Annotated in this window: 869 protein-coding genes, 8 tRNA genes, 6 pseudogenes and 3 riboswitches (2 of these 886 only partly in view); of the genes and pseudogenes, 366 read left to right on the top strand and 517 right to left on the bottom strand. The window is 65.9% G+C overall.

The genetic code is table 11. The features are described from left to right. From FBY30_RS13195 to FBY30_RS13180, 4 genes are all read right to left on the bottom strand, one after another. Positions 1–479 carry the 5' portion of a PIG-L deacetylase family protein gene (locus FBY30_RS13195; protein ID WP_142133265.1) on the bottom strand. It extends 301 nt beyond the left edge of the window, so the window shows 479 of its 780 coding nt (coding positions 1–479); it begins with the start codon at positions 477–479; its stop codon lies beyond the left edge, outside the window. Between the two features lie 4 nt (positions 480–483). Further along, entirely contained in the window at positions 484–1,431 is a 948-nt protein-coding gene (locus FBY30_RS13190) for an electron transfer flavoprotein subunit alpha/FixB family protein (RefSeq protein WP_142133264.1), read from the bottom strand. A gap of 13 nt (positions 1,432–1,444) precedes the next feature. Beyond that, the gene (locus tag FBY30_RS13185) at positions 1,445–2,236 is read right to left on the bottom strand and encodes an electron transfer flavoprotein subunit beta/FixA family protein (RefSeq protein ID WP_142133263.1); all 792 of its coding nucleotides are present in this window, start codon (positions 2,234–2,236) and stop codon (positions 1,445–1,447) included. Positions 2,237–2,474: 238 nt separating this feature from the next. Further along, positions 2,475–4,124 (bottom strand): S1C family serine protease, encoded by a 1,650-nt coding sequence (locus tag FBY30_RS13180; protein WP_142133262.1) that lies wholly within the window; start codon positions 4,122–4,124, stop codon positions 2,475–2,477. Positions 4,125–4,405: 281 nt separating this feature from the next. Here FBY30_RS13180 and FBY30_RS13175 point away from each other — a divergent pair, with 281 nt between their 5' ends. From FBY30_RS13175 to FBY30_RS13165, 3 genes are all read left to right on the top strand, one after another. Beyond that, a complete protein-coding gene (locus FBY30_RS13175) occupies positions 4,406–6,469 on the top strand; it encodes a TPM domain-containing protein (protein ID WP_142133261.1) in 2,064 nt (687 codons plus the stop codon). A 106-nt stretch (positions 6,470–6,575) separates the two neighbouring features. Beyond that, complete coding sequence (locus FBY30_RS13170; protein ID WP_142133260.1) at positions 6,576–7,367, top strand: PspA/IM30 family protein; 792 nt, start codon at positions 6,576–6,578, stop codon at positions 7,365–7,367. A gap of 91 nt (positions 7,368–7,458) precedes the next feature. Continuing rightward, complete coding sequence (locus FBY30_RS13165; RefSeq protein WP_142133259.1) at positions 7,459–8,886, top strand: cryptochrome/photolyase family protein; 1,428 nt, start codon at positions 7,459–7,461, stop codon at positions 8,884–8,886. A gap of 25 nt (positions 8,887–8,911) precedes the next feature. Here the strand turns inward: FBY30_RS13165 and FBY30_RS13160 are convergent, their stop codons facing one another. The 5 genes from FBY30_RS13160 to FBY30_RS13140 form a co-directional block, all read right to left on the bottom strand. Next, positions 8,912–9,844, bottom strand: a complete 933-nt coding sequence (locus FBY30_RS13160) for a cytochrome b/b6 domain-containing protein (protein ID WP_142133258.1) — start codon at positions 9,842–9,844, stop codon at positions 8,912–8,914. A gap of 138 nt (positions 9,845–9,982) precedes the next feature. After that, positions 9,983–10,056, bottom strand: a tRNA-Met gene (locus tag FBY30_RS13155). Positions 10,057–10,247: 191 nt separating this feature from the next. Continuing rightward, positions 10,248–10,321 (bottom strand) — tRNA-Met (locus FBY30_RS13150). Positions 10,322–10,441: 120 nt separating this feature from the next. Beyond that, positions 10,442–13,423 carry a UPF0182 family membrane protein gene (locus FBY30_RS13145; RefSeq protein WP_200830768.1) on the bottom strand — a complete coding sequence of 994 codons (2,982 nt, stop codon included), beginning with the start codon at positions 13,421–13,423 and terminating at the stop codon, positions 10,442–10,444. Positions 13,424–13,602: 179 nt separating this feature from the next. After that, on the bottom strand, positions 13,603–14,814 hold the full coding sequence (locus FBY30_RS13140) for a YlbL family protein (RefSeq protein ID WP_442858285.1): 1,212 nt from the start codon (positions 14,812–14,814) through the stop codon (positions 13,603–13,605). Positions 14,815–14,950: 136 nt separating this feature from the next. Here FBY30_RS13140 and FBY30_RS13135 point away from each other — a divergent pair, with 136 nt between their 5' ends. After that, positions 14,951–16,399, top strand: a complete 1,449-nt coding sequence (locus FBY30_RS13135; protein ID WP_142133256.1) for a zinc-dependent metalloprotease — start codon at positions 14,951–14,953, stop codon at positions 16,397–16,399. Between the two features lie 83 nt (positions 16,400–16,482). Here the strand turns inward: FBY30_RS13135 and FBY30_RS13130 are convergent, their stop codons facing one another. The 3 genes from FBY30_RS13130 to nudC form a co-directional block, all read right to left on the bottom strand. Continuing rightward, positions 16,483–17,106, bottom strand: a complete 624-nt coding sequence (locus FBY30_RS13130; protein WP_235009437.1) for a M48 family metallopeptidase — start codon at positions 17,104–17,106, stop codon at positions 16,483–16,485. Between the two features lie 65 nt (positions 17,107–17,171). Further along, positions 17,172–19,307, bottom strand: coding sequence for an ATP-dependent helicase (locus FBY30_RS13125; protein ID WP_142133255.1), 2,136 nt, complete (start codon positions 19,305–19,307; stop codon positions 17,172–17,174). A gap of 55 nt (positions 19,308–19,362) precedes the next feature. Beyond that, complete coding sequence (gene nudC / locus FBY30_RS13120; RefSeq protein WP_142133254.1) at positions 19,363–20,385, bottom strand: NAD(+) diphosphatase; 1,023 nt, start codon at positions 20,383–20,385, stop codon at positions 19,363–19,365. Positions 20,386–20,525: 140 nt separating this feature from the next. Between nudC and FBY30_RS13115 the strand changes: the two genes are divergently transcribed. Beyond that, complete coding sequence (locus FBY30_RS13115) at positions 20,526–21,881, top strand: macrolide 2'-phosphotransferase (RefSeq protein ID WP_142133253.1); 1,356 nt, start codon at positions 20,526–20,528, stop codon at positions 21,879–21,881. An 89-nt stretch (positions 21,882–21,970) separates the two neighbouring features. Here the strand turns inward: FBY30_RS13115 and FBY30_RS13110 are convergent, their stop codons facing one another. The 3 genes from FBY30_RS13110 to FBY30_RS13100 are packed head-to-tail and all read right to left on the bottom strand — an operon-like array spanning position 21,971 to position 29,267. Continuing rightward, positions 21,971–25,504 carry an ATP-dependent DNA helicase gene (locus FBY30_RS13110; protein ID WP_142133252.1) on the bottom strand — a complete coding sequence of 1,178 codons (3,534 nt, stop codon included), beginning with the start codon at positions 25,502–25,504 and terminating at the stop codon, positions 21,971–21,973. Next, complete coding sequence (locus FBY30_RS13105) at positions 25,501–28,797, bottom strand: ATP-dependent helicase (protein WP_235009559.1); 3,297 nt, start codon at positions 28,795–28,797, stop codon at positions 25,501–25,503. Before FBY30_RS13105 ends, FBY30_RS13110 begins: the two co-directional genes overlap by 4 nt. 53 nt (positions 28,798–28,850) lie before the next feature. After that, positions 28,851–29,267: an MGMT family protein gene (locus tag FBY30_RS13100; protein ID WP_142133250.1), complete on the bottom strand. Its 417-nt coding sequence runs from the start codon at positions 29,265–29,267 to the stop codon at positions 28,851–28,853. A 63-nt stretch (positions 29,268–29,330) separates the two neighbouring features. On the opposite strand from FBY30_RS13100, the gene FBY30_RS13095 reads away from it, so the two are divergent. The 4 genes from FBY30_RS13095 to FBY30_RS13080 all read left to right on the top strand — a co-directional run bounded on the left by FBY30_RS13095 (position 29,331) and on the right by FBY30_RS13080 (position 32,849). Further along, complete coding sequence (locus tag FBY30_RS13095; protein ID WP_142133249.1) at positions 29,331–30,041, top strand: 3'-5' exonuclease; 711 nt, start codon at positions 29,331–29,333, stop codon at positions 30,039–30,041. 327 nt (positions 30,042–30,368) lie between these two features. Then, positions 30,369–31,319 (top strand): substrate-binding periplasmic protein, encoded by a 951-nt coding sequence (locus tag FBY30_RS13090; protein WP_142133248.1) that lies wholly within the window; start codon positions 30,369–30,371, stop codon positions 31,317–31,319. A gap of 31 nt (positions 31,320–31,350) precedes the next feature. After that, complete coding sequence (locus FBY30_RS13085) at positions 31,351–32,115, top strand: amino acid ABC transporter permease (protein ID WP_142133247.1); 765 nt, start codon at positions 31,351–31,353, stop codon at positions 32,113–32,115. Next, the gene (locus tag FBY30_RS13080) at positions 32,112–32,849 is read left to right on the top strand and encodes an amino acid ABC transporter ATP-binding protein (RefSeq protein WP_142133246.1); all 738 of its coding nucleotides are present in this window, start codon (positions 32,112–32,114) and stop codon (positions 32,847–32,849) included. The genes FBY30_RS13085 and FBY30_RS13080 overlap by 4 nt, the downstream gene beginning before the upstream one ends. A 121-nt stretch (positions 32,850–32,970) precedes the next feature. Here FBY30_RS13080 and hemL read toward each other — a convergent pair whose 3' ends face one another. The 10 genes from hemL to hemE all read right to left on the bottom strand — a co-directional run bounded on the left by hemL (position 32,971) and on the right by hemE (position 44,097). Then, positions 32,971–34,302 carry a glutamate-1-semialdehyde 2,1-aminomutase gene (gene hemL, locus FBY30_RS13075; protein WP_142133245.1) on the bottom strand — a complete coding sequence of 444 codons (1,332 nt, stop codon included), beginning with the start codon at positions 34,300–34,302 and terminating at the stop codon, positions 32,971–32,973. A 34-nt stretch (positions 34,303–34,336) separates the two neighbouring features. Then, positions 34,337–35,413 carry an LLM class flavin-dependent oxidoreductase gene (locus FBY30_RS13070; protein WP_142133244.1) on the bottom strand — a complete coding sequence of 359 codons (1,077 nt, stop codon included), beginning with the start codon at positions 35,411–35,413 and terminating at the stop codon, positions 34,337–34,339. Further along, a complete protein-coding gene (gene hemB / locus FBY30_RS13065; RefSeq protein WP_142133243.1) occupies positions 35,410–36,393 on the bottom strand; it encodes a porphobilinogen synthase in 984 nt (327 codons plus the stop codon). The genes FBY30_RS13070 and hemB overlap by 4 nt, the downstream gene beginning before the upstream one ends. 56 nt (positions 36,394–36,449) lie before the next feature. After that, the gene (locus FBY30_RS13060; protein WP_142133242.1) at positions 36,450–37,331 is read right to left on the bottom strand and encodes a uroporphyrinogen-III synthase; all 882 of its coding nucleotides are present in this window, start codon (positions 37,329–37,331) and stop codon (positions 36,450–36,452) included. Positions 37,332–37,338: 7 nt separating this feature from the next. After that, entirely contained in the window at positions 37,339–38,337 is a 999-nt protein-coding gene (hemC, locus tag FBY30_RS13055) for a hydroxymethylbilane synthase (RefSeq protein ID WP_142133241.1), read from the bottom strand. Beyond that, a complete protein-coding gene (locus tag FBY30_RS13050) occupies positions 38,334–39,575 on the bottom strand; it encodes a ferrochelatase (RefSeq protein WP_142133240.1) in 1,242 nt (413 codons plus the stop codon). The genes hemC and FBY30_RS13050 overlap by 4 nt, the downstream gene beginning before the upstream one ends. Beyond that, positions 39,572–40,273 (bottom strand): hydrogen peroxide-dependent heme synthase, encoded by a 702-nt coding sequence (gene hemQ / locus FBY30_RS13045; protein ID WP_142133239.1) that lies wholly within the window; start codon positions 40,271–40,273, stop codon positions 39,572–39,574. The genes FBY30_RS13050 and hemQ overlap by 4 nt, the downstream gene beginning before the upstream one ends. Positions 40,274–40,387: 114 nt before the next feature. Beyond that, entirely contained in the window at positions 40,388–41,407 is a 1,020-nt protein-coding gene (locus FBY30_RS13040; RefSeq protein WP_142133238.1) for a hypothetical protein, read from the bottom strand. Between the two features lie 106 nt (positions 41,408–41,513). Continuing rightward, positions 41,514–42,998, bottom strand: a complete 1,485-nt coding sequence (gene hemG / locus FBY30_RS13035) for a protoporphyrinogen oxidase (protein ID WP_142133237.1) — start codon at positions 42,996–42,998, stop codon at positions 41,514–41,516. 4 nt (positions 42,999–43,002) lie between these two features. Continuing rightward, complete coding sequence (hemE, locus tag FBY30_RS13030) at positions 43,003–44,097, bottom strand: uroporphyrinogen decarboxylase (protein WP_142133236.1); 1,095 nt, start codon at positions 44,095–44,097, stop codon at positions 43,003–43,005. Positions 44,098–44,255: 158 nt separating this feature from the next. Here hemE and FBY30_RS13025 point away from each other — a divergent pair, with 158 nt between their 5' ends. After that, positions 44,256–45,590, top strand: a complete 1,335-nt coding sequence (locus FBY30_RS13025; RefSeq protein ID WP_142133235.1) for a glutamyl-tRNA reductase — start codon at positions 44,256–44,258, stop codon at positions 45,588–45,590. A 71-nt stretch (positions 45,591–45,661) separates the two neighbouring features. Here FBY30_RS13025 and moeB read toward each other — a convergent pair whose 3' ends face one another. After that, positions 45,662–46,861, bottom strand: a complete 1,200-nt coding sequence (gene moeB, locus FBY30_RS13020; RefSeq protein WP_142133234.1) for a molybdopterin-synthase adenylyltransferase MoeB — start codon at positions 46,859–46,861, stop codon at positions 45,662–45,664. A gap of 84 nt (positions 46,862–46,945) precedes the next feature. Between moeB and FBY30_RS13015 the strand changes: the two genes are divergently transcribed. The 3 genes from FBY30_RS13015 to FBY30_RS13005 all read left to right on the top strand — a co-directional run bounded on the left by FBY30_RS13015 (position 46,946) and on the right by FBY30_RS13005 (position 48,221). Continuing rightward, on the top strand, positions 46,946–47,611 hold the full coding sequence (locus FBY30_RS13015; RefSeq protein WP_142133233.1) for a TetR/AcrR family transcriptional regulator: 666 nt from the start codon (positions 46,946–46,948) through the stop codon (positions 47,609–47,611). A gap of 61 nt (positions 47,612–47,672) precedes the next feature. Beyond that, the gene (locus FBY30_RS13010; protein ID WP_142133232.1) at positions 47,673–47,897 is read left to right on the top strand and encodes a DUF3107 domain-containing protein; all 225 of its coding nucleotides are present in this window, start codon (positions 47,673–47,675) and stop codon (positions 47,895–47,897) included. Between the two features lie 21 nt (positions 47,898–47,918). Then, positions 47,919–48,221: a hypothetical protein gene (locus FBY30_RS13005; RefSeq protein WP_142133231.1), complete on the top strand. Its 303-nt coding sequence runs from the start codon at positions 47,919–47,921 to the stop codon at positions 48,219–48,221. Positions 48,222–48,280: 59 nt separating this feature from the next. Here the strand turns inward: FBY30_RS13005 and FBY30_RS13000 are convergent, their stop codons facing one another. The 3 genes from FBY30_RS13000 to thiO form a co-directional block, all read right to left on the bottom strand. Then, entirely contained in the window at positions 48,281–49,096 is an 816-nt protein-coding gene (locus FBY30_RS13000) for a thiazole synthase (protein WP_142133230.1), read from the bottom strand. A gap of 4 nt (positions 49,097–49,100) precedes the next feature. Beyond that, complete coding sequence (gene thiS, locus FBY30_RS12995) at positions 49,101–49,337, bottom strand: sulfur carrier protein ThiS (protein WP_142133229.1); 237 nt, start codon at positions 49,335–49,337, stop codon at positions 49,101–49,103. Further along, complete coding sequence (gene thiO, locus FBY30_RS12990) at positions 49,334–50,659, bottom strand: glycine oxidase ThiO (protein ID WP_142133228.1); 1,326 nt, start codon at positions 50,657–50,659, stop codon at positions 49,334–49,336. Before thiO ends, thiS begins: the two co-directional genes overlap by 4 nt. Next, positions 50,652–50,770, bottom strand: a riboswitch (TPP riboswitch). Its footprint overlaps the gene before it by 8 nt. Positions 50,771–50,797: 27 nt before the next feature. On the opposite strand from thiO, the gene thiE reads away from it, so the two are divergent. The 4 genes from thiE (at position 50,798) to FBY30_RS12970 (ending at position 55,930) form a co-directional block, all read left to right on the top strand. After that, a complete protein-coding gene (gene thiE, locus FBY30_RS12985) occupies positions 50,798–51,547 on the top strand; it encodes a thiamine phosphate synthase (protein ID WP_142133227.1) in 750 nt (249 codons plus the stop codon). Between the two features lie 39 nt (positions 51,548–51,586). Next, positions 51,587–53,077 (top strand): RNB domain-containing ribonuclease, encoded by a 1,491-nt coding sequence (locus tag FBY30_RS12980; protein WP_142133226.1) that lies wholly within the window; start codon positions 51,587–51,589, stop codon positions 53,075–53,077. A gap of 291 nt (positions 53,078–53,368) precedes the next feature. Beyond that, positions 53,369–55,048, top strand: coding sequence for a DEAD/DEAH box helicase (locus tag FBY30_RS12975; RefSeq protein WP_142133225.1), 1,680 nt, complete (start codon positions 53,369–53,371; stop codon positions 55,046–55,048). A 9-nt stretch (positions 55,049–55,057) separates the two neighbouring features. Next, positions 55,058–55,930, top strand: coding sequence for a DNA-methyltransferase (locus FBY30_RS12970; protein ID WP_142133224.1), 873 nt, complete (start codon positions 55,058–55,060; stop codon positions 55,928–55,930). A gap of 33 nt (positions 55,931–55,963) precedes the next feature. Here the strand turns inward: FBY30_RS12970 and FBY30_RS12965 are convergent, their stop codons facing one another. Beyond that, complete coding sequence (locus tag FBY30_RS12965) at positions 55,964–56,812, bottom strand: PHP domain-containing protein (protein WP_142133223.1); 849 nt, start codon at positions 56,810–56,812, stop codon at positions 55,964–55,966. Between the two features lie 80 nt (positions 56,813–56,892). On the opposite strand from FBY30_RS12965, the gene FBY30_RS12960 reads away from it, so the two are divergent. After that, positions 56,893–58,467: an aminopeptidase P family protein gene (locus tag FBY30_RS12960; protein WP_142133222.1), complete on the top strand. Its 1,575-nt coding sequence runs from the start codon at positions 56,893–56,895 to the stop codon at positions 58,465–58,467. Positions 58,468–58,566: 99 nt separating this feature from the next. Here the strand turns inward: FBY30_RS12960 and FBY30_RS12955 are convergent, their stop codons facing one another. Continuing rightward, on the bottom strand, positions 58,567–59,538 hold the full coding sequence (locus tag FBY30_RS12955) for a general stress protein (RefSeq protein ID WP_142133221.1): 972 nt from the start codon (positions 59,536–59,538) through the stop codon (positions 58,567–58,569). A gap of 77 nt (positions 59,539–59,615) precedes the next feature. Between FBY30_RS12955 and FBY30_RS12950 the strand changes: the two genes are divergently transcribed. Genes FBY30_RS12950 through FBY30_RS12940 form a run of 3 tightly spaced genes read left to right on the top strand, consistent with a single transcriptional unit; the run spans position 59,616 to position 62,788 of the window. Then, positions 59,616–60,899: a magnesium transporter MgtE N-terminal domain-containing protein gene (locus FBY30_RS12950; protein WP_142133220.1), complete on the top strand. Its 1,284-nt coding sequence runs from the start codon at positions 59,616–59,618 to the stop codon at positions 60,897–60,899. Further along, entirely contained in the window at positions 60,883–61,575 is a 693-nt protein-coding gene (locus FBY30_RS12945; RefSeq protein ID WP_142133219.1) for a DUF1003 domain-containing protein, read from the top strand. The genes FBY30_RS12950 and FBY30_RS12945 overlap by 17 nt, the downstream gene beginning before the upstream one ends. A 58-nt stretch (positions 61,576–61,633) precedes the next feature. After that, positions 61,634–62,788: an Mrp/NBP35 family ATP-binding protein gene (locus FBY30_RS12940; RefSeq protein WP_142133218.1), complete on the top strand. Its 1,155-nt coding sequence runs from the start codon at positions 61,634–61,636 to the stop codon at positions 62,786–62,788. Positions 62,789–62,816: 28 nt separating this feature from the next. On the opposite strand, the gene FBY30_RS12935 is transcribed toward FBY30_RS12940, so the two are convergent. The 3 genes from FBY30_RS12935 to sigE form a co-directional block, all read right to left on the bottom strand. Continuing rightward, entirely contained in the window at positions 62,817–63,221 is a 405-nt protein-coding gene (locus tag FBY30_RS12935; RefSeq protein WP_142133217.1) for a Sec-independent protein translocase TatB, read from the bottom strand. 69 nt (positions 63,222–63,290) lie between these two features. After that, positions 63,291–64,193 carry an anti-sigma factor gene (locus FBY30_RS12930; RefSeq protein WP_142133216.1) on the bottom strand — a complete coding sequence of 301 codons (903 nt, stop codon included), beginning with the start codon at positions 64,191–64,193 and terminating at the stop codon, positions 63,291–63,293. A gap of 7 nt (positions 64,194–64,200) precedes the next feature. Further along, the gene (gene sigE / locus FBY30_RS12925) at positions 64,201–64,815 is read right to left on the bottom strand and encodes an RNA polymerase sigma factor SigE (RefSeq protein ID WP_142133215.1); all 615 of its coding nucleotides are present in this window, start codon (positions 64,813–64,815) and stop codon (positions 64,201–64,203) included. Positions 64,816–65,042: 227 nt separating this feature from the next. On the opposite strand from sigE, the gene FBY30_RS12920 reads away from it, so the two are divergent. Continuing rightward, positions 65,043–65,675 (top strand): O-methyltransferase, encoded by a 633-nt coding sequence (locus FBY30_RS12920; protein WP_142133214.1) that lies wholly within the window; start codon positions 65,043–65,045, stop codon positions 65,673–65,675. A 60-nt stretch (positions 65,676–65,735) separates the two neighbouring features. Here the strand turns inward: FBY30_RS12920 and FBY30_RS12915 are convergent, their stop codons facing one another. The 4 genes from FBY30_RS12915 to FBY30_RS12900 form a co-directional block, all read right to left on the bottom strand. Next, positions 65,736–65,903, bottom strand: a complete 168-nt coding sequence (locus FBY30_RS12915; protein WP_009357720.1) for a DUF3117 domain-containing protein — start codon at positions 65,901–65,903, stop codon at positions 65,736–65,738. 234 nt (positions 65,904–66,137) lie between these two features. Continuing rightward, a complete protein-coding gene (locus FBY30_RS12910; protein ID WP_142133213.1) occupies positions 66,138–67,394 on the bottom strand; it encodes a hypothetical protein in 1,257 nt (418 codons plus the stop codon). Then, complete coding sequence (locus FBY30_RS12905; RefSeq protein WP_142133212.1) at positions 67,391–67,864, bottom strand: DivIVA domain-containing protein; 474 nt, start codon at positions 67,862–67,864, stop codon at positions 67,391–67,393. The genes FBY30_RS12910 and FBY30_RS12905 overlap by 4 nt, the downstream gene beginning before the upstream one ends. A 43-nt stretch (positions 67,865–67,907) precedes the next feature. Beyond that, positions 67,908–68,690 carry a TIGR00730 family Rossman fold protein gene (locus tag FBY30_RS12900; protein ID WP_142133211.1) on the bottom strand — a complete coding sequence of 261 codons (783 nt, stop codon included), beginning with the start codon at positions 68,688–68,690 and terminating at the stop codon, positions 67,908–67,910. Between the two features lie 104 nt (positions 68,691–68,794). Here FBY30_RS12900 and FBY30_RS12895 point away from each other — a divergent pair, with 104 nt between their 5' ends. From FBY30_RS12895 to FBY30_RS12880, 4 genes are all read left to right on the top strand, one after another. Continuing rightward, on the top strand, positions 68,795–69,550 hold the full coding sequence (locus tag FBY30_RS12895; RefSeq protein ID WP_142133210.1) for an amino acid ABC transporter ATP-binding protein: 756 nt from the start codon (positions 68,795–68,797) through the stop codon (positions 69,548–69,550). Between the two features lie 71 nt (positions 69,551–69,621). Then, positions 69,622–70,509, top strand: a complete 888-nt coding sequence (locus tag FBY30_RS12890) for a glutamate ABC transporter substrate-binding protein (protein WP_142133209.1) — start codon at positions 69,622–69,624, stop codon at positions 70,507–70,509. 82 nt (positions 70,510–70,591) lie between these two features. Further along, positions 70,592–71,242 carry an amino acid ABC transporter permease gene (locus tag FBY30_RS12885; RefSeq protein ID WP_142133208.1) on the top strand — a complete coding sequence of 217 codons (651 nt, stop codon included), beginning with the start codon at positions 70,592–70,594 and terminating at the stop codon, positions 71,240–71,242. Next, positions 71,239–72,078 (top strand): amino acid ABC transporter permease, encoded by an 840-nt coding sequence (locus FBY30_RS12880; protein ID WP_142133207.1) that lies wholly within the window; start codon positions 71,239–71,241, stop codon positions 72,076–72,078. The genes FBY30_RS12885 and FBY30_RS12880 overlap by 4 nt, the downstream gene beginning before the upstream one ends. A 74-nt stretch (positions 72,079–72,152) precedes the next feature. Here the strand turns inward: FBY30_RS12880 and dapE are convergent, their stop codons facing one another. After that, on the bottom strand, positions 72,153–73,289 hold the full coding sequence (dapE, locus tag FBY30_RS12875; protein ID WP_142133206.1) for a succinyl-diaminopimelate desuccinylase: 1,137 nt from the start codon (positions 73,287–73,289) through the stop codon (positions 72,153–72,155). Between the two features lie 51 nt (positions 73,290–73,340). On the opposite strand from dapE, the gene dapD reads away from it, so the two are divergent. Continuing rightward, positions 73,341–74,369, top strand: coding sequence for a 2,3,4,5-tetrahydropyridine-2,6-dicarboxylate N-succinyltransferase (dapD, locus tag FBY30_RS12870; RefSeq protein ID WP_142133205.1), 1,029 nt, complete (start codon positions 73,341–73,343; stop codon positions 74,367–74,369). 22 nt (positions 74,370–74,391) lie between these two features. Further along, entirely contained in the window at positions 74,392–75,249 is an 858-nt protein-coding gene (locus FBY30_RS12865) for a hypothetical protein (RefSeq protein WP_200830767.1), read from the top strand. Between the two features lie 29 nt (positions 75,250–75,278). Here the strand turns inward: FBY30_RS12865 and FBY30_RS12860 are convergent, their stop codons facing one another. Both FBY30_RS12860 and FBY30_RS12855 read right to left on the bottom strand, forming a co-directional pair. After that, on the bottom strand, positions 75,279–75,890 hold the full coding sequence (locus FBY30_RS12860) for a hypothetical protein (protein ID WP_142133203.1): 612 nt from the start codon (positions 75,888–75,890) through the stop codon (positions 75,279–75,281). A 123-nt stretch (positions 75,891–76,013) separates the two neighbouring features. Further along, on the bottom strand, positions 76,014–76,622 hold the full coding sequence (locus FBY30_RS12855) for a TetR/AcrR family transcriptional regulator (RefSeq protein ID WP_200830685.1): 609 nt from the start codon (positions 76,620–76,622) through the stop codon (positions 76,014–76,016). 99 nt (positions 76,623–76,721) lie between these two features. Between FBY30_RS12855 and galE the strand changes: the two genes are divergently transcribed. Continuing rightward, a complete protein-coding gene (gene galE, locus FBY30_RS12850; protein ID WP_142133201.1) occupies positions 76,722–77,735 on the top strand; it encodes a UDP-glucose 4-epimerase GalE in 1,014 nt (337 codons plus the stop codon). Between the two features lie 152 nt (positions 77,736–77,887). Here galE and FBY30_RS12845 read toward each other — a convergent pair whose 3' ends face one another. From FBY30_RS12845 to fdxA (FBY30_RS12835), 3 genes are all read right to left on the bottom strand, one after another. Continuing rightward, entirely contained in the window at positions 77,888–79,174 is a 1,287-nt protein-coding gene (locus FBY30_RS12845) for a citrate synthase (protein WP_056334606.1), read from the bottom strand. Between the two features lie 235 nt (positions 79,175–79,409). Next, on the bottom strand, positions 79,410–80,561 hold the full coding sequence (dapC, locus tag FBY30_RS12840; RefSeq protein ID WP_142133200.1) for a succinyldiaminopimelate transaminase: 1,152 nt from the start codon (positions 80,559–80,561) through the stop codon (positions 79,410–79,412). A 14-nt stretch (positions 80,562–80,575) separates the two neighbouring features. Continuing rightward, on the bottom strand, positions 80,576–80,902 hold the full coding sequence (gene fdxA, locus FBY30_RS12835) for a ferredoxin (RefSeq protein ID WP_013601705.1): 327 nt from the start codon (positions 80,900–80,902) through the stop codon (positions 80,576–80,578). A 137-nt stretch (positions 80,903–81,039) separates the two neighbouring features. Here fdxA (FBY30_RS12835) and FBY30_RS12830 point away from each other — a divergent pair, with 137 nt between their 5' ends. Further along, the gene (locus tag FBY30_RS12830; RefSeq protein ID WP_142133199.1) at positions 81,040–81,282 is read left to right on the top strand and encodes a putative acetyltransferase; all 243 of its coding nucleotides are present in this window, start codon (positions 81,040–81,042) and stop codon (positions 81,280–81,282) included. A 48-nt stretch (positions 81,283–81,330) separates the two neighbouring features. Here FBY30_RS12830 and FBY30_RS12825 read toward each other — a convergent pair whose 3' ends face one another. Then, entirely contained in the window at positions 81,331–81,840 is a 510-nt protein-coding gene (locus tag FBY30_RS12825) for a hypothetical protein (RefSeq protein WP_142133198.1), read from the bottom strand. Positions 81,841–82,332: 492 nt separating this feature from the next. Next, on the bottom strand, positions 82,333–84,261 hold the full coding sequence (gene typA / locus FBY30_RS12820) for a translational GTPase TypA (protein ID WP_142133197.1): 1,929 nt from the start codon (positions 84,259–84,261) through the stop codon (positions 82,333–82,335). A 231-nt stretch (positions 84,262–84,492) separates the two neighbouring features. On the opposite strand from typA, the gene FBY30_RS12815 reads away from it, so the two are divergent. Next, the gene (locus FBY30_RS12815) at positions 84,493–85,428 is read left to right on the top strand and encodes an SGNH/GDSL hydrolase family protein (protein ID WP_142133196.1); all 936 of its coding nucleotides are present in this window, start codon (positions 84,493–84,495) and stop codon (positions 85,426–85,428) included. Positions 85,429–85,489: 61 nt separating this feature from the next. Here FBY30_RS12815 and FBY30_RS12810 read toward each other — a convergent pair whose 3' ends face one another. From FBY30_RS12810 to FBY30_RS12790, 5 genes are all read right to left on the bottom strand, one after another. Continuing rightward, positions 85,490–87,196, bottom strand: coding sequence for a dipeptide ABC transporter ATP-binding protein (locus FBY30_RS12810; RefSeq protein WP_142133195.1), 1,707 nt, complete (start codon positions 87,194–87,196; stop codon positions 85,490–85,492). An 11-nt stretch (positions 87,197–87,207) separates the two neighbouring features. Beyond that, the gene (locus tag FBY30_RS12805) at positions 87,208–88,152 is read right to left on the bottom strand and encodes an ABC transporter permease (protein ID WP_142133194.1); all 945 of its coding nucleotides are present in this window, start codon (positions 88,150–88,152) and stop codon (positions 87,208–87,210) included. After that, entirely contained in the window at positions 88,142–89,071 is a 930-nt protein-coding gene (locus tag FBY30_RS12800) for an ABC transporter permease (RefSeq protein ID WP_142133193.1), read from the bottom strand. The genes FBY30_RS12805 and FBY30_RS12800 overlap by 11 nt, the downstream gene beginning before the upstream one ends. 126 nt (positions 89,072–89,197) lie before the next feature. Then, on the bottom strand, positions 89,198–90,886 hold the full coding sequence (locus tag FBY30_RS12795) for a peptide ABC transporter substrate-binding protein (protein WP_142133192.1): 1,689 nt from the start codon (positions 90,884–90,886) through the stop codon (positions 89,198–89,200). Between the two features lie 271 nt (positions 90,887–91,157). After that, positions 91,158–92,930 (bottom strand): ABC transporter family substrate-binding protein, encoded by a 1,773-nt coding sequence (locus tag FBY30_RS12790; protein WP_142133191.1) that lies wholly within the window; start codon positions 92,928–92,930, stop codon positions 91,158–91,160. A 152-nt stretch (positions 92,931–93,082) separates the two neighbouring features. Between FBY30_RS12790 and FBY30_RS12785 the strand changes: the two genes are divergently transcribed. Then, complete coding sequence (locus FBY30_RS12785) at positions 93,083–93,508, top strand: DUF3788 family protein (protein ID WP_160141471.1); 426 nt, start codon at positions 93,083–93,085, stop codon at positions 93,506–93,508. 58 nt (positions 93,509–93,566) lie between these two features. On the opposite strand, the gene ychF is transcribed toward FBY30_RS12785, so the two are convergent. Beyond that, a complete protein-coding gene (ychF, locus tag FBY30_RS12780) occupies positions 93,567–94,652 on the bottom strand; it encodes a redox-regulated ATPase YchF (protein ID WP_142133189.1) in 1,086 nt (361 codons plus the stop codon). A 90-nt stretch (positions 94,653–94,742) separates the two neighbouring features. Between ychF and FBY30_RS12775 the strand changes: the two genes are divergently transcribed. Then, positions 94,743–95,969, top strand: a complete 1,227-nt coding sequence (locus FBY30_RS12775; protein WP_142133188.1) for a DNA recombination protein RmuC — start codon at positions 94,743–94,745, stop codon at positions 95,967–95,969. 98 nt (positions 95,970–96,067) lie between these two features. Here the strand turns inward: FBY30_RS12775 and FBY30_RS12770 are convergent, their stop codons facing one another. Together FBY30_RS12770 and FBY30_RS12765 are read right to left on the bottom strand one after the other, a co-directional pair. Continuing rightward, entirely contained in the window at positions 96,068–97,147 is a 1,080-nt protein-coding gene (locus FBY30_RS12770) for a 4-hydroxy-3-methylbut-2-enyl diphosphate reductase (protein ID WP_142133187.1), read from the bottom strand. A gap of 9 nt (positions 97,148–97,156) precedes the next feature. Continuing rightward, the gene (locus tag FBY30_RS12765) at positions 97,157–98,008 is read right to left on the bottom strand and encodes a hypothetical protein (protein ID WP_142133186.1); all 852 of its coding nucleotides are present in this window, start codon (positions 98,006–98,008) and stop codon (positions 97,157–97,159) included. A gap of 160 nt (positions 98,009–98,168) precedes the next feature. Between FBY30_RS12765 and xseA the strand changes: the two genes are divergently transcribed. Next, positions 98,169–99,521, top strand: coding sequence for an exodeoxyribonuclease VII large subunit (gene xseA, locus FBY30_RS12760; protein WP_142133185.1), 1,353 nt, complete (start codon positions 98,169–98,171; stop codon positions 99,519–99,521). After that, positions 99,518–99,736 (top strand): exodeoxyribonuclease VII small subunit, encoded by a 219-nt coding sequence (locus FBY30_RS12755; protein ID WP_142133184.1) that lies wholly within the window; start codon positions 99,518–99,520, stop codon positions 99,734–99,736. Before xseA ends, FBY30_RS12755 begins: the two co-directional genes overlap by 4 nt. Before the next feature lie 119 nt (positions 99,737–99,855). Here FBY30_RS12755 and FBY30_RS12750 read toward each other — a convergent pair whose 3' ends face one another. The 6 genes from FBY30_RS12750 to FBY30_RS12725 all read right to left on the bottom strand — a co-directional run bounded on the left by FBY30_RS12750 (position 99,856) and on the right by FBY30_RS12725 (position 105,646). Continuing rightward, a complete protein-coding gene (locus tag FBY30_RS12750; protein WP_142133183.1) occupies positions 99,856–100,710 on the bottom strand; it encodes a polyphosphate kinase 2 family protein in 855 nt (284 codons plus the stop codon). A gap of 51 nt (positions 100,711–100,761) precedes the next feature. Next, positions 100,762–101,982 (bottom strand): pyridoxal phosphate-dependent aminotransferase, encoded by a 1,221-nt coding sequence (locus FBY30_RS12745; protein ID WP_142133182.1) that lies wholly within the window; start codon positions 101,980–101,982, stop codon positions 100,762–100,764. A 139-nt stretch (positions 101,983–102,121) separates the two neighbouring features. Further along, entirely contained in the window at positions 102,122–103,084 is a 963-nt protein-coding gene (locus FBY30_RS12740) for an ABC transporter substrate-binding protein (RefSeq protein ID WP_142133181.1), read from the bottom strand. Beyond that, positions 103,081–103,827, bottom strand: a complete 747-nt coding sequence (locus FBY30_RS12735; protein ID WP_142133180.1) for an ABC transporter permease — start codon at positions 103,825–103,827, stop codon at positions 103,081–103,083. Before FBY30_RS12735 ends, FBY30_RS12740 begins: the two co-directional genes overlap by 4 nt. Beyond that, on the bottom strand, positions 103,824–104,546 hold the full coding sequence (locus FBY30_RS12730; protein WP_142133179.1) for an ABC transporter permease: 723 nt from the start codon (positions 104,544–104,546) through the stop codon (positions 103,824–103,826). The genes FBY30_RS12735 and FBY30_RS12730 overlap by 4 nt, the downstream gene beginning before the upstream one ends. Then, positions 104,546–105,646, bottom strand: a complete 1,101-nt coding sequence (locus FBY30_RS12725; protein WP_142133178.1) for an ABC transporter ATP-binding protein — start codon at positions 105,644–105,646, stop codon at positions 104,546–104,548. Before FBY30_RS12725 ends, FBY30_RS12730 begins: the two co-directional genes overlap by 1 nt. 235 nt (positions 105,647–105,881) lie before the next feature. On the opposite strand from FBY30_RS12725, the gene FBY30_RS12720 reads away from it, so the two are divergent. Then, positions 105,882–106,901: a pirin family protein gene (locus tag FBY30_RS12720; protein ID WP_142133177.1), complete on the top strand. Its 1,020-nt coding sequence runs from the start codon at positions 105,882–105,884 to the stop codon at positions 106,899–106,901. A gap of 17 nt (positions 106,902–106,918) precedes the next feature. On the opposite strand, the gene FBY30_RS12715 is transcribed toward FBY30_RS12720, so the two are convergent. Both FBY30_RS12715 and FBY30_RS12710 read right to left on the bottom strand, forming a co-directional pair. Continuing rightward, a complete protein-coding gene (locus tag FBY30_RS12715) occupies positions 106,919–107,899 on the bottom strand; it encodes a BadF/BadG/BcrA/BcrD ATPase family protein (RefSeq protein WP_142133176.1) in 981 nt (326 codons plus the stop codon). A gap of 95 nt (positions 107,900–107,994) precedes the next feature. Further along, a complete protein-coding gene (locus FBY30_RS12710) occupies positions 107,995–108,969 on the bottom strand; it encodes a LysR family transcriptional regulator (protein ID WP_142133175.1) in 975 nt (324 codons plus the stop codon). 101 nt (positions 108,970–109,070) lie between these two features. Between FBY30_RS12710 and FBY30_RS12705 the strand changes: the two genes are divergently transcribed. Together FBY30_RS12705 and FBY30_RS12700 are read left to right on the top strand one after the other, a co-directional pair. Then, on the top strand, positions 109,071–110,309 hold the full coding sequence (locus tag FBY30_RS12705; protein ID WP_142133174.1) for an MFS transporter: 1,239 nt from the start codon (positions 109,071–109,073) through the stop codon (positions 110,307–110,309). Between the two features lie 142 nt (positions 110,310–110,451). After that, entirely contained in the window at positions 110,452–110,955 is a 504-nt protein-coding gene (locus FBY30_RS12700; protein WP_142133173.1) for an Lrp/AsnC family transcriptional regulator, read from the top strand. 19 nt (positions 110,956–110,974) lie between these two features. Here the strand turns inward: FBY30_RS12700 and FBY30_RS12695 are convergent, their stop codons facing one another. Beyond that, positions 110,975–112,219: an MFS transporter gene (locus tag FBY30_RS12695; RefSeq protein ID WP_142133172.1), complete on the bottom strand. Its 1,245-nt coding sequence runs from the start codon at positions 112,217–112,219 to the stop codon at positions 110,975–110,977. A 170-nt stretch (positions 112,220–112,389) separates the two neighbouring features. Here FBY30_RS12695 and FBY30_RS12690 point away from each other — a divergent pair, with 170 nt between their 5' ends. Together FBY30_RS12690 and corA are read left to right on the top strand one after the other, a co-directional pair. Next, entirely contained in the window at positions 112,390–112,884 is a 495-nt protein-coding gene (locus tag FBY30_RS12690; RefSeq protein WP_200830684.1) for an Lrp/AsnC family transcriptional regulator, read from the top strand. Continuing rightward, a complete protein-coding gene (gene corA / locus FBY30_RS12685; protein ID WP_142133170.1) occupies positions 112,885–113,880 on the top strand; it encodes a magnesium/cobalt transporter CorA in 996 nt (331 codons plus the stop codon). On the opposite strand, the gene FBY30_RS12680 is transcribed toward corA, so the two are convergent. From FBY30_RS12680 to galU (FBY30_RS12655), 6 genes are all read right to left on the bottom strand, one after another. Next, complete coding sequence (locus FBY30_RS12680; RefSeq protein ID WP_142133169.1) at positions 113,858–114,613, bottom strand: Pr6Pr family membrane protein; 756 nt, start codon at positions 114,611–114,613, stop codon at positions 113,858–113,860. The two genes, corA and FBY30_RS12680, sit on opposite strands and share 23 nt — an antisense overlap. A gap of 100 nt (positions 114,614–114,713) precedes the next feature. Then, the gene (locus tag FBY30_RS12675) at positions 114,714–114,866 is read right to left on the bottom strand and encodes an LPXTG cell wall anchor domain-containing protein (protein ID WP_142133168.1); all 153 of its coding nucleotides are present in this window, start codon (positions 114,864–114,866) and stop codon (positions 114,714–114,716) included. Positions 114,867–114,990: 124 nt separating this feature from the next. Further along, positions 114,991–115,063: transfer RNA gene (locus FBY30_RS12670), tRNA-Ala, on the bottom strand. A gap of 131 nt (positions 115,064–115,194) precedes the next feature. Continuing rightward, positions 115,195–116,139 carry a hypothetical protein gene (locus FBY30_RS12665; protein WP_200830683.1) on the bottom strand — a complete coding sequence of 315 codons (945 nt, stop codon included), beginning with the start codon at positions 116,137–116,139 and terminating at the stop codon, positions 115,195–115,197. A gap of 81 nt (positions 116,140–116,220) precedes the next feature. Further along, positions 116,221–116,841 carry a GNAT family N-acetyltransferase gene (locus tag FBY30_RS12660; RefSeq protein WP_142133167.1) on the bottom strand — a complete coding sequence of 207 codons (621 nt, stop codon included), beginning with the start codon at positions 116,839–116,841 and terminating at the stop codon, positions 116,221–116,223. A 4-nt stretch (positions 116,842–116,845) separates the two neighbouring features. Further along, positions 116,846–117,751, bottom strand: a complete 906-nt coding sequence (galU, locus tag FBY30_RS12655; protein WP_142133166.1) for a UTP--glucose-1-phosphate uridylyltransferase GalU — start codon at positions 117,749–117,751, stop codon at positions 116,846–116,848. Between the two features lie 103 nt (positions 117,752–117,854). Between galU (FBY30_RS12655) and FBY30_RS12650 the strand changes: the two genes are divergently transcribed. From FBY30_RS12650 to FBY30_RS12640, 3 genes are all read left to right on the top strand, one after another. Continuing rightward, positions 117,855–118,475, top strand: coding sequence for a 5-formyltetrahydrofolate cyclo-ligase (locus tag FBY30_RS12650; protein ID WP_142133165.1), 621 nt, complete (start codon positions 117,855–117,857; stop codon positions 118,473–118,475). 111 nt (positions 118,476–118,586) lie between these two features. Beyond that, positions 118,587–118,859, top strand: coding sequence for an FmdB family zinc ribbon protein (locus FBY30_RS12645; protein WP_142133164.1), 273 nt, complete (start codon positions 118,587–118,589; stop codon positions 118,857–118,859). A 116-nt stretch (positions 118,860–118,975) separates the two neighbouring features. After that, positions 118,976–119,701 (top strand): RcpC/CpaB family pilus assembly protein, encoded by a 726-nt coding sequence (locus tag FBY30_RS12640; protein WP_142133163.1) that lies wholly within the window; start codon positions 118,976–118,978, stop codon positions 119,699–119,701. A gap of 122 nt (positions 119,702–119,823) precedes the next feature. Here FBY30_RS12640 and FBY30_RS12635 read toward each other — a convergent pair whose 3' ends face one another. From FBY30_RS12635 to FBY30_RS12605, 7 genes are all read right to left on the bottom strand, one after another. Continuing rightward, on the bottom strand, positions 119,824–124,152 hold the full coding sequence (locus FBY30_RS12635; RefSeq protein WP_142133162.1) for a DUF4011 domain-containing protein: 4,329 nt from the start codon (positions 124,150–124,152) through the stop codon (positions 119,824–119,826). Positions 124,153–124,280: 128 nt separating this feature from the next. Beyond that, positions 124,281–125,870 (bottom strand): glutamine-hydrolyzing GMP synthase, encoded by a 1,590-nt coding sequence (guaA, locus tag FBY30_RS12630; RefSeq protein WP_142133161.1) that lies wholly within the window; start codon positions 125,868–125,870, stop codon positions 124,281–124,283. A gap of 116 nt (positions 125,871–125,986) precedes the next feature. Continuing rightward, positions 125,987–126,496 (bottom strand): DUF3817 domain-containing protein, encoded by a 510-nt coding sequence (locus tag FBY30_RS12625; RefSeq protein WP_142133160.1) that lies wholly within the window; start codon positions 126,494–126,496, stop codon positions 125,987–125,989. Then, positions 126,493–127,377 (bottom strand): SURF1 family protein, encoded by an 885-nt coding sequence (locus FBY30_RS12620; RefSeq protein WP_142133159.1) that lies wholly within the window; start codon positions 127,375–127,377, stop codon positions 126,493–126,495. Before FBY30_RS12620 ends, FBY30_RS12625 begins: the two co-directional genes overlap by 4 nt. An 85-nt stretch (positions 127,378–127,462) precedes the next feature. Then, positions 127,463–127,951, bottom strand: a complete 489-nt coding sequence (locus FBY30_RS12615; protein ID WP_141159840.1) for a PTS sugar transporter subunit IIA — start codon at positions 127,949–127,951, stop codon at positions 127,463–127,465. Between the two features lie 38 nt (positions 127,952–127,989). Further along, the gene (locus tag FBY30_RS12610) at positions 127,990–129,729 is read right to left on the bottom strand and encodes a glycerol-3-phosphate dehydrogenase/oxidase (RefSeq protein ID WP_142133158.1); all 1,740 of its coding nucleotides are present in this window, start codon (positions 129,727–129,729) and stop codon (positions 127,990–127,992) included. Positions 129,730–129,833: 104 nt separating this feature from the next. Beyond that, on the bottom strand, positions 129,834–130,970 hold the full coding sequence (locus tag FBY30_RS12605; protein WP_142133157.1) for a GuaB3 family IMP dehydrogenase-related protein: 1,137 nt from the start codon (positions 130,968–130,970) through the stop codon (positions 129,834–129,836). 69 nt (positions 130,971–131,039) lie between these two features. Between FBY30_RS12605 and FBY30_RS12600 the strand changes: the two genes are divergently transcribed. Continuing rightward, positions 131,040–131,657, top strand: coding sequence for a hypothetical protein (locus FBY30_RS12600; protein WP_142133156.1), 618 nt, complete (start codon positions 131,040–131,042; stop codon positions 131,655–131,657). A 38-nt stretch (positions 131,658–131,695) separates the two neighbouring features. Here the strand turns inward: FBY30_RS12600 and FBY30_RS12595 are convergent, their stop codons facing one another. The 6 genes from FBY30_RS12595 to FBY30_RS12570 all read right to left on the bottom strand — a co-directional run bounded on the left by FBY30_RS12595 (position 131,696) and on the right by FBY30_RS12570 (position 141,436). Continuing rightward, positions 131,696–133,555 carry an ABC transporter ATP-binding protein gene (locus tag FBY30_RS12595; RefSeq protein WP_142133155.1) on the bottom strand — a complete coding sequence of 620 codons (1,860 nt, stop codon included), beginning with the start codon at positions 133,553–133,555 and terminating at the stop codon, positions 131,696–131,698. Positions 133,556–133,594: 39 nt separating this feature from the next. Beyond that, the gene (locus FBY30_RS12590) at positions 133,595–134,002 is read right to left on the bottom strand and encodes a hypothetical protein (RefSeq protein WP_235009436.1); all 408 of its coding nucleotides are present in this window, start codon (positions 134,000–134,002) and stop codon (positions 133,595–133,597) included. Positions 134,003–134,075: 73 nt separating this feature from the next. Continuing rightward, positions 134,076–135,452 (bottom strand): hypothetical protein, encoded by a 1,377-nt coding sequence (locus tag FBY30_RS12585; RefSeq protein ID WP_160141470.1) that lies wholly within the window; start codon positions 135,450–135,452, stop codon positions 134,076–134,078. Positions 135,453–135,553: 101 nt separating this feature from the next. Then, positions 135,554–137,065 (bottom strand): IMP dehydrogenase, encoded by a 1,512-nt coding sequence (gene guaB, locus FBY30_RS12580; RefSeq protein ID WP_142133152.1) that lies wholly within the window; start codon positions 137,063–137,065, stop codon positions 135,554–135,556. Between the two features lie 223 nt (positions 137,066–137,288). Next, positions 137,289–139,367 carry an acyltransferase family protein gene (locus tag FBY30_RS12575; protein ID WP_142133151.1) on the bottom strand — a complete coding sequence of 693 codons (2,079 nt, stop codon included), beginning with the start codon at positions 139,365–139,367 and terminating at the stop codon, positions 137,289–137,291. Next, the gene (locus FBY30_RS12570; RefSeq protein WP_268815698.1) at positions 139,367–141,436 is read right to left on the bottom strand and encodes an acyltransferase family protein; all 2,070 of its coding nucleotides are present in this window, start codon (positions 141,434–141,436) and stop codon (positions 139,367–139,369) included. The genes FBY30_RS12575 and FBY30_RS12570 overlap by 1 nt, the downstream gene beginning before the upstream one ends. A gap of 116 nt (positions 141,437–141,552) precedes the next feature. On the opposite strand from FBY30_RS12570, the gene FBY30_RS12565 reads away from it, so the two are divergent. Continuing rightward, the gene (locus FBY30_RS12565) at positions 141,553–142,521 is read left to right on the top strand and encodes a DUF389 domain-containing protein (protein ID WP_142133149.1); all 969 of its coding nucleotides are present in this window, start codon (positions 141,553–141,555) and stop codon (positions 142,519–142,521) included. 15 nt (positions 142,522–142,536) lie between these two features. On the opposite strand, the gene FBY30_RS12560 is transcribed toward FBY30_RS12565, so the two are convergent. Further along, entirely contained in the window at positions 142,537–144,060 is a 1,524-nt protein-coding gene (locus FBY30_RS12560) for an ATP-dependent DNA ligase (RefSeq protein ID WP_142133148.1), read from the bottom strand. A 56-nt stretch (positions 144,061–144,116) separates the two neighbouring features. Between FBY30_RS12560 and FBY30_RS12555 the strand changes: the two genes are divergently transcribed. Continuing rightward, positions 144,117–144,716 (top strand): dihydrofolate reductase family protein, encoded by a 600-nt coding sequence (locus tag FBY30_RS12555; protein ID WP_142133147.1) that lies wholly within the window; start codon positions 144,117–144,119, stop codon positions 144,714–144,716. Positions 144,717–144,858: 142 nt separating this feature from the next. Here FBY30_RS12555 and groL read toward each other — a convergent pair whose 3' ends face one another. The 3 genes from groL to FBY30_RS12540 form a co-directional block, all read right to left on the bottom strand. Then, entirely contained in the window at positions 144,859–146,469 is a 1,611-nt protein-coding gene (gene groL / locus FBY30_RS12550; protein WP_142133146.1) for a chaperonin GroEL, read from the bottom strand. Between the two features lie 78 nt (positions 146,470–146,547). Further along, a complete protein-coding gene (groES, locus tag FBY30_RS12545) occupies positions 146,548–146,841 on the bottom strand; it encodes a co-chaperone GroES (protein ID WP_003805290.1) in 294 nt (97 codons plus the stop codon). Between the two features lie 252 nt (positions 146,842–147,093). Continuing rightward, a complete protein-coding gene (locus tag FBY30_RS12540; protein WP_142133145.1) occupies positions 147,094–147,474 on the bottom strand; it encodes a hypothetical protein in 381 nt (126 codons plus the stop codon). Between the two features lie 54 nt (positions 147,475–147,528). On the opposite strand from FBY30_RS12540, the gene FBY30_RS12535 reads away from it, so the two are divergent. Beyond that, positions 147,529–148,767, top strand: a complete 1,239-nt coding sequence (locus FBY30_RS12535) for a class I SAM-dependent methyltransferase (RefSeq protein WP_142133144.1) — start codon at positions 147,529–147,531, stop codon at positions 148,765–148,767. A 27-nt stretch (positions 148,768–148,794) separates the two neighbouring features. Here the strand turns inward: FBY30_RS12535 and FBY30_RS12530 are convergent, their stop codons facing one another. From FBY30_RS12530 to FBY30_RS20670, 3 genes are read right to left on the bottom strand one after another with little or no spacing between them, the layout of a single operon-like run. Next, positions 148,795–149,613, bottom strand: a complete 819-nt coding sequence (locus FBY30_RS12530) for a shikimate 5-dehydrogenase (protein WP_268815697.1) — start codon at positions 149,611–149,613, stop codon at positions 148,795–148,797. A 40-nt stretch (positions 149,614–149,653) separates the two neighbouring features. Continuing rightward, positions 149,654–151,102, bottom strand: coding sequence for a glycoside hydrolase family 3 N-terminal domain-containing protein (locus FBY30_RS12525; protein WP_142133143.1), 1,449 nt, complete (start codon positions 151,100–151,102; stop codon positions 149,654–149,656). Positions 151,103–151,142: 40 nt separating this feature from the next. Then, on the bottom strand, positions 151,143–151,292 hold the full coding sequence (locus FBY30_RS20670) for a hypothetical protein (RefSeq protein WP_160141469.1): 150 nt from the start codon (positions 151,290–151,292) through the stop codon (positions 151,143–151,145). A 186-nt stretch (positions 151,293–151,478) separates the two neighbouring features. Between FBY30_RS20670 and FBY30_RS12515 the strand changes: the two genes are divergently transcribed. After that, positions 151,479–152,630 carry a glutamate--cysteine ligase gene (locus FBY30_RS12515; RefSeq protein WP_142133142.1) on the top strand — a complete coding sequence of 384 codons (1,152 nt, stop codon included), beginning with the start codon at positions 151,479–151,481 and terminating at the stop codon, positions 152,628–152,630. A gap of 156 nt (positions 152,631–152,786) precedes the next feature. Continuing rightward, positions 152,787–153,464, top strand: a complete 678-nt coding sequence (locus FBY30_RS12510) for a CPBP family intramembrane glutamic endopeptidase (RefSeq protein ID WP_142133141.1) — start codon at positions 152,787–152,789, stop codon at positions 153,462–153,464. Between the two features lie 75 nt (positions 153,465–153,539). Here FBY30_RS12510 and tsaD read toward each other — a convergent pair whose 3' ends face one another. Genes tsaD through FBY30_RS12480 form a run of 6 tightly spaced genes read right to left on the bottom strand, consistent with a single transcriptional unit; the run spans position 153,540 to position 158,793 of the window. Then, positions 153,540–154,631 (bottom strand): tRNA (adenosine(37)-N6)-threonylcarbamoyltransferase complex transferase subunit TsaD, encoded by a 1,092-nt coding sequence (gene tsaD / locus FBY30_RS12505; RefSeq protein ID WP_142133140.1) that lies wholly within the window; start codon positions 154,629–154,631, stop codon positions 153,540–153,542. After that, on the bottom strand, positions 154,628–155,122 hold the full coding sequence (rimI, locus tag FBY30_RS12500) for a ribosomal protein S18-alanine N-acetyltransferase (protein WP_142135233.1): 495 nt from the start codon (positions 155,120–155,122) through the stop codon (positions 154,628–154,630). Before rimI ends, tsaD begins: the two co-directional genes overlap by 4 nt. Positions 155,123–155,142: 20 nt before the next feature. Beyond that, positions 155,143–155,814 carry a tRNA (adenosine(37)-N6)-threonylcarbamoyltransferase complex dimerization subunit type 1 TsaB gene (gene tsaB / locus FBY30_RS12495; RefSeq protein WP_142133139.1) on the bottom strand — a complete coding sequence of 224 codons (672 nt, stop codon included), beginning with the start codon at positions 155,812–155,814 and terminating at the stop codon, positions 155,143–155,145. Further along, positions 155,808–156,410 carry a tRNA (adenosine(37)-N6)-threonylcarbamoyltransferase complex ATPase subunit type 1 TsaE gene (gene tsaE, locus FBY30_RS12490; protein WP_142133138.1) on the bottom strand — a complete coding sequence of 201 codons (603 nt, stop codon included), beginning with the start codon at positions 156,408–156,410 and terminating at the stop codon, positions 155,808–155,810. The genes tsaB and tsaE overlap by 7 nt, the downstream gene beginning before the upstream one ends. After that, a complete protein-coding gene (gene alr, locus FBY30_RS12485) occupies positions 156,407–157,645 on the bottom strand; it encodes an alanine racemase (protein WP_142133137.1) in 1,239 nt (412 codons plus the stop codon). The genes tsaE and alr overlap by 4 nt, the downstream gene beginning before the upstream one ends. A 56-nt stretch (positions 157,646–157,701) precedes the next feature. Continuing rightward, complete coding sequence (locus FBY30_RS12480) at positions 157,702–158,793, bottom strand: carbohydrate kinase family protein (protein ID WP_142133136.1); 1,092 nt, start codon at positions 158,791–158,793, stop codon at positions 157,702–157,704. Positions 158,794–158,883: 90 nt separating this feature from the next. Between FBY30_RS12480 and FBY30_RS12475 the strand changes: the two genes are divergently transcribed. The 4 genes from FBY30_RS12475 to FBY30_RS12460 all read left to right on the top strand — a co-directional run bounded on the left by FBY30_RS12475 (position 158,884) and on the right by FBY30_RS12460 (position 164,450). Further along, positions 158,884–160,323, top strand: coding sequence for a family 4 glycosyl hydrolase (locus FBY30_RS12475; protein WP_142133135.1), 1,440 nt, complete (start codon positions 158,884–158,886; stop codon positions 160,321–160,323). A 64-nt stretch (positions 160,324–160,387) separates the two neighbouring features. Continuing rightward, positions 160,388–161,653: a D-inositol-3-phosphate glycosyltransferase gene (gene mshA / locus FBY30_RS12470; protein WP_142133134.1), complete on the top strand. Its 1,266-nt coding sequence runs from the start codon at positions 160,388–160,390 to the stop codon at positions 161,651–161,653. 78 nt (positions 161,654–161,731) lie between these two features. Then, entirely contained in the window at positions 161,732–163,408 is a 1,677-nt protein-coding gene (locus tag FBY30_RS12465; RefSeq protein ID WP_142133133.1) for a formate--tetrahydrofolate ligase, read from the top strand. Between the two features lie 124 nt (positions 163,409–163,532). Beyond that, complete coding sequence (locus tag FBY30_RS12460; protein ID WP_142133132.1) at positions 163,533–164,450, top strand: hypothetical protein; 918 nt, start codon at positions 163,533–163,535, stop codon at positions 164,448–164,450. A gap of 85 nt (positions 164,451–164,535) precedes the next feature. Here the strand turns inward: FBY30_RS12460 and FBY30_RS12455 are convergent, their stop codons facing one another. The 8 genes from FBY30_RS12455 to glmS form a co-directional block, all read right to left on the bottom strand. Further along, the gene (locus tag FBY30_RS12455; protein ID WP_142133131.1) at positions 164,536–165,621 is read right to left on the bottom strand and encodes an inositol-3-phosphate synthase; all 1,086 of its coding nucleotides are present in this window, start codon (positions 165,619–165,621) and stop codon (positions 164,536–164,538) included. A gap of 163 nt (positions 165,622–165,784) precedes the next feature. After that, positions 165,785–166,825 (bottom strand): L-glyceraldehyde 3-phosphate reductase, encoded by a 1,041-nt coding sequence (gene mgrA / locus FBY30_RS12450; protein WP_142133130.1) that lies wholly within the window; start codon positions 166,823–166,825, stop codon positions 165,785–165,787. A 101-nt stretch (positions 166,826–166,926) separates the two neighbouring features. After that, a complete protein-coding gene (gene treZ, locus FBY30_RS12445; protein WP_142133129.1) occupies positions 166,927–168,696 on the bottom strand; it encodes a malto-oligosyltrehalose trehalohydrolase in 1,770 nt (589 codons plus the stop codon). Then, positions 168,693–171,020 (bottom strand): malto-oligosyltrehalose synthase, encoded by a 2,328-nt coding sequence (treY, locus tag FBY30_RS12440; RefSeq protein ID WP_142133128.1) that lies wholly within the window; start codon positions 171,018–171,020, stop codon positions 168,693–168,695. Before treY ends, treZ begins: the two co-directional genes overlap by 4 nt. Then, complete coding sequence (gene glgX, locus FBY30_RS12435; protein WP_142133127.1) at positions 171,017–173,275, bottom strand: glycogen debranching protein GlgX; 2,259 nt, start codon at positions 173,273–173,275, stop codon at positions 171,017–171,019. The genes treY and glgX overlap by 4 nt, the downstream gene beginning before the upstream one ends. A gap of 69 nt (positions 173,276–173,344) precedes the next feature. Next, on the bottom strand, positions 173,345–174,928 hold the full coding sequence (locus FBY30_RS12430) for an NAD(P)H-hydrate epimerase (protein WP_142133126.1): 1,584 nt from the start codon (positions 174,926–174,928) through the stop codon (positions 173,345–173,347). A 14-nt stretch (positions 174,929–174,942) separates the two neighbouring features. Then, a complete protein-coding gene (locus FBY30_RS12425; RefSeq protein ID WP_141942574.1) occupies positions 174,943–175,290 on the bottom strand; it encodes a holo-ACP synthase in 348 nt (115 codons plus the stop codon). Positions 175,291–175,431: 141 nt separating this feature from the next. Continuing rightward, the gene (gene glmS, locus FBY30_RS12420; protein ID WP_142133125.1) at positions 175,432–177,324 is read right to left on the bottom strand and encodes a glutamine--fructose-6-phosphate transaminase (isomerizing); all 1,893 of its coding nucleotides are present in this window, start codon (positions 177,322–177,324) and stop codon (positions 175,432–175,434) included. Between the two features lie 131 nt (positions 177,325–177,455). Between glmS and coaA the strand changes: the two genes are divergently transcribed. The 4 genes from coaA (at position 177,456) to FBY30_RS12400 (ending at position 180,708) form a co-directional block, all read left to right on the top strand. After that, positions 177,456–178,421, top strand: a complete 966-nt coding sequence (coaA, locus tag FBY30_RS12415; RefSeq protein WP_142133124.1) for a type I pantothenate kinase — start codon at positions 177,456–177,458, stop codon at positions 178,419–178,421. Between the two features lie 5 nt (positions 178,422–178,426). Then, positions 178,427–179,287, top strand: coding sequence for a M15 family metallopeptidase (locus FBY30_RS12410; protein WP_142133123.1), 861 nt, complete (start codon positions 178,427–178,429; stop codon positions 179,285–179,287). A 24-nt stretch (positions 179,288–179,311) separates the two neighbouring features. Continuing rightward, complete coding sequence (mscL, locus tag FBY30_RS12405; RefSeq protein ID WP_142133122.1) at positions 179,312–179,716, top strand: large conductance mechanosensitive channel protein MscL; 405 nt, start codon at positions 179,312–179,314, stop codon at positions 179,714–179,716. 329 nt (positions 179,717–180,045) lie between these two features. Next, on the top strand, positions 180,046–180,708 hold the full coding sequence (locus FBY30_RS12400) for a methyltransferase family protein (protein WP_160141468.1): 663 nt from the start codon (positions 180,046–180,048) through the stop codon (positions 180,706–180,708). Positions 180,709–180,799: 91 nt separating this feature from the next. Here FBY30_RS12400 and glmM read toward each other — a convergent pair whose 3' ends face one another. The 3 genes from glmM to rplM form a co-directional block, all read right to left on the bottom strand. Next, positions 180,800–182,161: a phosphoglucosamine mutase gene (gene glmM / locus FBY30_RS12395; protein ID WP_142133120.1), complete on the bottom strand. Its 1,362-nt coding sequence runs from the start codon at positions 182,159–182,161 to the stop codon at positions 180,800–180,802. 175 nt (positions 182,162–182,336) lie between these two features. Continuing rightward, on the bottom strand, positions 182,337–182,840 hold the full coding sequence (gene rpsI, locus FBY30_RS12390; RefSeq protein WP_142133119.1) for a 30S ribosomal protein S9: 504 nt from the start codon (positions 182,838–182,840) through the stop codon (positions 182,337–182,339). Between the two features lie 38 nt (positions 182,841–182,878). Continuing rightward, the gene (rplM, locus tag FBY30_RS12385; protein WP_015937805.1) at positions 182,879–183,322 is read right to left on the bottom strand and encodes a 50S ribosomal protein L13; all 444 of its coding nucleotides are present in this window, start codon (positions 183,320–183,322) and stop codon (positions 182,879–182,881) included. A 322-nt stretch (positions 183,323–183,644) separates the two neighbouring features. Between rplM and FBY30_RS12380 the strand changes: the two genes are divergently transcribed. The 19 genes from FBY30_RS12380 (at position 183,645) to FBY30_RS12290 (ending at position 200,541) form a co-directional block, all read left to right on the top strand. Beyond that, positions 183,645–184,283, top strand: a complete 639-nt coding sequence (locus tag FBY30_RS12380) for a prepilin peptidase (protein WP_142133118.1) — start codon at positions 183,645–183,647, stop codon at positions 184,281–184,283. Positions 184,284–184,562: 279 nt separating this feature from the next. Further along, positions 184,563–184,757 carry a Flp family type IVb pilin gene (locus FBY30_RS12375; RefSeq protein ID WP_235009435.1) on the top strand — a complete coding sequence of 65 codons (195 nt, stop codon included), beginning with the start codon at positions 184,563–184,565 and terminating at the stop codon, positions 184,755–184,757. A gap of 873 nt (positions 184,758–185,630) precedes the next feature. Further along, positions 185,631–185,825, top strand: coding sequence for a Flp family type IVb pilin (locus FBY30_RS12370; protein ID WP_142133117.1), 195 nt, complete (start codon positions 185,631–185,633; stop codon positions 185,823–185,825). A 112-nt stretch (positions 185,826–185,937) separates the two neighbouring features. After that, positions 185,938–186,345 carry a TadE/TadG family type IV pilus assembly protein gene (locus tag FBY30_RS12365; RefSeq protein WP_142133116.1) on the top strand — a complete coding sequence of 136 codons (408 nt, stop codon included), beginning with the start codon at positions 185,938–185,940 and terminating at the stop codon, positions 186,343–186,345. Beyond that, on the top strand, positions 186,333–187,379 hold the full coding sequence (locus FBY30_RS12360) for a pilus assembly protein TadG-related protein (protein WP_442858284.1): 1,047 nt from the start codon (positions 186,333–186,335) through the stop codon (positions 187,377–187,379). Before FBY30_RS12365 ends, FBY30_RS12360 begins: the two co-directional genes overlap by 13 nt. A gap of 56 nt (positions 187,380–187,435) precedes the next feature. After that, entirely contained in the window at positions 187,436–188,212 is a 777-nt protein-coding gene (gene cpaB / locus FBY30_RS12355; RefSeq protein ID WP_142133114.1) for a Flp pilus assembly protein CpaB, read from the top strand. Further along, positions 188,209–189,408: an AAA family ATPase gene (locus tag FBY30_RS12350; protein WP_142133113.1), complete on the top strand. Its 1,200-nt coding sequence runs from the start codon at positions 188,209–188,211 to the stop codon at positions 189,406–189,408. The genes cpaB (FBY30_RS12355) and FBY30_RS12350 overlap by 4 nt, the downstream gene beginning before the upstream one ends. Then, positions 189,405–190,877, top strand: a complete 1,473-nt coding sequence (locus tag FBY30_RS12345; protein WP_142133112.1) for a CpaF family protein — start codon at positions 189,405–189,407, stop codon at positions 190,875–190,877. The genes FBY30_RS12350 and FBY30_RS12345 overlap by 4 nt, the downstream gene beginning before the upstream one ends. A 4-nt stretch (positions 190,878–190,881) precedes the next feature. After that, positions 190,882–191,823, top strand: a complete 942-nt coding sequence (locus FBY30_RS12340) for a type II secretion system F family protein (RefSeq protein WP_142133111.1) — start codon at positions 190,882–190,884, stop codon at positions 191,821–191,823. A 9-nt stretch (positions 191,824–191,832) separates the two neighbouring features. Continuing rightward, positions 191,833–192,717, top strand: coding sequence for a type II secretion system F family protein (locus FBY30_RS12335; RefSeq protein ID WP_142133110.1), 885 nt, complete (start codon positions 191,833–191,835; stop codon positions 192,715–192,717). 263 nt (positions 192,718–192,980) lie between these two features. Beyond that, the gene (locus FBY30_RS12330; protein WP_142133109.1) at positions 192,981–193,190 is read left to right on the top strand and encodes a Flp family type IVb pilin; all 210 of its coding nucleotides are present in this window, start codon (positions 192,981–192,983) and stop codon (positions 193,188–193,190) included. A gap of 88 nt (positions 193,191–193,278) precedes the next feature. Next, a complete protein-coding gene (locus tag FBY30_RS12325; protein ID WP_142133108.1) occupies positions 193,279–193,653 on the top strand; it encodes a TadE/TadG family type IV pilus assembly protein in 375 nt (124 codons plus the stop codon). 8 nt (positions 193,654–193,661) lie between these two features. Next, a complete protein-coding gene (locus FBY30_RS12320) occupies positions 193,662–194,690 on the top strand; it encodes a TadE/TadG family type IV pilus assembly protein (protein WP_268815696.1) in 1,029 nt (342 codons plus the stop codon). Between the two features lie 24 nt (positions 194,691–194,714). After that, entirely contained in the window at positions 194,715–195,464 is a 750-nt protein-coding gene (gene cpaB / locus FBY30_RS12315; RefSeq protein ID WP_235009433.1) for a Flp pilus assembly protein CpaB, read from the top strand. Next, positions 195,461–196,654: an AAA family ATPase gene (locus tag FBY30_RS12310; protein WP_142133107.1), complete on the top strand. Its 1,194-nt coding sequence runs from the start codon at positions 195,461–195,463 to the stop codon at positions 196,652–196,654. The genes cpaB (FBY30_RS12315) and FBY30_RS12310 overlap by 4 nt, the downstream gene beginning before the upstream one ends. After that, on the top strand, positions 196,654–198,129 hold the full coding sequence (locus tag FBY30_RS12305) for a CpaF family protein (protein WP_142133106.1): 1,476 nt from the start codon (positions 196,654–196,656) through the stop codon (positions 198,127–198,129). The genes FBY30_RS12310 and FBY30_RS12305 overlap by 1 nt, the downstream gene beginning before the upstream one ends. A gap of 10 nt (positions 198,130–198,139) precedes the next feature. Continuing rightward, positions 198,140–199,072, top strand: a complete 933-nt coding sequence (locus FBY30_RS12300) for a type II secretion system F family protein (RefSeq protein ID WP_142133105.1) — start codon at positions 198,140–198,142, stop codon at positions 199,070–199,072. 7 nt (positions 199,073–199,079) lie between these two features. Next, on the top strand, positions 199,080–199,964 hold the full coding sequence (locus FBY30_RS12295) for a type II secretion system F family protein (RefSeq protein ID WP_142133104.1): 885 nt from the start codon (positions 199,080–199,082) through the stop codon (positions 199,962–199,964). A gap of 94 nt (positions 199,965–200,058) precedes the next feature. After that, the gene (locus tag FBY30_RS12290; protein ID WP_142133103.1) at positions 200,059–200,541 is read left to right on the top strand and encodes an Hpt domain-containing protein; all 483 of its coding nucleotides are present in this window, start codon (positions 200,059–200,061) and stop codon (positions 200,539–200,541) included. Between the two features lie 38 nt (positions 200,542–200,579). On the opposite strand, the gene FBY30_RS12285 is transcribed toward FBY30_RS12290, so the two are convergent. Continuing rightward, on the bottom strand, positions 200,580–201,359 hold the full coding sequence (locus FBY30_RS12285; protein WP_142133102.1) for a response regulator transcription factor: 780 nt from the start codon (positions 201,357–201,359) through the stop codon (positions 200,580–200,582). Between the two features lie 254 nt (positions 201,360–201,613). On the opposite strand from FBY30_RS12285, the gene FBY30_RS12280 reads away from it, so the two are divergent. Further along, the gene (locus tag FBY30_RS12280; RefSeq protein ID WP_142133101.1) at positions 201,614–203,281 is read left to right on the top strand and encodes a sensor histidine kinase; all 1,668 of its coding nucleotides are present in this window, start codon (positions 201,614–201,616) and stop codon (positions 203,279–203,281) included. On the opposite strand, the gene truA is transcribed toward FBY30_RS12280, so the two are convergent. The 8 genes from truA to FBY30_RS12240 all read right to left on the bottom strand — a co-directional run bounded on the left by truA (position 203,282) and on the right by FBY30_RS12240 (position 208,647). Next, positions 203,282–204,175: a tRNA pseudouridine(38-40) synthase TruA gene (gene truA / locus FBY30_RS12275; RefSeq protein WP_142133100.1), complete on the bottom strand. Its 894-nt coding sequence runs from the start codon at positions 204,173–204,175 to the stop codon at positions 203,282–203,284. It abuts the gene before it with no gap. A 32-nt stretch (positions 204,176–204,207) separates the two neighbouring features. Then, complete coding sequence (rplQ, locus tag FBY30_RS12270) at positions 204,208–204,786, bottom strand: 50S ribosomal protein L17 (RefSeq protein ID WP_142133099.1); 579 nt, start codon at positions 204,784–204,786, stop codon at positions 204,208–204,210. Between the two features lie 68 nt (positions 204,787–204,854). After that, on the bottom strand, positions 204,855–205,865 hold the full coding sequence (locus FBY30_RS12265; RefSeq protein ID WP_013601812.1) for a DNA-directed RNA polymerase subunit alpha: 1,011 nt from the start codon (positions 205,863–205,865) through the stop codon (positions 204,855–204,857). A 130-nt stretch (positions 205,866–205,995) separates the two neighbouring features. Beyond that, positions 205,996–206,397, bottom strand: a complete 402-nt coding sequence (gene rpsK, locus FBY30_RS12260; protein WP_009358720.1) for a 30S ribosomal protein S11 — start codon at positions 206,395–206,397, stop codon at positions 205,996–205,998. A 56-nt stretch (positions 206,398–206,453) separates the two neighbouring features. After that, entirely contained in the window at positions 206,454–206,828 is a 375-nt protein-coding gene (gene rpsM, locus FBY30_RS12255; protein ID WP_003803743.1) for a 30S ribosomal protein S13, read from the bottom strand. Between the two features lie 184 nt (positions 206,829–207,012). Beyond that, a complete protein-coding gene (rpmJ, locus tag FBY30_RS12250) occupies positions 207,013–207,126 on the bottom strand; it encodes a 50S ribosomal protein L36 (RefSeq protein ID WP_009358722.1) in 114 nt (37 codons plus the stop codon). Positions 207,127–207,198: 72 nt separating this feature from the next. Further along, a complete protein-coding gene (gene infA, locus FBY30_RS12245; RefSeq protein WP_009358723.1) occupies positions 207,199–207,420 on the bottom strand; it encodes a translation initiation factor IF-1 in 222 nt (73 codons plus the stop codon). Positions 207,421–207,591: 171 nt separating this feature from the next. Continuing rightward, positions 207,592–208,647 (bottom strand): P1 family peptidase, encoded by a 1,056-nt coding sequence (locus FBY30_RS12240; protein ID WP_142133098.1) that lies wholly within the window; start codon positions 208,645–208,647, stop codon positions 207,592–207,594. 217 nt (positions 208,648–208,864) lie between these two features. On the opposite strand from FBY30_RS12240, the gene FBY30_RS12235 reads away from it, so the two are divergent. The 3 genes from FBY30_RS12235 (at position 208,865) to FBY30_RS12225 (ending at position 212,164) form a co-directional block, all read left to right on the top strand. Further along, entirely contained in the window at positions 208,865–209,824 is a 960-nt protein-coding gene (locus tag FBY30_RS12235) for a carbohydrate ABC transporter permease (protein ID WP_200830682.1), read from the top strand. Then, on the top strand, positions 209,821–210,741 hold the full coding sequence (locus FBY30_RS12230; RefSeq protein WP_142133096.1) for a carbohydrate ABC transporter permease: 921 nt from the start codon (positions 209,821–209,823) through the stop codon (positions 210,739–210,741). The genes FBY30_RS12235 and FBY30_RS12230 overlap by 4 nt, the downstream gene beginning before the upstream one ends. Before the next feature lie 73 nt (positions 210,742–210,814). Continuing rightward, positions 210,815–212,164 carry an ABC transporter substrate-binding protein gene (locus FBY30_RS12225; protein WP_142133095.1) on the top strand — a complete coding sequence of 450 codons (1,350 nt, stop codon included), beginning with the start codon at positions 210,815–210,817 and terminating at the stop codon, positions 212,162–212,164. 95 nt (positions 212,165–212,259) lie between these two features. Here FBY30_RS12225 and map (FBY30_RS12220) read toward each other — a convergent pair whose 3' ends face one another. The 23 genes from map (FBY30_RS12220) to rpsJ form a co-directional block, all read right to left on the bottom strand. Further along, a complete protein-coding gene (gene map / locus FBY30_RS12220) occupies positions 212,260–213,087 on the bottom strand; it encodes a type I methionyl aminopeptidase (protein ID WP_142133094.1) in 828 nt (275 codons plus the stop codon). 75 nt (positions 213,088–213,162) lie between these two features. Next, the gene (locus FBY30_RS12215; protein ID WP_200830681.1) at positions 213,163–213,732 is read right to left on the bottom strand and encodes an adenylate kinase; all 570 of its coding nucleotides are present in this window, start codon (positions 213,730–213,732) and stop codon (positions 213,163–213,165) included. 5 nt (positions 213,733–213,737) lie between these two features. Continuing rightward, a complete protein-coding gene (secY, locus tag FBY30_RS12210; protein WP_142133092.1) occupies positions 213,738–215,048 on the bottom strand; it encodes a preprotein translocase subunit SecY in 1,311 nt (436 codons plus the stop codon). Between the two features lie 210 nt (positions 215,049–215,258). Beyond that, positions 215,259–215,744, bottom strand: coding sequence for a 50S ribosomal protein L15 (gene rplO, locus FBY30_RS12205; protein ID WP_013601817.1), 486 nt, complete (start codon positions 215,742–215,744; stop codon positions 215,259–215,261). Next, positions 215,745–215,951 (bottom strand): 50S ribosomal protein L30, encoded by a 207-nt coding sequence (gene rpmD, locus FBY30_RS12200; RefSeq protein ID WP_009358731.1) that lies wholly within the window; start codon positions 215,949–215,951, stop codon positions 215,745–215,747. A 2-nt stretch (positions 215,952–215,953) separates the two neighbouring features. Further along, on the bottom strand, positions 215,954–216,670 hold the full coding sequence (gene rpsE / locus FBY30_RS12195) for a 30S ribosomal protein S5 (protein WP_142133091.1): 717 nt from the start codon (positions 216,668–216,670) through the stop codon (positions 215,954–215,956). Then, the gene (gene rplR / locus FBY30_RS12190) at positions 216,667–217,050 is read right to left on the bottom strand and encodes a 50S ribosomal protein L18 (RefSeq protein ID WP_141159771.1); all 384 of its coding nucleotides are present in this window, start codon (positions 217,048–217,050) and stop codon (positions 216,667–216,669) included. Before rplR ends, rpsE begins: the two co-directional genes overlap by 4 nt. A 2-nt stretch (positions 217,051–217,052) precedes the next feature. Beyond that, positions 217,053–217,589: a 50S ribosomal protein L6 gene (gene rplF / locus FBY30_RS12185; protein ID WP_142133090.1), complete on the bottom strand. Its 537-nt coding sequence runs from the start codon at positions 217,587–217,589 to the stop codon at positions 217,053–217,055. 18 nt (positions 217,590–217,607) lie between these two features. Continuing rightward, the gene (gene rpsH, locus FBY30_RS12180; RefSeq protein WP_018769139.1) at positions 217,608–218,006 is read right to left on the bottom strand and encodes a 30S ribosomal protein S8; all 399 of its coding nucleotides are present in this window, start codon (positions 218,004–218,006) and stop codon (positions 217,608–217,610) included. Positions 218,007–218,088: 82 nt separating this feature from the next. Continuing rightward, positions 218,089–218,670: a 50S ribosomal protein L5 gene (gene rplE, locus FBY30_RS12175; protein ID WP_142133089.1), complete on the bottom strand. Its 582-nt coding sequence runs from the start codon at positions 218,668–218,670 to the stop codon at positions 218,089–218,091. Continuing rightward, positions 218,670–219,032, bottom strand: a complete 363-nt coding sequence (rplX, locus tag FBY30_RS12170) for a 50S ribosomal protein L24 (protein WP_110541324.1) — start codon at positions 219,030–219,032, stop codon at positions 218,670–218,672. Before rplX ends, rplE begins: the two co-directional genes overlap by 1 nt. Positions 219,033–219,035: 3 nt before the next feature. After that, on the bottom strand, positions 219,036–219,404 hold the full coding sequence (gene rplN, locus FBY30_RS12165) for a 50S ribosomal protein L14 (protein ID WP_003803789.1): 369 nt from the start codon (positions 219,402–219,404) through the stop codon (positions 219,036–219,038). A gap of 485 nt (positions 219,405–219,889) precedes the next feature. Next, on the bottom strand, positions 219,890–220,195 hold the full coding sequence (gene rpsQ / locus FBY30_RS12160) for a 30S ribosomal protein S17 (protein ID WP_043454607.1): 306 nt from the start codon (positions 220,193–220,195) through the stop codon (positions 219,890–219,892). After that, positions 220,192–220,521 (bottom strand): 50S ribosomal protein L29, encoded by a 330-nt coding sequence (rpmC, locus tag FBY30_RS21190; RefSeq protein WP_018769136.1) that lies wholly within the window; start codon positions 220,519–220,521, stop codon positions 220,192–220,194. Before rpmC ends, rpsQ begins: the two co-directional genes overlap by 4 nt. A 2-nt stretch (positions 220,522–220,523) precedes the next feature. Then, positions 220,524–220,940, bottom strand: a complete 417-nt coding sequence (rplP, locus tag FBY30_RS12150; RefSeq protein WP_043454603.1) for a 50S ribosomal protein L16 — start codon at positions 220,938–220,940, stop codon at positions 220,524–220,526. Then, a complete protein-coding gene (rpsC, locus tag FBY30_RS12145) occupies positions 220,941–221,771 on the bottom strand; it encodes a 30S ribosomal protein S3 (RefSeq protein ID WP_142133088.1) in 831 nt (276 codons plus the stop codon). It abuts the gene before it with no gap. Next, positions 221,772–222,137 (bottom strand): 50S ribosomal protein L22, encoded by a 366-nt coding sequence (gene rplV / locus FBY30_RS12140; RefSeq protein ID WP_050054313.1) that lies wholly within the window; start codon positions 222,135–222,137, stop codon positions 221,772–221,774. 38 nt (positions 222,138–222,175) lie between these two features. Next, positions 222,176–222,457, bottom strand: coding sequence for a 30S ribosomal protein S19 (gene rpsS / locus FBY30_RS12135; RefSeq protein ID WP_003803803.1), 282 nt, complete (start codon positions 222,455–222,457; stop codon positions 222,176–222,178). Positions 222,458–222,469: 12 nt separating this feature from the next. Beyond that, entirely contained in the window at positions 222,470–223,309 is an 840-nt protein-coding gene (rplB, locus tag FBY30_RS12130; RefSeq protein WP_026264302.1) for a 50S ribosomal protein L2, read from the bottom strand. Between the two features lie 29 nt (positions 223,310–223,338). Beyond that, entirely contained in the window at positions 223,339–223,644 is a 306-nt protein-coding gene (rplW, locus tag FBY30_RS12125; RefSeq protein ID WP_011692807.1) for a 50S ribosomal protein L23, read from the bottom strand. After that, on the bottom strand, positions 223,641–224,261 hold the full coding sequence (rplD, locus tag FBY30_RS12120) for a 50S ribosomal protein L4 (protein WP_142133087.1): 621 nt from the start codon (positions 224,259–224,261) through the stop codon (positions 223,641–223,643). Before rplD ends, rplW begins: the two co-directional genes overlap by 4 nt. A gap of 4 nt (positions 224,262–224,265) precedes the next feature. Continuing rightward, a complete protein-coding gene (gene rplC / locus FBY30_RS12115; RefSeq protein WP_142133086.1) occupies positions 224,266–224,916 on the bottom strand; it encodes a 50S ribosomal protein L3 in 651 nt (216 codons plus the stop codon). Positions 224,917–224,933: 17 nt separating this feature from the next. After that, positions 224,934–225,242, bottom strand: coding sequence for a 30S ribosomal protein S10 (gene rpsJ / locus FBY30_RS12110; protein ID WP_003803825.1), 309 nt, complete (start codon positions 225,240–225,242; stop codon positions 224,934–224,936). A 395-nt stretch (positions 225,243–225,637) separates the two neighbouring features. Between rpsJ and FBY30_RS12105 the strand changes: the two genes are divergently transcribed. Then, positions 225,638–227,074 (top strand): GH1 family beta-glucosidase, encoded by a 1,437-nt coding sequence (locus tag FBY30_RS12105; RefSeq protein WP_142133085.1) that lies wholly within the window; start codon positions 225,638–225,640, stop codon positions 227,072–227,074. 19 nt (positions 227,075–227,093) lie between these two features. Here the strand turns inward: FBY30_RS12105 and FBY30_RS12100 are convergent, their stop codons facing one another. From FBY30_RS12100 to FBY30_RS12065, 9 genes are all read right to left on the bottom strand, one after another. Further along, on the bottom strand, positions 227,094–228,344 hold the full coding sequence (locus tag FBY30_RS12100) for an Nramp family divalent metal transporter (RefSeq protein WP_235009432.1): 1,251 nt from the start codon (positions 228,342–228,344) through the stop codon (positions 227,094–227,096). Positions 228,345–228,451: 107 nt separating this feature from the next. Continuing rightward, a complete protein-coding gene (locus FBY30_RS21135; protein ID WP_268815694.1) occupies positions 228,452–228,577 on the bottom strand; it encodes a hypothetical protein in 126 nt (41 codons plus the stop codon). A 103-nt stretch (positions 228,578–228,680) separates the two neighbouring features. Further along, a complete protein-coding gene (tuf, locus tag FBY30_RS12095; protein ID WP_141159762.1) occupies positions 228,681–229,871 on the bottom strand; it encodes an elongation factor Tu in 1,191 nt (396 codons plus the stop codon). 240 nt (positions 229,872–230,111) lie between these two features. After that, positions 230,112–232,226: an elongation factor G gene (gene fusA, locus FBY30_RS12090; protein WP_142133084.1), complete on the bottom strand. Its 2,115-nt coding sequence runs from the start codon at positions 232,224–232,226 to the stop codon at positions 230,112–230,114. Positions 232,227–232,295: 69 nt separating this feature from the next. Beyond that, a complete protein-coding gene (rpsG, locus tag FBY30_RS12085; RefSeq protein ID WP_003803829.1) occupies positions 232,296–232,766 on the bottom strand; it encodes a 30S ribosomal protein S7 in 471 nt (156 codons plus the stop codon). A gap of 1 nt (position 232,767) precedes the next feature. Beyond that, on the bottom strand, positions 232,768–233,142 hold the full coding sequence (rpsL, locus tag FBY30_RS12080; protein ID WP_009358312.1) for a 30S ribosomal protein S12: 375 nt from the start codon (positions 233,140–233,142) through the stop codon (positions 232,768–232,770). A 393-nt stretch (positions 233,143–233,535) separates the two neighbouring features. Further along, on the bottom strand, positions 233,536–237,435 hold the full coding sequence (locus FBY30_RS12075) for a DNA-directed RNA polymerase subunit beta' (protein WP_142133083.1): 3,900 nt from the start codon (positions 237,433–237,435) through the stop codon (positions 233,536–233,538). 104 nt (positions 237,436–237,539) lie between these two features. Beyond that, positions 237,540–241,049: a DNA-directed RNA polymerase subunit beta gene (gene rpoB, locus FBY30_RS12070; protein ID WP_142133082.1), complete on the bottom strand. Its 3,510-nt coding sequence runs from the start codon at positions 241,047–241,049 to the stop codon at positions 237,540–237,542. A 312-nt stretch (positions 241,050–241,361) separates the two neighbouring features. After that, positions 241,362–241,709, bottom strand: coding sequence for a hypothetical protein (locus FBY30_RS12065; RefSeq protein WP_235009431.1), 348 nt, complete (start codon positions 241,707–241,709; stop codon positions 241,362–241,364). Positions 241,710–242,102: 393 nt separating this feature from the next. Between FBY30_RS12065 and FBY30_RS12060 the strand changes: the two genes are divergently transcribed. Both FBY30_RS12060 and FBY30_RS12055 read left to right on the top strand, forming a co-directional pair. Beyond that, a complete protein-coding gene (locus tag FBY30_RS12060) occupies positions 242,103–243,302 on the top strand; it encodes an acetyl-CoA C-acetyltransferase (RefSeq protein ID WP_142135218.1) in 1,200 nt (399 codons plus the stop codon). Beyond that, the gene (locus tag FBY30_RS12055) at positions 243,302–243,799 is read left to right on the top strand and encodes an aminoacyl-tRNA deacylase (protein WP_142133081.1); all 498 of its coding nucleotides are present in this window, start codon (positions 243,302–243,304) and stop codon (positions 243,797–243,799) included. Before FBY30_RS12060 ends, FBY30_RS12055 begins: the two co-directional genes overlap by 1 nt. Before the next feature lie 77 nt (positions 243,800–243,876). Here the strand turns inward: FBY30_RS12055 and rplL are convergent, their stop codons facing one another. From rplL to FBY30_RS12010, 9 genes and pseudogenes are all read right to left on the bottom strand, one after another. Continuing rightward, the gene (rplL, locus tag FBY30_RS12050) at positions 243,877–244,254 is read right to left on the bottom strand and encodes a 50S ribosomal protein L7/L12 (protein WP_018760467.1); all 378 of its coding nucleotides are present in this window, start codon (positions 244,252–244,254) and stop codon (positions 243,877–243,879) included. A 77-nt stretch (positions 244,255–244,331) separates the two neighbouring features. Then, positions 244,332–244,916 carry a 50S ribosomal protein L10 gene (rplJ, locus tag FBY30_RS12045; RefSeq protein ID WP_142133080.1) on the bottom strand — a complete coding sequence of 195 codons (585 nt, stop codon included), beginning with the start codon at positions 244,914–244,916 and terminating at the stop codon, positions 244,332–244,334. Positions 244,917–245,212: 296 nt separating this feature from the next. Next, on the bottom strand, positions 245,213–246,331 hold the full coding sequence (locus FBY30_RS12040; protein WP_142133079.1) for a GNAT family N-acetyltransferase: 1,119 nt from the start codon (positions 246,329–246,331) through the stop codon (positions 245,213–245,215). A 7-nt stretch (positions 246,332–246,338) separates the two neighbouring features. Further along, a pseudogene (locus FBY30_RS20995) lies at positions 246,339–246,455 on the bottom strand (GNAT family N-acetyltransferase); the annotation flags it as partial. A gap of 101 nt (positions 246,456–246,556) precedes the next feature. Beyond that, the gene (gene rplA / locus FBY30_RS12030) at positions 246,557–247,264 is read right to left on the bottom strand and encodes a 50S ribosomal protein L1 (RefSeq protein ID WP_142133078.1); all 708 of its coding nucleotides are present in this window, start codon (positions 247,262–247,264) and stop codon (positions 246,557–246,559) included. A 180-nt stretch (positions 247,265–247,444) separates the two neighbouring features. Next, on the bottom strand, positions 247,445–247,876 hold the full coding sequence (rplK, locus tag FBY30_RS12025) for a 50S ribosomal protein L11 (protein ID WP_018760472.1): 432 nt from the start codon (positions 247,874–247,876) through the stop codon (positions 247,445–247,447). Between the two features lie 128 nt (positions 247,877–248,004). Next, positions 248,005–248,805 (bottom strand): transcription termination/antitermination protein NusG, encoded by an 801-nt coding sequence (gene nusG / locus FBY30_RS12020; protein WP_142133077.1) that lies wholly within the window; start codon positions 248,803–248,805, stop codon positions 248,005–248,007. Positions 248,806–248,920: 115 nt separating this feature from the next. Continuing rightward, positions 248,921–249,205 (bottom strand): preprotein translocase subunit SecE, encoded by a 285-nt coding sequence (secE, locus tag FBY30_RS12015; RefSeq protein ID WP_142133076.1) that lies wholly within the window; start codon positions 249,203–249,205, stop codon positions 248,921–248,923. Between the two features lie 82 nt (positions 249,206–249,287). Continuing rightward, a tRNA-Trp gene (locus tag FBY30_RS12010) sits at positions 249,288–249,360 on the bottom strand. Positions 249,361–249,637: 277 nt separating this feature from the next. Between FBY30_RS12010 and FBY30_RS12005 the strand changes: the two genes are divergently transcribed. Beyond that, positions 249,638–250,855, top strand: coding sequence for a pyridoxal phosphate-dependent aminotransferase (locus tag FBY30_RS12005; protein ID WP_142133075.1), 1,218 nt, complete (start codon positions 249,638–249,640; stop codon positions 250,853–250,855). Positions 250,856–251,027: 172 nt separating this feature from the next. On the opposite strand, the gene FBY30_RS12000 is transcribed toward FBY30_RS12005, so the two are convergent. Continuing rightward, positions 251,028–251,732, bottom strand: coding sequence for a LuxR C-terminal-related transcriptional regulator (locus tag FBY30_RS12000; RefSeq protein WP_200830680.1), 705 nt, complete (start codon positions 251,730–251,732; stop codon positions 251,028–251,030). Next, positions 251,729–253,108, bottom strand: a complete 1,380-nt coding sequence (locus FBY30_RS11995) for an ATP-binding protein (RefSeq protein WP_142133074.1) — start codon at positions 253,106–253,108, stop codon at positions 251,729–251,731. Before FBY30_RS11995 ends, FBY30_RS12000 begins: the two co-directional genes overlap by 4 nt. 125 nt (positions 253,109–253,233) lie before the next feature. On the opposite strand from FBY30_RS11995, the gene FBY30_RS11990 reads away from it, so the two are divergent. The 5 genes from FBY30_RS11990 (at position 253,234) to FBY30_RS11970 (ending at position 257,436) form a co-directional block, all read left to right on the top strand. Further along, positions 253,234–254,901 (top strand): PspC domain-containing protein, encoded by a 1,668-nt coding sequence (locus FBY30_RS11990; protein ID WP_142133073.1) that lies wholly within the window; start codon positions 253,234–253,236, stop codon positions 254,899–254,901. Position 254,902: 1 nt separating this feature from the next. Then, positions 254,903–255,157 carry a hypothetical protein gene (locus FBY30_RS11985; RefSeq protein ID WP_142133072.1) on the top strand — a complete coding sequence of 85 codons (255 nt, stop codon included), beginning with the start codon at positions 254,903–254,905 and terminating at the stop codon, positions 255,155–255,157. Positions 255,158–255,160: 3 nt separating this feature from the next. Then, positions 255,161–255,418 (top strand): PspC domain-containing protein, encoded by a 258-nt coding sequence (locus FBY30_RS11980; RefSeq protein WP_142133071.1) that lies wholly within the window; start codon positions 255,161–255,163, stop codon positions 255,416–255,418. Between the two features lie 229 nt (positions 255,419–255,647). Continuing rightward, positions 255,648–256,673 (top strand): ATP-dependent 6-phosphofructokinase, encoded by a 1,026-nt coding sequence (locus tag FBY30_RS11975; RefSeq protein ID WP_018769110.1) that lies wholly within the window; start codon positions 255,648–255,650, stop codon positions 256,671–256,673. A gap of 46 nt (positions 256,674–256,719) precedes the next feature. Next, positions 256,720–257,436: a GNAT family N-acetyltransferase gene (locus tag FBY30_RS11970; protein WP_142133070.1), complete on the top strand. Its 717-nt coding sequence runs from the start codon at positions 256,720–256,722 to the stop codon at positions 257,434–257,436. On the opposite strand, the gene FBY30_RS11965 is transcribed toward FBY30_RS11970, so the two are convergent. The 5 genes from FBY30_RS11965 to FBY30_RS11945 form a co-directional block, all read right to left on the bottom strand. After that, the gene (locus FBY30_RS11965; protein WP_142133069.1) at positions 257,398–258,921 is read right to left on the bottom strand and encodes a DHA2 family efflux MFS transporter permease subunit; all 1,524 of its coding nucleotides are present in this window, start codon (positions 258,919–258,921) and stop codon (positions 257,398–257,400) included. The genes FBY30_RS11970 and FBY30_RS11965 overlap by 39 nt on opposite strands. Positions 258,922–258,969: 48 nt before the next feature. Then, positions 258,970–259,395, bottom strand: coding sequence for an ankyrin repeat domain-containing protein (locus tag FBY30_RS11960; RefSeq protein WP_142133068.1), 426 nt, complete (start codon positions 259,393–259,395; stop codon positions 258,970–258,972). After that, entirely contained in the window at positions 259,395–260,477 is a 1,083-nt protein-coding gene (ygfZ, locus tag FBY30_RS11955; RefSeq protein ID WP_200830679.1) for a CAF17-like 4Fe-4S cluster assembly/insertion protein YgfZ, read from the bottom strand. The genes FBY30_RS11960 and ygfZ overlap by 1 nt, the downstream gene beginning before the upstream one ends. A 63-nt stretch (positions 260,478–260,540) precedes the next feature. Then, positions 260,541–261,149 (bottom strand): FABP family protein, encoded by a 609-nt coding sequence (locus tag FBY30_RS11950; RefSeq protein ID WP_142133067.1) that lies wholly within the window; start codon positions 261,147–261,149, stop codon positions 260,541–260,543. Between the two features lie 173 nt (positions 261,150–261,322). Then, on the bottom strand, positions 261,323–262,090 hold the full coding sequence (locus FBY30_RS11945) for a permease (protein WP_142133066.1): 768 nt from the start codon (positions 262,088–262,090) through the stop codon (positions 261,323–261,325). 341 nt (positions 262,091–262,431) lie between these two features. Here FBY30_RS11945 and FBY30_RS11940 point away from each other — a divergent pair, with 341 nt between their 5' ends. From FBY30_RS11940 to FBY30_RS11885, 12 genes are all read left to right on the top strand, one after another. Further along, the gene (locus tag FBY30_RS11940; protein ID WP_018769102.1) at positions 262,432–263,130 is read left to right on the top strand and encodes a winged helix-turn-helix transcriptional regulator; all 699 of its coding nucleotides are present in this window, start codon (positions 262,432–262,434) and stop codon (positions 263,128–263,130) included. A 33-nt stretch (positions 263,131–263,163) separates the two neighbouring features. Next, a complete protein-coding gene (gene mshD, locus FBY30_RS11935) occupies positions 263,164–264,132 on the top strand; it encodes a mycothiol synthase (RefSeq protein ID WP_142133065.1) in 969 nt (322 codons plus the stop codon). A 131-nt stretch (positions 264,133–264,263) separates the two neighbouring features. Further along, a complete protein-coding gene (locus FBY30_RS11930; RefSeq protein WP_142133064.1) occupies positions 264,264–266,513 on the top strand; it encodes an RNA degradosome polyphosphate kinase in 2,250 nt (749 codons plus the stop codon). A gap of 8 nt (positions 266,514–266,521) precedes the next feature. Further along, positions 266,522–267,490, top strand: coding sequence for an NUDIX hydrolase (locus FBY30_RS11925; protein ID WP_142133063.1), 969 nt, complete (start codon positions 266,522–266,524; stop codon positions 267,488–267,490). A 364-nt stretch (positions 267,491–267,854) separates the two neighbouring features. After that, positions 267,855–268,556, top strand: coding sequence for a hypothetical protein (locus FBY30_RS11920; protein ID WP_142133062.1), 702 nt, complete (start codon positions 267,855–267,857; stop codon positions 268,554–268,556). Then, positions 268,534–269,337 (top strand): thymidylate synthase, encoded by an 804-nt coding sequence (locus tag FBY30_RS11915; RefSeq protein ID WP_142133061.1) that lies wholly within the window; start codon positions 268,534–268,536, stop codon positions 269,335–269,337. Before FBY30_RS11920 ends, FBY30_RS11915 begins: the two co-directional genes overlap by 23 nt. Continuing rightward, positions 269,334–269,918 carry a dihydrofolate reductase gene (locus tag FBY30_RS11910; protein WP_142133060.1) on the top strand — a complete coding sequence of 195 codons (585 nt, stop codon included), beginning with the start codon at positions 269,334–269,336 and terminating at the stop codon, positions 269,916–269,918. The genes FBY30_RS11915 and FBY30_RS11910 overlap by 4 nt, the downstream gene beginning before the upstream one ends. 4 nt (positions 269,919–269,922) lie before the next feature. Continuing rightward, positions 269,923–270,141, top strand: a complete 219-nt coding sequence (locus tag FBY30_RS11905; protein WP_142133059.1) for an NF038396 family protein — start codon at positions 269,923–269,925, stop codon at positions 270,139–270,141. Between the two features lie 113 nt (positions 270,142–270,254). Continuing rightward, positions 270,255–271,235: a hypothetical protein gene (locus FBY30_RS11900; RefSeq protein WP_235009430.1), complete on the top strand. Its 981-nt coding sequence runs from the start codon at positions 270,255–270,257 to the stop codon at positions 271,233–271,235. Positions 271,236–271,258: 23 nt separating this feature from the next. Further along, positions 271,259–271,903: a hypothetical protein gene (locus FBY30_RS11895; RefSeq protein ID WP_142133058.1), complete on the top strand. Its 645-nt coding sequence runs from the start codon at positions 271,259–271,261 to the stop codon at positions 271,901–271,903. A 2-nt stretch (positions 271,904–271,905) separates the two neighbouring features. Beyond that, on the top strand, positions 271,906–272,322 hold the full coding sequence (locus FBY30_RS11890) for a hypothetical protein (protein WP_142133057.1): 417 nt from the start codon (positions 271,906–271,908) through the stop codon (positions 272,320–272,322). A gap of 87 nt (positions 272,323–272,409) precedes the next feature. Continuing rightward, positions 272,410–272,868 carry a hypothetical protein gene (locus FBY30_RS11885; protein WP_142133056.1) on the top strand — a complete coding sequence of 153 codons (459 nt, stop codon included), beginning with the start codon at positions 272,410–272,412 and terminating at the stop codon, positions 272,866–272,868. A 187-nt stretch (positions 272,869–273,055) separates the two neighbouring features. Here the strand turns inward: FBY30_RS11885 and FBY30_RS11880 are convergent, their stop codons facing one another. Further along, positions 273,056–274,228 carry a GDSL-type esterase/lipase family protein gene (locus FBY30_RS11880; protein WP_142133055.1) on the bottom strand — a complete coding sequence of 391 codons (1,173 nt, stop codon included), beginning with the start codon at positions 274,226–274,228 and terminating at the stop codon, positions 273,056–273,058. Positions 274,229–274,696: 468 nt separating this feature from the next. Between FBY30_RS11880 and asd the strand changes: the two genes are divergently transcribed. Further along, positions 274,697–275,827, top strand: coding sequence for an aspartate-semialdehyde dehydrogenase (gene asd, locus FBY30_RS11875; protein WP_142133054.1), 1,131 nt, complete (start codon positions 274,697–274,699; stop codon positions 275,825–275,827). Positions 275,828–275,896: 69 nt separating this feature from the next. Here the strand turns inward: asd and FBY30_RS11870 are convergent, their stop codons facing one another. From FBY30_RS11870 to FBY30_RS11820, 11 genes are all read right to left on the bottom strand, one after another. After that, positions 275,897–276,580, bottom strand: a complete 684-nt coding sequence (locus FBY30_RS11870; RefSeq protein ID WP_160141467.1) for a polysaccharide deacetylase family protein — start codon at positions 276,578–276,580, stop codon at positions 275,897–275,899. A gap of 394 nt (positions 276,581–276,974) precedes the next feature. Continuing rightward, entirely contained in the window at positions 276,975–278,078 is a 1,104-nt protein-coding gene (locus FBY30_RS11865) for a winged helix DNA-binding domain-containing protein (protein ID WP_142133052.1), read from the bottom strand. 47 nt (positions 278,079–278,125) lie between these two features. Continuing rightward, positions 278,126–279,193, bottom strand: coding sequence for a UDP-N-acetylmuramate dehydrogenase (locus FBY30_RS11860; RefSeq protein ID WP_142133051.1), 1,068 nt, complete (start codon positions 279,191–279,193; stop codon positions 278,126–278,128). Positions 279,194–279,215: 22 nt separating this feature from the next. Then, complete coding sequence (locus FBY30_RS11855) at positions 279,216–280,490, bottom strand: MFS transporter (RefSeq protein ID WP_142133050.1); 1,275 nt, start codon at positions 280,488–280,490, stop codon at positions 279,216–279,218. Between the two features lie 26 nt (positions 280,491–280,516). Then, on the bottom strand, positions 280,517–280,954 hold the full coding sequence (locus FBY30_RS11850) for a MaoC family dehydratase (protein ID WP_142133049.1): 438 nt from the start codon (positions 280,952–280,954) through the stop codon (positions 280,517–280,519). A gap of 2 nt (positions 280,955–280,956) precedes the next feature. Then, a complete protein-coding gene (locus FBY30_RS11845; RefSeq protein ID WP_142133048.1) occupies positions 280,957–281,418 on the bottom strand; it encodes an FAS1-like dehydratase domain-containing protein in 462 nt (153 codons plus the stop codon). A 65-nt stretch (positions 281,419–281,483) separates the two neighbouring features. Next, complete coding sequence (locus FBY30_RS11840) at positions 281,484–281,708, bottom strand: DUF3188 domain-containing protein (protein ID WP_142133047.1); 225 nt, start codon at positions 281,706–281,708, stop codon at positions 281,484–281,486. Between the two features lie 44 nt (positions 281,709–281,752). Then, positions 281,753–282,712, bottom strand: a complete 960-nt coding sequence (locus tag FBY30_RS11835) for a DUF2797 domain-containing protein (RefSeq protein WP_142133046.1) — start codon at positions 282,710–282,712, stop codon at positions 281,753–281,755. A 27-nt stretch (positions 282,713–282,739) separates the two neighbouring features. Continuing rightward, positions 282,740–283,603, bottom strand: coding sequence for an HpcH/HpaI aldolase/citrate lyase family protein (locus FBY30_RS11830; protein WP_141942759.1), 864 nt, complete (start codon positions 283,601–283,603; stop codon positions 282,740–282,742). 165 nt (positions 283,604–283,768) lie between these two features. After that, on the bottom strand, positions 283,769–284,710 hold the full coding sequence (locus tag FBY30_RS11825; RefSeq protein ID WP_142133045.1) for an aldo/keto reductase: 942 nt from the start codon (positions 284,708–284,710) through the stop codon (positions 283,769–283,771). Between the two features lie 31 nt (positions 284,711–284,741). Further along, a complete protein-coding gene (locus FBY30_RS11820; protein ID WP_142133044.1) occupies positions 284,742–286,454 on the bottom strand; it encodes a glycoside hydrolase family 13 protein in 1,713 nt (570 codons plus the stop codon). Between the two features lie 112 nt (positions 286,455–286,566). Between FBY30_RS11820 and FBY30_RS11815 the strand changes: the two genes are divergently transcribed. Next, positions 286,567–287,778: an ROK family protein gene (locus FBY30_RS11815; protein WP_142133043.1), complete on the top strand. Its 1,212-nt coding sequence runs from the start codon at positions 286,567–286,569 to the stop codon at positions 287,776–287,778. A gap of 28 nt (positions 287,779–287,806) precedes the next feature. Here FBY30_RS11815 and FBY30_RS11810 read toward each other — a convergent pair whose 3' ends face one another. Continuing rightward, the gene (locus FBY30_RS11810) at positions 287,807–289,378 is read right to left on the bottom strand and encodes a Na+/H+ antiporter (protein ID WP_142133042.1); all 1,572 of its coding nucleotides are present in this window, start codon (positions 289,376–289,378) and stop codon (positions 287,807–287,809) included. A gap of 21 nt (positions 289,379–289,399) precedes the next feature. Next, positions 289,400–290,056 (bottom strand): SDR family oxidoreductase, encoded by a 657-nt coding sequence (locus FBY30_RS11805; protein WP_142133041.1) that lies wholly within the window; start codon positions 290,054–290,056, stop codon positions 289,400–289,402. Between the two features lie 104 nt (positions 290,057–290,160). Here FBY30_RS11805 and FBY30_RS11800 point away from each other — a divergent pair, with 104 nt between their 5' ends. Genes FBY30_RS11800 through FBY30_RS11780 form a run of 5 tightly spaced genes read left to right on the top strand, consistent with a single transcriptional unit; the run spans position 290,161 to position 298,287 of the window. Then, entirely contained in the window at positions 290,161–293,871 is a 3,711-nt protein-coding gene (locus FBY30_RS11800; RefSeq protein ID WP_142133040.1) for a nitrate reductase subunit alpha, read from the top strand. Beyond that, positions 293,871–295,580 (top strand): nitrate reductase subunit beta, encoded by a 1,710-nt coding sequence (narH, locus tag FBY30_RS11795; protein WP_142133039.1) that lies wholly within the window; start codon positions 293,871–293,873, stop codon positions 295,578–295,580. Before FBY30_RS11800 ends, narH begins: the two co-directional genes overlap by 1 nt. A gap of 26 nt (positions 295,581–295,606) precedes the next feature. Then, positions 295,607–296,227, top strand: a complete 621-nt coding sequence (gene narJ, locus FBY30_RS11790) for a nitrate reductase molybdenum cofactor assembly chaperone (protein ID WP_142135208.1) — start codon at positions 295,607–295,609, stop codon at positions 296,225–296,227. Positions 296,228–296,229: 2 nt separating this feature from the next. Then, positions 296,230–297,027 carry a respiratory nitrate reductase subunit gamma gene (gene narI / locus FBY30_RS11785; protein WP_142133038.1) on the top strand — a complete coding sequence of 266 codons (798 nt, stop codon included), beginning with the start codon at positions 296,230–296,232 and terminating at the stop codon, positions 297,025–297,027. 39 nt (positions 297,028–297,066) lie between these two features. Continuing rightward, entirely contained in the window at positions 297,067–298,287 is a 1,221-nt protein-coding gene (locus FBY30_RS11780; protein WP_142133037.1) for an MFS transporter, read from the top strand. Here the strand turns inward: FBY30_RS11780 and FBY30_RS11775 are convergent. Then, positions 298,272–298,826 carry a dihydrofolate reductase family protein gene (locus tag FBY30_RS11775; RefSeq protein WP_142133036.1) on the bottom strand — a complete coding sequence of 185 codons (555 nt, stop codon included), beginning with the start codon at positions 298,824–298,826 and terminating at the stop codon, positions 298,272–298,274. The two genes, FBY30_RS11780 and FBY30_RS11775, sit on opposite strands and share 16 nt — an antisense overlap. Before the next feature lie 40 nt (positions 298,827–298,866). Next, on the bottom strand, positions 298,867–299,526 hold the full coding sequence (locus FBY30_RS11770; RefSeq protein WP_142133035.1) for a TetR/AcrR family transcriptional regulator: 660 nt from the start codon (positions 299,524–299,526) through the stop codon (positions 298,867–298,869). A gap of 91 nt (positions 299,527–299,617) precedes the next feature. Between FBY30_RS11770 and FBY30_RS11765 the strand changes: the two genes are divergently transcribed. Together FBY30_RS11765 and FBY30_RS11760 are read left to right on the top strand one after the other, a co-directional pair. Further along, on the top strand, positions 299,618–300,070 hold the full coding sequence (locus FBY30_RS11765) for a nuclear transport factor 2 family protein (RefSeq protein WP_142133034.1): 453 nt from the start codon (positions 299,618–299,620) through the stop codon (positions 300,068–300,070). Further along, entirely contained in the window at positions 300,067–300,966 is a 900-nt protein-coding gene (locus tag FBY30_RS11760) for an SDR family oxidoreductase (RefSeq protein ID WP_142133033.1), read from the top strand. Before FBY30_RS11765 ends, FBY30_RS11760 begins: the two co-directional genes overlap by 4 nt. Before the next feature lie 13 nt (positions 300,967–300,979). On the opposite strand, the gene yidC is transcribed toward FBY30_RS11760, so the two are convergent. The 6 genes from yidC to FBY30_RS11730 form a co-directional block, all read right to left on the bottom strand. Then, positions 300,980–301,762, bottom strand: coding sequence for a membrane protein insertase YidC (gene yidC, locus FBY30_RS11755; RefSeq protein WP_142133032.1), 783 nt, complete (start codon positions 301,760–301,762; stop codon positions 300,980–300,982). A gap of 95 nt (positions 301,763–301,857) precedes the next feature. Continuing rightward, on the bottom strand, positions 301,858–302,787 hold the full coding sequence (locus FBY30_RS11750; RefSeq protein ID WP_142133031.1) for a hypothetical protein: 930 nt from the start codon (positions 302,785–302,787) through the stop codon (positions 301,858–301,860). A 300-nt stretch (positions 302,788–303,087) separates the two neighbouring features. Beyond that, positions 303,088–303,161, bottom strand: a tRNA-Met gene (locus FBY30_RS11745). Between the two features lie 60 nt (positions 303,162–303,221). Further along, a tRNA-Thr gene (locus FBY30_RS11740) sits at positions 303,222–303,293 on the bottom strand. A 298-nt stretch (positions 303,294–303,591) separates the two neighbouring features. Beyond that, positions 303,592–305,580: a DEAD/DEAH box helicase gene (locus FBY30_RS11735; protein ID WP_142133030.1), complete on the bottom strand. Its 1,989-nt coding sequence runs from the start codon at positions 305,578–305,580 to the stop codon at positions 303,592–303,594. Between the two features lie 406 nt (positions 305,581–305,986). Beyond that, entirely contained in the window at positions 305,987–306,640 is a 654-nt protein-coding gene (locus FBY30_RS11730) for an MOSC domain-containing protein (RefSeq protein WP_142133029.1), read from the bottom strand. A 178-nt stretch (positions 306,641–306,818) separates the two neighbouring features. Here FBY30_RS11730 and FBY30_RS11725 point away from each other — a divergent pair, with 178 nt between their 5' ends. The 4 genes from FBY30_RS11725 to FBY30_RS11710 are packed head-to-tail and all read left to right on the top strand — an operon-like array spanning position 306,819 to position 311,364. Next, entirely contained in the window at positions 306,819–307,442 is a 624-nt protein-coding gene (locus FBY30_RS11725) for a Tat pathway signal protein (RefSeq protein WP_142133028.1), read from the top strand. A gap of 3 nt (positions 307,443–307,445) precedes the next feature. Continuing rightward, positions 307,446–308,657, top strand: coding sequence for a glutathionylspermidine synthase family protein (locus tag FBY30_RS11720; protein ID WP_142133027.1), 1,212 nt, complete (start codon positions 307,446–307,448; stop codon positions 308,655–308,657). Next, a complete protein-coding gene (locus FBY30_RS11715; RefSeq protein ID WP_142133026.1) occupies positions 308,654–310,147 on the top strand; it encodes an APC family permease in 1,494 nt (497 codons plus the stop codon). Before FBY30_RS11720 ends, FBY30_RS11715 begins: the two co-directional genes overlap by 4 nt. A gap of 11 nt (positions 310,148–310,158) precedes the next feature. Continuing rightward, positions 310,159–311,364, top strand: a complete 1,206-nt coding sequence (locus FBY30_RS11710; RefSeq protein WP_235009429.1) for an acyl-CoA dehydrogenase family protein — start codon at positions 310,159–310,161, stop codon at positions 311,362–311,364. A gap of 18 nt (positions 311,365–311,382) precedes the next feature. On the opposite strand, the gene FBY30_RS11705 is transcribed toward FBY30_RS11710, so the two are convergent. Genes FBY30_RS11705 through FBY30_RS11685 form a run of 5 tightly spaced genes read right to left on the bottom strand, consistent with a single transcriptional unit; the run spans position 311,383 to position 316,677 of the window. Beyond that, positions 311,383–312,153, bottom strand: a complete 771-nt coding sequence (locus FBY30_RS11705) for an SDR family oxidoreductase (protein ID WP_142133025.1) — start codon at positions 312,151–312,153, stop codon at positions 311,383–311,385. A gap of 35 nt (positions 312,154–312,188) precedes the next feature. Then, positions 312,189–313,547, bottom strand: a complete 1,359-nt coding sequence (locus tag FBY30_RS11700; protein ID WP_142133024.1) for an MFS transporter — start codon at positions 313,545–313,547, stop codon at positions 312,189–312,191. Beyond that, complete coding sequence (locus FBY30_RS11695; RefSeq protein WP_142133023.1) at positions 313,544–314,050, bottom strand: winged helix-turn-helix transcriptional regulator; 507 nt, start codon at positions 314,048–314,050, stop codon at positions 313,544–313,546. Before FBY30_RS11695 ends, FBY30_RS11700 begins: the two co-directional genes overlap by 4 nt. 52 nt (positions 314,051–314,102) lie before the next feature. After that, the gene (locus FBY30_RS11690; RefSeq protein ID WP_142133022.1) at positions 314,103–315,266 is read right to left on the bottom strand and encodes a cystathionine gamma-synthase; all 1,164 of its coding nucleotides are present in this window, start codon (positions 315,264–315,266) and stop codon (positions 314,103–314,105) included. 25 nt (positions 315,267–315,291) lie between these two features. Further along, complete coding sequence (locus tag FBY30_RS11685; protein ID WP_142133021.1) at positions 315,292–316,677, bottom strand: cystathionine beta-synthase; 1,386 nt, start codon at positions 316,675–316,677, stop codon at positions 315,292–315,294. 59 nt (positions 316,678–316,736) lie between these two features. Between FBY30_RS11685 and FBY30_RS11680 the strand changes: the two genes are divergently transcribed. Beyond that, entirely contained in the window at positions 316,737–317,924 is a 1,188-nt protein-coding gene (locus tag FBY30_RS11680) for an SLC13 family permease (RefSeq protein ID WP_142133020.1), read from the top strand. Between the two features lie 15 nt (positions 317,925–317,939). Here the strand turns inward: FBY30_RS11680 and FBY30_RS11675 are convergent, their stop codons facing one another. Continuing rightward, positions 317,940–318,344 carry a VOC family protein gene (locus FBY30_RS11675; RefSeq protein ID WP_142135202.1) on the bottom strand — a complete coding sequence of 135 codons (405 nt, stop codon included), beginning with the start codon at positions 318,342–318,344 and terminating at the stop codon, positions 317,940–317,942. Positions 318,345–318,479: 135 nt separating this feature from the next. On the opposite strand from FBY30_RS11675, the gene FBY30_RS11670 reads away from it, so the two are divergent. Continuing rightward, complete coding sequence (locus tag FBY30_RS11670; RefSeq protein WP_142133019.1) at positions 318,480–319,466, top strand: DNA-3-methyladenine glycosylase family protein; 987 nt, start codon at positions 318,480–318,482, stop codon at positions 319,464–319,466. Positions 319,467–319,600: 134 nt separating this feature from the next. Beyond that, the gene (locus FBY30_RS11665; RefSeq protein WP_142133018.1) at positions 319,601–320,224 is read left to right on the top strand and encodes a hypothetical protein; all 624 of its coding nucleotides are present in this window, start codon (positions 319,601–319,603) and stop codon (positions 320,222–320,224) included. On the opposite strand, the gene FBY30_RS11660 is transcribed toward FBY30_RS11665, so the two are convergent. Beyond that, positions 320,221–321,897, bottom strand: a complete 1,677-nt coding sequence (locus FBY30_RS11660; RefSeq protein ID WP_142133017.1) for an AMP-binding protein — start codon at positions 321,895–321,897, stop codon at positions 320,221–320,223. The genes FBY30_RS11665 and FBY30_RS11660 overlap by 4 nt on opposite strands. Before the next feature lie 103 nt (positions 321,898–322,000). Here FBY30_RS11660 and FBY30_RS11655 point away from each other — a divergent pair, with 103 nt between their 5' ends. After that, a complete protein-coding gene (locus FBY30_RS11655; RefSeq protein WP_142133016.1) occupies positions 322,001–322,279 on the top strand; it encodes a putative quinol monooxygenase in 279 nt (92 codons plus the stop codon). Positions 322,280–322,344: 65 nt separating this feature from the next. Here FBY30_RS11655 and FBY30_RS11650 read toward each other — a convergent pair whose 3' ends face one another. Continuing rightward, positions 322,345–322,782, bottom strand: a complete 438-nt coding sequence (locus FBY30_RS11650; RefSeq protein ID WP_142133015.1) for a thioredoxin family protein — start codon at positions 322,780–322,782, stop codon at positions 322,345–322,347. Positions 322,783–322,876: 94 nt separating this feature from the next. Further along, a complete protein-coding gene (locus tag FBY30_RS11645; protein ID WP_142133014.1) occupies positions 322,877–323,431 on the bottom strand; it encodes an acyl-CoA thioesterase in 555 nt (184 codons plus the stop codon). A gap of 70 nt (positions 323,432–323,501) precedes the next feature. Between FBY30_RS11645 and FBY30_RS11640 the strand changes: the two are divergent. Together FBY30_RS11640 and FBY30_RS11635 are read left to right on the top strand one after the other, a co-directional pair. Further along, positions 323,502–324,235, top strand: a pseudogene (locus FBY30_RS11640) (potassium channel family protein). A gap of 336 nt (positions 324,236–324,571) precedes the next feature. Continuing rightward, on the top strand, positions 324,572–325,603 hold the full coding sequence (locus FBY30_RS11635; RefSeq protein WP_142133013.1) for a LysM peptidoglycan-binding domain-containing protein: 1,032 nt from the start codon (positions 324,572–324,574) through the stop codon (positions 325,601–325,603). An 88-nt stretch (positions 325,604–325,691) separates the two neighbouring features. Here FBY30_RS11635 and FBY30_RS11630 read toward each other — a convergent pair whose 3' ends face one another. The 3 genes from FBY30_RS11630 to FBY30_RS11620 all read right to left on the bottom strand — a co-directional run bounded on the left by FBY30_RS11630 (position 325,692) and on the right by FBY30_RS11620 (position 326,806). Further along, positions 325,692–326,117: a CBS domain-containing protein gene (locus tag FBY30_RS11630; RefSeq protein ID WP_142133012.1), complete on the bottom strand. Its 426-nt coding sequence runs from the start codon at positions 326,115–326,117 to the stop codon at positions 325,692–325,694. A 188-nt stretch (positions 326,118–326,305) separates the two neighbouring features. Further along, positions 326,306–326,387: transfer RNA gene (locus FBY30_RS11625), tRNA-Tyr, on the bottom strand. A gap of 164 nt (positions 326,388–326,551) precedes the next feature. Continuing rightward, entirely contained in the window at positions 326,552–326,806 is a 255-nt protein-coding gene (locus FBY30_RS11620) for a hypothetical protein (RefSeq protein WP_142133011.1), read from the bottom strand. A 189-nt stretch (positions 326,807–326,995) separates the two neighbouring features. On the opposite strand from FBY30_RS11620, the gene FBY30_RS11615 reads away from it, so the two are divergent. The 4 genes from FBY30_RS11615 to efeB all read left to right on the top strand — a co-directional run bounded on the left by FBY30_RS11615 (position 326,996) and on the right by efeB (position 331,205). After that, positions 326,996–327,487, top strand: a complete 492-nt coding sequence (locus tag FBY30_RS11615; RefSeq protein ID WP_141159686.1) for a YajQ family cyclic di-GMP-binding protein — start codon at positions 326,996–326,998, stop codon at positions 327,485–327,487. A 258-nt stretch (positions 327,488–327,745) separates the two neighbouring features. Beyond that, on the top strand, positions 327,746–328,603 hold the full coding sequence (gene efeU / locus FBY30_RS11610) for an iron uptake transporter permease EfeU (RefSeq protein WP_142133010.1): 858 nt from the start codon (positions 327,746–327,748) through the stop codon (positions 328,601–328,603). 32 nt (positions 328,604–328,635) lie between these two features. Next, positions 328,636–329,838 (top strand): iron uptake system protein EfeO, encoded by a 1,203-nt coding sequence (gene efeO / locus FBY30_RS11605; protein ID WP_142133009.1) that lies wholly within the window; start codon positions 328,636–328,638, stop codon positions 329,836–329,838. After that, positions 329,835–331,205 (top strand): iron uptake transporter deferrochelatase/peroxidase subunit, encoded by a 1,371-nt coding sequence (gene efeB, locus FBY30_RS11600; protein ID WP_142133008.1) that lies wholly within the window; start codon positions 329,835–329,837, stop codon positions 331,203–331,205. Before efeO ends, efeB begins: the two co-directional genes overlap by 4 nt. 181 nt (positions 331,206–331,386) lie before the next feature. On the opposite strand, the gene htpX is transcribed toward efeB, so the two are convergent. Further along, complete coding sequence (htpX, locus tag FBY30_RS11595; protein ID WP_142133007.1) at positions 331,387–332,253, bottom strand: zinc metalloprotease HtpX; 867 nt, start codon at positions 332,251–332,253, stop codon at positions 331,387–331,389. A 28-nt stretch (positions 332,254–332,281) separates the two neighbouring features. After that, positions 332,282–333,553, bottom strand: a complete 1,272-nt coding sequence (locus FBY30_RS11590; RefSeq protein ID WP_142133006.1) for an MFS transporter — start codon at positions 333,551–333,553, stop codon at positions 332,282–332,284. 80 nt (positions 333,554–333,633) lie between these two features. Here FBY30_RS11590 and FBY30_RS11585 point away from each other — a divergent pair, with 80 nt between their 5' ends. The 3 genes from FBY30_RS11585 to FBY30_RS11575 all read left to right on the top strand — a co-directional run bounded on the left by FBY30_RS11585 (position 333,634) and on the right by FBY30_RS11575 (position 336,386). Then, a complete protein-coding gene (locus FBY30_RS11585; protein ID WP_142133005.1) occupies positions 333,634–334,119 on the top strand; it encodes a Fur family transcriptional regulator in 486 nt (161 codons plus the stop codon). 7 nt (positions 334,120–334,126) lie between these two features. Further along, entirely contained in the window at positions 334,127–335,623 is a 1,497-nt protein-coding gene (locus tag FBY30_RS11580) for a catalase (RefSeq protein WP_142133004.1), read from the top strand. Positions 335,624–335,750: 127 nt separating this feature from the next. Then, positions 335,751–336,386, top strand: coding sequence for a DUF2461 domain-containing protein (locus FBY30_RS11575; RefSeq protein ID WP_142133003.1), 636 nt, complete (start codon positions 335,751–335,753; stop codon positions 336,384–336,386). Positions 336,387–336,470: 84 nt separating this feature from the next. On the opposite strand, the gene FBY30_RS11570 is transcribed toward FBY30_RS11575, so the two are convergent. From FBY30_RS11570 to FBY30_RS11535, 8 genes are all read right to left on the bottom strand, one after another. Further along, on the bottom strand, positions 336,471–338,033 hold the full coding sequence (locus tag FBY30_RS11570) for an amino acid permease (protein ID WP_142133002.1): 1,563 nt from the start codon (positions 338,031–338,033) through the stop codon (positions 336,471–336,473). 186 nt (positions 338,034–338,219) lie between these two features. Further along, positions 338,220–338,627: a DUF779 domain-containing protein gene (locus FBY30_RS11565; RefSeq protein ID WP_142133001.1), complete on the bottom strand. Its 408-nt coding sequence runs from the start codon at positions 338,625–338,627 to the stop codon at positions 338,220–338,222. A gap of 3 nt (positions 338,628–338,630) precedes the next feature. Further along, positions 338,631–340,154: an acetaldehyde dehydrogenase ExaC gene (gene exaC / locus FBY30_RS11560; RefSeq protein ID WP_142133000.1), complete on the bottom strand. Its 1,524-nt coding sequence runs from the start codon at positions 340,152–340,154 to the stop codon at positions 338,631–338,633. Positions 340,155–340,286: 132 nt separating this feature from the next. Then, entirely contained in the window at positions 340,287–341,666 is a 1,380-nt protein-coding gene (locus FBY30_RS11555; protein WP_142132999.1) for a helix-turn-helix domain-containing protein, read from the bottom strand. Between the two features lie 96 nt (positions 341,667–341,762). Continuing rightward, entirely contained in the window at positions 341,763–343,037 is a 1,275-nt protein-coding gene (locus FBY30_RS11550; protein ID WP_142132998.1) for a glycosyltransferase, read from the bottom strand. Then, positions 343,037–343,642: a TetR/AcrR family transcriptional regulator gene (locus FBY30_RS11545; RefSeq protein ID WP_142132997.1), complete on the bottom strand. Its 606-nt coding sequence runs from the start codon at positions 343,640–343,642 to the stop codon at positions 343,037–343,039. Before FBY30_RS11545 ends, FBY30_RS11550 begins: the two co-directional genes overlap by 1 nt. A 39-nt stretch (positions 343,643–343,681) precedes the next feature. Continuing rightward, a complete protein-coding gene (locus FBY30_RS11540; RefSeq protein WP_442858283.1) occupies positions 343,682–345,163 on the bottom strand; it encodes an FAD-dependent oxidoreductase in 1,482 nt (493 codons plus the stop codon). A gap of 23 nt (positions 345,164–345,186) precedes the next feature. Then, positions 345,187–346,182: a DNA topoisomerase IB gene (locus tag FBY30_RS11535; protein ID WP_142132996.1), complete on the bottom strand. Its 996-nt coding sequence runs from the start codon at positions 346,180–346,182 to the stop codon at positions 345,187–345,189. A gap of 118 nt (positions 346,183–346,300) precedes the next feature. On the opposite strand from FBY30_RS11535, the gene rarD reads away from it, so the two are divergent. Then, positions 346,301–347,326 carry an EamA family transporter RarD gene (gene rarD / locus FBY30_RS11530; RefSeq protein ID WP_142132995.1) on the top strand — a complete coding sequence of 342 codons (1,026 nt, stop codon included), beginning with the start codon at positions 346,301–346,303 and terminating at the stop codon, positions 347,324–347,326. Here the strand turns inward: rarD and FBY30_RS11525 are convergent, their stop codons facing one another. From FBY30_RS11525 to FBY30_RS11495, 7 genes are all read right to left on the bottom strand, one after another. After that, positions 347,327–349,009 (bottom strand): endo-1,4-beta-xylanase, encoded by a 1,683-nt coding sequence (locus FBY30_RS11525; RefSeq protein WP_142132994.1) that lies wholly within the window; start codon positions 349,007–349,009, stop codon positions 347,327–347,329. 37 nt (positions 349,010–349,046) lie between these two features. Then, on the bottom strand, positions 349,047–350,834 hold the full coding sequence (locus FBY30_RS11520) for a polysaccharide deacetylase family protein (protein WP_142132993.1): 1,788 nt from the start codon (positions 350,832–350,834) through the stop codon (positions 349,047–349,049). Positions 350,835–350,889: 55 nt separating this feature from the next. Continuing rightward, entirely contained in the window at positions 350,890–352,704 is a 1,815-nt protein-coding gene (locus FBY30_RS11515; protein WP_142132992.1) for a polysaccharide deacetylase family protein, read from the bottom strand. After that, positions 352,694–354,034, bottom strand: a complete 1,341-nt coding sequence (locus FBY30_RS11510; RefSeq protein ID WP_142132991.1) for a glycosyltransferase family 2 protein — start codon at positions 354,032–354,034, stop codon at positions 352,694–352,696. Before FBY30_RS11510 ends, FBY30_RS11515 begins: the two co-directional genes overlap by 11 nt. Positions 354,035–354,038: 4 nt before the next feature. After that, positions 354,039–354,467: a hypothetical protein gene (locus tag FBY30_RS11505; RefSeq protein ID WP_142132990.1), complete on the bottom strand. Its 429-nt coding sequence runs from the start codon at positions 354,465–354,467 to the stop codon at positions 354,039–354,041. 501 nt (positions 354,468–354,968) lie between these two features. After that, positions 354,969–356,339 (bottom strand): 4-aminobutyrate--2-oxoglutarate transaminase, encoded by a 1,371-nt coding sequence (gene gabT / locus FBY30_RS11500; RefSeq protein ID WP_142132989.1) that lies wholly within the window; start codon positions 356,337–356,339, stop codon positions 354,969–354,971. 85 nt (positions 356,340–356,424) lie between these two features. Beyond that, on the bottom strand, positions 356,425–357,855 hold the full coding sequence (locus FBY30_RS11495) for an aminobutyraldehyde dehydrogenase (protein ID WP_142132988.1): 1,431 nt from the start codon (positions 357,853–357,855) through the stop codon (positions 356,425–356,427). A gap of 168 nt (positions 357,856–358,023) precedes the next feature. Between FBY30_RS11495 and FBY30_RS11490 the strand changes: the two genes are divergently transcribed. Beyond that, positions 358,024–359,460, top strand: coding sequence for a PucR family transcriptional regulator (locus FBY30_RS11490; RefSeq protein WP_142132987.1), 1,437 nt, complete (start codon positions 358,024–358,026; stop codon positions 359,458–359,460). Between the two features lie 15 nt (positions 359,461–359,475). Here the strand turns inward: FBY30_RS11490 and FBY30_RS11485 are convergent, their stop codons facing one another. Continuing rightward, positions 359,476–361,092, bottom strand: coding sequence for a CYTH and CHAD domain-containing protein (locus FBY30_RS11485; protein WP_142132986.1), 1,617 nt, complete (start codon positions 361,090–361,092; stop codon positions 359,476–359,478). Between the two features lie 137 nt (positions 361,093–361,229). Between FBY30_RS11485 and FBY30_RS11480 the strand changes: the two genes are divergently transcribed. After that, on the top strand, positions 361,230–362,564 hold the full coding sequence (locus FBY30_RS11480; RefSeq protein ID WP_142132985.1) for an MFS transporter: 1,335 nt from the start codon (positions 361,230–361,232) through the stop codon (positions 362,562–362,564). A 4-nt stretch (positions 362,565–362,568) separates the two neighbouring features. Further along, positions 362,569–363,249 carry a FadR/GntR family transcriptional regulator gene (locus tag FBY30_RS11475; protein WP_142132984.1) on the top strand — a complete coding sequence of 227 codons (681 nt, stop codon included), beginning with the start codon at positions 362,569–362,571 and terminating at the stop codon, positions 363,247–363,249. A gap of 237 nt (positions 363,250–363,486) precedes the next feature. On the opposite strand, the gene FBY30_RS11470 is transcribed toward FBY30_RS11475, so the two are convergent. Beyond that, a complete protein-coding gene (locus tag FBY30_RS11470) occupies positions 363,487–364,026 on the bottom strand; it encodes a hypothetical protein (protein ID WP_142132983.1) in 540 nt (179 codons plus the stop codon). Positions 364,027–364,185: 159 nt separating this feature from the next. Between FBY30_RS11470 and FBY30_RS11465 the strand changes: the two genes are divergently transcribed. Genes FBY30_RS11465 through FBY30_RS20990 form a run of 3 tightly spaced genes read left to right on the top strand, consistent with a single transcriptional unit; the run spans position 364,186 to position 366,574 of the window. Beyond that, on the top strand, positions 364,186–364,476 hold the full coding sequence (locus tag FBY30_RS11465) for a hypothetical protein (RefSeq protein ID WP_142132982.1): 291 nt from the start codon (positions 364,186–364,188) through the stop codon (positions 364,474–364,476). 3 nt (positions 364,477–364,479) lie between these two features. After that, positions 364,480–365,307 carry a DUF1206 domain-containing protein gene (locus FBY30_RS11460; protein ID WP_142132981.1) on the top strand — a complete coding sequence of 276 codons (828 nt, stop codon included), beginning with the start codon at positions 364,480–364,482 and terminating at the stop codon, positions 365,305–365,307. A gap of 28 nt (positions 365,308–365,335) precedes the next feature. Next, entirely contained in the window at positions 365,336–366,574 is a 1,239-nt protein-coding gene (locus tag FBY30_RS20990) for an SRPBCC family protein (protein ID WP_235009428.1), read from the top strand. A 74-nt stretch (positions 366,575–366,648) separates the two neighbouring features. Here FBY30_RS20990 and FBY30_RS11445 read toward each other — a convergent pair whose 3' ends face one another. The 13 genes from FBY30_RS11445 to FBY30_RS11385 form a co-directional block, all read right to left on the bottom strand. Then, entirely contained in the window at positions 366,649–368,115 is a 1,467-nt protein-coding gene (locus FBY30_RS11445) for an FAD-dependent oxidoreductase (protein ID WP_142132980.1), read from the bottom strand. An 87-nt stretch (positions 368,116–368,202) separates the two neighbouring features. Next, positions 368,203–369,465, bottom strand: a complete 1,263-nt coding sequence (gene cobA, locus FBY30_RS11440) for a uroporphyrinogen-III C-methyltransferase (protein WP_142132979.1) — start codon at positions 369,463–369,465, stop codon at positions 368,203–368,205. A 74-nt stretch (positions 369,466–369,539) separates the two neighbouring features. Then, positions 369,540–369,998 carry an SRPBCC family protein gene (locus tag FBY30_RS11435; protein ID WP_142132978.1) on the bottom strand — a complete coding sequence of 153 codons (459 nt, stop codon included), beginning with the start codon at positions 369,996–369,998 and terminating at the stop codon, positions 369,540–369,542. Positions 369,999–370,201: 203 nt separating this feature from the next. Further along, complete coding sequence (locus tag FBY30_RS11430) at positions 370,202–371,161, bottom strand: ABC transporter permease (protein WP_142132977.1); 960 nt, start codon at positions 371,159–371,161, stop codon at positions 370,202–370,204. Continuing rightward, positions 371,151–371,876, bottom strand: a complete 726-nt coding sequence (locus FBY30_RS11425; protein WP_142132976.1) for an ABC transporter ATP-binding protein — start codon at positions 371,874–371,876, stop codon at positions 371,151–371,153. Before FBY30_RS11425 ends, FBY30_RS11430 begins: the two co-directional genes overlap by 11 nt. A 24-nt stretch (positions 371,877–371,900) precedes the next feature. Then, entirely contained in the window at positions 371,901–373,031 is a 1,131-nt protein-coding gene (locus FBY30_RS11420; protein ID WP_142135185.1) for an ABC transporter substrate-binding protein, read from the bottom strand. A gap of 130 nt (positions 373,032–373,161) precedes the next feature. Next, positions 373,162–374,328 (bottom strand): RtcB family protein, encoded by a 1,167-nt coding sequence (locus FBY30_RS11415; protein ID WP_142132975.1) that lies wholly within the window; start codon positions 374,326–374,328, stop codon positions 373,162–373,164. A 114-nt stretch (positions 374,329–374,442) separates the two neighbouring features. Further along, entirely contained in the window at positions 374,443–375,216 is a 774-nt protein-coding gene (locus FBY30_RS11410) for a hypothetical protein (protein ID WP_142132974.1), read from the bottom strand. Positions 375,217–375,432: 216 nt separating this feature from the next. After that, the gene (locus FBY30_RS11405; RefSeq protein WP_142132973.1) at positions 375,433–376,839 is read right to left on the bottom strand and encodes a sulfate adenylyltransferase subunit 1; all 1,407 of its coding nucleotides are present in this window, start codon (positions 376,837–376,839) and stop codon (positions 375,433–375,435) included. Further along, complete coding sequence (gene cysD, locus FBY30_RS11400; protein WP_235009427.1) at positions 376,839–377,891, bottom strand: sulfate adenylyltransferase subunit CysD; 1,053 nt, start codon at positions 377,889–377,891, stop codon at positions 376,839–376,841. Before cysD ends, FBY30_RS11405 begins: the two co-directional genes overlap by 1 nt. Continuing rightward, the gene (locus FBY30_RS11395; protein ID WP_142132972.1) at positions 377,888–378,616 is read right to left on the bottom strand and encodes a phosphoadenylyl-sulfate reductase; all 729 of its coding nucleotides are present in this window, start codon (positions 378,614–378,616) and stop codon (positions 377,888–377,890) included. Before FBY30_RS11395 ends, cysD begins: the two co-directional genes overlap by 4 nt. Next, positions 378,616–380,361: a nitrite/sulfite reductase gene (locus tag FBY30_RS11390; protein ID WP_142132971.1), complete on the bottom strand. Its 1,746-nt coding sequence runs from the start codon at positions 380,359–380,361 to the stop codon at positions 378,616–378,618. The genes FBY30_RS11395 and FBY30_RS11390 overlap by 1 nt, the downstream gene beginning before the upstream one ends. A 54-nt stretch (positions 380,362–380,415) precedes the next feature. Then, positions 380,416–381,273 carry a sirohydrochlorin chelatase gene (locus FBY30_RS11385; protein ID WP_142132970.1) on the bottom strand — a complete coding sequence of 286 codons (858 nt, stop codon included), beginning with the start codon at positions 381,271–381,273 and terminating at the stop codon, positions 380,416–380,418. Between the two features lie 60 nt (positions 381,274–381,333). Between FBY30_RS11385 and FBY30_RS11380 the strand changes: the two genes are divergently transcribed. Then, positions 381,334–381,987 carry a trimeric intracellular cation channel family protein gene (locus tag FBY30_RS11380; RefSeq protein ID WP_142132969.1) on the top strand — a complete coding sequence of 218 codons (654 nt, stop codon included), beginning with the start codon at positions 381,334–381,336 and terminating at the stop codon, positions 381,985–381,987. A 52-nt stretch (positions 381,988–382,039) separates the two neighbouring features. Next, complete coding sequence (locus FBY30_RS11375) at positions 382,040–382,468, top strand: SMI1/KNR4 family protein (protein ID WP_142132968.1); 429 nt, start codon at positions 382,040–382,042, stop codon at positions 382,466–382,468. A gap of 114 nt (positions 382,469–382,582) precedes the next feature. On the opposite strand, the gene FBY30_RS20985 is transcribed toward FBY30_RS11375, so the two are convergent. The 5 genes and pseudogenes from FBY30_RS20985 to FBY30_RS11355 form a co-directional block, all read right to left on the bottom strand. Next, complete coding sequence (locus FBY30_RS20985; protein WP_235009426.1) at positions 382,583–382,975, bottom strand: endonuclease domain-containing protein; 393 nt, start codon at positions 382,973–382,975, stop codon at positions 382,583–382,585. 294 nt (positions 382,976–383,269) lie between these two features. Next, positions 383,270–383,404: pseudogene (locus tag FBY30_RS21185) on the bottom strand (type IV toxin-antitoxin system AbiEi family antitoxin domain-containing protein); the annotation flags it as partial. Positions 383,405–383,794: 390 nt separating this feature from the next. Further along, positions 383,795–384,895 (bottom strand): polyprenyl synthetase family protein, encoded by a 1,101-nt coding sequence (locus tag FBY30_RS11365; protein WP_142132966.1) that lies wholly within the window; start codon positions 384,893–384,895, stop codon positions 383,795–383,797. Continuing rightward, positions 384,892–386,223: a geranylgeranyl reductase family protein gene (locus FBY30_RS11360; protein ID WP_142132965.1), complete on the bottom strand. Its 1,332-nt coding sequence runs from the start codon at positions 386,221–386,223 to the stop codon at positions 384,892–384,894. The genes FBY30_RS11365 and FBY30_RS11360 overlap by 4 nt, the downstream gene beginning before the upstream one ends. Before the next feature lie 3 nt (positions 386,224–386,226). Continuing rightward, positions 386,227–387,003 (bottom strand): demethylmenaquinone methyltransferase, encoded by a 777-nt coding sequence (locus tag FBY30_RS11355; protein WP_235009425.1) that lies wholly within the window; start codon positions 387,001–387,003, stop codon positions 386,227–386,229. A gap of 111 nt (positions 387,004–387,114) precedes the next feature. On the opposite strand from FBY30_RS11355, the gene FBY30_RS11350 reads away from it, so the two are divergent. From FBY30_RS11350 to FBY30_RS11335, 4 genes are all read left to right on the top strand, one after another. Next, positions 387,115–388,509, top strand: a complete 1,395-nt coding sequence (locus tag FBY30_RS11350) for an isochorismate synthase (protein WP_142132963.1) — start codon at positions 387,115–387,117, stop codon at positions 388,507–388,509. 188 nt (positions 388,510–388,697) lie between these two features. After that, positions 388,698–389,651 (top strand): ABC transporter substrate-binding protein, encoded by a 954-nt coding sequence (locus FBY30_RS11345; RefSeq protein ID WP_142132962.1) that lies wholly within the window; start codon positions 388,698–388,700, stop codon positions 389,649–389,651. A gap of 35 nt (positions 389,652–389,686) precedes the next feature. Continuing rightward, the gene (locus FBY30_RS11340; protein ID WP_142132961.1) at positions 389,687–390,646 is read left to right on the top strand and encodes an amino acid ABC transporter permease; all 960 of its coding nucleotides are present in this window, start codon (positions 389,687–389,689) and stop codon (positions 390,644–390,646) included. After that, a complete protein-coding gene (locus tag FBY30_RS11335) occupies positions 390,643–391,419 on the top strand; it encodes an amino acid ABC transporter ATP-binding protein (RefSeq protein WP_142132960.1) in 777 nt (258 codons plus the stop codon). Before FBY30_RS11340 ends, FBY30_RS11335 begins: the two co-directional genes overlap by 4 nt. Before the next feature lie 93 nt (positions 391,420–391,512). Here FBY30_RS11335 and menD read toward each other — a convergent pair whose 3' ends face one another. The 10 genes from menD to FBY30_RS11285 form a co-directional block, all read right to left on the bottom strand. Beyond that, entirely contained in the window at positions 391,513–393,306 is a 1,794-nt protein-coding gene (menD, locus tag FBY30_RS11330) for a 2-succinyl-5-enolpyruvyl-6-hydroxy-3-cyclohexene-1-carboxylic-acid synthase (protein WP_442858282.1), read from the bottom strand. A gap of 109 nt (positions 393,307–393,415) precedes the next feature. Continuing rightward, the gene (locus FBY30_RS11325) at positions 393,416–395,482 is read right to left on the bottom strand and encodes a PhoX family protein (protein WP_142132959.1); all 2,067 of its coding nucleotides are present in this window, start codon (positions 395,480–395,482) and stop codon (positions 393,416–393,418) included. Positions 395,483–395,564: 82 nt separating this feature from the next. After that, positions 395,565–395,939: a hypothetical protein gene (locus FBY30_RS11320; protein WP_200830678.1), complete on the bottom strand. Its 375-nt coding sequence runs from the start codon at positions 395,937–395,939 to the stop codon at positions 395,565–395,567. Positions 395,940–396,002: 63 nt separating this feature from the next. Further along, positions 396,003–397,043 (bottom strand): o-succinylbenzoate synthase, encoded by a 1,041-nt coding sequence (locus FBY30_RS11315; RefSeq protein WP_142132958.1) that lies wholly within the window; start codon positions 397,041–397,043, stop codon positions 396,003–396,005. Between the two features lie 37 nt (positions 397,044–397,080). Next, positions 397,081–398,541: an aminotransferase class I/II-fold pyridoxal phosphate-dependent enzyme gene (locus tag FBY30_RS11310; protein WP_142132957.1), complete on the bottom strand. Its 1,461-nt coding sequence runs from the start codon at positions 398,539–398,541 to the stop codon at positions 397,081–397,083. 86 nt (positions 398,542–398,627) lie between these two features. Next, positions 398,628–399,980 (bottom strand): Nramp family divalent metal transporter, encoded by a 1,353-nt coding sequence (locus tag FBY30_RS11305; RefSeq protein WP_160141466.1) that lies wholly within the window; start codon positions 399,978–399,980, stop codon positions 398,628–398,630. A 111-nt stretch (positions 399,981–400,091) separates the two neighbouring features. Continuing rightward, positions 400,092–401,108, bottom strand: a complete 1,017-nt coding sequence (locus tag FBY30_RS11300; RefSeq protein ID WP_142132955.1) for a magnesium and cobalt transport protein CorA — start codon at positions 401,106–401,108, stop codon at positions 400,092–400,094. Beyond that, positions 401,095–401,595 carry a GbsR/MarR family transcriptional regulator gene (locus FBY30_RS11295; RefSeq protein WP_142132954.1) on the bottom strand — a complete coding sequence of 167 codons (501 nt, stop codon included), beginning with the start codon at positions 401,593–401,595 and terminating at the stop codon, positions 401,095–401,097. The genes FBY30_RS11300 and FBY30_RS11295 overlap by 14 nt, the downstream gene beginning before the upstream one ends. Further along, the gene (locus FBY30_RS11290) at positions 401,592–403,214 is read right to left on the bottom strand and encodes an ABC transporter permease (protein WP_235009424.1); all 1,623 of its coding nucleotides are present in this window, start codon (positions 403,212–403,214) and stop codon (positions 401,592–401,594) included. Before FBY30_RS11290 ends, FBY30_RS11295 begins: the two co-directional genes overlap by 4 nt. Position 403,215: 1 nt before the next feature. Further along, positions 403,216–404,205 carry an ABC transporter ATP-binding protein gene (locus FBY30_RS11285; RefSeq protein WP_142132952.1) on the bottom strand — a complete coding sequence of 330 codons (990 nt, stop codon included), beginning with the start codon at positions 404,203–404,205 and terminating at the stop codon, positions 403,216–403,218. A gap of 53 nt (positions 404,206–404,258) precedes the next feature. Between FBY30_RS11285 and FBY30_RS11280 the strand changes: the two genes are divergently transcribed. Then, positions 404,259–405,452: an MFS transporter gene (locus FBY30_RS11280; protein WP_142132951.1), complete on the top strand. Its 1,194-nt coding sequence runs from the start codon at positions 404,259–404,261 to the stop codon at positions 405,450–405,452. A gap of 36 nt (positions 405,453–405,488) precedes the next feature. Beyond that, the gene (locus tag FBY30_RS11275; RefSeq protein ID WP_142132950.1) at positions 405,489–406,394 is read left to right on the top strand and encodes a phosphatase PAP2 family protein; all 906 of its coding nucleotides are present in this window, start codon (positions 405,489–405,491) and stop codon (positions 406,392–406,394) included. Positions 406,395–406,421: 27 nt separating this feature from the next. Here the strand turns inward: FBY30_RS11275 and FBY30_RS11270 are convergent, their stop codons facing one another. From FBY30_RS11270 to FBY30_RS11210, 13 genes are all read right to left on the bottom strand, one after another. Beyond that, complete coding sequence (locus FBY30_RS11270) at positions 406,422–407,819, bottom strand: M20/M25/M40 family metallo-hydrolase (protein ID WP_142132949.1); 1,398 nt, start codon at positions 407,817–407,819, stop codon at positions 406,422–406,424. A 3-nt stretch (positions 407,820–407,822) separates the two neighbouring features. Beyond that, positions 407,823–409,604 (bottom strand): N-acetylglutaminylglutamine amidotransferase, encoded by a 1,782-nt coding sequence (locus tag FBY30_RS11265; protein ID WP_142132948.1) that lies wholly within the window; start codon positions 409,602–409,604, stop codon positions 407,823–407,825. A gap of 52 nt (positions 409,605–409,656) precedes the next feature. Continuing rightward, on the bottom strand, positions 409,657–411,153 hold the full coding sequence (locus FBY30_RS11260; protein ID WP_235009423.1) for an aminotransferase class I/II-fold pyridoxal phosphate-dependent enzyme: 1,497 nt from the start codon (positions 411,151–411,153) through the stop codon (positions 409,657–409,659). 18 nt (positions 411,154–411,171) lie between these two features. Then, the gene (locus tag FBY30_RS11255; protein ID WP_142132947.1) at positions 411,172–412,431 is read right to left on the bottom strand and encodes a glutamate--cysteine ligase; all 1,260 of its coding nucleotides are present in this window, start codon (positions 412,429–412,431) and stop codon (positions 411,172–411,174) included. Positions 412,432–412,653: 222 nt separating this feature from the next. Further along, entirely contained in the window at positions 412,654–413,493 is an 840-nt protein-coding gene (locus tag FBY30_RS11250; protein ID WP_142132946.1) for a gamma-glutamyl-gamma-aminobutyrate hydrolase family protein, read from the bottom strand. Between the two features lie 84 nt (positions 413,494–413,577). Beyond that, positions 413,578–413,895 (bottom strand): hypothetical protein, encoded by a 318-nt coding sequence (locus tag FBY30_RS11245; protein WP_142132945.1) that lies wholly within the window; start codon positions 413,893–413,895, stop codon positions 413,578–413,580. Positions 413,896–414,065: 170 nt separating this feature from the next. Beyond that, a complete protein-coding gene (locus tag FBY30_RS11240) occupies positions 414,066–414,680 on the bottom strand; it encodes an acetyltransferase (protein ID WP_235009422.1) in 615 nt (204 codons plus the stop codon). Positions 414,681–415,018: 338 nt separating this feature from the next. Then, the gene (locus FBY30_RS11235) at positions 415,019–415,402 is read right to left on the bottom strand and encodes a VOC family protein (protein ID WP_142132943.1); all 384 of its coding nucleotides are present in this window, start codon (positions 415,400–415,402) and stop codon (positions 415,019–415,021) included. A gap of 366 nt (positions 415,403–415,768) precedes the next feature. After that, the gene (locus tag FBY30_RS11230) at positions 415,769–416,257 is read right to left on the bottom strand and encodes a hypothetical protein (RefSeq protein ID WP_142132942.1); all 489 of its coding nucleotides are present in this window, start codon (positions 416,255–416,257) and stop codon (positions 415,769–415,771) included. Next, positions 416,258–416,905, bottom strand: a complete 648-nt coding sequence (locus FBY30_RS11225; RefSeq protein WP_142132941.1) for a signal peptidase I — start codon at positions 416,903–416,905, stop codon at positions 416,258–416,260. Next, positions 416,895–417,503 (bottom strand): hypothetical protein, encoded by a 609-nt coding sequence (locus tag FBY30_RS11220; protein ID WP_142132940.1) that lies wholly within the window; start codon positions 417,501–417,503, stop codon positions 416,895–416,897. Before FBY30_RS11220 ends, FBY30_RS11225 begins: the two co-directional genes overlap by 11 nt. Positions 417,504–417,571: 68 nt before the next feature. Continuing rightward, positions 417,572–418,123 carry an alternate-type signal peptide domain-containing protein gene (locus FBY30_RS11215; RefSeq protein WP_142132939.1) on the bottom strand — a complete coding sequence of 184 codons (552 nt, stop codon included), beginning with the start codon at positions 418,121–418,123 and terminating at the stop codon, positions 417,572–417,574. A 198-nt stretch (positions 418,124–418,321) separates the two neighbouring features. Next, positions 418,322–418,921, bottom strand: a complete 600-nt coding sequence (locus tag FBY30_RS11210; protein WP_200830677.1) for a TetR/AcrR family transcriptional regulator — start codon at positions 418,919–418,921, stop codon at positions 418,322–418,324. A 62-nt stretch (positions 418,922–418,983) separates the two neighbouring features. Here FBY30_RS11210 and FBY30_RS11205 point away from each other — a divergent pair, with 62 nt between their 5' ends. Next, positions 418,984–419,355 carry a cupin domain-containing protein gene (locus FBY30_RS11205; protein ID WP_200830676.1) on the top strand — a complete coding sequence of 124 codons (372 nt, stop codon included), beginning with the start codon at positions 418,984–418,986 and terminating at the stop codon, positions 419,353–419,355. On the opposite strand, the gene FBY30_RS11200 is transcribed toward FBY30_RS11205, so the two are convergent. Continuing rightward, positions 419,345–420,010, bottom strand: coding sequence for a TetR/AcrR family transcriptional regulator (locus FBY30_RS11200; RefSeq protein ID WP_142132938.1), 666 nt, complete (start codon positions 420,008–420,010; stop codon positions 419,345–419,347). The genes FBY30_RS11205 and FBY30_RS11200 overlap by 11 nt on opposite strands. Positions 420,011–420,126: 116 nt before the next feature. Here FBY30_RS11200 and FBY30_RS11195 point away from each other — a divergent pair, with 116 nt between their 5' ends. After that, the gene (locus FBY30_RS11195) at positions 420,127–421,254 is read left to right on the top strand and encodes a flavin-containing monooxygenase (RefSeq protein ID WP_142132937.1); all 1,128 of its coding nucleotides are present in this window, start codon (positions 420,127–420,129) and stop codon (positions 421,252–421,254) included. Here FBY30_RS11195 and FBY30_RS11190 read toward each other — a convergent pair. Beyond that, positions 421,223–421,924 carry an esterase/lipase family protein gene (locus FBY30_RS11190; protein WP_142132936.1) on the bottom strand — a complete coding sequence of 234 codons (702 nt, stop codon included), beginning with the start codon at positions 421,922–421,924 and terminating at the stop codon, positions 421,223–421,225. The genes FBY30_RS11195 and FBY30_RS11190 overlap by 32 nt on opposite strands. Before the next feature lie 57 nt (positions 421,925–421,981). Further along, positions 421,982–423,202 carry an MFS transporter gene (locus tag FBY30_RS11185; RefSeq protein ID WP_142132935.1) on the bottom strand — a complete coding sequence of 407 codons (1,221 nt, stop codon included), beginning with the start codon at positions 423,200–423,202 and terminating at the stop codon, positions 421,982–421,984. A 161-nt stretch (positions 423,203–423,363) separates the two neighbouring features. On the opposite strand from FBY30_RS11185, the gene FBY30_RS11180 reads away from it, so the two are divergent. Beyond that, the gene (locus tag FBY30_RS11180) at positions 423,364–424,065 is read left to right on the top strand and encodes a GAF and ANTAR domain-containing protein (RefSeq protein WP_235009421.1); all 702 of its coding nucleotides are present in this window, start codon (positions 423,364–423,366) and stop codon (positions 424,063–424,065) included. Positions 424,066–424,089: 24 nt separating this feature from the next. On the opposite strand, the gene FBY30_RS11175 is transcribed toward FBY30_RS11180, so the two are convergent. Beyond that, on the bottom strand, positions 424,090–424,521 hold the full coding sequence (locus tag FBY30_RS11175) for a hypothetical protein (RefSeq protein ID WP_142132933.1): 432 nt from the start codon (positions 424,519–424,521) through the stop codon (positions 424,090–424,092). A gap of 187 nt (positions 424,522–424,708) precedes the next feature. On the opposite strand from FBY30_RS11175, the gene FBY30_RS11170 reads away from it, so the two are divergent. Then, positions 424,709–425,104: a hypothetical protein gene (locus tag FBY30_RS11170; RefSeq protein WP_142132932.1), complete on the top strand. Its 396-nt coding sequence runs from the start codon at positions 424,709–424,711 to the stop codon at positions 425,102–425,104. Positions 425,105–425,111: 7 nt separating this feature from the next. On the opposite strand, the gene FBY30_RS11165 is transcribed toward FBY30_RS11170, so the two are convergent. Then, positions 425,112–425,633: a PAS and ANTAR domain-containing protein gene (locus FBY30_RS11165; RefSeq protein WP_235009420.1), complete on the bottom strand. Its 522-nt coding sequence runs from the start codon at positions 425,631–425,633 to the stop codon at positions 425,112–425,114. A gap of 290 nt (positions 425,634–425,923) precedes the next feature. Here FBY30_RS11165 and FBY30_RS11160 point away from each other — a divergent pair, with 290 nt between their 5' ends. Continuing rightward, positions 425,924–426,265, top strand: coding sequence for a hypothetical protein (locus tag FBY30_RS11160; protein ID WP_142132930.1), 342 nt, complete (start codon positions 425,924–425,926; stop codon positions 426,263–426,265). A gap of 30 nt (positions 426,266–426,295) precedes the next feature. Here the strand turns inward: FBY30_RS11160 and trxB are convergent, their stop codons facing one another. Together trxB and FBY30_RS11150 are read right to left on the bottom strand one after the other, a co-directional pair. Then, positions 426,296–427,273: a thioredoxin-disulfide reductase gene (gene trxB, locus FBY30_RS11155; protein ID WP_142132929.1), complete on the bottom strand. Its 978-nt coding sequence runs from the start codon at positions 427,271–427,273 to the stop codon at positions 426,296–426,298. Between the two features lie 22 nt (positions 427,274–427,295). Then, the gene (locus FBY30_RS11150; RefSeq protein WP_142132928.1) at positions 427,296–427,730 is read right to left on the bottom strand and encodes an arsenate reductase ArsC; all 435 of its coding nucleotides are present in this window, start codon (positions 427,728–427,730) and stop codon (positions 427,296–427,298) included. Between the two features lie 156 nt (positions 427,731–427,886). Here FBY30_RS11150 and FBY30_RS11145 point away from each other — a divergent pair, with 156 nt between their 5' ends. After that, a complete protein-coding gene (locus FBY30_RS11145; protein WP_142132927.1) occupies positions 427,887–428,210 on the top strand; it encodes a hypothetical protein in 324 nt (107 codons plus the stop codon). Between the two features lie 157 nt (positions 428,211–428,367). Here FBY30_RS11145 and FBY30_RS20980 read toward each other — a convergent pair whose 3' ends face one another. Beyond that, positions 428,368–428,874 (bottom strand): hypothetical protein, encoded by a 507-nt coding sequence (locus tag FBY30_RS20980; protein WP_235009419.1) that lies wholly within the window; start codon positions 428,872–428,874, stop codon positions 428,368–428,370. Between the two features lie 62 nt (positions 428,875–428,936). After that, a complete protein-coding gene (locus FBY30_RS11135) occupies positions 428,937–429,341 on the bottom strand; it encodes a MarR family winged helix-turn-helix transcriptional regulator (RefSeq protein ID WP_327437008.1) in 405 nt (134 codons plus the stop codon). Between the two features lie 335 nt (positions 429,342–429,676). On the opposite strand from FBY30_RS11135, the gene FBY30_RS11130 reads away from it, so the two are divergent. Continuing rightward, a complete protein-coding gene (locus tag FBY30_RS11130) occupies positions 429,677–430,435 on the top strand; it encodes an ANTAR domain-containing protein (RefSeq protein ID WP_235009418.1) in 759 nt (252 codons plus the stop codon). 338 nt (positions 430,436–430,773) lie between these two features. Continuing rightward, entirely contained in the window at positions 430,774–430,920 is a 147-nt protein-coding gene (locus FBY30_RS20665; RefSeq protein WP_160141465.1) for a hypothetical protein, read from the top strand. Here the strand turns inward: FBY30_RS20665 and FBY30_RS11125 are convergent. After that, the gene (locus FBY30_RS11125) at positions 430,917–432,221 is read right to left on the bottom strand and encodes an MFS transporter (RefSeq protein ID WP_235009417.1); all 1,305 of its coding nucleotides are present in this window, start codon (positions 432,219–432,221) and stop codon (positions 430,917–430,919) included. The genes FBY30_RS20665 and FBY30_RS11125 overlap by 4 nt on opposite strands. Then, entirely contained in the window at positions 432,205–433,545 is a 1,341-nt protein-coding gene (gene ftsW, locus FBY30_RS11120; protein WP_142132924.1) for a putative lipid II flippase FtsW, read from the bottom strand. The genes FBY30_RS11125 and ftsW overlap by 17 nt, the downstream gene beginning before the upstream one ends. 203 nt (positions 433,546–433,748) lie before the next feature. Between ftsW and FBY30_RS11115 the strand changes: the two genes are divergently transcribed. The 4 genes from FBY30_RS11115 (at position 433,749) to FBY30_RS11100 (ending at position 437,381) form a co-directional block, all read left to right on the top strand. Next, positions 433,749–435,281 (top strand): LCP family protein, encoded by a 1,533-nt coding sequence (locus tag FBY30_RS11115; RefSeq protein WP_142132923.1) that lies wholly within the window; start codon positions 433,749–433,751, stop codon positions 435,279–435,281. Positions 435,282–435,394: 113 nt separating this feature from the next. Then, positions 435,395–435,721: an ArsR/SmtB family transcription factor gene (locus FBY30_RS11110; RefSeq protein ID WP_142132922.1), complete on the top strand. Its 327-nt coding sequence runs from the start codon at positions 435,395–435,397 to the stop codon at positions 435,719–435,721. Then, on the top strand, positions 435,718–436,461 hold the full coding sequence (locus FBY30_RS11105; protein ID WP_142132921.1) for a cation transporter: 744 nt from the start codon (positions 435,718–435,720) through the stop codon (positions 436,459–436,461). Before FBY30_RS11110 ends, FBY30_RS11105 begins: the two co-directional genes overlap by 4 nt. 2 nt (positions 436,462–436,463) lie before the next feature. Further along, a complete protein-coding gene (locus FBY30_RS11100; protein ID WP_142132920.1) occupies positions 436,464–437,381 on the top strand; it encodes a cation diffusion facilitator family transporter in 918 nt (305 codons plus the stop codon). Positions 437,382–437,412: 31 nt separating this feature from the next. Here the strand turns inward: FBY30_RS11100 and FBY30_RS11095 are convergent, their stop codons facing one another. Next, positions 437,413–438,591: an acyltransferase family protein gene (locus tag FBY30_RS11095; RefSeq protein ID WP_142132919.1), complete on the bottom strand. Its 1,179-nt coding sequence runs from the start codon at positions 438,589–438,591 to the stop codon at positions 437,413–437,415. Positions 438,592–438,736: 145 nt separating this feature from the next. On the opposite strand from FBY30_RS11095, the gene FBY30_RS11090 reads away from it, so the two are divergent. Together FBY30_RS11090 and FBY30_RS11085 are read left to right on the top strand one after the other, a co-directional pair. Further along, positions 438,737–439,474 (top strand): GAF and ANTAR domain-containing protein, encoded by a 738-nt coding sequence (locus FBY30_RS11090; RefSeq protein WP_142132918.1) that lies wholly within the window; start codon positions 438,737–438,739, stop codon positions 439,472–439,474. Between the two features lie 407 nt (positions 439,475–439,881). Then, positions 439,882–440,169, top strand: a complete 288-nt coding sequence (locus FBY30_RS11085) for a YegP family protein (protein ID WP_142132917.1) — start codon at positions 439,882–439,884, stop codon at positions 440,167–440,169. Between the two features lie 49 nt (positions 440,170–440,218). Here FBY30_RS11085 and FBY30_RS11080 read toward each other — a convergent pair whose 3' ends face one another. Continuing rightward, positions 440,219–441,931, bottom strand: a complete 1,713-nt coding sequence (locus FBY30_RS11080; RefSeq protein WP_235009416.1) for a phospholipase C — start codon at positions 441,929–441,931, stop codon at positions 440,219–440,221. 235 nt (positions 441,932–442,166) lie between these two features. On the opposite strand from FBY30_RS11080, the gene FBY30_RS11075 reads away from it, so the two are divergent. After that, positions 442,167–442,583: a VOC family protein gene (locus FBY30_RS11075; RefSeq protein ID WP_142132916.1), complete on the top strand. Its 417-nt coding sequence runs from the start codon at positions 442,167–442,169 to the stop codon at positions 442,581–442,583. Positions 442,584–442,622: 39 nt separating this feature from the next. On the opposite strand, the gene FBY30_RS11070 is transcribed toward FBY30_RS11075, so the two are convergent. Beyond that, the gene (locus FBY30_RS11070) at positions 442,623–444,074 is read right to left on the bottom strand and encodes an FAD-dependent monooxygenase (protein WP_142132915.1); all 1,452 of its coding nucleotides are present in this window, start codon (positions 444,072–444,074) and stop codon (positions 442,623–442,625) included. Between the two features lie 162 nt (positions 444,075–444,236). On the opposite strand from FBY30_RS11070, the gene FBY30_RS11065 reads away from it, so the two are divergent. The 5 genes from FBY30_RS11065 (at position 444,237) to FBY30_RS11045 (ending at position 448,904) form a co-directional block, all read left to right on the top strand. Beyond that, the gene (locus FBY30_RS11065) at positions 444,237–445,340 is read left to right on the top strand and encodes a hypothetical protein (protein WP_142132914.1); all 1,104 of its coding nucleotides are present in this window, start codon (positions 444,237–444,239) and stop codon (positions 445,338–445,340) included. A gap of 176 nt (positions 445,341–445,516) precedes the next feature. Further along, complete coding sequence (locus FBY30_RS11060) at positions 445,517–445,852, top strand: YciI family protein (protein ID WP_142132913.1); 336 nt, start codon at positions 445,517–445,519, stop codon at positions 445,850–445,852. Continuing rightward, positions 445,852–447,129 carry an RNA polymerase sigma factor gene (locus FBY30_RS11055; protein ID WP_142132912.1) on the top strand — a complete coding sequence of 426 codons (1,278 nt, stop codon included), beginning with the start codon at positions 445,852–445,854 and terminating at the stop codon, positions 447,127–447,129. Before FBY30_RS11060 ends, FBY30_RS11055 begins: the two co-directional genes overlap by 1 nt. Before the next feature lie 294 nt (positions 447,130–447,423). Next, the gene (locus tag FBY30_RS11050) at positions 447,424–447,825 is read left to right on the top strand and encodes a GntR family transcriptional regulator (RefSeq protein ID WP_200830675.1); all 402 of its coding nucleotides are present in this window, start codon (positions 447,424–447,426) and stop codon (positions 447,823–447,825) included. Next, positions 447,822–448,904: a DUF1648 domain-containing protein gene (locus tag FBY30_RS11045; protein ID WP_142132911.1), complete on the top strand. Its 1,083-nt coding sequence runs from the start codon at positions 447,822–447,824 to the stop codon at positions 448,902–448,904. The genes FBY30_RS11050 and FBY30_RS11045 overlap by 4 nt, the downstream gene beginning before the upstream one ends. Positions 448,905–448,944: 40 nt before the next feature. On the opposite strand, the gene FBY30_RS11040 is transcribed toward FBY30_RS11045, so the two are convergent. The 4 genes from FBY30_RS11040 to pdhA (FBY30_RS11025) form a co-directional block, all read right to left on the bottom strand. After that, a complete protein-coding gene (locus FBY30_RS11040; protein WP_142132910.1) occupies positions 448,945–449,130 on the bottom strand; it encodes a hypothetical protein in 186 nt (61 codons plus the stop codon). A 133-nt stretch (positions 449,131–449,263) separates the two neighbouring features. Further along, positions 449,264–450,751 (bottom strand): dihydrolipoamide acetyltransferase family protein, encoded by a 1,488-nt coding sequence (locus tag FBY30_RS11035; protein ID WP_142132909.1) that lies wholly within the window; start codon positions 450,749–450,751, stop codon positions 449,264–449,266. A gap of 2 nt (positions 450,752–450,753) precedes the next feature. Further along, entirely contained in the window at positions 450,754–451,875 is a 1,122-nt protein-coding gene (locus FBY30_RS11030) for an alpha-ketoacid dehydrogenase subunit beta (protein WP_142132908.1), read from the bottom strand. Continuing rightward, positions 451,872–453,101, bottom strand: a complete 1,230-nt coding sequence (pdhA, locus tag FBY30_RS11025; protein WP_142132907.1) for a pyruvate dehydrogenase (acetyl-transferring) E1 component subunit alpha — start codon at positions 453,099–453,101, stop codon at positions 451,872–451,874. Before pdhA (FBY30_RS11025) ends, FBY30_RS11030 begins: the two co-directional genes overlap by 4 nt. A 160-nt stretch (positions 453,102–453,261) precedes the next feature. On the opposite strand from pdhA (FBY30_RS11025), the gene FBY30_RS11020 reads away from it, so the two are divergent. The 5 genes from FBY30_RS11020 (at position 453,262) to FBY30_RS11000 (ending at position 458,543) form a co-directional block, all read left to right on the top strand. Then, positions 453,262–453,723 (top strand): Lrp/AsnC family transcriptional regulator, encoded by a 462-nt coding sequence (locus FBY30_RS11020; RefSeq protein WP_142135166.1) that lies wholly within the window; start codon positions 453,262–453,264, stop codon positions 453,721–453,723. Positions 453,724–454,275: 552 nt separating this feature from the next. Next, entirely contained in the window at positions 454,276–454,728 is a 453-nt protein-coding gene (locus tag FBY30_RS11015; RefSeq protein WP_142132906.1) for a hypothetical protein, read from the top strand. Between the two features lie 77 nt (positions 454,729–454,805). Then, positions 454,806–455,942 (top strand): COG1470 family protein, encoded by a 1,137-nt coding sequence (locus FBY30_RS11010; protein WP_142132905.1) that lies wholly within the window; start codon positions 454,806–454,808, stop codon positions 455,940–455,942. Position 455,943: 1 nt separating this feature from the next. Next, positions 455,944–456,432 carry a hypothetical protein gene (locus tag FBY30_RS11005; protein WP_142132904.1) on the top strand — a complete coding sequence of 163 codons (489 nt, stop codon included), beginning with the start codon at positions 455,944–455,946 and terminating at the stop codon, positions 456,430–456,432. Next, on the top strand, positions 456,429–458,543 hold the full coding sequence (locus FBY30_RS11000; RefSeq protein ID WP_142132903.1) for a beta strand repeat-containing protein: 2,115 nt from the start codon (positions 456,429–456,431) through the stop codon (positions 458,541–458,543). The genes FBY30_RS11005 and FBY30_RS11000 overlap by 4 nt, the downstream gene beginning before the upstream one ends. A 211-nt stretch (positions 458,544–458,754) precedes the next feature. Here FBY30_RS11000 and FBY30_RS21180 read toward each other — a convergent pair whose 3' ends face one another. The 3 genes from FBY30_RS21180 to FBY30_RS10985 form a co-directional block, all read right to left on the bottom strand. Continuing rightward, on the bottom strand, positions 458,755–459,036 hold the full coding sequence (locus FBY30_RS21180; RefSeq protein ID WP_327437007.1) for a transglycosylase domain-containing protein: 282 nt from the start codon (positions 459,034–459,036) through the stop codon (positions 458,755–458,757). 392 nt (positions 459,037–459,428) lie between these two features. Further along, positions 459,429–461,870 carry a hypothetical protein gene (locus tag FBY30_RS10990; protein WP_142132902.1) on the bottom strand — a complete coding sequence of 814 codons (2,442 nt, stop codon included), beginning with the start codon at positions 461,868–461,870 and terminating at the stop codon, positions 459,429–459,431. 6 nt (positions 461,871–461,876) lie between these two features. Further along, on the bottom strand, positions 461,877–462,533 hold the full coding sequence (locus FBY30_RS10985; protein WP_142132901.1) for a peptidoglycan-binding protein: 657 nt from the start codon (positions 462,531–462,533) through the stop codon (positions 461,877–461,879). Between the two features lie 449 nt (positions 462,534–462,982). On the opposite strand from FBY30_RS10985, the gene FBY30_RS10980 reads away from it, so the two are divergent. Both FBY30_RS10980 and FBY30_RS10975 read left to right on the top strand, forming a co-directional pair. Further along, a complete protein-coding gene (locus FBY30_RS10980; RefSeq protein WP_142132900.1) occupies positions 462,983–464,047 on the top strand; it encodes a sodium:calcium antiporter in 1,065 nt (354 codons plus the stop codon). A gap of 82 nt (positions 464,048–464,129) precedes the next feature. Further along, on the top strand, positions 464,130–464,459 hold the full coding sequence (locus FBY30_RS10975; protein ID WP_142132899.1) for a twin-arginine translocase TatA/TatE family subunit: 330 nt from the start codon (positions 464,130–464,132) through the stop codon (positions 464,457–464,459). A gap of 20 nt (positions 464,460–464,479) precedes the next feature. On the opposite strand, the gene FBY30_RS10970 is transcribed toward FBY30_RS10975, so the two are convergent. Together FBY30_RS10970 and FBY30_RS10965 are read right to left on the bottom strand one after the other, a co-directional pair. After that, the gene (locus tag FBY30_RS10970) at positions 464,480–465,004 is read right to left on the bottom strand and encodes a DUF2127 domain-containing protein (RefSeq protein ID WP_142132898.1); all 525 of its coding nucleotides are present in this window, start codon (positions 465,002–465,004) and stop codon (positions 464,480–464,482) included. 53 nt (positions 465,005–465,057) lie between these two features. Next, positions 465,058–467,268 (bottom strand): transglycosylase domain-containing protein, encoded by a 2,211-nt coding sequence (locus FBY30_RS10965; protein WP_142132897.1) that lies wholly within the window; start codon positions 467,266–467,268, stop codon positions 465,058–465,060. 217 nt (positions 467,269–467,485) lie between these two features. On the opposite strand from FBY30_RS10965, the gene FBY30_RS10960 reads away from it, so the two are divergent. The 3 genes from FBY30_RS10960 to FBY30_RS10950 all read left to right on the top strand — a co-directional run bounded on the left by FBY30_RS10960 (position 467,486) and on the right by FBY30_RS10950 (position 469,467). Beyond that, positions 467,486–468,070, top strand: a complete 585-nt coding sequence (locus FBY30_RS10960; protein WP_142132896.1) for a hypothetical protein — start codon at positions 467,486–467,488, stop codon at positions 468,068–468,070. Positions 468,071–468,146: 76 nt separating this feature from the next. Further along, the gene (locus FBY30_RS10955; RefSeq protein WP_142132895.1) at positions 468,147–468,893 is read left to right on the top strand and encodes a YcnI family copper-binding membrane protein; all 747 of its coding nucleotides are present in this window, start codon (positions 468,147–468,149) and stop codon (positions 468,891–468,893) included. Then, positions 468,877–469,467, top strand: coding sequence for a copper resistance CopC family protein (locus FBY30_RS10950; RefSeq protein WP_142132894.1), 591 nt, complete (start codon positions 468,877–468,879; stop codon positions 469,465–469,467). The genes FBY30_RS10955 and FBY30_RS10950 overlap by 17 nt, the downstream gene beginning before the upstream one ends. A gap of 122 nt (positions 469,468–469,589) precedes the next feature. On the opposite strand, the gene FBY30_RS10945 is transcribed toward FBY30_RS10950, so the two are convergent. Further along, positions 469,590–470,102: a hemerythrin domain-containing protein gene (locus tag FBY30_RS10945; protein ID WP_142132893.1), complete on the bottom strand. Its 513-nt coding sequence runs from the start codon at positions 470,100–470,102 to the stop codon at positions 469,590–469,592. A gap of 129 nt (positions 470,103–470,231) precedes the next feature. Then, positions 470,232–470,576, bottom strand: a complete 345-nt coding sequence (locus FBY30_RS10940; RefSeq protein ID WP_142132892.1) for a hypothetical protein — start codon at positions 470,574–470,576, stop codon at positions 470,232–470,234. A 137-nt stretch (positions 470,577–470,713) separates the two neighbouring features. Between FBY30_RS10940 and FBY30_RS10935 the strand changes: the two genes are divergently transcribed. Beyond that, positions 470,714–471,445, top strand: coding sequence for a hypothetical protein (locus FBY30_RS10935; RefSeq protein WP_142132891.1), 732 nt, complete (start codon positions 470,714–470,716; stop codon positions 471,443–471,445). Positions 471,446–471,452: 7 nt separating this feature from the next. Here the strand turns inward: FBY30_RS10935 and FBY30_RS10930 are convergent, their stop codons facing one another. Together FBY30_RS10930 and FBY30_RS10925 are read right to left on the bottom strand one after the other, a co-directional pair. After that, complete coding sequence (locus tag FBY30_RS10930; RefSeq protein WP_142132890.1) at positions 471,453–472,322, bottom strand: class II glutamine amidotransferase; 870 nt, start codon at positions 472,320–472,322, stop codon at positions 471,453–471,455. Positions 472,323–472,344: 22 nt separating this feature from the next. Next, entirely contained in the window at positions 472,345–473,745 is a 1,401-nt protein-coding gene (locus FBY30_RS10925; protein ID WP_142132889.1) for a glutamate decarboxylase, read from the bottom strand. A gap of 522 nt (positions 473,746–474,267) precedes the next feature. After that, positions 474,268–474,374, top strand: a riboswitch (glycine riboswitch). 52 nt (positions 474,375–474,426) lie between these two features. On the opposite strand from FBY30_RS10925, the gene FBY30_RS10920 reads away from it, so the two are divergent. Both FBY30_RS10920 and FBY30_RS10915 read left to right on the top strand, forming a co-directional pair. Then, on the top strand, positions 474,427–475,857 hold the full coding sequence (locus tag FBY30_RS10920) for an APC family permease (RefSeq protein WP_142132888.1): 1,431 nt from the start codon (positions 474,427–474,429) through the stop codon (positions 475,855–475,857). 2 nt (positions 475,858–475,859) lie between these two features. Then, positions 475,860–476,867 carry an acetamidase/formamidase family protein gene (locus tag FBY30_RS10915; protein ID WP_142132887.1) on the top strand — a complete coding sequence of 336 codons (1,008 nt, stop codon included), beginning with the start codon at positions 475,860–475,862 and terminating at the stop codon, positions 476,865–476,867. Positions 476,868–477,523: 656 nt separating this feature from the next. Here the strand turns inward: FBY30_RS10915 and FBY30_RS10910 are convergent. After that, positions 477,524–478,456: a lipid kinase gene (locus FBY30_RS10910; protein ID WP_142132886.1), complete on the bottom strand. Its 933-nt coding sequence runs from the start codon at positions 478,454–478,456 to the stop codon at positions 477,524–477,526. Between the two features lie 200 nt (positions 478,457–478,656). Here FBY30_RS10910 and FBY30_RS10905 point away from each other — a divergent pair, with 200 nt between their 5' ends. Further along, positions 478,657–479,418, top strand: coding sequence for a glycosyltransferase family 2 protein (locus FBY30_RS10905; protein ID WP_235009415.1), 762 nt, complete (start codon positions 478,657–478,659; stop codon positions 479,416–479,418). Between the two features lie 10 nt (positions 479,419–479,428). Here FBY30_RS10905 and idi read toward each other — a convergent pair whose 3' ends face one another. Further along, positions 479,429–479,977 carry an isopentenyl-diphosphate Delta-isomerase gene (gene idi / locus FBY30_RS10900; protein WP_142132885.1) on the bottom strand — a complete coding sequence of 183 codons (549 nt, stop codon included), beginning with the start codon at positions 479,975–479,977 and terminating at the stop codon, positions 479,429–479,431. Between the two features lie 23 nt (positions 479,978–480,000). Here idi and FBY30_RS10895 point away from each other — a divergent pair, with 23 nt between their 5' ends. The 6 genes from FBY30_RS10895 to FBY30_RS10875 are packed head-to-tail and all read left to right on the top strand — an operon-like array spanning position 480,001 to position 485,146. Beyond that, a complete protein-coding gene (locus FBY30_RS10895; RefSeq protein WP_142132884.1) occupies positions 480,001–481,068 on the top strand; it encodes a polyprenyl synthetase family protein in 1,068 nt (355 codons plus the stop codon). Further along, positions 481,065–481,979, top strand: a complete 915-nt coding sequence (locus tag FBY30_RS20660) for a phytoene/squalene synthase family protein (RefSeq protein ID WP_160141464.1) — start codon at positions 481,065–481,067, stop codon at positions 481,977–481,979. Before FBY30_RS10895 ends, FBY30_RS20660 begins: the two co-directional genes overlap by 4 nt. Before the next feature lie 20 nt (positions 481,980–481,999). Then, entirely contained in the window at positions 482,000–483,610 is a 1,611-nt protein-coding gene (gene crtI, locus FBY30_RS20655; RefSeq protein ID WP_160141463.1) for a phytoene desaturase family protein, read from the top strand. After that, entirely contained in the window at positions 483,607–483,954 is a 348-nt protein-coding gene (locus FBY30_RS10885) for a lycopene cyclase domain-containing protein (protein ID WP_142132883.1), read from the top strand. Before crtI ends, FBY30_RS10885 begins: the two co-directional genes overlap by 4 nt. Next, positions 483,951–484,286, top strand: a complete 336-nt coding sequence (locus FBY30_RS10880) for a lycopene cyclase domain-containing protein (protein ID WP_142132882.1) — start codon at positions 483,951–483,953, stop codon at positions 484,284–484,286. Before FBY30_RS10885 ends, FBY30_RS10880 begins: the two co-directional genes overlap by 4 nt. 11 nt (positions 484,287–484,297) lie before the next feature. After that, positions 484,298–485,146: a prenyltransferase gene (locus FBY30_RS10875; RefSeq protein WP_142135162.1), complete on the top strand. Its 849-nt coding sequence runs from the start codon at positions 484,298–484,300 to the stop codon at positions 485,144–485,146. Between the two features lie 24 nt (positions 485,147–485,170). On the opposite strand, the gene FBY30_RS10870 is transcribed toward FBY30_RS10875, so the two are convergent. From FBY30_RS10870 to FBY30_RS10855, 4 genes are read right to left on the bottom strand one after another with little or no spacing between them, the layout of a single operon-like run. After that, positions 485,171–486,745: a UxaA family hydrolase gene (locus tag FBY30_RS10870; protein ID WP_142132881.1), complete on the bottom strand. Its 1,575-nt coding sequence runs from the start codon at positions 486,743–486,745 to the stop codon at positions 485,171–485,173. A 47-nt stretch (positions 486,746–486,792) separates the two neighbouring features. Then, positions 486,793–487,758 carry a C-terminal binding protein gene (locus FBY30_RS10865; protein WP_142132880.1) on the bottom strand — a complete coding sequence of 322 codons (966 nt, stop codon included), beginning with the start codon at positions 487,756–487,758 and terminating at the stop codon, positions 486,793–486,795. Between the two features lie 34 nt (positions 487,759–487,792). Further along, positions 487,793–488,704 carry a dihydrodipicolinate synthase family protein gene (locus FBY30_RS10860; RefSeq protein ID WP_142132879.1) on the bottom strand — a complete coding sequence of 304 codons (912 nt, stop codon included), beginning with the start codon at positions 488,702–488,704 and terminating at the stop codon, positions 487,793–487,795. Between the two features lie 40 nt (positions 488,705–488,744). Beyond that, entirely contained in the window at positions 488,745–490,226 is a 1,482-nt protein-coding gene (locus FBY30_RS10855; RefSeq protein ID WP_142132878.1) for an MFS transporter, read from the bottom strand. Between the two features lie 310 nt (positions 490,227–490,536). Between FBY30_RS10855 and FBY30_RS10850 the strand changes: the two genes are divergently transcribed. Beyond that, positions 490,537–491,751: an alpha-hydroxy acid oxidase gene (locus FBY30_RS10850; RefSeq protein WP_142132877.1), complete on the top strand. Its 1,215-nt coding sequence runs from the start codon at positions 490,537–490,539 to the stop codon at positions 491,749–491,751. 31 nt (positions 491,752–491,782) lie between these two features. On the opposite strand, the gene FBY30_RS10845 is transcribed toward FBY30_RS10850, so the two are convergent. Further along, positions 491,783–492,538 carry an IclR family transcriptional regulator gene (locus FBY30_RS10845; RefSeq protein WP_142132876.1) on the bottom strand — a complete coding sequence of 252 codons (756 nt, stop codon included), beginning with the start codon at positions 492,536–492,538 and terminating at the stop codon, positions 491,783–491,785. A gap of 128 nt (positions 492,539–492,666) precedes the next feature. On the opposite strand from FBY30_RS10845, the gene FBY30_RS10840 reads away from it, so the two are divergent. Next, a complete protein-coding gene (locus FBY30_RS10840) occupies positions 492,667–494,139 on the top strand; it encodes an aldehyde dehydrogenase (NADP(+)) (protein WP_142132875.1) in 1,473 nt (490 codons plus the stop codon). Further along, on the top strand, positions 494,136–495,317 hold the full coding sequence (locus tag FBY30_RS10835; protein ID WP_142132874.1) for a fumarylacetoacetate hydrolase family protein: 1,182 nt from the start codon (positions 494,136–494,138) through the stop codon (positions 495,315–495,317). Before FBY30_RS10840 ends, FBY30_RS10835 begins: the two co-directional genes overlap by 4 nt. A 65-nt stretch (positions 495,318–495,382) precedes the next feature. Here FBY30_RS10835 and FBY30_RS10830 read toward each other — a convergent pair whose 3' ends face one another. The 6 genes from FBY30_RS10830 to FBY30_RS10805 all read right to left on the bottom strand — a co-directional run bounded on the left by FBY30_RS10830 (position 495,383) and on the right by FBY30_RS10805 (position 503,038). After that, positions 495,383–495,805: a hypothetical protein gene (locus tag FBY30_RS10830; RefSeq protein WP_142132873.1), complete on the bottom strand. Its 423-nt coding sequence runs from the start codon at positions 495,803–495,805 to the stop codon at positions 495,383–495,385. A gap of 81 nt (positions 495,806–495,886) precedes the next feature. After that, complete coding sequence (locus tag FBY30_RS10825; RefSeq protein WP_142132872.1) at positions 495,887–497,146, bottom strand: MinD/ParA family ATP-binding protein; 1,260 nt, start codon at positions 497,144–497,146, stop codon at positions 495,887–495,889. An 812-nt stretch (positions 497,147–497,958) separates the two neighbouring features. Continuing rightward, entirely contained in the window at positions 497,959–498,786 is an 828-nt protein-coding gene (locus tag FBY30_RS10820; RefSeq protein ID WP_142132871.1) for an MBL fold metallo-hydrolase, read from the bottom strand. Positions 498,787–499,167: 381 nt separating this feature from the next. Next, positions 499,168–500,526, bottom strand: a complete 1,359-nt coding sequence (locus FBY30_RS10815; RefSeq protein WP_142132870.1) for a hypothetical protein — start codon at positions 500,524–500,526, stop codon at positions 499,168–499,170. A 251-nt stretch (positions 500,527–500,777) separates the two neighbouring features. Then, on the bottom strand, positions 500,778–502,286 hold the full coding sequence (locus tag FBY30_RS10810) for a polysaccharide biosynthesis tyrosine autokinase (protein ID WP_142135160.1): 1,509 nt from the start codon (positions 502,284–502,286) through the stop codon (positions 500,778–500,780). 320 nt (positions 502,287–502,606) lie between these two features. Continuing rightward, positions 502,607–503,038: an acyltransferase gene (locus tag FBY30_RS10805; RefSeq protein WP_142135158.1), complete on the bottom strand. Its 432-nt coding sequence runs from the start codon at positions 503,036–503,038 to the stop codon at positions 502,607–502,609. 300 nt (positions 503,039–503,338) lie between these two features. On the opposite strand from FBY30_RS10805, the gene FBY30_RS21235 reads away from it, so the two are divergent. Together FBY30_RS21235 and FBY30_RS10795 are read left to right on the top strand one after the other, a co-directional pair. Continuing rightward, positions 503,339–503,827: a serine O-acetyltransferase gene (locus FBY30_RS21235; protein ID WP_442858303.1), complete on the top strand. Its 489-nt coding sequence runs from the start codon at positions 503,339–503,341 to the stop codon at positions 503,825–503,827. A 1,857-nt stretch (positions 503,828–505,684) separates the two neighbouring features. Continuing rightward, the gene (locus FBY30_RS10795; protein ID WP_142132868.1) at positions 505,685–506,329 is read left to right on the top strand and encodes a polysaccharide deacetylase family protein; all 645 of its coding nucleotides are present in this window, start codon (positions 505,685–505,687) and stop codon (positions 506,327–506,329) included. Between the two features lie 149 nt (positions 506,330–506,478). Here FBY30_RS10795 and FBY30_RS10790 read toward each other — a convergent pair whose 3' ends face one another. The 6 genes from FBY30_RS10790 to FBY30_RS10765 form a co-directional block, all read right to left on the bottom strand. Continuing rightward, positions 506,479–507,792, bottom strand: a complete 1,314-nt coding sequence (locus FBY30_RS10790; RefSeq protein ID WP_142132867.1) for a hypothetical protein — start codon at positions 507,790–507,792, stop codon at positions 506,479–506,481. Further along, on the bottom strand, positions 507,793–508,872 hold the full coding sequence (locus tag FBY30_RS10785) for a glycosyltransferase (protein WP_142132866.1): 1,080 nt from the start codon (positions 508,870–508,872) through the stop codon (positions 507,793–507,795). 6 nt (positions 508,873–508,878) lie between these two features. Continuing rightward, positions 508,879–509,133, bottom strand: a complete 255-nt coding sequence (locus FBY30_RS21230) for a hypothetical protein (RefSeq protein WP_442858302.1) — start codon at positions 509,131–509,133, stop codon at positions 508,879–508,881. A gap of 346 nt (positions 509,134–509,479) precedes the next feature. Further along, entirely contained in the window at positions 509,480–510,427 is a 948-nt protein-coding gene (locus FBY30_RS10775; RefSeq protein ID WP_142132865.1) for an NAD-dependent epimerase/dehydratase family protein, read from the bottom strand. Further along, positions 510,424–511,212 carry a WecB/TagA/CpsF family glycosyltransferase gene (locus FBY30_RS10770; RefSeq protein ID WP_142132864.1) on the bottom strand — a complete coding sequence of 263 codons (789 nt, stop codon included), beginning with the start codon at positions 511,210–511,212 and terminating at the stop codon, positions 510,424–510,426. Before FBY30_RS10770 ends, FBY30_RS10775 begins: the two co-directional genes overlap by 4 nt. Further along, the gene (locus FBY30_RS10765; protein ID WP_142132863.1) at positions 511,212–512,369 is read right to left on the bottom strand and encodes a glycosyltransferase; all 1,158 of its coding nucleotides are present in this window, start codon (positions 512,367–512,369) and stop codon (positions 511,212–511,214) included. The genes FBY30_RS10770 and FBY30_RS10765 overlap by 1 nt, the downstream gene beginning before the upstream one ends. A 470-nt stretch (positions 512,370–512,839) precedes the next feature. On the opposite strand from FBY30_RS10765, the gene FBY30_RS10760 reads away from it, so the two are divergent. From FBY30_RS10760 to FBY30_RS10740, 5 genes are all read left to right on the top strand, one after another. Further along, positions 512,840–514,225 (top strand): sugar transferase, encoded by a 1,386-nt coding sequence (locus FBY30_RS10760; protein WP_268815714.1) that lies wholly within the window; start codon positions 512,840–512,842, stop codon positions 514,223–514,225. A 42-nt stretch (positions 514,226–514,267) separates the two neighbouring features. Further along, a complete protein-coding gene (locus FBY30_RS10755; protein ID WP_142132861.1) occupies positions 514,268–515,581 on the top strand; it encodes a UDP-glucose dehydrogenase family protein in 1,314 nt (437 codons plus the stop codon). 425 nt (positions 515,582–516,006) lie between these two features. Next, complete coding sequence (locus FBY30_RS10750; RefSeq protein WP_235009411.1) at positions 516,007–517,464, top strand: DUF4012 domain-containing protein; 1,458 nt, start codon at positions 516,007–516,009, stop codon at positions 517,462–517,464. A 171-nt stretch (positions 517,465–517,635) separates the two neighbouring features. Next, a complete protein-coding gene (locus FBY30_RS10745; RefSeq protein WP_142132859.1) occupies positions 517,636–518,232 on the top strand; it encodes an LPXTG cell wall anchor domain-containing protein in 597 nt (198 codons plus the stop codon). 304 nt (positions 518,233–518,536) lie between these two features. Beyond that, a complete protein-coding gene (locus tag FBY30_RS10740) occupies positions 518,537–518,932 on the top strand; it encodes a VanZ family protein (protein WP_235009410.1) in 396 nt (131 codons plus the stop codon). Between the two features lie 8 nt (positions 518,933–518,940). On the opposite strand, the gene galU (FBY30_RS10735) is transcribed toward FBY30_RS10740, so the two are convergent. From galU (FBY30_RS10735) to FBY30_RS10675, 13 genes are all read right to left on the bottom strand, one after another. Continuing rightward, on the bottom strand, positions 518,941–519,831 hold the full coding sequence (gene galU, locus FBY30_RS10735; protein ID WP_142132857.1) for a UTP--glucose-1-phosphate uridylyltransferase GalU: 891 nt from the start codon (positions 519,829–519,831) through the stop codon (positions 518,941–518,943). Positions 519,832–519,890: 59 nt separating this feature from the next. After that, positions 519,891–520,802, bottom strand: coding sequence for a nucleotidyltransferase family protein (locus FBY30_RS10730; protein WP_142132856.1), 912 nt, complete (start codon positions 520,800–520,802; stop codon positions 519,891–519,893). Positions 520,803–520,808: 6 nt separating this feature from the next. Next, a complete protein-coding gene (locus tag FBY30_RS10725; RefSeq protein ID WP_142132855.1) occupies positions 520,809–522,371 on the bottom strand; it encodes a polysaccharide biosynthesis tyrosine autokinase in 1,563 nt (520 codons plus the stop codon). 47 nt (positions 522,372–522,418) lie between these two features. After that, positions 522,419–523,423 (bottom strand): hypothetical protein, encoded by a 1,005-nt coding sequence (locus FBY30_RS10720; protein WP_235009409.1) that lies wholly within the window; start codon positions 523,421–523,423, stop codon positions 522,419–522,421. A 208-nt stretch (positions 523,424–523,631) separates the two neighbouring features. After that, positions 523,632–523,925 (bottom strand): PqqD family protein, encoded by a 294-nt coding sequence (locus tag FBY30_RS10715; protein WP_235009408.1) that lies wholly within the window; start codon positions 523,923–523,925, stop codon positions 523,632–523,634. Then, positions 523,922–524,521 (bottom strand): hypothetical protein, encoded by a 600-nt coding sequence (locus FBY30_RS10710; protein WP_142132854.1) that lies wholly within the window; start codon positions 524,519–524,521, stop codon positions 523,922–523,924. The genes FBY30_RS10715 and FBY30_RS10710 overlap by 4 nt, the downstream gene beginning before the upstream one ends. Positions 524,522–524,706: 185 nt before the next feature. After that, on the bottom strand, positions 524,707–525,495 hold the full coding sequence (locus tag FBY30_RS10705) for an enoyl-CoA hydratase/isomerase family protein (RefSeq protein ID WP_142132853.1): 789 nt from the start codon (positions 525,493–525,495) through the stop codon (positions 524,707–524,709). 60 nt (positions 525,496–525,555) lie between these two features. Further along, positions 525,556–526,782, bottom strand: coding sequence for a 1,2-phenylacetyl-CoA epoxidase subunit PaaE (gene paaE, locus FBY30_RS10700; RefSeq protein ID WP_142132852.1), 1,227 nt, complete (start codon positions 526,780–526,782; stop codon positions 525,556–525,558). 9 nt (positions 526,783–526,791) lie between these two features. After that, positions 526,792–527,331 (bottom strand): 1,2-phenylacetyl-CoA epoxidase subunit PaaD, encoded by a 540-nt coding sequence (paaD, locus tag FBY30_RS10695; RefSeq protein ID WP_142135149.1) that lies wholly within the window; start codon positions 527,329–527,331, stop codon positions 526,792–526,794. Between the two features lie 11 nt (positions 527,332–527,342). Beyond that, positions 527,343–528,260 (bottom strand): 1,2-phenylacetyl-CoA epoxidase subunit PaaC, encoded by a 918-nt coding sequence (gene paaC / locus FBY30_RS10690; protein ID WP_142132851.1) that lies wholly within the window; start codon positions 528,258–528,260, stop codon positions 527,343–527,345. After that, the gene (gene paaB / locus FBY30_RS10685) at positions 528,257–528,571 is read right to left on the bottom strand and encodes a 1,2-phenylacetyl-CoA epoxidase subunit PaaB (protein WP_442858301.1); all 315 of its coding nucleotides are present in this window, start codon (positions 528,569–528,571) and stop codon (positions 528,257–528,259) included. The genes paaC and paaB overlap by 4 nt, the downstream gene beginning before the upstream one ends. Positions 528,572–528,732: 161 nt before the next feature. Further along, a complete protein-coding gene (gene paaA, locus FBY30_RS10680) occupies positions 528,733–529,728 on the bottom strand; it encodes a 1,2-phenylacetyl-CoA epoxidase subunit PaaA (RefSeq protein ID WP_142132849.1) in 996 nt (331 codons plus the stop codon). A 792-nt stretch (positions 529,729–530,520) separates the two neighbouring features. Then, complete coding sequence (locus FBY30_RS10675; protein ID WP_142132848.1) at positions 530,521–530,757, bottom strand: hypothetical protein; 237 nt, start codon at positions 530,755–530,757, stop codon at positions 530,521–530,523. 383 nt (positions 530,758–531,140) lie between these two features. Here FBY30_RS10675 and FBY30_RS10670 point away from each other — a divergent pair, with 383 nt between their 5' ends. From FBY30_RS10670 to FBY30_RS10655, 4 genes are read left to right on the top strand one after another with little or no spacing between them, the layout of a single operon-like run. Beyond that, positions 531,141–531,947 (top strand): phosphatase PAP2 family protein, encoded by an 807-nt coding sequence (locus FBY30_RS10670; protein WP_235009407.1) that lies wholly within the window; start codon positions 531,141–531,143, stop codon positions 531,945–531,947. A 5-nt stretch (positions 531,948–531,952) separates the two neighbouring features. After that, positions 531,953–532,645 (top strand): DedA family protein, encoded by a 693-nt coding sequence (locus tag FBY30_RS10665; protein WP_142132846.1) that lies wholly within the window; start codon positions 531,953–531,955, stop codon positions 532,643–532,645. Positions 532,646–532,650: 5 nt separating this feature from the next. After that, complete coding sequence (locus FBY30_RS10660) at positions 532,651–533,334, top strand: response regulator transcription factor (RefSeq protein WP_142132845.1); 684 nt, start codon at positions 532,651–532,653, stop codon at positions 533,332–533,334. Next, positions 533,331–534,341, top strand: a complete 1,011-nt coding sequence (locus FBY30_RS10655; protein WP_142132844.1) for a sensor histidine kinase — start codon at positions 533,331–533,333, stop codon at positions 534,339–534,341. The genes FBY30_RS10660 and FBY30_RS10655 overlap by 4 nt, the downstream gene beginning before the upstream one ends. 258 nt (positions 534,342–534,599) lie before the next feature. On the opposite strand, the gene FBY30_RS10650 is transcribed toward FBY30_RS10655, so the two are convergent. Further along, positions 534,600–535,607: an MIP/aquaporin family protein gene (locus FBY30_RS10650; protein ID WP_142132843.1), complete on the bottom strand. Its 1,008-nt coding sequence runs from the start codon at positions 535,605–535,607 to the stop codon at positions 534,600–534,602. A 258-nt stretch (positions 535,608–535,865) separates the two neighbouring features. Between FBY30_RS10650 and FBY30_RS10645 the strand changes: the two genes are divergently transcribed. Next, positions 535,866–536,249, top strand: a complete 384-nt coding sequence (locus tag FBY30_RS10645) for a hypothetical protein (protein WP_142132842.1) — start codon at positions 535,866–535,868, stop codon at positions 536,247–536,249. A 159-nt stretch (positions 536,250–536,408) separates the two neighbouring features. Beyond that, positions 536,409–537,383: a type IV toxin-antitoxin system AbiEi family antitoxin domain-containing protein gene (locus FBY30_RS10640; RefSeq protein WP_142132841.1), complete on the top strand. Its 975-nt coding sequence runs from the start codon at positions 536,409–536,411 to the stop codon at positions 537,381–537,383. A gap of 39 nt (positions 537,384–537,422) precedes the next feature. On the opposite strand, the gene FBY30_RS10635 is transcribed toward FBY30_RS10640, so the two are convergent. Next, the gene (locus FBY30_RS10635; protein WP_142132840.1) at positions 537,423–537,698 is read right to left on the bottom strand and encodes a hypothetical protein; all 276 of its coding nucleotides are present in this window, start codon (positions 537,696–537,698) and stop codon (positions 537,423–537,425) included. Between the two features lie 265 nt (positions 537,699–537,963). Here FBY30_RS10635 and FBY30_RS10630 point away from each other — a divergent pair, with 265 nt between their 5' ends. From FBY30_RS10630 to FBY30_RS10615, 4 genes are all read left to right on the top strand, one after another. After that, the gene (locus FBY30_RS10630) at positions 537,964–539,175 is read left to right on the top strand and encodes an alcohol dehydrogenase catalytic domain-containing protein (protein ID WP_142132839.1); all 1,212 of its coding nucleotides are present in this window, start codon (positions 537,964–537,966) and stop codon (positions 539,173–539,175) included. Between the two features lie 179 nt (positions 539,176–539,354). Further along, on the top strand, positions 539,355–539,978 hold the full coding sequence (locus FBY30_RS10625) for an ANTAR domain-containing protein (RefSeq protein WP_142132838.1): 624 nt from the start codon (positions 539,355–539,357) through the stop codon (positions 539,976–539,978). A gap of 292 nt (positions 539,979–540,270) precedes the next feature. Beyond that, positions 540,271–540,636, top strand: coding sequence for a DUF7793 family protein (locus tag FBY30_RS10620; protein WP_142132837.1), 366 nt, complete (start codon positions 540,271–540,273; stop codon positions 540,634–540,636). A gap of 218 nt (positions 540,637–540,854) precedes the next feature. Next, a complete protein-coding gene (locus tag FBY30_RS10615) occupies positions 540,855–541,436 on the top strand; it encodes a hypothetical protein (RefSeq protein ID WP_142132836.1) in 582 nt (193 codons plus the stop codon). Positions 541,437–541,594: 158 nt separating this feature from the next. Here FBY30_RS10615 and FBY30_RS10610 read toward each other — a convergent pair whose 3' ends face one another. Continuing rightward, entirely contained in the window at positions 541,595–542,491 is an 897-nt protein-coding gene (locus tag FBY30_RS10610; RefSeq protein WP_142132835.1) for a helix-turn-helix transcriptional regulator, read from the bottom strand. A gap of 85 nt (positions 542,492–542,576) precedes the next feature. Here FBY30_RS10610 and FBY30_RS10605 point away from each other — a divergent pair, with 85 nt between their 5' ends. From FBY30_RS10605 to FBY30_RS10590, 4 genes are all read left to right on the top strand, one after another. Continuing rightward, the gene (locus FBY30_RS10605; protein WP_142132834.1) at positions 542,577–543,458 is read left to right on the top strand and encodes an aldo/keto reductase; all 882 of its coding nucleotides are present in this window, start codon (positions 542,577–542,579) and stop codon (positions 543,456–543,458) included. A gap of 9 nt (positions 543,459–543,467) precedes the next feature. Beyond that, positions 543,468–544,496 (top strand): aldo/keto reductase, encoded by a 1,029-nt coding sequence (locus FBY30_RS10600; protein WP_142132833.1) that lies wholly within the window; start codon positions 543,468–543,470, stop codon positions 544,494–544,496. Positions 544,497–544,530: 34 nt separating this feature from the next. After that, entirely contained in the window at positions 544,531–545,361 is an 831-nt protein-coding gene (locus FBY30_RS10595; protein ID WP_142132832.1) for an oxidoreductase, read from the top strand. A gap of 209 nt (positions 545,362–545,570) precedes the next feature. Continuing rightward, positions 545,571–545,750, top strand: coding sequence for a hypothetical protein (locus FBY30_RS10590; protein ID WP_142132831.1), 180 nt, complete (start codon positions 545,571–545,573; stop codon positions 545,748–545,750). Positions 545,751–545,771: 21 nt separating this feature from the next. On the opposite strand, the gene FBY30_RS10585 is transcribed toward FBY30_RS10590, so the two are convergent. Then, entirely contained in the window at positions 545,772–546,170 is a 399-nt protein-coding gene (locus tag FBY30_RS10585; RefSeq protein ID WP_142132830.1) for a DUF4259 domain-containing protein, read from the bottom strand. A gap of 225 nt (positions 546,171–546,395) precedes the next feature. Here FBY30_RS10585 and FBY30_RS20970 point away from each other — a divergent pair. Both FBY30_RS20970 and FBY30_RS10570 read left to right on the top strand, forming a co-directional pair. After that, positions 546,396–547,622, top strand: a pseudogene (locus FBY30_RS20970) (MFS transporter). A gap of 76 nt (positions 547,623–547,698) precedes the next feature. Continuing rightward, a complete protein-coding gene (locus FBY30_RS10570) occupies positions 547,699–548,133 on the top strand; it encodes a hypothetical protein (RefSeq protein WP_142132827.1) in 435 nt (144 codons plus the stop codon). 109 nt (positions 548,134–548,242) lie between these two features. On the opposite strand, the gene FBY30_RS10565 is transcribed toward FBY30_RS10570, so the two are convergent. The 4 genes from FBY30_RS10565 to FBY30_RS10550 are packed head-to-tail and all read right to left on the bottom strand — an operon-like array spanning position 548,243 to position 551,079. Continuing rightward, on the bottom strand, positions 548,243–549,610 hold the full coding sequence (locus FBY30_RS10565; RefSeq protein WP_142132826.1) for an FAD-dependent oxidoreductase: 1,368 nt from the start codon (positions 549,608–549,610) through the stop codon (positions 548,243–548,245). Positions 549,611–549,623: 13 nt separating this feature from the next. Then, on the bottom strand, positions 549,624–550,034 hold the full coding sequence (locus tag FBY30_RS10560; protein ID WP_142132825.1) for an arsenate reductase ArsC: 411 nt from the start codon (positions 550,032–550,034) through the stop codon (positions 549,624–549,626). Then, a complete protein-coding gene (locus FBY30_RS10555) occupies positions 550,031–550,732 on the bottom strand; it encodes an aquaporin (RefSeq protein ID WP_142132824.1) in 702 nt (233 codons plus the stop codon). Before FBY30_RS10555 ends, FBY30_RS10560 begins: the two co-directional genes overlap by 4 nt. Then, positions 550,729–551,079, bottom strand: a complete 351-nt coding sequence (locus tag FBY30_RS10550; RefSeq protein WP_142135147.1) for an ArsR/SmtB family transcription factor — start codon at positions 551,077–551,079, stop codon at positions 550,729–550,731. Before FBY30_RS10550 ends, FBY30_RS10555 begins: the two co-directional genes overlap by 4 nt. A gap of 143 nt (positions 551,080–551,222) precedes the next feature. Between FBY30_RS10550 and map (FBY30_RS10545) the strand changes: the two genes are divergently transcribed. Beyond that, the gene (map, locus tag FBY30_RS10545; RefSeq protein WP_142132823.1) at positions 551,223–551,996 is read left to right on the top strand and encodes a type I methionyl aminopeptidase; all 774 of its coding nucleotides are present in this window, start codon (positions 551,223–551,225) and stop codon (positions 551,994–551,996) included. A 47-nt stretch (positions 551,997–552,043) separates the two neighbouring features. On the opposite strand, the gene FBY30_RS10540 is transcribed toward map (FBY30_RS10545), so the two are convergent. The 3 genes from FBY30_RS10540 to FBY30_RS10530 all read right to left on the bottom strand — a co-directional run bounded on the left by FBY30_RS10540 (position 552,044) and on the right by FBY30_RS10530 (position 555,126). Further along, a complete protein-coding gene (locus FBY30_RS10540) occupies positions 552,044–552,415 on the bottom strand; it encodes a hypothetical protein (protein WP_235009406.1) in 372 nt (123 codons plus the stop codon). Between the two features lie 79 nt (positions 552,416–552,494). After that, positions 552,495–553,013, bottom strand: a complete 519-nt coding sequence (locus FBY30_RS10535; RefSeq protein WP_142132822.1) for a GNAT family N-acetyltransferase — start codon at positions 553,011–553,013, stop codon at positions 552,495–552,497. 136 nt (positions 553,014–553,149) lie between these two features. Next, positions 553,150–555,126, bottom strand: a complete 1,977-nt coding sequence (locus tag FBY30_RS10530; protein ID WP_142132821.1) for an amino acid transporter — start codon at positions 555,124–555,126, stop codon at positions 553,150–553,152. A gap of 206 nt (positions 555,127–555,332) precedes the next feature. Here FBY30_RS10530 and FBY30_RS10525 point away from each other — a divergent pair, with 206 nt between their 5' ends. The 3 genes from FBY30_RS10525 (at position 555,333) to FBY30_RS10515 (ending at position 557,630) form a co-directional block, all read left to right on the top strand. Further along, positions 555,333–555,533, top strand: coding sequence for a DUF2795 domain-containing protein (locus FBY30_RS10525; protein WP_142132820.1), 201 nt, complete (start codon positions 555,333–555,335; stop codon positions 555,531–555,533). A 58-nt stretch (positions 555,534–555,591) separates the two neighbouring features. After that, complete coding sequence (locus FBY30_RS10520) at positions 555,592–556,338, top strand: ABC transporter permease (protein ID WP_142132819.1); 747 nt, start codon at positions 555,592–555,594, stop codon at positions 556,336–556,338. An 83-nt stretch (positions 556,339–556,421) separates the two neighbouring features. After that, entirely contained in the window at positions 556,422–557,630 is a 1,209-nt protein-coding gene (locus FBY30_RS10515) for a sensor histidine kinase (RefSeq protein WP_235009554.1), read from the top strand. A gap of 53 nt (positions 557,631–557,683) precedes the next feature. Here the strand turns inward: FBY30_RS10515 and FBY30_RS10510 are convergent, their stop codons facing one another. Then, positions 557,684–559,294, bottom strand: a complete 1,611-nt coding sequence (locus FBY30_RS10510) for an alkaline phosphatase family protein (RefSeq protein WP_235009405.1) — start codon at positions 559,292–559,294, stop codon at positions 557,684–557,686. A 395-nt stretch (positions 559,295–559,689) separates the two neighbouring features. Then, positions 559,690–560,235 carry a YceI family protein gene (locus tag FBY30_RS10505; RefSeq protein WP_142132817.1) on the bottom strand — a complete coding sequence of 182 codons (546 nt, stop codon included), beginning with the start codon at positions 560,233–560,235 and terminating at the stop codon, positions 559,690–559,692. Between the two features lie 144 nt (positions 560,236–560,379). Here FBY30_RS10505 and FBY30_RS20965 point away from each other — a divergent pair, with 144 nt between their 5' ends. Further along, positions 560,380–561,576, top strand: a complete 1,197-nt coding sequence (locus tag FBY30_RS20965) for a CDP-alcohol phosphatidyltransferase family protein (protein ID WP_235009404.1) — start codon at positions 560,380–560,382, stop codon at positions 561,574–561,576. A gap of 5 nt (positions 561,577–561,581) precedes the next feature. Here the strand turns inward: FBY30_RS20965 and FBY30_RS10490 are convergent, their stop codons facing one another. From FBY30_RS10490 to FBY30_RS10465, 6 genes are all read right to left on the bottom strand, one after another. Next, entirely contained in the window at positions 561,582–561,950 is a 369-nt protein-coding gene (locus FBY30_RS10490) for a FluC/FEX family fluoride channel (RefSeq protein ID WP_142135139.1), read from the bottom strand. 5 nt (positions 561,951–561,955) lie between these two features. Beyond that, on the bottom strand, positions 561,956–562,552 hold the full coding sequence (locus FBY30_RS10485) for a fluoride efflux transporter FluC (RefSeq protein ID WP_327437006.1): 597 nt from the start codon (positions 562,550–562,552) through the stop codon (positions 561,956–561,958). Further along, positions 562,549–563,100 (bottom strand): universal stress protein, encoded by a 552-nt coding sequence (locus FBY30_RS10480; protein WP_142132816.1) that lies wholly within the window; start codon positions 563,098–563,100, stop codon positions 562,549–562,551. The genes FBY30_RS10485 and FBY30_RS10480 overlap by 4 nt, the downstream gene beginning before the upstream one ends. A gap of 70 nt (positions 563,101–563,170) precedes the next feature. After that, positions 563,171–563,261: riboswitch (Fluoride riboswitch) on the bottom strand. Between the two features lie 73 nt (positions 563,262–563,334). After that, positions 563,335–564,159, bottom strand: coding sequence for an alpha/beta fold hydrolase (locus tag FBY30_RS10475; protein ID WP_142132815.1), 825 nt, complete (start codon positions 564,157–564,159; stop codon positions 563,335–563,337). Positions 564,160–564,212: 53 nt separating this feature from the next. Then, entirely contained in the window at positions 564,213–564,884 is a 672-nt protein-coding gene (locus FBY30_RS10470; RefSeq protein WP_142132814.1) for a haloacid dehalogenase type II, read from the bottom strand. A gap of 47 nt (positions 564,885–564,931) precedes the next feature. Beyond that, the gene (locus FBY30_RS10465) at positions 564,932–565,540 is read right to left on the bottom strand and encodes a flavodoxin family protein (RefSeq protein WP_142135135.1); all 609 of its coding nucleotides are present in this window, start codon (positions 565,538–565,540) and stop codon (positions 564,932–564,934) included. A 167-nt stretch (positions 565,541–565,707) separates the two neighbouring features. On the opposite strand from FBY30_RS10465, the gene FBY30_RS10460 reads away from it, so the two are divergent. Together FBY30_RS10460 and FBY30_RS10455 are read left to right on the top strand one after the other, a co-directional pair. Beyond that, positions 565,708–566,151, top strand: a complete 444-nt coding sequence (locus tag FBY30_RS10460; protein WP_142132813.1) for a hypothetical protein — start codon at positions 565,708–565,710, stop codon at positions 566,149–566,151. Between the two features lie 57 nt (positions 566,152–566,208). Then, positions 566,209–566,616 carry a four-helix bundle copper-binding protein gene (locus FBY30_RS10455; RefSeq protein WP_142132812.1) on the top strand — a complete coding sequence of 136 codons (408 nt, stop codon included), beginning with the start codon at positions 566,209–566,211 and terminating at the stop codon, positions 566,614–566,616. A gap of 93 nt (positions 566,617–566,709) precedes the next feature. On the opposite strand, the gene FBY30_RS10450 is transcribed toward FBY30_RS10455, so the two are convergent. After that, positions 566,710–567,126: a DUF302 domain-containing protein gene (locus FBY30_RS10450; RefSeq protein WP_142132811.1), complete on the bottom strand. Its 417-nt coding sequence runs from the start codon at positions 567,124–567,126 to the stop codon at positions 566,710–566,712. Positions 567,127–567,170: 44 nt separating this feature from the next. Further along, positions 567,171–567,428, bottom strand: coding sequence for a metal-sensitive transcriptional regulator (locus FBY30_RS10445; RefSeq protein ID WP_043452296.1), 258 nt, complete (start codon positions 567,426–567,428; stop codon positions 567,171–567,173). 124 nt (positions 567,429–567,552) lie between these two features. On the opposite strand from FBY30_RS10445, the gene FBY30_RS10440 reads away from it, so the two are divergent. From FBY30_RS10440 to FBY30_RS10410, 7 genes and pseudogenes are all read left to right on the top strand, one after another. Further along, positions 567,553–568,170: a rhodanese-like domain-containing protein gene (locus FBY30_RS10440; protein ID WP_142132810.1), complete on the top strand. Its 618-nt coding sequence runs from the start codon at positions 567,553–567,555 to the stop codon at positions 568,168–568,170. Further along, on the top strand, positions 568,167–568,925 hold the full coding sequence (locus FBY30_RS10435; protein ID WP_142132809.1) for a sulfite exporter TauE/SafE family protein: 759 nt from the start codon (positions 568,167–568,169) through the stop codon (positions 568,923–568,925). The genes FBY30_RS10440 and FBY30_RS10435 overlap by 4 nt, the downstream gene beginning before the upstream one ends. A gap of 23 nt (positions 568,926–568,948) precedes the next feature. Then, the gene (locus FBY30_RS10430; RefSeq protein WP_142132808.1) at positions 568,949–569,290 is read left to right on the top strand and encodes a rhodanese-like domain-containing protein; all 342 of its coding nucleotides are present in this window, start codon (positions 568,949–568,951) and stop codon (positions 569,288–569,290) included. A gap of 47 nt (positions 569,291–569,337) precedes the next feature. After that, a pseudogene (locus FBY30_RS21175) lies at positions 569,338–569,538 on the top strand (rhodanese-like domain-containing protein); the annotation flags it as partial. 168 nt (positions 569,539–569,706) lie between these two features. Beyond that, positions 569,707–570,069 (top strand): thioredoxin, encoded by a 363-nt coding sequence (gene trxA / locus FBY30_RS10420; protein ID WP_142132807.1) that lies wholly within the window; start codon positions 569,707–569,709, stop codon positions 570,067–570,069. Between the two features lie 109 nt (positions 570,070–570,178). Continuing rightward, on the top strand, positions 570,179–571,579 hold the full coding sequence (locus FBY30_RS10415; protein ID WP_142132806.1) for an MBL fold metallo-hydrolase: 1,401 nt from the start codon (positions 570,179–570,181) through the stop codon (positions 571,577–571,579). Between the two features lie 146 nt (positions 571,580–571,725). After that, complete coding sequence (locus tag FBY30_RS10410) at positions 571,726–573,003, top strand: MFS transporter (RefSeq protein ID WP_142132805.1); 1,278 nt, start codon at positions 571,726–571,728, stop codon at positions 573,001–573,003. An 8-nt stretch (positions 573,004–573,011) separates the two neighbouring features. On the opposite strand, the gene FBY30_RS10405 is transcribed toward FBY30_RS10410, so the two are convergent. From FBY30_RS10405 to FBY30_RS10355, 11 genes are all read right to left on the bottom strand, one after another. Then, positions 573,012–573,740, bottom strand: a complete 729-nt coding sequence (locus FBY30_RS10405; RefSeq protein ID WP_142132804.1) for a GAF and ANTAR domain-containing protein — start codon at positions 573,738–573,740, stop codon at positions 573,012–573,014. Between the two features lie 71 nt (positions 573,741–573,811). After that, positions 573,812–574,825 (bottom strand): alpha/beta fold hydrolase, encoded by a 1,014-nt coding sequence (locus tag FBY30_RS10400; RefSeq protein ID WP_235009403.1) that lies wholly within the window; start codon positions 574,823–574,825, stop codon positions 573,812–573,814. 7 nt (positions 574,826–574,832) lie between these two features. Next, a complete protein-coding gene (locus FBY30_RS10395) occupies positions 574,833–575,075 on the bottom strand; it encodes an acyl carrier protein (RefSeq protein ID WP_142132803.1) in 243 nt (80 codons plus the stop codon). Positions 575,076–575,088: 13 nt separating this feature from the next. Beyond that, the gene (locus FBY30_RS10390) at positions 575,089–576,573 is read right to left on the bottom strand and encodes a 2-oxo acid dehydrogenase subunit E2 (RefSeq protein ID WP_142132802.1); all 1,485 of its coding nucleotides are present in this window, start codon (positions 576,571–576,573) and stop codon (positions 575,089–575,091) included. Then, positions 576,566–577,558, bottom strand: coding sequence for an alpha-ketoacid dehydrogenase subunit beta (locus FBY30_RS10385; protein ID WP_142132801.1), 993 nt, complete (start codon positions 577,556–577,558; stop codon positions 576,566–576,568). The genes FBY30_RS10390 and FBY30_RS10385 overlap by 8 nt, the downstream gene beginning before the upstream one ends. Continuing rightward, positions 577,555–578,604: a pyruvate dehydrogenase (acetyl-transferring) E1 component subunit alpha gene (gene pdhA / locus FBY30_RS10380; protein WP_142132800.1), complete on the bottom strand. Its 1,050-nt coding sequence runs from the start codon at positions 578,602–578,604 to the stop codon at positions 577,555–577,557. Before pdhA (FBY30_RS10380) ends, FBY30_RS10385 begins: the two co-directional genes overlap by 4 nt. Next, a complete protein-coding gene (gene acsA / locus FBY30_RS10375; RefSeq protein WP_142132799.1) occupies positions 578,601–580,436 on the bottom strand; it encodes an acetate--CoA ligase in 1,836 nt (611 codons plus the stop codon). Before acsA ends, pdhA (FBY30_RS10380) begins: the two co-directional genes overlap by 4 nt. Before the next feature lie 15 nt (positions 580,437–580,451). Next, complete coding sequence (locus tag FBY30_RS10370) at positions 580,452–581,681, bottom strand: erythromycin esterase family protein (RefSeq protein WP_142132798.1); 1,230 nt, start codon at positions 581,679–581,681, stop codon at positions 580,452–580,454. Further along, the gene (locus tag FBY30_RS10365) at positions 581,671–583,017 is read right to left on the bottom strand and encodes a phosphoribosyltransferase (protein ID WP_142132797.1); all 1,347 of its coding nucleotides are present in this window, start codon (positions 583,015–583,017) and stop codon (positions 581,671–581,673) included. The genes FBY30_RS10370 and FBY30_RS10365 overlap by 11 nt, the downstream gene beginning before the upstream one ends. A 5-nt stretch (positions 583,018–583,022) precedes the next feature. Next, on the bottom strand, positions 583,023–583,370 hold the full coding sequence (locus FBY30_RS10360) for a CU044_2847 family protein (RefSeq protein ID WP_142132796.1): 348 nt from the start codon (positions 583,368–583,370) through the stop codon (positions 583,023–583,025). Between the two features lie 14 nt (positions 583,371–583,384). Further along, positions 583,385–583,741: an SPW repeat domain-containing protein gene (locus tag FBY30_RS10355; protein WP_142132795.1), complete on the bottom strand. Its 357-nt coding sequence runs from the start codon at positions 583,739–583,741 to the stop codon at positions 583,385–583,387. A gap of 255 nt (positions 583,742–583,996) precedes the next feature. Here FBY30_RS10355 and FBY30_RS10350 point away from each other — a divergent pair, with 255 nt between their 5' ends. Beyond that, entirely contained in the window at positions 583,997–585,223 is a 1,227-nt protein-coding gene (locus FBY30_RS10350; protein ID WP_235009402.1) for an alkaline phosphatase family protein, read from the top strand. Between the two features lies 1 nt (position 585,224). Continuing rightward, on the top strand, positions 585,225–586,928 hold the full coding sequence (locus tag FBY30_RS10345) for an alkaline phosphatase family protein (protein ID WP_142132794.1): 1,704 nt from the start codon (positions 585,225–585,227) through the stop codon (positions 586,926–586,928). A gap of 39 nt (positions 586,929–586,967) precedes the next feature. Here the strand turns inward: FBY30_RS10345 and FBY30_RS10340 are convergent, their stop codons facing one another. From FBY30_RS10340 to FBY30_RS10325, 4 genes are all read right to left on the bottom strand, one after another. After that, entirely contained in the window at positions 586,968–588,476 is a 1,509-nt protein-coding gene (locus FBY30_RS10340; RefSeq protein ID WP_142132793.1) for an FAD-binding oxidoreductase, read from the bottom strand. A gap of 132 nt (positions 588,477–588,608) precedes the next feature. Next, a complete protein-coding gene (locus FBY30_RS10335; protein WP_142132792.1) occupies positions 588,609–589,754 on the bottom strand; it encodes a carboxylate-amine ligase in 1,146 nt (381 codons plus the stop codon). Further along, positions 589,735–591,261, bottom strand: a complete 1,527-nt coding sequence (locus FBY30_RS10330; protein WP_235009401.1) for a M20/M25/M40 family metallo-hydrolase — start codon at positions 591,259–591,261, stop codon at positions 589,735–589,737. Before FBY30_RS10330 ends, FBY30_RS10335 begins: the two co-directional genes overlap by 20 nt. Then, positions 591,258–591,596 carry a hypothetical protein gene (locus FBY30_RS10325; protein ID WP_142132791.1) on the bottom strand — a complete coding sequence of 113 codons (339 nt, stop codon included), beginning with the start codon at positions 591,594–591,596 and terminating at the stop codon, positions 591,258–591,260. Before FBY30_RS10325 ends, FBY30_RS10330 begins: the two co-directional genes overlap by 4 nt. 243 nt (positions 591,597–591,839) lie before the next feature. Between FBY30_RS10325 and FBY30_RS10320 the strand changes: the two genes are divergently transcribed. The 5 genes from FBY30_RS10320 (at position 591,840) to FBY30_RS10300 (ending at position 595,091) form a co-directional block, all read left to right on the top strand. Further along, on the top strand, positions 591,840–592,097 hold the full coding sequence (locus FBY30_RS10320) for a hypothetical protein (protein ID WP_142132790.1): 258 nt from the start codon (positions 591,840–591,842) through the stop codon (positions 592,095–592,097). Further along, on the top strand, positions 592,097–592,333 hold the full coding sequence (locus FBY30_RS10315) for a hypothetical protein (protein ID WP_142132789.1): 237 nt from the start codon (positions 592,097–592,099) through the stop codon (positions 592,331–592,333). Before FBY30_RS10320 ends, FBY30_RS10315 begins: the two co-directional genes overlap by 1 nt. Positions 592,334–592,458: 125 nt before the next feature. Beyond that, positions 592,459–593,808, top strand: coding sequence for a cytochrome P450 (locus FBY30_RS10310; RefSeq protein WP_142132788.1), 1,350 nt, complete (start codon positions 592,459–592,461; stop codon positions 593,806–593,808). Positions 593,809–593,886: 78 nt separating this feature from the next. After that, a complete protein-coding gene (locus FBY30_RS10305; RefSeq protein ID WP_142132787.1) occupies positions 593,887–594,606 on the top strand; it encodes a VIT1/CCC1 transporter family protein in 720 nt (239 codons plus the stop codon). After that, positions 594,606–595,091 (top strand): hypothetical protein, encoded by a 486-nt coding sequence (locus FBY30_RS10300; RefSeq protein ID WP_327437005.1) that lies wholly within the window; start codon positions 594,606–594,608, stop codon positions 595,089–595,091. The genes FBY30_RS10305 and FBY30_RS10300 overlap by 1 nt, the downstream gene beginning before the upstream one ends. A 29-nt stretch (positions 595,092–595,120) precedes the next feature. Here the strand turns inward: FBY30_RS10300 and FBY30_RS10295 are convergent, their stop codons facing one another. Further along, a complete protein-coding gene (locus FBY30_RS10295; RefSeq protein WP_235009400.1) occupies positions 595,121–595,942 on the bottom strand; it encodes a carbon-nitrogen hydrolase family protein in 822 nt (273 codons plus the stop codon). 183 nt (positions 595,943–596,125) lie between these two features. Here FBY30_RS10295 and ctaC point away from each other — a divergent pair, with 183 nt between their 5' ends. The 3 genes from ctaC to FBY30_RS10280 all read left to right on the top strand — a co-directional run bounded on the left by ctaC (position 596,126) and on the right by FBY30_RS10280 (position 599,243). After that, a complete protein-coding gene (gene ctaC, locus FBY30_RS10290; protein WP_442858281.1) occupies positions 596,126–596,998 on the top strand; it encodes an aa3-type cytochrome oxidase subunit II in 873 nt (290 codons plus the stop codon). Positions 596,999–597,033: 35 nt separating this feature from the next. Further along, positions 597,034–598,767, top strand: a complete 1,734-nt coding sequence (gene ctaD, locus FBY30_RS10285) for an aa3-type cytochrome oxidase subunit I (RefSeq protein WP_142135123.1) — start codon at positions 597,034–597,036, stop codon at positions 598,765–598,767. A 239-nt stretch (positions 598,768–599,006) separates the two neighbouring features. Next, entirely contained in the window at positions 599,007–599,243 is a 237-nt protein-coding gene (locus tag FBY30_RS10280) for a hypothetical protein (protein ID WP_200830672.1), read from the top strand. Between the two features lie 75 nt (positions 599,244–599,318). Here the strand turns inward: FBY30_RS10280 and FBY30_RS10275 are convergent, their stop codons facing one another. Both FBY30_RS10275 and FBY30_RS10270 read right to left on the bottom strand, forming a co-directional pair. After that, the gene (locus tag FBY30_RS10275) at positions 599,319–599,810 is read right to left on the bottom strand and encodes a hypothetical protein (RefSeq protein WP_235009399.1); all 492 of its coding nucleotides are present in this window, start codon (positions 599,808–599,810) and stop codon (positions 599,319–599,321) included. A gap of 264 nt (positions 599,811–600,074) precedes the next feature. Next, complete coding sequence (locus FBY30_RS10270; RefSeq protein ID WP_235009398.1) at positions 600,075–601,022, bottom strand: response regulator; 948 nt, start codon at positions 601,020–601,022, stop codon at positions 600,075–600,077. A gap of 532 nt (positions 601,023–601,554) precedes the next feature. On the opposite strand from FBY30_RS10270, the gene FBY30_RS10265 reads away from it, so the two are divergent. Continuing rightward, the gene (locus FBY30_RS10265) at positions 601,555–602,118 is read left to right on the top strand and encodes a GAF and ANTAR domain-containing protein (protein ID WP_235009397.1); all 564 of its coding nucleotides are present in this window, start codon (positions 601,555–601,557) and stop codon (positions 602,116–602,118) included. Between the two features lie 151 nt (positions 602,119–602,269). Here the strand turns inward: FBY30_RS10265 and FBY30_RS20645 are convergent, their stop codons facing one another. Continuing rightward, entirely contained in the window at positions 602,270–602,413 is a 144-nt protein-coding gene (locus FBY30_RS20645; RefSeq protein ID WP_160141459.1) for a hypothetical protein, read from the bottom strand. Between the two features lie 108 nt (positions 602,414–602,521). Next, the gene (locus tag FBY30_RS10260; RefSeq protein WP_142132785.1) at positions 602,522–602,776 is read right to left on the bottom strand and encodes a hypothetical protein; all 255 of its coding nucleotides are present in this window, start codon (positions 602,774–602,776) and stop codon (positions 602,522–602,524) included. A gap of 416 nt (positions 602,777–603,192) precedes the next feature. Here FBY30_RS10260 and FBY30_RS10255 point away from each other — a divergent pair, with 416 nt between their 5' ends. From FBY30_RS10255 to FBY30_RS10225, 7 genes are all read left to right on the top strand, one after another. Further along, on the top strand, positions 603,193–603,891 hold the full coding sequence (locus tag FBY30_RS10255; protein WP_142132784.1) for a TetR/AcrR family transcriptional regulator C-terminal domain-containing protein: 699 nt from the start codon (positions 603,193–603,195) through the stop codon (positions 603,889–603,891). A 206-nt stretch (positions 603,892–604,097) separates the two neighbouring features. Continuing rightward, the gene (locus tag FBY30_RS10250; RefSeq protein ID WP_142132783.1) at positions 604,098–605,246 is read left to right on the top strand and encodes a zinc-dependent alcohol dehydrogenase; all 1,149 of its coding nucleotides are present in this window, start codon (positions 604,098–604,100) and stop codon (positions 605,244–605,246) included. Between the two features lie 13 nt (positions 605,247–605,259). Beyond that, entirely contained in the window at positions 605,260–605,838 is a 579-nt protein-coding gene (locus FBY30_RS10245; RefSeq protein WP_442858280.1) for a hypothetical protein, read from the top strand. 179 nt (positions 605,839–606,017) lie between these two features. Next, on the top strand, positions 606,018–607,073 hold the full coding sequence (locus FBY30_RS10240) for an iron ABC transporter substrate-binding protein (RefSeq protein WP_142132782.1): 1,056 nt from the start codon (positions 606,018–606,020) through the stop codon (positions 607,071–607,073). A gap of 4 nt (positions 607,074–607,077) precedes the next feature. Continuing rightward, entirely contained in the window at positions 607,078–608,667 is a 1,590-nt protein-coding gene (locus FBY30_RS10235) for an ABC transporter permease (protein WP_200830671.1), read from the top strand. Then, positions 608,664–609,821 (top strand): ABC transporter ATP-binding protein, encoded by a 1,158-nt coding sequence (locus FBY30_RS10230; RefSeq protein WP_200830670.1) that lies wholly within the window; start codon positions 608,664–608,666, stop codon positions 609,819–609,821. Before FBY30_RS10235 ends, FBY30_RS10230 begins: the two co-directional genes overlap by 4 nt. A gap of 109 nt (positions 609,822–609,930) precedes the next feature. Then, the gene (locus FBY30_RS10225) at positions 609,931–610,194 is read left to right on the top strand and encodes a hypothetical protein (RefSeq protein ID WP_142132781.1); all 264 of its coding nucleotides are present in this window, start codon (positions 609,931–609,933) and stop codon (positions 610,192–610,194) included. A gap of 9 nt (positions 610,195–610,203) precedes the next feature. Here FBY30_RS10225 and nhaA read toward each other — a convergent pair whose 3' ends face one another. Both nhaA and FBY30_RS10215 read right to left on the bottom strand, forming a co-directional pair. Then, on the bottom strand, positions 610,204–611,556 hold the full coding sequence (gene nhaA / locus FBY30_RS10220) for a Na+/H+ antiporter NhaA (protein WP_142132780.1): 1,353 nt from the start codon (positions 611,554–611,556) through the stop codon (positions 610,204–610,206). A gap of 87 nt (positions 611,557–611,643) precedes the next feature. Next, positions 611,644–612,324, bottom strand: a complete 681-nt coding sequence (locus FBY30_RS10215) for a PAS and ANTAR domain-containing protein (RefSeq protein ID WP_235009396.1) — start codon at positions 612,322–612,324, stop codon at positions 611,644–611,646. A 268-nt stretch (positions 612,325–612,592) separates the two neighbouring features. On the opposite strand from FBY30_RS10215, the gene FBY30_RS20640 reads away from it, so the two are divergent. The 9 genes from FBY30_RS20640 (at position 612,593) to FBY30_RS10175 (ending at position 622,149) form a co-directional block, all read left to right on the top strand. Further along, positions 612,593–612,766: a hypothetical protein gene (locus tag FBY30_RS20640; protein ID WP_160141458.1), complete on the top strand. Its 174-nt coding sequence runs from the start codon at positions 612,593–612,595 to the stop codon at positions 612,764–612,766. Positions 612,767–612,862: 96 nt separating this feature from the next. Then, on the top strand, positions 612,863–615,010 hold the full coding sequence (locus FBY30_RS10210) for a heavy metal translocating P-type ATPase (RefSeq protein WP_142132778.1): 2,148 nt from the start codon (positions 612,863–612,865) through the stop codon (positions 615,008–615,010). A 32-nt stretch (positions 615,011–615,042) separates the two neighbouring features. Next, positions 615,043–615,513, top strand: coding sequence for a hypothetical protein (locus tag FBY30_RS10205; RefSeq protein WP_142132777.1), 471 nt, complete (start codon positions 615,043–615,045; stop codon positions 615,511–615,513). A 56-nt stretch (positions 615,514–615,569) separates the two neighbouring features. After that, positions 615,570–616,202 (top strand): DUF305 domain-containing protein, encoded by a 633-nt coding sequence (locus tag FBY30_RS10200; protein WP_142132776.1) that lies wholly within the window; start codon positions 615,570–615,572, stop codon positions 616,200–616,202. 148 nt (positions 616,203–616,350) lie between these two features. Beyond that, positions 616,351–617,019 (top strand): arsenate reductase/protein-tyrosine-phosphatase family protein, encoded by a 669-nt coding sequence (locus tag FBY30_RS10195; RefSeq protein WP_142132775.1) that lies wholly within the window; start codon positions 616,351–616,353, stop codon positions 617,017–617,019. A gap of 134 nt (positions 617,020–617,153) precedes the next feature. Next, positions 617,154–618,296 (top strand): LCP family protein, encoded by a 1,143-nt coding sequence (locus FBY30_RS10190; protein WP_142132774.1) that lies wholly within the window; start codon positions 617,154–617,156, stop codon positions 618,294–618,296. Positions 618,297–618,485: 189 nt separating this feature from the next. Continuing rightward, positions 618,486–620,177 (top strand): alkaline phosphatase D family protein, encoded by a 1,692-nt coding sequence (locus FBY30_RS10185; RefSeq protein WP_142132773.1) that lies wholly within the window; start codon positions 618,486–618,488, stop codon positions 620,175–620,177. Positions 620,178–620,423: 246 nt separating this feature from the next. Beyond that, the gene (locus FBY30_RS10180) at positions 620,424–621,230 is read left to right on the top strand and encodes a histidine phosphatase family protein (RefSeq protein WP_142132772.1); all 807 of its coding nucleotides are present in this window, start codon (positions 620,424–620,426) and stop codon (positions 621,228–621,230) included. Next, positions 621,214–622,149: an NAD(P)H-hydrate dehydratase gene (locus tag FBY30_RS10175; RefSeq protein WP_200830669.1), complete on the top strand. Its 936-nt coding sequence runs from the start codon at positions 621,214–621,216 to the stop codon at positions 622,147–622,149. Before FBY30_RS10180 ends, FBY30_RS10175 begins: the two co-directional genes overlap by 17 nt. A 228-nt stretch (positions 622,150–622,377) precedes the next feature. On the opposite strand, the gene FBY30_RS10170 is transcribed toward FBY30_RS10175, so the two are convergent. The 3 genes from FBY30_RS10170 to FBY30_RS10160 all read right to left on the bottom strand — a co-directional run bounded on the left by FBY30_RS10170 (position 622,378) and on the right by FBY30_RS10160 (position 625,600). Next, positions 622,378–622,800, bottom strand: coding sequence for an Hsp20/alpha crystallin family protein (locus tag FBY30_RS10170; protein ID WP_142132771.1), 423 nt, complete (start codon positions 622,798–622,800; stop codon positions 622,378–622,380). 609 nt (positions 622,801–623,409) lie between these two features. After that, the gene (locus tag FBY30_RS10165; RefSeq protein WP_268815689.1) at positions 623,410–625,092 is read right to left on the bottom strand and encodes an FAD-dependent monooxygenase; all 1,683 of its coding nucleotides are present in this window, start codon (positions 625,090–625,092) and stop codon (positions 623,410–623,412) included. Beyond that, the gene (locus FBY30_RS10160) at positions 625,040–625,600 is read right to left on the bottom strand and encodes a hypothetical protein (protein WP_142132769.1); all 561 of its coding nucleotides are present in this window, start codon (positions 625,598–625,600) and stop codon (positions 625,040–625,042) included. The genes FBY30_RS10165 and FBY30_RS10160 overlap by 53 nt, the downstream gene beginning before the upstream one ends. A gap of 166 nt (positions 625,601–625,766) precedes the next feature. Here FBY30_RS10160 and FBY30_RS10155 point away from each other — a divergent pair, with 166 nt between their 5' ends. The 3 genes from FBY30_RS10155 (at position 625,767) to FBY30_RS10145 (ending at position 629,539) form a co-directional block, all read left to right on the top strand. Beyond that, on the top strand, positions 625,767–627,983 hold the full coding sequence (locus tag FBY30_RS10155; protein WP_142132768.1) for a S9 family peptidase: 2,217 nt from the start codon (positions 625,767–625,769) through the stop codon (positions 627,981–627,983). Positions 627,984–628,131: 148 nt separating this feature from the next. Next, the gene (locus FBY30_RS10150) at positions 628,132–628,338 is read left to right on the top strand and encodes a DUF2945 domain-containing protein (RefSeq protein ID WP_142132767.1); all 207 of its coding nucleotides are present in this window, start codon (positions 628,132–628,134) and stop codon (positions 628,336–628,338) included. Positions 628,339–628,342: 4 nt separating this feature from the next. Continuing rightward, on the top strand, positions 628,343–629,539 hold the full coding sequence (locus FBY30_RS10145; protein ID WP_142132766.1) for an NAD(P)/FAD-dependent oxidoreductase: 1,197 nt from the start codon (positions 628,343–628,345) through the stop codon (positions 629,537–629,539). Positions 629,540–629,541: 2 nt separating this feature from the next. Here FBY30_RS10145 and FBY30_RS10140 read toward each other — a convergent pair whose 3' ends face one another. The 3 genes from FBY30_RS10140 to FBY30_RS20955 form a co-directional block, all read right to left on the bottom strand. Continuing rightward, on the bottom strand, positions 629,542–630,102 hold the full coding sequence (locus FBY30_RS10140; RefSeq protein WP_142132765.1) for a GNAT family N-acetyltransferase: 561 nt from the start codon (positions 630,100–630,102) through the stop codon (positions 629,542–629,544). Between the two features lie 5 nt (positions 630,103–630,107). Next, positions 630,108–631,268, bottom strand: a complete 1,161-nt coding sequence (locus FBY30_RS10135; protein WP_142132764.1) for an acetate kinase — start codon at positions 631,266–631,268, stop codon at positions 630,108–630,110. Positions 631,269–631,459: 191 nt separating this feature from the next. Continuing rightward, complete coding sequence (locus FBY30_RS20955; RefSeq protein ID WP_235009395.1) at positions 631,460–631,678, bottom strand: VOC family protein; 219 nt, start codon at positions 631,676–631,678, stop codon at positions 631,460–631,462. A 99-nt stretch (positions 631,679–631,777) separates the two neighbouring features. Here FBY30_RS20955 and FBY30_RS10125 point away from each other — a divergent pair, with 99 nt between their 5' ends. Then, positions 631,778–632,056, top strand: a complete 279-nt coding sequence (locus FBY30_RS10125; protein ID WP_142132763.1) for a nuclear transport factor 2 family protein — start codon at positions 631,778–631,780, stop codon at positions 632,054–632,056. Between the two features lie 234 nt (positions 632,057–632,290). Next, positions 632,291–632,581 carry a hypothetical protein gene (locus tag FBY30_RS10120; RefSeq protein WP_142132762.1) on the top strand — a complete coding sequence of 97 codons (291 nt, stop codon included), beginning with the start codon at positions 632,291–632,293 and terminating at the stop codon, positions 632,579–632,581. 72 nt (positions 632,582–632,653) lie between these two features. On the opposite strand, the gene pta is transcribed toward FBY30_RS10120, so the two are convergent. Further along, positions 632,654–634,780 carry a phosphate acetyltransferase gene (pta, locus tag FBY30_RS10115; protein ID WP_142132761.1) on the bottom strand — a complete coding sequence of 709 codons (2,127 nt, stop codon included), beginning with the start codon at positions 634,778–634,780 and terminating at the stop codon, positions 632,654–632,656. A gap of 269 nt (positions 634,781–635,049) precedes the next feature. Here pta and FBY30_RS10110 point away from each other — a divergent pair, with 269 nt between their 5' ends. From FBY30_RS10110 to FBY30_RS10090, 5 genes are all read left to right on the top strand, one after another. Next, the gene (locus FBY30_RS10110) at positions 635,050–635,520 is read left to right on the top strand and encodes a hotdog fold thioesterase (RefSeq protein WP_142132760.1); all 471 of its coding nucleotides are present in this window, start codon (positions 635,050–635,052) and stop codon (positions 635,518–635,520) included. 7 nt (positions 635,521–635,527) lie between these two features. Further along, complete coding sequence (gene paaK, locus FBY30_RS10105; protein ID WP_200830668.1) at positions 635,528–636,907, top strand: phenylacetate--CoA ligase PaaK; 1,380 nt, start codon at positions 635,528–635,530, stop codon at positions 636,905–636,907. A gap of 61 nt (positions 636,908–636,968) precedes the next feature. Then, a complete protein-coding gene (locus FBY30_RS10100; protein WP_235009394.1) occupies positions 636,969–637,640 on the top strand; it encodes a TetR/AcrR family transcriptional regulator in 672 nt (223 codons plus the stop codon). 101 nt (positions 637,641–637,741) lie between these two features. Further along, positions 637,742–638,902 (top strand): S1C family serine protease, encoded by a 1,161-nt coding sequence (locus FBY30_RS10095; RefSeq protein ID WP_142132759.1) that lies wholly within the window; start codon positions 637,742–637,744, stop codon positions 638,900–638,902. Positions 638,903–638,915: 13 nt separating this feature from the next. Then, positions 638,916–639,221, top strand: coding sequence for a hypothetical protein (locus FBY30_RS10090; RefSeq protein ID WP_142132758.1), 306 nt, complete (start codon positions 638,916–638,918; stop codon positions 639,219–639,221). A 117-nt stretch (positions 639,222–639,338) separates the two neighbouring features. On the opposite strand, the gene FBY30_RS10085 is transcribed toward FBY30_RS10090, so the two are convergent. Both FBY30_RS10085 and paaZ read right to left on the bottom strand, forming a co-directional pair. Further along, on the bottom strand, positions 639,339–639,734 hold the full coding sequence (locus FBY30_RS10085) for a VOC family protein (RefSeq protein ID WP_142132757.1): 396 nt from the start codon (positions 639,732–639,734) through the stop codon (positions 639,339–639,341). Between the two features lie 158 nt (positions 639,735–639,892). After that, positions 639,893–642,004: a phenylacetic acid degradation bifunctional protein PaaZ gene (gene paaZ / locus FBY30_RS10080; protein ID WP_142132756.1), complete on the bottom strand. Its 2,112-nt coding sequence runs from the start codon at positions 642,002–642,004 to the stop codon at positions 639,893–639,895. 144 nt (positions 642,005–642,148) lie between these two features. On the opposite strand from paaZ, the gene FBY30_RS10075 reads away from it, so the two are divergent. Next, positions 642,149–642,592 carry a PaaI family thioesterase gene (locus FBY30_RS10075; RefSeq protein ID WP_142132755.1) on the top strand — a complete coding sequence of 148 codons (444 nt, stop codon included), beginning with the start codon at positions 642,149–642,151 and terminating at the stop codon, positions 642,590–642,592. 102 nt (positions 642,593–642,694) lie between these two features. Beyond that, positions 642,695–643,402 (top strand): DUF4397 domain-containing protein, encoded by a 708-nt coding sequence (locus FBY30_RS10070; protein WP_142132754.1) that lies wholly within the window; start codon positions 642,695–642,697, stop codon positions 643,400–643,402. A 73-nt stretch (positions 643,403–643,475) separates the two neighbouring features. On the opposite strand, the gene FBY30_RS10065 is transcribed toward FBY30_RS10070, so the two are convergent. The 3 genes from FBY30_RS10065 to FBY30_RS10055 form a co-directional block, all read right to left on the bottom strand. After that, complete coding sequence (locus tag FBY30_RS10065) at positions 643,476–645,671, bottom strand: S1 family peptidase (protein ID WP_142132753.1); 2,196 nt, start codon at positions 645,669–645,671, stop codon at positions 643,476–643,478. Then, entirely contained in the window at positions 645,668–646,366 is a 699-nt protein-coding gene (locus tag FBY30_RS10060) for a tyrosine-protein phosphatase (protein WP_142132752.1), read from the bottom strand. Before FBY30_RS10060 ends, FBY30_RS10065 begins: the two co-directional genes overlap by 4 nt. Before the next feature lie 82 nt (positions 646,367–646,448). Beyond that, positions 646,449–647,069 (bottom strand): GNAT family N-acetyltransferase, encoded by a 621-nt coding sequence (locus FBY30_RS10055; protein WP_142132751.1) that lies wholly within the window; start codon positions 647,067–647,069, stop codon positions 646,449–646,451. Positions 647,070–647,143: 74 nt separating this feature from the next. On the opposite strand from FBY30_RS10055, the gene FBY30_RS10050 reads away from it, so the two are divergent. Then, positions 647,144–647,377 (top strand): DUF6480 family protein, encoded by a 234-nt coding sequence (locus FBY30_RS10050; RefSeq protein WP_142132750.1) that lies wholly within the window; start codon positions 647,144–647,146, stop codon positions 647,375–647,377. A 24-nt stretch (positions 647,378–647,401) separates the two neighbouring features. Here FBY30_RS10050 and FBY30_RS10045 read toward each other — a convergent pair whose 3' ends face one another. The 4 genes from FBY30_RS10045 to FBY30_RS10030 all read right to left on the bottom strand — a co-directional run bounded on the left by FBY30_RS10045 (position 647,402) and on the right by FBY30_RS10030 (position 651,112). Beyond that, positions 647,402–648,271 carry a 3-hydroxyacyl-CoA dehydrogenase family protein gene (locus tag FBY30_RS10045; protein WP_442858300.1) on the bottom strand — a complete coding sequence of 290 codons (870 nt, stop codon included), beginning with the start codon at positions 648,269–648,271 and terminating at the stop codon, positions 647,402–647,404. 19 nt (positions 648,272–648,290) lie between these two features. Continuing rightward, the gene (locus FBY30_RS10040) at positions 648,291–649,094 is read right to left on the bottom strand and encodes an enoyl-CoA hydratase/isomerase family protein (protein WP_142132749.1); all 804 of its coding nucleotides are present in this window, start codon (positions 649,092–649,094) and stop codon (positions 648,291–648,293) included. After that, positions 649,094–650,320, bottom strand: coding sequence for a thiolase family protein (locus FBY30_RS10035; protein WP_142132748.1), 1,227 nt, complete (start codon positions 650,318–650,320; stop codon positions 649,094–649,096). Before FBY30_RS10035 ends, FBY30_RS10040 begins: the two co-directional genes overlap by 1 nt. A 117-nt stretch (positions 650,321–650,437) precedes the next feature. Further along, on the bottom strand, positions 650,438–651,112 hold the full coding sequence (locus FBY30_RS10030) for a pentapeptide repeat-containing protein (RefSeq protein ID WP_142132747.1): 675 nt from the start codon (positions 651,110–651,112) through the stop codon (positions 650,438–650,440). A gap of 126 nt (positions 651,113–651,238) precedes the next feature. Between FBY30_RS10030 and FBY30_RS10025 the strand changes: the two genes are divergently transcribed. Beyond that, the gene (locus FBY30_RS10025; protein WP_142132746.1) at positions 651,239–651,415 is read left to right on the top strand and encodes a CsbD family protein; all 177 of its coding nucleotides are present in this window, start codon (positions 651,239–651,241) and stop codon (positions 651,413–651,415) included. A gap of 92 nt (positions 651,416–651,507) precedes the next feature. Here the strand turns inward: FBY30_RS10025 and FBY30_RS10020 are convergent, their stop codons facing one another. Beyond that, on the bottom strand, positions 651,508–652,578 hold the full coding sequence (locus FBY30_RS10020; RefSeq protein ID WP_442858279.1) for a DNA polymerase IV: 1,071 nt from the start codon (positions 652,576–652,578) through the stop codon (positions 651,508–651,510). Between the two features lie 47 nt (positions 652,579–652,625). On the opposite strand from FBY30_RS10020, the gene FBY30_RS10015 reads away from it, so the two are divergent. Continuing rightward, on the top strand, positions 652,626–653,363 hold the full coding sequence (locus FBY30_RS10015) for a dienelactone hydrolase family protein (protein WP_142132745.1): 738 nt from the start codon (positions 652,626–652,628) through the stop codon (positions 653,361–653,363). Between the two features lie 101 nt (positions 653,364–653,464). Here the strand turns inward: FBY30_RS10015 and FBY30_RS10010 are convergent, their stop codons facing one another. Then, the gene (locus tag FBY30_RS10010) at positions 653,465–654,925 is read right to left on the bottom strand and encodes an amino acid permease (protein WP_142132744.1); all 1,461 of its coding nucleotides are present in this window, start codon (positions 654,923–654,925) and stop codon (positions 653,465–653,467) included. 206 nt (positions 654,926–655,131) lie between these two features. On the opposite strand from FBY30_RS10010, the gene FBY30_RS10005 reads away from it, so the two are divergent. Further along, a complete protein-coding gene (locus FBY30_RS10005; RefSeq protein ID WP_142132743.1) occupies positions 655,132–655,893 on the top strand; it encodes a CPBP family intramembrane glutamic endopeptidase in 762 nt (253 codons plus the stop codon). A gap of 1 nt (position 655,894) precedes the next feature. Here FBY30_RS10005 and FBY30_RS10000 read toward each other — a convergent pair whose 3' ends face one another. From FBY30_RS10000 to FBY30_RS09985, 4 genes are read right to left on the bottom strand one after another with little or no spacing between them, the layout of a single operon-like run. After that, on the bottom strand, positions 655,895–657,631 hold the full coding sequence (locus tag FBY30_RS10000) for a hypothetical protein (protein WP_142132742.1): 1,737 nt from the start codon (positions 657,629–657,631) through the stop codon (positions 655,895–655,897). 9 nt (positions 657,632–657,640) lie between these two features. Further along, a complete protein-coding gene (locus FBY30_RS09995; protein WP_142132741.1) occupies positions 657,641–658,576 on the bottom strand; it encodes a carbohydrate ABC transporter permease in 936 nt (311 codons plus the stop codon). Between the two features lie 3 nt (positions 658,577–658,579). Next, a complete protein-coding gene (locus tag FBY30_RS09990; protein ID WP_200830666.1) occupies positions 658,580–659,524 on the bottom strand; it encodes a carbohydrate ABC transporter permease in 945 nt (314 codons plus the stop codon). A 4-nt stretch (positions 659,525–659,528) separates the two neighbouring features. After that, the gene (locus FBY30_RS09985) at positions 659,529–660,803 is read right to left on the bottom strand and encodes an extracellular solute-binding protein (RefSeq protein ID WP_142132740.1); all 1,275 of its coding nucleotides are present in this window, start codon (positions 660,801–660,803) and stop codon (positions 659,529–659,531) included. 163 nt (positions 660,804–660,966) lie between these two features. Here FBY30_RS09985 and FBY30_RS09980 point away from each other — a divergent pair, with 163 nt between their 5' ends. The 4 genes from FBY30_RS09980 to FBY30_RS09965 all read left to right on the top strand — a co-directional run bounded on the left by FBY30_RS09980 (position 660,967) and on the right by FBY30_RS09965 (position 664,580). Next, a complete protein-coding gene (locus tag FBY30_RS09980) occupies positions 660,967–661,407 on the top strand; it encodes a VOC family protein (protein WP_142132739.1) in 441 nt (146 codons plus the stop codon). A 22-nt stretch (positions 661,408–661,429) separates the two neighbouring features. Further along, the gene (locus tag FBY30_RS09975) at positions 661,430–662,383 is read left to right on the top strand and encodes a 1,4-dihydroxy-2-naphthoyl-CoA synthase (RefSeq protein WP_142132738.1); all 954 of its coding nucleotides are present in this window, start codon (positions 661,430–661,432) and stop codon (positions 662,381–662,383) included. A gap of 12 nt (positions 662,384–662,395) precedes the next feature. Then, positions 662,396–663,622 (top strand): AMP-binding protein, encoded by a 1,227-nt coding sequence (locus FBY30_RS09970; RefSeq protein WP_142132737.1) that lies wholly within the window; start codon positions 662,396–662,398, stop codon positions 663,620–663,622. A 76-nt stretch (positions 663,623–663,698) separates the two neighbouring features. Then, positions 663,699–664,580, top strand: a complete 882-nt coding sequence (locus tag FBY30_RS09965) for a 1,4-dihydroxy-2-naphthoate polyprenyltransferase (RefSeq protein WP_142132736.1) — start codon at positions 663,699–663,701, stop codon at positions 664,578–664,580. On the opposite strand, the gene FBY30_RS09960 is transcribed toward FBY30_RS09965, so the two are convergent. Further along, on the bottom strand, positions 664,577–664,885 hold the full coding sequence (locus FBY30_RS09960; RefSeq protein WP_142132735.1) for a DUF4229 domain-containing protein: 309 nt from the start codon (positions 664,883–664,885) through the stop codon (positions 664,577–664,579). The two genes, FBY30_RS09965 and FBY30_RS09960, sit on opposite strands and share 4 nt — an antisense overlap. A gap of 62 nt (positions 664,886–664,947) precedes the next feature. On the opposite strand from FBY30_RS09960, the gene FBY30_RS09955 reads away from it, so the two are divergent. Beyond that, positions 664,948–665,337, top strand: coding sequence for a PLD nuclease N-terminal domain-containing protein (locus tag FBY30_RS09955; RefSeq protein WP_142132734.1), 390 nt, complete (start codon positions 664,948–664,950; stop codon positions 665,335–665,337). Between the two features lie 5 nt (positions 665,338–665,342). After that, entirely contained in the window at positions 665,343–665,912 is a 570-nt protein-coding gene (locus FBY30_RS09950) for a hypothetical protein (protein ID WP_235009393.1), read from the top strand. A 2-nt stretch (positions 665,913–665,914) separates the two neighbouring features. Here the strand turns inward: FBY30_RS09950 and FBY30_RS09945 are convergent, their stop codons facing one another. The 10 genes from FBY30_RS09945 to FBY30_RS09900 form a co-directional block, all read right to left on the bottom strand. Beyond that, complete coding sequence (locus FBY30_RS09945; protein WP_142132733.1) at positions 665,915–667,408, bottom strand: dynamin family protein; 1,494 nt, start codon at positions 667,406–667,408, stop codon at positions 665,915–665,917. Continuing rightward, positions 667,405–669,324 (bottom strand): dynamin family protein, encoded by a 1,920-nt coding sequence (locus FBY30_RS09940; RefSeq protein WP_142132732.1) that lies wholly within the window; start codon positions 669,322–669,324, stop codon positions 667,405–667,407. Before FBY30_RS09940 ends, FBY30_RS09945 begins: the two co-directional genes overlap by 4 nt. A gap of 125 nt (positions 669,325–669,449) precedes the next feature. Continuing rightward, positions 669,450–670,565, bottom strand: coding sequence for an IniB N-terminal domain-containing protein (locus tag FBY30_RS09935; RefSeq protein ID WP_142132731.1), 1,116 nt, complete (start codon positions 670,563–670,565; stop codon positions 669,450–669,452). Positions 670,566–670,729: 164 nt separating this feature from the next. Then, a complete protein-coding gene (locus tag FBY30_RS09930; protein ID WP_142132730.1) occupies positions 670,730–672,811 on the bottom strand; it encodes a LuxR C-terminal-related transcriptional regulator in 2,082 nt (693 codons plus the stop codon). 1 nt (position 672,812) lies between these two features. Beyond that, the gene (locus FBY30_RS09925; RefSeq protein ID WP_142135095.1) at positions 672,813–675,017 is read right to left on the bottom strand and encodes an Hsp70 family protein; all 2,205 of its coding nucleotides are present in this window, start codon (positions 675,015–675,017) and stop codon (positions 672,813–672,815) included. A gap of 186 nt (positions 675,018–675,203) precedes the next feature. Then, the gene (ccsB, locus tag FBY30_RS09920; protein WP_142132729.1) at positions 675,204–676,289 is read right to left on the bottom strand and encodes a c-type cytochrome biogenesis protein CcsB; all 1,086 of its coding nucleotides are present in this window, start codon (positions 676,287–676,289) and stop codon (positions 675,204–675,206) included. After that, positions 676,289–678,088: a cytochrome c biogenesis protein ResB gene (gene resB, locus FBY30_RS09915; RefSeq protein ID WP_142132728.1), complete on the bottom strand. Its 1,800-nt coding sequence runs from the start codon at positions 678,086–678,088 to the stop codon at positions 676,289–676,291. The genes ccsB and resB overlap by 1 nt, the downstream gene beginning before the upstream one ends. After that, positions 678,088–678,843 carry a cytochrome c biogenesis CcdA family protein gene (locus FBY30_RS09910; protein ID WP_142132727.1) on the bottom strand — a complete coding sequence of 252 codons (756 nt, stop codon included), beginning with the start codon at positions 678,841–678,843 and terminating at the stop codon, positions 678,088–678,090. The genes resB and FBY30_RS09910 overlap by 1 nt, the downstream gene beginning before the upstream one ends. Positions 678,844–678,860: 17 nt before the next feature. Further along, the gene (locus FBY30_RS09905) at positions 678,861–679,421 is read right to left on the bottom strand and encodes a TlpA family protein disulfide reductase (protein ID WP_200830762.1); all 561 of its coding nucleotides are present in this window, start codon (positions 679,419–679,421) and stop codon (positions 678,861–678,863) included. 53 nt (positions 679,422–679,474) lie between these two features. Then, a complete protein-coding gene (locus FBY30_RS09900; RefSeq protein WP_142132726.1) occupies positions 679,475–680,155 on the bottom strand; it encodes a histidine phosphatase family protein in 681 nt (226 codons plus the stop codon). Positions 680,156–680,352: 197 nt separating this feature from the next. Here FBY30_RS09900 and FBY30_RS09895 point away from each other — a divergent pair, with 197 nt between their 5' ends. Together FBY30_RS09895 and FBY30_RS09890 are read left to right on the top strand one after the other, a co-directional pair. After that, the gene (locus FBY30_RS09895) at positions 680,353–680,901 is read left to right on the top strand and encodes a YceI family protein (protein WP_142132725.1); all 549 of its coding nucleotides are present in this window, start codon (positions 680,353–680,355) and stop codon (positions 680,899–680,901) included. A 218-nt stretch (positions 680,902–681,119) separates the two neighbouring features. Then, entirely contained in the window at positions 681,120–681,953 is an 834-nt protein-coding gene (locus tag FBY30_RS09890; RefSeq protein WP_142132724.1) for a hypothetical protein, read from the top strand. Between the two features lie 74 nt (positions 681,954–682,027). Here the strand turns inward: FBY30_RS09890 and FBY30_RS09885 are convergent, their stop codons facing one another. Both FBY30_RS09885 and FBY30_RS09880 read right to left on the bottom strand, forming a co-directional pair. Further along, the gene (locus FBY30_RS09885) at positions 682,028–682,732 is read right to left on the bottom strand and encodes a redox-sensing transcriptional repressor Rex (RefSeq protein WP_142132723.1); all 705 of its coding nucleotides are present in this window, start codon (positions 682,730–682,732) and stop codon (positions 682,028–682,030) included. Between the two features lie 9 nt (positions 682,733–682,741). Continuing rightward, the gene (locus FBY30_RS09880; RefSeq protein ID WP_142132722.1) at positions 682,742–682,996 is read right to left on the bottom strand and encodes a glutaredoxin family protein; all 255 of its coding nucleotides are present in this window, start codon (positions 682,994–682,996) and stop codon (positions 682,742–682,744) included. A gap of 78 nt (positions 682,997–683,074) precedes the next feature. On the opposite strand from FBY30_RS09880, the gene FBY30_RS09875 reads away from it, so the two are divergent. Then, the gene (locus FBY30_RS09875) at positions 683,075–683,893 is read left to right on the top strand and encodes an HAD family hydrolase (RefSeq protein WP_142132721.1); all 819 of its coding nucleotides are present in this window, start codon (positions 683,075–683,077) and stop codon (positions 683,891–683,893) included. A gap of 102 nt (positions 683,894–683,995) precedes the next feature. Here the strand turns inward: FBY30_RS09875 and FBY30_RS09870 are convergent, their stop codons facing one another. The 9 genes from FBY30_RS09870 to FBY30_RS09830 all read right to left on the bottom strand — a co-directional run bounded on the left by FBY30_RS09870 (position 683,996) and on the right by FBY30_RS09830 (position 693,542). Further along, positions 683,996–684,094, bottom strand: coding sequence for a 30S ribosomal protein bS22 (locus FBY30_RS09870; protein WP_003792170.1), 99 nt, complete (start codon positions 684,092–684,094; stop codon positions 683,996–683,998). A 149-nt stretch (positions 684,095–684,243) separates the two neighbouring features. Next, a complete protein-coding gene (locus FBY30_RS09865) occupies positions 684,244–684,456 on the bottom strand; it encodes a helix-turn-helix domain-containing protein (protein WP_043452394.1) in 213 nt (70 codons plus the stop codon). Positions 684,457–684,614: 158 nt separating this feature from the next. After that, positions 684,615–685,736 (bottom strand): 3-deoxy-7-phosphoheptulonate synthase, encoded by a 1,122-nt coding sequence (locus FBY30_RS09860; protein WP_142132720.1) that lies wholly within the window; start codon positions 685,734–685,736, stop codon positions 684,615–684,617. A gap of 236 nt (positions 685,737–685,972) precedes the next feature. Beyond that, positions 685,973–687,298: a glycoside-pentoside-hexuronide (GPH):cation symporter gene (locus tag FBY30_RS09855; protein WP_142132719.1), complete on the bottom strand. Its 1,326-nt coding sequence runs from the start codon at positions 687,296–687,298 to the stop codon at positions 685,973–685,975. Between the two features lie 48 nt (positions 687,299–687,346). Then, positions 687,347–688,366: an acetylxylan esterase gene (locus FBY30_RS09850; protein ID WP_142132718.1), complete on the bottom strand. Its 1,020-nt coding sequence runs from the start codon at positions 688,364–688,366 to the stop codon at positions 687,347–687,349. A gap of 55 nt (positions 688,367–688,421) precedes the next feature. After that, positions 688,422–689,906: a rhamnulokinase gene (locus FBY30_RS09845; protein ID WP_442858278.1), complete on the bottom strand. Its 1,485-nt coding sequence runs from the start codon at positions 689,904–689,906 to the stop codon at positions 688,422–688,424. After that, positions 689,903–691,939, bottom strand: coding sequence for a bifunctional aldolase/short-chain dehydrogenase (locus FBY30_RS09840; protein WP_200830665.1), 2,037 nt, complete (start codon positions 691,937–691,939; stop codon positions 689,903–689,905). The genes FBY30_RS09845 and FBY30_RS09840 overlap by 4 nt, the downstream gene beginning before the upstream one ends. Positions 691,940–691,944: 5 nt before the next feature. After that, entirely contained in the window at positions 691,945–693,111 is a 1,167-nt protein-coding gene (gene rhaI, locus FBY30_RS09835) for an L-rhamnose isomerase (protein ID WP_142132716.1), read from the bottom strand. 86 nt (positions 693,112–693,197) lie between these two features. Beyond that, on the bottom strand, positions 693,198–693,542 hold the full coding sequence (locus FBY30_RS09830; protein ID WP_142132715.1) for an L-rhamnose mutarotase: 345 nt from the start codon (positions 693,540–693,542) through the stop codon (positions 693,198–693,200). A 152-nt stretch (positions 693,543–693,694) separates the two neighbouring features. Between FBY30_RS09830 and FBY30_RS09825 the strand changes: the two genes are divergently transcribed. Beyond that, positions 693,695–694,717, top strand: coding sequence for a LacI family DNA-binding transcriptional regulator (locus FBY30_RS09825; protein WP_142132714.1), 1,023 nt, complete (start codon positions 693,695–693,697; stop codon positions 694,715–694,717). Positions 694,718–694,733: 16 nt separating this feature from the next. On the opposite strand, the gene FBY30_RS09820 is transcribed toward FBY30_RS09825, so the two are convergent. Further along, the gene (locus FBY30_RS09820; protein WP_142132713.1) at positions 694,734–695,111 is read right to left on the bottom strand and encodes a DUF7793 family protein; all 378 of its coding nucleotides are present in this window, start codon (positions 695,109–695,111) and stop codon (positions 694,734–694,736) included. Between the two features lie 300 nt (positions 695,112–695,411). Between FBY30_RS09820 and FBY30_RS09815 the strand changes: the two genes are divergently transcribed. Continuing rightward, entirely contained in the window at positions 695,412–695,978 is a 567-nt protein-coding gene (locus FBY30_RS09815; RefSeq protein WP_142132712.1) for an ABC transporter substrate-binding protein, read from the top strand. Between the two features lie 82 nt (positions 695,979–696,060). Here FBY30_RS09815 and FBY30_RS09810 read toward each other — a convergent pair whose 3' ends face one another. The 6 genes from FBY30_RS09810 to FBY30_RS09785 form a co-directional block, all read right to left on the bottom strand. Then, entirely contained in the window at positions 696,061–696,726 is a 666-nt protein-coding gene (locus tag FBY30_RS09810; RefSeq protein WP_235009392.1) for a DUF1961 family protein, read from the bottom strand. 6 nt (positions 696,727–696,732) lie between these two features. Beyond that, positions 696,733–697,446, bottom strand: a complete 714-nt coding sequence (locus FBY30_RS09805) for a rhamnogalacturonan acetylesterase (protein ID WP_142132710.1) — start codon at positions 697,444–697,446, stop codon at positions 696,733–696,735. Between the two features lie 21 nt (positions 697,447–697,467). Beyond that, entirely contained in the window at positions 697,468–698,340 is an 873-nt protein-coding gene (locus FBY30_RS09800) for a carbohydrate ABC transporter permease (protein WP_142132709.1), read from the bottom strand. Beyond that, positions 698,340–699,314, bottom strand: coding sequence for an ABC transporter permease (locus FBY30_RS09795; RefSeq protein ID WP_142132708.1), 975 nt, complete (start codon positions 699,312–699,314; stop codon positions 698,340–698,342). The genes FBY30_RS09800 and FBY30_RS09795 overlap by 1 nt, the downstream gene beginning before the upstream one ends. Then, the gene (locus tag FBY30_RS09790; protein ID WP_142132707.1) at positions 699,315–700,847 is read right to left on the bottom strand and encodes an extracellular solute-binding protein; all 1,533 of its coding nucleotides are present in this window, start codon (positions 700,845–700,847) and stop codon (positions 699,315–699,317) included. It abuts the gene before it with no gap. Between the two features lie 120 nt (positions 700,848–700,967). Then, complete coding sequence (locus FBY30_RS09785; protein WP_142132706.1) at positions 700,968–701,633, bottom strand: YesL family protein; 666 nt, start codon at positions 701,631–701,633, stop codon at positions 700,968–700,970. 255 nt (positions 701,634–701,888) lie between these two features. Between FBY30_RS09785 and FBY30_RS09780 the strand changes: the two genes are divergently transcribed. Both FBY30_RS09780 and FBY30_RS09775 read left to right on the top strand, forming a co-directional pair. Next, on the top strand, positions 701,889–703,094 hold the full coding sequence (locus tag FBY30_RS09780; protein ID WP_142132705.1) for a Gfo/Idh/MocA family protein: 1,206 nt from the start codon (positions 701,889–701,891) through the stop codon (positions 703,092–703,094). Further along, positions 703,094–706,408, top strand: a complete 3,315-nt coding sequence (locus FBY30_RS09775; protein WP_142132704.1) for a family 78 glycoside hydrolase catalytic domain — start codon at positions 703,094–703,096, stop codon at positions 706,406–706,408. Before FBY30_RS09780 ends, FBY30_RS09775 begins: the two co-directional genes overlap by 1 nt. On the opposite strand, the gene FBY30_RS09770 is transcribed toward FBY30_RS09775, so the two are convergent. From FBY30_RS09770 to FBY30_RS09750, 5 genes are read right to left on the bottom strand one after another with little or no spacing between them, the layout of a single operon-like run. Beyond that, the gene (locus FBY30_RS09770) at positions 706,405–707,667 is read right to left on the bottom strand and encodes an MFS transporter (protein ID WP_142132703.1); all 1,263 of its coding nucleotides are present in this window, start codon (positions 707,665–707,667) and stop codon (positions 706,405–706,407) included. The genes FBY30_RS09775 and FBY30_RS09770 overlap by 4 nt on opposite strands. 2 nt (positions 707,668–707,669) lie before the next feature. Continuing rightward, on the bottom strand, positions 707,670–708,317 hold the full coding sequence (locus FBY30_RS09765; protein ID WP_142132702.1) for a Poxvirus protein I5: 648 nt from the start codon (positions 708,315–708,317) through the stop codon (positions 707,670–707,672). An 18-nt stretch (positions 708,318–708,335) separates the two neighbouring features. Further along, complete coding sequence (locus FBY30_RS09760; protein WP_142132701.1) at positions 708,336–709,250, bottom strand: carbohydrate ABC transporter permease; 915 nt, start codon at positions 709,248–709,250, stop codon at positions 708,336–708,338. Continuing rightward, positions 709,247–710,200, bottom strand: a complete 954-nt coding sequence (locus FBY30_RS09755) for a carbohydrate ABC transporter permease (RefSeq protein WP_142132700.1) — start codon at positions 710,198–710,200, stop codon at positions 709,247–709,249. Before FBY30_RS09755 ends, FBY30_RS09760 begins: the two co-directional genes overlap by 4 nt. Before the next feature lie 48 nt (positions 710,201–710,248). Beyond that, on the bottom strand, positions 710,249–711,538 hold the full coding sequence (locus tag FBY30_RS09750) for an ABC transporter substrate-binding protein (RefSeq protein WP_142132699.1): 1,290 nt from the start codon (positions 711,536–711,538) through the stop codon (positions 710,249–710,251). A gap of 174 nt (positions 711,539–711,712) precedes the next feature. Here FBY30_RS09750 and FBY30_RS09745 point away from each other — a divergent pair, with 174 nt between their 5' ends. The 4 genes from FBY30_RS09745 (at position 711,713) to FBY30_RS09735 (ending at position 716,400) form a co-directional block, all read left to right on the top strand. Beyond that, a complete protein-coding gene (locus FBY30_RS09745; RefSeq protein WP_142132698.1) occupies positions 711,713–713,728 on the top strand; it encodes a beta-galactosidase in 2,016 nt (671 codons plus the stop codon). Positions 713,729–713,902: 174 nt separating this feature from the next. Beyond that, positions 713,903–714,043: a hypothetical protein gene (locus tag FBY30_RS20635; RefSeq protein WP_160141457.1), complete on the top strand. Its 141-nt coding sequence runs from the start codon at positions 713,903–713,905 to the stop codon at positions 714,041–714,043. Positions 714,044–714,333: 290 nt separating this feature from the next. Beyond that, on the top strand, positions 714,334–715,800 hold the full coding sequence (locus tag FBY30_RS09740) for an HNH endonuclease (protein ID WP_442858277.1): 1,467 nt from the start codon (positions 714,334–714,336) through the stop codon (positions 715,798–715,800). Positions 715,801–715,878: 78 nt separating this feature from the next. Beyond that, a complete protein-coding gene (locus tag FBY30_RS09735) occupies positions 715,879–716,400 on the top strand; it encodes a GNAT family N-acetyltransferase (protein WP_142132696.1) in 522 nt (173 codons plus the stop codon). 124 nt (positions 716,401–716,524) lie between these two features. On the opposite strand, the gene FBY30_RS09730 is transcribed toward FBY30_RS09735, so the two are convergent. The 3 genes from FBY30_RS09730 to FBY30_RS09720 all read right to left on the bottom strand — a co-directional run bounded on the left by FBY30_RS09730 (position 716,525) and on the right by FBY30_RS09720 (position 720,016). Next, the gene (locus tag FBY30_RS09730) at positions 716,525–717,898 is read right to left on the bottom strand and encodes an ABC transporter substrate-binding protein (RefSeq protein ID WP_142132695.1); all 1,374 of its coding nucleotides are present in this window, start codon (positions 717,896–717,898) and stop codon (positions 716,525–716,527) included. A 239-nt stretch (positions 717,899–718,137) separates the two neighbouring features. Continuing rightward, positions 718,138–719,082: a carbohydrate ABC transporter permease gene (locus FBY30_RS09725; RefSeq protein WP_142132694.1), complete on the bottom strand. Its 945-nt coding sequence runs from the start codon at positions 719,080–719,082 to the stop codon at positions 718,138–718,140. Further along, a complete protein-coding gene (locus FBY30_RS09720) occupies positions 719,072–720,016 on the bottom strand; it encodes a carbohydrate ABC transporter permease (protein ID WP_142132693.1) in 945 nt (314 codons plus the stop codon). Before FBY30_RS09720 ends, FBY30_RS09725 begins: the two co-directional genes overlap by 11 nt. A gap of 293 nt (positions 720,017–720,309) precedes the next feature. Here FBY30_RS09720 and FBY30_RS09715 point away from each other — a divergent pair, with 293 nt between their 5' ends. The 4 genes from FBY30_RS09715 to FBY30_RS09700 all read left to right on the top strand — a co-directional run bounded on the left by FBY30_RS09715 (position 720,310) and on the right by FBY30_RS09700 (position 725,969). Continuing rightward, complete coding sequence (locus tag FBY30_RS09715) at positions 720,310–721,605, top strand: ABC transporter substrate-binding protein (RefSeq protein ID WP_235009391.1); 1,296 nt, start codon at positions 720,310–720,312, stop codon at positions 721,603–721,605. A gap of 61 nt (positions 721,606–721,666) precedes the next feature. Further along, on the top strand, positions 721,667–722,788 hold the full coding sequence (locus FBY30_RS09710) for an acetylxylan esterase (protein WP_142132692.1): 1,122 nt from the start codon (positions 721,667–721,669) through the stop codon (positions 722,786–722,788). A 29-nt stretch (positions 722,789–722,817) separates the two neighbouring features. Further along, positions 722,818–724,857 carry a DUF6807 family protein gene (locus tag FBY30_RS09705; protein WP_142132691.1) on the top strand — a complete coding sequence of 680 codons (2,040 nt, stop codon included), beginning with the start codon at positions 722,818–722,820 and terminating at the stop codon, positions 724,855–724,857. Next, positions 724,854–725,969 carry a M24 family metallopeptidase gene (locus FBY30_RS09700; RefSeq protein WP_142132690.1) on the top strand — a complete coding sequence of 372 codons (1,116 nt, stop codon included), beginning with the start codon at positions 724,854–724,856 and terminating at the stop codon, positions 725,967–725,969. The genes FBY30_RS09705 and FBY30_RS09700 overlap by 4 nt, the downstream gene beginning before the upstream one ends. A 64-nt stretch (positions 725,970–726,033) precedes the next feature. Here FBY30_RS09700 and FBY30_RS09695 read toward each other — a convergent pair whose 3' ends face one another. Genes FBY30_RS09695 through FBY30_RS09675 form a run of 5 tightly spaced genes read right to left on the bottom strand, consistent with a single transcriptional unit; the run spans position 726,034 to position 731,944 of the window. Continuing rightward, positions 726,034–727,485 (bottom strand): aldehyde dehydrogenase (NADP(+)), encoded by a 1,452-nt coding sequence (locus tag FBY30_RS09695; RefSeq protein WP_142132689.1) that lies wholly within the window; start codon positions 727,483–727,485, stop codon positions 726,034–726,036. 42 nt (positions 727,486–727,527) lie between these two features. Next, positions 727,528–728,634: a mandelate racemase/muconate lactonizing enzyme family protein gene (locus FBY30_RS09690; protein WP_142132688.1), complete on the bottom strand. Its 1,107-nt coding sequence runs from the start codon at positions 728,632–728,634 to the stop codon at positions 727,528–727,530. Next, positions 728,634–729,539 (bottom strand): 5-dehydro-4-deoxyglucarate dehydratase, encoded by a 906-nt coding sequence (locus FBY30_RS09685; RefSeq protein WP_142132687.1) that lies wholly within the window; start codon positions 729,537–729,539, stop codon positions 728,634–728,636. The genes FBY30_RS09690 and FBY30_RS09685 overlap by 1 nt, the downstream gene beginning before the upstream one ends. Next, on the bottom strand, positions 729,536–730,495 hold the full coding sequence (locus FBY30_RS09680) for an NAD-dependent epimerase/dehydratase family protein (RefSeq protein WP_142132686.1): 960 nt from the start codon (positions 730,493–730,495) through the stop codon (positions 729,536–729,538). Before FBY30_RS09680 ends, FBY30_RS09685 begins: the two co-directional genes overlap by 4 nt. A gap of 9 nt (positions 730,496–730,504) precedes the next feature. Continuing rightward, positions 730,505–731,944 (bottom strand): Gfo/Idh/MocA family protein, encoded by a 1,440-nt coding sequence (locus FBY30_RS09675; RefSeq protein WP_142132685.1) that lies wholly within the window; start codon positions 731,942–731,944, stop codon positions 730,505–730,507. A gap of 349 nt (positions 731,945–732,293) precedes the next feature. On the opposite strand from FBY30_RS09675, the gene FBY30_RS09670 reads away from it, so the two are divergent. Both FBY30_RS09670 and FBY30_RS09665 read left to right on the top strand, forming a co-directional pair. Next, positions 732,294–733,328 carry a LacI family DNA-binding transcriptional regulator gene (locus FBY30_RS09670; protein ID WP_142132684.1) on the top strand — a complete coding sequence of 345 codons (1,035 nt, stop codon included), beginning with the start codon at positions 732,294–732,296 and terminating at the stop codon, positions 733,326–733,328. Positions 733,329–733,415: 87 nt separating this feature from the next. Continuing rightward, complete coding sequence (locus FBY30_RS09665; RefSeq protein WP_142132683.1) at positions 733,416–734,753, top strand: alpha-hydroxy acid oxidase; 1,338 nt, start codon at positions 733,416–733,418, stop codon at positions 734,751–734,753. Between the two features lie 4 nt (positions 734,754–734,757). Here FBY30_RS09665 and FBY30_RS09660 read toward each other — a convergent pair whose 3' ends face one another. Further along, a complete protein-coding gene (locus tag FBY30_RS09660; protein WP_142132682.1) occupies positions 734,758–735,354 on the bottom strand; it encodes an ArsR/SmtB family transcription factor in 597 nt (198 codons plus the stop codon). A 67-nt stretch (positions 735,355–735,421) separates the two neighbouring features. Then, positions 735,422–736,633: an acetoin utilization protein AcuC gene (locus FBY30_RS09655; RefSeq protein WP_142132681.1), complete on the bottom strand. Its 1,212-nt coding sequence runs from the start codon at positions 736,631–736,633 to the stop codon at positions 735,422–735,424. A 104-nt stretch (positions 736,634–736,737) separates the two neighbouring features. Here FBY30_RS09655 and FBY30_RS09650 point away from each other — a divergent pair, with 104 nt between their 5' ends. Both FBY30_RS09650 and FBY30_RS09645 read left to right on the top strand, forming a co-directional pair. Continuing rightward, on the top strand, positions 736,738–738,171 hold the full coding sequence (locus FBY30_RS09650; RefSeq protein WP_142132680.1) for a TrkH family potassium uptake protein: 1,434 nt from the start codon (positions 736,738–736,740) through the stop codon (positions 738,169–738,171). Further along, positions 738,164–738,850: a potassium channel family protein gene (locus FBY30_RS09645; RefSeq protein WP_142132679.1), complete on the top strand. Its 687-nt coding sequence runs from the start codon at positions 738,164–738,166 to the stop codon at positions 738,848–738,850. Before FBY30_RS09650 ends, FBY30_RS09645 begins: the two co-directional genes overlap by 8 nt. Here FBY30_RS09645 and proC read toward each other — a convergent pair. The 5 genes from proC to FBY30_RS09620 all read right to left on the bottom strand — a co-directional run bounded on the left by proC (position 738,847) and on the right by FBY30_RS09620 (position 746,020). Next, positions 738,847–739,680, bottom strand: coding sequence for a pyrroline-5-carboxylate reductase (proC, locus tag FBY30_RS09640; RefSeq protein WP_142132678.1), 834 nt, complete (start codon positions 739,678–739,680; stop codon positions 738,847–738,849). The two genes, FBY30_RS09645 and proC, sit on opposite strands and share 4 nt — an antisense overlap. A gap of 276 nt (positions 739,681–739,956) precedes the next feature. Next, positions 739,957–740,946 (bottom strand): Ppx/GppA phosphatase family protein, encoded by a 990-nt coding sequence (locus tag FBY30_RS09635; RefSeq protein ID WP_142132677.1) that lies wholly within the window; start codon positions 740,944–740,946, stop codon positions 739,957–739,959. A gap of 7 nt (positions 740,947–740,953) precedes the next feature. Continuing rightward, complete coding sequence (locus tag FBY30_RS09630) at positions 740,954–741,373, bottom strand: SseB family protein (RefSeq protein ID WP_142132676.1); 420 nt, start codon at positions 741,371–741,373, stop codon at positions 740,954–740,956. A 135-nt stretch (positions 741,374–741,508) separates the two neighbouring features. Further along, positions 741,509–744,235, bottom strand: a complete 2,727-nt coding sequence (gene topA / locus FBY30_RS09625; RefSeq protein ID WP_142132675.1) for a type I DNA topoisomerase — start codon at positions 744,233–744,235, stop codon at positions 741,509–741,511. Positions 744,236–744,364: 129 nt separating this feature from the next. Continuing rightward, positions 744,365–746,020, bottom strand: coding sequence for a N5-glutamine methyltransferase family protein (locus tag FBY30_RS09620; protein WP_142132674.1), 1,656 nt, complete (start codon positions 746,018–746,020; stop codon positions 744,365–744,367). Positions 746,021–746,063: 43 nt separating this feature from the next. On the opposite strand from FBY30_RS09620, the gene FBY30_RS09615 reads away from it, so the two are divergent. Further along, positions 746,064–746,561, top strand: a complete 498-nt coding sequence (locus tag FBY30_RS09615) for a hypothetical protein (RefSeq protein WP_142132673.1) — start codon at positions 746,064–746,066, stop codon at positions 746,559–746,561. A gap of 50 nt (positions 746,562–746,611) precedes the next feature. Then, a complete protein-coding gene (locus FBY30_RS09610; RefSeq protein ID WP_235009390.1) occupies positions 746,612–747,172 on the top strand; it encodes a hypothetical protein in 561 nt (186 codons plus the stop codon). 9 nt (positions 747,173–747,181) lie between these two features. On the opposite strand, the gene trhO is transcribed toward FBY30_RS09610, so the two are convergent. After that, positions 747,182–748,078, bottom strand: a complete 897-nt coding sequence (gene trhO / locus FBY30_RS09605) for an oxygen-dependent tRNA uridine(34) hydroxylase TrhO (RefSeq protein ID WP_142132672.1) — start codon at positions 748,076–748,078, stop codon at positions 747,182–747,184. 132 nt (positions 748,079–748,210) lie between these two features. On the opposite strand from trhO, the gene FBY30_RS09600 reads away from it, so the two are divergent. Both FBY30_RS09600 and FBY30_RS09595 read left to right on the top strand, forming a co-directional pair. Next, complete coding sequence (locus FBY30_RS09600; RefSeq protein WP_142132671.1) at positions 748,211–748,903, top strand: GNAT family N-acetyltransferase; 693 nt, start codon at positions 748,211–748,213, stop codon at positions 748,901–748,903. A gap of 71 nt (positions 748,904–748,974) precedes the next feature. Then, positions 748,975–751,350 carry a DEAD/DEAH box helicase gene (locus FBY30_RS09595; protein WP_142132670.1) on the top strand — a complete coding sequence of 792 codons (2,376 nt, stop codon included), beginning with the start codon at positions 748,975–748,977 and terminating at the stop codon, positions 751,348–751,350. A 20-nt stretch (positions 751,351–751,370) separates the two neighbouring features. Here FBY30_RS09595 and FBY30_RS21225 read toward each other — a convergent pair whose 3' ends face one another. The 7 genes from FBY30_RS21225 to ssd form a co-directional block, all read right to left on the bottom strand. Beyond that, the gene (locus FBY30_RS21225) at positions 751,371–751,646 is read right to left on the bottom strand and encodes an Rv3654c family TadE-like protein (protein ID WP_236802932.1); all 276 of its coding nucleotides are present in this window, start codon (positions 751,644–751,646) and stop codon (positions 751,371–751,373) included. Positions 751,647–751,912: 266 nt separating this feature from the next. After that, entirely contained in the window at positions 751,913–752,320 is a 408-nt protein-coding gene (locus tag FBY30_RS09585; protein WP_142132669.1) for a TadE family type IV pilus minor pilin, read from the bottom strand. Between the two features lie 176 nt (positions 752,321–752,496). Continuing rightward, complete coding sequence (locus FBY30_RS09580; protein ID WP_142132668.1) at positions 752,497–753,012, bottom strand: DUF4244 domain-containing protein; 516 nt, start codon at positions 753,010–753,012, stop codon at positions 752,497–752,499. 225 nt (positions 753,013–753,237) lie between these two features. Next, complete coding sequence (locus FBY30_RS09575) at positions 753,238–753,837, bottom strand: type II secretion system F family protein (protein WP_142132667.1); 600 nt, start codon at positions 753,835–753,837, stop codon at positions 753,238–753,240. Beyond that, positions 753,834–754,634, bottom strand: coding sequence for a type II secretion system F family protein (locus FBY30_RS09570; protein ID WP_142132666.1), 801 nt, complete (start codon positions 754,632–754,634; stop codon positions 753,834–753,836). Before FBY30_RS09570 ends, FBY30_RS09575 begins: the two co-directional genes overlap by 4 nt. Next, positions 754,631–755,935, bottom strand: coding sequence for a TadA family conjugal transfer-associated ATPase (locus FBY30_RS09565; protein WP_442858276.1), 1,305 nt, complete (start codon positions 755,933–755,935; stop codon positions 754,631–754,633). The genes FBY30_RS09570 and FBY30_RS09565 overlap by 4 nt, the downstream gene beginning before the upstream one ends. Further along, positions 755,932–756,996 carry a septum site-determining protein Ssd gene (gene ssd / locus FBY30_RS09560; RefSeq protein WP_235009389.1) on the bottom strand — a complete coding sequence of 355 codons (1,065 nt, stop codon included), beginning with the start codon at positions 756,994–756,996 and terminating at the stop codon, positions 755,932–755,934. The genes FBY30_RS09565 and ssd overlap by 4 nt, the downstream gene beginning before the upstream one ends. A gap of 346 nt (positions 756,997–757,342) precedes the next feature. Here ssd and FBY30_RS09555 point away from each other — a divergent pair, with 346 nt between their 5' ends. Both FBY30_RS09555 and FBY30_RS09550 read left to right on the top strand, forming a co-directional pair. Beyond that, on the top strand, positions 757,343–759,079 hold the full coding sequence (locus tag FBY30_RS09555) for a bifunctional 3'-5' exonuclease/DNA polymerase (RefSeq protein ID WP_142135078.1): 1,737 nt from the start codon (positions 757,343–757,345) through the stop codon (positions 759,077–759,079). Positions 759,080–759,239: 160 nt separating this feature from the next. Continuing rightward, positions 759,240–759,428, top strand: a complete 189-nt coding sequence (locus FBY30_RS09550; RefSeq protein WP_142132665.1) for a YegP family protein — start codon at positions 759,240–759,242, stop codon at positions 759,426–759,428. A gap of 3 nt (positions 759,429–759,431) precedes the next feature. Here FBY30_RS09550 and FBY30_RS09545 read toward each other — a convergent pair whose 3' ends face one another. The 3 genes from FBY30_RS09545 to FBY30_RS09535 are packed head-to-tail and all read right to left on the bottom strand — an operon-like array spanning position 759,432 to position 762,392. Beyond that, a complete protein-coding gene (locus FBY30_RS09545; RefSeq protein WP_142132664.1) occupies positions 759,432–760,109 on the bottom strand; it encodes an NUDIX hydrolase in 678 nt (225 codons plus the stop codon). After that, positions 760,106–760,900: an endonuclease III gene (gene nth / locus FBY30_RS09540; RefSeq protein ID WP_142135076.1), complete on the bottom strand. Its 795-nt coding sequence runs from the start codon at positions 760,898–760,900 to the stop codon at positions 760,106–760,108. The genes FBY30_RS09545 and nth overlap by 4 nt, the downstream gene beginning before the upstream one ends. Before the next feature lie 43 nt (positions 760,901–760,943). Next, positions 760,944–762,392, bottom strand: a complete 1,449-nt coding sequence (locus tag FBY30_RS09535; protein WP_142132663.1) for a hypothetical protein — start codon at positions 762,390–762,392, stop codon at positions 760,944–760,946. Between the two features lie 406 nt (positions 762,393–762,798). On the opposite strand from FBY30_RS09535, the gene acs reads away from it, so the two are divergent. The 5 genes from acs (at position 762,799) to FBY30_RS09510 (ending at position 769,146) form a co-directional block, all read left to right on the top strand. Beyond that, positions 762,799–764,820 carry an acetate--CoA ligase gene (acs, locus tag FBY30_RS09530; protein WP_142132662.1) on the top strand — a complete coding sequence of 674 codons (2,022 nt, stop codon included), beginning with the start codon at positions 762,799–762,801 and terminating at the stop codon, positions 764,818–764,820. A 209-nt stretch (positions 764,821–765,029) separates the two neighbouring features. Continuing rightward, positions 765,030–766,340, top strand: a complete 1,311-nt coding sequence (locus tag FBY30_RS09525; RefSeq protein WP_142132661.1) for an ABC transporter substrate-binding protein — start codon at positions 765,030–765,032, stop codon at positions 766,338–766,340. A gap of 82 nt (positions 766,341–766,422) precedes the next feature. After that, entirely contained in the window at positions 766,423–767,391 is a 969-nt protein-coding gene (locus FBY30_RS09520) for a carbohydrate ABC transporter permease (RefSeq protein WP_142132660.1), read from the top strand. Further along, positions 767,388–768,302, top strand: coding sequence for a carbohydrate ABC transporter permease (locus tag FBY30_RS09515; protein ID WP_142132659.1), 915 nt, complete (start codon positions 767,388–767,390; stop codon positions 768,300–768,302). Before FBY30_RS09520 ends, FBY30_RS09515 begins: the two co-directional genes overlap by 4 nt. Positions 768,303–768,357: 55 nt before the next feature. After that, positions 768,358–769,146 (top strand): DeoR/GlpR family DNA-binding transcription regulator, encoded by a 789-nt coding sequence (locus tag FBY30_RS09510; protein ID WP_142132658.1) that lies wholly within the window; start codon positions 768,358–768,360, stop codon positions 769,144–769,146. A 13-nt stretch (positions 769,147–769,159) separates the two neighbouring features. On the opposite strand, the gene FBY30_RS09505 is transcribed toward FBY30_RS09510, so the two are convergent. Next, positions 769,160–770,188: a LacI family DNA-binding transcriptional regulator gene (locus FBY30_RS09505; protein ID WP_442858275.1), complete on the bottom strand. Its 1,029-nt coding sequence runs from the start codon at positions 770,186–770,188 to the stop codon at positions 769,160–769,162. Between the two features lie 5 nt (positions 770,189–770,193). Next, entirely contained in the window at positions 770,194–771,396 is a 1,203-nt protein-coding gene (locus FBY30_RS09500) for a Gfo/Idh/MocA family protein (protein WP_142132656.1), read from the bottom strand. Positions 771,397–771,578: 182 nt separating this feature from the next. On the opposite strand from FBY30_RS09500, the gene FBY30_RS09495 reads away from it, so the two are divergent. The 5 genes from FBY30_RS09495 to aroQ all read left to right on the top strand — a co-directional run bounded on the left by FBY30_RS09495 (position 771,579) and on the right by aroQ (position 777,813). After that, positions 771,579–772,511, top strand: coding sequence for a carbohydrate ABC transporter permease (locus tag FBY30_RS09495; protein WP_142132655.1), 933 nt, complete (start codon positions 771,579–771,581; stop codon positions 772,509–772,511). 10 nt (positions 772,512–772,521) lie between these two features. After that, complete coding sequence (locus tag FBY30_RS09490; RefSeq protein WP_142132654.1) at positions 772,522–773,445, top strand: carbohydrate ABC transporter permease; 924 nt, start codon at positions 772,522–772,524, stop codon at positions 773,443–773,445. Positions 773,446–773,541: 96 nt separating this feature from the next. Then, positions 773,542–774,882 (top strand): ABC transporter substrate-binding protein, encoded by a 1,341-nt coding sequence (locus FBY30_RS09485; RefSeq protein WP_142132653.1) that lies wholly within the window; start codon positions 773,542–773,544, stop codon positions 774,880–774,882. 153 nt (positions 774,883–775,035) lie between these two features. Then, positions 775,036–777,225 carry an alpha-galactosidase gene (locus tag FBY30_RS09480; protein ID WP_142132652.1) on the top strand — a complete coding sequence of 730 codons (2,190 nt, stop codon included), beginning with the start codon at positions 775,036–775,038 and terminating at the stop codon, positions 777,223–777,225. Between the two features lie 123 nt (positions 777,226–777,348). Further along, positions 777,349–777,813, top strand: coding sequence for a type II 3-dehydroquinate dehydratase (gene aroQ, locus FBY30_RS09475; RefSeq protein WP_142132651.1), 465 nt, complete (start codon positions 777,349–777,351; stop codon positions 777,811–777,813). A gap of 10 nt (positions 777,814–777,823) precedes the next feature. Here the strand turns inward: aroQ and FBY30_RS09470 are convergent, their stop codons facing one another. Further along, positions 777,824–779,008 (bottom strand): MarP family serine protease, encoded by a 1,185-nt coding sequence (locus tag FBY30_RS09470; protein WP_142132650.1) that lies wholly within the window; start codon positions 779,006–779,008, stop codon positions 777,824–777,826. 195 nt (positions 779,009–779,203) lie between these two features. On the opposite strand from FBY30_RS09470, the gene FBY30_RS09465 reads away from it, so the two are divergent. Beyond that, positions 779,204–779,881, top strand: coding sequence for a Crp/Fnr family transcriptional regulator (locus FBY30_RS09465; RefSeq protein ID WP_013602309.1), 678 nt, complete (start codon positions 779,204–779,206; stop codon positions 779,879–779,881). Between the two features lie 79 nt (positions 779,882–779,960). On the opposite strand, the gene arfA is transcribed toward FBY30_RS09465, so the two are convergent. From arfA to FBY30_RS09425, 8 genes are all read right to left on the bottom strand, one after another. Beyond that, positions 779,961–781,499 (bottom strand): arabinosylfuranosidase ArfA, encoded by a 1,539-nt coding sequence (gene arfA / locus FBY30_RS09460; protein ID WP_142132649.1) that lies wholly within the window; start codon positions 781,497–781,499, stop codon positions 779,961–779,963. 54 nt (positions 781,500–781,553) lie between these two features. Further along, the gene (locus tag FBY30_RS09455; RefSeq protein ID WP_142132648.1) at positions 781,554–782,450 is read right to left on the bottom strand and encodes a carbohydrate ABC transporter permease; all 897 of its coding nucleotides are present in this window, start codon (positions 782,448–782,450) and stop codon (positions 781,554–781,556) included. Positions 782,451–782,452: 2 nt separating this feature from the next. Then, positions 782,453–783,394 (bottom strand): carbohydrate ABC transporter permease, encoded by a 942-nt coding sequence (locus tag FBY30_RS09450; protein WP_142132647.1) that lies wholly within the window; start codon positions 783,392–783,394, stop codon positions 782,453–782,455. Positions 783,395–783,421: 27 nt separating this feature from the next. After that, a complete protein-coding gene (locus tag FBY30_RS09445; RefSeq protein WP_142132646.1) occupies positions 783,422–784,756 on the bottom strand; it encodes an extracellular solute-binding protein in 1,335 nt (444 codons plus the stop codon). Positions 784,757–784,969: 213 nt separating this feature from the next. Then, entirely contained in the window at positions 784,970–785,971 is a 1,002-nt protein-coding gene (locus FBY30_RS09440) for a LacI family DNA-binding transcriptional regulator (protein WP_142132645.1), read from the bottom strand. 58 nt (positions 785,972–786,029) lie between these two features. Beyond that, entirely contained in the window at positions 786,030–786,941 is a 912-nt protein-coding gene (locus tag FBY30_RS09435) for an NUDIX hydrolase (RefSeq protein WP_142132644.1), read from the bottom strand. A gap of 15 nt (positions 786,942–786,956) precedes the next feature. Next, entirely contained in the window at positions 786,957–787,490 is a 534-nt protein-coding gene (locus FBY30_RS09430; protein WP_142132643.1) for a RidA family protein, read from the bottom strand. 1 nt (position 787,491) lies between these two features. Next, positions 787,492–787,647, bottom strand: coding sequence for a DUF4177 domain-containing protein (locus tag FBY30_RS09425; protein WP_009359196.1), 156 nt, complete (start codon positions 787,645–787,647; stop codon positions 787,492–787,494). A gap of 37 nt (positions 787,648–787,684) precedes the next feature. Between FBY30_RS09425 and FBY30_RS09420 the strand changes: the two genes are divergently transcribed. From FBY30_RS09420 to FBY30_RS09400, 5 genes are all read left to right on the top strand, one after another. Further along, the gene (locus tag FBY30_RS09420; protein ID WP_142132642.1) at positions 787,685–790,021 is read left to right on the top strand and encodes a transglycosylase domain-containing protein; all 2,337 of its coding nucleotides are present in this window, start codon (positions 787,685–787,687) and stop codon (positions 790,019–790,021) included. A gap of 6 nt (positions 790,022–790,027) precedes the next feature. Continuing rightward, entirely contained in the window at positions 790,028–790,972 is a 945-nt protein-coding gene (locus FBY30_RS09415) for a metallophosphoesterase (protein WP_142132641.1), read from the top strand. A 192-nt stretch (positions 790,973–791,164) separates the two neighbouring features. Continuing rightward, positions 791,165–792,973 (top strand): ABC transporter ATP-binding protein, encoded by a 1,809-nt coding sequence (locus FBY30_RS09410; RefSeq protein ID WP_142132640.1) that lies wholly within the window; start codon positions 791,165–791,167, stop codon positions 792,971–792,973. Then, positions 792,970–794,796, top strand: coding sequence for an ABC transporter ATP-binding protein (locus FBY30_RS09405; protein ID WP_142132639.1), 1,827 nt, complete (start codon positions 792,970–792,972; stop codon positions 794,794–794,796). The genes FBY30_RS09410 and FBY30_RS09405 overlap by 4 nt, the downstream gene beginning before the upstream one ends. 119 nt (positions 794,797–794,915) lie before the next feature. Next, a tRNA-Pro gene (locus FBY30_RS09400) sits at positions 794,916–794,992 on the top strand. A 166-nt stretch (positions 794,993–795,158) separates the two neighbouring features. Here FBY30_RS09400 and FBY30_RS09395 read toward each other — a convergent pair. Further along, complete coding sequence (locus tag FBY30_RS09395; protein WP_142132638.1) at positions 795,159–795,383, bottom strand: hypothetical protein; 225 nt, start codon at positions 795,381–795,383, stop codon at positions 795,159–795,161. A gap of 128 nt (positions 795,384–795,511) precedes the next feature. On the opposite strand from FBY30_RS09395, the gene FBY30_RS09390 reads away from it, so the two are divergent. Next, entirely contained in the window at positions 795,512–796,777 is a 1,266-nt protein-coding gene (locus FBY30_RS09390; protein WP_142132637.1) for a helix-turn-helix domain-containing protein, read from the top strand. A gap of 86 nt (positions 796,778–796,863) precedes the next feature. Here the strand turns inward: FBY30_RS09390 and FBY30_RS09385 are convergent, their stop codons facing one another. Both FBY30_RS09385 and purD read right to left on the bottom strand, forming a co-directional pair. Next, positions 796,864–797,802, bottom strand: a complete 939-nt coding sequence (locus FBY30_RS09385; RefSeq protein ID WP_142132636.1) for a phosphoribosylaminoimidazolesuccinocarboxamide synthase — start codon at positions 797,800–797,802, stop codon at positions 796,864–796,866. Between the two features lies 1 nt (position 797,803). Continuing rightward, positions 797,804–799,120: a phosphoribosylamine--glycine ligase gene (gene purD / locus FBY30_RS09380; protein ID WP_142135074.1), complete on the bottom strand. Its 1,317-nt coding sequence runs from the start codon at positions 799,118–799,120 to the stop codon at positions 797,804–797,806. Between the two features lie 98 nt (positions 799,121–799,218). Here purD and FBY30_RS09375 point away from each other — a divergent pair, with 98 nt between their 5' ends. From FBY30_RS09375 to FBY30_RS09365, 3 genes are read left to right on the top strand one after another with little or no spacing between them, the layout of a single operon-like run. Continuing rightward, on the top strand, positions 799,219–800,805 hold the full coding sequence (locus tag FBY30_RS09375) for a molybdopterin-dependent oxidoreductase (RefSeq protein ID WP_142132635.1): 1,587 nt from the start codon (positions 799,219–799,221) through the stop codon (positions 800,803–800,805). Positions 800,806–800,865: 60 nt separating this feature from the next. Beyond that, positions 800,866–801,882, top strand: coding sequence for an asparaginase (locus tag FBY30_RS09370; RefSeq protein WP_142132634.1), 1,017 nt, complete (start codon positions 800,866–800,868; stop codon positions 801,880–801,882). A 41-nt stretch (positions 801,883–801,923) separates the two neighbouring features. After that, positions 801,924–802,301, top strand: coding sequence for a sterol carrier family protein (locus FBY30_RS09365; RefSeq protein WP_142132633.1), 378 nt, complete (start codon positions 801,924–801,926; stop codon positions 802,299–802,301). Between the two features lie 35 nt (positions 802,302–802,336). Here the strand turns inward: FBY30_RS09365 and FBY30_RS09360 are convergent, their stop codons facing one another. From FBY30_RS09360 to FBY30_RS09350, 3 genes are read right to left on the bottom strand one after another with little or no spacing between them, the layout of a single operon-like run. Next, positions 802,337–803,098 (bottom strand): SDR family oxidoreductase, encoded by a 762-nt coding sequence (locus FBY30_RS09360; RefSeq protein ID WP_142132632.1) that lies wholly within the window; start codon positions 803,096–803,098, stop codon positions 802,337–802,339. A 13-nt stretch (positions 803,099–803,111) separates the two neighbouring features. Then, positions 803,112–803,855: an aspartate/glutamate racemase family protein gene (locus FBY30_RS09355; protein ID WP_142132631.1), complete on the bottom strand. Its 744-nt coding sequence runs from the start codon at positions 803,853–803,855 to the stop codon at positions 803,112–803,114. A 52-nt stretch (positions 803,856–803,907) separates the two neighbouring features. Next, positions 803,908–805,476 carry an NCS1 family nucleobase:cation symporter-1 gene (locus FBY30_RS09350; protein WP_142132630.1) on the bottom strand — a complete coding sequence of 523 codons (1,569 nt, stop codon included), beginning with the start codon at positions 805,474–805,476 and terminating at the stop codon, positions 803,908–803,910. Between the two features lie 310 nt (positions 805,477–805,786). On the opposite strand from FBY30_RS09350, the gene aceE reads away from it, so the two are divergent. Both aceE and nboR read left to right on the top strand, forming a co-directional pair. Then, a complete protein-coding gene (gene aceE / locus FBY30_RS09345) occupies positions 805,787–808,528 on the top strand; it encodes a pyruvate dehydrogenase (acetyl-transferring), homodimeric type (RefSeq protein WP_142132629.1) in 2,742 nt (913 codons plus the stop codon). 83 nt (positions 808,529–808,611) lie between these two features. After that, positions 808,612–809,262: a nicotine blue oxidoreductase gene (gene nboR, locus FBY30_RS09340; RefSeq protein ID WP_142132628.1), complete on the top strand. Its 651-nt coding sequence runs from the start codon at positions 808,612–808,614 to the stop codon at positions 809,260–809,262. Positions 809,263–809,335: 73 nt separating this feature from the next. Here nboR and FBY30_RS09335 read toward each other — a convergent pair whose 3' ends face one another. From FBY30_RS09335 to FBY30_RS09295, 9 genes are all read right to left on the bottom strand, one after another. After that, positions 809,336–810,835 (bottom strand): HNH endonuclease signature motif containing protein, encoded by a 1,500-nt coding sequence (locus FBY30_RS09335; protein WP_142132627.1) that lies wholly within the window; start codon positions 810,833–810,835, stop codon positions 809,336–809,338. 50 nt (positions 810,836–810,885) lie between these two features. Further along, the gene (locus tag FBY30_RS09330) at positions 810,886–811,536 is read right to left on the bottom strand and encodes a uracil-DNA glycosylase (protein WP_142132626.1); all 651 of its coding nucleotides are present in this window, start codon (positions 811,534–811,536) and stop codon (positions 810,886–810,888) included. Beyond that, entirely contained in the window at positions 811,533–812,273 is a 741-nt protein-coding gene (locus tag FBY30_RS09325; RefSeq protein WP_142132625.1) for a HEAT repeat domain-containing protein, read from the bottom strand. Before FBY30_RS09325 ends, FBY30_RS09330 begins: the two co-directional genes overlap by 4 nt. 46 nt (positions 812,274–812,319) lie before the next feature. Then, positions 812,320–813,300: an aldo/keto reductase gene (locus FBY30_RS09320; RefSeq protein WP_142132624.1), complete on the bottom strand. Its 981-nt coding sequence runs from the start codon at positions 813,298–813,300 to the stop codon at positions 812,320–812,322. A gap of 87 nt (positions 813,301–813,387) precedes the next feature. Then, a complete protein-coding gene (locus FBY30_RS09315) occupies positions 813,388–816,219 on the bottom strand; it encodes a molybdopterin-dependent oxidoreductase (RefSeq protein ID WP_142132623.1) in 2,832 nt (943 codons plus the stop codon). A gap of 2 nt (positions 816,220–816,221) precedes the next feature. Beyond that, positions 816,222–817,157 (bottom strand): FAD binding domain-containing protein, encoded by a 936-nt coding sequence (locus FBY30_RS09310; RefSeq protein WP_142132622.1) that lies wholly within the window; start codon positions 817,155–817,157, stop codon positions 816,222–816,224. Then, positions 817,148–818,365, bottom strand: a complete 1,218-nt coding sequence (locus FBY30_RS09305; RefSeq protein WP_142132621.1) for an XdhC family protein — start codon at positions 818,363–818,365, stop codon at positions 817,148–817,150. Before FBY30_RS09305 ends, FBY30_RS09310 begins: the two co-directional genes overlap by 10 nt. A gap of 122 nt (positions 818,366–818,487) precedes the next feature. Next, positions 818,488–820,029, bottom strand: a complete 1,542-nt coding sequence (locus FBY30_RS09300; RefSeq protein WP_142132620.1) for an NCS2 family permease — start codon at positions 820,027–820,029, stop codon at positions 818,488–818,490. Between the two features lie 14 nt (positions 820,030–820,043). Then, entirely contained in the window at positions 820,044–820,538 is a 495-nt protein-coding gene (locus FBY30_RS09295; RefSeq protein ID WP_142132619.1) for a nucleoside deaminase, read from the bottom strand. A 403-nt stretch (positions 820,539–820,941) separates the two neighbouring features. Here FBY30_RS09295 and FBY30_RS09290 point away from each other — a divergent pair, with 403 nt between their 5' ends. Together FBY30_RS09290 and ligD are read left to right on the top strand one after the other, a co-directional pair. Then, positions 820,942–822,312: an 8-oxoguanine deaminase gene (locus FBY30_RS09290; RefSeq protein WP_142132618.1), complete on the top strand. Its 1,371-nt coding sequence runs from the start codon at positions 820,942–820,944 to the stop codon at positions 822,310–822,312. Positions 822,313–822,343: 31 nt separating this feature from the next. Continuing rightward, positions 822,344–823,588 (top strand): non-homologous end-joining DNA ligase, encoded by a 1,245-nt coding sequence (ligD, locus tag FBY30_RS09285; protein WP_142132617.1) that lies wholly within the window; start codon positions 822,344–822,346, stop codon positions 823,586–823,588. A 13-nt stretch (positions 823,589–823,601) separates the two neighbouring features. Here ligD and FBY30_RS09280 read toward each other — a convergent pair whose 3' ends face one another. Both FBY30_RS09280 and FBY30_RS09275 read right to left on the bottom strand, forming a co-directional pair. Further along, positions 823,602–824,588 carry a glycoside hydrolase family 16 protein gene (locus tag FBY30_RS09280; protein WP_142132616.1) on the bottom strand — a complete coding sequence of 329 codons (987 nt, stop codon included), beginning with the start codon at positions 824,586–824,588 and terminating at the stop codon, positions 823,602–823,604. Positions 824,589–824,793: 205 nt separating this feature from the next. Then, positions 824,794–824,985 (bottom strand): hypothetical protein, encoded by a 192-nt coding sequence (locus FBY30_RS09275; protein ID WP_142132615.1) that lies wholly within the window; start codon positions 824,983–824,985, stop codon positions 824,794–824,796. Positions 824,986–825,346: 361 nt separating this feature from the next. On the opposite strand from FBY30_RS09275, the gene pucL reads away from it, so the two are divergent. Next, the gene (gene pucL / locus FBY30_RS09270) at positions 825,347–826,255 is read left to right on the top strand and encodes a factor-independent urate hydroxylase (RefSeq protein WP_142132614.1); all 909 of its coding nucleotides are present in this window, start codon (positions 825,347–825,349) and stop codon (positions 826,253–826,255) included. Positions 826,256–826,418: 163 nt separating this feature from the next. Then, positions 826,419–827,924, top strand: a complete 1,506-nt coding sequence (locus tag FBY30_RS09265; protein ID WP_142132613.1) for a nucleobase:cation symporter-2 family protein — start codon at positions 826,419–826,421, stop codon at positions 827,922–827,924. Positions 827,925–828,007: 83 nt separating this feature from the next. On the opposite strand, the gene FBY30_RS09260 is transcribed toward FBY30_RS09265, so the two are convergent. Further along, complete coding sequence (locus tag FBY30_RS09260) at positions 828,008–828,763, bottom strand: IclR family transcriptional regulator (RefSeq protein WP_142132612.1); 756 nt, start codon at positions 828,761–828,763, stop codon at positions 828,008–828,010. A 221-nt stretch (positions 828,764–828,984) separates the two neighbouring features. Between FBY30_RS09260 and FBY30_RS09255 the strand changes: the two genes are divergently transcribed. From FBY30_RS09255 to FBY30_RS09240, 4 genes are read left to right on the top strand one after another with little or no spacing between them, the layout of a single operon-like run. Beyond that, complete coding sequence (locus tag FBY30_RS09255; protein ID WP_142132611.1) at positions 828,985–830,436, top strand: NAD-dependent malic enzyme; 1,452 nt, start codon at positions 828,985–828,987, stop codon at positions 830,434–830,436. A gap of 36 nt (positions 830,437–830,472) precedes the next feature. Continuing rightward, complete coding sequence (gene aceB / locus FBY30_RS09250; protein WP_142132610.1) at positions 830,473–832,071, top strand: malate synthase A; 1,599 nt, start codon at positions 830,473–830,475, stop codon at positions 832,069–832,071. Position 832,072: 1 nt separating this feature from the next. Continuing rightward, complete coding sequence (locus FBY30_RS09245; RefSeq protein WP_142132609.1) at positions 832,073–833,347, top strand: DUF6986 family protein; 1,275 nt, start codon at positions 832,073–832,075, stop codon at positions 833,345–833,347. Between the two features lie 17 nt (positions 833,348–833,364). Then, entirely contained in the window at positions 833,365–834,177 is an 813-nt protein-coding gene (locus tag FBY30_RS09240; RefSeq protein ID WP_142132608.1) for a bifunctional allantoicase/(S)-ureidoglycine aminohydrolase, read from the top strand. Positions 834,178–834,258: 81 nt separating this feature from the next. Here FBY30_RS09240 and FBY30_RS09235 read toward each other — a convergent pair whose 3' ends face one another. Next, positions 834,259–835,440, bottom strand: coding sequence for a zinc-dependent alcohol dehydrogenase (locus FBY30_RS09235; protein WP_142132607.1), 1,182 nt, complete (start codon positions 835,438–835,440; stop codon positions 834,259–834,261). Positions 835,441–835,640: 200 nt separating this feature from the next. Between FBY30_RS09235 and FBY30_RS09230 the strand changes: the two genes are divergently transcribed. Beyond that, positions 835,641–835,889 carry a hypothetical protein gene (locus tag FBY30_RS09230; RefSeq protein WP_142132606.1) on the top strand — a complete coding sequence of 83 codons (249 nt, stop codon included), beginning with the start codon at positions 835,641–835,643 and terminating at the stop codon, positions 835,887–835,889. Between the two features lie 19 nt (positions 835,890–835,908). On the opposite strand, the gene FBY30_RS09225 is transcribed toward FBY30_RS09230, so the two are convergent. The 3 genes from FBY30_RS09225 to FBY30_RS09215 all read right to left on the bottom strand — a co-directional run bounded on the left by FBY30_RS09225 (position 835,909) and on the right by FBY30_RS09215 (position 838,834). After that, positions 835,909–836,610 (bottom strand): HAD family hydrolase, encoded by a 702-nt coding sequence (locus tag FBY30_RS09225; RefSeq protein WP_235009388.1) that lies wholly within the window; start codon positions 836,608–836,610, stop codon positions 835,909–835,911. A gap of 11 nt (positions 836,611–836,621) precedes the next feature. Then, positions 836,622–836,912 (bottom strand): hypothetical protein, encoded by a 291-nt coding sequence (locus FBY30_RS09220; RefSeq protein WP_142132604.1) that lies wholly within the window; start codon positions 836,910–836,912, stop codon positions 836,622–836,624. Between the two features lie 113 nt (positions 836,913–837,025). Beyond that, the gene (locus FBY30_RS09215; protein ID WP_142132603.1) at positions 837,026–838,834 is read right to left on the bottom strand and encodes a glycoside hydrolase family 15 protein; all 1,809 of its coding nucleotides are present in this window, start codon (positions 838,832–838,834) and stop codon (positions 837,026–837,028) included. A 64-nt stretch (positions 838,835–838,898) separates the two neighbouring features. Between FBY30_RS09215 and FBY30_RS09210 the strand changes: the two genes are divergently transcribed. Beyond that, positions 838,899–839,630: a DUF72 domain-containing protein gene (locus FBY30_RS09210; protein WP_142132602.1), complete on the top strand. Its 732-nt coding sequence runs from the start codon at positions 838,899–838,901 to the stop codon at positions 839,628–839,630. A 32-nt stretch (positions 839,631–839,662) separates the two neighbouring features. Further along, a complete protein-coding gene (locus FBY30_RS09205) occupies positions 839,663–840,775 on the top strand; it encodes an App1 family protein (protein WP_235009387.1) in 1,113 nt (370 codons plus the stop codon). Between the two features lie 58 nt (positions 840,776–840,833). Here FBY30_RS09205 and FBY30_RS09200 read toward each other — a convergent pair whose 3' ends face one another. The 4 genes from FBY30_RS09200 to FBY30_RS09185 all read right to left on the bottom strand — a co-directional run bounded on the left by FBY30_RS09200 (position 840,834) and on the right by FBY30_RS09185 (position 843,870). Then, positions 840,834–842,396, bottom strand: a complete 1,563-nt coding sequence (locus FBY30_RS09200) for a glycoside hydrolase family 1 protein (RefSeq protein ID WP_142132600.1) — start codon at positions 842,394–842,396, stop codon at positions 840,834–840,836. 97 nt (positions 842,397–842,493) lie between these two features. Further along, a complete protein-coding gene (locus tag FBY30_RS09195; RefSeq protein WP_142132599.1) occupies positions 842,494–842,871 on the bottom strand; it encodes a hypothetical protein in 378 nt (125 codons plus the stop codon). A gap of 79 nt (positions 842,872–842,950) precedes the next feature. Next, positions 842,951–843,379, bottom strand: coding sequence for a DnaJ domain-containing protein (locus tag FBY30_RS09190; RefSeq protein WP_142132598.1), 429 nt, complete (start codon positions 843,377–843,379; stop codon positions 842,951–842,953). A gap of 65 nt (positions 843,380–843,444) precedes the next feature. Next, positions 843,445–843,870 carry an Hsp20/alpha crystallin family protein gene (locus tag FBY30_RS09185; RefSeq protein ID WP_142135072.1) on the bottom strand — a complete coding sequence of 142 codons (426 nt, stop codon included), beginning with the start codon at positions 843,868–843,870 and terminating at the stop codon, positions 843,445–843,447. Between the two features lie 142 nt (positions 843,871–844,012). Between FBY30_RS09185 and FBY30_RS09180 the strand changes: the two genes are divergently transcribed. Next, complete coding sequence (locus FBY30_RS09180; RefSeq protein WP_142132597.1) at positions 844,013–844,330, top strand: MerR family transcriptional regulator; 318 nt, start codon at positions 844,013–844,015, stop codon at positions 844,328–844,330. A 38-nt stretch (positions 844,331–844,368) separates the two neighbouring features. On the opposite strand, the gene FBY30_RS09175 is transcribed toward FBY30_RS09180, so the two are convergent. The 4 genes from FBY30_RS09175 to FBY30_RS09160 form a co-directional block, all read right to left on the bottom strand. Next, positions 844,369–845,166 (bottom strand): phosphatase PAP2 family protein, encoded by a 798-nt coding sequence (locus tag FBY30_RS09175; protein ID WP_142132596.1) that lies wholly within the window; start codon positions 845,164–845,166, stop codon positions 844,369–844,371. A gap of 179 nt (positions 845,167–845,345) precedes the next feature. Next, on the bottom strand, positions 845,346–847,331 hold the full coding sequence (locus FBY30_RS09170; RefSeq protein ID WP_235009386.1) for a S8 family serine peptidase: 1,986 nt from the start codon (positions 847,329–847,331) through the stop codon (positions 845,346–845,348). A gap of 38 nt (positions 847,332–847,369) precedes the next feature. Beyond that, complete coding sequence (locus FBY30_RS09165; RefSeq protein WP_142132595.1) at positions 847,370–848,236, bottom strand: NAD-dependent epimerase/dehydratase family protein; 867 nt, start codon at positions 848,234–848,236, stop codon at positions 847,370–847,372. A gap of 44 nt (positions 848,237–848,280) precedes the next feature. Then, positions 848,281–848,874 carry an adenylate kinase gene (locus tag FBY30_RS09160; protein ID WP_142132594.1) on the bottom strand — a complete coding sequence of 198 codons (594 nt, stop codon included), beginning with the start codon at positions 848,872–848,874 and terminating at the stop codon, positions 848,281–848,283. A gap of 252 nt (positions 848,875–849,126) precedes the next feature. Here FBY30_RS09160 and FBY30_RS09155 point away from each other — a divergent pair, with 252 nt between their 5' ends. The 4 genes from FBY30_RS09155 to FBY30_RS09135 all read left to right on the top strand — a co-directional run bounded on the left by FBY30_RS09155 (position 849,127) and on the right by FBY30_RS09135 (position 851,925). Continuing rightward, on the top strand, positions 849,127–849,870 hold the full coding sequence (locus FBY30_RS09155; RefSeq protein ID WP_142135067.1) for an ANTAR domain-containing response regulator: 744 nt from the start codon (positions 849,127–849,129) through the stop codon (positions 849,868–849,870). Between the two features lie 69 nt (positions 849,871–849,939). Further along, on the top strand, positions 849,940–850,365 hold the full coding sequence (locus FBY30_RS09150) for a response regulator transcription factor (RefSeq protein ID WP_142132593.1): 426 nt from the start codon (positions 849,940–849,942) through the stop codon (positions 850,363–850,365). A 97-nt stretch (positions 850,366–850,462) separates the two neighbouring features. Then, positions 850,463–850,840 carry an ArsR/SmtB family transcription factor gene (locus tag FBY30_RS09145; protein WP_142132592.1) on the top strand — a complete coding sequence of 126 codons (378 nt, stop codon included), beginning with the start codon at positions 850,463–850,465 and terminating at the stop codon, positions 850,838–850,840. Next, a complete protein-coding gene (locus tag FBY30_RS09135) occupies positions 850,837–851,925 on the top strand; it encodes a cation diffusion facilitator family transporter (RefSeq protein WP_235009385.1) in 1,089 nt (362 codons plus the stop codon). Before FBY30_RS09145 ends, FBY30_RS09135 begins: the two co-directional genes overlap by 4 nt. Positions 851,926–851,988: 63 nt before the next feature. Here the strand turns inward: FBY30_RS09135 and FBY30_RS09130 are convergent, their stop codons facing one another. The 3 genes from FBY30_RS09130 to FBY30_RS09120 all read right to left on the bottom strand — a co-directional run bounded on the left by FBY30_RS09130 (position 851,989) and on the right by FBY30_RS09120 (position 855,453). Then, positions 851,989–853,173: a fatty acid desaturase family protein gene (locus tag FBY30_RS09130; RefSeq protein ID WP_142132591.1), complete on the bottom strand. Its 1,185-nt coding sequence runs from the start codon at positions 853,171–853,173 to the stop codon at positions 851,989–851,991. A gap of 13 nt (positions 853,174–853,186) precedes the next feature. Next, positions 853,187–854,284, bottom strand: coding sequence for a ferredoxin reductase (locus tag FBY30_RS09125; RefSeq protein WP_142132590.1), 1,098 nt, complete (start codon positions 854,282–854,284; stop codon positions 853,187–853,189). Positions 854,285–854,427: 143 nt separating this feature from the next. After that, positions 854,428–855,453: an LLM class flavin-dependent oxidoreductase gene (locus FBY30_RS09120; RefSeq protein WP_142132589.1), complete on the bottom strand. Its 1,026-nt coding sequence runs from the start codon at positions 855,451–855,453 to the stop codon at positions 854,428–854,430. A gap of 54 nt (positions 855,454–855,507) precedes the next feature. Between FBY30_RS09120 and FBY30_RS09115 the strand changes: the two genes are divergently transcribed. The 4 genes from FBY30_RS09115 to FBY30_RS09100 all read left to right on the top strand — a co-directional run bounded on the left by FBY30_RS09115 (position 855,508) and on the right by FBY30_RS09100 (position 857,985). Continuing rightward, positions 855,508–855,867: a YnfA family protein gene (locus FBY30_RS09115; RefSeq protein WP_442858274.1), complete on the top strand. Its 360-nt coding sequence runs from the start codon at positions 855,508–855,510 to the stop codon at positions 855,865–855,867. A gap of 47 nt (positions 855,868–855,914) precedes the next feature. After that, a complete protein-coding gene (lhgO, locus tag FBY30_RS09110) occupies positions 855,915–857,117 on the top strand; it encodes an L-2-hydroxyglutarate oxidase (RefSeq protein ID WP_142132588.1) in 1,203 nt (400 codons plus the stop codon). Between the two features lie 126 nt (positions 857,118–857,243). Beyond that, positions 857,244–857,648 (top strand): YidH family protein, encoded by a 405-nt coding sequence (locus FBY30_RS09105; protein ID WP_142132587.1) that lies wholly within the window; start codon positions 857,244–857,246, stop codon positions 857,646–857,648. Positions 857,649–857,652: 4 nt separating this feature from the next. Next, positions 857,653–857,985, top strand: a complete 333-nt coding sequence (locus FBY30_RS09100; protein WP_142132586.1) for a DUF202 domain-containing protein — start codon at positions 857,653–857,655, stop codon at positions 857,983–857,985. Between the two features lie 22 nt (positions 857,986–858,007). Here the strand turns inward: FBY30_RS09100 and FBY30_RS09095 are convergent, their stop codons facing one another. Continuing rightward, positions 858,008–858,406: a hypothetical protein gene (locus tag FBY30_RS09095; protein WP_142132585.1), complete on the bottom strand. Its 399-nt coding sequence runs from the start codon at positions 858,404–858,406 to the stop codon at positions 858,008–858,010. An 85-nt stretch (positions 858,407–858,491) separates the two neighbouring features. Here FBY30_RS09095 and FBY30_RS09090 point away from each other — a divergent pair, with 85 nt between their 5' ends. The 3 genes from FBY30_RS09090 to FBY30_RS09080 all read left to right on the top strand — a co-directional run bounded on the left by FBY30_RS09090 (position 858,492) and on the right by FBY30_RS09080 (position 861,249). Continuing rightward, entirely contained in the window at positions 858,492–858,725 is a 234-nt protein-coding gene (locus FBY30_RS09090) for a DUF2630 family protein (RefSeq protein ID WP_142132584.1), read from the top strand. A gap of 80 nt (positions 858,726–858,805) precedes the next feature. Beyond that, positions 858,806–859,600 (top strand): carbon-nitrogen hydrolase family protein, encoded by a 795-nt coding sequence (locus tag FBY30_RS09085; RefSeq protein ID WP_142132583.1) that lies wholly within the window; start codon positions 858,806–858,808, stop codon positions 859,598–859,600. A gap of 323 nt (positions 859,601–859,923) precedes the next feature. Next, the gene (locus FBY30_RS09080; RefSeq protein WP_142132582.1) at positions 859,924–861,249 is read left to right on the top strand and encodes an ammonium transporter; all 1,326 of its coding nucleotides are present in this window, start codon (positions 859,924–859,926) and stop codon (positions 861,247–861,249) included. Between the two features lie 3 nt (positions 861,250–861,252). Here FBY30_RS09080 and FBY30_RS09075 read toward each other — a convergent pair whose 3' ends face one another. After that, the gene (locus FBY30_RS09075) at positions 861,253–861,879 is read right to left on the bottom strand and encodes a PadR family transcriptional regulator (protein ID WP_142132581.1); all 627 of its coding nucleotides are present in this window, start codon (positions 861,877–861,879) and stop codon (positions 861,253–861,255) included. Between the two features lie 177 nt (positions 861,880–862,056). On the opposite strand from FBY30_RS09075, the gene FBY30_RS09070 reads away from it, so the two are divergent. Together FBY30_RS09070 and FBY30_RS09065 are read left to right on the top strand one after the other, a co-directional pair. Beyond that, complete coding sequence (locus tag FBY30_RS09070; RefSeq protein WP_142132580.1) at positions 862,057–864,228, top strand: transglycosylase domain-containing protein; 2,172 nt, start codon at positions 862,057–862,059, stop codon at positions 864,226–864,228. Positions 864,229–864,277: 49 nt separating this feature from the next. Continuing rightward, a complete protein-coding gene (locus tag FBY30_RS09065) occupies positions 864,278–864,871 on the top strand; it encodes a GNAT family N-acetyltransferase (protein ID WP_200830663.1) in 594 nt (197 codons plus the stop codon). Here FBY30_RS09065 and FBY30_RS09060 read toward each other — a convergent pair. From FBY30_RS09060 to FBY30_RS09050, 3 genes are all read right to left on the bottom strand, one after another. Further along, complete coding sequence (locus FBY30_RS09060; RefSeq protein ID WP_142132578.1) at positions 864,868–865,461, bottom strand: J-domain-containing protein; 594 nt, start codon at positions 865,459–865,461, stop codon at positions 864,868–864,870. The genes FBY30_RS09065 and FBY30_RS09060 overlap by 4 nt on opposite strands. A gap of 154 nt (positions 865,462–865,615) precedes the next feature. Continuing rightward, on the bottom strand, positions 865,616–866,113 hold the full coding sequence (locus FBY30_RS09055; RefSeq protein ID WP_142132577.1) for an SRPBCC family protein: 498 nt from the start codon (positions 866,111–866,113) through the stop codon (positions 865,616–865,618). Positions 866,114–866,125: 12 nt separating this feature from the next. Further along, positions 866,126–866,458, bottom strand: a complete 333-nt coding sequence (locus tag FBY30_RS09050) for an ArsR/SmtB family transcription factor (RefSeq protein WP_142132576.1) — start codon at positions 866,456–866,458, stop codon at positions 866,126–866,128. 102 nt (positions 866,459–866,560) lie between these two features. On the opposite strand from FBY30_RS09050, the gene FBY30_RS09045 reads away from it, so the two are divergent. Next, a complete protein-coding gene (locus FBY30_RS09045) occupies positions 866,561–867,289 on the top strand; it encodes a Type 1 glutamine amidotransferase-like domain-containing protein (RefSeq protein ID WP_142132575.1) in 729 nt (242 codons plus the stop codon). A 38-nt stretch (positions 867,290–867,327) separates the two neighbouring features. Here the strand turns inward: FBY30_RS09045 and FBY30_RS09040 are convergent, their stop codons facing one another. Then, positions 867,328–868,062: a GAF and ANTAR domain-containing protein gene (locus tag FBY30_RS09040; protein WP_142132574.1), complete on the bottom strand. Its 735-nt coding sequence runs from the start codon at positions 868,060–868,062 to the stop codon at positions 867,328–867,330. A 220-nt stretch (positions 868,063–868,282) separates the two neighbouring features. On the opposite strand from FBY30_RS09040, the gene FBY30_RS20630 reads away from it, so the two are divergent. The 15 genes and pseudogenes from FBY30_RS20630 (at position 868,283) to FBY30_RS08970 (ending at position 875,662) form a co-directional block, all read left to right on the top strand. Then, a complete protein-coding gene (locus tag FBY30_RS20630; RefSeq protein WP_160141456.1) occupies positions 868,283–868,429 on the top strand; it encodes a hypothetical protein in 147 nt (48 codons plus the stop codon). Continuing rightward, positions 868,426–868,677, top strand: a complete 252-nt coding sequence (locus FBY30_RS09035) for a hypothetical protein (RefSeq protein WP_200830662.1) — start codon at positions 868,426–868,428, stop codon at positions 868,675–868,677. Before FBY30_RS20630 ends, FBY30_RS09035 begins: the two co-directional genes overlap by 4 nt. Then, positions 868,674–869,435, top strand: coding sequence for a GAF and ANTAR domain-containing protein (locus tag FBY30_RS09030; protein WP_142132573.1), 762 nt, complete (start codon positions 868,674–868,676; stop codon positions 869,433–869,435). The genes FBY30_RS09035 and FBY30_RS09030 overlap by 4 nt, the downstream gene beginning before the upstream one ends. Positions 869,436–869,679: 244 nt before the next feature. Then, positions 869,680–869,874 (top strand): hypothetical protein, encoded by a 195-nt coding sequence (locus FBY30_RS09025; RefSeq protein WP_142132572.1) that lies wholly within the window; start codon positions 869,680–869,682, stop codon positions 869,872–869,874. A gap of 196 nt (positions 869,875–870,070) precedes the next feature. Continuing rightward, positions 870,071–870,550 (top strand): Asp23/Gls24 family envelope stress response protein, encoded by a 480-nt coding sequence (locus FBY30_RS09020; protein WP_142132571.1) that lies wholly within the window; start codon positions 870,071–870,073, stop codon positions 870,548–870,550. Continuing rightward, entirely contained in the window at positions 870,547–870,738 is a 192-nt protein-coding gene (locus FBY30_RS09015; RefSeq protein WP_142132570.1) for a DUF2273 domain-containing protein, read from the top strand. Before FBY30_RS09020 ends, FBY30_RS09015 begins: the two co-directional genes overlap by 4 nt. Further along, on the top strand, positions 870,735–871,106 hold the full coding sequence (locus FBY30_RS09010; RefSeq protein ID WP_142132569.1) for a hypothetical protein: 372 nt from the start codon (positions 870,735–870,737) through the stop codon (positions 871,104–871,106). Before FBY30_RS09015 ends, FBY30_RS09010 begins: the two co-directional genes overlap by 4 nt. Further along, positions 871,103–871,684 carry a hypothetical protein gene (locus FBY30_RS09005; RefSeq protein ID WP_142132568.1) on the top strand — a complete coding sequence of 194 codons (582 nt, stop codon included), beginning with the start codon at positions 871,103–871,105 and terminating at the stop codon, positions 871,682–871,684. The genes FBY30_RS09010 and FBY30_RS09005 overlap by 4 nt, the downstream gene beginning before the upstream one ends. Next, entirely contained in the window at positions 871,681–872,328 is a 648-nt protein-coding gene (locus FBY30_RS09000) for a hypothetical protein (RefSeq protein ID WP_142132567.1), read from the top strand. Before FBY30_RS09005 ends, FBY30_RS09000 begins: the two co-directional genes overlap by 4 nt. Positions 872,329–872,340: 12 nt before the next feature. Continuing rightward, entirely contained in the window at positions 872,341–872,571 is a 231-nt protein-coding gene (locus tag FBY30_RS08995) for a CsbD family protein (RefSeq protein ID WP_142132566.1), read from the top strand. A gap of 117 nt (positions 872,572–872,688) precedes the next feature. Continuing rightward, complete coding sequence (locus tag FBY30_RS08990; RefSeq protein ID WP_142135059.1) at positions 872,689–873,255, top strand: RNA polymerase sigma factor; 567 nt, start codon at positions 872,689–872,691, stop codon at positions 873,253–873,255. Then, positions 873,252–873,833: an Asp23/Gls24 family envelope stress response protein gene (locus tag FBY30_RS08985; protein ID WP_142132565.1), complete on the top strand. Its 582-nt coding sequence runs from the start codon at positions 873,252–873,254 to the stop codon at positions 873,831–873,833. The genes FBY30_RS08990 and FBY30_RS08985 overlap by 4 nt, the downstream gene beginning before the upstream one ends. Further along, on the top strand, positions 873,830–874,162 hold the full coding sequence (locus tag FBY30_RS08980; protein ID WP_142132564.1) for a hypothetical protein: 333 nt from the start codon (positions 873,830–873,832) through the stop codon (positions 874,160–874,162). The genes FBY30_RS08985 and FBY30_RS08980 overlap by 4 nt, the downstream gene beginning before the upstream one ends. Before the next feature lie 102 nt (positions 874,163–874,264). Then, positions 874,265–874,387: pseudogene (locus tag FBY30_RS21220) on the top strand (SRPBCC family protein); the annotation flags it as partial. A 237-nt stretch (positions 874,388–874,624) separates the two neighbouring features. After that, a complete protein-coding gene (locus FBY30_RS08970; protein ID WP_142132562.1) occupies positions 874,625–875,662 on the top strand; it encodes a nitronate monooxygenase in 1,038 nt (345 codons plus the stop codon). A gap of 99 nt (positions 875,663–875,761) precedes the next feature. Here the strand turns inward: FBY30_RS08970 and FBY30_RS08965 are convergent, their stop codons facing one another. After that, positions 875,762–876,802 (bottom strand): NAD(P)-dependent alcohol dehydrogenase, encoded by a 1,041-nt coding sequence (locus tag FBY30_RS08965; protein WP_142132561.1) that lies wholly within the window; start codon positions 876,800–876,802, stop codon positions 875,762–875,764. 142 nt (positions 876,803–876,944) lie between these two features. Continuing rightward, entirely contained in the window at positions 876,945–877,961 is a 1,017-nt protein-coding gene (locus FBY30_RS08960) for a zinc-dependent alcohol dehydrogenase family protein (protein WP_142132560.1), read from the bottom strand. Between the two features lie 140 nt (positions 877,962–878,101). On the opposite strand from FBY30_RS08960, the gene FBY30_RS08955 reads away from it, so the two are divergent. Then, positions 878,102–878,998, top strand: a complete 897-nt coding sequence (locus FBY30_RS08955; protein WP_142132559.1) for a helix-turn-helix transcriptional regulator — start codon at positions 878,102–878,104, stop codon at positions 878,996–878,998. Positions 878,999–879,044: 46 nt separating this feature from the next. On the opposite strand, the gene FBY30_RS08950 is transcribed toward FBY30_RS08955, so the two are convergent. Continuing rightward, a complete protein-coding gene (locus FBY30_RS08950; RefSeq protein ID WP_142132558.1) occupies positions 879,045–879,452 on the bottom strand; it encodes a VOC family protein in 408 nt (135 codons plus the stop codon). Between the two features lie 169 nt (positions 879,453–879,621). On the opposite strand from FBY30_RS08950, the gene FBY30_RS08945 reads away from it, so the two are divergent. Next, complete coding sequence (locus tag FBY30_RS08945) at positions 879,622–880,044, top strand: universal stress protein (protein WP_142132557.1); 423 nt, start codon at positions 879,622–879,624, stop codon at positions 880,042–880,044. An 80-nt stretch (positions 880,045–880,124) separates the two neighbouring features. Here FBY30_RS08945 and FBY30_RS08940 read toward each other — a convergent pair whose 3' ends face one another. The 6 genes from FBY30_RS08940 to ilvD all read right to left on the bottom strand — a co-directional run bounded on the left by FBY30_RS08940 (position 880,125) and on the right by ilvD (position 886,385). Then, positions 880,125–880,520 (bottom strand): (R)-mandelonitrile lyase, encoded by a 396-nt coding sequence (locus tag FBY30_RS08940; protein ID WP_142132556.1) that lies wholly within the window; start codon positions 880,518–880,520, stop codon positions 880,125–880,127. A gap of 12 nt (positions 880,521–880,532) precedes the next feature. Continuing rightward, complete coding sequence (locus tag FBY30_RS08935) at positions 880,533–881,789, bottom strand: MFS transporter (RefSeq protein ID WP_142132555.1); 1,257 nt, start codon at positions 881,787–881,789, stop codon at positions 880,533–880,535. Between the two features lie 70 nt (positions 881,790–881,859). Then, complete coding sequence (locus tag FBY30_RS08930) at positions 881,860–882,753, bottom strand: DUF817 domain-containing protein (protein ID WP_142132554.1); 894 nt, start codon at positions 882,751–882,753, stop codon at positions 881,860–881,862. Next, positions 882,746–883,564: an oxygenase MpaB family protein gene (locus tag FBY30_RS08925; protein ID WP_142132553.1), complete on the bottom strand. Its 819-nt coding sequence runs from the start codon at positions 883,562–883,564 to the stop codon at positions 882,746–882,748. Before FBY30_RS08925 ends, FBY30_RS08930 begins: the two co-directional genes overlap by 8 nt. An 81-nt stretch (positions 883,565–883,645) precedes the next feature. Next, the gene (locus FBY30_RS08920; RefSeq protein WP_142132552.1) at positions 883,646–884,401 is read right to left on the bottom strand and encodes a hypothetical protein; all 756 of its coding nucleotides are present in this window, start codon (positions 884,399–884,401) and stop codon (positions 883,646–883,648) included. A 124-nt stretch (positions 884,402–884,525) separates the two neighbouring features. Then, complete coding sequence (ilvD, locus tag FBY30_RS08915; RefSeq protein ID WP_142132551.1) at positions 884,526–886,385, bottom strand: dihydroxy-acid dehydratase; 1,860 nt, start codon at positions 886,383–886,385, stop codon at positions 884,526–884,528. An 85-nt stretch (positions 886,386–886,470) separates the two neighbouring features. On the opposite strand from ilvD, the gene FBY30_RS08910 reads away from it, so the two are divergent. Next, on the top strand, positions 886,471–887,307 hold the full coding sequence (locus FBY30_RS08910) for a helix-turn-helix transcriptional regulator (protein ID WP_142132550.1): 837 nt from the start codon (positions 886,471–886,473) through the stop codon (positions 887,305–887,307). Here the strand turns inward: FBY30_RS08910 and FBY30_RS08905 are convergent. The 3 genes from FBY30_RS08905 to FBY30_RS08895 are packed head-to-tail and all read right to left on the bottom strand — an operon-like array spanning position 887,304 to position 891,106. Next, positions 887,304–888,530 (bottom strand): amidohydrolase, encoded by a 1,227-nt coding sequence (locus FBY30_RS08905; protein ID WP_142132549.1) that lies wholly within the window; start codon positions 888,528–888,530, stop codon positions 887,304–887,306. The two genes, FBY30_RS08910 and FBY30_RS08905, sit on opposite strands and share 4 nt — an antisense overlap. Before the next feature lie 44 nt (positions 888,531–888,574). Next, positions 888,575–889,522, bottom strand: coding sequence for a polysaccharide deacetylase family protein (locus FBY30_RS08900; RefSeq protein ID WP_142132548.1), 948 nt, complete (start codon positions 889,520–889,522; stop codon positions 888,575–888,577). A gap of 60 nt (positions 889,523–889,582) precedes the next feature. Beyond that, positions 889,583–891,106, bottom strand: a complete 1,524-nt coding sequence (locus tag FBY30_RS08895) for a purine-cytosine permease family protein (protein ID WP_142132547.1) — start codon at positions 891,104–891,106, stop codon at positions 889,583–889,585. A gap of 106 nt (positions 891,107–891,212) precedes the next feature. Here FBY30_RS08895 and FBY30_RS08890 point away from each other — a divergent pair, with 106 nt between their 5' ends. Next, positions 891,213–892,844 carry a PucR family transcriptional regulator gene (locus FBY30_RS08890; protein WP_142132546.1) on the top strand — a complete coding sequence of 544 codons (1,632 nt, stop codon included), beginning with the start codon at positions 891,213–891,215 and terminating at the stop codon, positions 892,842–892,844. A 71-nt stretch (positions 892,845–892,915) separates the two neighbouring features. On the opposite strand, the gene FBY30_RS20625 is transcribed toward FBY30_RS08890, so the two are convergent. The 14 genes from FBY30_RS20625 to FBY30_RS08825 all read right to left on the bottom strand — a co-directional run bounded on the left by FBY30_RS20625 (position 892,916) and on the right by FBY30_RS08825 (position 906,843). Beyond that, positions 892,916–893,053 (bottom strand): hypothetical protein, encoded by a 138-nt coding sequence (locus tag FBY30_RS20625; RefSeq protein ID WP_160141455.1) that lies wholly within the window; start codon positions 893,051–893,053, stop codon positions 892,916–892,918. A 62-nt stretch (positions 893,054–893,115) separates the two neighbouring features. Then, entirely contained in the window at positions 893,116–893,679 is a 564-nt protein-coding gene (locus FBY30_RS08885; RefSeq protein ID WP_142132545.1) for a dihydrofolate reductase family protein, read from the bottom strand. Between the two features lie 48 nt (positions 893,680–893,727). Then, positions 893,728–894,564, bottom strand: a complete 837-nt coding sequence (locus FBY30_RS08880) for an IclR family transcriptional regulator (protein ID WP_142132544.1) — start codon at positions 894,562–894,564, stop codon at positions 893,728–893,730. An 87-nt stretch (positions 894,565–894,651) separates the two neighbouring features. Then, positions 894,652–895,908 carry an aminopeptidase P family protein gene (locus FBY30_RS08875; protein ID WP_142132543.1) on the bottom strand — a complete coding sequence of 419 codons (1,257 nt, stop codon included), beginning with the start codon at positions 895,906–895,908 and terminating at the stop codon, positions 894,652–894,654. A gap of 104 nt (positions 895,909–896,012) precedes the next feature. Then, positions 896,013–897,383, bottom strand: coding sequence for an MFS transporter (locus FBY30_RS08870; RefSeq protein ID WP_142132542.1), 1,371 nt, complete (start codon positions 897,381–897,383; stop codon positions 896,013–896,015). Between the two features lie 280 nt (positions 897,384–897,663). Beyond that, positions 897,664–897,984: a ferredoxin gene (fdxA, locus tag FBY30_RS08865; protein ID WP_142132541.1), complete on the bottom strand. Its 321-nt coding sequence runs from the start codon at positions 897,982–897,984 to the stop codon at positions 897,664–897,666. Between the two features lie 5 nt (positions 897,985–897,989). Next, complete coding sequence (locus tag FBY30_RS08860) at positions 897,990–899,459, bottom strand: aldehyde dehydrogenase family protein (protein WP_142132540.1); 1,470 nt, start codon at positions 899,457–899,459, stop codon at positions 897,990–897,992. 28 nt (positions 899,460–899,487) lie between these two features. Beyond that, a complete protein-coding gene (locus tag FBY30_RS08855) occupies positions 899,488–900,288 on the bottom strand; it encodes an SDR family oxidoreductase (RefSeq protein WP_142132539.1) in 801 nt (266 codons plus the stop codon). Further along, on the bottom strand, positions 900,288–901,238 hold the full coding sequence (locus tag FBY30_RS08850; RefSeq protein ID WP_142132538.1) for a dihydrodipicolinate synthase family protein: 951 nt from the start codon (positions 901,236–901,238) through the stop codon (positions 900,288–900,290). The genes FBY30_RS08855 and FBY30_RS08850 overlap by 1 nt, the downstream gene beginning before the upstream one ends. A gap of 45 nt (positions 901,239–901,283) precedes the next feature. Further along, positions 901,284–902,087 (bottom strand): enoyl-CoA hydratase-related protein, encoded by an 804-nt coding sequence (locus FBY30_RS08845; RefSeq protein ID WP_142132537.1) that lies wholly within the window; start codon positions 902,085–902,087, stop codon positions 901,284–901,286. Further along, on the bottom strand, positions 902,084–903,337 hold the full coding sequence (locus tag FBY30_RS08840; protein WP_142132536.1) for a CaiB/BaiF CoA transferase family protein: 1,254 nt from the start codon (positions 903,335–903,337) through the stop codon (positions 902,084–902,086). The genes FBY30_RS08845 and FBY30_RS08840 overlap by 4 nt, the downstream gene beginning before the upstream one ends. Next, a complete protein-coding gene (locus tag FBY30_RS08835) occupies positions 903,334–904,731 on the bottom strand; it encodes an FAD-dependent oxidoreductase (RefSeq protein WP_142132535.1) in 1,398 nt (465 codons plus the stop codon). Before FBY30_RS08835 ends, FBY30_RS08840 begins: the two co-directional genes overlap by 4 nt. A gap of 11 nt (positions 904,732–904,742) precedes the next feature. After that, entirely contained in the window at positions 904,743–906,074 is a 1,332-nt protein-coding gene (locus FBY30_RS08830; RefSeq protein ID WP_142132534.1) for an MFS transporter, read from the bottom strand. A gap of 163 nt (positions 906,075–906,237) precedes the next feature. Next, positions 906,238–906,843, bottom strand: a complete 606-nt coding sequence (locus FBY30_RS08825) for a helix-turn-helix domain-containing protein (protein WP_142132533.1) — start codon at positions 906,841–906,843, stop codon at positions 906,238–906,240. A 159-nt stretch (positions 906,844–907,002) separates the two neighbouring features. On the opposite strand from FBY30_RS08825, the gene FBY30_RS08820 reads away from it, so the two are divergent. The 3 genes in view from FBY30_RS08820 to FBY30_RS08810 are tightly spaced (at most 51 nt apart) and all read left to right on the top strand, a layout consistent with a single transcriptional unit that may run on beyond the window. Then, positions 907,003–907,485, top strand: a complete 483-nt coding sequence (locus FBY30_RS08820) for a hypothetical protein (protein WP_142132532.1) — start codon at positions 907,003–907,005, stop codon at positions 907,483–907,485. Continuing rightward, the gene (locus tag FBY30_RS08815; RefSeq protein ID WP_142135057.1) at positions 907,482–909,227 is read left to right on the top strand and encodes a DUF5671 domain-containing protein; all 1,746 of its coding nucleotides are present in this window, start codon (positions 907,482–907,484) and stop codon (positions 909,225–909,227) included. Before FBY30_RS08820 ends, FBY30_RS08815 begins: the two co-directional genes overlap by 4 nt. A 51-nt stretch (positions 909,228–909,278) precedes the next feature. Further along, positions 909,279–910,255 carry the 5' portion of a hypothetical protein gene (locus tag FBY30_RS08810; RefSeq protein WP_235009383.1) on the top strand. It continues 472 nt past the right edge of the window, so only the first 977 of its 1,449 coding nucleotides appear in the window; the start codon lies at positions 909,279–909,281; its stop codon lies off the right edge, out of view.

The following is a 910,255-nucleotide window of genomic DNA, read 5'->3' as shown; positions in this document are numbered from 1 at the left end:
GGGTTTTCGAGTGCCGGATACACGGCCCGCGTCACCGCCTCCCCCACTGCCAGGTGGTCGGGGTGGCTCTTCTGGATCCGCTCCCAGTTGCGTTCCGGATGCATGGCAAGGACGACGTCGGGACGGATCTGGCGGATCAGCCGCACCACCTCCTTCATCACCTCGTGCGACGGCTCGAGGTATCCGTCCCGCTGGTGGAGGTAGTGGATGTCGGTGACGCCGACCAGCTTGGCGGCCCGGCGCTGTTCGGCGTCGCGCATGGCAATGATGTCCGCGCGGTGGGCAGGGTCGAAACCGCCCGCGTCGCCGTCGGTCATGATGCAGTAGCTGACCTGCACGCCGGCCGCCGTCCAGGCGGCGACGGTTCCGGCAGCGCCAAAGTCGATGTCGTCAGGATGGGCCGCAAAACAGAGCACCCGCCCAACCCGGTGCATATCCGGGTTGAACGGGCTCCCTGCCTGCCCCGAGGAGGCAGTCAACGAGTCAGCCCTTGCGCTTCTTGATCTCGGCGGCGGCCTGCGGCAGGACATCGAAGACGTCGCCGATGATGCCGAAGTCCGCAATCTCGAAGACCGGGGATTCGGCATCCTTGTTGACCGCAACGATGACCTTGGACGTCTGCATGCCGGCCTTCTGCTGGATGGCGCCGGAGATGCCCGCGGAAATGTACAGCTGCGGGGAAACGGTCTTGCCGGTCTGCCCCACCTGGGCGTCGTGGCTGATCCAGCCCGCGTCGGTGGCGGCGCGGGAGGCGCCGACAGCTGCTCCGAGGGCATCGGCCAGCTCTTCGACGGGACCGAAGTCTCCGTCCATGCCGCGTCCGCCGGCCACCACGATCCGGGCGTCGGTGAGGTCGGGCCGGCCGCTGGCCACCTTCTGCTGCCGCTCGGTGATGCGGGCCGCTGCGGCTACCGCGGGGACCTCCACCGAGGCAGTCCCGGGAGTTGTGGGGGCCGCCGCGGGCTCCGGGGTGACGTTGTTGGCCTTCAGGGTCACCACGGACACCGGGGTGGTGGCCTTGCAGGCGGTGTTGTAGGAACCGGCCAGCACCGATTTGTGCGCAGTGCCGTCCGCATCCACGGCCACGACGTCGGTGATGACGCCCGCGTTCAACCGGATGCCCACGCGGGCTGCGATCTCCTTGCCCTCGGGCGAGTTGTCAAGCAGGACAATGTTGGCGCCGGTGATTTCAGCGGCGGCGGCAACATAGGCCGCCTTGGGTGCCACCAGAAAATCGTCAAGGTCCTGGGCGGACGGGCGCAGGATGCCGGCCACGCCGTATTCGGCGAAGGTCGCAGCGACGCCGTCGGAGAGTTCGCCGTTCAGCGCCACTGTGCTCTCGCCCAGGGAGCGGGCCAGGGTCAGCAGTTCCAGGCTGCTCTTCTTGAGCGACGCGCCGGGGTTGTCGATGAATACGAGTACTTTTGCCATGTCGGTGTCCCTCTTAGAGCAGCTTCTGGGCGGCCAGGAAGTCAACCAGCTTGATGCCGGCGTCGCCCTCGTCGGTGATGATGGTCCCTGCGGTCCTGGGCGGCCGCTGTTCCGCGCTGGTCACGCTGGTCCAGGAACCGGCGAAGCCCACCTGCGCCGGCTGCACGCCGATATCGGCCAGGGACAGGGTGGTGATGCTCTTGCGCTTTGCGGCGATGATGCCCTTGAAGTTGGGGTACCGGGGGTCGTTGATCTGGTCCGTGACGGACACGACGGCGGGCAGCGGTGCCTCCACCGTTTCTGAGGACGTGTCGGCGTCACGGCGGGCCGTCAGGCGGCCGCCGTCCACCTGCAGCGTGGACGCGAAGGTGACCTGCGGCAGCCCAAGCCGCTCGGCCAGCTGCGCCGGCACAAGGGAGGTCTCACCGTCGGTTGAGGCCATGCCGGTAATGACCAGGTCCACGTCGCCCAGGTGGCGTACTGCTGCGGCGAGCGCAAGCGAAGTGGCGGCTGCGTCCGACCCTGCCAGGGCGTCATCCGTGAGGTGCACGCCTTCAGTGGCGCCCATCTGCAGTGACTTCTTGACGGCGTTGACGGCTCCGGCAGGTCCCATGCTGAGGGCGATGACCTGGTTGCCCGCCTTGCTTCCGCCGCGCGCCTCGGCCAGCTGCAGGGCTGCTTCAAGGGCGTATTCGTCAAGCTCGGACAGAATGCTTTCGTCGCGGTCCGTGGTGTTGCCCTCCCCGTTGAGGTGGCGGTCGAACTGGGCGTCCGGTACATGTTTGACCAGGACTACGATCTTCAATGTCTCTTCCACTGTGTTTACAGCAGCCTTCCATGCTTGTGGACAGCCAGCCGGGTGGGCATGGCCGCGGAATGCCCGGCAGGCGGGTAGCTCCTAGCTAACCATATCGGCGTGCCCCCGCGCCCTCTTCCGTTAACGCCTGTTTCAGGGCCGTTTACCGAACAGGGAATGACGACGGCGGCGCCCCCTTTGGTGGGGACGCCGCCGTCGTCATGGCCTGCGTGAGTGCTGTCCTGCCTTAGCTGGCCGCCGCGCCCAGCGTGACATCGAACGTCTGTTCGCTGCCGCCGCGCTGCACGGTGATCTTCACCTTGGATCCTGCCGGCTGTTCCCGGACCGCAGCGGTCAACTGGTTCGGCTCGCCGATGGTGAGGTCGTTGAACTTGGTGATGACGTCGCCCGCTTTGATGCCGGCCTTGCCCGCCGCGGAATTGGCATCGACGGTGGCGACGTCGGCGCCAACGGAGAACTCGGAGGCCGCGCCCGAGGTGGTCTTGGCCTTGACGCTGACGCCAAGCTGCCCATGGGAGGCCTTGCCGCTGTCGATGATCTCCTGTGCCACGCGCTTGGCATTGTTGATCGGGATGCTGAACCCGACGCCGATATTGCCGCTCTGCGAAGTGGAGGTGCCTGAGCCGGCGGACGCGATGGCCACGTTCACGCCGATGATCTCGCCTTTGCTGTTCACCAGGGCGCCGCCGGAGTTACCGGGATTGATGGCCGCGTCCGTCTGGATCACGTTGATGGCGATGGAACCCTCACTGGAGTTCTGCTGGCTCTGTCCGCCACCCGGAGGGGCGAACTGGAACCCCTGGTCGCCGCCCTGGCTGTTGTCACCGCCCTTGGGCGCTGCCGACGATGCCACGCTGATGGTCCGGTTGAGGGTGGACACGATGCCGTCCGTGACGGTTCCGGTCAGGCCCAGCGGGGAACCGATGGCGATGGCAGTATCCCCCACGTTCAACTTGGACGAGTCACCAAGGGTGGCAGGGGTGAGGCCGGAGGTGTCGTCCACCTTGATGACGGCGAGGTCGGACAGGGGGTCGGTACCCACGAGCTTTGCCGGCAGGACCTTCCCGTCGCTGGTCCGGATCTCAAGGGTGGCGTTGGCGGTCTGGCCGTCCAGGGTCACCACGTGGGTGTTGGTCAGGATGTGCCCCTGGTCATCAAGGACAATGCCGGAGCCGGTGCCGCCGGAGCTGCCGCTGGTGGCGCTGATGGTGACCACGCTGGGCGAGGCCTTCACCGCCGCTGCGGTAATGGCATTGACGTCGTCCTTGTTGTTGACGATGACCGTACCGGGCTGGCTGTTGCTGCCAACGGTCGACGTGCTGGAAGCGTTATGTCCGGAGAGCTCGCCTGCGCCGACCGTCGCCACTCCGCCGCCCACCAGGCCTGCTGCGAGGATGCTGGCCACAAGGGTGCCGATGCCGAACGTCGCCTTCCGGCGCGGGGCATCCTTGGGGTTGGGGGCCAGGCCAACGCTCCCATTAGGCGCGCCATGGCCGCTACCATGCATGGGCTGGCCATTCTGGTGGTGCTGCTGGCCGTAGTATCCGGGCTGACCGTCCTGGTGCTGCTGGCCATAGTTTGCGGACTGTCCGTAAAACGGCTGCCGCTGCGGGTAGACGGGGCGTGGTGCGCCGGGCAATTCCTGGGTGTGGTGGTCACCAGCCTGCGGCCGGTCCAGCCGTTCCGTGTTGTTCTGTGGGTTGGGGTGGTTGTGGGAGGCCTGGTTGCCTTGAGGGGTGCCGGATCCGCCCGCGTTCCCATACTGAGTTTCCGACTGGCGGTCTCCAGGCTGTTCCGCGCCCTGCTGGTGCCACGGGTTCCGGCTCTGCGCGCCGTTGTCCTCAGGGACCGGTCCTGGGGTTTGATTCTCAGTCATGGGACTTCCTTTCATCCTCGTCTGCCATTAACTATGAACCGTTCCGCTGGAACAAGCTCGGATGTTTGCTGAGAGCTTCCTGAACGCTTGGAGCAAGGCTGTTTGGTCGAAAGGCGTTTCGCTGGAGGCATATTCGGTCGCATGGACTGCCTGTGGGGTGCACCATAGAATCAAGATGAAATGCCACAGCGACCTGCGGCTTCACACCAAGCGTGGGGGCGCTGCTGGATTCGACGACTGATTCGTCCCGAATCGGTGTCAGGCGTGCTGAAGGGTTGCACATGCGGTCAAAGTTCAAACGTATCCTCGCCGTGATCGGCTTTGCCGGGCTGCTGGCGGTACCCGCCGGCGCCGCATGGGCCGAAGACCCGGTCACCATCCCCTCCGGGACCAACATCGTTGACGACGCCAACGTGCTGGGCAGCCGGAAGGGCGAAGTCCAGGATGCCATCCAGAAGCTGTTGAAGGACCACAAGTACAACCTGTACGTGGTCACGGTGAAGTCGTTCGACAACCCCTCTGACCCGACTGCCTGGAGCCAGGCCGTGGCAAAGGCAAAAGGCATGGGCAAGGCCGATGTCATCCTTGCCATCGCCACCGACCAGGGTAAGTACTACTTCTCCCCCAACTCGGCCAGCGCCATTTACTCCAAGCGGAGCAACATCACCCAGAACGCGGTAGTCGCCAACCTCGCCGGCGGCAAGAAGGACTATGCCCAGGCCGCCATCGACACCGCATCCGCAGTCGGCGACGCTGCCGGCGGCGGCAGCGGCAACGTCTCGTCCGGGAGCGGAGCCGGTGCCGGTGTCCTGGTAGGCGCAGGCGTGGTGGTGGCCGGTGGCGGGGCCTACCTGTACTACCGGAACCGCCGGAAGAAGGCCGCCGGCCAGGCGGCCTCCAGCGGAAGCTACGGTCCCCAGGGGGCCGAACTGGACCCGCTGGCTTCGCTAAGCGTTGAGGAACTTCGGCGCAAGAGCGGTTCGCTGCTCATCGAGGCGGACGACGCCATCAAGTCCAGTGAGCAGGAACTCGGCTTCGCCCAGGCCCAGTACGGGGATGCCGCCGTCGGAAACTTCACCAAGGCCCTGGCGGAAGCGAAGGCCCACATGACGGAGTCTTTCAAGCTGCAGCAGCAGCTCGATGACCACATTCCGGATACCGAGGAACAGCAGCGGACCTGGCTGGGCGAGATCATCCGCCGCTCCGAGGCCGCCCTGGAATCGCTCCAGGAGCAAAAGGCTGACTTTGACTCGCTGCGTGAGTTGGAGAAGAACGCTCCGCAGGCCCTCGCGGCCGTCAACGCCGGAGCCCGCGAAGCGGACGCCAAGATCTCCAGCGCCGAACAGTCCCTGGCGGCCATGCGGTCCAAGTATGCTGACAGCGCCCTGGTGCAGGTCTCGGACAATATCGTCCAGGCCAAGGAACGCCTGGCCTTTGTCCAGAACGCATCCCAAACCGCGCAGCAAAAGCTCGGTGAAGGCGAAAGCAGCCTGGCCGCGGTGGCGGTACGTGCGGCCGAGGAAAGCCTGCACCAGACCAACGTGCTCCTGGACGCCATCTCCAAGGTTGCCGGCAACCTCGACCAAGCCCGCAACGGGCTCGAGGCCGCAGTTGTGGACACGTCCCAGGACCTGGCGCAGGCAAAGGCCATGATCCAGTCGGGCGCCCATGCGGAACTTGCAGGACCGGTAGCCGCGGTGGAGGCAGCGCTCGCGCAGGTGAAGACGGAGATCCAGGGCGGGAAGATCGATCCCATCGCCACCCTTCAACGGGTAGAGACGGCCCACCAGTCCCTGGACCAGGCGCTGACCGGCATCCGGGACCAACAGGAGCAGGCACGGCGCGCCCAGGCGTCACTGCAGCAGACCATCATGTCGGCGCAGGCCCAGATCAGCGCCACCTCCGACTACATCACCGCCCGCCGCGGCGGTGTGGGAACCGAGGCGCGCACCCGGCTGGCGGAGTCCCAGCGGAACCTCGACTACGCGCTGTCCATCGCACGGACCGATCCGGTCACCGCGCTTACCTATGCGCAGCAGGCCCACGCCCTGGCGGCACAGGCTGCACAACTGGCACAGGCCGATGTGGAGCACTTCGACGGCTATGCGAACCAGGGCTTCGGGCGCGGCGGCATGTTCGGCGGCGGAGGCGGCGGCGGACTGGGCGGTGCCATCCTGGGCGGAATCCTGATCAACTCCATCCTCAACGGCGGCCACGGGGGCTGGGGCGGCGGCGGGGGCTGGGGCGGCGACGGCGGAGGCGGCTGGGGCGGAGACTCCGGCGGCTTCGGCGGCGGAGACTTTGGCGGCGGCGATTTCGGCGGCGGAGACTCCGGCAGTTTCTAAGACTTCCGCCGGATACACCGGAAGATCCCGGCGGGCGGACAGACGAAGTACACCACTGTGCACCGGTTCCAGTGGTCAACAAAGAGCAGGACGAAAGGCAAACACCATGGTTAAGCAGTCCATTTTCGGCCGGATCGCGCAGCTGGCAAAGGCGAACATCAACTCTTTGCTGGACAACGCCGAGGACCCGCAGAAGATGCTGGACCAGATGGTCCGCGACTACACCAACAACATCGCCGAAGCCGAGTCCGCCGTGGCGCAGACCATCGGCAACCTCCGCATGCTGGAAGACGACTACAACGAGGACGTCAAGAACGCCCGCGACTGGGGAAACAAGGCGCTTGCCGCCTCCCGCAAGGCCGACGAGTTCCGCGCGGCCGGCGACGTAGCCGACGCCGAGAAGTTCGACAACCTGGCAAAGGTGGCCCTGCAGCGGCAGATGGCCGCCGAAAGCGAAGCCAAGGGCGCAGAGCCGAGCATTGCCTCCCAGCGCGAGGTAGTGGACAAGCTGAAAACCGGCCTTGACCAGATGAAGAACAAGCTCAACCAGCTGACCAGCAAGCGCAACGAGCTTGTTGCCCGGTCCAAGACCGCAGCCGCACAGACCCAGGTGCACGACGCCATCAAGAGCATCGACATCATGGACCCCACCAGCGAAGTGGGCCGCTTCGAGGAGAAGATCCGCCGCGAAGAGGCCAAGGTCCGCGGCCAGCAGGAGCTTGCAGCCTCCAGCCTGGACGCCCAGTTCAACCAGCTGGAGGACCTGGGTGAGCAGACCGAGATCGAAGCCCGCCTGGCGGCGCTCAAGGCCGGCGGCAATTCCAAGCCTGCCCTGGGTGCAGCAAGCCCGGCGTCGTCAGAATCAACGGTCGACGAGGCAGACTTCGACAAGCTGTAAAGGCCCGGCGATACGTCGCCAAGTGATACACGGCTATGGCCGGGACCGCGGTCCCGGCCATAGTTGTGTCCGCTGTGTGTAGCGTGGTGCCATGGCTTCTTCCGAAGGTACGTCCCTGGTCTGGTTGCGCGATGATTTGCGGTTGGACGATAACCCCGCGCTGTCGGAAGCGGCCGGCCGCGGCTTGCCGCTCACTGTCGTTTACATCCTCGATGAGGAGTCCCACGGCGTGCGGCCCCTCGGTGGCGCCGCCCGGTGGTGGCTGCACCATTCCCTGGCCGCACTCTCCGCGGACCTCGAAAGCCGGGGATCGCGCCTGGTACTTCGCCGTGGCCCTGCCGGAGAGACAATCAGGACGCTTGCCATCCAGACGAAGGCAAGCCACCTCTTCTGGAACCGCCGGTACGGGCAGCCGGAACGGACCATCGACGCCGACCTCAAGGAGTGGGCAGGCGGCAACGGGATTCAGGCGTCCAGCTACCAGGCGAACCTCCTCTTCGAGCCCTGGACTGTCAAGACCGGGGCGGGCGGACCCTACAAGGTCTATTCGCCGTTCTGGCGGGCCTGCCTCGCGTCACAGGACGTCCGGGACCCCTTCGAGGCGCCGGACACCCTGCCGGAGCCTGGACCGTCGGGACGCGGCCTCCCTGCCAGCGACACGCTCAGCAGCTGGACCCTCCTGCCCTCCTCCCCCGACTGGAGCAGCGGCCTGGCTGACACGTGGCAGCCCGGCGAGACGGGTGCACAGCAGCGCTTGGAAGACTTCCTGGGCGGGCCCATCGAGGACTACGGAACGGGCAGGAACCTGCCCGGCACCGAAGGCACCAGCCGGCTGTCACCGCACCTTCGGTTCGGGGAGATCAGCCCGTTCCGCGTTTGGCGGGAGATCCGGCGCCGGCATCCGCACAAAGTCCCTTCCGACGTCGGTACCTACCGGGCCGAACTGGGCTGGCGGGAATTCAACTGGCACCTGCTCTACCACAACCCGGATTTAGCCACCCGCAACTTCCGGCCGGCCTTCGATAACTTCCAGTGGGCCCCCACCAGCCGTGAAGAGCTTGCCGCCTGGCAGCAGGGCAACACGGGCTACCCGCTGGTGGATGCCGGGATGCGGCAGTTGTGGCAGACAGGCTGGATGCACAACCGGGTGCGGATGGCCGCCGCATCGTTCCTGGTCAAGAACCTCCTCACCGATTGGCGAATCGGGGAAGCATGGTTCTGGGACACGCTGGTGGATGCGGACGCCGCCAACAACCCCGCCAACTGGCAGTGGGTGGCAGGGTCCGGGGCGGACGCCTCGCCCTACTACCGGATCTTCAATCCCGTCACGCAGAGCAAGAAATTCGACGCCGGCGGCAGCTACCTGCGGACCTTCATTCCGGAGCTCCGGGACGTCGAGGGCAAGGGCATCCACGAGCCGTGGACGGTTGGAGCGGAAGGCTATCCCAAGCCGCTCGTGGACCTGCCCGAATCGCGGGAGCGCGCCCTGGACGCCTACCAGAAGATCAAAAGCGCCTGACCAAGTCCGGGCAGCGCCGCAGCAGTCAGCGGCTGACCTTGCCCATCAGTGAGGCGATGGGCCGCAGGAAGATGGGGCGGGCAAGGAACCAGGCGGCCACCATGACGGCGACGGAAGCCAGGAACACCCAGAAGCCGAACCAGCCGTCGCCGTCGCTCCCTCCGTACATGTGGTTCAGGTTCCGCAGCGCGCCGGTGGTAAGCACCAGGAAGACGTGGACCACGATGAACGCCACGAAGTAGATCATCACCGGGAAGTGGACGGCACGGGCCCATTCGATGGGAAACGCCTTGTTCAGGCTGGCTGCCTTCTTGGGCCAGGCGCCGGACATCCGCAGGCCCGTGATGAACGCCAGCGGTGCCGCGATGAAAACGGTCACGAAGTAGGCCAGCAGCTGCAGCGCGTTGTAATTGATCCAGCCGTCCTCAGTGGGCCAGTCCAGGGAGGCGTACTGCAGTGCGGCCGAGAGCGCGTTGGGGAAAATGTCCCAGCTGGTGGGGACGATGCGCATCCACTGCCCGGTGGCGAACAGCAGGACGGCGAAAATGACCCCGTTCAGGATCCAGAGGGCATCCAATGTCAGGTGGAACCAGAGCTCAAGGCTGATCTTGGTGGGCGCGTTCCTGGTGCGGATCAAACCCTTGTTGTTCCTGGTCCAGTGGCCGCTGGGCCGCGTGGTGGTCCGTACCTGCCAGCCGGTACGGATGATCAGGAGCAGGAAGAAAGCGTTGAGGAAGTGCTGCCACGCCAGCCAGGCGGGGAATCCCACGGGGGCGTTGTCCGGCAGTTTCGACTGGCCCGGGTAGTCGGCGACGAAGGAAGCCACCGCCGGAAGCCCCATGAGCAGCTTGGCGATCAGCACCACCAGGACCACGGCCACGAGGACGGCGGGGACCATCCAGTAAAGCCGGGACCGCTTGCCCGTCGCGGCGCCGGGCTTCTTCGTGGGTGTGGCCATCGAACAACATACCTCTCAGGAAGGACAGGGGCTGCCCGCAGATCGCGGGGCCCTTCGAAAGAGAATACTAGGAACTGGGCGCATCCAAGGAAACGGAAAACCCCGGCCGGCGTAACTGCCGGTCGGGGCCTTCATAAGTTGCGGGGACAGGATTTGAACCTGTGACCTCTGGGTTATGAGCCCAGCGAGCTACCGAACTGCTCCACCCCGCGTCGCTTGATCAACACTACCCTACTTTTGCCGGCGCCCCGACCACGCAGGCCCTAGGACCCGTCCCTGGCCACGCAGCGTGGTCTCGTCAGGTGCAGCTGTGGCAAAGTTCGACGGCGGTGCTGCCGCGGCCGCCGGTGCCGGGCAAAGCAAAAGGCCCGGACACTGTTTCCAGTGTCCGGGCCTTTCCCAGTTGCGGGGACAGGATTTGAACCTGTGACCTCTGGGTTATGAGCCCAGCGAGCTACCGAACTGCTCCACCCCGCGTCGCAAGAACTACTTTACCGGGAGGTGAACCCAAGGCCAAATCGGAGCGGCGTGACGTCCGTTACGCCAGCCCGGCACCCGCTCCCCCAAGGGTTCGAATGCCGGGCTGCCGCCGTCGTACTACCGCCCTGCCGAGGCGGACGGTGAAGGCGTGGCCGAAGGCGAGGCGGAAGCTGCGGGGGCCGGGTTTGCCTCCGGAGCAGTCGCCGGGATCTTGGCCTCGGCGTCCATGGCCTTCTTCAGCGCCGCCGCAACCTTCTTCTGTGCGTCACCGTAGGCAGCGAAGTCGCCCGCCGCAAGCGCGGTCTGGCCGGCCTGGATGGCCGAGTTCGCCTCGTCCAGTGCCGCCTTCAGCTGGGCCTTCGCATCCGCCTCGGCCGGCGTGGCGGGCGCGGGACCGGTCGGCGTCTGGCCGTTGTTGGCGGAGTCGCCTGCGGCCGCCCCGGAATCCCCGCCGAAGAGCTGCTTGAGCGCGGCGTCCAGGGTGGGCGCGAAGCCCACCTTGTCTCCAAAGGCCACCAGGACGCGCTGCAGCGTTGGGTAGGACGTCTCACCTGTCGACTTGAGGTAGACCGGCTGGACGTAGAGGATGCCGCCGCCCACGGGCAGGGTAAGCAGGTTGCCGTTCAGTACGTCCGATGCGCCCTGCCGCAGCAGGTTGAGCGCCTGGGACACCGTGGGATCTGAGTTGAACTTGTTCTGCGCCTGCCCGGGACCGGGAACCTGAGTCTCCGGCGGGATCTGCAGCAACCGCAGCTTGCCGTAGCCGTCCGCCTTCACGCCGGGCTGGTTTCCTGCATCCGAGTCGGCGGCGAGGAAGCCGTACAGGACGTTGCGGGCATTACCGTTGACGATCTGCGGGATGAACGAAGACGTCAGCTGGAAGGCAGGCTTCTGCTGGTCCGGCATCTGCAGCGACATGTAGAACGGCGGCTGCTTCACGTCGGTGCTCACGGTGGGATCGGCAGGCGTACTCCACGCGTCGTTGTTCTTGTAGAAGCTGATGGGATCCGTCACGTGGTACTGCCCCAGCAGTTCGCGCTGGACCTTGAACAGGTCCTCCGGGTACCGGACGTGGCTCATCAGGGCGCCGGACATCTCTGAATACGGCTTCAGCGTTGACGGGAAGACCTTCTGCCAGGCCTTCAGGACAGGGTCCGTGTCGTCCCAGGCATAGAGGGTGACCGAACCGTCATAGGCGTCCACCGTTGCCTTCACCGAGTTGCGGATGTAGTTCACGGTGCTGTTGGGCAGGGCCACGGCACGGCCGGAACTCGTCTGCGAATCAGCGGTGGCATCCGAAAGTGACTTCTGCTGTGAGTACGGGAAGTACTGGCTGGTGGTGTAGCCGTCCACGATCCACTTGACCCGGCCGTCCACCACCGCCGGATACGCGCCTCCGTCAACCGTCAGGTAGGGGGCCACCTTCTGGACCCGTTCGCGCGGGCTGCGGTCATAGAGGATCTGGGACTGCGGGTTCACGCCGTCCGACAGCAGCAGGTCCGAGGACTGGAACTTGATGGCGTACAGGATCTTGTTGAAGAACGACCCAACGTTCGGTCCGCCGTTGCCCTTGAAGGTGTACTGGGTCTCCCCCTCCCCTTCCTTGCCGGAGGGCCGGTCCTGCTCGCGCGGAGTGGCACCGTCGGGGGCGCCCACGATGGAGTATTCGGGTGAGGACTCGCCGAAGTAGATCCTGGGTTCGTAGGTGCTGTCGTTACCCAGCACGCCGGTTGACGGAATGCCGGACTGCAGGAATTCAGGTTTGCCATCAGCCGTGAACTTGTTGCCCTTGGCGGCCACCACCCCGTAGCCGTGGGTGTACACCACGTGCTGGTTAAGCCAGCCCTGCTGGTTGGTCTGCACGTTCGTGGGGTTCAGTTCCCGCACCGCGATCACGGTGTCCTGGATCTTGCCGTCCACCTCGTAACGGTCCACATTAAGGGCCTTGGGGAACTGGTAATACGGACGGTACTGTTCCAGCTGCGCAAAAGCGTCCGAAATCAGGTTCGGGTCCAGGAGGCGGATGTTGGCCGTGGTCTGGGCATCCGGGGCCAGGGCGCCGGTGTTGGCCGTATTGGTGGCGTCGTACCGGGTTTCCTGAATGCCGTCCAAGCCATAGGCCTTGCGCGTGTTCTCGATGTTGCGCTTGATGTACTCGCTTTCCAGCGTCTGCTCGGACGGGCGGACCTGGAACTGCTGGATGACCCACGGATAGACACCGCCGGCCAGGATGGACGTGATGATCAGCATGGCCGTGCCGATCACCGGCAGGCGCCAGCGGCCGATTACGGCAGCCACGATGAACAGGATGGCCACCAGCACGGCGGCCACGGCGAGGATGGCCTTGGTGGGGATGACGGCGTTCACATCCGTGTAGAGGGCACCGGCCCAGCGGCCGCCGTTGCTCTGCACCGAAGAGTAGCGGTCCAGCCAGAAGTTGACACCCAGGAGCACCAGGAACGCGGCGCCCGTGACGGCGATGTGGATCTGGGCGGCGCGGCTGGTGAACACGCCGCGCTCCATCAGCCGGATGCTGCCGTAGAGATAGTGGGTGAGGATGCCGGCGATGCCCGCAATCACCACCACGCTGATCAGGAATCCGGTCACAAACCCAAGGAACGGCAGGGTCATCAGGTAGAAGCTGATGTCCATGTTGAACTGCGGATCGGCCTGGCCGAAGCCCACCTGGTTGAAGAACAGCAGGACTTTCTGCCACTGGCTGGCGGCTGCGCTGCCGGCAAACAAACCGAAGAGGACCGGCAGGCCAACCATGACGATCCTGCGGACAGGCTCCAGCTGTGCCTGGTACCGGTTGAGGTTGTCCCGGACCTCCGAGTCAGGCGCGTAAACGGGCCTGGAGTTGTAGGCAATGCGGATCGAGAAGAAGACGGCAGCGAACATGATGCCGAAGCCGGCCACGAATGTCGCGATCTTTGCTAGGTTCTCGGTGATGAAGACTTCGACAAAGCCCAGCTGCCGGTACCAGAGGACGTCGGTCCAGACGTTGGCGAAGAATATGAACCCCACCACCACCAGGGCGACGACGATCAAGGTGGGCGTCAGGGCGCCGCGTCGTGAAGGGGGCCTGCCTGTGGACATGGTGCTGGCGGGACGGGACAAACTGGGTACCTCATAGCTGGTCGTCGAGATTCGAAGCGTGCGAGCGACGTACGGTACCGGTCAAACGGCTGGTTTCGTCCGTCATCTGTGCCACGAGTGGCGGTGGAGCTTAGTTCCTGTCGAGTCTAGTTGGGCCCAGTCTAGTGCTGGCGCCGGTGCTATTTGCCGGTGCACGCCGGAAGCGCGGAGGTGTCCTGTCCGCTTCCTGCCAGCTCCACTGCGTGCCGGGCCTCGGCCAGATTCTGCACCCGGACCACCTGGAGGCCGTCAGGGACGTGGCCGGCAACCTCGTCACAGTTCCCGGCAGGCGCCAGGAAGAGGGTGGCCCCGGCGGAGCGCGCACCCCGCATCTTCTGGCCGATACCGCCAATAGGCCCCACCGCTCCGTCCGGGGAGATGGTGCCTGTGCCGGCGATGTGCTTGCCGCCCGTGAGGTCGCCCGGCGTGACGGTGTCGATAATGCCCAGCGAGAACATGAGTCCCGCGCTGGGCCCGCCCACCTTGTCCAGCGAGATCTGCACCTGGAAGGGGAAAGTGAAGAGATATTTCAGCATGACACCGAGGATGAAGCGGCCCTGGCCATTGTCCTTGGGCGTGATCTGGACCGTGACGGGCTGGCCTGCCCGCTCAACTGTCACCGTTGCCGGCGCCCCCTTGCCCACGGCCAGTTCATCCTGGATAACGGACAGTGAGGTGATGTCCTTGCCGTTGATGGCCTTGAGGATGTCGCCCTGCTGGATCTTGCCTGCGGACGCCGAGTCCTTGGACAGGTCCGCGGCCTGGAGCTGCTGGCCGAACGGGATCTTGAGTTCATTCAGTGCGGAGGCCACAGCGTTCTCCTGCGACGTGGCCATGGCCACCGCGCTCTGTTCCTGGGCCTCCTCCTTGGTGGTGCCGGTGGGATAGATCAACTCCACCGGGTACACGGCCTTGGAGCCGTCCAGCCAGGCGGAGAAGGCGTCGAGGATGCTGACGGAGCCCGTGGGGCCGCCATCAACGTACACGGTGGTCAGATCGAGGCTCCCGGCAGCGGGATAGGTTTCATGGCCGCTGACATTAATCACCGGATGGCCCTGGCTCTCCCCCAGGGTGTTATAGGTGGGCCCGGGAGACTCGATGACATAGGGCACCGGAACTGTACCCACGGCAATCCCCAACCCCAACGCCGCCAGCCCGGCAACCATCATGGTGGAAAGCCGCCTGCCGGGGCGGCCGCCGTCGTAATCCCTGGAGCCACCTCCCGCGCCTTCGGTGCCGCTTCCACCGGTGCTTTCCGGTGGACCGCCCGCACCCTCAGGCACGGAAGTGGAGAAGGGGGAAACGTCGGGAACGTGGTCCTCGGAGGGGTGTCCGCCACGGGTTGTAGTCACCCCCCAACACTACGCGGTGACGGCGCGCCGGGGGCGCTTTGCCTAGAGCGAACGACGGCGGCGGACGGCAGACAGCCGACCCCCGCCGGGGTACCGTGAAGGTTGATCAACAGTCACACCATCGATCGGCGGGACCATGACCTCCAACCCACTCAATCCGTCCAACGGCGACGACAATCCGAAGGATCCGTTGACCGAAATGCTGCAGAACCTGATGGGCGGCAAGGGGATGGAAAACTTCGACCCCGCCGAACTCGCCAAGGCCGCCGGCCTCCCGGACGACCCCAACCTGCTGGCACAGATGTTCTCCCAGGTGCAGGCGATGATGAGCGCCCCGTCCGAGGGCCCCGTCAACTGGACCCTGGCCCACGACAATGCCCGGCGCGTTGCCGCAAGCAACTCTGATCCGTCCGTCACTGCCCAGCAGTCGCGGGACGTGGACGAAGCCCTCCGCCTCGCCGAGCTGTGGCTGGACCCCGTCACCGACCTGCCCTCAACCGGCCTGATCGGCAAAGCCTGGTCGCGCGCCGAATGGGTGGAGGCCACGCTGGGGACCTGGAAGCGGCTGACTGAGCCCGTGGCCAACAGCATCGCCAACGCCCTGTCCTCCGCCATGACCGAGCAGATGCCCGAGGAAATGAAAGCCATGATGGGCGGGGCCTCGTCCATGCTGCAGAACATGGGCGGCGCGATCTTCGGCATGCAGCTGGGGCAGGCCATCGGCGCCCTTTCCCAGGACGTGGTGAGCTCCACCGACATCGGTGTTCCGCTCGCCGACCTCGAAATGGCGCTCCTGCCCACAAATGTTGCCGCGTTCGGTGCTGGCCTGTCCCTGCCCGAAAACGACATCCGGCTGTTCCTTGCCGTGCGGGAAGCCGCGCACGCCCGCCTCTTTGTGCAGGTCCCGTGGCTGCGCGGCCACCTGCTGGGCGCCATTGAGGCATACGCCCGGGGCATCCACATCGACACCTCACGCATCGAAGAGCTTGCCCGCGACCTCGACCCAAGCAACCCCGAGGGCATCCAGGAAGCCCTGTCCCAGGGTGTCTTCATGCCGCAGCGGACCCCCGCCCAGGAACAGGCCCTGGAGAAGCTCGAGACGGCGCTGGCCCTGGTGGAAGGCTGGGTGGATGAACTCACCGCTGCTGCCACCGAAAAGGTCCTGCCGTCCGCGGGCGCGCTGCGCGAAACAGTGCGGCGGCGGCGGGCAACCGGCGGCCCGGCCGAACACGCCTTTGCTTCCCTGGTGGGACTCGAGTTGCGGCCGCGCAGGCTCCGTGACGCCGCCACCCTGTGGGCCACCCTGAAGGAAGAGCGCGGCATCGAAGGCCGTGACGCCATCTGGCACCACCCCGACCTGCTGCCCACCGCCGAGGACCTGGATGACCCGAAGGGCTTCAGCTCACGCCGCAAGCTCGCCGAAGCCAGCGACAGCGAAGTGGATGATGCCCTGCAGAAGCTGCTCAGCGGCGGATTCGAGAACACTGCCGAAGCTGACACCTCCGAGGGTGGGGACGGGGACGCCGGGGGCAAGGACTCCCGGGGCAAGGACGACGACGGCGGAACCGACCAGCCAAGGGGCTGACACTTAGCCGGCGGGCCAGGATTTCCTGGCCCGCCGAAGTTGTTTAACCCGCCGGGACAAAGGTCGGATTATCCGGGAAGGCTCTAGTCCGCGTCTCCGAACCAGTCGCCGGGCAGCTGCCCTGTGCCTGCCTGGCTTCCTCCCGCATCACCTTGGTCCAGGCCCGGCGGTTGCAGGCCGCGTGACGTGGCATACGAGACGCCCTCGAGGAACGCCTTGGCCCGCTGGGTTTCGGGATACGCCTCCAGCAGCTTCCAGAACGCCGCGTTGTGCGAGGCCACCAGGAGGTGGGCCAGTTCGTGGAGCAGGACGTAGTCGATGACCCACTGCGGCATTGGCCGCAGCTTGTCCGACAGGCGGATGGTTCCGTCGGCAGGGGTGGCGGACCCCCACCGGGAGTTCTGGTTGCCCACCCAGCGGACGGATGCGGGACGTGACCGGCCGCCAAGATACTGGGCGGACAGCTGTGCCGCATGGGCTGCAAGGGCTTCATCGGTGGCAGGACGCCGCCGGCCGGAGGCGGCGCGCCGCTCCCCCTGTTTCTGCAGTTTGGCCAGCATGCGCTGAACCCACTCCCGCTCCTGCGCAGCAGTGAAACGGGCCGGGATGGCAACCACCGCCGTCCCGTCCTCCCAGAACGCCGCAACCGTGCGCGTACGCCGGGCAGACCGCCGCACCTCCACGGGAGAACCGTCGGCAGTGGCCAAGGCCGCTGGCTGGGGTGCTGGAGGCCGGGACGGGGCCTGCCGGGGGCTGCTGTTGGGATTGCGCCTCACAGGACGGAGCTTTCGGCCAGGACCCGGAGGACGTCTTCCCCGTACCTTTCCAGCTTGGAGGGACCCACGCCGGCGAGCCCCGACAGTTCCTCCAGTGACGCCGGCCGGGCCTCGGCAATGGCCGTGAGGGTGGCATCGGTGAACACCACGAACGCCGGAACGTCCGCGGCCTGCGCCACGTCCCTCCGCCAGCTGCGGAGAGCGTCGAAGGTCTGTTCCTCGTACGTGGGCGGGCACGCGTTGCAGCGGCCCACCTTCCGTTCCGCTCCGGTGGCAAGCATGCTCCCACAGACCCGGCAGACTGCGGGGGCGGCGGCCTTGCGGCGGGGTACCGTTCCCTTCCCCCGGGTGCTTGAACTTGCAACGGAGTCAGGCCGCAGGCCGTCGAGGAAACGGGACGGCTTGCGGTTGGCCCGGCCCCCGGGAGTCCTTGCCGTGCTCCATGAGAGGGACAGGTGTTCGCGGGCACGGGTGATGCCGACGTACAACAGGCGCCGCTCTTCATCCACCGATTCGGGTGAATCGGCAAAGGAGATGGGCATCAGCCCTTCGCTGAGGCCCACCAGGAAGACGGCATCCCATTCCAGGCCCTTGGCGGCGTGGAGGGAGGCGAGCGTGACGCCCTGCACGGTGGGCGCGTGCTGGGCGAGCGAGCGTTCCTGGAGTTCGTTGACGAAGTCCGCCAGGCCGAACTGGGCTCCGCGGTTCTGCACGAGCTCATCGGCCAGCGCCACCAGGGCCGCCAGCGATTCCCAACGTTCACGCAGGGCCCCGCCACTGTGCGGCGCGGATTCGGTGTAGCCCAGGGAGGAAACGATGTCGCGCACCAGCTGCCCGAGGGGTTCGGGGGTATCGGTTTCGGACACAGCCCTGGTGGCCGCGCGCAGCTGGAGGATTGCGTCCCGGACCTCCTTGCGGGCGAAGAAGCGTTCACCGCCGCGAAGCTGGTAGCCGATGCCCGCCGCTGCCAGTGCCTGCTCGTACGCCTCAGACTGCCCGTTGGTGCGGAAAAGGACAGCAACTTGGCTGGCCGGAGTGCCGGCGCCGAGCAATGCCTTGATCTTCTGCGCCACTGTGGCAGCTTCTGCTTCGTCATCCGTGCACTCGGTGAACCGCGGCGCAGGCCCGGCAGGGCGCTGGGCCACGAGCTGCAGGGGTGTGGCCCAGGCTGCATCGGCGGTTGGCCCTCCACTGGGGCGGCCGGCCAGCAGGTCATTGGCCAGCTTCACCACCTGCGGCGTTGAACGGTAGTCCCGGATGAGCTTGACGACGTTGGCCTGCGGATAGCGGGCTTTGAAGTCCAGGAGGTGCCGGGGCGATGCTCCGGTGAAGGAGTAGATGGTCTGGCTGGCGTCGCCCACCACGCAGAGTTCGTCCCGGCCACCGAGCCAGAGCTCCAGGAGCCGCTGCTGCAGCGGTGACACGTCCTGGTATTCGTCCACCACGAAATGCCGGTACTGTTCGCGAACGGTGGCAGCTACCCTTTCGTCCTCCTGCAGGATGCCCACCGTGATGAGCAGGACGTCCTCGAAGTCAATCACGTTGCGGTCGGTCTTAACGTCCTCATAGGCCTGGAAGACACGCGCCACCGCGGTGAGGTCGAACCCGCCGGGCGCGCCCCTCCCCCGGGCGTTTTCCAGGTAGTTGGCAGGTGTCAGCATTGATACCTTGGCCCACTCGATTTCCGAAGCAAGGTCGCGGATGGACGCCCGGTCGGTGCTGAGCCTGAGCCGGCGGGCAGCCTCCGCAAGCAGCTGGGCCTTGTGGTCCAGCAGGTTGGGCAGCGTCCCGCCTACAGCCTGTGGCCAAAAGAACTGCAACTGGCGCAGGGCGGCAGCGTGGAAGGTCCGTGCCTGCACATTTCCCGCGCCGAGGTCCCGCAGGCGGCTGCGCATCTCGGCGGCGGCGCGGGCAGTGAAGGTGACTGCGAGGAGGCGCTGCGGCGTGTATACCCCGGAGTGCACACCGTAGGCGATGCGGTGCGTGATGGCGCGGGTCTTCCCGGTTCCCGCCCCGGCCAGCACGCACAGTGGCCCGTTCAGGGTGCTGGCCACCTCACGCTGTTCATCGTCCAGCCCTCCAAGGATCCGCTCCTCAAGGGAGCCTGATCCATCAAAAATCTCTGTAGTCACTTCTGCTGCTTTGTTTCTCGACTACCGCGTGCTGGTGTCTGGTGGATGGAATTACTTAGGCGTCGGCCAGGTCCTGGATGCGGCCGCCGTACCAGTGCTCAATCAGGGAGCGGGCGATGGAGAGCCTGGTGGAAATGGTGATCTCCCCGCTGAGCACCGCTTCCTGGAGTTCCTCCCGGCTGAACCAGCGGGCCCTGGTGACCTCCACGCCGTCGGGCGTTGCCTCAGCGTCCTCGGTAACGGCGGTAAATCCAAGCATAAGGGAGGCCGGGAACGGCCACGACTGGGAGCCCAGGTACTGGCAGGCGGTGACACGCACTCCCACCTCTTCCTGGATCTCCCGGACCACCGCTTCTTCGAGCGACTCCCCGGGCTCAACGAATCCGGCCAGGGTGGAGTAATTCCGCGCATCCAAGGGGCCGCCACCGCCCAGGAGCAGCCGGCCGTCCGGGCCTACCACCGTGACAATGATGGCGGGGTCGGTCCGGGGAAAATGCTCGGAGTTGTCTGCCGGGCACCGGCGCACCCAGCCGCCTGCTTCCACTTGGGTGGGTGTGCCGCAGCGGGGGCAGTGGGTGTGGGCTGCGTGCCAGTTGGCGATGGCGCTGGACTCCACGAAAAGGGCAGTGGAAGTGGCGGTCAATCCTGCCGCGACCTCCCTGAACCCGGCCCAGGCTGCGTCGGCGGGGATCCCGGCAGTGCCGGGATCAGGGGGTTCAGGCAGTACGAACAGCAGCAATTCGGTACCGGCTGGGAGATCGGCGGCGGACAGTGCCGATCCCAGGTACACGACGAGTTCCGGCGCGGATCCTGCCTCCTTCAGTCGCGCAAGGAGGTCCCTGGCCCCGGTAAGGACAAGGTTGCTGCCCCGCACCAGCCCTTGGCGCCGGGACAGGACTGCGGCCACCGCCTCCGGACCCGCCAGCAGCTCATCCACCATGCCGGGCCTGCCGCGCACGGCAGATCCACGGTCCACCAGGGCCGGCCTCACCGGGAGCAGGGTGTCCACCAGGTGGTTTGCCGGCAGTGGTGCGGGCACGGCCTGCTGGACGGGTGTTACGGACTCCGTATGGCTCATGGTTCCACCGTACTGACTGCCACGGACATTTCACATTTCCCGGGCAATTGCCTGCGGGTGCGCCCCCCTATTTGCAGCTATCTCAAGACTCGCCGCGGCCGGACCGCACTCTGGGACGGCACGCAACTTAACGTGGAACGGTGAGAAGAAAACCGATTGAACTGGCGGCAATTGCAACCGCGGCAGTCCCCGGACTGACCCCGACGGCCGTTAGCTCTGCGCCGGATGACCCCGCGGACTTCGACTCAGCCCTGCTCCTTGACTCCGAGGGAAAGCGCTGGCGGGTCCGGTCACCGCGGCACGCCGAAGCCAGCGCCCGGCTGGAAACGGAGTTCCTGGTGCTGCGGGCTTTCGCGCCCGGGGTGCGGGCGGAACTGCCGTTCCTCATGCCGACCGTCGCCGGCAGCGTCCGTTTGGGGGCCCTGAGCACTTTCGTTTACTCGCACCTGTCCGGCAGTACGCGCAGCGTGGAGGAACTGACGTCGGGCCCGGCTGGCCTGGGCCGCGAGATTGGCTCCGCCCTGGCCGCGGTCCATGACCTGCCGCGGTCGCTGGTCAGCAACGCCGACCTTCCCAGCTACACCCCCAATGAATTCCGCCAACGGAGGCTGAACGAACTGGACCAGGCAGCAACCACCGGGAGGATTCCTGCCACGCTGCTGCGCCGCTGGGAACACGCCATGGAGGACGTGTCTTTGTGGCGGTTCAACCCCTGCGTGGTCCACGGCGACCTGCACGAGGACAACCTCCTGGTGGAGTCCGGACGGGTTACCGCGGTCACCGGCTGGACTGACCTGCGCATCGGCGACCCTGCCGACGACTTTGCCTGGCTGGTGGCATCCAATGAGCAGGACTTTATTGACACTGTACTGGCGGCCTACACGTCCAGCCGGCGGGACGTCCCGGACCAGCACCTGCTGCGCCGGGCGGCCCTGTCCGCGGAATTCGCCCTGGCGCAGTACCTGGTCAAGGGCTTGGCCGCGGGTGACGCGGAAATGGTCACCGAAGCGGAGGGGATGCTGGAAAGCCTCGCCAGCGACATCGCCGAGTACGGCGGGCAGCCGATCAGCGTTGTGCCGCTGCCGGCCAAGAATGTGCCGGAGACGTCTGGAGCAGCAGAGGCTGGCGGGGATTCCGGGACAGCCCATGTAACGGGGAGTGGCAGTTCCGCCGTAACTCCCGCCGTTACGGTCATCCCCGTCCCCGCGCAAGCCAACCCTGGCCAAGCTGGTCCAGCCAGTCCAGCGGTTGCCCAATCCGCTCCCGGCAGCCCTGAGGCTGCCCAACATGCCGTACCGGCACCCGCCCCTGGCGGCCGGCCGGCAGCCCAGGCAGAGCAAGCCGTGCACGCCCGTCCTGCCGTTCACGTGGCCCCCATTCCGGTGGAACAGCCCGCTGGCCAAAGCGAAGCCCAGGCGGGGCAGGAGCAGGAAGAAAAGGGTCCGGACGACACGTCAACAGCCGCTATCTCGATCATTAACGTCAAACAGGGCTGAACTTCGCGGGAGCTGCACTTGCACCGGCCCCGGGAGCTGGCCGCCGGGCCTTGGTCCCGGCCCCGGTCGGACCGTCCAGGCTGCCCGTCCTAGGATTGGCTGAGGGCCGCAGCAACGATTCCTTCCAGCTCGGCGGCGGTTCCCAGGTCGTGCGGCCGGACCACGGCGTTATCGGCAACGTAGAAGAACGCGGCCCGCACATCCTCCAGCGGCACATTCTTCAGTCGCGCCCACGCCAGCCGGTACACCGCGAGCTGGATTGAACGGGTCTTCAGCTGTGCCCCGGACGGGCGGCGTCCGGTCTTCCAGTCCACCAGGTCCCAGCGGCCGTCCACATCCCGGAACACTGCATCCACCCGTCCGCGGACCACTACCTCGCCCACCCTCGTTTCCACGGGGACCTCAACGAACGCGGGTGACCTGTCAGCCCACGGGGAAGCCTTGAAGGTGGCCACCATCTGGTCGAGGTTATAGGCGGCATCTATGTGGTCGTCTGAACCCGGCGCTTCACCGAGGTCCAGCATCCCTGCCGTTCCAAAGTACTCCTCAACCCAGGCGTGGAAGGCGGTACCTTTGCGCGCCGACATACCGGGTTCACGCGGCACGGGCCGGCGCAGCCGTCCCAATACAGCGTGGGGGTCGTCGCCCAGGTCAACCAGGGTTGAAGCGGAGATGTGGGTGGGCAGGTGTACATCCTGGCCGCTGGACCTTCTTGCCCTGCGCTCCAGCAGCAAGGCCGCTTCACGCGCCCAGCCTGCCGCGGCGCCCGTAAGTTCCGGCCGGGCCCCAAGCAGTGAACTGCTCCCCTGCCCCGGGAAGTCGTGGTGCACTGCCACCTTCCCGGGAACCGGGCTGCCGGCGGCGCCTGCCTCCAGGATCCCCAGCACGCGCTGGGCGGCTGCTTCCATGGCTGTCCGGCGTCCGCGGGAGAGGCGCAGGCGTTCACCGCTCCGCGGATCCACTGGCCCTTCCAGTGGATCGTATGGCCAGCCTGCTTCTTCTGTTTCGAGGGTCAGCGGGCTCTGGTCGGGAAGATCGGCTTCTTCCAGCGACAGTGGGTGGACCACCGCATCTGGAGGCGAGGCACCGTCCCCCGGCTGCGTCAGGGTTTCAAGCTCGGCAAGGAACGGCGACATCTCCGCCCGCCCGGCCCGTGAACCAACCCAAGCGGCGCTGGAAACCCACAGCACGTGCTTGGCCCTGGTATAGGCGACATAGGCCAGACGCCGTTCCTCCGACTCGCCGTGCGCCTGCACGGCGGCCTTGTAGTCCTTCTCGGCATCCAGCCAACCCTTCTGGTCCGGCTGGTCAAGGTCCCACTGCGGCAGGTCCGCCCGGTCCCCGCGCAGGGGCCACGGCAGCGCGGCGGAACCACTGCTCCAGCGGGAGTCCCTGTCGCTGGGGAAGGCGCCCGCGTTCATTCCGGGGACAAACACCACATCCCATTCCAGCCCCTTGGACGCGTGCACGGTCAGCAGCTGCACCGCTTCCCGGTTGACGTCACTGGCCGGCGCTTCCAGCCCGTTCTCTTCCGTCGACGCAGCCTCCAGCCAGGACAGGAACGCGAGGATGTCCACCCGCTGCGAGGTGCGGAGGAAACCGGCAGCTGCATCCTGGAAGGCGTCGAGGTTGCGGCGGGCCTGGTGAATGCTGATCCCCGGGCGGGCCGCCACCTCGATATCCAGCAGCATGGCCCTCTCCACCTCACCCAGAAGCGTGGTCAGATCATCACCCAGATAGGCCCGCAGTTGCCGCAGCTCGGTCGACAAGCGCGACAACCGGCTGCGCGCCTCCGCGCTGAGGGAACGGCCGTTTGGCGACGTCCACCCCTCCCGGGGCAGGAAGTCCAATGCTTCCACCAGGCTGGCCCCGTCAGTCAGGTCACCCTCGAGGATTGGCGCGTCCGCCTCGTCGCTGTCGTTGTCAGGGTTGTCAACGTCGAAGCCCTGTGCTGCTCTCTCCCGCTTCCGGGCCAGCTGGCCCGACCAGTCGCGCAACGCCATGAGGTCGGCGGGACCTATCCGCCACCGGGCGCCGGCAAGCAGCCGCATCAGGGCATCGGAACGGCCAGGATCGGCAAGCACCCGCAAGGTGGCCACAAGGTCGACGATCTCCGGGGTGTCCAAAAGCCCCCCAAGACCCACAATTTCGTAAGGGATCCCCCGGGCTTCGAATTGCCGCCGGACGGTCTCCATCTGGGCGCGCCTGCGGCACAGCACTGCGATGGCCGGAGGTTCGGCAGTGCCATCGGGCTTGACCTCAAAGTCGGTAACCCGGTACTTGAGGACGTCGTCGGCCAGGGCTGCGGCTTCCTCCACATCGCTGGCAAAACGGCCAACCACCACAGTCCCCTTCACGGCGAATGGACTCGGCTGCAACGGAGGGACCTCGGTGGCGGCTGCCTTGCCCCCGGCAGGCCCGTTTTGTGCAGCTGCCCTCCCGAGGGACTGCGACATGACATTGGCGGCTGCGAGAATGGACCGGCCGTTCCGCCACGCCGTTGTCAGGTAGGAGGTTGGAGCCGGCGCCCAGCCTCCTCCCGGTTCCGCTTGGCCGGTGCGGACGGGAAACTCACGGACGAAGTGGAACAACTGCCCCGCGGAAGCACCACGGAACCCATAGATTGATTGGTTGGGGTCACCCACCGCTGTCACCGCATGGCCGCCCCCGAAGAGACGGGAAAAGAGGACCAGCTGGGCATAGGAAGTGTCCTGGAACTCGTCCAGCAAAACCACCTTGTAACGCTGCCGCTCCATCTGGGCCGCCAATGGAACATCCTGCGCCACCTTGGCAGCGAGCGCCACCAGGTCACCGAAATCGAGTGCACCCCGGGCCCGTTTGGCTGCGGCGTAACGGCCCACCATGTCAGCGACGCTTGCGCGGGTCCGCAGCATGCCCGCAAGGTCCGCGGCCGCTTTGGGTGGGTTCTTCATCTTGCCGGCAAGGTACGGCAGCGATTCAAACTCGGAAAGCCGCGCCATAAGCCACGCTTCGACATCTTCGGGCTCCTGGAGGTGCTCCGCGCACTCTCCCGCCAGCTGGATGACGGCTTTGACAAGGGTGGATTTCGCGGCCCGGAAGTGGGCGTATTCACCGTCGTAGGCCTCGACCACTTCGCTTGCCAGCTGCCAGGCCTGCGCTCCGCCCAGCAGTACCACGTCCCGCTCCACGCCAAGCCTCAGCCCGTAGTCCGAAACAATGCCACTTGCGAACGAATGGTAGGTGGACACCTTGGGCTCCAGGGCGTCACTGCTAAGCAGGCCCTCGGGGAACATTCCCTTCACGGTGTCCTTGGCGGCGAGGCGCTGCAGGGCCAGGAGCTTTGTCCTGATCCGGCTGGCCAGCTCACCCGCAGCCTTGCGGGTGAAGGTCACGCCCAGGACCTCCTCCGGGGTGACCCAGCCGTTGGCCACCAGCCACACCACCCTGTCCGCCATGGTGGCGGTCTTTCCCGAGCCCGCGCCCGCGATCACCAGGCGGGGTGCCAGGGGCGAAGAGATAATGGCGGATTGCTCGGGTGTAGGGGTGTTCTTTTCACCGAGGAGCACAGAAAGTTCTTCCGGACTGAAGCGTACGGGCGGTGTAGCCTCCGCCGCAGGCAGCGTGGAAAGTGCCTCGGTCATTCCGTTACCTGCCTTCCGCGCACACATAAGGGGCATACCTCGGGGAGCCGGCAACCATGGCCGCCATGGCTGCCTTTTGAGGGGTCGTGCCGGGCAGTGAATTCGCTTCCACCCATCACGGCAGCGGCGTTCATGACCATGTCCAATGCCCAGTTCTCCTGCGGGTCGAGTGGTTCCTGCTGCTGGATGGCGGGACTCTTGGCTGTGGTCCCCAGCTGGGCCAGCACGGCTCCGCCGGGCTGGCCGGATCCCGGGGACCCGGTGTCGAAGCCACCGGCCAACACTGCGGCCTGATATGCACCAAGTTGCGGATGGTGGGGCAACTCGCCCTTGCCCGGCTGCCGCTTCCCGGTCTTGAGGTCCACCACCACCAGTCGGCCTTCGCCGTCGATCTCCAGCCTGTCCACTTGCCCCCGCAGGACCGCATCCCGCGGCGCTGCCTCATCCACCGCCACCTCGCCAAGTGGCACTTCGAAGTCCTGCTCCACGCCCAGCAGGCTGCGGCCTTCGCTCCTCATGGACAGCACGTATTGCGCCAATTTCCGCACCATGGCTTCGGCACGCTGGAAGTCCAGCATTCCCTCCCAGTTGTCCTTCATGCCCAGGGCCGGCCACCGGCGCACCAGTTCAGCAACGTACTCAGATCCGGACGCGTCCGGCATGTCCTGGGCGATCGCGTGCACCAGGGTCCCGAGGCTCCGGGCGAAATCGGTTGCCGGTTCCCCTCCTGCTGCCTGGACGAACCAGTCCAACGGCGATTTTTGCACCGTCTCCACCTTCGACGGGGACACGGAAACCGTTCCGCCAGGGGGAACAACCGGGTCGGAGGATGTCAGGGGTGCCAGGCCCCACCAGCTGTCGGGATGCGCGCCCGCAACAGCGGGTTTCGCTGCGGCCAAGTGCGCCAGCACCCTGGCTGCTTCCTGTGCCTGCCCCGAGTCCCCATCCAGCTGGGCGTACTGCCGGAGTTCAGCGACCAGCGCGCGGAGCGTCATGGGCCGTTCCACCTGGGTGTACGCCCGGCCCTCCTGGTTCGGCGCCAAGGGCGCAACGAAGTCCAGGAAGGACGACGGCTGGTCGTCTTCCGATGACACTGCCGTGCACACCAGCACCTCCCGTGCCCGGGAAACCGCGGTGGAGAAGCTTCGAAGCTCGTCATAGCGAATGTCGCGCAACCGGCTCAAGGGGTCGCGCTGGAGCGCATAGGCGGGACCATGCTCCACAGCGTCCGCGTACAGCGTGCTTCCGAGCAGTTCGCCCCGGAGCCTCGTGTTGGGCCATACTCCCTCCTGCAGCCCGGCGATGATCACCACCGGCCATTCCCGGCCCGCAGCGCTTGCAGGGGTCATCAGCTCGACGGCGTCATCGAGCTGGGCGCGGGCGGCAAGGGTGTCCATGGGAAGTTCCTGGTTCAGGAGGTATTCGAGGAACTGCTCAGGGCCGGCACCGGGCATCTGGTCCACGTAGCGCTCCGCCGTCTGAAAGAGCGCCATCATCGCGTCAAGGTCGCGGTCAGCACGGGCCCCGTGGGGTCCGCCCTCCAGTGCCGCCGCCGTCCAGGCCGACGAGAGACCGGTGGAGTCCCATAGTGCCCACAGCACCGTCTCCGCATTGGCTCCGGGCAGGGTTGCGGCCTCCCGACCCGCTTGGATCATTCGGGCAGTACGGCGGGCAGCGCGGCCCTCAATACCCAACGCACCCAGCGCGCCGGGTTCGAGCAGGGCTTCGACCAGCAGGGCATCACTGGCGCGACACCCACCGCCCAGGAGTTCCTCCCGCCGCAGCGACTGCCTCAGCCTGCGCAACTCGATGGAGGTGGCCCCGCCGATGCGGGAGGTCAGCAGTGAAACCGCAGCTTCCGGTGTCAACATGGCCGGGTCCAGGGCGATGGCGAAGGCATCCAGGAGGGGACGCACCGCCACCTCGTCCCGGACAGCGGACTCCGCCACCGGAACCCGTACCGGAATGCCCTGCCCGGAAAGGTACCGCTGCAGCTCACTGACCTGGCCCCCGTTGCGCACGATGACAGCAATGTCGGCAAGGTCGCGGTTGTGGTTAATGTGCTGGTCCAGGATCCGCTGCGCAACGTACCGCAGCTCATGCACGGGAGTGGGAACCAAGTGCGCCTCGACCCTGCCCGTCACCGGCTGGTGTGCGGGCTGCACGGCACGTTCAGGCTCTCCAGGCCATGAGGGTTGCTCAAGGCGGCGGGCCAGCTGCCCGCCCGCGCGCTGGGAAATGCGGCCCGCGACGTTCAACCAGGCCTGGGCCACGGCAGGCGTGAGGCCGTGGGCATTCCAGAGCGGGCGTTCGATGACGGCTCCCTTGGCCGAGAGCAGCCGGGGCAGTTCAGCCACCAGATCAGGCCGGGCTCCCCGGAAGCCCTGGACCACCGTGTCCGGTGATGAGGTCACATAGCAGTCCTTGCCGGCGGCGATGTCTGCCAGTAACTCGAAGATGGCCGGATTGGCTTCCTGGATATCGTCCACCAGGACAACCTGCAGCCGGGCGCGTTCCGCGGCGAGGAAATCGGGTGAGTCCTGGAAGATCTGCCGGGCCGCGGTGATGATTCCAGCGGGGTCGAAGGCCTCCGGCATCCGCAGGTCCAGGACGTCCCGGTATTCGGCGTAGAGGGCTGCTGCGGCCTTCCAGTCCGGCCGGTCGCAGTCAACCGCGAGTTGTGCAAGGTCTTCGGCTGTACGGCCTGATTCGATGATGCGGTCGAAGAGCTGCCGCACTTCCTGGCGGAATCCGCGGGTTTCCATAGCACCGTCCAGGTCCGCGGGCCAAGGCAGTTCCAGTCCCGGCAGCCGGTGGCCCTCAAGGAGTTCCTTGATGATGAGGTCCTGTTCAGGGCCTGAGAGCAGTCGCGGTGGCCTGGACAGTGGGATCACTCCCTCTGCCTTGGCCCGGCGGATCAGGTCGAATGCATAGGAAGCCCATGTCCTGGCCGGCGTGGTGCTGAGACTCCTGTCCAGCCGGGCGGTGAAACGGTCCCGCAGGAAATCCGCTGCAAGGCGGGTGGGCGCAAGGATCAGCATGTGTTCGGGGTCGACGCCGTCGCGGAAGACCCGCTGGACAGCGGCCTCGATGAGGACGGTGGTCTTTCCCGTGCCGGGAGCGCCCGGCACCAGGACGGGCCCCGAGCCCTGGACGACGTCAACCGCCGCCTGTTGGTCCGGTGTTAGCCGGGGCGCTTCCGCGTGTGCCCGCCGTGGTGGGAGCAGCCGAAGGGAAGGGGTTTCCGTGTTTTCGGAGTCCCCTGTGCCCGATACGGCAGGCTCCTGGCCAATCCCAGGCTCCTGCCGGTGCGGATCCCAAGGGCCGGTCAAAGGAATCGTTACTGTCACAAATTCATTCCATCATCAGCCACCGACAATCTATGGAGGCGGCGCTCCAGGTCCTCGGCAATGGCATCGATACTGTCAAAATCACTGTCTGTCGGTGCCCAGCGCGCGGTCCCCAGATCCACCCGCCACCGCCCCTCGCCGGCGCCCAAGTAGGAACTGTAGGCGCCCAGAAGCGGGGTTCCTTCCTCAAGGTAGAGGAGCAGCGCCTCGGCTTCATGGCCCTCCGGTGCATGGCCGCTGGCTTTCAGGACGCGCCACCAGGGAACACCTCCGCCATGGTGGCTCATGACGTAACCCACCTGGCGCGGACCTCCTGACCCCAGGAGCTCGGAGACGTCCCCATAAGAGACCGCGGACCCTGCAGGCACCAGCCTGACGACGGCCAGGACCGCTTGGACGTACTCATTCCGCATTGATCCAATGTAGCCGCAGTGGCGCTCCCGGGAATTGTCGGTGGGTCCCCTTAGCGTTGAAGCATGAGTTCCTGGAACACGCTCCCCCGCGCAGCCTTCGATCTTGAGACCACCGGCCGCAATTCAAGGGCGGCACGAATCGTCACGGCATCCATCACCGTGGTGGACCACGAAGGCCAGGTCATTACGGAGCACGAGTGGCTGGCCGATCCCGGCGTGGAAATCCCCACCGAGGCAAGCGACGTCCACGGCATCACCACGGAGCAGGCCAGGCGGGACGGGCGGCCTGCGCACGAGGTTACGCGTGAAGTGGCCGGCGTTCTCCAGGAGCTCTTTGATTCCGGAACCCCGGTGATCGCCTTCAACGCCAGCTATGATTTCACGGTCCTTGCCGCCGAGTCGGCCCGCTACGGGATCCCGCAGCTCACCCGCTTCCCCGTCCTGGACCCGTACATCATGAACAAGCAGGTTGACAGGTACCGCAAGGGCAAACGCACGCTCACCGCGCTTTGCGAGGAGTACGGAGTGGTCCTGGACAATGCACACACTTCGGCTGCCGATGCCTTGGCAACCCTCCGTGTCCTCGACGCGATGGCGGGAAAGTTTCCCAAGCTGATGATGCCGGCCAGCCAGCTGCACCAGCTGCAGGTGGACTGGGCGGTCAGCCAGGCCGCGGACTTCCAGGGGTACCTTCGAAAGACCAAGCCAGCAGCTGTCATCGAGGGAGACTGGCCCGTACTTCCGCCGCAGGATGCTACGGCTAGCGGCTTCTAGCCCGCGGGGCGTACTGCAAGTGGGAGGCATGTCACAGTCACGCCGCGAAATAAAAGTGCCGCCCATGCACGGGGGCGCGTTCGCCATTATGGGCCCAGGCCGCGGCAATAGCCGCGCCGGAAGGTCTTCCAGCGCATAAAATTCTTCATCAGTAGCTGCATGAGGCGCTTTTCTTCGGCCCAGGCTGCAGTTCCGCCTTGGTGAGACAATAAAGTTTTGCGGTCACCCCTGCCCCGGACAGCCCAACCCGCGCCGGGCAGGTGCCAGGCGCCACAGCGCTGCCTTGCGGCCCGGTCGACTTACGACTCACATGAAAGTGACAACCTGATGAAAATCAAAGCGATGAAGTGGCTCACTACCGCTCCCGTTGCACTTGCCCTCGCGGTGTCTCTCGCAGCCTGCGGCGGCGGCTCCTCCCAGCCCAGCGGCACCCCCACCGATGCCCTCAAGGGCAGTGACCAGCAGACACTGGACAAGTACACCACTGCCGATGTAACCCCCATCGACAAGATCGACAAGAGCAAGCTCGGCCTCGCCACCGAGGGCACCTTGCGCGTGGGGACCTTGTCAGACGCCCCGCCGAACATCTTTGTTGATGCGTCCGGCAAGTTCACCGGCTACGACAATGAGCTTCTGCGTGCCATGGCCGACAAGCTGGGGCTCAAGGTCGAGTTCGCATCCACCAAGTTCCAGGCGCTTCTCAGCCAGGTCAAGAACAAGCAGTTCGACGTCGGCTCCTCCTCGATTTCCACCACGGACGCCCGCCGTGAAACGGTTGCCTTCACCAACGGCTACGATTTCGGCTACATGGCCCTGGTCACTAAAGAAAACGCCAAGGTCCAGACGTTCGCCGAGCTGAAGAGCGGCCTCCGCATCGGCGTCGTTAGCGGCAGTGTTCAGGAAGACTACGTCAAGAACACCCTGAACATTGAGCCCGTGTCCTTCCCTGACTACAACACCGTCTTTGCCAGCCTGAAGAGCGGGCAGGTGGACGCCTGGGTGGCTCCTTCCCAGCAGGCGACCGGCCAGGTCAAGCCCGGAGACGGCACGAAAATCGCCGAGAAGAAGCTCAACACGCAGAACTTCACCGCGTACGCCGTTGCCAAGGACAACCCTGCACTGCTCGAAGCGCTGAATTCGGCCCTTGATGCCATAGTTGCCGATGGCACCTGGTCCAAGCTGACTGCCCAGTGGTACACGGACCGCCCGACTGCTGCCGAGCAGACCCCCGAGGGTTGGAAGCCGGGCAGCAAGGCCGTCAAGGTCCCAGCGAACTAGACACCGGCTACAGAAAAGATAGCGACGCCATATGGATTTCCTGACACGACTCGGAGAGACCTTCCTTGACTGGGAGAAGATCGCCGAGGTTCTGCCAAGCATGTTCACCGTGGGCCTGCCCAACACCCTGGTCCTCGCGATCACTTCGGGACTTATCGGGGCCTTCGCCGGCTTGATTCTGGCTCTCATGGGAATTTCGCGGAATCCTGTGGCACGATGGGCGGCCCGGGTGTACACAGACGTATTTCGTGGACTCCCGGCCGTCCTCACCATCCTGGTCATCGGCCTTGGGTTCGGACCAATCTTCCGCGAGATGACCGGCAGCAACAGCCCCTACCCCATGGGAGTTGCAGCTCTGTCGCTCATGGCCGCCGCGTACACGGGAGAAATCTTCCGTTCCGGCATCCAGAGCGTGGACAAAGGCCAGCTCGAGGCGTCGCGCGCCCTGGGGTTCGGCTACGGCGCATCCATGCGGCTCGTCGTGGTTCCCCAGGGTATCCGCCGGGTGCTTCCTGCCCTCATGAACCAGTTCATTGCCCTGATCAAGGATTCCTCGTTGGTCTTCACCCTGGGCTTGCTGGCCACGGAACGGGAACTGTTCCAGATCGGCCAGGACGCCGCCGCCCGCAGCGGGAACTTGTCCCCGTACGTGGCAGCGGCTATTTTCTACCTGGCCATGACCATTCCGCTCACTCACCTGGTCAACTACATCGATGCCCGGCTGCGTACGGGCAGGCCGGAAAAGAAAGAACCGGATGAAGCCGCAGCCGTCGTTGGAAAGGGAGCACAGGCATGAGCGAATTCGCATCGGGAACACTGAGCGCCAAGAACATCCAGCTTTCCTTCGGCAGCAACCACGTCCTCCGGGGCATTGACCTGCACGTTCCGCAGGGCACCACCGCATCCGTCATCGGACCGTCGGGCTCGGGCAAGTCCACCCTGCTAAGGGTGATGAACCGGCTGATCGAGCCGGACCAGGGTGACATCCTGCTGGATGGCCGTTCCGTACTGAAGGACAACCCGGATGAACTCCGCCGCCGGATCGGCATGGTGTTCCAGCAGTTCAACCTGTTCCCGCACAAGACCGTGGAGGAAAACGTCTCCTTGGCCCTGCGGAAACTGCGCAAGCTCTCCAAGGAGCAGGCGCGCAGCGAAGCGTTGGAGCAGCTGGACCTGGTGGGCCTGAAGCACAAGGCGGATTCCCGCCCGGCGAACCTCTCCGGCGGCCAGCAGCAGCGCGTGGCCATCGCAAGGGCGCTTGCCATGAAGCCCGAGGTCATGTTCTTCGACGAGGCCACCTCCGCACTGGACCCTGAGCTGGTCAAGGGCGTTTTGGCGTTGATGACGGACCTGGCGAAGGGCGGCATGACCATGGTGGTGGTGACCCACGAGATGGGCTTCTCCCGCAACGTCTCGGACTCGGTGACGTTCATGGATGCCGGTGTGGTGGTGGAAACAGGGTCCCCTGAGCAACTCTTCACCGAGCCCAGGACGGACCGGCTCAAAGGCTTCCTCTCGGACGTCCTGTAGCGAACCAACGGGAAATCCCCGTCTCCCGGACATTTCCCCCTCACAAGAGGCGGGGATTTGTCTGGAAGGCGGGGATTTTTCGGTTAGTACCCGACGGCGGGATTCGCCTTTCGCCCCGGGCTTAGCCCTGGGCGGCGGCAGCGGCGTTCGCTGCCGCGGGGAGGGCGTCGTAGATGCGGTTCATGGCGGCGTCGTCGTGGGCGGCCGAAAGGAACCAGGCCTCGAAGACCGACGGCGGCAGGTAGACCCCGGATTCCAGCATGGAGTGGAAGAACGGGGCGTAGCGGAACGCCTCCTGCGCCTGGGCGTCGGCGTAGTTCTGCACGCCGTGGGCCGAAGTTCCGAAGGCCACCGAGAAGAGGTTCCCGGCAAACTGGATGGAGTGGTCCACGCCCGCGGCGTCCAGGGCGTTGGAGACGGCGGATGACAGTTCCAGCGACCGGACATCGATGAAGGAGTAGACGTCGCGGGTGGCGTGGGTCAGCGTTGCCACACCCGCCGCCATGGCCACCGGGTTTCCGGACAGGGTCCCCGCCTGGTACACCGGACCGGTGGGGGCCAGGTAGTCCATGACATCGGCACGGCCGCCGAGTGCCGCCGTCGGCATTCCACCACCGATGACCTTGCCGAAGGTGAGCAGGTCGGGCGTCCAGGGGTCCTCGGCGTCGGGGGCACCGCCGGTGAGGCCCCAGTAGCCGGAGTAGCCGGTGCGGAAGCCGGTGAGGACCTCATCGACGATGAGGAGTGCGCCGTGCTCGCGGGTGATCCGGGACAGCCCGGCGTTGAATCCCTCGGCAGGGGTGACGACGCCCATGTTGGCGGGCGCGGCCTCCGTGATGACCGCCGCGATGTTCTGTCCGTGGGCGGCGAAGGCCTCCTTGACCGCCGTGAGGTCGTTGTAGGGCAGCACCAGGGTCTCGGCCGCGGTGGCCTCGGTGACACCTGCGGAGCCGGGAAGAGCCAGGGTGGCCACGCCGGAGCCTGCCGCTGCCAGGAGGCCGTCCAGATGGCCGTGGTAGCAGCCGGCAAACTTGATGATGAGGTTGCGGCCAGTGAACCCGCGGGCCAGCCGGACGGCGGTCATGGTGGCCTCGGTGCCGGTGGACACCATGCGGAGGCGTTCGACGGCGGGGACGCGCTCCTTGACGATCTCCGCCAGGTTGGCCTCGTCAGGGGTGGAAGCACCAAAGGACAGGCCGCGGTCGACGGCGGCGTGAACGGCATCCAGGACGGCAGGGTGGGCGTGGCCCAGGAGCGCCGGGCCCCAGGAGCAGACGAGGTCCACGTATTCCTTGCCGTCGGCGTCTGTCAGGTACGGCCCCTTCGCGGAGACCATGAAGCGCGGCGTTCCGCCGACGGAACCGAACGCCCGGACCGGGGAGTTGACGCCGCCCGGCATCAGCTGGCGGGCGCGGTCGAAGAGTGCCTCGTTGCGAGGATTGCTGGAAGTCATGGTTCCTATTCTCTCAGTTAGCCGGAAGGCACAGTTAGCCGGCGAGCAGCTCCGCCACTCGGGGCGCCACCGCCGTACCCATCAGTTCGATGGACCGCATCATGGCCGTGTGCGGGAGCGGCCCGTTGCTGTATTTGAGGTCGAAGCGGTCCACGCCGAGGTTCCGCTTGAGCCGGACGATTTTTTGGGCCACTGTTTCCGGCGATCCGACGTACAGGGCGCCTTCCGTGGAACACAGGGCCTCGAACTCGCCCCGCCCCGCCGGCCCCCACCCGCGCTCGGCCCCCAGCTTGTTGCGCAGCTTCAGCCAGTGCGGGAACAGCTCTTCCCGGGCCTGCTCGTCGGTATCGGCGACGTGGCCGGGTGAGTGGGTGGCAATCTGCTGCATCGGGTGCCCGTACTTGGCCATCGCCTCACGGTACAGGTCCGCCAACGGCTTGAAGCCCCGCGGCTGGCCGCCGATGATGGCGAAGATAACCGGGTAGCCGTACTGGGCGCAGCGGAGCACGGATTCCGGTGTGCCGCCCACTCCGATCCAGGTGGTCAGGAGGTGGTGTTCCAGCGTGGGGTAGACGCTCAGGCCAGCCAGTGAAGGCCGGGTGCGGCCCTCCCAGTGCACGAGCTTTTGCGCCCGCACCTTGTGGAACAGCTCGAGTTTCTCCTCGAACAGGACCTCGTAGTCGGCCAGGTCCAGCCCGAACAGCGGGAAGGACTCGATGAACGATCCGCGGCCCAGCATCACTTCAGCGCGTCCGTTGGAGATGGCGTCCACCGTGGCAAACCGTTGGAACACCCGGATGGGGTCGTCGGAACTCAGGACCGTTACGGCGGAGCCCAGCCGGATGCGGGATGTCCGCGCTGCGGCGGCGGCCAGGAAGACCTCCGGCGCTGACACGGCGTAGTCCTTGCGGTGGTGCTCCCCCACGCCGAAGGCGTGGAGTCCGACGGCGTCCGCCAGTTCCGCCTGTTCCAGCAGCTGGCGCAGGACCTGGGCGTGCGATTGCGGGCTGCCGTCGGGATCCTCACCGACGTCGCCGAAGGTGTTCAGGCCCAGGAGGACCCGGTCCTCCCCCACGGGAGCGGTGGGAGAAGCAGCAGGCGCGTTCGTCACCGGGATTCCTTGAGCCAGCCGGCGAGTTCGGCGGCCCAGTAGGTGAGGACCGTGTGGGCGCCCGCGCGCCGGATGCCCAGCACAGATTCGGTGATGGCGGCCCGGCGGTCGATCCAGCCGTTGGCGGCCGCGGCCTCGATCATCGCGTATTCACCAGAGATTTGGTAGGCGGATACGGGCACGGGACTCATGGCGGCAACGTCTGCCACGATGTCCAGGTAGCTCATGGCCGGCTTGACCATGATGATGTCGGCACCCTCGGCCAGGTCCAGTTCAACCTCGCGCAGGGCTTCGGTGCGGTTGCCGGCGTCCATCTGGTAGGTCCGACGGTCGCCCTTCAGCTGGGAGTCCACCGCTTCGCGGAACGGGCCGTAGAACGCCGAGGCGTATTTCGCGGCGTAGGCGATGAGTGAGGTGTTGACGTGGCCGGCGTCGTCCAGGGCCGAGCGGATGGCGGCAATCTGGCCGTCCATCATGCCGGACGGGCCCAGCATGTGGGCCCCGGCCTCCGCCTGCGCAACAGCCATGCGGGCGTAGATCTCCACTGTGCGGTCATTGTCCACGTATCCGTCGGCGTCGAGCACTCCGCAGTGGCCGTGGTCGGTGAATTCGTCCAGGCACACGTCGCTCATGATCACCAGGTCGTCGCCCACCTCGGCACGGACGTCCCGGATGGCCTTGTTCAGCACACCGTCCGGGTCAAGCGCTGCCGTGCCTTCGGGGTCGCGGGTTTCGGGGATGCCGAAGAGCATGAGGCCGCCCAGGCCAAGCTCAACGGCTTCCGCCGCCGCACGCTTCAGGGTGTCGGTGGTGTGCTGGACCACGCCGGGCATGGACGTGATGGGGTTGGGTTCGGTGAGGCCTTCCCGGATGAACGCCGGAAGGATGAGTTCGGCCGGTGCAAGGCGGGTTTCGGCGGTCAGCCGGCGCATGGCGGGGGTGGTGCGCAGGCGGCGGGGGCGTTGGTTGGGGAAAGTCATGGATCCTGTCCTTCGCATTGGTTGTAAAGCCTTTTTGGGGAAAGTGCCGGTCCCGGTCAGGGCGGGTTGAGCGCTTTGGCCACGGCCGCCACCAGCCCGTCCGGCGTCGGCTCAGCGGCCACCGCCGCCACGTCCAGGCCCACGGCGGCGGCCTGGTCCGCCGTCGAACGTCCTATGGCCACCAATCGGCAGCCTCGCAGCGGCCCCAGCGCGGCGATCCGGCGGACGGCGCTCGGCGAGGCCGCGATCACGGCGCCGATCCGTCCGGCGGCGATGTCCGCCGCGGCGGTTTCCGGCGTCAGGAGGGAGTACGACGGCGGTTGCGGGCCGCCGCCGCCGTCCTCCGGCTGCACGGCGAGCCGTCGCTCCGCTGCCGCAGGGTAGTCAACGGTGCGGTAGGCGGTCACCACGTCAACGGAACTGCCCGCAACTGCCAGGCCTTGCGCGAGGGCGGGTGCGGCGATGTCCGCCTGGGGCAGGAGCACGTTGCCGCCGCCGGGCCACACCGCGAGCAGGCCGGCAGCCGACTGTTCGCCTTCCGGGGTGAGGGTTACGGCCAGTCCGCCTGCTTCCAGCAGCCGGCGTGTCGCAGGACCGATGGCGGCGATCCGGGTAACGGAAGGAACCAGCCGGTCCAGGCGCAGGCCGCGTTCGGCCGCCTTTTCCATCAGCACGTGCACGGTGGTGGCACTGCTGACCACCAGCCAATTGAAGGCACCCGCCGCCAAGGCGTCGCAGGCGACATCCAGCGCGTGCTGGTCAGGCGCCCGTTCGAAGTCGATGAGCGGGAGCAGTACCGGCATGGCACCGGCGTCCCGCAGGGCTGCCACCAGGGCCGCGGAACGTTCCGGGCTGCGCGTGACCAGGACCCGGACCCCGCCGAGCGGCGTGCCGCCGTTCGGACCGTCTGGTCCGGATCTGCTGGAAGGCTGCGTCATTGCCAGGTCAGGACGCCTGCAGGTCTGCGATGTCCGCGGCTCCCGCGGCCAGGAGGGCTTCTGCCAGTTCGATGCCCAAGAGGGTGGCGCCGACTTCGGTCAGCCCGTCCGTGGCGCGCTTGTCCCGGACCGTGTCCGTACCGTCGACGGCGCACACCACGGCCTCCAGGTGCAGCATGCTGCCCTTCCGGTAGGCGTAGGCGCCGACGGGAGCTGCACATCCTGCTTCGAGTCGGGCCAGCAGCGCGCGTTCGGCGGTGACGGCCAGGCGGGTGTCAGGGTCGTCCAGCGCGGCCAGGGCCTGGGCCAGGACCGCCCGCGATCCTTCGGCCGATCCAGGCTTCGGCGGGGCGTCGGCCGTGCGGCACTCGATGGCCAGGGATCCTTGGCCGGCGGCGGGCAGCATGACGTCGGTTTCGAGGTACTCGGTGACGGCGTCCAGCCTGCCGATCCGCTCCAAGCCGGCGGCGGCGAGGACTACGGCATCGAGGTCGCAGGACTTGCCGGGCACCACCTGGTCCGTGGAGTTGCCGGGCAATCCGGGAACACGGCCCAGGCGGGTGTCCACGTTGCCGCGGATATCGACAATGTCCAGGTCCGCACGGGCTGCGCGCAACTGGGCTGCACGCCGGGGTGAACCGGTGCCCACGCGGGCCCCGGCCGGCAGGTCTGCCAGCTTGAGTCCGTCGCGGGCGCACAGGACGTCGCGGACGTCGACGCGGCGCGGGGTGGCGGCAAGGCTCAGTCCGACTGCGGCCCCGGTAGGCAGATCCTTGAGCGAATGGACCGCCACGTCGCACTCATTGCGCAGCAGCGCATCACGCAGGGCAGCGACAAAGACGCCGGTGCCGCCCATCTGGGACAACGACCCGGTGAGGACGTCGCCATCGGTGCGGACGTGCACCAGTTCCACCGGGAAACCTCCGACGGCGGCCAGCTGGTCTGCGGTCTGCTGGGTCTGGGTGAGCGCCAGCTTGCTGGCGCGGGTTCCAATGCGGACTGTCACAGCTGGGCCGTTTCCCCGGCAGCGGCGGACGGGTAGGGATCGTGGCCGGTGCCGACCGTGGTGTCGGCGCCCGCGATGGTGGGCTTTTCGCCGCGGAAATTGGCGCAGCATCCCGGCCGGCAGACGTCGTACCAGGGACCGAGGTCCGTGACAGCGGGGCGGTCGGCGATGTTGTTGGCCACCGTCCGTTCACAGATGAGGTCCACCAGTCCGTCGACGAACTTCCGGTGTGTACCGGGCGTGGGGACGCGGGTGGCGGCCAGGCCCAGGTTGCCACACGTTTCCATCGCCTCGGTGTCGAGGTCCCAGACAACTTCCATGTGGTCGCTGACGAAGCCAAGCGGAACGATGACGATGCCCTTGACGCCCTGGCCTGCCAACTCCTCGATGGCGTCGTTGATGTCCGGTTCCAGCCACGGCACGTGCGGGGCGCCGGAACGGGACTGGTACACCAGGGACCACGGTGCGGTCAGCCCGGATTCATCCTTGACGCGCTCAATGACGGCACCGGCGTTGGCGAGGTGCTGGGCCACGTAGGCGGACCCTTCCTCGAACTCGCGCGGCTCCCCCTCGGACCGGCCGGCAGCCTCGGCGTCGCGGGTGGGGATGGAGTGGGTGGCGAACAGGATGTGGATGGGCGCATCCGGCGTACCCGCTTCCGCGAGCTTGGCGCGGACGTCGGCCAGGCCGGCGGCGGTGCCTTCAACGAAGGGCTCCACGAAGCCGGGGTGGTCGAAGTACTGGCGGACCTTGTCCACCTCAAGCTTGCCGTCCAGGCCGGTCTCCGTCAGCGCCATGCCAATGTCCTCGCGGTACTGGCGGCAGCTGGAGTAACAGGAGTAGGCACTGGTGGTGAGCATCAGCACCCGGCGGTGGCCGGCGTCGTACGCTTCCTGCAGTGTCTCCGGGATATAGGGCGCCCAGTTGCGGTTGCCCCACAGCACGGGGAGCTCGATGCCGCGGGCAGCCAGTTCGGCTTCCAGCGCTGCCTTGAGTTCACGGTTCTGCTGGTTGATGGGGCTGACGCCGCCGTTGGCGCGGTAGTGGTGGGAGACTTCCTCAAGCCGTTCGTCCGGGATGCCGCGGCCGCGGGTGACATTGCGGAGGAACGGGATGACGTCCTCCTGCCCTTCCGGGCCGCCAAAGGAGGCGAGCAGGACGGCGTCGTAGTTCTTCGGCGCCATGCGTCCGGCCTCGGTTACGGGGTTGACGGCGGTGGCCTGCTGCTCGGGGCTCATGCCAGCACCTCGGCAACCTCGTCGGCGGAGATACGGCGCCCGGTGTAGAACGGGACTTCCTCCCGCACGTGGTTGCGTGCCTCAGTGGAGCGCAGGTGCCGCATCAGGTCCACCAGGTCCACCAGTTCCGGTGCTTCCAGGCCGAGGATCCATTCCCAGTCGCCCAGCGCGAACGAGGAAACGGTGTTGGAGATGACCTGCGGGAAGTCGCGGCCCAACAGGCCATGGTCGCGGAGCATCTTGCCGCGCTCGGCCTCGGGGAGGAGGTACCACTCGTAGGAGCGGACGAACGGGTAGACGCAGAGCCACTCAGCCGGAGCGACGCCACGGGAGTACGCGGGGGTGTGGTTCTTGGCGAACTCGGCCTCGCGGTGGACACCCATGGCGGACCAGACAATCTCGGTGCCGGCGAACAAGCTGCTGCGGCGGATGTCGCGGATTGCCTGCTGCAGTGCTTCGGGCTTGGGGCCGTGGAGCCACACCATGACGTCCGCGTCAGCCCGCATGGCGGAGACGTCGTAGCTTCCCCGGTGCGTCACGCCGGCAGCGGCGAGCCGCTCCAACAGCGCTTCGAAGTCGGCGGCGGCATTGGCGCTGCGGACCACGGACTCCGACCGCTTGAAGACCGTCCAAAGGGTAAAGAACTGCTCGGCTGATTCTTCGGTTTTAGTGACAGATTCGGCAGAAGTGTGGCTCATGGTTACAAGTTTGCCCCTTCCCTGCCCCCAAGACGAAACCGAAGAGTTCTACAACTCGTAGAAGTGTGCAAAGTCACATTCCAAGGTGCTGCGGGCCATCTTTTTGCGGGGCTCTTAGAGGCGGCGCATCCGCAGGAACACCAGTCCCGCGGCGGCTCCTACACCGACCAGGCCCGCCCCCAGCCACACCATGGCATCCGGCACATCCGGCAGCGGCCCGGTAGATGAAACTGCCCGGCCCGGGCCTGCAGGTGCACCGGCAGCCTGTGGCGCGCGGGTGGGCAGCGACTGGCGCGCGTTGATGGACAGCGCAGTTGGAAAGGCGGGGCCCGGCGTTGCTGCTGCGTCATTGGTCCCTACACCGTTTGCCCCTGCGCCTGTGGCCCCTTCCTGGCCTACAGCAATGCTGTTGGCTCCAAAGATTCCTGGGAGCGCAGGGCTATGCGCTCCGGCGGCACCAGACACGGCGGACGGTGCACCGACAGCTGGATCAACCCGCCCCGGAACACCTCCTGTCCCCACCCCACTGGCAGGAGCCGGGGACTGAGCAGGAGCGCCTGCCGAATTGGGAGTGCCGGCAGCCGGGGCAGGGCCTGGTGCGTTGGCAGCGCCGGATGCCGAGGGCGATCCCGGCCGGACGGCGACCGGGGCGGATCCGGTGCCGGTTGGAGCCGCGGGGGCTGTGGTCCGGGTGGCAGGTGCCAGCGGCGTCCCGGAGGCCGTTGGAGACGGGGAGGGCGTGGTACTTGCAGTCGCGGAACCTGTGATCACCGGAAGCAAGGTACTGGGCAGGGAGACGGCCGGGGAAGGAGCCGGGGTTGCAGGGGTGCCGGCAGGGGCGTCACCCCGATGGCCGGCTGCACCGTTTTCATCGCCCCGGCTGGCTTCCTGCCGCCCGGGGATGCCCTGGACGGCAGCGCTGGTCAGTCCGAACGCAGCAGCAGAAGCGGCCGCGGAAGCCTGCACCGGCGGGTCCTGGGGAGGGGAAACTGCATCATCAGCCAAGGCTGCCTGGACGCCGGTGGAAAGAACCAGTACCGCTCCGACGGCCGCTGCTGCGGTGCCGCGTCGGATTCCCCCATGGATACCGGTCCGGGACAGTGAAAGCTCGGACCTGTTTGAAACCATAGTCATCGACCCTAACCAGAACGGCTGGCCGATTGGAAACCGGAGAGACCGGCGGAGGGTGGGCTGGATGGGCTCGGGAAACCGGGCTTAGCCGCCTGACCAGCAGCGATGCTCAGGCGGCGGCCAGTTGGCCGATTTGCTCACGTGTATCGGCAACGACGGCGGCCAATCCGTTCCCTGCCACCCAGCCGCCAACGACGGCCAGGCCGCCGGCAGCAGTGCAGGCCCGGCGGATTTCCGCTGCCCGGGCACGGTGCCCCACCGCCGCGAACGGCAGGGCCCCCCGCCACCGGACCACGTCCCAGCCCTGCACGTCCTCCCTGGTAATGCGGACGTCGAGCAGTGCGGACGCGTCACGGACGGCGGCCGCGAACAGCTCTTCGTCGGCTTGCGGCCCGGCAGGGTGGGCGGAAGCACCGTCCACCCGGCCGTAGGAGAGGCGCACCACGTGCCTGCCGGGACCGGCGGCAGCAGCCAGCCAGTCCCATTTGCCAGTGGCATGCGTCAGGGCCTTGGCCTGGATCCCCGGCGTCTGTGGAGCCACCAGGATTCCGGTTCCGCGGGGCCTTCGGTCCAGGTCCGGTTTGTCCAGGACCAGCGTGACCAGCTTGACGTCCGGCCCGGAGGCCGGCTTCTTCCCCGCGATGGCAGGAACGGCACCTTCCAGGAGTTCAACGGCGGCAGGGCCATCCACAGCCATGACCAGCAGGGCGCCGCCATAGGAAGTTCCGGCCGCTTCGACCCGCCACCCGTCCCGGGTGCGGGCGACAGCTGTGGCGGCAGTGCCCGGCAGCAGCGTCACGCCCAGGCGCTGGAGATCCGCCACCAGGGCGTCCACCAGGATGTGCATGCCGCCTTCAAGGCCGGCGACGGCGGAGCCTGCCTTGGCCGGTTTACCTGGCTGGACTGGTTGGGGTGGCGCTGGTTGTCCTGGCCGGGTCTGCTGGGCGGCCGCAGTACCGGCACGGCGCTGCGCCAGCACGGCGGCAGCGAGCGAACCGTGTTTCCGCAGGCCTGCACGCAGGCCCGGGGCCACCATGTCGACGTCAAGCAGGCCGGGGTCGGCCGAGTGGACGCCGCCCACCACCGGCGAGACGAGCCGCTCCAGCACCCGTGAACCCATCCGGGCCCGCACCAGGGCGGCCACGCTGGTAACCCCCGCGCAGGCTCCTACGGAGGAAGGCAGCAAGCGGTCCAGGGAGGCGCGCAGCGAGCCGAGCGTGCCCAGCGTGCGGCGGACCTCAGGATCCCAGGGGTTCGCCGGGATGCCCAGGACTCCGGTCCGGGGCAGTTCGCGGGGCCCGTCCGGAAGCTGCACCCAGGCACCACCGGGCCGCGGGGGAACGATCTTTCCCCCCAGGCCGAGCTCCCCGCAGAGCCGGGCGACGGCGTCGGACCTCGTGGCGAACGACTCGGCGCCGCTGTCAAGGGTGAGTCCGGCCACCACGTGGCTGCCCACGCAGCCGCCCCACGACGTCCCCGCTTCAAGGACGGTCACCTGGTGGCCGGCGGCGGCAAGTTCCCGGGCGGACAGGAGGCCGGAGATTCCGCCGCCCACCACCAACGCTGTGCCGGGCGCTGCCGGAGAACTGCCCACGGGTTTACTCCGGTGAAATGGAGTGGATGAGTTTCACGACCCGGGTCAGGACGTCGGGGTCCGTTTCCGGGGGTACGCCGTGGCCAAGGTTCAGGACGTGGCCCGGAGCTGCCGATCCCGCAGCTATGACCTCGCGGACGTGGGCTTCGAGGATTTCCCAGGGGGCTGACAGCAGCGCGGGGTCGATGTTTCCCTGCAGCGGGACCGTTCCGCCCAGGCGGCGGTTCGCCTCGTCGAGCGGCAGCCGGTAGTCAACGCCCACCACGTCCACGCCTACGTCGCGCATGGCCACGAGGAGTTCGGAGGTGCCGGTGCCAAAGTGGATCAGCGGGGCGCCGAGGTGGCGGACATGGTCCAGGGCACGGGCCGACGCCGGTGCAACGTACTTGGTGTAGTCGGCCAGTCCCAGCGAGCCCGCCCAGGAGTCGAAGAGCTGCGCGGCGGAGGCACCGGCCTCGAGCTGGGCCTGGAGGAACATGCCGGAGGCGTCGGCAGCCCAGTTGGCCAGCGCGGCCCAGGTCTCCGGGTCCGCGTGCATCATGGTCCGGGGGCCAAGGTGGTCGCGTGACGGCTTTCCCTCCACCATGTAGGCGGCAAGGGTAAACGGTGCACCGGCGAAGCCGATGAGGGGTGTCTTGCCCAGTTCGGCCACGGTCAGCCGAACGGCTTCGCGGATGGGCTCCAGGGCTTCCCAGGTGAGCTGCGGCAGGGCGGCAACGTCGGCCGCGGTGCGCACGGGCTTTTCCAGGACGGGCCCCACCCCGGGCACGATGTCCACCCCGACGCCGGCCAGCTTCAACGGGATCACGATGTCGGAGAAGAAGATGCCTGCGTCCACGTCATGCCGGCGGACCGGCTGCAGGGTGATCTCCGAGGCCAGCTCGGGACGGAGGCAGGAATCCAGCATCGCGATGCCCTCGCGCACCTTCAGGTATTCCGGCAGCGACCGGCCCGCCTGGCGCATGAACCACACCGGACGGCGGGACGGCTTGCCTCCGCGGTAGGCCGTGATCAGCGGGGAGTCGGCGGTGCGGCCGTCCATCAGTGGATGGTCTGCGGCAAGGGCGCCGGCAGCTGAGACGGCGGGGCTAGGAGTCATGCTTTTGATTGTGCCCAAAAAGAGCAGCAAAAGATAACGACAACCTGTCGCCGGCAGGGCCAGGTCCGGCAAGGTGGCGCGAATCACCGCGAAGTGTGGCGACTATCCTTTCCGGAGGTTGTTCTACCGGGCAACGAAAAAGCTATGATTGGTCTGCTGTGGTTCTTTTCTCATTGGTGGCTACACACGCCGACATCGATCTTGAAACCGTTGCTCAGTTGAGCAACGGTTCCTCCGGGATTGCCGCATCCGCGCTGACCGAATCCCCTGCCGTGGCCGGGGCGGTGGTCCTTGCCACCTGCAACCGCTACGAAATCTACGGTGAGGCCCCCAACCCCAACGACGTCGAAGCGGCGCGGGCGGCACTCGTCTCACGCATCAGCGAGGCCAGCGGCCTCGCCGAACCACTCGTCTCCCGTTCCTTCAGCACCCGGACCGGACCCGAGGTGACCCAGCACCTGTTCGCCGTCAGCGCGGGACTCGACTCCGCCGTCGTCGGCGAACGCGAAATCGCCGGGCAGGTGCGGCGGGCGCTGATCAACGCCCAGCACGATGGCACCGCCAGCGCCGGCCTGGTCCGGCTGTTCCAGGCCGCCTCCAAGACCGCCAAGGACGTGGGCGCGCAGACTGCCCTTGGTTCCCGCGGACTTTCCATCGTCTCCGTTGCACTGGACCTGGCCACCGATCTTTCCGAGAACCCTGACTGGTCAACCAAGAAGGTTGTGCTGTTCGGGACCGGCGCCTACGCCGGGGCCACCATGGCGCTGCTGCGCGAACGCGGCTGCACGGACATTTCCGTCTTCTCCTCGTCCGGCCGGGCAGAAGGCTTCGTGGCCTCGCGCGGCGGCGTGGCCCTGGACGTTGACTCCCTGCGGCCCGCGGTGGCCGCCGCCGACGTCATGATCGGCTGCAGCGGCTCTGATACCCGCGTTGAGGCTGATGAACTGGCCCAGGTCCGCGCCGATTCCGCGCAGCCCCTGATCGCCATCGACCTGGCCCTCACGCACGACTTCGACCCCGCCGTCGGCGAGCTGGAGGGCGTGGAGCTGCTGACCCTCGAATCGGTCCGGCTCGCGGCACCGCAGGAACAGGCGGAATCGCTCGCCCAGGCCAGCGGGATCGTCAAAGGTGCGGCGAAGGCCTTTGAGCAGGAGCGCGAAGCCCGCTCTGTCGATTCGGCCATCGTTGCCCTCCGGCGCCACACCATGAACGTGCTGGACGCGGAAATGGAAAAGGTCCGGGCCCGGCACGGCTGCACCGCCGCCGCCGAAGAAGTGGAGTTTGCCCTCCGCCGCATGGTCAAGCAGTTGCTGCACGTGCCCACGGTGCGCGCCCGTGAACTCGCCGCCAACGGCCAGCAGGACGACTACGTGGCAGCGCTGGAAGCGTTGTACGGAATCACGGTCGAACAGCCCGCCACCTCCCCCGCTGCTTCCCCTGCACTTGCTGAGGCCGAGTGCCCGGTGGACCACAAGGGCCGCGAAACCGCCTGACCCCCCACTTGCTCTATCAGATATGGCTCCCAAACCATCGGTTTGGGAGCCATATCTGATAGAGCAACCGGTCAGTAGACGGGCTTTTCGGGTTCCACGTCCCGCACCCAGGCCAGGATTCCGCCGTCGAGGTGGCTCACCCGCTGGTAGCCGGCCTGCCGCGCCGCCGCCAGTACATTGGCGGACCGGGTCCCGGCCTTGCAGTGGAACACGATGTCCCGGTCCTGCGGAAGTTCATCCCAGGCCTCGCCGGCCAGGATGCGTCCCTGCGGGATCAGCCTGGCGCCATCGATCCGCACGATGTCGTACTCCCCCGCTTCGCGGACGTCCACCAGCTCGAAGTCCTTGAGCCCGGCTTTCCGGGAGGCGAGCATGGTGGCCAGCTGGGTGGCGGTGACGGTGTGTTCCGTGTCCGCTTCGGACGCTGGGGCAATGCCACAGAAGGCCTCGTAGTCCGTCAGTTCGGTGATGGGTTCCGCCGCAGGGTCCTTGGACACGCGGATCTCGCGCCAGCTGCCGCCCAGGGCGTCGAACAGTGCCACACGGCCCAGCAGGGAACGTCCGACGCCGGTAATCAGCTTCACCGCCTCAGTCACCATCAGCGACCCCACGGCAGCACACAGCATGCCGAACACGCCGCCCTCACCGCAGGAAGGAACGGAACCTGCGGGCGGCGCCTCCGGGTAGAGGTCGCGGTAGGTGGGGCCGTGCTTCTCCCAGAACACGCTGACCTGGCCATCGAAACGGAAGATGGAACCCCACACGTAAGGCTTACCCAGGATGGCGGCGGCATCGTTGACCAGGTAGCGCGTGGCAAAGTTGTCGGCACCGTCAAGGATGAGGTCGTATCCGCTGAACAGCTCAAGGGCGTTGGACGAGTCCAGGCGCACGTTGTGCAGCCGGACGTCCACCAGCGGATTCAGCTCGGCGATGGCATCGCGCGCCGACTCGATCTTGGGCCGGCCCACATCGTGCACGCCGTGGATGACCTGGCGCTGCAGGTTGCTCAGGTCCACCACGTCGTCGTCAATGATTCCAATCGTCCCCACGCCCGCCGCGGCGAGGTAGAGCAGCGCCGGCGCACCCAGGCCGCCGGCCCCGATGACCAGCACCTTGGCGTTCTTGAGCCGCCGCTGTCCCAGTGCCCCGATCTCGGGAATGATCAGGTGCCGGGAGTACCGTTCCACCTCGTCAGGGGTCAGGTCCGCGGCCGGTTCCACCAGCGGATCCAGGGAAAGGGCCGAAACATTTGCGGTCAAAGACGAAGCCATACTTCAATGTATGCCCCGGGATACCGCCGGGTCATATTACCCCGCAGTAAAGTGAAGGTAACTGCAATCGAAAGAAGGACAACTGTGGTCCCTGAAGCACGGGCTGACCGCCCGCCCGCCGCCGAACCGCACACTCCCTCGCGCCCCGCAGGCCAACGGTCCGCCCGGCTGCCCCGCGACGAGCGCCGGGCCCAGCTCCTTGCCGCAGCCCAGGAGGTGTTCGTTGCCAACGGCTACCACGGTGCTGCCATGGACGAGATTGCAGAAACAGCCCACGTGAGCAAACCCGTGCTGTACCAGCACTTTCCTTCGAAGCGCGACCTGTACCTTGCCCTGCTGGAAAGCCACCTGGCATCCCTGACCGAATTGATGCTCGGCGCCCTGAACTCCACCACGGACAACGACGAACGCGTCCAGGCCGTCATGCGGGCGTACTTCCACTTCATCGCCAGCGACGACCAGGCCCACCGGCTGGTCTTCGAATCCGACCTGATCAACGATCCCGACGTCAGCTCCCGGCTGGAGACTTTCAACCGGACCTTCGCCGATGCCATTGCAAGGGTGATCGCCGAGGACACCAAGCTCCCCCATCTCGAGGCGGAACTGCTGGGCCGCGGGCTGGCCGGAATGGCGCAGGTCAGCGCGCGGTACTGGCTGGAAACCGATGGCAACCTGGACCTCGATGTGGCCAGCGATCTCATCTACCGTTTAGCTTGGCGCGGAATCTCTCGCTTCCCCAAAGAGTCCTAGACTACAAATAAGACAACACCTCGTAGAGAAGTACGAGCACTTCACAGGCTGGGAGGCCCCCTTGGAAATTAAGATCGGCGTTCAGAACGTTGGCCGCGAAATCGTACTGGAATCGACCCAGGATGCCGAGACGGTGGCCAAGGTTGTTGGCGAGGCCATCAGCGAAGGCAATGAGCTGCGCCTCAAGGATGACAAGGGACGCCTGATTATCGTTCCGGGGAATGCCCTGGCATACGTCGAAATCGGAGCAGAAGAGGTCCGCCGCGTGGGCTTCGGCCAGTTCTAGCCCGCGCTTGGGAGGAGATCCATGCTTTCGCTGACCATCGTGGTGCTGGCCACCGCCGCCGGCGGCTTCATCGTCTGGGCCAATGACAAGCGCCATGCCAAGTACGGCGCGGTGCTGCCGGCGGGAATCGCAGTAGGAGTCGCGGCCCTGGCATGGATCATCCTCATGGCAGCCGGCTTCGGCTACCTGCCCGGCCTGACCTGGCTTCCCTGGGTCCTGCCCATGGTCCTGGGGATTGCTGCCGCCGTCGGTGCGGTGGTTTACTTGGGCCGCACGCGCGCCCGCCACGACATGGAGCGGCTGACCGCCATCCTGCGGCGCTAAGCGTCCTTAAACGAGCTGTGGCCACCACCCGCCCGGGTGGTGGCCACAGCTGCTTAACGTCAGAGGAACTCCGCCCTGCCCTCCATGGCCGACGACGCGAGGGCGTGCTCCCGGCGGGGAATGCGGCCTGCTGCCCGGGCCATCCTGCCGGCGATCACAGCGTGCTTGAACGCCTCGCCCATGAGGGCGGGGTTCTGCGCGCGCGTCACGGCCGTGGCCAGCAGTACGGCGTCACAGCCCAGTTCCATGGCAAGGGCGGCGTCGGACGCCGTCCCGATGCCGGCGTCCAGGACCACCGGAACCGACGCGCGAGACACGATAAGTTCGATGTTGTGCGGGTTCAGGATCCCCAGGCCTGTGCCGATGGGCGCACCCAGGGGCATCACGGCGGTGGCGCCGAGGTTTTCGAGCCGCAGCGCAAGAACGGGATCATCGTTGGTGTAGGCGAAGACCTTGAACCCGCGGTTGACCAGCTGCTCCATGGCCTCCACAAGCTCCACGGCGTCGGGCAGGAGGGTCTGTTCGTCGGCGATGACCTCGAGCTTGACCCAGTCGGTCTCCAGGGCCTCCCGCGCCAGTTCCGCCGTGAGGACCGCATCCCTTGCGGTGAAGCAGCCGGCGGTGTTGGGCAGCACCCGGATCCCGTGGTCCACCAGCAGCTGGAACAGCGATCCGGTTTCCGCGGTTGAGTAGCGCCGCATGGCTACCGTGGTCAGGGCGGTACCGGAGGCCAGGAGCGCTGCGCCCAGGCCGTCCAGGCTAGGCGCCCCGCCGGTGCCCATGATGAGGCGGGAGCCGAGGGCGACGCCGTCGATCACCAGGGCGTCCCCGGCACCGATGTTTCCGGCGGGGTTGATAGTGCTGGTTTCCGTCATGGCGTCAGCCTCCCTGTACTGCAGTAACGAGTTCGATGTCGTCGCCCTCGGCGAGCGCGGTGGCAAACCATTGGCTGCGCGGCACCACCTGGGCGTTGTGTGCGACGGCGACGCCCAGCTTCCCGCCGTCCGTCGCCTGCCCGTTGTCAGCCAGCGGACGCCCGGTGACCTCGCTGACGAGCATGGTGATGGAGGCGCCGTCCGCCACCGTGTGCGGGTTTCCGTTGAGGGTGATGTTCACGCTGTCTCCTTGATGTCGGTGCGTTGGGTGGCCGTTGCCGGCTTGGAGAACCGTTCCGGGCTGAAGGGCGCCCAACGGGGGTCGGTTCTTCCGTCCAGCAGCTCCGTGCAGATGGCTGCTGCGGCGGGGGTAAGCAGGACGCCGTGGCGGAAGAAACCCGTGGCGATGATGAGCCCCGGGACGTGGCGCGCTTCCGCTCCCGACCCTTCACCCCCTGGGGCCGGGCCCACCGGCACCCGTCCCAGCAGCGGCGCGTTGTCCGGGGTTCCGGGGCGGGCCCGGGCGGTGGACTCCAGGAGTTCGAGTTCGGCGACGGCGGGCACCAGGGCCTGGGCATCGCGCAGCAACTGATAGACGCCGCCGGCACTGACGGCATCGGACAGGGCGTCCTCGCGCTGGGTGGCTCCGATCACCACGGTCCCGTCCTGCCGCGGCACGATGTACACCGGAACTCCGTGGACCAGTCCCCGCACCGTCGCGGTCACCAGGGGCTGGAGGTGGCGGGGCACTGCCAGCCGGAGGATGTCCCCGTGCACGGGCCGCAGCGGCAGTTCGAGGCCGGGGGGCAGGTCTGCGAGCGCACCTGACTGCAGGCCGTTGGCCACCACGGTTTCCGTTGCCAGGACGGTGCCGCCACCGGCGAGCCTTACGCCGGCCACCGTTCCGCCGTCCCACAACAGCCCGGCTGCCCGGTCCGGCACTGCGTACCCGTCCACCGCCCCGGCCACAGCCAGGCCCGGCAACTCCTCTGTGGCGCGGGCCAGGGCCAGCCGCAGGGCCGCCACTAGCCGGCGGGGATCCACCTGGTGGTCCGCGGGGGTGTCCAGGGCGCAGGCGATGGCTGGGCTGAGGAGGGGTTCGCGTTTGCGCGCCTCCCGCACAGTCAGGGGCTCCACTGCCAGGCCGTTGGCCAGCTGGACCGTGCGCAGGTCCATCAGCGCACGGCGGTCTGCGGCGTCGGCACCTACGGCGAGAGTCGGCGTCGTAAGGTATCCGGAATCTGCGCCCGATGCATCGGCGACACCGGCAGCGAACGCCGGCCATCGCGACGATGCTTCCAGCATGAGTTCCAGGAGGTCTTCCTCCTGGTAGTGCAGTTCGCTCACGGGGGCCAACATTCCGGCGGCGGCCCAGCTGGCGCCCGAACCGGGGGCGTCGTCTATGAGGACGACGGAGCGTCCGGAACGCTGCACTTCCCAGGCGATGCCGTGCCCCACCACTCCCCCGCCAATGACGGCGACGTCGGCACGTATTGTTGACGGAAGGGTGGAATGGATGGACGCATCAACGGAAGCGGGATGGGTAGTGCCGGGGGTACGCATCTGGTTCCTTCCCTACGCCGGCATTAACCGGATCAGGTCAAGCGGTCGGCTCTGACGCCCTCTCAGCCCGGCGCTTTGTGACAGCTGCCGCGGGCTCCCGCAGTACCTCCCCAGTTTAGAGGAATTAGGCTTGCAGGCATGAATGCGACCACCCCATCCTTTCCCTCAGGTTCCCACGCTCCGGCCGGCGGAGTTGCCAATGCCGAGGTTGTCAACGCCCGGGACAGCGAGGCCCTCAAGGCTGCCCGCCTGTATCTCTGCACCGATGCGCGGCGGGACCGCGGCGACTTTGCGGAGTTTGTGGACGCGGCCTTTGCCGGCGGCGTGGACATCATCCAGTTGCGGGACAAGAACATCGAGGCCGCCGAGGAACTGGACCTTTTGGCGGTGCTGAAGGAAGTGGCGGTACGGCACGGCAAGCTGTGGGCGGTCAATGACCGCGCCGACATCGCCGTGCTTTCCGGGGCCCCTGTTTTCCACATCGGCCAGAAGGACCTGCCGCTGGGGGCAGCACGCACGCTGGTCAACGGGAACGCCGCCATCGGACTTTCCAGCCACACGGCCGAACAGGTGGATGCCGCCCTGGCCGCAACCGCCGGCCCCTCCGGCCTGGACTACTTCTGCGTAGGTCCTGTCTGGGCCACGCCCACCAAACCCGGCAGGGCCGCCGTCGGTCCCGACCTGGTGAAGTACGCAGCGGAGGCGTCCCGGCGGGCTGCGGATCCCGTGCCCTGGTTTGCCATTGGCGGCATCGACCACGGCAACGTCCACCAAGTGGTGGAGGCGGGCGCGCGCAGGATCGTGGTGGTCCGCGCCATCACGGAAGCTCCTGATCCCGCCGCCGCTGCTGCCTCCCTCCTCGACGCGCTGGACGCCGCCGGCTCCTGAGCCTGCTTAATCGCGGAACTTGGGGCTACGCTGAATTTTGTGTCACATCATCGGCTGGCCCCCAACGTCCACGACCATAAGAACGCCTTGGAAGAGGCGCTGGGCCTGCTGCGGACGGAACTTGAACTTCCGGGTCCCTATCCCGCCGAAGCCGTGGACGACGCCCTGGCTGCCGTGGCCGCGCTGCAGCTTCCGTCCTACGACCTGACCGCCGTCGAGTTCGTCACCATCGATCCGGCGTCCTCCACGGACCTGGACCAGGCAGTGTTCATCGAGGCGGACGGGGACGGCTACCGCGTGATGTATGCGATCGCCGATGTTCCGGCCTTCGTTACGCCGGGAGGTCCCCTGGACGCCGAGACGCGGCGGCGCGGACAGACGTTTTACGCCCCGGACGGCCGGATCCCGCTGCACCCGGAGGTCATCAGCGAAGGGGCCGGAAGCCTCCTGCCCGGCCAGGAGTGCTCTGCCTTCGTCTGGGACTTCACGCTCGACGGCGAAGCAACCGTCCTGACAGTAGGCGTCCGTCGGGCCCGGGTCCGCAGCCGTGACAAGCTCAGCTACAAGGGCGCCCAGGCAGACCTCGACGCCGGGACGGCCTCCCCCGTACTCCACCTGCTCCGTGAGGTGGGCCTGAAGCGGGTGGCATTGGAGCGGGCCCGTGAAGGCGCCAGCCTCAACATGCCCGAACAGGAGATCGTCCAACTGCCCGACGGCGGCTACCGGATTGACGCGGTTCCACAGCTTCCGGTGGAGGACTGGAACGCTCAAATTTCGCTGATGACCGGGATGGCGGCGGCTGAGCTCATGCTCGAGGGCAAAGTGGGCATCCTGCGCACCATGCCCGCGCCGGACGAACGGTCCCTGAGGCATTTCCGGCTGCAGACCGAGGTGCTCGGCAGGCCGTGGGACGGCGAAGTCAGCTACGGCGAATACCTGCGGTCGCTGGATCCCACCGACCCGAGGCAGTTGGCCATCATGCATTCGGCAGGCATGCTGTTCCGGGGAGCGTCCTACACCGCGTTCGACGGAACCGTCCCCGAGGATGGCATCCAGTCCGCCATCGGCGCGGCCTATGCCCACACCACCGCGCCGCTGCGGCGCTTGGTGGACCGCTTCGTTTTGGTCATCTGCGAGGCCCTGAGCAACGGCGGCGATGTTCCCGGCTGGGCACGCGAAGCGCTGCCGCTGCTGCCGGGCATCATGGCGGGATCGGACCAGCTGGCGTCCAGGATGGAACGCCTGGCCCTGGACACCGTGGAGGCGGCGCTGTTGCTGAACCACATCGGGCAGGAGTTCGACGCGATCGTGATCTCCGGGTCCAAGCCGCAGAACGGCAACGGCAGCAACGGGAAAAATGGCAACAGCAATGGGAAGAACGGTAACGGCAGCTCCGGGATTATCCAGATCGCAGAACCCGCAGTGACCGCACACTGCGCCGGCGAACTGGAGTCCGGCACCAAGGTCCGGGTCCGGCTGGTGTCCTCGGACATCACCACCAGGGAGATCCACTTCGAACTGGTCCGCTGAGTAAGCAGCGGACGCCGCAAGCGGGCCGAAACCGTGTTTGGGCACCCATGCGGCTAGACTGGAGGGGTAGAACTGGATGCCCGGTCGTTGATTTCCTCCATTTGAAACCAACAAGCCCGCCCCTACGCGATCTTGAGAATTGCCCGCTGGTCCCCAGTGCCAGCATTAGATAGCCCGCGATCGGCTTCCACTGGAATTGCTTGCGCGCTTGAGCGTGCTCCGGAGCGGCCAGCCCTGGCCGGCCCGTTGAGCAGGCAGCGCCAATGCCTAAATGAATAAGGAAACTCCCCTGTGAGTGAATTGCATACCCACCAGCTTCTGAGCGACGTGTCCGGTACGGAGACCATCGAACCGGAAGAGACCATCATCTCGGACGAGACGCCGCACGAGATCGCCGAAAAGTCTTTTGCCGACTACAACGTCCGCGACGACATTGTGGAGTCCCTGGCCGACGCCGGGATCACCCACCCCTTCCCCATCCAGGCCATGACCCTGCCGGTGGCCCTGGGCGGCCACGACATCATCGGCCAGGCCAAAACCGGCACCGGCAAGACCCTGGGCTTCGGCATTCCGGCGCTGCAGCGCGTCATCGGCCAGGACGACCCCGGCTACGCCAAGCTGGCCGTACCTGGAGCACCGCAGGCCCTGGTCATCGTTCCCACCCGTGAACTGGCGGTCCAGGTGGCCAGCGACCTCCAGACCGCGTCGCGCAAGCGCAACGCCAGGATCGCCACCATCTACGGCGGCCGCGCGTACGAGCCCCAGATCGAGTCCCTGAAGAAGGGTGTGGAGGTAGTGGTCGGGACCCCCGGCCGGTTGATCGACCTCTACAAGCAGAAGCACCTGAGCCTTAAGAACGTCAAAATCGTGGTTCTGGACGAAGCCGACGAGATGCTGGACCTCGGCTTCCTGCCGGACGTGGAGACGCTGATCGCTGCCACCCCCGCCGTCCGCCAGACACTCCTGTTCTCCGCCACGATGCCCGGCCCCGTCATCGCCATGGCCCGCCGGTACATGACCCAGCCCACCCACATCCGCGCCGCGGATCCGGAGGACGAGGGCCTGACCAAGCGGGACATCCGCCAGCTGATCTACCGTGCGCACAGCATGGACAAGACCGAGGTGGTGGCACGCATCCTGCAGGCGCGCGGCCGCGGGCGGACCATCATCTTCACCAAGACCAAGCGCACCGCCGCCAAGGTGGCCGAGGAACTGGTGGACCGCGGTTTCGCCGCCGCCGCCCTCCACGGCGACCTGGGCCAGGGCGCCCGTGAACAGGCGCTGCGTGCCTTCCGCAACAACAAGGTGGACGTCCTGGTGGCCACGGACGTGGCGGCCCGCGGCATCGACGTCGAGGACGTCACCCACGTGATCAACTACCAGTGCGTGGAAGACGAGAAGATCTACCTGCACCGGGTGGGCCGCACCGGCCGCGCCGGGAACAAGGGCACCGCAGTCACGTTCGTGGACTGGGACGATGTCCCACGCTGGGCACTGATCAACAAGGCACTGGGCCTCAACGTGCCCGAGCCCGTCGAAACCTACTCATCCTCCCCGCACCTGTACACCGACCTGGACATCCCCGAGGGCACCAAGGGCCGCCTGCCGCGGGACAAGCGCACCCTGGCCGGCGTTGACGCAGAGGTCCTCGAGGACCTTGGCGAGACCGGCAAGAAGAACGCCCGCGGCGGCCGGGACTCGTCCCGGTCCAGGGACCGGGAGGGACGGGGACGCAGCAAGGGCGGCAACCGCGAAGGAGGCCGCAGCAGTGATTCAGCCGGCCACTCAGGCGAGCGCCGCCGTCGTACGTCCAATACGGAAGCCGCACCTGCCGGTGAGGCTGCCGCCCCGGCAGCCGACGGCGGCCAGCCGTCGCGCGCCCGCCGCACCCGCACCCGCACCCGCCGCCGCAACGGCGAAGTGGTGGCGGGCGCCGACAAGGGCACGCAGCCTGGCAACTCCGAGGGCTAACTGCCGGAGATGACTGACACTGTTTGGGCGCCGGACGGCGGCAGCCTGGTGGTGCACGCGGACAACGCGGAGTACCTCCCCACGCTGCCGGACGGCGCCTTCACACTGATTTACGTGGACCCGCCCTTCAACACCGGCCGGCCGCAGCAGCGCCAGGAAACCCGCATGGTGGTCAACGCTGAAGGCAGCGGGGACCGGGTGGGTTTCAAGGGCCGCTCCTACGACACCATCAAGGGCGCACTGCACCGCTACGATGACGCGTTCAGCGACTACTGGTCCTTCCTCGAGCCACGGCTTGTGGAAGCCTGGCGGCTCCTTGCCGACGACGGCACCCTGTACCTGCACCTGGACTACCGCGAAGTGCACTACGCCAAGGTCATGCTGGACGCCATCTTTGGCCGGGAATGCTTCCTGAACGAGATCATCTGGGCCTACGACTACGGCGCCCGCGCGAAAAACCGGTGGCCCACCAAGCACGACAACATCCTGGTGTACGTCAAGAACCCGGCCAAGTACCACTTCGACAGCGCCGAGGTGGACCGCGAGCCGTACATGGCGCCGGGCCTGGTGACCCCTGCGAAGCGGGAACTGGGCAAGCTGCCCACGGACGTCTGGTGGCACACCATCGTCTCGCCCACGGGCAAGGAAAAGACCGGCTACCCCACGCAGAAGCCGGAGGGCCTGGTCCGGCGCGTTGTCGCTGCCTCGTCCCGTCCCGGGGACTGGTGCCTGGACTTCTTCGCCGGCTCCGGCACCCTGGGTGCAGTGGCCGCAAAGCTGGGCCGGAAGTTCGTGTGCGTGGACCAGAACCAGCCGGCCATCGACATCATGGCCAAGCGGCTGGGTGCGCACGCCACCCTGGTAACCCGCCAGCCCAGCTAGGTTCCGGCCGGCCCTTCGCGGACGGCCTGCATTTTAGGGGCGGACGACGACGGCCCCCGTGCCGAGTTCCTCGATCCGCGCCAGCATGTCCGGTGCCGTGAGGTTCTCCCCGAGCAGGTTGGGCTTCCCGGTTCCGTGGTAGTCGGAGGAACCGGTGACCAGCAGGTCGTGCTTGGCCGCAAGCCTGCGGAGGAAGTCGCGGCCCTCCTCCGGGTTGTCCCGGTGGTCGATCTCCAGGCCCGCCAGGCCGGCGTCGATCATCTCCCGGTACGTACGCTCCCCCACGATCCGTCCCCGCGCAGAGGCCACGGGGTGGGCGAACACCGGCACGCCGCCGGCGGCACGGACAAGTTCGACGGCGGTGGCAGGGTCCGGAGCGTAGTGCGGAATGAAGTACCGCGAGCGGGAGGTGAGGATGGAGGCGAAGGCCTCCGAACGGTCCTCCACCACCCCTGCGGCAACGAGGGCATCCGCGATGTGCGGCCGGCCCAGGGTGGCGCCGGGCGCAACGTGGTGGATCACGTCGTCCCAAGTGAGTGGATAGTCTTCGGCCAGGATGGTCACCATCCGCTCGGCCCTGGTCTGGCGGGAATCCTTGGCCTTGGTGATCTCCTCCAGGAGACCGGGATCGGTGGGATCGTGCAGGTAGCTTAGGAGGTGGACGCTGATGCCCTCCTCCGTCCGGCAGGACACCTCCATCCCGGGTACCAGGGCCACGCCGTACGTTGCAGCGGCTGCGGAAGCCTCTGCCCAGCCTGCCGTTGAATCATGGTCGGTCAGTGCCACCACGTCCAGCCCCGCACGGGCAGCAGAGGCCATGACATCGGCAGGGGTCTCGGTGCCGTCGGAGACGTTGGAGTGGGCATGCAGGTCAATCCTCACTTATCCAGCGTAGTGGACCGGGGACAAGAGACCCGGGAGGCCTGTTCGCTTAGCCGCGAAGCTGGTGAGACGATGGTGCCGTGAACGATGCCGAAAACACCCAAAACTCTGCTTCCCAGCCGTTGGAGGAGCGCGTCAACAACCGCTCCCAGCGGCCCAGTTCCACCGCCTTCAAGGCCTTCATGGCCAGCAACTGGGCGCCGTTCAACCAGGAGCTTCCCCAGCTGGACGCAGTCGCCCCCTATGCCGCAAACCGGCGCAAGGCGATCTCCGCCCTGTTCAAAGGCGAACGCCTGGTCATCCCCGCGGGGCCGTTGAAGGTCCGGTCTAATGACTGCGACTACCGCTTCCGCCCGCACTCCGGCTTCGCGCACCTCACCGGGCTCGGCCTGGACCACGAGCCCGACGCGGTCCTGATTCTGGAACCGGCGGAAGAGGGAACAGGCGACGACGGCGGGAACCACCGCGCCACGCTCTACTTCCGGCCGCTGGCCGGCAGGGACTCGGAACAGTTCTATGCGGACTCCCGCTCGGGCGAGTTCTGGATCGGGGCCCGTCCCACCCTGGAAGAGTTCGAGGCCCGCCTGGGCCTGGCCACCGCACATATCGACCAGCTGGAGACAGCCATCACCAAGGACGTGGGCGCCCCCGAAATCGGCGGTATCTCCATCCGCCTGGTCCGTAAGGTCGACGAGAACATCGACGCGCTGGTGGACACTGCCCGCTACAACACCGCCAGGGACCCCGAGAACCTGGACCTGGGCGTCCTGGATGCCTTGGACGAAAAGCTCAGCGAGGCCCTCTCCGAACTGCGCCTGCTGAAGGACGAGTGGGAAATTGAGCAGATGAAGACCGCGGTGTCTGCCACCGTGGAGGGCTTCGAAGAGGTTGTTAAGGCGTTGCCGCGCGCCCTCACACATGCCCGCGGCGAACGCGTGGTTGAAGGAGCGTTCTTCGCCAGGGCCCGCGAGGTGGGTAACGAACTCGGCTACGACACCATCGCAGCGTCCGGCAACAACGCCACGGTGCTGCACTGGACCCGCAACACCGGCCGCATCCACGCCGGCGAACTCCTGCTCCTGGACGCCGGCGTCGAGGCCGATTCGCTCTACACCGCGGACATTACCCGGACGCTTCCGGCCAGCGGCACCTTCAGCGACATCCAGCGCAAGGTGTACCAGGCAGTCCTGGATGCAGCCGATGCCGGTTTCGCCGCTGCCCAGCCCGGGACCAAATTCCGCGACATCCACACCGCGGCCACCACCGTCCTGGCCGAGCGCCTGGCAGAGTGGGGAATCCTGCCCGTCTCCGTAGCGGAAGCGATCAGCCCTGAAGGCCAGCAGCACCGCCGCTGGATGCCGCACGGCACCAGCCACCACCTGGGACTGGACGTGCACGACTGCGCGCAGGCCAAGCGGGAACTCTATCTCGACGGCGTCCTCACCGAAGGCATGGTGTTCACCATCGAACCGGGCCTGTACTTCAAGAAGGAAGACCTGGCGATCCCGGAGGAGTACCGCGGCATCGGCGTCAGGATCGAGGACGACATCCTCATGACCAATGATGGCCCGGTCAACCTCAGTGCCGCCCTGCCCCGCAATGCGGAGGACGTGGAGGACTGGATGGCCGGGATCTACCGGACCGAAGAAGCCTGATTCAGGGCAGCGATTAACAAGGAGCGGGACCGCCGGATTCTTTCCGGCGGTCCCGCTCTTTATGCATCCTGATGCCAGGCTCTGAAAACCTCCCGGCTGCTACTGCCGGTGTTCGCCGTGGTGCTGGTCGCCCTCGGATCCGTAGTGTTCTTCCGCCCGATGGGCTCCACCGTGGTGGTCCTGCTGTTCCGCACCATGTTCCGGGCCATGTTCCGGGCCTTGCTGCCCGGCCTCCGCGGCGGGACCCTGCGGGAGCCGGACGCCGTACTGCGGGCGGCCGTCCGGCAGGTCCGGGTAGCGGACCGAACGCACGGGCTGCTGCTGGCCGCCGCCATACTGCTGGTTGCCCTGCTGCTCGCCGCCGTCGTGCGGATACGCGTGCCCGTCCTGGGCCGGTGCGCCGTGCTCCGATCCCTCGTGGGAAGGGCCGGCAGGACGCTGGCCGTACGGATCGTTCCAACCGGCCGGACGCGCGGGCCCCTGCTGCTGCGGATGCTGCTGCTGGTAAGGCTGGTTGTAGTAGTCGTTTTGCGTGTAGGGGCCGTGGCCGGAGGCAGCGTCGGAACGGGACATCGGCAGTTGCTGCAGCAGCCGCCGGGCCTCGTGGGCGGCTTCGAGGGCCACGATGACGTCGTAGTTCGTTGCCACCACCTGGCTGGTGGACGTGAAGTCGCGCTTGCCGCGCTGCATGGCGTAGGTGACGATGCCGAAGAGCATGAAGAAGGCGGCGCCCATCAGCACCGATGTCATGATCGAAAAGTATCCGGGGGAAGGGGCAAAGAAGGACAGCATGACCCCCACGAACAGACCGAACCACATGCCGCTCAGTGCCCCCGAAAGTGCCACCCGGGGGTAGCTCAGCCGCCCGGTCACCCGCTCCACCATCTTCAGCTCATTGCCGACAATGGAGACCATCTGGACCGGGAACTGCTGGTCCGCCAGGTAGTCCACGGCTTTTTGGGCGTCGAGGTAGGAGGTGTAGGAGCCAACGGTGTCACCGGTGGGAACAGCCCGGGCATCGTCCGGTCCGTTCGGGGCGCCGGCCCTGGGTGCACCAAATAAGTTCGACATAACCCCATTCTTGCCCATCAAGGTGGGTGCTGCCTGTAAATTCAGCTAAAAGAGAGCAGACTCGGTAGCCTGTAGTGGTGAGCACAACACCTACACGCGTCTTCGTGGCGCGCCTTCTGGGCCTCGATGTCTTCGACCCGCTGGGCGACCGGCTGGGCCGGTTGCGCGATGTTGTTGTGCTGTCCCGCGGCACCCAGGGTGCCCCGCACGTGGTGGGCATCGTGGTGGAAGTTCCGGGTAAGAAGCGCGTCTTCGTTCCCATGACCCGCATCACCTCAATCGACCAGACCCAGGTCATCTGCACCGGCCTGGTCAACCTGCGCCGGTTTGAACAGCGCGGGGCGGAAACCCTGGTGGTGGCCGAGATGTTCGACCGGCGCGTCACGCTCCGCGACGGCAGCGGCGACGCCACCATCGAAGACATCGCCATCGACCAGCACCGCTCCCGCGACTGGTTCGTCAGCAAGCTCTTCGTCCGGCGCGGGCACTCGCTGTCGCCCCTGAGCCGGCTGCGCCGCAACGAGACCCTGATCATCGACTGGGCGGACGCCCAGCAGGGCCAGAAGACCGAGCCGCAGGCCGCCACCCAGTTCGTGGCCAACCACGAGGACCTCAAACCCGCCGACTTCGCCGAGGCGCTCCAGGAGATGAGCGACAAGCGCCGCTTCGAGGTAGCCAGCGAACTGCAGGACGAACGCCTGGCCGATGTCCTCCAGGAGCTCCCGGAGGACGACCAGGTGGAGATCCTCTCCGCACTGGATGTCCAGCGCGCAGCCGACGTCCTGGAGGAGATGGACCCGGACGACGCCGCCGACCTCCTCGGCGAGCTCCCCTCCGCCCAGGCCGAGGAACTGCTCCAGCTGATGGAGCCCGAAGGCGCCGAGGACGTCCGCCGCCTGCTCGAATATGACGAGGACACGGCCGGCGGCCTGATGACCCCCGTGCCGGTGATCCTCCCCCCGGAAGCCACCGTCGCCGAAGCCCTGGCCCACGTCAGGCGCGAGGAGCTCTCCCCCGCCCTGGCGTCGTCGATCTTCATTGCCCGGCCGCCGCTGGAAACGCCTACCGGCCGCTTCCTGGGCGTGGTGCATATCCAGCAGCTGCTGCGTTTCCCGCCGTTCGAGGCACTGGGAAACCTGGTGGACAAGAACCTGGAGCCGTTGTCCGACCAGGCCCACATCAGCGAAGTGGCGCGGACCCTGGCCACGTATAACCTGAACTCCCTCCCGGTGATCAACGACGCCGGCCGGCTTGTGGGGGCGGTGACTGTTGATGACGTATTGGATCATTTGTTGCCGGACGACTGGCGCGCCCATGATGGCGAAGCCCCGATAAGAAAGCTCGGTGGCCGCATTGGCTGATATCAGTGCTCCGAAGAACCCCAACCAGCGGAACCTGGCCAAAGCGGAATCAAAAGGCAGCCTCGACACACCCCTGAGCGGCAGGCAACGGATCCTGCCCACGTTCCGTCCGGACCCTGATGCGTTCGGGCACGCCACCGAAGCCTTCGCACGGTTCATGGGTACGCCCCAGTTCCTGGTGTACATGACGGTGTTCTGTATCTTTTGGCTGGGCTGGAACACATGGGCGCCCACCGAATGGCAGTTCGACTCCCGGGACCTTGGTTTCACCCTGCTGACCCTGATGCTGTCGCTGCAGGCCTCCTACGCAGCGCCCCTGCTGCTGCTGGCGCAAAACCGGCAGGATGACCGTGACCGCGTCTCCCTGCAGCAGGACCGCCAGCGCGCCGAACGCAACCTGTCCGATACCGAGTACCTCACCCGGGAACTTGCCTCCCTTCGGATCGCCCTGCGCGAGGTAGCCACCCGCGACTACGTCCGGGCCGAACTGCGCTCCCTCCTCGAGGACCTGCTCGAAGCCCAGGAGGAGCTGCGCACCCACGAGGAGACCGGCCCGGGTTCGCACGAGTCACCGCGGGACAAGGTCAAAGACAAACTGCGTGAACAACGGGACCGGCAGCGCAGCCCGCGTACCCAGCAGATCCCCCGGGTCAAACCCGGCCACTCTGCCCAATGACCGCCTGCCCGTCCACTCTCCGGCGGCCCGCAACCGCATGAAAGCTGAGGCTCCTGCCATGAGCGCCCCCATCGATCCCGCAATAAGCGCCTCCCCGCTGCACCAGGCCGTCAACGACGCCCTCGCCACGGTCATCGACCCCGAACTGCGCCGCCCCATCGCCGAGCTGGGCATGGTGGATTCCGTCCAGGTGTCCGACGACGGCAGAGTCACCGTGGCGGTCCTGCTCACCATCGCAGGCTGCCCACTTCGGGACACCATTACCGCCGATTCCCAAAGGGCCCTTTCCGCCGTCCCCGGCGTCACCGCCGTCGACGTCGAACTGAAGGTGATGGACCAGGCGCAGCGCGACGCCCTCAAGGAGAAGTTGCGCGGCACGGGCGGGCAGCGCAGCATCCCGTTCAATGACCCCGGCTCGCTCACCAAGGTCTATGCCGTGGCCAGCGGCAAAGGCGGGGTGGGCAAGTCCTCCGTCACGGTCAACCTGGCCAGCGCCCTGGCCGCCCAAGGCCTCCGGGTGGGCATCGTGGACGCAGACGTGTACGGCTTTTCTGTCCCTGCGCTGATGGGTATCACGCAAAAACCCACCCAGGTGGACGACATGATCCTTCCCCCGGTTGCGTATGGGGTGAAGGTGATCTCCATCGGCATGTTCGTCAGCGGCAACAAGCCGGTCGCCTGGCGCGGACCCATGCTGCACCGCGCCCTGGAACAGTTCCTCACCGACGTCTACTTCGGCGATCTCGATGCCCTGTTCCTGGACCTTCCGCCGGGCACGGGTGACATTGCCATTTCCGTGGCCCAACTGCTGCCCAAGGCCGAAATCCTGGTGGTCACCACACCCCAGGCGGCAGCGGCGGATGTCGCGGAACGGGCCGGCGCGATTGCCACCCAGACCGGCCAGAAAATCGCGGGCGTCATCGAGAACATGTCCTATCTGGAGATGCCCGACGGCGGCCGGATGGAACTGTTTGGAAGCGGCGGCGGGGCAGTCCTCACCGAACGCCTCAGCGCCACGGTAGGGGCGGACGTTCCGTTGCTGGGCCAGATTCCGCTGGACATCCAGTTGCGGGAAGGCGGGGACTCGGGGGTGCCGATCGTCCTGGGCAAGCCGGATTCGGCGGGAGCGGCGGCGCTGTTGGCCATTGCAGGGCAGTTGGCGGCAAAACCCCGCGGCCTGGCCGGTATGAAGCTGGGGCTGCAGCCCCGCTGAGCGGTAAGCCCCGCTGAGGAGGCAGGCCCTAGGTGGCTTCGGTGTCGAACGGGGCAACCTCGCCCGGGGCCAGCCTCTCCACTACCCTTTCGGGCCGCGCAGGAGCTGACTCGGCTGCTGCCGCTGCGCCGGAAACTGCAGCCACGGCGGCGGGGGCGCCCGCACTCACTGGCTTGGTGTCGTCGTCGAGCAGTGCTTCCTTGATGATGCGTCGGGGATCGTACTGGCGCGGATCGTATTTCTTCCAGTCGACATCGTCGATGTCGATGCCCACTTCTTCCTTGATCTGCTCGCGCGCGCCGTTGGCCATGCGGCGGACTTCCTTGACCAGGTTCGCCAGCTTCTGGGTATATTCAGGCAGCCGCTGGGGGCCGATCACCAGCACGCCAATGATCAGCAGAAGAATGAACTCCGGGCCGTTGATTCCAAACACTTTAGGAAGATTACCCTTTCCGGGCTGCGAGTGACGATTCCCGTCCCGCGGACGGAGCAACAGTTCGCGTCACTGGGTAAACAGCGCCGCGATCTTGCCAAACCCGCGCTCCAGCCGTGCCTCCAGCGGCTCGGCCGCCTGCCCCTCGGAGCTGTCCGGAACGGCAGCCGCCACCCCTTCTGCGGCACTGTCCGCAAGCCGTTTGAGGATGGGCAGGGCCTGATTGGACTGCGCGGCGGGCAGGTCGGAGCGGTAGGTGATGGTGAGGCCTTCCGCGCGGTAGGTGGCGGCCCTTGGTGAGGTGGCCCAATCCTGCGCCGGACCCGCTTTCCCCCCGGCTCCGGCGGCTTCTGCCGGCGCACTTCCGGGAGCGGCAACGTTTGCTGCCGCCTGCGCGGGGACGGGATGCTGTTCCGTAACGGTGGCGTGATGCGCGCCGTCGGTAAGCCAGAGCTCCACCGCAGGCTGGCCGTCAACAACCAGCGCCTTGGCCGATTCCATGTGGAATCCCATGGCCTGTAGCTCCGGGCAGGCCCACCCTTCGGAGCGCAATGTTGCAAGCTGCGCCGCGGTCAACGTCCTGCCGTCCGCCGGTGTCTGCGAGGAGACATGCGAAAAGGCCGCCTCGGTGCCCACCGTCCCGCCGGCCGAGGGATCTCCTGCCGCCGTAAATGCCCCTACGGCCAGTACCCCGGCAGCCGCCACTGTTCCGCCCGCAGTCAGTGCGAGGGCCCGGGCGGCCAGGCGGGAAGTGCTGCTGTGGTCCACGGACGCTGCCGGCTGTGCGGCCAGTTCCGAGGTGCGCGCCAGCAGCCGAGCAGTCAGGTCATCGCTGGCGGGCGGTATGGGAGCGTCCCGAAGACGCTCCAGGTACTGGCGTTCCCGGCGAACGGTGGCAGCACACTCCTGGCAGGCCTCCAGGTGGCTGCCCGTGCGCTGATGCCTGCCACCGAAAGGAAACTGGGACCTCATGTGCCGTTCAGAGGATGCCGGCGATGCGCGGCATCTTGAGCTTGCGGCGGGACTGCTGCGGGCGCGGGTCGCGGTGGGCCAACTTCTCCCGGAGCATCGTCCTGCCCCGGTGGATCCGGGAGCGGACGGTACCCAACTTGACGCCCAGCGCCTCAGCGACTTCGTCGTAGGACAGCCCCTCGAGGTCGCACAGGACCACGGCGGCGCGGAAGTCCGGCGGAAGTTCCTCCAGCGCGGCCTGCACGTCAAGGTCGAGGTTGTTCAGTTCGAAGCTTTGCTCGGGGCCGGGCTCGCGGCCCGGCAGCCGGGACTCTGCATCCTCCGCCAAGGCATCGAACCGGATGCGGGTCTTCCGGCGCGCCTGGTCAAGGAACAAGTTGGTGGTGATGCGGTGGAGCCAGCCGTCGAGCGTTCCGGGCTTGAAGTTGTCCAGGGAACGGAAGACGCGGACGAACACCTCCTGGGTGAGGTCCTCGGCGTCGAACTTGTTGCCGGTCAGGCGGTAGGCCAGCCGGTAGACCTTCGCGGAGTGATTGGTGACCACTTCTTCCCAGGTGGGACGGACCCACTCATCGTCGGGATGGTTGACTGCAGGGACAGGTGCCACAACTGAAGATGACATCGTCCACTCCCCTCGTGGAATGCTAACGCCCGGATACTGTTGACATCTCTGATTCGGCGCCGGTCACCTTTTGGATGAGCGGATACCAATCATGTCAAACTTGGCTGGGAATTTCCTGACTGCAGGCAAACTTCAGCCTTGGGCGCAACGGGTGCTTCCCCGGCCTGCCCGGCCGGACACAGTAGGCTTGGGGAGACATTCCCCCTTACGCCCAGAAAGCGAAATCCATGAGCGCCGACAAGTCCAGCAGCTGGTCCTATGCAGAAGATCTGCCCGCTGAGGATGAGGTCATGCTTCGGGCCCGGGAACGGTCGTTTGAATTGGGCGTCAGCGCCATCAGCCCCGGGGTGGGCGCCGTCCTCACGGTGCTGGCTGCTGCCTCCAAGGCCCAGACAGCCGTGGAAATCGGCACGGGGGCCGGCGTCTCCGGCGTCTGCCTCCTGCGCGGCCTGAGCCCGCACGCGGTCCTGACCACCATCGACGTGGACGTAGAACACCTGAGGGCGGCCCGCGAAGCGTTTGCCGAGGCCGGCAGCCCGGCCAACCGTACGCGCACCATTTCCGGCCGCGCGGGCGATGTCCTGCCGCGGCTGACGGACGGGGCCTACGACCTGGTGTTCATCGACGCGGACAAGCCTGGCCTCCCGGGATATGTGGAACAGGCCATCCGGCTGCTCAAGCGTTCCGGGCTGCTGGTCATCAACGACGCCCTGGACAAGGACAAGGTGGCCAACCCCGCCGGCCGGGAGCCCAACACGGTGACCCTGCGTCAGGTGGGCAAGGCAATCCGCGACGACGACAGGCTGGCTTCGGCAATGCTTCCCACCGGGGACGGCCTGCTGGTGGCCGTCAAGAAATAGGTATCCCCCGAAGACGGACAGGGTCCGCAGCCCGCAGGCTGCGGACCCTGTCCGGCACGGTTATTCGGTAACGCCGACCAGGCATTCCTTGAGGTTGGCTGCTTCGGCAGCATTCAGTTCGACCACCAGGCGTCCGCCGCCTTCGAGCGGGACGCGCATGATCAGGCTGCGGCCCTCCTTGGTGACTTCCATTGGGCCGTCGCCGGTGCGTGGTTTCATCGCCGCCATGAGGAATTCCCCTCCATTTTGTCCCAGGACTGATCAGCCCGGGCGGGCTGTGTCCGCATGTCGATCAGGCCGCTATGGCGTCGGTGTTGGTTCCACCGCCAAGGCTGCGCGTTTTCTGAATGCTTTTGTCCTTGCTTACCTATCATTATCGCGGAATTACCCGCACGTAGCTAATCGATGGACATTTTCCTGGACGTGTTATTCCCGCCCTGACCTGCGCAGAAGCATCTTTTGCTAGGGCGGGTAATCCCCTCCGCCGGGCAGTGGCGCCCACGCCCACAGCCATACAATCCACACGACCTGGAGCAGCAGGAACATCACCACAACGGTTCCCCGGTACGCCCTTGACCGGGAAAGGAACACCGCTCCCAGGGCCAGCGGAAACAACGGCAGCAGCATCCTGAAAGTACTGGTCTGCGGGTGGAGGAAGGCCAACAGGTAACCCATGTAGCAGGCGCACCACAGCCTCAGTTCGACCCCGAGCCGCACCACCGGAGGAAGGAACAGCATCGCGGCGAACAGTGCCACGAACACCACGGGGGCAAGGATGCCCAGCATGGGGCCAAAAAGTTCGACGCCGGTGTCGAACCACGGTTTGAAAGGCACCAGGTCCTGGCCTCGCCACACCGTCTCCGTTTTGGTATAGGCCTGCGGGTCACCCGTGGCCGCCCACGCCACTGCGGGCCAGGCAAGGGCGGAGACGCCCGCGACGGCGGTAAGCCCGGTAAGTGCCGCGAGGTCCCGGCCGGAGTGGGTTGCGTCATCGCTGCCGCGCTGCGGGCCGGCGCGGAGGAACGCGACGGCGCGGAAGGCCAGGAGCAGCCCCACCGTGGCGGCAAAGGGGACGCCCACCGGCCGGGACAGGCACAGCAGGACCACCACGGGCATGGCCCACAGGTACTGCCGGCGCACTACCAGCAGCAGGGCCCACGCAAGCAGCAGGAGCGACAGGGGTTCGGCGTAGGGCACCTGGAGGACGGCGGAGACGGGGAAGGTCGAGAAGAACGCAACACCCCACATGGCGGTGGCCTGGCCGGCCCTCTGCCGGAACAGTTTGTACACCGCCAGCGCTGCGCCGAAACCGGCCAGCATGGCGATCAGCGTGAGTGATGCGGCGGGGTTGAGGCCGGTGAGGCGGCTGAGTCCGCCGGCCAGTGCCGGAAAGAGCGGGTAGAAGGCCCAGGTATTTTCCTGCACGTTGCCGGCGCTGTCCGTGGGAAGAACCGACGGGTAGCCGTTGGCGATGACCTGGCCGTACCAGCGCGCGTCCCAGATGTTGATGAAGTTCCAGTAGTCCGGCTTTGGCGGGAACCATGGGTTGGGGCCCTGATGGAGCGCCGCTGCCATGAAGATGCAGGCGGAAACCAGCCTCGCCGCCGCATACAGGGCCATCACCTGGAGCCAGGACGGCCAGCTGCGGAGGGCGGACGCCACGCGGTGGGCTGCATCGCCGGCGGACGCCAGCGGGTTGCGGCGGGCCACCGTACTCACAGGCCGCCCTTCCCCGGTGTTGCATCCTCATGGACCTGTCCGGAACCGCCATGGAAGCCAGCCTCTCCGGCGCTTCCTGTGCCCGGCTCTTCCCCTGCCTTATCACCGGAGGCGGATCCGGCGTCGGACTCCTGCTCCGCCGCATCCTCCGGGGCCTCCAGCCGGCCGCGCAGCCCAGCTATTTCCGCATCCTTTGCAGCCAGCTGGTCCCGGAGCTCGTCCAGGACCTGGTCCACCTGGTCCATCCGGTAGCCGCGCAGGCCCAGCGAGAAACGCAGCCGGGTCACGTCCTCCGGAACGGCGTGTTCGGGAAGGAGCACTGGCGGAAGGTTCGCGGGCGGCTCTTCGAATCCGCCGTCCAGGAGTGCAGGCAGCCCGGTGTTGCCGGTTTTGCGGGAACGCCGGCCCAGGCCGGCCCAAAGGACCGCCGCCACCAGCACGACGGCGAGGAAAACGAGGAAGAAGCTCACGGTTCCATCGTGCCAGACCACCGGCTGGAACCGTTGCGCCCGGCTACTCCGGGCGCTGCTCGCCGTTCATGGCCGGGGTCACCGCGACGTGCAGGACGCGGTCCACGGCTTCCGCAGGGTCGTCCACCAGCTGGATGAGGTCCAGATCCTTTTCGGAAACCATTCCCTCCGCCACCAGCGTGCCCCGAATCCAGTCGATCATCGGCCCCCAGAAGTCGACGCCGAGGAGCACGATGGGGAAGGACGTCACCTTCCGGGTCTGCACCAGGACCATTGCCTCGAACAGCTCGTCCAACGTCCCCAGGCCGCCGGGCAGCACGATGAAACCCTGGGCGTACTTGACGAACATGGTCTTGCGGGCGAAGAAGTACCGGAAGTTGATGCCCAGGTCCACCCACTGGTTCAGGCCCTGCTCGAACGGCAGCTCGATGCCCAGGCCCACTGACACCCCGTTGCCTTCCACCGTTCCCCGGTTGGCCGCCTCCATGGAGCCCGGGCCGCCGCCGGTGATCACGGCGACCCCGGCCTCGGCGAGCTTGCGGCCCACTTCCACACCCATCTCGTAGTAGATGCTGCCGGGTTTGGTGCGGGCTGAACCGAAGACGCTGACCGCTTTTCCAATGTCCGCAAGCGCCCCGAAGCCTTCCACGAACTCGCTCTGGATACGCAGCACGCGCCATGGATCGGTGTGGACGAACTGGCCGGGGCCCTTGGTATCGAGCAGATGCTGGTCCGACATTTCCACTGCCGCCTGCTTGCGGCGCAGCTCAAGGGGCCCCTTACGGCGCGGCTGGGAATTCTTGGCCGGATCTGCGTTGATGCTCATTCACCTAGGCTAACCTCCAACTGCAGGTATCTCTTGAATCACGATCAGCATGAAGTTGGGGTGATTGGCGTCATAACCCACCGTTGTTCGCTAGATTCTTTCCTATGACTACTCATGTGCCCGGCGATACTCTCGTCTCCCTGAACGCCGTTAATAAGCATTACGGCCAGCTGCACGTTCTGAAGGACATCAACCTGCAGGTCCGCAAGGGCGAGGTTGTTGTGGTCATCGGACCCTCCGGTTCCGGTAAGTCCACCCTCTGCCGGGCCATCAACCGCCTGGAGACCATCGAGGGCGGAACCATCAGCATCGACGGGAAAGTCCTCCCCGAGGAAGGCAAGGAACTCGCCCAGCTCCGCGCCGACGTCGGAATGGTTTTCCAGTCGTTCAACCTGTTTGCGCACAAAACCATCCTCGAAAACGTGACCCTGGGGCCCATCAAGGTCAAGGGCGTTTCCAAGGGGGCGGCTGAAAAGGACGCCATGGCGCTGCTGGAACGGGTGGGCGTGGGCCACCAGGCCCCCAAGCTCCCGGCCCAGCTCTCCGGCGGCCAGCAGCAGCGCGTCGCGATTGCCCGCGCCTTGGCAATGAAGCCGAAGGTCATGCTGTTCGACGAGCCCACCTCCGCCCTGGACCCTGAAATGATCAACGAGGTCCTGGATGTCATGGTCCAGCTCGCCAAGGAAGGCATGACCATGATCGTGGTCACGCACGAGATGGGCTTCGCCCGCAAGGCCGCTGACCGCGTGGTTTTCATGGCCGACGGCCAGATCGTTGAAGATGCCACCCCGGAGGAATTCTTCACCAACCCGAAGAGTGACCGCGCCAAGGACTTCCTGTCCAAGCTGCTCACCCACTGACTCAACCGAGCAAACACACTTCAGTTCGCATCCAGGCCGGATAACCCACGGCCATCAATGAAAGGAATGTCATGAAGACATTTATGTCCCGGCGGAAGTCTTTCGTCGTGGCGGCTACCGCTGCCCTTGCCCTGTCCCTCAGCGCCTGCGGCGGCGGCGACTCCGGCGGGTCCAGCAACCCCAGCCCGGTGGAGAAGCCCTCCTTCGCTGCCGGTACCACCATGGAGAAGCTGGCCTCCTCCGGCACCATCAAGATCGGCACCAAGTTCGACCAGCCGCTGTTCGGCCAGGTGGGCCTGGACGGCAAGCCCGTCGGTTTCGACGTTGAAATCGGCAAGCTGATCGCCGCCAAGCTGGGCATCCCCGCGGACAAGATCGAATGGTCGGAGACCGTTTCGGCCAACCGCGAGCCCTTCATCCAGCAGGGCAAGGTGGACCTGGTCATCGCTACCTACACCATCAGCGACAAGCGCAAGCAGGTTGTGGACTTCGCCGGCCCGTACTACGAAGCCGGCCAGGCACTCATGGTGAACAAGGACAACGACACCATCAAGAAGCCCGAGGACGTCAAGGGCAAGAAGGTCTGCTCCGTCACGGGTTCCACCCCGGCAGCCACCATCGTGGACAAGTACGGTGCGGAACTGGTTCCGGCCGCCACCTACTCCGCCTGCCTCGAGCCGCTGCGCAACAAGCAGGTTGAAGCCGTGACCACGGACAACGTGATCCTCGCCGGCTTCGTCGACAAGGAACCGGACGCCTTCAAGCTCGCTTCGGACGAGACCTTCACCAAGGAGCCTTACGGCATCGGCCTGAAGAAGGGCGACACCGAGTTCCGTAACTGGATCAACGACCAGCTGGAGTCCTTCGAAAAGGACGGCTCCTACAAGAAGGCTTGGGAAGCCACTGCAGGTTCGGTCATCAAGACCGCACCGAGCCTCCCTGCCATCGACCGCTACTAAACAGCGTCCACGCTGCCGGGGCTGCACAACGGCCCCGGCAGCACAGCTTTTAATCCGTCCACGCTTACAGCCGAAGGATCTTATGGACGTCATCATTGAAAACCTGCCCCTGTACTGGAGCGGTTTTCTTCGTACGCTTTTCCTCTCCGTCGTTTCCGGTATCTTCGCGTTGATCCTCGGCACCCTGCTGGCCGCGGCGCGCGTCTCCCCGGTTGCGGCGCTGCGCGGTTTCAGCACCGTCTACGTGGAGATTCTCCGCAACACCCCGCTGACCATCGCCTTCTTCTTCGCAGCGGTCGTGCTCCCCCGGCTTGGGGTCAAGTTTGAGCAGTTCGAAGTTGCCGCGATTATCGCCCTCAGCACCTACACCGCAGCGTTCATCGCCGAAGCTGTCCGCTCAGGTGTCAACAGCGTGCCCGTGGGCCAGGCCGAAGCCGCCCGCAGTATCGGCATGAAGTTCGGCCAGGTACTCACGCTCATCATCCTCCCCCAGGCCCTGCGGACGGTGATCCCGCCGCTGATCAACATCCTGATCGCCTTGGTCAAGAACTCCTCCGTGGCCGGCGCGTTCTTCGTCCTGGAACTGTTCGGCTACGGCCGGCAGCTGGCCAACGCCAACGGTGACGCCGTCATCACCGTCCTGTTGGGCACCGCGTTCTTTTATCTGCTCCTCACCGTTCCGCTGGGAATCCTCGCCAACACGGTGGAACGAAAGGTGGCGATTGCCCGATGAGCTCCGTCCTGTACGACGTTCCCGGCCCCAAGGCACGCCGGGTCTCCCTCATTGCCTCGATCATCGGCGGCCTGCTGATTCTCGGCCTGCTGGCCTGGATCATCATGACCCTCGGTCAGCAGGGCATCTTCGAGTCCCGGCGCTGGCAGATCTTTACCCGCGCCGACGTGTGGCGGCTGCTGGGCAACGGGCTCGGGGCCACGCTTGCCGCGGCGGCCATTGCTGCGGTGATCGCCTTCCCGCTGGGCCTGCTGCTGTGCCTGCTGCGCATCTCCGACGCAGCCGCCATCCGCATCCCCATGCGTATCATCCTGGAATTCCTGCGCGGCATGCCCGTGGTCCTGATGATGCTCTTCATCCTGCTGGGGTTCCGCACCTCCGCGTTTGTCGCCGTCATCGCCGGACTGGTGCTCTACAACGCCGCCGTCTTCGCGGAGATCATCCGCGCCGGCATCCAGTCCCTGCCCAAGGGACAACGCGAGGCGGCGCTGGCCATCGGCCTGACCAGCTACAAGTCCCGCATGCTGATCGAACTGCCGCAGGCCATCCGCCGCATGATGCCATCCCTGGTGGCGCAGATGGTGGTGCTCCTGAAGGACACTTCCCTGGGCTACATCGTGGCCTACGGTGAGCTGCTGCGCGCGGTGCAGGTCATGGCGGACTTCCTGGGTCCGCAGTACCTGTTCCCCGTGTTCTTCGTGGCTGCTGCCATCTACATCGCCATCAACATCTCGGTCTCACGGCTCGCCGTGTGGATTGAGCGCCGCGGCTCCAAGAAGGCCGCCGGCGGAACGGCCAAGGCGGAACCGGACGTCCTGGAAGCTGCGGCTCCCTAGTCCTCGCAGCTTTCCACAAAAGAGGGCCGGAACTCTCCCGCGGGAGTTCCGGCCCTCTACTGTTCAAGTCTTCCTCAGGCAGCGAGCCAGATCTGGAGCGCGGCAAGGCATTTGCGGATGGCGTCGGCGTGGACGTGCTCGTTGTCCTTGTGCGCCAGCAGCGCATCGCCGGGGCCGAAGTTCACCGCCGGGATGCCCAGTTCGCTGAAGCGCGCGACGTCGGTCCAGCCGTATTTGGGCTTGGGCTCAGCGCCCACGGCGGCAACGAAGGAGGCGGCGGCCGGGTGCTGCAACCCGGGCCGGGCCCCGGCGGCGGCATCTGTGCGCACCACGTCGAATCCTTCCAGCAGCTCCCTCACGTGGGCTTCCGCCTGGTCCGGCGTCTTGTCCGGGGCAAACCGATAGTTGATCTCCACCACGCACCGGTCCGGAATAACGTTGCCGGCGGTGCCGCCATTGATCTTCACCGCGTTGAGGCTTTCCCGGTAGTCGAGCCCATCGACGTTGATGGTCCGGGGTTCGTAGGCTGCCAGTCGGGCCAGGATGGGCGCTGCGGAGTGGATGGCATTGCTTCCCATCCAGGCGCGGGCCGAGTGCGCGGCTTCCCCCGCCGTGCTGGCCTCGAACCGGCTCGTCCCGTTGCAGCCGCCCTCCACGGTGCCGTCAGTCGGCTCCAGCAGGATCGCGAAGTCTCCCTGCAGCAGGTCTCCGTGGTTCCGGACCAGGCGCCCCAGGCCGCTCTTCACCGCTTCCACTTCCTCGTGGTCGTAGAACACAAAGGTGACGTCCCGCTTGGGCTGCGCGCCGCCGTCGAACAATCCTGCGGCCAAAGCCAACTGGACCGCCACGCCGCCCTTCATGTCCGTGGCACCGCGGCCATAAAGGATCCCCTGGCCCGGAACCCCGGACTCCCAGCTGGAGGGGACGGTGCCCTTGGAGCCTTCGGTGAGCGGCAACGGGACGGTGTCCAGGTGTCCGGCCAGGATCACCCGCTCGCTGCGGCCGAGTTCCGTGCGCGCGATGATCGCGTCGCCGTCGCGCACCACGCTGAGCTGCGGGATCTCCATCAAGGCTGCCTCGACGGCGTCCGCCAGCTGCGTTTCATTGCCGGACACACTGTTGATATCCATCAGGGCTGCGGTCAGCAACGCCACATCCTGGCGGAGGTCAAGGGTGGACACAGCAGGTTCAGGGGCGGTTTCAGCAGTCACGAAGCCAGTCTAGTTCGAACCGCCTGCCCGGCCCTCGATAGACTGGGGCACATGACTGAGACCGCTTCCTCCGCCGTGCCCGAAACCCTGACCTCAACCGCTGACGACCGTTCCGCCTATGGCTTTGGCGTGGCCACCATCGCCACTGCCGGCAGCGAGGCGACCGTCCTGGACGTCTGGTTCCCGGCACCGGCACTTGGTGTCGCGGCGGAAGACCTCCGCTCGGTGGAAAACGCCGACGAAGCCCTGACCCGCATCGCGGAAAACGGCGCCGACGAGGACCGCGGCACGGAGCAGAAGGTGGTCTTCGTCCAGATTAACCTGGATGAGGCCCCCGCTGACACCGCTGACGCCTACCTGCGCCTGCACCTGCTCTCACACCGCCTGGTCCAGCCCAACACCATCAACCTGGACGGCATCTTCGGCAAGCTCCCCAATGTCGTGTGGACCAACTTCGGGCCGGCCGCCGTCGAGGGCTTCGAACTGACCCGCGCAAAGCTGCGCCGCCGTGGTGCCGTCACCGTCTACGGCATCGACAAGTTCCCGCGCATGGTGGATTACGTGGTGCCCAGCGGCGTTCGGATTGCCGACGCCGACCGCGTCCGCCTTGGTGCGCACCTCGCGGCCGGCACCACCGTCATGCATGAAGGCTTCGTCAACTTCAACGCCGGCACGCTGGGTACTTCCATGGTGGAGGGCCGCATCTCCGCCGGCGTTGTCACCGGCGACGGCAGCGACGTTGGCGGCGGCGCTTCGATCATGGGCACCCTCTCCGGCGGCGGCAAGGAAAAGATCACCATCGGCGAGCGCGTCCTGCTGGGCGCCAACTCGGGGGTAGGCATCAGCATCGGTGACGATTCGGTGGTGGAGGCAGGACTGTACGTCACCGCCGGCACCCGCGTCCGCGTTCCGGGGCCCAAGGACGAAGTGGGCGAAGACACCACAAAGATCGTCAAGGCCGCCGAACTCTCCGGCGTCCCCAACCTGCTGTTCCGCCGCAACTCCACCACCGGAGCGGTGGAGGCCCTCCCCCGCAAGGGCCAGACCGTTGAACTGAACGACGCCCTGCACGCCAACTAGGTCCTTCATGGCACCTCTGTCTGTGGCGCGCAGGCGCGGCCTGCGCCGCCTGGCGGTGCTGCTCCTTACCCTCGCACTGATAGCCGGGGGCATCTACACGGCGGTGTACTTTGCGCAGCGTTCCGAGACCCTCGTTTCGGAACGCTGCACAGCCAAGTCCGGCGACCGGAGCGGGGAGCTGGCACCCGACCAGGCGGCCAATGCCGCTTTGATCACCGCCGCGGCTGTCCGGCGGGGCCTCCCCCCGCGTGCCGCCACCATCGCCCTGGCCACGGCCATGCAGGAGTCGAAGCTGCGCAACATCGGCCACGGCGACCAGGCCGGCCCCGATTCGCGCGGGCTCTTCCAGCAGCGGCCGTCCCAGGGCTGGGGCACCGAGGCGCAGATCATGGACCCTTACTACGCCGTCAATGCGTTCTATGACGCGCTGGTGAAGATTCCCGGCTACGAGACCCTGGACATCACCGATGCCGCCCAGCAGGTCCAGCGCTCCGCCTTTCCCAAGGCATACGCGCAGCATGAGGAAATGGGACGGGCATTCGCGTCGGGGCTCACCGGACAAACGCCGGCAGGAGTCCAGTGCACGCTGCGCTCCCCCACCGCGGGCGGGAATTCGGCGTCGGTGGCCACCGAACTGGACCAGGCCTATGGCGGCGTGGACAGCCGCGTGGACGGCGCCACCTTGTTGGTGGACTCGCAAGGGGCGCTCGCATGGTCGGTTGCCCAGTGGGCGGTCGCCAACGCCAAGGACCTGTCCGTCGTGCGGGTGGAAGTGGAGGGGCACACATGGCAGCGTGCCAGTGGCGACGGCTGGCAGGTGACAGGCTCCCCTGACGGCCAGGTGCGTATCACCGTACGGACGGCCGACGGCGGCAGCTGAGCGCCGCCGTCGGGCCTCCTGTGCGGGGGCTAGACCAGGATTTCCAGCACCGGCTGGACGTAGCTGCGGAACAGCTCAGGCTGGCTCATCAGCTCCTGGCTCATGATGATCTTGTCGGGTTCCAGGTACCAGGCCCGCTGTTCGTCCAATGGCAGCTCGATGATGGTCAGCTTGAAATCCCGCGAGTCGCGGCCCACTTCCATCAGCCTGTCGTCCACCATGTCCTGGAGCAGCTGGTCGGTCCCGGTGGCCACGCGTTCGGCTTCAAGCTCTGCATATTCGCTCCTGCGCTCCCTTGCCCAGGTGAGCGCGGACCCGAAGTGTGCCTGCAGTACGCGCTGCAGGGCCGGGGAGTTGCCGAAGGCTTCGAAGCTGGGCGGCGAGAGTTCCGGCGACGACTGCGGATAATTCTTGAGGAGCTGTTCCCACCAGGCCTCCCATTCGGTCTTCAGTGCGCTGAGGCCGCCCACGTCTGCGGTCAGGTGTTTGTGGTCGGCAGGGCGGATTTTGGGCGACGCATGGGACAGCATGGGGCGGCCCACGCCATTCAGGCCGGCCGCGTCCCGGACGTAGAGCGCAATCATCATCGGCCCTGACGTGTCCGTAGTGATCTGCCACCCTGAACCGCTTGCATGCTGCATCCGAAGTCCTTCCCTGGCCTGCTTCTGCGGGGCGCCATGACCGGTCCGGCGTGCCCGGCTATCAGTCTATTCCCGCAGCCATTTAGCGGTAGTACCTGCCGTCCGGCGGCCGCATCCGGCCGCTTAGCGGGCCAGCCCGTCCAGGTGCCGCTCCAGTACGTCGCGGCACATCTGCGCGGTCATCCATCCCGGCTGCAGCAAGGCATGCATGAGCAGACCGTCCAGGGTGGCCAGGAGCCGTTCGGCCTCCACCACCAGGTTCTCCTGCGGTTCGTCATCCGGAAGCAGGGAGGCCACCACGCCGCCCACTATGGCCGCGACTTCACGATGGCTGCGGTCGGCTTCGCCGGCAAGGAAAGGCCTGATCCGCGCGGCGTTCTTGAAGGCCAGCCAAGCGCAGGCATCCATGGCTGTCTCCTCGTCCAGGGGAAGCATGCCGCCCAGGAGGGTTAAAATAGCGGCCCGCTGCTCCGCGCTGCCCCCGGCCGCATCCTGCACCGGCGGCAGCAGCCCCTCCAGCCGGGAAACCACCCGGCCCACCACCGTGCCGAAGGAGAAGGCCAGCAGCTCCTCACTCCCCTGGAAGTAGTGCCGGACAGAACCAACCGCCAGCCCGGCTTCATCCGCCACTTCGCGCAGGGACGCCCGTTCCAGCCCGTCGACGGCAATGATGCGGAGAACCGCCTGGACAACATCCTGCCGCCTTGCGTCGGCGTCAACTATTTTGGGCACCATCCTTATTAGCACGGATGTGCTTCAACCACCGCACCGCTGCGCCCGGCATCCGGAACGCTGCCGCGCCGGGCGGTCTGCGTGGGATAGCGTTGAGGCATGAAAATCTTGGTTACAGGGGGCACCGGCTACATCGGTTCCCACACTGTTCTTTCCCTGCAGGAAGCCGGCCACGACGTGGTCGTCATCGACAACCTGGTCAACTCCAGCGAGGAATCGCTGCGGCGCGTGGCTGAGCTCAGCGGCAAGGCCGCCGAATTCCACCACGTGGACCTGGTCGACGAGGCCGCCGTCGAAAAGGTCTTTGCCGGCACCGCCATTGACGCCGTCATCCACTTTGCCGGGCTCAAGGCCGTTGGGGAGTCAGTGCAGGAGCCGCTGAAGTACTACTACAACAACCTGGTGGGCACCCTGAACCTGATCCGCGTCATGGACAGGCATGACGTCCGGTCCATCGTCTTCAGCTCCTCAGCCACCGTCTACGGCGAACACAACCCCATCCCTTACGTGGAAAAGATGGAGATTGGCGCCAACAACCCCTACGGGCGCACCAAGGAGCAGATCGAGGATATCCTCTCCGACCTTGGCGCGGCCGACTCCCGCTGGCACATAGCACTGCTGCGCTACTTCAACCCGGTGGGTGCACACCCTTCAGGCCGCATCGGCGAGGACCCCCAGGGCATCCCCAACAACCTGGTCCCGTTCATCGCCCAGGTGGCCGTGGGCCGGCGCGAGAAGCTCATGGTATTCGGCGGCGACTATGATACCCCCGACGGCACCTGCCTGCGCGACTACATCCACGTGGTGGACCTGGCCGAGGGGCACGTCGCGGCCCTGAACCACATCGCAGGGCGTACCGGCGTCTTCCGCTGGAACCTGGGCTCCGGCAAGGGCTCCTCCGTCCTGGAGGTCCTGCGCTCGTTCGAGAAGGCCGTGGGCAAGCCCATCCCCTACGAGATCACCGGCCGCCGTGCGGGAGACCTTCCGGCCTTCTGGGCCGACGCCACCTCCGCGCTGGCGGACCTGAGCTGGTCCACCACCAAGACCGTCGACCAGATGTGCGAGGACCACTGGCGCTGGCAGAAAAACAACCCGCAGGGCTACGCTTCGTAACCCTGTCCTTCCCGTCGATTGCTCCGTAACGGCCCTTTTGAGCCCCCAAAAGGGCCGTTACCCGGCAGTCGATGGTGCCTAAACGCGCAACGGCCGCCCACCTGTGAAAGGTGGGCGGCCGTCGTCGTAATTGCTGCTGCTGTCGCGGGGCGTCAGCGGGCGGGGTAGTCGCGCTCCGGCTCACCGATGTACAGCTGGCGCGGACGGCCGATCTTGGTGTTCGGATCGCTGATCATCTCGCGCCACTGGGCAATCCAGCCGGGAAGGCGGCCGATGGCGAACAGGACGGTGAACATCTTCTCGGGGAAGCCCATGGCCTTGTAGATCAGGCCGGTGTAGAAGTCCACGTTGGGGTAGAGCTTGCGCTGGATGAAGTAGTCATCGCTGAGCGCCTTCTCTTCCAAGCGCATGGCGATATCCAGCAGTTCGTCGTTGCCGCCGAGCTTGCTGAGGATCTCGTGGGCCGTGGCCTTGACGATCTTGGCGCGCGGATCGTAGTTCTTGTAGACGCGGTGCCCGAAGCCCATAAGGCGGACGCCGTCTTCCTTGTTCTTGACCTTTTCCATGTAGTCCTCGGGCTTGAGGCCCTCGGCCTGGATCTGGCGGAGCATCTTCAGCACGGCCTCGTTGGCGCCGCCGTGGGCGGGTCCAAAGAGGGCGTTGATGCCGGCGGAGACGGAGGCGAACAGGTTGGCGTTGGAGGAGCCCACCAGGCGCACGGTGGAGGTGGAGCAGTTCTGCTCGTGGTCCGCGTGCAGGATGAGGAGCAGGTCCAGCGCCTTGACGATCACCGGATCAAGCTCGTACTGCTCGGCAGGCAGGCCGAAGCTCAGGCGCAGGAAGTTCTCCACCAGGTTCATGGAGTTGTCCGGGTACAGCATGGGCTGGCCGATGGACTTCTTGTGCGCGTAGGCGGCGATGACCGGCAGCTTGGCCATCAGGCGGATGGTGGAAACCTCCACCTGCTCGGCGTTGAACGGGTCCAGCGAGTCCTGGTAGAAGGTGGACAGCGCGGACACGGCCGAGGAGAGCACCGGCATGGGGTGTGCATCGCGGGGGAAGCCGCCGAAGAAGCCCTTGAGCTCCTCGTGCAGCAGGGTGTGGCGGCGGATCTTCTGGTCGAACTCGTCCAGCTCAGTGGGCGTGGGCAGGTTGCCGTAGATCAGCAGGTAGGACACCTCCAGGAAGCTGGAGTGCTGCGCCAGCTGCTCGATGGGGTATCCGCGGTAGCGCAGGATGCCTGCATCGCCATCGATGTAGGTGATGGCGGACGTGGTTGCTGCGGTGTTCATGAAGCCGGGGTCGAAGGTAACGGCACCGGTCTGCTTCAGCAGCTTGGAGACGTCGTAACCTTCGTTCCCTTCAACAACCTGGATGCGCGGGAGCTTCAGCTCGCCACCTGCGTGCAGCAGGGTCGCAGCATTGTTGGTCTCAGTCATGGAGTCCCCTTCATGAGGCGTCTTTGGCCTCTGTCGAAAGCTTGATCCAACATCAGGTGAGCCGTGCACGAATCCTGAAGAGACAGGTTCCAACACCCGGGCTGCCTTCTTGTAGAAAGCCACCATTGATCAGTTAAAAAGTACCGCTCCTTGGCGGGTGTCACTAATCCGGGGCCCGCCAGTGCGGCCTGAAACACACCGGATGTGGGGCGAGTCACACGAATATTACGTGCCCTTAGGAGCTTGCTTCGGCCAGCCGGGCCACAGCTGCATCGATCCGCTCATCTGAGCCGGTCAGGGCGACACGGACATAGCCGTTGCCCGCATCCCCGTAAAAGACCCCTGGCCCCACAACGATGCCCCGCTCAGCCAAGCGGGCAACGGTGTCCCAGGTGGCCTCTCCTGCCGTCGACCAAAGGTACAGGCCGGCGTCGGAATCCTTGATTTCCAAGCCGAAGTCCAGCAGCGCAGGGAGCAGGCGTTCACGCCGACCCCGGTACAGGTCCTTCTGGGCCTCCACGTGCGCGTCGTCACCGAGGGCCACACGCATGGCTTCCTGGATGGGGTACGGCACGATCATGCCTGCGTGCTTGCGGCTGTTGACCAGGTTCGGCATCAGGTCCGGGTCACCGGCCACGAACGCTGCGCGGTAGCCGGCCAGGTTGGACTGCTTGCTGAGCGAGTACACGGCGAGCAGGCCCTGGTGCGAGCCGCCGGCCACGCGGGGATCGAGGATGCTGGGGACGCGCTGGCCGCCGCGCTGGACGTCCCAGTCGCCCCAGCCGAGCTCCGCGTAGCATTCGTCCGACGCCACCACGGCACCCAGTTCGCGGGCCTGGACCACCAGGGCCTTCAGGGACTCCACATCCCGGACGCTGCCCGTGGGGTTGCCCGGCGAGTTGACCCAGATGAGCCGGACCCGTGCGCGGGTGGCCTCGTCCAGCTCGTCCAGGTTGTCGGTGGCCACGGACGTAACCCCGGCAAGGGTCGCGCCGATATCGTACGTGGGGTAGGCCACCTTGGGACGTACGACGACGTCTCCGGGCTTGAGGCCCAGCAGCAGCGGCAGCCACGCAACGAGTTCCTTGGAGCCCACCGTAGGCATGATGTTCCGGGGATCAAGGCCGGACACGCCACGCCGCCGCTCGAACCAGACGGCGATGGCTTCCCGCAGCGCCGGAGTGCCATGGACCGTGGGATAGCCGGGTGCGTTGGCGGCGGCCTTCAGGGCATCCTGGACCAGCTGCGGCGTCGGATCCACCGGCGTCCCGATCGACAGGTTGACGGCTCCACCGGGATGCCCAGAGGCCTTGGCAACGTACGGCGCCATGGCCTCCCAGGGGTAGTCGGGCAGGTCCAGGCCAAACGAATTCACTGCTGCGGTCACGTTGTCCGTCCGCGTCAGTGGTCTTGGTTCTGCGGGGGCAGGGCAGCGATCATCGGGTGGTCCTTGCCAGTGTTGCCGATCTTGGCTGCACCGCCCGGAGAGCCGAGGTCATCGAAGAACTCAACGTTTGCCTTGTAGTAGTCGGCCCACTCCTCCGGGGTGTCGTCCTCGTAGTAGATGGCCTCAACCGGGCACACCGGTTCGCAGGCTCCACAGTCGACGCACTCATCCGGATGGATGTACAGCGAACGCTCACCTTCATAGATGCAGTCGACGGGGCATTCTTCAATACATGCCTTGTCCTTGACATCCACACACGGCTGCGCGATTACGTACGTCACGTCCCTGGCCTCTCCACGTTGGGGTTCCGGCGTCCCGCCGGCTCTTTCATCCGGCGGCACAGCCGGAGTCTGACATCTGAGCCTATTATCTCCCAGGCCGTTCCCGCGAACCTAGCCGGGCACCCTAGTATGAACTGGTGAGTCAGCCAGTACCTGCGCCAGCGCGTTTCCTTGCCTCAGCTGAGCCAGGCACCCGTGTGGTGGTGCGCTACCAAATCGAGGGTGGCCTCACGGACGCGTTGGGACATCTGCTGGCCTGTGACGCCGATTCCTGCACCGTGCGCACCCGGCAGGCCGACGTCGTGATTCCCCTTGACCGCGTGGTGGCGGCCAAGGAAGTCCCGCCCCCTCCTCCGCGCCGGCGACCTGCTGCCCAGTAAGGGCGAAGTCATTGCGCAGGGACTGTCGCTGCGCAATGAAGCCCGCCTTCACTGCGCAGCACGGTACGTGGCAAGAGCCCGCTGGACCATCTGCACGAGCTCCCGGGGTTCGTTGAGCACCATCTCGAAAGTCACGCGCAGGGTTGGCACTCCGCGGAGAACGCCCGCATTCCAACGCCGCCTATCCTCGCGGTAAGCCTCCCGGCTGCTGTGGTGGGCGTAACCGTCCGTCTCAATACCAAGCAGGCCGTCAACGAGCAGGTCCAGGTGTCCCATCCCAGGGACCCTGACCTGCAGCTCGACCGTGTGCCCGGCTTCCTCCAACAAATACCGCGCCATCGTTTCTATGACGGACCCGGATTGGGGGCGGATCCGTCCCACCAACTTCCGGAGGCCCTTTTCGCGGACGGCCGGAAACCGCTCCCGCAGGGCAGGAAGTTGGATGAGCCCGTTCTTGACCGCGGATTCCGCAATGGTCAGCCCCTCCAGTGGGGCCAGGCAGGGCAACGACTGGCACACGACGTCCAGGGGTGTCAGCGGAATCCGGTTGCGATGCACGATGCAACCAGGGATCGGCCTGCCGTGGGATGCGGCCAAGTGCGGTCTGTCGGGTTGGCTGACAACCCGAGACGCAGCCCAGGACCGCGTGATGGCGGCCCGCGTGGATAAGCACCGGGTCCGCCTGCGGGTGGGCATAGACGCCCCGGGCAATCCGTTGGACTGAGCCCGTGGCCACCCCCGACTCCAGGTTCCGGCGTGAAACTCCCGCCATTGACAGTGCGTGGGTACTGGCAACACCGCCCAGGGCAGCCAGGGCTTCGGAAACAGTCGGCATAACTGCATGCTTGCCCGTTACGGAGCCGGACGCAGGGCCGGGACACCGCTATGTGGACAACCGTCCGTGCGCGGTGGCAGCGCGGCTCGTTGTGCACGGACAGTTCCTGCGCAATAAACCGCTACGTCATTGCGCCGCCGAGCCCGTTAAACGAGCCCGTTAAAGCAGAACGCCACCGGCAAATGCCGGTGGCGTTCTGAGGACCTGTGGAGTTACTAGGCCTTGGCGCGGGCGCGGTTGGCCTTGGCGCGCTCGTTGGTGTCCAGGATGACCTTGCGGATGCGGATGGCCTCCGGGGTCACCTCGACGCACTCGTCCTCGCGGGCGAATTCGAGCGACTCTTCGAGGGTGAGCTCCCGCGGCGGGGTCAGGTTCTCGAAGGTGTCGGAGGAAGCGGCACGCATGTTGGTGAGCTTCTTTTCCTTGGTGATGTTGACGTCCATGTCGTCGGCGCGGGAGTTCTCGCCAACGATCATGCCTTCGTACACCTCGGAGGTGGGCTTCACGAAGAAGGAGCCGCGTTCCTGCAGGTTGATCATGGCGAAGGGGGTGACCACACCGGCGCGGTCGGCAACCATGGAACCGTTGGTGCGGTACTCGATGGGACCGGCCCAGGGCTCGTAGCCTTCGGAGATGGAGGCTGCGATGCCGGCACCGCGGGTGTCGGTGAGGAACCGGGTGCGGAAACCGATCAGGCCGCGGGCCGGAACGATGAACTCCATGCGGCACCAGCCGGTACCGTGGTTGGCCATGTTGGTCATGCGGCCCTTGCGGGCTGCCATGAGCTGCGTGACGGCGCCAAGGTATTCCTCGGGCACGTCGATGGTCATGTGCTCCATGGGCTCATGGATCTTGCCGTCGATGGTCTTGGTGACCACCTGGGGCTTGCCCACCGTGAGTTCGAAGCCTTCGCGGCGCATCTGCTCAACCAGGATGGCCAGCGCCAGCTCGCCACGGCCCTGGACTTCCCAGGCGTCGGGACGCTCGGTGGGGAGCACCTTGATGGAGACGTTACCGATCAGTTCCTTGTCCAGGCGATCCTTCACCTGGCGGGCCGTGACCTTGGCGCCCTTGACCTTGCCGGCCAGCGGCGAGGTGTTGATACCGATGGTCATGGAGATCGCGGGGTCATCCACGGTGATCAGCGGCAGCGGCTGCGGGTTCTCGACGTCGGTGAGGGTTTCGCCAATGGTGATGTCCTCGATGCCGGCGACGGCGACGATTTCGCCGGGGCCGGCAGACTCAGCAGGAACACGCTCCAGAGCCTTGGTGGCGAGCAGCTCGGTGATCTTGACGGTCTTGAGCTCACCGTTCTGGCGGGCCCAAGCCACCTGCTGGCCCTTGCGCAGGGTGCCGTTGTAGATGCGGAGCAGGGCGAGGCGGCCCAGGAACGGGGAGGCGTCCAGGTTGGTGACATGGGCCTGCAGGACGCCCTCGGGGTTGTAGGTGGGGGCCGGGATGTGCTCGACGATGGTCTTGAAGAGCGGCTCGAGGTCCTCGTTCTCCGGGGCGGTGCCGTCAGCGGGCTGTTCGAGGGATGCGCGGCCAACCTTGGCTGCAGCGTAAACCACGGGAACTTCGAGGATCTTGTCCAAGTCAAGGTCGGGAACTTCATCCGCCAGGTCGGAGGCCAGGCCGAGGAGCAGGTCCATGGACTCGTGGACGACTTCCTCAATGCGGGCATCGGGACGGTCGGTCTTGTTGACCAGCAGGATGACAGGCAGGTGGGCGGCAAGGGCCTTGCGGAGGACGAAGCGGGTCTGCGGCAGCGGACCCTCGGAGGCGTCAACGAGGAGGACGACGCCATCGACCATGGACAGGCCTCGCTCCACCTCGCCACCGAAGTCGGCGTGGCCGGGGGTGTCGATGACGTTAATGGTGATGGTCTCGCCGTTGGAGGACGGACCGTTGTAGGCCACCGTGGTGTTCTTGGCCAGGATGGTGATGCCCTTTTCGCGCTCGAGGTCACCGGAGTCCATCACGCGGTCTTCGAGGTGGTTGTGCTCGGCAAAGGAGTTGGTCTGCTTGAGCATGGCATCGACCAAAGTGGTCTTGCCGTGGTCAACGTGGGCCACAATCGCGACGTTGCGCAGATCACTGCGCGATGCAGTGGCTACCGCGGTGTTGGTGGTGGTTTCAGACATGCGTAATGGCTCGATTCAGTGGAGTCAGCTGTTGTATCGCGACATTTCCAACTGGAACGCACGACGGACTTGGCCCTTAACACAGGGCGTCTTCTTCCAGTCTAAACGCTGCGGCAAGTGAAGGCCTAAATCCGGACGGATGCGGGGCAGCCGCCGGGCCCCGGAAACACCCCTGACTACAAGGTCACACTCACTGGATAAATACCCGTCAATGCCCCATTATTGCTGTTGATGAGCAGCCCATCGCCCCGCAAAGAATCCCCTCGTCCCACGCGCGTGCTCGCGCGCGGCGCGGTGCTGGTCCTTGCCACGGGACTTGTCCTTGCCGCCCCCGGGCAGCAGGCAGACGTGGCACCTCATGAGGCCGCCTCCACAGAGGGCTATCTTCCATCTGCACTGCTCAGGGCCAACGCCGTCGGCCAACCCAATGCAATGCAGTACGCATCCGGCGTCGACCTCTCAACGGTGCTGACCCGCCCTGCGCTGTTCCCGGGTGAGATTTACCGCAACCCGGTCTTTGGACGCAATGAGGTGGTGGTGGCGAATGCGAGAAGCACTGCCGTGCTGATCGGCGACTCCCAGTCCGTACCCGATGACAGCTGGCCGCGCAGGGCCCTGGCGGGCCTGGGCTACAACGTCCACTTCTGCGGCTACGGCGGCACGGGGTTCACCGCTGCCAACGGAAAAGTGGGCAACTACATCGATGCCCTCGAACGCGGCGATTGGCTGATGCCGGCCGGAGAACCAGGCCTGATCGTGATTGAAGGCGGCGGCAATGACGCTGCCCGGGGCGCCTCCGACGCGCAAATCAGTTCCAACGCCAACCGGCTCATCGACGCGCTGAAAGCCCGGTACCCCGGCACCCGGATCGTGATGGTGGGTACTCTTGCGCGCGGAGCCCAGGATGGCGGCGGCCGGCGGAGCCAGGTGGACGCACTGCTGGCGGGCATCGCAGCCCGGCAGCGGGTCACGTTCGTGAGCGCCGGCGACTGGCTGACCAAATACAACCTGACCCAGCACCTTGCCGACGCCGTCCACATGGATGCCGAAGGCCGGAAGCAGCTTGGCGGGGTCCTGGAGCGCCGCTTGCGCGAACTTGGTGTTCCCGCTGCCCCGGGCTCCGCACAGTCGCTGGCATCCACCGGAGCGAACGGCAAAAACGGCTGAAGCCGGGACCCGAAGGCCCCGGCTCCAGCCGTCTGGATCAGATCTCCCGCTGCGCCACCGGTTATGCCACCTCGGGCGGAAGCATCAGCTTCGCACCGGGGATGGCATTGAGCAGGGCCTTCGTGTAGTCCTGCTTGGGCGACTCGAAGACCTCGTCCGTGGAACCGGTCTCCACCAGGCGGCCCTTCTCCATTACGCAGACGTGGTCCGCGATCTGCCGCACCACGGCAAGGTCGTGCGTGATGAACAGATAAGTCAGGCCCAGGTTGGCCTGCAGGTCCGCCAGCAGGTTCAGCACCTGTGCCTGTACCAGCACGTCCAGGGCGGAAACTGCCTCGTCACAGATGATGACCTCGGGGTCAAGCGCCAATGCGCGCGCAATGGCAACACGCTGCCGCTGCCCGCCTGACAGCTCGTTCGGGTACCGCTGCATGGTGGACTGCGGCAGAGCCACCTGGTCCAGCAGTTCGCGCACCTTCTTCTCCCGGCTGGCCTGGTCCCCGATTTTGTGCACCCGAAGCGGTTCTTCAATGGTGCGGTAGATGTTGTACATCGGATCGAGGGAGCCGTACGGATCCTGGAAAATGGGCTGGACGCGCCTGCGGAACTTGAACAGTTCGGCAGGTTTCAGGGCCGAGGTGTCCACTCCGTCAAACAGGATCTTGCCTTCCGTGGGCTTTTCCAGCTGGAGCACCATCTTGGCCACCGTGGACTTGCCGGAACCCGACTCACCCACGATCGCGGTGGTGGTTCCCCGCCTGACGTCAAAGCTCACGCCGTCCACCGCAGCAAAGTCCGTCGCCTTACCCAGCCCCTGGCGCAGCTTGTAAACCTTGCGCAGGTCCTGTATCTGCAGGAAGGTGTCCGACTTTGCCGTCTCGGCGGCCGGTGCCAGCAGGTCCGCGGTCTCCAGGCCCTGCTCCCTGGCAGCCTGGATACGGCGGCTGGCCAGGGAGGGCGCGGACTCCACGAGCCGCTTGGTGTACGGGTGCTGCGGGTTGCGGAGCAGTTCCAGCGAGGGGCCCGCTTCAACCACGCGGCCCTGGTACATGACCACCACTTTGTCTGCACGCTCGGCTGCCAGGCCCAGGTCGTGGGTGATCAGCAGCACCGAGGTGCCCAGTTCGTTGGTCATCGTCTCCAAGTGGTCCAGGATCTGCCGCTGGACGGTGACGTCGAGGGCCGACGTCGGCTCGTCCGCAATCAGCAGGCGAGGCTGGCAGGAGAGACCAATGGCGATCAACGCGCGCTGGCGCATGCCGCCCGAGAACTCGTGCGGGTACTGGTTGGCCCGGCGCTTGGCGTCCGGCAACCCCGCCTCGGACAGCACCTTGGCGATATCGTCCGGCCCGCTGGGCCGGCCGTTTGCCTTCAGTGTTTCCCGGACCTGGTAGCCGATCTTCCACACGGGGTTGAGGTTGGACATGGGGTCCTGCGGAACCATGCCGATCGTGTTGCCGCGCAGCTCGATCATGCGCTGCTCGGTGGTGTGGGCGATGTCCTCGCCGTCGAGCAGGATCTGGCCGCCGGACACCCTGCCGTTGTTGGGCAGGAGCCCAATGGCCGCGAGGGCCGTGGTGGATTTGCCGGAACCCGACTCCCCCACGATGGCGACCGTTTCACCCGGCATGATGGTCAGGTGTGCGTTCCGCACTGCCTGGACCTCACCGCCGCCGGTCTTGAAGGTGATGGCGAGGTCACGGATTTCGAGCAGCGGCCTGACGCCGGTGGTGCCGGCCTCGTCAATGCGGACGTCTGGACTTGTCATCTCTTTATCTCTCATCGCTGACGGCTCTTCGGGTCGAGGGCGTCGCGCACTGCGTCACCCAGCATGATGAAGCTCAGCACCGTGATGGACAGCGCCGCGGCCGGGTAGAGCATGATCTCCGGCCGGGTCCTGATGGAAGCCTGGGCGCCGGCGATGTCGTTACCCCAGGACATGATGCTCTGCGGCAGGCCAATGCCCAGGAAGGACAGCGTGGCTTCGGCCACGATGAACACGCCAAGTTCCAGCGTTGCAAGCACGATGATCGGAGCCAGGGCGTTCGGCAGGACGTGGCGGATCAGCGCGCCGAACTTGGAAACACCCAGCGATCGGGCCGCCGTGACGAAGTCGGAATTGCGTACCTCAATGACTGCGCCGCGCGTAATGCGCGCCATTTGCGGCCACGCCAGGAGCGAGATGACGAACACCACGGTCCACACGCTCTTGTTCTCGCGGAACAGGGGAAGCTGCGTGATCACCAGCGCGCCGAGGACCAGTGGCAGTGCGAAGAAGATGTCACCCAAGCGGGCAAGCACAGCGTCAATCCAGCCGCCGTAGTATCCGGCAAGGGCGCCAATGGTCACGCCGATCACCAGGACGCAGAGCACCGAGAGCAGGCCCACTGACAGCGAGGCCTGGGTGCCGTGGATCACCCTGGAGTACACGTCGCAGCCCTGGAAGGTGAAGCCGAACGGGTGCCCGGCGGTGGGGGCGCCTTCCGAGTTCCCCAGTTCGCAGCCTTCGTTGGGCGGCGTGGACGTGAAAAGTCCGGGGAACAGCGCAATGACGATCAGGGCAAGGATCAGAAGTGCCGAGATGATAAACAGCGGACGACGGCGGAGCTTGCGCCAGGCGTCGGCCCACAGGCTGAGCGGGGCTTGGTCAGTCTTGACGGCATCCGTTGCCTGCAGCGGCGTCTCTTCAATGGGGGCCACGAAGTGGCTGTTATTACTGGTCATAGCGGATCCTCGGGTCAAGCCAGGCGTACAGGAGATCGACAAGCAGGTTGGCCACGACGAATACCAGCACCAGCACGCTGACGATGGAGACGATGGTGGGACCTTCACTGCGGAGGACTGCCTGGTAAAGCTTGTTGCCAACGCCGGGAACGTTGAAGATGCCCTCTGTGACAATGGCACCGCCCATCAGGCCGCCAAGGTTGGCGCCCAGGTAGGTCACCACCGGGATCAGCGAGTTGCGGAGAATGTGTGCCAGCACCACCCGGGGCCGTGACAGGCCCTTGGCCGTGGCAGTCCGGACGTAGTCGGCGTTCATGTTTTCGCTGACTGAAGCGCGGGTCAGGCGCAGCACGTAGGCAAAGGAAACAAGCCCCAAAACAATTGCGGGCAGCAACAAGGTGCCCCAGTTCGCATTAGCACCTACCGTCGGCTTGGCCCAGCCCAGCTGCACGCCGAAAACGAGCTGGAAAACGAAGCCGAGGACAAAGGTGGGAACTGCGATGACCACCAGCGAAGCCACCAGGACGGTGGAGTCGAACCAGCCACCGCGGCGCAGGCCGGCGAACACACCGAAAGCCACGCCGAAGATGGCCTGGATGGCCAACGCCTCAATGGCGAGCATCGCTGTAACCGGGAAGACACGCGCCAGGCTGGCCGCGATGGGCTGGCCGGTGAAGTCATTACCCAGGTTGAAGGTGAAGAGGTTCTTCAGGAACAGACCGTACTGGACCCAGAAGGGCTGGTCGAGGTGGTACTGGCTGCGCAAGGTGTCAATGACTGCCTGCGGGGGCTGGCGGTCGCCGAACAGCGCGGCGATGGGGTCGCCGGGCAGTGCGAACACCATGTAGTACACCAGGAGGGTAGTGCCGAGGAAAACAGGGATCACCTGCAGGAGTCGGCGCAGAATAAACCGGATCACAGGATTACCTGCCTTCCGGAAGGGGGGATAACACGTTCATGAATGCCTTCCTGCCGCTTGCAAGCCAATGGGGGCCCGGACGTAACCGGAACCCCCATCAGCTTGTCGGCAAGTTAGATCTTGGAACTACTTGGCCGTGATGCCGTAGTAGAGAATTTCACCGTTCCAGCCGGTTTCGGCCTTCACGATGTTGTTGCTCCACACGATCGGGCGTGCCTGGTCCCAGAGCGGCAGGCCGGGCAGGTCCTGGAACAGGATCTCCTGTGCCTGGTTGAACTTGGCGTTGGCCTCGTCCGTGCTCTTGGCAGCCAGGCCCTCCTTGAGGAGCTTGTCGAACTCGGGGTTCGAGTACTTCTCGTAGTTGGAGGATGCGCCCGTGGCCCAGACCGGTCCCAGGAAGTTGTACAGCGACGGGTAGTCACCCTGCCAGCCGGCGCGGGTCAGGCCGGGCAGCTGCTGGGTCTTGCGCAGGTTCAGGACTTCGGCGAACTTGGCGAACGGCTGAATTTCAGCCTGGATGCCGAGGTTGTTCTTGAAGCCGTTGGCCACGGCGTCGATCCATTCCTTGTTGCCACCGTCGGTGTTGGAGGCAATCTGGAGCGGCTTGGAGTCGTCGTACGGCTGGATCTTGTTTGCCTGGGCCCACAGATCCTTTGCCTTGGCGGGGTCGAAGTTCAGGACTTCGCTGCCCTTGAGGCCTTCCTTGAATCCGTCGATGACCGGCGGGGCAAAGGCCTTGGCGGGGGTGCGGGTGCCGTTGAAGACCACCTTGGCGATTTCCTCGCGGTTGATGGCGTAGGACAGTGCCTGGCGGCGCAGCTTGCCGGCTTCACCCTGGAAGTTCGGGTTGTAGCCCGGGATGTTCAGGGTGGAATCGGTGGCTACAGCCTTGGTGGCGTTGCGGTCCGGGAAGTCGTTGACGTAGGTCTTCAGGGCGTTGGACGGAAGAACGTCGGTGATGTCCAGGTTGTCCGACTGCAGGTCCGTGTATGCGGGGCCCGGGTCGGTGTAGAACTTGAAGGTAACGCCGCCGTTCTTGGCCTCGCGGGTGCCCTTGTAGTCGGCGTTCTTCACCAGGGTGATCGACTGGTCGTGGACCCAGGAGCCCTGCTTTTCGAACTTGTACGGTCCGTTACCCACCGGGTTTTCACCGAAGGTCTTGGGATCGGCCAGCGCGGCGGAAGGCAACGGGTAGAAGGCGGAGTAGCCAAGGCGCAGCGACCAGTCAGCCTCGGGCTGGGCCAGCTTAACCGTGATGGTGGAATCGTCAGTGGCCTGCAGGCCGGACATCGTCTCCGCCTTGGGGGCAGGGGTGCTGGTGGTCTTGCCGTCGGCGCCCTTTGTCGTGTTCACCGCCGAGACATCTTCGTAGCCGGCGATGGACTCGAAGAAGAATCCGTTGTTCTGCAGGTTCTTGGAGTTTGCGGCGAAGTTCCAGGAGTCCACGAAGGTCTTTGCCGTGATGGCCTCGCCGTTGGTGAACTTTTGGCCCTGCTTGACCTTGATGGTCCAGTTCTGGGCGTCTGATGACTCGATGGAATCGGCCAGTGCGTTGACGGCCTTGCCATTCGCGTCGTAGCTGCGGAGGCCTTCGAACAGCAGGTTCACGACGCGGCCGCCGTAAACCTCATTGGTGTTTGCCGGCAGCAACGGGTTTTGTGGCTCGTTGCTGTAGGCGGTGATGACCTTGTTCGGATCGCCGGCAGCGTTGCTGGATCCGTCAGTGCTGCCGCCGCCGCCGGCGCCGCACCCGGTCAGGGCAAGCGCGGCGATTGCCACGATGCCCAGTGCTTTGGAAGTGCGCGTAAAACGCATTCCGCCTCCTATGAGTTGTGGGAGAGATATAGGGGAATCTTGTGCTTCCCCGTAGGTCGGACGCAGCTGGCCGCTGTGACGAAACCTACACAATACGAGTTAGCCTAACTGCACGTAGTCCAGATATTGGTACTCCGTTGCCAAACCGTGACCGGCGCAGTGCAATGCCCCGGGGATGGGCGGGAAGTTAGGCACGTCACATGCTACTCGCCGGTAAGCCGTACGGCGAATCGGGCAGTGGCAGCCGGCGCAAGGGGCGAAAGGCCCTAGGTCACGCGGCCGGGTTGGACAGCCGCCACTCCCAAACGTTCCACCAGACGCCCAGGGGGCCGGGACTGGTCTTAATGCCCGCTACCCGTGAGTTGAAGGCCGTTGTTCCCAGCGTTTGATAGAGCGGGAGGCCGTACGCGTCCTCCCAGATGTGCTTGTCGATTTCGGCCAGGAGTTCGTCCTGTTTGCCCAGGTCCGTGGTCACGGCCAGCTGCTCCATGACCTTGTCCGCGTCGGCGTCGGAATATCCCGTGAAGTTGCTGCCCGCACCGGTGCGGAAGATCTGCGGCACCCGGCTGACGCCGGCCTCCGTGCCGATCCACCCGGACAAGGCTGCGTCATAACCGCCGCGGCTGAGCGCGGCGGCCCAGTCGGCACTTCCCTGCCCGCCGTCAACTACGCGGAACCCGGCCAGTGCAGCCGAGTCGCGGATCAGGGCGAACGACTTGGCCCGGTTCGGATTGTCGCGGTTATAAAGAATGCGGACGCTGGGGGTGGCGCCCTTCAGGAGCTTCTTTGCCCCTTCAATGTCCACCTTGGCGTAATCGGAGGAACCGTTCTTCTTCACGGTGTCGTCGTACTTTGGCTGTCCCGGCAGGAACACCTGTGAATCCAACGGCTTGTTGTCCGGGACCTGGGTTCCCACCACGGCGTCCATGATCGCCTGCCGCGGCACTGTTTTGAGGAAGGCTTCCCTGACATCTTTGTCGGCAAAAGGCCCGGAGAAGTTGAGGTCCAGGTGGTCGTAGCCGGACTGTTTGTACCGTTCCACGGTGATGCCCTGGCTCGACAGGCCGGTCAGCAGGCTGTCCGTGGCGGCTGAGGGCTGGGGTGAGATGATGTCGGCCTGGCCGTTGCGGAGGGCATCCACCGCTGCCGGCACCGCCCCTGTGAACCTGACATTGACCTCGTCCAGCCAGGGTTCGGCGCCCCATGTGTAGTCCCTGTTGCGCACAAGTTTCATCGAGACTTCCGGGACGATGTCCCGGACGATGTAGGGGCCGCTGGACAGGTAGAGTGCAGGGTCGTCGGGCACGGATTTTGTGTTGAACCCGGTGTTCCAGAAATCGCTGACTTTCTTGAGTGCAGGGTTCGACGCAGGCTTTTCCGGGTTGCCCCGTGGCGTGTCCTTGAGCAGCGTCACCAGGTCTTCCTCATCGTTGAGTCCGCTCTTGGCGGCAACGACGTGGGCCGGGAGTCCGACGTCGAACGCCACTTCCCAGTCCGCGTAGGGTGCGGCGTACTCGATGGTGATGGAACGCCCGTCGGATCCGATCTCGGGAAACAGGGTGCCGGCGAGCCCCGTGGTGTCGGAGGCAACCGAGAAGTACTTGGTCCCTTTGCCGGCGGCGGGGTCGACGTCGTCGTAATAACCGGACCCTGCGGCCCAGCTCAACAGGAGGTCGGCCGCGCCGATGGGGGCGCCGTCGGACCACTTGACGCCCTCGTTGACGGTGTACTTCACCTTGAGCGGCTGGTCGGAAACCTTCTCGAAGTGTCCGAACTTGTCGTTGCGGACAACCTTGGAGGTGTCATCGAGATAGAAGAAGCCCGAGTGGGTGATGGCACCGATCTTCGAGTTGATGTCAGTGTTGCCGTTGGCGCTGTATGGGTTGAACGAGGAGAAGGCGTTGACCTCCGCCACCGTAACGCTGCCACCGCGCTTTGCCTCCCCCACCACAACCGACGGGGCGCTGCCGCCCGAGCAACCGGAGAGAACCAGGGCGGCCGACAATGCGGCGACGAGCAACTGCATAAGACGCCGTACCGGCATGCCGCCTCCTTGTGTTTTTCCCTCTCCGGGAAGACTCGGGTCGCCGGGAATCGGGCCCTACCTCTTCAGGATAAGCTGTCCGGCGGACCAGTCGTTGATGCGGGCCGTTGGGCCCCTGTGGTTCCCGTGGACCGGGTGGCTACGATGAACCCGTGCCTGGCCGTGTCGCAGTCCTGACCGATCCCGGCCGCGTGCCCGACGACGAACAGATCCGCCAGCACCTGGATGCTTCTTTCGCCGCTTGGCAAGACCTCAAGGAGCTGTTGTCGGGGCCGGACTTTGGCCTGGAATTGTCATGGCACCACTACCGCGACGGCGGATGGCTGTGCAGGGCCCGCCGGGGCAGCAAGAATATGGCGTGGTTGGCGGTCTGGGACGGCTATGCCACGGTCACGTGCTACTTCTCCGCCCGACACCGCGATGACCTCGCCGCGCTGCCCCTCCCTGACAACCTCCGAACCCAGGTCACCGGAACGGAAATGTCCGGAGCGATGTTGCCGGTCGTCGTCGGGATCCGTTCGCGGGAGGACGTCGGGGCAGCCCTCGAGGTGGTCCGTTACAGGCTGCGGGCACGGTAGGGGGGCAGCCGCTCAAAGAAGCGGCCACGTCACGGTGCTATGCCCGCTACAGGCCGAATCAGACGTTGAAGCGGAACTCCACCACATCGCCGTCGGCCATGACGTATTCCTTGCCTTCGATCCGGACCTTGCCGCGGGATTTTGCCTCGGCCATGGAACCGGCATCGACCAGGTCCTCGAAGGAGACGACTTCGGCCTTGATGAAGCCGCGCTGGAAGTCGGAGTGGATGACGCCCGCCGCCTGCGGTGCCGTGTCCCCCTGCCGGATGGTCCAGGCCCGTGCTTCCTTGGGGCCGGCCGTGAGGTAGGTCTGAAGCCCGAGGGTGTGGAAGCCGACGCGCGCCAGCTGGTCCAGGCCGGATTCGTCCTGGCCGTTCATCTCGAGCATCTCGCGCGCCTCTTCCTCGTCCAGTTCGACGAGGTCCGCTTCGAGTTTGGCGTCAAGGAAGATGCAGTCTGCCGGAGCGACCATGGCCCGCAGCTCTTCCTGCTTTTCCGGGCTGCCCAGGATGCCTTCGTCCGCATTGAAGACGTAGATGAAGGGCTTGGCCGTCAGCAGGCCCAGTTCCTTGAGGTGCTCCATCTCGAGCTTGTCGCTCTTGATGGACGAGTAGATGGTGTCGCCGCGCTCCAGCACTGCTTGCGCGGCCTTGATGGCGGCGAGTTCGGCAGCTTCCCGCTTCTTGATCTTGACTTCTTTTTCGATCCGCGGGATGGCTTTTTCGATGGTCTGCAGGTCCGCGAGGATCAGCTCGGTGTTGATGGTTTCCATGTCCGAGCGCGGGTCAACCTTGCCGTCAACGTGCACCACGTCGGGGTCGTCGAAGACCCGGACAACCTCGGCAATGGCCTCAGCCTCGCGGATATTGGCCAGGAACTGGTTGCCCAGCCCCTCCCCCTCGGATGCGCCCTTGACGATGCCGGCGATGTCAACGAAGGACACGGCGGCGGGCAGGATGCGCTGCGAGCCGAAGATTCCGGCGAGCTTCTGCAGCCTGGGGTCCGGGAGGTTCACCACGCCCACATTGGGTTCAATGGTGGCGAACGGGTAGTTCGCGGCCAGGACCTGGTTGCGGGTAAGCGCGTTGAAGAGGGTTGATTTGCCGACGTTGGGCAGTCCGACGATGCCAATAGTAAGAGCCACGAGCATTGATTCTACCCGCCGGGCCGCCGGGGACAGTACCGGGGAATGTCACTGCCGGTGAATGTCAGAGCCCCGTGCAACAGTGAAGCCATGGATGCTTTTGCCTTGATTCTGGCCCTCTTCATGCTGCTGTTGGGCGCCCTTGCCGGCGCCGCTGCCACCTACTTTTCCCTGCGCCGGAACTCGCATGGGCTGGAGGCGGACTTTGACCAGGTGTCGTCCCGCCTTTCGGAGGTCACGGCCCAGCTGGCAGCGGCCGACGCCGAGCGGCGGCTTTTGGCGGCACAGAACCGTGAGCTGGGTGAGGCAAGGACCCAGGACGGCAGTGTCCTGCGCGCGCTGGCCCCGGTGGCCGAGAAGCTCTCCGCAGTCCAGCAGCAGGTCGCATTGCTGGAGCGGGACCGGGTTGAGCAGTACGGCCAGTTGGCCCAGCAGCTGCAGGAGGCCAGGCTCTCGGATGAACAGCTCATCCGCTCCACGCATGCCCTTGAGTCGGCCTTGCGCTCAAACAGCGCCAGGGGCCAATGGGGCGAGGTGCAGCTTCGCCGGGTGGTGGAGGCTGCCGGCATGCTCCGCCACGTGGACTTCGTGGAACAGGTCCACAGTGCCGGCCATGAGTCAGCTGTCCGCCCGGACCTGGTGGTGCAGTTGCCGGGCGAAAAGCAGCTGGTGGTGGATGCCAAGGTTCCGCTCTCGTCCTACCTCGAGGCACAGGAACTGGGCGCCGTGGATCCGGGCCCGGGCCGGCCGCTGGGATCCACGGCGAACGATGGCAGGAACCGGCAGGCCCTCCTCACCGCGCACGCCAAGGCCCTGAGGGCACACGTCGATGCGCTGGGCACCAAGAAGTATTGGGACATCCCGGGGAACTCGCCGGAACTGGTGGTGTGCTTCATCCCGGCCGAATCCATCCTGGCGGCCGCCCTGACAGCTGACGCCGGGCTCCTGGACCATGCCCTGTCCCGCAATGTTGTCCTCGCATCCCCAAGCACCCTGCTGGCCGTGCTGAAATCCGTGGCATTCACCTGGCGCCAGGACGTCCTGACGGACAGTGCGCGCGAACTGTTTGAGCTCGCGCGGCAGTTGTACGACCGGATGGGCACGCTGGGTGAGAACGTCAGCAAGCTGGGATCATCACTGAAGACTTCTGTGGACCGCTACAACGCCATGGTCGGGACCCTGGAAGCCCGGATCCTTCCCACCGCCCGGAAACTTAACAGCCTGGAAGAGTCGGGCCTCGCCACGCCTCCGGTGGTGGAGGTAACCCCGCGCGCGCTGGTGGCACCCGAACTTCAGGGTGATGACGAAGCGGCCTGAAGTGCCGCCGAAGACAGGTGGGGCCGGGCAGTCCCTGACTGCCCGGCCCCACCGCTCAATTGCTGCCTAAGTGCGCTGGCTGTGCGCCGTGGTTGTTTTCAGTTGCGGGACCGGCGGCCGCCCAGGGCGCGGCTGACGTCACCGGACTGCTTCAGGGTTGCGCGGAGTTCCTTGGGCAGCGAGAACAGCAGGTCTTCTTCGGCCGTAACCACTTCCTCCACGGTGCCATAGCCGTAGTCGGCAAGGAGCCGCAGAACGTCCTGTACCAGCACCTCCGGCACGGAGGCCCCCGACGTGACGCCCACGCTGGCGACGCCTTCAAACCATGCTTCGTCAACCTCATTGGCGAAGTCGACGCGGTAGGAGGCCTTGGCACCGTACTCGAGCGCCACCTCCACCAGTCGGACGGAGTTGGATGAGTTGGCCGAGCCCACCACGATCACCAGGTCCGCCTTGGGCGCGATCTTCTTGATGGCCACCTGCCGGTTGGTGGTGGCGTAGCAGATGTCATCGCTGGGCGGATCCTGGAGGGTGGGGAACCGTTCCTTGAGCAGCCGGACGGTCTCCATGGTCTCGTCAACACTCAACGTGGTCTGGGAGAGCCAGATGACCTTCTCGGGGTCGCGGACGGTCACCTTGTCCACTTCGTGGGGGCCGTTGATGATCTGGATGTGCTCCGGCGCTTCACCGGAGGTGCCTTCCACTTCCTCGTGGCCGTCGTGGCCGATCAGGAGGATGTCGAAATCGTCCTTGGCGAAGCGAACGGCCTCCCTGTGCACCTTGGTGACCAGCGGGCAGGTGGCGTCGATGGTGCGCAGTCCGCGGTCTTCCGCGGACTGGACTACTGCCGGAGAGACGCCGTGGGCGGAGAAGATGACCAAGGCGCCTTCCGGGACTTCGTCGGTCTCGTCCACGAAGATGGCGCCCTTTTCCTCCAGGGAGCTGACCACGTGGACGTTATGCACGATCTGCTTGCGGACATACACGGGTGGGCCGTAGTGCTCCAACGCCTTTTCGACCGCAATGACGGCCCGGTCAACGCCGGCGCAGTAGCCGCGGGGGGCAGCCAGCAGCACCTTCTTGGGACCGTTGACGGGAGCCGCGGCTGCTACTTCCTCAGGCGAACGGCGCCTGCGTGGAATGGTTGGCATCGAAAGGGGAACGGCCGTGGTGGTCATCCCTCCATGTTACCGGCTGGTCCGCGCCCGTTTCCGGGATGCGAACAACGTCACAATGCCCGCTGCCACCAGGACGCCACCCGTTATTGCTGCAGTGGTGATCCACCCCTGGAAGTCCGCGCCCGCGGCGGCCAGGAACTCGTCACGGAACATGTTGGCCATTGCGTTGCCGGTGTCGGTTGCCTGGGCACGGGCCGAGCCCAGCTGCAACCCGGCCCCCCACAGGGCGGCCAGCGCCAATCCTCCAACGCCGGCTGCCAACAGCACGGTCCAGCGGCGCCGTGCGGCGACCAATGCCAGCAGGAACGCTGCAGCCGAACCGATGGCAAGGATGTAGCCCATCGGCGCATAAGTGGCGAGCCGTTCCGTCCACTCCCTTTGCGCGGGCTGGCCGACATTGATCAGGGTTTGCTCCGGCGGGTTCAGGGGAAGCCGCGTGGTCCGAGAGATCTCCTCCGAGCCGAGGGCTACCAAGGGGGCCACGTCGAGAGTCAGCGATGACGGCGAAGCGCCGGCCTGGGGATCCGCCGAAGGGTCGGCGAAACTCAGACGGTGGCTTCGGCGGAGGGTCTCCTCCCAAGCCGCCGGGTAGCCGGGCAGCCCGGTCAGCGACTCCGCCGCCTTCTCAAGCATCGGTTCGACCAGTCCCGAAAGAAATCCCGGGACCGATCCGGTGTCAATCGTTCCCACGGCCGCCCCAGCCAGTTTCCGCTGGAAGTCCGAGTCCCTGCCGAGCGGAGCGGCGAGGCTGACAAACCCGTCTTCCTGGACAATGTTCCGGTCCACCCAGATAGCGGGAACGGCGACAGCGGCCAGGAGGATGCCCAGCACGGTGGCAATGGCAGAGACAAAAGTACGCACGACAGGTCCTTCGGGGTTGGGGGCCTTAACCCATCCTAGGCAGGACAGTTGGGCTGTTACTGTCAGCCCCCGGTGCTACACCTTATGGATAAGGTTGAATGAAGCCCACAAGAGATGAAGGACCGCATGCCCGCAGCACCAGCTTCCCAATGGCGTCCGCATGTCTGAGCAGGCGTCCCTCCCGGGTACCGCGCCCACTACGCTGCCGGCTACTGCTGCGGAAACCAGCCCGGACAACCCCTGGCCCCTGCAGTTGCTGTCGCAGAAGCTGAAGGCCCACATCGACCGCACGCCGTCCGCGTGGGTGGAAGGCCAGGTCATCGAGCTGAACCGCCGCGGCAGCAACGCCTACCTGACCCTTCGCGACGTGGACGCCGAGGTCTCACTGCCGGCGTCCGTGTGGACCAAGGTGCTGGAACGCCAAAACCTTCCACTGGAGCGCGGGTCGCGGGTGGTGGCACTGCTGAAGCCGGAGTTCTGGCTGAAAACGGGCAGGCTCAACATGATGGTGCGGGACATCCGGCCGGTGGGACTTGGTGACCTACTGGCCAGGATTGAGCGGCTGCGCCAGGCGCTGGCAGCGGAAGGCCTGTTCGCAGACTCCAGGAAGAAGCCCCTGCCCCTGCTGCCGCACCGGATCGGCCTCATCACGGGCCGCGACTCGGATGCGAAGAAGGACATCCTTCGCAACGCTGCCCTGCGGTGGCCGGCGGTTGAATTCGAGATCCGCGAGGTGGCCGTCCAGGGGAATACCGCCGTGGCCCAGGTGGTCCGTGCCCTGCGCGAACTGGATACCCGGCCGGAGGTGGATGTGATCGTCATCGCCCGCGGCGGCGGAGCACTGGAAGACCTTTTGCCGTTTAACAGCGAAGACCTGATCCGCGCGGTGGCTGCGGCCGCGACTCCCGTGGTGAGCGCAATCGGCCACGAGGCAGACCGTCCGCTGTTGGACTATGTCGCGGATTTGCGCGCCTCCACCCCCACCGATGCCGCCAAGCGGATCGTGCCGGAGGTCTCTGAAGAGCTTGCCGGAGTGCGCCAGGCGCGCGAACAGCTGCGCCGTTGCGTGGAGCGGCTGGTGGACCGGGAATCGGACCGGTTGGCCGCCCTGCACTCGCGGCCCGTCATGGCGGCGCCGGAGGGCATGGTCTCGGTCCGGGCCGAGGAAATTGAACGCCTCCTGCGCCGTTCGTCCGCTGCCGTAAGTTCCACCGTAGTGCGCGCAGCAGACCAGCTTGAACACCTCAAAGCCCAGGTACGCGCGCTGTCCCCGCAGAAGACGCTGGACCGGGGGTACGCCGTCGTCGAACTGGCAGGAGACCAGGCCGCACGGATCGCCGAAGCCGGGCACGCAGTTGTCCGCCGCCCCGCCGAGGCGCCTGCCGGTGCCGCCCTGTCCATCCGCGTGGCAGAGGGACGCCTCGGCGCCACGTCCACCGGACCACTGCAGTCCACCGGCGGATCCCAACCGGGAAACACAGACCACCACCAGGAATTGGAAGAGAAGGCATGACCGAACAGAAGCCAGATTTCGACGTCACAGGCCTGAGCTACGAGGAGGCCCGCGAGCAACTCATCGCAGTGGTGGGCCGGCTGGAAGCCGGAGGCGCCAGCCTGGAAGAGTCGCTCGCCTTGTGGGAACGAGGCGAGGCACTGGCCGCGCGCTGCGAGGAGTGGCTGGAAGGCGCACGGAAGCGCCTGGCTGCAGCCCGGGACCAACCACTGTAGGCAGCGCAAATACTGTAGCCAGCCGGTCACCACAGCCGATACAGTCAACGGGTCGCCGTCACCGGCAGCAATAAGTCCGCCGAAACGGATGCCGGCAGCGGATCCCCAGCAGCGGATCTTCAGGAACGAGCCACCAGTTCGCGCTCCGTGGCGACGTCGAATTCAGCCTTTGGCCATTTGAGGTTCATCCCGGACAGGGCGCCCAGCAGCAGCTGCTGGACCGCGATCCGGGCATACCATTTCTTGTTGGCCGGGACCACGTGCCATGGGGCGTCGGGCGTGCTCGTTTCGTCGATCGCCGCCTGGTAGGCGTCCATGTAGTCGTTCCAAAAGGCGCGCTCGTCCAGGTCGCCGTGGCTGTATTTCCAGTGCTTGGCAGGGTTGTCCAACCGTGCCAGCAGCCGTTCCTTTTGCTCGTCCCCGCTGATGTGCAACATCACCTTGACCACCTTGGTACCGGAATCCGTCAGCCTCGCCTCGAATTCGTTGATGGCAACGTACCGTCGCTTGATCTCATCCGGGCTGGCCCAGCCGTGGACCCTGTGGATGAGGACGTCCTCGTAGTGGGAACGGTCAAACACACCCACCATGCCTGCGGCCGGCACTTCCTTCTCGATCCGCCACAGGAAGTCGTAGGACTTTTCCTCGTCGGTGGGTGCCTTGAACGCCTTGAACTGGACTCCCTGCGGGTTCATGGATGCCATGACGTGGCTGACGATCCCGCCCTTGCCCGCGGTGTCCATGGCCTGCAGGATCAGCAGGACACGGTTGGAACCGCCGAAGCGGGACTCGGCGAAGAGCTTTTCCTGCAACTCGGAAAGTTCGTCGTCCATCTCCGCGAGGAGCAGCTTGCCGTCATCCTTGTTTCCGCTGTAGCCGGGGGTCGAGTTGGGATCCACTGCGGCCAGGGAGAACCCCTCCCCCGCGCGAAGGGTTTGGGCAGGATGCTGGTCGAAGCCAACGACACGGGCCATGGGGAATCCTTTCGGCAAGGGTTGCACGGACCGGCGGCCCGTGAGCACAGGCTAGTTCCCCTGGTACCTGCTTAGGAAGTCCCCCATCCTGCCGATGGCTTCCTCGATGTCCTTGACGTTGGGCAGTGTCACCATGCGGAAATGGTCAGGCCTGACCCAGTTGAAGGCGCGGCCATGGGACACGAGGATCTTCTGTTCCCTCAGCAGATCAAGGACAAATTTCTCGTCGTCCCGGATGTGGTAGACCTCGGGGTCCAGGCGCGGGAAGAGGTAAAGGGCACCCCTGGCCTGCTGGGTGCTGACGCCGGGAATGGCGTTGAGCATGTCGTAGGCCTTGTTCCGCTGCTCCAGCAGGCGGCCGCCCGGGAGGATGAGGTCGTTGATGCTTTGGTAGCCGCCCAGTGCGGTCTGGATGGCGTGCTGGGCCGGAACGTTGGCGCACAGCCTCATGTTGGCCAGGAGGTTGATGCCTTCGAGATAGTCGGCGGCCTCCTTCTTGGGCCCGGATATGGCCATCCAGCCGGCCCGGTAGCCACAGACCCGGTAGGCCTTGGACAGGCCGCTGAAAGTCAGGCACAAGACGTGGTCGTCGGTGAGCTTGGCAAGGTTTACGTGGACGGCATCCTCGTACAAAATCTTTTCGTAGATCTCGTCGGCGAAGATCACCAGGCCGTGCTTTTCGGCCAGGGCAACGATGCGCTTCAGCGTCTCTTCCGGGTAGACGGCGCCCGTCGGGTTGTTGGGGTTGATGACCACGATTCCCTTGGTGCGGGGCGTGATTTTGGCTTCCATGTCATCAAGGTCAGGCTGCCAGCCGGACTCTTCGTCGCAAAGATAGTGGACGGGCTTGCCGCCGGCGAGCGCCACGGAGGCCGTCCACAGCGGGTAGTCCGGCGTGGGGATGAGGACCTCGTCGCCTGAGTCCAGCAGCGCCATCAGGGACATGGTGATGAGCTCACTGACACCATTGCCCAGGTAGATGTCGTCCACATGGATGTTCTGGATACCGCGGGTCTGGTAGTACTGCGACACCGCGGTGCGTGCGGAGAAGATGCCGCGCGAATCGCTGTAGCCCTGCGCGTGCGGCAGGTGGCGGATCATGTCCACCAGGATGGCGTCCGGTGCCTCGAAGCCGAACGGGGCCGGGTTGCCGATGTTCAGTTTGAGGATCCGGTGGCCCTCCGCCTCCATCTGCTGGGCGGCCTGCAGAATCGGTCCACGGATGTCATAGAGAACGTTGTGAAGCTTCGTGGACTGCCTGAATTCTGCCATTCCTCAAATATGCCACAGGAAGGATGCATCCCCGTTGAGACATCCACCACATGGCGACGGCGACTGCCGGACCTTTGAAAGTCCGGCAGCCGCCGTCGTCATCACCGAAGTTCCCCTCGCCGGAGGGGCGGCATAATGCCTACTTAACGATGCCCTTCTCCTTGAGCCAGTTGTTGGCCGCTGTCTTGGCGTCCTGCTTCTGGCTGCCGCTGACCGCACGGTTGAGGTTGATCAGGTCATCGGTGGTGAGGGTGCTGGACACCGAGTTCAGCGCCTGCTTTGCCTTGTCCGTCATCTTCGCCTTGTTGTACAGCGGCAGGACCTGCTGGGCGATGAAGTTGTTCTTGGGATCGTCAAGCACCACCAGATCGTTGTCGGCGATGGAGGGCGTGGTGGTGTAGATGTCAGCCACCTGCACCTGATCCTCCAGCAGCGCCTTCAGCGTGACAGGGCCGCCGCCGTCGCTGAAGGGCTCCAGCTTCTTGGGGACGCAGTTGTAGTTCTTCTTCAGGCCCGGCAGGCCGTAGGCGCGCTCGGCGAACGTGGCCGGCGCCCCCACCACGATGTCGCTGCAGACCTTTGCCAGGTCCTCGATGGACTTCAGCTGGTACTTCTCCGCGGTGGCCTTGGTGACCACCATGGCGTCCTTGTCTTCAGCCTTGGACGCGTCCAGCACACCGAGCCCGTCCGGCAGCTTGCCGGGCAGCGCCTTGGCGATGTCGCCGGCGGAGACTTCCTTGGCTTCCTTGTCCACATACAGCAGCAGGTTGCCGCTGTAGTCCGGCACCACGTCGACGGAGCCATCCTGGACTGCCTTGAAGTAGACCTCGCGGGAGCCGATATTCGGCTTGGTGGTGGCGGTGATTCCGTTGGCGTTCAGTGCGCCGGCGTAGAGCTCGGCGATGATCTGGCTTTCGGGGAAGTCGGCCGAGCCCACCACCAGGGAGGTGGCTTCGCCGGACGCCCCGCCGCTGGACGCCGGGGGGTTTTTCAGGGGGTCGGATGAACCGCCGCAGGCGGACAGCATCACGGCCAGGCCAACTCCGGCGGCAAGGCCACCGAATGCCCGCCTGCCGAGGCGCTGGGGACGGCTATCTTTCATGACTTACCTCCTTGTACAACAGTCTCCGCAACAACGGGGTCTGTGAGATCAACCGCAGCCTCCTGGCTGCGGTAGGACAGCTTCGAGGGTCCCTGGGTCAGGAACAGCCTCTGGAATAGGGACAGGATGAGGTCGACGGCGATGGCCAGCACAGCGATGAGGAGGGAACCTCCCAGCATCTGGGGGAAGTCGCTGAGGACCAGGCCGTCGAAGAGATAGCGGCCCAGGCCCCCGAGGTTGATGTAGGCAACCACGGAGACGGTGGCGATCACCTGCAGCACGCCTGTCCGGAATCCGCCGAACATGACGTGGAGCGCGTTGGGCAGCTCGGCCCGGAACAGGACCTGCAGTTCCGTCATTCCCATGGCACGGGCGGCGTCCACGACGTTCCGGTCCACGCTGGAAATACCGGCGTAGGTTCCGGCCAGCAGCGGCGGGACCGTGAGGATCACCAGGGCCCAAACCGGGGGCATCAGCCCGATGCCGGCCAGCAGCACGAACAGGATCAGCAGGCCAAGGGTGGGAAGCGCACGGAGGGCCCCGGCCAGCGCCACGACGGCCACCCTGCCCTTTCCCGTGTGGCCGACAAAAAGCCCGACCGGAACGGCGATGGCGGTGGCGATGAGCATGACCAGGCCGGTGTACTGGAGGTGCTCCCCCATGCGGGTGGGGATACCCATGCTTCCGGACCAGTGGAGCGGGTCGGCGAGCCAGGCGAACGTATCGGCAAAGACGTTGCTCACGCTGGTCCTCCCGCCGTTGTCGCGGACGGCTCCGCAGCGGCCGCTGCTTCCGAATGGGTACGTCCTACACCGCGGTCCCGCCGGTTGCCGGCCCGCTCCCACGGGGTGAGGATGCGTTCCAGCAGGACAAGGACGGCATCCATCAGCAGGGCAAGGACCAGGATGGCGATGATGCCCACCACCACCTCGGTGACGAAGTCGCGCTGGAGGCCGTCGGTGAAGAGCATGCCCAGGTTTCCGACACCCAGGAGGGCCGCAACACTGACCAGCGAGATGTTGCTGACGGACACCACGCGCAGTCCGGCGAACAGAACCGGCAGGGAGAGCGGCAGGTCGACCTGCAGGAACCGGGCCAGCGGTTTGAAGCCCATGGCCTGCGCGGCCTGGCTGATGTCAGCGTCAACGGAATCGAAGGCGTCCAGGGCGGCGCGGACCAGCAAGGCCACCGCGTAGATGGTCAATGCCACCACCACGTTGAGGGGGTCCAGGATCCGGGTGCCCAGGATGGTGGGCAGGATGATGAACAACGCCAGCGACGGGATGGTGTACAGGAGGGATGACGCCGTCAGCACCACTGAGCGGAGCGCGCCGTTTCGCCGCGCCAGCTGCGCCAGCGGGATGGAAATCAGCAGGCCCAGGACCATGGGAACGATGGCCAGCACCAGGTGCTGGCCGCCGCGTTCCAGGATCATGCCGGTGTTGGCAAGGAACCATTCCATCAGAGGGCTGCCTGCCGCACCTGGCGCGCTTCCTCGATGAGCGCCAGCACTTCACCGCCGCGGACCACGCCGAGTACCTTGCCGTCGGGGTCAACGGCCACGCCCAGGCCCGACGGCGAGGACAGGGCTGCGTCCAGGGCCCGCCGGAGGCTCTCCCCGGGACGGAACAGCGAACCGCCGGGAACGAGTTCAGTCTCAGTGCCCGGCGCGGACCATCCCAGCGGACGCATCTCCGCATCCACCACCAGCTGCCAGCCGCCCGCTGCGCGTGAATCGGACTCGTATCCCCCCGCAGCACGGATGATCGTGGGCACAGGGTGGATCACCACGCCGTCGGACGGGCTGAAACCCAGGTGCCGGAAGCCGCGGTCCCGGCCGACAAAGGACGCCACGAAGTTGTTGGCCGGCGCCCGGAGGATTTCCTCTGGGGTGGCGTACTGGGCAAGCTTGCCGCCGGTGGCAAAGACGGCAACCTTGTCGCCCAGCACTGTGGCTTCGTCAATGTCGTGGGTAACGAACACGATGGTCTTGGCCAGGTCCTTTTGCAGGCGCAGCAGTTCCTGCTGGAGTTCGTCCCGGACAACCGGGTCCACTGCGCTGAACGGCTCGTCCATGAGGAGGATGGGCGGATCCGCTGCGAGGGCACGTGCCACGCCCACGCGCTGCTGCTGGCCGCCGGACAGCTGGGAGGGGTAGCGCCTGCCAAGGGAGTGTGCCAGCCCCACCACGTCCAGGAGTTCCACGGCACGCTTGCGGGCGTCAGCTTTCGAAACGCCATTCAGCCTGGGGACGGTGGCGATGTTGTCCAGGACCGACCGGTGTGGCAGCAGCCCTGCTGACTGCATGACGTATCCCATGGACCGGCGCAGCTCGGCCGCAGGCACGGAGGTCACGTCCCGGCCATCCACGGTGATGGTCCCTGACGTGGGTTCCACCATGCGGTTGATCATGCGGAGGGACGTTGTTTTGCCGCAGCCGGAAGGGCCCACAAAGACTGTGACGGTGCCCCTGGCGATGGACATGGACAATCCGTCCACGGCAGGCTGGCCGCCAGGGTACTGCTTGGTAACGCTCTGGAACTCGATCATCGCCTGGTCCATGGTGCGGACTTACCTGTTCTCTTGGACGGGCTGCTTGCAGCACCGCGACATTGCCATCAGCACGCTGATAGTTACGGTAACCCAAACGGGGGCGGCCTTCAGCAGCTAAAGCCCTAATCCCCGCAAAGGAATCCCTACTGTGACCATTCGGTACCCTGGCCTGCACGGATGGGTGCCCGGAACGGGACGCGCTGGACTGCTGTTGACGTGGTATCAGCACGCCTAGAGTAAAGGCGTGACCAATTTGGAAATCGCACCCCAGGAAGAGCTGTGTCCGCCTGCGGCTGCGGAAGGCACCCCAGGCCCGTGCCTCCAGCTGTGGCCGGAGCGTGAGGTGCCGCTGGGCGGCGTCCGCGCCATGAACGTCAAACGTACGCTGCCCCAGCGCGGATTGCCGACGATCGGGGCGTGGTGCTTCCTGGACAGCTTTGGCCCGGACCGGACGGCGATGTCCGTGCTCCCGCACCCCCACATTGGGCTGCAGACGGTGACCTGGCCGCTGGCGGGGCACATCCGGCACCGCGACAGCGTGGGCAGCGATGTGGTGGTGCGTCCCGGTGAGCTGAACATCATGACTGCAGGGCACGGCGTGTCGCACTCGGAGTTCGCGGTGCTTCCTTCCGACGGCGAGGAGTTGCCGCTGCAGCGGGGCCTGCAGCTCTGGGTTGCCCTTCCGGACGGGGACCGGCACAGGGAACCGGCGTTCGAACAGCACCGTGAGCTGCCGCGCGTCGCCGGCCACGGCTACACCGCCACCGTGATGGTGGGAAAACTTGCCGGAGTGGCATCCCCGGCAACGATGTACTCGCCCATCGTGGGCGCAGATGTCTCCTGCGAAGGCGAGGCCGTGCTCCCGCTGGAGCCCACCTTTGAGCACGGGATTTTGGTGCTCGACGGCGGCCTGGCGGTGGACGGGCAGGACCTGCCGGCTGGCCCGCTGGGCTACCTGGGCATCGGCCGCAGCGAGTTGCGGATACAGGCGCGCCCCGGCACCCGTTTCCTGTTGATCGGCGGTGAGCCGTTCGGTGAGGAACTGCTGATGTGGTGGAACTTTGTGGGCCGCACGCACGACGAAGTGGAGCAGGCCCGAGACGACTGGGAAGCGCAGGCGGGGCTGCCGGACACCGAAACAGCAGCCGCCCGCTACGGCCTGGTGGCAGGCCACGGTCCGGACGCCGGAGCGGAGGCGGGACGCATCCCGGCTCCCCCGCTTCCCGCCGTTCGGCTGACGCCCCGCAAGCGGTCCGTCAGCTAGAAGTCCTGCCTAAAGGGTCAGGCGGGCTCCGCCAGGAGCTGCAGGACACCGAACACCGGTTCCTGGCCCAGGACGCGCACATCCATGATTCCGGCTGCGGCAAGGTTCCGGCGGAAAGACTCCTGCAGGGGCGCAACGTTCATCCCAAGCCCGCCGCCCAGAATCACGGGCCCGTCAATTTTCAGCTGGCCCAGCACCTGTCCCGCCAGGGCAGCAAGGTCCCGCCCGGCTTGGTCCAGCAGGACTGCACTGTCCTGGTGCCCGGCAGCTGCCGCTTCCACCACGTGCCTGGCCTGCTGGGCCCAGAAGCGGCGGCCGGTGTCCGGGGAGTGGAACAGCGCGATGAGCTTGTTGGGGTGGTCCAGCCCGCAGGACCGCAAAAGGGCGGCGGTGAGCTGGTCAATCGGCAGGCCCTGGTTCATCCTGCGGAGGCTGTGCCGAACAGCTTCCCGCCCCAGCCAATAACCGCTGCCTTCGTCCCCCAGCAGGTAACCCCAGCCGCCTGCCCGGGCCTCGCCGCCGTCGGCATTGCGCCCCCAGGCGGCCGAGCCGGTTCCGGCGATGACGGCTACGCCCGTGCCGGCGCGGCCGGCGGCCAGCAGCAGGCGGGAATCATGGACAACGGTGATGAGTGCTTCCGGGACCAGCGGCTGGATCAGGGCAGCCAGGGCCGCGGCGTCCTCGTCGGTATCGATTCCGCCGGACCCGGCGTAAACCCGGTCCACGTGCCCTCCGCCGATCCGGCCAAAAAGCTCCGCCAGGTTGCGGGCCGCCTGGTCCCGGGAGACGTTCTGGACGTTGGAACTGCCTGCCGAATCGTCCGCCACAGGGTGGCCGTCCTCAAAGCGGACGCCGTGCGTCTTGGTACCGCCGATGTCCAGGCCGATGGTGACGCCCCGAAGCGGATTTACAGGATGCGGGTTGCCCTGCCCCTGCTCGCTCGGGGATTCTGCAGCGGGTTCGACGGGATGGGCGAATGGGTTCTGGGTGTTCGTCACGTCACAAGGGTACTTGCGGGGACGGCTTGCCGGTGCGGCACGCAGCCACGCCTGGCCCCTGGCCGCCGCCATCCGTCGTCGGACGCCGTACTTGGTCAGCGGCCCGCCTTGGTGACCAGCCCCGCCAGCAGGCCCGGCCCCTGGGTCACCACTAGTTCGCGGAAGAGCCTGGCCGGAGCAGGTTCGCTTTCAGGCTTCCGGCGCCGCCAGCTCACGCCGACGTCGCGGAAGGCGAGTGGGGAATCGAGCGCCACTTCCACCCACCCCAGGTCACCCGTTTCGGGGCGCAATATCCGGCCGGGAGCGTCACCTCCCGGCGGCAGGATGCTGACGCCAAGGCCTGCCGAGACCAGTCCCCGGACCGTGTGGGAATCTTGGCTTTCAAAGGCAATCCGCGGGCGGCAGCCGGCCTCGCGGAACAGGGCGTCGGTCAATGAGCGCAGCCCGTACCCGGGCCCCAGGGCAACGAACGGCTCGGTCCGGATATCGGCCATGGCCGCCTTCCGCTGCCGCGCCAGTGGGTGGCCATGATGCACCACCAGCCGTAGCGGCTCCCGGTACAGTGGCGCCGAATCGAGGTTCTTGCCGGGCGGGGCCACGGGCGCGGTGAGGGCAAGGTCGGCTTCGCCGGAGGCAAGCTCCTCCAGGCAGCTGCTCCGGGCACCCTGGCTGAGCCTGAAGGCGGTCCCGGGGTGCCGGGCGCGGAAGGCGCTGATCAGCAGGGGCAGTGTGGCTTCGCCGAAGGTGTGCTGGAAGGACACGGACACCGTCCCTCTCACCACCTCGGATTCGTTCCGGACCAGGTCCAGCCCGGCCTGGAACTCCGCGAGCGCGTGCTCGATGTAGGGCAGCAGCGTCCGGGCGGCGGGAGTCAGGCGGACTCCTCGCCCGTCCCGGACCAGGAGTTCGGTGCCGACGGCGGCGCTGGCCCGGGCCAGCGCCCTGCTCACCGTTGACTGGGGTACTCCGAGCAGTTCGGCTGTCTCCGTCACGTGCTCGGTGCGGCCCAGCTCGGCAAGTACCGGCAGGAGCGGCAACAGCTGCGCCAGTTGTTTCCGGTCCGGTTCCATGGCTCCTCTTTCCGCAGGCCTGTAAGCAATCCGATTTTGATATCAGTCTGACAGGAAACATGCATTGGAAGCATCCATCAGCGGAGGACTACGCTGACGGGATGCCACAGAACGCACCAGCCGGCACCGGCCCTTCCCCCGTTTGGAGTGGCCACCCCAAGGGATCGCGGGACTACGGCCGGATCCTCGCCGGCTTGGCGTGCGCCGGTGTGGCCACTTTCGCGCAGCTTTACTCAACCCAGGCGGTGCTGCCCCTCATGGCGGCCGACCTGGACATCACTGCGGCGGAGGCCGCCCTCACCATCTCCCTGGCCACCATGGGGCTGGCCGCCACGGTGATCCCCTGGTCCTTCCTGGCAGACCGTATTGGCCGGGTGAAGGCCATGATGTGGGGCATCACCGCGGCCACCGTCCTGGGCCTGCTGGTGCCGTTGTCCGCGAACTTCACCATGCTGCTTGTGCTGCGGCTGCTGGAAGGAATGGCCTTGGGCGGCATCCCCGCCATCGCGATCGCCTACCTCAACGAGGAGGTCAGCAAAGCCCATGCTGCCCTGGCAGCAGGAAGCTACGTTGCCGGCACCACCCTTGGCGGACTGTCCGGCCGGCTGGTGGCGGGGCCGGTCGGCGAACTGTGGGGCTGGCGGTCGGCGGCCTTGGCCGTGTCCCTGCTGGCGACTGTTGCCGCCGTCGTATTCCTTGTCCTGGTGCCCCGTGCCCGTGGATTCGTTCCGGCCCGGGCCACAGGCCTCCGGAGCGCCATCCAAACGCTCGCCGCCCATCTGCGGAATGCCAGGCTGCTGGCCATCTACGCGCAGGCGTTCCTGATGATGGGCGGCTTCGTGGCCGTTTACAACTACTTGGGCTTCAGGCTCTCCGCTACGCCGTTCGGGCTCCCCGCCACCGTGATCAGCCTGATCTTCCTGGCCTACCTGTCCGGTACTGTCTCCTCCCGCTGGGCGGCGGGCCTGACCACCAGGTTCGGCCGCCGGAATGTCCTGCTCGCGGGACTTGCGCTTGCCGTCGGCGGCCTCGCCCTGACCCTCACCCCGTCCTTGGTGCTGATCCTGACCGGGCTGGTGGTGTTCACTGGTGGCTTCTTCGCCGCCCACAGCATCGGATCCGGGTGGACCGGTGCCATCGCCAGTACCGGCCGGGCGCAGGCGGCCTCGCTGTACAACCTGGCCTACTACCTGGGCTCCAGCCTTCTGGGGTGGGCCGGCGGCCTGGTCTTCCAGGCCTGGGGCTGGGGCGCCCTGGCGGGAGCCCTTATGGCGTTGGCCTGCCTCACTGCCGCAACTGTCGCCGTCGTCCATCCCCGGGCCGAAGCTGTCCCTGCCTGACGTCCGCCTCGGCGCCAATGAATTAAGCGGCTTTAGCAGCCGCCAGCGTGGTGTGGTTATTCGGCAGGGCGCGCCCCTGCTGCGCGGATGGCGGCGATTCTGCGGTCTAGGATGAACGGAAGACCGCGTGGAAGGAACCGCAGTGAGCACGAATCCCAGGAACACCAGGCCCGGGCCCCACCTTGAGCCGTTGGACGCCATCGACGAACGGCTCCTGGAAGCCCTCGTTTCCGATGCCAGGATTTCCAACAAACAGCTCGCCGAACTGGTGGGGATCGCCCCGTCCACAGCCCTGATGCGCACCCGCGCGCTGTCGGAACGCGGCATCGTGCAGGGCTATGAGGCGAAGCTGAACCTGTCGGCGATCGGCAGGTCCGTGCAGGCGCTGGTGGCCGTGCGGCTCCGCGCCCACGACCGGGACCAGATCGACCGGTTCACCGCACGCGTCCCGCACCTGCCGGCCGTTCTCTCCACCTTCCACACCTCAGGTTCAGTGGACTACCTGCTGCACATCGCCGTCGGGAGCACCGAAGACCTGCGGGACTGGGTCCTGGACAACCTCGCCACCGATCCCGTGGTGGGGCACACCGAGACGACGCTCGTGTTCGAACACATCCAGGGCAACCACGGTCCCCTTCCGGACTAGCGCTGTTTATCCGCGGACGTCACTTTCCCCGCCGGATGACGACGGCGGCGAATGTCCACGCTGACAGGCCAAGGGCCGCTGCGCCGCACAGCAGGACGAAGCCCTGGACTGCCGGGGCCATGCCGAACGCGGCGCTTGCCCAGCCAAGGCCCAGGACCGGCACCGCGCTCCCCAGGTAGGTGATGACGTAGACGGTGCTGATGATTTGGGCATGGCGGGCCGGCTCCACCCTGTCCGCAACGTCGTTGAAGACGATCCGGAACGCCAAGCCCTGCCCAAGCCCCGCTGCAATAGCGGCCGCCACCAGCAACAGGGGGCTGTGCCATGCGCCCGCGGCCCCCAACAGCATGACGGAGACGCCAAGGACGGCCAGGCCCGCGGGGAGGGTCAGGCGGCCGCGCACGGTGACCAGCTGGCTCAGGGCTGACACAGCCAGGGGCAGTCCGGCGAGCACGCCGATCAGCGGCCGGGAGTCCGTATCCAGGACCTGCGCAAAGTAGCCCGGCGCCAGGGACAGGGAGAAGCCAAACACGGCAAAGCTCAGGAAGCCGACGCCGGAGGCCAGCCAAAAAGCGCCCCTCGCCTGGCGTGAAACGGACGGCCGGCGCGGTGCAAGGGCGTGCATCGGGCGGGACACCGCGGGGACCATAATGGCCGGGCGGGCACGGACCAGGTACAGCGGGACCAGGAGCCCGGCGAGCAGCAGCGAGTGGACGACGTATGGAGCCGTTGTGGGGCCGGGAAGCAGCGACAGCAGCCCGCCGATGACAGGGCCTGCGGCTACTCCCCCGGATGAGGCCAGCAGGGTAAAACGCGATGCCCACTCCGGGCGGGACGGAAGCAGCTCACGGAGGGCAGCGGCGCTTGCCCCGGTGGCAAGCGCAACAGCCATCCCCTGCAGTGCACGCCCGGCACAGAGTTCGGCCAAAGTTGCGGCCTCCGCAAAGATCCAGCCGCCCGCCAGCCCGGTCAGCACAGCAACCAGGAGGGCAGCTCGCCGGCCGATATGGTCGGACCAGTGGCCTGCCAGCAGCAGGGTGCCCACCAGTGCCAGGACGTAGCTGGCGAAAGCTGCCGTCACCTCAAGACTGGAGAGTCCCAGGTTGGCCTGCAGCAGCGGGTACAGCGGCGTGGCAAGGTTGGCACCCACCAGGAGCAGGAAGATGGCCGCGCCGGATATCACCAGCCGCGCCGTGGTGGAGGCATTCCATCCACTGGGCGCTGCTGCTGCCGGACGCATGCGCAGTTCGCTGAAGACCGTCAATGTGCCGCCTTAGGGATCGCCGCGGCAGGTGGTCCTTGTGGGAGCCGGCGCGCGGATACAACTGTGATGCTCCAAGAATGCGGCAGTGTTGCGTAATGCATCCGTTTCCATGTGGATAATTGACCAGAATCATCAACTTCCGGCTTTCAACGTGATGGAGAGTGACGGTTTTGAACAAGTTGGACTCCACCGACCTGAAGATCCTCCTGGCCCTCATCAGGGATCCCCGGATCCAGATCGGCGAGCTTAGTGAGTCCCTGGGGATTGCCCGGAACACCGCACAGTCGCGGGTGCGCCGGCTGCTGCGCGCCGGGGTGCTGCGCCCGGGCGGGCGTGAAGTCGACCTGGAGGCGGTGGGCTATGACGTGGTGGCGTTCGTGACCATCGAGGTTTCCCACCGCGAGCTCGATGGGGTCGTGGCGGCGCTGAGGCTCATTCCGCAGGTCCTGGAGGTCCACGAAATCTCCGGCCGCGGCGATGTCTGGTGCCGGGTGGTTGCCACGGACACCCACAACCTTCAAGCGTCCCTGCGGCAGGTCCTGAGGATCAAAGGCGTGATCCGGACGGAAACCGTGCTCGCCTTGCACACTCATATCCCCTACCGGACGGAGCCCCTCATTAGTGGCCTCAGCACCGGCGCAGCTTCGGCCGCTAGGATTTCCTGAATGACCATCATCGATAACGCCGTCTACGTCAACGGCGTCCGCCACGCAGAGCCTGAAAGCCTGGAGCAGACTTTTGAGACCCTGGCCCGGCACGGCGGCATGGCCTGGATCGGGCTTTACCGGCCCACCGTTGAGGAGATGGCTGCCGTGGCCGCCGAATTCGGGCTCCATGCCCTTGCGGTGGAGGACGCCGTTTCGGCCCACCAACGGCCCAAGCTGGAGCGTTACGATGACAACCTCTTCACGGTCCTGCGGCCGGCCAGGTACCTGGACGAGGACGAGACCGTGGAGTTCGGCGAACTTCACGTCTTCACTGGCAAGAATTTCGTGGTGACCGTTCGGCATGCCGAAACAGCGGGCGTGGCCACGGTACGGCGGCGGCTGGAGTCACGGCCGGATCTCCTCCAGCACGGCCCGGAGGCGGTGTTATACGCCCTGCTGGACCGGGTGGTGGACGACTACGCCCCGGTGGTGGCAGGGCTGGAAAACGACATCGACGAGATTGAGGACCAGCTGTTCAGCGGCGACTCCTCCGTGTCCCGCCGGATCTACGAACTGGCGCGCGAGGTCATCCAGTTCCAGCGGGCCATTCATCCGCTGCCGGAGATGCTGGACCAGCTCAAGCGGGGCTTCGAAAAGTACCAGGTTGAAGGCGACCTGCGGCACAGCCTGCGCGATGTGGAGGACCACGTTGAGCGGGTGATTTCCCGGGCGGACTCCTTCCGGGACCTGCTGCAGAACGCCCTGACCCTGGACGGAACCCTCACCGCGAACCGGCAGAATGAGGCCAGCGCCGAGCAGAACGAGCAGGTGAAGAAGATCTCCTCCTGGGCGGCCATCCTGTTCGCGCCCTCCTTCGTCGCCGGGATCTACGGGATGAACTTCGACAACATGCCCGAGCTCCACTGGGCCTTCGGCTATCCCTACGCGCTGGTCCTCATGGTTGCCGCCGGGGCCCTCATGTACGGGATCTTCAAAAAGAAGGGCTGGATCTAGGGATCCTGGACCCCGCAGTCTTTCCGGCTGCCAGCGCCGCACGCGCATTGCCCGCGGCATGCACCAGGACCGATACCGCCAGGAAGGCGGCCAGGACCTGTCCGGTGGCCACCAGCACCTTGGGCCAGCCGCCGTCGAGGGTGGGATCAAGGAAGTCATAGACGTACCATCCGTCCAGCCCGCCCCGGATCCACGAGAAGGCCAGAAACACTACGGGGTAGCCCAGCCACGCAACGGGCCGCCACCAGGGGCCGCGGACCGTACGGGTCACCAAGACCCAGTCAAGGGCGGCCACCAGCGGGGCCAGGCGGTGGTGGACAAGCTGTGGCCAATACAGGTCCAGGGTCCACCAGGGTTCTCCCGGCGGAGCCACGAGCACCACGTAGATGATCCCGGTCATGACCAAATACAGGACCAGTCCCCCGAAGAAGTGGTCCCACCAAGGCGGCAACACGCCCCGCCGCCGTACGCCGGAAATGATCAGGACAAGACCAAAAACGAGGTTCCCCTGCACGGTGAATTCCGAATAGAGCTGAGGGATGTCCACATCGTTGCCGGGCAGGGTGGCATCCACGGTCTTCTGGACCACTGCGGTGAGAACGATCAGGCCTGTCAGGGCCCGGATGACGCGAATCCACGGATGGTCCGGGTGCAGGGCGTGGTTGGCGGCAGGGTTACACCGGATCGGAGGAACCAGCGGCGTCAGGCCGCCCGGCTTCGCTGCAAGGCTCATGGAGTCAGCGTGGCGCCGCCGGTACGAAAAGACCAGAGTCCTTGGGCGGTTGATGACCGCCGCCTACCGGCCCCAATAACGGTCCGGCAGGCGGTGATTGTCAGGCGTTGGTCCTGCGTTTCAGCCAACCCCAGACGCCGGTGGCAACGAAGAGGACCAGGCCGATGATGGCGAGCCAGATCAGGCCCTTCACGACGAAGCCGATGATGGACAGGATGAGCCAGATGACCAGAAGGCCGATGATGATTCCCATGGGCCCACTCTAGGCCTGAGCTGTAGGAATGGGACGGGCATTGCCCAGCGTTTCGCGGACCGGCTTGGGAGCATCGGGCAAGGGGGTAATGAAAAAAGCCCGCTGTTTCCAGCGGGCTTTGATGTGGAGCTAAGGAGATTCGAACTCCTGACCTCTTCGATGCGAACGAAGCGCTCTACCAACTGAGCTATAGCCCCGGAACTGGCTGCCGCCTGCAAGGTGTTCCAGGCTGGTGCAAAACCGGTGTCCCTAGGCTACAAATTTTCCATCCCTAATGCCAATTGACGTGCGGACACCTGCCTGGAATGCGGGGCTCCCCCGCGTGGCCTTACGCGCGGCGGCGCTGGAGGACGTCGTCGAGGTTGCTCAGCGCGCTCTGTGCCTTGGACAACTGCTGGGCGCTCAACTGTTCCGCTTCGCCGGCTTCTGCTGCCGATGCCCCGGCAGCACCCTTCTTCAGGGACGGCTTACCGACTGCTTTGGGCGCCTCCGGAAGTTCCAGCGGCTCCGGCTCGGGGCGCTCAGCCTTGGCTGCCTCCACGTATACAGGCTTGGGAACCTCCACCGGCTCCCAGGGAGTGCCCACAGGAATGACGGATGGAGCCGCTGCGCTGGTGTCACCTGCAGCCACAGCGACGGCGAGGGCCGCTTCACGCAGCTCCACGGCCGTCAGCGGCTTGACCTTCGCCTGGCCTGCTTCGGCGTCGAAGAGCGTGCTTTCCGGCAGCACGGGATCAGCCTCGGGCTTGGCAGGTATGACGACGGCGTCTTCCGGGCGGCGTGCCGGGGCGCTCATGGCAGCGCGGAAGGCGGCGTTCACCTTCGCCTTGCGGTCGCGGACAGCGAGCCAGCGCAGCAGTGCCACCGACGCGACCGTCAACAGGGTGCAGGTGAGGGGAAGGGCCGGCGAACCGACGCCGAACGGAAGCAGCACGCCCGAGGTGAAGGCAGTGACCAGGGACAGCAGTCCCACAAGGGCCAGGGCAGTGCGGCCGTAGCGGACGCGGAACCTGGCCGGGGGTGGGGTGCTTGCAGTGCCTGCAGCGGGTGCGGCACTCTTCCTGGGTTCCATGGCTTTCTCCTGCTGGGCGGCGACGTTCAGGACCAGGCCGGGGTGCGGGTCCGGCCTTTCATCGGCGGGGGCGTCTGCCAGGAAGTCGCCGACGGGCTGGAATTGGTGCCGGCGGTTCCGGAGGACGTAAGGGGCAACCCATACAATCCAGAGCGCGACGGCAACCACAAGGATTACTGAGCTGCTAAGGGGGAAGTCCACACTCAAAACCGTATGAGCATCATGCCTGCTCAGGCCGCATTACCAAGGGTGTGTCGTGCCCCTGTGGGCAAACCACTAAGTTTATGACCGGCGCGACGCCAGCCAGGGACCCAGCAGGCCTTCCGGTACTTCTTCCGCGGTGAGGGCGAAAGAGCGGTGGTCTGCCCACTTGCCGTTGATGTGCAGGAAACGGGGACGGTACCCCTCGTCCCGGAACCCCAGTTTCTCCACCACGCGCAGGCTTGGTCCGTTCTCGGGCCGGATATTGATTTCCATCCGGTGCAGGCCGAGTGCCCTGAAGCAGTGGTCGGTGACCAGCGCCACGGAGGTGGGCGCTATCCCCCGTCCTGCCCTGTCCCGGTCCACCCAGTAACCCAGGGTGGCCATCATGGCCGAACCCCAGACGATGGAGGACACTGTCAGCTGTCCCACGATGGCGGGGTTCCGAAGTCCCGGCTGCCATTCGGTGATGAGGAAAGGCAGTGCAGTGGCCTGGGCAGCCTGGATATTGAGAGAGCGGACCATGTGCCGGTAGTCCGGGAGGCCACCTGCCGGGTCCGGGTTGGACGCCTCCCACGGCGCCAGCCACTCGCTGTTGCGGGACCGTACCTCGGTCCACTCTTTCTTGTCGCGGTACCGGATGGGCCGCAGGACCAGGTCGCCGCATTCAAGGGTGACCGGCCAAATGGGACCTGTGCGCATGGGGTTACCGGGAAAGGCCGGCGGCGAAGCCGGGCAGCCATTCCCGCAGGCCCGGACCCAGGTCTTCGCTGTCGACGGCCAGCTGGACGCAGGCCTTGAGGTAGCTCAGTTTGTCTCCGGTGTCGTAGCGGCGGCCGCGGAATACCACTCCGTAGACGCCGTGCCCCTCGGCATCACCTGAAGCGAGTTCCTGGAGGGCATCCGTCAGCTGGATTTCACCGCCCCGTCCCGGTTTGGTGTGCTCGAGGACTTCGAACACTGCCGGGTGCAGGACGTAGCGCCCGATCAGCGCAAGGTTGGACGGGGCTTCCTCCGGTGTGGGCTTCTCCACCAGCCGGTTGACGCGGACATAGTCTTCGCCGTCAATCTCTTGAATGTCGGCGCAGCCGTAGGCACTGATCTGCGAGGGTTCCACCTCTATAAGGGCGACGACGGACCCTCCCGTCTTCGCCTGAACCTCGATCATGGTGCTGAGCAGTTCGTCGCGGGCATCTATCAGGTCATCCCCCAGAAGGACGGCGAAGGCTTCATTGCCCACGTGCTGCTTTGCCCGGAGTACCGCATGACCAAGCCCGTGGGGGTCGCCCTGCCGGACGTAGTGGATGTCGCCCAGTTGGCTGGCCGCCTGGATGGATGCAAGCTTTTCTGTGTCTCCCTTGTCCTCCAGCGTCGATTCAAGGGAGGGCACCCTGTCGAAGTGGTCTTCCAGGGCGCGTTTGTTGCGGCCGGTAATCATCAGAACGTCGTTGAGGCCTACATGGACGGCTTCCTCCACCACATACTGGATGGCAGGCTTATCCACGACGGGAAGCATTTCCTTAGGCATCGCCTTGGTGGCGGGCAGGAACCTGGTGCCAAGGCCCGCGGCGGGAATGACAGCTTTGCGGACTCTGGGGTTACTGGTGTTCACCGGACTAATCTAACGTCAGCGTCAAGCATTTCAGTAACCATCGGCGCGGCAGGCTGGCATCCGGCCAGAAGCCGTGGAGTACCGGCAACGCAGGAAGGACACCATGCTGCAGGAGACGAACGCGGTCAAGGACGATATCCGGGCCGCCCACCGGCGCCGGCGCGCCGGGCTGACCCCGGCGCAACTGGAAGCGGCGGGCAGCGCCCTGGCTGTGCACGGCGATGCCTGGGCCGGGACAGTTACCGGCGGCCAGCCCGGCATTGCGTGCGTGTACCTGGGGGTGGGCCAGGAACCGCCCACCCTGCCGCTCATTAGTGCCCTGCACAGCAGCGGGCACAAGGTGCTGCTTCCGGTGTGCGAACCCGGCAGGGAGTTGAGCTGGGTGTTTTGGACGCCCGAAACAGGCTTTGAACGCAGTAGGTATGCGCCAATCCTTGAGCCCGCCGGACCCCGGCACGGGCCTGAAACGGCAGGCGAAGCGGCAGTCCTTTTCATCCCGGCCACCGCGGTGGACCGTGCCGGCAACAGGATCGGCCAGGGCGGCGGGTACTACGACAAGTTCCTGGGGCATCTTGCCACGGCCGGGAAGGAAATTCCGCTGGCCGCTGTTATCTACGACGATGAATTGCTGCCTGCGGGGCGGATTCCTGCGGAGGAGTTCGACCGGCCGGTGCCGGCGGTCCTTGCGCCGTCCGGGTACCAGCCGCTCAATGGCGGCGCCTGACCCCGGGCCAACCGGGGGCAGTGATAGAATTAGCACTCAGGCCCTGCGACTGCTAATGGTTTACCAGGTGGCAGCACGGGACCTCTCGTTTGCCCAAGAGGAGGAGCACCAGTGCCAACATATGCTTACGCCTGCAAGGATTGCGGCCACGCCTTCGACATTGTCCAGTCGTTCTCGGACAGCAGCCTGACGTCCTGCCCTGAGTGCCAGGGTACGTTGCGCAAGAAGTTCAACAGCGTGGGTGTCGTCTTCAAGGGCTCCGGTTTCTACCGCACCGACTCGCGGGATTCCAAGGGCAGCTCGGTTTCCCCCGCGCCTGCCGCGACCCCCGCTGCGCCCGCTGCTGCCCCCGCCGCTTCGGCGCCGGCTGCAGCAGCCAGCTAGGCAGGCAGAAGTCTTAAGTACGACGCCGGGCGGCGCGTTCCAGCGCCGGCCGCCTTTTGTCCACATAGCGTTCGTTCCGGCTGCCCCGCCGCGTTTACCGCAACTAGCGTGGGCGCATGTCCAGACTTCCCAGCCGCCGCGACCGCTACCGGCCTCCCGCCAGCCCCCGAAACGCTTCACGCCGCGGTAAAGACCGCTCCACGAAGGCACGGCTAGCCGGATGGCTGAACCGCAACCGCAGGCTCGTGGCAGCGTTGTTGTTATGCGCCGCTGCAGCCCTTGCGGTGCAGCAGCTCACTCCTCCCCCGCTCGCCACTGTTACGGCTTTGGCCGCAGCCCGGGATCTCCCCGCGGGGACCGCCGTGACGGCCGCCGATCTGGCACACCTCCAGGTACCGCCGGGAATGGTGGCTGACGGATTTTTGCAGGATGACGCCGCCGCAGCGGGCAAGCAACTGGCCGCACCGCTGCGCAAGGGCCAACTCCTCACGGACGCTCAACTGCTCGGCCCAGGGCTGCTGGCAGGCACGCCGCCCGGTTCAGCGGCAGTTCCCCTCCGCATGGCGGACGCCGCATCCATCCAGCTGGTCTCCCCCGGCCAGCTGGTCAACGTGGTGCTGACATCGGCCAATGGGTTTGACCAGCAGGGCCCCTCCCAGGTCCTGGCATCTGCCGTCCCCGTCCTCTGGACTTCGAACAACGGTGGCCAGAGCGGGCAATGGCTGGGCACCACCGAGACCGATGGGCTGATCGTGGTGGCGGCAAACGCGGAACAATCGTCCCGCTTGGCCGGAGCCTCAACCCAAGGCCGGCTGTTCTTCGTCCTGGTCGGCCCGCCGTGACGTCAGCCGCCCCGGGCCGAGTCGGAACGCCAGATAGACGAACCCTAAATCGGGTCCACCCGGACGGGTATTCAATCCCGTACGCCGGGCCCACCCGGACGCCGCGCTCCGCCCCAGTGCGGTCAGCCCCAGTGCGGTGGCTTCTGTTCCTTCAGCCAGGTGTCGTGGTCATCCTCCCGGTCACCCCAGCTGCGGGCATCGTCCTCGGCAGCCTTGCTCGGAAGGATTTCCTCGCTGCCGCCCTGTGCTGCGCGGGCCGCAGGGGCGGCCGGGGCGGATGCTGCAGCGTCCCCGGACACGGCAGGCCCAGCACCTGGTTCGGTCTCTTGCTTCTTGTTCTGGTCGTGGTGCATATCTTCCTCGGGCCCGGCTTTCCCGGACCTGTCTTCCCTACTCAGGTTTTCGTCGCTCACGGGGCCGGCCTCCCCCGCTTCCGGGTTACCGGCGCGCCTGCCCTGGCCGTGCTGCCCCGAACCGGCGCCGGAGCGGTCGCCGCCGGACCCTTCCGAGTTGCCTCCGGCGCTGTGCTGGATTGTCCCGGCTTCCTGGCGGTCCCCGCCGTCGCTGCCCCGGTTTCCGCCCGCCCCGCCCGGCAGGTAGGAAGCTGCGGATGGTGCCGTATCGATTCCATTGAGCGCCTGGTGGACGTCGTCGTCAAGGAATCCCGTAGAGGTGGTGCTCCTGCCCGGCAGCACGATGTTCTCAAGTCCCAGGTACCCGGCGATGCGGTCAGCGCATGTGGAGGGGTCAGTGAAGACTTCGATGGTCCACAGCGGCATGTAGCGCCAGCCCAGGCGTTCCAGCAGTTCCGGGCGCAGCCTGCTGCGTTCGCGCACGCTCATGGCCCGGTACTGCTTGGTGCCGTCGGACTCGATGGCAACAGGCCGGGGGAGGTCCAGGTCGTCCTGGCCCATGGTGTTCAGGGGGTCGGCAGCGGCAACAACGTCGATGGCGCCGTCGTACTGGTGCCACACCCTGGCGCCTCGGGCGCGGAGCCTGTCCCCCAGGTCCGCCACCAGGGGGTCCGCTCCCAGCGCCTGCTCGCTGGCAGCGGCACGGGACGCCGGGGTGCCAAGGTCGGTGTTGCCGGAGATTTCCCGGTCCAGCAGCGTGTACAGGTCCACCGCACCGTGGGTGAGGCGGGTGTGGTCCAGGTCTTCCGGCCGGAAGCAGGTCAACACGTGCAGGGAGCGCCGTGCCCGGGTCATGGCCAGCGCAAACTTCTCCCGGCCGCCCTCTGCGGACAGCGGCCCGAAGTTGTGGAGTGCACGGCCGTGTGGGGTCCGCCCGAATCCCGGCGAGAAGATGACGTGGTCACGGACAAGGCCCTGGGCGCGTTCCAGGTCAACCACCCGGAAGGACTCTGGGCCGGCCCCGAAGAATCCGGCCAGGCCAGGCTGATTGGACAGCTGGAGCCGGATGGACTCGCCAATCCGGGCCGCGTGCCGGAGGCTGGCGGTCACCACGGCGAGGGACGTGCGGGGACGCATCCGGGCGTGCTCGAAGACCAGTTCCACAACGCGGTTGACCTCCGCCACGACTGATTCCACGCCCTCGTGGTCGGCACTGGGCAGGCCGGTGCCGTCCGGCAGGTACTCAACCAGCAGGGAGCGGTCCAGCCCCGTGGCGGACTGCCCTTCCGGCAGCCGGCGCAGGCCGCCGTCGTAAAAGCTCTTGCTCAGTTGGAGGACCAGGTCCTCGTCCACTGCGCGGTACACAACGTTGAGCTGCCATACCGGCAGGACAGCGGAGAGCGCGGTAAAGGCGCTTTCCACACGGTGGTGCGCCGATTCGCCGGGCGCCAGCCGCTCCACCCCCACCGTGAAGGTCCGTGGCGTGGCAATGCGGGAATCGCCGAAGGCAATGACCTGCCGGGCACGGGCGATCGAAGGCAGGACCGCTTGCAGGGAGGTGGCCTCCGCATCAAGGATCACCACCGCGTCGAAGTGCTGCTCGGCTGGAAGCAGGCCCGTCATGAGGTAGGGGCTCACAGACCAGACGGGAACCAGTGTGCCGATCAGGTCCGGAGCCTGCGCAGTGAGGGCGGGCAGGGAGACCCGTCCGTCCTTGAGCAGGCTGCGCAGGAGGCCCGCCTGCCGTGGCTGCGCGGCAATAGCGGTGCGCCACCGCTCCGCCAGGGCCCATCGCAGCCGGGCTGCGCCGCTGGCAATATGCGCGTTGTCCGCGAGGCGGTACTCCGCTTCGAGCTGGCGCAGGGCGTCGCCGTCGGACATGGCAAGGTAGTCATCACCGCTGATCATTGCTTCGAGCGCGGACTGCCACCAGGCCAGTTCCAGTTCGGCCGCGACCGATCCTTCGGGCACTTCACGTTCGGCGAGGTCGGCCAGGAGCTCACCGAGGCCGTTTTCGCGCATGCTCTCAATGAGCAGCGTGCGTTCGGGCAGGGTTTTGAGCGTGTCGGTGTCCGCCACCAGGCGTTCCAGGCGTTCCATCAGCTGCGGATAGGGAACGCCGGTCAGTGACCCGCCGTCTTCGGTATGCCGCAGCGCCTCGCCCAGCTGCGCCAGCTCCTTGTCCAGGGAGCGGTACATGGCGTTCATTTCGGCCAAGCCTGATGGAACGGCGGGGTGCCGCTGTGTTGTGGCGTAGCCCGCCCACAGGGCCCGCTGTTCCTGGACCAGCAGCAGGGACGAGTGCAGGTCCGCGATGTGAACGCCGGGGCGCACATATTCCTTGGCCACCCGGCGCAGCCTGGAGCGCTGCATGGCGGTCAACTCGATACCGCGCTCACGCCGCCACGAGGACGGTGCGGTGGCGGAGATCAGGTCCGTCACCGGGCGGTCGAAGATGTCCGGGGTGAACTTGTCCAGGCTGCCGCGGACGGCGACCAGCAGTTCCAGCTGTTCGCCCCACTCCGCGAAGGATTCGCCCAAGCGGATTTCGGCGTGCTCGGCAACGGCGTCCATGCGGTCACGGAGGATGGGAAGGCTCTTGGCGACGGACCGGACCAGGTCCTGCGCTTCCTCGGTTTCCTTGCGGGTCAGCAACCTTGCGCCGTGCCAGGGGCTGGTGGTGGCCGCCTTGCTGAAGCTGCCCAGCTCGGCAGCCCGCCGGAGACGGCCAGCCAGTTCCTCACGGTCCCGGATGCTGTCCAGCACACTGCGCTTAAGCCGGACGGTGGTTGCCGGCGCCGGGTGGATGGAGGTGAGCTCGGCGAGGGACTGCATGGCCTGGTACGGCGAGCAGCCCCAGCGTTCGCGGACGTTGTGCAGTGATGCCACGTGGTCCATCAGCGCGTGCCGGTGCTCGGTGAGGGTGTTGTGCAGGTTCCCCAGCTGCGGCTCCAGCGACTTCTCGTTGCGGACGATCGCCCGCACCAGCTGGCCCTTCAGCTGTTGGGCTGTGACGTTCCCGGTGAGCTGGAACAGGATGGACTCCAGGCCCAGCGACTCCAGGTGTCCGGAGACCTCGTTGAGGCTGGCGCGGCGGTCGCCCACCACCAGCACCGTCTTGCCGGCATCCACCAGGGCGCCGATGGTGTTGATCGCGGTCTGGGTCTGGCCGGTGCCGGGCGGGCTGCTGACCACCAGGGAGTCCCCGGTGCGGGCTGCGTCGATCACGTACTGCTGGTCCGTGTCCGCATCCAGCAGGAGCAGCTCATCCTTGGGGTGCCGGTTGTCCAGGTTCGGGAAGCGGGACGGATCCGGTTCCGCGACGTCCACCAGCTCGCCGCCGGCTGCGGTGGCAAGCGCGGACACGATGGGGTGGGTGTCGTTGATCCAGGGGTCGTCCAGGTTGCCGGAGAGGTCGGCGAAGGTGGAAACAAGCAGGTTGTGCTGGGTTTCCGCCCCGTGAATGGGCCGGATCAGGGTGGCCAGCCGGTCAAGGACCGGCTGGGGGTCGAACCGGGCGGTGCTGTAGGCCAGGCGGGTGACGGCGTTGACGTCGAAGACGATGCCGTGGATGTTCTTCAGGTGCCGCACCAGTGCCGGGTTGATCTGCGCCTGCTCGGTGAGCTGCAGTTCAAAGTCGTCTTCCCCCGGCCGAACCGTGAGGGAAATGGCAGTCAGCATCACGGGAGCGGAGACACGCTGGGGCTTACCCCCGACGGCGGAAGTCCACACCACGGTGCCCGCGGACAAATACCCGGCGTCGATGCCGCGGTCGTTGGCGAGCTCGAAGATCTTGGACCGGATGTTGCGCGAAGCCCTGGCCGCCACCACGTACTGCTGCCGGTCGCGGATCAGGGTGGACAGGCGGGTGCGGCGCCCGGCCATGAGCTGGGCGAGTCCGGAGGGGTGTGCCGAGGTGAGGTCGATGGAACCTTCGGGCGTCTTGGTAAAGCGCAGCATCGTGTCCGCGCCGGTGACGGGTTTGAGCCCGGACAGCCATTTACGAAGCTCTTCCGAGCCCTCCGGGTGGCCTTGACCAACTGACACTTCTGCCTTCTTTTCTGCGTTTGCACGTGACGCCCTGGACCATACCGGCATAGGTTCGAGAGTAGCCGCTTCGGCGCCGGACTTGAGCGACCGCAACACTGGAGCACGGGAATTTGCGGAGGATTCGTTGGGGAAAAGCAGTGGCCGGCCCCCGCTGGCGGAGGCCGGCCACTAGGATGCTATTCCCACTCGATGGTTCCCGGCGGCTTGCTGGTGACGTCCAGCACCACGCGGTTGACGCCGTCCACCTCGTTGGTGATCCGGTTGGAAATCCTGGCCAGGAGGTCGTAAGGCAGACGCGACCAGTCGGCGGTCATGGCGTCCTCAGAGGAAACCGGACGAAGCACGATGGGGTGGCCATAGGTGCGGCCGTCACCCATGACGCCGACGCTGCGGACGTCCGCCAGCAGCACTACCGGCATCTGCCATACCTCGTTGTCCAGGCCGGCAGTGGTCAGTTCGGCGCGGGCGATCGCGTCCGCCTTGCGGAGCAGGTCCAGCCGCTCCTTGGTGATATCACCGACAATCCGGATGCCCAGGCCGGGGCCGGGGAACGGCTGGCGGCCAACGATTTCCTGCGGCAGGCCCAACTGGGCGCCGACAGCGCGGACCTCGTCCTTGAACAAGGCACGCAGCGGCTCAACGAGCTCGAACTGCAGGTCCTCGGGAAGGCCGCCCACGTTGTGGTGGCTCTTGATGTTCGCGGCACCTTCGCCGCCGCCGGATTCGACGACGTCCGGGTACAGGGTTCCCTGGACCAGGAACTTGATCTTCTCACCGTGCGCGGCCGCCTCGGCAATGATGGCCAGCTCGGCTTCTTCGAAGGCGCGGATGAACTCGCGGCCGATGATCTTGCGCTTGGTTTCCGGATCGCTGACCCCAGCCAGCGCCGAGAGGAAACGTTCCTGCTCGTTGGCCACGTACAGCTTGACGCCGGTGGCGGCCACGAAGTCACGTTCCACCTGTTCCGCTTCGCCCTCGCGCAGCAGTCCGTGGTCCACGAACACGCAGGTGAGCTGATCGCCCACAGCCCGCTGGACCAGGGCAGCAGCCACTGCGGAATCCACACCGCCGGAAAGCCCGCAGATTACCTGGGCATCGCCGATCTGCTGGCGGATCCGCTCCACCTGTTCTTCCAGGATGTTCCCCGTGGTCCAGTTGGGCTCAATCTTGGCGCAGTTGAACAGGAAGTTCTCGAGCACCTGCTGGCCGTACGCGGAATGCTTGACCTCCGGGTGCCACTGCACACCGAAGAGGCCCTTTTCCTCGTTGGCGAAGGCAGCCACTTCCGCGCCCGCCGTCGTGGCCAGGACCTCGAAGCCCTCGGGCGCCGCGTGCACGGAATCGCCGTGGCTCATCCAGGTCTTCTGGTGCTGGGGCATGCCTTCCAGCACGGACCGTCCCTCGCCCAGGATGGTGGTCTCGGTGGATCCGTACTCCCGCAGGCCGGTCTTGTCCACCTTGCCGCCCAGCGCGTTGGCCATGGCCTGGAACCCGTAGCAGATGCCAAAGACGGGAACGCCGGCTTCGAAGAGGTCGGCACCTACGCTCGGGGCGCCGTCGGCATAAACGCTGGAGGGGCCGCCGGACAGGATGATGGCGGCGGGGTTCTTGGCCAGGAGCTGCTCGGTGGAGTAAGTATGCGGAACCACTTCCGAATACACATTCGCTTCCCTGACGCGGCGGGCAATCAGCTGCGCGTACTGGGCACCGTAATCAACAACCAGCACCGGCTTCTGGGAAGTCTGGGATGCAGTGGGAGTAGTCACCGTAATAGCCTACTTGGCGCCGTTGCACCGGCGCATCTTGGGAGGCCGCGCTGTGACGGAGCAAACGTCCGACGGCGGCCGGCGGGCTGGCTGTGCGCGGCCCACTGTGCTGGGGGTCAGTAGCGCTGGGGAGCCTGCGGGTTGGCGGCCAGCTCGGCCTCCACCTCGGCGTGGAACTTCTTCTCGACAATGAAGGACAGGAACGGCACGACGCCGCCGAGTGCCAGCAGGACCAGTTTCAGGAACGGCCAGCGCATGAGGGACCACAGACGGAAATTGGAGATCAGGTACACCACGTACATCCAGCCGTGCACGATCAGCACCGTGACGGAGACGTTGACACCGTTGATCACCCCGGCCGGCTCGGCATCGGCGAATCCGAAGCCGAAGGGCTGGCCGGTTACGGCGTTGGTGCCGCCCGCGAACAGGTACTGCCCGAAGCCGTACCGCACCACGAGTTCGGCGCAGAGCAGGAGCAACATGGTGCCGGTCAGGTAGGCCATAACTTTGTAGAACTTCAGGGCGGACCGGATCTGCGCCTCAGTACCGCCGAAGCGGCGTTTCCTGCCGGAAGTCTTGCCGCCGGATGCCTGCGGGGACGGAGTGGCGGGTTTCGGATCAATCATGGCTGTACCTTCTGCTGGTGCTGGTCAGGGTGCTGCTGTTCAGGCCCGTGTGGGAGAGGCGGTGTTTCGTGGAGCCCGCCTGCGGGGGCCTCATCGCCGTCCTCGAGGGCCTCCTCGAGGTCGCGGTGGTAGTCGTCCTTGACCAGCCGCCACCAGATGAAGAAGGCGAAGCCGGCGAAGACGACCCATTCGATGGAATAGAACAGGTTCAGCCAGTTGATGTGCTGTTCAGGGGGCTGCGGCCCGATGTTCAGGGGCAGGAGTTTTCCAGGGACGGCTGAGGCGCTGAGGTCCTGGCCGCCCACCACTTCTGCGGTGGCAGACACGAAGCCCGGGTAGCTGCTCACATCCCAGTAGTTGATGAGCTCGGCGACTGAAACAGCCGAGGCCTCCCCCGGCTTCGGCGCCTTCCCTGCCACGGGGGCCTCCGATGGCAGGAGGCGCCCGGTGAGTTCAACGACGCCCGACGGCGGTGCTGCCGCGTCACCGGGTTGGGCCACCCACCCGCGTGCCACCGGGATCCAGGTCTGGGGAGATGCGCCTGCTCCGGTCAGCGCGGGAGCGCCGTTGACGGCGAAAGCGGACACTACCCAGTAGCCGCTCTTGCCGTCGTGGAGCCTGCCAGGAACCAGGACCTGCTTGTCGGGGCTGTACGTTCCCTGCGCGGTGACCATCTGGTCTGCGACGCTTCCATGGAAGAACTCGCCCGGCTGCAGGGTGCTTGTGAGCGGTTGCACCTGTTCGGATGCGGGGTTGACCGGCACTTCGGGTTGGGTGGAGCGGCCGAACTGCCACTGGCTCAGCAGCACGAAGACCCCGGAGAGAATGATCGCAAAGATAAAGCCTGCGATCCATCGGGGCTTAAGGGCTGTTTTCCACACGTCTTAACCGTACTTCGTACTTCTGTAGAACAACTAAACGCCAGGGCATCCGGACCGGAAACGGGACGGCCCATCCCTTACGTGCCTAGTGGTCGAAGAACACCAGGCTGGAATTGATGAGCTCGGCGATCACTTCCGCGTCGTAGGCCCGCCGCAGCGACTCCCGGAATGACTCCTTGGAGAGCGACCGGGCCAAGGTAGCCAGCACCTCCAGGTGGTCCGAGAAGGAGCTGGCCGGCGTGGCAATCAGCAGGATGACCGTGGCGGGACCGTCGGCGGCGCCAAAGTCCAGAGCGTGGCCGTACTTGGCGATTCCCACCGCGATCGACGTTTGGGAGACGAACTCGCTCCTCGCATGCGGCAACCCGATGCCGCCCGGGAGCCCCGTGGCCAGCTGGTGCTCCCGGGCGTTTACGTTCTTCAGGAACCCGTCAAGATCCGAGATCCGCCCGGCGGCGTACAGCCGCTCTGCCAGTTGGTTGGTGGCGTCGGTCTTGTCCTTCGCCTCCATTTCCAGGATCACCATGTCGGCGGTGGTCAGGTGGGCGTCATACGGGTCCAGTGGTTCCGCCAAGGCGTATCCCTTCGGTCAGCAGTGGGGCTAGCGGCCCCTCAACGCAAGGGCACGATGTCTTCCGCGCCCAGGCGGGCGGCGTCTGCGGATTCGTCGTCCGGCTGTTGCTGGCTAAGGCGTTCCGCTTCCACGCGGGCAAGGTAGTGGCGGACTTCGTTTTCGCGCTGCGCCTCGCTCCAGCCAAGGACGTCACCCATCAGTTTAGCGACAACGGGGGCGGCGGACACGCCGCGGTCCCACGCCTCGATGGAGATCCGGGTCCGCCGGGTCAGGACGTCCTGCACGTGGCGGGCACCTTCGTGCGTGGCGGCGTACACGGCCTCGGCCTGAAGGTAGTCATCGGCGCCCGGGATGGGCTCAGCCATTTCGGGGTTCTGTTCGATGATTTCCAGGACCTCGGGGGTCATTGACCCGTAACGGTTGAGCAGGTGCTCGATCCGCGCCACGTGCACCCCGGATTCCTCGGCGGTCCGGTTCCGGCGGTTCCAGGCCGCCCGGAAACCGCTGGCGCCCAGCAGCGGGATGGTTTCGGTGCAGCTGGGCGGCACCCGCTCGTCCATGGTGCGGGTGGCCTCATCGACCGCGTCCTTGGCCATGACCCGGTAGGTGGTCCACTTGCCCCCGGCCACCACCACCAGGCCGGGAACCGGGTGGGCAACCACGTGTTCACGGGAGAGCTTGGCGGTGGAGTCGTTTTCGCCGGCAAGCAGCGGCCGCAGCCCCGCGTAGACCCCTTCGACGTCTTCCCTGGTCAGCGGCCGTTTCAGTACCTGGTTGACGTGTTCCAGCACGTAGTCGATGTCCTTGCTGGACGCAGCCGGGTGCGCCTTGTCCAGGTGCCAGTCGGTATCGGTGGTGCCGATGATCCAGTGCCGCCCCCACGGAATAACGAACAGCACCGACTTCTCTGTACGCAGGATCAGGCCCACGGTGGACTGGAAGCGGTCGCGGGGAACCACCAGGTGGATGCCTTTGGAGGCACGGACCTTCAACTGGCCCCGGTCCGTCACCATGGCTTGGGTTTCGTCGGTCCACACACCGGTGGCGTTGATGACCTGCTTGGCGCGGACGCTGAACTGGGTCCCGTCCTCGCGGTTCTCCACCTTTGCACCCACCACGCGTTCGCCTTCGCGGAGGAAGTCCACCACCTTCATCTGGTTCACGGCATGGGCGCCGTAATAGGCGGCCGTGCGGACCAGGTTAGCCACGTACTTCGCGTCATCCACCTGGCCGTCGTAGTAGCGGATGGACCCGACAAACGCGTCGTCCTTAAGGCTGGGGGCGGCGCGCAGGGTGCCGCGTTTGCTTAGGTGCTTATGGAAGGGGACGCCACGGCTGTGTCCGCTGGAGATGGACATCACGTCATAGAGGGCGATGCCGGCCCCGACGTAAGGGCGCTCGATGAACGGCTTGGTGAGCGGATAGAGGAAAGGCACCGGGCGCGCCAGGTGCGGGGCGATCTCGGAGAGCAGCAGCCCGCGTTCCTGCAGGGCTTCCTTGACCAGGGCGAAGTCCAGCATTTCCAGGTAGCGCAGGCCGCCGTGGATGAGTTTCGATGACCTTGAGGAGGTACCGGCGGCCCAGTCGCTTGCCTCGACGATGCCCACGCTCAGCCCACGTGTCACAGCGTCCAGCGCTGCTCCGGCGCCAACGATGCCGCCGCCAACAATCAGGATGTCCAGTTCCTGGCCGGGTTCGGTGGTAGCGCGTAGCCGCTGGATGGATGCTTCCCTGGCTTCCGGGCCAAGGACCCCGCCGTTTGCAGGAACACTCTTCATTGAACGCCTCCAGTGCCTCTAGTGCCGGTAGTAAACCCACACTACTTGCAAGTGGCGTGCTTTGGGCAGGGCCGGGTGGTGCCCACCCGGCCCTGACCTGTGCGTTAGTTTCCTTCGTAGGGAGATACGACGACGTCGACCCGCTGGAATTCCTTCAGGTCCGAGTAGCCGGTGGTCGCCATGGAGCGCCGCAGCGCCCCGATGAGGTTGGACGTGCCGTTGGTGTGGTGGCCCGGTCCGAAAAGGACTTCCTCCAGCGGACCCACGGTGCCGACGTTGGCGCGGTCCCCGCGCGGCAGTTCGGTGTGGTGGGCTTCCTGGCCCCAGTGCCAGCCCTTGCCCGGTGCTTCTTCTGCCCTGGCCAGGGCACTGCCCAGCATGACGGCGTCCGCGCCCATGGCGATTGCCTTGACGATGTCGCCCGAGGTGCCCATGCCGCCGTCGGCAATGACGTGCACGTAGCGGCCACCGGACTCGTCCATGTAGTCGCGGCGGGCGGCCGCGACGTCGGAGATGGCGGAGGCCATGGGCGAATGGATGCCCAGGGCGCGCCGCGTGGTGGTGGTTGCGCCGCCGCCGAAGCCCACCAGCACGCCGGCAGCGCCGGTGCGCATGAGGTGCAGCGCCGGAGTGTAGCCGGCCGCACCGCCCACGATCACCGGGACGTCGAGTTCGTAGATGAACTGCTTGAGGTTGAGCGGCTCGTGGTCCTTGGAGACGTGCTCGGCGGACACCGTGGTGCCGCGGATGACGAAGATGTCGACGCCGGCAGCCAGGACCGTCTTGTAGTGCTCCTGGGTGCGCTGCGGGGTCAGGGAGCCGGCCACGGTAACGCCGGCTTCGCGGATCTCGGCCAGGCGCGAGGTGATCAGTTCAGGCTGGATGGGTGCCTGGTACAGCTCCTGCATCCGACCGGTGACGGCGGGGCTGTTGGTCTCGTCCTCCAGCGCCGCAATCTCATCGAGGACCGACTGAGGATCCTCGTACCGGGTCCACAGGCCTTCCAGGTCCAGCACGCCGAGACCGCCCAGCTTGCCCAGCGCGATGGCGGTCTGCGGGGACATGGCGGAGTCCATCGGAGCGGCGATCACCGGCATGTCGAACTGGTAGGCGTCGATCTGCCAGGAGACGGAGACGTCCTTGGGGTCGCGGGTGCGACGGTTGGGGACGATTGCAATGTCATCCAGGGAGTAGGCACGACGCCCACGCTTGCCACGGCCGATCTCGATCTCATAAGTCACTGCTCTAGGTTATCCCAGTGGCGCATTACGGCTGCCCAGCCGCTTGCTCGGGTTGGATACAGTGGCGTGATGGGCAGCCGCTGGACGTTTGATGGGCATATCGCCGGGATTGGCACTACATCCGGGCTGCGCGCCGTCGTCGGGATCTGGCAGGACTCCCCCTTCGGGTCCTTTTCGGATGTCATGGTGCAGCAGCCTTCCGGGCATCGCCTTCTGCTCGCGCCGACATCCGAGGTGGCCGGCTTCATTGCCGCCACCTACGCCTTCGATGAAGTGCGGGTGCTGGACGTTGCTGCCTCGCTCACCGAGCACACGTTGACGGTCGACGCCGGCCTGCTGGCCATTGGGGCCATCAGCGGTGCAAGGACTTTCCTGGGTTCGGCGCTGCGGGCAGTGCCCCGGCGCCTTGCCGTCCATCCCCGCTGGCTCGCCGCGGTCAATCCCTTCGCCGCCCTGGCGGCACCCGGCGCCCGTACCTACGGTACTGCGGGCAGCGGAAGGACGGAGTTCTACGGGGTGACGGACCTGCACCACGTGACGTCCGCCGTCGTCCGCTGGAATGGTGCCGACGCCGGCGAACTGGCGCCGATTCGGCCGCCGGTGACATTCGGCTTCAGCAGTGTGCCTCCCCGCCCCAGCATCGCCCGCGTGCGCACGACCATTATCGGCGCCTCCAACGACGAATAGAACCGCCTGTCGCGGCAAACTCGCTTCGGTAACCTGCGTCAGACTTCTTCAGGTTCCTCCACGGAAAGCTGGGACTCGAACATGCGGAAGTACCGGCCGCGCCGGGCCACCAGTTCCTTATGAGTCCCCTGCTCCACAATTTGGCCGTCCTCCAGCATGTACACCACGTCCGCCTTCTCGATCGTGGCGAGCCGGTGGCTGATGGCGATGATGGTGCTGCTGCGGTCCGCAAAGAGACGCGTGAAGATCCGGTGCTCGGCGAGTGCATCGATGGCGGAGGTGGGCTCGTCCATGACCATGAAGGACGCATCCCTGTAGAAGTTCCTTGCCATCGCCAGGCGCTGCCACTGGCCGCCGGACAGGCCGCTGCCCTTGCGTCCGCGGGGGTCCTCCATCCAGTTGCTGACGTGGTTGTCCAGGCCGCTTGGCAGCTTGTTAATGAAGTCAAGTGCTTCGGCATCGGCTGCGGCCCTGCGGATGCGGTCATCATCGCGGGGACTCTCCACGTCGCCGAAGTAGATGTTCTCGGCTGCCGTGGCGAATTCGTACTTGAGGAACTCCTGGCTGAGCACTGCCAGGTGCCGGTGCCAGGAGGTCACGTCGACGGCGGCGAGATCCACGCCGTCGAGCAGTACCTGTCCTGAGTCGGGGCGGTAGAGGCCGGCCAGGATGCGGATCAGGGTGGACTTCCCGGCCCCGTTCTCCCCCACGATGGCAATGTGCTGGCCCTGGCGGATGGTGAGGCTGATGCCCTTGATCACCTGAATGTCGCTGCCTGTGTACGTGAAGCGGATGTCCCTCAGCTCCACCTCCTTGGGCGCCTCCAGCAGCGGAGGCGCGTGTTCGCTATGCATCGGCAGCGCCATGAAGAGCTCGTAGTCCTTCAGGTTGGCGAGATCCTCGTCGATGGAGCTCAGGGACGAGACCAGGTTGTTGGCCGTGGACAGCGCCCGGCTGACGATCTGCTGGACGTACAGGAACTGGCCCACGGGGGCTGCGCGGGCGATGATCTGCCCCACCACCCAGATCAGCGAGACCACCTCAGCGCCGTATTGCAGGGCATCCGCAGCCAGTTGTTTGGGGATGTACCGCCGCTGATAGTCGAGGCGCCGCCGCTCATCCGCGTCCCGCAGGCGGGACCGAAGATCCATGAGGAAGCCAACGATGCCGTAAAGCCGCATCTCCGCGATGTGCTGGGGCCGCAGGAGGTTGGTTTCGATCATGCGGCGTTGGCGGCGGGAGTCCACCTGCGTGTTCCAGTGCGCGATCTGCTCCCGGGACAGCTTGAACTGCAGGTACACGCTGGGCACGATGGCCACCAGGACGATGACGGCGATCCACCAGCTGACCAGCAGGAGGGCACCAATGGCCAGGATGACCGAGACCAGCTGCGTGAAGATGGCGGCGATCCGGTCCAGGACGCGGGCGTAAGAGTCGGAGAACCGCTTGGCGCGGTCGTAGAGGTCAACCGTTTCCTTGTCGTCGTAGCGCCAGAATTCGAGGGCGAGGAACCGCTCATACATCTGGTCCCCCACGATGGCGCCCACCTTGAAGCTCATCAGCTGCTGAATGTAGCGGTCCACGCTGTTGAAGGCGCCCCAAAACAGCCCCAGCGCCGCGGTGACGACGACGTAGACGATCGCACGGCGTCCTGCTCCGCCGTCGCCCGCGTACGCTGCGGCCAAGGCCGAGGTGGTGAGGGACGCGAAGTAAGTGGTGACCAACGGCAGCACGGCGGAGATCAGGGAGCCAAGCACCTTCATGATCACGGCCCCCGGGGACGCCCGAAAGCTCACTCGAAGGACCTGGGCCACGGCCTTGGCATAAGGGCGCAGGGCAAGCCGCTTTTGCGGATCTCGCTTGGGAGTCAGCTCCGCCGGATGGCGCGGTTGGGACATGGAATCAGCCTAGTGCTGCGCCCCTGGGTACGGCGGAGGTCAGTACTCTTCGCCGTACTCGTACTGCGGAAAGTCGAAGCAGGCACTGTAGCCCGCTACGCGAAGTGATTCCGGGGTTTCCTCAAACGCAACCATGAGGTGCGTGCCGTCCTCATGCAGGAGCCCGATGGAACGATCCCCTCGGGCAGTTTTGTCTTCGGAGACCTTCCAGCCTGCCCGCCCGCGCATCGTTTCGGACACCTTGTCAAGGAAGCCGTTCCGGTCCACGCCAGCCGCCAGTTCCGCCACGGCATCCCCCACCCATTTCTTTCGGTCGCCGTCGCAACTCATAAGGCTTGAAGTGTCATGGGTAAACGTGGAGCGAACAGCCTCCCCGGGCAGCAGCGCCAGGATCTCCCGCTCCGCGGACATGACACTGGATTTTGCTGATTCGAGCGTGATCTCCATGTCCGTTCCCTTTCCTGCTTGCCCACAGGAGGCAAGCACTAACGTAACTGCCAGCGTGCCGGCCAACCCATATTTAGCGGCTAAGAATCTCCTCACGGAGGTCCTCCAGGGGCCTCTCGTTCCTTGGATCGGTGGAGGCGATGAGGCTGTGATTGTCAGGGCTGTAGTACTCAGATAACCGGGAACCTCCGGGAGGCTCATAGACGTGCTTTTCAAAGGCCGGCTCCTTCATCGGGTAGTTATCCCCAACCAATCCCGCGGTCTCGGCGGCCAACAGGAGATCAGGATACGTGAAGCTGGTGTAGTCGGTGCCAGGGTTGGGGACCCAGCCCGAGGGAATGGCGGCGCCGGAGAGCGCGATGAGCTTATCGAAGCGGGCTCCCTCAATTTCCGCCGCCGTGAGGTTTCTGAGGCCCCAGCTGTGCCCTACCCCCACCGACTGACATTGCCCTGCCCGTTCCAGGTCAACGGCATCCTGGAATTCCTGCAGGACAGGCCCGGTGCCGGCGACGAACTCGTCGTTGTTGGCTTCACCCAGCAGCGCCTCGATCGGGTCACCGTCGGGAAACTCCGATCCCTTATAGACAAAAGCAGCCGTACGCCCCGATTCGTCCGACCGGACCAGCCGCTGGGCCAACTCCTGAGCCGTGCCTTCATAGAACGACGCCTCATTGGTGAAGGTACCGGGTACATATGTGATGACCGTCGTCGTATCCGCGTTGTAGTCGCCAACGAGCTCAATGATTGAACTCCGCGCAGGATCGTAGGCCGCGAGCTGGATCTTGCCTTCCACAACCTTCTGCAGGTACTTGACCCCGTCCTGACGCTTCCGCCATGCCTCGTGCTCCGCGGCGAATCGACCGGGGTAACTTGCGTCGAGGATCCAGGGGTTCAGCTTGGGCTCTGGGTCATGGTTCCGCAGCCAGTCGATTCGGCTTTGCGCGTTGGCGCGGTTCGCTTCGATCCGTGTCTCGAAGGGTATGCCGTTGGTGTTTCCCGCGGCGGCCGGGTGGCTGCGAACGAAGGCCCCCTGCTGCGCCGCCGTCAGGCCCAGCCACCAGTCCCGCACCTCGGCCGCGGGCTTGCCTTTGATGTCGTCGGGACTGGGTATTCCGGCGCTCTGGTTGGAAGTTCCTCCCGGCTTGGGTGCGGTGGCGGGTAAAGCCGGGGAGCCAGTATTCCCGAAACTTGCCTGTTCCTGCTCCGCGGCATGGCGGAGCACGGATTCGGCGGCTGCGTCCAGAAACGAAGCTGCGGCGGACAGGGACCGGCTATGGCTGGATGACCAGTCCCCCCGGAACCTCTCTGCGTCGGGGCCGGGCCATCGAGTACCAGTAACTCCGGCAGCAAGCATTTGCCGCTGTCCATCAAGCCGGCGCCCGGCTGACCGAAGGCTCCCGGCCAGTTGCCGCAGTTGGGCAATGTCCGCCCCGTAAAAGTTGCCAGCCAAGACCTGCCCCCAAAGTCGCGCGAAAAGTAATTTCTCCATCGACTATAGTAATTAGCGCCAAAAATTGGGATGGGCAGAAATGCCCATCCCAATTTCAGAACTTAGCGGGAGCCGTAGTTCGGCGCCTCGACGGTCATCTGGATGTCGTGCGGGTGCGATTCCTTCAGGCCCGCGGAGGTGATCCGGACGAACTTGCCGCGGACCTTCAGCTCGGGGATGGTGGGCGCGCCGGTGTAGAACATGGTCTGCCGCAGGCCACCCACCAGCTGGTACGCCACGGAGGACAGCGGACCGCGGTAGGCAACCCGGCCTTCGATGCCTTCGGGGATGAGCTTGTCGTCACCGGACACGTCCGCCTGGAAGTAGCGGTCCTTGGAGTAGGACGTGTTCTTGCCGCGCGACTGCATGGCGCCCAGGGAGCCCATGCCGCGGTAGGACTTGAACTGCTTGCCGTTGACGAAGATCAGCTCGCCCGGGGACTCGTCGCAACCGGCGAGCAGGGAACCGAGCATGACGGTGTCCGCACCGGCCACCAGGGCCTTGCCGATGTCGCCCGAGTACTGCAGGCCGCCGTCGGCGATCAGCGGCACGCCGGCCGGAATGGCAGCCTTGGCGGATTCGTAGATGGCGGTGATCTGCGGGACGCCGACGCCGGCCACCACGCGGGTGGTGCAGATGGAGCCGGGGCCGACGCCCACCTTGATGCCGTCGGCACCGGCGTCGATCAGTGCCTGGGCACCTTCACGGGTGGCCGCCTGGCCACCGATGATGTCTACATGTGCGGCGGCGGGCTCGGACTTCAGCCGGTGGATCATGTCCAGCACGCCTTGGGAGTGGCCGTTGGCGGTGTCCACGAACAGGGCGTCAACGCCGGCGTCCACCAGGGTCATGGCACGCTCCCAGCCGTCCCCGAAGAAGCCGATGGCGGCACCCACGCGGAGCCGGCCTTCGTCATCCTTGGTGGCCAGCGGGTACTGCTCGGCCTTGGTGAAGTCCTTGGTGGTGATCAGGCCCTTGAGCCGGCCCTGGTCGTCCACCAGCGGAAGCTTTTCGATCTTGTTGGTAGCCAGCTTGTGCGAGGCTTCCTCGCGGCTGATGCCCACATGCCCGGTGACCAGGGGCATCTTGGTCATGACGTCGCTGACCAGCCGCAGCGGAAAATCGGACTCCGGAACGAACCGGGTGTCGCGGTTGGTGACGATGCCCAGCAGGCGGTTGTCCTCGTCAACGACGGGCAGGCCGGACACGCGGTAGTGGGCGCAAAGATCGTCCAGTTCCCGCAGCGTCGCCTCGGGCCGGATGGTGAGCGGGTTGGTGATCATGCCGGACTCGCTCCGCTTGACCCGGTCAACCTGGTCCGCCTGGTCGGCGATGGAAAGGTTGCGGTGCACCACGCCCAGGCCACCCTGGCGGGCCATGGCGATGGCCATGCGGGACTCCGTGACGGTGTCCATAGCGGCGGAGAGCAGCGGGGTCTGCACGCTGATCCGCTTGGAGATCCGGGAGGAGGTGTCGGCTTCGGACGGGATGACGTCGGTGTGGCCCGGCAGGAGGAGGACGTCGTCGTAGGTCAGGCCAATGAAGCCAAAGGGGTTGTGTTCGGGCTCGGTCATGAGTGCGCCTCTTACCTTGGTTGCTGGGTCACGGGTAGGGGTTGCAGCCGATGACCAGCCCGTGATTACGGAACTGGCCTGTGCAGACGATCCTGCGGGAGCACCGTGCAGCACGGCATTCCGGGGGCAGAAAGTGTTGAGTAAATATTAGAACCTTGGCGCCGATCCCCCTATTCCAGACCCCGGATGTGAGCAATGGCACTTCCTACGGCTGACCCCAGGCTCAGCTCCAGCCCGTGGCCGCCAGCAGCCGCTGCTCGAACATGGGAATCATGGTCTCCACGTAAGTCCTGGTGAGGTGGTTGTCGTCCTTGTAGACGTAGACGTTTCCCACCACCGCCGGGCAGACGCCGCGGGCGCAGATGAAATCACTCATGTCCATCAGGTGCAGTCCAGGCAGCTTGCCGCGGTAATTCTCCAGGGGCGATGGCTCCACCAGGGACTCGGCGAGGGCCGGATTACAGGCCGGCGCAGTGGCACCGTGCCGCTGGGCGCACTCCGGCATATTGAACGTGAACCGCGGGTTGTCCCGGATTCCCACCACCTCGATTCCCGCGTCGGCGAATGGCCGCACGCCTTCGAGGTACCCCGGCACTTCGGTTTCGAACGGAGCTTCCTCATGGGTCAGCGAAGCCACCGTGAACACAGCATCCGGCATGTGCTCCAGGACGTAGGCGGAACTGGCGCGGTTGTAGGCGTTGCACTCTGCCCGCCGCGTCTCCGACTCGGCACCGAACCGGCAGGCCGGCATCAGCAGTGTCACCAGTTCCCAGCCCCGGGCAGCTGCAACCGGGGCCAGGGCGGCAAGGTACTGCTGGGCATGGGAGTCGCCCAGCACCACGATGCGCTTGGAGGACGGTTCCTCCGGCAGCTCCTGCCGGCAGCCCTCCAGGATCGGATCGGGGGTGGCATTGGCGCCTGTGCAGGGCGAGTCGATGCCGGCCCAGTCGTTGTCCAGCACGGTGGGCCCTGGGATGGTCCGGGCCCTGGGGGCGGGAGTGTTTTCGTTCTCCGGGGTGAGCGCCAGCGCCCCTGGCGTCAGCTCCCTCGGTTGTGCCGCCGTCGCGCGTTCCTCCGCGGTGAGCGAGCTCTGCCAGACAGCGACGGGCCCTGCCAGCACGGCACCGCAGGCAACAATGACGACGGCGGTGCGCCAGGCCCGGAGCTTGGGCCAGTGCCAGTCACGCAGGGGCTTCTCGACAAAGCGCGTGGTCAGGATGGCGAGCACGATGGAGGCGGCGACGATGCCAAGGCCCTGTTTGAGGCTGGGCGCCTCCACTCCGGTGCCCGCAAGGGCCAGCACCAGGAGGGGCCAGTGCCACAGGTAGAGGGCATAGGAGTTATCCCCCAGCGCGACGGCGGGCCGGCTGCTGAGGAGGCGGTCCACCCCGAACCTGCTGCCAGTCTGCCCCGCAACAATGATCGCGGCCGCCGACAACGTTGGCCACAGCGCCACGTACCCGGGGAAGGAGCGGTCAACCGTCAGGACCAGCCCACACGAAACCATGCCGGCCAGTCCGGCCCAGCTCAACACCACCCGGAATATGCGGCCGGGCGTCAGGTACGGCAGCACCAGGGCCAGCAACGACCCCAGCGCAAACTCCCAAAGCCGCGCCCGGGTATCGAAGTACGCGTAGGCCTGGTTGGTGGCAGTCTGGTCCATGGAATAGGCCAGGGACAGCACGAACACCGTCCCGAAGACGATGGCCAGCAGGCCGCGGTAGGTAAGCCGGCGCAAGCGGGGCACCCCGCGCAGCCCGGCCAGCGCAAAGGCCGTGGCGGCGAAGATCAGCGGCCACAGGATGAAAACCTGGCCCTGGATGGACAACGACCAAAAGTGCTGCAACGGACTTGCACCCGCATGGTCCTGCGCGTAGTAGTCCACGGCAGCGTCCGCCAGCAGCCAGTTCTGGCGGTAAAGCAGGGACGCCCACGCTTGGTCGAGCACCTCCGGCCACCGCCCCTGGGGCAGGATCAGCCAGGTGCCGGCCAGGACTCCGAGGATCACCACGACGACGGCGGGCAGCAGGCGCTTGAACAGGTGCAGCCAGTGCGCCAGGAGTCGGAAGGGCTTGCCTGACTCCGCCTTGCGGACGAAGGAAAGGGTGAGCAGGAAAGCGGAGATCAGCAGGAAAATGTCCACACCGCCGGACACGCGGCCCAGCCAGACGTGGTAGGCCACCACCATCAGGACAGCCAGGGCGCGCAGGCCCTGGACTTCAGGGCGGAAGGAGGGCTTTCTGGGCTTCGAAGGCGCCGGGTCTGCTGAGGGGGCTTTGCTGACTGCTGCCGCCTGCGGCATCAGACTGCCCAGCCGGCAACTGCCAGCAGCCGCTTGGCAAACTCATCCGCCATGCTGGCCGCATATTCAGCGCTCAGGTGGTTGTCGTCCAGGTACACATAAACATTCCCCACCACGGCAGGGCACTCCGTCGGGGTGCAGATCCGGTCTGTCAGGTCCACCAAGGACAAGCCGGGCAGACGGGCCATGTCCAGGGTGTCGAAGGGGCTGCTGGCCGGAAAATTGTTGCTGACCGGCGGGCGGCAGGCCTGGGCCTCGGCACCTTCCCGCACCACGCATTCGGCCATGTTGAAGGAAAACCGGGGGTTGTCCCGGAGGGCAACAACCTGGATCCCCTGGCCCAGCCACCCGGAGACCATTTCCTCGAAGCCGGGCGTCAGCGCTTCGGCAGGACTCGAGGGTGCCGCCGCAGTCCCCACCACGATGATGGCGTCGGGCTTCTGCCTGGTGATTTCCTTCTGGACGTCCGCATTAAAGGCGTCGCAGTCTGCGCTTCCGCCCAGGTCCCGCGGCGTGGCCTTGCAGGCGCCCTTCAGGATGGAGTACAAAAGCCAGTTCTTTTGGGCTGCCAGCGGTTTAACGGCACCGGACCACTGCTGCGCATGGCTGTCCCCGAGCACCAGGACGCGCTTGGAAGGCTCACCTGCCGGCCGCTGTTCGAAACACGACCCCTTCAGCAAGCGGCTCTCCGGGGCGATCTCCTCCGTACACGGTCCGTCCAGGGATACCCAGTTCTTGGTGAGATCAGCCGCCAGCGGCAGGAGGGACGCATCCGCGGCGGGTGTTCCGGCCGTGTAGGCGGGGTCCAGGACGCGGGAGCCCGGGTTGTTGGCGATCTTCTGCGCTTCCACGGCACGGCGTTCCAGCTCGAGCTGGAAACTCCAGCCGGAGAGGGGCACCGCTGCCACAGCCACAGCCAGCATGATGGCCAGGACAGCCCTGCGCTTCCGGACTTCCGGCCATCTCCACTCCCGCCAGGGCTTTTCGATGTAGCGGGTGGTCAGGTAGGCGAGCGCCAGGGCCACCAGGATGATGACAGAGCCGGACAGCCAGCCCGCGTGGTCCTTGCCGCTCCAGGCGAGAGCGAGTACCAGGAGCGGCCAGTGCCACAGGTACAGGGCGTAGGAGATGTCGCCGAGCTTGACCAGCGGCTTGGCGGAGAGGATGCGGTCCACCCCTGCGGCGCTTTCTGTCTGCCCTGCCACAATGACCATGGCTGCGGCGACTGTGGGCCACAGCGCGGCAATACCGGGGAAAGCCCCCTGCACATCCAGGACGATGCCGCACGCCAGCATGGCCAGGACGCCAACCCAGCCCATGACGACGCGGGTCCGCCGCCGGAAACGCAGGCCGGGCAAAATCAACGCCACGAGTGTGCCCAGGGCAAATTCCCACAGCCGGGCACCGGTATCGAAGTAGGCCTGCACCTGGTTGGTGGCGGTGAAGATGATGGAGTAGCCCAGCGAACCGAGGAAGATGGCGAAGAAGATGTAGGCGAGCAGGGGGCGGTAGGACAACCGGTAGCGCCGTGCCGTCCAGCCGGCCAGCGCGAAGATCAGGGGCCACAGGATGAAGACCTGCCCCTGGATGGACAGTGACCAAAAGTGCTGGAAGGGGCTGGCCAGGCTGTGGTCGTTGGCGTAGTAGTCCACCGCGTCCCGCTGCAATAGCCGGTTCTCGGAGTAGGACAGGGAGGCCCAGCCCTGCGCGATGAGGTCCAGCCATCGGGTTGGTGGAAGGACCAGGGCGGACACCGCCAGGGTTGCCACGATGACGGTGACAGCTGCGGGGAGGAGCCGCCGGAATAGGTGGAGCCAGTGTTTTGCGAGGGCGAAGGGCTGCTTCCGGTCATAGCGTCCAAGGAATTGGAGCGTCATCAGGAAGGCGGAAATGAAGAGGAAGACATCGACGCCGCCGGACACGCGCCCGAACCAGACGTGGTAGGTCACCACCATGAGGACAGCCAGTGACCGAAGGCCCTGGATCTCCGGCCGGAAAGATGGCTTCCGCTGCCTTGCAGCGACGCTTGGCCTGGGTTCCGGTGCCTTCGGGGTTTCCGTTATCGACACAAGAACCTCTCAAAATCCCGCCAGCCAAAGCAGCAAGCCTAGCCAACGCCGTCTTTAACAGCTAATCAACACGGCGGTCCGGACTAAGCTGGCCACAACCGGCGAAGGGAGCGGGCATGGTTGTCCAGCTGCGGATTTGTGTGCCCGGGGAGCTGTCCGCGGTAACGGTGCAGACCTGCCGCGACCAGCAGGGTGTGGCGGAAGTCATGGTGGCCAAGGGGGCGGCCGTGGTGCCCCCGGGCCACGTGCTGGAGGTTCTCATTGCCCGGGAGGCCGTGGAGGAACTGCTCGAAAAGCTGGAAATCCTGAAGATCCGGGACGCAGGCTCCATCGCCATGACCACGCCGGAATTCGTCCTCTCGAAAAAGGCGGACCAGGCAGAACGGTCCGCCCCCGGGGACGGCGCGGACGCAGTGATCTGGGACGACGTGACCCGGCAAACCGGTGAGGATTCCCGGCTGACGTGGAACTTCCTCGCGTTCCTGGTCCTGGCCACGCAGCTCGCAGGAATTGGCATTGTGACCGATTCCCCGATTGCCATCGTGGGCGCCATGGCGGTTGGCCCGGAGTTCGGACCGCTGGCCGCGCTGGCTGTTTCGCTTGCCACCCGGCAGTGGAAGCTTGGCCGGCGGGCCGCCGTCGCGTTGGGCGTGGGCTTTCCCGTTGCCATGGTGCTGGCGGCACTCACTGCCTGGCTTTCGGTGCCGCTGGGGCTTTTCCCGCGTGATGCCCTCGACAAGGGCTCGGCGGTCGAATTCATTTACCACCCTGGGCCCTATTCACTGATAGTCGCGGTGCTGGCGGGGATCGCGGGAATGCTGTCCATCATTGGCCGGCGTTCCGCCGCGCTGATAGGCGTTTTCATCTCCGTGACCACCGTGCCCGCGGCCGGGTACGTGGCGGTGGCTTTGGTGCTGGGCGAATACCAGAAGGCGGCAGGCTCCGCCCTGCAGCTGCTGCTCAACTTGGTGGGCATCGTGGCGGCTGCCTTGGCAGTCTTGCTCTTTTACCGGGTGGTCGCCAGGCGCGTGCCGGACGGGGTGGCCCGGAGGCTGCAGCGCCAGCGAAGCGGAGCGCGCCGCTAGACGCCGGGCGCTCCCCTAGGGGCGCAGAAGGCCCCGCAGGGTCTGGATGGTGTCCGCTTCGGCCGGAACTTTGTCATCGCGGTAGCGCTTGACGCGCGCGAAACGCAGCGCGATTCCCCCGGGGTAGCGCGGCGACTGCTGCACGCCGTCAATGGCAATTTCGACGACGGTGACGGGCTCCACCCACACGGTGCCGGCAGTGCGCCGCACTTCAAGCTCTTGGAATCGCCCGGTCTGCCAGCGCAGCAGTTCGTCGGTGAGGCCCTTGAAGGTCTTGCCCACCATCACGTAACCGCCGGGTTGGCCGAACTCTCCGGCAGGGTCAAGGGCCCCCAGGTGCAGGTTGGACAGCAGCCCGGTGCGCCGCCCGGACCCCCATTCGCAGGCCAGCACCACCAGGTCATAGGTCAGGACCGGCTTCACTTTCACCCAGTTCGATCCACGCCGGCCGGCCGCATAAGTGGATCCGATCGCCTTCACCACAACACCCTCATGGCCGGCGGCTAACGCATCCTGTGAAACACGTTCCGCAACAGCCGGGTCAGCCGTAACCTCCCCCGGAATCCGGTGGGCAGGGGCAATGCGCTCAAGCACTTCGATGCGGCGGGCCAACGGCTCATCCAGCAGGTCGCGGCCATCAATGTGCAGCACATCAAAGAACCAGGGATGCAACACTGTTTCCCGCGCTGCATCCGCGCCAAACCGTGCCATGGTTTCCTGGAAGGGCCGCGGACCGCCTTCCTCATCGAGGGCCAGGGTCTCGCCGTCCAGGATTACGTGCCGCAGCGGCAGGCCACGGATCACTTCCACCACTTCGGGAAGCCGGTGGGTGACGTCGGCCAGGTTGCGGGTGTAGATGCTGACGTCATCGTCCGCGCGATGCACCTGGATGCGCGCGCCGTCGAGCTTGTATTCCACCGAAGCCTCCCCCGTGGTTTCCAGTGCTGCGCCCGGGCTGGCCGCGGTGGAGGCGAGCATGGGCAGCACCGGGCGGCCCACCACCAGTCCGACGGCGTCAAGCTCGGCCTGGGTGCCCGTGATGGCCAGGAGGGCTGTTTCGCCCAGGTCCCCGGAGAGCATGGCGGCACGACGGACGGCCTCCACCGGCTTCCCGGCAGCGCGGGCCACGGCATCCGTGAGAACTCCTTCCAGGGCGCCGGTGCGCAGTTCGCCGAGCAGGACGCCGGTGATGAACGACTGCTCCGGCCCGGTGGCCGCCGCCATCAGTTTCCGGAGGGTTGCTGCCCGTTCCGCACCCGATCCCGTACCGGCAGCAGCGAGCAGCCGGTCCAGCGCAGCATCGAAATCTGCCACGGTCAGGCTTGGCTCGACGGCCGGCTCCTCCTTGGCCGCTGCCACCGCGCTCCATCCCACGCCCACGCGGCCCTGCCGGGGCTTGGCGGTCAGCAAGCCCACCGCCGTCGGAATCTCCGCGGGCTCAAGCCGGCGCAGCAGGTTGGCCAAGGCGTCAACTTTCGCCAGCCGGGAGCGGGTGGACGCAACGGACGTGGTGGTTTCCACGAGCTCAAGGAGCAGCATGGGACCATCCTGCCACGGCTCTGGACAGCCTCCCGGCGCTGTTCCACAATGGGCGCGTGGGGATCATTGTCGCGAACCTGTTCATCACCCTCGACGGCGTGTACCAGGCGCCCGGCGGGCGGGAAGAAGACACCGAAGGTGGCTTCGAATTCGGCGGCTGGCAGGCACCGGTGTCCGACGACCAAGCGGGCGCCGCCATTGCTGCCGAGATCAGCCGCATGGACGCCTTGCTCCTGGGACGGGAGACCTACGACATCTTCGCTTCCTATTGGCCGCACCAGTCCGGCGGCATCGCGGACGCACTTAACGGGGTGCCCAGGTTCGTCGTATCCAGCTCCCTGCAGGATCCCGATTGGGCAGGCACTACCGTGCTGCCGGATGCCGCCGCCGCGGGCAGGCTGCGGGAGTACGGGCAGGTGCACATGTTCGGCAGCGGGGTCCTCATCCAGTCCCTCCTGTCGGCTGGCGTGCTGGACCGCCTTCATCTCTGGCTTTATCCCGTCACGCTCGGACAAGGCAAGCGCCTGTTCGACGACGGCGCCGTGCCCACCACTTTCCGACTGGCCGAGCCGGCGAAAAGCTTCCCCAAAGGCGCTGTGTCCTTGGTCTATGAGCCAGCGGGCGGTGTGGAGACGGCAGAGATGACGGCGAGTTAGAGGGGCCTACTTGCGGGGGCATGAAAAAGGCTGGTCCGGCAGATGCCGGACCAGCCTTTTTCGAGCGGAAAGCCGTCAGAGCTGGGCCCACGCCGTCAGGGTTCCCTGACCGAGCGAAGCGAGGTTAGGGAGACGGTGGGGACTAGTGGCTGTGGCCTGCGTGCTCGTCCTCTTCGGCCGGCTTCTCCACAACCAGGGTCTCGGTGGTGAGAACCAGTGCGGCGATGGAGGCCGCGTTGCGGAGGGCTGCACGGGTGACCTTGACGGGGTCGATGACGCCCGCGCCGATCAGGTCCTCGTACTCGCCGGACTTGGCGTTGAAGCCGTTGTTGATCTCGGCGTCGGCAACCTTGGCGGCGACCACGTATCCGTCGAAGCCGGCGTTCTGGGCGATCCAGCGTAGCGGCTGGACGAGCGCGCGGCGGACGATGCCAACAGCTGCCGCGGCGTCGCCTTCCAGGGCCTTGACGGAGGCGTCCTCGTCCAGTGCCTTGAGGGCGTGGACCAGGGCTGAACCGCCACCGGAGACGATGCCTTCTTCGAGGGCAGCGCGGGTGGAGGACACAGCGTCCTCGATGCGGTGCTTCTTTTCCTTCAGCTCAACTTCGGTGGCTGCACCGACCTTGATGACGCCGATGCCGCCGGCCAGCTTGGCCAGGCGCTCCTGGAGCTTTTCGCGGTCCCAGTCGGAGTCGGTGCGGGTCAGCTCGGCGCGCAGCTGGGCAACCCGTGCCGATACGTCTTCAGCAGAACCGGCGCCGTCCACGATGGTGGTGTTGTCCTTGGTGACGGTGATGCGGCGGGCAGTACCCAGCACCTCCAGGCCAACCGAGTCCAGGCTCAGGCCCAGCTCCGGGGAGACAACCTGCGCACCGGTGAGGGTGGCGATGTCCTGCAGCATGGCCTTGCGGCGATCACCGAAGCCCGGAGCCTTGACGGCAACGACGTTCAGGGTGCCGCGGATCCGGTTGACGATCAGCGTGGACAGTGCCTCGCCCTCAACGTCTTCGGCAATGATGAACAGCGGCTTGGAGGCCTGCAGCGCCTTTTCGAGCAGCGGCAGGAATTCCTGGATCGAGGAGATCTTGCCCTGGTTGATCAGGATGAGAGCGTCCTCGAGGACAGCTTCCTGGCGCTCCGCGTCGGTGACGAAGTACGGGGACAGGTAACCCTTGTCGAACTGCATGCCCTCGGTGAGGACCAGTTCGGTCTGGGTGGTGGAGGACTCTTCGATGGTGATGACGCCATCCTTGCCCACCTTGCCGAAGGCCTCGGCGAGGAGCTCGCCGATTTCGTCGCTCTGGGCGGAGATGGCGGCAACGTTTGCCACCTGGGTGCCTTCAACCGGCCGTGCGTTCTCCAGCAGGCGGGCAGCCACGGCTTCAACCGCAACTTCGATGCCGCGCTTGATCTGGCCGGGGGCAGCGCCGGCTGCAACGTTGCGCAGGCCTTCCTTGACCAGGGCCTGGGCCAGGACGGTTGCGGTGGTGGTACCGTCACCGGCGACGTCGTTGGTCTTGGTGGCCACTTCCTTGGCCAGCTGGGCGCCAAGGTTCTCGTAGGGGTCGTCCAGTTCCACTTCGCGGGCGATGGTGACGCCGTCGTTCGTGATGGTGGGGGCGCCCCACTTCTTGTCCAGGACGACGTTGCGGCCGCGCGGGCCGAGCGTCACCTTGACGGTGTTCGCGAGCTTATCGATGCCGGCCTCAAGGGACCGGCGGGCAGCGTCATCAAACGCAAGCTGCTTTGCCATGGTTTTGTCCTTTCAAAGACAGAACCCCGCACTGCCGGCCAGCATGAGCATGGCCGGCGGCACGGGGATCCGAAAGAGTTACTTGACGACGATCGCCAGGACGTCGCGGGCGGACAGCACGAGGTACTCGGTGCCGCCGGTCTTGACTTCGGTTCCGCCGTACTTGGAGTAGATGACAACGTCGCCAACGGCCACGTCAACGGGGACGCGGTTGCCGTCTTCGAAGCGGCCGGGGCCTACTGCAACAACTTCGCCTTCCTGCGGCTTCTCCTGTGCGGAGTCCGGGATGACCAGGCCGGAAGCCGTGGTCTGCTCGGCTTCGAGCGGGCGGACAACGATACGATCCTCAAGAGGCTTAATAGAGACCGACACTCGGACCTCTCCTTTTCGTCAGCAAATTCGTGGACTGGAAAGCTTTCCGCCGAAGCTGGCAAACCGTCGTCGCGGTGCCGGCAGCAGCCTGGCTGGCAGCTCTTCATGTGTTAGCACCCTCCTAGGGAGAGTGCTAATGAAGACTCTATGTAAGGGTTAGCACTCGGTCAAGGTGAGTGCCAACGTTTCGTCACGGGCGTACGCCTTTGCCGGACGGACGACGCCGGGTTGCGGGCGGCAGCCGCGGCGCACCTACCGGCCCAGGTCGTCGAAGTCCACGTCCTCGCCGCCGTCGGAATCGCCGCCGCCCTGCTGCCGTCCTCGGTAGAGGACCCACCCGGACACCGCTGCGGCGAGCAGCGCGATGACGAGGAATACGATGCTCCCTGACCGGGCGCCGTCGTACAGCCCGCGGATGTCCCGCGACTCCTGGCTGTTGTCCTGGATATCGTTGCCGCCTACCGAATAGACGGTGGCATTGAAGGTGTCCAGCAGGAAGATGATCACCAGCAGGGCGATGCAGACCACGGCCACCACGGCAGCGGCAATCAGGACGGAACGGGCAAGCCGGGCCGGCCTACTGTGCCTGGGCTCGTGGTCCGCGGTCTCCCCGTGGGCTGCGCTCTCATCCATGGTTTCAACAGTATCCGCATCCCGGCCGTCTGCTCCTCCACTAGGCTGGAACCCATGGCTCACGCTCCCCAGGACCAGATTGCACAGGACCAGATTGCACCGCTGCTGACCCCCGAAGGCTGGGAGTTGCTGGCATCCCTGGGCCCTTACCGGGACGAGGATTCGTTCGAGCTCAATTCAGCGCTCAGGAAGGCCGGGCACTCCCCCGAACTCGTGTCCGCCGTGCTCACGCAGTCGCGGCTGCGCACCCGGGCCCAGGCGAAATTCGGCGAGTTTGCCCGCCAGATGCTCTTCACCCAGGCCGGGCTGGAGCAGGCCACGCGCCTGAACGTCGCCGCCCACCACGCACGCCGGTTCGCGGCTGCCGGGATCCAGCACGTAGCGGACCTGGGCTGCGGCCTCGGCGCCGACTCCCTGGCCCTGGCCTCCCTGGACATCAACGTCACCGCCGTCGACATGGATGAGACCACCGCGGCCTGCGCCACGGTGAACCTCATCCCATTCCCTAACGCCACGGTGGTGCACGCGGACGCGGCAGCAGTCCCGCTGGACGGGATCGACGGCGTCTGGCTGGATCCGGCCCGCCGCGTCACCTCCACCTCCGGCACCAAACGGATCTGGGACCCTGAGGCGTTCTCGCCGCCGCTGTCCTTCGTGGAGTCGCTCGCCGCAGAGGGGAAAGCAGTTGGAGTGAAGATGGGTCCGGGCATGCCGCACGACTCCGTGCCTGCCGGGTGCGAGGCCCAATGGGTGTCGGTAGGCGGCGATGTCACCGAGGTGACCTTGTGGTTCAACGCTGTGCGCAGGCCCGGCGTCCGCCGCGCCGCCCTGGTCCTGGGTCCGCAGGGACCGGCCGAGCTCACCAGCGGGGAGGACTTCGGCGCGGGCCCATCAGCGCCAGTGGGAGCCGTGGAGGGATACCTGTACGAGCCTGACGGCGCCGTGATCCGCGCGGGGTTGGTGGCGGATGTGGCGCTGGAACTCGGCGGCCATCTTGTGGATGAGCACATCGCCTACATCTGCGCCCCGGAACTCCTGGATACCCCCTTCGCCAGGGCTTACAAGGTCCTGCAGGTCATGCCCTACAACGTCAAGGCGCTGAAGGCGTGGGTGAAGCAGGAGGGCATCACGGTGCTGGACATCAAGAAGCGCGGTACCGCGGTGACTCCGGAAGAGCTGCGGAAGCAGCTGCTGCCGGGCGGGAAGAACACCAGGAAGGGCGGCAAAACGGCCACCCTGGTCCTGACCCGCATCGGCGAGGACCGGGTGGCCATCGTGGTGGACCCCGTATGACTCCTTGGCCGGGAGCCCCTGCCAGCGCTACTGGGCGCGCATGAACTCCTCTGCGGCCCGCACCTGCTCGGGAGTGGGCCGCACGCCCGTGTACAGGACGAACTGCTCCAGCGCCTGGATCGTGGCCACCTCGGCACCGGTGATCACCGGCTTGCCGGCAACCCTGGCCGCTCGGATCAGCGGCGTTTCGGCGGGCAGCGCCACAACGTCGAACACCACACGGGCGGCCTCTATGGCCTCCGCCGGGAAGGCCAGGCTGTCCGCTTCCGCCCCTCCCGCCATGCCAATGGGGGTGACGTTGATGATCAGGTCGGCCGTCCCGCCGTCGACCGCTGCACGCCACTGGAAGCCGTACTGGCCGGCGAGCGCACGTCCTGCCGCCTCGTTCCGGGCGATGACGGTGACGTCCTTGAAGCCGCCGTCCCGCAAGGCAGCCACCGTGGCCTTGGCCATGCCCCCGGCGCCCTGGACCAGCACCGAATAGTCCGTGGGCACCGCATTGGTGGCCAGCAGCTGCTCGATCGCCGTGTAGTCGGTGTTGTACGCCTTGAGGTGGCCGTCCGTGTTCACGATGGTGTTCACGGAGTCGATGGCCTTGGCGGAGGGATCCATCTCGTCCACCAGAGCGATGACGTCCTCCTTGTACGGCATGGAGATGGCGCAGCCGCGGATGCCCAGCCCGCGGACGCCGGCGATGGCCTGCTCCAGGTTGGTGGGCGCGAACGCCTTGTAGATCCAGTTCAGGTCCAGCTGGCCGTACAGGTGGTTGTGGAACCGGGTCCCGTTGTTGCTGGGCCGGGCCGAGAGCGAGATGCAAAGGGTCATGTCTTTATTCAGAATGGGCACCAGACCATTAAACCCGCGTTCACCCCGCGCTGCGGTGCGGTCAGGGGCAGCCGGTCCCCGCGGGGAAGGGCCCGACGGCGGCGGGCAGCTTCCCTGGGGCGGGTGCCTTCCCTGCAAGCACGGCGGCCAGTGCATCGAAGGCGGCGTCGGTATGCCCGTAGAGTGCCAGCTTCACCGGCGCACTGGAGCCCTGGAGCGGCCACGGGGCATCCAGGGTCACGGCGATGTCGCCCCCGGCCGGTCTACCGCCAAAGCCGATCAGATTAAGCAGCGGTCCCGAACCGATCTTGAGGCCGGCGCGGGCAGCGGCGGCTTCGAAGCGCTCCCGGTCCCCCGGTCCCCCGCCGGCCACGCGCACGGCGCCGGGCACCAGCGGTCCGGCGCAGGGGCCGGACACCAGCGTGACGGCGGACGCCGACACCTGGGCCGACAAGGCGGCAGCACTTCCGGCTGGAGCACCGGCGCCCGGCGTTCCGGGAGGAGGCGTGGTCCGGGCATGCCAGATCATCATGGTGGCCACCCGCTGCGCTGCGTCATCCAGCCGGGCGGCGGGAAGGGTGCCCGCGGCGATGGCCTGGACGATGGCGGCATGGGCCTGTGCCACGTCCGCCGGCATCAGCAGCAGGTCGGCGCCGGCGGCGAGCGCCTTCACCGCGGCAGCGCCGGCCGGGTATTGGTTGTCTACCGCGCCCATGTTGAGGGCATCGGTTACGGCCACGCCCTTGAAGCCCAGCCCCCTCAGTGCCGCGTAACTCGGGGCAGAGAGCGACGACGGCACGCCGGGTTCCAGCGCAGGCACGGCGATGTGTCCGGTCATGATGATCGGCAGGCCTGCGGCGACGGCGGCCTGGAAGGGTTTCCAGTCCCGGGCCCTGAGCGCGTCAATGCCGGCCGGCTGGACGGGAAGGCTCAGGTGCGAGTCTGCAGTCACGGATCCGTGTCCCGGGAAGTGCTTTACGCTGGGGAGCACGCCGGCGTCCAGCATGCCCTGCGAAAAGGCCACGCCATGGGTGGCCGCTGCCGCGGGATCGGCGGACATGGATCGGGCCCCGATGGTGGGGTCGGTGGGCCCGATGGTTACGTCGGTGTCGGGGGCGAAGTCCAGGTCGAAGCCCAGTGGAGTCAGCTCGCCCGCCAGGCCCTTGCCGGCTTTGCGCGTCAGGTCCGGGTTTCCGGCGGCGCCGTAGCTCATGGGCGTGGGCCAGGCGGTGAGGGGCGCCCCAAGGCGTGCCACGGCACCGCCTTCCTGGTCTACGCCGATGATTCCGGGCCAGCGCCGGCCGTCGGCCGCAACAGCCTGCAGCAGCCGCTGGTTCACGGCTCCCATGGCGGCCACGTCGACGTTTCCCTGGGCATCCAGCGGCACGTTGTCGCCCATGATGATGGACCCCGCAAGATGCAGGCGCTGGATCAGCGCGGCATGGGCCTCCACCTGGTTGCCCGTGAAGAACGGAAGCAGGACCTGCCCGGCCTTCTGCTCAGGCGACATCGCCGCGACTGCCGCCGCGGCGGCGTCCTGGTCCCGCTGCTCAGGTCCCCACCCCAGTGGCCGGGAACCGGGGTCGGGTGACGGGGAAGCGGAAGGAGGTGCCGGCGTCGTACTTGCCGATGCCGCTGGGGACGCCCCGGTGGGCGGAGCGGAGGACGACGGCGGGGCCGCGCTTGGGGATGGGGAACACGAGGCCAGGGCCAGGGCTGACAAGGCCAGGAGGAGGGGGAAGGATTTGGCAGGGCTGTGACGCAGGGGGAATGGTGCCATCAATAGGATGCTACCCCTGCCCTATAGACTTGAAACACCCGTTCGCCTGCCGGCAGCAGCCTGTGAGCGGCATCAGCCAGCGGCAAACCGGAGAGTAAGGAAACGTGTGAAGATCGACTTCGCGTCATCGAGGCAGTCGACCCTCGGTGTTGAGTGGGAGCTTGCCCTGGTGGACGGTAAGACGGGCGAACTCGCCTCCGTGGCCAACCAGGTGCTCCGCGGCGTGGCCTCCCGCCACCCGGAACTCAACGAAGACGACGAACACCCGCACATCAAGCAGGAACTGCTGCTGAACACGGTGGAACTGGTCACGGGAATTTGCGAGACGGCGGCCGAGGCCAAGGAGGACCTCAGCCGGTCTGTCGCCGCCGTCCGCGAAATCACCGATCCCATGGGCGTGGAGCTGTTCTGCGCCGGCAGCCATCCCTTCAGCCCGCCGCAGCTGCAGCCGGTGACGGACAAGGCACGCTACGCCAAGCTGATCGACCGGACCCAGTGGTGGGGCCGGCAGATGGTCATCTACGGCGTCCACGTCCACGTCGGGCTTGACCGCCGGGACAAGGCGCTCCCCGTGCTGGATGGCCTGGTCAACTACTTCCCGCATTTCCAGGCGCTCTCCGCGTCCAGCCCATTCTGGGGCGGGGAGGACACCGGTTACGCCTCCCAGCGTGCACTGATGTTCCAGCAGCTTCCCACGGCCGGGCTGCCCTTCCAGTTCAAGTCCTGGGCGGAGTACGAATCGTACGTGCAGGACATGTTCACCACGGGCGTCATCGACACCATCTCGGAGATCCGCTGGGACATCCGGCCCGTGCCGGCCCTGGGCACCATTGAGATGCGTATCTGCGACGGCCTGGCCACGCTGGAGGAAGTGGGCGCCATCGCGGCCCTCACCCAGTGCCTGGTGGACGAGTTCTCCACCATCCTGGACAACGGAGGCACCATCCCCACCATGCCGCCGTGGCACGTGCAGGAAAACAAGTGGCGCGCCGCCCGCTACGGCCTGGACGCCATCATCATCCTTGACGCGGCGGGCCGCGAGCAGCTGGTCACCGACCACCTGCTGGAGACGCTGAACCGCCTCGAACCCGTCGCGGCCAAGCTGCGCTGCTCCGACGAGCTTGCGGACGTTGAGAAGATTATCCGCCGCGGCGCCGGCTATCAGCGCCAGCGCCGCGTAGCCGAGGAAAACGGCGGGAACCTGCAGGCCGTGGTGCTGGACCTGGTCAAGCAGATGCGCAACGGCCCCACCGCCTGAGTTCCTCTATCAGATATGGCTCCCAAACCACCGGTTTGGGAGCCATATCTGATAGAGCAAATGAAGGTTTGCGGGCCTTTGGGCCCTGCCCAGCCCTGCGATGGGGCGCGATTCTTTTCCGTAGGCATGTGAGTTCCTGCGGGAGGGGGAGGTTGAATGTCCACTGCTCCCCCTGTGGCCAAGCGAAGCGGCACACTCCTCCCCCTGATTGCGGTAGTGCTGGTCCTCTTTGCGGTGGCCTCACTTTGGCCTCTGCTGGCTGCTGCTACCGAGCAGGCCCAGCTTCCGGTTCAGATCGCCGCCAGCCTTGCACCCTTCGTGGTTTTCTTCGGTACCGTCGCCCTTGCCGGCCGTGCTGAGGGGATCAGGTTCGCCGCCGCCGTCGGGTTCTCCACGCGGCACGTTGGGCGGCAGCTTCTCACTGCCCTTGCGCTCCTGGCCGTCACGCTGGCCGTGACCCTGGCGTTGGCCGCCCTGGGCTTCCGCATGTTCGGCGAAGGCCAAAGCGGATTGCTGCCCTTCCTGTACGCGGCAGTGCGCAGCTTTCTGCTGGTGGGGTTCGGCGAGGAGCTCATTTGGCGCGGCTATGTCCTGGGCGCGCTGCACCGGAACCTGCGCTCCGGGGCACCCGCCGTGCTGCTGTCCTCGGCGCTCTTCGGACTGTGGCACTACCCGGGCGGGCAGGACGTGCTCCAAGTCCTGGTGACGATGTTATTCGGTGTGCTGTGGAGCACTGCCCGAATGAAAATTCGCCACTGCTCAACATTCGCCACCGGAACCGCCCACGGGCTGCACGACCTGGCGTTGCTTGTCATCGCCACTCTTGCGGCCTGAGTTGCTCTATCAGATATGGCTCCTAAACCGCCGGTTTGGGAGCCATATCTGATAGAGCAACTGAGGGTTGGAGGGTCAGGCCGGGAGGGACACCGAGGTGACCGGCATGGAGGAGTCCGGGGCAAACCCGATTCCGCTGGGCGCCACGCCCGCCATCACCAGCTGGGCACCGAGCGCGGCCACCATGGCGCCGTTGTCCGTGCACAGGTCCAGGGGCGGAACATGCAGCCGGATGCCGGCAGAGGCGCAACGTTGCCCCGTCAGTTCCCGCAGGCGCGAGTTTGCTGCCACCCCGCCACCCAGCAGGACGTCCTTGATGCCGTGCTCACGGCAGGCCAGGACCGCCTTGGACGAGATCACGTCCACCACGGCCTCCTGGAACGCCGCCGCGATGTCTGCCACGGGGATCTCTTCCCCCCGGGCTTCGAACTGCTCCACGCACCGGGCAACCGCCGTCTTGAGCCCGCTGAAGGACCAGTCGTAGCGGTGCGGCCCGGGTTCATCCGCAGTGCCCATGTACTTGGGCTGGGTGAGGCCGCGGGGAAAGCGGATCGCCTTCGGGTTCCCGTTGCGGGCCATTTTGTCGATGGCGGGACCGCCCGGGTAGCCGAGTCCCAGGATGCGGGCCACCTTGTCGTAGGCCTCGCCGGCGGCATCGTCGATGGTGGAACCCAGGAGTTCCACGTCGCTGGTGATGCTGTTGATCCGCAGGATTTCGGTGTGGCCGCCGGACACCAGCAGGGCCCCCAGGTTTTCCGGCAGCTCCTGCTTCCGGCCGCTTGCACGGTCGTCCAGGAGTCCCACGCCCACGTGCGCCACCAGGTGGTTGATCGCAAACAGTGGCTTGCCTGTGGCGACGGCGAGCGCCTTGGCAGCGCACACGCCCACCATCAGCGCGCCGGCAAGCCCGGGTCCGGAGGTGACGGCGATGGCGTCCACTTCCTCCAGGGTCACCCCGGCGTCCGCCAGGGCCTGTTCAAGGGTGGGGACGAAGGCATCAAGGTGCGCCCGGGAAGCGATCTCCGGGATGACTCCGCCGAAGCGGACGTGCTCATCCATGGAGGAAGAAACCGTGTTGGTCAGGAGTTCGGTGCCGCGGACGATGCCTACGCCGGTTTCGTCGCAGGATGATTCAATGCCCAGTACCAGGGGCTGGGTGCGGTTCATGCCTGGCCTGCTTCCGTTGCTTCGTGGCCTTCGGGGTGCGGTGCGGTCAGCTGGAGGCGCATGATGAGGGCATCCACGCCGTCCCGGTAATAGCGCGGCCGGACGTGGATCTGTTCGAAGCCGAACCGCACATACAGCTGCTGCGCCCGGGGGTTGTCGGCACGGACTTCGAGCAGGACATCGGCGGCGCCGCGCTGACGGGCCTCGTCGATCAGGTGCGTCAGCAGCGTGCTGCCGATGCCGCGGCCCTCATAGTCGGGGACGACCGCGATGGTCTGGACGTCCGCGATGGGCTCGATGCACATCAGGCCGGCGTACCCTACGATGCCGTCGCTGCCCTCCGCCACTAGGTAGTGGCGGGTCTCAGGCTGGGAGAGCTCGTCCAGGAACATTTGCACGGGCCAGGCGTCAATCGGGAAGAGCTTGTGTTCGAGAACGCCGACGGCGGGCACGTCGTCGAGGGTCATGTCGCGGATGGTGATTCCGGCCATGCGGGGGTCCGGGATGGTGGTCACAGTGCCCGCTTCCGTGGTCCGGGAACCTGGGCGTCGGATTCGCGCAGGTAAAGGGGGGTGGAGTCCAGCAGGGCGTGTCCGGAGGCGAGACGCGCGAGGGCGAACTGGCCAAGGTACAGGGCGTCCGGCTGCTCGCCGTCGAACTCCGGGTGGGCCTGGAGCGTCTCACCGTAGAGCCCGGCGCCTGCGCCGAAGGCGGGCAGGTCCGGAAGGTCTGCCGCGAAGCCGACATGCGGACCGTCCTCCAGCTGCGGCAGCTGGGCATCGCTGAGGCTGTAGCGGGCCCAGTAGACCTCCTTGCGGCGGGCGTCCGTGACCACCAGGAACTCGGATGGCGCCGCCGTGGATTCGGCAACTTCAAGAGCCACGGCATCCAGGCTCATCACGCCGTGCAGGGGCTTACCCCAGACGAAAGCCAGGGTGCGCGCCGTGGCAATGCCCGAACGCAGCCCGGTGAAGGGGCCGGGACCCACGCCCACCACGATGGCGTCGACGTCCTGCCCCTTGACGCCCGCCTCGGACATCATGGTGTGGATGCCCGGGGCGAGCACTTCCGCGTGGCTGCGGGTGTCTTCCGTGGCGAAGCTTGCCACTACGCTTTCCGGGGCGTCGTCCGACACAAGTGCGGCGCTGGCCACGGCCGAGGTATCAATGGCGAGAATCAGCACGGGTTGCTCCCTTCCGGGCTTCCGAGTTCGGGAGCCGTTGCCCACCGGGGCCCGTATCCGCGCATCACGATGGTGCGGGGTTCGTCGGTGTCCTCGCCGTCAAAGTCCAGGTCCGCGGAGGTTCCCAGCCCGGTGCTCCCCAGCCCGATACCACCCAGTCCGATGGCACGGTGCAGGTCGATTTCCAGGCGGCTGTCGCTCAGGTGTTCCACCCGTTCGTGCCCCCACTCCACCACCGTGACGGAGGAGTCCATGGTGTTTTCAAGGTCGATGTCGTCGATCTCCGCGGCCGAGCCCAGCCGGTAGGCGTCCACGTGGACCAGGTCCGGGCCGCCGGGACGCGGACCGTCCGGCAGGTTGGGATGGATCCGGACCAGGACGAAGGTGGGCGAGATGATGCCCGGGCGGACCCCAAGGCCCTCGCCCAGCCCCTGCGTGAAGGTGGTCTTCCCGGCACCCAGCTCGCCGGAGAGCACCAGCAGGTCACCGGCCCGCAGCACCTCCGCCAAACGGGCGCCGAACGCGTGGGTCTGTTCCGCCGTCGTCGCCGTAAAGGTCTTTTCCCAGTTGGCCGCCAACTGCCCGGGCGCACTCATGCCGCTCCCGCCTTGCCGCGGACGGCCGCCAGGCCCTGGCTGTTGTCCGCAGGATCGTCCTCGTTGATAAAACGGCGGGGGACGCGGGGGCTGATCCGGGTCACCACCTCGTAGTTAATGGTTCCGGCTGCGCGCGCCCAGTCGTCAACGGTGGGCCCCCCGTCGGCGCCGCTGCCGAACAGCTCCGCTTCCGTGCCCTGCAGGCCGGCTCCGGATGCTTCCGGCCCCAGGTCGATCACCATCTGGTCCATGGCGATCCGCCCCACCACGGGGTAGGTCTTGCCCGCGACGCGGACGGGACCGCCGGTGGCGACGCGGGGGACGCCGTCGGCATAACCCAGCGGAATGAGCGCGAGGGTGCCGGCTTCCCTGGTGCGGTAGTGCAGACCGTAGGAGACCCCCTGCCCCGCGGGAACCTGCTTGCACTGCGACACCAGGGTGCGCAGCGTCATGGCGGGGCGGAGGCCCAGCTCAGCGGAGGTGGTCCCATCAAACGGCGACAGCCCGTAAATGCCCAGGCCGACCCGCACCAGGTCGAAGTGGGTGTCCGGTCGGGACAACGTGGCGGGGGTGTTGGCCAGGTGCCGGACCTCAAGATCCACGCCCGCGTCCTCGGCGATGGCGAGCGCCTCACGGAAGGCTGCCACCTGCTGGTCCGTTTCGGGCCGCTCCGGTTCGTCAGCGACGGCCAGGTGGGAGAAGATGCCCACCACGCGCAGCAGGCCCTGGTCCTGGTATTCCACGGCCTCCCCCACCAGCCGGTCCCAGGTCTCAGGGGTGGCGCCGTTGCGGCCAAGCCCGGTGTCCACCTTGAGGTGGATACGTGCGGGGCGTTCCTGCTCACGTGCCGCGGCAACGATGCGTTCCAGCTCCCAGCCCGAGCAGCCGATGTCGACGCCGGCAGCCACGGCCGCGCCGAAGTTGCTGTCCGTGGTGTGCAGCCAGGCCAGCAGCGGTGCATCAATGCCGGCGGCGCGCAGCGCGAGGGCCTCGGAAATGTGGGCCACACCCAGCCAGGAGGCGCCTGCCTGCAGGGCTGCGCGGGCCACCGGTACGGCGCCATGGCCGTATGCATCGGCCTTCACGACGGCCATGACTTTCGCGGGGGAAGCAGCGGCGGCAAGCCGGCGGACGTTGTGCCGGATGGCGTCCAGGTCGATCACGGCGGACCGCTCATGGCGGGGGTCCGGCCCGGAGGCAGCACTGAATTCACCGGTCGTTGCGGGGTAGGTCACCTGATTGATTCTAGTGCGGGCACTTCGCGCCGAATAATCAGGGCCTCCAGCATCGCTCAGGCATCAGACAGGTGCGCGATGGTGGCTGAGGCGCGGCGCTGGGCAGCCAGCGGCACGTCCTCGATGATGTCCGCCAGGAATCCGAAGCGGCGCAGCCATTGGCTGGTCTGCCGTTCCGGCCGGGCGTTGGCGCGTTTCCACCAGTCGGCAATGTCGCCCCAGCCCGGCGCTGCCAGGGATCCGCCCACCTCCTGCACGGCCAGCGAGGCGCACAGGTTGGCGAACCGCAGCCTGTCCCCCAGCGGCCAGCCGGCAAGGGTGCCCACGATGAACGCCGCGTCAAAGCAGTCACCCGCTCCCGTGGGGTCATGGGCCTTGACGGGAAGCGACGGGACCCACTCCTCCTCCCCTGTTTCCGAGTCCACTGCCATGGCGCCCTGCGCTCCTAGGGTCACCACCGCCACGGGGACGCGGTCAGCCAGTGCGTAGAGGGCGTTCCACGGGCTGTCCTTGCCGGTGAAGGCCATGGCTTCGCGCTGGTTTGGCAGGAAGGCGTAAAAGTACTGCAGGTTGTCCAGCCGCACCGGCGCCCATTCCCCGCTGGGGTCCCAGCCCACGTCCCCGAACAGCTTCACTCCGGCCGAATGCGCAGCCCGGGCCCATGGTTCCAACTCCAAGCCCACTTCCGCGATGCCGGCGAGCGCGCTGGGCGGGTCTCCGATCAGTTCGGAGTTCGTCACCGGGGCAGAGTGCCCGTGGGTCACCAGGGAACGGTCCTGGTCCACGCAAAGGGATACCGTGACCGGCGAGTGCCAGCCCGGGACGCGGCGGGACAGACTGAGATCGACGTGTTCCTGGCCGGAGAGGATCTTCCAGTTGAAGTCCCCGTAGCCGTCGTCCCCGAAGGCGGCCGCAAGCCCTGTGCGCAGTCCCAGCCTGGCGGCGGCGATGGCCTGGTTCGCCACCCCGCCGGGGCAGCTGCCCATGCCATCGCTCCAGATTTCGGTACCTGGTTCCGGCCCGTGGGGCAGGCCAGTGAAGATGATGTCCTGGAAAACGGTCCCGGCGAGCAGGAGGTCGAATCCCGGCTCCGCGTGTGGGCGGACGGCAGCCAGCGGATCGAAGGTGCGGGCTGGCATCGCGTCCATAGTGCGCAGGATACGCCGCACCTTCGTGTTCCGGTAGGGGCTTTGGAACGGTCTGGACACGTTGTCAGGGGCCGGTCCTAGACTTCATCCATGCGGCTGATGATCGCCGGCGGCGGGGGTTTCCGGGTGCCGCTCATATACCGGGCTTTGGTGTCCGGGCCCTTTGCCGGGCTGGTCACCGAGCTGGTGCTGTACGACGTCGATCCCGCCCGGCTGCAGGCCGTCACCTCGGTGCTGCAGAGTATGCCCGCCAGCCAGGGTGGGCGTCTTCCCATACGTGCAACTACCGATCTTGTCTCTGCCCTGGACGGTACGGACATGGTTTTTGCCGCGATCCGCCCGGGCGGCACGGCGGGGCGGATCGCGGATGAGAAGGTGGCCCAGGACCTTGGGCTGCTGGGGCAGGAAACCACTGGCGCCGGCGGGATTTCCTACGCCCTCCGGACCATTCCGCACATGCTTGGCCTTGCCCGGCTAATGCGGGAGCACTGCCCGGACGCCTGGCTGATCAACTTCACCAATCCGGCCGGCATGGTTACGGAGGCGCTCCTCCCTGTCCTGGGCCACAGGGTCATCGGCATCTGCGACTCGGCGGGCGGACTGGTGCAGCGGGCCGCGCGGGCTGCGGGCGTCTCCTTGCCTGGGGGAAGGCTCGACGGCGTGGGCTACTACGGGCTGAACCACCTGGGCTGGCTGTACCGGCTGGAGTCCGGCGGGAGGGATGTGCTGCCTGGCCTGTTGGCTGACGCCGGTGCCCTGCAGACGTTCGAGGAGGGCAGGCTCCTCCCGCAGCCGTTCCTGGCCGCGCTGGGGCTGCTGCCCAACGAGTACCTGTATTACTACTACGAACAGGGCGCCGCCTGGCGGGCGATGCAGGCCATGGCACAGACCCGTGGGGAGACCATCCACGGCCAGCAGCAGGAGCTGTATCCGCGGCTGGCCTCTGCAGGGCCTGATGCCTACCGGCTGTGGGAGGAGGCCCGGCGGTCGCGGGAGGAGGGGTACCTGGCCGAGGCGCGGCGTGACGGCGAGCGCCGGACCGAGGAAGACCTGGCGGGTGGCGGGTATGAACGGGTGGCGCTGGCCGCCATGCGCGCCCTGGCCGGTGGTGGGGAGGCCCAGCTGATCCTGAATACCCGGAACGCCCTGCCTCCTCCTGTCCGCCCGGAAACGAGGGCACCTGAACCGGCCCCGGCCGGGCCAAGCCCTTCCCAACCCGCCATTCCCGGCCTTCCCGCGGACGCCGTCGTCGAAATTCCCTGCACTGTCACCGCTACGGGTGCCGTCCCGCTGCCGCAGCAGCTGCCCGCCGGGGCGCAGCTCGAGCTGCTCCAGCGGGTCAAGGAGGTGGAAAGACTCACGGTCCAGGCCGCCACAACCGGGGACCGTGCCGCGGCCCTTGCGGCCTTCGCCCGGCATCCGCTGGTGGATTCGGCAGGCCTGGCCGGCAAGCTCCTGGCCGGCTACGAACAGGCATTTCCGGATCTGGGGAAGATGTGGGAGGGCGGTGAGCGTTACGGGAAGGAGTAGTGTTTTACCGAATGCGCACTGAACCGGCTCCCCTCACACGCGCCGGCGGCCGGAAGGAGGTTCCATGGCACTGATCCGCAGGGTCGCTTTGCTCTCCCTCCACACCTCCCCCATGGAACAGCCCGGTTCGGGCGATGCCGGCGGAATGAACGTCTACATCCGCGAGCTGGCGTCCGCGCTGGCGGAGGCGGGTGTTGAGGTGGAGATCTTCACGCGCGCCACTTCCGTTGACCAGCCCGCCGTCGAGCATCCCGATCCCGGTGTGTGCGTGCACAACGTGCTGGCCGGACCGCCCAGGAAGATCCCCAAGGAGGAGCTCCCCGGGCTGCTGCACGCCATGGTGGCGGAAATCGAGCAGATCCGCCGGCGCCAGCCGCACGGGCGCTACGACGTGATCCATTCGCACTACTGGGTGTCCGGGATTGCCGGGCTGGAGCTGTCCCAGCTGTGGGGCGTGCCGCTGGTGCACACCATGCACACCATGGCCAAGGTCAAGAACCTGCTGCTGGAGTCCGGCGAGCAGCCGGAGCCGCGGCGGCGTGAGCTGGGCGAACACCGCATTGTGGAGGGTGCGTCGAGGCTCATCGCCAACACCAGCTCCGAGGCCGCCGAGCTCGTCTCCCACTACGGGGCCACCTACGACCGCATCGATATCGCGCCGCCCGGCGTGGACCTCGCCACGTTCACCCCGGCATTCCGCGCACGGTCCAGGGCACAGCACGGCGTCAGCCCGGACACCTTCCACCTCGTCTTCGCCGGCCGGATCCAGCGGCTGAAAGGTCCGCAGGTGCTGGTGAAGGCGGCCGCGCTGCTGCGGAAACGCCGCCCGGACATCGACCTGCGCGTCACCATCCTGGGTGCCTTGAGCGGCAACAAGGAGTTCAACCTCCGCTGCCTCATCAAGGAGGCAGGAATGGACGACGTCGTCACGCAGCTTCCGCCCGTCAAGGCGCCTGAGCTTGCGTCCTGGTTCCGCGCGGCCGACGTTGTGGTGATGCCTTCCTTCAGCGAATCCTTCGGGCTGGTGGCCCTCGAGGCCCAAGCCTGCGGCACGCCGGTGGTGGCCACGCGCGTGGGCGGGCTGTCGCGTGCGATCTTCCATGGCCGTACCGGGTTGCTGGTGGACGGCCACCACGCTGCAGACTGGGCCGACGCACTGGAGGCCCTGTACGACGACCCCGCCACCCGCGAGGACCTGGGCCGGGCCGCCGCCATCCGTGCGCAGAACTCCGGCTGGCAGCGCACTGCCGCCATCACGCTGGAAAGCTACCATGCCGCCGTCGACAACTTTGCAGTCCGCCGCCTGGCCCCGGTGGTTCCCGCTTCCTGACGTTCCTTCGTCCTCCGGCCTGCTCCTGTTAGCTTAGGGGCAGGTCTCCGGCGCGGGCCGGTGCAGGAAAGGACAAGGATGTCAGCGTTTCCTTCTGATCTTGAAATAGCACGCGCTGCCCGGATCCAGCCCATTGGGGACATTGCAGCTGCCGCCGGGGTCAACGCCGACGCCCTGGAGATGTACGGGCGGTACAAGGCGAAGATCGATCCGGGCCGCCTCGCTGCCCCCGCTCCGCACGGCAAGGTGGTGCTGGTCTCGGCCATGTCGCCCACCCCGGCCGGAGAGGGTAAATCCACCACCACCGTTGGGCTGGCGGACTCGCTGGCCCGTGCCGGGCACGAGGTGATGATCGCGCTGCGGGAGCCGTCGCTGGGACCGGTGCTGGGCATGAAGGGCGGCGCCACCGGCGGGGGTTATTCGCAGGTGCTGCCCATGGACGAGATCAACCTGCATTTCACCGGGGACTTCCACGCAATCACCTCAGCCAACAACGCCCTGATGGCACTGGTGGACAACCATATTTACCAGGGCAACGCGCTGAACATCGATCCGCGCCGGATGACGTTCAAGCGCGTCCTGGACATGAACGACCGGTCCCTGCGGGAGGTGGTCATTGGCTTGGGCGGGCCGACGCAGGGCGTGCCGCGCCAGGACGGTTTCGACATCACGGTGGCATCGGAGATCATGGCCGTTTTCTGCCTGGCCACGGACCTGGCAGACCTGCGCACCCGGCTGGGCCGCATCACGTTCGGTTACACCTATGACCGGAAACCCGTAACTGTTGCGGACCTGGGTGTCGAAGGGGCTCTAACGCTGCTCCTGAAGGAGGCCGTCAAGCCGAACCTGGTGCAGACCATCGCAGGTACGCCGGCCCTGGTGCATGGCGGCCCCTTCGCGAACATCGCGCACGGCTGCAATTCGCTGATTGCCACCCAGACCGCCCGGCAGCTGGCGGACATCGTGGTGACGGAGGCCGGTTTCGGGGCGGACCTGGGGGCCGAGAAGTTCATGGACATCAAGGCGCGGCACGGCGGCCTGGCCCCGTCCGCCGTCGTGGTGGTGGCTACCCTGCGTGCCCTGAAGATGCAGGGCGGGGTGGCGAAAGACCAGTTGACCCGCCCGGATGTTGCTGCCCTTGAGGCGGGCGTGGTCAACCTGCGCAGGCATGTGCGCAACGTGGAGAAGTTCGGGGTCACGCCGGTGGTGGCCATCAATCAGTTCTCGTCCGATTCGCCCGAGGAACTCGACTGGCTGCTGGCCTGGTGCGCGGCGGAAGGGGTGCGGGCGGCCGTTGCGGACGTGTGGGGCCGCGGCGGCGGGGGCGATGGCGGTGACGAGCTCGCCGCATTGGTGGCCCAGGCAGTCGAAGCGCCCAGCAGTTTCCGGCATCTGTACCCGCTGGAGCTGCCTGTGGAGGACAAGATCCGCACTATCGCCCAGGAGATCTACGGCGCCGACGGCGTGGACTTTTCCGTTCCGGCGCTGAAGCGGTTGGCCGACATCGAGCGGAACGGCTGGGGCTCCCTGCCGGTCTGCATGGCCAAAACGCAGTACTCGTTCACGGACGATGCCTCCCGCCTCGGCGCGCCCAAGGGATTCACCATCCACGTCCGGGACCTGCTGCCGAAGACGGGTGCGGGCTTCATCGTGGCCCTGACCGGCGCCGTGATGACCATGCCGGGCCTCCCCGCCGCCCCGGCCGCACTGCGGATGGACGTGGACGCCGAAGGCAACCCCATAGGCCTCACCTAAAGCGACCCGTTGCTCTATCAGATATGGCTCCTAAAACAAGGGTTTAGGAACCATATCTGATAGAGCAATGAGGGGTGTGGATAAGTTCTGCGGGGTGGACGGCGTCCGGTAAACAATGATCTCCATGCGTCCTGTTTCGCCGCTGCCGGCCCACCTCGAAACCATTCCCTTCACGGTGGCTGAAGCGCGGGCGGCAAGCCTTAGCCGGGGCCGATTGCGCTCTTCCGATCTGGCTTCGGCCGGTCGCCTGCTGTATGTGCCGGCCGGCTGGGACTTCGAGCTTCCTGCAATGGCACGGGCCGTCAGCGCGGCGACTCCCGGAGCGTGGATATCGCACGTAACGGCAGCCAGGTTGCTTGGGCTATGGCTTCCGCCCTGGCTCCAGGACAGCCGGGTGCTGCACCTCAGCAAAACCCGGGCGCTGCCGCCGGTTCGACGGGACGGCGTGGTTGGGCACACCGTGCTCGTACGCGAAGGCGAGACGATGGACTGGGAAGGCGTTCACATCTCGACGCCGGCCCGGACCTGGCTGGACCTTTGCCGTCTACTTCCCTTGGAGCATGCGGTAGCGATCGGGGATCAATTGGTCCGGCAACCGCGCGATGGACTCGAGCTTCGCACCACGCCGTGGGCGACGGTCCAGGAACTCCGGGGGCTGCTGAAGCGGCACCCAAAGATGCAGGGCATCGTAAAGGCCCGCGCCGCCGTCGAACTTATCCGCGTCGGCGCAGACTCCGCGCCGGAAACCTTTCTGCGCCTCGCCCTGGTTGATGCAGGGCTGCCTGAACCCGAGCTGCAGGTGAGAATTGTTGCCGGTGATCCCTACTCGCCGTCTGCCGACCTCGGGTACCGGGCGCGGCGGATTGCCATACAGTACGACGGCGGCCATCACCTTACTCGCGAACAGCAGTCCCGCGACAACCGCCGGGACGCCTGCTTCCACTCCGCCGGCTGGCGCTACTTCAAATTCAACGCTGATGACCGCGCGAACGACTTCCGGCGGGCCGCCGGTTTGGTCCGCGCAGCGCTGCGGGAGCCTTAAACACCAGTTGCTCTATCAGTTTTGGTTCCTAACCGGGAGGTTTAGGGACCAAAACTGATAGAGCAACCTGGTGGTTTTGTAAGGGTTAGCGCTCCACGTCGCCGCGGATGAAGGCTTCGACCTTTTCGCGGGCGAGGTCGTCGTTGAACTGCTCCGGCGGGGACTTCATGAAGTAGCTCGACGCCGACAGCAGCGGCCCACCGATGCCGCGGTCCAGGCCAATCTTGGCCGCCCGGATCGCATCGATGATCACGCCGGCGGAGTTCGGGGAATCCCACACCTCCAGCTTGTACTCCAGCGACACAGGGGCGTCGCCGAAGTTCCGGCCTTCGAGGCGGACAAAGGCCCACTTGCGGTCGTCGAGCCACTGGACGTAGTCGGACGGGCCGATGTGCACGTCCTTGGCAGCAAGTTCAGCCTCAACGTTGGAGGTCACGGCCTGGGTCTTGGAGATCTTCTTGGACTCCAGCCGGTCACGTTCCAGCATGTTCTTGAAGTCCATGTTGCCGCCGACGTTCAGCTGGTAGGTCCGGTCCAGGGTCACGCCCCGGTCTTCGAACAGCTTGGCCATAACGCGGTGGGTGATGGTGGCGCCGATCTGGCTCTTGATGTCATCGCCCACGATGGGCACACCGGCGGCGGTGAACTTGTCAGCCCACTCCTTGGTACCGGCGATGAAGACTGGCAGGGCGTTCACGAAGGCAACGCCAGCGTCGATCGCTGCCTGGGCGTAGAACTCGGCAGCCTCCTGCGAACCGACCGGCAGGTAGCAGACCATGACGTCAACTTTGGCGTCCTTCAGGGCCTGGACCACGTCCACGGGCTCTTCGGTGGACTGCTCGATGGTCTCCAGGTAGTACTTCCCCAGCCCGTCCAGGGTGTGGCCGCGCTGGACCGTCACACCGGTGGGGGGAACGTCGGCGATCTTGATGGTGTTGTTCTCGCTCGCCGAGATGGCATCGGAAAGGTCAACGCCGACCTTCTTGCCGTCCACGTCAAACGCGGCGACGAACTCAACATCACCTACGTGGTACGGGCCAAACTCGACATGCATGAGGCCCGGAACAGTATCCGCGGGATCGGCGTCCTTGTAGTACTGGACGCCCTGCACCAGCGAGGCGGCGCAGTTGCCCACGCCAACGATTGCAACACGAATGGGATGTGAAGACACAGAACTCCTTTGGGGACAAACGTCAGCCTGCCTGGTTTGCCGCCATGGAATGGACGACGGCGGCCGGCTGGCTTGGCGCCGCGCGGCGCCTTTTCATACTACCCAACACAGCGGGACCGGCAGTTGTTCCGCCGGTCCCGCTGTGTAATGAAAACAAAGCCCGTCAGGCGTTCTGCTTCCAGAGGTTAATGTCCGACTCCACTGCGAATTCGTCGATTGCTGTCAGTTCGTCATCAGAGAAGCCGAGGTTGTTGATGGCGGACAGGCTGTCCTCCAACTGCCGGACGCTGGAGGCGCCGATCAAGGCGGACGTGACGGGCGAGCCCTTGGGCTGGTCACGCAGGATCCAGGCGATGGCCATCTGGGCCAGTGTCTGTCCGCGGCCTTCGGCGATCTTCCGCAGCCCGCGGACCCGGTCCAGTTTCTCCTCGGTGATGGACTCTTCGGAGAGGAAGCGGGCCTTGGCGGCACGCGAGTCGGCGGGAATGCCGTGGAGGTAGCGGTCCGTGAGCATTCCCTGTGCCAGGGGCGAGAAGGCGATGGATCCGGCCCCGACCTGGTCCAGCACCTCGTACAGGTTGGGTGATCCGTCTTCGGTCCAGCGGTTGAGCATGGAGTAGCTGGGCTGGTGGATCAGCAGCGGCGTGCCGAGTTCCTTGAGGATCCGGGCGGCATCGAGGGTCTGCTCCGGGGTATAGGAGGAGATGCCGGCGTACAGGGCCTTGCCGGAGCGGACGGCGTAGTCCAGGGCGCCCATGGTTTCCTCCATGGGTGTTTCGGGATCGGGCCGGTGGCTGTAGAAGATGTCCACGTAGTCCAGGCCCATGCGCTGCAGCGACTGGTCCAGGCTGGAGATTAGGTATTTGCGGGATCCCCATTCGCCGTACGGACCGGGCCACATGTAGTAGCCGGCCTTGGTGGAGATCACCAGTTCATCCCGGTACGGCTTGAAGTCGTCCTTGAGGTGCCGGCCAAAGTTCGTTTCCGCGGACCCGTCCGGCGGCCCGTAGTTGTTGGCGAGGTCGAAGTGGTTCACCCCGAGGTCGAAGGCACGGCGGAGGATGTCGCGCTGTTCCTCGAAGCGCTTGTCGTCGCCGAAGTTGTGCCACAGGCCCAGGGAGATGGCCGGGAGCTTGAGGCCGCTGCGGCCCACCCGGCGGTAGGGCATGGATTCGTAGCGGTTGTCCGCTGCAATGTAAGTCATACGTTCCATCCTGCCAGTTGTGACCCGCGCTACACGGGAGGTTGTTAGCGCTAAGAAGAAACGTTACGCCGGAGGCGCAGGCCCCCGGCGTAACTCTCGATTCAGGACTTGAGGATCGCCGCACTCCACGGCGCCAGGGCGAGGGACCCGCCGTCCAGGGCGCTCCCCTCGTCCGTGGCCAAAAGGAGGTCGCCGGCCGCATCGTCCAGCCGGACCTTGGCGTCCGTGAGGTTCACCAGCACCTCAACGGAGCCGCGCCGGAAGCGCAGCCAGCCGGCGTCGTCGTCGAACGAAACCTCCGTCTCGCCAAAGCCGAGACCCGCCAGGTCCGGATGCTGGCGCCGCAGCGCCGTCAGCGACTTGTACAGCTCCAGCAGCCGCGCATGGTCACCCGTGGCGGCCTCCGACCAGTCCAGCTTGGACCGCTTGAAAGTTTCCGGGTCCTGCGGATCAGGCACGACGGCGGGATCCCACCCCATGCGCTCGAATTCCTTGATGCGCCCTTCCGCGGTGGCCTTTCCGAGCTCCGGTTCAGGGTGCGAGGTGAAGAACTGCCACGGCGTGGAGGCTCCGTATTCCTCACCCATAAACAGCATTGGGGTGAACGGTGAGGTCAGCGTGAGCACCGCGGCCACGGCCAGCTGCCCGTAGGACAGCGACTGCGAGAGCCTGTCCCCCGTGGCCCGGTTGCCGATCTGGTCGTGGTTCTGGTTGCACACCACCAGTGCAGCCGGGTGCACCAACGAGGCGTTGATGGGCCGGCCGTGGTGCCGGCCGCGGAAGCTCGAGTAGCTGCCGTCGTGCAGGAACCCGTCCTTCAACACCTTGGCCAGTACAGCGAGGGACTCGAAATCCGAGTAGTAGCCCGTCGTTTCGCCGCTGACGCTGACGTGCACCGCATGGTGGAAATCGTCGCTCCACTGCCCTTCCAGCCCGTACCCGTTGACGTCCCGGGGGTAGATCAGGCGCGGGTTGTTAAGGTCCGATTCCGCGATGAGGGTCTTGGGCAGCCCGGTCTCAGCCGAAACGGCGTCGCCCAGGGCCCCCAGCTCCTCCAGGATGTGCACGGCCCGCTCGTCCCGCAGCGCGTGCACGGCATCGAGCCGGAGCCCGTCCACGTGGTAGTCGCGCAGCCACAGGGCGGCGTTGTCCAGGATGTATTCCCGCACCACGTCGGAGCCGGGTCCGTCCAGGTTCACCGAATCGCCCCAGGTGTTGGCGTCGCCCTGTTTCAGGTACGGGCCGAACTTGGGGAGGTAGTTCCCGCTGGGACCCAGGTGGTTGTACACCACGTCCTGGATGACGCCGAGTCCTGCGGCGTGGGCGACGTCGACAAACCGCTGGTACGCAGCAGGCCCGCCATAGCCTTCATGCACGGTGTACCACTGGACGCCGTCGTAGCCCCAGTTGTGGGTGCCGTTAAAGCCATTGACCGGCAGCAGCTCGATGAAGTCGATGCCCAGGTCCACCAGGTAGCCCAGCTTCTCCGCCGCTGCGTCGAGGGTTCCTTCGGGCGTGAAGGTGCCCACGTGGAGCTCGTAGATGACGGCTCCCTGCAGGTCCTTGCCGCGCCACCCGGCATCCTTCCACGCGTAGGCCGCGGGGTCGTAGGTCCTGGACTGCTCGTGGACGCCGGCGGGCAGCCGGCGGGAGCGGGGGTCCGGGACGGGGGTGGTGTCCCCGTCCAGCAGATAGCCGTAGTCCACGTCGCCGTCCGCAGGGGCGTCGGGCGCCGTCCACCATCCTTCGGAGCCGGGCGCCGTTTCCTTCTTCTGCATGGGGTATTGCCGGCCGTCGGCCAACAACACCACCGACGAAACGTCCGGCGCCCACACATCGAAGCGTTCGGGTCCAACGTTGACCAGGGTCATGCCTTTTCTCCATCCACAGGTGCCAGCAGGGCCACCGGGTAGGTACCCAGCACCTCCGCGACCGAAACCTGGCCGGGTCCGTAGCTGGCCCCAGTGAGTTCGTCGCGCATGGCAGTGGAAAGGACGACGGCGGTGTCCCGCCATCCGCCCCCGGCCTGCAGTCCGGCGGGGAGCCGGGTGGCCAGTGTGAGGGCACCGGAGAAAGCGTCCGTTCCGCGGCTGAACGCGAGCAGGTGCTCCGCGGCGGCGCCGGTGGCGGTCACGGGCGAGTATCCCTGGAACAGCTCCGGCCGGTCCCGGCGCAGGCGCAGTGCCCGCGAGGTGGCCAGAAGCTTGCTGGCCTCTGTGCCCGCGTCCGGCAACTCGCCGGCGTCGAGCTTTGCCAGTGCCTCCTGGCGCGCATCGAAGTCCACGGGCCGCCGGTTGTCCGGGTCCGTGAGCGAGCGTTCCCAGAACTCACTGCCCTGGTACACATCCGGCACGCCGGGCATGGTCAGCTGGACCAGCTTGGCGGAAACCGAGTTGGCCGCGGAGAAGGCGTCGATCCGGGCCACGAAGTCCGTGACCACCTTGGCGACCGTGGCGTCGTCGAAGACTGCGTCGACGGCGGACTGCACCCTGGACTCGAAGTCCTCGTTGGGGTCGGTCCACTTGGTGGAGTTGCCGGCCTCCCGGGCCGCCTTTTCGGCGTAACCCTGCAGGCGTTCCCGGCTTGCCGGCCAGGCGCCGACGATCGCCTGCCACAGCAGGTTCTCGTACGGGCCGTCCGGGATCGGCGCCAGTTTACGCAGCTCCGCCAGCGTTTCCGCCCACTCCTCCGGCAGCTCGGCGATGACCGAGATCCGTGCCCGGGCGTCCTCGCTGCGCTTGGTGTCGTGGGTGGACAGGGTGGTCATGGACAGCGGCAGCTCCTGCTGGCGGCGCTCCATCCGCTGGTGGAATTCCTCCGGGGACACTGCGAACTCGGTGGGTTCGGCACCCACTTCGGTCAGCGTGCCCAGACGGGTGTAACGGTAGAACGCGGTGTCCTCCACGCCCTTGGCCATGACCATGCCGGAGGTCTGCTGGAAGCGGATGGCGATGGGATTGGCCGGGTCCAGCAGCAGCGGAAGGAGGGTTCCCACCGCTACTTCGAGGTCCGGCCGGTGCGCCGCGGCGGACTCGCATGCCTCCTTGAGGACGTCGGCTCCCACTGGCAGGTAGGACCGGTAGACCGGGAAGGACGCGATGATCTCGGCGATGGCGTCGGCTGCCTGGTCCACCGTGATCCCGTGGGACTCGGGAACCAGCCGGGCCAACCGCAGCACCTCGGAGCGCAGGATGCCGTCGGCAATCATGCGCTTGGTGCCGCGGATCATTTCGGCGTAATCGGCGGGCTCGGAGGTACCCCTCAGGGAGGCATCCAGCGCGTCCAGCGCCTGCTGCCCTGCCGGGTCAACGAAGACCCGGTCCACGTCCGCCAGTGCGTCGTAGCCGGTGGTCCCTTCGCAGGCAAAGTCCTGCGGCAGCACTTCGCCCGGCTCCAGGATCTTCTCCACCAGGACGTACGCGCCACCGCTGAGGTCCTTGAGCCAGCGGAGGTAGCCCGCGGGATCGGCCAGGCCGTCCGGGTGGTCCACGCGGAGCCCGTCCACCAGGCCTTCGGTGAACCAGCGGCCCACCTCGGCATGGGCCTTCTCGAAGACGGAAGGCTCCTCCACCCGGATGCCGGCCAGCGTGGTGACCGCGAAGAAACGCCGGTAGTTCAGCTCGGCATCCGCCCGGCGCCAGTCCATCAGCTGGTAGTGCTGGCGGCTGTGCACGTCCTGCGGGGAGTCACCTTCGCTGTACGTGCCCTCGGCCAGCGGGAAGCGGTGGTCGTAGTAGCGGAGTTCGCCGTCCTTGACCTCCAGCTTGTCCAGGTCGTCGTCCGAGCCCAGCATGGGCAGCCGGACCTTTCCGCCGCCCAGCTCCCAGTCGACGTCGAACGCTTCAGCGTAAGGTGACTCGCGGCCCTCCTTGAGCAGGGACCACCACCAGGGGTTCTGCACGGGGGTGGCGACGCCCACGTGGTTGGGCACGATGTCCACCAGGACGCCCATGCCGTGTTCGCGGGCCGCCTTGGACAGGGCCAGGAGGCCTTCCGGTCCGCCGCGGTCCGGGTCCACGGCGGAAGGATCGGTCACGTCGTAGCCGTGGTCCGAGCCCTTTTCCGCGGTGAGGATGGGCGACAGGTACACCCAGTCGACGCCGAGGTCCTTCAGGTACGGGACCTTGTCCGCGGCGTCGAAGAGGGTGAAGCTGCTGCGGATCTGGAAGCGGTAAGTGGAGACCGGGGTCCTCATGCCTTGGCTTCCTCGTCGGCGCCCGTTGCCCTTGCCTCGCTTGCTTCTGCCGCCTTGGTCTGGGCTTCCACCATCTCCTCCTGGGCTTCCTCCTGCTCGGCCATGGACGCGATCGAGGCGGCTGCGGAATAGTCAACCTCTTCCTCCGGGCCGGAGTAGGCGCGCAGGACCACCATGGACTTCGCGTCCAGCTTCAGCGTGGCACCGGCCTTGAGCGGCTCGTAGTCGTCTGCCTGGGCGGCGGTGTCGAACTGGACCTCCCAGTACTGCGAGTACTCCTCGGACGGAAGGCAGAAGTCCACGGCGTCGTCGTGCGCGTTGAAGGCCATGATGAAGCTGTCATCGGTGATCCTGCGGCCGCGGGAATCCTGTTCCTGGATGCCGTCACCGTTGTAGAACACGCCGATGGTCCGGCCAAAGCCGCTCCCCCAGTCCTCCGGCAGCATTTCGGTGCCGTCGGTCTTCAGCCAGACGATGTCCGGCAGCTTCTCGCCTTCGCCACGGCGGACCGGGCGGCCGTCGAAGAAGCGGCTGCGGCGGAACGTGGGGTGGTCGTGGCGGAGCTTGTTCACGAAGGCGGTGAACTCAACCAGCGGCTGGTCCATGGCCTCCCAGTGGATCCAGCTGAGCTCGGAGTCCTGGCAGTAGGTGTTGTTGTTGCCCTGCTGCGTGCGGCCGAGTTCATCGCCGTGCAGCAGCATGGGAACGCCCTGGGAGAGCAGCAGCGTACCGATGAAGTTGCGCTGCTGGCGGGCGCGGAGTGCCAATACCTTCTCGTCGTCCGTATCGCCTTCCACGCCGCAGTTCCAGGAGCGGTTGTGCGATTCGCCGTCGTTGTTGCCTTCGCCGTTGGCTTCGTTGTGCTTCTCGTTGTAGGACACCAGGTCCCGCATCGTGAAGCCGTCGTGAGCGGTGACGAAGTTGATCGACGCCACCGGGCGGCGGGCCGAGCTTTCGTACAGGTCGGCGGAGCCGGTGAGGCGGGACGCGAACTCGCCCAGGGTGGAGGGCTCGCCGCGCCAGAAGTCACGGACGGTGTCGCGGAACTTGCCGTTCCATTCCGTCCACTGTGGCGGGAAGTTGCCCACCTGGTAGCCGCCCGGGCCAACGTCCCACGGCTCGGCGATCAACTTGACCTGGGAAACTACGGGGTCCTGCTGGATGAGTTCGAAGAAGGTGGAGAGCTTGTCCACGTCGTAGAACTCACGGGCCAGGGTGGAGGCGAGGTCGAAGCGGAAGCCGTCCACGTGCATCTCGGTGACCCAGTAGCGCAGGGAATCCATGAGCAGCTGCAGGGAGTGCGGGTGGCGGACGTTCAGCGAGTTGCCGGTGCCGGTGTAGTCCATGTAGTGCTTGCAGTCGTTGTCCACCAGGCGGTAGTAGGCCTGGTTGTCGATGCCCTTGAAGGACAGCGTGGGGCCCAGGTGGTTGCCTTCGGCGGTGTGGTTGTAGACGACGTCGAGGATCACTTCGATGCCCGCACGGTGCAGGTCGCGGACCATGGCCTTGAATTCCTGGACCTGGTGTCCCACGTCGCCGGTGGCGCTGTAGGTGTTCTGCGGCGCGAAGAAGCCGATGGTGTTGTAGCCCCAGTAGTTGTTGAGGCCCTTCTCCACCAGGGTGCCGTCGTTGACGAACTGGTGGACGGGCATGAGCTCGATGGCGGTGACGCCGAGCTTCTTCATGTGCTCGATCACTGCCGGGTGTGCCACGCCCGCGTAGGTGCCGCGCTGCTCTTCGGGGATCTCCGGGTGCAGTTCGGTGAGGCCCTTGACGTGGGCTTCGTAGATGACCGACTGGTGGTAGGGGATCTTCAGCTGGCGGTCGCCATCCCACTCGAAGAACGGGTTGATCACAACGCCGTGCATGGTGTGCGGCGCGGAGTCGGCGTCGTTGCGGGAATCGGGGTCGCCGAACTCGTAGGAGAAGAGCGCGGGATCCCAGTCGATCTGCCCCTGGATGGCCTTGGCGTAGGGGTCCATCAGCAGCTTGTTGGGGTTGAAGCGGTTGCCGCTTGCCGGATCGTAGGGTCCGTGCACGCGGTAGCCGTACTTCTGGCCGGGCTGGATGTGCGGCAGGTAGCAGTGCCACACGTAGCCGTCCACCTCGGTCAGCTCGATCCGGGTCTCGGTCAGGTCATCGGCCAGGAGGCAGAGTTCAACCCGCTCTGCCCGTTCGCTGAACAGTGCGAAATTGGTGCCGGTGCCGTCAAAGGTAGCTCCCAGCGGGTAGGCATTTCCAGGCCAGACTTCCATCGTGCTCCTCATTTATTGGTCAGCAGCAGACGGCATTTGAACGCCCCTACTGCTGGTGCGAACTAATGCCTACCGTAGTGGTTGGCTGTGACTATTACGTTTCCACGCTCCATAGTTACTAAGCATGCTGACTTTACCCCAAATTTCGGGTAGGGCATCCGCAACGCGGCCTGCGGTGATCGGGCCGCCGGATACGGCCTCCGATGCGGCCCTCCCCGCCTGGCCGTGCAGTGCCGCGCCAAGTGCGGCGATGGCGGCCCACCGCCCCTCCGGTTCAACGCCCAGCTGACGGAAGCGGCCGACGTCGGACCCTGCCTGGGCGAGCAGCGCACCAATGACGCCGGCCAGGACGTCCCCACTGCCGGCAGTGGCAAGCCACGGCGTGCCGTCCACCTGGCTGTAGGTGGTGCCCCAGGGTGCAGCCACGAGCGTCGTGGCGCCCTTGAGCAGCACGGTGGCCCCGGTGCGGTCAGCCGCATGGCGGACGGCAGCGAGCGTTGCGGCTTCCACCGACTCCCGGTCCTCCCCGCGGCCCAGCCGGTGGAACAGCGACGCGAGCTCACCGGCGTGCGGGGTCAGCACCACATGCGGGGCCAGGATGGCAGGCAGTGCCGGCAGCGCACCGGCGTCGGCCACGACCGGAAGGTCCGACGCAATGGCGTCCCGTGCACGGGTCAGCTGTTCGTGGTCGTGCGGTCCGAGGCCGGAGCCCACCAGCCAGGCCTGCACCCGGTTTTCGGCCACGGTCCCGGTGCTGCAGACAACCTCGGGGCAGGACTGACGGACCAGGTCGGCTACGGACGGCGGCCCAAGGTACCGGACCATGCCCACCCCCGCGGCAAGCGCGCCGCGGCAGGCGAGCACTGCGGCGCCGGGGTAGTCCTCGGATCCGGCCACCACGCCCAGCACGCCGCGGGAGTACTTCTGGGCGCGCCGGGCCGGGTGCGGCAGGAGGCGCTCGAGGTCGGGGTCCTCGAGGCGGCGCAGCGTGGGCTGCGGCAGGTGCTCCTCGATCCCGATCGGCACCACCAGGACGCGGCCGGCGTAATCGGCACCGGGATCGGCCAGCAACCCTGACTTTGCGCCGCCGAACGTGACTGTCAGATCGGCCGGCAGGACCGGGACGGAAGCCTCGCCGGTATCGGCGTCCACTCCGCTGGGAAGGTCGCAGGCCACCACAAAGCCGGGGCGGTGTGCGTCCGCGATGGCCTGCATGAGGTCTGCAGCGCTCCCCCGCAGCCCGCCCTTGGCGCCGGTCCCCAGGACGGCGTCAATCACGACGTCGGCCGCGGCGGCTTCGGCGGCCAGTTCCGGAAGTGCCGCTTCAGTGAGCCGGTGCATCCTGCCGCCGGCGCGCTCAAATGCGGCCAAGCCAGCCGGGTGGGCCGCATCTCCGGTGAGTACCGCCGTCGTGCGCATCCCACGGGCCGCGAGGAAAGCGGCGGCATACAAGCCGTCCCCGCCGTTGTTGCCTTTGCCCACCAGCACCACGACGCGGGCACCGTTCAGGCGGGTGCCGCTGTCCTTGAGCTCATGGGCGACGGCGTTGGCCAGCCCGTGCGCGGCGCGCTGCATGAGCGTGTCCCCCAGACCGGCGGCCAGGAGGGGTTCCTCGGCTGCGCGGACCTGCGTTCCGGTGTAGGCGCTGATCATGGCGGCCGCCCGTATCAGCCCTCGGCCAGGACCGTAGCAGTGGCAATGCCGCCGTCGTGGCTGATGGACAGGTGCCAGCGCTTGACGCCCTTGGCCTCGGCTACAGCCAGGACGGTGCCCTTCACCTGGACGGTGGGCCCGTTCTGGTCCAGGCCGATCCAGCAGTCCTGCCAGTTCATGCCGGCAGGGGCGCCCAGCACCTTTGCCACGGCTTCCTTCGCGGCGAAACGGGCAGCCAGGGAGCGGGTGTTCAGGTCCCGTTCCGCAGGTACGAACAGGCGGTCCCTCAGGCCCGGCGTCCGCTCCAGCTGGCGGCCGAACCGCTCAATGTCTACTACGTCTACCCCAATGCCAACGATCATGCGGTTCATTCTACGGTTGCACCCCTCTGCCGGAAGCCGGTCCACGCCGCTGGCCGCCGCTGTCCGCCATCAGCGCAAAAGCTGGACTTTAACGCGCAAACCCCGGGCCGTTGGGGGCCCGGGGTTTGCGTCTCACAGCAATTACTCGACGGTGACGCTCTTGGCGAGGTTGCGGGGCTGGTCCACGTCGTAGCCCTTGGCTGCTGCGAGTTCCGCGGCGAAGATCTGCAGCGGGACGGTGGTGAGCAGGGGCATGAGCAGGGTGGGGGTTTCGGGGACGTAGAAGACGTACTCGGCGTAGGCCTTGACGGCTTCGTCGCCTTCCTCGGCGATGACCAGGGTCCGGGCGCCGCGGGCGCGGACTTCCTGGATGTTGGAGACCACCTTGGAGTGCAGCGAGTCGCGCCCGCGCGGGGACGGGACCACCACGAACACCGGCTGGCCTTCATCGATCAGGGCGATGGGGCCGTGCTTGAGCTCACCGGCGGCGAACCCTTCGGCGTGGATGTACGCGATTTCCTTGAGCTTCAGCGCACCTTCCAGGGCCACGGGGTAGCCCACGTGTCGGCCCAGGAACAGCACGGACTTCTCGTCCGCCATGGACCGGGCCAGTTCCCGCAGCGGTCCGGCGTTGTCCAGGATGGTCTGGATTTTGGCGGGGATCTTGTTCAGGTCCGCCAGGACGTCCTTGATCTGCCCGGTGAAGATGTTCCCGCGCAGCTGTGCCAGGTACAGGCCCAGCAGGTACGCGGCGGTGATCTGGGCCAGGAACGCCTTGGTGGAGGCCACCGCGATCTCCGGGCCGGCGTGCGTGTACAGCACGGCGTCGGATTCACGCGGGATGGTGGAGCCGTTGGTGTTGCAGATCGAGATGGTCTTCGCGCCCTGTTCCCGGGCGTAGCGGACGGCCATCAGGGTGTCCATGGTCTCCCCGGACTGGGAGATGGAGACCACCAGGGTGTTCTCGTCCAGGATCGGGTCCCGGTAGCGGAACTCGTGCGCGAGCTCCACCTCGGTGGGGATCCGGCACCAGTTCTCGATCGCGTACTTCGCCACCGTGCCGGCGTAGGCGGCGGTGCCGCAGGCCAGCACGATGATCTTGTTGACCTGCTTCAACAGCTCCGGATCGATCCGCAGCTCATCCAGGGTCAGCTTGCCGTCCAGGTCCGACCGGCCCAGCAGGGTCTGCGCCACGGCGTCGGGCTGGTCATGGATTTCCTTCTCCATGAACGAGGAGAAACCGCCCTTTTCCGCCGAGGCCGGGTCCCAGTCCACGTGGTATTCCTTGCCCTGCGCCGGGTTGCCGAAGAAATCGGTGATCGCCACCGAATCAGCGGTGATTGTCACGATCTGGTCCTGGCCCAGTTCCACGGCGCGGCGGGTGTAATCGATGAACCCGGACACGTCCGAGCCCAGGAAGTTTTCCCCCTCGCCCAGGCCCACCACCAGGGGTGAGTTGCGGCGGGCGGCCACGACGACGTCGGGCTGGTCTGCGTGCACGGCCAGCAGGGTGAAGGCGCCCTCCAGGCGCTGGCAGGCCAGCTCCATGGCGCGGGTCAGGCCACCGTTGGCGGGGTCCCCGCCCAGCTGGTTGCGCAGGATGTCCGCCAGCAGCGCGGCAGCGACCTCGGTGTCCGTCTCGGACAAGAACGTCACGCCCTTCTCCAGCAGCTCCTGCTTGAGTTCGGCGAAGTTCTCGATAATGCCGTTGTGGATCACGGCGAGCTTGCCGCCATCAGCCAGGTGCGGGTGCGCGTTGCGGTCCGTCGGGCCGCCGTGCGTCGCCCACCGGGTGTGCCCGATCCCGGTCAGGGTCTCCGGCAGCGGCCGGGCCTCCAGCTCACCAATCAGGTTGCTCAGCTTTCCGGACTTCTTACGCGCCTCAATGGTGCCATCAGACACCACAGCCACACCGGCAGAGTCATAACCGCGGTACTCCAGGCGGCGCAGTCCCTCAAGGACAACGTCCAACGCACTGTGACCATTAATTGCACCGTCAACTGAACGGCCTACATACCCCACGATTCCACACATAGGCTCAAGACTATCGGCAGCGTGCCTGTTGCTCTAAACCGGCTGGCCCCGCTGCCGTACGCCTGCGACCTACGCCGCGCTGAGCAGGGGCGTCATTTCGCGATGGGCCGGGCGCGGGGCAGAATCTTTAGGTGACTTCGCAACGCAACGACGCGAACGGGGAGGGTGCCTCGCCGTTCGTGGAGCTGGACCGGCACACCTGGTCCCGCCTCGCCGCCCAGATGGAACAGCCCCTTAATGAAGAGGACGTGCTGCGCCTTCGCGGGCTCGGCGACCCCCTGGACATCAACGAAGTCAGGGACGTTTACCTGCCGCTGTCCAGGCTCCTGCACCTTTACGTCGAGGCGGCGGGGCAGCTGCACGCGGCCACCACCACGTTCCTGGGCGAGCAGACCCAGCGCACCCCGTTCGTCATTGGCGTCGCCGGATCCGTTGCCGTGGGCAAGTCCACCATCGCGCGCGTGCTGCGGGAGATGCTGCGCCGCTGGCCCGGCACCCCCAACGTGGAGCTCATCACCACCGACGGTTTCCTCTATCCCCTGGCCGAGCTCAAACGCCGCCAGCTGCTGGACCGCAAAGGCTTCCCCGAGTCCTACGACCGCCGGGCGCTGCTGCGGTTCGTGAGCGAGATCAAGGGCGGCGCCGAGGAAGTGCGCGCACCCTGGTACTCCCACGTCACGTACGACATCGTGCCCGGCAAGGAAGTGGTGGTCCGCCGCCCCGACGTGCTCATCGTGGAGGGCCTGAACGTGCTGGCCCCGGCACGGCCCCGGCATGACGGCCGGCAGGGCCTGGCCCTCAGCGACTTCTTTGACTTCTCCATCTACGTGGACGCCAAGACCTCCTACATTGAGGAGTGGTACGTGGACCGGTTCCGGAAGCTGCGGAGCACCGCGTTTGCACAGCCGGAGTCCTACTTCCACCGCTACGCCACGCTGTCCGATGAGGAAGCCGAGAGCACCGCCCGGGACATCTGGAAGCGGATCAACGAGCCCAACCTGGAAGAGAACGTGCTTCCCACGCGGGGCCGGGCCCAGCTGGTGCTGACCAAAGAGGCGGACCACTCCATCCGCCGTATGCTGCTCCGGAAGGTTTAGCACAGGTGTGCTACCAATGCGGCTCCCCCAGCCGGCGCACCTTCGCCCAGTTCCTCGCAGCGGGGGCCGGACTGACTGTCCTGGCTGCCTGCACCCCGGAGGCACCCAAGGCGGCGGCGCCGTCGTCGTCCGCTGCTTCCTCCGCTTCCCTCTCCCCTACCGCCGCTACTGCTTCGGCCAGTACGACGGCGGAAACGGCCACCGTGGGCCAGTCACCGGAGGCGCCGTCCCCCACGCCCTCCCCGTCAGCTACCCTGGCGCGGCAGTTCTCGCTCGATGACCCGGCCAGCCCGTGGGTGATCGTGAACAAGCACCGGCCGCTGAAGCCCGCGGACTACGTGCCGGCTGATCTGGTGCGTCCCGCCGTCGCCATTTCTGCCTCCGGTGAAGCAGCGCTCCTGAACAGCACGACGGCGGCAGCGGCCGAGGCGATGTTCGCAGCGGCCGCACGGGACGGCGTGGCAATTGTCCTGGCCAGCGGCTACCGCTCGTACAGCACGCAGGTGACCACCTACCACGGGTACGTCGCGGCGCGCGGACAGGCCGACGCGGACACCGCCAGCGCGCGGCCCGGCCACTCGGAGCACCAGACGGGGTGGGCGTTCGACATTGGTGACGGCGGCGGGGCGTGCAGCTTTGAGCCGTGCTTCGCCGACCAGCCGGCGGCCACATGGGCGAAGGCGAACGGGCACCGGTTCGGATTCGTGGTGCGCTATCCGTGGATGCTGCACCCCATCACGGGGTACTACTACGAGCCATGGCACCTGCGGTACGTGGGAGTAGAGGCGGCCACGGACATGTTGAACCGCGGCATCGGTACTCTGGAAGAGTACTTTGGCCTGGAGGCGGCGCCCGCGTACCTGTAATGCCGGTGCGCTAGGTTGGAGTCCATGCTTAGTGGATTCAAGAACTTCATCATGAAGGGCAACGTTGTGGACCTGGCGGTCGCCGTTGTCATGGGTACTGCGTTCGGCGCGGTGGTGACGGCGCTGGTGAACAAGGTGCTGATGCCCTTCGTTTCCGGCTTGGTAGGTGCGCCCAATTTCGACAGCTTCGCGCGGGTTGAGCTGAACGGCAATGCCATCGAGTTCGGGGTGCTGCTCACCGCGGTGGTGAACTTCCTGCTGATCGCCGCTGCCATCTATTTTGTGGTGGTGATGCCGATGAACCTGATGATCGAGCGCCGCAACCGCCGGCTGGGGATCAATAAGGATGTAAAGAAGGATGCCGCCGAGGATCCGCAGGTGGCGCTGCTGACCGAGATCCGGGATGCACTGAAGGAACGTTCGCTGTAAGTCTTCCTGTTGAACGCGAAGTTGCCCGTCTCCTTCTGGGAGGCGGGCCACTTTTCTTGATGGGTCTAGTTAGAGGCGAGTTCCAATGCGAGCTCGGTCCGGACCACCTGGGCAAGGTGTTCGGGCGATGGACTGGGCCCACACCGCTCTCGTCAAGGCCCGGATGCCCTGGTGAACAGCGCGGTTTGCTCAGGATCGGGACAATTTATGGGAAATTCCCCCGATTGAGTCCCTGAGTCCTATTAGGCTCAGTGCACCGCCGCCTTAATGGGGAGGCCGCGGAACCTTGGCTGCAGATGTTGGGTCTGCAACTATCTGGAAGGCCTTTTATGAAACTTCGCCAGCAGTCAGCGTCAATTGATATTGAACGGGTAATCCTGGTCCCAATCATGGCGCTCTTGTTGTTGTGGGCGGTCTCCGCACTGTTTTCAGGCCCGAAGGTGGCTTCCACTTCTGCCTTTGTCACCGGTTTGCAAGTCTCCTACCAGGTACTGATGACTGTCTTCTATCTGATGGCGGTCTACTTCCTTTTGACCAGGAATTCCGCAAGCGCCCGGAGTGGACGCATTGCTCCCACAGTTGCGGCATACGTTGGAACCTTCCTGCCGTTCCTGCTCGCATTTGCGGGCGGGTCGGAAGTGTCGGAAGGTCTGGCATTGTTTGCGGTGGGGCTGATGACCCTGGGGATGGTTTTCACTGTCTGGTCCCTGATGACGCTCGGCAAGAGTTTCGGCGTCGAGCCCCAGGTAAGGACGCTCGTGCAGCATGGCCCCTATCGGCTGATCCGTAACCCTCTCTACGTCGGAGAGATGATCACTCTGGCTGGGGCGGTGTGCTTTAGCCCCACCTTGTTGAAGGCGGCAATGCTCGTGCTACTGGCAGCCGTCCAGGCGTACCGGGCAATTCAGGAGGAACAGCTCCTGGCGGAAAACTTGCCCGAATATGGGGCATACAAGCTGCGGACTGCGCGGTTCGTGCCCGGTCTCTTCTGACGCGTACTCCTGGTACTACCCGCACTGCGTGTCGACTCACCGAATGTGGCCCGTCTCCCTTCTGGGAGGCGGGCCACATTTCTTTGTTGCGCTAGTTGGAGGCGAGCTCCAGGGCGAGCTCCGTCCGGACCACCTGCGCAAGGTGTTCAGCGATGGACTGGGCGGTTTCCTCGTCCGCCGCCTCCACCATGACACGGACCACGGGCTCGGTGCCGGAGGGGCGGAGCAGGACGCGGCCGGTGTCGCCCAGCGCGGCTTCAGCTGCCGCCACGGCCTGGGCCAGGACGTCGTTGCTGCTCACGCGGCTGCGGTCGACGCCCTTGACGTTGATGAGTACCTGCGGCAGCTTCGTCATGACCGTAGCGAGTTCCTTGAGCGGCTTCCCGGTCAAGGCCACCTGCGCGGCGAGCTGGAGGCCGGTGAGGAGGCCGTCGCCCGTGGTTGCGTGGTCGGAGAAGATCACGTGGCCGGACTGCTCGCCGCCCAGGTTGTAGCCGCCGTCGCGCATGCCTTCCAGGACGTAACGGTCCCCCACGGCGGTTTCCACGATGGTGATGCCGGCGTCGCGGAGGGCGATCTTGAGGCCCAGGTTGCTCATGACGGTGGCCACCAGGACGTCGTCCCTCAGCTTGCCGGACTTCTTGAGCGCTACGGCGAGAATGGCCATGATCTGGTCACCGTCCACCTCGTTGCCCTCGTGGTCCACGGCAAGGCAGCGGTCGGCGTCGCCGTCGTGGGCGACCCCGAGGTTGGCGCCGTACTTGACCACTGCTTCCTTGAGCGGGCCGAGGTGGGTGGAGCCCACACCGTCGTTGATGTTGAGGCCGTCTGGATCCGCACCGATGACGATGACGTCTGCGCCGGCGTCCTTGAAGAGCTGCGGTGAGCAGCCGCTGGCGGCACCGTTGGCGCAATCCAGCACCACGGTGAGGCCATCCAGGCGGTGCGGGAGGGTGCGGAGCAGGTGGACGATGTAGCGGTCTTCGGCGTCCGAGAAGCGCTGGATGCGGCCCACGTCGGCTCCGGTGGGCCGGACGGCTTCCTTGCTCATCTGGGCCTCGATGGCGTCCTCCACCTCGTCGGGCAGTTTCTGGCCGCCGCGGGCGAAGAACTTGATGCCGTTGTCAGGCGCCGGGTTGTGGGAAGCGGAAATCATGACGCCAAAGTCCGCGTCCAGATCCGCCACGAGGTAGGCGGCGGCGGGAGTGGGCAGGACACCTGCGTCATAGACGTCGATGCCTGAGCTGGAGAGGCCGGCCTCCACTGCGGCGGCAATGAACTCGCCGCTGGCGCGGGGGTCACGGGCCAGCACGGCGCGGGGCCTAGCTCCGTTTGCAGCGCGGTCATGACCGAGCACGACGGCGGCCGCCTGGGCCAACTGCAGGGCGAGTTCTGCTGTCAGCAGGCCGTTGGCCAGCCCCCGGACACCATCTGTTCCAAATAATCTAGACACCGGTCAAGTGTAGAGGATGGTGTTGCCGCGGCTTTAAACGGCTGGCCAGCAGCTTGTTTCCGGCCGCTTTGGGGTGTCCAGCGCGGACAGAAAGCGCGCTCAAGGGGCTGCAGCTTCCTATAACGGCAAAAGCCCGCCCCGCCAAACGGCGGGACGGGCTTCGGCGTAAGCAAATTTAGCGCTTGGAGTACTGCTGAGCCTTGCGGGCCTTCTTGAGACCGGCCTTCTTACGCTCGATGACACGGGCGTCGCGGGACAGGTACCCGGCCTTCTTCAGGGTGGGGCGGTTGTTCTCGACATCGATCTCGTTCAGCGAACGGGCGATGCCGAGGCGCAGGGCACCGGCCTGGCCGGAGATGCCGCCACCGTGGATGCGGGCGATGACGTCGTAGGCGCCTTCCAGATCAAGGATCTTGAAGGGCTCGTTGACGTCCTGCTGGTGCAGCTTGTTCGGGAAGTAGTTCGCCAGCTCGCGGCCGTTGATGGTCCACTTGCCGGTGCCCGGCACGACGCGGACGCGTGCAACGGCTTCCTTGCGGCGGCCAACAGCTGCGCCGGCAACGGTCAGGGCCGGACGCTCCTTCTTGGGAGCAGCTTCAGCAGCTGAGCTCTCAGAGGTGTAGCTGGTCAGGTTTTCCTCGGCCTCGACGACCTCGGTGGTCTCTTCGTTCTGAGCCACGATTCTCCTTGTATAGATAAGTTGTTTGGTGGCCAGGACTACTGGGCGACCTGGGTGATTTCGAAAGTCTTGGGCTGCTGGGCAGCGTGCGGGTGCTCAGCACCGCGGTACACCTTCAGCTTGCCCAGCTGCTGGGCAGCGAGGGAGTTCTTGGGGAGCATGCCCTTGATGGCCTTCTCAACGGCGCGGACCGGGTTGGATTCCAGCAGTTCCGCGTAGTTGACGGAGGTCAGGCCGCCCGGGTAGCCGGAGTGGCGGTATGCGCGCTTCTGCTCCAGCTTGGCGCCGGTCAGGGCTACCTTTTCGGCGTTGATGATGATGACAAAGTCGCCCATGTCCATGTGGGATGCGAAAGTGGCCTTGTGCTTGCCGCGCAGCAGGATTGCGGTCTGGCTTGCAAGACGACCAAGGACAACGTCGGTGGCGTCAATGACGTGCCACTGGCGGTTGATATCGCCGGGCTTCGGGGTGTACGTACGCACGGTGTTTGCCTCGTTCTTGTTCTGGCGTTCTTGTTTAGGTGTCGCTAGCTCGCGCACCTACTGTCTGCGCGCTACCGGAACAGAGGTGAGGGCTCCATGTAACCAGTCATCCTGAAGTTCCGAATGTGCACGTTGAGTAGTTATCCTGCAACCGGATCCTCAAGCGGGCACGCACCATCGGAATAGGACACGCACAACGACTACCAAGATTAGCGCGTTAGGTGGTTCGGGGTCAAAATGAGGTAGCCGGAGGCCGCTGGGGCCGTGTCGGCCCAATCCAAAGCAGGGGGATGCAGTGTTGTCAGCGGGAAACGGGAACTCCATGGACTTGCCACTGGTCCTGGGTTTCGCCCTCTTAGGATGCATCCTCTCCCCCATCGCCGAGGTCCTGATCGCCAGGCTGCTTCCCAGGCTTGGCGACATGCCACGTTTCCAGACCCGACTTACGACGGCGGCCGTCACCGGTATCGCATGCGCCGCCTTTGCCCTACATTTTGGGGATACTTTCGGTCTTCCAGCCTTCCTATTCCTTGCGATATTAGGCGTGCAGCTGGCACGCATAGATGTAGCACTCCACCTGCTGCCCAACCCCCTCGTCCTGATGCTATTGGCCGGCGGTCTTTTACTGCTTTTATTGTCATCGATATTTGGTAAGCAATCTGATGATTTTCTTCGCGCAGCCCTCGGTGCCGTCATTTTGTTTGCGGGTTACCTGATTTTGGGACTTATTTCGCCCGGTGGCATCGGAATGGGCGACGTGAAGCTCGCTGCGCCTGTCGGCCTTTACTTGGGGTACCTAGGCTGGAGCCAACTCCTCTATGGCGGCCTCCTAGGGTTCATTTTGAATGGCCTGGTCACCGTGCTTGCGCTTAGCAAAAAGGGCCGGAATAAAGCCACCGAAGTGCCACACGGCCCCTCGATGCTCGGCGCCCTCGCCGCAGTCACGTTCTTCATCGGCTAGCAAACCCAACCGATTATCGACCCGCAAGCCCACGCTGCATCAACCGCAGCAAGTAGCCCACCGGTACATCTGAACTCTGACTGAGTACTCAACCGCGTATTCAAGTACGTACTTTTGTCGCCTGCCAAAAAATTCGAGTACCGCTACCCATTGTTGCCCATGCCCCCCAGTGACAATCTCTTCTTAGCGAAGCCCAGCCGCTAAAGAGTTTACGGGGGCAGCTGGGAAATTCGTTGAAATCTAAAGTAAGTCCAATTTCACCGAATTAAGGAAAATGCAATGACTTCTCTCATGGTCTCAATGACTGCCTTCATCGCCGGCATCAAGGAACGCTTGGGTCGGGAAGAGAAGGGAGCAACGATGGTTGAGTACGGCATCATGGTCGCCCTCATCGCAGTGGTGGTCATCGTCGCTATCGGACCTCTCGGCATTGCCATCCGCGGCATGTTCGAAAATATCACCGCTGGCATCTAGTTCATCCTGATCAGTGACTGGCTCGCAACCTGGCTTGATTCATTGCCAGCGCCTCTCCCGGGCCAGTTTCTGAACACGCGTCATTGAGGCCTCATATAGGCTGCGCGCCCCGCCAGGGTCCTGACCAACTTCGGGGTCCGGGGCTTGCTGGCCTGACGATCTCACCTCTGCGGTTCTTCGGGGCCGCCCGCGCCCTGTTCCCAGACGGATTCAGCGCCCAAGGCATGTTTGCTCTCGCTTTTGTTCCCGGTTCACCTTTGCACCGGCTGGGCGAGGCCACGCCTTGGGCGCTTTCGTCGTTGGGGGCCCGCGGCGAACCTCGGCACCGCATGGTTCTGCTCGCGCCGGCTACTTCGTAAGAGTATGCGCGTGTCCGGGTCGACGACCATGCAGGCCAGGGCGTGCCGAGAATAAACATCCACGCGACCGTCGAGAAAGGGCTGTTCACCGGCTCTCGATAGCCAGTGAACAGCATCTACCTCTCGGATCATCGTGCAAATCTGCGTCCTGCACCTGCTGCTCCCGGCGATAAAATCCGTCTCCCACCTGGGCACGCAAAGCCACGCCCCCTTTTCTACATCTCGCCCACGCCAATGGCGGTCTGTTCTGTCGTTGCCCAGGCACGCTCAAGGATTGACCACTACAAGTAGTCGGGCGGGTGCCTGCAGAAGGTGCCTGAGTACTTCGCACCGTATTCGAGTACGGCTCTTTAAGGCACCGCTAAAAAGTCGAGTACTACTACGCATTGTTGCCCATGCCCCCCAGTGACAATCTCTTCTTAGCGAAGTCCAGCCGCTGAAAGCTTTACGGGGGCAGCTGGAAATTCGTTGAAATAAAAGGAAAATCCAATTTCACCGAATTAAGGAAAATGCAATGACTTCTCTCATGGTCTCAATGACTGCTTTCATCGCCGGCATCAAGGATCGCTTCGGTCGGGAAGAGAAGGGAGCAACGATGGTTGAGTACGGCATCATGGTCGCCCTCATCGCAGTGGTGGTCATCGTCGCTATCGGCCCTTTGGGCATCGCCATCCGCGGCATGTTCCAAAACATCACGGCCGGAATCTAGCTCACCCAGACAGACGGCCGGCTTCGAAGCCCCTGTGGGTTCGGAGCCGGCCGCCTCCATTAGAGGCCCCTCTAAAACCTCATATTTGCGTAATTCGGCCTGGGAGACGGTTTTGAAAGCGAAACGAAAAGAGCGCGGCGCGGTCGCCGTCGAGATGGCAATGCTACTGCCACTACTGCTTCTCGTAGTGATGGGAACAATCGAATTTGGCCGGGTACTGAATGTGCAAATTTCTATGACCCAGGCTGCGAGGGAGGGCGCACGCTACGCCGCCATCCACTATCAAGATCCCGGATTGAACGTGACGTCAGCTACCCTGGCCGCCGCGCCATCGCTTTCCGGCCTCCCCGTTGCCGTAACGAACAACGCAGGCAGCTGTGCGGCCGGTGCCAACGTGACAGTGACCACCAGGGTGACATTGCCTTCACTCTCGGGATTTTTGGATGCCGGCTTCTTCGGCGCCCCGGGCATCTTTCCGATGACCCTCACAGGAGTAGGAGTTATGAGATGCGGCGGATAGATCACATGCGAGCGCGCAGTGAGCAACGGACCTCCCAGGGAGAAGGGGATGAGCGAGGCGCCGCAGCTGTTGTTGTGGCACTCGTTTTAGTCGTCCTCCTCGGCTTTGCGGCCTTGGCCGTGGATGTCGGAGCCATGTACGCCGAAAAGGCTCAGTTACAGAACGGAGCGGACTCGGCGGCCTTGGCAGTTGCGAATCAGTGCGCCAAAGGCTCCTGCGGGGATTCGTCCGGAACCGGGAACCTGTTTGCGAACAGCAATGCCAATGACGGCACCAGCGGATCCACAGTCACATTTCCCAACTCGACTACGGTCCACGTAGAAACAAAGGCCCGGGCGGCCGGATCAACGACTGACGGATTTGGCCTGTTCTTTGCCCGCGTAATGGGTTTCAACACCACGCAGATCCGCGCGACCGCGGAAGCGTCCTGGGGCGCAGTCTCCGGTGCCACCAGCTTCCCGTGGACCATGAGCGATTGCGTCTTCAAGAAGAACCTCACCGCCTCACAGCTGGCGGAGTTCAACTCAACGGGAACCTTCACCGGAGATCCCATCCCTAACCACCTCACGCTTCGTTACGACGAGAACACACCCCCGTACCCGGGCTGCGCGGCCCAGAACGGATATGCACCGGGAGGCTTCGGTTGGCTCGACGCTGGCACTGACTGCTCCGCCACGATCGATGCCGGTACCGCCGTTGTCGGCAGCAAACCTGGAATTTCCCTGCCAAACGTATGCTCCAGCATGCCATCCACTATTAAGGGCACGACAGTCTTGGTTCCTGTCTTTTCATCGGCTGTCTCGCTCAACAACGGCAACAACACCCAATACACGATTGTGGGGTTCCTGGCCTTCAAGGTCACTGGCTACAAGTTCAGCGGCAGCGTCCAGGACCTCGACCCGCTTGCGCCAGCCTGCAGTGGAAACTGCCGTGCAGTCCAGGGGTACTTCACTCGCTTTGTGTCCCTTGCCGAGGGGTTGTCTACGAGCAACATTCCCAACTACGGCGGCTCCGAGGTGTACCTCAAGAACTAACCGCGCGGGACGTTCCCCGCTAATCGACACAAACCCATTGCAAAGGAGTACCCACAGTGAAATCTCGCCTACTGGGAGGCATTGCAGCACTGGTGCTGGCAATCATTGGAACTGCCCTGTTGGTCGTCTATGTCCAGGGCGCCGACGCTAGAGCTGCACAGGGGCTCAACCCCGTGAAAGTTCTTGTCGTCAAGGAGGCCGTCCCTGCCGGCACCAAGGTTGAAGACTTGGGCGGCAAGGTCAAGGTCGAAGAGCTTCCGCAGTCTGCCGTTCCGGCAGCTGCACTGGAAAGCCTGGATGGCCAGACGGGACGTGTTACCGCCTCCGCCCTGCAACCCGGCGAACAGCTGCTTGCACCAAAGCTGGTGGACCCGAAGGAACTGGTACCGGGCACCGTGCCTGTGCCGGACGGCCTTCAGGAGGTTACATTCCTCCTGGCCCCGGAGCGGATCCTGGGCGGCCGCCTGGAAGCCGGAGACGTGGTTACGGTGTACAGCTCGTTCAAAACTGACGACAACATGCCCGCCGACGCCAATGTCCCAGCCGAAGTGAAGGGCTGGAAGCAGTCCACCGGGCTGCTGTTCCACGACGTGCTGGTCACTGCCGTCCAAAAAGCCGCACCCGATGACAGCAAGAGCCCGTCCAACTCCTCCGGTGATTCAACGGTGGCCATGCCGAATGGTTCTGCCTTTGTGACGGTGGCCAGGAGCGACGCGGACGCCGCAAAGATGGTCTTCGGGGCGGAATACGGCACACTGTGGCTCTCGAAGCAGACCGACAAGAGCACCAAGACGCAGCCTCCCGTCACGACCTTTGGTGGGCTGTACCGGTGAGTCGCTTTGTAGCCATAACCGGGGTGCGGGACTTCGAGTCCCGAGTGCGGGAAGCGGTATCAACTGCCCTCCATGGAGATCTGGAAACACTCAGCCCGGCCATTCTGTCGGGAGGGCCGGAGGACGTATTCCGGCAGCTGACAGGGGCACCGCCTGAGGTTCTTATCCTGGGTCCAGGCGTCAGCGAAGAAGACGCGCTGAAACTGGCGACCGTCTTTGACCTCCAGTATCCGGAGATCAGCCTCCTCCTGGTCGCTGAACCCTCCCCTGAGTTGGTGCTCCGTGCCATGCACTCAGGTATTCGGGACGTGTTGAAGCCAGATATCGAGGTCAACGACCTAAGGGTCCTGCTCGAACGGGCCTGCCTGGCATCTGCCAGCCGCCGGCGGGGAATGTCGTTGCCCACGGACCCAGGGCAGGAACGGGGCCGGGTTATCGCCGTCATGTCGCCCAAGGGCGGAGTTGGCAAGACGACAGTCGCCACCAACCTCGCGGTGGGATTGGGCAAAGTAGCGCCGATGAGCGTCGTCCTCGTCGATCTGGACCTCCAGTTCGGTGATGTTGCATCCGGTTTGTTGCTCGAACCCGAGCACTCCATCACCGATGCCGTTCATGGCATCGCCTCCCAGGACTCCATGGTTCTCAAGGCATTCCTAACCGTTCACCCGGCCGGGATTTACGCGCTTTGTGCTCCCCGGACTCCGGCTGAAGCCGATTACATCACCGGCGAGCACGTAGGCCGGCTGCTCGAGCAACTGGCCAGTGAATTCAAATATGTCGTGGTGGATACCGCTCCGGGCCTGGGCGAGCACGTCCTCGCCACGTTGGAACAGGCCACTGACGGGGTTTGGGTCTGCGGGATGGACGTTCCAAGTGTCCGAGGGTTGCGAAAGTGCTTTGGAGTACTGAAAGAACTGCAACTGATGCCCCAGGGACGGCACACCATCCTCAACTTTGCGGACCGCAAAAGCGGACTCTCGGTCCAGGACGTGGAAGCCACGGTTGGCGTCCCTGTTGACGCTGTCATCCCTCGCTCCCGGACGCTCCCGTTTTCGACGAATCGCGGCATACCGGTTCTCCAAGCGTCGACGAGGGATGCCGCGGCCAAAGGGCTGAAGAAGCTCGTAGATCGGTTTGATCCCGAGTGGGTATCCTCCCCACGCACCAAGCTGCACCGAAGGGTGGTTGTGTCATGAAACTCTCAGATAGGCTCGCTGGCTCTCAAGGCAATTCCGACGGGTCAAACGCCACACCGACCAACGGCCGTACGCTCTCTGAAATGTCGAAGACAGGCACCCAACCTGAAAGCACATCCTTTCCTCCGGTCGGTGCCCCGGTTCCAGGTTCGCCGCTGGGTGGCAACCTCGCAGCACCCCCTATCGACGCGCTTGCCGGGCTCAAACAAAGGGCTGCCCTGGCACTCTTTGATCGTCTCGGCACGCGCTTCGGCGACACGTCGTCGTCCGACGAGGAACTGCGGACCATAGCCGTCGATGAACTTTCAGCAGTCATCGACGACGAGCAGGTGCCACTTTCGCCCGAAGAACGCCGCAGGCTCATCCGTGAAATTGCGGACGAAGTCATGGGGTACGGTCCCCTGCAGAAGCTGCTCGAGGACCCGTCCGTGACGGAAATTATGGTCAACAAGTACGACCAGATCTACATCGAGCGCAACGGCCACTTGAGCCTGACCGGATCGCAATTCAGCTCCGATGACCACCTCCGAAAAGTGATAGACCGCATCGTTTCGAGGGTGGGCCGGCGCATCGATGAATCGTCGCCGCTGGTGGACGCCCGGCTTGAGGACGGTTCGCGCGTCAACGCGATCATTCCTCCGCTGGCGGTCAACGGGCCTTCGTTGACCATCAGGAAGTTCAGCCACGTACCCCTTACAGTCCGGAACCTCATCGACTGGGGCTCCCTGACCCCGGAGATGGCTGAATTGCTCAGTGCGTGTGTCCAGGCCAGGCTGAACATCATCGTTTCCGGCGGAACGGGTACAGGCAAAACCACCTTGCTCAACGTACTGTCATCCTTCATCCCCGAAGACGACCGCATTGTCACCATCGAGGATGCAGTGGAACTCCAGTTGCAGCAGGAGCACGTGGTCCGATTGGAAAGCCGGCCGCCGAATATTGAAGGAAAAGGCGCTGTAGGGATTCGGGAACTTGTCCGTAACTCCCTTCGCATGCGTCCGGACCGCATCATCGTCGGCGAGGTCCGGGGCGGCGAGTCCCTGGACATGCTGCAGGCAATGAACACAGGCCACGACGGATCGCTTTCCACGGTTCATGCCAATTCTCCCCGGGACGCCATTGCCCGCTTGGAGACTCTGGTCCTCATGGCGGGAATGGACCTGCCCCTGAGGGCTATCCGCGAACAGGTTTCATCGGCAGTGGACCTCATCATCCAGGTCACTCGCCTGCGTGATGGCAGCCGCAGGGTCACGCACGTCACGGAAGTCCAAGGCATGGAAGGTGACATTGTCACCCTGCAGGACGCGTTCCTCTTCGACTACTCAGCAGGCGTTGACCAGCACGGGAGATTCCTGGGCAAGCCAATCCCCACGGGCATCCGCCCCAGGTTCCTTGACCGGTTCTCAGAGCTCGGCATCAATGTCTCCCCAGCCGTGTTCGGGGCCGCTGTTCCGGCCGGCAGGAGGTAGGCCGATGGACTCGCCCCTGGTTTTCGCCGGCGCCATCAGTCTGTGCTTTGGCGCCCTGCTGATCCTGGTGATAGTTGTCCTCAGGCCCCGGTATGCCGCCATTCCGCTCCAGCGCCGCAGGCCTGACGGGCAGCCGGATCCGTCCACGCTGTCAAGATTTTCGGAATCAGCGGCCAACGCGATGGACGGCTTGATCGGGAAGTCCGGCGGCCCCTTCAGCCGCGAGCTTCTCTATAACGCCGGCGTGAAAATGACGCCTGCAGAATTCAGCGCCTTCGTAGCCGCGGTGACCGTAGCTGTTGGCCTGCTTTCCAGCCTCGCTACCAATCTCGGGTTCGGAATCCTGCTAGCGGTGGCGACGCCGTTCGTGGCAAGGTTGGTGCTCACAGTTCGACGGGACAAGCGCCGGAGTAAATTCGATGCGCAACTGATCGGCTCCATCCAAATGCTGATAGGTGGGTTGCGTGCCGGCCACAGCGTTATGCGGGCAATCGAAGCCGCAGCAAGCGAGTCCGAGGCGCCCACATCCGAGGAACTGACCAGGATCGTCAACGAGACACGAATCGGCAAAGATGCCCGGGAAGCGATCGATGACTCCGCCACTCGGATGGACAGCGAAGATTTCCGGTGGATTGGGCAGGCCATCCAGATTAACCGCGAAGTCGGCGGAGACCTCGCGGAAGTCCTGGACCAAGTCGCCGGCACGATCCGCGAGCGCAGCGAAATCAAGGGTCACGTGCGGTCACTAAGCGCGGAAGGGAAGATGTCCGCTTACATACTTATGGCGTTGCCGGTTGGGGTCGCGTTCTTCGTCGGAATGGTCAACCCGGGCTACTTGGACGTCTTTGTCCAGAAACCGATCGGCTGGTTCCTGCTGGGCCTCAGTGCACTGATGTTCATCATCGGCGGCTTCTGGATGAGCCGCATCGTCAAGATCAAGTTCTAAGGATCAAACATGACTCCAATCGCTTGGTTGATTATCGCCACGGTTATCCTTCCTCTCACCTATTTCGTGTGGTCTTGGGCCACACTGGACCGAAAAGGGGCCCTCGCGATCCGGGGAAACCTTGCGCGCGGCTTCAACGTTGGAGGTCGCGAGGCCGTACATCAGGCGCCCGTGCTCCTGGGAATATCAAAAAGACTTACGCCAGGCAGCTACGAGGCCAAACTGGACCACTGGCTTTCATTGGCCGGACGTCCGGCGTCCATGCCGCTGGATAAGTTGATCGTCTCCAAACCTCTACTGTCCCTTGCCGGTGCGCTGGCAGGAATCGTCGTACTCACCAACTCGTTTACTTCGATGAACGTCGCAGTGGCGATCTTTATGATGATTTTCTTCTATTTTGTCCCGGATCTGCTGGTCTACAACAAGGCGATCAAGCGGCAGGAAGAGATTGAGCTGGAACTGCCCAACACCCTGGACCAAATGCTGATCTCTGTGGAAGCTGGGCTTGGCTTCGAATCAGCTATGGCCCGGGCAGGCTCCTATGGCGGAGGACCTCTGGCCCAAGAGCTAGTGCGTACCTTGCAGGATATTCAAGTTGGCAGGCCCCGGCACGAAGCCTACGAGGCGATGGCCGCCAGGACTTCAGTGCAGGACTTGAAGGGCTTCGTAAGGGCAGTCGTGCAGGCCGATAAGTATGGCATCGGTATCGCCAAAGTCCTCCGTGCACAGGCCAAAGATGCCCGCGTAAAACGCCGGCAGCGTGCAGAAGAAAAAGCGATGAAGCTCCCGGTGAAGGTCTTGTTCCCCCTGATTTTCTTCATCTTTCCCGTGCTGTTCATCGTTCTGTTGGGGCCAGCCGCCGTCAACATCATCGAGGCCTTCAGCCGTGTTTGAAAGAAGCAAGTAACGCGCCTCGAGGCGCCATTAGACCGGACCCCCTCGGCACCCAGAACCGAGGGGGTCCTTTTTGTGTGCCTGCAAGTAGGGAAAGCCCAGCTTCAGCCCGCTAAAAGCCAAGGAAAAGCGCAGGAAGTGTGCACGGCGCAAAGGCTTTGCGCAGGATGTTGCAAGATCGGGTCAACGCCGGATCAAGCGTTGCTAACTTCGATTCAGTGCTGGTGCAGGGCCAGCCAATCCGTCTCGCTCAGGAGTACAGAATGCTTTCTCTCTACACCAACTTCATGATTCGCCTCCGCAACAGCGAAAAGGGCGCAACCGCCGTCGAATACGGCATCATGGTCGCCCTCATCGCCGTTGTCATCATCGTCGCCGTTTCGCTGCTCGGCAACAACCTCACGGGACTCTTCAACAATGTGGCAGGAAAAGTTTCCCCCACTGGCGGCGCGACCGCAGTCGCCACCCCGTAGTACCACCCCGCGCGCCGTTCCGGACCCCATATCGAAACGGCCATACTCTGCCCGGCAGAAACAAGCAATCCAAGAGGAGGTGCAGCAGGTGAAACGTGATTCGGAACGCGGCGCGGCCGCCGTCGAATTCGCGATCCTGCTGCCCCTCCTCTTGACGCTTGTGCTGGGGACCATTGAGTTCGGCCGGGCCTACAACGCCCAAATCACCCTGACCAACGCGGCCCGGGAGGGCGTGCGTGTCATGGCCATCAACAACAGCCCCACCGCTGCCGCAACCGCAGTTCAAAACGCTGCAGCATCGGTAAGTTCAACCCTTCCCTCATCAGCCGTCACCGTGAGCCCCACCACGTGCAGCACAGGCACCCAAGTGACGGTCACCGTCAAGTACACACTTGCCACCATCACCGGAATTGCCGGGCCGTTCGCGATGACAGGCAAAGGAGTCATGCTGTGCGGCGGCTGAATGCAGTCTTGCAAGCCGGCAAGACTACGAACGAACGCGGCGCCATTTCAGTGATCGTCGCCATCATGCTGGTGGTCCTGCTCGGCTCCGCGGCCATTGCTGTCGACGTAGGAGTGCTGTATTCGGAGCACGCCCAACTGCAGAACGGCGCAGACGCTGCCGCCATAGGTGTCGCCCAAAAATGCGCCCGGAACTCCGCGGACACCCAATGCACCACATCAACGTTGGCCGCCACGCTTGCCAACCAGAATGCGCTGGATGGCAGCAGCAACGTCCGCTCCATTGCCTTGGACACGACAGGCCGCAAGGTGGTCGTAAATACAACCGCCGCAGAGAACGGCGCACCCCCCGACTCTGTCTCGCTCTTTTTCGCTGACGTCCTGGGAATTCCGACGGCGAAGGTGGGGGCCAGGTCGTCCGCCGTCTGGGGCAGCCCCAAGGCCGGAACAACAGCGTTCCCCCTCGCCTTCTCCATCTGCCAAGTCAAGGGTTATGTGGACGGCGCCATTCAACTCCTCCAGGATCACGGTCAAAATGCCAATGCCTCCTGCAACTACGGGCCCTCCGGCGCGGCTGTTGCCGGAGGATATGGATGGTTGAAGCAAGACACCGGTAAGTGCGGTGCCACCATCGACCTCGCGGTGAGCGAAGGCGGCAGCGATCCCGGAAACAATGCTCCAAGTAACTGCGACGCCACGCTGAACAAGTGGGGCGCCGACATTACGGCTGGGCGAAAAGTTATCGTCCTGCTCCCCGTATACAACCAAATTACCGGCACCGGCAACGGAGCAATCTACAGCCTCATTTCATTTGCTGCATTCGATGTGACGGGCTGGAGGTTCAGCGGCGGCACAGGGCTTCCCTATGAATTCCAAAGCGCCAAGTCCACGACCACCGGCGTGACCACGGCAACCCAATGCACCGGGAACTGCCGAGGCGTGATCGGCAGGTTCGTGACCTACGTGTCGCTTGCCGACGGTTACACCCTTGGGCCCGTTGACCCGTACGGCGCCACCATCGTCCGTCTCGGCCTCTAGCACTACCCCCATCAGGAGAACAACGTGAAATCTCGCATGCTCGCCGGCACGGCCGCCGTAGCCCTGGCGCTTGTGGGAGCCCTTCTCATCATTGTCTACGCGAACGGTGCCGACGCACGCGCGATGGCCACTACCAACCCCAAGAAAGTGCTGGTCGTCCAAAAAGCCATCCCCGCCGGAACGCCGGTGAATGACATGACTGCCTCACTGGTCATTGAGGACGTTCCCGCGGCCGGTGTAGCCGCAACCGCCCTCACGTCGTTGGATGGTAAGGGGGGAACCGTTGCCGCGGTGGACCTGGTCCCCGGCGAACAGCTCCTCGCCGAACGTCTCGTTGCACCATCCGATGCGAAGAGCAGCAGTGCGGCCAAGGTGCCGGCCGGCTTGCAGGAAGTCACCTTCGAGCTGGAGCCAAAAAGGGTAGTAGGCGGGCGCCTTGAAGCCGGAGACCACATCGGCATCGGGTTCAGCTTTCCTCCCGGCGCGGACAAGAGCAAGCCTGGCGAGCCCACCACCCAGCTCACCCTCCGTAAGGTCCTGGTCACAGCCGTCCAGCGGGCACCGCAGGCAACCGCAAAGCCCACCGACGGCAGCAACCCCCAAGACACCACCCTCCCGCAGGGATCGTTCATGATCACCGTGGCAGTCAACGACATCGACGCCACCAAGATCATCTACTCCTCCAACAACGGTGACCTCTGGCTCACCAAGGAACCCCTCGACGCCCAGGACAACGGCGGCTTCATCGCCAGGAAGGACAACGTGTACAAATGAGCCGTTTCGTCCTCCTCTCCCCCAACGCCGAGTTCGACCAGAAGCTGCGCGCCGCCGTCGCCCACGGCCTGCGCGGCAGCGTGCAGACCATCGCCAGTGACATCCTCCCCGCAGGCCCGGCGGAACTGTTCGGCCTCCTCAACCAGGAGCAGCCCGAGGTCCTCATCATCGGCCCGGACGTTCCTTACGAAGAGGCGTTGCGGTTCGCCAAGGTCTTCGACGTCCAGCTCCCCGGCCTCAGCCTGGTCCTGGTCAGCGACGTGGACCCGGACTTCCTGCTGCACGCCATGCGCGCCGGCATCCGTGACATCCTCAGCCCGCAGGCGGACGCGGCTGAAATCAGGGTCCTGCTGGAGCGCGCCTGCCAGTCCTTCGCCACCCGCCACCGCGGTCCCGAACAGCAGCAGGCAGAAAACGGCAGGGGCCTGGTCATCGGCGTCTTCTCCCCCAAGGGCGGCGTGGGCAAAACCACGCTGGCCACCAACATCGCCATCGGCCTGGGCCAGATCGCGCCCATGAGCGTGGTCATCGTGGACCTGGACCTGCAGTTCGGGGACGTCGCCTCCGGCCTCTATCTCGACCCGCAGCACACGGTTACGGACGCCGTCACCCCGGCGGCCGCCCAGGACCCCCTGGTCCTCAAGGCCTTCCTCACCGTGCATCCCGCCGGCATCTACGCCCTGTGCGCCCCGCCCAACCCCGTGGACGCGGACCACATCACTCCGGAACAGGTCAGCCACCTGCTGGAACAGCTGGCCCAGGAATTCCAGTACGTGGTCATAGATACAGCCCCCGGGATGCCGGAAATCGGCCTCGCCGCCATGGAACAGTGCACCGACGTTGTGTGGGTCAGCGCCATGGACATCCCCAGCCTGCGCGGCCTCCGCTCCGGCCTGGAAGTCCTCCGCCAGCTGGACATCATGCCCGAATCCCGCCACGTGGTCCTGAACATGGCCGATGCCAAGGCAGGCCTGAACGTCCAGGACGTCGAATCCACCATCGGCGCGCCCGTGGACGTCAGCGTCCCCCGCTCACGTGCCGTGGCGCTGTCCACCAACCGCGGCATCCCCGTCCTCCAGGAATCGAAGAAAGACCCCGCCGTGAAAAGCCTCCGCCAGCTGGTGGAGCGCTTCAACCCGGCGTGGCGTACCCAGACCCAGCGGAAGCTTCACCGAAGGGTGGTTATCTGATGAAACTCTCCGAACGCATCAACGCGGCCCAAAGCCGCCAGTCGTCCGGCACCGCACTGCTCGAGTCCCCGCGCCCGGCCCCTTCGCCGGCCCCCGCGGAAAGCACCGAACGGCACCTTCCGGCGCATGCCGCCGTCGTGCAGTCAACGCACGACGCCGGCGCGCAGCAGGTGCCCACGGCACCCAAGGTGGACGTCTTCGCAGCCATGAAGGACAGGGCGGCCACCGCCCTGTTCGAGCGCATGGGAACGCGCTTCAACGATGCCGCCGTCACCGAGCAGGAGCTGCGGAGCACCGCCAAGGAGGAGCTCACCCGCATCGTCGACGCCGAACAGGTGCCGCTGACCCCTGAGGAACGCACCCGCCTGGTCCAGGACGTTGCCGACGACGTGCTGGGCTACGGGCCCCTCCAGCGCCTGCTGGACGACCCCGCCGTCACGGAAATCATGGTCAACCGGATGGACCAGATCTACGTGGAACGCAAGGGAAAGCTCACGCTCACCGAGTCCCGGTTCAGCTCCGAGGAGCACCTGCGCAAGGTCATCGAACGCATCGTGTCCAAGGTGGGCCGCCGCATCGACGAGTCCTCCCCGCTGGTGGACGCGCGCCTTGAGGACGGCTCCCGTGTCAACGCCGTCATCCCGCCGCTGGCCGTGGGCGGTTCCTCGCTGACCATCCGTAAGTTCAGCAAGACGCCGCTGACGGTCCGCAACCTGATCGACTTCGGCACCCTGACGCCGGAGATGGCCGAACTGCTGAACGCCTGCGTCAAAGCCAAGCTGAACATCATCGTCTCCGGCGGTACCGGCACGGGAAAGACCACGCTGCTCAACGTCCTGTCCTCATTCCTCCCGCACGACGAACGCATTGTCACCATCGAGGACGCCGTGGAGCTGCAGATCCAGCAGGACCACGTAGTCCGGCTGGAGAGCCGCCCGCCGAACACCGAAGGCAAGGGCGCGGTGACCATCCGCGAACTTCTCCGCAACTCCCTCCGTATGCGTCCCGACCGGATCGTGGTGGGTGAGGTCCGTGGCGGCGAGTCCCTGGACATGCTGCAGGCCATGAACACCGGCCACGACGGTTCCCTTTCCACCGTGCACTCCAACTCCCCCCGCGACGCCGTGGCCCGCCTCGAAACCCTGGTGCTGATGGCCGGCATGGACCTGCCGCTGCGCGCCATCCGCGAGCAGATCGCCTCCGCCGTGAACCTCATCGTCCAGATCTCCAGGCTCCGCGACGGCTCCCGCCGCATCACCCACGTCACCGAGGTGCAGGGCATGGAAGGCGACATCGTAACCCTGCAGGACGCCTTCGTCTTCGACTATTCCGCAGGCGTGGACGCCCAGGGACGGTTCCTTGGCCGCCCGGTTGCCACGGGCATCCGGCCGAGGTTCATCGACCGGTTCGAGGACCTGGGCATCCATGTGTCCCCCGCGGTATTTGCCACCCCGCTGGGTCCCGGCGCGAAGTAGGGACTGAGCCATGATCATCGCCATCGGAAGCGTCATCCTCCTGTCAGCCATCGTCCTGCTCGGGGTGGCCGTGCTCCTGCCGAGCGCGCCCTCGGTGCCGCTGGACCGCCGTCGTCCGTTTGAGCCCGAGCCGCCGTCCTCCCTCTCCCGCCTGGCCCTGTCCGGCGTCAAGTCCTTCGAACGGCTGCTCGCGGGGCGGAACGTTAAGCTCTTCTCCCGCGCGGAACTGGAGAACGCCGGCCTGCGCCTCAGCCAGGCCGAATTCTTCCTGCTGGTAGGCATCGGCGCCTGCGTTGGGATGCTGGTGGGCACCGTGACCGTGGGTCCCCTGGTGGGACTGCTGCTTGCCCTGCTGGCTCCGTTCGTGGGCAAACTGGTCCTGGGCTTCCTGGCCGGCAAACGCCGCACCGCCTTCGATGGGCAGCTGGGCGACACGCTGCAGCTGCTCTCCGGCGGTCTCCGGGCCGGTCACAGTATCCTGCGCGCCATCGACGCGGCGGCGGCTGAGTCCCAGAAGCCGACGTCGGAGGAGATGCGGCGGGTGATCACCGAAACCAGCTTGGGCCGTGACCTGCTCGCGGCCCTGAACGACACCGCCGACCGGATGAAGAACGAGGACTTCATCTGGATCTCCCAGGCCATCCAGATCAACCGCGAGGTAGGCGGCAACCTGGCCGAGGTGCTGGACCAGGTCAACGAGACCATCCGCGAGCGCGCGGAGATCAAGGGGCACATCAAGGCCCTTGCCGCGGAAGGCAAGTTCTCCGCGTACATCCTGATCGCCATGCCGTTCGGCATCGTGGCCATGCTGCTCGCCGTGAGCCCGAGCTACATGAACCCGATGTTCACCCATCCCCTGGGCTGGGTGATGATCGGCGCCTCGTTTGTCCTGATGACCATCGGCGCGCTGTGGATGCGCAAGATCATCGACCTGAAGTTCTGAGGACACCATGAACCTGATAGTTCTCCTCTCCGTCCTGCTGGTCTGTGTCCCGGTGGCGGCGCTGGCCTGGTCCGTCCTGACCGTGGACAAGCAGGGGCGCGTGGCTGTCACCGAATTGCTCTCCCGCGGCGCACCGGCTGTAGCTGTTGCTCCAACCGGAACACCGGCACGCCTGGAAGCCCTGGGCCGACGCCTCACTCCCCCGGCCTACGTCGCGTTCCTGGACAGGCTCTTGTCCCTCGCCGGCCGGCCTGCCTCCATGCCGCTGGGGAAGGTGCTGGGATCGAAGATCGGCCTTGGCGTGGCCGGTACTGCGGCTGGCCTCTATCTGACCTCCATCGGCAGCTCACCGATGATGAAACTCGCCGGGCTCTTCGTCGTGGTCCTCGGATACTTCATCCCTGACCTCCTCCTCTACAGCAAGGGCCAGGAGCGGCAAAAGGCGATGCAGCTGGAGCTGGCCAACACCCTGGACCAGATGCTCATCTCCGTGGAAGCCGGACTTGGTTTCGAAGGTGCCATGGCCCGCGCCGGCGAGAACGGCAAGGGCCCGCTCGCGGAGGAACTGGTCCGCACCCTGCAGGACATGCAGGTGGGACGCAGCCGCAGGGAGTCCTACATCGCCCTGGCCGAGCGGACCAATATTCCTGAGCTGCGCAGCTTTGTGCAGGCCGTGGTGCAGGCCGATACGTACGGCATCGCTATCAGCCGGGTACTGCGCGTCCAGGCCAAGGTCATGCGGGTCAAGCGGCGCCAGCGCGCCGAGGAAAAGGCCATGAAGCTGCCCGTCATGATCCTTTTCCCGCTGCTGTTCTTTATCTTCCCGGTCCTCTTCATCGCCATTCTGGGACCGGCCGTGATCAATACGGTGATGACCTTCAGCGGGCAGTAGCGCCTCCGCAGGGCGACGGCAAGTTTGCCTCAAGGTTTACACAGAATGATGACAAATAGGCCAACGACGGATTTCCAGGAAGTAGCCTTGAACAATGCACAGTACCGGTCCCGGTTCCAGCGGAAAGAGCCCCGCTGCGGACTCCCCGCTGCCCGGGGTCGCTCTACCTGCTCCTGCCGTTCCCGCTCCCAGCGTGGGGCCTTCGCTCGAGGCGGCGAATCTTTTGCCACTGATTGATACTGCAGTCCTGGACGAGCTTGAAGAGGAACTGGCCGGTACCGGACTGGCCCAGCGCTTCGCCCGCGACTACGCCGCCATGTGGGACCTGCGGCTAACCCGGCTGGGAACAGCCGTGGACAGCCAGGATGAAGACTCCGCCCTGGACGCCGTCATCAGCCTCAAGATCAGCTCCGCCATGGTGGGCGGCGTCAGGCTGGCCAGGCTCGCCGAACTCCTGGAAGGCCTGATCCGGCAGGGCGATTTTGCCCAGGGCCAAGCCATGATGGCCGGCGTGGCCCTGGACGGGGCACGCACGGTGTCCGAGCTGCAGGAAACCTACATCCTGGAAAAGGGCTGACCCCTCAGTTCCAGGAGTCAGCACCCTGAGGATCGCTGCTAGGCGTCGTCAGGACGCCGCGGCGCCAACCGGTAGCCGACACCGCGGACCGTCTGCAGCCAGCGTGGCGACAGCTGGTCCTCCTTGAGCTTGCGCCGCAGGTTTCCCACGTGGACCTCCACGGCGCGCTCGTCCGCTTCGCTGATGTACGTTTCCCGGTCGTAAAACTCGCCCCGCACGGCCCGCACCAGGTCAGCCCTGGTGCACACGGCACCGCCGCCCTTCAGCAGCACGTGGAGCAGGTCGAACTCACTGCGGGTCAGTCCCAACGGCTGGCCTTTGATTTCCACAGTGCGCGTCCGATGGTTCAGTAGGAGTCCGTTGTGCTGCAGGACTCCGGGCTCTGCATGGGCGGCAGGAGCCGGGGCCTGGCCCCAGGACGTGGAAGGGTTCTGCCCGTCCGCCTCATGCCGGGGCCTGCGCATCATTGCCGCCACCCGCGCCCGGAGTTCCCTGGGCCTGAAGGGTTTGGCGATGTAGTCGTCCGCGCCCGCATTAAGTGCCGACAGCAGGTCCGGTTCCTCCGTGCGGCCGGTCAGCATCACCACATATGCGTTGCTGAAATTCCGGATCCGCCGCAAAACCTCAAACCCGTCAATATCCGGCAGGCCAATATCGAGCGTCACGACATTCGCTTGCTTGCTGCGGACTACGTCAACCCCGGTCCGCCCATCCACTGCTGAATGCACCTCGAAGCCCGCCTGGGTCAATACACCTTCCAGGAGGTTACGCACATCGGCGTCGTCCTCGATTACTACAGCTACACCAAGATCGTCCATTGCTATCCCTGCGCCAGGCGAAGATGGCCCCCCATTGGCCCAGCGCCAATGCCAATCCCGCTCCAACCATTTATACGCTACTAGTAAGCCCGACTGATGACACCCGTAACGGCGCCGGAAATTGAAAAGTCAATTATTATGACAAGACATGTGCAATATCCACGGGAAAGGGTGGTTGCCCAAGGTAACTGGGGGAAATTGATAGACCTTGGCGACACCTGCTTTCCAAATGTGAAGGGGTACGAGTCAGAAACATGGCTGAGCCGTTGTTCCACCGTGGACCCGGCCGCATCTTCCGCCGGCTGGGAACCCGTGCCCAAGTGGCGTTGTGCCAACTCCCCCTCACCCTCCTCGTGGCTGCCATTGCGGTAGCCACACCCTTCGCGTGGCCCTCGCTCACGCACAGCCCCCTGTACGTGGCCGGAATTGTCCTGCACGCAATCCTGTTCCTTGGCTGCTTCCTGGTCCCCTGGGAACGGCTGGCACACCGCCCCTACCTGCTGATTCCCGTCCTGGATTTCGCCGCCATCGGTTTCCTCCGCAACGGCGCGGCACCCCTCTTGCCGGGGCTTGCGGTGTTGGTGGTGTTTCCGGTCATTTGGCTCTCCGCCTCCGGCATGCTGGCCCGCAGCAGCCTGGTGCTCAGCTTCCTGGGGCCGCTGCTCATCATGCTTCCTTCGGTAGCTGCCCACTTCCCTGCAGTTACTGCCTCCGACATCACCAGCGCCGTCCTCTTTCCCGTCATGATGCTCGCCGTGTCCCTGGCCATCCGCTTCGCCAGCGTGAGCCTCCGGCAACAGCAGGCCGAACTGGCGGACAAGGACCGCGAACTCCGGGACCTGCTGGCCGCAAGCCGGGAACGGGAGAAGCTGCTGGAAACCGTGCTGGACGCCACCGACGTCGGTATTGCCGCCGTCGACCGTGCCGGCCATTTCCTGGTGTCCAACAGCCGTCAGCGCAACTTCCGGCGCGCTACCGGGGCTGACGAAGCCATTCCCGGGCAGGGGCATCAACTGATCTTTGGGCAAGACCGCCGTACCCTGCTTCCGCGGGACCGCAGGCCCATCAGCCGGGCCATGGCTGGTGAGTCCTTCGCCGATTACCTTGTGTGGGCCGGCGAGGGACCGGAGCAGCGTGCCGTGTCCACCGCTGCCCGCCCGTTGGTCAGCGAGGACGGCCGGCTCACCGGTGCCGTGGTGGTCTACAGCGACGTCACCGGCTGGGTGGAATCGCTGGCGGCCAACCAGGAACTCATCTCCAATGTTTCGCACGAATTCAAGACCCCGCTCAACTCGATCCTGGGCAACGTGGACCTGGTGCTGGAAGACTCCGATGACCTGCCCCCGCACGTGACCAAGCGCCTGCTGGTGGTGCAACGCAACGCTGAACGGCTGCTGGACCTGGTGGCCGACTTGACCGCTTCCGCCTCCACCACCCTGAACGTACACCCCAAGCGGACCGACCTGGCCAGCCTGGTGGAGACCAGCCTGGGTTCCGCCCAGGCTTTGGCCCTTCGGTCCCACGTGGAGATCGCCGCCGATGTCCCGTCACCCCTGTGGGCCTACGCGGATCCGCTGCGGATCGGGCAGGTGCTGGACAATCTGGTGTCCAACGCCATCAAATACAGTCCCGACGGCGGTACCGTCAGCATCAGCGCGCAGGCGGACCGGCAGTGGGTGCGGTTGAGCGTCACGGACACTGGGATGGGCATGTCCCATGAGGACGCCGCCAAGGCTTTCAACCGCTTCTTCCGCGCAGAATCCGCCCAGAAGGCGGACATCCCCGGGGCAGGACTGGGGCTTTCCATCACCCGCATGATCGTGGAACGGCACGGTGGCAGCATCATGTGCGAGAGCGGCGAGGGCCAGGGCAGCACCTTCACGGTGACGCTGCCGGCAGAGGGCCCGCCCCCGGCGTTCTAGTCAGTACTCCCGGACGGCCCGTGTCTGTTCAGCGCGGGACAGCAGTTCGCTGTCAGAGGGGTAGGCCACTTCCTCCAGCACCAGCGGATGCGGCGCGGCAAGGACCGACTTGGCGTCCCGCTTCTGCAGCAGCAGCCGCTCATGCAGCCAGCCCGGTGGCACAGCGCCCTCCCCCACGTACAGTGCAGAGCCGATGAGGGCGCGGACCATGTTGTGGCAGAACGCGTCCGCCTGGACCGTGGCCACAATGACGCCGTCCTCGCCGCGGCGGAACTCGAAGCGCTGCAGTTCACGGATGGTGGTGGCGCCCTCGCGCGGCTTGCAGAAGGACAGGAAGTTCTGCAGGCCCAGCAGCTGGGTAGCGCCCTCATTCAGCAGCGAGACGTCCAGCGGATTCTTGTGCCACAGCGTGAAGTACCGCTCCAACGGGTCCCATAAGGCTGGACCGTCGGCGATCCGGTAGCTGTAGCGCCGCCAGAGGGCGGAAAAGCGGGCGTCGAAACCCTCGGGTGCCAAGGCAATGGCGTGAACCTCCACCGCCCCATGGAGGTCGCCGAGGGCCCGGTTCAGTGCCCCGCGGAGCCTACGCAGCATGGCGACGGCGGGATCCAGCTCATGCCCGCGCGGCAGTCCCAGCCACTCGGCTTCGGTGAGGTCCAGGTGCACTACCTGCCCGCGGGCGTGGACGCCGGCGTCGGTCCGTCCCGCAACGGTGACCCGAACCTGGCGGCGTACCAAAAGCTCAATGGCCTCCTCCAGGACGCCCTGGACAGTCCGCAGTCCCGGCTGCACGGCCCACCCGCTGAATGGGCCGCCGTCGTACGAAAGATCAAGCCGGATACGCAAAAACCCGCCGCCCCCTGAAACGGGGGCCGCGGGTTCTTGGTGGTTCACAGACCTAAGTCTATGCGAAGGAAATCAGCGAATTACTTCGCGTCCTTCTCCTCGGCTGCGGGAGCCTCGGCAGCTTCCTCAGCGGCCGGAGCCTCTTCGGTTGCAGCTTCTTCAGCAGCAGGTGCCTCAGCAGCTTCCTCAGCGGCCGGAGCCTCTTCAACAGCAGCCTCTTCAACCGGAGCTTCCTCGGCAGCCGGAGCAGCCTTGGCAGCAGCCCGGGTAGCCTCGGCTACAACGGCCTGCTTGGCGGAAACAGGCTCAAGGACCAGTTCGATGACAGCCATGGGAGCGTTGTCGCCCTTGCGGTTGCCGATCTTGGTGATGCGGGTGTAGCCGCCGTCGCGGTTCTCCACAGCCTGCGCGATGTCGGTGAACAGCTCGTGGACGACGCCCTTGTTGCTGATCAGGCCGAGCACGCGGCGGCGGGAAGCGAGGTCGCCACGCTTGGCGAAGGTGACCAGGCGCTCTGCGTACGGCTTCAGGCGCTTGGCCTTGGTCACCGTGGTGGTGATCCGCTTGTGCTCGAACAGGGATGCTGCCAGGTTCGCGAGCATGAGGCGCTCGTGAGCCGGGCCGCCGCCGAGGCGCGGACCCTTAGTGGGGGTAGGCATAATTGTTTCTCCTCATGTGGAAGCCGTGGGCGGCACACCATGGTGCTGCCCGCCGGCCAAGGTCTGGTTTAGAGTTCGTCGTCGCCGAACGCGGCGTCGTCCTCTTCGATTGCTGCGGCGCGTGCTGCGAGGTCAAAACCGGGAGGCGAGTCCTTGAGGGACAGGCCCAGTTCAACCAGCTTTGCCTTGACCTCGTCAATGGACTTTGCACCGAAGTTGCGGATGTCCATCAGGTCAGCCTCGGAGCGGGCAACGAGTTCACCCACGGTGTGGATGCCCTCACGCTTGAGGCAGTTGTAGGAACGGACGGTGAGGTCCAGATCCTCGATCGGCAGTGCCATGTCGGCTGCCAGGGCAGCGTCGGTGGGCGACGGGCCGATCTCGATACCTTCAGCTGCGGTGTTCAGCTCACGGGCCAGACCGAACAGTTCCACCAGGGTGGTTCCTGCGGAAGCAACGGCATCGCGCGGGGCGATGGCCTGCTTGGTCTCGACGTCGACAATCAGCTTGTCGAAGTCGGTGCGCTGCTCAACACGGGTTGCTTCCACGCGGAAAGTAACCTTCAGCACCGGCGAGTAGATGGAGTCGACCGGGATGCGGCCGATCTCAGCGTCGCCGGACTTGTTCTGAGCTGCCGAAACGTAGCCGCGGCCGCGCTCGATGGTCAGTTCGAGTTCGAACTTGCCCTTCGAGTTCAGCGTGGCGATGTGCAGATCCGGGTTGTGGAATTCGACGCCGGCCGGCGGAGCGATGTCCGCGGCGGTGACGACTCCGGGGCCCTGCTTGCGCAGGTAAGCCACGACAGGCTCGTCGTGCTCGGAGGAAACCGACAGGCTCTTGATGTTAAGGATGATCTCGGTGACATCTTCCTTGACACCCGGAACCGTGGTGAACTCGTGCAGCACACCATCGATCCGGATGCTGGTTACGGCAGCACCGGGGATGGAGGAGAGCAGGGTACGGCGGAGGGAGTTTCCGAGGGTGTAGCCGAAGCCCGGTTCCAGCGGTTCAATGATGAAACGCGAACGGTTTTCGGAGACGACCTCTTCGGAGAGGGTGGGGCGCTGTGCAATGAGCACTTAGGTTTCCTTTCGGCGAGCATCCGCTATATGACGCAACACAGGTGGTGGAAATTCGGTCTGAAGACTTAACGCGCTGGGCTTGCCCGGACCATCGCTGGTCCGGGCAAGCTCCTGCTGCGGAAAAGAATTAGACGCGGCGGCGCTTCGGCGGGCGGCAGCCGTTGTGGGCTGCGGGGGTGACGTCCTGGATGGAGCCAACCTCGAGGCCTGCGGCCTGCAGCGAACGGATGGCCGTCTCGCGTCCGGAACCCGGTCCCTTGACGAAAACGTCTACCTTGCGCATGCCGTGCTCCTGCGCACGCTTGGCAGCGGCTTCGGCAGCCATCTGGGCAGCGAACGGGGTGGACTTACGCGAGCCCTTGAAGCCAACCTCACCGGAGGAAGCCCAGGAAATAACAGCGCCGGTCGGATCCGTGATGGAAACGATGGTGTTGTTAAAGGTGCTCTTGATGTGCGCCTGGCCAAGCGCGATATTCTTCTTGTCCTTCTTACGCGGCTTGCGAACCGCGCCACGAGTCTTCGGGGGCATTTTTTCTCCTACAGAAAGTTATTGGGGAAAGCTCCAGCTAAAATCCCGGCCGGGATTTAGCGGGCCTTCTTCTTGCCGGCGACGGTACGCTTCGGGCCCTTGCGGGTACGTGCGTTGGTCTTCGTACGCTGACCGCGTACGGGCAGGCCCTTGCGGTGGCGCAGGCCTTCGTAGCTGCCGATTTCAACCTTGCGGCGGATATCTGCTGCTACTTCGCGGCGAAGGTCACCCTCAACCTTGTAGTTGCCTTCAATGTAGTCACGCAGCTCAACCAGCTGGGCGTCAGTCAGGTCCTTGACGCGAACGTCAGCGCTGATGCCCGTGGCAGCCAGGGTTTCGTGTGCACGGGTCTTGCCCACGCCGTAGATGTAAGTAAGCGCAATTTCCAGCCGCTTTTCGCGGGGAATGTCTACGCCAGCGAGACGAGCCATAGTGGCAGTACTCCTTGATAAACCGGAGGTCGTAGGCAGTACACCCGCACAATCCGTGCGGCCCCAGCCTCCGACCGGGGGTTAGCTGTCCGGACTCTTTCGAGCTCAATGTTCCAGATCAGCTTGTGCTGCCTTTATTTACTTGCGTGGGTTAGCAACCCAGGATTTCCTTCAGGGAAGGAAATTAGCCCTGGCGCTGCTTGTGGCGCGGGTTCTCGCAGATCACCATGACCCGGCCATTACGGCGGATCACTTTGCACTTTTCGCAGATCTGCTTGACGCTCGGCTTGACCTTCATGGCATTCCTTTGCGTGTAGCAGTTTGGTCAACTGGAGCGGCGGCCAGTTTTGTCCTGACGCCGCCCAGCAATTTACTTGTAGCGGTAGACGATACGACCACGGGTGAGGTCGTACGGGCTCAGCTCCACCACTACGCGGTCCTCAGGGAGGATTCGGATGTAGTGCTGACGCATCTTTCCAGAGATGTGTGCCAGAACGATGTGCTTGTTGGTGAGCTCAACGCGAAACATCGCGTTAGGCAGCGCCTCGGTCACAACGCCTTCGATCTCAATGACCCCGTCCTTCTTGGCCATACCCTCCGCTAACTGTTGTTGCCGCAGCCCCGCCGGATTGCACCGGGCATGACCACGAACGTTTTTGTTGGATCGATTGCCGTCTCCAGGCCCAAAAGGGCGTGGCAGTCCAGACAACCAACAAACAACACTACCCCGTCAGCCGGTAAAAGTTAAATCGGCCATAGTAGCCTACGCGTAGCGGTACGCACCATATTCACCCGCGGGGGTGCTAACGGTTTCGGCGCTGGCCACGCCGTCAAGGATGGCCAAACGTACGACGTCGGCTGCCGCGCTTTGCAGTGTCATAAGGCTCAGCTGCCGGGCAGCTTCGTCCGATCGATCAAGTGCCACGGCACCGGTAGCCAGGCAGAAAACAGTGTCCCCGTCGGCCAGGGTGTGGCTCGGGTTCAAAGCACGGGCAATCCCGGCATGCGAAGCAGAGGCCGTCCGCTTGCACTCGGCAACGTCCAAGACCGCATTGGTGGCGACGACGACCAGGGTGGTGTTGAGGGGGGCGCCGTGGCTGGCTTCCGACCCATCAGCCGAAGCCCTCGGCGTGCTCGCTCGTTCCTCCCCACCGGCCCCCTCGCCTCGCAAGCTCGGCGTGGGAACCCCGCCGTCGTGGCCCCTGCTTAGACGCACGCTGCCGGGCTCCGTCAGCTGGGCCGTCGTGCCGAACGGGAGCCCGAGTGCGTTAACTACGGCGATTGCTCCTACCACCACCCCGTTTTCCAGCGTGATGGAGGCTGTGCCTACTCCCCCTTTATATTGCCCCCTGCCGATGAGTGCCCCGGTGCCGGCGCCCACGTTGCCGCGTTCGACGTCGTGCCCTTCCTTTTGTGCGGCGGCCGCGGCGGCTGCCGCGTAGCCCATGTCCGGCGTCGGGCGTGCGGAGAAGTCGCCTCCCCTGCCCAGGTCGAAGATGGCGGCGGCGGGGACAATGGGCACCACTGCCCCGGGGACAGCGAAGCCGCGGCTGCTTTCCTCGCACCAGCGCTGCGCTCCGGCCACGGAGGCCAGCCCGTAGGCGCTGCCACCGGTGAGCACCACCGCATCGACGCGGCTGACGAGCGTGGTGGGGTCAAGGGCGTCTGTTTCGTGGGTGGCGGGCCCGCCGCCCTGGACGTCAACCGATCCCACGGTGCCCGGTGGCGGCAGGACCACTGTGACACCAGTCAGCCAGCCACCACCGTCCTTTTGGACGTGGCCCACCCGGATTTCCGGCACGTCGGCAATGGTTCCCATGCCCCTATTGTCCCCTCCGCTGGCGCGCCCCTGCCGCATCGGCGAACTTTATGCAAGACTGCATTCAACACAGCGTTAACGGGCGACGAAGCCTTGGATAACAGTCCCCTGACAAGGGCATATGCGGGTTTCAGCCCCCTGACGGTCTGGTGTAGTAGTCCCTAGATCAAGCCAGGGCCGGCCACGAGCAGGCTCCCCAACCCGGGAGAGACAACGCATGACCCGTCAACTCGCCCCGCACCCCTCCGCCAAACCCAAGAGGCCCCCGGGGAGTTCCGCGAAAGTACCAAAACGCAGGTGGACCGCAAGGACCCGCCGCGACTTCTTCGTTTTCCTTGCCATGGCATTGCCCAACCTGGTGCTGATCGCCGTCTTCACCTACCGTCCGCTGTTCAGCAACATGTACTACTCGACGCTGGACTGGACCCTGGGCTCCCCCACCGCCACGGTGGTGGGCCTTACCAACTACGCCACCTTCTTCGGCAGCAACGATGCGCCGAAGGTCCTGGGCACCACTGCGGTGTTCACCCTGGTCACGGTGGGCGGATCCATGCTGCTGGGCCTGCTGGTGGCACTGGCGCTGAACGCGAAGGTCCGCGGCACCACGTTCGCCCGCTCCGCTGTCTTTGCGCCCTATGTGCTTTCCGGCGTCGGCGTGGGCCTGGTGTGGCTGTTCATCTTCGACCCCGGCTACGGCGTCCTGGCCTGGCTGCTGCGGGGCATCGGGCAGCAGAGCCCGCAGTGGATTAATGATCCCCAGCTCTCACTGGTCATGGTGATCCTGGTCTACGTCTGGAAGAACCTGGGCTACTGCGCCGTGGTGTACCTGGCCGGGCTGCAGTCCCTCCCCACGGAGGTCATGGAGGCCGCCTCCCTTGACGGTGCCAACGGATTCCGGCGCTTCATGAGCATCTCACTGCCGCTGCTGTCCCCCACCACGTTCTTCCTCCTGATCACCACCATGCTCAGCTCCCTGCAGGCCTTCGACCTGATCAGGATCATGACACCGCTGGGCACCGGCACCAGCACGCTGATCTACGAGGCCTACCTGCAGGCCTTCGGCGCGTACAACAGGGCCGGCTACTCGGCAGCCATTTCCGTGGTGCTGTTCGCCATCCTCCTGGTCATCACCGTGCTGCAGCTGCGGTTCGTGGAACGAAAGGTGCACTACTCGTGACCTCCCTATCACCGGTCAGCCCGGACCCCGCTGCCCCTGCCGTTGCCGGCCCCGAACAGGACCTCCGGCGCGACCGCCCTTTCTCGCGCCGCAACCTGATCCAGACGGTGGTGGGCGGCTACCTGCCCCTGCTCATCGCAACGCTGGTGGTCTTCCTGCCGCTGCTGTGGATGGTGTTGAGCTCCTTCAAACAGTCCGGCGAAATCGTCACCACGGACCTGAAGATCCTGCCGGAGAGCCTCAACCTGGAGAACTACCGGACTGCCATGACCACGGTCCCGTTTGGGCAGTTCTTCCTGAACAGCACCATCGTCACCCTGGCCGGAGCCACCATCAAGGTGATCCTGGCGATCCTCACGGCGTACGCCCTGGTCTTTGTCCGCTTTCCCTTCCGGAACTTCATCTTCCTGCTGATCCTGGTGGCCCTCATGGTGCCGCCGCAGGTGTCCATCCTGCCTAACTTCATCCTGATCGCCGGAATAGGCGGGAAGAACACGCTGTGGGGCATCATCCTTCCCGGCCTGGGCACTGCGTTCGGCACATTCCTGCTGCGCCAGCACTTCCGCACCTTGCCGAATTCGATCCTTGAGTCAGCCGAGATGGACGGCGCCGGCCACTGGCGCCGGCTGTGGCAGATCGTGGTCCCGGTCTCGGTGCCGTCCATCGCCACCGTGGCGCTGGTGACGATCGTGACCGAATGGAACGACTACATCTGGCCGCTCATCATCACGGACCGTCCGGAAACCATGACGCTTCCCGTGGGGCTGACGCTGCTGCAGAACAACGAGAGCAACGCCGCCGGCTGGGGCGTCCTCATGGCCGGCGCGGTCCTGGTCATCGTCCCCATCCTGATCATCTTCGCGGCCCTGCAGCGATACATCGTCGCGGGCCTCACCCAAGGAAGCGTGACCGGTTGAGCTGCAGGCCGCCGTCGTACTTCTCAACCCTCGACTTTCACATTCTCAAAGGCAACAACCGAAAGGAACTGTCATGACACTTCATCTGGACCGGAGGCATTTCCTGGGCCTGGCAGGGGTAACCGCCTCTGCCGCTGCCCTGGCCGCGTGCGGCGGACCATCAACCACCGGCGGCGGACAGGCCACCTCCCAGGCGGCGGACATCGACTTCAACGGTGTAAAGCCGGCGGCCAAGATCGACTTCTGGTCCAGCCACCCCGGGCAGTCGCAGGACGTGGAAAAGAGCCTGATCGAGAAATTCCAGGCCAAGAACCCCGGCATCACCGTCAACCTGGTGACAGCCGGCGCCAACTACGAGGAAATCGCGCAGAAGTTCCAGACGGCGCAGGCGGCCAAGTCGGGCCTTCCGGGCGTGGTGGTCCTCTCTGACGTCTGGTGGTTCCGTTACTACACCAACGGCAGCATCATCCCCGTGGACAGCCTCACCAAGCAGCTGAACATGAAGATGGACGATTTCCAGCAGTCCCTGGTCAACGACTACAAGTACGACGGCAAGCAGTGGGCGCTCCCCTACGGCCGCTCAACCCCGCTGTTCTACTACAACAAGGACCACTTTGCCGCTGCCGGGCTTCCGGACCGCGCACCCAAGACCTGGGACGAATTCGGCCAGTGGGCACCGAAGCTGAAGGCCGCGTCCGGCGCGCAGTACGCCTACATCTACCCGGCCCTGGCAGGGTATGCGGGCTGGACGCTGCAGAACATGCTGTGGGGCTGGGGTGGCGGCTGGTCCAAGGAGTGGGACATCACCTGCGACTCCGCCGAATCCGTGGCCGCCCTGCAGTGGGCCCAGGATTCGATCTACAAAGACAAGTGGGCCGGCGTCTCCTCCAAGGAAGCCGCGGACGATTTCTCGGCCGGGCTGACCTCCGCCACCATCGCCTCCACCGGCTCGCTGCTGGGGATCCTGAAGTCGGCCAAGTTCAACGTGGGCGTCGGCTTCCTGCCGGGTGGCCCCAAGGCCACAACCAATGTCTGCCCCACGGGCGGCGCGGGCCTGGGCATCCCCAGCGGGATCACCAAGGAGGAACAGCTCGCCGCCGGAATGTTCCTCGATTTTGTCACCCAGCCGGAGAGCACCGTTGAGTTCTCTGCCGCCACCGGCTACATGCCCACCCGGAAGTCGGCGGACATGAGTGCGGTCCTGGCCAAGACCCCGCAGATCAAGACTGCAGTGGACCAGCTCGCCGTCACCAAGGTCCAGGACAACGCCCGCGTGTTCCTGCCCGGCGCCGACCAGGAGATGGCCAAGGCAGCAGCGAAGATCCTCACCCAGCAGGGCGACGTGAAGTCCACCATGACGGACCTGAAGAACACCCTGCAGAGCATCTACGACCGCGACGTGAAGCCGAAGCTGAAGTCATAGCCGTCGCAACCAGTTCGACACGCAAAAGCCCTGGCGACCCCTGCATTTGGGGGTCGCCAGGGCTTTTCCGCGTCGCCGGCAAACGCGCGCGTCGGTTACGGGATCGGCACCGGGGTGACGCCGAGAGGCGCCAGGTACTCCGCACCGCCGTCGGGCGCTGAAAGCACCCAGATGCCCTTCTCGTGCACCGCCACGGAATGCTCCCACTGGCAGGACCGCTTGCCGTCAGTGGTCACCACTGTCCAGTCATCTTCCAGCACAGCGGTTTCGATGCCGCCGCGGACCAGCATGGGCTCGATGGCGAGGCAGAGGCCCGGCTTGATCTTGGGGCCGCGGTGGTTGGTGCGGTAGTTCAGGACATCCGGGGCCATGTGCATCTCGGAGCCGATGCCGTGGCCCACGTAGTCCTCCAGGATGCCCAACGGCTTGCCGGGAACAGTCGAAACGAAGTCATCAATCGCCGCGCCGATATCGCCCACGTGGGAGCCGGTGGCCAGCGCGGCGATCCCGCGCCACATTGCGGCGTGGGTGATGTCGGAGAGCCGCTGGTCCGCCGGGTCCGCGGTACCCACGATCACCGTGCGCGCGGAGTCCGAGTGCCAGCCGTTGACGATCGCCCCGCCGTCGATGGAGATGATGTCCCCGTCCTGCAGGACCCGGCTGCCCGGAATGCCGTGCACTACTTCCTCATTCACGGAGGTGCAGATGGTGGCCGGGAAGCCGTGGTAGCCCAGGAAGTTGGACTTGGCGCCTGCCTCGTTGAGGACGGCGGCGAAGACGTCGTCCAGGTGCTTGGTGGTGACCCCCGGCACCGCGGCGGCAACGGCGGCGTCCAGTGCACGGCTGAGGACCAGGCCTGCCTCGTGCATGGTGCGCATCTGGGCGTTGTTCTTGTATTCGATGCGGGGCTGGCCGAAGGCCATGGTGTTTCCTTTCAAATGGCTGAGGCTCCTCCCGGATGCCGGGAGGAGCCTCGATAAAACCGGGGCCGCCTTTGGTCAGGCTGCCTGTGCTGCCTTGATGGCCTGCATTACGCGGTTGGTGACTTCGTCGATGGGACCGATCCCGTCGACCTGGGTGAGGATGCCGCGCTCGGCGTACTTCGACACCACAGCTTCGGTCTGCTCGTGGTAGAGGTCCAGGCGGTGGCGGATGACGGCTTCGTTGTCGTCGCTCCGGCCCGTTTCCTTGGCCCGGCCCAGGAGGCGGTGCACCAGTTCCTCGTCGTCGGCGGTCAGCTGGAGGACCACGTCGAGCTTCTCGTCGCCGTCGGCGAGGATCTCGTCAAGGTAATCCACCTGCGCGGTGGTGCGCGGGTAGCCGTCCAGGAGGAAGCCGTTGTCCACGTCGGACTCGCCGAGGCGGTCTCGGACCATCTTGTTGGTCACGCTGTCCGGAACGAAGTCACCGTTGTCCATGAACTTCTTGGCTTCAAGGCCAAGCGGGGTTTCGCCCTTCACGTTGGCACGGAAGATGTCGCCGGTGGAGATGGCCACAACGCCGAGGCGTTCTGAAATCCGCTCCGCCTGCGTTCCTTTTCCGGAACCGGGAGGTCCAATAATCAGCATTCTCGTCATCGCAAAAGCCCTTCGTAGTGACGTTGTTGTAGCTGCGCATCAATCTGCTTTACGGTCTCCAAACCAACGCCCACCATGATCAGGATCGAGGTGCCACCGAACGGGAAGTTCTGGTTTGCGTTGATCAGTACCAGTGCCACCAGCGGAATCAGTGCCACGAAGCCCAGGTAGAGGGCGCCGGGCAGGGTGATCCGTGAGAGCACGTACTGCAGGTAATCAGCGGTCGGCCTGCCGGCGCGGATACCTGGAATGAAGCCGCCGTACTTCTTCATGTTGTCCGAGACTTCTTCAGGGTTGAAGGTAATCGCGACGTAGAAGTAGGTGAAGAACACGATCAGGACGAAGTAAACCGCCATATAGATCGGGTGGTCGCCACGGGTCAGGTTGTTGTTGATCCACTCAACCCACGGCTGGATGGGCTCACCGTTCCGGGGCTGGTTGAACTGTGCGATCAACCCGGGAATGTAGAGCATGGAGGAAGCGAAGATCACCGGAATGACACCGGCCATGTTCACCTTGATGGGAATGTAGGTGCTGGTGCCGCCCACGGTGCGCCGCCCGATCATGCGCTTGGCGTACTGCACGGGGATGCGGCGCTGGGACTGTTCCACGAAGACCACCAGCGCAACGGTGAGCAGGCCCACGGCGAGGACGATGAAGAAGGTCCCGGGACCCTGGGAGGTCCAGATGGCGCCCAGCGAGGTGGGGAACTGCGCGGCGATGGAGGTGAAGATGAGCAGCGACATGCCGTTGCCCACGCCCTTCTCCGTGACGAGCTCGCCCATCCACATGATGAGGCCGGTACCGGCCGTCAGCGTGATGATGATCAGGATGGTGGTGATGATGCTGGAGTCCGGGATCACCGGCAGCTGGCAACCGGGCAGCAACTGCCCTGAACGGGCCAGGGATACCAGGGTGGTGGCATTGAGCAGGCCAAGGGCGATGGTGAGGTAGCGGGTGTACTGGGTCAGCTTGGACTGGCCCGACGCGCCCTCTTCGTAGAGCTGCTGGAACCGGGGAATGACCACCCGGAGCAGCTGCACGATGATGCTCGCCGTGATGTAAGGCATGATGCCCAGGGCGAAGATGGACACCTGGAGCAACGCGCCGCCGCTGAAGAGGTTAACGAGCTGGTACAACCCGCCGGCGGTCTTACCGCTTTGCAAGCATTGCTGGACATTCTGGTAGTTCACACCTGGCGAGGGGATGAAGGCACCCAAGCGGAAGATAGTGATGATTGCCAGCGTGAACAACAACTTGCGTCGCAGATCAGGCGTACGAAAGGCCCGGCCAAATGCGCTAAGCAAGCGTCCTCCTGTGGTGTCAATAAGGGTGGGGTGGCGGAATTTGATAAATCCCGACAACCGAGTCTAACGGTTGGATGCGCCCTGCGAACAATCCGCGGCAGCGCCCATGCGCCGGATGGCGGGAAAATTTCGCCCGGCGGATATGGAAAACTCCCGGCATCCGGGGCCAAAGCCCACGGATACCGGGAGTTCAACAGCTGGCGCCGTCCCTTACAGGGCGGTGGTGCTTCCGCCGGCTGCAGCGATCTTTTCAGCGGCGCTGGCCGAGAATGCGTGGGCGGTGACGTCGACCTTGACGGTGATGTCGCCGGTGCCAAGCACCTTGACGGGCTGGTTCTTGCGAACGGCACCCTTTTCGACCAGGTTCTCCACGGTGACTGCGCCACCTTCCGGGAACAGCTCGTTGAGCTTGTCCAGGTTTACAACCTGGAACTCAACCCGGAACGGGTTCTTGAAGCCACGCAGCTTGGGCAGGCGCATGTGCAGCGGCAGCTGGCCGCCGGCAAAGCCAGCCTTCACCTGGTAGCGGGCAGCCGTACCCTTGGTACCGCGGCCGGCGGTCTTACCCTTGGATGCCTCACCACGACCAACACGGGTCTTGGCGGTCTTGGCACCCGGGGCGGGACGCAGGTGGTGAACCTTCAGGGCGTTCTGCTTCTCAGCAGCCTGGGCCTTATCAGCAGTGTTCTCTGCCATTTACTTCGCCTCCTCTACCTTTACCAGGTGCGGAACCGTGTTGAGCATTCCAACGGTCACGGCATCGGCGGTGCGGACAACGGTGTGTCCGATCCGCTTCAGGCCGAGGGACCGCAGGGTGTCGCGCTGGTTCTGCTTGCCGCCAATAGCGGACTTGATCTGAGTGATTTCCAACTGGGCGTCGGAAGGGACCAGGTTCTTAGCCATGACTAAACACCTGCCTTCGGAGCCAGGAGGGCCTTCACCAGTGCCTGGGGAGCAACCTCGTCCAGCGGCAGGCCGCGGCGTGCTGCCACTGCTGCCGGCTCTTCGAGGCGCTTCAGGGCATCAACGGTCGCGTGAACGATGTTGATGGCGTTGGAGGAACCGAGCGACTTGGAGAGGATGTCGTGGATGCCCACGCACTCCAGTACTGCACGGACCGGACCACCGGCGATAACACCGGTACCGGCGGAAGCCGGACGCAGCATGACGACGCCGGCGGCGGCTTCACCCTGAACGCGGTGCGGGATGGTGTTGCCAACGCGCGGAACGCGGAAGAAGGACTTCTTGGCCTCTTCAACGCCCTTGGCGATAGCAGCGGGAACTTCCTTGGCCTTGCCGTAGCCCACGCCGACCATGCCGTTACCGTCACCAACGACGACCAGTGCGGTGAAGCTGAAGCGACGACCACCCTTGACGACCTTGGAAACGCGGTTGATGGTGACAACGCGCTCTACGAACTGGTTCTTTTCGGCTTCGCGGCCACCGTCGCGGCCACCACGGCCACCGCGGTCGCCGCGGCCCTGGCCACGGTCTCCACGCTCGCCACGACGGGCGCCACCACGGCGGTCGTCGGCAGCGGGGGCAGTGGTCTCAGCAGCTGCGGCTTCGGGGGCCTTCTGATCTGCAGACACAGTGTCCTTTTCCTTGTTTGCTTCGGTCACAGTGACAGCCCACCTTCGCGTGCGCCGTCAGCGACGGCGGCAATCCGGCCGTGGTACTTGTTACCACCACGGTCGAAGACAACAGCCTCGACGCCGGCAGCCTTGGCACGTTCAGCAACGAGCTCGCCGACGCGCTTGGCCTTGGCAGTCTTGTCACCGTCGAATGCACGAAGGTCAGCTTCCAGAGTGGACGCGCTTGCTACGGTCTGGCCAATGGTGTCATCGACAACCTGGACAAATACGTGGCGTGCGGAGCGGTTGACCACCAGGCGGGGGCGGGCAGCCGTACCGGAAATGCGCTTGCGGATACGAAGCTGGCGGCGGCTGCGACCAGCAGCCTTGCTCTTGTTCGTACGCTTCTTGTTAATGGAGATGGCCATGGTTACTTACCAGCCTTTCCGACCTTGCGGCGGATGACTTCGCCGGCGTAACGGATGCCCTTGCCCTTGTAGGGGTCCGGCTTCCGCAGCTTGCGAATGTTGGCAGCGACCTCGCCGACCTGCTGCTTGTTGATACCTGAGACAGAGAGCTTGGTCGGTCCCTCTACTGCAAAGGTGATGCCGGCCGGAGCCGAAACGCTGACCGGGTGGCTGTAGCCAAGAGCGAACTCAAGGTCAGATCCCTTGGCCTGAACGCGGTAACCGGTACCGACGATTTCAAGCTTCTTCTCGTAGCCTGCGGTGACGCCCTGGATCATGTTGGCGATCAGGGTGCGGGTCAGGCCGTGGAGTGAACGGGAGGCGCGCTCGTCGTTCGGGCGGGTGACGGTCAGGGTGTTCTCGTCCAGGGCAACCTCGATGGGGCTGGCCACAGTGTGGGTCAGCTCCCCCTTGGAACCCTTGACGCTGACGACAGAGCCGTCAACCTTGACCTCAACGCCGGCAGGAACGGTGATGGGGAGACGTCCAATACGTGACATTATTCTCTTCCTTTCCCGTTACCAGACGTACGCGAGGACTTCGCCGCCCACGCCCTTCTTGCCGGCCTGCTTGTCAGTCAGGAGGCCGGAAGAGGTGGACAGGATTGCGATACCCAGGCCACCCAGCACGTGAGGCAGGTTGGTGGACTTCGCGTAAACGCGGAGACCCGGCTTGGAGATGCGGCGAACACCGGCGATGGAACGCTCGCGGTTCGGACCGAACTTGAGTTCGAGGGTCAGCTTCTTGCCAACCTCAGCGTCCTCTTCCTTCCAGCCGGCGATGAAACCTTCGGCCTTGAGGATGTCGGCAACGCGTGCCTTGAGCTTGCTGTAAGGCATAGACACGGAGTCGTGGTATGCCGAGTTTGCGTTACGCAGGCGCGTAAGCATATCTGCGACAGGATCTGTCATTGTCATGTGGGCTCATGCCCTTCCTCGTAACGGTTTCCGCCGTTCCGTCCCTTGCGGGGCGCAGCGGCCGGACCTTTTACGTAGTTAATTAAGCTTCGGTTTTGAACGGGAAACCAAGCGCCTTGAGCAGCGCGCGGCCTTCGTCGTCGGTCTTGGCGGTGGTCACAACCGTGATGTCCATACCGCGGACGCGGTCGATCTTGTCCTGGTCGATTTCGTGGAACATAACCTGCTCGGTCAGACCGAAGGTGTAGTTGCCATTGCCATCGAACTGCTTGCCGCTGAGGCCGCGGAAGTCGCGGATACGGGGCAGTGCCAGGCTGACCAGACGGTCCACGAATTCCCACATGCGGTCGCCACGCAGGGTTGCGTGGGCACCGATGGGCATGCCTTCGCGCAGCTTGAACTGTGCGATCGACTTGCGGGCCTTGGTAACCTGCGGCTTCTGGCCGGTGATCTGGGTGAGGTCGCGGACAGCCCCGTCGATCAGCTTGGAGTCCTTGGCGGCATCTCCAACACCCATGTTCACAACAACCTTCACCAGGCGGGGTACCTGGTTCACGTTCTGGTACTTGAACTCATCCTGGAGCTGGCCCTTGATGGTTTCGGCGTACTTGGTCTTCAGACGAGGAACGATCTTCGTTGCCGGAGTCTCGAGAGTCTCAGTCATTAGATGTCCTTCCCGGAGCTCTTGGACACGCGGATACGGACGGTCTTCTTGACACCGTTCTTCTCCACAGTGTCGAGGCGGAAGCCCACGCGGGTCGGCTTCTTGGTCGACGGGTCAACCAGGGCCACGTTGGAAATGTGGATCGGGGCCTCTACAACCTCGATGCCGCCGGTCTTGGTGCCGCGCTGCGACTGTCCAACACGGGTGTGCTTGGTGACGCGGTTGACGCCCTCAACCAGCACGCGGTTGGTGTCGGTGAATACGCGCAGAACCTTGCCCTGCTTGCCGCGGTCGCCGCCGCGCTCAGCCTTGGCGCCAGTGATGACCTGAACCAGGTCACCCTTCTTGATCTTTGCAGCCATGGACTAGAGCACCTCCGGAGCCAGAGAAACGATCTTCATGAACTTCTTGTCACGCAGTTCACGACCAACCGGTCCGAAGATACGGGTACCGCGGGGGTCACCGTCGTTCTTCAGGATCACAGCTGCGTTCTCGTCAAACTTGATGTAGGAACCATCCGCACGGCGGCGTTCCTTCTTGGTACGGACGATGACGGCCTTGACCACATCGCCCTTCTTTACGTTGCCGCCAGGGATTGCGTCCTTGACGGTGGCGACAATGACGTCACCGATGCCTGCGTAGCGACGGCCGGATCCACCGAGAACGCGAATGGTAAGGATTTCCTTAGCACCCGTGTTGTCGGCGACCTTCAGTCGCGACTCCTGCTGAATCACTATTTACTCCTTGCGTCGCGCCGGTTCTCAGGCCGTGATCTTGCTACGGAATGAGCCTTGCGGAACGGTTGATCGGGGTGTCTCTTGACCTGCCTGGATTTTGCCAGGCCAGGCCTAAACGCCCGTGCCAGAAGCAGTTGCTCCCACCCGGTCCGGGACGAATCCCGGGCGCACAGGGGCACTATGCTGTGGCACGCTTGTTTACGAGGTTGATGATGGCACGCGAAAGGCGCCATACAAACTCAATATCCTAGCACGTTTTCCGCCAGTTCCCATATCACCGGTGTCCCTGCTGCCGCAAGCAGGAAGAACGTACGACGGCGTCACGCAGGGCAGCCTCTCGGCGCACCCGGGGTGCCACTCCCCTGCCAGACCAGGTCCCGCCGTCGTCCGCTGAGGCGAAAAGGCGCCTGGCGTGACACTCGCGTTAAAACGAGGAGGCCCCCACTCCGTAAGGAGCAGGGGCCTCAGCTAAGCAGCAGGGGCTACTTGGCCTTCTCGAGGATTTCCACGAGCCGCCAGTTCTTGGTGGCGGACAGCGGACGGGTCTCGGCGATGACAACGAGGTCGCCGATGCCGGCGGTGTTCTCTTCGTCGTGTGCCTTGACCTTGGAGGTGCGGCGGATGACCTTGCCGTACAGTGCGTGCTTCACGCGGTCTTCAACCTCGACAACGATGGTCTTTTCCATCTTGTCGGAGACCACGTAGCCGCGACGGGTCTTGCGGTAACCGCGCTGCCCAGCCTTGGCTTCGGTAGCAGTTTCGGTCACGTTCTGGTCCTTTTCACTCACTTGGCGTCCTCCTCGGTCTCAGCCTTTTCAGCCTTATCGGCCTTCTTGGTTGAAGCCTTCTTGGACTTCTTCTCTTCCTTGGCTTCCACAACCGGTGCGGCAACCTCGGCACGAATGCCCAGCTCGCGTTCGCGGAGAACGGTGTAGATGCGGGCGATGTCCTTCTTTACCGCACGCAGGCGACCGTGGTTCTCCAGCTGACCGGTGGCGGACTGGAAACGCAGGTTGAACAGCTCTTCCTTGGCCTTACGGAGTTCTTCAACGAGACGCTCGTTGTCGAAACCGTCCAGCTGTGCGGGAGCCAGATCCTTGGATCCTACTGCCATTTCTATTCACCACCCTCGCGACGCACAATGCGTGCCTTCAACGGCAGCTTGTGGATTGCCAGGCGCAGGGCCTCGCGAGCTACCTCTTCATTGACACCGGAGAGTTCGAAGAGAACCCGGCCCGGCTTGACGTTGGCGACCCACCATTCCGGCGAACCCTTACCGGAACCCATGCGGGTTTCGGCAGGCTTCTTGGTCAGCGGACGGTCCGGGTAGATGTTGATCCAGACCTTACCGCCACGCTTGATGTGGCGGGTCATGGCGATACGAGCGGACTCGATCTGACGGTTGGTGACGTATGCCGGGCTCAGGGCCTGGATGCCGTACTCACCGAAGGAGACCTGGGTGCCGCCCGTAGCAGCGCCGGAACGACCCGGGTGGTGCTGCTTACGGTGCTTTACTCGACGTGGGATAAGCATTTAAGCCTGTCCTCCTTCTGCAGCAGCAGGTGCTGCTTCAACTGCCGGTGCTTCGGCAGCAGGAGCTGCGTCAGCGGCCGGGCGGTCGTTGCGACGGCGGCGGTCACCGCGGTCAGCGCCACCCGGGCGGCCGGGACGGTCGCCACGTCCACCGCGGGACGGAGCGGCAGCAGCCTGTGCAGCCAGTTCCTTCGCGGTGACGTCACCCTTGTAGATCCAGACCTTCACACCGATGCGGCCGAAGGTGGTCTTGGCTTCGTAGAAGCCGTAGTCGATGTTCGCGCGGAGGGTGTGCAGGGGCACACGGCCTTCGCGGTAGAACTCCGAGCGGGACATTTCAGCGCCACCCAGGCGGCCCGAGCAGGCGATACGGATGCCCTTGGCACCTGCACGCTGTGCGGACTGCATGGCCTTCTTCATCGCACGGCGGAAAGCCACGCGGGAAGTCAGCTGCTCTGCAACGCCCTGGGCCACAAGCTGGGCTTCCATCTCGGGGTTCTTGACCTCGAGGATGTTCAGCTGGACCTGCTTGCCGGTGAGCTTTTCGAGCTCGCCGCGGATGCGGTCTGCTTCTGCTCCACGGCGGCCGATGACGATGCCGGGACGGGCCGTGTGGATGTCCACGCGGACGCGGTCACGGGTGCGCTCGATCTCGACCTTGGCGATGCCGGCGCGCTCCATGCCCGTGGACATGAGCTGGCGGATGCGGATGTCTTCGCGAACGAAGTCCTTGTACCGCTGGCCGGCCTTGGTGCTGTCAGCGAACCAGTGCGATACGTGATCGGTGGTGATGCCGAGTCGGAACCCGTGCGGGTTTACTTTCTGTCCCACTTAGCGAGCCTCCTCTTTCTCCGGGGTAGCGACTACCACGGTGATGTGGCTGGTGCGCTTCTTGATCTGAAATGCACGACCCTGGGCACGCGGCTGGAACCGCTTCATGGTCGGGCCTTCATCAACAAACGCTTCGCTGATGATGAGGTCGCCTTCGTCAAACGCCACGCCATCGCGGTCCGCGAGGACCCGGGCGTTGGCGACTGCCGACTGAACTACCTTGAATACCGGCTCCGAAGCTGCCTGCGGGGCAAACTTCAGAATTGCCAGAGCCTCATTCGCTTGCAATCCACGAACAAGGTTGACGACGCGCCGGGCCTTCATAGGCGTTACGCGGATGTGGCGCGCAATTGCCTTGGCTTCCATTGCTTTCCTTCTCTCGTCTTTGACGTAAACGCAGGCGCCTAGCGGCGCTTGCCCTTACGGTCGTCCTTGACATGGCCGCGGAATGTCCGCGTGGGAGCGAATTCGCCGAGCTTGTGCCCGACCATCGACTCAGTGACAAACACCGGGATGTGCTTGCGTCCGTCGTGTACGGCGATCGTGTGTCCGAGCATGTCGGGGATGATCATCGAACGGCGGGACCAGGTCTTGATGACGTTCTTGGTGCCCTTTTCGTTTTCCCTGGCTACCTTCACAAAGAGGTGCTGGTCAACGAAAGGACCTTTTTTCAGGCTGCGTGGCATGTGTCCAGGCTCCTATCGCTTGTTCTTGCCAGTACGACGGCGACGCACAATAAGCTTGTCGCTCTCTTTGTTGGGGCGGCGGGTGCGGCCTTCACGCTTACCGTTCGGGTTCACGGGGTTACGACCACCGGAAGTCTTACCTTCACCACCACCGTGCGGGTGGTCAACCGGGTTCATGGCGACACCACGGACGGTCGGGCGGACGCCCTTCCACCGCATACGGCCGGCCTTGCCCCAGTTGATGTTCGACTGCTCGGCGTTGCCAACTTCGCCGACGGTTGCGCGGCAGCGCACGTCAACGTTGCGGATTTCACCGGAGGGCAGACGCAGCTGGGCGAAGCGGCCTTCCTTGGCAACAAGCTGGATGGATGCGCCGGCGGAGCGGCCCATCTTGGCGCCGCCGCCCGGACGCAGTTCAACTGCGTGGATGACGGTACCCACCGGGATGTTGAGCAGCGGCAGGTTGTTACCGGGCTTGATGTCAGCACCGGCACCTGCCTCAACAACGTCCCCCTGGGAGAGCTTGTTGGGGGCGATGATGTAACGCTTGGTGCCATCAACGTAGTGCAGGAGGGCGATGCGAGCCGTGCGGTTCGGATCGTACTCGATTTCGGCAACGCGGGCGTTGACGCCGTCCTTGTCGTGGCGACGGAAGTCGATCAGACGGTACTGGCGCTTGTGTCCACCACCCTTGTGACGGGTGGTGATCTTACCGGTGTTGTTACGGCCGCCCTTCTTGGGCAGCGGACGTACCAACGACTTTTCCGGCGTCGACCGCGTGATTTCGATAAAGTCCGCTACGCTCGAGCCACGACGGCCCGGGGTAGTCGGCTTGTATTTACGGATTCCCATAATTTATTTCCTCGTTAAAGTGGTCTCCGCTACGCGAGCGGACCGCCGAAGATGTCGATGGTGCCTTCTTTGAGGGTGACAATCGCACGCTTGGTGTTCTTGCGGGTACCCCATCCGAATTTGGTGCGCTTGCGCTTACCGGCACGGTTGATGGTGTTGATCGATTCGACCTTGACGGAGAAGATCTTCTCCACGGCCAGCTTGATCTCGGTCTTGTTCGAACGGGGGTCCACCAGGAAGGTGTACTTGCCCTCGTCGATCAGGCCGTAGCTCTTTTCCGACACGACGGGTGCAAGCACGACGTCGCGGGGATCCTTGATGGTGGCTGCACTCACTTGGCATCCTCCTCGTTCTTTGCTGCCTTAGCGGCAACGAATGCGTCGTAGGCAGCCTTGGTGAAGACAACGTCATCAGAGACGAGAACGTCGTAGGTGTTCAGCTGGTCTGCGTACAGAACGTGAACGCCGGCGAGGTTGCGCACGGACAGTGCAGCAACATCGTTATCGCGCTCGATGACGACCAGCAGGTTCTTGCGGTCGGAAACGCCGCGGAGCGTTGCCAGGGCAGTCTTGGAAGACGGCTTGTCTCCTGCAACCAGCTCGGCGACAACGTGGATGCGACCGTTGCGGGCCCGGTCAGACAGTGCGCCGCGCAGGGCAGCAGCAATCATCTTCTTGGGGGTGCGCTGGCTGTAGTCACGCGGGGTGGGACCGTGGACAATGCCACCGCCGGTCATGTGCGGAGCACGGACGGAACCCTGACGGGCGCGGCCGGTACCCTTCTGCTTGAACGGCTTGCGTCCTGCACCGGAAACTTCAGCGCGGGTCTTGGTCTTGTGGGTTCCCTGGCGGGCAGCAGCGAGCTGGGCAACGACGACCTGGTGCAGCAGCGGCACGTTGGTCTGAACGTCGAAGATCTCTGCAGGCAGGTCAACCTGGACAGTGTTAGCCATTGAACTAGGCTCCCTTCACGGCGGTGCGTACGAGTACGACCTGGCCGCGGGCACCGGGAACGGCACCCTTGATCAGGAGCAGCGACTTCTCGACGTCAACCGCGTGGACCGTGAGGTTCAGCGTGGTGTGACGAACGGCGCCCATGCGGCCGGCCATTTTCATGCCCTTGAAGACGCGGCTCGGGGTGGATGCGCCACCGATTGAACCGGGCTTACGGTGGTTCTTGTGGGCACCGTGGGAAGCTCCAACGCCGTGGAAGCCGTGACGCTTCATAACACCGGCGAAGCCCTTACCCTTGGTGGTGCCGACGACGTCGATCTTCTGGCCGGCTTCGAAGAGCTCTACGGAGAGCTCCTGGCCCAGCTCGTACTCGGCAGCATCTGCGGTACGGAGTTCGACGACGTGACGGCGAGGCGTGACGCCTGCCTTTTCAAAGTGACCAGCCAGCGGCTTGGTGACCTTGCGGGGATCGATCTGGCCGTAGCCGATCTGAACGGCGACGTAGCCATCAGCGTCTGCATTGCGCAGCTGGGTGATGACGTTCGAGTCTGCCTGGACCACAGTGACGGGGATGAGCTTGTTGTTCTCGTCCCAGACCTGGGTCATGCCGAGCTTCGTGCCCAGCAGGCCCTTTACGTTACGGGTTGCGGTCATAGTTTCTCAGCACCTCCCTACAGCTTGATTTCGATGTTCACGTCAGCCGGCAGGTCGAGACGCATGAGCGAGTCAACAGCCTTCGGCGTGGGATCGATGATGTCGATAAGACGCTTGTGCGTGCGCATTTCAAAGTGCTCGCGGCTGTCCTTGTACTTGTGCGGAGAGCGGATAACGCAGTACACGTTCTTCTCCGTAGGCAGCGGCACGGGGCCAACTACCGTTGCGCCTGCGCGCGTGACCGTCTCAACGATCTTCCGTGCTGAAACGTCAATGACCTCGTGGTCGTATGACTTCAGCCGGATGCGGATTTTTTGTCCCGCCATGTCGCCTGACTCTCTTTCAGTCTGTGCTTCCCCGGTTTAGGGCTGCCCTGTTCACTTACACGTTGTATGGCTGCCGAAGCATTTGAGGTCGAACCACCATCCGCCGCACAAGCTGAATCCGGATAAATCCGGGTTCCTCAACCTGCCGGCGCAACCGACCCCCGCGGTCGGGCGTGTCGCGCTGAACACGCATACAAATCCGCAATTCCATTGGGGTGGGTTATGTTTGGTCTTCCACTTGGACCCTGCACCCGGCATTATCCGGATCGGGACGCGAAGAAGCGCTTGAACAACTCATCTAGTATGCCGGAAATACGCGGCAGATGCGAATCGGCCCTGAATCGGCGCCGGTCAGGACCATTGCAGCCAGCAGGAACCGGCTGGATGATAGGGGCATGACCCTGGAGAGCACTGAATCGGTGACGGAACTGGCCGGGCGCGTGCCGCCGTCGTTCATCCTTGGCGTCGCGGCAGCGGCGTTCCAGATTGAAGGCGCACTCAAGGCCGGAGGCCGCGGACCGTCTGGATGGGATGCCTTTGCGGAGAAGCCGGGAGCCATCCTGGACGGGCACTCCCCCGCAGTTGCATGCGACCACTACAACAGGCTTCCCGAAGACGTGGCGCTGCTGAAGGAACTGGGCGTTGATTCCTATCGGTTCTCACTCTCCTGGCCACGCATCCAACCTGACGGCCGGGGCGCCTTCAATGCCGAAGGCCTGGACTTCTACGACCGCCTGATCGACCAGCTGCTCGAAGCCGGTGTCTCCCCCATGGCAACGCTCTACCACTGGGACACCCCCTTGCCGCTGGAACACCGCGGCGGTTGGCTGAACCGGGACACCGCCGAGCGGTTCGGCGACTATGCCAGGGCCGCCGGTGAGCGGTTCGGGGACCGGGTGGCGCAGTGGGTCACGCTTAACGAACCGGTGTCGGTCACCCTCAACGGGTACGCGCTGGGGGTGCATGCGCCCGGCCGCCGGCTGTTGTTCGATGCCCTTCCGGCCATCCACCACCAGCTCCTGGCGCATGGACTCGGCGTGCAGGCGTTGCGGGCTGCGGGAGTAGCCGGCGGCATCGGACTGACCAACCTGCACTCCCCCGTCAGGCCCGCCACCCGGAAGATCGGCGACCGGCTGGTGGCGCACCTCTATGACCTGCTGATGAACAGGATCTATGCGGACCCGGTCCTGCTGGGCCGCTACCCCTCGCTGCCGTTGTACGCCAAACCCTGGCTTCGCTCCATCGGCAGGATCTCCGACGCGGACCTCAAAACCATCCACCAGCCCCTGGATTTCTACGGACTCAACTACTACTTCCCGGTAAAGGTGGCCTTGGGACCTGGTATTACACCCCTGCCTGCGGACATGCACCAGGAGCTCGCCAAGCTGCCCTTCCACGAGGTGGGCTACCCGGAGTACGGCAGCACGGGCTTCGGCTGGCCCGTGGCGCCGGAACACCTGGGCATCCTGCTGCAGGAAATGCGGGACCGGTACGGGCAGGCCCTGCCGCCGGTGTACATCACCGAGGGCGGCGCCAGTTTCCCGGAACCTGACCACGTATCCGGGACGCTCGAGGATCCCGACCGGGTGGAGTACCTGGCGGGACACCTGGGGGCGGCAATCGAGGCCACGGCCCCCGGCGGCATAGCGGAGGGAGTGGACCTGCGCGGCTATTTCGTGTGGACGCTCATGGACAACTTTGAGTGGGCGGCCGGCTATTCGCAGCGTTTTGGCCTGGTGCACGTGGACTTTGAGACGCTGCAGCGGACGCCGAAAAGGTCCTTTTACTGGTACCAGGCTCTGTCCCGCGCAAGAGGCGCCGCATCTGACTAGCCTGACCGGGATTTGCGGGTCACGCGTGTCCGGTGACAGTCAGGAAGATCAACACGCAATTCAGTCCCACGATCAGGGTTGCACTGGTCCAGCCGGCGATGCGGAGGGGCTTGGAATCCACGTGAATGCCCATCACCTTGCGGCTTCCGGTAAGCCGGATCAGCGGAATCAGCGCAAACGGGATGCCGAAGCTCAGGAGGACCTGGCTGAGGACCAGAGCCACCGTGGGTTCGATGCCCGCGCCCAGGACCAGCAACGCAGGTATCAGGGTCACGGTCCGGCGGACCAACAGCGGAATCCTCATCTTCAGCAGGCCGCCCATGATAGTGGCACCTGCATAACACCCAACGGAGGTGGACGCGAGCCCCGAGGCCAGCAGGCCTACTGCGAATACGACGCCGATGACCGGCCCCAGTGCCGACGTGACGGCCGCGTGGGCACCGGCAATGGTGTCAGTGCCTTCCACCCCCCGGAGGCTGGTGGCGGCCAGGAGCAGCATGGCGATATTCACGACGCCGGCAAGCAACAGGGCGCCGGCAACGTCCACGCGGGTGGTCCGGATGAATTGCGTCCTGATGGCAGGATCCTTCGAAAAGCCATGGCGGTCGCGGGCAAGGGCTGAGTGCAGGTAGATTGCGTGCGGCATGACGGTCGCCCCGAGCATGCTGGCGGCGAGCAGGACAGTATCGGTTCCCTCGAAGCGGGGCACCAGCCCGGCCAAGGCCCCGCCCGCGTCCGGCGGAGCGACGAACAGGCCCGAGACGAATCCCACGGCGATCACGCCAAGAAGGGTGAGGATTGCAAACTCGAAGGACTTCTGGCTCCGCCGCGACTGCAGGGCCAGCAGCAGCATGGAGGCCAGGCCGATGATGACCCCGCCGGCAAGCAGTGGCAGGCCGAACAGCAGGTTGAGCGCCACGGCCCCACCGATGACTTCGGCCAGATCCGTGGCCCCCGCAACGACTTCAGCCTGAACCCAGTAGGCGCGCCGTCGGCGAGTTCCCAGCCGCTGGCCGAGGATTTCCGGCAGGCTCATTCCGGTAGCGAGCCCAAGCTTGGCGGACTGGTACTGGATGAGGACGGCCATCGCATTGGCGGCCACGAGGACCCAGACCAGCAGGTACCCAAAGCTGGCACCGGCGGTCAGGTTGGCCGCCACGTTTCCGGGGTCCACATACGCAATGGCTGCCACGAAGGCAGGCCCCAGCAGCAGGAGGCGGGACCAGAACCCGGGGGTGGCGGTTCTCGCCGTCATAGTCGATACAGCCATTACACGTCCTCGTCATTGCGGCGTCACTAAGACGAGGATACCGCGAATTTAGGTGTACCGAAAAGTAGTTATAAGGGCTACCGGCAAAGCACTGGGCGGACTCGCTGCTACTGGTTTTTGTTAGCCCTGTTGATCCGCTTGGCCCGGTCGATCTCGTGCCGGAAGTTCCTTCTGACCCAGAAAACCCCGCCCACCACAACAACCGCGATGATCAGGAAAATAAGCCATCCCATGATGATCTCCTCTCAGTGCTGCAACAGTATCAGGGGCCGCTTTAACGAAAGAACGGCCCCGCTGCTTGAAGCAGCGGGGCCGTCCTAAGAGATCAGTAAGTTACTACTTGATGATCTTGGTAACGCGTCCCGAACCAACGGTGCGGCCGCCTTCGCGGATTGCGAAGCCGAGGCCCTCTTCCATAGCGATGGGCTGGATGAGCGCAACGGTCATCTCAGTGTTGTCGCCAGGCATAACCATTTCCGTGCCCTCGGGCAGGGTGATAACGCCGGTTACGTCCGTGGTACGGAAGTAGAACTGCGGGCGGTAGTTGGAGTAGAACGGGTTGTGACGTCCGCCTTCGTCCTTGGAGAGGATGTAGACGTTGGCCTCGAAGTCGGTGTGCGGGGTGATGGAACCCGGCTTGACGACAACCTGGCCACGCTCGACATCGTCGCGCTTCAGACCGCGGAGCAGCAGGCCACAGTTCTCGCCGGCCCATGCTTCGTCGAGCTGCTTGTGGAACATCTCGATACCGGTAACCGTGGTCTTCTGGACCGGGCGGATGCCGACGATCTCGACCTCGGAGTTGATGGCGAGGGTTCCACGCTCGGCGCGGCCCGTAACAACGGTGCCACGACCGGTGATGGTGAAGACATCTTCGATCGGCATCAGGAACGGCTTGTCGCGGTCACGTACGGGGTCCGGAACGGACTCGTCGACAGCAGCCATCAGGTCCTCAACGGACTTGACCCACTCGGGGTCGCCTTCCAGGGCCTTCAGGCCGGAAACGCGGACCACCGGAGCGTTGTCGCCATCGAAGCCCTGCGAGCTCAGGAGCTCACGAACTTCCATTTCGACGAGGTCGAGGAGTTCCTCGTCATCGACCATGTCAGCCTTGTTCAGCGCGACCAGCAGGTAGGGAACACCAACCTGGCGGGCGAGCAGAACGTGCTCGCGGGTCTGAGCCATCGGGCCGTCGGTAGCGGCAACCACGAGGATTGCGCCGTCCATCTGAGCAGCACCGGTGATCATGTTCTTGATGTAGTCAGCGTGGCCGGGGGCGTCAACGTGTGCGTAGTGACGCTTCTCGGTCTGGTACTCCACGTGGGAGATGTTGATGGTAATACCGCGCTGACGCTCTTCGGGTGCAGAGTCGATCGACGCGAAGTCACGCTTCTCGTTGAGATCCGGGTACTTGTCGTACAGCACCTTGGAAATGGCGGCCGTCAGCGTCGTCTTACCGTGGTCAACGTGACCAATGGTGCCGATGTTGACGTGCGGCTTAGTCCGCTCGAACTTTGCCTTTGCCACAGGTTCCTCCTAGAACGTTTACAAATAGCTTGCCCTCCAGCCGCGCTTGTCGCGGTAGAACTCAGGCAAGTCTACTTGGGGGGCTTTGGATTGGTGAAATCGCAGATTCAGGAACTAATACTAGTCCCCTGAGCCTGTTCGTGCAGGGGGCCGGCCTGGACCGGCCGGCCTCCTGCACCGGATTCGTTGACCTTGGTGGCCGCCGTACCCGGGGTGTTCGCTTTGAAAGTCCGGAAGGGACTACTCGCCGCGGGACTTCTGGATGATCTCGTCGGCAACAGCCTTCGGGACCTCGGCGTAGCTGTTGAACGTCATGGAGTACACAGCGCGGCCCTGGGTCTTGGAGCGCAGGTCACCGATGTAACCGAACATGCCGGACAGCGGCACGTGCGCACGGACAACCTTGACACCGGCGGCATCTTCCATGGACTGCATCTGGCCACGGCGGGAGTTGAGGTCGCCGATAACGTCACCCATGTATTCCTCAGGGGTGCGGACCTCTACATCCATCAGCGGTTCAAGCAGGACAGGGTTCGCCTTGCGCGCGGCTTCCTTGAAAGCCATGCGGCCAGCGATCTTGAACGCCATTTCCGAGGAGTCAACATCGTGGTACGCACCGTCAAGCAGAGTGGCCTTGATGCCGACAACCGGGTAACCGGCCAGGACGCCGTCGTTCAGCGCGTCCTGGATCCCCGCGTCAACAGACGGGATGTATTCGCGCGGAACGCGGCCACCGGTGACCTTGTTCTCGAACTCGTACAGCTCGCCCTCGGCGGTGTCCAGCGGCTCGATGGCAATCTGGACCTTTGCGAACTGGCCCGAACCACCGGTCTGCTTCTTGTGCGTGTAGTCGTGCTTCTCGACTGCGCGCTTGATGGTTTCGCGGTAAGCAACCTGCGGCTTGCCCACGTTGGCCTCGACCTTGAATTCGCGGCGCATGCGGTCCACCAGGATGTCCAGGTGGAGTTCGCCCATGCCGGCGATGATGGTCTGGCCGGTGTCTTCGTTGAGGGACACCTGGAAGGTGGGGTCCTCAGCGGAGAGCTTCTGGATGGCCGTGGAGAGCTTCTCCTGGTCACCCTTGGTGTTCGGCTCGATGGCCACGGAGATCACGGGCTCGGGGAAGCTCATGGACTCCAGGACGATCTGGTTGTTGGCATCGCACAGGGTGTCGCCCGTGGTGGTGTCCTTCAGGCCGATGGCTGCGTAGATGTGGCCAGCGGTAGCGGCGTCAACCGGCATTTCCTTGTTGGCGTGCATCTGGAACAGCTTGCCGATGCGCTCCTTCTTGCCCTTGGTGGAGTTGACCACCTGGGCACCGGACTCCACGTGACCGGAGTACACGCGGATGAAGGTGAGCTGGCCGAAGAACGGGTGCGCGGCAATCTTGAACGCCAGAGCAGAGAACGGCTCGTCGGCGGAAGGCTTGCGCGTCAGTTCCTTCTCTTCGTCCTTGGGATCGTGACCGATCATCGGGGGAACGTCGAGCGGGTTCGGCAGGTAGTCCACAACTGCATCGAGCATGGGCTGGACGCCGCGGTTCTTGAAGGCGGAGCCACAAAACACCGGGTACAGCTCGGAGTTGATGGTCATCTTGCGGATGCCGGCCTTGAGCTCGTCGATGGTGAGCTCTTCGCCTTCCAGGTACTTCTCCATGAGTTCCTCGGAGGACTCGGCGACGGTCTCAACGAGGTTCGCCCGGTACTCTTCGGCCTTCTCCTGGAGGTCCGCGGGGATCTCCTGGATTTCGTACTTGGCACCCATGGTCACGTCGCCCTTGGCGTCGCCCGGCCAAACCAGGGCACGCATGTAGAGCAGGTCGACGACGCCGATGAAGTCGTTCTCGGCACCGATGGGCAGCTGCATGACGAGCGGCTTGGCACCCAGGCGGCTGATGATGGTGTCTACGGTGAAGTAGAAGTCAGCACCGAGCTTGTCCATCTTGTTGACGAAGCAGATACGCGGCACGTTGTACTTGTCAGCCTGGCGCCACACGGTCTCGGACTGCGGCTCAACGCCTTCCTTGCCGTCGAAGACGGCAACTGCACCGTCGAGGACGCGCAGGGAGCGCTCAACCTCAACCGTGAAGTCCACGTGGCCGGGGGTGTCGATGATGTTGATCTGGTTGTTTTCCCAGAAGCAGGTGACGGCGGCAGACGTGATGGTGATGCCGCGTTCCTTTTCCTGTTCCATCCAGTCAGTGGTCGAAGCGCCGTCGTGCGTTTCGCCGATCTTGTGGTTCACACCCGTGTAGAACAGGATGCGCTCGGTTGTGGTGGTCTTGCCGGCATCAATGTGGGCCATGATGCCGATGTTGCGGACCTTGCTAAGGTCGGTAAGCACGTCCTGTGCCACGGGGTCTCCTTTTGGGATGGACTACACGTTCGCCGCCGGCTCGGTTGAGCCGGCGGCGGCCGGGGAGTATTACCAGCGGTAGTGTGCGAAGGCCTTGTTGGACTCGGCCATCTTGTGGGTGTCTTCGCGACGCTTCACAGCGGCACCGAGACCGTTGGACGCATCCAGGATTTCGTTCTGGAGGCGTTCGGTCATCGTCTTTTCACGGCGGGCCTTGGAGTAGCCAACCAGCCAACGCAGTGCGAGTGCGGTGGAACGGCCCGGCTTGACCTCAACCGGAACCTGGTAGGTGGCGCCACCGACACGGCGGGAGCGGACCTCGAGGGAAGGCTTGACGTTGTCCATGGCCTTCTTCAGGGCTGCAACGGGGTCGCCGCCGGACTTGGCGCGTGCGCCTTCGAGTGCACCGTAGACAATGCGCTCTGCCGTGGACTTCTTGCCGTCAACGAGCACCTTGTTGATGAGCTGGGTTACCAGCGGGGAACCGTATACCGGATCCGAAACGAGCGGCCGCTTGGGGGCCGGACCCTTGCGAGGCATATTACTTCTTCTCCATCTTTGCGCCGTAGCGGCTGCGGGCCTGCTTACGGTTCTTCACACCCTGGGTATCGAGGGCGCCACGGACGATCTTGTAGCGGACACCCGGGAGGTCCTTCACACGACCACCGCGAACGAGCACAATGGAGTGCTCCTGCAGGTTGTGGCCAACACCGGGGATGTAGGCGGTAACTTCCACGCCGCCGTTGAGGCGCACACGTGCCACCTTACGCAGAGCCGAGTTCGGCTTCTTCGGGGTGGTGGTGTAGACGCGGGTGCACACACCGCGGCGCATGGGGCTGCCCTTAAGCGCGGGAGCCTTGGTCTTTGAGACCTTAGGCGTGCGGCCCTTGCGGACCAGCTGGTTAATCGTAGGCACTCTCGTGTTCTCCGTTTTATCCGGAGTGGCTGTTTCCGGCCACTCTCCTGTTGCGTTGCCCCGCCGCCCGGGCCCTGAAGGGAATCTCCATGGCGGCGAAGGCGAAGCCTTAATAGTCGGATCGCACACCGGGACGAACGTACATTCCTGCAGTTCCCTAGGCATGCAAAAATGTGGCATACGTTGCACAAGAACCCTGCAAACCGGAAACGTCGCTCTGGTTTAGCCTTTCAGCTGATACCGGCGCTCTCATCCACTGCCACAATAACAATTGGTAACAAGTCTAGCATGGACAGGCTCCATGCCTTAATCGACGGGTTAAACGGGGATGGTCCCCCACCATCAGGTGAGGGACCATCCCTTCGGCTAAGCCAGATTCAGCGGATCAGCGGATCAGCGGAAGTCGTTGCCCAGGTCGTAGTCATCCAGCGGGATGGCGTGGAACTCGGGAGCTCCGTCACCGCCCAGGGTGTCGTACGAGAAGTCACTGAATGCGCTGGGGCCGGTGAACAGGTTGGCCTTTGCTTCTTCAGTGGGCTCGACGGTGACCTCGGTGTAGCGCGGGAGGCCCGTGCCGGCCGGGATCAGCTTACCGATGATGACGTTCTCCTTGAGGCCCAGCAGCGGGTCACTCTTGCCTTCCATGGCCGCCTGCGTCAGGACGCGGGTGGTCTCCTGGAAGGAAGCTGCGGACAGCCAGGACTCGGTGGCCAGCGATGCCTTGGTGATGCCCATGAGTTCAGGACGTCCGGAAGCCGGAGTCTTGCCCTCGGACACAACACGGCGGTTGGCTTCCTCGAACCGGCTGCGCTCGGCGAGCTCGCCGGGCAGCAGGTCGGATTCACCGGACTCGATGACCGTGACGCGGCGCAGCATCTGGCGGACGATAACCTCGACGTGCTTGTCGTGGATACCGATGCCCTGGCTGCGGTACACGCCCTGGACTTCGTCCACGAGGAACTTCTGTGCCGCACGCGGACCCATGATGCGCAGGACCTGCTTGGGGTCCACCGGGCCGTTGATCAGCTTCTGGCCGACGGAGACGTGGTCGCCGTCTTCGATCAGCAGGCGTGAGCGGCGCAGCACCGGGTAGGCGATCTCTTCCGAGCCGTCATCCGGGGTGATGACCAGGCGCATCTGGCGCTCGGACTCTTCGATGGTGATGCGGCCGGCTGCTTCAGCAATCGGTGCAACACCCTTCGGAGTACGGGCTTCGAAGAGCTCCTGGATACGGGGCAGACCCTGGGTGATGTCGTCGCCACCACCGGCGGAAACAGCACCACCGGTGTGGAACGTACGCATGGTCAGCTGGGTACCGGGCTCACCGATGGACTGTGCCGCGATGATGCCCACGGCCTCGCCGATGTCCACGGTCTTGCCGGTGGCCAGCGAACGGCCGTAGCACAGGGCGCAGGTGCCGACGCTGGACTCACAGGTGAGTACGGAGCGGACCTTGACCTCGGTGATGCCTGCCTTGAAGAGCTCGTCGATAACGACGTCGCCGCAGTCGGTGCCGGCGGCTGCGAGGACGTTGCCCTCGGAGTCCACGACGTCGACGGCCAGCGTACGTGCGTAAGCGCTGTTCTCGACGTTCTCGTCCAGGACCAGCTCACCGTTGGAGTCGGCGACGGCGATGGGCGTGACCAGGCCGCGCTCGGTGCCGCAGTCCTCTTCACGGACGATAACGTCCTGCGAGACGTCCACCAGACGACGGGTCAGGTAACCCGAGTTGGCGGTACGCAGGGCGGTATCGGCGAGGCCCTTACGGGCACCGTGCGTGGCGATAAAGTATTCCAGCACCGACAGGCCCTCGCGGTAGGAGGACTTGATGGGGCGCGGGATGATCTCACCCTTCGGGTTGGCCACGAGGCCACGGATACCCGCAATCTGGCGGACCTGCATCCAGTTACCACGTGCACCGGAGGACACCATGCGGTTGATGGTGTTCATCGGGGACAGGCTTTCACGCATCACCGAGGCGATGTCATTGGTGGCCTTGTTCCAGATCTCGATGAGTTCCTGGCGGCGCTCGTCGTCATCGATCAGGCCCTTGTCGTACTGGCCCTGGATCTTGGCGGCGCGCTCTTCGTACCCGGCAAGGATTTCCGGCTTGGCAGCAGGAACCTCGATGTCGGAGATGGCGACCGTGACGCCTGAACGGGTGGCCCAGTAGAAACCGGCATCCTTCAGGTTGTCCAGCGTTGCAGCGGTGACGACCTTCGGGTAGCGCTCGGCGAGGTCGTTGACGATGCGGGACAGTTCGCCCTTGTCGGCAACAGCCTCAACCCACGGGTAGTCCTCGGGCAGGGTCTCGTTGAAGATGACCTGGCCCAGGGAGGTTTCAACCAGGGCCGGCTGACCCTGCTCCCAGCCTTCGGGAGCTTCCCAGCCGGCGTACGGGACGAAGCCTTCGAGGCGGATCTTGACCTGCGAGTTCAGGTGCAGCTCGCGGGCGTCGAAGGCCATGATGGCTTCCGAAACCGAACCGAAGACGCGGCCTTCACCGGCTGAACCCTTGCGCTTGGTGGTCAGGTGGTACAGGCCGATGATCATATCCTGTGAAGGCAGGGTGACCGGACGTCCGTCGGAGGGCTTCAGGATGTTGTTCGAGGACAGCATCAGGATGCGGGCCTCAGCCTGCGCCTCGGGGCTCAGCGGCAGGTGGACTGCCATCTGGTCGCCGTCGAAGTCGGCGTTGAACGCGCCACAAACCAGCGGGTGCAGCTGGATTGCCTTGCCTTCAACGAGCTGCGGCTCGAACGCCTGGATGCCAAGGCGGTGCAGGGTAGGTGCACGGTTGAGCAGCACCGGGTGTTCGGTGATGATTTCTTCGAGCACGTCCCAGACCTGCGGGCGGTAGCGCTCCACCATCCGCTTGGCGGACTTGATGTTCTGGGCGTGGTTGAGGTCAACCAGGCGCTTCATCACGAACGGCTTGAAGAGCTCCAGGGCCATCTGCTTGGGCAGGCCGCACTGGTGCAGCTTCAGCTGCGGGCCGACGACGATGACCGAACGGCCGGAGTAGTCGACGCGCTTGCCGAGGAGGTTCTGGCGGAAACGGCCCTGCTTGCCCTTGAGCATGTCGCTCAGGGACTTCAGCGGACGGTTGCCCGGTCCAGTGACCGGACGGCCGCGGCGGCCGTTGTCGAAGAGGCTGTCAACAGCTTCCTGAAGCATGCGCTTCTCGTTGTTGACGATGATCTCCGGAGCACCCAGGTCAAGCAGGCGCTTGAGGCGGTTGTTGCGGTTGATCACGCGGCGGTACAGGTCGTTGAGGTCGGAGGTCGCGAAGCGGCCACCGTCCAGCTGGACCATGGGGCGCAGTTCCGGCGGGATCACCGGGACGGCGTCGAGGACCATGCCGAGCGGGCTGTTGTTGGTGGTCAGGAATGCGTTGACCACCTTCAGGCGCTTGAGGGCGCGGGTCTTGCGCTGGCCCTTGCCGTTGGCAATGACGTCGCGCAGTGCCTCGGACTCGGCCTGCATATCGAAGTTCTCAAGGCGCTTCTTGATGGCTTCGGCACCCATTGAGCCTTCGAAGTACATGCCGTAGCGGTCGCGCAGTTCGCGGTACAGGCCTTCGTCACCTTCGAGGTCGGCGACCTTCAGGTTCTTGAAGCGGTCCCAGACCTGCTCGAGGCGCTCGATGTCGGCGTCGGCACGCTTGCGCACGTTGGCCATCTGGCGGTCGGCGGAGTCGCGGGCCTTCTTCTTGTCAGCGGCCTTGGCGCCTTCGCCCTCCAGGCGGGCGATTTCGCCTTCGAGGTCGCGGGCGATCGCGGCGATGTCGGCGTCGCGGTTGTCGATCAGCTGCTTCTTCTCGATGTCGTGCTCAACCTGCAGGTTGGGCAGTTCCTCGTGGCGGGCAGCCTCGTCGACGCTGGTGATCATGTAGGCAGCGAAGTAAATGACCTTTTCGAGGTCCTTCGGAGCCAGGTCAAGGAGGTAGCCCAGGCGGGACGGAACACCCTTGAAGTACCAGATGTGGGTGACCGGTGCGGCCAGTTCGATGTGGCCCATGCGCTCACGGCGGACCTTGGCGCGGGTGACTTCGACGCCACAGCGCTCACAGATGATGCCCTTGAAGCGCACGCGCTTGTACTTGCCGCAGTAGCATTCCCAGTCGCGGGACGGGCCGAAGATCTTCTCGCAGAAGAGGCCGTCCTTCTCGGGCTTGAGCGTGCGGTAGTTGATGGTTTCCGGCTTCTTAACCTCGCCGTACGACCAGCCGCGGATGTCTTCCGCGGTGGCGAGGCCGATCTGCATGAGGCCGAAGGAGGATTCGCTGGACATATGGTCCCTGTTCTCTCTTGTTCTCTAAATTCTGAAGTCTTGGTGCGGGATGAGGGAGGCGGCGTACGACGGCGGGTTCCCACCCGCCGTCGTACGGGCGCCTGCTAGACCTCTTCTACGGAGCTGGGCTCTGCGCGAGACAGATCGATGCCCAGTTCCTCCGCAGCCGTGAAGACTGCGTCATCAGAGTCACGCATTTCAATTGTGGTTCCGTCCGTGGAAAGAACTTCCACGTTCAGGCACAGCGACTGCATTTCCTTGATCAAGACCTTGAAGGATTCGGGAACGCCCGGCTCGGGGATGTTCTCGCCCTTGACGATCGCTTCGTAGACCTTCACACGACCGTGGATGTCATCCGACTTGATCGTGAGGAGTTCCTGGAGCGTGTAGGCGGCGCCGTAAGCTTCGAGCGCCCACACTTCCATTTCACCGAAGCGCTGGCCACCGAACTGTGCCTTACCACCCAGCGGCTGCTGCGTGATCATGGAGTACGGACCGGTGGAGCGTGCGTGGATCTTGTCGTCCACCAGGTGGTGGAGCTTCAGGATGTACATGTAGCCGACCGAGATCGGATCCGGGAACGGCTCGCCGGAGCGGCCGTCAAACAGGCGGGTCTTGCCTGAGGAGTTGATCAGGCGGTCGCCGTCGCGGGTCACGTTGGTGGAATCCAGCAAGCCCGTGATTTCCTCTTCGCGGGCGCCATCGAACACCGGCGTTGCAACAGTGGTGGGACCACTCTCACGCGGCAGGTTAGGCAGCTGCTTGACCCACTCGGGCTCGCCTTCGATCTTCCAACCGGTCTTGGCAACCCAGCCGAGGTGCGTTTCGAGCACCTGGCCCACGTTCATACGGCCCGGAACACCCAGCGGGTTCAGGACGATGTCAACGGGGGTGCCGTCGGCAAGGAAGGGCATGTCCTCGATCGGGAGGATCTTGGAGATAACGCCCTTGTTGCCGTGGCGGCCGGCGAGCTTGTCGCCGTCGGTGATCTTGCGCTTGGCGGCCACGTACACGCGGACCAGCTGGTTGACGCCCGGGGGCAGTTCGTCGTCGTTGTCGCGGTCGAAGACGCGCACGCCGATGACGGTGCCGGACTCGCCGTGGGGCACCTTCAGGGAGGTGTCGCGAACTTCGCGGGACTTCTCGCCGAAGATGGCGCGCAGCAGGCGCTCCTCCGGGGTCAGTTCGGTTTCACCCTTCGGGGTGACCTTTCCGACCAGGATGTCCCCTGCTTCAACCTCGGCACCGATGTGGATGATGCCGCGCTCGTCCAGCCCTGCGAGGACTTCCTCCGACACGTTGGGGATGTCACGGGTGATTTCCTCGGCACCAAGCTTGGTGTCGCGGGCATCGATCTCGTGCTCCTCGATGTGGATGGAGGAGAGGACGTCCTCGGCAACGATGCGCTGCGAGAGGATGATGGCGTCCTCGAAGTTGTGGCCTTCCCATGACATGAATGCCACGAGCAGGTTCTTGCCGAGTGCCAGTTCACCCTGGTCCGTTGCCGGGCCGTCGGCGATGATGCCGCCAACTTCCAGGCGCTGGCCCTCGTTCACCAGGACGCGGTGGTTGTAGCAGTTGCCCTGGTTGGAGCGGGCGAACTTGTTGATGCGGTAGTTGGTCTCGGTGCCGTCGTCGTTGAGCATGATGACGAGCTCGGCGGAAACCTCGGTGACCACACCGGCCTTCTTGGCGATGACAACGTCACCGGCGTCGACGGCGGCGGCACGCTCCATGCCGGTGCCCACGACGGGGGCCTCGGAACGGACCAGCGGCACAGCCTGGCGCTGCATGTTGGCACCCATGAGTGCGCGGTTGGCGTCGTCGTGCTCCAGGAACGGGATCAGGGCCGTAGCCACGGACACCATCTGGCGCGGGGAAACGTCCATGAACTCAACGTCTTCGGCCGGAACCAGAACGGGCTCTCCCCCACCACCACGGGCACGGACCAGGACGGTGTCTTCCGAGAAGCGGTTGTTCTCGTCCAGCGGCGCGTTGGCCTGGGCGATCAGCACCTCAGCCTCGTCGTCTGCCGTCAGGTACTGGACGTCGTCGGAAACGACGCCGTCCTTGACCAGGCGGTACGGGGTCTCAATGAAGCCAAACGGGTTGATGCGTCCGTAGGATGCCAGCGAACCGATCAGACCAATGTTGGGGCCTTCAGGGGTTTCGATGGGGCACATACGTCCGTAGTGGGACGGGTGCACGTCACGGACTTCCATGCCGGCGCGGTCACGGGACAGACCGCCGGGGCCCAGGGCCGACAGGCGGCGCTTGTGGGTCAGGCCCGAGAGCGGGTTGTTCTGGTCCATGAACTGCGACAGCTGGGAGGTTCCGAAGAACTCCTTGATCGCTGCAACCACGGGGCGGATGTTGATCAGGGTCTGCGGCGTGATGGCCTCGACGTCCTGGGTGGTCATACGCTCGCGGACAACGCGCTCCATACGGGACAGGCCGGTGCGGACCTGGTTCTCGATGAGCTCGCCGACGGCGCGGATGCGGCGGTTGCCGAAGTGGTCGATGTCGTCGATCTCGACGCGCAGGTCAACTTCCTGGCCATCGCGGGTGCCCTTGATGGTCTTCTCGCCGGCGTGCAGCGCGACGAGGAACTTGATCATGGCAACGATGTCTTCAACGTGCAGGACAGAGGCTTCCTTGTCGCCAAGGGAGCGGTCGATGCCCAGCTTGCGGTTGATCTTGTAGCGGCCAACCTTGGCCAGATCGTAGCGCTTGGAGTTGAAGTACAGGTTGTCCAGCAGGGACTGGGCAGCCTCGACGGTGGGCGGCTCGCCCGGACGCAGCTTGCGGTAGATGTCCAGCAGGGCGTCTTCGCGGGTTTCGGTGGCGTCCTTCTCCAGGGTTGCCCGCATGGAGTCGTACTGGCCGAACTCTTCGAGGATCTGGCCTTCGGTCCAGCCAAGGGCCTTCAGCAGGACGGTGACGGACTGCTTGCGCTTGCGGTCGAGGCGCACGCCAACCTGGTCGCGCTTGTCGATCTCAAGCTCGAACCATGCACCGCGGGACGGAATGATCTTGGCAGTGAAGATGTCCTTGTCGCTGGTCTTGTCGGCGGCGCGCTCAAAGTAGGCGCCCGGCGAACGGACCAGCTGGGAGACGACGACACGCTCGGTGCCGTTGACGACGAAGGTGCCCTTCTCGGTCATCAGCGGGAAGTCACCCATGAACACGGTCTGCTGCTTGATTTCGCCCGTGTTGTTGTTCATGAACTCGGCCTTGACGTACAGCGGAGCCGAGTAGGTGGCGTCCCGGTCCTTGCACTCAGCCATGGTGTACTTGGGGTCAGCGAACTCCGGATCGGAGAAGCTCAGGGACATGGTGCCCTGGAAATCCTCGATCGGGGAGATCTCTTCGAAGATGTCCGACAGGCCGGACGTGGTGGCGACGCTGAGATCGTTTTCTTCGACAGCCTTTGCCACGCGTGCCTGCCAGCGCTCATTGCCGACCAGCCAGTCAAAGCTGTCCGTCTGCAGGGCAAGCAGATTCGGAACGTCAAGAGGTTCGTGAATCTTTGCGAATGAGAGCCGGCGAGTGGCACCATCAGTGCTGTCGGCAGTGTTAGCGGTTTCGTTATTAGAGGTGCTCGAGGCGACCAAGAGGGATCCTTCCACAGACCTTCAGGCGTTTTCAGATCTCCCCCGCTGTGCACCCTGCGAAGTGACTCCGCAGCGCTACCATCCGGTTCCGCTATATGACCCGGGACCCGGAACTGGCTATGCTGTGACCGTTGTTACGGCACGTTGATTGCCAGCTGCCGGGCGAAGCCCACCGCTATATGAAGGCTGAAGGTAAACAGGGAAGACGCAAATATCTACGATACGGCAAAACAACCTTCGTGTCTACCCCACATCCGGTCGGATTGCAAGCACCGGATATCCGGTCCCCGCTGCGGCCTCCTGGCCCCGCTGTCAGAGCCGGAGCGTCACGCCCGCTGCCGTGCACGCCGCGGAGTTGGCGAAGACGGCATCCCTGACTGCGTCCTGGGATTCCTGCGCCGGCTTGCCGCCGGACTCCGCTGCCGAGGACCGGTCCATCGCCAGCAGGCCCAGGGAACTGAACAGCCCCCTGAGGTCACCCGAGACCGTGTCCTTGGCGTCCTGGGCCTTCAGGTACACGTCTTCGTAGCCGTTGGAGTCGGTGGGAGACACGGCTCCGTAGTCCGCCACCAGCTTGTTGAAGAGCTCGCAGGCTTCCCGGGTGGCGGCCGCGTTGGCGCCCTGGCTAGCCGTGCCGGTTGCGGGCCTGCTGCTCTCCATTCCCCGCCCCGGGGCCAGAGAGGATGGGCTGGACTGGGCCGAGTCCACCGGTGCCGGCGTGGACGGTGCCGGCGTGGACACAGAACAGGCCGCCAGCGCGCAACCTGCAGCTACCGCGATCGCTGCCGTTGTCACTGTCTTCTTAATGATCCCCACTCCGTCCGTCCCGCCTGCCGGCCGGTTCCGCGCAAAGCGCATCCCCCGCAAAGCCTCGCCATCCACCCTACGCAAGCAGCCGCCGTCGTGCACCATGCGGTGATGGGCACCGCTCCCCTGCCGGGCATGCACCGAAGCCAGGAATGCACATAGGCGTTCCAGCGTTTGAATAGTTGGGTGACCAGGCTCACGATAGCCTTGGTGGCCTACACCGGAACCGGATTGAAAGTGGTAACCATGGTCAACTCTCCTGACAGCAGCGACGTTGTCATCCTCGGGGCGGCACGGACTCCGCAGGGTCGGATCAACGGACAACTCTCGAGCCTCACGGCAGTGGACCTCGGTGCCCACGCCATCAAGGCCGCGCTGGAAGGCAGCGGCGTGGAGTCCGCCGACGTGGAGGCGGTCATCATGGGGCAGGTGCTCCAGGCGGGGGCCGGACAGAACCCGGCCCGGCAGAGCGCCATCGGCGCCGGTATCGGCTGGAACGTCCCGGCGGTAACGGTCAACAAGGTGTGCCTTTCCGGCCTGACGGCGGTAATCGACGCCGCCCGCATGATCCGCGCCGGCGAGGCAGCTGTGGTGGTGGCAGGCGGGCAGGAGTCGATGAGCCGGGCCCCGCACCTGCTTCCCGGATCACGCCAAGGATGGACGTACGGATCCATCCAGGCGTTGGACGCTGCCGCACACGATGGCCTGACCGACGCCTTTGACGGGCAGTCCATGGGCCTGTCCACCGAGACGCGCAACCTCACGCTGGGCATCGACCGAACGTCCCAGGACAACGTAGCGGCCCAGTCGCACCAGCGCGCCGCGCTTGCGGCAAAGAACGGAACGTTCGACGGCGAGATCGCACCTGTCAGCGTCAAGCAGCGCAAGGGCGACCCCCTGGTGGTGGATACCGACGAGGGCGTCCGCCCGAATACGTCAGTGGAGTCGCTGGCCGGCCTGCGCGCGGCCTTCGTCACCGACGGAACCATCACGGCTGGAAACTCTTCTCCCCTGTCCGACGGCGCCGCCGCCCTGGTGCTTTCTTCGCGCGGCTACGCAGAAGAGCATGGGCTGGAATACCTGGCGGTGGTGGGAAAGCCGGGGCAGGTTGCAGGTCCTGACAACTCCCTGCACTCCCAGCCTTCGAACGCCATCATGAATGCCCTCGGCAAGGCCGGCTGGAACACCTCGGACCTCGACTTCATCGAGATCAACGAGGCTTTCGGCTCCGTCGCCGTCCAGTCCCTCAAGGACCTGGACTACCCTCTGGAAAAGTGCAACATCCACGGCGGTGCCATCGCACTTGGGCACCCGATTGGGGCCTCCGGGGCCCGACTGGCCGCCCACGCTGCCCATGAGCTGAAGCGGCGCGGCACCGGCAAGGCTGCCGTAGCCCTCTGCGGCGGGGGCGGGCAGGGCGAGGCCCTCCTGCTGTACCGCGACTGATGGCGGGCGCATCGGGTAACGGAGCGGACGGCGTCGGGCAGGAACGTTTCCTGGCCGACGCCGAGGCCCGGGGCCTGCAGGTTGAGGTAGTGGAGCGGCCCGCGGCGAAGAGCCTCGAAGAGGCAGCGGAAATCTTGGGCATCAGCCCGGCGGACATCGTCAAGTCCCTGGTGGTAAAACACAAGGACGGCACCTTCCTGTTCGCCCTGATCCCGGGCGATCGGCAAATCTCCTGGCCCAAGCTGCGTACGCTGGTGGGCGTCAACAAGCTGTCCCTGCCGCCTGCGGAAACCGCACTGGAAGCGACCGGTTACGAGCGGGGCACCATCACGCCCCTGGGCAGCACCACTTCCTGGCCTGTCTACGCGGATGCCACCATTACCGGACGCCGCATCTCCATGGGGGCCGGCGCCCACGGCTACAGCGCCTTTGTTGATGCCGACGCGCTCACGTCGGCCCTGGACGCGGTGGTGGCCGATATCAGCGAGCCAGGCTAGCGCCCGTACTTGGTTAAAGCAGGAAACCCCGCCCCACTGGTTCGCAGTGGGGCGGGGTTTCCTGGGAAAAGGCGCTGTTACTTGAGGGTAACGGTGGCGCCTGCAGCCTCGAGCTGCTCCTTGGCCTTCTCGGCAGCTTCCTTGTTGGCGCCTTCGAGGACAGCCTTGGGGGCGCTGTCAACCAGGTCCTTGGCTTCCTTGAGGCCGAGGGAGGTGATGGCGCGAACTTCCTTGATGACTGCGATCTTCTTGTCACCGGCAGATTCGAGGATGACGTCGAAGTCGGTCTTCTCTTCGACCTCTTCAGCAGCTCCGCCACCGGCAGGGCCGGCAACGGCTACAGCAGCAGCGGTAACTTCGAAGGTCTCTTCGAAGAGCTTGACGAACTCGGAGAGCTCGATGATGGTCAGTTCCTTGAAAGCTTCAATGAGCTCTTCGTTGCTGAGCTTCGCCATGGTAGGCGTCCTTCCTGTTGTGGTGTCCGAACGGCGCTGGGCCGGACTGGCACCGGAGTCTGGTGGGGGTAAGAGAATTAGTTCTCTTCGGCAGCGGGAGCTTCAGCGGCGGGCGCTTCTGCTTCAGCGGCGGGAGCTTCTTCAGCGGCGGGCGCTTCGGCAGCTGCCGGTGCACCGTTCTCTTCTTCAAGCTTGAGGCGCAGTGCGTCGATGATGCGTGCAGCTGCGGCGGCAGGGGCCTTGAGGACGCCTGCAACCTTGGCGAGCTGCAGCTCGCGGGACTCGAGGGCAGCCAGTGCGGCAACCTCGCTGGCGTCCAGCGCCTTGCCCTCGAAGTAACCGGTCTTGATGACCAGCTGCTTGTTGGCCTTGGCAAAATCCGTCAGGCTCTTGGCAGCGGCAACTGCGTCACCCTTGATGAACGCGATTGCAGTGGGGCCGGCAAGCTGGCCGTCGAATGCTTCGACGCCGGCTTCCTTGGCTGCAATGGCGGTCAGGGTGTTCTTGACGACCGCGAACTTGGTGTCCTGGCCGAGAGAAACACGCAGCTGCTTGAGCTGTGCAACGGTGAGCCCGCGGTATTCGGTCAGGACAGCGGCGTTCGATTCCTTGAAATCGTTAGTGATCTCAGCTACTGCTGAAACCTTGGTAGGCGTTGCCATAACCCTCCTTCCGGGGATAGTGCCGGTATTCGACGGTCCCCGCTCAAGAGAGCTATAACTAAAAACGCCCCGCGCAGATGCACGGGGCTTGGCTCAACAGGGCTATACCGTGGAGCTTTGCTTCGTTCACCTGCGCCGGCCGCCCTGCGTTGAGGGTCCTTCGTCCGGAAAGCCACTGTGGTCCCCAGAGCACAACTGCAGAGTTGAGCCATGTTCAGGAGAGTGGATTTCCAACAACCGACGGTCTTTGGTACCTCCAGCTTACGCGAGGCACAGCCCGCCGGCCAAATCGGCGCTCAACTGGTGCTGGTGCGCAGGGTTGGAAGCTCTTTTTGCCAGATTCCCGTTACCCCCGCCGTCTGGAAACCGAGCTGCTTATTGACCGTCAGAAGGTACCGGTTCTCCGGCGCATTCCAGGTGTAGATGATGCGTGCATCCGGGAACTGCTCGCTGAGCCGCTCCATATTGGCCACCTTAATCAGCAGGCCCAGCTTGTTGCCGCGGTGCTCCTGCAGGATCAGGGTATCGTCCTGGAACACAACGTCGGCCCGGTGCGCCAGCACCGTGATGGTGGTCAGTCCCACCAGCGTTCCCGTGGCGATGTGCTCCACCGCGGTGACCACCGTCCGCCTCCCCTGCGCGATGGCGACCTCTTCCGCCTCCCGGAGGATGCCGGCGTCGAACACCATGTCCTGCTCAATCGGCGCATCCAGCGACGGGTCAACGTCTACTCCGGCCTGGTTTTCAAGGGCCGCCACCGCTTCCAGCCAGCGTTCCGAACAACGGTCCGTCCAGTGGTGCAACCGGTACCTGCCGTTGTTGGCCTCCTCCGCTTCAGCCTGCAGGTCAGCCACCAGCTTGGTGTCCAGGGGCAGGAGGCAGGAACTGAACTGCTCGATGTGCTGGAGCGTGTATCCGGTCTTCCGGGCGAACTCCACCTCCCGGCTCTCCAGCGGCACAAACCCCTGGCCGGATCCAGGAACCAACTGGGCCTGCTCAAACTCATGCAGCGACGCGCCGGGGTGGTTGGTGTCCACCAGGATCATGGTGCGCCCTTCGCCCCGGGCCAGATGTTCTGCCGCCTCCAGCAGCCGGCGTCCCACGCCCTGCCGCTGGTACTCCGGCAGGATGTCCAGGGTGAGCTCGGCCAGGTCAAGGTGGTCGGTCAGGGGCAGCGCGATGTCCACCGTGCCCACGATGGCGCCGTCCACCTTGGCCACCAGGATCAGCTGGCGCTCATAGGGGTCCGCAAACTCCAGCAGCTTCTCGAGCGGCCCATAGGCGAGATCGTCACTGCCCCAGGTCTGCATCCGCACTTTGCGGCCCACTTCCACGGCAGCCAGGAAGTCCGCAGCGTCCGGGGTGTCCAATGAGTCGGGGATCCAGAGCTGCTCGATCTTAACGTCTATTGCCATTCGGGCATCATCCCAGCCGTTTCTGCCACTCACCTCCATAGCCAGCAGGCCTGAATCCGAGTGCAATATTTATGGCCAGCATATGCTGGTTTGCGCTCTCATTCCACGTCAGGACCGAGCGCGCCGGCGTCGGCGGCACCAAAAGAAGACCGTCCCGGCGCTGATGCGCCGGGACGGTCTTCGGATGCTCCGGAATCAGCCCGGGGCAGGAACTTCAATCAAGGACTACGCCTCGGTGAGCACCTTGGTGACGTTGGGGTCCACGGAGATGCCCGGGCCGAACGTGGTGGCCACGGTGGCCTTCTGGATGTAGCGGCCCTTGGCAGCGGACGGCTTGAGGCGGAGAACCTCTTCCAGGGCTGCTGCGTAGTTCTCGGCCAGCTTCGTGGTGTCGAAGGAAACCTTGCCGATGATGAAGTGCAGGTTGGAGTGCTTGTCGACGCGGAAGTCGATCTTGCCACCCTTGATGTCGTTGACGGCCTTGGTGACATCGGGGGTCACGGTGCCCGTCTTGGGGTTCGGCATCAGGTTACGCGGACCCAGGACCTTACCGAGGCGGCCAACCTTGCCCATGAGGTCGGGGGTGGCAACGGCTGCGTCGAAATCGGTCCAGCCACCGGCGATCTTTTCGATCAGGTCGTCGGAACCAACGAAGTCGGCGCCGGCTGCGATTGCGGCCTCTGCCTTGTCGCCCGTGGCGAAGACCAGGACGCGGGCGGTCTTACCGGTGCCGTGAGGCAGGTTGACGGTGCCGCGGACCATCTGGTCAGCCTTGCGGGGGTCGACGCCGAGGCGGAAAGCAACCTCAACGGTGGCGTCGAACTTGGACGGGTTGGTGTCCTTGGCCAGCGTTACTGCCTCGAGCGGTGCGTAGTGCTTGGTTGCATCGATCTTGGCGGCTGCTGCCTCATATGCTTTGCTGCGCTTTGCCATGCTGCTTGTTTCTCCTTGTGCAGTTGTGGTCTGCGGACCGCGCTGGGCCCTGCCACAGTCGCCCAATCCGGTTCGTTATCCGGCCGGATGGCCAACATTTGAATTTTATTGGTGCCGGTTTCCCGGCGGTGCCGCCCGTCGTCGTCAAAGACCCTGACGCTGGACAGCGGTAAAGGGGTATTAGCCCTCGACGGTGATGCCCATGGAGCGGGCGGTGCCGGCGATGATCTTCGCTGCGCCTTCGAGGCTGGTGGCGTTGAGGTCTTCCATCTTGGTGGAGGCGATCTCGTTGACCTGGGCCTGGGTCAGCTTGGCAACCTTGACGGTGTGCGGGGTGGATGAACCCTTGGCAACGCCTGCAGCCTTCTTGATGAGTTCTGCAGCCGGCGGGGTCTTGGTGATGAACGTGAAGGAGCGGTCCTCGTAGACCGTGATTTCCACGGGGATGACGTTTCCGCGCTGGGCTTCCGTCGCAGCGTTGTACGCCTTGCAGAATTCCATGATGTTGACACCGTGCTGGCCAAGCGCAGGACCGATCGGCGGGGCCGGGTTGGCGGCACCTGCCTGGATCTGCAGCTTGATGAGGCCGGTGACCTTCTTCTTGGGAGCCAATGTAGGGTCCTTCTCTCAATAACGTCCTGGGGCACAGGAGCGTGCCTCAGGTTTGTGGCCGCCATGGCAAGGCGGCCGGCCGTTCCGGTGCCGCTAAGCGGGCGGCGCCGGGACGAATTCTAGGATTCTCAGATCTTGGTGACCTGGTTGAACGCCAGGGTGACGGGCGTTTCGCGCTCGAAGATGGAGACGAGCACCACGAGCGTCTGGGACTCGGGCTTGATCTCGGAGATCGTGGCGGGAAGGGTCTCGAACGGGCCTTCCTTGACGATGACGGACTCGCCGACCTCGAAGTCCACGGCCACGGGAGCCTGGTTCTGCTTGTTGACCGGCTTGCCCTTCTCGGCCTGCTCTTCTTCGAAGACAGGGGCGAGCATGGAGAAGACCTCGTCCAGGCGCAGCGGGACCGGGTTGTGGGCGTTGCCGACGAAGCCGGTGACGCCGGGGGTATGGCGGACGGCGCCCCAGGAGGCGTCGGTCAGGTCCATGCGGACCAGAACGTAGCCGGGGATGCGGACGCGGTTGATCACCTTGCGCTGGGCGTTCTTGATCTCCACGACTTCTTCCATGGGCACCTGGATTTCGAAGATGTAATCTTCCATGTCCAGGGTCTGGATGCGGGTTTCAAGGTTGGCCTTTACGCGGTTTTCGTACCCGGCGTAGGAGTGGATGACGTACCAGTCACCTTCCTGGCGGCGCAGCTTGGCCTTGAATTCCTCGGCCGGGTCTGCAGCTGCAGTGGCGGCCGCGGCGGCAAGGGCGTCGGTCTCTTCGTCGCCGGCTTCTGCGTCTGCGTCGGCAACGTCGGAGGCGGCGTCGTCGGATTCGGGCGCGGAGGACTCAACCTCGGACTCTTCGCCGGCTTCTGCCGTGACGTCCGGGGATTCTTCCAGCCCAGTCTCGGTTACCTCGAGCTCCTGCTCAGACACTTGGTCTCCTGCTTCCTCATTGCCTAACATGCCTATTTAAATGGCTCAATTCCGCACACCGGTGCTTCCTTCCCGGTTTCCCGGGCGGAACACGCGGCCTGCGGACCGTGCAGCCTTAGCTGTCCTTGGAGCCGGTGCCGCCGAAGATCCAGCTGACAGCGGTTCCGAAACCAATGTCCAGCAGGCTGACGATGACCATCATGATGGCCACGAACACCAGCACCACGAGCGTGTAGTTGATCAGTTCCTTGCGGGTGGGGGCAACAACCTTCTTCAGTTCGCCGATGATCTGGCGGACGAAAAGTGCAATGCGGGCGAAGAAGTTTGCCTTGGCTTCCTTCTTAGCTGGGCGGCCCTTGGAGCTGCTGGCAGCTGTTTCGGTCACCTGGTCCTCGCTCATCTTTGCAATGGTGGATTACCCGGCCCTGATCAGAACCATGGTTGCTGCGCCTGTTCCGGGCTCTCGCCCGGAACAGCTTGCGCAGGGCAGACAGGACTCGAACCTGCAACCTGCGGTTTTGGAGACCGCTGCGCTACCAATTGCGCCACTACCCTATGGAGTGAATGCCACTCTTTGACGACCCAACACCAGCTTGGACTGGGGCACACGTCATCATCCGTGTTTCAACACCGGTGAACCAGTCTACGCAAGAACTTCGCGTAGGTAAAACCAGCCCGTTCCGGCCCGTCCGAACCACCGGCCTGAAACCTGCTGCGCGGGGGCAGTCATAAATCAAAACCGGCACCCCGGAGGGTCCGGTGAACAGCATAGAGTAGAAATCGTCGAATCCACATTCCAGCCTCCGGGCTGCAAGCGAAGAACGGACCTGCCATGTCTGCCGCCCGCGTTTCCCAACGCATTTCCGCCATTGCCGAATCCGCAACCCTGGCCGTTGACGCCAAGGCCAAGGCGCTGAAGGCGGCCGGGCGGCCGGTGATTGGCTTCGGTGCGGGCGAACCCGACTTTCCCACCCCGGACTACATCGTCCAGGCGGCCATTGAGGCTGCGGGCCAGCCCAAGTTCCACCGCTACTCCCCCGCCGGCGGGCTGCCCGAGCTGAAGAAGGCCATCGCCGAGAAGACCCTGCGCGATTCGGGCTACAAGGTTGACCCGTCACAGGTGCTGGTGACCAACGGCGGCAAGCAGGCCGTGTACAACACGTTCGCCACCCTGGTGGATCCGGCCGATGAAGTCCTTGTGCCTGCCCCGTTCTGGACCACCTACCCGGAGGCGATCCGGCTGGCCGGCGGCGTCCCCGTGGAGGTCTTCGCCGGTCCGGAACAGGACTACCTGGTGACGGTGGATCAGCTCGAAGCAGCCGTCACGGACCGGACCAAGATCCTGCTGTTCGTCTCGCCGTCGAACCCCACCGGTGCCGTCTACTCCCCGGAGCAGGTGGCCGAGATTGGCAAGTGGGCCGCGGCCAAGGGCCTGTGGGTGGTCACGGACGAGATCTATGAGCACCTGACCTACGACGGCGTCCCCTTCACCTCCATCGCCACCGCTGCCCCGGAACTGGGCGACAAGGTAGTCATCCTCAACGGCGTGGCCAAGACCTATGCCATGACCGGCTGGCGTGTGGGCTGGATGATCGGCCCCGCCGACGTCATCAAGGCCGCCACCAATCTCCAGTCACATGCCACCTCCAACGTGTCCAACATCATGCAGATTGCCGCCCTCGCCGCTGTCTCCGGGCCGCTGACCGCCGTCGACGAGATGAAGGTGGCCTTCGACCGCCGCCGCAAGGCCATCGTCGCCGGCCTGAACGCGATCGACGGAGTGGAATGCCCGACGCCGAAGGGTGCCTTCTACGTGTACGCGGATGTCCGCGCGCTCCTGGGCAAGGAATTCCCGACGGCGTCCGGTACCGCCACGCCGCAGACCTCCGCAGAGCTGGCCTCGCTGATCCTCGACGAGGTTGAGGTGGCAGTGGTTCCGGGCGAGGCCTTCGGCCCCTCCGGTTTCCTTCGCCTGTCCTACGCCCTGGGCGACGACGACCTCGCCACGGGTGTGCAGCGCCTCCAGGACTTCCTGGGCAAGGCCCAGTAGGACGCCCGCCCACCTTTCGCAGCTTTAATCCAAACGCCCGCTCACTTCTTTAGGGAAAGTGAGCGGGCGTTGGCGTTTAAGGCAGCAAAGGTGAGCGGGCGTCGGCGTTTGAGGCGTAAGAGCTGAGCGGGCGTTTGGGAAATAGCTGCCAGAAGTGAGCGGGGGTTTGGGGTTACAGGAGGCGACGCTCTGCGGCCCACTTGGTCAGTTCGTGGCGGCTGGAAAGCTGGAGCTTGCGCAGCACTGCTGACACGTGGGTTTCCACGGTCTTGATGCTGATGAAGAGCTCCTTGGCCACTTCCTTGTAGCTGTAGCCCCGGGCTATAAGGCGCATGACCTCGAGTTCGCGGGCGGAGAGCTTGTCCAGTTCGTCGTCGGCGATGTCCGCGGGGGCGGTTCCGAAGGCGTCCAGGACGAACCCGGCAAGGCGGGGCGAAAAGACGGCGTCGCCGCCGGCCACGCGGTACACGGCGTCAGTGATCTCGGCGCCGGAGATGGTCTTGGTGACGTAGCCCCGGGCGCCGGCCCGGATCACGGCCACCACGTCCTCGGCCGCATCTGAGACGCTCAGGGCCAGGAAGCGCGTGGTGGACAGCAACGCGGCGGAACCGGCGATAACCTCCCGTCCACCGCCGCCGAGGCCGCCAGGCAGGTGAACGTCCAGGAGGACGACGTCGGGCCGCTGTTCCGCGATCACGGCGATGGCCTGCTCCACCGTGGCGGCCTCCCCCACTACTTGAATGCTGGAGTGGAGGTCTGCTTTCAGCCCGGACCGGAAGATGGCATGGTCATCCACGATGACCACCCGCACGGAGGTGGCGGGGCGGCCGCTTCCCGCACCTGTCCCCTGTGCACCTGTCCCCTGGCTCGTGTTCATGATTTCCCTTCCGCGTGTTCTGCTGCAGCCGGCAGCTTGAGCCGGACCTCTGTGCCGTCCCCTGTGCTGAGGATGGCAGCCGAACCGCCGTGGCGGTTCATCCTGCCTATAATCGATTCCCGCACCCCAAGCCGGTCCGCCGGTACGTCGCCCAGCTCAAAGCCGGGCCCCCTGTCCTTGATGAAAATTTCTGCCTGCCCGTCCGACGCCTCAAGGTAGACCGAGACAGTGCCGCCGCCATGGCGTGATGCGTTGAGCATGGCCTCGCGGCTGGCCTGGACCAAGGCTTCGTGTGCCTCTGTCATGGCCGCATCACCAACGGTAACCACCTCCACGGCATTGCCCAGCAGGTCCTCCACCTCGGCGGCAACCGCCTTGATGCGGTCCGAGAGCTGCCCGCTTTCGCGGCCCGGGTCCTGGAACAGCCAGCCCCGCAGCTCACGCTCCTGGGCACGGGCCAGGCGGACGACGTCGTGCTCGTTGCCCGCCCGCCGCTGGATCAGGGCGAGCGTCTGCAGCACGGAGTCGTGGAGGTGGGCAGCTATTTCCGCCCGTTCCGTCTCGCGGATCCTGCCGGCGCGCTCAGCTTCCAAGTCCCGCCAGAATTTCAGCGCCCACGGCAGCAGGACCAGCACCACCCCGCCCAGCACGGCCACGGAGGCAAGCAGCGCGAGCCACGTCTGTTCCCACGACCCGGAGCCGGAGACCATCACCAGCACGCCGGCCACCACCAGGGCCAGTCCGGCGGCCAGCCGCCCCCATCCACCGGCTTGGTCCGCCTTGGTCTTGTCCACCAGTCCGGCGCGACCGGTTTCGTCCAGTTGCATCCAGGCGATGGAGGCACCGCCCAGGACTGCGGCGGCGGGGATCAGCGTGCCGAGGGAGACGTCCACGCCCAGCAGCTGGGCAATCATGATGCCGGCCACCAGCAGCAGCCCGCAGCCCAGGAGGATCTCCTTGCCGTACCGCATGCCGTGCGCCCGGAACCATGGCGGGGCGGCGGATGCTACGCCGTCCGGAACGGAACCGGCGGCACCTGGGGGCGTTCCGCCGTCGGGGGCGGCTCCCTGCGCCGGTTGGCCCGGGGCGGTCTGGCCCTGCATTGGCTGGCCTGTTAATGGCTGGCTCACGGCAGGAGCAATGGGCGACGCCGGCCGGCGGGCGTTGCGGCGGGCGGCCTCATCCGCTGTGGGAACCATGATCCATAGCCACGCGTAGAAGACCAGCCCCGCCCCGCCCGCGAAGGAAGCGAGGACCATGGCCAGCCGGACGTTCTTCACCGGCCGGCCCAGGTGTGCGGCGAGGCCCGAGCACACCCCGGCGATGACACGGTCGCTGCTCCGTGCCAGGGGTGGGCGCGCCGGGAGGGTTGTCATGGATCAATCCAAGCACGGATCAGGGTGGCCCGGACCGCGTTCGACCGGTTCCCGGGGACAGCTCAGGGACGGTTCAGGGTTTCCCCCAGTAGAGCGGCAACGGGCCCGGACGGGAGGATCTAGATATGAACTCGCAGACTCCCTCCCCCGACGACGAACACCCTGCCGAGCCCCTCCCTGAAGGGCCGCACGGCATGGGCAGCGAGCGGCCAACCGAGCCGCTGCCGTCTTCAGATTCGATACCCTCGGCCTCCGGGCCGCATCCCTCCGCCGGCGATGGTGAAGGTGCGGTCCCTGGTACTGGTTCGAGCCCTGGCGCTGCTCCGGCCCCTGAATACGCCTTCCAAAACAGCGCGGCTCCGGCCCCCTCCACAGACTTTTTTGGCTGGATCCGCAGCCACGGCATCTACCGTGGAAACGACCGGTGGATCGGCGGCGTGTGCAGCGGCATCGCCCACCGGCTGAACGTGGACCCCATCATCATCCGGGGCGTCTTCATCGTCCTGACCCTCCTGGCCGGCGTCGGCGTGCTGCTCTACGGCCTGGCATGGGCTTTCCTTCCGGAACCGGACGGCAGGATCCACGTCCAGGAAGCCGGCGCCGGGCGCTGGTCAAGCGGCATGACGGGCTCCCTGATCGCCACTGTCCTGGGACTAACGGGTTTGGGTGGAGGCTTCTGGGGGTGGAGCCACAACGGCCTGAGCGGCCTGCTGTGGACAGTCTTCTGGGTGGGCGGCGCGATCTACGTGGTCTACTACCTCTCCCAGCGCAACAAGGCCCACCCCACCGTGGCCGGCCATGGGCCAGTCCACGGTACAACCCACCCCACGGGGCGCTCCGGCACTGGATACACGTCGTCGTTCTCCGCCGGCACGGCCCCAGCGCCGGCACCAGGGCAATCTTCGGCGCCTACTTTGGGCAGCGGGGCACCCACCTACGGTAGTGGTCCCACGTACGGCAGCGGCGCGGGGTTGAGCCCCTACGGCCAGGGCGGCTACGGCACCGACGGCACGGGAACCGGCAGCGGGTATGGCGGCAGCGTTCCCCCTGGCAGGGTGCCTGGCGCAGGTGCACCCGGCGGCGGCGCACCGGGCGGCCCCGGCAGCGGAGTACCCGGCGGAAGCAGCTACCCTGCTCCATGGGTCCCGCCGCGGCCGCCCAAGCCCCGGCCGTCCGGTCCCGGCGCCCCGGCCGTCGCCATCGCAACTGGCTGCGCCCTGCTGGTGGGCGGCGGGCTCAAGGCGCTGGACGCCGCCAACCTCATCCACCTGGGCGGTTCCGCGAACGCCATCGTGTGGGCCAGCGCAGCCGGGGTCCTGGGCCTGGGCATCCTGGTGGCGGGCTTCCGCGGCCGGACCGCGGGCATCCTGAGCCTCTTCGCCGTGATCGCCCTTGTCACCGGTGGCGTCTACAACACCGTGGACGACGGCCGGATGCGCTTCCAGCAGGTGGACTGGAACCCGGCAAGCATCGAGGAGGCGCGCGGGGGCATCGACATCACCGCCGGCCGGGGAACCGTGGACCTCACGGGCCTGTCCCCAAGCGCCCCCCTCACCTCCGACGTCGTAGTTCCCCTGGACGTCACCGCCAGCAACGTCACCGTGGTGATCCCGCACAACGTGCCCGTGGACATCAAGGCTGACATGACCATGGGGAACCTGAACGAAGCAAGCGGCCAGCGCGGCGGCACCACCACCCGCGAAAGCAGCTACAACACGGACAGGCCCGGCAACCACCTGGTGGTGCAGATCGACGGCACCTTCAGCAACGTCACCATCCAGGAAGGCAACTGACATGGACAGCAGCAACATTACGACGACGGAACCGGGCACAGGGGACGCGGCACCTGCCAGGGTGGGGACGGTGGTGTGGGGACTGATCGTCCTGGCGCTGGCCGCGCTGATCATCGTGGCGCAGCTGGGCATCGTCACCCTCAACGGCACCTACGTCCTGATCGGCCTCATGATCGGGGCGGGCGTGGCCCTGGTGGTGGGCGGCCTGCTCTCCGCCCGGAAACGTGACAACGAACCAACTACAGGGAAGTCTTGAACCATGGATAAGTTCTTCAGCATTGTCAGGGGCTTTGGCCTGAAGCGCGGTCCGCAGCGCTGGCTCGGCGGAGTGCTGGGTGGCATCGCGGCCCAGCTCAACGTGGACGTGGCCTACGTCCGCATCGCTTTCCTGCTGTTCTGCCTGCTCCCCGGACCCGCCGTGATCTTCTACCTCCTGGCCTGGATTATCATTCCCGACCAGCGCAACGAGATCCTGCTCCAGACGTTCCTGGACCGCCGGTCGCTCAACCGGCCCTGACCGGACCCCGCCGGTCGCTTCAAACGGACCCAGCTTCCATTGACCGGCCCAAGGCCCCTGCCTGATGCGAATGATTCGCCCAGGCAGGGGCCTTTCGCTGTTCCCCGCTTCTTGACAGCGCACCCTTATGTAACCGGTTTGTGTCGTACCCCACACACCCCACTACACTTCTAGGTGAGCTCAGCGTGGCGCTCTGCCTGTAAACCTTCTCCCAGGATTTGAGCCGAACATGAAAATTGGAATCCTCACCAGCGGTGGCGACTGCCCCGGATTGAACGCCGTCATCCGCGGCGCAGTGCTGAAAGGCATCGCCGTCCATGGCCAGGAATTCGTTGGATTCCGCGATGGCTGGCGCGGCGTGGTGGAGGGCGACATCATCGACATCCCCCGCACTATGGTCCGCGGTATCGCCAAGCAGGGCGGCACCATCCTGGGTACCTCCCGCACCAACCCGTTCGAAAACGGCGGCGGCCCCGAGGCGATCAAGGCCCACATGGACCGGCTGGGCATCGATGCCATCATCGCCATTGGCGGTGAGGGAACCCTGGCAGCGGCCAAGCGCCTGACCGACGCAGGCCTGAAAATTGTCGGCGTCCCCAAGACGGTGGACAACGACCTTGACGCCACCGACTACACCTTCGGTTTCGACACCGCAGTGCAGATCGCCACCGAGGCCATCGACCGGCTGCGCACCACCGGTGAATCCCACCACCGCTGCATGATCGCCGAAGTGATGGGCCGGCACGTGGGCTGGATCGCCCTGCATGCGGGCATGGCCGCCGGTGCCCACGCCATCCTCATTCCCGAGCAAAAAGTCAGCATCGAGCAGATCACCGAATGGGTCAAGGAAGCCCACCACCGTGGCCGCGCCCCCTTGGTGGTGGTGGCCGAGGGGTTCGTGCCGGAGCACATGGAAAGCCCGCACTCCGAGCGCGGCCTGGATACCTTCGGCCGGCCGCGCCTGGGCGGCATCGCCGATCAGCTCGCCCCCGAACTCGAAGCCCGGACCGGCATCGAAACCCGCGCCACCATCCTGGGCCACATCCAGCGCGGCGGCGTTCCGTCCGCCTTCGACCGTGTCCTCGCGACCCGGCTGGGCATGGCCGCCATCGACTCCGTGGTGGAGGGCTACTGGGGCACCATGGTGGCACTCAAGGGCACCGACATCCGCCACGTGGCCTTCGAGGAAGCGCTGGGCCAGCTCAAGACCGTCCCGCAAAACCGCTACGACGAAGCCGCGGTCCTGTTCGGCTAAGCCTGTCCTGTTCGGCTAAGCCTCCGGGCCGCCCTAGGCTGGGACCATGACACTCGATCCCGGCTCTGCGGCCATCATCCAGCTGGCGTGGGCGCGCCGGCTGGGCCTTGACGACGACGCTTTCGGCGACGCTTTGGCCTCCGGGAAGCGGATTGTCCGCGCCGACGAATCATGCCGCACCGTGGAGTTCGTGCGGCTGTTCGGGAGTTCGGCGCTGGTGGGCCCGCAGAGCGTCATCGATGCCGCTGCGGAGATTCCTGATGAGGAGATGGCCCACCACGTCACGCTCCTGAAACTGACCAGGGAACGCGGCGGCCACGGGCTCGGTGCAGCCGCCCTGTTCTTCGCCGACGACCTGCCGCTTCAGCAGCCGTCCGGGGAACTGACCGTCTCGCACGGCAATCCCGAGGCGATCGAACTGGAGGGACGCTGCCCACCGGACGACGTCAACGAAGTGGGCCTTTCCGACCTGGAGAACCGCTTCACCATCGTGCATCAGCTGGACGGCAGGCGGGTGCCCCTGGCCTGCGGTGCCTACGGGGAATGGGAAGGCCTGCTGGCCAATATGGGCGTGCTGGTGGACCCTGAGTGGCGCCGCCGGGGACTCGGCGCACTGGCAGGGTCCATCGCGGCCCACGAGGCACTCGCCGCCGGACTGACCCTGCCGTGGCGCGCGGATGTCAGCAACACAGGGTGCCTGGCACTGGCCCGGAAACTCGGCCTCTCAGCCGGCGGAATCCAGACCAGCGTCCACCTTCGCTGAAGCACCCGCTGTGCCCGGTGCACCCCAGTCCTGGACCGGTTTGGGCTTGGCAAAGAACAGGGCCACGGCCGCGCCGGCCAGCACCACCGCGGCGGGCAGCAGGATGGACTGGGCCATCGCCGTCGAGAATCCTGCCTGCAGGAACTCTGGCAGGGTGCCGCCCATGGCCATCCCCTCACCGGCCGATGCTGCAGGACCGCCGGACGGAAGTTCGGCGGCGAGCCTGGATTGAATGAGGACCGCGATGGCGGCGCTGCCCAGCACAGCCCCGATCTGGCGGGTTGTGTTGTACACACCCGAACCGGCCCCGGCCTGCCGCGGCGGAAGGTTCCGGGTGGCCGTGGTGCTCAGCGGCGCCCAGATGCCGGCATTGGCAAAGCCCAAAACCGCGCTCGGGAGCAGGAACAACAGGATGGGCGTGTCCGGCTGCATCAGCAGGCCGTTCCACACCAGGGCGACAGCCATCAACACCAGGCCCGAAGCGGCGAGGTATTTCGGGTTGACCCGGTCCACGATCTTTCCCACAACCGGTGCCATGCCTCCGGAGATCAACGCCATGGGCACCATCAGGAGTGCTGACTGGGTGGGCGTCAAACCGCGGACAAGCTGGTAGTAGAAGATCAGCGGAAGGCCGAAGGACGTCACGGTGAACCCCACCATGGTGATGCCCAGGTTGGCGAGGGAGAAGTTCCGGTCCCGGAACAGTCCCAGCGGCAGCAGCGGCTCACCCTTGTTGAACCGCTGCCAGGCCACGAACGCGGCCAGGACAACAAGGCCGGCAATAATCAGGCCCCACACGCTGATGGGACCGCTAATGGTGCCCCAGTTGTACGTCTCGCCTTCCTGGATGCCGAAGACCAGCAGGAAGAGCCCGACGGCGCTGAGCAGGACGCCGGGAATATCGAACCGGTGCGGGTGGGTGCTCAGCGCCGGGACGTTGCGCAGCGCCAGGATGAAGCCCACGACGCCGATGGGCACGTTGATGAAGAAGATCCACTCCCAGCCGAGGCCGTCAACCAGGACGCCGCCCAGGATGGGGCCCACCAGGGTGGCCATACCGGCCGTGGCACCCCAGATGGCCATGGCGGAGCCGCGCCGGTCCGGGGGGAAGATCCGGGTGATGACGGCCATGGTCTGGGGCGTCATGACGGCCGCGCCGAGCCCCTGGACCACGCGTGCGGCGATGAGGGTTTGCACGTCTTGGGCAAGGCCGCACCAGAGGGACGCAAGGGTGAACACCACCAGGCCCAGCAGATACAGCCGCCTGGGCCCGAAACGGTCACCAAGCCGGCCGGTGATCAGCAGCGGAACGGCGTAGGCCAGCAGGTACGCGCTGGTCACCCAGATCACCGAGTTGATGTCGGCGTGCAGGCCCTCCATGATCCGGGGATTCGCCACTGAGACGATGGTGCTGTCGATCAGGATCATGAAGAACCCGATCACCAAGGACCACAGTGCCGGCCACGGCTTTTCTACGTTTTCCACTCTGTCATCCTTCTGGAGTTATTTAGTGCCGGGGGAACCCGGGGAAGGCTAGCCCAGCAGGTCCAGGATCTCCGTGCGGGCAAACATCTGCGCCGCGGCACGGGCCGAGGGCGCACCGGCGTCCGGATCCGCTCCGGCGCCCAGCAGGACCCGGGCCACGTCCGTGTAACCCTTGAATGCCGCACCGGCGAGGGGCGTCTGCCCCCGGTCATTGGCGGTGTTGGCGTCGGCCCCGTGCTGCAGCAGCAGCTCAACGGTGCCGGCGTGGCCATGGTACGCGGCCAGCATCAGCAGGGAATCCCCTGCAGCGTTCGTCATGGTGGCGGGGGCACCGGCGTCCAGGTAGGCATCCAGCAGCGCGTTGTTCCCTTCCCGCGCAGCCTGGAAGAGCGCATGCGCCAAAGCCAGCGCGTCGTCGTCGTGCCCTTCCGCTGCCTCCGTCCCAGCGTGGACGGGCGTGGTGTTTTCGGTCATCAGCGTGGCCCCCTCAGGAATCCGGTCTGGCGCCCCACAACCTGGCCGGCGTCGGGGGCGACGATGAGTTCCTGGGCGGCCGGATACGGCTCGTCGCCGTCCAGGACCGTCAGTATTTCATCGGGGGCAACGGAACGCTTTATGACCGCCAGGGCCACGGGTCCCATCTCGTAGTGCTGCCCCACGGAAGTCACCGTTCCCACTTTCCGTTCCCCGGCCAGGACCGGACTGCCGGCGGCGGGCAGCGTGTGCTGAGAGCCGTCCAGCTGCAGGAAGACCAGCCGGCGCGGTGGATGGCCCAGGTTGTGGACGCGGGCGATGGTTTCCTGCCCCTTGTAGCAGCCCTTGGCCAAGTGCACGGCGGTGCGCAGCAGGTCCAGTTCGTGGGGAATGGTCTTGTCATCGGTTTCCGCGCCGATCCGGGGGCGCCACGCAGCGATGCGCAGGGCTTCCGCCGCAAGCACGCCTGCCAGCGGACGGCCGGCAACGGCGTCCTCCAGTTCGGCGGCAGGGACCAGGTACTCGAACCAGGGACGGTCCACGCCTGGATGGTTCTCCTCGGAAACGGTGGCGTAGGAGTAGCCGCCGGCGCCCACGTGCGGCCACGGATCCTGCCAGGCGAGGTAGGCGGACCATCCGGGGACCGCACGGGTGCTTCCCATCACGGACCAGTCCGCCGAAACGTCGGCGATCTCCACCCGCAGCATGAACTTCATCCGGTTGAGGTACTCAGCCAGCGGCCCGGCCTCGGCGGCCTCCACGATCAGCCAGGTGGTCCCGCCGTCGTCAACCACCCGGGCGTCAAAGTCGATACGGCCCTGGACGCTCAGGAGCAGCAGCTCGCTGGACTCGCCGGGCTTGAGGGCTGCCACCTGCTGGGAGGACAGGGTGTTGAGCCAGCTCAGCCGGTCCGGCCCGGTGACGGTAACCACGCCGCGGTGGGAAAGATCGACGACGGCGGTTCCGGCTGCGAGGGCGCGCTGCTCGCGCAGCGGCTCACCGTAATGGGCGGCGACACCGGCGTCAGGGCCGGTGGCCTCAACGGCGCCGGGGCGCGACAACAAAGGGCTGGGCGTAGTCATATGAAGTAGAAGTCCTCACGGGTCTGCGGTATTCCGGGTTCCCGGAATACCGTGGAACCCTGCTTAGGAAACGCGGTGCAGGAACGCGGAGGCGTGGGCCTCCAGTCCCTTGCCGGCCTCGCCGCCGGTGGCAACGTCCCACCGCCACAACAGGTTGCCGTCCACCAGGCCGAAGATCCGGGTGGCCGCGCTGTAGTCCTTGGAGTGGCTGCCGCGCATCACCATGTCGGTGGTCAGCTGGATCTGTGGACCTTTGATCTGGCCGTAGTACAGCTCCGAAATTCCGCCAGGGTGCGAGATGGACACGGAGATGTCAAAGCCGCCGTCCTTGTTCCGCAGCGCTTCCACCTCGTCGGCGCTCTTCAACACCGGCACGATGTCTGCCGGCACCAGGCCGGGACCGCCGTCGGCATCCAACTGCTTGCGCTCCAGCGCCCAGAAACCTGTCTCGACGGTCAGCGGCCGCAGCCGCGTCCCTTCGTCGTCGGTCAGCCAGCTTTCGGCACGGTACTGAAGGTACGGCAGGCCGTTGTGGGTGAACGAGACATGCTGCAGGAAGTGCTCGGAATCCTCGTCGCCGCTGCCGAGACGGCCGCGGCCCTCCCACTCACCAATGAGCCAGGAAAGGGGGACGAGTTCAGGGGTCAGGTCTGTAGGAATCTCAATGGGCATTGGTCTTACCTCCAGATGCGGCTGGCTCCGGAAAGGGGGTGGTTACTTCTGGCCCTTGAAGAGGCGGTAAACCACGAAACCGGCGAACCAGGCCATGGACAGGCTCGCGATGCCGAGCAGGACAAGGAAGAAGATTTCAAAAGCAAGTACGGACATGGTGCCATCCTAACCCGTTAGTAGATGAGTAGTTTGTCGATGAAGTAGGCGAGTGACCCCACAGCCGAAACGGGGGCAAGGCCCATGCTCAGTGCGGCGGGGATGTTCAGTGGGGCGCCGCGGAGCGTGGCAAGGCGGCGGAAGCTGGCCAGGACCGCGCCGACCACTACGCCGAAAACGGCGGCCGGAAGGACGGCGATATCGGACAGGACAAGTCCCGCGAGCGGACCTGCCAGTCCGGCCAGCACCACTCCCAGCGGCGCCACGATGCTGTCCGGCCAGCGGATAAGCCCGGCAAGCAGGGCCACGGCCGCACTGATGGCCGCCACCAGGAGCATCTCGCGGACACCGTTGAAGCGGGCGCCGGCGATCCAGCCCGCTCCCAGGCAGGACAGCAGGACGCCTGCGCAGCATCCAAGGGTGGATTCGAGCCGCTGCGCCTGGCCGGTGCCGCGGATCAGCTGCACCACGAAGACGGCCATCATCCCCAGCGCAACGAATGTCGGTGTCCAGTCCAGATACCCCGGGGCCGGAGCCAGTGCGGCGGCTACTGCGGAGGCCGCACCGGGAAGGGCGATGACGGCGGCAAGGGTCTTCTTGGCGGGGATGCGCAGGAAGTGCGGCCAGCCAATGCCCACGGCCGCGGCAATCACGATGCCGATGACCACGAGCGCCTCCGGTGAGGCGTAGACCCCGGCGATGATGGCGATGAGGCCGGCGATCCCTACGACTCCGATGGTCCAGGAACCAAGCGAACGCACCGGTGCCTGCAATTCGGCCGTCATGCAGGGCCCGGCCTGTGCTTCGTCGGTGCACTCACTGCGCTGTTTTCCCATCCTGGCGTTCGGCCGGAAGGCTGGTCCGCCCCCTCGTGGCAGGGCTGGTCAGCCCTGGTTCAATCCTGCCTTATGTGAACCGGATATGTCGCAAATCGAGCCTGTTCATGGCCGCAATCTGTGGCCGGAAGGGACCCGCCGGGTATACTCAAGGTTCAGCTACGCTCCCTGCTGAGGTGGCTGGCCGGCGGCGTGCTGACGGTCCATAAACCTCCTGCAGGAAGCCAGTACCGGCCGGTGAGAAACCGGTTCAGTCGCCCAATGATGCGCGGACGGCCCTTGGAGGAACAATGTCGCACATCCTGTTACTGACCAACAGCACCGGTTCTTCGGTGGACATCCTGCCTGCCCTCGAATTGCTGAACCACCGGGTCCATATCCTGCCCGCCGAACCCACCGCCCTGCTGGAAACGGACCCCTGCGACATCGTCCTGCTGGACGCCCGCAAGGACCTGGTGGGAGCCCGTTCCCTTACCCAGCTCCTCAAAGCCACCGGCCTCAGCGCCCCGCTGGTGCTGATCCTGACCGAAGGCGGCATGGCCGCGGTCTCCTCGGCTTGGGCTGTTGACGATATCGTCCTTGATTCTGCCGGTCCCGCCGAGGTGGAGGCCCGCATCCGGCTGTCCGTTGCCCGTGCCGTTCCGGAACAGGAAGACGCTCCAAGCGAAATCCGCGCCGCCGGCGTCATCATCGACGAAGCCAGCTACACCGCCCGCGTAAACGGGGCGCCGCTGAACCTGACCTTCAAGGAGTTCGAGCTCCTGAAGTACCTTGCCCAGCACCCCGGCCGCGTCTTCACCCGCCAGCAATTGCTCACCGAGGTCTGGGGCTACGACTACTACGGCGGCACCCGCACCGTGGACGTCCACGTCCGGCGCCTGCGGGCCAAGCTCGGGGCGGACCACGAGAACCTCATCAGCACCGTAAGGAACGTCGGCTACCGCCTCACCCTGGTCCGGCAGCAGGAAGACGAACTCACCGAAGCCTGAGCCCCGGCCCGCGCCGACGTATAGCCTTGGCTCATGACTCCAGCGCATCCGCAGAAGTGGCCCGTCCATGTTGTCCGTGGCGGAGTTGACCAGCAACTCCTGAAAGACTGCCGGGATCTCCTGGCCGCCGCCGAGGAATCGGACGGCAACCCCTCCATTTCCGAGCAGACCCTGGTGACCATGCGTGCCGGGGATTCCGCGGAGCACACGCTGCTGACACTGGCCCTGTATGCCCCGGACGAGGACTCCGATCCCGCCACAGCCCAGGACCTTGCAGGTTTCGCCGTGGTGGTCGAAGAGCCGGACGGCAACGGCATCCTGGAAATCGCCGTCCATCCCTCCTACCGGAACCAGGGAGTGGCGGACCGGCTGGTGGGCGCGCTTAAGGAAGTCCGCGGCTTCGACGGGTTGAAGGCGTGGTCCCACGGGAACCATGAGGCCGCTGCAGACCTTGCCGCCCGCTACGGTTACGCGCCCGTGCGCGAGTTGTGGAAGATGCGGATGACGACGGCGGGAGCGGACCTGCCCGACGCCGGCCTACCGGAGGGTGTGGCGATCCGCACCTTCGTGCCGGGCAAAGACGAGGATTCCTGGCTGGCCGCGAACCGGGCGGCGTTTGCCCACCACCCGGAACAGGGCAACCTCACCAGGGCCGACCTCGAGGCACGCATGGCGGAAGAGTGGTTTGATCCGAACGGGTTCTTCCTGGCCGAGGACCGGGACGGGCGGCTGCTGGGTTACCACTGGACGAAGGTCCACCCGCGGCATGGTGCGCATCCGGCCATCGGCGAGGTGTATGTGGTGGGAGTGACACCGCAGGCGCAGGGCATGGGCCTGGGCAAGGCCCTGACGATTGCGGGCATCAAGCACCTCCGTGACGCGGGGTTGACCGCCGTCATGCTCTACGTCGATGCGGACAACACAGCGGCGGTGGCCCTGTACCGGCGGCTGGGTTTCACCCGATGGGACATGGACGTCATGTACGGCCCTGCGGCGGGCTGAACAGGGCGGCCCCAACTAGCGCCGTCACCGCGTAAAACAAGGGCCGTGGCGTCACTGAATGCTTGTAAGGTTGAAAGGGAGCCGCGCGGGGCGGAAGCGCCGGCACCAGAGCGCCAGCAAAAGGAGCAGCCATGAACCCGGAACCTTCCGGAACAGCCACGTCCCAGGATGTTGCGGTGCCTGTCAGGGCGCGCTTCGGCTCCTCCGAGGTACCGGCATCCAGGGCAACGCAGGACCGCATCGACATCCCGGAGTTCGCACCGAACCTGCAGCCGGAGGGCGACATCCGGCCGGACCGGTTCCTGGACCGCGAGCTGAGCTGGCTCGCCTTCAATTCCCGGGTGCTGGAGCTGGCCGAGGACCCCACCCTCCACCTGCTGGAGCGCGTCAACTTCCTGTCCATCTTCGCCTCCAACCTGGACGAGTTCTTCATGGTCCGCGTGGCCGGCCTCAAGCGCCGCATTGCCACCGGCTTGGCCGTCCCATCCCCTGCCGGGCTGAGCCCCGTCGAGGTGCTGGAGAGCATCAGCGAGGAAGCCCACCGGCTCCAGGCGCGGCACGCCCAGGTGTACGCGGACCAGATCCGGCCCGCGCTGGCGTACGAGCACATCCACCTCATGCAGTGGGACGAACTGGACGACGCCGCCCAGCAGCAGCTCAGCGCCATGTTCGCGGAAAAAGTCTTTCCCATCCTCACTCCCCTTGCCGTTGACCCGGCCCATCCCTTCCCTTACATCTCGGGGCTCTCGCTGAACCTGGCCGTGGTGGTCCGGAACCCCGTCAGCGACAAGGAACTCTTCGCCCGCGTCAAGGTCCCGGACCAGCTGCCGCGGCTGATCTCCATCGACGGTCCCCGCGCCGGTGCCGTACCCGGTCGGGTCGCCCGGTTCATTGCGCTTGAGGAAGTCATTGCCGTCCACCTGGACAAGCTGTTCCCGGGCATGGAGGTCCTGGAACACCACACCTTCCGCGTCACCCGCAACGAGGACGTGGAGGTGGAAGAGGACGACGCCGAAAACCTCCTGCAGGCCCTGGAGAAGGAACTCCTGCGCCGCCGCTTCGGCCCGCCGGTCAGGCTGGAAGTCACCAACGACATCAACCCCAACATCCGGGCGCTCCTGATCCGCGAACTTGGCGTGGAGGAATCCGAGGTGTACTCGGTGCCGGCTCCGCTGGACCTCCGGGGATTGTCGGTCATCGCCGGCATCGACCGGGCCGACCTGCACTACCCCAAGCACGTCCCGCACACCTCCAGGTACCTGAACGAGTCCGAGACCTCCAAGGCCGCGAACGTGTTCGCCGCCATGCGGCGCCGGGACATCCTGCTCCACCACCCGTACGACTCGTTTTCCACCTCCGTCCAGGCGTTCCTGGAACAGGCCGCGGCGGACCCGAAGGTCCAGGCCATCAAGCAGACCCTTTACCGCACCTCCGGCGACTCCCCCATCGTTGATGCACTGATCGACGCTGCCGAGGCCGGCAAGCAGGTCCTGGCCCTGGTGGAGATCAAGGCCCGCTTTGACGAACAGGCCAACATCTCCTGGGCCCGCAAGCTGGAGCAGGCCGGCGTGCACGTTGTCTACGGCATCGTTGGCCTGAAGACGCACTGCAAGCTGTCGCTGGTGGTCCGCCAGGAAGTGGACGGGCTGCGCCGCTACTGCCACATCGGCACGGGCAACTACCACCCCCGCACGGCGCGGTACTACGAGGACCTGGGCCTGCTGACCGCCAACGAGCAGGTGGGCGAGGACCTCTCCAAGTTGTTTAACCAGCTCTCCGGCTACGCGCCGAAGTCCACGTTCAAGCGGCTCCTGGTGGCACCCCGGTCCGTCCGGTCGGGACTCATCGACCGGATCGAGACCGAGATCCGCAACGCCCGTGCGGGGGTGCCGGGGCACGTGCAGATCAAGGTGAACTCCATGGTGGACGAGGCCATCATTGACTCGCTGTACCGCGCATCCCAAGCGGGGGTAAAGGTGGACGTGGTGGTCCGGGGCATCTGCTCGTTGCGCCCCGGTGTTCCCGGCCTGAGCGAGAACATCACGGTCCGCTCCATCCTGGGCCGGTTCCTGGAGCACTCCCGGGTGTTCGCCTTCGCCAATGGTGGTGACCCGGTGGTGTACATCGGCTCCGCGGACATGATGCACCGGAACCTGGACCGCCGGGTGGAGGCCCTGGTCCAGCTGGCAAGCCCGGATGACATCACCTACGTCCTCGACCTCATGCGCCGCTACATGGACCCTGAAACCTCCAGCTGGCACCTGGACAACGAGGGCCACTGGACCCGGCACCACCTGTCCGAGGACGGCAAACCGCTTGAAGACGTCCAGTCCTGGCTGCTGGCATCCCGGCCGCGGCAACGCAGCCTGAGCCGGCGATAGGCAGCCGCGTGTCGAGCGATGCACTCGTAGCTGACCAGACCGACCACCCGGGGGAACCCGTAGCCGTCACGGCTGCGGGCGCCATCCCCTGGCGGATCAACAAGGACCGCCTTGAAGTCCTGCTGATCCACCGGCCCCGCTATGACGACTGGTCCTGGCCCAAGGGAAAGATCGACGCCGGCGAGACAGTCCCCGAGTGCGCTGTCCGTGAGGTCTGGGAAGAGATCGGCCTCCGGGCACCGCTGGGCATACCGCTGCCGCCCATCCACTACCACGTGGCGTCGGGGCTCAAAGTGGTCCACTACTGGGCGGTCAAGGTCAACGGGGACACTTTGGTGCCGGACGGCAAGGAGGTGGACAGCGTTATGTGGTGCGCCCCCGAAAAGGCCGCCCGCCTGCTGTCCAACCCGTCCGACGTCGTCCCCCTTGAATACCTGCGGGACGCGCACGAACGCGGCGCGCTGGACACCTGGCCGCTGCTGGTGCTGCGGCATGCCAAGGCCAAGCCGCGCTCATCCTGGAGCAAGGCTGAGGGCGAGCGTCCACTCGCCGCCACCGGCACACGCCAGGCACAGGCTGTCGGCAGGCTCCTGCAGGCGTGGAAGCCCATGCGGGTGGTCACCAGTCCGTGGCTGCGCTGCGTGGCGACAGTGGCGCCGTACGCACGGGCCACTGGTGCCAAGGTGAAGCTGGCGGAAGGCCTCACGGAGCACAAGCACCAGCGCAGCCCCAAGAAGACAGCCGCCGTCGTCAACTCGCTGTTCGACAAGCAGCGGTCCGTGGTGGTCTGCACGCACCGGCCCGCCCTGCCGACGGTACTCAAGCAATTGGCGGTGCACATGCCTGCAAATCTGGCGAAGCGCCTGCCCGCCCATGAGCCGTACCTCTCTCCGGGCGAGGTGGTGGTTTGCCACGTGGCCTGCAACGGGAGGAAAGGCGTTGTGGCAGTGGAGCAGTTCAAGCCGTTTGACGACTAGGGAACGCCGGGCTTGACCCCGCGGACCGCGCAGCATTGACTTAGTGGACCACGCACACTTTTGGGGGAAAAGTGCAGGCTGCCACGATCGCTGTTGTCCTCGATGTTCCACCTGCGGCCGTTCTCTGGCCGCTCCTGCTCACCGCTGGGGTCTACCTCCTGCTTCGATACCTGATCCGTGGTGCCCGGGGCCACGACGTATCGGCAGCGGTGTCCCGGCACGCGTTCTGTATCGGAGTGCTTGGTGGCTGGGAAGTTCACTGCTTCCGGCAGCCAACGCCGGAATCCTCCCGGTACCGGAAACCGCCAGTGGACCTGTCGAGATTCTGCCGGCCCTCGCCTGGCCGGTTCTCGGCTGCCTGGCCGTGCACATCCTCGGCCAACTGAGCTACCCCCGTGCCCGGACTGTACACGCTGGGGCTGTCCGGCCCATCCGCACCTGCCTGCCGCACCGCCTGTCCTGGACCGTCGCGGCGGTCTTCCTTCTTTCCGCCGTGCAAATCGCATGGACGGCCACCCTGCCCGGATTCGCCGCCCATCCCTACGGTTCGCGTCCGGACGGTTCGGGTGGATATGTCACCTTCGGCGGGGAAGGCCGGATTCCCGGCGTCGAACTCGCGGAGTACCTTGGCGGGGCGCTGTTGGTGCTGGCTGCTGGAACCTTGGCTGTGCTGGCACTGACCGCCCGGCGGCCGCCGATGGCTGGACTGGGCAGTCAGGCCGATGGCCTCCTCAGGACCATTACCGCGAACCGCCTCCTGCGCACGGTCGCAACAGTTGCTGCGGGTCTGGCAGCTATCGCAGGGAACCACGCTGCCCGCCCCGATCCTGGCACCGGGCCGGCCAACTGGTTCAACCCGGCAGGGGTCCTCAACCTGGCGGTCCTGCTGGTGATGCTGCTGTGGGCCCCGCCCCGGCTTCCCGGGAAATCGCCAGCCCGCCGGCGTACGCGAGCCCTGGCCAATCCGGCGATGCAGGGGAACAACCTTCGCGCCGCCGCGGGATCACCCGAAGCGGCCGATACCCAGCCGGTAGACTTGAGGCGTGAGCATCCCAACGCCTTATGAAGACCTCCTGCGCGATGTCCTGGCCACCGGCACCCATAAATCGGACCGCACGGGCACCGGAACCACGAGCGTTTTCGGGCGCCAGATCCGCTTCGACCTCTCCAAAAGCTTCCCGCTTATCACCACAAAGCGGGTCCACTTCAAGTCAGTGGCCGTGGAGCTCCTGTGGTTCCTGCGCGGTGAGACCAACATCAAGTGGATGACGGACCAGGGCGTCACCATCTGGAACGAGTGGGCGGATGAGGACGGGGACCTCGGCCCTGTCTACGGCGTCCAGTGGCGCAGCTGGCCCACCCCGGACGGCGGCCACATCGACCAGATCGCCGAACTCATGGAGAACCTGAAGTCGAATCCCGACTCGCGCAGGCACATCGTGTCCGCGTGGAACGTCTCCGAACTGAACGACATGGCGCTCCCGCCCTGCCACGCTTTCTTCCAGTTCTACGTGGCCAACGGCAAGCTCTCCTGCCAGCTCTACCAGCGCTCCGCGGACATGTTCCTGGGCGTGCCCTTCAACATCGCCTCCTACGCGCTGCTCACCTGCATGATTGCGCAGCAGGTCGGCCTGGAACCGGGCGAGTTCGTGTGGACCGGCGGGGATGTGCACATCTACGAGAACCACATGGACCAGGTCCTCAAGCAGCTGGAACGCGAGCCCTACGAATACCCGCAGCTGAAGATCACGCGCAAGCCGGCGTCGATCTTCGATTACACGCTGGAGGACTTCGAAGTGGTGGGCTACAAGCACCACCCCACGATCAAGGCACCGATCGCCGTATGAGCACCGAAAACTCCACGGATCCCCAGTCCTTTACGGAGGAGCTGGCCGCCTCTATCAGCGGCGTCGGGTTGGTCTGGGCACAGACTTCCGACGGTGTGATCGGCAAGGACGGGGACATGCCCTGGCACCTGCCCGAGGACCTGAAGCACTTCACCCGGCTCACCACAGGCCACCCCGTCATCATGGGCCGCAAGACCTGGCTGTCCTTCCCGGACAAGTACCGTCCCCTGCCCGGCCGCACCAATATCGTCATCACCCGGCAGAAAAGCTGGGCCGACACGCCTGAGGCGGAGGGCGCCGTCGTGGTTCCCTCCCTGGATGACGCGCTCCTTGAGTCGCAGTTTGTCGACGGCGGCGAGACGGTATGGATCCTGGGCGGCGGCGAAGTGTTCCGCCAGTCCACCGAGCTCGCCAACGTCGCGGTGGTCACCACCATCGATGTGAAGGCCGACGGCGACACGTTCGCTCCCGAGCTTGGCCCCAGTTGGGAGGCGTCCGCCTCCGTTCCGCCGGACGGGTGGCTGACGGCCGCCAACGGCACGCGCTACCGATTCACAAAATGGTCACGGACCGAGGGCTAGGAACATGCTGAAAAAACCGGAAACCCTGTTCGTCCTGGGCTACATGCTGCTGCCCCTGCTGGCGCTGCTGTCCGCGCTCGTGGGGCTGACCATGATCCTGGGCGGCAACAAGATCGCCGGCGCCATTGTGCTGGTGGTGGTCACGCAGGTCTTCACCTTTGGCGCGTTCTTCGCGCTGCGGGCGCGGAAAGCTGCCGTGCTGGAGCAGTCGGACCAAAGCTAGCGCTTACGGCAGCGGGATGGGGAGACCGCCCCATGGAAGCCGGCTTGGTCCTGCCCTAGGCTGGGGCACACAGCACTCTGGGGGCTGTTGGATGAATATTGGGGGGAATCCTGGTGGCAGGAACTTTGTGGGGCGCCGACGTAGAGCAACTGCGGACCCTCGCGCAGCAGTTCAGCAAGACGGCGGAACTGCTGCAGCAGCAGTCGACGCAGCTGAGCAGCCAGATCAACAACAATCCGGCCTGGAGGGGCGCTGACGCCCAGCGGTTCCGGTCTGACTGGAACAGCAGCCACCGCACACTCCTTCAGCAAACTGTCTCGCGGCTGAAGCAGGAATCAAAGGTGCTGCTCAAGAACGCAGATGAGCAGGAGAAGGCCAGCACCAACGGCGCAGGCGCCGTTGGTGGACCGGGTGCCGGTGCGCCCGCCGGCAACAACGGTCCGCGCCCGCCAATCCCGGGGCAGGGCAGCAACGATCCCTGGGGCCCGGACTGGCTCACGGATCCAAACTCCCCGTTCCGCAGCGGCTGGGATATTTACAACCTCACCAAGGCGCTACCGAATCTCCGGGCAGGACTGTTCGATCTTCCCCACTTCATCGGCAAGGCAGACAACCTCGGCGAGTTCCTCTTCTCCAGGGACTTCCGGACCGTGGCGAAGACATTCCAGGACTCGAACATGCTGAGCCAGTATTTCAACACCTCTTCAGAGTTGTTCGACGGCAGGTGGGACACTGCCCTAAACCTCGCCGAGGGCGGAAAGGCGGCCAAGTTCTTCGAGTTCGGCGGTAAGGCCTTGGGCGGAATCGGGGTAGGTCTTGATGTGCTTGACACCGTCAACAACATCAAGGAAGGCGACGGAGGGGCAGCCTTCTACTCTGGAATCAAGGCTGGCCTGGGAGTGGCGAGTTTCGCTCCCCCTCCTGTAGGAACAGCGGCGATGGTAGCGTCCGGCGCACTGGCCATCTACGACAATGTTCCGGTAGTAAAGGAGACAGTCAATGCCATCGGCGGGTCCATCGCTGATGGTGCCAAGGAAGCCTGGGAAGGCGCCGGGGATGCCGCCGAAAAAGTCGGCGACTTCTTTGGATTCTGAGCCCACAACGAGAGGTATCGACGATGACTGAGACAACTGCGGAAGCCACCGCCATACCGGATGCCATCGGATACGGCTTTGCCGAGATAGCTGCCCTTGCAACCCTCCGGGGCGGCGAGGCTGGAGTGCTCAGCGCGGAAGCCCTTAGAGTGGCCGGCTACCTGGACAACACGGACATGGTGAGCGCAGGTGCGTCGTCCCTGGTGGCCCGTGGCCTGGCCAAAGCCGAAAGCGATGGACTCCTCTCCGTATCAGGACCAACTGCCGCGGTCGCCGCTGTCCTTTCTTCCGCCAGCCGTCGCATTGAAATATCGCTGCTCACCGCAGAAGGGGGCGATAGCGTTATCTGCATGGAAGGCGAGGACCTGCATCTCCTGTTCCAGCCCCGCGCCTACTTCACATGGTGGGCGATGGCGCAGAGACCCGACGTCACGGCCGCCGAGGCCAACCTCCTGGTCATCAAACAGCATCTGCGCGACAACCCCCACGGCGGTGCCACGCTCCGGCGCCGCGAGGATCCCACGGGACAGACCCTGTATGTGAAGAAGGGCGGCGACGAGTCCTGGACTATCGGCCTCTCCACCCCCGGACAAAAAGACATAGCCGAAACCAGGGGTGTGGACGACGCCGTTCTCCTTGGCCAAATCCAAATCATCCGTCAGGACTGACTGTGACATTCGACCGCGACCGCGAACGCCGCAATGACGCCGTCTATGCCGAACACAAGGCAGCGCTTGCGCGGGGTGAGAAGCGGGTACTGCGCAGGACAGATACAGGCGAACTGCACAGCTACCCGGGCGACGAGATCGGATTTTCACCCGGCCGTGGACATGTGCAGGTACAGTCATGGTGGGGCATGGGAATCCTCACCGCCGTCATGGCGGTCCTGGTCATTCTTTCCCTGGTGATACTGCTGAGGCCCGTAACCGACGGTGGCCAGCCGTTCTGGGCCGCCCTGCTTCTCACCGCGTTCGGGATTTTCGGAGCTTGGTACACCTTCTCCATGGCGAGGGATGAATATCGGGCCAAGAAGCTGCGCAAGGAACGAAATGCACCGGAACCTCGGGCAGGACATGTCAACCAGTGATTCTCCGCACAGGCTCCGACCGCCTGCGGCTCCCCGATGAAGCGCGAGTCACCCAGGGCGATCGATCCTGCCGTAGAGAAGCTACTCGTGGATCGGCCTTACTTCTATGCCACGGGGATGGAACGCACGGTCTTCGCGTATACGAAGGACGAATGGGGCATCGGCGGCTCCCAGCCAACCGGAAACAACTCGGTTCACACTGTAACGGGTCTGTTTGTCGTGAGAGCCCTTATGACCATCCCCGCCTTCGGCGCACCGCTGATGCTGATCGTCGCACTCGCCAGCCTCAATGTGATTGTCGCCATTTTCGGAGTCCTGGGGACGGCCCTCTTCACCGGAGGCTGGCTCCTGGGAATCGGCAGCCTACGCCGCGAGCTGCGGGCTGCCAAACTGCGCACGCTGAAGGGACTGCCTAAACCGCGGTTCGCCCTCACCGACGACCAGGCGCGCGCCTGGTTCGAATCAAAACCGTCCCACATCGCCATTACCCGCGACAACTTTCCTGACAGCACGCGCCCGTTTCCTGGGGACGCGCACGCAACCTAGCAGTCCGGGCTCCCTGGCGCTCAACCCGGGACCGCACGGCTGCTCACCCAAACGGCTAAAAACGGAAGTGGAAATTTATGGACAACGCCGATACTCCTATAGCAAATCATGGCTGAATGAGTCCGGGGACAGCGATTCCGTGCCGGAACAGAGGTCCTGTGGTGCTGTCGACTTGATGAGGTGGCCCTCAGGAAGAAGCCGGGAGCCACGGTTCAGAGCTGGCAATTGCTACGAACCGTTTGCCCATGAGTTCGTATCCCGCCGCGTCGGGGTGCAGATCATCTGGCAGGTGCTTCGCGTCGTCGGCACCAAACAGGTGGAGTCCGTCAAGGAAATAGATGTTCGGGTCATTTGTGGACCGCGACTCAACGATGGACCCAAGTATCTTTCGGATTTCAACCAAGGTCAGTTGCCCGTCGTTGGGGCGGCGCGGAATGTCGCTTCCACGAGCGGTTGCGTTTTCGACCATCGTCGGGCCGGGGGTCTCCTCATGAGCCGGACAGAATATCGGTGCCATGACGACGATGGGTGTCTCCGGCTGCCCTTCACGGATTGTGTCCAGGAAACCGTGAACGGCCGGCCCGAAGGTGCGCTTCCGAAAGGTCGCGCCATTGACCACGTTGATGCCAAGTTTGAGCGTGATGAGTGCAGCCGGCTCGTCTCTGATGGATCGGGCAGTGAAGGGGTCAAGCTGCGCCGAGCCGCCGAGCCCGAGATTTAGCAAGTCCAAACGCAGTTCACGCGCGGCTATGACGGACCAGACGCCCAAAGGTGTTTCGGCCTCAGAAGCCTGGCTGATGGAGCTTCCATAGTGGATCCAGCGGGGATCGGTTCGTGGTCCCGGCCGCAACTCGGAATCAGCACGCAGCCGATGCAGTCGAACGCTGCAGTTGTGTGGCAGCCACACCTCAATGGTCTGGTCGGCGTCAACGGGTGGTAGCTCGAACCGTACAAAGGTGGGCGCACCCTGGATCGTGGCGGGCGGCTGACCTGGCTGTATCTGCAGAATATGGCCCTCTTCGAAGAAGGCGCTTTCCTCATGAGCGCCTCCTGCGGTGACGGTCACCGCTGCAGGCCGGGCGGGGAATCCGAGCCACTCCAGCGAAACTCGAGTGAATGTCATTTCCAACTCGATCCAACTGGCCTTCGTGGTAAACACCAGCCGGACTCCGGAGCCCTCGGAGGAAGCTCGCCCAATCATCGGATCATCGCCGTACTGTGCGCGTGTCCACTCCGGAAGACGCGAAACGCTGATTCCGTCTGCCGCCGGCTCTACATGCAGTGCTCCGCGGACCGCATCGCGGATCAGGGCAAAGTCTCCGCCAATAAGGTCCAACTCGGTCACAGGTGATGATGTCATCGTCGGACTCCTCAAAAGTTCCAGGGCGAACGTGCGCTGCTTTTCCCTTCAGGGTTCCTCACAGAGAACCAAATCGACATTAGAAATTTCATTGAGTGAATCCAGAGATGGTGGTGCCGTTGGGTTGTCCCGGGGCCGGGGGAGAGGCAGGCTCGTGGGGCTCGCCCTGGTTTCGGCTGCGCTTCAACCAGTTGATGGGCGTCCGCTGGCGCGGCCGGCTGTTGGGTCCAGGGCGCGCCGTCGCAGAGCTCCGGACCCCCTGAACCTGGTCTGTCTACGACGTTTTTGGACTAACAGAACCGGGCCACCGAAGTTGTGGGTATTACTGTCCTATCAAGCCGGCCGGACTGGTAACGGCATTTGACAGCGAAAGCCCGCCTGACGCCGTCGTATTTTATGACCGGACCCCGGCGCCGGGCGTGACGTAACCGACTGCGCCCTTCCGTATGCGAAGTCTAAACTGGACCAATGACTACAGCAGCTACCCCTTCCGTCGGCCTGGTCGGATGGCGCGGCATGGTCGGTTCCGTCCTGATGCAGCGCATGCAGGACGAGGGCGACTTCGCCAACATCAATCCGGTGTTCTTCTCCACCTCCAACGCGGGAGGTGCCGCGCCGTCCTTCGCTGACGGGGCCGGCAAGCTCGAGAATGCGTTCGACCTCGACACCCTGGCCAAGCTGCCCATTATCGTCACCGCCCAGGGCGGCGACTACACCAAGCAGGTCCACGGCGAGCTGCGCAGCCGCGGCTGGGACGGCCTCTGGATCGACGCCGCCTCCACCCTGCGCATGAACGACGACTCGATCATCGTGCTGGACCCCATCAACCGCGATGTCATCGACAAGGGCTTGGTCAACGGCACCAAGGACTTCATCGGCGGCAACTGCACCGTCTCCTGCATGCTCATGGGCCTCGGCGGCCTGTTCAAGAACGGCCTGGTGGAGTGGGGCACCTCCATGACTTACCAGGCAGCCTCCGGCGGCGGCGCCCGGCACATGCGCGAACTGCTCAGCCAGTTCGGCACGCTCAACGCCGAGGTCAGCACCGAACTGGACGACCCGGCGTCGGCCATCCTGGACATCGACCGCAAGGTCTTGGCCCACCAGCGCACGGACATCGACGCCACCCAGTTCGGCGTCCCCCTGGCCGGCTCCCTGATCCCCTGGATTGACGCGGACCTGGGCAACGGCCAGTCCAAGGAAGAGTGGAAGGCCGGGGTGGAAACCAACAAGATCCTGGGCACCACGGACGAAAACCATGTGATCATGGACGGCCTCTGCGTCCGCATCGGGGCCATGCGCTCCCACTCCCAGGCCCTGACGCTGAAGCTCCGCGAGGACCTGTCCGTCGCCGAGATCGAAAAGCTCCTGGACGAGGACAACCAGTGGGCCAAGGTGGTTCCCAACACCAAGGAAGCCTCCATGGCCGAGCTGACCCCGGTGGCCGCCTCCGGCACCTTGGACATCCCGGTGGGCCGCATCCGCAAGATGGAGATGGGCCCGCAGTACATCAGCGCGTTCACCGTGGGCGACCAGCTCCTCTGGGGCGCCGCCGAGCCACTGCGCCGCATGCTCAACATCGCCACCGGCAACCTGTAGCCGTTACAGCCGAAAAAGGGGCCCGGTCCGCACAAGAATGCTTGTGCAGACCGGGCCCCTTTGTCGCATTCACCGGTGACCGGCGGCGTTGCTGGCCGGCGGTGGCGTGTTTGGCGAGGCCTGGGCGTTGGCACCCTGGCGGACGGTCACCATTGGCAACCCACTGTTCTTCACTGCCGCCATATGGGAATCGAGCACGGCAGTGTCCGTATGGTAAATATCCTGGCCGAGGCTCACTCCCACCTCGTGGTAGACCAACACCAGCCACGTGTTGTTTGCTTTCGCGGTATTGATCCAGCGCTGCACGGTGGCGGTGGTGGTGCTGGAATCGACGGTTTGGACAAGGATGTTGTATGCGTCGAAACCGGCCTGGGCATTGAACCCGTCGTCGGTGTTGCGCTGGGTGGCGTAGTGCTTCCGGACGGCCGCAGTGGTGGTTGCGTCGTACGCCCCATAGGGTGAGGCGAAATCCAGTCCCACGGAGGGACCAAACATCTGTTGCAGCGTGGCTTTGCTCTGCGCAAGCTCGTTCTCGAGCTCGGCGGCGGAAAGTTTGGTCAGGTCCGGGTGGGTCACAGTGTGGGACGCGATCTCGTCACCCCGGCTTGCAAAGGCCTGGATTTGGGCCTGCGACATGTAATCCGAAGTATTGATGGATCCCGAGAGGACGTACATCGTGGCCGGAACTCCGTACTTCTCCAGGATGGGCAGTGCATTGTCGTACTGGCTGGCCCAGCCGTCGTCGAATGTCACACTCACCATTGCGCCTGCGGCGTGCGCGGCTGGGGCAACCCCAAGCGAAGCGGCGAACAGTATCAAGGTGACGGAGAAGGGAGCAGCCAACCATTTGAGCGATCGCCTCCTCTGCCGAAGCGCGGGCCTCATCACTTGGATTCGATCCCTGATGTTCATTTCGTCCCCGCCCCTGCGGTGGTAGTTCCCGCTCTGGCGGAAAGTCCTGCCTGGTGAAGCGGGCAGTCGCCCACAGTCCCGGCAAGCTGGGCGGCCGCCTTCACTCAGTGAAGACAAGGTAAACCCGTCTGACCCGTACGGCTAGGGTTGCCACTACGCGATTTGGACGTGGCCACCCCCATACACCCAGCCCAACCTCGGCGGAGAGGCGAACAGAAGGCCCCTGGACCCTTTGTCAGTCGACAAGGAAAGCAAGGTAGCGTTTGGCAGCGCGGGCAAGGGCGGCCTGTGCTGCGGGGCCCATTGGCTGGGTCCCCTCAAAGAGTTCGGGTACGACGACGGCACGCGGCCCGGTGCCCTGCAGCGCCCAGGTGCCAATCACCTTCCCCGCGGCGACCACCGTCTTCTTGAAGACGCCGTTCCCGCCGGGCACGATCAGATCGGCATGCCCGGGGTCCAGGACGTGTGTCCGGTCCGTGTAGCCCAGGACGAACTCGTCAAAACCCGGCAGCAGGTGCAGGGACCGCGCACCCGGAAGGCCCGTATCCAGGAGGGCGGCCACATCAGGTGAGAGCCAGTAGGTGGTGCCCTCGAACTCCAGTTCCACCAACTCCTGGCGGACGCGCTCAAACGCGCCCCGGACCTCGGTCAGCGGCAACTGTGTCCACCAGGCGAAGTCGCGGAGCGTGGCCGGCCCGTGGCTACGGAAGTAGCGGAGGAGGAATCCGGCCAGAGCCTCCTCGCGTGCCAGGGCGCGGGACGCCGGGATCCATTGATCGAAGGCCGCGATCAGCTGCTGGTTTCCGGCAAAGGGCCCCAGCACCAGCCACCCGTGCCGGCACAGCGAACCCAGGAGATGGATCCCCCGCTGGCCCTGCGTCGGCTGGCCACCGGCGTCGAACACCCTGAACAGCCCGGCGCGGCTGATGGGACCCTCAGACAGGATGCGGTCCAGCGCCAAGTCGCGTGCCTTCTCCACGTCGGTCCATGCGATGCCCAGCTGCCGGTGGCGGCCCGCGATGCTCCTGGCCAGCCGCTCGGCCGTGAGCTCCAGCATCCAGCGCAGGTCCTCAGGAGCCACCAGATGCAGCGTCCCGCGCATGGGCCAGGAGCGGACCACCGCACCGCTGTTGATCGCAGCCCTGACGTCTGCGATCCCTGCCCCGGGCACCCGGACACCTACCGCCCACAGTGCCGCCTGCAGGTCCTGTGCCTGCATGGCGGTCATCCACCGAACCAGCTCCGCAGCGGACGCGGCACCATTATCAGCGAGCCGCTGGGACGCGAGCCTCAGCCGCCCCATGGTCCTTGGGTCGCGCAAAGCAGCTTGTGCAGCCATGCGCCCATCCTAGGCCCGGTAGCAGGGGCGGGACCCGGATTGGGCGGTTAGAGCTCCAGGCCGATCAGCAGCGGCTCCGGGTGCAGCGAGATGCCAAAGCGTCGTTCGACGCCGGTCCGCACTTCCCGTGCGACAGCCACCATGTCGGCGGCGCTGGCGGAGCCGCGGTTGGTGATGGCCAGGGTGTGCTTGGTGGACAGCGAAGCGCGGCCACCGGCCACGCCTTCCGGTTCCAGGCCGAAGCCCTTGCCGAACCCTGCCTGGTCGATCAGCCAAGCTGCCGACAGTTTCACCAGCCCGTCCTGCCCTGCGGGGTAGCGCGGTGCCGCTTCCGGCAGCTTTTCCGCGACGTCGGCAGGAACGATCGGGTTGGTGAAGAAGGAGCCGGTGGAGTACGTGTCCCGGTCCGCGGCGTCCCACACCATGCCCTTGGAGCCACGCAGCCGGAGCACTTCCCGGCGGACGTCGTTGGCGTAGGCACGCTTGCCTACTTCCACGCCGAGGGAGCGGGCCAGTTCGGCGTACCGGATGGGGGCGCTCATCCGCCCCAGCGGCAGCTGGAATTCCACGGTCAGCACCACGTACCGGGGCGAGCCGTTGACGGTGGTCTGTTTGAGGATGGAGTCCCGGTAGCCGAACTTCAGCTCCGAGTTGGTGAAGGTCTGCACGGCATTCCGCTGCCGGTCCCAGGTGCGGACGGCGGCGATGGTCTGGGAAACTTCCGCACCGTAGGCGCCCACGTTCTGGACGGGAGTGGCGCCGGTTGAGCCGGGAATGCCGGAGAGCGCCTCGATGCCGGACCAGGCGTGGCGGACGGCGTGCTCCACGAGCTTGTCCCAGTTGTGCCCGGCCTGCACCACCACGGCCACTCCCCCGCAGGAATCCTCCGCGTTGACCGTGAACCCCTCGGAAGCGATCTTGATGACGGTGCCGGGGAACCCGTCGTCGGACACCAGAAGGTTGGATCCACCGCTGATGATCAGCACCTGCTCACCGGCCGCGTCCGCGGAACGGACGGCGTCGATGATCTCCGCCTCGGTCCGGGCCTCGATGAACGTACCGGCGGGGCCGCCGACGGCGGACGTGGTCAGGGAGGAAAGCAGGGTGGGAGTCACCCGTCAACAATACTAGGGAAACCTATGCGGCCTTCCGGGCCACCGGCGACAGCACGAAGCTCACGGCCAGCATCACCATCACGGCCAGGAGCGAATGCAGTATGCCCACGTGTTCGGCCAGCAGGCCCAGCAGCGGCGGCCCGCACAGGAACGCCCCGTACCCGATGGTGGACACCACCGATACCCGGGCCGCGGCTTTGGCGGGATCGTCGGCCGCAGCGGACATGCCCACCGGAAAGCCCAGGGAGGCGCCCAGGCCCCATGCCGCCAGCCCAACGTACGCGAGCCACGGCACCGGGGCGAAGACAAACACGGCCAGGCCCAGGACGGCTGCGGCAGCGCACCATCGCATAACCGGAACCCGCCCAAACCGGTCCAGCAGCGGTGTTCCGGCGAACCGCCCGATGGTCATGAAGGTAACAAAGAGGCCATACCCGGCAGCACCGGCGGCATCGCTTTGCCCGTGGCCGTCCGCCAGGGCCAGGGCCACCCAGTCCCCTGCGGCGCCCTCCGCCAGGGCGAGCCCCAGCACCAGGATGCCCAGCAGCAGGGTCCGCCGTTCCCGCCAGGCCTGGGCGATCTTTCGCTTGTTGTCCAGCGGCGCCTCCGTCGCGCCCGCGGCAGGAATTACGGGAATGGGCCCCGTGGTGGGGTCCTCGAAGTTGTCCGGGGAGTAGTTGCGCTCCCCCTTCACCGCGATGTCATCGGCACGGAACCAGGATGCCGCCGTCGCCACCGAAACAGCAACGACCGTCCCTGCTGCTGCCAGGTGCCAGAACACGGGCAGGGACACGGCCGCAGCAAGGGCTCCCAGTCCGGCGCCAGCCACTGTTCCAAGGCTGAACGCGCCATGGAGCCGGGGCATGATGTGCCGGCCCACGGCGCGTTCCACCGCCGCGCCTTCCACATTGGAGGCAGTGTTCCAGCTTCCTGTGCCCAAGCCGATGATGGCCAGACCTATGGCTGTTGCCACGGGGTTTGCCAGCACAGTCGTGCCAAAACCGGTGGTCAGCAGCCCGGCGCCCACCATGATGCTGCCGGTGCGGATGGTCCGCTTGGAGCCCAAGCGCAGCACGATCAGCCCCGACATGGAGACGGAGGCGAACGAGCCCAGCGTCATGCACAGCAGGATGATGCCCACGTTGCCCGGGGTCAGGTCCAGCGCGTCCCGGATGGCCGGCAACCGGGAGACCCAGGAGGCAAAGGCCAGGCCGCTGGCGCCATAAGCAACGACGACGGCGTTGCGCCAGGCAGTAACCTGGGCAGCGGAGGCGGTGGTTCCTGCAGGAGTGGTCAAGGGTTGCAGCTCGTCGTCAGGAACACTCAGGACAGCTTGACGAGGGCCTGGGCCTTCATCAGGACTTTCTGCCCGGCGGAAACCACCGTGAGGTCGATGCGCGCCGTGTTGGCTTCGGCGTCGAGCTTTCCGATGATGCCGCTGACCTCGATGCTGGCGCCAGGCTGGTCCGTACCGGTGGTGTCCGCAACCAGGACTGGCTTGGTGAAGCGGGTCTGGAAATCGACAACGGCGGCGGGGTCGCCTGCCCAGTCGGTCACCAGTTGGACGGCTGAGCCCATGGTGAACATTCCGTGGGCGATCACGCCCGGCAGTTCCACGCTGGTGGCGAAGGCCTCGTTCCAGTGGATGGGGTTGAAGTCTCCGGAAGCGCCGGCATACTTGACCAGGTCTGTCCGGGTGACCTCGATGGTGCGGCTGCCGATCTCCTGGCCGGGGCTGAGTTCGTGGATGCTGAGGCTCATGGCTACTGTCCCTCTCCCCGGACCAGGATGGATGACGTGGTGGTGGTGACGGGCACCCGTGAGTCGCCGGCGCCGAGGGCGAAGATCTCCGAGCGGGTGGTGATCATGGCCCCGCCGCCCATGGCGCGGACGCCGTCCACGTGGAGCTCCGCCACCAGGCGGTCCCCGGCAATGATGGGCCGGTGGTGGGTGAAGCGCTGGTCAGCGTGGACCACGCGGGAGAAGTCGATGCCCGCTTCCGGATCCTGGATCAGCTGCGCGTCGGCACGCTGGGCGATGATGATGGCGAAGGTGGGCGGTGCCACCAGGTCGTCGTGGCCCAGGGCCTTGGCTGCTTCCACGTCGAAGTGTGCAGGGTGGGTGGCTTTCACGGCGCGGGCGAACTCGCGGATTTTTTCGCGGCCAACGTCGTACACCTCTGCGGCAGGGTAGCTTCTGCCCTGCAGGTCCGGATTGATAGTCATGGATTCCAGCCTATAACCCGCATGTTGGCGGGCAGAAAAGGCCCGCCGCAACCGTAGCGCAGGTCCTACCGGCGCAGGTTCCTTCGGATGGCCTGCCCGCGGACCACGAGGCCGACGACGTGCAGGACCAGGCCCAGTCCGATCAGCGGCAGGGAGGCCATGGCCAGTCCCTGGTTCCCGCTGGTGTTGCCGATCAGGGTGAGAATGATGCCGACGGCGATCAGTCCCATCGCGCTGAAAACCAGGGCTTTGTAGCGGGTCGGCGCGGTGGCCCAGAATTCGTTCAGCACCGTCCAAGTCTACCGGCCGCAGCCGGCAGCACCCGGGACGGCGGTCAGAACAGCGCTTCCTGTACGGCAGGCACCTCGGAGGAGAAGCTGCCCAGCACGACCGTCCGGGCGGCCAACTGGGACAGGTTGACCACGAACCCGGCGTCCGAGCCGTCCAGCCGTGCCAGCGCATTCGCCCCACTGAGTGCGGCAATGTCGAACCCGTGCTGTCCGCCGTCCAGCGCGTACGGGTAGGCATGGGGCGTCTTGTGCCCGAAACAGGCGCCCGCGCCGTATAGGGCGTCAGCATGCGCGGGCCGCGCCCATTGCTCCTCCACGGTCCCGAAACCGTCGACGGCGGTGTGCGCCAGCAGTGCACGTACCTCCCCGGCAGCACCGGCATTAATGGCGTCCAGCTCCGCGGCCGGGAGCGGCTGCAGCAGTGCCTCCGCTTTGGCAGCCGAGCGCACCTGCTGGGTCAGGCCAATCTCGGCCGTAACCACGTCCTCGAGGATCCGCACCACGCGGCCATCCCGGGCCTTGGCAACATACCTCGCCACCGCCGCACCCTGTTCGGCAAGCCTGGTCCACTTGCTGCGGCCCGACGCCGTTCCCACCTTGGTGGCGCCCCCGCCGAAGGTGGCCACATAGAGCCAGTGCTCCTGCATCAGGTAGTCCCGGAGGCCGGGAGTGACCCGGCCGCCGCGGTGGAAGTCGTGCATCAGCCGCGACTCGTCCAGCACGAAGCACCGCTCGCATTGCTTTCCCCGCACGGCGGGAGCTGAAGAGGTGCAGAGCACGTGGCTGCGCGATCCGGCGGACTGGACCGTGACGTGGCCCAGGCAGGACCTGCCGGGCTCCACCACTTCGAAGCCAAGCCGTTGGCCCGGGCCGAGGCTCAGCTGGCGGAAGTCCCCTTCAGGTGACTGGAGGCGCAGCACGGGGCTGCCGCCGTCGTCCGTTTCTTTGGAGGCGTCCGGTGCATGCCAAAAGACCCCGTGGACCAGATAGCGGGTATCGGTCACGGGGTCTCCTGAAGTGGTGGGTTGGCGCTACAGCGCGGGCTGCACCCCAAAGGCTACCGCGAGCTTCATGATCTTCTCGGCGCGGCCCAGGCGGGGCAGGTCGGAGCCGTCACGGATGACGCGGCCGTTGGCTTCGAAGTCGTTCATGAAGTCGGTGGCCCAGGCGACGTCCGACGGCGTGGGGCTGATGACCTCGTTGATCACGGGGGTCTGGTCGATGGCCAGGCACAGTTTGCCGGTCATGCCCATCATCACGGTGATGCCGGTCTGCTCGCGCAGGATGGGATGGTTGGTGCCGACGGTGGGTCCGTCAATGGGGCCCGGCAGGTTGCCGACGCGGCTGGCGACCACGAGCTTGGCGCGCGGGTAGGCCATGGCTTCCGGGGTGGCGGCCATACCGGTGTCGCGGCGGAAGTCGCCGGAACCGAAGGCCAGGCGGAATGCGCCCTGGGCCTTGGCGATGTGGTTGGCTTCCTCGATGCCGAGGGCGGATTCCACCAGCGGAATGACGGGCGTCTTGCCGTCCATGCGGTGGTAGCTCTCGGTCACCTGGTCTGCCGATTCGGTCTTGGCCAGCATGACGCCCAGGAGCCCGGGGGTGCCGCGGAGGCCGGCGAGGTCGTCGGCCCAGAACGGGCTGGTGGCGTCGTTGATCCGGACCCAGGCCTTGCCGCCGGCGGTCAGCCAATCGATAACGTTGTTCCGGGCCTGGTCCTTCTGCGAGGGGTCCACGGCGTCTTCAATATCCAGGATGATCGAGTCAGCGCGGGACACGGCCGACTGGTCGAAGAGTTCGGGCTTCATGGCATTGACCAGCAGCCAGGAGCGGGCGATCTCGGCGGGGATATTCCGTTCCGGCCTAACGGTTTCGGCGGCGATGGTAGACGTCATGCCTTCTACAGTATCCGGCCCGCAAGCGGCTCGGCGAAGAAAACGGCCAGCTTGTGAGGTTCAATACGAACTAAACGCGATGTGACTGCGCTCCCGTGGAAACTGGCTGGCAGTAGTTGTCGTTGTGGAGCTGCAAAACGACAAGTACTGCCAGCCAGATGGCGCTTAGGGAATGTTGCTCCCGCGCGCCGTGACCCACAGTTTGTACCAGTCGGCACGCGTCAGTGCCTTGGCCACCCGGGCGGCGTCGGCGCAGGCACGGATCCGGTCAGGGTTGACCGTGCCGATCACCGGCGCGATCCCGGCGGGGTGCTTCATGAGCCAGCCCAAGAGGATGGCTTCGCCGGTGGTGCGGTACTCCCCCGCCAGTTCCGCCACGAGTTCGGCGGTGGCTGCCTCCGCAGAGGTGGAGTTCTCCTGCTCGGCGCCGGTGTAGACGCCCCTGGCCAGGGAGCCATAGGCCTGCAAGGTGACGTTGTTGCGGGTGCAGTACTCCAATGTGCCGTGCGGAAAGCTGTAGTCCAGGTGCTCCGGGTGGTTGACCAGGACCTGGCTCTCCAGCCACGCCCGCTTGAGCAGGCTCATCTCCAGCTGGTTGGCCACCACGGGCGTCTCCAGCCGGTCCTGCAGCACCTCGATCTGCGCCGCGGACATGTTGGACACGCCCAGTTCCCGGACCTTTCCTTCGGCCATGAGCTGCCCCACGGCGGACGCCACCTCGGCAGGGTCCGCCAAGGGGTCCGGGCGGTGCAGCAGCAGGATATCCACGTAGTCGGTGCGGAGCCGTTTCAGGCTGCCCTCGACCCGTTCAAGGATGGCCTCCCGGCTGAGGTCATAGTGCGTCTGCAGGCCGCGTTCGTTGAGCCGGATGCCGCACTTGGTCTGCAGCCGGATCCGCTCCCGCAGGCCCGGACTGGCCGCGAGGACCTCACCGAACACCGCTTCGGACTTGCCATTGCGGTAGATGTCCGCATGGTCGAACAGGGTGATGCCCGCATCCAGGGCAGCCTGGACGGCAGCGGCCGCCTGGTCCACATGGCCGGCACCATGCGGCTCCTCAGACCAGCTGCCGCCCAGGCCCATGCATCCATAGATGACTTCCTGCATCAGGAGGCCCCGTCCGGCCGGGCAGCCGGCATCAGCGCAGCCACGCGGTGGTGTTGGCCGGCAGCTTGCCGTCTTCCAGCGGCGCGCTGGAGACCAGCACCCCGCCGGCGGGAAGGTCGACGGCGGTGTTCCCAAAGTTGGTCACGGACTGCCAGCCGTTGGGGCGCTTGAAGTGCAGGACGTCCGGATTGCCGGTGTCCACCCATTCGAGTTCCTCGCCGGTCTGCAGTTCGCGGCGCAGTTTCAGTGCCTTGCGGTAAAGCTCAAGGGTGGAGCCTTCGGTTCCGTCCTGGGCCTCCACCGCGTACTTGCTGAACCAGTCCGGCTGCGGCAGGTGCGACCCGCCATCGCCGAAGCCGAAGGAGGTGCCCTCCACCTTCCACGGCAGCGGAACGCGGCAGCCGTCGCGGCCGATCTCCACGCCCTTGTTGCGGAAGAAGGACGGATCCTGGCGTTCGGATTCCGGGATCTCGGCCACTTCCTGCAGCCCAAGTTCCTCACCCTGGTAAAGGTAGGCGGAGCCCGGTACGGCGAGCATCAGCAGCGTGGCGGCGCGGGCGCGGCGTTCACCGAGTTCCACATCCAGCTGGTCCTTGGGTCCACCGGCGAGCAGCCAGTCCTTGCCGTCCTGGCCCTTCGCGCCGGCCTTCTCCTTCGCCACCTGCGGCAGGCCATAGCGGGTGGCATGCCGGACGACATCGTGGTTGGAGAACACCCAGGTGGAGGAAGCTCCGGTGGCGGCAGCCTCGGCGAGGTTGCGGGTGATGATCTCCTTGTACTCCGCGGCGTCGAAGTCGGCCTGCAGCAGGTCGAAGTTGAACGCCTGGCCCAGCCCCTGCGGGCTGGCGTACCGGGCACGCCGGGTGGCGTGCACCCAGGCTTCGGCGACGGCGGTGCGGGGCGGGTTGTACTCGTTGAAGACCTCGCGCCACTCGGCATAGATTTCGTGCACTTCGTCGCGGTCCCAGAACGGGTGCGAGCCGTCGTCGAAACCGTCCACGCCGGTGTTCGCAGCGCTCAGCTCGAGCTTGGACAGCAGCGGCTCGGTGAGGTCCTTGGTGAGGGCGTGGGCCACGTCGACGCGGAAGCCGTCCACGCCGCGGTCGGACCAGAAGCGCAGGGTCTTGAGGAAGTCGTCGCGGATTTCCCGGTTGGACCAGTTCAGGTCCGGCTGCTCCTTGGCAAAGATGTGCATGTACCACTGGCCGGGGGTGCCGTCCGGTTCGGTGATGCGCTCCCAGGCGGGTCCGCCAAACACCGAATCCCAGTCCGACGGCGGGAACTCGCCGTTGGGGCCCTTGCCGTCCCGGAAGATGTAGCGGTCCCGGGCCGGGGAGCCCTTGGGTGATGCCAACGCCTCCTGGAACCACTTGTGCCGGTTGGACGAGTGATTGGGCACGATGTCGGCAATCAGCTTGATGCCGGCCTCGTGCAGGGCCTTGGCCATCTCGTCGAAGTCGGCCAGCGTGCCCAGCTTGGGGTCGACGTCGCGGTAGTCATCCACGTCGTAGCCGCCATCCGCCAGCGCGGAGGGGTAGAACGGGCTCAGCCAGACGGCGTCGATTCCCAGCGACTTCAGGTACGGGACCTTGGCGGTAATGCCCTTCAGGTCGCCGATACCGTCGCCATTGGAGTCCGCGAAGCTGCGGGGATAGATCTGGTAGACGGAGGCCTGGCGCCACCAGTTGGGGTCGCCCAGGCGGTCGGAGTCGGACAGGGTTGCCAGCGTGGCAGTGGTGGACAAGGACTGACCCTTTTCTTCAGTGCGGTTAATACGTGGTGCAGCTATATTGATATTGAATCTAAATTTACTTTCCCAAGTATTATCTGGTGCTTTGTACAGGAAGGTCAACAGCATGGCTGAACCCGTTCCCGCGACTCCCCAGTTGCTGCGGCGCGTCAGCGCCGGCGCGGTCCTGGAATTCATGCGCGCCTCGGCTGCCGTGACGGTCACGGACGTCATGGCGGCCACCGGACTGACCCGCGCCACCACCATCGCCGTCTGCGAGGATTTGGTGCGGCGCGGCTGGATCCTGGAGCTGGAGAACCAACGCGAGTTCGGGGGATACCAAAAGGGCCGCCCCGCGCGCCGGTTCGAGCTCAACGAACGGGCGGGTGTGGTCCTGGGCATGGACATCGGCTACTCCAAGGTCACGGTGGTGGTCTCCGATCTCCGGGGCAACACGCTGGGCCGGTCCAGCCGCCCCTTCCAGGCCGGCGACGTTGGTTCGAAGGAACGCATCGCCTTTATTGACGGCGTAGCCATGGCGGCGCTGCGCTCCGCGGAGACCGCACCTGAACAGGTGCTGGCCGTGTGCGCCGGGGTGGCAGCCCCAGTGGACCGGCACGGGGACGTGGTGGCCACGCAAAAATTTTGGGGACTGTTCGACCTCGGGCTGCGGCCGGCCCTTAAGGAGACCCGTGGATGGACGGTGCTGCTCGAGAACGATGCCAACCTGGCAGCCCTTGGCGACCGGTGGCAGGGGGCGGCCGCCGGGGTGGACGACGTGGTGGTGATCCTGGCCAGCGAACGGCTGGGGTCTGGCATCGTGGAAGGTGGCCGGCTGGTGCACGGAAGCCGCGGCAGCGCCGGGGAACTTGCCTACCTGGACCTGGTGGAAGGCGTGGGTGACACCTACGGCATTGCCCACCTGGCCCGGACCTGGGCAGCCGAGGCACTGGCCACGGACAAGCCCACGGCCCTCCGCGATTTCCGGCCAGGACGGGTGGAGGCCGAGCAGGTCTTCGCCGCAGCAGCCCAAGGCGACCCCGTGGCCCTGGGCATCCTGGACCGGCTTGCGGACAGGATGGCACGGGTGGTGGGCACGGTGGCCACCATGCTCAACCCCGAACTGGTGGTGATCGGCGGCGGCGTGGCCGGTTCAGCGGACGTCCTCCTGGCGCCAATCAGCGAGGGCCTGAAGGAGTTCACGGCCACCCCCGCACGGGTGGCGGTGTCCCCGCTGGGTGATTCCATCGTGACGGTGGGCGCCGTGCGCTGCGCCCTGGACTACGTGGAGAAGAACTCCCTGGACCTGGAGCTGGTGTCGACCTCTGCTCCGGCCTAGGTTTTTCGCTATACCTGCAGAGGGCCAGTTACTCCGGCATGACCATGGTGCGCAGGTCCAGCTGCCGCAGCACCCTGTCCGCCACCTCCGGGTCCATGTCCGGCTCGTTCCGCGCCGCCACCACTTCCTGCCTGGCCGCGTCCAGTGCGATGGTTTGGACGGCGATGGCAAGCTCGCGTCCCCGCTGGCGCTTCTCGGCCAAGGGTTCGTTCCGCAGGCTGCCGTCCGTCAGTTCCGCGTGCAGGCGCCGCATCCTGTCCTTGACCAGCGCCACTTTCTCCGGCGGCAGGTCCGTCATCAGGTCGTGCTGTTTCAGGGCAGCCACCGCGGCTGCCTGCGCCCTGGTGGCCAGAAGCCGGACGGCGTCACGTTCAGCCGTGCCGTCCTCGGAGGCTTTGAGGACCCGCATCAGCCACGGCAGCGTCAGGCCCGGAAGGACCAGCGTGGCCAGCAGCACCGCGCAGGCGATGACCAGCAGGTAGTCCCTTCCCGGGAACGGCGTGCCTTCCGCCAGGGTCAGCGGCAGTGCCAGGGCCAGCGCCAGGGTGGCCAGGCCGCGCATTCCGCACCACGTCAGGATGAGCACTTCCTTCAGGGAGGTGGGCTGCAGCAGGTTCCGGCGTTTCCTGGCTCCCAGGGCCAGGACGCCCAGCCATAGGAACCGGACCGCGAAGACCAGGACACACACCACCAGGGACACCCCGATCATGCTGAAGATTTCCGTCCCCTCATCCCGGATGACATGGCGGATTTCCAGCCCCACCAGACCGAACGCCAGTCCCGTGGCCAGCAGCTCCACCACATCCCAGAAGGCGTTCCGGGTAACCCGCTCAGCGGCATCCTGCGGGCGGGCGTGGCGCTGCATTTCCAAGGCGGTGACCACCACGGCAATGACGCCGGAGGCATGCACCTCCTCCGCGAGGATGTAGGCTGCAAACGGCACCACCAGGGTCACGGCACTCCGGGCCACCATGGACGTGACCAGCCGGGTGATGAGCGCGATCAGCCAGCCCATGGCGACGCCGACCAGGACGGCAAGTGCCGCTCCCACGATGAACTGCAGGACGACGTCGGGCCCCACCTTGGTGCCGCCCACGGCAGCCGCCACGGCCGCCTGGAAGATGACGATGGCGGCCGCGTCGTTGAACAGCCCCTCGCTCTGCAGGACGGTGATCAGGCGGCGCGGCATGTGCACGCGGCCCGCGACGGATTCCACGGCCACAGGATCAGGCGGGGCCACCATGGCTCCCAGGGCAATGGCGGCGGGAATACCGAGGCCTGGAATCATCAGCCACGCGGCCCCGGCCACCACGGCGGTGCTGATCACCACCAAGGCCACGGCCAGCATGATCAGGGTCCGCCACCGGACCCGGAACACGGCCCAGGAGCTGCGCTGGGCGGTGGCGAACAGCAGCGGCGGCAGGAAGATGGGGAGGATCAGCTCGGGTTCAATCTCCAGGTCCGGGAAGCCCGGAATGAAGGTCAGGGCCACCGCCAGGAGGAGCATCAGGACCGGGTACGGCAGCCGCAGCCTGTCCCCCAGGCCTACGGCCACCACCGTGGCCAGCAGCAGTCCGACTATTAGTGCGAGCTGATCCATAAGCCTCTTCCCTGCCGGCGCTTACGGGCGCGGTTCCAGGGCAGCGGCCACCGGCAGGGTGCCGTCGCGGAACTCGATGGTCCGGCCCGCGGTCTGCGGCAGGTCCAGCACGGCCGCCGCCACGATTGCCACGTTTGCCCGGGAAGTTTCCCGTTCCCCTTCCGGCGAGGGGTCGACGTCGATCCGTCCCGTCCCGGGGTTGTCCGTCAGCGCGCCGGGTCCCAGGATGGTCCACGCCAGCCCGGTGCTGCGCAGGTACTCATCCGCGGCTGCCTTGGCTTCGGCGTAGGCAAAGAAGCTGCTGTCCTCCGGCACCCCGTGGTCCTTGCCGGCGCCGAAGTAGGACACCATGACGTACCGGTTCACCCCGGCCTGGGCAGCGGCATCCATGGACCGGATGGCTGCATCACGGTCCACCGCGTAGGTGCGGTCCGGGTTGCCGCCGCCGGCCCCGGCGGACCACACCACGGCGTCATGGCCGGCGAGCGCCTGGGCGATGGCCGCCGTCGTGGAATTCTCCACGTCCAGGACCGACGGCGTGGCGCCGGTGGCGCTGACGTCGCCGGCATGGTCCGGGTTTCGGATGAACGAGGTCACGGAGTGGCCCTCGCCGGTGAGCAGTTCGGACAGGAGGAGGGCCACTTTTCCGTGGCCGCCAATGATGGCGATGCGTGTCATGCACCCATTCTGCCCGCCAGGCACCGACAGACAGAAGCGACATGGCCCTGAACAGGGCCTTTGTGCCCTGTTCCACGTTTCCGACACCCACCTAGCTTGGGGGGATGGCTGCCGGACCCCATGCGGGGTTAGATGGACCCGCATCAGAAGCGATGTTGAAGCTGGGCCGTTTCTTCACGAGGTGGGACCAGACGGACGACGGACGGGCGGTGTTCCGCGAGGGCGGCCGGAAGGGTGACATCTTCTACCGCGACCGCTGGAGCCACGACAAGGTGGTGCGGTCCACCCACGGGGTGAACTGCACCGGATCGTGCTCCTGGAAGGTGTACGTCAAGGACGGCATCATCACGTGGGAGTCGCAGCAGACGGACTACCCGTCCGTCGGGGCCGACAGTCCCGAGTATGAACCACGGGGCTGCCCACGCGGGGCGGCCTTTTCCTGGTACACCTACTCCCCTACCCGGGTGCGCTTCCCATATGCCCGGGGCGTGCTGGTGGAGATGTACCGGGAGGCCAAGGCCCGGCTAGGAGATCCCGTGCTGGCGTTCGCCGAGGTGGCAGCGGACCCGGACCGGCGGCGCCGCTACCAGCAGGCGCGCGGCAAGGGCGGGCTGGTGCGCGTGTCATGGCAGGAAGCCATCGAGATCGCCGCCGCCGCCCACGTGAACACCATCAAGACCTACGGCCCGGACCGCTGCGCGGGCTTCTCGCCCATCCCTGCCATGTCCATGGTCTCCCATGCGGTGGGCACCCGCTTCATCCAGCTCATCGGCGGAGTGATGACGTCCTTCTACGACTGGTACGCGGACCTTCCCGTGGCCAGCCCCCAGGTTTTCGGAGACCAGACCGACGTTCCCGAGTCCGGGGACTGGTGGGATGCCCGGTACCTGATGATGTGGGGTTCCAACGTTCCGGTGACGCGCACGCCGGACGCCCACTGGATGACCGAGGTCCGGTACCGCGGCACCAAGGTGGTCACGGTCAGCCCGGACTATGCGGACAACACCAAGTTCGCCGATGAATGGCTCCCCGCCCAGGCCGGGACGGACGCGGCCCTCGCCATGGCCATGGGCCACGTGATGCTGAAGGAATTCTTCGTGGACCGGCAGGTGCTGTTCTTCACCGACTACGTGAAGCAGTACACGGATCTTCCTTTTCTGGTCAGGCTGGAGAAGAACGACGACGGCGCGCTCACGCCGTCGAAATTCCTCACCGCCCTGGACGTCCCCAGTGAGTCTTTGGCCGAGGATGCCGCGTTCCGCACCGTCCTGTACGACAAGGCGGCGGGCCGCGCCGCCGTCCCCAACGGGTCCATGGGGTTCCGCTATTCCCCAAGCGGCGAGGGCAAGTGGAACCTGGACCTCGAAGGGATCGCGCCCGCCCTGTCCCTCAAGGAAGTCTCCACCGAGAGTGCCGAAATCCTGCTCCCCTGTTTCGAGGCTGCAGGCGGCGAGGGCACCATCCTGCGCCGCGGTGTTCCGGTCATGGAGGTGGGCGGCCATCTGGTCACCACGGTGTTCGACCTGATGCTGGCCCAGTACGGCGTGGGCCGTGAGGGCCTGCCCGGCGACTGGGCTGCGGGGTATGACGATCCCGCAACCCCCTACACGCCGGCCTGGCAGGAGGAGATCACCAGCGTTCCGGCCCAGGCCTGTATCAGGGTGGCCCGCGAGTTCGCCCGCAATGCGGAGCAGTCCAAGGGCCGCTCCATGATCATCATGGGCGCCGGCATCTGCCAGTGGTTCCACGGCGACACCACCTACCGCGCCGTGCTGGCACTGGTGATGCTTACCGGCTGCATGGGCCGCAACGGCGGCGGCTGGGCGCACTATGTGGGCCAGGAAAAGACCCGGCCCGTCACCGGCTGGGTGTCCCTGGCCAATGCGCTGGACTGGTCCCGACCGCCGCGGACCATGACCGGCACCAGCTACTGGTACATGCACACCGACCAGTGGCGGCAGGACGGCTATTCGGCGGACGCCCTGAAGTCCCCGCTGTCCACCGGGAAGCTCGACGGCATGCACACGGCGGACGCCATCGCCCAGTCCGCCCGGCTGGGCTGGATGCCCTTCTACCCCCAGTTCGACCGCAACCCGCTGGACGTGGCGGATGAAGCGGAGGCCGCCGTCGCCGCCGGCACTGCCGCCGATGCGCCGTCCTTCATTGCCGATTCCCTCAAGAACCGCTCCCTCAACCCGGCCATCGAAGACGTGGACGCCCCTGCCAACTGGCCCCGCACCCTGGTGCTGTGGCGGTCCAACCTGTTCGGCTCCTCCGCCAAGGGCAACGAGTATTTCCTCCGCAACCTGCTGGGAACCCACCACAACGTCATGGGCGGTGACAGCGCAGAGGAGCTCAAGCCACGGGACGTCGCCTGGCACCAGGAGGCGCCGGAGGGAAAGCTGGACCTCCTGGTCTCCGCCGACTTCCGGATGACCTCCACCACGCTGCTGTCCGACGTCGTATTCCCGGCCGCAACCTGGTACGAAAAGCACGACCTCTCCTCCACGGACATGCACCCGTTCGTGCACGCTTTCAGCCCTGCGATCGACCCGCCCTGGGAAACCAAAACGGACTTCGACACGTTCCACCTGCTGGCCCGCGAATTCTCCCGCCTTGCGAGGACGCACCTGGGCGTCCGGAAGGACCTGGTCAGTGTGCCGCTGATGCACGACACCCCCGGTCAGCTGGCCCAGCCCGGCGGGCGGGTCCGGGACTGGCGGGAGCCGCACATCCCGGCAGTCCCGGGGCAGAACATGCCCGTCTTTTCCCTGGTGGAGCGGGACTATACGGCCATCGCGGACAAACTCGCCGCCGTCGGGCCCCTCGCTGACCGGCTGGGCTTCACCGTCAAGAACGTCACCTACAACATGGCCCAGCCGGTGGCCAGGCTCAGCCATGCCAACGGCGTGATGCTGGGCGGGGCTGCGGACGGCCGGCCGGCCATGGACACGGACGCGAAGATGGCCGAATCAATCCTTGCGTTCTCCGGCACCACCAACGGTTCGCTGTCCGTCCAGGGCTTCAAGGACCTGGAGGTCCGCACCGGCCAGAAACTGGCGGACCTGGCGGAGGGTTCCGAGGAAAAGACCATCACCTTCGCCCAGACCCAGGCGGGCCCGGTCCCGGTGATCACGTCCCCGGAATGGTCCGGTTCGGAGACCGGTGGGCGGCGGTACGCCCCGTTCACCATCAACATCGAGCGGCTCAAGCCCTTCCATACCCTCACCGGCCGGATGCATTTCTTTCTGGACCACGACTGGATCACGGACATCGGCGAAAACCTGCCCATCTACCGGCCGCCGCTGGACATGCACCGGCTCTTCGGCGAGCCGCGGCTCGGCTCCGACGGCGCCATGGAGGTAACCGTCCGGTACCTGACGCCGCACTCGAAGTGGTCCATCCACTCGGAGTACCAGGACAACCTCCTGATGCTCTCCCTGTCCCGCGGCGGACCCACAGTGTGGATGAGCCCTGCCGACGCCGACGCGATCAAGGTCCGCGACAACGACTGGGTGGAATGCACCAACGTCAACGGGGTGCTGGTGGCCCGTGCCATCGTCAGCCACCGCATGCCGGCAGGCGTGGTGTACGTCCACCACGCCCAGGAACGCACCATCGACGTGCCCAAGTCCGAGGCCACCGGGCGGCGCGGCGGCATCCACAACTCGGTGACCCGACTGCTGGTGAAACCATCGCACCTGGCCGGGGGCTACGCCCAGCTGGCGTACGCCTTCAACTATCTCGGACCCACAGGAAACCAGCGCGACATGGTGGCCACCGTCCGCCGCCGGTCGCAGGAGGTGCAGTACTGATGCGGGTGATGGCCCAGATGGGCATGGTGATGAACCTGGACAAGTGCATTGGCTGCCATACCTGCTCCGTCACCTGCAAGCAGGCGTGGACCAACAGGGCCGGCACCGAATACGTGTGGTTCAACAACGTGGAGACCCGGCCCGGGCAGGGCTATCCCCGCCGCTACGAGGACCAGGATCGCTGGTACGGCGGCTGGACCCTGAACCGGCGCGGCAAGCTGGCGCTGAAGGCCGGCGGCAGGGTGAAGAAGCTGTTCGGCATCTTCGCCAGCCCCGTCCAGCCTGAGCTCAAGGACTACTACGAGCCCTGGACCTACGACTACAAAACCCTGGTGGACGCCCCCTTGGGCGACGACTTTCCCGTGGCCCGGCCCAAGTCCCTGATCACCGGCGAGGACACCAAAATCACTTGGTCCGCCAACTGGGACGACAACCTGGGCGGTTCCCGGGATCACGGGCATCTGGACCCGCTGGTGGAGAAGGTCCGGCGCGAGTCCGAGGACAAGATCAAGTTCGCCTACGAGCAGACCTTCATGTTCTACCTGCCCCGGATCTGCGAGCACTGCCTGAACCCCTCCTGCATGGCATCCTGCCCGTCCGGCGCCATCTACAAGCGGGTGGAGGACGGGATCGTGCTGGTGGACCAGGACCGGTGCCGCGGCTGGCGCCAGTGCGTCACCGGCTGCCCGTACAAGAAGATCTACTTCAACCACAAGACCGGCAAGGCCGAGAAGTGCACCTTCTGCTACCCCCGCGTGGAGGTTGGCCTGCCCACAGTCTGCTCCGAGACGTGCGTGGGGCGGCTGCGGTACCTGGGGCTGTTTTTGTACGACGCCGACGCAGTCACCGCAGCAGCGTCCGTCACCGATCCGCAGGACCTCTACGACGCCCAGATGGACGTGCTGCTGGACCCCCACGACCCCCGCGTCCAGGCCGAGGCGCGGGCGCAGGGCATCCCGGAGGACTGGCTCGACGCTGCCCGCCGCTCCCCCGTCTACGCGCTGGCCAAGGTGTACAAGGTGGCCCTGCCGCTGCACCCGGAGTACCGCACCATGCCGATGGTCTGGTACGTGCCTCCGCTCTCACCCGTGGTGGACCTGCTGCGGGACCAGGGGCACGACGGCGAGGACGCCGGCAACCTGTTCGGCGCCATCGACGCGCTGCGCATCCCGGTGGAGTACCTCGCCGAGCTTTTTACCGCCGGGGACACGGAGCGGGTCACCGCCGTGCTGCGGAAGCTCGCGGCCATGCGGTCCTTCATGCGCGGCATCAGCCTGGGCGAAGACCCGGACGAGACCATCCCGGAGTCCGTGGGCATGGACGGGCAAGGCATGTATGAGATGTACCGGCTGATGGCCATCGCCAAATACAGCGAGCGCTACGTCATTCCCACGGCCCACCTGGAGCAGGCGCACGACCTTGAGGAGCTGGGCTGTTCGCTGGATTTCGACGGCGGACCTGGCATGCAGGATTCGGCACCGTTCGGGGAGGCGAGCGGCCGGCCCGTCCCGGTGGCCGTGGATACCTTCCACGCGCTGCGGGACCGGCAGAGCTCGGACACCATCGCCGCAGGTTCAAGCCTTCATGGCAGGGTGAACCTGTTGAACTGGGATGGCCGCGGCGCGCCGCCGGGACTGTTCCCGGACAGGCTTTCCCCGCACGGGGGCGGGGAGCCGGACACCCTGGCCGCCGCCGAGGACCAGCCGTGATCCGGCCAGCCGTCAACTCACCGGCGATGACCCGCCGCGACCAGGTGGTGTACCTTGCCGCGGCCTGGTGCCTGTCCTATCCGGACGTGGAACTGGTGGAACGCGTTCCCCTGGTCCGGGCCGCGCTGGCCGAGTTTCCGGGCGCCCTGCCGGATTTCGCCCCGGTGCTGGAGCTCCTGGAAACAACCCCGCCGATGGAACTGCAGGCCCAGTACGTCCGGGAATTCGACCTGGGCAGGCGGCATGCCCTGCACCTGAGCTACTGGACGGACGGCGATACCCGGCGCCGCGGCGAAGTGCTGGCCTTCTTCAAGGAGGCCTACCGGCACAGCGGGGTCCTGGTGGACCTGGACGGGGAACTCCCCGACTACCTGCCCATGGTGCTGGAATTCGCCGCCCGGGTTGACGGCGAGGCCGGCCGCGACCTGCTGCAGCGCTACCGGGCCAGCCTGGAGATGCTCCGGCTCGGGCTGCTGCGGGACAACCTCCCGCACGCCCGGATCCTGGCGGCCATCTGCGCCACCTTGCCCGGGAAGTCACCGCAGGACGAGCAGGAAGTGATGCGCATGGCCGGCTACGGTCCACCCACTGAAAGCGTGGGGCTGGACCCCTACGACCCGCGGCTGCTGCCGGTCCGGAGGGCCTGACCATGGCCGGACTCAAGGCGTTGCTGGAGACGGAGCCGGGGACCGCCGTCGTGCTTTACACCTGGGATACCGTGCTGTGGGGCGTCCTGCCCTACGTCATGGCGGTGGTGCTGGTGGGCGGACTGGTGTGGCGTTACCGGTACGACCAGTTCGGCTGGACCACCAGGTCCTCCCAGCTTTATGAATCCAGGCTGCTGCGGATCGCCTCCCCGCTGTTCCACTTTGGTCTGCTGGCTGTCATCGCCGGGCACTTCTTCGGCCTGGTGATCCCGATGGCCTGGACGCAGGCGGTGGGGATGAGCCAGGAGTTCTACCATTTCAATGCCCTGCTGGTGGGCGGCATCGCCGGGGTTGCAACGCTGGGCGGGATCGCGCTGCTGATCTACCGCCGCCGCACCACCGGGCCGGTGTTCATGGCCACCACCAAAAACGACAAGACCATGTACGTGGTGCTGACCGCTGCCATCGTGTTCGGGCTGTGGACCACGCTGGCCAGCGTCTTCGAGGGCGGGCACGGGCACAACTACCGCGAAACCGTGGCGCCGTGGTTCCGGTCGCTGTTCGTCTTCCAGCCGGACATCGCGGCGATGGCCGCGGCGCCGTTCTCCTTCCACCTGCACACGCTGGTGGGGATGGCATTGTTCGTCATCTGGCCGTTCACGCGGCTGGTGCACGCCTTTACCGCGCCGCTGCACTACCTGTTCCGCCCGTACATCGTCTACCGATCCCGGGACAGGGAGACGAAGGGCCGGGGCTGGTCCGCCGTGGGCACGCCGGACCGGGACACCCGCAACCGCTGACCGGCGGTGCGTTTTAGACAATGTGCTGAGGAGCTAGCCGTGGCCGGAACAACCTCAACGCCAGTTACCGGAAGGGCGCTGAACCTTGCGCTCGCGACGGCGGCGTCCGTGGCAGGCTTTTGGGCGTGGAACTCGGTGGCCACGCTGGGTGCCTTCTACACGCAGGACCTGGCGCTGACACCGGCCGCCACGGGAGTCCTGGTGGCGATGCCGGTGTTCGTCGGTTCGCTGGGACGGATCGTGGTGGGCACCCTGACGGACAAGTACGGCGGCAGGGCCATGTTCACATTCGTGCTGCTGGCCGCCATCCCTCCCATCCTCCTGGTGTCCATTGGCGGCCTCATCAGTTCGTTCGCGCTGGTGCTGGCCGCCGGGCTGCTGCTGGGCGTTGCCGGGACGGTGTTCGCCGTGGGGATTCCGTTCGTCAGCGCCTGGTACGAGCCCGCCCGCCGCGGCTTCGCCACCGGCGTCTTCGGTGCGGGCATGGGAGGCACCGCCCTGGCTGCCTTCCTTAACCCCCGGCTGGTTGCGGGGATCGGCTACTTCCCCACGCACCTGCTGATCGCCGGTGTCCTGGCCCTCATGGCGGCGCTGGTCTGGTTCCTCATGAAGGAATCCCCGGATTGGACACCCAACCACGCGCCGGTGCTGCCCAAGCTGATGGACGCGGCCAGGACGGCGGTCACCTGGAAACTGTGCTTCCTGTACGCCGTGGTCTTCGGCGGCTTTGTATCCTTTGCCACCTACCTGCCCACCTATTTGCGCGACGTCTACAGCTTCGACCCCGCCGGCGCAGGTGCCCGGACCGCCGGGTTCGCCTTGGCCGCCGTCCTGGCCCGTCCGGTGGGCGGGGTGCTCGCGGACAAGTTGGGCCCCAAGCCGGTGGTCATGGTGGCCCTCGGCGCCGTGGCCGTCCTGGGCTGGGTGGTGAACATGCGGCCGGACGGCGAGGTCCCGGCGGGTGCCACGTTCGTCGCCATGGCAGCGGCGCTGGGGCTGGGGACGGGCGGCGTGTTCGCCTGGGTGGGCGTCCTGTCGCCGGCAGGGAAGGTGGGCAGCATCAGCGGGATCGTGAGCGCCGCAGACGGCCTGGGCGGCTACTTTCCCCCGTTGGTCATGGGGGCCACGTACGACGCCGTAACGCGCAGCTACTCGATCCGGCTGCTCCTGCTGGTGGGCACGGCCCTGGTGGCCCTGGTATTCACCCTCCTCGCGGTCCAGCCCCGGGCAGGCACCGCGGCGGTTCAGAGGGCACGGTAACGCAGGTACACCACGCCGTTGCCGAACCGGCGCTCCTCCAGCAGTTCCAGCTGCGCTTCCAGTCCGTCCGGCAGGAAGCGCAGGCCGCCGCCCACCGTAACCGGGTTGATGAAGAGCTGGCACTCGTCCACCAGCCCGGCCTTCAGGGCGTGCGCGGCGAGGGTGGGGCCGCCGATGCTGATGTTCCTGTCGCTGGTGGATTTCAGCTCCTGCACCGCCTCCGGAGCGAACTGCCGCTCCAGCCGGGTCCTTGGCGTGGCGACGGTGTCCAGCGACGTCGAGTACACCACCTTGTCCGCTCCTTGCCAGATGCGGGCGTAGTCCTGGATGACCTGTGGCTCATTCCGTGTGTCCATGGTTTCCCAAACGGACATCACCTCGTAAATCCGGCGGCCCATGAGGTAGGTGCCCACGTCCCGCTCCAGGTCGTTGATGAAGGCGTGGATTTCCTCGTCCGGCATAGACCAGGCGAAGTTGCCGTCTGCGTCTGCCGTGTAGCCGTCCAGGGACATGATTGCGGAGTAGATCAGCTGCGCCATGGGCCCATTCTGCCGGTACTGGGCAGATCCCGCACGCAATTTAAAGCAGGTTCGCTGCCAGGGTCCTGCCGATGAACGTCCCGTAACGTTCAACCGACCAGCCCCGTTTCAGGACCAGCGTTTCGTAAAGCTCAGCGGCCGTGCAGGTAAACATGACGTCCGCCGCTTCCCTGGCGCTGAGGCCCGGCCGGAGGAGTCCCCTGCCCACCAGCTGCCGCGCGTTGTGCAGCATCCGCCGGTACCGCGCCTCGTCCACTTCCCCCAGCAGGGCCGCCATGGTGGCATCGCCGCCGGCGGCAGCTTCGCGGATGAGCAGGAACACCGGGGCCCCGAGCGGGCTCACCTCGGTGGTGAAGCGGCCGAACTGCTCCATCAGGGCGGCAGGGTCGGTGCTGGTCAGCTGGGCCAGGTCCGATCGTTCCTCGGCCGGGGACCCACCGGCGCCGAGGAGGCTCTCCTCGTAAATTGCCCGGACCAGCCCCGGCTTGCCGCCGAAATTCTTGTAGATGGTCTCAGCGGATACCCCGGCCGCCTCGGCGATTTCGGCGATGGTGGTGGCGCCGAATCCCTTGGCCAGGAACAGCTCCCGGGCGCGGGCACGGACCGTACGCAGCGATTCGGCGGCCAGCTCCCGGCGCTTCCGGGCGTCGTAACTGCGCGTGCCAGAGCGTTCCCCGGAAGCATTGACTGGGCTTTGCATGCAGTCTTAAACTCCAATCAATACAGTCAACTGTATTGAAATAAATCTAACAGGTCACTGCCTCGCCCTCCGAGGCACCAAGGAGTTTTCCATGGACACGCCAGACGGCGTGGACCGCCTCCCCGACGGCCCTGTTCGCCGCATGTTTACCGCAGCCGGGCAACACAACCTCGACGCCATGGTGGCCGAGTTTGCCGGCGACTATGTCAATACCACCCCAAACCACCCCTCCCGCAGCTTCACCGGAAGCGAACAGGTCCGGTCCAACTGGTCTGCGCTGTTCGCCGGCATTCCGGACCTAAGCCTGAAGGTGGTCGATGCCGCAACCAGCACCGATGGCAAGGTCTGGGTTGAGTGGGCATCCCATGGCACCCGCCGTGACGGCATCGCCGTCGAACAGGCCGGGATAGGCATCTTCACCCTTCGCGACGACCGGATTTCTGCCGTCAGGTTCTACCTGGAGCCGGCGGATCAGGACACCGGGGACGTGAATGCTGCGGTCCGGGCGATGGCCGGCACTGGACCGGAAGGAGCCGTGCCATGATCCTCCTGGTTGGGGCCACCGGTGACCTGGGTGGCCGGATCGCAAAGCGGCTGCGCGCTGACGGACACGAGGTCCGTTGCCTGGTCCGGCACAGCACTGACGATTCGTCGCTGAGGGCAATCGGGGCGGAAATTGTGCGCGGAGACCTCACCGAGCCCGGCACGCTGCCGCCCGCGTGTGCAGGCGTCGATACTGTGATCGCCACCGCTACTGCCATAAGCCGCCGGCTGCAAGGCAGCAGCCCGGCCAGCATCCGTGAGGTAGATGAGGTGGGCATGGGTCACCTCATCGATGCTGCGGAGTCCGCCGGCGTGCGCCGCTTCGTCTACCTGTCATTCGGCGGGGTTGATACCGCTGTTGAGACACCCTTGAGGCACGCCAAGCTGGCCATGGAGAGGCGCCTGTCGGCTTCTGCCATGCGGACAGTAATTGTCCGCCCGGACGCGTTCCAGGAAGTGCACTTGTCCCCCATCAGCCGCTTCGATGTGGCGGCCGGCAAGGTGTCCGTGATTGGAAAGGGCAACACGAAGGCGCGTTGGGTGGCGACGGATGATGTGGCGGCCCTCCTTTGCGCCGTCGCCCTCGAGCCGGACCCACCACGGCTGGTCGAGTTTGGCGGCCCGGAGCCGCTGACGAAGAACGAAGCGAGCCTGCTGGCCGCGGAGTTGATGCATCGCCCCATGAAGGTGCAGCACATGCCCCGCCCTGTGGCACGACTCGCCGTCAGGATGCTCAGCCGCCGCAGGGATGGTTTGGCCTCCGCCCTGGGGGCCGGCCTGACGACAGACCTCCACGAGGCCACGTGGGACGACAAACCCCTGCGCCAGCGCGGGATCAATCCACGGCCTGTCAGCGACTTCCTCAGGGAGCAGGCCCGGGCATATGGGGGACGTTGAAGCTGCGTCAACGTTACCGGGACACCAGGAACTGCTGCCCCAGGGTCCAGAGGTTGGAGACCGTCCAATAGACCAGGACGCCGATGGGGAAAAAGATCCCGCCAGCACCGAAAAGCAGCGGCAGCCCCACAAGGATGAACCGCTGCTGGCGCATCAGGGGGCTGTCGCTGTCCTGTCCGGCCATGCTCCGTGCGGCCCCCAGTTTCTGCGTCAGGAACTGGCAGGCAATCATCACCAGGATCATCACGACGGCGGGGACGGCCACGGCGGCGGGGTCCCCGCCGCCGTGCAGCAGCGAGGCGGACAGCGGCGCGCCAAAGACGCTGGCGGAATCGAACTGGACCACCTGGTCCCGGCCCAGTGCGCCGATACCTTGGCCCTGCGGCGCGGCGCTGGAGATTCCGGACAGTACCTGGAACAGGGCCAGGAAGAACGGGGCCTGGATCAGCAGCGGCAGGCAGGCGGATAACGGGTTGGTGCCGTGCTTTTTGTACAGGGCCATCTGTTCCTGGGACATGGCCTGCCGGGATGCCTGGTCCGTCCTGCCCTTGTACCTGGCCTGGAGCTCCTTCAGTTTCGGCTGCAGGAGGCGCATCCGGCGCTGCGCCCGGACCTGGGCGAGGAACACCGGAATCAGTGCGGCCCGGATGACAAGCACCAGCCCGATGATGGCCAGCGTCCAGGTCCATCCGCCTGCCGCCGCCATGCCCGCGGCGGCCAGCCCGTCATGGAAAGCCACCAGGATGACGGACACCAGCCACCGGAACGGCTCCATCACTGCCGAAAAAAAGTCCACGAATCCCCCATCCGCCAGTTGCTGCCAAGCTACGGCGAAACCGGGTCCTTGTCACGGGCCAGGCAGTAAAGGAGGTCCTGCCGGGTTTCCCGGCCCTACTGCTTCACAAGCGCGTTGCCGTACCCTGCATCGCACTTGCCGTCGTGTATTACTCCTGCCCCGGGCGCCACCGCGTAGTTGGGGGCCGGATTGAAGACGGCGGTGTTGACCTTGGTCACCTTACTGGCACATTCGTCGGCGGCGCCGGCACTCACACCCTGGCCGCCGATCCACATATCGATCCAGATAGTGGAGTTGGTTCCGTTCGCGTTGGCGCCCTGATGGCACGGGCCGCCCTGCGGATTGTTGCCATCGCCGCAGGTGTCTTCGACGATGAAGTAGCGGCGGACGTCCGGGAGGTAGATCCGCGTGCCCGCGGGAAAGTCGAGGACGTCCTGCCCGGTGGCCAGCGAGTGTCCTACGGCAATGGTGATGGGGTCCTCGAAGGAGCCCGTGCCTCCCGCAGTCGGATGGAGCACCGGGTGGCTGATGGTGGCTGAACCGGCAGGGGTGTTGTCGAACCAGGTGTACGCCGTGGTGTAGGTAGTGGCGACAACACGTTCGGAGGACGATGGGGCAGTGGCCGCCGCGGCGGCGGGCGCGGGCGCAGTCTTCGGCGCGGCGGACGGCGGCGTGGCAGGGGCGGGAACTGCCGCCGGCGCGTTGGCAGCTGCCTGTGCGCGGGCGGCCTCTTTTTGCGCTGCTGCGGCAGTGGCCTTGGCAGCCTTCTCCGCAGCGGCGGCTTCTTCGGCCTTCCTGGCGTGGGCCGCTTCCTTCCCGGCCTGCGCTGCGGAAGCAGCCCTTTCCACGGCAATCCGCTGGGAGGCGCCAACTTCGTCGAGCGCCATGTCGAGGGAAGTGCGGGCACCGGCTTCGACGCCCGCAGAGGAGTTGGAAGCCGGGGACGCCGTGTTGGCGGCACCGCAGCCGGTCGTGGCAAGTAATGCCGAGAGCATTGTGGCAGCGAGCAGACTGTTCCTGCGCATGAAAACTGAGCCTCTTCATGGGAGTGAGAAGGGCAGCGGCACCAGGATGCCTTGCCCGGACAGAGTGGCGGTCTGCGGAACGCAAGGCACAAAGGCCTGGGACTTAGCACACGCAAGAGCGTCCAGGACGCTCCCAGCGTGTGTGCCAACCGGTGACCTAAACGTTACCTTTCCCGGAGATGCTGTGCCAGTCGGTGACAGCCTCTACGGAGAGTGGACAGGTGGGAGGCTTTTGGCACGCGCCTGGAATCTTATACAAGAAAGCCCCCGGATCCTTGCGGGATCCGGGGGCTTAGCCTGTAGCGGTGGGGAGGCTCGATCTCCCGACCTCACGATTATGAGTCGTGCGCTCTAACCAACTGAGCTACACCGCCACGAATGAGAAAAACCTGCGTCAAGCCGGTCAAACCGCCTTGACGCAGGCCCTCATTCAGAGCCCCCCACCGGAATCGATCCGGTGACCTCGTTCTTACCAAGAACGCGCTCTACCACTGAGCTAGGGGGGCAACGAGTAAATACTCTACCGGAAGATTTCCGCACCAACAAATCGGCGCCCCGGGCGCTCCCGGGGCCAGGGGGCGCTGCCAATTCGGAACCCGGGAAGGCCGGTTTTCCGCGGATTTACGGGGCTGGAGCGGCCCGGGACAGGAGAGCTTACAACGACGGGAGGCATCTTTTGGAGGTCCCACGCCTCCATGCCGGGAGCGGAATGTGTCCATCCCCACACTCGATTGCTTAAAAGCCGATGGGCCGGCTCGAAAGCCGGCCCATCGCCGTCGTCAATTACTCAAACCTGCGGAAGGTTTACCACTTGCCCTTGCGGTTGAAGTCGCCCTGGCGGGGCTTGCGGGAGCCGTCGCCGTGGCCGCTGAAGGAACGCTCGGAACGCTCGCTGTACGAACGGCCGCCGCGGTCAGCCGAGGACCGTTCGCCGTCGTTCTTCCGGAATTCCTTTTTGAAGCCGCCGTTGCCCTTGAAGTTGCCGCCGCGGTTGCCCTGGTAGCTGGGGCGGTCGCCGGAGGGACGGCGGCCGTTGTCCAGTTCCAGGTGGATCAGCTCGCCGCCGATCCGGGTGCGGGACAGTGCGCGCAGCTGGTCCTGGCTCAGGTCCGCGGGCAGTTCCACCAGGGAGTGGTCCGAGCGGATGTCGATGCCGCCGATCTGCGCGGAGGAGATGCCGCCCTCGTTGGCGATGGCGCCTACGATCGAGCCGGGCATGACGCGCTGGCGGCGTCCCACCGCGATGCGGTAGGTGGCGTTGCCTTCGGTCAGCTGGCGGCTGGGACCGCGTGAGCCGAAGCCGTCCTTGGAGCGCTCGCGCTTCTGGAACTCGGGAGCAGCAGGCAGTTCCTTGACCAGCAACGGCTGCCCGCCCTGGGCCATGACGGCCAGTGCCGCAGCGATTTCTGCGGCCGGCACCTTGTGCTCTTCCTCGTAGGAGGCGATGAGGTCGCGGAACATGGAAACGTCCTCGGAGGCGAGGGTCTCGGTGATCCGGTCCGCGAACTTGCCCAGGCGAAGGGTGTTCACGGTCTCCGCGGTGGGCAGGTGCATCTGCTCCACCGGCTGGCGGGTGGCCTTCTCGATGGCGCGCAGCAGGTACTTCTCACGCGGCGTCATGAACAGGATGGCGTCACCGTTACGGCCCGCGCGGCCGGTGCGGCCGATGCGGTGCACGTAGGACTCGGTGTCGTGCGGGATGTCGTAGTTGATGACGTGGCTGATGCGCTCCACGTCCAGGCCGCGGGCGGCAACGTCGGTGGCCACCAGGATGTCGATGCGGCCTTCCTTCAGCGCGTCAACGGTACGCTCACGCTGCTGCTGCGGGATGTCGCCGTTGATGGCGGCAGCCTGGAAACCGCGGGACTTCAGCTTGTCAGCCAGGTCCTCGGTGGCCATCTTGGTGCGCACGAAGGCGATGACGCCGTCGAACTCTTCCACCTCAAGGATGCGGGTCATGGCATCGAGCTTCTGCGGGCCCATGATCTGCAGGTACCGCTGGCGGATGTTGTTGCCCGTGGTGGTCTTGGTCTTGACCGAGATCTCTGCGGGATCGTTCAGGTACTGCTTGGACATGCGGCGGATCTGGCCAGGCATGGTGGCCGAGAACAGCGCCACCTGGCGGTCCTCGGGGGTCTGCTGGAAGATCTGCTCCACGTCTTCGGCGAAGCCCATGCGCAGCATCTCGTCAGCCTCGTCCAGCACCAGGTACTGCAGCTCGGACAGGTCCAGGGACCCCTTGGAGATGTGGTCGATCACGCGGCCGGGGGTACCCACAACCACCTGGGCGCCGCGGCGCAGGCCGGCCAGCTGGGGACCGTAGGCGGAGCCGCCGTAGACGGGCAGCACGGTGAAGTCATCGATGTGCTTGGCGTAGGAGGTAAAGGCCTCGGCCACCTGGAGCGCCAGCTCGCGGGTGGGGGCCAGGACCAGGGCCTGGGTCTTGCGGGAGGGGCCGTTGAGGTCGTGGAGTTCGGCCAGGCGGGACAGCGCCGGCACTGCGAATGCTGCAGTCTTGCCGGTACCGGTCTGTGCCAGGCCCACCACGTCGCGGCCTTCGAGCAGCAGCGGGATGGTGGCTGCCTGGATGGGGGACGGCTTTTCGTACCCGACATCCTGGAGGGCGGCAAGGACGCGGCCGTCGATGCCGAGGTCGGTGAACTTCACGGTGTTTTCGTCAGCGTCCGCGGCAGGTGCCTCGGCTGCGGGAGCCTCGGAGTTCGTGGGAGCCTCAGCGGCGGCCACGGGGGCGTCCTCAATAACGGCGGTGGTTTCGTTCTGGTTTTCGGGCATAGGGAGATTCCTCATCCATAGGGGGCCAGGCGGCACTACCCAAGGTGAGCGGAGCCGCAGTACACGTGCCGATGGTGCCGGGCAAACGTTGACCGGCCGGTCACAGAAGTCCGGCGCTTTCGCAATCCCATGGCAGGACTTCGCGCTGCATCTCTTGGCTGCTATCCCAGCAGTCTGTACAGCGTTTCTCTTTAGCCGGCTCTCCCTATGAAAATGCCCGCATCGCTTGCGCGGGCCCCAACACTTGCCAGTCCTGCCTCAAAAATTGGGCAGGAATAAGGGATTTCCGGAGTGGGGGATGTTTCAAGTGTAGGGCACGCAGGCGCCGCGGCGTTAATCGAACGGGCGACGGCGGCGGTGAGCTTGCGCACACGGTGTCTCCTAGGTGCCGCCAGGGCAAGGGGTACTACTGCCCCAGCCGCCGCAGCAGTACCTCAAACCTGGCGTGGTATTCGTCCTGGAGCCTGATCTCGCCGTCGGCCTCTGCGCCGCGGAGGGCCTCGATGGCCTCTGCGTCCGGTTCACTGAACCACCTGCCGATGGTGATGCCGTGGCGCGGCACGAAGGTCCGCTCGATGGTGTCGCCGGCCCGGATGCTGCCGGTGCGGATGACGCGCAGGTACGTCCCCACCCGCCCCTCGTCCGTGAACCGCTTGACCCACTGCGGTTCCTTCATCCGGCGCTGGAACGTAGCGCAGGGGGTGCGCGGGGAGGTGACTTCGAGTTCGACGCCGGACCCCACCTTCCAGCGCTCCCCGATCACCGCATGGGTGGCTTCGATGCCGGACACCCTCAGGTTCTCACCGAAGCTGCCCGGCGGCAGTTCCCGGCCCAGAGCGCCGGCCCAGTAATCGGCGTCGGCCTGGGAGTAGGCGTAGACGGCCTGGTCCTCCCCGCCGTGGTGTGCCCGGTTGGCCTGGATGTCCCCGCGCAGGCCGAGCTTGTGGACCTTGACCGGGCCATTGGTCGGGCGCTTGTCGATGGCGGTGACGCCGATGCTGCCCTGGTCCCCCAGGAGCTGGTGGACACGGCAGACGGCAAGGACAGAACCTGATTCCATGGCATCAGTCTAGGGTTCCCCGGGACGCCGTCCCCGACTGCCGGCCATGGGCAGTTCTCCCCTGCTGCCGCACTGCGTTCCTACTCGCAGGCGGCACCGGCAGGGACTACGCTGATTCGAGACTTGCATTGGGGGGCAGTGCTGCGCCCAAATCGTGCGGACAACTGAGGGGGACGCCGTGGATTCGAACCAGAAAAACCCACAAGGGGAACCGGAGGACGGGCCCCCGAATGGGGCGGACAGCGCCGGGGGCAGCAGTGGTCCGGGCAGCAGCGCCAAACCCCCGCCCTGGCAGGTGCCCAAGCCTGAGCTGCGTCCCGAGCTCCTCAACCAACCCGTTACTCCAGTGGACCCGTTCGCGCGCGAGCGGGAAAAGCAGCTCAACGATGGCGCGGCGCGAAAGAAGCGCTCCCAGCGCCGCGCGGTGGTGGTGGGCCTGGGCGTGACCGCCCTCCTGGCGGGCACCATTACGGCCGTGGTGGCCAGCAACGAGGACGATCCCGAGTATGCCCAGGTGTGCTTCAACGATGAAACCGGCGAGCGCGTTGAAGACAGGAACTGCGACAGCTCCGCTGGCCGCGGCGGCGGCATCTACGCCTGGTACTTCTACTCCCGCGGAGCCAGCGTCCCCTCGATCGGCCAGAACCGGTCCACCGCACCCAACTACACACGGACTGTTCCCAGCGGGGCCAAGGCTTCCACGGGTTACAGCAGCAAGGGCGGCACGGTGAGCCGCGGCGGTTTTGGGTCAATCGCCAAGAGCGGTTCCAGCGGCGGCGGCGGAAAGGTTTCGGGGGGCTGACGGATGAAAAGAATGTTGTCTGAGCCCCGGCCGGGGTGGAAGCAAAAGATCGAAGAGCAGGGCCTGGTCTTCTCCACCACCATGATGGATGACGGACGCCGCATTGAGTACTGGAACGAGTCGGCGTACTACGAATTCACCATGGACGAGGTGGAGACCCTGGAAGTGGTGGCCGAGGACATGCACCGGATGTGCCTTGAGGCCGCCAAATTCCTGGCCACCGGCGCCATGGGCAGCATCGGCATCGGTCCGCAGGCCCTGGAACTGGCGGCGGAATCCCTGCAGGCCGGCGACGTGGACGTCTACGGCAGGTTCGACTTCATCTATGACGGTCAGGGCGGCCCGGCCAAAATGCTGGAGTACAACGCCGACACCCCCACCGGGCTCATCGAGGCCGCCGTGGCCCAGTGGTTCTGGCTGCAGGACGTCCATCCGGAGAAGGACCAGTGGAACGGCATCCACGAGGCACTGATCCGGCAGTGGAAGAAATTCCAGTACCGGACGGGAATGAGCACCTTGCACGTGGCCCACTCGGAGGTGGAGGAGTCCGGCGAGGACTGGATGACCGCCGCGTACATGCGCGACGTTGCCAGCCAGGCCGGATGGACCACCATCGGCATCAACATGTCCGATATCGGCTGGGACCCCAACCTGAACCGCTTCGTGGACCTGGACAACTTTCTGATCAGCACCATCTTCAAGCTCTACCCCTGGGAGCTGATGATGAAGGAGGAGTTCGGCCCGCGGCTGCTGGAGCGTGCCCACAACCCGCGCTGGGTGGAACCGGCCTGGAAGATGCTGCTCTCCAACAAGGCCCTGCTGGCCGCACTCTGGCACCTTTACCCCAACCACCCCAACCTGCTGCCGGCCTACCTCACCGATCCCGGACCGTTGAAGGAATGGGTCGGCAAGCCGCTGCACGGCCGTGAAGGCGACAACATCCGCATCCACGCGGACGGCATCAACATGGAACAGCCCGGCGGGTACGGCCGCGAAGGCTGGTGCTACCAGCAGTACCACCCGCTGCCGGACTTCGACGGAAACCGTCCCGTCCTGGGGCTCTGGGTGGTTGACGGCGAGTCCGTGGGCTGCGGCATCCGCGAATCCGACGGGCCGGTCACGGACTACTTCTGCCGCTTTGTCCCCAACACGATTGACGCCCCGGCGCCGCTGTCAGCGGTTGCCGACTCCACCAAGGCAGGTATCACCCTATGAGTACGGACATGACGACGACGGGCGCCTCCGGAGGAGGTCCGGGCACCCCAGTGCCGGCCAAGGGGCTGCGGGCCGGGATCCTGGACCTGGGCGACTCGGTGATGCTGGGGCTGGCCTCCACCGCGCCGGTGTACTCCCTGGCCGCCACACTGGGCCTGATCGTTGCGGTCAACGGCAACTACACTCCCCTGATCCTCCTGCTGGGCTTCATCCCGGTCCTGTTCATCGCCTATGCCTTCCGTGAACTCAACAGCGCCATCCCGGACTGCGGCACAACGTTCACCTGGTCCCGCCAGGCCTTCGGCCCGTGGGCAGGCTGGCTGGGCGGGTGGGGCGTGGCGCTCGCCGGAATCGTGGTCCTGGCCAACCTGGCGCAGGTGGCCGGGCAGTACCTGTGGCTGCTGGTAGGCGACGGGTCGCTGGCGCAGAACAAGGTTCTGGTCACCGGGACGGGCCTGCTGTTCATTGTGCTGATGACCCTGGTGAACTACCGCGGGATCCGGCTGGGCGAACACGTCCAGCGTGTGCTCACGTACGTCCAGTACATCGCGCTGGGCGTCTTCGCGCTGGCCATCGTGGTGCGGATTGTTGGGGGTGCCCCGGAGGGCCAGGCCTTCGACTTTGAGTGGTTCAACCCGGTGGGTGCCTTTACCGACCCCGGCGCCGTGGTGCACGGAGCCCTGCTGGCCCTGTTCATCTACTGGGGCTGGGACACCTGCCTGGCGGTGAACGAGGAAACCGAGGACCCGTCCAAGACCCCCGGCCGCGGCGCCGTGATCTCGGCCTTCGTCCTGGTGGCCATCTACGTTTCCGTGGCGCTCCTGGTGATGATGTACGCCACGGTGGGCTCCGAGGGAATCGGGCTGGGCAACGAGGCAAACAAGGACGACGTGTTCCTGGCCATGAAGGACGTGGTGCTGGGGCCGTGGGGCTGGCTGATCGTCATCGCGGTCCTGGCCTCTGTCCTGTCCTCCACCCAGACCACCATCCTGCCCACCGCCCGCGGCACCCTGTCCATGGGGGTCCACGGCGCCCTGCCGGCCAGGTTCGGAGAGGTGCACCCGCGCAACCAGACTCCCGGGTTTTCCACGAAGGTGATGGGCGGGGCCGCGGCAGCCTACTACGTCGCCATGAGCTTCCTGAGCGAAAACCTGCTGGCAGACTCCATCAGTGCCATCAGCCTGTTCATCGCCTTCTACTACGCCCTGACCGGCTTCGCCTGCTTCTGGTACTTCCGCGGAACACTTCGGGAATCCGCCCGCAACCTCTGGTTCCGCGGGATCCTCCCCCTGGTGGGCGCGCTGCTGCTGACCGCCGCGTTCTTTGTCTCCGCTGTGCAGATGTGGGACCCGGCGTACGGCGATACGCAGATCTTCGGCGTCGGCGGGGCGTTTGTGAGCGGTGTGGTGCTGCTGGCCCTCGGCGTGGTGCTGGCTGCCGTTTGCCGGTTCCTGCCCGCCACCCGCGGCTACTTCCTGATCAAGAAGTGACGGGTGAACACATGACACGCGAAGAAATGACAGCTGAAGCCATGGCCGCCGGTCTGTCAGACATCCTGGACCTTGATTCCCTGCTGTCAGCGGGGGAACTGGAACTGCGGCAAAAGGTCCGGGACTTCACCAACCAGCGCATCAAGCCGGACATCGCCCGCTGGTATGAGGACGCCGTCTTTCCCCTCGATCTGGCGCCGGAGCTGGGCGAGCTGGGCGTTCTGGGCATGCACCTGGAGGGCTACGGCTGCCCCGGCCGATCCGCCGTCGACTACGGCCTCGCCGCGATGGAGCTGGAAGCCGGCGACTCCGGGATCCGCACGTTCGTATCCGTCCAGGGCTCCCTGGCCATGACCGCCATCCACACCTGGGGCTCGGAGGAGCAGAAACAGGAGTGGCTGCCGCGGATGGCAGCGGGCGAAGTCATTGGCTGCTTTGCCCTGACCGAGCCCACTGCGGGTTCGGACCCTGCTTCCATGGCCACCTTCGCCCAGCGCGACGGCACCGGGGACCACGCCGGCTGGGTGCTGAACGGGGCGAAGCGCTGGATCGGCCTGGCGTCGGTGGCCGGCGTAATGGTGGTGTGGGCCATGACGGACGACGGCGTCCACGGCTTCCTGGTGCCGGCCGGAACCCCCGGCGTGACCGCCACACCTATCACGCAGAAGCTGTCCATGCGCGCGTCCATCCAGTGCGACGTGGTGTTCGACGACGTCCGGCTGGGTCCCGAGGCCCTGTTGCCGGGGGCGCGGGGGCTGCGCGGCCCGTTCACCTGCCTGAACGAGGCCCGGTACGGCATTGCCTGGGGCGCCATGGGCGCGGCCCGCGATTGCTATGAGGCGGCCCTGGCGTACTCGCAGGACCGGCTGCAGTTCGGCAAGCCGCTGGCCGGTTACCAACTCACGCAGGAGAAGCTGGTGAACATGCTGGTGGAGATCCAGAAGGGCACGCTGCTGGCCCTTCACCTCGGGCGACTCAAGGATGCGGGGACCATTCGGCCGGAGCAGATTTCGCTGGGCAAGCTCAACAACGTGCGCGAGGCCATTGCCGTGGCGCGGGAGGCCAGGTCCATCCTGGGCGGCAACGGCATCACAACGGACTACTCACCGCTGCGGCACGCTGCCAACCTGGAGTCCGTGCGGACCTATGAGGGCACCGACGAAGTCCACACCCTGATCCTAGGCAGGCACATCACCGGCCTGGGCGCTTTCCAGTAAGCGCGGGGGCCCGGCTGGTCAGGCCGAGAAGCCGCCGTCTGCCTTGATCAGCTGGCCGGATACCCAGCGACCTGCCGGCGAGAGCAGGAAGGCCACGGTTCCGGCGACGTCGGCCGGGGTGCCCAGGCGGCCGGTAGGCTGCTGCGCGGTGAGCTCCTCCCGAATCTCCGGGGTCATCCACCCCGTATCCACCGGGCCCGGGTTCAGCACGTTCGCGGAAATCCCTTGCGGGCCCAGTTCGCGGGCGGCGGCAATCACGATCCTGTCCAGCGCCCCCTTCGAAGCGCCGTACGGAAGGTTGAACGCCGTGTGGTCGCTGGTCAGCGCAACGATCGCGCCGCCGTCGTCCGTTGCCTGGCGAGCGAAGGCGGCAATCAACTGCCAGCTGGCGCGGGTGTTCACCGCGAAGTGCCGGTCAAAGGATTCGATGGTGGTGTCCAGCACGCCCGAATCCACCGACTCCGCGTGGCTGAGCACCAGGCCCTGCAGCGGTCCGGCCAGCTGCGCGGCCTCGGCAACCAGCCGGTCCGGCACGCCCGGGTCCTGAAGATCGGCCGACAGGACGGAGACCTTGGCGCCGATGGCTTCAAGCTCCGCGGTAAGCCGGACCACGTCCTCCGGTTCGCTCCCCCAAGGCATGCGGGCGTCGTAGTCGGCCCAGTAGGACAGAACCAGGTCCCAGCCATCCGCAGCCAGCTGCCGGGCGATGCCGGCGCCGATCGCGGCCAGGCGCCCCACTCCGGTGACCAGGGCAACGGGACGGGCGGGGACGGGCACGGTGGATTCCATTCGACCAGCCTAGCGGCGGCTGGTGCCCGCGCTGTTCAGGCCGCTGCCGGCTCCGCTTCCTTTGAGCCTTTATGCCGGCGGATGGTGGCGCTGATGCCCGCGGCGATGGTGCACATGGCCGCCGCTCCCAGCCACGCGTAGGTGTAGTGCCCGGTGGCGTCGCGGAGGGCGCCGGCAGCGATGGCGGCCGCGGCAGCCCCGAGCTGGTGGGCGGCGAAGACCCATCCAAAGACCACGCTGCCGTCAGCGCCGAACGTCTCGCGGCAGATGGCGGCCGTGGGCGGGACGGTGGCCACCCAGTCCAGGCCGTAGATCACCACGAATACGATCATGCTGGGCTGCACCTCGGCGTTGAGCAGCAGCGGGAGCACCAGCAGGCCGATGCCGCGGAATTGGTAGTAGACGGCCAGCAGGATGCGGGGGTTGAAGCGGTCGGTCAGCCAGCCCGAGGCGATGGTTCCGATGATGTCGAAGATCCCGACGACGGCAAGCAGCCCAGCGGCAGTGGTTTCCGGCATGCCGTGGTCGTGGGCGGAGGGAATGAAATGGGTGCCGATCAGGCCGTTGGTGGTGGCGCCGCAGATGGCAAACCCCGCCGCGAGGGCCCAGAAGGTCCTGACCTTGCTGGCCCGCCGCAGCACCTGCAGCGCGCGGACGGCGGCGTTGGTACGGGGTCCGCTGTCCTGGACCGGTGCGGCCTCTTCAGCCTCGACGTCCACCGGCGCAGCGCCGTACGGCAGCACCCCGACGTCGGCAGGCGAGTTCTTGAGGAACTTCAACACCAGCGGGACCACGGCCAGGGCACCGGCGGCGATCAGCAGGGAGGCCTGCCGCCAGCCGGGGTCCTGCGCGAGCATGGCGATGAAGGGCAGGAAGACCAGCTGTCCTGCGGCGCTGCCTGCAGTGAGGATGCCGATCACCAGTCCGCGGCTTTTGGTGAACCACGTGTTGGCGATGGTGGCGGCGAAAACCAGGGCCATGGAACCGGTTCCCAGCCCGATCAGCAGCCCCCACGTCAGCAGGATCTGCCAGGACTGGTTCACCAGCACGGTCAGGGCGCTGCCCATGCCGATGAGGGCAAGTGCAGTTGCAGTGACGGCCCTGACCCCGAACCGTTCCATCAGGGCGGCGGCGAACGGGGCGGTCAGGCCGAATAGCACCAGGTTGATGCTCACGGCCGCTGACAACACGGTGGTGGACCAGCCGAACTCCTGCTGGAGCGGGACCATGAGGACACCCGGGGCGGCCCGGAATCCGGCTGCCCCAACGAGGGCCAGGAACGCGACGGCGGCCACCGCCCACGCTGGGTGCAGGCGCCTGCGCTTCCGCGGCGACGAGGGGAGGGCAACAGAGTCCGCGGAAACTTTGGCGGCCTCTTCAGGCAGGGTGCTCATGCGGCTGATCCGTTCCCGGACGCGGTGGACAACGGGATGGGCTGCTCCGACCTGGCCCGGCTGTGCCAGCTGGTGTTCGCCGCGGTCAGCCTTTCACCGCATTCCGTGCAGGTGTCCGCCGACGTGGTGGACTTCCCGCAACCGGCATGGATGACGTAAAGGTGCGCCTTGTCCGAGGGCGCCGGCAGGTGCTTCTCGGCCCAGATGGTCACCGCGTTCAGGACCGGGAGCGCATCCTCCCCCATGGGAGTGAGGACGTACTCCCGGCGGGTGCGGCCGCCGTCGTCATATGCCTTTTTCTCCAGCAGCCCGGACTCAACCAGGCCAGCCAGGCGTTTGGTGAGGACGGAGTCCGCCACCTCCAGCCGGTCCTTCATGGCGTCGAAGCGGCCGTTGCCAAAGAAGACCTCGCGCAGTACCAGGATGCTCCAGGGGTCGCCCAGGATGTCCAGGCCGCGGGCCATGCTGCAGTTGCGTTGGGACCAGTCGGATCGAAGAGGCATACAGGAAAAGCTAGCTGACTTTCTTCAAGAAAGCTAGGGCTCCCCGCGGGGATTACGGGATGTTGGAGAACGCCTGGTCCAGGTCGGCGATCAGGTCCTCCTTGTCCTCGATGCCGCAGGAGAGGCGCAGCAGGTTCACGGGGACGGCCAGCTCAGTGCCCTTGACCGAAGCGTGGGTCATTTCGGAGGGGTAGTTCATGAGCGACTCGATCCCGCCGAGGGATTCCGCCAGGGTGAACACGGACGTGGACTCGGCCACCTTCCTGGCCGCTGCTTCGCCGCCCTTGAACTGGACGGAGACCATGCCGCCGAACTTGCGCATCTGGCGCTTGGCCAGCTCGTGGCCCGGGTGGTTTGGCAGGCCCGGGTAAAGGACGGCCTCCACCTCCGGGCGTTCCAACAGCCATTCGGCCACGGCCTGGCCGTTCTCGCTGTGCCGGTCCATCCGGACGCCCAGCGTCTTCAGGCCGCGGGTGGTCAGGAACGCATCCATGGGTCCGGACACGGCGCCCACGGCGAACTGGACGAAGCCGATCTTCTCGGCCAGCTCCGCGTCCTTCACGACGACGGCGCCGCCCACCACGTCGGAGTGGCCGCCGATGTACTTGGTGGTGGAGTGGACCACCACGTCGGCACCCAGGGCGAGCGGGTTCTGCAGGTACGGGGATGCGAAGGTGTTGTCGACCACCAGGAGGGCCCCGGCGTCGTGCGCAATGTCGGCGAGCGCCACGATGTCCGTGATCTTCATCAGCGGGTTGGAAGGCGTCTCCACCCACAGAAACCGGGTCTTGTGGGCTTCCACCGCATGCCGGACCCGGTCCAGGTTGGCCATGTCCACCGGGGTGTTGCCGATGCCCCAGTCCCCCAGCACCCGGCTGATCAGCCGGTACGTGCCGCCGTACACGTCGTTGCCCAGCACAATGTGGTCTCCGGGCCGGGTCAGTGCGCGGATGAGGGCATCCTCGGCGGCGAGGCCGGAGCTGAAGCTGTAGGCGTGGGTGCCCAGTTCCAGCGCGGCGAGCTGTTCCTGCAGTGCGTCCCTGGTGGGGTTGCCGCCGCGGCCGTACTCGTAGCCGCTGCGCAGGCCGCCGATGCCGTCCTGCGCGTAGGTGGAGCTGAAGTGCAGCGGCGGCACCACGGCACCGGTGCGGGGCTCGAAGTCCTGGCCGGCGTGCACGGCGCGGGTGTTGAATCCCTGGTTTTCAGAGGCAGTCATGATGCTCCTTTATTGGTAGCGCAGTTCAGTTGCTGAGGTAGGCCAGCAGGTCGTGCCGGGTGAGGATGCCTACGGGCGCACCCACGAACGTGACCATCAGGGTGTCCGAGTCAGAGAGCAGTTCCCTAGCCGCGGAGATGGTCTCCAGTGATCCGATTACGGGCAGCTTGGGTCCCATGTGCTCGGAAATCTTGTCAGTGAGCTTGGCTTCGCCGCGGAACAGCTTGGCGGTGAGGGTGCGTTCGTCCACGGCGCCCAGGACCTCGCCCATGACCACGGGCGGCTCCTGGGACAGGACCGGGATGTGGCTGACGCCGAATTCGTTCATGATATTGATGACGTCGCGGACGGACTCGTTGGGGTGGATGTGCACCAGGTCCGGCAGTTCGCCGTTCTTGGACTTGATGACCTCGCCCACGGAAGTTTCCTCGCCACCGGAGAGGAACCCGTAGGAACGCATCCACTGGTCGTTGAAGATTTTGGCCAGGTAGCCGCGGCCCGAGTCGGGCAGGATGACCACGACGACGGCACTTTCCGGCAGGTCCCTGGCCGCCTGGAGCGCGGCTACTACCGCCATGCCGGAGGATCCCCCCACCAGCAGCCCCTCTTCCCGGGCCAGGCGGCGGGTCATGGCGAAGGAGTCGGCGTCGGTGACCGCGATGACGTCGTCCGGGATGGTCTTGTCGTAGTTCGCCGGCCACATGTCCTCGCCGACGCCCTCGACAAAGTACGGGCGGCCGGTGCCGCCTGAGTAGACCGAACCCGCGGGGTCCGCGCCGATGATCCGTACCACCCCGCCGTCGGACTCCGGCCTGTCTGCCGAAACCTCCTTGAGGTACCGCCCGGTACCGGTGATGGTGCCGCCTGTGCCGGCGCCGATGACCACGTGGGTGACCTTGCCGTCGGTGTCCCGCCAGATTTCCGGGCCCGTGGTCTTGTAGTGGCTGCCCGGTGCCGCAGGATTGGAGAACTGGTCCGGCTTGAAGGCGCCAGGGGTCTCGCGCGTGATCCGGTCGGACACACCGTAGTAGCTTTGCGGACTGTCCGGCGGCACCGACGTTGGCGTAACCACCACCTCGGCGCCGTAGGCCTGGAGCACGGCACGTTTGTCCTCGCCTACCTTGTCCGGGACCACGAAGACGCACTTGTAGCCCTTCTGCTGCGCCACCAGGGCCAGGCCCACCCCGGTGTTGCCGGACGTGGGCTCCACGATGGTGCCGCCGGGCTTCAGCTTGCCCTCGCGTTCGGCGTCCTCGATCATCTGCGCCGCGATGCGGTCCTTGATCGAGCCGCCCGGGTTCAGGTATTCCAGCTTGACCAGGACGGTGGCTTTGATGCCTTCGGTCACGTGGTTGAGTTTGATGAGCGGGGTATTGCCGATGAGGTCCAGGATGGACTGGGCGTACTTCATAGGTACAAAACTACCGCTTCCTGTGAGCCCTTCCCTGCCGGGGGTGCGAGGATAGCCCGGTGAAGCAGTTCGCATGGCTCAAAGCCGCCCGGAGTTACCTGCTGCCCGGCGCCATCCTGGCAGCAGGCGCGGCCACCCTGGCATGGGGCGTACTCCCCCTGCCAGCGTTCGGGGAGCTGGCTACCCGCACCATTCCCATCCTGGCCTTCGTGCTGGCGATGTCCCTGGTCACCGAGCTGGTGGACGAGGCTGGGCTGTTCCGGGTGGTGACGGACCGGCTTGCTGCCTTGGGCCGGGGCCGCGTCTTTCTCCTGTGGCTCCTGGTGGTGGCGGTGGCGACGGTATCCACCGTATTTCTGTCCCTGGATACCACCGCCGTGCTGGTGACACCCGTGGTGGTCCTCCTGGCGGTCCACGCCCGGATCCCGCCGCTGCCGTTTGCGCTGACCAGCATCTGGCTGGCCAATACCGCTTCCCTGCTCTTGCCGGTCTCCAACCTGACCAACCTCCTGGCCCAGGACCGGCTGGGCCTGACCCCGTGGCGCTTTGCCGGGCTGGTCTGGGCCCCTGCCCTGGTTGGCCTGCTGGTCCCGCTTGCCCTGCTCTGGCTCGCGTTCCGCCGGGACCTGCGCGGCACCTACGGGCCGCAGCCGGTGCATCCCGTCCGCGACAGCACCTTGCTGAAGGCCGCGGCCATCACGCTCCTGGTCCTGCTGCCAGCGCTGGTGTCCGGGATACCGGTCCAGTACCCGGCGCTCGCCGCGGCCGCCGTCCTGTTGGCGGTCTTCCTCAGCCGCAGGCCCTCCGTGCTGCGCTGGTCAATGGTCCCCTGGCGGCCGCTGATGCTGACGGTGGGCCTGTTCATGCTGATGGAGGCCCTGCACGCGCATGGGCTCACCCCCCTGCTGGCGGGTGTTGCCGGTTCCGGGGACACCCTGCCCGCACTGCTGCAACTGGCCGCGGCGGGGGCCGGTGCGGCCAACGCCGCCAACAACCTTCCCGCCTACCTGGCCCTGGAGCCGGTGGCGGGATCGCCGGCCAGGCTGGCCGCCCTGCTGATCGGGGTGAACCTGGGCCCGCTGGTGACCCCGTGGGCCTCGCTCGCCACGCTGCTGTGGCACGAGCGGCTGCGCGTGCTGAACGTCCCCATCAGGTGGGGCGGGTTCGCCGCAGCGGGCCTGGTGGCCGTGGCGCTGACCGTCCCGCTGGCCGTCCTGGCGCTGTGGGCCGTGTCCGGGATGCCCTGAGCCCCGGGCGTCCGGTCAGCTGCCTGCGCCCGGGCCGGCGCCGGGGAGGTTTTCCCACAGGCCCATCACATTGCCTTCGGGATCCTTGAAGTACGCGGTGTAGCCCATTCCGGGAATCTCGTTCTTGGGCATGACCACCGAGCCGCCCAGCTGTTCCACGCTCTTGAGGGTGGCGTTGATGTCCGGAACGTCGACGGTGATGACCGGGGCGGTGATCCGGCCGTCCCTGGCCATCATTCCCCCGTTGATGGCGCCCGCGGCTGCCGGCTGGCCGTCGTCATCCATGTCCGTGGTGATGACCATGCTGTAGTCCATCCCCGGCACCGCTTCGATGCGCCACCCCAGCGCCTCCTGGTAGAACTTCCTGGCCCGCTTCTGGTCGTCCGCGGGGATCTCGAAATGCACTACGCCGCCCATCATTGCCCTCCGTGTTTCGTTATTCGCGGTCATCTCCCGGTCGCCCGGGCGCCACCCGGTGATCGTAATCCGGGCCCGGAAGGCGCAGAAGGGCCGATGGTCCCGCCGCTGTCGGTGGTCCGTGGGACGATGGAAGGCATGACGATCGCAGAGGCACCTCCCCGGCTGGCAGCCGCGGCGGATGTGTCCCTGCGGTGGTATCCGGAGGCTCCCTACAGCCTTTCCCGGACCCTCGCGCCGCTCCTTCGCGGCAACAGCGATCCTTCGTTCAGCGTCCAGGGCGACGTCATCTGGAACGCCTTTACGACGCCGGCCGGCCCGGCAACCATGCGGCTCGCCCCGGCGGGCGGCGGCGAGGCAGGCGTGCCGTTGGTGGACATCCAGGCGTGGGGCCCGGGGGCTGCGGCCGCCGTGGAAGCGGCACCCCGGCTGCTGGGTGCGGACGACGATTGGCGCGGTTTCGACCACCCCTCCTTCCATGCCACCCTCCCCCGCATGGTCCGGGAGGCCCGCCGCCGCGCCCTGGCGGTCCGGCTGCCGTCAAGCGGGCGGATGGTGGACCAGCTGGTGCCGATCATCCTCGAACAAAAGGTGACGGTGATCGAGGCGCGGCGCGCCTATCGCTACCTGGTACACCGATATGGAACGCCGGCTCCCCCGGCCGGAACGTCCACACCGGCGGGACTCGTCGTGCCCCCAACAGCGGCACAGTGGCTGCAGGTTCCCAGCTGGGAGTGGCACAAGGCCGGCGTAGGACCCCAGCGCTCGGCCACGGTCATGCGGGCGCTGCGCTCCGCCGTCGCACTTGAACGCCTCGCAGCCCTGCCGGCCGCCCAGGCGGCCCAGAAGATGCAGGTCATCCCCGGCATCGGGGTGTGGACCGCTGCAGAAGTGGTGCAGCGAACCCACGGCTGCCCGGATTCCATTTCCGTGGGCGACTACCATCTGGCGGCCTATGTAGGAGCGGCACTGACCGGACGGCGGACGGACGACGCCGGGATGCTCCGGCTGCTGGAACCGTGGCGCGGGCACCGGCAGCGCGTGGTCCGGATGATCCAGAGCACCGGTTTCCGCAAGCCCACCTTTGGCCCCCGCATGACCATCCAGGACCACCGCGGGCACTGACCCTGCGGGCGTGATCCGGGCGCGCACCACGGGCCCTCTTTCCAACCAGGGCGCTTGACCGTCGGCACGGTGGGTACGGCCATTGGTGAGAGCCGCCCGCGGGGCGGAAAGCTGCACAGGACGGAAGGGACCCCATGAGCACCAACCCAGTCAGCACGAACCGGGCCAGCAGCGAGCGGCAGGCCGCCGGCCCCGCAGCCTTGGACCCCGACGCACAGGATCCCACCGTCGATGACCCGAACGCTGATGATCCCACTGTCGCCGACCCAATGGGGGACGAGAAGGTGCGGCTCCAGCTGGCCATCTTCGAGGTCACCCGTGACGCCGACGGCAGGAGCCTCGACGAGATCCAGGAGATGCTGCGCGCCGCCTTCGCACGGCGCGGCGTCGAGACGCCGCCGGGCACCTGGCTGGAATCGGTGGCATCCTCGGCCTTTTACGGTGAGCCGTACATCGTGAACCTTCCTGCTGCGGTGGTCGCGGACACGATTGTGCCCGCCCCGAACCAGGAGGTCCGGGACCGGCTGGCCGCCCAGCGTGAGCTCCAGCAGGAAAAGCTCCCGGCCGGCATCTTCCCCTCGCAGGAAGACTGGAACATCCCCCGCAGCGAGACGACCGGCGGCAGCACCCGCACGCTGTCGCTGCCGCAGTGGGAAAGCGGAGCGGTCCTGGCCCTGGCTGCACTGGCAGCCGTTGCCGTCGCCGCCGTCGTGGCAGTCCGGGCGGGAACCAGCCGCAGGCGCCGCGAAAGCGCCTAGAGGCCCAGCCGGGCCACGGCTTCCTCGCGCATCTGGACCTTGCGGATCTTCCCCGAGACCGTCATGGGGAAGCTCTCCCTGACTTCCAGGTAGCGGGGGATCTTGTAGTGGGCCAGCCGCCCGCGGCAGAAGTCGGCAAGGGATTCAGCGGTCAGCGGGCCGGCGCCGGGCTTGAGGATGACGCAGGCCATCAGTTCCTCGCCGTACCGCGAATCCGGGACCCCGATCACCTGCACGTCCTGGATGTCGGGGTGGGTGTACAGGAACTCTTCGATCTCGCGGGGGTAGATGTTCTCGCCGCCCCGGATCACCATGTCCTTGATCCGGCCTTCCACCACCACGTACCCGTCGTCATCCATTCGGGCGAGGTCACCGGTGTGCATCCACCCGTCGGCGTCGATGGCCTCGGCCGTCTTGTCCGGCTGGTTCCAGTACCCTGCCATCACGGCATAGCCCCGGGTGCAAAGTTCGCCGATCTGCCCGCGCTCCAGCTCTTCGCCGGTGGCAGGATCCACGATCCTGCTCTCCAACTGCGGCATGGTGCGGCCCACTGTCTCGGTGCGCTGCTGGAGCGTGTCCCCCTTGCGGGTCATGGTGGACACCGGCGAGGTCTCGGTCATGCCGTAGCAGATGGCCACATCCACCATGTTCATCTCCGAAATCACCCGGTTCATCACCTCGATGGGGCACAGCGAACCCGCCATCACACCGGTGCGGAGCGTGGACAGGTCGTAGCTGCCGAAGTCGGGCAGGGCCAGCTCGGCGATGAACATCGTAGGCACGCCGTACAGCGACGTCCCCTCGAAATCCTGGACAGCCTCGAGCGCCGCGGCGGGCGAAAAGCCGCGCCCCGGGATGATCGTGGCGGCACCGTGGCTGAGCGCATTGAGATTGCCGATCACCATGCCAAAGCAGTGGTAGAACGGCACAGGGATGACCACCCGGTCGCGTTCCGTATAGCCCAGCAGCTCGCCGATGGCGAAGCCGTTGTTCAGGATGTTGTGGTGGGTCAGCGTGGCACCCTTGGGGAATCCCGTGGTGCCGGAGGTGTACTGCAGGTTGATGGGGTCGTGCGGGGAAAGTTCGGCCATGCGTTCCCTGAGGAATGAATGCCCGACGCCGTCCGCCCGGGTAAGCAGTTCGGCGTACGCGAGTTCCGCGTCGCTTTGGGGGCTGCCGGCTTTGAGGAGGTCCAGGCCGTGGTCCGGGAGGAAGACGAGCTCCCGCAGGTCCGGGCAGGTGAGGAGGGCCTGGCGGGCCATGGCCACGTAGTCGCTGTTGCTGTCCGAGGGCGCGGTGACCAGCATGCGCATGCCGTTCTGCTTGACCACGAATTCGAGTTCATGGCTGCGGTAGGCGGGGTTGACGTTGACCAGGATGGCGCCGGCTTTGGCGGTGGCGTACTGCAGCAGCGTCCACTCGGCGCAGTTGGGGCTCCAAATGCCCACCCGCTCCCCCTTGGCGACGCCCAGGGCGAGGAGCGCGCGCGCCAGCCGGTCGACGTCGTCGTTCATCTTGGTGTAGCTCCAGCGGCGGGCGTCACCGCCCGGTACCGGGGCGGCCTCGATCAGGGCGTCGTGGAGCGGAAACTGCGCCACCACGCGCTCAAAGTTGGCGCCGATGGTTTCCTCCAGGAGCGGGACGTCAGTGTCCCCGGCTGTGTAAGCACGCATGAAGGCACGCTACCAACAGGATCACGGCAGGAGAAGGACGACAGGCGGGGAAACGGACGCAACAGAACCGGAGGGAACGGCTGTGCCCGGTATTGTGAAAACCATGAGTGCACCCATTGACCTGATAGCAACGTTCATCCCCAACGAGGGCGAGTTTCACCGCGTGAAGCTGGCCCTGGATATCGCGATCGATGAGGTGGTGAAGGAGCCCGGCTGCATCCGTTACGAGCTGACCGAGGCCACGGAGGAAAAGCTGGTCCTGACCGAGCAGTGGGCGTCCGAGGAGGATCTGGACAAGCACTCCAAGGGCACCGCCGTGCAGGACCTGAACGAGTCGCTGAGCGCGCTGCTGGCCGAGCCGGTGAAGGTGGAACGCGTCTAGCGCAGAGCGTTAAACGGCAAATGCGGGACCTCCAATGGGAGGTCCCGCATTTGCTTTTAAGAGTCTTAGAAGTCGGGGATCTGTGTGCCGTCCTGCGGACCGCCCTGGGAACCGGCGGGCTTGCTTGCCGCCGCTTCTGCTTCCTCCCGCTGCTTGGCGACGTGGGCGTGGACTTCTTCCATGTCCAGCGCCTTCACGGCGTCCACCACCTGTTCCAGCTGCTGGGCGTTCAGCGCGCCGGGCTGGGAGAACACCAGCACCTTTTCGCGGAAGGCCATCAGCGTGGGGATGGAGGTGATGCCTGCCTCCGCCGCGAGCTGCTGCTCAGCTTCGGTGTCCACCTTGGTGAAGAGGACGTCGGGGTGCTTCTCCGAAACCGCGGAGTACGTGGGGCCGAACTGCTTGCAGGGACCGCACCATTCTGCCCAGAAATCGACCAGGACAATATCGTTGCCTTCGATCGTGGATGCGAACTTTTCACCTGTGATGTCAAGGGTAGCCATGTGTCCACGGTACGCGCCCGGCCCGTCCCTGTCGTGCCTGTTCGCTCCCCGCGTCATTGGGAATAGCAGAAAGGACGACGCCGGCACCCGGCTTTCAGGCGTCGGCGCCCCAGAGGTGCGGCGCGGGTGTGCGGCTGCCGGGGAGGGCGCTGGAGGCGCGCCATTCGTGGATCCACTCGGGAAGCTTGAGGTCCGCGGGCGGGGCACCGAATTCCGCGAGAATGTCCTCCTGGCCCACCGGGCCGGCCTTGGTGACCAGCCGGGTGGCGATGTAGGCACGTGCGTAAATCTCGCCGTCGGCCACCATGCGCTGCTCGAAGAAGATCGCCTTGGTGTCCAGCCCGACGATGCGGGTCTCGATGGTGTACTCCTGCCACAGCTGGAGGGACTTACGGAAGGAGATGGTTTCGGCCGACACCACCGGGCTCCACCCCCGCCGGCGCATCCGCTTCCAGACGCCGCTGCGCACCATCAGGTCAAACCGGCCCAGGTCCATCAGGGACAGGTACATGCCGTTGTTCACGTGCATGGCGATATCGATGTCCGTTGGCAGGACCCGCAGCGGCAGCGACGACGCCTCCCAGACCGTAAGCGGGGGGCGGCGTTTCGAGCGGAAGAGCAGCAGAAGGGTTCTCAAGAGCAGGTGCATAGGCCAATGCTACCCGTCAGTAACATTTGCGGCCTGCTGGGCAGGGGCCGTCCGCCGTAGGATTTCCTGCATGACGCAGCAACGCTACCGGGCCCTGGCGGAGTGGCCCCTGATGGCTACGGCGCTGGTGTTCCTGGCCGCTTATGCGTGGCAGGTGATCGGCCGGATCGAAGGTGCTGGTGCCGACTGGCTTGAGGGCATCATGTGGGTGACCTGGTGCATCTTCGTCCTGGATTACGCGGCGAACCTGTGGCTGGCAGAGAACCGCCGGCAGTGGTTCGTCCGGAACCTGCACGAGTTGGTGATCGTGGCGTTGCCGTTCTTCCGGCCCCTGCGCCTGCTGCGCCTGGTGACGCTGTTGTCCGTACTGCACCGGACGGTGGGCGAAACGCTGCGCGGCCGGTGGTCACCTACGTCGCGGCGTCCGCGGCGCTGCTGGTCTTCGTGGGGGCACTGGCGGTGCTGGATGTGGAGCAGTGGGCGCCGGATGCCAAGATCACCACGTTCGGCGACGCCCTGTGGTGGGCCACCGCCACCATCACCACCGTGGGTTACGGGGACATGTATCCGGTTACACCCATCGGCCGCTTGGTGGCCACGGCGCTGATGATGAGCGGGATCGCCGTGCTGGGTGTGGTCACCGCCTCCATTGCGTCCTGGCTGGTCCAACGCGTCGAGGACACCGCTGAATCCGTGGCCGAGGCGGTGGAGGAACCGGTCCGGGTTGAGGTGGCGGAACTGGTGGCGGAAATCGCCCTGCTGAGGCGGGAAATCGCTGAACTGCGGGAACACCGCCCGCTGTAACGGCAAGTACCTGGCCTTCGGTGGTTGAGTAGCGGGTCCCGGGCGGGCGAGTACCGGGCCGGAAAAGTCGGGTAATTCCTACTGGTGCCCGCCCCTTGGCGTGATTCCTAGACTCGGGATTCCTAGGACCAACACGCATTGGCAGGTCCCCCGGTTGGCTTCCGGGAGACCTTCCTTCACGCGGAGCTCTGCATTTTCTGGGTGTGCGGATGCCTCCAACCTGTACCGCCAACGGTTCCGTCGTTCGCCGGGGCCGGCGGTGCAATCACATCTCGCTCCGTCCAGTCCCGGCGTGCACCGCATGCCCGGGCAGGACCGACACCTGATGGGCAACCCATGAACAAGCCTTCCTTCCCTTCCCCCGACGTCACTAGCAGAAGCTTCGCCACCGACGAACCCCGCACGGATCTCAGCACCGGCCATCCGGTCATCAGCAACAAGCTGTGGGCCGGCATGGCCACCGCGGCAGTGGTGGCCGCAGTGGGCGTCGGCGCCCTGGCCGCGCCGCCCGCCTCCCTCAATGGAAGTACGACGGCGGCGGCCCAAGTTGCGGAAGCTGCCTCACCGCCGTCGCCCAGCACCCCCGCCGAAGCGTCTTCCGGCGCCGGGTCCGGGCAGGGCGACCAAGGCGCCGTTGCCGCGGTGGCGGCCCAGGCAGCCGCCCCGGCTACGGAGGTGCCGCCTGCCCCTCCCGCGGAACCCGCTCCGGCGCCGGAGCCAGCGCCCGCTGCTGAACCTGCACCCGCACCGGCTCCCGAACCGGCCGGTAATTCCAACCTCTATACGGTGGTTCCGGGAGATACGGTGGGTGCGATTGCCGGGAGCCATGGCGTTGACATGAACGCGATGCTCGCAGCCAACGGACTGAGCGCCTACAGCATCATCTACCCGGGCGAAACGCTGCTGCTGACCGGCCCGCCGGTAGCGGTAGCTGCCCCCGCACCTGCGCCGGCTGCCGCCCCTGAACCTGCCGCGGCACCGGCTCCAGCCGCCGCGCCCGCTCCTGCCCCCGCGCCGGTGGCCGTCCCTGCAGCGCCTGCCGTCCGCACCATCTACGTTGCGGGCTCCGGCGGCCAGTCCATGGTGGACGCCTGCATCGGCCCTATCCACTACACCCCGAATGACGGCTACTCGCTGTTCATCACCGAGCACGATTTCTGCGGCGGCTGGGCCCGGTTCTCCGGGATCGGCGTGGGCGAAACAGTGAGCATTCCGGGCTATGGCACCTACACGGTGACGGGTCGCGGCACGGTTCCCAACCCGGGAACCACCAATGACGTCATCGCGGTATTCGGCGGCTTCCCCCGGGCCATCCTGCAGACCTGCATCCCGGGGACCACCACGATGCTCCTGATCGCGCTGAACTGAACCCGTCCCACCGCAGGACTTCCTAAGCTTGTCCGCGGGTCCTGGCCTTCAGGGGCTGGATCCGCGGACAAGGCCATGATTGCCTGCGCTAGATCCCGTGGCGTTCTGAGATGTGTTCCACCAGTTCGCCCACGCGCTGTTCCGAGTAGTTGCGCGCGATGTCGCCCTGGCTGATGATGCCCACCAGCTTGTGGTCCGAGATCACCGGGAGCCTGCGGACCTGGTGCTGCTCCATCATGTCGATGGCTGCATCAACGTTGGCGTCGGCATCAACGCAGTACGGCTTGCCGGAGGCGAGGTCACGGGCCATCATTTGGCCCGGGTCGCGGCCGGCGGCGACGCACTTGAGCACAATGTCACGGTCGGTGATCATGCCCTTCAACTTGCCGTCGTCACCGCAGATGGGAAGAGCTCCGCAATCGAGGTCCCGCATCATCCGGGCAGCCTCCAGAAGGGATTCATTTTCCCCGACACATCGCGCATCAGTGGTCATGAATTCGCGTACGGCACTCATTGAATCCTCCTTCATCGATATGGGATATCGACGCAGGGCATCGGAGCACATGCGCCGATGCTGCCAGATTACGCCCGCCCCAACGCAGTGTCGACGGCGGCTGGGGACTTACCTGGGAAGGCTGGACAACTGTGCCCGTGCAACGAAAAAACCTCCGGAACCTGATGGTTCCGGAGGTTTTCCTCGGGTGGCAGATGAGGGATTCGAACCCCCGTAGGCGTTGCCAGCTGATTTACAGTCAGCCCCCTTTGGCCGCTCGGGTAATCTGCCGAACTTCAAAAGAAGTACCCGCCGATGCAGTGTTCGGAAGGGTCCGTTTCCGGTCCGTTCCGCTTCAGTAACCGCGGGCAAGACAACTTTACAGAACTTCGGGCGAAGAATCGAATCGGGCCCTGCAGCGCCTCAAAAGCCCCGGAAACACGCCAAAAGCGGAGTCACGCCTGGCCCAGAATGCGCCCCGCCAGCTTGGCCTCGAAGCTGAGCGCCTGTTCCTCCGTGATCTGGTGCAGCTGCACGGCCCGCTGGAGGTCGGCGCGTACGCCTTCCATCCGGGATGAGGCGTCTGCCGCCGGGCTGAGGATGATGGAGGCCGCCACCGCTGCCGCGGCCACCGACGTTGCGGCTGTTGCCACCGCCCCGGCTGCTGCGGTGGTGGTGCGGGTGACGTAACGGGCGGCTTTGCGGTGCATCGTGGTGTTCCCTTCAACTGCTATACATCTGGTCCAACTCTGGCCACCCCTCCTTCGTTCCGCCGGTGCTTCCGCTGAGAGGGAACTGTGAAATGCGCATCCCACCGGGCGGGCCATCCGTATTAGGCTGGAACGCAGGAATCCAGGCCCTGTCCTTCGCGCAGGGCTCCCATCAGCAAAAGGAGAGTCATGGCAGGCGAGTCAACGTTCGACGTCGTAAGCAAGGTGGACAAGCAGGAAGTGGCCAACGCGCTCAACCAGTCCCAAAAGGAAATCGCCCAGCGCTATGACTTCAAGGGCGTCGGTGCCGAGATCGACTTCAGCGGCGAAAAAATCCTCATGAAGGCCAACTCGGAGGAACGCGTCAAGGCTGTCCTGGACGTCTTCCAGTCCAAGCTGATCAAGCGCGGCATCTCGCTGAAGTCCCTGGACGAGGGCGAGCCCTACGCTTCCGGCAAGGAGTACCGCCTGGAAGCGTCCATCAAGGAGGGCATCGCCCAGGACCTGGCCAAGAAGATCAACAAGCTGATCCGCGACGAAGGCCCCAAGTCGGTCAAGTCCCAGATCCAGGGCGATGAACTCCGCGTCTCGTCCAAGTCCCGCGACGACCTGCAGGCCACCATGGCCCTGCTGAAGGACTTCGAGGAAGCCGACCTGCAGTTCGTGAACTTCCGCAGCTAGCCCCCGCCGTCGTTTTCGACGCGCGAGAGGATCCTCGCTGCGCAAAAAGGCCGGCGCACCCCGAATTTGGGGTGCGCCGGCCTTTTTGCGTGACGGAGGCAGTTAACCGCGTCGCAGAACCCCAGGCGGGGCAGGGGCAACAGACGACGAACGCGAGCAACAGGTATTACGGCACATTTAGTTTGCGTAATCCCGCAGGCCGGGTAACCTCTTTCTTAGGTCTTCCTAAGTAAGGCTTACCTGAGTGAAAGAACTTCCATGACTGCCAACTTCCTGATCGGCCTGCGCGAAGGACTCGAAGCCAGCCTGGTGGTAGTCCTGCTAATGGCCTACCTGGCCAAGACGGACCGACGCCACCTCATCCCCCGCATCTGGGCAGGTGTTGCGGCGGCGGTGGCCGTGTCGGCCGGCTTCGGCGCGCTCCTGACCTTCGGTCCCAAAGGACTCACCTTCGAGGCGCAGGAGGCAATCGGCGGCACCCTCTCCATCCTCGCCGTCGGCCTGGTCACGTGGATGGTCTTTTGGATGGCCCGCACCGCGCGGACCCTCGGAAGCGACCTGAAGTCCCGCGTCGACAAGTCAGCTGGCGGAACCGGGTGGGGCCTGGCCGTGGTTGCCGCCATCGCGGTGGGACGAGAAGGCCTGGAAACGGCGCTCTTCCTGTGGGCCGCAGCCAAGGCCACCGGCGAATCAACCCAGCCGCTTGCCGGCGCCCTCCTCGGCCTGGTCGCCGCGGCCGGCTTCGGTTACCTCTTGCACCGCGGTGTCCTGAAAGTGAACCTCTCCCGCTTCTTCACCTGGACCGGCGCCGCGCTCGTCATCATCGCCGGCGGCGTCCTGTCCTACGGAATCCACGACCTCCAGGAGGCCGGCCTGCTGCCGGGGCTGCACTCCCTGGCCTTCGACATCAGCGGCGCCGTCTTGCCGTCGTCGTGGTACGGCACCTTGCTGAAGGGAACCTTGAACTTCTCCCCCGCCACGACATGGCTCGAAGCAGCCGCCTGGCTCCTCTACGTCCTGCCGGTGCTGTTCCTGTACCTGCGCGTCAACCGTAAGACACCGTCCAGTCCCGCTGCCTCCGGCACGAACCCCGCCGCCAAGACGGTGGCCGCCTAACTCCCCCACCACCCGCACCCAAAGGAATCCCCATGCCTGGCTTCACCCTGCCCAAAATCAGCCTGCCCGGAAACCCCCGGAACGCCGTCCCGGCCAAGCTGGCGGCCGCCGTCGTCGCTGTCCCGTTGCTCCTGGCCGGCTGCACGGATAACACCAAGGCCTCGGACGCCTCCGGAGGTGCCATCGACGTGGTCAGCTCGAACACTGACTGCAAAGTCTCGGCAACCAGCGTCCCCAGCGGCAACCTCACGTTCTCGGTCAAGAATGAAGGCACCGAGGTCACGGAGTTCTACCTGCTGGCCGCCGACGGGCTGCGCATCCTGGGCGAAGTGGAGAACATCGGCCCGGGGCTGAGCCGCAACCTGGTGGTGACCGCCCCGGCCGGCAGCTACACCACCGCCTGCAAGCCCGGCATGGAAGGCGACGGGATCAGGGGTGCGCTGGAGGTGACCCAGTCCGGGAACCAGCCGTCCGCTGACGCAGACTTCCAGCACCTGCTCGACACTGCCACCACCCAGTACGCGTCCTACGTTAAGGACCAGGGCGAACAATTACTCACCGGCACCGAGCAGTTCGCCGCAGCTTTCGCGGCCGGCGACGCCGGTGAGGCGAAGCGGCTTTACGCTGCCACCAGGCAGCACTGGGAACGGATTGAGCCCGTTGCCGAGTCCTTCGGGGACCTGGACCCGCAGCTCGATGCACGCGAGGCCGATCTCGAGCCGGGCCAGGAGTGGACCGGCTGGCACCGCGCGGAAAAGGACCTCTTCCCGCCCGCCGGCTACACCGCCATGACGCCTGCCGAACGCTCAGCCATCGCCGACCGCCTGGTGGCCGACACCAAGGACCTGGTGGAACGCACCCGCACGCTTGAGATCTCCGCGGACATGCTGGGCAACGGCGCCAAGGAACTCCTCGACGAAGTGGCCACGGGCAAGGTGACCGGTGAAGAGGAGATCTGGTCCCACACCGACCTTTGGGACTTCCAGGCGAACGTTGACGGCGCGCGCATTGCGTTCGAAGGACTGAAGCCCGCCCTGCTGCAGAAGGACCCCGCCCTGGCCGCCTCCCTGGACGAAAAGTTCGCGGCGCTGCAGGCAGAACTGGCCACCCATGCCCAGGGCGCGCATTTCACCTCCTACGACCAACTGACTCCGGAACAGGTCCAGCGGCTCGCCTCCCTGGTTGACGCCCTCGGGGAACCGCTGTCCCGGCTGACCGCGGCGGTGGTCCTGTGACCGGGTGCCCATTTGGCGGACGGCCGCACGAGGCACCAACGCCGCCCGCTTCCGCTGAGGCACCTACTGACGCCAACGGCGGTGAACAGCCGACGGCGGGAAGCCGCCTGAGCAGGCGCGGCCTGTTTGGCATCGCCGGGCTGGGCGGCGCGGCGGCTGGGCTTGCGGCAGGTTTCCTTGGACATGACGCCGTCGCTGCCTCTGCCGCCCCCGCGCCTGCCGCCGACAACCCCGTTGTCCCCTTCCATGGGGACCACCAGGCCGGCATCACCACCCCCGCGCAGGACCGCCTCCACATGGCGGCGTTCGATGTCACCACCACCAAGCGGGAAGAACTCATCCAGCTCGTCAAGGACTGGACCGAGGCTGCGGCAGCGCTCACCGCGGGCCGGCCAGCGGGGGCAACGGGTGCCATCGACGGGCCCTACGGCGCACCGCCTGAGGACACCGGGGAGGCCCTGGACCTCAATGCGGGCAAGTTGACCCTCACTTTCGGGTTCGGCGCCGGCCTCTTTGAGAAAGACGGAGCTGCCCGCTTTGGCCTGGGCGGGCGCAGGCCCGAAGCCCTGATCGACCTGCCGCACTTTCCCGGCGACGACCTGGACCCTGCCCGCAGCGGCGGTGACCTGGTGGTCCAGGCGTGTGCCGACGACCCCCAAGTGGCAGTCCACGCCATCCGGAACCTGGCCCGGATAGGATTCGGGAAAGTCCGGGTGCGGTGGTCGCAACTGGGCTTTGGCCGGACGTCATCCACCTCACGCGCCCAGCAGACCCCGCGGAACCTTTTCGGGTTCAAGGACGGCACCAACAACCTCAAGGTCGAGGACGCGCAACTGCTGGACCAGCACGTGTGGGCCCAGGCGTCCCGGCCCGAGGACCACTGGCTGGCGGGCGGCAGCTATCTGGTTGCGCGCCGGATCCGGATGCACATCGAGATCTGGGACCGGACATCGCTGGGCGAGCAGGAAGGACTGGTTGGCCGCACCAAGGGCACCGGCGCGCCCCTGTCCGGCGGGGAGGAGTTCAGCGAACCGGATTTCGCCCGCCAGGGCAAGGGTGGCAAGCCCCTGATTCCGCTCGATTCGCATGTCCGGATGGCGCACCCCGCCCAGAACGGCGGCGTGCGGATGCTCCGCCGCGGCTACAACTACACTGACGGGTCCGACGGCGTGGGCCATCTCGACGCCGGGCTGTTCTTCATTGCCTTCGTCACCGATCCGCGGACCCACTACGTGCCCATGCAGCTGGCCATGGCCAAGGGCGACACCCTCGCCGTGGAATACCTGAAGCACACCGGCTCCGGGCTGTTCGCGGTTCCCCGCGGTGTGAAGCCCGGCGGTTTCATCGGGGACGGCCTTTTCACCTAGGACTGCACCCCGGCCGCGGCGCGACTGAGCCGGCGCCGCCCCGCCGTCGTTCTCGATGCGCATAGAGGAAACCGACGCGCTAAAACGCCGGCGCACTCCGAATCTGGGGTGCGCCGGCATTTCTGCGTAGCGAAAGTGAATAGGCGCGTCAGCAAGCAAATCTTCGACGGCGGGGTCCCGGCTACACCTGCCGGCCGGCCATCCGTTCCAGCCGGACAATCCGGTCACGCATGGGCGGATGGGTGGCGAACAGCTTGTTCATCGCGCCCCCACGGAACGGGTTGGCGATCATCAGGTGCGAGGCGTTCACCAGCCGCTGGTCCTGCGGCAACGGCGCAAGGCTGACGCCGCGCTCAATCTTGCCCAAGGCTGAGGCGAGTGCCAGCGGATCGCCGGTGAGCTGCGAACCGTCCTCGTCGGCGTCGTACTCCCTGGTGCGGGAGATGGCCATCTGGATCAGCGACGCCGCGAAGGGCGCCAGCAGCGCCATGGCGATCATGGCCACCGGGTTGGCGTTGCGCCGGTCGCCGCCGCCGAAGAACAGCAGCATCTGCCCCACCGAGGTGATGACGCCGGCCACGGCGGCCGCCACCGAGGAGGTGAGGATGTCCCGGTTGTAGACGTGCATGAGCTCGTGGCCCAGGACGCCGCGGAGTTCACGGGCGTCGAGGAGCTGCAAAATGCCTTCGGTGCAGCAGACGGCGGCGTTCCGCGGATTGCGGCCGGTGGCGAAGGCGTTGGGGTTCATGGTGGGCGAGACGTAGATGCGCGGCATGGGCTGGTTGGCGCGCATCGACAGCTCACGGACGATTTGGTAGAGCTGCGGCGCCTGGGCTTCGGTCACCGGGAAGGCCTGCATGGACCGGATGGCGATCTTGTCGCTGTTCCAGTAGCCGTAGAACGTGGTGCCGACGCCGATCAGCGCCATGATCCAGATGGGCGCCGAACTCCGCGTCCCCACCCCGATCAGTCCGCCGAGGCCCAGCAGCACCGCCCACAGCACCCCGAACAGTGCCGCGGTCTTCAGGCCGTTGTGATGGTTGTGCACGTTTCCTCCTTAGTTAAGGAACGGCTCGCTAGGGCACCGGGTTCCGGGCATCGTACTTCCGGAACCCGGGCTGCAGTCTCGCCGCCAGCCACGCCCCCGCAATGCACAGCACACCGCCCAGCAGCAGGACCCAGCCCTCGTTCAAGATCTTAGTCGCGCCGCCCGCCAGCAGGTCGCCGATCCGCGGGCCGCCAGCCACCACCACGATGAACACGCCCTGCAGCCGCCCGCGCAGGTGGTCGGGGGCTGCGGCCTGGAGGATGGTGTTCCGGAAGACGCTGCTGATGGAGTCCGCGATGCCGGCGAGGGCGCAGCAGACGGCGGCGGGCAGCAGCCACACGGTCACCGCACCGTCCGGCGCCGGGCCGGCGAGCAGCACCACCACGCCGAACGCCCCGATGGACGCGCCCCAGCCCATGACCGATACGACGACGGCGGTCCCCTGCCGCCGCACGCCGCCCAGCGGTCCGGAGAACAGGCCTGCCAGGAAAGCTCCGACGGCGGTGCACGCCAGCAGGATGCCCACGGTCGCCTCGCCGCCGCCGATCATCAGCGCCGCGACGGCCGGGAGCAACGCCCTCGGCTGGGCAAGGACCATGGCCACGAGGTCGATGATGAAGGTCATGCGGAGGTTGGGCCGGGTCCCCAGGAACCGGAACCCCTCGATCACCGAACGGATGCCTACCTTGCTGCGGGTTCCGGCTGGCGGCATCGGCGGGAGGCGGTAGACAGCCCAGAGGACGAAGGCGAAACTCACAAAGTCGATGGTGTAGGTCCAGCCGAACCCGACCAGGGCAACCAGCACGCCGGCCAGCAGCGGTCCGGCAGTCATGGCGAGGCCCATGGACAACATGCTGAGCGCGTTGGCCGCGGGCAGGAGTTCCTTGCGGATGAGCATGGGAATGATGGCGCTGCGGGCCGGCTGGTTGATGGCCTGGGCCCCACTTTGCAGTGCCACCAGCAGGTACAGCAACCAGACGTTGCCCAGGTGCAGCCAGGCCTGGAGCGCGATCAAGCCGGTGGTCAGCCACAGCACCAATGAGGCCAGCAGGGCGATGCGGCGGCGGTCATGGGCGTCGGCGATGGAGCCACCCATCAGGCCGCCTATCACCAGGGGAACCAAAGCAAAGATTCCCAGCAGGCCCACGTAGAAGCTGTCCTGGGTCAGCCGGTACACCTCCAGGCTCACCGCCACCAGGGTCAACTGGCTGCCGACGGCGGACACGGCGGATCCAAGCCAGAGCCGGCGGAATGCGGGGCTTTCCTTGAGCGGCGTGACATCGGCAAGTAATTTCCCCACCCCGTAACACTAGCGGGACACGGGGACAGGTTAGCCAAGCCTTATTGTGAGTTGCTCAAAATAAGTGCTTCAATGGAGCCATGACGGAGCACTTTGACGGCCAGGAAGCATGGGCTGCAGCCCTGCGCGCCCACGGCCGCAGGGTGACCAAGCAGCGGCTCGCTGTACTCGCCGCCGTCGAACGCCACCCGCATTCCCCTGCCGAAAGCATCCTTGCCGCCGCCCGCGCCGAGCTTCCCGAACTGACGGCCCAGTCCGTGTATGTGGTCCTTGGTGACCTGACCGATCTGCACATGCTGCGCCGCTTCGAGCCGCCGCACTCCCCCGCCCTGTATGAGACGCGCGTGGGCGACAACCACCACCACGCCATCTGCATCAGCTGCGGCCGCGTGGAAGACGTGGACTGCGCCGTCGGCCACGCCCCGTGCCTCACCCCGCACTGGAACCCGGACGCCAAGCCAATGACTATCCAGATCGCCGATGTCATGTACCAGGGCATCTGCCAGGAATGCCAACAGGCCCAGCAACTTCCTCCCCACAGTCCCTCGCAAGAAAAAGAGAAATAGGAGAACAATGACTGCCGTTTCCACAACCCAGTCAGGTGCGCCGGTTACGTCCGACGCTCACTCGAAGTCAGTTGGTGCCGATGGTGCCATCATTCTGACTGACCACTACCTGGTGGAGAAGCTCGCCCAGTTCAACCGTGAGCGGGTTCCGGAGCGCGTAGTGCACGCCAAGGGCGGCGGTGCATTCGGCACGTTCAAGACCACCGAGGATGTTTCCAAGTACACCAAGGCCGCATTCCTGCAGCCGGGCGTCGAGACCGAGATGCTGATCCGCTTCTCCTCGGTTGCGGGCGAGAACGGCTCCCCGGACACCTGGCGCGACCCCCGCGGTTTCGCCGTGAAGTTCTACACCAGCGAGGGCAACTACGACCTCGTGGGCAACAACACCCCCGTCTTCTTCATCCGCGACGGCATCAAGTTCCCGGACTTCATCCACTCGCAGAAGCGCCTCCCGGGCACCCACCTGCGTGACGCCGACATGCAGTGGGACTTCTGGACCCTGTCCCCCGAATCCGCCCACCAGGTCACCTGGCTGATGGGTGACCGCGGCCTGCCCGCCTCCTGGCGCGAAATGCAGGGCTACGGCTCGCACACCTACCAGTGGATCAACGCCGAGGGCGAGCGTTTCTGGGTCAAGTACCACTTCAAGTCCAACCAGGGCGTGAACTCCATGAGCTCCGAGCAGGCCGAACAGCTTGCCGGCTCCGACGCGGACTTCTACATCCGCGACCTGTCCGAGAACATCGAAGCCGGCAACTTCCCGTCCTGGGACCTGCACGTGCAGGTCATGCCGTACGAGGACGCCAAGACCTACCGCTTCAACCCGTTCGACCTGACCAAGGTCTGGCCGCACGCGGACTACCCGCTGATCAAGGTGGGCACCATGGAGCTGAACAAGAACCCGGAGAACTACTTTGCGCAGATCGAGCAGGCCACCTTCGCGCCGTCGAACTTCGTGCCCGGCATCGCCGCCAGCCCGGACAAGATGCTGCAGGCCCGCATCTTCTCCTACGCGGACGCACACCGCTACCGCGTGGGCACCAACCACGCGCAGATCCCGGTGAACCAGCCCAAGAACCAGGTCAACAACTACAGCCAGGACGGCCAGGGACGTTTCCTGTTCAACGCCCCCTCCGTTCCGGTCTACGCCCCCAACACCTTCGGCGGCCCTGCTGCAGTTGAGCCGCAGAACGCCGCGGGCGGCTGGGAGAACGACGGCGAGCTGACCCTCGCCGCGCACTCCCTCCACGCCGAGGACGGCGACTTCGTCCAGGCCGGTGCGCTGTACCGCGAGGTCTACAACGAAGGTGAAAAGGCCCGCTTCCTGGAGACCATCACCGGTGCCGTGGGCGGCGTCAAGCGTTCCGACATCAAGGAACGCGCCATCCAGTACTGGACCAACGTCGACGCCGAACTGGGCGCCAAGCTGCGCGCCAACCTCGGCGCCGGCGCTGCCCCGTCGGCTCCGGCTTCTGACGCCGAGTCGGCCAACAAGATCGGCTAAGCAGGCCTCCCGCAGGCTGAACTGAAAGACCACCCCTCCACGGGCTTGTCGTGGAGGGGTGGTCTTTTTTGCACATACGGTCCTGGTCCCCTGGCCTGCTCTCCGGCGGCCCTCCTAGGCTCCGTTCATGGACACAATTGCAGGCATTCCCCCGGAAGCCTTCCGGTTCTATGCGGAACTGGAAGAGAACAACAACCGCGAGTGGTGGCTTGGCCACAAGGACGTGTACGACGCCGCAGTCAAGGAGCCGCTGGGGGCACTTCTGGCTGAGCTGGAGCCGGAGTTCGGTCCGGCCAAGCTGTTCCGCCCGTACCGGGACGTCCGCTTTTCGCAGGACAAGTCCCCCTACAAGACCGCCCAAGGCGCCTTCGCCACCCGCCAGGAAGGTGTGGGCTACTACCTCCAGGTCAGCGCCGACGGGCTGCTGGTGGGAGGCGGGTACCGTTCCCATACGCCTGCGCAGCTGGCAAGGTTCCGCTCGGCAGCAGACGCCTCAGGCAGCGGTACTTCCCTGCAGGAGATCGTGGATGCGATTGCTGCGGCCGGTTTCCGCATCGAAGGCGAGAAGCTCAAGACAGTCCCACGCGGCTTCGACCGGGACCATCCGCGGGCCGAGCTCCTCAAGCACAAAACCCTGTATACGGGAGTGGACCTGGGCCAACCGGAGTGGACGGCCACGGAGGCTGCCGCGGAGGAGATTGCCGGCAGGTGGCGGCAGCTGCGGCCGCTCGTCGAGTGGGTGGGGAGGTATGCGGCACCGTGAACAGAATCGAATCTGCCGGCGGAAACGGGACTGCCCGCCCGGCAAAGGCCGGGCGGGCAGTTGGACAGCTGGGGAAGCGGGCGGTCAGGTCCGGCTCAGCTCGTCTTCGTCATCAGGCTCACCCGCTGTGGGCGCACTCGCGGCGCCGGGGCGGTTGACAGCCGCGTTGGCTTCGGCGAAACGCTCGTTGAGCCGGGAGTGGCGCTGGCCGTAGGCGAAGTAGATCGCCAGGCCCAGGACCAGCCAGAAGGCGAAGAAGATCCAGGTCTCCACGGCCAGGTTGGTCATCAGGTAGAGGCACAGCACGGCGGAAACCACCGGCAGCACCTTGCCGAACGGGACGCGGAAGGCAGGCTTGAGGTCCGGGCGCTTCTTGCGCAGCACCAGGATGCCCAGGCTGACCACCACGAACGCAGAGAGCGTGCCGATGTTGATCATTTCTTCGAGCAGGTCCACGTTGGTAAGCCCTGCCACCAGGGCAACCGCGGTGCCGCAGATGATCTGGAGACGGGCCGGAGTGGCACGCTTGTCGCTGGTCTTGGACAGCGCCCGGGGCAACAGGCCGTCGCGGCTCATGGCCAGCACTACGCGGGACAGGCCCATGAGGAGCACCATGATCACGGTGGTCAGGCCCACCAGGGAACCGAAGGCAATGACCTTGGCGGCGGAGGTGTCGCCGACGGCTTCGAAGGCGGTGGTGAGGGTGGGGCTCTTGGCTTCGGCCAGCTGGGTGTAGGACACCATGCCGGTCAGGGCCAGGGAGACCAGGATGTAGAGCAGCGTCACCAGGGCCAGGCCGCCGAAGATGCCGCGGGGCAGGGTCTTCTGCGGGTTCTTCACTTCCTCTGCGGAGGTGGCCACCACGTCGAAGCCGATGAAGGCGAAGAACACCAGGGCGGCACCGGCAAAGATGCCCATGGTGCCGTACTGGGCGGGGGCAGCGCCCGTCAGGAAGCCGAAGAAGGACTGCTTCAGGACGTCCGCGGCGCCGGTGCCCGCGGTGGGCTCGGCGGCGGGCACGAATGGGGTGTAGTTTTCGAACTTCACGTAGGTGAAGCCCACGACGATCACGAACAGCACTACGGCGATCTTGATCAGCGTGAAGATGTTGCCCACCCGCGCGGAGAGCTTGGTGCCCAGTACCAGCAGCACGGTGAAGATGGCCACGATCAGGAAGGCGCCCCAGTAGAGGTCCACGCCGCCCAGCGAGATGGCCGGCGGAACGTCGAGTCCGGTGAGGGCAAAGACCTTGCTGAGGTAAATGCCCCAGTATTTGGCGATCACGGCGGCGGCGGTGAACAGCTCGAGGATCAGGTTCCAGCCGATGATCCAGGCAAGGAGTTCGCCCATGGTGGCGTACGTGAAGACGTAGGCCGATCCGGCCACCGGGATGGCGGTGGCGAATTCGGCGTAGCACATGATGGCCAGGGCGCAGGTAACGGCGGCAATGGCGAAGGAGAGGGTAACGGCGGGACCGGCGAAGTTCGCGGCGGCCTTGGCGCCGACTGAGAAGATACCGGCGCCGACAGCAACGGCGACGCCCATGATCATGAGGTCCCAGGTGCTGAGGGAACGCTTAAGCTTGCGTCCGGGCTCATCGGCGTCGGCGATCGACTGCTCGATGGATTTTGTCCGCAGAAGGTTCATAAGAGGGGTCACAATCCTGGTTTGTGAGGGAAACAGACCTATCAACGATAGTGTCCATCCACTGGACGGTCCCAATCGTCCCGAATAGTGAGACGTCGTCATTACTCAAAACGCCGAACATTCTTCTGCCAAATGAACTCGGGGCCCTCCGAATGGAGAGCCCCGAGTGGCGCTGAGTCGAACTTCCTAGACCGGCCAGTCCATCAGCGTTGACCGGATGAGGAAGCGCTTGCCCTCCGGCGCCTCCACGGAAAAGCCGCTCCCCCGGCCGGCCACAACGTCGATGGTGAGATGGGTGTGGCTCCAGTAATTGAACTGTTCCCGAGACATCCAGAACTCAAGCGGCATGGGCTGCAGGCCGTCGGAGAGATCGAACAGTCCCAGGAGGACATCCGAGTCGCCGGTGATGAACTCCCCTGCCGGGTAGCACATGGGCGAGGACCCGTCGCAGCAGCCACCGGACTGGTGGAACATAAGCGGGCCGTGCCGGTCCCACAGGGTGCGCAGCAAGTCCACAGCGTCCGGCGTGAGCGCCACCCGGGAAAATTCTTCCCCGGGCAGCGTCACGGCGGCGTCCAGCCTGGTCGGACCCATGGCTTAGAAGAAGCCCAACTTGTTTTCGTCGTAGCTGACCAGGAGGTTCTTGGTCTGCTGGTAGTGGTCCAGCATCATGGCGTGGTTCTCGCGCCCGATGCCCGAGGACTTGTAGCCGCCGAAGGCGGCACCTGCCGGGTAGGCGTGGTAGTTGTTCACCCAGACACGGCCGGCCTGGATCTCGCGGCCGGCGCGGTAGGCCACGTTGCCGTTGCGGGACCACACGCCGGCGCCGAGTCCGTACAGGGTGTCGTTGGCGATGCCCATGGCGTCGTTGTAGTCGCTGAACTTGGTCACCGCCACCACCGGTCCGAAGATCTCCTCCTGGAAGATCCGCATCCGGTTGTGGCCTTCAAACACGGTGGGCTGGACGTAGAAGCCGCCGGCCAGGTCGCCCGGCAGCTCGGCACGGGCACCGCCGGTGAGGATCTTGGCGCCTTCCTGCTTTCCGATGTCGATGTAGGACAGGATTTTCTCCAGCTGGTCGTTGGACGCCTGGGCGCCCACCTGGGTCTCGGTGTCCAGCGGGGTGCCCTGGATCATCTTTTCCACCCGGGCCACCGCGTCTGCCATGAAGGACTCGTAGATGTCCTCCTGGACCAGCGCCCGTGACGGGCACGTGCAGACTTCGCCCTGGTTGAAGGCGAACAGTGCGAAGCCCTCCTGGGCCTTGTCGTAGAAGGCGTCGTTTTCCTGCGCGACGTCGTTGAAGAAGATGTTGGGGCTCTTGCCGCCCAGTTCCAGGGTGACGGGGATGAGGTTCTGGCTGGCGTACTGGCTGATGAGCCGGCCGGTGGTGGTCTCGCCGGTGAAGGCAATCTTCCGGATCCGGGAACTGGATGCCAGCGGCTTGCCCGCCTCCACGCCGAAGCCATTGACCACGTTGACCACACCGGCGGGCAGGAGGTCCGCGATGAGCTCCATCAGCACCAGGATGGACGACGGCGTCTGCTCGGCGGGCTTGAGCACCACGGTGTTGCCGGCGGCGAGCGCGGGGGCCAGCTTCCAGACGGCCATCAGGATGGGGAAGTTCCATGGGATGATCTGGCCCACCACGCCGAGCGGTTCGTGGAAGTGGTAGGCCGTGGTGTTCTCGTCCAGCTGGGAGAGGCTGCCTTCCTGGGCCCGGACGGCGGAGGCGAAGTAGCGGAAGTGGTCCGAGGCCAGCGGCAGGTCCGCGTTGAGGGTTTCCCGGACGGGCTTGCCGTTGTCCCAGGTTTCGGCGACGGCGAGCATCTCCAGGTTCTCGTCGATGCGGTCGGCGATCTTGTTCAGGATGGCGGCCCGTTCCGCCACGGAGGTCTTCCCCCAGGAGGGTGCTGCCTTATGGGCTGCGTCCAGGGCAAGTTCAATGTCCTCAGCCGTGCCGCGGGCCACCTGGCAGAATGCCTTGCCCGTCACCGGGGTGATGTTGTCGAAGTACTGGCCCTTCACCGGGGCCACCCATTCGCCGCCAATCCAGTTCTCGTACCGGTCCTTGAAGGTGACCTTCGACCCGTCGGTTCCCGGCTGTGCGTAAACGGTCATGTGCTTAGCTCCTTTGCTGTGCAGAAGGCTGGCCCGTTAGGGCGCTGCCGATGGACCCAGCGTAGGAGCGGGAAGGTTGCAGCAAGGTTGCATAGGTGTGGCCTGCGCCACAGGCAGGGTGCAGGCCTGCGTTCAGGCGCGGAGTTCGGCTTCCAGCCGTTCCAGGTCGGCGACGACGGCGGCGCGCTTGGGTGAGCGCGGCGGCAGGAGGCGGAGCGCTGCGCGGCGGATGCCGACGTCGTCCCTTGCCTCAGGCAGCGCGGCGTACTTGAGCAGGGACTCGGCGCTGCCATCCGTGAGGACAGCTTCCCGGAGCAGGGACGAAACCCTGCTCCTCAGGTCCACGATGCCGGGCGCCTCGGAGCGCGGAAGCACCTCGCCGCGGTAGATCTCCAGGGCAATCCGGTGCGCACCACGCTGCAGGCAGCTGAGCACCTGGCCCGTATCCGGCACCAGGTCCAACGGGAGCCGGTACGGGCGTGAGCCGGGAACGGCGTCCGGGCTCAGCTCCTGGATGACCTTGCGGAGGCGGACCATCTCGGCCCGGAGCGTAATGGTGGAACCCTCCCCCGGGTACAGCAGCGATCCGAGCTCCTCGGCGCTGAGCCCGTCCGGGTGCGTGCTGAGCAGGGCAAGGATCTCGCTGTGCCGGGCGGACAGGGAGACCGTCCGCCCGCCCAGGCTGAGCAGCGCCTGGTCGCGGCCGAGCAGTTGCAGGCTGTTCCGGTAGAGGCTGCCTTCCCTGGCCCGGCTGCCGTCCCTGGCACCCAGGGCTCGGCCACCTCCGGAAGGGGCGGGCCGCCGTCGTACGGGTTTCCTTGCCAGCTCCGCGGCATGCTGCAGGCGCTCCACCCGCAGCTGTGCCTGGGCGGCGGCCACCGTGGCCTCCACCAGCGACAGCGTATGCGGGGCCACCGCAATGTCCGTGCCGGTGATGTCCACGACGCCGAGCATGGCACCGGAGTCGGGATCATGGAAGGGAACGGCGGTGCAGCTCCAGGGATGAACGGCGCGCTGGTAGTGCTCCGCCCCGGCGATCTGGATCCCCCGGCCCAAGGCAAGGGCGGTGCCGGGGGCGCTGGTGCCAACGCTGGCCTCGGACCAGTCGGCGCCGGGAACGAACATCATGCCCTCGGCGCGGCGCTGGAGGGTGGGGTCGCCGTCCACCCACAGCAGCCTGCCCACTTCATCGCCCACAGCCACCAGGAGGCCGCTGTCGTGGCTGGGCTGGACCAGGAGTTTGTTGATCACCGGCATGATGGCGGCCAGGGGGTGCTGCCGGCGGTAGTCCTCCAGCTCGTCCCAATCGAAGGCAAGCGGTGCGGCGGCGTTGTCAGGATTGGCTCTGAACCGCGCGGACCGCTGCCAGGACTCCCGGATGAGTTTGCGGAGGCCCGGAATCTCAGGGGTGGCATCGCCCAGGCCCGGAATTCCGGGAGTGAGGGCGTCCAGGCGCTCGTGTCCGGCCAGCGCGGCACGCTGGCGGGATTCAGGATGGAGCAGGTTCGTCATCGAACTCCCGGTCCAGGGTTTTATCCAGCCATGCAGGGCTGGAGGGTAGCCAAGCCAGCATAGCTGGACAAAAAGTCCGTGTCATGGGTGAAAGTGTCATGGGTGTATCCGGACCAGCTCCTCCAGGGCATCCGCTCCAGCCGAAGCTCCCCCGGCCGCAGCGTACCCCTGGGCAACCCGCCGCGCGCCCGGCGCTTTGGCCAGTGCCTGGCGGACCGCGGCGCGCAGCTTCTCCGGGCTGAGATGCTTCCGGTTCAGCCGCACCCCGGCGTCCGCGGCCTCCACCCTGGCCGCCACCTCGTGCTGGTCACGGCCGAACGGAACCACCACCACCGGAACCCCCTTGGACAGCGCCTTCTGCGTGGCCCCCATCCCGCCGTGCGTGACGGCAACGGCGGCTTGCTCAAGGACCGGGCCGTGGGGGACGAAATGCTCGAGCCTCGCGTTGGCCGGAACAGGGCCAAAGCCGTCCGTTCCGGATGCGCGGTGGGCACCGGCAGAACCGGTTTCCGCCGCCGGCACGGTGGCGACGACGGTAAAGGGCTCTGCGGCCAGTCCCGCCAGGGCGGCCCGGACGATGGCCTCGTCAGCCTGGTATTCGGACGAGGTGGTCACCAGGACCAGTGGATCCTTCGCGCCCTGGAGCCACGCTGGAGGCTTGACCGGCGGCTCCCATGGGAGCGCGCCGATCATGCGCACGCCTGGGCCCCAGTCGGGGTGCGGGTATTCGAACGGTCCGGACGTGGCCACGAGCATCAGCGGTGAGGTCCGGAACATCTCGTCGGCACCGCTGACGGGCGGAAGCTTGCCGCCGGACAGTTCAGCCCGCAGGGAGTTGATGTTCGGCAGCATCAGCTTTTCGACCGCGCCGATCACCAGCCGCCGGGCCAGCGCGTCCCGGGCCCTTCCCAGGGGCCCGGGCATGGGGGCGAGTCCGGGACCAAACGGAGGCGTGCCCTTCGACTGCAGCGGCGGGGTGTAGGGGCTGAACGTGGCCCAGGGCAGTCCCGATGCCTCCGCCTGGATGCGGGCTCCCCACGCGTTGATGTCGATGAGCAGCAGGTCGGGATCCACATCATCGATGGCTTCCTGGAGGTCCGGGGCGTCGAAGCGGGCCCGGGCAGTGAAGGTCTCCACGCTGGAAGCCAGGGCCGCTTTCGCGTTGCCGGCGCGGTAGTCCGCGGCCTCGACCGCAAGGATCCTGTCGTCCAGCGGCCGGGCCTGGAGTCCTTCCGCAATGAGCACGGGAACCTGCCGGTGGAGAGTGCGGACATGGACCTCGTGCCCGCGGGCCTGCAGCTCCTGAAGCAGCGGGACCATCGGGAACAGGTGGCCGATGGCGGGCGAGGTGTAGGCAAGGATGGTGGACATCAGGACCTCCGCGTGAAGGGTTCCAGCATTTCGAGCAGGGAATGTGCCACCTGGTCCCGGCTGAGCCCTGCGTCGAGGCGGAGCAGCTTCCAGGTGTAGACGTCGCAGAGCGCGACGAACTGGGCCAGCCGGCGGTCGTGCTCCGGGCTGTCCTCCAGGGGTTCCAGGAACGGGGCGAAGACCATGGCGCACCACTGGCGGTGCAGGCGGCGGCCCCCTTCGGTGATCCGGCCCAGTTCAGGCGAGGAGTGTTCCTCCGCGAGCAGCTTCAGGGCCAGGGCGCCGGTTGTTTCGTAGTGTTCCAGGAGATTGCCGACGGCGGCCGGAACGTCGCCGGGAGGAACAGCGTTGCGCTCGCTGCCCACCCGGTCCGTGGCGGCCGCGGTACACGCCGCGATAAGGCTTGCCCGGTCTCCGAACCTGCGGATGACGGTCTGGACCGTCACGCCGGCCCGCGCTGCAACGGCGGCCAGCGTGACGTCGGCGAGCGGGCCCTCCATGAAGAGGTCCTCAGTGGCCTGCAGGATGCGGCGCCCGGTTTGGGCGGCGGCGGAAGCCCGCTTCGTCGAATCGTAGGCCCGGCTCTTTGCCGCCGCCGTATTCATGTTAACGAGATTAACTCGAATACGGCGCCCCGCATAGGGTCAGCTGCGCGAGATGCGGATCATGTCCTCGCGCGGCACCACCTTGATGCGTTCACGCACCACGTGATCCAGTTCTTCAGGGCCGGTCCAGGCCGCGCCCAGGCCTGCCTCGTGCGCATCGAGCTTGTTCCACCCTTCCCAGGTGGTGTACTCGATGCCGCGTTCCTCGAGCAGATCGATGATGGCCTGCGGATCCGGGTTCTTAGCTGCCGGCAGGTTCAGCCGGTCCTCCAGCAGGAAACCGATGGTCTCCAGGGCATCGCCCTTGGTGTGCCCAATCAGCCCCACGGGACCGCGCTTGATCCAGCCCGTGGTGTAGACACCGGGGACCGGGTTGCCCTCGGCGTCCAGGACGCGGCCGCCCTCGTTGGGGATGACGCCGCGCTTGGCGTCGTATTCCAGTTCGTCCAGCGCCGAGCCGTGGTAGCCGATGGCCCGGTAGACGGCCTGGACGGGGTATTCGACGTACTCGCCTGTCCCCTTGGCGTTGCCTGTCCCGTCCAGCTGCATGCGCTCGAACTTGATGCCGCCCACCTTGCCCGTGCCGTCGTCGAGCACTTCAACGGGATTGTGCAGGAAGTGCAGGTGCAGCCTGCGGGAGGAGGGGTTTTCGGACTCCGCGTGCTCCTCCACCAGCCAGTTGGTGAGGGTGTTCACCATGGTCTTCACCTGGTTGTTGGTGCGGATGGCCTCATCCGAGGCCTCGTCGAATTCAAAGTCCTCGGGGTACAGGACGATGTCGACGTCGTCCATGTGGCTGAGCTCCCGCAGCTCCAGCGGCGTGAACTTGACCTGTGCGGGGCCGCGGCGGCCAAAGACGTGCACGTCGGTGACGGGCGAGGACTTGAGCCCGGCGTAGACGTTGTCCGGGATCTCGGTGGTAAGCAGTTCCTCCGGGTGCTTGACCAGCATGCGGGCAACATCGAGGGCCACGTTCCCGTTGCCGATGACGGCGATATCCCTGGCCTCCAGCGGCCACTCGCGCGGCACGTCCGGGTGGCCGTCATACCAGGAGACGAAGTCGGCGCCGCCGAAGGAGCCCTGCAGGTTGATGCCCGGGATGTCCAGGTCCGCGTCCTTGACGGCACCCGTGGAGAAGATGACGGCGTCGTAGAAGGCGCGGAAATCGTGCAGCGTGAGGTCCCGGCCGTAGGTCACGTTGCCCAGGAAGCGGATGTCCCCGCGGTCAAGGACCTTGTGCAGGGCATTGACGATGCCCTTGATGCGGGGGTGGTCAGGGGCCACGCCGTACCTGATCAGGCCGTAGGGGGCAGGGTAGGCCTCAAAGAGGTCGATGCTGACCTGGAAATCGCCGTCCTTCACGCCGCTGGACTTGGTGAGGATGTCCGCAGCATAGACTCCTGCCGGTCCCGCGCCGACGATGGCAACGCGGAGGGGACGGTTGGCTGGGGTTTCGCTGTGGTTGGACACCGGGAGCCCTTCTGACTGGTCCTGCTCATGATCCGTGAGGGTGCGCAGCATGGTGCAGCGCACAGTCCCCCATTCTAGTTGGGCGCCAGGGGCACAACCTTGCCTTCGCGGTACAGCAGCGCGCGCAGTTCGGCTTCCGCCGAGTCCAGCCGTTTCGGGTCGATGGTTTCGCCGTCGTGGTAGTGGTCCAACACCCGGGGATCCACGTAGCTCTTCCGGGCGATGGACGGGGTGTTGCCCAGCGTCTCCGCAGCGTCATACATTGCCCGGCTGATGGCCCGCTTGCGCTTGGCGGCAGTGCGCTGGACACCGGTGCGGGCCAGGCTTTCCGCGGCTGCCACCGTTCCACGCAGGGTCCGGAAGTCCTTGGCTGTGAAGTCGGACCCGGTGCGCTCCTTCACGTAGGCATTGATGTCCGCGCTGGTGACCGGGCGCCAGGTCCTGCCCTCCTTGTAGGCCAGGAGCCGGGCGTTGGGGCCGCGGCGCTTGAGCAGGCGCAGCAGGACCGCGAGGTCCGGATCCCGGATCTCCGATTCCCAGTCCTTGCCGCTCTTGGCCGGGAAGCGCAGCAGGATCCGGTCCTTGCGCACCTGGACGTGGGCGCACAGCAGGGTGGCAAGGCCGCGGCTGCCGTTCTCGTTCGTGTAGCGTTCAGAGCCCACACGGAGGGATCCGCTGTCCAGCATCCGGAAGGCGGCGGCCAGGACGCGTTCGCGGGTGAAGCCGTCGCTGCGCAGGTCCATGGTGACGCGCCGCCGGGCTGCGGGCAGCGATTCGGCCAACTGGAGGGAGCGGTCGAACTTCACCCGGTCCTTCCGCTCGCGCCACTCCGGATGGTAGATGTACTGGCGGCGGCCTACCCCGTCCACTCCGGTGGCCTGGATGTGGCCGTTCTCGAACGGGGCGATCCAGACGTCGGTCCATGCCGGCGGGATGCCGATGCTTTCCAGCCGGTCCCGGACGGGACCGGCTGGAAGCGTGGAGCCATCGAGGTCCCGGTAACTGAAGCCCTTGCCGGCGGCCACCCTGCGGTAGCCGCGGCCCGAGGCATTGCTGCGCCGGAGCCTCATGGGGCGGGCTTCGGCAGAGGCGCACGTGTCATGAAAGCAAGCCTACTGATTATTTTCCGGATTGCCGCCTGCCTGCTGGAATACCCGCCGGCTGGATGCTGTTATTGAGAGCGTGCCCATGCCAGAAGGAACCTCTCCAGCCACGCCCGTCGCCACCCCGGCCGCCTCGCCCCCTGCGGCAAAATCCGCAGCAGGCGCCCCTGCACCGTTGGGTCCCGGGCCCGTGGGCAAGGATACGACGGCGGGAATGCTGTTCGGCATCGGCGCTTACGTTTTGTGGGGGCTGCTCCCCCTGTACTTCTTCATCCTGATGCCGGCGGGCGCCGTCGAAATCGTCGCCAACCGCGTGGTCTGGTCACTGCTGTTCTGCGCGCTCCTGATCACTGTCACCAGGACGTGGCGGGTGCTTGCCGCAGCCCTGAAGGACCGGAAGGTCTTTGGCTCCCTGGCGCTGGCTGCGTTCCTGATCGCCATCAACTGGCTGACCTACACCTACGGCGTGACCACGGGACAGGCCGTGGAAACGTCCCTGGGCTACTTCATCAACCCGCTGGTCTCGGTGCTGCTGGGCGTGCTGGTGCTGAAGGAAAGGCTGCGGCCGCTCCAGTGGGCCGCAGTGGCTGTAGGTTTCCTGGCGGTGGGCGTCCTCACCTACTCGTACGGGAAGCTGCCCTGGATCGCCCTGACACTGGCCTTCAGCTTTGGCCTGTACGGCTTCGTGAAGAACCGGGTGGGCTCGAAAGTGGATGCCATCACCAGCCTCAGCGTGGAGACCATGGTGCTCGCCCCGCTGGCTGCCGTGGCCATGGTGATCCTTGCCCTGGGCGGCGGTTCCACCTTGACATCCCAAGGTGCGGGGCACTTCTGGCTGCTGCTGGCGTCCGGCGTGATCACGGCCGTGCCGCTGCTGTTCTTCGGCGCATCCGCGCGCCGGCTGCCCATGACCACCATCGGGCTGCTCCAGTACTTCGCCCCCGTCCTGCAGTTCCTGGTGGCCTTGCTCGTGTTCCGCGAGACCATGACCGTCGAGCGCTGGATCGGGTTCGGGGTGGTGTGGCTGGCCCTGGTGCTGCTGACCCTGGACATGCTGCAGGCGGCACGCAGGAACTCGCTGGCCCGCCGGGCGCTCCGCAAGGCCGCCTGATCACCCACCCAAGGCGCGCTTCACGGCGTCGTACGCGGGCGTAGGCTTCCCGTCGTTGAACAGGTGGTCGTGGCCCTGCCGGAGGCTCCCGCCGTCGTCAATCCACCAGTCGTATCGGTCGTCAACACCCCATGCGGTGTAGGAAACACAGGTACGCGAGCGCAGGCACGTGGCCAGGACCGTGGCGTACTGCTTCGCCTGGGCTTCCGTCCCCTGATCATCCGTGACGTCGTTTTCGGAGATGCGGACGTGCAGCCCGGCGTCCCCGAAGGTTGTGAGCGTTTGGGTGAGGTCGTTAGCGGAAATGGCGTCGGTCCGGAGGTCGTAGACGTGCGCCTGGAGGCCTGCACCATAGATGTGGCCGCCCTGCGCGTTGGTATCGAGTATGAGCTTGAGCAGGGCGTCCTGGCGCGGCCCGGGGACGTCCGCGCCGTTCTCGTTGATGTACTGCTTGACGTCCGGATCGGCGGCGTACACGGCCTTGGAGACCACTGTGGGATAACCGGGCCCGAAAGCCCGGTACCAGAGGTTCTGCTGCATGCTGGTCCCCTGGTTGACGTCGAACGGCTCGTTCACCACGTCAAGGGACGCCAGCCTGCCCTTGAAGTGCGCCACCACGGTGCTGACGTAATCCAGCAGTGTGGCGCCAGTGGCCTGCCGTTCCGCCTCGGAGCCGGTGGGCAGCTCCTGCATCCAACGCGGCATGGCCTCCGTGAAGGCGATGGTGTGGCCATGCACCGCCATGCCCTTGCTTTGGGCAATCGCCAGGATGGCATCGGCCTCTTCAAAGGTGTAGACGCCCTGCTGCGGGGAGAGGAACTGCGGCTTCATGGCGTTTTCGGGGGTGAGGGCGCCGAAGTTTCCCACGAACTCCCGCGCGTAGTCCTCGTCGCCGGTGAGGGGTCCAAGGGCCACGGCCGCGCCGACCAGGAAGTCGGGACGGATCTTGGCGGCCAGGGCCTGCAGCCCGTCAGCCGACCGCTGCGCGCCTGCCGCCGCGGCCCCCGACGTGCGCAGTCCGGTGCTTCCCGGGGCTACCGCCTTCAAGGAAGTGATTTCAAAGTCCCCGGAGTCGCTGGAGAACCCCAGCCACAGTTGCCCGGATGAGAAGACCTTGCCCAAGGGCAGCGAAGAGAGCGTGTCACTGCCGCTGGCGACGGCCAGGGTGTCGCCGGACCTGCGCACCGTGAGCGGAGCAGCCGCATCCTTCACCGCCACGTGCTCGTCATGGACGGGTACCGGCTGGGTCACGTCCTGCTTTTGTGCGCCGTCGAAGACTGCGATCCTCAACTCGTTGCCCTGGAGCGTAAGCCGCACTCCGGCCGGCTCCACGCGGAACTCATCCGCAATGACAGGCGGCCGGGTGTATACGGCCCAGGATGCGTCCGCTGTGACATCCGCGAAGGTGGCGCTGAGTGAAAAGTCCCCGCCGACCACCAGGTGGGTGCCGGCCAGGTTGAGCGGAGGGTTCGGCTGGCCCCCTTGTCCGCTCTGCTCCACGATCCGCCGGGCAGTGGGGGTCACCTGCAGCCCGCCGCTGCCGGTCCGGACGCCCGGGACGTCCTGCCAGTCCACGTGCAGCAGGTCCAGCGTCACGTCGGGTTTGGGCGGGGAGCAGGAAGCCAGGATGACGAGGAGGGCGGACGCCAGCACCACCATCAATGCGTGCGGACGTCCGGCCATCCTTCGTCTTCTTCCCTGTAGACAGGACTTGGTGCGGCTACGACTTGGTCCAGCGGACGTCGTCGAAATACGCCTGCAGCCCTGAATTGCCCTGGACGATGACCTGCAGGCTCGCCTTGGCCACCGCTGTGCTGCTCGGCGAGTACGTCAGGTCAACATTGGTCACGCCGCCGGCCGAGACACCGAGCTTCCACTGCCCGGAGATCCACTGCCCGGCGGAGTTGTATTCGTCAATGTAAAAGCCCATCTCGCCGCTGGTCCGCGCCGTGATGTTGAGGTAGCTGGCAATCCTGTAGCTGCCGGCGGCAACTGCCACCTGCGGGGAGAACAGATGCCTGTTGGCCGTGGTGGCCGCCATTTTGACCGAGTTCACCGGGTTGGCTGGGCTCCCGTGGTTTCCTGCGTCAGCCACGATGGTGGACGCCGAGTCCGTCCTCCAGCCCGAGCTGATGCCGGCGTCAAACGTTCCGTTCGCCACCAGGTTCGGGGACTGCGTCGGAGGTGCTGCCGCCCCAAGGGTCATCATCTGCATGTTGTCCAGGTAAGCGGTGATGCCCGTGCCGGTCACGTAGACCTGGAGGCTGGCAGACGCCACGGAGGTGGAGCTGGGGGTGTAGGTGAAGTTCATCGACTCCACCCAGTGGCTGTTTTCCCGCTTGCGGAACTGCCCGGAAATCCACTGCCCGGCCGCGTTGTACTCGTCCACGTAGAAGCCCACTTCCCCGGAGGAGATTGAGGCGACGTTGAGGTAGGCCTTGTACAGGTAGCTGTTGGCTGCCGAGACCGGAACCTTTGGCGAGAACAGGTGGCTGGCGGCGGAACCGGACACCAGCTTCACGGACTTGGCGGGATCGGGGTAGCTGCCGTGGTTCCCGGAGTCAGCGGTGATCGCAGCCGGCGCGTCGGTCCGCCACCCGTCGGCGATGCCGTTATTGAACGTCGGGTTCGGGAGCAGGTTGGGGCTGCCGTTCACCAGGCCCTTGCTGACATTGACGTTCCTGATCTGGCCGGCCGCCACCTTGGTTTGCACATAAGCGGCCAGCTGGTCCAGCTCCGCCGTACCGTACTGGTAGTCGTCCGGGGTCTTGCTCGGCGTAGGCCTGATGTCGTGGAAGGTGAAGATGGCCCAGGTCTTGTTCGCGATCGCCTCGTCCACCTTGGCCTTCAGGGTGGACACCGGGGTGGTCACCTCCTGCACGGGGGTGTTGTGGAGGAGGAGGTCGCCGAGCGGCCAAATGTTGTTGCCCACGTCGGCGAAGCCGCGCATGGAGCTGTAGTACTTGGCGATTTGGGCGAGCGTGGTCATGTCGTAGTCGCCGTATGGCGTGGCGAGGGCCGTGGCGTTGAAGCCATGCGCCGCCAGCGCTGACCGGCTGTTGGCCAGCTCGGCATCCACTTGGGCAGCCGTCAGCTTGGTCGCCTGGCAGTCATTGCCCACGCTCACCAGGCACTGGTGGTCAACGGTGTGCGAGCCGATCTCCCAGCCGTAGGTGTTCTGCAGCTGGGTGATCTGGTCCCACGTCATGTACGGAACGTCCGTATTGGCGCGGCAGTTGTTCGGCACGGTGGTCATGCCCACGCAGTTGGTAATGATGTAGCTGGTCCCGGTGAGCCCGTACTTCTTGAGTGTGGGGGCCGCCTGCGTCAGGGCATTCTGCATGCCGTCGTCGAAGGTGAAGGACACGAGCGGAGTTGGCGCGGGATTGTCCACCGCGGCATTGGCTGCCGCAGGGGACAGGAGTGCGGCCGCCACGGCCCACACCGCCGCCCCAATGGTCAATAGCTTGGCGCGGTGCCGCGCCAGGCTGGATCTTGATCTGATCATGACTTTCTCCTTCTATCGGATGGCGAAGGCGCCGCGGTTCACCGCCTGGTGGTGGTCACGGGCCCTGCAACTGCTCGAACGCCTGGGCGACCGGTTTGACCTGGATGCCGCTTTCGTCGATGAGCTGCAGCTGGGTTGCGAGGGCAGTGCTGGTGATGGTGCTCCTGTCCGCCGCAATAGTGCTCTTCTGGGTGCCCGACGAGTCGGGGGCTGCGATCTGGTGGTACACAAGGATGAGCCAGCCGTTGGACCGGGAGGTTTCGGCGAGCGTTTCCTTGAGGGTCTCCGGCGTGGTTGCGTCGGTGACATAGAGGACCTTCAAGTCGCGCGGGTTGAGGTTTTGCCTGGTGTTGATGCCATCGCCCGTGCCGCGGACAATCTTGAAGTACTTCGCTGCGTACCAGTCCACCTGCGGGTCGGAGCGTCCGTACGGAGGTGCCAGGTCGTCGGTGGGCAGGCCCGCGGCTGCCAGGGCGTCCTCGCTCTTGCGCAGCTCGTCGTCCAGCCTGCCGGTGCCCACGGAGGTGAGGTCCACGTGCTGGTAGCTGTGGGCGGCGATCTCGTGTCCGGCCTGGTTCATCTGCTGGACCTCTGCGGCGGTGATGAAGTTCGGCGTCTCTATGGAGCTGGGATTGACGTACTGGGTGGACTTGAAGCCGTGTTTGTCCAGCAGCGGCAGGGCCCGGTCGTACACCGACTGCCAGCCGTCGTCGAAGGTGATCGAGACCATGGGCTGTTGCCAGCGCAGCGGCCCCGGCCTGGTGACGTCCAGCAGCGAAAAGTCCCGGACCGCAGTGGTGCCGTTCCCGTGCGAAATGACGGTGACCATCGCGGTGTCCGCCCCGTCCGGGACCTGGAAGGTATCCCTGATGGTGGTCCACTCCCCCGCCGGCGGCACCGTCTCCAGGTTCCGGAACTTCCGCCCGCCGCCGGCAAGCTCAAACTCGGCCACCACATCCACCTTGAGATCGGACTTGTAGGCCGCGCTGAAGGTGAAGTAGCGGTCGGCGGCCACCGGGATGGGCTGGTACTGCCACTTCGCTTCCCCGTTCTGGTAGTTGCCCACCCGGGTCCAGAGGAAGCTGCCGCGGTCATCCTCGCCACGCCCGGACTCCACCGTCGATGTCCCGGACGAATACGGAGACCAGAACGCGGGCCGGCCCGGATCGGTACCGGCAAACCCCGGATTGGGGATCACGTTGGGACCCCCTGCTCCGGATGCGGGAAGCTGGACGTCCTCTGCTGCCTCGAGGTACACGCCCTCCACCTGGAACGTGCCGGCGGAGGCGAAGCGGAAGACGTACTGCACCGCCGTCGTCGTGTCCCCGCTGTTGAACGCGTCGCTGACCGTAAACGCGGAGGTGCCGGGGCGTTCCAGCGGATTCCGCAGCTGCTCCAGGCTGCTGCTGCCGTCCTTGTGGTACTTCCTGGCCAGCAGCCTGAATTCGGGGTCGGTGGTGGTGAACGCCTTGAAGAAATAAGTCTTGCCGGGGGCGAGGTCTACCCGCGGGCTGCTGAGGGTGACGTCGCCTGAGGCGTACTGGCTGATGGTGAGCTTGAGCGCCTGCCCACCCATCTGCCCGGCTGCCAACTCCAGCGAAGTCCTGGCGTCACCGCTGTGCCCGGCGATCCATCCGCCGGCAGGGTCCATGGAGGAACCGGCCGACGGCGACTGGCCGGGTGTGGCGGCAGGTCCGGCCAGGGCGGGGAAGAGTGCCGGCAGCAGGTTGGCTCCCGGCCGGGGCTGGGCGAAGCTGCCCGTCCTCGCCGTGTACGCCAGCCATCCGGCGCTGATCAGGAGGACCAGCACGGTGATGACAACGAGGGGATTCAGCAGTACCCGGCGAAGCCTCCGGCGCTTAGGCGGCACTGGTCACCACCCCCACGCTGCCGGCCCGCTGCGGGGACTTCCAGGTGTTGATCTCGGGGCGCCGGACCAGGCCGCGCAAGCGCGTGATGCAGCGGACGGCGGCCACCAGCTGCACCAGGTCCATGATGTAGAACAGGAAGTAAGCCGTGGGGGCGTAAAGGCAAAGCCTGGTGCGTTCCCGCGCTGTGAGGTTTTCGTCCATCAGGACCGTCAGCAGCGTGTAGGCGGTGATGGTGGCGTAGGAACCGATGATCAGGGCCGGCGTGTACGTGGCCAGCGACCAATAGACGGCGTACGTCCAGGCCAGGGGCGAGACGAGCAGGGTGAACTCGCTCAACAGGCCCATCGGCATCCGGTAGTAGGCCAAGGTGCGGCTGTACCGGCGGCTGGGGTTCAGCGCCATGCCGCGGTACTTGATGAGGTTCTGGATGCTCCCGTACTTCCACCGGTAGCGCTGCTTGGCCAGGGCGAGGAACGTGAGCACGCCTTCGGTCCTGGCCACCACGTCCGCGCCGTAGACCATGCGGAAGCGCCGGTTGCCCAAGTAAGTGATCTTTGCGCTCAGGCCGATGTCCTCGGTCACCGTGTCCGTATCGTAGAAGTCCACTTTGCGCAGCACCCGCATCCGGTATGTGGAGGCCACTCCGCCCACCACGTACTCGCAGTTCAGCAGCGAGTAGAGCTTCTTTGAGCGGTAGCCGATCATGTGTTCGAACCGCTGCAGGATGCCCAGGGCTGTGGTCTCCTCCATGATCTGGACGTTCGCCGCCACACCGGCCACGTACGGGTCGTCGAAGTAGGACAGCGCGTTGGTGATGGCGTCCGGCTGGATGACCGAGTCGGCGTCGAGCGTCATCACGTACTGGCCGTGCGCAAAACGCCGGAGCACCGCGTTGAGTGCGGCGCCCTTCCCCACGTTCCTGTGCATCCGCACCAGGCGCAGGTTCATTTCCGGATGGCGCACCTGGTAGTCGCGGACCAGGCGGCCGGTAAGGTCACTGGATGCGTCGTCCGCCACGAGGACCTCGAAGGAGCGGTAGGTGCTGCGCCGGATGGAGTCGAGCGTCCGGACGATCACTGCTTCCTCGTTGTGCGCGGCAATGACGATGGACACCAGGCCGGGTACCTCGGGGAGGGCCCTGCGGGTCCAGGTGGCCGTGGCCGCGCATTCGGGCTGGAAAGCGGTGGGCAGCCGCACGCCCCTGATCCCTTTCCGCCGCTGCTGCCAGACGTCATAGAAATTGGCACCAGCCAGGTAGAGGCCAAAGTGCACCACGTAAAGGATGCTGACGCCCGCGAACAGCCAGAAGATCAGGAGCGCGATGTCCATCAGCTCACCCGTCCACTGAGTTGCTGGCCAGCACGTTCGTCGCGGCCTCGGGCAGGGGAACGTTGGCCGGCTGGAGCAGGTCCATGCCGGCCCTGATTACGGGGACCACGGCGATGGCAGGCAGGACAACCGGTGGGACTGCAGGTTTCGCTGTAGGTTTGGCCGCAGCCTCCGTGGCTCCGGAGACGTCGGCGCCGGAACCACTTGCTGCGGCCCCGGCAGGGCCAGGTGCCGCAGCATCTGCTGCCGCGATCCGGGCCAGGGCCCTGCGGGCGGCGCGCCGGTAAAAGCGGATGCCGATGAAGCGGATGACCACGGTGAGGGTGACCACGCTCCACAGCACCAGGCTCAGCTGGGCCACGAAGTCCAGCAGGCTTTCAAACATGGCTCCGTCGCGGCCGAAGGTGGCTTGTGCCGGCACTGCTGCAGGCATTGCGAAGCTTCCCGGATGCGTCACTGCCATCCCCCTTGTCTCAAGCAAGAAGTCCGTCGTTGGGCTTTGGGGTATCACCACCTGGGGTGCCCAAACACCAGGCGTTGGATGAAGTACCTGTCATTAGCGCCAAGGGAGGGCAGCGTCATTACCCTGCGGCTGACACGATAGGAGCGTGAGTGGCTCCGCTTTTTGGGGTGTGGGGGCGGCGCCTTAGGCAACCGGCGTCGCGCGCAGCCCAACCCGTTTATAGGTTCAAAATTACGTATCCCTGCGGAGGACGGACACGAGTAACGGGTACTCAATAAACAATTTGAGGGTTACCTACCGACACCGCCGTTGGGGGCACCGCTGCTGCGCCTCCGGCTACGGCCTGTTGTTAGGTAGTTGAAGCCGTGCGGCGAGGGGGCGTAGGTACCCCGCAAGCGGGGCTTCCTGGCAGCAGAAAAGGGCAGCACCCCGGCGGGGTGCTGCCCTTTAATGGGAGCGGGTTTAAGGCTTCTACGCGTTGGCCTTGATGGCGCGGGCGAGGACTTCCAGGCCGTCTGCGAGCAGCTCATCGGTGATGACCAGCGGCGGCAGCAGGCGGATCACGTTGCCGTAGGTGCCGCAGGTGAGGATGATGACGCCTTCCTTCAGGCAGGCGGCGGCAACAGCCTTGGTCAGTTCCGGGTTCGGTTCCTTGGAGCCTGACTGGACAAGTTCGACGGCGAGCATGGCACCGCGGCCGCGGACGTCACCGATGACGTCGGTTCCGGAAGCGGCCAGTTCGGCCTGCAGTTCGTTCAGGCGCGCCGTAGCGATGGATTCAATGTGGCGGGCACGGCCGTTCAGGTCGTATTCCTCCATGGAACCGATGGCAGCCAGCGCAGCGGCGCACGCCACCGGGTTGCCGCCGTAGGTGCCGCCCAGGCCACCCGGGTGCACGGCGTCCAACAGGTCGGCGCGGCCGGTGATGGCGGACAGCGGCATGCCGCCGGCGATGCCCTTGGCCATGGTCATGATGTCCGGGACAACGCCCTCGTGGTTGACGGCGAACCATTCGCCCGTGCGGCAGAAGCCGGACTGGACTTCGTCGGCGATGAAGACGATGCCCTTCTCCTTGGCCCAGGCGGCCAGCGCCGGGAGGAAGCCCTCGGCCGGGACGATGAAGCCGCCCTCGCCCTGGATGGGTTCGATGATGATCGCGGCAACCTGGTCGCCGCCGATCTGCTTCTCGATCATGGTGATGGCGCGCTTGGCGGCCTCGGCACCGGTGATGGCGGGGTTTTCCTCGCGGTACGGGTAGCTCATGGGCATCCGGTAGACCTCGGGCGCGAACGGGCCGAAGTTGGTCTTGTACGGCATGGCCTTGGCAGTCAGCGCCATGGTCAGGTTGGTGCGGCCGTGGTAGGCGTGGTCAAAGGCGACGACGGCGTCACGGCCGGTTGCCAGGCGGGCCACCTTGACGGCGTTCTCCACTGCTTCGGCGCCGGAGTTGAAAAGGACGGTGCGCTTTTCGTGGTCGCCCGGGGTGAGGCGGTTCAGCTGCTCCGCGAGGGCTACGTAGCCTTCGTACGGGGTGACCATGAAGCAGGTGTGGGTGAAGTGCTCAACGGCTTCCTTGACCGCACCGACCACGGCGGGGTCGGAGGCGCCCACGCTGGTGACGGCGATGCCTGAGCCGAGGTCGATGAAGGAGTTGCCATCGACGTCCTGGATGATGCCGCCGTCGGCGTCGGCCACGTAGACCGGAACGCTGGAGGCGACGCCGGCAGCCACCACGGACTTGCGGCGTTCGGTCAGTGCCACGGACTTGGGGCCGGGGAAGTCGGCCTGGACGCGGCGCTTCTGCTCCAGGCGGTAGGTGAGGTCTGCTGCGGTGGTGGTCATGGGTTTTACTTTCTCTTACTAGGGGCCCGCTCCGGCCGGGTTCCCTGGCCGAAGCGGAGCGAGGTTGGGGCGCCGGTGGGGAGCGTCAGGAATCGAGGGCGGACATGACGTGCTTGATGCGCGTGTAGTCCTCCACGCCGTACATGGAGAGGTCCTTGCCGTAGCCGGACTGCTTGAAACCGCCGTGCGGCATTTCGGCGGTGAGGAGGATGTGGGTGTTGATCCAGACGGCGCCGAAGTCCAGGTCGCGGCTGAGCCGCATGGCGGTGCCGTGGTTGGTGGTCCAGACGCTTGAGGCCAGGGCGTAGTCCACGTCGTTGGCCATGGCCACGGCTTCTTCTTCCGTGCTGAACTTCTGGACGGTGATGACGGGGCCGAATGTTTCCTTCTGCACCACGTCGTCGGTCTGCTTGGCGCCGGTGATGATGGTCGGTTCGAAGAAGTAGCCCTTCTCCCCCGCCCGGTGGCCGCCGGTCTCGATCCGGCAGTTGGCGGGCAGGTTCTCCACCACGGAGGTGACGGCGTTGAAGTGGTTAATGTTGTTCAGCGGGCCGAAGTAGTTGTCCTCGTCGTTCTGCGAACCGGTGTGCAGGGTCTTGGTGTGTTCCACCATTGCTGCCACGACGTCGTCGTGGACGGATTCCTCCACCAGCACGCGGGTGATGGCGGTGCAGTCCTGGCCTGCGTTGAAGAAGGCGAACTCGGCGATCGCCGCGGCGCTCTTCTTGATGTCGGCGTCCTTGAAGACGATCGCGGGGGCTTTGCCGCCGAGTTCCAGGTGGGCGCGCTTGAGGCCCTTCGCGGCGCCGGAAGCGACAGCGATGCCGGCCCGGACCGAGCCGGTGATGGACACCAGGCCGGGGACCTTGTGCTCCACCATCATGGCGCCGGTTTCGCCGGTGCCGAGCACCACGTTCAGCACGCCGGCGGGCAGGATCTCCCCGGCGAGCCGGGCCAGCACCAGGGTTGATTCGGGGGTGGTGTCGGAAGGCTTGAGGACCACGGTGTTGCCGGCCGCGAGTGCGGGACCGATCTTCCAGATGGCCATCAGGAAGGGGTAGTTCCACGGGGCCACCTGGGCCACCACGCCGATGGGTTCGCGGCGGACGTAGGAGGTGTGGCCCTCGAAGTACTCGCCGGCGGACTTGCCCTCGAGGATGCGGGCGGCACCGGCGAAGAAGCGCAGCTGGTCGGCACCGGCGGCCACTTCCTCGGAGGCAATGAGCGACCGGACCTGGCCGGTGTTGCGGTGCTGGGCCTCGACCAGTTCGTCGCTGTTGGCCTCGATGGCGTCCGCGAGCTTGAGCAGCATCAGCTGGCGCTGGCCCGGGGTGACGTGCTTCCAGGTCCGAAAGGCGTCCTTGGCGGCTGCCATGGCGGCGTCCACGTCCGCCTGCACCGACACGGGAGCCTGGGCCACCACTTCGCCGTTGGCGGGGTTGACCACGTCCAGCAGGGTGGTGCCGGCGGGGGTGACGAACTTCCCGTTGATGAAGTTCTGCAAGGTTTGGACCACGGTGTGCAACCTCTTTCGTAAGGGCCATCTGCGGCCGGGCGGAAACCAGGACGGATGGATGGAACTGCCTTGAGCCTATGCCAGCGCCCAAGCCGGGTGAATAGCCACCTGCACACCCTTGCCTAAGGGGTTTAGTGCGGTTGCCCAGCTCACGTTTATCCTTGCTTCATGGCCATTTCCCTTGCTGCCCTGGTGGGCGTGACGTCCTTGAAGCTGTCCAAGGCGGGCGTGGCGGAGACTACCTGGAACCAGGACATCAACTGGGTTGCGGTGACCGAACTGGAGGATCCCCAGCGGTTCCTCAACGGCGGCGAACTGGTCCTCACCACGGGCTTGCGGCTGCGCTCAGCGCCCGAGCAGCGCCGCTTTGTCCGCCAGGTGCAGCGCGCCGGCGCGGTGGGCATCGGCTTTGGCGTGGGACTGTCCCACGAGGCGGTGCCGCCGGCCCTCCTGGCGGAGGCCAACCGGTGGGGCCTGCCCGTGGTGGAGGTGCCATACGAGACCCCGTTCATCGCCATCACCAAGCTGGTGGCCGACGCCCAGTCCGCGGACCACTACGCCAAGCTGGAACGGCTGATCGCCGGGCACCAGGTGCTGGCGCGGGCGCTGCTGACCGGCGGCGGCCTCGCGGAGCTGCTGAAGAACCTTGGTGGCATGCTGCGCACGGATATCGCGCTCACCCAGTTCACGGCGCAGCTTTATAACAGCAGCAGCACCCACCCGTCGGCGGACACCTGGTCCAGTTACCCCGTGCCCACGGGCCGACGCGACGCCTGCACCCTGTGGGTGCGCCAGCCCTTCGAGGACACCGGCATCATCGGCTACGCCCAGAACCTGATCAGCGTGGAGCTGAACAACATGGTCAAGCAGCGGCAGGCCCAGCGCGCCCTCTGCGGGCAGGTGCTGGAGGACGTGATCCACGGGGCGCTGGAGACCAGCGAGGCGCAGCGCAGGCTGGCCGGCGTGGGAGTGAACAGTACCCGCAAGAACGTGGTCCTCCTGGCCGTGTCCGCCGCCCACGGCAAGGCCCTGGGGAGCACCTCGGTGCCGCAGGAACTGGAGAAGGCCGTTGCCGCCGTCGTGGGCAAGGACCTGGTGCTGGTGGTCAATGACGACGGCGGGACGGCGCCTGGGCTGGCACGGAAGCTGAGCGACCACCTCGCGGAGGCCGGGATCCATGCCACGATCGGCATCGGCGGGGCGTACACCAAGCCCAACGGGCTCCGCTGGAGCTACTTCGAGGCCCGGGATGCCGCCAGCCACGGCCTGCCGGTGAACGAGCCGGAGCGGTTGAGCCTGACGTCCCTGCTGCTGGCCAGCGAGGACGTGCCGCTGGCGGACATGGCGCACGAGTCGCTGAACCCCCTGCGGTCCTTCGACGCCGCGCACGGCTCGGAACTCATGGCCACGCTGGAGAGCTACCTGAACAACAACGGCTCGGTGGCGGCGGTGGCGGAGGAACTCACGCTGCACCGCAACACGGTCCGGTACCGGCTGGCCCAGATCACCGAGCTCACCGGCTACGACCCCGCGGTCACCGCGGACCGCGTGCAGCTGTGGCTTGCGCTGGCGGTGGCGCGGTTGTCGGCGCGGCAGGGCAAGTAACCCGCGAACACGGCGTCAGATCACGCCGTGGCCCAGCAGGTCCCGCGACTTCTTCCAGGCCTTCCGGGACCCCGCCTTCGCCGCCAGCATCCGTTCCTCCTGCTGGTTCAGGAGCTCGGCGTAGATGGCTGCCGTGGCCGGATCACTGAAGTCGGCAGCGACGGCGGCGAGCAGGTCGCGTGCCACCACGGCGTCCTGGAAGCGGCCCAGGATCTTTTGCTGGCGGTGCGCGGCCTTGACCACCTTGCCGGCGCGCTTGCCGTGTACCAGGGCCGCCGCTTCGGCCACGTGGCGCAGCCGCTTTGCGTCCTTGCGGACACGGTGGAGGGCAAGCTCTTCCTCCCGGCCGCGCCGGGCCCGCTTGATCGCCTTGTGTGAACGGCGCAGGCGTTTGGCGGCTTTGTCCACCGCCTTCGCCGCTGCACGCCGTCCGGGAGTCACGGCTTCGGCGCGCACGGGCGGGTTGTCCCGGAAGTCCTCCAGCTTGTCCAGTAGCCGGAAGTAGCGGGCAGATTCCAGGGCTTCGCGCAGGAGCCGGTAAGCCGCGTCATAGTCGCTGCCGGTACGCTGTTCCACGCTTGCGGTGGCGGCGGCGATGCCCTCCCCCGGCGGCAGTGCGCCCAGTTGTTCGCGGAGCTGTTTCCCCAGGACCTCGGCGTCGCGCGGCTGGCCCAGCAGCTGGCCCAGCCATTTGAGTTCACTCCGCAGCTTGCGCACCGGCGATGCCCGGTAGAGCCGGCTGTAGGCAGCCAAAACGGAGCGGATGCGGCGGGTCGCAGAACGCATGGCGTGCACGGCGTCGGGCTCCTCGTTCCGGACGTCGGCGTCGCTTGCGAGGATCTGGTCGATCTGTGCGGCCACGTAGACGGTGACGACGGCGGCAGCCGGGGCGCGCTTTCCGGCCAGGAGGCCGGGGCTGCTTTCGCTCCCCCCAGCACTGCCGGGAGCCTCACCGCCGGCAGGAACGGCACCACCGGCGGCAGCGGACCGCTTTCCCGCCTTGGTGCCACTGCCCAGGGCGCGGGCCAGTTTGGAGGCGTGCCCGGCGTGCCGTGCACCGGCGGCGGTGAGCAGTTCCTCCACGGGGCCGAAGAGGCCAGGATCCCCGTGGACCAGTTCCAGCTCCCATTCGCGCCACTCCTGCCGGGGCGCGTCCGGCCCGTCCTCCAGCCGCACGGCGGTGACGTGGTCGTCGGCGAGGTCGGCCAGGTGCACGCCGTCCTCTCCGTAGAGGGGGTAGGTGGTGCGCCGGGTTTCCAGCCGGACCACCGGGGCCGGGACAGTCCCCCGAAGGTAGGCGTGAAGGTGGGTGAGCAGGCTGTCCGGGACGACGTCGGGCCGGCCAAGCGGTGCGTGCAGCTCAGTCCGGTGCTGCGGGCCTTCCCCGGCTGCGGCGGCCTGGGGCGGCAGCTTCAGGTGCCACCCGGCGTCCTTCCCTCCGGTGCGGCGGCGAAGGGTGATGCGGCGGGCGGCCAGGCCGTGCTTGGGAGTGTCGAAGTACACCGCCTCCAAGAGGTCCGTGTGGGGCTTACCCGTCCGGGCCACGCCGGGAGCCTGCTCCAGGGCCGGCACCCCGGCGGCGGTGTCGACGTCGTACTTCTTCTCGATCTCAAGTCCCCGGGAAGCTTCCACAGCCGTCCTTCCAGCGCCGCCTGGTCAACGCCAGGCCCTCCGACAGTCCGTTGGCAGTCTATTGCAGGGGCCGCGTGCGGGGAGAGGTTGGCCACAAAGACAGAAACATCAAACGTCTAACCTTTACGGTGGAGGGTATGGCCGCCACTCCCCCCGCCCCCGCCCACGCCTCCCCGCCCGCCGTAACGGACATCGAAGTCCCGGACACTGAAACGGCAGCCGGGACGGTTCCCGTGAAGCCGCGCTCCGCCGTCGTGTTCGGTGTCATTGCGCTGGTGCTGATCGGACTGAACCTGCGCGCCGGCATCACCGGAGCCTCCGCGCTGCTGCACGACCTCCAGGCTGTGCTGGGCTACGGGGCGCTGGTGGCGGCAATCATCCCGTCCATCCCCACGCTCTGCTTCGCTGTGGCGGGGGCCGCGACATCATGGCTCAGCGGCAAGGTGGGGGTGGAGAAGGCCATCCTGCTGTCGCTGGCGCTGCTGGCCGGCGGGCTTCTGCTGCGCGGCATCCCAGCCACCGGCATGCTGGTGGCCGGCAGCGTGGTGGGCATGTCCGGGCTGGCCATCTGCAATGTGGCCATGCCGTCCTTCATCCGGGAGCACTTCGCCTCCCGGACCTCCCTCATGACCGCCGTCTACACGGTGACCATGACCACCGGGGGCACCCTGACCTCCGTCCTGGTGGTTCCGCTGGCGCAGGCCCTGGGATCCCCGTCCGCCGCGGTGGGTGCCGTGGGCATCGCGGCCGTGGCAGCCTTCCTGGGATTCCTGCCTGTGGCCATGCATGCCCACCGGAACACCGCCCGTACCGCGGCCGGACACGTCTCCCCGTGGCCCCTGCTGCGGACCCGCAAGGGCCAGCTCCTCACCGCAATCTTCACCCTGCAGGCACTGCTGGCGTATGCCCTGCTGAGCTGGTTCCCGTACATGCTCACCACCATGGGCCTGGGTGCGTCGGAGAGCGGGCTGATGTTCGGGCTGATGCAGCTTGTTTCGGTCCCGGCAGGCATGGTGCTGATCGCCCTCGGCGCCCGGCCGGGCATGCTGCGCCCCGCGTTCTACCTGGTGAGCATCACCATGGTTGTGGGGATCGCGGCCCTGCTGGTTCTTCCGGTGGGGCTGGCCGCCGTCCCCGCGGTGCTGCTGGGGTTCGGCCTGGGAATCTTCCCGCTGGTGATGGTGATGATCAGCCGCAGCGGAACCAGCACCGCCGAAACCACGGCCCTGTCCACCCTGGCCCAGTCCTCGGGGTACCTGCTGGCCACCGTAGGCCCGTTCGGCATGGGACTGCTGCACAGCGCCACCGGCGGCTGGTCGCTGCCCCTGGTGCTGCTGCTGGGGGTGGCCCTGGTGCAGATCGTGGTGTCCCACCTGCTTACCGGGAAGGCCATGTCAGGAAAGTCCGCGGGCGCTCCCGATGCCGGAAGCCCTGCCGTCGGAAACCACACCGCCCGCACGGAAGGAAAATAGCATCATGTCCTTGAGCCCTTCGGTCCGTCCGCCGCTCGCCGCCGAAGTCACGGCCAAGCTGCGGGAAATGGTGCACTCAGGCGAATGGCCGCTGAACCAGCGCATCCCGCCCGAACCCGAACTCATGGCCAGGCTGGGCGTTTCCCGCGGCACCCTGCGCGAAGCGGTCAAGGCCCTGGCCCACGGCGGCATGCTGGAGGTGCGGCGCGGGGACGGCACCTACGTGCGCGCCACCAGCGAAATGTCCGGCGCGGCCCGCCGCATGTACCAGGACCACACAGAACAGCACATCCTGGAGGTCCGGCTGGGCCTGGACACCCAGGCGGCGCGGCTGGCAGCCCGCAATGCAACGGACGACGACGTCACGGGCCTGCGCGCGCTCCTCGCCGCCCGGGACCAGGCCTGGAAGAACGGGGATGTCGAAGCCTGGGCGGACGCCGACTGGTGCTTCCACGAAGGCATTGCCCGAGCGTCCGGCAACCCCCTGCTGCATGAGCTTTACGCGAGCTTCGGCACCGCGTTCCACCAGGACCTGCTCAAGCAGCAGCGCCGGCCGGGCTTCAACGGACTCCCCCGGGACGGCCACGAAACGCTGCTCGACGCCATCGAACGCCGGAACCAGGACGCTGCCGTGGCCACCGTGAACCGGAACCTGAACTCCTGCGCGGAGTGGCTGGCGGAGTAATTCGGCTTTCCTGTAGCGGTCCCGCGGCTTCCCCGGTATCGACGCGCCACCTCCTTTGCGACGCGAAAATTCCCTGGCGCCGCGATATGTGGGCCGCGCAAGGGATTATCCGAGTCGGGGGTGGACATGCGCAGCGAAACCGAACGTGCGCACCGGGAGGACGGTGTCCCGGACGCGGCGACGGCCCGGCACTGTGGTGCCGGACCGCCGTCGTACGCTTTGTGTTTCTTATCCGGCCTAGTCGCCGCGCAGGCCCGAGAAGACGTTCTTGGGGCGCTGCATCTCGCCGTGCTTGGCGCCAAGGATGATCACCAGGGCAGCGAAGCCGGGAATGGTCCACTGCAGGAGCTTGAGCTGCTGCTGGGCGGTCTTCAGTTCGTCCGAGGCAGCGCCGTGCGGCTCGGTTGCGCCCTCTGCACCTTCACCGGCGAGCTTGTCCACCTTCTTGCCCAGGATGCCCGAGTACAGGGTTACCGCGGCGCCCACCACGGTAACGGCGGTCTTGATGACGGTGTCACGGGCCACGCCCTCCTGCTTGGCGATCCTGCCCTTGTTCTCCCAGGCAATGGCCAGGTCCGCCACCAGGTGGGAGGCGAACGCCGCGGTCTGGAACGGAGCCCACTTCATCCAGCCGGCGCTGGAAAGCCGGGTGCGCTCCGAGGGGTCCTTGGCCTGGGCTGCAGCCCCGTTGAGCCCGATGGCACCCATCAGGGATCCACCAAACCATGCTGCTGCCGTCAGGTCGTGAACCGAACGGGCAATGAGATTTCCTGCCATGATGTGCATTCCTAACGTTGTGAACTGGTTCCGGGTTGCCGCTTTGCGGCAGACTTCACTTGCCGTGTCCCATCGAGGTATGGTGCGCCCATGGTAAGCACACTTACTAATATTACGAAAGCCCGTCCCGGACAGGGCGCACCGCGTAATATCGTCGCCATGGGAAACACAGGGACATTGTTCGGCTGGGCCTTCGGGAACCCCGCCCGTGAAAGTGACAGCGGCTACGTGGACGGACTGGAGCGCGAGGCGCTCCGCAATGCCAAGCAAACGGCAAAGGCCAAGGGCGTGGACGTTGTGGCGGGTTCTGAAGTTTTCACCGTCCTCAGCGCAGACGAATCCCTGGTGGAGCTGGACAACGCCCCCGGCCAGCTGGTGGTCCGCTGTACCGTGCACGTTCAGGGACCAGGCGCAGAAAAGCTGCGGGCCGAAGGGCCCATGAACGGCTGACAGATGTCCAACGGCGAATCCACGCTCAGGCAGGCAGCGGACGCTGTCGAGGAGGCCTCCAACCACAAGGTCCTGGATGTGCTGGCCCGCGCCGGGTTTGCCGTCATGGCCCTGCTCCACGTCATCCTGGGTGCCATCGCCATTGCCATCGCCTTCGGACATCCGGGCGAGGCCGAACCCACCGGCGCCATCGCCCAACTGGCGGACAACACCTGGGGCCCGTTCGTCATGTGGGGGTGCGTGGTGGCCTGCCTCGGCCTTTCCCTCTGGCAGGCCAGCGAAGCGACCCTGCGGGCCAGGAGCCTCCCGCGCAAGGAACGGCTGGCCAAGCTGGTTTCCTCAGGGTTCCTGGCCGTCGCCTACGGCAGTGTGGGCATGACCTTCGCGGGATTCGCGCTGGGCCAGCGCAGCGACTCGGGCGACAACACACGGGACTTCAGCGAGAACCTGATGGACAACCCGGTGGGGCCGTGGCTCCTGGTGGCCCTGGGCCTGACCATCCTTGGCATCGGTATCTACTTCATCGTCAAGGGGTTGCGGCGCGGCTTCAAGGAAGAACTGTTCCATTTTGAGGGCACGCGGCGGGGCAGGCTTATCGACAGCCTGGGCGTCACGGGCCACGTGGCCAAAGGCATTGCGCTGGACCTCACCGGACTGCTGTTCATCATTGCCGCGGCCAAGCACCGGCCCGAGGAGTCAACGGGGCTGGACGGCAGCCTCAAAGCCCTGCAGGACCATCCCTTCGGGCCCACGCTGCTGGTGGCGATCGGCGCCGGGTTTATCGCCTATGGGGTTTTCGCCCTGATCCGGGCCCGGTTTGGCCGCATGTAGGCCCGGGGTTTGTGGGTAGGAAGGAAGTATGACCCAACAGCTGCGCGTAGTTTCCGCCGTCACCGGAAGTACCGGGCAGGCCTTCGCTGCCCTCTTCCGGCTCCTCAAACTCGCGCGGCCTGACCGGCCCATCCACCCCGAGGGCCTCGGCTTGTCCGGAGAGCTCACCAGGACCGGCAACCCGGCCGGCCCCAGCGGCATCGACTGGCTGGACTCCCCCGGCACTGACCAGGTGGTGGCCCGCTTCTCGCGGTCCGTAGGCCTGCCGCAGGCACTGCCGGACATCCTGGGCCTTGCCCTCCGGGTTTCGCCCCAGGACTTGCCTGCTGCCGGTGATGACGCTGCTGCCGGTCCGGCCGACGTGCTGTTTGCCTCCACCGGCTGGGGCTTGCCGGGCCGGTTCCTGCTGATGCCGCGGCTGGACGTCGCCGGAGCCACCATGACCACGCTTATGCCGTACAGAGGCCAGCGCGGTCCTGTCCTGCTGGGCCTGCGGACGCGCAGCCTCCCGCCGGGGTCGCTGGCGTCCGGGGAATGGGTGCTGGGACTGCACTGGGCCACGCCGGGCGGACCCTGGCGGGAGTGCGGTGAGCTGCGGCTGCACGCCGGTGCCGATCCTGCCGACATCCCCCTGCGCTTCGATCCCCTGGAGAACCAGCCGCCCGGAGCCGAAGCCTACGGATGGACCCGGCGCCTGCGGAAGCCGTCCTACCGGGCTGCACGGCGGCCGGCACCTCCCGCCGTCGTAAGCTCCAAACCAACGGCGCGCCCAAAAAGTGCCGCCGCAACACTTCAGGAAAGCACCACCGGAACCGGAAGGAACACCATGTCCACCGTCTCGCTGCTGTTCAACGCATCCTCCGCCGACGTCTGGCGGGTCATCTCTGACGGCTGGCTCTACTCGGGCTGGGTGGTGGGGGCGTCCCGGATCAGGGATGTTGACGCCGAATGGCCGCAGGCCGGCGCCCAGCTGCACCACTCCGTGGGGACCTGGCCGCTGGTCATCGACGACAGCACCAAGGTGGCCGCCGTGGAACCGGGCCGGTCCCTGGAACTCGTGGCGCGCGGCTGGCCCATGGGCGAGGCCAAGGTGGAGATCTCGCTGGAGGACCGCGGGAACCAGTGCCGGGTGACCATTGCCGAGGACGCCATCCGCGGGCCGGGCAAGCTGATGCCCAAGTTCCTGCGCGATCCGATGATTTCGGCCCGAAACCGCGAGACCCTGCGCCGCTTGGAGCTCATGGCGATCGGCGGGGCGGGTAAGTAGCGCAACCCGGTTAATATCGCTTAAACGCAGGAACCGCGGGACCTGTTGGCCCCGCGGTTCCTTGCTTCTAGGTCCTAGACCTGCGCGGCTACGCCGTCACGGGAGATGTCCACCATGTCCCCGCGCGGCACCACCTTGATGCGCTCACGCTTGACCTCGACGCCGTGCGAGCCGCCGGCCTCCGTGGCCGCAGCGCCGAGGGCCAGTTCGTGGGCATCCAGTGCCAGCCAGCCTTCCCAGCTGGTGAACTTCACGCCGCGGGCGTCCAGGAGTTCGACGACGGCGTCCTCGGCGGGTGCCTCGGCGACGGGAAGGTTTTCGCGGTCCTCGAGCAGGTAGGTGACGGTCTCAAGGGCGTCGCCCTTGGTGTGGCCGATCAGGCCGACCGGTCCGCGCTTGATCCAGCCCGTGGCGTAGAGACCCGGCACGTGGGTGCCATCGGCAGCCAGGACGCGGCCGCCGTCGTTCGTTACCACGCCCTTCTTGTGGTCGAACTCGACGTCCGGCAGGGCGGATCCGAAGTAGCCGATGGCGCGGTACACGGCCTGGACCGGGTAGTCCACGTACTCGCCGGTGCCGCGGGCGTTGCCGGTCCCGTCCAGCTCTGTGCGCTCGAACTTGATGCCTGCCACCTTGCCCGGCGTCTCGGCGTCGTCGTAAATCTCCACCGGGCTGTGCAGGAAGTGCAGGTGCAGGCGGCGGGATGCCTTGAGCTCGGAGAGGTCCTCGGGCTGCTCGGCGATCCAGTTGGTGAGCGTGCCCACCATGGTCTTGGTCTGGTTGTTCGTCTGGATCTGGCGGTCCGATTCCTCGTCGAACTCGAAGTCCTCCGGGTAAAGGATGATGTCCACGTCCTTGGAGTGGGACAGCTCGCGCAGCTCCAGCGGGGTGAACTTGACCTGGGCGGGACCGCGGCGGCCGAAGACGTGCACGTCGGTGACGGGGGACGCCTTCAGGCCGGCATAGACGTTGTCCGGGATTTCGGTGACCAGCAGGTCGTCGGCGTGCTTGGACAGGACACGCGCCACGTCCAGGGCCACGTTGCCGTTGCCGATGACCGCAATCTCCTTGGCGTCCAGCGGCCACTCGCGGGGCACATCCGGGTGGCCGTCGTACCAGGACACGAAGTCGGCGCCGCCGAAGGAGCCCTCCAGCTCGACGCCGGGGATGTTCAGGTCCGCGTCCTTGATGGCGCCGGTGGCGAAGATGACGGAGTCGTAGTGCTTGCGGAGGTCCTCGATGGTGAGGTCCGTGCCGTAGTCAACGTTGCCGAAGAAGCGGATGTCGCCGCGGTCCAGCACCTTGTGCAGGGCGTTCACGATTCCCTTGATGCGGGGATGGTCGGGGGCCACGCCGTAGCGGATCAGGCCGTAGGGTGCCGGGTAGCGGTCAAAGAGGTCGATGCTGACGGTCAGCTCGCCGCTCTTGACGGCTTCGCTCTTGGTGAGGATGTCGGCGGCATAGACACCGGCCGGGCCGGAGCCCACGACGGCGACGCGCAGCGGACGTTCAGCAGATCCTACGGTGGTGCTGGATGACACGGCTGTGTTCCTTTTCTTCTGCATCGATTGCTGAGTACTTGCCGTTTTGAACCCTCAAAACGGCAGTTACGGAGCAATCGGTGGGTTTCAGGTGGTGAGGGCGGTCTTGCGGGGGCTGTTCGGGGTGGTGGTGCTGTAGTCAGCGGTTTTGAAGTGCGACGGCGCGAAGGGGCTTACGCGCACCACGTCACCGATGACAATCACGGCAGGATTTGCGACGCCGGCCGCCTGGGCCTGGTCGGCGATGGAACCGAGCGTGCCAATAGTGACGCGCTGGTCCGGCAAATAGCCGTTTTCCACGATACCAACTGGCGTGCCCAGCGGCAGCCCGGCTTCGCCCAGCGCGGACGCGGATTCGCGCAGCTGGCCTACGCCCATGAGCAGGACGACGGTGTGGTCCGGGCGGGCCGGGATCTCGGAGAGTTCCTCGTGGCCGGTGACCACGCTGAAGCCTTTGGCCAGGCCCCGGTGCGTGACGGGGATGCCTGCTGCGGCGGGAACGGAGATGGCGGACGTGACGCCGGAGACCACTTCCACCTCCACACCATGCTGGCGGCAGTATTCAGCTTCCTCGCCGCCGCGGCCCAGCACGTACGGGTCGCCGCCCTTGAGCCGGACCACGCGGTGGCCCTTCAAGGCTTCTTCCACCAGGATGCGGTTGATCTCTGCCTGCGGCACGGGGTGGTGGCCGGGAGTCTTGCCCACTTCGATGACGCGGACGTCGGGGGCAAGTTCATTCAGCAGTTCCCGCGGGCCCAGGCGGTCGGCCACCACGACGTCGGCCTGCCCCAGCAGCCGGCGGCCGCGGACCGTGATGAGGCCGGTGTCCCCGGGGCCGCCGCCCACCAGGGCCACGCTGCCTTGGTGCGCGCGGCGGCGGCGCAGCGGCAGGTCGCCCGTTTCCAGGGCGGTGGCCACGGCATCGCGGACGGCCATGGCACGGCGCGGGTCTCCCCCGGCGTTGACGGCGATCTTGACGTCGTCCACCACGGCGACGGCGGGGGTCCAGGCGGCGGAAGCTTCATGGTTGGAGGCGTTGACGCACCAAACCCGCTGCGCCTCGGCGTCGGCCGATACCTGGGCGTCCACCTCCGGATCACCAGTTGCCGTCTGGACGAACCAGACGCCGTCGACGTCGCTTGAAAGGTAGGGGCGCGCTTCCCAGGTGAGGAGGCCGGCGTCGGCCATCTCCTGCAGCGCGGGCGAGGCAACCGGGGCCACGACGGTGACCACGGCACCGGCGTCCAGCAGTCCCTTGGCACGGCGGGCAGCAACGGGGCCGCCACCTACCACCAGCACCGGGCGGCCGAGCAGCCGCAGCGCGGTGGGGTAAATGTCCTGAATTGCCATGAATCAACGGTAGGGCGGCGTCACATTCGCCAACAAAGGCCGAGCAACACCAGTTCACGTAAGGTAACGCTGCGTCACAAAGGATTTCCTGCTCTCCCGGCGAGGAACCGTCCCCTGTCGCTGATGAGCCGTTCCAGGTAGCGGCGCAGGATGAGCCTCTCGACGACGCGGCCCAGGACACCCAGCGGGGCGGTGAACTCCACCCGGTCGGTCATGATGCTCCCCGTGGCCGTTGGCTGGAATTCGTGGACGTGCCGGAAGGCCTTGAAGGGGCCCTTCACCTGCTCATCGGTGAAGCTGCGGGGGTATTCGAAGGAGGTGATCCGGCTGGTCATGGTGAGCGGAATACCGAAGTGCTTCGCCCGCCAGGTCACCTCCTGGCCCGCCCCGATGAGCCCGCTGGTGACGCCGGCAACTGCCCGCTCCCCAGATTGTTTTTGGGAGTCCACGTGCAGGTCGATGCTGCGCGCCAGGTCGAAGAGCCGCTCCATCGGCAGGGGCGACTCGGTGCGGCACACGAAGCTGACGGTCATGGCGCCAGTCTGCCATTGATCTCTGGGGACTCCGCGGTCGTCGTAGGGCACATTGGCGGGGATCTTCGTCCATGAAGTGCTTATCCCCCGCGTGTCCGTGTCAAAGTGCCCCGCCTTGGCTGGCTCGGAGGGCTGGGAAACAGCAGAGCCCGACGGCGGGAGGTCGCCGTCGGGCTCTTGCCGTCAGTGGGAAAAGGGCTGGGTCAGCGGGTGCTGCCGGCCAGGAGACCGCGGCGGCGCAGGAGGCGCTTCTCGATGGGCCCGAAGACCAGCAGCTCGATCAGGATGCCGACGGCGAGGATCAGCAGGATGGCAGCTATCACGATGGTCATGTCCGACAGGTCCCGGCCCTGGTCCAGCAGGGAGCCCAGGCCAAAGCCGATGGTGCCGCCCACGGCAATGATTTCCGCGGCCATGAGCGAGCGCCAGGAAAAGGCCCAGCCCTGCTTGAGGCCGCTGAGGTAGCCGGGCAGCGCCGCCGGAAGGATCACCTGCAGTGCCATCTGGAGCCGGGAGGCGCCCAGGACGGTACCCACCCGGCGGTACTGCGGCGGGATCTGGTCCACGCCGGAGATGAGGCCGTTGATGATGGACGGGATGGCGCCCATGAACACCACGAAGTATACGGTGGCGTCGGTCAGGCCGAACCAGATAATCGCCGCGGGCACCCACGCCACCGAGGGCAGCACCTGCAGCCCGGAAATGAGGGGCCCGAACGCCCGGCGCAGCGGTGCGACCTGGGCCAGCAGCAGGCCCACCGGCGTGGCAATCGCCACCGAAATGAGGAAGCCCACCACACCACGCTGCAGTGAGGTCCACATGGATCCCTGCAGCTTGCCGTCGCTCCACAGGACGCCCATCTGGGCCACGACGTCCAGCGGGCCGGGAACCAGGTCGCGCCGCTTCACACCCAGCGAGACATAGAACTGCCAGATGAGCACCAGGACCACCAACGCGGCCACGGGCAGCAGGATGCGGCTCCAGTCGACGCGGTGCTTGCGGTCGGCATCGGACTGCAGCGAGTCCAGGCCGGATTCAAGCTCCCGCAGGTCCTCGTGGCCCGTGGACGTGCGGGTCAGCGCGGCATGGACGTGCTCAGCGGGCGCAGCGCCGGATGCCCTCTCCGAGGGTGCTTCCGCGAGGCGTGTCGGATTACTTGGCATGGCGGCGAATCTCCTCCCGCAGCCGGGCGGTGATGACCCCGGTCAGCTGGCCGGCGAGCCCGGCATCGGTTCGGTGTTCCTCGGTGACGGCCCATTCCTGGACCACGCGGCCCGGGCGGGAGGACAGCAGCAGGACGCGCTGGCCCAGCCGGACAGCCTCGCGGACGTTGTGGGTGACGAAGACGATGGTGCGCCCGGTTTCCTTCCAGATGCGCTCGAGTTCGTCGTGCAGCAGGTCGCGGGTGATGGCATCCAGTGCGGCAAACGGCTCGTCCATCAGCAGCAACTGCCGGTCCTGCGCCAGGGAACGGGCCAGGGACACTCGCTGCCGCATGCCGCCGGACAGCTCGTGCGGACGCTTATCCCCCGCGGAGCCCAAGTGCACCAACTCGAGGAGCTCCTGTGCCTTGATACGGCGTTCGGCCTTGCCCACGCCGCGCAGCTTCAGGGCCAGTTCGATGTTTTCCCGGGCGGTCAGCCACGGGAAGAGGGCAGCGTCCTGGAACATGAAGGCGGCGCCGTCGCTGGGCACTTCCAGGGCGCCCGACGTCGGCGCTTCAAGTCCCGCGATGATGTTCAGGAGGGTGGATTTGCCGCAGCCGGAGGCACCGAGGAGGGCAACGAACTCGCCCTGCTTGATGTTGGCGTTGACGTCGTCCAGTACCGGGGCGCCGTCGCCGAAGCGCTTGCCCAGGTGTTCCAGTACAACTGGCATGGTGGCGTCCTTAAGTAGTGGTGGTCAGTCCTGGCCGAGGCCGGCGGCTGAGATCTTGCCCGCGCCGCCGGTCACCTGGTTCAGGGCGGTGAGGTCGAAGAGGCCGTTGATGTCGGCCTTTTTGGTGGTGCCGGCGTCCACGCCGTCCTGCAGCAGCTTGGGGTAGCTGCCGGCCAGCGGGTCGAGGGTGAAGGTGATGTTCGCCAGCGACCGGGCCAGGACGTCAGCGGGCAAGGCTGCCCCGGCGGATTCCTGCAGGGCGGAGTTGATGAGGCTGGCCTTCTCATCGGCCGGGGCCGAGTTGAGCCATGCCACAGAGTCCGCGTTGCCCTTCAGCAGGGCCTTGACGGTGTCCGGGTGGTCTGCGGCGAACTTCTGGTTCACGATCAGGATGGTGGTGGGGAATTCGCCGGGCTTGCCGGTCCCGGTCCCGTCCCACAGGTCCTTTTCGTCCACCAGTACCTTGGCGCCGGCTTGGAGCACCAGGCGGGACGCCCATGGCTCAGGCAGCCACGCGCCGTCGAGCTTTCCGTCCTGGAACAGCTTCAGCGTCTGCGCGTTGTCGGTGGGGTTGATGGCGACGTCGCCGCTGCCGTCCACGTTGGTCTTGTAGCCCTGCTTGGCCAGCCAGGCGCGGAGGGCGACGTCCTGGGTCCCGCCCAGCTGCGGCGTTGCCAGGGTCTTGCCCTTGAGGTCGGCCGCGGAGCTGATCCCCTGCTTGACCACCAGCTGCGCACCACCGGCTGCCGCACCGGCGATCACGCGGACGGACTGGCCCTGGCTCTTGGCGAACGAGTTGATGGCCGGGTTGGGGCCGATATAGGCCGCGTCGATCGCTCCGGCGTTGAGGGCTTCGATCGCGGCCGGGCCGGCGTTGAAGGTCTCGGTGCTGAGTTTGGTGCTGCCAAGGGCGTCCGCCAGGAATCCCTTCTTGACGCCCACCAGCGCCGGAGCGTGGGTGACGTTCCCGAAGTAGCCCAGTTTCAGCTCGGTGGCCGGGGTGGGCTCGGCGGCCTGCGCCTCGGCGTCCCGGGAGATGTTGGAGGCCACGATGGCTCCGACGGCGATCAGCAGGACCAGCCCGATGGCGAGGGCAGCCTCAACGGCGCGCTTGCGCGTGGGGACCGCGCTTTCGCCTGCCACGATGCGGGTCATCCCAGGCTTGGAACTAGTCATTGCTTCACCATAGGGAGTGGCCCAAACCCGTTCAACGAAGCGGAAACGGGGGGTCACGCACGTTCATCTGGCGTCACATTCTGCCGTGCTGTTGCCCCGTTGCGCAGGTTCAGTTGCCTTTGACGTTGACCAGCTGGCGCAGTTTGTGCCGCACCGTGACCAGGTCCGCGGCGTCCTGCATGACCTGGTCGATCGGCTTGTATGCGGCCGGGATTTCGTCGATGAAGGCCTCCGACGCCCGGAACTCGATGCCGCGCATGGCGCGCTTCAGTTCCTCCAAGGTAAAGGTCTTCCGGGCTGCGTTGCGGGAGTATTCACGCCCGGCCCCGTGCGGGGATGAGTTCAGCGAGGCAGGGTTGCCCCGGCCTTCCACAACATACGACGCCGTCCCCATGGATCCGGGGATCAGTCCCGGATCCCCGTTGCCGGCTTTGATGGCTCCCTTCCGGGACACCCACACTGGCTTGCCGTAGTGCGTCTCCTGCTGCGTGAAGTTGTGGTGGCAGTTGATCCGTTCGCGTTCCTGCACCGGGCCTCCCACCCAGCGGCTGAACTGGGCGGTGACGCGGTCCATCATTTCCTCCCGGTTCAGCAGGGCGAAGTGCTGGGCCCACCGCAGCTCGGCGATGTACCGCTCGAACTGCGGGGTGCCCTCGTCCAGGTACGCCAGGTCCGGGTCCGGCAGGTAGACCTGGTTCTTCCGGGTGACGTGCTGGGCCACCCCGATGTGGTGCTGTGCGATTCGGTTGCCGATGCCCCGCGAGCCTGAATGCAGGAAGAGCCACACGCCGTCGGATTCGTCTGCCGAGACTTCAATGAAGTGGTTGCCCGAGCCCAGGGAGCCCAGCTGGAGTTCCCATTTCGCCACGTACTGGCCAGGGTTGAACCCTGCCTTCGCGGCCCGCTGCTTCAGCTCTGCGATTCTGGGCTCGGCGGTGGAGAGGATCTTCCTGTTGTTGTTCCCGGCGGACAGCGGAATGACGCGCTCGATGTCCTCGCGAAGGCTTTTTCGGTCCTTCGGCAGGTCTTTTACCGAGTACTGGGTCCGCACCGCGATCATGCCGCAGCCGATGTCCACTCCCACCGCGGCCGGGATGATCGCGCGGAGCGTGGGGATGACCGACCCCACGGTGGCGCCTTTGCCCAAATGCGCGTCCGGCATCAGCGCCAAGTGCGGGTAGATGAACGGCAACCCCGCCGTCATGACCGCCTGTTCGCGGGTCTTGTCGTCCAGGATGGATGCCCAGTTCAGGAGCTTCGGACTGATGGTTTCCATGCTTAAACCCTGCCCCGGGAAACTCTCCGGAAACAGCAAAACCGCGGCTTGTTCGCAAAACCCGGCTTTGATAGCCAAGTCTCGCGAACGAGCCGCGGTTCCGCTGAGTGGGGGCTACGCGCTGGCGGTGAGCCGGTGGCGCGGCGCGCGGGCGGCTGGCCTGGTCAGCAGCAGCCGGCGCAGGTTGAACCAGGTGAACAGGGCCAGCCCCAGGTACAGGCTAAGTTCCATGACTTCGCCGTATTCGGAGATGCCGTAATCGGGAGACGGCCACACCAGCAAACGGAAGAGCCGGTAGGCCGCTGCCAGCCCGAAGGCCGGTACCAGGCACAGCGGCGGGATGAGCAGCTGCGCGGAGCCACGATGCTTCCAACGGGCGCGGACCGCGTTCCAGATCAAGGGTGCGCACGCACCGTACAGGCTTGCCAGGAGCATGGCGGCGGGGACCAGTTCCTGCACGCCGCTGATGTTGTGCAGGGTGGTCTCCCCCTGCCGGTTGATCGTTTCCATGGCCTCCGGTGTCTGCCAGCCGAAGATGCGTTGGCCCCAGGAAAATTCTTCGCCCGCCAGGAACAAAACACCGGCAGCGACCACCCCGTACAGCAAGGCCATGGCTCTGTGCCCGGTCTTGTACAGGCGGTACGCCAGGAGGGGCAGGAAGACTCCGGCAGCCACAAGGAAGAAAAACTGGAACCACTCGATCAGGGAGTCCTCGTCGAGGAGCCAAATGAACAGCGGTGGGTGCAGGGCAGTGGCAGCGGCCGCGAGTGCGATGCCCAGTGGCAGCAGCGCAATAGTCAGCGCGCGGCGCGGGGAGATATCCCATTCACGGGCGTCCTGTGCAGAGCGGATAGCGGCTTTGGTGGACCACCGATGGATGGCTGGCATTCGTGCCCCCTCAACGAAAACAGGCCGGGGCCTGGAATCGCGGCACCGGCGAAGCGATGCCTGAGCTTCCCATGTCTCCCGTAACCGGGAAAGGTTGGGCTGGGACGTCTGCGGTTTATTGTGCGGATTACCGCAGATGCGCGAAATCGCCGGAACGGTGCGGAGTAGCCGTAACGGTACGGCGGTCCGGCACTGTTCCGGCGATTCGGGTGGGAATTAGATGCTGTAGCGCTCGTCCTCGTGGTCGCCCGGGTGGTCCTTGACCAGGCCCGCGGCCAGCGTGTTGCCGTCCAGCGGGTCGATGACCAGGAACGCGCCGGTGCGGCGGTGGTGCAGGTAGTTCTCCAGCGGCAGCGGGGCGGCGAGCCGGAGCTGCGCGTGGCCGATGTCGTTGAGCTCCAGGCTGGAAGCGCCCTCGAGCTTGAAGGTGGACAGGTCCAGCTTGCCGGAGACGCTGCGCACCATCGCCTGGACGGTGCGGGTGCCGTGCTTGACCAGGACCTTCTGGCCTTCCCGGAGCGGCTTCGGCGACAGCCAGCAGAGTGCCGCGTAGAGGTCGGCGGAAGCTTCGCGGACGGTGCCGGCGGCGGCGATGGTGTCACCACGCGCGACGTCGAACTCGTCGGCCAGCCGGATGGCCACGGACTGCGGGGCGGCGGCTTCCTCCAGTGATGCTCCGGCGAAGTCGATGCCCACCACGGTGGTGGTCCGTGGGTCCTGGCCCGGCGTCAGCACGGACACCTGGTCCCCCACCTTCACCGAGCCCTCGGTGATCTGGCCCGCGTAGGCGCGGTAGTCGCGGAAGGCCTCCACATCCAGGCCTGCGGACACGGCGTCGGGTGCCAGGGCGCCCTGCGGCCTGATGACCAGCTGCACCGGGAAGCGGAAGCTTTCCAGGTGGCTTTCGAGCTCGTCGGCGGCCGGAAGGGTCTCGAGGACTTCCAGCAGTGCCGGACCGGTGTACCAGGGGGTGCGCTCCGAGCGTTCCACCACGTTGTCGCCGTCGAGCGCGGACACGGGGATGACCAGCAGGTCGCTGATGCCGTCCGAGCCGAGGCCCAGTTCGCGGCCCACCTGCTGCACGTCGGCTTCGATGTCGCGAAACACGGACTCGCTGAAGTCCACCAGGTCGATTTTGTTCACGGCCACGATCACGTGGGCCACGCGCAGCAGCTGCAGCACCGACAGGTGCCGGCGGGTCTGCTCCAGCACACCCTTGCGGGCGTCAATGAGCACGACGACGGCATCCGCAGTGGACGCGCCTGTCACCGTGTTCTTGGTGTACTGCACGTGCCCGGGGCAGTCGGCCAGGATGAAGCTGCGCCGGTCGGTGGCGAAGTAACGGTAGGCCACGTCGATGGTGATGCCCTGTTCACGCTCGGCACGCAGGCCGTCGGTCAGCAGGGCCAGGTCGATGCCGCCCTTGTCGCCGCCGAAGCCGCGGTCGGCCGAGGTGCGGGCGACGGCGTCGAGCTGGTCGGCCAGGATGGCCTTGGAATCGTGAAGGAGGCGGCCCACCAACGTGGACTTGCCGTCGTCGACCGATCCTGCCGTGGCGAAGCGGAAGAGTGTGGTGGGCAGGGCTGTTTCCAGGTCCGCCGGGAGAACTGCTTCGGTGGTCATTAGAAGTACCCGTCCTTCTTGCGGTCTTCCATGGCGGCCTCGGAGATGCGGTCATCTGCACGGGTGGCGCCACGTTCGGTCAGGGTGGAGGCGGCAACTTCAACCACCACGTCGGACACCGTGTAGGCGTTGGACTCCACGGCGCCGGTGCAGGACATGTCCCCCACGGTGCGGTAGCGGACGGTCTTGGTGATGACTTCCTCGCCGTCGCGAGGTTGGGACACTTCGCCTACCGCGCGCCACATTCCGTCGCGGGCGAAGACCTCGCGCTCGTGGGCGTAGTACAGGCCGGGCAGCTCGATGTTCTCACGCTCGATGTAGCGCCAGATGTCCAGCTCGGTCCAGTTGCTGATGGGGAACGCGCGGACGTGCTGGCCCACGGTGTGCCGGCCGTTGTACAGGTTCCACAGCTCGGGGCGCTGGTTGCGCGGGTCCCACTGGCCAAACTCGTCGCGCAGGCTCAGGATGCGCTCCTTGGCGCGGGCCTTGTCCTCGTCGCGGCGTCCGCCACCGAACACGGCGTCGAACTTGTTCTGCTGGATGGCGTCCAGCAGCGGGACGGTCTGCAGCGGATTGCGCGTCCCGTCGGCACGCTCGGCCAGCTCGCCGCGGTCGATGAACTCCTGCACGGAGCCCACCACGAGCTTCAGGCCAAGCCGCTCAACGGTGCGGTCGCGGAAATCGATGACCTCGGGGAAGTTGTGCCCGGTGTCCACGTGCAGCACCGGGAACGGGACCTTGCCCGGCCAGAAGGCCTTGGTGGCCAGGTGCAGCATCACCACAGAGTCCTTGCCGCCGGAGAACAGCAGCGCAGGCTTCTCGAACTCGGCAACAACCTCGCGGATGATATGGATGGCCTCGGATTCAAGGGTGTCCAGGCTGCTGAGGCGGGTTCCCTGCAGAGCCGGAGCAGCAGATGCCGCCCCGGGAGTGGCATCGGGCCTATCGAAGCCGCGCGCATCGTCCGAAGGACGAATGCCGCGCGGCGAAGGGGCGGGGGCGGCATCTGCTGCGGAGGCGTTGATGACCGTCGTCGTGCTCAAGTTGCTCATACGTGAAGTCCGCATTCTGTCTTGTCGGTTCCTGCCCAGCGGCCGGCGCGGGGATCTTCGCCGGGCGCCACCTTGCGGGTGCAGGGCTGGCAGCCAATGGAGGGGTAACCCTGGGAAAGCAGCGGGTTGACGGGCAAAAGGTTGTCGTCCGAGTACTGGACCAGCTGGTCGAACGTCCACGCAGCCATGGGGTTAACCTTGACCAGGCCGTTCTTCTCATCCCAGGTGACCAGCGGGGTGTTGGTGCGGGTAGGGGCTTCGTCGCGGCGGACTCCGGTGAACCACAGTTCGTAGCCGGCGAGGGTGCGCTGCAGCGGGGCCACCTTGCGGAGGGCGCAGCACTGGGCGGCGTCGCGGGCGAAGAGGTCCTTGCCCAGGAGCCGGTCCTGCTGCTCCACGGTGGTCTCCGGGAGCACGTCCACCACATTGACGCGGAGGTTTGCTGCCACCTCGTCGCGCGTGGCGTAGGTTTCCGGGAAGTGGTAGCCGGTCTCCAGGAAAAGGACGTCGACGCCGGGCATCTGGTCAGCGACCAGGGCCGGCAGGACGGCGTCGGCCATGGAACAGGCGACGGCGACCGCGGACAGGTCGAAGTTGCGCTCCACCCAGGCGATGACGTCGCGGGCGGGGGCGTCCCAGCCGAGCTCGGCGGCACCGGCCTCAGCCAGGGCCTTGAGCTCTTCCGTAGGGCGCTTGGCAGGCGCGGGTGCGAGGTGCTTTGCCATTACTGCAGTGCCTCCTCGTCTGCGGCGTGGGCCCATTCGGCGAAGGTCTGGCCTTCGACGCGGTCTGCCACGAACCGGCGGACCACGCGCTCCACGTAATCGGGCAGGTCCTCCACGTACACCTTCAGGCCGCGGACGGTGCGCCCCAGCCCGGCTTCCTCGCGGTCATTGTTTGCGAGCCCGCCGCCCAGGTGGACCTGGAAACCCGGGGAGGGGTCGCCGTCGGGCGTTGGCAGCATCATGCCCTTGAGGCCGATGTCCGCCGTCTGGATGCGGGCGCAGGAGTTGGGGCAGCCGTTGATGTGCAGGGACAGGGCTGCAGGCAGCTGGCCCGAGTCCGCGAGGTCCGCGAGGCGGCGCTCCAGCTCGGCGACCGCGCTGGCTGCCGTCATCTTGGTTTCGACGATGGCCAGTTTGCAGTATTCGATCCCGGTGCAGGCGATGGTGCCGCGGCGGAACACGGACGGGCGGGCGGACAGGCCCAGGGCGTCCAGCTCGGCGATGAGCGGCTCCACGTGCTCCTTCTCAACGTCCAGCACCACGATCTTCTGATGCGGGGTGGTGCGGAGGCGGTAGGAGCCGCGCGCTTCGAGGGTGTCGGCGAGCTTGACGAGGCCGGAGCCGGAGAGCCGGCCACCCAGCGGGGTGGCGCCGATGAAGAACTTGCCGTCCTTCTGCTCGTGCACGCCCACGTGGTCGCCGGGGGTGGCGGGCTTGGGCGCGGCGGGGCCGTCAGCCAGCTTGTAGCCCAGGTATTCGTCCTCGAGGACCTGGCGGAACTTTTCCGTGCCCCAGTCGGCCAGCAGGAACTTCAGGCGGGCCTTGGTGCGCATGCGGCGGTAACCGTAGTCGCGGAAGATGCTGGTGACGCCCAGCCATACATCGGCGGCCTGGTTCGGCTGGACGAAGGCGCCCAGGCGCTTGCCGAGCATCGGGTTGGTGGACAGCGCGCCGCCCACCCAGAGGTCATAACCGGCACCGAGTTCGGGGTGGCGGACACCCACCAGTGCGATGTCGTTGATCTCGTGGACCACGTCCTGGCTGGGGTGGCCGGTGATGGCGGTCTTGTACTTGCGCGGCAGGTTGGACACGATCGGGTTGCCGATGAACCGCTCCCCCAGCTCTGCGATGAGTGGGGTCGGGTCGATGATCTCGTCCTTGGCGATACCGGCCACGGGTGAACCCAGGATCACTCGCGGAACGTCGCCGCAGGCTTCGGTGGTGGACAGGCCCACTGCTTCGAGGCGGCGCCAGATTTCGGGGACGTTCTCCACCTCGATCCAGTGCAGCTGGATGTTCTGGCGGTCGGTGACGTCGGCGGAGTCGCGGGCGAAGTCCACGGAGATCTGTCCGATGACGCGCAGCTGCTCGGTGGTGAGCGCACCGCCGTCGATCCTTACCCGGAGCATGAAGTACTTGTCCTCAAGCTCGTGCGGCTCAAGGGTGGCGGTCTTGCCGCCGTCGATCCCCTGCTTGCGCTGGGTGTACAGGCCCCACCAGCGGAACCTGCCGTGCAGGTCCTGGCTGGGGATCGCGTCGAAGCCTTCCTTGGCGTAGATGGACTCGATACGCTCGCGGACGTTCAGGCCGTCGTCTTCCTGCTTCCAGGTTTCGTTGGCATTCAGCGGCGTCTTGCCGTCCACCTTCCACTGCCCGTGCGGCTTCGCGGCGGGGCGGGACGGGCGGGCGGGGCGCTTCGGAGCAGCGGAGTCCGCGGACGCTCCGGCTAGAGCTGTATCAGTCATGCATCGACTGTAGGGCGCCCCCGAATTACGTCACAAAGGCCCGGAAACGCTGAGTCACCTAGGGAAATATTTCGTCACGAAACGCCGAACGGCCTTGAACAAGCCACCCTGCTGTGCATCGGCGGAAGGCTGATTTGGGACTTCTTTTTGGGACACCGGGGGCGCTTCTGCTGGCGCTTCGTGCATCTTCGCGACGGCCGCGTCGTACCTGTCCAGCGCAATCTGCGCCAGCACCGGGGACGGCAACAGTGGATCGGTGACGACGTCGGCACCCGCCTTGGCCAACTGGTCGTGGAAGAAGCCCGGCGCAAGGAGATACGAGGCAACCACCACCCGGCCGCCGACGTCGACCGCTCCTGCGGACTCCCCCGCCCCGGCACCTCCGGCGAGTTCCTCCCGAAGCATGGCGACGGCGTCGGGCACGGACGGCTGGGCGGAGGCACCGTAGGCGGCCACCATCCGGTTCGAACGCAGCTGCCGCAGCTGGCCCAGTAGCTCCTCGACACTGACGGCGGCGTTGGGGTTGGACGAGCCTGCCGCGGCCAACACGATGACGTCGTTGTCCGTGGTGCCGGCCTCTCGGAGCCGCTGGTCCAGGAGTTGGGCAAGTCGGGGGTCCGGGCCGAGCGGCAAGGCGGCGGCACTGCCCCGACGGCTCTTCACGGCACGGGCAATGTCCACCTTCACGTGGTAACCCACGCTGAGCAGCAGCGGCACGACGACGGCGGGTTCCCCCTCTGGCAGGCCCGCCACCACGTCCACCAGGTCCGGCTGCTGGACGTCCACGTAGGCTTCGCGGACGTCGAGCCCGGGGCGCAGTTCCGCGATGGCGGCACGCAGGGCATTGACCTCAGCGGCCCCCTGTGTGTTGGACGTCCCATGGGCGCAGGCGATCATGATGGGGCTGTTCATAGGGGCTAGCGTAACGTTGGAGCCGCCCTGTCCGCCCTCTTTGAAATACCGGGACGCCCCATGACATTCGCCTTTGACAACTCCCCGGTGTGGCTGGATCTGCTGGGCGTGTTTTTCTTCGCCGTCTCGGGTTCGCTGCTGGCGGCGCGGAAGCAGATCGACATTGTCGGGTCGCTGCTCTTGGCCTCCTTGGTGGGCCTGGGCGGCGGCGTGATCCGCGATGTCATCCTTGTGATCGTTCCGGCGGCCTTCACCAATCCCGCGTACCTGGCCCCGCCGCTGCTGGCCACGGTGCTGGTGTTCTTCCTGTTCTCCAGCGTGCAGCGGTATACGTCGCTGCTGATCCTGTTCGACGCCGCCGGCCTGGCCCTGTTCTGCATGACCGGCACGCTCAAGGCCCTGGCCACCGGGTTGAATCCCGTGGCTTCAGTGCTGTTGGGAGTGACGACGGCGGTGGGCGGCGGGCTGCTGCGGGACATCACCGCCAATGAGGTGCCGGAGCTCTTCAACCCGAAGGACATCTACGCGCTGCCGGCATTTTTGGGTTCCTCATTGACGGCGGTGCTGTGGGTGCTGGGCGTGTTCAACGTCCTCACAGCGGCCGGCATCGCAGCCCTGGTGTTCACATTCCGCGTCCTGGCGTGGCGGCGCTCCTGGCAGGCACCCCTGGCCGTCCGCGGCTGGCACCGGCGGGCCACCGATTCGGGGCTCTGAGAGTTATCCTGCCTGTCATTTTGGGGTGGTCCGGATTGGCTAGGATATGAGCATGACTGACATGTTCCTCGAGAAGTTCAAAGCGCTTGTTCCGAAGTATCTCGAGGATGAATGGCAGGAAGAGGACGGCCTGACCCCCGAGGAACTGGACAAGGCCCTTGCCGACCACCAGTTCCAGATCCCCTTGGTTTTGCGTGAGTTCTATCTCGCCCTGGGCGGCTGCGAGGACCTCATGGAGGCGTACCACTACTTCTGGGACCCGGACGAGCTCGAAGTCGATGACGAGGGCTTCCTGATGTTCCTTGAGGATGAGGACGAGGAGTACACCTGGGGCTTCCGCATAGGCGACCTCAGCGTCCCGGACCCCATCGTCTACCGCCGCAACAACGCCCGCGGCCAGTGGAAGTCCGAGGAAGGCACCTTCTCCGAGTTCGTCTTCGACATGTTCGAGTGGGCGTTCGAGGACGAAGAGGAAGAGTAGGGGCTGCTTCTTCTTGGCTGCTCGCTGAATTTCCCCACCTTTGGGAACGTCCGACGGCGTGTCCCCCGGGTTTGACGGTGTGTCCGCGGTTTTGTGGTCCAAACCTGGGGAATTTCAGCGGATGACTCTGCCCCTGAGCACCTGCCACACCTCGGCAACCACTTTCTGCGGGTTGTAGACGACGTCGGCGTAACCGTACCGCAGGACGGCATAGCCACTGAGGGTGCTGGCATTGTTCCGGAAGCGGTCCTTCTTGACCTGTCGCGGCTCAAGATGGCTGCGGCCATCGATCTCCACTATCAGGAATCCCTCCAGCAGGAAATCGACGAAGCCGATTCCCGGCAACTCGACCTGGGTTTGGGTGTAGATCCCTTCGGCTCGGAACAGGAGACGGGCTACGACTTCAATTGGCGAGTCAGCTGTGCCGTCAACCAGGTCCAGCACTTTCCGGGCAGCACCGTTCCGGTTTCCCGGCAGCCGTTGCCGAAGATAGGGCAACGTAGTCACGCCCTGACGCACGGCACTCTCCACCATCACCGTCGCTTCAACCTCTGGAAGGCACCGCAGGCCGTGGACGAGTATGTCGGTGATGCTTGCAACGGGCTCCGCTGTTCCATGTGCAACCAGTGACTCACGATGCACCACTGCATTCGGTGGTCCGCCGTGCCTGCATAGCAGGTGGACTTTCTCCGGCTGGTGCAGCAACCACAGCCCGCGGTGGGCTGCTCCCGAGGCGCATGTGAGCAGCCCACTACCGAGCACCGCAGTGACGAAGTCCGAGGGGGCTCCCGGCAGGGCCAGCACTCCATGCCTAAGTCGGCGGACTTGGCCGGATGCCACAGCTTTGCGGATGTCCCGATCTGAAAATCCAGCTCTAAGGAGCGTTTGCGTGCGGGCAACCGAGCCGGCGTTGTCGAGGAATCGGCCAAGGTCCATAGGTTCAGCACACCGGAGGGACGCTCCCGCCAGGAGGCATTAACCGAGCTATGTGTGTAACCGGCCGGCCGAAGTTCCCCAGGTAGCGAACGCGCTGGCGGCATGTCGCAGGGACGCGCTGGCGCTCGGAGGGACCTGCGCTGAAACATGGGGAAACTCAGCAGGAAAAGGCCGTGACAGACGAAGTAAAGAAGGACTTGCGCATTATGACAAAGCTGTCATAAGCTATTCACGGATCCGCTAAACGCCTCCGGCGGGTCTGATGCGAACGGAGAGATAGCCCCGGTTCACAACAACTTCGGTTGCTGCGGACCGGGGCTGTCCCGTTAAGCGAAGAAGCCCGGCACCCTGGCAAAATGCCACAGGTACCGGGCTCCTAACGAACGAAAATCAGCTGGCTCGGTCCACCACGGCCAGCGCGAAGTTGGACAAGGATTCCTTGACCACGCCTTCAGGCAGCGGTGCCAGGGCGTCGATGGCCTCCTTGGCCCACTGACGCGCCACCACCCACGACTCGGCGGTCACCGGGTGTTCGCGCAGCCCGGCAACGGCGGCGGCCAGGGCCTCGTCGGCGGACAGGTCGCCGTCGATCAGTTTCAGGAGGTCGACGGCGGACTGGTCGCCATCAGCAGCCGCCTTGCGCAGGAGCAGGACGGGCAGGGTGGGAACCCCTTCGCGCAGGTCCGTTCCGGGGGACTTGCCGGACTTCACCTTGACCCCGGTGACATCGATGACGTCGTCGGCCAGCTGGAAGGCCACGCCAACTTTCTCGCCGTACTCCACCAGGACGTTTTCGTACGCCTCGTCAGCCCCGGAGAAGATCGCGCCGAACTGGCCGGAGGCGGCAACCAAGGAACCGGTCTTGTCCGCAATGACGGACAGGTAATGCTCAATGGGGTCCTCATCGGGCCGCGGCCCCACAGTCTCGTGCAGCTGGCCAAGGCACAGCCGCTCGAACGTCCGGGCCTGGATGCCGAGAGCCCGGCCGCCCAGTTCGGACACGAGGATGGAAGCGCGGGCAAAGATCAGGTCACCGGTGAGGACGGCGACGGAGTTGCCCCACACCTCGTGGGCCGTGGGGGCACCGCGCCGGAACGGGGCGGAGTCCATGACGTCGTCGTGGTACAGGGTTGCCAAGTGCGTCAGTTCAACCACGACGGCGGCCTGCACCACGGCGGGCAGGGATGCGTCCCCGAGGTGGGCGCAGAGCAGGGTCAGCAGCGGCCGGATGCGCTTGCCGCCGGCCTCCACCAGATGGCGCGACGTTGCGTCAGCGAGGGGGTCCGAGTTGGCAATGGCTTCGCGGAGTTTCTTCTCCACCTTGGCCAGGTTGGTGGTGATGGCCGGGCCCAGTTCGGCGTCCCCCGCGATGGCCGCAAAGCCTGCCGGCAGCTGGAGTCCCGTGGCGATGGCGGTGGTGTTGAGGCTGGGTTCGGAGTCCGGCAGGCCGTGCCCGGCGTGCGTCCAGCTCTGGTCTGCGGATTTGGTCACGGGTTAACCCTAACTTTTTGTTGCGGATACCGCTGGTTCGAAGCTGGTGGGGTATTGGATGTGGCCGGAACCAGCGATTCCAGGACGCGGATCACCCGGTCCTCGAAGCCGTTCGCCGAGGGGTCCGTGAGGTTGGCCAGGAGCCGGACCACAAAGCGCATGAGCACAGGAATCGGCATGCCCGTCCGCAGTGCCAGCTTCATGACGGCGGGCTTGCCGATCAAGGCCGCGAAGGCCCGTCCCAGCGTGAAGTGCGACCCCCACTGGTCCCGCACGTAGTCCGCGTACCGCGCAAGGTGCGCATCGGCGTCGTACGTTCCGCCCGAAGCAGCCGTGCGTGAGGAGGCGTCGATGATGAACTCCGCGGCAAAGCGCGCGGACTCCATGGCGTAGGAAATGCCTTCGCCGTTGAACGGGGAGACCATTCCGCCGGCGTCGCCCAGCAGGAGCAGGCCGGGCGAGTAGTGCGGGGTGCGGTTGAAGCCCATGGGCAGCGCTGCACCGCGGATCTCCCCCACCTGGTTCTCCGGCGTGAAGCCCCAGTCAGCGGGCATGCCGGCGGTCCATTCGCGCAGGACCTGCTTGTAGTCCAGCTTGCCGAATTCCTTGGAGGAGTTCAGGATGCCCAGGCCCACATTGGAGGTGCCATCGCCCACGCCGAACACCCAGCCGTAGCCGGGGAGCAGCTTGCCATCGCGGCCGGGAAGCTCCAGCCAGCCTTCCATCCAGTCGTCGTCGGTACGCGGCGAGGTGAAGTAGGTGCGGACGGCCACGCCAAGCGGGCGGTCGTCACGCTTTTGGATCCCCAGGGACACTGACGTGCGGGTTGAGTTGCCGTCGGCAGCGAGGACGACGTCGGCACTAAAGTCGCGCGTCTCCCCCGTCTTGCGTCCGGACTCGTCAAGGAGCGCTGCGCGGACACCGGTGACGCGGCCGGCGTCGTTGGTCAGGGCGTCGGTGACACTGTGCCGCTCAAGGATGGTGGCGCCGGCAGCCTCGGCGTGGCGTGCCAGTTCCTCGTCGAAGCCAAGGCGGGTGCGGATCAAGCCGTACTGCGGGAAGTCGGAAACCTCGGGCCAGGGCAGCTCGATAGTGCGGCCGCCCGCAATCAGGCGCAGGCCCTTGTTCCGGCGCCAGCCCTCACCTTCCGGGTGGGGCAGGCCGAGCTTCTGGATCTCGCGGACGGCGCGGGGGGTCAGGCCGTCGCCGCAGACCTTCTCGCGCGGAAACGCCGTCTTTTCCAGGACCGTAACGTCCAGTCCGGCCTTGGCCAAGTAATGCGCGGCAGTGGATCCGGCCGGCCCCGCGCCGACAATCAGTACCTTCACAGGTCAGCGGACGATGTTGCGGCGCAGCTTGGCCACCGGGCCCTTGTGGGCGGCGATGGCGGCGGCAGCGCCCTCAGGCGAGGAATCGGCAGGCTTGAACGCGCGGTGCACGGCGACGATGCCGCCGGTGAGGTTGCGGTAGGTGACCCTTTCCCAGCCGCTTTCCTGCAGCCAGGCAGCCAGGTGGTCCTGGTCCGGCCAGGCGCGGATGGATTCGGCGAGGTAGACGTAGGCGTCCGGGTTGGAGGCAACCTTGGTGGCAATCGCGGGCAGCGCCCGCATCAGGTACTCGGTGTACATGGTGCGCCACAGCGGAACGACGGGCTGCGAGAACTCGGCGATGACCACGCGGCCGCCGGGTTTGGTGACGCGCAGCATCTCCTGCAATGCCTTCTTGGGTTCGTTGACGTTGCGGAGGCCAAAGGAGATGGTGCTTGCGTCAAAGGTGTTGTCGGCGAACGGCAGGTTGGTGGCGTCCCCGGCCACGAAGTTAATGTCCGGGCGGCGGCGCTTGCCCACCTTGAGCATCCCGAGGGAGAAGTCGCAGGCAACCACATCTATGCCGGCATCGGCATATGGCTCACTTGAGGTGCCGGTTCCGGCCGCGAGATCCAGGACCCGCTGGCCCTTTGAGACTTCCATGGCATCCACCACGATCTTCCGCCAGCGGCGGGTCTGCCCCATGGAGAGGACATCATTGACGACGTCGTATTTCGGTGCGACATCGTCAAACATGGTGGCTACTTCGTCCGGACGCTTATCCAAGGATGCTCGGTTCACCATGACATTGTCTCAAATGTTCCTGACGCTCCTGACCAGCCCTGCTGCACCCCCGGTTCCCGCCGGGCGCCGGGAGGGCCGCGCCCTACGCGGGAGTAGTGTTGTCTCATCATGACGAGCACGTTCCGCACCTTGACAGTCCCCCTGGATGGCAAAGCGTTCCCCGGGGGGCTGCCTTCGTTCCTGGTCCGGGACGACGTTCTCTGCTGGACCCGCCGCGAAGCCGGCCTGGCGGGCTTCGGTGAGATAGGTCGCTTCACCGCCACCGGCCCGGACCGCTTCCTGGAGGCGGACATCTGGTGGCGGCACCTGGTCCTGGAGGCGGACGTCACGGACTCCGTGGAGTTGCCCGGCACCGGCCCCGTGGCTTTTGGCTCCTTCGCTTTTTCCAAGACTTCCGCCCACGAATCCCGGCTGATCGTGCCGGAGATCGTGGTGGGCGTCCGGGACAACCAGTCCTGGCTCACCCAGTTGACGTTCGACGGCGGCCCGCTCACCGAAGAGACGGCCCTCGCCGCCCTGGACCGCTGGCTCAGCAGCGCTCCCCGTCCTGTCACGGAAGGCGCGACGGCGGCAGCGGACTCCGCCGGGAACGCTTCCCCCGGTGCCGTGCCCCACCCGGCGGTCGGCGCCGTCGTACGCCCCCTCCCCCTGGCCGCCGGCGCAACGCTGCACACCGGGTCGCTCAGCGAGGAAGCCTGGATGGATGCGGTGGCTGCAGGGGTTGCCGAGATCCGCACGGGCGCCCTGGAGAAGCTGGTGCTGGCCCGGGACGTGGTGGCAACTATTCCTTCCGGCGTACATGCTGCAGACGTCCTGCGCGAACTCGCCGCCCGGTACCGCGAGTGCTGGACGTATGGGGTGGACGGGCTGGTGGGGGCCACGCCCGAGATGCTGATCCAGGTGGAGGGGCGCACCGCCCAGGCCCGCGTGCTGGCCGGCACCCTTGACCGCCGCGACGCGCACGGCGAGGACGGCTCCCCAATGGACTACGCGACGCGGGTGCTCGCCGGCTCTGACAAGCAGCGGCACGAACATGAGATCGCCATCCAGTCCCTCACCAAGCAGCTGGCACCGTTCTCCGAAGCGATGAATGCCCACGACGAGCCGTTCATCCTGGAACTCCCCAACGTCTGGCACCTGGCCTCGGACGTCAAGGCGGAACTTACCGAGGTGGAGGGCCACGTGCCCACCTGCCTGGCCCTGATCAACGCCCTGCACCCCACCGCCGCCGTGTGCGGAACACCCACCCGCGTGGCGGGTGAGCTGATCCGCAAACTGGAGCACCTGGACCGCGGCCCGTATGCCGGTCCGGTGGGCTGGCTGGATGCGGCCGGCAACGGGGAGTGGGGCATTGCGCTGCGCGGTGCCGTCATCGAGTCGCCTGAGACCGTGCGGCTGTATGCCGGCTGCGGCATCGTGGACGGTTCGCAGCCGGAGGCGGAGCTGGCGGAAACGTGGGCCAAGTTCCGGCCGATGCTGGAGTCGCTGGGCATCAGCAGCTGACGTTCCTTCAGCCCTTTAGTGGGAAGGAGTCTGGAATGACAGACTGCTCCCGCTCTGGAAGGCTTGATTTTGTCCCCACTACAGTTATCCAATAGTGAAACTTAGTTGCGTGTGACGTACCTCTCTTGTTGAGCGTTACACTATAAGCCGCGTTAGTACCTCATAGCCCCTGCAACAAAAGGTAAGAAATGCAGACTCCCCGTACCCTCCTGGGCACCTCCAAGCTGACCGCTGCCACTATGATCGCCATCAGCGCCCTGGCCCTCTCAGCATGCACGAACGCCTCGGAAACGGGTCCCTCCAGCGCGGCCACCTCTTCAGGCAGCGCCAGCACCAGCTTTGATCCCAGCACGGTCAAGAAGGACGATGCCCTGGCCGCCATGGTCCCGGACGCCATCAAGTCCAAGGGCACCATCACGGTGGGCTCCGACACCAGCTACGCCCCGGCCGAGTTCCTGGGTCCGGATGGCCAGACTCCGGTTGGCTACGACGTGGACATCGCCAAGGCCATCGGCGCCACCCTGGGCCTCAAAGTCCAGGTCCAGACCGCAGAGTTCACCGGCATCCTCCCGGCCCTCGGCCCCAAGTACGACCTGGGCATCTCCTCGTTCACCATCAACCCGGAGCGCCTGGGCGCAGTGAACATGGTCAGCTACTTCAACGCCGGCACCGCCTGGGCTGTTAAGAAGGGCAACCCCAACAAGTTCTCCCTCGACGATGTGTGCGGAAAGTCCATCGGCGTGCAGACCGGTACCGTCCAGGAAGACCCGGACCTTTCCGACCGCAACAAGAAGTGCGTGGCTGAGGGCAAGAAGCCCATCGACATCGTCACCCTGAAGAACCAGACGGACGTCACCACCCGCCTGGTCAACGGCAGCATCGACGCCATGGCCGCCGACTCCCCCATCATTGGCTACGCCCTGACCCAGACCAACGGCCAGCTCGAGAAGCTCGGTGACGTCTACGATTCCGCTCCCCAGGGCATCGCTGTGGCCAAGGCCGACACCGCCTGGGCCGACGTTATCCAGAAGACCGTCACCAAGCTGATGGAAGACGGCTCCTACAAGAAGATCCTGGACGGCTGGGGCAACTCCGAGGGCGCCATCACCAAGTCCGAGGTCAACCCGGCGGTTAAGTCTTGAGTTTTCGCGTTACCGACGACAAGTCAGGCGTGCACATGGAACACCATCAACACCGGGACGAGCCGGTACTGAACAAGTCAGTGCCGGTCCGCCACCCCGGCCGGTGGGTCAGCGCCGTTATCATCCTTCTCCTGGTGGCGGCATTCCTGCAGAGCCTGTTCACCAATCCCAACTTCCGCTGGGATATTGTGGGCACCTACATCCTGGACGTGAAGGTTGTCCAGGGTGTGGGCTGGACCCTCCTGCTGACGGTCGCATCGATGGTTTTGGCCATTGTCCTGGCGATCCTGCTCGCGGTAATGCGGCAGTCTGACAACCCGGTGTTCCGCTGGACCAGCTGGGTGTGGGTGTGGTTCTTCCGTGGAACCCCTGTCTACACGCAGCTGGTGTTCTGGGGCCTGGTGACGGTTCTCTATCCGGCCTTCACCCTGGGTATCCCGTTTGGGCCGGAACTCTTCAGCTACGCGCTGTCGGATCCCAGCAAGGGCCTGATCCCCGCGATCCTCGGCCTGGGCCTCAACGAGTCCGCGTACCTCGCGGAGATCTTCCGTGCCGGCCTCAAGTCCGTGGACAAGGGCCAGCAGGAAGCCGCCGAGGCGCTGGGCATGTCCAAGGGCAAGATCATGTGGCGGATCATCCTGCCGCAGGCCATGCGGATCATCGTGCCGCCAACGGGCAACGAAACGATCGGCATGCTGAAGACCACGTCCCTGGTCCTCGCCGTCCCGTTCACCCTGGACCTGACGTTCGCCACCAATGCCCTTGCCAACCGGATCTACCTTCCGATCCCGCTCCTGATCGTTGCCGCCTTCTGGTACCTCCTGGTCACCAGCATCCTCATGGTGGGCCAGCACTACCTTGAGGCGTACTACGGCAAGGGCGTAGACAATGCCGCACCGGCAGCCATGAACCCTGCTGCTGCTAAAGCAGCAGGCGCCGGCGCCGACGCTCAGCGGTCGATGAAAACGGATTTCCCCGAGGAGAGTGCACGATGACGATCACAGCAGAAAAGCCGCTGGTCAAGATCGAGGGCCTCCATAAGTACTACGGCCACCACCATGTGCTTCGGGGTATCGACATGACCGTCAACCAGGGCGAGGTGTCGGTGGTGATCGGGCCTTCGGGGTCCGGCAAGTCCACCATGCTGCGCTGCGTAAACCTCCTGGAAAGCATCAGCGCCGGGCGGATCTCCGTAGGCGGCCAACTGATCGGCTACCGCGAGGTCAACGGCAAGCTCCACGACCTCAAGACCAAGGAAATCGCCGCCCAGCGCCGCGAAATTGGCATGGTGTTCCAGCGGTTCAACCTGTTCCCTCACAAGACCGCGCTCCAGAACGTGATGGAAGCGCCGGTCCATGTGAAGGGGCAGTCCAAGTCGGAGGCCCAAAAGCGTGCGCTGGAGTTGCTGGACCGGGTGGGGCTCGGCGACCGCGCCGGCCACTACCCCTCCCAGCTCTCCGGCGGCCAGCAGCAGCGTGTCGCCATTGCCCGTGCCCTTGCCATGGAGCCGGAGCTCATGCTCTTCGATGAGCCCACATCGGCGCTCGACCCGGAGCTGGTGGGCGATGTCCTGAACGTGATGAAGGACCTGGCCAAGTCGGGCATGACCATGATCGTGGTGACCCACGAGATCGGCTTCGCCCGCGAGGTCGGGGACACCCTGACCTTCATGGATGGCGGCGTGGTGGTGGAATCGGGCGACCCCCGTGAAATCATCGCAAACCCGCAGCATGCGCGCACCAAGGAGTTCCTGGGCCGCGTGCTCTGACCTCATTTTCGACGCGCAAATGCCCTGTCGCTACCCGAATTTCGGGAGCGCCAGGGCATTTGCGCGTCGTGGGGTAATTTCCGCGTCGAAAGACTACTGCCCGGAGAGAACGGCCTCCACCGCAGCGGCCACGGCTTCCTTGATCCTGGCATGGAGCTGCCGGAGCGACCGGCGGTCCGTGCGGACCTCCACAATGCTGCGCCCCTGTACAGGCCGATCGAGCGCTTCGGCGAGTCCCGCCGTCGTACTTACCAGTGAATGCCCGACGCCGTACGCTGCGGCGAGTGCCGCGATGTCCACGGAGTGCGGGGTGCCGAAGAGCCGTTCGACGGCGTCCCCGTAACGGCCGCTTTCTTCCACGCCCCCGTGTTCGAGCAGGCCGAAGATGGCGCCGCCGGAATCATTCAGGACCACGATCCGCAGGTCCGGCTGCTCCTCCCCCACGCCGAGCAGGAGGCCGCCGGCGTCATGCAGGAAGGTCACGTCGCCCAGCAGCACGGTGGTTTCCTGCCGGCCGCCCAGGGCGATGCCGGTGGCGGTGGAGATGGTGCCGTCGATGCCGGCCAGGCCACGGTTGGCGTACACGGTGGCGGCGGGGTCCGGGGCAGGCAGGCCTGCAAGGTCCACGTCCCGGATGCCGTTCGAGGAACCGAGCAGCAGCTGGCCGCGGGCGTTCTTCCACACCAGCGAGGCGACGGAAGGACCCGTGGCGGCGGCCTCCGCGGACAACACCTGGTCCAGTGCGTGCTGCGCGGCCGAACCGGCGAGCAGCCACGTGTCCAGCCAGTCCGGTGCGCCGCGGCCGGCGAAATCAGCCAAGTCCGCGAGGTTCTCCAGCGGCAGCTCGGTGCGGCGCCCGGGCTCGTACCAGGCCACCGGAACCGGCTGGTACAGGGCTGATTCGACGTCGGACCGGGCCAGGAGCGCGGCCACCGGGCGGGAAAGGGTAGGCCTGCCGAACAGCACCACGCGCTCAACCGGCTGCGCCGAGCCGGGCCCGAAGTGCTCAAGCAGCAGCCGGTACGGGCCCACGGCATTGGGGCCGAACCGTGAGTTGGAGGATGGCTCGGCCAGCAGCGGCAGGTTGTGGGCGCGGGCGAACGCCTCGGCCACCGGACCGGCGTCGTGTCCTGCCAGCACCACTGTGCGCCGCTCGGGCAGGGTCTCCGGTGCCGGGGGAAGGTTCATCACCAGCGGCTCGGTGCCCACCCGGTAGCGCTGCCGGTCCACCGCCTGGGGCAGCCTCTCTTCCGGAGCGGGAACCAGGGGGTCACGGAACGCGAGGTTGAGCTGGACCGGGCCGGGCGGCAGCTCCGGGAAGGCGCCGGTGGCAGCGGAGAGGCCGGTCTGGATGGCGCGCTGCGGATTGCTTCCGGCCGGGACATCGGCGGCGAACCGGACCTGCTCGCCGAACAGGTCAGGCTGCACCGTGGTCTGGTTGGCCCCGGTCCCGCGCAGCTCGTCGGGCCGGTCCGCGGACAGGACGATCAGCGGGACGGCGGCATGGTTGGCCTCCATGACGGCCGGCATCAGGTTTCCGACGGCGGTCCCGGACGTAGTGAGGACCCCTGCGGGCGAGCCGGTGGACAATGCCAGGCCCAGGGCCGTGAACCCCGCGGACCGCTCATCGATCCGGACCAGCAGATCCACCCGGCCCCCCGCCGATGCCTCGGCCAGGGCGTAGGCCATGGGGGCCGACCGCGAACCCGGCGACACCACCACGTGCCGCACGCCGCCGTCGAGCAGGACCTCGACGGCGATCCGCGCCGCAGCCAACGCGCTCAGCTCCGCTGTGTCAAGCTGAGGCTCGTCCTGGGAGTGCACGGCACTTGGGGTTCGGGCGTCTGTGGAGGCGGCGTCGGGGGCAGGCTCGTTCAACGAAGTCACCCAACCAGTCTGCCACCCTCCAACGCCCGCCCACTCCTAGGATGCTCTATCACCTATGGTCGCTAAACCGGGGTTTTGGGGACCATAAGTGATAGAGCAACGAAAGGGGTCAGCCGCGGAAGACCTGGACCACCGCGGGACGGGGCGCGCGCACCTTGCCGGGTGCCGGCGTCGTACCTGCCGGAACGTAGTCCGGGAAGAAGGAGTGCGGAGCCTCGAAGGTGCCTTCCTCGCCCGGGTGCTGCACGGAGACGAATACGGTGCGCTCGTCGTCGTGGATGACCGGGCCGCAGGTTTCGGCGTCGCGCGGGACCGACAGGAACTGCTCCACCTTGCCGCGCTCGGCGCCGTCCAGGGTGACCTTGAAGAGGCCGTCGTTGTAGCCGATGCCGGAAGGCGCACCGTCGGTGGAGATCCACAGGTTGCCCACGGAGTCGAAGGCCACGTTGTCCGGGCAGGAGATGGGCGAGACCTTGTCCACCGGGTAGCCGGAGAAGTAGGTGACGTCGCCCTGCGCGGGATCGCCGCAGACCATCAGGAGGGTCCAGTTGAACTTGGTGGACGTCTGGTCACCGGCTTCGGTGATTTCCACGATGTGACCGTCGCGGTTCTGCGTGCGCGGGTTGACCTCCGTGGCGCCTTCCTTGGTGCCGGTGCCGCGGTCGGAGTTGTTGGTGCAGACCACGTAGACCTTGCCGGTGTGCAGGCTGGGCTGGACGTCCTCGCAGCGGTCCATCTTGGTGGGACCCACCTTGTCCGCCGCCAGGCGGGTGTACACCAAGACCTCCTCGACGGACATGCCCGGGACGGCGGACTTGCCGCCCACCACCAGGGGCAGCCATTCGCCTGATCCGTCGAATGCACCGTCGGAGGGAAGTGCGCCGGTGCCGGTGATCTCCGTGGCAGGTGAGTTACCGGTGAACTTGGCGACGTAGAGATCGCCCTCGGAGAGAAGGTTCATGTTGTTGCGGCGGTCGCCCTCGACGTACTTGCCCTTCGAAACAAACTTGTAGAGGTAGTCGAACTTCTCGTCGTCGCCCATGTACGCCACCACGTGGCCGGATTCGGCCACGATCACGTTGGCACCCTCATGCTTGAAACGGCCCATGGCGGAGCGCTTCTTGGGGGTGGAAGTGGGGTCGAACGGATCCACTTCCACGATCCAGCCGAAGCGGTTGGACTCGTTCTCGTAGCCGGGGTTGCGGGTGTCGAAGCGGGGATCGTCCAGTTCCCACTGGCGGGCGGTGGGCTTGGCGGTGAGGCCATAGCGCTTGTCGCCGGCCGAGGTGCCGCCGGCCACGAAGTAGCCGTTGAAGTTTTCCTCGCCGGAGAGGATGGTGCCCCAGGGGGTGGTGCCGCCGGAGCAGTTGCCGAACGTGCCCTTGATGGCGCGGCCGGACGGGTCGGCCACGGTCCTCACCAGCGCCGAGCCGGCAACCGGGCCGGTCAGTTCGTAGGTGGTGTCAGAAAGGTAGCGGCGGTTCAGCGGGGCGCCCTTCACGTAGCTCCACGGCTTGGTGGTGTTCTTGCGCTCCAGCTCCACCACGGCCAGGCCGTGGGCGGCCCGGCCGATTGCACGGGTTTCGACCGGATCGTAGCCGGCGGGGACCATGATGTTTTCATTGGTGTACTCGTGGTTGGTGAACAGCACGGCGCGGCGGCCCTTGCTGCCGGGGATTTCCACGATGTCGGTGTAGTCGTTGTTGTAGCCGAACTGGCGGGCCTGGGCTGCCGCGGTCTGGTTGTTCAGGTCAAACTCAGGGGAATCGCTGAACAGCGGGTCACCCCAGCGGATGATCGGCTGCCAGGTGAAGCCCTCCGGCACGGTGAAGGCGTCGACGGCCTTGTCGACCGGCTTGATGGCGGTGAACTGCAGCTTGGAGTTGCCGAAGCCTTCCTTGGCGGCCTTGGACAGGCCCGCGGCGGCGGCAGGTTCGGCGGAGTTCACTACTGAGTTAAGGGCGACGGCGAGGGCACCGGCGGCCCCAAGGCCCAGGGCGGCGCGGCGGGACAGGGTGGCGGAGGCGATGTCGCGGAAGTAACCGTTGGAGCTGGTGTTGCAGACGTCCCCGGCGCAGGCGTTGTCGCACTTGAGCGCGCATGTGACCGGGCTGCGCTTGCCCTTGGTGTGGCCGAGCATGGGCAACAGGGTGAACTTGCGGGCAGTTTCAGACATGGGGAACCTTCCAAGGAATGTCTTTTGGGTGCCCGATCACCCTTCCAGCCGGTTCCTACCGGAAGCCATCAATTGGATGAAGTTATGGTGAACCGCCCGTGACCTGCAGGAACTCCCGGGCCGGGAGCAGGAGCCCGACCAACGAGAGCACGATGAACACCACCTGGTGGATGTGGTCATTGCCGGGTGGAAGGTTCCCGGCCAGATGCAGAACCCAGAAAACCGGATAGAACCAGAGTGCGTACCAGGCCCACCGTTCGCGCCGCCGGAACGGCACCAGCACGATCAACATGCCGAACAGGCCCAGCCCCAGCGAAGCGAGTCCGTCCGCGAGGTACAGGCCTGCATCACCGTCCGGCGGAAATACTGCGACCACAGCACCAAAGGCCAGGATGCCCAGGCTGACGGCAGCCAGGCAGAGCCACGCGATCCGCACCGTCAGATTCACCCTGCGCACGACGCCACCCTATATCCTCATCGATTGCTGAGTAACTGCCGTTTTCGGGCCTGAAAACGGCAGTTACGGAGCAATCGATGGGGTGAGGAGGGCGTGGACGCGGTGGAGCCGGTCCAGCCACCAGTCCCGGCGTTCCGCGGGAGCCGCAAACCGCTCAAGCAGCCCGGCGTCGGCGGCCACGTCGCGGAGGCGGATGGCGCCGTCGTCGGCCACCAGGGGATCCAGGGTGATGTCCGATTCAAAAAGCGATACCGTCCCCAGGCCGCAGGCGTAGGGCAGTTCGGGCAGGGCGGCGGCGAGCGCCAGCCCGGCGCGGATGCCCACGGAGGTGTCCAGCGCGGAACTCACGACGGCGGGAAGTCCGGCCTGCGCCACGATGTCCAGGGCCCGCCGCACTCCCCCAAGCGGCGCCACCTTGACCACGATCAGGTCCGCCGCTCCGGCGCGGGCCACGCGGAGGGGATCGGTTTCCTTGCGGACGCTTTCGTCCGCGGCCACCAGCACCGGCGTTTCAGCATCCTGCAGCCGGCGCCGTACTTCTGCCAGGCCCTCGATGGACGGCACCGGCTGCTCGGCATACTCCAGCCCCACGGGCGCCAGCCGGGTCAGTGCCTCCACGGCTCCGGGCACATCCCACCCGCCGTTGGCGTCCACGCGGACGGCGGCGTCCGGCAAGGCGGCGCGGACGGCATGAAGCCGGGCAACGTCGTCGTCCAGCGACTGCCCCTGCTCCGCTACCTTGACCTTCACCGCATCCACCCGGCCGAACCGGGCCAGCACGTCCGGCACCCGGTCCGCCGGAACCGCAGGCACCGTGGCGTTGACGGAGACGGACTGGCGCAAGGGGGCCGGGAACCCCTGCCAACCGGCCTCAATGGCGGCCGCCAGCCAGCGCGAGGCCTCGGCATCGCCGTACTCCGGGAAGGGGCAGAACTCGCCCCAGCCAGCGGGCCCGCGGAGCAGGAGCGATTCGCGCTGCATGATGCCGCGGAACTTCACCCGCATGGGCAGGCTCACCACGTGGGCGGCCGCCAGCAACTCCTCCAGCGGCGGATCGGCCGGGCGGAAATGGGCAGAGTCAGGCGGAAGGCCGGGGTTGGGCATGCCGTTCACTGTACGCCGCAAACGCAGGGCACCTAGGCTATTCCCGCACCACCCGGATGGTGCCCAGGGACTGATCCGCGGGGTCGGGCAGGACCATGCCGGCCTTCAACCCCGATTCCAGGTACTCAATGACGGCCTCGTCGATCCGCTCACCCGGCACGATCACCGGGATGCCCGGCGGGTACGGGGTGATCTGCTCCGCCGCCACACGTCCCACAGCTTGGCTCGCGGGCACGTCCTCGCGTGGGCCGAAGAAGGCGTCGCGGGGAAGCATCACGGTCTCCAGTTCCAGGCCCGACGGCGACGGCAGGTCCACCTGGGCAGGGGCAGGAAGCGTTGGAGCTGCTTCAATGAGGGCCTGCAGCGCGTCCAGGAGCCGCTGCGCGGAAGCATCGTCGTCGGCCATGGACAAGGTGGCCATGATGCGGCGGTGGTCGCTGAGGCCCATGTCCAGATGGCAGTTCTCCCGCAGCCAGTCGGCCGCCTGGTATCCGCTGATGCCCAGTCCTGACACGTCCATGAGGATCTGCATGCGGTCCAGGTCGTGGGAGGATTCGGCTGCCAGGAGCTCGTCCTCGAGCACATGGATTCCCGGCAGCACCTCGACCTCGGTCCGCAGCCGCCGGGCCAGGTCCAGGGCGTTGCCCAGGAGCTCGGCGCCGTGCTGCACCATCTGCCGGCGCCAGCCATCCATCGCCGAGTACAGGATGACGTTGGGGCTGGTGGTCATCAGCAGGTCCGCGCATTCGGAGAGGTGCACCGGGTCCACCAGGTCACCCTGGATGTGGTAGACCGAACCCTGCTCGAAACCGGCTCCCATCTTGTGCACGGACACCACGCAGACATCCGCCCCGGCACTCATCGCCCAGGTGGGAAGGCCCTCATGGAAGGGAAGGTGCGCGCCCCAGGCCTCATCGACGATCAGGGGCTTCCCCCGGTCGTGACAGACCTTGGCAATCCCGGCGATGTCCGCGCAGGTTCCGTAAGGCGTGGGGCTGACGATCAGCGCGCCTGCTGCGTCCGGGTACCGCTCCCACATTTCCTCCACGTCCGCAGCCGACGGCGGGTGCGCCAGATGCAGTTTGGAGTCCCAGCGGGGCCGGATCCAGCGCGGCTGGATCCCGGAAAAAACCAGCCCTGCGGTGATGGATTTGTGGGCGTCCCGGCTCACCAGCAGGTCGCCCTTGCCCGCCGCAACGGCCAGGACGGCGGCCTTCACCGACAGCGAGCTTCCGCAGGTGGAGAAGAAGGCCTGCTCCGCTCCCACAGCATCCGCCATCAGCTGCTCGGCCTTTTTCAGGTATCCGCCCGAGGACGAGCGGTCATCCAGGCCCGCCGAGGCCAGGACGTCAGGCCGGAAAGTGTCCGCACCCAGGATCTCCCGGACGCGCGGATCCGCGCCGCGGCCCTGTCGGTGGGCGGGAGGGGTGAAACCGTAGCGGTCCAGCCGGTGGTAGCGGTCCAGGGCGTCCAGCAAGGGAGCTTCGTTGTGGTCCACGTTGTTGTTCCTTTCGTTGGATCGGTCAGTAAAGTCCCGCGCGGGTTCCAAACGGCACGGACGACGGCGGCCGTTCAGTCAGGAGGTCAGGCGCCGGTCAGGGTAGTCCAGACGCCGATGCCGCCGGCCACGAGCATGACCGCGGCGGTGAACCAGCCGAGCGTGGTGGCAAGCCAGCCGTTCCGGTACTCGCCCATGATGGCCTTGTCCCGCGAGATCAGCATGGTGACCACCAGGAAGGGTGCGGCGGCAATGCCGTTGATGGTGGCGCTGAAGACAAGGAGCCCGATGGGGTCATTGGAGAAGAAGCTGATGAGGACACCGGCTACTATCCCAACCCCCAGCAGCGCGTAAAACAACGGGGCCCGCCGCGGGCTGAGGTCAAGGCCCCAGTCCTTTCCGAGCAGGCCGGATAGTCCCGCTGCGCCTGATGCGGCAAGGACCGGCACCCCTAGGATGCCGGTGCCGATGAACCCGGCGGCGAACAGGAATTTGGCGGCGGGCCCCACTACGGGTTCCAGCGCCTTGGCTACATCGGCAGCCGTATTCACGTCAGTGCCGTTCCTGCCGAGGGTTGCCGCAGTGGCGACCATGATGGCGAACATCACCAGGACGGAGAAGACCATCCCGATAAAGACGTCCGCCCGCGCCTTGCGGAGGGTATGGGCGGCGGCAGCTGCGTCCGGGCGGTCCTGCAGCCCTACTGCCTCGTCGCCGCCCTGGTCCTCGGCGCGCAACTCCTGGACGCGGTGGGCGCTTTGCCAAAAGAACAGGTACGGCGAGATGGTGGTGCCCAGCACGGCAACGATCAGGCCAAGGTACTCCGGCGCGAAGCTGAACTTCAGTCCCAGTATTCCTTCCAGGACGTCCGGCCAGTCGACGTTGGCCACGAGCAGGACAGCGACGTACGCCAGCAGTGTGAGGCACAGCCACTTGAAGACCCTGGCAATGACGGCGAAGGATCCGCTCATGAGGGCTACGGCGATGCCGATCCCGGCAAGAGCGCTCCACAAATGGTCCGGGCCCGCACCGAGCAATTGCATGCCCTGCCCGATCGCCATCAGGTCTGCGGCGGCATTAAGGACGTTACCCACCAGCAGTGCAACAATCAGTATTCCAATCACCACCCGGGGGCGGCGGGAGAACTTGCGCCGGGCCAGCCAGCCGAGGCTTTCGCCGGTGGCCAGTGCGGTACGGTCACATATTTCCTGGACTGCCATCATCATTGGCAGTGTCACCGGAACTGTCCACAGCATTCCGTTGGAAAAGGTGGCGCCGGCCTTTGCGTAGGTGGCAATCCCCGACGGGTCATCATCCGCGGCACCGGTCACCAGGCCGGGGCCCAGCAGCGAACCGAAGCGGCGCAGGCGGGATTTCCGCCTGGCCCCCGTTGCCGTGCCGTCAGTTTGGGGCCGTCCTGTTGTTTCGGCCTTGCTCATCCAGTCTTCTCCACTCACCATCGACTTCTAAGCCGCCAACTACTAAGCAAGCTTAGGATTCTGAGCCCATGGTAGGCCATGAAGCTGGAAAGAGCCGTCGCGCGGAAGCGCTCAGATCCACTTGTTGTGCTTGAACGCCAGGTAAAGGACCAGGCCCATGGCCACCATCAGGGCCAGGGCATAGGGGTAGCCGTACGTCCACGCCAGCTCGGGCATGTTGCTGAAATTCATGCCGTAGATGGAAGCCACCAGGGTGGGGGCGAACAGGATGGCGGCCCAGGAGGAAATGCGCTTGACCTGCTCGTTCTGTTCCAAGCTGGACTCGGTCATGCGCTGCATCTCATCGTTTTGCCGCTGGGCCACCAGGGCTGCGTTGACGGCGAGCGCGTTCTGCAGCAGCGCACGGAAGGACGCCACGCGCTCGTTGAGCCGCAGCACGTGGTCCAGGACGTCGCGCAGGTGGTCCTGCAGGACCTCCCCCGGCGGCCGCTCCGGGGTCCCCGCCATGAGTTGTCGCAGGATTCCTGCCAATGGACTGGTGGCGCGCTGGAAGATGATCACCTGCCGGGAGAGCTCGTAGATCCTGCGGGAAACCTCCGGGTCGGCGCCAAAGAGGTCATCCTCGATCTCGTCGATATCGTTCTCCAGCCCGGCGGCCACAGGCTCGTACTCGTCCACCACCTGGTCCAGGATCCCGTACAGCACGGCATCAGGGCCCAGGGCCAGGAACTCCGGCATGGACTCCATGCGGCGGCGCACCTTTGCCAGGTCCGGGGACTCGGCGTGCCTGACGGTCACCACGTACTCGTCGCCGACGAAAACGTGGATCTCGCCGAAGTCCACCTTTTCCACGTCGTCCCGGTACCGCGCCGGCCGGAGCACCAGGAACAGGCATCCGCCGTAATGCTCCAGCTTGGCCCGCTGGTGGCCGGAGAGCGCGTCCTCGATGGCGAGCGGGTTGAGGTCGAATTCCTCGCCGACGGACTGCAGCTCCTCGGCATCCGGCCGGTACAGGCCAATCCACGCCATCCCCTGACGCTGCCGCAGCAGGAAGTAGGTCTCGTCCAGGTCCTCGGGGTCCTCGGTGCGGAATCCGTTGACATAAACAGCGTTGTCAATGATGGTCACTGCCGGCCTCCCGCTCGCGCTCCCAGTCATCCAGCAGCCCCGGCATCCGGGAGTTGAGGAACCGGTAAAACCTGGCCATCTCCGCCACCCGCACCCGTGCAGCCGATCCTTCAGGGAGGGTTTCCGCCGTGGCATCGGTCAGGGCCGCCAGCTTCTCGTAAACCGGACTGTTCCGCATGGACACCACATACCACTCATCCGTATGGAGGGCATAGAGGTCGCGCCGGCTTCCTGGCTGCGAGACGCGGTGCACGAAGCCCACGGTCTGCAGGTACCTCACGGCGCCAGACACTGCCGCGGCACTGGCCCCCAGCCGCTCCGACAGCTCCGCGGCGGTGAGGCTCCCATGTTCCGAGGACACCAGCGCCAGCAAGGTCCGGGCCGGCATTTTGGGGAAGCCGGCGGCGGCGAAGGCGGCGGCAGTCCTCTCGGCAGCGGCGGCCGTCAGTTCCGTGGTCCGCAGCGATGCGCCGATGTCGGTGCTCATGCCGCGCCCACCTCCCGCCGGCGCATCACCGCAACCGCCAGCACGGCGGCACCCACGGCGACCGCCAGCATCCACCATGCGCCGCTCCAGTCCGTGGCATCCCCGTGCGGGACCGGGGTGTGGGCGAACGGGGACAGGTCGCGCAGGCTTTGGTCGATGCCCAGCATGCCGCCGAGGATGCCGAGCACCACGCCCAGGGCCAGCAGCGCCCAGCTGGCGGCGATGGTCGCGGCCGGCCATAGAACGAACACCAGCGCCGGGACGGAAAGGTAGATCAGGGCCGCAGGAAGCTGCGCCAGCGCGGTTTGCCAAAGGGCATCGGCGGGCATGGAGGTATCGCCGGAACCGGCCAGCGTTGTCCACGCCCCCACCCCTGCGAGGCCCACCACCAGCACCACGGCCGCCGAGCCCAGCAGCAGGTAGCCCGCCAACCAGCGGACCCGGCCCACCGGGGCGGACAGCAGGAGCTCGGCGGTGCCGGCCGCTTCCTCCTGCCGCAGCCTGATCACAGCCTGCAGCGCGCATGCCGCCGCCAGGACTCCGGCCATCGAGAAGAGCACCGAGACCATGAGCTGGGTGAGCGAGGTGCCCTGGGACTGGAGCATGGCGCGCAGCGTGGCGGTGATATTGGTGTCGGGGGTGTCGACGGCGGCAATCGCCTTTCCGAGCGAGCCCGCCAGCAGGCCCAGGGCCAGCCCGCTGAGTCCCCAGCCGACAATTGACCCTGACTGCAGCCGCAGCGCCAGTGCCACCGGGCTCCGAAGCCCCGGCCGCGCGGCGGCGCGTCCCGGCCGGGTTCCCCAGACACTGGCCCCACTGTCCCGCGTACGGAGAATCAGCCAGGCTGCCGCCAGGCAAGCGGTGCCCAGCCCCACCGGCAGCAGCAGGGGCCAGAAGCGGTTTCCCGAGTAGGCGTACGTCTGCTGGCCCCAGCCGATGGGTGAGAACCAACTGGCTGGCCCCTCGGTCATAGTGGTTCCGCTGGCGCCAGGCGTCCCTGTGGCATCGCCGATTCCGCGCAGGACGTAGGCCAGCACTACAAACGCGGCCGACACGCCGTTCGCGCCGCGTGAGGTTCCCATGAACTGGGCCACCAGCAGCCCAACACCAAAGAAGGCGAGGCCGACGGCGCCCGTTGCGGCTCCCGCCGCAAGGGAACCTTGCGGGTCCAGGCCCTGTGAGGCGAACCCCGCGAAGACCGCGAGCGCTACGAGGATGTTCGCGGTGACGCCGTGCAGCAGCGTGGCTGTGTCAGGCAGCAGGCGTCCGGCCGGCGTTGCGGCGACCAGTTCGGCTGTGCCGGTTTCCTCATCCGCACGGGTATGGCGCACCGCGAGGAAGGTGCTCATCAGCCCGGCCAGCAGGGCGAGGAAGGCATAGATCAGGAAGAACGTAAACGCCCCCTGATCTGCGCCCCGGGGCAGGCCGCGGAGCATCAGGATGGCGGGGGTGGCGATGGCCACCTGCAGGATCTCGGTGCGGCTGGCCACGTTGCCGTAGGTCTGGGTGACGGCGGCCGCCGCGAACAGGGCGAAGGCGCCGATGGCCACCACCCAGCTCAGGAGCTGCCAGCGGTCCCGCCGCAGCCGCTGGCGCCAGAGGATCAGGAGAACTTCCATGTCAGTTCCGTCCCCTGGCGCCCAGCAGGTGTCGGCGTGAACCGTTTGCCCCCGCAGCAGGAGCATCGGTTCCAGGCTCCGGTGCAGCCGTCCTGTCTCCGTAGTGCCGCAGGAACAGCTCCTCCAGGGACGGCGGAACAATCGTCAGGCCCTGCACGCCCAGGGCGCCCAGCGCCGGAAGCACCTCCGCGATCCGGTCCGAATCGGCACTGAACCGGACCCGTCCGGCGTCGACCGCCAGGTCATGCACGGCGCCCAGCCGGGCCAGGGCCTCGGGATCCAACCCGTCCGCGGCGAAGGAAACCTCGGACCTGGTGAGGTGCCGCAGGGACTCCAGCGTGCCGCCGTCGACAATTCTGCCGGCGCGGATGATGCTCACCCGGTGGCACAGCACCTCCACCTCGGAAAGGATATGGCTGGACAGCAGCACGGTGGCCCCGCGGCCCACCGCGGCCAGCAGCTCCCTGCGGAAGACCTCCTCCATGAGCGGGTCGAGGCCGCTGGTGGGCTCGTCCAGGAGGTAGAGCTCGGCCTCGGTGGCGAGGGCTGCGATCAGGGCGACTTTTTGCCGGTTGCCCTTGGAGTACGTGCGCCCCTTCCTGGCCGGATCGAAGTCGAACACCTGGCACAGCCGGTCTTTCCGGCGCCGGTACGCGTCCCCGTCTGCGGCGCCGCCCCGGAGCCGGGACAGCAGGTCGATGGTTTCGCCGCCGGAGAGATTGGGCCAGAGCCGGACGTCGCCGGGAACGTAGGCCAGCCGCCGGTGCAGCTCGGCAGCCTGGGTCCAGGGTTCCAGGCCCAGGACCGTGGCGGTGCCGGAGGTTGCCCTCGCCAGGCCCAGGAGGATCCGCAGGGTGGTGGATTTCCCGGCGCCGTTGGGGCCCAGGAAACCGTGGATTTCACCGCGCTGGACTTCGAGGTCGAGGCCGTCCAAGGCCCTGACCCGGCCAAAGTGCTTGTGCAGGTTCGCTGTCTGGACAACGGTGTTCATGGTCAAAGTCTTCGAAGTTTTCACAAGTTTGTGAAGGCACTAAAGTCCCAACTATGACCCCCGAAAAGCCTCCGTCCACTGGGCAGGCCACCCGCCCGGCAACGGCACCTCTCTACGCCGCGGGGTTCGTCACCGCTTTCGGCGCCCACAGCATCGCGGCCGGACTCGGTTCGCAGAGCGGCAACATCGGCCTGACCCTGCTGAACCTGGGCATCCTGCTGGCCCTCTACGATGTGGCCGAGGTGTTCCTCAAACCGGTCTTGGGTGCACTCAGCGACCGTATCGGCCCCAAGCCCGTCATCGTCGGCGGACTCTTCGCTTTCGCCGCCCTGTCCCTGATCGGCCTGGGCGCCGCGGACCCGTTGATCCTTGCCCTCGCCCGGCTGGGACAGGGCGCTGCGGCATCGGCCTTTTCGCCGTCGTCGTCCGCCATGGTGGCACGCATGGCCCGGGGCGGAAAGGCGGGCACCTACTTTGGCCGGTACGGGTCCTGGAAAAGCCTGGGCTACATCATCGGCCCCCCGCTGGGGGCGGGCCTGATCCTGGCCGGCGGGTTTCCACTGCTGTTTGGAACGCTTTCCGCGCTGGCGGCCGCGACCGCCGTGTGGGTGCTGGTGCCCGTGCCGCACCTGGCGCCGTTGCCGCGGAAGCGGTACACGGTGATGGACCTGGCGCGGCAGGTGGGTGAACGCCGTTTCCTGGTGCCCACGCTGGTGCTGGCCGCCGCAACGGGCGCGCTGGGCGCCGCCGTCGGCTTCCTCCCCGCGCTGGCCATCCGGGATGGCATGGACGCCTTCGCGGGCACGGCCGCGGTGAGCGTCGTGGCGCTTGGCTCGGTGCTCACCCAGCCGTGGATCGGGAGGCTGCGGGACCGCAACGCCGTCACCGACAACAAGGGCACGACGACGGGCCTGCTGCTCATTGCCGCAGGCATCGGTTTGGTGGCCGCGGCCCCGGGAGTGGTCACTATCTTCGTCGCCGCGGCCTTCATCGGGACAGGCATCGGTGCTGTGACCCCTTTGGGCTTCGCGCACCTGGCCGACACCACGCCGCCCGAGCGGATGGGCCGGACCATGGGCTCGGCCGAGCTGGGGCGTGAACTCGGAGACGCCGGCGGACCCCTGCTGGTGGGCGGCATCGCTACGGCCACCGCCCTGCCGTTCGGGCTGGGCGCGCTGGCCCTGCTCGTTGCCGCCGCCAGCATCCCCCGCCTTGCAGCGGTCAAGCCCGCCGGGCCCAACCCCTAAGCGCCCATCCAGCTTTTTGTGTCACCCTTAACCGCGATGACTTCTTCACGGCAACTGCCCACCAGGACTCCGGCCCGGCCTGCCCCCGGCGCGGCGTTCCTGTTCGTGCTGTCCACCATGGCGTGCATTGCGGGGCTGATTGCCACCTATTACTTCTTTGTCCAAACCACCACGGGCCAGTTCATTGACGAGTCCGCGTTGGTGGAAGCGGTGGAAATCCACGGCCCGGCCGGCAAGGCAGCCACCAAGTTCCTGGATTGGCTGCCCACCATCTCCCTGGTGATGGCCGCCGTCGTGGTCCTGTTTGTCACGGTGATCCGGCGGCACTGGGCCGAGGCCGGGATCGCCGTTGCTGCCTGCATCGGGGCGAACGTGGCAACGCAGGTTTTGAAGGACCTGCTGCCGCCGCGCCCGGACAAGGGCGTGCTCACCCTGGAACTGAACTCGCTGCCCTCCGGCCACACCACCCTGGCGGCCTCAGCGGCCGCGGCGGTGTTCCTGATGGCGTCCCCGCGCTGGCGGCCCATGGCGGGCTTCATCGGCGGCACCTTCGCCATTGCCTCCGGCGTGTCCACCCTGATCAACCAGTGGCACCGGCCCGCGGACGTGGTGGCGGCGTTCCTGCTGGTGGGGGCGTTCATGATTCCGGCAGGCTGGCTGATCCTCCGGCGGGGTTCGTGGAACGAGTGGGACGGGTTCGGCGAACACCTCGGCTCGGCCCGGATCTGGCTAACGCTGCCGGTGCTGATCGGGCTGGCCTCGGCCGGGGTTGCGGTGTATTCGCTCATCCGGATTGCCCCCAGCCCGTGGCAGGAGTCCAGCACCACCAACTACTTCTGGGCGGGCATCTCGCTTATTGTCATCGCGGGGTACCTGGCCACCCTGGCCACCACGTCCCTGTTCGCCTTCGCAGCACGACGACGGGACGCGCCCAGGCGCTAGCAACGCCTTCGGTGCCTCTCGCCGGGGCTAGTCCCCGGCACTGAGGCGGGCCAGGAGCAGCGCCTCGGCCACGATTGCGTTCTCGAAGTCCCCCAGGTGGATGGACTCGTTGGCCCCGTGTGCGCGGGAGTCCGGATCCTCGGCGCCGGTCACCAGGATTTCCGCCTCCGGGAACAGCTTGTTCAGGATGTCCACGGCAGGGATGGATCCGCCAACGCCCATCGACACCGCGGGAACACCCCACGCCTCGCCCATGGCCGCCAGCATCAGCTTCGAGGTGGGCGACGACGCATCCCCCGCGAAACCTTCGGTCCGTCCGCCCGGAACGAACGTCACCTCCGCGCCGAACGGCACATGCTCTTCCACGTGCTGCCGCACGGCTTCCATGGCTGCCGCCGTGTCGGACGCAGGTGCCAGGCTCAGGCTGAACCGGGCCCGGGCGGCCGGCTGCAGCGTGTCGGAGGACAGCGCCACGGAGGGCGCATCGATCCCGATGATGGCCATGGCCGGCTTGGTCCACAGCCTCGACGTGATGCTGCCGCTGCCGGCCAGGGGCACCCCCGGGCGGACCCGCGAATCAGCCCGGAACTCTTCCTCCGACAGGGACGGACCCGGTTCCTCGGAAGCCAGCAGGCCCTCCACCGCCACGCTGCCGTCGTCGTGATGGAAGGACGCAACCAGCCGGGACGTTGCGGCCAGCGCATCCACCAGGGGGCCGCCGTAGGTCCCGGAGTGCAGGGCGTGCTCCAGTACCCGCACCTCGATGGTGCCCAGGATCAGCCCGCGCAGGCTGGTGGTCAGGGCGGGGACGCCCACCTTCCAGTTGCCGGAGTCGGCCACCACCAGCACGTCTGCGCGCAGCAGGTCGCCGTGTTGCTGCAGCAGCAGGGGCAGCGACGGCGAACCGGCCTCTTCCTCGCCGTCGATGAAAACGGTAATTCCCACGCCGAGGTCGTCGCCCAACACCCGGAGCGCGTTGCGGACGGCGGCCACATGCAGCAGCACTCCGGCTTTGTTGTCCGCCACTCCCCTGCCCCACAGCCGGCCGCCGCGTTCCACCGCTTCGAACGGCGGTGTCTCCCACAGCTCCAGCTCGCCGGCGGGCTGGACATCGTAGTGCGCGTACAGCAGGATGGTGGGCCTGCCCGGATCCGCAGGCCGGCGTCCCACCACGGCAGGGGCACCCGGCAGGCCGTCGGGCCGCGGCGTCTTCAGGATGTCGACGGCGGCCAGGCCGGCTTCGCGGAGCAGGTCCGCCACCTGTAGCGCGGCCTGGTCCAGCTGAGAGGGGTCGAAGGAGTCCCAGGCCATGGCGGGAATCCGGACCAGCGCCGAGAGTTCCTCGAGGGCGGTCGTAAAGTCGCCGCGGACGGCTTGGCGCAGGCCCTTGAGGACCTCCCTGTCATCGGATGCCGGTGAGGCCATGGGCTACCCCACTCCGTGGCGCTGCAGCCACATTTCCAGCAGTGCGAACTGCCACAGGACGTTGCTCTTCACCGGGGTCCGCTGGCTGTTGGGATCCTCCAGCAGGGCATCGATACAGGAGGGCCGGAACAGGCCGCGCTGCTTGGCCTCGGGGGCGTGCAAAGCGTCGCTGACCATGGTGATGAAGGGTTCCTCCAAATGCCGCAGCGCCGGGACCGGGAAGTAGCCCTTGGGCCGGTCGATCACGGCGGACGGCAACAGCTGCCGGCCCAGGTCCTTCAGGATGCCCTTCCCGCCCTGGCTTGCCTTCAGTTCCGGCGGGCACGAGGCGGCCAGTTCCACCAGTTCGTGGTCCAGGAACGGAACGCGGGCCTCCAGCCCCCAGGCCATGCTCATGTTGTCCAGGCGCTTTACCGGATCGTCCACCATCAGCAGGTGGGTATCGAGCCGGAGGACCGCGTCCAGCGCGGTCTCGGCGCCCGGGGCTGAGAGGTGGTCGGCCAGGACGCGGCGGCTGACATCCGTTGCCGGCAGCCACTCAGGCTCCAGGATTCCCAGGAGCTCCTCGTGGCTGTGGTCAACGAAAGACGCAGTGAAGGCCGCCAGCGCCTGGTCCCGGGGTACACCCGCGAGCGGCTGGTGGTAAGCGTAACCGCCGAACACTTCGTCGGCGCCCTGCCCGCACTGCACCACCTTCAAATGCCTCGACACCGTATCGGAGAGGAGGTGGAAGGCGGTGACGTCGTGGCTGGACATCGGCTCGGACATGGCATCAAGGGCGCCGCCGATTGACGGCGCAAAATCAGCGGTAGGCACATGGAGCCGTTCGTGCCGCGTACCGAATTCCCGTGCCACGAGGTCCGAATACTCGAACTCGTTCCCGGCGTCCCCGCCGGCGCCGTCGTCGAACCCGATGCTGAAGGTGGACAACCCGTGCTGGCCCTCCTCGGCGAGGAGGGCAACCAGGAGGCTGGAATCAAGTCCGCCGGACAAAAGGACACCTACCGGCACGTCCGCAACCATCCGCCGTCGTACTGCCGTCCGCAGCGAATCCCGCACCGCATCCTGCCAGTCCGCAGCGGACCATCCAGCGTGCTCCGGCTTGCGCGTGTAATCCGGCCGCCAGTATTCGCGGTCCTGCCAGGTGCCGTCCGCCCGGATGGTGCGGATGGTGGCCGCCGGAAGCTTCTGCACGCCGCGCAGGATGGTGCGGGGCGCGGGAACGATCGAGTGCCAGCTCAGGTAATGATGCAGGGCCACCTCATCGATGCCGGTATCGATCCCGCCCGAGGCCACCAGCGCCGGCAGCGTGGACGCGAAACGCATCTTCCCGGGCAGGTGTGACACGTACAGCGGCTTGATGCCCAGCCGGTCACGGACCAGGAGGACTTCCTCCCGCTGCGGATCGTAAATGGCGATCGCGAACATGCCCGCCAGGTGGTGGACAAAGTCGTCACCCCATTTCCGGTACGCCTTGAGGATCACTTCGGTGTCGCTGGTGGACCGGAACCTGAACTCCGACTCCAGCTCCCGCCGCAGCTCCTGGTAGTTGTAGATGCAGCCGTTGAAGGCGAGGGTCAGGCCGCCGTCGTCCTCCATGGGCTGGGCGCCCGCGTCGGAGAGGTCGATGATGCTCAGCCGCCGGTGCCCCAGTGCAACCCAGCCGCCGTTCCAGCTTCCCCTTCCGTCCGGACCCCGGGAGGCCATGGCCTCCATGATTTTCAGAACTGCTTCCCCCGATGCCGCCCTGCCGTTGAACGCGATTTCGCCGGCTATGCCACACATGTTGTTTTCCTTGCTTTTTTACTGCGGTTGATGGGGTTTCTACTGCTGTTGTTTACGGTTCCTCACGGACTACGCGGATGGTTTTGAGGGTCGGATCGGCGGGATCGGGCAGGACCATGCCAGCTTCCACACCACTCCGCAGATAATCGATGGCTGCTTGGTTGATGCGTTCGCCGGGCAGCAGCAGCGGCACACCGGGAGGATACGGAGTTGCCATTTCCGCGGCGATCCGGCCGCGCGCTTCCTCCACCGGGATCACTTCCACCGGACCAAAAAAAGCGTCGCGGGGCAGCATCACGGTTTCCAGGAAAAGGTCCTTCTCATCAGGGATCACGACGGCGGGCGGCCGGGGAAGGGAGGGCGCGGCGTCTACGAGAGCGCGCAGGCCGCTCAGGAGCCTGTCCGCGGTTTCGTCGTCGTCCGAAATGGAGATCACGGCCTCGATGCGGCGGTGGTCGTTGGTGCCAAGGTCGATCCGGCAGTTCTCGCGGAGCCAGTCCGTGGCCTGGTAGCCGCTGATGCCCAGCTGTGAAACGTCGATCAGGACGTGCAGGATGTCCAGATCGTGCGAGGCTTCCTCGTGGACCAGTTCATCCTCCAGGACGTGCAGGCCGGAGATTGCTTCAATGTCGGTGCGGACACGGCGGGCAAGGTTTAGGGCCTTGTCGATCATGGCCTTGCCCTCCTGGACCATCTGCCGCCGCCAGCCGTCCATGGCTCCGTAGATCAGGGTGTTGGCGCTGGTGGTGGAGAGGACGTCGGCGCATTGGTTGAGCCGGACGGGGTCCACCAGGTCCCCTTGAAGATGGAAGATCGAGCCCTGTTCAAATCCCAGGCCCATCTTGTGCACGCTGACCACGCAGATGTCCGCGCCGGCAGACATGGCCCAGGTGGGGGTGTCCGGGTGGAAGGGCAATTGCGCGCCCCAGGCTTCGTCCACGATCAGCGGCTTGCCCCGTTTGTGGCAGATCTCCGCGATGGCTTCCAGATCCGCGCAGGTGCCGTAAGGGGTGGGGCTCACAATCAGGGCCGCGGAGGCATCGGGATAGCGCTGCCACATCTCCTCTACGGTCTCCGGTGCCGGCGGGTGGCTCATCTTCAGTTCGTTGTCCCAGCGCGGCTTGATCCAGCGCGGCTGCAGCCCGGACAGCACCAGCCCGGAGGTGACTGACTTGTGGGCATCGCGGCTGATCAGCAGCTCCCCTTGGCCTCGCGTCACGGCAAGGATGGCGGCTTTGATGGAAAGAGAGCTGCCGCAGGTGGAAAAGAAGGCCTTGTCGGCGCCGACCGCGGCCGCCAGCAGCTCCTCGGCTTTGGACAGGTAGCCGTTGGAGGACTTCCGGTCGTCCAGGCCGGAGGAGGCAACGACGTCGGCCTTGAAGCTTTGTTCGCCCAGCACCTCCAGCACGCGCGGGTCCACTACCCTCCCCTGGCGGTGCGCCGGCGGGGTGAAGCCGTACCGTCCCAGCTTCTGGTGCTCCGCCAGGGCATCGATCACCGGTGCCTGGTTCTGGTCCATTTCATTCTGGTCCGAGTCATTGCTGCTCAAGGGGACCTCCTGCGTCGGTTAAAGGGTCTGGTTGTCCAGCAGTGCGGTCCCGGTTCCGTGTTCCGGAGGCTGACCACACACGGGTCCGGTAGCCGGGCCGGAAGCAGGCCTGGCTGCCGGGTCTTTCACGGAAGCCGGGGTGCTGCCGGCCGTCTGGTCCGGCTCCAGGACGTGGTCGTGGCGCCCGCGGACGGCGCTGGCGGGCAGGGCCGTGGTCTCAATGGCCTGGGCGACCATTCCCGGAAGACCGCCGGCGTAGGCGAACGCCCTGCGTTGCGCCACAGCTCCCGTTCCCCTGGCCATCACTTGGAACAGCAGCAATTCCACTGTTTCGAGTTCGTCCTGTTCCACCAGCACTGGCCGGACGTGATGCAGCAGGGCCGCCAGTACGTCCGACGCCGGCCGCGGCTCCCCTGCCATGGGATCAATCAGGTTGCTTTCGAGTCCAAACCGGCTGGCCTGCCAGGAGGCAAGGCGCAGCTGGGCCGTAGGCACCGGGACCGGGGACACGCCCTCGCACCACTGCCTGGCCGCCGTTTCCGCGAGTGCCCGGACCAGCGCCGCCATCAAAACGGCGTCATCGGCAAACAGGCAGACATCGGCCACCCGGACCTCCACCGTCGGATGATGGTCGCTGAGGCGGGCGTCGAAGTAAAGGCTTGCTCTGTCCAGTGGGACCCCGGAGCCAAGGATTTGCCGGACATGCGAATGGTAGGCGGCGGCGGACCCGAAGATTTCGTTGGGGCCGGTAGTGGGCCAGCGGTTCCATGCCTGTGAGCGGTAGCCGGCGAAGCCAGAGTCGGCGCCGTTCCAGAAGGGGGAGTTGGAGGCGATGGCCTGCAGGACCGGCAGCCAGATGCGGATTCGGTCCAGGATGGCCGCGCCTTCCTCGTCCGACTCGATCTCCACGTGCACGTGGCAGCCGCAGGTCAGCTGCTCCACCGCGGTCAGCCCGTACCGTTCCATGAGCCGCCCGCACCGTTCACCGGGGGCCACAGTCGAGTCCACGGGCAGCGGGGATGTGGCCAGCGCGGCAGCCCTTGCCCCGGCCAGGCGGGCCAGGGCGTCTGCATTCCGGCGTCCTGCCGTGATGTCCTGGGCGATGTCCGCTAGGGCCAGCCGCGGCAGCGTGCAGGTCTCAATCTGTTCCTGCTTCATCTCGCTGCTGAGGTTCGGGAATTCCGCGACCCGTTGCAGGACCTCGCCCAGCGCCACTGGATGACCAGCCGCGGGGTCGACGATCAGGAATTCTTCTTCAACACCCACTCTTCGCGTCATCGCGCACTCCCAACGCAGCGCGACTTCGCCACCTGCACCCACCCCACTGCAGGTGCAAAGCCATTACGGATAAGATCAGCCACAATGCTCCCAAGGTCCAACAACCGTCAGGCGCTTGCTTCACCTTACTTCCACATAGTAAGCATGCTTATTTCTTAACCGCAAGGATGACCGGGGCAGCAGCCAGCCCCGGGAGACCTTGGTTTCGCGTGTATCCGCAGGTCAGAAGGCTTCGGGGTTGACTGACATTGCCGGCGCGGAACCGGGCAGGAAAGAGGCGGGCGCGTCCGTAGCGGCCGACGGCGTTGCCGGGCGCAGGCGGGAAAGGCACTTAGCCCGTGCTGCTTCAACAAACCCCTGGAAGAGCCCGTAATCCTCGGAGAGCTCCTCGGGGTGCCACTGGATACCCATGGTGAAGGTGGCGGCAGGATATTCAATCGCTTCGACCACCTGCTCCTCCGTCCAGGCGCACGCCACCAGGCCCTCGCCCAGCTTGTCCACGGCCTGGTGGTGGGCCACGGGAACCATCTGGACGTCGGAACCGATCAGCTGTGCGAGCTGCGACCCGGCCCGCACCTCCACGGGGATCCGGTTGTACTGGAAACCACCCAACTGGTGGGAACTGTGCCCCACAACGTCGGGCAGGTGCTGATGCAGGGTACCTCCGAGGGTGACGTTGAGCAGCTGCTCGCCACGGCAGATGCACAGCAGCGGGACGTCCTGGCGGATGGCTTCGCGGATCAGCGCCTGTTCCCAGGCGTCGCGTTCGGGGCGCGGCTGGTCGGTGCTCGGGTGGGGCTCCTGGCCGTAGAGTGCAGGGTCAACGTCCCATCCGCCGGGGATGAGCAGGCCGTCCAGCCGGCTGACCAGCACTTCGATGACACCGGCCGAAACGGGCTGCGGCGGAAGGAGCGCGGGGATGCCGCCGGCGGCGATGATGGGGGCAAGGTATGTCTCCGGAAGGAAGGCTGCACTGACGTCACCACAGCCGGCAGTTCCTGCCTGCTCGAGGTAGGTGCTGAGCCCGATGACAGGCTTTACGACCGCGTCCGTGGTTTCCATGTGGCGCTGCTGCCCTTCCCTGAATTTTGTCCTGCATTAAGGGTATTCGAGCAGGGGCACTGCTATGTTTCGTCCAGGTCAAAATCACATGTTATTGGTGTCACCAAGGTCCTTGGCATCGCGTCCCATGCTCTCATCCATGGCGGCAGCCAGTTCGATGTCGTCTAGGTATCTGGCCGCGGGGCGGCCGGTCGCCTTAGCCAACTTCTCCAGCGTGGCCAGGTGCTGGCGGGCAAGCTCGATGGCCAGTTGCTCGACAATGCTGGGACCGTTGCGCACCACCAGGTCGCTCAGGAAGGCCTGGAGGCTGCCGGCCGGCCGGCCCTTTGCTTTGGCGTCGGCAGCCACCAGCCTGGTAAGGGCCGCGGCAGCGAGTGCAGGTTTGTCGCTGAAAAGCTCCATGTAAATCCCCCGTAGCGATTGGCGGTGATGGAACCGTCATCGGTAGCTACAACTTAGCCCTCTTTGTGCCTGCGCCATAAGGGGTGCGGGCCCTGCTGAGGGGCGTGCGGGTCCACGCCCCGGGGTGCCGGGCGGGGCTTAGGGGTTTCCCGTTCCTGGTGGTTTTCCAGTCAGGCGCGGGGACCCCGTGCCTGCGCCGGCACCCCCGCCCAGGTTTCGCTCTCGGGCACATGCTGCAGCACGGCAGAGCCCAGTTCAATTTGCGAATAGTCCCCTACGCTGAGCCCATTGCCAACGCCTGCGCTCATGCCCAGTTCTGCCGCCCGGCCGATGCGGGCACCCTCCCCCACCGACGCTCGGGGGGACAGCGTAGCAAAGTCCCCTACGCGGACGCTGCAGCCCACGTTGACCTGGGGCTTCAAGAGCGCATGGGAGCCAATGCTGGCCTGGGGCGCGATGGTGGCGTTGCGCATCACAATGCTGCCGGGGCCAATCCGGGAGTCCCGGGGGACGCGGACGCCAGGGTCCACCACCGAGGCGTACCGGTCTTCGTCCAGGCCAAGGAGGGACAGCCTCTCGACGAGCGCCTCCCGCTCACGGCTGCCGGGAAGGCATACGGTGAACAGCGCCCGCCTGAACGCGGGGGCATCGGTGGTTGCGCCCATCACCACGGTGCCGTCGATGGAGGTGCCCAGCAGGTCGGGGTCGTCATCCAGGATTCCCAGCACGTCGTATTCCCCACTGCTCCGGACCGCCGCGAGGACTTCCCGCGCCAACCCGCTCATGGCCAGTAACATCAACTCGCTCAAGGTGCGCCTCTTCCAGCCCCTGCCCATGGTGCAGGACATCGTGCGGCCCGTTCACCTGCTGCTTGATACCTGGCTGTCCTAGAACCCTATGCCGGACTGGTGCGGCAGGAAAGGCTTCCGGGCCTGAAGATTCACCCTCGGGCATGGCAGTAGCACGAAACAGGGTTTTGTGGGGAGGTCTTGATTAAACCTTGAGGAATTTGCGGTCCTTAGCTTGAGCGGTGCGGTGAATAGTTACAGGTGCCTGGGCGGCGTTTTGAAGTAAGCGCCGCCAGGCACTCCCCACCCTCCCGGACGGACGCTTCCCCGGATTCTTAGTCCAAGGGCTCGAGCCGCTTGCGCAGCAGGCAGAACTCGTTTCCTTCAGGATCCTGCAGGACGTGCCACTGTTCCTGGCCGGTCTGCCCCACATCCGCCGGCCGCGCACCGAGCGCCAGCAGGCGTTCCAGCTCGGCGTCCTGGTCCCGGTCCACCGGGTTGACGTCTATGTGCAGCGGAAGCCTCCCCGCGCGGGGATTGGTGCTGGGACTGAGGAAGATCGTCGGCTGTGCTCCCCCGAACCCGGCATCCGGCGGCCCGATCTCCATCGCACCGTCCTCCCGGTCAATTTCCACATAACCAAGCACCTCGCTCCAGAACTTTGCGAGCAGTTCGGGATCGGCGCAGTTCAGGACAAGTTCACTGATACGGCATGACATGGTGCCAGTGTACGGACGACCATCACCTGCGAGCCGGCTGACACGGAGGGAACGTTCGACGGCGGAACGCACCCTCCGGGGAAGCCGCACCTTCCGCACCCACGGCTTTCGGTCCCGCTGTTCCCTTCGACGCCGGCAGTCACCTCCGACGCGCATATTCCTTCTCGACAAGCCTCTCCATCCTCGAGATGCATCTTCCCCAGCGCGGCCCAAATATCGGGAGCGCAGGTGCAGACGCGCATCGGAAATGAACATGCGCGTCGCACGGAACGCACGGATAAAAAAGCCAGCTCGGCGGGAGGCGGCGCCGCTGCGTTGGGGGTGTTGCAGCGGCACCTTCTTCCGCCGAGCTGGGCATTCGATCGGTCAGGCGCAGTAGATCTTTTTGTTTCCGGTACCTATTTCCAGGTTCACTTTCACGGTCGCGGTGGACTGCAGGCCGCTGGAGAAGGTGGCCACTATCTTGATGGTGGCCGGCGTGGTGCTGACCTGGCTGAAAATGGTGGAATCGCCCCAGATCGACACACTCCCGGAAGTGCCGAAGGGGCCGGCCATGTCTGTGCTCGTGCCGTAGATCCCATTGGTTCCTGCGGCCGAGAAAGTGAGTTTTGCCGGGGCCTCTGAGAAGCCCGAGTACGCCACCGAAACGTACTTGTTCGCGGTGTCCACGTTGCTGCAAACGGGCGTCGGAAACACAGGCGCAGACCAGGTGCCGGACGCTGTGACCGTCATGGTCGCCGTCGCGCTTTGTTGCCAAAGGGCCGACGCCGATGCCCCGCCAACGCCCAGGAGCACCGTGAGCACGAAGGCCCCGACGGCGAGCGCCGCACCAGGTATCTCCCGGAACCGTGCCACTTATGCCGCCTCTGCGCCCGTGGCGTCGTCCCGTTTCCGGGTTTTGCGCACCGACTTGTACACGGTGATGGCTCCGTAGCCGATCAGGGCGACAGCGGCGAGGACAGTCCACGTACCCCGGTCGGAATTCCCCAGGAAGTTCGCCACGAAGCCCACATACGGGACTGCGTAGAATAGCTTGCCCTTGACCTGGATGGCACGAACGGGATTCTCATCGTTGGCGCCATTGTTGTCACCCTTGGTGATCAGCGTCTTCTCGCCCTGCTGGGTGGAACCAAAGCCAACAATCCGGTGCGTTTCCACGTCCGGCCGGCCGGAGTAGAGCTGGAACGTGATGACGTCGCCGTACTTGAGGTCGTCGAACGGTACGGGCTTCATCACCATGAAGGTGCCGGGCGGGTACTTCTGCGCCATCGACTTGGTGAGGATGGTGTAGGTCTGTGAACCCGTGGCCACCGGCACCACGATGAGGACCAGGGCAGCAAACAGGGCCACCAGCATGGCGGCCATGCTTGCGAAACGTCCGACGGCGGCCCAGGCACCATAGCCTGTGCGTCGACCCGTGCGGGTGGTCGCCACAGTTCCGGAAGCCTGTTCGGCAGGGTTGACAGGCCGGCCAAGCAGGCGTTCGGTCAGGTCAGCAGCCACTGGGCACCCCGCAAAGCTGACGCGCGGTGAGTTGGAGCGAGATGTTCACTGCCTGTCCTTTCACTGTGGCCGGGGCGGCGGAATCCAGGGCGATCTGGAAGCAGAAGACGGTCGAGGCGCCTTTCACCACCGTGGGCGAAACGAGCCCCGTGGAACCGATCGGTGCGAAGCCGGTGGCGGTACTGCACTCCGTGGAGGAGGCGGCACTCTTTGCGTTGACGCGGACGTAGCTGGCAAGGCTTCCGCCGTTGACGTTCGCGATGGTGGGCTGGCTTGCAGTGATGGCGGCATTGAACTGGCCACCGGCGTTGGTGTTGTTGGTGACCACCACTCCCCCGTAGACCGAGGTGCCCGGTCCCAGTGTCCCTGCGGGAGACAAAGTCAGGGTAGCCGCCGTCCCATTGGTGAGGGTCATGTTGGTCGTTTGGCCGGTGTTGACTGCGGTCATCGTCGTATCGAACGAGGCCGACGAGATGGTCCCCGGGGAAGCCGAGGCTGCGGCACTCCACAACGCGTATGTTCCCTGCACGGTGCACAGGCCCAGGACCACTGCCGCCGCGGTGAATGCCGCCGCCTGCAGTCTGCGCTTGGTGCGCATGGTCCCCTCCTGGTCCTAGTCTTTTCTGCTGCATGATGCCGGGTGGCAACGAACCACCCGGCATCAGGCTAGGAGAGACCGTCGTTGAGCGAGTTCACCTGAGTGAGGGTGAAGCCCACGGTGTTGAACTTGTAGCTGGCGCCCACGTCAGTCCGCCCAGCCGTAGTAGCGCTGAATTCGAATGTGACGCTTGCGGTGACGGTCTGGGCGTCAGCTGAGGGACCAAGCGGATTCGCCAGAGTTGTGGTCCCAACCTTCAGAGTCACAGGGGACACGCTCACGTTAGTTCCAGTGAAGCCGTTCGTGGGGTTGTTCACACCCGACGTCTCGATTTTTGCGGCCATTTTGGTGCCATGCAAAGTCACTTTCAAATCCTGCGTGAATGTGAGCTTGTCGCCGGGGACCACAGTGTAATTGGCAATGTTCGTGATCACTGCCCCGTTGCGGTCAGTCCACGTGCCATTCACGAGGTTTTCGACATTCAGGTCACCCGCAACGATAGTGCCGGGAGTGGCGGAAGCTGACGCGTTCCAGTTGGCCAGGGTGCCCCCGCCGCCCAGCAGCAGTGCTGCGCCAACGGCGATGGCGGCGGTTCCCTTGATCAAAGTGCTGTTCTTCATGATGTGTCCCCTCAGACTTGGTTGGTGTGCTGTGGTCTAACTGAGGACCACTTTGCAGGGCCAACCTCAGGAAGTGAGGGTGTATAGCGTCAACAAAGGCTCAAGTTATTTGAAAGTTCAACAGGCTCCTGACCTGCACTTCTATCCAAATTGCCCTGATTTACCCATCACATATCGAAGCAGCCACCAGCCCTGCGCTTAGCCAGCGAGCGCCGCGCCAAGAATGTCCATGGCGTTGGCCCGCATAACCCCGAACGCCTGGTCCGGCCGGAGACCTGCCACATCTCGCAGCCAGACATAGGCTTCAATGCCGGCAACCGCCCGAAGCCGGACAGCCAGGGCGGCGGTGTCGATCCCGGAGCCTGCGGTTTCCAACGGGGAGAGGGCATCACGGTACCAGCCCACAGCCCGGCCGCCGCGAAGCGTGGGTCGGGCTGCGCCCGGGGTCAAGGACAGCCGCAGCGATGCCCGCAACTGCGGTTCCCAGGCGCGGATGAAGTCGAAGTGCGCGCCCAGCGTGCGCTCCAAGCGGGCGCGGACGTCCGACGGCGGGTCATCACCCAGCAGCGACCCCAGCCCGGTCTCGGGGAGGGCCGCGTGCAGCAGGGCTTCCTTGTCCGGAAAGTACCGGTAGGCAGTTGTCCGGGAGATGCCGGCTATGGCAGCAACTTCTGCAACAGACGGGTCCCGCCCGTCCTTTAGCAGGTCCCGGAGGACGGACACCAACTCTTCGCGTGTGCGCGACTTCTGCCGGGTCCTGCCGGTCTCCAGATAATTTTCGTTGTGGCGTAGGGACACAGGACTTATGATACATACGTACCGTAACGGTACGTACGTCCCATGAATATTAGGGGTTTCCCATGGCCGATCCCATTGCAGTGAATCCGCAGCATTACCGGCTGGTCTTCGAGAACGAACGGGTCCGCGTCCTTGAGTACAGCGACGGCCCAGGAGAAAGCACCGGCAGCCATTCACACCCGGACAGCGTCATGGTCACGCTCAGTTCATTCGCCCGCCGGCTCCAATCAGGAGGCCGGGAGGTGAATGTGGAACTCCCAGCAGGGCAGGCCCGCTGGCTCGACGCGCAGGAACATTCCGGCACGAATACGGGCACCACACCTACCCACTGCCTCTTCATCGAGCTGAAGGAACCGCGCCCGGACACATCCCGCGGGGAGGAACAGCACGCGCCGGCCACCCAAGCCGGCCGCCTTGGACCTACTATTTCTTAGCGTGGCCAGCAGTCAGCAACAGCCGGCACCAGGCATCGGTCAGCCAGTGGGCAAACTGTCCCGGAGTCCACCCGCGCTGGTCCACCAACAGCACCCAGTACTCGGGCCCATTCATGCTCCACACCGCGTCGGCAAGCTCTGCGGCCGGGCGGTCGGTCCGCAGCTCCCCAGTGGCGGCAAGGTCCTCAACAAACTTCAGCATGTTCGCAGCGCGGCGGTCAGAGATCTCCCGCCAGAGCGCAGCGCAGTCGGGGTTGGTCCCGGCAGCATCGCGCAGGGCCACGTACACCGGCGCGAGCCGCGGCTGGATGCCGGCCAGGGCGTGGGCATAGATCGAGATCTTATCGGCCGCGCGCTCCGCTTCCCGCAAGCGAACGACGTAGTCGCGGCTCTCGGCGGGAACGGCCTGCCCGGTCCCCGAGATGGCCGTCTCCACCACTTCCCGCAGCAGGTCCGGCTTGCGTCCAATGGTGGCGTAGACAGTGTCGACGGCGACACCCGCCCTCCGAGCAATGCCCGCCACAGTGGTGGAACCGTAGCCTTCCCCCACAAATAAGTCACGTGCGGCAGTCAGCACGGCATCGCGGGTTGCGGCGGCCTGCTCCTTTCGCCGGGGCGAGTGGTAGCGGCGTGCGGGGGCATTGACTTCACTCATCGCCAGGCCTAGCCTTAATTAATCCGAATACAATTCGGATGAATTCTAGCAGGAAGCCCCGGGCCGCTGAGAGCCCATCGCAAGGAAGCGGCACAGGGGTGGAAGGGCAGGGCATCATGTCAGAGCACTTCGACACCATAGTGGTCGGCGGGGGCCAGGCCGGATTGGCCATGGGCTACCACCTGTCCCGCCTGAAGCGTCCCTTCGTCATCCTCGACGAGAACACGAGGACCGGCGACAGCTGGCGCACCCGCTGGGACTCGCTTCGACTGTTCACCCCCGCCCGGTACGACGCCCTTCCCGGCAGCCGTTACCCGGCCCCGCCCTGGTCCTACCCGTCGCGGGAAGAATTCGCCGAGTACCTCAGCGGCTATGCGGACCACTTCGCGCTGCCGGTCCGGAACAACATCCGGGTCACCGGCCTCAGCCACAACGGCCTGAGCTTCGTCATCGAAACTAACAACCAGCGCCTAGAGGCCGGCAACGTGGTGGTCGCCCCGGGCTGGGACCGGAAGCCCAAGGTGCCGGCATTCGCAGGACAACTCAGCCCGCAGATCAAGCAGCTCACGGCGGGAACCTACAAAAACCAGAAGGACCTCGCGCCGGGCCCCGTCCTGGTGGTTGGCGCGGGCAACTCCGGCGCGGACATCGCCCTGGAGCTGGCCCCAACCCGGAGGACGTACCTCTCCGGCAGGCATCCCGGCGAAATCCCGTGGAGCATCGACGCCTTCGCCACCCGCCCCCTCACCCTCGCCGTCTTCTTCGCGTTTTCCCACGTCCTGAACCTCAACACGCCTGCCGGCCGGAAGGCCCGCCCGCAAATCCTTGCACACAGCGGGCCCCTGGTCAGGGTGAAGAACCGGGACTTGGTGCGTGCCGGCGTCGAACGCGTTCCCAGGACCGAGGAAACCAGGGACGGGCAGCCCACGCTCTCGGATGGCCGGGCACTCGAGGTAGCCAACATCATTTGGTGCACCGGGTTCCGCCCGGACCTGGAGTGGATCCACCTCCCAGTGTTCGGCCCGGACGGCGAACCGGAACAGGACCGCGGGGTGGCCAAATCACAGGCGGGACTCTATTTCCTGGGCGCCACCTTCCAGCGGTCGTTGTCCTCGTCCATGGTCCACGGGGTGGGCACGGATGCGGCCTTCATCGCCCGGCACATAGCTGCACGCGCGCCACAGGCAGCAGCGCCACAGCCACAGCACAACCTCAGGCAGGAAGGTTCAGCTGCTCCACAATGATGCGGGCGGTTCCGGGATCGCCCAGGATCTTGAAGTGCCCGGCTACCGGCAGTTCGATGTTGGTGGCCCCGGGCAGGACGCTCCCCTCCGGAATGTGCGGATCGAACGGCCCGTAGATGGACGTGATGCGGCTGTTGATGGCCAGCTCCCGGGACATCTGCAGGGTCAGGGCATTCCGCGGCGAGAAGATCCGCAGGCTGGGCAGCAGCATGTACCGGGCATAGCGCGAGCCGGAAAATGGTGCGCACACGGAGATCATCCGGTCGATCCGGTGCTCGGGGTCCAGGGACAGCATGGTGTACTTGCCGATCAGCCCGCCCTTGCTGTGCGCTACCAGGATCGCGCCGCGCAGGCCGGCCTCCTCCAGGTGCTGGGCCACGAGCTTGGCGGCCTCCGGCACCTTCAGTTTGTTGCGCTGGAGCACGGTGACCACGTGGACGGGATGACCGGCGTCGTGGATGGCCTGGATGACCGGCATCATGAACTGCCAGTTTTCGTACACCCCGGGGATGATCACCACAGGCGCACGGGTCCCGGTGCGGAAGGAGGCCGGCTGCACGCGCGACAGGAACCCGCGCACCTGCCAGCCCGCGGCGTACACATAGTCCTGCGCCCACCACGCAGCCTTCTGCAGTGGACTGATGCGGGCAGCGGCGCCGGGATCACTCATGTGTCGAGAATAACCGCGCCGGCCGCGGTACCCACCAAACGGGCCGGCAAACACGCCTCAGTAGTTGCGGCGGTGCTTCAGGCGGGGAATCACGACGGCGAACACGGCTGCCGCCGCAAACCCCAGGATGCCGGTGGCTGAGATCCCCGGGCCCAGGGAGGCGAGCGCGGTCACCCCGGAGAGGAGGACAGGGCCGCCGGTGGATCCGGCGTCAGCCATGAACCGCCAGAGGCCCAGGAACTGGCCCCGGCCGCGGTCCGGCGAGAAGTCGGCGCCAAGGGTCATCACCAGCCCGGAGCTGATGCCGTTGCCGAAGCCGATCAGCAGCGCCGCCAGCAGCAGTCCCACAAAGGAGCCGGTGAGCGGGATCAGGAGCAGCGCGGTTCCCATGAGCAGCGTGGACGGGATGGCCACCCACTGCCGGCCCTTGCGATCCATCAGTTTCCCGGCGGGATAGAACACCAGCATGTCGATTGCGCCTGACAATCCGTAGATAAGGGACGCCGAGGTGGCGTCCATGCCCAGGTGGTCGGACCAGAGCGGAATCACCACCTGGCGGGAGGACCGCAGCGCACTGAGCAGCAGGATGCCCACGCCCAGCGAAAGGAACACGCCCGCGTGCGAGACCGCCACGCTCCGGAGCGTGGGCTGGGTGCCGGGGTCACCTCCTGAGTGGACCTCCGGCGTCGTCAGGTCCGGGATGGTGAGCGACAGCAGCGCGGCGGCCGCCATGGCCACCACGCCCACCCAGTAGGCACCGGCGAGGCCGAGGAACTGCATCACCGCGGCCCCCGCGAACGGGCCGATGAATACGCCGATCCGGTTCACGCCGCCCAGCGTGGACAGCGCCCGGGCGCGGAACGCCACAGGCACGGCCTCGGTGAGGTATTTCTGCCGGGCCAGGCCAAACACCGCCCCGGACATCCCGACGACGGCCATCGCCACCGCGAGCAGCCACAGTCCGTTTACGGCAAGGGTGGAGGAGGCGGCTGCTGCTGCCAGCGCCAGGCCGGCGGCGACGGCGGCGCCCACGATCGACCAGCGCTCACCGAAGCGTAGGGTCACCAGGGACGCCGGCAGGTTGAAGAACCAGGACCCCAGCCCGATCAGGGTGACGATCAGGGCCGCCACCGCCACCGAAGCGCCCAGTTCGCGGGCGGACAACGCCACCACCGGCAGGATGGCACCTTGCCCGATTCCGAAAAGCAGTGTGGGGCCGAAAGCGGCAACCGCGATACTGCGCAGGCTGAAGGGCTCAGGGTCATCCGGGGAAGTCATCAGATTTATCCTATGGCCGTCCGATGTGGTCCCCCTGCATTGGAAAGGGGGTCCGCTACGGGGGTCCGTCCGCCGCCCTGCACCCTAGAATCGCCCTAAGCAGCACATTGGGGTGATGCCGCATGGCGGGAAAGCACGGCGCTCCCGGCGAGGAAGGGGTCGTGGAGCGTCTACAGGACCTTGTCCTGAAGACACCGGACATGGCCGAACTCCTCCATGAACTCGTGACCCTCTCTGCCGCAGCGCTGTCCGTCCACACCAGGCTGCTGTGCGGCGTCACCATGGTTCGGAAGAAGAAACCGGCCACGGTTGCCACCAGCCACCCCCGGGTCAAGGCCATGGATGAGTTGCAGTATGCCTACGGCGATGGGCCATGCCTGACCGCCCTGCGGGACCTGGACACCGTCTATGTCCCCACGCTCCATGAGGAGAGCCGCTGGCCCCACTACTGCGCCACGGCCTGGTCTGAAGGCATCCGCTCAATCCTCTCCGTTCCGCTCCCGCTGGAAGGGGAGGCAAGTGCAGCGCTGAATCTTTACGCGGCCCAAACGCATGCGTTCAGCGACGAAGCGATCCACAAGGCGGAGGTGCACGCAGGCCAGGCGTCCAAGGCGCTGCGGCTTGCCGTGCGCCTGGCCCAACTGACAGAAGACCGGGACAACCTGGCCGCAGCACTGGAGTCACGGACCATCATCGACCTGGCAACGGGAATCATCATGGCCCAGAACAACTGCAACCAGGAAACTGCCATCAAGGTCCTGCGGAGCGCCTCCAACACCCGCAACCGCAAGCTTCGGGATGTGGCGGCCCTGCTCGTGGCGTCGGTGGGCAAGGATCCCAACGTCATTACGCACTTCGACTGAGGCTCCGTTTCTCCGGGCACGGGTTCACCGGGCGCGCGGCTCGAATCCCGCCAGCGCCCGGAAGAAGTTCACAACCTCGACAATGGCGCCAATGATCGATCCCACAATGCCAAGCACCAGGAGCACCCGCACCACCACCGGCCAACCGGACCAGCTGGTGCCGAAATCGAAAGGGAAGACCTCCCACATCCGCAGCATGGCCGCCACCCCGATGCCCATGACCACGATGTTCCCCAGCGAAAGAAGTGCCCGGGCATGGATCACCGCGCAGACCACGTTCACGATGATGCCCGCGATCAGGGATGCATTGACGAGGCCAAGGACGCGCGTCATGTCACCGGTTAGGAAAGGCACCACCTGCCAGCCCGGCCAGATGTTGATCCCCCAGAGCAGCAGGGCGTTGATCACGGCGGAGCCAACGTTGCCGCTCCGGCTGGTGGTAGTCCTGGCCGCCATGCCAACAGCGTCCCGTATGAACACCCGCGGCAAAAAGTGCCGAAGGTCCCCCGACGCCGGAAGTGCCCGGTGAAGTGCCCGGGGACACCGCCCACAGGGGACGGCAGGCCGTTCGGCACTGTTCCGGCGGTGCCGGCAGCACGGAGCCTATTTGGACATGGAGCCTTTTTGAAGGAAGTGGTTGGCAGTGTTCACTCTTCGCACCCTTGGCGGGATCGCCCTCCTGATGGCTGGGAGCAGCTGGCTGTGGTTGACGCCCACGTTCGCCAGTAAAGGGGTCAACACCTCCGGCGTCTGGTGGGCCGTCACCATGGTGCTGTCGCTGCTGACCGTGTTGGGATTCCTGGTGGCCACGTGGGGACTGTTCGCCCGGTGGAGCTGGTGGGAGTACGCAGCCCTGGCCTCTGCGGCGTTGGGGCTGATCACCTTGGTGCCGTTCTGGGTGGCCGCGACGGGCGGAGGCGAGACGGTGGGGACCACTACTTGGAATGTGTTCGTTCACGTCCTGATGGTGGCCGGCGTCGCGGTATTGCTGCTGGTGCCGCCTTTGGAACGGTGGGTCAACCAGCAGGTAATGGGTTAGCGGGAGGTCAGTAACCGGCCAGGACTTCGGCGGCCTTGCCGTTCGCTGCCGCGTTCACCAGTTCTTCTGCCACAATGTGCAGCTTGGTGTTGGCGTGCTGGCTCCTGGTGGCCAGGAGCTGAAACGCGGCAGGGCCGTCGACGCCCTGCAAGGCCATAACAATGCCCTTGGCCTGTTCAATCAGGGCCTTATGCCCATAGGCTCCCTCGATGGCCTCCTCGGCCGCATGCTGGGATTCGATGCGCAGGCTCTGGGTCACGTCCACCATGAAGCCGCGGACGTAGTCCACCTGTCCGGAGGGCTCCGCGACAGCCTGGATGGCGGAAAAAACGCGCCGTTCCTTGCCGCGGACGTCAATGACCCGGTGCAGCAGGGCCCCCTGGCCGCCGCCTTTCAGGAGGTCCGCCCAGAGTGCGAGCACGGCCTCCCGGTCCAGCGGGTGCTTGTGCGCCATGAACAATTCGAAGGTGGGTACCACCTCACCCTGTTTGAGCCCGTGGATGCCGTACATGCCCTCCGACCACTCCATTTTCCCGGAAGGGACGTGCACTTTGAAGGTCCCGGATGGACACTCCGCGGAGGGCTGCAGCGGATAAAGATACGTATCAAGCTTTGACCACATACATTCCTCCCAAGGTCAGGTGCGCGCACCGGCGGTTTATCGGCACCCACCCTAACCGACCAGGATGAAAAGGACATGTCATATTCCGCCCAGCAGATCCCGGAAAAGTACAGGGGTCACAAAGATGCCGGTAAAGAGTACTGTTCGCCCTATGGGGCGCTGGTGGTCTGCGCCCACAGCCAAGGGGAGGTCATTTCATGGGCGAAGTGTGGATCCGCACGCTGGGCAACGGGCTGGTCCGGGCCGATCGAGTCACAGAGATTACATCCACCCGCGGGTCCAGGCAGGAGGACCGCGGGTATTCATTGAAGGTCATTGTTGACGGCAAGAGCCACGCGCTGATTGACGACGGCGGGTTGCAGGGCTCCCTGCCCGAGCGGCTGGAATATGCCAGGCACATGGAGGACGCCCTGCTACTGGCCATCGACGAGGCGCGCGGCAACGACGTGTCCATGGTGGTCTCCTACGAGCCGGAACGCGAGCGCTGGTCAGCCGCTCCCGTATCAGTATTAACGGGAAGGCTCCCCGAAGTCGTCTGACCCAGGGAGCCTTTCCCGCCAATCCACAACTTAGCTGTGCGTCGGCTCCTCGACCAGCGCGGTGGCGATGCTGGCGGCGTCCTCCAGCGCGGCGAGGAAGCGCTCGGCGTCCAGGGCCGCGGCGCAGCCGGTGCCGGCGGCGGTGATGGCCTGGCGGTAGCGGTGGTCCACGGCGTCGCCGCAGGCAAAGACGCCGGGCAGGTTGGTGCACGTGGTGGGCGAGTCCACCTTGATGTACCCTTCCTCGTCCAGGTCCACCTGGCCGGCCACGAGGTCCGTGCGCGGCAGGTGCCCGATGGCCACGAAGATGCCCGTGGCGTCCTGCTGCCGGGTTTCCCCGGTGCGGGTGTCCGTGAGGGTAACGCCGGTGACCTTGCCGTCGCCGTGGATGGCCGTGACGGCCGAGTTCCAGGCAAAGCTGATCTTGGGGTTGTCCTTGGCGCGCTGGGCCATGATGCGGGAGGCCCGGAGTTCGCCCTTGCGCACGACGACGGTCACGGATTTTCCGAAGCGGGTCAGGAAAGTTGCTTCCTCCATGGCGGAGTCACCGCCGCCCACCACGATGATGTCCTGTTCGCGGAAGAAGAATCCGTCGCAGGTGGCGCACCAGGAAACACCGTGGCCGCTGAACTTCTTCTCCTCCGGCAGGCCGAGTTCCTTGTAGGCAGAGCCGGTGGCCAGGATGACGGCCTTTGCCTCATAAGTCTCCCCGCCGCCGGTGACCACGCGCTTGACCGGACCTTTGAGGTCAACGGACGTGGCGTCGTCGTACTCAATGCGCGCGCCGAACTTTTCCGCCTGCTGCTGCAGCCCGTCCATCAACTCCGGGCCCTGGACGCCACCGGGGAAGCCGGGGAAGTTTTCCACCTCGGTGGTGTTCATCAGCGCGCCACCGGCGGTGACGGACCCGGCCAGGACCAGGGGGTTCAGGCCGGCGCGGGCGGCGTAGATGGCGGCGGTGTAGCCGGAGGGGCCGGAGCCGATGATGATCAGCTGTTCTTTGCTCATTGCTTGTCCTTCGGTGGCGGTACTACTGGGCGTCCGCGTGCTGCGCGGGCAGGAGTTCGGTGATCAGTTTTTCGATGCGTGCCTTGATCTCATCACGGATGGGACGAACGGAGTCAACGCCCTTGCCGGCTGGATCCTCCAGTTCCCAGTCCTCGTAACGCTTGCCCGGGAACACCGGACACTCGTCACCACACCCCATGGTGATCACCACGTCCGATTCTTTCACTGCCTCGGTGGTTAGCATCTTCGGAACCTCCGCGGAGAGGTCGATGCCCACCTCAGCCATGGCCTCAGCTGCAGCCGGGTTCACCTTCTCCGCGGGTTGGGAGCCTGCGGAACGCACCTCCACCGCTCCCCGGGACAGGGAGGCCAGGAAAGCGGCCGCCATCTGGGAACGGCCTGCGTTGTGGACACAGACAAAGAGGACGGAAGGCTTGCCGGCGGGATCGGTACTCATGGGTGCTCCTCAAACTGATAGGAAACTACATGCGGTGTAATAAACGTCACTGTGTTGCGCTCGTCACATTGGTTGCCTAATCTAGTTGAGGCTTAAGCAAACAGGCCATGCAAGAAGCTGCAGCGTCGCAGCCAATGCCGGGGAAGGCTTTACAACTTGAACTCTAAGCTGAACATCGTAGTCCGGGTGGATCTGGACCACAGCAAGGCCCAAGTGATTGCAAAGGGGCATATCACCATCCACAGCGTCAACGCCCTCTATGTAGTGGCGAAGCGTGCCAACTCCCTCAAGGGAGGCCTGGACCTGGAGCTCGACGTATCCAGTGCCCTGGTTGATGAGGAGGCGCTGGACATGCTCCGTACCGCCTCCGAAACCCGGCACCTGCCCGCGAAGATCGATCCGGACCAGGCGCCCTGCACCATCAGCGTGCTGGCCCAGCGGCGACATCCGCGTCCCAGGGCAGTTCGCCTGGCCGCATAAACCATCCGGCTGCTCGCCGCGCCCACCTTTCGGGCCAGAGCCGGCCGGCCCTTATTTCGCTTTACCGCTCCCAACGACCCGAAGCGCAGCTGCATCTGAACAGACGGATGGCTGCGCTTCGGGGTCTGCGGAGCTTTTGTTAGCCGTTAACCAGGCGTCAGAGCAGTTGAACGCCGCCGGACAGGATCTCCTGGAGTTCCTCGGGGGTGAGGCCGGCAGCCTTGCCAAGAGCCTCCGGCGCCGCGCCCAGCCGGGAAGCGGCACGCACCGCGTTTTCGAAGCGTTCCTGCGCTGCGTCCATCTCCCACTGCAGGCTTTCCAGCATGGCCGATTCGAGCCGCACGGCCTCCATGGAATCGGCGGTGATGCCCACGTCCATCCTGAAGCCGCACGCGCAGGTCCACTCCTTGGAGTCAAGTTCCGTGGAGGCCCAACTCAAGGACGGTACGGGCACCGGGGTGGACATCATTGCGACGCCGCAGTGGAATGGGGCAGCCGGATCATCCATGCCACTTCCTGATCGCTGCTCCGCGGCAAAGGAAGAGCCCGGCAGTCCCGTTGGCTGGTCCAGGACAATGGGCACCGCGGACTCCTGCAGACGTTCACCACGGTTCTCGATGAAGGTCGACTGTCCCGGTGCCTGAGGTTCAAGTACTGCAGTCATTCGGTCCACCATTCAATTGATAAACAAGTATGTAGCTAGTCTAACTAGGATTCTCATCTTGTCTACCGGGTGGGAACGTCGGGCTTGGCATTGAGTGTGTCCATGGCTTCCCGCATCCGCTCCAGGAAGTGCATCACCGCCTTGATTTCCTCGGGAGACAGTGATTCGGCGGCCTCCAGCATGCGCTTGTGCATCTGGTTGAGGTTGTGCCGTACCTCTTCGTCAGCGCCGGGGGTGGGCCTGAGAATCACGGCGCGCCGGTCGGTGGGATGGGGTTCGCGCGTTACATAGCCGCTGGCCACCAACCGGTCCACGAGGCTGGTCATCGACGCTGAAGTTATGCCCAGGCGGGCGGCGAGTTCCGTGGGCCGGATTCCGATGCCGGCAGACTCCGCGTCGATTAGGTAGCGCAGCGCCAGGAGGTCGGTCTCCCCCATCGCCAAGGAGGAACGGGTACGCCTTCTCATGGCACTTTCAGATGTCCGGAACTCCCGGAGAGCGTTGATCACGTCAACGGCTCTGGGCTGGGTCCCCTCAACGAGTGGGTACCAGTGGCCTTCGCTTGCACCATGCGGGTTCATGCGAATTCCTTCGATATCCTACTTGCTTGGCTGTCTAACAAAGCCATCGTAGCCCACTTGCCGCCGTTCCACTTCCATGAGGATGAAAAGTCAAGCAGGTACCTTCGCAGCCCGGGCGAAAAAGTAGAGTACCGGCTACTCGTGCCCCTGCCCCGGCAGCCCAATAGGTTTCTAGGAACCCACCGCACCTGTAACTGGTGGGCGTAATCGAATGGGGGTGTGTGTCGGTGGCAGTTGACCCGACAAACAACAGTGGGCCGGAGCGGCACGGGTTCCTGCTGGATTTGGTCACAGGGGCCGACGGCGAGGCAGGGTCCCTGCAGATACTCGCCGATGCTGCAGCCCACTGGGTCAGTACCGCGGCAGGTGCGGCGATCGAGTGCGCCGCAGTGCTGCACCGGCAGCGGTCCTGTCCTGCCTCCGCCGGAAGCTCACCGGTCGCGGCCGGCCTGGCAGCGTCAGAGGACGAACACGGGGATGGTCCCACAGCGTTGGGTTCCGCCCTGGCTGCTCCAACGGTGATCAACCAGGCAGGCGCCCGCTGGCAGGCCTACCGGAGGCGTATGGTGGACAGCGGCTACGGCGCAGCCCTTGCCCTTCCCCTGGACCTGAAACCCGGTTCAGCCGCCGCCCTGGTCTTCCTGGCCCCACCCAATATTGGGTTCACGGCGAAGGTTGTTGATGAAGCGGCCTGGTTCGCCGGGGTGGCGTCGCACAGCTTGAAGCTGGCACTGGACGTCCACGGCGTCATCCGTGCCGGCGATAACCTGAAGCAGGTACTGGAGAGCCGGACCAGCATCGACGTTGCCTGCGGAGTACTCATGGCGCAGAACCGCTGCTCCTACACAGAGGCCTTCAGCAAGCTGGCTGGCACGTCCAGGAACCGCAACCTCAAAGTCCGCAGCGTCGCGGACAGCATCCTCCGTGCCATGCCCAGCGGCGCGCCCGGAACCCGTTTCGAGCCTCCGGCCATCGCCTAGAAACTGGTGTACAAACTTTGCGGCAAGGTCCTGGTTGCCCGGCCTGGTGACCGCGGCCTAGTGGCGCGCCCGTGCCCGGATAACCCCAGCCGCCACCAGTCCTGCGCAACCGAGTGAAGCCAGCATGCCGCCAAGGGCCATGAAGTAATCGGTAATGGTCATTGTCCTGCGCCCCTTCCCTGTAACTGCGTGATGAGCCCAAGCTACGCGGTGAAACTCAGCGTTTTCTGAAGGATCGCCAGCACATTTGGTCAAGATCCGGTTAAGGAAATCTGCGGGGATCCACATACTTTGACCCCTGATCTTCTCTTTATAACGGCGTTCCGTATTATTCATGCATGTGGACTAAACAAAGCCAGAGCTTCTGCCCCACGTGCGGCAGGACCACCAATCACGTCACCCATTTCCAAAAGGACGACGCCGGCTCCCTGGTTGCGGACGTCCGCTGCGCCGAGTGCCCGGACGCTGCGGGGGCGGTCGCCTAAGCAGTCAAGTCCCGGGAGTCGCCAGGACGGACGACGGCGAAGATCACCAATGCGGCTGCCTGCACCACCGTGACGGTAACGGCAAGCGCGAAGATCGACTGCTCGTACAGCAGGCCAATGAGGAAGCTGCCGGCCAGCCAGGCCAGTCCGTAGCAGGCGGTGAACATGCCGTAGGCACTCCCCCGCCGGGCTGCAGGAGCGAGTCCCGCCACGCCGGCGCGCATGGTGCTTTCCTGAACGCCCATCGCCGCTCCCCACACCAGCACTCCTGCCACCGCGAGCGCCGTGTTGTTGCTGAAACCCAGCCACGGGACTGCGGCGGCCAGCACCGGCAGGACCAGGAGGACCCGCAGCCCCACCCGGTCAAAAAGCCAGCCGGAGACCAGGGCTGCCACGGCGTCCACACCCATGGCCGCGGCGTAAAGCACAGGGACCAGCGCCGGCGGCAGGAGCCCGGTGGCCACCAGGTGGAATGAGAGCAGCCCGAACGTGGCGTAGCCGAACATCGTCAGGCTGCTGAACACAGCGTAGAGCCAGTACTGGCGCGGCATTCCAGCCGCGTTGCCAGGAACGCGGGTGGCCTCCCCGGCCTCCACGTCAAGGGGTGCCCCATCAAGAGGTTCCGCCGCAGCCGGCTCCACGCCGGCCGGCTTCAGCGCATCAGGCTGCAGGGCAGCGAGCTCGTAAACGGCAGGATCAGGAACCCTGCGCTTCAGCCAGAACAAGACCAGCATGGCGGCCAGTCCGGGCACAGCCAGCAGCAGGAACCCGGGCCCGTAGTTGCCGGAAAGCGCCAGGGCCACCCCCACCAGCAGCGGCCCCACCAACGCGCCCACCTGGTCCAGCGCCTCATGCAGCGCGAACGCTTTTCCCCTGCCCAGCGCGGAACCGGCCTCCGCGAGCATGGTGTCCTTCGCCGGGCTCCTCACCGCCTTGCCCAGACGCTCGGCCAGGACCAGCAGGCAGGCAATCCAGAGTGCGTCGGTGATCCCGAGCAGGGGCACGGAAACCGCGGTCAGGGCATAACCGCTAATGGCGAGCGACCACCGCAGCGCGGGCCGGTCGGCCAGCCGCCCAAACACCAGGCGGAAGACCAGGGCCACGGCCTCACCGGCACCGGTGACGACGCTGATCAGGAGCGCCGATGCCCCCAGCGCGCCAAGGAACGGGCCGGTGACGCTGCGCGCACCCTCGTACACCATGTCCATCAGCGCACTGACAATCCCGAAGGCCAGGATGAAGCGAATGGCGGTCATCGGCGCTGCGGGAAGGGTACCCCCGGCGCTACCGCTGGTGCGCATGCTCCCGGGCCTGCTTCACGGCACCGTTGGACCCGGCACGGTCAGACCCAACCCGGGTTGAGCCCGAGCGTTTCCGCGCAGCGTGCTTGGACCCGGCACCGCGACGGAGGGCTTGGCCAAGGCGGGTGCCGGGACGGGCGGGAGGAACAGTACCTTCCGGACGCGTCACCGCAAGGATCACCCCGATTCCCGCCAGGGAGGACACCATCGCCGACCCGCCGTAGGAGATAAACGGTAGCGGCACGCCAATCACGGGCAGCAGCCCGCTGACCATGGAAATGTTGATCACCGCCTGCCCCAGGATCCAGGTGATCACGCTGCAGGCCACGATCCGGGAGAACGTATCCGTGGTCCGGGCGATGGTCTTGAACACGGCGATGGCCAGGGTGGCGAACAGGCCCAGCACCAGCAGCGTTCCGGCAAGGCCGAGTTCCTCGCCCAGGATGGAGAAGATGAAGTCGTTGTGCGCTTCCGGGATCCAGTTCCACTTCTGCCGGCTCTGCCCCAGGCCCACACCGAACCAGCTGCCCGAAGCCAGGGCGTACGCGCCGTGCTGCGCCTGGTAGCCCATGCCCTGCGCATCCTCGTCGGATCCCATGCCCAGCCACGAGGAGATCCGACCCATCCTGTTGCCGCTGGTGGCCGCAAGCACCAGGGCTGCCGCCACGCAGATCAGCCCGGCCACGGAGAAAACTTTCATCCGAACGCCGCCGTAGAACATGGTGGCGGCCAGGATCATCATGATGATCAAAGTGGTGCCAAGGTCGTGCCCCAGCGCCACGATGGCCATAATCAGCCCGCCGGCCGGTGCCAGCGGCATGACCGCGTGCTTCCACTGCCCCAGCAGGGCCTGCTTCCGGTCCAGGATCCAGGCTCCCCACACAATCAGCGAGAGCTTGGCGAACTCGGACGGCTGCGCGGTGAAACCACCCACGCTGATCCAGTTCCGGTTGCCGTTCACTGTCATGCCCAGCGGCGTGAACACCAGCACCAGGGCAAACAGGGAACCGATCAGCATCGGCCAGGCCAGCCACCGGATCCGCCGCAGGGGCATCCGGGCCAGCACCAGCATGAGCACCACGCCGGCCACGGTCCACATGGCCTGCTTCAGGGGAAGATCGTACGGATTGTTTCCTGCCGCCACGGATTCCACGGACGACGCCGACGCCACCTCCACGAGTCCGATCGCCGAGAGCGTGAGCACCACGGCCAGGATCAGCGGCCGCAGGCGGCCCGGCGAGTCGTCTTCCAGCCACACCGCCAGTTTGCCCAGCCCGCGCCGGGCAGGAGGACGCGTTACACGTTGCTTCTGTCCTGTACTCATCTGTCCGTTCCTCGGCCTGCACACCCGGGGTTTCCCGCAGGGCCGGGCCCGACGCCCGGGCGGTTACCGCCGAGAAGAAAGAGTACGCCCACCCCGGCACTGAGGGACGCGGGGACACCCGACAAGTCAAGGGTTCTAGGCGAATTGCCAGCTTCGGCCTGTAAAGTGGCGGAAACCTGTCCCCTCCCGAAGGTCCTTTTGTCGTGTTCGGTTCCAGAAAATCCCCCGGCCCGGAACAGGAAAGCTCCAGCCCCCTTGCCTACCCTGGCCAAGGTGAGCTGTATGCCGCCAGTTCCCGCCACAGCAGGCCACTCGTCCGCGCCCCGCGCTGGGTCAAGGCCCTCACGGCCGTGGTTTCCGTCCTGCTTCTGGGCGTCCTGGCCTTCGGCGGCTACTGGGCCTGGCGCCTGCAGTCCAACATCAGCACCTCACAGCTGTCCGCGGGCGGGGAGCGGACCGAAGGGGCCGTGAATGACAGCACGGACCGGCTGCAGATCCTGGTGCTGGGCTCGGACACGCGGAGCGGCAGCAACAGCCAATACGGTACGGCGGACCAGTCCTCCGGCTACGGGCAGTCTGACGTGATGATGCTGCTGGACATCTCCGCGGACAACAAGCACGTCAACGTCATCAGCTTCCCCCGGGACCTGCTGGTGGATGTTCCGGCCTGCACGGACTCCAAGACCAACCAGACGTATCCCGAGCAAAAGAGCGCCATGATCAACAGCGCCATGGCCCAGGCCGGAATCGGCTGTGCCGTGGACACGGTGAACAAGCTGACGGGCCTTGAGGTGGACCACTTCATGATGGCGGACTTCAACGCCGTCAAGGAGCTGTCCAACGCGGTGGGCGGCGTGGAGGTCTGCGTTACCGAAGCCGTCAACGATCCCGATTCGCACCTGAACCTGCCGGCCGGAACCTCCCAGGTGCAGGGCGACCAGGCGCTGGCCTTCCTGCGGACCCGGCACGCGTTCGCCAACGGCGGTGACCTGGGCCGCATCCAGGCGCAGCAGGGCTTCCTTGCCTCGCTCAGCCGCAAGCTCAAGTCGGAAGGCACCCTTGGCAACCCGCAAAAAGTGCTGACCATCGCCGACACCATCACCAAGAACCTGACGGTGGATTCCGGCCTGGCCTCGGTCCCCTCCCTGCTGACCATCGCCAACCGGCTGAAGAACATCGATCCGGCCAACATCAACTTCATCACCACCCCCACCGTTCCCTCGCCGCAGGACCCCAACCGGCTGGCCCTGGATGAACCCGCTGCGTCCAATTTCTTCAAGGCGCTGCGCAACAGTCCGGACCTCAGCCAGCCTGCCCCGGCAGCACCTGAGACTCCGGCGACGCCCGCGGCACCTGCCTATGACAAGTCGCTGCAGCCCGTCTCCATCGCCAACGGCACCGGCGTAACGGGCCGCAGCAAGGCGATCGCCGGGCTGCTGTCCGACGCCGGGTTCACCAAGCTCACCCAGTTGCCGGCGCAGGCGCAGGGCCAGACCATGGTGTACTACTCCGCCGGGTTCGAGGACGTGGCTGCCGACGTTGCCGCGCTGTTCGGCCTGCCGGCCAGCAGCATCCAGCAGGTTGCCAACATCCAGGGTGTGCAACTGTACGCCGGCACGGACTTTGCCTCAGGCACCAAACCCGCGGCACCGCCGTCGTCCGCTGATTCTTCCGGAAGCGTGGTGGCGCAGACCGGCAGCGACCAGAAGTGCCAGTCGGCCAACCCGCTGGGATAGCAGCCCGCGAGATGGCAGTTCGCGGCAATCCCGGGCGCCCGAACTGCCGCTAACTGCCATCTCGCGGAGAATCCAGCTTTGCCTGAATACAGTCAGAGCTGTACTTTGGGAACATGCAGACCCTCACCCATGCCCCGGTGCTGGCCCGCTTCGGCTACGCGGTATCGGACCCCACCCGTGCCCGCGTGCTGCTGGCCCTTGCGGAGGCGCCGTCCTACCCCTCGGATCTGGCGGACAACCTGGCCGTATCCCGGCAAAGCATGTCCAACCACCTGACCTGCCTGCGCGGCTGCGGCCTGGTTGTTGCTGTGCCGGACGGGCGGCGGAGCCGCTATGAGCTGGCGGATGCGCGGATCGGGCACGCCATCAAGGACCTGCTGAGCGTGGTCCTTGCTGTTGATCCTGCCTGCTGCGCGCCTGATGGGGAGTGCCTGGCATGACCGCCCCCAGCCTGCCAGGCATGGAGAGGCGGAGAGTACTGACCCGGCGGATCAGGCTCTTCGCGGCGGCCACCATCACGTACAACGTCGTCGAGGCCATCGTGGCGCTGTGGGCCGGCGGCGCAGCCGATTCAGCCGCGCTAATCGGGTTCGGCCTGGACTCCGTGATCGAAGTAGGGTCCGCGCTGGCACTGTCCTGGCAGTTCTCCGCCAAGGATCCCGAGCGGCGCGAGCACCTGACGCTGCGGATCATTGCCGTGTCGTTCTTCGCCCTGGCCGCGTTCGTGGCCGCCGATTCCGTCCGGTCCCTGGCCGGCGGCGGGGAAGCGCAGCACTCGGTGCCGGGCATCGTGATCGCTGCACTCAGCCTGGTCATCATGCCTGTCCTGTCCTGGGCGCAGCGCCGGGCCGGGCGGGAACTCGGGTCCAGGACGGCCGTGGCGGACTCCAAGCAGACGCTGCTGTGCACTTACCTCTCAGCCGTGCTGCTGGTGGGCCTGGTCCTCAACAGCACCCTGGGCTGGTGGTGGGCCGACGCCGGCGCGGCACTGGTCATCGCGGGCATCGCCGTCCGGGAAGGCATCAATGCATGGCGCGGGGACGCCTGCTGCGCGGTCCCGCACCCGGCGGAAGCCGGCGAAGAACAGGACGGCTGCTGCCCAGGCTGCGCCGCCTCCATCCCTGATTCACCTTCCGCCAACCCGCAACCGCTGGGCCTGCCGACCATCAGGAAAGGCTGACCATGGGCCACGACCACAGCCACGGGGGCATGGATGCCCACAGCCAGCGGGGGAAGCTGTTGCTGGTTTTCGCCATCACGTTCACGGTGATGGTGGCTGAGATCGTGGGAACGGTCCTCACCGGCAGCTTGGCCCTGCTGGCCGACGCCGGACACATGTTCACCGATTCCGCCGGGCTGTTGATTGCCGTGATTGCGGCGTCGCTGGCCCTGAAGCCGCCAACGTTCAGGCGCACCTGGGGCTACAAGCGCGCCGAGATCCTCGCGGCTGCCGGGCAGGCCGCCCTGCTGCTGGGGGTGGGCGGCTTCGTCATCGTCGAGGGCATCCGCCGCCTGTTGGAGCCGCCGGAAGTGGGCGGTTCGCTGATGCTGTGGTTCGGCGTCATTGGCCTCGCCGGCAACGCCGTGGGACTGCTGGTGCTCGCCTCCGGCCGCCACCACAGCTTCAACATGAAGGCCGCATTCCTTGAGGTGCTCAACGATGCCCTCGGCTCCATTGCCGTGATCGTGGCCGCGCTGGTCATTGCCATGACGGGCTGGACCCGGGCGGACGCCGTCGTCTCCCTGCTCATCGGTGTGCTGATCATCCCGCGCACGCTGAAGCTGTTACGGGACACGGTGAACGTGCTGATGGAGAGCACTCCCCCGGGCCTGGACCTGGCCGAGGTCCGCCGGCACATCCTGGCGCTGCCGCATGTCATCGACGTCCACGACCTGCACGCCTCCCTGGTGGCCTCGGGCGTGCCGGTCCTGTCCGCACACGTCACCGTGCAGGACGGGTGCATGCGCGACGGCCATTCGGCCACCATCCTGGCGGACCTGCAGCGCTGCGTGGCCCAGGACTTCGACGTCAGCGTGGAGCACTCCACCTTCCAGATCGAGCCCGCCGCCCACCGCGACCAGGAAAGCATCCCGCACTAATCTCGCGGGCGGCTCAGGTCAGCCGAACGCTTTAGCCCGCTGATGCCCCCACGGGTGCCTTGGAGGACTCGGGCGTGGAAGGCACGACGGCGGGATCCAGCCTTTTGTTCGCCCAGCGGCGCAGCGGACGCTCAACCCAGCGGAAGGACGTGAAGGCCAGCAGCACAGTGAGGGCTGCCGTTAGGGCGATCCGGAGCGGCAACGCCGGGATCAGCGGCATCAGCAGTAGGTAGACCGGCAGGTGCCAGAGGTACATTCCGTAGGACAGGTCGCGGCCGGGGCGGGCCAGCCAGGGGTGGCTGAAGATGCGTGACAGGAAGCCGGCCGGCTGGAGGACCAGGGAGCCGACCAGCACGGCGGACAGCAGTGCGAGTGCGGTGGGGCCAACCGTCCAGAACACGTTGAACCAAGTGCCGGGGGCGTCCGGTTCCTTCAGCAGGAACAGCGCGGCCAAGAGGGCGGTGCCGGCCAGGGGCGCGGCCCAGCGGGACACCGACAGCAAGGCATTGTGCAGCCGCGAGCCCTGGCGGACGGCGGTGGACAGCAGGGCGAGGGCGCAGCCGATCAGCAGTTCGTCGGCGCGGGTGTCCGGCCCGTTGTAGATCCGGTCCAGTGGTTCGCCGGCATTCACCAGCAGGAACCGGTTCAGCACGAAGCCGGCGGCCAGGGCCACTGTGGCGAAGGCTGTGGTGCGGACCTTCCAGAACCGCAGCATCACCAGCAGCAGCAGCGGCCACACCAGGTAGAACTGTTCCTCAACGGCCAGGGTCCACGTGGGGCCGAGGGTCTCTCCGGCGATGGAGTCACCGAACATGCCGAAGTGCGCCAGGTTCATCACGTAGGCGGCAGCGGGAAGGACAAACCCCGCCTGCCCGCCCCAGCCTGAGGCAGGGAACAGGAAGCCGACGGCGAGGATCACCGCGCAGAGCGCCAACAGTGCCGGCCAGAGCCGGGCCAGGCGCTTGGCGTAGAAGATGCCAAGGTGGAGCCGGCCGGTGGCGAGCCGTTCCTTCATGATCAGCAGCGTGATCACGAAGCCGCTGAGGGTGAAGAACACGTCCACGCCTATGGACCCGCCGGGCATCGACTCGGTGGCGGTATGGAAGAAGAACACGCCCGCTACGGCGACGGTCCGGAGCCCGTCCAGGGCATGCTTGCGTCCGGCGATAAGGCCCGTTTCGGACGCCGCCGGGAGATCTGGCACTGACATCTTTCCGCTGCTCAACCTCAAAACCACTAAGCAATTATATATAACGTTTCCATAACCCTGCTGGACGGTCACTGGGAGAACGCTGACTTCTGATCCCAAAAACTGCGGCCTTGTGACCGCCTACTGATGCTTCTAGGGTGAACCTATGGTTGACCAGGACGTCGCAGATGACCTCGAAGGGCTCGTAGATCTTGTCACAGGAATGGAGGACATTAAATCCATGCTGGACGGCCTCACCGGGCTTGCTGCGGCCAGCATGAGCAGCAGCACCGGAGTGCCCATTGAGTGTGCCGTGACCCTGCACCGGCGAAAACGCACAGCTACCATCGGCGGGAGCAGCGGCAGGGCGACGGTTATCGACCGCATCGAACAAAGCCTGGGCGACGGCCCCTGCATCGAGGCCCTGGAAAGCGGCGTTCCCGTCCTGCTCGGCGACGTGTCCTCCGATCCACGTTGGCCCGAGTACCGCAGCGCGCTGTCCGCCGCAGGCATCGGCGGCTCGCTCGGCATCCCTATGAAATTGGAGGACGACGCAGGAGCGGTCCTTGATTACTTCGCCCCCGTCAGTGGGCTCTTCGATGAGCAGGCAGTGGACGACGGGGTACGTTTCGCCGACATGGCAGGGAAAGCGCTTCGCCTGGCCGTCCGGATCGCGGCGGCGGACCAGCGTGCCGAAAACATGAAGGCGGCAATGGACACGAGGACGGCAATTGATCTTGCCTGCGGGATCATCATGGCGGAGAACAAGTGCACCAAGGACAGGGCCTTCGAGATCCTCCGCAGTGCCTCCAACACACGCAACCAGAAGCTCAATGAGCTGGCCGAATCACTCGTGAACCGCTTTGCAGCGCCGGAAGACGCCAAGGCCCACTTCGAGGACTGAAGTTCCGGGAGAACCAGACCGGGAGCCAGCGACGCTGCTGGCTCCCGGAGTCTACGACGCGAGCGTGGTCCACCCCCGATACTGGATTTGCCTGGGCCACACCCGCGTCAGCTCTGCGGGTGGTTGCGTCGAGAATCAGTTGCAGGACCGGCTCCCGGCCTGAATGGCGGAGAGCCGTCACCGGTTTCAAGACGGCAACACAGAGGCCGTCTGCCTGACCTGGAACCAGCCTAGCCCTCTCCCGCGGCTCGGAAGAAGGGACTAAATCCCCAATCTTTTGATCAATTTCCCCGAATTAATGATTCTGTAGCCGTCATCCCCTTGACCACCGGGCACCAGCGCTTTGTATCGTCGGAAAGAGGTCAAGCAGCCGGCTCGCTCTACCAATCTTTTTGGGAGGCGTTTCAATGGCTGGCCATTTTGAACTCGTTACCGACCAGGACGGCAACTGCCTGGTGAGACTGGTGAACGGACGTGGCGAGGAAATCGCAGTCTCAGTCCCCTTCACCAGCAGCAGCGCCGCAGTCGACGGCATCAATTCCTTCCGCGAGGTGGCGGCCACGGCGCCGATCAGGGACCACACCTCCAGCGCTTACCGGCGACGGGTTGAACAGCACGAGCAGGCGGCACCCCAGCACGACCGGAAGGTCCCGCTGGGGCAGAGCCGCAGGCTCAGGCAGCACAGGAGACACTAAAGAGCCCGGCGCCCCAAGGAGGTGCGCCGGGCTCACTGTGATGTGCTGGTTATTGCGGACCACGGCCCTTGCCGGATGCGCCATTGCCATTGCCTGCATGGGTAATGGATGCCACGGCTCCGGTCTGCTCGTCGAGCATCACCTTGTCGTTCCGCAGGTGGTGGAAGTTGAACATGCTGCTGATCGATCCCGCCGTAGCGTCGGCCGAGGCGTCACCGATCTGTCCGGTGTTCCAGTTGTCTTCGATGAAGCGCAGAACCGAGGCCTGGTCGGTTTCCGTGTGGTCCACGAAGTTCTTCTTCGCATAGGGGGAGATGACGACCAGCGGCTGCCGGGGGCCCGGGCCGCAGAGGTCAGTGTAGCCGCCCGCCATGGGCACCCCCGCGGCCGCGGCACTCTGGCACCACCCGGCGTCGTCCGTTGTGTTGGAGGAGTTTTTAACCTGGGCGGCCACGTGGTCGTACCAGCCGTCGGAGTCGTCATAGGCGATCACCACGGCGGTGTCCTCCCAGTTCCTGGACTGCTGGATCTGGTTCACGGTCTTCGTGATGAAGTTCTGCTCATCGACGGGGTCCGAATAGGCGGCATGGCCGTCCTGGAACATCCCGGCTTTCAGGAAGGACACCGCGGGCATGTTGTCGGTGTTGACCACCTTGTCGAAGTCGGTCAGGTCGTACTGGTGGTTGGCCTGGCCGTTGTGGCCGATTTCGTCAGCTGACGCGGGTGCCAGATGGTGCGGGTTGGCCGTGGAGGCGTAGTACTGGAACGGCTGGTGGTGCGGGGAGTAATCCACCACGGAGGCACCGGCGGCATTGGTGTGGCTGGAGAGGCAGGAGGCCGGCGTGGTCCCTGTCGCCGGAGTAGTGGGTGTGAACCCGCCCTGGAACCAGCCCCAGGAGGTGCCCTTGGCGTTGAGCAGGTCGCCGATGTTGGTGCCGGTCATGCCCGCGAGGTTGTTGCTCTTGGCGTGGCTGTTGTTGGAGCAGTCGTCGTAGACAGGGTCGGGGTCGTTGATCACGGTGCCAACGCCGTTTGCGCCAGGCTGGCGGACCGTGCTGCTTCCGGCAGCGGGTGTGGCCACCGGCGCTCCGGCAGCCGTGAACTCCTTGGCGCCGTGGGTTTGGCCGGAGACAAGGTTGAGGGCGCCGGGGGTGGAAGGACCGAAGACGGTGCTGAAGTGGTTGTCGCCCATGGCGTAGTTCTGGGCATAGTTCCAGATGCCGGTGACGGTGTTGCCGTCGTAGTAATCCATGGTCAGGCCGGGCCGGCCATACTGGTTGGTGCCGCAGGCATCGCGGCTGGTGAACTGGACAAACTGGTCCATGGCCCCGCCGTTGTAGGCCTTCTGCTCGGCGCCGTAGCCGTGGTCCTGGTCGCAGGTGACGGCCTGCATGGGCGAGAGCCGGGCAGGTTGGACAGAGTTCGGATTGTTCGGCGCCAGCAGGCCTGCCTTGGCCAAGGTGTTGATGTCCTTGGGCGTATCCTCGGCTGCGGTGAACGCGGACGCCGGGGTACCGCTGCCCTGCTGGGTTTCGCCTGCCGTGTTCGCCGACTGGGGGTAGGTGGCGAAGTAGTGGTCGAAGGAGACGTTCTCCTGGAAGATCACCACCACGTGCTTGATGGGTGTGGCTGTGCTGCCGTTATCGCCGGCGGCCGCGGGGACGGCGAAGCCTGCGCTCAGGGTGCAGGCGGTAAGTGCCACCGCGGCCGTGGCGGCGGCCATCCGCTTGCTGCTGAATCGTTGTCCGTGGGACGAGCTCATTGGGGAGCCTCTCAAATTTGGTTCTAGCCGAGACTCCCCCAAGTTACTTTCGCGTAATTAACCCCTGCCGGTTTGTGGATGAACGGCCGTTCACCTTCCGGACATGGTCCGTCTGCCTGGTATGGCCCGGACTCCCTGTCACCCGTCCCACCCTGCGGGAGACCCTCTTCTCGGCAATGGCAGGCGCTGCTAGCATGACCGTGCAGACAACGACGTCCGTTCAAAAGGAGCCCTCATGCCCACGCGCCTCAACCCCTACCTGAGTTTCCGCAGCAACGCACGGGAAGCCATGGAGTTTTACAAGAATGTCTTCGGCGGCGAGCTGAACATGAGCACGTTCGCCGACTTTCACGCAAGCCAGGACCCCTCAGAAGACAACCTGGTGATGCATGCACAGCTTGACGGCCCGTCGGGGCTGACCCTCATGGGATCGGACACTCCGGCGCGCATGGACTACAACCCCGGGAACACCTTCAGCGTCTCCCTCAGCGGCGACGATGAAGCCGAGCTGCGGGGCTACTGGGACAAGCTGTCCGATGGCGGCACCGTAACGATGCCGCTGGAGAAGGCCATCTGGGGCGACGCGTTTGGCATGTGCACTGACAAGTTCGGCATCCAGTGGCTGGTCAACATCGCCGGCCCCAAGGAGTAAACGCGTTTTCGCCACTCCCCCAGGCCGGCCGCTAATGTCCTACCGCTGCCGCGCACCAAACCAGGTTGTTAACGCCGCGTCGAGCCCATCCGCCGACCCTTCGCCCACCCAGGCGACGTAGCCGTCTGGCCGGACCAGGACTGCCGTCGGGGCATCCACCGTCCCCAGCACCGGAAGCTGCCACGCGCCGTCGTACGTTGCCCTGACCTGCTGCACCTGGGCCGCCCATCCCCCCGGATCCAGCGCGGGGGCACCAAGGTCAAGGAGCACCGGGCGGCCCTGGTGCAGGAACTGGTACACCCGGGACGGGCCGTCGGCTGTGATGAGGTCCAGGTCGGGCATGCGCCGGCCGAGCAGCGGGTGGCCGGGCCCCAGGTCGTAGGCGACGTCCAGCCCGGTGACCAACGCCGCGATCGGGGCGCCTGCAGCGTCAACCCGGAGCACCTCGTCCAGCAGATCGCGCAGAGCCTCCTGCCGCGGATCGGCCTTCTGGAAGAGGGACTGCGCCATGGTGTATTTGAGCGCCCGGGCACCGGCAGGATGGCGCTCGGCGTGGTAGGTGTCCAGCAGTTCCTCGCCCGAGTTCCGCAGCACCACCTGCCCCAGCTTCCAGCCGAGGTTGACGGCGTCCTGCAGCCCCAGCCCGATGCCGAGGCCGCCGGTGGGTGAGTGGACGTGCGCCGCGTCGCCGGCCAGCAGCACCCGGCCTTTCCGGTAGGACTCTGCCTGCCGGGTGGCGTCGGTGAAGCGCGAGACCCAGATGGGGCTGTGCACGCCGAAGTCCGTGCCGAACACCTCGAGCAGGGCCTGCTTCAGGTCATCCAGGGTGGGTTCGGCAGCCGGGCTGAGTGAAGCCTCGGTGACCACTACCCGGACCACGCCGTCCCCCATCGGGTACAGCCCATGGATGCCGCGGGCGTCCACTTTGCCCTGCTGGCCGGGCTCCCCCGCCACCTTTACCTCGGCGATCAGGCTGCTACGGGTCGCATCCGGGCCCACCAAGGAAATGCCGGCCGAACGCCGCACCACGCTGCGCCCGCCGTCGGCACCCACGACGTACCTGGCCCGCACCGGCCCCTCCCCCGCGAGCTCCACGGCCGCGCCGCCGTCGTCCGCTGAAACTCCGGTGACCTCCACCCCGCGCCGGATCTGCACGCCCAACTCCTCTACCCATTCGAGCAGCAGCCGCTCGATATGGTTCTGGAACAGCGCCAGCGTATAAGGATGGCGCGTGGGCAGGGAGCCCAGGTCCAGCTGCGTGCCGCCAAACGGTGCGGTCTGCAGCGTCCTGCCCTCGGCGAGGAACCGGTCCGCGATGCCGCGCTGATCCAGCAGTTCGATGGTGCGCGAATGGATTCCGCCGCCGCGCGAGCCGGCCAGCTCCTGGGACGGGCGCCGCTCCAGGACAAGCGCGTCCACCCCTGCCAGCCGCAGCTCGCCCGCCAGCATCAGCCCCGTGGGTCCGCTCCCCACTATGACTACGTCGTGCATACCCAACCGTCCCCTTCCTTTTTCGACCGCCAGTATGCGGTACCCCCGGGGCCTTGCCGCAAGGCCCCGGGGCCGCGGTACTTTGGAAATGGAAGGGATCCCGGCCCGGCGCGCGTTCCGCCGCCGACATCCCGGGCAGGCCTTCCATCCGCTGGAGGTGTCATGGCATCCATCCGCTCTTACTTCCGTGCCCGATATTGGCGTCCGGCAACGATCCACCAACTGCCGGCGGTGTTGCTCGCCGTCTGCATCCTCCTGGCCGGAAGCCTTTCAGTGGCCAGCCAAACAGGGGACGGTGCAACAACACGCCCCGCCGCTGAACGTGCAGCCGCGGTCCAGGGCGGGCTCCTCTTCGGACTCGGGCCGCAGGCGCACGGGGCGCTGGACAAGCGCATCGTCAAAGAGGCGCCGGTCAACATGGTCACCAGCTGGTACAACTACCGGACTGACATGAATTTCTTCGACATTTACCGGACCGACGTCACGCCTCAGATCTACGCTGCAGGCAAAGCGATGCACCTGGTCATCTGGGACGGCTATCCGCGGCCGGGAACCCCTGGCGGAAGCCCTGACGGCATCGTGCAGACCAAGTACGGGCCGGTCTGCGGCGAGGCTTACCCCCTGTCCAGGGAGTTCCAAACGGACATGGTGCAGCTGGCAAAGAACACCGGCGGCCCGGCCTCAGGGCCTCCCTTGTATGTGTCCATGTTCACCGAGTTCCAGACGTACCCTTGCCGAGAGGATGGGAACTATTGGGACACCGGGCAGGCCTACTACCGCGCGCTGAAGGACGCCTACCTGGAAGCGAAGAATGCGTTCCACACCTACGCACCCAATTCCAAAGTCGCCCTGACGTGGGGCGGCTGGGCTGCAACATTTGATGACCCCGCACGCGGCGGCGGCCGGTCCATGCTGCCGTTCTTCAAGGACGTCATGGATGACTCGGACTTCCAGTCCTTCCAGGCGATGGGCATCCACGAGAACGTGGAACAAACCACCTGGATGGTGAAGGCGCTGCACGGCTACGGAAACGGCCTGTCCCTACTGGCGCACTACAAGCCGGACAACGACTCGCTGGCGGTATACGACGCCGACATGAAAGGTTTCTTTACTGATTCCAAGATGGCCGAACTCAAGGCAAACGGCCTTTTCGGGTTCAGCTTCCTGTCGCAGGACCTGCTGATGTCCAGCGAGGCCCGGTTCCAGCAGGCCAAGGCCGCCATCACCAGGTACCAGGAGGCGACACCGCCCTGGCCGCTGGGGTGAGGGCGCCGCAGTTGGGCGGGCGTTGGGATGCGTACGACGGCGGCGGACGGCCTTTGCCTGGAAGTCACCTTTGAAAATAATTGCCTGGCGTTGTCGATTTCCGCTTCCGCTGTGCGTCGTATGGGTAGGAGCTTCTCCGACGGGAAGCCCTTAACCACACCGGAAGGGAGCACGACATGTCCAAGTACCTGATCCTGATCTACCAGGACGAGGCGGTGGCCAGGCAGGCCGAAGGCGAATCGATCAGCGCCAGCTACCAGGAGTTCCAGCGGCGGCGCGGGTCCTCCCTGCTAGGCGGGGCCGCCCTGCATCCGTCCTCCACGGCGACCTCGATCCGCCGCGACGGATCCGGCGGTTTCGCGGTGACGGATGGCCCCTTCGTGGAGTCGAAGGAAACGCTGGGCGGCTACTACATGATTGAGGCAGCCGACCTCGATGAGGCGCTGGAGATCGCCAAGGAAGTTCCGGCCGGCGTCGGAGTTGAGGTGTGGCCGGTTCGGGTGGCCAACTAATGCCTCGGCCCGCCAGCACAGAGGTTGCTGCCGCGGTGGCGGACGCCCACCGCCGGGAGTGGGCGTTCGTGCTGGCGGCAACGGTCCGGGTTGCGGGTGACATCGACACTGCCGAGGAGGCGGTTCAGGACGCGTACGCCAGTGCGTTGTCCACGTGGGGCGGGAGCGGAATCCCCCGCAACCCGGGGGCCTGGCTCACGGTGACGGCCCGACGTCGGGCCCTGGACCTTCGACGGCGGGCAGCCGCCGCGGAGCGCACGCTGCCCAAGCTGGTGGGCCCCGGGGAGCCCGGCGTTGATGAGACGGTTGTCGAAGGGATGGTCGCCGAAGACGGGGACAGCGGGGACATCCCGGACGACCGGCTCCGGCTCATTTTCACCTGCTGCCATCCGGCCCTGGCGTTCGAAGCCCAGGTGGCCCTGACCCTGCGGCTCCTGTGCGGGCTCTCCACGGCCGAGGTGGCGCGGGCGTTCCTGGTCCCTGAAGCAACCATGGCGGCCCGCATTACCAGGGCGAAGAAGAAGATCGCGGCCGCGCACATCCCGTACCGGGTGCCGGCGTCGTCCGAGCTGCATGAGCGGCTGGACGGGGTGTTGTCGGTTGTTTACCTCGTCTACACCACGGGGCACACGGCTCCATCGGGAGCAGACCTGATGCGCAGGGACCTCGCCGAGCGGGGGCTTGAGCTGGCGAGGCTGCTGCGCGTCCTGCTCCCCCACGATTCCGATGTTGCCGGGCTCCTGGCCCTGGTCCTGCTCACCGAGGCCCGTGCCGGTGCCCGGCTCAACGGAAACCGGGACGTCGTTCTGCTCGAGAACCAGGACCGGTCAAAGTGGGACCGGCAGGCCATCGAGGAAGGGGTGGCGCTTCTAAGGGAGGCGCTGGCAGCACGGCCTCCGGGCCGCTTCGCCCTCATGGCCGCCATCGCGGCGGTGCATGATGAGAGCGGGTCCTGGTCCGAGACCGACTGGCACGAGATCCTGGGCCTGTATGACCTGCTCATGGAAAGGTGGCCCTCCCCGGTGGTTCAGCTCAATCGGGCTATTGCCCTCGGTTTCGCCGCAGGCCCCGCTGAAGGGCTGGCGGAACTTGATGCGCTGGGCGCCGAACCACAGCTGGCACGCTACCCCTACCTTGCCGCCGCCCGCGGCGACTTCCTGGCCCGGCTTGGCCGTTTGGAGGAGGCCCGGGTGGCGTTTGAGGAGGCGCTGATCCTCACCGACAACGACGCGGAACGGCGGTTTCTCCGGGGCCGGATAAGTGAGCTGACGGGGTAGGCCCTGGCGCACGGGTGCAGGCAAAAGGGAAGGCCCCTCCTTAGGAGGGGCCTTCAACGTAGTGGTCATTTGTCGTTTGGTATCGGTCAGCGGTGATGCGCAATCCCCCTTCCCGGACGCCCCCGGCGCCCATCCGGACTATGACGCGTTCCACTTTAATAAGGAGTGGCCAGTGCGTAAAGACCCTATTGCGGAAAGATTTGAGGCACGGTGCCGGCGGTAGGCCGCCGTCGTCAAATTGCCTCTGGCACTCATGTTGCCTTTGTTCTATAACTAATCGAACAAAGGCAAGGGGTGAAGGCGTTGATCCTCAACGTAGACCTGGCTGCTGAGGTGCCCATCTACCAGCAGATCCGGGACCAGATCGTGGAAGCAATTGCCCACGGCGCACTCACGGAAGGCAGTACGCTGCCGCCCATCCGCGCACTCGCCGCCGATTTCGGCATCAACTTCCACACCGTCAACAAGGCCTACGATCTCCTCCGGCAGGAAGGGCTGATCAGCCTCAGCCGCAAGACCGGAGCAGTGGTGACCGCGAGTGCCGCGGACCAACTGCTCCCCTCCGACTGGACCGCGAGGGCCCGGACCCTTCTGGCCGAAGCTGTTGCCCGCGGAGTGCCGGCTGACCAGGTGCTCCAGACCTGCCAAGCGCTCCTCGAGTCATTTGGCCAACCGCAGCAGGAGGAAAGGCGATGATCGTTTCCATCATTTTGGGCTTTGTCCTGCTGGGACTGGTGCTGCTGCTCGCACTGGTGCTGCCATCGGTCACCAGCGGCACAGTGCCCTTCGGCGTGCGGATCCCGGCCCAGTACTCAACCCATCCTGTGGTGGCGGAGCAGTCGCGCCGGTACCGGCGGCGGGTCCTGGTCTGCGGGGGTGTCATTGCCGTGGTGGGCGTGGGGAGCCTCGCACTCACGCGGCAGCCGCTGCTGCTCCCCTTGTCTGTGCTGGTGCTCGTGGGGCTCTGGTACGGCTGCTTCTTCCTGGCCCACCAGGAGATCCGGGCGGCGAAGGTGGACGGCGGCTGGTTCGAGGGCCTTCACCAGGGCATCGCGGTGGACACCGAGTTGAGGACCAACCCGCCGCGGTTTCCCTGGCGCTGGTTGGCACCCGCCGCACTCATCACTGCCGCGACCGCGGTCATCGGCATCCTGATGTATCCCTCCATGCCCCAGAGCCTCGTGGTGCACTACGCCGGCAATGGAGCTGCCGACCGGTTGGAGGCCAAATCGGTTGGCTCGGCCTTTTCGCTGGTCTTCCTGCAGCTGGGTCTCACAGCGCTGCTGGCGGGCCTGGCGGCGGCCATCATACGAAGCCGGGCGGATCTAGACCCAGCCCGCCCTGAGGGCTCCGCACGCTGGGCCCGGCACTATATTTCGCTGGGCGCCAAGGCACTTCTGGGGCTGGTGGCCATGATCGATCTGGGCTTGATGGGGTCATCACTGTTGATGTGGACCGGGACTGTTGCCCGGTGGGCGCCGCTGGTAATCGTGGTCCCGGTCCTGGCCTCCGTAGTGGCAGCGGTGACGGTCCTGGCCAGGAACAACGCGGACCGCGGCGGGAATGGGGAGGACACGGGGCTGACGCACCGTGACGATGACAAGTTCTGGCGCGCCGGCCTGATCTACTTCAACCGCGAAGACCCGGCGCTGCTGGTTCCCCGCAGGTTCGGCATTGGATGGACGCTGAACTTCGGGGACCCCCGGGCGGCAATGCTGCTGGCCGGCGTGGTAGCGCTGATCGTTTTGGTGATCACGCTCCGCTTTGGCGGCTGAGCAGGTACGACGGCGGCATGCGGCCCCGTCTCACCCACCGTTACTGGATCAGGTAGTGGCGTTCATCCACGACGGGAGCTGTGGATCCTTTAGGGAGTGCGGCCCTTGACAGCGCCTTCAGTCCGATCACCGGAAGCAGCGCGGCGGCGGCTCCTACGGAGAGGGCAGTCCAGGCAAGGTTTTCGAGCGCGCCTAGCGCGGGTGCCTGCGGAGCAGTATTCGCCAAGATTCTGACCCTTATGTGAGACCGGTGGGGACTCCAAGATTACGGCAGGGTGCAGGGATCCAGGAAAAGTACGACGGCGGCACGCGACCGCCGTCGTACACATCACCCTAGGTTGGACTATTGCGGGTGGCGGTTAGATGTCCGCCAAGAGCGACGTGGGGTTTTCGATGGCGTCTGCCACGAAGCGGAGGAACCCGCCGGCCGTTCCGCCGTCGCAGACCCGGTGGTCGAAGGTGAGGGTCAGTTCGGTGACCTTGCGGACGGCCAGCTCACCGTTGACCACCCACGGCTTGTCGATGATCCGGCCTACGCCGAGGATGGCCACCTCCGGGTGGTTGATGATCGCCGCGGACCCGTCCACGCCGAACACGCCGTAGTTGTTCAGCGTGAACGTGCCGCTGCCCAGCTCCGTGGGGGTCGCTTTGCCCTCCCGCGCAACCTGGGTGAGCCTGCGGATCTCGACGTCGAGTTCACGCGCACTGAGCTTCTCGGCGCCGCGTACGGAGGGCACCACCAGGCCGCGGTCGGTCTGCGCCGCGAAGCCCAGGTTGATGCCGTCGAAGGACACGATCTCCTGCGACCCGTCGTCCGCGGTTTCGATCCGTGTGTTCAGTTCCGGGTACTTCTTCAGCCCCGCCGTGACGAACCGCGCGATGAACGCGAGCAGGCCGGGGACTTCTGCGCCGTTGGCCTTCAATCCCTCGCGCAGCTCCATTAGCGCGGTGGCGTCAACATCCACCCAGACGGTAGCTTCCGGGATTTCGGAGCGGCTGCGGGCCATGTTGGTGGCCACAGCCTTCCGCACACCACGCACCGGCGTGCGGGCGGAGATGGGAAGGCCGGTGCGGGTGTCGGTGGTTGAGCCGGCAGGAGTTTCAGCCGGCGCAAGAGACGGACGCTTCGGCGCCGCCTGGACAGGCTCTGCCTGGGGTTCAGCCGTGGGCGCTGCTGTCCGCATCGCCGCTTCGACGTCGCGGCGCATGATCAGCCCGCTGTCGCCGGAGCCGGAAAGCTCTCCCAGGTCCACGCCGTGCTCCCGCGCCATGCGCCGGACCAGCGGCGAGATCACGGCCCCAAGCTTGCCCGGCACACGGGTACGAAGCAGGGTGAGGTCATCCTCGGTGGGGCTCGACGGCGCCTCGGGCTCAGCGAGGGCGACGGCGGTCTTCCGGGCACGGGTACGGCGGGCAACACCATGACCGCCGGGAGTTCCATAACCAATCAAGACATTTCCGGAACCGGCCTTCTCCTCCTCCCGATAGGCCTCGGCCTTGGTGTTGGCCGGTTTGGGTTCGGCAAGCTCAGTTTCGCTTGGCTCAACCTCGGGCTGGGCGGGCGAAGGGGCGGGGGCGGCATCATCCGCGGCGGCCCCAGCACCAAGAGGCGTCACCGAGATCAGCGGCTTCCCCACATCCAGGGTCTCCCCCGGCTGCCCATGCAGCTCAGCAACGATCCCGGCGTAGGGGGACGGCACCTCCACGGCGGACTTGGCGGTCTCCACCTCGGCGATGGGCTGGTCGACGGCGATCTCGTCACCAACGGCCACCTGCCAGGAAACGAGCTCCGCTTCGGTGAGGCCCTCACCCAGGTCGGGCAGCAAAAACACGCGTGGTTCGTTCATGGTCAGTTCTCCCACTGAAGGTCGTCAACGGCGTCGAGGATGCGGTCCACGCCGGGCAGGTAGTACTTCTCGAGTTTGGGCGCCGGGTACGGAACGTCGAACCCGGTCACACGGCGGATCGGGGCGGCCAGGTAGTGGAAGCAGTGCTCCTGCACCCGGGCCACGATCTCGGAGGACACGGACGCGAAGCCGTGCGCCTCGGCGATCACCACGGCCCGGCCGGTCTTCCGCACGGAGGCGGATACCGTGTCGTCGTCGAACGGCACGATGGTCCGCACGTCGATGACCTCCAGCGAGCGTCCCTCCAGCGCAGCCGCCTCGGCGGCAGCCAAAGCGGTGGGCACGGACGGGCCGTAGGCAATCAGCGTGGCGTCTGTGCCGGGACGCGCGACGGCGGCACGACCTTCCGAGCCAAGTCCCGCCGTCGTACCTTCCGCACGGGAGTCGTGGAGACGCCGCAGCTCGCCCAGGTCCACCGCGTCCTTGGTCCAGTACATCTTCTTGGGCTCCATGAAGACGACGGGATCGTCGGAGTCGATGGCTTCGCGGAGCATGCGGTAGCCGTCCGCCACCGTGGCGGGGGTGTAGACCTTCAGGCCGGCGGTGTGGGCGTAGTAGGACTCGGAGGAGTCGCAGTGGTGCTCCACACCCCCGATGCCGCCGCCGTACGGGATGCGGATGACCATGGGCAGCTTCACCATGCCCTTGGTGCGGTTGTGCATCTTGGCCACATGGCTGACGATCTGCTCGAACGCCGGGTAGGCGAACGCGTCGAACTGCATCTCGATGACCGGGCGCATGCCGTTGATGGCCATGCCCACGGCCATGCCCACGATGCCGGACTCGGCCAGCGGAGTGTCGAAGCAGCGCTGCTCGCCGAAGGTGGCGGTGAGGCCGTCGGTGATGCGGAAGACCCCGCCCAGCATGCCCACGTCCTCGCCGAACACCAGGACCGAGGAGTCTGCCTGCATGGCGTCGGCCAGGGCGGTATTGAGGGCCTTGGCCATGGTGACCGGCTGCGGCCCGGCGGCTTCGGCGGACGCTGCAGCCGATGCGGCGGCGCGGGCGGTGGCGGCGGAAACGTTGCCGTTGGCCTCGGATGAGGTGGTGATGGTGGGGCTCACTTGCCGGCCTCCTTCGATTCAGTAGCTGCTGCGTCGCGGGCCAGTTCGTCCGCAAGCATGGCGGACTGTTCCGTCAGCTGCGGGGTCTGCCGCTCAAAGACGTGGCGGAAGAGTTCCTGCGGGTCCACCGGAACATCTTCGCTAAGGCCCTCGCGCAGCTGCGCGGCAACCGCCTCGGCGTGCTCACGGATCCGATCTTCAGCGGAATCGTCCAGCAGCCCGCGGTCCGTCAGGTAGGTCCGCATCCGGTTGACGGGGTCCTTGGCCCGCCACTCCGCAACCTCGGCGCTTTCCCGGTAGCGGGTGTCGTCGTCGGCATTCGTATGGGCCTGCATGCGGTAGGTGTTGGCCTCCACCAGCAGCGGGCCGGAACCGTCCCGGCACAGCGCAACGGCGCGGTCCAGGACGGCGAGGAGCGCCACCACGTCGTTGCCGTCCACGCGTTCGCCCGCCATGCCGTAGCCCACGGCCTTGTGCGCGAGCGACGGCGCCACGGACTGGTGCGCCAGCGGCACCGAGATGGCGTACTTGTTGTTCTGCACGAAGAAGATGACGGGCAGGTGGAAGACGGCGGCGAAGTTCAGGGCCTCGTGGAAGTCGCCTTCGCTGGTGGCGCCGTCACCGCACATGGCCAGCACTACGGTGTCCTCGCCCCGGAGCTTGGCGGCGTGGGCAACCCCGACGGCGTGCAGCAGCTGGGTGGTCAGCGGCGTGCACTGGATGCCCACCTTGTACTTGAGGGGGTCGTAGCCGCCGTGCCAGTCGCCGCGGAAGATGGTCATCACCTGCACCGGGTCCACGCCGCGGGTCATCACGGCGACGGCGTCGCGGTAGGTGGGGAACATCCAGTCACCGTCGGACAGGCACAGGGCGGCGGCCACCTGGCAGGCTTCCTGGCCATGGCTGGACGGGTACACGGCCATGCGGCCCTGCCGGACCAAGGCGGAGTTCTGGTCGTTGACGCGGCGGCCGACGACGAGGCGTTCGTACGCTTCGAGCAGTTCCTTGTCTCCGGGCACGGGGTACTCGTGGCCGGGCTGGGTGCCCTGCTCGCCTTCGGGGATAAGCCTGCCGTCCGGGGCCACCATCTGGATCTGATGCCGGGCGGGGAGCATGTAGTCCTCCACCGTGATGCCGAACTTCTTCACAGCCTCGTTCAGCGCGTTGTCCGGCGCTTCCTGCGGGCTGGTGGTGTCCGGCGCGGTGTGGTCTGCGGAGATCGTCATTGGTCCGTCCTTCGGTAGCCACTATTCGCTCCCAGTATGGTCCTGGAGCAGGTTTCGTATCTACCGGGTGTGCAAATCGTGGAGAACCTGCTTCGAACTGCCTAGTATGGGAGACGATTTGTAACTGTGACGTGGATTACCGATGGGAGCCGTGGACAAAATGCCGGGCAAGGACGCCGCTGCCGAGATTCCACTGGACGACATTGACCGGCGCATTATTGCCGAACTAACCCGGGACGGGCGGATGTCGGTTACGCAGGTGGCCGAGAACGTGCACATCTCCAGGGCGCACGCCTACTCCCGGATCTCCCGGTTGACTTCGGACGGCGTGCTGACCCGGTTTACCGCGCTGGTGGATCCAATCAAGGCAGGGCTCAAGTCCTCGGCTTACGTGACGCTGAAGCTGAAGCAGGATTCCTGGCGCGAACTCCGCGACCAGCTGGGTGCTATCCCCGAGGTCCACCACATCGCGCTGGTGGGCGGCGACTTCGATGTAATCCTGCTGGTCCGTGCCGTGGACAACATCGACCTTCGGCGGGTCATCTTCGACCAGCTGCAGACCATGCCCGGGGTGCTCGATACGCAGACGTTCCTGGTCTTTGAGGACGTGGACACGCGGTAGGGGCGTAGGGTGGTCCGCGACGCGCAGATCCACCTCCGACCCGGAAAGTACTTTTCGAGGCGCACACTTCGGGGGCGCCAGGGAAGCTGCGCGTCACGTCCGGCCTTGTGCGTCGAAAACGCCGGAACCACGACGGCGGCACGCACCACGGAGGCGACGGCGCTGGCCCGGAACAACAAGGGCCAGTGCGTGACCTATTCCGGATATTGGACGCCAACGGTACTCAAGATTTGCTCAATGTGAGCGCTCCACAGCGGTGCTGGGGCAGTACCCGAAGACCGCGTAGGTCCACTACTTGGGTTGCCCCTTTTCGCCTTGAGCCTTCACGGTGCGCAGAGAATCTTCCACGGCAACGCAGCGTGGAGAACGCAGGTAGTGGCAGCGCTTACCGAGTACCCGGCTTCTTGAGGTTCCAGAAACTCGGGTACCGGTACCTGTTGTTGCACCTATTTCGCTGCGGCAAATATTGGGTCATCGATCCACCGGAAGGCACCTGGATGGAGCCACCAATGGGGGAACGGGTTCTCAACCACACATTCAAGGAGTCTCTCCATGCGCAAAATGACCAAGAAGAACAAGATCGCCGCTGTTGCTCTGTCCGCGACGCTGCTGGCAGCCGGCGGCGGTGCAGCGTACGCCTACTGGAGCACGACGGGTTCGGGTACGGGATCTGCTGTCGCGTCGGCAGGCAACAACGAAGTCACCCTGCACTCCTCGTTCGCCACGGGAATTGCACCAGGCGAAACTCGGGCAGTGACCTACACGGCAGACAACTCGAACACCTCCAGCACGGTTGTCGCGGGCTTGGCTCCGACGGTGGCCACGAGTGACGCGAAGTGTCTCGCCAGCTGGTTCACCGTCGACGCGTCCAACTCACCGACGACGGTTCTGGCGAAGACGACCGGAACGACCGTGGGCACGGGGACTCTGACCTTCACGGACACCGCGGATAACCAGGACGCCTGCAAGACCGCCACCATTACGGTCAACGTCACCAGCCACTAACTAAGCGAGCGGGCCGGGGGCGGTGCGAATCCGCCCCCGGCTTGCCGTCATTTGCACCGAAGGAAGAGGGGCACAGGGTGCACGAGCAGGACGGGCATGCGCAGCGTCGCAGGCGGATCGGAATTAAGGCAGCACTGGTGGCGCTGGTGCTGCTGCTGGCCGGTGCCGGATCGCTGATTGCGGCGGCCAACAATCCAAAGCCGGGCATAACGGTGCAGGTCTCCCCCGCGAGCCAGTCCGTCCAACAGGGCCAGCAAGCGTCCTACACGGTAACCCTGACCTCCACCGGCGGATTCAGTGGCACGGTGAACCTGGCCGCCGCGGGACTTCCGGCCGGCGCAAGCGGCGCGTTCACGCCGTCGTTCGTCACCCTCAGCTCCGGCAGCACCACAACGGCCACCCTGAACGCCACTACCGCCGCAACGACGCCGGCGGGCACAAGCACAATCACAATCACCGCGGCGAGCGGCAAGGTCTCCGGCAGCGCATCGGCCAGCCTCACGGTGAACTACAAAATCTCCGGCTCCTTCTCGATGACTGCCACCCCGGACTCCGTCACCATTCCGCCGGGTGCCACCGCCGTCTACACGCTGGAGCTCAGCCGCACCAACCTCAGCGGACCCATCACCTTCAGCGTCCTGGGCGGACTGCCGGCGGGAGCCACCGCATCGTTCTCGCCCAACCCGGCCACAGGGAACTCCACCACCCTCCAGGTGGCCGCCACAAACGCCTCCCCCACCGGAACCTCCAGCCTCTACCTGATGGGCACCGGCAAGGACTCCGCCGGGAAGGCGCAGTACGCCTACGCGAACGTCCAACTGGTCCTGGACTCCACCATCAAACAGTTCGGCATCTCCGGGTCCCTCCCAGGCGCCCTGTCCCCCGGCACCTCGGCCGGACTGAACCTGCAGATCAGTAACCCCATCAACAAGCCTTTGTCGCTGACCAACCTTTCGGTCGCCGTCGCGGGCGTCACCAGGAGCGCGGCCGCCGTGGCAGCCAACCTGCCCTGCACGCCGGCCGACTTCATCGTCACCCAGTACAGCGGCCCCTACCCGCTGGCAGTTCCGGCCGCGGGCGGTTCCCTCCAGGGGCTCAACGTCGCACAGACCGCCTGGCCGCGGGTGGGAATGCTGGACACGTCTACCAACCAGGACGGCTGCAAAGGCGCCGCCCTCCAGCTCAGCTACTCAGGATCAGGACAGGGGAACTGAGATGTCACCCACAAGAAGCCGTGGCTTCAGGGCAGCTGCCCTCGCAGGCCTCCTCGTGACCGCCGGCGCCGGAACGGCCTACGCCTTCTGGAGCGGCACGGGCGCCGGGAGCGGCTCGGCAGCCGCCGGCACCATGCAGGCCGTCACCGTGGACGCCCTCGTCGCCGGCGACAACCCCAAGGCGGCCCTCTACCCTGGCGGTAGCGCCGACGTCGTCCTCCGCCTGACCAATCCCAACCCCTACTCTGTGCAGGTCTACAGCGTCACCGGCAACGGGCCTGTCACAGCGGACGCCGCGCATCCCGGATGCACCACCACCGGCGTCAGCATCACCGGAACCGCCGCACCTCTCACCCCCGCAACCTACGTTGCCGCGGACTCGTCGGCACTCATCACCCTCCCCGGAGCGGCCACCATGGATACCACCTCGCTCGCAGCCTGCCAGGGCGCAACGTTCAGCGTTCCAGTGACGGCGGAGGTCCGCAAATGAGCCTCGCCGTCCGCAACGCGTCACTCTTCGTCGGCCGCCGCCCCTCCCGCAGGTTCACGTGGATCATCACAGCGGTCCTGCTCCTGCTCGGCTCTGGCACTGCCGCCTACGCCTTCTGGGCCTCCACCACCAGCAGCAACAACGCCGCCGCCGCAGCCGACGCCCTGACCCCGGGCTCCAAGCCGGCCGTCAGCGCGAACGGCGCCGCACTCTCGGTCACCTGGGCCAGCGGCAGCACCGTCAACGGCCGTGCCGCCACCGGCTACACCGTGGCCCGCTACTCATCAGCCACCGGCGGGACCGCCATCCCGGCCACCGGCGGCTGCGCGGACACCGTAACCACCCTCACCTGCACGGAGCAGAACGTCCCGGGCGGCACCTGGTACTACACCGTCACCCCTGCCATCGCACTCTGGACCGGCGCCGAGAGCCCGCGCAGCAACGGAATCAGCAGCGATGCCACCCCGCCCAGCGCGGCAGCCACAGTTTCACCCACTCCCAACGCAGCGGGCTGGAACAACAGCAGCCCCGTCACCGTGACGGTCACGGCCGACGACGGCACGAACGGTTCCGGCGTCGCCTCCATTACGTACGGGGTCGACGGCGGCGCGCAGCAGACGGTCAGCGCGGCCGTCGCCACTATGCCGGTCACCGGGGACGGGACGCACACGGTGTCGTACTTCGCGACGGACCAGGTGGGCAATCCCGGGTCGGCGCAGAGCCTGACGGTCAGGATCGACACCCAGGCGCCAGTGCTTACGCTCAGCGCTCCGCCATACGTCAACGCCGCCACGGTTGCGGGAGTGACCATTACCGGAACCTCAGAGGCGAATGCGAAGATCACGCTCACTGCGGCCGACGCAGGTTCCGCCCACACCACGCCCGCTGCTACCCCCACCGCGGACAGCAGCGGAAACTGGTCCGCCACCCTGAACCTCGGCAGCCTGAACGAGGGAACGGTGACCTACACGGCCACCGCCACGGACGCTGCAGGCAACACCAGTGCAGCCAAGACCGCCACGAGCACGAAGGACACCAACGTTCCTGGGCCGGCAGCTGGGGTGAGAGTGCCCGCCTACGTGAACACCGGCAACGTTGGCGCCGTCCCCGTCTCGGGCAGCGCTGAAGCCAACGCGACCGTCACCGTGTCTGCCACGAGTCCGGGAACTGCCACCCCCGTCACGGTCGCGCCGACGGCCAACGCCAGCGGGGGATGGTCCGCCAGCATGAACCTCGGGACGGTCAAAGACGGTCCGGTCGCCTACACGGTCACTGTCACAGACGCGGCGGGCAACACCAGCACTGCGGTCACTGCATCGGATACGAAGGACACCGTTGCTCCGGCACTGACCATCACGGCGCCCCTGTACGCCAGCGGGAGCAGCAAGGTGAACGGCACTGTGGAGTCTGGAACCGTCGTGACGGTCACCGTAAGGGATTCGGCATTCAAATCGGTGACGGCCCAAGTGACGCCCACAGGAACGTCATGGTCGACAACGGTGGACATCTCCAGCCTCGCCGACGGCGCGCTGACCTACACCGCGTCCGCTACGGATGGCGCCGGCAACACCACCACGGCCACCGCCTCCGGCACCACTGCGAAGGACACCGCTCCCCCAACTGTCACGGGAATCAAACTGGCCAACGGAGGTTCGACGAATACCAATAAGGCCTCCGCTGATCCTGGCGACACCGTCACCATCACGTTCTCGGAGAAAATGGATCAAACCAAGGTGTGCTCCACCTGGACGACTACTCCGTCCGGCACCGCCACCATCACCGACAAGGGCAGCAATGACTCACTGGCCTTCTCGTTCAGTGGCTGCAGCATAGGTACCGTCACGCTCGGTGGTGATTATCTGACCGGCAACCCGGCCACGTTCGGGGCTAATGGAACCACGTCCACCCTGACGTGGGACGGTACAAATAACGCGCTGATCATCACGTTCGGCAATGCGCCCAATGGAAGCTCGGGTGCAGGCACGCTCAATGTCGGTGTTGTTCCCGGAAAGCCTGGCTACACACCGCCAACGGGTTTTACGGACATGGCCGGAAACCCACTGGGAACAGCGCCCTTCGCGTCCCTGACAGCATCCGGTTTTGCGCCCTGACGAATGTTCACGCCCAGGGGCCGGCCTGTAGTTCAACGACTGCAGGCCGGCCCTCTGTCGTTCCGTTCACTTGCGCCGGCGGGCCACCAGGACTACGTACAGGGCGACGCCCACGGCCCCCAGTGCACCGATGTTGACCCCTACGTTTCCACCGTTAAGGATGGACGGTCTCCCTTCGTCCGGTGGATCTTGGTTCCTTTATGCCACATCGTCAGCCACGCACATCAGGTTTCGACCCGCAGGCTCCCCCTCGACTCAGGTAAGGGATCGCCGAAGAACTATGCAGTGGCCAGGCCTTTCGTGCAGCCCACCACCCACGTCTGGTTGTTCCACTCATTGTGACGTACGGCTCGGTCAGCGTCGATGCGTCCTGGTGCCCGCCGGGGGCGTCCACCGCCAGTGCTCGGAAAATGCCTTCCGGATCAATGCCGCCGCGCCGGTAAAACCGGTAGTCCTCGATCGCCACAATCGCGTTCTTGATGTTGGGCGACATCTGGTCCAGGGGAATCCGGGCCGGTTCTCATTGAAGAGGGTGGCAATCTGGGACCCCTCCGCGGCAAGCACACGCCTCCCACGGCCGACTCGGTCAACGCTGCGGCGGGCACCATCAACCCGGCCACCAGGGCTCCACAGAGGACGCTGACGCCAAGGAAGGCGAGGATCCACCCCAGCGTCATTCCCGTGGCGCGAAACAGGCCCCTGCCCCGGGGCCGGTTGGGGAGGTTCAGAACGGGACTCGTGAGGCCATTCGTGTCTCCGGATCTTCTTCCTCGCCGGCAAGCATACGTTTTCACCCCACGCGTCCTGCCCCTGGCGTCATGGGCTTTCCCCCGCAACCACGCGGGACTCCAGGGGAGTTCACGGCGCATTCCCAACAAAAGCCCGTCAGCCCGCGCTGGAAGTAGGTGCAGGCGCCAGGGTCTCCCCTCCCCCGTAATCAGCAGTAGGTGCCGGCGATGCATAGTCAACGGACGACGTCGGCTGCCCGCCTCCCAGAGGCTGGCCCGCCGGTGCGGTGGCACCGCCAGTCGCTGCCGGAGCAGGTGCATCGGCGGGTGCGGAGGGCCCATCCTGGGCGAAGGACGAAGTGGGGCCAGGGGTCGGATCGCCACTGGGGCCCGCCGAAGCGGGCGACGTCGCCACAGAGGTGCCCCCGGAAACCGAAGAACCCTTCACAATGGCCGTGATCTGGTCCTTGAACCCGTTAAGCGTTGCCTGGATTTCGGACAGCGGGACGTTCTGGATGTTCCGGCCGTACTCCGCGATCTGCGCCCACAGGGCTTCGAGCTGCTGCTTACTGTCTCCGTCCAAGGGCTTGTCGAGGGTCAGGACCAGCTGGCTGGCCAGGGCATAGGTGAGGCAGTCCAGGCAGTTGTAGTTGGCAGCCGCCGAAAGGTTTTGCGGCACGATCACGTCGGTCTGCCCCACCACCAGGACCACCTGGAACCCCACGGCCACCGCCCCACATCCCGAGCAGTTGGCAAAGGCGTAAGCCTCATTGGTGGTGGTGACCGGTTCCCCGTCCTCCGCCCACACCAGCGCGAAGGCCACGCTGTACTTCACCGAGCCGTCGGTGGTGTTGACGGCGAGCGCCTGGTTTCCGTCGGCGGCGGGGGCGGCCGGCCTGTCGAACGGGAACACCCAGGACGGAGCAACAGCAGAAGAGGTGCTGCCACCCGGGGAGGCACCGTCCGATGAAGCATCCGCCGGCACCAGCACCATGCTCAGCTGGGGGTTGTCCCGGGTGGGCTTCACAGCACCCGCAGGCCACAGCGCAACAGTCCGCCCCGAAGCACCCTCCCGCAATTCCACGCGCTCACGTCCGCGCTGGGGCAGGATGGCCCGCGTTGCATCACCCAGCGTCCCGCGTTCGTAGGCCTGCACCGGACGGTACGTCCCGCCGTCGGGCCACCACGCCCAAGCGAGCCCTGCCAGCAGGACTGCGACGGCGGTCATGGCCGCTGTGCGCTGCACGGCCTTGCCGCGGGTCTTCTGCCAGAGCCCCGTGACCAGCTGCCGCAGCAACCGCACCACGATGTACAGCACGCCCAGCACCGGGACCGCCACCACAACAATGGCGAGGGCCCGAACGGCCACGCCCAGCAGGTCGCCGGAAGAAAAGCTCGCCGCCAGCGCTTCCTGCTGTTTGACCACGCTGACCCACCCTGTGGCCAGCAGCCGTGGCAGGGAGAGCACCATCATCACCATGCTGAACAGCAGCACCGGTACGGTCACCAGCACCCAGACGGTGACGACGGCCCTCGCCCACGGCTTGAGCACCTTGCTTTCCGGGCTTCCCCAGCGCCAGGGAAGGATCCCCAGGAGGGTGGGTTTGATGCGCTGGAACAGGTCGGGCACGCCGGTGGCGTCCGCCAGGATGTGGTAGCCGTCGTACTTGACCAGCGGGATGAGCTGGCGGATCATCTGCAGGATCTGCGTGACCACCACCAGCAGGAGCGCGTCAAAGCCGGTGGCCCACCACAGTCCCATGATGGCGACTGCCACGATCGCGTTGAAGTACAGGCCGCCCAGGTCGGTGCGGATCCTGCCCGCGCGGCCCAGCCGGTAGGAGTCGGTGACGTCCGTGAAGAAGGCTGGCCACAGCAGGTAGAGCCCGGCGCCCATGGCCCCGGGGGTCGCTCCGCCCTTGCGGGTGGCGGCGGCGTGGCCGAATTCGTGGAAGCCGGCCGACAGGATGGTGACGGCGAGGATCAGCAGCAGGAGGGCAGGCTGCTCGAAAGCCTCATGGGTGGCCGAGCCGAGACCCTTGACCATGAGCACCCACCAGCACGCGACCAGGAACGCAGCCGTCACGGCCACCAAAATCAGCGGGTTGAACAGCACCGCGAACGGTGCGGTAATCCTGCGGGTGCGGGCAGGATCGGACACGATGTAGCGGAAGCGCAAACCCAGCAACGGGTTGGACTTCTTGACCTCCGGCTGGCTGCCGTCGGCGAGCCGAAGCAGGCCCATGGGCAGCAGCTGCGAGTCCATCAGGGTACGGACGTTGTCTGCACTGACCAGCCGCCCGGAGCCTTCACTGGCGTGCCGCGCAATGCCGTCCAGGTCGCGGGTCCCGTCCGCCGCCTCCAGCACCAGGTACAGCAGGCGGGTCAGCTGGAGGGTCTGGCCGTCGGCGCGGCGCACCAGGGCGGGCGGTTCGCGGTAGCCGGACCCCTCTGCGGTGCCCAGCAGCTGGACGCCGTCCGCCCGTGCCGGAAGGTGGGGACCCGCCGTCGTAATTTGGCCCGGCTGGTCCGGGGCAACAGAGACGCGTGACGACGGCGGGCCCGCCTCAGGAGGCGGGCCGCCGTGGGTTTGGGTCATGTTTGCTTACTGCTGCAGGTCGGACTGCTGGCCGGCGGTGGCGTTCGCCTCGCCGTCGATGTGCTGCGAGATGGTGGCGCTCTGGTCCGAGATGGCGTACGCCTGGCTGTCGATGGAGCCAATGTTGGCGGCCACTGCGGCGTCGATGGGTGCAGCCACGTTGGCGTTTGCGGCCACGGCACCGTTGATGGGTGCGGCGATGGCGGCATCGGCGTCCAGGTTCACGTCAACGTTCAGCAGATTGCCGTTCAGCGCACCGGCTGCGTCAGTGAGCCCACCGGTGCTGGTGGGATCTGTCACCGCACCGGCCGTTCCATCGGTGGTGCCCGTGTCGGTGGTGCCGTCACCCTGACCGATCAGGCTGTCCTGGGTGGAGTCGGCATTGGCGTCGGCGGTGATGCCCTGGTCAATGGCGGCGTCCTGGCTGGACAGTGCCTGCGCGTCCGAGCCGAAGGAGAGAATGTTGGCCGAGGCGGCAGCATCGATCGGTGCGGCGACGTTGGCGTTTGCGGCGACGGCCAAATCGATGGGCGCCGCTGCGTTGATGCCCAGATCCAGGTCCGCGTTCAGGTCCAGGACGGACGCCACTTCCTTGTCCGGCAGGGCGGTGGCCTGCTCCGACATCAGTTCTTCATCGGTGAGGGGACGCATCTCGTTGTCCATGCTTGAAAAACCTCCGGTGCAGCGCGGGTGCTCTGCCCCCAGCGGACAGCCGCGCCCCACAATACTAAGCATGGTTAGTAGTTTTGCGAAGAGTTGTGGACGCTACGGCGATACTATTTTTCGTGAGCCGCAGTGCCGTCCCAGTACTGATAGCCGTCGTAACAGTCACGGGAGCAAAATGCCGCAGACTCAGTTGGAGGGAGGGCCTGCCCGCAGTACCGGCACTTTGGCTTGGATCGCAGGATCTGCTTCACGATTCTCAGCATGGATGAAGGCTAAGCGTCCCATCCGCAGATCTGACCAGTAATTGATACTGCAATTCAGCAGGGCGCAATACCTGCCTCAGCCATAATTCCCAGAGCATTCCCAGCAAGCAGATGCAATTCCGGATCCGGTCCATGGGTACGTGTTTTCCTGGGAGGCAGGGCGCCGCCCGGGAAGGGAGAGGCATGGAATCGCTGCCCCTGGCAGTTCTGTTACTGATTTTTGCCGGCGCCGCAGCGGTGATCTGGGTGGCGGGAATCCACCTCTCCAAACAGACGGATGTTCTTGATGACCGGCTGCATCTCGGGTCGGCATTGGGCGGCCTCATCCTGCTTGCCATCGCCACGAACTTGCCCGAAATCGCCATCACCGTCAGCGCAGCCGCTTCCAACAACATCGGAGTGGCCGTTGGAAACATCCTGGGCGGCATCGCAATCCAGACCGTCGTGCTGGTCATCCTCGACGTGTTCGGAACACGAGGCACCGATCCCCTCAGCTATAAGGCAGCGTCCCTGACGCTGGTCATCGAGGCAGTCACCGTTATCGCAGTCCTGGGCGTGGTGATCGCCGGAAGCCAGATGCCGAACTCGCTGGTGGGCCTGCGCCTGACGCCGGCCGCTGTGCTGATCGCCGTGATCTGGATCCTTGGATTGATCCTGGTCCAACGATCCCAGAAGGGCCTTCCCTGGCACCAGCAAGGAGACGCGCCCGGCGGGCAGGACGAGCCCCGGGGCCATTCGAAGAAGAAGGCCCACGACAAGAACCGGCACATCAGCACGGGCAAGTCTGCCCTGATCTTCACCGTCGCGGCATTGGCCACCCTGGGCGCAGGCGTGGTGCTGGAGCGCAGCGGGGATGCGATCGCCGGGCACATCGGACTTTCGGGCGTCCTCTTCGGAGCCACCTTCCTGGCCCTGGCCACTTCCCTGCCCGAAATTTCCACCGGGCTGGCATCGGTGAAGCAGGGCGACTACAAGCTGGCCTTCAGCGACATCTTTGGCGGCAATGCGTTCCTGCCCGTCCTCTTCCTTGTTGCAGTCCTGATCACCGGGAAACCGGTGCTGCCCCAGGCCCAGGCCACCGACATTTACCTCACCGCCCTGGCGATCCTGCTGACCCTGGCCTACGTACTGGGGCTCCTCTTCCGGCCTAAAAAGAAGCGCCTGGGCATGGGAACCGACTCGTTGGTCGTCTTGGTCCTCTACCTGGTTGGAGTGGCCGGCCTCTTCGCCGTGGCCACCATGTCCTGAGCGCAAAAACCAGCGCCCCGGGAAAGCCTCCAGCCCACAGTTTCCCGCACTACTGCGGCCGGGACGGCAGTAAAATTATGGGATGTTCGGTATCGACGCCGAAAAGCTCTTCGTCCTCCTCATCATCGGCGCCCTGGTGCTGGGCCCGGACAAGTTGCCCGAGTACGCCGCCAAGTTTGGCCGCCTCGTCCGCGAACTGCGCCGGATGGCTTCCGGAGCCCAGGAACAGCTCCGGGAGGAACTCGGCCCTGAGTTCGATGACATTGACTGGAAACGGCTCGACCCGCGCCAGTACGATCCCCGACGGATCATCCGCGAGGCGCTCCTGGATGGACCTGCCCAGCCTCCCCAGACTCCGTCTACTAAGACGCGCGGGGAAACGGCAGCCCCCTTTGATTCCGAAGCAACATAAGGCAGCCGGGATCAGAGGCGTCAGCGCGAGGACCGCGGCCGTGCCGCTTCGTCCTCAGGCGCCCGGCCCTGCGCCCGCCGGAGCCGGTACTCACGCCAGGTGATCCACACGATGAAGATGTCGAACGCCGTGAGGAGCACCATGCCCCAGGAGAAGGACACCGAGATTCGGTAGAGCTGGTAGGCGATGAAAACCAGCAGGAAGGCGATCATCCACGGGTAGGCCCACAGCTTTTCCCTCAGGACGGCCCACACCAAGACGATCTTCACCACGCCGTGCAGAAGAAGGTAGACAGCGCCAAACAACGACGCCGACCCTGAAAGGTTGGCGGTCATGTGCAGCACGCTGTTGGCCACGAAGTCCCGGGGATCCTGGGCGAGTTCATGCTGGGTAAGGAACCGGGCCACCTCACCGATCTGCGCCGGCGTGACCGCCAAAAGAAGGATCCCGCCGATCAGTTCCAGGACTCCGTCCAGCCCCTTGAGGAGCAGGGAGATGCGGAAGGTCCTGTCGAGCACTGTCGTTCCCGATCGCGCTTTTTCCATTGGTGTTCCCTTCCGGGCTCCCCGGCCGTCCCCAGCAGCTCAAACGTCCAAGGTCAGTTGCTCTTGGTCCGCTGTCCTGCGGGGTCGCTGATGAGGTTCTGCGGCGGCGCATCGAAGTTTCCGTGGTCGTAGAGGCCCACTACCCCCTGCATGTACTGGGCCCATTGCGGGCCGGCGATGAATGCTCCGTCCACGGCGGGATAGAACTTGCCGTTGACGGTGATGTTGCGGCCCAACCGGCCCGGGCCGCCGTTGAAGGGATCGCCGAAGAAGGATGCCGTGGCCAGACCTTTCGTGTAGCCCACCACCCAGGTCTGGTTGTTCCATTCATTGGTGCCGGTCTTGGCGGCATCCGGGACCCCGAGTTTCTGCGGAATCAGCAGGCCGGAGCCTTTGGTGAGGACGTCCTGGAGGACGTTGGTCACAGCCTTGGCAACATCGGGTTTCAGCGCTCCGGCCTGGCAGGAGGATGTTTGACCCCCGATCTTCTTGCCCTGGGCGTCGTCCACTTCCGTGATGGAAATGGGGCTGCAGTAGGTGCCGTTGGCCGCGAAGGTCGCGAAGGCGTTCGCCATGGTCAGGGGTGCCACGTTCTGGCTGCCCAGGATGTTCCCCAGGGTTGAGAGGTCGATCTTCTCGTCCTTTCCGCTGCCCAGGTGCAGGCCAATGGCGTCCGCGGCGCGCTGGACATCGCAGAAATCGTTGAGCCCGGCGAGGGAGGCGAACGTGGCCGTGTTGATCGATTGATAGATGCCTTCCCGGACCGTCATGGGGCGGTACCAGTTGGGCTCATCGTTCTGCAGGTCCGAAGAGTCCTTCACGGTGCTGTCGAACCAGCCCTGCACCGGATGGCAGGTTGTCTTCCAGGGGTAGTAGATGCCGTAGCGCCGCTTGGAGGCATCAACGATCTGGTTCGTTGACTTACCCTCGCCGAGCCACGCTGCCAGGGTCACCGGCTTCATGGTGGAGCCGGGCTGCATGCCACCCACACCGCCCAAGCTGTTTCCGGCGGCGTCACTGCCATCTACATTGAAGTTGTAGTCGGAGACGAATCCCGCACCTTGGCCGGGCAGCTTCCGTGAATTTTGTGCCATGGACAGGACTTTTCCGGTGCCCGGTTCGATGGTTACCAGCGAGGCTCCCCACTTGTCCGGGTTCGCACCGGCGGTGGCGTCCACCTGGGCCTGGGCCGGTGCCTGCAGCCGGGGATCCAGGGTGGTCTTGATAGTCAGGCCGCCTGCCATGATCTTCTGGTCGCGGTCATCCAGGGTGGCGCCATACGCCGGGTCATTCTCGATCTGGTGGATGACGTAGTCGCAGAAGTATTGAGCCTGGGGAGCGTAGGCGCAGCCCTGCTTGGGAGGGTTGACCTTGAGCTGGATGGGCGTGTTCACGGCGTCGTCGTGCTGCTGCTGGTTGATGTAGCCGTGCTGCAGCATCGCATCCAGCACCAGGTCGCGCCGGGACTTGGAGGCCTCGGGGTGGACGGTGGGATCGTAGAGTGAAGGGCCGTTGACCAGGCCGGCGAGCAGTGCCGCCTGGGGCAGGGTGAGGTTCTTGGCGTCAACGGAGAAGAAGTACTGGCTGGCGGCCTGGATGCCGTATGCGTTGCTGTTGAAACCCACCACGTTCAGGTATCCGGCCAGGATCTGGTCCTTGGAGTACTTCTCCTCGAGGCCGATGGCGAGCTTCATTTCCTGGATCTTCTGGTTCACGCCTTTTTGCCCGTTGAGCACCACCTGGGCGTCCTTGCCCTGGGCGATCAGGTTTTCGTTGAGCATGTTGGTGACGTACTGCTGGGTCAGTGTCGATGCGCCCTGGTGCCCGCCGGCGGCGTCCACCGCCAGTGCCCGGAAGATGCCTTCGGGATCAATGCCGCCGTGCTGGTAAAACCGGTAGTCCTCGATCGCCACAATCGCGTTCTTGATGTTGGGCGACATCTGGTCCAGGGGAATCCGGGTCCGGTTCTCGTTGAAGAGGGTGGCAATCTGGGACCCGTCCGCGGCAAGCACACGCGTCATCTGTGCCGGGGGCGCGGAAAAGACGTCGTTGGGGAGGTTGGTGGTCAGGGCCTGGGATCCGCCCGCCACCACCGTCTCCGTCACGGCTGCCGCCGGCATCATCAGACCGGCAACAAGGGCCCCGCAAATGGCGCTGACGGCAAGGAAGCCCACGAACCAGCCCAGCGTGATGCCGGCGACGCGCAACGGGCTCCGGCGCTCGGGCGGCTTGGACGTGGATTGGGGAGGAACTCCCTTGGGCATGCGTGTCTCCGGTTCTCGCATCGAATTGCTGCAGTGGTGGCAACCGGCTTTCACCCTACTCTTCAAGTCTGGGGCACTCCTGAATGGCGCACAGAGAGAACAGTTTGCGTCACGGCCAGCGGGACTGCCCGGTAAAGCGGCCGCCAATTACCGGGTACGCCGGGGCCGAACCTAAAGTAGATACCGGCAATATCGGAGTGGAAGGGTGGCGAATGGCATGAGTGCCCCGTTGCGCTTCCCCCGCGCCCTGGCTGTTACGACGGCGATGATCGCCTTGGCTGCCGGCGCCCACGTCATGGCCGGCGGCTCGCTGCCCCAGCCCGTAATCTTCCTTGGGCTTGTGGCGCTGGTGCTGGCGCCGGTCATGATCCTGGCCAGGTTCAAAGTGGCCGCGCCTGCCATGGCCGCGCTCCTGGTGGCCAGCCAGTTGATTCTTCATGAGGCTTTCGCAGCCCTATCCGTGCCCGCAGGGGCCCTCCACACTGCCATCGGCCACCTCCACGGCTCCGGGCCGGTGCTGCCCGCGACTGCACTCAGCCCGGATCATGCGGTCCCCAGCACGCTGATGCTGGTCCTTCACGCTGCGGCAACACTGGCCACTGCTTTGGTGCTGGCGCGCGGCGAAGCTGCTGTCTGGGCCCTCGCCGCGTGGCTGCGCCCCCTCGTCCGGATCCTCACTCCGGTGGTGATCCCTGACTGGCCGCTCCACCCGGCGCCGCCCGCCGTCGTCGTCCTTTCCCGCTGGCGGAACCTCAGGCTGCCGGCCAGGCGTGGGCCGCCGCTGGTCCGCACCGCTCCCTGAGCGGCACGTGACATCCTGACCCGGGCCATTGCCGGGCCGGGTCCTGCCAGCACGCCCATTTCCTGGAAAGCATGCAATGAAAACTACATTTCGCCGTACCCTGAAGTCCCTTGCCGCCGCCACCGCAGCCGCAGGAATCATCGCCGCCGGTGCTACCGCCGCATCCGCCCACGTCAGCGTGGACCCGGACGATACCGGCGCCAACGGCTACTCGCACCTGACGTTCAATGTGCCCAACGAATCCCCCACCGCGAAGACCAGCAAGCTCGAGGTCAAGCTGCCCGCGGACACCCCGTTTACCTCCGTTTCGGTGAAGCCGGTGGAGGGCTGGACCGCCCAGGTGATCACCAGCGACCTGCCCAAGCCCGTAACAGTGGCCGGTGCCACGGTGACCAAGGCGCCGAGCTCCGTGGTGTGGACTGCCGATGAGGCGCACCAGTTGGGCCAGAACCAGTACCAGTCGTTCTCCCTGTCCGTGGGAAGGCTCCCGGCAGCGGGGACCACCGTGACGTTGAAGGCGGCGCAAACCTACACGGACGGCTCCGTAGTGAACTGGGACCAGGAAAAGACCGAGGGACAGCCCGAGCCCCAACATCCGGCCCCGTCCTTCACCACCACCGCCGAGGATGGTACGACGGCGTCTGCCGCACCGGGAGCGCCGGCTGCGGAACCAGCGGCACAGGTCTCCCCTGCGTCCAGCGATGCCGCTTCCGTATGGGGAATCGTGCTGGGGGCGGCCGGACTGGTCCTCGGTGCCACTGCCCTGGGGCTTGTCCTCGCCGGGCGGCGCGTGAAAGGAGCTGGCCGTGAAAGCGGAAAGTAACAACCGGCGGAGCTGGCCCGGACGGCTCCTGCTCACACTCGCCACGGCAGCGTTCCTGGTGCTTCCCGCGGCTGCGGCCCAAGCCCACGACGCCCTCGAATCCAGCGATCCGGCCAACGGCGCCACGGTGCAGAGTGTTCCAGCCAAGATCGGCCTGACGTTCGACCATACCCCCATCGCCATCAATTCGATCGTGCGGGTGGAAGACTCCACGGGCACTGACCAGGCGGACGGTGCGGTGGAGATCGTGGACAACCACGTCACCCAGGCGGTCAAGGCAGGAGCGCCGGCCGGCAAGTACACCGTGGTGTGGCGGGTGGTCTCCTCGGACGGGCACCCCATCGAGGGAACCTTCACCTTCACCGCGAACAGTGCGAACGCCGGGGGCAGTGCAGGCAGTGCCGTCGCAAGCAGTGCGGCGCCCACGACGGCGGCGCCCGCCCAGGCAGCCACACAGTCCGGCCAGGTGCCGTGGGCCCTGGTGGGCGGCATTGCCGCGGTCCTGGTCCTCGCGCTGGTGGTGACGGCCATCTTCGTCAGGCGCCGGCTCCAAAGTTCCGACCCCGAACAGTAAGCCAAACCGGTAAGGAAAACCGCCGCCGGTTCGGCGCCCGGACGGACAAAGCCGGTCACCCTGCAGCTGAACAGCTGCAGGGTGACCGGCTCTAACCGCGCCGCGACTGGGTGCAGCCGGCCCTATTCGTGCTCGTGGACGTACTCGTCGGGGTCGATGTCATGGGGTTCGATGCCTGCGGCGTGGGCTGACTCGAAAATGCTGAATGACAGTCCAAGCCGGTGGCGCAGTTCCAGCGAGGCGTGCTGCCGGAAGTCGGTCAGGCCTTCACGTTCTTCTTCTGCCATGTGGTCGCCGTTTGCTTCATTCAGCTTTGCAATCGCGTCCCACCACTGTGGCGTGCCGGCCGGGTGGCGGGTAACTTCACCGATGGCGTCCCGGATCTCGTTGTGGTCGTGAATCGCGTCCTCGGTTTCATCCCCGGCAGAATCCTTTCCGCCCGCCCCCGTCCCCAATTCCATCAACGCCGGGTAGAACAGTTCCTCTTCTGCCTTGGCATGTACCTCCAGCAGGATGCGGAGCTGTTTCCACACGGGTTCCAGGTCTGAGGGTTCGCACCCATGCATTTCGTCGAGCAGCGCGAACCGCCGCCGCTGCTCGTGGTGGTCATACAAAATCACTTCAACGATGTCCATGCGGGACCTTTCGGCAGGATCAGCGCGCCCGGGTGAGCCACCAACCCATCCTTGCAGATGCCCCGGCACTGCTGCAGGCGGCCCGGTCCCATTCAACGCCAGCTCAGGCAGCGGACCGCCGGATAGTGCTCAGGCAGCGGACCGCCGGATGGTGACTATTCGCGCCGCCACTCCGGCGATGACAAGACAAATTCCCAGCGCAAGCAGGGCCCACACGGGGACGGAATCTGCATCAATGCTGCGGTAGCAGGCGGCCGCCGCCCCGCCGCCGCCCTGCTGCTGGTCGAGCAGTTCAGCTGCCCGGCTGTTCGGAACCAAGGGGCTGCCGCAGAGCGGCCCGGACGGCTGCAGTCCGATGACGAAACCCAGAATGTACACATCCAGTCCGGCGGCAGCGATCCACATCCACATGCGCCGCTGCCAAACCCCCTGTTTACCGCCCACAAGGGGCTTCGTCAGAAAAACATGCGCCATTGTCCGAGCATAATCCGCGCCCCTGACAGAGGTAAGGACCAAGGCGTTTTTCAGCTTTTCCCCAGTCTTCCCTCCTACAGTGAACCAATGCCGGTTACTGAGTCCGGCGTGCACGCGCAAGGTTGGAAGGACACAACGTGGTGAAGCCATCAATTCCGTCTATTAAAGCCCGCATCGGAGTTGGGGCGGCAGCAGTCCTGGCCGCCGGTGCCATGGCCGCTGCCGGCGTCGGTGCCGCGTCCGCATCCCCCACGTCAACCCCCACTTCAACTGCCTCCCCCGCTGCCACCGCCAAGGCCCACACGCCAAAGGGCTCGGGAGGCCTGGAGGCGTTCCTCAGCCTGAAGGCGGACAGCCCGCAGGCAGCCGGGGACCGCGCGGCAAAGGCAGCCACCGCCCTGGTGAACCACCAGCAGATTTTCGCAAAGCTCCCCGCCGCGCTCCAGGCGGACGTGACCACCCTCAAGGACGCCCCTGCGGCCGACCGGGTGAAGGACGCCTACAAGATTAAGACCACTGCCCTGTCCGGCGGGTACGGCGCCGAGATCCAGAAGCGCGCCGACGCGGCGGAGAAGGCTGCCACCAGCCTGGCCGGCCTGCGCCAGGAGCTGCGCACCGCGTTCAGCTCGGGCAACCCGGGTGCCGGGCTCCAGCAGGTGGCAGACCAGCTCATTGGCCACCCGAAGCTGTTCGCCAAGCTCCCCGCAAACCTCCAGGCCGACCTGACGGCGCTCAAGAACGCCGCCCCGGCTGACCTGGACGCCCAGGCCAACAAGATCAAGGACACCGCGGTCAACGGCGGCTACGGCACAAAGGTCCAGAAGATGGCTGAAGCACTGGCGAAGAAGGCTGCAGCCCCCAACACCTAAACCCCCGTCAGGACATTTGCGACGCCGCCGCGGACGGTTCCAGGTCGGCGAGCGTGAGCGGGTACGCAGGTTGGTCCGGGAACGGAAAGGTGCAGGCCACCGCCAGGTCCGGGCCAACGTGCACCAGCTCCCCCGGAGACAGGGGACGCCAGCCGGGGTTGTGGTTCATCGGTTCGGTGGCAAAGAGAACCGAGCGCACGGCCGACAGTTCCGTGCTTCGCGAACGGATCCGGTGGCTTCGCGCGTCCAGCGGTGCTGCCGGAGCGGGCTCGGCTGCCGGGTCCCTTTCCAGGATGTACAACGGGTGGGTTGCCGGGTAGCGGAGCGCCCAGAGGTCGGTCGCCGTCGTCACGATGATGTTCAGGGCCAGGACGGGCAGCTCGGCGGCGATCCACCCCACCGCCCTGGCAATGCCTTCCGCCACGTCCCCGGTGGCCCTGCGGGTCTCGGCCGTAATCAGGGCGAAGAGGCGTTCACTGTCGGTCTGGCCCTGCACCAGACCCGTCACGCCAAGCTCACCAAGACGGGCATCGAGCCGGTCCAGGCCGTGGAACGCGCCGTTGTGGGCGAACAGTCGGCCGTCCTGTTCGAACGGGTGCGTGTTCACCATGGTGTGCGCCCCGGTGCTGGCATAGCGGACGTGGGCCAGGAAGGTGGTGCTCAGCAACTGCCGCGCTTCGCGGGCAAAGGCGTGGTCCTCCCATGCGGCGAGCGGCCGTTTGCTGACCCGCGCGCCGCCGTCGGCATCAAAGCTTCCGATCCCCGCGCCGTCGGGCTCCCTCCTGCTCTGCTCGGACAGGCTGTCCGGGGCGTCCAGCAGCCAGAAGGTGGCGCGGACGGGCCGGGACCCGGCGTGCAGCCCGAACAGTCGGCACACGTGGCACTCCTTACAAAGCGCGTTAGTGGTGGAACGCTTCTTTCTGTTGCCCGTCGGGCATGGGCGCCGTCAGGGAATCCAGGTAGGCCACTTCCTTCTTGAAGTCGGTCAGGAAGCTGGCGGCCAGGTCGCGGGTGAATCCGTTGCGGACCACGATCCGCTGCACCGTGATGTCGGCGAGCCCTTCCGGCAGCGGGTAGGCCGGGACCAGCCACCCGTTCATGCGGAGGCGTTCGGAGAGGTGGTGCAGGTTCCAGTTCTTGGTATGGCCGTCCGCGAGTTGCCAGGCGAAGACCGGGATATCGGCCCCGTCGCTCCACAGGGTGAAGGCGTCCATGGCCCCGATTTCGTGCGAGAGGTACAGGGCAACCTCGCGCGAACTTGCCTGCACGGACTTGTAGCCGGCGAAGCCCAGCCGGAGGAAGAGATAGTACTGCAGCAGAACCTGCGCGCCGGGCCGGGAGAAGTTCAGGGCGAAGGTGGGCATGTCCCCGCCAAGGTAGCTGACGTGGAACACCAGGTCCTCGGGCAGGGCATCTTTGTCCCGCCACACCACCCAGCCCAGGCCCGGATACACCAGCCCGTACTTGTGGCCCGACGTGTTGATGGAGGCCACCCTGGGGAGCCGGAAATCCCACACCAGCTCCGGATTCAGGAACGGCGCCACCATGGCCCCGGACGCGCCGTCCACGTGGATGGGGACGTCCAGGCCGGTGTCCGCCTGGATGCGGTCAAGTGCGGCGGAGATCAGCTCCACAGGTTCGTAGGCGCCGGTGTAGGTGACGCCCATGATGGCCACCACGCCAATGGTGTTCTCATCCACATACCGTTCCAGGTCATGGCCGTCCAGCGTGGGGTGTTCGGCGGAAACGGGCACGTAGCGGGCTTCCACGTCCCAGTAGTTGCAGAACTTTTCCCAGCACACCTGCACGGCGGAGCTGAGGACAAGGTTGGGTGAGTCCGTGGGCTTGCCGGCCGCACGACGCCGGTGCTGCCACCGGCGTTTGAGGGCCAGGCCGCCAAGCATGCACGCTTCGGAGGACCCGACAGTGGAGGTGCCGATGGCCGCGGCAGGATCCGGAGCATTCCACAGGTCCGCAAGCATCCGCCAGCACCGGGTCTCGATCAGCGCTGTCTGCGGGTATTCGTCCTTGTCGATCATGTTCTTGTCGAACGTTTCCGCGTACAGCTGGGAGGCTTCCTTTTCCATCCACGTCCCAACGAACGTGGCCAGGTTCAGGCGGGAGTTGCCGTCCAGCATCACCTCGTCGTGGACCACCTGGTAGGCGGTGGCCGGCAGGGACTCCCCGTCCGGGATGGTGAAGCGAGGAAAGATGGTGGCCTCCCCGGGCCGGCTGAACAGCGGGTTCAGCTCCACGCTCGTTTCGGGCTGATGCCGTACGCTCCGGTGTGACCTCGTCATGTCCCGTTCCTTCGGCCGCCGTCGTAGCAGCCGGCCGCAGCCGCTGCCCTTCCGCTGTTCCCAGCACTCCGTATTATTCATCGCTGCGGAGCAAAGGGCACCAGATTCCTTGGGCGCGGGCAGGACAAAAGTACGACGGCGGCGCGCGCCAGGTGCCGGCCCGCACCTCGGCTTTCGATGCGCACATGCGGTTCCGCTGCGCAAATTCCTTTTCGCGGCCCAAATCCGGGGTGCGAAAAGGACCGTACGCCTCGAAGATGGGGAAGCGAGTCGAGGAAGGCCTACTGCTGCTGCCCGAACTTGGTGAGATTTTCTGAGCGCGACCTGATTCCCTCGATGCCCACCGCTTCATCCCCCGAAAAAAGGTATGTTGCCTTACCTTTTCCTATAGGATGTGTTATGCACGTCACAACCGAATACCGCCCTTGACGCATGGCGGGAGAGCTACCCGGACCTTCTGAGCCGGGAGCGCCGTAGGAGCAAATCCTCCCCAGGAATCTCTCAGGCCCCACACCGCCATGGTTAGGCAACTCTGGAAAGAGTCCGGCCCCCAGCCGGAGGCTCGCCGACGGTGCAACCGGAACCCACACTTCCGGGAATCTCTCAGGCCCAAAAACAGAGCGGGGAGGAACTTCAACATATTCCGGCGCCCCCGCGCCCTCCACCCCTTGGAGATTTTCTATGTCCACCACACCTGCCGGGACGGAATCGCCCGGCATTGAACAGTTCGGGTACACCCAGGAACTGAAAAGGACACTCACCTTCAGCGACCTGATGATCTACGGCTTGATCTTCATGGTCCCCATCGCCCCGTTCGCCATTTTCGGCGGCGTCTTCCACGACTCGGGCGGCATGGCGCCGCTCGCCTATATCGTGGCGCTCTTCGCCATGATGTTCTCAGCCAACTCCTATGCCCAGATGGCGCAGGCGTTCCCAATGTCGGGCTCCGTCTACACCTATGTGGGCCGCGGCATCGGACGGCCGGTGGGCTTCGTGGCCGGCTGGATGATCCTGCTGGACTACCTCCTCATCCCCTGCCTGCTGTACTTAGCCGCAGCCATCGCCATGAACGGCATCGTCCCCGGCGTGCCGGTCTGGATCTGGCTGGTGGCCTTCGTCGTCCTGAACACCGTGATCAACTACATGGGCATCCAGTTCACGGCCAAGGTCAACAAGATCATGCTGATCCTGGAGCTCGTGGTCCTGGCCATCTTCCTGGTGGTGGGCCTCGTGGCGCTCGCCCAGGGCAAGGGCCGCGGCTTCAGCTTTGACGCGTTCTTCAACTCCAGCACGTTCTCGCTCCCGCTGCTCTTCGGGGCGGCGTCCATCGCAGTGCTGTCGTTCCTCGGCTTCGACGGCATCTCCACCCTCGCGGAGGAGAACAGCGGCAGCAGCAAGTCCCTGGGCCGGTCCATGATCGCCGCGCTTGCAATGGTGGGCGTGCTGTTCGTGGTCCAGACCTGGGTTGCCTCCATGCTGGTCGAAGACCCGGCATCAATCCTCGAAAACGGCGACCCCGCAGGCACCGCCTTTTATGACGCGGCAGCCAACGCCGGCGGCCCCTTCATGTTCGTGCTCACCGCGGCAGCAACCGCCGTCGCCTGGGGCTTCGCCAACGCACTGGTGGCCCAGGCCGCCACGTCCCGCCTCCTGTTCGCGATGGCCCGCGACCGGCAGCTGCCCCGCTTCCTGAGCAAGATCAGCGCCAAGCACCAGGTCCCCGTGAACGCGACCTTCGTCGTCGCGGTCATCTCGCTGGTGCTGGGCATCTACCTGACCATCCTGCCCGACGGGCTGGTGGCAATCTCGGCGCTGGTCAACTTCGGTGCACTCACGGCCTTCCTGGTCCTGAACATCGCGGTGATCTGGTGGTTCGTCTTCAAGCTGAAGTCCCGCCGCTGGTTCGTCCACCTGGTGTTCCCGCTTGCCGGGGCACTGATCCTGGCCTCGGTGATTTACAACGCCCGCACCGGCGCCCAGCTGCTTGGCCTCGTATGGCTGGTGGTGGGCGTCGTCGTCGCGGTCGTCCTGTACAAGACCGGGCGCATGGGTAAGAAGGAAGTACCAATTACGACGGCGGCAGGGGAACCTGAAGCAGCGGAGGTTCAGTAAAGATGGTTGTCCACAAGCTCGCGCCCCAGCCAGGCGAATACTCTTACGTGTTCGGCGGCCGGGAGCCGATGATCAGCATCAAGCCCGGCGATATTGTGGAGGTTAGCACCGAAGACTGCTTCGGCGGCCGGGTCACCTCCCCGGACCGGCTGCCCAGCGAGGTGGTGCCCTTCAACGAGATGAACCCCGTCTCGGGGCCCATCCAGGTGGAAGGCGCGGAACCCGGCGACATGCTTGCCGTCCATTTCGTGTCCATCGTGCCGGCCAGGAAGTACGCGGTGTCCTGCGTGCTGCCGCAGTTCGGCGCCCTGACCGGAACGCGCGAGACGGCCATGCTCAATGAGTCGCTGGAGGAACGCGTCTGGTTCTACGACATCGACCTGGAAAGCTGGACGGCCTCCTTCAAAGCGCGGAACTCGGACTACCGGCTGCAGCTGCCGCTGGACCCGATGCACGGCACCGTGGGTGTGGCTCCGGCCGGCGGCGAGGTACGGCTGGTCATGACGCCGTCCACGCACGGCGGAAACATGGACACCCCGGAAGCCCGCACCGGGACCACGCTGTACCTGCCGGTAAATGTGGCCGGGGCCATGCTCTCCCTGGGTGACGGCCACGCCCGCCAGGGCGAGGGCGAAGTCTGCGGCACCGGCCTGGAGTCGGCAATGAACTCGGTGATCGCGGTGGACCTCATCAAGGAGGGCGCCGCAGCCTGGCCCCGCCTGGAGAACGATGATTACATCATGAGCACCGGTTCCACCCGGCCGTTGGAAGATGCGTACCGGATCAGCCAGAAGGACCTCATCGCCTGGACCTCGGACCTGACCGGCATGGACATGCTGGACTCGTACCAGCTGGTCAGCCAGATGGGCCTCTCCCCCGCGGCCAACGTCTGCGATCCGAACTACACGATGGTTGCCAAGCTGCCCAAGTGGACGCTGCAGGGCGCCCAGGCCTACGGCGGCGCCCACAGCCGCCTGCGGAAGACAGCTGAGGACTACTCCTCGCGGTAGAAAATCAGCATTAAACAACGGAAGCGCTGCAGGTCCCTTGCCAGACCTGCAGCGCTTCCGCGCTTTGCGGACGCCTTCAACGTCTCCCGGCACGAAATTTCGCCGACCTTGATGCAATCTTGATTGAATCCCTGCAGGTCCTTGAGGTCCTCCCTCCAAAGTGATGCGTGAAGGACGGGGAAGCAACCTTGATGCACCTGGGTACTGGGGCCCAGTCAACCCGCGCCTGCATCGGATAAAACCGATGGTCTCAGAGCCTGGCGGCGCTAAGAAGCGGCGCCGCCAGGCAACCACTCCCCCATTCCACACAGGCCAGGGGCCGACGGCGGAGGCAACGGGTCAGCGTCGATCCGAAAAAAGCCGTCGGCCCCCACATCCGTCCAAGAAGTACGACGGCGGCACACATCGAAGTGCGCCCCCCACCTCGGTTTTTCGACGCGCAAATAAGATGTCGATTCGCAAATTCCTTTTCGCGGCCCAGATTTGGGGTGCGAAAAGGAATCTGCGCCGCGAAAACGGGGAACCCTGTCGCGGACGGACTTGCGCCTCGAAAACGGGGAACCCTATCGCGGACGGACTTGCGCCTCGAAAACGGGGAACCGTGTCACGAACAGACTTGCGCCTCGAGAATGGGAAGCGCGGCCGCGGGAGGTCCCCTACCCGTCGAGTCGCGCCGCGGTGCTGTTTTGCGGCACCACCACGTGCACGGCGTTGCGGTCGATGGTGAAGTCCACGGGGGTGGCCGTGGCGATCTCGCCGTCGAGGTTGACCGGTATTGGCGGCTCTGTCACCAGCCGGACGCGCTGTGTGGTCAGGTGGTACACGCCGTCGCGCTCTACGAAGCTGCCGTCCTTGAGCAGCCGGGCGATCCGCACATGCTCACGCAGAGGCGCACCCGGGATGGCGTAGATGTCCAGGGTGTGGTCGTCGATTCCAGCAGTGGGCGATACCGCGTTGCCGCCCCCGTAATGCCGGCCGTTGCCCACCGCCACCTGCAGCATGTTCTCCAGTTCCAGCGGTTCGTGGTCACCCTCCGGGAATTCGAGCCGGGCGCGGAAGTGCTTGTGCCGGGCATACGCACGGATCGCGGCAACGCCGTAAGCCAAGGGCCCCAGCCGCCGCTTCAGCCGCGGGCTCAGGCTCTCGGTCACCCCCACGGACAGGCCGACGGAGGCCACGTTGAGGAAGGGCTGACCGTTGGCCCGGCCAAGATCGATGTCCACCACTTTCCCCTCGGCGAGCGCAACGCACGCCGCGTCAAGGTTGGCGGGAATGTCCAGCGTGCGGGCAAGATCGTTGGCCGTCCCCAGCGGAAGGACGCCGAGCACGGTGCCGGTCCCAGCGAAAAAGCCGGCGGCGAAGGACACGGTGCCGTCGCCGCCACCGACAACCACCAGGTCATGTCCGTCGGCGGCAACCCTGCCGAGTGTGGAAGCCAGGTCGGCGCCGGACCGGACAAGGTGGACGGCGGAAATCGGCAGGCCGGCCTTCTGCAGCTTGTCGACCACGGGCTCCGACCCCGCCGCGGCAAGACGTGCGCCGGCATTGATCACCAGCGCAACGGAGTCCGCGTCTCGGGCAGCCTTCATGGGGACCATCCTAGGTGGACGGATCGGGGAGATTTCGACGCGCACATGACATGGCGACTCGCATATCCATTATCGCGGCCCAAATTTGGGGTGCGGCAAGGAATGTGCGCCTCGAAAATGGAGAACCCTGTCGCGGAGGAACCTGCGCGTCGAAAATGGCAACCAGCTCCCGGGACAACGAAGCAGGCTAGCATCGGGGGATGCCGCCCCTCTCCGTGGTCATCCCGTGCAAGGATGACGGCCCGTTCCTGGAACGCTGCCTCCAGGCCCTGCACTCCCAGACCATGGCTCCGCTGGAAATCATCGTGGTGGACAACAACTCCACCGACAACACCGCTGAGATCGCCCAAACCTACGGCGCCAGAGTCCTGCACGAACACGTGCCGGGCATCGCCGCCGCCGCTTCCGCTGGCTACGATGCCGCCCGCGGAGACGTCATCGCCCGCTGCGACGCAGACAGCATCCCGCCATCCGACTGGCTGGAACGCATCAACCTGCGCTTCGAGCAGGAACCGGACCTGGCCCTGCTGAGCGGGCCCGGCGTCTTCTACGGCACTGGCAGGATCCGCAGCCGGCTCGCCGGGATCGCCTACATCCAGGCCTACTTCGTCCTCATGGCCGGGGCGATGGGGCATTGGCCGCCCTTCGGCTCCAACTGCGCCTTCCGCCGCCAGGACTGGGAACAGGCCCGCACCAGGGTGAACCGGCTGGACACAGGCGTGCACGACGACGTCGACCTCGGCTTTGCGCTCGACCCCACCCGCCGCACGGCCTACGATCCTTCGCTGAAGGTCGGCATTTCGGCCCGGGCTTTGGCGGGCGGTGCCGACGCTCGACTGCGCTTCAAGCGCGCCTTCCACACCCTGGGCATCCACTGGCGCCAGCTCCCGCCGTGGGAACGCTGGAAGGTGACGCTGCAGGCCCGACGGGAGCGCCGCCGTCGTCCGTCATCCAAGCGGTGACTAACGGAAATTACGCGCCGAACCGCTCCGGGTAGAGCAGCGGCAGCTGAAGGGTCAGCCACGGGCTGAACGCCCAGGGCGTCGCGGCCACGGCGGCTGTGATCAGGGCCGGATCGGTCCACTGCCACTCCATGACCTCGTCGGCCCGCGGAGCCAGGGGTGAAGCGGCACGCGCCGTGAAGACTGGGCAAATCTCGTTCTCCACCACACCGGAGGCATCCACCGCCCGGTACCGGAAGTCCGGAACCCGCAGTTCAATGTCCGACAGGCGGAGCCCGAGCTCATACTCGCCCCGCCGCCGCACGGCATCCTCAAGCTCCTCCCCCGGAGCGGGGTGTCCGCAGAAGGAATTGGTCCAGACGCCGGGCCAGGTCAGCTTGGACAGGGCGCGGCGGGTGAGGAGGATGCGGCCGTCGGAATCGTACACGTGGGCCGAGAAGGCCAGGTGCAGGGGTGTGGAGGAAGAGTGGACGGTGGCTTTGTCCTCGACGCCGACCGGTGTACCGTCATCGGCGGCCAGGACCACCTGCTCTGCATTCGCCTTCAATTGCCCTCCCATGGGTGCCCGTGTTTACTTTACCTATGGATACGGGGACCACGCTGGCGCACACCGATGACGGCCGCCTGGTCAATGACGTTTTGGAATCCTTCTTTTCCAGGGCCAAGGTGAGGGCCGGTGCCATGCACCTGCAGTACCTCGGCCTGTGGGAACACCTCGAGGCCTGCACGGTGGGCGGCAAGCGGTTCCGTCCCCGGCTGGTGATGACCACCTACTCCCTGCTGGGCGGCACCGACAGGACGGCGGCAGCGACCGTGGCCGCGTCCTACGAGCTGCTGCACACCGCCCTGATCATCCACGACGACGTGGTGGACCAGGACTTCACCCGCCGCGGGGTGCCCAACCTGGCCGGCGCCTACCGCAGTCTCGCCGCGGACCAGGGCACCAGCGCGGAGCGCGCGGAGCACACCGGCGCGTCCGCCGCGGTGATCGCCGGGGACCTGGCCCTGGCCAACGCCTACCGGTTCCTGGCGGAAGTCGACGCGGACGCGGCCACGCGGCAGCGCCTGGGCGACCTGCTGGACGACGCGGTCCTGGCCTCCGCAGCCGGCGAGCTCCTGGATGTGCTGGCACCTTTGGACCCAATGCCGCAGACCGTGGACCAGGTCCTGGAGATGTCCAAGCTGAAAACCGCCGTCTACTCGTTTGACACCCCGCTGCGCGCCGGAGCGGTCCTGGCCGGCGCAGACCAGGAACTGGTGGAGGCCCTGGGCGAGTTCGGCCGGATCATCGGCACCGCATACCAGGTGGCCGACGACCTGGTGGGCGCGTTCGGTGACGAATCGAGGACCGGCAAGACAGGCTGGGGCGACCTGCGCGAGGGCAAGCGCACCGCCCTGATCTCCTACGCGGCAGAGCAGCCCCAATGGGCCCGGATCAAGGAACTGCTCGCCCAAGACCTCACGGCCACCGATGCTGCCGAGATCCGCGAACTCCTGGTGGCGTCCGGGGCACGGGACAAGACCCTGAAGCTCGCGGCGGACCTCACGGAGCGGGCGCTGGACGTCCTGGTCCAGCCGTTCGTGCCGCAGGCGCTTCGCGACGGCCTGTCCCCCCTGTCCCGCCTGGTCACCGATCGGATGGGCGCATGAAGCGGGACCGCGACGCGCTGGCCGACTACACGGCCGCCGCGCTCAAGTCCTCCGGCGTGGTGCTCCGCTCCTATTCGAGTTCCTTCGGGCTGGCGTCCAAGTTGTTTGACGACGCCGTGCGCCGCCAGGTGGATTCCGTGTACGCGCTGGTGCGCGTTGCGGATGAAATTGTCGACGGCGTCACCTCCGCGGCGGGCCTGTCACCTGAGGAGAGCCGCCGGCAGCTGGACGCGTTCGAGCAGGAAACCGAGCAGGCCATGGCCACCGGCTACAGCACCAACCTGGTGATCCACGCGTTCGCGGACACCGCCCGCCGGACCGGCATCGGCACCGACCTCACCCGCCCCTTCTTCGCCTCCATGCGCGCCGACCTGGACCAGACGGAACACACCCAGGAATCGTTCAACGAGTACGTGTACGGGTCTGCGGAAGTGGTGGGTTTGATGTGCCTGAAGTGCTTCCTGTACCGGCACCCGGTGGGCGGTGAGGAGCGGGCCCGGCTGGAGCGCGGCGCCCGGCACCTGGGCGCAGCCTTCCAGAAGATCAACTTCCTCCGCGACCTGGCCGAGGACTTCACCTCCCTGGGCCGCAGCTACTTTCCCGGCGTCAGCCCCGCCAACTTCGATGAGGCGCAGAAGATCCGGCTCCTGGCCGACATCGATCACGACCTGCAGGAATCCCGCGCCGTCCTGCGCAGCCTGCCCACGTCCTGCCGCCTGGCCGTGGCCCTGGCCCAGGAGCTCTTCGCCGAGCTCGCCGAGCGGATCCGGATCACCCCGGCGCCGGACCTCATCCGGGCGCGGATCAGCGTGCCCACCCCCGTGAAGCTGAAGATCGCCGCGGCCGTACTCACCGGCAGGCGCGGGCTGGAACCAACGGGCCCACGTCCGGCCCGGGTGGCGGCGCAGTGAGCGGCACCGGGAGGAAACCGGTGACCTCCGGCCAGACGGTGGTGGTGATCGGCGGCGGCATCAGCGGACTGGCGACGGCGGCCCTGCTCGCCACCGAGGGGCACCGCGTCACCATCCTGGAGAAGCAGGACGTCCTGGGCGGCCGGGCGTACACGTTCAGTCAGGAGGGTTTCAGGTTCGACGCCGGACCCTCCTGGTACCTCATGCCCGAGGTGATCGACCACTACTTCCAGCTCCTGGGCACCTCCGCCGCCGAGCAACTGGACCTGGTGAAGCTGGACCCCGGCTACCGGCTCATCTCCGAAGGCGCAGCTGAACCGGTGGACGTTCCGGCGGGGCGGCAACGGGTGGTGGCGCTGTTTGACCTGCTGGAGCCCGGTGCCGGTGCGCGGCTGGAGAAGTACCTGGACTCCGCCGCTGAAACCTACACCATGGCCAAGCGCCGCTTCCTGTATCCCACGTTCCAGTCGTTCGCCCCGCTGCTGGTGCCGGACATCCTGGCCCGGCTCCCCCGGCTGGCCCGCCTGCTGCTGGAGCCGCTGCACAGCTACGCCCGCCGGTACGTCAGCAACCCCAGCCTGCAGCAGATCCTGGAATACCCCGCGGTGTTCCTGGGCGCCTCGCCGTTCACCGCGCCCAGCATGTACCACCTGATGAGCCACCTGGACCTGGACGTGGGCGTCTACTACCCCATGGGCGGGTTCGCGCGGTTGGTGGAGGCGTTGGAAAAGCAGGCCCGCGACGCCGGTGTGGAGATCCGGACCAACGCCGAGGTCCTGGAGATCGAGACCGCGCCCATCATCGCCCGGCGCCGCCCGGCCGCGGTGCGCGGAGTCCGCTTCCGCACTGGCGACGAAACGCAGGAAACCCTGCAGGCCGACGTCGTCATCTCCGCCGCCGACCTGCACCACAGCGAAACCGCGCTGCTCCCCCAAAACCTGCAGACCTACCCCGAGCGGTATTGGCAGCGGCGCACCGCCGGGCCCAGCGCCCTGCTGCTGTACCTGGGTGTCCGCGGCGGGCTGCCCCAGCTGCAGCACCACACCCTCCTCTTCACCAAGGACTGGGAGGAGAACTTCAAGGCGATCTTCGGCAAGGACACGTTCATCCCGTCGCCGGCGTCGATGTACGTGTGCAAGCCCAGCGCCACCGATCCGGACGTGGCGCCGGAGGGGCACGAGAATGTGTTCGTGCTGGTCCCCATCCCGCCGGATCCGGGGCTGGGCGGCAGCGGCGACGATCGGCTGGGACGCGCGGCCGACGCCGTGATCGGGCAGCTCAGTGAATGGGCGGACATCCCGGACCTGGCCGAGCGGATCGTGGTGCGGCGGATGTACGGGCCTGCCGATTTCGAGCGGGACTACCACTCGTGGAAGGGCACGTCGCTGGGGCCGGCGCACACGCTGAAGCAGAGCGCGTTCTTCCGGGCCGGCAACGTCAGCCGCAAGGTGGAGGGGCTGTACTACGCGGGTGCGTCCACCATTCCGGGGATCGGCATTCCCATGTGCCTGATCAGCGCCGAGCTGGTGGTCAAGCGGCTGCGCGGCGACACCAGCACCGGTCCCCTGCCGGCACCGCTGCGTCAGGCAGGCGTTTCGGAGGAAACAGTTTCAAAAGGTACGACGGCGTGACGGCGGTTGCGTACCTGGCGTTCCTTTTGGTGTCCCTGGGCTGCATGGTGCTCCTGGACCAGCGGCTGCGGCTCTTCTTCTGGCAGGACGCGCGGCGCGCGGCCGTGGTGCTGGCCGCGGGGCTGGTGTTCTTCCTGGCATGGGACCTGTCCGGGATCCGGCTGGGCATCTTCTTCCGCGGGCACAACGAGACAATCGGGATCGAACTGGCCCCGGAGCTGCCACTGGAGGAGCCCATCTTCCTGGTGTTCCTGTGCTACCTGGTGATGAACCTGTTCCAGCTGTTCCGGCGGGCCCTCGCGGCCCGGCTGCCGCAGGGCCAGAAAGTGGAGGAACGGTCATGAGCTACTGGACTCTCAACGCGGTGTTCCTGCTCGCGGCCCTGGCCGTGGGCACCGCCGCGGCCGTCAGGCTCAAGCACCGCATGCGGAAGGTGGCGCTGGCGGCGGCCGGCGGGGCGGCCGTCGTCGTACTGGTCCTGACGGCGGTGTTCGACAACCTGATGATCGCCTTCGGACTGTTTACCTACGCGCCCGGCATGATTTCCGGGGCGAAGGTGGGGCTGGCCCCGCTGGAGGATTTCGCGTATCCGGTGGCTGCGGTGCTCCTGCTGCCGGGGCTGTGGATCCTGCTGGACCGGAGATCGGCCACGTCCAAGGCGGGGAGGCAGCCGTGAAGACCCTGCGGATGCTCCTGCTGTCCTCCCGGCCGCTGTCCTGGGTGAACACCGCGTACCCGTTTGCCGCGGCGTACCTGCTCACGGCACGGGAGATCGACGTGGCCTGGGTGATCGGGACCCTGTATTTCCTGGTCCCGTACAACCTGGCGATGTACGGCATCAATGACGTGTTCGACTACGAATCGGACCTCCGGAACCCGCGCAAGGGCGGCGTGGAGGGCGCCGTGCTGGACCGGACCATGCATGCCGTCACGCTCCGCGCGGCGATCGGCACCAATGTGCCGTTCCTGGCGGCGCTGGTGCTGCTGGGAAGTCCGCTGTCCTGGCTGGTGCTGGCGGTCAGCATCTTCGCCGTGGTGGCGTACAGCGCGCCCGGGCTACGGTTCAAGGAGCGGCCGTTCCTGGACTCGGCCACGTCCAGCACGCACTTTGTGAGCCCCGCGGTGTACGGGCTGGTGCTGGCGCAGGCACAGTTCACGCCCGCGCTGTGGGCACTGCTGGGGGCGTTCTTCCTGTGGGGCGTGGCAAGCCACGCCTTCGGCGCCGTGCAGGATGTGGTGGCTGACCGGGCCGGCGGCATCGGCTCCGTGGCCACCGTGATCGGCGCGAAGGCCACCGTGCGCTTTGCCATTGCCGCCTACCTGCTGGCCGGCGCGCTGCTGCTGTTCACGCCCTGGCCCGGGCCGCTGGCCGCCCTGCTGGCACTCCCCTACGCGGTGAGCATCCTCCCCTTCGCATCCGTATCGGATGCGGATTCGGAGCAGGCCCACCGCGGCTGGGAGCGGTTCCTGTGGCTGAACTACGTCACCGGGTTCTTCGTGACCATGCTGCTGATCTGGTATGCAGCAGTCCGGTAACAGGCAGGATGCGCTAAGCGGCACCTAGAGAACGGTGGACAGCTGCCACGGGACAAACTCGTTGTCCCCGTAGCCCAGTTCCTCGCTCTTGGTTTCCTGGCCCGATGCCACTGCCAGGATCAGGTCGAAGATCTGCTGGCCCATCTCCTCGATGGTTAGCTGCCCGTCCGCCACGGCACCGCAGTTCACGTCAATGTCGTCCCGCATGCGTTCATACAGTGGGGTGTTGGTGGCCAGCTTGATGCTGGGCGTGGGCTTGCAGCCGAAGGCGGATCCCCTCCCAGTGGTGAACGCGAGGACCTGGGCGCCGCCGGCAACCATGCCGGTGGCGTTGACGGGGTCGTACCCCGGGGTGTCCATGAAGACCAGGCCGTGGGCGGTAATGGGTTCGGCATACTCCGCCACGTCCACCAGGTTCGTGGTCCCACCCTTAGCCACGGCGCCGAGGGACTTTTCCAGGATGGTGGTGAGTCCGCCGGCCTTGTTCCCGGGAGACGGGTTGTTGTTGATCGACGATCCGTCCTGGGTAACGTGCTGTTCCCACCAGCGGATGCGTTCCATGAGCTTGTCTGCCGTGTGCTGGGACTCGGCGCGGGACGTGAGCAGGTGTTCGGCGCCGTAGATTTCCGTGGTTTCGCCGAATACCGCGGTGCCGCCGTGCCGTATGAGCAGGTCCGCGGCTGCGCCCAGGGCCGGGTTGGCCGTAACGCCTGAGAAGGCGTCAGAGCCACCACATTCCATGGCGAGGACCAGTTCCGAGGCTGGCACGGTGGTCCGCTGGGACTTGTTGATTTCGGGAAGCAGTTCCTCGATGCGCCGCACTCCTTCCGCCACGGTTGCCTTGGTGCCGCCCTGCGCCTGGATGGTCATGCTCGAAATCGACTTGTCGGGGCTCAGCTGCCAGCCGGTGGTGAGGCCGGCAATCTGGTTGACTTCACAGCCCAGCCCCAGCACCAGGATGCTGGCGAAGTTGGGGTGGTTCGCGTACCCGTGGAGGGTGCGGCGCAGCACCTCAAAGCCGTAGTTGCCGTCGCCCCCGGTGCCGCATCCGGAGGAATGCGTCAGCGCCACCACGCCGTCCACGTTGGGGTACTGGTCCAGGACTCCGCTGTTCTCAATCCGGGAGGCGATGAGTTTTGCCGCCGTCGCGGAACAGTTGACCGAGGTGAGGATGCCGATGTAGTTCCGGGTACCGACGGAGCCGTTGCTCCGCCGGTACCCCTGGAAGGTTGCCCGCTGGTCCTCGGGCACAAACTCGGTGGTCCGCAGCGCGGTGCCCGCCTGGCCGGCCCGGTCGAACTCACGGTATGCCACGTTGTGGACGTGCACGTGTTCGCCCTTGCTGATCGGGCGCCCCGCGAAGCCGATAATCTGGCCGTATTTCCGGACCGGTTCATCAGCCTCAATGCTCCGCAACGTCACCTTGTGTCCATTGGGAATCTCATCCGTGCACAGCACCTCGCCACCACTAAAGGAGACGGAGCTGCCGGCGGGAATCGTCCCCAGGGCCGTGCCGACGTTGTCCTCCGGATGCAGGACCAGCAGTCCCATGTCCGCGGCAAGCCGCGGGTTGGCGATCAGTTCAATCGGTGTGTTCATGTTTCTGCCTTTACTGTTGGCCCCGCTCCGGCGGGCACCGGGGGTGGCTAGTTGAGGACCTCGGGGTTGACGATGTTGCGGGGCCGGCGGCCCAGGACGGCATCCACCACGTTCTCCGCGGTGCGCCGTTTCAGCTCGTCGCTGGATTCCTCCGTGTACCAGGCGGTGTGCGGTGTCAGCACCACGCGCTCAAGATCCAGCAAAGCACTGCCAAGGGGAAGGGGCTCTTCCTCAAAGACGTCCAGGCCTGCCGCCTGAAGCCTTCCGTTCTTCAGCGCATCAACAAGGGCCGCGGTGTCAATCACCCCGCCACGGCAGGTGTTGACGATGGTGGCCCCCGCCTTGAACTGCCCCAGCGTGCGTGCGTTGATCAGATGGTGCGTGTGCTTGTTCAACGGCACATGCAGGGATACGACGTCGGACGCGGCCAGCAGTTCCTCCAAGGTCACCACCTCGATGCCCTCCTTGGTGGTGGTCCCCGGGGTGTGGAGGGGGTCATAGCCCAGGGCGCGGAAACCCAGCGCCTTGGCCTTGGCTGCGGTGGCCGCCCCGATCAGGCCCAGTCCGATGACGCCGAAGGTCTGGGAAGAGAAGCGGCGGAGCGGTTTGACCGAATCGAGCAGGTTTTTCCCGGCCCGCACTCCCCGGTCCAGGTCAGGAATGCCGCGGGCCAGCGTCAAGGCAAGGGCAATGGCGTGGTCACTGACGTCCTCCACCCCGTAGTCGGGGACGTTGGACACCACCACACCGCATTCCGTTGCAGCTGGAACGTCAACGGTGTCCACGCCTACCCCGTACCGGCTGACCGCTTTCAGGCGGGGCAGGCCTTTGAGGACGCGCTCGGTGATGGGGGCGTACTGGACGATGAGCCCGTCCACATCGGCCGCAGCCGCCAGGACATCATCCTCGGTCCTGCAGTTGGCCCGTACCAGCTCAACACCGTTGGCGTCTGCCACGGCCTGCTCCTGGGTGATCGACTCGAATTCGTAGTCGGTGATGAGTATGCGCGGCATGCCCGTCCTTCCTTCTTCCTGCATCCTGTGATCCTCACGCCCAGCGGAGGATCAGGGGGTCCTTGCGCTTGGCCATTTCTACCAGCTGCGCACGGGTGTGCGGGTTCAGCTCCCCTACCGGATGGCGCGTCCTGTCGCTGGCAATGATGTTGCCTTCCTTCATCAGGACTTTTGTGGCGCGCAGGCCGCACTGCCGGTTCTCGAAGTGGATGAACGGAAGCAGGTCTTCCCAGGCGTGGATCGCATTGTCCCGTTCACCTGCGTGGAAATCCCGCACGATCTGGCCCAGCTGGTCCGGCACCATGCAGCTGCTCATCGTGCCCACCGCCCCCGCTTCCAGGTCCGGGATGAGCGTGATGGCTTCCTCGCCGTCGAAAAGTCCGGGCAGCGACGGTCCGGCCGCGGCGCCGAGGGCACGGAGCTTGTCCGCCGCCTGGGGCATCTCGATCTTGGCGTAGTTCACCTGCGGCACCTCCCTGGCGATGCGGGCCAGGAGGCCGACGGACAGTGGCGTGGTGCTCATCGGCGCGTCCTGGATCATGATGTCGATCTCCAGGCCGTCAGCCACGCGCTTGAAGTACTCCACCACGGCCTCGTCGTCCACCTTCATGGTGGCTCCGAAGAACGGCGGCATGAGCATGACCATTGCCGCACCGAGTTCCTGGGCGTGAAGGCTGCGTTCCCGGGCGATCCGTGAGCTGAAGTGGCTGGTGGTCACGCAGACCGGCAGCCGTCCGTCCAGGTGCTCCATGGTGGTCCGCAGCACCTGCTCGCGCTCGCCGTCAGTCAGCGAGAACTGTTCCGAGTAGTTAGCCAGGATGCAGACGGCGTCGGACTTTCCGTCCACCAGGTAATCCAGGACCCTGCGCTGGCCGTCAAGGTCCAGTTCCTCGTTGTCGGCGAAAATGGTGGGCGCTACCGGCATTACGCCAGTGATGGCACTCATGGTTGTCCTTCAGGGGTTGTAGGGGTTCCGGGCACCGGGATCAGCGGTTTGCGCTGACGGCTGCCAGTGACGCGTCCTCGTAGTCTTCGGCGTCGATGTCGCGGCCGTGCGGGTCCCACTTGTTGACCAGGATCACCACGATGGCGATGGCGGGAACAACGGCGAGTACCAGCAGCGCCTTGGTGCCCCAGGCTGCCGTGGCCAGGGGCCAGAACACCAGGCCGGCGATCGCTCCGAGGCGGATGCCGATCTGGGTGAAGCCGGTGCCGGCTCCGCGCAGGGACGTGGGGTAGGACATGGTGGCCATGGTCATTCCCTGGGCCCCGGGACCTGCTGCGTGGCAGAAGATCAGGAGGCCGATGACCAGGGCGCCGATGAAGGACCAGGCGCCTTCGACGTTGCTGAGGCTGCCGGCGATGACCATGCAGGTGAAGGTGCCGCAGAAGCCGAGGAGTGAAAGCTTGCGCGGGCCGATCTTGCCCGAGAGGCGGGCACCAATGAAGCCGCCGGTAACGCCGAAGGCGAGGTTGAGGATGAGCGAGGACACGATGTTGGTCATGACGTTCTGGGTGTGCAGCATGGCCAGAACGATCTGCCCGACGAAGAAGCCCACGGCGTAGTACTCCATCGACTGGCTGGCATTGATGACCAGGGCCAGGCCAGTACGGCCGCGGTACTTCTTACCCACCAGCTTGCCCCAGGCCTGGGTCAGGGTCATCTGGAACTGCTTGCGCTCGGCGCGGGGGTCCACGGCGTCTTCCGCCACTTCGGCGTCCACGTTGTAGGTCCGCTTGAGGATCTTGGCTGCTTCGTGCAGGCCCAGGTTCTGCGCCGCCCAGGAGGGGGATTCCGCCATGTACTTCTGGCGGAAGATCATGATCAGGATGGCAGGGACTGCACCGAAGCCCACAACGATGCGCCACATCTGGTTTTCAGACCACTGCATGCCCTGGAAGAGGAAGTACACGGGAACCAGCAGCGCGAAGGTGGAGGCGACGGCGGCGTACCACATGGGCTGCCAGAGGGAGACGGTGCCGCCCTTCTTCTTACGTGAGGCGTATTCGGCCAGGAAGCTGAAGGCGACAGGGAAGTCGACGCCGATGCCCACGCCCATGATGAAGCGGGCAATGATGAGGGTCCAGACGTCCGGGGCCACGGCGCAGGCGATGGCTGCGACGACGAAGAAGACCATGTCCGCCATGAACACCTTGAACCGGCCCAGCTTGTCCACGAAGTAACCGCCGAAGACCGATCCGACGAGGGCGCCCACCATGATCGAGGCGGACACCACGGACAGCATCTCGGGAGTCAGGTGGAAGTCCTTGGAGATGTAGGGAAGGCCGAACGCCACCGAGGTGAAGTCGTAGGCGTCCAGGAAGATGCCGCCCAGTGCGATGAGGGTGATGGCGAAGGATTTGCCCTTTTGGAGGGCACCGCTGTTGATGAGGTCTGTGACGTCCTGGGCGGAGCGCAGGACGATCCGTCCGCCGCTGGGCGCAGCGGCGTTGGGGACTGCTGACATTGGGGGTCCTTTCGAAAGCCCACTGCTTTGTGGGTCTCGTACTTTGCGGGTCTTCTAGTTCGATATTTCGAACATTGGTCGATGTGGCGATCACGCATTCGCTGGGGTAGGGTGATCGGGAACACAAGGGAGTCTAGGGACGCCACCCCGGACCGTCAAGCGCTGAACCGGAATTTGGACGGGAATACCTACACCAGAGGCGATGCAGGGGCCCTCAGCCACTGTCCCTGATTCGATCACCGACCCGGTTCAGTGGGATCTAATTCCCGACCTTTGTACTAAATTTCGAACATGAAAGGGGTTGCTCCGCATGGAGGACCGTCAACTGCCCAAGTGGTCCGAGATCCGCGAACTGCTCCAGTTCCGGAGCTTCGAGCTGGATCCCGTGCAGCGAAGGCTTGCCCGGGCATTCACCATCGCCGACCTTCGCGCGATGGCGCAGAAGACCACTCCCAAGGCTGTCTTCAACTACACGGACGGCGCCGCCGAAGAGGAGATCACCATCGCCAGGTGCCGGCAGGCCTACCGGGACGTGGAGTTCTCCCCGGCAGTCCTCCGCGATGTCTCGGATCCCGATCCCTCCACGAAGCTGTTCGGCAGGACCATCGACTTCCCCCTGGTCCTGGCGCCCACCGGCTACACCAGGATGATGCACAACGACGGCGAAAAGGCAGTGGCGCGGGTAGCGGCCCGGAACAACATCCCGTACACCCTCTCCACGGTGGGCACCACCACCGTGGAGGACCTCGCCAAGGCGGTGCCCGAAGGCAACAACTGGTTCCAGCTCTACATCGCCAAGGACCGGAGCAAGACCGAGGGGCTGCTGGAGCGGGTGCTGACCAGTGGCTACGACGTGCTGATGGTCACCGTGGACACCCAGGTGGGCGGTGCCCGCGTCAGGGAGCTGCGTGACGGGCTGACCATTCCGCCCACGTTGTCGCCGAAGACTTTCGCGGACATGGCCCTGCACCCGTCCTGGTGGTTCGACAAGCTCACCACGCCGCCCATCGAATTCGCATCGCTCAAGGGCTTCGGCGGCAATTCCGCGGAGGTGGCGGACCAGGTGTTCGATCCCGCCCTCACCTTCGAGGACATCGACTGGCTGCGAAAAGTGTGGCCGCACAAGCTGCTGGTCAAGGGCATCCAGACGGTCAAGGATGCGGAGCGGGTTGTCGAGCTGGGCTGCGACGGCGTCGTCCTGTCGAACCACGGGGGCCGGCAGCTGGACCGCTCGCCCACCATCCTGAAGATCCTGCCCCAGGTCCGCGAGGCCCTGGGCCCAAACGCGACAGTACTGATCGACAGCGGCATCATGTCCGGCAGTGACATCCTGGCCGCCGTCGGCCTGGGTGCGGATGCGGCGATGGTGGGCCGGGCCTACCTTTACGGCCTGATGGCCGGCGGCGAGCGCGGCGCCGCCCATGCCGTGAAGATCCTGCGCTCCCAGTACGTACGGTCCATGCAGCTGCTGGGCGTCAAGACCACGGCCGGCATTTCGGGCGATCATGTGGCACTGGCCGGCTGACCGCCAAAGGTGGGCCCCGCTCCCCCAGCCGTCAGCGGTAGCCGAGCTCGGCACTCAGGCGGGCAGCGCCGTCGGCCGCCATCGCCGACCACTCCTCCACCGGGCGCTGGTTCCAGCGCATGTCCGGAACGGAGATGCTCAGGGCCGCCACCACTGCGCCGGTGTGGTCCCGGACCGGCGCAGCCACGCAGGAAACGTCCGGGGTGGACTCCCCGGACTCGAAGGCCAGCCCGGAGGCACGGATCTGGTCCAGGACGTTGGCGAGTGCGTGGGGTTCGGTGATGCTTTTGGGGGTCAGTTTGGCAAGGCCCTTGGTGAAGATGCGCTTGCGTTCGGCGTCCGGCAGGTACGCCAGGAGGGCCTTGCCCACGGCGGTGCAGCTCGCCGGAAGCCGGCCGCCCATGCGCGAGACCATGCGCACGGACTGGGTGCTGTCCACCTTGCAGATGTACACCACGTCCGCGCCGTCGAGCATTCCCACATTCACGGTCTCGTCGCACTCCCTGCCCACGGACTGGGCAATGCGCAGCCCGACGGCGTGCAGGTCCAGCCGTTCGGCAAACGCATTGCCCAGCCGGAAGACACTCAGCCCCAGATGGTAAGTGGCGGTGGCATCGTCCCGGCGGAGGTATTTGCGCTCCGTCAGGGTGGTGAGCAGTTCGTGGACGGTGGTCCGCGGAAGGCCGGTGCGCTGCACCACTTCCGGTGCGGAGAGCCCGTGGCGGGCGTCCATGAACAGCTCCAGAACGTCGAGGCTCCTGACGACGGCGGGGGTCAAGCGGGGCACTTGGAGTCCTTTCGTTTGGGGCGCTTTTGCTTAGCGCGGCTTCCATTCTACGCGCGCCGTTCGAAATATCGCACATTGTTCGACAAAGAGGGAATTTGGAACTAAAGATGATTCCAGGAGGAAACAACATGCACACCACCCCAGAGCAGGTCGAAAACCAGATAGTCGCCGCGCACGCGGCCTACGAGCAGGCCCGGGACGTGGAACCGCAGGTTCGCGGGTCCTGGCTGGAGGCAATCGCCGCCGCCCTCGAAGCCAACGCGGATGAACTCGTGGGCCTCGGAGAGCAGGAAACCCACCTGGACCAGGGCCGGCTGCGTTTCGAACTGAAGCGCTCAGTCTTTCAGTTGCGCCTGTTCCGCAGCGAAATCCTTGCAGGCGAGCACCTGGGCGCCATCATTGACCACGCCGACCAGGACTGGGGAATGGGCCCCCGCCCGGACCTCCGCAGGGTCAACGTGCCCCTCGGCGTCGTGGGCGTCTTTGGTGCCTCCAACTTCCCCTTTGCGTTCAGCGTGATGGGCGGAGACACCGCCTCCGCCCTGGCCGCCGGCTGCGCCGTGGTGCACAAGATCCATGAAGGGCACCTGCAGCTGGCGCTGCGCACCGCGGCCCTCGTCGAGGAGGCCCTGGCCTCGGCCGGCGCACCGCAGGGACTGTTCTCCGCCGTGGTGGGGCGGCAGGCGGCTGAGGCACTCGTTGACCATCCCCTGACCAAGGCGATTGGCTTCACGGGTTCCACCGCGGGCGGCCGGGCACTCTTTGACCGGGCCTCCCGCCGCCCCGCCCCCATTCCCTTCTACGGCGAGCTGGGCAGCATCAACCCCGTGTTCGTCACGGAACAGGCCTGGGCCGTCCGCCGGGATGCCATCCTGTCCGGCTATGCAGCGTCGTTCACCGCCGGGATGGGGCAGTTCTGCACCAAGCCGGGACTGCTGTTCGCGCCGGTGGAGAATATCGACGAGGTGGCAGCGCTGCTTCAGCAGGAGCTTGAGTCCAAGAGCGTGGCACCGCTCCTGAGCCCGAAGCTCCGCGAGGGATTCGACGCCGCCCTGGAAAAGGTACGGTCCGCCGAGGGCGTGGACGTGCTGGTGAAGGGCGACGACGCCGAAGCTCCCCGGCCCACCGTGCTGGCCACCACCGCGGAGGCAGTGCTGGCGCAGCCGGAGCTGCTGGAGCAGGAGATGTTCGGCCCCGCCACCCTGATCATCCGGTACCGCCCCGGAACCGACCTGGCCGAACTGGCCGGCCTGCTGGAGGGCCAGCTGACGGCCACCGTCCAGGGCGAGCCGGAGGAAAAGCTCGATGACCTGCTGACGGCGCTGCGGGAACGGAGCGGCCGGCTGGTGTGGAACGCGTGGCCAACAGGGGTCAGCGTCACCTACGCGCAGCAGCACGGCGGGCCCTACCCTGCCACCACCGCCGCCTCCACCACCTCTGTGGGGACGGCTGCCATCGGACGGTTCATGCGCCCGGTTGCCTACGACTCCTTCGCCCCGGAGCAGCTTCCGCCTGCCCTCCGGGATGACAACCCCTGGAACATCACGCGGCGGGTGGACGGAATCCACCAGCCGGCCGGACAGAAAGCTGAAATCCGATGACCACTGTTACTGCAGACCAGGTCCTGCCCGCGGATGCGGACAAGGCCCTTTTGGTGGGGCGCGTCTGGGACCCGGAGACGGGTGGGCCGCGGGTGGTCTCCATTACCGGACAGGACGTCTTCGACCACACTCCGCACGTCCGCACCGTTGCGGACCTCATGGACCTGGACGACCCGGCGGGGCTCATCGCTGCCACCCGTGAGTCGCCCAGCTGGGACCTGGCGGCCCTGATCGATGCTTCCCTGGCGCAGGACACGGAACGCCCGCACCTCCTGGCCCCCGTGGACCTGCAGGTGGTCAAAGCCTGCGGGGTGACGTTCGTGGACAGCATGATTGAACGGGTCATCGAGGAACGGTGCGGCGGTGACTTCCGCCAGGCCGCGGCCATTCGTGAATCCGTCCTGGCTGTCCTCGGCACAGACCTCGCCAGCGTGCGTCCGGGCTCCGAGGAGGCCCGGCAGGTCAAGGAGGTGCTGACGGCCAAGGGGATGTGGTCGCAGTACCTGGAGGTGGGACTCGGCGCGGACCCGGAGGTCTTCACCAAGGCCCCGGTGCTCTCGAGCGTGGGGTTTGGGGCCAGGATCGGCATCCCGTCGTTCTCGAGCTGGAACAACCCGGAACCGGAACTGGTGCTGATCGCTGACTCCCGGGGCCAGGTGCGTGGAGCCACCATGGGCAACGATGTGAACCTGCGCGACGTGGAGGGCCGCAGCGCGCTCCTGCTGGGCATGGCCAAGGACAACAACGCATCCTGCGCCATCGGCCCCTTCATCCGCCTCTTCGACGACCGGTTCAGCCTTGAGTCGCTGCGGAGCGAGGACATCACGCTGACCGTGGAGGGAACCGACGGCTACCGGCTTGACGGGCAGAACAGCCTGTCCCGAATCAGCAGGCCCTTCGAGGAACTGGTGGGCGCCGCCTACGGCAGGCACCACCAGTACCCGGACGGCTTTGCCCTGTTCACAGGCACGCTGTTTGCACCCAGCCAGGACCGGGATACGCCGGGCCTGGGGTTCACGCACAAGGAGGGAGACCGGGTCACCATCCACAGCGCCCAGCTCGGCTCGCTGATCAACACGACGGGCACGGCCGAGGACCTCCCGGCATGGAGTTTTGGGATCCGCGACCTGATGGAATACCTGTCCCGGTTTGTGCAGGTCCCGGTGCACGAGGGTTAGGACGGAAACCGTGAAGGCAGGGCCCGTGCTGGGCCCTGCCTTTCTCGGTATTGGGGGATGCTGCACTACGCCAGGTCTTCGAAGCTGTCCTCGCCCGGGCGCCAGGCCATCCACTGTCCATCCGGGAAGCCGCTGAGTTCTGCGATCTCGACGAAGATCTCCTCCTTTGCAGGGTGGATCACGATTGTGCCGGTGTCGAGCTCGATGTGGATGCCTGAGCCGGTCTGTTCCGTCGTTGAAACCACCGTTCCGGGAGCCAGCCGGCGCAGGGCATCGGCGTACCCCAGATCCCGCTCGCGCCAGAGGCTGCCATCCTGGCGGACACCGGGCCACACGTAGCTGTTGAGCGTGACGTGGCCGGGGTTTTGGTCTCCGTCGAACCGGAACTGCACGTAGTCATTGAGGACGAACTCCACCGAGTACAGCCGCAGGTCCACCAGCCGCGACAGCAGCTCGTTCGGAACATACTGTTTCCTGGTTTCACCCATGCAACCTCCCCTATCGAACTGCGGCCCTTGCGAAGGCGGACACCATGCCTGCACGGCACCGCGTTGGAAAAGCCGGAAGGCCTACCGGTACCCGTCCACAATCGCTGCGGCGATCTCCTTGTAAGCCCGCCGCGTTTCAGGCTTCAACACATCAAGGGTCACCAAATCCCCGTCAGCAACCCCACGGTCGTGCGGCACTGCGATAAGTTCGCGGCAGATCCCGGCCAAGTGCTCCTCAATCGCGTCCTTGTCCACACGCGAGGACACTTCATCCTTGTCCGTGATCACCACGATCGCGTTGCGCGCCAGGTCCTCGTACCCGTGGCTGGCCAGCCAGTGCAGGGTGCTCCGGGCGCGCTTGGCGCCGGACACCGCGTAGCCGGCGGCGATCACGAGGTTGTCGGCCGACTGCAGGATCCCGCTCATGGCGTTGTGCGTCACGCCGGTGCCGCAGTCGGTCAGCACCACTGAGTAGTAGCTGGAGATGAGTTTGCGGATGCGGCGGTACTCGTCGGCTGTCAGCGAGTCCGAGACCTCCGGGTCCTGCTCCCCCGCAATCAGGTGCAGCCGGCCCGCGTGGTGCATGTATCGGGCCAAGGAGGTGAGGGAGTCGATGGAGTCGATGTTCTCCAACAGGTCCGAAATGGTCCGCGGTGTTGACTGCTGGTAGATGCCTTCACCCAGCGCGCGTTCCACCAGGTCGCCCGAGTCCGGGTTGGCGTCGATGGCGCAGGGAGCGTCCCCGCGGTATTCGGCAAGGGTCAGGCCAACTCCCACCGTGGTGGAAGTCTTGCCGATGCCGCCTTTGAGGCTCAGGACCGCGGTGTTATAGCTGCCCTGAAGCTGCCGGGAAATGCGGCGGGCCAGTTCGTCCTCCTGGCGCTGCTTGGGCCCGGGGCCCAGGTTCCACGCGCCACCGGTCAGGTTGTACAGCGCGCCGCGGAACCCGCCGACGGGCCGTGGCTTCTGCTCCTTGACGAACAGGCCGGGCGAGCTGATGAAGTCCGGCATGGGTGCATCCGCAATCGTGTCGGCCACGGTGGGCCGGCTGCGGCGGAAGGAGGGCGTTTCGGCAGGAGCGTCCGATGGCGGCACTGCAGCTTCAACAGCCACCTCACCTGAGCTGGAAGCGGCAGAGGGCACAGCGGCAATCGGCGCAGCAGCAGGCCTCGCCGGAGCAGGCGTCGCAGAAGAGGAAGGAGACACCGGAGCAGCAGCAGCCGAAGGTGCGCGCGACGGCTTGGTGGCGTCCGCCGCAGCGGCCGCCTCCGCCCAGGAGCTGCGGCGCGTGACTGGCTTTCCGGCGTCGTTCGGGTTGGAAGGGGGCGTTACGGCGGGCATGGTTCCTGTCCAGGCATCCTGAACTGAGCCGTCGGCACGACGAAGGTCGCGGCGTCGGCGCAGCTGCGGCTGCCCTCCATCTTCTGCTGGGGCGCCTGCAGTCTGATCAGCCGGATCTGGCATGTCTGTCCCCCCGGACGTTTCGGCAAACGGTTCTGCGGCACTGGTTCAATCAGTAAGTCTAGGGGGTCCGGCAGGAGGCCCTGCCCAGCGGCCGTCAGACTAAAGGTGCAGTTCAGTGGTGAATGAGCGCCGCGGAGACCACCGCTGCGGTGAGCACCAAGAGAACAGTAAGGATTCCATAGCCTACCCATTTGGGACGGGCCTTGTGGGGGTTGATATCGACGTACGGCATGGTCAGCGTCGGTTACCTCTGTGGATGGGTTCGGGTGCGGCCTGTACAGGTATCCGGATTGCGCGGCGCTTGAGCCGTAGCACCTGGTACAGAACGGCGAAGGGAATTAGCAGGGTGCCCATCATGGCGCTCAGCGCCAGGGCATAGTCAGTCAAGGCCACAACAATCTCCGTCGGTCATAAGCATCCTTACTGCTTATGACCTAAGCATGTGACAGGACGATTGACAAGTCACGTCAAGAAGCTTGAACCCTAAAGCTTTAGTTATTGGGTTCCTGGATGAATGGAACGAAGCCGCTTTAGCTTGGCTCAGACGCGCGTTCGTGCTGGTCATGCCCTTGCCTGGCCATTCCAGGACCTTGGCTCAGGTCTTGCCTACGGACGTCGAATGTTTCCTCATGTTTGCCGTGGGTGAAGGCTCGGGAATCGATCCCAACCTTTCCTCAATGGGGGGTGTACTACGACGAGCTTAGGCTGCTGCGCCAGTTCTCCTGGAGACGTTTGATGAACCAGCGGGACTGCTCCGGGCCGTAGGGGAGGACAGGGATGGCTTTCGTGGCGTCGTTGGGCGTGTCGCGGATGGACTGTCGCGCCTGCCTGACTGCCGTGCTCATGGTGTTGGCCATGGTTTTGACAAACTGGTCGCTGCATGGCGTCCCATGGCCTGGGATCAGGAACTCGTAGCGGTGCCGCAGCGCTGAGATGTGCCGGAGCACGTCCGCCCACTCTTCCGGGTAGGAGTCTTCGAAGGATGGGTGAGAACCCTGCTCCACCAGGTCGCCCACGAAAAGTGTCGTGGAAGTGCCCACCAGGAGGTCACCATCGGTATGACCGCGGCCCAGGTAAAACAGGGTTGCAGTTCGACCGCCGAGATCTACCAGGACCGGTTGGTCCTTGACGATCGCGTTGGGGACCACGAGCTCGACGTTCTCACCTTCACCGGCAGCCATCTCGGGCTCCAGTGTTCCCACATAGCGCCGCTGAACGTCACCGTGCTTATCGATCTCCGCGGCACAGTTCTGGTGGGCCCAGAATTCGGTGACGCCGGCATCGACGAACACTGCGTTGCCAAAGAAGTGGTCGTAGTGAGCGTGGGTATTGACTACGACGAGGGGCAGGTCAGTCTTTTCGCGCACCGCATCCAGGATCTCGCGTCCTTGGCGGGGACCGCATCCAGTGTCGATGACCATGGCTCGCTCAGAGCCGACGATCATGCCCGTGTTCAGCAGCGATCCTTCTGTGACCAGTACATAGTTGTCTGCGCCGACTTCGAACCAATCCGACATTATTTCTCTATACCTCCGGCAAGCAGCGTTCGTTTGTCTTGGTGAGCGATTCTATCGAGCAACTCTTCGAACTCTGTAAAAGGCAGGAACGCCATGTCGGCTGCCCTTCAGGCAGCTGGGCACATCAGGGGGTAAATCGAAGACACTCTCCAGTCCCCTAAGGAATAAGCCGACAACGACGGACTGACAGATGTTGCCAGGTCAAGGCGGTTTTTCTTCAATCCTTGCTGGCCTTCCGATGCTCCACAAGCCGTCGTGCCTTGAGCGTTGTAGCTTAGCAGGTGGGGAGGGCAGAAACATCGACTGGACCACGCGCCTGTTTGTGCCTAAAACGACCGCCGGCGCGAGAGACAAAAGCAGGATTGCAGTAAACGGAACGCATTATCGATGGGCTTGGATGGGTGAAACGTGAGAAGACCGGCGGAGCGTGGCGAGATTCGCTGCGCCTGCTTTCACGTCGGATTGAAAGTTTCCACCTCCAAAACCTAGGTACGCCAGGACGCCGAGAACGATCAACGCGACGGGCACGTTGTCTACAAGCGGGTAGGCGGCAATCTGAACACCAAAAGCCGTGGTGGCTGCGGCTACCTCAGGCAAGCCACGCCGTATCCCTGTCAACACTAGTCCAGCAATCAGCAGTGCGAAGACCGCCACACCGAATCCGCCCAAGCTCACAAGAACGCCCGCATAGGAATTCTCGAAGGGCAGGGTCATTCCTGCCATAGTGGCACGACTTTGAGAAGCTCCAGCGCCTGCGCCTATGAAATTCCCCTCGCCAGAAATCCGGATGGCGGCATCAAGGAGCACTGCGCGAAGAACGGACGAACTGTCACCTTCCGCAGATTGCGAGCGAGCTGCAATTAGTGGTGAATTCATCACGACCAGACCAGCGCAAACAGCAGCCGCCGTCCAAACGGTCTTTCGCCCAAAGGACATCGCCTTGGTAACCGCAACTGCAACGACGCCGACCACAAGGCCGACTGCCAACGCTGTAACAGCACTGCGTGACACTGTGAAGACCGAGCCGGCGGTGCAAGCCGCTCCTGCGTAAAGCGATAGCCGAGACTTAGTACGCGCTGAGTTCATAATCGCGTATGCCGCTGTCGTCGCGAAGAACGTGGCATTCATTAAAGGGTGCCCAAGAGTAGTTGTCGCGCGCGACTCACTCCAGACCTGGTTGAATCCAATAGCCCCCGACTCTGTATTGGAGTAGAGAGACCCGAGAAAAGAGGTCGAGGTCAAGCCCTCAGCGACAGCCATTGCCGATAAAAACAGACCTATCCAAAGCCACGATTTACTTAATGCCGCGACAGTAGAGGTTTCGGCTCTCCTCGCCATCAAGGCAGGGCCGAGAAACACACACGCCACGGTCCCGGTCCACGCGATGGACCGGGATGAATCAATGCTCCATATGAACGAAAGCACCGCCCAACCCAAAAGCAATATGGCAAGGAATAGCCACGACTTCGGGATGACGCCTCCAGTTGCCGTCCGTCTGGACCGGATGAACCAAACTACTAGGAAGAACAAAGCCGGAGAGAGGTACCTCCCAATGAAGGGGTTGACTTGCGGCATGTAAGTTATCGGCAACAGAAGGAACGTGGCAAACGCTAAGCCAGGCAAAAATCGGACGGGCACGATAGCGGCGACAATGACGCCAATCGATGCGCCTAAACCAATCACACCAACCCACGCCTGCTCGGAGAGCAATATTGCCAAGGATGCAACAACCACCAGCATGACGGCACACGCCATAAGCGCGCCCCCGAATAGAGTATTCCTAACTCCAGGAGTGCGCGGCTCTCTAATGCTTTGCGGAACGTCCATGGATCCCCCAGACAGTAGTCAATCTCCGAAACAGTAACTTGCGCGCTATCGGGTCGCCCACGAATGCTCGTCGGTAAATGTCGAGCGCCGGTCGTCCATCACCGGAGCGATCAGGGAATGCCCGGGCTTTTACGCTGTGTAAGCGGTCGGTAGCGGCGCCGAGCCTAGCGGTGGTCCGACTCCGCGACCGCTGATGACGGAAAGGGCCGCGCCTCTCTTTTCCTACTGTCTACTCCATACATTAGGGAGGTAGTCGAAGAGGGTTCTTCGAAGCCCGGGTTGGATCGCCTTGAGCCAAACCTCTTCTTTTCCGGCTGTTGAATGTCACTTCTCGAGTAGTACGTGTAGGTGTACGCATCAGTGCCCTTACTCGGAAGGCGGTTCAGCACAAGGCCCAACAGCGACGCTTCAACGAGGTCAAGAGCAGCCAGCGATTTTTGAAGATCCTGTATCTTCAGCTTTTCGGCCCCGACCACTAGAACGACTCCCCCGACATGCTGGGACAAGACAGCCGCGTCGGTGACTGGCAGGAGTGGCGGTGCGTCGATTATGACAATATCGAAGCTCCTCTCCAGATCCTCGATCATCTGCCTCATTTGGTATGAACCTAGTAGTTCGCTCGGGTTAGGTGGAACTGGACCTGAAGTTAGTACTGCGAGCCGGTCCTCGCCCCACGGCTGCAGGACGTCGTCAAGGTCGGCGGTGCCCACCAAAGCCGACGTCAAGCCCACATTGCGGTCTAAGCCTAAGTATTCATTCACCATGGGCCGCCGCAAATCCGCGTCCACAAGGCACACCGACTGCCCAGATTGAGCGAGAGCAATTGCCAAGTTGGTTGCAGTCGTACTTTTTCCCTCACCAGGCAATGATGAAGTTATCAACACGGTCTTTGCATTGCCCGATACGTTTGCGAACTGAAGATTGGTGCGCAACTGTCGGAAGGACTCTGCGCGTGGGCTCTGGGGGCCGGCCTGTGTCAGCAAGGGCTTGCTGACCGCACTTCCATCAAAGGCGATACCACCAAGTAGAGGCGCCAAGGTGACTTTGCGTAAATCTGATTCTCCGCGTACCCGATTGTCCAAGGTACTTCTTAGCAGTGCTGCTGCCACACCCATTACCAGACCTGCCAAGAGACCAATTAGGAGATTCATCTTGGTGTTCGGAGCCGAAGGCGCAACTGGGGCCTGAGCCGGTGTGACCACGGACAAATTTACAGGCGAGGAGCCACCATTCTTGGGCTTCTCCAAGGAATCAATAGCATTGATCAGACTTCCTGCAACAGCCTGGGCAATAGCCGCTGCTTGGACTGGCGATGGATCGTCAACCGAAATATTGATTAGAACGGTATTCGCGTCGGTGGTCGCGGTCACCTTGGAGGCTAGCTCATCAGCGGAAAGCCCGAGGCCGAGGGCGTTTATGGCCGGCTGGAGAACTATGGGAGTGCGGACCGTTTTCACGTAGGACTGGACACGAGATTGACTAAAGGTGTTGCCCTGTTGAAGTTCCTGGACTGAGCCGGAACTTTGTATGGAAACAAAGAGTTGCGTAGTAGAAGTGTATGTAGGCTTGACAAAAGCCGAGGCGGCACCACCAAGCAGAAGTCCAGCCAGCGTCGTCGCCACTACTAGGACCCAACTTCGGCGAAGAATGCCCAAGTAGTCGCTCAGTTCCAAGTTATGGCCCCCAGATATCAGATCGAGCGGTACGCACAGCGTTTCTCCGCTACCCAGTAGTTTCGGACTCTCAGTGTAGTGCGTGGTCCGGCTGAGAACCGACCCGGACCGTCTATGATGCTTGCCGTATGACATAGAACTTGGCTACGGTCGCGACCGTGCATAGCAAATAAGGCGAAAGCAGCATCCCTAAAGTCACATCTGCCATGTGCCATGATGGAACGTTCGTCTCAGGGATCAAAACTTCATTCGTCCCAGCCGAGCGATGGAAGCAAGTAGGACTAATCTACCTTAACCACTCAACGTCCACGGGGGGGAGCTCAATGCGTAGCCACAGTCGCCCGAGGATCATCTTCACTAAGGGCGCGAATTCTGCGGGCGGGGACGCCCGCATACAGAGAATTTGGTTCGCAATCCCTTGGGACCACCGCTCCGGCAGCGATAACGCATCCGGCGCCAATCGTAACGCCTGGCAAGATCACGGCCCTAGCCCCTATCCAAGTGCCCGCCCCAATCCGAACGGGCAGCGCGGAAGGCACGCCAGCACGCTCATAACTCGGGCCGATCGCATGAGTTGAAGTTCCTATATAAACTTCTGGACCGATCGAAACTGAACGTTCAATGTGGACCGGACCGCGATTTTCAAAGGTAATACCGGAGTTAAGCAACACATCCCTCGCAATGCGAACCCGTCCGCGATTAAGAAATCTTATATGCGGATAGATAACGGCGCGATCCGTATTAATCCCCATTAAGTTGTAAATCAGCACCCTCCCACCTTTCGGCAGAATAGGGGATCCGCCTATAACGTTGATAAGAAGGTGACGAAGAGCATAGAGTAAATCGCCTGGGAGGCAGCGAACGTAACGGGGTACTCTAGGTTGCATTTGTAAGCTCTCTCGATTGCATTCTAATCTGGACCAAGCCGAGCAGCGTACGTTACGTCTCACGCGCTGCCCCCGCCGTACCGCTACCACCTCCAAACCTAGTGAAGTGCTAACCCAGGAGCCAATGTGAGCTGGAAAACGATCGTGTCTCAGGACTTGGTGTCAATGGGCTTGCCTCCCAAGTGGCGGTGGCGATACCACATTACCCAACGTATCGCCGTGTTCATCCGTTTGTTGCGTATTTGCGAACACTACCGCTCAAAAACTGGGCTAGGCCGTCTAATCTATTTTGTGTACAGGTTCCGCTTCGAGAGAGTTTCTGAAGCGCTGGGATTCGACATTCCACTGGGCACATTTGCTCCTGGCCTGTCCATCGCGCACAGGGGCCCGATCATAGTAAACGGCAATGCACGCGTGGGCCGAAACTGCAGGATACACCCGGGAGTCACTATAGGAGCCGTACGAGGGCAGTGCCCTACTATCGGCGATGATGTATTCATAGGGCCAAACGTTGGCATATATGGCCCGATCAACGTTGGCAACGGTGCTGTCCTCGGCCCCAGTTCACTGATTAACTTCAATGTCGCAGAGGGACAAACCACCTTCGGCCCGCGAGCAGTGATCAAGAGCACGCCCTCGACAGCTAAACGATAGACTACGACCAGCGACGCAAATCTGTACACCTTCCTCAACCTTGTCTCGGAGGTTCTGGCAACGGTCAGCCGTCGACGTAGTAGTAGATTGCCGGCATTTCAAACTGAGAAGCTGCGAGCGTGTAAGCGAATTGTTTGGTTCGTTTCCTCAATGGCAGCCATTTGGGTAAAACACCTCTTCAATGGAGACCGAAAACCAGACTGAAAAACAAGTGACGTGACAAAGTAACGAATCAAAGCCCGCGCGACCACTCAGGAAATTGGGGAGTTTACTCCCGTACGTTCTGGAGGGAGGCATTCACTTGCCCCCCCATTAGAGTGATAACCGCGCTGCGATACGAAGAAACTTCCCCTAATCCCACGTACCAATTTCCCGGGTGACCGAAGGCCTCATAAAAGCTGCTGGATCAACAATCAGGACTACACCTTATCCCCCACATTCGCTGACCTTCAAAATTCTATTTCGGCAGGAAGCTGCTACCAGCCGAATCCGGGTGCGAGAGTTGTTGTGTCTGCCTCGAATCCGCTCCCATCATCAAACCTCTCAAAGATCCGATGGTCCGGCATGTCAACGCCAGGAATCGCTCTGCAAGTCTGCGCAGGGCTAATCGGTAGCCCGGTCGTTGAGCGCACGGAGCCGCTATTTTTTCAAATGGGCCTCGTTGCGGCGTATCTGCTGACACCTCACTTGTCTTCGTCCCTACCCGAACTGCAACTTTCCGTCACCGGGGCGATAGTAGGGCAAGACCCGGCCAGCGTAAACCCGTAAACCCGTAAACCAAGGTAAAGAAAGCGTCGTCAGGCCCCCAAGAACTGGGCCTACATCTCCCCATTGTGTGGGGAAAGTACAGACCGTGGACGAGGTCGGGCCCCGTCACCCAACGGCAAGAATCTCCGCTGCAGCGAGCCTAGGAGAAGTACAAGTGCTATTAGTGCGTAGCAGACTTTCCCGGCGCAAGTAGTTCTCCGTTATTTCCAAGTAGCTTTGCACAATTAACAGCAGAATACGGGTACTCCATACTCGGGCATCGCCTTTATTGACTTACCTAACATCCAGTACGACCACACAGTTGGATGATCAGGAGTAGCGATGTTTCGAGCATCAACAAAGGCAGCGAAGAACCAGGGCGAGGCGCAGCCTGTGCCAGTAGGACGTCGGAACCTCCTTCGCGTCAGCGCTTTAACGGCACTGGGAGCAGGAGCGTCTCTGGGAAGTGTTCTTGATGCAACTCCGAGCGAGGCTGCCGTAGCAACTGAAGTCGCTACCACAACAGACTATGTACCGGTAAGCGCCCAAGACGCGGCATTACCGCCAGTGCCTGCAAGGGTACCGACTAGCCTCATTCAAGGCACGCAGCCGGGGCATTTGTGGACAGCTGGTACTTCTATAGGCGGCACAACGAATTTGAATGACTCAACGGAGTTTATGGTCGGCACTCAGTCGGCCGGCCGGGTATCCGATGGAGCCAGCGGCATGTCACGACTTCAGGTTCTGGGTGGACGTGCAGTCGATTTTTCTGACAAACATGTGAGCTTAATGTTTCGGCTAGAGAACATCGCCAGTGTCAAATGGCTTACCGTGTATGCCTCGAGCGGAAACATCTCGAGCACCCATTACAAATGGGACCTTAAACCCCCGGCGGGAGTGGGATGGTGCCTGGCGGACGGTAGATGGACAACCTTGACTTTGAACTTTTCGGACGCGGTAAGAGTAGGCGAGCCGAATCTTCAGGCTATAACTGACTGGCAAATTATGGCTGTAGACGATAGCACCGGCGTTTCAGTGCGGCTAAATATAGGAAAAGTCGACTCCGTCCCTCGAACGAACCGCTGGCCCAATGGCGTTTGGACTCTTTCCATGGATGACTCCTTCGCATCACAAATGGGGATCATACGGTACGCGAGCCAGTATGGCATACGCGGAACTATCTACAACATCGCTGAAATGGTGGATAGGGACGGCTGTCTATCGACGGCGCAGTTACGTACTGCTCAAGACGACCTTGGTTGGGAGGTAGCCGGTCATGCAATGACCCTTGCCGCACACGACAGCACTTTTGCTGCCTTAACGCCCGTACAACTGGATTCAGAGCTATCAGCTCTGAAGCTATGGTTGCGAACTCGTGGCTTCATTGCGGCCAACCACCTTGCTTACCCAAAGGGAATCTTCAATGGTCCCGTCTTGGACGCGGTGAAGAAGCATTTCCCAGGTTCGGCTCGCGGGACTTTTTCTAATACGACCGAAACCGCACCGCCACCGGATCGGCATATCCTCAGAGCACGTGCCCTGGGACAGAGCAGGACGTTGGAGCAAGCAAAAGCTGATATTGACCGAGCATATTCTTCGAAAGCTTGGATACATAACTATGGACATCAGTTCAACGCAACGGCCGGAAATATAGCTTGGTCGATTGCAGACACCAGGGCATTGATTGATTATGCCGTAACGAAGGGTATCGGAATCGCAACTGTGGGAGAAGTCCTCTCAGGTCAGTACCTCTAGCTGAACCGGATGAGAAAGGCGGCCTCGCGCCGCAGCCTGGAACCCCATCGTAATTCCGACTGAATCAACTCGCCTTCCTCCAAGCACAATCGAAGGTCCGGCCGCTTCCCCTGCAAGCCCCGTCAGGGCTCACAGGGGAAGCGGCCCTCTTAGTTTGCTAATTTATCCAGTTCAGCTCCGCCTGCCCCGGCGTGACCTTCCTTCGGCACTTCTGATCCAAGAGTTGGCTTCAGGTAGCGCCACATGACTCCGACGTAAATTGCAGCCGTCACCGAACGGATAATAGCGGCGGCCACAGGTATTCCGATGGCCCCGAAGAGAGTGAAGAAAAGCATGTCGGACAAGATAGTCGTTACTGTCACCACCGATGAAAAGACAAGAAGAACCTTCTGTCGATCAGCAACAATTAGAAGCCGAGAGCAGGCCATGGAGACCAACGTCCCGGGCAGTGACAACAGAAGAATTTGCGCCCACCCCAGCCCCTCCCGCCACGCGAGAGGAACAATTGATAGTGTGCTTACAAGAAAGAGACCAGCAATCGCAAGTACACCCGCCCCGGCAGAAGCGGCGACGAGGACAATCAGGTCACGGCGCAAAGCGGCTGTAGCTTGAAGTACGGACACCTCCCGCAATCCTACCCAGGCCTTCATACGGCCTATCAGATGGCTCAAATTTAGAAACTGAACTCCTGCAAAGAAGACTTTATCCGCGAGTTCGTAAGAAGTAATGCTGCCCACGGGAGCGCCCGACAAGAAGAGGCGATCGGCAATCGGGGCAGCCTGCATAGTGGCCGTAGATAGGGACTGCTGGGACAGTCCCCTGCTATCCAGCATGAGGGGACTCCCACCCCCACGAACGTCAGGCCGTGGCACTGCCACTGCAACTAGTATTAATCGTGTGCACTCTCCCGCGACCATGACGGAGGCAAGTGACCACAAAGGAGCCCCTGGAACTAGCAAAACGAACACAAGTGGAAACAGGCTTCTCATCGCTTGGAGCATGATAGCGATCTCATGCCGGCCTTGGGCGATAAGCTGTCCCGAGCGAGTGCTGGCTTCACCGCCGATAATCGGCACAAGTAAGGCTATCGCCGCGATTCCCGCAAACTGGTAGGCCGTTTCCTGTGTCGCTCGCGCTGCATATAGGCCCACCAGGACGGGACCACAGAGACCAATTGAGAGTAAAGTAAATTTGCGAACTTTTTGTCGATATCTCTTGATTTGCGTCCGGTAAATCGTTCCTCCTGTAGAAGTGATTCGACCTATTTGAACAACCGAATGCATTTCTACCGTGTTGCCAAATACATTTGACAGGACCAAAGCAACAGAGACCGCGAGAAAAAAGGGATCGCTTTTTGCTTGCCCGATAACAGCAGAGGTAATGAAGGGAAAAGCGAAACCGGGCAGCATCGAAACAATTGCTACCGCTGACCCTCTAAGCGTGCGAACAACTTTTTTCACCATTCAGGCCAACATGAGACGAGCGAGGATTGACGACAAAACTCCTCCGCTTCGCTCTGTAGTGAAGCGCTGAAGCCATTTGGATATTAGGACAAGGTCGAGGCTACAGTTGGAGGACTCCAATATGCCCTTGACGTAGTCGGATATCTCGTCGCCTTCGACAAGCACCCCAGTGACACCGGGGATGATGGCATCTGCAACACCCAAGGCTCGCGACGATACAACTACTGGCAGTTGAGCAGCCGTAGCGTCCAAAATTACATTGCCGAAGCCCTCTAACATCGATGGCAAAAGAACGACGGTGTATCCCTTGGCCAAGGAAGGCCACGCTGGGGTCCAAGGGGCGAATGATGCATCGACGCCCGATGCCAGTGCTCTCTCTCGTGTGGATTCTTCAGCTGGCCCCTCACCGATGAAAACTAGGCAAGGGGTCGTTCCCGTTTGTTTGCCGATTTCAACTGCAACTTCTACAGCCAGATCGGGCCGTTTCTGGTCGACGATCCGACCAGGCACCAGGAGCGTTAGAGGTCCGTGAAAATTAGAGGGTCGTGGCTTAACGGCCACAGGCTTTGGAAACACAGGGTTGGGGACGACCCAAAGCTTTTCGCGTCTGATCCCGTACCGCGCAACAGCTTCCGCTGCAACTGCATGTGAACTAGCTATTAGGCCGTCGGCAAAACGGTAGACCACCTTTGCCAAAGTGGTTTGCAATAAAAAGCCGCGTCCGCGGCTCACACCATATGCTGATTCGATGGTGTGACTGCTTATAAGCACCCTCGGCCGTTTGCTGCCGAGCGTGAAGACTGCGGCCAAGGAAAGAAGGTTCCAGAACGGCATCAGGCCAATGACAACATCTGTTTCTTCTGAAAGGAGAAACCGTCTAAGGGCCCATATGCGGCTAAAGATCGTCTTGCCCTCTAGTGCTACTGCCCGCGTGTAGTCGGGTGCGTCAACAGTGCTGTCGGGATCGGTTAAGCAAAAGACCACATCCATGTTTCTCGACGAGAGGTATCTTCCCCACTCAACGGCGACATACTCAGCACCTCCGCCGGACAGCTTTGGCACAACAATCCCAATTTTCATCGCTCTTCACCTCCCAGGTTCAATATGGCCTGCATTCAGCATCCATTCGGGCATCGGCGACCGATGATCAACATCGCGAATTTTCTTCGCGGGCGCTCCTGCAACAAGCACACCGGCCGGTACGTCAGCCGAGACAACAGAGTTAGCGCCGATAACGGCACCATCCCCAATCGTTATCCCTCCGAACAGAACAGCCCCTGGGCCGATGTAAACGTAGTTTCCGATGTACGGCGCCCTGCCCTCCGCTTCGCCTATATTCACACCGGAGTGGATGCGGCAGTTCTCCCCGACCCGCGCCTTGTCATTGACTACGAGGTTACCGATATGGGCGATGGACAGGCCTCTCCCGAAGGTTCCGGGAGGCACTGATAGACCGTAAAGATGGCCTACTTGAGCTAGCCTAATGCGTGCCACCGCCCATAACGACTTACGAACAGGGTCGGTAAATAGAGAAAGATATTCTACGACACGGAGCAGCCTTTGATAGTGCAGCTCAGGATGCTGAAAGCGCAACCATGGGTACCATTTCCGCAGATTGTGCGCTTGTAGATCACTAATCAGAAATGCGCGGAAATCGCTTAGGTTTCTTATCGCTTGGCTCGCATTTCTAGCCAAAATTACGTCGTCCCCAAGCTAGATGATGCCTCAATCCCTCTTCCAGGCTTATGCGAGGCGTCCACCCTAAGGCCTCGGCGATGCGTGAAGTATCTCCCGATGTCCTACGTACATCGCCGGCCACGGCGTCAACATATTCCACATTTAGCTCATTACCCGACAGTTCCGTCAGGAGCCGAAGAACCTCGTTCATAGAGACGTTGCTACCGCCTGCTACGTTGTATACCACTCCGGCCGGTGTTTCGGCAGTAGCCGCCCTTACGTTAGCCTCCACTACATCATCAACGAAAGTAAAATCTCGGATCTGCTCTCCGTCGCCGTAAATCTGAATTGGACTTCCTGTTATCGCCGCCTTCACAAACCTTGTAAAAGCCATATCCGGCCTCTGCCCCGGGCCATAAACTGTGAAGTATCGCAGCGAGACCGTCGGTACTCCGAAGTTCTTCGCATACAGAGTGCACAGGTGCTCAGCAGCGAGTTTGGACACTCCGTAGGGACTTAGCGGCTGCGGCCGGTCTGTTTCAGTAGTGGGATAAGCTTCAGCGTCGCCATAAACTGAAGACGATGAAGCATAGATAAACTTCTTAAGTCCATGAATACTGCGCGCCCACTCTAGAAGCCGCTGCGTCGCCCCAACGTTTGCATCCGTATAGATGGCGAATTCGCTACCCCATGATCTCCGAACCCCAGGCTGTCCGGCTTGATGGAAAATGTAGTCCACCACGCCAACAGCCTCATCAAAATTTATAGTATTTAGGTCTTCTTCGATGAAAGAAAAATGGGGCGAAGAGATGAGCTCTTTGAGGTGCGTTTGCTTAATGGCAACATCGTAGTAGTCCGATAAGCTATCGACCCCAATAACAGAGTGCCCTTCGGCGATTAGACGGCGTGAGATTGCACTTCCGATAAATCCCGCCGCGCCAGTAACTAGAGCCTTCAACGATTCCTCTTCCTGATTGTGTTGTAACCTATACGGCCGATAGCTGACCCTTTAACAAGGTATCTGTAGGCGAGGCGCCGCGGCTCCTGCAGCAGGCGCCATACCCATTCAAGGCCCATTTTTTGTAATGTGACCGGAGCGCGAACCTTTAGACCGCTCGCAAAATCGACGGCAGCCCCCGCGCCGATGTAGACCGCTGGCGGTAGCAGCGCTTGGTACTCCATGAAGAGCTTTTCCTGCTTCGGCGAGCCAAGGCAAACAAAAACAATATCGGGAGAGAAGTCTGAAAGCAGAGACAGTTCTTCTTCTAGACCGTCAAGTCCGTTGCTGTACGGCAACTTCATACCAAGGAGGTCGGCTTCCTGATGTTGCCGCACCAAGTTCCGCACGGCAAGATCGTTGGCCTTGTCACCTCCGCCCAAAATGACGATCTTCCAGCCTCTCTCACGAGATGCACTAACGCATTTTGTTAGCAGGTCAGCTCCGGTCTGTCGATGAACCGTCGGAGCACCTGCCCATTTCGCCATCCAGACAAGGGGCATGCCATCAAGGGTCCTCAATGACGCTGCTTCGTATGCAGCAAAAAGCCCTTCACTTCGGCCAAGATCCACTAGCTGATCGACGTTGACAGTCACTACCAGAGAGCGCTGGTTAGCGGAAACGAGTTCATCCAAAGCATCTAGTAGCTCGCTATCATCACCAGTAAACACAGGAAAACTTCCGACAAGAAGGCTCTCTCCAGCAGCCGACGTAACCGCCAATTCTGACTGTTGTAGAACTGGCATCAGCCCACGACCTCTGGTGCCATAACATTGCGGACGACTGCGGGTGCCGCGAGATGTTCAACAGTCCTTCGAGCGTCAGTCGGGGCCAGGTGAACAGCCTTGACTAAGGCGGCAGCTATGGTCGCCGGATTTCTATTCGTAACGAAACCGTTTACGCCGTTCTTCACAATGCGTCCTGTGTCAGACCCCTCGGTCACAACAGCCGGCAAACCGGAGGCTAGGGCTTCCACTAAAACCCTCGGGTAACCCTCATACCCCGGGTGAGAAGTCATAAGAAATACTTGGCACCTGCTCATGGTGTGAGCGACCTGCGCCGGCTCGACGCGACCGAATAGATGGATGCGGCTGCGAATATCGTCGGGAAGCTCAGCAAGTTTTGACTTAAGAACATCAAAAAGCGTGCCAGAACCCAGCATCTTCAAAGACCAGTTCCCGGTCGGGTATTGCTCATGGAGTTCTTGAACGACGGCCAAGGCCAACGCGGGGTCCTTCGGGGTCTCCAACCTACCCACCCAGCAGATACTCTCGTCCTCGCGGTTACCATCAGCGTCGATCAGAGCAGGGTCCCACCATGTGGGAGAGAATCGCGCTGCTCTGTTCCACTCCCTAACTGTTGATGAATACTCCTCATTGAATATGAGGACATCCTCCGCTCGCTTGACGACAACCTTTTCCAGGTTCTCATGCAGCCTTTTTGCAAAACGCCAAAATGAGTCGGATGTTTTTCCGGTTAAGCCGCCTTGCTGGGTGTGAATCATGTAGACCAAACGTCGGCGCCGAGCCATAAGCGCAAGCAATGCAAGATCCATTCTGTGAGCCTGCACCATCGGCGAACTTGGTAAACGCCTTACGTATCTGGCAACGCCGGCAGCCAATTTCAATGAATGGGGAATCCACCTCCTCTGATCCCCTGGATCGATTTTTGCTACCGGGAGGAACCACACAACGCGTCCCTCATACGAGAAGGTCTCCCAAACACCCAATCTCCTCGTAGCCGGCCCCTCGCCCGTGTCCACACCGACAAAGGCGAGACTCATGTCAGCGGGGCAGTACCTGGCGAGTCCCCTAAGGCAGGTGTCGATCCCCCCAGGAGACGGCCTGGCTAGGTCGATCTGATGAATAATCAAACGATCCACGCTTGAAGGAATAGTGCTCACTGATGCCCCCTATTAATGACCCAACTGATGCGAGGATCAGCGCTCGACCAGAATCCGCGAAGGGACAACAGACCGCAATTTGACAAGCGGATTGCGGCCGAAGTAATGAGACAAACAGTACATGTGAGCCCCCAGTCACGGAATCGTGGGGTGATAACAGATCCCTCGACGTTCCACACGAATAATATCAACTGGGCACCAGCGATATGACCGCTTCCCAGATGGTGCGCACACGTCGGCTCACCGAGTCCGGTGCCGTCAAGCCGTGTTACATGCGGAAACCAAAACTCACAAGCCTTGTCGTTAGCGCTGTTTGTGCTGTGAGAACATAGTCACGGCTTGGCTCCGCCGTTCGCACTCGCTGACAGAAGCGCTGGCCTTGCTGCTTATTGGCACCGCACTAACTTTGGGGAACTTACTTGGGAGCCGGTTCGGATTGGCGTTTGACTCTGTCTCGACGCCTGCGTCTGATCGACGCGTTAGTCATCACTTGGGCAATGACAGGGGCATACGTTGTCAGATTCGGGAACGACCCGAACGCGACAGTGGAGGGTTACGACGCGAACTACGTTTGGCTTTCCGCGGTGCTGGCCATCCTGTGGTGGGTGATGCTCGGAGCGTGGAGCAGTCGGAAGAACCGCATATTAGGTTCTGGCGCGGACGAATATAAACGGGTTGCAGCAGCTTCTCTGTGGCTGTTCGGTTGCGTAGCAATATTGTCCTACGTCTTACGGGTGGAGACTGCGCGCGGCTACGTCGGAATCGCGTTCCCGGCCGGCCTCCTGGGGCTGCTCTTTTCTCGTTGGCTACTTAGGCAGCATCTGCATGTGGACCGCGCTAGGGGACGTAGCACGTCCAGACTCCTACTGATCGGGGGACCAAGTGCGGTAGCTCATCTTGCTTCGTCTTTGGAAGCTTCACGTCACACCGGCTACCAGGCTGTGGCCTCTTATTCCCCGGGTTCGGACAACGCCGGCCCCATTGAGCCAGAGTCTGGTCTGCCTGTGTTGGGCACGGCCGTAGATACGCCCTCGATCCTAAAGGCTATAGAAGCGTGCTCCGCGGATGCAGTGGCCATCTCTGCAGGCGTGCAACTCCACCCACAGACGCTCCGCCACCTCGGGTGGGAGCTTGCGGCCCGGAATGTCGGCATGATTATGGCACCTGCACTTACTGATATCGCGGGGCCACGCATACACACGCAACAGGTGGCTGGCCTTCCTCTTATTCATGTCACGACGCCTACGCTAGAGGGAGGACAACTCGTTGCCAAAAGAATGCTCGATGTACTCGTGTCAGTGGCCCTAATCCTGCTCACGTCTCCGATCATGATAATAATTGCTGCACTTATCAAGATCGATGACAGAGGGCCTGTGATTTTCCGTCAGGAAAGAGTGGGAATGGCAGGTGTTACCTTCCGAATGTTCAAGTTTCGTTCTATGGTCACCGACGCCGAAGAGAGACTTGCAGGGCTGACCAGTCAGAATGAAGGCAGTGGTGTACTTTTCAAGCTAAAAAGTGATCCGCGGGTTACCAAGATCGGATCGGTTCTGCGGCGGTACAGCTTGGACGAACTTCCCCAACTCTTCAATATCCTCATGGGATCGATGAGTTTGGTCGGACCACGCCCGCCATTGCCCTCAGAGGTGGCGGCTTACGAGCATGACGTTCGTCGCCGACTGTTGGTCAAGCCAGGGCTCACGGGACTATGGCAAGTGAGCGGTAGATCAAATTTGTCCTGGCAGGATGCAGTCCGCTTGGACCTTTATTACGTAGAGAACTGGTCGTTGGCGGGTGACCTGATCATCCTGTTGAAAACAGTGAAAGCTGTTTTTACAAGTTCTGGTGCTTATTAGAACTGCGATTTATATAAATTCCCAATGGGGGAAGGAACAATCATGCGTATTTCAGTTGTCGGCTGCGGTTACTTGGGGGCCGTCCATGCCGCCTGCATGGCAAAGCTCGGACATGACGTCATCGGGATCGATGTAGATGAGCGTAAGGTGCAGGCGCTTGCTGCGGCTGCAGCACCCTTCTTCGAACCGGGCCTGGAAGAACTGCTGCGGGAAGTTCAGGCTACTGGTCGCCTTTCTTTCACTAGTGACATTTCTGCCGCCTCAACTAGCGATGTCCATTTTGTTTGTGTAGGAACGCCACAGAAAAAGGGCGAAAACGCTGCTGACATGAAGTATGTGGACGAAGCCGTCAACGCTTTGCTCCCCTACCTCAGGGAGGGCGCTGTCGTAGTAGGAAAGTCGACTGTTCCTGTCGGAACTGCCGCCAGACTGTCTGTGTTGGTTGAAAGGCAGGAGCCTGCCGCCCACCTGATGTGGAATCCCGAGTTCCTTCGGGAAGGTCACGCAGTCTCAGACACGCTTTCGCCTGACAGATTCGTTTACGGCGTCGAGAATGGCTCAGAGGAGCATGCAGCAGTCAGGGTGCTGGACGAGGTTTACGCTCTTCCGCTGGAGGCCGGAACACCTCGGCTCGTTACCGACCTTCCGACAGCAGAACTCGTGAAAACAGCGGCTAACTCTTTTCTTGCCACAAAAATTTCATTTATTAATGCGATGGCCGAGCTTTGCGATGCAGCGGGAGCCGACGTGACCGTTCTGGCAGACGCTATAGGCCTCGATGACAGAATCGGCCGGAAATTCCTCAATGCAGGCATCGGCTTCGGCGGCGGTTGCCTCCCGAAGGATATCCGCGCTTTTATGGCACGCGCCGGTGAACTCGGTGCTGACCAGGCACTAACCTTCCTCCGAGAGGTCGATGCCATCAATATGCGGCGAAGGACACGGGTCGTCGAACTGACGAGAGAACTGTGCGGAGGCTCACTTTTAGGACAAAGGATCACTGTACTGGGAGCAGCGTTCAAGCCTGAAAGCGATGATGTGCGAGATTCCCCAGCGCTAAGCATCGCCGCGCAATTGCAGCTTCAGGGTGCGGTAGTGACGGTGACGGACCCGGAGGCACTTCAGAACGCCGCCCGACGATTCCCCGAGCTGCATTACGAGGAATCGACTGAACTCGCCCTGCAACGAGCCGATGCTCTTTTGCTGTTGACCGAATGGCAAGAGTACCGAGAATTGGATCCTTACGAAGCCGCAAACATAGTGTCGGCCACCAGAATCTTGGACGGCAGGAATATCTTGGATGCCACTAAATGGCGTGCGGCCGGCTGGACCTACCGCGGGCTAGGCCGTCCCTAACCATGAATGCTTCCCCTTCCAAAGACGAGATGCAGAGCTCCGCTCGATCTAGCCACATGACTCGGCGGACCCACCAAAAAAAGTCCCGAAAGTTTCTTCGGCTCGGACTTCCAATTTTTGCTCTAGTTGTACTTATCAGCGTTGCGACGGCTTGGATTGGGTTCAGGGCGTCCGTAATCAAGCGTGAGCTGGAAGCGTCTGCTGACCTAATCCCTCAGCTAAGACGAGAAATTCTGAATTCAGATGCTGCCGCCGCCACGAGCACCATTAGCATATTGAGACAACATACCTCTGCTGCTCGGTCAGAGTCAGAGGACCCTCTTTGGACTCTTACGTCCGGACTACCCTGGGCCGGCCCAAACCTTAGTGCAATTTCCGAAGTAGCAAGGTCCGCTGACGACGTCGTTGGTCTTGCTCTGAGCCCCTTGATCGGCATTTACGACTCGCTTGACTGGAATGCGCTCGTGCCTACCAGTTCGGGCAGCGATTTGGGTCCCCTAAAAGCCGCTTCCCCAAGTGTTACCTCAGCTGCCTATAGCGTCCGGACTTCCGCCGAGCGGCTACAGGAGATTGATACGTCACGCCTTCTACCGCAGGTGGCAGCCCCTCTGCGTCAGGCAACCGAGGAACTTAGTCAAGCGACGGATGCACTTGATTCAGCAGCCGATGCAGCCAGCATCGCCCCCAGCATGTTGGGCGCAGACGGCCCTAAGAGCTACCTACTCGTGATTCAAAACAACGCGGAAGCCAGGGCGTTAGGGGGTATTCCTGGAGCGCTCGCTGTCTTGACGTTTGATCACGGGAAGCTCGCCTTGGGTGCGCAGAGCAGCGCGGGCGACGTCGGGGTGATGACACCAACGCTGCCTATTGATCCTCAACAGCAGCAGATTTACTCAACGCGGCTTGGAAAATATATGCAGGATGTGAACTTGACTCCTGACTTTCCTACTGCTGCCGCAACCGCCCGACTCATGTGGGAGAGGAAGACCGGCCAGCGTGTTGATGGAGTCATTTCTATCGACCCAATCGTTTTGAGCTACATCCTGCAAGCGACGGGGCCCGTGCAGATTAAGGGCCCTCAGTTGGCGGCAGTTCAAGGCGCCGGATTGCCAACCGAATTGAATGGCAGCAATGTAGTTAGGACCTTGCTCTCTGACGTCTATGGAAAAATTCACGATCCAAAGCTGCAGGATATCTATTTCGCAAGCGTAGCCAAAGAAATCTTCTCCGTACTTTCCTCCGGAAAGGCAGAGGCAAAAGGTCTCCTAGCGGGTATCACTCGAGGAACGGAAGAAGGGCGCGTCTTGGCATGGGCTTCTGATCCTGCAACCCAGTCAGTGCTGAGCAAATACCGGCTCAGCGGGTCCGTTTCCGGACCGAGTGTCTCCCCTGCTCAATTCGGTGTCTACTTCAACGATGGGACCGGTGCGAAGATGGACTACTACGTCAAGCGAACCGTCCAGCTCATCAAGGATTGTCCGGCTGATGGGTACGGGCAAACGAGGGTCCGCATCACAAGCACGAATACGGCACCTTCTGATGCGGCCACTTCCCTTCCCAGCTATGTCACGGGTGGAGGCGCTTTCGGTGTTGCGCCTGGCTTTGTACAGACCAACATTGTTGCCTACGGCCCCGCCCAGGCCAACGTCGAATCAGCAACCGTCGACGGCCAGAAGACCCCGTTCGCTCCGTATGTGCATGCCAACCGCCCTGTCGGTGTAGTTGCTCAGCGGCTCGCCCCCGGCGAGAGCAAGACCGTGGAATTCACGTTCGGGAAAATCGTCCAGCATGCGGAACCTGACTTGGTTGTCACGCCCACGGTCCAATCTATCAAAGACGTTATACACATGACCGAAAATGCGGCCTGCGATCAAGGCCAGTGACGGGTCGGTTAACATAATGTAAACCGACTGGATTGGGCTTGGTTCGGGACGGTTTCCGATGGTATCTTTTTTCTTGGGATATCTATCCGTAGTTCTGCACACGGTCTCGTGCGGAGGGGCCATTTCCCCAGCATCGGGTATCAAAAATCAAACGTCTCCGGGGGGACACACATGAAGAAGACTTTCGCTGCACTCGCACTCGCAGGATCTATCGCACTCATTGGCACTGCACCCGCCATGGCCGCAACATATCCGGCACTCCCGCCACAGGCAGCCGTTTCTGATGGCACCGTTGGCCCAGGCGAGACGTTCGTCTTCCGCGGCCAGGGCTTCCTCGCTGGCGAACGGCTGATCATTCGCGTCACACCTGGCCAGGCTCCCGCCTCGAACGGCGCCAACATCGCTGGAAGCCGCGCGGTTGCTGCCCGCATCAGCGTTGTGGCTGAGGCGCAGACGCTCTCTGCTCAGGCCGACGCTCAGGGGGCTGTTGCTCTCCCGATCGCCATTAACGAGCCGGGCACCTACTCCATCACGGCCACCGGTGAGACGTCTGGCGTAACCGTTGGTCCGGTAGTAGTCAAGGTCACGCCCGCCGCCCTTGTTGCCAACGGCAATTCAGCCCTGGCCAACTCAGGCTCCAACTTGGCCAACACCGGCGCTGATTCCGGCCTCGTCCTCTGGACCCTGGTCGGCGCAGGTGCAGTGGCCGCCGGCGCAACGTCCGTTGTAGTGGTTCGCCGCCGGGCCAAGGCAGAAGCTGCTGCATAGGCACTACGTCTACTTGCACCATGAAGGTGGGTGCTTTTCCGGAAACGGAGAAGCACCCACCTTTTGCTTTATGTGGTATCAATTTGATCTATGGGGAGACATTGGCGCAGAGAACCACGGGTGTACGACTTTTCCATCCCGCTCCCCCGGCCCCAAGTGACACGTTGGTCGCTCCTGCTACTTCTGGCCGCCGCAGCGGTGGGGACAGCCGCGTTCGCCCTTCTAAGAGCCTCCTGAGGCTCGTTTGAGGCTCCTTTCTAACCACCGGCTTTGGCAGCTGGTCCTTGCTGTGATGGCCATACCCTTGGCCTTCATCGCGTTTTGGCCATCACCGGTGGACAAACCAGTATCAGGGCAGCTCGCAGCGGTCCTCAGCTTTCTTCACGGTCACGGTATTCCCCGCTGGTTCAACTATCAGTTCATAGAAGCGTTAGCCAACGTAGCCCTTTTTGTGCCCGTCGGATTTGTGGCTTCCCTGGCATTTTCGACAAAACACTGGTCGCAAATCGGCGCTTTCGGCCTGCTGGTCTCCGGCTGTATTGAACTGGGGCAGCTCCTGTTTCTCCACGCCCGCTTTGCAAGCCCGTCAGATATCTTGACCAACACGTCAGGTGCTGTCATTGGGGCTCTGCTTGCTGCCTGGGCTGCGAAAAAAGGGAGACCCGCCACCTTTCGGCAGCGGGCCTCCCAGAAGCGCTAGAAGCTGATTCAGCCCACGAAGCTCTTCATCCAGGTCTTCAGGTCCTCACCGAACTCCACTCGCTCGGACGCGAGGGTGATGACTGCCTTGAGGTAGCTCAGCTTGTCGCCGGTGTCGTAGCGGCGGCCCTTGAAGACCACGCCGTAAACGCCGGAGCCCTCACCCTCGCCGGCGGCAAGCGTCTGCAGGGCATCGGTCAGCTGAATCTCGTTGCCGCGGCCAGGCTCCGTGTTCTCCAGGACGCTGAACACGCTGTGATGCAGCACGTAGCGGCCGATGACCGCCAGGTTGGAGGGTGCGTCCGCAGCAGCGGGCTTCTCCACCAGGCTGTTGACGCGGACGTAGTCCTCGCCTTCCACGGCAGTTACGTCAGCGCAGCCGTAGGCGCTGATCTGTGACGGATCAACCTCGATCAGTGCGATCACGGAACCGCCGGTCTTTTGCTGCACCTCCATCATGGTGCCTAGCAGGTTCTCTGCCTCGTCGATGAGGTCGTCACCCAGGAGCACGGCGAAGGGCTCGTCACCCACGTGCTGCTGCGCGCAGAGCACTGCGTGCCCCAGGCCCTTGGCCTCGCCCTGGCGTACGTAGTGGATGGGACCCAGGTTGGAGGCATACTCCACCAGCCCTAGCTTGTCCTTGTCCCCTTTGGCCTCCAGAGCAGCTTCCAGGCCCGGCTCGCGGTCGAAGTGGTCCTCCAGGGCACGCTTGTTACGGCCTGTGATCATCAGCAGGTCCGAGAGGCCCGCATCGATCGCTTCCTCCACCACGTATTGGATGGCAGGCCGGTCAACCACCGGCAACATTTCCTTCGGCATTGCCTTGGTGGCGGGCAGGAAGCGAGTTCCCAATCCGGCAGCAGGAATGACGGCTTTGGTAATAGCTTTCCCCGTAGTCATAGCTGAACCTTAACAAATTTCGCAGGGTAACCGGCAATTGGATGCAAAGTTCGAGCGGCTCAACTACCGCTGGATAAGAGCTTGCGGAGGCCCCGAATGATGCGCGGCAGGGCACGTATAAACCGGGCCCACCGGGCACGATGCTGCCTGAGTTGTCCAACCAGCGACATGTCCGCATAGATGTTCCCACTGAGGAAAACCTCTGGCCGTGGAAAGAGCGCACCCCAAACCATCCTTGGTTTCTCGCTCCACGGCGCCTGGAAGATAGCGGCGAGACGTGCGCTGCCGGGCTCCTGGGCTGCCATGCGGTTGCACCACTCCGTTGAGGGCTCCGGCCATACAACTGCGATTGTCCGGGGAAGGAGCCCTTCCAGGAAGGGTCGAACAGCCGCTAGGGAGCCTGTGGCCCCAGCGAGCTCCAGGAGCGCCTCGGACATATCCTCCCTGCGCGTGAGGTCAGTTAGGTACTCAAGCTCGTGTTGGGAAGCAGGCAGAGCGGGAGCGCGCAGGGCGTGCAAGGCCAGAAATAGGACACCAAGCTCCTTGGCAGGAATTTTCAGCCGCTGGCCGGCAAGTGACAGGGTCTCGGTGTTCGCCCACAAGCTCTCGAAGCAGTCACGCTCGGGTTTTTCCATGCCGGGAAACCGGAAATGGATGTCGATACAGCAGGGCCACCCCGGATGGTGGACCGTAATGGAGTGCGTGGGGACCGTCCTGTCCGGGTCCACGGGCCGTTCACGCCAGCCCCGTTCATGGAGACCCTCCAGTAAGTCCTCAAGCCCGGCGGAATCCACGAAGACGTCGACGTCTGCCGACAGCTTGGCTTCGCGGAGCCCCTGGAGGACGCTGGCAGGCCCTTTGATGAAGAAGACCCTGATGCCCAGACCGTCCGCCAGGCGCGCCACGAGGGCATGCCCCAGGAGCACACCCTCCGGGATCTCGAGCTGCGTTTTACGGGAAGCATAAGTCACAGCACTCTAGACCCTTGCTCTGCGGCCACCCGCCGCTGCTTCCAGCGCTCCCAAAGTGTTCTCTTCATCCCGGCCGTGAGCGGAAGCCGTCTCCGCGGACGAAGCGGACGCAGCTGTGTACGTTCCATAGTAGGAATAGGCGTCCCGTCCTTTGCTGGGAACATAGTTGAGGACGGCGCCCAGTACCCGTCCCTTGACCTTCTCGAGGTTTCCCAGGGACTGGTCCAGCTGCTCCTGGGTGGTCTTGCCGGTCCGGATGACAAGGATTGCGCCATCGGCCGCCCGGGAAAGGACAGCAGCATCCGTCACGGGAAGAAGCGGTGGCGCGTCGATGAGGACCACGGCATCCTTCGCCAAAGCCGCCAGCATGTTCTTCATGGCCCGGGACCCGAGCAGCTCACTGGGGTTGGGCGGGATACGCCCCGACCCCAAAACTGAAAGGTTCGGCAAGGCACCCCAAGGCTGAAGGACATCAGCTAGATCCGCCGTGCCGGTGAGCACATCGGTGACCCCGACACCAGGAACAAGATTGAAAACGTCCACCAGCGTGGGCCGGCGAAGGTCGCCGTCGACCACCACTACGTTTTCACCCGCTGCGGCCATGGTGACCGCGAGATTGGCAGTTACGGTCGACTTTCCCTCTGCCTGGAGCGAACTGGTGACAACGATGACCCGGGGCGGCTGGTCCACGTCAAGGAAGCTGAGGTTGGTGCGCAGCTCGCGGAGAGCTTCTGCCATAGCCCCACCGGCATCATGAAGCTGTTCGGCGGTGCCGGCCTCCACAATGGTGCTCTTCCCATCCAGGCGGTGATCCACCGGGAGGGTACCGATCACAGGCACGCCGAACAGCCGTTCTATGTCTGCAGCCCGGCGGATGCGGCGGTCCAGGTGGCGGCGGATGAGGGCGTAGGCCACGCCGAGAGCCAGCCCGACGAGAGCACCCAAGGCGAGGTTCAGCTTCGTGTTGGGCGAGGTGGGGCTGCTGGGGAGGACAGCCTTGCCCAGCGGGAGAACGCGTACAGCCGTCGCTGCGTTCGCCGACGACCCGGAGTCGGTCGTAGCAGCAGGGCTGGACGCCGCGCCGTTGGAGGGTGCCGTCTCGATGGCTTCCACCTGTGCAGCAAGGCCGTTGACCCAGGCGTCGGCTACGCGCTGGGCAGTTGCGGGATCGGTCGACTTTGCGGTGACCGTAATCTGGGCCGTATCGAGCGGCACCTTGATGCTGATGCTCCCAAGCAGGGCGTCGCCACTCGTCTTCAGGTCCAAGGCTTGGATGACTCGGTCCGCGACAAGCCGCGATTTGGCCACAGACTCGTAGTCTTTGACCTTGGCCTTGGCCAAGCTGTCACCTGCCAAGGCCAAGCTCACGTTGTCTGAACCAGGAGTGACCACGATGCCGCTGGAATCGGATGAGTAAATCTTTGGCTGGAGAACGGTCCAGCCGGCAGCGGCCATAGTGGCCAGCAAAGTGAAGGCGATGATTGCCTTCCAGTAAGTCCGGAAGACGTTCAGGTAGTCTGCCAAGTCCAAGGCAGGGGCCGTCTCCGCCGGGGCTGCTGCTGTACTCACGATGGTTCCTTAAGCTCAAGTTCTTGTATGCCCGCATTCGGGTAAGTTCAGTTGCTGGCGCGTTCCAAAATCGACTTGGCGACCAGCTGCTCTACGGCTCCGGCGACGGCCTCCCGATAACCCTCGGGTTTGCCATGCACGCTGCCGACGTATTTCGTTATCCCGTCCAGACTGACGGGATTGGCGCACGCCTCCCAGACTGCGGGGCCGATGCCGCTGAGGCGGACTATCTGGTTGTCCAGCATGACCAGGAGGTCCCCGCCGATTGAAACCGCATCGGTTGGAGTTATGCGCTGGATGCAGCCGACCGGGATCTGCGCTTGTTGGATACTTCTTGCTGCTGCAGGCACCCACTCTGTCTGGGTAGCCCCCTGCAGACGGAACAGAGGTTCCACCGCGGACGGGAGGTCTGCGGCTTCGGAATAGGTCATCCGCCACACTCCCCCGACACTCTCGATGAGGCGGCAGAGTGACTGCAGCGGGTCCACGACTTCTGCCTGGGAGGAAGACTCCGGGACCAGCGCCAGCAGGGCATTTCCCAGCGGTACCCTCTCAATCACCGGAGCCGTGTGCCTAGCCCCCTCAATGCGGTTCAGGAGCACGATCGACTGGATGTAGGGCGACGCCGGTGCCGGCTGCAGCCCAAATTCGTCTGGGGCTGCCTGACGCTTCGGGCCGCCGGCCTCCTGTTTGATGGACAGCGGCTTAGGATACGGAACCACAGAACCGTCCCAGGCAATGGCCACCGTCTCGTCCGTGACATAGCCATAGGTCCTGGCAAGCACGGAGGCGGCGGTAGTCTTTCCCGTTCCGGACTTTGCCACCAGGGCGACCACTGCCCCGGTGGTCGGATCCGCCACCCCACACGCGTGGAGCATGGTCAGCTCACCGGCGTTGGCCAGGATGGCGGCAACCGTGAGCCGGGACGTGAGGGTCTCAGCCAGTTCCTCGAAGGAGGCTGCCGCGAGCTGGAACGTGCCGGCTTGGTGCTTCGTGGACGTGCAGGTGACCGACGCCGTGAACGGCTCGCCGGGCAGCGGTTCCACTGGCACGGGCGGCAGCAAAGGCTCATGGCTACTGGCGCATCGAGCCCACGCCGAGCTCATGCTGACCCTCTGCTGCCGCGTGACCGCACTACCCCAACGGACCACGAACTGCTGCCCCAAGACATCGAGGCACAGTAGATCGCTGCCCCTTGCCAACTCCTCGAGTAGGCGCTGCTTCCAGGCCAGGCCTGCGCTTTCCGCTACCGTCATGCCGTTAGTGGGAAACGCCGCGGGCAGCCTCGATCAGGCGCTGCTCTTGGAGGCCTGCCAGGAAGCCTTCCACTTGGGCGTGCATCTGCCCCGACTGATCCTCGAAGGTGGCCTCAAGCTCGGAGAAGATCTCCTGCTCGCTGCGCTGTCCATCGATCAGGTCCCAGATCACCGCAGCAGTACCCTCCAGGACCACAGGCTGGGTTGCGTCGAGGTGCAGCAGGGCAACACGGGACCGGGGCTTGGTGCAGACTTCTGCGACCAGGCCGCCACGTTTCCAGACCATGCTTGTGGTCACCCAGCCTTCGGCAGAACGATCGTAGTGCTCGGGGCCGATGGCATTTGGGTGGAAATTCCGTTTTGGATGTAGGTAATTACGGTGGTGACTGTGTAAGTGCCTGAATCTTGTTTCTTGCCCGTGTAGCTGTAACCGCTGAAAGCAAAATCGAGAGTGGTGGCACCCGCGGGCAGCGTAGCGCTGAACTGCGCTGCGTTGCTCTGCGGCCGCGTGATGGCCAGAGTCGAAGTCCCTACGCTGACTGTCGAGAAGGAAATTGCAGGTGCAGCCGACGATGGCGGTGTGATGGTAAGTACAACCCTGACCTGGCCGGTGACGCCGCTGAGGTTCTTGAGGCTCAGAAGAGCCGGTACTACCATTCCTGTCCGGTCATGGGCAGTACTTACCGTCGACGTCATGTTCTGCGTACCGGAAGTGAACGAGCCAGTTGCCGGAGTTGCGGTAGGCGTGGGCGTTGGCCCGGAGGCTGCTGCGGATGGCGCAGCTATGGCCGTGGCAATGACCGGAAGGGACCAGGCAACACCCGCGGCGACCCGGCGCCGGCTTATGCCGCCCTTTTCTTCCTGCCCGACTTCATCTTTCAAAACCTCAGACAATTGTGCCCCCAGAGTAGGTTTCCGGATGCGGCTGCCTATTTGAGACCGGCAGGGCGCATCGGCCGGTTTGCCCGGCTTCGCCTACTCTTACGAACGCAAATAAAGATTTCTGAAACGGCCTTGCAAGGATTAATCAAGAATTCTGCAAGGCTTGATAAAGGCGAATTAGCAGGGTTTCGACAAGCTCAACCGATGTTCCCGCTGAATTTCGGCTCGCGCTTCTCCTGGAACGCCCGGAAACCCTCCGCGTAATCCTCGGTCTTGCAAAGGCGTGCCTGCTCCTCGTTCTCCTGCTGCATGGCCTGCCACAGGCCCAGCCGCTGGTCACGGATCTGCGCCACCAGCTCCTTCGAGGCAACAAAAGCAGCCGTCGCCCCCAAAGCCACGCGCGAGACAATCTCCCGCGTCGACTCCAGCAAAGACTCAGCAGGCAACGCCCGGCTGAACATCCCCTGCGCCACCGCCTCGGCGCCCGAGATCAGGTCCGCCGTGTAGATCAGGTCCAGCGTCCGGTGCATGCCCAGCCGCTCCGTGAAGTACCAATGCCCGCCCGAATCCAGAGTGGCCCCCAGCTTGGCGAACGGCGAGCCGAACTTCGCGTTCTCCGCCACGTACACCACGTCCGTGGCCAGCAGCAGCCCAAGCCCAACGCCCAGGCACGCCCCCTGCGCCGCGGCAAACGTCGGCGCGGGGAACGCCGCCATCTTCTTCAGCAGCGGCTCCACGAGCCCGCCCAGGTACGCGGCGGCGTCGTCGTTCTCGGGGGTGACCCCGGCGATGTCCCGGCCTGCGCAGAAGGCCCGTCCCTCTCCCCTCAGCAGCAGCGCCCGCACCTCACCGCGTGAGGCGGCGGCAGCAGCGTCGTCGTACGCCTGTGCCAAATCCCGCAGCGCCTGCTCATCCAGCGAGTTCAGCTTGTGCGGCGCGTCCAGCACTACCTCGGCGATGCCGTTGCTGATCGAAAGGGAAATCATGGGGCTCCTCAGTTCTGGGATTCGACAGGCTGGGTTTCGACAAGCTCAACCACCGACTGCTTACACGTCGAAGTCGACCGTGACTTCCTTGCTGGTCGGGTGACTCTGGCAGGTCAGGACGTAGCCCTTGTCCAGCTCATCCTGCTCCAGCGCGTAGTTCTCGTCCATGGTCACGCTGCCGGTGACCACCTTGGCCCGGCACGTGCCGCACACTCCCCCGGCGCACGCGAACGGCACGTCCGGGCGCACCCGCAGCGCCGCGTTCAGGATCGACTCCCGGGCATGCGTGGGGCTGGCCACCTCGCCCTGCAGGCCGTCCAGCTTGAACGTGATCTTGTACGTCTCCTGGCTCTCGTCCACGATGACTGGACGGCCGGCCTGCCCCTCCGGGCGGTCCGGCTTGCCGGACGTGAACAGCTCGAACCGGACGTTCTCCGGCTTCACCCCGCGCTCGGCCAGGGTGTCCCGGCATAGCTGCACCAGCTCGAACGGCCCGCACAGGAACCACTCGTCCACATCGTCCGCGTGCAGGGCGGTGCCCAGCAGCTGCTGCAGCTTCTCCGCGTCGATCCGGCCGGACAGCAGCGGCGCGATCCGCTGCTCACGGCTCAGCACGTGGTGGATGGCCAGCCGCTGCGGGTACTTGTCCTTCAGGTCCGCCAGCTCCTCCAGGAACATCACGTCCATGGCGGCCTTGTTGGCGTAGATCAGGTCGAACCGGGTGTCCGGGTTGGCGGCCAGCAGCGTCCGGGCGATCGCGATCACCGGGGTAATGCCTGACCCGGCGGCGATGGCCACGAAGTTCCCCGGCTCCCCCGCCAGTTCCTCCGGGTGGTTCATGGAGTTCATGACGTTCTGCTCCACGGCCTGCCCGTCCCGGCCGTGCTTGGACACGAACGCGCCCATGGGGCTCATCACGTCCAGCGTGTCCCCCGCCTTCAGCTCGGCGTTGGCCCACGTGGAGAACAGCCCGCCCAGGTCCTTCTTGATGGCCACGCGGATCTCGCTGGTGCCGTCCGCGAAGCTGCGCGGCTCTGCGCAGATGGAGTAGCTGCGCCGGATTTCCTTCGGCTCGCCGGTCTCGTCCGGCAGGGTGGTGCGCAGGGCCACGTACTGGCCGGGCAGGTAGTCGAACTTGCCGGCGAGCTCCGCCGGCACATGGAAGCTGACTTCGATGGCATCGTCGGTGAGCCGGCGCACCTCCTTCACCTCGAGCGTGTGGAAGGACGGACGACGGCGGCCGGTCGCCTCAGCCTCTTCGGCGGCGGTCTGGCGGACAACAGTCATGGTGGTTCCTTACAGGACTTTGAAGTAGTCGAACGGTTCCTTGCAGTCCTGGCACACATACAGCGCCTTGCAGGACGTGGAACCAAAGCGGGTGAGTTCCCTGGTGTTGAGGCTGTTGCACTGCGGGCATTTCACGGCCAGGCTCAGCCGGATGGGGCCGGAGTGGCCGCCGGCCCGGGAGTTGCCGCTGGGCGGGGCGATGCCGTACTCCTGCAGCTTGGCCTTTCCGGCCTCGGTCATCCAGTCCGTGGTCCACGCCGGGGCCAGGACCAGGTCCACCTGCACGTCCCCGTAGCCTTCCTTTTCGAAGGCCTTGTAGAGGTCGTCGCGGATGGCGTCCATGGCCGGGCAGCCCGAGTACGTGGGGGTGATGGTGACCTTCACTTGCCCGGCCTCCGACACCTGCACGTCCCGCAGGATCCCCAGGTCCGCGATGGTGAGCACCGGGATCTCCGGGTCCACCACGGTGGCCGCGATGTCCCAGGCGCGCTGACCGCCCGACTGTTGTGCCGGCGTCGTGCGCTTTGCCTCGAAGTCGCTGACGTAGATGTCCACCACCGTCACCAGCTCGCCCCGGGATGCTCGCGGGCCAGCACCTGCATCTCCGCGAGGATGTAGCCCAGGTACTCCGAGTGCTTGCCGTACCGGCCGCCGCCGGGGGCTGCGGGCACGTCCGGGACCTCCAGCTCGGCTTCCTTGAGGACGTCTGCGACGAGGCGGTCAAAGTCCTCCCGCAGGCTGGAAGGCGCGACGGCGGCACCCGCCTCAGCGAGGCGTCGCGTCAGGTCATCGTCCTGGAACAGTTCGCTGACGTACGGCCACATAGTGCGCAGGCCGTGGATCATCCGGGTGCGCGATTCCTCCGTGCCGCCCGCCAGGCGCAGGACCCACTGGGTGCTGTGGTCGCGGTGGTAGTCCACTTCCTTCACGGCCTTGGCGGCGATGGCGGCCAGGGTGGCGTCCGTGGATTCGGTGAGGCGGCGGTAGAGCTCGTACTGGTAGTAGCTCACCACGAACTGGCGGGCGATGGTGGCCGCGAAGTCGCCGTTGGGCTGCTCGAACAGCTGGACACTGCGGAACTCGTGCTCGCGGCGGAAGTAGGCCAGGTCATCCTCGGACTTGGCCGTGCCGTCCTCATCGGGCATGCCGGCACCGGCGTAGGTGAGGAAGCTGCGGGCGTGGCCCAGCTGGTCCAAGGCGATGTTGCCCAGGGCGATGTCCTCCTCCAGCTCGGGTGCACGGGAGATCCAGTGGCCCAGGCGCTGCGCGAGGATGAGGGCGTCATCGCCGAGCCTCAGTGCGTATTCCGCGACGTCCTCGCTTGGCTTGGCGAGGCCGGTCTTGACCTCCAGGGCGATGTCCTCCGGGCGGAGGGCGTTGCCGGGGGTGATTCTTGTTGCGCTCGCGTTCGAGTCTCCGCCGGCCACGCCTGTGGAGATGTCGCCGTGGCCTTCCGTGTGTGTTGTCTCGGGGCTCACAGGTGCTTCACCCCTTCGCTCTTGGTGTAGTACGTGGCGTGCCGGTAGTCCTTGCCCTGCGGGGACTCGAAGAAGGAGCCCTTGGAGTCGGGGTCGCTGGCGGCGATGGCGTCGGCCGGGACAACCCAGATGGAGACGCCCTCATTGCGGCGGGTGTAGAGGTCACGCGCGTTGCGGAGGGCCATGGCGGCGTCCGGGGCGTGCAGGGATCCGGCGTGGACGTGGCTCAGGCCGCGACTGGACCGGACGAAGACCTCCCAGAGGCCCCAGGTGGAGCGGTCATGGTGGTTGACGGCCGGGGCAGGGGCCACGCCGACAGGGGTCCCCGGCTGAGCTTGCGAAGTTGGGGAGTCGGTGGGGATTTTGGGGCTGGCCTTGGCTTCGGCCGGCTCAACCACCGGGGAAGCCTTGGGGGCTTCGCGGTTGATCTCGGTGGCCGAGCTTGCCGGGGTTTCGGGGTTGCCGTGGGGGCTCATGCTGCGTGTTCCTTCTGCATCTTTGCTGACTGTTTTGCTGCGTAAGCCGCCGCTGCCTCGCGGACCCAGGCGCCGTCGTCGTGCGCTGCCCTCCGGCGCTCAAGGCGCTGGGCGTTGCAGGGACCGCGGCCGGCCAGGACTTCCTGGAACTCGTGCCAGTCAAGGGGGCCGTGCTCCCACTTCTTGGTGTCCTCGTTGAAGCGGACCTGGTCATCGGGGAGGGTGAGGCCCAGGACCCGGACCTGCTCCACCATCATGCCGACGAAGCGGCTGCGGAGCTCGTCATTGCTGAACCGCTTGATGTTCCATGCCATGGACTGCTTGGAGTTGGGGGAATCGTCGTCCGGCGGGCCGAACATCATCAGGGCCGGGGCGTACCAGCGGTTCACCGCGTCCTGGGCCATCTGCTTCTGCTCGGGGGTGCCGTTGGAGAGTTCCAAGAGGATCTCGAAGCCCTGGCGCTGGTGGAAGGACTCTTCCTTGCAGATGCGGACCATCGCGCGGCCGTAGGGACCGTACGACGCGCGGCACAGCGGGACCTGGTTGCAGATGGCTGCGCCGTCCACCAGCCAGCCGATGGCGCCCATGTCTGCCCAGGTGAGGGCCGGGTAGTTGAAGATGCTGGAGTAGCGGGCCTTGCCGGCGATGAGGTCGTCCATCATCTTGTCCCTGGACTGGCCCAGGGTCTCGGCGGCGGAGTAGAGGTAGAGCCCGTGGCCGGCCTCGTCCTGGACCTTGGCCATGAGGATGGCCTTGCGCTTCAGGCTGGGGGCGCGGGAAATCCAGTTGGCCTCCGGCTGCATGCCGATGATTTCCGAGTGCGCGTGCTGGCTCACCTGGCGCAGCAGGGTCTTGCGGTAGGCGGCGGGCATCCAGTCGCGGGGCTCGATCCGTGAGTCCTCGGCGATGATTCGGTCGAAGTGGGCCTGGCCTGCCGCATCCTCTTCCGGGGTTAGCTCAGCCGGCACTGACTGCAAGTTCTGCGCTGCCATGGTTGCTCCTATGCAAAGACCTGATGGGCGGCTCGGAATTATTTACCGACCGTTCGTTCAGGATATGTTGGCGCGCCGGAACTCGTCAAGCGTGCCGCCCCTCTTTCAACTCCCGCTCACATCTGGCAACCTTTCCTCCAGCGCCCGCTCACGTTTGGCATCCTTCCCTCCAACGCCCCATCACGTTTGGCAACCTTTCCTCCAACGCGCGCTCACGTCCTGCGCAAGGGGCGGGCCGCCGTCGTACGTTCTCTCACCCAACCCCAACCCCTGACCTTTCGACGCGGATATTCATTGCCGCGGCGGGTACTCACCTGCGCACCCTAAATCCGGGCAGCGAAAAGGAAACTGCGCAGCGCAAACGAGTATCCGCATCGTCGGCACGACGTGCGCGCAAGGGGCGGCCCGCCGTCGTACGTTCTCTCACCCAAGCCCGGCAGCTGCACTTTCGACGCGGATATTCGTCAGCGCGGCTGATGCTCCCCTGCGCACCCCGAATCCGGGCAGCGAAGCGGAATCTGCGCAGCGGAAACGAGTATCCGCGTCGTCGGCACGACGTGCGCGCAAGGGGCGGGCCGCCGTCGTACGTTCTCTCACCCAAGTCCGGCAGCTGCACTTTCGACGCGCATAACCTTTACCGCGGCGGCTACTCACCTGGGCGACCCGTATATAGGGCGCCTGAAGGCATCGCAGCGGAAACAGGGGGTGCCTTCCGGGAGTCAATTTCCCAGGCGGGACGAGTCTGGCCGGGCCCTCACGCGCCTGAATACACTAAATCCACGCGCTCCGGGGTCACTTCTTCCAGGCCGGCCCCGGAGTCTTGGACAAAGTTGCGGCCACCGCCAAGGCACCGGCCACCTGTGCCACCCCAAGGATCCGTGTCAGGCCCGCGCGTTGCTTGAACCAGCCCATCAGCGGAGCCCAGGGCCCGAACTCCCACCGCGCGCAATGCTCCACCGGGTACAGGGCGGTGAGCACGCCGTCCCCGATCTCCGCCATAACCAGCGACTCCACGACCCGAACGTCCATCAGATTTCCTCCCGCACCTGGTCCGAACCCTACTGATCGGACCCTCGAGAACAGTGTGCGGTGAACAGCTCCGGCGGCTTAGGGCTGAAAGCCTCTGAATCGGATCAGCCCCCGATGCACTTTCGACGACGCGGATATTCACCACCGACGCGGACGCTCCCCTGCGCGGCCTAAATATGCGGAGCGACGGGGAATCTGCGCAGCGAAAACGGATTTGCGCGTCGCCGTCACTGCGCGTCCCCGGCAGGCCGGCAACCCGCCACCCCGGCACGCCGCGGGCGAAAGACGCGGGCGAAAGGCGCGGGCCGCCGTCGTACGGCCTGCCCACGGCCGGGAACCAGCACTTCTTAAGCCTTTCTTAAAGCCCAAGGGGGAGAGTGGAAATGACGGGCCGAACAGCGGCCCCCACGCCACGCCCCAAGGAAGAAATGCACGGATCAGCCCGCGACGACCGACCGCAACAGCACAGCACGCCCACGGCACCCCCGGCCGTCGGCACCCAGTTCAGGGCACTCCCCCAGCCCCGCTACTGGCTGCCGGTGGGCATCCTGCTGTGCGCCGCCGTCGTGGTCCTGCGCCTTACCGTGCAATTGGTCCCCGGCGACACGACCGCAGAACTGGGCGTTGACCAAAACCTCAGCCTGCACCACGTTGCCGTGCTGACCGCCGTGGCGATGGGGATCAACCTGCTGTTCGGCCCGGTAGTCGGCCTGGCCCTCATCGCGGTCGCCGCCCTGGGCATCTGGCTGATCCGGCGCGACCTGGTGACCGCCGTGGCCTTCGGGCTTACCGCGTGCTCGGGCTGGGTGGCGAGCGAGGCCTTCAAGCTCCTGCTCGCCCGGCAGCGGCCCAACCCGGCGCTGCTGTTCGACCCCCTGGCGCCCGAGACCGGATCCAACAGCTTCCCCAGCGGGCACGTCAGCTTCGCCGTGGCCCTGGCCTTCGCGCTGTACTTCCTGGCCCGCCGGACCCGCTGGGCCAAGCCGGTAGCGGTGGCGGGAGCCGCGATGGCGCTCATCGTCGCCTGGTCCCGGCTGTACGTGGGGGTCCACTACCCCACCGACGTCGCGGCCTCCTTCCTGGCCGCGAGCGCCGCCGCCGTGCTGCTCGCCGGGCTCTGGAACCGCTATGCCCCCGCGCTGGTGGAACGCCTTCCGGCCACGGTCCTCCGCCCCTTCGGCCGGGCGTAGCAATAATGCACACCCTCCTGTTACCTCTGGCAGCGGCCACCGGTTCGCCGTCACTGCTTGACCCCGCCGGCCTGCTGGAAGGCTTTGGCCCGGCCGCACTGGGCGTCATCGCCGCGATGGTGTTCATCGAATCCGGGGTGCTGTTCCCCTTCCTGCCCGGCGATTCCCTCCTCTTCACCGCCGGCCTCCTGCACCAGCAGCTGAACCTGGCGCTGCCACTGCTGATCGGCGTGATCACCGCGGCCGCGATCGGCGGCGACCAGGTGGGGTACCTGCTGGGGCGCAAATTCGGCCGCCGCTGGTTCAAGGACGATGCCCGCATCCTCAAAACCGCCCACCTGACCGTCACGGAAGAGTTCTTCCGCCGCCATGGAGGCGCCGCCGTCGTACTGGCCCGTTTTGTGCCCATGGTGCGCACCTTCGCGCCGGTCACCGCCGGAATGGCCCGCTACGAATACAAGGCGTTCACCCTCTGGAACATGGCGGGCGCCCTGGCATGGGCGACGTCGGTGACCCTCCTGGGCACGTGGCTGGGACACTACGCGATCATCGCCAACAACATCGACGTCATTGCCGTGGTGATGGTCCTGGTCTCCGTGGTGCCGTGGATTGTGGAGTACGTGAAGCGCCGGCGGAAGGCAAAGCTGGCGGCTGCGGAACCTGCTGAACCCGTGGCAGAGGCGGCTGCGGAAGAATAGGCGGCATGACGACAGGTGAGGGGCCGGCCCTGCTGCTGGTGGAGGACGATCCCGTCCTGGGTCCGCTGATTGCCGAGCTGCTGGAGCCCGACTTCACGGTGCGGCTCGCAGCGAACGGGCAGGAGGGCCTGCACCTGGGGCTGACGCAGCCGTGGGACGCGATGGTGATCGACCGCGGCCTGCCTGTCATGGACGGCCTTAGCCTCATCGCCGCCCTGCGGGCCAAGGGCATCGGCACCCCCATCCTGATCCTCACCGCGCTGGGCGATACCGACGAGAAAGTCCGCGGCCTGGACGCCGGTGCCAACGACTACTTGACAAAACCGTTCGACGGCGGTGAGCTGGCTGCGCGCCTGCGCGCACTGACACGCACCTACGGTCCGCCCGCGGGGCTGGCCGCTGGGCCGGTGAGCATCGGCAGCTGGGAATTCCACCCGGCGTCGCGCGCTGTCCGCTCCCTGTACGGCGATCTGGTGACGTTGACCGCGAAGGAGGCCGAGGTGCTGGCCGCGCTGGCTGCGGAGCCCGAGCGGGTGTTCACCCGGGACGAACTGCTCGCCGCGCACTTCCAGGAGACGGACCAGCCCGGCGTCATCGATACCTATGTCCACCACCTGCGCCGCAAGATCGACAGGACCGTGATCCGCACCGTCCACGGCGTGGGCTACCAGATTGGCGACCCGTCATGAGTGGTTTCGTTCCACGCTCCTCCCCTGCTGCCGGCGGCGACCCGGACCGGGAAATCCTGCGCCGCGCGTCCCTGAAGGTGGCATTACGGATCAGCGCCGGGGTTGCCGCGCTGGTGCTCATCCTCCTGGCCGCCGCCACCGCCTTCCTGATGTACAAACTCGCGCATCCGGTCCAGCCCGCTTCCGAACCTGGAAGGCCGTACACCTACCTCGATTCCGGGGACCTGATCGAGGGGATGATCCTGGCCGGCCTGGCGGGCATTGTGCTGGCCGGGGTGGTGGGCTGGCTCAGCGCGCGCAGCGCCATCCGGCCGCTGGGCGAAGCGCTGGCCCGGCAACGGCGGTTCGTCCAGGACGCCAGCCACGAACTGCGCACCCCGCTCGCCATCCTGGACACCCGCATCCAGCTTGCCCAGCGGAAAGCCGAACCCGGCTCTGAGCCCGCGCTCGCCCTGGCGAAGATCCGGGAGGACGCATCCACCCTTACGGGGATCGTGAACGAGCTGCTCCTGGCCGCGACCGGTTCCGCGCCCATGCCGGAGGTGGCGCCGGTGGACGTGGCTTCGGCTGCAGAGTCGGTTGCGGGGAGCCTTCAGGACCTCGCCCGGCAGCAGGGCGTCCAGTTAACGTTCGACGGCGGCGGGCCGGCTTTGGTGCAGATTGATCCCAGTTCGTTCCGGCGGGCGGTGCTGGGGCTGGCGGACAATGCGCTGGCGCATACTCCGGCGGGCGGGAGCATCACCATCACCGCCTCGGTGGCGGGTACCTGGGCGCTGGTCCGGGTGGCGGACACGGGATCCGGGATCACCGGTGTTGACCTGGACCGGATTTTCGACCGCTTTGTCCGCGCCGGTGGGACTGGTGATTCTACGGGGCGGCGGAGCTTCGGGATCGGGCTGGCCCTGGTCCGCGAGATCGCGTCCGCGGCCGGCGGCACCGTGAAGGTGGCCCGCACCGGCCCGGACGGGACCGCGATGGAACTGGCGCTGCCTTTGGCTTCGGCCTGAGCGCGCGCTCCTCGGGCTGATTGCGGGGCGCCGGCGGGGAACAGGCGCGACGCCGGCCTCCCGCACTCAGGAGGTGCCGTGGTCGCGCTTCTTCGTCTTCGACGCGCACATGCGCTCTCGACGCGGATGTTCCCTTTCGCGGCCCAGATCTGGGCCGCGAAAGGGAACGTGCGCCTCGGCGGGGAACATGCGCGTCGCCAGCGTGCGCTCCCAGGAGGCGCCGCCGTCGTGCTTTCCCTGCCTGTGGCTGGCTGCGCGTCAGGCGGCCCTGCGCTTCGGGGTGGTCCGGGTCTCCGGAACGGACGTCGCAGCCTCGGTGGCGGGAGGCGTTTCGCCGCCGGCGCGGCCCGGAGGCGTGGATTCCTGCGTCCGTGCGCGGGCGTCGAGGACGTCACCGATGAACCAGTCGTAGATCAGCACGCCAATCACGCCGCCGACGATCGGGCCGACAATGGGCACCCAGAAGTACCAGCTGAACGCGCCGTCAACTGTGCCAGGCAGCGCCGTTTGGCCCCATCCGGCCATCCATGCGAAGAGCCGTGGGCCGAAATCACGGGCCGGGTTGATGGCGTAGCCGGCGTTCGCGCCGAGGGAGATGCCGATGGCGGCCACCGCGAGCCCGATCATGAACGGGCCCAGGTTCGCCTGGACGGCCGTGTTGCGCATGTCGATGATGGCCACGACGAACATCACCAGGAATGCCGTGCCCACGATCTGGTCAACCAGCGGACCCACGGCATTTCCGTTGAAGTAGGGCGCCGGGAACGTGGCGAAGATGGAGTAGGTGGCCAGCCCCTTCGCGTCGCCACGGCCTGTGCCAACGGCTTTGTTATAGGCGTCGATGGCGTTGTAGTACAGCAGGTACACCAACGCCGCCCCGGCGAAAGCTCCCACCACCTGGGCCACGATGTACGGGCCCACTTTGCGCCACGGGAACTTGCGGCGGACCGCGAAAGCAATCGTCACCGCCGGGTTGATGTGGGCGCCGCTGACGCCGCCGGCTACGTAGACGGCCAACGCCACGGCCAGGGCCCATCCCCACGCAATGAGCAACCAATCGCCCGCGGCCATGAAGATGGTGGTGGATGTTTGGGCGCGGCCCGATCCGGGCAACGCGGCGACCGCCATGGCCACGACGCCGTCGCCGAACGCGATCAGCACGAACGTGCCCAGGAATTCCGCAAGCAGCTCGCCCCAGGTTCCACCCAACCGCTTGAGCCCGCTGCCATTGCGGACCGCATTTCTCAGTGGAGTGACATCACTCATCGCAGTACCTTCTTTGCGATTTCTTGGGTTATTGGCCTCGCCTCAGGACCAATTGACAATCTGAGTACTTTTATGCTACGCCGAAAGTGTCCCTAGGCAACAGACCGACAGCCGGCTCCGCCGGACGGCAATTCCGACAGGCAGGCATACCGCCTTGTTTGAGCCGGCGGGGAGCCGGAATCCGCCAGGGAAGAGACACCCCGGACAGGTCCAGGTTGCCGATACAGGGACGTGGAGTTCGTTCGGAAAGGCAAGACCATGAACGACAGCAGCAGCATCGAAAACACCCCGACCGCGGACCAGACACCGGAGGAACGGGAGCTGCGCGGACGCTACGTCAAGGGCGACTTTGGCAAGGCCGGTGCGCAGCGGGGCCGCCATGCGGAGGATGAAGAGGGCCAGTACGTCGAAGGGGACTACGGCGGGGCGGGCGCCGAAGGCGGACTGCCCGAACCCCTGGGCGACAGGACAGTGGGGGCCGGCCGCTACGTGAAGGCCGACTACGGCGAGGCCGGACCGGTACCCGGACGGTCCGCGGCATCCGAAACCGGCCGGTACCCCAAAGGTGACTACGGGAAGGGCGGCAGCGTGGAGCCCACGCGCAAGCCGGGTGATACCCCGGACGCACGTGCGGAGCGGTAGCCCCCGACCTGGCCGAGCGGCCTGCCCACCTGCAAAAGGTGGCGGGCCGCTTTGGTGCTTGCCGGCGTCGCACTTTCCTGCCTGAACCCGCACCGGCGCTTTTCCACATAGCCGCAGAGGCCGCTTCCGGGCAACGGCGCTGCCCGGCACCGTGGGTACATGACCGACCTCCCGCCGTTCCTGCTGTCCCGGGACCGCATTCTGCACGGACTCAGCGCCAACGACCTGGCCAAGCGTGTACGCTCCGGCGCCTTGGTGCGGGTCCGGCACGGTGTGTATGTCGACGGACCAAGATGGCGGGCCATGAAGCCGTGGGAGCAGTACCGCGTCCGGGTCCAGGCCGCAGGGGAAACGTTTGAAAAGCCCACTATTTTCGCCCGGCACTCCTCAGCCAGTGTGTGGGACATCCCGTTCATCGGACAGAACCACCCGGTACAGGCCCTCACGCTAAAGAACGACGGCGGGAGGTCCCGTGCCGGAGTCAGCCGCCACTTCGCTTCGCGGGCGGGCCTGAGGGCGGTCAAGTTGGAGGGGCTCCTGGTCACCGACCGCGTCCGGACTGTCCTGGACCTGGCGGCCTTCAGCCCGTTCGCCGAAGCCATCGCGCCGCTGGACCATGTACTGCGGCCGGACCCTGCGCGCCAATTGCCTGCCCTGACTAAGGCGGAGCTGGAGGCGGGCATCGGTCAGACCTACTCCGCGGCGGCGGCGCGCAGGATCCGGGCTGCTATCGCCTTTGCCGATCCCGCGTCTGCTTCAGCGGGCGAGTCCTGGAGCCGAGCGCTGATCCACGTGGCCGGCTTCGAACCCCCGATCCTCCAGCAGCGCTTTACGGACGCGGGCGGGCTGGTGGGGTACTCGGATTTCTACTGGAAGGAGTCGGGGATCGTTGGCGAGTTCGACGGCGAGGAGAAGTACGTCAAACCCGAGTTCCTCAAGGGCAGGACCACATCGGAGGCAGTTATGGACGAGAAGAAGCGCGAAAACCGGCTCCGTTCCTTGGGATTCCGCGTTGAGCGGTGGGACTGGGCGGACCTCGCCGTGGCCGGAACGCTGGAACGGAAGCTGGCGGCGGCAGGTGTGGGCCGCCGTCGTACGCGTTCCGCTGTTTTCGACGCGCAAAACCCCCCATGACGCGCCCCCTCCCCGGCGCGGCACTTATATGAGCAACGCTCAGGAATTTGCGCGCCGGGCCGGAACATGCGCAGCGGCGCACCGGAGCCGGACCACCCGCACCGCATGAAAGTTGATCAACCCGGCACCCACAATCACAGAGACGACGTCGTACCATTGCACCGGGCCGTTAAAGAACCGGTAAACCGACGGCGCCATGACCAGGAGGGCCGCGACGGCACTCGCCCACGAGCCGAACACCTTGTCAAAGCGTTCGCCCCCTGCCAGCCACGCGGCGATCCGCTCGCCGCGCTCGTCCTCCGGCTCATCCCCCATGCGTCTGCCCCCTCAGGCGTTGGTCCAACCGAGCCTACTCGGAGATGCGAAATCCACGGCAACATATTCCTTTTCGCGGCCCAAATGCGGGGCGCGAAAAGGAACATGCGCAGCGGAAACAGGGATGCGCGACCGCTGAGTTGGACGGGTGGTCTCGCCCTACGGGAAAATAGGCAGTAGGCTTACTATCTTGCAGCTGGGCGCATGCAGTGCCTGATGACCAGAACCCTATTCGGCGGTTTGAGCGCGTAAAAGGAGTCCCATCATGAAAGCTCTTGTATGGCACGGAGAAGGCGATATCCGCCTGGACAACGTGGACGATCCGACCATCCTTGATCCGAACGACGCCATTGTGCGCATCACCCGCAGCGCGATCTGCGGCACGGACCTGCACTTCATCCGCGGCACCATGTCCGGGATGAAGGAAGGCACGATCCTGGGCCACGAGGCCGTGGGCGAGGTGACTGCCGTGGGCAAGGCGGTGCGGCGGTTCGCGCCCGGGGACCGCGTGATTGTGTCCTCCACGATGTCCTGCGGGGTGTGCTGGCAGTGCCGCGCGGGGCATACGGCGCAGTGCGACGTGGCCAACCCGAACGGCCCGCAGGCGGGGACCTGCTTCTTTGGCGGCCCGGAGACCACCGGCCCGATCAACGGGCTGCAGGCAGAGTACGCGCGGATCCCCTGGGCCTCCAACACCCTGACCAGGCTGCCGGACAACGTCAGCGACGAGCAGGCGATCCTGCTTTCGGACATCTTCCCTACGGCCTGGTTCGGCGCGCAGCTGGCCGGAATCCAGCGCGGCGACACCGTGGTCGTGTACGGCGCCGGCATCGTTGGGCAGCTGGCGATAGCGTCGGCGTTCCGGCAGGGTGCGTCGCGGGTATTCGCGATTGACGGGATCGAAACCCGGCTGGTCCAGGCGCTCGACCAGAACGCGGACGTCATCAACTTCAACAGCGAAGACCCCGTGGAGGCCCTGCAGGAGGCAACGCAGGGAATCGGCGTGGACGCGGTGATCGATGCCGTGGGCGTGGATGCGCAGCGGCCCTGGGCCGGACCGGCAGCCGCCAAGGCCGAGGAGCAGGCGGAGCAGTTCGCGCAGGAAGTGGCCGAGGTTGCGCCGTCCACCAATGTGCAGGGCGACAACTGGGTGCCGGGGAATGCGCCGTCGCAGGTTTCCCAGTGGAGCATCGAGACCGTGCGGAAGTATGGCCGGATCGGGATCATCGGCGTGTACAGCCCGGCGATGATGACCTACCCGATCGGCCAGGCGATGAACAAGAACCTGACCATCCGGATGGGCAACTGCGACCACCGCTCGGTCACGCCGCCGCTGGTGGACCTGGTGGCGTCCGGCGTCTTCGACCCCACCAAGTTCATTACCCAGCACGAACCGATCAGCGACGTGGTGGACGCCTACCTGAATTTCGACCGGCGCGAGGAAGGCTGGCTGAAGACGGTGCTGACCACCGCGTAGCCTCCCCCTTCATGACCGGCGGCCCGCTCCTTTTGGTGCGGGCCGCCGTCGTCCGTTTTGGCTGTCTTTTTGATGGGGCGAACCCGTTGCACTGACACGTGCTTGCGGGGGACGATCTTAGGCGTCAACACATTGGCGTGTCTCCCTGGTGGGGCCGGACAAGGCAGGGGTGGGAAACCGTGACGAATCAAGTGCCTGATGCAGACGGGGCACGGCCGTCGATGTTGGCTCTCGCGGAGGTATTCAAGGCTGCGGCCCATCCGGTGAGGGCACAGGTCCTGGACCTGCTGGCTGGCGGGGAGTCGTCCATCCCGGAACTGTGCGAGGGTACCGGGGAGAAGGCCTCGCATCTGTCCCGCCACCTGACCCAAATGCGGAGCCAGCGGCTGATTGAGTGCCAACGTCTTGAGGGGCGGCTGGTGTATCGGCTGGCCTGCCCCGAAGTGGCCAATTTGCTTGCCGCAGCTCGATCCGTGCTGCAGGCGCAGGTGGCCGCTGCTGTGGCCCGGACGCATTACGCCCCGCGCCGGACGTACGGAACGGTGCCGCCACAAGCTGCCCCGCGGGCTTCCGGCGTCACGGGCCCGGCAACCTTTTCCGACGAGCAGTTTGCGGAGCTCGAACACACCCTGGCCTCGCGGGCGGTGATTGCCGACGCGTGCGAAGCAATAGCTGCCCGATGCGGCTGCACCCTGGACGAGGCGGCAAAGCAGCTCATCATGACGGCACACAACGCCAACCTCACCCTTCGGGCCGCTGCCGCACGCGAGCTGCAGGACCAGCAGGACGGCCCGCGAGCCTGATTCCCATTCAAGGCAGCCCTGCACACCCGGTACCAAAGTCCCTTGACCTCCCACCGGAGCACAGGCCACACTTCTAGCAGAATTGACGAAAACGTCTTTTCGTCAATTCGATGCCCGACCAATCGGCCGGGGAAGGCACCAGGAAGCCCGGAGCGACGCTCCCCGATATTGGGGGGTTCCTGGTGCGGAGGGGTGGGGAGGGGACAAGGCCGTCCCTTCCCCATCCGCTTCTGGGGTCCGGTTTGCGCTGCCGTGTTGCTGTACGCCGTGAATGAGCAGCAAAGTAGTAGGCATGAAAGACATCACCGGGACCATCGAGCTCTCCGGGGACCTGCTGCACCTGAAGTGGGGGCACGGTGATGTGGTCACGGAACGCGACGCTGTGGCGCTCATGAAGCGTGCCAGGGAGCTCAGCGGCGGACGCGCCCTTCCGCTGCTGGTGGAAATATCGGGTGTGGAGTGGATTGACCAGGGAGCCTTGAAGGCCTTCGCCGGGACGTGGCCGCTGACACGTGCGGCGGTGGTGGGCACCTCCCCCGTGGACCATACCCTCGCCAGCTTCTACACCGGCCGGCACAAGCCGGTGCACCCCACCCGGTACTTCACGTCAATGGACGAGGCAATGGCGTGGCTGGTGGAGGGCCCGGCGCTGCCCTAGGGCGTACGCATACGTTCGACGCGGAGAACTTCCGGTGACGCGCGAATTCCTTTTCGCACCCCATAGTTGGGTAGCGGCAGTGAACACGCACCTCGATAACGGATATGCGTGGCCTCACGGCACCCCTTGTTGTTGGGCGTTACAGGCGGGGCTATCTTGGAGCTATTCCGGGCCTTGCTGGGAGGGCCACAGCTGACGGGTCTCCCCAGAGGTATGTCATGAGCTACATCCCGGTCAGTCGCCGCACCATCAGGCGGCATCGGGAATCCGAGCGGTCCACCCGGCGCCTCGTTGTTGCACTTGCCAGCGCGGCCGTGGTGGCATGGCTGCTGTCCGTCACGCTGTCACCCTTGCTGAACCTCGACGGGTTTGTCCATAACATCGACCTCGTAGTGCATGACCTCTGCCTGGTTGTGGCCTTCGGCGCCATCATCCTGGTGGACTGGCATGGTTTCCTGTGGCTAATCCGCCGGCGCGGGCTTGGCGAGATCATTCGGCTCGACGGGGCCGCGACTCCGCTGATCTGGGGTGGCCTGGCCGGTCTGCTCGCCACCGGCGCGTTCCTAAGCCCGCATTTGGAAAACCCCATGACCGACGTCAAGCTCGCTGCGGTTCTTGTCCTCAGCCTGAACGGGATCATGCTTATCCCCCTCATGCGGCGGCTTGCCCGGCTGCCGGAGGACACCGCTTTCACGGGCCTATCCCTTGGCCAGCGCGTGCACTTGTTGGCCTGCCTGGTGGTGTCGCAGGTGTGCTGGTGGACGGCAATCATCATTGGGTTCATCAACGCGGAGTCGTAAAACCGCGGGTTGTTGGCCTGCATGCCGACGCGCAAAACCGCCCGTGACGCGCGGATTCCTTTTCGCGGCCCGCATCTGCGCTGCGCAAAGGAATATGCGCAGCGCTATGGAATATGCGCCTCGAAAACGAACACCAGCCCAGCAGCGCTGCGCGAGGCCTAAGTGCCCTCCTGGACCGGGACCTCAAGGGCAGCACGCTCAGCAACAGCCCGCTGCGTGGCGGCCCAGCTGGCCAGGACTTTCAGCGCATCCTCGGACGGCGTGCCCGGCTCGGCCGTGTAGATGTTGATCCGCAGCCCCGGGTCCGCGGGGAGCTCCATCGCCTCGTAGGTCAGGTCCAGGTCCCCCACGATGGAGTGGTGCAGGCGTTTGCGGCCGGTGCGGTGGTACTTCACGTCGTGCCGGGCCCAGCGGATGCGGAACTCCTCGCTCCGGGTGGAAAGCTCGCCGATCAGGTCCGAGAGGTCCTTGTCGTACGGGTTCCTCCCGGCCGTGGACCGCAGCACCGCCACGATGTCGTCCGCGCTCCGCTCCCAGTCCCGGAAGAACTCCCGCGCCTTCGGGTTCAGGAACGTGAACCGCGCACTGTTCGGCGGCGTGACCGGCTCGGCCATCATCTCCATATACAGGGCCCGGCCCAGCTCATTGGCGGCCAGCACGTCGCCGCGGTCGTTCCTAACCCAGGCCGGCGCCGTCGTAATCGCGTCGATGACCCGCTGCACGCTGGGGCGGACCGTCAAGGGACTCCGCTTCCGCCGCACCCGCGGCGCCGAAGTAGCCGCGCGGGCAAGGTCGAAAAGGTGGGCCGTCTCGGCGTCGTCCAACTGCAGCGCCCGCGCCAGTGCCTCCAGGACGCTGTCCGACGCACCCGACAGGTTCCCCCGCTCCAGCCGGATGTAGTAGTCGACGCTCAGCCCGGCCAGCATGGCCACTTCCTCGCGGCGGAGCCCCGCCACGCGACGGGTCCCGCCGTACGCGGGCAGCCCGGCCTCCTCTGGAGTGAGCCGGGCGCGGCGGGAGGTCAGGAATTTCCGCACGTCATCGCTGTTGGTCATGCCTCCACGGTACGCGTGCCCCACCCCCTGAAGGAGGGACTGACAAGCCCTCCCACAATCGCGGACACCCACATAGCGTGAAGGCATGGAACTCAAACTCAACAACGGCGTCACCATGCCAGCGCTCGGCCTGGGCGTTTTCCAAAGTCCCCCGGAAGAGACGACGGCGGCCGTCCAGACAGCGCTCGAAGTCGGCTACCGGCACATCGACACCGCCGCGGCGTACGGCAACGAGCGGGAGGTGGGCGAAGGCATCCGGCGGTCGGCCCTAAGGCGCGACGACGTCTTCATCGAGACCAAGGTGTGGGTCAGCGACTACGGCTATGACGAGGCGCTGCACGCGTGGGACAAGGCCGTGGGCAAGCTGGGCGTGGAACAGCTGGACCTGCTCATCCTGCACCAGCCCGCCCCGGACCGGTTCGACAAGACCATCGCCGCCTACAAGGCCCTGGAAACCCTGCTCAAGGACGGACGCGTGCGCGCCATCGGCGTCAGCAACTTCATGCCGCACCACCTGCAGCAGCTGCTGGCGGAAACCGATGTGGTCCCGGCCGTCAACCAGATTGAGCTGCACCCGTACTTCCAGCAGCCGGCGGTCCAGACCATCGATGAGGACCACCGCATCCTCACCCAGGCGTGGTCGCCCATCGGCGGCATCACCTTCTACCCCGGCTGGGGCGAGAACCGGAAGAACGTCATGCGCGATCCGGTGATTGCCGCCGTCGCCCAGGCTCATGGCAAGACGCCTGCCCAGGTGATGCTGCGCTGGCACCTGCAGCAGGGCCGCTCGGCCATCCCCAAGTCCACCAACCCAAGCCGGATTGCGGAGAACTTCGACGTCTTCGACTTCGAGCTCTCCGCGGAGGAACTCGCCAGCATCGATGCCTTGGACTCCGGCGTGCGCAGCGGCCCGGACCCGGACGTGGCCCGCCCGGAGCGGTTCGCCATGGTCATCCCGGAAGCGTAAGGAGAAGCAATGGAATACCGCCCGCTTGGCCGCACCGGCGTGCAGGTCAGCCCCCTCTGCCTCGGCGCCATGATGTTCGGCCCGTGGGGCAACAACGACCGCGCCGACGCCACCCGCATCATTCACCGCGCCCTGGACGCCGGCATCAACTTCATCGACACCGCGGACGTGTACTCCGGCGGCGCCTCGGAAGAGATCGTGGGCGAGGCAATCGCAGGAAGGCGCGACGACGTCTTCCTCGCCACCAAGTTCTTCATGCCGATGGATGAGAAGGACCCCAACCAGCGCGGCGGCTCCCGGCGGTGGATCATGCGCGAGGTGGAGAACTCGCTCCGCCGGTTGAACACGGACTACATCGATCTCTACCAGGTGCACCGGCCCAGCCCCGATACGGACGTGGAGGAAACCCTGGGCGCCCTCACCGATCTGGTCCGCCAGGGCAAGGTCCGGTACATCGGTTCCTCTTCCTACTCCGGTTCGCAGATCGTGGAGGCGCAGTGGGCGTCCCGCGAGCGCAACCTGGAGCGGTTCGTCACCGAGCAGCCGCCCTACTCCATCCTGGTCCGCGGCATCGAGGAGGATGTGCTCCCCACGGTGCAGCGGCATGGCATGGGGACGCTGACCTACAGCCCGCTGGCCGGCGGCTGGCTCTCCGGGCGGTGGCGGAAGGACTCCGCGTCCCGGCCCACCTCTTCGGCGCGCCCCAGCGCCCGCTTCGACATGTCCCAGCCCGCCAACCAGCGCAAGCTGGACATCGTGGAGGAGCTGGCGCAGGTTGCAGAGTGGGCAGGGGTGACGCTCATCGAAATGGCCATAGCCTTCGTGATCAACCACCCCGGCGTCACCTCGGCCATCGTGGGTCCGCGCACCATGGAGCAGCTGGAGTCCTACCTTCCGGCCGCGGACACCGTCCTGGCCCCCGAGGTGCTGGACCGCATCGACCAGCTCGTCGCCCCCGGCGTCACCGTCAACCCGGACGACAACAGCTACGGCGCCCACGAACTGACAGCAAACGCACGACGGCGGCACCGGGCTTAAGCGCCCGAACGTCACCCTACGAAAGGAAACACCAATGGCAACATGGCTCATCACAGGCTGCTCCACCGGACTTGGCCGCGCACTCGCCGAAGCCGTGCTCGCGTCCGGGCACAACGCCGTCGTCACCGCCCGGAACGTTGGCGCCGTGCAGGACATCACCGCAGGCTTCCCGGACACCGCGCTCCCCCTGGCCCTGGACGTCACGGACAAGGCGCAGATCGCCGCCGCGGTGAAGCAGGCGGAGGAGAAGTTCGGCAGCATCGACGTGTTGGTGAACAACGCCGGCTACGGCTACCGGGCGGCCGTGGAGGAAGCGGACGACGGCGACATCCGGCGTTTGTTCGACACGAACTTTTTCGGTGCGGTGGACATGATCAAGGCGGTTTTGCCGGGCATGCGCGCCAACAAGGCCGGCTCCATCCTCAACATATCCTCCATCGGCGCCCGGATCACGCCGCCGGGCTCCGGCTACTATGCCGCCACGAAAGCCGCTCTGGAGGGCATGTCCGGATCGCTGCGCCAGGAGTTGCAGCCGCTGGGCATCAACGTCACCGCCATCGAGCCAGGCGGATTCCGCACCGACTTCGCGGGCCGCTCGCTCACGCAGTCCGCTTCGGCGATCGACGACTACGCGGACACCGCCGGCAAGCGCCGCAAGGAACACGACACGGCCCACGGCAACCAGCCCGGCGACCCGGACAAGGCAGCCAGGGCGATCATCGCCGTCGTCGAATCCCCCAATCCGCCGGGCCTGCTGGTCCTGGGCACTGACGCGTTCGGCGCCTTCGGCAAGGTGGCGGAAGCGCAGCGCGCGGAACTGGAGCAGTGGCAGGAGTTGAGCACCGGCACCGACATTACGGAGTAGGCCTCCGCCGTTTTCGACGCGCACCTTCGTTTTCGACGCGCAGGTTCCCGCCCGACCCGCATATACAGCGGGCGAAATGGAGCATGCGCGTCGAAAACGGGCCGGCGCGTCGCGGAGCGAACAGACACGCGCCTTCTTCGCATTTTTCGGGTCCGGATGTTGCGGAGTTGCGCCCGGAACTTCCGGCCACGCGGTCGTAGGCTGTCGCCATGCACCCCTTGGCCGCGATCGTCCTGGTGATCCTCACCGGGCTTGCCTGGCTGGGCACCACCATCACTTTGCTGGTGTCCCTGGCGAAGGCTCGGCGGCAGCCACCGGCTGTCGCCGAAGAAAGAGTGCAGGGTCCAAAGGGCGGCCCTCAGGAGGATGCAGCGCGGATCCCGCTGTGACGGGCCAGCTTCTGGCCGGGCCTACCGCAGTGCGGTTCGCAACCGCTCCATGAGGTCCCCGAGCGATTCGCGCCATTTGGGTTCGTCGGCGTCCTCCCACAGCTCTGCCAGTTCGGACCTCGCCCCCGCCACCCGTTCGACAGCCTCGAGGGCCATCTCCACGTCCTCGGCGGTGATTGCGGCCCCGTGGGCGGTCACCCAGTCAGTGACGTTCTCCGGCAGTTCCCCCAACGGGTTGCCCTGGCTGGCCGAAGTGACCTCGGCGGCCGCCAGGGCGACCGCCCCGTCCGGGGCTTCGACGTACCTGTCACCCGCCCTCGACAGTGCCTGGCGTACCACCTCCGCTCCGCCGCCGTCGAGCTCGTCGAGCCAGTCCAGCGCGTCGTCGTTCTCAAACGGTAAGTAGCCCCAAGCGCCCATCAATCGCCCCTTCCGGTGTTCGGGTCATGCACCACTGATATGCCTGGCCCTAGTTCCAAAGACCCTACCCACCTGTGCCGTCCACCAACGCGAAGGCCCTGGGGTTGGAGTCGTTGGCCTCTAACCAACAGCGAGACATGAAGCGACAGTAGGGGTGTGTCTGATGGTGTGTTCGGCCCTCCCCCTGCGGGGGCACCGGCCGGCCGGCGACGCAGGGTCACCGACATGCTCCGCGCCCTGCATGAGCGGAACTTCGCATTGTTTTGGGCGGGCCAGCTCGTGTCCGGTACCGGGACATGGATGCAGACCGTCGCAATGGCCTGGCTGGTCCTTCAGATCAGCAAATCTGCTGCCGTCCTGGGGCTGGTCACCATGCTTCAGTTCCTCCCGATGCTTCTGTTCGTGCTTCCCGCGGGGGTCATTGCCGACCGGTCTTCGAAGTGGAAGATCCTTCTGGCCGCACAATCATCGGCCGCGCTGCAGGCGCTGGTGCTCGGCGCCCTGCTCCTGACAGGAACTCCGGAAATCTGGCAACTGTGCCTTCTTGCCGTCATGCTCGGCCTCTCCAATGCATTCAACAATCCTGCCCAGCGAGCTTTCATCGCCGAAATGGTAGGCAAGTCCCTCACAGCAGATGCCGTTGCATTGAACAGCCTCCAGTTCAATGCCACCCGGATGATCGGTTCCGGCCTGGGCTGCCTGGCCATCTCCCAACTGCCTGCCTATGCCGTGTTCTTTATCAATGGCGCCAGCTTCAGCGCGTCCCTGCTGGCCCTTGTGCTCATGCGCCGGTCCGAGCTCCGCAACGTCCAGGGTAAGCAACCCAAAGCGCGAGGCGCCCTGCGGGAGGGCCTCGCGTTCGCAGTCCGGACACCGGCAGCGGCCTTCATCCTGTGAATGCTCGCCATCGTGGGGACTCTGGGATTCAACTGGCCTGTGGCCGCGCCGTTGATTGCCGACCAATTACTTGGCAGCGGCCCAGCCGGGTTCGGCGCCCTGATGGCCGCCCTCGGCGCCGGGTCCCTGGCCGCAGGGGCAGGCCTTGTGATCATTGGCAGTGGTAAGGAACGCACCATCATCACGTCAGCCGCGATGTTGGCGGCCTTCCTCACCGGGCTTGGCTTATCCCGGTCCTACCCCCTCAGCGTTGTGCTGATGTTCCTGGCCGGACTCGCCGGCATAACGTTCACAACCACCGTCAATTCGCGCCTGCAGGACCTGGTGACCGACCGGCTCCGCGGCCGCGTCATGAGTATCTTCGTCCTCCTGCTGATCGGCTCCACACCACTGGGCGCCTCGCTGCTTGGCCTCGGTGCCCAGACACTGGGAGCCGGAGCAACGCTGGTGATATTTGGCACTGCCACCTGGCTGGGACTTGCCGTCATGGTGGCGCTCCACCGAGCACAGGGCAGCCATGCCGGGGACCTCAACGAGGGGCCCAAATTCGAGTAGTAAATACTCATGACACGGCCCCTGCCCGGTGCCAGAGTGGTTCCTAACGCTCCATCAAGTCGCAAGAGGATCCACAATGGCAGCAAAGAGGCGTCGCTCGGGCAGCAAGGGTGGCGGCACCATTGGGTGTGCCCCTTTCCTGGTCCTGATCGTCATAGCCCTCATCATTAAATTCTGGTGGGTCATTCTCATCAGCCTTGGCGTGGTCGCGGTGACGGCGGCGCTGGTCCGCACTGCGAAGGCCCCGGCACGTCCGGCCCCGATCCCCCCGCCCAGCCCGCAGCCCGTCGTGGCCCCGCCCCGCCCTGTTATCAGCGGCGATGACCTCACAGCCCACATGCGCAGCCAAAAACGGGCCGGCCGCGAACGTGACCTGCAGGAATGGGACTACGAATGGATCCGGCTGGCCCACCCGGGGAAGAGCCTCCGCGAAGTCAATGAGATCGCGAACGCCCATTTTGCCCGGGGCCGTTCCATCGGCATCAACTGGGGGGACCCGTCGGCTTCATAAGTGGACGCCACTTATCCCCGTTTCCCAGACAAATCCCCGCTCCACGCGTGGGGGAATAGTCCCCGAGGCGGGGATTTTCCGTTGACCTGCCTCAGGACACAGGCCGCACCTACCCCGAGATGGTTTCGCCCGTACGGCCGTGCTGGAGTCCCGTGGGAAACCCGATGCTCACGGGTACCGGTGCCTGGGCGGCGCAGCAGGTGTCGCCAACAGAGTCGCCTGCATCGTCGGGAATGCTGGTGGAGCAGACGCCGGTCTCCGGCAGTTCAAGTTCCACGGTGTCAGCTGCTTCGGTGTCTCCGGCCAGGGCGGCGGCGATGGAGCGGACCTGCTCGTACCCGGTGGCCATGAGGAACGTGGGCGCCCGGCCGTAGGACTTCATGCCGGCCAGGTAGAAATCCTTCTCCGGCTGCTCGAGGATCCGGGCGCCGTGGGCGGGGACCGTGCCGCAGCTGTGGAAGTCCGGATCGATCAGCGGGCCCAACGCCTTGGGGGCGTCCACGGCCGGGTCCAGGTCCAGCCGCAGCTCCGAGAGCATGGCCAGGTCCGGGCGGAACCCGGTGGCAGGAATGACCCGGCCCACCTCGACGCTGCGGCCGTCCGCGGCGTGCACGGTGACGGAGTCGGCATTTACGTCGATGGAAGCGGTGCGGAAGCTGGTCAGGAGCTGGACGGCCCCGCTCTCGACGGCGGTGCGGAGCAGGGCCCCGAGCTGGCCGCGGGCAGGCAGCTGGTCGGCGTCGCCGCCACCGTAGGCACGGGCAGGCGTGGCGGCGCGGATGGCCCAGAGGACTTCCGTGCCGGGGTTGGCGCGGGCCACGCGGGCCAGGTCAAGGACCATGTTGGCCGCCGAGTGCCCGGAACCGATCACCAAGGTGCGGCGGCCGGCGAAACCGCCGGCGGAAACATCAGGCAGCGGCCCCGTGACCAGCCCGGCGGCGCGTGCTTCAGCTTCTCCCGGAACCGGCAGCCCGGAGGATCCCAGCGGCGCCGGGGTGCTCCACGTTCCGGACGTATCAATGACGGCGCGGGCCAGCACCTCGGTAACTTTGCCGCCGTCGTGCTCTACGCGCAGGAGGAACGGGGCGCTGTCCCTGCCCTGGCTGCGGCCTTTGTCCATGCCCTGTCGGGTGACGGCGAGAACCCTGGACCCGGTCCTGATCCGGTCCTTCAGTTCCGGCGTTGCGGCCAGGGGTTCCAGATACTCGGAGACGATCTGGGAGCCGTAGGGCAGGGCGGTGGGTCGTGGCGCTTCCCAGCCGGAGCGTTCCAGCAGCCGCACGGAGGCGGGATCGAGGTTGTACTTCCAGGTGGAGAACACGCGGACGTGGCCCCATGCACGGATGGCAGCGCCCACCGTGGGGCCGGCCTCCAGGACCAGCGGCTCCAGGCCGCGTTCCAGCAGATGCGCGGCCGCGGCCAGGCCGACGGGGCCGGCGCCGATCACGGCAACGGGCAGGGATTCCAGTGATGTCATGGCGTCAAACCTTTCAGGCGGAAGCGGGGATGAGGGAGTCGATCAGGGCTTCGACGCGGGTCCTGATTTCGTCGCGGATGGGCCTGACGGAGTCCACGCCCTTGCCGGCGGGGTCCTCCAGCACCCAGTCCTCGTAGCGCTTGCCGGGGAAGTAGGGGCATTCGTCGCCGCAGCCCATGGTGATCACCACGTCCGAGTCCTGTACGGCTTCCGTGGTGAGGATCTTGGGAATCTCGGCGGACATGTCGATGCCAACCTCTGCCATGGCCTGGACCGCGGCCGGGTTGACCTTGTCCGCAGGCTGCGAGCCGGCGGAGCGGACCTCGATGGCGCCCTGCGAGAGGCTGGTGAGGAAGGCGGCGGCCATCTGGGAGCGGCCGGCGTTGTGGACGCAGACGAAGAGGACGGAGGGCTTGCGGCTCATGAGAGAACCTTTCGATCGGCCGTGGCGACGGCGGGAGTGGCGATGGAGGGGTAGAGGAAACGGACCAGGACGTAGCCGGCGGCGCCGCCAAGCAGCTGGGCCAGGATGAAGGCAGGGGCCGACGGCGGTGCGATGCCGGCAAAGGTGTCCGTGACGGTCCGCGCGATGGTCACCGCCGGGTTGGCGAAGCTGGTGGAGCTGGTGAACCAGTACGCGGCGGTGATGTAGCCTCCGACGGCGAAGGCCACCCGATCCGCCCGGCCGGAACGGACGGTTCCGAAGATGACCAGCAGCAGCCCCACGGTGGCGATGACTTCGGCCAGCCAGAGTGAGGGCCCTGAGCGCTGGTGCGTGGACCAGGACACGGCGTCCAGCCCGAACATCAGGTTCGCGGCCACGGTTCCGGCCAGGCCGCCCAGGACCTGTCCAACGATCAGGGCCGCGGCCGTCCCGCTGTCGATCATCCCCAGCGCACGTTCCACAAGGGTCACCACCGGATTGAACGACGCCGATACCGGCTGCAGTGCCACGATGAGCGCCACCAGCGCGGCACCCGTGGCGAGGCTGTTCTGCAAAAGCTGCAGGCCGGCGTCGTCCGGTGAAAGCTGCGACGCCATCACGCCCGAGCCCACCACAGCCATGACCAGGAACGCGGTGCCAATAAATTCTGCGGCGGCGCGGCGGACCAAGACCGTCACTTGGCCTGCCCGCCGATCAGTGCGGCCAGGTTCTGCAGCGCCTCCGTCCGGGCGCGGTAGTAAACCCACACCCCGCGCTTTTCCCGGTCCAGCAAACCCACCTCGTGAAGGATCTTCAGGTGGTGGCTGATGGTGGGCTGGGACAGCTCGAAGGCGTCGTTCAGGTCGCAGACGCACGCTTCGCCGCCCTCATGCGAGGCAACCATGGACATCAGCCGCAGCCGGACCGGATCGGCCAGCGCCTTCAACAGCGGGGCAATTCCCTCAGCTTCCTGCTCGGACAACGGCTCCCTTGCCAGCGGCGCGCAGCAGGCGACGGCCTGAACCGGGGTCAGCTCCAAAGACATAGACATACATAAATATTTACACTCATCTATGTCTTTGGCAATCCACACAAATCCCGCCGCCTTTCTCCGCCCCTTGCAATGCCCGGAGCAACGGCAAATAGGATGGCCCCTAGAGCTTTTGGCCGCAGACGAAGGGCGCCGCAATGATCGAGATCCTGAACCCCGCTGAAGTGGCCCGCGCACGGGAGACCGGCGCCCTGGTGGCTGACATCCTGCAGGCCATGAAGAACCGCGCCACCGTGGGCACCAACCTGCTGGATATCGACCAGTGGACCAAGGAGATGATCACCGAGGCCGGGGCGGAGTCCTGCTACGTGGACTACGCGCCGTCATTCGGCCGCGGGCCCTTCGGCCACTACATCTGCACGGGCGTCAACGATGCCGTGCTGCACGGGCTGCCCCACAACTACGAACTGGCCGACGGCGACCTGCTCACATTGGACCTCGCCGTCGTCAAGAACGGGGTAGCCGCCGACGCCGCCATCAGCTTTCTTGTCGGGGATGCGCAACCGGCGGAAAGCGTGGCGATGATCGAAACCACCGAACGGGCACTGGCCGCAGGGATAACTGCCGCCGGGCCGAATGCCAAGATCGGCGACGTCTCCTACGCCATCGGCCGCGTCCTCACTGATGCGGGTTACCCCATTAACACCCAGTTCGGCGGCCACGGCATCGGCTCCACCATGCACCAGGACCCGCACGTGCCCAACATGGGCCGGCCCGGCCGCGGCTTCAAGCTCCGCCCCGGACTGCTGCTGGCGCTGGAGCCGTGGATCATGGCGGACACGGCGGAGCTGGTGACGGACGACGACGGGTGGACGCTTCGGAGCGCCACTGGTTGCCGGACGGCCCACACGGAGCACACCATTGCCATTACCGACGACGGCGCGGAGATCCTGACGCTGCCGTCACGGTAGGTGCCGGGGGCGGGTTAGCCCCGCTGCCGCGACTGGGTTGGCGCCGTTCAGTAGAGGTAGACGTCCACCAGCAGGGCGGCCAGCGCGGTAAGGGCCGCCGTCCCTGCCACACTCCGGGCCGCATCGCGCCTGCAGGGCCCGGACATCAGGGCGATGGCGGCGCCGGCAAGGGTGAACACTCCGGTTCCCGTGTCCTGCCAGCTGATGGGGAACGGCGGGAACGGCAGGTCGTGGGAGAACAGGCCAATCGCGCCGGTCCAGTTCAGGATGGAGTTCCAGGCCATGGGCATCAGGAGGGCAGCAGCTGCTGCCGTGGCCACTACGCCCGCGCGCCGTTCCCTCCGTGCCAGCAGGAGCAGGACCAGGGCAACGGCGGCGGACAACAGGGCGCCCACGAACATCGCCTGCAGGTTCATCATGGGCCCCCGGGGTTCACTACCCGCATATGTCCAGTCTAGGCATGGGCCGCAGGCGCGGACCTGGCGCCGGGAAATTCTGCTATTCGGTCCCGGCTACGTGGCTGCGGCGTTCCAGGAGCAGGGTGTCCTGCCAGTGGCCGGCTTTGGGGCCGTGGCTGATCCGGGCGATCCGCTCCCGGGTTCCCACCACCCGGAAGCCCAGCTTTTGGTGCAGTGCCAGGCTCGCCGCGTTTTCGGGGAAGATGCTGGACTGGATGGTCCAGATGCCCGCCGCTTCCGTTGATTCAATCAGGGCATTCAGGAGCAGCCGGCCCACGCCGCGGCCCTGTGCCTGCGGGGACACATAAATGGAGTGCTCCACGAGGCCCCGGTACACCTCACGTGACGAAACACGCGAGACGGCGGCCCAGCCCAAAACGCTCCCCGCATCTTCGGCGACGATCCGGTGCCGTGGCAGCCGCACGCCGTCGAACGCTTCCCAGGTGGGCGGTTCGCTCTCAAAGGTCGCCTCCCCCGTGGCGATTCCGGCGGCGTAGATCGCGTGGACCGCGTCCCAGTCGTCGGGGCACATGGGGCGGATGGTGGCGGGACTGTCCATGCGTCCCATTATGGTTCGCCTGCAGCATTCCTCCCTCCCGCGAGATGGCAGTTCACGGCAATGCTCCGCGGAAACATTGCCGTCAAGTGCCATCTCGCGGCGGGGGAAGCGGACGCCGTCCGGGTTGCGGCCGCGGTCAGCCGACGTGCACCCACGGGCGCTGCGTGACATCCGGAACGGCCTCGCGAAGGACCTCCCGCGTGACCGGCGCGATCTCACCCTCGCCCAGGAACAGGAACCGCACCAGGTTGGTGATGGGGTTGCCCTCGGTCCAGCGGAAGTAGATGTGCGGCATGAGCCCGGTGACGTCCCGGATGTGCAGCAGGACGGAGGCGATGGTGTTGGGGACCACCGGCCCGTGGACTTCGAGGATGTGGTACCCGTGCCGGTTCACGCCCCGGACGTGCAGTTCGGTTTCAAAGTCGGAGGAATCATCCACCACCACCTCGAGGAACAGGGCGTCGCCGGCCAGCGGCAGGTGGCTGACCTCGATGGCTGACTCGAGTTTGTCCCGGTAGGCCTCCGCGGTCATCCGCAGCGGCTCGTGCGCGATGATCGCGATAGGCCCGTCCAGGGTGCTGGACATGAACTCCAGGGCCTGCTGGTCCAGGTGCACCCGGGTGGCGTGGAGTTCAAAGGAGCGGCGGACCCTGGACAGCAGCGAGATGACGATGATGCCCAGGATGAAGATGGCGGCGATCCGGATGCCCTCGGGCCGTTCAAAGATGTTGGCCACCGTGGTGTACGCGAACACCACGGAGATGGCGCCAAAACCCACGGTGAGGTTCCGTTGCCTGCGCCGGCGCGCGGACAGCGTGACGGCCACCGCGGCGGAGGTCATCAGCACCAGGACGCCGGTGGCGTAGGCACCGCCCTGGGCATCGACGTCGGCCTTGAAGATGAAGGTGATCAGGAAGCCGACCAGCGTGAAGACGAGCACCAGCGGCCGGACGGCCTTGGCCCACGCCGGGGCCATGCCGTACCGCGGCAGGTAGCGCGGCACCAGGTTCAGCAGGCCGGCCATGGCCGATGCGCCGGCGAACCAGAGGATGCCGATGGTGCTGATGTCGTAAACGCTGCCGAACCCCACGCCGAGGTATTCGTGCGCAAGGTAGGCCAAGGCGCGGCCGTTCGCCTGGCCGCCGGGCTGGAACTCCTGTTCGGGGATCAGGACCACCGTGATGAAGCTGGAGGTCAGCAGGAAGGCGCTCATGATCACGGCGGCGGTGGTGAGCATGCGCCGGGTACCCCGGATGCGGCCGGCCGGGTTTTCCTCCGTGTCCTCCGGGGCCCCCAGGACTTGCGGCATCACGGCCACGCCGGTTTCGAAGCCGGACAGGCCCAGGGCCAGTTTGGGGAACACGAGCAGCGCGATGGCGACGGCCATCACCGGATTTCCGTGCGACACCCACAGGTTGGTCCACCAGTCTCCTGCGGCTGCGGGGTGCGAGAGTACCTGGGCGAAAGTAACGGCCACCACGATGGCGTTCAGGCCCAAGTAGAGCGCCACCAGGACGACGGCGATGCCGATGGCTTCCTTGAACCCGCGCAGGAACACGGCCGCCAGCAAGGCAAGCAGGAAGAGTGTGACCGGGACGTTCTGGTCCTGGAGCCACCCGGGCGCCACCGGGTTGCCGAGCAGGTGCGCGGTGGCGTCCGCTGCCGACAGGGTCATGGTGATCATGAAGTCAGTGGCTGCAAACCCCAGGAGGACCAGCACCAGCAGTTTGCCGCCCCAGCGCGGCAGCAGCCGCTCGAGCATGGCAATGGAGCCCTCACCGCGGGGGCTTTCACCGGCTACCCGGCGGTACACCGGCAGGGCACCCAGCAGGGTCACCGCCACCAGCACCAGGGTGGCCAGCGGGGAGATGACCCCGGCGGCGAGCGCGGCGATGGCCGGCTGGTAGCCCAGGGTGGAGAAGTAGTCCACGCCCGTCAGGCACATGACCTGCCACCATGAGTGCTTCTTCTCGTGCTGCGTCGGCACGCCGCCCGGGCCGGGATGTGCGCCCTTGCTGTCCTGGAGCCCAAACAGCAGCCAGCCCTGGAACGCTTTCCTTCCGCGCGCGTGCTGCGCGGAAGGATCCGCCGGGGGCCTGCTTAACGTGGTCATGTCTGCCTTTCCGCGCTGCCCTTTGCACCGCGACCACCTGCGAAGCTAACACCGGCCAAAACCTCCGAAGCGCCAAAACGGGATTTCTTAATGAATCCTTGACGCCTGGTTTGGGACAGCCGCCGGCGGGACTAGGATGGGTCAACCGCGGCCTGAACGTGGTGGCCACGGAAGGCAGAGGAAACACCGAAAGGAAACCCGGCACCATGGCAGACACCCCCAACCCCATCCAGATCCAGAAGTTCCTGAGCGGCATCGACTACCCCGCGAAGCGCGAAGACCTGCTGTCCCGTGCCAAGGAATCCGGTGCCGACAACAACGTGATGGAGGCCCTCGAGGCACTCCCCGACCGCGAATACGACAGCCCGACGGCGGTCAGCTCCGCGATTTCGGACAGCAACTCCTAGGGCGTTTGCTGGGGCCGGTCAGCAGGTGGCCGGCCCCCTGCTTCGCTAAGCTGGCGGCATGCCCGCCCTTGCCGCCCTGCTGCCCACCCTGGTGGCCATTGCCATCCTGGCGGCACTGACGGTTGGCATCCTGTGGGGCGCGCGGACGCCGTCGTACCTCTCCCCTGCCCTTGCCATCCTCCGTGGCGCGGCCCAGCTGGCGGTGATCAGCCTGGTGCTGGGCGGGGTCATCACCAACCCGCTGTGGGTGGGCGCGGCCCTGCTGGTCATGTTCAGCGTGGCATCCGTAACGGCGACCCGCCGGCTCACCTGGTCCTGGCGGCGCTTTGCCGTGGTGGCCGCAACGATGGCCGCGGGCATCCTGGTCACGGTGGCCATCGTGTTCGGAACAGGTGCCATCGAGTTTTCGCCGCGGTATGCACTGGCAGTGGCCGGGATCGTGATCGGCAATTCCATGACCATTGCCACGCTTGCGGGCCGCCGGTTCTTCGAGGCCGTCCTGGAGCAGTGGGACCAGGTGGAGGGCTGGCTGGCACTGGGCGCAACGCCCCGGCAGGCCACCCTGATCCAGGCCCGGCAGGCGGTGCACTCGGCCTTGATCCCGTCCACGGACCAGACCAAGACCACAGGGCTTGTCACACTGCCCGGTGCGTTCGTGGGCGCCATTTTCGGTGGCGCCTCACCCCTGGAGGCCGGCCGGTTCCAGGTGGTGGTGCTGGCGTCCATCATGGCCGCCGGATCCATCACCGCCGTGGCGCTGATCCGCTCCCTGGGAAACGTCAAGGTGCGCCCCGATCCGCTCTAGCCGCGGGCCCGGGCGCGGTGTGAAGGGCCGGGTTCCGCGATCTGCCATGATAGTGCGATGTGTGCGCAAGGTTCCCGCCTGTGATGGTAAGCGAACTGGCCAGGGACGCGATCCTGGCCAGGACAGGACTCCCCGTGCCGGGGCAAGACCTGGACATCGCGGTCCCCCTCCCCTCCGAGCGCCTGCAGAACCTGGTTGAGCTGGCCAGGACGGTCTGCGGGCAGCCGGTCACGGCCATCAACATCATCACCCAGGACATGCAGTACCAGGTGGCAACCGCCGGCATGGAGCCGTACCTGTGCTCGCGGGAGGATTCGATGTGCGCCGTCGGTTTCCTCAGCGGAACCCCCACCGTGCTGGAGGACGCCTCGCTGGATCCGCGCTACAACACCAACCCCTACGTGGACGGCCGGCGCGGCGAAATCCGGTTCTACGCCTCCATCCCCCTGGTTGCCGAGGACGGCTTTGTCCTGGGCACGCTGTGCGCAGGGGCCCGGGAAACCGGACAGCTGAGCGACCGGCAGCTCAAAGGCCTGGAAATCCTCGCCGCCGAGGTAGTGGACGCCCTGCAGCTGGAACACCGTGCCCGGCAGCTCGCCGACGCCCTGGCCGAGGCCCACCGCAGCAATGCACTCCTGGCTGAGTTCGCGGGCCGGATCAGCCACGACCTGCGCAACCCCCTTACCTCGGTTCTGGGGTTTGTGGAACTGGCCCGGGACGAGGCCGGGGAGCTCGATGATCCAGCCATTGCCGGTTACCTGGACACGGTGGCCAGTTCCGGCCAGCGCATGCTGTCCATGGTGAAGGACGTCCTGTCCTACGCCACAATCGGCGGGGATGTCCGGCCAGCCGAGGTGTCCCTGGCGGACCTGGTGGGGGACGTCAGGCAGGACCTGGCAGCCAGCATCGAAACATATGGCGCATCCGTGGAGTGCGACGACCTGGCCTTCACCGCGGACGCCGTCCAGATGCGCGTGCTGCTGCAGAACCTGGTCCACAACGCCATCACCTACAGCCGGCCCGGCGTCCCTCCCGTCATCCGGGTGACCGGCCACCGCTCGGAGGACGGGGCAACGCTGCGGGTGATCGACAACGGCAAGGGCATCAGCGAGGCCGACCGTAAACGCGTCCTCGATCCCCTGGTCCGCCTGTACCGGGAGGATGACCCGCCGGGCACCGGGCTGGGCCTGGCCACTGCTGCCCGCATCGCCTCGGCGAACGGCGGCCGGCTCGAGTTAGGTCCGGTTCCCGGCGCGGGCACCATGGTCACCGTCCACCTGGGCGCGAGCTAGGCGCGGCGGGAGCTGGAACGCCGCCCGTCGCCGCTTCCTGTTCCCGCGCCGCGCTAGTACGTGGTGGCGTTGGCCAGGATGTGTGGCGGCAGGGGCGCCTGGTTGAAATCGAAGGCCTTGGTCAGGTCGCCCAGCAGCGGGCTGTTCTCCCGCACATCCGGGCGCGGGTCGGGACGGCCATCGGTGGCCGGGTCCAGCCGCTGGCCGTGGAGGAAGTCGTCCTCGATGAACTTGAGGTAGGCGTCCTGGCTCAGTGTTTGGTGGTCGATGTAGCCCTGTTTGGCGTACGGGCTGATGATCAGGCTTGGCACCCGGAACCCGTAGCCGTTGGCATCCGCCGCCGGTGGTGCCACATGATCGTAGAACCCACCCCAGTCATCCCAGTTGAGGAAGATGGCGGTGCTGTCCCAGTCAGGACCGCTCATGATGGCGTTGATCAGCCCCGTCACGTAGGCCTGGCCGGCGCTGATTTTTGCCGGTGCATGTTCACTGACCTTGTCCGTGGGAGCGATCCACGTGACGGCGGGCAGCGTACCCTGACGCGCCGCGTCATAGAAGTTTGTGAGGGGCTGGATATTGCCGAGTTCGCCGTCCTGTTTGACGGTGTCGAAGTACAGCAGCGGGTTCCACAGGCCGGGGGTCTTCGCATCCTGTTTGATGGGGGCGCAGGTGGCGGCGTCATTGCGGCAGTCCGGTTCGGTGCCGTTGAACACGTAGTAGGCCCAGGGGACGTGCTGCTGGTGGAGCAGGTAGGTAAGGTCCGTCCACGCATAGTCAGGCTGTTGAAGGTGCTTGGCGGCTTGGGACAGCTGCTGTTTCAGACCGTCCGGAACATTGGCGGCGTCGACGGCGGCCTGGCAGGCAGGGTAGGTGTCCGTAGGTTTGCAGCTGGTGCTGATGAGTTGGTCCAGTTCCGCGGCCAGCCCGGCACTGACCCCCGCGCTTGCCAGGGCTTCCCTGCAAGGGGCCAGGTCCGCGGCTGCCTGGCATTTGCCGATCAGGGTGTTGTTGATGATTTCCGGGTCCGGGCCGGAGTCGGGGTTCTGGAGGGCGTTGGAGCACGACGACGGGTCCCCGGCTTTGGTGCACTTGGCGGACCATTCAGAAACCAGGTAGAGGTGGGCCGGCAGGCTCCAGGCAGACGCGGCGGCGAACATGTGGTCCTGGAGGGTGAAGTTCCTGGCGTAGTCCCAGTAGTTGGGCAGGTCCCGCTGGTCGTGGTAGCCCATCACGTCGGTTGCGGCGGCCTTGTAGCGGCAGTTGGCTTGCGTGGCCGTGCACCCGGCGAGGCCCTTTTCCGCCTGGGCCACGAACCCGTCCATGGCCCCGTTGTTGAGGTCGGCCACTTCGTCGTTGTGGCTGTGCGGGGCACCGGCGTTGCTGTCATTTGGGTTGTAAAAGGGCTTGACGCATCCGCCGCTGGCCGGGTCCGGAAGGCATGCCGCAGGTTTCCCGTTTTGCATGGGGATGCCGTCCGCGCCAGGGAAGGTGCCAAAGTAGGTGTCGAAGGAGCGGTTCTCCTGGGTGATGATCACTACATGCTTGATTTTGCTGATTCCGGCGGCAGCGCCTTCCGGACCGGCCGTGGACCCGCCTCCTGCCAGGACGTAGGTCAGCAGCATCCCTAGCACCAGCCAGGCGGCCGCGGCCGGGAGTCCCCCCACGCCAACTAGCATTGCGGCCAGCGGCCGCCACCTGGGACCGCTGAGCTTAATCACTGCAGCACGGTCCGCCCGGGGTGCTGTTTTCGCTGCTGATGCGCATGGCACCCTCCTGTCGCTCCGGCGTTCCGGACGGCGCGCACGCGGCAGATCCGCAGCCGGAAGGCCTTCAGCGCCGATGGGTGGCTACACCCTCGCACATCGCCGCTTGGCAGTGATGGAAAGCCGGCTGGGAATTTGCCCACAATCCGGGCGGCCGGAGCCACTATCGCCGTGGCCTTGGCGCTGCGCAGGTTCATTTCCGCGACGCAAAAACCATGGCGCTACCGGTATTTCGGTAGCGCCATGGTTTTTGCGCGTCGAAAGTGAATTTGGGCGTCGGAAAGTTCCGCCGCCGGTTAGCCCTGCTTGACCAGTGCTGCTTCGAGGTTGATCTTCACCTTGTCGCTGACCAGCACGCCGCCGGCCTCCAGGGCCGCGTTCCAGGTCAGCCCGAACTCCTTGCGGCTGATCTCGGTTTCGGCGGAGAAGCCGGCGCGGGTGGCGCCGAAGGGGTCAACGGCGACGCCGGTGAACTCCACCTCAAGCTCCACGGGCCGGGTGACGCCCTTGATGGTGAGGTCCCCGGTCAGGGTGTACTCCTCGCCGTCGCCTTCGATGTGGGTGCCGCGGAACGTCATCTCCGGATACTGCTCCACGTCAAAGAAATCCGCCCCGCGCACATGGCCGTCGCGGTTGGCGTCGCCGGAGTTGAAGCTGGCGGTGGAGACCGTGGCGTGCACGGAAGAGTCCGCAAGGGACTGGCCAACGCGCGCCTCCGCCGACGCCTCGGTGAAGCGGCCCCGGACCTTGCTGATCCCGGCATGGCGGACGCTGAAGCCGATCTCGCTGTGGGCCATGTCCAAGGTCCAAGTTCCCGGCGTAAGTTCCTTGGGAAGGGTCATCGCTGTTCTCCTTACTCGTAGGCGCAGGCGCAGGTGCCCGCTAAAAGGCGCAATATTCCAGACGCCCCTAAATATTCCCCACAAAACCCGCAGACATAACAGGGCCCAATGAACCTGAGGCGAATTTCCGGCGTATACATAAGCGTGGCTCTACGACTATTGACCGCACTGGCGCTGTTCATCGATGCCGGCGTCCACTTGTTCCTTGCCCCCGGCTACCAGAACGCCCAACCCGGCACCGTCAGCCAGGGCACGCTGTTCCTCCTCGAAGCTGCCGCGGCCCTGGTGGCCGGCATCTACGTCCTGGTCCGTGGCAGCCGCGCCGCCTACGCCCTGGCCCTGCTGGTGGCACTCAGCGCTTTCGCCGCCGTCGTACTCTACCGGTATGTGGACATCCCGGCGATCGGGCCCATCCCGGCCATGTACGACCCCGTCTGGTTCTTCTCCAAAACCCTCAGCGCCGTTGCCGAAGGGGCCGGGGCCCTGCTGGCACTCGCCGGCCTGGTCCGTGCCGGGGCACAGGGCAAGGTACGACGACGGCAGCAGGCTTCCGGCCGGACGCCGCCGACAGTGAAGATCACCGCTGCCGTTGCCAGGATGCGGGGGGAGGTGCCGATGAGCGCAGCTGAACGGGCAGTGCCGGACGCGCTGGCCACCCTCACCGCTTACGGGCTGGCGGCACTGTGGCTGCTCACCCTGACCCCGTCCGGCCTGGTGGCCCAGTTGGCCGGGCTGGCCGCCGGCACCGTGGTGGCCGGGGCCGCCGTCGGCTCCATCCTGCGGCGCATCCCGCGCTTCTCAACCCCGGCAGACCGCGTCACCCTGCTGCGCGCCGTCCTCGTTGCGCTCTGCGCCGTGCTGGCGGCGGCGCAGCTTTTTTCCGGGCCCCGCGCCGATCTGCTCCTGCCCACGCTGGGCGGCGCCGCGTTCCTCCTGGACGGGGTTGATGGTGCGGTGGCCCGGCGCACCGGCACCTCGTCTGCGGAAGGGGCCCGGTTTGACGGTGCCACGGATGCTGCCCTGGTCCTGGTCCTGTCCGTCGCTGCTGCCGCCGTCGTTGGTCCGTGGACGTTGCTTATTGGGGCCATGTACTACGTGTTCACGGCCGCGGGCTTCTTCCGGCCGCACCTCCGTGCCGCGCTGCCGCCGAGCATGACCCGCAAGGTGATCGGGGCGTTCCAGCCGTTCGCATTGCTGGTGGCGTTGCTCCCCGGGACGCCCCCGGCTGCGGCAGCTGCGGCGCCGGTTCTGGCCCTCGGCCTGCTCGCATTCTCCTTCACGCGCGATGTGGTCCAGCTGGAGAGCCACCACCGGGCCGCGCTTCTGGAGGCCATCCAGTAATTCGCCTACAACAGACTGGCCAGGGCGAGGCCGGCCGCAGCGGCGCCCACCGCGGCTGCCGCAGTCCCGATTCCATTGAGGAGGGCCAGGCCGGTGCGGCCGGACTGGATGAGCCGGACGGTTTCGAAACTGGCGGTGCTGAAGGTGGTGTAGCCGCCCAGGAACCCGGTCCCGGCAATGGCCTGCAGCTCCATTGGCGCGGCATGGAAGATGACTGCCCCCGCGACCAGGCCCAGGAGGAAGGACCCGGTGATGTTGATGGCGATGGTCCCCACCGGCAGGGCGGTGCGCAGTTTGGAACGGACCAGCCCGTCCACGACGAAGCGGGTCCCGGCACCTAAACCGCCGGCCAAGCCCAGCAGGACAATAATCAGCGGGTTCACCGGCCCGCCTCCTGCTGGATGGTTGCCCGGGTGGTTGCCCGGGCATGGTGGCCTGCGGCCAACCAGATTCCTGCCACTGTTGCCGCGGCCCCACCGATCAGGGTGGCGGCGAGGTAGAGCAGCCCGTCGGCGACGCGTCCGGCGTCCAGGAGGGTGTTGGTTTCCAGGGCGAGCGTGCTGTAGGTGGTGAACGCGCCCATGAACCCGGTCCCGGCGAGCAGGCGGATGATCCTGCGCGTTCCGGTATCCGGGCCGCGGCGTACCAGCGCTTCGAGCAGGGCGCCGAGCAGGAGGGCCCCGGCCAGGTTGATGACGAGGGTGGGCAGCGGCCATCCGCCCGGAGCGGGCAACAGCGTGCTGAGCCCGTAGCGGGCCAAGGCGCCAAACACGCCCCCGGCGATCACCACCAGAACATATCCGGGGTGCAGGTGGACCGGGCGGTGGGCGCGGACTTCCCCGAGGGTCCCCGCATCGGGGTCGATATCCGCGGCGGTTTGTTCCCCCATGCCGCCGTCTAGCATGTGGTCCTCTCCTGCAGGTGCCCCCGGGGTGCGGGACGACGCTGCGGTCCCGGGAACAGGCGGTTCCGTCATCGGCCCTCCCTCGGGTGGCGCTTGGCGTGGGGGGCGAGCGGGACCACCAGGACGGGCCGGTGCTGGCGGTGCGTGAGGTGGACGGCGACGGAGCCCACCAGGAGTTCCTCGAAGCGGGCGCCGAACCCGCGTTCCCGGGTGCCGACGACGATGACCGAGGCATCCGTGGATTCCGCCAGCCGTCCCAGTGCCCTTGCCGGGTCCCCGGCCAGGGTCACGAAGGACCAGTCGATACCTGCCCCATGCAAGGCGTCCGCGAGGTGCCCGGAGATGCCGGCACTGATGCCTTCGATGTCGTCGTCAATGCCGTCGGGGTCGATCGGCAGCGCCTCGGCCCGCCCGCCGGGTTCTTCGGCGAGGTAGGTGGTGACGTCAACATAGGCGCAGATCAGTTTCACGCCCAGGCTGTACGCCAGTTCCGCTGCACGGTGTGCCACGGCCAGCGGCTGGCCCGGGACCACCCCCATCAGCACCGGCCCACTCATCTTCCCCGGATGGAAGGCATTGCTTTTGCTCGAAGGGTCGGATGGTTTTTCCGGGTCACTCATATGCGCTCCTGTCGCGTGGGGCAGGATAACCGGGCCGGGATGCGGGCATGGCTCACCTACCTTCGTATCAGCAAAGGTAGGAACCATCAGCCAGGAGGCGGTTCGAACACTGAGCTCCGTGCGTGCGAAGTGTTCCGGCGGGATCCATCACCGTGAACAGAGACTACAGGCACGCCTGCGGAGACCGCCACCCTATGACGTAGGCTGGCTCCGCAGCCCAGGGAAGGGTGTTTGCTACTGTCCCGTCGCCAGGTGCTCCAGCATTGCTTTGGCAACGGCGTCCGGTGAATCCTCAGTGGGGATGTGCTTGCCGTCCACCTCCACCAGGTCTGCGTTGGGGATCTCTTCCACGTACCGGCGGGCAAATTCGATTTTCTGGAAGTCGTCGTCCCGGCCCCACACCAGCCGGGTGGGGATGGCGGCTTCCTTGAGGGCCGGCACCAGGTCCAGGGTGAAGCGCGGATCGGCCGCGGCTGCCATTGCCATCCAGGAACGCCCCCGGGCCGGTGACTGCCACGGCGAAAGGTAGTCCGCCAGTTCCTCCTCGCTCAACGTCCGGATGGCGCAGCCCTGGGTGGACTTGCGGCGGGCAGCGAGGAGGTCCTCTTCGGTGGTGTTTGCCCGCACGTCGGGGTCCCGGAAACGCTCGACGGCGGGAACCGGCCAGGAGTCGAACATGACGGCGTTCATCAGGACCATCTTCCGCACCCTCCCGCTGGTGGCGGCGAGCTGCTGGGCCACGCCGCCGCCTATGTCATGCGCCGCGACGTCAAACCCGCCAATACCCAGGGCGTCCGCAGCCCTAAGCACGGTCTTCGCCAGGGCCGGGACGGTGGCCTGCCCAACGTCCAGCTCTCCCCCGCTCCGGCCGAAGCCCGGAAAGTCCAGCGCGTAACAGCGGCTGTGTTCGCCGAGGGCCGGCAGGACGGGCTGCCACACACGGCTCCAGAAGGTGCCGTGCAGCAGGATCAGCGGCGGGCCGGACTCGTCCCCCGCGGCGAGGTAGGACAGCGGGACGCCGTCCACGTCAACCGCGCGGCGTTCAACGGGCTGGGCCATGGGATGGTCTCCGTTTCGAGGTTGGGTATGACGGTAACTGCGGGGCCTGCCGGTTACGCGGCGAGCACGGCAGGCAGTCCGGTGAGGGCCGGGATGGTGATGTCCGGGGACTGGAAATAGGAGGGGTAGCGGGCACCGGTCCGGTTGATCCACGCGGTCCGCAGCCCGGCTTTGGCTGCCCCATGGATGTCCCAGGGATGCACTGCGACCAGCAGCATTCCCGAAGGAGCGGTTCCGGCCGCTGTTGCCGCGTACTCATAGGCGGGCCTGGCCGGCTTCCAGGCAGGGGCGTCCTCCACGGAGAGAAGCTGCTCGAATTCGTCCCTGACGCCGCCGGCAACCAGCAGTTTGTCGGTGTTGGCCGCGGCGCCGTTGGTCAGGGTGACCAGCCGGTGGCCGGCCGCGGCGAGGGCGCGGATGCCGTCCGGGACGTCCGGGTGAAGGGAGAGGTTCTGCATGGCAGCCATGACGCGTTCGACGGCGGTCTCCAGGTTTCCGGAGATTCCTTCGGCTCCCAGCAGAGTGCGGAGGGCATCGGCGCCGATGGTGGCGAAGGATTCCTTGCCTCCGCTGGCCGCGAGCGCGAACCCGTCCCGCAGGAGCGTGGCGAACCAAAGCTTGGCCAACGCCCGTGGTGCCCCAACCTGGGCGAAAGCCTCGCCCAGCGGGGCCATGTCGGAGAGGGTCTCGTTGACGTCAAAAACAATGACCAACGGTTCGGACATGATGTTCCTTTCCTGTTCCGAAAGGCGCTCCAGCGCTGGGCTGCCTGCTACTTGGCCGGGTACTGGTTGGACCGCAGGAGCCTGGCCAGGTGCACGGCGTTGCGGGCAAGCCCTGCGTTGGTGGAGGCCACCGGGTCCGGCACCTTCTCAAGGTCCTTGAAGTCCACGGTCTGCATGGCCTCCCCCACCCAGTAGGTGCCGCCCTGGGCTGGAAGGCTGAAGCCGACGTCGTTCAGCCCCTGCATCATGTCGGCGATGGTCTTGTGGGCCCCGTCCTCGTTTCCCACCACGGCAACCGTGGCCACCTTGCCGTACATGACCGGCCGGCCGTCGTCGTCCATTTCCGACAGGTCGGCGTCCAGGCGCTCCATGACCTGCTGGGCAACGCTGCAGGGATGACCCATCCAGATGGGGGTGGAGAGGACCAGGATGTCCGCGGCCAGGATCTTTTTGTGGATTGCGGGCCACGCATCGCCGTTGCCCATGTCCACCTGCACGCCGCGCTTCACGTCATGGTCCACGACGCGCAGTGACTCGGTGGCCACCCCGTGGCCTTCCAATTCGTCAAGGATGTGCTGGGCCATCAGTTCACTGCTGGACGGTTCCGGGGAGGGGGTGAGGGTACAGATCAGGGCAAGAGCGGACAGGGTGGACATCAGCGGGGCTCCCTTGATTTTCTCAACCAAAATAGTCAGTCTACTTAGTAGTAGATCACATGGGGCCCTTCCGCACTACGGCTGGCCGCCGTGACCCACAACGTTCCGCGAGCCGGGCAAGGAGACGTCCAACGAAGCCGAAGGCGATGCCCGAAAGAACGATTCGCGTGCCTGCAGCACTGCGGATCCTTTTGGGTTCGCTTCTCCTGGGCGTGCTGCTCGTGGCCGCAGCCTCCTACTCGCAGGGCACCCGGTACGCGCTGGTGGCGGAGCCTGCTCCGGCACTGTCCGCCGTGCAGCACGCAGCCGCCGCCCACTTCCATGAGCCCCTTAACGCCGCGGCCGGCGCGGAACTGCTCCACCCGGCGTCGTCCGCTCACGCCAGGGATGGCCATGACGCATCCTGCCCCGGGGACTCGCCGCAGCACCGCGCGTGCTGCGACCGCTACCCCGCTTCACGCAGCGAACCCGCGCCAACGAAGGTGGCCGCGCCGGACCCGTCCACAGTCGCCGTGGCTGCCGGGCAGCAGCACGTGCTGCAGGTGGCGCAGGAGCCCGAGCCCCGGCGGCAGGCACTGACGCTGGACCAGCTCTCCATCAGCCGGACGTAAACGGGCACTTCAGCCTGCCCACCATCCACTGACCACAACCGGAATCGAGAGAGCCCAATGACCCCCGTACAGTCCATGCTGGACACCTACCCCAAAGACCTCGGCAACCTGGACAAGGACAAGCTCGCCGCATGCATCCAGGCCTGCTTCGAATGCGCCCAAACCTGCACCGCCTGCGCCGACGCCTGCCTAAGCGAGGACATGGTGGCGGAACTGACCAAGTGCATCCGCACCAACCTCGACTGCGCGGACATCTGCGCCACCACCGGCAACATCCTTTCCCGCCACACCGGCTACGACGCCAACATCACCCGGGCAGTCCTGGAAGCCTGCCGGGCCGCGTGCAAGGCGTGTGGGGACGAGTGCGGCGGGCACGCCTCCATGCATGAGCACTGCCGCGTCTGCGCCGAATCCTGCCGCCGCTGTGAGCAGGCCTGCCCCGACCTTCTCGCATCATTGGGCTGATCTGCGGGCGACCGGCCGCGGCATTTAAACCAAGCAACGCTGGGCCCCACCGTCACGGCGGGCCCCAGCGTCGTGGTTTGGCGTGCGGACCGTTTACTCCCCTGTACCGCCCAGGCTGGCGAGCGCCTTGCGCAGGCGGCTGCCGGCGTCGTCCGCTACTTCCTTAACGGAAGGTGCGCTGCTGAGCTGAACCATGGTTTGCGGGTCGATCGCCTCCACTGTGGTCGCCTCGGCAGAGCCGTTGCGGCGAACCACGACATTGCAGGGCAGCAGGGCGCCCATTTCCGGTTCGGCGGCGAGGGCGCGGCTGGCAAGGGCCGGGTTGCAGGCGCCAAGGATGACGTAATCCCCGACGGCGTCCGCGGCTTCAGCGCCAAGCTTGGCTTTGAAGATGGACCGGACGTTGATTTCCGTCAGGATGCCGAACCCCTGCGCGGCAAGGGCTTCACGGGTGCGTTCCACGGCTTCGGCCCAGGGAAGGGAGACGGCAGTGGCCAGGGTGTAGGTCATGGTGCTCCTTGAGGTTGTTGCCGGTCCGCTGATGGGGCGTTGAATTATGCCAGGGAGAGGAAGAGCTTCTCCAGGTCCTTCCGGTCCATGGTTTCGTCCTTTTGGACGATGCACTGCTCCAGGCCGGTGGCGATGATGGCGAAGCCGGCGCGGTCCAGGGCCTTGGACACGGCCGCCAACTGGGTGACGACGTCCTTGCAGTCCCGGCCTTCCTCGAGCATCCGGGTCACGGCGGCGAGCTGGCCCTGGGCACGCTTGAGGCGGTTGATCACGGGCGTGAGTTCGGTGGGGTTCAGTTCCATAAGGGGTCTCCATTGATGAGGGGCTTGCCCTCAACTATATACCCCCGTGGGTGTTTTGAGTACCCCCGGGGGTATCTGTAATACTCGGTGGGGTATTCATCCGACCCCTTCCGAGAGGCCACTTATGACTTCCCCTTCCAAGGCAACCGCCGTCACCGCACTCGCCCCCGAAACGCTCCAGTCCTGGATCCAAGAGCACCAGGACCTGGTGGTGATCGACGTTCGCTCTGCCGCCGAGTTCGAGTCCATGCACATCCGCGGCTCCTACAACGTGCCGCTCCCGCTGCTCTCCGAGCACACTGATGAACTCGCCGCCCGGCTGGGTTCACGCGTGGTCCTGGTCTGCCAGTCCGGCGTCCGCGCCGAGCAGGCCCGCCAACGCATGGCCACCGTTGGCCTGGACACCGCGTACGTCCTCACCGGCGGGGTTCCCGGCTTCGCTGCCGCCGGCGGCGACGTGGTCAAGGGCAAGGACCGCTGGGATCTGGAGCGCCAGGTCCGCCTGGCCGCCGGCTCCCTGGTGATGCTTGGCCTGGCCGGCGGCAAGTTCGTCTCGCCCAAGGTGCGCATGCTGGCAGGCGCCATCGGCACCGGACTGACGTTCTCGGCTGCGACCAACACCTGCGCCATGGGCAAGGCCCTGTCCGCCATGCCGTGGAACAAGGCCGCCAAGGAACCCACCCGCGAAAGCGCCATCCTGCAGCTTCCCGTGCAGACGGCTGAAGAGGGCGCTGCGGCATGATCCCGGCCCTGGGTCTGGGGCTCGTCGTCGGCGTCGTACTGGGCGTAGTGGGCGGCGGCGGGTCCATCATCGCCGTTCCAGCGCTGGTGTACGGCGTGGGCATGAGCCCCGCCCAGGCCATTCCCACCTCCCTGCTGGTGGTGGGAATCTCCTCACTGGCCGCTTTGCTCCCCCGCCTCCGCGAAGGCCTGAACTGGCCGGTGATCGCCCTGGTGGGTGCCGCCGGCATCCCGGCGGCCTGGGCCGGCGCGGCAGTGGGCAAGCTGCTGGATCCCAACATCCTGATGCTCGCCTTCGCCGTGATCATGGTGGTGGCGGGCATCCGGATGCTCAAGAAGCCCCGGGAAACCGAGGGATCCTGCAGCATCGGCCCAAACCGGGCCTTCCGGTCCTGCGCCCCGAAGGCCGTAGGCGTCGGACTGCTCGTCGGGTTCCTCACCGGACTGCTCGGCGTGGGCGGCGGATTCCTGATCACCCCCGCACTGACCATCTTCCTGGGCCTGCGGATGAAGCAGGCCGTAGGAACCTCCCTGGCGATCATCGTCATCAACTCGGCCGCCGGGTTCAGCGCCCACGCGGCCGGCTACACCATCGACTGGGCCACCACCCTGGCCTTCGCGGTACCGGCCATCCTGGGCTCCATCTTCGCCGCCCGGCTGGCCCGCCGCCTGCACGACAAGCACATCCGCATCTCATTCGCGGTACTCATCTTCGCCGTCGCGGCGTGGGTCACCGCCGGCACGGTCACCGCCTGACCCCTTTCCAACAGGAGCACAACATGGGACTTCTCGATTCCCTTAAGAAGGCCTTCAGCAAGCCCTACAAGACGATTTCCGTGGCGCAGGCCAAGGAACTCCTGGGCTCCGGCGCAACGCTGATCGATGTCAGGTCCGCCCAGGAGTGGCGCACCGGCCGCGCACCCCAGGCCAAACACGTTCCCCTGGACCGGCTGCAGACCAGCACTGCCGGCATCCAGAAAGCCCGCCCGGTGATTGCCGTCTGCGCCTCCGGCGTCCGTTCTGCCTCGGCGGCCAGGCTCCTGGCCGCCAAGGGATATGACGCCTACTCCGTGCGCGGCGGCATGGCCGCCTGGCGCCAGGCCGGCGAAGCCGTCCGCTGACCCAACTCCACCCCACCAGCCGCAACCCACTTCAAAGGAGAACTCCCATGGCTGAAATCACCATCACCGAGACCGACCAGCGCCGCTCCACCGCGCGCATCCTGGATGTCCGCGAGGACTTTGAAGTCGCCGAGGGCATGATCCCCGGCGCCCTGCACATCCCGATGGGCCAGCTGCAGGCCCGCCTGGGCGAGCTCGATCCGGCCGTGCCCGTGATCGCCGTCTGCCGCAGCGGCAACCGCAGCGCCGCCGTCGCCGATGCCCTCAACGGCGTCGGTTACAAGGCAGACACCATGGCCGGCGGCATGCCTGGACCCGCGCAGGACTTCCCACCACCTAAGCCCCGCCCTGCCCTTTGGCGGCAGCAGCAAACCCAGGGCAACCACCCAACTTCGCCCGAAAGGACACGACAGACCATGGCAACCGCCGACATCACCCAGCAATCCTTCGCCCAGACCCTGGAGGACAACGACATTGTCTTCGTGGACTTCTGGGCAGCATGGTGCGGCCCCTGCCGCATGTTCGCCCCCACCTACGGCGCCGCCGCAGAACGGCACCCGGACATCACCTTCGCCAAGGTGGACACCGAAGCCGAGCAGGCACTCGCCGCCGCGGCAAACATCACCTCGATCCCCACGCTGATGGCCTTCAAGGACAAGACTTTGGTCTTCTCACAGCCCGGAGCCCTCAACACCACCGGCCTCGAGGAAGTCATCCAGGCCGTCAAGAACCTGGACATGGACAAGCTCCGCGCAGAGGCAGCCCAGCAGCACGCCTGACCTGCAGTCAATAACCGCGCGCATCCATCGTTGCGGTATACCCCCCCGGGGTATCTATACTGGATGCAGAACAACTTCCCATCCCCTTTCAACTGAAGGAGAGCACCACATGCTTATCGAGCGCATTTACGACGAAGACCTGGCCCAGGCCAGCTACCTGATCGGCTGCCAGGCCAAGGGCGAAGCCATTGTGGTGGACGGCCGCCGCGACATCGCCGTCTACCAGGACCTTGCCGCCAAGAACGGCATGAAGATCGTGGCCGTCACCGAGACCCACATCCACGCCGACTACCTCTCCGGCACCCGCGAACTGGCGGCCGCCACCGGCGCCAAGATCTACGTCTCCGGCGAAGGCGGCCCGGACTGGCAGTACGAGTTCGACAGCGAGCGGCTGTACGACGGCGACGCCATTACCCTGGGAAACATCAGCATCAAGGCGGTCCACACCCCCGGACACACCCCCGAGCACCTGTCCTTCCTGGTGACCGACGGCGCGTTCAGCGACAAGCCCGGCTACCTGCTCTCCGGAGACTTCGTCTTCTCCGGCGACCTGGGCCGCCCGGACCTGCTGGATGAAGCCGCCGGCGGCATCGACACCCGCTTCGAGGGCGCCAAGCAGCTCTTCGCCAGCCTGCGCGACAAGTTCCTCACCCTGCCCGACTACGTCCAGGTCCACCCCGCCCACGGCGCCGGCAGCGCCTGCGGCAAGGCCCTCGGCGCCATCCCGTCCTCCACAGTGGGCTACGAACGCCTCTACGCCTGGTGGGGCCCCTACCTCGCCGCCAACGACGAGCAGGGCTTCATCGACGAACTCCTCGACGGCCAGCCCGACGCGCACGCCTACTTCGGCCGCATGAAGCGCGAAAACCGCGTTGGCCCGGACGTCATGGGCGAGCGCGCACCGCTGAAGGAACTGGAAACCGCCGTCGTGGCTGAAGGCCTGGCGGAAGACACGCTGACCTTCATCGACACCCGCTCAAACAGCGAGGTCCACGAAGGCACCGTGGTCCGCTCCCTCAACGTTCCGGCCGGCAAGTCCGTTGCCAGCTATGGCGCCTGGGTGGTGAACCCGGAGACGGACAAGAACCCGCTGGTGCTGTTGGCCAAGGACCAGGAGCAGGCGCAGGACATGTGGGACCACCTGGTCCGCGTGGGCATCGACAACGTGGCCGGCTACCTGACCAGCATCGAGGGACTGCCCACCTTCACCCCCAAGCTGATCCAGCCGGAGGAACTCGAAGGCTTCGACGCAGCCATGGTCCTGGACGTCCGCAACAAGACCGAGCACAAGGCCGGGCACGTCCCGGGCTCGTACCAGCTCAGCGGCGGCCGCGTCATGTGGCACCTCGATGAGCTGCCGGCCGGAGGCACCATCGTGTCCTACTGCCAGTCCGGCGTCCGGAACTCCGTAGCAGCCAGCGCCCTGCGCCGCGCCGGGTACGACGTCGTCGAACTGGACGGCAGCTACGCAGCCTGGAACTCCTGGCAGAACAGCGTCCCCGCGGTCTAGCCAGGACCCCGCAAGACCACCCGGGCAGGACCCCCCTCCTGCCCGGGTTCCGGTCCGGTTGCGTCCCCAGCGCATCCGGACCCGGCCCGGGCGTGCCCCCACACGCCCGGCCACCCTTTTGTCCAAAACAGAACGGAAACCACTCGATGACCGGCACAGCACTCCCGCGCCACAGCAGCGAACCAGCGCCTGCTGTTCTGGGCCTGCGGCAGAACCTGGCGCAGTTCATGCTGCTGGTTGCCGTCAATGCGCTGGTGGGCGGCACCCTGGGCCAGGAACGCACGGTCCTGCCCCTGCTGGCCTCGCAGGAATTCCACCTCGACCTCTACACGAGCGCGCTGACGTACATCCTGGCCTTCGGCCTGTCCAAGGCCGCGATGAACTACTTCGCCGGCACCCTCTCTGACCGGTACGGCCGCAAACCCGTCCTGATGGCAGGCTGGCTGGCAGCGGTGCCTGTACCGATCATGCTCATCTTCGGCCCGTCCTGGGGTTGGATCGTGGCGGCCAACGTGCTGCTGGGCATCAGCCAGGGCCTCACCTGGTCCACCGCCGTGATCATGAAAATGGACTTGGTGGGCCCCAAGCAGCGCGGCCTGGCCATGGGCTTCAACGAGGCCGCGGGCTACCTGGGCGTGGCCGTCACAGCATTGGCCACCGGCTACCTGGCCACCGCTTTCGGCCTGCGTCCTGCCCCGTTCCTGCTGGGCGCCGCGTACATCGCCCTGGGCCTGGGGCTGACGGTCCTGGCCGTGAAGGAAACCCACCACCACGCCAGGACCGAGGCCTCCCAGCACGCCAGCAGCCAGGACAGCGCGCACGTCGGCCTCACCACGGGCCAGGTCTTCGTCCTCACCAGCTTCAAGGACCGCTCACTTTCCGCAGCCAGCCAGGCCGGCCTGGTAAACAACCTCAACGACGGCTTGGCCTGGGGCCTCTTCCCCGTCCTGTTCGCCGGCGCGGGGCTGAGCCTTGGCCAGATCGGCATCCTGGCCGCCGCCTACCCCGCCGCCTGGGGTGCCGCGCAGCTGGTCACCGGCGCCGCCTCCGACCGCTGGGGCCGCAAGTGGTTCATCACCGCCGGAATGCTGGTCCAGGCCGCCGCCCTGTGGATCATCGCCGCAGCGCACGGCTTTGGGCCCTGGCTGGCCGCCGCCGTCGTCCTTGGCCTCGGTACCGCCCTGGTCTACCCCACCCTGCTGGCCGCCATCGGGGACGTGGCCCACCCTGCCTGGCGGGCCCGCTCGGTGGGCGTCTACCGGCTATGGCGCGACGGCGGTTTCGCCGTGGGTGCCCTGCTGTCCGGTGTCCTTGCCGACCTCTACGGCATCCCCGCAGCCATCGCCGCCGTCGCGGTCCTTACCGCAGCGTCCGGCGTCGTGGTTGCCGTCCGGATGCGCGGCAACGACCACGCCCTGCGGTAGGGGCAGGCTCAGGACTCGAAGAAGGTGCTTGTGGCAGAGCCGTCGATGCCGGCAACGACGGAGCGGGCCACATCATGGAGCTTTTCATTCCGGGTGCTGGAGACGTCACGCAGCAAATTGAAGGCTTCGTCTCCGGAGCAGCGGCTCTGGGCCATGATGATGCCCCGCGCCATGTCGATGGCCGTCCGATGGCTCATGGCTGCCTCAAGGTCCTCTGCCTTCAATTCCGCCCCGGCAATCCTCAGCCCCAGCCGAAGCGCACGGGCGGCTATGTGGGCGAACTCCTCGGCATCCTTCGAGACCTCCGCGGTAAACACTCCGGCCCCCGCGGCAAAGAAGTTCAAGGCGGCCGACGCTTCGCTGCCTAAATCGAGCGGAACGCCAAGGACACTGTCAAAGCTCGTGGCTTCCAATTCCTTCCGGAAGGCCGGCCACCTTGCATCGGACGGGGCGTCCAGAAGCTCAGGCTCCCCGCTCTGCATCGCGTCAGTACAGGGTCCGTCCGCCAGACGTTGCTCATGGCCGTCCAGCAGGATTGCCTCATCATCGCTGCCCGCGATTGTAGGGGGCCGCCTTCTCCGGTAAAGGGTGACGGCACATTCAACCTGCGTGCCGGCGGTCCTGGTCATCGCGGCTGCAGCGATACCGGTGATGCCGTCCAGGAGTCCCCTGATGTCGTCCATCTCGGCAACAAGATCGTGCAACTGCTCGAAATTACTCGCATCGTCACGTTCCATGGAGGCATTTTAAGCCACTCCTCCACGTCAAATCAGCCCGCCGTCTACGGTTGCAGGCCTCCAGGGGGCCATCAGCCCGCCGGCGCAACGAACCGCCGGATCTCCTCCGCCATCCGCTGGGCCTGTGTCCAGTGCAGGTAGTGGCCGCCTTCCAGGGGCAGGACCTGGTGCCGGGTGACATTCTTCAACAGGTTCTCCGCGGCTGCGGTCTTGGTGGCGGTCCTGTCATTCTTCTCATCGGCAATGAAGGCCAGGACCGGCAGGTCGGCGGGATAGGTGACACCCCGGAGGGCAGCAGCGTTGTTGGCGATACGGGCAGTTTCATCAGCCACGGCTGGATTGCCTACGTTCCAGAGCATCATGGTGCGCATCCGCTGCAGCTCCTCATCCGAATAGGCGCTGCTGTCCGGGTCCACCAGGCCGGGCGCCAGCGTGGCCGCCACGCGGACAATCCCGGTGGCAGCCAGCAGCTTTATCCAGTTGATGCCCTGCTGCGGCTCCGCCACGGGCCCGTCCCCTGGCTTGGGAATGGTGGCGTCGATGCCCACCACCGCGGAAACCTCGGAGCGGTACCTGTTGGCGTAATCCAGCAGGTAGAACCCGGCGATGGAGTGCCCCGCCAGGATGTAGGGCTGCCGGACCTGGAGCTTGGCCAGCACCTCGTGCAGCTCGTTGCTGATGTGCTCGTTGGTCCGGGCGCTTGCCTCCATGTCGCTGTAGCCGTACCCGAACCCTTCCACCACAATGACGTCGAAGCCCTTGAGCTCGCGCATCAAGGGCGCGAAGTCCAGTCCTGGCGCGGCGGTTCCCAGGCCGCTGAGGAGGATAATGGGCTGGCCTTGGGCGGTCCCGCCGCCGTCGTCCCCGCCCCGGACCACATTCAAGGATCCACCGGCCACCGCCACCCGCTCGCCGTAAGGCGCCATGGTTGCCTTCTCCCGCTGCTCCAGGAGGAGGTTGGCAACGGTGGAAACGAGGACCAGGCCAAGGACAACCAGCGCCGCGATCCCCAGGCGGCGCGGCCACCGCCGTCGCCGCCGTGGCTTCACAGGGTTCTGCCCGCGGTCCTTCGCCGGGGTTCCCACCGCAGCGTCACCCGTGGGCAGCGACGTAGGTGACCAGCCCGTCCACGGTGGCCACGGCAGGGTAGTCGGCCTCCGGGATGTCCACGCCGGTGGTCTCCGCGATCACCTCCACCAGGCGGAGGAAATCCAGCGAGTCCAGTTCCAGGTCCTGGCGGAGCCTGGCGCCGTCCTCCAGGTCTTCGGGTTCGACGTCGGGCGCTACTTTCCCGATCGCGGCCTCCACCGCCTGGCGCGCATCCTGTTCGTTCACCGCTCCTCCTCGTTCACAGCTTCTCCGGCGCCTGCAGCAGTTCGTCGATGCGGGCCAGGAACCGGCCGCCGCGCAGCCCGTCGCTCACCCGGTGGTCCGCGGACAAGGTGGCGATGGCGGCATGCCGGATGCCGAGCATCCCGTTGCGCGCCCACGGCTGCTCCAGGACCTTGCCGAATCCCACCATGGCCACCTGCGGCGGGTAGATCACCCCGTACACACTTTCAACGCCGAGATCCCCCAGGTTGGTCACCGTGATGGTGGGATCGGCCATCTCCGCGCGCTGCAGCCGGCCCGCCCGGGCCCGGCCCACCAGGTCACGCAGCTGGTCCATGAGTTCGTCCAGGCTGAGGGTGTCGGCGTCGTGCAGGGCCGGGGCCACCAGCCCGCCGTGCCGCAGCGCCACGGCGATGCCCAGGTGCACCTCGTTGCTGGGGTGGAACGCGCCCTTTGTGTAGAAGCCGTTCATGTCCGGCACCTCCTTGGCCGCGAGCGCGGTGGCCTTCAGCAGCAGGGCGGACGGCACCAGCCGCGACGACACCGGCCGCTGCTGGTTTGCCGCCTGCATCCAGGCCATCGCCGCCGCCAGGTCCAGGGTGGTGGACAGGTAGTAGTGCGGGATCTCCTTCTTGGACCGGGACATCAGCGCGCCCACCGCCTGCCGCAGGCTCTCCGCCTTGCCGCCGGACGCCGTCGGGCGTTTCCCCCGTGGCGCCTCTTCCGCGGCTTCGGGCGCGGGCTCCGGGGCGGGAGCTTCCGACGGCGGTGCTTCCGCCGGCTTTTCCGCCACGTGTTCCCTGGCTGGCCGGCCCCTGGGCGGGACCGCGGAGAGCACGTCGTCCTCCGTTACCGCGCCACCGGGGCCTGTTCCGTTCACGTCGTGCAGGTTGACGCCCAGTTCGGCCGCGAGCCGCCGCGCAAGCGGCGACGACCGCACCCGCCTGGCTTCGGCGGGTGGCGGCGCTTCCGGCGCTTCAGGCGTGGGGGCTTCCTGCGGCGCCGCTGGGGTGACGGACGCAGCAGCGGCGCGTTCGACGTCGGCCCGCACCACCTCGCCGCCGGGCCCGCTTCCGGTGAGGCGTCCGACGTCGACCCCCAGCGTGTGCGCAAGGTGCCGGACCGGCGGGGAAGCTTTGGCGCCCGGCTCCGGGTGCCCGGCCTCGGCACCGGGGTGAGCGGGCGTTGACTCCCGGGCTGCCAAAGGTGAGCGGGCGTCGGGGGAAAGGGGGCCGGAAGTGAGCGGGGGTTGCGGGACTTCGGCGGGGGTGGCTGTGATCCGGGCGATCGGGGTGCCCACTTCAACGGTGTCGCCGATGTCCACCAGGAATTCGGCCACCACGCCTTCCTGGAACGACTCGATATCCATCACGGTCTTGTCCGTGTCCACGGCGGCCACCAGATCGCCCTTGTGGACGTAGTCCCCGGGCTTGACCAGCCACTCCACCACCTTGCCGTGCTCCATGTCCGCGCCCAGGGACGGCATCCGGAACTCAGCCACCGGCGCCCACGGCCCTTCGCGCGGCTGCCATGACCCGCGTCACCGAGGGCAGCGCCGCCTGTTCCAGGTGCTTGGCGTACGGGACGGGCACCTCCTCGCTGCATACCCGTTCCACCGGGGCGTCCAGGTCGAAGAAGGCCTGTTCGCTGATCCTCGCGGCGATCTCCGCAGAGATGCTGCCGCTGCGCCAGCCCTCGTCCACCACCACCGCCCGGTGCGTCCTGGCCACACTGTCCAGGAGGGTATGCGTATCCAACGGGCGGAGGGTGCGCAGGTCGATCACATCAGACCCGATACCCTCGCCGGACAGCTGGTCCGCGGCCTCCAGCACGAGGGGCAGCGTGCCACCGTAGGTGATGAGCGTGACCGTGTCGCCGCTTCCGTCCGCCTGCCGCAGGACCGCCGCCTTGTCGATGCCCACGGCACCGGCGTCCTCGTCGAGTTCACCGGCCACGTTGTACAGCGAGCCGTGCTCGAAAATCAGCACGGGGTCCGGGTCCTGCAGCGCGGTCCACAGCATGCCGCGCGCATCGGCCAAGGTGGCCGGGGCCAGGATCCGGAGGCCGGGGATGTGCGCGTACCAGCCCTCCAGGCTGTGCGAGTGCTGGGCGCCCAACTGCCGGCCGGCGCCGGTGGTCATCCGGATGACGATGGGCACGTTGAACTGGCCGCCGGACATGTGCAGCAGGGTGGCGGCGTTGTTGATGATCTGGTCCAGCGCCAGCAGGCTGAAGTTGACGGTCATGATTTCGACGACGGGACGCATCCCGCCCAGCGCCGCGCCGATGCCTGCGCCCACGAACCCGGACTCGGAGAGGGGTGTATCGCGGATCCGTTCCGGCCCGAACTCCTCCAGCAGGCCCAGGCTGACGGCGAAGCTGCCGCCGTACCGGCCCACATCCTCGCCCATCAGGAACACGCGTTCGTCGCGCTGCATGGCGTCGCGGAGGGCCGCGCGCATGGCTTCCCGGTATGTGGTTTTCATCCTGCCGCCCCGCCTTTCGTTGGCTCCTTGCTGATGTCCGTCCCACTGTTGTTTTCTTCCGGCCGGTCGCTGTACACGAACCGGGCGAGTTCGGACACCGGTTCCGGCGTCCCGTTTTCGGCGAATCCGACGGCGGTGCTGATCTCCGCGTCCACGTCCGCCTGCAGCCCGGCCCACTCGTCGTCCCGGAGTTGCCCGGCAGCCTGCATGGCGCCCTGCAGCAGGCTGATGGGGTCCCGTTCCATCCACTGCGCCACCTCGGACTTCTCCCGGTAAAGCTCGGGGTCGAACATGGAGTGCGCGCGGAAGCGGTAGGTGCGCAGTTCAAGGAAGTGCGGGCCGCCGCCGGACCGCACCGCGTCCACCGCGCGCCGGGCGGCTTCCTCCACGGCCAGCACGTCCATGCCATCCACGGCCCACGCCGGGATTTCGTACCCGGCGGCCTTGAGCGCGATGTCGGTTTGCGATTCGGAGCGGCCCAGTGCGGTTCCCATGGCGTAGAGATTGTTTTCGCAGCAGAACAGCACCGGCAGCTGCCACAGCGCGGCCAGGTTCATGCTTTCGTGGAACTCGCCTTCGGCCACGGCGCCCTCGCCGAAGAAGCAGACGGTGACCTGCTGGCGGCCGGCCATCCGGTCCGCGAGCGCCAGGCCGACGGCGAGCGGCAGCCCGCCTGCCACGATCGCGTTTCCGCCGTAGAAGCGGGTGGCGGCGTCGAAGAGATGCATGGAACCGCCGCGGCCCCGGCAGCAGCCCTCGGCGTGGCCGTACATTTCGGCAAGGATGGCGCCGGCGGAGACGCCGCGCAGCAGGGCATGCCCGTGTTCGCGGTAGGTGGCCACCACGGCGTCCTCCGGCGCCAGGGCCTCCATCACCCCGGCCGCCACGGCTTCCTCGCCGATATAGACATGCAGGAAACCGCGGATCTTGGCGGCGCTGTACAGCTCGATGCATTTCTCCTCGAGCCGGCGCACCCGCACCATCTGCCGCAGGAGGTGCATCGCGTGCCCCGCATCCGGGACGCCCTGGTTCCTGAGGGTGGTCATGGCTGGTCCTTCAGGGTCGCTGCCGGTCCCGCCGGGGATTCCAGCGTGGAGGTGTCGCCTTCGGGCAGCCCCAATTCCCGGGCTTTGAGGAGCCGGCGCAGGATCTTGCCGCTGCGGGTCTTGGGCAGGGTGGCGGTGAAGTCCAGCAGCCTTGGCGCGACGGCGGCGCCGAGGCGTTTCCGGGCGAAGCCGATGATGTCCAGCTGCAGCTCCTCGCTGGGCTCGTGGCCACGCCTGAGTTCCACGAAGGCCTTCACCACTTCCCCGGCCACCGGGTCCGGCACGCCGATCACGCCCGCTTCGGCCACGGCCGGGTGTTCCATCAGGCAGCTCTCCACTTCGAAGGGGCCGATCAGGTGGCCGGAGGACTTGATCACGTCGTCGCCGCGGCCAACGAACCAGAAGTAGCCGTCGCCGTCGCGCTTTGCCAGGTCCCCTGTGAGGTACCAGCCGCCGGCGAAGCAGCGCTTGTACCGCTCTTCCTCATTGAGGTAGCCACGGAACATAGACGGCCAGCCGGGGCGCAGTGCCAGCTCCCCCATGGTGTCCGGCTCTTCGACCAGGACTGCCTGGCCGTCCTTGATGATGGCCTTGCCGTCGGCATCGCGGGCCACCAGGGCCGCCTCGATGCCGGGCAGCGGCCGGCCCATGGAGCCGGGGCGGATGTCCATGGCGGGATAGTTGGCGATCATGATCCCGCCGGTCTCGGTCTGCCACCAGTTGTCGTGGACCGGCAGGCCCAGCACATCCTGGCCCCACACCACCGCCTCCGGGTTCAGCGGCTCCCCCACGCTGGCGATGAAGCGCAGCGCGGAGAGGTCATGCCCGGCGGCCCGTTCGCCGCCGGCCTTCATGAGCATCCGCAGGGCCGTGGGCGCGGTGTACCAGACGGTGACGTGCTGCTCCGCGAGGATGCGGTACCAGCGGTCGGCGTCCAGTTCCTCCTCATCCACGACGGCGGTGACCCCGTGCACCAGCGGCGCGATGATGCCGTAGGACATGCCGGTCACCCAGCCGGGATCCGCGGTGCACCAGTAGATGTCGTCCGGGTGCAGGTCCAGCGCGAAGCGGCCCGTGGCGTAGTGGGCGGCGACGGCGTCGTGGACGTGGATGGCGCCCTTTGGCGTGCCCGTGGTGCCGCTGGTGAAGTGCAGCAGGGCCATGTCCCCGGGCTGTGTGTCCGCGACCTCCGCGATGGGGTCAACCTGGGCCAGGAGTGCGGCGAGGTCCAGGGTTCCAGGTTCCATCCGGCCGTCCGCATCCACCAGCAGCACGTGGCGGAGTTCGGGCAGGGAGTCCCGCACCGGCGCCACCTTCTTGCGGTACAGGGCCCTGGTGGTCACCAGCACCCTGCCGGTGCCCAGGTGCAGCCGTTGCCGCACGGGCTCTGGGCCAAAGGCGGAAAAGAGCGGGCAGAAGACGCTGCCGTTCTTGAAGGTGCCCAGCACGGCGGCATACAGGTCGGGGCTGCGGCCCAGCAGCGAGAAGACCCGCTCCCCGCGCTCAACCCCCAGGCCCTGCAGCACTGCCGCGAACCTGCCGGAGAGCTCCGCAAGGCGCCCGTAGCTCAGGGACCAGGTGCCGCCGTCGGCCTTGACAAAGCGCAGGGCCTCCCTGCCGCCGCGGCCCTCCGCCACGTGGCGGTCAACGGCCTCGTAGGCGATGTTCAGCCCCCGTCCGCCGGGCAGCCCGGCCAGCGCCTGCCGGGCCTGGTCCCAGGTGAAGTCGCGCCGGGCGGCGTCGTAATCGAGCATGTTGGGCTGCACCGGAAAGGCAGCCACGTCCTTGGTGATGGCGGGCCAGCGGGTGGAACCTTCAACTCCGGTGGTCATGCTGCTCCTTCATGGCTAGAACCCCGTGGGCTCGGTTTCGAGTTCGGGTTCGCCGGGCTGGTACTCGTGGTGCAGCGGCCGCAGCGCCTCGCTCCCCGGATGCCAGAACAGCGCGTCGTAGCGTTCCCCCATCTGCGTGGGCACGTAGTTGCCCCGCTCCCGGTGCGGGTTGTACACCACCCCGATGGCCCGGTGTCCCCGCCAGGACGTAAGCCAGGGCCCGGTCCTGTCGGCGCCGAACACCAGCACTGACGGCTCCGCCAGCGCCTCGTTCAGGAGGTCCTCGTGGCTCCCGTGCACGGCGGCCGGCACATCCATCACCCACTCCGGCGAGCCCCAGGACTCCGCGGCGGTGACGGAGCCGGCGTAGGACGCGAACCCGGCCAGCACCACTTCCCCGGGGTGCCGCTGGCGGACCAGCTGCCCGATGTTGACCATGCCGTCATGCGCCATGTCCGTGGCCCGGGCGTCACCCACGTGCGTGTTGTGCGCCCACACCAGCCCCTTCGATGCCGGTCCGTGGTGTCGCGCAACCCGGTCAATGGTGTCGCTCATGTGGTGGTCCCGGATGTTCCAGGACTGCTGGTCGCCGCGCACCATGGTCCGGTAGTAGCGCTCGGCGTTGGTGGCCACAATGGCGTTCTGGATGGCGTCGAAGGCAGCGGGATCGTCCTGCATCCGGCCCAGCGTCCGCCGCCGGACCTCCGCCAGCAGCGCCACCACGTCCCCCTCGCAGGACCGCGGCACCAGCCGGCTGCTCAAGGCATACCGCTGGGGGTCCTCCCGGTACGGGATGAAGCAGTGCCAGGCCTGCAGGGCCGCCGGGAGGGCGTCCTCGGCGTTGGCCTCCAGCCAGGTGAGGAACCCGGCCACCTCCTGGTTGGCCCACATCCACGTGGGCCAGCGCTCAAAGCCTGAGAGCAGCCGGCGGGCATCCATGTCCTGGCCGGCCTCGCCCCGAACCCAGCGGTTGATCCGCCAGCAGTCCGGCCAGTCCCCTTCCACCCCAATCCACGTGAAGCCGTACTCCTCGATCAGCCGCCGGCTGAGCAGCGCCCGCCAGTGGTAGTACTCCCGGGTGCCGTGCGATGCCTCGCCCAGGCACACGAACCTGGCGGGGGCAGCGAGGCGGACCAGGGGTTCAAGGTCGTCTGCCGTGGCCAGGGGCTGGGCGAGGCTGCGGATCTGGCCGGTTTCAGCCGCCCGTTCCGCCGCCCGCTCCGCCCAGCGGCCGTCAGCGTTCATTCCTGGACTCCGGCATGGACCGCCCCACCGGCGCGGGCAGGAGGTACTGCCGGAACCAGTCCGCGGCAAGGGTGGCGGCCATGGCCAGGGTGCCGGGCTCTTCGAACAAGTGCGTGGCGCCCGGGACAATCTCGAGCCGGGTGGGTGCCTGCATCTGCGCCATGGCCTGGCGGTTGAGGGCCAGCACCTGGGTGTCTGCGCCGCCAACGATCAGGAGCGTGGGTGCCTTCACGGCGGCCAGCCGCGGTCCGGCCAGGTCCGGCCGTCCACCCCGGGAAACCACGGCTTCAACCTGGGCCCCGGGCTCTGCGGCGGCCCACAGCGCGGCGCCCGCGCCGGTGCTGGCACCGAAATAGCCGATGCGCCCGGCGGAGCCGTCATGCCGTGCCTCCAGCCAATGGGTGGCGGAGGAAAGGCGGTGCGCCAGCAGGCCGATGTCGAACACGTTGGCCCGGTTGACCTCCTCCTCCGGGGTCAGCAGGTCAAGCAGCAGGGTGCCCAGGCCGGCCCCGTGCAGCACTGAGGCGACGAAGCGGTTGCGGGGGCTGTGCCGGCTGCTGCCACTGCCATGGGCGAAGAGGACGGTTCCGTCGCACCTGGCCGGAAGGTAGAGGCTGCCGCGCAGCACCACCCTTCCTGCCGGAATTTCCACATCCTGTTCCAGGCTGCCGTCCCCGCCTTCCTCGGTACGGTGCCGGGCCGGGGAGGCGGCCGCGTCCAGCAGCTGCACCACCTCGCCATCCTCTGTGGGCGAGAAGTCGTGGTAGTAGTAGCCCACGGCCTGGAAGTCCTGGGGCGAGAGCAGGCAGACGACGTCGTCCGGTTCCTTCAGCTCCACGATGGCGCGGGCGGGGGCCACCGGAACGGCAAGGATCACTTTCGCCGCGCCAAGGTGCCGGGCCACCTGGCAGGCTGCCCTGGCTGTGGACCCGGTGGCGATGCCGTCATCCACGATGATCACCGTGCGGCCGGTGAGGTTGAGGCGCGGGCGTCCCTGCCGGAACCGGGCCACCCTGCTTTCGAGCAGGGCTCGTTCCTGCCGTTCCACCTGCTGCAGGTCCTCCTGGGAAACCCGTGCCATGGAAATGGTGCGTGGATCCAGGACGCGGACCCCGCCCTCCCCGATGGCACCCATTGCCACTTCGGGCTGGAACGGAACACCAAGTTTCCGCACCACGATGACGTCCAGCGGTGCCTCGAGGGCCTTGGCCACCTCGAACGCCACCGGGACACCGCCGCGGGGCAGGCCCAGCACCACCACGTCCCGTCCGCGCAGGCCGGCAAGCCGTTTGCCCAGCCGCCGCCCGGCGTCGGGCCTGTCATGAAACGCAACCATAGCTGTCACCCGCCATGCATGATTTCTTCCCCGGGCGCCGCTGCCGTGGCAGGGGCCCAGGACATGCGGAGGACGAAGTGGGCGTCGGAACTGCTCTTGGCAATCACTGCCCCTGCGTCCCCCGCAAGCTTGACGCCGAATTCGATTTCGATCTTTTCCGGCGTTAGTTCCGCCATGGCCTCCAGTGCTGCGCGGGCGGCCGGGCGGACACTCGCGAGTGCATCTTCCAGGCGCCTGCCCGTGTCCAGGATTCCCTGCTCGTTCCGTGCCGGCCGGTCCACGCCGTAGCTGTCGTCGGCCGCTTCAACGAGCACGGTCCCGGATCCCACTTCGTACCGCAGCACCTCAGTCATGGCGGATTCCTTTACTAATGCGAGACGCGGTAGGTCCGGCGGACGTCCGTGCTGGGCTTAATGGCCACCGCTGTTACCACCAGTGCCACTGCCCCTGCGATCCATGACGTCCAGGCAGCCCCCGTCGCTCCCGTGTACGTTCCGAGCCATGGCGAGAGGACCAGTCCTGCTGCGAGGATGGCCTGCACGTATTCCATGGCCGGAGTTCCTGGCATGGCCAGGTTGATGATGCCGCTGACCACCAGGAGCCCGCCGAAGACGAGCATGAGGGTGGTGGACATGCTTTGCTGCCGCGTGAACAGGACCGCCACCGCGGTAAAGAGTCCGGCGGCAACCGTTACGTAGTCCTGCCACCGATACCACTTCTTCACTGACTTTTCCTTTCTGTGTGGGGCGCCGGCGCCCTGTGCGCTTCCGCCCCGCGGGCCTTTGTTTCCCGCGATTCAAGTCAACGCCTGCCGCTGTTCCGGGTGTAGGGCAGAAAGACCTACGGGCGCCGGGCCAATCTGCAGCAGCCCCGATTCACTGGCAACTCACAGCGATTGCCCCTGCAAAACGCGGTTCCGTTGTGCGAGAGTGGCCGCAACGCTGGGGCGCAAGTGAATAACAAACCGCGGAGGCCGCCCGTGAACCGAAGATCAGCCCGTTCCTCCGCTGCCGCGCGGCATCGTTTCACCACGCTGCTGCCCCTGCTGGCGTTGCTCCTGTCCGCGCTGGTGGCCTGCCAGGCGCCCACGCCGGCGCCGTCTCCGCAATCCGCCACGCCGTCCGGCGCTGCCAGCCCCTCCGGCAGCGCCTCGCCTTCCCCAAGTGCATCGGCAACGCCCACGCCGGCCCCAAGCTCCGCCTCAAAGCCTGCCGACGCCGCAAAGCCCGCCGGCACACCACAGCACATCTTCGTGATCAACCTGGAAAACAAGGGGTACGACAGCGTCTGGGGTGACAACTCCCCCGCGCCGTACTTGTCCGGAACACTGCGGAAGAAGGGTGTGCTGCTGAAGAACTACTACGGCATAGCGCACAACTCGCTGCCCAACTACCTGGCCCAGATCTCCGGCCAGCGGCCCAACGACAGCACGGTGCTGGACTGCCACACCTACACCGAGTTCAACGCCACGGGCACCGACCCGGACGGCACGCTGCAGGGCGACGGCTGCGTCTACCCGGAGGACACCCAGACCGTGGCCGGGCAACTGGCCGCGCAGGGCAAAACGTGGAAGGGCTACATGGAGGACATGCAGCAGCCGTGCGAGCATCCGATCCTGGGCGAGGCAGACAACCACATCAAGGCCACCCCGGACGAACAGTACTCCACGCACCACAACCCCTTCATGTACTTCCGCTCCATCACCTCGTCCCCGGACTGCGCCCGGAACGTGGTCAACTTCTCCGCACTCAAGGACGACCTGAAATCCGTGGACACCACCCCGAACCTTGCCTACATCACCCCCAACCTGTGCCACGACGGACATGACGGCACCTGCGCTGACGGCTCTGAAGGCGGCCTGGGTGCAGCGGACAACTGGCTCAAGGAGCAGGTGCCGGCCATCCTGTCGTCGCCGGCGTACAAGCAGGACGGCATGCTGGTCATCACCTTCGATGAGGCGGAGGGCGACACCGCCGGTCCCTCCGAACCGGCCAGCGCCGTACCGGCCGGCGGCACGGCGGGCGGCAGGGTGGGCGCGCTGGTCCTGTCCCCGTTCAGCAAGGCGGGGACCTCATCGGACCGGGCCTACAACCACTACAGCCTGCTGGCCAGCATCGAGGACTTCTTCCACCTCCCCCGCCTGGGCCTGGCCGGCGACCCCGGCGTCAGGACGTTCGGCGATGACGTCTACCGGAAGGAGTCCTGAGGTGCGGCTTTTGCAGAACGGACGACGCCGGGCCCTGCTGGCAGGTGCCGCAGTGCTGGCTTTGGTGATCCTCGCCGTCGTCCTTCCCACCGCGTTCCGCGCCGGGGCACCAGCACAGGCGCCGGCCGCAAACGCCCCCTCCGCACCGCCGGCGGAGCAGGCGCCTGTTGGCACTCCAGCCAGCGGTGCCCCCGCCGGGATTTCCAAGATCAAGCACGTGGTGATCATCACCCAGGAGAACAGGTCCTTCGACAGCTACTTCGGCACCTATCCCGGGGCTGACGGGATCCCCATGAAGGACGGCAAACCCACCGTGTGCGTCCCGGACCCCGCGGACGGCGGCTGCGCCAGGCCCTTCTACAACTCGGCGGACAGCAACGCCGGCGGCCCGCACAGCCACGCCGACGCCACCGCTGACATCAACGGCGGGGCCATGGACGGGTTCGTGGCCCAGGCGGAGAAGGGCCTGTCCGGCTGCGGCGCCACCAGCACCAAATGCCAGTACAGCAACACGATGCCCACCGACGTCATGGGCTACCACGACGGGCGGGACCTGCCCAACTACTGGGCCTACGCACAGAACTTCACGCTCCAGGACCACCTGTTCGCCTCCGCCGCCTCCTGGAGCCTGCCGGCGCACCTGTACCTGGTCTCCGAATGGTCCGCCAAGTGCAGCAAGGCCGGGGACCCGTCGTCGTGCGTGGATGCGCTGCAGGACCCGGACCCCGAACCCGAGCCGCAAATCATCAAGGACACCCTGATCGGCAAGTGCCAGGCCGGGATGGACCTGGACCCGTGCCGGGAGGCGCTGGAAGCCGCCGGCATCGACCCGGGCCTTGCCGCCCAGATCGACCAGATCATCGGCACCAGCTGCAAGCCCACCGATTCCTACGCCGTCTGCCAGGCGGCGGTGGATGCGGCCCCCGTGTCCGATGGCCTGAAGAAGAAGCTCACCGAGGCCGCCAAGAAGCTGGAACTGCCGGACTACGCCTGGACGGACCTGACGTTCCTGCTCCACAAGCACCAGGTCCCCTGGGCCTACTACGTGTTCAACGGCACCGAACCGGACTGCCGGAATGACGCCGCCACCTGCGATCCGGTGAAGCAGGACGCCAAGACGCCCGGCCTGTGGAACCCGCTGCTGTACTTCGACACCGTGAAAGAGGACGGCGAGCAGGGCAACATCAAGCCGCTGAGCGGTTTCTACGACGCCGCCAGGAAGGGCACGCTGCCCGCCGTCACGTGGGTGGCGCCCACGGACAAGGTCAGCGAGCACGCCCCGGCCAAGATCAGCACCGGGCAGGCCTACGTGGCCGGGCTGATCAATGCGGTGATGAGCGGCCCGGACTGGGACAGCACCGCCATCTTCCTTAGCTGGGACGACTGGGGCGGGTTCTACGACCACGAGACCCCGCCGGTGGTGGACAACAACGGCTACGGCCTGCGTGTCCCCGGCCTGGTCATCAGCCCCTACGCGAAGAAGGGGTTTATCGACCACCAGGTGCTCAGCCACGACGCCTACTTCAAGTTCATCGAGGACGACTTCCTGGGCGGCGAGCGCATCGATCCCGCCACTGACGGCCGGCCGGACGCCCGGCCGGATGTTAGGGAAAACAACCCTCAGCTGGGCGACCTTGCCAAGGCCTTCGACTTCAACCAGGCACCGCTGCCGCCGCTGATCCTGCCCAACGCGACCACGTACTGACTGCTTCTCCGGCCCTGGAACCGCTGCGCCTTGAAGGCCCTACGGCGCCGCCCCCTCCGCCGGATTTGCTTTGGGCGGCGCGGCGTCCGCCTGCTGTGCCTCCTCCGGGACTGCTTCGGCCTGCAGCACGGCGGACGGCTGCATCGGCACGGCAGCCGGGGCGCCCCCGGCGACGGCGGGCTTGATGTTCTGGTTGATATGGAAGAAGTTATCGGGGTCGTACTTGGCCTTAAGCTCGGCCAGACGCGCATAGTTTGACCCGAGGGTGTCCTCAATCCTGGACTGATCGTCCGCGTCCTGGAAGTTGAGGTATCCGCCGGGCTCCGAATACTCGTGGAGCGCGGCCCAGTACTCCCGCACCCAGGCGATGTTGTTATCGTTCTCGGACGGCTCGGGCCACTGGCCGGCGATGACAGGTGCAAAGTTGACATCACGGTAGGCAAAGGCGGTTGCTTCGGGTGCCACCCGCTGGACTGCGCCGTCGATCGGATAGTAATGGTTGGCCGAGTGGACGCTGGGAATGCCTGGAGCGAACTGAACGGCGGTCCGGAGTGCGTCGTCGCTGAGGGTCCGAAGGAAGTCGGCCTTCCAGTAGCCCTGCAGCCCAGGGATACCGCTGAGCCCATCGAACATGATGTTGAGCGCGGGGTACGGCATCGGTGCGAAGAAACTTCCCAGTGCGGGTCCGGCGTCCAGCATGGCTTGCCAGTGCGAGGGTCCCGCGTCAAGATCGCCCGTCCACATGCCCGCGATCACGGCGACGGGCTTCCCGTGCCATTCCTCGGGAAGGAAGGGAACCGGAGGACCTAGATGGAAGCCCAGGAAGGCGCCCATTTCTTCGGGTTCGGCGGCAATCCATTCGCGGTAGGCCGCCCCAACTTGGGCTCCCATCGCAGCATCGAAGAAGATGAGACCGATATGGACCATGTCCACCGGGTGCAGCCGGAACTCCATGGACGTGACCACACCGAAGTTGCCGCTTCCGCCGCGGAGCGCCCAGAAGAGGTCGACGTTTTCGGCTTCGCTGGCAGTAACAAAGGTTCCGTCGGCAAGGACTACATCTGCAGAAACGAGGTTGTCGCACGCCAGCCCGTACTTACGGGAAAGGTATCCAATCCCGCCGCCAAGGGTGAGGCCGGCGACCCCGGTCGTGCCAATGATGCCGCCTGTGCTGGCCAGCCCGAATGCGTGCGTGGCGTGGTTGTAGTCTGCCCACGTCGCACCAGGCTCCACCCGGGCCAACCTTGCCACCGGGTCGACGCGCACTCCCCGGCGGGCCGAGAAGTCAAGGACCAGGCCGCCGTCGACCGTTCCGAATCCTGGTGCACTGTGCCCGCCGCCGCGCAAGGCAACCTCAATGTCCAGGCCCCGGGCGAACCGGACGGCCGCCAGAACGTCCGCCACCTGGGATACCCGCAGGACTGCCGCGGGACGTCGGTCAATCATCCCGTTGAACACGAGCCGCGCGGCCTCGTACTCTGCGTCGTCCTCTTCGATAACCTGCCCGCGGACCTGTTCGCGGAGCACGTCGAAACGATCGCTACCCATCACAACTCCATTTATTTTGTGTTGAAGACCAGGGGCAGCCGGCTCCATACAGGGCCCAGCGGGGGCCAGCATGATGATTCTCTCGGTATACGCCCCGTACTGTAGGGGGTCAAGGGCGTCCGGTTAGTGCAGCTAGGACGTGGAAACCGTGCAGTTGGCGGCGTCCTCCACCACGCGTTCCAGGTCCCCGGTGCGGTGCAGCACCTCTATTTGGCGGACCGCGCCGGTGCCCTCGGCGAGCAGCCGGTCCACCAGGTCCTCCACCCGGCGCAGGTCCCCCATGTCCTCCAGTGCCCCACGGATGTGGTGCAGCAGGGAATTCACGACGGCGAGTGCGGGCGCCGGGCGGTGCGTGTGCGGATCGAGCAGCTCACCCCGGAGGCCCCAGCGGCTGGCTTTCCAGGCCGCCAGCCGGAGCAGCGCAGAAGGGACGGCCACGGGCTCAATCCCCTCCCGCCATTCCCGTGCGGCGGTTTCCACCAGCGCCCTGGCCAGGCCGGCGAGCAGGACGGTGTTCCCCGGCCGAAGGCAGACATCGGCCAGGCGGATCTCCACGGTGGGATAGTGCCGCGAGAGGCGGGCGTCGAAGTAGATCATGCCCTCGTCCAGGGCCACGCCGGTGCTCACCATGTCGTGCACCAGTTGGTGGTAGGCGTCCGGGCTGCCCAGGATTTCCAGCGGCCCCGCGGACGGCCAGCGGTTCCACACCTGCGAGCGGTAACTGGCGTAACCGCTGTCTACCCCATGCCAGAACGGGGAGTTGGCGCTGAGCGCAATCAGTACCGGCAACCAGTTGCGCATCCGGTCCAGCACGGCCACGGCTTCCTCGGGCGACTCCACCGAGACGTGGATGTGGCATCCGCACGTGAGCTGCTCCCTTGCCGTCAGCCCATACTCTTCGGCCATCGCCCGGAACCTCCGGAGCTGTACCGGATGGGGATCGGCGGGCAATGGTGAGGTGCCCAGCGCGGCCACCCTGACACCCACGTCCTCGGCGGCCTGGTGGGCGATGGCCCGGCCGGCGATGATGTCCTGCTCGAGGCTTGCCAGGGTGGCGTGCGGCGGCGTGACCACCTCGATCATTTCCTGCTGGAATTCGGCCGTCAGGACGGGCCCTGACGCAACCTCCAGCGGACGCACGTACAGGTCCAGGAGGGCGCCCGCCAACGGCACCGCTTCCCCCGTGGCGGGGTCTACCAGCAACAGCTCCTCTTCGATCCCGAACGTCCGCCTGCCTGCACCCGCGCCGCCGGTGCCGTCATTGCCGTAAGTGTCCATCGTCGTCGTCCCCTATCCCTTGCTTCGCTGCAAGTTCCTCCCAGAAGCAGGCCAGCGTGACTGCCCCGTTCATCAGGACGTCAAGGCCGGCGCTCTCGTCGCTGTCGTGCCAGTGATCCTCCACCAGCCCCGTGCCGAAGAACAGCACCGGCGCGGCCAAGGTGCGGCTGAGCAGTTCGGCGGGCCCGCCGCCGGCGTTGCCCATGCGGCCCGTCCGCTCGGCGCGGAACCCCGCTGCCATGGCCTTTTCAAGGGCTGCGACGGCGGGGTGGTCCGGTGTGCGGTAAGGTTCCTGGGCTGTTTCCAAGTCCGGGATCAGGCTGAAGCTGTAGGCGTCGCCGATGGTGGCGGCCACCCACTCCTGCAGCTGCCCGGCGATTTTCTCCGCCCGCTGGCCGGGGACCGTGCGGAAGCTGAGGTCCGCTGAGGCAACGGCCGGGACAGCGGCGCGGGATACGCCCAGTGGGTCGCCTGCGATGATGGAGGTGACCTCGACGGCGGGCCGCAGCCACAGCCGCTCCAGCACCGTATACCCCTTCTCACCGGTGATGGCACCGGTTTCGGAGCGGGCCAGCCAGTCCTCCTCAGTGAAGGGCAGGTCCTTGAGGGCGTTGCGGAGGTCGGCGGGAAGCGGCTCCACGTCGTCATAGAAACCGGGGACGGCAACCCTGCCGTCCTGGTGGTGCATGAGTCCCAGCAGCCGGCCGAGCTCGAAGGCGGGGTTGGGCGCGTTCCCGGACACGGCGCCACTGTGCACGTCCCGCTCCGGCCCGTACACCTCCAGGTGCGCGCTCAGCATGCCGCGCAGGCTCACGCAGACGGCGGGATACGCGGCGTCCCAGAGGAGGGTGTCGGAGAAAAGGACCAGGTCCGCGGCGAACCGGTCCGTGTGGTCCTCCAGCAGTTTGGCCAAGTTGGGCGAGCCGCCTTCCTCTTCGCCTTCAACCAGGAACTTCAGGTTGACCTTGGGGGCAGGGTCCGGGCCGGCAACCGTGTCCGGACTGGTACCGGTCCCGCCGGCGCCGGTCGCGCCGGCGGCCAGGTGGGCGCGGACAGCTTCAAGGTGCACCAGGATCTGGCCCTTGGCGTCCGAGCTGCCCCTGCCATAAAGCCGGCCCTCGCGGAGTATGGGTTCGAACGGTGCCGTGAGTGCCCAGTTTTCCGGCCGGACAGCCCGGACGTCGTGGTGGCTGTAGACCAGCACGGTGGGTGCTCCCGGAGCCTGGCACCACTCCGCGTATACCGTGTAGGACTCTCCCGTGGGCAGGACTTCCGCCACGGGGAAGCCTACTTCCCGGAATTCGCCGGCCAGCCAGTTGGCCGACCGGAGCAGGTCCTGGCTGTGTTCGGGGGCGCCCAGGATGCCCGGGATCCGCACCCACTCAGCCAGCCGCCGCTCCAGCTCCGCCTCCCTGGAACGGACAAAGGCACGAAGGTCCGGGGCGCCGTCGTGCCTGCCGCCGGAGCCCTGGGTGTCCTGCATGTCCCTGCCCGTTCCGCCGGTCATTTGCGGGGTTGTGCCGGGTTGGTGGGATCGCCCTGGGACGGTGGGTTCACCGGGGGTCCGGGGACGGAGGACGGCTGCGGGGTCTCGGGATTGCCCTGGACCTCCGGGGCGGTCGGATTCCGGGAACCGCTGGGCTCCGCACCGTTTTGCAGGTCCTGCAGCCGCTTCTCCAGGATCTGCAGGATGGGTAGCCGGTTTCCGTGCGCCTTCTCGTAGGTGACCAGCTGGGCAACGTCCGCTTCATCCAGCCCGTTGATGCGCGTGGGGAGGGTGCCGACGGGAAGGTGGTCATAGTCGGGAAGCGGCAGTTCCTTGTGCAGGGGTGAATCGTTCATCTCGTTGTTCTCCATATCTGCCGTCGAAAGGAAACAATATAATAAGCAGCCTTACCAATCCGTGGGAAGGGGTGCGGTTGCGCTGCCGCAATTGCTCCCGCTGTACTTTCGCCCTGCGGGCGCGTAGATTGGGAACTGTGACGGGGATCATGGCCCGTCCTCCCCGGAACTTCTGCAAAGGCCGGTAAGAGCAGCTGCTGTAGTCCGCCGGTGGCAATTATGCAGGAGCGGAAGTGACCCACAATGGCGTCCTCGCAATTCCAGCAATTCCTTAATGAAGCAACCGCCCCCGATCCCTCGGGTGAATCCCACGTTGGTCCCGATTGCCTTTACGGCCTCTACGTCAGCTGGGCAGCGCTGAATGGCCTCGCCCCAAAGTCTGACCAGGCGTTCCGGGCCGGCATGCTGCGCTGCGGCGTTGACGTCCGGAACTCCGGACTACGGATGACCGGCCCGGCCGCGGCCGACTATATCCTCTGCAGCTACCCCGCAGTCGCGTGATGAGCGGCTACCACGGGAGCCCCCGCCGGACTACTCCCGACGTACTGGTCCGCGACGGCCGGTATGTCCACTGCGGCGAGGTAATGACTGCCACCGGAGCGGAGATGCGAAGCATCCACGGCACCTACGGCCAGCTGCCGGACACCTTGGGCGTATACCTGGCCACCAAGGTGCTGCGCTGCGCCTGCGGGTTCCAGATCGAGGTACCGGACCAGGAAAGCTACGGACTGGACTGAGCTGCCTTGGCTCGAACTGGACCGGTTTGGGAGGACCATGCCCGGCCGCGTTTGGGCCCTGCCGGGATTTGGGGCAGCAAGCGGGTACGTCGTCCTTGAGACAGCCCAAGCCAAGGCAGGTACCCATGCATTCCATTCCACGCGCCGGCATCGGCGAGACGGCAGCTTTCCTCATGGACGTCTTCATTCCGACGGCGGCCAAGGGTCCCCTGATCCGGCGGCCGCGGGTTGAGGCCCTGGCCGAGCGGCTGGGCCTGGACCGGCGCGCGGTGGCGCGGATGCAGAAGCTGGACGCCAAGTATCCGGCGGGGCCGCTGCTGCTCCGGCTGCCCTTCAGGAAACAGGCCGTGGTCCTGCGCCCCGACCAGCTCCACCGGGTCCTGGCGGAGTCGCCGGACCCCTTCTCGCCCGCGAGCAGCGAAAAACGCGGCGCGCTGGCGCACTTTGAGCCACGTAACGTGCTGGTTTCCACCGGCACCGACAGGACGCTGCGGCGGGCGCTGCAGGAGCAGGCGCTGGATACTGCCAGCCCGGTCCACCGTTTCGCTGATTCCTTCCTGCCGGTCCTAGAAGAGGAAGCCGACGCCCTGCTGCTTGCGGCCATGGCCGACGGCGGCCCGGCCGTGGGGACCCTGGACTGGCCGCTGTTCACCGCCGCGTGGCACCGGGCGGTCCGGCGGGTGGTTTTCGGCGATGCGGCGAGGGAGGACGTCGAACTCACGGACATGCTGGCCCGGCTCCGGAAGGACGCCAACTGGTCCGGCCTGAAGCCGCGCCGCCGCAGCGTCAGGACGGAATTCCTGGGGCGCGTGCGCGCCGGGATCGATGCCGCTCCGCCCGGCACCCTGGCCTCCGCGCTGCGGGGGCGGCCGGACTCGGACCAGTCCGCGCCCAGCGACCAGGTGCCGCAGTGGCTGTTCGCGTTCGAACCGGCGGGAATGGCGGCGTTCCGTACCCTGGCGCTCCTGGCCAGGCACCCGGGTCACACCGCACGGGCGCGGGAGGAAGTTGCCGCTGACCAATCCGGTGGCCGGAACCTGCCGTTCCTGCGGGCCTGCGTGCTGGAGTCCCTGCGGCTGTGGCCCACCACCCCCATGATCCTGCGCCAGACCACCCGGGAAGTCGCCTGGGAGAACGGAACCATGCCGGCCCGTTGCGGCGTGCTGGTCTTTGCCCCTTACTTTCACCGGGACGGCCGGCGCCTCACGCAGGCCGATTCCTTCGACCCTGGCCTTTGGCTGCAGCACGACGAGGCCCGCCCCGGGGAACCCGAAGACTGGGGAGTGGTTCCCTTCAGCGACGGACCCGCGCGCTGCCCCGGCCGGCAGCTGGTGCTGCTGCTGACCGGTGCCCTGCTGGCCCGCCTTCTGCAGGAGAGCACCTTCACCTTGGAGTCCCACCGCCTGTCCCCGGACCGGCCCCTGCCCGGAACGCTGAACCACTTCGCGCTGCGGTTCCGGGTGTCCCCCGCCTGACGCCTGGTTCCCTGCCACGGCGGTTAGGGGATGCAAACCTTCGTGGCGTGGGGTTCCGTGCAGTGCTTTACTGCCAGCATGTCTGAAACTCTCAAGCTGAGCCGCGAACCCCACGACAGCAGCGTGGCAGCACGCCTCAACTGGCTGCGTGCCGGTGTCCTCGGTGCCAATGACGGCATCGTCTCCGTCGCGGCAACAGTGGTGGGTGTCGCGGGCGTCACCAACGACCTTGCGCCGATCCTGGTGGCCGGCACGGCCGCGGTGGTGGGCGGTGCGGTGTCCATGGCCCTGGGCGAATACGTTTCCGTGAGCAGCCAGAGCGACAGCCAGCGGGCACTGATCGAAAAGGAACGCCAGGAACTGCGGGACGATCCCGAAGGCGAGTTGGAAGAACTTGCCGGGATCTACCAGGCCAAGGGACTCAGCGAAGCCACAGCCCGCACGGTGGCCGAAGAGCTGACGGCAAAGGACCCGCTGAAGGCCCACCTGGCAGCCGAGCTGAACATTGACGAAGAGGAAGTGGTGAGCCCCTGGCACGCCGCCTTCGCCTCCGCGATTGCCTTCACCGTCGGCGCCATCCTGCCGATGCTGGCCATCATCTTCCCGCCTGAACAGGCGCGCATCCCGGTCACCTTCGTTGCCGTGATCCTGGCGCTGGCCCTGACCGGCACCGTCAGCGCCAAGATCGGCGGAAGCTCCAAGCGCAAGGCCACCATCCGGCTGGTGGTGGGCGGGGCGCTGGCCATGGCCTTCACGTTTGCAGTTGGCAGCCTGCTGGGCACCACCGGGATCGCCTGATGGAGATCGCAGGCCTTCCCGCCCACATCCTGCTGATCCACGGTGTGGTGGTCCTGGCGCCGTTGGCCGGGCTCGCAGCCGTGGTCTTCGCGCTGCTCCGGCGCTCCAGGCGCTACCTGGCCTGGCCGCTGGGGGTCCTGGCGCTGATCCTGGTCCCGCTGTCCGTCCTTACGGCGGAAGCCGGGGAACAGCTGGAGAAGGCAAGGCCGGTCTCAAAACTGATCGAGGAGCATGCCGAGCAGGGAAGCTTCCTGCGCTTCGTCGCCGCGTTCTTCCTGGTGGTGGTGGCTGCGCAAATCGTGGCAGCCTTCCCTGGGATCCTGACCCGCCGCCCGGCCTTCCGCGGCCTGCGCGGCCTCCTGGAGGCGCGGTGGCTTCTTCCCGCCACCTCGGTGCTGGGCGTCCTGGCCGGACTCTTCCTGGTGTACCAAAGCATCGCAACCGGCCATTCCGGGGCAGCATCGGTCTGGGCAGGCAGCCGGTAATTTTCACCGGCAGCCGTGCGTCCGGCTGCTCAGCGCCTTGCGTCAGGGAGAGGTACGACGGCGTAGCGGCGGTTTTCGAGCACCGGCACCTGCGCGCGCACCCGGGTCAGCCGGTCCCGGCTGAGTCGTGCCACGATCAGGCCCGGCTCCTCCCCGGCGTTGGCCACCACCACCCCTGCCGGGTCCACGGCCATCGAAAATCCGGTGGCCAGCGGCCCTGCCTGGTTGGCGGCCAGGAGGTAAGCCGTGTTCTCGATGGCCCGTGCCTTGGCCAAGGTTAACCAGTGGTCCTCCTTCCCGGGGCCGCGGATCCACATGGACGGCACCAGCAGGACATCGGCTCCTGCATCAACGACGGCACGGGCGCTCTCCGGGAAGCGGAGGTCGTAGCAGGTGAAGGCGCCAAAGCTGAAGCCCCCCAGGGTGAAGACCAGCGGCTCGCCCGCGCTGCCCGGCGTAATCCCGCCGCTCTCCCGGTATCCGAACGCATCGTAGAGATGCACCTTCCGGTAGCAGCCCAGCATGTCACCCCGGCTGTCCAGGGCCACAAGCGTGTTGTACGGCGGGCCGGCCGCCGTCTTCTCGTAGGTGCCCACCACCACCGCGATGCCGTAGCCGCGGGCGAACGCAGCCATACTCCGGATAAACGGCCCGTCCAGGTCCTCCGCGACGGCGGCAAGGGCGGCCGCCGGTTCGCTGGTGCCGTACAGGCTGGACTCGGGCAGGACCACCAGCCGCGCCCCTGCCTCCGCAGCCTGGGCAACCAGCCGGCCTGCCGTCGTCGTATTTTCCCCAATGTCGGTGCCCGCGCTGAACTGGCCCGCCGCGATGATCATTTCTGCTGGATCCATGGCTGCCTTTCCGGTCCTGGGCCGCCGTCCCGGTCTTTTCCCGGCCGGAGCCGTCCCCTTCCCATCAGCATCCTCCCCGCGTAGGGTTGGGCACACAACCCACCGGGCTTTTTGCTGGTGCGGTGGGCTCATGCAGTTGGGCTTCTGGAGCATGCCGGAGGGACCATTGTGGGTACAAGACCATTGAAAAACCACAGACTGCGGCGCTTCGCAGGACTGGCCGCGGGCCTCTTGACCCTGCCGGCACTGGCCTCCTGCTCCGCGGAAGTCACCCGCGGCTTCCTTCCAGGCCCCCGGGACACCACTGACAAAACGCCCCTCATCACTGACCTGTGGGTCAACTCCTGGATCGCCGCGCTGATTGTGGGCATCATTACCTGGGGCCTGATGATCTGGGTCATCGTGGCGTACCGGCGCCGGAAGAACACGGTGGGCTTCCCGGCGCAGCTGAGCTACAACCTTCCGCTCGAGGTGTTCTACCTCGCGGTCCCGCTGATTGTCATCGGCGTCCTGTTCGTGTTCACGGACCGGGACCAGCGCGCCATCGACGAACGCTACGCCAACCCGGACGTGGTGATCGACGTCTTCGGCAAACAATGGTCGTGGGACTTCAACTACGTCAAGGAACAGGTCCACGAGGACGCCGGGCAGCAGGCACACCTGAACGGCGACTACGGTGCCCCGGACCGGCTGCCCACCCTGTACCTGCCGGTTAACAAAAAGGTGGAGCTGCACCTCCAGTCCCGTGACGTGCAGCATTCCTTCTGGGTAGTGGACTTCCTGCAGAAACGCGACCTCTACCCGGGCCACGAACAGTACAACCCCTACATCAGCATCACCCCCACCCGGACCGGGGAATACATGGGCAAGTGCGCGGAACTGTGCGGTGAATACCACTCCGAGATGCTCTTCAAGGTCCGGGTGGTGAGCCAGCAGGAGTATGACAGCCACATGGCCGACCTGAAGGCCAAGGGCAACACCGGAAGCCTGGGCAACGATTTTGACCGGCAACCGCAGTCGGCACCGGCACCGCAGGCCTTGGAACCAGCAGAGTAAAGGACGGCAACGCAATGACCACCACAGGCCAGAGAATGGGCGGAACCGCAGCCACCGCGGCACCGGCTGTGGTCCGGCGCCCCAAAGGCACCATCGTGGTCAACTGGATCACCTCCACTGACCACAAAACCATCGGCTACATGTACCTGATTTCGTCCTTCGTGTTCTTCTGCGCGGGCGGCGTGATGGCGCTGCTGATCCGGGCCGAGCTGTTCGAGCCCGGCATGCAGATCCTGCAGACCAAAGAGCAGTACAACCAGCTGTTCACCATGCACGGCACCATCATGCTGCTGATGTTCGCCACCCCGCTGTTCGCCGGGTTCGCCAACGTGATCATGCCGCTGCAGATCGGCGCCCCTGACGTTGCGTTCCCGCGCCTGAACGCCCTTGCGTTCTGGTTCTTCCTGTTCGGCTCCACCATTGCCGTTTCCGGCTTCATCACACCCCAGGGCGCAGCATCCTTTGGCTGGTTCGCCTACGCTCCGCTGTCCAACACCACGTTCACCCCGGGCATCGGCGGTGACCTATGGGTCTTTGGCCTGGCACTGTCCGGCTTCGGCACCATTCTGGGCTCGGTCAACTTCATCACCACCATCATCTGCATGCGGGCTCCGGGCCTCACCATGTGGCGGATGCCCATCTTCACGTGGAACACGCTGGTCACGGCCATCCTTGTGCTCATGGCGTTCCCGCCGCTGGCCGCCGCACTGTTCGCCCTGGGTGCGGACCGAAAGTTCGGTGCCCACATCTTCGATCCCGCCAACGGCGGCGCCATCCTGTGGCAGCACCTGTTCTGGTTCTTCGGCCACCCCGAGGTGTACATCATTGCGCTGCCGTTCTTCGGCATCGTCTCGGAGATCTTCCCGGTGTTCAGCCGCAAGCCGCTGTTCGGTTACAAGGGCATCGTGTACGCCACGATCGCCATTGCCGCCCTGTCGGTGACGGTGTGGGCGCACCACATGTACGTCACCGGTGCCATCTTCCTGCCGTTCTTCGCCTTCATGACAATGCTCATCGCGGTGCCCACCGGCGTGAAGTTCTTCAACTGGATCGGGACCATGTGGGGCGGCTCGCTGACCTTCGAGACACCCATGCTGTGGAGCATGGGGTTCCTGGCCACGTTCCTCTTCGGCGGCCTGACCGGCATCATCCTGGCGTCCCCGCCGCTGGACTTCCACGTCTCGGACACCTATTTCGTGGTGGCGCACTTCCACTACGTGGTGTTCGGCACCGTGGTATTTGCCATGTTCGCCGGGTTCTACTTCTGGTGGCCCAAATTCACCGGCACCATGCTCAACGAGCGCCTGGGCAAGATCCACTTCTGGATGCTTTTCCTTGGCTTCCACGCCACGTTCCTCATCCAACACTGGCTGGGCGTCCTGGGCATGCCCCGGCGGTATGCGGACTACATGCCGGAGGACAACTTCACCTTCATGAACCAGTTCTCCACCATCGGTTCCTACTTGCTGGGCGCCTCCCTGATCCCGTTCTTCTGGAACGTCTACATCACCTGGCGTGCGGGGAAGAAGGTCACGGTGGACGACCCCTGGGGCTTCGGCGCTTCGCTGGAATGGGCCACGTCCTGCCCGCCGCCGCGCCACAACTTCACCTCCCTGCCCCGGATCCGTTCCGAGCGCCCCGCCCTGGACCTGCACCATCCCGAGCTGAGCGTCCGGGTCCATCCGCATGAGGATGCGCCCGGGGAAGGCCTCCTCGGAGCGGCGGACATCGGTGAGCAAGACGTGCGGACACCGAACCCGAACGAGTAGGGCGCGCCGAGTTTCGACATCGCTCCCACTTGGCTACCTAGGCACCCCTCGGGTGCTTCGGGCCAAAACAGCCAGGGCATATATGGGTACTGCGGCATTTGGCCGCCAAAAAGAGGTGCCGGGCCCAACCCTCTATCCGGGCCTGGCACGGCGTCACCGGGAGGAAGACGTCCGCGTATAAGGTTGTGCCGACGAAGAGTTACCCCACGTCCAGAACAAGGAAGCCATGAGGTAGATCCATGAACGAGTACGAGGCTTCGCTGGTCATCAAGTCAGGAGCAGAATTGCTCTCTTCGGCTTCCTCCGACCCCCGCTCGGAGGAAGGCTACGAGGCGGTAAAGGTCAATCTCTCGGATGCATTGGAGCGCATAGCGGAAGCTCTTGGCAACTTCGAAGCCAGTTCGGGAGCGCCCAGCCGTTCAACCGGGTGGGTCCAGGACCTTCGTCGCGTAGCAGACGACTTGGTGAATCGATAGGCCCTCGTCATCTTCTTCGCCCAGGGCTGGGTCATCATTCAGTTGCCATGGCAGCCCTGCTGCCCTTTTGATCTTCTAATCAGTCGGGGATGTCGCCGCGGTACGGATTGAGGGACGCCTGCCGGACCGGTAGGCGGACGCGATGACAGGTTCGAGTTCGTCGAAAACGGTGCGATTGCCGGGGAGAACGACGTGGGCGAGGAATTCCGATTCGAGCGTGGCAACACCCGCTAAGGCCGCTGCGAGCTTGGCATCAGTTGCAAGGGCAAAAGCGTGCCAGAACCTGCGGGCATTTAGTTCCAGTGCTTTGGCTGTGATGCGATGGCCTCGAGCCTGTTCCGGTTCATCCCCGTCACCTGCGCTTCCCTGGGATTGCGGCAACGAGAGGACAATGCGGAACTGCCTTCCATTTGCCCTGAACGCGATGGCGTTCAGGTCCCCGCGTTGGCTGAAGCGGACCTCCGTCGCCCCAAAACCCACAAGGGCGCGCTGGACATGTTCCTGTGAAGCTCCAACGCTGAAGGAGTCACCGCGCGTGTAAAAGCTCCGGGATTCAATTGTCATCATCATCCAACTATGCGCCTTCTCTCCGTTCCGCCGGGCCCTCAGCACAGAGTTCTCCAACTATGCGGCCCTGATAGCGAACCCTGGCTGGCTATAAGGGCCGCATGGGTCCATGATGGTCATGAGCAGGGCGGTTAATCGGTCAAGAAACGGCCCAACAACCGTCGTACTCAGGCGCTGGTCAACGACGAAGTTCACAGTTCCCTGTCAGGACCGTTACGCAGCCAGCGGCGATGATGGAACGTGACCCGAGCCCGGGCGCACTGTCTAGGCCCCAGGGATTTGACGCCCCTGACGTCGGGGCCTCAGAGCCTTCAACTTTTCTCCGTCGTTCCGGCGATTGTCCAGCCCGGCGCCGTGGGTCCGTACAGCGGCCAGCGCAACGTCAAGCCGCACGGCGTCCATAAGCAGCACACTCCTAGGCCGCGGCGCGACGCCATCCTCACTGGTGCAGATCACAAGCGCCACGGTCACCTCCGCAATCAAATCCCTGTCACGACTGCGCCGGTACTCGTGCACTGCGTTTTCAGTGTTCTCAAGCGCCCCGGAGACAAACACCGCAACCTCAGTCCTGCGCGCCATGTCCAGCTTCAACAACACCGATGACACCATGTTCTTCACGGTTTTCTCGGCCAAGAACAACTCCTGTCCGATCTGGCGGTTACTCAGCCCTCGGCCCACCCCGACCGCCACCTTCATCTCCTGCCTTGAAAGCAGCCCGAACCTCGAGTCTGGCACCTTCATCTCGCTGGCCTGGATAGGTGCCAGGATTCCCGCCTGGAAACGACGGCTGTAGGCGGTGTACCCGAGCGCCGCCCGCCGTATCAGCCTGAGCTGCTCAGAGTTGTGATCCTGTTGCGACAAGCACCCCCAAGCACCGGCCAAGATAGAAGCGATCAGAACTGCTTCGTCGGTCTCACCGGTCATCAGCACACATCGGATGGCGTCATCAGCAGCAGCGATTGTTCGACAAAGCCCGACACCGGAACCATCGGGAAGATCATCGTCGATGATGACCAAATCCGGACGCAAGGCAGGGATTCTTCGTATCGCCTGGCGAACAGACGCCGACTCACCGGAAACGCTGAACCCATTGGCCTCCAGCAACTCCCGCAAGCTGCGCCTGACCAGCTCTTCACCACACACTACGTAGACGCTTTGGGCTAAGGACACTGAACCCAGGCCATGGGCAGCCACCATGTCGTTTCCGTTCATCCGCCCTTCAAAATCCCAAAGGCGCTTGTTACTCTCCTACTGCCACCCTGGCCCCACCTTGGAAAGGACAACAGTCACCTAACCCACAGGCTTCCGTCGAAATAGCACACGGACTTGCCGACCCACTTGCAAGGCTAGCCCTATAAAAAGAATCCGGACACCCCGGTGCGGGATCCTGCTCTCCCTCAAACACCGCGCAGCACTGCAAATCTGCCGCCAGATTTCCCACCAGCCGGGTCACCCTTACAGACGGTGGGGGCGTACGCTTAAACTCCGTCGATCAGGCGGTCCAAAGTCTTTCATGATGCCTCCTCAAAGTCATTGTCTAGGGCATCATCAGAAGCGAGGCCAGCATGGCCCAGGACCCGACTTTCCATTCCGCACCTGACGTCAGTGACCGCCTCCAGGACCTGGTTCTGGAATGCGCGGACGTGGCCGACATGCTAGGCGAACTGGCGACTTTTTCGGCCTCCACGTTTTCCGTTAACCATGACCTGCTGTGTGGTGTGACATTGGTGCGGCGCAAAAACCAGTGACGGTCGCCACCAGTGAACCAGCTGTTCATGCTCTGGATGAACTTCAATACGGCCTGGGAGAAGGGCCCTGCCTGACTGCGGTTCAGGGCCTGACGACCATCCACGTCCCGGACCTGAGGGAGGAGGCGCGCTGGCCCCGCTACGCGGCCGCCGCATGGGCTGAGGGAATCGGCTCCGTCCTGTCCGTCCCACTTCCGTTGCAAGGGGAGGCGAACGCGGCGCTTAACCTGTACTCGAGTCGAACAAATGGATTCAGTGGCGCGGATATCAAGCACGCCGAAGCCTACGCCGCGCAAGTGTCCAAGGCCTTGCGCCTTGCAGTGCGGGTCACGCAGCTGACGGAAGACCGAAAGCACCTCACGACCGCGATGGAATCCAGGACCACGATCGATGTCGCGGTCGGAGTGATCATGGCCCAAAACCGCTGCAGCCAGGAATCAGCCCTGAAGATCCTCAAAATCGCTTCAAGCACCCGCAACGTGAAGCTCCGTGATGTCGCGGCAGCGGTCGTTGCAACCGTTTCGGAGGACCCTGAACTATTGACGCACTTCGACACCTGAACCAGCTCGATGTACCCCTCCCCCAGGAGGAATCCCTCGGCCTGGGATACGGACAGCAGGTCCATTTAGGTATGGAAACTTCGGACGGGGTGTATTCGGGCAGGAAGTACAGCCGCATGGGGACGGCTTGGACCCACGACGAAGGTGTTGTTTAGCTGTTCCCGATATGGACAAGACTTTCCTGGTCCTCTTCGTGGGCCGGGGCGTCAGCCAGGACATCGGGAGTCAGGTCAAGATCGTCAAGGCGGGTACACGACGTCGCATGGGCTGCTGTGGATGGGGTGGGATTAGTCATGATTATTCTGCCTTGAAGTTCTGCCGTTGGTTCGGCCGTAGGTTCCGCTTGGTGCGGCTAAACAGGGAGCGGCGAGCCGGCGGGACGGATCGCTGGCAGGTGGATGATTCAGACCAGCGCCGGGTAGCTGGCAAGAATGTAATCGGCCGCTGCGGGACACTTCTTCAGGTGGAGGAATTCGCCTGCGCTGTGCCGCTGCCGCATGGCGGCCCAGAAGACGTGCTCTGCCTGCGGCTCCTTGCCTGACACACAGCACCAGCTGGTGTATAGGCCATAAAGGGAGTCCCGGCCCAGGTTGTTTCCCGGCTCGTGGTCGCGGTAGGTGGCTTCCTGGAGGAACTGGTCGAAGTGTGTCTGTGCCATCGTGGCTCGTTTCAACGGGGTGCAGACCATTAGGCTCGAGGCCTCAGAACCAGCGCCCTGCACGGGACAAATGGCCAGGCGTATCAATGATGGGGGGGGTGACAGTCCAGGCCGGCGTCCCTGCTGGGGAATTCTGAACCTGAACTGTTCCAATTCCTGGCCGGGAAGCCAGGAGAGCGGCTACGCGCGGTCCGCGTGGACGGGACGGCCGGGGTGTCTGTTCAGGGTTTGAGTAGCCATGGGTTTCTCCTAAGGTGACATGAGCAGCTTGAACGGCTGCGCAACTCTGATCCCTTGGCTGAAACCATGTTGACAACTTCTCTACGATGTAGACTTTACGTGTAGATGAGACCGTAAGCAAGCTTTCCGTATCGGCCGCCTCGAAGACCAGCGCAATGAACAAGAGGACGCCAGCCATGGCCACACCCAAAAGCTCCCCCAGCAGCGCAAGCCCCCGTAAAGTCCCCCTGAGCAGGGAGCTTGTGCTTTCCACCGCACTGGAAGTCGTGGACGCCGAAGGCCTGGAGGCCCTCACCATGCGCCGGCTCGGGCAGGAGCTCGGCCGGGACCCGATGAGCCTGTACCGCTACGCGGCCAACCGGGCAGCCCTGCTGGACGGGGTTACCGAAACCGTCCTGGATGAACTCGCAATCTTCACCGACGTGCTCGACTGGCAGGCACAGCTGCGCCGGATCGCGCACGACTTGCGGCTCCTGGCCCTGCGGCACCCCAACGTCGTACCCCTGCTGGTCACCAGGCCCCTGTCTACCCCGCTGGGCCTGCGCCCGCTGGGCACCCTGCGCCCCCTTGAACAAATTCTGGGATTATTAATAGGCACCGGCTTCCGCCCCAGCGACGCCCTCCATGTGTATCGGGCCTACTACGGCTTCCTATACGGCCACATCCTTAACGAACTCCAGGAATACGTCGTTGACCCGGAAGAAAATGAAGCACTCCTCCGCCTCGGCCTACACCGCCTGCCTTCGAAGGAATTCCCCCACCTCCGGGCGCTGGGCCCAGTCCTCGCCGGCTACGACGGCGCGGCCGAACTCGACCAGGGCCTCACAATCCTGCTCTCCGGCCTGGCCGCCCAACTCCACGGGAAAGATCGCTGACGCCAGCTCCCCACGGGAAAGCCTCCTGCCGGCCTCCGTGAGGGTGAGTATGTGGTGCCACTGCTTCGGCCCTATGCGCGCCGGCACCCGCCCTTGACCTCCCTCCCGGCGGATGGAAGCCTGTGAAGATCGCGGTGGGCCTCAAGCAACGGGGCTGGTTCCTGTCTGGAGCACTCCCACTGCCAGCCACAACAGAGGCGGCACGAATGCGAGCAATGGTGTACCGCGGCCCGTACAAGATCCGGGTCGAAGAAAAAGACATTCCAAAAATCGAGCACCCCAACGACGCCATCATCCGCGTCACCACCGGCGCCATCTGCGGCTCGGACCTGCACCTCTACCACGGCATGATGCCGGACACCCGGGTAGGCACCACGTTCGGCCACGAATTCGTGGGGGTGGTGCACCAGGTGGGCTCCTCGGTGCAGAACCTGATCCCCGGCGACCGCGTGATGGTCCCCTTCAACGTCTACTGCGGCTCCTGCTGGTTCTGCGCGCGGGGCCTGTACTCCAACTGCCACAACGTCAACCCGAACGCGACGGCGGTGGGCGGCATCTACGGCTACTCCCACACCTGCGGAGGGTACGACGGCGGCCAGGCGGAATTCGTGCGCGTACCGTTCGCGGACGTGGGGCCCAGCAGGATCCCGGACTGGATGGATGAAGAGGACGCGGTGCTGCTCACCGATGCCCTCCCCACGGGCTACTTTGGCGCGCAGCTGGGCGACATCGTGGAAGGGGACACGGTGGTGGTGTTCGGCGCCGGCCCCGTGGGCCTGTTCGCGGCCAAGTCCGCCTGGCTGATGGGAGCCGGGCGCGTTATCGTCATCGACCACCTGGAGTACCGGCTGGAGAAGGCCCGCAGCTTTGCCCAGGCCGAGACGTTCAACTTCGCCGAGTACGACGACATCGTGGTGCACCTGAAGAAGGAAACCGACTACCTGGGCGCCGACGTCGTCATTGACGCCGTGGGGGCCGAGGCGGACGGAAACTTCCTGCAGCAGGTCACGGCAACGAAGCTGAAGCTGCAGGGCGGCTCGCCCGTGGCACTGAACTGGGCCATCGACGCGGTCCGCAAGGGCGGGACGGTCTCCGTGGTGGGCGCCTACGGACCCATCTTCAGCGCGGTGAAGTTCGGCGATGCCGTGAACAAGGGCCTGTCGCTGCGGATGAACCAGTGCCCGGTGAAACGCCAGTGGCCGCGCCTGTTCGGGCACATCCAAAACGGGTACCTGAAGCCCAGCGACCTGGTCACGCACCGGATCCCGCTGGAGCACATTGCCGAGGGCTACCACCTGTTCTCGGCCAAGCTGGACAACATCATCAAGCCCCTCATCATCTCCACCACGGCCTGAACGGGAGTGCATCATGACTGAACCGGCAACCCCCTACATCGCAGCCAAGACCACCCCCATGGAATCGCGCGTGGCTCTCCGTGCCCGCATTCCGGGCTGGGGTGTGGACCTGGACCCGAAGGACCGGCCGTCGTTCCCGCGCGAGCAGCCCGGCATCCAGACCGGCGCGCATTGGAAGTTCCCGGACCGGCAACCGGAGGCGCAGCCCCGCGAACGGTCCATTGAGCACGCCATGCTGACGCCCGCCTTCGGCACCTCCGCCCCGCTCAAGGGAGCCTCCGGCGCCATCCGCAGGTATGCCTACCGCCGGTACAGCGAAGGGCGGGCGGCGCACTGGCTGCTGCTGATTGCCGCCGACCGGGTGGATGCCTGGGAAAGCCACCTGAAGTCCTTTGCCACCCTGCGGCCGGACAACCCGATCACGGAGACCGGGGTTGGAAGCGAATTCTCCGGCAACGGACTCAAGTCGCGGGCAGGCAAGCGGGTGGACGTGAACCACGCCTGGATGGATCCGGTGATCGTGGCCGGGCCGTGGGTTTTGGCCGGGCTCGGGGCGGCGGCAGTGCTGCGGGCCCTGCGAAGCCGGCGCTGAGAAGACCGCAATTACGTCACGCCACAGTTTCGTAATTGATGTGAACCTCGTCACTTAATCTGCTTTTCGGCTTGGAGCTTAGGTTTGCCTACCCTACAGTTTTCTGACATAGGCAACATTCGTGTTTCCTAATAGGACTTAGGTTCAAGCAGACTTTTTCCCCACCGAAAGCAGCCTCAATGAAGATCCGCAACAGCGCGCTGGCCGGCATCGCACTCGCCGCCAGCGCAGCTCTCGGCCTGACCGCCTGCGGCGGCTCCACCCCCGCCGGCGATAGCTCGTCCGCCGCGTCCGGCGATGCCGCCTCGGGCGAAATCACGGTCTACAACGCCCAGCACGAGAGCCTCACCAAGGAATGGGTGGATGCCTTCACGGCGGAAACCGGCATCAAGGTGACCATGCGCCAGGGCTCGGACACCGAACTGTCCAACCAGATCATCCAGGAAGGCCAGGCTTCCCCCGCGGATGTGTTCCTGACCGAGAACTCCCCCGCCATGACGCAGGTGGAAAATGCCGGGCTGTTTGCCGACGTCAACAAGGACACCCTGTCCCAGGTCCCCGCCGAATTCTCGCCGTCCACCGGCAAGTGGACCGGCATCGCCGCCCGCTCCACCGTGCTGGTCTACAACAAGACCAAGCTCACCGAGGACAAGCTGCCCAAGTCCATGCTTGACCTGGCCAACCCGGAGTGGAAGGGCCGGTGGGCCGCCTCCCCCAGCGGCGCCGACTTCCAAGCCATCGTCTCCGCACTCCTGGAGCTGAAGGGCGAGTCCGCCACCGAAGAGTGGCTGAAGGGCATGAAGGAAAACTCCAAGGCCTACAAGGGCAACAGCACCGCCATGAAGGCCGTCAACGCCGGTGAAGTGGATGCCGCCCTGATCTACCACTACTACTACTACGGCGATCAGGCCAAGACCGGCGAGAACTCGAACAACGTCACCCCGTACTACTTCAAGAACCAGGACCCGGGCGCCTTCCTGTCCGTCTCCGGCGGCGGTGTGCTGAAGTCCTCCAAGAACGCTGCCGCTGCGCAGGAGTTCCTGAAGTTCATCACCGGCAAGAAGGGCCAGGAAGTCCTCAAGAACGGCACGTCCTTCGAGTACGCCATCGGGTCCGATGTTCCCGCCAATGACAAGCTGGTTCCCATCAAGGACCTGCAGGCACCCAAGGTTGACGCCGCCAAGCTCAACTCCGAGAAGGTCACCGATCTGATGACCCAGGCAGGACTCCTCTAATTCCGTGACCACCGATCTATCGGCTCCGCCCGGGCGGAGCACGACGACGGCGGGCCGGGGCAACAGCCCCCGCCCGCCTTTCGGCGTTTCCGCAGTGTCCGTCCTGGCGGTGCTGATCGCCCTCTTCTCCCTCGTCCCGCTGGGGTACGTGGCCTACATGACGGTGGCAACCGGGTGGGACACCGCCGTCGGGCTTATCCTGCGGCCCCGTGTGGGCGAACTGCTGCTGAACACCCTGCTCCTGATGGCCGCCACCATCCCGTTGTGCCTGCTGCTTGGCGTGGCGGGAGCGTGGCTGGTGGAACGGACCAAACTGCGCGGCCACCGGATCTGGGCCGTGCTGCTGGCCGCTCCGCTGGCCGTCCCCGCGTTCGTGAACAGCTATGCCTGGGTCTCCGCCGTCCCGTCGCTCGGAGGGCTGGGATCCGGCATCCTGATCTCCACGCTCTCCTATTTCCCGCTGGTGTACATCCCGGCCGCGGCCACGCTGAGCCGGCTGGACCCGGCCATTGAACAGTCCGCCGCCGCACTGGGACTGGGCGCCTGGCGCGCCTTCTTCCGGGTGGTGCTCCCCCAGCTCCGGATCGCACTGACGGGCGGTGCCCTGCTGGTGGGGCTGCACCTGCTGGCCGAATACGGCGCCTTCGCCATGATCCGGTTCGACACCTTCACCACCGCGATCATGACCCAGTACCAGTCCACGTTCAACGGCGCGGCCGGGAACATGCTGGCCAGCGTCCTGGTGTTCTTCTGCCTGCTCCTGCTGGTCGCGGAGGTCCGCAGCCGCGGCACGGCCCGCTACGCCAGGATCGGTTCCGGCGTGCAGGCCAGGGCGCTGCGGCTCCCGCTGCACGCCTACCAGCTTCCCGCCCAGCTGTTCCTGCTGGCCCTGACCGCGTTGGCTTTCGGGCTCCCGCTGTACTACGTCATGCGCTGGATCCTGGCCGGCGGGGCGGACATCTGGACCGCGTCCGAGTTCCTCCCGGCACTCCTCACCACCTTCACCTACGGGCTCGCCGGCGCAGCAGCCACCACCGTGGTGGCCTTCCCCATGGCCTACCTCGCCGTCCGCCACCCGGGCTGGTTCAGCAAGTCCCTGGAACTGTCCAACTACGTCACCAGTTCCATGCCCGGCATCGTGGTGGCCCTGGCATTCGTCACCGTGAGCATCCGCATGGTCCCCGGGATGTACCAGACCGCCGGGCTGCTGGTGGCGGCGTACGTGCTCCTGTTCCTCCCCCGGGCCCTGGTGAACTTACGGGCCGGGCTGGCACAGGCCCCCAAGGAACTGGACGAGGCAGCCCAGGCGCTGGGCAAGCCGCCGCTGCTGGCCTTCATCCGCGTCACCCTGCGCCTCACCGCCCCGGCTGCCGCCGGCGGAGCAGCGCTTGTGTTCCTTGCCATCGCCAACGAGCTCACAGCCACCTTGCTCCTGTCCCCCAACGGCACCAAGACGCTGGCCACCGAGTTCTGGAGCAAGAGCAGCGAAATCGACTACGCCGGCGCCGCGCCGTACGCACTGCTGATGATCCTGCTTTCCGCCCCCATGACCTACCTCCTCTTCCAACAGTCCAAGAAAGTAGCCGGACAGTGACAGCACCATCAACCCGCAGGCTGCCCGAGCCCCGGGTGGCACCCTCGGTGGCAGCAACCACCAACAGCCACCTGCAGATCACGGACGTCACCAAGAACTTCGGATCGCAGGCGGTCCTGAGGGGCGTCAACCTGTCCGTGGCCAAGGGCGGCACCACCGCCATCGTGGGCCCGTCCGGCTCCGGCAAGACCACGCTGCTGCGCCTGATCGCCGGCTTTGAGCATCCGGACACCGGCAGCATCTCGCTGAACGGGACCCTTGTGGCCGGTGATGGCGCCTGGCTTCCGGCGCACAAGCGGGAGATCGGGTACGTTGCCCAGGACGGTGCCCTCTTCCCGCACCTGACGGTGGGCCAGAACGTTGCCTTTGGCTTGAACGCGGCAAAGCTCGACGGCGGCCGGCGTGCCATCAACGCCCGTGTGGCGGAACTCCTGGAAATGGTGTCGCTGGATGCGTCCATGGCCAAGCGCCGCCCGCACCAGCTCTCCGGCGGACAGCAGCAGCGCGTTGCCCTGGCCCGGGCGCTGGCCCGCGAACCGGAGCTGATGCTCCTGGACGAGCCCTTCTCCGCCCTGGACGCGGGCCTGCGCGTGGCCACCCGCCGCGCCGTGGCCAAGGTCCTGGCCGAACACGGAGTCACCACCATCCTGGTCACCCACGACCAGGCCGAGGCCCTGTCCTTCGCCGACCAGGTGGCCGTGATGCGCGGCGGCAAGCTGGCCCAGATCGGCAACCCCTTCGTGGTGTACACCCGCCCGGCGGACAGGGCCACCGCCGAATTCCTGGGCGACGCCGTCATCCTGGACGCCTGGCTGGAGGGCTCGCTGGCCACCTGCTCCCTGGGCGGCATCCCAGTCCGCCGGCCGCCGGCGCAGGGGCGGGTGCAGCTGATGCTGCGGCCCGAACAGATCCGCATTGCCGAGGACGGACCCATCCGCGGCGTGGTGGTTGACACGGATTACTTCGGCCCCGAGACCACCGTGCGGCTGAAGCTGAACGTGCCCAAGGAAGTGGCGGAGCACGCCGACCACCGCTACCCCGGCGGAGGCGAGGTGATCACCATCCGGCACTGGAACGCCTCGATCGCCCGGCCCGGCATGGAGCTGTGCCTGCGGGTGGTGGGCGAAGCCGTCGCCTTCCCGATGGACGACTGAGCACCACCGGCCACTCCTGTCACCGAAAAATCACCCTGCGGAAACACTCCGGCAATGTCTCCCCGGCAAGCTGTGTTTACGGGGACACAACAGCAGGAGGCAGTCCATCATGGAGGCACCAGGAGTACGTACGGCCCAGCTTCGCGTCGGGGACCAGATCGAGGCGTGGCACCGGGGCAGGCTCTTCCACAAGGGTAAGGTGACCGACGTCGTCCCGGCCCTGGAACTCTTCTGGATCCTGGACGCCCGGACCGGCACTCGGAAGCTGCTGGACCCCGAGGCACTGGAGATCCGCCACGTGGACCCGGCTCCGGTCAAGCTGGAAGTCCCAGCCAAACCGCAACCTCCGGCCACGCCGCTCGCCACCGCCTAGCGGAAAGGCTCAGGCGCGGTCCTGATAGACGTCAGGGACGCCGTCGTGGTCCGTATCGACTTTTTCAAGCTCTTCGGCGAGCCGGTACTGCCGGTTGCGGGTGCGCAGCACGGCCGTTGCCAGCAGCGCGGCAACCAGCGACGCGGCCAGGATGCCCACCTTGGCGTGGTCGTCATGCAGGCTGCCGTTGCCGAAGCTGAGTTCCGCCACCAGCAGGGAGACGGTGAAGCCGATCCCAGCCAGCAGCGCAACGCCAAACACGTCGATCCATTTGAAGGAGCTGTCCAGGGTGGCCCTGGTGGCTTTGGTAAGGATCCAGGTGGTGGCCAGGATGCCGATCGGCTTGCCCAGGACCAGGCCCAGGATGATGCCCAGCGCCACGGGGTCCGTCAGGGCTGAGCCCAGTCCCGCCCAGCCGCCCACGGCCACGCCGGCCGAAAAGAACGCGAAGACGGGTACTGCCACGCCCGCGGAGATGGGCCGGAACCGGTGCTCGAAGATCTCGGCCAGCCCGGGGCCGGCGTCGGGTCCGCCCGACGCCTGGGAGCGGATCACGGGGATGGCGAAGCCCAGCAGGACCCCGGCCACGGTGGCATGGATGCCGGAAGCGTGCACCAGCGCCCAGGTCACGGCCCCCAGCGGCAGCAGGACCAGCCACGCCGCTGCGGCATGGAGGCCAAAGAATCGGCGGAACTTCTGCGCCAGGAAGGCATAGATGGCCAGCGGAATCAGTGCCAGGAGCAGGGGCGCCACCTGGATGTCGCTGGAGTAGAAGAACGCGATGATGGTGATGGCGATCAGGTCATCCACCACCGCCAGCGTCAGCAGAAAGATCCGCAGGGCGCTGGGCAGGTGGGATCCAATGATCGCCAGGACGGCAACGGCAAACGCAATATCCGTTGCGGTGGGAATGGCCCAGCCCCGGAGTGTCTCCGGGCTGGCGAGATTGACGACGGCGTAGATCACCGCCGGGACCGCCACGCCTCCCACGGCGGCCGCCACGGGCACAATCGACTTGCTGATCTGGCGCAGGTCACCGGCCACGAACTCGCGCTTGAGTTCCAGGCCCACCAGGAAGAAGAAGATGGCCAACAGCCCATCCGCCGCCCACGCCCCCAGGCTGAGCTCAAGGTGCCACGGCTCGTAGCCGACCTTGAAGTCGCGGAGGGCAAAATAGCTGTCCGCCGCCGGGGAGTTGGCCCATACCAGCGCGATGACGGCAGCGATTACCAGGAGGGCGCCACCTACAGTTTCCTTGCGGAGGATCTCCCCGATGCGCAGCGCCTCGGCGTAACTGCCGCGCGCAAAGACCGTGGAACCGAAAACCTTATTTGTCTTTGGGGCGGGCGTGCTGGAGTTCATACGGGCGTCCTTAAATCCGGGTTCGACAAATCCATGCCGACCAGACTTCCCGGCGCACCTCCGTCAATCCTACCGGGGAACGGGGCGCTACCCGGCGCGCCGGCCTCCCGCGTGGTCCGCCCGGCCGTGCAGTTGAATGGCCCGCACGGCACGGTCCAGGTAGGTCCGCGCCTCCGGCGAGTTGGCCAACTGCACCAGTTCCGCCGCCACCACCACCAGCTTGACGTTCCGGTGGCTGCTGGTGCTCACCAGCATCTGGAAGGCATCATCGGAGCCGAGTTTCAGCTGGCCCATGAGGATGCCACGGGCCTGGTCGATCACGGTCCGGGTTGCCGTGGCGCCGGCGACGGCGTCCCGCGCTGTCTGTTCGGTTTCGCGCTGCAGCGTGCGGCTGAGATCCACCGTCACGCCTTCGAGCGCCACCACTGATCCATCGTCACCGAGGACCGCCTCGCCGGAGGTCAGCACGCGCCGCGTCTTCCCGTGGGCATCCACAATCCGGTGATACATGCAGAAGAAGCCACCAGTGGTGGAAACCTGCCCCACAATCTCCTCGCACTGCTCGCGGTCGTCGGGATGCTTGTGGGCGAAGATCAGTTCCAGCGTGGGCACAACCTCGCCGCGCTGGTAACCGTGCAGCCGGAACATCCCGTCCGACCACTGGAAGGTTGGACCGGCGGGCTCCAATTCCACCCTGAAGATCCCGGCGTCGCTTTCGCTGTCTCCGAGTGCACTCGAATACGTGTACAGATCGCTGAGCTCCGTCACAGGGCACCTCCCGCAATGGCCAGCCCCCAGCGGGCCGGCCCTGTCCTCACTCCTTCCAGTATGGTCGCCTTGCGCAACAGAAGGTAGTGCGGGAGGTCCCATGGAAGTCGCGGGGGACCTGCGTTAGAGTGCTTGACCATAATACCCCTAGGGGGTATATTGGCGATGTTGTCAGTGAAGTGGTATGTCCCGGCCGGCGCACCCGCGCCAGCCTTCACAGCCGTTCAACCCCAGCACCCCTTGATTCCCTCAACGGATTGGAACTGACATGAACAGCGGGAACCGTCCCCAGCTCCCCCTCACATCCCCCGGGTGCAGCTGCTGCGCTCCAGCCAACCCGGCCGAACCGGCCAGCACCCTCCCTGCAACCGCCCACCGGGAGTCTCCCGCCGCCGTCGTAACTGCCGACGCCGACGCCTCGACCCAACTCAACGCCGGTTAGGGCCTGGCCTGAGACGGACGGCGCCCCGCGCGCGGTCTGAACATTTTTCCGCAGTCCCGGGTAGAGCCGGGCAGCGATTGCCTCCAAGGAGGAACCATGCAGAATCACCACGATATGCAGGACGACCCCGCCATGCACCACCAGGGCGGCGGGCATGACCACCAGCCGCCCAGCCGGACGCTGACGGAGCCCCCGGCACACAGCGCGGGGCATACCGGCCACGGCCAGCACGACGACGACCACACCATCCACACCCACGGCCAGCACGCGGGGCACAGCACGGCCATGTTCAAGAACAGGTTCTGGCTGACGCTGGCCCTGTCCATTCCCGTGGTCTACTTCAGCCCCATGATGGCCCACCTCCTGGGCTACATGCCGCCGGAATTCCCCGGCTCCGCCTGGATCCCCCCGGTCCTGGGCACTGTAATTTTCCTGTACGGCGGACAGCCGTTCCTCAAGGGCGGCCTGCAGGAGCTCAGGGACCGCACTCCCGGAATGATGCTGCTGATCGCCATGGCCATCACGGTGGCCTTCGCCGCGTCTTGGGTCACCAGCCTGGGAATCGGCGGCTTCGACCTGGACTTCTGGTGGGAGCTGGCCCTGCTGGTGGCCATCATGCTGCTGGGGCACTGGATCGAGATGCGCGCCCTCGGGTCCGCGCAGGGCGCCCTTGACGCCCTCGCCGCGCTGCTGCCGGACGAAGCCGAACGCATCACGGACAGCGGCACCGAGACCATCCCCGTCTCCGAACTCAACCCCGGCGACCTGGTCCTGGTCCGCCCCGGCGCCCGCATGCCCGCTGACGGAAACGTGGTGGACGGGCAGGCCGAGTTCGACGAATCCATGATCACCGGCGAGTCCAAGACTGTGGCGCGTGGCGCGGGCGATCCCGTGGTGGCCGGAACCGTGGCCACGGACAGCAGCGTCCGCGTCCGGGTCACGGCCGTGGGCGACCAAACCGCCTTGGCCGGGATCCAGCGGCTGGTGGAGGAAGCACAGGCCTCATCGTCGCGCGCGCAGGCCCTGGCGGACCGTGCTGCGGCCTTCCTCTTCTACTTCGCCGCCGGCGCCGGCGTCCTGACCTTCATCGCCTGGACGCTGATGGGAAGCGTTCCGGACGCCGTCACCCGGACCGTCACAGTCCTGGTCATCGCCTGCCCGCACGCCCTTGGCCTGGCCATCCCGCTGGTGATCGCCATCTCCACCGAGCAGGCTGCGCGGGCCGGCGTCCTGATCAAGAACCGGATGGCGCTGGAGCGGATGCGGACCATCGACGTTGTCCTGTTCGACAAGACAGGCACCCTGACCACGGGCGAGCCGGAGCTGAAGGACGTCGCCGTGGCTGAAGGAGCAGATGCCCACTCGGTGCTGGCCCTGGCCGCCGCGGTGGAGTCCGACAGTGAACACCCTGTGGCGCGGGCCATCGTGCGCGCCGCCAAGGCACGTAACCTGTTGCTGCCCGCCGCCACCGGCTTTACTTCGCTGACGGGCCGGGGCGTCCGGGCCACCGTTGACGGCCGTACGGTGCACGTGGGCGGACCGGCGCTCCTGCGCGAGCTCGGCGTCGTCGAACCTGCCTCTCTGGCGGGGAGCACCAAAGCCTGGATGGACCGCGGAGCCGCAGTGCTCCACGTCGTCGACGACGGCAACGTCCTGGGTGCCGTCAGCATGGAGGACGCAGTTCGGCCGGAGTCGCGGCAGGCCGTGTCAGCCCTGCAGCGGCGCGGCGTCAAGGTGGCCATGGTCACCGGAGACGCGCACCAGGTGGCCCAGGCAGTGGCCGCGGACCTGGAAATCGATGAAGTGTTTGCCGAGGTCCTGCCTGCGGACAAGGACAAGAAAGTGGCCGAGCTGCAGGGCCGCGGGCTGAAGGTGGCCATGGTGGGCGATGGCGTTAACGACTCCCCCGCGCTGGCCCGCGCCGAGGTGGGGATCGCCATCGGCGCCGGAACCGACGTGGCAGTGGAGTCGGCCGGTGTGGTATTGGCCGGAAACGACCCCCGGGCCGTGCTGTCCATGGTTGACCTGTCCCGGGCCAGCTACCGGAAGATGTGGCAGAACCTGGTGTGGGCCACCGGCTACAACATCCTGTCCGTGCCGCTGGCTGCCGGTGTCTTGGCGTTCGCCGGGGTGGTGCTGTCACCGGCAGCGGGGGCAGTGCTGATGTCCGCGTCCACCGTTGTGGTGGCACTGAATGCCCAGCTCCTCCGGCGCCTGAAACTGAACCCGTCCGAGGTACGTTGAACAATCCAATGCCAGTTAAAGGAGGGACGGCCATGACCACCCGCGCCGCGGCGTCCCTCCTTCGCCATGCCTGGCTGCTGGCAGCTACCCTCGCCGTCATCACGGGGCTGTTGGGCATGCACGTGCTCACCTCCGGGCATGGTTCCCACGGGTCAGTGTCCGGTGGGGCAATCGCCGGGCACGCCGCCGTCGCGCATTCTGCCGTCGCGCATTCTGCCGTCGCGCATTCTGCCGGTGACGGCCATGCCGTGCACGCAGGCCACCCTGCCACCGGCCCGGACGCGCCGGTCCTCGAGTCCGCCGCCTGCGGCGGTTCCTGCCCGGGCGCCCAGAAACCGGGCGCGCCCTGCGTCCCCACGGCACCGGGCGGCCCAGTCAGCGTTTCCCCGCCCCCGGCGTCCCTGACCGCCCTTCCTGCATTGGCCGCCGTCGGCAACACTCCGGGCTACAGCTATCTGCCGCCCTGCCTAACACCCTGCGACCTGTCGATCAGCCGGACGTAAACCGGACTGCGCCAAATTCACTTCGGCCCAGTCACCCACTTCCCTGAAAGACAACCATGAACACCACCATCAAGACCTTGTCCATTGCTGCTGCCCTGGCCGCCTCACTCGGCCTGGCCGGCTGCGCCGCCAACGCCGGTTCCGGCAACAGCATGCCCATGGACCACGGCAGCTCCACCCCCATGTCGAGCACGATGCCCGGCGCCGGCATGAGCCCCAGCGCGAGCGCCGACCATAACCAAGCCGACATCATGTTTGCCCAGATGATGATCCCGCACCACGCCCAGGCGGTGGAGATGAGCGGCATCATCCTGGACAAGCAGGACATCCCGGCGGAAGTGACCGCGCTGGCCACCAAGATCAAGGCGGCCCAGGCGCCCGAGATCGAACAGATGACCGGCTGGCTCCAGGGCTGGAACGTGCCCACCGGGATGAGCGACCACACCGGCCACGGCATGACCGGCATGGTGGACGACGCCGGCATCGACAAGCTCAGGTCCGCCACCGGCACCGACGCCGCGCGGCTCTTCCTGCAGCAGATGATCGGCCATCACGAGGGCGCCATCGACATGGCCCAGCAGGAGATCAGCGCCGGCAAGTCCCCTGAAGCGGTGAAGCTGGGCCACGACATCGTGGACGCGCAGCGGGCGGAGATCACGCAGATGAAGGAGCTGCTGGCCACGCTCTAGCCATGGGACAGCCCGTCCGCCCGGCGGGAAACGTGAACGGCGCGGCGGCGGCTTCCGGTCCGGGAGCCGCCGCCGCGCCATCGCGTGTTAAGTTGAAGGGCACGGGCCCGAACAGATCGGCCGCCAGCTGGGAAAAGAGAAAATCTCCTTGGACACTTCCGCACCAGTACGAATCCTGACCGTCTGCACCGGCAACATCTGCCGGTCTCCCGTGGCCGAACGGCTGCTGCAGGCGGGACTCGACCAGGTGGTGCCCGGCGGCTTCCAGGTGTCCAGTGCGGGCACCCGCGCCCTGGTGGGCGAGCCCATGCAGCCCATCTCGGCGGACATCGTGCGGACGTTTGGCGGGAATCCCGATGGGTTCGCAGCCCGCCAGCTCACCCCCAGGATCCTGCGCGGCGTGGACTTGGTGCTCACCATGACCTCCGGGCACCGCGGCGAGGTCCTGCAGCTGGACGCCTCCCTGCTCAAGCGGACCTTCACCATCCGCGAGTTCGCCCGGATGCTCAATGTCCTGGACCAGCGCGCCGCCGAAAATAACAGCCAGCCGGCCGCTTCTGCCCAGGAAGCAGCGTCAGACGACGAGTCCCGGCTCGCTGCCAACGCCGCCTTGTGGCGCGGCTTGCCCGCCCGGGCCGCCGGGGTGCGGCACCTCTCGCTGCCTGCCGACCCCGCAGAAAATGACATCGTGGACCCGTACCGCCGTTCGCCGGAGGTTTACCGGGAGATGGAGGACCAGCTGGCTCCGGCGATCGTCTCCATCCTGCGCCACGCCCGCCTCAATGCACCAGTGAGCCCCGACGCCGCCCAACTGTGAGGGCAACAAGGGACGGCGCCACCCAAGCGCCGCTGCCGCAAGCCGGTCAAGGTGACAGTTTGGCTACTCCTGTAGCCAATGAGGCCCTGCCGGACGGACACTGATCCCACCAATCACAATGAGGTGGAGGCGTCATGAGCATCCCAGGCGGTTCTGATCCATCCGGTCCCAGCGGTCCCGGCAACTCCGGTTCGCAGCCCACCGGCCAATCCGCCCACCGGCCCGCCTGGCTGGTTGCCCTGGGCCGCCGCCGCTGGATTGCCGCGCTCGTGGCGGTGGCGTTGGTGGTGGCGGCCGGAATCGCGGTCTTCAGCCTGAACCGCGCCGGCCAGGAAGCGCAGCCGGCAGCCACCCAGACGCAGTCGCCCAGCGAAACGCCTGCACCGACTCCCTCTGAAACGCCCCCGCCGACTCCGGCTCCCCCACCCCCGCCCGCCCCTATCCCGGACCTGCCTGCAGCCCCGATGAACATCCTGGTCATCGGCAGTGACATCCGCGGCGGCACCCCGGCACGCGATGCCGCCGCCCATACCGCAGCCACCGGCGAACCCCAGGACCAGCGGGCGGACTCCCTCATGGTGGTCCACGTCCCCGCCGACCGGCGGAACCTGTACCTCATCTCCATTAACCGCGACAACTGGGTGGACATCCCCGGCTACGGGGCCGCCAAAATCAACGCCGCCCTGCAGTATGGCGGCATCGACATGGAGACCGCCACCGTGCAGCAACTGCTCGGGATCACCATCGACCACACCCTGATGTTGGACTTTGGCGGGTTCAAGATCCTGGTGGACGGCCTGGGCGGCATCGATGTCAACGTGCCCATCCCGTTCCAGTCCAGCATTGAGACCCAGCACGTCTTTTCCGCCGGCATGAACCACCTGGACGGGCAGGCGGCATTGGAGTTCTCCCGCGAGCGCTACGCCTTCGCCGACGGCGACTTCCAACGCGTCCGCGACCAGCAGATCATGCTCCGCGCCATCCTGGCCCGCCTCACCGCGGGCGGCGCCCTCAACGACGTGAATACAGTGCGGTCCCTGGTCGATTTCGCTTCCTGCTGCCTGACCGTGGACAAGGCCTTCGACCCCGTGCAGGCAGCCATCCTGGCCTACAGCCTGCGGAACCTTGACGTGAACGCCATCGGCACCATGACGCTGCCGACCGCGGGCTCGGGTTTCGTGGCCGGGCAGTCCGTGCTGTTTCCCGACTACGGTGGCATCGCGGCCGTGGGCGCGGCGCTGCGGGAGGGCCGGATCGGCGACTTCGCGAAACCATAGGGCGGGGCGTGCCCGGCCTCGGGGAGAGGTGGCGCTGCGCCAAAGCGGTGGTGACGCGCAGATTCCCTGGCGCGGCGATATCAGGGGTGCGACAGCGCTTTGGCGCATCGCGGGGGAATTTGCGCGTCGTATACCGCCCGTTCACCCCGGCGTCGGAGGCTGTGTGCCGACCCGGGAAAGCCTGAGGACATGATTGAGTCTTCCCAGGCAGGGGTTTCCCGCCGCACCATTGTCAAGAGTTCCGTCCTCGCCGCCGCGCTGGCATCGGTTCCCGCCGCCAACGCTTCGGCAGCCACCCAGGCTCCCGCCGGCGTCGCGCTGGTCCGTAACCGGCTGGCCCTGCCCAGCGGCATCGCCACAGGCGACGTCACCTCCGATTCGGCTGTGTTGTGGTCCCGCGCGTCGGGCGCCGGACGGATGACGGCCGTCCTGCGGGCAGTGGACGACGGCGGCCAGGTCCTGCGGGGGCGCGGCGCCTTTGAGCGGGTCCTCCGCGGGCCCCGCGCCACCCAGGCGTCCGACTTCACCGCCAAGATTCACGCCGGAAACCTGCCGTCCAACACCCGCTTTGCCCTGGAGATCAGTTTCGAGGACGACGGCGGCGCGGCCGGTGAGACGGTTCGCGGCAGCTTCCGCACGGCGCCCGACGCCGGGACGGTCAACGGCAAGGGCCGCACCGGTGACACCAGCAACGGCGGCGACGTCCCGGCGTCGTCCGCCCAAAGCTTTGTGTGGACCGGCGACACCGCCGGCCAGGGCTGGGGAATCAACGAGGAGATCGGCGGGATGCGCGGCTACCGGGCCATGCACCAGACCCGCCCGGACTTCTTCATCCACTCCGGGGACACCATCTACGCGGACGGGCCCATGGCCGAAACCGTGGTGGAAAAGGATGGCCAGGTCTGGCGCAACCTGGTTACGGAGGAAGTGTCCAAGGTGGCCGAAACGCTCACCGAATTCCGCGGCCGGCACCGCTACAACTCCATGGACGCCAATATGCGGGCCATGTTCGCGGACGTGCCGGTCATTGCGCAGTGGGACGACCACGAGACGCACAACAACTGGTACCCGGGCCAGATCCTCGAGGATTCGCGCTACACGGTACGGGACGTCAACACCCTCGCCGCCCGCGGCCGGCAGGCGTGGCAGGAAAACATGCCCATCGCCGACAGCTCGGCCGTCTGGCGCCCCGGCACGTTCGACGACGCCGGCCAGTACCAGCCCGCCCGGATCTACCGGAAAATCTCCCGGGGCCCGCAGCTGGACATCTTCTGCCTGGACATGCGCACCTACAAGTCCCCCAACACGGACGGCAAAGAACCCTACGCCACGAACATTCTTGGCCAGGAGCAGGTGGACTGGCTCATCCGCGAGGTGTCCAAGTCCAAGGCGACATGGAAGGTGATCGCGAACGACCTGCCGCTGGGCATCGTGGTGCCGGACGGCCCGGTCAACCAGGAGAGCCTGTCCAACCGCGACAACGGCGCTCCCCTGGGCCGCGAACTCGAGATCGCCGGGGTGCTCAGCGCTTTCAAGCGCAACGGCGTGAAGAACACGGTGTGGCTTACCGCGGACGTGCATTACTGCGCCGCCCACCACTACTCCCCCGAGCGTGCCGCCTTCACCGACTTCGCCCCCTTCTGGGAGTTCGTGGCCGGACCCATCGCCGCAGGTTCCTTCGGCCCCAACAGCATGGACGGCACGTTCGGCCCCGAGGTGATGTTCTCCAAGACCGGACGCTTCGCCGGGGAGTCACCGCGCGACGGCGAAAACCAGTTTTTCGGCCACGTCCAGCTGGGCGAGGACAACAGTTTCACCGCCAGCCTCCGGAACGCGAACGGCACCACGGTGTTTTCCAAGGTGTTGATGCCCGAACGGTAGCTCCTGCCTCAACCCGCAATGCCGCCAGCGACGCGCATATTCCCCGACGCGCCCGTATATGGGGTGCGTCGATGGCTTTGCGCGTCGCCGGGCAATATGCGCGTCGAGCCGCGCGGTGCTGCAGCGGCGGCGGCGCACCCGGGCGCTGCCGCCGTCGTCGGTTATTTTGCGCCGACCCCTGGGTACACCGTTGGTAGTGTTCCTGCATTCGGTACGCATTCGGAACAGCGAGGACGGGGTGATTTTTTGAAGGACACTTCAGTTAACAGCACTTCAGCGAACGACGGCGGCCTGACGGAGGCGGTCCAGCAGCCCGGGGCCGTGGAGCTGCTGCTGATCCGGCATGGTGAGAGCGAAGGCAACGTGGCGGCCACCGAGGCCCGTGACGCCGGCGTGGAGGTCATCGAGGTTCCCGCCCGGGATGCGGATGTTGACCTGTCAGGAACCGGCAGGGACCAGGCCAAGGCTCTGGGCACGGCACTGGGACGGATCGCCGAGGAGTTCCGTCCCGACGCGGTGGTGTCCTCTCCGTATGCCCGGGCGCGGCAAACGGCTGAAATTGCAGTGGAGACGGCCGGCTGGCCGCTGCAGGTGCGCACTGACGAGCGGCTCCGTGACCGCGAACTGGGCATCCTGGACCGGCTCACCCGGCTGGGCGTGGAAAACCGCTACCCCGAGGAATCGGAGCGCAGGGATTGGCTGGGCAAGCTGTACTACCGGCCGCCGGGAGGGGAATCGTGGGCGGACGTGGCGCTGCGGCTGCGGTCCGTCCTGGCGGAGCTGAACAGCACAGGGATGGGCCAACGGGTCATGCTGGTGTGCCACGACGCCGTGATCATGCTGTTCCGGTATGTCCTGGAAGGCCTCAGCGAAAAGGAACTGCTGGACCTGGCGGCCAGGGAGGCCATCCTCAACGCCTCAGTGACCAAGTTCGTCCGCCCCTCCGGAGTGGGGCCATGGACTCTGGAAAGCTTCAACGTGGCCGACCATCTGGCGGAGCAGGGCGTCGCGGTCACCCAGCACGCGGGAGACACCAGTGTCCGCCCGCGCTGATGCATCCGGACCCACCCTGGTGACGCCGTCGCTCCTGCGGGAGTGGCCGCTGCCGGCGCCGGGCCAGGACAAGTATTCCCGGGGCTCGGTGCTGGTGGTGGGCGGGGCAAGGGCCACGCCCGGCGCAGCCCTCCTGGCCGGCACCGCAGCCCTGCGCGCCGGGGCCGGGAAGCTCACGCTGGCGGTGGCCGAATCGGTGTCGGTGCACCTGGGGGTGGCGATGCCCGAGTGCGGCTCGATCGGACTTCCGGAAACCGCCGCTGGCTCTGTTAAGCCGGAGCTGGACCGGATTTCCCCCTACCTGGATAAAGCCGACGCCATCCTGGTGGGCCCGGGCCTGGACGATCCCGATCTTGCCAACGAACTGCTGGAGGCGATGCTCAGCCGCGAGGGCGGCGCGGGGAGTGGCTCCCAGGGCGACGCTGGCTCGGGGGAAGGTCCCGCCGTCGTCCTCGATGCCTACGCGCTGGGCGCCCTGGTGCCGTTGGAGGATCAACTTGGCCCGTGGCGCGGAAGGCTGATCCTCACCCCGAACCCGACGGAAGCGGCGGTCCTGCTGGGGCGGGACGTGAACGACCTCGAAAAGGACCTGGCCGAGATTTCCGCCAGGTTCGGCGCCGTGGTCAGCTGCCAGGGGCTTATCACCCAGCCGCCCGGCCTGAACCCGGACGAGCCGGAGCTGTGGAAGATCACCACGGGGTACGGCGGGCTGGGCACGTCCGGCAGCGGCGACGTGCTGGCGGGAGCCATTGCCGGGTTCCGGGCCCGCGGAACCACGGGCGCCCAGGCAGCCTGCTGGGGAACCCACCTGCATGCAGCGGCGGGGGACCGTTTGGCCAGCAGGCTGGGACCGCTCGGCTTCCTGGCCCGCGAACTGGCTGACGAATTGCCCGCCCTGATGCTGGAATTCAGCGTTTGACGCGGGCTTCACGGCGGACTGCAGGTGCCCCCGGCACGCGGATGGCCCCCGGCTAAACCCGGGGGCCACCGTGTCGGGAGGTTAAGGCCTAAGCTGCCGATGCGCTGTCTGGCGCTGTGGCGTTGCACAGATGGCGATTCGCCCCAAAAAGGCAGTCAACAGATGTGCCCGCCTCCCGAGCCTTCCGGTCCTCTGCGGTTCCCGCTTTGAGCGGAATCCCTGCGCCGGCTATGCGGAGATCTCCTGCTTTGCCCCCTTCGTTTCAATCTCGATCTTGCGCGGCTTGGCCTTTTCGGCCACCGGGATCCGCAGCGTCAGCACACCGGCGTCGTAGCTCGCCTTGACGTTGTCCACGTCCAGCGTGTCGCCGAGGATCAACTGCCGGCTGAAGACGCCGCGCGGCCGTTCCGCTGCGATCAGTTCGGTGTCCTTGCCCACGGGATCGGGCCTTTCCGCCCGCACCGTCAGCACGTTCCGTTCCACGTCCAGGTCCACCGAATCCACAGCGACGCCGGGCAGATCGAACGCCACGACGAATTCCTGGTCCTCACGCCATGCGTCCATCGGCATCGCCGCCGGGCGCGCAGTGGTACCAAGGACCTGCTGGGCCAGCCTGTCCAGCTCGCGGAACGGATCGGTTCGCATCAACATGGCTTCCCTCCTGGTAAGAGTTGGTCCAACACTGTTTCCACATCAGCCTGATGTGTGGTGGCTGATATAGATTTTTTAGCACTGCAGCGGGAGGTCTTCAAGGGGTTAAGTCGCGGATTTCCTGCATATTTTTCAGGGCAGAAGCGGGCTTGATTTTCGCGACGCCCGCATCCTAAAAGGGCCTTCTGCGCAGCTGCTGCTGCGCAGAAGGCCCCTCTTTGGAGTCACTGCTTTACGGGTTGCGGTCAGTCCCTGGTGGGATCCGGGCGAAGCGGCGCGGGCCCTGGATCCGGCACCGGCAGCGGGCCGGGCGCCGGCGGCGCCGGGAACGGGTTGGGGGACGGCGGACCGGGCGGTCGCGGCTGGGTGGGATCCGGCGACGTGGGCTCCGGACCGGGTTCGGGCGGAAACGGCTCAGGTTCGTGCACTGGCGGGATGGTCATGGAACTTCCCCTCTCATGCTGGACTTATGTGCCTTGAACTGACCAGACTACGCCCGCAATCCCTCCGCAACTACCCTCTCCATCCCCGTTGCCCTATCAGATTTGGCCCTTATAAGGCCCCTTTAGGAGCCATAAGTGATGGAGCATCACGACGGCGGGACGGCACCTAGTCCCGGACGGCACCAACCAGCCGCAGCCAGCCGAGCAGCTGCGCCGGGTCCGCCTCGCCGCAGCGGAAACCCACGTAGCCATCCGGGCGGACGGCAACAAGGCCAGTGCCGGGGTGGCTGGTGAGGCGGTGGACGTGCAGCAACCGGGGCCGGCTGTCCACCGCAAAGGCGGGGCCGGCACCCAGGGCGGCCGGGCCGGCGTCGCGCCCCAGCAACAGGTGGATGCCCGGCACGGCGGTCAGCTCGTGCAGGCGGACCACCTGTCCGTCCACCGACACCACAGCGTCGGGCAGCCGCTCGCCCGGCCGCGGCCATCCGCTGGCCTGTGGCACGCCGTCACGCGAGATGGCGCTGTTCCGGTAGTTCACGAACGGCTGGGCCAGCAGCCTGACGCCCTTTGAGATGAGCCAACGCCGTCGGAGGAGCAGGGGCAGGACGGGAGCGAACGCCGGCAGGACGCTGCGGGCCAGGCGGGCTGCCGGATGCGGCGAGGCTTCGCCGAAGAAGATCAGGTGCGTCAGCGCCAGCACCCGCCGGGCCGCGGGCAGCCGCTCCCGCCCGTAGCTTTCCAGCAGTTCCGGCAGCGGCCTGCCGGCGGTCGAGGCAAACCCGAGTTTCCAGCCGAGGTTGAGGGCGTCCAGAATGCCGTTGTTCATGCCCTGGCCTCCCGCCGGGGAGTGGGCGTGGGCGGCGTCGCCGGCCAGGAAGACGGGGCTGGTCCCGAACGTGCCGGCAATCCGGTGCTGCAGCGGAACCTGGGCGGACCAGCCCACGTCCCGTACGGTGGCCTCCAGGCCCGACTCCCTCACCAGCCGCGCCACCTCCTCCGGTGGAACGGGCGGACCCAGCTGGCCGAAGCTGGCGCTGGAACCCGGCACCGCCGGGCGGGTGGCCAGCATCCGCCACGTGGCACCCTCGCCCAGCGCGAAAAGGAAAGCCAGCCCTGCACGCCCCACCGCCACATGCAGCAGCCCGGGGTCCAGGGGGCCATCAAGTTCGAGGTCGGCCAAGACGGCTTCCACCCGGTACGGACCGCCGCGCCACTGCGCGCCGGTGATCCCACGGACGGTGCTGGACTGCCCGTCGCAGCCGGCCAGGAAGCGCGAGGCGTGATGCCCGGGCCCGCGGGCTCCATTGAGCTCGGCATGGACCGGGCCGCCCTTTTGCCACGCCGGCGGCCCGCCGTTGTCCTGGTGCAGGCCACGGAATTCCACGCCCCATTCCACCGCGACGCCCCTGTCCTGCAGCGCCTGCCACAGAACCTCCTCGACGTCGGCCTGCCGGACCAGCGTCAGGTGCGGGAAGGCAGTGTCCGGAAGATCTGCGTGCCCCAGCCGGGCTTCGACCACCCGCCGGCCCAGATGAATCCGTGCTTCGGGTGTGGTGTCTGCCCGGCCCAGCAGGTCAGCGGTTACGCCCAGCGGACGGAGGCCTTCCAGGGCCCGGGCATGCAGCATCAGCGCTCTTGACGGGCGGGCCCGCTGCTCGCGCCGGTCCACCACCCGCACGCTGGCGCCGTGGGCAAGTGCCTGGAGGGCGGTGGTGAGCCCGGCGGGACCCGCGCCAACCACTAAGACGTCCGTGTCCGCCGTCGTACCTTGCCCGCCTGGCATGAGCGCCCTGCCGTCACTCTTTGGCGCGGAGCCGCCACCAGGCGTGGTCGATTCCGGCGGCCGCAATCCTGGCCGGGTCCGCCAGCACCTCGTCGCGGCGCAGGCCGGGCAGCACCTTGTAGCTGATCGACCCGCGAACGCTGACCAGTTCCAGGACCCGCCAGAGGGCACAGGCATACTTCCGGGCGCGCTCGGCGCCGTCCCACTCGTACAGCCCGCGGTACGCGCCGAAGGTGTCGTGGGCGCACCAGAGCTTGGACACGAAACCCGGGAACCCCACGAAGAGTGGCGTGTTCAGGATGCTTTCCGCCTCGAACACGCGGTGTGCACGGCCCCGGACCAGGCGCAGCGTGAACGCCACCACCAGCACGCAGGGCTCGGCAGGCAGGCGGTCGACGGCGGTCTCCCGGTAGACCCGTGACGTGCTTCCGTCGGCGAAGCGCAGCACCCGGCCCACATTGTCCTTCGGAAGGTGTACCTGCCTGCGGGCCAGCATGACGCAGGACGTTCCGACGCTGCGCGCGACCGCCAGCCAAGCCGTGGGCCGGGGAGCCGGTCCGGATTCGGGGGTCATGAGCGTTCTCCTTTCCCTGCGCCTGCCTGCAGCGCCCTTCCAGCCTGCCGGGGAGGACGCGAATGCTCCCAGAGTCTTTCGCCCCCTTTCGCGCTTTCGCGCCGGGCGTCTCCCCCCACAGCGAACGGCCTGCCGACTTGTTGGGAGCGGTCTATATATTGAATCCATGACCTCCACTTCCCTGCAGGATTCCACCGGCACTGCGATCCCGGCGCCCCCGGTTGCCAAGAAAATCCCCACCGAACGCACCCATCACGGGGAGACGTTCGTGGACAACTACGAATGGCTGCGGGACAAGGAATCGCCGGAAGTGGTGGAGCACCTGCGGGCCGAGAACGCTTACCAGGAAGCGGTCACCGCGCACCAGGAGCCGCTGCGCGAGGCCATCTTCCAGGAGATCAAGGGCCGTACCCAGGAAACCGACCTTTCCGTCCCGCACCGCAAGGACGGCTGGTGGTACTTCAGCCGCTCGGCCGAGGGCAAGGAGTACGGCATCCACTGCCGCGTGAAGGCGCAGGACACCGGGGACAAGGTGGCCGACTGGACTCCACCGGCCGTCGAGGCCGGGGTTGGGATTCCCGGCGAGGAAATCCTGCTGGACGGCAACGTCGAAGCCGAAGGCAAGCCGTTCTTCTCCGTGGGTGGCACCGCCGTCACTGTTGACGGAAACCTGTACGCCTATGCCGTAGACAACTCCGGGGACGAACGGTTCACGCTGCGGATCAAGGACCTGCGCACCGGCGAACTGCTTCCGGACGTCATTGAGAACATCTTTTACGGTGTTGCCTTCTCCCCGGACGGCTCCCGGCTCTTCTACACGGTGGTGGACGAGTCCTGGCGCCCCTACCAGGTAAAGTCGCACGTCCTGGGCGCGCCGGTTGCCGAGGACGCGGTGGTGTACCAGGAGGACGACCCCGCCATGTGGCTGGGCTTTGAGCTTTCCGCAGACCGGCGCCACCTGGTGCTGGGCATCGGCTGCTCCGAGTACAGCGAAACCAGGCTGCTGCGGTTTGACGACCCCTCCGCAACCGTCAGCACCGTGATTTCCCGGGACGAGCGGATCCTCTACGACGCCGAGCCCTTCCTGCTCGACGGGCAGGAAAAGATCCTGCTCACGCACAACCGCGGCGCAATCAATTCCATGGTCTCCCTGGCGGACCCGGCCGAGCTGGAAAAGCCGCTGGCTGACCAGGCCTGGCAAACCGTCGTCGAACATTCCAATGACGTGCGCGTCAACGGCGCGGGGGTGACCGCCACGCACCTGATCGTCTCCATCCGCAAGGACACCATCGAACGGGTGCAGGTGATGGGGTTGGCCGGGCTGGGCACGCCCGCGCAGCAGGAGCCCATGGAACCGGCCTTCGACGAGGAGCTCTACACCGCCGGGGTGGGCGGCTCCGACTACGAGGCACCTGTGATCCGGCTGGGCTACACCTCCTACTTCACGCCGTCGCGCATTTACGACTTCGTCCTGCCCACCGCGGAGCGTCCTGCCGGCGAGCTGCTGCTGCGCAAGGAAAGCCCGGTGCTGGGCGGCTACGACGGCAGCGACTACGTGGCCAGCCGCGAATGGGCGACGGCGGCGGACGGCACCCGCATCCCGCTGTCCGTCCTGCGGCACAAGTCCGTCAAGCAGGATTCGACGGCGGCGGGCCTGGTGTACGGGTACGGCTCCTATGAGATGAGCATGGATCCGGGCTTCGGTATTGCCCGGCTGTCGCTGCTGGACCGCGGCGTGGTGTTCGTGATCGCGCACATCCGCGGCGGCGGCGAGTTGGGCCGGCACTGGTACGAGGACGGCAAGAAGCTCACCAAGAAGAACACCTTTACCGACTTTGTGGACGCCACGGACTGGCTCGCCGGCTCTGGCTGGGTGGATCCCTCGCGCATCGCAGCGCTGGGAGGTTCTGCTGGCGGACTCCTCATGGGTGCCGTGGCCAACATGGCGCCGGAGAAGTACGCGGCCATCGTGGCCCAGGTGCCGTTCGTGGATCCGCTCACCAGCATCCTGGACCCGGACCTTCCGCTGTCCGCCCTGGAGTGGGAGGAATGGGGCAACCCCATCACCGATCCCCAGGCCTACGCCTACATGAAGTCCTACTCCCCCTATGAGAACGTGCGGGAGGTGGCCTACCCCAAGATCGCCGCCGTGACGTCCTTCAACGACACCCGGGTCCTCTATGTGGAACCGGCCAAATGGGTGCAGGAACTGCGGAACAGGACCACCGGGTCCGAGCCGATAGTCATGAAGATCGAGATGGACGGCGGCCACGGCGGGGCGTCCGGGCGCTACGTGCAGTGGCGTGAACGTGCGTGGGACTACGCGTTCATCGCCGACGCGCTGGGCGCGGTGGACCTGCTTCCGGGGGCGGGCCTCAAGTAACCGATCGATTGCTGCCTAAGCGCCCTTTTCGCCCCGCTAAACGGCGGGTACGGAGCAATGGATGCGGCCCCCGCGTACCTGAAAAAGCTAACCATGCTTACTATTGGGGAGCACGTGTTTTCCGGTTGCGAACACCAGAGGAGCAGTCATGTCATTGAGCAAGGGAACCCGCGTGGAGTGGAACACCTCGCAGGGCAAGACGCACGGCAAAATCGTGGAAAAGAAAACCAGCGACTTCGAACTCGACGGCAACACCCACCGCGCCAGCGAGGATGAACCGCAGTACGTTGTGGAATCGGACAAGACGGGCGCCCGGGCTGCGCATAAGGCGTCCGCGCTGACCGAGAAGAAGTAGCGGCGTGGCTGCCCAGCACGAGGTTGTGATCATCGGCGGTGGCAATGCCGGGATCTCCCTGGCGGCCCGGCTGCAACGCTACGGCGTCAAGGACGTGGCGGTGGTCGAGCCCCGGGACCACCACCTATTCCAGCCCTTGTTCTCCCATATCGCCGGTGGGCGGGCGCAGGCCCAGGAGGCTGTCCGGAGCCAGGAGTCGGTCATCCCCCAAGGCGTCACCTGGATCCGGGATGCCGCGGCCGGTGTGGACGCCGAGGCCAATACGGTCAGCCTCGAGTCAGGGTCCTCGGTAGCTTACGGGCAACTGGTGGTGTGCCCGGGGCTCCAGTATGACTGGGACCGGGTGCCGGGCCTGCTCGATGCCGTGCACTCCCCGTACGGCGCCTCCCATTACGAGTTCGAGCTGGCCCCCAAGGCCTGGTCACTGCTCAGCGCCATGCGCTCCGGCACGGCAGTCTTCACCATGCCGGCCGGGCCCATCAAGTGTGGGGGCGCCGCGCAGAAGCCCATGTACCTCGCGTGCGACTACTGGCGCGGGCAGGGGGTGCTGGACAAGATCCGCGTGGTGATGGTGCAGCCCTACCCCACCGTGTTCGGGGTGCCGGAGGTGGACCGGGAACTGGACCGCAAGATCGCCGAGTATGGGATCGAGCTGCGGACCAACAGCGAACTTGTGGCCGTGAGCCCTGCCGGCCGCAGGGCCACCATCCGGGACAACGCCGCCAACACCACCGAGGACCTGACTTACGACGTCCTCAACGCGGTTCCGCCGCAGTCGGCCCCGGACTGGCTCAAGGCCACCGACCTGCCGGCCGCAGGGGATGCCGGCGGCTTTGTCGAGGTGGACCGCCAGACCCTCAGGCACCTCCGGTACCCCAACGTATGGTCCCTGGGCGACGCCGCGGGCACCACCAACTCCAAGTCGGGCGGATCCCTCCGCAAGCAGGTCAAGGTGGTGGCAAAGAACCTGGTGGCAGCACGGAAGGGAAAGCCGCTGCGGGCCAAGTACAACGGCTACTCGGTGTGCCCGTTCACCGTGTCACGGGACACCGTGGTGTTCGCGGAATTCGACGACCGGTACCGGCCCATGCCCACCATCCCCCGGCTGCCCACGTGGAATGAAAGCAAGCTGTCCTGGGTGCTGGACCGGGACATCTTCCCGAAGATCTACTGGAACCTGATCCTCAAGGGCCGGGCGTAGCGCTAGCCGCGGGAACCGATGCGCCACTCATCGGCAAGGATCGAGTAGATGAGCTCGGTGGCCCACTGGCCTTTGTAGTGCCATTTATCGATGTGCCGCGCTTCCAGCCGCATGCCCAGCCGGCTGCACAGTGCCGCCGAGGCCCCGTTGAGTTCGTCCAGGCGCGCTTCGATCCGGTGCATCGCCAGCTCCTCGAAGCCAAGGCGCAGGACGGCCTGGGCGGCCTCCGTGCCATAGCCCTTGCCGCGGGCTCCCGGCGCCAGGGTCCAGCCCACCTCGCCCTGCCCGCGTCCCGGCAGCCATTTGAGCACCACTTCGCCCTGCAGCCCGGGCTCGTCCGCCGCTTCGATGGCAAGGGCCACCCAGTCCCCCTCCTTCTCGAAGGCGAAGTTGGCGTACCGCCCCACCCGCTCCATCGACTGCGTGTAGGTCTTGGCGGGACCGGGAAGGTACCGGGCGGTCTCCGGCAGCGAGTGGTAGGCGTGGAAGGCGTCCAGGTCGCCGCCGTCGAACCTGCGCAGGACCAGCCGGTCGGTGCGGATGGGAAGGGAAATGGCCGGCATGCGGCTTAACGGCCGGCACTGACGACGGCGGCCGTCGCCTCGGCGATGGCCCGCTCCTCGTCCGTGGGGACCACCAAGACGGGAATCGCGGAGGACGGCGTGGAAATCACCCGCGGCTCCTTTGACCGCTCAGCGTTCAGCCCGCCGTCGAGCTCTATGCCCAGGGCGCCCAGGCGGTCCGCCACCTGGGCCCGGAACTCCTTCGAGTTTTCCCCGATCCCGGCAGTGAACACCAGCGCCTTGGCCCCGCCCACCGCAACGTGGTAGCCGCCGACGTACTTGGCCAGCCGGTAGGAGGCCACGGCGAGCGCCATGGCGGCGCGCTCGTCACCGGCCTCGGAGGACTCCACCACGGAGCGCATGTCGTTGTGGCCGGCCAGGCCTTTGAGGCCGGACTCGCGGTTCAGCATGGTGTCGAGGTCCTCGGGGGTCCAGCCGGCGCGGCCCAGGAACACCAGGATGGAGGGGTCCAGGTCGCCGGAGCGGGTGCCCATCACCAGGCCCTCGAGCGGGGTGAAGCCCATGGAGGTGTCCACGGAGCGTCCACCGCGGATCGCCGTCACGGAGGCGCCGTTGCCCAGGTGGGCGATGACGCCGTCGAACTCCTCGACGGGAAGGTCCAGCAGCGCGGCGGACCGGCGCGCGACGTACTCGTTGGAGGTGCCGTGGAAACCGTAGCGGCGGATGCCGTGGTTGGTGTAGAGCTCGTCCGGGACCGCGTAGCGCCAGGCATACTCCGGCAGGGTGCGGTGGAAGGCGGTGTCGAAGACGGCAACCTGCGGCATTTTGGGCCACTTTTTAGTGATGGCGCGGATGCCCAGGACGTTGGCGGGGTTGTGCAGTGGCGCGAGCGGGTTGAGGCGTTCGATGGCTCGGGTGATTTCGTTGTCCACCAGGACGGGTTCGGCAAACCGCTCGCCGCCGTGGACCACCCTGTGCCCCACCGCCCCCAGTTCGAGGTTGCCCAGTTCCTGGTGGATGGCCGCGTCCACCTGCTCCAGCGCCTCCGCGTGGTCCCGCGGGCCCACCATTTCGCCATCCCCGCCCCCGCCGTTGCCCACGCCGATCTTCTCAATCAGCCCCTCAGTGAGGACGGTCCCGGCGGCCACGTCCCGCACCTGGTACTTCAGCGACGACGAACCGGAATTGATGACGAGCACGAGCATGCGGGGCCTCCTCAGCCTGGCGTCTGCAGTTCAAACCCCACTATAGGTTGCGCGGCTAACTGTCCGTCAGCAGCAGCGTGTTGCCGTCCGGGTCCTGGGCCGTGAAGAAGAGGCAGACGTCCGGGGCACCCTCGATGGCGCCGACCGCAACGCCGTTTTCCGCGAGCCTGGCGCGCGTTTCCTGGAGGTCATCAACCAGGAAGTTGCAGGTTGCCCAGGCAAGGCCGGGCTGGGCTTTGATACCGCTGTCCGGGCATGAGGGTCACCGATGCCGTTCCCGCGGCGGAGAGGACGGCTGAGAAGTTGTTGGCTTGCCCCACCGTGAGCCCGAGCATGCGGCTGTACCAGTCGGCTGCTGCCTGCGGGTTCCGGACGGGGATGAAGGCGGTGGTAATGGCTGTACCGGGCATGGCTGCGATACTAGCCCACCCCTCCGACAGGAAAGGGGCCCCTTGATCGCCGTGGGAGGGGGACACTCCTGTGTCTCCGCCGGCTTTAAGGGGAAACGTTTGGGCGGTGGCCTGTCGGGGGAAAAACGGGGCCGGGATGCCATCATCGGCTACTTCGGGGAACTTGCTGCGCGGTCGAACGGGTCCATCAAGGTCAATGTGGAGGATTTGGCCCTGGGCGACAGATACGCAATTGGGATCCATACCACCCATGCGAAGCGCGACGGCAAGTCCCTGGACCAGCGCGAAATCCTCGTCTGCCGTATCTCAGGCGGAAAGATCAGGTCGGGCCTGGAATTCCCGGAGGACAGCGCGCAGCTAGCGGATTTTTGGTCCTGACCTGCGGCGCTAGAAGGCTTTCGCCACAGCAACCCGGGAGGCTTGCCAAAAAGATCGTCAGTATGCTTACTATAGATGCAGTCGATCGGAAACGGCTGCGAACGGAATAGCGAAAAGGTGCGCTCAGCGAACGGGGCGCACCTTTCCCGTCCCTCGCATCGGTTCCTTGCGGATGGGCGAAGCCTGTGCATAAAGTCGGCGGACAAGGCTGGACCACGCCGAGAGGACAATTCCATGACGAACGAGCCAAATTCGATCGACGAGAACGACCCCACCAATACGGGCTCCAGCAGCACCGCGCCACTCAACGCACAGCCGGATTCCGGCAGCAAGGACGATCCCACGGGCGTGGAGGGCGCCAACCCTGCCCTGGACGACACCGGCCACCTCAAGGCCGCCGAAACCGGAGAAGCGCCGGAGGCTCCGGAGAACCGGGAAGACCTGGACCTCACCCCGCAGGGCCTCTCCGATGAGCCTGCCAAGCAGGAGGACCCGGAGAGCCTGGCCAAGCCGGACAACAGCTGACTGGACCACAACCAAAAAGTACGACGCCGGCACTCAAGCGAGTGCCGGCGTCGTACTTTTCCGGGCGGCCCCTTAGGACGCCGGCGCCTCCGCGGAAACCTGCGCCGGGACGGAACCCGAGGCCGGACTTTGGGCCTGCGCCTGGATGGCCGTGATGGCCACCGTGTTCACGATGTCCTCCACGGTGCAGCCGCGGGAGAGGTCGTTGACCGGTTTCCGCAGCCCCTGCAGGACCGGGCCCACGGCCACGGCGCCGGAGCTCTGCTGCACTGCCTTGTACGTGTTGTTGCCGGTATTCAGGTCCGGGAAGATGAACACGGTGGCCTGCCCGGCCACCGTGGAGCCGGGCATCTTGGACGCGGCGATCGAGGCGTCCACGGCGGCGTCGTATTGGATGGGACCTTCCACTGCGAGGTCCGGCCGGCGCTGGCGCACCAGTTCGGTGGCCTGCCGTACTTCGTCCACAGCCTCGCCGAAGCCCGAACCGCCAGTCGAATAGGAAAGCATCGCCACCCGCGGCTCCACCCCGAACTGCGCGGCGGTCTCGGCCGAGGCCAGGGCAATGTCCGCCAGCTGCTCCACGTTGGGGTCCGGGTTCACGGCGCAGTCACCATAGACCAGCACGCGGTCCGGCATGAGCATCAGGAACACCGAGGACACGATCTTCACGCCCTCCCGGGTCTTCACGAACTCGAGCGCCGGCCGGATGGTGTGGGCGGTGGTGTGCGCGGCGCCGGAGACCATGCCGTCCACCACACCCAGCTGGACCATCATGGTGCCGAAGTAGCTTCCGTCCTGCATGATCTCCAGGGCCTTGGGCAGGTCCACGCCCTTGTGGGCCCGGAGTTCGGCGTACTTCTCGGCGAACGTCGGCCGGAGCTCGGACGTGGCCGGATCAATGACATTGATGCCGGACAGGTCGATCCCGTTCGCCGCCGCCAGTTCCCGGACGGCCGATTCGGGGCCCAGCAGGGTCAGGTCGCAGACGTCGCGGCGGTGCAGGATCTCGGCCGCGCGCAGGATCCTGACGTCGGTCCCCTCCGGCAGCACCACGTGGCGGCGCTGCGCCCGGGCCCGCTCGACGAGGTCATGCAGGAACCGCAGCGGCGTCATCCGTTCCGCCCGCGGCAGGTGCAGGCGCTCCACCAGCTCCGCCTCATCAACCCGGCGGGACCACAGCCCCAGGGCTGAGGCCACCTTGCGCCGGTGCCCGGACCAAATCTCGCTGCGCACCTCGGACACCCGGCGGGCCGTCTGGTACGTGTCCTCGTCGGCCGCGAACACCGGAAACGGCGCCTGCGCCAGAAGCGGATAGATGTTGGCGTCCGGGGCCAGGCCACCGGTGAGGATGAGTGCGGACGCCACGGGAAACTCGGGCGAGAAGGAGGACGCCAGGCACGCCACCATCACGTCCGCCCGGTCCCCCGGCACGATCACCAGCGCACCCTCGTCCAGCACGTTCAAGAAGTTGCCCACGTTCATGGCAGCCACCTTGATGTCCTTGACATCGCGCTCCATGTCCGGCGTGCCCGCGATCTGGCGCACGCCCAGCGCCATCGCCACCTCACCGGTGGTGGGCCGGGCGATTTCCTCCAGCTCGGGCAGGATGTACACGGGCCGGCCGGAGGCGCCAGGCTTGAGGGCCGCGGCGATGGCGTCCAAGTCGTCAGCGTCCGCCCGGTTGACCATGATGGCCAGCAGCGCGCACTTTTCCGCAGCGAGCTCCTTGCGGGCAACCTCGACGGCGGCGGCGGTCTCACTGACCGTGCGGCCCTTGGCGCCCACCACGGCCACCACAGGGGTTGCGAGATTGTTGGCAAGGCGGGCATTGAGGTCGAATTCGACGGCGGCGTCCTGGCCCACCAGGTCGGTCCCCTCGACGATCACGACGTCGCAGTGGCGGGCGATGTCCGCGAAAATCTCGACGCACCGGGCGTCGATTTCCGCCCGGTTGCCTTCGGCCAGCAGCGTCCGGACCTCGTCGTGGGTGAGGCCGCCGCGGCACCGTTCGTCCTCCAGGGCGAACCGGGACTTCATGAGGGCCACCATGGGATCGTTAGCTGCCGACGGCCCGTGGACCACCGGCTTGAAGAAGCCGATCCTGTCCGCGTGCCGGTGCAGTGTGTCCGCCACACCCAGTGCGATCAGGGACTTGCCCGATCCGGGGGTTGTTGCGCTGACGTAGATGCCTTTGGCCATGGTCCGCCCTTTGCTGTCCTTGCTGGTGCCGGTACCTCCATCCTTGCACTTCCCTCCCCGTGCCCGGGGCACCTCCACCAGCATCGATTGCTCCGTAACTGCCGTTATGAGCTCTGAAAACGGCAGTTACGGAGCAATCGATGAAGGGATGGCCCAGCCGCGGATACGGTGCATCGCGGTCGTTCCCTACCCCTCCTCCCCTTGACACCGGACCCCCTCATGGGATTACCTAATGAACATTCGGTAAATAAAGCTGGAGGCAATGACGCATGGCTGAGACCACTCTTTCCGGGGCCACCCACCCCATCCTGGAAAACGACTATGCCTCCGAATGGATGGGCATCGAGGTCCTGGCCCTTAGCGACGGCCACGCCACCATCCGGATGACCCTCCGGCAGGAAATGCTCAACGGTTTCGGCATGGCCCACGGCGGAATGATCTTCGCCTTCGGCGACACTGCCTTCGCCCTCGCGTGCAACCCCATCCACCCTGCACCGGGCGAGGAAGCCACCATCACGGTTGCCTCCGGCGTGGACATCAATTTCCTCAAGCCGGCCTTCCGCGGCCAGGTGCTCACCGCCGTCGCGGACCGCCGCTCCAGCGCCGGCCGCAGCGGGCTCTACGACATCCAGATCTTCGCCGCCGATGCCGCCACGCCGGCTTCCGAAACCCAGCCCAGTTCCCCGGGCGAGCTCATCGCCGAGTTCCGCGGACGCAGCCGCACCATCCCCAAGAAGTAGGAAAACCATGACCCTGCATGCCCCCGAAACCCCCGCCGCTGCCGTTTCCACCCCGGCGGACACCACAGCCGGCACGGACGCCGTCCTGGACCGCGAGGAAACCATCTCCCGCGACGAACTTGAGGCCCTGCAGCTCCAGCGGCTGCAGCACACCGTGGCCTACGCCTATGACCGGGTACCGCTGTACAAGCGCAAGTTCGATGAAGCGGGCATCCACCCCAGCGACCTGCGCGAACTCGAGGACCTTGGCAACTTCCCCTTCACCACCAAGGAGGACCTGCGCCAGGAGTACCCGTTTGGGATGTTTGCGGTGCCGCAACACGAAGTAGCCCGGATCCACGCCAGCTCCGGCACCACCGGCCGCCCCACGGTGGTCGGCTACACCAAGCAGGACCTGGCCGACTGGGCCAAGCTCGTTGCCCGCAGCTTCCGCGCCTCCGGCATCCGGCCGGGCATGAAGGTCCACAACGCCTACGGTTACGGCCTGTTCACCGGCGGCCTGGGCGCCCACGCCGGCGCCGAAGCCTTGGGCTGCACGGTCATCCCGATGTCCGGCGGCCAAACCGAACGCCAGATCCAGCTGATCCAGGACTTCAAGCCGGACGCCATCCTGGCCACGCCCACCTACCTGCTCACCATCGCCGACGCCATGGCGCACATGGGGATCGACCCAGCCTCCACCTCGCTCAAGTTCGCAGTCCTGGGCGCCGAGCCGTGGACCCAGGAGATGCGGCACGAGCTTGAGGTCATGATGAACATCAAGGCCTGCGACATCTACGGCCTGTCCGAGGTCATGGGCCCCGGCGTGGCCGGCGAGGCCGTGGAGACCCAGGACGGCAGCCACATCTGGGAGGACCACTTCCGCCCCGAAATCATCGACCCCTTCAACCCGGCCCCGGGCAAGGAAAACGTCCTGCGCGACGGCGAACACGGCGAACTCGTCTTCACCTCGCTCACCAAGGAAGCCCTCCCGATCATCCGCTACCGCACCAAGGACCTCACCCGGCTCCTGCCCGGCACGGCCCGCCCCGCGCACCGCCGCATGGGCCGCATCACCGGCCGCAGCGACGACATGATCATCCTGCGCGGCGTCAACCTCTTCCCGTCCCAGATCGAGGAAATTGCCCTGCGCATCCCCGAGCTCAGCCCGCACTTCCAGCTCGAACTCACCCGGGCCGAGGGCCAGCGGATGGACCAGCTGACCGTGCGCATCGAGCGCCGGGACGCCGTCACCATTGAGCAGAGCACGACGGCGGCACGCACCTTGAAGGAGCAGATCAAGATCCACGTGGGTTCTTCGTGCACCGTCGATGTCGTGGAGCCGGGCTCGCTTGAGCGGTCCAACGGCAAGCTGCGCCGCATCTACGACCTGCGTCCGAAGGCCTGAGTGTTTCGGTGGTGCTGCGCCGTCCCCGGACTTACCGACCGTTCGTGAGAAACTAGCGATTATGCCCAGCGCCAGCAGAACTGCCAGCACCACCGATACCTCAAGCACCAACGGAAGTTCCGCCAACGGGACTGCCGTGAATGGCACAGCCAAGCGGGGCCGCCCCGGCTACGACCAGCAGTCCGTGCTGCGCATCGCCGTGGACGTATTCAACCGGCACGGCTACGACGCCACCTCCATGGGCATCCTGGCCGAGAACCTGGGCATCTCCAAGTCCGCCATCTACCACCACGTGCCATCCAAGGGCGATCTCCTCAAGCTCGCCCTTGACCACGCACTGGGCGGCCTCGAAGCCATCCTCGAACAGCCTGAGGCAACCTCCGGCGCCGCGGATGCCCGGCTGGAGTTTGTGCTGCGCCAGACGGTAGCCGTCCTGGTGGACCGCCTGCCCTTTGTCACCCTGCTGCTGCGCCTGCGCGGCAACACCGAGATCGAACGGGACGCCCTGGAACGCCGCCGCGCCTTCGACCACAAGGTGGCGGGCCTTATCTCAGCCGCCCGCGATGAGGGTTCCCTCCGCGCGGACATCGACCCCCGCACCGTTTCGCGGCTCCTGTTCGGCATGATCAACTCGATCGTGGAGTGGTACAAACCGGGCGGCGCACTCTCCCCGAAGCGGCTGGCCGACGACGTCATCACCATGGCCTTTGACGGCCTGCACGCGGACACATAGGCAGCCGGCAGCCCTCCCGGCACCAAATGGTAAGGGTGCTTGGTATTTTCCCTGCTCCCCCGCTACGGTGGTAGAAAGCCACCATTTGCAGGGAGGTCCTGATGAGCAAGGCCAGCGCGCCAGAGCGTTCACGCCATCTCCACCCGGCGTTCGGCACAGTGCTGGGCGCCGGTGCTCTCACGGCCGCCTTGGCCCTCAGCGGATGCACTGGCACGCCCAGCCCTCCCAACCCCAGCGGCACCTCCTCAAGCCAGGCATCGTCGTCGTCCGCCAACGCCACGCCGGCATCCTCCAGCCCAGGCTCCCCTGGTTCCGCCTCCCCAGCCACCGGCGCGGGCCCCGACTCCGGAGCGGCCGGGAACCTGCCCCAGCTCGTGGAGAACCTGTCACCATCCGTCGTCACCATCTTCACGCAGAGCGGCCTGGGCAGCGGCGTGGTGTACTCCGCCGACGGGCTGATCCTCACCAACGAGCACGTGATCCACGGCGCCACCACCGTTGAAGTGGGCTTCGCCGACGGTCAGCGCGTCGAGGGCACCGTGAAGGCCAGCGACGCCGTGACCGACCTTGCGCTGGTCCAGGCCAAGCGCACCGGCCTGCCCAAGCCCACGTACCAAAGCACCCTGCCCAAGGTGGGCGAGGGCGCATTGGTCCTGGGCTCCCCGCTTGGCTTCGAAAACACCGCCACCGCCGGAATCATCTCCGGGCTGCACCGCTCGATTCCCGGTTCGGCATCCAACAGCCTCTCCCTGGTGGACCTCATCCAGACCGATGCGCCAATCAGTCCCGGCAACTCCGGCGGCGCCGTGATCAACATGCGCGGTGAGGTGATCGGGATCAGCGAGGCCTACATCCCGCCGTCGTCCGGCGCTGTGTCCCTTGGCTTCGCCATCCCCGCCGCCACCGCCGTGGATGTCGCCGAGGAGCTGCTGAAAAACGGCACGGCCAAACACGCGTACCTCGGCCTGACTCCGGGCGAGCTGACCGCGCAGATCGCCCAGCAACTGGGCATCCAGGCAGGATCCGGCGTGGTGGTGCTCGCGGCAGACTCCGACGGGCCCGCGGGACGCGCCGGAATCCGCCCGGGAGACGTCCTGCAGTCCATGGAGGGTGTGGAACTGACCACGCCGGAGAAGATTCTGGCGGAACTGCGCAAGCGAAACCCGGGCGACACCGTAGGCTTCAAGGTCAAGCGTGGCGACCAGACGTTGGACATCAAGGTGGACCTCACCGACCGTCCTGCCAACACAACCACCCGATAGGAAGGAAAAGCACATGAGCCACCCCAAGGAAGAACCCGACGCAGGCTTCATCGTTCCGGATCCGTCAAAGGTCCGCGAGGACATTCCGGGCGATGCCGGCGACGAAGCCAATGTGATCCGCTTCAGCGAGGAGCAGGCCCTGATCGAGGAACAGTCGCACGGCGTGCGCCCGGACACCTACAGCGTCCCCTCCGGCGGCCCCACGATGGATGAGGCCCGCGGCAACATGGACCTCTCCGACCGCAGCGAAGACGGCCGCGGCACCGGGCGCGAGGACGACAGCAGCGACGACGGCCTGCACGGCGGCGCCGAAAGCTAGCCGCCGCCGTCGGTAGACAAGCAGCAGGGGTACCCCGATCCGACCGGGGCACCCCTGCTGCCGTTTCTATTAGCCAGCTGATTTTAAGAGCCTGCTGCTCTCAATGGCCTGTTGGGCCTAGACCTGGTACTCCAGCTTGTCACCCAGGTTCTCGTGGATGCACAGGATGTTGTGCTCCGTGTCCATGAACCAGGCGCACTTCTCGGACGCCGTGGTGCAAATGTGGTTTTCCGTCCTGAGGGTGGGCAGGTCGTAATCCTGGAACCGGATACCCCGGGCTTCCATGTCCCGGACAGTTTCCTCGATGTTGGCCACCTCAAAGCTCAGCGCGGTGTGCTCGGAATGCTTTCCGTCGGACACCGGCATCAGCTCCAGCAACGGGCCGCCGTCGATGCCGAGCAACTGGTGTCCATCTTCAGTCGTTCCGCGGTGCGGAAGGCCCAGCTTCTCCGTGTAGAAGCTGTGGGCGCGGGCTGCATCGTCCACCGGCAGGATGGTTGTTACTGAACTCATTGTCAGGTGCATGGGGCCACCTCCTTGTGGGCAGAATTTTACGCTCGGAGACCCCAAAAAGAACCGGGCCCAACGCCCCGTTGCTCTATCACTTTTGGTCCCTAAAACAGGCTCTTAGGGACCAAAAGTGATAGAGCAACCAGGGGTTTTTCGGGTGGTTACTTTTCGACGAGGGTGAGGACGTCGTAGGTGGCCACGATCTCGTCGTTCTGGTTCGTCAATACGGCGTCCCAGGCCACCTCGCCGTACTCGTCCGTTTCGCGCGGAGTGATTTTCTTGGCGGTGAGGGTCACCCGGATGGAATCACCGGCGGCCACGGGCGTGATGAAGCGCAGGTTCTCCAGGCCGTAGTTGGCCAGCACGGGGCCTGGCGCGGGTTCCACGAACAGTCCGGCGCCCCAGCTGAGCAGCAGATAGCCGTGCGCCACGATCCCCGGGAAGAACGGGTTCGCCTCCGCCGCTTCCTGGTTGGTGTGGGCGTAGAACGTGTCGCCGGTGGAGTTGGCAAACGCGGTGATGTCCTCCAGCGTGACCTGCCGCAGGTCGGAGCGGACGGCGTCGCCGATCCGCAAGGTGGAGAGGTGCTTCCGGAACGGGTGCGTTCCCTCGGTCTCCACCGTGAAGTTGCGGTCGGCCCCGGCGTGCCACACCCCGGTGACGGCGGTGAGCATGTTCGGGGAGCCCTGGATGGCGGTGCGCTGCATGTGGTGCAGCACGGACCGGATGCCGCCCAGTTCCTCGCCGCCGCCGGCACGTCCCGGGCCGCCGTGGACCAGGTGCGGAACCGGCGAGCCGTGGCCTGTCGAGCTGCGGGCGTCCTCGCGGTTGAGCATCAGGACGCGGCCATGGTGCGCCGCGATGCCGGTGACCAGCTGGCGGGCCACCTCGGGATCGTTGGTGCAGACCGACGCCACCAGGGACCCGCCGCCGCGGGCGGCCAGCCGCACGGCGTCGGCCAGGTCCTTGTAGCCGATCACGGACGATACCGGCCCGAACGCCTCCAGCGAGTGGATGGCTTCCGCTTCCGGGTTGTCCCAGTTCAGGACCACGGGGGCCATGAACGCGCCGCCGTCCACTACCCCGGTGGTTCCGTCGGCTGAGGTGACCGACGGCGAATCAAGCGTTCCGTACGCAAGCTCACCACCGGCGTCGAGCATGGACTGCACGGCGGCACGGACGTCCTCCAGCTGTTCCACCGAGGCCAGCGCGCCCATGGTGACGCCCTCGCCGCGCGGGTCACCCAGGACGACCCGCTCGGTGATGCGCTTGCCGATGGCGGCGGAGACCGTCGGCACCAGCTCCTGCGGCACAATGGCGCGCCGGATGGCGGTGCACTTCTGGCCGGCCTTGACGGTCATTTCGGTGACCACGGACTTGACGAAAGCGTCGAACTCCGGGGTGCCCTCCACGGCGTCGGGGCCAAGGATCGCGGCATTCAGGGAGTCGGTCTCGGAAGTGAAACGGACCCCTCCCTCCACCACGTTGGGGTGGGCCTTCAGCGACTTGGCGGTGGAGGCGGAACCGGTGAAGGCCACCAGGTCGCGGTAGTCCAGCACGTCCAGCAGGCCGCGGACCGAGCCGGAGACCAGCTGCAGCGAACCCTTGGGCAGGATGTTGGATTCCACGATGGCCTTGACCACGGCGGCAGCAACGTAGCCGGTGGGGGTGGCGGGCTTCACGATGGTGGGGACGCCGGCAATGAACGCGGGGGCGAATTTCTCGAGCATGCCCCAGACGGGAAAGTTGAAGGCATTGATCTGGACGGCGACGCCGGGAATGCGGGTGTAGATGTGTTCGCCGGCGAAGGAGCCATCCTTGGAGAGCACCTCCATGGGGCCGTCCACCACCACCTGGGAGTTGGGCAGCTCGCGCCGGCCCTTGGAGCCGAAGGTGAAGAGGACGCCGATGCCGCCGTCGATGTCCACCATGGAATCGATCTTGGTGGCACCCGTCTGGAAAGAGTAGTTGTAAAAGTGCTCGCGGCGGGCATTCAGGTACTGGGCCAGTTCCTTGAGCTTGAGGGCGCGCTGGTGGAAGGTCAGCTTGCCCAGTTCAGCCTGGCCGGTGGTGCGTCCGTATTCCACCACGCCGCCGAGGTCCAGGCCTTCGGTGCTCACCTTGGCCAGGATCTCCCCTGTGCTCGCGTCCCTGACGGGGACGGCAGAAGCCGACGAGCCGGCGTCGGGCGTCCACCAGGCGTCCCTGACGAAGCTGGGCACTGTCTCCACGGTGTCGACCGTGGCCTGGGGGGCTGTGGCGGTGGTGGTCATCGTTGACGGTCCTTCCAACAAGGGGGGCAGGCAAACAGGACAGCCATTACTGACCGTCCGTTCGGTAATATATTCACCATACATGAAGTGCCGTGCTGCAGACTAGAAGGCCAGGACCGAATTGGCCGCCTCAAAGGAGAACTTATGAACGCCCCGTCCCCCGCGGATGCCGCCGGCAACCAGCCGTCCGAGCATGAACTCTGGAAGATCACCCTCGGCGAGCTGGACGAGAAGATGGGCGTGAAGATCCTGGAGGAGTCCGTGGAGCGCGTGGTGGCCACCATGCCCGTGGAGGGGAACAGGCAGTCGTTCGGGCTGCTGCACGGCGGCGCTTCCCTGGCCGTGGGCGAGGCCGTGGGGTCCTGGGCTGCGGTAATCCATGCCAGCACCATGGGAAAGACTGCGGTGGGCGTGGACGTTTCCGCCACCCACCACCGCTCCGCGCGGGAGGGCCAGGTGACCATCACGGCCACCCCCATCCACCTTGGCGGCACCCTCACCACGCATGAGGTGCTGATCACCAACGAGGCAGGGCAGCGGCTGTGCACCCTGCGCATCACCAACCTGCTGATGAAGCGCAAAAACTGACGCAAAAAGTTCTCCGGGGCTGCATCCAAGGACGGCGTTCCGCAGGTAGTAAGCGCGTAAGTACAAACAGCCCGGCTACGGGCATCCTGCAAGGAGTTTGACATGCGCAAAATGACCTACGCCGCCGGAGCACTCTCGCTCGCTGCTTCGCTGGCCTTCGCCGCTCCCGCCCAGGCCGGCGGCTGGCACCACCACGACGACCCGGCCCAGCTTTCTGTCCTGCACGCCGTTCCGGGCCTGACCGTGGACGTGTGGGTGAACGGCAAGCTCACCCTCGACGACTTCACTCCGGGCACCCTGGCCGGGCCGCTGGAACTGCCTGCCGGGGACTACAAGATCGCCATCACCGCTGCCGACGCCACCAGCGCCGACAACCCGGTGATCGGGCCGGTCAACGTGGAACTCGACGAGGGCCGGAACTACACCGCTGTGGCCCACCTGGATGCCGACGGCGCACCCACCGCGTCACTTTTCACGAACGACACCAAAGCCCCCCGCAACGATGAGAAGGGCAAGCTCACGGTCAGGCACGTAGCCGCGGCCCCCGCCGTCGACGTACTGGCAGGTGGGGTTCCGGTGATTGAGGGACTCAGCAATCCGGACGAAGCGAAATTGAAGCTGAAGGCCGGCACCATTTCGGCCACCGTGGCCGCGGCGGGAACCACCGATCCCGTGATCGGCCCGGCGGACATCACGGTGGAAGGCGGGAAGAACACCATCGTTTACGCCTGGGGAAGCCTGGCCGACGGCAACTTGGCCGTAGCCGTCCAGGTGGTTGACGGCAAGGACCAGGGGCGCGGTCGGCACTGACCTGAAGGCCCCACCTCGCTGAGGCCCATGAACGGACGTGAGGGCGGGGCTTTGCGGCCCCGCCCCTCATCGGCTAGTTGGTGGAGCGGCCCTTCCGGCGGCGGACCACCAGCATCAGCAGGATTCCGACGGCGAGCGCAGCCACTGCGGCAATCGCTGCGGCAATCAGCCCGTCGGCTCCGGTGTAGGCCAGGCCGCCCGAATCGGCGGGATTGTTGCGGTTTCCGCCGGTGTTGGCCAGGTCCGCGGGGACACTGGGCGCCGGGGTGCTTGACGGCGGAATCACGACGACGGGTGTTTCCGTCGGCGCGGCAGGTGACGGGCTTGCGGGGGGCGGGTTGGTCGGGGAGGGGTTGCTTGGCGCCGGACCCGTCGGTGCGGGGCTTGCCGGCGGCGTCGTGGGACCCGGGTCAGTAGGGGCCGGTGGGGCCGGCGGTTCCGCTGCTGCTGGAGCAAACTCAAAGCTGTTTGCCCCCGACGTGCTGAACCCGTTCACAGTCTCAGCCGTGAAGCGGAGCGTACCCGTGCCCTGCGGCGCCTGGAAGCTCCAGTTCCCTGCCTCCACGGGCACCTCGAACGGATCTTCGCCCTGGATGGTGACCCGGACCTTGCTGCCCTTAGCCACGGCCGACGCCGGAGCCGCAGCAACCTGGCCGCTGATGACCTGTCCCGGCTGGTAGGTTTCGCCGGATGCCGGCGCCGTTACGGTTGGCTTGTTGAGGAAGAGTTCCAACTGGTAGCCCGGCAGCACCGCCAGGCTGTCCCGCAGGGTGGCCCCCACGGCAAAGTTCTGGATGACGTTGCCGTTCGCGTCAGGGGTGTCGCCGGCTGAGTGCGTGCCCACGGCATAATTGCCGCTCAGGTAAGGGCCCCCGGAGTCACCGCCGCTGGACTGCACGCCGTAGGACAGGAAGCCGTTGAAGGCGCGGAGGTCAGTGGGGTCCGTGGCGAAGGCCGCCCCTGGCACTATGAAGATCCCCACCGCGTCCACCGTTCCGCAGGACCACGCCGATGTCCGTCCCGACCGGCAGATGGGCATTCCCACCACGGGATCGGCGGACCCAATAATCTTCACGTCCGGACCGGGCTGGGACGGGTCCCCCCACGTGCTGGCAGCCGGAAGCGGATTGATGTCCTGCCGCAGAGACTGGACGACGGATATGTCCGTTCCCACGTTTCCGGGATTGTTGGGGTCAACCGGATTCTCGACCACCCGGGAGTTGCCCGGGCCGCCAAACTGGCTAAAACCGAACTTGCCCAGGAGTCCCAGCTTGTTGAACTGGAATTCCAGGGTGGCGGTTTTCGCTGCCCCATCGGACGCGCAGTGCCCGGCGGTGAGGACAGCGGGCACACCTGCCGGGTCGAATGCGGAAAAGCCGGTGGAGCAGACGAATCCGATGTCCGTCTGGTAGCCCATGCCGCCGGGAACGTCGGCCTCGGGCTTGATCGGCGCGCCGCCGTCGAGCTCCACGTTGGCGTAGCGGGACACGAACTGCGCTGGCGACACCTTCCCCTGTGCCGAGGTGGCGGCACCGGCCGCGGTTCCGGAGGAGGCGGACAGCGACTCCGGCGTGTTGATGCCGCCGGTCCTGATCACGAACTTTCCGCCCGCTGCAGCCAGCACTGCCTGCAGCCCCTGGGGGCCGACGTCGCGCACATACGCCTGGAACAGCTGTTCTGTGCTTACTGCGAGCTCCGAGCGGGTGCCTTCGACGGCCGCGAGGGCGCTTGGCGACACCGGTGATGGTGGAGACGGAGCAGCGGACGACGACGGCGCAACCGCAGGTGCCGACTGTTGGGGAGCCGGGGCTTCAAGGGTCAGTCCGTGAACCCTGCCGGCGAGCGCAGCAACAGCAGCTTGCAGTTCAGGACCGGAGCCGGTCACCACGATGGAAGTGCCCTCGAGCCGGATGCCCACGTAACCGGGCAGCTGGCGCAGCTGTACCGCGGCGGCTGCGGCCTGGGCGCCAAGTTCCCCCGCGGCCTGGAATTGTTGGGGCGTCAGCTTGAGGTCGCGCTCAACTGCGTCGGCCAGCGCCGCTTCGGAAAGGCCCGAGGAGATGCCTGTTTTAGGCGAAGCAGCGGTTGACGGCAACGGGCTGGCCGGTGCCGCCGTGGTTGGCACGGCAGTGCTGTTCCCGGTCCCAACTGCCTGCCCGGAATCCGCTTCGCCGGCACCGAAGGCGGGGCCGGCAATGTACGCCGATGAGGCCAGCATTCCGGTGGCAGCGGCAAGGGTGAGGACCCGTCGCAGTGTGTCCGCGTTCATCGGGCAACCCCCGCTCCGGAAAGAGCCAGGACGGCATCAAGTTCAGTGGCGGCCAGCCCGTTTGCCAGGAGGTAATTGCGGGTGTCCAGGCCGCGGACAAACGCCACTACCGCGAGCCCCCGCTGTTCCAGCAGGGCCGCCAGCTCCGGCTCGTCCAGGTACCGTTCCCTGTTATGGGGCGGCCCGTGGGTGCGGTAGCGCTCGTTGATGCCCCGGGCAGCCCGCCGGTAGCCTTCGGCGATCGCCTCGTCGGGGTCACCTGCAAGGTCCTGGACCATGGCGGCCACCAGTCCGCTCCGGTCACGGCCTGCGGCACAGTGCAGCAGGACGTCCCCCTTGGGGGCGGCGGCGGCGATGGCACGGAAGACCCCCACCAGCTTCTCGGGGAAAAGCCGGGCATTCTCCGCATAGTGGGCGGGATCGTTCAGGTACGGGCCGGTAACCGCGGTGAAGCGCGGATCACCGGGCGCCTCCGTGGGTGCATGGACCACATCGATGCCGGCCCAGGCAGCGGCAGGCACCACCGGGTCGTTGTCCCGGCGCCGCCCCTCATCGGCGTTACGAAGGTCCACCACGGTGCGGACGCCGTCGTCGAACGCCTGTTTCCACCCTGCTTCCGTCAGCCACTCGCGCCGCCCCATCCGGTAAATGCCGCCGGAAACGTGCCATGCGTTGACAGCGCCATCCCAGTCCATGGACCTGCCCCTTGTGTTCATCCGGACAGCTAACCACACGCTGCTGGGAGCCGCATGTCATGCAGGGGAAGTAACGGTGAAATCAACGGGCGCCCTCTCCGCGCCGGTCCAGGCGGTACTCGAGCCCGGCGCGAACGGCCGGCCATTCATGCTCCAGGATGGAGAACACCACGGTGTCCCGCAGGTTTCCGTCCCTGGTCCGCGAGTGGCTGCGGAGCACGCCATCCTGTTTGGCGCCCAGCCGTGCAATGGCCTCGCGCGACTGATGGTTCAACCAGTGGGTGCGGAACTCGACGGCGGGGCAGCCAATCGTTTCGAAGGCGTGCCGCAGCAGCAGGAGCTTGGAATCCGGGTTGGTGCCCGTCCCTTGGGCGGACGCTGCGTTCCAGGTGGAGCCGATCTCCACACGCGGGGTGGCGGCATCGATGTTCATGTAGGTGGTCATGCCGATGATGCGCCCCGGCCCGCCCGTCGCTGGGTCCATCAGCCGGGTGGTGAACGGCAGCATGGTCCCTTGGTCCTGCAGCGCGAGCCGGCGGCGGATTTCCGCAGCCATTTGGTCGGGCGCGGGTACCGATGTGTACCAGAGCTTCCACAGCTCACCGTCCCCTGCGGCCGCCACCAGGCCGTCGTGGTGCTCCGCGGCGAGCGGTTCGAGGATTACGTAACGGCCGGTAAGGGTAAGGGGTTCAAGGAAAGTCACTGCACCAGCCTAGGCCCGCCGGAAGCGCGGGTTACGCTGGGGAAAGCACCACGACGTCGAGCGAGGGAGTCACCATGTCAGGCCAGAATCCGGATCCGGAAGAGGACAAGCTCACCGGCTTGGAGCCCGGAGGCGGAGTTCCGCCAGGGGAAACACCGCCGGGTGAAGCGTCCACCAGCATGACGCAGGGCCACGAGGAGAAGGGCACCAGGAAGGGCACGCAGTTCCTGTGGATCGGCATCATTGGTGTCGTGGTCCTGCTGTGCCTCCTGTATTTCATCGGCTACATCGTGGGCTTCTTCGACTAGGCCCTGTCCTCCACGCGGGTATTCCTAGCTGGGCCAGTCGAAGAAGCCCTTGCCGGTTTTGCGTCCCAGCTCGCCGCGGGCCACCTTGTCCCTGAGGATCTGCGGGGGCGCAAACCGGTCGCCGAGGGTGGACTGCAGGTATTCGGCGATGCCCAGGCGGACGTCGAGGCCCACAATGTCCGTGGTTTTCAGCGGTCCGGTGGGGTGTTTGTAGCCCAGGACCATGGCGTTGTCGATGTCCTCCGCCGAGGCGACCCCTTCCTCCACCATTCGCATTGCTTCCAGCGCGATGGCCACGCCCAGGCGTGAGGACGCGAACCCAGGGGCGTCGTTGACGACGACGGCGGTCTTGCCAAGTGCCTCCACCCACGTTTTTGCCTTGGCAGCTAGTTGGGGAGACGTGCGCTCCCCCAGCACCACCTCGATGAGTGTGGATGCCGGGACGGGGTTGAAGAAGTGCAGGCCCAGGAAGTTTTCGGGCCGCTTCAGTTCGCGCGCCAGGCCGTTTACCGACAGCGACGAGGTGTTGGACGCGATGAAACCGTCCTCCGCCAGCCGCTCTTCAATGCCCCTCAGCGCCGTTACTTTGAGGTCCCAGTCTTCGGGGACCGCTTCCACCACCAGTTGCCGGCCGGTGAAGGCGTCGTAGTCGGTGCTGACGGTCAGACGGGATGCCAGTTCGTCGAAGTTGGCGTCCACCGCCCCGCGCTCGATGCTCTTCAGTGCCGCCGACTCCACGCGTTCCCGCGCACCCTCGGCGGAGACGTCGTCGCGCTCCACTACCAGGACGTCGGCGCCCTTGATCAGGAAGGCGTGGGCGATCCCCGCGCCCATGCGGCCACCGCCCAGCACCCCCACCAAGTGGGGAAGGCCAGTGGGCATGTTCGGGTTCATTGATGAATCAGTCACGGGTCTACTTTCCGTCGGCAGGGTTGGCGGCGTTTGCCTTCTTGGCCGCGTTGCGGTCCAGGAACGCCTGCATGCGGTCGAACTTGGCCTGGGACTCAAAGAGGATGCCCTGGGCCAGCTGGTCAATGATCGGGTGGGCTTCCGCAGGCGCGTGGAACACGGACTTGGTGATGCGGACGGCCAGCGGATCCTGGCGGCCTATCCTGTTGGCCAGGCTGTGGGCGGCGTCCAGGAGGTCGGCGGGATCGTGGATTTCGGTGATGAGGTTGATGGCTTTGGCTTCGCCGGCGCCGAGGACCAGCCCGGCCAGCAGGATCTGCTTGGCCAGCGGTTCACCCACCAATTCCTTGAGCCGCCAGCTGGCGCCGGCCGCGGCAAGGATGCCCAACCCTGTTTCCGGGTTGCCTATCCGCACGTTGGGCGTGCCGATCCGGAAGTCCGCGGCATATGCGAGCTCCGCGCCGCCGCCCAGGCAGTAACCGTCCAGGGCGGCGATGACCGGCATGGGCAGCTTGGCGATCCGGACGAAAATTGTCGAGTTGATCCCCTGCAGGGCATCGTCCCGCCGCCGTTCGCGCAACTGGGCAATGTCGGCTCCGGAGGCGAACACTCCTTCCACGCCGGCGATGATCAGCACCTTGGGGTTCTGTTCCAGGGCGGCGCAGACTGTGTGGAGTTCGTCCACCATCTGCTGGTCTATCGCGTTCTTCACCTCGGGCCGGTTGAGCAGCACCACCACGCGGTCTTCCCGCTCCTCCACCAGGAGGGCTGAGAACTTCTCTTCGGCGAGGTTCGCGGCGGCGGCCATCAGATCTTCTCCAGCAGCATTGCCGTGCCCTGGCCCACGCCCACGCACATGGTGGCGAGACCGAACCTGGCGTCTTCGCGTTCCATCCGTCCCAGCAGGGTGATGGCAATCCGGGACCCGCTGGAACCGAGGGGATGCCCCAGGGCGATGGCGCCGCCGTCGCGGTTTACGATCTCGGGTTCCAGCCCCAGGCGGTGGATGCAGGCCAGGGACTGGGTGGCAAAAGCTTCATTAAGTTCGACGGCGCCCAGGTCGCCGACGCTGAGGCCGCTCCGCTTGAGCACTTTTTGGGTCGCGGGGACCGGGCCGATGCCCATGATCTCCGGTTCGCAACCGGCAGAGGCGCCGTCGATGATTCGTGCCCGCGGCGTCAGGCCCAGCCGCTCGATGGCGGCTTCCGAGGCAACGATGATGGCTGAAGCGCCGTCGTTGAGGGACGACGAGTTGCCTGCCGTGACCACCGATCCGCCATGTGCCACGGGTTTCAGGCCTGCAAGAACGTCAAGGCTGGTGCCGGGGCGGGGGCCCTCGTCGGTATCCACCACGGTTTCGGATTTGCGCGTCCTGACCGTGACGGGCACGATCTCATCCCTGAACCGGCCGGCTTCGATGGCATCCAGGGCCAGTTGGTGGGAGCGGACTGCGAAGGCGTCGGCGTCTTCCCGGGAAATGTTGTCCACCCGGGCCACTTCCTCCGCGGTTTCCGGCATGGAGTAGGTCATCTTCCCGTCCCGGGACAGGCCGCCGTGCTGGAAGTGGGGGTTGGTGAAGCGCCAGCCGATGGAGGTATCGAAGATCTGGCCGGGCTTGGCGAAGGCGGTAGTGGGCTTTTCCTGCACCCAGGGTGCGCGGCTCATGGACTCCACGCCGCCGGCGATGACAATGTCAGCGGCGCCGGCCTTGATCATGTGGCTGGCCTGGATAATGGCGCTGAGGCCTGATGCGCAGAGCCGGTTTACGGTGATACCGGGGATGTGGAGCGGCAGTCCAGCCAGCAGGGTGGCCATCCGGGCCACGTTGCGGTTTTCCTCGCCGGCACCGTTGGCGTTGCCCAGGATCACTTCCTCGATGCTCTCCGGATCCAGGCCGGCACGGTGCACCGCTTCCCGGACCACCAGGGCCGCAAGGTCGTCCGGCCGCACGGAGGACAACGCCCCTCCATACCTGCCCACCGGCGTTCGGACCCCGCCAACAAGGAAAGCCTGCGGACCTGCGGTTGCAGCCATGGAAACACCCTTCACGCGATAAACAGCACTGTCATCGGCGGCCGGCACAGCGGAAGCTCCACTTACCGACCGTTCGTTCTGTAAATGGTACACGGCAGGCCATGGGTGCGCATCCGGTTACAGCACAGTCACTCCCAGGTGGGCCGCGATGAGCGGTGCCAGCAGGTTCAGTTGATACTCATCGATGACCAGTCCGGACAGGCTGCCCAGGCCGCTGATCTTACGGAATTCCGTACCCCTGATATCGAAATCCTTCAGCTTGGCCCCGGCCAGGTCCAGCGACCCCACAGTGCAGTCCTCGAGCTTCACCCTTGTTGCCGTTGCGGCCCCGAGATCCAACTCGTTGATGATGCAGCCGCTGATCAGGACGTCGGTGAGCTTGGCGCCGCGAAGGTTCAGGAAGTCGATCTTGCCGCCGTCGATGCGCACGGACTGCCAGCCGCCTTCATACAGTTCAGCCGAGCCCAGGCGGGGATTCTGGAACTCGACCTCGCGCCAGGTACTGCGGGCACCACGGAAGACCGGCGCATACGCCTCTGCCAGGATGCAGTCGCGGAATGTGGCGCCGCGGAGCTGGGCATCATTGAAGGACGCTGCGTCGAACCGGCATTCGGCAAATACGCTGTCCCCGACATCGAGGCCGTCCATCGCTGCCCGGGTGAACCGTGTGTTCTCATGCCGGCCCCCTTTGCGGAACACGGGATCCGGCAGATCCTCAAGGTCATTCAACTCCACAGGAGAGAGTCGAGGTAGGGCTACCTTGGCCGCCGTCTTGCCGCGCGCTTTATCCATGAACCCGAGCCTAGCGGCGGGGCCTGACACCGGGCGGTAACTGCGGCTGGAGACTTGAAATAGTAAGCAAGCTTTGCTTATCGTGAAAGGGCACGGTTGATCGACGGACGAAAGGAGGCCGGAACCATGGGCCTCGGAGACAAGATCAGTAACGCGGCAGAGAACCTTGGCGGCAAGGCCAAGGAAGCTGCAGGCAACGCGACCGACAACGACCGCCTCAAGGCAGAAGGCCAGGCCGACCAGGTCAAGGCAGACGCCAAGAAGGTGGGCGAAAGCGTCAAGGACGAGTTCAAGCGTCACTAGTCCTTGCTGGTGCAGCCGCAGTGAACGGCGTGCTGCAACAGCCTCAAACGGCGGCGGATCCATTGGATCTGCCGCCGCTTCGCTGTTCCCTGTTACCAGCCGCTGCGGGTCGGCGTGTGGCCCTGCCGCGAATCCTCCGGCATCGTCATCTCGGCCCTGAGGCCAAGCAACCGGATGGGCTGCCCCGGCTCGATCTTCGCGGCGAGGTCGAGGGCACGCGCCAATACTTTTGCCGCATCTGAGGTCTCGGGAATCTTCCGCGCATAGGTCCTGGTGGTGAACGGCGCGTACCGTACCTTCAGCGTCAGGCCGATCACGGGCCTTCCCTCGGCAGCAACATCCTCCAGCACGCGTGCGGCCAATTCCCTGACGGCATCGCGGATCCGTTCGGGGTCTGTCAGGTCGCGCTGGAAGGTGGTCTCGCGGCTGTGCCCGCGCGGCACCCAGGGTGTGTCGTCCACCACCCGGGAGCCGTCTCCCCGTCCCAGTTGCGCGTACCAGGGCCCCATTTTCGGACCGAACTCGGGGACCAGATCAGTGGGGTCCGCAGCTGCGAGTTCGGCAACAGTCTTGATCCCCAAGGTGGCGAGACGGCGCGAGATCTTGGTTCCCACGCCCCACAACTCCACGGTCGGCCGGCTCCCCATGACGTCGAGCCAGTTCTTTTCCGTGAGCCGAAAGACGCCTGCGGGCTTGCCGAATGAGGTGGCAACCTTGGCGCGGACCAGGGTGTCGCCGATGCCGACGCTGCAGTGCAGGCGGGTTTCCACCAGGACGGCCTCCTGCAGTTGGCGGGCAAAGGCTTCAGGATCGGGGGTCTCGACGCCGACGAATGCCTCGTCCCATCCGAGCACCTGGACGGTGGTTCCCGGCTGTGAGCGCAGCACAGCCATGACCTTCTCGGACGCTTCGAGGTAGGCCTCGTGGTCCACGGGCAGGATGACGGCATCCGGCACTTTCCGCGCGGCGATGCGCAGCGGCATTCCCGAACCGACCCCAAAGGCCCTGGCCTCATAGGATGCGGTGGACACGACGGCACGTTCCGTAGGGTCCCCACGGCCGCCGACAATCAGTGGCTTTCCCGCCAGTTCGGGCCGGCGGAGCACTTCAACGGCAGCGATGAACTGGTCCAGGTCCACATGCAGCACCCAAGGTTCGCTCACAAGCCCCAGTCTGCCCCGGCGGGGCTACAACGGGCTAGCCTTGGGCCATGACGAACGTAGACCTGAGCGCCCAGAGCACGGCCGCCGGTGGATCCTTCTCCCTGCATGGATACCTTGCTGTACCCGAAGGCCAGGGCCCCTTTCCCGGCGTCGTCATGATCCATGAAGCGTTCGGCCTGGATGACCAGACCCGCCGGCATGCGGACCGGCTGGCCCGGGCCGGCTACCTGACCCTGGCGCTGGACCTGTTCAGCGACGGCGGTCCGCGCCGCTGCCTGGTGGGAACCATGCGTGCCATGACAGCCAGGACGGGCAGGCCGTTCATCGATATCGCCACCGCCCGCACCTGGCTGGCGGAGTCGGAACTTAGCAACGGCAAAACGGGGGTGATCGGTTTCTGCATGGGCGGCGGGTTTGCCCTGCTTACCGCCCGGGACGGGTTCGACGCCGCTGCCGTCAATTACGGACGGCTGCCGGGCAAGGAGCAGCAGGACCTGGTGGACGCCCTGCGCGGCGCCTGCCCCATCGTCGCCAGCTATGGCCGCGCGGACAAGTCACTGAAGGGAGCGGCTGCCCGGCTCGAATCCGCCTTGGACCAGCTGGGCATTGAGCACAGTGTGAAGGAATTCCCCGGCGCCGGCCACTCCTTCCTCAACGATGAAGAGCTGGGGCCGGCACTCCTCCGCCCGCTGATGCGGGTCATGGGGGTGGGCCCGGACCCGCAGTCCTCCCCGGAGGCCTGGCAGCGGATTGAGGACTTCTTCGCGCGGCACCTGAAGGAGTAAGCGGCACCCGAAGGACTAAGCGCTCCACGGCTTCCGGATGAAACGACGACGGCGGGCCGCCCTCCCCAGGGGCAACCCGCCGTCGAACGTTGTTCAGGAAGTCAGCTGTAGAGCTCGCTCTTGGGAGCGTTGTTCTTGACCTTCTGCCAGCCCAGCCACAGGACCACCGCGAAGAACGGGATGGTGGCCAGGGTCCACAGGCCCAGGTAGAACACCTCGCCGTCCTTGCTGGTCATTGTGTCGAAGCCGATGAGCACGGTAATGGCGAGCAGGGCGATGAGCCCGGCCCAGCTGGTCCAGGGCGAGCCCGGCATGGGCAGGCTGGAGACGTTGCCCTTTTTCTTCCGCAGCGCGATCTGGCTGGCGAAGATGGAGCCCCAGGTGAAGATGACACCGATGGAGGCCGTGTTCAGGGCAAGGTCGAACGCATGCGAGCCGCCCAGCCAGATGTTCAGCAGGATGCCCACCAGGTAGACGGCGCCGATGGCCAGGATTGCGGCGTAGGGGACGTGCCGGGTGGACATGCGGGTGAGCCACTGCGGGGCGTGGCCGTTGTTGGCCATGGTCCGGAAGATGCGGCCAATGGAGTACAGGCCCGAGTTGCAGGAGGACAGGGCTGCGGTGATGACGATCATGTTCATGACATCACCCATCCAGCCCAGGCCCATCTGGCCAAAGACGGTGACGAACGGGGAGGTGCCGGCCTTGTATTGGTCTGAGGGCAGGAGCATGGCCAGCAGGGTTACGGATCCGACGTAGAACACCACGATGCGCACCACGACGGCGCGGATGGCCTTGGGCACTTCGCGTTCGGGGTTCTGCATCTCGCCGGCGGTGATGCCCACCAGTTCGATGGCGTTGTAGGCGAAGATCACGGCGTTCAGGACCAGGATCATCACCAGGGCGCCCTTGGGGAACATGCCGCCGTCGGCTGCGAAGAGGTTGTTGACGGATGCATGGCCGGCGCCCACCTTGGCGTTGGTGACCACCATGAAGGTGCCCACAGCCAGGAAGATGACGATCGCGGCGACCTTGAGGCAGGAAGCCCAGAATTCGAACTCGCCGAACGCCTTGACGCTGAAGAGGTTCACGGCCACCAGCAGCACCAGCGCGGCGATGGCGGACAGTTCCACAGGGACGTTGGGGAAGAAGAACTGGAAGTAGAGGCCGATCGCGATGAGCTCAGCGATGCCGGTCATGGCCCAGTTGATGAAGTACATCCAGCCGGAGAGGAAGGCGCCCTTCCTGCCGAACATTTCGCCGGCGTAGCTGACGAACGATCCGGAAGTCTGCCGGTACATGATGAGTTCGCCCAGGGCCCGCATCAGCAGGTAGGCGATGACGCCGGCGATGGCGTAGGAGAAGATCAGGGCGGGGCCGGTGGAGGCGAGGCGTCCGCCGGCTCCCATGAAGAGGCCCACGCCGATGGCGCCGCCCATGGCGATCATGGTGACGTGGCGGCGGCCCAGGGTCTTGCTGTAGCCCTCGGCGCTGAGGGTGGGGTCGACGGCGGAGGATGGCGCCGTGCTGTTTTTTAGGTCTGTGGGGGTACTTTGAGGCACAACTGTTCCTTGTGGGTTGGGGGTTGGCCGCATCCGGTCTTCGTATGATCGAGCTCACATAATTCGGTTAGTAGGCCTTATGGCCAGCGAATGTGAGGGCGAACCGTCGAACTGCCGAAGCTTCACGCGACCTGACCATCTTACAACCTGGCATGGGGTGGTACGTGACCCGCACTACACGCCGGGCCCGGCGATAGGCTGGGAGCATGGCAACAGCCCACCGCTTACCGCCCGCTCCGCAGCCCCAGCTGTACCGTTTCTCCCCCATGGATGTGGCCACGCTGTGCCTCTACGTTGCCATCGCAGCGTTCTTCGCCGCCGCCGGGGATTTGGTGGCCCCGTTCCTGCGCCAGATAGCACCGTCCCCTGCAGCGGCCTCCTACGCTGTGAACCTGATGTTCTATGCCTCGGTGGGAATACTGGCGCTCCTGGCTGCCCGCAAGGTGGTGGTCCGCGACCTCAAGGTCCTGGCGACCCGGCCGTGGTTCACGCTGCTGATGGTGCCGGCTTCCGTGATCGCCATGATGATCCTGACCGCAGTGGTGGTGGCGGCGAACGGACAGGTGGAAACCTCGCAGAACCAGGCCGGGCTGCAGGCGCTGATGCAGCAGGTCCCCGCCTGGCTCATGGTGCCGCTGCTGGTGGTGGTGGGGCCGTTCGTGGAGGAGTACATCTTCCGGCACCTGCTGATCGGCAAGCTGGGCAGGAGGGTGAACATCTGGATCTGCTGCATCCTGTCCGTCGTGTTGTTCGCGGCACTGCACATCGTGGGGCAGGAGGCGGTCACCCTCACCGCACTGCTCCCCTACCTGGCCATGGGCGCCACGCTGGTGTTCGTCTACATGTGGACCGGCAGGAACGTCATGTTCTCCTACTTCGTCCACGCCGCCAAGAACCTGCTGGCCGTGATCCTGGTCTACGCCATCCCGCCGGAAGTCTTCAACCAGATGCAAAACATCCAGGCCTAGATCAGGCGGAGTAGCCCCGGAACGTAAACAGGTAGCGGCCCGTGGTCCAGCCGCTGATGTAGACCTTGACGCCGTCGGCAGCGTTCGTGCCGCCCAGATAGCGGTAGCTCTCACCAGGGTTGTACGCCGCGGGGGCATCCGGGTCCGGGGGTAGCCCGGGCCCGAACTCGATGACGTCCCTGCCCATCCGATAGGAGCCTGTGCCGTCCACTAGTCGGAAGGCGCCGGGAACCGTTGCCGGTTCGACGCCGTCGAGCACTCCCCCGGGCCGGAACGTGAGTTCCAGCGCAAATGCGGTCCGGGTGCCGTCGAAGCAGGCGTCCAGGCAAGCCTGCCCGTCCTCAATTGTCACCGTCATACCGGTTTTGAGCCGGTGGACGTCCGCTGCACGGGCGCTGAACCCCATGGCGGCGCTGAATCGTCCTTCATGCTCCAGCGGGTATATTCCATCGGCCCGCAGCCGGTCCAGAGGCAATGGTTGATAGAAGCTGGCTTGCACCTCTTCGGACAGGACTACTGACCGGTCCCGCAGCGAAGTGGCCTGGCTGCGGAACGGCCCCAGGTCAAAGAAGCTCCGGGACAAGCGGACATCCGACAGGACCGACTCGCCGTGCCGGAAACTGAGGAACGTGGGGTTGGTGGCCAGCCCGGACCCAACCCCGGGCACCAGGGGGTCGCAACCGCCGAAGACCGTAGCTACGGAACCGCCCGCGCGAAAGCGGTATGCACCGCAGCTCTCCAGTACCGCGTCCGGGGGCGTCAGGGCCGGCGGCAGGGACAGGCCAGGGCCCGACGCCGGAGCGCCCGGAAGTCCCCCGGCCAGCCAAGGATCCAGCCTGGTGAGGGCCAGCAGCTTTGCGGGTTCGTGCAGCGGAAGCGTGGCCAGCCAGGCAGCTGCGGCGGCGAAATCAGCACGCCCATCCTGGAGGGCGAAGCGCCGGTACAGGTGAAGGAACGGGGTGGCTCCAAACGCCATCCACTGGTCCTGCCGCCTGGAAAACACTGATTCGACAGTGCCGTCCGGATTGAACCAGGGCAGGAACGCGGTGAGGTTCCGCCGGACATGGTCCAGGAGTTCCGGCCGGCCCGCGCTGTCCGCGATTGTCAGCAAAGAGGGATTAGTGACCGCGGTGGCATAGAGCGGGCTCCGCTCCGAGTACATCCCGTCCGGCAACTGGTCAATGCCCTCGGCCAGCCATTGGCCGATCCGGACCCTGATGTCCTGCCGTGGCTGGAACAGGTTGATCTGGGCCAAGGCAGCGCAGAGCTCCCAGCGGTGGTTGGGGGTATGGACCCCGCCTGCCACCATAGCTTCAACGGACCTGCCGATTATCGCGGCCAGGCGTCCATCCACCTCGCCCAGGAGCGGGCCCTCGCCCGGGAACCGGTCACCGTCCAGCGCGCGGACAAGACGCAGGGTCAGGCAAACGTCGTTCAGGGTGAAGGCTGAGTCAGGCGGCGAGCACAGGTTGGTGCCATCGAACAGTCCCGTTGGCCCCTGCAGCACTTCCAACCGATCCAGGCACAGGATCATCGCCTCCCCGATACCTTCCTTGCGGAAAAATCGGGAGCCGGGCTGGGTGAACACCGTGACCAGGTCCAGCAACCTGGCCATGGCGGGCCGGTGCGCCAAAGCGGGGACGTCGTCGTCGTGCGTTGCAAGGAACGCTGTTACGTGACGGTCCGCAGCTTCCCCCACCTGCGCCAGGAACGCTGTCTCTGCTGTGGTTGTCTGCATTTTGCTGCCTCAATCCTTCAGGCCGGCGCTGACGTCCGCGTTCAGCACGTATTTCTGGAAAACGAAGAACACCAGGACCAGCGGCAGGAGGGAGATGACGGATGCCCCCAGGAGGACGGGCCAGTCGATGTTTTCCGCCCCCACGATGCTTCGGAGTGCCACCTGGAGGGTGTACCACTTGGGGTCATTCAGCACGATCAGGGGCCAGATGTAGTCGTTCCAGCGCCACTGGAAGGAAAAGATGGCCAGGGTGAACAGGATCGGCCTGGAGAGCGGGAGCATGATCCGGAAGAAGATGGCCAACTCCCCTGCGCCGTCGATCCTGGCTGAGTGCAGCAGGTCGTCAGGGACAGTGAGGAAGAACTGCCGGAACATGAAGACGCCGGTGGCCGTCAGGACTGACGGCACGATGATGCCGGCCAGCGAGTTGTACAGGCCCAGGTCCCTGATCACCGAAAACGTCGGGTTCAGGATCACTTCAGTGGGCAGCATGGTAGTGGCAAGGATGCAGACGAAGAACAGCCGGGTCCCCTTGTTGTTGTACTTTGCCAGCGCGTAACCGGTACAGGCGCTGAAAAATACCGTCAACGCGGTGGTCACGATGGACACGGTCGCGGTGTTCAGAAAGTACCGGGCAAAGTCCACCCTTTCCCAGGCGTCCACAAAGCCCTGGAACGTCCACTCCCGGGGAATCATGGACAGCGGGTAGCTGAACAATTCACTGCCTGGCTTGAAGGAGCTCAGCAGGAACCAGAGCAAGGGCAGGGCGTAAAGTGCGGCGATGAGCCACGTCAGCACGGTCAGGGGAATGGAGGCTTTGGCGCGGAGCTCCCGGTTGCCCGGCTGGTTCCGTCCGTTCCGCGTCCGCCGCGGTGCACGGGTCCTTTCCCCGCCCGTGGCCGCTTCCTCCGCAACAGCGGGAGGCATGTTGGCAGCTGTTGCCATGGGTCAGCCCTTCTTCCGGTTGAACCGCAGCTGGATGAGCGCGATGGCCAGCAGGACCACCATCAGCACCATCGATGCCGCACTTGCGTAGCCCACCTTGGACTGCTCAAAGCCGGTCTTGTAGATGTACTGCACGATCAGGGTGTTTTGGGTGCCGGGTCCACCGCCGGTCAGGGCCTGGATCATGGCGAATTCCTTCATGGCATGGATAGTCGATAACAGGATGACCATGAATGACGTCGGCGCGATGCCCGGCAGGGTGACATGCCGGAACCGTTGCCACGCATTGGCGCCGTCCAGCTCCGCTGCCTCCAGCAGGGATTCCGGAATGTTCTTCAGCGCGGCGATGAACAGGAGCATGTTGAAGGCGGTCCCGCCCCAGGCCGATGCGAAGATGACCACTGCCAGCGCCAGGTTACCGTCGCTGGACCAGGGCAGCGGGTTCCCGCCCGCCGTGGAGATGACGAAGTTGATGAATCCGAAGTCCTGGCCGAACAACCATTTCCAGATCACGCCCACCACGATGGGCGAGATCAGCCAGGGCAGGAAGATGACCATTTTTGCTGCGGTGCGGCCGCGGACTGCTTTGCTGACCAGCAGCGCGGCGACTCCCAGGGAACATACGTAGACCAGCGGAACGGACAGGACCGTGTAGGTGAAGGTCCGGCCCAGTGCGGCGTAGAAGCCGGCGTCGGCGAATAGCTTCTGGAAGTTGGCCAGGCCGATGAAGTGCAGCTTGCCGATTCCGCGGTAGTCCGTGAAGGAGTACAGCAGGCCCAGCGCGCCCGGCCAGACGAAGAAGACCAGGAAGAGGACCACGTTGACGCCGATCAGGACCAGCGGCGCGATGATGTAGCGGTTCCGGCGCTTTTGCGCTGTCTTGCTGCGGACCGGCTGCGGCGCCGGCGCCTCCGGCGCCGCGGCTGTACTGATGGTTGGCTGTGCCACGGGATCAGGCGCCGTTGTAGAGCTTCACGATGTTGTCCACCGTGGTCTTGGCATCCTGGCCGCCGGAGAGCATCTTGACGGTCTCCTCGCGCAGCGGGTCTCCCGAGAACGGGGTTTCGGCGTATGCTTCGGCCACCACGCGCTTGATGGCGTTGTCCCCCTTGGCGTCGTTCTGGGCAATCTGCTTCTGGTAGAGCTCGAAGGAGGGTTGCTGGAATTGGTACTCCACCTTGAGGTCCTTCGCCGGAAGGTAGCCTCCCAGCTGTGCGAACTCGATGTAGTTGGCGTCCTCATAGAACCAGTCGATGAACTTCTTCGCTTCTTCGTCGGCGCCCGTGTCCTTGAATGCAATCATGAAGCCGCCGCCGAGGTTCGTCGCATTCACTTCCTTCTTCGGCAGCGGTACGGACAGCCATTGGAAGTCCTTGATGTTCTTGTTGAAGTCCGCCACCTGCCAGCTGCCGGAGTAGTATGCGGCCACCTGGCCACTCTTGAACATGGCGTTGCCGTCCTCGCCGCTGAGCCAGACGGACTTGGGCATGGTCTGGTCGTCATTGATCTTCTTGAAGTACTCGAGCGTTTCAACCGCCTTGCTGTCGCCGGCGTACTTGCCGTTCTCCTTGGCGAAGGCGGTGCTGCCGAATTCGTACATCATGGCGCGCAGGCGGTGGCCGGAGCGGTCCATGACCACACCGTACTTGGCGCCGGCCTTTTCGCGGACCTGGTTTACGGCGGCGATGAATTCATCCCACGTCCAGGTGTTTTCGATGGCGGTGGGGTATTTCACCCCGGCCTTGTCGAAGAGGCTCTTGTTGACGAACAGGCCCACTGCCGTCAGGTCCGAGGGAATGGCGGGGGTGATGCCGTCCGGCGACTCCTGGAGGTACTTCTCGTCAATGCCGTGCTTCTTCGCGATATCCGAAAGGTCCTGGAGCTGATGGGCCCACAGCGGATCAAGTCCGGTAACGCGGGCCAGCGCAGGAAGATCATTCGCGGTGGCGGCGTTCTTCAGCTTGGTGGTGATGTCCGCCGTGGGAACGTCCACCACCTCGATGGTGATGCCCGTGGCTTCCTTGTACTTCTTCGCCGCGGCAGCGAAGGCGCCGCCCTGGTTCGTGTCCCCGGACAGGATAAGCTGCAGGGTCTTGGCGCCTCCGTCAGAGGAGCTCCCTCCTCCCCCGCCGCAGGCACTAAGGCCAGCGGCCAGGGCCGAGAGCCCCAGGGCAGTCAGGCCGAACTGGCGACGGGTGATGCTTGAGATTCTTGTCTTCTCTGACAATGCTCTGTCCTGTCTCTCGGGATGAGGAGGGAAAACCCTTTCCAGACACGACTGTGACGTATGTCATGACATAAAGTCAAGAATACTTTTGAACGTCGGAGATACTTTCGTAGGCGCCCCGCCGAACCTTCCGCAACGCCACACCCGCCTCTACCGTGGACGCATGGGACTTAATATCCAGATAGTTGTCGATTCCGCCAAGCCCCATGAGCTCGCGGACTGGTGGGCAGAAACGCTTCAATGGACCGTGGAGCCGCAGGACGCCGCGTTCATCCGCTCGATGATCGAGCAGGGCTACGCCTCCGAAGACCAGACCATGACCCACCGCGGGAACCTGGTGTGGAAGGACGGCGCCGCCATCAGGCCGCCGGAGGAGATCGAGTCCAAGGCCCCGGAACGGCGCATCCTGTTCCAGGCCGCACCGGAGGGAAAGACGGTCAAGAACCGGGTGCACTGGGACGTCAGGCTGGACGGACGGGACAAGGACGAGGTGCGGCGCGAGCTCGAGGCGCGGGGCGCGACGTTCCTCTGGTCGGCCCGGCAGGGCCCGCATTCCTGGCACACCATGGCGGACCCCGAGGGCAACGAGTTCTGCATCAGCTAAGACCGATTACTAGACTTGGACGGTGAGCAACCAGATCCCCGCCCCGGTGTCCGATGTCTTCGATCCCACGCGCTGGCGGGTGGTCTCCGGTTTTGAGGACTTCCAGGACATGACCTACCACCGGCAGGTGGAGCGGGATTCCGACGGCGGCTGGGTGCGTGACCTGCCAACCGTCCGGATTGCCTTCAACCGGCCCGAGGTCCGCAATGCGTTCCGGCCGGGCACCGTGGATGAGCTGTACCGGGCCATGGACCACGCCCGGATGACGCCCGACGTCGCCACCGTCCTGCTCACCGGAAACGGCCCCTCCCCCAAGGACGGCGGCCATTCCTTCTGCTCCGGCGGGGACCAGCGGATCCGCGGCCGCGACGGCTACCGGTACGCCGACGGCGAGACGCAGGAAACCATCGACCCTGCCCGCGCCGGCCGGCTGCACATCCTGGAAGTCCAGCGCCTGATGCGCACCATGCCCAAGGTGGTCATCGCCGTCGTCAACGGCTGGGCCGCCGGCGGCGGCCACTCCCTGCACGTAGTCGCGGACCTCACCATCGCGTCCCGGCAGCACGGCAAGTTCAAGCAGACGGACGCCACCGTTGGCAGCTTCGACGCCGGCTACGGCTCCGCGCTGCTGGCCCGGCAGGTGGGGCAAAAGACCGCCCGCGAGATTTTCTTCCTGGCCCGCGAATATTCCGCAGAAGACATGGTTCGCATGGGCGCCGTCAATGAGGCGGTGGACCATGGGCGGCTGGAAGAGGTGGCCCTGGAGTACGCCGCGGACATCGCCCGGCAGTCCCCGCAGGCCATCCGCATGCTTAAGTTCGCCTTCAACCTGGCGGACGACGGCCTCGCCGGCCAGCAGGTGTTCGCCGGCGAAGCCACCCGACTGGCCTACATGACGGACGAGGCTGTGGAGGGCAAGGAGGCCTTCCTGCAAAAACGCGACCCGGACTGGTCACGCTTCCCGCACTACTTCTAAGGCAGGACGGCAATGAACAGCGAAGCATCCTTTACCCCGGCCCAGGGCGGCCCGCTCAACATCGAGCCCGCCCTGAAGGCCCTCGCGGCCGCCCTCCACGGCGAGGGCCCCGCCGTCGAACTTTCCGTGGGCCCGGACGGCGAACTCGTCGTGGGCCACGTCGAAACCCCCGGCTGCGATGACGCCGTAGCCGTGGTCCGCACCTCGGGCTCCACCGGCACCCCCAAGGCCACCCTGCTGACCGTGGAGTCCCTGGCCGCCTCTTCCATGGCCACGGCGCTGCGGCTCAAGGGCGAAGGCCAGTGGCTGCTGGCACTGCCGGTGCAGTTCGTGGCCGGCATCCAGGTGCTGGTCCGCTCCCTGTTCGCGGGCACCCGGCCCTGGGTAATGGATCTGTCCGGCGGCTTCACGCCGGAGGCTTTCACCGCCGCGGCACTGGAACTGACGGACGAGATCCGCTTCACCTCCCTGGTTCCCACCCAGCTCCAGCGCCTCCTGGACGATCCGTCGCCGGACACGCTGGCCGTGCTCCGCCGCTTCAACGCCGTCCTGCTGGGCGGCGCCCCTGCGTCTCCGGCACTGCTGGCGGCCGCCCGCGACGCCGGTGTCCGGGTGGTCACCACGTACGGTTCCGCGGAAACCTCCGGCGGCTGCATCTACGACGGCTATCCGCTGGAAGGCGTCTCGGTGCGGGTGGACACCGACGGCAGGATCCTGCTGGGCGGGGACACCGTGGCCGCCGGCTACATCGAGGCACCGGACGAGGAAACCGGAACCTTCTTCGAGGAGGACGGGGTGCGCTGGTACCGTACCAGCGACCTGGGCTCCATTGACGACGACGGCCGGCTCACCGTGCTGGGCCGCGCCGACGATGTGATCATCACCGGCGGCGTGAAGGTTTCCGCCGGCCACGTGCAGGAACAGTTGGAGAAATCCGACGCCGTCGCCGCGGCTTTTGTTGCAGGCGTCCCGTCCGCGGAGTGGGGGCAGGCCGTGGCCGCCTACGTGGCCCTTGCCGCGGCGGGCACGGACGGCAACGAAGGGACCGCGGGAGAAGGTGCCGGCGGGCAGGAACCTGGGGATCCCGCCGTCGTACTTCAAGAGCAATGGCAGCGGCAGCTGGGGGTCCTGGCGCCCAAGACAGTCCTCACGGCGCCCGCGCTGCGGATGCTGCCCAACGGCAAGCCCGACCGGCTCGCCATGACCGCCGAACTCAGCGCCCTGCACCGGGGAAAGTAGAGTTGGACCTGCACCACCGCGGCGGGTGCGCCTGTTCCATCCTGCCGTCTTACCGAAACAACACGAGGTACTAACCGTGGCCACAGCCGCCCAATGGATCCAAGGCGCCCGACTCCGGACGCTGCCGGCAGCGATCGCGCCGGTGCTGATCGGCACTGCCGCCGCCTACGAGATGGACTCGTTCCTGCTGCCCAACGCCATCCTCGCGGCGCTGGTGGCGCTCCTGCTCCAGGTGGGCGTGAACTTCGCGAACGACTACTCGGACGGCATCCGCGGCACCGACGACGACAGGGTGGGACCGCTGCGGCTGGTGGGGTCCGGCGCTGCCAAGCCCGAGCACGTCAAATGGGCGGCGTTCGGCACCTTCGCCCTGGCCATGGTGTTCGGCCTGGTGCTGGTGTTCCTCACCCAGGCCTGGTGGCTGATCCTGGTGGGGCTGGGCTGCGTCATGGCCGCATGGGGCTACACCGGCGGTAAGAACCCCTACGGCTACATGGGCCTGGGCGATCTTTTCGTGTTCGTCTTCTTCGGCCTGGTGGCCACCCTGGGGACCACCTACACCCAGGCGGGGCACATCAACCTGTCAGCGGTCATCGGCGCCATCGGCACCGGGCTGATCGCCACCGCACTGCTCATGGCCAACAACGTCCGGGACATTCCCACGGACATGCAGGCCGGCAAGAAAACGCTGGCGGTGCGGTTGGGGGACAAGCATGCGCGGGAAAGCTACGTCCTGATGCTCGCCGTCGCCATCCTGCTGGTAGTGATCCTGGCGCCGGCCCGGCCGTGGATCCTGATCGTGCTGCTGCTCATCCCCGCCTGCCTGATGCCTGCCTGGCTGATGATCAACGGCCGCAAGCGCAAGAGCCTCATCCCGGTCCTGAAGCAGACCGGCCTGATCAACCTCGGCTACAGCGTGCTGTTCTCACTGGGACTGATCCTCAGCCACGGGTTCTAGCTGTTCTTGGTGCCCTTGGCGTTGTTGATGGTGATGTCCGGGTTGGCGTCCAGCAGGGCGTCCTCGGCGTTGGCGTCCTGGACTTCACCGGCCGAGCGCAACGGCTTGGCCTTCCCTGAGAAACGGTGCTGCAGGGCCGCCGCGGCAGCATCGCGCTGCTTCTGGAAAAACAGGTAGCTGATGGCAAAGGCAATGAGCGCGGCGCAGATCACGGCCATCAGCGCCCCTACCTGCAGGAGCATAAACAGGGCAAACAGGGGGACAAAGATCGCCAAACGGATAAGGGAATATTTCAAAAAGGCCACTATTCAAGTTTAGCCGCCTCCGCCCGGCGGCCCCCGCCCGTCCTGACGATAGACTTAACGGCATGCTGTTCCGTGTGGCTTTGGCCGTCGCAGTCCTCGTCATCTTCGTGTATGGCCTGGTGGACGTGATCCGCACTGAAGGCCGCCTTACCCGGGGCATTTCGAAACCGGCCTGGATCATCGTGCAGATCGTCCTGCCGGTCCTGGGCGCAATCCTCTGGCTGCTGATTGGGCGCCCGCGCGGCACAGCGCAGCCGCGGCCCAGCTACCCCCACCCCACGGCCCCGGACGATGACCCGGACTTCCTCCGCAACCTCGAGGCCCGCCGCCGCAACCAGGCCGAAGCCGAGCGGCTGAAGAAACTCCGCGACGAACTGGAGGCCAAGGCCAAGGAGGACGGCGGAAAAGGCCAGCGCGGTACCGATGAGCACGACGCCGACGGGCTGAAATAGGGTCCATGGCGTTCCAGCCCGGCGGAGAAGAGCGGCACCGGTCCGCTCCCCCACCGAGGCCGGGCCTGTCCTACTCCACCCCGCCGCCCATCCCAGTCGTCCCCCCGCTCCCCCGTGTGGTCCGGACTGCCCGCTCGCTCTGGCTCTTCAGTTTCGCCGCGGGACTGGCCGTCCTGCTGGGATCCTTCGTGGCCCGCGACTCCAACCTTCAGCGGCTGCGCGGCCTGGTGGCTGGCATGGCAGCAGGCCGCGACGCCGCGTCCGTTAGCACGACGGCGGAAATCGTCTTCTGGGGAAGCATCAGCGCGCTGCTCGTGGTAACACTGCTTGAGGCGGTGGCGCTTGCCGCCGTGCTGGGCCGCCGAAACTGGGCCCGCTGGGCCTTGCTTCCCCTGCTGGCCAGCCACGTCCTCATTCTTGTACTGGCATCGGCCTTCCTGGTCCCCGCCGGTGCCGCCGGCAGCTACGTGGTGATGCTGTGGGGCGCCGGGCTGCTCCTGGCGCTGGCCGGGCTGGCGCTGCTCTTCCTGCCATCCGCCGGGGTCTGGCTGAAGCCGGAACGCGGGAGAAACTGACGCTACGCCGACTGCGGCTGCCGGTCCTTGCCCGCACATTCTGCCAGCACTCCCTCGCAGCTTCGGATCACCACCCGGCATACCTCGCCCGCGGACCGTGGTGTCAGCGGACTTTCAGCGACTGCACGCCATCGGGCCAGGCAGCGCCTGGCCTCAGCAGCCAGCATCTCGGGTCCGGCATCGGGTGCCAGGGCCAGCCGGCGGTATGCTGTTGCGCCCAACCCGCCCACCAGCCGTTCGGCTTCCGCAGCCAGCTCCGGGGCCAGCTCCGCCCCGGATGTCCGCAGCGCCCCCAGCAGCCGGAGCTCGCGGAACTCATGCGCGTTGGCCTGCAGCCGCTCCAGGGACGCCGCCAGGTTTTCCGTCCCCTGCCGCGGCCGGCTGGCCAGGAGGTTTTCCACCGCCACCAGGGCGGTCCTGGCCTTGAGCGCTTCCGCCCTGGCCTGGAACTGCCGGTCCATGACGTCCAGCAGGGGGTCCAGGCCGCTCCGCCGGGCCAGCTCGTGGGCCAGCGGCGTGGGTTCGGCAAACCCGTTGCGGATCAGGACCACGGCCAGGCGGATGCCGAAAAGCCCATAGCGTTCCAGCAGGGATTCCCTTGCCTCTTCCGTCAGGCCCGCGGGCGCGGTGGACCGGCGGAACCTGTCGGCGGACAGCATCATCCGTTCACGCTCGGTTCGGTCCAGGGTGGCCAGCAGCTGGAGTGCTTCGAAGTCCGGCTGCCGCAGGGTACGGGCGCTTTGGGCCAGGAGCCCCGCCACCGGGACAACGCCGAGGGCAAGCTTCCGCAGGTTGGGGTCGTGGCTGTACCTTTCCGCGATGTTGCCGGCGGACAGAAGGGAGTCGATGCGGCCGGCCCCCACTTCATCGGCCCGGGACAGCACTGCGATGGCGTTGACCGTGCCCGAGCGGCCAGCCGTTGTGTCGCCGAACGCTTCCAGGAACCTGAGGTCGGACGCGTGCAGATGGCGCATGAGGTAAATGACCGCGTCAGCTTCCGACGGCGAATCCTCCGGGGTCAGGAACGCCAGCGACCGCGCGGACACGTCCTGGGAGACGGAAGCGATGCCGGGGGTGTCGATCAAGGTCATGCGCTGCAGTGCCGGCGCCGGCCATTCGACATCGAGCCGTTCCACTTCTTCCGCCCGTACGCCGTCAAGGACGAAGACCAGGCGCCCCTCCACGCGCTTCAGCGGCAGGGCCCGGGGTTCCCCAGCCGTAGGGTGGAGCGTGATGCGGGGTGTGTGGCCGTGGCGGTACCAGGTGACGATCCGGGTGCACTCGCCGGTGTCCGTGGGTGCGATCTCCTCACCGATGATGGCGTTCAGGAGCGTTGATTTGCCGGCCTTCACCATGCCGGCAATGGCAATCCGCAGTGGCTCCGCAAGCCGCCGGGCATAGCCCTGCAGTTCCTGGGTGGCGTGAAGGTCATCGGCGTATACCTCCAGCGCTTCCCGGATCAGCGCCGCGGCCCCAGCCGTGGTGGACGCCGTCATCCCACCCCCGCCGGGGTATGGGTCCTGGCCGCGGTTGCCTCCGCGGCCACGGCTTCTGCGGCACGGTGCAGCGCATCCACCTTCTTCAGCTCAGCCCTGATGTCCCGGATGCGCCCTTCCTTCTCCTGCGCGTACGAGTTCGCAGCCTTCTGCGCCGCGGCCACCGAGTCCGCCAGCGACCTGTGGTATTCATCCGCGATCTCGGTGAAGTGGTCGCGGATGGTCCGCTGGACCAGGCGCAGCCTGTCCTTCAACTGCTTGCCCACCTGGAACGTCACATCGTCCAACTGCCGCCGCACCAGCGCCTTCGCCTCGCCCTGGCGCCGCTTCAGCCGGGTCTCCTTGTCCTCCCGGTAAGCCTTGCGCCCCAGCAGCAGGCCAGCGCCCACCGACAGCGGATTGATGAGGGCCATCCCGAAGATCCCCGTCAGGAGGCCGAACATCAGGACGCCCCCGTAGGACCCGCGCATGCCGATCAGGACTTTTTGGATCGGGTTCACCCGGCCGGGATCCAGTTCCGGCATCTGCTCCACCGGATCCAGTGCATCCCCGGAATCGGAGACATGCAGGACCGGCAGCGATACCTCGTCCGCTGCGAAATGCTCAGCCACCTGGGCCGCCAGCCATTGCGACCGCTCGCTGGTCCAGACGAATGTGTCCGAAACCGCCGCGGCAACACACTCTTCGAGCCACTGCGAGAACTGCGTCCACACGGGGCCGGGATCACCCTGGTCGATGGCGTTCTCGGCTTCCCGTTGGATCCCGCGAAGACGGTCCCGCAGGTCGTACTCCATATCGGCGATGAGGTCGTTGATGCCGTCACTGAGCGTGAGCTGCCAGCGGGCGGACCGCTTCCGCAGGTGGTCCGCCTCCGTCCTGGCCTGCTCCAGCTCTGCTAGCCTCTGGGGCGTGCCGCCCGGGTTTTCCAAGGCATCCAGCTCGGACTGCAGGGACAGCCTCAGGTTCTCGGTGACGGACAGCAGGTCCTGGCTGACGGAGCGGCGCTGGATACGCTCCGCCTTGCCCACCACGTCGTTGCGGAGGTGGGCCACCAGTGCCGGGAAGCCCGACTCGTCGTTGAGCTCACTGTCCTGGAGCCGGGCAGCTTCCAGGCGGAGGTCTGCGGACAGTGGAAGCAGCGGAATGTCCGGCGCCACCTGCTCCAGGTGCGCCCTGTCCAGCTCCGCCACCCGCCGCCAATCCGGATACAAGTCGGTCTTGGAGAGGACGGCGGCAACGTTGGGGGTGATTCGCATGGCCTGGCGCAGAAACCGCAGTTCCGGTTCCGTGTATTCCTGCGACGCGTCCGAGACCAGCAGCATGGCGTCCGCGGTGGGCAGGGCCGTGAGGGTGGTCAGGGTGTGCGTGGAGCCCATGCCGCCCACGCCCGGGGAATCGATGATGCTGAGCCCGCCTGTGAGGAGCCGACGGGGCAGGCAGACCTCCGCGGCGGCTATCTTCCTGCTGTTTCCCGGGTTTCCCTGCTCGGAAACAACGGCCGGCAGGTCGGCAAGCTCCACGGGCCGCCGCTCGATGCCGCCGGCAGCATTCCCGGCGGGGTTTTCCACCGGGGCGTTGTCCGGGGCGGGGTTGTCCGGGGCGGGGACAAGGACTGCGGCCGACGCCGGCTCCCCGTAACGGACCACTGTGGGGACCGACGTGGCGATGTCGTCATCCACCGGACATACGGGCGCGTTCACCAGGGCATTGATGAGTTTGCTCTTTCCCTGTTTGAACTCCCCCACCACGATGACCCTGATACTGGGGTCCTGCAGCCGGGCCATGGCCTGCTCAAGCCTCCGGCGCAGGTCCGCGCGGTCCCCGCTGCCCACCAGCTGCAGGCCCTGCTCCACGAGCTTCCCCAACTGACCGGCAGTGACCGGCCCCGGCGGCCTTGCCGGTGCTGTTTCTGCCACAGCGTGTCCCCCTGTCGATCCCGAAAATTGCCAATGCCGGTAATACCGGAAGAGCCCGGCAGGAGGTGGATGCCTCCTGCCGGGCGGTTTGCCTCCCGCGAACAGCGTGTTGTTGGAATAGCGTGTTACAGCGCGGTGGAGTCGTCAACCACCCCATGGTCGATGGCGGCGGTGTGGTTGTCCAGGTCCACATCGGGATGGGTCGGATTGTCCTCCGCGAAATCGAGCTGGCTGTCGGCAACCACCAGGTTGTCCTCCACGATGTTCGTGGCCGAATTGTCCTGGAACGAGTCGTCCACGTGGACGTCCACCGCGGTTGTGGTGGAGTTGTCCGGGTTGAAGGAATCCTCCACCTCCACGGAGTTGTGGGTGGAGTTGTCCGAGTTGTCGTTGAACGAGTCGTGGACGTCCACGGCCGTGTCCGTGCTGACGGAGTGGTCCGAGTGGTCGGAGTAGTCCGCGTTGTTCGAGTTGTCATTGAAGGAATCGTCCACATCCAGGCCGACGTCCGTGTTGAAGGAGTCGTCGGCGTTGAAGGAACCGGAGATCGCGGTCAGTTCATTGCCCATGCCGATGTCGCCGCCCGCATGGATGGAGTTGTTCGTGGAGTTATCGGTCGAATGGTCCGCGTTGTAGGAATCCCGAATGTTGTTGGAGTCCCTGACACTGGCGTCGTCACCGCCGGCCACTGCGTGGTCCCCGGCGGCCACCACTGCGTCATGGTCGAACCACTGCTCCACGTCTCCGTGCGCCCAGATATTTTGGTTGACGGACTGGTCCGTCATGGTGTCCCGGTGATCGAGCATGGTGGTGTTGCTGGTGTAGGAGAAGTGGTTCACCACGTTGTGGAGCTGCTGGACCGCGTGGGCGTGGTCGTCATGGTCGTAGTCCGCCCCGCCTTGCCCTGGACTGTGCACCCCACCGTGGATGGCCGCGGCACTCCCGGCGTACGCCGCCGTCGTGCCTCCCGGCCCGGACGCTGTGAACCCAGACCCCCCAGGCCCGGACCAGGCACTGTTTCCGCCGGTGTTGTGCAGGCGGTCGAAGGATGAGGCGTTGACGGTGATGGGAGCGTAGTCGAGGACAACTGGCATTGCGGCGTCCACGTCAGCCGAGCACACGTTGCCCAGGCCGTGTTCCGCCAATGCCCGCTCGGGGTCGTCCAGGAACTCCTGGACCGCCTCCCGGTTGCCAAAAAGCTGCATCAGGAACTGAACAAGGTCGTTTGCGAGTGTTGGCATATGCGTGGTCCTCACATCTTCTTTGAGTTGCGGATCATCCGGCGAACGTGTCCGGTTGTCTCAAACCTAGGTTCGCTGCCGGGGAAGGGCATCGGGCGGTTTCCCCCTAGCAGCGGCCGCCGTTCCGGGGCAACGGACCCGGCGCGCCTAGGGGTGTTAGGGGTTCATTCCTGCTGCGGATTCAGCTGCTGGGAACTGTCCACGCCGAGTGCCAGGCGCAGGCGGGCCAGCAGGTCTGAACGGTTTTCCGCGCCGAGCCGGCGCCTGATCCTGGCGATGTGGTGCTCGGCAGTCCTGGGCGAAATGTAGATGGCCTCGCCGATTTCCCGGTAGGTCTTGCCCTCCAGCACCAGCCTGGCAACTTCCTTTTCGCGCTCGCTCAAGCCGGATGCGTCCGGCTGGGCCCCTTTGCCCCCGCCGTCGGCACCGCTGCCCGGCTGCACGTCGGCGGCCCCGGATGCGCCCGGGCTGCCCTGCGGGTGCAGGTCCCGGGCGCAGGAGAGCAGGCGCATCATGTCCCGCCGTTCCTCGGCCCGCGCGGCAGCATGTCCGGCCAGCCTGGCACCCTCCCACGGCATTCCCACAGCGCCCAGCAGCCGCGCCGCGCCCTCCACTTCAGGAGTACGGAACCGGCCGGCCAGCACCGACACCCAGGCTTTGCCCGCCGTCGCCAGGACGGCGGCCAGCTGGCTGTGGGCAGAGGCCCTTGCCAGGGCGGTGGCATGGGGGGCAAGATCGGCGGGGCTCTCATTGAGCAGCGCCGCCTGGACGGCAGCCCAGTGCAGGGGAACGGCCCACAGTGCAGGTCCGCCCAGGCGCCCCAGCAGTTTCCATGCGTCTTCCAGGTACTGCGCTACGCGGCGCGTCTCGCGCAGTCGGGCAGCGGCAATCAGCAGCTCCCCCCACGGCAGGAGGTTGTAGAGGTCCACGGACGTGTGCAGCATTGCCTCCCGAGCCCGCTCCCAGGCCCTGAGGAGCTCCGGCACGTCGCCGTTACGGCGGGCAAGTCCCACCTCCAGCGCGGCGGACATGAACTCGTCGCGCGGGACCAGCGGCCAGTGGTTGGCTTTGGCGGCTTCCGCGGCGGCAAATCGGGCGTCCTCGAGTTTGTCCTGCATCATGGCTGCCCAGGCCTGGAGCAGCAAAAGCCTGGGCTGCGCGGCGTTGCCGCCTTGACCGGCCGCCACCGCGGCCCGGCAGACTGTTTCCGCAAGGTGCGGCTCGCCGCTGTGCAAGGCCAGGAGTGCTGCCAGGGCGGCAGGTGTCTCCGGCAGCGGAAGGGCCATGCCCGCCGAGTTCAACATGTCCGAAGCATGGATCAGGATGGAAATGCCCTGCTGCGGCTTCTCGCCCAGTGACGCAAGGACTCCCTGGCCGGTCTGCACCAGGGCAGCCGCAAGGAGTGTTGGGGACGACGCCGGGGCGTCGGGCTGGAAAAAGGCTTCGGCACCTGCCCGGTCTCCCGCACCGATCATGGCGACGGCGGCAAGGGGCGCCGAAGCGCCTACTCGGCCCGGTCCCAACCAGCTGTAGACGTCGGCCGCACGGGCCAGCATTCCCCGCTGCGCCCACACGGAGGCAGCCACGTCCGCGCCCCGGCGCACGTCCGGCGGTTCCGCGCTGACCAGTAGGGCGTCGATGATGCGGGCGGCAGTGTCCAGTTCCCCGTCTCCGGCTGCGGCCTGGGCGCGCCGGGCCGCGGTGGCCAGCGGGTCGGCACCGGCAAGGAGCGCTTCCTCATAGAGCTGGAAGGCGAGCCTGGGGTCGTTTTCCAGCGCAGCGTCGGCCGCTTGCTCAAGTTCCGCTGCAACCCTGGAATCGGCAAGTCCGCCCCTGGCGAGTTCGCGCGCAAGGTTGCCAAGCGGTTGCCCGGTGGACGCGAAGACAGTCACGAGCTCCCGCTGGAGCGCGTGCACCTTGGCGGTTGGCGTGGCGGTCAGCAGGGCGTGCTGGGCGGTTCCCACCACTGTGCCGTCCGGCCTCAGCAGGCCCGCGGCCTCTGCCCGGTCCACCAGGGAATCCAGGTCCTCGACCGTGCCGTTGATGAATTTGCGCTGGAGGTCGGCCGGGAGTGGTCCGGGCAGGGCGAATCCCACCGAGAGTGCCAGCAGCAGCTCACGTACGGCTCCGTTGGCACCTTTCAACTGCTTGGCCATCAGCTCGGCCGCGTGGGGCGGCTGCCCCTGGTGGTCCGGGGAAGTGTGCAGTGGTACGGGGCGTTCGGCCCGCTGCAGGTGCGCGTCCATCTCAGGCCGCCGGGGTTGTGGTCGTGGCCGTTGCGACGGCAGTGTCAGTGGCGGCAGTGGTGGACTCCTCAGGCGTGGGTGGAGGCGCAACGGCCGGCGTGGGCGTCAATTCAGTTGCCGTGGGTGTGACGAGCGGATCACCCGTGGGGCCGGAGGCGGCCATTGTTGTAGGCGTCATGGTTGGAGACGGGCTCCCGCTGGTGGGTCCAACGGTGCCCGTGTCCGTGGGAGCCGGTCCGGAATTAGGGGTGGGACTGATCGTTACCCCGGGCGATGAGGTGCCGGGCGATGAGGTGCCGGATGGTGACGGGGCAGGGGATGTGGTTGGGGACGTTGTGGTCCCGGGCGCAGTGGTGGCGGTCGGCACGGGGCTGGTTGGTGCAGGACTCGTCGGGAGGGGCTGGGGAGTGTCGGTGGGGCTTGAAACAGCCCCGGTCAGGGAATCCGGAATGATCCCGGTGCCGGAACCGGACGGCGGATTCCCGGGAGCGCCCGCGGCAGGTCCGCCGGCCGTCGCACCGCCGGCCGCGGTCAACTCTCCGCCTGTGGCCTGCTTGCCGGTGGGCGGGGCGGAGGCTGCGGGTGCGGACTCCCCGGTGAGCGGCTTCCTGGCGCTGGCTTCGATGCCCGCAAGCGGCTGGGGAACGGCTGCCGCTGCTGCTGCCCCTGGACCAGGCGCTTCCGTCGCCCCTGCCCCGGTGGAACCGCCTGTGGTGCTGGCCCCGGCCTGCGGCACGAACATCGCTGTCAGGTTCCCGAAGCCGTCCGGACTTTGGGCGGCAGTGGCGGTGAGGACCGTAAGGACAGCGGCGGCCGCGGCCACAGCCGTGACCCGGACTGTGGGTTTCGGGGCGTGCGCGCCCCCTTTCCCGTGCAGCGCACTGCGGGAGGGCCCGGCGATGGCTCCTCCCGCCGTCGAATATTTGCGCGACCAGCTGGGCCGGCCCGAACTGTCCGGTCCGGGCGGCGCGTCGGAGGACGCGACGGCGGCACCCGCCTCACCAGCTGCCGCTGCGGCTGATGAGGCTCCGGTTGATGCTGCTCCGGTTAATGCGGATCCGCTTGGTGCCGAATCAGCTTCGGCCGCGCCAGCTTCCGCCAGCGCCGCAGCCTCTGCTGCAGCGGTGTGGGACAGGAGTGCCGCCACTGCTGCCCCCAGGCAGATGGAGGACTTGGGGTCGGCGTCCACCGCGATGGGCCGGCCCAACTGTTCGGATACCAGCTGTGCCACCAGGGGGATGCGCGACGAACCCCCAATCAGCAGCACCGTGGACAGGTCTTCCGGCTCAAGGTGGAGCTGGGCCAGGGAGTGTTCCAGTGCCTCTACCGTTTCCCGCACCGGCTCTTCGATCAGCGCTTCGAACTCGGAACGCACCAGGCGGACCTGCTGCTGGACGCCGGGCAGGAGCACGGGAATGTTTGCCTCGCTGTCAGCGGAGAGGGCTTCCTTGGCCTCCACGCATTCGCGCCGGAGCCGGGTCAGTGCGCCGAGGACTGCGGGATCGGCGGGGTCGAGGTGGTCCAGCGCGTTCCCGCTGTGGCCGGCGACGTAGCGGAAGACGGCAGCGTCAAAATCGGCGCCGCCCAGGTCTTCGATGCCCTCGGGTCGTCCCACGAGCTCAAAGCGGCTGCTGCCGGACTTCCGCAGGACAGCGGTATCGAAGGTGCCGCCGCCGAGGTCGTAGACGGCGATGGTGCTGCCTTCCTCCACCCGTACCTGAGATGCGTAGTGCAGGGCGGCGGCCTCCGGTTCGGGAAGGAGGGTGACGTTTTCCAAGCCGCGGGCAGCTAGGGCATCCCGGACCACGGACAGGCGGTGGCTGCCCCAGGCGGCGGGGTGGGTCAGGAAGAAGGCCGACGCCGGGCCCCCCTCGCGCTCGGCAGCGCGGTCGGCCACCCACCGGGCCATCGTGGCGAAGACTTCCTCAGGCTGCAGCGCCAGGGTGCCCAGGATGATGGGGACGTCGTCGCCAATCCGGCGTTTAAACTCACGGACCACCCGCTCCGGCGTATCCAGCCCGCGGCGTTCGGCGGCCTCGCCCACCAGGACGGCGCCTTCCTCCGGGTAGTACACCACGGAGGGCACGGATGCTCCGCGGGCGCCCAGGGGCAGACACTCGGGCACAGGGGAAGCACCCTGGTGAAAGCGAACAACGGCGGCTGCCGTGAAACTCGTCCCGACGTCTACGGCGAGGGCGTAGCTCATGGTTACCTCGGAAGGCTGGTGGTCCACATGCAAGCTTCATCACAGTGAACAGTCACCAAATTAGCATTCTGCGGGACCCGGGAACACCCCTGTTGCTACATCGAATGGCGATATGGCGCTCAATTGCCGCTTGGCAGCCGAAGTCAGGTCTTAAGGCCCGAAAAACCGGCCGGCAAAAAGCGCAGTCTAGAGGCCGGAGTAGGAGTGGAGCCCGTTGAACAACGTGTTCACGATGGTGAAGTTGAAGATCACGCAGAGGTAGCCCACGATCGACAGCCATGCGGCGCGGGTTCCGGTCCAGCCACGGGTGGCACGGGCGTGCAGGTAGCCGGCGTAGACAACCCAGATAACGAACGTCCACACTTCCTTGGTATCCCAGCCCCAGAACCGGCCCCAGGCCTTCTCGGCCCAGATGGCACCGAACATCAGAGTGAAGGTCCAGCCGATGAAGGCGATGGCGTTGATGCGGTAGGACAGGTTTTCCAGGCTCAGGGCGGAGGGCACCAGACGCATGAAACCGAGCTTGTCCTTGCCGTCGGTGGCCACGGTCTTCTGCCGGTGGGACTGCACCAGCTGCAGGGCGGACATGGCGAAGGTCAGGGTGAACAGGGCCGAGGAAAGCACCGCGATGGAAACGTGGATGACCAGCCAGTAGCTCTGCAGGGCGGGAACCAAGTGGCCCACGGGGGTCCAGAAGGCCACCGAAGCCGCCACCATCATGATGATGACCAGGCCCACCACAAAGGTGCCCAGGAAGCGGAGGTCGCGGCGGATCAGCGAGAGCAGGAACACCGCCGCCACCAGGAAGGCGCCGGTGGTGAGGAATTCGTACATGTTGCCCCACGGCACGCGGCCCGCGCCCAGCGCGCGGGTGACCACGCCGGCGCCGTGGATGACGGCGGCGAGGATGGTCAGGGCTACGGCGACCCGGGCCGGAACCCGGCGCTCCGTGGCGTACTTCATGTCGCCGTCGGCCGTTACCACACCGCCGGTTCCCGCACCGCCGGCCTTGGCGGACGACGACGGGCGCTCGGCGCGGTCGGCGGGCCCGTCCAGGCGGCCCCCGGCAGAGCCTGCACCCACTCCTGCGGCTACGGGAACCTTGGCGGTTGTCCCGGCCTGGGCGGCCTTGGCGTCAACCGCCCGCAGTGCCTTGCTGCTCTTGGCCAGGTCCCAGGCGAAGGCGATGAAGGCCACCGTGTAGGTACCCGCCGCCAACAGCATGAAGAGTTCGCTGTACTGGCCCATGGTTTCGTTGATTCCAAATGGCATTACTGGTCCTTTTCGGGCCCTGTGGGGCCTGCTGGGGTGGTGACGGAGCCGGCGGCAGTTTCAGTGGAGCCTGCGGCAGTATCGACGGAGCCTGCGACATTATCGCCTGTCCGGCTGGGAGTTTGCTGGGACGGAGCGGTGCCTTCAGACGCGGTGCCTTCGGAGTCGGCGTCGTCAGGCAGCTGCCACTCCGTGGTGAACAGCTTACGGAGCGCCGCTGCTTCCCCGGCCAGGCGGTGGTCCTCGCCGCGGGCCAGGAGACCGTATTCCACCATGGTGCGGCCGTCTGCGGCAGTACCGGTGCGCACCCAGACGCGGCGACGGTTGACGTAGAGCGAGAGGATCAGCCCGGCCACGGCCAGCAGGGCGAACACCAGGGCGGAGGCTTGTCCGGGGTTGTGGTGGATGTCCACGCCGATGTAGCGCTTCACGCCGTCGAAGCTGATGCTGCCCTTGCCGTCGGGCAGGGTGTAGGTGGAGCCGGGGGCCAGCGTGATGCCGCCAGCCGCCAGGTTCCTGGCGTTGAGCGGGGTGAGGTTCTTGACGTCCAATTCGAAGACGTTCTGCGGCGCACCCTTGTTCAGGCCCAGGTCGCCATAGTACGAGTTCAGGGTCAGCTGCGGGTTGAACAGTTCGGGGTCGGCGCTGAAGGACACGTTCTTGTCATTGACGAACGCGGTGGGGAGGAAGAAGCCCACGAATCCCAGCTGGTCCGGCTGGGCGTCCGGAACCTTGATCACCACGGAGGAGTAGTAGTTCTGGCCCTGCAGCTTGGCCACCACCGGCCCCTGCATGGCCACGTTTCCGGCCCCGTCCCGGATGGTCACCACCGGTGCGTAGCCGTTGCCGGTGAGGTAGATGCTGGTGCCGCCCAGGCTGACGGGATCGTTGACCTTCAGTATTTCCTGCTTGGGCGGCGCGTCCGGGTTTTCCTTGGTGGTGACGGTGGCGGCGAAGTCGATGGGCTGGCCGAACTTGCCCTTGGACTCACGGTCAAAGGTGATGTTGAACTTGTCCAGCTGGAGGGAGTACGGCTGCAGCTGGCTGGACTGGAAGTTGGTGCCCGGGTTGAACTGGTCGTAGCCCACCAGGGTGTTCACGAAGGTGTCGCCTTCCACCAGGATGCGCTGGCCGCTGTAGCCGAACAGGCCGCCGGCGGCCACGGACACCAGCACGCCGATGAGCGAGGTGTGGAACACCAGGTTGCCCACTTCTTTCAGGAAGCCGCGCTCGGCACCCAGGGACGGCAGGGCGCCGTCGGCATCCCGCACCTCAACCCGGTAGCCGCGCTTGCGCAGCAGCCCCGCGGCACCGTTGATGGCGTCCGACGCCGGGATGCCGGCGCCGGAGGGAATCACCATGGTGCCGTATTCCGGCAGCCGGGACAGGCGCTGCGGAGTACGCGGCGGCTGGGAGCGCATGGCCTTGTAATGGGCGATGGCGCGCGGCACCACGCAGCCGATCAGTGAGATGAACAGCAGCAGGTAGATCGCCGAGAACCACACGGAGGAGTAGACGTCGTACAGCTGCAGGGAGTCCAGCAGCTTGCCGTACTCCGGGTGGTCCTTGATGTACTGCGTCACCGTGGCCGGGTTGGCCGGGCGCTGCGGGAACAGCGACCCGGGAACGGCGGCGACGGCGAGGAGCAGCAGGAGGAACAGCGCGGTGCGCATGCTGGTCAGCTGGGTCCAGGCCCACCGGAGCATGCCCTTGAGTCCCAGCGCCGGGAGGGCGGCCTGGGCCTTCGCCTCGGCGACAGGGGCGGATTGCTTCTTTTTTACCTTCACACGCTCGCTCATCAGATCGGCAACTTCACGTCGGTTTGGAACCAGTACTGCAGCCCGGTCACCCAGGCACCCCACACGCCGGTGGCCATCAGCAGCCCCAGGACCACCAGGATTCCGCCGCCGGTCCGCTGGATGGCCAGCCGGTGCTTGCGGAAGAACGCCATCACGCCCATTCCCCGGCGCAGGGCCAGGGCGATCAGCAGGAACGGAATGCCCAGCCCCAGGCTGTACACAAATGCCAGGAACGCGCCCTTGGCGGCTGAGGATCCGCCGGAGAGGCTCAGCAGCTGCACGGCTGAGTAGGTGGGGCCGATGCACGGCGCCCAGCCCAGCCCGAAGGTCAGGCCCAGCAGCGGTGCGCCCCAGAGACCGGCCGGCGGCTTGGCGTGGATTTTTGCATCCCGCTGAAGCCAGCTGAAGCCGCCCATGAACACGATGCCCATGATGACCACCAGGATGCCCAGGAGCTGGGTGATCCAGGCGTTTTGGCTGCCGGTGATAAGGGTGCCCAGCTGGCCGAACGCGCCGCCCAGCAGGACGAAGATCACGGAGAAGCCCAGGACGAACAATCCAATGCCGGCCAGCATCCGGCCGCGCTTTTGCTTTTGCAGGTCCACGCCGCTCAGGCCCGTCACGTATCCCAGGTAGCCGGGGACCAGCGGAAGGACGCAGGGCGAAAGGAAGGAGACCAGTCCGGCGAGCAGCGCCACCGGGATGGCCAGCAGGAGGGAGCCGCTGAGGATGGCTTCGGCGAAGGGGCTGTTCACGGGGTCCCGGCCTGTCCCTATTCCGCCACGGCGGCGGTGATGAGGGCCTTCAGGGTGCCCTTCTCGATCTCGCCGAGGACGCGGGAGGCCACCCGTCCCTGCTTGTCCAGGACCAGCGTGGTGGGCACGGCTCCGGGCGGCACCAGGCCGGACACGGACAGCAGGACGCCGCCGTCCTTGTCGTTAAAGCTGGGGTAGGTCAGGTTGAAGGTCTTCTCGAACGCCTCGGCCGTGGGCTTCTCGTCGCGGAGGTTGACGCCGAAGAACTGGACGCCCTGGTCCTTGAACTCCTGGTGCAGCGCCTCCAGGAGCGGCGCTTCCACCCGGCAGGGGGCGCAGGCTGCGAACCAGAAGTTCAGGACGCTCACCTTGCCCTGGAAGTCGGCCGGGGTGACGGCGGTGCCGTTGAAGAGGGCACCCTGGATCTGCACAGCCTCCTTGCGGTCCGCGGCGGCAAACTCGGTGACGGAGCCGTCACCGGCAACATAGTTCTTGTTGTCCCCCGCCTTGGCCTGCTTGGCCAGGGCGTCCTCCTGCGCGCAGCCGGACAGGCCAAGGGTCAGCGCGGTCAGGGCCATGCCGCCGGCGGCCAGCAGGCTGCGGCGCGAGGGAAGGTTGTTGTTGCTCACTACTAGGCTCCAGGGGTGCTGGCGGCACCGGGAAGAAGGGATGCTGCGGGTTCGCTGTACTCCACCCGGAGCAGCGATCCGGCGTCGTCGAACACCAGAGACGTGACGGAGGTCAGGGTGCACTCGCGCTTGCGAGGATCGTGCCACAGGGGCCGCCCTTCCGCGCTCAGCCGGGTGGCCCAGATGGGCAGCTGGTGGCTGACCAGGATGGCCTCGGGGCCTTCGGTGCCGAAATCGCCCGCTGCGAGTTCGATGGCCTTCCGGCGCGCGTCCTGCGCGGCGGCTGCCACCCGTGCCGCCTGCTGCTTGTACGGCTCGCCCCAGGACGGGCGCAGGGGGTTGACCAGGTGGGGCCAGTGCCGGGGCCGGCGCAGTTCGCCCTTGGTGACCTTCATGCCCTCGAAGTAGTTTTCGGCTTCGATGATCCGCGCGTCCGTGTGGATGCGCAGCTGCAGGGCTTCCGACGTCGGCCGTGCAGTTTCCTGCGCACGCTCAAGCGGGGAGGCAGCCAGGTAGGTGATGCGGGCCCCGCGCTCAGCGCGCTGCCGGAAGTGCTCCGCAAGCATCCGGGCCATCTCCTGGCCCAGCTCGGAAAGGTGGAAATCGGGGAGCCGCCCATAGAGAACGCCGTCGGGATTATGGACCTCGCCGTGGCGGAGCAGATGGACAGTGGCTTGGGGCATGTTTACCAGTTTCTCAAAGATGGCGCGCGATCCGAAATCTTCTACATGCAGTAGAACTGAAGTTTTTGAAGAAATGTTCCGGACCCGGGAACAAAAGATGCAAATGCATGTTTATACTGGATGCAGCAAGTTAGTTGAGGCTTCAACTTATGAAGCTTCAACATCTCAACAGGTACAGCTATATAAGGAGCAACATCATGGCACTTCCCGCAGACGTCACCACCGGCACCTGGACCCTGGACAACTCCCACAGCGAGATCGGTTTCACCGTCCGCCACGCGGGCATCAGCAAGGTCCGCGGCCAGTTCACCGAAGCCGCCGCCACCCTGGACCTGGCCGAGGATGTGGCGGATTCCAAGATCAACGCCACCATCAAGACCGCCAGCTTCGACTCCGGCGACGCCAACCGCGACGGCCACGTCAAGGGCGGGGATTTCTTCGACGTTGAGAAATTCCCCGAGATCTCCTTCGTCTCCAACGGCCTGGTGGCCAAGGGCAACAGCTACGAACTCACCGGCGACCTGACCATCAAGGGCGTTACCCGTCCCGTGACCCTGGAAACCGAGTTCAACGGCGTGGCCGTGGACCCGTTCGGAAACACCCGCGCCGGCGTCTCCGCCGAGACCACCATCAGCCGCAAGGACTTCGGCCTGACCTGGAACGCCGTCCTGGAAACCGGCGGCGTGCTGGTCAGCGACAAGGTGGCCATCAACCTGGAGCTCGCCTTCATCGCTCCCGCAGCCTAATTCCCCCCTTCATGGCACCCCGGCCTGCCTGCACGGCACGGCCGGGGTGCCGTGTTTAACGGGCAAAGGTACACCGGCAAACGCGTGCATCGACACCTCCCGAATCATCCACAACGCCGCCCGCCGGGGGTACGGTGGACTTAAGCCATGCTGGGGGGAAGGCTGAGGACCGATTCCCGGCAGCCTACCTGGATCCCGACCCTGCAGAAGGAACGCCCATGAGTACTCCTCCCGTCCCGCCTCCCGGGTCCGAAGACCCGCATACCAGCAACGGACAATCCGGCAACGACCAGTCCGGAGCCCAGCCCCCGCGCTACGGCCAAAACGCACCGCAGTACGGCCAGAACCAGCCCCAGTACGGCTCGCAGCAGCCGCCGGCAGCACCGCAATATGGCCAGAATGCCCCGCAGTACGGCCAGAACGCACCGCAGTATGGGTCGCAGGGATCCCAGTATGGGCAGAACGCCCCCCAGGTTCCCGGCTACGGGCAGCCCCAGAGAGGCCAGTCCCAGTACGGCCAGTCGCCGTATGGACAGTCCCCTTACGGCCAGTACCCCTCCGAGCAGCCGCAGCCGGCCGGAAGCAACGGCGTTCCCCAACTGGTGAACATCTCCTTTTGGCTGCTCATTGCGTCGGGGGTGATTTTCGTCATCGGCATGATCCTCGGGCTCACCCAGCTGGACAGCCCCGAGCTCCGGCAGCTTTTTGAACAGCAGATGCGCTCCAGCGGGACAGACATCAGCTACGACAGCATGAAGAGCTTCATTGCCGGCACGCTGGTGGTCTTCGGCATCATCGGTGCCGCGCTCTACCTGCTGGTGGCCTTCTTCATCCGCAAGGGCAGGAACTGGGCCCGCATCCTGGGAACAGTTTTCGCGGCCCTGTCCATTTTTGGCCTGTTTGGGGTTCCCTCCATCGGAACGCTGGGAACTGTCCTGGGCATCGTAGCCATCGTGCTGCTTTACCTGCCTGCAGCTGCGCCGTACTTCCGGAAGCAGCAGCCCTTCGCCAACCCGTACTCCGGTGGATTCGGCAACCCCTACGGGCGGTAACCAGCACGTCCGCCGGGAAACAAGCGGCCCGGGAAGCAGCAATGCTTCCCGGGCCGCCTGCGGTAAGCCGGCGCCTAGGCCGTCTGGCCGGGTGTCTGTGCCCGCTGGGCGTGATAGGCCAGGATCTGGAGTTCGGTGGCCATGTCCACCTTGCGCAGGTTGACGCCGTCGGGAACCTGCAGCATCACCGGCGCGAAACTCAGGACACTGTGCACGCCCGCCGCCACCACCCGGTCACAGACGCCCTGGGCCACGGCGGCCGGAAGCGCGAGCACCACCATGTTGGCCCCGGTCCGATGCAGGACTGTTTCGAGGTCCGCCACGTCGCTGACCCGCAGCCATCCCACTTCGCTGCCCACCACCATCTGGTCGGCGTCGAAAATGGCCACGACGTCGAACCCTCGGGACTCGAAGCCGCCGTACCGGGCCAGGGCCTTGCCCAGGTTGCCGGCCCCGACAATGGCCACTTTCCAGTCGTGCGTCAGTCCAAGTGCGGCGGCGATATGGCGGCTGAGGTACTGCACCTCGTAGCCCACGCCCCTGGTTCCGTACGATCCCACGTAGGAGAGGTCCTTGCGCAGGGTTGAGGAACTGACGCCGGAGGCCTCCGCCAGCGATTCGGAGGAGACGCGCTCCACGCCCTCCGCGAGCAGGGTGTTCAGGGCACGGAGGTAGAGCGTCAGCCGGGCTACGGCGGCAGGCGGTATCTGCTTGGGCGGGGTGCCCGTGGCGTCCGGAAGGTCCGGGAGGGGCTGCGGCGTTGAGTCCAGGGAGGTCACCGGTACTCCCTACTGGGCCATGGCGCGCTGCAGCACGCGTTCCAGCCGGGTTTCGTCGATCTTCCAGAAGTCGCGCTGCACGCCGTCCACCAACACCACCGGGATCTCCTCGGCGTAGCGCTCGCGCAGCTCGGGTTGGTTGTCCACCAACTCTTCGCTCCACGTGAGGCCCAATGAGGCAGTAACCCGGCTGACGGCGTCGCGCGCGTCTTCGCAAAGGTGGCAGTCAGCTTTGGTGACCAGGACGACGCGGGGTGTAGCCATGGCTTAACGGTATCGCCGTTCGCGTGCTGCCGGTGACGCCGACGGCGGCAGGCCACTGGATTGACTAGACTCAAGTCCATGCCCGAGGAGAAATACGTCGCCGTAGTCACGCGCCCGGTTGCCGAGCCGCAGCCAGGCGAAGCGGCGTTCTTCGACGTGGACAACACCCTGATGCGCGGAGCCAGCCTCTTCCATGTGGCGCGGAAGATGCACCAGCGCGGAGCGTTCACCCTGGCCCAGGCCGCCGGCTTCGCGTGGAAGCAGTTCAAGTTCGTGGCGCGCGGGGAAAACATCGACGATGTCCATGCCGTGCGGGATTCTGCCCTGACACTGGCCGCAGGGATCACCGTTGACGACATCAAGGCGCTGGGCGAAGAGGTCTATGACGAAATGATTGCGTCGCGGATCTGGCCCGGGGCCAAGGCACTGGCGGAACAGCACCTCAGGGTGGGCCGCCGCGTCTGGCTGGTGACGGCCACACCCATCGAGGTGGCCACCGTGATCTCCACCCGCCTGGGACTGACCGGAGCGTTGGGGACGGTGGGCGAGGTGTCGGACGGCATGTACACCGGCCGGCTGGTGGGCGACATCCTGCACGGCTCAGCCAAGGCCGTGGCTGTCCAGACCATTGCCGACGAGGAAGGCCTGGACCTCAAGCGTTGCTGGGCCTACAGCGACTCCTACAATGACGTCCCGCTGCTGTCGCTGGTGGGGCACCCCGTTGCCATCAACCCGGACGCCAAGCTGCGCCGCCACGCCCGCGACCGCAACTGGCCGGTCTACGACTTCCGCGCCGGCCGCCGGGCTGCCACCTTCGGCCTCAAGGCAGCCACTTTTGGCGGTGCCATATACGGCCTCTGGAAGGGCTTCGCCCGGATGCGCGGCCCGCGGGCCTAGCCAGGGAAGTAGCCCGGGAACTAGCCCGGCGTGTAGCCCGGTTAAAGAAAATGCCCGCCGCCTCGGAAGGCGACGGGCTTTTCCACGCTGTTCGAAGTATTCCTACTTCTTGTTGCGGCGCTGGTGACGGGTCTTGCGAAGCAGCTTGCGGTGCTTCTTCTTGGCCATACGCTTGCGACGCTTCTTAATAACTGAACCCACGAAAGTTCCTTACAAACTAGATGCAGTACCTGTCTGATGGAGAATGTCCGTGGACAAAGCTACGAACTGAACAACTGACAGATTCTTACAATGACGTAAAACGTTCCTTAACAGGGTACCGCCTATCAGGAGCGGCTCAGGACAGAGCCTCAGGCGGTCTCGGTGTGGCCGTCCACGACAGCACCCTTGAGGTACTGTTCAACGGCGTTTTCGGGGACCCGGTAGGAGCGGCCGAAGCGTACCGCCGGCATTTCGCCGGAGTGCACCAGCCGGTAGACAGTCATTTTGGAGACGCGCATGACCTCGGCCACTTCAGCCACGGTCAGGAACTTCGCGTTGGAGAAGTTCTGTTCTGCCGACATTTCCCTATTTTCCTTTGCTGACGGATGGACAACAGTGACCCCAGGTACGTGCCAATGCGGTGTTCCGATGCTGAGCCATCCACCAACCACCTAAATAGATACTCTAGATGTTCATGTGGCAGATGTGAAAGTAGGGCGCCCCCCCTATTTCACCCCCCCTATTTGGCCTGCCTCCGCTTCCGCGCCGATGCCGCCAGCTGCTCCAGGACGGACGCGGAAACATCCCAGTCCATGCAGGCATCCGTGACGCTTTGGCCGTAGACCAGTTCAGAGCGCCCTGCTGCGTGTTCCGCGACGTCCAGGTTCTGGGCCCCGCCCACCAGGAAGCTTTCCAGCATGACGCCTGCCACGGCGCGCGCCGCCGTCCCGCCGTCCTCCAGCTGCGCGCCGATCTCCAGCGCCACCTCGGCCTGCCGGTGGTGGCTCTTGCCGCTGTTGGCATGGCTGGCGTCGACGATGAGGCGCGGGTTCAGTCCCTTGCCCGCCAGCTCGCTGGAGGCACGTTCGACGTCGGCCGCTGAGTAATTGGGCCCCTTGCGGCCGCCGCGGAGGATGACGTGGGTGTCCGGGTTCCCGGCCGTCGCCACCAGTGCCGCCCGGCCCTCGCCGTCAATCCCCAGGAACGCCTGGGCCGCCGCCGCGGCCCCGCAGGCGTCGATGGCAACTTGCAGGCCGCCGTCGGTCCCGTTCTTGAAGCCGATGGGCATGGACAGGCCGGAGGCAAGCTGCCGGTGGATCTGGCTTTCGGTGGTGCGGGCACCGATGGCGCCCCAGGAGATGAGGTCAGCCATGTACTGGGGGCTGATTGGCTCCAGGAATTCGGTGGCGGTGGGCAGGCCCAGGGCGGTGACCTGCTGCAGGAACTGCCGGGCAGTGCGGAGGCCGGTGACCATGTCGTGGCTGCCATCCAGCCGGGGATCGTTGATCAGGCCCTTCCAGCCCACCGTGGTGCGCGGCTTTTCGAAGTAGGTCCGCATGACGATCAGCAGGTCTTCCTTGTGCTTTTCGGCCTGGCTGACCAGCCGGCGGGCGTACTCCAGCCCTGCCTTGGGGTCGTGGATGGAACAGGGACCCACGATGACCAGCAAACGGTCGTCCACGCCGTCCATGATGGCGCGGACCTCATCGCGTCCGCGTTCGACGACGGCAGCTGCCCGGGCGTCCAGGGGCAGGTCTGCGAGGAGGTCGGAGGGGGTGGGCAGCGGGGTGAATTCGCTGACCCGCAGGTTCGACGTGGACTTGGTCTCGGTGGCGGGGGCTGATGCTGTTGCGGTGCTCATGTTGGGGGTCCTGTTCCAGATGGGAAGCGGGCCCGGATTTCAGAACCCGCCGGAGAAACGGCGAAGGGCAGAGAATAATCTCTGCCCTGTTGGCTCTGAAGGAATGCTGGATGCGTGTCAGTTAGACGCGGGCCCCTCCAGAGCCAACGAAAAATACGCATACCAACGGTTAGTCATGGAAGAGACCATAAACCCGGGTGCGCGTGGCCGCAAAATCAGCGTCCGTCACATTTGTTTCATCGCGACTTCTGGAGGCCTGCCACCAGTTCGGCGTGTTTCTGGTCCGTGAGCCGATACCAGGACATGATGACGACGGCGGCCAGCACCAATGCGGCCGGCAGCAGTCCGGCGGCGGCGCGGATGGCCGTGAGCGCCGGCGCCGCCTGCTCCTGGACGGACGAGGAGTAGCCGCCCCACGCCAGTGCGAAGGCGACCAATCCGCCGCCGAAGCCCATGCCCAGCTTCCGGGTGGCGGCCAGGAGGGCGTAATTGATGCCCTGGACCCGGACGCCTGTTTTCCACTCCCCGTATTCCACGGTGTCCGCGATGAGCGCCCAGGTGAGGATGCTTACCGTCGCGGCCGAAAGCTGGGCCAGGACCATCCCGGCCACCGCCAGCCAGGGGGCTTCTGCCGGCGCCAGGAAAACCACCAGTCCGCCTGCAGCGCCGAGGGCGCAGCCAGCAGCGAACACTGCCTTCTTGCCCCATCTGCCGACAGGGCGCGGCATCAGCACGGCAAGCGCCAGGGTAATGACCACCTGCGATGCCGCCATCAGGGGGAAGAGGTCCAGGCGGGCCAGGACATCGCGCAGGTAGTAGAACTGCGACGCCACGGTGGCGGAGTTTCCTGTCACCAGCAGTACCGAACTGAGGCAAAGTACCACCAGGGGCGAATTGACCCTGAGAGCGTCGATGGTTTGGCGCCAGGTGATTTTGGGAACGCTGCCGGCAACTTGTTCCCGGCAGGCGGTCCCGGTGAACACGTACAGGCCGGAGCCCAGCACCGCGAAGACCAGTGTCATCACGGTGAAGATCTGCTGGACATCCCCGCCCCTGCCCAGGAGCGGCGCCACGAAGAACCCCAGCGTCGCCCCTACCGACAGGCCGCCGATGGTCCGCGCTCCCGCCAGCCTGGCCCGGTCGCGGGGGTCCTGGGTCATGGCGCCCACCAGGCAGCCGTAGGGGACGTTGACCAGGCTGTAGGCAAGGCAGACCAGGAAGTAGGTGCAGTAGGCGTAGAGCAGCTTCAGGCCTGGCTCGACGTCGGGCACATGGAAAACGGCCACGCCCAGCACCAGCGGAACAAAGCCGAAGAGCAGGAAGGGCCGGAACTTTCCCCACCGCTGGCTGTGGAAACGGTCAACGATCCTGCCGGCAGCGATGTCCGTGAAGGCGTTGAACACCCTCGCAACCACCAGCAGGGTTCCGGCAGCTGCCGCTCCGATCCCCGCCACATCGGTGTAGTAGACCAGCAGGAACATGTTGGCAGTACTGATGATCATGCTGTTGGCTGCGTCGCCGGCACCGTAGCCTACGATTGCGGCCGTGTTCAGTGGCTTCATTTCTTCCTGTCCCCGAGCGAGAAACCGCTTTCTCACCCGAACAGGAATCTACCCCAGAATCTTGCGCAGAAACACCAGTTGCCGGATCCACTGGTGCTCCTGGCCGCCTTCGTGGTTGTTGAACCGGTACACCTCGATCTCCTTGGCAGCTCCCGTGGCGGATGCGGCGGATGTCCCGGAGCCGTAGGCGTTGAAGCTGGCGAAGACGGTGGACGGCGGGCAGATATCGTCCATCTGGGCAGCCGAGTACAGCGCCGGCGCGGTGGCATACCGGGCCAGGTTGACGCCGTCGAAATAGTTGAGGACGGCGAGGGCGTCGTCGTAGCGCTCCCGGTGCCGGGCCAGGAACTGGGCAATTTCCGGGTACGGTCCGCGTGGAGTGATGTCGATGGCGCGGGGGAAGTCCTGCAGGAACGGAACGTCGGGCAGCGCGGCGATGACGCCGTCGAGCCGTCCGGCGGTGAGCCCCGCCGTGGCCACCACCAGGCCGCCGCCCTGGCTCACCCCGGCCAGCACCACTTTGGCGGCGTCGACGGCGGGGTGGGCCTGGGCGGCTTCCACGGCGCGGAACGCGTCCACATACACCCGGCGGTAGTAGTAGTCCTCGCGGCTGGTGATGCCCCTGGTCATGAGGCCGGCGTGCGCCACGTCCCCGGCTGACGGGTGCGGATCCGCGGTGTGCCCCAGCGTGCCGCCGTACCCCTGGCCGCGGGTGTCCATGATGAAGTGCGCGTACCCGGCCTGTGCCCAGCGCGTGTCCTGGTTCACCAGGCCGCGGCCGCCCGAGTAGCCGATGTAGTTCACCACCACGGGAAGTTGGGCACCTGCCTCCCGGTTGGCAGGCAGGTGCAGCCAGCCCTTGACCGGTGCGCCGCCGAAGCCGGAGAAGGTGACATCGAAGGTGTCGATCACCGTGAGGTAGTTCTCCACCGGCTCGAAGGTTGCATTGAGCGGCAAGGCGCGGGCTTCGTCGAGGGTGGCATCCCAGAACGCGTCCAGGTCTTCCGGCGGCGTGACCTCGGAGGTGTAGCTGCGCAGCTGTGCCAGGGGAAGGTCGAAGAGGGGCATCGTTGTCCTGTTCTGTTTTCGGTTGTGCGGCGGCTCGCGGTGAGTTCGTCTATTTCTACTGCACGTACCCCTGGTGGACGCTGACAAGCGGTTCGTAGCGGCGCAGGGTGGTTCCGGCCGCCACGATTTCGCGCAGGTGCGGCAGGCCGCCGGTGGCGGCCCCGGCGGCGCGTGCCTGGACGAGTACATTGCCCAGGGCGGTGGCTTCAACCGGGCCGGCGATCACCGGCTTGCCGGTGGCGTTGGCGGTGAGCTGGCAGAGCAGGGCGTTCTGCGAGCCTCCGCCCACCACGTGCACCACCTCCACCGGACGGTCCGCCAGGCGCTCCGCGTCCGTGATGGTCCTGGCATAGCCTGCCGCGAGGCTGTCCATGATGCAGCGCGTAATGGCCGCTGGATCATTCGCCAGGTCCGCACCCGCACGCCGCACAGCGGCGCGGATGCGCTCGGGCATGTTGTCCGGGGCGATGAAGTCCGGATCATCGGCATTGATCTGCGGCCCGCCGGCGGGAAGTGCCGCGGCGGCAGCCAGGAGGGCGGCAAGGTCCGGCTGGAAACCTTCGCCGGCCCACGCCCGCTGGCATTCGCTCAGCAGCCATAGCCCACCCACGTTCCGCAGGTAGCGGATGGTGCCGTCCACGCCGCGTTCATTGGTGAAGTTCGCCGCACGGCTGGCCTGGGTGAGGACGGGGTGCTTCAGTTCCAGGCCCACCAGGGACCAGGTGCCGGAGGAGATGTAGGCGAAGGCCTCATCCCCGGCGGGAACTGCGGCGACGGCGGAGGCGGTGTCGTGGGAGCCGACCGCCACCACCGTGGTTTCCGCCGGAAGGCCCACAGCCCGGGCCACGTCCGGCAGGAGGGTGCCGTACGCCTCACCGGGCTGGATCAGCGGCGGGAACAGGTCCTTCCGCAGGCCCAGTGACGCAAAGAACTCGGTGGCCCACTCCCCCGCAACAGCGTCGAACAGTCCCGTGGTGGAGGCGTTGGTGGCCTCGGTACGGCGCGCCCCGGTAAGTAGGAACGCGATCAGGTCCGGGATGAGCAGCGCCTGCAGCCCGTCCAGGTCCTGCTCGGTGGCCAGCTGGTAGATGGTGTTGAACTGCAGGAACTGCAGCCCCGTGGTCTGGTACAGGCGCGCCGGGTCCAGTATGGCGTGCACGGTGTCGACGGCGGTGCGGCTGCGGTCGTCGCGGTAGCTGAACGGCTGCGCCGCCAGTTTCCCGGCGTCGTCCACCAGGCCGTAGTCCACGGCCCAGGTGTCGATGCCGATGCTCGCGATGGTTTCGCCCTGCACCGCGGCCACCGTGGCGGCAGCACGCAGGCCCTCGAGCACCTTCGCGTACAGGGCGTCGAAGTCCCAGTGGAGGCCGCCGTCGTGCTCCACCACGCCGTTGGGGAAGCGGTGGACGGTCTCCAGCGCCGCCCCGGCCGGGGAAACCCGTCCCAGCATTACGCGCCCCGAGGAGGCTCCGATGTCGACGGCGGCGAACACACCCGGGGTGGGCACGCCGCCGTCGGCACTCTTAGGCAAGGCACTCACCGCAGGAAGGCTGCGGCCACTCCGGCGTCCACGGGGATGTGCAGGCCGGTGGTGTGGGACAGTTCGTTGCTGGTGAGCACGGCGGCGGCGTTGGCCACGTGCTCGGGCAGGACCTCGCGCTTGAGCAGGGTGCGCTGGGCGTAGTACTCGCCCAATTTCTCCTCGTCCACGCCGTAGACCGCGGCGCGCTTGGCACCCCAGCCGCCGGCGAAGATCCCGGAACCGCGGACCACGCCATCGGGGTTGATGCCGTTGACCCGGATACCGTGCTCACCGAGTTCGGCCGCGAGCAGCCGGACCTGGTGGGCCTGGTCTGCCTTGGTGGCGGAGTAGGCAATGTTGTTAGGGCCCGCGAACACGGAGTTCTTGGAGGAGATGTAGATGATGTCCCCACCCATCCCCTGCGCGATCATGACCTTCGCAGCGGCCTTGGCCACCAGGAACGAGCCCTTGGCCATGACGTTGTGCTGCAGGTCCCAGTCCTTTTCGGTGGTTTCCAGCAGCGGCTTGGAGATGGACAGCCCGGCGTTGTTGACCACCAGGTCCACGCCGCCGAACGCCAGGACAGCCGCGTCGATCGCGGCAGCGACCTGGGTCTCGTCGGTCACGTCGGCCTGGACGCCGATGGCGACGTCGGCACCGCCCAGTTCCTCGGCGACCTTTTGTGCGTTCTCAAGGTTCAGGTCGGCGATGACAACGCACGCGCCGTCGGACGCCAGACGCGTGGCGATGGCCTTGCCGATGCCGGATGCGGCACCGGTGACCAGCGCGATGCGGGTGGCGTGGGACTTGGGCTTGGGCATCCGGGCCAGCTTGGCTTCCTCCAGCGCCCAGTACTCAATCCGAAACTTCTCGGCTTCCTCAATCGGGGCGTACGTGGAGATGGCTTCGGCGCCGCGCATGACGTTGATGGCATTGATGTAGAACTCGCCGGCCACCCGGGCGGTCTGCTTATCCTTGCCATAGGAGAACATGCCCACGCCGGGGACCAGGACGATCGCCGGGTCCGCTCCGCGCAGCGCCGGACTGTTCTCGTCCTTATGCCGGTCGTAGTAGGCCTGGTAGTCCTCCCGGTAGTCGGCGTGCAGCTCGTGCAGCCGCGCGATGGAGTCCTCGATCGTGGCGTCGGCGGGCAGGTCCAGGATCAGCGGCTTGACCTTGGTGCGCAGGAAGTGGTCCGGGCAGGACGTGCCCAGCGCGCCCAGGCGCGGGTGCTCGGCGCTTTCCAGGAAGTCCAGGACGACGGCGTCATCGCTGAAGTGCCCCAGCTGCGGCTTGTCCGTGGAGGCGAGGCCGCGGATCACGGGTGCCAGGGCTGCGGCCTTGGCGCGCCGCTCCTCTTGGGGCAGGGCCCCGTAGCCGGGCAGCTTGGGGCCGAAGGGCTCGGTCTTGCCGTTGTCCCTGATGTACTTCTCCGCCTGCTCGATGATCCATAGAGAATTGGCCTCGGCCTCTTCGCTGGTGGCACCCCAGGCGGTGATGCCGTGCCCGCCCAGGATGGTGCCAATGGCCTGCGGGTTGGCGTCCTTGATTGCAGCGATGTCCAGGCCCAGCTGGAACCCGGGACGGCGCCACGGCACCCAAACCACCTTGTTCCCGAAGATCTTGGCGGTCAGCGCCTCGCCCTCGGCCGCCGTCGCGATCGCGATGCCGGAGTCCGGGTGCAGGTGGTCCACGTGCGCGGCGTCCACCAGCCCGTGCATGGCCGTGTCGATCGAGGGGGCCGCGCCGCCCTTGCCGTGCAGGCAGTAATCGAACGCGGCCACCATCTCGTCCTCGCGCTCCACGCCCGGGTAGACGTTCTTCAGCGCATTCAGCCGGTCCAGGCGCAGTACCGCAAGGTTCTGCTCCTTCAGCGTGCCCAGGTCCCCGCCGGAACCCTTCACCCACAGGAGTTCGACGTCCTCACCGGTTACCGGGTCCGTTTCGGTGCCCTTGGCGGAGGTGTTGCCGCCGGCGAAGTTGGTGTTCCGCTTATCCGCGCCCAGGCGGTTGGAACGGGAGATCAGGTCTTCAACAGTCTTGTTGCTCATAACTCTTATGCGCCCCATCCGGCTTGCTGGCCGCCCACGCGGTCCTCGTTGATCTTCTTTTGGTAACCGCTGGCTTTGAAGGCGGCCATCGGATCCGCCGGCAGGCCCCGGGATTCACGCCATTCGGCCAGGATGGGCCGGACGTCGGTGTAGAACGCATCGTTGAAGATACCGTTGGCGGCCAGGACATCCCCGGCGCGCTGGGCTTCGTCCAAGGCGGCCGTGTCCACCAGCAGGGCGCGCAGCGTCATCTCCTGGACGTTCAGCACCGACCGGATCTGGCCCGGGATCTTCTCCTCCAGGTTGTGGCACTGGTCCAGCATCAGGGCCACGCCCGAGTCCTTGCCGTACCCGCCGCCGCGAATCACCTCGTGCATGATGCGGAAGAGCTGGAACGGGTCCGCGGCACCCACGATCAGGTCATCGTCCGCATAGAAGCGCGAGTTGAAGTCGAAGGAACCCAGCTTGCCCAGGCGCAGCAGCTGCATCACGATGAACTCGATGTTCGTGCCAGGCGCGTGGTGGCCGGTATCCAGGCAAACGAACGCCTTCTCCCCCAGGGCCAGCGTCTGGGCGTAGGAGGTGCCCCAGTCCGGAACATCCGTGTGATAGAAAGCCGGCTCGAAGAACTTGTACTCCAGCACCAGCCGCTGCTCATCGCCCAAGGCCGCGTAAATCTCCTGCAGCGATTCTGCCAGCCGGTCCTGGCGCCCGCGCAGATCGTCCTGCCCCGGGTAGTTGGTCCCGTCCGCCAGCCAGATCTTCAGATCGCGGGACCCGGTGGCATGCATGATCTCGATGCAGTCCAGGTGGTGGTCGACCGCCCGGCGGCGGACGGCCTCATTGGAGGACGTCAGGGAGCCGAATTTGTACTCGTCATCCTGGAAGGTGTTCGAGTTGATCGTGCCCAGGCCAACACCCAGGCCGGCGGCGTAGTCCTTCAACGCGGCGTAGTCGTCCACCTTGTCCCATGGAATGTGCAGGGCCACGGTTGGGGCAAGGCCGGTCAGCTCGTGCACCTTGGCGGCGTCCGCCAGCTTCTCCTGCACGGTCCGCGGCGTGCCCGGCGTACCGAACACCCTGAACCGCGTACCCGAATTTCCATAGGCCCATGAAGGGACCTCAATGGCAAGCTCCCCGAGCCTGCCCAGCGCCGTTGCTACGTCATTCATGATGGTTCTTTCCGGTGTTTGAGCGTCATTCTGCTGCATTGTGGTTGGTGCCCCGCTGCTGGAGCCGTGCTGGTTTTGTGCCCCGTTCAGCCCGCGGAGGGGTGGGCCGCCAACTGGCTGTCGAGGTTGAAGACTTCCTCAAGGACCTGGAACCCTTCGTCGGGTGCCTGGCCGGATTCTTCGAAAAGCGTTGCCATCTCTGCCTGCCAGCGGGCGTTGACGTCCGTGAGGGCCATGCGGGCGCGGACGGCGTCGAAGTCGTCGCATTCCACGTAGCCCACCAGGAGTCCGTCTTCGCCGAGGAAGAGGGAATAGTTGTGCCAGCCCGCTTCCTTGAGGGCGTGCAGCATCTCCGGCCAGACCTCTGCGTGGCGCCGGCGGTACTCATCAATCAGCGCCGGCTGGACTGAGGAACGGAAGCACACCCTCATTGGAACTCCTCTTCAAACTTCACGATTTTTTGAATCGTTTCATTGGTACGATTCAAAGTACTCTTGGATTTGAGCAGGTGTCAAGCAATGGCAAGAACTTTTGATTTCCCGCGCGGTACCAACTGCCGCGGGCATATCGGCACGGAGAATCGATGAACCGCACAGCCAGCATCAAGGACGTCGCCACCCACGCGGGCGTGGCCGTGGGCACCGTCTCCAACGTCCTGAACTATCCGGACCGCGTGTCGGAGCGGACCAAGGAGCGGGTGCTGCGCGCCATCGATGACCTCGGCTTCGTCCGCAACGACGCCGCCCGGCAGCTCCGCGTTGGCCACAGCCGCACCATCGGCCTCATCGTCCTGGACGTGGGAAACCCCTTCTTCACCTCCGTGGTCCGGGCGGCCGAGGACGCGGCCGCCCTACAGGGAAGTGCAGTCCTGCTCGGCGACAGCGGCCACAATGCCGGGCGCGAGGCCAACTACATCGACCTCTTCCAGGAACAGCGCGTCCAGGGCCTGCTGATTTCCCCGGTGGGCGATATAACGGAGAGGCTGGACCTCCTCCGCGAGCGCGGAGTGCCCACGGTTCTGGTGGACCGGCTGGCTGACGAATCCAAGTTCAGTTCGGTCGCAGTGGACGACGACGCCGGCGGGTACCTTGCCGCCCGGCATCTGCTGGACACCGGCCGCCGCCGGCTCGCCTTTGTTGGCGGCCCCACCTCCATCCGGCAGGTGGCGGACCGTCTCCAGGGGGCCCAGCGGGCCGTGAAGGAGGAGCCGGAAGCCACACTGGAGGTGCTGGAAGCCGAGGGTCAGACCGTGCTGGCCGGCCGCAGCGTGGGCGACATGCTGGTGGAACGGGGCAGGGAAGAGTTGCCGGAGGGAATTTTCTGCGCCAACGACCTCCTGGCCCTGGGCGTCATGCAGTCGCTCACCATGACCCATACCTTCCGCATCCCGGAGGACGTGGCATTGATTGGTTACGACGACATTGATTTCTCAGCGTCGGCAGTGGTGCCGCTTTCCTCCATCCGCCAGCCGACGGAACTGCTGGGCCGGACGGCCATCGAGTTGCTGTCCGAGGAAGTGGAGTCGCAAAATCCGGTCCACCGGTCCGTGGTGTTCACCCCCGAACTGGTGGTCCGGCAGAGCACGGACGCACCCTCCGCAGGTTAGGCCGGCAGGGTAAGGGCTATTTGCCGGACTGCTGCAGCCACTTCATGGAGTCACTCCGGGAAGTGAAGAAGCGCGTGGGGCACGGCGGGATGTGCACGCCCAGGAAAAAGTTGGCGATGATCCGGTCCACGGGACTTGCCCCCAGCAGGGCGATCCGATTGGCCGCACAAGGGATGGAGAAGACCGAGCGCGCCTGGATGCTGACATTCTCGGTGGTGGCCATGTCCACCAGCATGGGATAGGTGCCGTCGCCGGCTATGCGGTTCACCGCAGCCATGGCCGCCTGTGCATCCTCAACTTCAATGCGGACGCTGGGCTCCCAAATGAGGTGGATGATGCCATCGGCGCGCAACTCCACCGTGCCCTTGCCGCCGTCGACCATTACGGGTTCCATGGCCCGCCTCCCTCCAGTGGGCAGTTCCTGACCCCACTATCTTGCCTTAGCGCGGGGAGCCGGGACGACGGCCCCGCGCCGGGCGGCCCTGCAGTCGGCTTGACTAATCAGCATACTTACTAATAGGTTGTCGACGTGCCCGTGGCCTGGATCACCATCTGGAGCTGCGTGTCGCGGCCCGCGAGGGCTGCATCTGAACAACTGCATTTGAAATAACCAGTTCCGCCGGGGTTCTCCATGGGGGCGGAGCCTCGGGGGGTTCACTGCGCCGCAACCCGGCGCTGAAAGGATTTACCGAAAATGCGAACAAAGGTCTCAGCTTCAGTCACCGCCATTGCCCTCTCCGGCGCCATGCTCTTCGGCATGGCAGGCCCGGCGACGGCAGCGGCTCCAGCGGCTCCTTCTGCCGCTTCCCAGTCATCACAGGTTGCCAACGTAACGGGAACCATCAACCAGACCATTGACGGCGTTGGCACCTTCGTAGGCTCGTTCACGCCGTCCGGCTTCAGCGCCCAGAATGGCCAGCTGACCGTCACCGGCCTGGTGCAGGGTACCTTCACGGACCTTAACGGCGTTGCCACCCCGGTCACCCAGACGGTAACCACCACCGCCGCGGCGGCACCCTCCACCGCGGCTGCCCTGGCGTCCGGGGGCAGCTGCGACGTCCTGAACCTGGTCCTCGGTCCGCTGCACCTGGATCTCCTGGGGCTTAACGTGGACCTGAACCAGGTGGTCCTGGACATCACGTCCCAGACCGGAGCGGGCAACCTGGTGGGCAACCTCCTTTGCGCCGTCACCGGCCTCCTGGATGGCGGGACCGGCCTGAACGGCCTGGCCAACCTGCTCAACCGCATCCTGGGGCTCTAGTTCCCGGAACGTAACCTGCAATGCCAACAAAGCGGGCGGCCCCGAAAGGGCCGCCCGCTTTGCCATGCATATGCTCGCCGGCCTAAAGCTTTTCCACTGCCAGGTTCCGGTAGGCAGCCCGGAGCGGCGCCATCTGGCGAAAGCCGATCCGGCCCCCGCCAAGCACCCTGTCCGACGAATCACGCCACTCAAAGAGCGGCAGCCCGTTGATGGAAAACGCCACCAGCGGGCCGTCCTTGAGCACTTCCATCCGGTAGAAGTCCATGGCGTCTTCCGCGGGCGGCAGCGGGTCCGCACCCTGGGCCACCAGTTCGAACCCGGCGCTCTTGCGCAGGTTGCAGGTCCGGAACGCCCGCTCGGACTGGTACTTGTGCCGGAAATAGGAGACGTGCAGGGTATCGATGTCGCCGGAGTGGTACTGCGGGTAGTAGCCGGTCCTGGCCGCAAGCTCCGGGCTGAAGAGGTCCAGCCCGCCATGGCCGGCTGCGGCGAAGAACAGCATGGCCAGGCCGGGTTCCGCGAGCGGCAGGAACTCCCAGCTGATGCGGATGCCATCCGGAAATTCCTCCGGGCACCAGAACGTCCAGTGCGCGTGGTCGCCGAACTCCTGGTCGTCCAGGCTCCCGGACAGTTCCAGTGCACCGTCGTGGCTGCCTAGGCTTAGCGGCCCCTCCGCCACCCACCCGGCAACGTCGTCCGGCCCGGCCAGCGGGTTGCGGTAAAGGACGCCAGCCTCCAGGCCTGCCATGCCCACCTAGCTGCGTCCCGCCGTCGGGCTTAACTCCCTAACACCGGGCGGCCGGTGTGCGCCGACCGCCCCGTACCCCAGCCCGCCAAGCTGCCCGGCCACTTCCCCCGCCACCAGCGCGGCCCCTTGCCGCGAAAAATGGGTATCGTCGGCCAAGCCGTGGGGCCAGTGCGCGTGCTCACCGGGCCCAAAGTGGCAAAAGAGCTCACGGGACCGGCCCGGACCCAGCCGCAGATACAGGTCCCGAGTCCAGGCGTTCAGGTCCAGCACGGGGACTCCCAGCTCCAGGGCGAGTTCGCGGACCACCTCGGGATAGTCCTCCAGGCTTTCCTCCAGAACAGCGTCCGACGACGGCGCGTCCAGGAAGTGCCGGCGCTCCACCGGTGTGCAGAGCATCGGAGCGGCGCCCAGGGCACGCACCTCGGCCACCAAAGTGCGCAGGTTTGCCGCGTACCCGGTGCGGGCCGCCAGATGCTGCTTCTTCTGGTCGTTGTGGCCGAACTGGATGAGCACCAGGTCGCCGGCGCCTGCCTCGGCGAGCAGGGCCGCCCACAGCCCCTCGGCACGGAAGGATTCGGTGCTGGCACCGCCCTTGGCGAAGTTGTGCACAGCGCCCCACGTATAGGTAAGCGGGGCCAGCTGGGCACCCCACCCACTCATGGGGAACTCGTGGGTGGGACAGTTGGCCACGGTGGAGTCGCCGGCCAGCAGGATCTTCATGGTGTTCTTTCCTCTGATGGTTCAGCCCTTGACGGAGCCTATGAGCATGCCCTTGGCGAAGTGCTTCTGCAGGAACGGATAGAAAATGAGGATGGGCAACGTGGCCACCACGATCACGGCGAACTTGATGCCCTGTTCAGGCGGAATGTAGTTGGGATCCACGTTGCCGGTGCCCAACAGGTCCGACGCGGCAGTGACCTGGCGCAGGTACATCTGCAGGGTCCACTTGGAGTTGTCGCTCAGGTACAGCAGGGGCGACATGAAGTCATTCCAGATGCCCACGGCGTAGAACAGGGCGAAGGTTGCCAGGACCGGTTTGGACAGCGGCAGCAGGATCCGCCAGAGGATCCCGATTTCGGTGGCCCCGTCCATCTTGGCCGACTCCTCCAGCTCAGCCGGGAGCTCCTGGAAGAAGTTCTTGATGATGATCAGGCTGAACGGGTTGATCGCGGCCGGCAGGATCAGGGCCCAGTAGGAGTTGAGGAGGCCCAGGTCCTTGACCAGCAGGAATGTGGGGATCATGCCGCCGGAGAACACCATGGCGAAGACCACCAGGGACAGGATCACGTTCCTGCCGCGCAGTGTCTTCTTGGCCAATGGGTAGGCCATGGTCACGGTGAAGGCCAACTGGACCAGGGTGCCCACTGCCGTGACCAGGATGGTGGTCACCAGGGCGCGGACAAACGCCGGGGTGGCGAAAATGTACTCGTAGGAGCCCAGGGTGAACTGCTCGGGCCAGACGAAGAACGCCCTTCGGGTGATCTCGGCCTCGGTTGCGAAGGAACCGGCGAAGACGTAGACGAACGGCAGCAGCGTGATGATGCCGATCAGGGACAGGAAAACGTAGTTGGCGGCGTCAAAGATGCGCCCGCCGCGGGTGTTGTGGATCTTCATTAGAACAGTCCGCTCTGGTTGAATCGCTTGGCCAGCCAGTTGGTGCCGAAGATCAGCACGATGCCCACCAGGGATTTGAACAGGCCCACCGCGGTGGAGTAGCTGTAGGCGCCCTGGGTGATGCCCACGAAGTAGACGTAGGTATCAAAGACGTCCGCCACTTCGCGGTTGAGGGCATTGGTCATCAGGTAGATCTGTTCGAAGCCGGTGTTGAGCATCTGGCCGATGGCCAGGATCAGCATCACGATGATGGTGGAGCGGATCGCGGGCAGGGTGATGTGCCAGACCCGGCGGAAGCGGCCGGCGCCGTCGATGATGGCGGCCTCGTACTGGTCCTGGTCCACGGTGGCGAGGGCGGCCAGGAAGATAATGGTGCCCCAGCCGGTGTTCTTCCAGATTTCCTGGAGCACGATCAGGGGCCGGAACCAGGCCGGGTCGCTTAGGAAGTCGATGTTGGTGCCCATGATCCCGTTGAGCGTCTTGAACAGCGGTCCGATGTCCAGGGCGAACAGCAGGAAGCTCAGCGAGGCCACGATGGTCCACGACAGGAAGTGCGGGATGTACACCAGGGTCTGGACGGTGCGCTTGAGGATGGACAGCCGGACCTCATTCAAAAGCAGAGCCAGGATGATGGTCAGCGGGAAGGCTACCCCAAGGTTCAGGAATGCCAGGATCAGGGTGTTGCCCAGCAGCCGGGGAAAGTCCGGGTTGGCGAAGAAGTCCTCAAAGTTCCGAAACCCCACCCAGGGGCTGCCGTTAACGCCCAGGAAGGGGACATAGTCCTTGAAGGCGATGGATACCCCATACATGGGGGCGTAGCGGAACACCGCGAAGTACACCACGCCGGGCAGCAGCAGCAGGTACAGCCACTTGTAGTGCGCAAAATGGACCGAGAACCTGCCCCCTTTCCGGGGAGCGGGCGTGGTCTTGCCCGCCCGCTCTCCGGCGAGGGTGTCAATGACAGGGGTTGCCATTTACTTGTTTTCCTGCCAGAGCTTGTTGATCTCTTCCTTGACCTTGTCGCCGCCGCTGGTGTCCCACAGCTTGATGGCGTCCTTGAGGCCCTGCTCATCGATCTGGCCGGCCAGGTACTTGATGCGCGCATCGGCCACGATGTTGTCCAACTGGGCACCCTTGGCCACGTAGGTTGCGGAAACGTAAGGCGCGGCCGGGTTGTAGACGGCGCTCTTGAGGTCCTCAGCCATGACGTCGGTGCGCTTGTCGAAGACCTGCTGTTCGTAGTCCGTGGGCTGCTTGACCGGGTAGAAGGTGTTTCCCGCAACGTTCATGCCCAGCTGGGCATAGCTCTTGATGTCAGTGGTGACAGCCTTGCCCTCCGGGGTTTCCGGCTTGATCGTGGCCGCCTTGCCGTCCTCCACCTTGAAGTTCACGCCCTCAATGCCGTTATTCAGCAGGATGGCCACGTCCTTGCCGTTCATGGTGTTGAGGAACTGCAGGACCTTGTCCAGCTCAGCCTCGGTCTTGACGCTGGCCTTGGGCACAGCCAGGAAGCCCGAGTAACCGTCGGTGGGGTGGGCGTGCAGCTTGCCGTCGGGCCCTTCGAGGTTTCCGACGAAGCCCACCTTGTTCTGGAAGTTGTTGGGGTCTGCCTGCTTGAAGAGATTGATCAGGACGCTCACCCGGGAATCGACGTCAACGATGATGCCGCCCTTGCCATTGAAGAACGGCTCGTTCCATTTGGTGCTGTCAAAGGTGGCAAAGTCGGGGTTGATGAGCTTCTCGTCCACCATTTTCTTGATGAACCGGTCGGCTTCGAGGAATTCGTCGGTCTCGAAGCTGGGCACGAGTTTCCCGTCCCGCTCCGTCCAGCGGTTCCCGGCTCCGTACCACTCCTCGATCACGTCGTACGGGCTGTTGGTACCCAGCGCACCCCACTTGGGGATGGTGATGCCGTAGGTGTCATTCTGGCCGTTGCCGTCCGGATCCTGCTCAGTGAAGGCCTTGGCCACTTTGTACAGGTCCTCGACGGTCTTGGGCGGCTGCAGGCCCAGCTTGTCCAGCCAGTCCTGGCGGAACATGACCGCTGTCCGCATGGGAGCCCGGCCCCGGAACACGCCGTAGACCTTGCCGTTGACGCTGGCGTTCTTCTGGATGTCCGGGAACGTGGTCTTGAGGTTCGGATACTTGTCCAGCTTGTCCGTGAGGTCCCAGAACGCACCGGCCTGGGCGTTCTTGACGAAGCCTGGAGTCTTCCCCTGGATCACCATGACCTGCGGGATGTCCGATCCCGCCAGCGTGATGTTGGTCTTGTCTTCGTAGGAGGCGTTGGGGGCCCAGTTGATCTTGACCTGCTTGCCGGTGAGCTCCTCAAGCTTCTTCTGGACTGCGCCGTCCGCGGCAGGCGGCTGTGCTTCAAGGAACGGGGCCATGATGGAGACGGAGGTGAGGTCGGCGGCCGGGGCGTCACCGCCGCCGCTGCACGCTGTCAGGCTCAGGGCCGTCGCAGTAACGACGGCGGCGGCGAGGGAAAGTTTCCTACGGATCATTATTTTCCTTTTCCACTTCGTTGGGGTTGAGCCGGGCGGTTGGGCCCAGCTTTGATACGTTTCATTTGAATGCCCGACGGGTCGGGGGGCGATGATTGGGCTATTAGGGAAAGACCACCGTCAGGCGGTGGAGGCGCCCTGCAGGACGTCATGCCCGGCAGGTTCCACCGCAGCAACGGCCTGGTCATTTGCGGTGAAGAAGCGGTCGCACAGCCAGCCGGTCAGGTACAGCCAGGCTCCGATGCTGAAAAACGGGATCAGCCCCGGAAGCACGCTGCTGGCGTACACGACGGCCGCGGAAACGAACAGCAGGATGACGGTCCCCGCAAGATGCCGCACGGCGAACCGGGACGACACCAGCAGGTATTGCGGCAACGGCAGTTGGTACCTGGCATACATGGGGAACACGTAGCAGATGGCCCCGGCCAGGAAGATGGCTGCGACAACCAGCCCCACCGCCATGAACTGCGCGAAGATCCCGCGGCCGCCCGAAAAGTAGTTCCAGTTCAGGACAAGCGCGGCCACCACGGCCATGACCGGAAGCGAGAGTGCATTCGCCTGGCCAAAGTTCCGGAAGTATCCAGCAGCGAAGCTCCGCAGCAGCGGTCCACCGTCGCCCCCGGCCCGCTTGCGCACCACGATCTGGGCCGCCGCCGTGGCGGGGCCGGCGCCGAGGACGCCGAGGCCCAGCAGGGTGAACGCGATCCAAAGCAGGTTCAGGCAGGCAATCCATACGAGCGTGTCAAAAAACGAGTAGGCACGCGCGCTGAAGGTTCCGGACAGCATGGCACGGCTCCCTTCTGTTTCTCCATCGTTGCAGAGGCGAAAGCGGAACGTGTCCCGCATCACGCTGTTAATCGGTTTCTCGAAAATGTAAACCCGCCGCCACTCCATGGTCAAGCGATAAATTGAATCGTTACATAGCTGGACTCTTGGAGGCGGCATGCCGCACACTGAAAGGCGGAAAGCGCTTGCTGCCTTAATGCTGGCGCCTCAGACGCTGGCACCCGTTGATGGTGCTGCAGGCCAGAACGGAGAACCATGGAAACGGCAATGAAAGCCGCCGGCAGCGAGGCCGGAACAACCATTACGCCGGCGGCAAGGGTTGCGCTGGTGGGGGTACACGGCTTTGGCATCCACCACCTCCGGAACCTCGAACGGCTCCAGGCTGGCGGCCGCATTGACCTTGTTGCCGTGGCGGACCCGCAGCCACCAGCACCCGGTGCCCTGCCGCCGTCGACCGCTGTTTACCCGGGCCTTGATGACCTCCTCAGGGCAACCCGGGACCTGGACCTGGTCATCGTTGCCACGCCCATCCAGACCCATGCCCCGCTGGCCCTGGCCGCCCTGGCCACGGACGCGGAACTGTATCTGGAGAAGCCGCCCGTCGCCTCCCTTGCGGACTTCAACAGGCTGCGCGAAGCCGCCGCAGTGTCGGGCCACGGAGTCCAGATCGGCTTCCAAAGCCTCGGCTCGCACGCCCTGAAGGCCATCGAGGAGCTGCTGGCCGCCGGAACCATTGGAACCTTGGAAGGCATCTCCGCCACAGGCCGCTGGGTCCGGGACCGGGCCTACTACAAGCGCTCCCGCTGGGCCGGGAAACGCAGGATCAACGGCGTGGACGTGGTGGACGGCGTGGCCACCAACCCGCTGGCGCACGCCGTGGCAACCGCCCTCCGGATTGCCGGGGCGCGCACCACGGCCGACGTGGCGTCTGTGGAAACGGAACTGTACCGCGCCAACGACATCGAATCTGACGACACCTCCGTGATTCGGATCCGCACGGCGGCCGGCCTGCCCATTACCTGTGCCCTGACCATTTGCGCCTCGGAGTCCGTTGAGCCCTACGTGACTCTCCATGGCTCTGCCGGCACCGCCGTTTTCCACTACACCGAGGACCGGCTCATGGTTGAGGGCGCGGCAGGGCGCACGGAGGAAACGTTTGGCCGGGACGACCTGACGGAGAACCTCCTGGCCCACCGTGCCCAGGATGTTCCGCTCATCAGCAGCCTGGAGGACAGCGGCGCCTTCATGCTGGTGCTGGAAGCAGTCCGCACAGCACCGCTCCCCACCCCCATCGATCCCGCCTACATCCGTTGGGAGGGTGGGGGGGACGCGGCGCACGCTGTCGTGGAGGGCATCGAGGAAGCCCTGGAGCAAGCAGTCCGGCAGCATGCCACCTTCAGCGAACTGGGGCTGCCCTGGGCTGCATCCGCTCCGGTGTCTTTTGATGTGCAGGCCTGCTGATGGTGGACCAGGCGGGACTGAAGGAGGCAGCAACCGGGAATCCAACCCAGCCACGGAGCCCGGGCCAGTTGTACGCCGCCAACCTCCTGACGGACGGTCTTGCCCACTGCCTGACGGCGGCCCCGTCCCCTGTGTTCGAATGGCAGCTGCGGCAGGATGACGACGGCGACCCTGCCCTTGCACGGCAGACGGGCCATGAGCTCGAGGTCCGTGACGTCCACGGCGGCGTTGTGTGGAGCTCCGGACAGGTGGCATCCGCCGCCCAGCGCGGTATTCCCTACGGCGGACCCCAACTCGAGGACGACACGGACTACACGTGGCGGGTGCGCATTATGGACGCAGCCGGTGTTCCGGGGCCCTGGTCAGACCTGCAGCCGTTCAGTACCGGCCTCGCTGACAACTCCTGGCAGGCCGGCTGGATGGGCCGCGCCCCGGGTGGACGGGCGCCGCTGGAGATCCTCAACCGGGCGCTCCGCGTGGCTGGGTCGCCGTTCCTGCCCCTTCCCTCCCCTGTACTGAGCAGCTTCCGGCTTGAAGCGAGGCTCCGTCCCGTGATGGGCCGCGCCGGGCTGCTCCTGCGCAGCAGCGGCGCCGGAACGGGCCTGCTGGTGGAACTCGACGCCGCCGGACAGGTGCTGCTCCGCCGCGCCCCGGGATGGGAAATCCCCTCCCCCACTGCACCGGAAACCAAGATCCTGGCGAGGGCAGCGGCACGCGTCCAGGCCCGGGAGGGGGCCACCGGATTATGGCGGAACCTCACCGTCAGCGACGATGGCCGGACCATCCGGGTTGCCCTGGACGGGGTGGAACTGCTGGCGGTTGACGAGCCCGCCGCTGCGGATGAGGCGGGGGTCCTTGCTTTGCACCAGGGCCCTCGAAGCCAGGCTGAGTACGCAGAGTTGCGGCTTACCGACACCACTCCCGGGCAGCCCGAAGCCCTCGTGTTTGACCATCGCTTCGACATGGACGATGACCAGGGCCTTTCCTGCCTGGCCGATTGGCCGCGGACCACGGCACACCGCCAGCCTGACGAATGGACCCTGTTCCGCGCCGCGCTCCGGCTGTCCGGAACGGTGCGGCGGGCGCGGCTCTACGTCGCCGCACACCACCACGCCCAGCTCTCCGTGGCTGGAACGCCGTGCCTGGACACCACCTCGTTTGGCTACCCCGGTGAGGGCTATTACGACGCCGCCGACATCACGGAGATCCTCGCGGGACAACCGGCTGGCTCCACAGTTCCGGTCACGGCACTGCTCCACTGGTACGGTCCGGGCCAGGGCCGGGCCGCAGGCGTCCCGGGACTGCTGGTCCGCCTCACCGTGGACTACGATGACGGCCGCCGCGATGTCCTCGTCTCCGGCCCAGGCTGGTCCGCCGGTGAGGCGCCGTACCGCCAGTCCGGCTACCGCAACGACGAGGGCGATCCGGTCGAACACCTGGACGCGCAGGCCGCAGCGTCACTCGACGTGGCCGATGACCCGGCTGCCGCCGTGGTCACCGGCCGTCACCCGTCGTCGGACTTTCCCCGGCTGCACCCCCGCCGGACGTTCCTTGCCGGCGGGTTCGTGGCGCCCCGGCAGTTCCTGACTGCCGATGACGGCACGATGGTGGCGGACTTCGGCCAGGTTCTACCCGCCCGCCCGGAGGTGGATTTCCTGGACGGCGTATCCGGCCGCACCGTGATGCTCCGGGCCGGCTACGCCCTCCGCACGGACGGCAGGGTGGACGCCGGAAAGACCGCAAGCCAGAACACGGACATGTCCTTCCCCTATACGCAGGCGTCAGGGCCACAGCAGTTCCGCGCCTCGGTGCACCTGGGTTTCCGCTACCTGGAGTTGCCTGGCATCGAAGCCGCAGAAGTGTCCCGCGTGGGTGCCCTTACGGTCCACGGCGCCCATCCTGGTGAAGGCAGCTTCAGCAGCTCTGATCCCGTCCTGGACGCCGTCTTCGGGCTGCTCCACGACTCTTCCCTGTACGGGGTGCAGGAGCAGTTCGTGGACACTCCCACCCGGGAAAAGGGCCAGTTCCTGGCCGACGCCGCCAACATCTCCTATGCCACCATGGCGCTTTTCGGTGAGCATGCCTACACGGCGCAGGCGCTGCGCGAGTTCGCGTGGTCGGCCCGCCGCTACTGGACTTCCAGCAGCGAAAAGGGGCGTTATAACGCCGTCTACCCCAACGGCGACGGCAAGCGCGACATCCCCGATTTCTCCCTGATGCTGCCGGAATGGGCCGGGGAGTACCACCTGCGCACCGGGGACCTGGACCTGATCAGGGAACTGCTCCCCCACCTGCGCGACACGGCTGACTACGCGCTGCGCCACATTCCCACAGAAGGTCCGACGGCGGGGCTGGTCACCAGGCTGGGCGGCGGCTCCGGGCCCTACCTGCACGGCATCGTGGATTGGCCGGCGCCGGGTCGGTTCGGCTACGACATGGAGTGCGTGGCCAAGACAACGGTCAACGCCCAGGCCTACTCCGCGTTGGTGTCCACGGCACGGCTCTGCAGTGTGGCCGGGGACGAGTCCGCTGCAGTCCGCTATGCCGCGGCTGCGCGCACCCTCGCCAACGCCATCCGGACCCGCTTGCGGGTGGACGGGGTCATGGTGGACGGGCTCCATCCCGATGGCACGCCCAGCTCCCACGCCTCCCAGCATGCAACCTCCTTCCCGCTGTCCCTGGAAATCACCGGGGCTGCGTACGCGGCAGCCGATGCCGCCCGGATCGCCGGTATGGGCATGCGGCAGGGACCCATGACGGTGCACCGGCTGGTCCGGGCCCTGCTGGGCCAGGGCAGGACGGACGCGGTGCTGGACCTCATCACCAGCAAGGACCAGCCCGGCTGGGCGCGGCTCCTGGACCGGGGCGCCACCTTCACCTGGGAAGCATGGGACCTCGAGGACGGCACCGACTACAGCCAGTCGCATGCCTGGTCCGCGTCCGTCATCAAGGAAATCCTCGAACACCTGCTGGGCATCCGCTACACCGCGCCGGGTGGCAACGACGTGCTGATCGAACCACCCCTGTGCCGGCTGGAGCATGCCCGCGGAAGCGTCCCTGTGGGCAACGGTTACGTGCATGCGAACTGGCGGCGCCGCGGCGGCCTGGTGGAGCTGGAGTGCACAGTCCCGCCCGGAACCACTGCCACGGTCCGGCTGCCTGCCGGCACCTACGGGTTGAAGGGGCCCGGGACCTTTAGCGACCAGGGTGCGGATGCAGCCGTCGTAGTTTCCGCTGGGGAGGACGGCCATCAAGCGGGCGGCACCGGGGACTTCCGCGTGCACACCGGAACCTGGACCTTCACCCCGGCTTAAACCCTGGCCTGCCGCCGGCCGTGCCGCCACAGAAGTAGTCCCACCACGGCGGCGGAAAGCATGCCCAGGGCGCCGGTGGCCACCAGGCCGGTCCGGACGCCGAACTGTTCAGTCAGCCAGCCTGCCAGGAGGCCGCCGCACGCGTGGCCGCCCAGCAGGAGCGGCAGGTACAGCGCCATGACCCGGCCACGGATGGCGGGGCCGGCTTCGAGCTGGACGGCAGTGGCCGCGCTGGTCAGGAACAGCAACGTCATCATGCCCACCACCACCAGCATGGCCACGAACAGCACCAGGGTGGGCATCAGCGCGGCCACCAGCTGGGACAGCCCGAAGAGGCCGGCCGCGGCGACGATGCCCCTGCGGCCCATGTTTCCCAGCCGGGCCGCCAGGAGCGCGCCGGCCAGGGCTCCAACGGCGCTGACGGTGTTGAACAGGCCGAAGCCCTCCACCCCGTTGTGCCACACCTGCTGGGCGAACGCGGCAAGGACCACCGGCCCGTTCATCCCGAAGGCGCCCAGCAGCCCCGCCAGCAGGATGAGGAGCAGCAGGCGTGGCCGTTCGCGGACGTACCGGAACCCGGCGAGCACCTGCCCGCGGCCCCGTTCGGCGGGCGTACCGGGGTGCAGTTCGTGGAGGCGGACGGCGGAGATCAGGCCCAGCACCACCAGGCCAATCACCGCGTTCGAGGCGAAGGCGGCGGCCGGTCCGGCCTGGGCAATCAGCACACCGCTGAGCGCAGGCCCGGCCATGGCGCCCAGCTGCGACAGCGCGTTGTTGAGTCCGATGGCGGGGCGCAGCGCGGCGTCGCCCACCACCTCGTTGACGAAGACCTGCCGGGTGGGCTGGTCCACCGCGGCGGTGACGCCCAGGGCAACGCAGCTGGCGTAGACCACCCACACGGTGATGGTGCCGCTGGCAGCCCAGGCCGCGAGCCCCAGGCCCAGCAGCACGATGATGGACTGGCACGCCATCATGATCCGGCGTTTGGGAAAGAGGTCCACCACCAGTCCGGCGAGCGGACCCAACACCAGCATGGGCAGGAATTGGAGGGCGACGGCGGCTCCCACCGCACCGGGGCTTCCGGTCAGCTGCAGCACCAGCCAGTCCTGGGCCAGGCGCTGCATCCACACGCCGAGGCTGCCGGCCAATTGCATGGCAAGGAAGAGGCGGTAGTTGTGCTGTTTTAGGGGGTGGTACCAGCGGGGCTGGTCGATTCGTTCGGGTGCTGCCTGTGCTGGACGGGTGCGTCGGGACGGCACGGTCAGCGTTTAATGCGGCCGGAGCGCAATTTTACTGCGGCGGCGGCCAGGATGAGGGTTCCGGGGACCACGACGAACAGTGCGGCGAGCATCCAGACGAAGACGACGGCGCAGAACAGGGCGGCGGCGAGCAGCAGCGAGCCGGTCCAGTCGCGGAGGGAGATCGCCTGCCCGGCGTTGAGGGCCTGGCGCCAGGTGTCTTTGCCGCCGGCTACGTGGGCTGCACTGTCGGATCCTGTGTAGTCGGACCAGGCGGAGGCGGTGCGCAGCAGCACGATGGCGGCACCGGCGGCAAGGATGAGCGTGGCGGGAAGGACCAGGCCGCGGCCCGGGAGCTGCCCCACCCATGCGAGCAAAAGGTTGAGGACAATCACGACGGCGGCTGCCGCCGTCGTGATGCCAAGTTTCCAGCTGCCGGGCAGGGCGGCCTTGAACAGCCCCCACAAGCCGCGGATGGAATCGTCCCGGCCGTTCAGGTGCCGCTCCAGGTGGGCGGTCCCGGCGGCGTAGGCGGCCGGGATGGTGACGAGCGGGAGGGACAGCACCAGCACCAGCACCCCTGCCAGGAGGGTTTCGGAGAACAGGGCGAACCGGTTCACCGGGATGGGTTCGTGGCCGGATGCGGGTGTGGTGCTGTCCATGACGCTCATTTTCGTCCTTTGTTGCTTTTAGCCTTTGAGGCCTTGGGTGGAGACGCCTTCGACGATGTACCGCTGGAAGATCAGGAAGAAGATCAGCACGGGGAGCAGGGCCAGGACGGACATGGCGATCATGGCGCCATAGTCCGAGGACTGGGTTTGGTCCACGAAGAGCCGCAGGGCCAGCGGCAGCGGGTACTTGTCGGGGGTGTTCAGGTACAGCAGCGGGCCCAGGAAATCGTTCCAGCTCCAGATGAAGGAGAAGATCGAGGTGGAGATCAGGGCCGGTTTCATCAGCGGCAGCATGATGGAGAAGAAGATCCGGGCGTGGCCGGCACCGTCGATCCGGGCCGCCTCATCCAGCTCCGTGGGCAGGCCGCGCATGAACTGGACCATGAGGAAGACGAAGAACGCGTCCGCGGCCAGGAACTTGCCGATCAGCAGCGGCACATACGTATCCACCAGGCCCAGCTGCTGGAACACGATGTACTGCGGAATGATCACCACGTGGAAGGGCAGCAGCAGCGTGGCGATCATCATGCCGAAGAAGATGCTGCGGCCGGGGAAGTTTATCCTGGCGAACGCGTACGCCGATACGGACGCGGACAGGATGGTTCCCACCACCGCGCCCAGGGCCAGGATCAGGGAGTTGGTGAAGAACTGCAGGGTGGACACGCCGCCGATGCCGTCCATGGCCGTGACGAAGTTGTCGAAGCTGAAGTTGTTCGACCACAGCGACGTGTTTTGCCCGCCGATTTCCGAGTTGGGCTTGAACGACGAGGCGATCATCCACAGGCCCGGGTAGAGCACGATGGCGGTGAGGATCAGGGCCACGGCGTGGAAAATGACGCTCTTGGCCCGCTTGGCGCCAACCGACTCTGATTTCGGGTTGTAGGCGGGGGCGGTGTCCGGGGTGGACTGGGTGGGGGTTGCCATGGTTGTCATCGTGAATCACCGCTGTAGTGGACCCAGGACTTGGACGTGCGGAAGAAGATCAGCGTGATGATGCCCACCACGACCACCAGCAGCCATGCCATGGCCGAGGCGTAGCCCATCCGGAAATCGCTGAAACCGCGCAGGTACAGGTAGAGGGTGTAGAAGAGGGTGGATCCGGCGGGGCCGCCTTCACCGTTGGAAATGATGTACGCCGACGCGAAGATCTGGAACGCATGGATGGTTTCCATCAACAGGTTGAAGAAGATCACCGGAGACAGCATGGGCCAGGTGATATTGAAGAACTTCCGCACCGGGCCGGCGCCGTCCATCGACGCTGCTTCATAGAGCTCGCCGGGAATCTGCTTGAGCCCGGCCAGGAAGATCACCATCGGCGCGCCGAACTGCCACACCGTCAGCAGGATGAACATAGGCATGGTCATGGCGGGGTTGCCCACCCAACCGCCCAGGTTGATCCCGAAGAAGGACAGGCCCTGGTCCACGGGACCGGAATCGCCGAACATCGCCTTCCAAACGATCGCGATGGACACGGACGCACCGATCAGCGACGGAGCATAAAACGCCGACCGGTAGAAGCCCTGGCCGCGGCGCTTGCTGTTCAGCAGCATGGCCACCGCCAGCGCCGCCGCGAGCTTCAGGGGCGTACCGAACACCACATAGCCCACGGTCACGCCCACGGACTGGAGGAACCGTTCGTCCTGGAACAGGGTGGTGTAGTTGTCCAGGCCAATCCACTTGGGCGGCTCGAACAGGTTGTAGTTGGTGAACGACAGGTACAGCGAGGAAATCATTGGCCCTACCGTCAGGGCAATGAATCCCAGCAGCCAGGGCAGCAGGAAGGTGTAGCCGGCACGGGCGTCCGCCCCGTTGCGCTTCGATGTGCGAAGCTGCGCGGGGGCGGACGACGCCGAACGCCTGCTCAGTGTTGGGCTTGAAGTCACGAGTTCATTCCGTCAGTCGTGGGGACCAGGGTGGGCATGGCGGCCGGATCAGCCGTTTTGCTTGATGAGGTCTTCGGCTTCCTTGAACCAGGCATCGGTTGCACCGTCGACGGTGAGCTTGCCGTAGTTCAGGTCCGAGGCAATGCGCTTGAAGGAGGATTCAAGCGTGCCGAAGCCGACGATGGGCGGCTCCGGGGCGTCCTTGAGGTACTTCTCGATGGACTTTTCGTAATCGACCACCAGCTTGTCGGTCCCCTCGAAGGTGGTGCCGTCACGCTGGGTCTTGGAGGCGGGAACGCCGCGGGAGGTCTTGAAGATCTGGCCCACCTCGGGGTCATTGACCATGAAGTCGATGAAGCGGGCGGCTGCGTCCTTAAACTTGGTCTTGGCGCTGGCCACCATCAGCATGGAGGGCTTGAGGAACAGGCCCAGGTTGTCAGGGTCATCGGACGGAACGGGGACCAGCTTGAGTTCCTTGGCTCCGCTGTCACCCAGGTACCCGGCCATGAAGTTGTCCCAGGTCACCTCGGTGGCCGTGGCGTTGGAGCCGAACGGCGACTTCGGCGCCAGCTGCGTCACCCGGTCCTCGGGGATGATGGCACCCGTACCGCGCAGGTTTGCGGTGAGGTTCCACCACTTCTTCAGGTCGTCCTCGCTGAAGCCGAGCTTGCCCTCGGAGGTGAAGGCCTCGATCTTGTTCTGGCGCAGCCAGATGTTGAACATCCACCAAACGCCGGTGTAGTCGGTGCCGCCGTAGAGGGCGCCGTTGCTCTTGGTGCCCACCTGGGTCAGGAAGTCGTTGAATTCCTTGTAGGTCCAGGAGCCGTCCGGTTCGGCGATGCCCAGGGAGGCCAGCTTGGCGGGGTCGTAGTAGACGGCGAAGGCGTTGGTGCTGGTGGGGATGCCGTAGGTTTTGCCCTTGATCTGTCCGGAGGGCAGGAGGGACTTCTCGAAGGCGTCAGTGTTGATCTTGACCGTGCCGAGGTCCAGGAGCTGGTTGCGCTGGCCGTAGTCGCGCAGGTAGGACAGGTCCCACTGCATGACGTCCGGCAGGCCGCCGCCGGCGGCCTCGGTGGCGCGCTTCTGCCAGTAGCCGGCGAAGTCGGTGAAGTTGCCGTTGACCTTGATGTCCGGGTTCTTCGACTCGAACAGGGCGATGGCCTTGCGGGTACGCTCGGCGCGGTCGTCGTTACCCCACCAGGTGTAGTTGATGGTGACGGGCTTGTCCGCCGAGCCGGTCTGGCCGGACGAGCCGGATCCGTTCCCACAGGCCGACAGTGCTGCTGCCGATGCGGTGCCAATGGCGACGGTTGTAAGGAAATGCCTTCTGTTGATCATGGGAGCCTCCTTGCTCAATGGGTGTTTGCCATTTCTCGGTCTACAACACGGGTAGTGAGCTGGCTTACACTGCTTCTGAAACGATACAATAGCGACATTCCCAGGATTGGGCAAGCGTTTTCCAAACGTCTGACATCAGCCCTGTTCCATCTTCCCAGCAGACAAAGGAGTCCTATGACACGGCAGGCAACCCCCGGAGAGCCGAGCATTTGGAACAACGTCCAGGGCATCGCCTTCGGCGGTGACTACAACCCCGAGCAGTGGCCTGCCAGTGTCCGGCTGGAGGACCTCGAACTCATGCAGGAAGCCGGAGTAAATTTCCTCAGCGTGGGGATTTTCTCCTGGGCACTGCTCGAACGGGCAGAGGGCCAGTATGACTTCGGGTGGCTGGACGAGGTCATGGACAACCTTGCTGGAATCGGGGTGAAGGTGGCCCTGGCCACCGCCACCGCCGCTCCCCCGGCCTGGCTGGTCCGCAAGCATCCGGAAATCCTGCCGGTCACGGCTGACGGGACCGTGCTGGGGCCGGGCTCACGGCGCCACTACACACCGTCGTCGGCCGTTTACCGCCGCTACGCCACCGGCATCACCCGCGTCCTCGCCGAACGGTACAAGGACCACCCGGCCCTGGCACTGTGGCACGTGGACAACGAACTGGGCTGCCACGTATCAGAGTTCTACGGCGAGGAGGATGCCGCCGCCTTCCGCGCCTGGCTGGAACGCCGCTACGGGAGCATCGAAGCGCTCAACGCCTCCTGGGGCACTGCGTTCTGGTCCCAAAATTACGGTTCCTTTGATGAAATCCTGCCGCCCGCCGTCGCTCCTTCCACCCTGAACCCGGGCCAGCAGTTGGACTTCCAGCGGTTCAACTCCTGGGCGCTGATGGACTACTACCGGGAGCTGGTGGCGGTCCTGCGCGAGGTCACCCCGGACATCCCGTGCACCACCAACCTGATGGCCTCCAGCGCCACCAAGTCCATGGATTACTTCGACTGGGCCAAGGATTTGGACGTCATCGCCAACGACCACTACCTGGTGGCGGCGGACCCTGAACGGCACGTCGAACTCGCGTTCAGCGCGGATCTCACCCGTGGCATCGCGGGCGGCGACCCGTGGATCCTGATGGAGCATTCGACGTCGGCCGTGAACTGGCAGCCGCGCAACCAGCCCAAGATGCCCGGCGAGATGCTGCGGAACTCCCTGGCGCATGTGGCCCGCGGGGCCGACGCCGTCATGTTTTTCCAATGGCGGCAGAGCTTTGCGGGGTCGGAAAAGTTCCACTCGGCCATGGTGCCGCACGGCGGCCGGGACACGCGCGTGTGGCGGGAAGTGGTGGAGCTCGGCGCCGCGCTGAAACGGCTGGAGCCGGTGCGCGGTTCGCGGGTCCAGTCGCGTGCGGCCATTGTCTTTGACTACGAGGCGTGGTGGGCCAGCGAAATCGATTCGAAGCCCAGCGTGGACGTGAAGTACCTGGACGTGCTGCGGGCCTTCCACCGCTCCTTGATGCTCCGCGGCGTCACCGTGGACATGGTGCATCCCTCCGCGCCCCTGGACGGGTACGACCTGGTGCTGGTGTGCACGCTGTACGCGGTCTCCGATGAGCACGCGGCCAACATTGCTGCAGCGGCTTCGGCCGGGGCCACGGTCCTGGTCAGCTACTTCAGCGGGATCGTGGACATGCAGGACCATGTGCGGCTGGGCGGCTATCCGGGGGCGTTCCGTGAACTCCTGGGCGTGCGGGTGGAGGAGTTCCACCCGCTGCTGGCCGGGTCGCAGCTGAAGCTGAGCGACGGTACCGCGTCCTCGGTCTGGAGCGAACATGTCCACCTGGCGGGCGCGGAAGCAGTGCAGACCTTTACCGAGTACCCGCTGGAAGGCGTGCCATCCCTCACGCGCCGGGCCGTGGGTTCCGGAGCCGCCTGGTACCTGGCCACTTTCCCTGACCCCGATGGCATCGGCTCCCTCGTGGACCGGCTGCTGGCTGAGTCCGGGGTTTCCCCCGTTGCCGTGGCCGACACCGGCGTGGAGCTGGTGCGCCGGCGTTCGGCCGACGGGCAGGGCTTCCTGTTCGCCATCAACCACACGCGCGAGGACGCCTCTGTGGCTGCCGCCGGCACGGACCTGCTCACGGGAGAGCCGTTCGCCGGCGTTGTCCCGGCAGGTGGCGTGGCGGTGGTCGCCGAAGGCTAGGCTTCAGCTTCAGGAAAGCACTAAGGCGCCAAGAGGTACGACGGCGGCGCCCTCCCGGGTGCCGCCGTTTTGCTAATGCGGGGTCAGCCCTAAAGCCGACGGTGCTGAGTAGGCATCGAAATGTTAGGCCAGGTGCCTCTTGGCACAACCTTTCCGGAATCGTACCGTGGCACGATGTCGATCTTCGTGGAGGCGGTTGGGGCTGTGGTCCAGGCCCTCGCAGAGGTAGCCGCTGAGCTCCTGTGCTGGAACCGGGAAGGGAAGCAACGGGACGACGAATCCGCCAGCGCGTCGCAGAAAAAGGACCCGGACTGAACGTTCTTCCTCTGCCACCCTTTCTGGCCTGACGGCTTCCGCCTCTCCTTCAGCAACTTTCCACATAGGAGATACGGGCCGTCGGAATTGTCAGTGGGTGCTGGAAGACTTTGGTTATGGAAGCAGTTGTGGGGACGGCGGGATTACTGGAGGCGGAGCCTCTGGGGCTGCCTGCTGCCGATGTGTTTCTGTTTCCACCCGCTGTTCCGGGAGTTGCTGCTGCCGCCCCTTCAATTGCTGATGTCCTGAGCCTGTTGGCTCGTGTTCCTTTGGCTGCCGATCCTGCTGGGATGATCGATCAGCTGCGCGGCCTTGAGGACCTGAAGTGCCTGGCCGGTGCACGCCAGGCCGATACCGCTGTTGCTTTTGATCTTCAGCAGCGGCGGGAGCAGGCCGCGGCCGGTGTCCCTGCTAATGAGCAGGGTGCCGGGGTGGCGGCGCAGATCGCGCTCGCGCGGCGGGAGTCCCCGGCTAAGGGTTCCCGGTTGCTGGGACTGGCCAAGACCCTTCCCGGGATGCCCCATACGTTCGCCGCTTTTCGGGCCGGCTTGCTGAACGAGTGGCGGGTCACGCTGGTGGTGAAGGAAACCATCTGCCTCTCCCCGGAGGACCGGGCCGGGGTGGATGAGGAACTCGCCGCCGACACCGGCGCCCTGGACGGCATGGGAGACAAAGCCGTAATCGCCGCGGTCCGTGCGGCGACGTACCGGCGGGATCCCGCCTCGGTTGCGAAGCGGGCTGCCCGGGCCGTGGGTGAGCGGTGCGTGACCCTGCGCCCGGCGCCGGACACCATGGCCTACCTGACCGCGCTGCTCCCGGTCGCCCAGGGTGTCGCCGCGTACTCCGCCCTGGCCAAGGACGCCGACGCGCTGCGTTCTGCCGGGGACGACAGGTCGCGGGGGCAGGTCATGGCCGACACCCTCGTCGAGCGCGTCACCGGCACCCCGGGCGGGATCAACGGGGTGGAGATCCAGCTCGTCATGACCGACCGCACCCTCCTCCAAGCCGACGCCGAACCCGCCCGGCTGCCCGGTTACGGCACCATCCCCGCAGCCTGGGCACGGGAACTCACCCTCACAGCTGAATCCTCGACAGGAACGCCCGCAACAGTCCCCGGCCCCAGCAGCCCCGGTTCTCCAGCCCCTGCCGGCACCGCAATGGCGGCCAAGACCACCACCGTTGAAGCTACGGAGGTAGCCCTGGACGCTTCCGGCCGTCACAACCTGAAGCTCTGGGTCCGGCGGCTCTACACCGCCCCCGGTACCGGCGAGCTGGTGGCGATGGACTCCAAAGCACGGATCTTCCCGGCCAGCCTGAAACGCTTCCTCCAGGTCCGGGACGATACCTGCCGGACCCCGTACTGCGACGCCCCGATCAGACACCACGACCACATCACCGCCTGGCACAACGGCGGACCCACCACCGCCGCCAACGGCCAAGGCCTCTGCGAAGCCTGCAACCACACCAAAGAAACCCCCGGCTGGACGGCAAAACCCGTCCCCGGCCCACGCCACACCGTCGCAACCACCACCCCAACCGGCCACACCTACCACTCCACCGCCCCACCACTCCCCGGAAGTGCGTCGGCGAGACCGGACATCGGGGCTGGAATCAACACGTCGAGGAATGACGGTAGGCAACTCCGTCGCGCTCTCTCGCGGGGAAGGCAACTGGGCTACTCCCCAGGGCCACCGGGTGGGCCGCCGCGACCAACCGTCCAGGTGTTGGGGCGCGTCATCCGGCCCGGCATGACCTGACCTGACGGCTAACTCCGTGTCGGTGCGACCAACCAGCAGGCCTGTGGCAGGCAGGGCGGAGTGGCAGATACTGGACTGGTGATTCGACCAGCCCAGACGGCGGACCTCAAGCGCATCCAGGAGATCGAGACTGCCGCCGGTGAACTTTTCCGCACTGTAGGCATGGATGCGATCGCAGATGACCCGCCGCCAACCGTGGAAGAGCTGAACGCGTATGTAGCCGCCGGGACCGCATGGGTGGCAACCGATCCGGCGGGCAGGGTTGCCGGATACATCCTGGTCGAGATGCACGGCTGCTGGGCCCATATCGAGCAGGTCACGGTGCACCCGGAGCACGGCCGCCGCGGAATCGGAGCCGCGTTGATCGCGCAGGTGGACCAATGGGCGGTGGAGCGGGGACTTGAGCGCCTGTCGCTGACAACGTTCAGGGATGTGCCGTGGAACGCCCCCTACTACCAGCGGCTCGGCTTCAGGCATCTCCCCGGCACGGAGCGCCCTGCCTGGCTCCGCTGCGTTGTGGAGCGGGAGAAGCGGCACGGGCTGGCTTCGTGGCCGAGGACAGTGATGTCGCGCGAGGTCACCGCAGTGCCCTCCGCTTAAACAGCCCTGCCCCGGGAGGAACCATGTGGTTACCTTCCGGAGCAGGGCTGCCACCCGCCGTCGAACGTCTGGATTGGGAGGCGTCCCTCCAGACTGCCCGGAGCCGTATTGGCGGTGTGAAGACTTACTTGCTGATGGCCGACTTCATCTCATCGGTTGCCTTCTTCCCGGCATCTTCCGGGGACAAGCGCTCGAAGAGGACTTCAGAGGTGTAGCGCTTGATGATCTCCTGGATGGCACCGGCGCCCTTCGGCGGCGGCGCGGGGGCCTCACCGAGCTCATCCTTGATCTGGTCGATGAAGTTGACCACCTTGACGTCGGCCGGGGTCAGTTTCGGCTGGATGGCTGCCCGGACATCGGAGTTCGGGTACACGCCGCGGTCGGCCAGGAGTGCCTCGCCCGCCTTGACGTTGTTGGTCAGGAAGTTGATGAACTTTGCGGTTTCCTGAGGGTGCTTGGTGCGTGAGGAAGCAGACCAGAACTGCGACGCCTTGTACCAGAGCTCGGCGTCAGCGGCCGAGCCCGTCTTGGTGGGGAAGCGCAGGATCTTCAGGTCCCCGCCGCTGGCCTTCTCCAGGGCAGGGGCCTGGTTGGACCACCAGAAGGCCATGCCGTTCTTGCCCGTCGCCAGTCCGCTCTGGTCAAGCGGGGCAGCCTCGGCCTCCACCACCTCGGACGCGGAAGGCACCGCCTTGTCCTGGCTGAGCTTCTTCAGGAAGGCCCACCATTCGGCAATGTCGCCGGGCTCAAAACCCAGGTTGCCGTCGGATGTGTACAGGGATTTGCCGTTCTGCCGGAGCCACACGCCCAGGGAGGCCTCGTCGGTTCCGTAGGCGGCCGCACCGTAGGTTCCCTTGGGCGACTTGGCGGTGATGTCGGCGGCGATCTTGCCGAAGTCCTCCCAGGTCCACTTCGAGTCGTCCGGAAGCGGGACACCGGCGGCTTCGAAGACCTTCGGGTTGGCAAGGATGGTGGCGGCGTTGATGCCTGCTGCGATGCCCGTCAGGCCCTTCTCGCCCTTGCCCGCGTTGAGTGCAGCCTCATCGAGCTTGGAGGTGTCGATGTCGTACTTGGAGAGGTCCAGGAGCGCGCCGCGGCTTGAGTACTCCGTGATGTACTTTTCGTCCATCTGGATGACGTCGGGGGCATCATTGGCCGCAACCTGGGTGGCCAGCTTGTCCCAGTAACCGCTCCAGTCGCCGAACTCCGGCTTGATCTTGATTTTGGGGTTCTCGGCCTCGAACTGCTTGATGGCTTCCTGCGTGAGCTGGGCGCGCTTGTCGCCGCCCCACCAGGAGAAGCGGAGCTCGACGGTTCCGTCCGCGTTCTGCGGGGCTGCTCCCCCGCCGCAGGCGCTGAGTGCCATGACGGCGGCCACTGCGGCAGCAACGGCGCCGGCTTTACGGGTTCGGCCTTGGCGGCCGTGGCGCGATGCGCCTGAAATGGGTGCCCCTGCCCGCTGCTTTGCAGCAGCTGCAGGACGGGGAAAAAGCGGCACTGGGTACTCCGATCTTCTTTGATCCAGGTGCGGGTGGTGTTCCAAGTGGGGACTTGGTCCGGCAGCAACAGAGGCTGGCCGAAAATATCGTGAAAGCGCCTTCTCCTTCTGATACTACAAGTGCGAAACTTGTAGTACAAGATGCGCGGCCAACAGTTCTGAAAGATTTCGAGCGGCGTGGGCAAACGAAACGGCCCGCCACAGGACGGGCCGTTCGGGATGTGAAGTTGCAGCGCCGGTTACTTGATGCCGGTGGTGGCAATGCCCTTGATAAGGAACCGCTGGCCGAACAGGAATACCAGGAAGACCGGCAACAGGGACACGATCGACATTGCGAACAATGAACCCCAACTCGTAGCCGACTGGGAATCCACGAAGGCCCGCAGCGCCACCGGAACGGTGAACATGTCCGGGTCCGTGAGGTAGATCAGCGCGCCGAAGAAGTCGTTCCAGGTCCAGATGAAGGTGAAGATGGTGGTGGTGGCCAGGGCCGGCACCATCAGCGGCAGGATGACCCGCAGGAAGATGCGCGGATGGCCTGCGCCGTCGATGCGTGCCGCTTCATCGAGTTCGCGGGGAATGCCGCGGATGAACTGCACCATCAGGAAGACGAAGAACGCATCCGTGGCCAGCAGCTTCGGCACCAGCAGCGGCCAGAAGGTGTTGACCCAGCCGATCTGCGAAAACAGGATGTACTGCGGAACGATCACCACGTGGAACGGGAGCATGATGGTCAGCAGCATGATGCCGAAGAACAGCCGCTTGCCGGTGAACTGGAGCCGGGCGAAGGCGTAGGCGGCCATGGAGCACGACACCAGGTTTCCCAGGATGGAGCCGATCACCACGATCGCCGAGTTCAGCATGTAGTGGCCGAACGGGTGCGTCAGGGCCGACCATCCGGAGGTGTAGTTGCTCATTTCCAGGCTGTTCAGCCACAGGCCGGGTTCCCGGAAGATCATCTCGTTGGGGCGCAGCGAGGACACCACCATCCACAGGAGCGGGTAGATCATCAGGGCGCCGGCAAGGATGAGGATGCCGTGCTTCATCAGCGACTTGCCTCGCTGTGCCCGGCTGAAGGACAGGGTTCCCCGGGACTCGCGGACCCTGGGCTTGCGGTTGTTTGGCTTGCCGGCGCCGGTGGACTTCCTCTCCGGGGTGGGCAGCGTCTCAAGCTTAGTCGTCATAGAAAACCCAATACTTAGAAGCGATGAAGTTGATGGCGGTGAAGACACCGATGATGAGCAGCAGCACCCACGCCATGGCTGAGGCGTAGCCCATGTCGAACTGGCCGAAGCCCTTTTGGTAGAGGTACAGCGTGAAGAACATGGTGGAGTCCGAAGGCCCGCCGTTGCCGCCGGAGACGATGAACGCCTGGGTGAACGACTGGAAGGAACCGATGATCTGCAGCACCAGGTTGAAGAAGATGATCGGGCTCAGCATCGGAAGGGTAATCCGCCAGAACTGCTGGAGCGTGGTGGCCCCATCAACCTTGGCGGCCTCGTAGTACATGTTTGGAATCTGCCGCAAGCCCGCCAGGAAGATGATCATGGGGGCGCCGAAGGTCCAGACATGCAGCAGGATGATCGATCCCAGCGCCGTGCTGGGATCCGAGATCCAGCCCGGACCCTGGATGCCGAACATGGCCAGGACCTGGTTGACCAGGCCGGTGGTGCCGAAGATCTGCTTCCACAGGATGGCAACGGCCACGGACCCGCCCAGGAGCGACGGCAAGTAGAACACCGAGCGGTAGAACGGAAGGCCGCGCAGCCCCTTGTCCAGGACGAGTGCGATCAGCAGTGCCACGGCCAGCTGCAGCGGAACACCCACGAAGACGTAGGTAAACGTCACGCGGAGCGAGTTGTGCAGCCGGGCGTCGCTGAGCATGCGGGTGAAGTTGTCCAGCCCCGTCCATTCCGGCGGCTGGAGCAGGTTGTAATCCGTGAAGGACAGATAGAGGGACATCAGCATGGGGCCGATGGTGATGGCCACCAGTCCCACCAGCCACGGCAGGAGGAAGATGTAGGCGGCCTTGTTGTCCCGCCTGTTGGCCTTCTTCTCGGCAGCCGTGACTTTGCCTTTCCGCCGGGAAAGGGAGCTGAGCTCACTGATGGCGCTCACGGAAGCTGCTCCGTCCTGGGGATGTGTTTTGCGGCCATGTGGTCTCCTTTGGTCATCGTGGCCTCCACGTTGTTTCATCGCAGGGCGATGGGGGTAACCGGCACCCGCGTCCGGCCATGCTCCTGCCTGTGAAAGCTGAAGCGGTTCCGGCACCGCGGGGTCCGTTCGAATTGCGGCTCCGTACCAAAGTAAACGCTTTCTTGACTCCTGTATAGCCCTTTGTTAGTTTTTGAGAAAACGCTTTCTGTTACGGACGTCACTCGCGCACAACCTACCCGCCAAGGGGCACAACAATGAGGTTTGGTCTCAAGAAATCCGTCATGGGCATTACCGGCGCTTTTGCTGCAGCCGCCCTGGTCCTCACCGGCTGCGGCAGCAGCCCGCAAGCAGGAAAAGTGGGGACTGCCGAGGACCCCGTCACCATCCGGTTTGCCTGGTGGGGCAACGATTCCAGGGCCAAAACCACCATGGAGGTGATTAAGGCCTTCGAAGCCGCGAACCCCACCATCAAGGTCCAGGGCGAGAACACCGAATACAGCTCCTACTGGGACAAGATGGCCACCCAGATCGCGGGTGGAACCATGCCGGATGTCATCGCCATGAGCGGGGCCTACCCCAGCGAGTACGCCAGCCGGGGTGTGCTGTTGAACCTGGACAAGGTCAAGGACCAGATCGATACCTCGAAGTTTGCCGAGGGAACCGTGGATCTGGGCAAGATCGACGGCAAGCAGTACACCATCACCGCCGGCGTCAACTCGATGTCCATGGTCCTCGACCCCAAAGTCTTCGAGGCCGCCGGCGTGGCACTGCCGGATGACGAGACCTGGACCTGGGACGACTACGCCAGGATCGCGGCCGAGATCACCCAGAAGTCGCCGGCCGGAACCTTTGGCACCACGCCCATGGCCAACGACTCGTTCCTCGCAGTCTGGGCGCGCCAGAACGGTGAAGCCCTCTACACGGACGATGGAAAGAAGATGGGCATCAGCGAGGACACCCTGACCCGCTGGTTCGAGCTCAACAAGAAGCTGACGGAAACCGGCGGTGCACCCTCGGCCTCCCAGACCGTCGAGGACGGCTCGGCGCAGCCCGAAATGACCCTGATGGGCCAGGGGAAGCAGGGGATGAAAATTTCCTGGAGCAACCAGATGACGTCCTACTCCGGTGCGCCCCTGGTCATGGTGAAGCTGCCCGGTGAAAGCACCCGGCCCGGTTCCTGGCTGCGTTCCTCCATGGAATACGCCATCTCCTCCAAGTCGCCACAGTCAAAGGAAGCGGCCCTCTTCATCAACTACCTGGTCAACAACATGGACGCAGCGTCAAAGATCAAGAGCGACCGGGGCATGCCAGCCAACACGGAACTGAAGGCGGGCATCACTCCCTTGCTGAAGGAAACCCAGCAGAAGGAGGCGGCGTACCTTGACCGGATCGCCGGGATGAAGATTCAGGCACCCAAGCCGTTCCCGGCAGGCTCATCGGCCACCATGGAAGTTCTGAACCGCTACAACACGGATGTACTCTTCGGAAAGATCTCCCCTCGCGATGCCGCCAAAGGCATGATCTCCGAGGTCAACCAGAACCTCGCCTGATCCACCACGGCAACCAGCCACGCCACAGCACCGGAACTACCCAAGTAAGGAGGCCAGCCACATGACTCCAACAGCACGGCCCAGCGCGATCGCCGGCTATGAGGACTGGCCCGCCTACGTCCGGGACCATCAGCGCCACCAGGCCTCCAGCGCTGCGGCGCAGGAACTGTCAGACGCGCTGGGCGTCCCGGACCGCGGGGCACTTCCTGAGGTGACGGTGCACTGGGAGGAAACATACGACGGCGCCACCACCTCCCAGCTCAGCTGGCAGTTGGGCTTCGGTCCACGGACTACGGGCTGGCTGGTGAAGCCGGCCGGGAGTCTTGGTCCGCTGCCGGGCGTCCTGGCACTGCACTGCCACGGCGGGAACAAGTTCGGCGGGGCCGACCGGCTGGTGGAACTCCCGGACAACCACCCGTCGGCTGCCGCTGCCCGCGCAGGACACTATGACGGCCGCGCCCTGGCCACCGACATCGCCCGCCGGGGATTTGCCGTCCTGGCCCACGACACATTCGCGTGGGGCAGCCGCAGGTTCAACCTCGAAACTCCCCCATGGCGGACGGCCTCCGCAACAGCGGCGAGGCGGGCGCAGTGGCGGGAGGACGGCGTAGTGCCTTCCGAGGCGGAGGAATACAACGCCGCTGCCGGCTTTCATGAAGACACCGTTGCCAAGGCAGCCGGCCTGCTGGGCACCAGCCTGGCCGGCATGGTGGCGCATGACGACCTTGCCGCCCTGGACATCCTGGCAGCACTTCCGGACGTCGACCAGGACAGGCTGGGCTGCATCGGCTTCTCGGGCGGCGGCGGCCGCTCCCTTGCCCTCGCCGCCCTCAGCCCGCGCGTCCGGGCCGCTGTGGTCACCTGCATGATGACCACCTTCGAGTCGCTCTTCCCCGCCTACCTGGACGCGCACTCCTGGCTGCTGCAGACTCCCGGCCTGTGGAAACTGGGCGACTGGCCGGAGCTCACCTGCCGGGCGGAAACAGCACGCTTTCTGGTGCAGTACGCCCTGGCGGATGAGCTGTTCCCGGAGGACGGGATGCGCCAGGCGGACCAACTGCTGCAATCCCTGCACCCCGGCACGGACGCCTACACCGGCAGCTTCTGGCCGGGCGGGCACGTGTTCACGGCGGGCATGCAGGACGAGGCCCTCGATTTCCTGGCCGGGACACTGACCTCTTGACCCCCTTTCCAACAGCACCGAGGACCCACGTGACCACACAGCACCCAGCGGAATCCGCCCAGCAACAGCCGACCTCCACCGCCATCCCCCGGGTTGCGCTGGTGGGCGTGCACGGCTTCGGCGAGCGCCACCTCGCCAACCTGGCCCGGCTCGAGGCAGCCGGTGCCCTGCAACTGGTGGCAGTGGCCGATCCCCTTCCGCCGCAGGCCGGCACCCTGGCCGATACGGTTGCCGTCTTCCCCGATCTGGACTCGCTGCTGGCCGCACAGCCGGGTGCCGACGTCGTCATTCTTGCCACCCCCATCCAAACCCACGCGCCGCTGGCCCTCGCCGCGCTGTCCGCCGGGATGGACGTCTATGTGGAAAAGCCACCGGTGGCCTCCCTGGCGCAGTACGATCAGGTCCTTGCCGCCGCACAGGAGAAGGGACGCCTGGTCCAAGTGGGCTTCCAAAGCCTGGGATCCCACGCCCTGCCCGCCATCCGTGACAAAGTTGCTGCCGGGGAGATCGGCACCGTCCTGGGCATCAGCGCCACGGGCCAGTGGCTGCGGACCAAGGCCTACTTCAAGCGCTCACGCTGGGCAGGGAAGCGCAGCCTGGACGGCACCGACGTGGTGGATGGCGTGGCCACGAATGCGCTGGCACACGCCGTTGCCACGGGCCTGTCCCTGGCCGGCGCCCACACGCTCTCCGACGTCGCCTCCGTGGAAACCGACCTCTACCGGGCCAACCAGACCGAGAGCGACGACACCTCGGTGCTCCGGATCCGCACCGCCGGCGGGAACACCCTGCTGTGCGCCCTCACATTGTGCGCCCTCGAGCAGCTCGATCCCACCGTCACTGTGCATGGAACCCTGGGCGACATCACCCTCTACTACACGCGGGACGAGGTGGTGATCAGCAGCGCCGACGGCGAGCGCCATGAAACGTACGGCCGCACCGACCTGCTGGAGAACCTGCTGGACGCCCGCGCAACCGGGACGCCCCTGCTGTGCGCCCTGCAGGACACCGGCGCCTTCACCGCAGTGCTGGAAGCCATCCGCACCTCCCCCGCGCCGGCTCCGATTGATGCTGCATCCATGTCCTGGGAGGGCGACGGCGACGACGCCCACCCCGTGATCCAGGGCATCAGCGACCTGATCGGGCGCGCCATCAAGTCACAGGCAACGTACGCCGAACTTGGCGTCCCGTGGGCCCGGGCCCTCCCGCCGGTCCGGGCGCTGGCCTTGGATGGCCGGCCGGTGGCGGACTACCAGGACGGCAGCCACATCCGCGCCGTATCCTCCCCGCGCCCCTACCTGCACCCTGTCCGGACCCTCGGCGGCACTGTGGTCACGGACCACATGCCGCTGGACCACGTGTGGCATCTGGGTGTTGGGGTGGCACTGCAGGACGTGGACGGCGTCAATTTCTGGGGCGGACGCACCTATACGCGGAAGGCCGGGCAGTACATCTGGCGCCCGGACCACGGCAGCATCACGGCCACCGCTTCACAGCAGACCGACGACAGCGACGGGCAAAAGGGCAGGCTCCAGGAGACCCTGGAGTGGAACGGCCCCGACGGCTCCCCCGTCCTGGTGGAGGAACGCACCTGGGCGTGGTCCGCCGTCGCGCCTTCCATCTGGCGGTTGTCCGTGGACTTTGCCCTGTCCCCCGCGTGGGACAAGCCCGTCAGCCTGGGCAGCCCGGGCTCCAACGGCCGCTTCGAGGGCGGCTATGGCGGCTTCTTCTGGCGCCTCCCGGCGTGCGGGGAAGCGGCGGTGTGGACGCAGGCCGGCAGCGGCGAGTCGAAGACCCACGGCAGCGTCACGCGCTGGCTCGCTTGGTCCGGAAGGTTCGACGGCGGGCCGGCCACCTTGGTGTTCGTCGCCCCGGAAGGCTGCACGGACCCGTGGTTTGTCCGTGTGGAGGGCTACCCCGGCGTGGGACAGTCGCTCGCCTGGGACAGTCCCGTCTTGGCCCGGCCGGGAAACCCGGTACGGCGGCACATCACCGTTTTCGTGGCCGACGGAATCCTGGCCACCGCCGACGTAGAAGCGCTAATTAACCAACAGGGGGACCCGTCATGACGCAAACAACAACCACAGCCGCTCCCCCGAAGGAGGCACGGCGGCCGCCGGGCTCAAGGACGGACCGCACCATCAAGCGCCGCCGCGTCCTGGACATCCTGGACGCGGCCGGGCGGGACTCCCTGCTCCTGACCTCCAACACTGCCCTGACGTGGTACCTGGACGGCAGCCGCGTGCACGTCAGCCTGGCCGGCGACCCCATCGCAGCCCTCCTGGTGGACCGCGACGGCGACCACCTGGTGACGTTCAACAATGAGGCCGGGCGGATCGCGGCCGAAGAGCTTCCAGCCCAGGTCAACCTGCACACCGTGCCCTGGTACGGCAACCTGCACCAGACCGCCGCCGCCCTCGGAAGCAGTTACCGGCCGCCGCTCGCGGAAGCGGACGTCACAGCGCAACTGCGCGCTGCCCGCCAGCAGCTCCTCCCGGCCGAGAGCGCGCGGTACTCCCAGCTCAGCGCCGAGCTGGCTGCCATGATGACGGACGTTCTTTCCGCAGCGCGCCCGGAGACCACCGAGTTCGAACTCGTCTCGGCGCTGGCCGCCCGCGTGGTGGCGGCCGGCGCGGAGCCGCTGGTACTCCTGTGCAACGGCAGCTCCCGCAGCGATTTCCGGCACCCGTTGGCCACCCACGCCCCGCTGGGCCGTCGTGCCATGGCCGTGGTGTGCGCCCGCCGGGACGGCCTGGTGGCCAACATCACCCGCTGGATCAGGTTCGACGCCGGCACCCCGAAAGAGCGCGACGCCGAGGCCCGTGTCGCGGCCGTGGAAGCGGACATCTTCGATGCCACGGTCCCCGGGGCGCGCCTGGACAGGATCTTTGCCGAAATCCAGGCAGCGTACGCCCGGCACGGCTTCGGGGCGGACCAGTGGGAGCAGCATCACCAGGGCGGACCGGCCGGGTACGCGGGGCGTGATCCCAGGGTGACGTCTGCGGTGACCGACACTGTGGTGCTGGACCAGGCCTTCACCTGGAACCCGTCAGGCCCCGGCGTCAAGATCGAAGACACCGTCCAGCTCACGGAGTCCGGCCTCCGCGTCCTGACGGTGGACCCACGCTGGCCCATAAGCACCGTCAACGGGCTGGAGCGGCCGGTGACGCTGCAGCTGTAGGAAACGAGTTTCCCGGGCAGCAGAAAACCCCGGAGCCGAAAGGCTCCGGGGTTTTCTTTGTCAGCTAAGGAAGCTGCAGTTCCCCGTCCACCCGGCGCGGGATGCGCAGCGGGTTGTCCTCCCGCAGTGCTGGGTGCAGCACGCTTTCCGGGGCGTCCTGGTAGGCCACGGGGCGCTGGAACCTGCGGACCGCCGTCGCACCCACCGAGGTGAACAGCGATGTGGTGGCGGGGTAGGGGCCGCCGTGCTGCTGGGCCCAGTTCACGGCCACGCCCGTGGGCCAGCCTTCGAACAGGACGCGTCCGGCCAGCCCGGAGAGCTGCTCCACCAGGGCCTCGATATCCTCACCCTGCTCGCTGTGGAGCGTTGCCGTGAGGCTTCCCGGGACCTTGGCCAGGACGGCAGCCAGCTCCTCCCGGTCCTTGTACTCGATGAGGATGGTGGTGGGTCCGAAGCATTCCTCCAGCAGCTGCTCCGGGTTTTCCAGGACTTTGGCGGCACTGGTGCAAAAGACCACCGGAGCGGCGCCGTTGGCCACGGCGTCCTGGTCTACGCTGCCGCCCACCACGTCCACGCCGTCAACGGAAGCGAAACTGCGGAGCCCGTCCGGGTAGGCCTCGGCGATGCGGCTGGTCAGCATGCCCAGGGCCGGCTTGTCCTTGCTCGCTTCTGCCACCTCCGAGGCGAAGTCGGTTCCCGCGGGGATGAACACCAGGCCCGGCTTGGTGCAGAACTGCCCGGCGCCCAGGGTGAAGGACCCGGCAAGTCCGGCGGCGAGTTCCGCTGAGCGTGCCTGCAGCGCTTCCGCTGTGATGACCACGGGGTTGAGGCTGCCCAGTTCCCCGTAGAACGGGATGGGGTCGGGGCGGGAGGTGGCAAGGTCGAACAGGGCACGGCCGCCGGGGATGGACCCGGTGAACCCCACGGCCTTGACGGCAGGATCCTGGACCAGGGCTGTTCCCACTTCGCGGCCGTGGACCAGGGCGAACAGGCCCTCCGGTGCCCCGGCGCGGCGAAGCGCCTCCGCCACGATTTCCGCCGTCCGTTCGGAGAGCCGCAGGTGGCCGGAGTGTGCCTTGACGATCACTGAACAGCCGACGGCGAGCGCCGAGGCAGTGTCTCCGCCGGCCACCGAGAAGGCGAACGGGAAGTTGGACGCCGAGAAAACCGCTACCGGACCGATGGGCTTGAGGATCCGGCGGAGGTCCGGCCGGGGCGGGGTGGCGGCTGGCTCCGCGTGGTCGATGATGGCTTCCAGGTAGGAGCCTTCGGTGATCACGCGCGCAAACAGGCGCAGCTGGCCGGTGGTGCGGGCCACCTCGCCCGTCAGGCGGGTGGCCCCCAGGCTGGTTTCGGCGTCCGCGATGTCTACCAGCTCGGCGGCGTTGGCGTCCAGGGCGTCTGCCACCGCGTTCAACCAGCCGGCGCGTTCGGCGTCGGAGGCAGCCGCGGCGATTTTTGCCGCCGCCGTAGCGGCGGCAGTGAGTTCGGTGAGGGAAAGCGTTGCAGTTGTCACGTCAGGAACCTGTTCATCCAATAGAGGTCGTCTGGAAATTCATCATTGCAGCCTGTTCTTGAAGCGGAAACCCAGCCCGGCGTGGTCCGCGAGCGTCACCCGGCTGTTGCTGAACCGCACCGGCGATGGTTCGTCGAGGATGCCCAGCTGTTCGAAGGACGCATCTTCGACGTCCTCCACCAGGGTGGGCTCCGCCAGGGTCAGCGCCAGCTGTCCGGACAGTTCCGGCAGCAGGTGCGGCATCACCTTGATGCTGTGGGTCCGTGCCAGCTCCACGATCCGCCGGAACGGGGTGATCCCGCCTACCCGGATGATGTTGGGCTGGATGATGTCCACCGCTTCCGCCTCAATGAAATCGCGGAACCGGTAGATGGTGTGCAGGTTTTCGCCGAGGGCGATGGGCACCGGTGAATGTTTCCGCAGCCGCCGGTAGGCCCAGAGGTCGTCCGCGCGGATGGGCTCCTCCAGCCACTCCAGCCCGAATTCGGCCAGGACATCCAGGGCGCGGAAGGTGGTGGGCAGGTCCCACCGTTGGTTGGCATCGATCATGAGCCTGCGGTCCGGGCCCAGGACGGAGCGCACTGCGGCAAGGCGTTCGACGTCCTCGCGGATGTCCGGTTTGCCTACCTTGATCTTGACCGCCTGGTGGCCCGCGGCGACCCAGCGTTCGGCCTGCGCCACCAGCTCGTCCAGGGTGTAGTGCAGGTTCACCCCGGAGCCGTAGACCTCGGCGGAGTCCTGGCGCTGGCCCAGCAATCCGGTGACCGATGTTCCGGCACGGCGCGCCTGCAGGTCCCACAGTGCGAGGTCCACCCCGGCCATGGCAATGGTGGTGAGCCCGCCGCCACCGGCTTCGTGCAGGCGCTTCCATACCGCGTCCCACACGGCCTCGGGCGTGGCCGGCAGGCCGGTGATGAAAGGTGCGATGTCGTAATCAAGCAGCGCCTTGACTGCCTGGGGACCGATGGTGGGTGTCCAGGAAAAACCAAAGCCGGTGCCGCCGTCGTCCGTGGAGAGCTCGGTGGCGATCACGTGGTTCTCCGGTGCCTCCGTACCCCAGTGCCGCCGCAGCGGAACGGTGAGGAGCCGCGTGGCCAGCCCGGTGATGCGGGGAACGGTGCGGACGGATTCGGCCGTAGGCGCCGTCATCAGCTGCCGGCCAGCTCGTGGCCCTTGGCCAGGATGGCCTTGAGCTCCACCAGCTGTTCCTCCGTGGGGTCCACCAGCGGCGGGCGCACCGAACCGACGGGCAGCCCGGCCAACCGCAGTCCCGCTTTGATTAGGGAAACGCCGAACCCCGGGGTCTGGTCGCGCAGGCGGACCAGGGGTGCGTAGAAACCCTCGAGCAGGGCGCTGCGCCGGTCCTCGTCGCCTGAAACGTAGGCGTCGTAGTAGGCCTTGGCGATCTCCGGGGCCATGGCGAAGGCTGCGGAGGAGTAGAGCGGGATGCCCAGGCCGCGGTAGGCGCCCTGGGTCAGTTCGGCGGTGAGCAGGCCGTTGAAGAAGGAGAAGTCTGTCCGGCCGGTGGCGCGGACGGCGGTCACGATCTCCTGGGCCAGGCCCACGTCGCCCAGGCCGTCCTTGAAGCCGATCACCTTGGGATTGGCCGCAAGTTTGGCCATGGACGCGGCGGTGAACTTCGCGTTGCCGCGGTGGTACACGATGACCGGCAGGCTGCTGGCGTTGGCCACAGCCTCAATGTAGGCCACCAGGCCATCCGTCGGGCCCGTGACCAGGTAGGGCGGGAGCACCAGGAGGGCGTCCGCGCGAGCCTCCTCAGCGGCACGCGCCGCAGCGAGCGCGTGGCCCAAGGGCCCGCCTGCACCGGCCACCACGGGAACCTTGCCCGCGACGACTTCGACGGCGGCCGCCACCACGGTGCGGACCTCGTCAATGCTCAAGGCGTGGAATTCACCTGTGCCGCAGGCGGGAAACACGCCGCCGGGCCCAAAGGGTAGCCGGGAGCTGATGTGTTCCTTGAGCAGCTCCACGTCAACGGCACCTTCGGCCGTGAACGGGGTGACGGGGAAGAAGAGAACGCCGTCGAATTTCATGATGTCTCCTTGGCTCCGCCGCCGGCAGTGACCAGCGTGGAGGCCTCGTCGTTGAGGGTGGGTTTGAGTTCGGTGCGCCACGTGCGCTTGGGTTGCCAGCCGAGCAGTTCCTGGGCTTTGGCGATGGAGAATGCGGGGCTGAGGCCGGTGAGGCCGGCGCTGAGTGCTTCGCTTCCGGGCAGGAATTTCGGCATCAGTTCCGCAAGGGGTGCAGTGGCAAGTGCGTCCGCCGCGCCCACGAAAAAGGTTTCCCCGTTGGGGATGTCTTCCATCTTCCGCAGCAGCAGGTCCAGGAAGTCCGCCACGTCCCGCGCATCCACGTAGTTGAACAGGGCCGGGGCGGAGAGTGCAGGGTCCGCCAGGCGCTCGGCGAGGGTGTGGCCCTGCTGCGTGGGGGCGCCTTCCCATTCCTCGGGCGAGATCACGAAGCACGGCCGGAAGGCCGCATACCGGATCCTCTCCCCCTGCGCTGCGGCAAACATCTGTACGGTCTGTTCGGCGATGAGCTTGGACAGGGCGTAGGCGTTCCAGGGCTTGGCCGGGGTGCGTTCGTCCAGCGGGAACGACGGCGGCAGCCATCCTGCAGGGCATCCGTAACCGAGCACGGTGGGGCTGCTGGCCGTGACGATCTTGGGGACCCCCACCTCCGTCGCCGCGCTGATCACCGCGAAGGCGAGCCGGGTGTTCGTGCCGAAGATGACGTCCTCCGGTGCGCTGAACGGAACGGCGATTGCTGCAAGGTGGATGACGGCGTCGGGCTTTGCTGCCCCGATCAGGCGCAACGCCTCACCTGGGGCCAGCAGGTCGGCGGTTTCCTGGACGACGCCGGCCGGCAGCAGTTCAGCGGGTACGGCGTCGCGGTCCACCGAGACTACCTCGTGGCCGGCCTGGGCGAGCCCGGCCACAACGCTGCGGCCCAGGCGGCCCGAGCCGCCGGTGACAAATATCCTGCTCATGGCCTTTTCCTACTTGCCGCGGCGAAGGTCGACGCCGAGGTCCAGGTCCTCGACGCGCACGGGCAGGGATGTTTCGAGGGAGCGGTTGCCGGCGATGCCCACGGACACCGAACGCAGTCCGTCCAGGTAGCCGGAGGGTCGGCCCAGCGGATCCTCGCCCGGTCCGTTGAACAGGTCGGACAGCAGCAGCTCGTCACCGCCGCCATGGCCGCCCTCACCATTGATGATGGGCACCTCGTAGGCAGCCTCCCAGTGGCGCTGCACCACCAGGCGCTCGCCGTTGCGGCGTACGGCGTCCTCTTCCTCGACCGGTGTGGCGCTGGGGTCCACCACCGTCTTCTGGTCCGTGCTGTGCAGGACGGCGGCGCGTTCCACCACTTCGAGCTCGGCCCGGCCCTCGGTGCCGTTGACCGCCACCCGGTACCCCTCCCAAGGGCTGTGCGCGTTCAGGGAGTAGCTCAGGCGCGGGCCGCCCTGGTACTCCACCACCAGGGCCAGGTTGTCCTCGATGGTGATGCCGCTGGTGAAGACGTCCTGGTCGCGGCGGTAGCCGTCGTAGTGTTCGTTGTCCAGGAAGAGGGCCTTGAGCCGCTCATCCTCCCTGAGGTCCAGTGCGAAGGGATCCTTGTCGCCTGCGGGGGCATCGGCGTCGGGCGTTCCACGCTCGGGGCGTGGGCCCAGCCCGCGCTCGGCGGCGTTCTTGTCGCCGTAGAACTTCAGGCCGCCGGAGGCGAAGATCCGCTCCGGGACATCATCGATCCACCAGTTCACCAGGTCGAAGTGGTGGGAGGCCTTGTGGATGAGCAGGCCGCCGGAGTTCTTCTTCTCCCGGTGCCAGCGGCGGAAGTAGTCGGCGCCGTGGACCGTGTCCAGAACCCAGCTGAAGTCGACGGAGGTGACCTTGCCGATCACGCCGCTCTGGATGATTTCCTTCAGGGCGCTGTTGCGTGGCGAGTAGCGGTAGTTGAAGGTGACCACCACGTTCCGGCCGGTCTCGTGGACGGCCTGGACGATGCGGCGGCAGCTTTCGGCGTCGATGGTCAGGGGCTTTTCAACCACCACGTCAGCCCCGGCGCGCAGGCCCTCCACGATGTAGTCGGCGTGGGTGTAGTCCGGCGTGGTGACAATGATGCGGTCGATGTTGTTGGCCTGGATGAAGGCGGTGAGGTCGCCGGGCTCGAAGGCGGCCACCGGGCCCGGGGCGCCGAGTTCCTGGATGAGCTTCTGGTAGAACTCCACCCGCCCGGGGTTCACGTCGGAGAATGCCACCAGTTCGGCAGTGTCCGCATGCTTGCCGAAAATGGCGCGGATGTACATCTCGGATCGCCCGCCGGTGCCGATCAGGGCAATGCGGGCCTTCCGGCCGTCCCCGGCGGTGGTGGCGGTTCCGGCGGCGGTGCCGGGCCGGGAGGCAGCTGCGGCCGAAGTGGTCTCGGCGGTGTTGACCATGATGGGTCCCTTTCGAAAAGCTCATTACCCGGCCGTGGGAGCGGCCGTTGACGTTCGGCGCGGTGCCCGCGGGCACCGGACGAGAAAGCGTTTTCTCGCTTCGCTATAGCAGTTGTATCAATCCGCCAGCGGGTACGTCAACCACTTTAGGCATTGGAAGAAAGCGCTTTCTAGCCACCAGCTTCGGATCGCTCCGCGAAGGGTCGGGAAAACAGCGGGAAAAGAAAGAAATCGCTTTCCCAAAGCCGTATATGCTGTCCTTCAAAGCACCTGCCTTCCGGCCTGCGCCCTCCAGGTCACTGACTGTTCCGGAGGACGCGGCCGGGCGGCGTAAAAGAAGGGGTCCCCCATGGCCAGGAAATCGGCAAGCGGCCGGATCGGCATCGCGGATGTCGCCGTGAAGGCGGGAGTTTCCCATGCCACCGTCTCCCGCGTCATGAACGGGAACTTCACCGTAGATCCGGACATTGCAGCCAGGGTCCGTGCCGCCGCCGCGGAACTGAAGTACCAGCCCAACCCGGTGGGACGCAGCCTGGCGCTCGGCAAGACGGACACCATCGGCATCGTGGTGCCGGACCTGGCCAACCCCACCTTCCAGGAGATCCTCCGCGGCCTCAGCCGGGCGGCAGCCCAGGACGGCTACCGCGTCCTTATCGCCGACTCGTTCGAAGTCTCCAGCGAAGAGTCCATCCTGGCCGGCGAAGCCCGCCGGCGGTGCGACGGGCTGGTCCTGTGCGCCCCGCGCATGTCGGATGCGGAACTGGAAGAGATTGCCCCCTCCCTGCACCCACTGGTGTTGATCAACCGCACCACGGCCACCCCTGGCGTGCCCAGCCTGGTGGTGGACTACGGCCAGGGCGTGCAGGACATCGCCGGGCACCTGGTGGAACTGGGCCACACCCGCCTGGCGTTCCTCGCAGGGCCGCCCCGCAGTGCCTCCAACGAGATGCGGCTCAGGGGCCTGGAAACCTTCAAGGCCGCCCACCCGGAGGTTGAAGTGACCATGCTGGAGGGCGGCTCGGACTTCGACACCGGCCATGAAGCGGTGGACGCCGTCCTGGCCAGCGGAGCCACCGGCATCCTGGCCTTCAACGACCTGGTGGCGATGGGCTTGATGAGCGGCCTGCACGAGCGGGGCCTGGACGTCCCCGGCGACATCTCCGTGACCGGCTTCGACGACATCCCCTTCGCCAGGTATACGACGCCGGCGCTCACCACCGGCGCCGTCCCCATCAGCGAACTGGGCGAGCAGGCATGGCACCAACTGAGGGCGCTGATCCGCCAGGAAGGCGACGGAACCTCCGGCAGCCGCTACCAGCCCCGCCTGGAAGTCAGGGCCAGCACGGGACCGGCCAAGGCACCGCGCAGCACGGTCCACGGCTGACCCAGGACGACAGCCTGCCGCAGTCCGGCCGGGCCGCACGGCCGCTGCTGCCGCCACCCGAAGCTACCCAACCCCATAGGAGGAGCCATGACGCACACCATCCAGCCCAACAATCCGGAGGCCACCCCGGCGCCGGACGCCACGGACATCCCCGCAGCGCCGGCACCTGCCAAGGCTCCGTCGTCGTCCGCCCTGCCCCCAGCCCTGAAACGGCGGGTCCCCAAGTACTCCGACCTGGCCCCGCTGATGCAGTTCAAGAAGCCGGAGTTCAGCAAGGAGGCGCGGCTGAAGCGGGCCAGCACCATCTGGGAGCTCCGCGACATCGCCAAGCGCCGCACGCCCAAGGCGCCCTTCGACTACACGGACGGGGCAGCCGAAGCGGAAATTACCCTCCGCCGCGCACGCCAGGCGTTCCTGGACATCGAGTTCCGGCCGGGCATCCTGCGGAACGTCTCCAGCATCGACCTCAGCACCAACATCCTGGGCAAGCCTTCACGCCTGCCCGTGGGCATCGCCCCCACCGGTTTCACCCGGATGATGCAGTCCGAGGGTGAATATGCCGGCTCCCAGGCGGCGGAGGCCGCAGGTATCCCCTACACCCTCTCCACCATGGGCACCGCCTCCCTGGAGGACGTCGCCGAGGCGGCCCCCAACGGCCGCAACTGGTTCCAGCTGTACCTCTGGACGGACCGGGACCGCTCGCTGGAGCTCATCGAGCGCGCCGCCAAGGCCGGCAACGACACCCTCATGGTCACCGTGGACACCGCCGTGGCCGGCGCCCGCCTCCGCGACGTCCGCAACGGCATGACCATCCCGCCGGCCCTGACCCTCAAGACCGTCCTGGACGCGTCCTACCGGCCGGCCTGGTGGTTCAACTTCCTCACCCACGAGCCGCTCACCTTCGCCTCGCTGTCACGCTATACGGGCACCGTGGCGGACCTGATCAATTCCATGTTCGATCCCACGCTCACGTTCGAGGACCTGGACTGGCTGCGCGAAACGTGGAAGGGCAACCTGGTGGTCAAGGGCATCCAGACCGTGGAGGACGCCCGCCGCGTTGTGGACCACGGCGCCGACGGGGTGATCCTCTCCAACCACGGCGGCCGCCAGCTGGACCGCGCGCCCATCCCGTTCCACCTGCTGCCCGAGGTCAAGCAGGCCTTCGCCAGCGACAACAGCGATGCCGCCATCATCCTGGACACCGGCATCATGAGCGGCGCGGACATTGTGGCCGCGCTGGCCCTGGGCGCCGATTTCACCCTGATCGGCCGTGCGTACCTTTACGGTCTGATGGCGGGCGGCCGGGCCGGTGTGGACCGCACCCTGCAGATCCTCGAAAAGGACATGGTCCGCACCATGGCCCTGCTGGGCGTCAGCCGGGTTTCCGACCTCACCCCGGACCACGTGCGGCTGTTGGGACAGTAGCTCCCTACTTCTTACGCCCAAACTTGGGCAGGTTGGGAAGGTTCGCCAGCAGGTCGGCCGCCTTGGTGGCGGCGCGGCCAACGGTGCGTCCGATTTGCTGCGGAACGCTGTCGTCGCTCAGCGGCGCGGTGGTGCCGCCGGGAATCACGACGGCGGGGCTCAGCTCGGCGCCTTCCCGCACCAGGACAGGGGCCGGGGCTTCCTCCCCGGCCGGCTGCGCGGTTTCCAGGGGCCTTGAGGCAGGCGGCAGCGACGCCGCCGCAGCGGCGACGCCCTCCCTCAGGTGGGCGGGGACTGCCTGGTCCTGGCCGGCTGGTGCGGCGGCGGCTTTGGTGCGGGTGTCGACGTCGAACGTTTCCAGCCAGGTGGCGATGCCCTCCAGCGGGCCCCGGTTCAAGGCGTAGTACCGCTTCTGGCCCTGCGCGCGCATGCTGACCAGCTGCGCTTCACGGAGGACTTTCAGGTGCTTGGAAATGGTGGGCTGGCTGGCCGCCAGTTCCTCCACCAGTTCCCCCACGGCTTTGTCTCCTGCACGGAGGGCCACCAGGATGTCCCGCCGCGTGGATTCCGCTATGACGGCAAATACGTCGTCTGTCACCATGCCTCCCACCCTAACGACATATACGCCGAAAGGCATCAACTATTTCGGCTGGCGCTGGTGGAGCCGGCTAGTCGAACCAGGGATCCAGGCCGTGCAGCGGGAACACCGCCTTGCGGGTGGCCATGACCGTGCGGTCCACCGCGTCATTCGGGTCGAAGCCCACCTCCCAGGAACGCCACCACAGCTCCACGTCATCCCCCATGAGGGCGGGCGCTTCCCTGCCGAACTTCTCCGCCACGTACTGCCGCCAAACCTGTGGCACGGGCGTCCGCAGCGGCACGGGCCGCCCCGCGGCGATGGCCACCAGGTGGCTCCAGGCCCGCGGCACCACGTCCAGCACGTTGTACCCGCCGCCGCCGGTGGCGATCCAGCGGCCGCCGCAGTACCGCTCGGCCAGATGCCCGACGGCGTTCGCTGCCTCGCGCTGTCCGTCCACACTCAGGTTGAGGTGCGTGAGGGGGTCGCTGCGGTGGGAGTCGCAGCCGTGCTGGCTCACGATCACGTCCGGTTCGAAGGCGCCCACCAACTGCGGCACCACGGCGTAGAAGGCGCGCAGCCATCCGGCGTCGGAGGTGCCGGCCGGCAGCGCGACATTCACCGCCGTCCCTTCGGCTGCCGGGCCGCCGATTTCGTTGGCGAACCCTGTTCCGGGAAAGAGCGTCAGGCCGGTCTCGTGCAGCGAAACGGTAAGGACCCGGGGGTCGTCCCAGAAAATGTTCTGGGTGCCGTCGCCGTGGTGCGCGTCCACATCGACGTACGCCACTTTGCGTACGCCGCCGTCGAGCAGCTTCTGCACGGCAATGGCGGCGTCGTTGTAGATGCAGAACCCGCTGGCCCGCTCCCGGGCCGCATGGTGCATGCCGCCGCCGAAGTTCACGGCATGTACGGCAGAACCTTCCAGCACCCGCTGCGCTGCGAGCAGGGACCCTCCGGCAAGGCGCGCCGCGGCTTCATGCATGCCGGCAAAGGCCGGATCGTCTTCGGTTCCCAGCCCGCGGGACTCGTCCGGCCGGGACGGGTCCGCGCTGACCCGGCGGACTGCCGCCACATAATCGGATGAATGGACGGACTCCAGTTCCGCGTCAGATGCCACCTCAGGTGCCGCCACGTCTACATGCTCCAGGTCGAAGATACCGAGGCTCCGGGCCAAGCGCGCCGTCAGCTCCATTCGCTCCGGCGCCATGGGGTGGCCCGGGCCGAAGTTGTAGGCTGTCATGTCAGGACTCCACGCCACCACCGTTGGCGGCGCGGGTTGGCTGAGGCCGGGCAGGTATGTCATCAATCACAGGCTACCCGAGCCCGGCCTGCCGTCCGCCCGGCCAGGACGCCGGCTTTAGTGGTTTACTACTGAAGGAAGCCGTTTCAACCGAGGAAAAGCCACACATGACGCAGAGCCAGTCAAGGCCCCGGACCCCGGCCATCTGGCACCCCCCGGCACAGGAGCGGGAGGGCCTCTGGATCCTGACACGGCTGCGCGACTTCATTGACGACATCGCCAACACCACCCCGGCACGGCTGGCGCTGACGGCCTTCGCCGCCGTATGCCTCGTATTCACCTTCCTGCTGTCCCTGCCGGTGTCTTCGGCCAACGGAACGCCCACCCCCCTCGACGAGGCCCTGTTCACCGCAGTCTCGGCTGTGTGCGTCACAGGCCTCACGGTGGTGTCGACGGCGGTCCACTGGTCCTTCTTCGGGCAGCTGGTGATCCTGGTGGGCATCTTCATCGGCGGCCTGGGAACCTTGACGCTGGCGTCCTTGCTGGCCCTGATGGTGAGCAAGCGACTGGGTGTGCGCGGCAAGATCATTGCCGCCGAGTCCATGAACAACGCCGGCCGCCTGGGCGAGGTGGGTACCCTGCTCCGGATCGTCATCACCACCTCCGTGGTGATCGAGGGCATCCTGGCGCTGGCGCTGATCCCGCGGTTCCTCACCCTGGGCGAGCCCTTCTGGCAGTCCGTCTGGCACGGCATCTTCTATTCCATTTCGTCGTTCAACAACGCCGGATTTACCCCGCACTCGGACGGCATCGTGCCCTATGAGACGGACCTGTGGATCCTCATCCCCCTCATGGTGGGGGTCTTCCTGGGCAGCCTGGGGTTCCCCGTAGTGATGGTCCTGCAGCAGAACGGCCTGAACTGGAAGAAGTGGAACCTCCACACCAAGCTCACCATCCAGGTGTCCCTGATCCTCCTGGTGGCTGGGGCATTCCTCTGGGCACTGATGGAGTGGGACAACGTCCGGACCATCGGTTCCATGGGCGTGGGCGACAAGATCACGCACGCGCTGTTCGCCTCCGTGATGATGCGCTCCGGGGGGTTCAACCTGGTGGACCAGAACCAGATGGACTCCACCACCATGCTGCTGACCGACGCCCTGATGTTCGCCGGCGGCGGTTCGGCGTCAACGGCCGGCGGCATCAAGGTGACCACCATCGCGGTGATGTTCCTGGCCATCATCGCCGAGGCCCGGGGCGATGCCGACGTCAAGGTGTACGGCCGGACCATCCCGCAGGGCAGCATGCGCGTGGCCATCTCCGTGATCGTTGCCGGCGCCACCCTGGTGTCCGTGTCCGCGTTCCTGCTGCTGCACATCAGCGGCCAGTCGCTGGACCGCGTATTGTTCGAAACCATCTCGGCGTTCGCCACGGTGGGACTCAGCACCAACCTAAGCGCCGAGGTGCCGCCCGCCGGGGTCTACGTCCTCACGGTGCTGATGTTCGCAGGCCGTGTGGGCACCGTAACCCTCGCCGCCGCGCTGGCGCTGCGCCAGCGCAGCCAGTTGTACCACTACCCCGAAGAGAGGCCGATCATTGGCTAGTTCCACAGACGCCCCCCGGCGCCCCGCCCACAACTCCCCGGTCCTTGTGATCGGACTGGGCCGCTTCGGATCATCCACCGCAGAGCAACTGGTCAAGCAGGGCCGGGAAGTGCTGGCCATCGAGCGGGACCGGAACCTGGTCCAGAAGTGGGCACCCCTCCTGACCCACGTGGTGGAGGCCGACGCCACCAATATCGATGCCCTGCGCCAGCTCGGCGCCCAGGAGTTCAGTTCCGCCGTCGTCGGCGTGGGCACCTCCATCGAGTCCTCGGTGCTGATCACCGTCAACCTGGTGGACCTGGGCATCGAGCACCTCTGGGTCAAGGCCATCACGCCCTCGCACGGCAAGATCCTGACCCGGATCGGCGCCAACCACGTCATCTACCCGGAGGCCGACGCAGGCGTGCGCGCGGCGCACCTGGTGTCCGGGCGCATGCTGGACTTCATCGAGTTCGACGACGACTTCGCCATCGTCAAAATGTACCCGCCGCGCGAAACCGTGGGTTTCACCCTGGACGAGTCAAAGGTCCGGTCCAAGTACGGCGTCACCATTGTGGGGGTGAAGTCCCCGGGCGAGGACTTCACCTATGCGCGGCCCGAGACCAAGGTGTCCTCGCGGGACATGCTGATCGTTTCCGGCCACGTGGACCTGCTGGAGAGGTTCGCAGCGCGCCCCTAGCCGAGCTGCTTGGTGATTTCGGCTGCGCGGTCGGCGGCCGCCCTGGCGCCGGCGGCGATGATGGCCGGGATGCCCTGTTCGTCGAAGGTGGCAATGGCGCGTTCCGTGGTGCCGTTGGGGCTGGTGACCGCCTTGCGCAACGCTGCGGGGTTTGCCCCGGGCTCGGCCAGCATGAGGCCTGCCCCAGCCACCGTTTCGCGCGCAAGCAGCAGGGACAGTTCACGGTCCAGGCCCAGCTTTTCGCCCGCGTTGGCCATGGCTTCTGCAAGGTAGAAGGCGTAGGCCGGCCCGGATCCGCTGATGGCAGAGAGCGCATCCACCTGCTCCTCAGGGACCTCAACGACGGTCCCGGCACCCTTCAGGATGTCCTTGACCAACTGAAGCTGCTCGGGGGTGCAGTGCGTTCCCGGCGACACGGAGACGACGCCACGGCCCAGCTTTGCCGGGGTGTTGGGCATGGTCCGGATCACCGGCTGCCCGGCCGGCAATGCGGCCTCAAGCTGGGCGATGGACACGGCCGCGGCCACGCTGACCACCACGGTGTCCGGTGACAGGGCGGGGCTGATTTCCCGGGCCAGGTCCGCGATGCCCACCGGCTTGACGCCAAGGATGACGACGGCGGATCCCTTGGCGGCCTGCCTGTTGTTGTCGGGCTCTTCCTCGCCCGCGATGGCAGTGATGCCGTGGTACCGTTCGGCCAGTTCCGAGGCACGCTCAGCGCGGCGGACGGTGGCCACCACATCCCCGGGGTCCGTTCCTGCCTTCAGCAGGCCGCCAAGAATGGCTTCGTTCATGGATCCACAGCCAAGGAATGCGATTCGGTTGCTCATGCCTCCATCATTGCAGGAGGCATGCATTCACAGGCAACTCCCATCTTCACCGCAGGCAGCACACAACTTACGGTCCTAACGTAGTTATTACCTCATTGAGGGTGCGAGTGATGCGGCAGGCATGGGGATGCCTGCCAGGGCACCGGCGGCGTGGCAACAGGTTTTCCCCCATTTTCCTGTTGCCCGCCCCGGTGCTTCCGCTTTTAACCGCGGGCTTTCAACAGCCAGGGCTTCGCCGGGGAGTACGACGGCGGGAGGCAGCAAGGCGCCCGCCGCTTAGACGGGTGCGTCCACCGATTGCGCGGCGGCTACGTGGGGCGCCGGCTGGAGCGGGCCGGAAAACACCAGCTGGTCCAGGCGCCGCAGGATGAGCCCTTCACGCAGGGCCCACGGGCAGATGCGCAGCTTCTTGAACTTGAACATCTCCAGGGCGGCCTCAGCCACCAAAGCGCCGGCAAGCAGCTGGTGGGCCCGTGCCTCGGACACGCCGGGAAGATGCAGCCTGTCTTCCGAGCTCATGGCCGAGATCCGCTGGGTCCAGATGCCCAGGTCCGAGGCGTGCAGTTCGCGTTTGACGTAGGGGCCTTCAGCGCTGGGGGCGGCACCGGCGATCCGGGCCAGGGAACGGAAGGTCTTGGACGTACCGGCCACCACGTTTGCCCGGCCCAGGCCGTCGAACTCGCGGACCGCAGGCTTGAGCGTGGCCCTGATGTAGCGGCGGAGTTCCTTGACGCTCTTTGCCGACGGCGGATCGTCGGCAAGCCAGTCCCTGGTAAGCCTGCTGGCACCCAGCGGCACGGAGGTGGCCACCTCGGGCAGCTCGTCCTGGCCGAAGGCCATTTCGAAGGAACCGCCGCCGATGTCCAGGTTCAGGATGGGGCCGGCACCCCACCCGTGCCAGCGACGGACAGCGAAGAACGTCATGGACGCTTCCTCGCTGCCTGTGAGCTCCTGCAGGGTCACCGTGGTTTCGTGCTTGACCCGGGCCAGGACCTCGGGGCCGTTGGTGGCCTCGCGGATGGCAGACGTACAGAATGCCAGCAGGTCCTCGGCCTTGTGCCGGGCAGCGAATTCCCATGCTTCCAGCACGAACTCGGTCAGCTCATGCTGGCCTTCGTCGCTGATGCTGCCGTCCGGTTCGAGGTACTGGACCAGGGACAGCGGCCGCTTGTGGGACGCGAACGGGACCGGCTGCGCGCCGGGGTGGGCATCCACCAGGAGCAGGTGGACAGTATTGGAACCAATATCGAGGACGCCTAGACGCATGGGGACATTATTGCTCGTCAGCGCGCTTGAAGTCGCGCCGGATGTTGGCCACGCCCTCGGGGTTGATCTCGAAGCCGTAGGCGGCTCCGGGGTTGATCACCATGCCCAGCTCATCGCCGAGGTTGGCGATGATGGCTGCCCCCTGCGTGCCCAGCACGTTCGGGGCCGCTTTCAGGTACTGCTGGTCCACCCTGCTGGGGTGCGAGAAAACGGCGAGGACGGGGTCGCCATCGGCGTTGGCCAGGACCAGCGGCTCCACCTGGGAGTCCACGCCTTCCACCGTGTCCGAGCTGATGATGTAGACCTCGCTGTTGAGGAACGACAGGATGACGTCCACGGGGTTCGCATCAGGCTGCCCGCCGGTGGAGAGCTTCTCCTCGAGGTCGTTGAGCGGATTGGTGTCGTCGATTCCCTGCTGTTCAGTCATACAACTAGCCGATCACGTTGTGCCCTGCACCGCAAACAGAGTCGCTGTCTTAACGCGAAATCGCCGGAAGAATGCGGTCTCGCCGGTTCTTTCCAGCGAGACCGCACCGTTCCGGCGAACTCGGCGATCCCAGCGCTACTTCTTGGCCGCTGCCTTCTTCTTGGCAGGCGCCTTGCGGGTGGCGGTGCGCTTGACCGGTCCCTTGGCGCGCTTCTCGGCCAGCAGCTCCACTGCCTGCTCCCGCGTGAGCTCCTCAAGGGAGGTGGCGCGGGGAACCGTGATGTTGGTGATGCCGTCGGTGATGTAGGGCCCGAACCGGCCCTCCTTCACCACGATGTTCTTTTCCGACACCGGATCCGGGCCGAACTCGGCCAGCGGCGGCACCGCGGCACGGGCACCACGCTGCTTGGGCTGGGAGTAGATCTCCAGGGCCTGTTCCAGGGTGATGGTGAAGATTTCCTCTTCGGAGCCGATGGAACGGGAGTCGGTGCCCTTCTTCAGATACGGGCCGAACCGGCCGTTCTGGACCGTGATGAGGTTGCCTTCGGCGTCCTCCCCCAGTGCACGGGGAAGGCTCATGAGCTGCAGTGCCTCGTCCAGGGTCACGGACTCGACAGTCATGGACTTGAACAGCGAGCCCGTGCGCGGCTTGGCCTTGACCGGCTTCTTGGGCGGCTTGGGCTTGCCGTTCTTGTAGTACTCCACAGGCTGCTTGGCCAGTTCGTCATCCGTCATCTCGGGAATGATCTCGGTGACGTAAGCGCCGTAGCGGCCATTCTTGGCCACCACCGTGTGGCCCGTGTGCGGATCGGTGCCGAGCACGCGCTCCTCCGGCGCCGCCGTCTCCATCAGCTCGATGGCCTTGGCAGCGGTCAGCTCGTCGGGCGCCAGGTCCTCAGGAACGTTGGCGCGGGCCGATTCCACGATTTCGCCGGTCTTCGGGTCCACCACGGCGGCCGAGCTTTCCAGGTACGGGCCGAACTTGCCCACCCGAAGCGTGATCTCGTCCGTGATGGGGATTGAGTTGATTTCCCTGGCGTCGATCTCGCCCAGGTTGTTGACGATACTCAACAGGCCGGGGTCTGAATCCTCGCCGAAGTAGAAGTGCCGCAGCCAGGAGGCCCCGGCTTCCTGGCCGTTGGCGATCTTGTCCAGGTCGCCTTCCATGTCGGCGGTGAACTCGTAATCCACGTAGTCGGAGAAGTGCTGCTCCAGCAGGCGGATAACCGAGAAGGCGATCCAGCTGGGTACCAGGGCCGAGCCCTGTTTCCGGACGTAGCCGCGGTCCTGGATGGTGGAAATGGTGGAAGCGTAGGTGGACGGGCGGCCGATGCCCTTCTTCTCCAGTTCCGCGGTGAGGGATGCTTCGGTGTAACGCGGCGGCGGGGAGGTCTCGTGGCCCACGGCCTGGATGTCCGTTGCGGTGAGGGAGTCGTCCTTGGCCACGTTGGGCAGCCGGCGGGCTTCGTCGGAGTCGTCGTCGCCGCGGGTCTCGTCCTTGCCTTCCTCATAGGCGGCGAGGAAGCCGGGGAACGTGATCACGGTGCCGGAGGCGGAGAACTCGGCGTCCCGCCCGTCGGTGGACACGGCACCCAGGCGGATGGTGGCCGTCGAACCCTTGGCATCGCCCATCTGGGAGGCGACGGTGCGCTTCCAGATGAGTTCGTACAGGCGGAACTCGTCCCCGGACAGCTGTTTCGCCACCTGGGCAGGCGTGCGGAAGGAGTCACCGGCGGGACGGATGGCCTCGTGCGCTTCCTGCGCGTTGGCGGCCTTGTTCGAGTACACACGCGGGGACTGCGGCACGTATTCCGGACCGTACAGCTCGGACGCCTGCCGGCGGGCGGCAGTGACGGCCTCGTCACTCAGCGCCGAGGAGTCGGTACGCATATAGGTGATGTAGCCGTTTTCATACAGCCGCTGGGCGATCTGCATGGTGCTCTTCGAGGAGAAGCGCAGCTTGCGGCCGGCCTCCTGCTGGAGCGTGGAGGTGGTGAACGGGGCAGCGGGACGGCGCGTGTACGGCTTGGTGTCCACTGAGCGGACGCGGAAGTCCGCGTTCTGCAGTCCGGCCGCCAGGGACGTTGCCAGTTCCTCGTTGAGGTGGGCCACGTTCCGGGAGGTGAGCTCACCGTTGTCGTTGAAGTCGCGGCCCGTCGCCACCTTGGCGCCGTCCACGGCGGCAAGCTTGGCCTTGAAGGAGCCGGATTCCGCGCCGAACTGGCCGGTCAGGTCCCAGTAGGAGGCAGCCTTGAAGGCCATCCGCTCGCGTTCGCGGTCCACCACCATGCGGGTGACCACGGACTGCACGCGCCCGGCGGAGAGGCCGCGGGCCACCTTGCGCCACAGCACGGGCGAGATCTCGTAGCCGTAGAGGCGGTCCAGGACGCGGCGGGTTTCCTGGGCGTCCACCAGGTCCTGGTCCACGTCGCGCAGGTTGCCCATGGCGCGCTGGATGGCTTCCTTGGTGATTTCGCCGAACGTCATCCGGTACACCGGGACCTTGGGCTTGAGTACTTCCAGCAGGTGCCACGCGATGGCTTCGCCCTCGCGGTCCCCATCTGTTGCGAGATAAAGTTCGTCGGCGTCCTTGAGGGCGGCCTTGAGCTCGGTGACCTTTTTCTTCTTGTCCGGGGACACCACGTAGTAGGGCTTGAAGTCGTGGTCAATGTCGACGGCGAACTTGCCCACCGAGGTCTTTTTCAGCTCTGCAGGCAGTTCGGACGGCTGCGGCAGGTCCCGGATGTGACCGATGGAGGCCTCCACGATGAAGCCCTCGCCCAGGTACTTGGCGATGGTCTTGCTCTTGGCCGGAGACTCCACGATCACGAGTTTCTTGCCGGTTTTGGCCTTGCTTGGCACGGTGCTCCTACAGAAAAAGGTTGCTGGGGCAGATGAGCCCATGTTCGCCTAGTTCACCATATTTTGGGGAATCGTGCGCATTCATGTGGAAAAGACGGGGCTCCATTGCGGGCTTACGGGGGCGTCCCGTCAGGCAGGGATCCCGGCCGGGATGAGGAAGCCGTCGCGGACCAGATTGGCGACGTCCGCGAGCAGCGCACCTTGGAAGGACCCGGCGTCGAAGGCTTCCTCGCCGGCAAAACCCCCGCCCAGGAGGGCCTCCAAAGCGCCGGCAATCTGCCCGGCGGTAAGGTCGCCGTCGCACGCTGACACGAACCCGGCCAGCTCGGTGCTCATCAGGTTCGTGCGGCGCAGCCCGGCACCCTGCCGGAGCAGGATCACGCCTGGGTGCTCGGCGCCGGGGCGCTGGTGGCGTTCCTCGGTAACGTCGTCCGCCACCAGCAGGTGCGTGTTGCCAAGATCATGCGCAGCGAGCCAGTCACAACGGTCGACGGCGGCACCCAGGTGGGGGCCGATGGGCTGCTCGATGGGGTAGGTGAGTTCCTCGAAGCGGCTGATGGCGGCCGGCACGCCGCTGGCAGGGCGGCGCAGCCACACCATGCCGAAGCCGATCCCGGCCACATTCCTGGAGGCGAAATCCGCAAGGTAGGCCGCGTACGCCTCCCGGTAGTGCTGCCGGTCGCGGGATTCCGAGGCGTCCTGCAGCCAGGTTTCGGCGTATTGTTCCGGGCTGACCTGCTCGCGCTGGATGAACCAGGCGTCCGTGCCCGGCTGCACCCAGGACCTGGGCCGTTCGTCCCAGGCGTCATCCGCTGGGACTTCCCAGTTCCCCAGCATCTGGGCCCAGCCGCCGGGCGCCAGGATGCCGGGCAGGTCCGCCACCAGGGACGCGACAATCTCATCTCCCGGCAGGCCGCCGTCGCGGTAGGTGAACTGGTCCGCGGCATCCTCGCCCGCGCTGCGCGGGGTGATAACGAACGGCGGGTTGGAGACCACCAGCCCGAACTCCTCGCCCGCGACCGGCTCCAACAGGGAACCCAGGCGCAGGCTCACCCGGTCCTCGAGCCGGTCCGGGTCCACCGAAAGCGCCTCAGCATTCAGCAGGATGTTGAACCGCGCGTAGGCCAGGGCCCGCTCGGAGATGTCAGTGGCGGTGACATGCTGGCAGTGGTGCAGCAGGTGGAAGGCCTGGATGCCGCAGCCCGTGCCCAGGTCCAGTGCGCGCTCGGTGTGGCGGCGGATGGTGGTCTGGACCAAGGTGGTGGACGCCTGCCCGATGCCCAGGACGTGGTCGTGCCTCAGCACGCCCGCCTGCTGATGGGCGGCAAGGTCGCTGGCAACCCACAGCTCCGCTCCGCCGCTGCCGTCATCATTCTTGTCCCAGCCGTACGGCCGCAGGTCTGCCTTCGCAGTGAGCAGCGCCGAGCCGGGGACGGGCTGCACCAGCCCCAGTTCCAGGAGGCCTTCCACGCCGGTATCCGGCAGCGCAGCGTCGAGCGTTTCCCGCTCCTGTGGCTCGGCGAGGAGCCAGAGGCGGACGATGGCGGCAAGCGGCACCACGCGGTTGTCCTCCCTTACAGCCTGCTCGGCAGCGAGCAGTGCGGGAATGGTCTGGTCCCGGTTCAACGCCGCAGAGGCCGTGGGGCCCAGGAGCCGGGCAACGCCGTCGAGCGTGTAGTCCAGGCGGCGCAGGTCCGCAGCAAGCGCGGCCAGCAGGCCGGGGAGGTCGCTGCGGGGAGCGTCGGGGGTGTTGCCGGCGGTGAACTCGTAAGGGGATTTAGGCACCGCTCAAGTTTAGTCCGGCATGGCTGCGGGGTACGGTGGAGCCATGCCTTCCCGCCTTTCCCCCGTTCCGTGTGCCCGCACGGCCGCCTCGTTTGCCCCCATGGGAGGCTCGAGTGTCCGGCGCTGGCTGCGGGGGCCGGCGGCTGCCGCGGTACTCGGCCTGGCCCTGGCGGGATGTTCGCCGGTGAGCTCGGTGGAAAATGCCGACGTTCCGAAGTGGCGGGCTACTGCCCTGCCATCATCTCCGGCCAACGTGGTGCTGCAGGACTCGGGGAAGATCCTCAACCGGGACCGCATCGTGCAGGAAGCCGCAAGGGTGCCCGCCGGCAGCTACACCCTCGCGGCGGTGTGCGACGGCACGGGCAAGGCATTCTTCGCCGTGTCGCTGGACGGCAAGGCCGTGGCGGAAGCCGGGGCAGCGTGCAATGGCCGGCAGGAATCCACCAGGATCACCCTTCCAGCCGCCGGACGGGTGGAAATCAGCACCTCCAGCGTGGACGCTCCGCTGCTCTACGCCTACCGGCTGGTGCCCGCGCAATAGCCCCTCCTCCGGCTCTGGCCCGCCGCCCGTTGCGGGCATAAGGTCGGACTATGCCCAGCGTGCGGAGAAACTCCGCGCCCCTTACCCGAGGGACAGCACGGGCGCCCCTGGCACCGAAGCCGGCGGCCGCCGTCGCCCTTGGACTTGTGCTTGCGGCAGGTGCGCTGGCGGCCTGTGAATATACGTACGACGACCGCGCCGGAAGCGCGCAGGGTACCGCTACCGTCGCCCCGGCGCCGGCCTTCACCCGCGACCCGCTGCAGCAGGACCCGGTCAGCGACGCCGAGCTTGGCGACTGGGTGTCGCGGGCACTGCCGGAGAGCGCCGGTCCCGTGGTCCAGGCCGATGCCGGGCTCCTGGGCGCCGGGGAGGTACGGCATGTTTCGTCACCGGTACTTGAGACCGGAACCTACATCCTGGCCATCGCCTGCCGGAGCCAGCGCCGGGTGACCTTTACGGTGCGCACCGAAACCCTCACCTTGGTGGACTTGGCCCTGCGGTGTGGCATCAACCGCGAAAACGTCATCTACCTGTCAACGGACAGCGTCCTCACGGTCCGGGTGGAGGCCAGGACGCCTGCCAACTACGCCTTCCGCGTGCGCCGGCTTTGAACGCGTCTGCTACGCCGCTGCGCAGCCGTCCGGGCAGCGGAGGGTTTCGGGGCTGGCCGCACACTCGGCGCAGTACAGCGTCAGGGTCCGGCAGCTGGGGTTGGAGCAGTTCTCGAACTTGTTGGTGGGTGCGGAGCAGCGGGCGCACGCACCGATGGTCTTGGCGTCCTCGCTGAACTCCAGGTGCATCCGCTTGTCGAAGACGTAGAGCGAGCCTTCCCAAAGTCCCTGGTCCTTGAATGCTTCGCCGTACCGGACGATGCCGCCGTCCAGCTGGTACACCTCTTTAAAGCCGCGGTTCACCATCAGGCTGGAGAGCACCTCGCAGCGGATGCCTCCGGTGCAGTAGGTGACCACCGGTTTGTCCTTCAGGGCGTCGTACTTGCCGGAGTCCAGCTCCTTGATGAAGTCATGGGTGGTGGCCACGTCCGGGACCACCGCGTCCTTGAACCGGCCAATTTGCGCTTCGAACGCGTTCCGTCCGTCGAAGAAGACCACGTCCTCGCCGTCCTGCTTCCGGGCCTCGACGAGCTCGTGCAGCTGCTCGGGCTTGAGGTGCTTCCCGCCGCCGACCACTCCGTCCGCGTCCACCTTGAGTTCTCCGGGAGCACCGAAGGAGACGATCTCGTCCCGCACCTTGACGCTGAGCCGCGGGAAGTCCTCCGCGCCGCCGTCGGACCACTTCACGTCGATGCCGCGGAAGCCGGGGTATTCCCGGGTGGTTTTGACGTACTGCTTAACGGCGCGGATTTCCCCGCCCACCGTGGCGTTGATCCCGTCCTTGGAGATGAGGATGCGGCCGGTCAGGCCCAGCTTCTCGCACAGCGCGCGCTGCCAGAGCCGCACCGCATCGGGATCGGCGATGGGGGTAAAGCCGTAAAAGAGCACAATCTTGTTCAAAGCCACGTATTTAAGGGTACCGGCTGGGCTGCCTGTCCCTGCCTGCCCCGCATAACCCAGCCCTGGTGCTCATCACAATTGCATAAGCACTTCCACACCCCCTGTTGCTGGCGATCGGGCTGGAATATTGTTCATCCCATGAGTCCGGAAACCCTGGTTGAAGACATCACTGGCCTGCTCGAAGTGTGGGTTGCCGGCTGGGCGGGATGTCGCGGCTACCGGACCTCCACGGAGGGCCGCTTCCCCTCCGTGCTCCGGTCCGACACAAGTGGGGAGTGGGAAGTCTTCGCCTCCGAACCCACGGCCGATGAGTTCGCAGCACTGGCCGCCAGGACGGCCGAATCCCCGGCCCGCGTGCTCACCGTCCTCACCAACGACCCCTCCCGGTATGCGGACCTGGCTGCCCGGCACGGGCTGAATGTCACCTCAGACACGCAAACGATGATGATCGTGGACATGGAGACCCAGGACGCCGAGGACCCCTGGCTTTCCGACGATGAGCTGAGCCTGTCCACCTTCGAGCAGGATGGCGTCCACTATGCCGAGGTCCGTTCCGGAGATGCCCTAGCGGCGAGCGGCAGGGTGTTCGTAGTGGGTGACACCGCAGTGTTCGACAAGATCATCACCGAACCCCGGTTCCAGCGCAGGGGCCTGGGCAGCTTCATCATGCGCGCCCTGGCGGCCCAGGCCTTCGGCCACGACGTGAGGACCGGCCTCCTGCTGGCTTCGGTAGACGGGCAGAAGCTCTACTCACACCTCGGCTGGACCACGGTAGCGCGGGTCCTGATGCTCTCGGCGTCCCACGAGGGCGCGGACCTCTCGCTGAGCTGAAGCTGGCTGCCCGGTTTTTCCGTGGGCGAACCGCTGGCCGTGCGTTAGGCGCCGGATGAAAGAATGGTGGGGTGAACCCCCATGACTCCCTGATTCCTTTGCTGGGCCGCGGCCCGGACCCGGAGCAGCTTCGTCATGTCCATACCATCCCCGCGCGGGAGGCGGTCCACGCACCATGGCCTGAGTGGCTGCATCCGGACATCGCTGAGGCATACGGCTCCCTCGGCATCCGGGAGCCATACCTGCATCAGGTGGATGCGGCCAACGCAGCCCACTCGGGCCAGCACGTCGTGGTGGCTACCGGAACCGCATCCGGAAAGTCCCTGGCGTACCAGCTGCCGGCGCTGGACGCGATCCACCGGTCCGAGCTGCAGGTGCTCGCGGACCCGGGAAAAATCCACGACGACGGCGCCGTCACCCTCTACCTCTCCCCCACCAAGGCCCTGGCAGCCGACCAGTTGAACGCCATCCGTGCCCTCAAACTGCCCACCGTCCGGGCCGAAACCTACGACGGCGATACTGATCCGGCCGCGCGCCGGTGGATCCGGGACCACGCCAACTTCATCCTGGCCAACCCGGACATGCTGCACTTTGGCATCCTTCCCAACCACGCCTGGTGGGCAGGGTTTTTCCGCCGGCTGCGCTGTGTAATCGTGGATGAGGCCCACAGCTACCGCGGCGTGTTCGGATCGCATGTGGCCAACCTGATGCGGCGGCTCCGCAGGATCTGCGCCTATTACGGGGCAGGAACGGCGTTCCCGGAGCCCGTGTTCATTGCGGCCTCCGCCACCGCTTCGGAGCCCGATGTCTCCTTCTCCCGCCTCATCGGCGCCCCCGTAAAGCCGGTGTCCAGCGACTGTTCGCCTCACGGGGCCACCACCGTGGCATTGTGGGAACCGGCGCTGACCGAAGTCCGGGGCGAGAACGGAGCCAAGGAGCGGCGGACCGCTGTTGCGGAGACTTCGGACCTGCTGGCCAACCTGGTGTCAGCCCGGATCCGCACCATTGCCTTCATCAAGTCCCGGCGCGGGGCCGAGACCATCTCCGCCATCACCAAACGCCTCCTTGACGAGGTGGATCCCAGCCTTCCCCAGCGGGTGGCGGCCTACCGTTCCGGATACCTGCCGGAGGAACGGCGTGCTGTGGAAAAAGCCCTGCGTTCAGGGCAGCTGCTGGGCGTTTCCAGCACATCCGCCCTGGAGCTGGGCATCGACATCTCCGGCCTTGACGCCGTCCTGGTGGCCGGCTGGCCGGGCACGCGCGCATCGCTGTTCCAGCAGATAGGCAGGGCCGGCCGCGCGGGCCAGGACGCCATTGCGGCGTTTGTGGCCAGCGACGATCCGCTGGACACGTTCCTGGTGAACCACCCCGAAGCCATCTTCGACGTATCGGTCGAGGCGACCGTCTTTGACCCGTCCAACCCCTACGTGCTCGGACCGCACCTGTGCGCGGCGGCAGCGGAACTTCCGCTGGGACCTGCCGAGCTTGACCTCTTCGGCGGAACCGCCGAAATGCTCCTGGACCGGTTGGTGGCACAGGGCTACCTCCGGCGGCGGCCCGCGGGCTGGTTCTGGACCCACTCGCAGAGCGCCGCCGCCATGGTCAATCTCCGGGCCGACGGTGGCGGGCCGGTCAGCATCGTCGACGCCGAGACCGGTTCCCTCCTGGGAACCATGGACTCGCCGCAGACCCACTACCAGGCGCACACCGGAGCGGTGTACGTCCACCAGGGCGACACCTACGTGGTGGAGGACCTGAACGAGGACGACCATTGCGTCATGGTGCGCCGGGCAAATCCCGACTTCTACACCACTGCACGGGATGTGACCCAGATCGAGGTGCTGGACACCGTGCGGACCATGCAGTGGGGTGATGTCACGGTCCACTTCGGCGACGTGAAGGTCACCACGCAGGTTGTCTCCTTCCAGCGCAAAGCCCTGATTTCCAACGAGGTCCTTGGGGAGGAGCCGCTTGAGCTGGGTGCACGTGAGCTCTTCACCAAGGCGGTCTGGTTTGTGGTGGACAATCGTTCGCTGACCGGGGCCGGACTGATTGAAGCGCAGTTCCCCGGTGCCTTGCACGCAGCGGAACACGCAGCAATCGGGCTCCTGCCCCTCGTTGCGTCCAGCGACCGCTGGGACATCGGCGGGGTTTCCACGGCACTGCACGCCGACACCGGAGTGCCCACCATCTTCGTGTACGACGGGCACCCCGGCGGCGCAGGGTTCGCTGAGCGTGGCTTCGACAAGGCCATGGTGTGGCTCGCGGCCACCCGGGACGCCATCAAGGCCTGCGAGTGCGAGGCGGGCTGCCCGTCCTGCGTCCAGTCCCCAAAGTGCGGAAACAAGAACAACCCGCTGGACAAGGCTGCCGCGGTGACCCTGCTGGATGTCCTGCTCAAGGACGCCACGGAAGCGGTGCCGGTGGAACAGGAAGCCCGGAACTGACTCCCGCAAGGCCGCGATTCCTATGGTGGAGGTCCGGCCCGGGCACGACCGGTGGCCGCGCCCAACAGTGAGCGCTCCGCAAGCTCGGTCCGCACCTCAATGGTTTGTCCCGCCCCCTCGGTGCAGCCGAGGACCGTTGCCGCGTGGCGGGCTGCCACCTCGGCGGCAACCGTGCAGGGCTCGCCACTGCTGATGCCGCGAAGTGCGTCCGCCGCCGCGAGCGCGGCCAGGTCTGCGGCCGAGGCCGCACGGCTTGCAAGTACCGCTGACTGGGCCAGCAGCAGCATGACCGCCATGGCCGTTATGACCACAAGCCCCAGCCCTGCAGCCAGAACCGTCCCTGAGCCGCGCTGACTGCCATCTGCGATGCCCGACCGCCACCGGCCGGTAGAAGGCCTGGAAAGAGGGCGGTACCGACTGGCCGTGCCGCCTCCGCACTGCCCAGTTAGAGCGCTGTTGCACTGCCTGGCCGGGCCGCCTCCGCACTGCCCGGTTAGAGCGCTGTTGCACTGCCTGGCCCGGTTACCTGCGTTACCCACAGGGCGTAGCTTGGCTTGCCCCATCATTTGAGCCCTGCGCCCTCGGTCAGGCCACCGCCAACGCCACCACCCACTCCGGTCCCCGCTGTTTCACTGCGCGTTGTGGCACGGGCGGTGAGGGTCCAGGGGATGGCGGATCCTAAAGGTCCTGATACCCGGTCCGTCACGGTGACGCTGAACCATCCGCCGTCAGCAGAGACGGATGCCGCCGCCGAGCCGCCGGCAAGCGTCCGGACTGTCCGTTCCACCGCTGCCGGGTCATCGCCTCTCGCCAAAGCCCTGGCACCGGCCCGGGCTCCCTCTTCGATACGCAGCTGCGTCATGCCCGCGGCGGCACCGGCAAGCAGCATGGCCAGCAGCGCCAGCACGGCAGGAAGTGCCACGGCAAACTCTGCCGTTACCGCACCGCGTGCTTTGACTACTGCGTTCAATGCCCTGCCTCCATGCCCACCGCCGTTCCCGCTGGCTGCTTTAGTGCCGGTGATGCGGCAACACGCGACTGCGACCCCGGACACCGGGCTGCTGACGACTCGGCTGCAGTCCACGCTGCCGGTGCTAGTTGGAAGCGGTCGCCCGGAACGAAGGAGAGTCACGGCAGGTGTTGGTGTCACGGCAGCGCCAAGGCGGTGCGAATGAGGTTGAGCAGGAAACCCCGAACTTCATCGCTGCGGAGGATGAACACAAGCAGCCCGGCAAACCCAACCGCGGCCAGGGTGGCAATGGCATACTCCGCAGTTGCCATTCCGGCTTCGGAACACATCAGCGTTGCGGTGCGCGGGGACTTCGGCGAGGCGCCGGCTGGACCGGACACGACTGGGCGGCTATCCACCGAGCGGGGACCAACAAAACCATGCCCCACTGAATTGGGGTAGAGCTCCACCACGTTGCCTGGCAGAGGGACGGACGTGGTCGGGGCTGAAACTGTTGGGGCCGATGCCTTCCTGGAAGGTGCGTCCACGAGCGGTGCAGGGCTGGAAGGGTATTGGGTGCCGCCGGAGTTACGAAGGCGGCCGTCACCTCGACCGGACTGCAGCGGCCCTGGCCGCAGTCCGGAAGCGGCGAGCGCTGAGGTCCCGGCGGAGTAGCTGGCGGAGTACTGACGACGGCGGTGGTTGGTGGACATATGGTTTCCTTTCGGTTGTTTGCCGGTGGCTTTGCCGGCTGCCTTTGACTCTTCCCCGCGTAGCTGTTGCCGGTAAGGGAAGCGGTTCGCTAAGTGGAAAAGCCGGGCATCTCTCCCTGTGTGGAGGAAGAGACGCCCACGAATGACTGCACGTGAAGCAGGCCGGAACCATGGACTCTGGGAGCTGGATGGCTGGCCTGCTGGGAGCCTGACGGCACTCGCCCGCTAAAAGCCTGACGGCACCAGGGCCAGCAGCACCGGAACGACTCCCAGGCAAATGAAGGCAGGAAGCGAGCACAGGCCCAGCGGAACCACCAGCTTTACCCCGAGCGAGGCAGCCCTCTTTTCCCCGGCCCGGAACCGCTCGCGGCGAAGCCTTGCGGCCTGGGCATAAAGGATCGCGGAGGACGGGGCGCCGGTGAGGGCTGCGAAGGCCAGGGCATCACGGAGCTCCAGGATCCCGGTGCTGCGGACGGCGGAGCTGCGCCAGGCGGTCTCCCAGTCGGCGCCGATGGCCAGCGCCGAAACCACGGGCCGCAGCGAGTCTTTGTACTCCGGTGCCGCCGAGGCGGCCACCAGCTCGAGCGATCGCCCAATCCCGGCCCCGGCATCGAGCATCGCTGCAACGAGTTCAAGCATCATCGCCGTATCGTTCAGGCCCCTGCCGTGACTGCTTCCGGGCCCAGCGGTGGCCTTTGCACCCGGCACCGGAATCGACAGGCGGCGAAGCCGTTGGCGGGAACGGTCATGGCTGGAACAGGCGAGCCAGGCGCCGGCCGCGAGCAGCAGGAAGAGCGCGAGACCCGGGCCCAAACCCGTGCTCATGGAGTTCCTGACCCGGCGGCCGCCGCTACAAGTCGCGCGGACCAGGCCCTCCCCGCAACCGTGAGGACTGCTCCGCCCAACAGTGCCGCCAGTCCTGGAGGTGTTCCCAGCAGGGTGGCCAGTGGGTCCACCCCCAGGGCCGCACCCAGTCCAAGACCCATCAATGGAAGCCAGGTCAGTAGCCGGACGGTTGCCTTGGGCCCGGCGAGGGCTGTTTGCCGCGCCGCGTCTGCGTCATCCTCCGCTTCGAGCTGGGCCGCAAAGCGCGCCAGCACGTCGGCGAGCGGACATCCGCTGGCTTCTGCGATGTCGAAGCAGGCAGCGAGCTGGGACCAGGTCCGGGCCTCCCTGTCCCTGCCCTTGAAGGCTGTGGGCAGTGCCCGCCGGATGGCTTCGGCTACGGGAGCTCCCGTTGCGGCAGCCGCCCGCGCGGACGCGAGTACGGCAGCTGATCCCTCTGAGAGCGCCGAGCCGGGGTGGAGTGGCCCCCAATGCGGCTGCCCGTTCCCGTTGGGGACGCCGTAGACCGTCCAGAGTTCGTCCCACAGACGCCCAGGTGTTCGTCCACCCCTGAGCAGCGCCGCAAGCTGCTGCACCACCAGGGTCAGGCCGGGCTGTCTCGTCGTTTTGGCGTTTCCGCCGGCCGCCCTGGCCCACGGCAGTTTCCGAATCCTTGGAAGCGCGGGCGATTTGGAACTGCTCCTGGTTGCTGCCCGCAGCCTGGAGGCAGCATCCAGGGGCGGCTTGAGGAGCAACAGCACAGCAGCGCACAGCACCAGGGTGAAGAGAGGAGTCACAACACGCCCTCGGGGTCCATCCCCAGCCGGGCTGCCAGCGCCGGCCATGCAGGGCCCGGAGTCCCCGATTGTCCAACGGCCGGCACCACCGTCAGTCCTTCCGGGCCGTCGTTGATGAGTCCAATGCACAGGACTTCCCTTCCCCGCTGCGTCCTGCCGACGTGGATGACCACATCCAGCGCGTTGGCCGCCTGGAGCCGCACCGCCTCGGGGCCGAGCCCTGCGAGCGCGCCGAGGGCGTTGAGCCTGGCGGGTACGGCTGCTGCCGTATTTGCGTGAATGGTGCCTCCGCCCCCGCTGTGCCCGGTGTTCATCGCGGTGAGGAGCTCGCGTACTTCAGCGCCCCGGCACTCCCCCACCACCAGCCTGTCCGGGCGCATCCGCAGCGCCTGGCGAACCAGTTCCCCCAAGTCCACCGCGCCGCCGCCTTCAAGGTTTCCGTGGCGTGATTCGAGCGCGACGACGTGTGGGTGGACAGGGTTCAGTTCGGACGCGTCCTCGATCAGGACCAAACGCTCTTCCACGGAACACAGGCCGAGCAGGGTGGACAGCAGGGTCGTCTTGCCGGAGCCCGTAGCCCCGCTGATAAGGAAACTCAACCTTTGCGCGACAACCCTCTCCAGCACCGCACGCACTCCCGGCACGAACATGCCGCCGGAGCCCAGCTCCGCCATGGTGAAGACACGTTCCCTCCGGATCCGGACGCTCAGCAGCGTCCCGGACGTGGATACCGGCGGCAACACGGCATGGACACGGTAACCGCCGGCAAGCCTGACATCGACACAGGGTGAACCGTCATCGAGGCGGCGACCGCCTGCAGCCACGAGCCTGCAGGCCAGTGCCCGCAGCTGTGCCTCTCCGTCGAACAGGACGGCAACGCGTTCGATGCCCCGCCCCCGGTCCACCCAGACGGAGTCGGGAGCGTTGACGAAGATGTCTGTGACGCCGGGGTCGCGCGTCAGCTCCTGCAGCGGCCCCAGCCCATTGAGCTCGGCGCTGATCCGCTCCACGGCTGCGAGCGATCCGGCGGTACCTAACAATTTGCCCGTGGCCTGGACCGCCGCGGCCACTCGGGACGGCGTCACCGCTCCGGCCTCAGCCATCATCGACTCGCGGACGGATTCCAGCAGCCCGGAATCCACGGCCCTGCCGGTGCCGGCGGTGTCCCTGCCGCGCCCGGCGCGTCCAGCCTGGTTCGCTGCCAGGATCCGGGCGCTGCGCCGTTCCCCGAGGCCGCCCGCCCCTGGGGTCCTGCCCGTTTCCGGGGCCGACGTTATCGGAGTACCCCATGCCCGCCTCACGCCATGTCCTCCGCCTGCAGATCCTCTCCGAGCCAGTCGAGCACGGTTCCGCCGAAGTGCCGCACATTCCGCCGCTTACCCAGGTCCAAAAGCCGCCCGGATTCCATAGCCCCGGCGACAGCACGCAGTTCGGGGATACGGCCCTGCACCGGCAGCCCCACGGCCTCAGCGATCAGGGAACTGTCGAGCGCCGCGCCGGTCCGCCCCCGTACCAGGAGGGCCCCCTCCACCGGGGGAAGCTCCTGCAGCAGGCGTACGGCCGCCACCGCCGCCTTCAGCTGGGCCCGCACCACCAGCAAGATGCGGTCGCAGTCCCATGCCACTGTGTGGAGCGGCTCGGCACCGCGTCCCACGTCGACGACAACCAGTTCGTATCCCCGCCGCGCGGCGTCGAGAACCCCGGCTGCGGCAGCGGCGGCGACTGCAGCGGGCGGTTCCCGGGTGGCAGGCCAGGACAGGAAGGAAAAGCCGCCCGCGACCGGGAGGGAATCTGAGAGCTGCAGCGGGTCAATGCTTCCCCTGGCCTCGGCGAGGTCCGGCCAGCGCAGACCGGGACTCTCCTCGGCGGCAAGCGCCAGTTCCAGTCCTCCTCCCCAAGGGTCGCCGTCAACCAACAGAACCCTGGCGCCCAGCCCTGCCGCGGCCTGCGCTATCCAGATGGCGGCGGTAGTGGCCCCGGCGCCACCACAGCCGCCGATAACACCGAGGACCAGGCCGCCCGGACCCGGCGAGCGCGACCGGCTGAGATGGTCCGCCAGCCAGGCTGCGGCGTCAGGCAGCACTGCAACACGTTCGGCACCCAGAGCAGCCGCAAGATGCCAAAGGCTGTCCCCCTCGCCGTCAAGGCCCACCATGACCGCGGGCGTACTCCGCCGGGGCGGCAGTTCCCTAATGTCGCTTCCCACCAGGACGGCCGATGCAGAATCCCAGTAGGGCCCGCCCTCCACCGCGTCCTCGACGACGCGCAACTGGGCGCCGGCGGCTGCCACAATGCGCTCCACTTCGGCGCGGAGGACGCCGGCGGAGGTGACCAGCAGTACCTCGCCCGGACCCACCGCCACTGACGCACCCGGCACCGGATCGGCGAGCGATGCGTCGTGCCGGCCGGCACCATATGGCCCGGCCCCATAGTGACCGGCGCCATCCGGAAGCCATGGGGCACCACGTTCCCCCGTCCCGACGGACAAGGGATCCCCGGGCGCCAAGGGACTCCCCGGTGGTGCTGAGGCCGGATCCGTTGGCGGCCAGGAGGAAGCTCCCGTCTTTTCCTGCCCGGATGGCGCTGCGTTCAACTGGTGCCTGCTCATGGAACCACTTTGTTCCTGCACCATCGCCCAGGTAAGGGAGCACATCCTGTATGTGGACAACCCGGAACTGCGTCATCTCCAGACAGGGCACAATGGGAGCATGTACCTGCTGCTCGCCGCCCACCCCCGCGGCGCGGCCCTCCAGGAACTGACCCAGGCCGGGCATGCCCAGCCGGCCAACCCCGAACCCCAAGTGGTGGCACTCAGCGACCTCGCCGCCGTCGTCCGCGAACTCGAAGCCACGCGCCCGGGCGGCCTGCCGCCCCGCTGGATCTGGCACCGGACCCAGGACTGGTACCCGCAATTGCTCGCCTCCGGCGTAGAGGTGGAGCGCTGCTATGACATCACTCTCTGCGGCAATATCCTGGCCTTTTCCCAGTTCAGCGCCCACACGGAGTACGCCAGGACCACCGACCGAACCCCGGTGGAGGATCCCGTACTTCCGCCGAAGGCGCTGCTGCCGCCCCGTCCCCCCGCAGACCAAGGTGCGCTGTTCGATGATCCCGCGCCCGGACCGCCGCCGGGCGTTGCCCTTGAGGATCTCCGGGCGGAATACGCTGGCCAGCAGGCCGCACTGGCGGAGGTGGGCACGGAGGACAACCGCCGGAAGCGCCTTCAGCTGCTGCTTGCGGCGGAGTCTGCTGCCGCCATGGTAGCTGCCGAGATGCAGCACGCGGGCGTTCCCTGGCGGGAGGACCTGCACGAGCAGATCCTCGTCAGCCATCTCGGCCCGCGCCCGCCGGCCGGGCAGCGGCCACAAAAACTTGAAGCGCTGGCGGCGGAACTGCGTTCCCTGCTCCAGTCTCCCGGGCTCAACCCGGATTCTCCGCAGGACCTGATGCGTGCCCTCCACCGCAACGGGATCGAAGTGAAAAGCACGCGAAAGTGGGAGCTCAGGGAGCACGGCCATCCGGCCATCGAGCCGCTGCTGGAGTACAAGAAGCTTTCCCGCCTGCACACGGCCAACGGGTGGTCCTGGCTGGACGCCTGGGTGGACGGCGGCCGCTTCCGTCCCGAGTATGTGGTGGGCGGCGTAGTGTCCGGGCGTTGGGCCTCCCGGGGCGGCGGCGCCCTGCAGATCCCGCGCCAGGTCCGGGGCGCGGTGCACGCCGATCCAGGCCACAAGCTGATCGTTGCGGACGCATCGCAGCTGGAACCGCGCGTCCTGGTGGCCCTTGCCCAGGATGCCATCATGGCGGAGGCCGCACGCGACCAGGACCTCTATGCCGGCATCGCCGCCAAGGGTTTCGGCGGCGACCGGGCCAAAGCAAAAGTAGCCCTGCTGGGCGCCATGTACGGGGCCACCTCCGGCGAAGCAGGCCGGCTGATGCCGCAGCTGGCGCGCACCTATCCGCGCGCCGTGGATTTCGTGGAGAAGGCAGCAAGGGCGGGCGAGGCCGGCGGGACGGTGACCACGCGCCTGGGCCGCAGCAGCCCGCCGCCTTCGGAACGGTGGTTCCTGAGCCAGCGCTCGGCAACGGCGGAGGAGCAGCGCCGGGCGGAGTCCATCGCCCGGAGCCGGGGCCGCTTCACCAGGAACTTCGTGGTCCAGGGGTCGGCGGCGGATTGGGCGGCGTGCTGGCTGGCGGAATTACGACGGCGGCTGCGCGCCTTGCGGACGGCGGGCACGGGCGGCGGTGCCGGGACGGTTCGGGCTGAGCTGGTCTTCTTCCTGCACGATGAGGTGATGGTGCATGCGCCTGCGGACGGCGTGGACGTCTGCATCAGGGCGATCGAGGAATCGGCCAGGGCTGCGAAGGAGCTGTTGTTCGGTTCTGTCCCCGTCGAGTTTCCGGTCAGCCTCGCCGTGGTTGACTCGTATGACCTCGCGAAATAAGCGCCCCGCAAAGGCCGCCAGCGCTTACGTTCGAGATGCAAGGTAATCTACCCGGCGGTAGCTATGCGGGTCCGGTGACGGACGTTACAGTCATAGCGGCGACTGAAGCAGATCGGTCCGCACGCTGATGCAATGACGCATACCAGGGAGGTCCCCGTCCATGGCGGGAAGATTTGAAATCCACCGTGCAGGCGACGAGTCGTACCGGTTGCGGCTCACCGACGCTGAAGGGAATGTGGTTGCGGTGTCGCCAACCTTCAGGTCCCTCAGCCTGCTCCGTGACGGCATCAACGCCATGCGCGAGAACGCCGCCACCGGAATCGTGGTGGACCTGCGCCAGCAGGCCTGAAAATCAGACCCCCATGGGATGCAGCCGGTTTCGGTCCCAGGGAACCGACCAGCCGAGCTGGTCGAAGAGGCCGCTCAAAACAATCCCGGTGAAGCCCCACACCACCACGCCGTTTACGGTGAAGGCAGGACTTTCAAAGGTGCGTCCTGCCCGGTGCACGGTGGCCATCACCCTGTTGTCCGGATCCAGGAGGTCGCGAACCGGGATGCGGAATACCTGCGCGGATTCAGCGTAGTCCACCACCCGGACCGGAGACGGGGCATGCCACCATCCGAGCACTGGCGTCACCAGGAAGTTGCTGTGGGCCAGGCCCAGTTCCTGCAGCGTGCCCAGGACCTCTACTCCGTCCGAGTCCAGTCCGGTCTCCTCCTCGGCTTCGCGGAGAGCCGCGGCCACCGGGGTTTCTCCCCTGTCGATGCCGCCGCCGGGGAACGCAACCTGCCCCGGATGCGACCCCAGTGTGTGGGCGCGCTCCAGGAGCAAAACGTCGAGGTCGGCCGGCGCCAGCGGCTTGCCGGACTCCGCCGGGACATCGTCAAGGACGCCGAAAAGCATCAGGACAGCGGCCCTGCGGGCACGTGCGGCGTCCACCGTGAGTGCGGCCCAGCGGGGATCGGGCGGCCCGGCCGTTCCGGTTTCCGCCCTCCTTATCAGCTCGGCCAGGTCTTCGCGTGCGCTCACGGGGTCCTCGTCTGCGACGCCATCCGGATCTCGGCGGCCCTGTGCTGCTCTGCGAGGTACTGCTCAAGCAGTGCCTCGCTGCCAGGCGCAAGTTCATATTTCAGGAGCTTGGCCGCTTTGTCGGGATCAGTCTCGCCCAGCCCGTAACTGGGGCACCAGTTGGCAACGGGGCAGGCACCGCAGGCGGGCTTACGGGCGTGGCACACGCGGCGGCCATGGAAGATGACCCGATGGGACAGCATGGTCCAGTCCTTGCGCTCGAACAGTTCGGCCACGTCCTGTTCAATCTGCACTGGGTCCTCGGACTGGGTCCACCCAAACCGTTTGGCCAGGCGGGCGAAGTGCGTGTCAACGGAGATTCCCGGAACGCCAAACGCGTTGGCGAGAACCACGTTGGCCGTCTTCCGCCCCACCCCCGGCAGCGTGACCAGGTCCTCCATCCGGCCCGGGACCTCGCCGTCAAAATCGTCCACCAGGCGGGTGCACAGGGCAAGGACATTCCTTGCCTTTGCGCGGAAGAACCCGGTGGGTTTGAGGATGGTTTCAAGTTCCGTTGGGTCCGCCTCGGCCAGCGAACGCGCGTTGGGGTAGCGCGTGAACAGGACCTTGGTGACCTGGTTGACCGTCACGTCGGTGGTCTGGGCGGACAGGACGGTGGCCACGAGCAGTTCGAACGGGTTACGGAAATCCAGCTCCGCATGTGCGTAGGGGTATTTCTCGGCCAGGGCCCGGTGGATACGGCGCGCCCGCCGTTTCAGCGCCAGGACGGATTCGGACGAGACCGCCGGCATTCCGGCGGCCTGGCCCGCTTTGGTGCGCACCCCGGCCACCGCGTCAGCCGCGCTCGATGTTGCTGAGGTCGCGCAGGACGCCCAGCCGCCCGTCAGTGTGCTGGACCAGGAACTCATGGCCGCGGTCCTCCAGGGCCAGGACCCAGCCCCCGGGTTCGATCACGAAGGCAGGGGCGCCGGTGCGGGGGTCGAAGGCCGTGCGGTGCTGGGCGACGGCAAACCAGAAGGCCTCGTGGATGGGCTGCCCGTCTGCTTCGTCATGGCGGCTGGCCGGGTCCACCGTAGCCCCGATGGGCTGCTCGGAGCGGACCTGCTGGTGGACGGCGGTGGCGGCCGGCGGCTCCCATGCTGCCTGCGGAGCGTTTGCAGCGGGGACCTCCCCGTGCTGGGTCTCCTCGGCGGCGGGCGCAGAGGCAGGACGGACGACGTCGGCTGCCTGGGTGGGCGGGCCGGCATCCACTTCAGGGGTCCGGTCGGAGACTTCGGCGGTTGATACGGGCGCTGCCGCGCCCGGACCTGCAGGACCAGGGCCTGCAGCGCCGGCGGATGCGGCTCCGGCAGGTGCGGCTCCGGCAGCTGCTGGGCCGGAAGCTGCGGCACCGGAAGCGGGAGTGGAAGCTGGGGTGCTGCTGCTCCCCGCGCCGGCTCCGGCAGCTGCGGCTCCTCCCGCAGCCACGGGGACTGCAGCGGTGGCCGGAATGTGGTTTGACCGGACAGGCTCAGGGCTGGAGGACTCGGGCTGGACAGGTGACCCGGGCTGGACGGCAGAGGAGCCGGCACCCGCACCGCCGAAAATGCCGGCACCCTTGAGGCCGCCGTTCGACTGGTTGGGGCTGGCCTCAGGCTTGGGTGCTTTGGGAGCCCGCGGCTTACGCACCGGGACCGCGGCTTCGCGTGCCACCAGGTGTGCCGGTGCCTCTGGCCGGTCCTTGAAGTCGCCGGAGAGGTAGGGCAGGAAGCGGCCCAGCACCGTGGCGGCGAAGAGGACCAGCGAACCGATCAGGCCCACCAGCAGGCTGCTCACGTAGCCGCCCGCGACCGAAAGGAAGAAGAAGGCAACCGCGAAGGAGGCCACCACGGATGCGAACTGGTCGATCGAGAGCGAACCCACCCGGATTTTGGTGGCAGGGGCCAGGCGGCGGGCAGCGAAGAGGGCGCTGGTGATCAGCGGCAGGATGATGCCCAATCCCAGGAAGAACAGGTTGTTCAGGTTCCACAGGTTGTACCGGGTGCCGAAGAGGGGCAGCAGGGACGCAACAAACAGGATGAGCGTGGCTGTAAAGACGGCGAGGTCGCGCACGGTAAACGGGCCGAGCACCGCCTGGTTGGCGTTCGGATCGAGCTTTCCGGGGCCGGCCTTTTGTCCTGCAGACTGTCCTTTGGCGGCGCCGGCGGCAGCTGGCTGCCCCGGTCCCCCGGCCATGGTTCCGGAGCCTCCTGGCCCCGCCCCGGTGTCCGGGCCCGTTCGCTGGCCGAAGCTCTGCTGGTTCATTCTGCTCTCCTTAGCGTGGCGGCACCGGGCCCTGCGGACCCGAAAACTGTGCCGTCTTGACATGCGGTCCCGGCCCGGCGCAGCGCAATCCGCGCCTGGCCGGAGTGGTCCGAAGTGAAGTCACAATTCCATTTCAGCCTAGTCAACAGCCAAGCTGATCACTAGCTGACACAGGCCTTCGGCCGTGCCTGCCAGGTAACGCAGACACCATTCACCGCTTAAAAAATGCCGCTCATGGTGGCATCTGTGATGCGGCGCACAGCGGATGCGCGGCAAGCATTAGGCTTGGTTTCGGAACAGCTCTTTGCGGTATGCCCGTCCCGGCTGGAGCCCAGCGCCGTGCAGGCGGCGGGCTCTTCGGTGGCGGCATCCCGCGCGGCAAAGATCGATGAATGATGAGGTTCACATGTCCCAGGACACTCCCAGCTCCACGGCCACCGTTCCGTCCGCTTCCGCCCAGCCCGCAGGGCAGCAGGGCCACCAGGGCGATGCCTTTGCGAACCTGCTGCATGAGACGCGGGCCTTCCCGCCCAGCGCGGAATTCGCAGCCAACGCCGTGGTCACCGCGGCCGAGTATGACGAAGCCAATGCCGACCGGCCTGCCTTCTGGGCCACGAAGGCAAGGGAGCTGCTGACCTGGAGCAAGGACTTCACCCAGGCCCTGGACTGGTCCGATCCGCCGTTTGCAAAGTGGTTCGTGGGCGGTGAGCTCAACGCCGCCTACAACGCCCTGGACCGCCACGTTGAAGCGGGCAACGGAGACCGGGTTGCCATCTACTTTGAGGGCGAGCCCGGTGACACCCGCACCTACACGTACGCGCAGCTGACCGAGGAAGTGAAAAGGGCAGCCAACGCCTTCGAATCCCTGGGCGTGGCCAAGGGCGACCGGGTGGCGGTGTACCTGCCCATGATCCCGGAGGCCGTCATTACGCTGCTGGCCTGCGCCCGGATCGGGGCGGTCCACTCCGTGGTGTTCGGCGGCTTCTCCGCCGAAGCCCTGCGGTCACGCATCGATGACGCGGAGGCCAAGCTCGTGGTCACCGCGGACGGCACCTACCGCCGCGGGAAGCCGAGCCCCCTCAAAGCCGCCGTCGACGACGCCCTGGCCCACGATGGCCATACCGTGCAGAACGTCGTGGTGGTCAAGCGCAACGGCCAGGACGTTGACTGGAAGGAAGGCCGGGACCACTGGTGGGCCGATACCGTGGAGACCGCATCGACCGAGCACACCGCCGTGGGCCATGACTCCGAGCACCCGCTGTACATCCTTTACACCTCCGGCACCACCGGCAAGCCCAAGGGCATCCTGCACACCACCGGCGGCTACCTCACCCAGACTGCCTACACCCACAAGGCGGTCTTTGACCTGCATCCGGAAACGGACGTGTACTGGTGCACGGCCGACGTCGGCTGGGTCACCGGACACTCGTACGTCGCCTACGCGCCACTCATCAACGGTGCCACCCAGGTGATGTACGAAGGCACCCCGGACTCCCCGCACCAGGGCCGCTGGTGGGAGATCGTGGAAAAGTACAAGGTGTCCATCCTCTACACCGCCCCCACCGCCATCCGCACCTTCATGAAATGGGGTTCGGAAATTCCGGCAAAGTACGACCTCTCCTCGCTCCGCGTGCTGGGTTCGGTTGGTGAACCGATCAACCCCGAGGCCTGGATGTGGTACCGCAAGGTCATCGGCGGCGACAAGGCGCCCATCGTGGACACCTGGTGGCAGACCGAAACGGGCGCCCAGATGATCGCCCCGCTGCCCGGCGTCACGGCCACCAAGCCCGGCTCGGCGCAGGTGCCACTGCCCGGCATCGCCGTGGACGTCGTGGACGAAATGGGCGAGTCGGTCCCCAACGGGCACGGCGGCTTCCTGGTGATCCGCGAGCCATGGCCGTCCATGCTCCGCGGCATCTGGGGTGACCCGGAGCGGTTCAAGGACACCTACTGGTCCCGCTTCGAGAACATGTATTTCGCCGGGGACGGCGCCAAGAAGGACGAGGACGGCGACATCTGGCTGCTCGGGCGCGTCGATGACGTCATGAACGTCTCCGGGCACCGGCTCTCCACCACGGAGATCGAATCGGCCCTGGTGAGCCACCCCGCCGTGGCGGAGGCCGCCGTCGTAGGCGCCACGGACGAAACCACCGGCCAGGCCGTCGTCGCGTTCGTCATCCTCCGCGCCGATGCCGCGAACAACGGCGACGCCACCGTCCAGGAACTGCGCAACCACGTGGGCAAGGAAATCGGCCCCATCGCCAAACCCAAGAACATCCTGGTGGTGCCCGAACTGCCCAAGACCCGGTCCGGCAAGATCATGCGCCGCCTCCTCAAGGACGTCGCCGAAGGCCGTGACCCGGGGGACGCCACCACCCTCTCCGACCCGTCCATCATGCAGGAGATCGCCCAGTCGCTCAGAAAGTAACACAGGCTTAGTACCTGCTACGGCGCCCCGGAATGGCCCCGTTTTCCCTGTCGTTACAGGGAAAACGGGGCCATTCCCCTGTTGTGACGATTCAAACGGCACCGACACCCAAAATGTTATTTACCGTTATTCCATGTTCTGTTTTGCGAGGTTATAGTCAGACCTAATGTGAGGTGCCTCACATGCGGCTAGTACTCAAGGGAGAGACCATGGCTTCACAGTTTGATGCGTCGGCAACTGCTTTCCCCAGCAGGCGGACCATCCTCAAGACCGTCGGCGTTGGGGCAGTGGGCCTGGCCGGCATCCCGTTCCTCGCAGCCTGCACCGGCGGAAGCGCGCCGTCCGGCACAGGATCCGACTCTTCCGGCCTCACCTTCGGTTCAGGTTCCTCCGACGACGTCCCCAAGCGGGCGTACCAGGCGGTCACCGATGCCTTCACGGCCAAGACCGGCAAAAAGGTCACCACCAACGTGGTGCCCCACAACGACTTCCAGAACAAGATCAATTCCTACCTGCAGGGCTCTCCCGACGATGCGTTTACCTGGTTCGCCGGCTACCGGATGCAGTACTACGCGGGCAAGGGCCTCCTGGCTCCCATTGACGATGTCTGGCAGACCATTGGCGGCAACTACTCCGATGCGCTGAAGAAGGCATCCACGGGGCCGGACGGCAAGATGTACTTCGTACCCAACTACAACTACCCGTGGGGCTTCTTCTACCGGAAGAGCCTGTGGGCGGAGAAGGGGTACCAGGTGCCGGCAACCTTTGATGCGCTCAAGGCCCTGGCAACAAAGATGCAGGCCGACGGAATCATTCCCATCGGCTTTGCCGACAAGGACGGCTGGCCCGCCATGGGCACCTTCGACTACATCAACATGCGGCTCAACGGCTACCAGTTCCACGTGGACCTCTGCGCCCACAAGGAATCCTGGGACCAGCAGAAGGTCACTTCCGTCTTCGACACATGGAAGGCGCTGCTGCCCTTCCAGGATCCAGCCGCCCTGGGCCAAACCTGGCAGGACGCGGCAAAGGCCCTGGAAGCCAAGAAGACCGGCATGTATCTGCTGGGCTCCTTCGTCACGCAGCAGTTCACGGACCCGGCGGTGCTGGCGGACATCGACTTCTTCCCCTTCCCGGAGATCGCCATGGAAGGCCGGGACGCGGTCGAAGCGCCCATTGACGGCCTGCTGCTGTCCAAGAAGGGCGGGGACAACAAGGCGGCGCGCGACTTCATGTCGTTCATGGGCACCCCGGAGGCCCAGGACGCCTACGCCAAGGTTGATAACTCGAACATCGCCACCGCCAAGGGCACGGACACCTCGAAGTTCACACCGCTGAACAAGACCTGTGCGGAGACGATCGCCAATGCGAAACACATCAGCCAGTTCTTCGACCGGGACGCGTTGCCGGCCATGGCCAACAACGTGATGATCCCGGCGCTGCAGAGCTTCATCAAGGACGGCAGCGTGGACGTCAAGAACCTCGAGGCCCAGGCCAAGAACCTCTACGCAGCGCAGTAGCCCCACAAAAGGAAGGACGACGGCGGCACGGGGCTCCCGCCGTCGTCCATCCTCCTGCATCCAACAGCAAGGAAAGACAGCCATGAGCAGCACCGCACGAGAACTGATTCCGCCGGAGGCGCGGGAACCGGCCGCACCTGCCCGCCGGGCCAAAGGCGGCCGGGTGCGCCGCCTGTCCGGTCGGGACAAACTGGTCCTGTCCCTGATGGTGGGCATCCCCACGCTAATTGAACTGGCGATGGTCTGGCTGCCCATGCTGATGTCGGTAGGGCTCAGCTTCACCCGGTGGAACGGCCTGGACCTGGCGGATATCCGCCCGGCTGGCACGGCAAACTACCAGTTCATCGCCCAGGACTACCCACCGTTCTGGCCGGCCGTCCAGCACAACATGCTCTGGCTGCTGTTCCTGGCCCTGATCGCCACCCCGCTGGGTTTGCTGCTCGCGGTGCTGCTGGACCAAAACATCCGCGGAAGCAGGATCTACCAAAGCATTTTCTTCGCACCCGTCATGCTCTCACTCGCCCTGATCGGCATCATCTGGCAGCTCTTCTACCAGCGGGACAACGGCCTCCTCAACTTCCTCCTGGGGACGGCGGGCACGCCGCAGGCCGTTGACTGGTTCGGCGACTCGTCGGTCAATATCTGGGCGGCCATGATTGCGGCCACGTGGCGACATGCCGGCTACGTCATGCTGCTTTATTTGGCAGGCTTGAAGGGCGTGGACCCCAGCCTGAAGGAGGCAGCGGCCATCGACGGCGCCTCCGCCGTGCAGACCTTCTTCCGGGTGGTCTTCCCGGCCATGCGGCCCATCAACATCGTGATCGTGGTCATCACCATCATTGAGTCCCTCCGCGCCTTCGACGTTGTCTATGTCATCAACCGCGGCACCAACGGCCTGGAGATGCTCAGCGCCCTGGTGATCCAGAACCTCGTGGGCGAAGGCCAGGTGATCGGCGTCGGCTCCGCCCTCGCCGTGGTGCTGCTGGTCATTTCACTCGTCCCCATCGTCTTCTACCTCAGCCGCACCTTTGGCAAGGAGAACCAAGCATGAGCGTCGCCGAAGCCCGCGCCCACAGGGCCTCCGCAGAAGCCACCGACAGGTCCGGAAGCCGCCCCAAGCGGCATTACGGGACCCACATCTTCCTGGTGGTGATGGCCGCCGTTTGGCTGGTTCCCTTGGGCTGGTCCGTATTCACCGCGCTCCGTCCGGTGGCGTCCACCAACGAGCACGGCTACTTCAGCGTTGCCGGCGACTTCAACTTCGACAACTTCGTCCAGGCCTGGACCCAGGGAGGTTTTGCCACCTACTTTTGGAATTCAGTCCTCATCACCGTGCCTGCGGTCCTGCTGACCCTGTTCCTCGCCTCCCTTATGGCCTTCGCCGTCAGCCGGGTCAATTGGAAATTCAACATCACCCTGCTGATCATGTTCACTGCGGGAAACCTGCTGCCCCCGCAGGTCCTCGCGGCGCCCCTCTTCGAGATGGCCAAGCATTTCCAGGTGCCCTACTCCTTCAGCGATTCCGGCAACATGCTCAACACCTACATCATCGTCATCGCTGTGGACACGGCATTCCAGATGGGGTTCTGCACCTTCGTGCTCTCGAACTACATGAAGGCGCTCTCCGCCGACCTGACCGAGGCCGCCCTGGTGGACGGTGCAGGCATTTGGCGGCAGTACCGGGAGATCATCCTGCCGCTGTGCCGCCCGGCGTTCGCCGCCCTGGGCACCCTGGAAGTCATCTTCATCTACAACGACTACTTCTGGCCCCTCCTGTTCATCCAGAGCGGCAACCGGCTGCCCATCACCACGGCCATCAACAACCTGCAGGGCCAGTTCCTGAACAACTACAACCTCCTGGCGGCAGGCGCTGTCATCACCGTCATTCCCACGCTGATCATCTACCTGCTCCTCCAGCGGCAGTTTGTTGCGGGGCTGACTCTCGGTTCCAGCAAGGGGTAGGCAAAGATGGAACAAGAAGCGGACACCGCTCCCTTAGCCGCCCGAAAGGAACTCCATGCTCCCCGCAGCACGCCACCAGGCCATCGTGGACGCCGTCCAGCGGGAAAGGGTGGTCCGCGTATCTGACCTCGCCCAGCAACTGGGCGTCTCGCTCATGACCGTCCGGCGGGACATCGAACTGCTGGAGGAAAGCGGCAAGCTGGAGCGGATCCACGGCGGAGCCAAGCTTCCCGGCGACGCAAGCACCCACGAGCCCGGCTTCGAACTGAAGTCCACCCAGTTGACGGCGGAAAAGCGTGCCATTGCCGTTGAAGCGGCCGCCCTTGTCCATGAAGGCATGGCTGTCGGGCTAAGCGCAGGGACCACCACGTGGGCACTGGCCAAGGAACTGGTGGACGGTCCCCCAATCACCGTGGTCACCAACTCCGTGCGCATTGCCGACCTGTTCCACCACGCCGCCACCACAGGGCCGGCCCGCTACAGCTCCACGGTGATCCTGATCGGAGGCCAGCGCACGCCGTCGGATGCCCTGGTGGGGCCCATCGCCACCAGTGCTCTAAAGCAGCTTCACCTGGACCTGCTGTTCCTCGGCGTCCACGGCATGGACTCGGTGGCGGGCTTCACCACACCCAACCTCCTGGAGGCCGAAACGGACCGGGCCTTCGTGGCCGCAGCCCGGAAGACCGTAGTGCTGGCTGACCACACCAAGTGGGGTGTGCTGGGCATCAGCTCGATTGCCTCACTGGACGACGTGGATGAGGTCATCAGCGACCCCGGCCTGGGTTCCGAAGCCCAGCGGGTCCTGCAGGACCGGGTGGGCAAGCTTCGGCTCGCCGCAGCCTGATAGCCCAGCCAGCCTAGGGGCAGCCGCAGGACTGCCTGATGTGCAGCTTTGTGGGGAAGATGCGGTGCCGGGGTTTTTCGCCGCGGCTGGCTCCCACCAGCGCGGCTACCGCAGCTTCCGCCATAGCGGCCACGGGTTGTTCGACGGTTGTCAGGGGCGGCCACGAGTATTCGGAATCAGCGGAGCCGTCAAAGGACGCCACCGCGATGTCGCCGGGAACGGACAGCCCCGCTTCATGGATGGCGCGCAGGAGCCCAATGCCCTGCATGTCCGACGTCGCAAAGATCGCCGTTGGCCGGTTCACCGACGCCAGCAGCCGCTGCCCGGCAACGTAGCCTCCGGGCCTGGTAAAGGCGCTGTAGGAGATGGGTCCCTCAGGCAGGCCCGCCTCCTGCAGGGCTTCGCGCCAGCCCACTTCGCGGCCGTCGGTGGAGCCGGAGACGTTGGTACCCATCGCCAGGCCGATATTGGTGTGGCCATGGCCAATGAGGTGTTCCACGGCGATCCGGGCACCGGCCGCCAGGTCCACCCCGATGCTGTTGAAGCCCGGCGCGTCGCGTTCCTGGTTCAGCAGCACCGACGGAATGTCCGCCGTTTCCAGGGCTTCCAGGTCCGGTTCGAAGAGAACGCTGGCCAGCAGGACCCCGTCCACCTGCCGTGCGGCGAGGTTGCGGACGTTCCGCCGTTCCTTGGCGAGGTTCCCGTCAGAGTTGCTCAGCACCAGGGCGTAGCCAAGGGCCGCGGCCGCATCCTCCACAGCATGGGAGAACAGCGAGAAGAACGGGTTGGAGATGTCCGGGACGATCAGGCCCAGCGTCTCACTGGAACCCAGCTTGAGCGCCCGGGCGGCGGCGTTGGGCCGGTAGCCCAGGACGCGGATGGCGTCCTGGACTTTGGCTTCAGTTGCCGGCGCCACCTTTTTTGGACCGCCGTTGACCACATAGCTCACGACGGCGGTGCTGACGCCCGCAAAGCGGGCAACATCCTTGCGCGTCACCGGCCCGCGCGGGGCGGGCACAGCCGAAGTGGTCATGGAGTACATGCTAGCTACCAGTTGGCCGGGGCGTCGCCGAAGTCACGGATGGGCAGCCGCGCGCCGTTCTGCCGGGCCGACTCGTGGGCCACGATCCCGGGGAGGGTGAAGCGGGCAGCAACCCAGGCGTTGACCGGCGGCAGCGTGCGGTTGTTCACGGCTGTGACGAAGTCGTCCACCAGGAAGTGGTGGCTGCCTTCGTGTCCGTTGGGGGCACCAAGGAACTCCGCGGGCAGCCGTTCGGCATCGTGGACCGGGGAAAGTCCCGAGACAAAGGCGTCGCGGAGTTCCGGGGCGACGTTGGCCAGCGATGGATCGTCCAGCGGAAGGCTGGGGCGGGTCTCCATCTGCTCGGAGATGTCGTGGACGTTCTGCTTGTCCTGCCAGACGGTGACCTTGGCAAGCTGCTCCAGGCTGGCCTCGGTGCCGAAGAAGCGGAACCGGGATTCCCGGATGTGGGAGGGGTAGCCCACGCGCCGCATTTCGTTGGTGCGCATGGCACCGCCATCGTTCAATTCGAAGAGCGCCGTGGCATTTGAAAAGTCGTTGCCGAACATGCTGATGTCCTTGTCGAACACCCCATCGTTCCGCTGGTCCCTGACTCCGATACAGCTCACGCTGACGGCGTGCGACGGGATGGCGCCGAGCACTCCCCCGATCGCATGCGTGGGGTAGAGCATGGGCGGGTAGCTGGCCGTCTCCTTCCACCGATCGCCGCCGCTGTACTGGTATGCGTCGTAGAAGCCCAGGTCCATGTCATGGACGTAGTCGCCTTCCGAGTAGAAGATGCGCCCGAACTTACCGGCGGCGTGCTGTTCCCGGGCGTAGACCGTGGCCGGGTTGTAGTAGCTGGTCTCCCCCATCATGTAGACCAGGCCGGTGTCCCGGACGGCGTCGATAATGCGCGCGATTTCCTCCTCGGACACCGCCATGGGAACGGCCGAATAGACATGCTTGCCGGCACGGAGGGCCCGTTCCACCAGCGGGCCGTGGGTCCAGCGCTGGGTAAAGATCGCCACGGCGTCGACATCGGAGGCGAGCAGGGCGTCGAAGTCCGCTTCCTGCCCCGCCAGGTGGTAACGATCCACGGCCTCGGCGGCGCGCTCAGGGCGCTCGTCCACCACGTAGACGGCCTTCACGCCGGGGTGCAGATTGAAAAGGTGCGCGAACTGGGAGCCGAACTGGCCTGCGCCCACGATGCCGATGGAGAACGTCATTGTTTGTGCCTTCCGTGAGGGGATACCTGAGTCTTGCATCGGCATCTACTCGAGTCAACATCTAATAAACGGAAATAACTCCAATGTCCGAAACAAAAAGGAGACTCTTGCCACCACTGTATCTACTCGTGTAGATTTCTTCCCAGCTTGTTACCTCCATCACACTCAGGAAAGGGTCGACGATGACCACCCTTACCAGGAACGCCAGTCCGGTTCAGCACTCCGTGCGCCGGGCGGTGAAGCGCCGGGGACGCAGCGACCTGAAGACAGCACTGTTCTTCATCGCGCCGGCCATGATCGGATTTATAGTTTTCTACCTGGTGCCCACGCTCCGGGGCATCTACCTCAGCTTCACCGAGTACAGCATCCTCGGCGACCCCACCTGGATTGGCACCGCCAACTATGAGGCCATCGCCAAGGACCCCCTGTTCTCGAACGCGCTGGCGGTCACCTCGCAGTACGTGCTGATCAATATCGTCCTGCAGACCGCGCTGGCACTGGGACTGGCGCTCCTCATGCACCGGGTGGCCAAGTCAACCCTCATCCGCGGTGCGCTCCTCCTGCCGTACCTGATGGCAAACGTGATCGCCGCCCTGCTGTGGTTCTGGCTGCTGGACTACCAGATCGGCATCGTCAACTACTTCATCGAGGCGGTGGGCCTGCCCAAGGTGGCATTCTTCGGCAGCGAGGAATGGGCCATCCCCACCCAGGCCCTCATCAACACCTGGCGGCACATGGGCTACACCGCGCTGCTGCTCTTCGCCGGACTGCAGGCCATCCCCAACCACGTCTACGAGGTGGCCAACCTGGACGGCGCCTCCCCCTGGCAGACCTTCCGCAAGATCACCATGCCGCTGCTCCGCCCCGTGCTGGTGCTGGTCCTGATCGTGACCGTGATCGGCTCCTTCCAGGTGTTCGACACCGTTGCCGTCACAACCATGGGCGGGCCGGTCAACGCCAGCCGCGTGCTGCAGTTCTACATCTACCAAAAGGCCTTCACCGAATCAGACTTCGGCTACGGTTCAGCCCTGGCTGTCATCCTCTTCGTCATCCTCGCCCTGGTGGCCTTCATCCAAATGAAGTTCCTCAAAGGCAACGAATCGGACCTGGACTAAGGACGCTCCAATGACCACCGCAAAAGTTTCCGCCCCTGCCCGGCCCGCCACCCGCCGTCGTCCGTTCAGCTGGCGCCGCGGGGCCGCCTGGGTCCTCGTCGCCCTGGCAGTTGCCGTCTCTGTACTTCCGTTCTACTGGATCCTCCGGACGGCACTGTCCACCAACGGGTCGCTGGCCGGCAACGCCACCAACCTGCTTCCCGCGGACTTTAACCTGGGCGCATTCCAGCGCGTCTTTGGCCTGCAGTCCCCCGAAGATGCCGTGGCACAGGGCGGCTCCGGGGCGCAGATCGACTTTTGGAACTACCTGCGCAACTCCGTGCTCTTTGCCTCCATCACCACCATCGGGGCCGTGTTCTTCAGCGCCATGGCGGCCTACGCCTTTGCCCGGCTGCGCTGGCGCGGACGGAACGTGGTGTTCAGCCTGTTCCTTGCCACCATGATGGTGCCCCCGATCTTCACCGCGCTGCCCAACTTCCTCCTCATCAAGAACCTGGGCCTGCTCAACACCATGGTGGGCCTGGTTCTCCCGTACATCTTCATGACCCCGTTCGCCATCTTCTTCCTCCGGCAGTTCTTCCTCAACATGTCCCGCGAGGTGGAGGAGGCGGCAATGCTCGACGGCGCCAAGCACCTCCGGATCTTCTTCCAGATCATCCTGCCCAACGCCGCGGCCCCCATCGCCACCCTTGCCCTGCTCACCTTCATTGGCCAGTGGAACGAGTACTTCTGGCCGCTGCTGGTGGGCCAGGACGAATCGGTCCGCGTCCTCACTGTGGGCCTGGGCGTCTTCAAGTCCCAATCCCCGCAGGGCGCTCCCGACTGGTCCGGACTGATGGCAGCCACCCTGGTTTCGGCCCTGCCCGTGCTGATCCTGTTCGCCGCCTTCGGCAAGAAAATCGTCAACTCCATCGGCTTCTCCGGCATCAAATAACCCTCCCTCCAACCACCCCTCCACAATCCCACCGGCCGCTCCTCCGGCGCCCGGCCATGGCGGCCTGCCCGGAAGCACCTTGAAAGGACCCCTCCCATGAAAAAGAAAGCACTCACCTCCCTGGCTGCAGCGGCAGCCGCAGTCCTGGCCCTCTCCGCCTGCGGCGGCGGCAGCTCCGCCGACGCCGGCAAGGGTGAAATCAACTACTGGCTCTGGGACGCCAACCAGCTCCCCGCGTACAAGCAGTGCGCGGACGACTTCCACAAGGCCAACCCGGACATCACCGTCAAGGTCACCCAGCGCGGCTGGGACGACTACTGGGGCACCCTCACCAACGGCTTCGTGGCCGGCACCGCGCCGGACGTGTTCACCGACCACCTGGGCAAGTACCCGGAATTCATCAAGAACAAGCAGCTGCTCCCGCTGGACGATGCGGTCAAGAAGGACAACATCGATACCAGCGTCTACAACTCCGGGCTCGCCGACCTTTGGGTGGGACAGGACGGCAAGCGCTACGGGTTGCCGAAGGACTGGGACACCATCGCCCTGTTCTACAACACCAAGCTCGCAGCAGACGCCGGCGTGACTCCCGAACAGATGGCCAACCTCACCTGGAACCCCCAGGACGGCGGCACGTACGAAAAGACCATCGCCCACCTGACCGTGGACAAGAACGGCAAGCGCGGCGACGAGCCAGGCTTCGACAAGAACAACGTGGCCGTCTACGGGCTGGGCCTCAACGGGTCCGGCTCCGGACAGGGCCAGACCGAATGGAGCTACCTCACCGGTACCACCGGCTGGACGCACACCGACAAGAATCCGTGGGGCAAGCACTACAACTATGACGACCCCAAGTTCCAGGAAAGCATCGACTGGTTCGCCGGCCTGGTGGACAAGGGGTACATGCCCAAACTCGAAACCACGGTGGGCGCCAGCATGGCGGACACCTTCGCCGCCGGCAAGTCCGTCATCAACGCCAACGGTTCGTGGATGATCGGCCAGTACACCGGCTACAAGGACGTCAAGGTGGGCATCGCCCCCACCCCTACCGGTGTTAACGGCAAGCGCGCCAGCATGTACAACGGCCTGGCGGACTCCATCTACGCCGGCACCAAGAAGAAGGACGCCGCCATCAAGTGGGTCGAGTACCTGGGCTCCGCCGCCTGCCAGGACGTGGTGGCATCCAAGGCCGTGGTGTTCCCGGCCATCAAGACCTCCGCCGATAAGGCCGTGGAGGCCTTCAAGGCAAAGGGCGTGGATGTGACCCCGTTCAGCCAGCAGGTCAAGGACGGCACCACCTTCCTCTACCCGATTGCTGACAACGCAGCCAAGGTTGACGGCATCATGAAGCCCGCCATGGACGCCGTGGTGTCGGGCAAGGCCAAAGCCAACTCACTGACCCAGGCCAACGACCAGGTCAACGCCCTGTTCAAGTAACCCCCTCCCACGTGGCTGCGTACGTGGTCGCAGCCACCCGGCCCGGTGCCGCCGTCCCCCTCCTCGCGACGGCGGCACCCGGCCACCCCTTCCCCTCAATTTCGTCTTGTGCGTAACTTAAGGCGCACGCCCTGAACTCTGAAAGAGACCGCCATGGACCCCCTGCACCTCCGTTCCGCCGGTACCAGCCTGCTGATCAGCTTCGACAGCGGGGAGGCCGAGGTGCTCCATTGGGGCGCCGACCTCGGCGCGGAACTGCCGGACCTGGCGGTCCTGGCCGGGCCGGTGGGGCATTCCTCCATCGACGCACGGGTCCCCGCAAGCCTGCTCCCCCAGGCTTCGTCGTCATGGCGGGGCCGGCCGGCCCTGCGCGGCCACCGGATCAGTGACGGCGCCGCTGGCCTTGACTTCTCCTCCCGCCTCCGCGTCACGTCGGTCAGTCATGAAAGGACCTCGGCCACCATCGAGCAGGCCGACGACGAAACCAGCATCAGCGTTTCGACCTCGCTCACGCTGCACCCCGGCGGCCTGCTGGAGCTGAGGCACACCCTCACCAACAACGGCACCACCCCCTTCCAGGTGGACGAACTGGCAACCGTCCTGCCCGTGGCACCTGACGCCGTCGAACTCCTGGACCTGACCGGACGCTGGTGCCGGGAACGCCACCCGCAGCGGCGGCCCATCCAGCAGGGCACCTGGGTCCGGACCGGCCGCCACGGCCGCACCGGGCACGATTCCTCCCTGCTGTTCGCTGCCGGCACCCGAAGCTTCGGAAACCGGCACGGCAAGGTCTGGGCGACGCACCTTGCCTGGAGCGGCAACCACGAACAGTTCGCGGACACCATCGGTGACGGCCGGACCATGATAGGCGGCTCGGAACTCCTGGGTCCTGCCGAGGTCATCCTGGAACCGGGCGGCAGCTACACCACGCCCGCCCTGTTCGCCGCCTACTCGGACCGGGGCCTGGACGGCATCACGGAGGCCTTCTACAGCTGGTTCCGGTCCCGGCCGCACCACGTGCTGCCCGCCGCCACCGGCCTGCCGGCCGGAAAACCCCGCCCGGTGGTGCTCAACACCTGGGAAGCGGTCTACTTCGACCACAACCTGGACACCCTGATCGAGCTGGCTGACTCCGCTGCTGACCTTGGCGTGGAGCGCTTCGTGCTCGACGACGGCTGGTTCCGCGGCCGCCGCGACGACCATGCCGGACTGGGCGACTGGTATGTGGATGAGACCGTCTGGCCGGAAGGCCTTACCCCACTGATCGACGCCGTCACCTCCCGCGGGATGGAATTCGGCCTGTGGGTGGAACCGGAGATGGTCAACCTGGATTCAGACATTGCACGGGCACATCCGGACTGGATTTCGGGCCCCTCCGCCGTGGCGCACAAGGACGGGGGCCGGCTGCCCCTCGAGTGGCGCAACCAGCACATCATCGACCTCGTGAACCCGGAGGCGTGGCAGTACGTCTTCGACCGGATCTCAGCACTCCTTGCCGACAACAACATCAGCTACCTGAAGTGGGACCAGAACCGGGACCTCGTCGAACAGGGCCATGCCGGCCGCCCTTCGGTCCACGAACAAACCCTCGCCGCCTACCGCCTGTTCGACGAGCTCCGCAAGGCCCACCCCGGCGTCGAAATTGAGAGCTGTTCCTCCGGCGGTGCCCGGGTGGACCTCGGCATCCTGGAGCGGACGGACCGGATCTGGGCATCCGACTGCAACGACGCCCTGGAGCGGCAGACCATCCAGCGCTGGACGGAGGCCGTGGTTCCACCGGAACTCGTGGGCAGCCATATCGGCCCCACCACCTCGCACACCACCGCCCGCACCCACGACCTTTCCTTCCGTGGCATCACCGCGCTGTTTGGCCACTTCGGGATGGAATGGGACGTACGCAGCGTGCAGGGCAGGGAGCGCGAGGAGCTGCGGCGCATCGTGGGCCTGTACAAGGAGCACCGGAACCTGATCCACAGCGGCCGCGCCGTCCACGCTGACGTTGCGGACGATTCCTTCCTGCTGCACGGCGTGGTGGCGGATGGATCCGTTGCGGAAAGCACGACGGCGGCCCTGTTCGCCCTGGTCAGCACACGCACCTCGGCGGCCGAGCAGCCGGGCCGGATCGGCATCCCGGGGCTGGAGGATGGCCGCAGCTACCGCGTGGAGGCGGTCTTCCCCACGGCGGACGATGCCGACTACCGCCACACGTTCACCCAGGTCCAGCCGCCCGCGTGGCTGGCTGAGGGAGCGGTGGCCACCGGCAGGTTCCTTGCGGAAGTGGGCCTGCCGATGCCAATCCTGAACCCGGAACACGCCCTGCTGCTGAAGGTAACAGCCCTCTAGACCACCATCGACTGCTGGGTACTTGTCGTTTTCGAGCTCGAGAACGACAAGTGCTCAGCAATGGACGGGACGGGCCGGCGTAAGAATGCGCGGCAGGCGGAGCCACCCGATAGATTTGCAGGCATGACTGAAGCCTCCTCCACTGTCGAAGCCGGCCGCGGCACCATCCTGGTCATCAACGGCCCCAACCTGAACCTCCTCGGCACCCGCGAGCCGGAAAAGTACGGTACCTCCACCCTTGCCGACGTGGAACAGCTGGCGGCCTCAGCTGCCAAGGAACATGGTTTTGCGGTGGAATGCCTCCAGTCCAACCACGAGGGCGTCCTGCTGGACGCCATCCATGCAGCGAGGGGCACCGCCGCGGGCATCGTCCTGAACGCCGGGGCCTTCACGCACACCTCCGTGGCACTCCGTGACGCCCTGGCAGCCGTCCAGCTTCCCGCCGTCGAGGTTCACATCACCAACGTGCACCAGCGCGAGGAATTCCGGCACCACTCCTACCTGTCGCCGGTCTGCGCGGCCGTGATCGTGGGCGCCGGCGTGTTCGGTTACAAGCTGGCCATCGACTACCTGGCCGAGGTCCTGTAGCCGGCAGGCTCTATTTCTGGATGCACTGTCCGGAGGAAACCGGCGAGGACAGTCCCGGGGCCTGCTCTGCGACAGGTTCCAGGTCATTCATGGTGATGGCGAAGCCTACCTCGGCATCCGAGGTTGCCTTGGCGAAGACCACCCCGGCTACCTGCCCGTCGGTGGTGAGCAACGGGCCGCCGGAATTTCCGGGCTGCACGTCGCCGGCCAGGCGGTAGATGTCCTCCGGGGAGGGGTTGTTGCCGTAGATGTCCGGGACCAGGACCGTGGCGATGTCCTGGACGGTGGCGGGCTTGGACTGGAAGGGACCGCCGTGCGGGTACCCCGCGAAGGCGGCCTGGCTGCCGCCGGGCAGGTCGCGGCTTAGGGGCAACGGCTGGGAGGGCAGGTTGTCCACGGCCAGGACTGCCAGGTCGCGCTTGGTGTCGAAGTAGACCACGCGCCCGGGCATGGCACCGCCGTCGGGCATTTCCACCACGGGCTGCGAGACGCCGGCCACCACGTGCGCGTTGGTTACCACGCGGTCATCGGAGACTACGAAGCCGCTGCCGGTCTGGTTCTGGCCGCATTCGTAGGCCGTGCCCGCGATCCTCAGGACGGACTGGGCAGCCTTGTTCAGCGCCGGCGTATTGGTACTCGTATTCGGCACCTGGACCGCCTGGCCCTGGTCCAGCCCTTCAATCAGGGTGGGGATGCCGTTGCCGATTACCGTGGAACGAAGCTGCGCCATGGTGGCCTTGACCGGTGTGGGAGTGAGCCCGTCGATGAAGCGGATCACCTTGGATTCGGCCAGCTGCTGGGACACAACAGGCACGCCGAGGGAGCTGACGCTGAACGCCAGCATGGACATCACCAGCGCGGCGACCACAAGGTTCAGGGCACCGCCCACCAGCCGGTCCACGGCGCGCAACGGCCGGATCCGCACCACTCCGCGCAGTTGCCGGCCCACCATGGTGCCCAGGCCGTGCCCCAGTGCCATGAGTACGACGGCGGCAGCGATGATGGCGGTGAGCCGCCATCCGGAGTCCTCAACGAAGCCGCTGACGAGGGGGACTGCAAAGAAGGCGCCGATGGCGCCGGCAGCAAAGCCGGCGAGGCCGCCGACAGTGACCAGGAACCCATTGCGGAGGCCGTAGATCAGGTATGACAGCAGCGCCAGGATCAGGACAATGTCCAGGACAGTCAGGCCGACCACAAAGGCTCCTTATTAACAGTTGAACCTCCATTCTAGTGGGGGTGGCTGACAATCTTCTGTGGCCTGCTGCCCCCTCCGGCCCGACCGGCCGTGCGCTGCCGCTGGTGTTTCGACTGCCAAGTTCGTCACAGAACCTTGAAAATTCTGAAACAATGGCAAAAGCGCCACAGCCGATACTTTTACGTAGGAGATTTCATGGACATCGAGGTACTGCGCCGAGCACCCCTTTTCGCCACGCTCGACGACGACGCATTCCGTCTGCTGACGGACGAGCTCACCGAGGTGGACCTTTCCCGCGGCGCGTCGGTGTTCCGCGAAGGCGACCAGGGTGACCAGCTGTACTTCATCGTGTCCGGCAAGGTGAAGCTGGGCCGGACCTCCCCCGACGGCCGCGAGTCCCTCCTGGCCATCCTCGGCCCGGGTGAGCTCTTCGGCGAAATGGCCCTGTTCGATCCCAGCCCGCGCACCGCGACCGCCACCGCGGTCTCCGAGACCCGCCTGGCCGGATTGAAGAACGAAAGCCTGAACACCCTGCTGCGCACCCGCCCCGAGGTCTCGGCCCAGCTGCTGCAGGCCCTGGCCCGCCGCCTGCGCCGCACCAACGATTCCCTCTCCGACCTTGTCTTCTCCGACGTTCCCGGCCGCGTGGCCAAGGCACTGCTGGATCTTGCAGACCGCTTCGGCCGGCCGGCAACGGACGGTGTCCTGGTGGCGCACGAGCTCACCCAGGAGGAACTGGCCCAGCTGGTGGGCGCTTCCCGCGAAACGGTCAACAAGGCCCTGGCTGAGTTCGTCCAGCGCGGCTGGCTCCGCCTCGAGGCCCGCGCCGTGGTCATCCTGGACATGCAGCGCCTCCGCCAGCGCTCCCGCTAAACGACACGCAGACACCAACAAGAAAGCCGCCCCGAGGGGCGGCTTTCCTGTTGCCTGGGGTTTGTTGCTTCGGAGCGGATCAGCTCTTCGCCACGTCCAGTTCGACGACGGCCCACGACAGGGCGGGTAGGCTCAGCCGCAGCTCGGAGCCGTTTGCCTTTGCTCCCTCCAGCGGCTTGAGGCCAACCCGGTCCGGGTTCTCCTGGCTGTTGATGGTGAAGCGGTCGCCGCCGTCCGGGATTTCCAGGACTTCGGCGCGGAGCACCCGGCGTGCGTCGAAACCGCGCAGGTTGACCTCCACATCCGCAGCTTCTTCAAGACCCCGGTTGGCGAAGAAGAGCGCCACGCGGCCCGTCTCCTCGTTCCAGGTGGCACTGACATCCACCAGGTCGGTGCCGCCGAAGCGCTCGTTTTCGTACTTGTCCGAGTCAACGGACAGCCGCAGGATCTGGCCCTTGGCGAGTTCTGCCATCCGGGAGAAGGGGTGGAAGATGGTCTGGCGCCAGGCCGGTCCGTTTTCCTCGCTGAAGATGGGGCCGATCACGTTGACCAACTGCGCCTGGTTGGCGATCTTAACGCGGTCGCCGTGGCGGAGCAGCGAATTCAACAGTGTGCCCACCACCACGGCATCCGTCACGTTGTACTTGTCCTCGATGAGTCGGGGGTGCTCGCGCCAGCCCGCCTTGGCCACGTTTCGCAACTGGTCCTCGGTGTCCCGGCCGCGCTGGTACCAGACGTTCCACTCATCGAAGGAAAGGTTGATGTGCTTCTTGTGCTTTCCCTTTGCCCGGACCGCATCGGCAGTTGCGATGACTGATTCGATGAAGTAATCGGTATCCACCGCGCTTGCGAGGAAGCTGCCCGCGTCGCCTTCATACTCGTGGTAATAGGCGTGCAATGACACGTAGTCCACCTCGTTGTAGGTCTGCGTCAGGACAGTCTGCTCCCAGTCGCCGAACGTAGGCATCCGTGAATTGGAACTTCCACAGGCCACCAGTTCGATGTCAGGGTCCACGTAACGCATGGCCTTGGCCGCCTCCTGCGCCAAGCGGCCGTATTCCTCGGCGGTCTTATGGCCAATTTGCCACGGCCCGTCCATCTCGTTGCCCAGGCACCAGAGCTTGATGTTGAACGGGTCCTTGTGCCCGTTCTTAGCGCGCAGGTCCGAGAGGCGGGTGCCGCCGGGGTGGTTGGCGTACTCCACGATCGCCCGGGCGGCGTCTACTCCCCTGGTGCCGAGATTAATGGCCTCCATGATTTCGGTTCCTGCCTGGCGGGACCAGTCCACGAACTCGTGGAGGCCAAAGGCGTTGGTTTCCACCGTGTGCCACGCCCCATCAAGCCGGCGGGGGCGGTCCTCGCGGGGGCCGATCCCGTCTTCCCAGTCATAGCCGGAGACGAAATTTCCGCCGGGATAGCGGATCACTGTGGCGCCCAACTCCTTGACGAGCTTGAGGACGTCCTGGCGGAAGCCGTTCTCGTCCGCCTCCGGGTGGCCGGGTTCAAAGATGCCGGTGTAGACACAGCGGCCCATGTGCTCCACGAAGGAGCCAAACAGCCGGCGGGGCACTTCGCCGATGGTGAAGTCGCGGTCGAGGGTGATTCTGGCGCGGGACATAAAACTATCTCCTTGGTTGTGCAGCAGGTACGGGGTTGAAAGTGAAGGTAGGCATCAGGTGCCGGCGAGGCCCGTCGTCGCAACTCCCTTGATGATCTGGCGCTGGAAGAACAGGAACACCAGGATCAGGGGCAGGGCTGCAAGCAACGCGGACGCCATGTTCTGCGCGTATTGGATGCCATAGGCACTCTTGATGGTCTGCAGGCCCACCGGAAGGGTGAGGAGGGACGCGTCGTTGGTGGCGATGAACGGCCACAGGAAGTTGTTCCAGGCGCCGATGAACACGAAGATGGCGACGGCGGCCAGGATGGGGCGGGACAGCGGCAGGACCACCTGGAGGAAGATCCGCATCCGGCTGGCGCCGTCCATCACTGCAGCCTCTTCGAGTTCGCGGGGAATCTGGTCAAAGAACTTCTTGAGCACAAACACCATGGCGGGGTGGATGACCTGCGGCAGGATGATGGCCCACGACGTATCGATCATGTGGAGGGCGAGCATCTGGTAGAAGAGCGGAATGATCAGGACCGGCGGAGGGACGATGATGGAGGCGATGATCACCGTCATCAGCACCTTCTTTCCCTTGAAGTCGATCCGGGACAAGGCATACGCCACGAGCGACGAGATCACCAGCGTGACGGCCGTGATGGCCGCCGAGGTGTACAGCGAATTCCAGGTCCAGAGCGGGATGTTGCCGTCCTGGAACACCTTCACGAACGCGTCGGCGGTAAAGCCCGACGGCGGGATCCAGCTGACCTTCGGCGAGGCAGCATCCGTCTCGCTCTTGAACGCCGTAACGGTAGCCCAGGCGAAGGGGACCAGCCACAGGACTGCGATGACCGCGGCGACAACGACGGCCGCGATCCTGCCGGCCGACATCTTTTTGCGGGGCTGGCGGACTGCTGGGCTTGTGCTTGTGCCCAACGTGGCACGGTTGAGGGTCTGGGTTGCCATGGTTATGCGCTCCTGCGGCGGGTGATGACGAACTGCATGACCGAGACGAGCACGATCAGTCCGAAGAAGATGTAGGAGATGGCTGCGGAATAGCCCAGCCGGTAGCCGGTGAACCCGGTTTCGAAGATGTACTGCACCGCGGGCCTGGTGGCACCGCCGGGTCCGCCGGCTGTCATCTGGTACACCTGGTCGAAGATCTTGAGCGAGGCAAGGACCTGAAGGAGCACGATCATCACGGTGGTGGGGCCCAGTTGCGGCAGTGTGATGGAGAAGAGCTGGCGCCAGGCTCCGGCGCCGTCCAATGACGCCGCCTCGTAATGCTGGGCGGGGATGTTCTGCATCGCAGCCAGGTACAACAGGAAGTTGAAACCCACCGTCCACCACAGCGTGGCAATGACGATCGCCCACATGGCCACGTTGGGGTCGTTCAGCCAGGCGATCTTCGGGATGCCGATCTTGGACAGGGAATCGTTGATCAGTCCAAGCTGCGGGTTGTACATCCACGTGAAAAACAGCGAGACCACGGTGGACGCCAGCAGGTACGGGGCAAAGTACGAGAGGCGCCACAGCCACTGAGCCGGCAGTCCAACGTTGAGCAGTGCCGCCATCACCAAGGCGACAAGCACGAGTGGGACCGTGCTGATGACCGTGAAGTAGAGGGTATTTCCGAGTGAGCGCCACATGTCGGCGTCCGCGAAGGCTTCGGCGTAGTTCGCCAGGCCAATTACGCTGTCATTGGCTCCGGTAAGGGACTTGCCCGTGAGGCTCATGTAGATGCCGTAGACAACCGGCCACACCAGGAAAACGAGGAAAAATACCAGGAAGGGCGTTGCGAACCCCCAACCGCTTAGGTTGTTCCTGGTGACGCTGCTGCGGGTCCCCCGGGCTGCTGGTGAAGAAACCCGGTTCCCCGGGCTCCGCCGGGCTATTAATGAAGAACTCATGAAGGACTCCTTTGTCACTCAGTGCGGTTAGACCGGGTTGGGCCGGGAAAGAAGGGTGTTGGTGCGCTTCTCGAAGGCGGCCCATCCATCAGCTGCCTTATCGCGTCCAAGGAGGACGTTCTGTACGTTTTCCGCGAAGTAGGTCTGCCAGTCGGAGCCCGAGCCGCTGAACCAGGACTCGGGATCGTAAGCAATGACATCCGCGGCATTGGCGTAATGCGCTTGCGGCTTGAGGTCCTTGTAGGCCTGGGACTGGACCACGGGCTGATAAGCAGGAATGTGTCCTGCTTCTGCCCACGAGAGTGATCCCTTGAGGATGTCGCTGACGAACTTATAGACGTCCCGGCGCTTCTGTTCGTCCAGGTTCAGCTGCCGTGGCAGGACGAAGGAATGTGAGTCGGCGTATGCAGCCGCTGTGCCATAGAGGCTGGGGATGGTTGCGGCGTCCACCGGGAGGCCTGCCTTCTTCATTGTCGGCAGCTCCCAGACACCGCTGAACAGCATTCCGGAGCCGCCGCGGGCGAATTCCGCGATGCCGGTACTGATATCGCCGCTCTTGGCCGCGATGGTGTCATCGAAAAGCGATGCCATGAATTCCAATGACTCTATGGCGGCGTCACGGTCAACCTTCATCGGCTGGCCGGGTGTCAGTTCCATGTCCGCGCCGTGCTGTTTGTAGAGCGTGTAGAAAAGCCGCCACATCTGGGACCCACTGCCCAAATAGCCAAAGGACAACCCGTGGGCTTGGGTAACCTTTTGCATCTCCTTGGCCATGGCGATGAACTCCTGCGGGGACTTCACTTCCTGCAGCTGTCCATTGCCGGCCAGGACACCGGCTTTGCCTGCCACGTCCGTGTTGTAGAACATGATGAACGGATGTGAATCCAGGGCGATGGAGAACACCTTGCCGTTCTGCTGGCTTTTGTCCCAGATCCTGGGCGCAAAGTTGTCGGCCGTGACGCCGTTCTCCGACAGCAGGTTCAGGTCCCATGGATCGATCAGTCCACCGGGCGCATAACCTGGGACCCTGCTGGCGTGCATGATGGCCAGTTGCGGCGGCCGGCCGCCGGCCGATGCCATGGCGAGCTTGGTGTAGTAGGGCGGCCCCCATGCGAGGACGGTCGGGTGCACCTTAAACCCGGGGTTGCCCTCATTGGCTTTGCTGATCAAGGCCTGCATCTTTATGCCGTCGCCGCCGGACAGGAGATGCCAGAACTGGATGTCCCTGGGAGCTGCGGCGGAGGCGTTTCCACCGCATCCTGCCAAGGCGCCAGCAGCGAAGACACTGCCCAGTGCTGCGGTTCCTGACAGTAGCTGCCGCCTGGACAGCTGCCTGCCTGCGAAAAAATCAAACTGCTTCACCCGTCACTCCTTTGGATGGGTCCGCTGAAAGTCATTTCGTGCCTCAACCCTTGCCTGCAGGGATCCCCCCATTGCAGCCCCGCAAGCTCAGGTGTGACGCAGGCAACACGTTACATCGTTGTAATAGCCGCCGCAATGAAATTTTGTTAGCGTTCGCAAAGTGACGTGCCGGTCTCAATTAGGGCCGCATGGGGCCCAACCATGGCTCCAGCGCTAGGGGCCGGTGCTCTCCCGCTCCACGATTTCGTAATCAACGGTGACCACCCGCTGCGGGCCCTCACGGTTGCCCATGCGTTCGGTGAGGAGACGCAGGGCCTCACGGGCCACTTGGCGCTTGTTGAAGGAAACGGTCGTCAGTGCAGGCACGGCATACTTCGCGTGGCCAATGTCGTCGAATCCGGCTACGGCAACATCATCGGGAACCCTGATGCCGCGTTTCCACAGCACGCTAAGGGCGCCAAGGGCCATGGAATCCGTGAAACAGAAAAGTGCCTCGGGAACGGGGTTTGAATCGAGGTACGCGGACAGTGCCCTGGCGGCCGCATCCGGGCTCCACTTTTCGCACGGGATAATCAACGAGTCATCCCACGCCATGCCCAGTTCCTCAAGCGCCGTCTGGTAGCCACGGGTGCGCAGGACGGCCGCCGCAGAGCCCCGGCGCCCGGGGGCGCCCAAGACCGCTATACGCCGTCTTCCCGTCCTGCCAAGCGCCAGCGTCATGTCGCGGGCCGCGGCCACGCTGTCCACCCATACGCGGTCGGCCAGTTTCTGCGACACTTCCCCGAGCAGGACCACTGGCGGGAGCGAAACGCCCACTTTGACGGCGCTCTCGTCCAGCACAACCGGGTTGAGGATGAGCCCGTCAATCAGATTTGACCGGGCCCGCGACATCAGCTCATATTCGCGGGCGGGATCAGAACCGGTCTCTTCGAGCTGCACACTCCACCCCTGCTCGTGGGCTACCTCCACGACGCTGTGCGTTAATTCGGCAGAGTAGGCGGTGGCCAGGTCCGGCAGCGCCAACGCGATGACGCCGGACCTGCCATTGCGCAGTCCCCGGGCAGAAAGATTGGGAACGTAATCCAGTTCCGCCATGGCCTGCTCCACCCTGGAGCGGGTGGGACCACTGACGGGGACTATGCCGTTCATGACATTCGAGACGGTCTTTGGCGAAACCCCTGCGAGACGCGCTACGTCCTTGACCGTTGCGCGCAAAGGCGCCCCCTTGCTCCCGGAGTGGCTTTGGTGAAGATTTTACCCGGCGCCCCGGGCATCAGCGTTCGCGCTGGTGGTCTCCCGCCACGGTTTTGGCAGCCTCGACTTCCAGCATGAGCTTGCCGTCCTCTTCCACGAGGCTGGGCTGGTAGACGTGGGGTTTGCGCTTGTAGCTCAGGTAGGCGATGCACCCGTTCGCCGAGGCCATCTTCTCGAGCATGATTTCAGAACCGGGAACCAGCAACTCCCCCAGGGTGCGGCCCGTCGTGTTCTCCTGGCCGGCTTCATCGCCCAAGGCGGTGGTGTCCCGCTGCTGGACCACCTGTGCCGCGTTCACCCACCGGCCCCAGACGCCCTTGCCTTCCAGCAGGGACGGCTCCTGGCCAAGCGGGAGGGTCGCGGCAAAGTAGCGGGTGTCGAACCTGCGGTGCGCAAAGTCCGGGCTACGCCAGTTGACCAGCGATTTGAGCAGGTCGGTGCGCAGGGAGAGGCCGCGCTTTCCCAACACCTGGGCAAGCGTCTTCTCCTGGTCTGCCACGGCTACCCGGGCCCGCATCCACTCCGACGTTGATGTGGCCTCGACGGTGTTCGACATATCCGGACCGGCCAACAGCACGCCTGTTTCTTCGAACAGTTCACGGATGGCGCCCACCACGTGGCGGCGCGCCAGCCCGACGTCGTCCGTTCCCATCTGCTCAGCCCAATGCTGCGGTGAGGGGCCCAACCAGCCCATGGGCTCGTCGTCGGCCGGGTCCAGGGACCCGCCGGGGAAGGCGAGGACCCCCAGCGGGGAAGAGCCGGGCCGGTAGCCCAGCCATGTCTCCAGCCCAGTGGGTGAATCCCGGAGGAGGACAACGGATGAGGCGAAGCGCGCGGCCCTGGGGGTGCGCTCGCCGTGTTCGAGCCAGCTTTGCGCTGCCCCTTCAAGATCCTGGGGCAGTGCAAAAAGGCGTCGTGCGAGGTGAGGCAAGGGAAGTGTCCGGTCTTAGCTGAATTCGGCGATCAGCTCGACCTCTACAGGAGAGTCGAGCGGAAGAACGGCAACGCCGACGGCGGAACGCGCATGCTGCCCGGCGTCACCAAGGACGCGGCCCAGCAGTTCCGACGCGCCGTTGACGACGGCGGGCTGGCCGGTGAACGAGGGGTCCGAGGAGACGAATCCCACAACCTTGACGATGCGGGTAATCCGATCCAGGTCCCCGATGACGCTCTTGACGGCGGCAAGGGCATTCACGGCGCAGATGGCTGCGTACTTCTGGGCGTCCTCGGGAGAGACAGTGGGCTCGTCGGCGAACCCTTCGGTGCCTGCGGACACCTTGCCCGTAGCTTCGAGTTTGCCGTTGATGAACGGCAGCTGGCCCGAGGTGTAGACGTGGCTGCCGGATACCACAGCGGGAACGTAGGAAGCCACGGGAGCGGCCACTTCGGGGAGGGTAATGCCAAGTTCCGCGAGACGCTGCTCGACGGCGGATGCGGGCGCTGGGGCCGCGCTGGACTGGGCTTCTGCGGGGGTGCTCATGCTACTGCTTCTCCCTCTTGAGATAGGCGACAAGGCCGTTGCCGTCAGGTCCCGGGACTACCTGGACGAGCTCCCAGCCGTCCTCTCCCCACTGGTCCAGGATCTGTTTTGTGGCGTGGATAATGAGCGGAATCGTCGCGTACTCCCATTTGGTCATGAGAGAAAGCGTAGCCCTTGCCGGTAAAGTGGAAAACATGGCGACTCGCAACAACCCCTTATTCGACACTGCCACCACACTGGGTAAGATTCTTCTCTTCCTTGGCGTGAGCGCAATTTGCGGTGTCCTCGTGGCGGGCCTGCTGGTCCCTGCCGCTGCCGTCTCAGGCAGCGCTGCAAGCGGTTCCATCGACTTCTTCGACTCCCTTCCCGCAGAGCTGAAGGTCGATCCGCCCAGCCAGACCACGCGGATCCTGGCTGCGGACGGCAGCGAGATTGCCAGTGTCTACACGGAGAACCGCACCAAGGTTCCGCTGGACCAGATTTCTCCGAACATGAAGAACGCCATCATTGCGGTGGAGGACAGTCGGTTCTACGAGCACGGCGGCGTGGATACCACCGGCATCCTCCGTGCACTGGTCAGCACTGTCCGCGGCAACAAGCAGGGTGCGTCCACCATCACGCAGCAGTACGTCAACAACGTGCTTAACGCCAACCTCGCGGCCGCCGGCGAAGAAGACCAGATCAAGCTCAACGGCGTCAACAAGGGCGTGGGCGACAAGCTCCGCGAAATGAAGCTCGCCATCGCATTGGAGAAGGAGTTCAGCAAGGACCAGATCCTTGAGGGCTACCTGAACATCGTTTTCTTCAACCGGGACGCGTACGGCATCGAAGCCGCCTCCCGCTATTTCTTCAGCACCACTGCGAAGGACCTGACCCTTCCGCAGGCAGCCCTGTTGGCCGGCCTGGTGAACAGCCCCTCGGCTTTTGACCCCATCACCAATCCGGAGAAGTCCAAGCAGCGCCGCGACCTGGTGCTGGGACTGATGAAGGACCAGGGCAAGATCACCCCTGAGGAGTACCAGGCCGCTGTGGCCACCCCGGTGGAGCCCAAGGTAACCCAGCCCAAGCAGGGCTGTGCGTATGCGGCCTCTGCCCCCTACTTCTGCGACTACATCCTGCACTTGCTGGAGAACAACCCGGCCTATGGTGCGGACAAAGAGGAACGGCAGCACGTCATCTATCGCGGCGGCCTGACCATCACCACCACTCTGGACCCCAACGCGCAGGCCACCGCACAGGAGCAGGTGAATGCTGCGGCCGGGGCCAACCCGGACAAGTGGGGCGCCTCCATGGTGTCGGTGCAGCCCGGCACCGGCAAAATCATCTCGATGGCCCAGAACACTACGTTCCTGCCCGGCCAGGGCTTCGATTCCCAGTTGAACTTCAACGTGGACAAGCTGGACAAGGACGGCAACGACCTTAACGGCATGGGCGGTGCGCAGCCTGGTTCCACCATGAAGCCGTTCACCTTCGCGGAGTGGCTGAATGAAGGCAAGACCATGAACACTATGGTCAACGCGGCCCAGCGCGTCTACCCCATCGGCTACCCGTGGAAAAACACCTGCGGCAAAGTACAGGGCGCCTACAGCACCGCCCAGAAGAACGCCGGCTTGGATGCCACGGACGACCTGCAGAACGCGGAGCCGCAGTGGTACAAGCCGCTGACCGTCCTGGAGGGCCTCTACAACTCCATCAACACCGTCACGTTTGCTTCAGCGGCGCAGTTGGACTTCTGTGGAATCCAGAAGATCGTTGATGCGGTTGGACTCCACAGTGGTTTGCCTTCGGCCGATGGCAGTGAACCGAATCCCAAGGTGAACATGATGACCCTTGGAAACCTGCTGGGTTCCACTCAGACCTCACCGCTGACCATGGCCAGCGCCTTCGCCACGTTCGCGAACGACGGCAAGTACTGTGAACCGATCGCCATCACCTCGGTTGTCGACGCCACGGGCAAGCAGTTGCCGGCACAATCCAGCAGTTGCCGCGATGCCATCAAGCCGGAGGTTGCCCGCGGAGTCAACTATGCGCTGGAGCAGGTTCTCAACAAGGGGTCAGGTTCGCTGATTCGGCCCCGGATTTCCACCACCACGGCCTTCCCCATCGGCGCCAAGACCGGTACTTCCAACAACAACGGGTCCACCTGGGTTGTTGGCCACACCACCGGCCTCGCTACCGCCGCCTGGTTCGGCGATCCCTTGGGCGCCCAGGACCGCGCCGGGCAGAACATCACGGTAAACGGTAAGTTCTACCAGGGCATTGACGGCTACATGATCGCGGGCCCCATGTTCTCCAGCTACATGGCCAAGATTGCTCCGGCCTATGGGACCAACCCGTTCCCTGCCCCGCCGAGCAACATGATCAACGGCACAACCACTACCTCGCCTTCGCCTGGCAGGACCACTCCCCAGACCACCCAGGCTCCCGTTCCGGCCCCGCAGGCAACGCAGGCTCCTGCCACGCAGGCGCCGGCGCCCGCCCCGACCAGCAATGGCAACGGAAACGGCAACAACGGCAAAGGAAACGGCTAACCGCATATGAGCATCGATAGCCTGGCAAGCCGCGCCCGTTCAATCGGGCGCGGCTTTGCCGTCACTGCCGGTGCCGGGGCGGCCGCCGGCGTTGCCGCATTCGGTTACGGCCTGTGGGAGAAGAACCAGTTCGTCCTCCGGGAAGAGAGCCTGGCCATCCTCCCGCCCGGCCGCGAACCGTTCCGCATTCTGCACCTCAGCGACATCCATTTCGTGCCCGGGCAGCGGAAGAAAGCCGAGTGGCTGGGCTCCTTGGCGGACCTCCGGCCGGACCTGGTGGTCAACACCGGGGACAACCTCAGCCACGTCAAGGCAGTGGACCCGCTTCTGGAGGCCCTGAAGCCGCTCCTGCAGTTCCCCGGCGTCTTTGTCCCCGGCTCCAACGACTACTTCGCGCCCAGCCCCAAGAACCCGGCGTCGTATTTACTGGGGCCGTCCAAGGTGAAGCCGAAGCCGGTTGCCCTGGATTGGCCGCGCCTGCGTTCAGGCTTCGGCATGAACGGCTGGGTGGACCTGACCAACCGCAACCAGTCACTGGTGCTCAACGGCATGCGCTTTGACTTCTCAGGGGTCGACGATCCGCACCTGAAGCGGGAGCGGTACGCGGGCTGGCCCCGCGGAACGGTCAGCCAGAATGCCAAAGACCACCTCAAGGTGGCTGTCATCCACGCCCCTTACCAGCGGGTACTGGACCACTTCACCGAAAGTGGTGCGGACCTCCTGCTGGCGGGCCACACTCACGGCGGCCAGCTGTGCATCCCCGGCTATGGCGCCATCATCTCCAACTGCGATCTTCCCACCTGGCGCGCCAAAGGCCTCAACGATTGGTCAAGCAACGGAAGTACGACGCCGGTCAACGTCTCCGGCGGCATCGGCACCTCGCGCTTCGCTCCGGTAAGGATCGCCTGCAAACCCGAAGCCGTCCTGCTGACCCTCACCTCCCCCAGCTGACCCGTTGCTCTATCAGGTATGGTCCCCAAAAGAGGGTTTTGGGGACCATACCTGATAGGGCATCCGCATTACGGACTGCAATAACTGCGGAAGCAGCTGGCGGCCATCACAATCCCTGTGAAGCGGCTCACGGCATGGCATAGGGTTGCTGCTAGAGGAAACTACATTCGTTTTATAGCTTGAGAAGCGGGCATGGCCAAGCAGACTCCCTTTTTCCGATCCATCAGCCGTCTTTATCCCCACGTCCGGCCCATCATCCCAAGGCTCGTGCTGGGGCTGCTCTGCGCACTGATGGCCAGCATCGTTGCGCTGACCATCCCACAAGTACTGCGGGTCTTGGTGAACACCGCCCTGCAGCCCGGAGGTGCCCCGGAGGCAGTCTGGACTTCAGCCGGCATCATCCTGGTCCTGGGCATCGCGGAAGCCGGACTGGTGGCGCTGCGGCGGCAGTTCGTCATCAACCCTGCCACCACGGTGGAAACGCGGATGCGGGTGTCCCTCTACGACCACCTGCAGGAACTCACCGTTTCGTTCCACGACCGCTGGGGCTCCGGCCAACTGTTGTCCCGGGCCATGACAGACCTGAACTTCCTGCGCCGTTGGATGGCCTTCGGCGCCATCATGCTGGTGGTCACCAGCCTCACCGTAATCATCGGCATCGTTGCGATGTTCGCCATGAGCTGGCAGCTGGCCCTGATCTTCCTTGCCGCCGCCGTTCCCATCACCATCAACAGCTTCCGGTTCCGCACCAGGTTCAGCAAGGTTGCCCGGCGCAGCCAGGACCAGGCCGGCGACCTCGCCACCACGGTGGAGGAATCCGTCCACGGCATCCGGGTCCTCAAGGCCTTCGGGCGCAGCCGGGAAGCCCTGGAAAACTTCAACGAGCAGGCCGAGGAACTGCGCCAGACCGAGATCGAAAAGGCGCGCCACCAGGCAACTTTCACCATGGTGGTCACCCTGCTTCCCGAACTGGCACTGGGCGCCGGGCTGGTGGTGGGCGTCATGCTGTGCGCCACCGGCCAACTGAGCATTGGCGCGCTGGTTGCGTTCTTCGCCACCGCGGCAGTCATTGCCTCACCCGTGGAATTCTCCGGGATGCTGTTGGCCATGGCACTTACGGCCAAGACCGCCGTCGACCGCCACTACGAAGTGATGGACACGCAAAACACCATCACCAGCCCTGCCCAGCCCCGTCGTCCGGGGGAACTGGCCGGTGCGCTGCGCTTCACCAACGCAACCTTCGCCTTCGAGGACGCGCCGGACAAGCCCATCCTCAAGGACATCAGCCTGGACATCCGCCCCGGCGAAACCATGGCCCTGGTGGGGATCACCGGCAGCGGCAAGAGCGCGCTGATCCAGTTGGTGCCGCGTCTCTACGACGTCACCACCGGCGCCATAACTATCGACGGCGTGGACATCCGGGACTTCGACGTGGAGGAACTGCGCAGGGTTGTCGGGGTGGCGTTTGAGGACACCACACTCTTTTCCAACTCCGTCAGGGACAACGTCCTGTTGGGCGCCCCGGTCCGGACGGAGGAGGTCCTGGACGAAGCACTGGACGTGGCCCAGGCCCACTTCGCCTACTCGCTGCCCGAAGGTGTGGACACCCTGATCGGCGAGGAAGGGCTGAGCCTGTCCGGTGGCCAGCGGCAGCGGATTGCCTTGGCGCGCGCCATCGCCGCACACCCGCGCGTGCTGGTCCTGGACGATCCCCTGTCCGCCCTGGACGTGCACACCGAGGAACTCGTTGAAGCCCGCCTCCGCGAAGGGCTGAAGGACACCACCACCTTGATCGTGGCCCACCGCCCTTCCACGGTGGCCCTCGCGGACCGTGTGGCGCTGCTCGAGGACGGCCGGATCACGGCCGTCGGGACGCACACCGAACTGCTGGCGCACAACCAGCACTACCGCTACGTCATCGCCAGCCTGGACCGCGAACCGCGGGACCTGGACTCCGAATTGTCGGCGCTTGAGGACCAGGCCGAGGAAGTGACCCGATGAGCACCGCTACCTTCGGCACCGCAAATGAGGACAATGCCCTCCTCAGCAAGAGCGACAGCAGGGCAGTACGACGGCGGTCACTCTCCTTGCTGGGATCCCTGATCCGTCCGGTGCGGGTACGGTTCTGGCTGACCATCGCCATGGTGGTCCTTTCGCAGGCCGCACGCGTTGCCGGCCCGGCGCTGATCGCCTTCGGCATCGACCACGCGCTTCCCGCGCTCCGGGCCGGCGACAACCTCCCGCTGGTGTTCACCGGTGTCGCCTACCTGCTGGCAGCCATTGCGACGGCGGGACTCACCGCCCTGTACGTCACCTCCACGGCGCGGCTCAGCCAGGCGATGCTGCTGGACCTGCGCGTGCGCGTCTTCCGGCATACCCAGCGCCTCAGCCTGGAGTTCCACGAAAAGTACACCTCCGGCAGAATCATCGCCAGGCAGACCTCTGACCTGGAGGCGCTGCGCGAACTGCTGGACTCCGGCGTCAGCTCCCTGGCCTCGGGCATGCTATTCATGGCTTTCACCGCGATCACCATCTTTGCCCTCGACTGGCGGAGCGGTTTGTTGGTACTGGCTGCCGGTGTGCCCATGTTTTTCCTGTCCCGCTGGTACCAGAAGCACTCGCAGATCGCCTTCCGCGAGTCCCGCGTTGTCTCCGCCAGGCTGATCGTTCATTTCGTGGAGACCATGACCGGCATCCGCGCCGTCAAGGCCTTCCGCAAGGAAAACGAAAACTCCGAGCGCTACGGGAAGCTTGCCGAAGACTACCGGCTGGTCACTGTCCGCTCCATCAACCTCAACGGCATCTTCCAGCCGGGGCTGGTGCTGATCGGCAATGTCTGCGTGGCAGTTGTCCTGCTCTTTGGCGGCTTCCGGGTGCTGGGCGGCGACCTGGCTGTGGGCGTGCTCCTGGCCCTGATCCTTTCCACCAAGCGGTTCTTCCAGCCGGTGGACCAAATGGCCATGTTCTACAACTCGTTCCAGAGCGCGCAGGCGGCCCTGGAAAAAGTCTCCGGGCTGCTCGAGGAGGTGCCCACGGTCCGGCCACCCAAGAACCCGGTTGCCCTGACCAGCGCCACCGGGCGGATCGACTTCAACGACGTCGAGTTCCGCTATGGGAACGGCCCAGTGGTGGTCCCCCGCCTGGACCTGCACATCCCGGCCGGGCAGACCGTGGCGCTGGTGGGCCAGACGGGCGCCGGCAAATCGACCCTGGCGAAACTCATCGCCCGGTTCTACGACGTCACATCGGGCACGCTCACCTTGGACGGTGTGGACCTCCGCGATCTGGCCACGTCCGACCTCCGCCGGAACATCGTCATGGTCACGCAGGAGGCCTTCCTGTTCAGTGGCTCGGTGGCGGACAACATCGCTTTGGGCCGGCCCGAAGCCTCACGGGCGGAAATCGAGGAAGCCGCCAAGGCGGTTGGTGCACACGAGTTCATCCTTGAACTTCCCGAAGGCTACGACACGGACGTCAACAAGCGCGGCGGCAGGGTCTCCTCCGGTCAGCGGCAATTGATCAGCTTCGCCCGGGCTTTCCTGGCCCGGCCGGCGGTACTGATCCTGGACGAGGCCACCTCCTCGCTGGATATCCCGTCCGAACGGCTGGTACAGGCCGGACTGGCCCGGCTGCTGGCCGGCACGGAGGCTGCACGCAGGACTGCGCTGATCATCGCCCACCGCCTGTCCACGGTGGAGACGGCGGACCGTGTCCTGGTGGTGCATGACGGCCGTATCGTGGAAGACGGGACGCCTGAAGAACTGATCGGCGGCGGTGGACGCTTTGCCGACCTGCACGGGGCGTGGAAGGATTCCTTGGTCTAGCTGCGCGGCCTGCTCTCCCGAGCCCAGCTTTCTGCTGGTCCTGCTTTGGGGGTCGGGCACCGGATTTCGCATCGGGGCCGGGAATCGGCTATCCTTGTAAAGTTGCTTTTGCAGCGGATCGGGATGTAGCGCAGCTTGGTAGCGCGCTTCGTTCGGGACGAAGAGGTCGCAGGTTCAAATCCTGTCATCCCGACCATAACGAAAAGAGGGTCTCCTAACGGAGGCCCTCTTTTCGCATCTCGAAAGGGTTGCGAAGTCCTCGCCGCGCCGGCTCCTGCCTGAACCAGCTCCCGACCTTAAAAGGAACAGCCCCGGAGCTGTTGCTCCGGGGCTGTCCTCGCCTCCTGTTGTGAGGAAGCTATTTATGCGGGGTCAGGCCAGTTGCCTACATAAGTGACGACGGTTGTGTCGGTGGTAGTGGTCTTCTTGCCCTTCACCTTTGCGGAGGCGGGATCAGGCCAGTTACCAACAGCTACCGACACACCCGAATTGTCGGCGACGGAACCTGAAGCCAGGACGGCCGGAGCCGCCGCAGAAAAAGCCAGGGCCCCAGCCAAGGCGGCCGCAGTTGCGATCTTCTTCAACATATAAGTTCCTCAATACGAGTCGGATTCGTTACAAAGCCAGCACTGTCCTTGTTGACACACATTGTAAAATATTTTCCACAGGGCCTGTCAAGCATTCGGCGGGCCAAGTGTCCAGAAGGAGGAAACGCGTGGGCAACGGGTTCGGAGAGAAACTCCGCGCGGAGCGCCTTGAGCGTGGACTGACGCAGGCCGAACTGGGCAAGGACCTGTATTCACCCAGTTACATCTCACTGCTCGAGACGGGCCGGCGTGAACCGACGGCTGAAGTCATTGAAGAACTGGCCCGCAGGCTGGAGTTGGCACCCAAGGCGCTTGAGGCTTGGAGCCAACCTATTTCTGTCAGCGACGCTGAATACGTGCTTGCCGGCCTCTATGCGCGCCAGGCCTGGGACCTTCGCGACTATCCCCTCGCGGCGAGTCATGCTGCCACCGCCGCCAAGATCGCCCTTGAAGGACGTAACACCAGCGCCTGGTGGAACATGACCTATATGCAGGCCGAATGCCTCATCAAACAGGGCAACTGGCGCGAAGCCCAGAAGATCATGGAGCACCTGCTGGAACACCCTATGGCAAGGGAATCCGCGGGACTGGCTGTGCGGGCGCACCAAATGCTTGCAGGCATCTATCAGGGGCAAGGCCAGCTAAGCCTTGCAGTCGACCAGGGGATCCAGGCCGTAGATCTCTGCAGGCAGCTCCCCAAGGGATCCACTCTTATCGTTAACGCCCATCACGCCCTCATCGGCGCTCTTGCCGAAAGTGGGCGGCTCGATGAGGCGTGGAAGTACTGCCTGGCCATGATCGATCACGTGGACGAGCTTTCCATGACCCAACTCGCGGGCGAAGTAGCCTGGGTTGTGGGAAACGTTGCCTTCATGCGGCATGACTATGCAGAAGGCGTCAAGCACCATGAGCGCGCGGCCCGCCTGCTGTCTCCCGCCAATGACATCGGCCTTTGGGCCCGGTTCAACAAGGCATCCGCCGCCGTGAGGCTTTCCTCGGGGATCGTTGAACCAGAAACCCTGTCAGCGATTGAGCGCGCCGAACTGGCGTTGTCCATCGTGGGCGGCAACAAGTCCGACCAGCTGGAGGTTGCCTTCATTCGCGCCCGCTGGCTGTATCTGACCGGCGACATCGTTGCCGCCGTCGAGAAGCTGCGCGAAATCCACGCCGAGCGGGAACACCTCGCAAAGCACACAGCCGGCGAAGTTTCCCTGCTCTTGGGCAAATCACTCAAGGCCGCAGGCGATACCGACGAAGCGCTGGTGCACCTCGAGGAAGCCCAAAAGGCCTTTGCCGCGGCCGGCGCACAGGACCGGGTCCAGCAGGCCTTGGACGCGATCCTGGAAATAAAGCTCGCACAAAAACGAGCGGCAGCCGCCGCCAAAGCCAGCTAGCAGCTAAGCCACCAATAAAAAAGCCAGGTAAACCCCGCGCACTGCGGGGCTTACCTGGCTTTGGGCTTACCTGGCTGTTCGGCCAGCTAGGAGAACGTCTTTCCCGTGATCTTCTCGTACGCCTCGACGTACCGGCTGCGGGTACGCTCCACCACATCGGCGGGAAGTGCCGGCGGCGGGGTGTCGGAGGACTTGTCCCAACCGGACTCGGCCGAGGTCAGCCAGTCCCGCACGTACTGCTTGTCGTAGGACGGCTGCGCCTGGCCGGGCTTGTACGTGGTGGCGTCCCAGAACCGCGAGGAATCCGGCGTCAGTACCTCGTCGCCCAGCGTGATGGACCCGGAGACGGCGTCGTACCCGAATTCAACCTTGGTATCGGCCAGGATGATGCCGCGCTCCCGGGCGATCTTCTCCGCCGTCGTGTAGATCTTCAGCGTCAGCTCGCTCAGGCGGGCGGCGATGTCGTCGCCCACCAGTGCCACCACGGCGTCGTAGGTGATGTTCTCGTCGTGCTCGCCGATCAAAGCCTTCGCCGACGGGGTGAAGATGGCGTGCTCCAGCCGCGAGCCGTCCACCAGCCCCTCGGGCAGCGGGATGTTGCACACCGTGCCGGAGGCCTTGTACTCCAGCAGCCCCGAACCGGTGAGGTAGCCGCGGGCGATGCATTCCACTGGGAACATGTCCAGCTTCTTGCAGATCATGGCCCGGCCCTCAACCTCGGCGGGGACGCCGTCCTCCACGGTGGAACCGAGCACGTGGTGCTCAACGCCCAACTGGTCGAACCACCAGAGGCTCAGCTGGGTGAGGATGCGCCCCTTGTCCGGGATTTCGCTGGACAGCACGTGGTCGTAGGCGCTGATGCGGTCGCTGGCCACCACCAGCACACAGTCCTGGCCCACGCGCTGCAGAATGGACGGGTCGGCGGGCTCGTAGAGGTCGCGGACCTTGCCGGAGTAGATGTGCTTCCAGCCCGGCAGGTCCAGGGTTGCGGTGGCGTAGCCGCGGTTCTCCGATGTGTCAGTCATGTCAGGCCTTTGCTTTCACGATGGGCATTGAACCGGTGGCGCCGTAGGGAACCTTGATTTCTCCGCGCGCAGCCTTGCGGGCGATGTCGCTGCGGAACTGCGAGCCTTCCAGCTGGACCAGCTCCACGCCGTCGTACGCCTTTTCGCGCGCCTCCACGAGGTCGTTGCCCAGGGCGACGACGGCCAGGACGCGGCCGCCGGCGGAAACCACTTTGCCTTCCTCGTCCAGGGCGGTTCCGGCATGGATGACGTGCACGCCTTCCAGCGCTTCCACCTTTTTGAGCCCGCGGATCCGGTCCCCGGTGCGCGGCTTGTCCGGGTAGTTTTCCGAGGCGACGACGACGGCGACAGCAGTTTCCTTGGACCAGCGAAGCTCCTCTGCCTTGTCCAGTTCGCCCTTGGCAGCTGCCATGAGCAGGGCGCCGAGGGGCGTCTTGAGCCGGGCGAGAACCGCCTGCGTCTCGGGGTCGCCGAAACGGACGTTGAATTCGATGACGCGGGTGCCGCGTGAGGTGAGGGCCAGGCCGACGAACAGCACGCCGACAAACGGGGTGCCGCGGCGGGCCATCTCGTTGACAGTGGGCTGGGCTACCCGGTCCAGGACTTCCTGGACCAGGCCTTCGGGAGCCCACTCCAGCGGGGTATAGGCGCCCATGCCCCCTGTGTTGGGGCCTTCGTCGTTGTCGAAGATGCGCTTGAAATCCTGCGCCGGTGAAAGGGCGACGGTGTTTTGGCCGTCGCAGAGCACGAACAGGGAAACTTCGGGGCCGTCAAGGAACTCCTCGATGACCACGGATCCGCCGGCGTCGAAGCAGGACTGGGCGTGGGCCAGGGCCTCGTCGCGGTTCCTGGTGACCACCACGCCCTTGCCGGCGGCGAGGCCGTCGTCCTTCACCACGTAGGGGGCGCCGAAGGTGTCCAGTGCGGATGCGGCTTCCTCGGCGTTGGCCGCCACCATGGCCATGGCCGTGGGTACGCCGGCCTCTGCCATGACTTCCTTGGCAAAAGCCTTTGAGGCCTCCAGCTGGGCGGCAGCTTTGCTGGGCCCGAAGACGGGGATGCCGGCTTCGCGCACGGCGTCGGAGACGCCTGCGGCGAGCGGAGCCTCAGGGCCCACCACCACGAGGTCCACGGCCAGCCGTGTGGCCAGCTCCGCAACGGCCTGGGGATCGTTGCCGTTGATGTTGTAGGTAGGGACCAGCTTGCTGATGCCGGCATTGCCGGGCGCCGCATGGACCTCGGACACGTTGGGATCGGCAAGCAGGGAGCGGACAATGGCGTGTTCGCGGCCTCCAGGGCCAATGACGAGTACCTTCACAGTCTCCAAGGGTACTTTGTGCACCCTTCCCGCTCCTAAGCTGTGACCTCGCCTGCCCGGCCGTCAATCCGTACCCCTGCCCGCTCCGAACCATACACATGACAACGCTTCGAAACCGGAAAACCGGCCCCGCCGCCATGGCCGCTTTGGCAGGCGTGGTGGCGGCCGCCGTCGTCCTTGCCGTTGCGGAGCTGATTGGCGCATTCTTTACCGCCAGGGCAACCCCGCTGTTTGCCCTGGGGTCCACTTTCATCGACTTCACGCCGCCCTGGCTGAAGGACTTTGCCATCGCCACGTTCGGCACCAACGACAAGGCCGCCCTGTTCGTGGGCATGGGCCTGACCATCGCGGTGCTTGCCTGCATTCTTGGCGTGGTGGCCTACCGGAAGTGGGCGCTGGGGGTCCTTGGGGTGCTGTTCATGGGCGCCGTGATCGTGGCCTGCGTGGTGAGCCGTGCCGGGGTCGGTGCCGCGGACGCCATTCCCTCGGTGCTGGGGACGGTCGCCGGGCTGGTGGTCCTGCGCCGCCTGCTGGTGCCGTTGTGGGGGATGAAGGAATGGCCCGAAGCGCCGGCGGATGCAGCGCACGACGGCGACACGCGCCACGGCGGCGAAGGCACCAGCCGCCGGGGTTTCTTCACCGCCGCAGGCATCACCGCGGTGGCCGCCGGGATCGCGGCCACCGGCGGCCGGCTCCTGGGTGCCGCGCGCAACAACGTGGCCCAGGCCAGGGAGGCCCTCCGGCTTCCGGCACCGGCCAAGGCGGCAGCGCCAGTACCCGCCGGCGTCCAGTCCCCCGTTCAGGGCGTTACCCCCTGGCTGACGCCGAACAATGAGTTCTACCGCATCGACACGGCCCTGAGTGTTCCGGAAATCAACGTCAACGACTGGGAACTGCGCGTGCACGGGCTGGTGGAGCAGGAAGTGACGCTCACCTTCCAGGACCTGCTGGATGCCCAACTGATCGAATCACATGTCACCCTCACCTGCGTCTCCAACCCGGTGGGCGGCAACCTGGCCGGCAACGCAAAGTGGCTGGGCCTTCCCATCCGCGAGGTCCTGGCCCGGGCCAAGCCCAAGGACGGCGCGGACATGGTGCTGTCCACCTCTATCGACGGCTTCAGCGCCTCCACACCCCTGGAGGTCCTGCAGGACGACCGCGACGCCATCCTGGCCATCGGCATGAACGGCGAACCCCTTCCGCTGGAGCACGGCTATCCCGTGCGGATGGTGGTCCCAGGGCTTTACGGATTCGTCTCCGCCACGAAGTGGGTGGTTGACCTGGAAGTGACCCGCTTTGCCGACAACAAGGCCTACTGGACCAACCGCGGCTGGTCCGAGCGCGGCCCCATCAAGACCATGGCGCGGGTGGAGGTGCCCAAGTCCTTTGCAAAGGTACCGGCAGGAAAGGTCGCCGTGGGTGGTACCGCCTGGGCACAGACGCGCGGCATCACCAAGGTGGAGATCCAGATTGATAACGCGGATTGGGTGGAAACCACCCTTTCCACCGAAGCCTCCACCATCACCTGGCGCCAGTGGTCCTACGAATGGGACGCCACGCCCGGCCCGCACTACATCAAGGTCCGGGCCACCGACGGCAACGGCGAGGTACAGACGGACAAGCGCGCCGATCCGGTTCCTGACGGCGCCTCCGGCTGGCAGTCGGTGATGGTGACCGTGCAGTAGATGGTCACCCTGCAGCAGTGGGTCCCCGTGAGGTAGCAGTCTGGCCCATAGACTGGCGGTATGCCGCATAATCCGCATGCCACTTTCACCGTGGACTCCGCCGTCGAACTGGCCGTGATCGAACGCAGCGGCTTTGTGGAGTCGCGGCACATCGGTTCCGCCGTCCTTCTGTCCGCCGACGGGTCGGTGGTCACCGAGCTTGGCGATATCAACACCCCCATCTTCGCCCGTTCCACGTTGAAGCCGTTCCAGGCGCTGGCGTCCATGCAGTCCGGGGTCCCACTGCGCGGCGCCCAGGTGGCCATCGCCTGCGGGAGCCATACAGGTTCGCTGGACCACATGGACGTGGTAGCGGGCATGCTGAAGGCCGCCGGCGTCCGTGAAGACCAGCTGCAATGCCCGGAAGCCTGGCCCCAGGATGAAACAGCCCGCAATTGGCTGGTGCGCTCGGAGAAGGGGAAGTCGCGGCTGGCCTACAACTGTTCAGGGAAGCACGCCGCTTTCCTTTGGGCCTGCACCGAAAACGGGTGGGACACGCACAGCTACCTGGAGCCCAACCACCCGCTTCAGCAGCGGGTCCGCACGGTCATCGAGGAATACACCGGCGAGCAGATAGCGCACCTGGGCATCGACGGCTGCGGTGCGCCCGTGGCAGCCGTTTCCCTGAAGGGGCTGGCCAAGGCGTACTCGCAGCTGGCCAAGGCCCCAGGGGACCAAAGCTTCAGCGCCAGGGCGGCCACCATTGCCACCTCGATGCTCGATTACCCATGGGCCGTGCAGGGCCGCGGCGAGGCCAACACCCTGGTGATGGACGAGCTCGAGATCATCGCCAAGATCGGAGCCGAGGGCGTCCTGGCCATGGCCACGCCCCAGGGCGTTTCCGTTGCCGTCAAGATCCTCGACGGGAACGTCCGCGCCACCTCACTCGTGGCCCTGACACTTCTGGCGGCAGCGGGGGCGGTAGAAATTCCGGGCGTTGCCAGTGCCCTGGACAGGGTGGTGGAGCCGGTGCTTGGTGGCGGCCGTCCGGTGGGCAAGATCCGTCTGGGCCCGGCGGTTTCCGCGCTCCTGGACTGACGCCGCATTTCCAGACCGACACTAAAGGAAAGACTGAAAGCATGGCCGTAGCCCGCCGTCGTATAGACGTCCAGGAAGGCAAAGCAGCACTGAAGGCATGGCTGGAAGCCACCCAGACGCCGTCGGACGCTTCCGTGCCGCGCACTGTCCTGGCCACCGCCGTGAGGTACTCGCTGGAGGAAGTGACCGCCCGCGCCCCGGGCAACTCTGTTGAGGTGCGCGTGCCGCCCTTTGGCGTCACGCAGTGCGTGGAAGGCCCGCGGCACACGCGCGGCACCCCGCCCAATGTTATCGAGTGCGACGCCGGCACTTGGCTTGCGATGGTGACGGGACAGGAGCGCTGGGCGGACGCAGTCTCTGCCGGCAAGGTGGCAGCGTCAGGGCTGCGCGCGGACTTGTCGGCGCTGCTGCCCCTCTAGCAGCCCCGCGCACCCCCTGCCTCTGCCGCGTCGCCTTACCCGCGGCCGATGAAGGGCATGCCCGCGGCGGTGACCACCACTGAGCCAACACTGGCCGTGGCGGGCATGTTGGCCATCATCAGCACCGCACGCGCCGCGTCCTTCACGGGGAACATCGGCTCCACCTTGCGGCTGCCGTCCGCCTGGAGCGCCCCCGAGCCGACGCCGATGGTGTCCATGATCTCGGTGGCCGTATTGCCAATATCGATCTGCCCGCACGTGATGCCATAGCCGCGCCCGTCCAGCTCAATGCTCTTGGTCAAGCCGGTCATGGCGTGCTTGGTGACCGTGTACGCAACGGTCCGGGGCCGGGGCGAATGGGCCGAGATGGAGCCGTTGTTGATGATCCGCCCGCCCTGCGGGCGCTGCGCCTTCATGGTGCGGACGGCGGCCGCCGCGCACAACATGGACCCGGTGAGGTTCACGGCCAGGGTGGCGTTCCAGTCCGCCAGGCTGATCTCGTCCACGCCCGCTGCGGGCCCGAACACGCCGGCGTTGTTGAACAGGACGTCCACGCGGCCCCACTTTTGGCGGGCCGCGTCGAAAAGGCATTCGACGTCGTCGGGCCGGGTAACGTCGCAGGGCACCACGAGCGCGTCCGGATGATTGTCCGCCGTCTCCTTCAACTGCGCCTCGCGGCGGCCGGCCAGCACTACGCGGTAGCCATCGGCCAGCATTTGCCTGGCAACCTCCCGGCCGATGCCGGAGCCGGCCCCGGTAACGACGGCGACGCGGGCAGTGGGAGGGGGCGTATCCATTCTGTCTCCTGGCTTAGGGCTGCGCCGGTACAGCCGGCTTGTTCAGCGGCCAGCCTATGACGGTCTTGGGCCGCGGCGCAGCGAAGGTCCGCACCTTGGAGGTGGAGAGGCGCATCCGGACCAGGGATTCGGCGATGGTCACCGCGGAAGCCACGCCGTCCACGACGGGTACGCCTGCCCGCTGGCGGATCTGCTCGTCCAGCCCGGCCATGCCGCCGCAGCCGAGCACAATGACCTCGGCCTTGTCCTGGGTGACCGCAAGCATGGCCTGGTTGACGATAGCTTCCACGGCCCGCTCCGGCTCTTCCTCGAGTTCCAGCACCGCCATGCCGCTGGCCCGCACGGAAGCGCATCTCGCATCCAGTCCGGCCAGCTTCAGCCGGTCCTCGATGAGCGGAACCGTCCGGTCCAGGGTGGTGACCACCGAGTACTTGTGCCCCAGGAACATGGCGGTGCTGGCCGCGGCCTCGGTGATGTCCACCACCGGCACGTCCAGCAACTCCTGGAGGCCTTCGCGGCCATGCTCACCATAGCCTGCCTGGACAACGGCGTCGAAGGGCTCCGGGTAGGACGTCACGGCGTCCATGACGGCGATGGCGGCCAGGTAGCTTTCGAAGTTGCCCTCACAGGAGTCGGCCCCGAACCTCGGGGTGATACCGACGATCTCCGTGCCGGGACCGGCTACACTCCGCGCCGAGGCGGCGATGGAGTCGGTCATCGACGAGGTGGTGTTTACGTTCGCAACGAGTATGCGCATGGGGAAGGTCCTTTGGTGCTGCGGGTCCCTGTGGGCCGCTTGCTGGTGGGGCTCAGTGGGTACTGACGACGGCGATTGCCTCACCGTCGTGGTCTTCGAGCCTCTGGTTGCGGTCGGCGATGAAGAAGTAGAGCGTGGCGGCAATGCCTGCTGCAAAGAACCAGGCGAACGGGGCTGCCGCAGCCAGTCCAGGCACGAAAGCGATGAGCAGGGCCAGGACGGCGGCGGGAACCATGGCAATGATGGCGCGGGGGTTGACGCCCTTTTTGTAGAAGTACGCGCCGTCAGGGGATGCCGTGTAGAGCTGCGGCACGTTGACCTTGCCGCGCCGGATCAGCCAGTAGTCGGCCATGACAACACCGAACAGCGGGCCGAGCAGCGCACCGAGTCCACCCAGGAAGTACACGATGACCAGCGGGTTGTTGTAGAGGTTCCAGGGCAGGATGACCAGGCCGATCGTCGCCGAGACCATGGCCGCCTTGCGGAAGTTCAGCCGCTTGGGGAACAGGTTGGTCAGCGCGTAAACGGGGGCCACGAAGTTGGCCATCAGGTTCACGGCGATGGTCAGGATCAGCAGGGCGAGGCAGGCCAGGACCAGGAAGAGCGTATTGGGGATGGTCTGGACGATGTCCGAGGGGCTCTTGATGATGGTGCCGTTGATTTTGAACTGGCCGCCGGCCATGACCACTACGATGGCGCCGAAGACCTGCATGTTGATGGGGATGCCCCAGAAGTTGCCGCGCACCACGGCCTTCCTGGAGACCGCCGAGCGGGTGAAGTCGCAGAAGTTCAGGACGAAGGTGCCGTAGATGGACACCCACAGGGCGCCACCGGCGAAGATGGTGAGCCACATTTCCGGCCCTTCCAGCGCCTTGTTGGAGGACCAGGCGATGCTTCCGCCGGCTTCGACGAAGATCCAGATGGCCATGGCGGCCATGGTGGCAAGGATGACGGGGCCGGCGAAGGCTTCATACTTACGGATCATTTCCATGCCGAAGCTGACGATCACCAGCTGGACCACCCAGAGGGTCACGAATGCCATCCAGCCCAGGGTGGACAGGCCCAGGATGGAGTCTTTGTCCATGTCCACCAAGGCCGGGAACATGGCTACGAGCATTACGCGGAACACCACGGATGCGAGGTAGGTCTGGATGCCGAACCAGGCCACTGCCACGGCCCCGCGGAGGAGGCTGGCAATCTGGGCTCCCCTGATGCCGAAGCTGATGCGGCTCATGACGGGGAAAGGAACACCGGTTTTGACGCCCATGAAGCCGGACAGCGTCAGGAGGCCGAACAGCAGCGCGGCACCGATGCCGAGGGCCAGCAGGATCTGCCACCCGCCCAGCCCCAGCGCGAACAGGCCAATGGCGAAGGCGTAGTTGCCCAGGCTGTGCACGTCGTTGGCCCAAAGGGTGAAGATGCTGTAGCTGGTCCAGCTCCGGCCGGCTCGTTTGGTGGGGGCAAGATCGGAGTTGTACAGGGAAGGGCTGATGCTCGTGCCCGAAGCTGCGCTTGCTGATTCGCAGAGGGCTTCAACGCTTCCGGGGGTGTGTGCTGCGGGGGCTGACGACGCTGTCAGGCCCTGCTCAGCAGCAGCGCCCGCCGTGGGAGGGGTTTGCATAGGGGTCTCAATTCTTTAGAGGATTCCGGGTGGTGAGGCCGACCGGGGAGTCGCTTCTGTTATTCCACCTAGCGGAAATGAGATATTGAATAGTGAAATAATGGTCTGACCCAGGTCACTGACGGTCAAGCGCCAGGAGTGCTTCAGGCCGGTCACAATCCGTCGCCTCGCTTCCATGAGCGCCATTGGGCGGTGGTGGCGGTTGTCACGTTGACCCAGGACGCCTCGCTCACTAATCTCGTCTAGCAATAATGTTTTCTCACATTCCGAAAACATGAGCCGAAGCATTCAAAGATGAAAAGAGGCTGCCGTGGCTGCAGGAGAAGATACCTCCCATATCCTCAGCGGGTTGACTAACCAGCTGCCTGATCGTGATCCGGAAGAGACTGCCGAGTGGGTTGAGTCCCTGGATGCGTTGATCAGGGAACAGGGTACCGAGCGTGCCCAATACATCATGCGGAGCCTGCTGCAGCGCGCGGGCGCGCAGAGCGTGGGTGTGCCGATGGTGACCACCACCGATTACGTGAACACCATCCCGGTGGACCAGGAAGCGCAGTTCCCGGGCAACGAGGAATACGAGCGCCGCTACCGGGCGTACATGCGCTGGAACGCCGCGGTCATGGTGCACCGGGCGCAGCGGCCCGACATCGGCGTCGGCGGCCACATCTCCACCTACGCCGGGGCCGCGACCCTGTACGAGGTCGGGTTCAACCACTTCTTCCGCGGCAAGGACCACCCCGGCGGCGGGGACCAGGTCTTCTTCCAGGGCCACGCCTCCCCCGGCATGTACGCCCGCGCTTTCATGGAAGGCCGCCTCTCCGAGGAGGACCTGGACGGGTTCCGGCAGGAAAAGTCCCGCGAGGGCCACGCCCTGTCCTCCTACCCGCACCCGCGGTTGATGCCGCACTTCTGGGAATTCCCCACCGTGTCCATGGGCATCGGGCCGATGAACGCGATCTACCAGGCCCAGAACAACCGCTACCTGCACAACCGGGGCCTGAAAGACACCTCCGACCAGCAGGTCTGGGCGTTCCTGGGCGACGGGGAAATGGACGAACCCGAATCCCGCGGCCTGCTCCAGCTCGCCGCGAACGAGAACCTGGACAACCTGAACTTCGTGATCAACTGCAACCTCCAGCGCCTGGACGGCCCGGTCCGGGGCAACGGCAAGATCATGCAGGAACTCGAAGCGTTCTTCCGCGGCGCGGGCTGGAACGTGATCAAGGTCGTCTGGGGCCGGGAATGGGATGACCTGCTCACCCGCGACACCGACGGGTCCCTGGTGAAGATCATGAACGAGACCGTCGACGGGGACTACCAGACCTACAAGGCCGAATCCGGCGGGTTCGTCCGCGAACACTTCTTCGGCAAAACCCCGCAGACCAAAGACCTCGTCGCGGACCTGTCCGATGACCAGATCTGGAACCTCAAACGCGGCGGCCACGACTACCGCAAGGTCTACGCCGCCTACAAAGCCGCCACCGAATTCAAGGGCAAACCCACCGTCATCCTCGCCCACACCGTCAAGGGCTACGGCCTCGGCCCCCACTTCGAAGGCCGCAACGCCACCCACCAGATGAAGAAGCTGACCATCGGGGATCTCAAGGAGTTCAGGGACTACCTGCGCATTCCCATTTCCGATGAACAGCTCGATGCCGATCCCTACCGTCCTCCCTACTACCACCCGGGATTCGATGCGCCCGAGATTGCCTATCTCCTCGAACGCCGGAGGGCGCTGGGCGGGTCTGTTCCTGAGCGCCGTGGAGCTCATCAGGCTGTGGAGCTTCCGGATGCCAAGTCCTACGAGGTTGCCAAGCGCGGTTCAGGCAAGCAGATGGCCGCCACCACGATGTCATTTGTGCGCCTGCTCAAGGATTTGCTCCGGGACAAGAAGTTCGGGAACCGCATTGTGCCCATCGTTCCGGATGAGTCCCGCACTTTTGGCATGGATGCTTTCTTCCCTACGGCGAAGATCTATAGCCCTGCCGGCCAGAACTACCTGTCGGTGGACCGTGACCTGGTCCTGGCCTACAAGGAGTCCCCCGCGGGCCAGCTGATCCACCCCGGCATCAACGAAGCCGGCGCCGTGGCAGCATTCACCGCCGCCGGAACCTCCTACGCCACCCACGGCATCCCCCTGGTTCCGGTCTACGTGTTCTACTCCATGTTCGGCTTCCAGCGCACCGGCGACGCCTTCTGGGCCGCCGCGGACCAAATGACCCGCGGCTTCATCATCGGCGCCACCGCAGGACGGACCACCCTCACCGGCGAAGGCCTCCAGCACGCCGACGGCCACTCCCCCCTGCTGGCCTCCACCAACCCCGCCGTGCTCACCTACGACCCCGCCTACGGCTACGAAATCGGACACATCGTCCGCGCCGGCCTGGAACGGATGTACGGGGAAAACTCCACGGACAAGAACGTCATGTACTACCTCACGGTGTACAACGAACCCATCATCCAGCCCGCAGAGCCGGAGAACCTCGACGTCGAAGGCGTCATCAAGGGCATCTACCTGCTCGCCCCGGCAAAGATCGACGGTCCCCGCACCCAGATCCTCGCCTCCGGCGTCTCCGTCCCCTGGGCCCTCGAAGCCCAGCGCGTGCTGGCCGATGACTGGAACGTCTCCGCCGACGTCTGGTCCGTGACCTCCTGGAACGAACTCCGACGCGACGGCCTCGCCGCCGAAGAAGAAGCCTTCCTCAACCCCGGCCAACCCGCCCGCGTCCCGTTCGTCACCCAGCAACTCGAAGGAGCCACCGGCCCCATCGTCGCCGTGTCCGACTACATGAAAGCCGTCCCCGACCAGATCCGGCAATTCGTCCCCAACGAATACGCCACCCTCGGCGCCGACGGCTTCGGCTTCTCCGACACCCGAGCAGCAGCACGCCGCTACTTCAAAAACGACACCCACTCCATCGTGGTGAAAGTGCTGCAAATGCTCGGGGCGAGGGGTGAAGTTGAGGAGGGCGCGCCGTCGTACGCCATGGACCGCTACAAGCTCCTGGACGTCAACGCCGGCACCACCGGCGGGGCGGGCGGAGACGCCTGATAATCACCGGCAGCAGCAGTCGGGGCAGTTTCCGGGGGGGGGGAGGCTGCCCCGACCGCTTTGGCATTGGCTAGGGTGCAGCTATGAAGAACACGGACGCGCCCGGACCCGCAGGCCCGACTGGCCACGGGGTGACTGGCGTCGTCCTTGCGGCCGGAGCGGGCACCCGCCTGGGACTGGGACCGAAGGCCCTGCTGCCCTACCGGGGCCGGCCGCTGGTGGAGTCCGTCGCCAACGCACTGCTCGACGGTGGCTGCCGGGAAGTGGTGGTGGTCCTAGGGGCAGGAGCGTCTGAAGTCCAGTCGGCAGCCAGCCTCGACCGCTTCCGCGTAGTGGACAACGCGGAATGGCAGACGGGCATGGGCAGCTCATTCCTACTCGGAAACCAAGCCGCGGATCCCGGAAGCCACCTTTTGATAGCGCTTGTGGACCAGCCCGGACTGACCCCCGAAACAGTGGCACGGTTGCTGGCCCGGCACCGTCAGGGGAGGATAACCGCCGCCGCGTACCGCCGTCGTGATTCCAGCGACGGCGGTCAGGCGGCATTGCGCCGCGGGCATCCCCTGCTCATTGACGCATCCCTGCGGGATGCCGTGTGCGCAACGGTGACGGGCGACGCCGGGGCACGCGGCTTCCTGCGCTCCCACCCGGATCTGGTGGACGAAGTGGACTGCAGCGACCAATCCAGCGGCGAGGACGTCGATACGCCGGACCAACTGGGCCTTCTCCGCTAACGCCCGGTACTCCAGAAGCAGGCGACCTCCACCAGCACTCGAGCACGGTCAGGGCAGCATTCCCCTGGCCGTGTCAGGCGGTTGGGGCGTGCAGGATCCGCTCCAGCCAATTTTCTGCCGGGGATATGTCGAGGTGCACGAGATCCGAAAGTGCGCCAAGCGCTCCCTCCCCCGGTACCTGGTCCCGGTTGCGAAGGGCAGGCCAGTGGGTGGGTTCCCAATCCTGGTGTTCGCTTTGGTAGTGGCGGCCCGTTGGTGAGAGCCAGCCGGGTGGCTCGTTCTTTGTGGCAGGCGTGGGTTTCCAGCCAGTGGCGTGGCGGAGTTTGTGGTGTTTGGGGCAGGGCTGTCCCAGGTTCGATATCCCAGTGGGGCCGCCGTTGGCCCAGGCCAGGATGTGGTCGGCGTCGTTGTCCAGGGAGTTGTTGCTGCACCCCGGGAACGGGCACTTGCCGTCCCGCATCCGCAACCAGGCCCGCATCGCACCGGTCACCCGGTAGCTTTTCCGCCCGATCTCCAGGGGTGCACCGTCCCGCGGATCCACCAACACCCGGTAAAACGACGTCGCCCCGTTCGCGACCAAATCCCGGGCCACCGACGGCGGGATCGGCCCGTACCCATCCAACATCGCCGGTTCATCGGTCAACCCCATCAGGGAGAACACCGGAACCGTGACCAGAACCTGCGCCCGGATCGGCGAAGACCACGGCTGCCGCCCGGCATCGGCAGCTTCACCTGCGCCAACACCAAGCACCCCACCGGCCCTGCCACTGCCGAGGACCGCCTCGGCGAACGTGTCGGCCCGCAACTGGGCCATGGTGCGGGACTCCTGGGGGCCTTGGAGTGACCGGGACATTGCGGTGAGCCGGTTCCACCCGGCCAACGCCTGAGCCGCCGGCAGACACGCGGACAGCCACGCCATCCCGTCCTGCTCCGGCCGGAACTCCACCCGCCGATCCGCCACCCCCTTGGCATGGCGCTTCTCAATGCTCTCCGCATGGTGGCGTTCCCGCCACGTCCTGGCCTTGGCCCGAAACCGGTGCGCCGGCATCTCACCGGCAGGGCACCCCCGCGCAGCATCCGGGGCCGCAGGGTCAAGGAAATGCGCCTCCAACGCCGCCGCCCCCGCAGCATCAAGGCAGGCCGCCTCATCCGCCATCACCACCGCATGCTGCCACGACAACGTCCCGGCCTGCAGGCCCTCAAAGGTCCGCGGCAACGAGGAAACAATGGCGTGCGAAGCAGCCAGGAACGATGACGCAGCCCGCGGCCCCAACGCCAGCACACACCCGATCTCCGCCGCGACCGCCATCTCCTGCGCCTGCACCGGCACATTCGGCCCGGCAACAACAGAGGCGCTCTCCGCGTACTTCACCGCAGCCTTCGCCTTCAAACCAGCGAACCCGGCCTCAACCTCCCGGGCACCAGCCAGAACGTCCAGGCACCCATCAGCCGAACCAGCCAACGGATCAGCCACCGAAAACGCCTCAGAACCGCACCCGTCAACCTCAGCATTGAGCACAGCAAGGGCAGCCCGGATGTCCGAATAAGCCTTAACCACCGCCGCCCTTCCCATAAACCAATCATGACAAGGGGGTACGACAATCTCCCGATGAAGTGTTCAGCTCAAACCTGCATCCCACTTTCCAACAACTGTTCCAGCCCCTGTTTGAAGCCTGACCTGCCCCCATGGGCAGGATGCCTGATCTTGGGCACAGTGAGGCCGCTGCGCTGCAAGCTGTGCTGGGCCACGTTGCCCACCGCCACTATGGAGGTAGTACCGAACAGTTCCGCCAACTCCTGCCAGAAGGGAGTCCCCAGCATCGTCTCCGAAGGCCTGGGCGTGCGGTTGGATAAGGGCTTACCTGGCTGGTGCGTGTGCCAGGGGAAGGCGCTCCACAGCAGTGGCAGGGCCCCGACCTCTTCCAGCACCTGCCACAGCACCGTCGCCGTTGGCTCGGCAGCCACCCCTGCAGCTTCGGGCGGCAGCACGTACCCCTTGCCCGGACCAAACAGCCCGAAGCTGTTGGCGGGGCCTCCGAGGATTACCCTGTTGGTAAAGGGCACGCCCGTGATTCGCATGCCCCGGAAACCGGGCGCTTCCCCTACCAACAGAACCTTGGGCTGCCGGTCCAGCATCTCCTGCAGGTAGAGCTCCAGGTTGCGCCTCCGCAGGGCATTCTCCGGAACCGCATGGTTGAAGAAGTTGGTGCACGCAGGTCCCAGCTCCACGGCCGCAAGCCGCTCAACGAACGCCGCAATACCGGACGCCATCATTCGCCGGACTTTTCGAGGACCGCGGCCAAACGCTCTGCTGCAGACGGATCTGCTTTATGAAGGCGGGCTTTTCGAAGGTTTTCGCGGACGATCCAGCGCACGTCCTTGTCCTGGCTGCCTGCCCACTTCGCGAGGTGCCCGAAGCCACTGGCCGGCTCAGCGGCAGCGGCAACGCTCCAGCAGTATCCAAGCCCCTGGCGCAGCACCCGGAACTGCTCCGACCTCCGGGACGCAGGGTCTGTTCCTTCCACCGAAGCGGTAATCCTGTCGAGGATCTCAACCGCCTTGGCGGCATCCTCCGGACCGTGAAGCAACCGCGGTTCACAGATCCCGGCCGCCACGGCACGCTGCACCAGCGGACCGCCGTCCACCCACCGTTCCGCCAGGGCCCACAAGGCGGGCATATCCACATCCCCCAGGCGCTGCAGGGCCATGGCCACTCCCTCACGCACCCGCCAGCGGTCGTCTCCCGCCAGCGCCCGGAGGGTAGCGGCAGCATCAGAATCGCCCTCCACAAGCAGCCGGCCGAGACCAACAGCGCCGCACAGGGCAAGGTACTCGTCCGGGCTCCCGGCGCACAGCCGGACCAGGTCCGGCTCCGCCACGTCGGCAAACGCCGCCGCCAGTTCGAGGTTGGCCCTGGGCCCAGGCAGGCCGGACTCAGCGTTCAGGTAGGCGGTCCACTCCCCAGGCGGAAGCGATTCCAGCACCTCCCGGTAATCCGACCGTTTGCTCACCGGCCCCTCCTCGTCGCGTGACAGCTACCCGGAGCGCGGGAAACCCTTACCAGCGCGGGTGGATGGACTCGCGGAAGTAGTGGTCGTAGATCCAGCGGACGCCGTCGTCGAACTCCTTGCCCACGCTGACCGTGGCCGCGGCAGCGTTGGCGCGGGCCTGCTCCACGTTACGTGCGCCAGGGATGACGGTGGTGACGCCGTCCTGGGCCGCGATCCACGCAATCGCCGCCTGCGCCGTGGTAGCGCCGGAAGGCACCAGCTGCTCGAACTCCTTCACGGCTTTCAGGCCCAACTCGTAGTCCACACCAGAGAAGGTCTCCCCGACGTCAAAGGCCTCGCCCTGGCGGTTGTAGTTGCGGTGGTCGTTCTCCGCGAACGTGGTGTCCTTGGTGTACTTGCCGGACAGCAGCCCGGACGCCAGCGGCACTCGGGCAATGATGCCCACTCCTGCGGCCTTGGCGGCGGGCAGGACCTCGTCCAGCGGTTTGAGGCGGAAGGCGTTGAGGATGATCTGGACGGAGGCCGTTCCTTCGTGCCGGATGGCTTCGAGGGCCTCGTCCGTGCGTTCCACACTCACGCCGTAATTGCGGATGGCACCTTCGGCCACGAGCGTATCGAGGGCGTCATAAACTTCGTTGTTGCTGTACACCAGGGTGGGCGGGCAGTGCAGCTGGACCAGGTCCAGGGTGTCCATGTCCAGGTTCTTCCGCGAGCGGTCAACCCACTGGCGGAAGTTGGCCAGGGTGTAGTTCTCCGGCCGCTGTTCCATGCGCCGGCCCATCTTGGTGGCCACGGTGATGCCGAGGCCAGGGTTGTCCGCCAGGAACTTCCCGATGGCCTGCTCGCTCTTGCCGTCGCCGTATACGTCGGCGGTGTCAAAGAGGGTGACGCCGGCCTCCACCGAGGCTGCGAGGATGGCCTGCGCCTGTGCCGGATCCACGTTGCCCCAGTCCGCGCCGAGCTGCCAGGTGCCGAGCCCCACGATGGAGACGTTCCGTCCGGTCTTGCCTAAAATCCGCTGTTCCATCCCCCGACTATATGCAACGATGCAACCCGTGGTCAGATCCGACCCCGGGTTGCACCCGCGCAAGCGGAAGTATGACCACCTGCCGGCCTAGGAAGTCACGTGCTCCAGCTTGGGCACCAGTCCCGCTTCCTTGAGCCCCAAGTAGATCCGGTCCCGGGCGATGGGCAGAGATGTGAACCGCACTCCCGTGGCGTTCCGGATGGCATTGGCAAGCGCCGGCGCCACGGGGTTGAACGGGCTTTCGCTCATCGACTTGGCCCCCAGCGGCCCCAGCTTGTCGTTGGTATCGGCGAAGTACACCTCGCTGCGCGGCACGTCCGCGAAAGTAGGGATGTGGTACTGCCGCAGGATGTCCGTGGTGACCTTGCCGGCGTCGTCCACTACGACCTCCTCGTACAGCGTGGCACCCAGGGCCTGCGCGATCCCACCTTCGATCTGGCCGCGGCACTGGCGCGGGTTGACCACCACGCCGGCGTCCGCCGCCTGCACGCTTTGCAGGATCTTCAGTTCACCGGTGCCGCGGTTCACCGCCACCCGGAAGCCGTGCACGTTGAACGCCACGGAGCGCGGGGTGCCACCCCAGCGGCCCTCGGCAGCAAGTTCGACGCCGGCATCCGCGGCAGCCCGCGCCAGGTCAGCCAGTGCCACGCGGGTTCCATCAATCACCACGGCGTCGCCGTCCAGGACACAGGCGGACGCCTGCGTCTGCCGAATTCCGGCCGCAAAGGCCCGAATTCGCACGGCCAGCTCTTCCGCCGCGGCCAGCGTGGCCTTGCCGGCCACCACGGTGCCGGCCGAGCCGAACGCACCGGTATCGTGCTCCACCAGGTCCGTGTCGGATTGCCGCACCGCCACCCTGGCCGCCTCCGTGGACAAGGCGGTGGCGGCCAACTGGGCATGTACCGTGGTGGTGCCGTTGCCAAACTCGGCGGTCCCGACGTCGGCCTGGTACGTTCCGTCCGGCAGGAGCCGGACGTGGGAATGGGCAAAGTGCCCCCGCGGCGGCACCGTGTCGATCATGGACAGCGCTGTGCCCTCACCCACCATCCAGTCCGGGCCAAGGTCATCCAGGCCTGCTTCCCGGTAGCGGGCCTTGCCGCGGTCCAGGGCGTCGCGGACCAGGTCCAGGCACTGGTCCAGGCCGTAGCTGCCGTAGTGGACGTCCTCCTCCGGATCCGGCTGGGTGGACAGCATGTGGTCGCCCTCACGGACCATGTTCCGGCGGCGGAACTCCAGCGGATCCATCCCGATTCCGGCCGCCAGCTCATCCATGGCGGACTCGATGGCGAAAATCATCTGGCTCAGCCCGTAGCCGCGGAACGCCCCGGCCGGAACAGTGTTGGTGTACACCGAGTGTGCGTCCACCTTCTTGTTGGCGCAGTTGTACACGGCCAGCGATTCACCGCAGCCGTGGAACATGACGCCGGGGCCGTGGTTGCCGTAGGCACCGGTGTTGGTCACGACGTCCAGCTCCATGGCCGTCAGCCTGCCGTCCCTGCCGGCGCCCGCCTTCAGCTTGATGGTGAATGGGTGCCGGGTGGTGGTGGCGGTGAACTGCTCCGTGCGGGTGAGTTCCAGCTGGACCGGCCGTTGCAGTTTCAGGGCCGCGAGCGCCACGAGGTCCTCGGTGAGGACTTCCTGTTTGCCGCCGAAGCCACCGCCCACACGCCCGGCCACCACGTGCACCTTGTCCTCGTCCAGGCCGAACACCCTGCACAGCGTCCGCCGGACCAGGAACGGGACCTGGCTGGAGGTGCGGACCTGCAGCCGCCCGTCAGCATCCACCGAGGCGATGGCCGCGTGAGTCTCCAGCGCGACGTGCTGCACCCGCTGGGTCTGGTAGGTCTGTTCGTGGATGAAGTCGGCGGCGGCGAAACCATCGGCCACGTTTCCCAGCTCGGAGTGCAGCTCCGCCACCACGTTCCGGTCCGGCCGGGAGATGCGGGCCGCGAAGGCGTCCTTGTCCCCATGTACCAGCGGCGCGCCGGGAAGCAGCGCGTCCTGTGGGGAAAAGACGGCGGGCAGTTCCTCATATTCAACCGTCAGCGCCCGCACGCCGGCTTCGGCAGCGCCCACCGATTCGGCCACGACGGCGGCCACCCGCTGCCCGCGGAACCGCACCATGTCATCGAGTACCCGGGTGTCGTCGGGGTCGTCGGTGAAGAGCTCGTGCTGGGCCGTGGAAAACAGCTGCTCCGGCGCGTCCTCGTGGGTGAAGACCGCCACCACCCCAGGCACCTGCAGTGCCGCCTCCTTGTCGATGGCTACAACCCGCGCGTGGGCATACGGTGAGCGCAGGATCTTCAGGTGCAGCAGTGCCTGCTGCTGTTCCACCGGGAGGTCCAGTGTGTAGCGGGAGGCGCCGGTGACAACTGCCCGGCTGGCCGGCGCGGGAACGTCGTCGCCCAACCGGCCCGGCTCAGGATCCGGCTGCCCCTCCCCCGCGATGCCGGACCCCTGCCCGGCCGGATTCGGATGGCCGGCCTCTCCGCAGACCGCGTCGGCGATGGCACGGTAGCCGGTGCACCGGCAGAGATTGCCCTTAAGGTTCCGGGGCAGGTTGTCCTTTTGTTCGTCGTCGAACGTGGCCGCCGTCATCACCATGCCCGCCGTGCAGAACCCGCACTGGAAACCCTGCCGCTCCATGAACTGCTGCTGCACCGGATGCAAGTCCCCGTCAGCACTGGAAGCAGCAGCCAACCCCTCAATGGTGGTGACCGCATGCCCCTCCGCCCGGACGGCCGGGTAGATGCAGCTGTGGACCGGCGTTCCGTCCACGTGCACGGTGCAGGCGCCGCAGTCACCGCCGTCGCAGCCTTTTTTGACGCCGGTGTTGCCCTGCTCCCGCAGGAACGTGCGCAGGCACTGGCCGGGCCGGGGTGCGGCGCCGGCGGGGGTGCCATTGATCTCGATGGCCATGCTCAGGCCCCTTTCGAAAGTGCGGTGGAACCGGATGCCGGCGCACCGGCATTGAGGGGCGGCCAGAAGTCACCGGAGAACGCCAGCCCCGGCGTCCCCTCGGGCGCTGCCAGCTCCGCGCGGATTTCCTCGGCCAGCCGGTAGGTCATGTCCCGGCGCCAGGCAGGCAGGCCGTGGATGTCGTCGTGATAAAGCTCTACCGGAATGGCATCGTCCAATGCAGCGGCCAGCCGGTCTGGATCCGGCAGCCCGTCGAAGCGCAGCTGGACCGGACGCTTGGTGGCGGCGGTGACGGTCAGCACCAGGGAGGCGCCGCCGTCGAGCCTTCCAATGAGCAGCGCCCCGGACCGGCCCAGGTTGCTCAGGGACAGCCGGCGGAAGGCCGCGCGGGAAGCAAGGGCCGACGCCGGCAGGTGGACGCTGCGGACCAGCTCGCCGGGTGCCAGGCAGTTTGTCGCATCCCCGGTGATGAAGTCCGCCACCGGGACCCGCCGGCTGGTGCCGCCCGGCCCGAGGATGGTGGCCGTGCCGTCCAGCCCGGCGCAGAGCGAGATGATGGGCCCTGCGGGCAGGGAGGTGCAGAGGTTGCCGCCCACGGTGGACATGTTCCAGATCTTGAAGGAGGCCACGAACGAATCGCAGCACGCGCGGACCAGGTCCAGCCCGGGCCAGGAGCGGCCTGCCGCCGCTGGTGACACCGGAAGCTTGTACAGTTCGGCGATGGTGCAGGTGGCAGCCAGCTCTATACCGTCGTCGGTGACTGTGATGGGCGTCCAGCCGGCGTCGCCGAGGTCCAGGAGCCGGGTGAGCGGCTGGGGTCCAAAGGCGTAGCTGCCGTACGAGAACAGGACCGTGCCGCCGGCCAGCCAGGCATCGCCGTCGCGCCATTGTGCGGGGTCGGTGGTGCGGACCACCGCCTCGATGGTGTTCATGTCCATGCGATCTCCTGGGTATTGAGGTTTGCGGCTGCGGGGGCAGCCGGGTGGTGGATGGCACCGGAGGTGTCCCGCAGCGGCACGCAAGTGGCGGCGCGGTTCCGGGCGGCGATCAGTTCGGCGGTCACGGACACCGCCACTTCGGCGGGAGTCACGGCGCCGAGGTCAAGGCCGATGGGTGAATGCAGCTGGGCAATCCGTTCCGGCGGGACTCCCGCATTGAGGAGCTCGTCCACGCGCTGGAGGTGGCTGCGGCGGGATCCCATGGCGCCCACGTAGGCGAGGTCCAGTGCCAGTGCGGTCTCCAGGAGGGGGATATCGAACTTGGGGTCGTGGGTGAGGACGGCGGCCACGGTGCGGCTGTCCGTCCGGCCTGCAGCCGCTTCCGCAGCCAGGTAGCGGTGCGGCCAGTCCGTGACTACCTGGTCCGCTGCGGCGAACCGTGGCTGCGACGCGAACGCGGGCCGGGCATCCACGAGGGTCACGTGGTAGCCCAGCAGCTTGGCGGCCGGGACCAGCGCCGCGCCGAAGTCATTGGCGCCGAACACCAGCATGCGCGGCGGGGCCAGCCGGGACTCCACGAGGACGGCGGGCTCCCCGGATAGCTGCGCTTGGCCGGTGCGGTCAGGAGCGCACTCCCCTTGCCGGGCCAGGGGGACCAGGCCGGCGCCGCCGCGGCGCACCATGGCCTCCACCTGCAGCGCGGACTCCCCCTGCAGCAGTGACGCCAACTCCGGGTGGGTAGCCAGGCGGAGGGCGGCGGGATCCGAAAGTACGACGGCGGCACCTCCCGGGCTTCCCAGCAGCCGTACCAGTGCGACGGGTTGGTCCGGGCTGAGTTGCGCGAGTTCCTTTAGTGCCGCGCGCAGCGGGTGCTCGGCAGCGCCGGTGCCTGCGGGCACCGGCTGGATGTGGATGGCCAGTTCTCCCCCGCAGGTGAGTCCGGCTGCGAAGGCGTCGGCGGAACTGAAGCCGAACGTCTCGTGCCGCGGAACGCCGTCGTTCATGGCCTCCTTGGCGAGCGCCACCACGGCGCCTTCCACGCATCCGCCCGAAAGGCTGCCCAGGACGGCGCCGGATGCGGCAACCAGCATGGAGGTCCCTACCGGGCGCGGAACCGAGCCGGATGCAGCCACGATGGTGGCCACCGCGAACTCCCCGCCCGCAAGCCGCGGCACCCAAGGGCCAAGTGAAGGGATCAGGTCAAGCATGGCGGCACTCCTTCTTCCGCAGCAGTGGTGTCCATTGTCGGTCCTGCCTGTCTGTCCTGCCAGGGGCCAGGCCAAGGGTTGGCCCGGCCCCCGCAGTGGTGGGACGGTAATCGGAAAGGCAGTCAGCCGCCCAGCAGGGCGTTGATCGGTCCGCGGGCGAAGTACACCAGGAACCCGGCACTGACCACCCACATGAGCGGGTGGATCTTCTTTGCCTTGCCGGAGGCGGCCCCGATGACGGCCCAACTCACGAAGCCCACCCCGATGCCGTTGGCGATCGAGTAGCTCAGGGGCATCGTCACGATGGTGAGGAACGCCGGCAGTGCCACCGTGAACTTGGTGAACTTGATCTCGCGGATCTGCGCCATCATCATGGCGCCCACCACCACCAGGGCGGCGGCTGCGACCTCGAGCGGCACCACGCTGGTGAGCGGGGTGAGGAACATCGAGCCCAGGAACAGCAGGCCGGTGACCACCGAGGCCAGGCCGGTGCGGGCGCCTTCGCCGATGCCGGCCGCCGAGTCGATGTACACGGTGTTGGAGGAACCGGACGTGGCCCCGCCCGCCACGGCGCCGAAGCCTTCCACGATGAAGGCCGATTTCAGCCGCGGGAAGGTGCCGTCCTTGTGGGCGACGCCGGCGCTCTTGGCCAGGCCGGTCATGGTTCCCATGGCGTCAAAGAAGTTTGTGAACACCAGCGTAAAGACCAGCATGGTGGCCGCGAGTCCGCCGATCCTGCCGAAGGAGCCGAACAGGTCGAACTGGCCCACCAGGCCCAGGTCCGGCGCCGAAACCAGCTGGCCGGACAGGACGGGGGTGTTCAGGTGCCAGCCGCCGGGGTTGGTGGCGCTGGCGGGGCCGATCTTCATGATGGCTTCCACGACGGCGGCCAGCACGGTGGTGCCGACGATGCCGATGAGCAGGCCGCCCTGGACCTTCCGTGCCACCAGGATGCCCATGGCCAGGAGTCCGACGACGAACACGAGCGTGGGCACGGAGGTGATGGAGCCGCCGTCGCCCAGCTGGACGGGCGGACCGCCCGCGGTGGGCCGGACGAAGCCGGAGTCCACGAAGCCGATGAAGGCGATGAACAGGCCGATGCCTACGGTGATGGCGGCTTTAAGTTCCTTGGGTACCGCCCGGAAGATGGCGGTCCGGGCGCCGGTGACGCCGAACAGCACAATCAGGATGCCGTTGATCACCACCAGGCCCATGGCCTCCGGCCAGGTGACTTCGTGGATCACCGAGACGGCAAGGAAGGAGTTGATGCCCAGGCCTGCGGCGAGCCCGAACGGCAGGTTGGCGATGAGGCCAAAGAGAATGGTCATGACGCCGGCGGTGAGGCCGGTGACGGCGCCCACCTGGGCTGCGGAGAGCCAGCCTCCGGCGACGTCGGTGGGGGCGTTGTCCGCGCTGAAGCCGCCGAGGATGAGGGGGTTCAGGATGACGATGTACGCCATGGTGAAGAAGGTGACCAGGCCGCCGCGGAATTCGCGGGCAAGGGTTGAGCCGCGCCGGGTGATCTGGAAGAAGCGGTCCAGGAAGGATTCCGGTGCCGGCGGCTGCGGTGTTCCGGTTGCCTGCGTGGAAGTGCGCGGCGCCCGCCGGGTGGTGCTGGTGGTTGGAGCCGAATGCTCCTCGTGGGAATGGTCCAGGATGGTCATCGAAGCCGCCGGGCCTAGTAGTCGATCCTGGATTCGAGCGTGTTCCAGGTGTTGAACGGCTCCAGCGGGGCCGGGGCCTGGGGATCGCCCAGTTCCAGCTTGGAGACCGGCATCAGGGAATCCCTGTCCTGGTTTTCGAAGTACTCGTAGAACACCGCGTCGTCGAAGCCGACGGAGGCGGCGTCGTGCCGGTCTGCGGCGTAGACAACGCGGCTTACCCGTGCCCAGAGCGCGGAGGCCAGGCACATGGGGCAGGGCTCGCAGCTGGTGTAGAGGGTGGCGCCGCTGAGGTCGAAGGTGCCCAGTTCGCGGCATGCGGTGCGGATGGCGGTGACTTCCGCGTGGGCGGTGGGATCGTTATCCGCGGTGACGCGGTTGACGCCGTCGAATGCCTGCCCGTCCGCCATGACGATCATGGCGCCGAACGGGCCTCCGCTGTTGAGGACATTGGCCGTTGCCAGCCGGATGGAGCGGGCCAAAAACTGTTCGGCCGTGACGGTGGTACTCATGATGCGACTTCCTTTTGCCGGGAAGCCTGTTGCCGCGCAGGACCAGTAAAACCAGGTGCGAACGGTTACCAGGCTTCAGCATGTGCTGTGAAGGTTAAGTTGCGCCTGGTAGATAGCTTCCCGGGTTCGGGTGCCCGCCTTTGGCAGAATTGAGATTAGCACCCGTTTGTGGGCCACGCCATAGTTTTCTGGAAATTTAATTTCGCTATGTGAAATGCTTGTTTCGGGCTCTTCACCGCCCTCCCGCAGCCGCGGTCACAAACGCAGGCGTTGACGCAGGTGGGGCTGTTTCCCTACTCTGGCACCACCCGTTACCTGCCCGCAGGAACGGCTACCTGGATCAGCAGACAGGGCATCACTGAGCTGGACAACTGCACCGCATTCCGCTCAGACAAGGACAGCCATGACTCCTTCCTCCCCTGCACCCGACTCCCGTCTATGGATCCGCAAACCCCTGGCCGCTTTCACCGCAAATTCCCTTGACGCTTCGGGCGGGCTGGTGGTGGCCAACGGCGTCATCACCGAGGTGTTGGCCGCTGGCCAGCAGCCGTCAGCCCCCTGCACGGAGACGTTCGACGCCGGCAGCCACGTGCTGCTCCCGGGGCTGATCAACACCCACCACCACTTCTACCAAACCCTCACCCGCGCCTGGGGTCCGGTGGCCAATGCCCCGCTGTTTCCCTGGCTGCAGAACCTCTATCCGGTGTGGGCCCGGCTCACGCCGAAAGACCTGGAACTGGCAGCCACGGTGGCCCTGGCCGAGCTACTGCTCTCCGGCTGCACCACCGCCGCCGACCACCATTACCTTTTCCCCGCGGGGCTTGAGGATGCCGTCGACATCGAGGTTGAGGCGGTGCGGCGGCTGGGCATGCGGGCCACGCTCACCCGGGGGTCCATGACGCTGGGAACGGACGACGGCGGCCTGCCGCCACAGTCCACCGTGCAGGATCCGGAGGTGGTGCTGGCGGACAGCGAGCGCCTGGTGGGCCGGTACCACGAGCGCGGGGATGCAGCGGTGATCCAGATCGCCCTGGCGCCCTGTTCGCCGTTCTCGGTGACGAAGGAAATCATGGCTGAAAGCGCGGCCCTGGCTGAGCGGCTTGATGTCCGCCTGCACACGCACCTGGCAGAGACCCTCGACGAGGAGGACTTCTGCCGGGAGATGTTCGGACTGCGGACCGTTGACTACCTGGACAGCGTGGGCTGGCTGACGGACCGCACTTGGCTGGGACACGGCATCCACTTCAGCGACGCCGAGATCATGCGGCTCGGAGCGGCGGGGACCGGCGTCGCGCATTGCCCCACCTCCAACATGCGGCTGGCCTCCGGAACCGCCCGGGTCCTGGAACTGGAGGACGCCGGAGTCATGGTGGGGCTGGGAGTGGACGGCTCGGCGTCGAACGATGCCTCCAACATGATCCTGGAAGCGCGGCAGGCCCTCTACCTCCAGAGGCTGCGCTACGGCGCTGACGTGCCGGTGGAGCGGGCGCTGGGCTGGGCCACCCGCGGATCCGCCGCTGTCCTGGGACGGTCCGGCCTGGGCCAACTGGCACCCGGCATGCAGGCCGACCTGGCACTGTTCCGGCTCGACGACCTCCGCTTCTCCGGCAGCCACGACCCCATCGCCGCTCTCCTCCTGTGCGCCGCCGACCGGGCGGACCGGGTGATGGTGGGCGGGCAGTGGCGGGTGGTGGACGGACAGATTCCGGGGCTGGACGTTGCCGGCCTTATCGCGGAGCACTCTGCGGCGGCAACGAGGCTGGTCAACGGCTGACACACGCCCGGCCCGCTGCTAGCGTGGCGCCATGACACCGTCAAAGACGCCACCCGAGGTTTTGGACATTGATGGGATCGAAGTGCGGATCTCCAGCCCGGACAAAGTGGTGTTCCCGGAGCCGGGGCTGACCAAGCTGGACCTGGTCCGGTACTACCTGGCGGTGGCAGACGGGGCGTTGAGGGGTGCGGGCGGCAGGCCCATGGTGCTCAAGCGGTTCCCCAAGGGCATCGATGCCGAGCCCTTCTTCCAGAAGCGCGCGCCGGAAAACCATCCGCCCTTCATCGACACCACCACGCTGCATTACGCATCCGGAACCTCGGCGGAGGAAGCCGTAATCCGGGATGCAGCCGGACTGGCATGGGTCATCAACCTTGGCTGCCTGGACCTGAATCCGCATCCGGTGCGCGCGGAAGACCTTGAGCACCCGGACGAGCTGCGGGTGGACCTTGACCCCATGCCGGGCGTGGACTGGTCGCAGATTGTGGACGTGGCGTACGTGGCACAGGAGGTGCTGGAGGACGCAGACCTGGTGGGGTGGCCTAAGACCAGTGGTTCGCGCGGGCTGCACATCCTGGTCCGCATTGCCCCGGAGTGGTCCTACAAGGATGTCCGGCTTGCCGCCGAAACGCTGGCGCGGGAGGTGGAGAACCGGGCTCCCGGCCTGGCAACCGCACGCTGGTGGAAGGAGGAACGCGGCGAGAGCGTCTTCGTGGACTTCAACCAGAACGCCAAGGACCGCACCGTGGCCTCTGCCTACTCGGTCCGGCCGCTGCCCGATGCCCGCGTTTCCACGCCGGTCACCTGGGATGAATTGCGCACTGCCCGGCCTGAACAGTTCACGGTGCACACGGTACAGGAACGGTACGCGCAGATCGGTGATCCGCACGCCGGCATTGATGGATCAGCGGGCAGGCTGGACGGGCTCCTGGCCCTTGCCAAGGAGCTGGGCCCCGCCGAAAAGGCCCCCCGGGCAGGGAACGGGTCCGGGCGCCGGCAGTCCTCGATGCCGTTGATCGAGGTGGCCCGCACCAAGACCAAGCCGGAGGCCCTCGCAGCGCTCGATGAGTGGAAAAGCCGGCACGCCGCCGTCGTCGATTTCCTCCAGCCCGCCGATGTCCTGGTGGACGGGATGCGTGGGTCCAGCTCGCTCTGGTACCGGGTAAGGGTGAACCTGCAGCACGTTCCCGAAGCCGAACGCCCGGTTCAGGAGGAACTCGTTGCGGACTACGACCCCTGGGCCGGCAAGCAGTGGCCGGGGCGGCCCGGCTCCTGACGACGGGCGCCAGTCACTGCCAGGCCCGCACCCAGTCCACCTTGACCGCTCCGGCCGGTCCCAGCGTCTTCTTGTCCGCCCAAATGCCGACATTCAGGATCAGGTAGTGCGGAGCGTTCCCGTCGTTCGTGGCGTAGGAGAACTCAAGCTTGCCGTCGAAGTAGATGTCATTGACGCCGGCCTTCCGGTGCACACCATAGGTGTGGTAGCCGCCGGCATAGCAGCCTACGAACCATTTAGCGGGGTCGCTGTCAGTGGAGTGATAAACCGTGGTCATGGTGCCCTCAAGCGGCTCGGCGATATCAATCTCGCCGGTCGAGGGGAACTTTTGGCCGGTGGTCCACCACGCCGGCCAGTTGTGGATCCCTCCCGAGCAGGTTCCCGGGAAGTAGATCCGGGCCTCGACGTATCCGGTGGTGTATTGGAAGCCCACATGGCCCGGAACGCCGTCTTTGGGATTGGTGGAGAGCAACGCTCCGGATTGGGAGTCGGACAGCTGGAGGACCGCGTTTCCGTTTTCCACTTTGACGTTGCCCGAACAGGTCTTGACGCCGTTCTTCGTCGATCCGGGGTGGCAGTCACGGAACCAGTAGGGAGTCCAAAGGCTGGTATTGAGAGTGTCGAACTCCTCGTCCAACACGAGCTGCCACGGCCCTGGAGGGCCCAGAGGTCCCGCTTCCTTACTGGCCACTACAGGCGTGCCTTTGACGGAGGCGTCATCGCCGGACGCCTCGACAGGGGAATCGTCAGCCTTGCCAGTCCCCTCGGCTTCAGGTGGCTGCGCGGCGGACCCACCACGCTCCGCCGCCTGTTCCGGTGCGCCGTCTTTGATATCCGAAGGCGCCGTCCCCGCCAGCGGGTCAGTAGCTGACACGGACGGGTCCTGTCCGGGCGAAGACGCATCAACCGGGTCCTGCAGCCGGATGGCACTTCCCGACAGCCCCGCCAGGACCAACAGGCAGCACAGGACCTGCACCAAGCGGGCTGTGGCCTGTGGCATCGCTGTCCTTCCGTGCACGTAACGGAGGCTGGCCAAGTCCTGGGCTGAACACCAGGGCCGTGGACTGCCGTCTATTGTGCAAGGCTAGGTGAAGCGCCGCCGGCAGTCGCGAGTAGCAACTACTCGCCTTTCATCTCACCGACACGCGGTATGACCGCGGGGTACTCACAGGCAATTCCGATTGCGCGAGCCCCAGCGCTTGCCCCTACCGCCGCTCAGTGCCCCCAAAAACAGGCAGCGACTGGATCCACCGGGAGAAGCGGCCGGTGGGGTGACGGCGGTCCTCCGGCACGTACAGATCCGGGTCGATTCCGCCGCCGAGCGGGAGGTAGAACTCCTCTGCGCCGGTTCCTGCGGACGGCGTTACCGGCGCAGACTGGTTGTCCTGCTGGTACATGGAAACCTCCTCGTTTTCATATTGTGGAAAGCAATTTCTGCTTTGTGAAAATAGTAGGCGGGCGATGGCACGGCGGTCAATAGCCACTCCCGCGCGTACGCCGGCCCCACCCACCCCAACCGGTCACAAAGCGATTTTTGAATCTGTGATGTACACCACCGGCTTGTGGAGGTACGCTGTTATGCAACTCGTGGCGCACGTCACGTAACCTGGGAGCAGCAGGCAGGGTCGTAATGAGCTGGCATCAACGGATGCCGGCTCTTTTTTTGTTGGGTCGGCTCCATCGGAAACGCGCATGAAACGCGCGCTTAATTTCAGTGATGGAACCTAGGTTCCACTTACCGGAAGTTGGGAAAAGACCATGAGCAGCAAGATCATCCTCGGCGAGAACCAGTACGGCAAGGCAGAAGTGCGCGTCGTCAAGATCACCCGCGACAGCAACCGCCACGAGATTGAGGACCTGAACGTCACCTCGCAACTGCGGGGCGACTTCGCCGCGGCCCACCTGGAAGGCGACAACGCCCACGTGGTGGCCACTGACACACAAAAGAACACCATCTACGCCTTTGCCCGCGACGGCATTGGCTCGCCGGAAGAGTTCCTTTTGCGTCTCGGCGAGCACTTCACTTCCAGCTTCGACTGGGTCAACGGCGGACGTTGGGAAGCAGAGTCCTACGCCTGGAACCGGATCCAGGCCCACGGCAGCGAACACGACCACTCGTTCGTCCGCAACGGCCAGGAAGTCCGGACCGCCGTCCTGGTCCGGGACGGGGCCACAAGCCACCTGATCTCCGGACTGAAGGACCTGACCGTCCTGAAGTCCACCCAGTCCGGCTTTGTCGGCTACCCCCGGGACCGCTACACCACCCTGCCCGAAACCACCGACCGCATCCTGGCCACGGACGTTTCAGCCCGCTGGCGCTTCAAGACCGGGACGGACTTCAGCACGCTGGACTTCAACAAGAGCTACGACGACGTCAAGGGCCTCCTGCTTGAAGGCTTCACCGAGAAGTACTCCCATGCGCTCCAGCAGACCCTGTTCGACATGGGCACCAAGGTTCTCGAAGCACACAGCGAAATCGACGAGATCAAGTTCTCCATGCCCAACAAGCACCACTTCCTGGTGGACCTCTCGCCGTTCGGCCTCGACAACCCCAACGAGGTCTTCTTCGCCGCCGACCGCCCGTACGGCCTGATCGAGGCCACGGTTCAGCGGGAAGATGCAGCGGCAGCCCCTGCTGCCTGGTCCGGCATCGCCGGCTTCTGCTAAAGGCACACTTTCTGGTTTCGACGGGCTCGACCACCGGTGGTTGAGCCCGTCGAAACCAGCCCCGTAAAACCAAAAACTACATATTTAACGTCTTCACAACACCCGTTAGCCAGACACCAGTTAGCCAGACGATGACGTCTGCCATGAACCAAGAAAGTCTGCCATGAACACCAAGAAGAAACTGGCCCCCGCAGCCGCCGGCAAAGGCGCACGGCCGGCCCGCCCGGAAGACCAGCGGCTCCCCATCGGAAGCATGTTTGCATACGGCTTCCAGCACGTCCTCACCATGTACGGCGGCATCATCGCCCCGCCCCTGATCATCGGCGCGGCCGCCGGGATGAACTCGCAGGACATCGGCCTGCTCATCGCCGCCTGCCTTTTCGTCGGCGGCCTCGCCACCATCCTGCAGACCGTCGGCATTCCCTTCTTTGGCTCCCAGTTGCCGCTGGTCCAGGGCGTCTCCTTTGCAGGCGTTTCCACCATGGTGGCCATCGTCCACGGCGGGGGCGGCATCCAGGCAGTCTTCGGTTCCGTCATCGCGGCCTCCCTGATCGGGCTGCTGATCACGCCGCTGTTCTCGAAGATCATCCGCTTCTTCCCGCCTGTCGTCACTGGCACGGTGATCACCACCATCGGCCTGACGCTGATGCCGGTGGCCGCCAACTGGGCCATGGGCGGCAACAACAAGGCACCCAACTACGGCAGCATGGCAAACATCGGACTGGCAGCAGCCACCATGGGCATCGTCCTGCTCCTCAGCAAGGTGGGCAGCGCCGCCATCTCCCGCTTGTCCATCCTGCTGGCCATGGTCCTGGGCACACTGATCGCCGTCGTTTTCGGGATGGCCGATTTCTCCAAGGTGGGCCAGGGCGACATCGTCGCCTTCCCCACCCCGTTCGCCTTCGGACCACCCACCTTTGAGGTCGCGGCCATCATCTCCATGCTGATCGTCATCCTCGTTACCCTCACCGAAACCTCTGCGGACATCATCGCCGTCGGCGAGATCGTAGGCACCAAGGTGGACTCCAAGCGGATCGGCAACGGCCTCCGTGCGGACATGCTCTCCAGCGCCGTCTCCCCGCTGTTCAACTCCTTCACCCAGAGCGCGTTCGCCCAGAACGTGGGCCTGGTGGCCATCACGGGCGTCAAGAGCCGGTTCGTGGTCAGTGCCGGCGGCGTCATCCTGGTGGTCCTGGGCCTCCTCCCCGTCCTCGGCCGTGTGGTGGCAGCAGTGCCCACTCCCGTCCTGGGCGGCGCCGGGATCGTGCTCTTCGGCACCGTCGCCGCCAGCGGCATCCGGACGCTGTCCAAGGTGGACTACAAGAACAACATGAACCTGATTGTTGTAGCCGCCTCCATCGGCTTCGGGATGATCCCCATCGCCGCTCCCACCTTCTACGACCAGTTCCCGTCCTGGTTCGGCACCATCTTCCACTCCGGCATCAGCTCGGCCGCAGTCATGGCCATCCTGCTGAACCTGCTGTTCAACCACCTCCGGGCCGGCAACTCGGACAACCAGTCCGTGTTCGTCGCCGGCACCGAGCGCCTGGTACGCGCCGAGGACCTCCGCTGCCTGGCCGAGGGCGACCGGTTTGAAAACGGCAAGCTCATCGACTGCGACGGCAAGGAAGTCCCCGTCCAGTCAGCCGAAAAGGCATCAGAGCATTAGCAAGGACACCGCGAACGACGGCGGCCCGCACCTTTTGGATCAGGTGCGGGCCGCCGTCGCGATTGCTTATAAACGTGGGTGCCTCAGGTGCGGTTCAGCTCGCGGGAGATAGCCTCGGCGGCCTCCCGGAGGATGGGCACGGCCTTGTCCGCGAAGTCCTCATCCACCCGCGATACCGGGCCGGAGACGGAAATGGCGCTGGGCGTGGGGGCGTTGGGTACCGCCATGGCGAAGCAGCGGACACCGAGTTCCTGCTCTTCCTCGTCTATGGAGTAGCCACGCTCGCGGATGAGCTTGAGGTCGGCCAGCAGTTCATCCACATCGCCGATGCTCTTGGCGGTGGGGGTGGGCATGCCGGCGCGGGCCACGATGCCCCGCACGGTGTCGTCGTCGAGCTGGGCCAGGATTGCCTTGCCCACGCCGGTGGCATGTGTATGGGCGCGGCGGCCCACCTCGGTGAACATGCGCATGGAGTGCAGCGACGGCACCTGGGCCACATAGATCACCATGTCCGAATCCAGCACCGCCATGTTGGAGGTCTCCCCCAGCCGGTCCACCAGGATCTTCAGCTGGGGCTGGGCCAAGGCGCCCAGCTGCTTGTTGGCACCTTCGCCAAGCCGGATGAGCCGGGGGCCCAGCGCGTAGCGCCGGTTGGGCAGCTGGCGGATGTAGCCAAGCGACACCAGGGTGCGGAGCAGGCGGTGGATGGTGGGCAGCGGCAGGTCCGTGGAGGACGACAGCTCGCTGAGGGTTACGTCGCCGCCGGCATCGGTGATGAGCTCAAGCAGTTCGAAGACGCGCTCTACCGACTGCACTCCGCCAGAGGCTTTTTCTGCCATTCCGTTGTCTCCTATGGCTCGGAATCCGACAACTCTTATCCGCATCGTGAAAAGAGTTGCTTAGAACACCCAACATACAGCACAGCCAGCGCCGCCGCGATGCGAGGGGACAGTCGCATTCTGGGGGGTTGTGTTTCCATAAAGTAGATAATAATATCCATAATACGAAAACATTCGGATTAGAGTAGAAGCCGGACCAGGCCTAAACAGGAGGACATTCAATGGCGAACCCCAGCCCCGGAAATTCGATCACCCTGCGCGTGGAAGCGCCCTCAAGCTTCAGCGCCACCAGCGAACTGGCCGCAGCCGTCGGTGCAGCCGGAGCAGCCATCACCGCACTGGACGTCACCGAGTCCCACCACGAGACCCTCGTTGTCGACGTCACCTGCAACACCACCGACGACGACCACGCCGCACGCGTCAAGGACGCCCTCAACGCCCTCGACGGCGTCACGGTCCAGCACGTATCCGACCGCACCTTCCTCATGCACCTCGGCGGCAAGCTCGAAGTCGTCCCCAAGGTCCCGCTGCGCAACCGCGACGATCTTTCCCGTGCCTACACGCCCGGCGTCGCCCGCGTCTGCTTGGCCATCGCCGAGGACCCCGCCGCTGCCCGCAACCTGACGGTCAAGCGCAACACCGTTGCCGTGGTCACCGACGGCTCCGCCGTCCTTGGCCTGGGCAACATCGGCCCCGCCGCGGCACTCCCGGTCATGGAAGGCAAAGCCGCACTCTTCAAGCAGTTCGCCAACGTGGACGCCTGGCCCGTCTGCCTGGACACCCAGGACACCGAGGAAATCATCCGCACCGTCAAGCTCCTGGCACCCGTCTTCGGCGGCGTGAACCTGGAGGACATCGCTGCTCCCCGCTGCTTCGAGATCGAGGCGCGCCTGCGCGAGGAACTGGACATCCCGGTGTTCCACGACGACCAGCACGGCACCGCCATCGTCACCCTGGCCGCCCTGGTCAACGCCCTGCGCGTGGTGGACAAAAAGATCGCGGACGTGAAGATCGTGGTGTCCGGCGTCGGTGCTGCAGGCTCCGCCATCATTCAGCTGCTCAAGGCCCAGGGCGCCCGACACATCGTGGCCGCCGGCCGCTCCGGCGCCATCCACAAGGGCGAGACCTACAACGACTCCCACCGCACGTGGATCGCGGACAACACCAATGAGGAAGGCTTCGCCGGAAGCCTGCACGAGGCCCTGGTGGGCGCAGATGTCTTCATCGGCGTTTCCGCCCCGAACATCCTCGGCGAAGAGCACGTTGCCTCCATGGCCAAGGACGCCATCGTGTTCGCCATGGCCAACCCCACCCCCGAGGTGGACCCCGCCGTCGCGTCCCGGCACGCAGCCGTGGTGGCCACCGGCCGCAGCGACTTCCCCAACCAGATCAACAACGTCCTGGCCTTCCCCGGCCTCTTCCGCGGGCTCCTGGATGTCGGCGCGAGCGACATCACGCCGGAAATGCTGGTGGCTGCCGCCGAGGCAATCGCAAACCGCGTGAATGATAATGAGCTCAATGCGAGCTACATCATCCCGAGCATTTTCGACCCCCACGTGACCGCCGACGTCGCAGCCGCAGTCGCGGCCGCAGCCCAGGCCTCAAACGTTGCAACGGCTACCGAACCGGCCGACTCTGCCAAGGAACCAGCGCCGGCACTTGCCTCCGCCTGACCCGCCCGACTTCCCAGCCCAAGGAAAGGACCAGAAATGGCCATCACCGTCACAGATCCCCGGCCGATCGACCGCGCGGAGGAGATCCTCACGCCCAAGGCACTGGCCTTCGTGGAGGAACTCCACAACCGGTTCGCCGGCACCCGCAACGAGCTCCTGGCGGCCCGCGCCGTCAAGCGGCAGCGGGTAGCCGAGACCGGCAAGCTGGACTTCCTGCCGGAGACCAAGGACGTGCGCGACGGCGACTGGAAGGTTGCACCGGCACCGGCGGCTTTGCAGGACCGCCGGGTGGAAATGACCGGGCCCGCGTCGCCGGCAAAGATGGCCATCAACGCCCTGAACTCCGGCGCCAAGGTGTGGCTGGCGGACCTCGAGGACGCCAGCACGCCCACCTGGGCCAACGTCATCGACGCCATCCTGAACCTCCGCGACGCGGCCCAGGGCACGCTGGGCTTCACCTCGGAGGAAGGCAAGGAGTACCGCCTCCGCACCGACGCGCCGCTCGCCGTCGTGGTGGCCCGCCCCCGCGGCTGGCACATGCAGGAAAAGCACCTGCTCATCAACGGCGAACTGGCCGTGGGCGCGCTGGTGGACTTCGGGCTGCACTTCTTCCACATCGCCAAGCAGCTGGTGCTTAACGGGCAGGGCCCGTATTACTACCTGCCCAAGATGGAGAGCCACCTCGAGGCCCGGTTGTGGAACGACGTGTTCGTGTTCGCGCAGGACTACCTGGGCCTGAACCAGGGCACCATCCGTGCCACCGTGCTGATCGAGACCATCCCGGCCGCCTTCGAGATGGACGAGATCCTGTACGAATTGCGGGACCATGCCTCCGGCCTGAACGCCGGCCGCTGGGACTACCTGTTCAGCATCATCAAGTACTTCCGGGACGCCGGCGAGGAGTTCGTGCTGCCGGACCGCGCTTCCGTGGTGATGACCGCCCCGTTCATGCGTGCCTACACCGAGCTCCTGGTGAAGACCTGCCACAAGCGCGGCGCGTTTGCCATGGGCGGCATGGCAGCGGTCATCCCCAACCGTCGCCACCCGGAAGTCACCGCGGCTGCCTTCGAGAAGGTCCGCGCTGACAAGACCCGGGAGGCGAACGATGGCTTCGACGGTTCCTGGGTGGCCCACCCGGACCTGGTCCCCACCTGCCGCGAAGTCTTCGATTCGGTCCTCGGCGACAAGCCCAACCAGGTGGACAAGCAGCGCCCCGAGGTTTCCGTGACGGCGGCCCAGCTGCTGGACGTCCAGTCCGCTGACGGCCAGGTTACCGAGGCCGGGCTGCGCCTGAACCTGTACGTGGCCGTGGCCTACACCGCGGTGTGGCTGTCCGGAAACGGAGCCGTCGCCATCCACAACCTGATGGAGGATGCCGCCACCGCGGAGATCTCCCGTTCCCAGGTGTGGCAGCAGATCCGCAACAAGTCCATCCTTGCGGACACCGGCAACACGGTGACCAAGGAACTGGTGGAGAAGGTCCTGGGCGAGGAAACGGAACGGCTCCGCACCGAGTTCGGCGATGAGGCGTTCCGGCGCTACTACCAGCCGGCCAGCGAGTTGATCGCGGACATCTGCCTCTCCGACGACTACACGGACTTCCTCACCACTCCCGCGTACGAACTGGTGGGCTGAGATGGCAACACCCAAACCCTCGCTCTCCGCCGGAGACCTGGCCGCCATCGACGGGCAGCTTGCCGCCACGGACCGGCTGTTGGAGCAGAACTACCCGGGCGACGACGGCTCCCGCCAGCCCGTGCACACGGTGTACGTGCCCGCCGACCGGTTTACGCCGTCGTTGGCTGCCGACTGGGGCGCCCAGGCCACCGCGACGGCGGAAGCCCACGGCGGGTTCGAAAAGCTGGGCCGGCTCCTGGGCCAGGAAGCCGGCCTCGCCGAGGCAGTCGCCGGCCGGGTGGCCGCAAAGCTGGCCGACGAGCCGATCGAGGACCTGCGCCTCGACTTTGAGGACGGCTTTGGGGACAGGGGTGACGACGCCGAGGACGCCGCCGCGGTTGCCGCGGCTTCCGCGGTGGCCACGGCAGTCGCTGCCGGGTCCGCTCCCCCGTTCATCGGTATCCGCTTCAAGTGCTTCGAGGCCCCCACCCGGGCCCGCGGGCTGCGGACCCTGGACCTGTTCGTCTCCGGCCTCGCCCAGGCGGGCGAGCTGCCGGAAGGCCTGGTCCTGACCCTGCCCAAGGTCACCACGGTGGCCCAGGTCAAGGCCATGGATTACGCGGTCTCCCGGCTGGAGGAAGTCCACGGCCTGCCCGCGGGCAGGCTCCGCTTCGAGGTCCAGGTGGAAGCGCCGCAGCTGATCCTGGGCCCGGAAGGCACGTCGCCGGTGGCCCAGCTGCCGCACGCCGTGCCCGGGCGCATCAGCGGGCTGCACTACGGCACGTACGACTACTCGGCATCCCTGCAGATCTCCGCGGAGTACCAGTCGATGGAGCACCCGGTGGCCGACTTCGCCAAAGAAGTCATGCAGCTGGCCGTGGCCGGCACCGGCATCCGGCTCTCCGACGGTTCCACCAACATCATCCCCGTGGGTGACAACGTGGAGAACGCCTGGCAGTTGCACGGCCGCCTGGTGCGGCGATCGCTGGAACGCGGCTACTACCAGGGCTGGGACCTGCACCCGGCCCAGCTGCCCAGCCGGTTCGCCGCCACCTACGCCTTCTACCGCGAGGGCCTGCCGGCCGCGGCGGCCCGCCTGCGCAACTACGTGGAGCGGACTGAAGGTGGCGTCATGGACGAGCCCGCCACCGCCCGCGCCCTGGCCGCGTTCGTCCTCCGCGGCGTCCAGTGCGGCGCCGTTGGTGCCGAGGAAGTCCAGGCGCTTGCCGGCGTCGGAATTCCGCAGCTCACCGCACTGGCGCACCCGCGGCTGGCCACCACTTCCAACTCCTAAGCCAAAGGAATCGATTCATGGGCAAGTACTACTCCCCCAGCGGCGGACTGCCGCCGCAGACCCACCTGACCACCGAGCGCGCCATCGTCACCGAGGCCTACACGGTGATCCCGAAGGGCGTGATGACGGACATCGTCACGTCCAACCTTCCGGGCTTCTCCAACACCCGCTCCTGGATCATCGCCCGCCCCATTTCGGGTTTCGCCACCACGTTCTCCCAGCTGATCGTTGAGATCGCCCCGGGCGGCGGCGCACCGAAGGCTGAATTCGAGGCAGGCGTGGAGGGCGTCGTGTTTGTGACCAAGGGCAAGCTCAATTTGACCCTCGACGGCGAGCTGCACCAGATGGAGGAAGGCGGCTACGCCTACCTGGCCGCCGGTTCGGAGTGGGGCGTGGAGAACGTCTCCGACGACGTCGTCTCCTACCACTGGATCCGCAAGGCCTACGAGCGGCTGGAGGGGTACGAGGCCAAGTCCTTCGTCACCAACGAGAAGGACATCGAGCCCACGTCCATGCCGGACACCAACGACGTCTGGAAGACCACGCGTTTCACGGACTCCAGCGACCTGGCGCATGACATGCAGGTCAACATCGTCACGTTCCAGCCAGGCGGCGTGATCCCGTTCCCGGAAACGCACGTCATGGAGCATGGCCTGTACGTCCTGGAAGGCAAGGCCATGTACCTGCTCAACAACGACTGGGTGGAGGTGGAGGCCGGCGACTTCATGTGGCTGCGCGCCTTCTGCCCGCAGGCCTGCTACGCCGGCGGCCCGGGCGAATTCCGCTACCTCCTGTACAAGGACATGAACCGCCAGGTGAAGCTCACCTAGCCGTTTCCGCCTTCGGGCAGCAGCAGGGGCCGTTATGGATTTCCATAACGGCCCCTGCTTTTTATGTGTTGCTGGTAAGGCTTAGGCGCCCGGGTTGAGGACCACTTTGATGCAGCCGTCTTCCTTCTTCTGGAACTTCTCGTACAGGGCGGGCGCACCGTCCAGGCCCGAACGGTGGGTGACCAGGTCCATCACACCCAGCGGATCGGCGTCGTCCTCCACGAGGGGAAGGATGGCGTCAGTCCAGTTCCGCACGTTGCACTGGCCCATGCGCACCTGCAACTGCTTGTCGAACATGGTGAGCAGCGGCATGGGGCTGGCCGTGCCGCCGTACACACCGCTGAGGGACAGGGTGCCGCCCCGGCGCACTGCGTCAACCGAAGCGTGCAGCGCTGCCAGGCGGTCCACGCCGCCGGTCTCCATGGCCTTCTGCGCAAGCTTGTCCGGCAGGAGTCCCAGCGCCTGGTGGGCGAAGCCGGCCACCGGGGAGCCGTGGGCTTCCATTCCGACGGCGTCAACCACCGCATCCGGGCCGCGGCCGCCGGTCATTTCCCGGAGTTCGTCGCCGATGGTCTTGCTCAGGTCCAGCGTTTCCACGCCGTGCCGGGCAGCCATCTCCCGGCGCTCCGGGACGGGGTCGATGCCGATGACGCGGAACCCGCGGTGGACGCCGATGCGGCCGGCAAACTGGCCTACCGGACCGAGGCCGAACACTGCCAGCGTGCCGCCCGCCGGGACGTCCGCGTATTCCACGGCCTGCCAGGCGGTGGGCAGGATGTCGGAGAGGAACAGGTACCGGTCATCCGGCAGTTCGTTGCCCACCTTGACCGGCCCGTAGTCGGCGTGCGGTACCCGCAGGTACTCGGCCTGGCCGCCGGGAACGGAACCGTACAGCTCGGAGTAGCCAAAGAGGGCGGCGCCGGAGCCCTTTTCCTTGACCTGGGTGGTTTCGCACTGGGACTGCAGTCCCATCTTGCACATGTAGCAGGAGCCGCAGGAGATGTTGAACGGAATCACCACGCGGTCGCCCTTGCGGAGATTGGTGACGCCGCTGCCTACTTCTTCCACGATCCCCATTGGCTCGTGGCCAATGACGTCGCCCTTGTGCATGTACGGGCCCAGGACCTCGTAGAGGTGCAGGTCAGATCCGCAGATGGCGGTGGAGGTGATCCGTACGATCGCATCCGTCGGTTCCTGGATGACGGGATCGGGTACTTCTTCTACGCTTACCGACCGCTTTCCTTGCCACGTCAGTGCTTTCACAGTCTCCCTTTCGCTCTGCTTTGCCCGTGGGGGTCTCCCTGGGGCGGGGCAGGGCACCCGCGGGCACCCTTTCTTCGACGGTATCGGTTTTGAAGGAAAAAAGTAAGCATGCTGACTAAAAGCTTGTGGCAGCCGCCTACTGCTTCTAGCGTAGGAAGAGTCCCGGAACACCAAGAAAGAGCACCCGAAAGAGGAACGCCATGTCGCTGTACCAGCCGGAACCGGTAGAGATCTCCACCCGCATGCGTCCGGGCGAATGGACGGAGGACAGCCTGGTGGAACTGGTCGATACGTACCGGAGGCGGGTGGAGGAGATGGGCGCCCCCGCGGCCGAGGTGGCCACGGATATTGAGCGGAACGACGACGGCTCCGTCAAGGTGGTCGTGTCGTGGCCAAAACCCGCCATTGCCGGCAACGAAGATTCAGTACCGGGCGGCCAGCCGCTGTGAACCGGCCAGCCGCTGCGGACTAAGGATTCGGCTGCAGCGCAAGCAGCCGGCCAATGGCACTGGAGCCGAGATTTTCCAACAGATCCCGCGGACCTTCATAAACCTCGACGGCGCCGGCCTCACGCAGTTGCGCGGCCTGGATGCCCCCGCAGGTGACCCCAATGGCCGGAATACCCAGGGCTCCGGCCGCCTTCATGTCCCACACTGCGTCGCCGACATAGACTGCATGCGCCGCATCCACGCCGGCCGATTCGAGGGCGGCCTCGAGGATGTCCGGCGCCGGCTTGCTTTCCTTCGCATCGTTGGCGCTGGTGGCCACGTCAATGAAGGCGTCCGCGTCCAGGACGGACCGCATGACCTGCAGGTCCCGCTGCCGGGCCGAGGAGGCCAGCGCAACGGCCAGCCCGCCGGCGTGGCACTGGCCCAGCAGTTCCTTGGCCCCGTCCAGGGGGCGGAGCGAGGGCCAGTGCGAGGCGTACAGCGCCCCGTGGCTGGTCATGATGTCCTCATCCTCGTCACGGTCGCGGTCGGGTGGCAGCAGGTTGTCCACCAACCGGGCCCCGCCCATGCCGACGAGCTGGTGGATGGCCGCCATGGGCACGTCGTGCCCGTATTGGCGGAAGGCGCCCCACCAGGAAATGGTGTGGATGTAGGACGAGTCGATCAGGGTGCCGTCAACGTCAAAGAGGACCCCCCGGCGGACGTCGCCAGGGGGTGTCATGGACTCGGTCATCAGCCCACCGCTGCCCGTCGCACGTCAGGCGCCTTTTTCCGCCTGGCCGCCTCCTCCTTGGGGGAACTGACGGGCCGCACGCGCTCACGAATAACGGACCCGGCACCGTCCAGGCTCTTGTCCCGGATGAGGCCCGTGCCTGCGATTTCCCGGGCCATGGCGACGCCTGCCACCGCTGCCCTCTTGGTCGGGAAGGTGACCGAGATGGCCATCAGGTTCCCGCTTCCATCCATCATCCTGATGCGGTAACCACCGTCAGGGGCATCAACGAGCTCAAAAAATCCGGCCATAGCTATCACTCCTCCATCAATCACGGCGCTGTGCTTGGGAGCACTCCATGAAGTGTTAGTAAGTATACTTATCTATCCTGCGAAGGAGAAGTTCAGCCCCGGTCCGCGCCGCCTCAGCGCGAATCCGCCCTTGCGGACGGAAGGGGGGTGTCACTGCGCCGAACCGTATCCTGATGGAGCTCAAGAGCGCTAGTCACAAGGGCGAAGTGGCTGAATGCCTGCGGCGTGTTGCCCAGTTGGCGGCCTGACTTGACTCCCCATTCCTCACTCAGCAGCCCCACATCGTTGCGCAACTCCAGCAGCCGTTCGAAGAGTTCACGCGATTCCTCATGGCGACCGGCGCCCAGCAACGCCTCCACCATCCAGAACGAGCAGGCCAGGAAGACGCCCTCGTCGCCCGGCAGGCCGTCGTCGCTCTCTTCCGGCTTGTACCGCAGCACGAAACCGTCCTGGGTCAGCTCCCGTTGGATGGCCTCGATGGTGCCGATGACCTTGGGATCGTCGTTGGGCAGGAAGCCCACCCTGGGAATCAGCAGCAGGCTGGCATCCAGCTCCGGCCGGCCATAGGACTGGACAAACGTATTGCGCTCTGCATCAAATCCGTTGGCCATGATGTCCGCGCGGATCTGGTCCCGCAGCGCCTCCCAGCGCTCCACCGGCCCCGGCAGGCCGGACTCGCGGACTCCTTTGACCATCCGGTCTGCCGCCACCCAGGCCATGACCTTGGAATGGGTAAAGTGCCGGCGCGGGCCGCGCATCTCCCAGAGCCCATTGTCCGGCTGGTCCCAGATGGTTTCCAGGTGTTCCATCAGCGCGATCTGCACATCCCAGGCCTCGTCAGTGTGCTTCAGCAGGGAGTTCCGCGTCAGCGCCAGGCAGTCCAGCACCTCGCCCCACACGTCCAGCTGGAACTGTTCGGCCGCCGCATTTCCAATCCGCACAGGGGCCGAGTTCTCGTACCCCTTCAGCCAGGGCAGCTCCATTTCCGGCAGCCGCCGCTCACCGTGGATCCCGTACATGATCTGCAGGTCGGCAGGGTCGCCGGCAACTGCGCGAAGCAGCCAGTCCCGCCAGGCAGAGGCCTCGGCGGTATACCCCGCGGCCAGCAGCGCCTGCAGCGTCATGGCAGCATCCCGCAGCCAGCAGTAGCGGTAGTCCCAGTTGCGCTGGCCGCCTGGCTGCTCGGGAAGGGAGGTGGTGACGGCGGCCACGATGCCACCGGTGGGAGCGTAGGTCAGCGCCTTGAGCGTTATCAGGGAGCGCACCACCGCATCCTGGTACCTCCCCTCCACAGTGCATTGCGAGGACCACCCCCGCCAAAATTCGAAGGTGCTGTCCAGGACGTCCTCAGCATCCACGGTGACCGGCCGCCCCACATGGCTGGGCGCCCAGGTCAGCACGAAGGGGACCTTGTCGCCGGCGTTCACGGTGAAGTCACTGACGGTGTGCATGTTTTCACCATGCAGGGGTGCAGGGGTCACCAGGTAGACGGCGTCCGGACCCGCGATGGCATGCAGCCCGCGCTTGTCCTTGCGGACCCAGGGAATGATGTGCCCGTAGTCAAACCGCATGATCAGCTCGCCATGCATCCTGACGCTGCCGCTGACGCCTTCCACGATCCTGACGATGTCGGCCACGGAATCGCGGGGCGGCATGAAGTCGGTGACGCGGACGGTGCCTTCCGGGGTGTCCCACTCGGTGTCCAGGACCAGGCTGCCGTCCCGGTAGCTGCGCCGCGTGCAGGCACCCCCGCCCGCGGGTGCCAGCAGCCAGCGGCCGGCGTCGGGGGTGTCCAGCAGGGCGTTGAAGCACGCGGGCGAATCGAACCGGGGCAGGCAAAGCCAGTCGATCGAGCCTTCCTTGCTGACCAGGGCCCCGGTGTGAAGGTCGCCAACCACCGCATAATCCTCAATTCGCACCATGACATTACCCTGCCATACGGAGCCCCGAACGGAAGGGGAAATGTCCGGGTGTAGCCTGAGGCAAATGGCAATCCACATTGGCACCTCCGGCTGGAGTTACGACCACTGGGAGAACGTGCTGTACCCGCCCGGGCTGCCCGTCCGGGACCGGCTCCAGTGCTACGTCTCCAGCTTCAGCACGGTTGAACTGAATGCCAGCTTTTACCGGTGGCCGCGGGACACCACTTTCGCGGGCTGGAACAGGCGCCTGCCGCCCGGTTTCAGCATGTCCGTCAAGGCCCCCCGCGGGCTGACCCACGCCCGCAAGCTGTACTCGCCTGAAGTGTGGGTGGAGCGCATCGCCAGGTGCTGGCATGAACTCGGGGACAAACGTGCCGTACTCCTGGTCCAGCTCCCGCCCCAGCTGGAGCGGGACGATGCCAGGCTGGACTATTTCCTGGGCGTGCTGCCGTCCTGGATCAGGGTTGCCGTCGAATTCCGGCACCCCACCTGGGACTGCCCGGAGGTATTTGAGCTGCTTGAGCGCCACCAGGCGGCGTACTGCATCATGAGCGGCGCCAACCTGCCCTGCATCCTGCGCACCACCGCGCCGTTCACCTACGTCCGGCTTCACGGCCCGGACCAGGAGCACCTGTATGGCGGCTCCTACTCGGACGCGGACATGGAGTGGTGGGCGGACCGGATCCGGGAGTGGGACAGCGCGGGCATCGACGTCTACGCGTACTTCAACAACGACGGCGGCGGGAACGCGGTGCGGAACGCCCAGACCCTGCGCGGGATCCTGGGCAACGGCTGATGGCGGTTGCCGCGCTGTGGCAGAGTGGTGCCATGGACACGGCTCCCCAGAACCCCGCCCATGACACGGCACACCCGCCCAGGGACAACACCAAGGGCCGCGTTGCGCTTTCCGGAAGCCAGTTCTTCCGGCTGGCCCACCGACTGTCCGACGCTGTCAATGACGTCAGGATCCAGCTCGCCAAGCGGTGGAAGTTCGTGCCGCAGACCATCGCCTACCAGGGTTACGGTTCCACCACCCGGGTGCGGGTGCTGGGTCGGGTGCTGCTGACGCAGAAACCGCTGCCGGGCAGCAAGGCGGAACACGAAGCGAAGAACGGCAACCAGAACATCCGCGGCTGGCGCGCCTTCACCGGCGTGCCGCTGCAGTACAGCGACGTCGAAATCACTATCGGGGACGTGGTCACCCACGTCACGGCGGACCGGGGCGGGCTGATCGACACCGAGGTGGATGTCCAGCTCTCCCCCGGCTGGCACACCGCGGTGCTGCGGGCGGAGGGAACCGAGCCGGCAGAGGCGCTGATCCAGGTAATCGCTCCCGGCGTGGAATTCGGCATCGTCTCCGACATCGACGACACCGTGATGGTCACCGCCCTGCCCCGGCCCTTCCTGGCACTATGGAATACGTTCGTACTCAGTGAACGCGCCCGCATGGCCACCCCGGGCATGGCCGTCCTGCTGGACCGGCTGACCATCGAGCACCCCGAAGCACCGGTCATCTACCTCTCCACCGGGCCCTGGAACGCCGCCCCTACGCTGGCACGGTTCCTGACCCGCAACATGTACCCCAAGGGTGCGCTGCTGCTGACGGACTGGGGGCTCACCCAGGACCGCTGGTTCCGCAGCGGCCAGGACCACAAGCACCGGAACCTGGAGCGGCTGGCGCAGGAGTTTCCGGACATGCGGTGGCTCCTGATCGGCGACAACGGCCAGCACGACGAAGCCATCTACTCCGCCTTCGCGGCTGAGAACCCGGATAAGGTTGCGGCGATCGCCATCCGGCAACTGTCTGTCAGCGAATCGGTATTCGCCGGCGGACACTCCGAAGACGGGGACCACACCACCTCAAGGGTGCCGTGGATCTATTCCCCCGACGGCGCCGGCATCGCAAGGCAGCTCGCCATGCTGGACCTGCTCCGGGGCTGATCCGGCGTCGCCCCGATGCGGCACTGTGCCGCCACGGCCGGCGCCTGCACCTCCGGTCCTACGCGCTGGCACCCAATGCCGCGCCGTCGTCGGGCGCTTCTGTGCCCTCCACACCTTCCCCGACCAGAACATCCGGGACCACTGCCTGGGCGATGGCCAGCTGCGCCGCCGCGGCAAGGTCGCGTTCCTCGATGAGCTCCTGGAACCAGAAGTAGGACGCCTTGGGCGTGCGCTGCAGCGTTTCGAAGTCCACGTGCAGGAGGCCGAAGGGCTGCTTGTAGCCGGCGGACCATTCAAAGTTGTCCAGGAAGGACCATACGTAATAGCCGCGGAGGTCCATGGACTCCGCCACACCGCCTGGCGCCGTGGCGCGCAGCGCGGTTTCCAGGTGGTCGGACAGGTACTTGAGCCGGCGCTCGTCCGGAATGAAGCGGGTGTTGGTGGACTTGTCCCGGACGATGATGTCCTCGAAGCTCGCACCGCCCTCGGTAATGATCACGGGCGGCAGGTTGGGGTACCGCTCCGCCATCTCCTTCAGCGCCACCGCCATGTACTCCGGCTTGACCGGCCAGCCATAGGCGGTGATGTCCGCTTCCGGCCAGGTCTCGACGTGGAACGGCGTTGCCCCGCTGCCCGTTGCGCTGAGGTCGCTGCCCATGGCCTCCGCCATGCTTGATGGCACGGTACCGCCGCCGGGCCCCGCCGCCACCTTGGTGGGCATGTAGTAGTTCAGCCCGTAGAAGTCCAGGGGCTGGGAAATGATCTCCATGTCCTCTTCGGGATGCTCGAACGAACTGAAGAACTTCGCGGCACGGATGAGGTCCGGATACTTACCTGTGAGGACCGGGTCAGCGTAGAGCCGGTTTTGGCCCAGGTCCATGATTCCGGCGCTGATTTTGTCCAGCGGGTTGATCGAGTTCGGCACCATGGGTGAGTACACGTTGGTCATCCCGATCTCGCCCGGTACCTTCGCGGCGCGCAGGGCCTGGACGGCCAGCCCATGGCCCAGCAGTTGGTGGTGGACGGTGGGAAAGGCGCCCAGGGCCAACTCCTTGCCCGGCGAGTGCAGCCCGAACGCATAACCGTTGGCGCTCACCGTTGCAGGTTCGTTGATGGTGACCCAGCGGGCCACCCTGTCGCCGAATGCTTCGGCCACAATGGCGGCGTACTCCCCCAAGCGGTAGGCGGTGTCCCGGTTCATCCACCCGCCGGCCTCCTCCAGTTCCAGGGGCGTGTCCCAGTGGTAGATGGTGGCCATGGGCGAGATTCCGCTGGCCAGGAGCTCGTCCAGGAGACGGTCGTAGAAAGCCAGTCCGGCGCGGTTGGCGGGGCCGGTGCCGCCGGGCTGGATACGCGGCCAGGAGAAGGAGAACCGGTAGGAGTCCACGCCCAGCTGCTTCAGGAGCGCCACGTCCTGGGGCATCCGGTGGTAGTGGTCCGTCGCCACAACCGGGCTGTGGTTCTCAACGATCGCACCAGGCTTGGCTGCGAACCTGTCCCAGGCCGCCGGACCGCGTCCATCCTCATCCAGCGCGCCTTCGATCTGGAATGCTGCGGTTGCGACGCCAAGGGTGAACCCCGGAGGGATGAGTGCTGCAAGGTCCTTGGCGGTGATGTGCATTGGGTCCAGCCTTTTTGGTCGCATTGGTCAGGGTACGTCCCAGAATCTCATAGGGAAGGACGGCTGACGAGCAGCAACCCTCCACCCAGCACCACGGCTACTGCGAACCGAAAAGGAACTCCTTGGCGTGCGCCACTGCCTTGCGGAAGGCGTCATTGCGGAGGGTCACCAGGTGCTCCGAGTCGCCGTCGGACGGTTCCAGGTAGCCGGTGTAGCCGGGCCGCAGGACCCAGATATCCCCTCCCGGCGGCAGGTAGAACACGCCGAACGAACGCTGCTGCCGCTCGTCGGCGGTCCAGACCGGAACCACCGCCAAGGCGGCACCGGTAGCCGGGTTGATCCACTGTGCCCGGGGCAGCGGTTGTTCATGCGCCTCGGGGTCCAGGAAGGGCGCGGTGCCGGCGCCCCACCGTTGCTCAAAACGTTCGTGGAACGCGGGAATCAGGTGTGAATCGTAGCGCCGCCACTCGCTCATGCAGTGTTCCGCCTCCTTGGAAAGGGTATGTATTCAGATGGTGGGCCTGTTTGGGTGTGCGCTGCTGTCCGAGGCCGGTTCAGGCCCAGGGTCCGCTTTCCCACCGCACGGGAGTGATGCGGATTGCAGGCCCGGATGGCGCCCCGCTGCTGTGCACCTTCCGGACGGGGATGATGATGGGGTCCGCTGCCGCCAGCTTCCGGTCGTAGGCCGCGCGCCGTTCCGGATCGCGCAGCACGTTGAATGCCTGCATGATCCGCAGGAGTTGGTCCCCCTGCTCGGGGTCCGCGTTCGTCGCGTCCAGGTTCTTCGCCGGTTTGTCCGCCTTCGCTTGGGCGGCCGCATGGGCCGGGCCGCCGTCCCCGTGCCCATGGCCAACGTCCGGATGGCCGCCGTCCATGTCCGGGTGGTGGCTGCGCATCAGGGCGCGGTATGCGTGCGAAATATCCTGCCGGGTGGCGTCTCGGGCCACCCCCAGGATGCTGTAGTAATCGGGGTTGTCAGTCATCCCAGCCTCCTGTTCCGCCTGTGCCCCCGCCGTGGAGGCAAGGGCACGGCTGGGAAAGCATGGATCTAGGTGCCGATCTGGTGCATCTCGCCCTGCTGGGTCTGGATCTCGATCTTGCGTGGCTTGGCCTGCTCAGCCATTGGAATCCGCAGGGTCAGGACACCCTGGTCGTAGCTGGCCTTGATTTTCTCTGTGTCCAGGGTGTCGCCCAGGATCAGTTGGCGGCTGAACACACCGCGGGGACGCTCCGAGGCCACCAGCTCAACGTTGGGCTGCGTGGGGTCCTGGCGCTCCGCCCGGACGGTCAGGACATTCCGTTCAACGTTCAGGTCCAGGCTGTCCAGCTTCACGCCGGGAAGATCGAACGCCACTACAAACTCGCCATCCTCCTGCCAGGCGTCCATGGGCATGGCGGCCGGGCGGGCGGTGGTTCCGAAGACCTGCTGCGTGAGCCGGTCCAGCTCACGGAACGGGTCAGTACGCATCAACATCATTTCCCACTCCTTCAGCTTCCAGGTGTTGGATCTGTGGTTACCCACCAGCTCTTAATCTATGGTGGTGGATATAGATTTTTTATAGCACTGGTGGGAAACTGAAGCAAGAGACCGGCCGGACTGATTTTTGGGAGAGAAAATGGCAGGACCTGATGCAGGACGGGGGGCCCGCTCCCCCGGATCAAGGGCCTTGTACGCCATCTCGGTGGCGGCTGAGCTGACGGGGACGGGACAGCAGAACATCAGGCTTTATGAAACCAAAGGGCTGCTGACGCCGTCCCGGACTGCCGGGGGGACCCGCCAGTACAGTGACGACGATATCGCGGTGCTGCTGCGGATTGGCGAGCTCCTCGAAGAAGGGCTGAACCTGGCGGGCGTTGCCAAGGTCCTGGAGCTCGAGGCAGCGAACGTTAAACTCCACCGTGCCCTGAAGCGGGCACGGTCCAGGCAGCAGTAACGCCTGGCCGGTTTTCGGGGACTGCCTCCCGGCAGTACCTATTCCCTTGGAGCTTCTTCCTTTGACAGCTCTCCGGTGACGGGTTCCCCGGGGATCCGGGCCGTCCGCCAGGTATCCAGGGCGATGACGCCGCCCAGGATGAGCAGCGACAGTGAGAACGACGCAAGCGTGTCCGTGGGCCAGTGGTATCCAAGGTACAGGCGGCTTGCGATGGCCAGGACAATCCCGACAAAAGCGCCGATGAATCCGAAGACCGCCGCGCGCGGGTTCCGGCGGCGGGAGAAAATCAGGTAGGCACCCACCAGCAGGAAGTCGCAGGCTCCCAGCACGTGCCCGGACGGGAACGAAAAGGTCTGGTCCGCACCGAACAGCATCTGGTCCACGGGCGGCCGCGAGCGCTGGACGATATGCAGGATGATCTGGGAGATGATCACCCCGGTCAGCATGGCCGCGGCCAGCAGGATGGGGCGCCATGCGTGTTTGGCGGCGAATCCCCAAATGAGGATCACCACCAGGATGATGATGGGCAGCGCGACGGGGCCGAAGAACACTGCCAGGAAGATCATGATGGCTGTCACTGCCGCTGAACGTGTTGTGAGCAGCCAATCGTGCACCGGGTGGTCGGCGAAGGAAAGTCCGTCGGCCTGGACAACGCTGACCAGTGTGGCAATGAAGAGGGCCAGCCCCACCACGGCCAGGATCACCGACGCCCGGTAAAGGCGGCGCCGGTCGGCAGGGTCGATATACCGCTCCTCCACCACGAACTTCTCATGGAAGGTACGCCACCAGCCGTTGCCGTTTTCCTTGACTGCGGAACCTGCTGAATTCTGTGCCAATGTGCTGCCCGTCCCTGCGCCCTGTTTTAGCCATGCCGAATAACGGCCATGGTAAATGCCTAGGCTGAAGATTATCCCGGCGAAGGGCCATTCACTTCATCGTGCGGCCGCACGCCGCGGCGCCCGCCCTGGAATATGTGGTCCAGGGCGGGCGCCATGGCGGTCCGGCAGGTTGGCGGCTAGAACGAGCCGGTGGTGAACTGCCAGCTGCGGGACGCGAGCGGGTTCCCCGCCAGGTCCTGGATGCCGGTGGCTCCGCCGGTCAGCGTCACGGTGTACCGGGTCTTGGCGGCCAGCCCTGCCTGGGGATCGAGGATCCACTGGTTGGTGGTGCCGTTGCGATAGACCGTTGCCGCCACCACAGCCCCGGTGGAAGCGTTTTTCAGGGTAAACGTGGCCGTGTCAACGCCCTGGACAGTCTCGCTGAAGGTGGCACTGACGTTGCTGCTCCTGCGGACCAGGGAGGCATTGCTGCCCGGGCTGTAGCTGGTGACCGTGGGCGCGGGGCCGGTGGTGAACGTCCAGCTGAGGGAGGCCAGCGGCGTGCCCGCAGCATCCCGGATGGCCGAGGTTCCGCCCACCAGGGTTGCCGTGTAGGTGGTGTCTGTGGCCAGGTTTGCGGCCGGGTCAAGGGTGGCTGTCCTGGTGGTGTCGTTGTAGCTGACGGCCGCGGCGATGCTGGCGCCGGCTGCATTCCGCAGCACGAAGGTCCCTGCGGACACGCCCTGCACCGAGGTGCTGAAGGTGGCCGCCACGTTGGTGCCCACTGCCACCGCCGTGGCCTTCCCGGCGGGCGATACCGACGTGACAGTTGGTGCAGGTGCCGGAGCTGGCGCAGGAGCAGCTGCGTCCGTACCAGTGAACAGCAGGCGGTTCGGAGTCCCGGCGGTGGCCCCGCCGATCACTCCGGGCGTGGCGTTGGAGACCAGCGCAGCGGCCACGTCGGCCGGTGTCAGGGCAGGGTTCTGCGACAGCAGGACGGCTGCGGCGCCGGCGGTGTGGGGTGACGCCATGGAGGTTCCGGACATTGATGCCGTGGCAGTGGTGGAGGTGTAGTAGTCGGAGGTGATGCCGACGCCGGGAGCGTACAGGTCCACGCAGGATCCGAAGTTGGAGAACGATGCCTGCTTGTCGGCGGAGTCGCTGGCGGCCACCGTGACGGCGGCGGGAACGCGGGCCGGAGAGGTGGTGCAGGCATCCGCTGCAGAGTTTCCGGCGGCAACCACGGTGGTGACGCCGTCGTCAATGACTGCCTGGATGGCGTTGTCAACGGTGCTGCTGGCGGCTCCGCCCAGGCTGAGGTTGGCTACGGCGGGGGTGCCGGCTGCGTGGTTCGCGGCGATCCAGTCCAGGCCCGCCACCACGTCGGAGTTGTAGCCGGATCCGCTGCAGTCCAGCACCCTGACCGGCACCAGGGTGGCGCTCTTGGCCACGCCGTACGTGGAGCCGGCAACGGTTCCGGCCACGTGGGTGCCGTGTCCGTTGCAGTCGGTGGTGCCGTTGCCGTCCGCCACGGCGGTCCAGCCGGCGGCCACCCTGCCGCCGAAGTCGGTGTGCGAGGCCAGGATGCCGGTGTCCACCACGTAGGCGGTCACGCCGGCGCCGGCCGCGGTCCACGAGTAGGAACCTGAGAGCGGCAGCGCCCGCTGGTCGGCGCGGTCCAGGCCCCAGGGGGCGGGCTGTTCCGTCCCGGAGACCTTGACGGGGGCATCGGGCTCCACGGACAGCACCTTCCCGGACTTGGCAAGGGCGGCCGCCTGGGCCGGGTTGGCGGTGACCACGGCGCCGCGGATGGCGTGCTCAAAGGTGCGGCCGACGGCGAGTCCCTGGCCGTGCAGTCCGGACACCTGCGCGGCGACATCGGTTCCGGGCGTGTACTGGACGATGTAGCGGCCGGTTGCGTTGCCGGCTCCGCCTGAACCGGCCGGGGAGGCAGGGGCGGCGACGGCGGGAAGGGACGCAGTGGAAAGGGCGACGGCGGAGAGCAGCGCCGTGAGGGCAGGCAGCAGGAAGGATCTGGTACGAATTTTGGGGTCCTCGTGGTGGCTGGGCGCCCGGTTCGTGGCGGGGGATTCCTCCCCGGGAACCGGACAAACGGTGGCTGTACCAAAAGGATAGGAGCCGGAAGCGCGTGGCTTCCGGCTCCTTGGATGATCCTGTGCCAACCTTTGGGGATTCCTGCGGGCCGGCGTTTTTCCTGGTTTTAGCCGGCGCTGGTGGCTGCCGGCACGTGGTTCCGCCAGCTGTGCTCGGGTTCGAAACCCAGCAGGCGCCGCGCCTTGTCGATGGACAGCATCGTTTCGTGCTCGCCCAGGTCCTTGGTGACCTTGACACCTGGGAAGACTTCGGCAGCCAGGCTGGCACTTGACCGGCTCATGACCGTATCGGCATTGGCAATGATGAAGGCTTCGAATCCCGGTTTGGCGTTCTCCAGTGCCCGGGTCACGGCCTGGGCGCCGTCCCTGCCGTCGATGTAGCCCCAAAGGTTCCACTTCCGCAGGGTTGCGTCCTCATCGAAGGAAGGGAACCGCGCGTAGTCGGCTTCGTCCATGACGTTGGAGAACCGAAGGCCCGTAATGCTCAGTTCAGGGTCCCACCGCGTCATTTCGACGGCCATCTGCTCTTCCAGCCGCTTCACCAGGGAGTAGGTGCTTTCCGGCCGCGGCGGGTATTCCTCGTCCACCGGGATGTAGGGCGGGTCGATGTCGAACGGCAGCCCCAGCACTGTCTCGCTGGAGGCGTACACCACCTTCTTGATGCCTGCGCGGCGGGCCGCCTGGAAGACGTTGTAGGTGGAGAGCATGTTGTTTTCAAACGTTGCTGCGTCCGGAAGGATGCCGGGGGCAGGAATGGCACCCAGGTGCACTACGGCGTCGAACCCGTCATGCCGGTCATCAACGCCCAACAGCGCGTCCACCACATGGCCATAGTTGCGCAGGTCAACCACCAGCAGGTCCGGGCTGCGGTCACCTGCGCGGTCCAGGGTAAGGACCTGGTGGCCGTCGTCGGTGAGCCTGCGCACCACGTGCCGCCCCAGTTTTCCGTTTCCGCCTGTAACGGCAATTCTCATCAGTGTTTCCTTCTGTTCGGGTGCTTCTCCGTGTGGTCTTTCGGTCAGGATGGGGGACGCGGGGCTGCCAGGAACTGTTCGACGGCGGCGATCGCCAGGCCGGTAATCGCGCCCGGTTCACCGCTGCCGTCGACGGACACCAGGATGCCCCGGCCCGCGTACACCGAGACTACTTCATGCGTCTGCCGGCGGTAGAGGTCCAGCCGGCGCCGGAAGACCTCGATGGTGTCGTCCGTTCGTCCCTGTTCCAGCGCACGGCGGCGCATCCGCTCCTCCAACTCCGCGTCCGGCGCCTGGAGTTCGATGACGACGTCCAGCACATGCCCCTGCGCCGCGAGCATGTCGTCGAGTTCGGTTGCCTGCGGCGCCGTCCGCGGATACCCGTCCAGCAGGAAGCCGTGCCGCACATCGTCTTCACGGAGGCGGTCCTGCACCAGCGCATTGGTGAGATGGTCCGGCACGAAGCTGCCGCCGTCCAGGTAGTCCGCGGCCTGGTTCCCCAGGTCTGTCCGGCGGCTGACGTTGCTCCGGAAGATGTCGCCGGTGGAAACGGCGGGCACTCCGAAGTGCCGGGCGACGTGTTCTGCCTGTGTCCCTTTGCCGGAGCCTGGTGGGCCGATGATGAGGAGCCTGGTCATGTTCCTGCCGTTCCCCGGGCGTTACCCGCGTCATTGTGACCGGTACCCCTTTCCGGCGCCGGCAAACGTCGTTGCGGCCCCAGGTGGTTGTGGGCTCCGAGCCGCCCCGAATGTATATACTCTGGTTATCGGTTTAGCAGCAGGCCGTTGGAAAGTTCGTCGATCCAGCGACCATCACCGGCTCCCCGCCCAGTTGCGGGGCGTTTGTGTGTTGCAGGCTCGTTTTGACCTGAACGAATGGCACCAAGAACCGTGGCCGGCGAGTCAACAGCAAAAACCGATACATCCATTACCGAACACCTGCACGAACTGGTCCTCAACAGCTCCGACGTTGAGGACTTCCTTACGGAGCTGGCGCAGGTGTCCGCCCGCAACCTCTCCGAGCCGGGCGATGAAATACTGTGTGCCATCACCCTGCTCCGGCAGCGGAAAACAGCGACAATCGCCAGCAGCAGCCAGGAAGCCAAGACCATCGGACGGCTTGAGCACAGGTTTGCAGAAACCCCCAGCCTCACCGCAATCACCGCCCAGGAGACTGTGCACGCGCCCAACCTTGCTGCGGACAGCCGCTGGCCGGAATACTCCCCTGCCGTCGTGGCCCAGGGCGTCCAGTCGGTTGCGGCGCTTCCTTTCCGGCTTGAAGGGGAAACCAAAGCTGCGCTGCTGCTGTACTCCCGCCGGGCCAACCGTTTTGAAGGCCGCGTGTTGGCGTTCGCCGAGGATTTCGTCAGCCAGACCTCGCTGGCACTCCGCCTTGCAGTCCGCTTTGCGCATTACAGCGAAACGGCGGCGAACCTCCGTGCCACACTGGAATCCCGCACGGTCATCGACATGGCAGTGGGAATCATCATGGCCCAGAACCGGTGCAGCCAGCAGGACGCGTTCGGCATCCTGAAGACGGCATCGAGCACCCGCAACACAAAGCTGCATGATGTGGCCGCTGCCGTTGTGAATGCTTTGGGCCAGGGACCTGCCCGTACACATTACGACGGTTAGGACGGCGGCACACGGCAACGTGTTCCGCCATTAGTAGACTGGTGCCAACTTTTCGCCGGGGGGCCTTGAATGGAACAGCAACGTGTTTGCCTTGTCGTGGAGGATGACGACGATATCTGGGGACTGATCACAGTGGTCCTGTCCGGTGCGGGCTTCGAAGTGACAGCCGTGGGCACGGGGGCAGAGGGCATCGCCGCCGCCGCTGATCCCGCCATCGCCCTGGTCACCCTGGACCTTGGCCTGCCGGACATGGACGGGCACGTGGTGGCCCGCGCCATCCGTGCCCTCAGCGCCGCCCCGCTGTTGTTCCTGACGGCCCGTTCCGAGAACGATGACATGCTGGCCGGCATGGCTTCAGGGGCTGACGGCTACCTCACCAAGCCTTTCCACCCGGGGGAACTGAAGCAGCTGGCCCGGCAACTGGTGGCATCCACCCCCCCGTCACAACAGCCCGTGTCCCGGGGCCAGACACCGGCGGGCGGACCCAACTCCTAGGCAGAACGCCCTGGCCGGGAACGGCCATTAGGAAGAAGGGCGAAGGCGGTGCTGGCCAAAGTGCGTATCAGGGGTCAAGTTGTGACAATATATGCGCATGAATGCAGATAAGAATGCTTGCTCGCTGGGCACTGACAGCCAGTACGTAGAGCTGGCTGTGGAGGTCTTCGCCATGCTGGCCGACGCCACCAGGGTGCGGATCATCCTGGCGCTGCGTGACGGCGAGATGGCGGTGGGCGCCCTCGCCGATGTGGTGGGCAAGTCCCCCGCCGCCGTTTCCCAGCACCTGGCCAAGATGCGCCTGGCCCGGATGGTCTCCACCCGGCAGGAGGGCACGCGGGTGCTGTACCGCTTGGAGAATGAGCACGCACGCCAGTTGGTGGCCGATGCCATCTTCCAGGCCGAGCACGCCCTCGGCGGGGAGCCCGCGCACCACCGCGTTCCTGCCCACACTGCAGACAGGAGCGCGTCATGACCGGGCCGCATCAGGAGTCGACGCATACGCACAGCCACCCCGACGAGGACGGCCACGCCGGGCACGGGCATGATCACGACCACCCGCACGGCCACAACCACGACCACGACCACGACCACGACCACGACCACGACCACGACCATCATCACCACTCCGGTTTCAAGGGTTGGCTGATCGAGCTGTTTGTCCCGCATACGCACGATGCCGCCGATTCGATCGACGATGCAATGGAGGCCAGCACCGAGGGCATCCGGGCGCTGAAGATCAGCATGTTCCTCCTGCTGGCCACCACCGTTCTGCAGTTCGTGGTGGTCCTGTTCAGCAGTTCGGTGGCCCTGCTGGCGGACACCATCCACAACTTCTCCGACGCGCTGACTGCGGTGCCCCTGTGGATTGCGTTCATCCTGGGGCGCAGGACCGCCACCCGGCGGTATACCTATGGCTACGGCAGGGCCGAGGATTTGGCTGGCCTGTTCATCGTGGCCGTGGTGGCCCTCTCCGCCGTCGTGGCCGGCTGGCAGTCGGTGGACCGCCTGATCAATCCGCAGCCGCTGCAAAACCTGGGCTGGGTCATGGCGGCAGGCCTGATCGGCTTTGCAGGAAACGAAGCGGTGGCGATTTACCGGATCCGGGTTGGCCGCAGGATCGGTTCCGCCGCGCTTGTTGCCGACGGCGTGCACGCCCGGACGGACGGCTTCACGTCGCTGGCCGTGGTGATCGGCGCCGTGGGCGTCATGCTCGGTTTTCCGCTGGCGGACCCGATCGTCGGGCTCGTCATCTCGGCAGCCATCATGGTGCTGCTGTGGGGCACGGTCCGCAGCATCGGGCGCCGGCTGATGGATGGCATCGAACCGGAACTTGTGTCACGGGCCGAGGCCGCACTCGCGCGGACACCGGGTGTTCTTTCAGTCCAGCACCTGCAGCTGCGCTGGTCCGGCCACCGGCTGCAGGGGTCGGCCCGGATCGAACTGGCGGACACAGCGTTGTCGGAGGCGGAAGAGATCCTTCACCGCGCCGAGCACCAGCTCCGGCACGCCCTGCCCAAGCTGGACCATATGCTCCTGGCCCCCGCCAGCCGGCGGTAACGGCCGCAATACAGAAGCGACCCGGCCGGGCAGGGCCCACCGGGTCACTTCTGTATTAGAGATTTAGGCCCGGGCGGTCTTTCCCGGGAGTGCCAGCTTGAAGACCTTGGCCCAGGACGATCCCACCTGCTTCAGCAACGGACCCGTGGTGTACTTCAAGCCGTAGCGCTGGCAGATTTCGCGGACCCTTGGGGCTACCTCGGCATACCGGTTGGATGGCAGGTCCGGGAAGAGGTGGTGCTCGATCTGGTGCGAGAGGTTTCCGGTCATGAGGTGCATGAACTTGGAGCCGGAGATGTTCGCGGACCCGATCATCTGGCGGACATACCAGTCACCGCGCGTCTCACCGTCCACCATCTCCTCGGTGAAGGTGTCTGTGCCTTCGGGGAAGTGGCCGCAGAAGATCACCGCGTGGGCCCAGACGTTGCGGATGGCGTTGGCGGCAATGGTGCCGAACAGTGCCTGCTTTGCCGAGCCGGTCAGCATCGCCAGGGCGGGCGTGGCGGCGTAGTCCTTGGTGAACTGGGTGATCACCTTCTTGCCCAGCGCCTTGAGGTCCTTGAGCAGGGCTTCCTTGGACTTGGTGCCTTCCCTGTACTCGGTCAGCTCAAGGTCGTAGATGGCAATGCCCCACTCGAAGACCGGTGCCAGGATGGCGTTAAACAGCGGGTTGGCCAGGTTGATGGGCTTCCACGGCTGCTGCTCGTCCATGCGCAGGAGGTTGTATCCGACGTCGTTGTCCTTGCCCACAACGTTGGTCCAGCGGTGGTGCAGGTCATTGTGGGTGTGCTGCCACGACCGCGACGGCGTGACGAAGTCCCATTCCCAGGTGGTGGAGTGGATGTCCGGGTCCCGCATCCAGTCCCACTGGCCGTGGAGGATGTTGTGGCCCAGTTCCATGTTCTCCAGGATCTTGGCCAGGCTCAGCAGCGTGGTGCCGGTAACCCAGGCGGCCTTGTTCTTGCCCACCAGCAGGGCGGCGCGACCGGAGACCTCCAGGCCGCGCTGGATCTTGATCATGCGGCGGATGTAGGCGGCATCTTCCGCGCCGCGCTTGCCCAGGATCTCGTCGCGGATGGCGTCGAGCTCACGGCCCAGCTCCGCCACCTGCTCGTCGGTGAGGTGCGCGGCGGCCGGCGGGCGGACGCTGGGGCTTCCCGATTCGGCCAGCTTTCCGGGCCGCGTCCTGGAGGTGCCGCCGTTGGCACCCGCGGCGGTGGTGGTTTTGGTGGGTGAGATGACAGTCATACGGTACTGCTCCTCAGAGTTCGAGGTTGACGGGTCCGGCGGCTGCCGAAACACACGTTTGGATCAGTTGGCCGGGTTCGCCATGGATTTCCCCGGTACGGAGGTCGCGGACCTGCCCTGCAAGCAGTGGCGTAAGGCAGCTGTGGCAAATCCCCATACGGCATCCGCTGGGCATCAGCACCCCGGCGTCCTCGCCGATGTCCAGGATGGGGGTGTCGCCGTCGGCCTCCACCTCCCGGTCGCTGGCTTCAAAGGTGACCAGGCCGCCGTCGTGCCCCACACCAGCGTTGAAGGTGGTGTTGAAGCGTTCGATCATCAGGTTGCCGGCACTGCCGGCCACCGCCACGTCGGTGCCGGGCGCCCGTGTGGTCAGGGCGGCCCGCTTCCACAACGCCTCGGCGTCATCAAGGAAGCTGTCCGGGCCGCAGGCGTAGGCTGCCCGTTCCTTCCAGTCCGGGCAAATCTCGTCCAGCTCCTTGGTGCTGGAGAAGTCCATGCGGCCCTGCTCGCCGGTGTACCAATGCGCCAGCCGGAAATTCGGGAACTGATCGGCAAGCTCAGCCAGTTCCTCACGGAACAGGCTGTCATCCCGCGTGCGGGCTGAATGTACCAGCACGACGTCGGCATCCGGGCGCCGTGGAACCAAGGTACGGATCATGGACATCACCGGGGTGATGCCGCTGCCGGCCGTGACCATCAGAAGGGGACGGGGATGCTCCGGCAGGACGAAATCACCCTGCGGGGGCGCCAGGAACAGGACGTCGCCGGGCTTGGTGGTGCGCACCAGGGTGCCGGAGACGGCACCGACGTCGGTGACGGTGATGGCCGGATCCTTGCCGGCCGGTGCGCTGAGCGAGTAGGACCGCCAGTGGCGGACACCGTCGAGTTCGACGCCGATGCGCGCCCACTGGCCTGCAAGGTGCGCCTTCCAGCCGCGGCCGGGACGAAAGAAGATGGTGGCAGACTGGGCGGTCTCCTGGACCACCCGGGTAACCACGCCCCGCAGCTGCCTCGCAGAGTAGACAGGGTTGAAAAGCGAGAGGATGTCCTCGGGCGACAAAGGGGTGGTGAGTACTGAAGCCGCTTGGGCCAGCTGTCGTAGCCGGATCATGCGTCAAAGCCTAGGGCGGCGCGAGCCATATTTCTCTCTCTCCGTCATATGACCGTTCAGCAGTCACAGTGTAGTTGGGGCGCGAAGCCCCCACACCGCACTTCAAGAGTAACGGTTAGGTCTCGCAAATAGTTCCCAGCGTCCTATCGGCTCCATCCCAGGGCCGGAGCAACGTGCTGCACGATGGTGCCCAGCAGCTTGGCGTTGAACTCCACGCCCAGCTGGTTGGGGACGGTCAGCAGCAGGATGTCCGCCGCCTGTACAGCGGTGTCGGCAGCAAGCTGCTCCGCCAGGAGGTCCGGCGGCCCCACATAGCTCTTGCCGAACCGGGCGGTGGTGCCGTCGATAACGCCCACCTGGTCCCGGCCGTCGCGGAGGGCGCTGCCTGCGAAGTAGTAGTTGTCCTCTTCATCAACGATGGGCAGGACGCTGCGGCTGACCGAAACACGCGGGGTGTGAGGGTGTCCTGCCGCGGCCCACGCATCCCTGAACAGCTGGATCTGTTCGGCCTGGAGCTCATGGAAAGGAACGCCGGTGTCCTCGGTGAGCAGGGTGGAGCTCATCAGGTTCATGCCCAGTTCCGCGGCCCACACCGCTGTTTTCCTGGTGCCGGCACCCCACCAGATCCGTTCCGCCAGCCCCGGGGACTGCGGCTGGATGGGCAGGAGGCCGGTGGCACCGCCTGCGTACCGGGGATCGGCCTGGGCCATGCCGGCACCGGTGATGGCCTTGCGGAAAACGTCCGTGTGGCGCCGGGCCATGTCAGCGTCGGTCTCCCCCGGCTGCGGGCGGTAGCCAAAAGCCGACGCGCCTTCCAGGGCGGGCTCGGGTGAACCACGGCTGATGCCCAGCTGCAGCCTGCCACCGCTGATCAGGTCCGCAGCTGCAGCCTCCTCCGCCATATAAAGCGGATTTTCGTAGCGCATGTCAATGACGCCGGTACCGATCTCGATCCGGCTGGTGCGGGCGGCGATGGCGGAGAGGAGGGGAAACGGCGATGCCTGCTGGCGGGCGAAGTGGTGGACCCGGAAGAAGGCGCCATTCACTCCCAGCTCCTCAGCGGCAACCGCCAGGTCAATACCCTGGAGCAGGGCGTCCGCTGCTGTCCTGGTGCGGGAACCCTGGCCGGGGCCCCAGTGGCCGAATGAAAGGAATCCGATACGCTCCATACCTCCCCCAACTGCCCGGCCGGCGGCTGCATTCCCGGCTGGCATGATGGCTGCGTGGGCATTCCGGAGGACACCATCAACATTTTCAAGACCATTGTGCTGTTCGTGCTTGCCGCCGCCGCGGAAATCGGCGGTGCATGGCTGGTGTGGCAGGCCGTCCGTGAAGGGAAGGACTGGTGGTGGGCGGGGCTCGGGGTAATTGCGCTTGGCGTGTATGGCTTTGTGGCCACCCTCCAGCCGGATGCGCACTTCGGGAGGATCCTCGCTGCCTACGGCGGAGTGTTTGTGGCGGGTTCCTTGGCGTGGGGCGTGGCCTTTGACGGCTTCCACCCGGACCGGTGGGACATCGCCGGATCCCTGGTGTGCCTGCTGGGTGTTGCGGTGATTATGTTTGCCCCGCGGAGCGGGGGATAAAACAGCATGCTGGTGGTTAGGATCTAGCCACAACGAAAGGCGGGGCTGTGGAGCGGACAGACTACTGCGTTATCGGCGGCGGGATTGTGGGCCTGGCAACCGCCTACCAGCTGCTGCGGAAGCAGCCGGGAGCCTCGTTGGTCCTGCTGGAGGCCGCGGAGACGCTGGCATCCCACCAGACCGGCCACAACAGCGGGGTGATCCATTCCGGCATCTACTACGCCCCGGGCAGCTTGAAGGCGCGGTTCAGCAAGGCCGGGGCGCAGCAGACCAAGGACTTTTGCCGGGAGCACGGCATCAGGTACGCCGAGCCGGGCAAGCTGTTAGTGGCTACCTCGGAGGTGGAGCTGGCCCGGCTTGACAGCCTGGAGGAACGCGCTGCCATCCACGGACTGGACTGCGAACGCATCGACCAGCCAGAACTCAGCCGGCGCGAGCCCAACGTTGCAGGACTGGGCGCACTGTTCATTCCCAGCACCGGCATCGTGGACTACCGGGAGGTAGCCCGCAGGCTGGCGGAGCTCGTCACGGAGGCCGGCGGACGCGTCATGACGGGAGCCAGGGTGACCTCCATCGTGGAACATCCGGACCGCGTGGAGGTGGGAGCCGGACAGGAACGGTATTCCTGCCGCCGGCTGGTGGCCTGCGCCGGCCTGCAGTCGGACCGGCTGGCGGAGCTGGCCGGAATGGCCATCGACGTCCAGATCATTCCCTTCCGCGGTGAGTACTTTGAGCTGCCGACGGCCAAGTCGGACTACGTCCGCCACCTCATCTACCCCGTACCGGACCCCGAACTGCCCTTCCTGGGCGTGCACCTGACCCCAACCATCAGTGGCAGCATCACGGTGGGACCCAACGCGGTGCTGGGCCTGGCCCGCGAGGGGTATCCAAAGTTTTCCGTGGATCTGAAGGACGTGGCCCGCTACGTGCGCTTCCCCGGACTGTGGCACGTGGCCTGGTCCAACGCCGCCACCGCGGTGCGCGAAGCCAGGAACTCCTTGTTCAAAGGCAGTTACCTGCAGGAGTGCCGCAAATACGCTCCCGGCCTGGCCAAGGCGGACCTGCTGCCGTACGAGGCCGGCATCAGGGCACAGGCCGTGCGCCGTGACGGGACGCTCCTCCATGATTTCCTGCTGGCGGAGACGGACCGGATGATCCACGTGCTGAACGCGCCGTCACCCGCCGCCACCGCTGCCCTGCCAATCGGTGAACATTTGGCAGACAAGGCCGCGCTCCGGCCGGCAGCCTGAAGATGGAAGCCTCTCCGCTTGATTGGGGGGCCAAACGGAGAGGCTGGAACCAAACTAATAGCAAGCATGCTTAGTTTCCAAATCGGCTGTCCGGCTGCACCATGCACACACGGCTAAACTGGCCCGGTGATCAACAGTGAGCAGCCGTCCGGTCAGGCGGTCCCGCCGTCGCGCGGAAGAATCGCGGAACGGCTGCTGCCCGGAGGTGAGGAACCGGACCCCCGTTTCACCCTTGCCAACGAGCGCACCTTCCTGGCCTGGATCCGCACGTCCCTTGCGCTGCTGGCGGGCGGCATCGCCATCGAGGCGTTCACGTCCGGCCTCTTCATCGAACCTGTCCGCAAAGGCCTGGCGGTCCTTCTACTGCTGCTGGGCATGATGCTGAGTGGCGGGGCGGCGGTGCGCTGGCTCCGGGTGGAACGGAGCATGCGCAGCAAAGCCCCGCTGCCGCTGCCGCTGTTTGTGCCCCTGTTGGCCGGGGCAGGCGCGCTGGCTGCCGCCGTCGTTCTGGTCTTTATCCTCTGGCGCTGATTCCGTGCCGTCCCGCGCACCCGCACCCCATGGCGATCCCGGGCTCCAGCCGGAGCGGACGGCCCTTGCGTGGGGCCGGACCATGCTGGCGCTGGTAACCGCGAGCGCCTTCTTCCTGCGCTGGCTTCCCACGTACGGGGCGCCCATCCTGATGCTGCCGGTGGTTTCGGGGGGCGCTGCCCTTGCCATCTACCTCACCCAGCGCCGCCGGTACCGGGAGAGGTCCCATGGGCTGGCCGGTGAGAGCATCGAAGCGGACCTGCCCGCGGTGCTGTGGACCGCAGTGGCTGGAGTCGCGCTGGGCGTGCTGGGCATCGTTGTGGTCCTGGCCAGTTGAAGATGCCGGCCAGCAAGCAGTCCTAGAACATGGGCAGGACGAAGCCTGCCAGCAGTGCCACCGAGCCGATCGCGGTCAGGCAGCGGCCCAGGACCGAGGCCGTCCTGCCGGCCTCCTCAGGCTGGGTGGTCTGCCACTGCGTGGGGCGCTTGGGGTGGTAATAGATGGGCAGGGTCTCCCCCACGGCCATGTCCCTGATGTCGTACGGGGACATCGGAGCGTTGTGCACCTGGTGCTTCCGGTCGAACCAGCGGAACCCCACCCCTGTGGAATCGGAGTAGACCACGGCTTCGGCTACATCCCAGGGGTGCACGTAGCGGCGGAGGAACCCGGTGTAGAAGAGCAGTCCCAGCCCCGCAGGCAGGCACAACCAGGTGAGCACTTCCAGGATGGGACCTGCCATATCGAGCGCAGTGGGCATGAAATTGATGGTACAGCGCGGGGACTGGTGGCTTCAGCAGCTGATACGTACGCTGAAGGGGACCGGACCGGAGTAAGGGGAAACCATGAATGATCAGGACATTTTGACGCACATCCAGGCCCTGGTGGAGGAGGAGCACTCGCTGCGGGAGGGTTCTGAAGGCGGCCAGCCGGACCCCGCGCGGCTGAAGTACGTGGAAGAGAGCCTGGACCAGTGCTGGGACCTGCTGCGCCAGCGCCGCGCCAAGAAGGACTCAGGCGAGAACCCAGACGACGCCGAAGCCCGACCCATCAGCGAGGTTGAGGGCTACCGGCAGTAAGTCCGCCTCACCGCGCTAATCTGGGTGTCCGGGCCCCTGGCCCGGACACCCGTTTCCGTTACCAACAGATTGAGCTCCCCATGCGTATCGCAGTAGCGCAGATCATCAGCGGCGCCGACACCGCCGCCAACCTTGAGCTGGTGTGGGACTACGCTGCCCAGGCAAAGAACGCCGGCGCGCAGTTGGTGGTCTTCCCGGAGGCAACCATGCGTGCCTTCGGCCACTCCCTGAAGGACATCGCCGAACCCGTTGACGGCCCGTGGGCCAGCGAGGTCCGCAGGATGGCGCGGGAGCTGGAGATCACGGTCGTGGCCGGCATGTTCACTCCGGGCCAGGACGGCCGGGTCCGCAATACGCTGCTGGTCACCGGTCCCGGAGTGGAGGCCTCCTACGACAAGGTCCACCTTTTCGACGCCTTCGGCTTCACGGAGTCAAAAACAGTGGATGCGGGGGAAGCACCCGTGACCTTCGAGTTGGACGGAACGGTCTTCGGCCTGGCCACGTGCTACGACGTCCGCTTTCCGGGCTTGTTCACGGCCAACGCCAACGCAGGAGCGCAGGTGAACATCGTCTGCGCGTCCTGGGGCGCAGGTCCGGGCAAGGCCGAACAATGGGACCTCCTGGTGCGCGCCCGGGCGCTGGACAGCACCACCTTCGTGGTCGCATGCGGCCAGGGCGACCCCCAGGCCATCGGCGCGGGCCCGGCAGGAACGGCACCCACCGGAATCGGGCACAGCGCCGTCGTCACCCCCTTGGGCAAGGCGGTGGTGGCGTTGGGGGGCAAGCCGGAACTCGCCGTCGTCGATATCGATCCCTCAACTGTGGACGGCGTCCGCGCCAAGCTGCCGGTCCTGGCCAACGCCCGCAAGTTCTGACATGGGTGAGGTGCCGTTCATGGCCCCGAAACAGAAGCCAAAAGTGCGTGCGACGCCGGTTCTCACCCCCGGCGGCCCGTTTGGCCCGCCGCTACGGGGAACTGGAGGGGTACAGGCCTTTTGCGCCCACCCGAAGCGGAGGAGCCGTTTACATTCCCGAAACATAGCCGACACGTGAACTTCACGCCGGAGCGATTTGTGTAACGTGGGCGCAACTTTAAGCGGCATTGGCTGAAACACGCTGCGCCAAAAATGGATCCGGGGGAAATGCTCCGGGGCCAACCAGGTCCCGCACCAAGATCACGTTGCGAAGGGACCCACCGGTGGAAATCACTGCCCAACACGTCTGGCTGATGATTTCGGCCGCAATGGTACTGCTGATGACGCCCGGGCTTGGCCTCTTCTACGGCGGCATGACCCGCGCCAAGGCGGCCCTCAACATGATCATGATGAGCTTCATCTCGGTAGGGATTGTTGGCGTGGTGTGGGTCCTCTGGGGTTACTCGATGACCACCGGCAACGGCTTCCTTGGGCTGTTTGGCAATCCCTTCACCAGCTTCGGGCTGCAGGACCTGATGGGTTCCCCTGACCTGCTCAAGGCCGGCTACAGCGCCACCTTCGCCATCATCACCGTGGCCCTGATCAGCGGGGCCATCGCCGACCGCGCCAAGTTCAGCGCCTGGGCACTGTTTGTGCCGGTATGGATCACTGTCATCTATTGCCCGCTTGCCTACATGATCTGGGGCGGCGGATTGATGAGTGCCGGCGGGGCCGTCACCCGGATCTTCGGCCAGGTCATCGACTTCGCCGGCGGCGCCGTCGTCGAAATCAGCTCGGGCACGGCAGCCCTGGTGCTGGCCGTCATCGTGGGCCAGCGCCATGGATTCGCCAAGGACCCCAACCACCGCCCCCACAACATCCCCTTCATCATGCTGGGCGCGGCCATCCTCTGGTTTGGCTGGTTCGGTTTCAACGGCGGTGCGGCCACCAGCGTCGAACAGGCCGGCCTCATTTGGATCAACACCCTGGTAGCCCCTTCTGCGGCAATGCTGAGCTGGCTGGTCACCGAAAAGATCCGCCACGGACACCCCACCTCCCTGGGCGCGGCCTCCGGTGTTGTGGCCGGCCTGGTGGCAATCACCCCGTCCTGCGCCAACATCAGCCCAGTGGCAGCAATCGGACTGGGCCTGGTGGCGGGAGCCGCGTGCTGCGTCTTCGTGGACCTCAAATACCGCTTCGGCCTGGACGACTCGCTGGACGTGGTGGGCGTCCACCTCGGCGCCGGCCTCATCGGCACCCTGGCACTCGGCTTCATCGCCTTGCCCGTAGACGGCATGGGCGGCGGACTCTTCTACGGCGGCGGTGCCCAGCAGCTCATCGCCCAGGCAGCCGCCGTCGTCATCACCTTGCTCCTGTCCGGCATCGGGACGGCGGTTATCGCCGGGATCATCAATAAGGCCGTGGGCTTCCGCGTCAGCCACGAGGCAGAAACTGCCGGCGTGGACCTGTCCGAGCACGCCGAGACCGCCTACGCGTTCGGGGAGATGGGCTCTGGATTCAGCAGCCTGGGCCACATGCTGGGGCACCACGGAACTGCTCCTGCCGCTGTCCCCGCGGATCGGCGCGCGAAGGAAGATTCCTTCGCGTAGCTGCTAGTCCGCGAGGATCTTGTAGAGCGCGCGCCGCGTTTCGTCCATTTTCTCAATGGCGGCGGCCCGCTGTTCCTCCGACACTCCGCTGCGGAACTGGTGAATGGCCCCCATGAGCTTGCCAATGCTCTGGTGGAAGTCCCGGTCAGCACTGTCCGGCTCGGCGTTCCAGGCGTTCTCCATTTCCTCCGCATGCTCCGCCACGTAGGCCTTGCCCGCGTCGGTCAGGGCAAACTCAGTTCCCCGGCCCTCGCTGAGGGCCTCGATCAGGCCTTCGTCCACCAGTTGCTGCAGTGTGGGATAGATCGATCCGGGGCTGGGGCGCCACATCCCGCCGGTCTTTGCGGCGATGGTCTTGATCAGTCCGTAACCATTCGAAGGCGCCTCCGCCAGCAGCGAGAGGATCGCCGCGCGGACATCACCCCGGCTGGCCCGCCGGCCGCCCCGCCCGAAGCCGGGACCAAAACCCGGGCCAAAGCCTGGCCCAAAACCGGGACCGAATCCGGGGCCAAACCCCGGGCCAAAGCCGGGACCCCTGTGCCCGTGCGGACCTTTGTGGCCCCTTCCCCGCTCGAAGCGTCCCCGGCCGAACCCAGGACGGGGATTTTTGTCATCAAACAGGCCGTTCATGGTGGCATCGTCCTTCCGTTGATAGATAGTCGCTCTAACTTCAGCGATATTTAAAGATATATCGGTAAATATCGCCCGTCAACGGTTGGACGTGACCAAATCCTGACCTTTCCGCCTCTGTTTCCGTCCTTGGCGTGAGCGTATTCTGGTCCCACCTCCGAGCACGAGGGCTGAGGAATGGCGAAGAAGCGGAAGCGCAGGCAGGGTTTCAACGCGGCCTTGGGAAGGATCCTGGGGTTCCTGGCAGCCAGTGTCATGTGCGGCGTCCTGGTGGCGAGCCTGGTGGTTCCTGCCGTCGCCGCAGCGGGGATGGGGGTTAGCTCCTCCATTGATTTCTTCGAAAAGCTGCCCTCGGAGCTCACGGTGCAGCCGCCGTCGCAGGCCACGAAGGTCCTGACCGCGGACGGGCAGACAATCGCGACGTTCTATGCGGAAAACCGGGTGCAGGTGCCGCTGGACCAGATGTCGCCTTTCATCAAGAACGGCATCATCGCCATCGAGGACAGCCGCTTCTACGAGCACGCCGGCGTGGATCCGCAGGGGATCCTGCGGGCCCTGGTGTCCAACCTGACCAAGGGCGGCGAGCAGGGCGCGTCCACCATCACGCAGCAGTACGTGACCAACGTCCTGAACGAGGCGCAACTCTCCCAGGACCGGCCGGACGCGGTGGTCTTGAACGGGCAAAAGAACCTGGGCGACAAGCTGCGGGAAATGAAGCTCGCCGTCACCCTGGAAAAGAAATACAGCAAGGACCAGATCCTTGAGGGCTACCTCAACATCGTGTTCTTCAGCAGCAACGCGTACGGCATTGAAGCTGCAGCCCGCCACTTCTTCAGCACTACGGCGAAAGACCTCACGCTCCCCCAGGCGGCCTTGCTGGCCGGCGTGGTCAACAGCCCCACCCTGTACAACCCGGCCACCAACCCGGACAAGTCCATCGTGCGGCGGAACCAGGTCCTGGGCGAGATGCTGCGGCTGGGCAAGATCACCCAGGCCCAGCACGACGAAGCCGTGGCGACGCCCATCCAGTTGAAGATCAGCCCCCAGCAGCAGGGCTGCGCCAATGCCACCATGGCTCCTTACTTCTGCGACTACATTTCCCACCTGATCCTGAATAATCCCGCGTATGGCCCAACCGAAGCTGAACGCGAGCGGCGGCTCTACCGCGGCGGCCTGACCATCGTCACCACCCTGGACAGCCGGCTCCAGGCCGCTGCCCAAGCACAGGTGGATGGAACAGCAGGAGCGAACCCGGACCATTGGGCGGCATCGCTGGTCAGCATCCAGCCCGGCAGCGGCAAGATCCTGGCAATGGCCCAAAACACGGTTTTCCTTCCGCAGCCCGGAAAGTTCGATACCAACCTGAACTTCAACGTGGATGCCAGGGACGCTCAGGGGAATGACCTTAACGGTTCCGGCGGGTTCCAGCCGGGATCCACCATGAAGCCCTTCACGTTTGCCGAGTGGCTGAACGAGGGCAAGACGCTCACCGCCGAAGTGGACGCTTCACGTCGCGTCTATCCGCTGGGGTTCCCTTGGAGGGACAGCTGCGGGAAGGTTCTTGGGGCCTACAGCACAGCCCAGGCAAACCCGGCCCTTGGCGCTGCCGATGACCTGCAGAATGCCGAAGACGGGTTCTACCGGCCCATGCCCGTCAACTACGGCCTCTACAACTCCATCAACACCGCCACCTTCGCTTCCGCTTCCCAGCTGGATTTCTGCGGCATCCAGAAGATGGTGGATGCCGTGGGCCTGCACAGCGGCCTGGACAGCTCGCCTGTCAACATGCACCAGCTGGGCAACCTGCTGGGCGGCACGGGCGTCGCTCCCCTCACGCTGGCAAACGCCTTTGCCACCTTTGCCACGGAGGGCCAGTTCTGTGCACCGATCGCACTGGTGGAGATCAAGGATGCTGCCGGAGCCAAGCTGCCGGCCCAGGCGCCGGACTGCCATGGTGCGGTCAAACCGGACGTGGCCCGGGGTGTTAACTCCGTGCTGCAGGATGTCCTGAAGAAGGGCTCGGGCGTCTGGATCAACCCCAAAGTGCAGGACAAGGTTCCCACGGCAGCCAAGACCGGAACTTCCAACAACAACGGCTCCACCTGGGTGGTGGGGTACACCACCGGCCTGGTGACGGCATCTTTCTTTGGTGATGCACTGGAAGGCCAAAAACGGGCAGGCCAGAACGTGACCATCAACGGCACCTTCTACCCGCGCTTGGACGGGTACATGATTGCTGGACCTCAATGGGCTAACTACATGCTCAAGGTGGCGCCGCTCTACCCGGCAGGCCCATTCGCACCGCCTCCCGCTTCGATGATCGGGCCAAACCCCAATTACAAACCATAGGTTCGGACACCCGCCAGGGGCACTGCCGCCGTCGTGCTCCTCTGGCACCATGGGTGGCGTGACGATCCTCGAAACTGAGCGGCTCATCCTGCGCCCGTGGGAGCCCGAAGACGCGGCCTTCGTACTTGACCTCTACTCGCGTTGGGAGGTGCAGCGATTCATCGGCACCAAGCCGCGGGTCATGACCAGCATGGCCGAGGCCTCGGAACTGATCGACAGATGGCGCGGAATTGACCACCCCGTCCACGCGATCTGGGCCGTCCAACTCAAGGCCCAGGCTGAGTCCGCCCGACCGGAGCCAGTCCAACAAAGAACTGACAAGCCCCAACTCGCCGGAACGCTGCTCCTCAAGTCCATCCCGGCGTCGGGAAGTGAATTGCCGCTCCAGCCTTCGGGTGACACGGAGATCGGATGGCATTTCCACCCGGACCACTGGGGAAACGGCTACGCCACCGAGGCGGCCCAAGTGGTCCTCGGGCATGCCTTTGCACGCGGCCTGCCACGGGTTCTTGCGGTCACGAATCCCGCGAATGCAGCGTCGCAGCAGGTGTGCACCAGGATCGGGCTGAGCCACCGTGGCCAGACAGGCAAGTACTACAACGCCGTATGCGAGCTCTTCGAGGGCATCAACCCGAATTCCTAGCCGCTCCCCTTCCAGAGCCGCTTCCACCAGGAGCGCTCGGGCTCCGGCTCGGCAGGAGTTTCCTCCACGCGGGCGGCACGCCGCCCGCGCCAGCGCTGCACTTCCTCCTCGACGTCGCGGGTTTTGGTGATCACAGGCGGCCCGCCCTGCAGCTGGCGGCGGGCATCGATGACCCGCCGGTTGAAGTCCTGCAGGACGTCCCGGACCTGCTGCTCCGTGTACTGGGCGTCCAGCTTTGAGTCGAGTTCGGCGTCCTCGGTGCGGAGCAGGATGGCGGCCGGGCCCAGGCCGCTGATGTTCTCGCGCTGGATCAGCCCCTTGACCCACCAGTCGGGGTCATAGCTTTCACCCAGGCCGGGAATCGGCTTGCCCGCGTACTTGAGGTTGTCGAACTTGCCCTGCGCCATGGCGTCTCGGACCAGGTATTCTGCGCGGGCCGCGTCGCTGACCTTCCTGCGCTTCTCCCGCTCCTGGGCGTCGAGGGCATCCAGGGCGGCTTCCTCCTCCGCACTGATGCCGGCGCCGCGGTATGAACGCATGTCAGCCGCCCGCTCCAGCCGCTTCCGGAAATCCCCTGCGCCGCCGCTCATTGCCCCACCGCCTGCCCTCGCCCAATCCTCAACTTCCAGTATTCAGCGGGCGGCTGGCACGTTCAACGCCCAAGATGAACGGACGACGGCGGGACGTCCCGCCGTCGTCCGCTCACCCTGGCGCCTGGCACCGGCTGGTGGCAGTGCCATGAATTCAGGCGTTGGCGTGCTCGGCCAGTATGCCGTCGATCTGGCCGACGGCTTCCTTGAGGCCCTCCTCCATACCCATCTGCATCATCTGATCCAGCTGTTCCTCGGACTCGAACCTGGACAGGATGGTCATGCGCGTCCGCTCAGCCAGAGGTTCCAGGGTCACCGTGGCGTGGCTGACGCCGAACTCCCCTGTCGGGTTACCGTCGCTGTCCGCGAAGCCGTCGTTGAATTCCAGCTGCCGCGGCGCCTCGATGGCAGTGAATTCCCACCAACCGTGGAATTTTTCCCCTTCGGGACTTGTCATGTAGTACTTGGCCTTGCCGCCAGGCACGAAGTCGTGGTGATGGAAAGTGGCGGGATAGGTGGGCGGGCCCCACCAGCGCTCCAGCTGCCGCGGGTCCTCGAAAAGCTGCCAGACGCGTTCGACTCCGGCATCGAACTCGGCAACAACGGTGAGGCTCAGGGCCTCGGGATTCTTTTCCGTACTGATGACTGTCATGGCAATGCCGTCCTAACCTTCAGCGAGAATGTCTGCCATCGTGGCGGCGCGCTGCCGCCAGACCTGTTCATATTCGTCGAGCAGCCGCCGGGCCTTTTGAAGTCCTTCATGATTGCCGCGCACGATCTGCTCCCTTCCGCGCTTTTCCTTGCTGACCAAGGAGGCGCGCTCCAACACCGCCACATGCTTTTGTACGGCGGCAAAACTCATGGCGTAGAGGGCTGCCAAGCCGGAGACGGAGTACTCGCCCACGGTGACCCGGCGGACAATGTCCCGCCGGGTGGAATCCGCGAACGCCTGGAAGAGGCGGTCCACTTCGGTCTCGCTGAGCTGATCTACAACCATTTGGTTGTAGGTTAGTCCCGCTAGGTGCTGGCGTCAATGGGTTTTTGATGGGACATGTCGCTGCCAGCAAGACGGAGGGCAGTGCCGGTATCTTTGGGGCACATGAGCATCTTCCTAGTTGGGGCGGGCCCGGATCCGGAGGCCTTTCCGGGCGTCTTTGCTGCGTTCGCGGATGAGGTCCGGCAGCACACCGGGCAGGGCCGGACTTCCCGCATTGCCGTTGCAGTGCACGGTGCGGGAGTCAGCCTGCAGGATGTGGCGGCCGCTTACACAGAACCCCTTCAGGCCCGGATCGGGTGCGAAATAGTGGTTGTGCCGCTGGCCCCTCGTGCACCTGCGGATCCGGCCCGGTTTGAGGGAGTCGACGGCGTGGTGGTGGGTGGCGGACTGACACCCGGTTACTGGGAAGGCCTCCATCCCGCGGCCGGCGCCATTTTCAAACTCGTCTCTGCGGGCGTTCCCTACTTGGGATTCTCCGCCGGAGCCATGGTGGCGCCGGGCCTGGCCCTGATCGGCGGTTACCGGATCAACGGAGTTGAGGTCTGCGGGGAGGAATGCTCCGAAGGCCTGGATTCCGTGGATGTCCGTGAGGGCCTGGGCCTGGTCCCGTTCACCGTGGATGTCCACGCCGCCCAGGCCGGCACGTTGAGCCGGGCAGTTGGTGCCGTGGCGGCCGGGCTGGCGGAGAGGGCAGTTGCCATCGACGAGAACACGGCAGTGGTGGTGGAATCAGCCGGCGACGTGGACTACAAGGTCATGGGAACCGGCAATTGCTGGGACATCCGCGGCACCGGCGCTGCCACGGCGGTCTCCGTCAGGACAGGCGGCTGAGCTGGGCGCTATCCACCCGGCTATCCGAGTGAGGCGGGCTATCCGTCGAAGTGCGTCCTGGCAGTGCTGCCCGACAACTGCTCGATCAGCTCGCTGGCCACATCCCGGAGTTTCCGGTTGCGGTTGCTGGAGACCTTGGTGAGGATTTCCATCGCTTCTTCCTGGGAACACCGGTTCTGCGCCATGATCACCCCGCAGGCCAGGTTGATGGCGGTACGGCTTTGCATTGCCGCTTCGAGGTCGTCGGCCCTGTTCTGCGCGTTGTTAATTCGAACGGAAAGATTCAGGGTGTTGTGGGCGGCAGCGGCGAAACCTACGGCCTTGTCATAGACGTCAGCGGTGAACACGCCGGGCTTCGTGGCAAAGAAGTTCAGGGCAGCACTGGCGTCGCCGGTGATCTCCAGCGGCACACCCAAAGTGCTGCGCACACCGTGCTCAGCCAGCTTCTGGTTCAGCGTTTGCCAGCGCGGATCCCTGTCCACGTCATCGATGATTACCGGGGCCATCTCCCTGAGCGCCCGAACGCAGGGGCCGTCGCCCAACTCCTGCTCGATATGGTCAAGTTCGATAGCCCGAGCACTGCTGCCGGCAGCAGTTGCAGGCCGGCGTTTTATCTTCAAGGTGACTGCACATTCGATGGTGTCCCCGGAAGCCTCAGACACCGCGGCGGCGGCGAGGCGCGACAGGCCGGAAAGGAACTCAACCCCGTTCTCCGAGCCCACCAGAATGCTCTGAAGTTCCTGCACAGATCTATGCTCCGATGAACTCGACATTCGTCAAGCTTACGTGAGTTCACGCGGCAGGGGGCTGCTCCTGCCCGGCGAACCTGAAGCGAATAAGTTCCTGTATCAGAAACCCGCCAAGGCGCGTAGTGTCAAAGGTAGGAGATTTCGGGATGGGGGACACGGTCCAGGGGTTGAATATACGGGCCGTCCCGCGCCAAGAGCGGCGGCCGCTAGCCGGGACTTTCAGGCGTAACCAGGATCGAGGCCTATGGCCACCAACCATCCACCAACAGCCACCGAAGGGCACCAGAGCCTTCTGCCTGAAGATGCCTTCGTCCGCGTCGGCGCATCGCTGCCCTTGTCCTCGCCGAGGGCAGCGGCAGTTGCCGCGCCCGCAACCGGAGCGCACTCGTGAACGCGGACTGGACCGGCGGCCCGGACAGCCTGCTGGAAGCCGACGAACAGCGGCGGGCAGTTGCCAAACGCTTCCAAGACAGCGAGGTCCCGCTGATCAAACTGTGGACCTACTACTATGGCCTCGGCGGCGACGCCGACGAGATCTCGCTGGATGCCTACCTCAATGAGGCCCTGCACCTGCCAGCCGCCCAGGTGGGGCTGATTTCCACTGCCATGAGGGAATTGTTTGCAGGTGGGGAGGAGTGAGTGAGGAATACCCGGCCCAGGAACCGCAGGGACCGCCTCTGGACGCAACGGAACTGACACTTCAGCAGCTGGTACTGGAAAGCCAGGACATCAGGGTTTTCCTCACGGAACTGGCAGTTCTGGCCAGTTCGCGCTTGTCCAGTGCCGGGAACACCATCCACAGCGGCGTGACAGTCCTCCGCAACAAAAGGCCGCAGGCAGTAGCAGCCAGTGATGCTGCCGCCAGGGCACTGGACGAGCTGCAGAACGGATTCGGCCAAGGCCCCTGCCTTACGGCACTCCACCAGCGAACGACCCTCCTTGTGCCGGACCTGGCCGCAGAAACACGCTGGTCCCCCTACGTCCGGACGGCCGCACAGCACGGCGTGTCCTCGATTCTCGCCGTCCCGCTGGACCTGGCGGGGGACGCGGAAGCCGTATTAAATCTCTACTCCGGCCGGAGCAACGGATTCTCCGGCGAGGACATCGTGGCCGTCGAGACCTTTGCAGCGCAGGCCGCCAGTTCACTGCGGTTGATCATCCGGATCTCACAGCTCAGCGAAGCGCGGAACGACCTGACCGCCGCCATGCAGTCACGCACCGTAATCGACATGGCGGTGGGCGCGATAATGGCCCAGAACCGCTGCGACCGCGATACCGCCTTCAGCATCCTCACGCGGGCCTCGAGTACCAGAAACGTCAAGCTCAGGGAAGTGGCCGCAACCGTCATAACTTCGATTTCCGGCGAAGACAGGATCACCGCCCATTTCGATGAATAGCCGCGACGCCTCCAAACGTGTGTCGCCACTCACACGTGATGAGATTCACTTGCAATAAACGGCATATTTGGTTGTGGCCTCTCAATCGGCATGGGCACTATGGATGCGCAGGGCCGGAAACCATCCGCCCTTGACATCCTGGTGACGCAACGAGGCCCACCGGTGAGCACAGGCCACCGACCCTCCGAGCGCGGACAGGCCACCGCCGGCAGACAACCGGCTAGACACAGGAAAGTACTGAACAATGACGTTTAACACTGCCGAATCCGTGACGCTGAAGATCTGGGACCGCGCGTCGCTCCACGAGACCCTCGACTCCGCGGTCTCCGACCTTTCTTCCCGCCATAACACCACCACCTGCCGCATTGCAGTCCACTGCAGCGGACCGAACACCTTCACGCTGAGCGTGCGCGGGGATGAGCCGGCACTGGCGCTGTAAGCAGCCCCAAGCAAAGGACGCGGACGACGGCGGGACCCACCCGCCGTCGTCCGCGTCCTTTTTTCTGCCCCGAAACAAAAGTGACAACGATCACATAAGTTTCTGCGTGACGCTTCCCTTCCTGCCCACGTCCTTACCTGTGAGGGCGCACGAGGCGCCCTGGAACGCTGTTCCAGAACGAGAAGGAGCGACGGAAATGACCACGCAGACCCAAACCCCCGCAACGGTCCAGCAGAAGACGGCCGCTGCCGCCCCCACCCACGAACTTTCCTCCGGCAACGGCCACGACGGCCGCGGCCGCACCACCGTGGCGGACGGCGTGGTGGCCAAGATCGCCGGCATCGCCATCCAGGAGATCGAAGGAGTGCACGCCTTGGGCGGCGGCGCAGCCCGGGCCCTGGGAACCCTTCGCGAAAAAGTGGGCCAGAAGGACCTGACCCAGGGCGTCAGCGTCGAGGTGGGCCAGACCCAGGTTGCCGTGGACGTGACCCTCGTCGTGGAGTACCCGCACCCCCTGCAGCAGGTGGCGGACAACGCCCGGGACGCTGTCTACTCGGCAGTGGAGGACCTGGTGGGAATGGAGGTCACCGAAGTCAACATCACCATCACGGACATCCACGTCCCGTCCGACGAAGACGACTCGGATGACGCCGCCCGCGAACCGAGGGTTGCATGAGCCCCCTGGCAGCCGCCACCGCGGCTGGCGCCGTCCTGGCTCTGGCCGCCCTGGCCTTCGGCTTCTGGGGGTTCCTGCTCACGGCGCTCTTCATGGGAATCGGAGCCGTCCTGGGCAGGGCAGCCGAAGGCAGGCTGGACCTCGGCGCCGTGCTGGATGCCCTGCGCGGCCGCCGTTCGTCATCGTGACCGGGCCACGGCCGGCCAGGCTGGGCCACACCCGCATCGCACCGGCAGCACTGCGGCACACCATCGAAGCGGTGGCCGCGGGCGCCTTCGGCGTCAGGGGCGGCGACGTGTCCGCCACCCTGGCGGACGACGCCGGGAAGCTGGGAGTGGACCTCTCGGTCAGGCTGCCGACTCCCCAATTGCTCGGACGGACCGGACAGCAGCAGTCAGCCTTCGAACGGGCGGGCATCGCCAGGCAGGGCATTTCGTCCCTTAGCCGCCAGGTCACCGGTATGGATTGCGGCCGCATCAATATCCGCATTGCCGGGGCAGGGCGGCGCGCCATTGAACCCCGTGTGGACGCCAAACAGGACAGGAGGAAACCGTGAACCAGGCCAGGACCAACAGGCGGATCATCCGGCGGGAGACGCATTCATCGCGCGCCGGGCTATCGGCCGTGACCGCAGTCCTGCTGTTGGCGGCCTGCCTGTGGCTCGGGACTGAAAGCATCCTGTCCCTGCTGGGCCGCTTACCGCTTGTGGCCTCACCCCAGCAACTGGCAGCGCTCGCCCGGGACCTGCCAAAGGCCGTCCTGCCGGCAGGCCTGGTGGCGACCGGAGCCGCCTTTGCAGCAGTGGGCGCGGCCCTGCTGCTCGCCGCGGTCACGGGCGGGCAGCGCGGCCGCCGGCCCATGGCCAGCGAACGCAGTGCCCTGGTAGTGGACGACGAAGCAATCGCCGCCGCCATTTCACGCAGGGTACGCCTGGCCGCCAACCTGGCCCCGGAGCAGGTGGCCACCACCGTGACCCGGAACCGTGCGCTGGTACGCGTCCGTCCGACGTCGGGCATCACCCTCGACCCAAACGTCCTCGCCTCGGCAGCAACGGACGAAGTCGCTGCCCTCCGCCTGCGCAAGGCCTTGTCGCCGCACGTGCGGATTGCAACGGAAGGAGCGGTGGGGCGGTGAACAACACCAACAGGGCATTGAACAGGATCCTCCTGGCCATCACTGGGCTGGTGCTGCTGTCGGCGGGAGTACTGGCGGCAGGTGCGGCCCTGGTCCCGGCCCTTGCGGGGCAGCGGACCACCGTGACCTCGGGCCTGCTGGAAAGGTGGCGGCACCTGTTGGTCACGGCCCCTGCACCGGACCCCCTGGGCAGCTGGTGGGCACTCGCCGTGCCGGCGCTGCCGCTCCTCGGCGCGGTAATCAGTGTTGTGTGGCTGGCCCGGCAGGGCGGCGGGCGGACCGGCACAGCGGCCCTGGCGCAGGATCCGGAGCTCGGGGACACGGCAGTGGACATCTCCTACCTGGCAGCGGCAGTCGAGGAAGCACTGGAAGGCAACCGGGCCGTCGTCGGGAGCTCCCTGACGGCGTGGCGCGGACGGGGAAACCGCCGCAACAAACGGAACACGTCCCCCCGACTCCGGCTCACGCTGCAGGCACGGAAGGGCGCCTCCCCGCGGGAGGTGGCAGACCTGGCCGAAGGACTGGTCAGCGGGATTGACGCGCTGCTGGGTCATCGCAGCACCGTCCTGGTCCGAATAGGAAGTGGACCCACGACAAAGCTTGCCCGCGCACACCGCGCGGGCCAGGAAACACGAACCGATTGAAAGGAATTGACCATGGGACTCGACGACAAGCTCAACAACGCGGCCACCAACCACCTCGGCGCGGCCAAGGAGGGCGCCGGGAAGTTGACCGGCAACGGGGAACTGGAACGCGAAGGCCAGCGCGACCAGACCCAGGCCAAGCTGCAGGAGGCGGGCGAAAAGGTCAAGGATGCCGCCAAGGGCATCGGCAGCAACCTCAAGGATGCTGCGGCCAAGGTCAAAGAGGGCTTCGGCAAAGAGTAGCCACTTCCTCTCCCCGCGGCAGGCCTGCGCTGCCTTCCCGGCGCGCAGGCCCGCCTGCCGCCCCTCAGGCGCTAGCGCCGATAGTGAAAGCAGAAACCGGTGACAGGAGCACCCTTGATGCGGGACCAGCTGGACGTGGTCCCCGATGCCATCCTGGCAGGCAGGGCGGCCGACGGCGATACGGCGGCGTTCGAAACGCTGGCCCGCCGCTACGGTCCGCACATGCGTGCCTCAGCCCGCCGGCTGACCGGCTCCTACGCCGACGCGGACGACGTTGTGCAGGAGGTGCTGGTCCAGGCGTGGCAGCAGCTGGACACCCTGCGGGAACCTGCCGCCGTGAAGGCTTGGCTCCTGCGCCTGACCGGCAGCCGCAGCATCGACCTGCTGCGCAGGCGCCGGAACCACGCCACCCTTACCGGACCGGAGGATGACCAGCCGGCGGACGCTGTTTCCCCGGGAGCCGGGCCGGAAACAGCGGTAGTGGCCGGTGCAGGCATCACATCCTTGAGGGCTGCGTTGTCAGCCTTGCCGGAAGAGCAGCGTCGCTGCTGGATCCTGAAGGAAATCAACGGCCAAAGCTATGAAGAGATTGCCCGGACCCTGAACATCAGCCCAGCCAGTGTCCGGGGGCGGCTTGCCCGGGCCCGGATTACACTGGTCCGCGAAATGGAAGATTGGCGATGAGCATGCCCCACGAGACGTTCGAGTGCGGCCATACGCTCGAGGAACTGAGCCTCTACCTGGACACCGGTGAGTTCCCCGACCCGCCCCACCTTGAATCCTGCCCGGAATGCCGCAGCGGCCTCGATTCGCTTCGCAGGCTCTCCGCTGCCGGTGAAGAACTGTTTGCCAGTGACCTTGCGGCTGCCGGCAGCGGTAACGATGACTGGATGAAGGACATCCTGGCCCACCTGGCGCTGGAGCTGCGCCCGGGCCGAAGCATCCCGCTGCGCGCGGACGATCCAGCGGATACGCTGTCCCAAACCGAGGGGTCGGTCCTTGCCTTGGTGCGCTCCGTGACGGACAGCCTGCCCGGGGCGGTGGCCGGAAAGGTCCGGCTGGACGGCGACGTCACCGTACCCGGAGAGCCGGTGAGCGTGCGGTTGGACCTTGCGGTCCTGTTCGGCCACCCGCTGATGCCCAGCGCCGCGTCCCTTCGCGCGGATCTGGCAGAGGCGCTGGCGCGCCACACTGAATTGAATGTGGCCGCGATCGACATCACCATCACCGACATCATCGACGCTCCCCGGGAGGAACTGTGACCAACCCCTTGCAAGCGGCCATCCTGGCGGTCGACGGCGTCACCGAGGTCTTTCCCGCCCGGAACCTTTGGCAGCGGCTTCCGGGCCGGGTGGCATCCCTTATGCAGCCCGGCAACGGCGGTGCCGGGGACGCGCAGCTGGTCGAGGCCCGGGACGTAGGCGGCCGCACGGAGGTCAATGTCCGCATCGGCGTCAGCCCCGACGCCCGGACGCCCCACGTGGTGCGGGCCGTGGCCGCGGCGGTGCACAGCAGCCTCTCCCCCGCCGAAGCCGCGGTCAAAGTCACGGTGGTGCGGATCGCACCCGCCCGCCCCACCACAGGCGTTTAGGGGCATCTCCTCCAGGGGCCCTTTGCCCCTGTTTGGCCGGGCAGGGCTGCCGGTAGCGTCTGTTCACCACACCTGTCCGGCCGCGAGCACAAGGAGAATCCCATGGGCCATATCAAGGTGAGCACGGCGATCAACGCACCGGTGGACCGCGTCGTGGAGGTAGCGTCAGACCCCAGGCATTGGGCGTCCTGGTGGGTGAACCTGGGCGAGGCGGAGAAGATCGAGGGCGACGGCGGTGTGGGAACCGTCTACAACGTCCCGGGAAAGCGCGGTGGGAAAGTTCGTGGACGAACTCATCATCGAGCGCATGCAGGAATGCGCCCGCGAGCAGACGCTCGAGAACCTCAAGCTCCTGGTCGAAGCCGGCCAGCGCTGACCCAGGCAACTGCCCCTGGCCACATCGAACGGAATCCCTTACCGGCGTAGCATTCGTCAGGTACATGCAGACGACGGGGAGGGCAGATGGATACGCAGCACCACGCCAAAAGGTTCAGTCTTAGGTCATTGGCGCTGCCCGTGGTCCAGGCCCCGATGGCCGGCGGACCCTCCACACCTCAGTTGGCGGCAGCGGTGAGTTCCGCGGGCGGCCTCGGATTCCTTGGGGCGGGCTACAAGAGCGCGGCAGCCATGCGTGCAGAGATCGAGACCACCAGGTCGCTCACAACGCACCCTTTCGGCGTCAACCTCTTTGTCCCCCAGCCCTCGGTCATCAGACCCGAAGCCCTGCAGCAGTATGCAGATTCCTTGGCCGCTGATGCTGAACGGTTTGGCGTCAACCTGGGCGAGCCGAAGCACGACGATGACGACTGGGATCAAAAGCTCGAAGCACTGCTGGAGCTCGCACCGGCAGTCGTCTCGTTCACTTTCGATTTCCCAGAATCCAGCGTGGTGGAGGAACTCCAGAAGCGCGGAATGTACGTGCTAGCCACGGTCACGGGCCGGGAAGAGGCGCTTCGGGTCCTGGCGGCAGGGGCGGATGCCTTATGTGTGCAGGGCCCGGAGGCTGGCGGCCACCGTGGCACCTTCAAGGCCGATGCGCCTCCTCCGCTGGTGCCCCTTCATGGGATCCTGGGCGAGTTGTCCGATCTGGAGGTGCCGCTCATCGCGGCGGGCGGCATTGCCACTGCGGAGCACACCCGGGCCGCGCTCGCCGTCGGTGCCGCAGCGGTGCAGGCCGGCACCGCATTCCTCTGCGCGGACGAAGCGGGAACCAAGGCCACGCACCGGGCCGCATTGACGTCGTCCCACCGGTTCACCACAACGGCCGTCACCCGGGTCTTCTCGGGCCGCAACGCCAGGGGACTGCACAACGAATTCATGCGCCGCCACGATGCCGACGCCCCCTACGGCTATCCCGAAATCCACCACCTGACCACTCCCCTGCGCGCCGCGGCCGCAGCGGCAGGGGAACCGGACTGGCTGAACCTGTGGGCCGGCATCAACTACCGGAACGTCGTTGAAGGGCCCGCCGTCGAAATCCTCAAGCGCCTCGCGCCGTAAGCCTTGAGCCAAAGGCTTGGCCCGCAGTCGTCCGTTCGTTAAAGCCCGACGACGGGCCGGCCCCTTGTGGGAGCCGGCCCGCCGTGCGTGCGTGGTGCCTTAGAGGGTGGCGGTGTCGATCACGAACCGGTACCGGACGTCCGAGGCGAGGACTCGCTCGTAGGCTTCGTTGATCTTTTCTGCCGGAATGACCTCGATCTCGGCGCCCAGGTGGTGCTCGGCGCAGAAGTTGAGCATCTCCTGGGTCTCGCGGATGCCGCCGATCATGGAGCCGGCGAAGGAACGGCGGCCGCCGATCAGTGCGAAGGCGTTGACGGGGAGCGGCTCGGCCGGGGCACCGACGTTGACCAGGGCGCCGTCGAGCTTCAGCAGGCCCAGGTAGGAGCTGATGTCGATCGAGGCGCTGACCGTGTTGATGATCAGGTCGAAGCTGCCCGCGAGCTCGGAGAAGGTGTTCTCGTCGCTGGTTGCGTAGTAGTGGTCAGCGCCCAGCTTCAGGCCGTCTTCCTGCTTCTTCAGCGACTGCGACAGGACCGTCACCTCGGCGCCCATGGCGTGAGCCTGCTTGACGGCCATGTGGCCCAAGCCGCCGAGGCCGACGACGGCAACGTTCTTGCCGGGGCCGGCGCCCCAGTGCCGCAGCGGGGAGTACGTGGTGATGCCGGCGCACAGCAGGGGTGCGGCGACGTCGAGTTCGATGCCCTCGGGGATGTTCACGACGAAGTCTTCAGTGACCACCACGTGGGTGGAGTAGCCGCCCTGGGTGATGGTGCCGTCGCGGTCGACGGCGCCGTAGGTGCCAACGTTGCCCTTGAGGCAGTACTGCTCCTCGCCCTTCTGGCAGTTGACGCACTCCTTGCAGGAGTTGACCATGCAGCCAACACCAACGCGGTCGCCAACTTTGTGCTTGGTCACCTCGGAACCGACCTCGGTGACGATGCCGGCGATTTCGTGGCCGGGAACCAGGGGGTACTGCTGCGGGCCCCAGTCACCGCGGACTGTGTGGATGTCTGAGTGGCAGATGCCGGCGAACTTGATGTCGATCAGGACATCGTGCGGACCCACTTCGCGGCGCTCAATGGTGGTTGCCACCAGGTCCTCCGTGGCGGACGGGGATGCATAAGCCTTGACGGTAGTCATGGTTCTCCTGTGATCTGTTGGGGGGACTTTTAAATGCTACCGGGGTTGTTCGGAGCAAACCCCGGAAAAGGGTGGGCCAGGGTGGCCCTGTTGTGCCTGGTCTTCTGAGTCCTACCTTTGGCGAAGCCTGGACGGAACCTGGTCACGGGCGGAGGAGCACCTTGATGGCCCGCCGTTCATCCATGGCCTTGTAGGCGTCGGCAGCCTGGTCAAGCGGAAGTTCGAGGTCGAACACCTTTCCGGGATCGATGTCGCCGCCCAGGATCAGGTCGATCAGCTCGGGCAGGTACTCCCGGACCGGAGCAGGACCGCCGTGCAGGTGCACGAGCGAGGAGAACAGCTCGCGGCCGGGCAGGGCCACGTCATGCGATACGCCCACGAAACCGACGTGGCCGCCGGCGCGGGTGGCCTGGATAGCCTGCATCATCGATTCCTGCGTGCCCACAGCCTCGATGACGGAGTGCGCCCCGAGCCCTTCGGTGAGCTCCTTGATCTTCTGCACCCCCGCATCGCCGCGCTCTTCCACCACCTCGGTGGCCCCGAACTCCCGGGCAAGCGCCTGCCGGTCAGCGTGCCGGGACATTGCAATGATCCGCTCGGCGCCCATCTGCTTTGCCGCCAGGATTCCCAAAAGCCCTACGGCGCCGTCGCCCACTACCGCCACTGTCTTGCCGGGCCCCACCTCGGCCGCCTTGGCAGCGAACCATCCTGTACCCAGGACATCGGAGGCGGCCAGCAGTGACGGAACCTTGCCGGCGTCGGGCATCTCCGGGGTGGCGACCAGGGTGCCGTCTGCCAGCGGGACGCGCAGGTACTCGGCCTGGGCGCCGCCCACGCCCTCCCGCTGCACGCAGCCGGTCTGGTAGCCGGAGCGGCAGATCCCACAGGTGTTGTCCGAGGCAAAGAAGGACCCCACAACGAATTGGCCTGCCTGCACGTTCTTCACGTCCGCGCCCACTTCTTCGACGATTCCCACGTACTCGTGGCCCATGGCCCTGGGTTCGTGGAGGACGTCGGCGCCGCGGTAGGGCCACAGGTCCGACCCGCAGACGCAGGCGGCAACAACCTTGATGACGGCATCCGTGGGCTGCTGGATGGCGGGCTGGTCGCGGTCCTCGACGCGGACGTCGCCGGGGGCGTGCATGATGGTTGCGCGCATGCTGGGTCCTCCAAAGAGTGAAAGGCTGAAAGCGGACAATCCCATCAAACCCGGCCCGTGAACCATTAGCGAGGGTCCTGCTGAAACTGGTTCTGGCAGTACCTCCTTAGCGTTGCGCCGATCGTCGTAACGTTTTCCTTATGGATAACCGAGCCGAGGTCCGGCAGTTTCTGTCCTCCCGCCGTGGGCGCATCACCCCGGAGCAGGCAGGCATCGAACCGTACGGCGGCCGCCGCCGGGTACCGGGGCTGCGGCGCGAGGAAGTGGCCCGCCTGGCCGGCGTCAGCGTGGACTACTACACGCGCCTGGAACGGGGAAACCTCAGCGGTGTTTCGGACAGTGTCCTGGACGCCATTGCCGGCGCGCTGGAACTGGACCGCGCCGAGCATGACCACCTCTATGACCTGGCCCGGGCGGCCAACACGTCGGGCCGCAAGCGGGCGGCGAGCGCCGGGGCTGCAGTCCCTGCAAAGGTTCGGCCGGAGCTGCAGTACCTCCTGGACGCCATCACGGACGCACCGGCCTTCATCGGCAACAACCGCTTGGACATCGTGGCCGCCAACACCTTGGGCTACGCCCTCTACTCGGACATGTACCGCAACCCGTCGCGGCCGGCCAACCATTCCCGGTTCATCTTCCTGGACCCCCGCGCCCACAATTTCTACACGGACTGGGACCGGGCGGCCAACACCAACGTGGCCATCCTCCGCCGCGAGGCCGGTCGCAACCCGCATGACAAGGGCATCGCCGAACTCATCGGGGAACTGTCCATGCGCAGCGATGAGTTCCGCACCCTGTGGGCCGCCCACAACGTCCGCCGCCACTACGCCGGGACCAAGTTCTTCCAGCACCCTGTGGTTGGCCTGCTTGAGCTGAACTACCAGGTCCTGGGGCTGGAAGAGGACCCCGGACATACCCTGACCGTTTATCCGGCCACCCCGGGCAGCCCCTCAGCGGAAGCCCTCCAGCTCCTGGCCTCGTGGGCGGTCACCGAAAACATTGTGGAAACGGCGCAGGCAAAGGTGGGCAGACAGTAACAGGCCTGGCCCTGGGCGGTGGCTCGGGTGCCTCGTTCGTGGGCTCTTATGCGCCCGCGGCGTGCTCGTAGCCGACAAGCCAGTGCAGCCCGAAACGGTCGATGACCTGGCCGTCGGAGGCGCCCCAGGGCTTGGCAGCAAGCGGGTCCACCACCCGGCCGCCGGAGCTGAGTTTGTTGAACCACTCGTGCAGGACGTCAGCGTCGGCGGTGCCCAGCAATGACAGCATGACGCCTTCAAGCCGCACGCTCTTCCCGCCCGGCGGAGTATCCGAGCCCGCCAGGGCAACGGCGCCGCGTAGTTCACCGTGGGCTATGGCGTCCGGCTCACCGTCGGTCCGGCCGAAGTCCGCATTTGTGTGGAGGGAAAGCTCACCCCCAAAAACTTCCGCGTAAAAGCCCAGGGCTTCACGCGCCGTTCCGGGAAAGCTGACATAGATCCGGGGTGCGGTCATGCGGCCAGCCTACAGACACGAAGTTTTGGCGGGACAGCCTCAGCACCCGTGGTTTCCTGTCCACCCCGCGGCCCGCTTTCAGAACCTATGGTTACACGTGCATTATGCGGGTAGTCCCTAGACTGGCAGGTGGACTTGAACGCCAGGACTATACGAAGGAGCGAGGCGCATGGCCAATGTAGTTGTTGTAGGTGTGGATGCCAGCCAGTCGGCACGGAAGGCTGCGGAGGTGGCGCTGGACCTGGCCCAGTCGCTGGGAGCGTCACTCCATGTGGTGACTGCCTTTGAAATGGAGAACGCCGAAACCTTTGGAGTGGGCTCAGACAAGGTGCGGATCTCCAACGCGGACAGCTCCGAGATCGTGGCGAAGTCCCTTGCAGGGTCACGCCCCGGAGTGGAAATCACCCACTTCGCTGCCCGCGGCAAGCCCGCCGACTCCCTCATCAAGGAGGCCGTCCGCCTGGATGCCCGCGTGATCGTGGTGGGCAACCGCAGGATGCGCGGCATCGGTCGGCTCCTGGGCAGCGTGGCCAACAGCGTGGCGCACAACGCCCCCTGCGATGTCTACATCGCCAACACCTACGAGGACTGACCTACCCAGCAAGAAAAGGTGGGCGGACGACGGCGGGACCTCCCGCCGTCGTCCGCCCACGTTCTTCCTTGGGCGGTTTTTTAGGCGCCGTACTCCTCGTCGGTGACGTGGTCGAGCCACGTCACCACCTGGCCGTTCCCGTCCGCTTCCTGCATGGCGACGTGCGCCATGAACCGTTCCGGGGTTGCCCCGTGCCAGTGCTCCTCGCCCGGCTCGATGTAGACCACATCTCCAGGGCGGATCTCCTGGATTTCGCCGCCGCGCCGGGCAACCAGCCCGATCCCGTCGGTCACGTAGAGGGTCTGGCCCTTGGGGTGGTGGTGCCAGGCGGTGCGGGCACCGGGGGCGAACCGGACGTGCGCGCAGCCGATGGCCGACTGCTCGTCGGGGTTCCGGATCCCGTCGATCTGCACTGCCCCGGTGAACCAATCGGCCGGTCCGGCGCCGGTCTGGCCTCCGCTCTTGGTGAATTTCATGTGTTCCTCCTGTTAGTTGTGGTTACTGGAAAGTGTGTTGGATGCCCGGGCAGCTCGGTTCGTCACCCTGGACGTCATGACTGCCAGGGCGGACGCCGCCGCGAGGATTCCTGCGGCGGCCAGGAAGGTGCCGCGGTAGCCCGCTGAATCGAACAAGACTCCGCCAAGCGTTGAGCCGAGGGCGATGGAGGTTTGGATGACGGCAACCATCAGGCCGCCGCCGGCCTCGGCGTTGTGGGGCATGGCCTTGGCGATCCAGCTCCACCATCCCACCGGCGCCGCGGTGGACATCAGGCCCCACAGGCCCAGGAGAACCACGACGGCGGCGAGCCAGCCACCAGTGGGAACAAGGGCGGCGGCGATGATCGCCATAAATACAGGGATGCCAACCAGCGTCCGGTACAGCCCCTTGCCCAGGAACCGGCCAATCAGCAGCGTGCCGGCAAATCCCGCCATACCGATCACCAGCAGGACCAGGGATACCGTGGCCACGTCCACCCCGGTTACCGTCTCCAGGAACGGACGGACGTAGGTGAACAGGACGAACTGGCCCATGAAGAAGGAACCGCACGCGGCCATGCCCCACGCGATCGGAGCGCTCCTGAGCTCCCTGAAGATCGCGAAGATGCTTCCAGACCCCGCAGCGCTTACCCCGCCCTTCATGGACGGCAGGCTGATCCACTGCCAGGCCAGGGCGAGCAGCGCCACCGGCACCAGGCAGAAGAACGCCCCGCGCCAGCCGATGACAGAGCCCAAATAGCTGCCCAGCGGTGCGGCCAGGACGGTGGCGAGGGCGTTGCCGCCGTTGAAGATTGCCAAGGCCCGCGGCACCTGCTGGGCGGGCACGAGCCGCATCGCAGTGGCCGCCGACATGGACCAGAATCCACCAATCACTACGCCAATGAGGGCACGGCCGATCATGAAGAGCAGGTATCCCGGAGCCAGCGCAACCAAGGCACCGGAGACCGCCATGACCCCGGTCAGTCCCAGCAGCAGGGTCTTCCGGTCCAGGCTGCCTGCCAGCGTGGTCACTGACAGGCTGGTCAGCACGGCGAACAGGCCGGAGATTGCGATGCCTTGCCCCACCATCCCTTCGGAGACCTGGAGCTCGGCGGCCATCGGCGTGAGCAGGCTGACGGGCATGAACTCGGAGGCGATCAGCGCGAAGACGCACAGCGACATCGCATAGACGCCGCCCCAGTGGGCAGGGTGCTGTCCGGCCGGCTCTCGGGGCGCACGTGTACTGGTGACTGTTGTTTCGGGGGCCATGACCTCCATCAAACCGTTCGCCCGCAGCCCTAGCGAGGGCCCTGCTGAAACGGGTTTTGGCAGAACCCCTTTATGGCACCGCGGCCGGCGAAACCTCAGGGCGGGATGTGGTGCCTGTTTCCGGCGGCTGTGGCTTGTAGACCCACGCCACCAGCACCACGGAGATAATCATCAGCAGGAACCAGGCCACCAGTTTCTCCAGCCCCACAGGATGCCAGCCGTCCATCTGGCTGGGGTAAAGCCATGCTCCGGACCACGTGGCGATGTTCTCCGCGAGCCAGATGAACAGCGCCACCAGCAGGAACGAGGCCACCAACGGCATCCGGAACTCCCGGCGGAATACACGGAAGTGCATCACACACCGGCCAAAGACCAGCACGACGGCGGCGAGCAGCACCCAGCGCAGGTCCCAGATGTAGTGGTGGGTGAAGAAGTTGGCGTAAATGGCTGAGGCGAGGATGGCCGTGATCCAGCGGCGGGGGTAGGCCGCGAATTTCAGGTCGAAGAGCCGGTAGACGCGCACCATGTATGAACCGACGGCGGCGTACATGAACCCGCTGAAGAGCGGCACGGCACCGATGCGCAGGACGCCTTCGGCCTCGTAGGACCAGGAACCCATGTCCGTCTTGAACAGCTCCATCACCGTCCCCACCAAATGGAACAGGACGATAACCCGCAGCTCCCGCAGGGTTTCGAGCTTGAAGGCCACCATCAGGACTTGGATCACGACGGCGGCGACGGTGAGGAAGTCGTTGCGCGCCAGCCCGGCACCATCCGGGTACCAAAGCCTGGCCGCCATCAACACGGCCAGGAGTGCGGCACCGAAAATACACGCCCACCCTTGTTTGAGGCCAAAGACAACGAACTCGGTGAGCTTGGCCTTGGCGCCGCCGGCGGGGGACGTAGCCAGGAAGCGGCGGGCGCGTTCGTCGATCCGCTGCTCCACCGGAGTCGAATTACGCACTAATCCCCTGACGCGGGTTTGCCGCGCGGTTCCGGCGCAGGTCTTTCTCGAGCTCGGCAAGGCAATAGTCCTTGAACCAGTGCCTGATGCCGCGCGGAAGTTTGGGGTAGGCCACGGCAATGACGCGCCATGACCGGTCGTACCGCCGCTGGTGCCGGTCGCTCCAGGCAAGTCCATAGTCAGTCCGCAGCTGGGCGGGAAGGAGTCCGGCAGTCAGGAACCTCGCCGGTGGCATGATGGCCCGGTACCAAAGCGCCGTATGCCTGGGAAACAGCAGGCCGCGCCCGACGCGGACGCCCTCTTCCTCAGCCCGGAGGGCAGACAGTTGCCCGTCCCAGTAGCGGCGGAATGCTGCCCTGTCTTCCGGCCACATCCCCGGCGGAAGCTGAAGGGCGGTACCGATCCGCGCATAGTCCTGGTACATCGCATCGGCGGTCTTGTCGTCGAGCGGGCCGTGGATCTTCTCAATGATGGTGAGCGCTGTGTCGTACAGCGTTGCCGCCACCCACAGCTGCAGCTCCGGATCGAAGGCGTTGTAGCCCGCCGAGGTTCCGTCGGCACTGCGGCGGACGGGCACGTGGGCCCGGTTCACCCTGCGCCGGACCTCCCTGACCTGCTCGTCATTTCCGTAGGTGATGGCGTAGACGTACGTGAGCGTGCCCTTGAGCCGGTTTACGGGGCGTTGCGTGAAGGTACTGTGTGCCGCCACGCCGCGGCCGATGGCAGGGTTGGCAAGCTGCAGCAGGATGGCGCGGCCTGCCCCGGCGAGCATTATGCCTTCCGCCCGGTAATCGGCAACTCCCTGCACCATGTGAAAAGGGTACCGGAGCGGTATGACACCGGATGGGGCCCTTCGGCCCGTTGTCGTCGCTGGCCAGGGCGGGTATCCGGTTCACTTGGCAACAGGCCGGAGCGAGGTGATCATCTTCCTGATGTCTGCGTACTCAGCGGTTTCCCTGTACTTCTTCGCCAGTTCGGGGTACGGCAACGACGGGTCGCCGGGCGTTGCGTTGTTGGCCGGATCGTAAAACGCGCCGAACATGGCACTGTTCGGGGGCCAGCGGAAGAAATGCAGGATGGGGCAGGCGTCAGGGCCGCTGGGCAGGGGGCCGGAGGTGATGCCGTACCCTGCCGCCTGCACGCCCGGAGGTCCCGGTGTGCCTGCGTTTCCTCTGGTCTCGAAGGCGAACTGCGGCACTGCACCGTTCTGTCCCAGGGCCGGCAGGTCCGCCGTGTCCAGGACTTCGTAGGGGTACTTCTGCGTGCAGGACGATCCGATGGCCATGTTGGTGCGCAGCGTCGCCATTACCTTGCCGGCCTGGTTGCGGACCTCGGCGTAAGCCCCGCCGCCTTCGGCCAATTCCCCTGCCGGGTCCTTGGCGCTCCAGGCGGGCGGCAGGTCGAACGCCAAGGTGCCATCCGCCGTCGTAAACGTGGTCCATCGTTCCCCGCCGTTGGCGGGCGCTGTTGGAGCATGTGTGGAGGGAAGGTTCGACGGCGTTGGCGCGTTCGACGCGCCCGTCGCCGCTGCGGAGGTACTGGCAGGGCCGGAAGCTGACGGGGCCGGCCGCGGGCTTTCCTGCTGCGGCGCACAGCCGGCGAGGGCAAGAGCGACCAGCACCAGGGCTGCCGGGAACCTGCGCACCATACCCTCTACCCTCCTTGGGCCGGCTGTGGACCCTTTAAGTGTGGCGCTGCAGTCCCGGGTGGAGGAGGGCCGGAGGACCTGCCCTCCTCCACCCGGGATTGGCGTTACCGCCGGGGGTTTAAACCTACCGCTCGAGCAGGGACACGTCCCGGACGGCGCCCTTGTCAGCTGACAGGGCCATGGCTGCGTAGGCACGCAGTGCCGCGGACACTTCACGGTCCCGGTTCTTGGGCTTGTACCCGCCGTTGACTTCCAGCTTTTCGCGGCGTTCGGCGAGGATCTCGTCGGAGACCTCCAGCTGCATTGAACGCTGGCTGATGTCGATGCTGATGATGTCGCCGTCCTCCACCAGGGCGATGGCACCGCCGGAAGCTGCCTCCGGGGAGATGTGCCCGATCGACAGGCCGGAGGTGCCGCCGGAGAAGCGGCCGTCCGTGATGAGGGCGCACTTCTTGCCCAGGCCGCGGCCCTTGAGGAACGACGTCGGGTACAGCATCTCCTGCATGCCCGGACCACCGCGGGGGCCCTCGTACCGGATGACGACCACGTCGCCTTCCTTGACCTGCTTGTTCAGGATCTTCTCCACAGCTTCGTCCTGGGACTCACAGACCACGGCCGGGCCGGAGAAGGTCCAGATGGACTCGTCCACGCCCGCGGTCTTCACCACGGCGCCATCGACGGCCACGTTGCCGCGGAGCACGGCCAAACCGCCGTCCTTGGAGTAGGCGTGCTCCACGTCGCGGATGCAGCCTTCGGCGGCGTCGGTGTCCAGGGACGTCCACTCGTTCGACTGCGAGAACGCGGTGGAAGAACGGACGCCGCCGGGGGCTGCATGCCACAGGGCCTTCGCTTCCTCGGTGGCCTTGCCGCCGCGGATGTCCCAGTCGTCCAGCCAGCCGTCCAGGTCCGCGGAGTGCACGGAGTGGACATCCTTGTGCAGGAGGCCGCCGCGGTTCAGCTCGCCCAGCAGGGCGGGGATACCGCCGGCACGGTGCACGTCCTCCATGTAGTAGGTCTTGTCCTTGGCCACGTTCGGAGCCACCTTGGCCAGGCAAGGCACCTGGCGGGACTTGGCGTCCATCTCGGCCAGGCCGTAGTCCACGCCTGCCTCCTGGGCCGCGGCCAGCAGGTGCAGAATGGTGTTGGTGGAGCCGCCCATGGAGATATCCAGGGCCATGGCGTTGTCGAAGGCCTTGGCGGTGGCGATGGAGCGGGGCAGCACTGACTCATCGTCGCCGTCGTAATAGCGCTTCACCAGCTCGACGACGGTGGCGCCGGCCTTCTCGTAGAGCGCCTTGCGCGCGGTGTGGGTGGCCAGCACGGAGCCGTTGCCGGGCAGGGACAGGCCGATGGCCTCGGTGAGGCAGTTCATCGAGTTGGCGGTGAACATGCCGGAGCAGGAACCGCAGGTGGGGCAGGCGTTCTCTTCGATGAGGTTGATGTCGGCGTCGGAGATGGACTCGTCCACGGCGTCGGAGATGGCGTTCACCAGGTCCAGGGAGCGCACGGAGCCGTCGGTCAGGGTCACGCGCCCGGCCTCCATGGGGCCGCCGGAAACGAACACCACCGGGATGTTCAGGCGCAGCGCGGCCATGAGCATGCCGGGGGTGATCTTGTCGCAGTTGGAGATGCAGACCAGGGCGTCGGCGCAGTGGGCGTTGACCATGTACTCCACGGAGTCGGCGATCAGGTCGCGGGACGGGAGCGAGTAGAGCATGCCGGAGTGGCCCATGGCGATGCCGTCGTCCACGGCGATGGTGTTGAACTCGCGCGGCACGGCGCCGGCGGCGAGGATCGCGTCGGAGACGATCCGGCCCACCGGGGCCAGGTGGGTGTGGCCGGGGACGAATTCGGTGAAGCTGTTGGCCACGGCGATGATCGGCTTGCCGATGTCGGAGTTGGCGACGCCGGAGGCGCGCAGCAGTGCGCGGGCGCCGGCCATGTTGCGGCCGTGGGTGACTGTTTTAGAGCGAAGTGCAGGCATGCTTACCATCCTGCAGTGTGGCGGAGTGATGCGGAAGACAGCGCTGCTACTAGTAGTAGGACTACCAGAGTAATAGTATTTTCCGGTGAGTGATCCCGGGCGCCGAAAAGAACTTGGCCTTTTCCTGCGAGCCCGGCGTGACCAGGCGCTGCGGGCAGACTACGGCCTGCCGCCCATCGGGCGCAGCCGTGAGCGCGGACTCCGGCGCGAAGAGGTCGCCTTCCTTTCCGGGGTGAGCGTCACCTGGTACACCTGGCTGGAGCAGGGCAGGGACATCAGCCCCTCCCGCCAGGTCCTGGAAGCGGTGAGCCGGGCGCTGCATCTCTCCAGCACCGGGCTTGGCTACGTCCTGTCCCTTGGCGGCTACGCATCCGCGGCCCCTGCCGGACCCGCGGCCGATAAGGCGCCGCCCCACATCCAACGGCTGATGGATGCGCTGGATCCCAATCCGTCCTTTGCCCTGTTCCCCGATTGGCGAGTGGCGGGCTGGAACAGGGCGTATGCGGCGCTCTATCCCAACATCGATACTGTGGCGCCGACGGACCGGAACCTGCTGTGGCTGGTGTTCACCGATCCCTACGTCCGGAACCTGCTGCCGGACTGGGAAACAACCAGCAAGCGGTTCCTTGCCGAATTCCGGGCGGAGACAGGACAGCGGCTGGGCGACCCGGACATCCAGTACCAGGTGGAACGGCTCAAGGAGGCAAGCCCGGAGTTCCGGCAGGGCTGGGACCTCTACGACATTTTGGGCTTCGAGTCCCGCGAGCGCCTGTTCCACCATCCGGCGGTGGGGGTGCTGCAGCTGGAGCACCACCAGGTGTCCCCGTCGGACCGGCCGGATCTGCACATCGTGGTCTACACGCCGGCGCCCGGAAGCGACGCCGCGGCGCAGATGCAGTCCCTGATGGCGGCGGCCGGCTAACCGGCGCCGGTGCCCAGATAAGCCAAGGCCGCTGTGGCCTGCGCCTGGGTGGCCATCCGCAGGGTGGGGTCCACGGCCGGCAGGAAGAACGGCGAGTGGTTGGCGGGGATGTCCGTGTCCACCGTGCCAGCTTCCACGGCCCGTCGGTAAAGGTCCCGGGGCACGGAACCGACAACCCAATACACGTACGGGATCCCGAAGGCGTCGGGAATCCGGCTGAAATCCTCGGACGCCGTCTGCGGGGCGGTGCGGTAAACGGCATCCGCCCCGAAGGTCTTGGTGAAGGCCGCCGTGACCCCCGCGTTGGCCTGGGGGTCGTTGCTGGTCAGCGGGTATTGGTCGTAGTACTCGAACCCGGGTTCCTGCGGGGAGCCGGCGGCAGCGCACTCGCCCCGCACGATCCTTTCGATGGCGGCAATCATCTGGCTGCGGGTGGCCATGCTGTAGGTCCGCAGGTTGAGCAGCAGCTCCGCGCGGTCCGGGATGATGTTGGCGGTGGCACCGGCGTTCACCGAGCCAACAGTCAGCACCGCGAACTCCCCCGGCCTCGTTTCCCGGGACACCACGGTCTGCAGCCGCAGGACGATCGAGGCGGCGAGCACCACGGGGTCAACCGCCTTGTGCGGCATGGATCCGTGGGCACCGCGGCCGTGGACCGTGATCCGGATGGAATCGCCGGCCGACAGCACGGGTCCCGGCGTGGTGCCGATGGTTCCCGCCTCGGTGGGCATGACGTGCTGGGCCAGCGCGGAGTCCGGCCGCGGGATTCCGGCGGCCAGGCCGTCGTCGAGCATTGCCTGGGAGCCTGCCGCAGTCTCCTCCGCCGGCTGGAACAGGGCGATGTAGGTGCCCTGCCAGGTGTCCCGGTGGTCAGCCAGGTACTTTGCCGCGCCGAGCAGGGCCACCACGTGCATGTCGTGGCCGCAGGCGTGCATCACGCCTGGAACGGTGGAGGCGTACCGCGCCCCCGTGGCCTCGGCGACCGGGAGGGCGTCCATGTCAGCCCGAGCCAGGACGCAGGAACCGGCGCCGTTGGCAAGAACGCCAACGACGCCGGTGCGGCCAAAGTGCCTGACATCAAAGCCCCAGCGGGCCAGCAGGTCCGCTGCCGCGGCGGATGTTGCATGCTCGGCGAGGCCAAGTTCCGGATTCGCGTGGAGCTGTTCGTAGAGCGGTATCTGCCAGGCCAGTTCCTGCTCGAAGCTGCTGTCCGTGACGTCCATGCCAGAACTCCTCCCGGCCGGCGGCGCCGGCCCCTTCGGCCACTCTAGGCCAGCACCCCCTGCCGCACCACGGCCGGCTCAAACTGTGCACCCGCGCCCGGGAATACCGGCACCTCGATCCGGGCGTGGGTGTGGACCTCGTTCACCGTGGCCTTGGTGTGCAGGGCGATCTGTTCCATGGTGGTGACCCACATGCCGTCCATCGCCTTAACCCGTTCGATGAGCTGCTCCAGCGCCACTGCCTTGGACGGCCGGCCGGAGATGAACGGGTGGTTCGTGAGCACGAAGCAGCTGCCCTGGGAGTGGTGGGCCTCGGCCTCAAGCGTCCACATTTCCAACACCTTGGCCGGGCTCTCGATCACGCCGCTGCCGGTGACGCCCGGGTAGAAGGCGTATTGCTCCCAGTCGTCCAGGGTCCAGTCCACGGGAATTTCCACGATGTCCCGGGGGTCATCGGCGGCGACTGCGAAGCGGTAGGGGGCGTCGCCGTCGAGCAGGCTCGAATCGTAGAGGAAGCCGCGGTCCGCCAGCAGTCCCGGCGACTGCCAGTTCAGCTCCCACCACGGAGCCCGGTAACCCACAGGCCGTACCCCTGCCACCTTGGCCAAGGCCTCCAGGCCACGGTCGATGTAGCTGGCCTCGGTGGCGGCGTCGATGCCCTGCATGGGTTCGTGCAGGTAGCCGTGGTGCGCCACTTCGTGCCCGCCGTCCACAATCCGCCGCACAATGTCGGGGTAGGACTCGGCGGTGAAACCGGGGATGAAGAAGGTGGCTTTGATGTCCTGGCGGTCCAGGATCTGCAGCAGACGCGGCACCGCGATCTTGGGGCCGTAGGACTGGTGGCTCATCAGCGACATGCGCCGGGTGCTGGTGGGGTCGTGGGCAATGGTGCAGGACTCGGCGTCCACGTCGAACGTGAAGGAGGCGGCAGCCTTTGCGCCGTTGGGCCAGATGATGGGGTGCAGGGGGTCCGCGATGGCGGGGTTGTTCACGGGAAGATCCTTTCTGGCGGGCGCGGGGCGCCCGCCAGGCGTTAGGAGGAGTGGTGCCGCTTAGAGAGCGGGAAGGGCGGGGCTGCCGGCCGGCTGGGTCTGGGTGGCAGCGCGCGGTTCCAGGGCGAGGTAGCGGATGTGCTGGCGCGGGCCGAGGATGGCGTACACCCCGGCGCTCGTCAGGCCGCCGGCCAGCCAGGACAGGTCCCAGCCGCCCAGGGCGACAGCGATGGGGCCCTGCATGACGGGGATCAGGCCGTACATGAACAGCCACGTGGCGAAGATGCCGGCCACGAGGGAGACGACGCCCGCCCAGTTGACGCCGGGCAGCCGCTTGGTGCCTACGCCGTCGAACAGCCGATCGGTTCCGCCGGGCCAGCGCTTTTCCAGCCAGAAGTAGTGCACCAGCATGATCCCGCCCCAGGCGGCCACCCAGGCCACCAAACCGATCAGCCAGGCGTCAAGCACCGCGGCGAAGTCCTCCTGGAAGATGAAGAAGACGACGGCGGCGAGCGAGAAGACGCCGACGAACAGGTTGAGCTTGCGGCGGCTGATGGAGATGTCCAGGGCCTGCGTGGCCACCGAGAAGGTGTAGATGTTCAGGATGTTGGTGGCGATGGGTCCGTGGAGCACCATCAGCAGCACCGGCAGCGCCATGGCGCCGAAGTTCATCACAATCAGCTTGCCGGGATCGATCTCGCCGCTGTTGGTGGCCAGGCTGGCGCCCAGGACGCCGAGCCACACCACGGGGATGAACTGGCCCAGCACTGAAGCCAGGTAGACCTTCTTCTTGGGAACGCTGGTGCTGACGAACCGGGAGTAGTCCGCGGCATAGGTGAACCAGGTGATGCCCCAGCCGATACCGATGGCGGTCATGACGGCGCTCATGGCGGCAATGCGCTCGGAGCCTTCCAAAATGGCTCCGGCCGGTCCGGCGTAGCCCCAGTTGATGTCCATTCCGAACCATGCCACGGCGGACATGACGGCCAGGATCAGGATAGTGGGCGGCACGGTCCACTTTTCAAAAGCCGCGATGGCCTTGTAGCCGAACCAGGCGATGGCCACCTGGAGGGCCATGATGAAGGTGGCGACGCCGATCTTCCAGCCGTAGTTGGGCGCTTCCGGGTCAACCCAGCCAAGGGTTCCGAAGAGTGCCATGACCAGGTCCAGGATGATCCAGGTGTTGACCGCGCACCAGCCGATGACCAGCAGGGCCTGGATGGCGGCCGGCAGGTAGTTGCCGCGCCGTCCGAATGCTGCCCGGGCCAGGACCATGCCGGTGGCTCCGGTCCGCTGGCCCAGGAGGACGAAGCAGCCAAAGAGCAGCATGCCGATCAGGTTGCCCAGCACCAGGACGGTGATGGTGTCCGCGAGCCCGAGCCCCAGCTGGATCCCGAGTGCCCCCAGCACCCAGTTGATGGGAGCCAGGTTGGCGCCCGCCCAGATCCAGAACTGGCCGGATACCTTGCGTGTGCGTGCGGATTCGGGAATGGGCTGCAGCCAGGCTTCATGGTCCACGGCGCTGTGGTCCTCGGTTGCCTGGGCAGGTTGGCCGTGCGTGGCTGTTGAAAGCTTTTCTTGCATGGGGGCCTCCGTGAGGTGGATAAGTACCAAAAGGCTATGTGGCCGCCATCACAAGGAACAAGATACGATCTGTATAGCAGAATCTTCTACTACGTTACGGAATGTCGTGTCAGTGTTTCTTGGCGAAATACTCGCCCATCCCGCCCTCGCCGCCGCCGACCCCGTGGTCCACCCCTTGGGCGTGGTGGCCGACGCGCAGCCCGTCCGCTGGGTCCACTCCAGCGAAGTGCTGGACATCGCTCCCCTGCTCCGCGGCGGCGAGCTGCTGCTCTGCGGCGGCATCACCCTTGCCACGGCCTCGCCCGCCAAACGTGAGGAGTATGTGCGGGAGCTCGCGCAGCGCGGGATTGCCGCGCTGGCCATCGAAACCGGCGGGGCGCTGCCGGAGATTCCGGCCGACATGCTGCACAAGGCGGAGGAGTACGGCCTGCCCGTGGTGGAGCTGCGCAAGGTGGTGCCCTTCGTAGGCGTCATGCAGGCCATCAACTCCATGCTGGTCAGCGAGTCCGTGGGCCACCTGCAGCAGGCCGACGCCGCCACCCGCGCCATGGCTGCGGAGCTGGCCCACGGCGCCTCGCTGGACAAGATCCTTTCTGTGCTGGCAGGCATCACGGGCGCGGCCGTGAAGCTCACTTCCCCGTGGGGCGTCACCATGGGCAGCGCAGCGCCGGAAGGGTGGAGCAGCGAGGTTGGCGCGGACGGCGGGGCCGGGGCGGCCCAGGAAGAAGCAACCAAGCAAGAAGCAGGGGGCGACGACGGCTCCGGCCAGGGCGGGCACGCCAACTTCAGCGGGGCTGCTGCCGGCCGGCTGATCAGCGTGGATATCCCCGTACGCGGTGTCCTCATGGGCCGGCTGGAGGTGCTGGTGCCGCCGACCGCAGATACGGCGCTGGCGCAGGTGGCCGGGGAACGCGCCGTCGACATCCTGGGCCTTGCGCTGCTGCAGCACACACCTCCCGGCCTGCACGCCCTGGCCGGTGCTGAACTGATGCGGGCAGTGCTCAATTCCGCTCCCGAGTGGCGCCTGGAACAACTCGCTCCCGGCGCGGGGTTCCCCACGGATTCCCCGGCCGTGGTGGCAGCCATCCATGCCGCGGCACCGCAGGAGCTGCGGGGCGCCGTCGAAAACTTCCTGAGCTCGCACCGGATCCCCTGCGCCGCATACTTGGATGACGCAGAGCTGGTGGTGATGATCGGCTTACCCTGCACCGAGCCCCCGGGCGAGCGGCGGCAGCTTCTGGAATCCCTGCGCGGACTGGAGGGTGACCATGATGCCGTGATCGCGGTGGGGCCGCCGGTAGCCCGTGTTGCGGAGGCGGCATGGTCACTGGCGGAGGCGCGCCGGGCCCTGGAGGTGCGGCAGATCAGACGCCGGAATGCTTCGGTACGCAGGCGGTTTGCCGCGCGGGGCCTGGTGGTTATCGATGCCCAGGACGCCGCCGTGGAAAGCCTCGCCCTGACCTGCCTCGATGCCTCTGCGCGTGAAGCCTTCATCAACCGGCAGCTGCGGGCAGTGCTGGAGCATGATGAGCAGCGGCAGTCCCAGTTGCTGGAGACCCTGCAGGTGTGGCTGGACTCCGGGTGCAACACGGCCCAGTCCGCCCGCGAACTGCACCTGGAACGGCAGTCAATGCACCACCGGCTGCAGCGGATCTTCGAGCTGTGCGGCGGTGATCCCCGCGGCACCGGACGGCTGGCGGCGCTGCACCTGGCGGCAAGAATGGCAGGGCTGCCGTGAAAATCGGGTCCGCGACGGGCCGGTCATCCTATCTTTTGCCGGCATGACCGGCGGGAGCTCCCGGGAGCCTGCTACCCCTCAGCAACAATGATGGCGCCGCCCAGCCACTTCTTGACCTGATCAGGAGCAGCCGTTGTTACCGTCCAGTTCTTGCCAACGTTGACAGCTGCCTGCTCCTGAGGCGTCCTTATCGCCAACTGGGTGTCCAAGGATGCATCGTTCGGAAAGCCTGGGTGTATAGCTGGGCCAGATTTGCTGCAAGGCGCTCGGCTCAGCGCCTGGTTTCGTAGCTGGCAAGGAGCACACCGCCTGGGAACGTCCGGGTCTCCAGCAAGCTCAGGTTCACCCAGTTGTCCAGGACTGTGAAAAACGGAGTGCCGCCGCCCACCAGGACCGGGTGGGTGACCATCACGTACTCGTCGATCAGCCCGGCCCGCATGGCCGCCGCGGCGAGTGTGGCACCACTGATATCCATGGAGCCGCCTTCCCCGGCCTTCAGCCGGCTTATCTCGGTGACCGCGTCGCCGGCGACCAGCCGCGTATTCCAGTCGACCGTGCTGATCGTCGAGGAGAAAACCACCTTCGGCATGTCCCGCCAGCGATGGGCGAACTCCACCTGCGCCGGCGTGGCCCCCGGCTGCTGGTCGGCAGTGGGCCAGTGGGAGCTCATGGTCTCCCACAGCTTGCGTCCGTACAGTGACAGGCCGGTCGCCGCCACCCGGTCGGACCACCATTGGAACAGCTCGTTACTCGGCGTACTCCAGCCGATGTCGTCACCGGGCGCGGCGATGTAGCCGTCCAGACTCACGTTCATGCCGAAGGCCAGTTTGCGCATGGCGCCAGTCTTCCGCGGGCCGCTATTGGTTGTACAGACCTCCCAGCGTCAGTTTGCGGGCCTGCCGCCCAGCCGCGTAGTCACCTTCGCGGCGGCGGCCACGCACGCCTCCCCCAGGCTCTCGAACTGCTCCTTGGACACCCTGAACCGGGGCGCAGGAATCAGGACGGCAGCCACCACGTCACCGCGATGGTCCCGGACGGGCGCAGCCACGCCCACCTCATCCATCGACGATTCGCCGTAGTTGCCCGCCCATCCCCGCTGCGCCACGTCCCGGAGCCTTGTTTCGTAAGCCGCCAGGCCGTCGTCGTCCAGTCCCGGAAAGGTGATGGTCCCGCTGCGCAGCAGCTCCCGCACCCGCTCGGCCGGCAGCGTGGACAGGAAGACTTGGACGGACGCGCTCATGGCATCCCGGTAGCGGGCTCCCAGCGGGGTGGTGTGCTTGATCTGGTGGTGGCTGGCGATCTGCTCGACACAGATGGCTTCGTCCCCGTTCCACAACATGAGCGCGCTGGTTTCCCCGGTCTGCTCGGTCAACTGCCGCAGCACCGGGTAGGCCACGCGGCGTTCCTCCATCTCCGCCAGCAGCGGCCCGGCGACGGCGATGAGCCCCAGGCCCAGCCGGAAGCGCTTGGTTTCCGGGTCCCGCTCCACCAGGTTTTCCTGCTCGAAAGTGGCCAGGATCCGGGAGACGCTGCTCTTGTGCATGCCCACGCGGTTGGCGATTTCGGTGACGCCCAGCAGCGGCTCGTCCGCGGTGAAGGTGCGCAGGACGGCGATGGCATTGACGACGACGGAGGCGCCTTTCGCGTCCTGCCCGCCGTTGGTGCCGGATCCGTTGCCGTTGCTGTCGGAGGTCTTTGCAGGAGTCATGGTGGACACCATCTTTCCCTATCGTTGGCGGCAGACGCCGAAAGCGGCGCCGTGGTCTGAAGTGCTCGATCCACGGCGCCGCTACGGCTGTTCAGTTGGTTATCCCTCGATGATGTTGTGCTCGGGGCCGAACGGGAACTTGGTGATGTTCTCCACCGAGTTGTCCTCGCCGATGACCAGGATGTCGTGCTCGCGGTAGCCGCCGGCGCCCGGGAGGCCGTCCGCAACCGTGATCATGGGCTCCATGGACACCACCATTCCGGGTTCCAGGACGGTGTCGATGTCCTCGCGGAGCTCCAGGCCTGCTTCGCGGCCGTAGTAGTGGCTGAGGACGCCGAAGGAGTGTCCGTAACCAAAGGTGCGGTTGGCCAGCAGTCCGTGGCTGATGTAGATCTCGTTGAGCTCGGCGGCGATGTCCTTGCAGACGGCGCCCGGCTTGATGAGTTCCAGGCCCCGCTTGTGGACCTCCACATTGATGTTCCACAGTTCCAGCGACCGCTCATCCGGCTGGCCCAGGAAGAGGGTGCGCTCCAGGGCGGTGTAGTAGCCGGAAGTCATGGGGAAGCAGTTCAGCGAGAGGATGTCCCCCTGCTGCAGCTTGCGGGTGGTGGCCCAGTTGTGGGCACCGTCGGTGTTGATGCCGGACTGGAACCACACCCAGGTGTCCCGGACCTCGCGGTGCGGGAACGTCCTGGCGATCTCGTGCACCATCGCCTCGGTGCCGATCAGGGCAACCTCGTACTCGCTGATGCCTTCGCGGATGGCGTTGCGGATGGCCTCGCCACCCAGGTCGCCGATGCGGGCACCGTGCTTGATGACCTCGATTTCCTCGGCGGACTTGATCATGCGCTGGCGCATGGCGTCCTGGGACACATCCAAAAGCTGGGCGCCGGGGAAGGCGGCGGAAATCTTCTCGCGGGTCAGGCCCGGGAGGAAGTCGTCCTCGACGCCGATCCGGCTGGCCTTCACGCCGCGCTGGCGCAGGGCCTCCTGCAGGCCAAAGTAGAAGTTGTCGCGGCGCCAGTCGGTGTAGACGATGTTTTCGCCGTAGGAGGTGCGCCACGGCATGCCGGCATCGATGTTGGCGGTAACGGTGACGGAGTCATCGGCGGTGACCACCAGCGCGTAGTTGCGGCCGAACGTGGTGTACAGGAAGTCGGAGTAGTACTTGATGCCGTGGTAGCTGGTCAGGATGACAGCGTCGAGTTCCTTGGCGGCCATGATCTTGCGCAGGCCGCCAAGGCGGCGCTCGAACTCCGCGTCGGAGAACGTCAGTTTGCCCTTGGAACCGATGTGCAGGACCTTGAGGCGCTCGAGTTCGGCAATGGAGGACGCGTTGTCAGCGGTGATAGTCACGAAGGTGTGCCTTTCTAATGGGTGCCGGCCGCGGTTGTGCAGCCGGTGTTGGTTTGCGTAATGAGGGTTGGTCTTGGTCGCCGGGTTGGCGTGGGGCCTCTTGGTCAGAGGTGCTTGAGGGGTTTCCGGGAAGTCTCGGCGGCGAACAGCACCGCCGTGAGGGACACGGCAGCGGCAGCGACGAGATACCAGCCGGGCGCCAGCTTGCTCTGCGTCATGCCGATCAGCAGGGTGGCCATGAACGGTGCGGTGCCGCCGAACAGGGCGTTGGAGAGGTTGAAGCTGACGGCGAAGCCGCTGTACCGGACCTTGGTGGGGAACAGTTCTGCCAGGAAGCTGGGCAGGGTTCCGTCATTCAGGGTGAGCATGCCGCCCAGCAGGATCTGGACCAGGACGATCACCAGGAAGTTGCCGGTGTCCAGCAGCATGAAGGCCGGCACGGTCAGCAGCATGAACAGCACGGACGCGTTGATCAGCATGCGCTTGCGGCCGAACCGGTCCGAGGCCAGGCCGGTCAGGAAGATAAAGCCGATGTAGCTGGCCAGGGCGATGGTGGTGGCCAGGAAGGACTCGGTAGGTCCGAAGCCCAGTTCCTCGGAGAGGTAGGTGGGCATGTAGCTGAGGATGACGTAGAAGCCGACGGCGTTGAGCAGCACCGCGCCGCAGGCGATGACGAGCTGCTTGCGGTAGGTCCGGAACATGTCCAGCGCTGGAGCCTTGGGGGCGGATTCTTCCTGGTCGGCCAGGGCGCGGAAGGCAGGGGTGTCCTCCAGCTTGGTGCGGATGTAGCGGCCGATCAGGCCCATGGGTGCGGCCAGGAGGAACGGCAGCCGCCAGCCCCAGTCGTGCAGCTGTTCGGTGCTGAGCACCGAGCTGAGGAGTGCCGCGATCAGTGAGCCAAGGAGCAGGCCGGCCGCAGTGCTGGCCGGAACGACGGCGGCGTAGAGGCCGCGGCGGTTGGCCGGTGCGTATTCCACCAGGAAGGCCGAGGCTCCGGCGTACTCCCCTGCGGCCGAAAAGCCCTGGACCACGCGGACCAGGAGCAGCAGGACCGGGGCCAGCAGTCCGATCGTGCCGTAGCCGGGAATGAGGGCGATGCAGAAGGTGGAGACGGACATGATGACGATGGAGAGGGACAACGCTTTGCGGCGGCCCAGCTTGTCGCCGATGTGGCCCCAGAAGAAGCCACCCAGGGGACGGACGAAGAAGGAAATGGCAAAGACTGCGAAGGTTGCCAGCAACGCGGTCTGCCGGTCCGCTTCGGGGAAGAACACCGAGGAAATGACCGCCGCCAGGTAGCCGTACACGGCGTAGTCGAACCATTCGACGAAGTTGCCGATAAAGCTCGCGGTTACCACCCGGCGTCGGACGTCCTTGCTGGCAACAGCACTGTCAGCACCATTGCCAGCCCGGGCGGGACCGTTGGCGTCAGCGGCAACGGCATCCATCCGGGGTGAGTTTTGTTGGGTACTCATGAAACCACCAATGAAAGTTGGAGTTGCATTGCTTGCAACGTGGTTGTTTCAAGATAGGCCGTGACGCGCGACACAGTCAATAGGTCCGGCAAGCATTATTTCTTCTGCCAACGGCGGTAAGAGCCAGGGTCGCGCACTTCAAGGCGTAACCCGGGGCGGATTGGCCGCTTGCGTTGGCAGCAACATCGTTGTAACAATCGCGAAACTGGGCAATTAATGCAGCAGTGGCCGCCAAGCGGAAGGGCTTGGCGGCCACTGAGGTGCAGGATGTAGGCGGGAGCTACCGGGCAGGGACTGGTTCGGCGGCGACTAGCGGGTGGTCCCGGTGCAGGTTTCCCAGGACGGAGGCGCCCTGCGGTGATCCCAACTCGGTAAAGAACTCCACGTTCGCCCTGACGTAGTCTGCCCACTCGTCCGGCACGTCGTCAGAGTAGTAGATGGCCTCTACCGGGCACACGGGATCACACGCACCGCAGTCCACGCACTCGGATGGGTGGATGTAGAGGGAGCGCTCGCCCTCATAAATGCAGTCCACCGGGCATTCCTGGATGCAGGCCTTGTCCTTCACATCCACGCAGGGCTGGGCGATCACGTATGTCATGGCTACTACACACCCGTGTAGACGGTTTTGCCCCAGGTGAAGAACTCCAGGGCGGACCTGCCCTGTTCGCGGAACGTGTTGGTGGAGGAGTCCTTCACGCCGCCGAACGGCACGTTCAGGTCCAGTCCGGCGGTGGGCCGGTTGACCTTGATGACCCCGGCCTGGGCCCGGGCGGAGAAGTCGGTGGCCAGTGCCAGCGAATCGGTGCAGATGCCGGCTGTGAGGCCGTAGCGGGAGTCGTTGATCGCGGCCAGGCCCGCCTCATAGTCGGGTACTTCCAGGACGGCCACCACGGGGCCGAAGATTTCCTCGGTCACGGCCGGGTCGTCAAAGGCAAGGTCGGTGAGCACGGCGGCGGGGAAGAACAGCGCTTCGGAGGAATCGCCGTCGTACTTTCCGTGCAGGAGGGTCGCGCCACGTTCGACGGCGCCACGCACCGCTGCCTGGTCCTGCTCGAACTGCTGCGGGCTCACCACCGCACCCATCGCCGATTCGAGACCGTCGCCCGGGGTGTACTTTGCAGCCTCAGCTACCAGCGCCTCCAAGAACGCGGGGCGGATGCCGGGGGTGACGTAGACGCGGGATGTGGCGGTGCAGGCCTGGCCGGTGAGGCCGAAAGCGCCGGCCGCCACCACCTGTGCTGCCTTGCGGGGATCGGCATCGTCCAGGACCAGGACGCCGTTCTTGCCTCCCATTTCCAGCTGCACCCGCGCGCGCCGGCCGTTGAGGATCTCCTGCAGGCCCAGGCCCACATTGGTGGACCCAGTAAAGGACATCCCGGCAATGCGCGGATCACGGGCCAGGGCGTCGCCCACCACACGGCCCTTGCCATGGACCACGTTGAACACGCCGGCCGGCAGTCCCGCGTCCTGCAGGGCGCGCGCCAAGTGCGTGGCGGACAGTGGGGTGAGCTCGGCGGGCTTGATCACCACGGCGTTGCCGCTGATCAGCGCCGGGGCCGTTTTCCAGGCCGGGATGGCGATGGGGAAGTTCCACGGGGTGATCAGGCCGACGACGCCCAACGGCTCGCGCCGCGTGGTGATGGTGGTGTCCGGCAGGCCGCTGGGCAGCACTTCGCCGGTGGCGGCCCAGCCGAGCGAGCCGAAGAAGCGCAGCACGTCGGAGGCACGCTTCACTTCGCCCTTGGCTTCGGCCAGGGTCTTGCCTTCCTCGCGGACCAGGTCCTCGGCAATCGCGGCTTGGCGTTCGATCAGCAGGTTCCCGGCGGCGAGGAGGATGGCGCCGCGGGAGGGGGCGGGCAGTGCCGCCCAACCTGGTTGCGCCGCTGCGGCGGCGGTGATGGCCGCGTCCACGTCCTGGGCGGTGCCGCTAGGCGACAGTGCCGCCAGCTCATCCGGCCGGGCGGGGTTCATCCGCCGGGTTTCTGCCTCGCCCAGCCACTGGCCGTTGATGAGGTGCTGGGCGGTCAAGTGCGAGTGGGTGGTGGTTTGGGGGTCCAGTGCGGTGGAGGTCATGGCGTTCCTTCGAAGATGGTGGGTGGGGCTAGAGGCTGCGGATGAGGCCGCCGTCGCACCGCAGTGCCACGCCGGTGATGTACGACGCCGGTGCGCTGCACAGGAAGGCGGCAGCGGCACCGAATTCGGCGGGTTCCCCATACCGCCGCGCAGGGATGGTTTTGCGGGATTCGAGCCGGATCTCCTCCAGCGTGGTGCCGCGGCGTTTGGCCGCTGCCTGGTCCAGTTCGGTAACCCGGTCCGTGGCGATCCTGCCGGGCAGGAGCAGGTTGACCGTGACTCCATCCAGCGCCACCTCGGCGGCCAGCGTCTTGAGGTAGGCGGCCAGCGCGGCGCGGCCGGTGTTGGAGATGGCCAGGTTGGGCAGGGGCGCCGCCACGCCGCTGGAACCGACGGCCAGGATCCTCCCCCACCGCCGCTCGCGCATCCCGGGAAGGGTCAGGGACACCAGCGCCTGGTGCGGCCTGACCAGGGTGTTGAATGCGGCAGCGATGTCCTCGGACCCGAGCGTGGCGGCCGCCCCGGGCTTGGGTCCGGGCCCGTTGAGGACCAGGATGTCGATCGGTCCCAGGCCGGATTCGGTCTGCGCTACTGCCGCTTCCACTCCCCCGGGAGCGGTGAGGTCCGCTTCAACGGCGATGGCCCCGAAACCGGGAAGGTCCCCGTACGCTGCCTGCAGCTCGCCCACGATCTCCTGGGCCCGGTCCCGCCGCCTGCCTACGATGGCAACTTTGGTGCCTTCCGCGGCGAGTGCCCGTGCCACGGCGAGCCCCAGTCCGCCGGTGGAGGCCGCCACCAGTGCAGTCCGTCCTGAGATAACGAGATCCATCAGTGGCTCCCGGCCGGAACGGGGGTGCGGGTCAGCTTGAGCGCCGTGGCGGCTTCGCGGAGGTGCGCGGACATGGCATGCCGCAGGTTTTCCGGGAATGCGGCCGCCGGGGCGCGGACGCCGGAGTCCTTGATCCAGCCGCGTTCGCGCAGGCATTCCTTGCGGATGGCCAAGGCCACCTTGGCCTGCTGCTCGAAGTTGATGAGCGGCAGGTAAGGCACCAGCTGGGCTGCGGCGGCTGCGTAGCCTTCGCGCTGCCAGACCCGGACGCACGCAATTAGCGCCTCCGGGTAGGAGAACCCGGTCATGGCTCCTGCGGCTCCGGCCAGGAGTTCGTCCAGCAGGCCTTGGCCGCCGAGGCCGCCGAAAACTGAAATGCCGGTGGCGGCGCTGAGTGTTGCGATGGCCACGCTGGTGGGCGGCGCCTCGGCCTTGATGGCGATGACGGCGGGGCTCGCCTTGACCACCGCAATCAGCGCATCGGTGGAGATGCTGACGCCGCTGGCCAGGGGGTAATCCTGCAGCACCACCTTGGCGCCTGTTGCCCGGTGGATGGCGTCCAGGTGGGCGGCCACCACGTCCGGTTTTGGTGAGTTGGCCTGCACCATGACCGCGGCGAGCCGGTTACCGGCTGCCTCCTGGGCTGCACAGATTTCCTCAATGGCTGGCCGGGTGGCCAGGGCGGTCACGCCCACCACCAGCGGCAGGCTGGTGCATTCGACGGCGATTTCCAGGACCTGCCGCCGCTCCTCCACTGTGAGGGAAGCAGCCTCGCCGAACACGCCCAGGACCGTGAGGCCGGTGGCACCGATGGTTTCGTAGCGCTCCACGAGGTCGGAGAGGCTGTCCAGGTCCACGTCCAGGGTGCTGCCCTGGAACGGGGTGGCGACGACGCCCCACACTCCCGGAGGCAGGGATTCGCGATTTTCAGGCGCGGCGGATTGCGGCATGAGTGGGTCCTTCTTTTGTTGGAACTGTTAGTGGGAAACGTGTGGTCAGCAGCCCGGCCACACCGGCGGACGTTTTTCCTGGAACGCGCGGACGCCTTCGGCGGAGTCCTCGCTGTCCAGGGCGGCCATGAGGGCCGGCAGCCGGAGGCCGCGCGCTTCGGCTGCCGTCAGGTGCGAAGTCCGGGCGGCCATCTGCTTGACCGCCCGGACGGAGGTGGGGGCGCACGCAAGGATCTGGTCCACCCAGCGCTGCACTGCGTCGTCGAGTTCGTCAGCAGGAACCACCTCGTTGACCAGGCCCATGGTCTGCATCTCGGCGGCACCGGCCTTCCGGCCGGTGAGCAGCATGCCCATCGCCTGGGTATAGGGGACGCGGCGCACCAGCTGGTGGATGCCGCCGTCGAGCGCCAACCGCCCAACCCGGGGCTCCGTCAGCCCGAATTTCGCGCTGTCCGCCGCCACAACGATGTCCGCCCCCAGGACGATCTCCATGCCCCCGCCCAGCGCGTAGCCGTTGACCTTGGCAATGACGGGGATGTCCAGGGTGGTGCGCAGGCTCAGGCCGCCGAAGCCGTTGGGGTCCAGGCCGGCCCAGTACTCCAGGCCGGTCTTGTCCACGGCTGAGGCGGACATGTCCGCGCCGACGCAGAAGGCACGGGGCCCGGCGCCGGTGATGACCACGGCCCGCACGGACGGGTCCTGTTCCAGCTGCTCCCAGATCTGGTTGAGCCGGGCCTGCGCGGTGCCATCGACGGCGTTGAGGACGTGCTGGCGGTCAATGGTGACAGTTGCTACGCCCTCGTTGATCGTCAGGGTGACCTCGTCGACGCGCTCTGCCACGGCCGTCACCGCAGGACCCCCAACTGCTGCAAACGGGCGATAGTGTCCGCGTCGAAGCCGTTTTCCAGCAGGACCTCCACATTGTGCTCGCCAAGGCGCGGTGCCACGCGGCGGACAACGGGCGGGGTGGCGGAGAGCCGGATGGGGGCGTTGAGCATCTTCACCGTGCCCACCTTGGGGTGCTCGGCCTCCACGATCATTCCGTTCGCCTCGGTCTGGGCATCGGCGAGCGCCTGTTCCAGAGTGTGGACGGGGGCGTTGAGCAGCCCCTGTTCCTCCAGCTTTCCGGTCCAGTACTCGGTGGTGTTGGTGGCGAAGTGCTCGCGGAAGATGGCCTGCAGGGCGGGCTTGTTCTTGAACTGCTGCTCCAGCGTGGCAAACCCGGGCCGTTCTGTCAGGTCCTCATCCAGTCCCAGGGCGTCGGAGATCCGGGCCAGCGGGTCGGGGGTGAAGCCGCCCACCATGCACACGGCACCGTCGGTGGTTTCGAAGACGCCGCTCAGCGGCATGGCGCCCCAGTTAACCTCGTAGCCGCGGTTGAGCTGCATGCAGGCCTCCTGCATTTGCAGGTGCAGCATGGAGTCGTACATGGTCACTTCCACCTTCTGCCCCGCGCCGGACGCCTGCCGGGTGCGCAGCGCCAGCAGGATGCCCTGCATCAGATGCATGCCGGTGATGTAGTCGCAGAGGGTGGTGGGGTAGATGGCCGGCTTCTGGTCATCGGATTCGCGGCGCCACATCACGCCGGAGTAGGCCTGGGCGATGGCATCCTGGCCGCCCTTGTGCGAGTACGGCCCCACCGGGCCGAAGCCGGTGCCGGAAGCCCAGATGATGCCCGGGTTCTTCACCTTCAGGTCCTCATAGCCGAAGCCCATCCGTTCCATCACGCCGGAACGGAAGTTGCTGACCACCACGTCGGCGTCAGCCAGGAGCCGGTGCAGCACCTCGCGGCCTTCGTCTGTCCTGGTGTCCACGGAGACGCTGCGCTTGTTGCGGTTGATGGACAGGAAGATCGGGTTGTCCTGGCCGTCCTGGTCGGGAAATGAGTTGCGGGAAATGTCGCCCGCGCCGGGCCGCTCCACCTTGATGATGTCCGCGCCGTAGTCGCCCAGAAGCTGGGTGCAGGAAGGCCCCATGAACACCTGGGTGAAGTCCACAATCCGGATGCCTTCCAGCGGAAGGGGCACCGGCGAGGCAGCCGCATTGGTGCCCGCCGCCGTCGTGCGTTCCTCCACCCGCTCTACCGTTGCCGCGCTCATGCCAGCACCGCGGCTTCAGCGTCCAGGGTGGCGTTCGACGACGGCACGTCGCCGGGGTCCGCGCCGTGCCGGCGCATGCCCTGCTGGATGTCCGCTGCCGCTACGTCCCGGACCAGCACGCCGGACTCGACGGCGAGCGCGGCGGCGACGCCGACGGCCTGGCCCATGGCCATGCAGGGCGGGATTTCGCGGGACATCTTTTGCGCCTCAGGGGTGGCGGAGTAGTGGCGGCCGGCCACCAGCAGCTGGTCGACTTCCTTGGGAAGCAGCGAGCGGTAGGGGTAGTAGTAGTCGCGGCCGCGGGCCACGCTGTCCTGGAAGTGGCGGCGGGAGGTGACGTCGTCCTTGGTCATGACGTACTCACCCTGGAGCAGGCGGGTTTGGCGGACACCCATCTGGGAGGCGACGTCCAGCATGTAGCACTTCTCGAAGCCGGGCAGGTTGGCGCGGACATAGTCCACGGCCTCGGAGATCTTGTCCCGGGCGGCGAATTCAGCGGCGGTCATGTCCGCGGGGTCCACGCCGTCGAAGCCGGTCATGTGCGGGGCGTTGCACCACACCACTCCGTCGATGGGGGTCTTGAGCCACCACAGCTCCCAGGCGCCGCCCAGGAGGCGCTTGATCTTGCGGTTGATGGCGCGGGCTTCCTTGGGGTTGGCCTGTTCGAAGGCTTCGGCGGCGGCGGTGTCCACGTTGCCCAGCCGGAAGACGAGGGTGGTGAGGTAGTTGTCCTTGGCGTAGCTGGCGCCGGCGCGGGAGGCGACGTCGATGTCGCCGGTGGTGTCGATGACCACGTCCGCCATGAAGGCCTGCGGGCCCAGCTTGGTTTCGCAAATGACGCCCTTGATCACGCCGTTGTCCACGATGGGGCGGGAGAACCAGGAGTGCAGCCGCAGGTCCACGCCAGCCTCGCGGACCAGGTCGTTGGAGGCGCGCTTCCAGCCGTCCGGATCGAAGGCCGCGGCGTAGCAGATGGGCTTGGGGTTGGTGTGGGAGTGGAAGTCGAAGGTGCCGTAGCGGCCCCACTTGTTCCACAGTTCCTCCGAGGTGCGGCGGTCCTCGGCGGGCGGGACGATGGCCAGGCCCAGTTTCTGCAGGCGTTCCACGTATTCGGACACGATGCCGGTGACGGTGATGTCCTGGCCGTTGATCATGTCGTCCAGCACCAGCACCATGCCGCCGGAGGCCAGGCCGCCCAGGGAGGAGTAGCGCTCCAGGAGGGTCACCTTGGCGCCGGAGCGGGCGGCGGTGACGGCGGCGGCCACGCCTGCGGGACCACCGCCAACCACCAGGACGTTTGACCGGGAGATCACCGGGGCGGTGAGGTCCGCCGTGGTGGTGGAGAGCTCCAGGGAACCGGTTTTGGGCGCGGTGAAGCTGGGTGTGTTGTTCATGGGGGAAGTCCTTACTTTCCGACGAAGATGCCGTTGGAGCGGCGTGCGGCGAGGTAGAAAACGATGCTGAGGATGGAGAGGACGGCTACGTAGACCGGGAAGACCCAGGTGAGGTTCAGGGACTGCAGCCAGACAAGGAGGTAGGAGGCGGTGCCGCCGAAAATGGCCACACCGATGCCGTAGCCCAGGGCCACGCCGGTGCCGCGGATGTTCTTGGGCATCAGGGAGGAGCTGACCACGTTGTAGAGGGTCATGTTCAGGACCAGGACAATCGAGCCGCCCAGCAGGACCGCCGCGAACCCGCCGATGCCCGGCTGGACGTACAGGAGCATCAGGAACACGGAGGGGATGGCCAGGATGCGGGTCACCAGGAACCAGCGGGACATGGACCGGCCGTCGGCCAGTTTGCCGATGATCCAGCTTCCCACCACCAGGATGACGCCCAGGATGGTGGTGAGGGCAAAGACTGCGGTGGGGTCTTCCTTGAAGCCGCTGCGGGCTGCGCTGGGCAGGCCCACGTTCCAGGCGTAGTTGTAGGCCTGGGCGGCGCCCACCACGAAGACGATGGCCAGGACGGAGAGCCAGTGCTTGCCCACGCCGGACCATACGGTTTTGGCCGTGTTGGTGGCGCGCTCTTCTTCCTTGAGGGTTTCCGGCAGCGAGCGGCGCAGGTAGAGCACCACGAAGCCGAAGACTGCCCCGATGATGAACGGAACGCGCCAGCCCCACTCCCCCATGGCTGCACCGCCGATTGCCAGGCTGCAGACGAAGCTGACCAGGGAGGCGAGCAGGATGCCGATGTTGACGTAGAAGGACATGATGCCGGCCACGTAGCCTTCGCGGCCTTCGGGCGCCAGTTCGACGGCGTGGGAGGTGGAGAGCGGGGCTTCGATGCCGGTGGAAATGCCCTGCAGGATGCGGCAGGCCACCAGGATGATGCCGGACCAGGCTCCGATGGTGGCGTAGCTGGGGGTGATGGCGATGACCAGGGTAGTGCCGGCCATAAGCATGATGGACAGCAGCATCACGCGTCGGCGGCCGATGCGGTCTGCCAAGGTGCCCAGCAGGATGCCGCCCAGGGGACGGAAGGCGAATCCGACGGCAAACACGGCCAGCGCGTTCAGGGTGGCGGAGAGGGGCTCGGTGTTGGGGAAGAAGTTGGGGCCGATGAAGGCGGACAGGAGGCCGAAGACCATCCAGTCGTACCATTCGAGGGCGTTGCCCAGCCCCAGGCCCAGGAGGCCCTTGCGGACTTCGGGGGTGAATTTGTCGCGGTTGCGGGGGGATGGAGTGGTGGAGCGGGATGACGGTACAGCGTTGTCCGTCGCTTGGATGTCGAGCATGGGAGTGTCCTTACGCTGGCGCCGGGGAGGGCGCAGGAGGGTATGACGCAGCGGCGCCTGTTGGAGGAGGCGCATGATGCGAAGGTGGCAAGGATTGTCCGGGGCCACGGATTGGGTCCGGACAGTTAAGGGGAAACGCAGGCGCCGGCGGGGACCGGCAGGCCTACCACTTGTGTGGTGCGTTTACCCAGATGGCTACGCATACCTCTTCGTAGCTGTTCTTGTACCAGTGCGGGGTCTCTGCCGGATAGGTGATGGAATCGCCCTCTTCCAGGCTGTAGCAGACGCCGTCCAAGTAGACGTCCTTCCGGCCCGAAATGATGTAGCAGAACTCTTCCCCGCTGTGGGTGAAGGGTGTTGCGCTGGTGTCGTGCCCTGGGGGCGTCATGATCCATTGCGCTTCGATGGTGCCGTCACGGTCCGGGGTAAGCAGTTCGTGAACTGCCTCCCCCACGGATTCGCGGGTGACGTTTTTCAGGTTCCGCCGTGCGGATCTGCGGACGACGGGAGACTTGGTTTGATCCTGGCCAATGAAGAACCTTCCCACGGGGATGTCCAGTCCATGGGCCAGCTGGGCGAGGGTTGTGAAGGACGGGTTGGCCATTCCGCGTTCGATCTGGCTGACGATCGCCTGGCTGAGTCCGGTGACGTCCGAGAGCTTGGCCAGGGTCATGCCCTTTTCCTTGCGCATGGCCCGCACTTTGTTGCCAACCGTGGCCAGCAGTTCGCTGGTGGCCGGCGCCGCGGTGGTGCTACTCTCGGTGGTCATCGGTTGTCTTTCATCGGGTGAGCTGACTCACACAACTATAGTGAAGATTTTTACTAAAACAACCCCTTTTCCTAATTATCCTGAAGATTCTGCTGAGACGCGTTAAAAGCGGGCCGAAAGACACGAGCGGAACCGCTTCCCCTGCCCCATACTTGCGCCATGGACGAGACTGCGGCCAGGGAGCGCACTGGGCGAAGACCGGACCGGGTCCTGCTCGCATTGGTGGGCGTGGTGGTGCTGCTGGTGGTGGTGGCCCTGGCCGTGGTGTTCACCCGCGGCGAGCCGGCACCGCTGGACGAGGCAAGCCCGGCCGGCGTGGTCCAGCGGTACAGCAGGGCAGTGATCGACGGCGACACGGCCACCGCCCAGTCCTACCTCACCGAGGGTGCCAAGAGCCGGTGCCGGGGTGCCTACGTCAGCGAGCCGGCACCGGCCCGCGTCGTCTTGGTTTCGACGACGGAACGCACCAATTCAGCCACGGTGAGGGTTTCGATTGTCCGGTCGTCCCAGGGCGGACCCTTCGGCCCGTCGGAGTATGAGACTGAGGACGCCTTCTCACTCCTCAAGGTGAACGGGAAATGGCTGATCGACCAGCCGCCGTACCCACTGGTGGACTGCACCGTTGCGCCGGTGAAGCAATGACGGCGCCGGCAGCACCAACGGTCCCCACGCCAACAGGCAGCCTGGCAACCCTCCGCCGGCTGATCCTCTACGTCCTGCTGTTCGCGCTGGTGGTCATCGCCGCGTCAGGTGTAAGCGGGCTGCTGGAGCGCCTTTTCCGTACGGCAACCACCCTGGTCTCCGGCGACGTGACCGGGCTGGCCCTGTCCCTGGCCTTCACCCTGATCGGCGGCCCACTGGCACTGCTGCTCTGGTGGTTCGTATGGCGCCGGCTCGACGACGAAGCCGAGCGCAGGGCGCCCGGCTGGGGCCTTTACCTGACCGGCATGTACGCCGTCTCGCTTATCATTGCCAGCACGTCGCTGCTGGATCTTGCCACGTCCTTCATTGGCACCCAGGAGAGCCAGTGGCCGTCCCCGCTTGCCACCGGGGTCGTCTGGGCGGCCATTTGGTGGTGGCACCGGTGGATGTGGAAGCACCCCGGCAAAGCGTCGCGCCACCTCGAGGACGTGCGCGCCGTCGTCGGCTCCGTCTTTGGGCTGCTGCTGGGCACCGGTGCCGCGATCGCTGCGCTCAGCGCACTGCTGGACGTCGCGATCCGCGGTTTCACGGCAACCGCCGCCTTTGAGCCCTGGTGGGTTGACGTCCTCCGGTCCCTGGTCTGGGCAGCTGGCGGCGCGCTGGTGTGGTGGTGGCATTGGTTCCGGGAGGGCGGCCGGCGCTTCCAGACCGGCCTGGTGGACGTCGCCATCATTGGCGTGGGCATCTTCCTGGCCGGCATCACCGCCCTTGGCGGGCTGGGCGTCATCCTGTTCGTCCTCCTGCGGCTGGCGTTCGACCGCAGCGATCCCTTGGACAACCTGCTTGAACCACTCGCTCCTGCCATCGCCGCCGCGACCATCGGGGCGCTGGTGTGGCGCTACCACCGCAGCACGTCCGTGGACCGTTCCACCAGGACCCGGCGGGCCAGCCTCCTGGTGACGTCGGCAGTGGCGCTTGCCGCTGCGGCGTCGGGTGTTGGCGTTGTGGTCAACGCACTGCTGGCTGCAGCCGTATCGCCCTTGGCGGGCAGGGCTACACGGACCCTTCTTTTGGGCGGCATCAGTTCCCTGGCGGTGGGTGCGCCGGTGTGGTGGCTGGCGTGGAAGCCCCGGCACCAGCCGCGGAGCGCGGATGAGATTCCGCCAGGCCGGCGCGTGTACCTGGTGGCATTTTTTGGCGTGAGCGCGGTGGTGGCACTCATTACGCTGCTGGTGATTGGCTACCGGCTCTTCGAATTCCTGCTGGGCGAGGTCAGCGGCGGCAGCGTCCTGGACCGCATCCGCGCACCGCTGGGCCTCCTGGTGGCCGCCGGGCTTGTGGCGGGCTACCACTTTGCGTTGTGGCGTCATGACCGGACACTGCTTGCCGCGGCGGCCCCCGTACACCAGAGGGTGATCGAGCGGGTCACCCTGGTCAGCGGCTACCGCCCTGATGCCGTGGACCCGGAGGCCCTGGCGCGCGGCATCGCTGACGCCACCGGGGCGAAGGTGACCACCTGGCTGAGGGCGGACGACGGCGGCGCCGGACTTCCGCCGTCGTCCGATCTTTCGCCTGTGGCTGGGGACGTCATCCGGCAGGTTGCGGCGGCGCTGGAAGCCACTGCCGGGCAGCAGGTCCTGGTAATCGCGGGGCCGGGAACCCGGTTGGAGGTTGTCCCGCTGATACCTCCCGGCGCTGCGGTTCCTGCCGGTCCGGCACCCGGCCGGGTCCTACGGCCCTAGCTGCCTTGGGGAGCCGGAGCCTAGCGTTGGTGCAGGCAAAGGAGGCCGGCGATGGCTGCTCGTGGAGCCGCGAAGCGTGGCGGTGCTGCCGCAGGAAGAAGCAGCAGGCGCCGGCTCGGCTGCATGACAGCCGTCCTGCTGGTTTTGGCCGGATGTTCCTCCGGCGGCGGCGCTCCAACCGCCAGTCCTTCCGGCAGCCAGGCTCCTGCACCTGAGACGTCCTCGCCGCCGTCCGGAACAGCGTCGGCGGCACCGTCCAAAGTGTTCTCGGATGCGGAACTCGCAGCCATCATCAACGGAGTGGGAAAGAGCCGGAACCTCCCATTTCCCGCAGCCCAGGATTCCACCCGACTGCGCAGCGGCGCGGTAAGCGGGTCGTTTCCTTCAACGACGCTGGAGTCGACGCCCAGCGACTGCATAGCGTTCGTTCCCCAAGACCCCTTCAAACGGTGGGCAGACAAGGACATCAACTTCGCGGAAGGTGCCATGCCCCCGGTGGGCGGTCAGTCCGGGCCAACCACCACCATCATGGCGGTCCTGAGGAGTGCTGAAAAGCAGGCCATCACCAAGGCGGACTTTGGCTATGCCGGTGAGCTGATGTCCCGCTGCGGCCAGTTCGACATGACCTACACCGAATCCGGCCGCACCTCCACCTACGGTATCCAGCTGCTCACTGCTCCCCCGCTTGGGGAAAAGCAGCACGCCTTCATGCAGGTGACCAAGCCGAAGGGTCCCGGGGACTTCGGCTCCGTGGGATTGCGCGTCCTTCAGGGCACCCTGTCCATCACACTCAACCTCGCAGTCGCAAACCTCAACGCGGAGGCCGACGCCAAGCCTGCACTGGACGCCATGGCAGTCCTTGCCAGGGAGCTCATTGACCAGGCCGCAAAAGGCTCCACGTCCGCGCCTCCGCCGGCGCCAAACTCAATGACGCCTGACCAGATGGTGGCGCTGTTCAAGGGCATGACCGGTCCCGGCGGGGAACCGGTGAGCCTGCCGCAGGCGGCACTGATCGGCCCGCCTCCCGG

Source organism: Arthrobacter sp. SLBN-83 (genome assembly GCF_006715285.1).
Lineage (GTDB): Bacteria > Actinomycetota > Actinomycetes > Actinomycetales > Micrococcaceae > Arthrobacter.
Note: the sequence above shows the minus strand (reverse complement) of the source record. Positions and strands in the feature narration are given on the sequence as shown.

Bases quoted from the DNA above. Each gene is read 5' to 3' on its own strand.
- FBY30_RS13190 (WP_142133264.1), bottom strand. From the start codon at position 1,431: ATGGCAAAAGTACTCGTATTCATCGACAACCCCGGCGCGTCGCTCAAG.
- FBY30_RS13180 (WP_142133262.1), bottom strand. From the start codon at position 4,124: ATGACTGAGAATCAAACCCCAGGACCGGTCCCTGAGGACAACGGCGCG.
- FBY30_RS13175 (WP_142133261.1), top strand. From the start codon at position 4,406: ATGCGGTCAAAGTTCAAACGTATCCTCGCCGTGATCGGCTTTGCCGGG.
- FBY30_RS13170 (WP_142133260.1), top strand. From the start codon at position 6,576: ATGGTTAAGCAGTCCATTTTCGGCCGGATCGCGCAGCTGGCAAAGGCG.
- FBY30_RS13165 (WP_142133259.1), top strand. From the start codon at position 7,459: ATGGCTTCTTCCGAAGGTACGTCCCTGGTCTGGTTGCGCGATGATTTG.
- FBY30_RS13160 (WP_142133258.1), bottom strand. From the start codon at position 9,844: ATGGCCACACCCACGAAGAAGCCCGGCGCCGCGACGGGCAAGCGGTCC.
- FBY30_RS13145 (WP_200830768.1), bottom strand. From the start codon at position 13,423: ATGTCCACAGGCAGGCCCCCTTCACGACGCGGCGCCCTGACGCCCACC.
- FBY30_RS13135 (WP_142133256.1), top strand. From the start codon at position 14,951: ATGACCTCCAACCCACTCAATCCGTCCAACGGCGACGACAATCCGAAG.
- nudC (WP_142133254.1), bottom strand. From the start codon at position 20,385: ATGAGCCATACGGAGTCCGTAACACCCGTCCAGCAGGCCGTGCCCGCA.
- FBY30_RS13110 (WP_142133252.1), bottom strand. From the start codon at position 25,504: ATGACCGAGGCACTTTCCACGCTGCCTGCGGCGGAGGCTACACCGCCC.
- FBY30_RS13100 (WP_142133250.1), bottom strand. From the start codon at position 29,267: ATGCGGAATGAGTACGTCCAAGCGGTCCTGGCCGTCGTCAGGCTGGTG.
- FBY30_RS13095 (WP_142133249.1), top strand. From the start codon at position 29,331: ATGAGTTCCTGGAACACGCTCCCCCGCGCAGCCTTCGATCTTGAGACC.
- FBY30_RS13090 (WP_142133248.1), top strand. From the start codon at position 30,369: ATGAAAATCAAAGCGATGAAGTGGCTCACTACCGCTCCCGTTGCACTT.
- FBY30_RS13085 (WP_142133247.1), top strand. From the start codon at position 31,351: ATGGATTTCCTGACACGACTCGGAGAGACCTTCCTTGACTGGGAGAAG.
- FBY30_RS13080 (WP_142133246.1), top strand. From the start codon at position 32,112: ATGAGCGAATTCGCATCGGGAACACTGAGCGCCAAGAACATCCAGCTT.
- hemL (WP_142133245.1), bottom strand. From the start codon at position 34,302: ATGACTTCCAGCAATCCTCGCAACGAGGCACTCTTCGACCGCGCCCGC.
- hemB (WP_142133243.1), bottom strand. From the start codon at position 36,393: ATGACTTTCCCCAACCAACGCCCCCGCCGCCTGCGCACCACCCCCGCC.
- FBY30_RS13060 (WP_142133242.1), bottom strand. From the start codon at position 37,331: ATGACGCAGCCTTCCAGCAGATCCGGACCAGACGGTCCGAACGGCGGC.
- FBY30_RS13050 (WP_142133240.1), bottom strand. From the start codon at position 39,575: ATGAGCCCCGAGCAGCAGGCCACCGCCGTCAACCCCGTAACCGAGGCC.
- hemQ (WP_142133239.1), bottom strand. From the start codon at position 40,273: ATGAGCCACACTTCTGCCGAATCTGTCACTAAAACCGAAGAATCAGCC.
- FBY30_RS13040 (WP_142133238.1), bottom strand. From the start codon at position 41,407: ATGACTATGGTTTCAAACAGGTCCGAGCTTTCACTGTCCCGGACCGGT.
- hemE (WP_142133236.1), bottom strand. From the start codon at position 44,097: ATGACTCCTAGCCCCGCCGTCTCAGCTGCCGGCGCCCTTGCCGCAGAC.
- moeB (WP_142133234.1), bottom strand. From the start codon at position 46,861: ATGGCTTCGTCTTTGACCGCAAATGTTTCGGCCCTTTCCCTGGATCCG.
- FBY30_RS13005 (WP_142133231.1), top strand. From the start codon at position 47,919: ATGCTTTCGCTGACCATCGTGGTGCTGGCCACCGCCGCCGGCGGCTTC.
- FBY30_RS13000 (WP_142133230.1), bottom strand. From the start codon at position 49,096: ATGACGGAAACCAGCACTATCAACCCCGCCGGAAACATCGGTGCCGGG.
- thiO (WP_142133228.1), bottom strand. From the start codon at position 50,659: ATGCGTACCCCCGGCACTACCCATCCCGCTTCCGTTGATGCGTCCATC.
- thiE (WP_142133227.1), top strand. From the start codon at position 50,798: ATGAATGCGACCACCCCATCCTTTCCCTCAGGTTCCCACGCTCCGGCC.
- FBY30_RS12970 (WP_142133224.1), top strand. From the start codon at position 55,058: ATGACTGACACTGTTTGGGCGCCGGACGGCGGCAGCCTGGTGGTGCAC.
- FBY30_RS12955 (WP_142133221.1), bottom strand. From the start codon at position 59,538: ATGTCGAACTTATTTGGTGCACCCAGGGCCGGCGCCCCGAACGGACCG.
- FBY30_RS12940 (WP_142133218.1), top strand. From the start codon at position 61,634: ATGAGCGCCCCCATCGATCCCGCAATAAGCGCCTCCCCGCTGCACCAG.
- FBY30_RS12930 (WP_142133216.1), bottom strand. From the start codon at position 64,193: ATGAGGTCCCAGTTTCCTTTCGGTGGCAGGCATCAGCGCACGGGCAGC.
- sigE (WP_142133215.1), bottom strand. From the start codon at position 64,815: ATGTCATCTTCAGTTGTGGCACCTGTCCCTGCAGTCAACCATCCCGAC.
- FBY30_RS12920 (WP_142133214.1), top strand. From the start codon at position 65,043: ATGAGCGCCGACAAGTCCAGCAGCTGGTCCTATGCAGAAGATCTGCCC.
- FBY30_RS12915 (WP_009357720.1), bottom strand. From the start codon at position 65,903: ATGGCGGCGATGAAACCACGCACCGGCGACGGCCCAATGGAAGTCACC.
- FBY30_RS12900 (WP_142133211.1), bottom strand. From the start codon at position 68,690: ATGAGCATCAACGCAGATCCGGCCAAGAATTCCCAGCCGCGCCGTAAG.
- FBY30_RS12895 (WP_142133210.1), top strand. From the start codon at position 68,795: ATGACTACTCATGTGCCCGGCGATACTCTCGTCTCCCTGAACGCCGTT.
- FBY30_RS12890 (WP_142133209.1), top strand. From the start codon at position 69,622: ATGAAGACATTTATGTCCCGGCGGAAGTCTTTCGTCGTGGCGGCTACC.
- FBY30_RS12885 (WP_142133208.1), top strand. From the start codon at position 70,592: ATGGACGTCATCATTGAAAACCTGCCCCTGTACTGGAGCGGTTTTCTT.
- FBY30_RS12880 (WP_142133207.1), top strand. From the start codon at position 71,239: ATGAGCTCCGTCCTGTACGACGTTCCCGGCCCCAAGGCACGCCGGGTC.
- dapD (WP_142133205.1), top strand. From the start codon at position 73,341: ATGACTGAGACCGCTTCCTCCGCCGTGCCCGAAACCCTGACCTCAACC.
- FBY30_RS12860 (WP_142133203.1), bottom strand. From the start codon at position 75,890: ATGCAGCATGCAAGCGGTTCAGGGTGGCAGATCACTACGGACACGTCA.
- galE (WP_142133201.1), top strand. From the start codon at position 76,722: ATGAAAATCTTGGTTACAGGGGGCACCGGCTACATCGGTTCCCACACT.
- FBY30_RS12845 (WP_056334606.1), bottom strand. From the start codon at position 79,174: ATGACTGAGACCAACAATGCTGCGACCCTGCTGCACGCAGGTGGCGAG.
- typA (WP_142133197.1), bottom strand. From the start codon at position 84,261: ATGTCTGAAACCACCACCAACACCGCGGTAGCCACTGCATCGCGCAGT.
- FBY30_RS12815 (WP_142133196.1), top strand. From the start codon at position 84,493: ATGAGCAGCCCATCGCCCCGCAAAGAATCCCCTCGTCCCACGCGCGTG.
- FBY30_RS12810 (WP_142133195.1), bottom strand. From the start codon at position 87,196: ATGACAAGTCCAGACGTCCGCATTGACGAGGCCGGCACCACCGGCGTC.
- FBY30_RS12805 (WP_142133194.1), bottom strand. From the start codon at position 88,152: ATGACCAGTAATAACAGCCACTTCGTGGCCCCCATTGAAGAGACGCCG.
- FBY30_RS12795 (WP_142133192.1), bottom strand. From the start codon at position 90,886: ATGCGTTTTACGCGCACTTCCAAAGCACTGGGCATCGTGGCAATCGCC.
- FBY30_RS12790 (WP_142133191.1), bottom strand. From the start codon at position 92,930: ATGCCGGTACGGCGTCTTATGCAGTTGCTCGTCGCCGCATTGTCGGCC.
- FBY30_RS12775 (WP_142133188.1), top strand. From the start codon at position 94,743: ATGGATGCTTTTGCCTTGATTCTGGCCCTCTTCATGCTGCTGTTGGGC.
- FBY30_RS12770 (WP_142133187.1), bottom strand. From the start codon at position 97,147: ATGACCACCACGGCCGTTCCCCTTTCGATGCCAACCATTCCACGCAGG.
- xseA (WP_142133185.1), top strand. From the start codon at position 98,169: ATGTCTGAGCAGGCGTCCCTCCCGGGTACCGCGCCCACTACGCTGCCG.
- FBY30_RS12755 (WP_142133184.1), top strand. From the start codon at position 99,518: ATGACCGAACAGAAGCCAGATTTCGACGTCACAGGCCTGAGCTACGAG.
- FBY30_RS12750 (WP_142133183.1), bottom strand. From the start codon at position 100,710: ATGGCCCGTGTCGTTGGCTTCGACCAGCATCCTGCCCAAACCCTTCGC.
- FBY30_RS12745 (WP_142133182.1), bottom strand. From the start codon at position 101,982: ATGGCAGAATTCAGGCAGTCCACGAAGCTTCACAACGTTCTCTATGAC.
- FBY30_RS12740 (WP_142133181.1), bottom strand. From the start codon at position 103,084: ATGAAAGATAGCCGTCCCCAGCGCCTCGGCAGGCGGGCATTCGGTGGC.
- FBY30_RS12730 (WP_142133179.1), bottom strand. From the start codon at position 104,546: ATGGAATGGTTCCTTGCCAACACCGGCATGATCCTGGAACGCGGCGGC.
- FBY30_RS12725 (WP_142133178.1), bottom strand. From the start codon at position 105,646: ATGGACCAGGCGATGATCGAGTTCCAGAGCGTTACCAAGCAGTACCCT.
- FBY30_RS12710 (WP_142133175.1), bottom strand. From the start codon at position 108,969: ATGGAACCGGACCGGAAACAACTGGCGCAGCTGTTGCCGCTCCTGCCG.
- FBY30_RS12705 (WP_142133174.1), top strand. From the start codon at position 109,071: ATGCCACAGAACGCACCAGCCGGCACCGGCCCTTCCCCCGTTTGGAGT.
- corA (WP_142133170.1), top strand. From the start codon at position 112,885: ATGACCATCATCGATAACGCCGTCTACGTCAACGGCGTCCGCCACGCA.
- FBY30_RS12680 (WP_142133169.1), bottom strand. From the start codon at position 114,613: ATGAGCCTTGCAGCGAAGCCGGGCGGCCTGACGCCGCTGGTTCCTCCG.
- FBY30_RS12675 (WP_142133168.1), bottom strand. From the start codon at position 114,866: ATGGGAATCATCATCGGCCTTCTGGTCATCTGGCTCATCCTGTCCATC.
- FBY30_RS12660 (WP_142133167.1), bottom strand. From the start codon at position 116,841: ATGCGCACAGGTCCCATTTGGCCGGTCACCCTTGAATGCGGCGACCTG.
- FBY30_RS12650 (WP_142133165.1), top strand. From the start codon at position 117,855: ATGCTGCAGGAGACGAACGCGGTCAAGGACGATATCCGGGCCGCCCAC.
- FBY30_RS12640 (WP_142133163.1), top strand. From the start codon at position 118,976: ATGTCCAGACTTCCCAGCCGCCGCGACCGCTACCGGCCTCCCGCCAGC.
- FBY30_RS12635 (WP_142133162.1), bottom strand. From the start codon at position 124,152: ATGCCGGTATGGTCCAGGGCGTCACGTGCAAACGCAGAAAAGAAGGCA.
- FBY30_RS12625 (WP_142133160.1), bottom strand. From the start codon at position 126,496: ATGATTGATCCGAAACCCGCCACTCCGTCCCCGCAGGCATCCGGCGGC.
- FBY30_RS12610 (WP_142133158.1), bottom strand. From the start codon at position 129,729: ATGAAGAGTGTTCCTGCAAACGGCGGGGTCCTTGGCCCGGAAGCCAGG.
- FBY30_RS12600 (WP_142133156.1), top strand. From the start codon at position 131,040: ATGGGCAGCCGCTGGACGTTTGATGGGCATATCGCCGGGATTGGCACT.
- FBY30_RS12595 (WP_142133155.1), bottom strand. From the start codon at position 133,555: ATGTCCCAACCGCGCCATCCGGCGGAGCTGACTCCCAAGCGAGATCCG.
- FBY30_RS12590 (WP_235009436.1), bottom strand. From the start codon at position 134,002: ATGGAGATCACGCTCGAATCAGCAAAATCCAGTGTCATGTCCGCGGAG.
- guaB (WP_142133152.1), bottom strand. From the start codon at position 137,065: ATGACCGAGCCCGAACACAACCCCTTTGGCTTCATTGGCCTGACCTAC.
- FBY30_RS12575 (WP_142133151.1), bottom strand. From the start codon at position 139,367: ATGCCGCAGGCGGCAGCAGTCAGCAAAGCCCCCTCAGCAGACCCGGCG.
- FBY30_RS12565 (WP_142133149.1), top strand. From the start codon at position 141,553: ATGGTTGTCCAGCTGCGGATTTGTGTGCCCGGGGAGCTGTCCGCGGTA.
- FBY30_RS12560 (WP_142133148.1), bottom strand. From the start codon at position 144,060: ATGCTGCTCCTTGAGCTCGTGGAAACCACCACGTCCGTTGCGTCCACC.
- groL (WP_142133146.1), bottom strand. From the start codon at position 146,469: ATGGCAAAGCAGCTTGCGTTTGATGACGCTGCCCGCCGGTCCCTTGAG.
- FBY30_RS12540 (WP_142133145.1), bottom strand. From the start codon at position 147,474: ATGGATGAGAGCGCAGCCCACGGGGAGACCGCGGACCACGAGCCCAGG.
- FBY30_RS12535 (WP_142133144.1), top strand. From the start codon at position 147,529: ATGGCTCACGCTCCCCAGGACCAGATTGCACAGGACCAGATTGCACCG.
- FBY30_RS12525 (WP_142133143.1), bottom strand. From the start codon at position 151,102: ATGTCGCCTGAGCAGAAGGCCGGGCAGGTCCTGCTTCCGTTCTTCACG.
- FBY30_RS12510 (WP_142133141.1), top strand. From the start codon at position 152,787: ATGTCCACTGCTCCCCCTGTGGCCAAGCGAAGCGGCACACTCCTCCCC.
- tsaD (WP_142133140.1), bottom strand. From the start codon at position 154,631: ATGAACCGCACCCAGCCCCTGGTACTGGGCATTGAATCATCCTGCGAC.
- rimI (WP_142135233.1), bottom strand. From the start codon at position 155,122: ATGGCCGGAATCACCATCCGCGACATGACCCTCGACGACGTGCCCGCC.
- tsaE (WP_142133138.1), bottom strand. From the start codon at position 156,410: ATGAGTGCGCCCGGGCAGTTGGCGGCCAACTGGGAAAAGACCTTTACG.
- FBY30_RS12480 (WP_142133136.1), bottom strand. From the start codon at position 158,793: ATGGACGCGATGCCAGCCCGCACCTTCGATCCGCTGGCTGCCGTCCGC.
- FBY30_RS12475 (WP_142133135.1), top strand. From the start codon at position 158,884: ATGCGGCTGATGATCGCCGGCGGCGGGGGTTTCCGGGTGCCGCTCATA.
- mshA (WP_142133134.1), top strand. From the start codon at position 160,388: ATGGCACTGATCCGCAGGGTCGCTTTGCTCTCCCTCCACACCTCCCCC.
- FBY30_RS12465 (WP_142133133.1), top strand. From the start codon at position 161,732: ATGTCAGCGTTTCCTTCTGATCTTGAAATAGCACGCGCTGCCCGGATC.
- FBY30_RS12460 (WP_142133132.1), top strand. From the start codon at position 163,533: ATGCGTCCTGTTTCGCCGCTGCCGGCCCACCTCGAAACCATTCCCTTC.
- mgrA (WP_142133130.1), bottom strand. From the start codon at position 166,825: ATGACTTACATTGCAGCGGACAACCGCTACGAATCCATGCCCTACCGC.
- treZ (WP_142133129.1), bottom strand. From the start codon at position 168,696: ATGACCCTGGTCAACGTTGGACCCGAACGCTTCGATGTGTGGGCGCCG.
- treY (WP_142133128.1), bottom strand. From the start codon at position 171,020: ATGAGGACCCCGGTCTCCACTTACCGCTTCCAGATCCGCAGCAGCTTC.
- glgX (WP_142133127.1), bottom strand. From the start codon at position 173,275: ATGGAAGTCTGGCCTGGAAATGCCTACCCGCTGGGAGCTACCTTTGAC.
- FBY30_RS12430 (WP_142133126.1), bottom strand. From the start codon at position 174,928: ATGATCAGCGCCTACACCGGAACGCAGGTCCGCGCAGCCGAGGAACCC.
- FBY30_RS12425 (WP_141942574.1), bottom strand. From the start codon at position 175,290: ATGATCGTTGGCATTGGGGTAGACGTAGTAGACATTGAGCGGTTCGGC.
- glmS (WP_142133125.1), bottom strand. From the start codon at position 177,324: ATGTGTGGAATCGTGGGGTATGTAGGCCGTTCAGTTGACGGTGCAATT.
- mscL (WP_142133122.1), top strand. From the start codon at position 179,312: ATGCTTAGTGGATTCAAGAACTTCATCATGAAGGGCAACGTTGTGGAC.
- FBY30_RS12400 (WP_160141468.1), top strand. From the start codon at position 180,046: ATGAAACTTCGCCAGCAGTCAGCGTCAATTGATATTGAACGGGTAATC.
- FBY30_RS12380 (WP_142133118.1), top strand. From the start codon at position 183,645: ATGGACTTGCCACTGGTCCTGGGTTTCGCCCTCTTAGGATGCATCCTC.
- FBY30_RS12375 (WP_235009435.1), top strand. From the start codon at position 184,563: ATGACTTCTCTCATGGTCTCAATGACTGCCTTCATCGCCGGCATCAAG.
- FBY30_RS12370 (WP_142133117.1), top strand. From the start codon at position 185,631: ATGACTTCTCTCATGGTCTCAATGACTGCTTTCATCGCCGGCATCAAG.
- FBY30_RS12360 (WP_442858284.1), top strand. From the start codon at position 186,333: ATGCGGCGGATAGATCACATGCGAGCGCGCAGTGAGCAACGGACCTCC.
- FBY30_RS12345 (WP_142133112.1), top strand. From the start codon at position 189,405: ATGAAACTCTCAGATAGGCTCGCTGGCTCTCAAGGCAATTCCGACGGG.
- FBY30_RS12340 (WP_142133111.1), top strand. From the start codon at position 190,882: ATGGACTCGCCCCTGGTTTTCGCCGGCGCCATCAGTCTGTGCTTTGGC.
- FBY30_RS12335 (WP_142133110.1), top strand. From the start codon at position 191,833: ATGACTCCAATCGCTTGGTTGATTATCGCCACGGTTATCCTTCCTCTC.
- FBY30_RS12330 (WP_142133109.1), top strand. From the start codon at position 192,981: ATGCTTTCTCTCTACACCAACTTCATGATTCGCCTCCGCAACAGCGAA.
- FBY30_RS12310 (WP_142133107.1), top strand. From the start codon at position 195,461: ATGAGCCGTTTCGTCCTCCTCTCCCCCAACGCCGAGTTCGACCAGAAG.
- FBY30_RS12305 (WP_142133106.1), top strand. From the start codon at position 196,654: ATGAAACTCTCCGAACGCATCAACGCGGCCCAAAGCCGCCAGTCGTCC.
- FBY30_RS12300 (WP_142133105.1), top strand. From the start codon at position 198,140: ATGATCATCGCCATCGGAAGCGTCATCCTCCTGTCAGCCATCGTCCTG.
- FBY30_RS12295 (WP_142133104.1), top strand. From the start codon at position 199,080: ATGAACCTGATAGTTCTCCTCTCCGTCCTGCTGGTCTGTGTCCCGGTG.
- FBY30_RS12290 (WP_142133103.1), top strand. From the start codon at position 200,059: ATGCACAGTACCGGTCCCGGTTCCAGCGGAAAGAGCCCCGCTGCGGAC.
- FBY30_RS12285 (WP_142133102.1), bottom strand. From the start codon at position 201,359: ATGGACGATCTTGGTGTAGCTGTAGTAATCGAGGACGACGCCGATGTG.
- FBY30_RS12280 (WP_142133101.1), top strand. From the start codon at position 201,614: ATGGCTGAGCCGTTGTTCCACCGTGGACCCGGCCGCATCTTCCGCCGG.
- rplQ (WP_142133099.1), bottom strand. From the start codon at position 204,786: ATGCCTACCCCCACTAAGGGTCCGCGCCTCGGCGGCGGCCCGGCTCAC.
- rpsK (WP_009358720.1), bottom strand. From the start codon at position 206,397: ATGCCCCCGAAGACTCGTGGCGCGGTTCGCAAGCCGCGTAAGAAGGAC.
- rpsM (WP_003803743.1), bottom strand. From the start codon at position 206,828: ATGGCTCGTCTCGCTGGCGTAGACATTCCCCGCGAAAAGCGGCTGGAA.
- rpmJ (WP_009358722.1), bottom strand. From the start codon at position 207,126: ATGAAGGTCAAGCCGAGCGTCAAGCAGATCTGCGAAAAGTGCAAAGTG.
- infA (WP_009358723.1), bottom strand. From the start codon at position 207,420: ATGGCCAAGAAGGACGGGGTCATTGAGATCGAAGGCGTTGTGACCGAG.
- FBY30_RS12240 (WP_142133098.1), bottom strand. From the start codon at position 208,647: ATGGGAACCATTGCCGACGTGCCGGAAATCCGGGTGGGCCACGTCCAA.
- FBY30_RS12235 (WP_200830682.1), top strand. From the start codon at position 208,865: ATGACCCGTCAACTCGCCCCGCACCCCTCCGCCAAACCCAAGAGGCCC.
- FBY30_RS12225 (WP_142133095.1), top strand. From the start codon at position 210,815: ATGACACTTCATCTGGACCGGAGGCATTTCCTGGGCCTGGCAGGGGTA.
- map (WP_142133094.1), bottom strand. From the start codon at position 213,087: ATGGCCTTCGGCCAGCCCCGCATCGAATACAAGAACAACGCCCAGATG.
- FBY30_RS12215 (WP_200830681.1), bottom strand. From the start codon at position 213,732: ATGCTGATTATTGGACCTCCCGGTTCCGGAAAAGGAACGCAGGCGGAG.
- rplO (WP_013601817.1), bottom strand. From the start codon at position 215,744: ATGGCAGAGAACACTGCTGATAAGGCCCAGGCTGCTGAGAAGCAGAAC.
- rpmD (WP_009358731.1), bottom strand. From the start codon at position 215,951: ATGGCTAAGAACCTGGTCCCTTCCGACGCCCAGTTGGAAATCACTCAG.
- rplR (WP_141159771.1), bottom strand. From the start codon at position 217,050: ATGGCCATCTCCATTAACAAGAAGCGTACGAACAAGAGCAAGGCTGCT.
- rplF (WP_142133090.1), bottom strand. From the start codon at position 217,589: ATGTCACGTATTGGACGTCTCCCCATCACCGTTCCTGCCGGCGTTGAG.
- rpsH (WP_018769139.1), bottom strand. From the start codon at position 218,006: ATGACAATGACAGATCCTGTCGCAGATATGCTTACGCGCCTGCGTAAC.
- rplE (WP_142133089.1), bottom strand. From the start codon at position 218,670: ATGACTGAGACTCTCGAGACTCCGGCAACGAAGATCGTTCCTCGTCTG.
- rplX (WP_110541324.1), bottom strand. From the start codon at position 219,032: ATGGCTGCAAAGATCAAGAAGGGTGACCTGGTTCAGGTCATCACTGGC.
- rpmC (WP_018769136.1), bottom strand. From the start codon at position 220,521: ATGGCAGTAGGATCCAAGGATCTGGCTCCCGCACAGCTGGACGGTTTC.
- rplP (WP_043454603.1), bottom strand. From the start codon at position 220,940: ATGCTTATCCCACGTCGAGTAAAGCACCGTAAGCAGCACCACCCGGGT.
- rplV (WP_050054313.1), bottom strand. From the start codon at position 222,137: ATGGAAGCCAAGGCAATTGCGCGCCACATCCGCGTAACGCCTATGAAG.
- rpsS (WP_003803803.1), bottom strand. From the start codon at position 222,457: ATGCCACGCAGCCTGAAAAAAGGTCCTTTCGTTGACCAGCACCTCTTT.
- rplB (WP_026264302.1), bottom strand. From the start codon at position 223,309: ATGGGAATCCGTAAATACAAGCCGACTACCCCGGGCCGTCGTGGCTCG.
- rplD (WP_142133087.1), bottom strand. From the start codon at position 224,261: ATGGCTAACACTGTCCAGGTTGACCTGCCTGCAGAGATCTTCGACGTT.
- rplC (WP_142133086.1), bottom strand. From the start codon at position 224,916: ATGACCGCAACCCGTAACGTAAAGGGCCTGCTGGGCACGAAGCTCGGC.
- rpsJ (WP_003803825.1), bottom strand. From the start codon at position 225,242: ATGGCGGGACAAAAAATCCGCATCCGGCTGAAGTCATACGACCACGAG.
- FBY30_RS12105 (WP_142133085.1), top strand. From the start codon at position 225,638: ATGACCCTGGAGAGCACTGAATCGGTGACGGAACTGGCCGGGCGCGTG.
- FBY30_RS12100 (WP_235009432.1), bottom strand. From the start codon at position 228,344: ATGGCTGTATCGACTATGACGGCGAGAACCGCCACCCCCGGGTTCTGG.
- FBY30_RS21135 (WP_268815694.1), bottom strand. From the start codon at position 228,577: ATGGGATGGCTTATTTTCCTGATCATCGCGGTTGTTGTGGTGGGCGGG.
- rpsG (WP_003803829.1), bottom strand. From the start codon at position 232,766: ATGCCTCGCAAGGGTCCGGCCCCCAAGCGGCCGCTCGTTTCGGATCCG.
- FBY30_RS12075 (WP_142133083.1), bottom strand. From the start codon at position 237,435: ATGTCCAGCGAATCCTCCTTCGGCCTCATGCAGATCGGCCTCGCCACC.
- FBY30_RS12065 (WP_235009431.1), bottom strand. From the start codon at position 241,709: ATGGAGAGCAGCAGGCCCGCAACCGGCACGGCTAGCCAGGGCGCCAAC.
- FBY30_RS12060 (WP_142135218.1), top strand. From the start codon at position 242,103: ATGGTCAACTCTCCTGACAGCAGCGACGTTGTCATCCTCGGGGCGGCA.
- FBY30_RS12055 (WP_142133081.1), top strand. From the start codon at position 243,302: ATGGCGGGCGCATCGGGTAACGGAGCGGACGGCGTCGGGCAGGAACGT.
- rplL (WP_018760467.1), bottom strand. From the start codon at position 244,254: ATGGCGAAGCTCAGCAACGAAGAGCTCATTGAAGCTTTCAAGGAACTG.
- rplJ (WP_142133080.1), bottom strand. From the start codon at position 244,916: ATGGCAACGCCTACCAAGGTTTCAGCAGTAGCTGAGATCACTAACGAT.
- FBY30_RS12040 (WP_142133079.1), bottom strand. From the start codon at position 246,331: ATGGCAATAGACGTTAAGATCGAGCAGCTCTGGATCCCCGACTCATTG.
- rplA (WP_142133078.1), bottom strand. From the start codon at position 247,264: ATGGCAAAGCGCAGCAAAGCATATGAGGCAGCAGCCGCCAAGATCGAT.
- secE (WP_142133076.1), bottom strand. From the start codon at position 249,205: ATGAGCGAGGACCAGGTGACCGAAACAGCTGCCAGCAGCTCCAAGGGC.
- FBY30_RS12005 (WP_142133075.1), top strand. From the start codon at position 249,638: ATGTCTGCCGCCCGCGTTTCCCAACGCATTTCCGCCATTGCCGAATCC.
- FBY30_RS12000 (WP_200830680.1), bottom strand. From the start codon at position 251,732: ATGAACACGAGCCAGGGGACAGGTGCACAGGGGACAGGTGCGGGAAGC.
- FBY30_RS11995 (WP_142133074.1), bottom strand. From the start codon at position 253,108: ATGACAACCCTCCCGGCGCGCCCACCCCTGGCACGGAGCAGCGACCGT.
- FBY30_RS11990 (WP_142133073.1), top strand. From the start codon at position 253,234: ATGAACTCGCAGACTCCCTCCCCCGACGACGAACACCCTGCCGAGCCC.
- FBY30_RS11985 (WP_142133072.1), top strand. From the start codon at position 254,903: ATGGACAGCAGCAACATTACGACGACGGAACCGGGCACAGGGGACGCG.
- FBY30_RS11980 (WP_142133071.1), top strand. From the start codon at position 255,161: ATGGATAAGTTCTTCAGCATTGTCAGGGGCTTTGGCCTGAAGCGCGGT.
- FBY30_RS11975 (WP_018769110.1), top strand. From the start codon at position 255,648: ATGAAAATTGGAATCCTCACCAGCGGTGGCGACTGCCCCGGATTGAAC.
- FBY30_RS11970 (WP_142133070.1), top strand. From the start codon at position 256,720: ATGACACTCGATCCCGGCTCTGCGGCCATCATCCAGCTGGCGTGGGCG.
- FBY30_RS11960 (WP_142133068.1), bottom strand. From the start codon at position 259,395: ATGACCGAAAACACCACGCCCGTCCACGCTGGGACGGAGGCAGCGGAA.
- ygfZ (WP_200830679.1), bottom strand. From the start codon at position 260,477: ATGACTACGCCCAGCCCTTTGTTGTCGCGCCCCGGCGCCGTTGAGGCC.
- FBY30_RS11950 (WP_142133067.1), bottom strand. From the start codon at position 261,149: ATGCCCATTGAGATTCCTACAGACCTGACCCCTGAACTCGTCCCCCTT.
- FBY30_RS11945 (WP_142133066.1), bottom strand. From the start codon at position 262,090: ATGACGGCCGAATTGCAGGCACCGGTGCGTTCGCTTGGTTCCTGGACC.
- FBY30_RS11940 (WP_018769102.1), top strand. From the start codon at position 262,432: ATGTCGCACATCCTGTTACTGACCAACAGCACCGGTTCTTCGGTGGAC.
- mshD (WP_142133065.1), top strand. From the start codon at position 263,164: ATGACTCCAGCGCATCCGCAGAAGTGGCCCGTCCATGTTGTCCGTGGC.
- FBY30_RS11930 (WP_142133064.1), top strand. From the start codon at position 264,264: ATGAACCCGGAACCTTCCGGAACAGCCACGTCCCAGGATGTTGCGGTG.
- FBY30_RS11910 (WP_142133060.1), top strand. From the start codon at position 269,334: ATGAGCACCGAAAACTCCACGGATCCCCAGTCCTTTACGGAGGAGCTG.
- FBY30_RS11905 (WP_142133059.1), top strand. From the start codon at position 269,923: ATGCTGAAAAAACCGGAAACCCTGTTCGTCCTGGGCTACATGCTGCTG.
- FBY30_RS11895 (WP_142133058.1), top strand. From the start codon at position 271,259: ATGACTGAGACAACTGCGGAAGCCACCGCCATACCGGATGCCATCGGA.
- FBY30_RS11880 (WP_142133055.1), bottom strand. From the start codon at position 274,228: ATGACATCATCACCTGTGACCGAGTTGGACCTTATTGGCGGAGACTTT.
- asd (WP_142133054.1), top strand. From the start codon at position 274,697: ATGACTACAGCAGCTACCCCTTCCGTCGGCCTGGTCGGATGGCGCGGC.
- FBY30_RS11865 (WP_142133052.1), bottom strand. From the start codon at position 278,078: ATGGCTGCACAAGCTGCTTTGCGCGACCCAAGGACCATGGGGCGGCTG.
- FBY30_RS11850 (WP_142133049.1), bottom strand. From the start codon at position 280,954: ATGAGCCTCAGCATCCACGAACTCAGCCCCGGCCAGGAGATCGGCAGC.
- FBY30_RS11845 (WP_142133048.1), bottom strand. From the start codon at position 281,418: ATGACTATCAATCCGGACCTGCAGGGCAGAAGCTACCCTGCCGCAGAG.
- FBY30_RS11830 (WP_141942759.1), bottom strand. From the start codon at position 283,603: ATGACGTCTACCATCGCCGCCGAAACCGTTAGGCCGGAACGGAATATC.
- FBY30_RS11825 (WP_142133045.1), bottom strand. From the start codon at position 284,710: ATGCAGGAAGTCATCTATGGATGCATGGGCCTGGGCGGCAGCTGGTCT.
- FBY30_RS11815 (WP_142133043.1), top strand. From the start codon at position 286,567: ATGGCTGAACCCGTTCCCGCGACTCCCCAGTTGCTGCGGCGCGTCAGC.
- FBY30_RS11810 (WP_142133042.1), bottom strand. From the start codon at position 289,378: ATGGATCAGCTCGCACTAATAGTCGGACTGCTGCTGGCCACGGTGGTG.
- FBY30_RS11805 (WP_142133041.1), bottom strand. From the start codon at position 290,056: ATGACACGCATCGCCATCATTGGCGGCCACGGAAAAGTGGCCCTCCTC.
- FBY30_RS11800 (WP_142133040.1), top strand. From the start codon at position 290,161: ATGGCTGCCGGACCCCATGCGGGGTTAGATGGACCCGCATCAGAAGCG.
- narH (WP_142133039.1), top strand. From the start codon at position 293,871: ATGCGGGTGATGGCCCAGATGGGCATGGTGATGAACCTGGACAAGTGC.
- narJ (WP_142135208.1), top strand. From the start codon at position 295,607: ATGACCCGCCGCGACCAGGTGGTGTACCTTGCCGCGGCCTGGTGCCTG.
- narI (WP_142133038.1), top strand. From the start codon at position 296,230: ATGGCCGGACTCAAGGCGTTGCTGGAGACGGAGCCGGGGACCGCCGTC.
- FBY30_RS11775 (WP_142133036.1), bottom strand. From the start codon at position 298,826: ATGGCGCAGCTGATCTACTCCGCAATCATGTCCCTGGACGGCTACACG.
- FBY30_RS11770 (WP_142133035.1), bottom strand. From the start codon at position 299,526: ATGCAAAGCCCAGTCAATGCTTCCGGGGAACGCTCTGGCACGCGCAGT.
- FBY30_RS11765 (WP_142133034.1), top strand. From the start codon at position 299,618: ATGGACACGCCAGACGGCGTGGACCGCCTCCCCGACGGCCCTGTTCGC.
- FBY30_RS11760 (WP_142133033.1), top strand. From the start codon at position 300,067: ATGATCCTCCTGGTTGGGGCCACCGGTGACCTGGGTGGCCGGATCGCA.
- FBY30_RS11750 (WP_142133031.1), bottom strand. From the start codon at position 302,787: ATGCGCAGGAACAGTCTGCTCGCTGCCACAATGCTCTCGGCATTACTT.
- FBY30_RS11735 (WP_142133030.1), bottom strand. From the start codon at position 305,580: ATGCCCGAAAACCAGAACGAAACCACCGCCGTTATTGAGGACGCCCCC.
- FBY30_RS11730 (WP_142133029.1), bottom strand. From the start codon at position 306,640: ATGGAATCAGGTTCTGTCCTTGCCGTCTGCCGTGTCCACCAGCTCCTG.
- FBY30_RS11720 (WP_142133027.1), top strand. From the start codon at position 307,446: ATGAAAAGAATGTTGTCTGAGCCCCGGCCGGGGTGGAAGCAAAAGATC.
- FBY30_RS11715 (WP_142133026.1), top strand. From the start codon at position 308,654: ATGAGTACGGACATGACGACGACGGGCGCCTCCGGAGGAGGTCCGGGC.
- FBY30_RS11710 (WP_235009429.1), top strand. From the start codon at position 310,159: ATGACACGCGAAGAAATGACAGCTGAAGCCATGGCCGCCGGTCTGTCA.
- FBY30_RS11705 (WP_142133025.1), bottom strand. From the start codon at position 312,153: ATGGAATCCACCGTGCCCGTCCCCGCCCGTCCCGTTGCCCTGGTCACC.
- FBY30_RS11700 (WP_142133024.1), bottom strand. From the start codon at position 313,547: ATGAGCACCCTGCCTGAAGAGGCCGCCAAAGTTTCCGCGGACTCTGTT.
- FBY30_RS11695 (WP_142133023.1), bottom strand. From the start codon at position 314,050: ATGCCTCTTCGATCCGACTGGTCCCAACGCAACTGCAGCATGGCCCGC.
- FBY30_RS11690 (WP_142133022.1), bottom strand. From the start codon at position 315,266: ATGACTGCCTCTGAAAACCAGGGATTCAACACCCGCGCCGTGCACGCC.
- FBY30_RS11685 (WP_142133021.1), bottom strand. From the start codon at position 316,677: ATGAAGTACGCCCAGTCCATCCTGGACCTCATCGGCAATACCCCGCTC.
- FBY30_RS11675 (WP_142135202.1), bottom strand. From the start codon at position 318,344: ATGATGGGCGGCGTAGTGCATTTCGAGATCCCCGCGGACGACCAGAAG.
- FBY30_RS11670 (WP_142133019.1), top strand. From the start codon at position 318,480: ATGACGATCGCAGAGGCACCTCCCCGGCTGGCAGCCGCGGCGGATGTG.
- FBY30_RS11665 (WP_142133018.1), top strand. From the start codon at position 319,601: ATGAGCACCAACCCAGTCAGCACGAACCGGGCCAGCAGCGAGCGGCAG.
- FBY30_RS11660 (WP_142133017.1), bottom strand. From the start codon at position 321,897: ATGCGTGCTTACACAGCCGGGGACACTGACGTCCCGCTCCTGGAGGAA.
- FBY30_RS11655 (WP_142133016.1), top strand. From the start codon at position 322,001: ATGAGTGCACCCATTGACCTGATAGCAACGTTCATCCCCAACGAGGGC.
- FBY30_RS11650 (WP_142133015.1), bottom strand. From the start codon at position 322,782: ATGGCTACCCTTGACATCACAGGTGAAAAGTTCGCATCCACGATCGAA.
- FBY30_RS11645 (WP_142133014.1), bottom strand. From the start codon at position 323,431: ATGCACCTGCTCTTGAGAACCCTTCTGCTGCTCTTCCGCTCGAAACGC.
- FBY30_RS11635 (WP_142133013.1), top strand. From the start codon at position 324,572: ATGAACAAGCCTTCCTTCCCTTCCCCCGACGTCACTAGCAGAAGCTTC.
- FBY30_RS11630 (WP_142133012.1), bottom strand. From the start codon at position 326,117: ATGAGTGCCGTACGCGAATTCATGACCACTGATGCGCGATGTGTCGGG.
- FBY30_RS11620 (WP_142133011.1), bottom strand. From the start codon at position 326,806: ATGCACCGCAAAGCCGCCCGTTACGTCACCCGCACCACCACCGCAGCA.
- FBY30_RS11615 (WP_141159686.1), top strand. From the start codon at position 326,996: ATGGCAGGCGAGTCAACGTTCGACGTCGTAAGCAAGGTGGACAAGCAG.
- efeU (WP_142133010.1), top strand. From the start codon at position 327,746: ATGACTGCCAACTTCCTGATCGGCCTGCGCGAAGGACTCGAAGCCAGC.
- efeO (WP_142133009.1), top strand. From the start codon at position 328,636: ATGCCTGGCTTCACCCTGCCCAAAATCAGCCTGCCCGGAAACCCCCGG.
- FBY30_RS11585 (WP_142133005.1), top strand. From the start codon at position 333,634: ATGACGGAGCACTTTGACGGCCAGGAAGCATGGGCTGCAGCCCTGCGC.
- FBY30_RS11580 (WP_142133004.1), top strand. From the start codon at position 334,127: ATGACTGCCGTTTCCACAACCCAGTCAGGTGCGCCGGTTACGTCCGAC.
- FBY30_RS11575 (WP_142133003.1), top strand. From the start codon at position 335,751: ATGGACACAATTGCAGGCATTCCCCCGGAAGCCTTCCGGTTCTATGCG.
- FBY30_RS11570 (WP_142133002.1), bottom strand. From the start codon at position 338,033: ATGAACCTTCTGCGGACAAAATCCATCGAGCAGTCGATCGCCGACGCC.
- FBY30_RS11565 (WP_142133001.1), bottom strand. From the start codon at position 338,627: ATGGGTCCGACCAGGCTGGACGCCGCCGTGACGCTGCCCGGGGAAGAA.
- exaC (WP_142133000.1), bottom strand. From the start codon at position 340,154: ATGACCGTTTACGCACAGCCGGGAACCGACGGGTCGAAGGTCACCTTC.
- FBY30_RS11555 (WP_142132999.1), bottom strand. From the start codon at position 341,666: ATGACGAACCTGCTCCATCCTGAATCCCGCCAGCGTGCCGCGCTGGCC.
- FBY30_RS11550 (WP_142132998.1), bottom strand. From the start codon at position 343,037: ATGTCCACCATCCTTGCCTACACCTCGCCCGCCATCGGCCACCTGTTC.
- FBY30_RS11545 (WP_142132997.1), bottom strand. From the start codon at position 343,642: ATGAATACGGCGGCGGCAAAGAGCCGGGCCTACGATTCGACGAAGCGG.
- FBY30_RS11540 (WP_442858283.1), bottom strand. From the start codon at position 345,163: ATGCTGCGCACCCTCACGGATCATGAGCAGGACCAGTCAGAAGGGCTC.
- FBY30_RS11535 (WP_142132996.1), bottom strand. From the start codon at position 346,182: ATGAGGCTCCGGCGCAGCAATGCCTCGGGCCGCGGCTACCGCAGGGTG.
- rarD (WP_142132995.1), top strand. From the start codon at position 346,301: ATGCCAGAAGGAACCTCTCCAGCCACGCCCGTCGCCACCCCGGCCGCC.
- FBY30_RS11525 (WP_142132994.1), bottom strand. From the start codon at position 349,009: ATGGCCGGACGTCCGCACGCATTGATGGTGGTGCTGGCGTCCGCCCTC.
- FBY30_RS11520 (WP_142132993.1), bottom strand. From the start codon at position 350,834: ATGATCAGATCAAGATCCAGCCTGGCGCGGCACCGCGCCAAGCTATTG.
- FBY30_RS11510 (WP_142132991.1), bottom strand. From the start codon at position 354,034: ATGGACATCGCGCTCCTGATCTTCTGGCTGTTCGCGGGCGTCAGCATC.
- FBY30_RS11505 (WP_142132990.1), bottom strand. From the start codon at position 354,467: ATGCCTGCAGCAGTGCCGGCACAAGCCACCTTCGGCCGCGACGGAGCC.
- gabT (WP_142132989.1), bottom strand. From the start codon at position 356,339: ATGACCACCACCGCAGCAGACCTCACCTACCGCCTGGAGCAGAAGCGC.
- FBY30_RS11490 (WP_142132987.1), top strand. From the start codon at position 358,024: ATGGCCATTTCCCTTGCTGCCCTGGTGGGCGTGACGTCCTTGAAGCTG.
- FBY30_RS11480 (WP_142132985.1), top strand. From the start codon at position 361,230: ATGGCCGCCACTCCCCCCGCCCCCGCCCACGCCTCCCCGCCCGCCGTA.
- FBY30_RS11475 (WP_142132984.1), top strand. From the start codon at position 362,569: ATGTCCTTGAGCCCTTCGGTCCGTCCGCCGCTCGCCGCCGAAGTCACG.
- FBY30_RS11470 (WP_142132983.1), bottom strand. From the start codon at position 364,026: ATGGCAGGAAATCTCATTGCCCGTTCGGTTCACGACCTGACGGCAGCA.
- FBY30_RS11465 (WP_142132982.1), top strand. From the start codon at position 364,186: ATGGGAAACACAGGGACATTGTTCGGCTGGGCCTTCGGGAACCCCGCC.
- FBY30_RS11460 (WP_142132981.1), top strand. From the start codon at position 364,480: ATGTCCAACGGCGAATCCACGCTCAGGCAGGCAGCGGACGCTGTCGAG.
- FBY30_RS20990 (WP_235009428.1), top strand. From the start codon at position 365,336: ATGACCCAACAGCTGCGCGTAGTTTCCGCCGTCACCGGAAGTACCGGG.
- cobA (WP_142132979.1), bottom strand. From the start codon at position 369,465: ATGGCAATTCAGGACATTTACCCCACCGCGCTGCGGCTGCTCGGCCGC.
- FBY30_RS11435 (WP_142132978.1), bottom strand. From the start codon at position 369,998: ATGACCGTCAGCTTCGTGTGCCGCACCGAGTCGCCCCTGCCGATGGAG.
- FBY30_RS11430 (WP_142132977.1), bottom strand. From the start codon at position 371,161: ATGCCAAGTAATCCGACACGCCTCGCGGAAGCACCCTCGGAGAGGGCA.
- FBY30_RS11425 (WP_142132976.1), bottom strand. From the start codon at position 371,876: ATGCCAGTTGTACTGGAACACCTGGGCAAGCGCTTCGGCGACGGCGCC.
- FBY30_RS11420 (WP_142135185.1), bottom strand. From the start codon at position 373,031: ATGACCCGCATCGTGGCAGGCGAAAGCGCGGTCCCCACGCGCAAGCGC.
- FBY30_RS11415 (WP_142132975.1), bottom strand. From the start codon at position 374,328: ATGGAAACCATCAGTCCGAAGCTCCTGAACTGGGCATCCATCCTGGAC.
- FBY30_RS11410 (WP_142132974.1), bottom strand. From the start codon at position 375,216: ATGCCAGCCATCCATCGGTGGTCCACCAAAGCCGCTATCCGCTCTGCA.
- FBY30_RS11405 (WP_142132973.1), bottom strand. From the start codon at position 376,839: ATGACCACCGAAGCAGTTCTCCCGGCGGACCTGGAAACAGCCCTGCCC.
- cysD (WP_235009427.1), bottom strand. From the start codon at position 377,891: ATGAGCAACTTGAGCACGACGACGGTCATCAACGCCTCCGCAGCAGAT.
- FBY30_RS11395 (WP_142132972.1), bottom strand. From the start codon at position 378,616: ATGGCAAAGCACCTCGCACCCGCGCCTGCCAAGCGCCCTACGGAAGAG.
- FBY30_RS11390 (WP_142132971.1), bottom strand. From the start codon at position 380,361: ATGACTGATACAGCTCTAGCCGGAGCGTCCGCGGACTCCGCTGCTCCG.
- FBY30_RS11385 (WP_142132970.1), bottom strand. From the start codon at position 381,273: ATGAACAGCCCCATCATGATCGCCTGCGCCCATGGGACGTCCAACACA.
- FBY30_RS11380 (WP_142132969.1), top strand. From the start codon at position 381,334: ATGACATTCGCCTTTGACAACTCCCCGGTGTGGCTGGATCTGCTGGGC.
- FBY30_RS11375 (WP_142132968.1), top strand. From the start codon at position 382,040: ATGACTGACATGTTCCTCGAGAAGTTCAAAGCGCTTGTTCCGAAGTAT.
- FBY30_RS11350 (WP_142132963.1), top strand. From the start codon at position 387,115: ATGACGAGCACGTTCCGCACCTTGACAGTCCCCCTGGATGGCAAAGCG.
- FBY30_RS11345 (WP_142132962.1), top strand. From the start codon at position 388,698: ATGCAGACTCCCCGTACCCTCCTGGGCACCTCCAAGCTGACCGCTGCC.
- FBY30_RS11340 (WP_142132961.1), top strand. From the start codon at position 389,687: ATGGAACACCATCAACACCGGGACGAGCCGGTACTGAACAAGTCAGTG.
- FBY30_RS11335 (WP_142132960.1), top strand. From the start codon at position 390,643: ATGACGATCACAGCAGAAAAGCCGCTGGTCAAGATCGAGGGCCTCCAT.
- FBY30_RS11325 (WP_142132959.1), bottom strand. From the start codon at position 395,482: ATGTCTGAAACTGCCCGCAAGTTCACCCTGTTGCCCATGCTCGGCCAC.
- FBY30_RS11315 (WP_142132958.1), bottom strand. From the start codon at position 397,043: ATGCCCAACCCCGGCCTTCCGCCTGACTCTGCCCATTTCCGCCCGGCC.
- FBY30_RS11305 (WP_160141466.1), bottom strand. From the start codon at position 399,980: ATGAGCAAGGCCGAAACAACAGGACGGCCCCAAACTGACGGCACGGCA.
- FBY30_RS11295 (WP_142132954.1), bottom strand. From the start codon at position 401,595: ATGAGCACCGACATCGGCGCATCGCTGCGGACCACGGAACTGACGGCC.
- FBY30_RS11290 (WP_235009424.1), bottom strand. From the start codon at position 403,214: ATGGAAGTTCTCCTGATCCTCTGGCGCCAGCGGCTGCGGCGGGACCGC.
- FBY30_RS11285 (WP_142132952.1), bottom strand. From the start codon at position 404,205: ATGAACACCGTTGTCCAGACAGCGAACCTGCACAAGCACTTTGGCCGG.
- FBY30_RS11280 (WP_142132951.1), top strand. From the start codon at position 404,259: ATGACCCCCGAAAAGCCTCCGTCCACTGGGCAGGCCACCCGCCCGGCA.
- FBY30_RS11275 (WP_142132950.1), top strand. From the start codon at position 405,489: ATGACTTCTTCACGGCAACTGCCCACCAGGACTCCGGCCCGGCCTGCC.
- FBY30_RS11270 (WP_142132949.1), bottom strand. From the start codon at position 407,819: ATGGCCTCACCGGCATCCGATGACAGGGAGGTCCTCAAGGGCCTGCGC.
- FBY30_RS11265 (WP_142132948.1), bottom strand. From the start codon at position 409,604: ATGTGTGGCATAGCCGGCGAAATCGCGTTCAACGGCAGGGCGGCATCG.
- FBY30_RS11255 (WP_142132947.1), bottom strand. From the start codon at position 412,431: ATGACGCGAAGAGTGGGTGTTGAAGAAGAATTCCTGATCGTCGACCCC.
- FBY30_RS11250 (WP_142132946.1), bottom strand. From the start codon at position 413,493: ATGGAAACCACGGACGCGGTCGTAAAGCCTGTCATCGGGCTCAGCACC.
- FBY30_RS11245 (WP_142132945.1), bottom strand. From the start codon at position 413,895: ATGGAGCTTTTCAGCGACAAACCTGCACTCGCTGCCGCGGCCCTTACC.
- FBY30_RS11240 (WP_235009422.1), bottom strand. From the start codon at position 414,680: ATGAGCGGGTTGGCGCGGGAAGTCCTCGCGGCGGTCCGGAGCAGTGGG.
- FBY30_RS11235 (WP_142132943.1), bottom strand. From the start codon at position 415,402: ATGTCATGCCGTATCAGTGAACTTGTCCTGAACTGCGCCGATCCCGAA.
- FBY30_RS11220 (WP_142132940.1), bottom strand. From the start codon at position 417,503: ATGCGCACCAAGCGCAGACTGCAGGCGGCGGCATTCACCGCGGCGGCA.
- FBY30_RS11215 (WP_142132939.1), bottom strand. From the start codon at position 418,123: ATGAAGAACAGCACTTTGATCAAGGGAACCGCCGCCATCGCCGTTGGC.
- FBY30_RS11205 (WP_200830676.1), top strand. From the start codon at position 418,984: ATGGCCGATCCCATTGCAGTGAATCCGCAGCATTACCGGCTGGTCTTC.
- FBY30_RS11200 (WP_142132938.1), bottom strand. From the start codon at position 420,010: ATGAGTGAAGTCAATGCCCCCGCACGCCGCTACCACTCGCCCCGGCGA.
- FBY30_RS11195 (WP_142132937.1), top strand. From the start codon at position 420,127: ATGTCAGAGCACTTCGACACCATAGTGGTCGGCGGGGGCCAGGCCGGA.
- FBY30_RS11190 (WP_142132936.1), bottom strand. From the start codon at position 421,924: ATGAGTGATCCCGGCGCCGCTGCCCGCATCAGTCCACTGCAGAAGGCT.
- FBY30_RS11185 (WP_142132935.1), bottom strand. From the start codon at position 423,202: ATGACTTCCCCGGATGACCCTGAGCCCTTCAGCCTGCGCAGTATCGCG.
- FBY30_RS11175 (WP_142132933.1), bottom strand. From the start codon at position 424,521: ATGGCGGCCAGGACTACCACCAGCCGGAGCGGCAACGTTGGCTCCGCC.
- FBY30_RS11165 (WP_235009420.1), bottom strand. From the start codon at position 425,633: ATGGAGTGGTCGGAGGGCATGTACGGCATCCACGGGCTCAAACAGGGT.
- FBY30_RS11160 (WP_142132930.1), top strand. From the start codon at position 425,924: ATGGGCGAAGTGTGGATCCGCACGCTGGGCAACGGGCTGGTCCGGGCC.
- trxB (WP_142132929.1), bottom strand. From the start codon at position 427,273: ATGAGCAAAGAACAGCTGATCATCATCGGCTCCGGCCCCTCCGGCTAC.
- FBY30_RS11150 (WP_142132928.1), bottom strand. From the start codon at position 427,730: ATGAGTACCGATCCCGCCGGCAAGCCTTCCGTCCTCTTTGTCTGTGTC.
- FBY30_RS20980 (WP_235009419.1), bottom strand. From the start codon at position 428,874: ATGACTGCAGTACTTGAACCTCAGGCACCGGGACAGTCGACCTTCATC.
- FBY30_RS11135 (WP_327437008.1), bottom strand. From the start codon at position 429,341: ATGAGAAGGCGTACCCGTTCCTCCTTGGCGATGGGGGAGACCGACCTC.
- FBY30_RS20665 (WP_160141465.1), top strand. From the start codon at position 430,774: ATGTGGACTAAACAAAGCCAGAGCTTCTGCCCCACGTGCGGCAGGACC.
- FBY30_RS11125 (WP_235009417.1), bottom strand. From the start codon at position 432,221: ATGCGCACCAGCGGTAGCGCCGGGGGTACCCTTCCCGCAGCGCCGATG.
- ftsW (WP_142132924.1), bottom strand. From the start codon at position 433,545: ATGAGTACAGGACAGAAGCAACGTGTAACGCGTCCTCCTGCCCGGCGC.
- FBY30_RS11110 (WP_142132922.1), top strand. From the start codon at position 435,395: ATGCAGACCCTCACCCATGCCCCGGTGCTGGCCCGCTTCGGCTACGCG.
- FBY30_RS11105 (WP_142132921.1), top strand. From the start codon at position 435,718: ATGACCGCCCCCAGCCTGCCAGGCATGGAGAGGCGGAGAGTACTGACC.
- FBY30_RS11100 (WP_142132920.1), top strand. From the start codon at position 436,464: ATGGGCCACGACCACAGCCACGGGGGCATGGATGCCCACAGCCAGCGG.
- FBY30_RS11095 (WP_142132919.1), bottom strand. From the start codon at position 438,591: ATGTCAGTGCCAGATCTCCCGGCGGCGTCCGAAACGGGCCTTATCGCC.
- FBY30_RS11090 (WP_142132918.1), top strand. From the start codon at position 438,737: ATGGTTGACCAGGACGTCGCAGATGACCTCGAAGGGCTCGTAGATCTT.
- FBY30_RS11085 (WP_142132917.1), top strand. From the start codon at position 439,882: ATGGCTGGCCATTTTGAACTCGTTACCGACCAGGACGGCAACTGCCTG.
- FBY30_RS11080 (WP_235009416.1), bottom strand. From the start codon at position 441,931: ATGAGCTCGTCCCACGGACAACGATTCAGCAGCAAGCGGATGGCCGCC.
- FBY30_RS11075 (WP_142132916.1), top strand. From the start codon at position 442,167: ATGCCCACGCGCCTCAACCCCTACCTGAGTTTCCGCAGCAACGCACGG.
- FBY30_RS11070 (WP_142132915.1), bottom strand. From the start codon at position 444,074: ATGCACGACGTAGTCATAGTGGGGAGCGGACCCACGGGGCTGATGCTG.
- FBY30_RS11065 (WP_142132914.1), top strand. From the start codon at position 444,237: ATGGCATCCATCCGCTCTTACTTCCGTGCCCGATATTGGCGTCCGGCA.
- FBY30_RS11060 (WP_142132913.1), top strand. From the start codon at position 445,517: ATGTCCAAGTACCTGATCCTGATCTACCAGGACGAGGCGGTGGCCAGG.
- FBY30_RS11055 (WP_142132912.1), top strand. From the start codon at position 445,852: ATGCCTCGGCCCGCCAGCACAGAGGTTGCTGCCGCGGTGGCGGACGCC.
- FBY30_RS11045 (WP_142132911.1), top strand. From the start codon at position 447,822: ATGATCGTTTCCATCATTTTGGGCTTTGTCCTGCTGGGACTGGTGCTG.
- FBY30_RS11035 (WP_142132909.1), bottom strand. From the start codon at position 450,751: ATGAACGAACCACGCGTGTTTTTGCTGCCCGACCTGGGTGAGGGCCTC.
- pdhA (WP_142132907.1), bottom strand. From the start codon at position 453,101: ATGACGATCTCCGCAGACCACACCGCGCCGGACACCACCAGCCCGCAG.
- FBY30_RS11020 (WP_142135166.1), top strand. From the start codon at position 453,262: ATGCCGGGCAAGGACGCCGCTGCCGAGATTCCACTGGACGACATTGAC.
- FBY30_RS11015 (WP_142132906.1), top strand. From the start codon at position 454,276: ATGCGCAAAATGACCAAGAAGAACAAGATCGCCGCTGTTGCTCTGTCC.
- FBY30_RS11005 (WP_142132904.1), top strand. From the start codon at position 455,944: ATGTCACCCACAAGAAGCCGTGGCTTCAGGGCAGCTGCCCTCGCAGGC.
- FBY30_RS11000 (WP_142132903.1), top strand. From the start codon at position 456,429: ATGAGCCTCGCCGTCCGCAACGCGTCACTCTTCGTCGGCCGCCGCCCC.
- FBY30_RS21180 (WP_327437007.1), bottom strand. From the start codon at position 459,036: ATGTCGCCCAACATCAAGAACGCGATTGTGGCGATCGAGGACTACCGG.
- FBY30_RS10990 (WP_142132902.1), bottom strand. From the start codon at position 461,870: ATGACCCAAACCCACGGCGGCCCGCCTCCTGAGGCGGGCCCGCCGTCG.
- FBY30_RS10985 (WP_142132901.1), bottom strand. From the start codon at position 462,533: ATGGACAACGAGATGCGTCCCCTCACCGATGAAGAACTGATGTCGGAG.
- FBY30_RS10980 (WP_142132900.1), top strand. From the start codon at position 462,983: ATGGAATCGCTGCCCCTGGCAGTTCTGTTACTGATTTTTGCCGGCGCC.
- FBY30_RS10975 (WP_142132899.1), top strand. From the start codon at position 464,130: ATGTTCGGTATCGACGCCGAAAAGCTCTTCGTCCTCCTCATCATCGGC.
- FBY30_RS10970 (WP_142132898.1), bottom strand. From the start codon at position 465,004: ATGGAAAAAGCGCGATCGGGAACGACAGTGCTCGACAGGACCTTCCGC.
- FBY30_RS10965 (WP_142132897.1), bottom strand. From the start codon at position 467,268: ATGCCCAAGGGAGTTCCTCCCCAATCCACGTCCAAGCCGCCCGAGCGC.
- FBY30_RS10960 (WP_142132896.1), top strand. From the start codon at position 467,486: ATGAGTGCCCCGTTGCGCTTCCCCCGCGCCCTGGCTGTTACGACGGCG.
- FBY30_RS10955 (WP_142132895.1), top strand. From the start codon at position 468,147: ATGAAAACTACATTTCGCCGTACCCTGAAGTCCCTTGCCGCCGCCACC.
- FBY30_RS10945 (WP_142132893.1), bottom strand. From the start codon at position 470,102: ATGGACATCGTTGAAGTGATTTTGTATGACCACCACGAGCAGCGGCGG.
- FBY30_RS10940 (WP_142132892.1), bottom strand. From the start codon at position 470,576: ATGGCGCATGTTTTTCTGACGAAGCCCCTTGTGGGCGGTAAACAGGGG.
- FBY30_RS10925 (WP_142132889.1), bottom strand. From the start codon at position 473,745: ATGACGAGGTCACACCGGAGCGTACGGCATCAGCCCGAAACGAGCGTG.
- FBY30_RS10920 (WP_142132888.1), top strand. From the start codon at position 474,427: ATGTCCACCACACCTGCCGGGACGGAATCGCCCGGCATTGAACAGTTC.
- FBY30_RS10915 (WP_142132887.1), top strand. From the start codon at position 475,860: ATGGTTGTCCACAAGCTCGCGCCCCAGCCAGGCGAATACTCTTACGTG.
- FBY30_RS10910 (WP_142132886.1), bottom strand. From the start codon at position 478,456: ATGAAGGCTGCCCGAGACGCGGACTCCGTTGCGCTGGTGATCAATGCC.
- FBY30_RS10905 (WP_235009415.1), top strand. From the start codon at position 478,657: ATGCCGCCCCTCTCCGTGGTCATCCCGTGCAAGGATGACGGCCCGTTC.
- idi (WP_142132885.1), bottom strand. From the start codon at position 479,977: ATGGGAGGGCAATTGAAGGCGAATGCAGAGCAGGTGGTCCTGGCCGCC.
- FBY30_RS10895 (WP_142132884.1), top strand. From the start codon at position 480,001: ATGGATACGGGGACCACGCTGGCGCACACCGATGACGGCCGCCTGGTC.
- FBY30_RS20660 (WP_160141464.1), top strand. From the start codon at position 481,065: ATGAAGCGGGACCGCGACGCGCTGGCCGACTACACGGCCGCCGCGCTC.
- FBY30_RS10880 (WP_142132882.1), top strand. From the start codon at position 483,951: ATGAGCTACTGGACTCTCAACGCGGTGTTCCTGCTCGCGGCCCTGGCC.
- FBY30_RS10875 (WP_142135162.1), top strand. From the start codon at position 484,298: ATGCTCCTGCTGTCCTCCCGGCCGCTGTCCTGGGTGAACACCGCGTAC.
- FBY30_RS10870 (WP_142132881.1), bottom strand. From the start codon at position 486,745: ATGAACACACCGATTGAACTGATCGCCAACCCGCGGCTTGCCGCGGAC.
- FBY30_RS10865 (WP_142132880.1), bottom strand. From the start codon at position 487,758: ATGCCGCGCATACTCATCACCGACTACGAATTCGAGTCGATCACCCAG.
- FBY30_RS10860 (WP_142132879.1), bottom strand. From the start codon at position 488,704: ATGAGTGCCATCACTGGCGTAATGCCGGTAGCGCCCACCATTTTCGCC.
- FBY30_RS10855 (WP_142132878.1), bottom strand. From the start codon at position 490,226: ATGTCAGCAGTCCCCAACGCCGCTGCGCCCAGCGGCGGACGGATCGTC.
- FBY30_RS10850 (WP_142132877.1), top strand. From the start codon at position 490,537: ATGGAGGACCGTCAACTGCCCAAGTGGTCCGAGATCCGCGAACTGCTC.
- FBY30_RS10840 (WP_142132875.1), top strand. From the start codon at position 492,667: ATGCACACCACCCCAGAGCAGGTCGAAAACCAGATAGTCGCCGCGCAC.
- FBY30_RS10835 (WP_142132874.1), top strand. From the start codon at position 494,136: ATGACCACTGTTACTGCAGACCAGGTCCTGCCCGCGGATGCGGACAAG.
- FBY30_RS10830 (WP_142132873.1), bottom strand. From the start codon at position 495,805: ATGGGTGAAACCAGGAAACAGTATGTTCCGAACGAGCTGCTGTCGCGG.
- FBY30_RS10825 (WP_142132872.1), bottom strand. From the start codon at position 497,146: ATGCCCGCCGTAACGCCCCCTTCCAACCCGAACGACGCCGGAAAGCCA.
- FBY30_RS10820 (WP_142132871.1), bottom strand. From the start codon at position 498,786: ATGTCGGATTGGTTCGAAGTCGGCGCAGACAACTATGTACTGGTCACA.
- FBY30_RS10815 (WP_142132870.1), bottom strand. From the start codon at position 500,526: ATGCTGGTGGTTGTTGCATCCTTGGCAATATTGCTCTCCGAGCAGGCG.
- FBY30_RS10805 (WP_142135158.1), bottom strand. From the start codon at position 503,038: ATGGGGATTAATACGGATCGCGCCGTTATCTATCCGCATATAAGATTT.
- FBY30_RS21235 (WP_442858303.1), top strand. From the start codon at position 503,339: ATGGGCTTGCCTCCCAAGTGGCGGTGGCGATACCACATTACCCAACGT.
- FBY30_RS10795 (WP_142132868.1), top strand. From the start codon at position 505,685: ATGGATGACTCCTTCGCATCACAAATGGGGATCATACGGTACGCGAGC.
- FBY30_RS10790 (WP_142132867.1), bottom strand. From the start codon at position 507,792: ATGGTGAAAAAAGTTGTTCGCACGCTTAGAGGGTCAGCGGTAGCAATT.
- FBY30_RS10785 (WP_142132866.1), bottom strand. From the start codon at position 508,872: ATGAAAATTGGGATTGTTGTGCCAAAGCTGTCCGGCGGAGGTGCTGAG.
- FBY30_RS10770 (WP_142132864.1), bottom strand. From the start codon at position 511,212: ATGCCAGTTCTACAACAGTCAGAATTGGCGGTTACGTCGGCTGCTGGA.
- FBY30_RS10755 (WP_142132861.1), top strand. From the start codon at position 514,268: ATGCGTATTTCAGTTGTCGGCTGCGGTTACTTGGGGGCCGTCCATGCC.
- FBY30_RS10745 (WP_142132859.1), top strand. From the start codon at position 517,636: ATGAAGAAGACTTTCGCTGCACTCGCACTCGCAGGATCTATCGCACTC.
- galU (WP_142132857.1), bottom strand. From the start codon at position 519,831: ATGACTACGGGGAAAGCTATTACCAAAGCCGTCATTCCTGCTGCCGGA.
- FBY30_RS10705 (WP_142132853.1), bottom strand. From the start codon at position 525,495: ATGATTTCCCTTTCGATCAGCAACGGCATCGCCGAGGTAGTGCTGGAC.
- paaE (WP_142132852.1), bottom strand. From the start codon at position 526,782: ATGACTGTTGTCCGCCAGACCGCCGCCGAAGAGGCTGAGGCGACCGGC.
- paaA (WP_142132849.1), bottom strand. From the start codon at position 529,728: ATGGCAGCGCAGAACTTGCAGTCAGTGCCGGCTGAGCTAACCCCGGAA.
- FBY30_RS10675 (WP_142132848.1), bottom strand. From the start codon at position 530,757: ATGGACGTTCGGGTCGTGGAGTCGCTGGTTATGGCGGAGATCGGGGAC.
- FBY30_RS10670 (WP_235009407.1), top strand. From the start codon at position 531,141: ATGACGGGCCGAACAGCGGCCCCCACGCCACGCCCCAAGGAAGAAATG.
- FBY30_RS10665 (WP_142132846.1), top strand. From the start codon at position 531,953: ATGCACACCCTCCTGTTACCTCTGGCAGCGGCCACCGGTTCGCCGTCA.
- FBY30_RS10660 (WP_142132845.1), top strand. From the start codon at position 532,651: ATGACGACAGGTGAGGGGCCGGCCCTGCTGCTGGTGGAGGACGATCCC.
- FBY30_RS10655 (WP_142132844.1), top strand. From the start codon at position 533,331: ATGAGTGGTTTCGTTCCACGCTCCTCCCCTGCTGCCGGCGGCGACCCG.
- FBY30_RS10650 (WP_142132843.1), bottom strand. From the start codon at position 535,607: ATGAGTGATGTCACTCCACTGAGAAATGCGGTCCGCAATGGCAGCGGG.
- FBY30_RS10645 (WP_142132842.1), top strand. From the start codon at position 535,866: ATGAACGACAGCAGCAGCATCGAAAACACCCCGACCGCGGACCAGACA.
- FBY30_RS10640 (WP_142132841.1), top strand. From the start codon at position 536,409: ATGACCGACCTCCCGCCGTTCCTGCTGTCCCGGGACCGCATTCTGCAC.
- FBY30_RS10635 (WP_142132840.1), bottom strand. From the start codon at position 537,698: ATGGGGGATGAGCCGGAGGACGAGCGCGGCGAGCGGATCGCCGCGTGG.
- FBY30_RS10630 (WP_142132839.1), top strand. From the start codon at position 537,964: ATGAAAGCTCTTGTATGGCACGGAGAAGGCGATATCCGCCTGGACAAC.
- FBY30_RS10620 (WP_142132837.1), top strand. From the start codon at position 540,271: ATGAAAGACATCACCGGGACCATCGAGCTCTCCGGGGACCTGCTGCAC.
- FBY30_RS10615 (WP_142132836.1), top strand. From the start codon at position 540,855: ATGAGCTACATCCCGGTCAGTCGCCGCACCATCAGGCGGCATCGGGAA.
- FBY30_RS10610 (WP_142132835.1), bottom strand. From the start codon at position 542,491: ATGACCAACAGCGATGACGTGCGGAAATTCCTGACCTCCCGCCGCGCC.
- FBY30_RS10605 (WP_142132834.1), top strand. From the start codon at position 542,577: ATGGAACTCAAACTCAACAACGGCGTCACCATGCCAGCGCTCGGCCTG.
- FBY30_RS10600 (WP_142132833.1), top strand. From the start codon at position 543,468: ATGGAATACCGCCCGCTTGGCCGCACCGGCGTGCAGGTCAGCCCCCTC.
- FBY30_RS10595 (WP_142132832.1), top strand. From the start codon at position 544,531: ATGGCAACATGGCTCATCACAGGCTGCTCCACCGGACTTGGCCGCGCA.
- FBY30_RS10590 (WP_142132831.1), top strand. From the start codon at position 545,571: ATGCACCCCTTGGCCGCGATCGTCCTGGTGATCCTCACCGGGCTTGCC.
- FBY30_RS10585 (WP_142132830.1), bottom strand. From the start codon at position 546,170: ATGGGCGCTTGGGGCTACTTACCGTTTGAGAACGACGACGCGCTGGAC.
- FBY30_RS10570 (WP_142132827.1), top strand. From the start codon at position 547,699: ATGGCAGCAAAGAGGCGTCGCTCGGGCAGCAAGGGTGGCGGCACCATT.
- FBY30_RS10565 (WP_142132826.1), bottom strand. From the start codon at position 549,610: ATGACATCACTGGAATCCCTGCCCGTTGCCGTGATCGGCGCCGGCCCC.
- FBY30_RS10560 (WP_142132825.1), bottom strand. From the start codon at position 550,034: ATGAGCCGCAAGCCCTCCGTCCTCTTCGTCTGCGTCCACAACGCCGGC.
- FBY30_RS10550 (WP_142135147.1), bottom strand. From the start codon at position 551,079: ATGTCTTTGGAGCTGACCCCGGTTCAGGCCGTCGCCTGCTGCGCGCCG.
- map (WP_142132823.1), top strand. From the start codon at position 551,223: ATGATCGAGATCCTGAACCCCGCTGAAGTGGCCCGCGCACGGGAGACC.
- FBY30_RS10540 (WP_235009406.1), bottom strand. From the start codon at position 552,415: ATGATGAACCTGCAGGCGATGTTCGTGGGCGCCCTGTTGTCCGCCGCC.
- FBY30_RS10535 (WP_142132822.1), bottom strand. From the start codon at position 553,013: ATGGACAGTCCCGCCACCATCCGCCCCATGTGCCCCGACGACTGGGAC.
- FBY30_RS10530 (WP_142132821.1), bottom strand. From the start codon at position 555,126: ATGACCACGTTAAGCAGGCCCCCGGCGGATCCTTCCGCGCAGCACGCG.
- FBY30_RS10525 (WP_142132820.1), top strand. From the start codon at position 555,333: ATGGCAGACACCCCCAACCCCATCCAGATCCAGAAGTTCCTGAGCGGC.
- FBY30_RS10520 (WP_142132819.1), top strand. From the start codon at position 555,592: ATGCCCGCCCTTGCCGCCCTGCTGCCCACCCTGGTGGCCATTGCCATC.
- FBY30_RS10515 (WP_235009554.1), top strand. From the start codon at position 556,422: ATGGTAAGCGAACTGGCCAGGGACGCGATCCTGGCCAGGACAGGACTC.
- FBY30_RS10505 (WP_142132817.1), bottom strand. From the start codon at position 560,235: ATGACCCTTCCCAAGGAACTTACGCCGGGAACTTGGACCTTGGACATG.
- FBY30_RS10485 (WP_327437006.1), bottom strand. From the start codon at position 562,552: ATGACGGAACCGCCTGTTCCCGGGACCGCAGCGTCGTCCCGCACCCCG.
- FBY30_RS10480 (WP_142132816.1), bottom strand. From the start codon at position 563,100: ATGAGTGACCCGGAAAAACCATCCGACCCTTCGAGCAAAAGCAATGCC.
- FBY30_RS10475 (WP_142132815.1), bottom strand. From the start codon at position 564,159: ATGGCCCAGCCCGTTGAACGCCGCGCGGTTGACGTGGACGGCGTCCCG.
- FBY30_RS10470 (WP_142132814.1), bottom strand. From the start codon at position 564,884: ATGTCCGAACCGTTGGTCATTGTTTTTGACGTCAACGAGACCCTCTCC.
- FBY30_RS10465 (WP_142135135.1), bottom strand. From the start codon at position 565,540: ATGTCCACCCTGTCCGCTCTTGCCCTGATCTGTACCCTCACCCCCTCC.
- FBY30_RS10455 (WP_142132812.1), top strand. From the start codon at position 566,209: ATGACCCCCGTACAGTCCATGCTGGACACCTACCCCAAAGACCTCGGC.
- FBY30_RS10450 (WP_142132811.1), bottom strand. From the start codon at position 567,126: ATGACCTACACCCTGGCCACTGCCGTCTCCCTTCCCTGGGCCGAAGCC.
- FBY30_RS10445 (WP_043452296.1), bottom strand. From the start codon at position 567,428: ATGGAACTGAACCCCACCGAACTCACGCCCGTGATCAACCGCCTCAAG.
- FBY30_RS10440 (WP_142132810.1), top strand. From the start codon at position 567,553: ATGACTTCCCCTTCCAAGGCAACCGCCGTCACCGCACTCGCCCCCGAA.
- FBY30_RS10435 (WP_142132809.1), top strand. From the start codon at position 568,167: ATGATCCCGGCCCTGGGTCTGGGGCTCGTCGTCGGCGTCGTACTGGGC.
- FBY30_RS10430 (WP_142132808.1), top strand. From the start codon at position 568,949: ATGGGACTTCTCGATTCCCTTAAGAAGGCCTTCAGCAAGCCCTACAAG.
- trxA (WP_142132807.1), top strand. From the start codon at position 569,707: ATGGCAACCGCCGACATCACCCAGCAATCCTTCGCCCAGACCCTGGAG.
- FBY30_RS10415 (WP_142132806.1), top strand. From the start codon at position 570,179: ATGCTTATCGAGCGCATTTACGACGAAGACCTGGCCCAGGCCAGCTAC.
- FBY30_RS10410 (WP_142132805.1), top strand. From the start codon at position 571,726: ATGACCGGCACAGCACTCCCGCGCCACAGCAGCGAACCAGCGCCTGCT.
- FBY30_RS10405 (WP_142132804.1), bottom strand. From the start codon at position 573,740: ATGGAACGTGACGATGCGAGTAATTTCGAGCAGTTGCACGATCTTGTT.
- FBY30_RS10385 (WP_142132801.1), bottom strand. From the start codon at position 577,558: ATGAAAACCACATACCGGGAAGCCATGCGCGCGGCCCTCCGCGACGCC.
- pdhA (WP_142132800.1), bottom strand. From the start codon at position 578,604: ATGACCACCCTCAGGAACCAGGGCGTCCCGGATGCGGGGCACGCGATG.
- acsA (WP_142132799.1), bottom strand. From the start codon at position 580,436: ATGACCACCGGAGTTGAAGGTTCCACCCGCTGGCCCGCCATCACCAAG.
- FBY30_RS10370 (WP_142132798.1), bottom strand. From the start codon at position 581,681: ATGAACGCTGACGGCCGCTGGGCGGAGCGGGCGGCGGAACGGGCGGCT.
- FBY30_RS10365 (WP_142132797.1), bottom strand. From the start codon at position 583,017: ATGGTTGCGTTTCATGACAGGCCCGACGCCGGGCGGCGGCTGGGCAAA.
- FBY30_RS10360 (WP_142132796.1), bottom strand. From the start codon at position 583,370: ATGACTGAGGTGCTGCGGTACGAAGTGGGATCCGGGACCGTGCTCGTT.
- FBY30_RS10340 (WP_142132793.1), bottom strand. From the start codon at position 588,476: ATGGGTAGCGATCGTTTCGACGTGCTCCGCGAACAGGTCCGCGGGCAG.
- FBY30_RS10335 (WP_142132792.1), bottom strand. From the start codon at position 589,754: ATGGACACTTACGGCAATGACGGCACCGGCGGCGCGGGTGCAGGCAGG.
- FBY30_RS10330 (WP_235009401.1), bottom strand. From the start codon at position 591,261: ATGACCGGCGGAACGGGCAGGGACATGCAGGACACCCAGGGCTCCGGC.
- FBY30_RS10325 (WP_142132791.1), bottom strand. From the start codon at position 591,596: ATGAACGATTCACCCCTGCACAAGGAACTGCCGCTTCCCGACTATGAC.
- FBY30_RS10320 (WP_142132790.1), top strand. From the start codon at position 591,840: ATGGCGTCCTCGCAATTCCAGCAATTCCTTAATGAAGCAACCGCCCCC.
- FBY30_RS10315 (WP_142132789.1), top strand. From the start codon at position 592,097: ATGAGCGGCTACCACGGGAGCCCCCGCCGGACTACTCCCGACGTACTG.
- FBY30_RS10310 (WP_142132788.1), top strand. From the start codon at position 592,459: ATGCATTCCATTCCACGCGCCGGCATCGGCGAGACGGCAGCTTTCCTC.
- FBY30_RS10305 (WP_142132787.1), top strand. From the start codon at position 593,887: ATGTCTGAAACTCTCAAGCTGAGCCGCGAACCCCACGACAGCAGCGTG.
- FBY30_RS10300 (WP_327437005.1), top strand. From the start codon at position 594,606: ATGGAGATCGCAGGCCTTCCCGCCCACATCCTGCTGATCCACGGTGTG.
- FBY30_RS10295 (WP_235009400.1), bottom strand. From the start codon at position 595,942: ATGGATCCAGCAGAAATGATCATCGCGGCGGGCCAGTTCAGCGCGGGC.
- ctaD (WP_142135123.1), top strand. From the start codon at position 597,034: ATGGGCGGAACCGCAGCCACCGCGGCACCGGCTGTGGTCCGGCGCCCC.
- FBY30_RS10280 (WP_200830672.1), top strand. From the start codon at position 599,007: ATGAACGAGTACGAGGCTTCGCTGGTCATCAAGTCAGGAGCAGAATTG.
- FBY30_RS10275 (WP_235009399.1), bottom strand. From the start codon at position 599,810: ATGATGACAATTGAATCCCGGAGCTTTTACACGCGCGGTGACTCCTTC.
- FBY30_RS10270 (WP_235009398.1), bottom strand. From the start codon at position 601,022: ATGAACGGAAACGACATGGTGGCTGCCCATGGCCTGGGTTCAGTGTCC.
- FBY30_RS20645 (WP_160141459.1), bottom strand. From the start codon at position 602,413: ATGACTAATCCCACCCCATCCACAGCAGCCCATGCGACGTCGTGTACC.
- FBY30_RS10260 (WP_142132785.1), bottom strand. From the start codon at position 602,776: ATGGCACAGACACACTTCGACCAGTTCCTCCAGGAAGCCACCTACCGC.
- FBY30_RS10255 (WP_142132784.1), top strand. From the start codon at position 603,193: ATGGCCACACCCAAAAGCTCCCCCAGCAGCGCAAGCCCCCGTAAAGTC.
- FBY30_RS10250 (WP_142132783.1), top strand. From the start codon at position 604,098: ATGCGAGCAATGGTGTACCGCGGCCCGTACAAGATCCGGGTCGAAGAA.
- FBY30_RS10245 (WP_442858280.1), top strand. From the start codon at position 605,260: ATGACTGAACCGGCAACCCCCTACATCGCAGCCAAGACCACCCCCATG.
- FBY30_RS10240 (WP_142132782.1), top strand. From the start codon at position 606,018: ATGAAGATCCGCAACAGCGCGCTGGCCGGCATCGCACTCGCCGCCAGC.
- FBY30_RS10225 (WP_142132781.1), top strand. From the start codon at position 609,931: ATGGAGGCACCAGGAGTACGTACGGCCCAGCTTCGCGTCGGGGACCAG.
- nhaA (WP_142132780.1), bottom strand. From the start codon at position 611,556: ATGAACTCCAGCACGCCCGCCCCAAAGACAAATAAGGTTTTCGGTTCC.
- FBY30_RS20640 (WP_160141458.1), top strand. From the start codon at position 612,593: ATGAACAGCGGGAACCGTCCCCAGCTCCCCCTCACATCCCCCGGGTGC.
- FBY30_RS10210 (WP_142132778.1), top strand. From the start codon at position 612,863: ATGCAGAATCACCACGATATGCAGGACGACCCCGCCATGCACCACCAG.
- FBY30_RS10205 (WP_142132777.1), top strand. From the start codon at position 615,043: ATGACCACCCGCGCCGCGGCGTCCCTCCTTCGCCATGCCTGGCTGCTG.
- FBY30_RS10200 (WP_142132776.1), top strand. From the start codon at position 615,570: ATGAACACCACCATCAAGACCTTGTCCATTGCTGCTGCCCTGGCCGCC.
- FBY30_RS10190 (WP_142132774.1), top strand. From the start codon at position 617,154: ATGAGCATCCCAGGCGGTTCTGATCCATCCGGTCCCAGCGGTCCCGGC.
- FBY30_RS10185 (WP_142132773.1), top strand. From the start codon at position 618,486: ATGATTGAGTCTTCCCAGGCAGGGGTTTCCCGCCGCACCATTGTCAAG.
- FBY30_RS10170 (WP_142132771.1), bottom strand. From the start codon at position 622,800: ATGTTGATGCGAACCGATCCGTTCCGCGAGCTGGACAGGCTGGCCCAG.
- FBY30_RS10160 (WP_142132769.1), bottom strand. From the start codon at position 625,600: ATGACCCCCGAATCCGGACCGGCTCCCCGGCCCACGGCTTGGCTGGCG.
- FBY30_RS10155 (WP_142132768.1), top strand. From the start codon at position 625,767: ATGACCTCCACTTCCCTGCAGGATTCCACCGGCACTGCGATCCCGGCG.
- FBY30_RS10150 (WP_142132767.1), top strand. From the start codon at position 628,132: ATGTCATTGAGCAAGGGAACCCGCGTGGAGTGGAACACCTCGCAGGGC.
- FBY30_RS10140 (WP_142132765.1), bottom strand. From the start codon at position 630,102: ATGCCGGCCATTTCCCTTCCCATCCGCACCGACCGGCTGGTCCTGCGC.
- FBY30_RS10135 (WP_142132764.1), bottom strand. From the start codon at position 631,268: ATGCTCGTGCTCGTCATCAATTCCGGTTCGTCGTCGCTGAAGTACCAG.
- FBY30_RS20955 (WP_235009395.1), bottom strand. From the start codon at position 631,678: ATGCCCGGTACAGCCATTACCACCGCCTTCATCCCCGTCCGGAACCCG.
- FBY30_RS10120 (WP_142132762.1), top strand. From the start codon at position 632,291: ATGACGAACGAGCCAAATTCGATCGACGAGAACGACCCCACCAATACG.
- pta (WP_142132761.1), bottom strand. From the start codon at position 634,780: ATGGCCAAAGGCATCTACGTCAGCGCAACAACCCCCGGATCGGGCAAG.
- FBY30_RS10110 (WP_142132760.1), top strand. From the start codon at position 635,050: ATGGCTGAGACCACTCTTTCCGGGGCCACCCACCCCATCCTGGAAAAC.
- paaK (WP_200830668.1), top strand. From the start codon at position 635,528: ATGACCCTGCATGCCCCCGAAACCCCCGCCGCTGCCGTTTCCACCCCG.
- FBY30_RS10100 (WP_235009394.1), top strand. From the start codon at position 636,969: ATGCCCAGCGCCAGCAGAACTGCCAGCACCACCGATACCTCAAGCACC.
- FBY30_RS10095 (WP_142132759.1), top strand. From the start codon at position 637,742: ATGAGCAAGGCCAGCGCGCCAGAGCGTTCACGCCATCTCCACCCGGCG.
- FBY30_RS10090 (WP_142132758.1), top strand. From the start codon at position 638,916: ATGAGCCACCCCAAGGAAGAACCCGACGCAGGCTTCATCGTTCCGGAT.
- FBY30_RS10085 (WP_142132757.1), bottom strand. From the start codon at position 639,734: ATGAGTTCAGTAACAACCATCCTGCCGGTGGACGATGCAGCCCGCGCC.
- paaZ (WP_142132756.1), bottom strand. From the start codon at position 642,004: ATGACCACCACCGCCACAGCCCCCCAGGCCACGGTCGACACCGTGGAG.
- FBY30_RS10075 (WP_142132755.1), top strand. From the start codon at position 642,149: ATGAACGCCCCGTCCCCCGCGGATGCCGCCGGCAACCAGCCGTCCGAG.
- FBY30_RS10070 (WP_142132754.1), top strand. From the start codon at position 642,695: ATGCGCAAAATGACCTACGCCGCCGGAGCACTCTCGCTCGCTGCTTCG.
- FBY30_RS10065 (WP_142132753.1), bottom strand. From the start codon at position 645,671: ATGAACGCGGACACACTGCGACGGGTCCTCACCCTTGCCGCTGCCACC.
- FBY30_RS10060 (WP_142132752.1), bottom strand. From the start codon at position 646,366: ATGGACTGGGATGGCGCTGTCAACGCATGGCACGTTTCCGGCGGCATT.
- FBY30_RS10050 (WP_142132750.1), top strand. From the start codon at position 647,144: ATGTCAGGCCAGAATCCGGATCCGGAAGAGGACAAGCTCACCGGCTTG.
- FBY30_RS10045 (WP_442858300.1), bottom strand. From the start codon at position 648,271: ATGAACCCGAACATGCCCACTGGCCTTCCCCACTTGGTGGGGGTGCTG.
- FBY30_RS10040 (WP_142132749.1), bottom strand. From the start codon at position 649,094: ATGGCCGCCGCCGCGAACCTCGCCGAAGAGAAGTTCTCAGCCCTCCTG.
- FBY30_RS10035 (WP_142132748.1), bottom strand. From the start codon at position 650,320: ATGGCTGCAACCGCAGGTCCGCAGGCTTTCCTTGTTGGCGGGGTCCGA.
- FBY30_RS10030 (WP_142132747.1), bottom strand. From the start codon at position 651,112: ATGGATAAAGCGCGCGGCAAGACGGCGGCCAAGGTAGCCCTACCTCGA.
- FBY30_RS10025 (WP_142132746.1), top strand. From the start codon at position 651,239: ATGGGCCTCGGAGACAAGATCAGTAACGCGGCAGAGAACCTTGGCGGC.
- FBY30_RS10015 (WP_142132745.1), top strand. From the start codon at position 652,626: ATGACGAACGTAGACCTGAGCGCCCAGAGCACGGCCGCCGGTGGATCC.
- FBY30_RS10005 (WP_142132743.1), top strand. From the start codon at position 655,132: ATGGCAACAGCCCACCGCTTACCGCCCGCTCCGCAGCCCCAGCTGTAC.
- FBY30_RS10000 (WP_142132742.1), bottom strand. From the start codon at position 657,631: ATGCAGACAACCACAGCAGAGACAGCGTTCCTGGCGCAGGTGGGGGAA.
- FBY30_RS09995 (WP_142132741.1), bottom strand. From the start codon at position 658,576: ATGGCAACAGCTGCCAACATGCCTCCCGCTGTTGCGGAGGAAGCGGCC.
- FBY30_RS09980 (WP_142132739.1), top strand. From the start codon at position 660,967: ATGGGACTTAATATCCAGATAGTTGTCGATTCCGCCAAGCCCCATGAG.
- FBY30_RS09970 (WP_142132737.1), top strand. From the start codon at position 662,396: ATGAACAGCGAAGCATCCTTTACCCCGGCCCAGGGCGGCCCGCTCAAC.
- FBY30_RS09955 (WP_142132734.1), top strand. From the start codon at position 664,948: ATGCTGTTCCGTGTGGCTTTGGCCGTCGCAGTCCTCGTCATCTTCGTG.
- FBY30_RS09950 (WP_235009393.1), top strand. From the start codon at position 665,343: ATGGCGTTCCAGCCCGGCGGAGAAGAGCGGCACCGGTCCGCTCCCCCA.
- FBY30_RS09945 (WP_142132733.1), bottom strand. From the start codon at position 667,408: ATGACGGCGTCCACCACGGCTGGGGCCGCGGCGCTGATCCGGGAAGCG.
- FBY30_RS09935 (WP_142132731.1), bottom strand. From the start codon at position 670,565: ATGCCAACACTCGCAAACGACCTTGTTCAGTTCCTGATGCAGCTTTTT.
- FBY30_RS09930 (WP_142132730.1), bottom strand. From the start codon at position 672,811: ATGGACGCGCACCTGCAGCGGGCCGAACGCCCCGTACCACTGCACACT.
- FBY30_RS09925 (WP_142135095.1), bottom strand. From the start codon at position 675,017: ATGAGCTACGCCCTCGCCGTAGACGTCGGGACGAGTTTCACGGCAGCC.
- ccsB (WP_142132729.1), bottom strand. From the start codon at position 676,289: ATGCCATTTGGAATCAACGAAACCATGGGCCAGTACAGCGAACTCTTC.
- resB (WP_142132728.1), bottom strand. From the start codon at position 678,088: ATGAGCGAGCGTGTGAAGGTAAAAAAGAAGCAATCCGCCCCTGTCGCC.
- FBY30_RS09905 (WP_200830762.1), bottom strand. From the start codon at position 679,421: ATGGCCCTGACCGCGCTGACCCTTGGCCTGTCCGGCTGCGCGCAGGAG.
- FBY30_RS09900 (WP_142132726.1), bottom strand. From the start codon at position 680,155: ATGCCCCAAGCCACTGTCCATCTGCTCCGCCACGGCGAGGTCCATAAT.
- FBY30_RS09895 (WP_142132725.1), top strand. From the start codon at position 680,353: ATGGCACTTCCCGCAGACGTCACCACCGGCACCTGGACCCTGGACAAC.
- FBY30_RS09890 (WP_142132724.1), top strand. From the start codon at position 681,120: ATGAGTACTCCTCCCGTCCCGCCTCCCGGGTCCGAAGACCCGCATACC.
- FBY30_RS09880 (WP_142132722.1), bottom strand. From the start codon at position 682,996: ATGGCTACACCCCGCGTCGTCCTGGTCACCAAAGCTGACTGCCACCTT.
- FBY30_RS09875 (WP_142132721.1), top strand. From the start codon at position 683,075: ATGCCCGAGGAGAAATACGTCGCCGTAGTCACGCGCCCGGTTGCCGAG.
- FBY30_RS09865 (WP_043452394.1), bottom strand. From the start codon at position 684,456: ATGTCGGCAGAACAGAACTTCTCCAACGCGAAGTTCCTGACCGTGGCT.
- FBY30_RS09860 (WP_142132720.1), bottom strand. From the start codon at position 685,736: ATGAGCACCGCAACAGCATCAGCCCCCGCCACCGAGACCAAGTCCACG.
- FBY30_RS09855 (WP_142132719.1), bottom strand. From the start codon at position 687,298: ATGAAGCCACTGAACACGGCCGCAATCGTAGGCTACGGTGCCGGCGAC.
- FBY30_RS09850 (WP_142132718.1), bottom strand. From the start codon at position 688,366: ATGCCCCTCTTCGACCTTCCCCTGGCACAGCTGCGCAGCTACACCTCC.
- FBY30_RS09840 (WP_200830665.1), bottom strand. From the start codon at position 691,939: ATGAGCAACAAGACTGTTGAAGACCTGATCTCCCGTTCCAACCGCCTG.
- rhaI (WP_142132716.1), bottom strand. From the start codon at position 693,111: ATGAATGACGTAGCAACGGCGCTGGGCAGGCTCGGGGAGCTTGCCATT.
- FBY30_RS09830 (WP_142132715.1), bottom strand. From the start codon at position 693,542: ATGAGGGTGTGCTTCCGTTCCTCAGTCCAGCCGGCGCTGATTGATGAG.
- FBY30_RS09825 (WP_142132714.1), top strand. From the start codon at position 693,695: ATGAACCGCACAGCCAGCATCAAGGACGTCGCCACCCACGCGGGCGTG.
- FBY30_RS09820 (WP_142132713.1), bottom strand. From the start codon at position 695,111: ATGGAACCCGTAATGGTCGACGGCGGCAAGGGCACGGTGGAGTTGCGC.
- FBY30_RS09815 (WP_142132712.1), top strand. From the start codon at position 695,412: ATGCGAACAAAGGTCTCAGCTTCAGTCACCGCCATTGCCCTCTCCGGC.
- FBY30_RS09810 (WP_235009392.1), bottom strand. From the start codon at position 696,726: ATGGCAGGCCTGGAGGCTGGCGTCCTTTACCGCAACCCGCTGGCCGGG.
- FBY30_RS09805 (WP_142132710.1), bottom strand. From the start codon at position 697,446: ATGAAGATCCTGCTGGCCGGCGACTCCACCGTGGCCAACTGTCCCACC.
- FBY30_RS09800 (WP_142132709.1), bottom strand. From the start codon at position 698,340: ATGAAGATCCACAACACCCGCGGCGGGCGCATCTTTGACGCCGCCAAC.
- FBY30_RS09795 (WP_142132708.1), bottom strand. From the start codon at position 699,314: ATGGCAACCCCTGTCATTGACACCCTCGCCGGAGAGCGGGCGGGCAAG.
- FBY30_RS09790 (WP_142132707.1), bottom strand. From the start codon at position 700,847: ATGATCCGTAGGAAACTTTCCCTCGCCGCCGCCGTCGTTACTGCGACG.
- FBY30_RS09785 (WP_142132706.1), bottom strand. From the start codon at position 701,633: ATGCTGTCCGGAACCTTCAGCGCGCGTGCCTACTCGTTTTTTGACACG.
- FBY30_RS09780 (WP_142132705.1), top strand. From the start codon at position 701,889: ATGGAAACGGCAATGAAAGCCGCCGGCAGCGAGGCCGGAACAACCATT.
- FBY30_RS09775 (WP_142132704.1), top strand. From the start codon at position 703,094: ATGGTGGACCAGGCGGGACTGAAGGAGGCAGCAACCGGGAATCCAACC.
- FBY30_RS09765 (WP_142132702.1), bottom strand. From the start codon at position 708,317: ATGAGCGTCATGGACAGCACCACACCCGCATCCGGCCACGAACCCATC.
- FBY30_RS09760 (WP_142132701.1), bottom strand. From the start codon at position 709,250: ATGACAACCATGGCAACCCCCACCCAGTCCACCCCGGACACCGCCCCC.
- FBY30_RS09750 (WP_142132699.1), bottom strand. From the start codon at position 711,538: ATGATCAACAGAAGGCATTTCCTTACAACCGTCGCCATTGGCACCGCA.
- FBY30_RS09745 (WP_142132698.1), top strand. From the start codon at position 711,713: ATGACACGGCAGGCAACCCCCGGAGAGCCGAGCATTTGGAACAACGTC.
- FBY30_RS20635 (WP_160141457.1), top strand. From the start codon at position 713,903: ATGTCGATCTTCGTGGAGGCGGTTGGGGCTGTGGTCCAGGCCCTCGCA.
- FBY30_RS09740 (WP_442858277.1), top strand. From the start codon at position 714,334: ATGATCGATCAGCTGCGCGGCCTTGAGGACCTGAAGTGCCTGGCCGGT.
- FBY30_RS09725 (WP_142132694.1), bottom strand. From the start codon at position 719,082: ATGACGACTAAGCTTGAGACGCTGCCCACCCCGGAGAGGAAGTCCACC.
- FBY30_RS09715 (WP_235009391.1), top strand. From the start codon at position 720,310: ATGAGGTTTGGTCTCAAGAAATCCGTCATGGGCATTACCGGCGCTTTT.
- FBY30_RS09710 (WP_142132692.1), top strand. From the start codon at position 721,667: ATGACTCCAACAGCACGGCCCAGCGCGATCGCCGGCTATGAGGACTGG.
- FBY30_RS09700 (WP_142132690.1), top strand. From the start codon at position 724,854: ATGACGCAAACAACAACCACAGCCGCTCCCCCGAAGGAGGCACGGCGG.
- FBY30_RS09690 (WP_142132688.1), bottom strand. From the start codon at position 728,634: ATGACGGCGCCTACGGCCGAATCCGTCCGCACCGTTCCCCGCATCACC.
- FBY30_RS09685 (WP_142132687.1), bottom strand. From the start codon at position 729,539: ATGAAATTCGACGGCGTTCTCTTCTTCCCCGTCACCCCGTTCACGGCC.
- FBY30_RS09680 (WP_142132686.1), bottom strand. From the start codon at position 730,495: ATGAGCAGGATATTTGTCACCGGCGGCTCGGGCCGCCTGGGCCGCAGC.
- FBY30_RS09675 (WP_142132685.1), bottom strand. From the start codon at position 731,944: ATGGTCAACACCGCCGAGACCACTTCGGCCGCAGCTGCCTCCCGGCCC.
- FBY30_RS09670 (WP_142132684.1), top strand. From the start codon at position 732,294: ATGGCCAGGAAATCGGCAAGCGGCCGGATCGGCATCGCGGATGTCGCC.
- FBY30_RS09665 (WP_142132683.1), top strand. From the start codon at position 733,416: ATGACGCACACCATCCAGCCCAACAATCCGGAGGCCACCCCGGCGCCG.
- FBY30_RS09660 (WP_142132682.1), bottom strand. From the start codon at position 735,354: ATGGTGACAGACGACGTATTTGCCGTCATAGCGGAATCCACGCGGCGG.
- FBY30_RS09655 (WP_142132681.1), bottom strand. From the start codon at position 736,633: ATGACATACCTGCCCGGCCTCAGCCAACCCGCGCCGCCAACGGTGGTG.
- FBY30_RS09650 (WP_142132680.1), top strand. From the start codon at position 736,738: ATGACGCAGAGCCAGTCAAGGCCCCGGACCCCGGCCATCTGGCACCCC.
- proC (WP_142132678.1), bottom strand. From the start codon at position 739,680: ATGAGCAACCGAATCGCATTCCTTGGCTGTGGATCCATGAACGAAGCC.
- FBY30_RS09635 (WP_142132677.1), bottom strand. From the start codon at position 740,946: ATGCGTCTAGGCGTCCTCGATATTGGTTCCAATACTGTCCACCTGCTC.
- FBY30_RS09630 (WP_142132676.1), bottom strand. From the start codon at position 741,373: ATGACTGAACAGCAGGGAATCGACGACACCAATCCGCTCAACGACCTC.
- FBY30_RS09615 (WP_142132673.1), top strand. From the start codon at position 746,064: ATGCCTTCCCGCCTTTCCCCCGTTCCGTGTGCCCGCACGGCCGCCTCG.
- FBY30_RS09610 (WP_235009390.1), top strand. From the start codon at position 746,612: ATGCCCAGCGTGCGGAGAAACTCCGCGCCCCTTACCCGAGGGACAGCA.
- FBY30_RS09600 (WP_142132671.1), top strand. From the start codon at position 748,211: ATGAGTCCGGAAACCCTGGTTGAAGACATCACTGGCCTGCTCGAAGTG.
- FBY30_RS21225 (WP_236802932.1), bottom strand. From the start codon at position 751,646: ATGGCGGTCATGCTGCTGCTGGCCCAGTCAGCGGTACTTGCAAGCCGT.
- FBY30_RS09580 (WP_142132668.1), bottom strand. From the start codon at position 753,012: ATGTCCACCAACCACCGCCGTCGTCAGTACTCCGCCAGCTACTCCGCC.
- FBY30_RS09575 (WP_142132667.1), bottom strand. From the start codon at position 753,837: ATGAGCACGGGTTTGGGCCCGGGTCTCGCGCTCTTCCTGCTGCTCGCG.
- FBY30_RS09555 (WP_142135078.1), top strand. From the start codon at position 757,343: ATGTACCTGCTGCTCGCCGCCCACCCCCGCGGCGCGGCCCTCCAGGAA.
- FBY30_RS09550 (WP_142132665.1), top strand. From the start codon at position 759,240: ATGGCGGGAAGATTTGAAATCCACCGTGCAGGCGACGAGTCGTACCGG.
- nth (WP_142135076.1), bottom strand. From the start codon at position 760,900: ATGCCGGCGGTCTCGTCCGAATCCGTCCTGGCGCTGAAACGGCGGGCG.
- FBY30_RS09535 (WP_142132663.1), bottom strand. From the start codon at position 762,392: ATGAACCAGCAGAGCTTCGGCCAGCGAACGGGCCCGGACACCGGGGCG.
- acs (WP_142132662.1), top strand. From the start codon at position 762,799: ATGTCCCAGGACACTCCCAGCTCCACGGCCACCGTTCCGTCCGCTTCC.
- FBY30_RS09525 (WP_142132661.1), top strand. From the start codon at position 765,030: ATGGCTTCACAGTTTGATGCGTCGGCAACTGCTTTCCCCAGCAGGCGG.
- FBY30_RS09520 (WP_142132660.1), top strand. From the start codon at position 766,423: ATGAGCAGCACCGCACGAGAACTGATTCCGCCGGAGGCGCGGGAACCG.
- FBY30_RS09515 (WP_142132659.1), top strand. From the start codon at position 767,388: ATGAGCGTCGCCGAAGCCCGCGCCCACAGGGCCTCCGCAGAAGCCACC.
- FBY30_RS09510 (WP_142132658.1), top strand. From the start codon at position 768,358: ATGCTCCCCGCAGCACGCCACCAGGCCATCGTGGACGCCGTCCAGCGG.
- FBY30_RS09505 (WP_442858275.1), bottom strand. From the start codon at position 770,188: ATGTACTCCATGACCACTTCGGCTGTGCCCGCCCCGCGCGGGCCGGTG.
- FBY30_RS09500 (WP_142132656.1), bottom strand. From the start codon at position 771,396: ATGACGTTCTCCATCGGCATCGTGGGCGCAGGCCAGTTCGGCTCCCAG.
- FBY30_RS09495 (WP_142132655.1), top strand. From the start codon at position 771,579: ATGACCACCCTTACCAGGAACGCCAGTCCGGTTCAGCACTCCGTGCGC.
- FBY30_RS09490 (WP_142132654.1), top strand. From the start codon at position 772,522: ATGACCACCGCAAAAGTTTCCGCCCCTGCCCGGCCCGCCACCCGCCGT.
- FBY30_RS09485 (WP_142132653.1), top strand. From the start codon at position 773,542: ATGAAAAAGAAAGCACTCACCTCCCTGGCTGCAGCGGCAGCCGCAGTC.
- FBY30_RS09480 (WP_142132652.1), top strand. From the start codon at position 775,036: ATGGACCCCCTGCACCTCCGTTCCGCCGGTACCAGCCTGCTGATCAGC.
- aroQ (WP_142132651.1), top strand. From the start codon at position 777,349: ATGACTGAAGCCTCCTCCACTGTCGAAGCCGGCCGCGGCACCATCCTG.
- FBY30_RS09465 (WP_013602309.1), top strand. From the start codon at position 779,204: ATGGACATCGAGGTACTGCGCCGAGCACCCCTTTTCGCCACGCTCGAC.
- arfA (WP_142132649.1), bottom strand. From the start codon at position 781,499: ATGTCCCGCGCCAGAATCACCCTCGACCGCGACTTCACCATCGGCGAA.
- FBY30_RS09455 (WP_142132648.1), bottom strand. From the start codon at position 782,450: ATGGCAACCCAGACCCTCAACCGTGCCACGTTGGGCACAAGCACAAGC.
- FBY30_RS09450 (WP_142132647.1), bottom strand. From the start codon at position 783,394: ATGAGTTCTTCATTAATAGCCCGGCGGAGCCCGGGGAACCGGGTTTCT.
- FBY30_RS09430 (WP_142132643.1), bottom strand. From the start codon at position 787,490: ATGAGCACCCCCGCAGAAGCCCAGTCCAGCGCGGCCCCAGCGCCCGCA.
- FBY30_RS09425 (WP_009359196.1), bottom strand. From the start codon at position 787,647: ATGACCAAATGGGAGTACGCGACGATTCCGCTCATTATCCACGCCACA.
- FBY30_RS09420 (WP_142132642.1), top strand. From the start codon at position 787,685: ATGGCGACTCGCAACAACCCCTTATTCGACACTGCCACCACACTGGGT.
- FBY30_RS09415 (WP_142132641.1), top strand. From the start codon at position 790,028: ATGAGCATCGATAGCCTGGCAAGCCGCGCCCGTTCAATCGGGCGCGGC.
- FBY30_RS09410 (WP_142132640.1), top strand. From the start codon at position 791,165: ATGGCCAAGCAGACTCCCTTTTTCCGATCCATCAGCCGTCTTTATCCC.
- FBY30_RS09405 (WP_142132639.1), top strand. From the start codon at position 792,970: ATGAGCACCGCTACCTTCGGCACCGCAAATGAGGACAATGCCCTCCTC.
- FBY30_RS09395 (WP_142132638.1), bottom strand. From the start codon at position 795,383: ATGTTGAAGAAGATCGCAACTGCGGCCGCCTTGGCTGGGGCCCTGGCT.
- FBY30_RS09385 (WP_142132636.1), bottom strand. From the start codon at position 797,802: ATGACTGACACATCGGAGAACCGCGGCTACGCCACCGCAACCCTGGAC.
- FBY30_RS09375 (WP_142132635.1), top strand. From the start codon at position 799,219: ATGACAACGCTTCGAAACCGGAAAACCGGCCCCGCCGCCATGGCCGCT.
- FBY30_RS09370 (WP_142132634.1), top strand. From the start codon at position 800,866: ATGCCGCATAATCCGCATGCCACTTTCACCGTGGACTCCGCCGTCGAA.
- FBY30_RS09365 (WP_142132633.1), top strand. From the start codon at position 801,924: ATGGCCGTAGCCCGCCGTCGTATAGACGTCCAGGAAGGCAAAGCAGCA.
- FBY30_RS09360 (WP_142132632.1), bottom strand. From the start codon at position 803,098: ATGGATACGCCCCCTCCCACTGCCCGCGTCGCCGTCGTTACCGGGGCC.
- FBY30_RS09355 (WP_142132631.1), bottom strand. From the start codon at position 803,855: ATGCGCATACTCGTTGCGAACGTAAACACCACCTCGTCGATGACCGAC.
- FBY30_RS09350 (WP_142132630.1), bottom strand. From the start codon at position 805,476: ATGCAAACCCCTCCCACGGCGGGCGCTGCTGCTGAGCAGGGCCTGACA.
- nboR (WP_142132628.1), top strand. From the start codon at position 808,612: ATGAAGAACACGGACGCGCCCGGACCCGCAGGCCCGACTGGCCACGGG.
- FBY30_RS09335 (WP_142132627.1), bottom strand. From the start codon at position 810,835: ATGGGAAGGGCGGCGGTGGTTAAGGCTTATTCGGACATCCGGGCTGCC.
- FBY30_RS09330 (WP_142132626.1), bottom strand. From the start codon at position 811,536: ATGATGGCGTCCGGTATTGCGGCGTTCGTTGAGCGGCTTGCGGCCGTG.
- FBY30_RS09320 (WP_142132624.1), bottom strand. From the start codon at position 813,300: ATGGAACAGCGGATTTTAGGCAAGACCGGACGGAACGTCTCCATCGTG.
- FBY30_RS09315 (WP_142132623.1), bottom strand. From the start codon at position 816,219: ATGGCCATCGAGATCAATGGCACCCCCGCCGGCGCCGCACCCCGGCCC.
- FBY30_RS09310 (WP_142132622.1), bottom strand. From the start codon at position 817,157: ATGGACATGAACACCATCGAGGCGGTGGTCCGCACCACCGACCCCGCA.
- FBY30_RS09305 (WP_142132621.1), bottom strand. From the start codon at position 818,365: ATGCTTGACCTGATCCCTTCACTTGGCCCTTGGGTGCCGCGGCTTGCG.
- FBY30_RS09300 (WP_142132620.1), bottom strand. From the start codon at position 820,029: ATGACCATCCTGGACCATTCCCACGAGGAGCATTCGGCTCCAACCACC.
- FBY30_RS09295 (WP_142132619.1), bottom strand. From the start codon at position 820,538: ATGAGTACCACCGTCACGGCCGAACAGTTTTTGGCCCGCTCCATCCGG.
- FBY30_RS09290 (WP_142132618.1), top strand. From the start codon at position 820,942: ATGACTCCTTCCTCCCCTGCACCCGACTCCCGTCTATGGATCCGCAAA.
- ligD (WP_142132617.1), top strand. From the start codon at position 822,344: ATGACACCGTCAAAGACGCCACCCGAGGTTTTGGACATTGATGGGATC.
- FBY30_RS09280 (WP_142132616.1), bottom strand. From the start codon at position 824,588: ATGCCACAGGCCACAGCCCGCTTGGTGCAGGTCCTGTGCTGCCTGTTG.
- FBY30_RS09275 (WP_142132615.1), bottom strand. From the start codon at position 824,985: ATGTACCAGCAGGACAACCAGTCTGCGCCGGTAACGCCGTCCGCAGGA.
- pucL (WP_142132614.1), top strand. From the start codon at position 825,347: ATGAGCAGCAAGATCATCCTCGGCGAGAACCAGTACGGCAAGGCAGAA.
- FBY30_RS09265 (WP_142132613.1), top strand. From the start codon at position 826,419: ATGAACACCAAGAAGAAACTGGCCCCCGCAGCCGCCGGCAAAGGCGCA.
- FBY30_RS09260 (WP_142132612.1), bottom strand. From the start codon at position 828,763: ATGGCAGAAAAAGCCTCTGGCGGAGTGCAGTCGGTAGAGCGCGTCTTC.
- FBY30_RS09255 (WP_142132611.1), top strand. From the start codon at position 828,985: ATGGCGAACCCCAGCCCCGGAAATTCGATCACCCTGCGCGTGGAAGCG.
- aceB (WP_142132610.1), top strand. From the start codon at position 830,473: ATGGCCATCACCGTCACAGATCCCCGGCCGATCGACCGCGCGGAGGAG.
- FBY30_RS09245 (WP_142132609.1), top strand. From the start codon at position 832,073: ATGGCAACACCCAAACCCTCGCTCTCCGCCGGAGACCTGGCCGCCATC.
- FBY30_RS09240 (WP_142132608.1), top strand. From the start codon at position 833,365: ATGGGCAAGTACTACTCCCCCAGCGGCGGACTGCCGCCGCAGACCCAC.
- FBY30_RS09230 (WP_142132606.1), top strand. From the start codon at position 835,641: ATGTCGCTGTACCAGCCGGAACCGGTAGAGATCTCCACCCGCATGCGT.
- FBY30_RS09225 (WP_235009388.1), bottom strand. From the start codon at position 836,610: ATGACACCCCCTGGCGACGTCCGCCGGGGGGTCCTCTTTGACGTTGAC.
- FBY30_RS09220 (WP_142132604.1), bottom strand. From the start codon at position 836,912: ATGGCCGGATTTTTTGAGCTCGTTGATGCCCCTGACGGTGGTTACCGC.
- FBY30_RS09215 (WP_142132603.1), bottom strand. From the start codon at position 838,834: ATGGTGCGAATTGAGGATTATGCGGTGGTTGGCGACCTTCACACCGGG.
- FBY30_RS09210 (WP_142132602.1), top strand. From the start codon at position 838,899: ATGGCAATCCACATTGGCACCTCCGGCTGGAGTTACGACCACTGGGAG.
- FBY30_RS09205 (WP_235009387.1), top strand. From the start codon at position 839,663: ATGGACACGGCTCCCCAGAACCCCGCCCATGACACGGCACACCCGCCC.
- FBY30_RS09200 (WP_142132600.1), bottom strand. From the start codon at position 842,396: ATGCACATCACCGCCAAGGACCTTGCAGCACTCATCCCTCCGGGGTTC.
- FBY30_RS09195 (WP_142132599.1), bottom strand. From the start codon at position 842,871: ATGAGCGAGTGGCGGCGCTACGATTCACACCTGATTCCCGCGTTCCAC.
- FBY30_RS09190 (WP_142132598.1), bottom strand. From the start codon at position 843,379: ATGACTGACAACCCCGATTACTACAGCATCCTGGGGGTGGCCCGAGAC.
- FBY30_RS09185 (WP_142135072.1), bottom strand. From the start codon at position 843,870: ATGTTGATGCGTACTGACCCGTTCCGTGAGCTGGACCGGCTCACGCAG.
- FBY30_RS09180 (WP_142132597.1), top strand. From the start codon at position 844,013: ATGGCAGGACCTGATGCAGGACGGGGGGCCCGCTCCCCCGGATCAAGG.
- FBY30_RS09165 (WP_142132595.1), bottom strand. From the start codon at position 848,236: ATGAGAATTGCCGTTACAGGCGGAAACGGAAAACTGGGGCGGCACGTG.
- FBY30_RS09160 (WP_142132594.1), bottom strand. From the start codon at position 848,874: ATGACCAGGCTCCTCATCATCGGCCCACCAGGCTCCGGCAAAGGGACA.
- FBY30_RS09150 (WP_142132593.1), top strand. From the start codon at position 849,940: ATGGAACAGCAACGTGTTTGCCTTGTCGTGGAGGATGACGACGATATC.
- FBY30_RS09145 (WP_142132592.1), top strand. From the start codon at position 850,463: ATGAATGCAGATAAGAATGCTTGCTCGCTGGGCACTGACAGCCAGTAC.
- FBY30_RS09135 (WP_235009385.1), top strand. From the start codon at position 850,837: ATGACCGGGCCGCATCAGGAGTCGACGCATACGCACAGCCACCCCGAC.
- FBY30_RS09130 (WP_142132591.1), bottom strand. From the start codon at position 853,173: ATGACTGTCATCTCACCCACCAAAACCACCACCGCCGCGGGTGCCAAC.
- FBY30_RS09125 (WP_142132590.1), bottom strand. From the start codon at position 854,284: ATGATCCGGCTACGACAGCTGGCCCAAGCGGCTTCAGTACTCACCACC.
- FBY30_RS09120 (WP_142132589.1), bottom strand. From the start codon at position 855,453: ATGGAGCGTATCGGATTCCTTTCATTCGGCCACTGGGGCCCCGGCCAG.
- FBY30_RS09095 (WP_142132585.1), bottom strand. From the start codon at position 858,406: ATGCCCACTGCGCTCGATATGGCAGGTCCCATCCTGGAAGTGCTCACC.
- FBY30_RS09090 (WP_142132584.1), top strand. From the start codon at position 858,492: ATGAATGATCAGGACATTTTGACGCACATCCAGGCCCTGGTGGAGGAG.
- FBY30_RS09085 (WP_142132583.1), top strand. From the start codon at position 858,806: ATGCGTATCGCAGTAGCGCAGATCATCAGCGGCGCCGACACCGCCGCC.
- FBY30_RS09075 (WP_142132581.1), bottom strand. From the start codon at position 861,879: ATGAACGGCCTGTTTGATGACAAAAATCCCCGTCCTGGGTTCGGCCGG.
- FBY30_RS09070 (WP_142132580.1), top strand. From the start codon at position 862,057: ATGGCGAAGAAGCGGAAGCGCAGGCAGGGTTTCAACGCGGCCTTGGGA.
- FBY30_RS09065 (WP_200830663.1), top strand. From the start codon at position 864,278: ATGGGTGGCGTGACGATCCTCGAAACTGAGCGGCTCATCCTGCGCCCG.
- FBY30_RS09060 (WP_142132578.1), bottom strand. From the start codon at position 865,461: ATGAGCGGCGGCGCAGGGGATTTCCGGAAGCGGCTGGAGCGGGCGGCT.
- FBY30_RS09055 (WP_142132577.1), bottom strand. From the start codon at position 866,113: ATGACAGTCATCAGTACGGAAAAGAATCCCGAGGCCCTGAGCCTCACC.
- FBY30_RS09050 (WP_142132576.1), bottom strand. From the start codon at position 866,458: ATGGTTGTAGATCAGCTCAGCGAGACCGAAGTGGACCGCCTCTTCCAG.
- FBY30_RS09045 (WP_142132575.1), top strand. From the start codon at position 866,561: ATGAGCATCTTCCTAGTTGGGGCGGGCCCGGATCCGGAGGCCTTTCCG.
- FBY30_RS09040 (WP_142132574.1), bottom strand. From the start codon at position 868,062: ATGTCGAGTTCATCGGAGCATAGATCTGTGCAGGAACTTCAGAGCATT.
- FBY30_RS20630 (WP_160141456.1), top strand. From the start codon at position 868,283: ATGGCCACCAACCATCCACCAACAGCCACCGAAGGGCACCAGAGCCTT.
- FBY30_RS09025 (WP_142132572.1), top strand. From the start codon at position 869,680: ATGACGTTTAACACTGCCGAATCCGTGACGCTGAAGATCTGGGACCGC.
- FBY30_RS09020 (WP_142132571.1), top strand. From the start codon at position 870,071: ATGACCACGCAGACCCAAACCCCCGCAACGGTCCAGCAGAAGACGGCC.
- FBY30_RS09015 (WP_142132570.1), top strand. From the start codon at position 870,547: ATGAGCCCCCTGGCAGCCGCCACCGCGGCTGGCGCCGTCCTGGCTCTG.
- FBY30_RS08995 (WP_142132566.1), top strand. From the start codon at position 872,341: ATGGGACTCGACGACAAGCTCAACAACGCGGCCACCAACCACCTCGGC.
- FBY30_RS08990 (WP_142135059.1), top strand. From the start codon at position 872,689: ATGCGGGACCAGCTGGACGTGGTCCCCGATGCCATCCTGGCAGGCAGG.
- FBY30_RS08985 (WP_142132565.1), top strand. From the start codon at position 873,252: ATGAGCATGCCCCACGAGACGTTCGAGTGCGGCCATACGCTCGAGGAA.
- FBY30_RS08970 (WP_142132562.1), top strand. From the start codon at position 874,625: ATGGATACGCAGCACCACGCCAAAAGGTTCAGTCTTAGGTCATTGGCG.
- FBY30_RS08965 (WP_142132561.1), bottom strand. From the start codon at position 876,802: ATGACTACCGTCAAGGCTTATGCATCCCCGTCCGCCACGGAGGACCTG.
- FBY30_RS08960 (WP_142132560.1), bottom strand. From the start codon at position 877,961: ATGCGCGCAACCATCATGCACGCCCCCGGCGACGTCCGCGTCGAGGAC.
- FBY30_RS08955 (WP_142132559.1), top strand. From the start codon at position 878,102: ATGGATAACCGAGCCGAGGTCCGGCAGTTTCTGTCCTCCCGCCGTGGG.
- FBY30_RS08950 (WP_142132558.1), bottom strand. From the start codon at position 879,452: ATGACCGCACCCCGGATCTATGTCAGCTTTCCCGGAACGGCGCGTGAA.
- FBY30_RS08945 (WP_142132557.1), top strand. From the start codon at position 879,622: ATGGCCAATGTAGTTGTTGTAGGTGTGGATGCCAGCCAGTCGGCACGG.
- FBY30_RS08940 (WP_142132556.1), bottom strand. From the start codon at position 880,520: ATGAAATTCACCAAGAGCGGAGGCCAGACCGGCGCCGGACCGGCCGAT.
- FBY30_RS08935 (WP_142132555.1), bottom strand. From the start codon at position 881,789: ATGGCCCCCGAAACAACAGTCACCAGTACACGTGCGCCCCGAGAGCCG.
- FBY30_RS08925 (WP_142132553.1), bottom strand. From the start codon at position 883,564: ATGGTGCAGGGAGTTGCCGATTACCGGGCGGAAGGCATAATGCTCGCC.
- FBY30_RS08920 (WP_142132552.1), bottom strand. From the start codon at position 884,401: ATGGTGCGCAGGTTCCCGGCAGCCCTGGTGCTGGTCGCTCTTGCCCTC.
- ilvD (WP_142132551.1), bottom strand. From the start codon at position 886,385: ATGCCTGCACTTCGCTCTAAAACAGTCACCCACGGCCGCAACATGGCC.
- FBY30_RS08905 (WP_142132549.1), bottom strand. From the start codon at position 888,530: ATGGACGTCACGGACAGCAGCTTCGAGCAGGAACTGGCCTGGCAGATA.
- FBY30_RS08895 (WP_142132547.1), bottom strand. From the start codon at position 891,106: ATGCAAGAAAAGCTTTCAACAGCCACGCACGGCCAACCTGCCCAGGCA.
- FBY30_RS08885 (WP_142132545.1), bottom strand. From the start codon at position 893,679: ATGCGCAAACTGGCCTTCGGCATGAACGTGAGTCTGGACGGCTACATC.
- FBY30_RS08880 (WP_142132544.1), bottom strand. From the start codon at position 894,564: ATGGTGTCCACCATGACTCCTGCAAAGACCTCCGACAGCAACGGCAAC.
- FBY30_RS08870 (WP_142132542.1), bottom strand. From the start codon at position 897,383: ATGAGTACCCAACAAAACTCACCCCGGATGGATGCCGTTGCCGCTGAC.
- fdxA (WP_142132541.1), bottom strand. From the start codon at position 897,984: ATGACATACGTGATCGCCCAGCCCTGCGTGGATGTGAAGGACAAGGCC.
- FBY30_RS08860 (WP_142132540.1), bottom strand. From the start codon at position 899,459: ATGACCTCCACCGCACTGGACCCCCAAACCACCACCCACTCGCACTTG.
- FBY30_RS08855 (WP_142132539.1), bottom strand. From the start codon at position 900,288: ATGGATCTCGTTATCTCAGGACGGACTGCACTGGTGGCGGCCTCCACC.
- FBY30_RS08850 (WP_142132538.1), bottom strand. From the start codon at position 901,238: ATGCCGCAATCCGCCGCGCCTGAAAATCGCGAATCCCTGCCTCCGGGA.
- FBY30_RS08840 (WP_142132536.1), bottom strand. From the start codon at position 903,337: ATGAGCGCGGCAACGGTAGAGCGGGTGGAGGAACGCACGACGGCGGCG.
- FBY30_RS08835 (WP_142132535.1), bottom strand. From the start codon at position 904,731: ATGAACAACACACCCAGCTTCACCGCGCCCAAAACCGGTTCCCTGGAG.
- FBY30_RS08830 (WP_142132534.1), bottom strand. From the start codon at position 906,074: ATGCTCGACATCCAAGCGACGGACAACGCTGTACCGTCATCCCGCTCC.
- FBY30_RS08825 (WP_142132533.1), bottom strand. From the start codon at position 906,843: ATGACCACCGAGAGTAGCACCACCGCGGCGCCGGCCACCAGCGAACTG.
- FBY30_RS08820 (WP_142132532.1), top strand. From the start codon at position 907,003: ATGGACGAGACTGCGGCCAGGGAGCGCACTGGGCGAAGACCGGACCGG.
- FBY30_RS08815 (WP_142135057.1), top strand. From the start codon at position 907,482: ATGACGGCGCCGGCAGCACCAACGGTCCCCACGCCAACAGGCAGCCTG.